Genomic DNA, 908,696 nt, shown 5'->3' with positions numbered 1-908,696 from the left:
CAGTGCGGTGACGATCTGATCATCGCTGAAACCAAGCTCAACGAGTTTCTCCCACGCGGCGAGCTTCTTGTAGTCAATCCAGAAGGCCGTGTCGTAAGGGTCATTGAACTCACTGGCCAAGCTCAACCAGAGAGTTTTCTTAGCTAGGTTCTCCAGCGCCAGGTCACTGCAGGCTCTGATCTTGAACAGTTGACTGGGCGTGCGAAGGTATTTCTCGTTGATGAGCTTCGGGATGTCCATATCACCGATAGTGGCTGACGAAAAATTCTCAATGAAATCTCTTATCCAATCCCTATCCACACGAATTCCTTTGTCTACGTGACTCGCTTGAACCGGAGAAATTACCACATCTGGAGCCACGCTCTCCCTCACTGCTGGCCTCCCTAGCGGCCTGTTCTGCTGTACTGGGTGTCACCCAACCCCCTGGTAGAAACCGAGCTTGGCCATCCGAGCTTGGCCGCGATACCATCAGCTCCTTCCAGCTAAGTGGTTGATACAGACATGCTGAAATTTCTTGAGCAAATCTGGGACTGGGCCTTCCCGGACAAGAGGTCAGAAGCTGAGAAAGAGAAGGAGCGGGAGTTCATCCAGGCTGTCAATCAGCTCAAGACCCTCCGTACCACCCCCGGCGGAGGCATGGCGATCGACCCAGAAGAAATTCGCGATCAGGTACTGCAGAGTCGCGAGTCCTACCGGGATCTCATCTCACCGATGCATCGCAAAAATTTGCCAAATTCCGACGCCCAGACCAGCCAGATCTGACCTGCTTCCCGTAAAGGGTATACGGATAAGACATTGTTTTTTCGTCGGATTTTTCTCTCCCCTCCCCGCTATCACCTTGACCAAACTCCCCCATCGTCTTGATTTCAAGCTACCGAGAGGGAGAGGAACCATCATGCTCAGATCACTGTTATTGAAGGTTGAGGTAGACGTTGGCGTTTCTCATGGGGTTGTCAGTTGCCTTCAGTGGAAGTCACCCAACCTGGCGCCGCTGGAGGTTGCGATCAAGCAGAGCCCTTCGACCCGGAGAGTTTCTCACCATATGATGAATGGTCGTTTATAGATTCACCTGAAGGCTGCTGAATGCCCAGAGCGTGCTCCAGTCATCAACCCTTGAGCTATAGGCCGGTCATAGACCACCTATAGGAAGCGCGTCTGAGCATCTCAGCATCATGGTTTCTGGTCAGGCAACCTGAACGGTTTGTTGATCGCTTCTAGGCCGCGAAGCATTTCTTGGACGAAGTCGACCGACGTCTGCAGCTCATCAATCATTTCTGAGAAAACCGCCTTGAGTTCAGCATGTGCGCCCGAGGCTCGTAGCTCCATGACGAGCTTCATGAGCTCTTGACCTTGTGCCAATGGCATTTGGATGCGGCAGTAGACTGTGTCTTTCTCGTCACGCCCCATAGACCCTCCGCTTTAATTTATTGTTCCAGTGGACGGAATATGCCCAAGGAAATTTGTTCTTTATATAGTACGCGAAGCCTTCCCACGCACCATATAAAGAACATAATTAGCCCCATCGATTAATATTCAATATTTTTACCATGCATCTTACCACCTGCTGCTGACTGGACAAGACGAGCGCCCTGTTATATTTATGCACTTTAAAGTATACGCGCCCATAGCAAAATTCGCGCGATTATGATCGACCATCAATTATCTTCGTCGAGATCCAATGGCCACCTTTCACAAAGCATTTCAGGTTTTCAGCTCCACCGAAAACTCCAACAGCATACGTATGCCTCAAAAGCATCTCGAAACCACGCTCTACATGTACCAGGTACACACGCTAGCTTCCAACCTTGAAAAGTATTCAGCAGACCCTGCCAAGGTATGTGCCCAGTATCCTTGGGCAACACGATTTGCTATGGGTCATCCCCTCGCCCCCTGGCAGCGGCCGGCTGTATGGACGGACGAACAGAAGGTCAAGTTCATCACCTCGATTTGGATGGGGGCAGACCTTGGTTCGTACTTGGTCAATGACTGGTACGAATACGCCGATCAGGCTGGAGCGTTTGCGATCAATAGCGAGGTGCTGCTGGACGGCCAGCAGCGTTTGACAGCCCTGGAGGAATACCTGCTGGGACGATTTGGGGTGCCCGATGCGTCTGGCCAGGTGAGATTCTGGTCTGAGCTAGGCAATGAAGAGCGCCAGCGATTTCTGAACATGCCTTTCGCCCAAGCCCGGGTGAGCTCTAGTGATGAGGTAACCTTGCGTCAGGCGTATGACCTCAGGGCATTCGGAGGTACGCCGCACTCTGAAGATCAGCGGGCCTCTAGCTAGCGCGCCTTGCTTCTTCGTTAGAGTCCAGATCGGAGCGCTTCACGAGGACGCTCCTCTGTAACATAAAAAATGGAATGTAACGGTGCTCCTGTTACATTCCAAAATTTACGTTACAACGCCCTATTTTCGGCACAATCCAGGCTCAGGCACGAGCCATTTACAGGTGCATAGCTCTCTTAGTAAGCCATCGCCGCTAGGTAGCCTACAAGCTGCAAACTCTCCATCAGCTATATAAGTAGGTGCTAGCTGCATCCCGATGATGCTTGGAGAGGTGTCATCCCCCTCTCCCATTCGACGACGAATTTCTCTAGGTCGTCAAGGTATGGGCCCGCTGCTACGCATGTAGAACCTAGACTCGCTTCGGTGAAATGCTCCCGCCACGGCGATGGGATGGTTCGCTCATCTACTATCTTGCGGCATGAGGGGGAGTCGATGTTTTGACGAGCATCAGGAGGTGCTTGCAAGACGGCACCGCACTGCCCAGATCGTGCTCGATTGCCTCCAAATCCTGGAGGACTGCTATCGCTGTGGGATCGCCAGGTGGGGGAGCGGAGAGAGCCCAGAGCAGTCGCCGCAGTTGATGCTCCCCTTCATTTCTATCAGTCATGAGTCATCTCTCCCTGTTGGCGTATTCGTCTCTACGGCTTTTATCGCCTTGGCCGATGCCTGTCCTCCCCGCTTGGTAAGATCGATGCCGATAACCTTTATGTCCTCAGCGCCAGGGTACCTGGATGCAATGCTCAGCCAGTGTTCCTGCAAGGCGTTCACCAAGCCTTCAAATCCTACTCGATCACCGTTCGGTGTCTGCCATTTGGTCTGGTCATTCCGGCTCACAAGCAAAAAGATTCCGCAGCTCGACCGGTCATCGCGCAAGTAATCTCCACACAGCTGATTTTCTAGGCGCTCGAAATGATCCGGCCCGCTCCAATTCTGGGAGAGCTTAAGCTCGACTGGCACCGGCGCATCGAACTGAGTGTTCAGGAATCTGTAGTCTGGGCGCTTATCGTCCGCAAGCTGCTCTTCTTGGCTGACTGCGTAGCGGCCTGCAGCGCGGTCTCTACACCAGTCACCGATGTATTTGCGGACTGAGGTCTCTTGGCTTGAGGGCAGAAGCAGCTCAGCCCAACTTGAATCGCTCTCTTCCAGCAGGTGCTTCAAATCAAGTAAGCGATCGATCGCGAGGTTCCAAAGCTCACGGTGAGTAGATGGAGTGCTTTCCAAGTTGTTATTAAAATCGATGACCTTCTCCGGCTCCCAAGGCGGTGTTTGGCAGCCAGCGGTAGCTTTCTGCTGCGCATAAAAAGCGCTCCATGGTCGGAGGCTCTCTGCAGGATGAGCCTCTGCGATTTCCTGCAGGGCTAGAAATGATGCTTTTCCAGGTGTCTCTCGGATGATGGCGAGAAGGCCGTCACGAGCATGCTGGGCATCATCACGAAGACCAGGTGAATACACTCCTCCGCCTGTACGATCGATGTCGTCTGCGATGCGAACATACGTGTGCATCAGTAGATAAAGCGACTTGGCATGTTCAACAGCTTTATAGTTTTGCCTGCAGCGACTGGCTGTGCGACTGCCTACCAGAGCGATGAGAGAAAGCATCGCGAATTTCGCCTTCGCATCATCAGATTCAAGCGATTCGATACGCGACGCCAAGGCCGGTATAGCAAGAGAGGGCTGGGTACCAATCCACACGGCATACCAGGTAGGTGCGATCTCTTCATTACTTTCTTCCAACGCACGCTTGCTCGCGAGCGAGCCTAGCGCGTCATCATTGATCGACGAGTCGTGAATGACAGTAAGAGCCAGCTGAATAGCTTCTAAATCCTCAACGGGTTGCTTCAGACGGGACAAGAGGGAAGCTGCCAGATCTTCGTACATCCATTCGCCTCCCCAGCGCAGCCTTTGCAGGACTCGATTTCCGCCAGGCTCTGTATGAGGAGTGTCCATCTCGTATCGGACTTCATGGGCGACTATTTCTTGGATCAGCCCAGGATGGATTTTGACGAGCGCGGGAAGCCACTCAGGGAATCCATTCAGCTCAAGCAGTCCATATCGTGCTGCATTTCGAGCATCCTCCACTGACATCTGGGCAAAACATAGAGGCTGCTCTTTGGCCTCAATAGCGAGACCTGAGAGCCCGAAAATCACGTGGTATGGAGTCGAATTGGGAGCCGCGCCTTCTGACGGTAGAACTGGACGATACCCTCGCCAAAAGTCTATTGCGCCGTCACGAAACGCTTGGGCAACCGGCAGGCCAAACTCATCGATGAGGCACGACCAATCGCTGCTCGCCCATTTGTTCGACGAGGATCGCTCGCGCATGAATTCAAGCAGATAAGCTTGGCTTTGAGTCATCAGGCCTGGCTTAGGGTTGTTAATCCGACCTACATCAGCAGCGAGCCCCTCTCGCCAAGAACGGCGACGCTCCGCCTCTTGTGATTTGCGCCGAGCAGATTTCTCTTCCCACTGAGCCTTTTTAATTTCCCACTCCTGGGTATCTTGCTTAGGTGGGTTCAAGAAAGCTTCGAGCTGGCCTCTCAGCTCAGGATGGTGCCCGGTCGATGATTTGAGCTGATCCTCCCACTGGTTAGGCTTGCCATGCTCAGTGAAGATGCTGAACGCCATGCTTAACGCCATCACTCGGTCTTGCTCGTCCGCAAGAATCACGATGTCATTGCAAGCTGCCCCGAAGCTCATTTTGTTGATTGACCAATAGGGGTTGAACCCTAACAATTGCCACACTTGAGTGACGGGTTCGCGATGCACTCGTCCTTTGCGGGCCTCTGCAACGTCATACCAGAACAACTTGTAATCAAGCTCAGGCCACGCCGGGACAGCCTCTCTTAGCATCTCGTCGAGATCTCGATCATCTCGCTCTGCATAGTCACTCCCATGAGCAAGCTTACTCAGAATCGAGAGCGCCGATTTATCCAGCGTGAAGGGGTCACGCGCTTGGAGCAGGCGGAGCACCGCAGCCCCCGCAATCTCGACAAGCCATCGGTTTTGTTCAGAGATAGCGCTGTAGTCTTGCTCTGTGAGCGGAGGCTTGTCCAAGAGTTCACTGAGACCCTGGATGAAAGCGGGAAGGTTCTCAGAACGACACGCATCCAATAACGAGTAAAGCTTCTCCACGAGGGTATCTCTACCGCTAAAGCGTTCTTTGTTTTCAGTTCTCTCGAGCGCATGAAGAAGCCACGGCAGCCACTCGCTGTCGAGTGATAGCCCATCGATCACTTCAGCCAACCACTCACGACTGAGCTTTGCCTCACCAGCTAAAAGCTCGTGACGGACGTCAGCGATATCTTGAGGTGTTCCCAGGTCAATAACCGCTCGCATCGCTGCCAGACGCGTATATTTTTGGTCGGCATGCAGGGCGAAATGTTTGACCTCCGCAAGCGCACCCACCACCTCGCCGTGCCATACCATCCTCAATAGAAACCAAACGATGTCGTCGTTGGAGCGATAAAGCACCAGCAGCTCGATGATGTCATCAGTAAGGTCACTGTGCGCAAACCGCTGTACGGACGAATAGTCTGTTATCGCCCAGCTATGGGCAGGCTGTGCTAACTGCTCACACGTCTTGCGCAGAATATTCTGGCGGGTACTCAGTGGGAGCTGACCAGGATCGCCTCCTTCAAAAAAGACTTCTGGGGCCAATTCTTCAAGCCGCGTGCAGATGCGTCCATCTAAGATTGCCAACCATGGCAACACCGGGCGCATCGAAGGATTGATCACCTGCAATCCATACTGAGTGCGGAAAAACAAGTTCTCAATTTTGACTCTCGAGGCGGCTCCACGGATCAGCTCATGGAGCCACTCTGCGGCTAGGTACTCTCGGACAGTTCGATGGTGGAATCGGACTGTTCCATAAATACCAGGCTCGAAAATGGGTCGGCTCAGCAGAGCGCCCACCTCTGCGTCATCCCAACCTATAAGCACCGAGCGGACAGGAATTCCTTTTTTAATTGCGTCTCCGTCGGGCACACGGATTGCCGCATTCCGACCGAGTGTCGTTGCTGCCGCGAGTAGGCGCACCCCCTCACGTAGCCGCCCTGGTGCAATCGGCCTGAACTCGGCTCGATTCTGATCACGTTCTACAAGCCGGCGATCGATGCTGCTCTTCATCAGCTCTAACCGTGTACCGATGCGATGGTGCTCATGCCAGAAATCGACGAGTTCTAAAAAATCCAGTGGTCTGGTGGTTAGAGACTCCGCTTCACGTCGCTCAACAGCGGTACGGAAGGCTTTGGCATTCTGAACACCGGTAGATTCAAGGAACCTATCAATTTGCTCGCCATGAATGTCATCCAACGTCACAACAAGAAACGATGCATCTGATTGAGGCTTGCTTGCCGTCATGTGGAGTGCACCGTCCACCCCCTCCAGCGATAGCGACGGTGCGTGACGAGCGTTAGCCTCAAACTCAAAAGCCCTTTCGCAAATCTCTAGATCTGTACTCGCACGCCAGGCGTTGGTGCGCCCAGTGATCAGGATGTGTGCCTTCGCTCCGATGCCTCGGGTCAACCGACCAAGCTTACGGATTGCCCTTTCAAACTCCCTTGGATCGCCCAACCGAGCTTCGTCCACTGAGTCCAGCAGCAGCCAACCTTGAGTGTCCGAACTGAGCCATCTCTCAAACTCCTCGAAGGAGCCTTCCTCAAACGCATCCTCCAATTCAGACATGACGTTTTCGACCCGGAGGAAAAAAGCAGTTTTTCCTTCAGTTCGGAGCCGGCGGGTGACATTCCGAATTTCAGCTGTCTTGCCTGATCCGGCTTCCGACAGCAGCACCACTCGTTGATGGCTGAGCAAATCTGGCCAACGTAGCTCTCCACTTCTGCCGTGCCGACCACCCAAATCGGTGTCGTCAGTAATTTCACCATCCATACGGATTTTGGAGAACGTTCGATCAAGATGAATGAAGGCGTCCGACTGCGTGGCCATAGCGCGTCTCAAGCTGGTCTGGTGCAGTCCCGACGTGGTCTGCTGCGGTTACGGCATCCTAGCGCAAATCGGCCTAGACCTCGCCAAACGTCCCCGAGAGAAGAATCGCTAATGTCGTGTTGGAGAGGGGCCACCAAGGGCTTCTAACTGGTAGTCGGTGACCAATTAAAACGCCTGTTCAGCTTCCATACGCAGCCGCTCAACTTCGTCAGCTGGCCTCTCGTCCATTTGGGCTTGGTGATACCTCTTAAGTGCTTCAACCGCTCTCTGATACAGCGGGTTATCCGGGAGCAGAGGTGTCCTTTGTTTGCGATCCATTGCCCTCTCCTTCATGGCAAATCAGCGCTTGCTATAATGATCCCGTTTGGGAACATTAAGCCACTAAAAGGCCGTTAATGTCCCATTTTGGGATCATTACGGCAGGCGCTATCAATGGGATTTTTCCAGTAGACCTGGGCACCTAACAAGCGGAAAATAGGCTAGTTACGGATTTACCGCACGCCCAATCTGGAGCCAGCTCCCACCTATGAATTCGAAGATTCTTCGCCTGCCAGCCAACCATTCCGGACGAGATTTTGTAGTCGGAGACATCCACTTCAAAACGATGGATCTTCATCGTGGCTTGCATGCTTTGGGGTTCGACAAAACAAAGGATCGGGTAATCGCTGTAGGTGATGTGATTGATCGCGGGCCAGGAGTTCTAGATGGCCTCAAGCTGCTGGGCGAGCCCTGGTTTTTCAGCGTACAAGGCAACCATGAGCAAATGCTCATCGCTGCATACCGAGAGAATCCCTCGGTTCGCTATGCGTCTCACGGCGCAGATTGGTGGCTTACGATCGCTGACGAATCAAAAAGCATGATCATCGATAAACTGAGCAGCCTTCCAATCGCGATCGAAATCGAAACAGAGAACGGAATTGTTGGAGTGGTACATGCAGATGTGCCTGCAGGTGTTTCCTGGCCTACCTTCGTTGCCGAACTCGACAACCCCGCTATCGTAGACATGGCTTTGTGGGGGCGAGACCGTATCAAAAAGCACCATCGTGATGGCGTCAGAGACGTATGGAGAGTCTGCACAGGCCATACCTGGGTGCCCCGGCCTGTCCGACTTGGCAACGTGCTTGCCCTTGATATCACAGGTGGCGGCGACGGCTCTCTGGCGATTTACTGCGTTCAAGAGGACATGATCTACATCGACGGTTTGCAAGCATCCCTCGACCAGGCAGAACACCTCACAGAAAAGCTTCAGATGCTTGAAGAGAAGACCCATCAGCTTAAGACGAGCCTCAACGCCAACAAGCTGATCGAGTCGCAAATTCATGCCATCGCCGTGGACGACATCGTGAAACAAGTGACCTCAATGTGGCTTGAACTGCAGGCGGGCATCAATGAGCAGCAGCAGTTGCTAAATGCCCTCCATGGGCTGAGCTTGGTCAGCGGGGAACGACGTGAAGCTAAGGTTGAAGAGCTTTGTAGCAAGCACTCTGGAAGCCAGACAGAAAGCTTGGTTCGCCGGCTCCTTAGATAGAGTGGGATGCATGGAACAGATCATTAGCTTGAGCCAGGCTCGGCGCCGATGGCGCCGTATCGTTCGGCTCGTTGAGGCCGGCAGGACATTCGTGATTACTAGGCACGGGAAGCCAGTCTGCACGATGGGCCAAGTTCCTAAACCAGCGCCTGACTCTATGACCTAAGTAGCAAGCCTCTGTCCACAAATATGGAACCAACACAAACCCCGACGCTCGCGCTCCATGCAGTCAAAATTCCAAAACCGGTCACTTCGAGATTTTTTCAGCGTCAGTGACCTTCGCAGAAATACTTGGCGCAAGTCGCTCAGTCAACCCCGCTAAGAATCCTATGAACAAGAATCCTGCACCACCTTTTTCAGCGAAAGAAAAGACAAGACCTGAGTTTACAGCGAGATAGACGAAGATTGCTGAAAGCATGCCCGCTATCACACGATAGCGGCTTTCAAGCTCATGGATAGTCTTACCTACATGACAATCTAGTTTCTCTCCACCCATGCGCATTATGATCGATAGCAGAGCCCCCATTGCGCCAGCCACTGCAGTAAGAACAAGCTGAAAAGCTAGACTGCCGATCACAGATTTAGTCTGCTCTCTGAAAATCCAAACCAAAATACCCGCAAGCAAGATTACACAAACAGTTTTGCCGGCTTCCTTCAAGTACCACTCTCGGGAAATTTCTTCGCTACGGTTCTTAAGGTAACTCTCGGCACTAGCGAGAATACTTGCAGCCGTCTCAAACTCGTTCTCAAGGGCACAGGCAAGCGCTTCACCAAGCAACCTCTTAAAGTCTAGCGAAAATCTTTCCGGAATATGATTATTTGGCTTGCATTCCAACAGACCTATCTGAGAAAGAATTTTTTGCCGGTTCGCCTGCCCCAGCTGATTGTCTGAGTCATATTCTTTACTTGTCTCCCAATCCAGAGTATTGGTCGAATCAATGTAAACAATATAGCCGACCGTCTCGATAACCAGATACTTTACGTCTTTATCTCCCCACCTATCAGAATTATAGTCAGACACACTTAAGCCCTAACGATAGCAAACGGATAGAATACTCGGCGACGCCCAGCTTCAAGCACAGGCATCTGAGGAGCATTTTTTTCATAAGTGTTATTTTTAGCCCACTCGAAAGCCTGCTCAACCGTCACTAACCCATGAGAGCCAGAGTTAGGCGAGAAATACTCATGGCTTGCTATCAAAGACTGAGTAAACATCCCCCCTCTATTAGTCTCACCCGCCGACTGATCAACGCTGCAGGAGTAAGCAACAATCCTTCCCTCTGGACAATCCATTACGGCCGAATCAAAGGCAGTTCGATAATCAAACTTATCTTCTGCGCTGTAGCTTTCCATTGCAGCCTTCAATACCGCTTTCGAGATCTCCTGCACCGGCACCAAATCCCTGCACACATCAACGACCACGAAATGTCTCTTATTTCGTGGATTAATAAGATCGATTGCCAAGTCTTCTGTTTCGGTTAGACAGATTACGGTACTGCTATCCGTGCCACTGCTGTGGTGTTCCCCATGCCCAGCGCATAGAATGAACACGTAATCCACGTCCTTGGCGGCACGTACATGCTCCATAACAACATGACCAGGTTGATCGATCAGTGTAACAATCTCATTTTCCCTCCATGCCCCGCCAGCATCGGAGCAAAGGAAGTCCTTCATATCTTCCAAGTCATGAAGAACACCTTGAAGAAATTTTGGCACGCTTGGCGCCCCAATTAAAATTGCTTTTCTACTGATCATTCCATGAGCCTTTTAAAAATGCACACTTAATCTAAGAGTCAATGCGGCACGCATTGAGTTCCTGGCTACAAGTCACAGCCTTGGTTGGCAAGCGAGCTGAACCCCTAGACGGCGAAGCTACTAAATCGCCATCATTCTGTCCAGGCCGTTTTGTGACCCACGCCCGATCGGAGTGCTGCTTATGCGTACCTCCGCTGTGGGGTGCACCTCGCGATAGGTATTCTGAGCACAGCCGACCTGTTCGGTAATGCTCATACCATTCCGCCTTACCCCGCATGAGACAAGCCCTGCAGCACTTGTCGCAAGGATTTTTCATCTATGGAAGCGCCTACACCAACGTCATCTCGCACTCATCATATGCAGTTTCGAACCTTCGCTGTTAGAAAGAAGACTGTCCTACGGCTTCGCCCATGCTGAGAAATTCGACATATCAAGTGCGTGGAGCAGCGTCTGAAATCCAATTAATCCCCCCTACCTGCAGTGGTAACACGGAGTTCAAGAAAAAGCATCTAATCTCAAAGACAGCATTTCTTATACTTAGAGCCACTTCCACAAGGGCACGGGTCATTGCGTCCATATTTCTTAGGAACGAGTGCTCGCTCCATGGTTTTCATCGCCGTTCCAAATGAAGATGAAGGCTTCATGTCCTTGGTTAGCTCATCCATCGCACGTGACCGTTCCCATGGAGAATTTAACGTTATGCCAAATTGGATTTCCCCGCTCAGGCCCACCGATACTCCGTACCACTCCGCTGCTCGTTGAGCGTACTTTCGTTTAGAGCAGTGTACCTCTAGGGATCTAGCAGCCTCCTCGCTTGGCCTAGGATTGCAGTGGAAGCAAATCCCTGTTCCTGGCTCAGACATTCCGAGAACGAAGTCATGACGCTTACCATCCGCCTTTGCCATTTCGGTCAAGCCTTCGATGGCTTTATGAACCGTAGTACATGACTCCTCCCCCATTGAAAGCAGAGTGAACCCCAGTTCAAGAATTGCAGGATCGGGCCGGCGCTCGATCTGTTCAATCAGGCGCTCGTAGAACGTCCCTTTCATTTTGGTGAGGATACCTTCAGGCACTCGCTTGCCTGGGAGACCTTCTCGTCGCACAGCCATGGCAGTGTCCAAATCCGCTGCGATCGAGTCCTCCAGCATGACCATGTTGTATTCACCATCAAGCCAGAGGTTGCATCGCAGATGGTAGGCCAGAGCAGTAAGCTCGTGTCCCATCATCAGTTTTTGAGCTGACTCCAGACGCATTCGGACATAGCCAAGAAAACGCAACGGCGTATCCAGCATCTCTGCCAGCACATCCAGCAGAAAGACGTCCATCACAAATGGTGGGCGGACGATCTCATCTTCGGTGTACTTCAGGTACTGGCTAGCTTGGAACGCCAGCGCAGGGTAGTGATCGGAGACGACACAGAACGGGTAGATTTCCTTAATTTGTTTCGGCAGTACGACTGCCTGACCACGATCATCCTCGAGCCTGCATTTGCCAGAATTGATAGCCGCAGCACACTCAGCCCCTTGGTCATAGGCTTTCTGGATAGCAGCAGCGAAATCCGCTTTGATCTGTCCGTCGTTACCTTTGCGGGCTGCTAGGGTTAACTTTTTGGCTTTAGCCTGAACGATGATGATACGGTCACCAAAGATGACCAGCACGTCCGCTTCGGCGACGATCCGCTTACCCTCAATCAAATTGACGTTGGTGTAGACATTGGCTTTTCCAAAGACGGCTGCCAAGCGGCGCTGAGAGAACTGTTCGGTGAAAGCACCTCGATTGTCCGACGCCTGTTGCTTATAATCCTTGTCCTGGTTCATCCAGAAAAATGGCGACTCATAAAGCGCTTCGTAAATCGAATAGTGAGAAAACAGCAAAACTGAGCTACGCCCTGTCGGCAGAAGCGGGGTCGCAGCGACTTGGTTGAAGTCTCCAACCTCCTTGAACTGGCCATTGTCACCACTGAACGTTAGCGCATGGAAAACGGCTTCTACGACAGCCAACGCCTGCCCCGAGCGCTGAGCAATCTCCAGTGCGGTGAACTCGAATAGATCCAGCACTGAGCCTGCCGGCATCTCACCGACCTTAGTGTCGCCGGCTAATCGCGCTCCAGAGGTTGCTCGAGCATCCATCAGCGAACACATTGCACTGGCAACTCGCAGTGCCTGGGCGCTGCTGAAGCCCATGACCCTTTCTAGCCAGTCGTCATCTGGGGCATGCTTCACTGCAAAGAGATCTCGGTACTGAAAGCTGTAAGCTGACTCGGTGCCATAGAAAATCGGTTCCCTCATCATTGCGCCTTGCCAAAAATCGTCCATGGGGGCGCCCTGCTCAGCCTGCGATATCAATTCGCCGACCGCTTGGCCGGTCATAGCTTCGTGAAGCTCGGCTAACAACTCGTCAGTACGCGAAGCGTAGCTCCTGAGAGTGGCCTCATCGATCACAGCTAAATCCAGAGGCTGAAGCATCATCAACCCCATCAACGTGCTTATTTCATTGCGGTTCAGTCTTTTTCGGTCGAATAGGTGCTCTAAGTCAGAAGCCTTGTGTTCACCTTGGAACGATACGAGGTTGTCGCGATAACAGATCCCGGCCATAGCATGAACGTAGCCAGGCTGGGCCGTTAGAACTCTCAGATCTTCAAAAATCTCGGCTTCGCTTCGTTGCATGGACTGCATTCCAGACTCTCCAAGGTATGTGACTCAGTATTCGTGATGAGGGACGCCTCTCCCGTTGGCCAGCTAGACCTAGATGGTTACAGCGCTCCAGGCCCAAACACCTCCAACCGCACTGAAGATCTCAGAAGTCAATCGCCGAGGCCTTTTCCTGGATAAGGTTTTGGTACCAGTCACTTTCGCGACCAGACAATGGTGGTAGGGGCAGTTCTAACCCGCAGCGCTGAACGGTCTTATCCCTTCAGCACCACTACTGTAGCCTTGATGATCAAAAAGCCAATTCGGCGAAGCACTTCCGCAGAGCGATGAGAGTCAACGGACGACTAGCCGACTTAGGCAAATGCGGAGAAGTCATGTGAAATTTGAGCCAGGCTGACGAGAAAAATGAGAATCACATCACAAAAATACAGGCCTGCCCGAGTGCTCGACGTCAGTTAGCCAGCATGGATGGCTCTGGTACACGGGTTTCGTTGTAAGCTCGAAGGCTGCTTGACCTAGTACGATCTCGACATGCTCTGGGGCCTATGACGGAACCGAAAATTCAAAAAGTGCTAATCGATGCCGGAGTGCTTCTCGCCTTCCCGGACATCATCTCGAAGATCCGCACCAAGCAAAATGTGCCGGTGCTATTCGCCGAAGCCATACCGATCCTGATTGATCAGCGTGTCCAGCCCACCGAGCAAGGGCGCAATGCTGACCGCGTACTGCGACAAATCGAAGGCAATCGCGCCGTAGGGAAGAGAGTATTTCCTGACGGCAGCTCAATCTTAGAAGGTGATTTACTCGCCTCCTTCACCTTCGACGGTGCACCTGCGTACATCTTCAAGCGCATGCAGTTTGTGGCTCAGACAGCCCAGGCACGCCTCTTGGAGGTCGCAAGTCAGTACCGCATGACGCTCGTTACCAGTGACGACCAGTTACTGACCCAGGCAAAAGCCAATGGCGTGGCCTGTCACAAGTGGCCACCGCCCACGCAACTCACACCTTTCACCCTTCACCGCAAGCCTACCAGCGCTGTGAATGAGCGACTCCCGTTCCGAGTCCTTCCAGCCGTAGGTGACGTCGTTAGCACTAGCTCTGGAAGATCCCTGCGACTGGTGAGAGAGATCAGTAAGGGGGGTGAAGGTGTCATCTACGAGACCAGTGACCCCTCCTTGGTCTGTAAGGTCTATCACGCCAAAGAGCTGACTACGTTAAGGCGCCAGAAAATCGAGCTGATGGTCACGCGTAAGCTCAACCGTGCCGACATCTGCTGGCCGACAGCGGTGGTGTACAACCAGCACTCTGAGTTTGTCGGCTACGTGATGCCCAGAGCGGAAGGCAAGACGATGTTCTCGGGAATATTCATCAAACCAGCGTTCCTGAAAGGCTTTCCTACTTGGGGGCGCATCGACCTAGTGAACGTGTGCCTGGCGTTCTTGGAGCAGATTCGTTTTCTCCATAGCCTGAATATCCTGGTAGGTGACATCAACGCGAACAACCTGCTGATCACCAAAGACAGCACGAAGCTCTGGATGGTAGACACCGACAGTTTCCAGATCGAAGCCTTCCCATGCCCAGTTGGCACCATTGCGTTCACCGCCCCTGAGATACAGGGCGAAACGTATGGGGATTTTATGCGCACCAAGGAGCATGAGCTGTTCTCCGTGGCGACGATGCTGTTCATGATCTTGTTCCCTGGCAAAACGCCCTACTCCCAGCAGAATGGCGGTACCCAGGCGGAAAACATCAAGGCAAAGAATTTCCCCTATCGAGATCACAGCGACGCAGAAAACCATTCTGGAGAGAATGCTCCGGCGGGCGACTGGCAGACCATTTGGAACCACCTGAAAGCAGATGTTCGAAATGCTTTCCAAAAGACGTTCAGAGAGGGTGAGCGTATTTCTGTAGATCAGTGGATTGTCCTCTTAACAGGTTACCGATCCGCCATTGAGAAAAAAAACTGCGGAAATGAGGTTTTCCCCAGCTCATTCTTCTTCGTCCGAGACCCTATCTCCGTGCCATGCGGACGCTGTAAAACCACGATTACTGCGTCAAAGAAATACGTCGAGAAACAAGCCAAAAAAGGCTTTAAGCCTTGGTGTCAGAGCTGCCACAAGAAACATAAACTCACAACCATGGCTCGCGAAAGCCTTAAAGCTACTCAAGAGGCAGAGCGGAAAAATCAGGGTCGCCCTGCGATCGTACCTAGGCCAGCGCCGTCACCTCGCCCAGCGCAGGCCCAGCCACAAGCAAGGCCACAGCCGGCTGTACAAACCCAACCTCTGCAAAACCGCGCAGCGAGTACAGTCCAATCCCGGCCACAAGCCCAGCAAAGCGCTCATCAGCCGCAACGCCCGCAGGCTACTCCACCCCGCCCCCAGGCGGCTCCTCTTCCACGACATCAGCCGAACACCCGCAAGCAGAAGTCGAAAGTCGCGGCCCTACTCGGCATGCTCCTGCGAGCACTTTTTTCCAAATGACTATCGATAGGAGATCAATGTGAACGACGATTACATCCTCAGCCAAGAAGACCTCGTAGATAACCCGACCGCCCGAGTACCTATTTGCCTAGTGCTTGACGTAAGTGGGTCGATGGCTGGGGAGCCTATCCGGGAGCTGCAGGCAGGGGTAAAGATGTTTTACGACGCCATCCTCGAAGACGAGGTGGCCCAGTATGCAGCTGAGATCTGTATTGTGACCTTCGGCAGCGAAGCCAAGCAGACGGTCGAGTTCATGGCTATCGGACGCCAGGACGTACCAGCTCTGGTTGCTGATGGCACTACCGCGATGGGCCAAGGCGTCAACCTTGCTCTGGATCTGCTCGAAGCAAGGAAAGCGGATTACCAGCGCGCCGGGGTTGATTACTTCCAGCCTTGGATGGTCATCATGACTGACGGCGAACCCACAGACGATATTAGCCTCGCTGGCGATCGCATTCGTGCGTTGTGCCAGAGCAGGAAGCTGAGCGTGTTCCCGATTGCGATCGGTACTGCGGCTAACATGGAAAAGCTGGCAACGCTGTCCCCCGGCCGACCTCCTCTGCGACTGAAAGGCCTCAACTTCAGAGAGTTTTTCCTCTGGTTGAGCCGCAGCGTTTCCAGAGCTTCGCAGTCGACTCCAGGTGAGACAGTGACGCTGGACATTGCCGGCATCGATGCGTGGGGACAGGCGTAAGTCATGTGTGACGCGGATCGCAGCTACACCTATCGGGCATCCTGCGGGCACATCGCTGGCCGGTCGCATTCCAAGACCAATACGCCATGCCAAGACTATGCTGCGACCCGCATCCAAGATGACTTTGCCTGCATCGCTCTAGCCGATGGGGCGGGGTCTAAAAAGCATTCTGCTTACGGAGCTCGTTCCGTCGTCAAAGCGGTTACACGAGCCCTTGCGAAGCGCTTCGATGAGCTGTGGGAAATTTCCGATGTGAGCCCTGCTGAAGTGTCGAGCGAACTGATTGGTTGCTGCCGATCGGCATTGGAGCATCAAGCGCAGAAGCTCGATTGCGAGCTCTCTGAATTGGCCAGCACGTTGATGTTCGTCGCCCACTCCAAAGGGAGATTTCTCGCTGGCCATGTGGGGGATGGCTGCATCATCCACCAACAGGACGATGGCGATGTCGCGGTCATGTCCCACCCCGATAACGGTGAGTATGCCAACACGACATTCTTCATGACCGACTACAAAGTCGAGAACCACTTCAGGCTTTATCGTGGAAGCAGTGGCCAAGGTTCGGGGTTTGTAGTGATGAGTGATGGCACTGCAGAAAGCCTCTACAAGAGAGCCGATAAGTCGCCTGCGGTACCAGCGATCCGCAAGCTTCTCTCCTGGTGCAATACAGCATCCCCAAAGGAGATGCGGGCTGCACTGACAAAAAATCTTGAGAACTCTTTTGCCGTTAAATCTGCTGACGACTGTTCGATCGGTGTCCTCGCTCTAGCATCATCAGGGCTGACCGCAGTAAGAACATAGCAAAGGCGTCTCAATGAAACGTGTCCGTCTCATCCGTCACGGCGAAAGCGCTGCAAATGCGGGCCACGCCACTCAAGATCACGCGAGTATTACCCTCACGTTGAAAGGGGTTGAGCAAGCGCACCAAGTGGCGCGGTCATTTAGCGAAGCGCCCGAGCTGATCATAGCATCACCATTTTCCCGGGCCCAGGCAACCGCAGCGGTTACGGCATCAGCGTTCCCCACCGCCATTGTGGAGACATGGCCGATCCACGAATTTACTTATCTCGAGCCAGCTCGCTGCGTTAACACAACCCTTGCTGATAGACGCTCATGGGTCGACGCCTTCTGGTTGAGATCAGACCCATCCTTTTCTGATGGCGCCGGTGCAGAATCATTCGCTGATTTTTTGGCTCGAGCTCAATCCTTCCTTGACCGTCTCGACGAACATCCGGCTCAACTGATTGCTACCTTATCCCACGGGCAATTTCTGAACGCCGTTGCCTGGCTGCTCGAACGTAGACCGCAGGTGATCGACACCAGAGCGATGAGGGACTGGCGTGACTACGAGATAACTCACCATATTCCGAACGGCTCTGGATATTCCCTCTCCAAGCGACCGGGTGATACAGCTTGGACGCTTGGGCAAAGGACTTGACGGTAGTAGATGAAGAAATCATCTTGGCCGCATTAGATGTCCGCGAAGCGACGACTGAAAAAACTGGGTTAACGAGACGAAGGAATGAGTCTTAAGACATCTTTTGCAAGTGTGCTCAAGGCTGTTCGCCAGAAGCGAAACGTCACTCAAAACGACTTCGCTGACACCGCGAGTCGTACCTACCTATCCAAGCTTGAGCTAGGGAAATCAAGCATTACCCTGGACAAGCTTGAACAGCTCAGCCGACGCCTAGATCTCAATCCGCTGACGATTCTGGCTTTGACGCTGAGTGAAGACTCAGGAGAGCCCGCTCATGCGTTGCTTTTGAGGGTGCAGGCAGAGCTGGCAGCTCTCCAGATCGATGGTATTACGCACGGCATAAACGAGCACACAGCCCAAGCCAAAGAGCTCGGCGTACTTCTTCGACGGAAAAGTCACCGAGCATCCCGGCTTGGTGCTATGCCAAGCCCACTGCAGACGGAAATGTCTTTCGCTGATTGACGTACCCTACTTGGATCGAGCCTTAACGAGCATAGCTTCGAGCTCCGCGATCAGTTGATCGACATCAACCTCTACGAACTCACCTGGGTTAAGCAACTGCTCCACGATCTCTGGGTTATAGCACTCCATGAGTTCGGCATGTCCTGGAAGCCACATTCCTCCAGCGCCAGTGATCACGCCAGTGTGCTGCAAATCTTGCAGAGCCTCATCGATCCGGTCTGCGGCCAGCCACGTCGATCTTTGCTTGAGCGAAACTCTCAGCGCTGCGTCCGATACACCACTCCCAATGAGTTCGATGATCAAACTTCTGATTTCCATAGCGGTGCTCATGGATGCTCAGGCTGCCTCGGTGCCAAGATCGTAACCGACCATGAATAGCGCCATCTCGAGCCGGCGCAGTGCATTTGCACCCTCGCTGTGGAACGGGCTGGTCGCCGCCAAGGGGTGGGCCAAGACCTCACTCAAGACCCAGCTCGCGCGCATGTTCCAAATCGCGTGATGGTGCCCACGTCGCAAGCCTGGGAATTTGAATGCGTCGCCCTTGCTTGGATTTCGACGCTTAGGGGCGGCGGAGTTCTCGCCTTCCTTCGCTGGAGCCCAAGGGAAACGCAGGCCATCAGGTAGAGCAAGAAGACCTTTTTCCTTGCAATAGATGAGTACAAGCATGCCCAGGGCTGCGGCTACGCGGCTGTCGTAGATGATGAAATCCTGACAGATCAGCGAGTACACCTTGGTCATCCCCGCATTAAAGCGGAGATTTTTCTGGAACTGAGGGCTGTCGAGGTCTCCAACTCTCAGCACTTGAGCAACCAGGTCGATCGTCGTGGCCAAGCCTTTCTGATTGTCCTCAAGCCACTGATTGTTGCGAGCCGAGACACCACCCCAGGACATCGTGGCTTTCGCTCCTTGTAGCATCGTGGAATCGCAGGTCGCAGTCAGGAGATCCGTGCTCAAAGCATCCAACGCTTGCTCATTGCTGACAGCGCAGCTTCCGGCGCTGACCTGCAGATGAGGGACACCGGGGTGATGCCATTCGTACTGCTTGTAAGCGTCGTACAGGTCGGTGAACTGCCAATGCTTACCCGTCTTCCGGTTAAGGTACTCATGCGTGAGCGGTTGATTCAAACCGAGGTGCTGAGCAAGCCACTCGATGAAGGCTTTCACTTCAGCACGTTGCTTGTATAGGGGATAGGTGCGACGGGTCACTTTGGCTTTCATTAGCGCTCCAGGAAAGGTTCGTTGCTGGCAAAGCGATACTGCAGGACAATAGGTACACTTTTTGTCCCTGAGTATCGGCTGTGAGCGAAATAAAGCGAAAAGACATGCGGCGCAGAATACTAATGAAGATTTTGCACCGTGCTCGAGCTCCGCTGACTACGGAGGAATTGCATGCCATGCAAACCGAATGGGCTGAGCAGCTCCATCACATCAAAACAACGCGGCGTGATCTTGGAGCCTTGGCCAAAGATCAGCAGGTCGTCGGTGAGAAACCTAAGGGCCAAAAGTCGTTCAAGTGGACGCTGCACAAGAATGTGAGCCTTGATTTGGTACTGTCACCGACCGAGTCGATGACCCTCCTCGCGATGCTGCAGCATTCCGAACGCTTTGGCTTCAAGCTTGTGACCGAGCAATTGGTCAAGCTGCGTGACTATGCTTTGGGCGTGATCACTCGCAACTCAGAACAAGATCTGATAGCGCAAGGGCGTATCACATCCGGCACGCGCTTCATGACCCTCCTCCCTGGCCTCTACGATCCAGCTCATCTGGACACTATCCAGAAGGCACTCCTGAGCGGCGAAAGCCTCAGCATGGTGTACAAGCCTCGCGATGCAGATGAAGCGGAATGCACCTATGTGCTGAAACCACTCGCCCTCTCATTCCAAGACTCGAATATCTACCTCTCCGCTTACGTGGAGTCAGAGGAATGGCCAAGCGGCGAGCCACTTGAGCCAGGAGCTTCTCGGGGCAAATACAGCAGTAACGGCCCTGGAAAGACCTGCGTGTTGATGCTGCACAGAGTGGTCAGTGTTCACACCGTTTTTCTCGTCATTCCGGAACCTGAGAATTACCGCTTCGATTCATTCGCGGTGCAAAAAGACCTGATGACAGTGCACGGCAAGGATGCGATCGATCTCGTGCTGAGGTTGGAGCCTAATCTCCTGAACCGACTCATTGAAAATCGTTTGAGCGAAACCCAGAAGATCGTAGCCACCGAAATGGGTGCCATCTTGAAGTGCTCCATCCAAGACACACAAGGGCTGCGCCTGTTCTTGATGAGTAACGCCGACGAGATCGAAGTTCTGGAGCCTGGATATCTGCGGGAGCACATCTACAAAACGTTGAGAAAGGCCCTGAAGATGTACGGTGAGCTTGCCTAGGTTCAATCTCGGTACCGGGGCAAGTGCAGAGGTCTAAACACCCATGTCGTTTTCCAGCACGAGTATCTGGAGCGGCCGGGGGAGCTCATTGATCGGCAGGCGGTGCATCAATCCATGGCTGAGGTGCTGAGCGTGGAGCGAATAGAGGATGACCTGATGCGGGGTGCCCTGCCTGAAGGGCACATATGCCCCAACCGCTTTTTGTGCATCCCTAACGACATCTAGCACCGCTTGGCCAACCCTAGCGCATTCAAGGTACTCAACTGTTTGCTTGACCGGTGGCGCCGCTTCCTTCCACAGATCGACTACTGCCTCCAGGAGACCATTGCGTCCAAGGTGCTGCAGAGCCATCGTCCAAATCAACGTCTCCAATCCCAAGTCGACTCGGTTCACGATCACAGCACCACACTCATCTAGCCACACCTGTCCTCTATTTTCTCATCCGGGAGCCGACTTCAGAGCCGCATTTCTCGATGCTCGGCTACGAGGGGCGAATTTTACGAATTATTGACTGACCAAGGAGATCAGCGAAGCCGAAACTTCACGCCTTGAGTTTCTTCTCGGCTCATAGGGTCGGGTAGGTGACGAACCTGCTGAGCAGTTCAACTGTTTGATCTGGCGAGGAAATGAAGTCCGCGAGCTCCACATCCCACCATGTCCCTTCCAGCGCCTCAGTGAGCGCCGACCGAGAAAGAGCTTCACCACTTGGGTACTCCGCCTCTCGCCACTCCTCTTGAACATCAGCCTGCGCCCCGCTCTTGAGCCAATAGGCATAGACCCTGACGTTCGGCGTCTTCTCCTCGAGCTTCAGCGGGTCGGGCTGTCCGCTACCTGTACGATTCGGTTTGAGAACCGCAGGCTCGGTATGAAGGTGAAATTCTAAAATAGCAGGCTGCTCACCATCATTCCTGATGTACAGAAATTTGGCATTCATCAACGGTAAATAGTCCCAAGCCCACTTTCGGGATGGTCGAGTACCTGACCGAGAGGGACGCTCAAAATCAATGGGCTCCCAGAGCCAGAATGTGCCACCGAATTTGGCTGCTAGTTCGTCGAATGACGGCAGGATCCTTTTATAAAAGCCCGCGAGCAGTCGGTGCGAGCGCTGCACCTGATTTACGAGCAGACCCACTTCATCACGATTCATTTCCATTTTCTTTCATCCGACTCAAAAGCATGTACTAACGGCATTAAGGATTGCCAATCGATTGTGGGCAATGCGAGTTGAGAGGCGCTCACAGCTCTCCATCCCCCAAGTACATCAAAGGAGGTATCGAGTTGACCTTTCGGTGATAGCAGATCAAGAAGGTCGCGGAATGGTGCACATTCGTTCGTCATACCGAACAGGCCAAAAGCTTCAAGCCAGTCTTGCAGGATCCGTGAATCTCTCTCCTCGGCCCTCGCCAGGATCGGCGCCAGCCCACGCACCACCTCTTGCCATTCTCGACAGACAACCTGTAAGCCTGCATCGATGAACTCCTCTTGAAGAGATGCCGCCCAAGTGCTCGAATGATTCGAGTTTCTACCCAACGCGAGAAGCACCACTGGTCTCGACTCATCCTCCTCAAGCAATAGGGCTTCGACCTCTGCACGCCACTGGCCAAGACGTTGGGCACCTGAGTGTGGTGGCTTTACTTCTACCAGCACACGATGCTCCGAGTAGTCGATGAGCACATCAGGCTCTACAAATCCTTTACGCTTGCCGGCACCCAACTTAGGCCAGAATTCAATCGCCTGGAGCCTGCCAAGAGGCTTGGCAATATCCGCACCGAGCAATAGGCTGAGTACCTCGTCGTGAGCTTGGTCAGATAGATAGGAGAGACGCCCAAACAGCACCCCGGTAAGTAGATCTTCCCGCTTACGAAATAGCTCGCGCCAACCTATTGATCGCCCCTCAATCTCCACGCGACCAGCTTTACCATGCAGGACAGCTGTTAACATCCCTGAAACCTCGATTCTGCTTGCATAGGCCGAATCATTGTCCGCAACCAATCATCTGCCCTGTAGGAGTGATGGTGCAGACGTTGCCTTCACTATCCTCTGTGTGTGAGCCACCGCTATCTGTCCACGACTTGATTGAATAGCTGTTGCCCTCGCTGTCTGTCGATTCGACGACGTGACCGTTGAGGTAAGGGCGGGTTTCCGTGTCTAGGTGATAGGTGTTGCCTTGGGTGTCCCACGAGCGGGCATGCACATCGCCATCAGAGTCGGTATCAACGTCAGAGCACACCATGTACTCCCCTTCGCCATAACATTCGGCGTAAGCGCCTACGGCCCCCAGAGATGCTAAGCAACCAATCAATGCCGCTATGGCTCCTCTCATGACACCCCCGACACTGGTACCGCGAACCGTTGAGGGTCAAGGGCAGTGACAACTGCAAAACCGGAACCTTTCTTGAAGCTCATGTTGTGGACAAAGTTCTTCATCGCATCCGACGGGTCAATCGCCTCGAGGTTAAGGCGCTCAACCGTGGCCCGCGAGAACGCTACGCTGAGGATAGGCTGATCCTCCATATGCCCTGTCGAACTGTTCAGCAGGGTATCCATTGCAGTGACGACAACCAGGTCATCTGGAAGGATGGCCAGTAGTTCCCGGCCTACGCGCAAAGCACAACTGCAGACGTAATCCTGATGAAGCTCATTGAAACGTCCGGCTGGCATCGCCTTGGTCGAGAGCTTGCCACTCTTGAGAAGCGACTTGATTTCCGTGGGAATAACATGCGAACCGTGGATGGCCAGCTTCGCCTCTAAAACCCCACCCTCGTGAACGATCATCTGAATCGATGAGCCCAGGTGGGAAATTTCTTCGAAGGACTCGAAGGCTTCAATAGCATCGAGCTTTGCTTGGCGGTCACCATCGAGAATCCGGAGAGCGATGTCGCGTTCCTCTGCCCAATCGGAATGGGTGGTGCGCCATTCCTCAAACTCCGCCTGAAACACTTTTTCGTCCTCAGCGGCTGCACTGGCAATCTTCGCCAGCAGAACCTCACGCTGCCGTTTTTCCAGTTTGAATAGCCTGGCGAAAAAGTTAGGCCTATAGGTGGCAGAAGCATGCATTGCCGCTTGCTCGAGGGCCCCGCTTTTCAATGGCTGCTTGGGCTCAGGCTTGGAAAATATCTTTTTCCACTTAACCGGCTCGGCGCATTCTTTGTGCATTGAGAGGAGGATGTCGATGTGGTTCTCGTACACCTCAACCTCATAAGCAGCCTGCTCCAGAGCCTCCATTTTGGCGAACTCTTGCTGGCGTCTTTCAAGCTCGCGCTGTCGACGATGAGCGTTGCGCTCAGCTCGTCTGGCCGAAGCCTGCAACGACCGCATTGTCCCTTTCCAACTCATCACGATGCTCCCTACCGTTTGCGTGATGGCACATTAACATAGCGAAAGCATGCGCCTGAAGATCGTGTTGGTCACAAATGATTCTTTGGGCAAGAGCACATTTGTACTCCTTTTGAGTCGTCTTCTGCTCCACCTATGGTTTCATGGATCCGAACCCGAAGCATGATCTGCGCTCGCAGGATATTTGCAGCAAGCGCTGCAGTAGAGCCCCCGGGCACCGAGGCTAAAGTGGTTCCGAAGAAATCCACTTGACTAGACTAGACTGTACAGTCTAATTTTGCCTCTTCACTCAAAGAGGCACCTTTCATGTCCACCCCCACCACCCGAGACGACTTGTTCCGCGACGGCGCGGAGATGTTCGAGAATTCGCTCGGGGTCTCAGCAAGCGACTTCGTTCAAACCATTGATGCAATGGCGCCAGGCTTCGGACGCCTCATCGTGGAAATGGAATTCGGCGATATCTACAACCGACCTGGACTGGATCTGAAGACTCGCGAGCTCGTGATCATCTCTTCCTGTGCCACCTTGGGCCCGGTTGGCTATGGTGCTGTACGCATGCACATTCCTGCAGCCCTGCGTCACGGTGCGACCAGAACCGAGATCGTCGAAGCACTGGTGCAAGTCGCGATGGCTGCGGGTTTGCCAACGGCAATAGGAGCCTTGCAGGCTGCCTCCGAGACGTTTGCAGAGCTGGATGCCAAGCAGGAATCGCTGTGATCGACGAAACACCTGAGACGCCGGCACTTCCGCACGGCGCTGTGACGGTTTTCGCCATTCTCTGTGGCGTAATGGTTGCCAACATTTATCTGAGCCAGCCATTACTTGCCCAGATCGGGCAGTCTCTTGGAGTACCACCCGAGAAAGCTTCGCTGATATCAGTTGCTAGCCAGATCGGTTATGCCTTGGGAATTCTTTTCGTCGTACCGCTGGCTGATAGTGCCAATCCGATCAAGCTCATCCGCTGGCTAATGCTACTTACCATTGCCGGCCTTATCGGTATGACTGCAGCCCCTGGGCTGTCGGTGATGATTGCCGCCAGTGGTTCGATAGCGGTGACCTGCGTAGTTGCGCAAGTGCTTATTCCTTTGGCCACCACCTACGTCGATACAGACAAGCGCGGCCAGGTCGTCAGTAAGCTCACTGGAGGCCTGATACTAGGGATCCTGCTATCCAGAACTCTCTCTGGTATCTCAGCAGAATATCTCGGATCCTGGCGAGCACCTTTTGCAATTGAGGCGGTACTCGTAGCAGGACTGATGCTTATGCTGCCGCGCTTCCTGCCTCATCGAGAAAAGGCCAACAGCATCGGGTATGCAAAACTGCTGCGCTCATTGCCTTCACTGCTGAAATTTCCAGAGCTCAGACTATCCATGACGTTGAGCTTTTGTACCTTCGCCGGGTTCTCGGCGATCTGGGCAACGCTCGCATTCCACCTCGCCTCCCCCACCTTTGCACTGGGCAGTGCAGCCGCAGGGCTATTTGGCCTATGGGGTGCCCCAGGCGCACTACTAGCACCCTACGCAGGGCGACTGGTAGACCGCTGGGGAAGCGCAAAGCTGAACATGCTATCGCTGGCCGCATTGATGGCATCGGTGATCATGTCATTAACAGGAGGGAGCAGCTCACTCATTGCACTGATCATCGCAGTGAATCTCCTGGACTTTGGTCAGCAGACTGGCCAGGTGGCTAACCAAGCGCGAATTTTCGGACTCGAGCCAGGTATTAGAGCTCGCCTGAACACGGTCTACATGAGCGTGACATTCGCGGGAGGTGCGGTCGGTGCGATGGCAGGCGGAAAGCTCTGGTCAATATTGGGCTGGAGCGGTGTTTGCTACTTCGTGTGCCTAGCAGTTCTGCTGGCTATGACCGCTCTACTCATAAGCTCAATTTCAGCCAAAGCACGGGCGGCGTCCACATAGAGGAGCAATAAATATGAGCGATATCACCAACAAAGTAGCGTTAGTCACTGGCGGTTCTCGGGGAATTGGCCGGGAAATCGCCGTGGCCCTCGCCAAGGCCGGCTGTGACATCGCGATCAGCTATGCAAACGCCGAAAGCGATGCTGCAGAGACAGTCCTCGCTGTACAGGAAGCAGGCCGAAATGCTTTAGCTGTTCAAGGTGATTTGACGCAGCCCGGGGAGGCTGAGCGAATTGCGCAGACAGTTGCCGAGCAATTGGGAGAGATCGATATCCTGGTGAACAACGCAGGGATCACCAAAGTCCAGCCTCTTGACGGAATATCCATGGACGACTGGAACCTTGTGCTGCACACGAACCTGACCTCGGCCTTCTCGCTCAGCCAAGCGGTGATCCCGAAGATGCGTGAGAAGCGATGGGGCCGGATCATCATGATGTCCTCAGTCGCAGCGCAGCTGGGTGGCGTCATCGGCCCGCACTACGCAGCGAGCAAAGCAGGCATGATTGGCCTGGCGCATAGCTACGCCCAAATGCTGGCCAAAGAAGGCATCACTGCCAATGCTGTCGCGCCGGCGCTGATCAAGACCGACATGATCAAAGGCAATCCCAACATCAAGCCTGATTTACTGCCAGTAGGCCGCTTTGGGGAGGTTGCAGAGGTGGCCAATGCGGTGGTGCTGTTGGCGCAAAATGGCTACATCACTGGCCAGACGCTAAACGTAAATGGCGGCTGGTACATGAGCTAAATTCCGTCATCTCAAGTGATGCGAAGCGGTCTTGGTCACTTCGCATCTTTTGATTTCTCACCTAAGCCACCTGATAGTGCGTCAGAAAAATCTCAACGGCTTGGTCGACCACTTGATCGATCTTCTCCTGCGGCAAAGCGCTGTTATCCCCCATCACTCTGACCCACAGCACAGTCTCATCGATCATCCCCAAGAATTGCTGAGAAGCTAGATCCGCATCATGGATCTGGAGCTTGCCTCGCCTCCCAAGCTCCGCAATGTAGTCGCGCACGGCACTAACCGCCGGGGTCTTACCAACTTCGAAAAAGCGCTTTGTCAGCTGTGGGAACCGCCGCCCCTCCGCGATCACCAGTCGCAGAAAATCTACGGCAAGTGGCGGCGACCAAAATTGCGCCACACCAAGGCCGATCCGGCGTAAACCCACCTCAGGATCAGATAGCGCGTCCTCATCACTCGCGATGCTCATCACAGGGAAGGCTTGCCACATTCGCTCAGCCACAGCGCCAAAAAGAGACTCCTTGCCATCAGGGAAGCGGTTGTAGAGGGTTTGCCTGGCGACACCTGCAGCCTTCGCGATCACATCCATGCTGACCCCTTCGAATCCATGCTGGATGAACATGAGGCCTGCGGCTGCGAGGATCTTGTCCTGGCGGGAATTCTGATCAGAAGGGGAAAGGATCTCCTCGAAGAGAGATGTCTTAGCAGCGCTCATGGGCAGTCGTGCTCTTGCATAAATACCCCCAAGTTTCCCCTAATTCACCGATTTTGGCCATCTTATTGACACCGGGGATGCGCGAAGGGAAACCCTAGAGCCATAAGCCGTAATCAGGGCAAAGGGAGCCAGGATTGCTTCTACAGCCACAAAAAAACTAGGCCGCAGAAGCGGCCTAGTTTCAATCCCTCCCGACAATCAAAGGAGGTTGTTGTTACGCTGCTCAGAAATGTAGGCGCACGCCCGTACTGTCAACGCCATGATAGTCAATGTTGTCCCTGCACACCCTCCAGTTGGGAAAGGCTTCACATCACGAGTCATAGAACGCAGGCCTACGAATGCAGGCTGGCGGAAGCCGCGCTTGAAAAGCTGAGTGGTCAGCGAGCCGCTGCTGCAAGTAGCAAGCTTGGCCAGCACCTCATCGCTGACTTCAACCTGCTTGCTTGAGACGCTTTCGTGTGCGTCTGAGTAGTTATGGATAACGGACATTGTTATAGCTTCTCCAGGCGGTGTGATCCAAATCAGCGCTCACATCGAAATTCCCAACATATGGAAATCTCGCTCCTCTGACCCCGCTGACAATCACCGACCGCAGACGGTTGATGGCCGAACTGCAAATTATCAAGGCTCGCGGCTATGCAATCGACGACGAAGAAATTCGGATGGGTGTCAGGTGTGTAGCTGCCCCCATCATTGACAAATACGGAACCGTCCGGGGCGCCCTGAGCGTAGCTGGCCCCGCCTATCGCCTGACTCTTGAACGGCTTACCTTGCTCGGCCCAGAGCTAGTCGACGCAGGCAGGAGGGTCGGCGAGCAACTGCGAGTTATTCCCTCGGCACGCTCCGATAATGCGACAACAGTTCTGCCTGGGCCATGGGCATTCCACGGCGCTTTCCCGCGCTGGAGCTCTGAAAGCAACAGACTCTATTGGGCTGACACGCTGGCACCTGCCATACATTTCTGGGATGGAAAGCGCAGCCAACTGTTTGTACGACTTGACCTTCCCATCACAGCAATGGAGCTCCGCAAGGAAGGCCTCTTGGTAGCCCAAGCGGGTGGTTGGTCGCTGTTCGATTGGGATGGTGTTGAGCACCCAATGCAGGACATGCTCGGAAGCCGGTTGCTCGCGCTGGCAACACATCCCTCCGGTACTCTGTGGGCTTGCACAAAATCCTCGGATGGGTGCGTCATAGGCGAGCTGAGCGCAGAAGGGGAATTACGCAATGGCTGGAGCGTCAACGAGCTAATCACGAGCTTCAAGTGGAACGCCGAAGGCACCTCCGTATACGCCATAGCTTCCAGTGTCGGCAACATCCTTCGGATGCAGCTTGGAAGCAGCACGGTAAGGCGTCTCGCATCTCTACCACCTGGGGGCGGAAACTTCAGCGGGCTAGCTTTGGACGCTGAGGGCGGGGTTTGGACAACACAGTACGATGGTTGGAGCCTTGCCCGTTTCGATGCTGACGGCAACCTTGATCGCATGATCGGATTGCCAGTGCCCTCGCCCACCGACTTGTGCTTTGGTGGCGACAACGGCCGTAGCCTCTACATCACCAGCGCTCGCCAGTCATTGAAGCTTGAGGTGCTAGGGAATGCTCCTGACTCGGGATGTCTACTGCGCTTGGACGTGGGTGTTGGCGGCAGCTGAGGGCACGGGCAGGCCTAGTGAAGGTTCGATTTCCTGGGCATATACACTTCCCCGCCAGGATACCCGGCTGGCTTAGACCCCTTGGTGATCTAACCATCTCAGTGGTTCATAATCAGGAAAGATGGATTCTGCTGGCCTGGTCAAGCCGATTACTGCTTACGGACAGCTTACGAAAAATGCACGGAATCTACGAACCTACGCTCAACGGACGAAATCGATGCCTCTCACAGCTGAAGCTCTGTACATCCAACTTGGTCAAATTATCACCGACATGCCAGACCTTAGAAATCATGGCTGGGACACTCCCCAGGGCCAGCAATGGTTGGGGCGCGCCACGGTTTTAGTCGAAGCTGCAGGTGACCTGACGGACGCGCTTAACTTCCGGACGACTGTACAGAATCTTTCCACCAACCCTCTTGTTCCAGGGCATCCCGCCGCAGTTCAACGAATGACCGCCATCCTGTACCAGGCCCTCGCTAGAGCCGAATTACAGGCTCCCGCAGCAGCAAGAAATGGCTTTATCCCCACTGGTGAGCCGTTTACAGCACTGAGCGCGGTCGCCAGGGCATTCGGTGAAGCCAATCAGTCCATCTTCATCATTGACCCCTACGCGGATGCCGGCTTGCTGGACGATTACGTGCTGCAAGCCAGGGAGGGCATCTCCATTCGCGTGCTCGCCGATGCCCAATCAGTGAAGGCCGGCTTGGCCCCAGCAATGCGTCGGTGGAATGCTCAATATGCGGACGCTCGCCCACTAGAGATCCGCCTGGCGCCTCAGCGCTCGCTCCATGACCGCCTCATCATCGTGGATGGTGCTACGGCTTGGAGTATCGGACAGTCTTTCAATGCGCTGGCTACTCGATCCCCAACCGCTCTGGTCAAGATCGACAATGAAACCGCTGGAATGAAGATCGCAGCCTATGATGGGCTGTGGAACGACGCCACCGTGCTTAGCTGAGCACTGCTCTAGGAGGGTTTGTCGGCCACTTAACATCTTGTGTCGAAGTAAACAGAGACGAGCGGTAACACAAGGCAGGGCGATTCCGAGCTAGAACTCAAACGAGGTGGGACGTTCTCAGTCCCACCCCGTTTGTATTGTGTTGCTTATCCTCGATGACGTATCGCCATTTCGATCCGCAACCGAACTGCATGCGCTGGCTTCCGGTGCACACCGGCCTCTTTCGCTACCGCACCGACCAAATCTTCACCTTCGAGCCCTTGCAGTTGCATCTCTTCAACAAGAGCACTGATCTCTTGAATACAGATTTCAGTGAGTGCTCTCACAGAGTCATCGTTTCCTGGCCTGCGGAAAGCCAAGCCCTCTTGCGACTGCATATGTGATGGCCAGTAGTAGACACCGCTTTGTTCTTCCTCATGCGATCGGAATCGCTGCCGAGCGATCTCATCAACGCGCTCTCGAATACGCGATCCTGTTCGCACCCAGCCATGAGCTCGAGCGATACGTCTCGCAACGGCGGTATCTAGGACTGGCCCCTCTTCAGCAACGACATGATCGATCATGCGCTCCAAGGTTGAGGTGTAACCTGGATCGAAGAACTGCTCAGGATCAACCTTCTCTACCGCTTGGCTAGGGTCGGCTTCTCTGTAAAGCAAGTGCTCCACGACCTTTGCGGCTGTGACTACTTCCTCGGCAGAATGAACGACCGCCGCTCTAGCATACTTCAGCTCTGGCAGTGCCTCCTCAGGATCATTGGCCTCCTGAACATCGCTTCCTACAGCGACTACAGTGACCTCATCAACTATGTTGATCACCTCTGCCATAGCAGCATCGACCCTTAACCGCTCAGCCTCTTGTGCCGCATCGATGACTGCTTGCTTGGCTCTGGACTCAGCAAGCAGCTCCGCCAAACGTTGATGCACTTTCTCAGCAGTCCCAATAGCGTCAACCCACCAGTCGGTCGACCAGATCCTGACGATCTCCCATCCAAGTCCTCGCAGTACAAATTCTCGTAGCTTGTCTCGATCTCGCGCGGTAGCACTCCGGTGATAGGTAGCGCCATCACATTCCACTCCTGCCAGGAATCGCCCCGGGGCATCGGGGTGCACGACTCCCAGATCGACCCGGAACGAGGAGACGCCAATCTGGGTATGGATCTGCCAGCCCTTTTTGGCCAGAGCAGCAGCTACAGCTTCTTCGAACGGGCTGTCGAATCCTCCCACGCTGCCGTAATTTGCCTCCGCCAACGCCTGAGGGCCTCGCTCGGCAAACTCGAGGAAATGCTTCAGATCTCGTACACCGACGGCTTGCGTTCGGGCGAGGTCAATGTGTTCCGGCCGCAGGGTCGAGAACAGCACCAGCTCCTGCCGTGCACGTGTGATTGCGACGTTGAGTCGTCGCTCGCCTCCGGGGCGGTTCATCGGGCCGAAGTTCATGGACATCACGCCGGCAGCATCCTTCCCGTAAGTAGTCGAGAAGTAGATGACGTCTCGCTCGTCACCCTGGACGCTCTCCAGATTTTTGACGAACACAGGCTCAAGCTCAGTTTCAGCAAAGTAGGACTCAAGCATCGGATCCTTCCGGCATGCTTCATCCAGCATGTCCATGATGAGTTTCTGCTGCTCACCGTTGAACGTGACGACACCGACGGTACGCCGGCTTTCGCGGAACTCTGGTGACTGAAGGCGAGCAACGAGGTCAGCGACCAGCGCTCTGGCCTCGATCAGGTTTGTACGAGAACCGCCCTTGTCGTACACACCCGCCACAGGACACAGACGTACTGCTTTGTCAGCAGTGAACGGCGATGGGAACGTCACCAGCCTCGAACCGTAGTACCGCTGGTTCGAGAATGCAATCAGGCTCTCATGGCGGCTACGGTAGTGCCAGTTCAGGTTGCGCATCGGCAGGTTAGCGCTGATGCATTCATCCAGAATGCTCTCGAGATCGGCTTCGACATCCTCATCATCAGCCGTCGACTCGGCACGGTCGAAGAACGAGGTCGGCGGAAGCTGTTTAGGATCGCCCACCATCACAACCTGCTTTCCTCGCGCCATCGCACCAATCGCATCCCAGACCGGAATCTGAGAGGCCTCATCGAAGATGACCAGGTCGAACGGAGTCGAAGCCGGCGGCAGGTACTGAGCAATCGAGAGCGGGCTCATCAGCAAGCATGGCGTCAACTTCGTCAGCGCTTCTGGTGCTCGCGTCATCAACTCACGCAATGGAATGTGCTTGGTCTTCTTGCCCATCTCATGGCGCAGCAAGCCCCACTCTGAAGAGCGACTCACGCTGTCCTGACTTGGCAGGTCAGCACACAGGCGCGCACGCAGCCAGTCCTTGGTAAGCTCGGTGAACTTGTCATCCAGTGCGCGGAAATCCCGAATGCGCTGCTCGTGCTCGACGCTGACGAACGTCCGGATCACTTCTTCGTTATCCACGGTGGTATTCAGCCACCAGCGAGCATAATTCACCTCGAAGACACGGCGGACTTTTCCAGAGGTAATCGCTCCGTTCTCCATGGCCTGGATGATCGGAGCGAGGCCAACGGAGAAGGCCTCATCGCGTACCTTTCTCCAGGAACACCAAGCCTTGAGACGCGCCTCAGAAGAAACTACGGTTTCGCAATTCAGTTTGAGGTCACTCAATGACAGCTGAGCTGTTTCATCGATCCCAGTTTCGGTGAAGTGGCCGATCGAAGTCAGGTGCACCGACCGCTCATTAAGCGACTCGAGCTTTTCGCGCAAAGCAACACCTGCCAGGGATATTGCCCCCTCTGGCTCCAACAAGGCGTTGCCATCACCCAAGAGCGCTTGCAGAGGCGCTTTGTAACCAGCGATTTGCTCCGGGTTCAGAGCAAGCTTCGCAATAGCAGTCGCTATCTGTCCTTGGAATGCTACCGCCTGACGAGCTGTCTCCACTTTGGTCTTCAGGTCACTCCAGACAGGCACCAGCTCGCGAAGGTCAGCAAGATCAGACAGATCTCTTTCAACCGCAGTCCGCCGCTTAAGCAGATCAAAGTCACCCTTAAGCAATGTCCCGCATCGACCATCTTCCACTTCAGGATGCTCATCTACCAGACGGCCGCGCTCTTCAATATCCCGTCGCTCGGCCTGGAAACGTAGCGCAGCGTTGAGGATGGAGATGTCGGTACCCTGGCCATTCCAAAGCTGATGAGTGCTCGAGCTGAGATCGGACAACGCGACCAGATCTGCATCAAGGCGAGTCAACGTCCGAAGACGCTGCAACTCTTCCTTCAGCGTGTCTCCCAACTGCCCCTGATCCACCACCTGGAATCCATCATCGATCCACTCCGAGTCAGCGTGTTGGAGTCTGATAGCCTCTTGCAGCTTGATGGCTGTCGAAAGATGCGTGGATTCAGACTTCGAACCTTGCCAAACCGCAACGCATTCGTGCCCCGGCTCCAGCTCATCGATAGCACGGCGTACAGAGCGGATTTCAGACCACGTCGCCAGATCTTTGCCATGATCGGCTTCGCCAGCCGTGGTTTGACTTGGAGCCAACAGAGCCGCAATGCGGCGCTTGCCGAACCAAGACTTTGGCCAGAACGACTCCTCAGCTTCCTTCCACTCTCGTAGCAAGAGATCAATGTCGAGAGATTCAATTGCATCACTGTAGGACACACTTAGATGCTGCTTATGCTCAGCTACCTGGCCCAACAGCGTCAGCGCTTGAGCCAGGACTTCCGTGACGCTCTCCGGCCAAGCTGCACTCAGCTCAGCATACGTGGCACGACGCTGCTGCAGCAGCTCAATGCCCTGCCTAGCATCTGTCACAACTCGCGAAGGCCACAGGGCCGAGAGCTTGCTGGTGAGATCACGGTGCTGCTCAACCCAAGCGCACCCTTCACTCAGCCGCTGTGAAATAGAGCGGGCATCAGGGCGCAACACAAAACGCCAATCATGTCCCGCTGCCGCAGGGAGTGCGAGGGAAAGCACTGACAACCCCTCAAGCGCAGTCGGGGTATGCTCTGTAGCTGGGAGCCCAGACAATTCAACAAAACGATCTGCGGAACGCTGAACATCCAACACAGCAGGCAAGACATCTCGAGCAGCCTGTACAAACTGTTGTTGCCAATGGGGTGACCACTCGGCCTGGCCGACAGCGGACAGCGCATTTCCAACAAGCTGACCATAACCCAGCGCCTGAGCATTAACTTCGAGTCGGTCGCTCAACTCGCGCAGGTCGAGCATGGCCTTCTGGTCATGCGTATCGGGTGAAGGCCAGGCGACAGGTGCGACAGCTTCATCACCACCTGAGGTGACTGTGCCAATCGCATCATAGATGGTGTAACCGTTCCGATGGCGCCGGTGAAGACGCTCAACGTAGACGTTCAAACTGTCGCGCAACGTGGCCAGCCGCTGCGCCTCAACCTCCCATGCTGCGGAGTCCACCTGCCCTTTCGCTTCCCAGGCTGATTGCAGTTGGGCAAGCACATCAGTTTTTCGTGCTTTGCTCGAGTGGAGCTCAAGACAGAACTCACCCAGCCCAATCTCACGCAGACGTCGGTAGACCACGTCCAGCGCAGCAATCTTCTCCGAGACAAACAGCACGCGACGCCCCTGAGCAATCGACTGGGCGATCATGTTAGAGATCGTCTGGCTCTTGCCAGTACCAGGTGGCCCGATGAGCACGAAGTCCTTGCCCTTGGCAGCAGCCATCACTGCCGAAAGCTGGGACGAGTCAGAAGGCAACGGGCAGAAGACATCGGTTGGGCCATAGTCACGATCCAGCGACTCGGCCTCAGGGAATGGAGTATCCGAAACGAACGAATCTCGAGGCGTATCCAGAAGGTGCTGCACCACTGGGCTCTGGCGAAGGTGCTCGGCATTCTCAGCCAGATCCTTCCACATGAGGTATTTGGCAAACGAGAACATCGAAAGCACGACGTCTTCGCTCAGTTCCCAGCCAGGGATGTCCTTAATGGCATGACCGACCTTGTTCCAGATGCCGGCGATGTCGAGGCCATAATCATCTCGCGGCAGTTCATGCTCGAGAGCGCCCAAACCAAGCTCGAAGTCTTGGCGCAGCATTTCAATCAATGTCGGATTGAAGCGTGGTTCATCATCGTGCAGAACCATAGTGAATCCCGAACGAGCGCTTCGACGTTCGAGAGTGACCGGTACCAGCACGAGTGGTGCTTTGTACTTCTGACCGGCCCTGTCCTCTCGTGTCCAGCTCAAGAAACCGATGGCCAGAAACAATGTGTTCGATCCACCTTCCTGCAATGCTGTGCGAGCTCCTCGGTACAGCTCAGTGAGTCGAACATCCATCTCTTTGGAGGTCAGAGCAACGAACACCTCTCTGCGCTTGAGGGCATCCTCTGCATGACGTCGACGGACGTCCTCGCGCTCACGCTGCTCGTACAACGCGCGCTCACGCGGATCAGCGCCATCCATAAGATCAGGCCGAGTAAGCAGCTTCAGCGACTGGCCGCTGGCCAAGATATCTTCAAGTGCACCGGGGTCTGGGGATTCAAGCTTCAGTGCCCGCTTGCCCATTTTGAAGTTGAGCAGGTTGTTACGAAGAGATAAGTCCAGGAGCTTACGCTGCCAACGGCCGAGACGATCAGCAGGGTCGAGTTTCGAGAGGTCTTCGACCACTACATCGAGGATTTCATCAGGGATACCCGCACCGTCCTCAACCAGGAGCACAGGAGCATCATCCGATACGTCCTCAGCAACCCGGGCAATCTGAGCTTCAGCACTCGCAAGCGGCTTAATCCGTTGGAGACGAGCCCGACGAACATCCAGGAGCATCTCAAAGTCGCTATCCGCGTCTTCGGCAATCTGCTTCTCCCCTCTCTCTACAGCGTAAGAGAAGGACGGAACAGGGTTCTGAGTGATGAGCGTGGTTTCGAACAGAACCAGCTCTCGTAGCTTCACCCTCTTGCGCACTGCCGTCACATCATCGACAAGCGCAGTGGTGAACTCCTCTGGCTTCATCCAAAGCCCTGCAAAGGCGTGCCCCCGGGTGAAAACAATCACCGGGTTGAGGCCTATCTGCTCCAGGGCTGCGCAGAACAGCAGAGTGAGATCCATGCAAGTGGCCAACCCCGCATCAGCAATCTGACTGGGACTACGCACCTTCTGCCCGGACTGCTCGAAGCTTGCCGGCGGCAATGCATAGTCGAGTTTCATCCGTGCTACAGCATTCCAAACCGCCGACGCCAACTGCCAGGCGCGCTTGGAACCACCTTCATATCCGTCTAGTGAAGAGGACAGCTCACTAAGGCGAAGCAATTCCGCCGTTTGCTTCAACAAGCGTTCGACTGCTGGGTCGTTCGGCTGAACAAATGCCGCCGTCATATCGGGAATATGCCGCAGACCGCCCCACTGGTTTCGAGGCAATAGATCTACGACTTGCTCATACCGGGCAACCTCTTTCCGACCGCTTTCAGCTTCCTTGTCATCAGCCTCGAGGATGAAGGTGAAGGTCGAGAGCTCAGCCTCAGTCAGGCGACTAAGCAGCGGGCCATCCAACACTAGGTCGAGCCCCGGAATGATCCGGAAGCTGTCTGCCGCAATCTCATCGATCCGCCAAACCTTGGACTTGAACACCTCAGGCTCGGAGGTCAAGGTCAACGTCGCGTTGACGAAACGGTCATCGGTCTCGTTCGAGATCCGGAGCTCCCGAATCACTGGGATGGCGTTCTGGAAGTCCGCAAGGTTCAGCTTAGCCACGAGGGTGGCTAGGATCTTCACTTCTTTTGGCGGGATTTCTTCTTGGGCCGTGAGGGGCTGAACGATGTCGTCCATGCGCAACCTTCCTTGTCGTAGCGCCCAAGGGAGTGCCGGAATTGGCCGGCCAGAGGGCCCCTCTTGAGCTAATGGCCGGATGATAGCGCGTCCTGCATGGGTAGTAATGAACCTTTGGTCGTGGCCGGCCCCAGAATCCTGTTATCGGAATCTCGCCCATCATCTCAGGCGCCCCCAAGCCATGCACAACTGCTTAAGAGGATGCCAACGCAAGAGTTGTCATGAGCAGTTCGCTCCCTGAAGCCAAAATTAGAGGGCAGACAAAGGCCATCATAGCGAGAACGACTGTTCACCCAGGACTTATCACCAAGCAACCAATGCACTCAAATGGAAGGGGCGAACTGTCTTTCGCGAGAGGATACAAATGTTCTCCAGCTGAGAGCGCGACAAAACAAGACGCTTCCGATCGCAGCTAGCTCATCACCTTAGCTAACTGTATTGCGATGCAAAGCGAAGCGCATTATGTTGTGCTCAATCCTAGATGAATGCACCACATTATGTGTTTTCAGCGGTTCTGGGTCAGCTGTTCAGCGATCTCACCTTTGTCCACTTCACGAAGGAAATACCGTCATGACAGACCGACGCCCTATCAACAAGAATGTGAACGTGCCGAAGCCAGGCGGTGGCGAGCAACCCCGCTCACGTAACGATGATGGACAGATCCGGAAGAAGCGCAGCGACGCTGACAAGCCGCGCAACAGCTAGAGCGAGCCCAGGCAGAGGACTAACATGTCCTCTGCCCTCACCTGCGGGTGAGCATCACCAGTGATCGATGACTGGACTCCCAGCATCATTCCGATCCACTCCGTCCAAGGAACCTCTCTCGAGATTAAGTACGGCGCCTGCCTCGTAGGAGGGATGTGGAGCTCAGTGCCTCGAGCTGCTTCATCATCGCGATGTTCATGGCCTGGGCTTTCCTCAGCTCTCGCTGAAATTCCTCTATCAGCGGGGCTAGATGGGCAAGTCCTGCAGTAAAGCCCGCGCTGTAAACCCCACTCGCTCCATTCGCTGCCTTGAGTCTCAGGTTGCGCGCTGCTCCTCCAGAACAGCGTTTCAGCGTTTCTGGATTGACGGTTGGCGTCGTCCAGCCAGCCTCATAGTCAGGTGTCTTTTTCATAACCACCTCGAAGGAATAAGAGCCAAGGCGTATGCCTGGGCATGCCCCCCTCTCGAAGCGTAGCAACCACTGACCTCACCTCCCAGGCTGCTTGTCAGTCCACCTGCGCAATTTCCACTTTGTGAGGATCAAGGAGTGCTACCAATGCAGACACCTTCCCGGCGATGCGCGATGCCCCTTTTGACCACAGGCCTCGGCTTTTGGCAGGACACTCGCCGCGAATGCAGGACGATCATACTGACGTGCTGCCGACCATTATTCGATCGTTCAATGGCTGCGCCTTTACTGGCATGGGATATTCACAAGGCAGGTACCAATAACGGCGTCCTCGGAAGGTGCTTTGTCGTCGACTGCCGATTTAGCTCTATTGTTGAAGCAAGGTTCGCTGAGGTGACCTAGCTTATCTTTCCGTACTACGGAGCATGCACACAGATGGATTTTGGCTTTGTAGATTTAGACATTTTAGTCACACGAATTCGAAACCCCGCTTCAAAGCGTTATTTTCTCGATTCTGTCAAAGCATACAAAGCCGGCGCCCTGCGGGGATCACTCACGTCGCTCTGGGTTGCTTTAGCCTATGATTTGATCGCCAAGTATCGTGAGATCAGTGCTCAAGGGGACGCAGCGGCTACTCTATTCGTCAAGCAATGGGATGCTGCCACTGCTGCGGGCAATATCTCTAAATTACTGACCCTTGAGGCGGATATCCTCGACCACGCGACAGACACCACGCAGGTCATTGATCCTATCGCCAAGCGCCATTTGCAACGCATGCGCGACGATCGACACCTATGCGCACACCCTGCATTCTCAGCTGAAGCTGAGCTTTTCGAACCTTCACCTGAACTGGTGAGGCTTCATCTCGTTAATGTCATTGATTGCGTGCTTTCGCGTGAGCCGCGTCAAGGAAAAGCGATTTATGACATCTTTAGCCTAGACGTACAGTCCACAGGTTTTCCGGCTGCCCCTGACCAGATTTATGAATACGTGGATCAGCGGTATTTGAAGCGCATCAAGACGCCAAATGTGCAAAATTTCGGCACAATCCTGGGAAAATCCTTATTGAAAGGCGTTCCCTCAGAGTGGGAAGCGCACCAGCAAAAAATTGCCCACACCCTGATCGCACTGCGTGATCGGGTTCCTGACGCTTGGCCAGATATCCGTTCCGCAATCCTGAGACTCATTGATAGCGCCGAGCCAGCTTCACGCCCTCGGGCAATTTCGTTGCTTGCGGCGTTCCCAGCATTCTGGTCGCAACTGGAGCCCTCCACTCAAACCGTGCTTGTTGAAACCGCCGCGAATTTTGATCCCGCGAACACGCCTGATTATCGGACACTCGCCGGTGTGTCAGTTCCCGCTTTGCGTCAAGGTCTGCTGAGAGTTATCCAGGACATGAGTGACACTCATCTTGAACAAGCGATTAGTGCCTCCCCGATAACAGAACTGTGGGAGCGGGCTGTCTCGAGCTATAGCGATTCTGGAAGCTTCAGAGGGTCTGAGATCCGTTTCCGCAACTTGCTTGCACCGTTCTCTGGAAGACTCAACCGTTCACAACTAGAGCTTCTTCTAGGTGCGCTCATGGGTAACAGTCAGTGCTGGAATGCTGCCGCGACGGAGGGTCTTCTACTGGGACTGCTTCGAGACGCGGAGCCGCATGACTTGCCAAGTCATCAATCAACTGACGACTTTTTCCAGGAGACAGTTCGCAAGGGAGCCCATACCCAATTTTCGGAGGTATTCAGCTTCTTCAGCGGCCATGGCTGGGTTCGCCCGCAAGCAGAGGTCGATGAAGACCTTGAATAGTCGCTAGGCTCTGTACGAACTCCTGAGAAGCCCAGTCAGTAGCCCTCAAACGCTGAGTTTTTTCAGAGTACGCCATCGACGGAAGTAATTCCGCGATGGCAAAGCATTACGAACTCTAGGATGAGGCCTGGGCTGTGGCCCCGATCTCCATCGAAATCCATGGACAAAGGGCCCCGCCTGAGCGACCGACTGATGTTTGATGGCCCGCGCTGGCTGCTCTGCTCTGGTACTACGTGGCAAGCTCTAGACAAGATTTACCGCATCTCTTTTCGCACAAAACTTAGAGCGTAACAGCGCTCAAATGAAAAGGCCTCCCGAAGGAGGCCTCTGAGGAGCTTATTGACGCCAGGTCTCTACAGCTTCTGCGCCGTGCTCACTCTTCCACGACTTGAGAACGGCGTGGTTACCACCCTTAGTCTGAATGACTTCACCGGTATGTGGATTCTTGTAAGTTTTCACCTCACGCGGCTTACGAGTGTTAGCTGGCTGCGCAGGCACGCCCAGACGGCTATGGGCTTGTGGGTCGAGAATGCTAATGATGTCCCGCAAGCTGTAGCCATACTCAGCGAGGAGTGCGCGTAGCTTGCTTTCAAACGCCATCTCCTCCTTGAGGCCATTGTCTTCTTTCAAGGCCTCCAGCTCGGCGAGCTGAGCTGCGAGCTGCTGTTCCAAGCGACGGTACTCTGCAAGGCGCGACATTGTGTGAATCCTATTGGCTGTAAAATGTCTCTAAGGGTACAGCGATCTCATGGCGTTAATCCAGATAATTACTGGCCTCACATCAGGTCAGAGCTCAACGTAACAGGCTGACTGAGGCTCACGGTGTATCGGCTACGCCACCAGCTCACAACGTCAGAACCGTATTTATGCCTCCACTCCAGCAGCCCCTTTAGAGCTCCTCCCCGGCTAAGAACAATCTCGCCTGTGCAAGGATTGGTATGGACATTTATTGAGACAGGTCTGCCCTTCTTGATTCGAGGATTCGGAGGCTTTGTCACATACATACTCCAGCGGGCGATTGGGTCGAGCAAGCAGATTACGCATTTTAGACTGTATTCATTTCAACACTTTCTGATGATGGGCGACTGGCTCCTTGACCAGCCGGCCATAACACGATGAATAACAAGACTCATAAAAAACTCGTCACCCACTCAAGTTTTTCCAGCAACAACCGTTTTATTCATTAGAACCCTTCTTGACGGATAAAAGCTGTGAACCGACCTATAAATACATTCCTGAAAACAAAATCGCAAAAACTTGATTATGAAATGGCATTCTTCTCGAATCCTGATGTTCCTGAAGAGACCTGCTCCGCTGACTCATACAACTACCTAGTTATGATAGGCGTCGATCCCGCCAATATGATAATGCTCACTGTTGGAGGCATTGATTTCACGTTCACCCCCACCCAGGCCAAGGCTCTTGGCTCAAAATTACTCGAGCTGGCGAGCACCAGTGGTGCAAAGGCACCGACCAGCTAAGACTCTCAAAGCAATATCCCACCTAGCCATGAATGCATTCATGCCATCGTAGAACCGATCATCTATGTAAGCGGAGCGCGCAGGCCCTTGGCCGGAGGCGTGAAGGATGGAAGCCCGCAGGGCCGAGACCCGCCGAGCGGGACTCGGTTTACGACAGCCTGGACGCAAAGCGGCACGCCCAAGCGCACTGGACTTTAGTTGTGAAGCTTACTGAACCGCTCAACCACAACACTCGGGGCGACACTTGGCCAGGCTTCCAAATCCGCCGACTTGCGCCAGAAATCAATAGCACGCCAAAGGAAGTACATTCCAGGAATTGCCCCACCCATCATCGAGTAGCTGTGCAAAACGGGAATAGCTCCCGTCGTAGGGTGTTTTGCGAGCACTGGTAGAAGCGCAAGAAGAAATACTGCTACGTATGCCACGACAAACCAAATAGCTCCATGGAACATCATATACACAGGTGTGGCCAAGCGAAGCTTGGTAAGGCTGCGAATCCGCCCGCCCTCCTCTTTAAACGCATACACAGCCCCGTGATTTTTGAGCTTATTTTTTGACTTCTTGTACACACAATAAAAATCGTAGTGCTTACCAGCTTCAATCTCTTCATAGAGCTGAGTGGGAATGACAGTGTTTGGAACCAGCACACCATCAATTTTCATGATGACCTGGACACTTCCCTCTCGATGCTCAAAAACACGAATATCTTCAAGCTTCCCAGAGACCTTGATGTAATCAGTGGCTGCCACAATACAACTCCTGTCAAAAAATCCAATGCCTAGCGATAGGCAAAGGGAGACCGCAGGCAGCTCTGAATAGAGCTACCTTGTTCAAAAATTAGGATTTACTGGAGCCGGTTCGGGCTTGTGAAAAAGGTTTTAGCCCCGCCCTTCAAAAACTCCCGCAGGCCTGCACGCCCACCATCCTTCCGGAAAGTAGCAATGACGTAACGGGAACGTTGAGTAGTCGCTACCCAGAATCGCCCCTCCTTATGCAACGACTGGATGTCAGAGCTGCGTAGGTAGTGCCCGTCAGCAAATCGCCCATCCGGGCTAGCATTTACATGGCCGAAAACAACACCAACAGCACAAGCAGCAATGATCTGCGCGTTCACTAGGTACGCGGTGACAGGCTCTGCGTACCCTTGGCCTGCGGCGCGCGCAATGCGCAGAAGATCAAAATCCGTGTACCGCCTGCTGTGCAAATCGATGGAGTAGGTATTTGACGCTGCCACGTAAAGCTCCTTGCATGGCTGAACCCAGCCAAAAACTGATCACGAAATGAAATTACACCGGAGCCCGGTACAGCTCTCTCACCTGACGAAGAGAGTCATGATCAAACCCACCCTCATGGGAGTCGTTGTAGATCTGACCACTCTCGACCTCGAGCAGGCATACCGGGCAGTCGTTCCTGTCAAAGCCCATAGACACAGACCTCAGTCGCTCCATACGCCATGTCGCAGAGCCATTCAGCCGCCCAGGCGTCACCACCTGCACGTCCTGGATCTGCAGATCGTCGCCTTGAGCACTGACTAGCTCATGCAGTCGAGGCTCGTCATTCAGCATCTCTTCACTGGAGACAAAGCGACCACCCATCCGCCTTTTCACACTTACGTGATACCAGTGAGTCGACAAGGCCCTAGATACCCCATGCCAGTGAGCCAGGCCCTCTCCAAACATGCCTGGTACGCCCGCCATATCTGTCGCGTTTGTTCTAAACATCAGCCTCAGCCGCGAGCCCTTGCTCGTGTGTGTCAATAAAATGAGAAGATCGTTTTGAGCGAAGCCTTCTGCTCCGCTCCATCTCCAACGAGCACATACACCGTGTTTCGGGTCTCAAAGAAATACCCGTCCACGAGCGCCACACCGATGCTCGAGCGCACCCAATTGCCCGGCTGGAAGCGGCCAGCGCTATCTGCCAGCACATTGTGAGCAAGCAGGAATAAGGGGATGTTTCCGGCCGCTGATACCTTCGCAAGCTCAGCTTCAGTGAGCTTCGCGCGGAACAATGTCCAGTCCCGAACCAGGCAGTACGCCTTGGCCGGGTAGCGGCCAGTGACAAGCTCGATCAGCTGAGCCTCATCCCCGCTTGCGCCCTCCCGCCACTCTGACGGTTCGCTAAAGAGCTCGATGTCAGCGGTGTCCAATTCCTCACCTCGCTGGTGCTACTGCAGAGAAGCCTCGTGGCGTCCGACCACCCCTCTCTCACCTAGACGTGCCATCCAGGGCCATCCACAGGATACGGATAATACAGTGAATTACCGTTTATCCGCAAAGCTCAGCTATGGCTATATCCTGACTTTTGGATGAACTATGCAGCTCAGGATTGCCTTCGCCGGCGTGCTACGCGCTTTTCGCCACGTCAGGGGGGCCCGATACGCCGATCTGTCTGAAGCGACTGACCGCACCAAAATCAGCGCCCTGGAAAACGCCAAGACGAGCATCACCATCGAGCAGCTCGAGCAGATTGCGGAGAGCCTCGGCGTCGACCCGCTCGCCATGCTCGCGATGTCCATTGCCAAAAAACAGAATGAGCCGGCCCTCACGGTCGTAGGGAGAGCGTTAACCCACGTGGCTGCGTTTGAGGCTGAGGGAGGATTGAAGGCGCTGACCGAGCAATTCGACGAGGACGGCAACCTCGTCAAGCGGAAACGCGGCAAGCCGCTCAACGCTGACAACGAAGCTGCAGTCCTCGCCCTCAAGGCCGCCGGCATGAAACAGCAGCAGGTTGCGGATCAGCTTGGCCTGGCGTTGACTAGCGTGCGGGATTATTGGAAGAAATCCTAACGGCCTCTAAGGCCGTAAGGACAGTTGGAGCAGATGCACTTGAGGGAGAAGCCCCGGGCAGTACCACTCCGGGGCGTCATATCCGATTCATAAAACTAGGTAATCGAGGTGAATGAATAGAAACATCCAACCCTAAGAACTGGTTTCTTAGAGTTTAATGACATAGACAAGAGCAGCACCGAAGACGATTGTGAAACACATACCCAGCATCCTGCATGCATCGCTGTTACCTACGATTGTGACATTCAGCTTCCAACCCTTCTTTTCGTCCACCCAGTTGGCCAGTCGAATAGTAGCGCCCGTACCACCGTGAACCAGGAGTAACACGTGATTGAATGCAATGAACATGAGCAGATACACGGGCAGCCAAACCAGTAGCAACTCCCAATATCCAACGTACCCGTATTCGACCACAATGATGAAGCCAATCGCAAAGAATCCCAGCTCGAAAGAAAACTTAACGTACTCGACAATTAGCTTTCGCACCCCTTGCATAAACTTGTTGCCGTCATAAGGATGCAATGCCGTGAAAAAGTAAATCACGATAAGGACAGACGTCATCATAATGGCCATGGCAAGGTTAGGCCATGACGCATTACCCTCTAAAAACTTAGCATCCCACCCTGCGATTCGAAACAGCAGAGCCACCGCAAAAGCTAATAAAAGCGTCTTTACGGGCAAATACCCAAAATTCGTATCACCTTGATGCACATGCGTAGTCATTCACAACTCCCTTTGATAATTCACAAATGATTTTTGATCCGATGAAGGCGCGATGAGATTTCGCCTATCAGCTCAAAATGTTCACCACCGCTCATCTTGTCAAATTTTGACCTGACATCAGTAATACAATCCTCAGTCAGCTGCTTCAGTACAGCTTTATCCCTCAATCGCTCAACACTCTGAACCGAAGCAAAACTCTTATCGAGGCGCCGTTTAGCATTGATAAACGCCTCATCAACTTCTAGAACCACTGCAAGAGAGCCTCTTACCCATAACAAATCTGGGACGTGAGAATTATTACTGAATACCGTTAACTCGGATGGCCTGCGTGGCGAGTACAACTCCCTCGCAACCCAACCCTTCAGATCCGTGGAGCAAGCATGGAAGCCCCCCACATCGACAGTAGGGCTTTTCGTAAACGTGAAGATTGTATTGGCCAGCTTCACCGCATCTTGCACAAAGCTGTCGAGCATGAATACATTGAGACCCAGCGCCCTACTGTGGAACAAAATATCCCCTTCGCGCGCGTCGCGACGCTGTTCGATCATGAGCAAATCATAACCAAGGTTGATCAGCTCAAAAACAAATGCTAAATGATCCGACTCACTCGCAGCTGTTTTAGCCAAGGCTCTCTTTAATCGCTCCAACTTCGCCGAAAGCTTACCTAGATGATTGGTGCCATCTCCATTTTCATCAAATTCCGGGGTGATAATCAGAGCACAGTTATGCAGCGAATTATCAGGAAATACCGCGTTGTACAGTAGCGTAGGATCGCGAAACCTAAAGACCCTCAGCAGGCTCTCTTCTTGCTCATTCAGCAGCTCGATGAAAAGCTTTCGGTGACTGATATACCGATCGAACGTCATCGCAGCGAGCTGGGCCTGAGTAACCTTCTGCATTTCCTTGTTCTGGCGAGCTAGGAACAGGAGGGTTGCGACAGTGGCTAGCGTACTCGTCAGTGTGAAAAAGCCAGCGAGCAAGGCACCAAAGCTCGCCCACGCTGAGTGGTTGCTGGATACGTAGGGAAGCTTTTCGGCGTAGGTAGAAAACAGGGCATACCCCAACACCGCAATGAGTAAGGGCATAGCGATCCATACCCAGCGGTCTATGACCCAGGCAACAACAGACTTCACAGGAAAATCCCTTTCACACCAATGATGATGGCAGTTTAACACTGCAGGGTGAGCGGTAGCCAAGAAGGCAGGTCATCCAGGTGGGGAGTGGGTGGTGGCAGGCCTGATGGTATCGGTGACCATCACACAGTCATCATAAAGCGGGGTTTAGTCCCCTGAAACGCTCGCCTGAGGAGCTATCGGCGCCAGAAAGGAGAAGGGTGTACGTGGCCAAGGTCACGACTCAGAGCCGCGAAGTTCCATCGCCGAGTTTCCATCCGAAACCAAGGCATTGTGACGCAGTTCACATAATGTCATTTTGATTCCTCGCCAAATCTACACAACCAGCAAATTTTATGTCGATAAATCAATACGTTATAGAGCTGTATATAAATACAGCTCGCTAACCAATTGATTCTTATTAAGTTAAATCCGGTAATTCGGCAGTATACATTTCACAGAGCCACTCCTATGCTCACGTCCATACCTTAAAAATGGAGAGCGCTAATGGCTGTCGCAAAAAAAGATCAGGTCTACTGGGCTGAATGCCTTGACCCCAAAAAACCCGTCTGTGGCAACAAATGGAAGAGCCGTGCAGGCTTTGGCACACCTAACTACTGCCCTAAGTGCCGTTCCACCCGAATCGCTGTGCGTCCTCTGTAGGGAAGCATCATGAGCACAAAGTCGAAGGGCGTCTGCCCGTTCTGCGCTGAAATGATCATGCCTCTTGTCATCGAGGAAAACCTGGTTAGACGTGACAGATGCGCCTGCCCGGCATGCAGTGAAGATATCTACGTCTGCCGCAGCCCAGGGTGCAACAACTACGCAAAGGGCGGCGAATACTACGACGATGAGCTCTGTCCGCAGTGCACCGGTAACATTGCTGACATAGGCAAAGCGACGGTTGCAGTGGCTGTCTTTGGTGCCATGGTCGCAAAGGTCATTAAACCCTAGAATGCGTATGAAACCCGAGAAACCCAATCGTCGAGCTTCCAGCGCTGAGATTTTTCCGTCTCATGACACGCGTTAACAACCTCGAGAAAGCTCGCCGCTATGGCCTCCCCAGCCTACTCCATGCAGTGGCGACATCTATTTTGTACAGCACCCTAATTTCTACGCATCAAATTTCCGTCGCAGCATTTCAAGACGGATAAGCTCATCATAAGTTGCAACCATATTCATGACCCCGTGATACCCAGGCTCACTATATTCCAAACTTTCCTCACCAGGCTTAACAATAACGAATACATCCATAGCTTCGCTCTGCATACCATCGATAAATGCTATCAGAAATTTTATGTCTCCGCTAAGCTTGACGATTTCTTCCTTCAACTGCTCCGAATCCCCAGACACCAATAAGCCACCAGAGTCTAGATTTATTATAGTATGTTTTAGCTGAGCAACCTGCCCTTCGAGCCCTGCATTTCGTATCTTCAACGCTTCATAATCAGAAGCGCTAATCGATGTCGGTAGAGCTGCAACCTCCTCCGACTCAATAGTCTTTTCGAGTATTTTTCGATAGTCAGAGTTCCTAAGTAGCGTAACATGACTTACTGGCTTTAAATTACTCTCTCTATTATGCTCCGGCAAGCTAAGATTTCGGCTAAGCTCATACTCTGTAACAATCTTAGCCACACCCCTAGCAAGACTGGTAATGTTCTTATAATTAGCCCTAGATAGCACCTTAAGAGCACTATGAATATGAGCAATACGTGCTGCCTTATGCGAATCCCTGTGTTCCTGAAATGTGTCTTTACGCTGCATAAAATCGAGCCCTATGCGATAGGTCAGTAACCATTACAGCCTCATCAACCGTTGTTGCGGGCGCCCAAGTTATTACTGACATAGCGAGCCCTCGCTACTGAAATATACAGTAGCGGGGCTAGCGTGTTATCAAGTCAGTCCAGCCTTGCGTTCGAAGCCACAGTAATCAGTCTTCAACTGATGCTACACCCAGAGTTGAAGCAATCAAGCGAACAGGCTTAGCTTCCACTGACGGGTTAGCAACAGTATGGCCAATTTTAATCACATCCCGAACATCAAGCACCCCGGCAGTCATCATACTGGAGATTTGAGAGGTTAGTTGGTGGCACGGTTGCCTTGGATCAACGCGGAGAAGCTCATCAAATTTACCCTGCTGCACCAGCATGGCCATCCGCATATAGGCAAATTTCTTGTTCAAGCTCTCACTTGCTGCGTCTGGGAAGTTTTGGACATCAACTAAACGCTTCAGAACGTGCTCAGCCTCCGAAACATTAACCCTCTCAAGGTGCGCAACGACCCCCTCCTTCTCAGGAATAAAATAGCTTTTATATTCGCCACGCTTGGCCATCAGATAGAGCTGCTGCTCAATGGCTTCAAGTGCATACGCCTCTCTGGCATGATGATCATACTCCATATTCAGGTTCTCCATCACCTGAGGGTTCCGCGCAGAAGGCTTCAACGCTCGGTACTCGCGTAATTTCTGCAGGATTTCCTTCATAACTTCTTTAGACTTATCTTTTTCCGCACTGATAGCTGGCAGGTGGTCTACCCCACGGATGGCGTATGGGCAAAGCGCGCACGGCCGACCTGCCCCAAGTTGCTTTACCACTTCTTCAGGACAACGATTATCAAACGGACAGATATGACATAGATTATAGGCTAGCTTGGTGTATCGCCGAGCACGCAAGACCTCTAAGCCGCTCTGTTCTTCCCTGACCCCCGTCAAGCTAATCAGGCCATGCATATCAATAGCCTTCACAGGGTCTTTATGAATGCTTGCTCCCAGCCTTGCATTCAGCCTCAATGCAGCCTCCGCTAGCTCTGGGGCCTCGCCGCCACTCAGCTTGTCCATATTCTTCAGCATATAATCAGCCAGTAGCTTCTGATGATCCGGCATGTTTTCGCCGTCAAACAAGGTGTAGTACCAAACCAGCTCTTCAGTCTGGCCTGTCATGAACTGACCGATCAACGAAGGCGGTAGAAAACGCATAGCTTCGGACACAAACCCAGCCCTCAATCCGTGCGGGGTATGAGGACTGGTGAAGCCATCGGCAGAAAGTGTGCTCAGATAGGCATGATCATAGCCCTTAACCGGCTCACGCTTACCGTCTCCCCCTTTCAGAAACACAATGTCATCACCAGTATCGTCTTGCATGACCTCCCTGATGAAATGTTGGAGCATCAGTAGGTAAACAGGGTAATGCCGATAATTAGCCCACTGGCTATCACCAACTCCAATTTCTCTGAAGAGCGGCTTGAACTGCCCAAATTTTGAGCCCTTGGTGAATCCATACCAAAGATTCTCTTTGTAAGACTCAGAGCTGCAGGAGTCATACCAGGCCCTTTGGCGATCCAAAACATCGATCACATGGCGCGAAACAATCGCCGTCCACTCTCCGTGCGACTTATCCGAGCTAACAAAAAGAGGTGCCAACGGACTTTTCCAATACCTATCCAAGACGCAGTCGTACTTTTCTTTATTAAGCCACATCAGATGTTGTTGGCGCAGCCCTGTTTCACACATTAGAATGGTCAGGCGAACCGAGTTTGGCGAAATGCGTTGAACCACATTACCCATAAGCTCAAAATCTACAACCTTATAAAATCTAGGAAGCACCTCAAACCGATGAATCTTACCCTCATGGTAGAAAATTGGCGTATAGTTAAGCAGTGATTGGTTAACCTCCCCAACCCCCCTCACTTCCTTAGAAAAAAGCCCAGCCCAAGCATGACTGTTAAGCAAATCTGTCAGGCTAGGTTGGCAAAGCTGCCCATTCAAGACCCCACAGTTAATATCTTTTTCATCCTGACCATCATAGTACGGCATATTATTGATATGATCAGTGAGATCTCCAGACTGTAGAGCATACTCAAGAATGTTGCAAAATAAGGCCGAGGGATCGGCCTTTTTTTCGTACCTGATTTTTTCTCAACGGCTGGATAGCAGGCACTTGTAAAATTGCATTTAAATTTATCCGCATCCGGCAGCACAAGCCTGTTGCTTTCGATATATTGGCAGAAATGGTCAATCACCAATACTCGCGCATAATGCGTTTCGTTCACCCAACCGTGCGCCCTAGCATACTCCTCCATGTACCCCAAAAAAGTCCTCGGCGGCACCTTATCAAACCTTATAACACCATCCAAAAAAACCGACTCATGAGTAAAATAAAGGCTGCAGTTAAATTCATTCAGAGTCCTAGGGTAGTTCTCAAGTGATCCATCACGCCGCATATAGAAGCTAGGCAAGTAAGCTGTCAGATAGCTCATGTACAGATTTCGTAAAAACGAATAGTTGCTCGAGCGCTGCAGACGCTTGGACTTCATGAATGAGCCAAACACCTGATCCATATGCATGGCAAAATTTTTCACTTGAGGATGCGATTCCTCAAAGAAAGGCAGTCGGTCATTCGACTCTCCCAAGCTGAAGAGCCCTTTGATGCGGTGCGCGGGGAAATGTGTCTTAAACATGAGTTCGAAATTAAACTCAGTCTCACCATTGGCTAGAGAACGAGCCATTTTGAGCGCCGCCTCATGAGCCTGCTGCGCAGAGCTCTTCATGTGCTTTGTCTTTGTCGCTATTCTACGTCCTTTGTACACCCTTTCAGGCTTGCACTTTCGCTTAACCTCCTGGTACCCGCTAATGATACTCTCTACCATCTTTTTACTAGATGGCCGGGGATGGGTAATGGTCAACAAAAAATCATTTACATAATATCTTCGAAGCGGCAACTTTCCCGAACCATTAGCCCCATCAAAGAGAACCTTACAACCTTCCTCGGTAATGTCATCAACGGTGTAGAAGTCGGTGCTCAGCAAAAGTCTCAACCAAAAGCTTACTCGACTGCTTCCGTCGTTGAACTCATCACGCTTGTAAATACTCTCAATCTCAGAGTCGGGATGCACACCGCGAATGATAGTAAGGCACTCAAGATCGAGATTGCAGCATAGCTCATCGAAAATTTCGACTTGATGGTTAATTGTCTGTATAGATAAGGGAGCAATGAAAACTTTGCGTGCCCAAAGAGTGATAAAAACCATCCGAACGAATTGGGATAGCGTCATATCATAACTCTCCGGCAATCCGTGATATGATCGATCAATATCCCCAATCCGGGTATTTGATCCACGATACGTCGACTCAAGCAAACGCTCAATGTGAGCTAGTTCCCAACCACTAAAGTCAAGGCCATAGCTATTGAAACAATACTCAATTTTTTCTGCCGAACTACCCCTGCCTTTTGAGGCCTTCCGATAAATGTTCCGAACAAAAGATACTGCCTTCTTGAAAGCTGCGATAACTTCGCCTTCGGGCACCAACCAGACTGCCTTATCCTTACTAAGATTGATCATCACTGGGCGCCCCCTTCAAGGTGTTTTTTGATTTGCTCAACCTCACTCTCAAGGTGCTGAAGCTGTACCTTTACAACACTAAAATTTTTAGTCGACATACGAATCATGTTCATGGCAGCAAAAGTCGCCTCAAGCATCCTTGCATCCTTCCGGGCGTAACGCTCTGTGGATTTGATCGACTTGTGGCCCATCAAAAGCTGTACCATTTTTAAGTCAAGCCCAAACCGACTTGGATCCCTCGGATTTGGGCAATGGTTTACCAAGTAGTAAGCATACATATGACGAAGTGAGTGAAACCCGTAGCTAGTACCAGTCAAATTGAATGCTGCTTTATTAAAGCGCTCCCATACCGCCTGGTAGGATGACGGCATTGCTCCGCCGTCGCGCATATTGCGGAACAAAAAAGGGTGGATGACAGGTCTATGCCTCGCCTTTTCCTTTGCAATCTCTTCTTCATGATAAAGGCCAAGATTTGCCCAAAAAATGGATGCAAACGGCTCAATCAGGAAAGTATCCGGTTTGTCTCGCCCTTTGTGCTCAAGCTTGTTCAGCTTTGCCTCAGGGATATACTTCATCAGAATATCTCGCCGAGTGTCGGGATCGACAATGTAAACCCGATTGTTTTGTGGGCTTTCTGGGTTCACCACAATGTCGTCCATGATGATAGTCAGCGCTTCAGAAATTCGACACCCTGCTGCAGCCAGGAAAGACCAAAGCACTTTGTCCCGCAAGCATTCTGCGCTTTCGATCAACTCGACGCATTTATCGATAGGGAACGCCGTCTGGTCACCTCCGAATTCGTCAGTGCGCGCCATCAACTGTGGCTTTGATGTTGCCGCGAGCCTTTGTCTTTTTATCTTTTTAGCACCTCCGGCCAAGCAACCTGCAAACCAGCTGTTCGCCTTAATAGCGGCGCTAATATTTCTAGGCGCATCGGCATACTTTGCTACAGTGAGCGGTACCATAGACAGCGCCACGTCTGAGACATATCCACTTTCCTGCATTTGCAACAAGCCATTTCGCATTGCTTCGCTTGATGCAATGAAATTATTACAGCCGGCCAAATTCACAGCAACAGAAGATCCGCTAAAATTACGCGACCCAAGAACCTTTGCTGCATCTCGCGCAATTACGGAATCGCTATCGACCCCAAATACCAAATAGCTTTCGTAGCTATCCAGAGCCTCATTAAGCAAGAGCGGAGTTAGGCCACCATAATTCAAACCAACCTGATGAATATAATTAAGCTTTTCCGCAACCGCATAACAGTACGCCTTAGCGGTCAACCATTTTTTCGCTTTGGCCAGCTGATACGCCCAGCTATCAAAAAACTCACACAGCATTGAGTCCGGCGAGAGAATCCTAAATGTAGGAATACCATTGCGCACCGTCTCATATAGTTCAACATGCTTCATAAACTGATTAATACCTATGGAGATAATTCGGCACCGTATCGCTCCGAATTTCGGCGCATCCTTCCACAGGAATTTTCACAAATCAACAAGCTGCAATTATTTAATTGCAACTTAGAGTATGCCAAAAGTATATCGTTTTTAATACGCGCTCTTTACCGCTTTTTACTCATGAAAAAGGACTGATACTGTAGGGGTAGGCATTTTCCAGAAACCGCATAAAAACGCTGTCTCCGGGACTCTGAGCAGATTGCCGTGCAGGCAACACCATTCTACACAGCCAAAAATATAATGAGTATTATTAAGATTTAGCGACAGAATGATGGAGATTGCCCGGCTTTTGGGACAACGCCCTCCCCTAGCATCGCTTTCCAATAAAGGAAGCCTGACGCAATTCATTTGATCGGGACTGATGAGTTAGCCACGCCAGCCACCACTACGAGTACCAGTCACGCAGGTAAGGTGGCCTTTGGCGAGGATCAGGCGGCAGGGAGGGCTATAAGGAGAATGCATCGCGAACGCGCACAAGCCTTCCATTAGAACACCGCAGGCCAACTGTCTGAGTGTGCGCGACTTGCAGCGAACTCTGAAAGTGTTGGGCTTCTGCAGGGTTTCGCCGGGGATCTTTCAGCCAAAACTGGATCAACCCTCGGCCTCTCCTCCTAGGAGCGACATTACCCACAGCGAGATAACCTGAAAGCATCCTGCCGACTGCCTCAGGCTGGCGCGATCTCGAGGTTGAGAAGCACTCCTTAACTCCCGCCCCTCCCCACCAAAGCAGTGCATAGAGCCGAATCAAGCTTGCTTTTTTGCCAGGGACGTCGACCAGCTCTGAACGTTTTAGTCACTCAACATAAGCGACCGCTATCTCGCCTCCATGGCACCCGAGAGGTCAAACGAAATACGCAAGATGCAATAGCACGCAACAACGTGCAATTTGATGATTGCGCCTTAAAGAGGAAGGTGATCAGGCACGGATTTGATAGGAAAATTGGCGTTTTTCAAAAGCAAAACGCACAAAAAAAGGGTCTAGACTTTCATCTAAACCCTTGATTTTACTGAATTCGCGGCGGGGAACCAGGGATTCGAACCCTGGAAACGCGATTAACGTTCGCCGGTTTTCAAGACCGGTGCATTCAACCACTCTGCCAATTCCCCGTTTGTTCCGATGACGCGATACAACAAGCTGCAACTGGAAGGAACCTTAGATAAGAACTCTAGGATAGTTGCCCATCGACGGTTTTCAAGACCGTACCATAAGCATCCATTTATCAAGGCGTCAACGCAAAAATCGATTCCAAAACTAACCCGAGGTGGCTCGGCTACAGGCCGCATAGCCCAAGGGTCGTAATTTCAGTTTTGGAACCGATTTTAGAAGCTCTAGGAAACCAGAGGAGATTCAGGCCTTTTTGCCTTCACGCTTTTTTCACGTCAAATCCTGCACAGTAAACGCTCATCCGATCTCCTACGTTCGCCCGCGCTCCCCTGCGGGCTTTTTCTTTTCTGGATAAGACGAAACCGGCTAAGTCCAGTCGCCTTCAGCGCACATCAGCAGCGCTGCATTGGCTTGGCGAACCATTGCAATCCACTCAGTTGAGCTTACCAAGCCGGAATGCTGAAGACGCTGGGCTACTGCTAGGGCTTGATCATATTCTGACTCTCGTAGCACACCCGCACCAAGGTACCTACCCGTCCAGTCAGCAATGACCAGATTTTGCTCTTGCTCTACCACCCCAAAGCCCCCGCGAAGCCTAGCGCTAAATGTCGGCGAGATTACATAATGTCCGCCAAGCAAGAAATTGGGGCTTACTACCACTCATCCGGATCTTCCTGCAAAAAGAAATAATACCAAGGTCTAGTTGTAAGAAATCATTTCAAATACAGAAAAACGACAGAAATCGGAACGATTCGCAGCAATACTGCTTGAGCTGCCTAAAGCCATCGGCAGGCTAAAGCGAGCAGTCCAACCCATCGCTGCGTGTGAATGACCTGCGGGCCATAACAGCCCGATACCCTGTTGAACGGAACGAAGCTCAATGGCGGGAAAGTGGCTGGTGACCCAAGGCGTAAAGCTGATAATCGGTCACCGCTTGGAATGAGGACTCCGCGATAAGCCGTAAGCGCTCGATCTCTTCTACCGAACCTCCAGCGTCCTGAGCGTTATGGTAGGCACGCAAAGACTCAATGGCCTCACGAATAAGGGGCTCACCCGCCTCAATCATTCCTTCGATGGTTCGCTTCACGACATTTCTCCTGCCGAAACGTGCTGATCGCGCTGCGGCGCATCAAGCCCTAAGCCTCTAGCCCTCAAGCGGCATCCACATGACACATCCCCCTGCCGCTTGGGCGATCAACCAGTCATGTTCACGCTTGCCGAAGGGCCTGGGCATACCAATAGACTCTCGATAGGCATACTGATGGGTGACCTTCAGTTCCAACGCAGTAGGTGTTGCCTCTCCCAGCTTACCTTTGCTCAGCCCCTCCAAAGCGCCCGTTAATGCGAGATGTTGTTTAACTCCATCATCACTGTCTTCCAAAATGGATACAGCAATAAACGCAGCATTCGCACAACGATCCACTTTCAGTACCTGCGGCTTTGCACTGTCCATTTCAAAATTCGAACCTTGGGCTACGGCTGACAAACACAGTGCCGCACACATGAACAAACTACGCATCGACGACGTCCTTTCGACCTGAGCAGAGCAAAATACTCACACCTTCATACCCACCTCGAACGGCCGAAGCCTATCCTGGTGGCTTAACCAGGGCATTATAGGATTTCTCACAGGCAAGCCCAGCTATTCTGGCTCGGTCATACGATGCCGCCAGCTCTCCCGCTCGAGCATCAGCCCGTGCGAGCAGGTCGGAGAGCACCATGGCGGCGCGGCGGGCTGCCTCGCTTCGAGCGGCAAAGGCGGGATCCTGGCCGGGGCAACCGACGGCGGCAGCGAGTTTGCCGGCTTCGTCGTGCAGCCGCTGGCCAGCAGCATCAGCCCCAGCAGCAGCGCCTTCAGCGACTCTTCGTTGTTCCTGAGCATGCGCCCTCACCTCCTCTTGCGCTTCGACGCGCTGTTGCTCCTTTGCCCGCTCCCCTCGCTCACCCAGCACCTCAGCTAGGCGGTCGCCACTGTCCCGCTGTGCTGATGCGGTGGCAGCCTGGACGCGCTCCACAGATCGGCCGTGCTGGTAGACGAGCCAGTACGAACCGACCACAGCCAGCAGCGCAATCACGCGCACGCCCCAGATGTTCATGCCAGCGCCCTTCGCAAGCCCTCGGCGAATACCCCCGACGGATACTCGTAGTTCGCGTTCTCGTGCTTGATGATCGCGTGCACCAGGCCGCCCAAAACCTGCTGGTTCTTGATGTCCTTGATCGGATCGCTCGGGGCAAGGCCACAGCGCTGCGCTACGGTGCGGATGTAGGCATCGGTGTCGTTCTCTACCTCCGGTGCCCAGCGTTTGATGATCGCTGCCACAGTGCGCAGGCCGTGCTTGTTGTAGTAGGTCTGCAACAGCTTGCCGAGTGCACGAATGCCATTCTCCGGCGTGTCGAAAATGCAAAATCGGCCACCGGGCTCTTTACCGATCTGGCCTGCCCAGTTGTTGGTGGGGTTGAAATCGATGTTTCCCGGGTTGCGATTGCGCACGCCGCGGGGAAGCAATTGAGTCATGGTTTTCTCCAGGCAAGAAAAAGCCCCGTCAGTACGGGGCTTCATTGGGTTTGTTCAGTGATCCAGGGCGGTGCAACGGGCCGGTGCTCGATCTCGGGGAATTGCGCTGACTGGGGCCAGTCGCGCAAGGACTGCAGGTAAGTCAGCAGCTCGGCGAACCGCTCATCGGATAGCGTGGTGCTGCGCTGCAGATCCTGTTCGTCGCGGTGACGCTCGCGAAGCCAAAGCACAGCAGTCACAGCCGCATCGCGCCAAGCCCGCTCGGCGGCCGCTATCTGCTCCCGAGACAGGGATGGCGGGCTCAAATGTGCTTCAACCTCGGCAGGTTTCATGGGCACCAAGTCCTGCCCAATAAACTCATCTTGGGAGCCGTCCGACTCGAACGCAAAAACCTCATTTGTTTCAGGGTTCCGAAAGTATTTCATTACCGAAGCTCCGACCACGCAGAGATAGTGACGCCCCCCGTGCCGTTAACCGAATAGGTATGGCCTGGTGGGACAATGAAAGCCAGGAAAGGCGGGGTGGCGTAGCCGGCGTTTGTATAGTGCGTCGCCGCAACAACGCCATTCACCACCGCCGTCAACGACGCGCCGGACGCGATACTGCCTGTGACAGTGACCGCGATGGGTCTACCGGTGCTGTTGGTGTAAGTCGTACTGAGCGCTCGCCACGCTTTAACGTCTTGCCAGCTCTGACCCATGCCGAGCGTGAGCAACGCAGTGTTTCGCACTGTTCCATGTACAAATGCCGTCGTCGCGAGCCGTGTCGATTCGTCGCTTCCGGGCGCAGTATCGGCACGGGGCGAGCCGGTAAACACCGGGCTATCAAGCGTAGCCAAGGGCCTGCCTTGCCACTTCAAGACGCCAGTAACATCCATATGCAGCTTGCCGCCGTACTTGCCGGCCCAATGGAACGCTATACCAGGCGCCCATCGCTCGGCAGTCTGGTCTGGAGCCCACTCGCCAACTTGCTGCACTTCTCGAATTTCGAGCGCTGTAGAATCCCAGTTCCCGGTATCACTTGGCGAAGCAAGTCGCGGCCGCTGCTGGCTCACGGCATCGATCGATAACCGTTTTCCCAGCTCTGCAAGCATGCTGGCATTGTCTGCCTTCTTTGCCAGCGCTGAGTCTACTTGCGTCCTGGTATAAGTGTTTTCCCGGTCGGCTTTGTTGTCGGGATTGAAGCTGCTGGAATCCCAGATTCTATTGCCGTTCCAGCTCAGCACTCCGCTGGCGTCCATGGCAAGGGAGCCGGACGCCACCTTGGTCCAGTGGAAGCCAAGCCGTGGCGCGTACTCAAACCCCTTCTGCGCCTGGCCAACCATCTGTGCCTCGCGGATCTCAACCGGCACTGTGGTGTAGTCAGTACCCGGGCTAGGGGCGTAGAAGCGTGGCACCTGGTCGGTTAAGCCCGCGTGCAGGGCATCGGTGATGCCGTAGCCCGCCAGGGTAGTTGGGTTGCTACCGCCAGTGACGCGGCCCAAAGCGTCGACATTGACCTTGCGGTACTCGCCCGGCGCTACGCCGGTTTTTCCGTAGAGCATGCCAAATGTCAGGTCCGTGGCCCCCACGGTGGGGTACATCTGGTTTTTGAATTGCCAGAGGCTGCCGCCGTGGAAATTGCCCGCCTGAACAGCGACGATGAAACCGGGACTGAACTCGGCATTTTCGTTTGCATCCTGAGCACGCACCCATGCGTTCGCAGAAGCGACGTAGATGCCGTTCTGAGCGGCGTTAGCCTGATCCTTTACCAACACCCGCCCACCTGCTGGCAGCGCGATGCCGTCTATGGCCTGCAGGCCAGACAAAGCAATCGGGCCGGTGGTGGCGACCCGCACCGACGGCTTGAGATCGCTCGCGGCAATCCCTTGGATCGCCTGCAGCAGCTGGGCGTTGTTGTCTTCGCTCGGCGTAAGGCCGGCAGCTTTGATCACGTTCAACAGTTCATCGCTGACCGCGTTACCCCAGGCAGCCGGAATCAATGAGCCAGGCTGGCCGGTAGTGGCGTTTTCATCTGCAAACTTGCCGCCGACCAGGCCAACATTGGGAATGCGTTTCGGGTAGTCCATATCGAGTTATCCGTAGGTAATGGTTTCAAGGGTGTGCGCGGGGGCGGCGCGGCTGACCAGGCATTCCAGCGCGCCGTTAGCGGCACCGCCGAAGGTCTGGCCCCAGTGACTGAATCCGAAGCGGCTGCCCTGGGCCAGGCGCGGCCCCGTCTCCAGGGTCCACATGAACTGTGCGGACCAGGTGCCGAAGCGAGCCGAGCCGAAGCGCGACCGGCCGAAGCGCGGCGCCCGGTGCTCGATCACACGGGCATTGCGGTAGCCCAGCGAGAAAGCCAGCTCTACGAAGTAGGCCGGCGTCTGCCCGCCCACCTCCAGCAGCCGGCGGCGCACGGCCAGTTGCCGGTCGGCAAACGCCGGAGAGTCACCCATGCAAGGGTCGGGCAGGTGCATGACCCGCTCCCAGTCGGGAACCAGCTCGCGCACCGTGGCGGGCTCACTCTCGGCCAGCAAATCGGCGGCGCGACGATCCTCGGTGGCCAACTCCTGGGCCGCCGCCTGCAGCACCTGGTCAACGCCTGGGTTGAATTCACGATCCCAGGCTGGCCCCGGCGGCAGCAGCGTGCACAAGTGCGCGTAGTAGTCCTCTACCGTCCTCACGACCACAGCACACCACCATAGGTCAGCAGCTCATTAGCGGCCGCCTGCACGTCGCCGGCGGGACTGATGACCTTGTGATCACGCTCGCCCGTGGCGCCGCTGATAGCCTCGGCAATGTGGGTGGCCAGCAGCGTGGCGCCCAGCTCCGATTCACGGTTGTGCAGGTCCACCAGCGCGGCTTCCACGGCGCGGCGCACCGCGCTGCTGTCGGGGGTGACTGATAGCTGGTACTGCACCGGCTTCTCGGCCGGCGGCAGCACGTACACCTCGGCCGTGACGGGCCGCTCCTGCTCGATGTAGGCGGCCACGGTGGCCAGGGCCTCGGCGTTGGGGATGATGTCGATATCGCCATCGCGCACGAAGAACAGCCCCACCGTGCCCGGCCCCACCCAGCGCCGTACTACCCAGGCCCGGGTCACCCCGGCGACCTCCAGCGCCCAGGTCACGTAATCGCTCTTGCTGCCGCCGTGGGCAATGACGCGGTACGAACGAATCACCCGAGCGCGCAGCGCCTCGATACTCTCCTGCTCGGTACCGCCGGTCAGGCCCGGGGCCGCCACGGTGAACGTGTCATTGACCCCCAGCACCGGCGACACCAGGCGCAGCTGCGTGCCGGCAGGCGTGTTGCCCAGCTCGCCCGGCTCCAAGGCCTCGACCTGGGCGACTCCGTCGGTGCCGGTCAGCTTGACCGAGGCCCGCACCCTGAACATCACCTGGTCATCGCGCTGCAGCAGCGTGCCGGCGTCGAGCAGCGCCGAGGCGGCACCGGTGAAGGTGGCCGCCCCGCTCGCCTTCACGGCCTCCAGGCGCCCCCGCTTAAGCCGCGCCTGGGCCATGCGCAGCAGGGTTTCGTCGTCGGCCGTGTCGGGCAGGATCTGGTCGGCAATGTAGCGCTGATGGCCGTAGCGGCCGGACGACGCCGCGCCGAGCACGCGGGCCAGCACCTCGGCGTCAGAGCGGACCAGGGCGCTACCGCCGGCCAAGTCAGCCTGAGCCCTGGCCACCAGGGCGGGCAGTGTTGGGATTTCAAACGGCATTGATCACCTGCCACAGGTTGTCTAGTTGAACATCGATCACCGGGCCATCGTGCAGGCCGACCCGCACCTGCATGTCGAGGCGGTCGACCTTGCGCGACGCCGTTACCGTAACGGCGCTCACCCGGTCGTCATCCACCGCCCACTGCAACGCCTCGCGGGCGAACGCCTCAGCCGTGCGCACCGTGTCGTCGGTCAGCGTGCGCCGGCGCAGTTGCCACAGGCGGGAGCCGATGCGGTCATTGGCCAGGGTCGGGAACGTATCGCCCCACCAGCCATAACGCTGGTCGTCGTCCAGCAGGTCGCCGGCCTCGGCGCGTCGCCAGGTCAACAGGCTGATCACCACGGCGCGCTGCCAGGCGCGTTCGGACTCGGAGTCGAGCAGCGTCATGCCGTCACCACCGGCTTACCGCTCTGCTGGGTGCCCACTGTCACGCCGGCGTGCAGGTGGTTGACCTGGCTGACGCCGGCGGCGATCTGGTCGCCCTTGGAAACGATCTGGCCCGTGGTGCGGATCACCGGCGTATCGAACTCCACGGCCGTCTCGGCCTTGACCTTGAGCGTCAGCGTCTGGATCTCGATCAAGCGGCCACGCTTGAAGTGCAGGCAGTCGCCCTCGTCGGTGTAAATCGCCACCTCACCGCTCTTGAGCGCCTGCAGGCGAAAGCGCCGGTCGGCGACGCAGACGACCACCCCATGGGAGCGGTCGCCGCCCAGGAACGCCGCCAGCGCCTCGGCGCCGGGCAGCGGGTTGGACGTAAAGCCGTAGGGCTCGAAGTGCTCCATGCCGTCTTTCACTTCGTCGGCGGTCAGGCGCATCTGCAGGCTCTGCAGCTTGCGGCCAGCATCGACCAGGGCGACCACGCCCCGGGCGAGAAAATTTCTCATGGGTTTCATTGGCCAGGCTTCCAGTCGGCGGGGATCAGGTATTCGAAGTTGTCGGCCTTGCCGCCCTTCTTGAGCTTGCGCGACTTGTGCGGGTCTTTCGGCTCGGGGTCGAATCCATCCGGTGGGCCTACCACGATGTTGGCCACGGTGCCGGCGTCATCGAGCACATACTCGATTTCGCTGATGAGCATGTCGCGGTCGATGCCGATCAGCGGGTCGACCACGCGCACAATCATGTTCGGCACCCACAGGGCGCCGGTGGACTGTCGCCAACCCTGGATTTTGTAACGCAGGGTCAGCGCCTTACCCATGCGGCTGCCGCGCTCCCAGTTGGCCCGCGCCTGGGCCAGCTCCGGGGTCATCTGGCCACTTTCGTGAATCAGCAGCACCCGGCGCCGGGTGGCACGCGGATCGGTGACGCCGGCCTTCACTTCGCTGGCCGCCTCGCCGTAGTCAGTGTCGGTGCCCGAGCGCTGGCCGGTGACGCGGTACTCGGAAAACACCCCCGAGAAATCCAGCTCGGCGCTGCCGGTCAGCAGGTTCTGCCCCAGCTCCAGACGGTCGACAGCGCGGCCGGCGCTGCCCGGTTTGATGATCACCACCCGCCCCCGGGCGTCATCGGTCGACAGCAGCCGCGATAGCGTCAGCAGGCGGTCGATGGACTCGAAGGCGGTTTCGCCCGGTTCGATCTGGTGGTCGGCCAGCTTGGTGGTTTCCGCCACTTCGCTCAGCACCCGCACTCCGTAGGGCTCGGCCAGCGCCTGTACGATCTTCTGCACACTCTGCCCGCGCCACTGGCCGGGCTTGCTCACCGCCGAGCAGTCCACCAGGTCGGCAGTCAGCGAGCGGCCGGCGACCGAGCGTTCGACGCTGCGGGCGTCGTAGCTGATCGGCGTACCGAACACCCAGCCGGTCAGCACCAGGTCGGCACCGATCCGCACTTCGCAGCGGTCGCCCTGGCGCACCGGGATTTCCTGCACCTGGCCCGGCCAGCTCCACGTCACACCCAGGCGAAAATCCCGGGCCTGGCGTTCGATGCCGGCGCTGATGCTGACTTTCTTCCAGCCGCGATAATCCAGGCCGTTCACGCTCAGCGTGACAGCATTGTGGTTGTCCATGGGTTCACTCTCGAGCGATGGTTAGCGCGCCTACGGGCAGAAAGCCCGGGTGCTGCACCTTGTTACGCGTAACGATTTCCTCGGCGCGGGTGGCGTCGCCATAGCGCTGATAAGCCAGCACCACCGCCGGCAGGCTTTCCCGCGTGGTGACCTCGGCCAGCCGCACGCCAGCGCGGGCCACTTCGGTCAGGTGCGCACGCACCTGGCTGCGCACCGCCTCCAGTTGCTCGACGTGCTCGACCGGCGACGCCAGGGCGGCCAGCCACAGGGCGTCGCTGATGGCGTTACGTAGCGCGACCACGTCGGCCGTCACCGGCACCTCGGGGCGCTGGATCGGGGCCACCACCTGCTGTTCCAGGGTGGCGAAGCCGGTCAACGGCTCGGGCGCCTGCACCACCGGCATGGCCACCGCCTCGCGCACGGCCAGCACGATCAGCGCATCGCGCACCAGCTCGCGGGCAGCGGTGACCACGGCGGCGGTGTCGGTTCCTCCGGCCGGCGGCAGCGCGTTGGCCAACAGGCGTGCCTGCTCCACCTGGCCGGTGATGGCCCGGCCAGACTCAGCGAAGCTGGCAAACTCCGGCGCCGCGTCGGGCAGCGCCGCGACAGTGCGGGCAAACTCCGGGTCGGCCTCCAGGCTGGCCGAGTCGCTGCCGCTGGACGGCCCCCAGCGATAGCCTGACGACCGTGAACTGCCGCCGACACTGGCGAACTGCCCCCGGATCATTGCCGCGAAGTTGCCCGGGGCGTTAATCAGCATGTCGGCCAGCGCCTCCACCGAACTGACCAGGCCAGTCAGTTGGCGAAGCTCCGAGGCAATGGCCATCTGCACGCCGGCCACACCGTTCTGCAGCGCGACCACCGCCAGGCGCGCCCGGTTGACCACCACCATGGCGGCCTTGTACCGAGCAATCGCCGACTCAAGCAGGCTTTCCGATGAGTCCTCCAGCTGCCGCGCCGTGTTCGGCACACCGGCAGGAAAGCCCTTCTCGCCGTCTTCCACGAACACCAGGTCAAAGCGGACCATGCCGCCCTCGCGGCGCTCATGGCTGACGCTACAGGACGTCGCGGTGGCCGTCAGCCGGCCGTACCAGGGGTGGACCAGCTCGCCCGCCCCGGGCTTGTCCAGGGCGTTGAGCAGGTTGTCACGCTGAAAATAGCAGTCCTCCCCGATCACGAAGCCGGCCAGCTTGATTTCCCGCGTGACGCGGCCCAGGTCTTCCACCAGCGGCTTGTCCCGCTGCGGATACTCATGCGTCTGTGTGCGCCGTCCTGCCGGCATGCTGTCGCTGTCGACGTGGAACGGCACGCCCCGGAATGAGGCCGGGTGCAGCTGATCCCGCCAGGTACTCATGACGCCCTCCCCAAGGATCGGTAGCCCACTTGTGGGCTGACCTGCAGCCCGGGTTGATTGGTATCGGCCTGCTCCACCCGCATGCCGGGCGGCGCGTTGTCGAAGCGCACGACCATTTGCCCCTCCAGCTGGGCTTTGCTGGCCTGGGCCGCCTGCTGCACCAGGGAGCCCCGCGACGCAGCCAGGGCACCCGCTGCAGGTGCTGCCAGGCTGTTCTGCCCAGGCAGGCCCATTTCAGCGCGTTTCAGCGCCTCCCCCGGGGTCAGCCCTTTGGCCAGGCTTTCCTGCGCATGCTCGGCCATCTGCGAAGCCGACAGGGGCATAGCTGCCCATGGCCCCGGCTGGTCCGGCGCGCGCATCAGGCTGGCCGCGCTGGTGGCCTCCGGCATCAACTGCACCGGCTGCGCCATCGGCTTGACCAGTGCACCCGGTACCGGCTCGCCGGCGGCGTTGCGCGCCTTTTGCTGCTCGGCCCAGTCGTTGACCTTGGCCGTCGCCGCGCTGATCACGCCGTCACCGCTCGACTCGCTGTCGAAGCCCAGGAATTTCATCATCGGCTCGATGATGGGTCGCAGCTTGTCCCAGATCCCTTTAAAAAAGCCGGTGATGGGCTCCCAGTGCTTGATGATCAGGCCCAGCGGCGACCAGTCGAACATGGTTTTGAGGAAGTCGAAGAACGGCACCGACAGGGCTTTGACCAGCTCCCACAGCGCGCCAAAGAACGCCGTCAGTGGCTCCCAGTTGGCGACGATCAGACCCAGCGGCGACCAGGCGAAAGTGGTTTTCATCCACTCCCACACGGCCATCGCCGGGGCCTTGATCTTGTCCCACACCGCTTGGAAGTACGGCGCCACGGTCGACCAGTTGGCAATCAGGACGCCGGCAGCGATGGCGATACCACGGACGATCATGCCCACCGGGCTCATGCTCGCGACACCGTTCATCAGGGCCAGCGCCGCCGTGGCCCCGGCCGTGGCCAAGCGCAGCACGGTGAAGCCCACGGCCGCGCCCAGCACGCCCTTGATCAGCCACGGGTGCGCCCCGGCCAAGGTGGCCACGCTGCTGATGATTGGCCCCACGGCCGCCATGAAGTCGTTGAGCGGCGGCAACAGCATGCTGCCGACCGTGATACCCAGGCGGGTCACCCGGTTCTGCAGCAGCTGCATGGCGTTCTGCGTGGTCGCGGCCCGTGCGGCGTACTCGTTGTTCATCGACCCGGCATACTGACTTTCGTCGCCGACCGATTTGAAGTTCCTCTGCAGCGTGCCCAGGCTGGTCAGCAATGGCGCGATAGCCCCTACCGATTCCTTGCCAAACAGGTTGGTCAGTACCGCCGCCTGCTTGCTTTTCTCGACCTTAGCCAGCGTCTCCAGAACGCGGTTAATCGTCCCTTCGCTGTCCGTCTGCATGCCTTTGGCCAGCTCGTTGGCATCCAGGCGCAAGGCCTTGTAAGCCTCTTTCTGCGACTTGGTGGCCGCCGTGCCGGCGGTCAGGGTCAGCATGAAGTTCTTGATGCCCGTGGCGGCCACATCCTGGGCAATGCCCACCCCGGCCAGGGTCGAGCCCATGGCGGCCAACTGCGCCGCGCTGACGCCTGCGACCTCGCCCAAGGGGCCGATGGCGGTCAGGATGTTGGAGATTTGCCCGGTGCTGGCCGCGCCGGTGTTGCCCAGGTAGTTGATCTGGTCGGCCAGCGTGACCACTTCGGTCTGGTTCATCTTGAAGGCCGTGCGCCACTTGGCCATCATCGAGCCCGACTCTTCGGCCGTCTGGTCGAAGGCGACACCCATTTTCACCGCGTCTTCCGCAAAGCGGTTCAGCTCTTCCCGGGCAATGCCGGACTGGCCGCCGGCGGCGACAATCTGCGCGATGCCCTCGGCCGCCATGGGCAGGCGCTCGGACAGGCCCAGCACGTCGTCACTCATCGCCTTGAACTGCGCCGGCGACTCGAAGTTGACCACCTTCTTCACGTCGGCCATGGCGCTTTCAAAGCCCATGGCCGCCTTCACGCCCATGACGAACGGGGCCGCAATCGCCCCGCCCTGCAGGGCCTCGCCGAAGGTGATCCTGCCAAGGCCCGAGCTGTTCAGTTGCTTGCGCAGCACCGCGGCGTTCTTGCGCACCCCGCTCAGCACCGGGGACAGCTTGTCGACGCCGGTGATCAGCGCCTTGAGTTGGAATTTATCCGCCACCGCCTCCCCCATTCAGCGCGTTGATGCGCCACGCGTTTTCCTCACTCTCGAACAGCGTGTCGAGGGTCCAGCCCAGCACCTCGCCCGGAGTGGCTTTCCACCACCAGGCAAGGTCATAGGCCAGCTCGGTCAGGCCGCCGACTGCTTCGAATCTTGGGGCATGAAAAAACCGACGATGATCCAGGCCAGGGTGTTCAGGTCCGACAGCTCCAGCTGGTTGACCGAGCTGGCCGGGATCGCGGCGCACACAGCGATGTACTTCGCCGCCGCTTCAAGGTCGACCACCGGGTAACCGTCGCCGCCGAGGTTGTATGGCAGCACCTTGATTGCCCGGCACTCCTGCACGGTCGGGCGGCGCAGATTCAGTTCCTTGACCTCTTCACCGTGGGCCTGGATCGGGGTTGCGAGTTCGTGGGTTGCGGTAGTCATTACTGCCAGTCTCCTTGGATGCCTTCGAATTTGAGCGAGACCTTGGCGTCATCGCCGGTCACTTTGGACTCATCCACTTGGTACGCGCCGCTCAGCACATACACCGAGCCGTCTGCCAGCTCGGCGGTGATGGTCATGTTGGTCCCGTTGGCCAGCTTGGCCCGGGGGAAGTTGGCGGTTTTCACCGCGTCGACCACCACATAGGGGATCAGGTCTTCTTCCTTGAAATAGCCCCGCGTGATCGTTTCGCGTTTTGTGTCCGACAGCGGGCATTCCACGCCGCCGGTGATGACCAGCTGATCGCCGTCGACCTTCACAAAGCAGGTGCCCGCGACTTTCTGACCCATAAAGGGCACTCCCATAAAAAAGCCCGCACAGGGCGGGCCGGGGTTGAACGATGAGGGTTACGCCGCATCCGGGTACTGCAGGCGGAACTGGTACAGCAGCGCGAACACGCGCAGCTGGTTCACCAGGTCCGGCGGGAACAGCACACTAAGGCGGTTCGGGTTCTTCGGATCGCGCTCGACGATCAGGTACTGATTGAACGCCTCGGCGTTCTCGACAATGCCCTCACGCTCAAGCGCGCCATAGGCCGCGATCAGCTCGCCGCGAATCACCTTCGGCGTGACGATGGCCTGGCCGGGGCCAAAGCGCGTGCCGTCGTTGGCCAGTTTGTGGCGGCCGTACTTGCTGGTGATGATGCTGCGCAGATAGCGGATCACGTAGGCAGACTGGTGCAGCGTCTCGCTGTCCAGGTAGGAATCATCGGGTTGGCCGTAGGCGTTACGCTGGTAGGTCGTAACGGCACGCTCGATGCGGTAACTACCACCGTTGTAGACGGCGGTGGCCACCCCGCTGGTCAGCAGCGACTGCCGCTCAGTCAGGGTGAAACGATCACTGGCCTGCGCCGGGTCGATGCCCGTCAGCGCACCGGTTTGCGTCGGTCGCGCCGGGTCGGCGCTGATGAATACGGCGGTACGTGCCGCCCAGGCCGCCGCCACTTCCCACGCCGGCTGCGGCACGCCGCGCTCAAAGCCATGTACAGAGACGTGCGGGTCGTTGCGCAGGCGCCCAGCGGCGACCAGCTGGCCCAGTGTGCCGCGCTGCGCGCTGTACACATGGCCGTAGAGCTGCTTCGCCCAGGACCAGCGGCCGGCGCTGTCGTCCATGGCGGTTTTCCAGGCCCCCAGCGTGTCGGCATCGGTCCAGGGCTGGGCGATGAACTCGAATTCTTCGTCGCCCAGTGCAGCCAGCGCCGCCGATACAGCCGGGGTGCCGGCGCCGTTGGTCATGGCCGTGGCCACCACCGTCAGGCCGGCCGGCGTGGTTTCGCCATTGGCGCGCCCCAGGCGGTTCAACTGCACTTGGATATCGTTGCCCAGCTCGCCCTTGAACTTGGCCTGCAGGGTGACCACGCCGGCGGCGACCGTGGCCGTCACCGGCAGGTCAATGGCGGCATTGATGGCCGCCGCCAAGCTGGCCGCCACGGCTTCGGCCGAGGCCCCGACCACGGCATCGGCGCGCACGCGCTGGCCAGCCACGTACAGATTGATCAGGCCGGCCGTAGCGACGCTGCCCGTTACGGTAACGGTGGCCGTCGCAGCCGCGCCGGTAGCCACCTTGAGCGGCAAGCACCAGACCTCGCCGGCCACGTCGATGGCTCGCCAGCGCGCATGCATGGCGGCGAGCATCGAGCCGGTGCCGCCAATGTCCTTGGCGTCGCTGGTCTTCGACACCAGCACCAGGCGGCCGATTTCCTCGCTCTCGGCGTCGTCGTTGACCTGGCCGACGATCAGCCGGCGCAGGCTGGAGCCGCCGCTGTTGGCCATGGAGTTGTCGACTTCGGCATAGAACAGCGGCACGCGAATGTCGCTCGGGATGTTGCTGAAACTGACGCTCATCGCGCTTTGCTCCCCCGGGTGGTGGTCTTCTGTTCCAGGGCGTCGCCGTCGATGATACGGCGCTCCCAATAGGCATCACGGGGCACTGCAGCGCCCTCGGCCGGCAGGTATTGGCCCGGCTGACCCGGCAGCGGGCAATCGCGTCCCGGGGCCGGCTTGAGGTGAATGGTGGTCATGGGTTCAAGTCCTCACGGGTAATGAACTCGACCCGCCCGTCTGGCCCGGGGGCGTTGACGTTGGGGTCTTTCAGGGGGTTGAGGAAGTCGAGACGGGTGTCGATGCCTTCCAGGGCCGGCAGGCCGGCCAGCTGCCACTCCTGCCAGGTCTGCGGCTTGCCTTCGCCGGTTTGCTCCCAGCGGCCGAGCTGGAAATCGGCATAGAAGCGATAGCGGTAAACCACCCGCTCGCGATCAATCAGCAGCAGCTGGCCACCGTCGTACAACAGCGGCCCCGACTCGTCGTCCGGTTCGAAGCCCACCAGGGCGCGCCAAAGCTGGGCGCGCAAGTCGTGTAGTGGGTCAGCCACCGATTGCCCGCGTTCGTCGTCGGTCGGCAGCACGACACACACGTCGATGACGTCGCGCACGGCCTGGGTGTAAACGTTCTGCGCTTGCGGCTCGTCGGCCGAGTCACCAACGGCGATCACATAGGCCGCAGGCGGCTGCATCTGGGCGCTGTCGGCGGTCGGGTCCCAATCCAGACCGCCGGCCACGCGCCCTTCGAAGCCAGGCGCATAGGCGCGCAGCTGCTCAATCACAGGCGTGATTTTCATATCAGGTACTCAGTTGAGCAGCGCGGCGGCAAAGGCCTGCTGCAGGATGCGCCGCACCTCATCGCGGCTGTCGGCCAGGGCGTCGGTCATGTAGTTGTCACGGGGCCTGATCCGCCACCCGCCACCCGTCTTGCGTCGAACACCGTAGTGCAGGTAAGCCGGGTAATACTCCCTCATGCTCGCGGTCTTGTTGGGCGCAACCCGCACCAAAAAGCCCGACCTGGACAGCTTGAAGTTGATCGACTCGGTGGTGGCCCCGGTGCGGTTGACGGGGTAGCCCTCCTGGCCACCGCCGAGCGCCAAATTCATCTGCGCTCGGCCGGCGATCAGCTGGCCAACTTTGCGCATGCCGGCGCGGATCTTCCGCTTGTTGAAGGCCTCTTGGTCGAACTGGTCGAAGCCCTCGACATGCAAATAGCCGTCAATCGAAACGGAGTTGGCCACGACCACCTCCCGCCGGCGCATTCACCGCCTGCAGTTCCTCGACTTCGATCACCGACCACACTTGCCGCCCGCGCATCCCGGTAGCCCGCTTGACGCGAAACACCCGGCCACTGGCGACCAGCTCATGCCGCGTGTCCAGGTCACGCACGAACCGGCAATAGATCCGATGCGTGATGGTCGTACCGGTCTGCACCGACCCGGTGTAGGTGGCCGTGCCTAACGGCTCGATCTTGCACCAGCGTTTGGCCACCGGCTCGAAATTTGACTCAAGGCTTGCAGAGCCTTTTGGCGTGTCGTTGCGGATGCGCACCACCGCCCGGGTGCGCAGTTCGCCCGCTTCCGGCTCCCTCACAGCGTGAACCAGCGATAAGGCTGCACCAGGGCGTCATAAGCCAGCGGCATCGCCTTGGTGCCGTTGCTGGTCGACTCGGTGACCGGCTCGCGGTTGCGGTGCCAGTGGGCGACCAACAGCAGCATGGCCAGCGCCACGTCATCCGTTACGGGTAACGCGTTTTCTGGCGCATCGATCGGCAGCAGCCCACGCAGGTAGGCTTCATCGCCGGTCGCGTCTGCCGGCGCGTCGGCCGGCAGCGTGACCCAGTACAACCGCCGGCCGCTGTCCTTCTCGACCTGGCGACGCGCTGCGCGGGCGTAGGCCTGCAGCAGCGTGTCTTCCTCGGTTTCGTCCAGCTCCAGCTTGCAATGGCTCTTGATCTGTTCAAGCGTCAGCATGGACAGCCCTCCCGTTAGGCAGCGGTCTTGCCCACCAGGTGCTTGATGGCGGCCGTGTCCTGCAGCACCAGGCCAAAGCGCACGAACGCCAGGAAGCCGACCTGGCCGTACTCGGCGTAACGCTCCACCAGGCGCTTGAGGGTCAGGCTACGCACCGCGCGCAGCACCAGTTCGTTGAAGTCGCCGGCATACATGAATTTCTTGCCGGCGCCGATATCGGCGATGGCCTGATCGATCACGTACTGATGCTTGAGGATGGTGGCCGGACGGTCGCTGTCGATGCCGGGCAGCCACAGCGGGCGATTGTTGGCGTCCACCATCTCTTCCATCGCCTGCAGCGTCTTGTCGTTGAACGCCAAGCGGAACTTGGCCGCCGCACGATACGCCGGGTCAATGGAGTGAATCAGGTTGTTGACCTCCTGCCAGGTGAACGCGGTGGCCTTGGCGGTCATGGCACCTTGAGGGGTCGAGTATTCCAGGCCCTTCGGCTGCGCCGGCGCATCGGCCGTTTCACCGGCGCCGGTGCCCTGGACGATCAGGCGGTTACGGGTACGCGACACGCGTTTGCCGATGCGGCCGGCCAGGTAGCCTTCCATGTCAATGCCCGAGTCCTGCAGCAGCTGTTCAGAAACGCGGATGATTCGCGAACTGATGGTGTGCGACCCGAGGGTGCCCATGCCGAACTCGACATCCTTTTCGCCGGCGGCCTTGTTCTCGCCGATCAGCTCGCCCTCTTCCTCACCGCCGTTGCTGGTGGCCCAGGCGATGGGCGCACCGTTGTCGGTCTGCAGCAGCTGGCAAACCGAAGCAATACCGCCGTAGGTCACCAGCGATTCGATCACTTTGGCCTGCAGGGTGGTCGGCACGGTGAAACCGCCCGCCTCGTTCGGGTTGGTGCCTTGAGCGCGCATTTCCAGAACCACGGAGCGCTGCTCGGGGGTCAGATACTCCAGGCCACGACGCACCCAGTTATCCCAGGCGCTGCGCTGCTCGGTGTCGGCTTCGTTCTGCGGCGCGTTGTTCGGGCGTTCACGGTCCAGGCCTTCGACAAAGCTTTGATCCTGGGCGCGCAGTTCTTCTTCGCGCTCGATCTTGTCTTTGAGTGCCTTGAGGTCCGCTTTCATGCCTTCCCACTTGCTGCGGACTTCACCGGTCCAGCCGTCGTCCGGGGTGGTTTCGTGCAGCGAGCGCATTTCGGCCGACAGCTTGTTATAGGCTTCTTTCAGTTGTTGCAGGGTCATAGCTCCCCCTTGGGATCACAGTTCGTTGAGGTCAAGCAGGCGCTCGCGGGCCTCGCGCTCGAAATGTGCGCGGGCTTCGTCGCCTTCGGTTTGCGCCTGCTTCCAGGCAGTCAGGGAGCGCTGGGCAGCGCTGGAGTCGGGGTAAGCCGGGAACGCCACCGGCCCTACGTCGCGTAGCTCGGCGATCTTGAAGATGGTGCGGACGATCAGGCCGTCTTTCTCTTCGTGCCAGGTGTCGCCACCCTTGGCCACGCGCATGGCGAAGCTGCTGCCGCTCATGTCGCCACGGCGCAACGGCTCGACCACCAAGTCGCGGATGGTCTGCGTGTTGGGCGTGTCGATTTCGTACGCCAGGCCGCGCTCATCTACGGTCAGGCGCAACGTGCCGCTGGCCGTGCGGCCCAGCAGGTAGGTCGGGTCATGGTTGAACAGCGCCCGGGTGTCCTGGTTCAGCACGTCGTCAAACGCGCCCGGGGCGATGATCTCCACGAAGGTGCCGCCCAGCAGGTCGCTACGCTGGTTGAAGACAGCGGCATAGCCGGCGATCTTCGGCGCGCTGCCCTGCTCATCCGGCTGGACAGCACGAAGCTCGCAATGCTGCGCCTGCAGCATGCGTTGTTCGAATTCACTCATGGGTTATTCCTGCTTCGTTACGGGTAACGGCTTGCCGTCGGCGCCGAGCAACTGCGTGTTGACGTTGAGCAACATCGAGTCGAGGCCTTCCAGCTGGTTGAGGTCTTCCAGCACGCGCACTTCGTTGCGGCTCATCCAGCCGTCTTGAATGGCGATGCGGTAGAACTCGGCGCGCTCTTTCGGGGTACCGCGCAACAGGCCGGCCAGGTTGAACTTGACGTAGTAGCCGGCCATGCGCTCGGCGCGGGTGAAGACCCGGCGGTTTACTTCTTCCTCCCAGTTCTTCACCCACGGCATGACCGTGTGGCGCACGAACTGGATGGCCTGCTCGCTGATGTTCGAGAACGTGGCCTTTTCCAGGTCGTTGATCATGTGCGCCGGCACGTTGAAGATGCTGGCAATCTCGCTGCGGGTCAGCTTGCGAGTCTCGAGAAATTGCGCATCCTCGGGGGCGATGGTCAGCGCCTTGTAATCGAGGTCGGCGGGCAACAGCAGCGTCTTGTTGTCCGAACGTTTGAGCCGTTCCACGGCGGCGCGCCAGACCGTTTTCAGGCGCTCCCAGCTGGTGTTATCCAGCTTCCCGTCCTTGACGGTGACCAGGCCCGTAGGCCGGCCGCCGCCCTCGAAAAACTCCTTGCCGTAGCGCACCGTGGCCATGCCCAGGCCGATGGTGTCGGCGTTCTGCCGGATGGGGCTGATACCCATGCGCCGGTGCGAGCCGATGGCGCGCAGGTGAATCATGTCCTCGGGCGACACCGCCAGCGGCGCGCCGTCTTCGTCCTGGGTCGAATACACCCAGCGATTGCCGTTCTTCACCAGCTCGGTGTGTTGCGGCTCATGCATTTCCAGCGACAGCAGTTCACCGCGGCGACTGCGCACCGTGCGCGTGTAGCCGTTGCCCCAGCCGAGCACATGGGCTTGCTTGGTTTCCCGCCAGCGGTAGGAGGTCTGCCAGGTGTTCGGCTCATCGTGCAGCAGGTAATGGGCCGGGTGGTCGGTGGCCACCTCTATCCGCCCGTTAACCTTGCGCAGCACGCTCAGCGGCAGCTGGGCCATGGAGCTGGACAACACGTAGATGCACGCATACACCGCCGTCAGACGCATGGCCGAAGCCGGGCTGACGCTGATGCCCTGCCCTTCAAACAAGTATTCGGTCAGCTCCTTGCTGTTCATCGGCGTGCTGGGCGCCTCCAGGCTGCTGCGCTGCTCGAACATCGCGCCCAGGATCATCGCCACACCGCCTTGGCGGCGCCGGCCAGCAGCAGGCCACCACCGACCATCAGGGCCACCCCCGCCCCGAACTGGACGTAGAGGCCCGCGACGAACAGGCAAAAGCCTGCCGTCCCGATAGATTCAGGAAGCCATTTCATCGTAGGGGCTCACATAGCTAATAGGTCGTCTTCGGTCAGGCTGGCCAACAGCCCTTCCGGCTCAAATTCGCTGACCATGGCGCGGTTCATCGCCATCAGCGCGGCGACAATGCCGTCGATTTTGCGCATGTCGGTCTTGCCTTCGTCGGCCTTCATCGGCGTGATGCAGCCCTTGAACGGACGCACCACGACGTTGCCGGCCTGCCAGGCCAACACTGGATCGCTGGAGTGGCGCACACGTCCGGACAGCAGCGCCGCTTCCAGCTCGCGCATGGGCAGGTTCATGCTGGCCACGCCGCCGCCCATCTCGACTACCTCGGCGCCGTCCTTCTGCAGCTGGTGGGCCAGCTGGGTGGCGCGCCATTTGTCGTAGGCCACTTCCTGCACGTCGAACATGCCAGCGAATTCGCCCACCATGTCGCGCACTAGGTCGAAGTCCATTTCCTCGCCGTCGCACACCTCCAGCAACCCAGCGTTGGCCCAGGCCTCGTAAGCGGCCTTGTTGGGGCCGCCCCGCTCTATCGCGCCTTCGGGCAAGAACGACTTACAGAAAATGGTCCATCGGTTGACCCACTTGCCGCTGCCCGGGACCAGCTCCACCTTGTCCAGGAACACCAGCGACACCGCACAGATATCCGACTTACTGGCCAGGTCAATCCCGATCCAACAGCGCTGGCCCAGGAACTGGTCCAGGGTCAGCGTGGGGTCGCCGCACGCCTCCCAGTCAGCCATATTCAGCCAGGCTTCTTTGGCGCTGACCCAGATGTTGAGGTGCTTGGTCTTGAACGCGTTTTGCCGTGACGGGTAACGCGTGGCGTCGGCTTGACGTTTCAGCAGGTACTCAGCCCCGACCGAGACGCCGTAGTTGGGGTTAGCCTTGCGCAGGACCGCCGGGTCTTTCCAATCGTCGTCCTCGTCAATCGTGTAGATGATCCCGAACAACTCATCGTTCGGCACCGTCCCTTCCAGCTTGTCGATCACCTGGGCGCGCTGCAGGTAGCACGGCCCGGCGATGTTGTAGCCCGCCGTGGTGATGGCGAACATCATCGGCTGATCACGGGCGCCCATTCCGGTCAGCATGGTTTCGTAGAGCGCGGCCGAGGCGTGTTCGTGGAACTCGTCCACGATGGCGCAGCTCGGCGACTGGCCGTCGCCGGGGTCGCCGATCAGCGGTTCGAACTTGCTTTCGTCACCGATCACCGACAGGTTTTTCGCCGCGACCTGGATGCCGAAGGCCTCGACCAGCTCGGGGGTGCGTCGCACCATCTGCCGCGCCGGCTTGAACACCTCCCAGGCCTGCCGCTCGGTGGTCGCCCCGCAATACACTTCGGCGCCGAATTCGCCATCCATGACCAGCATGTACAGGCCGACGCCGGCGGCCAGCACGCTCTTGCCGTTCTTGCGCGGCACCTCGATGTACACCTCGCGGTACCGCCGGCGACGGGTCTTCTTGTCGACCCAACCGAAGATGCTGCAGAAGATAAACAACTGCCACGGTTCAAGCTTGATCAGTTCACGCAGCGCCGCCCATTTGCCCTTGGCGTGCGGCAGCAGCTGGATGAACACCGCCACCTGCTCGGCCGTATCGCGGTCGAAGGTCCAGCGAAAATTACGCTTCTTCGACTTGGCCAGGTCATCCAGGTGAAGCTGGCAGGCCCGGCGCACGTACTTGCAAGCCGGGATCTTGCCGGCCACCACGTCGCGGGCGTACTTGTTCGCCGCGTTTACGTTCGGGTAGCTGGCCATGTCCTAACTCACTTCGAGGCCCGCCCTCCCTTAAGCACGATGAACGGGTTTTCTGGTTTCTCCGGCCCACCGCTGCCCATCAGGCGCGCACGGCTGGCTGGGTCCAGCCCGAGGGCTGCCCCGAAGCTGGCCACCTGGCGTAGCGCCTCATTGATCACGGTGCAGGCTGGGTTCTTCTTGAGCACGCCTTTGGCGTCCACGACGGTGATGCCCTTGCTGGCCACTTCTTCCTCGGCCAGCCGCCACCGCTCGTAAGCGGCGCAGAAGACCGCCAGGTTGTGGGTATCGGTGCGGGTCATGATCCCGGTCTGAGTCAGCCAGGGTGCAATGGCTCCCCACATTTCAACGGCCCATTCCCCCAACCACTCCGGGGCGTCTGGTGTTTCCGCCAGTGGCGCCGGCGCGGGGCCGTCCTTCTTGAGTTTTCGCTTGCCGGGGTTGCCCTGCAGCAGCTTGAGGGCGGTAGGTTTCGCGGGTCGCCCCATCGTTCAGGCCTCCCGATTTTCTGGAATGCGATTTTTTTTAGTTTCGCGGGTGTGTGAAAAAGGCTGGGCGCTCGGTGGAGCGAGACAAAAGCTGTAGAGATTTTGCCCCGCCCCCTTATTTTGCCGATTTTTGACCACTTTTCGCTAATTTTTCCCGCAGAATCTCACCATCCATTAAGGCAGCCAGATGAATAAGCGGACGCTCTGGCACTCCGTCTGCGGCATGCATGTATGCGTCACTTGCGGCCACTAGCTCATGTAGAACACGCGAAATTAGCTCTGGAATTCCAAGCTTATGAATGTTTTTCCAGCAGAACAGCGCTCGATCCAGGTGCCAGTCACCATGGCGGATCAGCTCGGAACTTCGGCTGCGCTTGATCGCTCTTTCGCGCAATCGCATTGCCTCACGCGCCAGGCGGACTGCCTGACCGCGCCCGCGCCGACTCGGCCGCCGTTTTGAACTTGTGGCAGTTTTCATTGATGGCAAACAGGTTGGATGGGTCATTCGTTCCCCCTTCAAACTTCGGTTTACGGTGATCAACCTCTGTCGCTGGCAGGCGGCGACCATTGCAGTCAGGGCACTGGCACAGATAACGATCACGTTTGAGTACTGCCTTGGCAAGCTTGCGCCACGCCCAGTCATAGCCACGCTGCTCAGCAGTGCCACGGTGCGGGTTATTCCAACCAATCGCGAGCGAGGCATGGGCGCTGCAGTAGCCGTGGCTGTCACTGGTCTTGCCGGGGCACACAGGTACACGACAGGGGCGCTTGGCCTTGGGCGGCATTAGCCCTCCACCTTCTTGCCCATGAAACGGTCGGAGTACTCTCGTAGCTTATCCACCCCCATAAAGCCAACCATGCAACCGGCGAAGACCGAAAGATTTGCAGGTAGGGCGAAGTACTCCAGCACTGGCAGTAGACTCACGGCGATCAAGCCGCAGATCGCGCCTTCCAAAAGGACCTTGCGACCTCGACCACCGCCATAGATCACTCGGAACATGGCCACGGCAGCGGCGATGCCGCCAGTGGAAAGTTGCGGCTGGTGCGCTACCATCCAAGCCAGTGCAGCGGCCCAAAGGCCGGGATCTTTCTCAGGCATATGGGCCATCTCGGTTCCTCCCGTTGCAGGGAGTTAAAATAAAAAAGCCCCGGCAAATGCCAGGGCTCATAGTATCTCTGGTGTGTAAAGCGTTAATTAGCTCTGCGGAGCCACAGCCCTTCCAAGGAAAAATTCAGCCCAGACAAACAGTGCTAGCGCCAAGAAATATAGAACTGCAGGAATGAGTGCCAAAAGCAAGCCATTAAATGCAACAGAAAAGCTTAACAGCCCAGCGATCAGCGAAAGCAGTGCAGATGGAAGCAACAGTAAAAAAGAAATCAATCTAACTGTGACACGATCTCCGAAGAGCGAACGCAAGCCAGCCGAGGCAAAGCAAAAAGCCGCCACAAATATACTAAAATAAAACGCATACATCACAAAATAGTGATAAACGGTTGAGCGCTGATCACCCTCAGGGCTCCCTCCCCCGCTGGCCAACAGCAGCCAGAGTAAAAGGTTCGATACAACCAGTACAGCCAGAGGAGACAGCCGCAGCAAAAACTTATTACTCACATTACACTCCTGTAATGCACCCTAGTTACCCAGGGTGCATCTTTACAAGCTACTTTTTAATCTCGATTGGGTAGGAACCCTTAATCGCGATTGGATATGGTTGAGCCTTGAGGTGCTCTTGAATCTTCGAAAGCACATCAGTAGCACTCTCACCAAACGCACTGCGCCATGAGCCTGGATTCGCATCATAGGTGTCGTGATACGCCCTCGCCTCACCTTGGAAGGTAACGCTACCGTCGGCTGACTTGGTAATTGTACCTTCGATCTTCAAGGTGATGTTACCCAGCCAAAGACCAGTCATCCAAGAGTCATTCGCAGTGTTGTACGGGACCTTGTCGAGAGACACTACAGTGGCCCCTTCAGGGGCGCTACTAATAGCATTTTCCAGCATCGGAATCGAGGTGGAATTGAGTTTAAGACCTAGCGAATTGATGTTTGTGCTAGCCTCACTTCCTTTGCCATACATGAAGTGCCCCAAAGCGGCAACAGGCGTGAGGGAGCCTCCCGAAAACTCAGCAGGTTGAGACGCCTCCGGCGGGGACAGCGGATCCTTAGATCCTACATGCCACAGCGCCTGCGCTGGCGTAGAGCCAGGGTTATGGCACATATAGGTGTCTGCCCACTGCAGACCATAGCAATCCCTGGTGAACGAGGGGTGGATGCCCCCTGGGAATGTGCCGTTTCTCATATTAGCTGCTTGCTCTTTGCAGAGCTTCATTATCATTTCGCGCCACATACCTTGCGCGTAATACCCATGGCGCTGGAGCATCTGATCACGAAGCATCACCCCAGGGTTAGGTGCTGGGAAGGGAAGACCGCCGGAAGAGCTGTAGCCTGGAGCAGTTGCGCCGACATGAATTGGAGGGAGTTCGATAGCCATTTTATGTCCTTTAAGTCGAGTTAAATCCGACCTAGCGGGCCTGGTGTTGCTCATTGGCGATGGCTCGAGACTCACGGTCTTCACATGATCAAACGTTCCGCAGAAGGGAAAAATTAATCGGGAGCTCAATAAGCCCGCCCGTTCGGGCGAGAAAGTGCACGTTAGAATCAAAAGCCCTAAAGGTTGAGGTAGGGCTCTTGCTCGTGCTAGTCAACCGAGGCTATTGCCAAGGCCGCTTGTGTCGCGCTGTTTGCAAGCTGGACACGCTGCTATGAAAACAGAGTTATTCCATATGGACAACTACTTTTTTCATGCAGCGTCTCGAAGCCCATCAAGTACACAGTCAATCCACGCGCCCCCCGCTTTAATCAACTCACGAGCCTTCATTTCGCTGAAACCATAGTGGCGCCCCACCCGTACTGCTGGCCACTTGGCGCCATAGTACAGCCATATCATGTCGCCCATCTGTTGATCACGGCGACACAATCTAGCGACCGCGCCATCTACCACCATGGCTAGTTCATCCAGGATCGCGTAAGACTTTGTAGTTGATGGCATGTGATCGCGCATTAGTGCAAAGGCTGGGGAGGTGTAGCCAGGCAATCCCATGCCATCCATACGCCACCACCCCCACTGCTCAAGCAAATACTCGGTATCCCCCAATGGCCGGTGTAGCGGCTTTCTAGTATTCATCGTTCAATCTCCTGTGTAGTTCGTCCCGCCGGCGCCGAGCCGGTTGCCTTCTTGGTAGCACGCCTCCGGCCCAATGGACCGGTTGCTTTTCAACTGCTCGATTTTCTTCAGCGCCGCTCGCAGATTCATGCCCAGTTGTACCGCCAACTCTTGCAGCGGAAGTGGCTGGTTCAGCCAGCGATCAATCCAACCAGAAGCGTTGCAAGCTTCGCAGTCGAGCTCATAGAAAACTCCTTGCACCACCCCGCGACCTTGGCAAGCGGGGCACTCGGCCAGCTTGATCATGTGTCTTTTCAAGGACGGTCCATGGCTCTTCCTTGTCATTTCGAATCCTCGCTAGTAACAAATTCGGTAAGGTCGCTCGAAGCCGCGCCATTAGCGGGCTGCGCGCCGTTATGAGAAATCTCGGATAAGGCCTCTGTAAGGCCGTGAATGGCGCCGAAGCCAATGCCGTCTAACCAGGCGTGCCACTTCTCCAGGGCTGCCCGGCGCTGCTGCATGGCCTGGGTGTGGATGTAGGTGCTGGCGATCTTGCCCAGCGAGTGATTCAGCAGCATCTCGCCGATGTGGCCGTCGATGCCGAGGTCGGTCCAGGTGCTGCGGGACACCTTGCGCAGATCGTGACTAGTCCAGGCGCCCTGCCCCAACCGGGTGAAGACGGCACTGGCCTGCGTCTCGCTGAGCGGCAGCCCGCGTCGACTCGGGAACAGGTAGGCGCCCTGGTAACCCTGAGCCTGCTGTATCGCCCAGTACCGGGTCAGCAGTGCTTGCAGCTGGGTGGTCAGAGGCAAGCGGTGCTCGGTGCGAGTCTTGGTGTTCGCCGCCGGGATGAACCACTCGGCCGCCGCCAACGAGACATCAGCCCACCGCGCCATGCGGGTCTCGCCAATTCGGGTGCCGTGGGCCAGCATCATCAGGGCCAGCATCGCGTCACTGGGGGTCGCGTCGAAGGCGTGAGCCAGTTGCTGCATCAGTTCGGGCAGTTGCACGTCACGCAGGCGCGCAGCCTTCGGCAAGATCTTGGCCTTGGTGAAGTCGTTGAAGCGCATCCCGGCCATGGGGTTCCCGTCGATCAGTCCCAGCTTCAGGGCCTGGCGGAAGGCGGTCAGCAACAGGGCGAACATCTGCCGCAGGTACGAGAGCGACACATCGGCCTGAGCCGGCCACATCAGTTGCTTGTCGAGAGAGTCGGCACTCACTTCAGCCAGGGCCAGGTCCGCCAGGCGTGGCTTTAGGTGCTGAGCGATGGCAGACCGTGCGCCCGCCTTGCGCTTCGCCGACAACGAGCGATCGCGGGCCATCCGGTCGCCGTACCAGTCCAGCAGTTGGCCCACGGTCCCCATGCCGGACACTACAGGCGCGGTGGCCGGATCTCGCAGCAGGCGCCGACGCAGCGCGGGCAGCTCGGCAATCACCGCTGCAACGCCCAGGTCGGGCCAACGTGCGACCGGCACCCACTTCTTGCCACGCACCAGGTGCCAGGTGCCGCGCTCGCGAGTGATCCAGAACCGCAGGTACAGGCCAGGGTGACGAGGGTCGCGTAGGTCGCGTACGGCCTTGTCGGCAGCCTGCCGGCGAACTTCGGCCTCGCTGAACTTCACTTCCCGGGTCGCACTCATGCGATCAGCACCCCCTCGTTGATCAAAGAGGCCTGGGTACGCATCACTCCCTCGGCGTGGTACTGCCGCGCTGTGTCGCGGTCGACATCGCGGCTACGGCCATCACAGGCGTCATGGCAGGCGCTGCAGGCCCAAGCGCCCTGCAAGTCGTGTGGTTTCATACCGACGCCGCAAGTACCCGCCATGCGGTAATGCGCAAGCACGGTGGTTTCTGGGTTGCCATTGCACACCCCGGGAATGCGCACTTGGCACTCCCGGCCGCGTGCGGCCTTGGTCAGTTTCGATTGCCGCATGGGCTGTCTTCTCCATGAAGGTCGATGACGGTGTAAGCGCTCGGCCACATGAGTTGGCCATGAGCGACAGCCGAAGCTTCGTCGCGATAAAGCGCAATGGGTGGATGCGAGGTACTGGAGAGCCCGAACAGGTCGGAGCGGCAGTACAGCGCGTATCGGTATTCAGTGAGGTCAGGTGCGGGAAGCTCGATCATCGGCCGAGCATCCTGGATCGGATCGCCGCCAGAGCTTCATTTCCAACTTTCGGCGTGCGCTGGCCTGGCACCTCTGCTGGGAGAGCCAGCGGCATTTTCTGCAACGGCTCACCTGCGACCAGGCGCCGAACGGCAATCGTGTAGTTGCGCTCGAACAGCTTGGCACTCACATCGGTAGCCAGCTTGTTCAGGTTCTCGAAACCACTTTCCTTGGCGGCGTGCCAGACCGCGTCGTGGGACCACTTACCCTTCCCTGCCATGGCGGGATGCGCGTTACGGCAAGCCTCGCGGAAGGCAGTAGCCAGCGGGGGAAGGCCCAGCATTTCCGGCGAAGGCTGGCACCACTCGATGAACTTCCCGGGCGCCGGGATGAACTCGCGGCCGGATTGCCGGCAGCGCATCAAACCGAACTGCAGTTGCTCCGGGGTGTTGATGCCAGCCTCGAGAAACGCGGTTAGCCACTGCTGCTTGGCCGCCTTGTATGTCGCCTCATCCGGCCATGCCTGCTTCCAGGCGCTGCAGATCGTGCGCAGATCGCGGAACAGGTCGTTGATCACCCCAGCAGTTTTGCGATTGAGCTCGGCCTTCACGTCGGCAGGCAGCGAGTAATCCGAGGGCACGTATTGGCCAGCCTGGACCTTTGCCCACAAGCCATGAGCCACGGTTGCAACTTGATTCATTGGCCGCCCCCTTCCCCGATCCACGACGTGTCATCGTCATCGAAGCTGGAGCGCTGCGATCCGCCGTTGCGAACAACAGGCGAGCGGGCAGCACGGGCGAGATCGGATTTGACCCAGCTGACCAGAGCGGCCAGCCACTGCTTTTCGGTTTGGGCCACGCCCTTGGCATCGTGGTGGAGCACAAAGCCGGATATGGCAACCGCGTTGAACTGATCCAAGGTCAGACCTGCGCGACGGGCGTAGGCTTTCAGCAATTCCGGATTCGGTTCCCATTCGAGGGACATTGCGAACGGCTCGCGCAGAGAGAGAGTAGATTGGTTCAATGACGGATTGGGTGCAGCTGCTGCACCCCGTTCTGCGTTTTGCTGCACCCCGTTCTGCTGTGAGCTGCACCCCGTGCGGTTTCCTGCACCCCGTTCAGGACGAGGTGCAGCAGATGCACCCCGCTTAATCAACAGGTCGTAAACAACGGGGCGACGGTCGCGACGATCGATATGGGCAGCAGCAATTGCCTGGTTACCCTCAGCGATCCAACCGGCCTGGGCGAGCTCATCTAGCTTTAGCCGTACTGTTCGTTCAGAAAGGCCGGTGTCGTCAGAGAGAGTCCCGGCAGAAGGGAATGCCCCTCTTCCATCGCTGCCTGCGTAATTGGCCAGGCAGAGCAGGACATGGCGGGCTGCAGGATTCTCAAGTGCAGTTTTGGGAATGGCGAGTGCCCAGGTCATAGCTTGTACGCTCACGCTTGCCACCGTTGCGATTGACATGGAGCGACAGGCGCAGCATTGCGCGCAGCATTGGAGAGATGCATAATTGATCCCGATTCAGAAGTTGAGAAAGCCGGGCTGCCACCCGGTTTTTTTATGCCCGCGATTTGGGTGCTGGATGAATTAGCAGGTGTTTTGATCATCTACGGGCGGAAGCCTTGAAACGCGAGAATGTCCTCACGGTGATACAACTGCGTGCCCCTTCCCTGCCTTCAGTGCCCCCTTTGTGATTCGCTCAATCTGGTACTGGCGCAGCTCGGGCACATCCGCCCACTGGCGAACCGCCTCGTAGGTCACGCCCAGCGCCTTTGCGAGCGCTGATATCGACCCAAAATGTTGAATTGCTTGGCTTTTGGTCATAGCGACCTCCTTTGCTCGCCCCGATATTCAAGCATGCTTGCATTTGCAAAACAAGCATGCTTGACAAGCAACCTTGTAGATTGCCCAGATGAAAATCACAGACCGAATCACCAAACTCGTACTGGCTCGCCGCCCTGAATTGGGTGTACGCAATGTCAAGCGGGACATCGCAAATACCTGCGGGATCAGCTATGAGGCTGTTCGTCAGTGGTTTGCGGGCGATACCGAGAACATCAAAAACGAAAATCTTGTGGCCCTCGCTGAGGGCTACGATACGTCCGTGGACTGGCTGCTATCAGGAAAGGACGAACCACCTCGCAAGGCTGAGATAAAGACAGTTGTGGCGAAGGAATACGGACCTGGCAATTCAGCAGCGGATGCCGTGAGGAAGATGCTGGAGAAACATGGGAAAGGATTGAGCACTGAAGCCCGCCAGAGCATTGTCAAAGCTGTTGAACAAGATCCAGACGGAGAAAAAAGCAGTGGGTTTCTCATTGCCACAGCGCAGCCTGCCCACGGTGATATTTCCATCCCTCAGTACGATATCCGAGCGGCCATGGGCCACGGCCAAGTGCCGGCCGAGTACAGCGAAGTCATTCGGAATGTGATCATCCGCGAAGAAGTGCTGCGTGAAAAAGGCGTGACCTACACCTCTGCACAAGCCCTGTCGATGATCACGGGATGGGGACAGAGCATGGAGGGAACCATAAACGATAAAGACCCTGTAATCGTCGACCGCGGCGTCAACGACTATCAGGGGGAAGGGGTATACGTTCTTTCATGGCACGGTGATCTTTTGATCAAGCGACTTCAGCGAAAAGATCAGGATCATGTCTGGTTGATTTCAGATAATAGCAAGTACGAAAAGCAGCCAGCACGAATCGATGATGTAATCATCCATGCAAAAGCACTCCTAGTATGGAATGCAAGAAAAGTTTGAGCCATGACATAAATTATAAATTCTGAAGATTCAACACAACAACACGGAGCACAACATGGAACGGTTGGACAAAGTTGTTTATGCACCCAGTATTCGTTCAGGACAATATGATTTACTGGCAATCTCAGAAATCGAAGATTTCAGACGCCCTCTCTTAACGCCGATCATTTCCGCCAGAGGTGACAACCTCCGAATGATACACAGTTTTGCTGAGCAGTGGACCGGAGATCATTTTTGGATTGATTCGTCAAGATTCTCCCAGGACAGCCAAAGCGAACTACCAATAAAACTCAACGATCCGAGCAACAACTTTCAGTCAAAACTGGATACCTTCCGCCAAATAAAAGCCATAAACGACAAGGTATTGCCGATTGTAGGATTCCGATCAGGCGACCGGCAAAGAAATGTTGTTCAGTTCGCACTAAAGCTCTACTCCGAGTTCTCGATTGTAGGCATCCGGGTTGAGGGAAGCGGAGTGGTGCTCGATAAAAACATATCCACTGCAAGAGCGCTACTCAACGCAATAAGTGACGACGACCTAAAACGCACTGTTCTAATAATTGATGCCTGGAGCATCAATGAAATGCCATCCTTACAAGAAGGTAGCAGCATTCAAAAAATGCTTGCCCTCTTGGATGATTATGAAATTGGCAAAGTGATCACTGTAAGCACCTCATGGCCTGATGACCGTCCCGACCGAGGAACAAGTGCTGTAATCGCCTGTATTGATCCATACTGGCAAGCAATAGTACGTAAGAAACTCCTACAGCAAAACGTTAGCCACATTTATGGAGACTATGCGGCGACTAACCCTACCAAAGACCTTCTAGATGACTACGACCCGACAAAAATGGCACAGCCTATTCCGTTTGCCGGTTATTATAGCGACTGCCAATGGCACCAAGAGAGACGAGGTGCCGGAGGTGAGAACGAAAAGTATCGTGAAATAGCAGAAATATTTAGGTCGTTACCAAACTACCATGGTGACACTTTCTGCTGGGGTACTAAAGCCATTGCCGCCATTGGCAGTGGGAATCGTGTTAAAAGTGGCAACATGGCATTCTGGAACAAAATACGGATCAATCAACATGCCTGCGCTATGCTGGGGGATATTTCAAACGGAATTCTAGATAAGCTAGCAAATCCGCATGACCGGCAATACGATGACCTAGACGATTTAATCTAATCAGCTCTTCTAACCTTAAGACGGGCCAATACATAGTCCCTTAAATCTTCACGCGAAACGGCACGAGAGACCTTTTCCCTGAGATCCGACTTGGTCTCTCGTGACTTGAACTCAACATCATTTATACGACAGAGTTCTTCGAGCTCGTCCCTCCACAACAAACCGCTCAAATCAAAAGAATTGATTCTCTTGTTCGGCATAGCTTGACGAAGGAGTGCCATCCCCCCTAAATCGTCTGCCAAAAGTATTCCTACAGACTTAGGGGTTACTGCAAGTGCCTTCTCCAAATGGCGCCCGTGCGTGCAAAGCCAAATCTCATCGAAAACGTTAAAATAAGCTTCGCACTGCCCTGGCCAGCGCTTCAGATTATCAGCGCCAGACTTAATTTCGAATGCCACCAGACGTCCATTCGCAAGTGCTAAATCTGCTCTAAATGTCAGATCGACGGTACGCCCCTCCTGCCGATTGACAAATCCCAGCTCATCGATTAGCACATCTTGGGTTCCAGCAGATAAATGAGCACCAACCCATTCTCTGAGATTTTCCCGGATGTCTACTGGAGAAAGCATGATATTCCCTTTACGTAATAGAAGCGCCGTGGAGTATAGAAAAACATCGTGACTGTAGCTAGTCGTAGTCTCCCGAACGGTTGCCAGCTTGCAGGCCCAACGGGTCACCAGAATGGCGCGTTTTCTTGGTGGCGAATCAGATCCAACTCCACTTCCCTCTCGATCACCCGATCGTCATCAGTCGGCGTATCCCAATGAAGGATCACCGATCCGTCATCACAGAACGTCATGTCCAGGCCGTCCGTCTCGGCCAGCAGCTCCATGATCGCGTCCCAGTCCTGATCGCAGTCCGTGTCCAACTTGTGAATCAGAACCTTCCTCCCGAACTGGGCAAGTGGTGAATTGATCATCGCTGAAACCCTCAGGCCCAGCCGCTCAAGCCCGGTCAATTCGTTTTTGCGAGCTAGGCATTCCTGCACTGACATCCAAACCTCCAAACACTGTACGCATATACAGTATTAAAAATTAGCACAAGCTTGCTTGCATTAAAGTAGCAAGCATGCTTTTATTTATGCAAGTTCGCTTGCATTTGCGCCGAATAGGTAGGTCCGACTACCACCGCTCTTTACACAATCAGACGTGACCACCTCGACGCACCCAGGCCATCACCTGGGTCGAGACAAGCTAAGTCGTCGGCCAAGCAGCCTCTGGACAGCTGCCGGACCTCAGGCATTGAGGGACGCCAAACCATGTAAGCCACCCAGGAAGAACACCGGGCACGAAATGTGTGACCTGGGCAGGCGGGGATTGCCGCGGCGACGCGCATGGGGAGGAACAGATTTCACTGGCTGGCCCTGGCAGCAGGGCCAGATGGGAGTCAAACGAAGACAGGAAATTCCCTTGACTGCCAGGAACAGACTGGCCCGATCACCTGGTCTTCCCCAGCACCAGGCTGCATCGGAGAGCCCTTCCCGACCCTACATCAACATGTTCAGGGAGACAGGCGGGAACGGCTCTCCAATGCAGCCCACCAAGGACCACTCATGGAAACGATCACCTGCGGCACATGGACAGGCCACCTTGGCAAAGGGCTGGCTCCTCGCGAGCTGGAGGCGCTGCTCGGCGTCGCCCAGGGCATGACCGCCAAACAGATTGCCCAGCAGATGCAGATCACCCCCGGCACGGTCGCCAACCGCATCGAGAACGCGATGTTTAAGCTCGGCGTGGCCCGTCGGGCCGCAGCAGTGGCCGAAGCGATGCGCCGCCAGATCATCAGCCCGTTGTGCATCGCCCTCGCCGGCCTGATCGCTATGCATGCGGTCATCGACGACAGCGACCCACTGCGTCGCGACCGCAGAGCGCCCGAGCGGCGCACTGCCCAGATTCGAATCGTTCGCAAGGCCGAGACCTTCGAGCATCACGCCTGAATCCCAACAGAGGATCATCCTATGCACCACTCCATGCAACAGCGCGTGGACGGCCTAGCCGCCCTGCGTGCACGCTCCCTCATGGCTACCGCCGAGTTCTACGAACTGATTGGTCGCCCTGCCCCGGCGCCCGAACCTCTGTTCCAGGCAGTCGCCAAGGGCAAGGCTTGGCACATCATCGAGATTGCCACCGGCAAGACCAAGAGATTCTGCTTTAGCCACCGTGCGGCCATGCGCTTTATTGAGGCAATGGAAGAAGGCAAGCGAACCAGCATTTCTCGCCCCATAGATTAAGGGAGGTGCCGTATGGCGATGGACCAGGCAGAACGCGACCGACGCCGGCGCGAGAAGGCCGAGCGGCTGCAGGAAGAAGATTTGCGCTTGAAGGTCCGACCAGGGACTAAACAGGTCCTGCTGGAACTAATGGAGTGGGCCGGGATAGAGGAGCAGGGCGAAGCGATGACGCTGATGATTCATCACATCGAAGCGCTCGGGCATCATGCACTGTTCAGGATCGCGCGCCACGAAATAGCAGCCCATCGGAACGTGGCGCGGACTGAGCCGCTGCGGCTGTCAGCCAGGAATCGAACCGGCCATCACCTGCGGGCGATCTGCGGCTGGGCAGACGCCTCGGCCAGCCAGATGATCGAAGCGCTGATCCACGGCATTCACGCCATAGGCAGGCTGCACGCGACGAAGTTTCTCACTCCGCCGCGGCACGAGATCAGCATATCGCCGCGCCTGGCCCTGGCCTTCGAACGGAAGAGCATGCTGATGATTCAGCAAGACCCAGGCGATGAGCTGATCATTCCACAATGATACGGCGCGTATGAGGCGGATAAACAGACATAGTGTCCCTAATGTTGTGGGTTGCAACCACTTCGCCAGCAGGGTTTACCTCATTGAATGTGTATAGGTCGGCATCCTGTCCTTTGCGCTGCTCACGGCTCGATGAGACTTCGACCAAAGTATTTTCCGCAGGAACGCCAAGCACCCTTTTGTACTCTTCAGTCATACCCCCTCCTTGTTCCCGGCCCCATGCCGGTCACCCGTAATACCCCATCCCACCCCAAATTGCCACCATGCCGCCACCAGCACGGAGGGCGGTGCATGCCCAGGAAACACACCATGCAACTCGACATCAACATCGAAGGAATCGTAGCCGACTCGGTTGCCGCCGCACTGAGCCCGGAAAAGCTGCAGCCGATCATCGACAAGAACGTCGAAAGCGCGGTCACGAGCGCGATCAAGGAGCAGTTCAGTTACAACTCGCCGTTCAAGAAGCTGCTGGAAGAGAGCCTGGCGGGTGCCATGCCGACCAAGATTACGGGCCTGGGCCGCTACGGGGACTTGGTGCTCAAGACCGTCTCCGCGATGATCAATGACTACCAGGAACAGGCGCTACGCCAGACCATCACGGAAAAGCTCGCCAAGGTGCTTGAGCCACTGCCAGCTCGCATCAAACTCTCGGAACTGATCGACCAACTGACCAGGGCCTTCGAAGACAGCCACCTTCGTGACAAGCACGGCAGCGAGGCGCCGACTTTCATTGTCGAGAAAGGCACGGGCTACTCGTCCACTTCCGAATACTGGCACCTCTATGCTGATGCCAACGAAGGGGTGGACAAGTATTCCTGCCAGGTGCAGATGGCATTCACCGGTGAAGGTGAATGTTACTCCCTGCGTGTTGGCGAGACCGACATGAAGAAGTCGCTGATTCTTGGCAGCGCCTACGGTGCCGAGGCCCTGGTGCTGAACCTCTACACGGGTGGCACCAAGGTGGAATACGAGCAGGTGTACGTCGGCGACATCCGCTACAGCGAAGAAGCCTACGACTGACCCTACTACGCTGCCAGCAGCGCTTTAGGAGTCTGCCCCTTTTACCTGGCAGACCCCATTGGCTCGGTTCTTACCGGTATACGACACATCTGGCGAGCCGTCCGGGTTGATCGACAGCGAGATGGTCACGTCGCTGCCCTTGGCTTCGAAGTAGTTGTCGTTGAACTTCTTCAGCTTCCCTTCCTTGCCATTGATGTAGATCGGACCGCCCTTGTCGGCATGCACTTCGATGTTTCCTGGGCATGTGGCGTTCACCAGCGGAATACCAGCCTGGGCCGCGCCAGACACCACCAACAATGCCCCCAACACTAATCGCTTCATCTCACACTCCTTGAATGGACTGACAGAACTCGAAGCAATAGCTCAATTCGACGCTGCCCGCCAGCGCCTTCCCCTATTCAACGATGACGGCTGCGTCTGCGGGGAGCGCTGGCGGGCTAGTCTAAACTGGACATGAGAAACCACCACGGAGCCAGCAGATGGACCCGTTAACCTCTGAGCAGTCTAAACCTCGTGAAACTCCTGAAGACGTCGACCATCTCAGGTTTCATCGCGCCCATGAACATATGCACCACCCCTTTGGTAACGATGCATTTGCCCGAAAAGCCGAAGCTTTCGCCCGTTTCTTTGGTACACCATTTTTTCTGGGGTCCCAGTCACTAGTTGTTCTTATTTGGATGGGGATCAGCTTATCGGGGCTGTCAGCGTTCGATCCCTACCCCTTCATTCTATTGAATCTAGCGTTCAGTCTGCAGGCGGCCTACGCGGCACCTCTAATTCTTCTGGCGCAAACTCGCCAGGCCGACCGTGACAAAGCAACTTCCGATGCAGATGCAAGACATCGAGAGGCAATTGCCATGGACAATCAAAGACGGCAGCAGGACGCAGAGCTACACAGCAAGCAGCTTCTGCAGTTGTTGGAGCAAAATACACACCTAACGGAGGTAACAAAGCAGATGAGTGAGCGAATCGAAGTCCTTACTTTACAGATCCACTCACACTTACTTGCTTCATCAGGAAGAACATCCCGAGAATGAGTACATACATACTCTTTTCGCAGCAACCTATCTCTCTTCTATCGCTGGTCCCGTAAGCGGCACACAAGCGGGGAGCGCAGAGCGGCTGTAGTTCGGGCACGAAACACTCCCCAGGCAAGTGCCTGGGTCATCGTCTCTTCAGAGCGAGTATCGTAAACCTCCTCCAGCAATGGTATGCCCTCCGAGGCGTAAACACCGATGAACAGTTGCGTAACGCCCTTGGTGGAGAGCCGGACCTCAACGTCAATGCTTACGCCGTCGGCATAGGCCTCGGCATGACATCGAGAATGTAGCGCTGAGTTTGCCCAGCACCAGTACGTGGGGCCTCGAGCTCTCATTCTGGTTGTCCTTTACTATTGAGAACTTAGTAAGGCACACAAATCATTAGCGCACAGCACCACTGGACGGTTGGCCTGGACCGTTTCGCTATCGACAAACTCGCCTTAGCCTCTATTCACTGCCGCGATATGGCGGCCAAGGAGTCGTCATGCTCGAAAGGACACCGATCAAGACGGAGGTCGAGCTGTGTGCGGCCTTCATCCAGTCGATGAATAAGCAGGCCGATTGGACTTGCTACCCCGAGGCTGCAGGCTTCGACATCCTGGCTGTGCACGCCAGCGGCAGACAGATCGGCATCAGCTGCATCCCAGACAGCCAGCTGCAGGCCGGCAACGAGCGCCAGCTCGCCCCGAACGAACCCGAGGCAGCGGCAAGCTCCGCGTTCTGGAATGATGGATATGAGCTCTAAATTTGCATGGCTAGGAGCAGTCCAGCAGCCCCCTAGAGGTGATGCATCTCATCACCTAGGTCACCGATATTCAGAGGTAACGACTTGGCCAAGCATGGCTTAAGCCTCGCTTTGGTCTTTGTGATCCCCGGATGGCGGAGCACTGCATGCCAGAATCTCAAGCGTGGCCAGCGTCTTCGCATAATCTGCCCAGTCGTCAAACGCCTTCTGCTGGACCAGCAGGGCCTCCCCCCACAGGGGGCCGCCGATCTGGCCGTAAGCGACTTGATTCATGATTGAAGATGTTGCGGTGTCCAGCTGTCGTAGCAGCTGGTACGCACGGTATTTTTGATCTGAATTAGGCATTTTTAGCCCCTAAACGCGTAACGCAAAAAGTGACCACCACATCAAGGTTGAGTGGCACTACGCCATGTTGACAACGAAGCATCGCGCTTTTCTCCCTCCCCCTTCAACAATTCAAGCCTGCCGATATGCGCGGGCATGGAGAGCTATTGCCATGACGAAACACAAGCACACCCCAGGTCCCTGGGAAGCCCTGAACGAGACCGAGGTTTTCACCGGCCTGGGTGCCGACAGCGGCGACGGCGTGAAAGCACTCCCAACTGACGGCTGGATGATCGCCGACTGTGGCGATGCAATGACATTCACCGAGGTTGGGCTTGTTGAGCTCGCCTTGGATGTGCGCAGAGCGAATGCCCGGCTGATCGCCCAGGCACCGAACCTCCTGGCCGACTTGGTTGAGGCGGCCGCCCAGCTGCGCAAGTACGAAACCCTGCACCGCGCCAAGGCCACCACCGACAGCCTGGCCAAGGCCGAGGTAAACGCCGAACTGGCGTCGCGCTTCGAGCAGACCATCGCCCAGGCTACGGCCTGACACAACCTGCCGCCACCGGCGGCGTGGAGACCATCACATGCAAACCGAGATTCTTTCGGACGAAGAGCTAGCCGAGCTGACTGGCTATAAGGCCAGGGGATATCAGCGTCGCTGGCTAGAGGAACGTGGCTGGGTATTCGTTGAAACCCGCAGCGGGCGCCCACTGGTTGGCCGCCATTACGTTCGTATGAAACTGGGCATGAGCCTTGGAGTAATGCCAACGGCGTCACCACCACCTGTAGTCCCTGCGTGGACACCTGATATTTCGAAGGTGAGGTGAAATGCGTCCTAGGAAGACCGAAAACAGGGACTTGCCTCCGGGTGTGTACCGACGAAAGCGGACCAGTAAGAGCAAGAAAAAACCCGACAAGGAATGGATTAGCTACTACTACCGGGACAAGTCGGGCAAAGAGGTAACGCTGGGCACCGACTTGAGCCTTGCCAGACTGAAGTGGGCAGAACTTGAAGCGAAGGAGAAGCCCAAGGACCTGGTCACCATGGGTGCCATCTTCGACCGCTACGAGCGCGACATCATTCCGAAGAAGGCGCCGCGCACACAGAAGGACAACCTGGCCGAGATACGCCAGTTGCGAAACTACTTCGAGAAGGCCCCAATCGACGGCATCACCCCTGCGCATGTGGCGAAGTATCGCGATGCCAGAACCGCCCCAGTCAGGGCGAATCGCGAGATCGCCACCCTATCGCACATCTTCAACATAGCCCGGGAATGGGGGCTCACAACCAACGAGAATCCGTGCCAGGGCGTGCGCAAGAACAAGGAGGTGCCGCGAGACTTCTACGCTAACGATGCGATCTGGAACGCGGTTTACGCGAAAGCGGTGGGCGAACTGAAGGATGCCATGGATTTGGCGTATTTGACGGGCCAGCGTCCGGCGGACGTGCTGGTGATGAGGAGGGACGACATCGAGGACAAAGCCCTCGGCGTAAAGCAGAAGAAGACCCAAAAGAAGCTACGGATCATGCTTGAGGTGGACGGAGTAGAAAGCAGCTTGGGTGCGCTGATAAGAAAGATCCTGGAGCGCAATGCTCCGCATGGCTCGCCATACCTGCTGCTGACTGATAACGGCAAACGTGTCACGGCACCGATGCTTCGCCACCGATGGGACGATGCCCGGGAGGAAGCCGTGAAGGAAGCGGTCGCCGCAGGTGACCCGGTGCTGGCCGGCCGTATCAGCCAATTCCAGTTCCGCGACATTCGCCCGAAAGCAGCCTCGGAAATCACCGACGTTGACCACGCCAGTCTGCTGCTCGGCCATACCAAGGGCGACATCACAGAGCGGGTGTATCGCCGAGTTGGAGCCCTGGCGAAACCCACCAAATAGGGAAAGTTTCGGAAGCGCTTCCACAACAAACCATTCCCAAGGGTGTTCCCATGGGTAGTTTTACTATGCCCCAAAACGCAAAAAGCCCTGAAAAATCAGGGCTTTGAATGTGGCGGAAGCGTAGAGATTCGAACTCTAGGATAGTTGCCCATCGACGGTTTTCAAGACCGTTGCCTTAAACCACTCGGCCACGCTTCCAGCTGTTTTGCGGCGGCAATAATACCTTAATGTAACAAGCTGTCAAACTCTCTGTGTCGCGGCTTGCGACAGCTCTGATATGCTCTGCACCATACGTTCCACTACCGCAGGTCCCGGACCGCGGTCTCACCCCAAAGGAGTGCGCCATGCGCGAACAGGATTACGCCGTCCAACACGGCCAGCAGGTCGAGCAGCAGGAGGTCAGCAAGGTCCTGCGCAACACGTACAGCCTGCTGGCTCTCACCCTCGCCTTCAGCGGCATCATGGCCTTCGTCGCCCAGCAGATGCGTGTCGGCTACCCGAACATCTTCGTGGTGCTGATCGGCTTCTACGGTTTGTTCTTCCTCACCAACAAGCTGCGTGACTCGGCCTGGGGCCTGGTTTCTACCTTCGCCCTCACCGGCTTCATGGGCTTCATCCTCGGCCCGATCCTCAACCGCTACCTGGGCATGGCCGGTGGCGCCGAAGTGGTCAGCTCGGCCTTCGCCATGACCGCCCTGGTGTTCGGCGGCCTGTCGGCCTACGTGCTGATCACCCGCAAGGACATGAGCTTCCTCAGCGGCTTCATCACCGCCGGCTTCTTCGTCCTGCTGGGTGCCGTGGTGGCCAGCTTCTTCTTCCAGATCAGCGGCCTGCAACTGGCGATCAGCGCTGGCTTCGTGCTGTTCTCGTCGGTCTCCATCCTGTTCCAGACCAGCGCCATCATCCATGGCGGCGAGCGCAACTACATCATGGCTACCATCAGCCTGTACGTGTCGATCTACAACCTGTTCGTCAGCCTGCTGCAGCTGTTCGGCATCATGGGCCGCGACGACTGATCGAATCGGTTGCCAGCGCTTCAGGAAAAGCCCGCTTCGGCGGGCTTTTTCATGCCCGTTGAACAGCGCCAGGAACCTCACAAACATTGACTTAAAAGTCAGCTTATTAGCACCTTCCTCCGCGATTGTGCGCCCATCGTGCTTGCCTCTACCGCAATGGCCGTTCTGCCCGTAGAATGCGCTCCTTTTTTCTTCCGGGGCGGCATTTTCCCATGAGTTCACACGAACACGGCCCAGGCGCGGCGGCGCCTGCCAATGAACTGGTCCTTGGCCTCGAGGACAAGCCTCGCCTGCTGATCGGCCTGCTGGCGGCACTGCAGCACTTGCTGGCGATCATCGTGCCGATCGTCACGCCGGGCTTGCTGATCTGCCAGGCGCTGGGCGTGTCGGCGCGTGACACCAACCTGATCGTGTCGATGTCGCTGGTGATCTCGGGCATCGCCACCTTTGTCCAGTGCAAGCGCTTTGGCCCGTTTGGTGCCGGGCTGTTGATTGTGCAGGGCACCAGCTTCAACTTCGTCGGCCCGCTGATCGCCGGCGGCGCGCTGATGGTCAAGCAGGGCACGCCAGTTGAAGGCGTGATGGCGGCGATCTTCGGCGTGGTCATCGCCGGTTCGTTCGTGGAAATGGGCGTGTCGCGCATCCTGCCCTTCGTCAAGCGCCTGATCACCCCGCTGGTGACCGGCATCGTCGTGCTGATGATCGGCCTGACCTTGATCAAGGTCGGCCTGATCAGCATGGGCGGCGGCTTCGGCGCCATGGCCAACGGCACCTTCGCCGATGGCGAGAACCTGCTGCTGTCGGGCGTGGTGCTGGCGATCATCGTCATCCTCAACCGTGTCCCGGTGGTATGGATGCGCAGCTGCGCCATCGTCATCGCCCTGGCTGTGGGCTACGCCCTGGCCGGCTACCTGGGCCGCCTGGACTTCACTGGCATGCATCAGGCCGCGCTGTTCCAGGTGCCGACGCCGTTGCACTTTGGCTTGGGCTTCTCGTGGTCGCTGTTCATCCCGATGCTGGTGATCTACCTGGTCACCTCGCTGGAGGCCATCGGTGACGTGACTGCGACCAGCAAGGTTTCACGCCAGCCGGTCGAAGGCCCGGTGTGGATGCAGCGGATCAAGGGTGGGGTGCTGGTCAACGGCGCCAACTCGCTATTGGCCGGGCTGTTCAACACCTTCCCCAGCTCGATTTTCGCCCAGAACAACGGCGTGATTCAGCTGACCGGCATTGCCAGCCGCCATATCGGTATCTGGATCGCCGCCATGCTGATCCTGCTGGGCCTGTTCCCCAGCGTCGCCGGAGTGATCCAGGCGGTGCCGGAGCCAGTGCTCGGTGGGGCGGCCATGGTGATGTTCGGCGCCGTCGCGGCCTCGGGTATCAATATCCTCGCCAGCACCCGCCTCGACCGCCGCGCCCTGCTGATCATCGCCGTGTCGCTGTCGCTGGGCCTGGGCGTGGCCCAGGTGCCGGAATTCCTCGCGCATATGCCGTCGGCGCTGCGCAACGTGCTGGAGTCGGGGGTTGCCACCGGCGGCATCTGTGCCCTGGTGCTCAACTGGTTTCTGCCGGAAAGCAAAGACCAGGCCTGAGCCCGGCCAGCCAGAGCAGAAGCCCGTGCCCACCCGCACGGGCTTTTTGCTTTATCATGGCCGCATTCATTTGCTCGAGCCTTACATGAAATTCGCCATTGCGGTCTTTTCCCCGGCCCATGCGCCCTCCTCCCGCCGCGCCTTGCGCTTTGCCGAGGCGGTGCTGGCCGGCGGGCATGAAATTGCCCGGCTGTTCTTCTACCAGGACGGGGTGCACAGTGCCTCGGCCAATATCGTCGCGCCCCAGGATGAGCTGGACGTGGCCGCGCAGTGGCGCGCTTTCGTCAGCGATCACCGGCTCGACGCCGTGGTGTGCATTGCCGCCGCCCTGCGCCGGGGTGTGCTCGACGACACCGAGGCCAACCGTTACCAGCGCCCGGCGGTGAACCTGCCGATGCCGTGGGAGCTGTCCGGCCTGGGCCAGCTGCACGAAGCCGCGCAACTGGCCGACCGCCTGGTCTGCTTCGGAGGTGATTGAAATGGCCAAGTCCTTGCTGATCATCAGCCGCCAGGCGCCGTGGAGCGGCCCGTCCGCTCGCGAAGCCCTGGATATCGCCCTGGCCGGTGGCGCCTTCGATTTGCCGCTGGGCATGCTGTTCCTCGATGACGGCGTGTTCCAGCTCGCCGCCGCACAGCAGCCAGACGCCGTGCAACAGAAGAACCTGGCCGCCAACCTCCAGGCCCTGCCGATGTTCGGTGTGGAGGAATTGTTCGCCTGTGGCCACAGCCTCGCCCGCCGAGGGCTGGACAACGACGCCCTGTCACTGCCGGTGGAAGTGCTCGACGACGCTGCTCTGACCGCACTGATTGCCCGTTTCGACCAGGTGGTGACGCTCTGATGACGACCCTGCATGTAATCGCCCATTCGCCTTTCGGGGACGAGCGCCTGGCCAGTTGCCTGCGTCTACTTGGCCCGCAGGACGCGCTGCTGCTGTGCGGTGACGCCATCTATGCGCTCAAGGCCGGCACCGAGCCCTTCGCTGCCCTGCAGGCTGCCAATCTCGGCGAGCGCCTGTTCGCCCTCGCCGAAGACCTGCAGGCCCGCGCCCTCGACAGCCAATTGGCCAAGGCAGTGGACTACCCTGCGTTCGTCGAGCTCACCCTGCACCACGACAAGGTCAACAGCTGGCTATGAGTACCCTGACTGTCGGCGAGCGCAGCATCGCCCTGGACAAGGACGGCTTTCTGGTCGAGCTGCAGGACTGGTCCCGCGAAGTTGCCGAAGCCCTCGCCGCCCGCGAGAGCATCACCCTGAGTGCGGACCACTGGGAAATCCTCGAGCTGCTGCGTCAGTTCTACCAGGAGTACCAGCTGTCGCCGGCCACGCGCCCGCTGATCAAGTACACCGCGCTCAAGCTCGGCGCCGAGAAAGGCAACAGCCCGCACCTCAATCGCCTGTTCAACGGCACCCCCGCCAAACTCGCCGCCAAACTGGCGGGCCTGCCCAAGCCGACCAATTGCATATGACCGAGTCCCTGCTGAACGAAGCACGCCCACTAACCCTGCAAACCCCGGCCGAACACCCTTTCGCCGAGTTCGTGCGCATCCTCGGCAAGGGCAAGCGTGGCGCCCGCGGCCTGACCCGCGAGGAAGCCCGCGCCGCGATGACCCTGCTGCTCGAGGGCAAGGTCGAGGACACCCAGCTGGGCGCCTTCCTGATGCTGCTGCGGCACAAGGAAGAAAGCGCCGAGGAGCTGGCCGGCTTCACCGAGGCCCTGCGCAGCCACCTACATGCCCCCCGCATCGCCGTCGACCTCGACTGGCCCAGCTACGCCGGCAAGAAGCGCCACCTGCCGTGGTACCTGCTGGCGGCCAAGTGCCTGGCGGGCAACGGTGTGCGGATCCTGATGCACGGCGGCGGCGCCCATACGGCGGGCAGGCTTTACACCGAGCAACTGCTCGACCTGCTGGACATCCCACTGTGTCGCAATTGGACGGCCGTGGAGCAAGCCCTGGACAGCCATCGGCTGGCCTTCTTCCCGTTGCAGGACTGGGCGCCACAGCTTCAGCGCATGATCGACCTGCGCAACACCCTGGGCCTGCGCTCGCCCATCCACTCCCTGGCCCGGGTGCTCAACCCTCTCGGCGCCCGCTGCGGCCTGCAGAGCATCTTCCACCCCGGCTACCAGGCGGTGCACCGCGAGGCCAGCCGTTTGCTCGGCGACCACGCCGTGGTGATCAAAGGTGACGGCGGCGAGATCGAGGTCAACCCGGATGTCATCAGCCACCTGTATGGCACTTCGTCCGGCGAGGCCTGGGACGAGGAGTGGCCGGCCCTCAGCCCTCAGCGCCATGTGAAGCCAGCCTGCCTACAGCCCGAGCACTTGCTGGCGGTATGGCGCGGCGAGGCACAGGACAGCTATGGCGAGCTTGCCGTGGTCGCCACCATGGCCCTCGCCCTGCGCGGGCTGGGCCAAGGCCGCGAGCAGGCATTCAAATGCGCTCGCGACTACTGGGCCAATCGTAGAAGCATCGAATAAGGCGATAGATTGGGCGCAGTCTTTGCGCTATTTATTCGAACGCTTTTCACTAGACTGAGCTCCAACGACAAACGACTTTGTTCCGAGGAGCTTTGCAATGGGCCTTTTGATCGATGGCCATTGGCATGACCAGTGGTACCAGACCAACCAGGATGGCGCGTTCAAGCGCGAGAACGCCCAGCGCCGCAATCAACTGCCCGCCGCCGAGGCCGGCCGCTATCATCTGTACGTGTCGCTGGCCTGCCCCTGGGCGCATCGCACCCTGATCTTCCGCGCCATCAAGGGCCTGGAACCACTGATCGACGTCTCCGTGGTCAGCTGGCTGATGGGCGAGCACGGCTGGACCTTCGACCAGCAGCAGGGCTCCAGCGGCGATCATCTGGACGCATTGCAGTACCTGCACCAGCGCTACACCCAGGACGACCCGCACTACACCGGGCGCGTAACCGTGCCGGTGCTGTGGGACAAGCAAGAGAAGCGCATCGTCAACAACGAGTCGGCCGAGATCATTCGCATCTTCAACAGCGCATTCAATGAACTGACCGGCAACACCCTGGACCTGTACCCCGAGCCGCTACGCGCCACCATCGATGCGCTCAACGAGCGTATCTACCCGGCCGTGAACAACGGCGTGTACCGCGCAGGCTTCGCCACCTCGCAGGAAGCTTACGAGGCAGCCTTCGACGATGTCTTCAACGAACTGGACCACCTGGAAGCGCTACTGGGCCGCCAACGTTACTTGGCCGGTGAGTATCTGACCGAAGCCGATGTGCGCTTGTTCACCACCCTGGTGCGTTTCGACGCGGTGTACCACGGGCACTTCAAGTGCAACCTACGCCGCCTGAGCGACTACCCGAACCTGTCCAACTGGCTGCGCGAGCTTTACCAGTGGCCGGGTGTGGCGGGCACGGTGAACATGGAGCATATCCAGAAGCACTATTACATGAGCCACAAGACCATCAACCCGAACGGCATCGTGCCCAAGGGGCCGTTGCAGGATTTCGGCTTGCCGCATGACCGGGAGCGGTTAATGGGCAAAGGGATCTGGAAGGCTTGATAAAGCTGGGGCTGCTTTGCAACGCATCGCCGGCAAGCCGGCTCCCACAGGGGCTTGTATGATCCTATGAGAGCCGGCTTATCGTGGCGATGGGCCGCAAAGCGGCCCCAGTTATTTCAGGCGTCTTGCGAGCCTTCGAACCACGCCAGCTTCTCGCGCAACTGCACCACTTCCCCGACGATCACCAAGGTCGGTGCATGCACTTCGTGGCGTGCCACCAACGCCGGCAGGTCGGCCAGGGTGCCAGTGAACACCCGCTGGTTGCGGGTGGTGCCCTGCTGCACCAACGCAGCCGGCGTACTCGCCGCACGGCCATGGCGGATCAACTCGGCGCAGATGGTCGGCAAGCCGACCAGCCCCATGTAGAACACCAGGGTCTGGGCCGGAGCCACCAGGTCATTCCAGGGCAGGTTGCTGGTGCCATCCTTCAGGTGGCCGGTAACGAAGCGCACCGACTGGGCGTAGTCGCGGTGGGTCAGCGGAATCCCGCCATAGGCCGAACAACCACTGGCTGCCGTGATGCCCGGTACCACCTGGAACGGAATACCTTCGTCGGCCAGCTCTTCGATCTCCTCGCCTCCCCGGCCAAAGATGAACGGATCGCCACCTTTGAGCCGTAGCACGCGCTTGCCCTGGCGAGCCAGGTCGACCAGCAGGCGGTTGATCTTGTCCTGCGGCACGGCATGATCGGCGCGGCGCTTGCCGACATAGATGCGCTCGGCGTCACGCCGGCACATCTCGATGATGGCCGGGGCCACCAGGCGGTCGTACAGCACCACGTCGGCTTGCTGCATCAGCCGCAGGGCGCGGAAGGTCAGCAGGTCCGGATCGCCCGGCCCCGCGCCCACCAGGTACACCTCGCCGCCCTGCTGCACCGGCGCGCCGTCGACCATCGCCTGCAACAGGCGCTCGGCCTCGGCGCCCTGCCCGGCCAGCTGACGCTCGGCGATCGGGCCCTGGAACACGGTTTCCCAGAAGCCGCGACGCTGGTTGACGTCCGGGTACAAGGCCTTGACCCGCTCACGGAAGCGTGCGGCCAGGCCGGCAAGTTCGCCATAGGCGGATGGAATCCAGGCTTCCAGCTTGGCGCGGATCAGCCGCGCCAGCACCGGAGCGTCGCCGCCGCTGGAGACCGCCACCACCAACGGTGAACGGTCGACGATGGCCGGGAAGATCACCGTGCACAGGGCCGGGGCGTCCACCACGTTGACCGGCAGGCTGCGTGCCTGGGCCTCGGCCGAGACCTGGGCGTTGAGCGCCGAGTCGTCGGTCGCCGCGATCACCAGCCGGCAGCCGTCCAGGTCCGAGGCCTGGTAGCCACGCACCAGGACCTCGCCCCCGCCCTCACGGGCCAGCGTGGCGAGCTGACCGTCGACCTCAGGCGCCACCACCCGCAGTGCGGCGCCGGCATCGGCCAGCAGGCGCGCCTTGCGCAAGGCGATCTCGCCGCCGCCGACGACCAGCACACGGCCACCCTGCAGCTTGTGGAACAGCGGCAGGTAGTCCATTCAGCGAATGACCTCGACGCCACCCATGTACGGTTTGAGCACTTCAGGCACGCGGATCGAACCGTCGGCCTGCTGGTAGTTCTCCAGCACGGCGACCAAGGTACGGCCGACAGCCAGGCCCGAACCGTTTAGGGTGTGCACCAGCTCCGGCTTGCCGGTTTCCGGGTTGCGCCAGCGGGCCTGCATGCGGCGCGCCTGGAAGTCGCCGCAGTTGGAGCAGGAGCTGATCTCGCGGTACTTGTCCTGGCTTGGCACCCAGACTTCCAGGTCGTAGGTCTTCACCGCGCCGAAGCCCATGTCGCCGGTGCACAGCGCGAGTACGCGGTACGGCAGTTCTAGCAGCTGGAGCACACGTTCGGCGTTGGCGGTCAGGCCTTCCAGGGCTTCCATGGATTTCGCGGGTTCGACCACCTGGACCATCTCGACCTTGTCGAACTGGTGCTGGCGGATCATGCCGCGGGTATCACGGCCCGAGGCACCGGCCTCGCTGCGGAAGCACGGGGTGTGGGCGACCAGCTTCAGCGGCAGCTGCTTGGCGTCGAGGATTTCACCCGCCACCAGGTTGGTCAGCGACACTTCGGCGGTCGGGATCAGGTAGAAATCGGCCTCGCCTTCGCGGGTGATCTTGAACAGGTCTTCCTCGAACTTCGGCAGCTGGCCGGTGCCCTGAAGGGCCGGGGCCTGCACCAGGTACGGGGTGTAGTGCTCCTCGTAGCCGTGCTCGCCGGTGTGCAGGTTGATCATGAACTGCGCCAGGGCGCGGTGCAGGCGGGCCACCGGGCCACGCAGCACGGCAAAGCGGGCGCCGGACAGCTTGGCCGCGGCCTCGAAGTCCAGGCCACCGCTGACCTCGCCCAGGGCGACGTGGTCCTTGATCTCGAAATCGAAGGCCTTCGGCGTGCCCCAGCGGCGCACTTCGACGTTGTCGTCTTCGCTGGCGCCGACCGGCACGCTGGCGTCGGGCAGGTTGGGGATGGTCAGCAGGATACCGTCCAGTTCCGCCTGGATACCGTCCAGCTCGGTCTTGCCGGCGGCCAGCTCGTTGGCCATGCGCTCGACGTCGGCCATCAGCGGGGCGATGTCCTCACCCTTGGCCTTGGCCTGGCCGATGGACTTGGAGCGGGCGTTACGCTCGGCCTGCAGTTGCTCGGTGCGGGTCTGCACCGCCTTGCGGCGCTCTTCCAGCGATTCGATGCGCGCGACATCCAGGCTGAAGCCACGGGAGGCCAGGCGGTCAGCCACTTCCTGAAGTTGGCCGCGTAACAGTTTGGAATCGAGCATATCGTTCTCTCGTTATAAGTAGGTGTTGGTTCAGAATCGGGTCAGGGACAGGCCGGCCCAGGTCGCGAGCAGGCCGCCCACCACGCTGATAATGGTATAGCCCAAGGCCAGCGGGACCTGCCCGCTTTCCATCAGGCGCACGGTATCGAGCGAGAAGGAGGAAAAAGTGGTCAGGCCGCCGAGAAAGCCGACGATCAGCCCGGCGCGCAGCTCGACCGGCACCAGCGGCTTGTGCAGGAACAGCCCGTACAGCAGGCCGATCAGCAGGCAGCCGACCAGGTTGACCGCCAGCGTACCGGCATAGAAGTGCCGTGGCCAGTGGGCCGCGACCCAGTTGGCGGTGGCGAAGCGCAACAACGTGCCGGCGATGCCGCCGGCGCTGACTGCGGCAATCAGTGCAATCACGGTTTTCTCCGCTGGCGCGGGCTGGCGCGATCGAGTTCGGCCAGGTGCTTGAGCTTCTCGCCGATCTTCAGTTCCAGGCCGCGGGGTACTGGCTGATAGTACTGGCGCGGTTCGAGGTGCTCGGGGAAATAGTCCTCGCCGGCGGCATAGGCGTCCGGCTCGTCGTGGGCATAGCGGTACTCATCGCCATAGCCCAGTTGCTTCATCAGTTTGGTCGGCGCGTTGCGCAGGTGCAGCGGCACTTCCAGCGAGCCGTGCTCGGCCGCCTCGCGCATCGCCGCCTTGAAGCCCATGTACACCGCGTTGCTTTTTGGCGCGCAGGCGATGTAGGTGATGGCCTGGGCCACCGCCAGCTCGCCTTCTGGGCTGCCCAGCCGCTCCTGCACGTCCCAGGCTGCCAGGCACAGGCTCAGGGCGCGGGGGTCGGCGTTGCCGATGTCCTCGCTGGCCATGCGCACCACACGCCGGGCGATGTACAACGGGTCGCAACCACCATCGAGCATACGTGCATACCAGTACAGCGCACCGTCAGGGTTGGAACCACGCACCGACTTATGCAGCGCCGATATCTGGTCATAGAACGCCTCGCCACCCTTGTCGAAGCGGCGGCGGCTGTCACCGAGCAGGCTCTGCAGCAGCTCGACGCCGATCTCGCCGCCATCTTCAGCCAGGTCCGAGGCGTTCTCGAGGAAGTTGAGCATGCGCCGGCCATCGCCGTCGGCGGCGGCCATGAGCATCTTGAAGGCTTCGTCACCCACCCGCAGGTTGCGCTTGCCCAGGCCGCGCTCCTCGCTCAGGGCGCGATCGACCAGTTTGCGCAGCGCGGCCTCGTCCAGGCTCTTGAGTACATAGACCCGCGCCCGCGACAGCAGCGCGTTGTTCAGTTCGAAGGACGGGTTTTCGGTAGTCGCGCCGATGAAGATCAGCGTGCCGTCTTCCACGTAGGGCAGGAAAGCGTCCTGTTGCGACTTGTTGAAACGATGCACTTCATCGACGAACAGGATGGTGCGCCGACCATACTGGCCGGCCTGCTGCTTGGCCACCTCGACGGCTTGGCGGATCTCCTTGACCCCAGCCAGCACCGCCGAGACCGTTTCGAAGTGGGCGTCGCAAAACTGCGCCAGCAGCCGCGCCAGGGTGGTCTTGCCCACCCCGGGCGGGCCCCAGAAGATCATCGAGTGCAGCGCACCCTGCTCCAGCGCCTCGCGCAGCGGCTTGCCGCGCGCCAGCAGGTGCTCCTGGCCGACATACTCGTCCAGGTTCGACGGGCGCAGGCGGGCGGCCAGGGGCTGGGCGACGGGTTCGCTTCGAAACAGGTCCATCACAGGCTCCGCTTACTCCTTGATGACGTCCGCGCCTTTGGGGATGTCGAACTTGAACTTGCTGTCCGGCACCGCCTGGTTGGCCTTGACGCCATTGAACAGGATGTTGGTGCGCTGGCCGACGCTGTCGATCAGCTGCATGTCATTGATCAACCCCCGGCGGAACGACACGCGCAGCGAGTCGAACAGGGTGTCCTTGGTCTTGGGTTTCAAGGTGAAGTCCATGACCTCGCCCTGCTCCTTGGAGGTGATGTCGAAGCTCTGACTGATCTTCGAGACGTCACCGGACAGCAGCAGCGCCGGCGTCTGGTTCAGGCGCACGTCGAGCTTCTTGACGGTGGCCTGCTCCAGGTCCGGGTCCCACAGGGTGACGTTCTTGCCGTCGGACACCACCACTTGCTCCTGGGGCGCGTCGGTATGCCAGTAGAACAGGCCCGGACGCTTGACGGTCATCTTGCCGCTGGTCTCCTGCAGACTGGTGCCACCAGCATCCAGGGTCAACTGGGAGAAATTGGCTTCGATGGTCTGCGACTTCTCCAGCAATTGCGTCAGGCGCTGGACGTCCTGTTCGCCGGCCTGGGCCGACAGGCTGGCCGCGGCCAGGGCAGAAACCAACAGCATGCGAATCGCGCGCATGGAAATCCTCATTGCACAGTGAAGGGGCCGGGCGCCGTCTATGGCGCCCGACAGGTTGTTCATCAATCGCGTGGGCCGCCCGGAGCAATCACTTCCCGCGAGCCGTTGCTGTTCATGGGGGTAACCACACCAGCCATCTCCATCGCCTCGATCATGCGCGCGGCGCGGTTGTAGCCGATCTTGAGCTTGCGCTGCACCGCCGAGATCGATGCCCGGCGGCTTTCCAGCACGAACTGCACCGCTTCGTCGTACAGGGCATCGCTTTCCGAGTCTTCGCCATCGCCGCCACCACCACCGCCGTCGAAGCCGCTACCGGCCTCTTCGACACCATTGAGGATGTCGTCGTTGTAGTCCGGCGCGCCGCGCAGCTTCCAGGCCTCGACCGTGCGGTGCACCTCGTCGTCGGAGACGAAGGCGCCATGCACGCGGATCGGCAGGCTGGTGCCCGGCGGCATGTAGAGCATGTCACCGTGGCCCAGCAGCTGTTCGGCGCCGCCCTGGTCGATGATGGTCCGCGAGTCGATCTTGCTCGACACCTGGAACGCCATGCGCGTGGGGATGTTGGCCTTGATCAGGCCGGTGATCACGTCCACCGATGGGCGCTGGGTGGCGAGGATCAGGTGGATGCCGGCGGCACGGGCCTTTTGGGCGATACGGGCGATCAGCTCTTCGACCTTCTTGCCGACGATCATCATCATGTCGGCGAATTCGTCGACCACCACCACGATGGTCGGCAGGGTCTTCAGCGTCGGCGGCTCGTCGTCCATGCTCTCGCGACGGTACAGCGGGTCATGGATGACTTCGCCGGCTTCCTGGGCGTCCTTGATCTTGCGGTTGAAGCCCGCCAGGTTGCGCACGCCCATGGCCGCCATCAGCTTGTAGCGGCGCTCCATTTCGGCGACGCTCCAGCGCAGGGCGTTGGCGGCATCCTTCATGTCGGTGACTACCGGGCACAACAGGTGCGGGATGCCTTCGTAGATCGACAGTTCGAGCATCTTCGGGTCGATCATGATCAGCCGCGCGTCTTCCGGGCCGGACTTGAACAGGATCGACAGAATCATCGCGTTCACACCCACCGACTTACCGGAGCCGGTGGTACCGGCCACCAGCAGGTGGGGCATCTTGGCCAGGTCGGTGATCACCGGCTTGCCGCCGATGTCATGGCCCAGGGCCAGGGTAACCGGCGACTTGTTCTCGTCGAACTGCGGCGACGACAACACCTCGGAGAAGCGCACCATCTGGCGGTTCTCGTTGGGGATCTCGATGCCCACGGTGGTCTTGCCGGGTATCACCTCGACCACGCGCACGCTGGTCACCGCCAGCGAACGCGCCAGGTCCTTGGCCAGGTTAGCGATGCGGCTGACCTTCACGCCTGCGGCCGGCTGGATTTCGTAACGGGTGATCACCGGCCCCGGGTGGATCGAGTCCACCGCGACTTCCACGCCGAATTCCTTGAGTTTGATCTCCAGCAACTGACCGACACCGGCCAGGGACTCAGGCGAGTACTCGATCTTCTTCTGCTCGGCCGGGTCGAGGATGGAAATGGACGGCAAGGTACCTTCCACCGCGCTGTCGATGAACAGCGGTGCCTGTTTTTCCTTCATGACCCGCTTGCTCGGTTCCGGCGCCTTGTCCGCGGTCGGCGGGATGATCACCGGGGCGGCGGGCTGGGTGCGAGTTACCACGGTTTCGCGCGGCACGACCGATTCGCGGGCCACGGCCACTTCGCGCGGCACCACCGGGCGGGCCGGCGGCTCGTCGCGCGTCATCACAGGCTCGGCGCGCTCGCGCAGCTGCGCCTTGGCCGGCTCGCGCCTGTCGCCTTTGCCGCCCAGGTCAAAGACCGGGTCGTCGACTTCACGCAACTGGGCTTCCAGGCGCTTGCGCTCGTTGCGTGCTTCCCACCAGCGGCTGGCTGCGCCTTGCACCAGTTCGAACAGGTCAAGGGTAATCTTGCCCGTCAGGTCCATCACCTTGAACCAGGACAGGTCGGTGAACACCGTCAGGCCGAACAGGAACAGGGCGATGAACATCAGCGTGCTGCCCTGCACGTTCAACAGGTTGCGCGCCAGATCGCCCAGGCTTTCGCCCAGGGCGCCGCCAGCGGAGAACGGGATGTTCGCCGCTGGATGGAAGTGGATATGCGCCAGCGCCGCGCCCGACAGCACCAGGAACACCAGGCCGATCAGACGCCAGGAGAACAGCCAGCCGCTCCACTGCCAGGGCTGATGGCGCTCGCGGAAGATCTGCCAGGTCTTGATTGCCAGCAGCAGCGGGAAGATGTAGGCGAAGTAGCCGAGCACCATGAACAGGATGTCAGCGAAATAGGCCCCGGCGCGGCCGGCGGCGTTCTGCACCTGCTCGGCGTTGCTGGTGTGGCTGAAGCCCGGGTCGGCGGTGTCGTAGGTGACCAGTGCCATCCACAGGTACAGGCACAGTGCGCCGACGGCAATCAGCGCACCTTCCTTCAGGCGGTAGTGCAGCTGCTGCCGCCACAGGGGCACTGGCAAGGGGGCTGGGGTTGCGGTGGATTTCTTCAAAACGCGTCTATTCCTGCGCGTGCTGCGCGTCCAATAGTGATTGGCCGATCACCGGCCAATGAACCACTACTTTTAACATTACTGCCCACCCGCCGCCATGGCGGCACGCTGTATGGCGCGTGAACGGGGCGACTTTCATATGGATGCAATTTGAGCATGCATTTTCTTTTGTGACAAAGGCTTATGCTGTGTTTTTGCACAGGTGTGACAGCAAATGTGCCAGATGGTGCCGATGGCGGTGTGAATGCGTGAACTATCGGCAGTCGATTTTGCCTGGGCAGCCCCGTCGCTGGGCATGCCCCGGGATGACGGTCGTTGACCTCATCCACTCGCCACGCCATGCTGGGCGCTCTCCCCTCCCCCGCCGCCCAAGAACACCATGCTCACCTGGCTGACCCGCGATTCACTGACCTTCCCGCCTCTTGAAAAGGCCCTGCACGACCCCAACGGCCTGCTTGCCGCCGGCGGCGACCTGACCCCGGATCGTCTGGTCGCAGCCTACCGCCACGGCTGCTTCCCCTGGTACCAGGACGGCCAGCCCATCCTCTGGTGGTCGCCCGACCCGCGCACCGTTCTGCTTCCGGACGAACTGCATGTCTCGCGCTCGCTGGCCAAGCTGATCCGCCAAGGCCGCTACCAGGTGAGCTTCGACAGCGACTTCCCGGCGGTGATTGCCGCCTGCGCCGCGCCCCGGGATTACGCCGATGGCACCTGGATCACCGACACCATGCGCGCCGCCTACTGCGAGCTGCACCGCCGCGGCATCGCCCACTCGGTCGAAGTACGCCGGGAGGGTGAACTGGTCGGCGGACTGTATGGCCTGGCCATGGGCCAGCTGTTCTTCGGCGAATCGATGTTCAGCCGCGCCGACAATGCCTCCAAGGTGGGATTCGTGACACTGGTCGAGCACCTGAAGCAGGCAGGCTTCGTGCTGATCGACTGCCAGATGCCCACCGACCATCTGCACAGCCTGGGTGCCCGCGCCATCAGCCGGGCCAGCTTCGCCGATTACCTGGCGCGCCATCTGGACCAGCCCAGTGCGGCCAGCTGGGTTGCCTAGGCGAGTTCCCGGAGCTGGCTTACACTTAGATACAACGTCTCACCTAAGGGGTTGATCATGACAGAGCTGGCGCGGTTGAAGTTCTATGCCACTCAACCCCACTCCTGCAGCTACCTGCCGGATGAGCAGGCGACCACACTGTTTCTCGACCCCAGCCAACCGATGGATGTGCACGTCTACGCCGACCTGTCGGAAATGGGCTTTCGTCGCAGCGGTGACCACCTCTATCGCCCGCATTGCCAGCAGTGCAACGCCTGCGTGCCGGCGCGCATCCCCGCCGCGCGGTTCATTCCCAACCGCCAGCAGCGACGCATCCTCAAGCGCAACGCCGACTTGACCGTCAGCGCCGCCCGCCCGGCGTACAAGGAAGAGTACTTCGACCTGTACCGGCGCTATATCGAACAGCGTCACGCCGACGGCGACATGTACCCGCCAAGCCGCGACCAGTTCTCCACCTTCCTGGTGCGCGACCTGCCGTTCTGCTGGTTCTACGAGTTCCGCCTGGAAGGCCGACTGCTGGCCGTGGCGGTGTGTGACCTGCTACCCAACGGCCTGTCGGCGGTCTATACCTTCTACGAGCCCGAGGAAGAGCGCCGCAGCCTTGGCCGCTACGCGATCCTCTGGCAGATCACCGAAGCCTTGCGCCAGAACCTCGAGGCCGTTTACCTCGGCTACTGGATCAAGAACTGCAAGAAGATGAACTACAAGACCCAGTACCGCCCCATCGAATTGCTGATCAACCAGCGCTGGGTCACCCTCAACTGAAAGGCATTGGCTTGAAACACAATTTTCGGGCATAATCCACGCCACTTTTTTGCCCGGTGCAGTTGCGCGTCGGGCCATCACTGGATACCGAGGGCTTTACTGCATGTCGAAAGAAGACAGCTTCGAAATGGAAGGCACTGTCGTCGACACCCTGCCCAACACCATGTTCCGCGTGGAGTTGGAAAACGGGCACGTCGTTACCGCGCACATCTCTGGCAAGATGCGCAAGAACTACATCCGTATTCTCACTGGCGACAAGGTCCGCGTCGAACTGACGCCATACGACCTGAGCAAGGGCCGCATCACCTACCGTGCGCGCTAAGCTCAAGCCATGAAAAAGCCCGGCCATTGTGCCGGGCTTTTTTGTGGACGCTGAAAAGCATCGCGGGGCCAGCCCGCTCCCACGCCAGTTTCTGCTGGCGTGGGAGCGGGCTGGCCCCGCGATGGTCGTTACGCAACCTCAGCCGTGGTCTCGTAATCGAACACCAGCTCATCATCGCGCAGGTCGATGTGCACCACACCGCCATGCTCGGCCAGCTCACCGAACAGGATCTCTTCGGCCAACGGCCGCTTGATCTTGTCCTGGATCAGCCGCGCCATTGGCCGCGCACCCATCTGCACGTCGTAGCCCGAGGCCGCCAGCCAGCCGCGCGCGGCGTCGGTGACCTCCAGCAGCACACGCTTGTCTTCCAGCTGCGCCTGCAGTTCGATAAGGAACTTGTCGACGATGCTCTTGATCGTCTCGTGGGACAGGCGGCCGAACTGGATGATGGTGTCCAGGCGGTTGCGGAACTCCGGCGTGAAGCTCTTGCGGATGACCTCCATAGCGTCGGAGGAGTGGTCCTGGTGGGTGAAGCCGATCGAGGCCCGCGCTGCCGTTTCGGCACCGGCGTTGGTGGTCATGATCAGGATCACGTTGCGGAAGTCCGCCTTGCGCCCGTTGTTGTCGGTCAGGGTCCCGTGGTCCATCACCTGCAGCAGCAGGTTGAAGACTTCCGGGTGGGCCTTCTCGATTTCATCGAGCAGCAGCACGCAGTGCGGCTGCTTGGTGATGGCCTCGGTCAGCAGGCCACCCTGGTCGAACCCGACGTAGCCGGGCGGCGCACCGATCAGCCGCGACACGGTGTGACGCTCCATGTACTCGGACATGTCGAAGCGCACCAACTCGACACCCAGGGCCTTGGCCAGCTGGCGAGCCGCCTCGGTCTTGCCCACGCCGGTGGGGCCGGCGAACAGGAACGAGCCCACCGGCTTGTCCGGCGCCTTGAGGCCGGCACGGGACAGCTTGATGGCGGTGGCCAGCGAGTCGATCGCCGCATCCTGGCCGAACACGGTCAGTTTCAGGTCGCGTTCGAGGTTGCGCAGCAGCTCCTTGTCGGAGCTGGTGACGTGCTTCGGCGGAATCCGCGCGATCTTGGCGACGATGTCCTCGACCTGCGGCACGTCGATACGCTTGACGCGGTTGGCTTCCGGCTGCAGGCGCTGGTAGGCGCCGGCTTCGTCGATCACATCGATGGCCTTGTCCGGCATGTGCCGGTCATTGATGTAGCGCGAGGCCAGTTCAGCGGCGGCGCGCAGGGCCTCGTCGCTGTACTCGATGTTGTGGTGGCTTTCGAAGCGGCCTTTCAGGCCACGCAGGATGCCCACGGTGTCTTCCACCGACGGCTCGGTGACATCGACCTTCTGGAAGCGACGCGCCAGGGCACGATCCTTCTCGAAAATGCCGCGGAACTCCTGGAACGTGGTGGAGCCGATGCAACGGATCTCACCGGACGACAGCAACGGCTTGAGCAGGTTGGACGCATCCATCACGCCACCGGAAGCCGCGCCGGCACCGATGATGGTGTGGATCTCGTCGATGAACAGGATCGCCTGCGGCCGCTTGCGCAACTCGCCGAGCAGCGCCTTGAAGCGCTTCTCGAAGTCGCCACGGTACTTGGTGCCGGCCAGCAGCGCGCCGAGGTCCAGCGAATAGACCACGCTCTGGGCCAGCAGGTCGGGTACCTGGCCATCGACGATGCGCTTGGCCAGGCCTTCGGCGATGGCAGTCTTGCCGACACCGGCCTCGCCGACCAGCAGCGGGTTGTTCTTGCGGCGACGGGCAAGGATCTGCGCGACGCGCTCGACCTCCTGCTCACGGCCAACCAGCGGATCGATACGACCGGCACGCGCCAGTTCGTTCAGGTTGCTGGCGTAGGCGTCCAGCGGATTGCTGGAAGAGGAAGCCTCGCCGCCCTCCTCATCCTGCATGTCCTGGTCGCTGTCGGTGTTCGGACCATGGCCCGGCACCTTGCTGATGCCATGGGCGATGTAGTTGACGACGTCGATACGCGCCACGCTCTGCTGCTTGAGCAGGAACACCGCCTGGCTTTCCTGTTCGCTGAAGATCGCCACCAGCACGTTGGCGCCGGTCACTTCGCGCTTGCCGGAGCTCTGCACGTGGAACACGGCACGCTGCAGCACGCGCTGGAAGCCCAGCGTCGGTTGCGTCTCGCGGTCCTCGTCATGCACGGGGATCAGCGGGGTGGTGGAATCGATGAACTCCTGCAGGTCGTGCTTGAGCTTGTCGAGATTGGCGCCACAGGCGCGCAGAACGGTCGCGGCAGCCTCATTGTCAAGGAGTGCCAGCAGCAGGTGTTCGACGGTCATGAACTCATGACGTTTCGAACGGGCCTCCTTGAAGGCCAGATTGAGGGTGACTTCGAGCTCACGGTTTAACATAGCTTCACCTCATACCCAAGTGGTCGGCGATTAACCGTCCTTCTCGATTTCACAGAGTAGCGGATGCTGGCTTTCCCTGGCGTATTGGTTGACCTGCATGGCCTTTGTCTCGGCGATGTCACGGGTAAACAATCCGCACACTGCCCGCCCTTCGGTATGAACGGTCAGCATGATCTTGGTCGCCAGCTCGCGGTTCAGATTGAAGAACGTCTCGAGCACTTCGACGACGAAATCCATTGGCGTGTAGTCATCGTTGAACAAAACCACCTTGTACATCGGTGGCGCCTGCAGGATCGGCTTGGCCTCCTGGACGGCAAGGCCCGCGCCATCGTCCTCATGCCCGTCCTCATGCGACTGCGGGCGATCCTGATTGAATGTTAGTCGAATCTCACTGAGTACATGCATGGAAAGAATTTCATCATGATCGACAGGTTAAGGTTGTGGGTTGACTGCGCAGGCCCCTCCCGGCGCGGGCGCCGGCTGACCTTGACTATCGGCAAAACGGTGTTACAACCAATAAGAACCCACCGTGGTCGATAAAGATCCGCGCAGTCAACCAGATTTTCTCGCAAGGTTCGTATGCGGATGAAGTGGATGATACTCCAGTGATGGAGTCCTTTGCAGAGGGACATAGGGATGGCAAGCGGTAAAGTCAAGTGGTTCAACAATGCCAAGGGCTACGGATTCATCAATGAGGAGGGTAAGAGCGAAGACCTGTTCGCCCATTACTCTGCCATCCAGATGGAAGGCTACAAGACGCTGAAAGCCGGCCAAACCGTGAACTTCGAGATCATCCAGGGCCCCAAAGGGCTGCATGCGATCGACATCAGAAGCGCCACCAGCAACGTCCAGGCCAGCGCCACGAGCCCAAGCAGCACCGTCGAAGCCTGACCTCTGGCCTGTCTGCCGGTAAACGAAAAAACCGGTCGCTCCTTTAATTAAAGAGGCGACCGGTTTTTTTGCCACGCTTACATGTGCTTGATCAACGCCTCGCCAAAGCCCGAGCTGCCGACCAGGGTCGCACCATCCATCAGGCGCTCGAAGTCGTAGGTCACGGTCTTGGCCGCAATGGCGCCATTGGTGCCCTTGATGATCAGGTCCGCCGCCTCGGTCCATCCCATGTGCCGCAGCATCATCTCGGCCGACAGGATCACCGACCCTGGGTTGACCTGATCCTTGCCTGCGTACTTCGGCGCGGTACCGTGAGTGGCCTCGAACATGGCCACGGTGTCCGACAGGTTGGCCCCCGGCGCGATGCCGATACCGCCCACTTCCGCCGCCAGGGCGTCGGACAGGTAGTCACCATTGAGGTTGAGCGTGGCGATCACATCGTACTCGGCCGGGCGCAGCAGGATCTGCTGGAGCATGGCGTCGGCGATGGCATCCTTGACGATCACCTCGCGTCCGGTGCGCGGGTTCTTGAACTTCATCCACGGACCGCCATCGAGCAGTTCGGCGCCGAACTCGTCGCGGGCCACCTCATACCCCCAGTCCTTGAAGGCACCTTCGGTGAACTTCATGATGTTGCCCTTGTGCACCAGGGTCAGCGACTTGCGGTCGTTATCCACGACATATTGCAGGGCCTTGCGCACCAGGCGCTTGGTGCCTTCCTTCGATACCGGCTTGACGCCGATGCCGCAGTCCTGGTCGAAGCGGATCTTGGTGACGCCCATCTCCTCCTTGAGAAACTTGATCACCTTGTTCGCCTCGGGCGAGCCAGCCTTCCACTCGATGCCGGCATAGATGTCCTCGGAGTTCTCGCGGAAGATCACCATGTCGACGTCGCCTGGCTTTTTCACCGGGCTCGGCACGCCCTGGAACCACACCACCGGACGCAGGCACACATACAGGTCGAGTTGCTGGCGCAACGCCACGTTGAGCGAACGGATGCCACCACCGACCGGCGTGGTCAGCGGCCCCTTGATCGACACCACATAGTCTTTCACCGCATCCAGGGTTTCCTGGGGCAGCCAGGTGTCCTGGTCATAGACCTGGGTGGCCTTCTCGCCAGCGTACACCTCCATCCAGGCGATCTTGCGCTTGCCGCCATAGGCCTTCTCCACGGCGGCATCGACCACCTTGATCATCACCGGCGAGACGTCCACGCCGATGCCGTCGCCTTCGATGTAGGGAATGATGGGGTTGTCGGGAACATTGAGCGAATGGTCTGCATTGACGGTGATCTTGGCACCATCGGTCGGAACCTTGATTTTCTGGTATCCCATGCTGCACTACTCCGCTTTTCCTGGGTGATTGGAAATCGTGCGATCCACTGAGCCTAAACCACATCCGCCGACCTGCAAGGGAGGAGCCCGCCAACACCGGCAAACAGCTGGCAAATGCCTGCGGCAACACGCCACATTGCCCCTACGTCTTTGGTCTTATAAATGCGCTGATACCACTTCGCCTTGCTGATTAGCCCAAAGGGTTTGATATACTCCGGCGCGACCATAGGGTCATCGGGGCGAACCCTAGGAAAATGCGGCTCGCCCTTGGTCATGAATGGCCACAAAGCCTGGGTCGTTACCGCGGCCCAGCACTTGACGCTCGACTGATGCATCCACCATCACCGCTCGCAGCCTCTCGACTTTCCGCTCATGGCGTCGCCAGGGCGAAGCGCCTACCCTGCGCACCTCGAGACTCGAGTACGCTCAGCACATAGAGAGTTAACCCGCATGCCCACCCGTTCCAAGATCATCTACACCTTCACCGACGAAGCCCCCGCCCTCGCCACCTACTCGCTGCTGCCGATCGTCGAGGCCTTCACTGCCTCCGCCGACATCGCCGTCGAAACCCGCGACATCTCCCTGGCCGGCCGTATTCTCGCCGCCTTCCCGGAGCAACTGGGCGCCGAGAAGCAGGTAGGCGATCACCTGGCGGAACTGGGCCAGCTGGCCACCACCCCTGAAGCCAACATCATCAAGCTGCCGAACATTTCCGCTTCGGTTCCACAGCTGAAGGCCGCGATCAAGGAGCTGCAAGCCAAGGGCTTCAACATCCCCGACTACGCCGACGAGCCGGCCAGCGCCGAAGAGAAAGAATCGCGCGCCCGCTACGACCGCATCAAGGGCAGCGCCGTGAACCCGGTCCTGCGCGAAGGCAACTCCGACCGCCGCGCGCCGCTGTCGGTCAAGAACTACGCCCGCAAGCACCCACACAAGATGGGCGCCTGGGCCGCCGACTCCAAGTCGCACGTTGCCCACATGACCCAGGGCGACTTCTACGGCAGCGAGAAGGCCGCGCTGATCGAGGCTGACGACAGCCTGCGCATCGAGCTGGTCGGCAAGGACGGCAGCACCACCGTGCTGAAAGAAAAGACCGCCGTCAAAGCCGCCGAAGTGATCGACTGCGCGACCATGAGCCGCAAGGCCCTCAAAGCCTTCATCGCCGAACAGATCGCCGATGCCAAGGCCTCCGGCGTGCTGCTGTCGGTGCACCTGAAAGCCACCATGATGAAGGTTTCCGACCCGATCATGTTCGGCGTGATCGTCGAAGAGTTCTACAACGACGTGCTCGCCAAGCACGCCGCCGCGCTGGCCGAAGTGGGCTTCAACGCCAACAACGGCATCGGCGACCTGTACGCCCGCATCAAGGACCTGCCTGCTGAAAAGCAAGCCGAGATCGAAGCCGATATCCAGGCCCTGTACGCCGTTCGCCCGGCCCTGGCCATGGTCAACTCAGACAAGGGCATCACCAACCTGCACGTACCGAGCGACGTCATCGTCGACGCCTCGATGCCGGCGATGATCCGCGACTCGGGCAAGATGTGGAACACCGCAGGTGAGCTGCAGGACGCCAAGGCCGTGATCCCGGACCGCTGCTACGCCGGCATCTACCAGGCTACCATCGAAGACTGCAAGGCCAACGGCGCCTTCGACCCGACCACCATGGGCAGCGTGCCGAACGTTGGCCTGATGGCGCAGAAAGCCGAAGAGTACGGCTCCCACGACAAGACCTTCCAGATCAAGGCCGACGGCGTCGTGCGCGTAGTCGACGGCAAGGGCAAGGTCGTCCTGGAGCAGAACGTCGAAGCCGGTGACATCTTCCGCATGTGCCAGACCAAGGACGCGCCGATCCAGGACTGGGTCAAGCTGGCCGTCAACCGTGCCCGCCTGAGCAACACCCCGGCGGTGTTCTGGCTGGACCCGGCCCGCGCCCACGACGGCGTGATGATCGAGAAGGTGCAGCAGTACCTGAAGGATCACGACACCGCCGGCCTGGATATCCGCATCCTGGCCCCGGTCGACGCCATCAAGTTCTCCCTGGCCCGCATCCGCGAAGGCAAGGACACCATCTCGGTGACCGGCAACGTGCTGCGCGACTACCTGACCGACCTGTTCCCGATCATGGAGCTGGGCACCAGCGCCAAGATGCTGTCGATCGTGCCACTGATGAACGGCGGTGGCCTGTTCGAGACCGGCGCCGGTGGTTCGGCACCGAAGCACGTACAGCAGCTGGTTGAAGAGAACTTCCTGCGTTGGGACTCGCTGGGTGAATTCCTGGCCCTGGCCGCTTCCCTGGAGCACCTGGGCAACACCTACGACAACCCGCGCGCCAAGGTCCTGGCCAACACCCTGGACCAGGCCACCGGCAAGTTCCTCGACACCAACAAGTCGCCTTCGCGCAAGGTTGGCGGTATCGACAACCGTGGCAGCCACTTCTACCTGACCCTGTACTGGGCAGAAGCACTGGCCGCCCAGTCCGATGACGCCGCCCTGCAGGCGCGCTTCGCCCCGCTGGCCAAGACCCTGAGCGAGAACGAAGCGACCATCGTCGCCGAGCTCAACGCTGTCCAGGGCAAGCCGGCCGACATCGGTGGCTACTACGCCCCGGATGCCGAGCTGACCGCCAAGGTGATGCGCCCAAGCCAGACCCTGAACAGCGCCATTGCCGCACTGTAAGGTTCGCTTGAAGTAACAGCACAAACCCCGGCCACGCACCGGGGTTTGTGCTTTCTGGGACTGGGACTGCTGCGCATCCCCCTGCATGCAAAAGGACAACCCCAATGACCTGGCAACCCCACATCACTGTCGCCACCGTCGTCGAACACGAGGGCAAGTTCCTCTTCGTCGAGGAGTTCAAGGCCGGCCGGCATGTCTTCAACCAGCCCGCCGGCCACCTCGAAGCCAATGAAACCATCACCCAGGCCGCCCTGCGCGAAACCCTCGAGGAAACCGCCTGGGAAGTCGAGCTCACCGGCGTGGTCGGCATCTACCTATATACCGCCCCCAGCAACGGCGTCACCTACCAGCGCATCTGCTTCGCCGCCCGCCCCGTGCGCCACCACCAAGGCCGCGCACTGGACAGCGACATCGTCCGCGCCGCATGGCTGACCCGCGACGAACTGCTGGCCGAGCCGTCGCGCTGGCGCAGCGAGCTGGTGCCGCGCTGCCTCGACGACTACCTCAAAGGCCCGCTGCACAGCCTTGACCTGCTGCGCGACTGACGCCGGTTTGATAGAATCGGCGTTTTTCCCCTCTGATACACATCGGTAGCCATGACCAGCCCAGCACTCAAAGACCCCGCCAAGACCCGCGTCATCGTCGGCATGTCCGGCGGCGTGGACTCTTCCGTCTCCGCCCTTCTGCTCATGGAGCAGGGCTACCAGGTGGAAGGTCTGTTCATGAAGAACTGGGAAGAGGACGACGGCACCGAATACTGCACCGCCCGCGAAGACCTGGCCGACGCCCAGGCCGTGTGCGACCGCATCGGCATCAAGCTGCACACCGCCAACTTCGCCGCCGAATACTGGGACAACGTGTTCGAGCACTTCCTCGAGGAGTACAAGGCCGGCCGCACGCCGAACCCGGATATCCTCTGCAACCGCGAAATCAAGTTCAAGGCCTTCCTCGACTACGCCCTGTCCCTGGGCGCCGACCTGATCGCCACCGGCCACTATGTGCGACGCCGCGACACTGGCGAGCTGACCGAGCTGCTCAAGGGCCTGGACCCGAACAAGGACCAGAGCTACTTCCTGCACGCCGTCGGCGGCAAGGAAATCGCCCGCACCCTGTTCCCGGTAGGCGAACTGGAGAAACCCGAGGTACGCGCCATCGCCGAGAAACACGGCCTGGCCACGGCCAAGAAGAAGGACTCCACCGGTATCTGCTTCATCGGCGAGCGCCGTTTCAGCGACTTCCTCAAGCAGTACCTGCCGGCCCAGCCGGGCGAGATCCAGACCACCGAGGGTGAAGTGATCGGCCAGCACCACGGCCTGATGTACCACACCATCGGCCAGCGCCAGGGCCTGGGCATCGGCGGCCTGAAGGACGCCAGCGACGAGCCGTGGTACGTGCTGGAAAAAGACCTCTCGCGCAATGTGCTGGTGGTCGGCCAGGGCAACGAGCACCCGTGGCTGTTCTCCCGCGCCCTGCTGGCCTCGGAAATTTTCTGGGTAAACCCGATCGACCTGTCCAGCCCGCGCAAGCTCACCGCCAAGGTGCGCTACCGCCAGGGCGACCAGCAGTGCACGCTGGAGCAGACCGCCAGCGGCTACCGCGCAGTGTTCGACGAGCCGCAGCGCGCTGTCACCCCGGGCCAGTCGGTGGTGTTCTATGACGGCGAGGTTTGCCTGGGCGGCGGCGTGATCGAAGTCGCCGAGCCCTGGAGCCCGCGCCCATGAACAACCTCCAGGAGCAACTGATTGCCCTGGGCGGCGTGTTCCAGGCCGCCGTGCTGGTGGACCGTATCGCCCGCACCGGCCAGGCAAGCGAAGCCAATATCGGCTGCATGCTCGGCAGCCTGCTGGTGGTCGACCCCAAGGACACTCTGGAAGTGTTCGGTGGCGACGACATCAACCTGCGCGACGGCTACCGGGCGCTGGTCGGCGCCCTGGAGCGCGATCCCAGCAGCCTGCAACGCGAGCCGCTGCGCTACGCCCTGTCGATGCTGGGCCTTGAGCGCCAGTTGAACAAGCGTGGCGACATGCTCGATACCATCGGCAACCGCCTGCCGCAGATCCAGTCCCAGGCCGAGCATTTCGGCCTGGTTCATGAAAACGTCATCGCCTCCAGCGGCGCCTTGTACCAGGACACCCTGAGCACCCTGCGCCAACGTATCCAGGTGCACGGCGACATGCGCTTCCTACAGCAGGCCAGCAACGCCTCGAAGATCCGCGCCCTGCTGCTGGCCGGCATCCGCGCCGCGCGCCTGTGGCGCCAGCTGGGTGGACATCGCTGGCAGCTGGTGTTCAGCCGGCGCAAGCTGCTCAACGAGCTGTACGGCATGATGCGTACCGCCGATTGAAATGAACCGCGGGAGCGGCGGTGCGCCGCCGCTCCCGCGCCAGCCACCACACGCTTCGAAATGGCCCGACCTTTGGTCAGCCACCCGACCCGGGCGCGTTTTTCATGTATGATATGCGCCCTTCCAAAAGCCTGACTGTCCGAGAACACCCCATGCAGCTCTCCTCGCTCACTGCGGTTTCCCCTGTAGACGGCCGTTATGCCGGCAAAACCCAGGCCCTGCGCCCCATTTTCAGCGAATTCGGCCTGATCCGTTTCCGCGCCCTGGTCGAAGTGCGCTGGCTGCAGCGCCTGGCCGCCCACCCGCAGATCGGCGAAGTGCCGGCGTTCTCCGCCGAAGCCAACGCCGTGCTGGACAGCCTGACCACCGACTTCAAGCTCGAGCACGCCGAACGCGTCAAGGAAATCGAGCGCACCACCAACCACGACGTCAAGGCCATCGAGTACCTGCTCAAGGAGCAGGCCGCGCAGTTGCCTGAGTTGGCCAAGGTCAGCGAGTTCATCCACTTCGCCTGCACCAGCGAGGACATCAACAACCTGTCCCACGCCCTGATGCTGCGCGCCGGCCGTGACGAAGTGCTGCTGCCACTGATGCGTCAGATCGCCGAAGCGATCCGCACCCTGGCCCACACCCACGCTGCCGTGCCGATGCTGTCGCGCACCCATGGCCAGCCGGCCTCGCCGACCACCCTGGGCAAGGAACTGGCCAACGTCGTCTACCGCCTGGAGCGCCAGATCGCGCAAGTGGCCGCCGTGCCGCTGCTGGGCAAGATCAACGGCGCCGTGGGCAACTACAACGCCCACCTGTCGGCCTACTCGCAGATCGACTGGGAAGCCAACGCCCGCGCCTTCATCGAAGACGAGCTGGGCCTGGTGTTCAACCCCTACACCACCCAGATCGAGCCGCACGACTACATTGCCGAGCTGTTCGACGCCATCGCCCGCTTCAACACCATCCTCATCGACTTCGACCGCGACGTCTGGGGCTACATCTCGCTGGGCTACTTCAAGCAGAAGACCGTTGCCGGCGAAATCGGCTCCTCGACCATGCCGCACAAGGTCAACCCGATCGACTTCGAGAACTCCGAAGGCAACCTGGGTATCGCCAATGCGCTGTTCCAGCACCTGGCCAGCAAGCTGCCGATCTCGCGCTGGCAGCGTGACCTGACCGACTCCACCGTGCTGCGCAACCTGGGCGTGGGCTTCGCCCACAGCGTCATCGCCTACGAGGCCAGCCTCAAGGGCATCGGCAAGCTGGAAGTCAACGAAGCCCGTATCGCCGCGGACCTGGACGCCTGCTGGGAAGTCCTGGCCGAGCCGATCCAGACCGTGATGCGCCGCTTCAACATCGAGAACCCCTACGAGAAGCTCAAGGAGCTGACCCGTGGCAAGGGCATCACCCCTGACGCGCTGCTGACCTTCATCGACGGCCTGGACATGCCGGCCGAAGCCAAGGCCGAGCTCAAGCAGCTGACCCCGGCGACCTACATCGGCAACGCGGTGGCCCAGGCCAAACGCATCTAAGCTGACCGTCGCGTGCAACGCCCGGCCTGGCCGGGCGTTTTTATTCCCGTACGAAAATTACGTTTTTTCAATAGGTTGAACATGAATTCTGATACTCCACTGCAACTGTTGGGCGGCCTCACGGCCCGTGAATTCCTGCGCGACTACTGGCAGAAGAAGCCACTGCTGGTACGTCAGGCCTTCCCTGACTTCGTCAGCCCCATCGACGCCGACGAGCTGGCTGGCCTGGCCCTGGAAGAAGAAGTCGAGTCGCGCTTGGTGCTCGAGCACGGCGAGCGCCCGTGGGAGCTGCGCCGCGGCCCGTTCGCCGAGGACGCTTTCAGCGACCTGCCCGAGCGTGACTGGACCCTGTTGGTGCAGGCCGTGGACCAATTCGTGCCGGAAGTGGCCGAGCTGCTGGAAGAGTTCCGCTTCCTGCCGAGCTGGCGCATCGACGACGTGATGATCAGCTACGCCGCGCCCGGCGGTAGCGTCGGCCCGCACTTCGACAACTACGATGTGTTCCTGCTGCAAGGCGACGGCACGCGCAGCTGGAAAGTCGGCCAGATGTGCAACAGCGACAGTGCGCTGATCGACCACGCCGACCTGCGCATCCTCGCTGATTTCGAACAGAGCGACGAGTGGACCCTGGAACCCGGCGACATGCTCTACCTGCCGCCGCGCCTGGCCCACTACGGTGTCGCCGAGAGCGAGTGCCTGACCTACTCGGTCGGTTTCCGCGCCCCGAGCGCCGCCGAAGTGCTGACCCACTTCACCGATTTCCTCGGCCAGTTCCTGCCGGATGAAGAGCGCTACAGCGATGCCGACGCCCAGCCGGTCAGCGACCCGCACCAGATCCAGCACGATGCCCTCGACCGCCTCAAGGCGCTGATCGACAAGCATATGTCCGACAAGGACCTGCTGCTGACCTGGTTCGGCCAGTTCATGACCGAGCCGCGCTACCCTGAGCAGGTGGTGGGCGAAGAGCTCTCCGAACAAGAGCTGCTGGACTACCTCGGCCAAGGCGCCATCCTGATTCGCAACCCAAGCGCACGTTTGGCCTGGTCCGAGTTCGGCGACGACCTGCTGCTGTTCGCCAGCGGTCGCAGCTGCCCGCTGCCAGGCAAACTGCGCGAACTGCTGAAGCTGATCTGCTCCGCCGATGCCCTGCACAGCGAAAACCTTGGGCAGTGGATGGAGGATGAAGACGGCTTGATGCTGGTACAACAGCTGGTCATGCAAGGCAGCCTGGGATTCGCCGATGAATAAGATCAGTGTTCGACTGGCCGACTGGCACAAGGACAATGCCGACATCCACCGCATCCGCAGCGCCGTGTTCGTCGCCGAGCAGCACGTACCGCCGGAACTGGAATTCGACGCAGAAGACCCGACCGCCGTGCACTTCCTGGCCCTGGAGGGCGACTACCCGATCGGTACTGCCCGCCTGCTGCCTGACGGCACCATCGGCCGGGTTTCGGTGCTCAAGGACTGGCGCGGCCTGAACGTGGGCGACGCACTGATGCGCGCGGTGATCATCGAGGCGCAGAACCGCGACCTCAGCCAGCAGATGCTCAGCGCCCAGGTGCACGCAACGCCGTTCTACGAGCGCCTGGGGTTCCGCGTGGTCAGCGAGGAGTTCCTCGAGGCCGGCATCCCGCATGTGGACATGGTTCGGGATTCGCGCGAGATCGCCTGATCACCTTCACGGGCAAACCCGCTTCCACAACGTGGGAGCGGGTCTCGCGCCTGATCAGGCGATCACGATCTGCCCATCCCCAACGCCCTGCCCCGCAATTCCCACCAGCGTCACGCTGTCCCCGCCGAACTTCAGCACCAGGTCATCCCCCACCTGGCTGGCATGGGCACGCCAGTCCGGCGCGGCGGTGCCGCCTCCCACGCCAATGAACACCAGCCGGTCCTGGCCGGTGAAGTCCAGCACCCGGTCCTGGCCGAAATGGCCGCTGAACAGGAAGGTGTCGCGTCCCCCGCCACCTAACAGCACATCGTTGCCCGTGCCACCGACCAGCACGTCATTGCCGGCGCCGCCCTGCAGCCGGTCGTCACCGCCCAGACCGAACAGCCACTGCCCCTGGTTGCCCGCCACCAGCTGGTCGCCTGCCTGAGTGCCGTTGAGCGAAGACGCATAGGGGGTAATCTTGCCGCTCTCGAACAGCCCCTGCGCCGCCACCGCGTGACTGACCTCCTTGCTGAAGATCAGCAGGCTCGACTCCTTGCTCACCAGGTTTTCGACATTGCGCACCAGGCTGATGCCACCCTCGGCGTCGCGCACGTACAGCGTGCCTTCGCCATCCCGGGCGATGCTCAGGTTGGCCAAGGCATCCTGCAGCTTCAGGGTGTCATGGCCGGCGCCACCGTCGATCAGGTTGAAACCGCCGTCATCGCGGAAGGTATCGTTGCCGGCCCGGCCTTCGAGGTAGTCGTTGCCGCGCCCGCCATGGATCAGGTCGTCCTTGTCCGAGCCGATAATGAACGTGCTGCCCTTGTGCGGCTCCGCATTGCGGTTGAGGTCCTCGACCCAGGTCGAGCCACGGGTCACGTCCGACAGGTTGCTGACCAGGATGGTCGAGTCGCGGCTGGTCCACTGATAGAAGGACGAATCCAGCACACGCCCAAGGCCATCGGTGTAGGCCGTCGGCAGGTGCGACAGCCAGGTGGCGATGTTGCCGATGGAGAACGGCAGCAGGTTCCAGGCGTCGGACGCGTAGTGGTCATTGAAGTTGACGATATTGTTGGTGGCCGAGGCCTTGGCGCCGTCGTGCACGCCCAGGGTGCCCCAGGTCGCCGAGGTGCCATCGAGCGCGCGGAACACCGGGTCGTTCTCGTAGCCGATATTGAGCACCTTGTTGGCGTCGGCAGCCTGGGTCGGTGAGGCGAAGGCGACGTAGCGCGCATCCTGGTAGAAGCCGCCCCAGCGCGAACCGCTCAGGTCGGCCAGGCTGTTGACCGCCAGGCCACCAAGGCTGTGGCCGCTGACGGTGATATCCGCGCCGCTCAGGCCGTTGGCCTTGGCAAAGGCCGCGACATCGGCGAGCAGCTGCCCGAATGCGTTACCGGCGTAATCACGGGCATAGCCTGCCGGGCCGATCGCCGCCAGCAGGTCGTTGATGGCGTCACCGATGGTGTCGCCCAGCAGGTTCTCACGCGGACCGCTGGTGCCGCGAAAAGCGATGCCGATGCCGCTGAGCTGGCCGGCGGCATCGTAGCGGCCGAGGATCTCCACCTGCGCCGAGGTGTAGCCCTGCGCTTCGCCGTGGAAGGTGCCGCGGGCGTCGGTCTTGCCCTGGTAGCCCAATTGCGCCGCGCTGATCGGCGACCAGCCGGCGGCCTTCACCTGGGCCAGGGCCCTGGCTTCGGCGTCCGGGTTCCAGGGGATGCCGGGGATCACGCCCTGGCTGTCGGTACCGCCGATCAGTGCCTTGACCAGCGTGGCCGGCAGACCTAGACCGAAGCCGTACTTCTGGTAGCCGGCGCCGAAGCCATCGTCGATGCCATGGTAGGCGTAGGTGGCCAGCGCCATGGCGTCCTTGTAAAGCGCATAAGAGGCAGTGCTGTCGAGCTGTCGGTAATCGAATACGGGCATTGGTTTACATCCCTGTTGTTCTTGTAGGAAGGACACCCCAGCGACATCGTCCGGTGACACGACTGACGGGCGAAAGGCAAAGCTGGCACGCATTTGCCACCTCGTCCAACCCGAAGGGATGACGTCCCTGCCAAAGATGCGGGCAAAAAACCTGTACATGCATACAGATAAAACTTGCCTGCGCGCCCTGGCTTGCGCATCCTAGGGGCCAACTTTCACGATGAAGCGTTTTCGGCCATGCGCCTCTTTCTCTGCGAAAAGCCCTCCCAGGCAAAAGACATCGCCAAGGTCCTCGGTGCCCAGCGCCGCGGCGATGGCTGCTGGCAGGGCACCAATGTCTGCGTGACCTGGTGCATCGGCCACCTGCTGGAGACCGCCCCGCCGGACAGCTACGACGAACGCTACAAACGCTGGACCCTCGAAGACCTGCCGATCATCCCGCAAAAGTGGAAGATGACCGTCAAGCCCAAGACCGCCAGCCAGTACAAGGCGGTCAAGCGCCTGCTGGGCGAAGCCCGAGAACTGGTGATCGCCACCGATGCCGACCGCGAGGGCGAGATGATTGCCCGCGAACTGGTCGAGCACTGCCGCTACCGCGGGCCGATCCAGCGCCTGTGGCTGTCGGCGCTGGACGATGCCTCGATCCGCAAGGCGCTCGGGCGCCTGCTGCCCGGCCAGGAGACCTTCAGCCTCTACCATTCGGCCCTGGGCCGCTCGCGGGCCGACTGGCTGATCGGCATGAACATGAGCCGCCTGTTCACCCTGCTCGGCCGCCAGTCCGGCTACCAGGGCGTACTGCCAGTGGGCCGGGTGCAGACCCCGACACTGCGCCTGGTGGTGGACCGCGACCGCAGCATCGCCGACTTCGTGCCCGTGCCGTTCTGGGCCATCGACGTGCAACTGGAAAACGCGGGCGCCGTGTTCAACGCCCAGTGGCGCGCCCCCGAGGACGCCTGCGACGATCAGGGCCGCTGCCTGAAGCAGGACATGGCGCAACAAGCCGCGGCCGACATGCAGGCCGCGGGTAGCGCCCGGGTGCTGAAGATCGCCACCGAACGGGTGCGCGAGGCCGCGCCGCTGCCCTTCGACCTCGGCACCCTGCAGGAGGTGTGCTCGAAGAAGCTCGGCCTCGGCGCCCAGGAAACCCTGGATATCGCCCAAGCCCTGTACGAGACCCACAAGCTCATCACCTACCCGCGCAGCGACAGCGGTTACCTGCCCCTCAGCCAGCATGGCGAGGCCCCTGCCATCCTCGCCGCCTTGCATCGCGCCGACAGCAGCCTCGCGCCACTGCGGGACTACCTGGACCCACAGCGCCGTTCGCGGGCGTGGAACGACCAGAAGGTCAGCGCCCACCACGGCATCATCCCCACCGCCGCCGCCAGTGACCCGGCGCGCCTGCCACCCAAGTACAAGGCGGTGTATACCCTGATCCGCGCCCGCTACCTGTCGCAGTTCCTGCCCAACCACGAGTACGACCGCACCCAGGCCGAGTTCGATTGTGCCGGCCATGCGCTACGCGCGGTGGGCAAGCAGATTGTTGAGCCCGGCTGGCGCCGTGCGCTGCCCGAGGCATTGACTCCGGCCAAGGGTCGCGAGGCGCCACCGGCCCAGGTGCTGCCGGCGTTGCGCGAAGGCCAGAACTGCACCGTACGGGACCTGCAACTGAAAGACCTGTGGACCCAGCCACCCAAGCCTTTCACCGAAGGCGACCTGATCAAGGCGATGAAAAACGTCGCCAAGCTGGTGGACGACCCCAGGCTCAAGCAGAAGCTCAAGGAAACCACCGGCATCGGCACCGAGGCGACTCGCGCCAGCATCATCCAGGGCTTGCTCGACCGTGGCTACCTGGTCAAGAACGGCAAGGCCCTCGCGGCCACACCCGCCGCCTTCAGCCTGATCGACGCCGTGCCCCGGGCCATCGCCGACCCCGGCACCACGGCGATCTGGGAACAGGCGCTGGACATGGTGCAGAGCGGGGAAATGAGCCTGGAGGAGTTCGTCGCCCGGCAATCGGCGTGGATGGGCAAGCTGGTGCAACGTTGCAGCGGCATGCGCCTGACCATCAGCGGGCCGACGGCGGGCAAGGCTGCGACGCCATGGAAAAAGAAGCGTAAAAGCGCGGCCAAGGGCAAAGCCGCAGCCAGCAAACCCAGGCAGACGCGCCGCAAGGCGGCGACCTAACGCCTCGCGAGGGCATCCCCGACTGGCGCCATGAAAATCCTCTGCTATTTTTTCATGAAAATAATCAGAAAAAATTTCACGAGGCCCCGACATGTTCAAGCAATCCGCCCAGCACGTCGCCAGCTACTACGCCCGCACCTACCCCGCCACTATCCCCTTGCGCCCCACCCTACAGGGCGCCCACGACACCGACGTCCTGATCGTCGGTGCCGGCTTCAGCGGCCTGCATACGGCCTTGCGCCTGGCATTGGCCGGCCAGCGCGTGACCCTGCTGGAAGCCAGCCGGGTGGCCTGGGCCGCCTCGGGCCGCAACGGTGGCCAGGCACTGCTGGGCTGGTCGTGCGACATGCCCCCGTTGGAGCGAGCCCTGGGCCTGGAGCGCAGCCGGCGCCTGTGGGACAGCATGTGCTGGGCCGCCCGCGAGCTGCACGAACTGCCCCAGCGCCATGGCTTCGACGTCGATTATCGCCAGGGAAGCCTGTGGACCGCCGTGTTGCCGCGCCGCGTAAAACTGCTGGAGGAGGCCCGGCGTGAAGCACAGGAGAAGTTCGACTACGACTGCCTGCGCCTGATCGGCCGCGAGGAACTGCCCGAGTGGATCGACAGCCCCCGCTACCAGGCCGCGCTGTACGATCCCAATGGCGCCCACCTCAACCCGCTGAAGCTGGCCCAGGGCCTGGCCGGCGTGATCGAAGCGAACGGCGGGCGGATCTACGAGCAGAGCCAGGTGACCGATTACCAGGAACACGCCGACGGCTTCGCCGCCCGCACCGATCAGGGCGAGGTGCGCAGCCGCGTAATGGTGCTCGCCTGCAACGCCTACATCGACCGCCTCGACCGCGCGCTCTCGCGTCGCCTGCTGCCGGTGGGCTCCTACCAGGTGGCCACGGCGCCGCTGGACGCCGACTTCGCCGCCTCGCTGCTGCCGCGCAACAGCTGCGTGATCGACAACCAGTTCGTCCCCGACTATTTCCGCCTCACCCCCGACCACCGCCTGCTGTTCGGCGGTGGCTGCACGTACCTCGGTGGTATCCCCAAGGACGTCGCCGGCGCCACCCGGCCATACCTGGAGCGGGTGTTCCCACAGTTGCGAGGGGTAGCCATCGAGCATGCCTGGGGCGGCCACATTGATTGCAGCATCCAGCGCACGCCGGATATCGGTCGCCAGGGCCAACGTTACTGGCTGCAGGGTTTTTCCGGCCACGGCGTACTGCCGACCCTGGCTGGTGCACGCGCGGTCAGCGACGCAATCCTCGGTGACGACGAGCTGCTGAAACTGTACCAGGCCATCGACAATGGCCGTTTCCCAGGCGGCGACCTGCTGGCCGCGCCACTGGAAGCGGCTGCGAAGGCCTGGTACAGGATGCGCGATCATGTCTGACGATACCCACGCCCTCGCCCGTCAGGTGCGCGAACTGCGCAAGCACCGCGGCCTGACCCTTGACGAGCTGGCAACTCGGGTCAACCGCTCGCTGGGCTTCCTCTCCCAGGTCGAACGCGGGCTGTCGCGGCCCACGGTGGCTGACCTGACTGCCATCAGCGAAGCGCTGCACGTGCCTACCACCTATTTCTACCAGGCCGTGCCGCCCCGAGAGATCGACTGGGTGACCCGCCCCGACGAGCGGCGCACCCTGTACTACGCCGCCGGGATCACCGACGTGCTGGTCTCGCCGACGCTAAGTGGCCGCTTCGCCATGCTCGAAAGCCACCTGGCGCCCGGCGCCAGCAGTGGCGAGGGGCATCTGGACGACAGCTCGGAACAAGGCGGTTTCGTCCTTGAGGGCGAGCTGACCTTGTGGCTCGAAGGCCAGGACGGCGCCGTCACCCTGATCCCCAACGACAGCTTCCAGCTGCCACCCCACAGCCAGTTCCGCTACGCCAACCTGACCGCCCGAACGACCCGGGTTCTCTGGGTCTTCCGTTGAGAGCATGCCAATGACAAGTACTACAGGCTTCCCCGATCTGCTCAGCGAAGTACGTGCCTTGCGCACCCGACACCCCGACGTGCGCTACGTCGACCTGATCAGCCTGGACATCCCCGGGCATTTCTACGGCAAGCGCTATCCCATCGACATGCTGGAAAAAGTCGCCGCCGGCAGCCCGCTCAAGCTGCCGCAGAACTGCGTCCTGCTCGGCGTGCAGGGCGGGCTGTTCCCGATCGGCGACTACTGCTTCAACGACGGCGACCCGGACGCTCCGCGCCGCCTGGTCCCCGGTACGCTCAAGCCGGTGACCTGGGAGCGAGAGCCGCTGGGGCAGATGCTGATCACCTCGGACGGCACTGCGGCGCCCATCGAGTTCGAACCCCGCGAGGTGCTGGCCCGCGTCCTGCAACGCCTCGAATGCCGCGGCATCCGCCCGGTGGTGGCGTTCGAACTGGAGTTCTACCTGTTCGACCAAGCGTTGAAAGAGGGCTTGCCGCAGTTCCCCCGCGACCCGGTCAGTGGCGATGCCGACGACCAGCCGAACATGCATATCGAGCGCCTGTCGCGCTTTGCCGATGTGCTGCGCGAAATGGTCGAGACTGCCAACATCCAGGGGGTGGACGCCAACGTCATTACCGCCGAACTGGGTCCCGGCCAGTTCGAGATCAACTTCGGCCATTGCGACGATGGCCTGCGCGCCGCCGACTGGGCGGCACTGTTCTGCCGCAGCACCCGGGGCGTGGCGCGCAAGCACGGGCTGCGCGCCTCGTTCATGAGCAAACCCTACCTGCACGCGCCGGGTAGCGGCATGCATGTGCATGTCAGCTTGTACGACCCGGCGGGCAACAACCTGTTGTCCGCCGATAACCAGCGGCCGCTGCGCCACGCCGTGGCCGGTTGCCTGGCGCTGCTGCCGCATTGCATGCCGATTTTCGCCGCCAACCACAATGCGTTTCGCCGCTACGGGGCCATGGTCAACGCCGCCAGCCGTGCCAGCTGGGGCTTCGAGGATCGCGACGCCTGTATCCGCATCCCCGAGTCGGATGCGCGCAACCTGCGGATCGAGCACCGGCTGGCCGGGGCGGATGCCAATCCGTACCTGGTACTGGCGGCGATCCTGTGCGGCATGGAGCACGGGCTGGATGCCGCGCAGGAGCCCATCGCGCCGCTGAACGAGGACCGTGGCAGCGGGATCGATTTTCCCAAGGACATGCTCGGCGCGGTGGCGGCGATGCGTGGGCATCCGGCGGTCAACGAGGGGTTGGGCGCGGAGTTCGTGATGGTCTATTGCGAGAACAAGCGCCAGGACCATCTGGCGTTTTTCCAGGAGGTCAGTGCGCGGGAGTATCGCTGGTTCCTGTAAGCCTCACCGGACTCATCATTGCCAAGCCCCACAGATGGACCGCGATCCCTGTGGGAGCCGGCTTGCCGGCGATGAGGCCAAAACTGGTAACACCGACCACAGGGCATTACCATGCACCACCTCTAGCGCGGCCTTTTGCCGCACCCTCCCGTCCAGCCTGCCCGTGCCCTCATGCCTTTCGAACTCACCGTAGAACCGCTCACGCTGCTGATTCTCGCCCTGGTCGCCTTCGTCGCAGGCTTCATCGATGCCATCGCCGGCGGCGGCGGCCTGCTAACCACCCCGGCGCTGCTCACCGCCGGCATGCCACCGCACCTGGTGCTGGGCACCAACAAGCTCAGCTCGACCTTCGGCGCCGCCACGGCCAGCATCACCTACTACCGGCGCAAGCTGTTCCATCCGGCGCAATGGCGCCTGGCGATTGTCGGCACCCTGGTGGGCGCACTGATCGGTGCGGTTGTGGCTCACTACATGCCGGCCGAGTGGCTGAACAAGATGCTGCCGGTGATCGTGTTCGCTTGTGGCGTCTACCTGCTGTTCGGCGGTACACCGAAGGCGCCGGTGGACGCCGATGCTCCGATCAAAAGGAAGTGGCAGTTTCCGCAGGGCTTCACCCTGGGCTTCTACGACGGCGTTGCCGGGCCGGGTACCGGTGCCTTCTGGACAGTGAGCACGTTGCTGCTCTATCCCATCGACCTGGTTCGAGCCAGTGGCGTGGCGCGCAGCATGAACTTTGTCAGCAACATTGCGGCGCTGACGGTGTTTGTCATTTCCGGGCAGGTGGATTACATCGTTGGGCTGTGCATGGGGGTGTCGGTGATGGTCGGGGCGTTTTTTGGGGCGCGGACGGCGATCAGTGGGGGCAGCAAGTTCATTCGGCCGGTGTTTATTACTGTGGTGCTGGCGTTGACTGTGCGGTTGGCTTGGCAGCATTGGTTTGGGTAGGGATTTGGCTCTGGCTCTGGCTCTGGCTCTGGCTCGATTGTTTTGATTCTGCATACATATTCTTGAAATATGTCGGCATCTAGTCACCTTTTCGCCTTTACGGCGACCTACTTTTGCTCTTGGGCAAAAGTAGGCAAAAACCGCTGGCTCCATTCATACGGCCCCTGCGCTGCGCTCCGGGGTTCCCTCGCTCCGTTCCTGCTCCCGTGGGTACCGCGCTGTACGCCCCATCCTGGGGCGCAGCGCTCGACGGCCATCCATGGCCGTCGCCCCACTACGCAAGAACTCCACTCGGCCTCCTGAAGTCGCAATTGGCGGCGCCTGGACTATTGCGCGCTTAGAAGCAAGAGCAAGAGCAAGAGCAAGAGCAAGAGCAAGAGCAAGAGCAAGAGCAAGAGCAAGAGCAAGAGCAAGAGCAAGAGCAAGAGCAAGAGCAAGAGCAAGAAGTGCGAAGTTAGTTGTTTTAACATTATTTGTGTATTGGCTGTTCCGACCCTTTCTCGGGGCAAGCCCGCTCCTACAGGGTTGTATATAAAGGCGACTATTGCGTGGGAGCGGGCTTGCCCCGCGATGCGATCTAGAGATTAATTAAGTTTAAACTAGCGACAGCTGCGTCAGTGCAGGCGCCGCCCGTAACTTCGCGACTTCAGGAGGCCGAACGCAGGCCTTGCGGAGGGAGGTGACGGGCATGGATGCCCGTCAAGCGCTGGGGCCCAGGATGGGCCCTGCAGCGCGGCCCTCCCGGGAGCAAGGCCGGAGTGAGGGAACCCGAAGCCGACCATGAACCGTACCTAGTAAATTTGCCAGTAGGCTGTTCCCGCAGAATGAGTGAGTCTACTGCTGTTCTTTCAGTGTTCTGGAGGTGGCCATGCGTAGCAGCGAGCAAAAGACCAAGATCGGTGCATGGATGCTGATAGCCGACACCCTGGGCTCGACTGTAGGAGCTCGACATTCCACAACACTCGTTGCCCTTGTCTACATGCCCTTCGGCTTCAGTACCAAGGCCATGCGTGTTCAGATCATGCGGGGTTTCACTGGCCAACACCGCGAGGCAGACACCGGCTATTACCTGTTGGGTAATGGTTACAGGGTCTATGATCCCGTGCTGATGCGGTTTTACTCACCGGACAATCTGACCCCCTTTGCACAAGGGGGAATCAACAGCTACGGCTATTGCGCAGGTGACCCAGTCAACAGCAGTGACCCATCCGGTCATGCCCCTGGCTTGAGGGCATTCTTTGGTATAGAGCCGCAACTCAAGTTGAGTGCCATCAAAGCCACCGACAACGCGCCGGAAACTAGCCAATACGCCGGCTGGCACTTGAATAAGGAGGCGACTGGCTGGGACGCGAAGATGGCAATCAAACTACCGAAGCGCCTGATCGACGCAAAAAACTATCAACGGGAACTTCAGATGTCTCACGTAAACCAGTCAAATATTCCCGGATGGTACGCCAAATACAAACTACGGAAGACCGAAAGAAAAATCAACACGACCAACGAGAGGCTACAACATCTAAAAAATTCTTTACCCGAACAAGCGACTGCGATTTCAAGTATGATTTTTTCAATGTCGACCAGACCACCCACTTATGGACGAGCATTGGAAGATTCGCCCGCCTATGGAGTTGCTGCCCCCGAGGCAAACAATATGCTGCGCTTCCAGAAGCTTATATTAACCGACGCCCCTCCCGCTTACGAGACCAGACGAAGCTCTGTCTAGTGTCCTGTCTCGGAAATAAGCTGTTCTCTTTTGGCGGCGCCTTGGCCGAACACCCAAGCCACTCGCCAAAAGAGAACGTATTTCCGAGGCCGGACACTAGTGCATATCTATTGATATGGGATGCAGACTTTAAACTGATAGATCAAGCCCCGTAGAATGAGCAGCACTCACCTCTGCAGCACAGGCTCAGGCAAGCCCAACCGCCGAGCAACATACAAATCAATCAGATACCGAGCAATCGACCGCCCCGCCGGCAAAGGCGGCAACGCATGCACATCGAACCACCGCGCATCCTCGATCTCATCCACCTGCATGACAATCTCCCCTCCCGCGTACTCGGCATGAAACCCGAGCATCATCGAATGCGGAAACGGCCAGCACTGACTGCCGACGTACTGGATGTTCTTCACCTCGACCGCCACCTCCTCACGCACCTCGCGCACCAGGCAGTCCTCGGCCGACTCCCCCGGCTCGGCGAAGCCCGCCAGGGTACTGTAGACCCCACTGACGAAACGCGGCGAACGGGCCAGCAGCACCTCATCCCCCCGAGTGATCAGCACGATCATGCTCGGTGAAATCCGCGGATAGCTGCGCAGGTCGCACGGCTGGCAATACATCGCCCGCTCCCAGCGGATCTGCGCCATCGGCTGGCCACAGCTGCCGCAAAAACGGTGCTCGCGGGCCCAGGTGCCGATCTGCGCGGCATAACCAAGTACCTTGTACGTATCGAAATCGCCTTCGAACATGAAGCGGCGCAGCCCCTGCCAGCCACACCCCGGCACTTCGCTGGCGCTGCGTAGCTCCAGCAGGAACACCGGCTCGCCGTCCAGATGACCGATGCCATGCTCGCACAACACGTCCAGGTCCTGGCGCTTGAGCCAGTCGCGAGGGAACAACGCGCCGTTGGCATCCATCAGGAACCCGTCCGGGCTGCGGGCGACGGCCAGTCCGCCGGAAATCTGCGGGTCGAGTACTGCGGTTGTCCAGCGTGCTGACATGGTTTCGGGTCCCTAGATGGCGCCCGCCACTGTCAGTCAGTCGGCGAACGTCGGTTGCTGTTTGCTCATGTGGGCGGCCATGGCCACGCGCAGGTCTTCGGACTGCAGCATGGCGGCGTTCCAGGTGGCGATGTACTCCAGGCCATCGTCGATGCGATGGTCGCGCATGTAGCTGATCATCTCCTTGGTGCCGGCCACGGCGATCGGTGATTTTGCGGCGATCTCGCGGGCGATGGCAAAGACCCCGTCGAGCAGCGCCGCCTGGTCATCATAGACGCGGTTGACCAGGCCGATGCGCAACGCTTCCTGGGCGTCGACCATACGGCCGGTGTAGGCCAGCTCACGCATGATGCCGTCACCGATGATCCGCGGCAAACGTTGCAGGGTGCCGACATCGGCGGCCATGCCCATGTCGATCTCCTTGATCGAGAACTGCGCATCACCGGCGCAGTAGCGCATGTCGCAGGCCGAGACCAGGTCGATGGCGCCACCGATGCAGTAGCCCTGGATCGCCGCCAGCACCGGCTTGCGGCAGTTGTCCACGGCGTTGAACGAGCCCTGCAGGCGCAGGATGGTGCGACGCATCATCCGAGCATTGCGGCCGACGTCCTTGCCCAGTTGCTGGGCCAGCCCGGCCAGCATCATCAGGTCGATACCGGAGGAGAAATGCTTGCCGGCGCCGCTGAGTACCACCACCCGCACCGCGTCGGTGTCGTCGATCCACTGGAAGATCTGGACCAGCTCCTCCCAGAAGGCGGCGTTCATCGCGTTGATCTTTTCCGGGCGGTTGATCTGCACGTGGGCGATGTGGTCGGTCAGTTCGACCTTGAACGCGGTGTATTCGGTCACGGACGGCACTCCTGTGGGGAAAGGATTCACAACGGCGGATCTTAGCGCACCCGCAAGGCGGTGCATGTGCCAAAAGCCGGACTGGACAACTTGCACCCTGACGCACGATGCGGCACCGTGCGCCACTGCTGAATCAAAAGGATACAAATTCATGTCCCGTTCCCTGACCGGCGCCCTCGCCCACAGCTTCCTGGGCCAGTCGCCGCGTTGGTACAAGGCCGTCATCTGCCTGTTCCTGCTGCTCAATCCCTTGCTGCTGGCAACTCTCGGTCCGGTGGTCACCGGCTGGGTGCTGGTGATCCAGTTCATCTTCACCTTAGGGATGGCACTCAAATGCTACCCGTTGATGCCCGGTGGCCTGCTGCTGGTCGAGGCGCTGCTGCTGCGCTTGACCACGCCCGAAGCCCTGTACGAGGAGTTGCAGCACAACTTCCCGGTGATCCTGCTGCTGATGTTCATGGTCGCCGGCATCCATTTCATGAAGGAACTGCTGCTGTACCTGTTTTCGCGGATCCTGCTCGGCGTGCGCTCCAAGGCCATGCTGAGCCTGCTGTTCTGCGTGTTGTCGGCGTTCCTCTCGGCGTTCCTCGATGCCCTGACCGTGACCGCGGTGATCATCAGCGCCGCGGTGGGCTTCTATGCCGTCTACCACCGGGTCGCCTCGGGCGCCAATCCTCGGGAGGAATCGGCGCTGGACAGCGACCATCAGGTCGAGCAGTTGCACCGCGAAGACCTCGAGCAGTTCCGCGCCTTCCTGCGCAGCCTGCTGATGCATGGCGCGGTGGGCACGGCGCTGGGTGGCGTGTGCACCTTGGTGGGCGAACCGCAGAACCTGCTGATCGGCCATGAAATGGGCTGGCATTTCGCCGACTTCTTCCTCAAGGTCGCGCCGGTGTCGATGCCGGTGCTGGCGGCGGGCCTGGTGACCTGCGTGCTGCTGGAGAAGCTGCGGCTGTTCGGCTACGGCACGCTGATGCCCGAGCGCGTGCGCCAGGTGCTGGCCAGCTACGCCGCCGAGGACGATGCCGCCCGCACCCAGGCGCAACGGGTGGCGCTGGTGGTCCAGGGCCTGGCCGCGCTGATCCTGATCGTCTGCCTTGGCCTGCACATCGCCGAGGTGGGCCTGATCGGCCTGCTGGTCATCGTGTTGATCACCGCCTTCACCGGCATCACCGACGAGCATCGCCTGGGCCGTGCGTTCCAGGACGCCATGCCGTTCACCTCGCTGCTGGTGGTGTTCTTCGCCGTGGTCGCGGTGATCCACCAGCAGCAACTGTTCAGCCCGCTGATCGCCTGGGTGCTGGCGCTGCCCAGCGAGCAGCAGCCGGGCATGCTGTACCTGGCCAACGGCCTGCTCTCGGCAATCAGCGACAACGTGTTCGTCGCCACCATCTACATCACCGAGGTCAAGCAGGCGTTCGTCAATGGCGCGATGAGCCGCGAGCATTTCGAGACCCTGGCGGTGGCGATCAACACCGGCACCAACCTGCCCAGCGTGGCCACGCCCAATGGCCAGGCGGCGTTCCTGTTCCTGCTGACCTCGGCGATCGCACCGCTGATTCGCCTGTCGTATGGGCGCATGGTGTGGATGGCGCTGCCCTATACCGTGGTCATGGGCGGCCTGGGCTGGTGGGCGGTGACCTACTGGCTGTAATCGGACCATCTATAGGAGCGGCTTTAGCCGCGATCACCCGCAAAGCGGGTGCCAGATACAGCGGTGCCTGCATCGCGGCTGAAGCCGCTCCTACAGATGACCGCGTATCCCGCACCTGCTTTCTCTCCTCCTGTGCCCCCATCCGTCGAACCTGACTATCGTTCAGCACTGCTGTCGATTCTCGCCAACCCCGTTCGACTATCCAGCACACACCCGAGGAGGTTCACCCCATGCGCAAGCTCATCGTCGCCGCCTTCGTCACCCTCGACGGCGTCATGCAGGCCCCTGGCGGGCCGGAAGAAGACACCAGCGGCGGCTTCACCTTTGGTGGCTGGATCCCGCCCCTGGCCGACGAGGCCTTCGGCCAGGCCATGCAGACCTTGTTCAGCCAGCCGTTCGAACTGCTGCTGGGGCGACGCACCTACGATATCTTCGCCGGGTTCTGGCCAAAGGTCGGGCCCGAGGCGCCGGACCGGCCCTTGGCCGACCTGTTCAATGGCGTGGCCAAGCATGTCGCCACGCACCATCCCGAATCCATCGACTGGCAAAACAGTCACCCGTTGGGCGCTGACGTGCCGGGCGCTGTCGGCGCCCTCAAACAAAAGGATGGCCCGACGCTGCTGACCCAAGGCAGCGGCGAGCTGGTACGCCAACTGCTGGCGGCCGGCCTGGTGGATGAGCTGCGGTTGCTGATCCACCCCTTGCTGCTTGGGCGTGGCAAGCGCCTGTTCGGTGACGATGCCCAGGCCGCGGCCTTCACACTGGTGGAGTCGAGCAACACGCCCAAGGGCGTATTGCTGGCCCACTACGCACGCAGCGGCGAGGTGCAAACGGGATCGTTCTGACCCACAGTCAGTCGAGCAGGCAGTTGATGGTGCTGGCGAGGCCTGCGTCCGTTTTCCCCGGCGCCCTTGTTATCATCCAGGCTCAACCGGGAGGGAACCCATGCTCGACATACGCCGCGCCAGCCGTCACGACGCACTGCAAACCTACGCTATTCGCCGCCAGGCAATCTTGTGGCAGTGCACAGAAGCCTACGATGCCGCCCTTGCCCAAGCTTGGGCCGACGTACCGTTCACAGAAGGCTACGCGGCCCTGGTCGCCGAGCATTACCACCTCGTCTGCATCGACGACACGATCGTCGCCACCGGCATGCTCGACCTGCACAGCGGTGAACTGGGTGCCCTGTTCGTGCTGCCGGCATTCATGGGCCGTGGCATCGCCCGGGCGATGGTCGAACACCTCGAAGGCATCGCCAGGGCCGAAGGTCTGGAGGTGGTCAACCTGGACTCGACCCTGAACGCAGCGGCGTTCTATCGCCGCTGCGGCTACACCGGCGATGCGCTGTCGGTCTACCAATCCCCATTCGGCCTCGAACTGTCCTGCATCCCCATGCGCAAGGTGCTGGCCGGGGTATAAGATCAAAGCCCCTGCGCCCCGGAGACTCGCCCCATGCTACCCACCGCCACCTCCCAGCACAGTGCCCGTCGGGTCCGCTTGCAGGCCCTGCGCGGCCGGGTCGGCCTGGGGCTGGTGGCCGGATTGTCGGTGCTGGCCGGCATGACCGACGCCATCGGCCTGCTGGCGTTGGGCGACTTCGTATCATTCATGAGCGGCAACACCACGCGCCTGGCGGTGGCCATCAGCCAGGCGGACCTGGCGCTGATGCTGCGCCTGGCCCTGGCGATCCTCAGTTTCGTGCTGGGCAACACCCTGGGTGTATTGCTGGCCCGCCGCTTGCGCCGCCGCGCCGCGCCCTTGCTGCTGATCACCGCCAGCCTGCTGGCGTTTGCCGCAGCGTGGCCTGCGCCCACCACATTGCCCGCGTTGATCGCGGCCACCCTGGCCATGGGCATGCTCAATGCCGTGGTCGAACAGGTGAACGGCCTGCCGATCGGCCTGACCTACGTCACCGGCGCGCTGTCGCGTTTCGGCCGTGGCCTGGGGCGTTGGTTGCTGGGTGAGCGGCGCCATGGCTGGCGGGTACAGCTGGTGCCCTGGAGCGGCATGCTGCTGGGTGCCGCGCTCGGGGCCTGGCTGCAGCAACGGCTGGGCTTGCAGGCGCTGGCGGCCAGTTGCGCCCTGGCCTGCTTGCTGGCGCTGGTGACGGTGTTCATCCCGCGTGCCTGGCAACTGGGCTACATGCCGCGTTGAGGGCCACGAGCATTCCTTGAACGGCAGGCGCGCAGGCGTCGATAGTCACTATCGAGCACAGCGATTTCCATCGTGCCACTGTGGCCAATAACCTGGGTTCATCGATCCGACAGCCCACGGTATCATCCCGATGAACACCACCGCCCGCCTCCTCCTCGCCACCCTGGCCATCGCCGTGCTGGGCGGTTGCGCCAGCCATCCTGAGCTACGTCCCTACAGCGCCGAGGAAGCCCGTCAGCTGCAACTCGAGGCATTGCAACGCCAGGGTCTGAGCCAGGAAGAGTACGAGCGCCGCAAACTGGCCGTGTTGCGCGCCGATCACCAGCAAGCCGTGACCGACGCCGCCAGGGCCACGACTGCGATCAGCGGTTGACCTCGACCTCTTCCAGGAACGCCAGCAGGTGCTCGTTGAACGACACCGGCGCTTCCTCCATGACGAAGTGCCCGCAACCCGGCAGGATCACCCCGCGCACCGAGTCGGCATGCCCCTGCAGCGTACGCAGCGGCGCATCGCCCGTGGCGTGCTCGGCACCGATCGCCAGTACCGGCATGGGCAGCGGATGCCTGGCCCGCTCGCGGTTCTGCCTGATGGTCTCGGGAATCGCCCGGTAATAGGCGAAGCCCGCCCGCATCCCGCCCGGCGAGGCGTAGGCACGGATATAGACATCCGCCGCCACCGCATGCCGATGGATCGCCCATCGGTCGAACATGAAGTTGAGGTAGCCCTCCTCACGTCCGGCGATCAGGAACTCCGGCAGATCGCGTACCTGGTTGAACAGGAAGTGCCAAAGGAAGATGTTGTCCTGCGGCGCCACGAAGATCGACGGCGCCTCGGCAAGCCCCGGGATCACCGCCTCGGCCACCGTCAGCGAGCGCACCGCCTGTGGCCAATCACTGGCCAGGGCATAGGCCACCCACATCCCCACATCGTGACCGACCAGGTGATAGCGCTCATGCCCCAGCTGGGTCATCGCGGCATGCAGCACAGCGGCGACGTTGCCGGTGTCGTAGCCCTGCTCGGGGCGGTCCGAATCCCCCAGGCCCGGCGGATCGATGGCAATGGCACGGAACCCGCGCGCGGCGAGGATCGGCAGCACATGGCGCCAGGCGTACCAAGTCTGTGGCCAGCCCGGCACCAGTAGCACCGGCTCGCCGGCACCGGCCACGACACAGTGGATGCGCTGTCCCTGCACTTGCACATAGGCATGCTCGAAAGCGTCAGCCAAAGACTCGACGATCAGGCTCATACCCGTGCTCCTGTGTCGATGCCCAGCATGCGCTGGATCTGATGGGCGTCGATCGGTGCGCCGGCGAAATCGTCGAACACCTGGTCCGTGACCCGGATGATATGGCGGTTGATGAACTCGACGCCTTCACGGGCACCGTCCTCCTGATGCTTCAGGCAGCATTCCCACTCCAGGGTTGCCCACCCCGCGAAGTCGTACTGCGCCAGCCGCGAGAAGATGGCCTTGAAGTCCACTTGCCCGTCACCCAGCGATCGGAAGCGCCCGGCACGTTCGGTCCAATCGCTGTAGCCGCCATACACGCCCTGCCGACCGCTCGGGTTGAACTCGGCGTCCTTGACGTGAAACATGCGGATCAGTGGGTGATAGAGGTCCAGATAGGCCAGGTAGTCGAGTTGCTGCAACACGAAATGGCTGGGGTCGAAGAGAATGCGGCAACGCACGTGCTCACCCACCAGGGCATGGAAACGTTCGAAGCTGGTGCCGTCATGCAGGTCCTCGGCCGGGTGGATCTCGAAGCACAGGTTGACGCCCTGTTCGTCACAGCAGTCGAGTATCGGCCGCCAGCGCCGCGCCAGCTCTTCGAAGGCAGCCTCGACCAGGCCCTGGGGACGCTGCGGGAACGGGAACAGGTAGGGCCAGGCCAGCGAGCCGGAAAAGGTCCCCATGTCCTCCAGGCCCAGGTTGCGGCTGGCCCGAGCCGCCAGTGTCATCTGCTCGGTCGCCCAGGCGGTGCGTTCTGCCGGCCGCCCGGCCAGCGCGGCCGGGGCGAAGGCGTCGCACATCGAGTCGTAGGCCGGATGGACCGCGACCAATTGGCCGATCATGTGGGTGGTCAGCTCGCTGACCTGCAAGCCGTGCTCGGCCAGCCGCCCCTTGACCTCATCGCAGTAGCCGGTGCTCTGCGCGGCCAGTTCCAGGTCGAACAACCGGGCGTCCCAGGCCGGGACCTGCAACCCCTTGAAGCCCAACTCTCCCGCCCACTCGGCGATCCTGTCGAGGCTGTCGAACGGTGGCTTGTCGGCGCTGAACTGCGCGAGGTGCAGACTGGGGCCTTTGAGTGTTCGCATGATGTCATCCTATTGTTTGTTGATCGACAAACAATAGGATCGAATGGCGCTGCCCGTCAATCGCAAATTGGCTAGAATGCACGTTTCACGTAATCAGGCAGGCGAGCGATGGCAGGGCGACCTCGGGAATTCGACAAGCAACAGGCGCTGCGCAAGGCGATGCGGCTGTTCTGGGAGCATGGCTACGAGGGCACCTCGATGTCGGCCCTGGTGTCTGCGCTGGGCATCGCCTCCGCGCGCATCTACGCGGCCTTCGGCAGCAAGCAGCAACTGTTCGAGGAAGCCGTGGCCCTGTACGAGTCGACCGAAGGCGGCTTCGCCGACCGCGCCCTGGCCCTGCCGGATATTTACCAGGCCCTGGCACGGATGCTCGAGGACGCCATCAGCACCTACACCCGCGCCAACGAGCCCAGGGGCTGCCTGGTGGTCAGCGCCGCCAGCGGCGTGGCACCGGACAACCTGGCCGTCCAGCAGTGGTTGTCCGGGCACCGCCGGCAGCGTACCGAGTCGATCATCGAGCGCCTGCGCCAAGCCCGTGACCAGGGGCAGTTGCCGGCCGACACGCAGGCCGAGGCCCTCGGCCACTTCTATGCCACCTTCCTCCACGGTATCTCCGTGCAGGCCCGCGACGGCGTGCCCGGAGAGGACCTGCGCAGCGCCAGCCGCCTAGCACTGACGCTGTTGCCGAGCCGGCAACCTTGACCTTATCGCCGCCCCGGCAAAGCTGTTAGCCTTGCCCTGTTCAGGTCACCACGGACAGCCCATGGCCAACCACAAGATCGAGATCCGCCGGCGCAACGTCGAAAAGATCCTGCAAGCCGCCGAGCAGGTGTTCGCCGACAAGGGCTACGCCGCCACCTCCATGGGCGATATCGCCGAACGGGCGCAACTGCCGCGCTCCAACCTGCACTACTACTTCAGCACCAAGGACGACCTGTACCGCGCCGTGTTGCAGGACCTGCTGGACGTCTGGAAACAGGATGCCCTGTGCTTCGAGCACTTCGACGACCCGCGGGTGGTGCTGACCAGCTACATCCGCGCCAAGATGGGCCATTCGCGCTCGCGGCCGCTGGGCTCGAAGATCTGGGCCGAGGAGATCCTCCACGGCGCCCCGCTGCTGGGCCCCAGCCTGGACGAAATCCTGGTGCCGTGGGCGCAGCTCAAGCAGGCGAAGATCCGCAGTTGGGTCGACGACGGGCGCATCCTGCCGGTGGAACCATCGGCGCTGCTGTACATGATCTGGGCGGCGACCCAGCACTACGCCGACTTCGGTTTCCAGGTCACCCTGCTCAATGACGGTGAGCCGCTGTCGGACATGGCGTTCGAGCAAGCGGTGCAGACCGTGACCGGCGTCATCCTGCGCGGCATCGGCCTGGAGCCGTGAGCAGCGCCCTTAGCGCCCCAGGTGCTCGCACAGAAAATCGATGAACACCCGGGCCTTGTGCGGCACATGGCTGCTGTTCGGGTACACCACGCTGATCGGCTGCCTCGGCAGGCTGTAGTCCGGCAATACCCGCCGCAGGGTGCCGTCGGCCAGGTCCTGTTCGACCAGCCAGGCCGGCAGCACCGCTACGCCCAGGGCGGCGCAGGCCATTGCCCGAATGGCGTGGGACGCATTGGACTGGTAGGCCGCCCGGCCGACAACGCTTGCACTCCCCGCCTGCGCGCTGTGCAAGGTCCAGGCGGTCGGGCTCTGCAGGTTGCTGTTGGCAATCCAGGGTGTATCCGCCAGTTCCTCGGGCCGTTCAATGGCATGGCGAGCAAGAAAGGCCGGAGCAGCCACCAGCACAATGTCGTACTCGGCCAGCTGGCGACTGCGCAGGTTCGAGTCCGGCAACGCGCCAAGGCGCACCACCAGGTCGAGCCGCTCGGCAATCAGGTCGTTCAGCGACGAGTCGGTATCGTAGCTGAGCGACAACGCCGGGTAGCGCTCGGCGAACAGCGGGATCAGCGGCAGGATGAAGCGCTCGCCGTACTCCCCGGTGGTGCTGATGCGCAGCTTGCCCGATAGGCCGTTGTGCCGGCGCAGTACATTGGCGAAGGCGCCTTCGACATCGCTGACGATCACCTTGAAATCTTCATAGAAACTTTGGCCGGTTTCGGTTGGGGCGATAGCACGGGTGCTGCGCGCCAGCAGCGTCACCCCCAGGGCCTGCTCCAGCGCCTTGACGTGCTGGCTGGCCATGGCTTTGCTGATGCCGAGAAAGTCCGCCGCCTTGGTGAAAGAGCCGAAATCGACCACCGCCAGAAACGTCTGCACCCGGTTGAGCTGGGTGTGGAGGGCCGTGCGCGGCATTGTTCACTTCCATCAAACAGAGTTTCAAGGGTAGCGACATCGACAGGGCCAGTCCACGACACCTACTCTGCGCGTCGAAAAGGAGTGGCAATGACGTACCGGTATCGCGTGGCAACGATCTTCCTGATGGGGTTCTTCATCGACTGCATCAACCTGTTCATGCCGACCGTGGCGTTGCCACGGATCGCCGCCGAGTTCGCCATTGGCAACGCCAGCAGCGCCTGGGTCGGCAATGCCTACATGCTCGGGCTGACCCTGGCCGTGCCGGTGAGCACCTGGCTGGCCAATCGCTGGGGCGCGCGGCGGCTGTTGAGCACCGCCATGCTGGCGTTCAGCGTGGCGGTGTGGGGCTGCGGCGAGGCGCAGAGCTTTGCCGCGTTGATTGCCTGGCGCCTGGTTCAGGGCATGGCCGGTGGCTTGCTGATCCCCGTCGGGCAGGCGCTGACCTTCGAACGCTTCAAGGGCCCGGAGCGCGCCCGCGTGTCCACTCTGGTGATGGCGGTGGCGCTGCTGGCGCCGGCGCTGTCACCCACCCTTGGCGGGTTGATCGTCGACCATGGCCGCTGGCCGTGGGTCTTCCACAGCAACATTCCGCTGGCCCTGCTGACGGCGGCGCTGGCCTGGGCCTGGCTTGACCAGGCACCGGCTCCGACAGCGCCACGCCCGGACTTCAAGGGATTGCTGCTGGTCAGCGCCGCCCTCGCCTGCCTGCTGCTGGGCCTGTCGCTGTATGGTGCCGGCCATGGCGCCCTACTGGCCATCGCCTGCCTGCTGGCGGGTGTGTCCTGCGCCTTGCTGTACCGCGCCCATTACCAACGCGCTGCGGCAGGCATCGTCGAGCTGAAGCTGCTCGCCAGCCCCCGCCTGCGAGTCTCGATGCAGGTCTACCATGCGATCCCCGGGGTGTTCACCGGGGTCAACCTGTTGAACATCTTCTATCTGCAGGATGTGCTGCAGCTGAGCGCCCAGGCCACCGGCCTGTTCATGCTGCTCTACGCCGCCGGGGCCTTCGCCGCCATGTTGCTGGCCGGCCGCCTGTACAACCGCGTCGGTGCCGCCCGCCTGTTGCTGCTCGGCATGCTCCTGCACAGCCTGGGTATCTGCCTGCTGGTCATGGTCGATACCCCGACGGACAACGCCGTACTGATGGCGGCCTACGGCCTCATGGGCATCGGCGGCGGCATCGGTGCCAATACCGCCCAGACCACCGCGCTGCTCGACTTCAGCGGCGAGCGGATGCAGCAGGCCAGCGTGCTGTGGAACCTCAATCGACAGATGGCCTTCAGCGTCGGCGCCGCCTTGCTGCTGATGATCTTCAACCTGTTGCTGGTGGGCCTGAGCACGCCGGACGCCTATCACCTGACCTTCACTCTGGCCGCGCTGCTCGGGCTGGCGCCACTGATGACACTGCACACACTACCCCCGGAGACCCCTCGCCATGCCTGACCACGCGATTGCCCGCGCCGAGCGCAGCATTCATCACGTTCATGAGCTGATCCACAGCATCTTCACCCGCCCAGCGGCCGAGACCCAGGCAGTGCTCGGCGGACTGATGGCGGTGTTCGCCGATGATTTCAGCATGGTCGGCACGGCGGGCACGGTGGTGACCCGCGCACAGGTGGAGCAACTGTTCAGCCGGGCGGCCGGCGCACGGCCAGGGCTGGAGATCGTCGTCAGCGACGTCCAGGTGGTATGGCAGGCCGGGGTGAACGTAGCAGTGCGCTACAAGGAAACCCATCGGTTGCAGGGTGTGGTGCAGGCACGCTGGTCGCTGGCATTGCTGGAGTGCAGCAACCACGGCGTGGTGTGGCACTGCCTGCACGAGACCGCAATCAGCTAGCGCGGAGCTCGAGCAGGCATCACCGCTGCCGAGGCGTGTTTATCGACCGCCTCCTCAACCCGCCTCACGATAGGGATTGCGCGGATCCTGCGTCCAGTTCATGTACGGCTTGCCGGTGTCCTGCGCCTGCATGTCGATGCAACCTTCCACCGGGCAGGTGATCTGGCACAGGTTGCAACCCACGCACTCGGCCTCGATCACACTGTAGGCGTGGGTGCCGTCGGCCTTCAGGGTGCTGGCGATGGCCTGGTGCGAGGTGTCCTCGCAGGCGATGTGGCAGCGCCCGCAGCCGATGCAGGCGTCCTGGTCGATCTGCGCCACCGACTTGTAGTTGATATCCAGGTACTTCCAGTCAGTGGTATGCCCCACGGCCTGGCCACGAAACGCCTCGAGGCTGCGGTGGCCGTGCTGGTCCATCCAGCGCGCCAGGCCGTCCTGCATGTCTTCGACGATGCGAAAGCCATGCAGCATCGCTGCGGTGCACACCTGCACCGCGCCACTGCCCAGGGCGATGAACTCGGCGGCGTCGCGCCAGGTGCCGATACCGCCAATGCCACAGATCGGCAGGCCACGGGTCTCGGGGTCGCGGGCGATCTCGGCGACCATGTTCAGGGCGATCGGCTTGACCGCCGACCCGCAGTAGCCGCCATGGGTGCTCTGGTCGCCGACGATGGGGTGGGCGACCATGCGGTCCAGGTCGACACTGGTGATCGAGTTGATAGTGTTGATCAGCGACACCGCGTCCGCCCCGCCCCGGTGCGCGGCGCGCGCCGACTGGCGGATGTCGGTGATATTGGGGGTGAGCTTGACGATCACCGGCAGCGTGCAATGGGTTTTGCACCAGCGGGTGACCATTTCCACATACTCGGGCACCTGGCCGACGGCGGCGCCCATGCCGCGCTCGGGCATGCCGTGGGGGCAGCCGAAGTTGAGTTCGATGCCGTCGGCACCGGTGGCTTCCACCAGCGGCAGGATGAACTTCCAGGATTCTTCGAGGCACGGCACCATCAGCGACACGATCAGCGCACGGTCGGGCCAGTCCTTCTTCACCTGGGTGATCTCGCGCAGGTTGATCTCCAGTGAGCGGTCGGTGATCAGCTCGATGTTGTTGATGCCCTGCACCTGGCGGTTGGCGCCGTAATGCGCCGAGTAGCGCGACGACACGTTGACCGCCGCCGGGTCCTCGCCCAGGGTCTTCCACACCACCCCGCCCCAGCCGGCCTCGAAGGCGCGGATTACGTTGTAGGCCTTGTCGGTGGGGGGCGCGGAAGCCAACCAGAATGGATTGGGTGCCTTGATGCCGGCGAATACGATGGACAGGTCGGCCATTTACGCAGCCTCCACGTTGAGCATGAGTTGGGCATGGATGGCTTCGGCGGCCAGCTTGCCATGTTGCACGGCCTGGACGGTGAGGTCCTGGCCCAGCGCGGTACAGTCGCCGCCGGCGTAGATGCCGGGGATGGAGGTACGCATGTGCGCGTCCACCTGTATGCGCTCGCCGTCGCGGGCCAGTTGCGCCGCCAGCGGATCGCCGAGGCTTTGCTCATCGAAGCGCTGGCCGATGGCCTTGAAGATCGCGTCGGCAGCCAGCTCGAAGGTTTCACCGGTATCGCCCAGGCGTCCGTCGATCAATTGCGTGCGCGCGAAGCGCATGCCACGCACGCGCCCGGCATCATCCAGCAGCACGGCATCGGGCCGGGCCCAGGTGTGCAGGCGCACCTGATTGTGCTTGGCAATTTCCTGCTCATGGCCGGTGGCGCCCATGTCGGCTTCGCCGCGGCGGTACACCAGGTTGACGTCGCGGGCGCCCAGCCGGCTCATCTGCACGGCCATGTCGATGGCGGTGTTGCCGGCGCCGAGCACCAGGCAGCGGTCAGCCAACGGCAGCTGGGTGAGGTCGTCAGCCTGGCGCAGCTCACGGATATAGTCGGTGGCGGCAAGCAGGCCCGGCGCGTCTTCGTCCGCCAGGCCCAGCTGGCGCACGGCCCCCAGGCCCAGGCCGAGGAACACCGCGTCGTACTGGCCATGCAGCTCGGCCAACGACAGGTTGCCGCCCAGGCGCTGGCCATGGCGGATCTCGATTCCGCCGATGCCCAGCAGGAATTCCACTTCGCGCTGGGCGTAGTCGTCCACCAGCTTGTAGCGGGCGATGCCGTATTCGTTGAGACCACCGGCCTTCTCCCGCGCCTCGAAGATCACCACGTCGTGGCCGTGCATGGCCAGCCGGTGCGCGCACGACAATCCGGCGGGGCCGGCGCCGACCACGGCGATGCGCTTGCCACTGGCCGGTGAGCGCTGGAACGGATGCTCGGTGAAGTCGGCGTGGTCCAGGGCGTAGCGCTGCAATTGGCCGATCAGTACCGGGGCGCACTCCTGGGCGTTGTTGCGCACGCAGGCTTGCTGGCAAAGGATCTCCGTGGGGCAAACCCGGGCGCAGCTGCCGCCAAGGATGTTGGCCGAGAGAATGCGTTCGGCGGCGCCCTGCAGGTTCTCGTCGCTGATGCGGTGGATGAACGAGGGGATGTCGATCTCGCTGGGGCACGCATTGACGCACGGCGCGTCGTAGCAGTACAGGCAGCGCGCGCTCTCGACAGCGGCCTGCCGGGCGGTGAGCGGGGGCGCGAGGTCGCTGAAGGCCTCGGCCAGCTGGTCGGCGCCGGCGCGGGGGCGCGGCAAGTGGTTCAGGGCATCGATCACGGTTGTAGCCTCTCGCTTTTTTATGGGTTCAGGCGGCGGTCACTCGCCTGTCCGTTCTGGGGGATGGCAGTCAACAGGAGCATGTGTGTTGTTATCAGGGGAGCGCTTTGCGCCCCTATCGCCGGCTTGCCGGCGATAGGGCTGCGCAGCAGCCCCAGCTGCTTCAGCGCTGAACCGGCTTCGGTTTCTGCCGTTCGGCACGCCGTTCCAGCACCTCGTACACCGAGGGATAGGCCGGGCGCTCCACATAACACCCCGCGCCCGGCTCGGCACGCAGGTCGCCATCGGCCCAGAGCACCTTGCCCCGGCTGATGGTGTGGCTGGGGATGCCGCGCACGGTGCGGCCTTCGAAGATGTTGAAATCGACCCGCTGGTGGTGGGTCTGGGCGCTGATGGTACGGGTGCCCTGCGGGTCCCACAGCACCAGGTCGGCATCGGCGCCGACGCGGATCGCGCCTTTGCGCGGGAACAGGTTGAAGATCTTCGCGGTGTTGGTGGAGGTCAGCGCGACGAACTCGTGCATCGACAGGCGCCCGCTGTTCACCCCGGCGTCCCACAGCACCGCCATGCGGTCTTCGATGCCGGCGGTGCCGTTGGGGATCCGGCTGAAGTCGTTGCGGCCCATGGCCTTCTGCTCGGCGCAGAAGCAGCAGTGGTCGGTGGCCGTGGTGTGCAGGTTGCCCGACTGCAGGCCCCCCCATAGCGCCTCCTGGTGCTCGCGCGGGCGGAACGGCGGGCTCATCACGTAGCCGGCGGCGGTGGCCCAGTCCGGATCACGGTAAACGCTGTCGTCGAGCAGCAGATGCCCCGGCAGCACCTCACCGTAAACCGGCTGGCCCTTGGCCCGGGCATAGGTGATCTCGTCCAGCGCCTCGCGGCTGGAGACATGCACCAGATACAGCGGCGTGCCCAGGGTTTCGGCGATGCGGATGGCGCGGCTGGCGGCCTCCCCTTCGACCTGGGATGGACGCGACAGCGGGTGTGCCTCGGGGCCGGTCAGGCCCTGGGCGAGCAACTTTTGCTGCAGGTGATAGACCAGCTCGCCGTTTTCGGCGTGCACCGTGGGTACCGCGCCCAGTTGCAGGCAGCGTTCGAAGCTGGCCACCAGGGTGTCGTCGGCGGCCATGATCGCATTCTTGTAGGCCATGAAGTGCTTGAAGCTGTTCACTCCATGCTGGGCGACCAGTTCACCCATCTCCTCGGCGACCTGCTCGCTCCACCAGGTGATGGCGACGTGGAAGCCATAGTCGCTGGCACTCTTCTGCGCCCAGCCGCGCCAGGTATGGAAAGCCTCGAGCAGCGACTGCTGCGGGTTGGGGATGACGAAGTCGATGATCGAGGTGGTGCCCCCGGCCAGACCCGCGGCAGTGCCGCTGAAGAAGTCCTCGCTGGCCACCGTGCCCATGAACGGCAGCTGCATGTGGGTGTGCGGGTCGATGCCGCCGGGCATCAGGTACTGGCCACTGCCGTCGAGGATCTCACAGTCGGTGGGGGCTTCGAGGTCTTTGCCGATGGCGCGGATCAGGCCATCGGCACACAGGACATCGGCGGGGTAGCTCTCTTCATGGGTAACCACGGTGGCGCCACGGATCAACAGGGACATGCCGTTTTCCTCGCAGGCTGACCGGTCTTCTGGCCGGTTCTTGGAATTGTGTTGGCCGGGCGCTGGAGGTGATTTCATTAATCCTGTCAGGCCTGACAAGAATCGAGGCTAGTATCTGATCGGATATTCATCAAGAAAAAATATATGCAACCATCAAAAACAATAAATAATTGATTTTTAACAATTTATTCGCAAGCTCACCAAAAAGTGACACCCCTTCACCATTTTGACGCACTTGACAGGAAGCCAAATTGGTCAAGATTTTCTACGCAAAATCAGGTGTTTGTTTACTGGCTGGATGGCGCAGGCCGCACTGGTGTTTTTCCAGGTTGCACCCGTTTGAACCACGCGGGTGCTGGACCGGCCAGACAGACGGCATGCCCAGGAGCTCCCGCTTCGCCTGCCGCCTTGATGAATGCCTTTGCAGGTCAGTGAGTTACCTCCGGTCGGCGGCGGCCCGCCGGGAAGGCGCGGGCTTTCCCGGCACGTTTGTTGAAAACGCAGGCCACAACCGCCTGGCCGGGCCGGAGGTGCAGTACTGGTGGTGTGTGTACTCCGGCCATCGCGTCAGCCCGATGAGCGACAACTACAAGAAAAAAGACCTGGAGAACCCCATGCAACAGAGCAGATCGCAAGTGGTCGAGCAGCATGGCCTGTACGAGCTCGACGCCGGCAGCGACGTCCTCGACAGCCCCCGCTACAACCACGACATCGCACCGACCAAGGTGCACCAGCGCACCTGGAACAAGTGGCACATCACTGCGTTATGGGTGGGCATGTCCATCTGCGTGCCTACCTACACCCTTGGCGGCGTGCTCACCGCCTACTTCGGCCTGAGCGTGGGCGAGGCGCTGCTGGCGATCCTGCTGGCCAACCTCATCGTGCTTGTCCCGCTGACCCTCAACGCCTTCCCCGGGACCAAATACGGCATCCCGTTCCCGGTGCTGCTGCGCGCCTCGTTCGGTATCTTCGGCTCCAACGTGCCGTGCCTGATCCGCGCCGTGGTGGCCTGCGGCTGGTTCGGTATCCAGACGATGTTCGGCGGTCTGGCCATCCACCTGTTCCTGGGTTCATTGTTCCCCGAGTGGAAGGCACTGGGTGGATCCGGCGAGGTGATCGGCTTCATGCTGTTCTGGTCGCTGAACCTGTGGGTGGTGCTGCGCGGCGCCGAGTCGATCAAATGGCTGGAGACGCTGTCGGCGCCGTTGCTGGTGGCGGTCGGTGTCGGCCTGTTGTTCTGGGCGCTGCCGTACATGTCGATGAGCGAGTTGCTGGCGCAGCCGCCCAAACGCCCCGAGGGCGCCAGCGTGGTCGGCTACTTCTGCGCCGGGCTCACCGCCATGGTCGGTTTCTGGGCCACGCTGTCGCTGAACATCCCCGATTTCAGCCGTTACGCGAAAAGCCAGAAGGACCAGATTCTCGGGCAGATCTTCGGCCTGCCGCTGACCATGTTCCTGTTCGCTTCGCTGGGCGTGATCATGACCGCTGCCTCCGCCTCGCTGGTGGGCCAGACGGTGTCCGACCCGGTGAGCCTGATCGGCCATATCCAGAGCCCCGGCTGGGTGGCCCTGGCCATGGCGCTGATCATCGTCGCAACGCTGTCGACCAACACCGCGGCCAACATCGTCTCGCCCACCAACGACTTCCAGAACATCGCCCCGCGCCTGATCGGGCGCAGCCGTGCCGTCTGGCTGACCGGCTTCATCGGCCTGGCGCTGATGGGCCACGAGCTGCTCAAGAAGCTCGGCTGGATCGTCTCCGACCTGAGCCTGGAGAGCGTGTACTCCAACTGGCTGCTGGGCTATTCCAGCCTGCTAGGGCCAATCGCCGGGATCATGGTGGTGGACTACTTCCTGGTCCGCCGCCAGCAACTGGACCTCGTCGGACTGTACCGCGACGACGTGTACCCGGCATGGAACTGGGCCGGGTTCATCGCCTTCGGCGTGCCGGTGGCGCTGACTGTGATAGCCATCGGCAACAGCAGTTTCAGCTGGTTCTACGACTACGGCTGGTTCACCGGTTCGCTGCTCGGCGGCGGGCTCTACTACGCCCTCGGCGGCATCGCGGTGCGCGGCCCGGCGCGGCTGGCCAAACCGATGCCCTGATGCGCCGCATCGCGGGGCAAGCCCGCTCCCACGTGATGGTAAAAATAACAGCCTGAGGAGACACCCCATGACCACCCCCGCCAAGGAAATCCTGCAATCCAGCCAACGCCACATCGACAGTAACCGCCTGTGGCAATCGCTGATGGACCTGGCCCGCCTCGGCGCCACGCCAAAGGGCGGCGTATGCCGCCTGGCGCTGACCGATCTCGATCGCCAGGCTCGCGATCTGTTCGTGCAGTGGTGCGAAGCAGCCGGTTGCACGGTGAGCATTGACGCCGTAGGCAACATCTTCGCACGCCGCCCAGGGCGCAACGCCAAGCTGCCACCCGTGATGACCGGCAGCCATATCGACACCCAGCCCACCGGCGGCAAGTTCGATGGCTGCTTCGGCGTGATGGCCGGGCTGGAGGTGATCCGCACCCTCAATGATCTCGGGGTGGAAACCGAAGCGCCGCTGGAGGTGGTGGTGTGGACCAACGAGGAAGGCTCACGCTTCGCCCCGTGCATGATGGGTTCGGGGGTGTTCGCCAACAAGTTCACCCTCGAGCACACCCTGGCCAAGCGCGATGCCCAGGGCGTGAGCGTCGGCGAGGCATTGAACGCCATCGGCTACGCCGGCAGCCGCGCCGTGTCCGGCCACCCGGTCGGCGCCTACTTCGAGGCGCATATCGAGCAGGGCCCGATCCTCGAGGACCAGCACAAGACCATCGGCGTGGTGCTCGGTGCCCTCGGCCAGAAGTGGTTCGACCTGACCCTGCGCGGCGTCGAGGCCCACGCCGGCCCCACCCCGATGCACCTGCGCAAGGACGCCCTGGTCGGTGCCGCCGCCGTGGTCGAGGCGGTCAACCGCACCGCCCTCGCCCACCAGCCACATGCCTGCGGCACCGTCGGTTGCCTGCAGGCCTACCCCGGCTCGCGCAACGTGATCCCCGGCGAAGTGCGCATGACCCTGGACTTCCGTCACCTGGAAGGCCAGCGACTGGAGTCGATGATCGCCGAGGTGCGCCAGGTGATCGAGGCCACCACGGCCAAGCATGGGCTGGAATACGACCTGGTGCCCACCGCCGACTTCCCGGCCTTGTACTTCGACAAAGGCTGCGTCGAGGCGGTACGTGATTCGGCACGCAACCTGGGCCTGGCGCACATGGACATCGTCAGCGGCGCCGGGCACGACGCAATCTTCCTCGCCGAGCTGGGCCCGGCCGGGATGATCTTCGTGCCGTGCGAGGGCGGGATCAGTCACAACGAAATCGAGAACGCCGCCCCCGAGGACCTCGCGGCCGGCTGCGCGGTGCTGCTGCGGGCGATGCTGGCGGCGTCGGAGGCGATTGCCAGCGGGCGGTTGGCGGCGTAGCGATGATCTGCGGGAAACCGCCCAGCCCTTGGGCTGGGCAAGCATCACCTGCGTGGGAGCGGCCGGGCGCCGCTGCCACGCAGCTCCACAACAAGGCCACCACCGACGGCAAATCACACCAACCCCTTCCCGACAGACGGCTTATCGCTATATATTCCGCACCATAACGATAATCCCTCAGGAGCCGTCTTCATGCGTATTCGCTTGCCTTATCTGGCCGCCAGCACCCTCGCCAGCCTGATCTGCCTCAACAGTGCCTGGGCCGATGAAGTCCAGGTCGCTGTCGCGGCCAACTTCACAGCGCCCATCCAGGCCATCGCCAAGGATTTCGAGAAGGACACCGGCCACAAGCTGGTCGCTGCCTACGGCGCCACCGGCCAGTTCTACGCACAGATCAAGAACGGCGCGCCATTCGAAGTGTTCCTCGCCGCCGACGACAGCACTCCGGCCAAGCTGGAACAGGAAAAGGAAATCGTTGCAGGCTCGCGCTTCACCTATGCCATCGGCACCCTGGCGCTGTGGTCGGCCAAGCCAGGCTATGTCGACGCCAAGGGTGATGTGCTGAAGAAGAACGAGTACAAGCACCTGTCCATCGCCAATCCCAAGGCCGCGCCCTATGGCCTGGCCGCCACCCAGGTGCTGGACAAGCTGAAGCTGACCGAAGCCACCAAGGCGAAGATCGTCGAGGGCCAGAACATCACCCAAGCCTTCCAGTTCGTTTCCACCGGCAACGCCGAGCTGGGCTTCGTCGCGCTGTCGCAGATCTACAAGGATGGCAAGGTCAGCGAAGGCTCCGCCTGGATCGTGCCCGCCGAGCTGCATGACCCGATCCGCCAGGATGCGGTGATCCTCAACAAAGGCAAGGACAACCCGGCCGCCAAGGCCCTGGTCGATTACCTCAAGGGCCCGAAAGCCGCCGCGGTGATCAAGTCCTACGGCTATGAGCTCTGATGCCTCTCGACGCCAGTGACCTGGGCGCCATCTGGCTGACCATCAAGCTGGCCAGCCTGACCACCGCCATCCTCCTGGTGCTGGGCACGCCCATCGCCTGGTGGCTGGCGCGCACCCGTTCCTGGCTGCGCGGGCCGATCGGCGCGGTAGTGGCCCTGCCCCTGGTGCTGCCGCCAACGGTAATCGGCTTCTACCTGCTGCTGGCCCTCGGCCCCCATGGCTGGATCGGCCAGGCCATACAGGCTCTGGGCCTGGGCAGCGTGGTGTTCAGCTTCACCGGGCTGGTGATCGGCTCGGTGGTGTACTCGATGCCCTTCGTGGTGCAGCCATTGCAGAACGCCTTCGGCGCTATCGGCCAGCGCCCGCTGGAGGTGGCAGCGACACTGCGCGCCAGCCCCTGGGACACCTTCGTCCACGTGGTGCTGCCCCTGGCTCGCCCCGGTTTCATTACCGCCAGCATCCTCGGCTTCGCCCATACCGTCGGCGAGTTCGGCGTGGTGCTGATGATCGGTGGCAACATTCCCGACAAGACCCGTGTGGTCTCGGTGCAGATCTTCGATCACGTCGAGGCCATGGAATATAGCCAGGCCCACTGGCTGGCCGGGGCCATGCTGGTGTTCTCGTTCCTGGTGCTGCTGATGCTCTATGCCGGCCGCCGTGGCAAGGCAGGCTGGAGCTGAAATGAGCGCATCGATACAGGCGCGCCTGAAACTGGCGCGTGACGATTTCACCCTGGACGTCGACCTTGACCTGCCCGGTCGCGGCATCAGCGCCCTGTTCGGTCACTCTGGCTCAGGCAAGACCTCGTGCCTGCGCTGCCTGGCCGGCCTGGAACGGGCCGCCAGCGCCTACATCGAAATCAATGGCGAGGTGTGGGAAGACAGCGCCCGCGGGCACTTCATCCCCCCGCACCGGCGCCCGGTCGGCTACGTGTTCCAGGAGGCCAGCCTGTTCCCGCACCTGTCGGTGCAAGGCAACCTCGAGTTCGGCTGGCGCCGTATCGCACCGCAGGCCCGCAAGATCAGCCAGGAACAGGCCTGCCAGCTGCTGGGCATCGGCCACCTGCTGGCGCGCAAGCCGGCGACACTGTCCGGCGGCGAGGCACAACGCGTCGGCATCGCCCGAGCCTTGCTCAGCAGCCCGCGACTGTTGCTGATGGACGAGCCACTGGCTGCCCTCGACAGCGCGCGCAAGCGTGAAATCCTCCCGTACCTGGAGCGCCTGCACGACGAGCTGGATATCCCGCTGATCTACGTCAGCCATGCCCAGGACGAAGTGGCGCGCCTGGCCGACCACCTGGTTCTGCTCGAGCAAGGCAAGGCGGTGGCCAGCGGGCCGATCGGCCAGACCCTGGCCCGCCTCGACCTGCCATTGGCCCAGGGCGAGGATGCCGGGGTGGTGCTCGAAGGCGTGGTGGTGGGCCACGACCCGCATTATGAGCTGTTCGACCTGCGCCTGCCCGGCACGGAGGGGCAATTGCTGCGTATCGCCCACCCCGCCTTGCAGGTGGGCAGCAGCCTGCGCCTGAAGGTCCAGGCCCGGGACGTCAGCCTGGCATTGGCCGCCGACGGCGCGTCGAGCATTCTCAACCGCCTGCCGGTGCGGGTCCGCGAATGCCGCCCGGCGGACAACCCGGCCCATGTGCTGGTCAGCCTGGATGCCGCCGGCAGTGCGCTGCTGGCACGCATCACGCGCTATTCGGCGGACCAGCTCGACGTGCGCGCGGGCCAGTTGCTGTGGGCGCAGATCAAGTCGGTGGCACTGTTGGGCTGAGCAATGACGCGGCGGATGCTGTCCATTGCAGCATGAGTGCCCTCGATGGACTGCGCCGATGCCCGACTGCCCGTTGCCTGCTGCCCTGCATTATGTCGATGACAGCCAGCCCGGCCTGACCCGCCGGCGCTGGCGCGACCACTTCCACTATTTCGACGCCGGCAACCAGCGGGTACGCGATAAAGAGACCCTGGCACGCATCGCCGCCCTGGTGATCCCGCCGGCCTACACCGACGTGTGGATCTGCGCCGACCCGCAAGGGCACTTGCAGGCCACCGGGCGCGACGCCCGGGGGCGCAAGCAGTACCGCTACCATACGCAATGGCGCGAGCTGCGCGACCAGCACAAGTACGCACGCATGCTGGCCTTCGCCGAGGTGCTGCCAAAGCTGCGCAAGCAACTGGACACGCACCTGGCCTCCCCCGGGCTGGGCCGGGAGAAGGTCATGGCGCTGGTGATCAGCCTGCTCGACACCACGCTGATCCGCATCGGCAACCGCCAGTACCTGCGCGACAACCGCTCCTACGGGCTGACCACCCTCGACACCCGCCATGTGCAGGTCAAGGGCAGCCGTATCCGCTTCCAGTTCCGCGGCAAACGCGGTGTCGAACACAACGTCACCCTGACCGACCGACGCCTGGCCGGCCTGGTCAAGCGCTGCATGGAACTGCCCGGCCAGGCTTTGTTCCAGTACCTGGACGAACAAGGACAGCGCCATGGCATCGGCTCGACCGAGGTCAACCAGTTCCTCCAGCAGCTGACCGGCGCCGACTTCACCGCCAAGGACTACCGCACCTGGGCCGGCAGCAGCCTGGCACTGAGCCTGCTCAGGCCACAGGCCTGGGAGCCCGACAGCGAGGCGCGCCGGCAGGTCGCCGCCATCGTCCGCCAGGTGGCGACGCGCCTGGGCAACACTCCGGCTGTGTGCCGACGCTGCTACATCCATCCCGCCGTCCTTGAGCACTTCCACCTCGGCCGTCTTTCGGCATTGCCCCGTGTCCGTCCGCGCAAGGGATTGGAAACCGAGGAAGTGGCACTGCTACGTTTCCTGCAGATGCTGGAGCGCCAAGACGATCATTGACGGACACTATTTACTTCATCGAGCAGAGAAATTTCCCATATGGCGCCAAGCACCCTATCCTTGCCACCGAGCACCTTGCCGTGGAGTGGCCTCGCAGCCCTGCCGGCACCTGCAACTAAAGATCGACAACAGAATTTGTCTGTCGGGGAATTACTATCCGCCGAAAGCGTCTTTAATGAGAAGGAAGAGGGACAGGCTCCCACCGCAGAGCACCTGGCTCGGCGGTTTTCTACATCACCAAGGAGAACTACATGCTGATACTCACCCGCAAGGTTGGCGAAAGCATCGTCATCGACGATGACATCAAAGTCACCATTCTGGGCGTCAAGGGGATGCAAGTGAGGATCGGTATCGATGCACCGAAAGATGTTCAGGTGCACCGTGAAGAGATCTACAAGCGGATCCAGGCGGGCAGCCCGGCGCCCGAAAAAAGCAACGACGAGTAACCTGCACGCCAACTGCATCATGCCGCACGGATGCGCCTGATCGATTGCCCGCCCATGCGGGGAGCCTCTCCTGAACCTCAGGTGCCCAGCAATTCGCGCACCGTGGCGATCATCCGGTCCATGTCGAATGGCTTGTCGAACACCGCCGCGAACCTCCCGGGGCAGGCCCGACCCTGGCTGGCCTGGGCGCCGCTCATGAGAATGACCGGCAGGTCCGCCAGTTGCAGCTCTTCACGTATGGCTTGCAGCAGTTCTTCGCCATTGAGCACCGGCATCATGTAGTCGGTGATCACCAGGTCCACGCGCTTTTCCTTCAAAGCCTCCAGGGCCTTGCGCCCGTTGCTCGCCTTTTCAACCAGGTAGCCTTCGTCCTCCAGGGCAAAACCGAGGATATCGGCAATCAGGTACTCGTCGTCGACGATCAGGATGCTGTTCATCCCATCAACGATCTCCAGGCGGTGTCGCCGAGCCACTGAGCACGCCACTGGCACCGTCGAACGCCCGCGCCAGGCTGATGCCATGAGGCCCCAGATTCAGCGCCTGCAAAGCAGGGTCGTGGTCGCTGTCACGCACCTTGATCACCGACAGTGCGCGGTGCAGTTGCGCGTCGAGCTCGGCGAAGCGCATCAGTATCAGGTTGTCGACGATGCTCGACAGGTCGGGGGCCGGCGCGGTGATCTCCGCGCCGAAGATGTCACGCATCTCCCAGGTCAGCAGCACCGTCACGCCACGGGCGCGCAGCTCACCGGTCAGTGCGCGGAAAAAGGCGTTGAGGCGGGCAGGCTCCAGCGCCAGGCGGCCGAAGGCTCCAAGGCTGTCGATTACCACGCGCCTGGCACCAAGCGCCTCGACCTGTGCCAACAGCTGGGCGCCGAGTTGATCCAGCAGGCCTTCGGTGGTCGATTGCCAGCTCAGTTGCACGCTGCCTTCACGCTCGAGTGCCTGCAGGTCGAAGCCCAGCGCGCAGGCCTTCAACCGTAACCGCGCAGGCGTCTCGTAGAAACCGAAATGCAGACCCGGAGCAGCCTGGGTAGAAGCGGCCAGGAACGCGATGCCCAACGCTGTCTTGCCAACGCCCGATGGCCCCATCAGCAGGGTCACCGACGCCTCGGCCAACCCGCCACCGAGCATGCCATCGAGGTCGGCAACACCCGTGGCGACCCGGCTCAGGGTTTGCGCTCCTGCCTGGCTGGGGCGACTGTACAGCGACTCCAGGCGCGGGTAGACCTGCAACCCGGCCTCCGTGATCAGGCATTCGTGGCGCCCGGACAACGCGCCACTGCCACGCGTCTTGCGCAACTGGACATGGCGCACCGCCGTGCTGCCGACCAGGTGTTCGCCGAGCTCGATCACGCCATCAACCATGGTGTGCTCGGGGCTGCCTTCATCCAATCGCGCACTGGTCAGCAGCAGCAGCGTACAGCCGGCGAACGCCGCATGCCCCTGCAGTTCAGAGACGAATTTCTTGGTATCGAGGCTGGTTTCCGCCCTGGAGCGGGCGTTGAGCAGCCCGTCGACGATCAGCAAGGTGGCCTGCTGCCGGGCAATTTCCTGGCGCAACAGCCTGACCACCGCGTCCAGGCCCTCCTGCTCCAGGGTGTCGAATGCGCTGACGAACTGAATGGTGTCGCCCACCAGCGCCGGGTCGAAGAAGCTCAGGGTCGACAGGTACTGGAACAGCCGTTCATGGGACTCGCTGAGCAACGTCGCCACCAGTACCCGACCACCTTCACGCACATGGTTGCACGCCAGCTGGTTGGCCAGGATGGTCTTGCCCGAACCGGGATGCCCTTGAACGATATAGGAGGCGCCAACCACCAACCCCCCTTTGAGCAGCGCATCGAGCCCCGCGATGCCCGTGGCCAGTCGCTTTAGTTGCTCTACCATGGCTGTCTATCCGTCGGTCGAAAGCGAATCGGGGCCCGTCCGGGCTGGTAGGTACAGGCTCATGCAGGTGCCCTCGCCAAGCCGGCTGGACACCTCGATCGCACCATTACTCTGCCGGGCGAAACCATAGGCCTGACTCAGGCCAAGGCCAGTGCCCTTGCCGAAGGCCTTGGTGGTGAAGAACGGCTCGAAGATCCGTGGCAGCACCTGCGGGTCAATGCCCTGGCCGTCATCACGTACATCAAAGCGCACGAAGCGCCCGCACAGCCCATCCACTTCGCCGGACAACTGCACGCATTCGACCACCAGACGGATCTGCCCGGTGGCGACAATGGCGTCGCGGGCATTGAACACCAGGTTCAGCAAGACCATCTGCAACTGCCCGGCGTCCACCTCGATCAGCGGCAAGTCAGGCTGTACCTGGGGTAGCAATTCGATTTCCCGGGGCAATGCGTGTTCCGCCAGCCCGCAAATGATATTGATCGCCTCGGCAGGCACGATGCGCGTGATGCTCAGTTGCCGGTGCCGGGCAAAGCTCAAAAGTTGCTGGGTCAGCTGGGTGCCGCGCTGGCCAGCATCGAGGATATGCTCGAGCAAGCGCCTCACACGTGCCGGATCCTGGCTGCTGCTGGCCAGCCGGGCTGAGCTGAGGATGATGGTCAGCAGGTTGTTGAAGTCATGGGCCAGGCCTCCGGTGAGTTGTCCCAGGGCCTCGAGCTTTTGCGCTTGGAACAATTGCGCACGCATGGCATCGAGCTGCTGGGCCGACTCGCGGCGATCGGTGATGTCGCGGGTGACCTTGGCCAGGCCGATGACCTCGCCTTGCGCGTCGCGAATCACATCCAGCGCGGCGAGCGCCCAGAACTGTGTGCCGTCCTTGCGCACGCGCCAGCCTTCGTCCTGCGCCTTGCCTTCTTCCAGTGCCTGGCGCAGCAAGCGTTGCGGGCGGCCGTCGGCACAATCCTGGGCGTTGAAGAACAGCGAGAAATGCCGGCCGATCACCTCATCGGCAACGTAGCCCTTGATCCGCTGCGCGCCAGCGTTCCAGGACACCACATGGCCGGTTGGGTCGAGCATATAGATGGCGTAGTCCACCACCGCCTGGACCAACTGCTCGTAGCGTGCCTCGGGCATCACCGAATGGGTGGGGCGGTCTGTCGAAACCATGTGAGCTCCACAAGCACCGCGAAAGGACATATTGAGCGTAGTCAAAAGTCCAGCATGCACTGCACCTTATGCGACGATCGTCAGCGCTCGCGCTCCACCACGGTCGGCACCAGCCTGCGCGGCATCGCCACCTTGAGCAGCCATACCCCTACCAGCAGGATCAGCGCTGCGCCTGCGAAGGCGAGCAAGCGCCTGGGCTGCGCAGCCTCCTGGTCGAAGCCGAGCATCAGCAGGTAACCACCCAGGCTGATGAAGCCTGCGTAAAGAAACGCTGCCAGCAGGCAGACCAGAAGGAACAACAGGCGCCAGAACAACTTTGGGCGAACACGCCGCGTTGCGTCCGGGCCAGGGAGAAGCGATGACATGGCGACAGGCCTGGTTGGATCCAATGCGCGACAGTGGCGCAATGGCGGCATCCTGTCAATTGAACTATAGTGCCCGCGCCCCGGATCCCACAGGAACCATCATGACCTCCAACCTTCGCATGCAAGGGCTGCAGGACGACCTGATGCGCAGCGCCAGCGAACTCGATGAACTGAGCCAGGCGCTGGACGGCCATGTCCGTTACCTGCGTCATTCGATTCATCAGGCAGATGCGCACACCATGGGCGGGCACGTCGATGACCTGCGCCATAGCGCCTGCGAGATGCGCGATATCGCGCGTGCTATCGAATCCTGAACATTAGGCTGGTTGACGCTTCTATAACAATGGGTTATAAAGCGCGCCTGATTGTCTGGTCCAGGCTGCCCTGCGGCGCGCCAGCCAATCGTGCGAGTGTGGTGGAATTGGTATACACAGCAGACTTAAAATCTGTCGGCGTGAGCCTTGCGGGTTCGAGTCCCGCCACTCGCACCATCTTCTGTCGATGAAGGCGCCCTTGCGGCGCCTTTTTCGTACCCGCCGGAAATCCGCCGCGCAGCTGCTAGAGTGGAACCTGTCCCTGTTCACTGGAGCGCCGCCATGCGCTATAGCCTGCTCGATGGTCAACGCGACTTCATTCTGCTGCTCGCCCGCATCCTGTTGATGATCCTGTTCGTGCTCTCCGGCTGGAGCAAGCTGACCGGGTTCGAAGGCACGGTCGGCTACATGACCTCCCTGGGCGCCCCCGCCCCGATGCTGGCTGCGGCCATCGCCGTGATCATGGAACTGCTGGTCGGCATCCTGTTGATCCTGGGGTTCTACACCCGCCCCCTGGCCTTGCTGTTCGCCCTGTTTGTGCTGGGTACCGCGCTGATCGGGCATCCGTTCTGGAACATGGTCGAACCCGAGCGCAGCGCCAACATGACCCAGTTCCTGAAGAACCTCAGCATCATTGGCGGCTTGCTGCTGCTGGCCGTCAGCGGTGCCGGGCGGTTCTCCCTCGACCGCCGTTGAGCACCCGCGTCGACATCAGTCGTCGCAGTCGTCGTGCCAGGCCGGGTGGTCCTCTTCGTCATCGAAGTCGTCGAGCGACTCTTCGTCCTCCTCGACTTCGTCAAGGGCCCCGTATGCATCCGCCTCGGGGTCGTAGCCCTCGTGGAATTCAGGGTCGAGCAGATGGTCGTGCTCAGGTTCGTGCAGATCGTCTTCGTCGTGCATCACAGGCTCCGGTAACAACGGCAGGCCTATATAGGCGCATCGACGCACAGGGTCAATCCTCATGGCGCTTAACCCCGACTTAACCGACCAGGCGCACAGTGCAGGCTCTCCCTTCAAAAACGCTCCTTGCCCGCCGCCCTGGCGGGCTTTTTTTGCCTGGACCTCCCTTGCCCGATGAACCGAGCGCCCTTTCAAGGCTCGCATGCGGTGCAGGATCTTTATCATCAAGGAGGTATCCACCATGACCGTGAACATCGACAACCTGATCATCACCACCCCAGTGGCAAAGTCGTCCAGCAACCCAGTGGCGCTGGAACTGACCGGCGCCCAGGCCCTCGCCACCCTGCCCCAGGTTGTCAGCCGCCTGGACGATGGTGCCGTGCGCATGAGCGCCCCAACCCAAGGGGCGGCGAGCAAGAGCACCCACCGCACCCGCTGTGAATGGAAGGAAGCGGTCTACTGGACGCTGGCCAGCGCCGGCCAGCATGTCAATCACCAACGCATGGTGCTGGAGCGGGTCAACTCGGCACAGAAGGTGGTGATCGCGCAGATGCATGTGAAAGATGACGACAGCCCGGTAATCAAGGTGTTCTGGAACAAAGGGAAGGTCACCCTTGGTTTTCGCCAGGACTTCAACCAGGGGATACCGACCAGTAGCACCATCCTGGCCGAGGTGCCGCTGGGCGTGCCTTTCGACATTACCATCGAGGTCACTGCGGCGGGCGCCGCCACGGTGTCGGCCGTTTGCGCCGGCCGCACCGGCAGCAGCGCAATGCTGAACATGACGTCAAGCTGGAATGGCCATACGTTCAACTTCCACGGCGGGGTTTACAACCAGTTGGATTTCAGCTCGACCACCCCGGCCTCGGATGGCTCGACATGCGTGATCAGCCAACTGGAACTCCTGCATGGCTGAGGGGCACGGCTGCATTGAAATCGCCATTTCGGACATCTTTGAGCAAATAGGATGACAGCAATATGGCCAGCATCAGCGCAGCATGTGATCACCTCGCGTCCTACCTTGCGCGAGTAACCGCCTCGCAAGAAAGGATACACAATGCATTACCGCCCCCTACTCATTGCCGCACTCCTCATGCTGACCAGCGGCTGCGCCGCCGGCCTGAACTCCATTCAGCAGGCCGAACTCGACCATTACCGTGCCAACAACCTGGCAGCCGAAGAAAAGAGCCCCACAGCCGCAATGCTATTAGGGCTGTTACCGGGTGGCGGATCGTTCTACGGACGAGCGTATGTTCCTGGTACGGTCAACCTGTTGCTCTGGCCAGTGTCTGTTCTATGGGACCCATTCAGTGGCTACAACGCAGCAGAGTCGATCAATTATCAGGTTACCCGGGCGCACGTCGCACGCCTGAAAAGAAACGAGATGGAGGAACTCGACAGCCAGTTACTGTTGAATGCCATCGACCAAAAGCACTACGCGGTCAAACGCCGCATGGTCAATGAAAAATTCAGTAACGGTTACTGAGCGCCTGCCAGAATGACATTCACGAAATTCTGACATTCTACAAGGCAGACTGGCCTGGCTTCGATACGTTCTGTTCAACCCGCCGATCTGGCGGGTTTTCTTTTTTCTGGGCTTTCCTTCCTGCGCAAGCCTCGGTCGTTGACAACATTTTCACGTCTGCTGTGGCAAGTTGACGACTCATCCGTGAAACACTTGGCCCGCCCTCCCCAGCGGGCCTTTCTTTGCGTGCAGCACAAGCACTCGCACGATCTATGCTTCACCTGCGTACGCAGGAGAGGCTTACGATGTGCGGAAGGCTCAGCCAGTACCGTGGAATCCATGAATTCGTCGAAACGCTCAGCATGCCGGATGCCTGGCGTAACGCCGTGGGCGACCGGGCATTGCTGCGCTACAACGTCGCCCCCGGCACGCCCGTGGCGGTACTGCGCCGGGAGGCTGCCGGCAGCAGGGCCGACCTGGTGAAATGGGGCTGGCGCCCACATTGGGCCACAGACCCTGTCACGCCGATCAATGCCAGGGCCGAGAAGGTCGCCCATGGGCCCTACTTTCGCTCGATCTGGCCCCACCGCGCCGTCGTGCCCGTGGATGGCTGGTTCGAATGGGTCGATGAGGGCGCGACGAAGAAGCAGCCCTATTTCATCCGCCGCCGCGATGGCCACCCTTCCCTCTGCGCAGCCATCGGCGAATTTTACGGCAATGAACGCGACGGCTTCGTCATCATTACTGCCGACGCCCAAGGCGGCATGGTCGACGTCCATGACCGCAGGCCGGTGGTGCTTTCTGCGCAGCTGGCCGTGGCGTGGATGGCGCCCGACCTGCCCAGCTTAGCTGCCGAGCAGATGGCCCTGAGCCAGGGCGAACCGGCCGAGCGCTTCGAGTGGTATCGGGTCAGCATGGCAGTGGGTAATGCACGCAATCAGGGCGCCGAGCTGATCCAGCCGATACCATGAGCGACCTGAACGCCGCGCTGTGGCTCAGGGAGCGAGGTAATCATCCGGTCGCCAGTCAGCGCAGCGTGCAAGATTTCGTAACACTTACCCACCACCCGTTCCATGAAACCGAATGGGATCGATGCTGTCCGATTGCCATCGGTGGCCACAGAGATCACCTCGAGCTGTCATCGGACACCCCGATGGCGCTCGACAACCCCGGCTCACCGGCGCGCGCTCCCCACCTACGAGGATGCCGCCCTTATTTTTTCAAGGCTGAAAGAGCGAACCATGAAACAGAATATTCTCCTCGTCGCCGTCTGTGCCGCCCTGCTCCAGGCCTGCACCCCGGCGTCCACCTCCCATGAAGGATCGCCCTCCATGCCGGCCACCACCGCGCCTGCCGCAGCCCAGCCTGAGCTCTCGGCCTACTACTGGAACCTGGCATCGGCCAGCGATGCAGCCGGCAAGCCCAACGCAGCCCTGGCCACAGGCAGCGAGCGCAAGTTGCGCCTGAATTTCGGTGACCAGCGCCTGAACATCAGCGGTGGCTGCAACAACCAGTTCGGTGGCTACAGCTATCAGGACGGTGTCCTGAAGGTGCAGCCACTGGCGTCGACCATGATGGCGTGCGACAAGCGCCTGATGGACCTGGATGCCGAGATCGGACGCCTGTTGAAAGGTGATCTGCGCGCGGCCTTCAGCGGCGAAACCCACGCACCCGTGCTGCAATTGACCACCCAGGACGGCTCGGTGCTGAAATTCCAGGGCGAAGCCACTCCAGAAACCCGCTACGGCAGCAAGGGTGAGACCAAGTTCCTGGAAGTCGCCGCCAACACAGTCAAGTGCAGCCATCCGCTGATCCCCAACTACCAGTGCCTGCAAGTGCGCGAGCGCCGTTATGACGACGCTGGTCTGCAACTGCCGACCCAGGACAACTGGCACCCGCTGTACCCGTCCATCGAGGGCTACGAGCACCGTGACGGCGTGCGCACCGTGCTGCGCGTGAAGCAATACGAATGGAAGAACCCGCCGGCCGACGCCTCGTCGCAGGTCTATGTGCTGGACCTGGTGGTCGAGCAGGACGCTTCGGGCAAGTAATTGCCAGTCGGCGCAGGCCGCCCTGCAGCGGCCTGCGCCTGGAACCGACGGCGACCGTGAAACAGCTCAGGTAAGCGCCGCGTTGACCTGCGCACTGTCGACGTATTGCTCCATGTTGACGATCTTGCCGTTGTTCAGCCGGTACAGATGGGCAAAGGTAGCAGTCATCGCTTTCCCGGTCTTGCGATAGGTGCCCGAGTAGACGCCAAAGGCGGCAACCCGGTCGTCCTCAGCCACATAGGTATGCACCTTGGCCTGGTAGCCATCCCATTCGGTGGCCAGGCGATGGAACACACCCTCCATGATCGCCTGCGGGCCGACATAGGTACCGGCATAAGGGAAGCCAGCCGCCTCGGTCCAGGTCACGTCCCCAGCCAGCGCCGCCAGCAGATTCCGGCCATTCTGTTCGGCTGAGCCTTCGTACGAGGCTCGGATGATGTCCAGGTTGCTCCTGCTCATGGTTTTACCCCCACGTTCAGCTCGCGAATGAAGACCTGAGGATCTGAAAAGATAGCGCTGGCAGGTAACAACTGCATGGCGTCGTCCGCTTGTTGCAGAACGAATGTCGGCACGCCTTGACCGCCCACGCGACGCAACAAGGCACGCCCCTGCCCCACACGATCATCGTTGGCCTGCAGCAAGGCCGAATCCGGACGCGCCAACCGCTGCGCGGCGGCATCCAGACCCAGGTCCACCAGCACTGCTGTCAACGTCTCCAGTCGAGTCACGTCCAGGCCATCGACATAGCGCGCCGCCTGAATCGCCTTGAGCGCTTCGAACTCGTGCTCTGGCGAAGTCAGGTTCACTGCGCTGAGCGCCAGGGTAGACGGACCACTGTCGAACGCCTGGAGACGGTCGGCGAGTACCTGGTCACGATAGCGTTCACTGAAGACCTGCCCGGTCAGGCGCTCGATACGCTGGTCGTTGCTCCAGGCGTAGGCCGCAAAGTCATCATCCATGGCGCGAGCACCGCTGCCGGAAAACAGCCCCGTCGGTATCAGGCGCAACGCAAGGCCCGTGGTTTGGAGAACGCGGGGCAGCGGTCCACCTGCACCGTAGCACCAGCCACAGAGTGGATCGAAGAGGTAAACCAGGGTCTTGTTCATAGTGAAACGCCTTGAATGGAATGCCTCGAATCTTATAGACCGCGAATTGACATTTAAACGCATACAAAATAAACACTCTGTATGTTATTTGCATACATTAAGGACATATCAATGACCGGCGCTTCCAGCCTGAACAGGCTTGCTTACTTCACCGCGGTGGTCGAAACCGGATCCTTCACCGCTGCTGGCGAGCGCCTCGGCATCACCAAGGCCGTGGTCAGCCAGCAGGTAGCGCGACTGGAAAGCGACTGTCGCACCACACTGCTGGTTCGCAGCACGCGGAAAGTCCGCACCACCGAGGCGGGCCAACAGTTCTATCACCGCTGTGCATTGATCCTCAAAGAGGCCGAAGAGGCTTTCGAGGAATTGTCCGAAGCCGCCAGCGAGCCGACGGGCACCCTACGCCTGACCGCCCCTTTCGATTACGGCATCGGTGTCGTGGTGCCGGCCATCACCGCATTCTCGCAGCGATATCCGCAGTGCAAGGTCGAGGCACACTTCAGCGACCAGACCCTGGATGTGGGCGCCAACGATCTGGACCTTTCCATTCGCGTTGGCTGGATTACCGAGCAACATCTGCAGGCCCGGCGAATCGGCGAGTTTGCGCAAAGGTTGGTGGCCGGCCCTCAGTGGCAAGCTCGAGTGGACAAACTGCAGGCCCCGGCGGATCTGGCCGAGTTGCCGATCGTGGCGAACCTGGCGCTGCGAGAACCGACCCGTTGGCTATTTGCCAAGGGTGCCTCGCAGCGCGAAACAGTGGAGATGAAAGCCAGCCTGTCGCTCAACGCCACCTTGGCAGTGCGCGAAGCCACGCTACTCGGAGCCGGGCTATCGGTCCTTCCGGACTATGTGGCTGAACCTGACCTGCAGGGAGGCCGGCTGATCGAAGTGCTGCCGCAGTGGTCGCTGCCCCGAGGCGAGATCCATGCGGTCTTTCCACCGGCTCGCTTTCGACCGGTCAAGGTGCGGGCGTTTGTCGAGCTTCTGGCAAGCCGCCTGGCTTAATGAGACGGCGCAGACCATCAGATCAGGCGCGCCTGCGCAGCCGCCGACAATGCTACGCTCCTGGGATCACAGCCAACCAAGGGAATGAAGATGAGCTTCGACTGGCATGCTGGACCGATCACCCGCACTACACCGCTGGACAGGCACTACCGGAACACGCAGAAGGTCCGGTGGCTCTTGGTCGGTGAAAACTGTGCGGACTCCGGATCCTTCAAGTGATAGGCGGCAGCCTTACGCGCCCGATCGATATCGCTAGCCCCGCATCCCGCCAGGACGATTCCGGCCAAGGCCCCAGTGCCAAACGCTTCGTGCGCGCCCTCCGTGTTGATGAGGGCAATCTACCGCCAGCGGCAGGAAGCACCATAGCCCCGAAATTGCGGGCCTTCAGCACCAATGGCAAAATAATAGCCAAGCCCGGTCAAGCGCTGGGCTCCACTCACTCGCCATAGCCACAGCACGGAGCACCCGATGGAAGTCTCTAGAACATCACTTCTGATGAAACGCATAGGGGCATATATCATCGATTACGGAGCAATCGTCCTGCTCGGCCTGTGGCTTGCTAATCAAGAGACCCTGTTGTTCGCAGGGTTTGAACTGGTCTTCGTCCACCTATTCCTATACCCCCTGTGCGAGTGGCTTTTCAACGGTAGAACGCCAGGAAAGTACGTTTTTGGACTGACCGTTATCAACGGAGCAGGCGGGCCGCCAACGATTGTTCAAGCTCTGATCCGAGGGTTCACGAGACACATTGAGGTACCTCTGGGGATCATAACGATCTTCATCTACTCGCAATCCGCGAGGTGCCAGCGGGTCGGTGACATGCTGTCGAGAACCTATGTCATACCGACAAAGGACCTAGCTCTGCTCCGCACAGCGATGCAAGCGGCCATTCGCTAAGTCGTGATTAACCCCAAGCCGGGCTAAGCGCCGCTCATTCTTTAACCCACGATTTTTCGCGGGCTCGTCAATCTCAACTCGCAACGACGCGAACAATGCCCTCACTCAAGAAGCATCTGGTCAGCAGCCTTCTGGTCTTATCCGCTGCAGTCGGAGGCGCGCTCCTCGAAGCCTCCACCGACCTTCTCAAGAAGAATTTCGAGCCGGCCCTGATCAGCACCAGGAACACGTTTGAAGACTGGCTCTCACCGCTACCAGCCAAAGCGCTGATAGGCATCAACCTGATGTTCTACATGCCATCTGCATATGGTGATGAGACTCGTGCAGAAGGGTTTTCAGCGACCATCCCAGCCAAGATCTGTCGCCAGGCTGATAGGCACGACATCGTGCGTGTAGGACCACAATCTACCACAGCCAGGCAGCCGCCGATGCAAGCCGGAGTATGCCCAGCAAGTCGTTGGGCTTAACTGGTTCAGTCCGTTTCGGCCCAGACAGCCAACTCATACCCATCAGGATCAGTGAAGTGGAATCGCGTCCCGCCTGGGAACGAAAATACCTCTCGGCTGATTTTCCCTCCCGCAGCCAACACTCTGACCTGGGCGTCGACGAGGTCGTCCGAATACAAGATGACCAGCGGGCCACCGGGCCTGACAGGCTCACCCGTGGTGAAGCCGCCAGCAAGCCGACTGTCGCTGAACTCGGTGTATGTGGGGCCGTAATCGACGAAGGTCCAACCGAACACAGCGCCGTAGAAAGCCTTGCTGCGGCTGATATCGCTGACATTGAACTCGATGTTGTCGATCTGACGATCTGTTCCTCTGCTGCTCATTGGCACCTCCCTGTTGGAAGTCGGAATCTATCACAGCCAGTCATAGGTCCGCCGACAAGCGCCACCCGCCCACGTCCATTTGTTCTACCCTTACCCTCCCCAACCACTCACATGAAGGGTGCGAAGATGCCCGACGATGAGAAGCGGAGATTTGCCGAGGCGCTGGAGCACTGGGCGGAGGCTGTGGATGCGATCCGCGCCAGGGATCGGGCCGAGGCCATTGCCCAGGTCGAAGAGCTACGGAGCATGCGCCTTATGCGGGCTTTCCACACCAGCGCGCTATGGGAGTACTATGCGTGGAAGCGCCGGGGCCTGGGGTGAGCCCAGATGCAAAAAGCCCAGCTCGGGGGCTGGGCTTCTAGGCTCTGTACGAAAAGTCTTGAGACGCAGGTCAGGCAAGGCGAAAACAGCCGAGGAAGCGCAGTGTACTGGAGTACATGAGCATTCCGAGGCTGTTTTCAACGCAGCATGAACAAGTATCAAGGCTCTTCGTACAGAGCCTAGCCAGTAGTGCTCGCCTTGAATCAGTGAGCCTTTAGACTTGGCAATTATTCCAGTGGGCGCTCGTGATGGCTATAGCGCTCGGCGTTGGATGCCCGCGATGGGTCCGGCGGACCTTGTCTCTGCCCGCCTCGAAAGGGCCGGTTTTCGATGTAATCGTCGCGATCCTCTGGGCGGGCCCTCTTGGCATCCTCGTCTCGACCGGCTGGCCAGCTACCATTACCGGCTGACTTGCCACCCTGTCCGTTATCCCTATCTCTGGTCATACGCACCTCTCAATGCTCAGAAGTTTCTGAGCTACATCGAGTGTGCTCCGACAACGACAAGAGAAGTTTTATATCAGACCGATGGTTGCAAGCGAAAACATCAATTACTCACAGCTATCCACCCTGGACGGAAAGCCAGTAACCAATGATGGCGGGGTAGTAGTAGCCTCCAGATTCCAATCAGCCGAGGAGCACGGCAAGCGCATGAGCTGGGGATGCTTTGCAACCGATAGGCCGAAGCCAGAGAGGCTGCCAGAAAGAAGGCTGAACTGGAGAAAAAAACCGACCTGGCCAACCGGATAGCGCACTTCCAGTTCAGGGACATCCGACCGAAGGCGGCGTCGGAAATCGAGGACACCAGTCAAGCCAGCAGGCTGCTTGGCCACTCCAAGGAGGACATCACAAAGCGGGTGTACCGCCGTGTCGGTGAGGTCGTCAGTCCAACCAAGTAGGAGGCTGATGCGGAAACGATGCCTGATTATGCGGAAACGATCTGCTTTTCTCTGCACAAAGAAAAACCCCGCAGACCTAGATCTGCGGGGTTTCGAATGGTGGAGGCCGAGGTCGGAATCGAACCGGCGTAGACGGATTTGCAATCCGGAGCATAACCACTTTGCTACTCGGCCTCAAAGTCGGAGTCAGCTTTCGCTATCCCCTTGAAACCGCCGGGCTTTTTCAAGTCAGCTGCGTTTCGATGGACGCCATTATGTCGGCATTCGATGCACCTTGCAACCCCCTTGAAGAAAAAAATCTTCAAGGGGTTCAAGGTGTTAGCGCAGACGCCCGAGTTTGCTCCACAAGCCTACCAGGGTATTCTCCACCGCCCCACTGGCGGCCATGCCGATGCGCTCCGGCAGGCTCTTGCGCTCGGCGAAACGCAGGTGGAACACGTTGGCCTCGCGGGCGCTGCGGCTCAGGTACTCGTCGCTGGTGCCCAGCTCGTCGACCAGTTGGCGATTGAGCGCAGCGATGCCGAGCCAGACTTCGCCGGTCGCGACTTCATCGATGTGCAACTGCGGGCGGTAGCGGGCAACGAAGTCCTTGAACAGCTGGTGGGTGATGTCCAGGTCTTCCTGGAATTTCTCCCGGCCCTTGTCGGTGTTCTCGCCGAAAACGGTCAGGGTGCGCTTGTACTCGCCGGCGGTGAGCACTTCGAAATCGATATTGTGCTTCTTCAGCAAGCGGTTGACGTTGGGCATTTGCGCCACCACGCCGATCGAGCCCAGCACGGCGAACGGCGCGCTGACGATCTTCTCGCCAATGCACGCCATCATGTAGCCGCCGCTGGCGGCGACCTTGTCGATGCAGATGGTCAGCGGGATGCCGGCCTCGCGGATGCGCGCCAGCTGCGAGGCCGCCAGGCCATAGCTGTGCACCAGGCCACCGCCGCTCTCCAGGCGCAGCACCACCTCGTCACGCGGGGTGGCCAGGGTCAGCAGCGCGGTGATCTCGTTGCGCAGGCTCTCGGTGGCCGAGGCCTTGATGTCGCCGTCGAAATCAAGGACGAACACCCGGCGCTTGTCCTCAGGCTTTTTCTTCTGCTGTTTTTCCGCCTTGGCCTGCTGCTTGCGCACGGCCTTGAGCTGGGCCTTGTCGAGCAGGCCCGACTCCAGGCGCTCGCGCAGTTCCTTGTAGAACTCGTTGAGGCGGGTGACCTGCAGTTGCCCGCCCGGCTTGCGCCGCCCTTTGCCACGCAGGCCGGCGATGGCCGACAGCACCACTAGGATGGCGATCACCAGGGTGGCGGTTTTGGCGAGAAAGCTTGCGTATTCGGCAAGAAACTCCACATTGACTCCTTGATAAACCAGCGCCGCAAGGACGCGAACTGGATGCAAGCATACCGGGGCGCCAGAGCCGCTGCCAGCGGGTGAAAATGCTGGCAACACAGTTCAAACGACCTTTTCAAACGCTTGTATGTTTTTTCGTTGACAGCCCGCCTGGGGCAACCTAACCTCGCAGCAACCTCCAACCGGGCCGGACTTCAACGTGGGCAATCTCTACCTGATCCGACATGGCCAAGCCTCCTTTGGTGCCGCCGACTACGACGTCCTGTCGCCTGTGGGCGAGCGTCAGAGCCAGGCACTGGGTGAACACCTCGCCCAACTGGGCCTGCGCCTGGACCGCTGCGTGGCCGGCACCTTGCGCCGCCAGCAGGACACCGCCCGCCTGGCCCTGGACGCATTGCATGCCCATGGCAACCCGATCCCGGCCATTGAGACCGACCCGGCCTTCAACGAGTTCGACGCCGATGGCGTGATTCGCGCCCTGCTCCCGCGCCTGCTGCCTGAAGAGCCTGAAGCCCTGCATGTACTGCGCAACGGTGCCCAGCACCGCAGCGAGTTCCAGCGTCTGTTCGCCCTGATGGTGCAGCGCTGGCACGACGGCGACCACGACCACGACGATTGCCTGGAAACCTGGCAGTCTTTCAGCGGCCGGGTCGGCGATGGCCTGGGGCGCCTGCTAGACAGCGCTGCCAGCGGAGACAACATTGCCCTGTTCACTTCCGGCGGCACCATTGCCGCCCTGCTCCACCTGGTGAGCGGAATCACGCCGGCTCAGGCATTTACCCTGAACTGGCAGATCATCAACACGTCGCTAAGCCACCTGAAATTCCGGGGCCGCGACGTCACCCTGGCTTCCTTCAACAGCCAAGCCCATGTGCGGCTGTTGCGGTTGCCGGAGCTCGTCACCTACCGATGAGCCCGGTCTGTTGTGTCCTTGCGGACGCGAATATCACTTAACAAGGAATACACCATGAGCGATGTAGCTAAAGCCGTCGAGGCGATGAAGGCAAAATTCAACCCTGCAGCTGCCGCCGGCCTGGACCTGGTGTTCGGCTTCAACATCACCGACGAAGACAAGCACTACGCCCTGCTGGTCAAGGACGGCACCTGCGAGATCCAGGAAGGCGAGAACGCCGACGCCAACTGCACCCTGGTACTGGACAGCGAAACCCTCAAGGGTATCGTCAGCGGTGAGACCGACGGCATGCAGGCCTTCATGAGCGGCAAGCTGCGCGTCGAAGGCGACATGATGCTGTCGATGAAGCTCAGCGAGCTGTTCCCGGCCTGATCGGCGCGGTAGATCGCCAATGAAAAAGACCGAAGCCTGATGCGCTTCGGTTTTTTTTCGCCCGCGCAAAGCCTGCCCATCAGGGCCATTGATCGGCCGGCAACACCCAGGCCAATAAGCGTCTGGCACGCTTGTACCAGCTTCGACAGGAAATTAGATTAGCCAATAGTCCTTGCTATCGATCATAAGGAAATCGCATGACGCTCACCGACCAGTCCACCCAGGTACGCCCCGGCGAAGAACTCGACGCGGCCGTCATCGATCCGTACCTCAAGGGTCATATCGCCGGGCTGCAGGGTAGCCCGACCATCAGCCAGTTTCCGGGGGGCGCCTCGAACCTGACCTACCTGGTGGCCTACCCGGGCAAGGAATTCGTCCTGCGACGCCCGCCATTCGGCCACAAGGCCAAGTCGGCCCACGACATGGGCCGCGAGTTCCGCATCCTCAACCAGCTCAATGCCGGTTTCCCCTATTGCCCCAAGGCCTACGTGCACTGCACCGATGAAGCACTCATCGGCGGCGAGTTCTATGTGATGGAGCGAGTCAACGGCATCATCCTGCGCTCCGACATCCCCGCCGGACTCGACCTGGACGCCGACCGAACCGAGGCGCTGTGCAAAAGCTTCATCGATCGCCTGGTCGAGCTGCACCAGGTGGACTACCAGGCGTGCGGCCTGGCCGACCTGGGCAAACCGGAAGGTTACGTGCAGCGCCAGATCGAAGGCTGGGCCAGCCGCTATGAAAAAGCCCTGACCCCCGACGCACCTCGCTGGGAGCAGGTGATCGCATGGCTGCGCGAGAAGATGCCCGCCGACCACCCGCGCCCGGGCATCGTGCATAACGACTACCGTTTCGACAATGTCATCCTCGACAGCGCCAACCCGATGCGCATCATCGGCGTACTGGACTGGGAAATGGCCACCATCGGCGACCCGCTGATGGACCTGGGCAACAGCCTGGCCTACTGGATCGAGGCCGGCGACCCGGCGCCGGTGCAACTGATGCGCCGCCAACCGAGCAACGCACCGGGGATGCTGACCCGCAAGCAGTTTGTCGACTACTACGCCGAGCGCGCCGGCATTCGCATCGACAATTTCGACTTCTATTACTGCTATGGCCTGTTCCGCCTGGCAGGTATCGTCCAGCAGATCTACTACCGCTTCTTCCACGGCCAGACCCAGGACAAACGCTTCGCCCAGTTCATCCACATGAACAAGCTGCTGGAGCACATGAGCCTGCAACTGATCGGCAAATCCAGCCTGTAACCCGGCATACAACAAGGAATACCCGAATGTCCAAGACCCACCTGTTCGACCTCGACGGCAAGATCGCCTTCGTTTCCGGTGCCAGCCGTGGCATCGGTGAAGCCATTGCCCACCTGCTGGCCCAGCAGGGCGCCCATGTGATCGTCTCCAGCCGCAAACTCGACGGCTGCCAGCAGGTCGCCGAGGCGATCGTCGCCGCCGGCGGCAAGGCCACCGCGGTGGCCTGCCATATCGGCGAGATGGAGCAGATCCAGCAGGTGTTCGCCGGCATCCGCGAGCAGTTCGGGCGCCTCGACATCCTGGTCAATAACGCCGCCACCAACCCGCAGTTCTGCAACGTGCTGGACACTGACCTGGGCGCATTCCAGAAGACCGTCGACGTCAATATCCGCGGTTACTTCTTCATGTCGGTGGAAGCCGGCAAGCTGATGCGCGAGCACGGCGGTGGCAGCATCATCAATGTGGCCTCGATCAACGGAGTTTCACCGGGGCTGTTCCAGGGCATCTATTCGGTGACCAAGGCGGCCGTGATCAACATGACCAAGGTGTTTGCCAAGGAGTGCGCGCAGTTCGGTATCCGCTGCAACGCCCTGCTGCCCGGCCTGACCGACACCAAGTTCGCCTCGGCGCTGGTGAAGAACGACAGCATCCGCAATGCCGCGTTGCAGCAGATCCCGCTCAAGCGCGTGGCCGACCCGAGCGAAATGGCCGGGGCGGTGCTGTACCTGGCCAGCGACGCCTCCAGCTATACCACCGGCACCGCGCTCAATGTGGATGGCGGATTCCTGTCCTGAGTACACAGGTCCCTGGCTGAAATGGCGCGGATTTCGTGGGAGCGGGCTTGACCCGCGATTGCAATCGCGAACCTGTCGCGGGGCAAGCCCGCTCCCACGGCTCGCGTACACGCCAAGCCTTTGACCTACCCTTTGACCGCCTGCAACGTATAGCTCAGCGGCAGCCGCCAGGGTGCCTCGATCAGGCGCCACTCGCCGTCATCGCCCAACGTCATCTGCCCAGGCAACGCCTCCCAGGGGATGCTCTGGTGCTCCTCCAGGGCGGTGATGCGCAGGCCATTGCGCAACAGCGCGGTGATCACCTCGCCGAGGCCATGGTTCCATTCATGGGTTTCGGTCTGCGTCAGGGCCTGCTCGGTATCGACGTAGGTCTGGTCGCTGATCCACACGGTCGGTGCCTCGCACTCGAAGTACGGATACTCCAGCTGCAAACGGTCCTCATGGTCTTCGTTGACCGCCATCAGCATCGGGTGGCCATCGCGCAGGAACAGGCGTCCGCCCGGCTTGAGCAATGCCGCCACCGCCTGCGCCCAGCGCTCGATGCTCGGCAGCCAGCACAACGCACCGATACCGGTGTAGACCAGATCGAAACCAGCGGCCGGCAGTACCTGAGCAGCCTGGTAGACGTCCGCCTCGACATAGGCAATGCCAGCGCCGCAACGTTCGGCCAGGTCACGCGCCTGGGCCAGCGAGGCGGCGGAGAAGTCCAGGCCACAGATATCCGCACCCAGGCGCGCCAGCGACAAGGTGTCCGTACCGATATGGCATTGCAGGTGCACCGTGCGCAGGCCATGGATATCGCCCAGGCGTGGCAGGTCGAAACGCACCACTTCGGACAGGTGGCCGGCTTCGGCGACAAAGCGTTCGACCTCGTAGTCCTTCGAAGCGGCGTGCAGCGGCGCCCGTTCATTCCAACTGGCGCGGTTGAGTTCCAATGATCGGCTCATGCGGTGCATCCCTGTCCTTTATAAGTCAGGCGCCACGTTAACCGGCGCCGCCGGGCGCGGCAACCGAGCTGTCAACCTCAAGTTGACAGCTCAGGTATACTGGCTGCCTCGCCCACGCCCAAGGATCCAGCACCCATGATGGAAAACAGCTTTGCCTTTCGCCTCAAGGAACTGCTCGAACACCACAAGCTGACCCTGCAGGCGGTGGGCACGGCCTTGGGGATCTCGCGCACGGCGGTGCACAAGTGGACCCGCGGCGGCGAGATCGACTACGCCAATCTGCGCAAGCTGGCCGACCTGCTCAAGGTCAACTGGATCTGGCTGCGCTATGGCGAAGAGGCCCTGCACAGCGTGCAGCAGGCCGAGGTGGTCGAGCTGCCGATGACCGACGTGCGTCGTCGCTACACCGCCGAGATAATGGAGAGCGAGACGCGCATGAAGCTGGCCCAGGAAGGTGCGCGCATCGTCACCTGGGAATGGAACCTGGTCACCGACGAAGTGACCTACTCGCCCAACGTCGAGGCGGTATATGGCTGGCCACTACGGCGCAATGAGGACTTCTGGGAGCACATCCATCCCGAGGACGCCAGCCACATGCAGGACATGTATGCCCAGGCCGTGGCTGACGGCACCGGTTGCGAGTGCGACTTTCGCATCACCCGCCCCGACGGCGACCAACGCTGGATCGCCTCGCGCGCCACGGTGCTGAGCGACAGTGCCGGGCGCCCGGTAAAGATGGTCGGCATCAGCATGGACAACACCGAGCGCAAGGTGGCCGAAGAGGAATTGCGCCAGAGCGAGGCGCGCTTTCGCACCATCTTCGAACTGGCCTGGGGCGCGCTGGCCTACATCGACCCGGATGGCAGCTGGCAGCGGGTCAACGGCAGCCTCTGCGAACTGCTGGGTTACCGTGAGGACGAGCTGTACGGCACGACGTTCCAGCAGCTCACCCATCCCGACGATCTGCCGGACAACCTGGCACTGCTGAGGCGCATGCTGGCCGGCGAGATCGAGCGCTACGAAGTGCAGAAGCGTGTGCGCCACAAGGACGGACACTACCTCTGGGTGCGGGCACGCACCTCGCTGGAGCGCCGCGCCGACGGGCAGCCGGAGCATCTGATCAGCGTGTTCGAGGACATCGGCACCGAACGCGAGGCAAGCCCGCGTTCAATCTGATACCTGCCCAGCGTCCAAGCCTGGCAGGTACGGGTGAACGTCAGCGCTGGACGCCGTGCTGGATGACGATCGAGTCGGTGCCCAGCTTGGCCATCACTTCGGCCTTGCGCGCATCGGCCTCGACCTTGGCCGGGAACGGCCCCATCAGCACCACCGGCTTGCCGTCGCGGTATTCGACCCAGGACGGGATGCCCTTTTCGATCAGGCGTGCGGTCATGTCAGTCAGGGCGCCCATGTTCGGCCCCTGGATTACCTCCACGTCCCAGCCTTCCGGTGCCGGCTGGTCGGCCAGCGCCTCGGCGCGGCGCTGCAGGTCGGCGCCACCGCAGACTTCACGGATACGCAGGTTGTTGCCGGTCTCGTCGATGAGGATCTCGTACTGACCGTCGTGCTTGATCGCCACGTAGCTGCGATAAGGCTCGTACTGACCGGCGTCATCCTTGCCGCGCACCTGGCCACAGATGGAACCCTGGGTGTCGAAGCGCACGTTGGCGAACTTGGCCGTCTTGGGGTTGTTCAGGTGTTCGGCCACCTGCTTGTGCACGCCTTCGACCTCGTTGTTACAGCCCGCCAGGGCCAACACCGCCACTACCACCGCCAGTTTGCGCACGCCTGTACCTCCAGATTCGAAGGGGCGGATTCTAGCATGAGCGAACCGCTCGGCCGCAGGGATGAGGCGAAGGTGGAAAGTTGCAGCGTGTGTCAGCGCCCATGGAACGGCGGAAAGCAAAAAGGGCGATCCTTTCGGATCGCCCTCTTCTGATTTGGTAGGCACAATTGGACTCGAACCAACGACCCCCACCATGTCAAGGTGGTGCTCTAACCAACTGAGCTATGTGCCTGTCGTGTGGTGCGCATATTAGTGATCGACTGCGCACCTGTAAAGCGTTTTTTTCAAAAAAATCAAAAACTTTGCGGAATTTATCCGAACCGCCCCAGCGACCTGCGGGTAAGGCTTTCACCGGCCGATCTCGCATGCGGCTCGCCCGCTGGAAGCGACCAAAAGCAAAAAGGGCGATCCTTGCGGATCGCCCTCTTCTGATTTGGTAGGCACAATTGGACTCGAACCAACGACCCCCACCATGTCAAGGTGGTGCTCTAACCAACTGAGCTATGTGCCTGTCGTGTGGGGCGCATTCTACCCGATCCAGATACCCTGTCAACTGTTTTTTTCACGCTAAGCTACTGAATCTTAAACTATTTATAGAAAGGTCGAGCCTCAGGGGGCGTAAAGGATTTTCACCGGACGACTAGCGGGTGTTTATTATTATTGATAGCATCGGTACATTCGTTAAAAATATAAAACACGAGGTCCCTCGAGCATGGCTAACACCCCCTACCCCCAGTCCTACTACGCCGCCTCGGCCAACCCGGTGCCGCCACGTCCGGCGCTGCAGGGTGAGGTGGAAACCGATGTATGCATCATCGGTGCCGGCTACACCGGCCTGTCCAGCGCCCTGTTCCTGCTGGAGAACGGCTTCAAGGTGAGCATCGTCGAGGCCGCCAAGGTCGGTTTCGGCGCGTCGGGCCGCAACGGTGGCCAGATCGTCAACAGCTATAGCCGCGACATCGATGTCATCGAGCGCACCGTCGGCCCCAAGCAGGCGCAACTGCTCGGTCAGATGGCCTTCGAGGGCGGGCGCATCATCCGTGAGCGCGTGGCCAAGTACGACATCCAGTGCGACCTGAAGGACGGCGGCGTGTTCGCCGCGCTGACCAGCAAGCAGATGGGCCACCTGGAATCGCAAAAACGCCTGTGGGAACGCTTCGGCCACAATCAGCTGGAACTGATGGACCAGAAGCGCATCCGCGAAGTGGTGGCCTGCGACAGCTATATAGGCGGCATGCTCGACATGAGCGGCGGCCACATCCACCCGCTGAACCTGGCCCTGGGCGAAGCCGCCGCGGTCGAGTCGCTGGGTGGCATCATCTATGAGCAAACCCCGGCCGTGCGCATCGAGCGTGGCGCCAACCCGGTGGTGCACACCCCGCAGGGCAAGGTGCGCGCCAAATTCATCATCGTCGCTGGCAACGCCTACCTGGGCAACCTGGTACCGGAGCTGGCTGCCAAGTCGATGCCCTGCGGCACACAGGTGATCACCACCGAGCCGCTGGGCGAGGAACTGGCCCGCACCCTGCTGCCGCAGGACTACTGCGTCGAGGACTGCAACTACCTGCTCGATTACTACCGCCTGACCAGCGACAAGCGCCTGATCTTCGGCGGTGGCGTGGTGTACGGTGCCCGTGACCCGGCAAATATCGAGGCGATCATCCGCCCGAAGATGCTCAAGGCCTTCCCGCAGCTCAAGGACGTCAAGATCGACTACGCCTGGACCGGCAACTTCCTGCTGACCCTGTCGCGCCTGCCGCAGGTCGGCCGCATCGGCGACAACATCTACTACTCGCAGGGTTGCTCGGGCCACGGCGTCACCTATACCCACCTGGCCGGCAAGGTCTTGGCCGAGGCCCTGCGCGGCCAGGCCGAGCGCTTCGACGCGTTCGCCGGCCTGCCGCACTACCCGTTCCCGGGTGGCCAGATGCTGCGTGTGCCGTTCAGCGCCATCGGTGCCTGGTACTACAGCCTGCGCGATCGCCTGGGCTTCTGATGTAAAGCCATCGCGGGGCAAGCCCGCTCCCACGAGGCCATCTTGTGGGAGCGGGCTTGCCCCGCGATCATTTCAGCCTCACCGTCCGAGGCTGATGACAGCCTGCTTCGCCGCGATCTCCTGTCCCGAACGGGCCAGTTCATCCGCTGCCTGCAGCCAGCGCTGGCGATCCACCTGGGCCGGCAACTGTCGCGGCGATTGCACCAGCACCGCCCAACGACCCTCCTTGCCCCACGCCGACTCGAAATCGTCGAAAGCCATCAACTGGCGCCGGTGCATGCCCGAGCGCAGCAATACCCGCTGCTTGTAGCGGTCATAGCCGATCAGCACGGCATAACGCGGCTCGCTCCACCACGCCGAACCTTCCTGATAACGCAGCAGCACCGGGTAACCGGCCGCCACCTGGGCGAGCAAGGCATCCAGGTGTTTGTCCAGCGGGTAGACGACCCTGCCGTATTCACGGGCAACCCGAGGAATGCCGCTTTCCAGGGACTCGGAGGCAGCAGGCAGGCCCAACGACTTGTCGAGCAGGCCCGGCGTGATCGGTGCGCTTTGCTGCGACAGCACGGCGGCCAGGGCCATCGCGCCACTGTGGTTGGCGTTGCCGCCGTAGAAGGGAACGCTGCTGATCTCGACCCGCTGCGGCAGGCCCTTGAGCGCGGCCGGTGGCGTGCCGGCGCAGCCGGAGAGGGTCGCCGCCACCAGGCAGGCGGCCAGCAGGCGACGTGGGCCCTGGGCCCGAAACTTGGAGAGCTTTTGCAACGTGGACACTCGCTTGTTCCGCGGCCAGGCAGGCAGCGCCCGGCCAAGAAGCCGATCATAGGACGCCGGCGCCTGCGGGTATAGCCCGATGCGGGCTTGGAACGAAACGGCCCAAGGACTAGACCTTCGGTCAATGGAACGTCACAGCCGACAGGCTAGACTAAAGCAGTGTCTGGATGGCGAGCTTGGCTTGCCAGAGAGAAGGAGGCACGCATGAGCCTGACAATGGCGATTCTAATGCTGGTCGGCATGTGGCTGAGCGTCGCAGCCGCCATGCTCTGGGGCGTACTGCGCATCGTGCGCCGGCATGCACACCCACATCACCTGCCCCCTCAGGCCCTGGTCAAACCACAACCTGTGCGCCGTGCGCGTCGGCATGCCGGGGCCCATTGAGCTGAAGCTTTCCTGAAACGCATCGAGGGGCCAGCCCGCCGCCACAAGCAACATGTCTTGTGGCGGCGGGCTGGCCCCTCGATGGTTCACACCAGGTCAGCCCTCGGCAGCCTCACGCTTCAAGCGCGCCCGGCGGGCCATGATGTTGAGGATCTCGATCGCGGTCGAGAACGCCATGGCAGCGTACACGTAGCCCTTCGGCACATGGGCGCCGAAGCCTTCGGCGATCAGGGTCATGCCGATCATGATCAGGAAGCCCAGGGCCAGCATCACCACGGTCGGGTTGTCGTTGATGAACTTGGCCAGCGGATCAGCGGCCACCAGCATCACGATCACGGCGCTGATCACGGCGATGATCATGATCGGCAGGTGCTCGGTCATGCCCACGGCGGTGATGATGCTGTCGATCGAGAAGACGATGTCCAGCAGCAGGATCTGGAAGATCGCCGCAGTGAAACCGATGGTCACGACGTGGCCGGCCTTGGACTCTTCCTTAGCGCCATGTGGGTCGACACTTTCATGGATCTCCTTGGTCGCCTTCCACAGCAGGAACAGGCCACCGGCAATGAGGATCATGTCCTTCCACGAGAACGTGTGGCCGAACACCTCGACCACCGGCTCGGTCAGCTGGACGATCCAGGCCACGGTGCTGAGCAGCGCCAGGCGCATGACCAGGGCCATGCTGATACCGATGCGCCGCGCCTTGGAACGATAGGCCTCGGGCAGCTTGTTGGTGAGGATGGAGATGAAGATCAGGTTGTCGATGCCCAGCACGACCTCCATGGCCACCAGGGTGGCGAGGGCTACCCAGGCGGTGGGGCTTGCGGCGAGTTCCAGCAAATATTCCATTGGTCAGTCCTGCTCTCAGATGTCCTGGGTGTCTTTCTTGTCGTCTTCGGCCTTGGCTTTCTCGCCATCGCCACCGATGGCGTCGCTCAAGGCCTGCTGGGCGGCGTCATTGGTCTTGTCGATGGCCTGCTTGGCCGTTTCAGCCGCCTGGTCAAGCATCTGCTGGGCGGATTTCTCGGCCTGGTCGCAGCCGGACATGGCAAACAGGGCCAGTGCCAGTACCAGCGGTGTGCCAATGGATTTGAGTTGTAGCATGAGGTCCTCGCTTGTCGAATGCCGGGCGGCGCGTCATGCGCCTGATGGGGTGGCATTCTAGAGGGGCTGAAACATCCGGAAAATTCGTATTTTCAGCGTGTATACTTCGGTTTTTCCGAATCGAGGCAGGCATGCTCAACTATCGCCAGCTCCACTATTTCTGGGCGGTGGCCAAGACCGGCAGTATCGCCCGCGCCAGCGAACAGCTCAACCTGACGCCGCAGACCATCAGTGGCCAGATCAGCCTGTTCGAGCAGACCTGGAATCTGGAGCTGTTCCAGCGCGTCGGGCGCCAGCTGGAACTGACCGAGACCGGGCGCCAGGCCCTGGCCTACGCCGAGCAGATGTTCCAGATCGGCGGCGAGCTGGAGGCCATGCTGCGCGCCGGGCCGCAGGAGCAGATCCTGTTTCGCGTGGGGGTGGCCGATGTAGTGCCCAAGTCCATCGTCTATCGCCTGCTGGCACCTACCATGGAGCTGGAGGAGGTATTGCGCATCAATTGCCGCGAGGACAAGCTCGAGCGCCTGCTCGCGGACCTGGCGATCCAGCGCCTGGACCTGGTGATTTCCGACAGCCCCATGCCCAGCCACCTGGGCATCAAGGGCTACAGCCAGAAGCTCGGTGAGTGCGGCCTGAGCTTTTTTGCCACACAGGCATTGGCCGAGCGCCTTGATCGCCCCTTCCCCGCCTGCCTGGACGACGCGCCGCTGTTGATCCCAGGCCAGGAAACCGTGCTGCGCAGCCGCCTGTTGCGCTGGCTGGCCGAGCAGCAGGTACAGCCGCGGATCGTCGGCGAATTCGACGACAGCGCGCTGATGCAGGCCTTCGGCCAATCAGGCAGCGGCATCTTCGTGGCCCCCAGCGTGATCGCCGAGGAGGTCTGCCGCCAGTACGGCGTGCGCCTGATCGGCCAGACCGAGGCGGTGAACGAGTCGTTCTACGCCATATCGGTGGAGCGCAAGGTCAAGCACCCGGGGATCCTGGCGATCACCGAAGGCGCGCGGCGGGAGTTGTTTCACTGGTAGGCCCGCGCCTACAGGAGCCAGCGCGGTCTGTGGTAAAGTCGCGCGCTTTCACGTAACTGGATTGCGCTGCACATGACCCCCATCCTCCGCCTCATCAACCGCACCGGCCTGGTGACGCAGATCTGCATCGGCCTGGTGGCCGGCATTGCCCTGGCCCTGCTCGCCCCCGCCGTGGCCCGCGAGCTGGGGTTCCTCGGCAAGGTCTTCGTCAGCGCCCTGAAGGCCGTGGCGCCGATCCTGGTGTTCATCCTGGTGATGGCCTCGATCGCCAACCATCGCCATGGCCAGGAAACCCATATCCGCCCGATCCTCTGGCTGTACCTGCTGGGCACCTTCGCCGCCGCCGCAGTGGCCGTGGTGGCCAGCATGCTGTTCCCGTCGAACCTGGTGCTGAGCACCGGAGAGGCCACGCTGAGCGCGCCCGGCGGCATCACCGAGGTGCTGCAGAACCTGTTGCTCAGCGCCGTCGACAACCCGATAAACGCACTGCTCAATGCCAACTTCATCGGCGTGCTGACCTGGGCCATCGGCCTGGGCGTGGCCCTACGCCATGCCGGTGACACCACCCGCACCGTGGTCGAGGACCTGTCCAACGGCGTGACCCTGATCGTGCGCGTGGTGATCCGCTTCGCCCCGCTGGGCATCTTCGGCCTGGTCAGCGCCACCCTGGCGCAGTCGGGGCTGGACGCACTGCTTGGCTACCTGCACCTGCTGGCCGTGCTGATCGGCTGCATGCTGTTCGTGGCGCTGGTGATGAACCCGCTGATCGTATTCTGGAAGATCCGCCGCAACCCCTACCCGCTGACCCTGCTGTGCCTGCGCGAGAGCGGTATTACCGCGTTCTTCACCCGCAGTTCAGCGGCAAACATCCCGGTCAACCTGGCCCTGTCGGAGAAACTCGGCCTGCACGAGGACACCTATTCGGTGTCGATCCCGCTGGGCGCGACCATCAACATGGCCGGTGCGGCAACCACCATCACCGTGCTCACCCTGGCCGCCGTGCACACCCTGGGCATCCCCGTCGACCTGCCGACCGCAGTGCTGCTCAGCGTGGTGGCCGCGGTCTGCGCCTGCGGTGCCTCGGGCGTGGCCGGTGGCTCGCTGCTGCTGATCCCGCTGGCCTGCAGCCTGTTCGGCATCCCCAGCGAGATCGCCATGCAGGTGGTGGCGGTCGGCTTCATCATCGGCGTGCTGCAGGATTCGGCCGAGACCGCGCTGAACTCCTCGACCGACGTGCTGTTCACCGCCGCGGCCTGCCAGGCCATGGAACGGCCCAGCACCTGAAGCCCCAGCCGTGCCAGCTCCCACGCCGGGGAGCTGGCTTGCCCGCGACGCCAGCGGTGATTGCTTAAGCCTGGCGCTTTACCTAGGCTAGTGGCCTTTTCCTCGCAATGAGACAGGGCCATGTCAGAACACGAAACCACCGGCGAAGGCCGTTTCAACAGCATCGAGATTCGCGTGCTCGGCTCACTGATCGAGAAACAGGCCACCAGCCCGGAAACCTACCCCCTGACCCTCAATGCCCTGGTCCTGGCCTGCAACCAGAAGACCAGCCGTGAACCGGTGATGAACCTCTCCCCCGGCCAGGTCGGCCAGGCCCTGCGCGCCCTGGAGAACCAGGAAATGGCCCGTCTGCAGATGGGCAGCCGCGCCGACCGTTGGGAACAGCGGGTGGACAAGGGCCTGGAGCTGGTGCCGGCGCAGCTGGTGTTGATGGGCTTGATGTTCCTGCGTGGCCCACAGACCCTCAGCGAACTGCTGACCCGCAGCAACCGCCTGCATGCATTCGAGGATGTCGATCAGGTCCAGCACCAGCTCGAGCGCCTGGTCTCGCGGGGCCTGGCCTTGCACCTGCCACGCCAGGCCGGCCAGCGCGAAGACCGCTACACCCACGCCCTGGGCGACCCGGCCGAGATCGAGGCGATCCTCGCTGCCCGTCAGCAGGAAGGCGGCACGCGCGCCAGCGCGGCAGACGAGCGCATCGAGGCGCTGGAAGCACGGGTGGCGGCGCTGGAGGCGCGCCTGGCCCAGCTCGAAGGCTGACTCAGGGCTTTTCGGCGTCGGGGAAGTTACGGCAACTCTTGCGTTCGGCCAGCTCCCGCTCACTGGGTCGCTGGTCGACGAATACAGTACGGCCGTCGGCGTAGATTTCCAGGTAGCCCCAGTGCAGGTCCTGCTCGGTCTGCCCGGGCTTGGGCGGGACGAGCCACCAGGGTTCGCGGCTGATCAGGGTCATGGCGGGCTCCAGCGAATGTCTGGGGTAACTATAGACAGGCGTGCCAGGCGAGGATTGTTCCTCCAAGAGCAATTATGAAGTGCCCAGGGTACCGATTCTCCCCGCCAGCCGACCGGACTACTCTCGGTTCTGCAAACCAAGCTCACCGACCTTGAGGATTGACCACGATGTCCCGCCCACCACTGCCCCCGTTCACCCGTGAAACCGCCATCGAGAAAGTCCGCCTTGCCGAAGACGGCTGGAACAGCCGCGACGCCGCCAAGGTGGCCCTGGCCTACACCACCGACACCCATTGGCGCAATCGCGCCGAATTCTGCAGCAGCCGCGAGGAGGCCCAGGCCTTCCTCACCCGCAAGTGGAACCGCGAGCTCGAATACCGCCTGATCAAGGAGCTCTGGGCCTTCACCGACAACCGCATCGCCGTGCGCTACGCCTATGAATACCGCGACGACAGCGGCCAGTGGTACCGCGCCTATGGCAATGAGAACTGGGAATTCGCCGAGGACGGCCTGATGCGCAATCGCCACGCCAGCATCAACGAACAACCCATCAGCGAAGCCGAGCGCAAGTTCCGCTGGCCACTGGGGCGCCGTCCGGACGATCACCCGGGCCTGAGCGACTTCGGCTTCTGAAGACCGACACCGGATCAGCGGGGCCGCTCCACGGCCCCGTTTCAGGTTTGGGAAACGGACTACGTGGAGCGGGAAGCGCTGTGCCAGACGTTGCGGCGAATCCACTTCAGAACAGCCCGATGACGCTGCCGGAGAGGTCTGCCAACGGTACCTCGATTTCCTTGGACAACAGATCCCCCTGCACGCCAGCGCAGCGTGCTGTGTGTCGATGACGGCGAACTGATGACCAAACGGCTGGCGGGCGTGCGTAGGCTGCGTGTTTTTGCGGGCCCCAACGGCTCGGGCAAAAGTACCATCAAGGGCTGACGTTCCATCTCGACCATCATCTGATTGCATCCCGGCAACTGGCCATGCAGGCCATGCAACTGCTCGACAATCGGATCGACTACCGTGCAGTGCCAGTGGACTCTTACTGCGCTCTCCAGGCAGAGCGCGGTGTGGCTGGCGAAAATCAACGGCGGTGTGCAGTTGGAAGACCGCAACGAAGAAATACCCGGCGGGTTCTTCGACGCCTATGTGGAAGAGGTTGGAACCACCTGAGCGCACTCAGGGTCACGGCCTCGCCCAATCAAATGCTCCATTTGTATTGATTGCCAAAGCGAAAGCCACGACATTCAGTCTCGTCTTGGCGATACTACGCAGCCCTCATCCATGAAAAGGACTTCGCTGATGAAGCGACTGGTTGCCCTCACCCTTCTCACTCTGGCCATGGCCGGCTGCGACAAGGCCGAACAGACTGCCGCCGCGTCGGGCCAATGCGCCAAGGACACCGACTGCAAAGGTGAGCGCATCTGTGAAAGCGGCCAATGCGTCAACCCTCAGCCGCAACCGGCACTGCTGACAAAACCAGCTGCGCCGCTGGCGCCGAGCATCACCTATGAGCCGCTGCCGATCAGCGACGAAGGCGCCGGTCCGTTCACCGTCCAGAGCATGGAGCTGGGCACCGCGCTCAACTACCAGTCCCGGGCAGGGGTGATGAACGTCATGGAGTCCATCGTCGCCGACGCCGAAGGCACCGGCTACGTCGCCATCGAGAAGGCCTATGCCTTCGGCCCGAGCCGCTATGTGCTGGTGGTGTCCACGGGGGAAGGCGGCAATGCCTGCCCAGCGTCCACCTATGTCTTCAGCTTCGACACCAGCGGCGAGTACGTGGACGGCAAGACCGAGGTGGACGGTTGTTCGGAAATGGTCGAAAGCATGGCCGAGGGCAACAAGCTGACCATCAAGAAGGACGGCGCCGCGACCGTGGTGTACAACGGCCAGGTGAAGTGATCAAGGGCGGTCAGGTGGCCCGGCTCGCGCCAGCCGCAACGCACTGAAGTCGTTGATGATTCCGGCATGGGCCCGGCAGAACTTTTTCCGTTTTGCCGGTCTATTGGGTGAGTGCGCCACGCAGTTGTCCTGGCAATCGCTGGCCACACGCTCAATTGCCCACAGAGGTTGTCTTCACTGATGAAAATCCCTGCCCCATGCATGCTGCTCGCTGGCCTGTTCGCGCTCGCGGCAGCCGGCTCGGCATCCGCCGCACCGATGAAGACGTCGACACCTCCCGCCCAGGTCCTCGACGCGACGAGCCACCACTCGCCTGCAACCCCCTGGCCAAGCCTGGCAACCGCACCAACGGCACCGCTGCTGGCCCATGACGACCGCTACCGCCACGACGAGCGCTGGCATGATCACCGTGACGACTGGCGCCGGGAGCAGTGGCGCCGCGAACAATGGCGCCGGGAGCAGCACCGCCGGGCAATGGAGCGGCAACGCTACTGGGACCGCCATCATGATCGCGCCCTGCACCATCGCTACGACGACGACCGCCGCTACTATCGCCGTTGAGCAGCAGCCCCGTGTATTCAGCCCCTCGCTAAAGCTCCACTGGGGCTGGAGGCCACCGCGACGCTTCGCTAGAACATCTTGAAAAATCCTGCAGGCCCGACCGGTTGGGTGGCAATCTAGGGCGCGCAGCAAACCCTCTTCAGGATATCAAGGGAGTCATGCACTCATGCCTGCAATGGATCGCATTTTTCATGACCTTCACCAGCAAGAGCTGTTGCTGCTGGCCAATGTGGCGGACGCCGGCGGTGCACGCCTGGTCGGGAGCGTTCGAGTAGCCGCCTTCGATATCCACGGTTTCCTCCACGGCGCCATGCGCAGCCTGATCCAGCGCTTCCTGCAGAGCGGGCAGCTCGAGACCAGCGGGTTGAAGGCCCACAGCAATGCAGAACTCAACGCACTGATGGCACCTCCCCAACGGTAGGGAAAGCCTGTAAATGCTGAAAAGCACCTGACCCTCATGGGTTCGTGTGAGCTGGTCAAGGCCTTGCTCTACGTGGACGGTGGCGGATGTTCTAAACGGAAGAGCAAGCGCTCCACTACCGTGGGCTGATCACCATCGGTCCCCTGGACGAATAGCCGGAATCGCCCTAGCATCGGCGCCCCCACGGCTTCACTCACGGACGATCATGCCCCCCATCGCTCACCTGCTTGCCCTGTTCGCACTGTCCGCCCTGGTCAGCGCCTGCAGTATCAATGGCACCTACATCGACAGCACCCGCCCGGATGCCGCCAAGCTGCGTTACATCTCGGGCAATGGCAACGCCACCCTCGACCTGTTCGATAGCGCGCGCTGTGAAGCCCGAACCACCGGCATGCTCAACAACCTGTTCGTGCCCGACTCGCGTCGGCGGGCCGACATGAGCGTGCCGCCACCGGCAAACAGCAACAGCTACTACGAGATCCGCCTCGAACCCGGCCAGCCGGTACATGTTCGCGCCAACACCCAGGGCGCCACCACGGTCTGCTCGGCCTCGTTCACCCTGACACCGCAGGCAGGCTCCGAATATGAACTGCGCTTCGACCAGTCACCTGGCTACTGCCAGGCGGCACTGGTGCGTCTGCAACGCGTCGAGGGCAAGGACCAGCGCCAGCCCTATCCGATGATCGACACCATCCCAAGCGCCTGCCGGGGTACCTCAGCGTTGTTCCCGAAACAACCCACGCCGCTGCCCGATACCCCCCGGCGCACCGCGTTGATCGATAGCATCATCCACGACAGCGTCACCCCGGAGATGGAGCAACTGACCACGTTGCGCACTGCCGTCGCCATCACTCGTCAAACCTCTCCCGAAGCCCAGGTAGCGGCACGCAAGCGGGAACTGGGCCTCGATCTGCCAGAAGCCTACTGGCAGCAGTACCAGCAGAATCTGCAGAGGCTCGCCGAGGCGCTCGCCAACCTCAAGGCACGTACGCTGGAGCGCTACGACGCCGACAGCCGCGCCTACCTGCGTAGCGTGCGCGACGAGCAGTTGCAGGTCTGGGCCGGTGGCAACAACGAAGCAGGCCTGCGCAGCAAGGCCCAGCGTATGCGCGACATGGCGTACTACTACAACTATGTCCTGCAGGAGACGGTCGCGCAGATCAGCCTCGAACACTTGCGCAGCATGGCTGAACTGGATCAACGCGAAGGGGTTTGCAAGCGCTTCGCCGGATGCTGGAGGCTGTAGGCAGTCACCCGAGCGCAAGTCTGTCCCATGCTAGTGTGGTGTTTCACAAATAACGACCATAACTCGCGGTGCTTTTTGCGCTCATGCGGCGTTGTCGCTCCTCGCCGTAGCTGGGCTACGACTCGTCGCGACGCCTTGCCTGAGCGCAAAAATCACTCGCGAGTTATTGGTCGTATTTGCAAAACACCACACTAGTGATCGCCGCCCCCTTGAACCTCGGCCTCAGCTCCCTGAGGCCAGCCACCAACCCGCCGGCTCCATCAGCCTAGGCGCAGCCCGGCACCTGCCTGCGCAAAGGCCACGCCCTGCGCCCGGTCACTCTCGCCTTGGGGGACAGGGTACGCGCCGCCAGGCTGCACCATGCAGGCTTTGCTTGCTCACAGGTAGTGTGCCCCGCCCCCGACCCTGTGTATGCTGCACGGGCGCGGCAAGCGGCCCACGGCGGCTTGCAGGACATCGCGCGGCCGCCCTGCGTGATCGGACCATGACCGGGCTACCCGTATCGGATACCCCCGCCCTATGCCCGTCGACCTGCAAGCGCTGTACCCCAGGCTGATCCACCTGATGCTGGACACCGTGTTCGTGGTCGACCAAGACGACACCATCGTGTTCGTGAGCGATGCCTGCGAGGCCTTGCTCGGCTACCGCGCCGACGAGCTGACCGGCACCCCGATCACCCGCTACATGCACCCGGACGACCTGGAGGCCACCCGCGCCTCGATCGTGCGGGTGATGAACGGCAACGCCCACTGCGACTTTCGCAACCGCTATGTGCGCAAGGATGGCGAGATCGTGCACATTCTCTGGGCGGCCTCCTGGTCCGACGAAGTCGGCGCGCGGATCGGCGTGGCCCGCAACATCACCGCCCTCACCCAGGCCGAGCAGGAACTGCGCTTCCTGGCCCATCACGATCCGCTGACCAAGCTGACCAACCGCTCGCTGTTCAACGACCGCCTCGCCACGGCCCTGCGCATGGCTCGCCAGCAGCAGCGGCGGCTCGCCTTGCTGTTTCTCGACGTCAATGATTTCAAGGGTATCAACGATGTGCATGGCCATGCTGCTGGCGACCGCGTGCTGTGCACCATCGCCCGCCGGCTGCAGGACAGCGTGCAGGCGGCGGACACCGTGGCGCGGATCGGCGGCGACGAGTTCATCGTGCTGCTGACTGACGTGCCCTCGGAGGATGACGTGTACGAGATGGTCGAGCAGATCGCCAGGGTCATGGAGCAACCGCTCGGCGCCGAATTCGGTGAGGTCAGGATGCCCTCCTGCAGCATTGGCGTGGCCTGCTACCCCAGCGATGGCGAGGATGCCGACACCTTGCTCAGCCATGCCGATGGCCAGATGTACCTCAAGAAACGGCGGCGCGTACGCGTGGGGTGAGCCGACCTCATCGCGGGGCAAGCCCGCTCCCACGCGTTCGGATAATGGTCCGAGCGATTGCTCAGCCTTGCCAGGCGTCCACCACCACCCGCGTGGCTGCCGCGATCGTCTCGCTGTTCCAGGGTGCATCCGCCTTGGCGCCCCGGCTGAACACCACCAGGATCCATGGCGCCCGGCCTTTGGGCCAGATCACCGCGACATCGTTGGCCACGCCATAGTCACCCGACCCGGTCTTGTCGCCCACCACCCAATCCTTCGGCACGCCGGCGCGGATGCGGGCATCGCCCGTGGTGTTGCCCTTGAGCCAGGCCTGCAGCTGTTGTCGCTCGGCAGCGGCCAAGCCGTCGCCCAGCAACAGACGCTGCAGGGTCACACCCATGGCCAGGGGCGTGGTGGTGTCACGCGGATCGCCTGGCAAGGCGGTATTGAGCGTCGGTTCGTTGCGGTCGAGGCGGAACGTCGGGTCACCCAGGCTGCGGGCAAACGCCGTAAGCCCCGGCGGGCCACCGACCAGCTCGAGCAACAGGTTGCCGGCGGTGTTGTCGCTGTACTGCACCGCGGCGGCGCAGAGCCCGGCGACGGTCATGCCGGCGCCCACGTGCTTTTCTGTGACCGGGGAATACACCACCAGCTGTTCGGCGCCGTAGGCGATACGCCGCTCCAGCAAGCCGGGCTCGGCCTGGCTGCGGTGCAGGATGGCGCCGGCGAGGACGGCCTTGAAGGTGCTGCAGAACGCGAAGCGCTCCTCGGCGCGCCAGGCCAGTTGCTGGCCGCTGCCGGTGTCCAGGGCCCACAGGCCGATCGTGCTGCCGGTGGTGGCCTCCAGTTGCTGCAATGCTTTGCGCAGCGGGTCATCCGCCCAGGTTGGCAGGGCCAGCAGGGCCGAGCAGCCGAGCGCGCCCTGGAGCACGCGACGGCGGCTGAGGGTGGGAGTCATGCGGGTATTCCTTACGGCAATGAGCAAAACGCGAAGGCTAGAACGTTTTAGCATGCACGCCAAGCAGAGGATGCGTCCAGGCCTGCCTGCGCGGCGCATAGCACGCGCTTCTCCTGCAACCGCGCCCGGACAATTCTTTTCGCGCCACCGCCCTGGCCACCCTTGCGCTGACCGGCAAAAGGCACGAAAGTAACCGGGTATTCCCGCAAAGAAACGGAGATTCGCCTTGACTACCGATCGCCTGAGCCTGCTCGAGTACGAGAAGCTCAGCATGAAGCCCGCCGCCGCCAAGCAGTTTGGTCTCTCGCTGGAGGAGCTTAAACAGCTGACACTCCTCGACAGCTACGCCTCTCGCGCAGCCCACTACCTCGGCGACATGGCCGAAGCGGAGAACAGCCAGCAACTGGCGGTCGCCAAGGACCAGGGCATCGGCTTCGCCCACGGCCTGCTCACCGCCACGGCAATCGAAGACGCACTGGCGAAAAGACTGATCGAGGTCTTCAATAACGCCAGCGAACGCGCCCACAAGCTGTTGCCTCGGTAATACCTTCAAGAGCCCGGCGCCATGCCGGGCTCTGCCCCTGCCCCGATCCTGTCCTACCAGCTTCTGCGTCTCGCCTGGCACAGCCCAAGGAGTCCACATGCCCCTGGTACGCATCGACATCAAGCGCCACCCCGACCCGACTCACCTGCGCACGCTTGGCCAGATCGTCTACGCCTGCCTGCGGCGCACGATCAATGTCCCCGAGCACGACAACTTCCAGGTCCTGACCGAGCACGACGGTGATCGCCTGGTGTTCGACCCGCAGTACCTGGGCATCCAGCGCTCCGACGGCCAGGTGTTCATCCAGATCACCCTCAGCGAGGGCCGCACCCTGGAGCAGAAGAAGGCGCTGTACCAGGCGATCGCCGAAGGCTTCGAACGCGAGGCCGGGGTCCGCCCGCAGGACGTGTTCATCAACCTGGTCGAAGTGCGCAAGGAGAACTGGTCGTTCGGCAACGGTATCGCCCAGTACGCGCTCTGAGGTAAAAACGACCACCTACCGCAGAGGACCTGCGTCCACCCCGGCATGACACGCACTCATTCAAGGAAGAAAAGAGATTGAAAACAGTTTTCGGCGCACTGTTGTCGGCTTGCCTGACGACGCTTGCCTTTGCCGATGAGAACGCCATCGGCTTCCAATCCTCCACACTGCAGGATTCGCACACTGGCCGCCCACTGCAGATGGTTGTCTGGTACCCGACCGCAGCGACCACCACCGCGCAACTGATCGCCGACAATGCGCTGTTTGCCGGTGTCGCTGCCGTTCCTGACGCACCGCCATCCAGCGGCGAACACCCCTTGGTGGTGCTCTCTCACGGCTATCGGGGCAACTGGAGCAACCAGGCATGGCTCGCCAGTGCCCTGGCCCACGAGGGCTACATCGTCGCCGCCGTCAATCATCCTGGCAGCACGACCCATGACCGCAGCCCAGAAGCTGCTGCACAGTTATGGCAGCGGCCGGTTGACCTGCGCCGCGCCATCGATCGGGTCACGGCTCAACCGAATAAGTTCGGCAGGGTCGCCGCTGGCCGCATTGCCGTGGTGGGCCACTCACTCGGTGGCTGGACCGCCCTGGAAATCGCCGGTGCGCGTTTCGATCCAGATCGCTTTGCCCACGACTGCAACGCCCACCCGCAGCTGTCCAGCTGCTCCGTTTATGACCAGATGAAGCCGGCAGGCACGTCAGACGCGAAGGCCGCGCTCGGCGCCAATCTGCGCGATGAACGCGTCAGCGCTGTGGTGAGCCTGGACCTGGGTCTTTCACGGGGCCTCACCGATGAAAGCCTGGCCGCGTTGCCCGTACCTGCGCTGGTGATCGCCGCCGGCGTCCCCTCGCGGGAACTACCCGCCGAGCTTGAGTCCGCCAACCTGGCCAAACGCCTGCCCGCGGCGTCAAGCCGTTACGTCGAAATCGGCGACGCAAGCCATTTCACCTTCATGGCTGCGTGCAAGCCTGGCGCACAGTCATGGCTCGAAGCAGAAGTGCCCGGCGATGGCATCATTTGCCTGGACGGCGATAACGGCCGCGCCCGCGAGGTGATCCAGCAGCAGGTCACTTCACTGATAACAGCATTTCTCGCCCAGCCAGCCGGCGAAACAACAGGCAGTCTTTGAACGTGCGGTATTGACCGCAAGCTCACGCCCGGTCAATACCGACAACTCACCTCACCGCGCAGGAAGAGCGTCCTGCTTTGGCATTAGAAACCGAGCGAACAATTCCGATTGTGAACGGACATTCAACTTGGCATAGAGGTTACGCCGATGAACCTTGATGGTCTCCACCGAGAGCGCCAGCTTGCCGGCCACTTCCTTGTTGGAATAGCCACTGAGCAACAACCTGAGCACATCGCTTTCGCGCGAGGTGATCTGCGTGGCCAGCTGCGCAACCGTTTCAGGCCATGACAGTGGCTCGGCGAGGTGTTCGTTCGCGTCGACTTCAAAGGCCATGCGCTGGTGCATGAGCGCAGTTACCCAGGGCTTGATGATATCGAGCAGGGTAATTTGCTCCTGGCTGAAACGTACCTTGCTTCCCATGGACATGCACAATGTTCTATCGGGGTCGAGCTGGACATTGTATTGGACTTCATCCGCCGAAATATAATGAGCGAAATACTGCTGATAGTATTCAGTTTCGACGAAGTATTCCGGCGCTATGTCCAGCAGATGAAAGAAGCCACTCTGCGGGTTTTCCCGATTGGCGATATAAAACGGGTCCAGCAGGTAAAGCCCCTTCACATAGCGATGAATGAACGCATCGACCTCCTGCGCATCCGCCACCTCAGGAAGAGCCACCACGTCCACCTGCTGCTGGCTGAAGATCAACACCACCCAGTTGTCGATCTGCACGTACTCATTCAATACCCGCACCAACGAACTCCAGAACGCGGGGCGGTCCAGCTGCATGATCAGCTTGCCGATCGAACGGTGCCACGCCAGGCCATGAAGGTCGAACGGCATTTTCTACCCCTTTTGGGTTAGGAATCAGCAGGTCAGCGCTACGTAATCGGAGGTATTTACTATCCGGGCCTGCCCGGTATAGTCGCTGTCTGGGCCCAGGACGGGCCAGAAGATACATCGTTTCGATAAGGATGTTGCATGAGAACGTCACGTTTGCGAACCCTTTTTGCCGCCTCGCTGCTCGGTGCGGCAATCAGCACCTCGGTGGCCGCGGCCCAGCCCGGCATGCACCTGTACAACTGGTTCGGGCTGCTCGCGCCAGAGACCCCCAAGGCCTTCGAGCAGGCAACCGGCACGCGGATGCGCATGGATGCGTTCGACAGCGCCGACATCATGCAGAGCAAGGTAATGGCCGGGCGCACGGGGTATGACGTGGTCGTGGCCACCTCCAACGTATTGCCCAGCCTGATCCAGGCGGGCGTGCTGCAGCCCTTGGACCGTGAGCAACTGAGCAACCTGGCGCATATCGACCCGGCGCTGCTGGCCCAGGTCGCGGTCAATGACCCTGGCAATCGTTACGCGGTGCCCTACCTGTGGGGCACCACCGGCATCGGCTATGACGTCGACAAAGTCAAAGCGGCATTGGGTGAACAGGCGCCGGTGGACAGCTGGGACCTGATCTTCAAGGAAGAGAACATCAGCAAGCTGCAATCCTGCGGGGTGGCGATGCTGGATTCCCCGAGCGAGATCATCTCGATTGCCTTGCATTACCTGGGGCTGCCCAGCAACAGCAAGAACCCGGACGACTACCAGAAGGCCCAGGCGCTGCTGTTGAAGATACGCCCCTACGTCCTCTACTTCGACTCCTCGCGAATCGACACCGACCTGGCTGACGGTAATATCTGCGCGGTTGTCGGTTGGGCCAATGGCGCCCTTGCGGCACAGGCCCTGAACGAAAAGACCAACACCGGGCGCCGGATTTCCTACAGCCTGCCGCGCGAGGGCGCGCTGGTCTGGTCGGAGAACCTGGTACTGCTCAAAGATGCCCCTCACCCCAAGGAAGGCATGGCGTTCATCAACTACATGCTGCGGCCAGAAGTCATTGCCAAGACCTCGAACCACACGCTGTACCCCAACGCCAACAAAGACGCCACCGCGTTTGTCGAGCAGAAGCTGCGCGACAATCCCTGGATCTACCCGGACGCCACGACGATTTCCACGCTTGTCCCACTCGAACCACTGCCGTTGAAACTGGAGCGGATCCGCACCCGGGTCTGGACCAAAGTGAAGAGCGGCGTGTGATCTGAGGTGATGGGGTGGCTGCTGCCCCATGCCAGCCCTTGATCGTGTCCATTGGCGTGCAGCGCGCTGCGCGCCAATGCCTGTTGCTCAATTGAGTCCGACCTTGAAAAGAGAACAGTGGATGTTCAGCCCAGCCCAACAAACTCGATTCAGTTTGACGATCGACGGTATCGATCACGCTTTCCACGTGCTCGCATTCAATGGGGAGGAAGCGCTCGGCAGGCCGTACTACTTCAATGTGGAGCTTGTCGGCGAGCGGGCTGACATGGATCTCGAGTGCCTTTTCGACCGTGAGGCTTTCCTGTCCTTCGACAACAATGGCAACGGCATCCATGGCCGGGTCTACCACATCGCTCAAAGCGGTAATGCACAGTGCTCGAAGCACTACAGCATGACCCTGGTACCGCACCTCTCCTACTTGCGCCATCGCATCAACCAGAGAATCTATGAACAGTTCTCGGTACCGAATATCGTTGCCTTGATCCTGGAAGAGCACGGAATCGTCGGCGACGCTTATCGGTTTCATCTAGGCTCGACCTACCCCGAGCGCGACTACTGCACCCAGTACCACGAAACGGATTTGCACTTCATTCAGCGCCTGTGCGAGGAAGAAGGCATCCACTTCCATTTCCAGCACAGTGCCCAGGGCCATGTGCTGGTGTTTGGTGATGACCAGGTGGTGTTCCCCAGGCTGGGGCAACCTGCCACCTGCAACCAGGACGGCGACAATCCGCTCGATTTTCGTGGCCTGGCAGATCATCAAGCCGAAGGGCACAGTGACCAGACCCATTTGGCCAGTGGCCATGTACTGGACGTTTGCGGGCATCCGCGCCAGGCGTTGAATGCCCCGTGGCTCCTGACGCGGGTCATTCACCAGGGCAGGCAACCACGGATAGCCAGTGAGCGCGGCGCCACTGACCACGTGGATGACATTGCTCGGGGATACCGCAACCACTTCATGGCTATTCCCTGGGAAGCGCCCTACCGCCTGCCTTTGACTCACCGCAAACCTGAGCTACCCGGCAACCAGACCGCTGTCGTCATCGCGGTGGAAGACGAGATGTCCCAGCGTGACCGGCGCCTGGCAAAGATACAGGTCAAGTTCCCCTGGGACCGCGAAGACAGGTTCGACGACAAGAGCAGCTGCTGGCTGAGCGCGTGCTCCAGTTGGAGCTGCGCGAGCACGCCACCGCACACGGGCATGGAAGTCATGGTCACCTTCGTGGAAAACGACCCCGATCAACCGCTGATCAGCGGTTGCCTGTGTTGCCGCTGACCGCACGCCTGCCCGAGCCAGCGACGATTGGTGTACCGTTGCCGCGCCGAACCGATGTTCAGCCCTTACCCTGATCGATGGAGCACGCTCGATGGCCAACGCGCCGTTCTTTCCCCTGCAGTCCCTGGCGGACGAACTGCTGCCCTGCCTGCCCGGCGCCTGTACCGACGGCTCCCACGACCTCGCCCATGTGCAGCGGGTGTGGAGCAACGTCCGGCGCATCCAGGCCAAGGAAGGTGGCGACCTTGAAGTGCTGCTCGCCGCCACCGTGCTGCACGACTGCGTGGCGGTGGAGAAGAACTCGCCTCTGCGCAGCCAGGCCTCGACGCTCTCGGCCAAGCGGGCCGCCGCGATCCTCACCGACATGGGCTGGCCATCGGCACGCGTCGAACAAGCGGCCCATGCGGTGCAGACCCACAGTTTCTCGGCGGGCATCGCGCCGCTGAGCCTGGAGGCGAAGATCCTCCAGGACAGCGACCGCCTCGATGCCCTCGGCGCGGTGGGCGTCGCCCGTTGTTTCTATGTCGCTGGCCGCATGGGCTCGTCACTGTACGACTTCGAGAATCCCACTGCCGAAGGGCGGGACCACCAGGACAACCGGTACGCCATCGAGCATTTCCACACCAAGCTGCTAAAGCTCGCCTCAGGGTTCCAGACTGTCGAAGGGGCTCGGCTGGCGACGCTCCGGCATGAGCGGCTGGCGTCGTTCCTGGACGATTTCATGGATGAGATCGGCGTGGCCTGAGCTCGTCTCAGGTCGCCGGCACCTGCAACCCGGTCTTCACATTGCTCATCGACACCAGCGTCTTGAAGCGCTTCACATTGTTGCTCTGGAAGAACAGCTCCCGCGTCAACTGGGTGTACTGCGCCATGTCCCGCACCAGCATGATCAGCACGAAGTCGCATGCCCCCGCCACGTAATAGCACTGCTGCACCTGCGGGCAGGCCATGAAGGTGCGCTGCATGGCGTCGAGCAGTACGCGGTCGAAGGGGTCAAGGGTCATGGGAGTGGGTCCTGTCAGGCGTGTGTCAGCGCCACCGACGGCAACAATGGCCGCGCCCTGGCCGCCGCCGCGCAGAGCGTGGGTTGTCGCTGCGTCATCGTCCTGCACGCCCACGTCAGCGTGGAGCGCGATCACGGCAGCAGGCGTGGAATTGAGTATCCCAGGCATGCAAACGTCAGAACCATGAAGGCCGGCAGTCGTCTGGGGTTATCATGCCGACACGCTGAACCCGCCCCAGGACATGGAGTCGCCATGAACATCGAAAAACTGCAGAACCGCCTGGACTTCCTGCGCCAGGCCGAACAACTCAAGAGTGTGCTGCGCAGCGCCCATACCTCCACCGGCCGTGCCGAAAGCACCGCCGAGCACACCTGGCGGCTGTGCCTGATGGCCATCACCTTCGCCGACGAACTGGGCGACCTCGACCTGCTCAAGGTCCTGAAAATGTGCCTGGTCCACGACCTCGGCGAGGCCATCAGTGGCGACGTGCCCGCCGTCAGCAAGCAGGGCTTTCCCGACAAGAGCCAACAGGAACGCGACGACCTGCTGCAACTGATGTCGAGCCTGGATGCGCCCCTGCGCGAGGAGATCATGGGGCTGTGGGAAGACTACGAAGCCGCGACGTCCGCAGAGGCCCAGGCGGTCAAGGCCCTGGACAAGCTGGAGACCCTGCTGCAGCACAACCAGGGCCGCAACCCACCGGGCTTCGACTACGCCTTCAACCTCAACTACGGCAAGCGCTACACCGCCGCCACACCGCTGTTCGAGGCCCTACGCGGCCTGATCGACGCCGACACGCGCAGGCACCTGTACAATGGCATTGCCCTGCGCGACGAACGCCCCGAAGACATCGATGCCATCGGCCAACTGACCGAAGCCGCCTTCGCCAACGCCGAGCACAGCAGCCACACCGAACAGTTCATCGTCACGGCGCTGCGTCGGGCGGGGCAGCTGACGGTTTCGCTGGTGGCCGTGGAGGCCGGCGCTGTCGTCGGCCATGTGGCGATTTCCCCGGTCACCCTGGCGTCGGGCGCCAGCGGCTGGTTCGGCCTCGGGCCGGTTTCGGTGTCGCCTGCACGCCAGGGGCAAGGCATCGGCTCGGCGCTGATCAATGCCGCGCTGGCCCGGTTGCATGGGTTGGCCGGCCAGGGCTGCGTGGTGCTGGGCGACCCGCGCTACTATGCCCGCTTCGGCTTCAAGGCCCAGCCGGGCCTGACCTTGCCGGGCGTGCCTGCCGAGTACTTCCAGGCCCTGGCCTTCACTGGGGACGTACCGCAAGGCGACGTGCAATACCACGCCGCGTTCGAGGCAACCTCCAACGCGTAAAACGCGGTCACTGCAGGCGCGGGGCAAGCCTGCGCCTGCAGGTCACGCATCATCACAGGAATCAACGCCGGCAGATGTGCTCCGCAGCCAGCGACCATCGTCTACCTGAACGTTTTCGACCGCGTCTTTCCTCCGCACCAGGTTTTCCGATGCAAGCACTCCTGCAAGAGATCCTCGACCACGTCCGCCCCCTGCTCGTCCAGGGCCAGGTGGCGCAGTACATTCCCGCCCTCGCCCAGGTCGACCCCAACCAGCTGGGCATCGCCGTGCAGAGCCTGGACGGCCAGTTGCACTGCGCCGGGGATGCGCGCACGCCGTTCTCGATCCAGAGCATCTCCAAGGTGTTCAGCCTGGTGCAAGCGATCAACCACAGCGGCGAAGACATCTGGTCGCGGCTGGGCTACGAGCCTTCGGGGCAGGCGTTCAACTCGCTGGTGCAGCTGGAGGTGGAAAAGGGCCGGCCGCGCAACCCGTTCATCAATGCCGGGGCGCTGGTGATCTGCGACATCAACCAGTCGCGCTATGCCACCCCCACCCTGTCGATGCGCGACTTCGTCCGCCGCCTGGCGGCCAATCCGCGTATCGTCAGCGACACGGTGGTGGCCGAGTCGGAGTACCAGCACCGCGCACGCAATGCGGCCATGGCCTACCTGATGCAGGCCTTCGGCAACTTCCACAATGATGTCGACGCGGTGCTGCGCAGCTACTTCCACCACTGCGCGCTGTCGATGAGCTGCGCCGACGTCGCCCGTGGCTTCGCCTTCCTGGCCAACAGCGGCTACTGCCCGCACAGCGGCGAACAAGTGCTCAGCCCGCGCCAGGCGCAGCAAGTGAATGCGATCATGGCCACCAGCGGGCTGTATGACGAGGCCGGCAATTTCGCCTACCGCGTCGGGCTGCCGGGCAAGAGCGGCGTGGGCGGCGGCATCGTCGCGGTGGTGCCGGGGCGCTACAGCATCTGCGTGTGGTCGCCGGCGCTGAACGCCTCGGGCAACTCGTTGGTGGGGTTGCGGGTTCTGGAGCTGTTGAGCGAACGGATCACCGGGTCGGTGTTTTCGGCGGTCTGAACGTTCGCGGGGCAAGCCCGCGCCTACAGGGATAGCAATCGCCTGTAGGCGCGGGCTTGCCCCGCGATGGGCCGCAGAGCGGCCCCGTCAGCCTTTGTTGGTCAGATCATCAAGCTGCCCCTCGACCGTCACCGGCCCGACCTTCAGCTTGCCGTCATCCAGCGACACGCTGGGCAGGCCGGCTTCAGGCAGCTTGGGCAGGTCGAGGGTGGCCTTGACCTGGTAACCGATTGGTTTCACCTCGGCCCCGACCGTGTTCCCGCCCTGCTCCACGCCCTTGACCTGCAGCCCCAGCTCGCGCTGCGCCGTGATCTGCGACGTTTCCTGGACCCCGGCCTTGCGCAGGAACTCGCCCTGCGCGTTGAACGACGGCGTGTAGCCGAAGGCGGGCTTGGCTTCGCCCTCCTTGGCCTCACCCGGTTTGCCGACAAGGCCGGCGCCCAGGTCAAGACGCACCGAGGTGGTGGTGTCCTGACGCTCCTGGATGCTGAGTCCGCCGTCGAACTTGCCGCCGATGTGCTGGCCTTCGACACGCGCGCCGCTCAGTTGCGCCGCGCCCGTGCTGTTCAACGCCACCGTGTCGGCGGCGATCCGGCTGTTCTGCTGGGTGGTGCCCTGCAGATGGTCCACGTGCACCTTGCCGCCGAGGTCGAAATCATGGGACGCAGTGGCCTGCTTGTCGGCGTCGGCCGGGGTATTGCGGCTCAGGTTGCCGCCGGCCTTCAGCTCGACGCCCCAGTTGTTGCGGCTCTGGGTGGACTGCGCCGACTCCAGCGCCAGGCCACCCTCGCCTGCGCCGACGTTGATGCCCGCAGCAGCGACCTGCGTGCCCTGCAGATGCACCGACTGGCCGGCCAGATCCACATTGGCGCGGCTGTTCAGCTGGCCGCCGCTCAGGGTCTGCGAGCGTTCGTTGGTCTGGCCCACATTGAAGTTGCCGCCCAGCTTGCCGCTCAGGTCGCGGCCCTGCTCGCCGGTGGCTGCCTTGCCGCCGAGGTTGAGACCGCCGCCCAGGTGGCTGCCGCTGACGGTCCGGGTGTCGCTGGCGGCCTGCAGTTCAAGAGCGCCACCGGCCTTGAGTTCGACCGGGCCCGTCGCGTCGATGCGCGTCCCTTGCAAGGTCTGGTCGCCACCGCTGCCCAGCCGCACCGGGCCGCTGCCGCTGATGCTCGCCACCTGGGCCTTGCTGTCGGCACTGTGTTCGCCGGCATGATCGAGTTGCAACCCTGCGCCCAGGTCGACCTTGTCACCCACCGGCAAGGTGCCCACGGTCAGCGAGCCGCTGCCACCGAGGCTGCTGGTGTCGCGACGCTCATGGTTGCTGGCCTGCTCCAGGGCCAGCTTGCCGCCAGTGTTGACGGCCACCGCGCCCTGGCCACCGTCGAGGCGGCTGCCTTCGAAGCGGGCATCGCCGCCGACCTGGATGTTCAGGCCCTGATTGCCACTGAAGGTGCCGACCACGGCAGTGGAACGGTCTTCGGCCAGGCTCTTGCTCCCCCCCGAACCACTGGCGGTCACATTCAGGTCCTCGCCGGTCTTGGTGTAGACCCGGGCGGATACATCGGCATTCACCTGCTGCTCGCTGCGGCTGTGGGTGTTGCTGGCGGCCTCGGCCTGCAACTCGCCGGCCTTGATGTTCAGCGCGCCGCCGTTGGCGTTGTACTGGGTGCCCTGGTCCTTCAGCGCACCAGCCACATCCAGCTGGACGCCCTGGCCGTTGAACTGGCTGACCACCGCGGTGCCGGTCTGCTCGCCCTGCTGCTGGCTGGCATGGCCCACGGCCAGGTCGACGCCCAGGTTCGGCGTGCCGAGCTTGCCCAGGGCATCGCTCAGCGAGGTCTTGCCGGCAAGCACGTCCTTGACATCGCCCAGCGGCAACTTGCCGTCGAGCGCGTCCTTCACCGACACCTTGCCGTCCACCACATCCTTGACCACCCCGGCGATCGGCCGGGCGATGTCCTTGTACTCGACATTGACACCGACATCCGCCGTCCAGTTGCTCTGCTGGTGGCTGCTGCTGGTGGTGTCGCGAGCCGCGCGGTTGTCCACCTGGTTGGCGCTGACGCTCAGGGTGCCGGCGCTGTTGACCTGCGCGCCTTCACTGGCCAGGGTGTCGGCCTTGATGGTCAAGTTGCCGGCGCTGTCGATGCCGGTGGTCTTGGCAGTGCTGCTGTTCGAGGTGTCCTGCTGGGTGCCATGGGCGAAGTCGACCCCGGCGCCGGCACGGTCGAGGCCGGCGGTGAGGTAGACGCCACCCCCGGTGTGGCTGCTGTCGCGGGACTCGCTGCGGCTGTCCTGCTCGGCCAGCAACGACACCTGCTTGCCGGCCAGGGTGGTGTCGCCTGCCGTGGACTTCACCGCTGCGCCCTTGACGGTCAGGTCAGCGCCGGCGGTCAGCTGAACCTCGCTGCCGCTGAGGCTGGAACCCTGCTGGCTGACCTGGCTGCCAGTGGCGCTCTGGCGATCGCTCGCATAGCCGACGCCGGCGCGATACTGCCCCGAGCCCGGCGCGGTCTCCTTGGCCGAGGCCACGAAACCACGGCTGCTGCTGGCGCTGCCGTGCTCACGGGTGTCCTGGGCCGAGGCGACCTTCAGGTCGCCCGCCGCGTCGGCGCTCAACGCGCCGGTAGCCTTGACCGTGGAGCCGACCACCTCGATGCCTTCGGCGCTGTTCAGGCCAACGCTGCCACCGGCCACCAGCTCGCTGCGCACGGCGGTGCTTTCCCGGCTGTTCTGCTTGGCTTCGTTGTGGCTGACGCCGAAGAACTTGCTCTGCTGGTTCTGGCTGTCGCGCTGGTCGGTGCGCGAGGCGTTGCTGATCTGCACCTGCTTGCCGGCGATGCGGATGTCCTGGCCGCTGGTCAGCTGGGCACCTTCGGCCAGCACCGAAGCCTTGGCCCGCAGTTCGATATCGCCGCCCTTGAGCTGGCTGGTGACGCTGCGCTGGGTTTCGCTGCGGTTGTCCCAGTCGGCCTTCCAGAAGCCCTTGGTGTGCTTGCCCTGGTCGCTGTTGACCTGGCGTTCGGTGGCAGCGGTCAGGCGCAGGTCGCCACCGCTGTTCAGGCTCAGTTGACCCGGAGCCTCGATGCTGGCGGCATTGGCGGTGAGATCCTGGCCGGCATTCGCCCGAGCATTACGCTGGGCCACGACCTGCACCCCATGCTCGCGGGTATCGCTGTCGATCTGGGTGCGCTGGTAGGTTTCCCAATCGATGCCCAATGCGCCGCTGCGCCAGTTTTCGCGTTTTTCCTGGAGCTTGCGGCTTTGCACGGTGCTCAGGGTGAGGTTGCGCCCGGCGTCGAGCTTGACGTCGCGCCCGGCCACGTCGGCGGCGGCCAGGGTCAGGTCCTGGGCACCATGCAGTTGCACATCGCCCTGGCTGCTGCGCACGCCCGCACGGGTCGCTTGCAGCGAGTCGGCCACGGCGGCGCCGCTGATGTTCAGGTTACCCGCCGAGTCGATGCGCACGCCGTCGCGGCCTTCGATCTGCCCTGGCCCGACCCGCACCCCGGCACCCTGCGCGGTGCTGACGATATTGATGCGCCCGGCCTGCATCGCGCCGAACAGGCTGGCGTCGATACGCTGCTCGCCGCTGGCCGCGCCGCCGTCGAGCACCTTGACCTGGCCGCTGGCGTAATCCACCTGGTTGCGGCCCACGGTGAGGTTGAGCTGGTCCCGGGCATCCAGGCGGCCCTGGCTGTCGATGCGCGGGGCGATCAGGTTGACCGAACCGCCGTCGTTGCGCAGGCCGGCGCCCTGCACCTGCAACTGGCCGCTGGCGTCCTGGGTGCCCAGGGCCTTGAGCCGGCCCGCTTCCAGCTCGGGGCGGCCCACCACCAGGCTCGCGTTGGGCGCATTGATGAAACTGGCACCATTGACCGAGATGCCGTTGGGGTTGGCCAGCACGTAGTCGGCGGCACGGCCGAAGATTTCCTGGGCGCCATTGATGGCGGAGGCATTGCGGCTGACCACTTCGTTGAGGATCACGCTCGCCGCCTGGCCCTGGAACTGCGGGTTGGCCGCAAGCTCGCCGGCCAGCTGCGAATGCCCGGCCTGCAGGGCGTTGTTCAGTACCAGGCCCTGGCGGTCGACGTTGTAGTCGAGGAACTGGTTATGCGACAGGCCCGCGCCGTTGGGGGCAACGATATTGACGATGGGCACGCCGCCCTGGGTCTGCAGTTGCGCCGTGCCCCCGGGCCCGGGGGCGACCACCACGCCGCCGGCCAGCGCCTGGGGCAGGCTGGTGGCCAGCAGCAGGCTGGCGATCGCCCAGCGCAGCTTGCCTTGCGGGGACAAATTGAAGGTAAAGGGGGTCTTGGGCATAGGTCACTCTCCATGTAGGTACTGCTAAATCGGTGCGCTCAGATCTGCACGGCGGCCCTGAACAGCCAGACTTCAGGCTCGCGCTGGTAACCGCGGGGCGTGTTGAGGCTGCGCTGGTAGTCGAGGTCCAGCTGCAGCGCCTTCCAGCCCAGGTTCACGCCCAGGCTCGCGCCGCTCAGGCGCTGGCTGGCGGCGCCGTGGTCGGCCTTGATCCAGCCGTGGTCCAGGCCCAGCCGTGGGGTGACGCTCAACGGCCCCTGCGCCCGCAACGGCAGGCGGAGGGTGTTGCGCCATACCGCCCCACTGGCCCCGGACAGGCTGCTGATGCGGTAGCCGCGCACGGCCGAATCGTCGGTGCCGAGCAACTGCTCGATGGCCGGCAGCGGGTCGGGGCTGTACTGCAGGTTGAGCTGGCTCTGCCACTGCCAGGCCTGACCCAGCAGCTGGCCATTGCGCCACTGGCTGAGCCCGGCGCGGTACTTGTGGAACTGCGCCCTGGGCAGGTCGGGCACCGGGCGATCGGCGTCATCGTCGGCACCGAACCAATGCAGCCCCTGGGCATAGTTGAGGTCCAGGTTCCACACCGCGTGGTCGAGCCAGAACAGGTTGAGCCCGGCCTCGGCCACGGTCAGCGTCGGGCTCTGCACGTCCAGGCGCACCTTGGCGAACTCGCTGTCGACATCCTTGTGCGCCAGTTGCAGGCTGGCGCTCAGTTGATGGCGCTGGTCGCGCCACAGCACGCGCTCGCCGCGCAGGCTGAGCTGGTCGGTGATGCCGCGGCTATGCAAGGTCAGCGTGCTGAGCTTGACCGGCGAGCGGTACTCGGCATGGCTGGCGAACAGGCTGAAGGTCCAGTAGCCATAGGGGATCGCGTAGTACAGGCTGGCGTTGCGGCTGTAACGGTCGCCCTGGTTGAGGGTATCGCTGGCCGACAGGCTGAGCAGGTCGTTGAGTGCCAGCGGGTTGTCCAGGCCCAGGCTGAGCACGCGACGGTCGCGCCCGGTGCTGGCGCTGCCGAGGTTGTCCAGGCCCAGGCCCACGGCCACCCGTGGCTGGCCGGCGCTGCGCGGACGCAGGATGATCCGCGAGGCGCCCGGCTGGCTGCCGGGGGCGATGTCGGCGGTCAGGTCGACCGAGCGCAGGCGGTTGAGCTGGTCCAGGCCCTGCTCCAGGTCACGCAGGTTCAGCGGCTCGCCGAGCATGCCGGGGAAGGCCCCGGCCAGGGACACCGGCAGGCGCTGGTCGGCCAGTTCGATGGCCTCCAGGTAGCCTTCGTCCACCAGGATGTCCAGCGACTGCCCGGCTGCCGGGGCGCTGCTCAGGTAGGGCCGGCTGGCGATATAGCCCTTTTCCAGGTACAGCGCGGTGATACTCGCCAGCAGCTGGTTGATCTGCCCCACGCCCATGCACGCCGCCACCAGCGGGTCGATGCGCGCATCGAGGGTGGCACGGTCGATCAGGGTGACGCCGCCCACCCGCACCCCGGCCAGCGGCCAGCAATGCGTATCCGGGGCCGCGGCCTGGGGGACCTGCGCGGAAGTATCGGGCCCGGTGAATGCACCGCGCTGCAGTTGACGGCGGCGTTGTTCCAGTTGCAGTTGCTGCAGGTCCTGTTGTTGCTGTTGCTGTTGGCGCAACACTTCCTGGCCAGGCACGAACGTCTCAGCCCGCACGTTGCCCAGGGACAGGCAAGCCAATACGACACACAGCGATACGCGACGGCAATCAATAGCAGACAGGTACGACATACAACACCCATTCGCAGGCAAAGGCACAGCGAGAATCGCAGCACTTGGAACTTCCCGGCACGGTTACCGAGAGTTATCGGCACACGTGCAATAACTTTAGAAAGTTGAGCGTTATTCACTGAAACGCTCACGGAAAAGTTAATGACTGCCAATTACCACCCGAAGCCTGGCATGACCACCTGGTCACCCGACACCCCGTATTGCAGAGGCTAGAGGGACTGACGCGCTAGATTGTCCAACAATCAAACTTGCCGACTGTTTGAGCCAACGGTACTTCTAGACACGAGCGGGAGACACCGGACTTTAGTCGCATGCCGCCTGCGCACAGCAACTTGGAAACACACAAGAGGATTCCACTTCGGTGAAACGCACCGAAACTAAGCCGAATAATTGGCCCGTGCGGCGACGATTCGTGCTGAGCTTTCGACTCTATTGAAGCGACTGCCCTCGAATGCACTTGCAACTCGAGTACGCGTTAGAGGCCTGATGTATGCTCGCGACATCACAGCCCACCGCACTGAAATGCCCCTCGACAAGGACAACAGCATGCCCCGCCTGGACTGGCTTGAACACCACATGGCCCACAGCGATACCCTCGCCCAGTGGCTGCACCAACAGTTCCACTACGAGTACGCGGACGTGCCGATTAGCGACTGGCAACGCGAGTTCGCCGAAGGCCAGCGCAACGGCCAATGGCGATGCCTGGTCGCCCTCGACGGCGACCGCCTGCTGGGCAGCGCCGCCCTGGCCAGCGACGACCTGCCCGGGCGCAGCGACCTTGGTCCGTGGCTGGCCTGCGTGTTCGTCACCCCGCAAGCACGAGGGCAAGGCCTGGCGGAGCAACTGATCGAAGGCATCTGCGACCATGCACGCAGCAGCGGAGTCTCCACGCTCTACCTGCACACCCACGACCAGAGCGCCTACTACGCCAAGCGTGGCTGGGCACCGCTGGAACCCTTCGAGGCCTGGGGGCAGCAGCACTGGCTGATGTCACGCGCCCTCTGATCGCTTGCCTGATGGCCTCTGTAGAAGCGGGCTTGCCTCGCGCCAGGGCCATCCGTGCCGCACACAAATGATCCAGCAGGGAATTATTTAGCGCGCCGTTGTATCTGACCCTAGGTACAAGGCTGGCCAAACCATGGCCATGCCCCCAAGCCTTCAAGGACAACGGCCCATGAAATCACGCAGAAAACCCGTCAAGCCCATCGGCTTGAAGGACATCACCATCGTCGACGACGCCAAGATGCGCAAGGCCATCACCGCCGCCGCCCTGGGCAACGCGATGGAATGGTTCGACTTTGGCGTCTACGGCTTCGTCGCCTATGCCCTGGGCAAGGTGTTCTTCCCCAACGCCAGCCCCGGCGTGCAGATGATCGCGGCGCTGGCCACCTTCTCCGTGCCCTTCCTGATCCGCCCGCTGGGCGGGCTGTTCTTCGGCGCTCTGGGCGACCGCTACGGGCGCCAGAAAGTGCTGGCCGCGACCATCGTGATCATGTCCCTGAGCACCTTCGCCATCGGTCTGATCCCCTCCTACGCCAGCATCGGCATCTGGGCGCCGATCCTGCTGTTGCTGGCGAAGATGGCCCAGGGCTTCTCGGTGGGCGGTGAATACACCGGCGCCTCAATCTTCGTCGCCGAGTACGCCCCGGACCGCAAGCGCGGCTTCCTCGGCAGCTGGCTGGACTTCGGCTCGATCGCCGGCTTTGTCCTCGGCGCCGGCGTGGTGGTGCTGATCTCGACGCTCCTCGGCGAGGAACAGTTCCTCGAATGGGGCTGGCGCCTGCCGTTCTTCCTGGCCCTGCCGCTGGGCCTGATCGGCCTGTACCTGCGTCACGCGCTGGAAGAAACCCCGGCCTTCCAGCAACACGTCGAAAAACTCGAGCAAGGTGACCGCGAAGGCCTGGCCAGCGGCCCGAAAGTGTCGTTCAAGGAGGTGGCGACCCAGCACTGGCGCAGCCTGCTGACCTGCATCGGCGTGGTGATCGCCACCAACGTCACCTACTACATGCTGCTCACCTACATGCCCAGCTACCTCTCGCACAACCTGCACTACAGCGAAGACCACGGCGTGCTGATCATCATCGCGATCATGGTCGGCATGCTGTTCGTGCAGCCGATCATCGGCCTGCTCAGCGACAAGTGGGGGCGCAAGCCGTTCATCATCATCGGCAGCGTCGGCCTGTTCGCCCTGGCGATCCCGGCGTTCATGCTGATCACCAGCGGCAAGCTGGCGGTGATCTTCGCCGGCCTGTTGATCCTCGCCGTGCTGCTGAACTTCTTCATCGGCGTGATGGCCTCGACCCTGCCGGCGATGTTCCCCACGCATATCCGCTACAGCGCCCTGGCCAGCGCCTTCAACATTTCGGTGCTGATCGCCGGCCTGACCCCGACCCTCGCCGCCTGGCTGGTGGAAACCACCGACAACCTGTACATGCCGGCTTATTACCTGATGGTGATCGCCGTGATCGGCCTGCTCACCGGCCTGACCATGAAGGAGACCGCCAACCGTCCGTTGCGCGGCGCCGCCCCGGCGGCCTCGGATATCGACGAAGCCCGCGAACTGCTGCAGGAGCACCACGACAACATCGAACAGAAGATCGAGGACATCGACGCGCAGATCGCCGAGCTGGAGGCCAAGCGCAAGACCCTGGCCCAGCAGCACCCGCGCATCGATTGAGGAGGCTTGCGCATTCCACCGGATTGCTTGCCTGATCCTCTGAACCTGCGGGGTGCATCGATTGCGCAACGGGGCCATGTGCTAGCGTTTCTGGATTGGGGAACAGCGTATTCCCCGCTTCCAGAACCGATGATCAGCAGGTGAGCCCATGGAACTAAGAATCAACCAGCAGACCTACCAGGTCGAGGCTGACGCCGACACGCCCTTGCTCTGGGTGATCCGCGATGACCTGGGCCTGACCGGCACCAAGTACGGTTGCGGCCTGGCCCAATGCGGCGCCTGCTCGGTGCTGGTGGACGGCAATGTGGTGCGCGCCTGCGTCACCCCGGTGGCCGGCGTGGTCGGTCGTGAAGTCACCACCATCGAGGCCATCGAAGCCGACGCCGTGGGCAAGCGCGTGGTCGCCGCCTGGGTCGAGCACCAGGTGGCCCAGTGCGGCTACTGCCAGTCCGGCCAGGTGATGGCGGCCACCGCGCTGCTCAAGCACACCCCCAAACCCAGCACCGAACAGATCGACGCGGCCATGGTCAACCTGTGCCGCTGCGGCACCTACAACGCCATCCATGCCGCCGTGCACGAACTGGCCCAAGGGGAGAACGCCTGATGAACGCGCGTATCGACACCCCTGACGACCTGGCACGGCTGCGCAGCGGCGAAACGGTCAACCTGTCGCGTCGGCGCTTTCTTGCCGGCAGCGCCATCGGTGCCCTGGTGCTGGGCTTCGGCCTGCCGCTGGGCTCGGCGCGAGTGCAGGCCGCCGCCACATCCCCCGAGCGTGGCACCCAGGTGCCGGCCTTCCTGGAAATCCGCGCGGACGGCAGCGTGCACCTGCTCAGCCCGTTCATGGAGGGCGGGCAAGGGGTCAACACGGCCATGGCGCAGATCATCGGCGAGGAACTGGACGCCGACCCAGCCACCTTCGTGGTCGAAAGCGCGCCAGCGGGCGAGGCCTACGTGGTGATGGAGAACGGCCTGCGCATCACCGGCGGCAGCATGTCGGTGCGCATGAGCTACCCGACCATGCGCCGCCTCGGCGCCCTGGCCCGCGCCATGCTGCTGCAGGCCGGCGCCGAGCAGTTGGGCGTGCCAGTTGGTGAATTGAGCACCGAGCCTGGCAAGGTGGTGCACGCGGCCTCGGGCCGTGCGCTGGGCTACGGCGAACTGGCCGCCAAGGCCATGGACCTGCCGGTGCCCGACCCTGCCAGCGTCAAGCTGCGCGACCCCAGCCAGTTCCGCTGGATCGGCAAGCCGGTGCAGCGCCTCGACGCCTACGACAAGTCCACCGGCAAGGCCGTCTACAGCATCGACGTCAAGGTCGACGGCATGCTCCACGCCGCCGTGCAGCATGCCCCGCGCCTGGGCATGACCGTAGACAACCTGCGCAACGAGGAACAGGTCAAGGCGATGAAGGGCGTGCACTCGGTGCATCAACTGCCCGGTGCGGTCGCCGTGGTCGCCGAACGCTGGTGGCACGCCAAGCGCGCGGTGGAAGCGCTGCAGGTGGACTGGAAGGAAGTGGCCGCCGACAGCCAGGTGCGGCCGATGCCTGCCGATTTTTCCAGCGATGGCTGGCGAGAACACCTGGCCGCCCAGACCGGGCCGAGCCGCGACGAGGAAAACCAGGGCGATGTCGCCGGCGCCCTGGCCGGGGCCAAGACCAAGGTCGAGGCCACCTACCACAACCAGTTCCTCAACCACGCGCAGTTGGAGCCGCCCTCCGCCACCGCCCGTTTCAACCCCGACGGCTCGCTGGAAGTGTGGCTGCCCAACCAGGCCCAGGACATGTTCCGCGCCGACATCGCCAAGCGCACCGGCCTGGACCCGGCGCGGATCACCCTGCATTCGCCACTGCTCGGTGGTTTCTTCGGCCGGCACTTCCTGTATGACTCGGCCAACCCCTACCCGCAGGCTATCGCCCTGGCCAAGGCGGTCGGCAGGCCGGTGAAACTGATCTGGAGCCGCGAGGAGGAGTTCCTGCGCGATGCCATGCGCCCCATGGCCGTGGTCAAGTTCCGCGCCGCGCTGGACGAGAAAGGCCTGCCGGTGGCCATCGAGGCGATCAGCGCCACCGAAGGCCCGACCGAGGCCATTGCTGGCAAGCAGGGCGACACGGTCGATCCCACAGCCCTCGAAGGGCTGTCGGGCAAGGCTTACGCCATCGCCAACAAACGCATCGCGCAGATCTATGTCAAAGGCCCGGCCATGCTCGGCTACTGGCGCTCGGTGGGCAATTCGCTGAACGACTTCTTCTACGAGTCGTTCCTCGACGAGCTGGCCGACAAGGGCGGCCACGATCCCTTCGAGCTGCGCCTGCAACTGCTGCGGGACAACCCGCGCCTGACCGCCCTGCTGCAGGCGGTGGGCGAGCTGTCCGGCGGCTGGAAGCGCGGCCCGTTCACCGCCGAGGATGGCAGCAAGCGCGCCCGCGGCGTGGCCATGGCCTCGCCGTTCGGCTCGGAGGCGGCGGTCATCGCCGAAGTGTCGCTGGAGGGTGGCCAGGTCAAGGTGCACGACATCTGGCAGGCCATCGACCCGGGCAGCATCGTCAACCCGGCGATCATCGAGGCCCAGGTCAACGGCGCGGTATCCCTGGGCCTGTCCCAGGTACTGCTGGAAGAATCGGTGTGGCTGAACGGCATGCCACGGGCGCGCAACTACGACCTGTACCCGGTGCTGCCGCCGTCGCGCATGGCCCGGGTGCACGTGCGCATCGTCGAGAGCGGGGCGAAGATGGGCGGCATCGGTGAACCGCCGCTGCCGGCGGTCGCGCCCGCGGTGGCCAACGCCGTGGCGCAGCTTACCGGCCAGCGCGTGCGCAGTATGCCCCTGAGCCGCCATACCTTCAGCTGACACGACAAGGACAGCCCATGAACAACAGCCGATTCGCAAGAACCGCAGGCTGGCTGGCCTTGCCGTGCCTGGTCGCGGCAGGCCTGCTGGCCTGGTACGTCACCCGCGAGCCTGCCTCGCCCTTCAGCGCCTCGGACAGCGCCGACGCAGCCCTGGTCAGCCGCGGCGAATACGTCGCCCGCCTCAGCGACTGCGTGGCCTGCCACAGCGTGCCGGGCAAGGCGCCCTTTGCCGGAGGCCTGGAAATGGCCACGCCGCTGGGGGCCATCCATGCCACCAACATCACCCCGGATCGCGACCACGGCATCGGCGCCTACAGCCTGGCCGACTTCGACCGTGCCGTGCGCCAGGGCGTGGCGGCGGGAGGGCGACGACTGTACCCGGCCATGCCCTACCCGTCCTATGCCAAGCTCAGCGATGACGATGTGCAGGCGCTCTACGCGTTCTTCATGAAGGGCGTGCAACCGGCAGCCGAAGCCAATATACCCAGCAGCATTCCCTGGCCATTGAACCTGCGCTGGCCCATCGCCCTGTGGAACGGCCTCTTCGCACCGACCACCGCCTATGCGCAGAAACCCGACCAGGATCCGCTGTGGAATCGCGGCGCCTACATCGTCCAGGGCCCCGGCCACTGCGGCAGCTGCCATACGCCTCGGGGCCTGGCCTTCAACGAGAAAGCCCTGGACGAAAGCGGCGCGCCGTTCCTCGCCGGGGCCCTGCTCGATGGCTGGTACGCGCCGAGCCTGCGCCAGGACCACAACACCGGGCTCGGGCGCTGGAGCGAAGCCGAGATCGTGCAGTTCCTCAAGACCGGGCGCAATCGCCATGCAGTGGTGTACGGCTCGATGACCGAGGCGTTCAACAACTCCACGCAGTTCATGAGCGACGACGACCTGGGCGCGATCGCCCGCTACCTCAAGGCATTGCCCGGTGACCCTCGGCGTGATGGTGCGCCCTGGCAGTACCAGGCGACGGCCGCCGCGCCTGATGCGCCCGGCGCGCACACCTACGCGACCCGTTGCGCCAGCTGCCATGGCGCGGATGGCAAGGGCCAGGCCGAGTGGATGCCGCCGCTGGCGGGGGCCACCTCGATGCTGGCCGCAGAGAATGCCTCGGCGATCAACATCACCCTCAACGGCTCGCAGCGCATCGTCGCCGCCGGGGTGCCGGACGCCTACCGCATGCCGGCGTTCCGCGAGCAGCTGTCGGACCGGGAGATCGCCGAGGTGCTGAGTTTCGCCCGCAGTGCCTGGGGCAATCAGGGTGGCGCGGTGCAGGCCAAGGCGGTGGGCGAGCTGCGCGGGCATACCGACCCTGCCAGCAGCAGCCCGATCATCCTGCATATGCGCTGATACCGCCATCGCGGGGCAAGCCCGCTCCCACGTGTGAAGCGTGGAGCACAGACAACCGAGGACACCATGGAAAGCATCGACCTGCTGGTCCTGCGCACCACCCACGACTGGCTCCAGGCCGGGCACCGCGTGCTGCTCGCCACTGTCGCCCGCACCTGGGGCTCCTCCCCTCGCCCGGTCGGCTCGATGATGGCGCTGCGCAACGATGGCCGGGTGGTTGGCAGCGTGTCCGGCGGCTGCATCGAAGACGACCTGATTCATCGCTACACCACCGCCTATGGCGGCCCCGGCCTGCCTCAGGGCAGGCCCGAGGTGATTCGCTATGGCGTCAGCGCCGACGAGGCCCACCGCTTCGGCCTGCCCTGTGGCGGCACCCTGGAGCTGATCCTGGAATTCGAACCGGCCGCGTTGCCCCTGCTGCAACTGCTGGAGCACCTCGACCAGGGCCGGCTGATGCGCCGCCGACTGGCCCTGCAAAGCGGCGCGGTGAGCCTGGCAGCCACCGCCACCCCCGAGCAGTTCAGCTTCGACGGCCAGCACATGGTCAACACCCTCGGTCCCGGCTACCGCATGCTGCTGATCGGCGCCGGGGCACTGGCCGAATACCTGGCGACCATGGCCTTGTTCAACGGTTTTCGGGTGGCGGTGTGCGACCCTCGCCCCGAACACATGGCCACCTGGGCGGTGGCCGGCGTCGAGCACCTCAAGGGCATGCCGGACGATGCGGTACGCGCCTTCAACGCAGACCTGCGCACCTGCATCATCGCCGTCAGCCATGACCCCAAGCTCGACGACCTGGCGCTGCTCGAGGCCCTGCACAGCCCGGCGTTCTACATTGGCGCCATCGGCTCGCGGCGCAACAGCCAGCTGCGCCGCGAGCGCTTGATTGAGCATTTCGGCGAGAGCGAGGCCTCGTTGCAACGACTGCATGGCCCCATCGGCATCTACATCGGCAGCAAGACCCCGGCGGAGATCGCGGTGAGCGTGATGGCCGAAGTGCTGGCCGCCAAGAATGCCGTGACACTGCCCGGAGCTGTGAGCGTGTCCGCCGCCAAGGCCCTGGAACAGCCAGCCTTGTGAGCGGGCCACACACCGGCCAACTACTGTCTATGCTTGCTCAACGCGAACCACCCCTCGGTATCGACCACAAGGAAGACAGGCCAATGAAATCGACTCTCGCCCGCGCCATCGCTTTCACCTCGCTCATCGGTGCGGCCAGCCTCGCCGCCCACGCCGCCGAACTGCCCATCGCCAGCGAGGCGCTGGAAAGCCATATCACCACCGAAGTGACCAAGATCGACCTGCCCAACCGCCAGGTCACGGTCAAGGGTCCCCGCGACAAGGACGTGACCTTCCAGCTCACCGAACAGGCCAAGGCCCTGCCCAACCTCAAGGTCGGCGACCAGGTCGACATCAAAGTCACCCGTGCCATCGCCTATGTACTGAACACCAATGTCGGCGGCGCGCCCAAGGCCTCCGAGGAATCGGGCACCATCCGCGCCACCGCGGCCAACCCCAACCCTGGTGGCGAGGCTTTCCGCCAGGTCAAGGTCACCTCGCAGATCAAGAAGATCGACCTGAACACTCATGAAGTCACCCTGCTGCCGCCCGAAGGCAAACTGCAGGTGGTCAAGGTCGAGAATCCCGAACTGCAGGCACGGATGAAAAACCTCAAGGTCGACCAGACCGTCGAAGCCATCTTTACCGAAGTACTGAGCGTGGAAACTTCCCGCCCAGCCCAGTAAAACCTTTGGCCGGCCCGCGCATCGAAAGCCATGTAAGCCTTTCCCCCCTTCAGGAGGTTTCCCATGGCGATGCGCCTGGCCGTGCCGTTTTGCTGCTGCCTTACCCTCGCGCTCACGGGCTGCACCAGCGCCCGCGACGAGCAGCCACCGCCCACCACGCAACAGGTCGAGCTCCAGCGCTACCAGGGCACCTGGTATGAACTGGCGCGCCTGCCGATGTTCTTCCAGCGCAATTGCGTGCAGTCCGAGGCCCGTTATGGCCTGCGCGAGGACGGGCGCATCGACGTCTCCAACCGCTGCCTGGAAAAGGACGGCCAATGGAACCAGGCCAATGGCATCGCCGAGGCGCAGGTGCCCGGCCGCACCGACAAGCTCTGGGTGCGCTTCGACAACTGGTTCAGCCGCCTGGCACCGGACCTGACCAAGGGCGAATACTGGGTGCTGTATCACGACGCGGATTACCGCGTGGCCGTGGTCGGCCACCCGAACCGCGAATACCTGTGGCTGCTGTCGCGCACCCCCACTGTCAGTGACCAGACCCGTGACCAGCTACTGGCGCTGGCGCGCAAGCAGGGTTATCCCACCGAGCAATTGATCTGGCGCCAGGCCAAACTCTAGTGTGGTGTTTCACAAATAACGACCATAACTCGCGGCGCTTTTTGCGCTCATGCGGCGTTGTCGCTCCTCGCCGTAGCTGGGCTACGACTCGTCGCGACGCCTTGCCTGAGCGCAAAAATCGCTCGCGAGTTATTGGTCGTATTTGCAAAACACCACACTAGCTGCCCACGCCCACGCCCTGTAAGGTGAGCCACCCGGCTCACCCAAAGGATTGCGTGCAATGATCACCTGCCACCTCAAGTACATCATCGACCCCTACCAGGTCCCCGCCTTCGAAGCCTACGGCAAGCTGTGGATCGGCCTGGTCAACCGCATGGGCGGCAGCCACCATGGCTACTTCCTGCCCAGCGAAGGCGCCAACAATGTCGCCTATGCCCTGTTCAGCTTCCCCAGCCTGGCGGCCTACGAGCAGTACCGCAAAGCTTCGGAAACCGACCCCGAGTGCATCGCCGCCTTTGCCCTGGCCACCGAGCAGCGTTTCATCCTCAGCTATGAGCGCAGCTTCCTGCGGCCCGTGCTCGACTGAATTTCCCAGGCAAGACCCAGGCTCCTGCAGGCGCCGGTAAAGCCAACGGCAAACGCCACTGAACTATTGCACCTCGATCACGATCCTCACCTAAGCACCCTCGACCCAGGATCGTCGATCGACAAGGAGCCTAGCCAGTGACCACTACCACCCTCCCCCGTTGCACCCCAGGGCCGCTGCACGCGACCCTGCTCGCCGGCAGCGTGCCGCTGTTCCTCGGCGCCCTGCTCAGCGACATTGCCTACTACCAGAGCTACCAGATCCAGTGGAGCAACTTCGCCGCCTGGCTGATCGCCGGGGCCCTGCTATCCAGTGGCCTGGCGCTGCTGTTTGCCCTGGCCAACCTGATCCGGGCGCCACGCAAGGCCGGTCGCCCGCTGCTGTACGTGCTGTTGCTGCTGGTCACCTGGGTACTGGGCCTGGTCAACGCCTTCGAGCACGCCAAGGACGCCTGGGCCGTGATGCCCGCAGGCCTGGTGCTGTCAGTGGTGGTCACGGTGCTGGCCATGATCGCCACCTGGGCCGGCCTGACCCGCCTGCGCACGGAGGGCGAAGCATGAAGCACGCATTGAGCGCCCTGAGCATGGCCCTGCTGCTCAGCGCCTGTGGCGGCGACGGCGAGAAGACCCAGGCCCATGGTCCGGACCCGAAATTGCCAGCCCCCGAACGCGGGCTGCTGCCAAGCATGAAGATCGCCCAGCCGGCCGCCTGGGGTGAGCAAAAACCCCAGGTGCCCCAGGGCTACCGCATCAGCGCCATCGCCACCGACCTGAAGATCCCGCGCCAGACCCTGGTGTTGCCCAATGGCGACATCCTCGTTGCCGAGGGGCGTGGTGGCAACGCCGCCAAGCTCAAGCCCAAGGACGTGATCGCCAGCCAGATCAAGGCCAAGGGCAACACCCAGGTCAAGGGCGGCAACCGCCTTACCCTGCTGCGCGACGCCGACGGCGATGGCCGCTACGAACTGCAGACGGTATTCGCCGAACACCTCAATGCCCCCTATGGCCTGGCCTATGCCAACGGCAAGCTGTACGTGGCCAACCAGGACGCGCTGGTGCGCTTCGATTACCAGGACGGCCAGACACAGGCCGGTGGCCCGCCGACCAAGGTCACCGACCTGCCCGCCGAGATCAACCACCACTGGACAAAGTCACTGGCTATCAGCCCCGACGGCCGCTACCTGTACGTCGGCATCGGTTCCAACAGCAATATCACCGAGCGCGGCATGGAGGCGGAGGTCGACCGCGCCATGGTCTGGCAGGTGGACGCTGCGACCGGTGCCCACCGGCCTTATGCCACCGGCCTGCGCAACCCGACCGCGCTGGCCATCCAACCACGCGACGGCAAACTGTGGGCAGTGGTCAACGAGCGCGACGAACTGGGCCCGGACCTGGTGCCGGACTACCTGACCTCGGTGCAGGAAGGCGCGTTCTATGGCTGGCCATACAGCTACTGGGGCCAGAACGTCGATGACCGCGTGCGGCCGCAGAACCCGGACAAGGTGAAAGCCGCGATCAAGCCCGACTACAGCCTGGGCTCGCATGTGGCGGCGCTGGGCGTGGCCTTCTCCAACCCGGCCATGGGCGACACCTTCGCCGACGGTGTGTTCGTGGGTGAACACGGCAGCTGGAACCGGCCGAACCCGGTGGGCTACAAGGTGATCTTCGTGCCGTTTCGCGACGGCAAGCCGGCCGGCGAGCCGGTGGATTTCGCCACGGGCTTTCTTGGCGGGGACGGCAAGACCCGTGGCCGGCCCGTGGGGGTGACCGTCGACCCGAAGGGGGCGTTGATCATTGCCGACGACCTGGCCAACACCCTGTGGCGGGTGACTCGCGAGCCGTAGGGGCGCCAGGGCTTTTCAGGTGCTCAACACGAGCGTGCAGCGCTCGCGTTGAGCACCTGGCTAGCGCCATGCACATTTTGCAAGGCGCGTTCAGGCCTTGCCTGCAAACGACTCCAAGGCTTTGATGAAATCCTGCAACGGCAGGTGTACGGCCGGCCAGCCTTCGATGTAATAGTGCTCGATCACCACCGTGTCCTCTTCGAACGCAACATGGTAGGCATTGCCACTGTAGGGCTCCACCACTCGGTTGAGGCGCGCGGCAAGGGCCTTTTCCAGCAAATGCTCGCGTGCCACGGCCGTCACCTCATCGTCCAGGAACTGCTGCAGACTGCTGGATGGGATGTTGGACATCAGCAAACTCCTTTGTCGTGCTGACGAAAAGAGCCGGGCATCACGCCCGGCCCTGCAGAGAGTGACGCAGAATCAGTAGTCAGGATAGGCGGTGGTCACCACCGTGCCACTGGCGTTCATATAGCCGACGATGTTGAAGGACGCCGCCGGGTTGCCTGCCTGGCAACTCGCCCCCGACGGCCCGTGGAACTCGCCGTTTACCAGCCCGGTGCGGTTGTTGTACGCGTTCTGGATGGCCGCCACCACGTTGGCTTGTGAGCAAGTGTCAGGAAACATCGTGGAGACGGTCTTGGTGCCGGTCGCGCCATTCTGGGTGATGTTGAAGTTGCGCAGCACGTAGATCCCGGCCGGACCACGCGGGGTATTGGTGGTGGCAGCGGTAAAGGTCACGGTGGCAGGCGACTGGCCGTTCGGCCTGCTGTGGAAGCCCTTGGCCCGGTTGCCGGCAGCCTGCACCTGAACCTCACCACAGAACACATGCTGCTGGTTGACCGCGGGCGCGCCGCCCGAGTTGGGTTGCGGGCATTGCACGGCGGCCTGGGCAGGCGCCATCGGCACCAGGGTGAAGGCCAAGCTGCCGATAATCGCCAGACCAGCCAGCACGGCACGTGCAGGGGTTGCTACGAAAGTCTTTTTCATCTTGAAGCTCCTTTTTGCAGTGACAGGACGTTGTTGTCCTCTGGCTCCGCCGCTGCCGGCGGAAAGCGGGAGTGGGGTCAGCCGAGCAGCAGCCACTTGGCCCGGGCTAGATAAGCGGCACGATCATCGAGGCCGTTGAAGCCGCCGTTGACGCGCCGGGTGACTTCGCGCAGGTCATCCTTGTCGGCCCAGTCGTTGAGCTTGCGGTTGGCCCAGAACCAGCCGGCGACATCCACCGCCAGGGCCGGGTCGCTGCTCACCAGGGCGGGGTCGTCCTTGTTCTCGAAGTCGCGCGTGCAGTACTGGCCGTACTGGCGATAGTTGGCGCGGCCGGTGAGCTGAATCAGGCCACGACCCTTGAAGCGCGGGCCGTCGCCCGGCTGCAGGTTGCCGAGGTCCTTGCGCCCTTCGTAGGCACTGCCGCTGGCCAGCTCTTCGGTGTATCGAAGGCAGCCACTCTCATGGGCGATCTGGGCGAGGAAGTGAGCAATACGCAGTGGCGTATCGATGCGGTAGCGGGTCAGCACCTCCAGCAACGGCTGATGGAACGCCGTGATGCGTGCGCTGCTGGCGTTGATCAGCGCCAACCACAGCTTGGCCACGCCGAGCCCGCCGGGCAGCCCGACCCGCAAGGCGGCCAGGGTCGTGTCGCCCGGCACTACCGGTTTGCCGGCCGGGCTGCCGATGATCTGCTGGAAGCTCTCAAGGGCGCTGCGCGTGCCTGCGCCCCAGAGGCCATCGGTGCCGAGCGCGCAACTGAAGCCGCGTTGCCCGCTGTTGAGGTTGAGCAGCAGTTGCAGGCTGCGCACATCGGCGGGCGCATTGCTACCGCCGGTTCCTACGGTGTTGGTGATGCACATGGTCTGCTCCTTTTTCGGGCAAGCCGCTCCCCGTGGGGCAGCGGGCAGGCCGTGCCTTGGTGTCGAAGCGAGAGGTGTCGTGGGGGTTGGCGCTACTTACCGGATGGCAAGAGCGTCAGGCTGTAAGCCAGCTTGTTGCGTTGGGTAAACAGTTGCACCTGCAAGCCACCGCCACCCTGGCTGCTCTGCAGGTAGCCCTGCGCCAGTTGCCCGCACAGGCCAGCGCCTGCGCCATCCAGGCCATAGCTGTTGACCTGCCCGTTGGCCCCGCTGTACTCCAGGTCGAAGCCGCATTTCCAATTGCCGTTGAAACGCACCTTGCCGGCGCGATCCCCCAACCCGGCGGCGGGTTCAATGTCCAGGACGACGGGGATGTCGCGGCCATCGTCCTTGAAGGTGCCGCGGTACTCGACGGCCCAGGCCGATGCCAGGCTGGTGAGGGCCAACGCCCCCACCAGTGCAGTTGCCAACTGTTTCATGGTGACTCTCCTTGTTGGTTGAATGCAGGGTTCAGAACGCCAGCACCAGCCCCGCCCACTTGGCGATGCTCAGGGCCAGGTCAGGCTGGATCGCGCCCAGAGCCACCAGCGCAGACAGCACCGCAGCGCCGATGGCGCACAGCACGCGCCTGGTGGTGGACATACGCGCCGGTTGCGCGGTTTTTTTCTTCAGGATCGTGCGCATGGTTCGAGTCTCCTGGGTTGACAGCAGCAGCCGCATCGAGCGGTCAGTTCGCCTGGCCATCAGCGGGCCTCCGGTAGTGCCCGAACAGCTCGCCATCGAGGCGCACGACGATCGCCGCATGGGCGTCGCCGGGCACGACAATGCTCAGTTCATGCAAGGTCTGCTTACCGCGTGGCGGGCGGCCGACCCGCAACGCCAGGCAGCCCGAGACATCGCCTGGCTCGACGGTCGCGGCCAGCGACACCTCCATCTGGGCGATGCGGATGCCCGGCCAACGCGCCCCTGTGACCTGCTGGGCGCCGGCCATGGCACCGCCGAGGGCCTGGACGAATTCTTCGAGGTGGTTCATCACGAGGCCTCCTGCTCGTCAGGCAGCCAGAACGGCCGACGGGCGAAGCCCACGTGGTAGATGAGCGACTGCAGCACCACCTGGTGCTCGCCGATGTTGAGCAGGTTGAAGCTCTTCTCGATGCCGACGATGCGCCCCTTCGGCGGCTCGCAGAGACAGCGGTTGAGCAGCGCGGTCTGCGCCTGGATCACATCCTGCGACGTCAGCTTCTCCGGATCGGTGCTGCCGACGACGATGCGTTTCACATATCCCACGTCCGTTAGATCGAACATCACGGAACTCCTTTCCGGAAAAGACTGACGGCCAACCCCCGGTCAAGGCTCAGGCGAACCCAGGGCTGACGCTGGGCCGCTCACCCTTTACTGCTGGGTGATGGCTTTTGGCGCAACCGACTGCGAGATCATGTCCAGCACCCGGGCCAGCCCTTCCGGCATTCCGTCGTCGGCGGCGTGCACCTCGACGTGGTACTTGGCCGACTGGTCGGTGGAACGGGTGTTCTCCTTGTGCGAGGACACCGAGCCTGAGATGTTGACTTTGGCGCTGAACGGCCCCCAGCCCACACTGGCCTCGGCCGACATCGCCGCCTGGGCGTCGGTGGCTTCGCGCGATTGCTCGGAGTTCTTCACCTCCATGTCGAAGGTGATGTCGACCTTGTTGATCGACAGGTTCGGCACCTTGACCACCGCCAGCAGCGGTACCTCCAACTCGACCCGTTCCATGGGGATGGTGCCGTCGTCGGGCTTGCTGGTGGAGGGACGGTCGAAGCGGAAGCTGACCGTACGCACATCACCCACCCGGTTGGGGTCGGTGTTGTTCGGGTCAGGCGCCGGTGGCAGGAAGCCGATCACCTTGATGAAGTCGGCGGTAGCGTTGGCCAGGCGGACCTGGGCGTCGCAGGCGGCGGTCAGCGGACCACCGATCAGGTCGCCCATGGGCAGGCCGCGGAACTGGTCACCCATCGAGAAGTTAGCCATTTCTGTGTCTCCTAGATCAATTTATCGAGGTTTTGCAGCAGCCGAGCCATCCCCTCCGACGGGGGCTGGGTTTCGACTTTGAGGGTGACGCGCGCCAGTGGCCCGCCTTCACCATTGCGGCGAACGCCCAAGTCGACGTTCAGAGCCTTGTGGTTCTCGCTCGGCCAGCCCGAGCCATCGGCGCCGGCATTGGCCGGTCCGACGTTCGCCGCCGAGCCGTCATCGGCGTTCAGCCCTACCTCGAACGAGATTTCCATGTCCTTGACGGCCATCAGCCGTGCCCCCACCAGCGACAGCAGCGGCACACGCACCACGCGCTCCTCGCCTTCGCGCGCTTCGGGCGAATGGGACGGCAGGCGCACATCGATGCTCACCGGTCGGTTGTCTTCGTCGAAGTACTGGCGCACGGTCGATACCTGAAAACGCTGGATCTTGTCCTGCGCCTCTGCGACCGCGCCGGCGATGCTCTGGATGAGGTGGTGGAGGGATTGATTCGCCACGTCCGACGCTCCTTGTCTGTTGCGGTGCCGATGCCGTCCGGGTGGCTTCGCAGTTCGTGCGTTGCAGGTTCAGGCCCTGACGACGGCACCGGATTGAAGGGTGGTTGGGTTACCCGTTGAATCCAGATTACGGTCAGGGCCACGCTCTGTCCGGGGCTGGGCGTCCCAAAAACCTGGTCAGCCGTCCCAGGATGCGGGGGTTACTGGCCAGCCAGTTCATGCAGCCAACGGGCCAGTGAAGGCGGGGCGTGCGCGCCGCTCGCCGCGGCGTAACTGGCACTCAGCTCACCGCGCTGCAGCGCCCTCCGGGCGGCACGGGGCGACAGGCCGAAGGCCTTGCGAAACGCCTTGCTGAAATGCCCTTCGTCGGTGAACCCGTAGACATAAGCCAGGTCGCCGATACGCCGCCCGGCATTGGCGGGCTCGCCCAACGCCAGCAGGCAACGCCGCAGACGCCGTTGCAGCAGATAGCGCGCTACCCCGCCGAACGGTTCGAACGCCCGGTACAACTGGCTGCGCGAGGTACCCAGTGCCTTGGCCACAACGGCCGGGGTAAGGTCGTCACGCTGCAGGTTGCCCTCGATGTAACGACGGGCGCGCCGCCCCAAGGTCTCGGCGTCCGGTACGACAAGCGCAGGGTCGGTCACCGCGCTGGCCAGGCACGCGGCGATCACATGGAGCAAGGGCTCGGTCAGCCGTGTGCAGTCATCCTCGGTCAGGCGCGGTGCGGCCACCGCCAGCGACGCCAGCAGGCGCCCCAGAAGGCCGCCCATCGTGCTTTGCCGGCACAATCGCAGGCCATGGAGTTGCCCCTTGGCATGGGGCACCACTACGCGCGGGATGACCAGGCTCAGCCCCTCGCCTGCGGCCATGCCGAATGCCGCCGGCTGGGCCAGGTCCAGCACCACTACATCCTGCACGCGCACGCGTAGGCCATTGCCGCCGGCCAGCCCACGTTGCAGCGGCAGGTACAACACATAGTGATCCAGGTCACACCAGGCCAGACGCGCTCGATCACGCACATAGCGGGCAGCGTCCAGGCGACCGCTACACAACAGGAACCGCTTGAAATGAAAGACCGCGAGCGAGGCGTCAACCGAGGTCCCGGCTCGGGCCGTGGTGCCGAACAGCACCGAGGGCCAGCCGGGATGATTTTCCTGACCGAGGTGCAGGTGGGGCAGCAGCGTGGCGCGGTCGATTGGCGTTGCGTGAATATCCATGGGATTGGCTCTTCCGTCCGTAGTAGAGCCGGAAAAGTGGTCCACAACTGACCAGTGCGTAGCCAATCGCCATCATCAATGTCAGAGGATGCCTTGCGCTGCCGTAATCACCCATGCGCAGGCTTTCACAAAAGAACAACCACCCGGCCTAAAACCGAGATTTTTTCCGTAACGAAAATGTAATATTCGCTTTCGCATACCTATAACAAGCTGGGAGCTTCACATGTTTGCCTTCTTCCGCCCTGCCGCGCACCAGGCGCCGCTGCCCGACGAGCGTGTCGACAGCACCTATCGCCGCCTGCGCTGGCAAATCTTCGCCGGGATCTTCTTCGGCTATGCCGGCTACTACCTGCTGCGCAAGAACTTCTCCCTGGCCATGCCCTACCTCATCGAGGAAGAGGGCTACACCCGCGGCCAGCTTGGCCTGGCGATCTCCGCCATCGCCATCGCCTACGGTTTGTCCAAGTTCCTCATGGGCCTGGTCTCGGACCGCTCCAACCCACGCTACTTCCTGCCCTTCGGCCTGCTGATCTCGGCCGGGGTGATGTTCATTTTCGGTTTCGCGCATTGGGCCACGTCCAGCGTGACGATCATGTTCGTGCTGCTGTTCATCAACGGCTGGGCCCAGGGCATGGGCTGGCCGCCAAGCGGCCGGACCATGGTGCACTGGTGGTCGCAGAAGGAGCGCGGCAGCGTGGTGTCGGTGTGGAACGTCGCCCATAACGTCGGCGGCGGCCTGATCGGCCCGCTGTTCCTGCTGGGCCTGGCCTGGACCAACGACTGGCATGCGGCTTTCTATGTGCCCGCCACGGTCGCCGTGCTGGTGGCCGTGTTCGCCTTCGCCACCATGCGCGACACCCCGCAATCGGTCGGCCTGCCGCCGGTCGAGCAGTACAAGAACGACTACCCCGAAGGCTACGATGAGAGCCACGAGCAGGAGTTCAGCGCCAAGCAGATCTTCGTCCAGTACGTGCTGTGCAACAAACTGCTGTGGTACATCGCCCTGGCCAACGTGTTCGTCTACCTGCTGCGCTACGGCGTGCTGGACTGGGCGCCGACCTACCTGAAGGAAGCCAAGCACTTCAGCGTCGACACCACCTCGTGGGCCTACTTCTTCTACGAGTGGGCCGGCATCCCCGGCACCCTGCTGTGCGGCTGGATGTCCGACAAGATCTTCCGCGGCAACCGTGGCCTGACCGGCATCGTGTTCATGGCTTTGGTCACCGTGGCCACCCTGGTGTACTGGCTCAACCCGCCGGGCAACCCGACCATCGACATGATCGCTTTGTTCGCCATCGGCTTCCTGATCTACGGTCCGGTGATGCTGATCGGCCTGCAGGCGCTGGAACTGGCGCCGAAGAAAGCCGCCGGTACCGCGGCAGGCTTCACCGGGTTGTTCGGTTACCTGGGCGGCTCGGTCGCGGCCAGCGCGGCGATGGGCTACACCGTCGACCACTTCGGCTGGGACGGTGGCTTCGTGATGCTGGTCAGCGCGTGCGTGCTGGCGATTGCGTTCCTGATTCCGACCTTGCGCCATACCAAGGTGGCCAGTGCCGGTCGTGAGGCAGTGGCCTGACCACAGCGGGACACATCGTTGAAAAAAGCCCGGGCTCATGGCCCGGGCTTTGCGTTTTCAGGTCACTGAATGACAGATAACCATGATTGATCGCGCTACAGGTTCGAGACGGGCAACTTCTCGATCTCATCCAGGCTTGGGTTGCTCCGCTCGATTTCACCGCGCATCTTGTCGAAGGCCGCTTGCGTGACAGGCGGTTGCACTTCGCGCACTTCGACCACGGCACCTACAACTTCGTCTATCGACTCACGTGTGAATAATCCATCCGAGACAGTTCTGGATATCACTCGACCGTCGCTTATCAACTCAGCTTTTTTACCAGGCGGTAACGTCGCTTTGAATTGGGCGAACTCAGTGGCGAAGGTTGCAGTTCGTGTCCTGGGTATCTTGACGAACTCCGGCTCCGCCCAACGCGGCCCGAAGTGATAGACCGCGCCATACATGACCTTGGCTTGAGTCTCCCCGATTCCAGCGGCCCTCATGCCCGTATAAAAAGCTCTATGGGTATCCTGCCAACTCCGTGTTCGCTTCACGCACGCCACATCATGAATGATGGCTGCCTGCCGATACGGACCATCCAACGGTCCCCCAACAACACTCCAGGCGACTCTGGGTATGGATGCGCCATCGGATATCGTGTTCTTGGGCGCCAGCCAGAATACTTTTCCCGGCCGTGGCCCGGTGTAGGTGAAGTCCTGAAGCAAGCGAATATCGCGCTGAGTCGGTAATAGCTCGACATTGAGGGGGCTGGAGAATTTCCCCCAGTCCTGGGCAACAGCGTTCGAGCTCAGCACGAGCATCACAGCGAGTAGTTCCACTCTCATTTTGATACCTCCCTGTTCATGCGGGTTGACAGACCAATCCAAGAATAGAATCAAAAAGCCATCGGTCCATTTCCAGCAGCAGGCATCCCCTGCGCACGCCCAACCGCGTGATGTCCGGCCTCGCCACCTGGCCGCCCTTGAGCAGGACTCTGCATTGCTTGGCCTTCAGGATTGCCTTGCTAACTAACGAGGCACATCGAACTTCGCAGCATCTGGCGCCTGCGCTGGCGCGCAGTACAAGCGCTCGGGCGCTACCCATTTTTCCTGTGCCGGGTCACCCAGGTAATGCGGCGTCAGCCCTTCGGCACCACGCAGGGCCTCGTCGACCACCGTCCGGAGCGCTGCACACGCACTGCCGGAGGTTCGCCAAGCACGCTGGCGTGAAAGGTTAAGATTGCGCGGTTGGCAACCGTCAGCTGCGCTGGGGCAGGTTCTGTGCCGTCGCCGTCATTGGCCATGGTGGCGGGCATCAGCAACAGCAGCGACAACAGGAAGTACAGGCATCTCATCAGTCAGCTCCCTGACCTTGCGTGACCTTTAGCACGCATGCGTTGCTGCTCTTTGCAGGAACTTCAGGCCGCCTGGTGAAGCCGCTTGATCACAGGCTGCTGGCGCTGGCGCGCCTGCCAGATGTCGTAGTCCACCTGGATCGTCAGCCACAGCCGCGCCGTGCTGATGCCGGCCATTTCCAGGCGTACCGCCAGGTCCGGAGAAACCGCCGCTCGGCCATGAAGGACCCGCGACAGCGCCTCACGCGAGAAACCCAGATGCTCGGCGAACGCCTTGACCGTCAGGCCCAAGGTCGGCAGGACATCTTCACGCAGGGTTTCGCCGGGGTGAGGCGGGTTGCGCATAGCTATGATTTTTGCCCCTTGTCAGTGGTAGTCGAGCTAGTCGACCAGTTCGACATCAAAGCCTGTGATACGGAATACCAGGCGCCAATTGCCGGACACGCTTATCGACCAGAAACTGAGCCGCTCTCCTTTGAGCGGGTGCAACTGCCAGCCAGGCACATTCATGTCCTCGGCGACCACGGCACTGTCGAGGAACTGCAACTGTCGCCGCAGTCGCTGGACATGGGCAGCCTGAATGCCGCGGGTATTACCTGTTTCGTGGAAGAGCCGCAGGCCTTTGTGGCGAAAGCTGATGATCATGGGGCACGCATCCGTTCCATGCGACGAAACCGGAGCGTGACCCCATGCGTCACACCCTGCCGATAAAAATGTCGTGCCCTGCCTACGTGCTTGCCCCGTGATAGTGTCGCTGCCGACATTCCCGCAGGCATGGCCGATCCTCGACAGTCGTTCACACATCAAACGTTGCCTGCCCGCTGGATGCGCCACCTCAATGCCGTGTCTGCGGCTCACCTGGTATCTGTACCTGCGCCAACGCCGAGTCCAGCAGTGCGCGTACGGTTTCCATCTCATGCACCGCCGTCAGCGCCAGTGTTGCTCCGAGCGAATGCGGATGCGAGACCAATACCGACTGATGGGCCACGACAAGGGCGCAGCGCACGTATTCCGCCGCCTGAATCAGGGTGTCTTCGAGGTGATGAGGGGAAGGGATTGGATGGGGGTGGATCGGGGACGATCTTCAACATTTCGACTTCTCCTGCAGTTAAAGATAGGTCGCCATCCTTCCTTTGCAGTGGAGGGGTGGCGACTACGTACAGGCTGCAAAAACCGGGGCAGAAGAAGGTAACCCGGCAGGTCTGAAGACCTCCCGTACGCAGCCACCATGAAACAAACCTCACAGTGCGGTGATGCACCTGAAGCCTGGCAACGGCGTCCTTCTTCTTTGGCGCGGGTTTGCAGACCCGGTCGCTGAATTGGCAACGACCAGGGGAGCCTAGGTTGCAAGGAGGACCGTAGCAATGGCTTAAAGATGGCAAAAGAATGATTCGGAAATGGACTACAAGCAATGAGGAAAAGCTGATAGCCCAGTGTCAGAAGTCGCAGGCTCAATCACCGCATTTCGCCCGATCCCGCACCGGACACTGCGCCCGGTGCAGGTTCAACGCGGTATTGATGATGCCGATATGGCTGAACGCCTGCGGAAAATTCCCCAACATTCGTTTGCCCACCGGGTCGTACTGTTCGGCCAGCAATCCCACGTCATTGCACAAGGCCGTGAGCCGCTCATAAAGCCCCTGTGCCTCCTCCTGCCGCCCCAGCAGCACGTAGACATCCGCCAACCAGAACGAACACACCAGGAACGTCCCCTCCCCTGGCGTCAGGCCGTCGCTGCAACTATCGCTGTCATAGCGCAGCAGCAGGCCGTTGCGCAGCAGGCGGGTTTCGATCTGTTCGAGGGTGCGCAGGAAACGTGGATCGTCGGCCGGCAGAAAGCCGGTCAGGGCGATCTGCAGCAGGCTCGCGTCCAGCTCGGTCGAACCGTAGGCCTGGACGAAGTGGCGCCCGTCGGCATCCAGCCCGCGGCGGCAGACCTCGTCACGGATCTGGTCCGCCACCTGGCGGTAATGTCGCCCCCGTTCACGCCCTTCCTCGGTGGTGTCGGCCAGGCTCGCCGAGCGGTCGAAGGCAACCCAGGCCATGACCTTGGAGTGCACGAAGTGCTGGCGACCGCCGCGCACCTCCCACAGCCCCTCGTCGGGCTCGCGCCAGATGCTTTCAAGGTACGGCAGGATCGAGCGGGCGATGGCGGCGCTGCGCGGATGCCGCGGCAGCCCGCCCTTGATGGCCTGGGTCATGGCGTCGGCCAGTTCGCCGTAGATATCCAGCTGCAACTGCTCGGAAGCGGCATTGCCGACCCGCACCGGCTGCGAATGCTCGTAACCGGCCAGCCAGGGCAGGCTGAACTCCGGCAGGTCGCGCTCCCCCGCCAGCCCATACATGATCTGCATCTGCTCGGGGTTGCCCGCCACCGAGCGCAGCAACCACTCGCGCCAGGCCTGGGCTTCGTCGAAGTAGCCGAGGTTCATCAGCGCCAGCAAGGTCATGGTGGCGTCGCGCAGCCAGCAGTAGCGATAGTCCCAGTTGCGCTCGCCGCCGACACGCTCGGGCAGCGAGGTGGTGACGGCGGCGACCATGCCCCCGGTGGGCGCGTAGGTCATGGCCTTGAGGGTCAGCAGCGAACGGCGTACCCGCTCGGTGTACGGGCCAACGTCGGGGCAGCGGGCGGCGAAGGCCTGCCATTGGTTGATGGTCTGCTCGAGGTCGTGGTCGACATCGCAACCGGGCTGCACAGGCAGGTGCGAGGGCTGGTGGCAAAGGCTGAACACCTGGCGCTCACCGGCGCGCACGCGAAACCGGGCGACGCTGTGGTGGTCCCGGCCATGGGTCTCGGTGCTGCTGCGCAGGATCAGGCGATCGGGGCCGGCAACCGCGCTAAGGGTCAGCGGGTCGAGTTTCTCCACCCAGGGCACGCTGCGGCCATAGTCGAAGCGCAGCACCAGGTCCATCTCGAACGCCGTCTCGCCGGCCAGGCCCTCGACAATGCGCAGCACAGCATTGGATTCGCCCAGGGGCATGCAGTCGAGCACACGGGCGCGACCGCTGGCGGTGGTCCAGGTGGTTTCCAGTACCAGGGTGTCGTCAAGGTAGCGGCGGGCGCTGTGTTCGACCGGGTCGCTGGGGGCGATGCGCCAACGGCCGTTTTCCTCGTTGCCCAGCAATGCGGCGAACACCGCGGGAGCGTCGAAGCGTGGCAGGCACAGCCAGTCGAGGGCGCCGTCGCGGTTGATCAGGGCGGCACTGCGACAGTTGCCGATGAGGGCGTAGTCTTCGATCAGGGCGGGCATCTCGGATCCTCAGGCGGTGGGCGTGAGTTTGGATGCCGAAGCGGGATTGCAGGTTCCGTTGAGCTGCACTCTGTGCAGGTTACCGAGGCGTTCGAATCGATGCGCAAGAACATTGATCCACGGCACAGACCCACTGTTGCGCTGTGTTAGAAATACTGGGCCAGTGGTTGCTTTTCAGGATGAATAAGCTTCTACCCCTGCGCAACCAGTGCGCTGAGTCTCTACTTTCAACAAGGACGTTATATGAAGATTGTCGGTTTATCCGGAATACTGCCCTCACGCTGCGTCAGCAACCAGGACGTGATCAACCTGGTGGAAGAACACTCCCGGGACACCTTCCAGGAAGACTTGCCGAAAACACTGAAGACCATCGGCAAGTTGCTGGAAAAAAGCGGCAGCGACACACGCCATTGGCTGGCGGCTGACGAGACGCCGATGCAATTGATGGAGGCGGCGTTCGATGCGGCGCTGGCCCAGGCCAATATCGGCAAGGCCGACCTGGACCTGCTGATCTATCCCAATGTCACCCGTGGCTTCATCGAGCCGGCCAACAGTACCTTCATCGCCAAGGCGCTGGGCCTGAACTGCCGCAACTTCGATGTGGTCGACGCCTGCAACGGCTGGGTGACGGCCATGGACGTCATCAACAGCAAGATGCAAGCGGGTGAAATCCGCTACGCCGCCATCGTCAACATGGAGTTCGGCATGTCGGCGGGCGGGCCGGTGATGCCCAAGAACTTCTCGCTGCAGTCGCCGGCCGAACTGGCCTACAAATTCCCCAGCTTTACCATCGGTGAAGCCGCCGTTGTCACCATCCTCAGTAACGAGGCAGCGGATAACTTCAAGTTCTCGTACATCAACCGACCTGACCTGAGTGACTTGTCGACGATCTCGTTGCCGGACTGGAAACTGTTCTGCAACGAGGAGGATATTGCCAGGATCGAACCTACCGGTGGCCAGTATCAGTTCAACTCCTATGCCGCCGCCCTGCACGAAGATGGTCGCAACGAAGCGATAAAAGTCTTCAACCTGCAGAAGCTCACGGCGGACGACGTGCACAAAGTGTTCATCCATACCGGCTCGCCAAAGATGTGGGAACATATTGGCCAGATGATCGGTGTCGATCACAAGTTGCATCACGTCGGGCACAAGACCGGCAACATCATTACCGCATCGATTCCCTTCGGCATCTTTGATGCGATGAGCCGGGGCGAAGCCGAGCAAGGTCAGTTCTGCATGGGCTGGGCGGGCAGTGGCGGGATGGTGTTCTCGGCCCTGTCGTTCACCTTGTAGTACGCATCTGCGCACCTACCGCCAACGGCGGTAGGTCGCTGCAGGCTCACCCCAGCTTATGCCACTCGCGCTTGTCCCGCGCCAGCAACTCATCACCGGCCTCGGGGCCATCCTCTCCCGCCGCATACTCATGCACCTCGCCCCCCTCGGCCGCCCAGGCATCGAGGAACGGCTGCACGGCACGCCAACCGTTCTCTATATTGTCGGCGCGCTGGAACAGGGTCTGGTCACCGGTAAGGCAGTCGTAGATCAATGTCTCGTAGCCGGTCGCCGGGGTCATCTTGAAGAAGTCCTTGTAGGCGAAACCCAGCTCGACATTCTCCATCACCAGCTCCGGCCCCGGGCGCTTGGCCTGCAGGTCGAACCACATGCCTTCGTTGGGCTGGATCTGGATCTTCAGGTAGTTGGGCTTGGGCCGCTCCAGTTCGCTTTCGCGGAACTGCGCGTAGGGCGCCGGCTTGAAGCAGATGGCGATCTCGGTGTCGCGCACGCTCATGCGCTTGCCGGTACGCAGGTAGAACGGCACCCCCGCCCAGCGCCAGTTATCGATCATCACCTTGAGGGCGACATAGGTCTCGGTCTGGCTGTGCGGGGCGACATTGGCCTCCTCGCGGTAGCCGGGGAGTTTCTTGCGGCCCTGCTTGCCGGCGCCGTACTGGCCACGCACGGAATTGCGCAGGGCCATCTTCTGCGACCAGGGGCGGATGGCGCCGATCACCTTGGCCTTTTCACCGCGCACCGCATCGGCGCCGAAGGCCGCCGGCGGCTCCATGGCGACCATCGCCAGCAGCTGGAACAGGTGGTTGGGCACCATGTCGCGCAGGGCGCCGGTATTGTCGTAGAACGCCCCGCGCGTCTCGACGCCGACGGTTTCGGCGGCGGTGATCTGCACGTGGTCGATGTAATGATTGTTCCAGAACGATTCGAACAGGCCGTTGGAGAAACGGCTGACCAGGATGTTCTGCACGGTTTCCTTGCCCAGGTAATGGTCGATGCGGTAGATCTGCCGCTCGTTCATCACCTTGAGCAGGCAAGCGTTGAGCGCTTCGGCGCTGGCAAGGTCAGTGCCGAAGGGTTTCTCCACCACCACCCGGCGAAAGCCGCCGCCCGACTCGTCGAGCAAGCCGGCGTCGCCCAGGCGCTGGGCCACCTCGGGGAAGAAGCGTGGCGAAGTGGCCAGGTAGAAGATGGCATTGCCATGGCCAGTTTTGGCGATGCGCCGAGCCAGGGCCTGGTAAGTCTCGGGGTCGAGGAAGTCGCCGGTCTGATAGTCCAGGCGCTTGGCCAGGCGCGCCCAGCGCTTTTCGTCCAGGCACTTGGCACTCCCTTCCGCGCCCTTGTCCCGCGCCTGCATGAAAGCATGCAGGCGCGCGGCAAAGTCCTCGGCCGTGGCCGGGTTGTGGTCGACCCCGACGATACGCAGGTTGCGGTCGAGCAGGCCGTCACGGCTGAGGTTGTACAGCGCCGGCATCAGCAGGCGCTTGACCAGGTCGCCGTTGGCGCCGAACAGGAACAAGGTGCATGGCGGCGCCGCGGGGATGGTCGGTTTAGTCATTTAGTCCTTCTTTTTCTCGACGTGGCCGCCGAAGCCCAGGCGCATGGCGGAGAGGATCTTGTCACCGTAGGTGCCCTGCTGCTGGCGCGAGCGGAAGCGGGCGAACAGCGCGCTGGACAGCACCGGCACCGGCACGGCCTGTTCGACCGCGGCATCGATGGTCCAGCGCCCTTCGCCGCTGTCGGAAACCGAGCCGCTGAATTCGGTCAGTTGCGGGTCGGCGACCAGTGCGTCGGCGGTCAGGTCCAGCAGCCAGGAAGTGACCACGCTGCCGCGGCGCCACACTTCGGCGATCTCGGCCACATTGAGGTCAAAGCGCTGCTCTTCCGGCAACTCCGGACCACCCTTGCTGCGCAGCAGGTCGAAACCTTCGGCGTAGGCCTGCATCAGGCCGTACTCGATGCCGTTGTGCACCATCTTCACGTAGTGACCGGCGCCGGGCGGACCAGCGTGGATGTAACCATGCTCGGCGCGCTCGTGCTCACCGCTGCGGCCCTGGGTGCGCGGAATGTCGCCGACGCCCGGGGCGAGGGCCTTGAACAGCGGTTCCAGGCGCTCGAACACCGCCTTCTCGCCGCCGATCATCATGCAGTAGCCACGGTCCAGGCCCCAGACGCCGCCGGAGGTGCCGACGTCGAGGTAGTGCAGGCCACGCTTGCCCAGCTCGGCGGCGCGGCGCACGTCGTCCTTGTAGAAGGTATTGCCACCATCGATGATGGCGTCGCCCGGCTCGAGCAGGTCGGCCAGTTGCGCGATGGTCTGCTCGGTAATTTCGCCGGCGGGCAGCATGACCCACACCGCGCGCGGCGCCTTGAGTTTCTGCACCAGCGCACCGAGGTCGTGGGCGCCGACGGCCCCCTCGCCTTCCAGGGTGGTGATGGCTTCGCGGTTGCGATCGTGGACCACAGTGCTGTGACCTGCGCGCATCAGGCGCCTTGCGATATTGCCGCCCATGCGGCCAAGCCCGATGATTCCCAGTTGCATGTGCCGACGCTCCCGTTGGTTTTGCTTTACAACAATTGAAGATTTCAGATTAGTCCAGCGTTCTGGCGTAGGGTTCACCGACGAACGGGGCGACAACGATAAACAAAAAAGTTCCCAAGGACCTGCAAAGAATTCAGAATGCGCGCCGCGTGAAGCGTCTACGCTTCAAAATGTCACCAGCCATGCGAGGTGTGCCCATGGGAACCCTGATGCCTGCCACTCCCACCCAGACCCTCTATGTCACCGTGCGCCGCGATGAGCTGCGCCAGTTGAAGGATGAGCGCGATCACCTGCGCCAGCAGGTCGCCCAGCTGAACCTGCTGCTCGAGCAGGCCCGTGTGCAAGGCAAGGCCGCCGGCCTCTGATACACCGCCCCTCTGTGTGGGAGCTGCCAGGCTCCCACCTCGCCTCAGCTTCCCTTCCTGATTGCGTTGTGCCGCGTCTGTCGCGAATCCGCTACGCCTACGCTGGCTAGCCTCATATTTTGCAACAACTCGCCAACGTTTGCGCGGGTAAACCGTCGCGACAAAAATGACCAATGGGTCACTTTACTTGCGTTTCGTCTCCTACACTTCAGTTTCGGCCCGCGTTTTGCTCGGAAAAAGTGACGTAAAAAAGTCGAACTTTCCAAAACACGGGCAGGTCAGGACTTAAGTAGGGCCGACGCAAAGGACTGCCTGATGCCAGGCCCGCACACCCCAACCAGTCCATACGTCTTTCGGCGGGAATGCCGAGCGTGCCGTGCCTGCGCGCACGAATCTGGGGCAAGGAACGCACTACGAAGATGCAACAACGATCAGAGAGCAGACCCACGAGCCAACGCCAAGCAAACAGAACAAGGGACGGAGAGAAGTATGATCAGTGCCGCTGTCGAACCTCACGTAGAGTCATTCAACCCGGATAACCGCGAGCCGCTGCCATCGGCACTCGCCCCGACAGTCAAGGCACCCGGCGCGCAGCGCCAGCACAATCCGAACAAGCGCAAGATCCTGTTCGTCACCTCAGAGATCGCCGACCTGGTCAAGACCGGCGGCCTGGGCGACGTGTCCGCCGCCCTGCCTCGTGCCTTGGCGCACCTGCACGATGTGCGCGTGTTGATCCCCGGCTACCGCCAGGTGGTCGAGAGCGACAACCCCATTCACATCGTTGGCGAGCTGGGCGGCCACGCCGCGCTGCCGCCGTGCAAGATCGGCCGCATGGATCTGGCCGACGGCCTGGTGATCTATGTGCTGATCTGCCCCGAGCTGTACCAGCGCGACGGCACGCCCTACGGCGCCAACAACGGTCGCGACTGGCCCGACAATCATATCCGCTTCGCCCGCCTGGGCCTGGCCGCCGCGGAAATCGCCGCCGGCGAAGGCATGGCCCACTGGCGCCCCGACCTGGTGCACGCCCACGACTGGCCGGCCGGGCTGGCCCCGGCCTACATGCACTGGCGCGGCCTGAGCACCCCGACCTTGTTCACCATCCACAACCTGGCCTACCAGGGCGTGTACAGCCGCGGCTGCAGCCCGGAACTGGCGATCCCCGACCACGCCATGCAGCAGGAAGGCATGGAGTTCTACGGCAAGCTTTCGTTCCTCAAGGCCGGGCTTGCGTACGCCAGCCATATCACCACGGTCAGCGCCACCTACGCCCGGGAGATCACCACCCCTGAGTTCGGCTGCGGCCTGGATGGTTTCCTCGCCAGCAAGGCCCAGCAGGGACTGCTCGGCGGTATCCCCAACGGTATCGACGAAAGCTGGGACTCGGCCACCGACCAGCACCTGGACCACAACTTCAGCATCAACGACTGGGAGGGCAAGGCGCGCAATGCCGACCAGGTACGCGCGCTGTTCGGCCTGCAAGCAAGCGAGGGGCCGCTGTTCGCCGTGGTTTCGCGGCTGGTCTACCAGAAAGGCCTGGACCTGACCCTGGGGGTGGCCGACTACATCGTCGAACAAGGCGGCCAGATCGCCATCATCGGCCGTGGCGAACCGGAGGAAGAGCAGGCCATGCGCGAACTGGCCCTGCGTCACCCCGGCCGCATCGGCGTGCGCATCGGTTTCAACGAGACCGACGCCCGGCGCATGTTCGCAGGCAGCGACTTCCTGCTGATGCCGTCGCGCTACGAGCCCTGCGGCCTGAGCCAGATGTACGCCCAACGCTTCGGCTCGCTGCCGGTGGCGCGCAACACCGGCGGGCTGGCCGACACCATCGAGAACGGCGTGACCGGTTTCCTGTTCAACGACTCCACCGAGGACAGCTATCGCGAGGCCCTGGGCCGCGCCTTCTATGTGTACGGCAAGAAGCACCTGCTCAATGCCATGCGCTGCCTGTCGATGACCCAGCCATTCAACTGGTGCCAGGCGGTGGAACCCTATGCGCGCCTGTACGAAGACCTGGTGAAGCAGACGCAGCACGCCCATTACTGAGCGGAGAGCCGACGATGCACAAGCATGGCGCACAGTTGCTGGACGCCACGTCGGCGCGCTTCGCCCTGTGGGCGCCGGATGCGCGCAGCGTGAGCGTGGCGATCGGCCAGCAGCCGCCCGTGGCACTGCTGCCCGACGACGATGGCTGGTACACAGGCGTCGCCCCCTGCCAGGCGGGCGAGCGCTATCAGTTCGTGATCGACGATGAGCTGCGGGTGGCCGACCCGGCCTCGCGCTGCCAGCCCGAGGGCGTGCATGGGCCCAGCGAGCTGGTGGACATCAGCCACTACCCGTGGCGCCACGCGTGGCAAGGCCGTCCGTGGCACGAAGCGGTGATCCAGGAGCTGCACGTGGGCCTGTTTGATGGCTACCACGGCGTGGCCCAGGTGCTGCCACGCCTGGCCGGGCTGGGCATCAGCGCCATCGAGCTGATGCCGCTGGGGCAGTTCCCCGGTGAGCGCAACTGGGGCTATGACGGCGTGCTGCCGTTTGCCCCCCAGCACAGCTATGGCCGCCCCCAGGACCTATGCGCGCTGGTCGACACCGCCCATGGCCAGCAGCTGATGGTGCTGGTGGACGTGGTCTACAACCACTTCGGCCCGGACGGCAACTACCTGCACCGCTACGCCAGCCCGTTCTTCCGTGAAGACCGCCAGACCCCGTGGGGCGCGGCCATCGACTTCCGCCGCGCCGAGGTGCGCGAGTTCTTCATCCAGAACGCCCTGATGTGGCTGTGCGACTACCGCTGCGACGGCCTGCGCCTGGACGCCGTGCACGCCATCGACCAGCCGGACTTTCTCGTCGAACTGGCCCAGCGGGTACGCGCCACGGTCGAGCCCGGGCGGCAGGTCTGGCTGGTGCTGGAGAACGAGCACAATCAGGCCATGCTGCTCGAGCAAGGCTTCGACGCACAATGGAACGACGACGGCCACAACGCCCTGCACGTATTGCTGACCGGCGAAACCGAAGGCTACTACGCCGACTACAAGGACCGGCCGATCGAACAATTAGCGCGCTGCCTGGCCGAGGGTTTCGTGTTCCAGGGCCAGCCCGACCGCCACGGCAGGCCCCGCGGCGAGCCCAGCGGCCATCTGCCGCCCAGCGCCTTCGTGCTGTTCCTGCAAAACCACGACCAGGTCGGCAACCGCGCCCTGGGCGAGCGGCTGTCCCGGCTCTGCCCGCCGCAGGCGCTGAAGGCCGCCACTACCCTGCTGCTGCTGGCACCGATGATCCCGCTGCTGTTCATGGGCGACGACGACGGCAGCCGCAAGCCGTTCCTGTTCTTCACCGACTTCCACGACGCGCTGGCCGACGCCGTGCGCGAAGGTCGCCGGGGTGAGTTCGCTCATTTCGAGGCCTTCGCCGACCCGCAGAAGCGCGAGCAGATACCCGACCCCAATGCCGAGGCCACCTTCGAGACCTCCCGGCCGCGGCAACAGGAGGTGCTGGCCGGCTGGCACGGCCTATACCAGCAACTTCTCGAACTGCGCAGGCGTCACGTCACCCCACATCTGCCCGGCACTCGCGCCGAGGGCTGCGAGGTACTCGGCGCCAAGGCGCTGACCGCCCGCTGGCGCCTGGGCGACGGCCAGCAGTTGCGCATCGACCTGAATCTCGATGCCCAACCCCAGCCGGTCACCTTGCCGGCACTGCCCCGCCGCCTGTTCGACAGCAGCGACAACGCCCACCCCGACTCTAGCCTCGCCGCGCACAGCTGCGTGGTGAGCCTGCTGCCCCCTGACCAGGAGACGCAATGAGCGCAGAGCCCCTTCACCGCCTGGCCGCCCGGGCAGGCCTGGCCCGCGACTGGATAGACGCCAATAACCGCCTGCAGCAGGTCAGCGATGACGTGCTGCGCCAGGTGCTCGCCGGCCTTGGCCACCCGGCCGGCAACGCCGCCGACATCGACGCCAGCCTGCGCGCCGTGGAGCAGGCCGAAGACAGCGAGCACCTGCCACCGCTGCTGACCGTTGACATCGACCAGCCCCTCGACCTGCAGCGTTACTTCAGCGCCGCCAGCCAGGTGCGCTGCAGCCTGGAAGACGGCAGCCAGCGCAACCTCACCCTGGACGCCCAGGCGCGGCTGCCGGCCGGGTTGCCCCTGGGCTACCACCGCCTGGATATCGATGGCCGGACCTGCACCGTGGCCGTGGCACCGGCGCGTTGCCATGCCCTGCAAGACTGCGTGGAGCAACCCCCGCCCCGTTGCTGGGGCCTGGCCGTGCAGCTGTACAGCCTGCGGCGCCCCGGCGATGGCGGCTTTGGCGACTGCCTGGCACTGGAACAACTGGCACGCCACGCCGCCGAGCGCGGCGCCGATGCCCTGGCCATCAGCCCGATCCACACCCTGTCGGCCTTCGACCAACACCACTACAGCCCCTATTCGCCGTCCAGCCGCCTGCTGCTCAATGTGCTCTATGCCAGCCCCGGCGTGGTCTTCGGCGAACGCGAAGTGCGCATGGCCATCGAGGCCTGTGGCCTGGAGGCGACCCTCGAAGCGCTCGAGCAGCATACGCTGGTGGACTGGCCCAGAGCCGCCGATGCCCGTCTGCGTCTGCTCGAAGCGCTCTACCGGCACTTCAGCCAGGGTGAGCACCCCTTGCGCGCGGACTTCGACAGTTTCCGCGCCAGCGCCGGCGAGCAACTGGAACACCACTGCCGCTTCGAAGTACTGCAGGCCGAAGCGGTGAGCAGCGGCCTGGGCGCGGACTGGCGCAACTGGCCCAAGGCCTGGCACAACCCCTACGACCCCGAGGTCGAGGCCTTCGCCAACGCCTACCCGGCCCGGGTCGAGTTCCATGCCTTCTGCCAGTGGCTGGCCGAGCGCAGCCTGCAACGGGCCCAGGACGCGGCGCGCGGCAACGGCATGGCCGTGGGCCTGATCGCCGACCTGGCAGTGGGCGCCGACGGTGCCGGCAGCCAGGCCTGGAGCCGCCAGGACGAACTGCTGGCCGAACTCAACGTCGGCGCCCCGCCCGATATCCTCAACCGCGCCGGGCAAGACTGGGGCATCTGCGCGTTCTCTCCCGAAGGCCTGCGGCGCAACGGCTACCGCGCCTTCATCGAAATGCTGCGGGCCAACCTGGCCCATGCCGGCGGCCTGCGCATCGATCATGTGATGGGCCTGCGCCGCCTGTGGCTGATCCCCCGTGGTGCCCGGCCCAGTGAAGGCGCCTACCTGAATTACCCGCTGGACGACCTGCTGCGCCTGCTGGCGCTGGAGTCAGCGCGACACCAGGCGATCATCCTTGGCGAGGACCTGGGCACCGTGCCCGAGGGCCTGCGCGAGCGCCTGGTCGACAAGGCCGTGCTGGGCATGCGCGTGCTGCCGTTCGAGCAGCAGCCGCCCGGACGCTTCACGCCGATCCTCGACTGGCCGGACAACGCCCTGGCCACCACCGGCACCCATGACCTGGCCCCACTCGCCGGCTGGCTGGCCAGCCGTGACATCGACTGGAGCCATCGCCTGCAACTGATCGACGCCGCCACAGAGCTGCACTGGCGCCATACCCGGGCCCTGGAGCGCGACGGCCTGCGCCGTACCCTGGAGCAGAACTACGGGCCACTGCGCGACGATTCGGCGCTGATCGACGCGGCGATCCGCTACGTCGGCCATACCCGCGCACCGTTGGTGCTGGTGCCGCTGGAGGACCTGCTGGGCAGCGACGAGCAACCCAACCTGCCCGGCACCACCACCGGCCATCCCAACTGGCGCCGCCGCTTCAAGGCGCCGGTACGCGAGCTGCTGGACGACGAGGACGCCGCCCGGCGCCTAGAACTGCTGGCCCAGGCCCGCGAACAAGCCTGGGAGCGTGACCGATGAAACCCTTGACCGCGACCCTGCGCCTGCAACTGCACAGCGACTTCACCCTCGACCACGCGGTACCGCTGGTGCCTTATTTCGCCCGGCTGGGTATCAGCCACCTCTATGCCTCGCCCATCCTCACCGCCCGCGCAGGCTCGCGCCACGGCTATGACGTGGTCGACCCGACCCGGGTCAGTTCCGAACTCGGCGGCGAGGCGGCGCTCGAACGCCTGGTGGCCGCCTTGCGCCAGCATGGCATGGGGCTGATCGTCGACACTGTGTCCAACCACATGGCCGTGGGCGGCGCCGACAACCCCTGGTGGCAGAGCCTGCTGGCCTGGGGCCGGCGCAGCCCCTACGCGGAATTCTTCGATATCCAGTGGCATTCCAGCGACCCGTTGCTGGCCGGCCAGCTGTTGCTGCCGTTCCTCGGTAGCGACTATGGCGCCGCCCTGCACAACGGCGAGATCCCGCTGACCTTCGACGCACAACACGGGCGCTTCGAAGTCGCTCACCATGAGCACCGTTTCCCGATCTGCCCACTGGACTATCCACGCATCCTTGGCCAGGCCAAGGACCCGCGCCTGCAGGCGCTGGCCGCGCATTTCAGCGCCCTCGGCGAGGCGGCCGACCCTCTGGCCGAGGCCCAGCCGCTACACCACGAACTGGTACGCCTGGCCGCCGCCGGCGCGGATCCGCAACCTGCCCTCTCTGCCTTCGACAGCCGCGGCGAAGCAGGCTTCAAGCGCCTGCACCTGCTGCTCGAGCGCCAGACCTACCGCCTGGCCAGCTGGCGCACCGCCGCCGACGACATCAACTGGCGGCGCTTCTTCGACATCAACGAACTCGGCGGCCTGCGCGTGGAGCGTGCCGTGGTGTTCGAGGCCACCCACGCCAAACTGTTCGAGCTGATCCAGCGCGGCCTGGTCGATGGCCTGCGCATCGACCACATCGACGGCCTCGCCGATCCGCGCCGCTACTGCCGCAACCTGCGCCGCCGGGTCGATTCGCTGCTGGCTCGACGCCCCGTCGATGCCGCGCTGGCGCACTTCCCGATCTACGTGGAAAAGATCCTCGGCGCGGGCGAACACCTGCACCGCGACTGGCTCACCGACGGCACCACCGGCTACGAGTTCATGAACCAAGTGTCGCTGCTGCAGCACGACCCTGCGGGCCAGCCCGCCTTGGACGAACTATGGCGCAACACCAGCGAGCGTCCCGAATTCCCCGAGGAGGTGCGCATTGCCCGGCACCTGGTGCTCAACGCCAGCCTGGCCGGCGACTGCGAATCGGTGGCCCAGGCCCTGCTGCAGGTGGCCCGCGACGACCTGATGACCCGCGACCTCACCCTCGGCGCCATTCGCCGGGCGCTGCAGGCGCTGGTCGCGCACTACCCGGTGTACCGCACCTACATCAATGTCTGCGGCCGGCCCGCCGAGGACGAGGCGTTCTTCCAGCAGGCGCTGGCCGGGGCGCGGCAGTCGCTGGGGGAGGCCGACTGGCCACTGCTCGATCAGCTCGAACGCTGGCTCGGTGGCCAATCCTGGCGGCACCTGCCGCCGGGCCGGCCGCGCAAGCACCTGCGCCACGCCTGCGTGCGCTTCCAGCAACTGACCGCTCCCAGCGCCGCCAAGGCCGTGGAGGACACCGCCTTCTATCGATCCGCCCGGCTGCTGTCGCGCAACGACGTGGGCTTCGACGCCGAGCGTTTCGGCGCCGATACGGCCTGGTTCCACAACGAAGCCCAGCGCCGCCTGCGCGACTTCCCCGACAACCTGCTGGCCACCGCCACCCACGACCACAAACGCGGCGAGGACTGCCGCGCGCGGCTGGCCGTGCTCAGCGAACGCGCGCCCTGGCTGGCCAGCCGTGTCGAGCACTGGCGCGAGCTGGCAGCGCCGTTGCGTGAGGAACTGGACGATGGGCAGGCGCCAAGCCCCGGCGACGAGCTGCTGCTGTTGCAGACGCTGCTCGGCAGCTGGCCGCTGGACCTCGACCTACATGACCCGCAAGCCCTGAAACGCTACGCCGAACGCCTTCGCCAATGGCAATGCAAGGCCCTGCGCGAAGCCAAGCTGCGCAGTAGCTGGGCGGCCCCCAACGAACGCTACGAGCGTGCTTGCGCGGCCTACGTCGACGGCCTGCTGCTGGACGAGGAAAACCAGCAGCTGCGCCAGTCCCTGCATGAGACCGCGCAGCGGCTGGCCTGCCCCGGCGCCTTGAACGGCCTGGCGCAGTGCCTGCTGCGCATGACCACCCCCGGCGTGCCGGACCTGTACCAGGGCAACGAGTACTGGGACCTCTCGCTGGTCGACCCGGACAACCGCCGCCCGGTGGACTACCCGGCCAGGCGCGCCAGCCTCGACGACGGCACGCCCCTGGCCGAGCTGCTCGCCCACTGGCGCGATGGCCGCATCAAGCAGGCCCTGGTGGCCCGCGTGCTGGACGCCCGCCAGGCCCATCCCGAGCTGTTCCAGCGCGGCGCCTACCTGCCGCTAAGCGTACAGGGCCGCCACGCCGACCAGGTGCTGGCCTTTGCCCGCCTGGGCCAAGGCGAACGCGCCATCATTGTCGTGCCACGGTTGGCCAGCGCCCTGCTGGGCCCGGCCGCCACCCCGTTGATCCCGGCACAGAACTGGGACGATACCCGGCTTGTACTGCCGTTTGCCTTGTCGCCTGCCAACTGTTCGGGACTTTTCGGCGGCGGTGCTGTCACCCCTTCAAGGGAGCTGATGTTGAGCACCGTGCTGGCCGAGTTTCCGGTCAATGTGTTGATTGATCATGCCTAACTGTATTCAGGAGCGTCGTGATGAGTGTCGATGAAAAGCGTATTCGCGAGTTCGCGTATCAGATCTGGGAGTCGGAGGGTAAGCCTGAGGGGCGCGAGGCGGAACATTGGGACAAGGCGCGCAAGCTGGCCGAGGCCGAAGCGCTGGCCCCCAAGGCGCCACCACGCAAGAAGACAGCGGCCAAGCCCAAGCCACCGGCAGACCCCAAGGTGGCGGCGTTGCCGGGCGTGAAGCCGGCTGCGGCGGCTAAAAAACCGCGAGCGGCGAAGAAACCTGCCGCTGGTTGAGCCTTTTGCAAGCCTGTACCGGCCTCATCGCCGGGCAAGTCGCATCGGCGCACCGCCGCTCCCACGCCTCAGTCACTGAGTGCACGTGCGTGTGAGCGGGCTTGCCCCGCGATGGCCACCTCCCCCCGGACCATGAGGACCGCCATGAGCCCCCGCACCCCGAAGAAAACCCGCTCCGTCGCCCCGTCGCGCATCCGCGAAGGCCTGCCCTTCCCCCTCGGCGCCACCTGGGACGGCCTTGGGGTCAACTTCGCCCTGTTCTCGGCCAACGCCACCAAGGTCGAGCTGTGCCTGTTCGACGCCACGGGCGAAACCGAAATCGAGCGCATCGAGCTGCCCGAGTACACCGACGAGATCTACCACGGCTACCTGCCCGACGCCCACCCGGGCCTGGTCTACGGCTACCGGGTGCACGGCCCCTACGAACCGGAGAACGGCCACCGCTTCAACCCCAACAAGCTGCTGATCGACCCCTATGCCAAGCAATTGGTGGGCACGCTGAAATGGTCCGAGGCGCTGTTCGGCTACACCATCGGCCACCCCGACGGCGACCTGTCGTTCGACGAGCGTGACAGCGCGGCGTTCGTGCCCAAGTGCAAGGTCATCGACCCGGCCTTCACCTGGGGCCGCGACCAGCGCGTGTCGATCCCGTGGGAGCGCACCATCCTCTACGAGGCCCACACCCGCGGCATCAGCATGCGCCACCCGGCGGTGCCCGAGCACCTGCGCGGCACTTTCGCGGGCCTGGCCAACGACGAGCTGCTGGGCCACATCAAGGAGCTGGGCGTGTCGAGCATCGAGTTGCTGCCGATCCACGCCTTCGTCAACGACCAGCACCTGCTGGACAAGGGCCTGAACAACTACTGGGGCTACAACAGCATCGCCTTCTTCGCCCCCCACCCGCGCTACCTGGCCAGCGGCAAGATCGCCGAGTTCAAGGAGATGGTCGCCCACCTGCACGACGCAGGGCTCGAAGTGATCCTCGACGTGGTCTACAACCACACCGCCGAAGGCAACGAACGCGGCCCGACCCTGTCGATGCGCGGCATCGACAATGCCTCGTACTACCGCCTGATGCCCGACGACCGGCGCTTCTACATCAACGATTCCGGCACTGGCAATACCCTCGACATGAGCCATCCACGGGTGCTGCAACTGGTCACCGACTCGCTGCGCTACTGGGCCGGCGAGATGCATGTGGATGGCTTTCGCTTCGACCTGGCGACCATCCTTGGCCGCTATCACGACGGCTACAGCGAGCGCCACGGCTTCCTCGTCGCCTGTCGCCAGGACCCGATGCTCAGCCAGACCAAGCTGATCGCCGAACCCTGGGACTGCGGCCCCGGCGGCTACCAGGTGGGCAACTTCGCCCCGGGCTGGGCGGAGTGGAACGACCGCTTCCGCGACACCGTGCGCAGCTTCTGGAAAGGCGACGAAGGCATGCTCGCCGACTTCGCCGCGCGCATCACCGCCTCGGGCGATCTGTTCAACAACCGCGGCCGGCGCCCCTACGCCTCGGTCAACTTCGTCACCGCCCACGACGGTTTCACGTTGCGCGACCTGGTGTCGTACAACGACAAGCACAACGAGGACAACGACGAGAACAACCAGGACGGCACCGACAACAACCTGTCATGGAACTGCGGCGTCGAAGGCCCCACCGACGATCCGGCGATCAATGCGCTGCGCATGCGCCAGATGCGCAACTTCTTCGCCACCCTGCTGCTGGCCCAGGGCACGCCGATGATCGTCGCCGGCGACGAGTTCAGCCGCACCCAGCACGGCAACAACAACGCCTACTGCCAGGACAGCGAGATCGGCTGGGTGAACTGGGACCTGGACGAGGACGGCCAGGCGCTGATGGCCTTTGTCAAGCGCCTGACCCGGCTGCGCCTGGCCTATCCGATCCTGCGGCGCTCGCGCTTTTTGGTCGGCGACTACAACGAGGCGATCGGGGTCAAGGACGTCACCTGGCTGGCCCCGGACGCCAGCGAGATGACAGTCGAGCAGTGGGAAGATCCGCACGGGCGTTGCCTGGGCATGCTGATGGATGGCCGCGCCCAGGTCAGCGGCATCGCCCGGCCCGGCGCCGAGGCGACCATGCTGCTGATCGTCAACGCCTACCACGACGTGGTGCCGTTCACCCTGCCGGCGGTGCCGGAGGGCGACTACTGGAGCTGCCTGGTCGACACCGACCGGCCCGAGCTGCGCAAGGCGCAGCACCTGGCGTTCGATACGGTGTTCGAGGTCAAGGGGCGGTCGTTGCTGCTGATGGTGTTGCAGCGGGAGGAGGACTGAACCCAGGAGCGGACGTCCGGTCCTAATTTGTACCGTGGGAGCGGGCTTGCCCCGCGATAGGGCCTCTGCCGTCATCGCGGGGCAAGCCCGCTTCCACGACGTCACACGTTGCCCAGAGGAGCACCCGTGAACCTCGAAGCCGGCAGTCCAGGTTTCGCCAGCGTCAGCCAGGCCCCGGCCGTGCACCGGGTCAAGGTGCTGACGGTCAACACCCACAAGGGCTTCACCGCCTTCAACCGACGCTTCATCCTGCCGGAGCTGCGCGAGGCGGTGCGCAGCACCGGGGCCGATGTCGTGTTCCTCCAGGAGGTACTCGGCAGCCACGACCGCCACGCCGCGCGCTACCCCGGCTGGCCCCAGACTTCGCAGTACGAATTTCTCGCCGACAGCATGTGGAGCGACTTCGCCTACGGCCGCAACGCGGTCTACCCCGACGGCCACCACGGCAACGCGCTGCTGTCCAAATACCCGATCATCGAGCACCGCAACCTCGACGTGTCGATCACCGGCCCCGAGCGCCGCGGCCTGTTGCACTGCGTACTGGACGTCCCCGGCCAGCAGCAGGTGCATGCCATCTGCGTGCACCTGTCATTGCTCGAGCGGCACCGGCAGCAGCAGCTGCACCTGCTGCGTCAGTTGCTCGACGCCCTGCCCGCCGACGCCCCGGTGATCATCGCCGGCGACTTCAACGACTGGCGGCTGCGCGGCAACCGCACCCTGCGCCTGCACCGCGACCTGCACGAGGCCTTCGAGCGCCATCATGGCTTGCTCGCCCGCACCTACCCTGCCCGCCTGCCCCTGTTGCGCCTGGACCGCGTGTACCTGCGCAATGCCGACAGCCACGCGCCGAGAATCCTCGGCAACAAACCCTGGACCCACCTGTCCGATCACTTGCCGCTGGCGGTGGAGGTACGCTTGTAGCAACGATTCGGCATAGCGGCGTGGCGGCAAATCACCATTGTCGATATGCGTGAATCAATTTCCAATTTATTCAATAACTTGTGTAGCCAAACAGGCATTTCGCGATCATTTCACGCTTTCTTGACGCAAGCGCCGTCCTCTCCTTAGCTGAACAGTAATCACCAGATGGAAAATCTCGTGCCGGGCCTCTAGCTCGCGCCCTCGTGCGCGTTCCAAGAGGCTGGCGCGCTGGTTTGGGTCGCCCCTGTTCTTGCCGTACAGCTCGTGACATCAGGCCAGGTATCGGGCTGTTCACTTCACACACAACAGGAGATCCGCCATGAAAAGCACCTCGAATCCCTCGCGCTTCGACGCTTTTTTCTGTGCGGTTTCCACGTCGCTGCTCCTGGCAACCCCGGTGGAAACCTTCGCGTTCGAACTGCAGGAGGGCGAGCCCTTCGCCCCCTTCCTGGCGCAACCCGAGGTGCCGCGACTATCGCTCGATCCGGTCAGCGCCAGCGGCCTGAGCCAGGGCATGCTGAACGCCTTTTCCGAACGCATGGGCGAGCGCCACGGCCAACTCGACAACGAACACATCGCCAGCCAGTGGGCGCAGTTCTTCCCCGGCACGCCTCGCCAGGGCGCCCAGCCACCGGCACAGGTGGAGGCACCCAGCCAGCAGATGGTGATCGGCCCGGACCTGTTCGTGCGTGAAACCAACGCGGGCAATGTGCACCGCGCGGGCATCTTCGTCGGCCACAACAACCTGCAGAGCACCTTCAACGGCATGCGCCCGCTGCTTGGCGACAAGCAGCGCAACGCGGTCAATCTCAGCGGCGAAAGCCTCGGCGTGTACTGGAGCATGACCCACGAGCAGGGCTGGCACGTGGACGCCGTGGCCATGGGCACGCGCATCGACGTCAACGGCCGTTCCCAGGCGGGCCAGCGCCTTGACGACAGCGGCCACGCGATGACCTTCTCGGTGGAGGGCGGCTACCCCATCGGCCTGGGCGCCGGCTGGGTGATCGAGCCCCAGGCGCAGTTGATCAACCAGCAGTTCTTCCCCGGCAGCCAGGTGCAGGAAGAGACCCTGCAGGCCTTTGACAGCCAACCCAGCTGGAGCGGCCGGGTCGGCGCCAAGCTGTCGGCGCGCTACGAGGTGCGTGGCATGCCCATCGAACCCTATGTGCGCACCAACGTCTGGTACGACTTCAGCAACGCCGACCCGGTGAAGCTGGACCAGGTGGACAAGATCTCCAGCTCGCGCAGCGCCGCCACGGTGGAACTGGGATTGGGCCTGGTGGCCCGGGTGACGCCGAACGTGGCGCTGTTCGTCAGCGCCGACTACAGCTCCGATGTGGATGACAATGACCTCAATGGGCTGATCGGCAGCCTGGGGGTCAGGATGCGCTGGTAAGCAGGCTCGGCCTTATCGCCGGCAAGCCGGCTCCTACAGGTGCTATCCCTGTGGGAGCCGGCTTGCCGGCGATGAGGCCAGGACAGTCGACACATCAGGCCGGCTTCATCACCAGCACCCCCAGCGGCGGCAGGTTCAGCGCCAGCGACAATGGCTGGCCATGGCTGGCCACCTGATCGGCCACCACCGCCCCGAGATTGCCCACGTTCGACCCGGCATACAGCTCGGCGTCGCTGTTGAGCAGTTCCACCCAGTGCTCGCCGAACGGCACGCCGATGCGGTAGCCCTCCCGCGGCACCGGGGTGAAGTTGGCCACCACCAGCAGCGGCTCGCCCTGGCTGCTCCAGCGCAACCAGGCATACACGCTGTTGTGCGCATCGTCGCCGATCAGCCACTGGAAACCCTGCGGCTGGCAGTCCTGCTCGTGCAGCGCGGGCAGTTCGCGGTACAGGCGGTTGAGGTCGGCGACCAGCTTCTGCACGCCCTGGTGCTCGGAGTACTGCAGCAGGTACCAGTCCAGCTGCTGGTCGTGGTTCCACTCGCGCCACTGGCCGAACTCGCAGCCCATGAACAGCAGCTTCTTGCCCGGATGGGTCCACATGAACGCCAGGTAGGCGCGCAGGTTGGCGAACTTCTGCCAGCGATCGCCGGGCATCTTGTCAATAAGCGAATGCTTGCCGTGCACCACTTCGTCGTGGGAAATGGGCAGGATGAAATGCTCGGAATAGGCGTAGATCAGCCCGAAGCTCATCTCGTTATGGTGATAGGTGCGGTGGATCGGGTCGTTCTGGATGTAGTGCAGGGTGTCGTGCATCCAGCCCATGTTCCACTTGTAGGCAAAGCCCAGGCCGCCCTGCTGTACCGGCTGGCTGACGCCGGGCCAGGCGGTGGACTCCTCGGCGATGATCAGCGCGCCCGGCGCTTCATGTGCGGCGACGTTGTTGAGATGGCGGATGAAGTCGATGGCCTCGAGGTTCTCGCGCCCGCCGTGGCGGTTGGGCACCCATTCACCGGCCTTGCGCGAATAGTCGCGGTAGAGCATCGAGGCCACCGCGTCCACGCGCAGGCCATCGATGTGGAAGTGCTTGAGCCAGTGCAGCGCCGAGGCCAGCATGAATCCGCGCACCTCGTTGCGCCCGAGGTTGTAGATCAGCGTGTTCCAGTCCTGGTGAAAGCCTTCCAGCGGGTTTTCGTATTCGTACAGGGCAGTGCCGTCGAAACGCGCCAGGCCATGCTCGTCGGTGGGGAAGTGCGCCGGCACCCAGTCCAGCAGCACGCCGATGCCGCCCTGGTGGCAGGCATCGACGAAGAAGGCGAAGTCCTCGGCGCTGCCATAGCGTGAGGTCGGCGCGAACAGCGACAGCGGCTGGTAGCCCCACGAGCCGCCGAAGGGGTGCTCCATGATCGGCATCAGCTCGATATGGGTGAAACCCAGCTCCTGCACATATGGCACCAGGCGCTCGGCCAGTTCGCGCCAGTTGTAGTAACGGGCGACTTCGCCGGCATCGTCCAGCTCGCAACGCCAGGAGCCGACGTGCAGCTCGTAGATCGACAGCGGCGCGCTGTAGGCGTGGCGCTGGGCCCTGTGTTCCAGCCACTGGCCATCGCGCCATTCATGGGCCAGGGCGCCGGCCACCTTGGAGGCTGTGCTCGGCGGCAGTTCGGTGGCGCGGGCCAGGGGGTCGGCCTTGAGGGGCAGCACGCCATCATGGCCGAGCACTTCGAACTTGTAGGTCTCGCCCACGCCAAGGCGCGGCACGAACAGCTCCCACACCCCGGCGCCATGGCGCAGGCGCATGGGGTGGCGGCGGCCATCCCAGTTGTTGAATTCGCCCACCACCGACACCCGCCGGGCATTCGGCGCCCATACCGAAAAGCACACGCCGGCGACCCCATCCACCTCGGTCGGCTGGGCGCCGAAACGCCCGGGCAGGTCGCGGTGGTTGCCCTCGGCAAACAGGTACATGTCCATCTCGCCCAACTGCGGGCCGAAGCTGTAGGGGTCCTCGGTGACCTGCTCGCCACCGGCCCAGCCGATCTGCAGCAGGTAGGGGACCGCCTGGTTCAGGTGCGCGGTGTACAGACCGGGCACGCCGCCCTGGCGCATCTCGGCGAGTACCCTGCCGTCGTCGCGGGCCAGCACGCGCACGCTCAGGGCACTGGGCAGGAAGGCCCGGATGAACTGGCCGCCCGCACCATCGGGGTGCGGGCCGAGTACGGCGAACGGGTCGGCGTGCTCGGCGCGGGCCAGGGCATCGAGGTCCCTTTGCCGAAGGCCGCCGTTATCACGCGTGGTTGCATTCATCTCTCTGTCCCTTTCCAAGTGTTCAAGAAATGTTTCACCGCCTCATCGGCTTGTGGCTTGTGGGAGCGGCCTTGCCCCGCGATGGCGGCTATGGCCCTATCGCGGGGCAAGCCCGCTCCCACGAAGCCTGATTTCACGAAGGCCGTTACAACAACCTCGCAAACCTTCAGCCCTCCCCCCAGGTGCTGATCAGCCCATGCAAACCATGCAAAGGCACGGCCAGCCAACTTGGCCGGTTCTCGGCTTCATAGGTAATTTCGTAGGCGGCCTTCTCCAGGCAGAACAGCTCCAGCGCGGCGCGCTCGCCCTCGGCCTGCTGCCAGGCGTGGGGCATGGCGGCGGTGGCCAACCCATAGGCTTCGACGAAGGCATGGCGCGACTGGTGCAGGTACTGCCGGGCGACCCGCTGCCGGGCCTGACGCGCCGCCTCGGACAGGTCTACCGCCGAGGCGCTGCGCAGGATCATCGCAGCAGCATAGTCGAAGGATCGCAGCACGCCGCTGACATCCTTGTACGGGCTGTGCCTGGCCCTGCGTTCATCCAGCGGTCGCGCCGGCTCGCCCTCGAAATCGATCAGGTAGGCGTCGCCCTGCACCACCAGCACCTGGCCCAGGTGCAGGTCGCCGTGGACCCGCATCAGCAGCCCGCCCTGGGCCTGGTGTGCGAGATTGTCGACATGCTGCTGCAGGCCTTCGCGCTGTTGCTGCAGGTCGTCGACCAGGGCCTGGCTGTCGCTGTCCAGGGTGTCACGGTGCTGGGCGAGCAAGTCGAGGGCATGGCTCAGTTCGGCACTGATCTGGCGGCTCCAACGCTCGCTGTCGCGGGCGTCGCTCGGGCGTGAACGGAACGCTTCATCGTCACTCGGCGCGGCCAGCAACAGGTGCATCTCGCCCAGGCGCTGGCCAAGCAAGGCGGCAAAGCCGGTCAGCTCGGCCAGGGCATCGGTGTGCGCCTCCTGCTCGACGCTGGTGGGCTCCATCTGGTCGCGGATCGCCCGCTCCAGGGTGTTCTGCGTCCAGTCCCAGGCATCGCCCTGATTGCTCAGGTAGCCCTGGGCAATCATCAGCAAGTGCGGCTGCTCGCTGTCGTCCACGCGGCTGACCCAGGCCAGCAACGGGGAAATATTGGCAAAGCCGGCGGCGGTCAGGTAGGCGCTCATCTCCAACTCCGGGTGAATGCCCGGATTGACCCGGCGAATCAATTTGAGCACCAGGCTGCCGCCCACCACCACCGAGCTGTTGGACTGCTCGGCGCTCAGGTAGCGCACCTCGCTGTGCTCATCGAGCTGCAACGCAGCCAACTGTTCGGTGCTGTGGAAGCGCAACTCGCCCAGGCCATCGCCACAGGCCAACCGCAGGCCGTCCCGGCAGCCCTGGAGCACGGCGCGAATGAAGGGCTCGAGCACGAAAGCATCGGTGATCAACCCCACCTGACGGCCACGGCGCACCCGCGACAGCGCCAGCTGCTGGGGCAGCGCGGCATTGATCTGCTCCTCCGGCAACAATCCGAAGGGCAGCTGGTAGTGGGTGACCACGCCTTCGCTATGCACCTCCAGCTCGCCAAGCAGCACCGGCAACGCCGGGGTGGCCATGCGCACGCCATAGCGCAGGCGGACCTGGTCGATCGGACCTTCCTTGCCGGCGAACCAGCGGCGCTTGGGCAGGTACTGCGGCAGGATCGCCGCCTGCAACGTCTCGCGGGCCGGTGATTCGAGCAGTTCCTCCATGCGCTTGCGCAACACCAGGGTGGTCAGCTCGGGCAGGCCCTCGCTGGGCTGGATATGCCAGCTGGGCATGCGGTCGTGGCTGGCCAGCAGGAACCAGTAGAAGCCATAGGGCGGCAACGTCAGCAGGAACGGCAACTGGCCGATGGGCGGGAAGGCACTGCCGCCAAGCATCTCCACCGGCACCTTGTCGGCATACTGCGACAGCTCCAGCTCGGCGGCCTGGGCGGCCCGCGAGACGTTGGCCACGCACAGCACGATCTCGACGTTGCCCTCGGCATCGGTGTATTCGCGGATATAGGCCAGCACCCGCCGGTTGCTCGGCGTGAGCATCTTCAGGCTGCCGCGACCGAAGGCCTTCTGCTGCTTGCGCACCGCCAGCAGCCGGCGGTTCCAGTTGAGCAGCGAATGCGGGTCGTGGGCCTGGGCCTCGACGTTGATCGTCTGGTAGCCGTACAGCGGATCCATGATCGGCGGCAGCACCAGACGCTGCGGGTCGGCCCGCGAGAAGCCGCCGTTGCGATCCGGCGACCATTGCATGGGGGTGCGCACGCCATCGCGGTCGCCCAGGTAGATGTTGTCGCCCATGCCCAGTTCGTCACCGTAGTACAGCGTCGGCGTGCCGGGCATCGACAGCAGCAGGCTGGTGAGCAGCTCGATACGCCGCCGGTCGCGCTGCAGCAGCGGCGCCAGGCGCCGGCGAATCCCCAGGTTGATGCGGGCGCGGCGGTCCTCGGCGTAGTAGTTCCACAGATAGTCGCGCTCGCGGTCGGTGACCATCTCCAGGGTCAGCTCATCGTGGTTGCGCAGGAAGATCGCCCACTGGCAGTTGGCCGGGATCTCCGGGGTCTGGCGCAGGATGTCGGTGATCGGGAAGCGGTCCTCCATGGCCAGGGCCATGTACATGCGCGGCATCAGCGGGAAGTGGAAGGCCATGTGGCATTCGTCGCCATCGCCCTCGCCGAAGTACGGGCGGGTGTCCTCGGGCCACTGGTTGGCCTCGGCCAGGAGCATGCGGTCGGGGTAGTTGGCATCGATTTCGGCGCGGATCGCCTTGAGCACCACATGGGTCTCGGGGAGGTTCTCGTTGTTGGTGCCGTCGCGCTCGATCAGGTAGGGGATGGCGTCCAGGCGCAGGCCGTCGACGCCGATGTCGAGCCAGAAGCGCATCACCCCGATGACGGCCTTGAGCACCTGCGGGTTGTCGAAGTTGAGGTCCGGCTGGTGCGAGTAGAAGCGGTGCCAGAAGTACTGGCCGGCCACCGGGTCCCAGGTCCAGTTGGACTTCTCGGTGTCGAGGAAGATGATGCGCGTGCCGTCGTACTTCTGGTCATCGTCCGACCACACGTAGAAGTCCCGGGCCTTGCTGCCGCGCTTGGCATGCCGGGCGCGCTGGAACCAGGGGTGCTGGTCGGAGGTGTGGTTGATGACCAGCTCGGTGATCACCCGCAGGCCGCGCTTGTGCGCCTCGGCGATGAAGCGCCTGGCGTCGGCCATGCTGCCGTAGTCCGGGTGCACGGCCTTGTACTCGGCGATGTCGTAGCCGTCATCGCGCCGTGGCGAGGGGTAGAACGGCAGCAGCCAGAGGGTGTTGACGCCCAGTTCGGCGATGTAGTCGAGCTTGCCGATCAGGCCTGCGAAATCGCCGATGCCGTCGTTGTTCGCGTCGAAGAACGATTTCACGTGCAGTTGGTAGATCACCGCGTCCTTGTACCACAGCGGATCGTCGATGAAGGCTGCCGGGCGGGAACGCTTGGCCATTGGGGACTCCTTTGTGTCCGAGGGTTCAGCTTGAAGCCCATCGCGGGGCTAGCGCGACTTCTCGATGCGCCAGATACCGAACGGCTGGTGCCACGGCTCGATGCGCATCCACTGGGTCTTGCCATGCCAGGTCCAGCGCTGGCCGTTCATCAGGTCCTCGCCTTGCGTATCGGCGCTGTCGTCCAACCCCAGCTCCCACAGTGGCAACTCGAAGCTGGCCTCCTGGGCGTTGTGCGGGTCGAGGCTGATGGCCACGAGGATGAAGTTGTCGCGCTCGGGGGTGCGCTTGGCGAAGTAGAGAATGTTGTCGTTCCAGCAGTTGAGGAACACCACCCCCAGGTGGGTCTGCAGGGCGCGGTTGTGCCGGCGGATGCGGTTGAGCTGGGCGATCTCGGCGACGATGTTGCCAGGCTGGGTGAAGTCCCGGGGGCGGATCTCGTATTTCTCCGAGTCCAGGTACTCCTCCTTGCCCGGCAGCGGCGTGCCCTCGCACAGTTCGAAGCCCGAGTACATGCCCCACAATCCCGAACCCATGGTCGCCAGCGCCGCACGGATCAGAAAGCCCGCCCTTCCGGAGGTCTGCAGGAAGAAGGGGTTGATGTCCGGGGTGTTGACGAAGAAGTTGGGTCGGTAGCACTGACTCCACGGCGGCTGGTTGAGCTCCTCGAAGTAGTCGCGCAGCTCCTGCTTGGTATTGCGCCAGGTGAAGTACGTGTAGCTCTGCGCGTAGCCGACCTTGCCCAGGCGCGCCATCATCGCCGGGCGGGTGAACGCTTCGGCGAGGAAGATCACCTCGGGGTGCTGGCTGCGCACATTGCCGATCAGCCATTGCCAGAACGGCAGCGGCTTGGTGTGCGGGTTATCGACGCGGAAGGTCTTCACCCCCTCCTCGACCCAGCCGACCACCACGTCGCGCAGCGCCAGCCACAGGCTCGGCACCGCCTCGGGGGCGTAGAAGTCGACGTTGACGATGTCCTGGTATTTCTTCGGCGGGTTTTCCGCGTAGCGGATACTGCCGTCGGGGCGCCAGCTGAACCAGCCGGGGTGCTCCTGCAGCCAGGGGTGGTCCTGGGAGCACTGGATGGCGAAGTCCAGGGCGATCTCCAGGCCCTGCTCGGCGGCGGCGGCGACCAGTCGGCGGAAGTCCTCGCGGCTGCCCAGCTGCGGGTGGATGGCGTCGTGCCCGCCTTCGGGGCTACCGATGGCATAAGGGCTGCCGGGGTCGCCGGGCTCGGCCTGCAAGGCGTTGTTGCGGCCTTTGCGGTGCTTCATGCCGATGGGGTGGATCGGCGGGAAGTACAGCACGTCGAAGCCCATGTCGCGGATCATCGGCAGGCGCTGGTGCACGTCATCGAAGGTGCCGTGGCGTTCGGGGTCGTCGGTGACCGAGCGCGGGAACAGCTCATACCAGCTGGCAAACTGGGCCGCCTCGCGGTCCACGTCCAGCGGGAATTCGCGGCTGCGGGTGAGATAGCTGCGGTGCTCGGCCTCCCCCATCAAACGGGCGGCCTCAGGGTGCAGCAACGTCTTCACCTGTTCTTCCACCGGCAATCCCGGCAAGCGCTGCTGCAGCTGCGCCAGTTGCTCGCGCAGCAGTCCGTCGCTGCGTTCGATGCCCTTGCCCAGCAGCAAGCGGCCCTCCTCCAGCTCCAGCTTCACCTCCACGCCGGCGGCGTACTTCTTCTCCAGGTCGTGGCAATAGGTGGCCCAGGGGTCGATCCAGGCCTCGATGCTGAACAGATGGAGGCCCAGCTCGGCAGGTGTGAAATCGGCCAGCCATAGGTCGTTGCCCGGCGAATGCATGGCCACGCAGTGCCAGCGCCGGCTGTGGGCCTGACGCCAGTTGAGCATCACGGCCAGGCGGTCGTGGCCGTCGCTGTACACCTTGGTGCTGACCGCCACAGGCTGGCCGCTGATGGCCTTGGCGGCAAAGGTGCCGGCGTCGAGCACCGGTTGGGTGTCTTCGATCACGACACGCGGCGCCAACAGCGCCTGGGACAGGCTGATGGCCTGTTCGGGGTGATCGTTCGCCATGGGCACGCTTTCAAAGGGCTCGTTACGTGACATCGACCTTGCTCCCTCAGGCTGGTGGCGGTAAGGGTTCAGAGCCGGGCACAGGCGCGGGGTTCAAAAAAATTGAGCGAACGGCAGCGGCCAGCGGTCAGAGCCTGCAGCACCTCTTCATTCCACCCACGCGAGGTCAGTCCATGAACATTCCCATTCCACCGGAAACCCCCGATCCCAACATCGACGCCCCCAGCTTGCCACCGCCCGTGCCGGAAGAAGAGCCGGACGAGCTGCCGATCAAGCCTACCATGCCGCCGACGGTGGGTGACCCGCCGAGCCAGGAGCCACCGGTGAAGGCTTAAGGGTAGACCACAGACCTGATATTTTTGCCAGTAGCGCTGACGACGGGTTGCGGTGAAGATTCGAGGCTCCTGATGGCAACCTAGGAGCATCCTTCATCGTGGCATTCGCAACCTGCCGACAGCGCGAGGCGTATGAGCGACAAGTGGTCTACATGCTTCAGGATGCAGGGGTGGTCGATGCAGGGCCAGGTACCTTGCTGGCACACCTGGACAGCGACCAATGCGAAGTTGCGTTGAGCGCGTTACAGCGTTCGTTTGCGGCGTGATTAGCGTCGCCGAGGTTGCTGGCGAACTCTACAAGGCGCTGAATGAGCGTTGACCATTCCGGCCCTTTCGCGGGCTTGCCCGCTGCCACAAGTACCCCACTCAGCTGACGTAGTGCAGTACCTATGCGAGCGGGCAAGCCCTGCGTGCATATCAACCCGCAGTTATAGCCGAGATCTCCGCAACCCTGATCTCCCGCATCCGGAACTTCTGCACCTTTCCTGTCAGCGTCATCGGATATTCGTCAACACCGACCTGCGGACTGTCTCAGTAGCCGCGCATCGCCTCGACAACCTGGCTCCCACGCCACCGTGATATAGCCGACCTGATATTTTTGCCAGGTGCGCCCATGCCCCCCCAGGCATACCGTGAGCATGTCTCCCATGGTTCCGTCACGACTTGCCCACCTAAGGCCACACTCTCGCAAGGACAACGCGATGAACGACATCTTTTCTCCGACTGCCAGCAACGTTACCGTCGCCCGCAAGGACGCAGCCTCCTACATGAGCCTGTTCCCGGATGCCAGCACCCGCTGCGCACCCGGCGCGCCACAGGCCAACACCAGCCACATGGGGTATCTGGTCTACCTCAAGGAGCTGATCGAGGCGCTGGAAACACGTGCCGATGTATCGGCCCCAGCCACCCTGCAGCAAAGGCGCCCCGACCTGCTGCAGCTCAAGCTCGACGAGAAGAGCGCGAAAAAGACACTGCCCGCCTTGCGCCTGGTGCTGGGCCTGCTGGAAAGCCACGCCTGCGAATCGCTGGCAGCCGAGCAGACGCTGCAACAAGCCGTGGCCAGTTTGGTACACCAGGGCAGCGTACCGTTCCACCATGCCTGGGAGTCGATCAAAGCCACCCTGGCGATCAAGCAACTACCGCTCTGGGATGCGCTACGCAGCAGCGACATCGACCACCCCTCATTCATCTTCGACAACCTCAGCCGACCCTCGCAGCGTGCAGCCACCACCTTGAGCAGCGGCTTCTCCCCCGAGCTGCAGGCACTGCTGCTTGACGCCAACGCCGCCCACTCCCCGTTGAAAGGCCTCGCCACCACACAAGAAGTAAGCAAAGCCCTGGGGCTGACGCGCAAGGCGCTGCGTCAACTACTGGCGGTGAGCGCCATCGGCAACGGCCGCAGCTCGGTAACCCTGAGCCAGCATATCTCGGAGGCGGACTATTATGCAGGCTCGAGCGAGCATTACGGCGCTGCGTATATCAACAACGGCAATGCGCCCCTTTACCTCACTCAGCCGGACCTGGCAGACAGCACTGTAGAGATCACCGGCGTCACCGATGATCACCTCGTTCGCCTTCAGCATATCGTGCACATACAGCGAGCACTGGGACTCAAGCCCGCCGAGGCCGACTCAGTGGTCATGGCTGCGATCTGGGCCGAGGACCTGGGCGAAGGCCATACCATCACCGCCCACACCTTGCGCGCACTCGGCCTGTTCCGTCATTTGCAACAGAAATACGCTGTGAGCGCCCATCAGTACGCAGCGTTCATCTGTGAGATCCGGCCCTACGGCGCCAACGGCGACAAACCCTTCTACGACCAGCTGTTCGCCCCTGAAAACACCGACGAGGATGCTCCGGCGGCGGCTGTTCTCAAGCTCGACAGCAGTGAGTTCGACCCTAAGGCCACCGGTGGTGCCGACGCGCTCACCGTCAAGCAGCTGTGCCTGGCCCTCAAGGTGGACGAAACGGTGCTGCGCGCGGTACTGGAGTGGGTGGTCGAAGCGCAGGGCCTGACGCTACCCACGCGTACCATCGAAGTGGTGTCGGCCTGCTACCGCTTGACTGCCCTTCCCCGCTTGTTCGGCATGAGCCCCAACGCCGGGATGGACGCCCTTAGGCTACTCGCGCAGGAAGACTCGGCCTACAAAAACCAGTTGGCCGGTACGCCCTGCCTTGGCACCGACACGACAGAGGCGGATATCGTCGATGTGATCATCGGCATGATGGGCGCCATGCAATGGCTGCAGCAGCAAACTTGGGGCGTCGGCGAACTCCTTCTGACGCTGCAGGCCAAGGACACCAAAGTCAAGCCAGGTTGGCACAGCATCTGCCAGGCTTCCCGCCTGGACCCGGCAGGCGACGAAAGCTCGCTGCATAGGGCGCTGAACCAGGCACTGCATCTCGAAGACGTGGCGCTGGTGCAGCCACTGTTGTGCTGGGCAGGCCTCGACACAAAGGCGTTTCGCGACAACGTATGCGCCATCCAGCGCAAGCACGCTGAGGGACAGCTGCCCCCAGACAGGTGTTTCACTGAAACAGATATTGAAGATTGGTCCCTGCTTGAACAATACAGCACGTTCGTGAAACTGCTCGAGCTCAGCGCCGGGACGCTGAAACAGCTGCTCGAAAAACCCGAGTGGTTCGACCTGCTTGATGAAACCGGTACGGTGCTGCGCCACCTTGACATCGCGACTGCCTATCTACTCACCCGCTACACGGCGCTGCTTAGCAGGCTGCCGAAAGACACCGGCGAACGCGATGTGACCCACTACCTGGCCGAGGTGGATATCCACGTGCACGGCTCAATGACCGGAAGCCGGATTGCCACTGCCTGGGCCGCACTGGAAAGCGTACTCGGTGAACCGCAAGGCAGCCTGGCACGCCTGACCTCGCTGACGCCTCCCACCACGCTGGGGGAAATCGACCGGTTACTGCGGCTGCTGGACCTGTCGCAGCAACAGCGGCTGTCGGTAGATGCCTTGGTCGAGCTTGGCGCACTGCCCTCTGCCAGCACCTACACGCCGTTCCAGCAAGCCGCCACGGCGTTGCGGCAAAGTTGCACCGCCAAGCAGCGCAAGCTATTGGACGAGCACCTGAGCGTGGCCTGGCGTGACGCGCTGGTGAACTGGGTGCTCGCCAGCTGGGTACCGACAGCCAGCCAGCGCAGCTGGATCAACACGCCACAAGCGCTGGCGGACTATTTGCTGATCGACCTGCAAGTCTCCCATGAGCCACGCACCACCCGGGTCGCCTCGGCCATCGCCAGCCTGCAGCGTTACCTGCACCAGGTGCATTCGCGCCAGGAGATGGGCTACCGCAGCACCCTGTTCACCGAAGCCGAACGTGACGAATGGGAAAACTATGCCAGCAGTTACGAGCATTGGAAACTGCGTCAGCAGGTGCGCAACGAGCCGCAGAATTTTATCGACCCGACCCGCCGTGCACGCAAGACCACGGCATTCAAAGAGCTGGAAAACCTGCTCGCACAAGGCAAGTGCCAGCCGCAGGACATCCAGACGGCCATGGTGGGTTACCTGAGCACGTTCGAGAAACTCAGCAATATCCAGCCGATTTCGGCCTATGCCGATGGCACCTCACCGCTGGAGGATACCTATCACTTCATCGGCAAGACCAACGTAGAACCCGTCGAGTACTACTGGCGCACCCTGGACTTGCACCAGCGTGACCAGCTCGGCGCGCCAAGCATGTTGGCGTGGGGGGAGTGGGAGAAAATTGCGCTGCCGATCAGTGGCACCTTGGCGACGACCCCCTTGGCAAAGACATCGCCATTGCAGTATGAGGAGAGGACAGGGGGATCCGCCGCCGAACAGGCAGCCGAGGCGCAGAAAAAGTCCGCTGCCGAAACGGCGAAACAAGCGGAAGACTCACTGCTTGAGCAAGACGTGCGTACGCATATCGAGTTGGTCCGCCCTGTCATCATCGCCGGCCGTCGCTATGTCGTCTGGGTGGAGTGGGAAACCACGTCGATTGCCATGGGGTCGGACAACAAACCCAGCCAGTATTACCCGTTGCGGGTGTGCTTCACCTTTCAGCAAACCGATGGGGCCTGGAGCCCGCCGAATGAGTTGCTGCGCCTGGACGGCCGTGATGCCAACGGGCAATTCGACCCTACCGCAGTGCCGGGGGATATCAAACAGGGTACTGCGAAAAACAATTCTTCGCTCAAGACCAAGGCCTTTCAGCCCGGGCTGATGGTGATGGTGAACCAAACCGGCGACCGCCAGAGTGACCCTTGGTTGACGGTATTACTGTTCGACGCGCATGCAGATAACTTCCCCCAAGGCAAGGCCAAGTTGGAATGGCGACCAGGGCCCGATTACTCAATCGTCATGCGAGACCTGTTGTTGATCGAAGCCAAAGAACTGGATGTCATAGACAAAGTGGCAAGACCTTTGGAACAGAAACTGATAAAGAACTGGCTTAAATTTTTTAGCGACCCACGTGTCGTTCAGCATCCTTACATAGGTGCTGTGATCGCATTGCAGAATGACGACAACAAGACTTCGCCATTCTCGTGGAGCGCAGCGGCGAGCGACACGACATTAGGCAAATTCTATGAGCTGTCCCCCAAAGGGCTTCCTAGACTATCGCCCTCCCTGTCGGGCGACCAAGAACACTTAAACTTAAGGGTTGATTTTGATGGCGTTTGGGCAACCCAAAGCGCTGACTGGAATATTGAACCATTCGAGATTACACACGCCTACTTCCCGCGGCCTTTACGGGTAACGATTACAGCAAGTGCGGTTTCTGAAGAAGACGCCAAAGAGTTCGCAGACAATGAGCTAGCCAACCACTTCGGTGTTACTTCTAAGGAACGCCTCAAAGAAGTAGAATCTCACTTCCTAGAAAATTATCTGACAGTAGAGATGACGCTAGACAACCCTAGCGGCAAACTAACTAAAGTGTTTATGATAAACGCTGCAATCGGCGACTCTAGCGTTATCGGGCATTTCTCAAACCTCACCGGCAAAAAACTCACGAGCAAAGAACCAGTTCCAAAACAAGCTGCACCATCAAATATAACGTTCTCACTAACAGGAAGCGTGGACCATGGCTTACCTGATGTGGACTTAATCGTAAGTCTCAACACCCACACTCACCAGCATGCCCTGCTAAAGTCAAAGGTGACCATTACCCTCCCACCCTCGGATAATTCAACCTGGACCTTACCTGTCGCCGACCAGACGCTGCTCAATGAATTAAGACTGGGTGGATTGAAAAGCTACGCAAGCAACAACCCTACGCAATTCAGCCGCTTCAAGCAGTCGTTATTGAAAGTACGCTACCTCTCAAGACAGGTCTATTGCCAGACAGTCGGCTTACCTGAGGACACCAAGCCGGGGGGCCGAATTGCAATCAGCGAAGCTGTAGCTCAGGCTATCAACCTCAACCGGGCAGAAATAATTAGCGATTTTATAAGTGAAGAAGTTACCGAATTAAACAAGGAAAACTTTTCCTTACCCACCGATGTCTCCCTGGAAACAGCGGTACGCTTACGTCATCTTCACCCTGCCGCCTGCCGTAGAATCTTGCTCTACCTTGACCCTAATCACGAGATGGTTTTCGAAGACACCCTGGTCGCCGATGGCAAGGGCCACAGTGAAGTGCTGTGCCCTTTCAACAGGGATGTCACTCACTACAGCGTCAGCTTGACGTTGGCCGATGAAAAAGCGCCCACTGAAGCGCTGGGCTCTGCGACTGAGGTCTTTGACTTGGAAGACAGGGCAGACGACGCGGTACCGAGCGTGCAAATCCGGCGTAATGGTGAGCAGGCCCTGTACATGGACTTTGCCGAAGCCAACCAGAAAGCCCCCTCTGCGCAACAACTCCCCGTCCAGAGCGTGCGCCTCAATACCCTGTTTGGCAAACAACTGGTGGCATTGGCAACCCAGTCGGTTGAACGCGCGCTTTCCTGGGAGGCTCAGTGCTTGCCCGAGCCCGCAATCACCTCAGCGGATGATCGCAGTACCGTCGACTTCAGCAGCGCCAATGGCCTGTATTTCTGGGAGCTGTTCTTCCACGTGCCGTTCCTGGTGGCCTGGCAATTACGCCAGAACCGCGAGTACCGCGAGGCCTGGCGCTGGTGCACCCGGCACTTGTTCGACCCCTATCGCACCTGGGCACCGACTGGCGATCATGCCCCGCCCTACTGGCTGAGCCAACCGATCAGCGGCCTGGCGGCCTTCGCTGCCGGTCAGGCGGAGAACGACCCCGACCTGCTGGCCTACGCCGCCCCCGAGCGCTATCGCAAGGCTTTGCACTTGTTCGTGGCCGACAGCTGGCAACGCCAGGGTGACGACCTGTACCGCCAACTGACCCGCGACACGTTGGTCGAAGCCGCCATTTGCTATGACAAGGCGCTGCGCCTGATCGGCGTGCTGCCCGAGCAGTTCTCCAACGCGCCCAGCCACGCACGGGCACTGGCCGCAGCCCGCTCGGCCGACTTCGTGCCACCGCTCAACAACAAGCTGATCGAATTGCGCGACCTGCTGCGCAACCGGCTGTTCAACCTTCGCCACGGCCTGACCCTGGATGGCAAGCCTGCGACGCTGCTGCTTGAGCCAGGTGCCTACAACCAGTTGGCCCTGGGCTATGGTGGCCCGGCTATGGAGGTGGGTGGCCGCATCAAGGTTGCCCGCCCGGTACCTCCGTGCCGGTACGATGAAGTGCGCAAAAGCGCCGATGCGGCGGTGCTGCAATTGATCGAGTTGGGGCAGACCCAGCTGCGCTTCTATGAAAGCGAAGGCGCGCAGAAACTGGCATTGCTGAGCAAAACCAACGTCATCAACCTGCTCGAATTCCCCCGCCGCCTGCAGGAGCAGGCCCTGGAGTCGGCAAAGCGGGGGCGCGATACCTTGCTGGCCAGCAAACGCATGGTGGAGCAACGCCTGGGCTACTACCAAGGCCTCGTGGACGTCGGTATCACCCCTTTGGAGGAAGCCGCTATCGGTATGGGCTATTGGGCACAGTCACAGTATGCGATGTCCATACCCTTCCAGGCCGCCGCCGGGTTCATCGATGCAGTTCCCACCATCTTCGGTCTGGCGTTCGGTGGTGCCAAGCCTGCCACTTCCATGAAATGCATGGCATTTGGGACTGAAACGTTAGGCAAGATATTTGAGACCACCAGTAACGAATTGCACCGACAAGCAGGCTATCAACTGCGCGGCCAGGAGTGGCAATTCGAGGCCGATCAAGCCCGGCTGGAACTACGGGTCATCGACCAGCAGTTGCTTGAACAGGACATTCACATTCGTGCCGCGCACATTGCCGTTGAAGAGGCCCGCGCGCAGATCGCGGCGCACCGTGAAGAGTTCCAGGTAATGACCACAGTTTTCGCCAGCCACCCGACCTACCTGTGGCTGATCGGGCGCCTGACGGACATCTATAGCACCGCCTACGACGCCACCCTGTCGCTGTGCCTGATGGCCCAAGCCTGCCTGCAATACGAGCTGGGCGATTTCCGCAACACCTGGATCCGCACCGACGGCTGGCTCGACAACTGGCGTGGCATGCTCGCCGGGGAGTCACTGGAGCGCGACCTGATACAAATGGATGTCGCGGCAATCACCAACAACGAACGCCCGCTGGATATCCGCCTGAACCTGTCGCTGTGCACGTGCATGGGCTGGACCGCCGAACAGTTGCAAGGGCACGTGAAGAACGGCGAAGTGCTCTTCGACCTGAAGGCCCGGCACTTCGACGCGCAGTATCCAGGCCACTATCTGAGGAGGATCGAGCGAATAGTGCTGACTTTCAAGGAGAAGGATAAAACGTTGTCCGGGCCTGTCGCTGCCCTGTTGACCCAGACAAAGAACATTGTCCTGCTCAGCAATGACAACGCAGGCGCCCAGCGCCTCTATTCGGCCAGTGAAGGCAACGAGGACAACCTGTTGCGCGACCTGCGACCGAACCAGCAAGCGGCTATCTGGTCGGCCAAGGAGGTCACCCGCAACTTCGACCTGCAACCATCACCCAAGGACGAAACCCGCTATCAACCCTTCGAGGGCACGGGCGCGATCTCGAGTTGGGTGCTGTCGTTCCCGAATGAAGACTTGGCCCACTCGGTGTTGTACAAGGATGGAAAGTGCGTGGTAACAGACATTGAGATCCAGATCAGCTACAGCGCGGTAGATGGCGGTCCGGCGTTCACCAGTCAGGTCAAGACGTTGCTGGCATCAGTCAAAGCGAGCGAAGCTACAGCAGCCGAAGAGGCCGAGGCGACCAGAGTGGCAGAGGCAAAACGCAAAGCCGATCTGGCCGCCGCCGCCGAGAAAAAGCGTAACGACGAGCTGGCCGCCGCCGCCGAGAAAAAGCGTAAAGACGATCTAGCCGCCGCCGCCGAGAAAAAGCGCAAAGACGATCTGGCCGCCGCCGCCGAGCGCAAGCGTAAAGCCGATGCAGAAAAAAAAGCTGCCGAGAAAAAGCGTAAAGACGAAGAAGATAAGGCGGCTGCCGAGAAAAAGCGTAAAGCCGAAAAAGACAGAAAAGCTGCCGAGGCCAAGCGCATAACCTCCGCAACCGCCGCCGTCACTGCAGCCAGGCAAGCCGAGCTGGATGCAAAAAAATCACTGAAAGCTGCGCAGGACGACGCCAAGGTGTCTGCTCTTTCGGCCCCCGAAGCTGCCGATGAAACCCAAAAGGTCAACAACGCAGTCGACCAGGCGCGTAGCGCTGTCAACCAAGCAACAACGGCCTTGAAAGCTGCCGAAACTGCATTGGAGGCCAAAAAATATGCGGATGCTGTTACCCAGGGCGGAAAGGCGAAGAAGGCCGCCGAACAGGCAGCTGAAGCTGCAACGAACGCTGCCTCAGCACGCAAGGCTGCCGAGGCCATACAACAGCGCGCGAAGATGCTGAAAGACGCCAAAGCATGGGTTGGCGAAGTGGTCACGTTGCAGTCGGGGAGCCTCAGCGGACGGGTCAAGTTGAACAGCATAGATAAAGATCATATCAGTGTAACTACGCGAACGAAGCCATATTCAACCTACAAGATAAACGTCGCAGACATAAAGGATATTGCCAAAGGATAGCCCTGGCGCTTCACCCAAACCCACCCTGCAGGGTCGAGACGCACTTGGCCCTGCAATTTACACCCTTAGTCCTTCGACAGTACTGGATCTGTATCACATCCGGTCCGAGCCTGACTCACCAGCTGAGGTGCTTCAACTATTGCAGTTATGCGACCCCCCTAACCAAACCTCGGAGTCAATCATGGTTATATCAGATGAACTCAAAGCGCTACTCGCTGACAAGTACGACCAGAAAGTCGAGGACCTCACCGACACCACACCCCTTAACGAGGTCGTCAATAACAACAAGCTGGCAGGATATTTGAAAGAAAAATTTAACATTGAGTTGTCCGCTGATGAGTTGGAAGATGTCGACACTATCGCTTCCTTGGCGGACTTGTTGAGGAAAGCCTGATCCATGCGCCTTCTCCTGTAAAGATGCTTTTGGGGAAGGCGCCCGATTATCATTGCCCCTCAATCTGCGCCACACTGATTTCCCGCAGCCTGAACTTCTGCACCTTGCCCGTCACCGTCATCGGGTATTCGTCAACAAAGCGGATATGCCGCGGCACTTTGAAATGTGCGATCCGTCCCTTGCACCAACCCTGTAGTTCCTCGACCGTGGTGTGGTGCCCGGGATGCAGCTTGATCCAGGCCACAATCTCCTCGCCATAGCGGCTGCACGGAATGCCGATCACCTGCGCATCAGCCACTGCCGGGTGGGTGTAGAAGAACTCCTCCAGCTCACGCGGGTAAATGTTCTCGCCGCCGCGAATGATCATGTCCTTGTTGCGCCCGACGATGCGCACGTAACCGGCTTCGTCCATCACCGCCAGGTCGCCGCTGTGCATCCAGCCGGCCGGGTCGATGGCGTCATGGGTGGCCTGCAGGTTGTCCCAATAACCAAGCATCACGCTGTAGCCGCGAGTGCACAGCTCGCCGATCTCACCCTGTGCGACGATGCGCCCGTCGGCGTCCACCAGCTTGGTCTCCAGGTGCGGCTGGGTACGGCCCACGGTGGTCACGCGCAGCTCCAGGCCATCGTCGGGACCGGTCTGCAGCGACACCGGGCTGGTCTCGGTCATGCCGTAGGCGATCTGCACCTCGGCCATGTGCAACTGGTCGATCACCTTGCGCATCACCTCGATCGGGCAGGTGGCACCGGCCATGATGCCGCTGCGCAGGCTGGAAAGGTCCATGGCCTGGCGTGACGGATGGTCGAGCATGGCGATGAACATGGTCGGCACGCCATACAGGATGCTGGCGCGCTCCTCGGCCACGGCGCGCAGGGTGAGCTCGGCGTCGAAGGCATCGTTGGGGTAGACCATGGTGCTGCCGTGGGTGATGCAGCCGAGGTTGGCCATGACCATGCCGAAGCAGTGGTACAGCGGCACCGGGATCACCATGCGGTCGCGCTCGCTCAGGCCCAGGCTCTGGCCGACCATGTAGCCGTTGTTGAGGATGTTGTAGTGGCTCAGGGTCGCGCCCTTGGGCGCGCCGGTGGTGCCGGAGGTGTACTGGATGTTCACCGGCTGGTCGAACTGCAGGCCCTGTTGCCGCGCCTGGTAGGACTCAACCTCGACCGCCCCTGCCCGCCCGGCCAGCGCGGCCCAGGGCAGGAAACCCGAGGGCGGCTCGGCGGCCAGGCTGATCACGCCACGCAGGTCGGGCAGGCGTTCGCTGGCCAGTTCGCCCAATGCGTGGGTCGCCAGCTCCGGCACCAGTTCCTGCACCATCGCGTGGTAGTCGGAAGTCTTGAAGGCATCGGCGCACACCAGCCAGCGGCAGCCGGACTGGCGCAGCACGTACTCCAGCTCGCCCACCCGGTAGGCCGGGTTGATGTTGACCAGGATCGCGCCGACCTTGGCCGTGGCCAGTTGCAGGATGCACCACTGGGCGCAGTTGGGCGCCCAGATGCCAACCCGCTCGCCCACCTCCACCCCCAGCGCCATCAAGGCCTGGGCCTGCACATCGACCTCGGCGGCGAGCGCGCGCCAGCTGTAGCGCAGCCCCTGGTGGCGCACCACCAGCGCCTCGCGCTCGCCGTGGCGGGCGACGGTGGCATCGAAGGCCTGGCCGATGGTCAGGGTCAGCAAGGGGTGGTCTTGACGGCCGCGGGTATAGCTTGGTTGAGGCATGGTGATCCCTTCTTGTGGTTGTTCTGGGCATGACTGAAGCAGGCGGCGAATACTCTGGCGCAGATTTACGTTTACGTAAAGGTGATGATCCGATTGACAGCCCCGGAAGGCAGGTTTACGTTAACGTCAACCACGCATCACGACGACCGGACGGGAGCGCGGTTGTGGGAGCGGGCTTGCCCCGCGATGAGGCCGGACCAGGCAACACAGCTGGCCGTTCTGACGGGCATCGCGGGGCAAGCCCGCTCCCACAACCCCGTTTCCGCAAGGTCGCCGTGGTACCCAAATTTCAAGAACAAGAAGGTGCCCACATGCATTACCCCAGCCTGAACTTCGCCCTGGGCGAGACCATCGACATGCTCCGCGACCAGGTGCGCACCTTCGTCGCCGCCGAGCTGGCGCCGCGCGCCGCGCAGATCGACCACGACAACCTGTTCCCCGCCGACATGTGGCGCAAGTTCGGCGACATGGGCCTGCTGGGCATCACCGTGCCCGAAGAATACGGCGGCGCCGGCCTGGGCTACCTGGCCCACGTGGTGTCGATGGAAGAGATCAGCCGGGGCTCGGCGTCAGTGGCCCTGTCCTACGGCGCCCACTCCAACCTGTGCGTCAACCAGATCAACCGCAACGGCAGCCACGAGCAGAAGCTCAAGTACCTGCCCAAGCTGATCAGCGGCGAGCACATCGGCGCCCTGGCCATGAGCGAGCCCAACGCCGGCTCCGACGTGGTGTCGATGAAACTGCGCGCCGAAAAACGCGGCGACCGCTACGTGCTCAACGGCAGCAAGACCTGGATCACCAACGGCCCCGACGCCAACACCTACGTGATCTACGCCAAGACCGACCTGGACAAGGGCCCCCACGGCATCACCGCGTTCATCGTCGAGCGCGACTGGAAAGGCTTCAGCCGCAGCAACAAGTTCGACAAGCTCGGCATGCGCGGCTCCAACACCTGCGAGCTGTTCTTCGACGGCGTCGAAGTGCCGGAAGAAAACATCCTCGGCCAGCTCAACGGCGGCGTGCGCGTGCTGATGAGCGGCCTGGACTACGAGCGCGTGGTGCTGTCCGGCGGCCCGACCGGCATCATGCAGAGCTGCATGGACCTGGTGGTGCCGTACATCCACGACCGCAAGCAGTTCGGCCAGAGCATCGGCGAGTTCCAGCTGATCCAGGGCAAGATCGCCGACATGTACACCCAGCTCAACGCCAGCCGCGCCTACCTGTACGCCGTGGCCCAGGCCTGCGACCGCGCCGAGACCACCCGCAAGGACGCCGCCGGGGTCATCCTCTACACCGCCGAACGCGCCACGCAGATGGCCCTGGAAGCGATCCAGATCCTCGGCGGCAACGGCTACATCAATGAATTCCCGGCTGGCCGCCTGTTGCGCGACGCCAAGCTGTACGAGATTGGCGCCGGCACCAGCGAAATCCGCCGGATGCTGATCGGCCGCGAACTGTTCAACGAAACCCGCTGAGCACAAGGAACGGGCGCACATGGCTACCCTGCATACCCAGATCAACCCGCGCTCGGCGGAGTTCGCCGCCAACAGCGCGGCCATGCTCGAACAGGTCCAGGCCCTGCGCGGCCTGCTCGCCCAGGTCAGTCAGGGCGGCGGGCCGAAGGCCCAGGAGCGGCATACCTCGCGGGGCAAGCTGCTGCCTCGCGAGCGCATCGACCGCCTGCTCGACCCAGGCTCGGCGTTCCTCGAGATCGGCCAGCTGGCCGCCCATGAGGTGTACGGCGAAGACGTGCCGGCTGCGGGCGTGATCGCCGGCATCGGCCGCGTCGAAGGCGTGGAGTGCATGATCGTGGCCAACGACGCCACGGTCAAAGGCGGCTCCTACTACCCGCTGACGGTGAAGAAGCACCTGCGCGCCCAGACCATCGCCCTGCAGAACCGCCTGCCATGCATCTACCTGGTGGACTCCGGCGGCGCCAACCTGCCACGCCAGGACGAGGTGTTCCCCGACCGCGAGCACTTCGGGCGGATCTTCTTCAACCAGGCCAACATGAGCGCCCTGGGGATACCGCAGATCGCCGTGGTGATGGGCTCGTGCACCGCCGGTGGCGCCTACGTGCCAGCCATGGCCGACGAAGCGATCATGGTGCGCCAGCAGGCGACCATCTTCCTCGCCGGCCCCCCTTTGGTAAAAGCCGCGACCGGCGAGGTAGTCAGTGCCGAGGACCTCGGCGGCGCCGACGTGCACTGCCGCACCAGCGGCGTGGCCGACCACTATGCCGACAACGACGAGCACGCCCTGGCCATCGCCCGGCGCAGCGTCGCCAACCTCAACTGGCACAAGCAGGGCAAGCTGCAATGCCAGGCGCCGATTGCACCGTTGTATGGCGCAGAAGAGCTATACGGCGTGGTTCCGGCCGACGCCAAGCAGCCGTTCGATGTGCGCGAGGTGATTGCGCGGCTGGTCGATGGTTCGGTGTTCGATGAATTCAAGGCGCTGTTCGGCACCACCCTGGTGTGCGGCTTCGCCCACCTGCACGGCTACCCGGTGGCGATCCTGGCCAACAACGGCATCCTCTTCGCCGAGGCCGCGCAAAAAGGCGCGCACTTCATCGAACTGGCCTGCCAGCGCGGCATCCCGCTGCTGTTCCTGCAGAACATCACCGGTTTCATGGTCGGGAAAAAATACGAGGAAGGCGGCATCGCCAAGCACGGCGCCAAGCTGGTGACGGCAGTGGCCTGCGCCCAGGTACCGAAGTTCACGGTGATCATCGGCGGCAGCTTCGGCGCCGGCAACTACGGCATGTGCGGCCGCGCCTACGACCCGCGCTTCCTGTGGATGTGGCCCAACGCACGCATCGGCGTGATGGGCGCCGAACAGGCGGCCGGCGTGCTGGCCCAGGTCAAGCGCGAGCAGAGCGAGCGCAGCGGCGAGGTGTTCAGCGCCGATGACGAGAAGAAGCTCAAGCAGCCGATCCTCGACCAGTATGAGCGCCAGGGCCACCCCTACTACTCAAGCGCCCGACTGTGGGACGACGGTGTCATCGACCCGGCGCAGACCCGCGACGTGCTCGGCCTGGCGCTGTCCGCCGCGCTGAACGCCCCGATCGAACAGAGCCGCTTCGGCATATTCCGGATGTGACCCATGAGCGAATTCGCCACCCTTGAACTGGTCAAGGACCCTCGCGGTTTCGCCACCCTGTGGCTGAGCCGGGAAGACAAGAACAACGCCTTCAACGCGCAGATGATCCGCGAACTGATCGTCGCCCTCGACCAGCTGGGCGAGGATAGCGGCCTGCGCTTCGTGGTGCTGCGCGGCCGTGGCCGGCACTTCAGCGCCGGCGCCGACCTGGCATGGATGCAGCAGTCGGCGCAACTAGACTTCAACACCAACCTGGACGACGCCCATGAGCTGGGCGAGCTGATGTACGCCCTGCACCGGCTCAAGGCGCCGACCCTGGCCGTGGTACAAGGCGCGGCCTTCGGCGGCGCGCTGGGGCTGATCAGTTGCTGCGACATAGCCATCGGCGCCGAGGACGCCCAACTGTGCCTGTCGGAGGTGCGCATCGGCCTGGCTCCGGCGGTGATCAGCCCGTTCGTGGTCAAGGCCATCGGCGAGCGCGCCGCCCGCCGCTACGCCCTCACCGCCGAGCGCTTCAGCGGCGTGCGCGCCCGCGACCTGGGCCTGCTGGCCGAGGTGTACCCGGCCGCCGAACTGGACGCCCAGGTCGAGGCCTGGGTCGACAACCTGCTGCAGAACAGCCCGCAGGCGCTGCGCGCCACCAAGGACCTGCTGCGCGAAGTGGATGACGGTGAGCTGAGCCCGGCCCTGCGCCGCTACTGCGAGAACACCATCGCCCGCATCCGCGTCAGCGCCGAAGGCCAGGAGGGCCTGCGCGCCTTCCTGGAAAAACGCCGCCCTGCCTGGCAAGACAACAAGGAACCGCGCCCATGAGCCGACCCACGCTGACCACCCTGCTGGTCGCCAACCGCGGCGAAATCGCCTGCCGGGTGATGCGCACCGCCAAGGCCATGGGCCTGACCACCGTGGCCGTGCACAGCGCCACCGACCGCGACGCGCGGCACAGCCGCGAGGCCGACATCCGTGTCGACCTCGGTGGCAGCAAGGCCGCCGACAGCTACCTGGTGATCGACAAGCTGCTCGCCGCCGCCAAGGCCAGCGGCGCCCAAGCCATCCACCCAGGCTATGGCTTCCTCTCGGAGAACGCCGGTTTTGCCCGCGCCATCGAACAGGCCGGGCTGATCTTCCTTGGCCCACCGGCCAGCGCCATCGATGCGATGGGCAGCAAGTCGGCGGCCAAGGCGCTGATGGAGGCCGCCGGCGTGCCGCTGGTGCCGGGCTACCACGGCCAGGCCCAAGACCTGGAGACCTTCCGCGCCGCCGCCGAGCGCATCGGCTACCCGGTGCTGCTCAAGGCCAGCGCCGGGGGCGGCGGCAAGGGCATGAAGGTGGTCGAGGAGGAAAGCCAGCTGGCCGACGCCCTGGCCTCGGCGCAACGTGAAGCGCAGTCTTCGTTCGGCGATGCGCGCATGTTGGTCGAGAAGTACGTGCTCAAGCCGCGCCACGTGGAGATCCAGGTGTTCGCCGACCAGCACGGCCACTGCCTGTACCTCAACGAGCGCGACTGCTCGATCCAGCGTCGCCACCAGAAGGTGGTCGAGGAAGCCCCGGCACCGGGCCTCTCCCCCGAGCTGCGCAAGGCCATGGGCGAGGCCGCGGTGCGCGCTGCCCAGGCCATCGGCTACGTGGGGGCCGGCACTGTCGAGTTCCTGCTCGATGCCCGTGGCGAGTTCTTCTTCATGGAAATGAACACCCGCCTGCAGGTGGAGCATCCGGTCACAGAGGCCATCACCGGGCTCGACCTGGTGGCCTGGCAGATCCGCGTGGCCTGCGGCGAGCCGCTGCCTTTGACTCAAGAGCAGGTGCCGCTGATCGGCCACGCCATCGAGGTACGGCTATACGCAGAGGATCCGGCCAACGAATTCCTCCCGGCCACCGGCACCCTGGCGCTGTACCGCGAGTCGGCGCCGGGCGAAGGCCGCCGGGTGGACAGCGGCGTCAGCGAGGGCGATGTGGTATCGCCGTTCTACGACCCGATGTTGGGCAAGCTGATCGCCTGGGGCCAGGACCGCGAACAGGCGCGCCTGCGACTGCTGGCGATGCTCGATGAGTTCGCCATTGGCGGGCTGAAAACCAACATTGCCTTCCTGCGCCGCATCCTGGCGCACCCAGCGTTTGCCGAGGCGGAGCTGGACACCGGGTTCATCCCGCGCCATCAGGATGTGCTGCTGCCTGCGCCTCAGACTTTGCCGGCCCATTTCTGGGAAGCTGCCGCCGAGGCGTGGCTGCAAAGCGAGCCTGCACTAAAGCGCCAGGACGACCGCGCTTCACCGTGGGCGGCCCGCGATGGCCTGCGCCTGGGATTGCCGGCGCGCAGCAGCCTGCATTTGCAGTGTGAAGGGCATGAACAGGCGGTGGCACTGGAGCGCAGCGCGCCTTCGACTTATCGCCTGGAGGGGGAGCAGCTGTGTCATGACCAGGATGGTCTGCGCCATCGCCACCTGGCGGTGCGCCGGGGTGGCACGCTGTACCTGCAGTGGCAGGGCGAGTTGCATGCCGTCAGTGCCCATGATCCGATCGCTGCGGCCGAGGCCAGCCACAGCCACCAGGGCGGGCTGGGGGCGCCGATGAACGGCAGTATCGTGCGGGTGCTGGTGGAGCCGGGGCAGGTGGTAGAGGCCGGTACTGCGCTGGTGGTGCTTGAGGCGATGAAGATGGAGCACAGCATCCGGGCGCCCCATGATGGGACGGTGAAGGCGCTGTTCTGTCAGGAGGGGGATATGGTCAGCGAGGGGACAGTGTTGGTCGAGCTGGAGGAGGCGTAACGGCGGCAATGTGTTCGTCGAAAGGGTTGTTTCGCCTCTGAGATCGAGCGCCGCGCGGGCGGCGCTCGATCTAGAGAGCGCTGCAAGACCCCCGCCTGGCACCTCGCAGCCCCAACACGGTCTGTGCGCGAACCTAGAGCACCCCGTGCATCCGCACCACAACACCAAGGAACTCGCACCCCTCCTCGCACAGCACCGTCGGATACAAGGTATTGAGCGGCCTGAGCATCCGCTGCCCGCCCTCCTCGATCAACTCACGCAGCACTGCCGGCTTACCGGGCTGCCGAGCCACAACCAGCCTGCCCGGCGTCACCTCGATCCCTGCATCCACCAGCACCCGCATGCCCATCGGCACGCTCCTGCCGCTGGCAGCATTCATCGAATCATTCTCGACCGGCAACCAGAACGCATTGCCCGCAGGCATGTAGTCGGTCAACTCGTGGATTTCACAGGATTGCGGCAAAGGCCCGTCCAGGTCGGACCAGCTCAGCACTGGAAAGCGGAAACTGGCATGGCGCAAGGCATTGACCGAAAGCGGTCGTTCCACGGCATAGACACCCCTGGTCTCGCGGACCGTGGCGTCACGCTCGACCACCATCACCCGCGCTTCGAGATACACCAGCCCGAGCTTCTCCAGCTTCTCGTTGACTGTCACCAGGGTGGGCCTGCGCGTGCCACGCAGCCAATGGCCGACACCGCCTTGGGTCATGCCCAGGCGTTCGGCCAATTGGTGCTGCTTGAGGTTGTGCTCGCGCTGGTAGCGCGACAGAAATTCGATCCAGTTTTCCATGGCTGTGAACGATACGGACTGGATGAACGGCATCAATACACATTCTGAATTATCTCAGAACTCAAAAATAATACAATTTGACCTAACATCAGTGCTCATTGTCCTCGAAGGGATTTCACAGGAGCAGTCATGAGTAATTCGACAAAAGAAGAAACAGATCTCGACGAAGAAGCAGCCCGCCGCGCCCTCGATTTCTACCTCAACCCCACCCCCACGCCCCGCGACCTGGAGCGTTCGCTGTGGACCCTGCGCGAAGGCGTCAGCGACGCCCAGGCCAGCGAGCACGCCATGGCCCTGCTGCGCTGCGCCTCGGCCACGGCACAGGAAACCGGCAACCATCTGCAGGGCACGACACGGGAAGTGGTGTTTGCGCTGATGCACATGATCAACATGGCCCGCGCTCTGCTTGAGCAGTGCCACGCCACGGAAAAGGCATCGATCTGAAGGGAGAACGTGATAGCCGACGAACGGCAAAAGCCCCGATTGCCGGGGACGAGGAGTGCGTCAGGAATATTTTTTTAGCCGATCGCTGAAAAATCATTTGACTGGCAAATGATAACGATTATTATTGCACTCAGCAGGTCGCGAGACCCGCTGGATAACCTGCAACGTCCTCAGGTCGGACGCTCAGATTATCTCCTCATCAGGCTAATCACGGTTTTTGACCCGGCTTTTTGCCGGGTCATTTTTTTTGGCTCTTCAGGCTAATGAAGATCGTTTAATGGCCGCGATGATAGCAAAAGTGTGTCAGCACGTGAATGCTCATTACAAATCTTTGCGGAATCAGCACTTGAGAATCAATCTCGTTTAACCTAAGCTGGCTCCGCATCAAGGAAGATGCCCCCACCCCTTTCCTTATGAGCAAGGAGCTGTCCATGACCCGCCTGCTGCTGCCTCTCGAGCACGACCCGCGCCCTGCCGAACTGCACGCTGAAGACGCGCTGCTGCATGCACTCAAGCGCCTGCCGCGCCGGGTCCAGCAAGTCTTCCTGCTCAACCGCCTCGACCAGCAGGGCTTCGCCGCCATCGCCGAGCGCCTGGACCTGCCACTGATCAGCATCGAGCGCCACATGAACCAGGCCCTGCAGACCGCCCGCGCCCCCGGCGACGCGCTGGCCAGCATCGCCGGCCAATGGTACGTGCGCCTGCAAAGCCCGCAGGTGACCGCCAGCGAACGCATCGACTTCCGCCGCTGGCTGGATGCCGACCCCGACCACCTGCGCGCCTTCCACGAAACCGAACTGCGCTGGCGCAGCTTGCTCGCCCCGGCACGGCAATTGGGCCATGACGGCTGGTACCGGCAAGGGCGCGCGGCGCTGTCGCTGGGCGGCTGTTCGATTGCCGTCGGGCTTGGTGTTGCTGCGCTTGTGGCGCTGGGGCTGCTGACCTGATTCGCAGGGGCGGACTCATCCACGACTGCGTCAATTAACCTGCGCACCCGCACCACCAGGCGGTGTAGAGTACGGTCACAACAACGCCAACAGGAGGCTGGCAATGACCGTGACGCTCTCCCCGCTGCACATCGACTGCGATTTCGACTCCGGCAACATCCTGGTCCTGGACGCCAGCAACCCTGCGCACGTCCACCTGAACATCCGCAAGGACAGCCACAGCGACCACTTCCAGTGGTTCCATTTCAAGGCTAGCGGCCTGACTCCGGGCCAGGTCCATCGCTTCAGCCTGGACAACGCCCACCAGTCCTCCTACAAGAACGCCTGGACCGGCTACCACGCCGTGGCCTCCTACGACCAGCAGACCTGGTTCCGCGTGCCCAGCCAGTTCGACGGCAAGGCCCTGAGCTTCGACTTCAAGGCCGAACAGCCACAAGCCTGGTTCGCCTACTTCGAGCCCTACCCCCGCGTCCGCCACAACCAGCTGATCGAGCGCGCCAAGCAGATCCCCGGCGTCGAGCTGCTGGCCAGCGGGCGCAGCGTGCAAGGTCGGGATATCCCGCTGCTGCGCGCAGGCAACGGCGCGGCCGGCAAGCGCAAGCTGTGGCTCATCGCCCAGCAGCACCCGGGCGAGCACATGGCCGAGTGGTTCATGGAAGGTGTGATCGACGCCCTCGAAGCCAACGCCCCGGTCATCCAGCAACTGCTGGCCGAGGCCGACCTGTACCTGATCCCCAACATGAACCCGGATGGCGCCTTCCTCGGCCACCTGCGCACCAACTTCAAGGGCAAGGACCTCAACCGCGCCTGGCAGGACGCCAGCGTCGAGTTGAGCCCCGAGGTGTTCTTCGCCCAGAGCCAGATGAAGCTGCATGGCGTGGACGCGTTCATCGATGCCCATGGCGACGAGGAGATCCCCCATGTGTTCACCGCGGCCTGCGAGGGCAACCCCGGCTATACGCCACGCATCGCCAAGCTGGAAGAGCAGTTCCGCAGTACCCTGTGCAGCCTGACCCCGGACTTCCAGACGAAGTACGGCTATACCCGCGACGAGCCGGGCCAAGCCAACATGACCCTGGCCTGCAATGCCGTGGGCCAGGCTCACGACTGCCTGTCACTGACCCTGGAGATGCCGTTCAAGGACCACGACGATGCGCCGAACCCGCGCACCGGCTGGTCGGGTGAGCGCTCCAAGGCGCTGGCCGGAGCGGTGCTTGAGACGTTGCTGAAGATGGTTGGCGATCTGCGCTGAGCAACGCCAGCACTCAAAACTGCACATCCAGAATCACGCTGTCGGTATAGGTCGCCGCCGGCGGCGTGGCCTGGTCGGTGTACACCTTGGCGTTGTAGTTGAACACCTGGCTGCCCGTGCCGGTCCCCGCCCCGGGGTTCACCTCGGCATCGCTGCTCGAACGCCGCGCCGCGCCCACCGAGCCCCAGCGCACCACGCCTGCGCTCTTGAAGATGTCGTAGGCCAGGTAGTTGTTGGCACTGGATTTCATCCGCCGCCGTCCGCCCGAGACGTTCTGCCCGTCGTCCAACCCGACCGTGTAGTTGCTGCCCTTGGTGCACGACACGCTCAGGCTCTGGTTCACCGTGCCGAACCCGGCCACCACCGGTGCGCTGGCGAAGCTGATGTTGGGCGTGGTGATCTGGCAGTCGTTGCTTACCGTCAGGCTGACGTTCAGGGTCTTGCTGCCACTGCCGATATCGCGCCCCAGGCAGATATTGCCGATGCCAATGCCCGAGCAGTAGTTCCAGCTCCAGGCAACGGTCAGCGTCTCCTGGTACAGGCCCGCGGCGACATTGCTGCCGATCTGTGTACGCAGATAAATCGGTACCGCCTTGGGCGTCGGACCATTGAGCAGGCCCAGCAAGTCGATGATGCCATTGCGGGCAAAGTCGAAGGCAACGCCCCGGGTGATCGGGTAGTTGACACTGTTGTCGGCATACAGGGTGTAGTTGATGACATCGCCGGTCGGGCCCACCAGGCCACCGGAGGCGGGCGTGATGGTTGCGTAGAAGTGGTCATTGCTGGACAGCAGGCTGAGCAGCGAGCCGGTGCACTGCAAGCCGGAATTGGTGGTCGAGGCAGTCTGCACGGTGGTACGTACCAGCGTCGAGTTGACGGTGCCGAACGCCGCTGGCGTGGTGGCCACCGACGAACACAGTGCCCAGGCCGGGCATGGCGCCAGCAACAGGCCAAACAGCAGGCCGTGTCGTCGAACATTCACTGGCACACCAGCGGACCAATCAACGGGATCGGCCCCTCCCCTTCAGGCAGGTCGAACGCCACCTGGCACTGCCCGCCATCGGCCTTGTCCACCTGCAGGCGGTTGTGCGGCGCCAGGTTCTCCAGGTAGACCAGCCCATCCCAGCCCACCACCGCCTCGCCGCCGCTTTCCCGGTGGCGTACCCGGCTGCCCAGCTTGAGCTCCCGCTGATTGCCGTCGACCAGCACCAGGCTTGCCGCCAGGACACGCTTGAGCGGGAACTCCAACAGGTAGCCGCTGCCACGGCGCACGGCCACGCGCTGCTCCACCTGCGGCGCCAGCACATCGGCGGGCAGGTCCATGGGGTCGATCTCGTATTTGCCGCGGTAATAGCCGCTGCTGTAGGGCACCAACAAATGGCCGTTGCGATCGGTGCGGCCGATCTGCTGGTTCTCGTAGCGCACCGGCACGTCGGCGTAGCCGCTGGTACTGACCACCACAAAGGCGTCGTCGATGCGGTTGGCGGCGAACAGCCCCGCATCCATCAGCACCAGCGAACCGCTGGCGTCGGCCCAGCGGGTCATCTCGCCGCTACTGCCGTAGGCGCCCACCTGCAACTGCACCGATTGCAGGCGCCAGGTCAGGTCGGCCTGGCGGTAGTCGTCACGATTACCGCCGGTGGCGTAGCCCAGGTTGTAGCCCACCCCGCCGCCCACCGGCACCGCCTGGCTGTAGTTGACCCGCTGCAGGTCCTGGCCGTCCTTGCTGCGCTCGGCGCTGAAGGCCAGGGTGCCGCGCAGGTCGAAGGGGATCACCAGTTGCGCCTGCACCGCCCACTGGCTGTCACCAACCTCGCGGTTGGCAGACAGGTACAGGCTGCTGTTGCGCCACAGCGGCTTGCTCCAGCTAAGGTTGATCAGCCGCGTGCGCGTGCCGTCACCGGCGCGCACATCGAAGTAACCGGCACCGAGGCTGCCGTAGCTGTCCAGGTTGAGGCTCAGGGTCGCCTGCTCACTGCGCTGGCTCAGACGCGTGTAGGGGCTGTCGACCCGCGACAGGTCGGCGTAGTCGCCATGACGCTGCACACGCTGGTAGTTGAAGCCGATCCGCCGGCTGTTGTACTGGTAGCCCAGCGCCAGCTGCTGGCCTGTATCGCCTTCAAAGCGGCTCTGGGTCACTGCCGCATTGAGCACGCCGAAGGTGCCCAGGCGCAGGTTGCCGCCCAGGCCGCCGAGCATCAGCGACTCGGCGCTCTCGGCATGGGTTTCCACGGTGAAGTAGTCGGATACACCGTGGCGCAGGGTCGCCGAGGCCACACCCGGACCATAGGCGAAATCGCGCACGGCGTAGTCGCGGCGCAGGCTGCCGGCGGCCACCGAGAAGTCCGACAGGCCCTTGGCCAGCAGGCTGCTGGTGACATAGAACGGCAAGGTGGTCGACACCTGCCGGCCCAGGGCATCGGTGGTGACCACCACTGCTTCGCCGGCGCCGTTGATGAACGGCACGTTGGTCAGGGTATAGGGGCCAGGCTGCAACTCGGTACTGCTGCTCTTGTAGCCGTTGATGAACAGGTCCAGCGAGGTCGGCACAGCGGCTTCGCCGGCAAAGGCCGGCAGCGGATAGGTGACCAGGTCGGGACGGGCGCCGAAGTCGCGGGACAGTTGCAGGCCGCCCACGCGCACCGAGGTGGTCCACGGCAGCGCGCCGGTCACCAGGTCGCCTGCCTCATAGGTGAGCAGGCGCTGCTCGTCGGTGTAGCGGAAGGTGGTGTCGTAGCGCAGGAAGCCCTGGCGGCCCTGGGCCAGGGCGCCATTGAACGACTGACGCCATTGCCCGGTGGTGGAAAAGGTGCCCCAGTCGTCGAACAGGCGCAGCTCGTTCCAGGCGGCCAGGTAGCTGCCGCCCTCATCGGTGTCGTTGAGGTAGGCGTCGTAGTTGAGCAAGGCGCCGAAGCTGCTGCGCGCGTCGCTGGCCGGGTACAGGTTGCGCTCACCGACCTGCTGGTCGGGTAGCCAGGCCGGCGGCACCTGCAGCAGCAGGCGCTGGTTCTGGCTGTCGTAGTCGCTGTGCAGGCCGGAGATGTCGTCCAGGGCCACCTCGCCTTGAGGCTCGCCCGGCAGCCTGACGCCCGCCTCGCGCAGCACCTCGCTGGCCAGGTACAGGCGCCCGGCGCGCTGCTGCACCGGCACCAGCTCAGCCTTGGCCACCTGGTTCACCAGCAGGTCGAGGTACAGCGTGGCGTCGGCGATGGCGGCATGCTCCGAGGGCGGCGGCGGCAGCTCGTCGGCCACGCCCAGGCCGGGCCCCAGCACCGCCAGGCCCAGCCACAACCGGTGCGTTGTCACCCGCACCCAGCTCACACACGATTTCCAACCATTGCCGGGTCCTCCCTGGCCCCTGTGATCCGTTCAAGCGCGGCTCATTGCCCCTGTTTGATGGCCTGTGCCACCTCCTGGCCGTTGACTCGCCCTTTCAGCACGCTGGCGGCGCCCGGCGTGGCCGGTGCCGGCCAGCGCATGCTGGCGCCGGGCAACACATAACCGAGCAGCCCTTCGACCAATGGCCTGTCCTGACCGGCTTGCTGCAGCACCACGTCGGTCAGCCGCGCATGCACAGGCCCCGTGTTGCGCAGCTCGACATAGGGTTTGCCCTGCACTGTCACCGCGCGCCAGCTCAACTGCGGCTTGCCCACGCCTTCGGCGCTGCGCTTGCCCGCTGGGTCGGGTTTGCCCCACAGCCCCTCGCCGTAGACGAACAGCGGCACCGAGTAGCGCATCTGCAAACGGATCGCTGCCTTCGGCCCTTCACTGGCGGCATCGGTCGGCAGCGGCGACGGGATCTCATCGATGATGATGCGGTACGCCTGTTCCTGACCTGCGGGCGAACCGCCGGTGCGGGTCAGGCGGATCAGTTGTTTCTGCCCCGGCGCAATGTTGGCCACCGGCGGGCTGCCGATGATCTCGCGCTGGGCCTGGAACTGCTCCTGGTACTCGCCCTGGCGCCAGGCGAACACCCGCACCTGCAGGCTGGTCGGCGCCGAGCCACGGTTTTCCAGCCACAGCGCGCCGGCCTTCTGGTCGGCCTCCAGCACTGGGTCGATCGGCCAGATCAGCACCGAGGTGGCCGCGAAGGCCGGTGCGCTGGCCAACAGCAGCACCCCGATGATTCCTCGCGCCCATTTCGCGCCTGCCCCCATGCCCCTCTCCTTTTCTGTTATCCGCGGTGGCCTTTCACCAGGTCACCGTCACTTGCACGACATCGGTGTAGGTCCCCGCCGGCAAGGTGCCGGTCAGGGTGGTACGGCCATAGACCGGCAGCTTGATCGCGGTCGGGTCGCTGTAGCTCACCGCCACGCTGCTGCCGATGCCCAGGCTCTGGCTGAAACCGGCGTCGCGGTAAAGCTGGTAGGCCAGCAATTGCGTACCGCCCGAACGCTTGAGGTTGCGCGTGCCGCTGGCGCTGTTCTGGCCACCGTCCAGGCTCATGCTCAGGGCCACGCCGGGGGTGCACTGGAACGTCACCGTGCTGCCGCCGAGCGAGGTGCTCAGGGTGGCCGTGGACAGTGCCGAGCTGGTGCCGTAGTCGAGCACGCCATAGGCGGTCACGCCGCCCACAACCAGGCAGCCCGCGACGATCTGCGCCGTCACCTGGAAGGTGCTGGTGGTGACCGCGTGGGCGCCCGGGGTCAACGTCAGGCACACGCCGACCGCCAGCAGCCGCGCAGTGCCTGGCATGGCTCAGAAACTCAGCTCGACCGCCACCGTGTCGGTGTACACCCCGGCCGGCAGGCCGGCTTTACCCCGGGCCTGGCCATACAGGTTGACGGTCTGCGCCACGCCGGTACTGGTCGGCAGGGTAATGGTGCCGTCGATCGCCAGCAGCTGGGTGTGCCCGGCGTCGGTGTAGAAGTCGTAGGGCACGAAATTGCCCGCGCCATCGGCCAAGGCCCGGGTCCCGCCGGCGGACTGCGAGTCATGGGCGCCGGCACGGACCTTGATCGTCGGCACCGTGCCTGCCGAGCAGAGAATACTCATGGCCCCGCCTCCGCCGCCGAGCACCTGGCCATTGGCGGTGGTGAACAGTGAATCCTGGGTACCAAAGTTGAGGCTGCCGAAATTCAGCCCGGAGGTGCCGCCGCTGCCGTTGACCTGACAGGCGGCGGTCAGGGTCAGGGTCGAGCTGATGGTGCCGGTCACGGTGGCGGCCTGGGCCTGGGCCGCCAGGGCGAGGCCAAGGCCGGCGAGCATGCAGCGGGTGAGGTGCTTGGGCATCGGAATCTCCTTGCGTGTTACCAGTCCAGGGTCACCCTGAGGGTGTCGCGATACAGCCCGGCGGGCAGCGCGCGCGGTTGCGCGACCACTACGCCGTAGATGGGCACGGGCACTTGCTGGGTACTGCTGATAGTGAAGGTACGGGCCTGGCCGATGCCGTAGCGGCTGTTGCCGCCCGGGTCGATGGCCAGTTGGTAGGGAATGAGCTCGCGGCCATTGCTCAGGCGGCGCACGCCGTCGCTGCCGTTCTGGCCACCGTTGATGCGCACGCTGAAAGCGCGCACCTGGGGCGAACAGCTGATCTGCAGGCTACCCTCGCCGCCGGCCTCGTCGACCCGGCTGGTCAAAGGCTGGTCCCAGGTCGGCCCCCGCGCACCGAAGTCCATCAACCCCGGGTTGCCCAGGGTGGCCGGTTGCGGGTCGCTGCTGATCTGGCAGGCGGCGCTGATCACCAGGCGCGCCTGGATGAAGCCGGTGGTGGTGCCGTTGGCCGCGCCAGTGGGCAACAGCAGCGGGCCGAGGGTCAGCAGCAGGATCGATCCACGGTGCAACACTTCCATGAGCATGAAGCCTCCCTACCAGGTGACCGTGACTTTGAGCAGGTCGGTATACAGGCCGGCGCGGGGTACCCAGGCCAGCTTGTCGATCCGTGCGTAGAGGGGAAGCTGCGCCGAACCGCTGTCCGGCACCCGCGCCGATTGCGCAGCGTCCACCGCCAACGGCTGGCGCCAGGCGGCGTCGCGGTAGAGACGATAGGGAATCGGCCGGGCCTGGACATCGCGGCTCGCCAGGTAGCGCAGTTCGCCGATGCCGCCGTGCTGGCCGCCATCGACACGTACCTGGTACGGGGTATCGGGGTTGCACTCCAACCGCGGCGGGCGCTGGGCCAGCAGAGCGCCACTCAACGGCGCACCAGGGCCATCCAAGCGCGCCGCGCTGCCCAAGTCGATGCGCCCCAGCGCCTGCGGGCCGGCATCGCGCTGCTGGTTGACCAGCATGCACCCGCGCTGTACGCGCACCTGCACTTCAACGAGAAAATCCGCTGCCATGGCGTTGCCACTCAACCACAGGCCCAACAGCATGGCCACAAAGCGCTCCGTCACCTGACAATCCTTCCTGTATAGGTTGAACTTGAGCGTAGCAGCGCGATTGGATCCGGGCCGGGCAAGCCCTACCCCTCTTTGGCATTAATGAAAATGGCGGGGCTGGGGCTGTGCAGTCCATTGCGGACCTGACAAACGTGACACGATTGAATTTTCTCGCCTGGTAACGAAACCCCAGCGCCTGGCGCCTTTCAAAACAACCAGATCCCGGCAAAGCGGCCGGCATTCTGATACCGTTCACCAACAACATCCTGTGCAATACGCATGCGCCATGCGTGGACGGACCCTACAGGAGAGTCCCGTGACGACCGAACCGACCTCGCTCGAGCAGGCCATCGAGCGCTGTGCCCAGGAACCGATCCAGGTTCCGGGCAGTATTCAGCCACAGGGTTTCCTGTTGGTGCTGGACGAGACCGACCTGCGTATTCTCCAGGCCAGCGAGAATACCGAGCGTTGGCTGGGCGTACCTGCCCGCGCGCTGGCGGGCCAAGCCTTCGCCGAGCTGGTCAGCACCAGCTTCGACCTGCGCACCCGCCTGGCCAACCTGCCCGACGACGAAATCTTCCCGTTTCACATCGGCGATACACACCTGCACCATGGTGCGCCCTGGCAAGCGCCGCTGCGGGTGCTGGCACACCGTCACGACCAGGTGCTGATCCTCGAACTGGAACCCCGCCGCAGTGCTGCGCAGGGTGGCGAAAAGGACAACTACTACCCGCTGGTCCGCGCCTTCGTCAGCACCCTGCACCAGGTCAGCAGCATCGACGAGTTGCTGCTGCAATCAGTACGCCAGATCAAACGCATCACCGGCTTCGGCCGGGTCAAGGCCTACCGCTTCGACAGCGAGGGCACCGGCACGGTCCTGGCCGAGGATGCCGACCCCGGCTACCCGAGCTACCTGGGGCTGTGCTTCCCGGCTGCGGACATCCCGCGCCAGGCCCGCGAGCTGTACCGGATCAACCGCATCCGGGTGATCGAGGACGCCAACTACCAACCCTCGCCCCTGGTGCCGGCCAGCAATCCGCGTACCGGCAAGGCCCTGGACATGAGCTTCGCCTCGCTGCGCAGTGTGTCGCCGGTGCACCTGCAGTACATGCGCAACATGGGCACACTGGCGTCGATGTCGTTGTCCATCGTGGTCGATGACCAGCTATGGGGCCTGGTGTCCTGCCACCATGACCAGCCAAGGCCGGTGGATTTCCAGACCCGCACCGCCTGCGAACTGCTGGCCAATGTGCTGTCGTTGCAGATCGAGGCCATCGAGTCCCACGACAGCACACGCCAGCTGCTCGACTTGCGCCAGCGCATCGTGCGCATGCTCGGCTCGATGGCCGACCATGACAGTGTCAGCGATGGCCTGCTCGCCCAACCCGAGGTGATGCTGCAGTTCGCCGGAGCCTCGGGGGCGGCGATCATCAGCGCCGAGCGCTGCGACCTGATCGGCGCCACCCCGCCAGCGTCGCTGGTCAATGCCCTGGCGCACTGGCTGGCGCGGCGTGACGGCCAGGCGGTGTTCCACACCGACAACGTACAGCGTGACATCGATGAACTGCCTGAATTGGCCCGACATGCCGCCGGGGTGCTGGCAGTCGCGATCTCGCAGATTCATTCGCACTATCTTGTATGGTTCCGGCCCGAGCAGGCCCATACGGTGAACTGGGCGGGCCGACCGGAGAAGTCTGTCGGTCCGCAGGGCAATCTCAACCCACGGCACAGCTTCGAGCGTTGGCAACAGGAAATACGCGGCTTCAGCGCGCCTTGGCACCCGCTGATCATCGAAGGCGTGATGGAGTTGCGCGGCGCGGTGCTCGGCATCGTCTTGCGCAAGGCCGAGGAACTGGCACAGCTGGCCGGCGAACTGAAGCGCTCGAACAAGGAACTTGAAGCGTTTTCCTACAGCGTGTCCCACGACCTGCGTGCTCCGCTGCGACACATCGCCGGCTACAGTGAGCTGCTCGGCGAAATAGAGGGAGAGCAGCTCTCCGAACGCGGCAAGCGCTTCCTCAGCCATATCGAGGATGCCGCGCAATTCGCCGGTACCCTGGTGGACAACCTGCTCAACTTCTCGCAGATGGGCCGTTCGGCGCTGCGCCTGTCCGACGTCGACCTCAATACCCTGGCCGACACCATCCGCTCGGAGCTGGCGCCGGACTACGCGGGGCGTGACATCGTCTGGGAAATCGCCGACCTGCCCAAGGTGATCGCCGACCCGGCCTTCATCAACATGGTCCTGCACAACCTGATCGCCAATGCCATCAAGTACACCCGCGGCCGCGCCCCCGCGCGCATCGAGATCGGCTCGGTGCGTCACCGGCACGAACTCGAGTTCTATGTGCGCGACAATGGCGTGGGCTTCGACATGGCCTATGTCGACAAGCTGTTCGGCGTGTTCCAGCGCCTGCACCGTATGGAAGAGTTCGAAGGCACCGGGATCGGCCTGGCCAGCGTGCGCCGCATCATCGAGCGCCACGATGGCCGGGTGTGGGCCGAGGGCCGAGTCAACCAGGGCGCCAGCTTCCACTTCACCCTGCCACTAAACCCAAAGTCTGCCTGAGGCCGGACATCATGCTCAAACCTATCCTGCTGGTCGAAGACAACCCCAGAGACCTCGAACTGACCCTGCTCGCCCTTGAGCGCAGCCAGCTGGCCAACGAGGTGGTCGTCGTGCGCGACGGCGCCGATGCGCTGGACTACCTGCTGCGGCGCAACGCCTTTGCCGGACGCGACGGCGGCAATCCGGCGGTGATGCTGCTGGACCTGAAGCTGCCCAAGGTCGATGGCCTGGAAGTCCTCAAGGTGGTGCGCGAAACCGCCGAGTTGCGCAGCATCCCCATCGTCATGCTGACGTCCTCGCGCGAGGGGCCGGACCTGAGCCGGGCCTATGAGCTCGGGGTCAATGCCTATGTGGTCAAGCCTGTGGAGTTCAAGGAGTTCGTCACCGCCATCTCCGACCTGGGCATGTTCTGGGCGGTGCTCAACGAACCACCACCCGGTTCGCTGCGCCTGAACCGTCGCGGCAGCAACTGAGGCGGACACGATGCAGCTTACTCCACTGAAACTGCTGATGGTCGAAGACAGCGCCATGGATGCCGAGCTGATCCTGATGCGCCTTGAACGCAGCGGGTTTCAGGTGCAATCACGGCTGGTATTCGACCATGTCGGTGCCGAGCATGCCCTGGGCGAGTCTTCCTACGACCTGATCCTGTGCGATTGCGTGCTGCCGAGCTCCTCCGGCGCCGACGTGCTGGCCATCGCCCAACGCCTGGCGCCTCAGATACCGTTCATCTTCCTCTCCGGCATCTACGGCGAAGAACACGCGGTGGAGATGATCCGCCTCGGCGCCACCGACTACGTCCTGAAGAAGAACCTGCCGCTGCTGCCCAAGGCCGTGCGCCGGGCGCTGACCGAAGTGCAGGAACGCCAACGCCGACGCCGCGCTGAAGAGGCCCTGGCCGAGGCGGAGGCGCGCGCCCGCATCGCCATCGATGCCGCCGGCATGGGCACTTGGGACTACCGCCCGCAGGACGGACAGCTGGTCTGGGACGACCGCTGCAAGATGCTGTTCGGCCTGCCCAGCGACACTCGAATGACGATCGAGGTCTTCTACGCTGGCATCCACCCCGACGACCAATCCCGTGTGCGCAACGCCGTCGAGCAGGCCATGCGCCCTGACAGCGATGGCCATTACCGGGCCGAGTTCCGTATCGCTCAACCCGGCGCACTGGAGCCGCGCTGGCTGCTCTCCACCGGCCAGACCCAACTCATCGACGGCCTGTGCGTGCGCTTTTCCGGGGTGCTGCAGGACATCCACCAGCAGCGCCAGGCCACCCGGGCGCTGGAGCAGCTCAACGAGATGCTCGGCGAGCGGGTCGAGCGCCGCACCCGCGAGCGCGACCGTGCCTGGGAACTGTCCCAGGACCTGCTGGCGGTACTCAACAAGGACCTGACCCCGGTAGCCCTCAACCCGGCCTGGGAAGCCGCGCTGGGCTTTCCCCGTGAGCGGTTGGCGCAGATTTCGCTGCTGCAGCTGCTACCGGAAGCCGACCAGGAAACCTTCCTCACCGAGCTGGCCGCGCTCTCTCAGGGACGCACCAGCGCCCGCTTCGTCGGCCGCATCCGGCATGCCGAAGGCCAGCAGCGCTGGCTGTCGTGGGTGGTGGTGCCGGACGACAACCTGCTGCATGTGGTCGCCCGCGACATCTCCAGCGAACGCGAAGCGGTGCTGGACCTGGCCGAGGCCAACGAGCGCCTGCGCGAACAGATCGCCGAGCGCGAACGCATCGAGGCCGCGCTGCAGCAGATGCAGCGCCTGGAAGCGGTCGGCCAGCTCACGGCCGGCGTGGCGCACGATTTCAACAACCTGCTGACGGTGATCCTCACCGGTGCCAGCTTCCTGCAGAACGACTTGGACAAAGGCCTGCTGGACAAGGCACACAAGCGCCTGCAGCACATTCGTGAGGCGGGCGAGCGCGGGGCCAAGCTGACCTCCCAGTTGCTGGCGTTTTCGCGCAAGCAACGGTTGGAGCCGGTGCCGCTGAACCTCAACCGCACATTGGCAGGGCTGGAAGAACTGCTGCGCCGCACCCTGGGTGGCAGCGTCGCAGTGCGCCTGGAGCTCGATGCTGGGCTATGGCAAGCCCTGACCGACCCGACCCAGACCGAAATGATCATCCTCAACCTGGCGATCAACGCCCGCGACGCCATGCCCGAGGGCGGCCAACTCACCCTGGCCACGCGCAACACCCGGGTCAATACCCGTCCACAACGCCCGGAGGACCCGGAACCCGGTGAGTACGTGGTGCTGAGTATCCGCGACAGCGGCTGCGGCATGAGCGAGGAAGTACTGGCCAAAGCCTTCGAACCGTTCTTCACCACCAAGGATATCGGCAAGGGCTCGGGCCTGGGGCTGGCGCAGGTGTTCGGCTTCGCCAAACAGATCGGCGGTGGCGTGCGCATCGATACAACGCCAGGCCGCGGCACCCTGGTCAGTGTCTACCTGCCAGCGGTAAAGGCCCGTGCCGATTCACTCACTACAGGCGAGGACGATGTGCGCCCGCATTTCGCCCAAGGGGCCGAGCGTCACATCTTGCTGGTGGACGACGACCATCTGGTGCGCGAAATGATTGGCGACCTGCTGCAGCGCCAGGGCTACGAGGTACACCAGGCACACAATGGTACCCAGGCCATGGCCCTGCTCGATGAACGCATAGACCTGCTGCTTACCGACTTCGCCATGCCAGAGTTCAATGGTGCCCAACTGGCCCTGGCGGCCCGCGAGCGCTTTCCGCGCCTGCCCGTGGTGTTCCTCACCGGCTATGCCCAGCTGCAAGGGCTGGAGCTACAGGGGTGCCAGGTGGTGCAGAAACCGGTGCACGAACACATCCTCGCCCAGGTGCTGGCCGAGTCGCTGGAAAACAGGTAGGCAGAAACGAAAAAATCGCCAAAAGGCGATTGGGAAGAGGATACAACTTTAAAATGGCAGGGGCGGCTGGATTCGAACCAACGCATGGCAGGATCAAAACCTGCTGCCTTACCGCTTGGCGACGCCCCTGTATCGGATCTGCGAATGACTGATCACCGCCTCACTGACAACCCCCTGACAGCTCCGTGTGTTGCTGCTCGGGAATGGCCGGCACTTTAACAACCTTTTTTCGAAGTGGGAAGCTTTTTTTTGAAAAAAACGCACGAAAACAGCAAGTTAGTTGTATCAGCTACCTTTCGAGAGGGTTCTCGCGCCGCCTACGACAACCGCTCGTCGCAATTCCACCGGCTCGCCTCAACACAATCGCATTCCTCCATTCCAATCAGATAGAGCCCATCGGCGCATCACAAGGAGGACGCCATGCCCGTTTCCCATGACCTCTACCAGGACCTGCACTACCCACGCGAAATCGTCCAGCAGCGCCGTCAGCAGGACCCGCAGCTCGACCGCCTGCTGGACGAGTACTTGGACATCGACAACCAGGTGCTGGCCGCAGAGTCGATCTCGGCAGGCAACTTTGTGGACGAAGACCTGCGCCATCTCAAGGAGCGCCGTCTGGCGGTCAAGTACATGATCGAGCGCCGACTCGAGCGCAGGACCTGACCTATCGCTTTTCGCGATCATTGCCCGGCACATTCTCGATTGGTCAAAATGCCCGGCTTCGCGCAAGCTGCGCCCTGCCCCAGACTCGGCCCGAGGAGCCTGCCACTTGTCCACCTGGATTCCCCCGTCCTTGCGCCAGATTGGCCAGCGCCTGCGCAGTGCCCCGGACAAGGTTCCCACCTTGTTGGACCACTTCCAGAAAATGGCAACCGAGCGTGGCTATGCCCTGAGCGATGGGCAGCTTCAGGTGATAGAGGCGATGGCCATGCTGTTGGGCAGCTTCGACGCGGGTCCGACGCGCAGCCTGTACCTGCACGGCGCGGTCGGACGCGGCAAGAGCTGGCTGCTCGATGGCTTCTTCCAGGCCGTGCCGACGGCGGCCAAGCGCCGCCTGCATTTTCACGATTTCTTCGCCCGCCTGCACCAAGGCATGCATCACAACCGGGCGCAGGACGATGCCCTGGGGGCGACCCTCGACGCGCTGCTTGGCCACTGCCAAGTGCTGTGCTTCGACGAGTTCCACGTCCATGACATCGGCGACGCCATGCTGCTCACCCGGCTGTTCGATGCCCTGTTTGCACGAGGCGTTTTCCTGCTGGTCACGTCCAACTACGCGCCTGAGGGGCTGCTGCCCAACCCGCTGTACCACGCGCGCTTCCTGCCGGTGATCCGCCTGATCAACAGCCGCATGCAAGTGCTTGAGGTAGGGGGAGAGACCGACTTTCGCAGCCTGCCAGCCAATCGCCAACACCAGCGCTTCACCCGGGGTTGCTACGTCTGGCCAGGAGATGCAGGGCAACGCCGAGCTCTGCAGGTGCCCGCGCCGCAGCCGGTAGGGCTGGAGGTCAACAAACGTTCCCTGAGGGCCCTGGCCAGCGAGGGGCGCCAGGTAATGTTCAGCTTCGACGATCTGTGCGAACAACCGACAGCAGTGATCGATTACCTGGCCCTGGCCGAGCGCTATGATCGCTGGATCATAGACGGCCTGGACGATCTGGCCGAGTGCTCGCTGGCGGCGCAGCAGCGCTTCGTCAACCTGATGGATGTGCTGTACGACCAGGACCGGGAGGTGCTGGTGATCGGCAAGCAGGCCCTGGAAAAAAGCCTGGGCGGCGCCATCGCCGATCTGATGCGTACACGCAGCCGCCTGGGGCAGCTGCATCAGCAGGGGCCAGCCTGAGCGCCTCTGCTAGTGTGGTGTTTCACAAATAACGACCATAACTCGCGGCGCTTTTTGCGCTCATGCGGCGTTGAGGCCGCTATTGTCTAGAGTGAAATCGGAGCAACGCCGAGATCACCCATGAACAGTGTTCCGCACTCGCGCCGTCGCCACAGCCTCGCGCTGATCCCCCGCAGCGTCTGGGCCCTGGGTTTTGTCTCGCTACTGATGGATGTCTCTTCGGAGATGATCCACGCCCTCCTCCCGCTGTACATGGTCAGCGTGCTCGGCACCTCAGTGCTGGCCGTCGGCCTGATCAAGCCGATTGCGCAAGACCGAGGTGCCGGCATAGCAATAAGCATCCTGCCCTACCCCGTACTTATCCAACGTCAACGCTGCTTGCGGTATTTATGCAGCAGTTCCTCCCGGGTCGGGAGTTCACGCTCGGCCGCGTCCCGAGACACGCTGAACCCCTCTAGCCTCAGGCTGGCCAGGTAGTTGGAACGACGCGTCTTGGCGCAATAAGCCTTCTTGGTTTCCAGGCTGATCCCTTTCACCTTTACACACCTTGCGGGGTGAACACACCGCGATTATAGCGGATCGCAAGCAATGCCGTGCGATGTTCCCCTACGCCCTATGCTGGCACGGCCGGCTGTTGCTCCAGGAGCGACCAGCCCCCCTGCCCGTCCACCTCCAGGCGATGGGAATGGAACGCCGCCAGGGTGCTGCGGTGCCCGACGCTGACCAGCAGCGTCGCCGGCAACTGCTCACGCAGCAGCGAATACAACGCATGCTCCAGCCCTTCGTCCATCGCCGAAGTCGACTCGTCGAGGAACACCACCTGCGGCCGATTGAACAGCACCCGGGAAAACGCCAGGCGCTGCTGTTCGCCCAGCGACAGGATGCGCGACCAGTCACGCGGCTCGTCCAGTCGCTCGGCCAAGTGGGCAAGATTGACCTGGCGCAGGGCCTGTTGCATGCGCACATCGTCCCCAGGCTCGCCCTGCGCCGGATAGGCGATGGCAGTACGCAGGTCACCCAACGGCAGGTACGGACGTTGCGAGAGGAACAGCGCCTGCGTCCCCGACGGCCGCCTGACCTCACCGTCGGCATGCGGCCACAGGCCCGCCAGGGCGCGCAGCAAGGTGGTCTTGCCGCTGCCCGATGGTCCCTTGATCAGCAGCGCCTGGCCGCTGTGCAGGTTCAGGTCGAGATCGGTGATCAGCGCGTAGCCGTCGGGCCGACGCACCTGCAAGCCATGGATGCCCAGCGCATGCGCCTGGTCCACAGTGGTCACCCGTGGCAACTCACTGGCCTGCAGATTGGCATCGAGAAACCCGGTCAGACGGTCGAGGGTGGCACGATACTGGGCGAAGGTGTCGTAGGACTCACGGAAGAACGACAGTGAATCCTGCACCTGGCCGAAGGCCTGGGCGGTCTGCATCACGTCGCCGAGCTTGATCGCACCACTGAAAAAGCGCGGCGCCTGGAGGATGAACGGGAACACCACCGCCACTTGGCTGACGCCCAGGTTGAACCCGCTGAACTTGAGGTTCCGGAATACCAGGGCCCAGGCGTTGCCGATCAAGGCGAAGAAACGCCCAAGCAAGGTGCCGCGCTCCACCTGCGCGCCCTGGTAGAAGGCGATGTTCTCGGCGTTCTCGCGCAAGCGCATGAGCGCGTAGCGGAAGTTGGCGGTAAGTTTTTCGTTGAGGAAATTCAGGCGGATCAGCGGCTGGCCGAGGCGAAAGGCGATCCAGGTGGCGATCAGCACATAGATGTAGACAGCAAACACCATCGCCCGGGGGATTTCGACGCCGGCCACGGCCAGTGGCGCCGACAGGCCCCAGAGAATGCCGGTGAACGCCACCAACGACACCACCGCGCCAACCGCCCCCAACGCCAGGGAAACGGAACCTGTGACAAAGTTGTTCACGTCCAGCTCGATACGCTGGTCGGGGTTATCCACGGGCTCTGCGAGAAACTGCCCACGGTAGTAGGCATCGCCGTGCATCCAGTCGGCGGTCAGGCGCTCGGTGAGCCACACCCGCCAGCGGATGTTAAACGCCTGGGTCACATAGAAGGTGAACAGCGAACGCAGTACATGGATGGTCGCCAGCACCGCGAACACCCCGAGCATGTACCAGAACGCCGTCTGGTCCAGGGCCTGCAAGGCACTGTAGAAACCGTTGTACCAGAACGAGAACAGCACGTTCAGGCGCACCGCGAACAACGTCAGCACCAGCAGCAGGGCGAAGGCCAGCAGCGGGCGCCAGCTGCGGCGCCAACTGAAATAAGGTCCGGCCAGGTGCCAGAACTGAGCACCCCAGCGGGTGCAGCGCACCGCCAGGAAGGCGGCGACGATGAAGCAGCCAAAGGTGACCAACGAGGCGATCGCCAGCCAGCTCAGGCTCGCTTGCAGGGCCTGGTGCCAGTTCATGTCCATGGTGGGCTTCCGTCAGGGTGTTTTTGCGAGCGTAGCACCGGCTATTCGTTAACCCTGCGAACATGACGGACATTTCATCCAAGCCATGCGCTGCGCCAACATTCTAATGCTGGCGATTGGATCAGGGCGGGAGCGCGCCGGCGGTCACAGGGCACCGCTGACGCGGCGCATCGCCGGCAAGCCGGCTCCCACAACGACCGCATCAGCCTCAAGCCATGCGCCATCCTGCGGGAGCAGGCGTGCTACGCCAGTGCCTCCCGTACCTTGGGGTCGAGCCCCTCCCCCGCGTGGGCCTCGTTCCACTCCAGTAACTGCCGGCGCATGGCCGGCGTCCAGAAGCTCTGCAGATGCTGCCTCACCCCCTGCACCGCCTTGGCATGATCCGGCTCACTGTCGAAGTAATGAGCGATCTGGTTGGCCATCTTGACCAGGTTGTCGCTGCTCATGGGCGCACCTTCGCCTTTTCCGACTGACGCCGCTCCTTGAGCAAGCGCCGCTGCTCGTCACTGAAACTCTGATAACGCTTCTGCCATTCCGACGGCTGGAACACCTTCACCACCTCCACTGCGGTGACCTTGTATTCCGGGCAGTTGGTGGCCCAGTCGGAGTTGTCGGTGGTGATCACGTTGGCCCCGGACTCGGGGAAGTGGAACGTTGTGTACACCACCCCCGGCGCCACCCGGCTGCTGACCCTGGCGCGCAGCACGCTCTGCCCGGAGCGGCTGCCCACGCCCACCCAATCGCCGTCGGCGATGCCGCGGCTCTCGGCGTCGCTGGGGTGGATCTCCAGGCGGTCCTCGTTGTGCCAGGCGACGTTGCCGGTGCGCCGGGTCTGCGCGCCGACGTTGTACTGGCTGAGGATGCGCCCGGTGGTCAGCAGCAGCGGGTAGCGGCTGTTGACCTTCTCGTCGGTGGGCACATAACCGGTGAGCATGAAGCGCCCCCTGCCGCGCACGAACTGCTCGATGTGCATGGTCGGCGTGCCGTCGGGAGCGGCGTCGTTACATGGCCACTGCAGGCTGCCGTGGCGGTCGAGTTCGGCATAGCTGACCCGGCGGAACGTCGGGGTCAGGCGGGCGATCTCGTCCATGATCTGCGATGGATGCTGGTAGTCCATGTGATAGCCCAGGGCATCGGCCAAGGCCAGGGTCGCCTCCCAGTCGGCCTTGCCGGCCAGCGGTTCCATGACCTTGCGCACCCGCGAGATACGCCGCTCGGCATTGGTGAAGGTGCCGTCCTTCTCGAGGAACGAGCTGCCGGGCAGGAACACATGGGCGAACTTGGCCGTCTCGTTGAGGAAAATGTCCTGTACCACCACGCACTCCATCGCCAACAGCGCGGCGGTGACGTGCTGGGTATTGGGGTCGCTCTGGGCGATATCCTCGCCCTGGCAGTACAGCGCCTTGAAGCTGCCATCCAGCGCAGCCTCGAACATGTTGGGTATGCGCAGGCCCGGGTCGGGCTGCAGGGTCACGCCCCAGGCCTGCTCGAACTCGGCGCGCACGCTTTCGTTGGAGATGTGCCGGTAGCCGGGCAACTCGTGGGGGAACGAACCCATGTCGCACGAGCCCTGCACGTTGTTCTGCCCGCGCAGTGGGTTCACCCCCACCCCTTCGCGGCCGATGTTGCCGGTGGCCATGGCCAGGTTGGCGATGCCCATCACCGCAGTGCTGCCCTGGCTGTGCTCGGTCACGCCCAGGCCATAGTAGATCGCAGCATTGCCGCCGGTGGCGTACAGCCGGGCGGCGGCGCGGATCTGCTCGGCGGGCACGCCGCACACCGGGCCGAGCACTTCAGGGGCATTGTCGGGCTGGGCGACAAAATCGCGCCAGCGCGCAAAATCCTCGGTTTCGCAGCGGGCATCGATGAAGCGCTGGTCGAGCAGGCCCTCGCTGACGATCACATGAGCCAGGGCGTTGAGCATGGCCACGTTGGTACCCGGACGCAGTTGCAGGTGCAGTTCGGCGCGGGCATGGGGTGAATCGACCAGATCGATGCGCCGTGGGTCGATGACGATCAGCCGCGCGCCCTGGCGCAGGCGGCGCTTGAGCTGCGAGCCGAACACCGGGTGGGCGTCGGTGGGGTTGGCGCCGATCACCAGCACCACGTCGGCCTGCATCACCGAGTCGAAGCTCTGGGTACCGGCGGACTCGCCCAGGGTCTGCTTGAGGCCATAGCCGGTAGGTGAATGGCAAACCCGCGCGCAGGTGTCGACGTTATTGTTGCCGAAGGCCGTGCGCACCATTTTCTGCACCAGGTACGCCTCTTCGTTGGTGCAGCGGCTGGAGGTGATCCCACCGATGGAATCACGCCCGTACTTGAGCTGGATGCGTCGCAACTCGCTGGCGGCATAAGTGACTGCCTCATCCCAGCTGACCTCTTGCCACGGATCCTCCAGGCGTTTGCGGATCATCGGCCTGGTGATGCGGTCCGGGTGCGTGGCATAGCCCCAGGCGAAGCGTCCCTTGACACAGGCATGGCCGTGGTTGGCGCCGCCGTTCTTGTCCGGGACCATGCGCACCAGCTGGTCGCCCTTCATCTCGGCGCGGAACGAGCAGCCCACGCCGCAATAGGCACAGGTGGTGATCACCGCGCGCTCGGGCTGGCCGAGCTGGATGAGGCTTTTCTCGCTCAGGGTCGCCGTCGGGCAGGCCTGCACGCAGGCGCCGCAGGACACGCATTCGGAGCTGAGGAAATCGTCACCGCCGGCCGCCGCCACCCGCGACTTGAAACCACGCCCGGTGATGGTCAGGGCGAAGGTGCCCTGGATGTCTTCGCAGGCACGCACGCAGCGACTGCAGACAATGCACTTGCTCGGCTCGTAGTCGAAGTACGGGTTGGACACATCCTTGTGTTCGTCCAGGTGATTGGCGCCGTCGTAGCCATAACGCACCTCGCGCAGCCCGACCTGGCCGGCGACGGTCTGTAGCTCGCAGTTGCCGTTGGCCGAACAGGTCAGGCAGTCCAGCGGATGGTCGGAGATATACAGTTCCATCACGTTGCGGCGCAGGTCGGCCAGGCGTGGCGTCTGCGTGCGCACCACCATGCCCTCTCCTACCGGGGTGGTGCAGGAGGCCGGGTAGCCGCGCATGCCATCGATCTCGACCATGCACATGCGGCACGAGCCGAAGGCCTCGAGGCTGTCGGTGGCGCACAGTTTGGGGATGCTGGTGCCGAGCATGGCCGCGGCGCGCATCACCGAGGTGCCGGCGGGCACGCTGATCGAACGGCCGTCGATGACCAGGCTGACCTGCACCTCGCTGAGGCGTTGCGGGGTACCCAGGTCGAGGTCGCTGCTGGGGTCGAAGTAATTGATCATTGCGCGGCCTCCAGGCCGAAATCGGCGGGGAAGTGCTTGAGGGCGCTGGCCACCGGGTACGGGGTCATCCCACCCATGGCGCACAGCGAGCCGTATTGCATCGTGTCGCACAGGTCGCGCAGCAACCCCGCCTGGCTTTCGCGGTAGGCCGGGTCGGTGCTGGCGATCAGCCGGTCGACCACTTCCACGCCGCGGGTCGAACCGATCCGGCACGGCGTGCACTTGCCGCAGGATTCTTCGGCGCAGAACTGCAGGGCGAAGCGCGCCATGCCGGCCATGTTCAGGGTGTCGTCGGCCAGTACCACGCCGCCATGGCCGAGCATCGCGCCAATGGCAGCGAAGGCCTCGTAGTCCAGCGGCGTGTCGAACTGTTCGGGCGGCACCCAGGCACCCAGCGGGCCGCCGACCTGCGCTGCCTTGATCGGCCGGCCACTGGCGGTGCCGCCACCGTAGCCATCCACCAGCTCGCGCAGGGTCAGGCCGAAAGCGCGCTCCACCAGCCCGCCATGGCGGATATTGCCGGCCAGCTGGAACGGCAGGGTGCCGAGCGAGCGGCCCATGCCGAAATCGCGGTAATAGGCCGCGCCCTTGGCCAGGATGATCGGTACCGAGGCCAGGGTGAGCACGTTGTGCACCAGCGTCGGTTGACCGAACAGGCCCTCCAGCGCCGGCAACGGGGGTTTTGCGCGGACGATGCCGCGCTTGCCCTCCAGGGATTCGAGCAGCGCGGTTTCCTCGCCACAGATATAGGCTCCCGCGCCGACCCGCACCTCCAGGTCGAAGGCCACGCCGCTGCCGGCGACATCCAGGTAACCGGCCTCGCGGGCCAGCAGGATCGCCTCGTTGAGCGCGCGCACGGCATCGGGGTACTCCGAGCGCACATAGATGTAGCCCTTGCTCGCCCCCACGGCGAGGCCGGCGATGATCATGCCCTCGATCAGCAGGAACGGGTCGCCCTCCATCAGCATGCGGTCGGCGAAGGTACCGGAGTCACCCTCGTCGGCGTTGCACACCACGTACTTCTGCCCGGCCGGCGCCTGGCGCACGGTGCGCCACTTGATGCCCGCCGGGAAGGCCGCGCCACCTCGGCCACGCAGGCCCGAATCGAGCACTGCCGCGACCACTTCGTCGCCGTCCAGCAGGGTGGCCTGGCGCAGCCCCTCGAAGCCACCGTTGGTGTGATAGTCATCCAGCGACAGCGGCCGGGTGATGCCGGCGCGAGCGAACAACAGGCGCTGCTGGGTTTTCAGGTAGGGAATGTCCTCGACCGGCCCCAGCGCCAGCGCATGGCCGGCGTGGTCGCCCGCCAGGGCATCGAGCAAACCGGGGACATCCTCGGGCGCTACCGGCCCGAAGCCCAGCCGGCCTTGCGCGGTGTCCAGTTCCACCAGCGGCTCCAGCCAATACAGGCCACGGGAGCTGGTGCGCTTGATGCGTATCGGCAGGTTGCGCTGCCCCGCCTCGCGGACCACCGCATCGGCCACTTGGTCGGCACCGACTGCACGGGCCAGCGAATCACAGGAGATGCACAGGTTCAACATGCCTTCACCTCCTCTCGGCAGCTCGCCACCAGCGCCCGCAGGCGCTCCGGGGTAACGCGGGCGTGGAGCTGGCCATCGAGCTCCAACGCCGGCGAGCAGGCACAGGCACCCAGGCAGTACACCGGGCGCAGGTCGAGCGCACCGTCTTCGCTGCGGCCGTGATCATCCAGCCCGAGCTGCTCGCGCAATTGCGCGGCCAGCGCCTCCGCACCACGGCTCTGGCAGGACTCGGCGCGGCACAGGCGCAGGGTATGGCGGGCCGGCGGCGTGGTACGGAAATCGTGGTAGAAGCTGAGCACCCCGCGCACCTCGGCCTGGCTGAGGTTGAGGGCATGGGCGATCTCGGCGACGGCGATGTCAGGGATGTAGCCGGCGCCGGTCTGGATGGCGTGGAGAATCGGCAACAAGGCGCCGGGGGTGTCCTTTTCACGGGCCAGGACACGCTGGATCAACGGCAAGTGGTTCAACTCATCAGGCATACAGCAGACCTCGGCAACCCGGCCCGACCCTGATCGCGGGCCAGTGTCCGGCGGTGTTCAGCTGCGGTGCGCCTGCCGTGTCACGGTGGCGGCAAGCCAGGCACCCTCCTTGCCTGTGGCCATGCGTCTTGCTGCGCGCGGTCCACGGGCATCCTCAGAGCATGGCAGCTATTGCGCGAAGAGGTTGTGCGCGGGCGACCCGGCGCGTCCTGAAACCGACCAGTGGGAGATGCCATCATCGGTGGAGCGATCGTAACGTTGTGATCAGCCCGCTGCCACGCTGACGACGCTTGCTACGTCGCTGTCGCGACAGCGCAGCCGGTCAGTCCACGACCACATGCGGCAGGAACCGCGAGCTGTCCTTGGTAATCAAGGTGTCGTCTTCACGAATGCCGATCCCCGAGGCCAGATCACCGACCACCCACGAGCCGATCAAGGTGTAGCTGTCACCGAACTTCGGCAAAGGCGCGAAACCTTGCAGGATATACGGCGCATCGTCGTAGGGTCCGTCCTCGAACACCCGCTGGTCATCGGTGGTGCGGATATCCACGTTGGCCCCCTCGCGGGAGAAGTACGGCTTGCGCACCCAGCCCTTGGGCACCGGCCGCCGGGGGTCTTCGTCGAGGAAGGCCGGCAACAGGTTCGGGTGGCCCTCATGCCATTCCCACAACAACGGCAAGATGCCCTTGTTGGAGATCAGCGATTTCCACGCTGGCTCGACGAACTGGGTATCGCAACCGGCGATGGCCTGGCCGAAGTCCTCGTGGAAGATATGCTCCCAGGCGTGCAGCTTGAACAGGCGCGGGATCGGTCGGCCCTCGAGGTCGACGAAACGCCCCTCGTCGTTCAGACCGATATCCTCCAGGTCGATATGCCGGGTACTGATACCCACGTGCCCAGCCATCTTGCGCAGGAAATCAGTGGTGCCGCGGTCCTCGATCGAACCGCCGATGGCCGAGAAGTAGAACGGGCTTTCACGTTCGAAGGCGGCAAAAGCCCGCACCAGGTCTTCAGCCAGGGTGTTGAACTGGCTGGCATGGGCCGGCAGCACGCCGCGCTCGATCTGCTGCTCAAGCCAGATCAGCTGGAACGCCGCGGCTTCGTACAGCGAGGTCGGCGTGTCGTAGTTGGCCTCGATCAGCTTGGCTGGGCCCGTGCCCTCGTAACTGAAGTCGAAACGCCCGTAGAGGTGTGGATGCCCCTCCTTCCATGAACGACGCACCAGGTCGAAGAACGCCGGCGGAATCGCCAGGCGGGTCATCAGCGCTTCGCTGTCGACGATGCGCGCCACCGCGTCCAGGCACATCGCGTGCAGCTCCTGGGTGGGCGCCTCCAGGTCACGGCTGACCTGGGCCTCACTGAACTGGTAGTAACCGCGCTCATCCCAGTAGCGCTCACCGTCGATGGTGTGGAAGGCGAAGCCCTCACGCTCGGCGGTGGCGCACCAGTCCGGGCGTTCGTCGCAGTGGACCTTGCGCATGTTCAACCGCCGAAGCTGAAGCCGCCGCTGCTCTTGCCGCCCCAGCCGCTGCGCGCAGTGGCCTGGCTGCCGAAGCCGCCACGGGAGATCGACGAGGACACGCTGGAGCGGGTCGAGGTGCTGGACTTGTAGCTGCGGCCGCTGGAACTGCCGGAGTAGTAGCTGGAGTAGCTGCCACCGCTCTGCTGGGCCTGGTCTGAGCGCTCGAAGCGCTTGCCCTGGTCGATCTGCTGGCCGAGTGTGGTGCTGCGGTAGCCACCGCTGCTGTCACGATACTGGTAGACCGGCTGCGAGTAGTACTGGCGATTGCCGCCGCTGAGTACCTGGCCAAGCAGCAGGCCGGTAAGCAGGCCGTTGAAATTGCTGCCGCCGCTGCTGGCCTGGCCGCTGTTCTCGACCTGGGCGCGGGCCGCATCGACCTGGGACTGGCTGACCTCGCCCGACACCGCCAGCTCGAAACCACCGAGGCGCGGCATGTAGCGGTTATCGCTGGTGACCTGGCAGTAGTCCGGCACGAAGTCAGCCTCGCAGGCAGCCTTGTCACCATAGGTCGGGGCGATGCGGCGGTGGTCGGCCAACGCCTGCATGTAGGCGTCGGAACACACGTCCACCGGCATCTTGTCATCGACACAGGCCTGGACGGTGGTGTAGTTGCTGCGCTTGCTGACCGTGTAGGTCTCCTCGGGCGCGCTGCACGCGGTGAGCGCCAGCGGCAGGGAACTGGCCAGCACCAGCTTGACGGAACTGCGTCTCATGTATGGCTCCTTGCGCGCAAACGGCTCAGACCGACGGGGTCATGCAGGCCGAATTGAGGAAGCCCACGCTGATCGCCACGGCGGCGGCGTAGATCGCGGCGGCCATCTCGCCCTTGGCGATGCGGCTTGCCAAGCCCTTGAGCACCAGGCTTGTGATCCCGAAGGCGAGCAGTTGCACCACGGCGGCGATCACCACCCAGACCACGAAGTCGAGCAGGCTGACGCTGTAGGCGATGATGTTGCTGGCCGGCAGCGAGAAACCGATCAGCGCACCGCCCAGCGCGATGGCCGCAGCGCTGTTGTTGTCGCGGATCAGGGCGAATTCGCGGTGCGGGGTAAGGTGCGTATAGATGAACTGGAACAGCCAGAACAGCACCAGCGCCACGCTGATGTAGAGAATGAAGCCGATCACTGCCTGGGCGTTGAGCGACATGCGAAGTGCGTCGAGCATGGTGAATCCTTGTCAGATGACGTTGAAGTCCGTTGATTGCAGGGTGACACCCACCGAAGTGGTCAGGCTGACATTGCCGTCCTCGTCTTCCTCCACCGACAGCAGGAGGAATTCGCGGCGGTCGGTCAGGCCGGTTTCGCGGGCATACAGCATCGACAGGTGCTGGATGCGGTAGCTGGTCTCGGGGCTGGTGACCCACTCGCTGATCGGCGTGAGCTCGGTCTGTCCCTCTTCGCTGCCCCACTGGCGAACGAACTCGTAGCCTTCGTGCTCGTAGTACGGCAGGCCGATGTTCGACTCGGGGCCGACCAGGCGCTTGAGTTCGGCGTCGCTGGTGACCGGCACCACGCTGTAATAACCGAACAGGATGATGTCACGGACATCGTCAGCGGACGCGCCGTTCATCACCACCTGCAGCCAGTAGTCCTCGTCTTCCATATAGAAGCGCGCCAGGCGCACCGACTGGCCTAGGTCGACTTCACCGACCGCCCAGACCACTTCCTGCTCGGGGACCTCCAGCTCGGAATGCCCGTCGAGCAGCAGTTTGAGCGAGCGATCGAGCTTGAGCATGCGCCCGCTACCCAGGCCAAATGGCTGGTTGCCTTGGGCCTGGCTACCGGCGGCAGGTTTGGGGGCTTCGAAGCCCATGAAGCGTTTCAACCAACCCACGGGGCATCTCCTGGGTGAAAGGGGGACGGAACAGGAGCCAATCGCGGAGCTGTAGCGAACAGGCTGGGCCTGTCGGGAGAAGGCGACATTGAAAATCCCTTGGGTCGCGGCAGTCCTTTGGCGGGGGCGACACGATACTGCTTTTCGTGCGCCCCGCCAACGGGTCTGGCGCGGGTTTCACGCCAGTGGACCAAGCCCGGTCAACGAATCACTCCGCCGGCTTGGCCGCCTTGGCCTTCAAGCGTGCCAGCACATCGTCGGCACCACTGTTACTGGCGCCGATCCCGGCCGACTTCAGGCGTGCTTCCAGATCGCTGCCGTCAGCCTTGCCTGCCAGTTCCGCCGCCGCTTCCAGCTCGGCGGCACGCTCCGTCTGACGCTTCTTGATGCGGTCCAGCGAGCCGACCGCCGTTTCCAGGCTGCCATTGGCACCACCGGTGGCCGAGGCCGCACTGACCTGGGCACGCTGCACGCTCTCGCGGGCCTTGACCAGGTCCACCTGCTGCTTGAGGCCCTTGATCTGCGCCTCGGTCTTGCTCACGGTTGCGGTCAGGGTCGTCACCGACGCACCGAACTGGTCGGCCAGCGCCTGCTCGCTGTCACGCTGGTTGGTCAGGTCGGCGATGCGCGCCGCGCACTCGTGGGCCAGGCCCTCCTCGCCCTTGTCCAGCGCGGCAATGGCCTTCTGCTCCCAGTCGCCGATGGTCTTGTCGAACTCGGTGATGCGCTGCTGCGCGGTCTTGTGCTTGGCCATGATCTTGACCAGCTGGTTGCGCGCATCGATCAGGCTGTTGTCCGCGTCGCGGATCTCCTGGTCGAGGATGCGCAGGGCCTGGGAGTCGACGATCGCCTCACCGACTTCCGAAGCGCCGCCACGCAGGGCGGTGACGATCTTTCTCAACAAACTCATGGTGCAATCTCCGGAATCAGTGGGTGAAGTAGTCTTCAAAATCTTCGGCGGCGGTGATGACGTTGTCGGCCAGGGTGTGGATCTCCTGGACGATATTGTCCAGCGACGAGGCCGCGCTCAGGGCGCCGAACATGGTGTACACCGACTCGCCCGAAGGCAGTGTGTGCAGGCCGATCGACGACAGCGGGAACACGTCGCGGGTGCGCAGCACCGCATCGTTGAATGCAGCGCGGTCTTTCACTTGGCTGGCTTCCACCAGCAGCGTATCGACCAGGATCTGCTCACCGGCCACGGCGATGTACAGCGGCAGGCCGTCCAGTTCGTTCATCACCAGCTTGAGGCTGGGCTCGGCGCCCTGTTGCAGGGACAGGCCGATCGACTCGTCACGCACCTCGTCCAGGCCTTGCAGGGCGCCGTGCAGCGTTTCGATCGTCCAGTGGGTGTGCTCGGTCATGAAATCCTCCGTTCTGACCTGTTTGCCCGCGTGGGGCTGACGTAAAGCCTTCTCGATGCCGCGCAGGGCGGCGGCGTGCTCGGGCAGGATCCACAGCTCACGCTTGACCAGGCCCGCGGCCTTGAGCCGGGCGCGCATGTCACGCATGTAGTCGGTGGAGCTTTTCTTGCCTGCCATCGAAGGGGTGTCCTTGTCTCACATGTGATGCACGTTACGCCTGGATCACGAGCTGCGCAAGCATCACATGTGAGGAGCGATGCCGGCGCGGTGCGCTCGCCCCAACTTATCCCGCCACTCGCGTCAGCCGCTGCAGCGCCTCGATCACCTGCGGATCCCGCGTCTCGAGCACATCCATCTGGATCCTTGCGATCACCGCCTTGAGTAGCTCGGTTTGGCTCATCCGGGTTTGCCCCAGCAGCGTCAGGAAATCCTCGGCCATGTGCGCGTTGACCTTCATCGACAGCCGCCGCGTGGCTCCAGACGCCGGCAGCCCCCTCTGACGCCGCTGCGCGTCGAGTGCCTGGACGAAGGCCTCGTGGCCGGGTTGCAGACCCGCCCCCTGGCGGGCCTGCACCAGCCAATGGAAATAATGGGCGAGGAACAGCTTGCGCAAGTGTGCCCCCGCCTCGCTGCTGACCGCTTGCATCGCCGCGTCGAGCACATCGAGATACACCGCCGGCAGCCGCGCCTCGATGGACTTGAGCTGCTGCTTGCGCGCCTCGCGGATAGCCGGGGTGGACTGCGGCGGGATGGCCACCACCGTATCGCAGCCGTCGCACACGCCCACCAGGATGTCCCGTGCCACGCCCAGGCCATCACTGAAAGGCACGTCGCGCCGGGTGTAATGCATGGCGACCAATGCCTGGCAACGCTCGCACAGGGCCTGGCCGGTGTCGCCCTCGAACAGGATATTCATGCTTGGGTTACTCATTGGTGAACACTGATGAACCACGTCTGCGGCTCGATGAAATAGAACTTGATGTACCAGCCGGAGCGCCTGAGCACATGGACTTCGATGGCTGGCACGGCATGGTGTGGGCTGCAGCTGTAGTGAGTGCCATTGCAAGCACGGATGACCTCGATGATATCGCCCGCACTGACCGCGCCAAGGGCCAACAGGTTCTTTACCTCGATATCGCCCCGCGCTGCATGCAGGTACCTCCCCGATTCGAGCGCGGCAATCACCGCGCTCCTGGCTGCCTTGAAGCCTTTTGGCATGACCCCTCCCTGGCATTACGAAAATCATCGTACATTATTCCAGCCAAATCCAGCTTGCGCTTCGACTCAGCCGACCAACGGCGCTGTCACACACCGATGAAACCTGGGCAATGAACTACGGCCGCGGGCGCGAAAGTGTGTGGCCTGGATATGTAACCGGCGCTTTCGGGGAAATACAGCGTGTTTCGCACGATCCTTGCCGACTCGATGATGGCCCGCTGATCCGTGCGCCTCGATTGCCAGTTAATGCGCTGCGATAGCTGGGGCTGGCTGTCAAACGGCGATCCCGGAAACAGCATTGACGCCTTCCAGCGTCGCGAAGGACATATCCTTTGCCGTGAGCAGGAAGTCGCTGACATAAGGCACTTCGAGCATGTCGCTGCGGACCGCCGCATACAGTTTTGCCTGCAGCCCCTTCTCTCCCAGGCGCTTGGTGGTCACGTATCCACGCGAGCTGTATTCATGCACGGCCCAGTTTGGCAGGCAGCACACACCGCGGCCGCTGGCCACCAGTTGCATCATCATGATCGTCAGCTCCGAGGTGCGTACTTGCGCCGGCTCGACGTCGGCCGGGTCAAGGAAGCGGGTGAAGATGTCCAGCCTGTTGCGCTCGATCGGGTAGGTGATCAGCGTCTGGCTACCAATATCGGCGGGCTCGAGGTACGGCTTTGCACACAAGGCGTGATGATTATCGATGGCCAGCAGTGCCTCATAGCCGAACAGTGGCACGTAGGTGATCCCCGGCAACTTTACCGGGTCGGACGTCACCACCAGGTCCAGATCGCCCCGCTCCAACGCCGGCAGTGGCGCGAATGAAAACCCCGACGCCAGGTCCAGCTCGACCTCCGGCCAGGCACCGCGAAATTCGTCCACCGACGGCATCAGCCATTGATAGCAACTGTGGCACTCGATCGCGATGTGTAGCCGCCCGGCCGTACCGCCCGCCAGCTTGCCCAGGTCCCGCTCGGTGGCGCGGATCTGCGGCAGCACCTGCTCGGCCAGTTCCAGCAGCTTGAGACCGGCGCTGGTAAAGCGCACCGGCTTGGACTTGCGCACGAACAGCGGCATGCCAATCCGGTCTTCCAGCTCACGGAACTGGTGCGACAGCGCCGACTGGGTCAGGTGCAGCCGCTCGGCGGCTTCGTACAGGCTGTCGGTTTCGCGCAAGGCATGGATGGTGCGCAGGTGCCTCAGATCGATCATGAGAAAAACTACACTTGTATGCAAAAAAAATGAGTTTGTCTCATGACACCTTGATCTTTGACAATCCCCCCATCGATTTTGCGTAAGCGAGAAAGACAGCCTGGCATGGCGCGTGCGTCTTGGCGGCAGCCATGCATCTCAACCCTGGCCTTTCTTGCCTCGCTTCAGACATCAGGGCACACGACCACCATGAATAACGAAATTGCATTCACCCTCAAGCGTATTTGTTTCGATGAGCACTACCAGCCTTCGGACAAGACCCGCACCACCACCAACTTTGCCAACCTGGCCAGGGGCAAGAGCCGCCAGGAGAATCTGCGCAATACCTTGAGGATGATCGACAACCGCTTCAATGCCTTGGCGCACTGGGATAACCCCAAAGGCGACCGCTACACGGTCGAGCTCGACATCATTTCAGTGGAAATGGATATCGGCCTCTCGGGCACTGCCCCTGCCCTGCCCTTGATTGAAATATTGAAAACGACGGTGGTCGATCGACAAACCAACGAGCGTATCGACGGCATGGTCGGCAATAATTTTTCCTCGTACGTGCGCGATTACGATTTCAGCGTGCTGTTGCAGGGGCATAACAAGGACCGGCAAACCTTCAGCACACCCGAAGATTTCGGAGACCTGCACGGAAAACTGTTCAAGTGCTTCGTGAGTTCGAGCGCCTACAAGGAGCATTTCAGCAAGCCCCCCGTCATCTGCCTGAGCGTCTCGAGCAGCAAGGTTTATCACCGCACGGAAAACCAGCACCCGGTCCTGGGCGTGGAATACCTGCAGGCTGAATACTCGCTGACCGATGAGTACTTCAAGAAGATGGGTTTGAAGGTGCGCTACTTCATGCCGCCCAACAGTGCCGCGCCGCTGGCGTTCTATTTTGCCGGCGATTTGCTGGGCGACTACACCAACCTGGAACTGATCAGCACCATCAGCACGATGGACACCTTCCAGAAAATCTACCGGCCTGAAATCTACAACGCGAACTCCGCCGCCGGCAAAACCTACCAGCCCAGCTTGCACCACCAGGACTACTCGCTGACGCGCATCGTTTACGACCGCGAAGAGCGCAGCCGGCTGGCTGTCGAACAGGGGAAGTTTGCGCAAGAGCATTTCATCAAGCCCTACCAGGCGATCCTCGAGCAGTGGTCCGCCCGTTGCGCGCTTTGACTCAACAAGACACAAGGTTTTCCAGTATGAAAAAGCTGTTACCCACCTCCACTGCCGGCAGCCTGCCCAAACCCGCCTGGCTCGCTGAACCTGAGAAGCTCTGGTCGCCCTGGAAGCTGGAGGGTGATGAACTGGTCGAGGGCAAGCAAGACGCGCTGCGCTTGTCCTTGCAAGAGCAACAGCACGCCGGTATCGATATCGTCAGCGATGGCGAACAGACACGTCAGCATTTCGTCACGACCTTCATCGAACACCTCGACGGTGTCGATTTCGAGAAGCGCGAGACGGTCAGAATCCGCGATCGCTACGATGCGAGCGTGCCGACGGTCGTAGGCGCTGTTGCGCGCCGCAAGCCTGTCTTCGTCGATGACGCCAGGTTCTTGCGTCAACACACCTCGCAACCCATCAAGTGGGCGCTGCCAGGCCCCATGACGATGATCGACACACTGTATGACGCCCACTACAAAAGCCGCGAAAAACTGGCCTGGGAATTCGCCAAGATCCTCAACCAGGAAGCCCGCGAACTCGAAGCGGCGGGTGTCGACATCATCCAGTTCGACGAACCCGCCTTCAACGTGTTCTTCGATGAGGTCAATGACTGGGGCGTGGCCACCCTGGAGCGCGCCATCGAAGGGCTCAAGTGCGAAACCGCCGTGCACATTTGCTACGGCTACGGCATCAAGGCCAACACCGACTGGAAAAAGACCCTGGGCTCGGAATGGCGGCAATACGAAGAAGCCTTCCCCAAGCTGCAGAAGTCCAGCATCGACATCGTCTCGCTGGAGTGCCACAACTCCCACGTGCCGATGGACCTGATCGAGCTTATCCGTGGCAAGAAAGTGATGGTTGGCGCCATCGATGTCGCCAACCACGCCATTGAAACCCCAGAGGAAGTTGCCAATACCCTGCGCAAGGCCCTGCAGTTCGTCGACGCCAACAAGCTCTACCCTTGCACCAACTGCGGGATGGCGCCCCTGCCGCGCCAGGTGGCAAGAGGCAAGCTCAATGCGTTGAGTGCGGGCGCGGAGATTGTTCGCAGAGAACTGGCAAACCAGCGCTGAGCCCAGGTCGGAGGTAACAGGCGAAGGCCCGGACAGATGCGGGCCTTCCCACACCCTCTAGCGGCACCCACACCCAGGATCTACTATGTCACTCCCTATCGAGCCATCGAGCTTTCGCGAAGCGCTCGGGCACTACGCCTCCGGTATCACGGTCATTACGTCGCACACCGATGACGAGCCGATCGGCTTCACTTGCCAGTCGTTCTACAGCGTGTCGATGAACCCGCCACTGGTGTCATTCAGCGTGATGGCCAGTTCGGCCAGCTACCCCAGGATTCGCCAGGCCGGCCGCTTCGCGGTCAACATCCTGGCGGGTGAGCAGGTCGAGATTTCCAACCAGTTCGCGCGGCGCGGCACGGACAAGTGGCACCAAGTGCAATGGCAACCGTCACCGCTGGGCAATCCGATCATTACCGGTAGCCTGCACTGGATCGATTGCGAGATTCACGCTGAACACGCCGCGGGCGATCACCTGATCGTCATCGGTGAAGTGAAGGCGTTGAACCTGCAGCAAACCACGTCCTCGCAGCCTTTGCTGTATTTCAAGGGGCAGTATTGCAACCTCGCGGCGCAGGGTGCGACGAGCGCCTGACGCTATCGCAGGCCATCAGAACAGCCCGCCCATGGTCAACGCCAGGCCGCCGCCCGCCTGCACGCCGATGTTGAACCCGGCGGAGAAGATCACGCCCTTGGCCGAGCGCAGCAGGCGCGGCAAGGTTTCCTGCGGCAGAAACGCGCCACCCGCCCCTATCGCAGCGGTACCCAGGGCCAACAGCTTGGGATCCAGGCCGAACAGCACGCCCGAGCCGCTGCCACCACCAACCAGGCCCAGCCCGCCTTCGAGGAACACGCACCCGCCCTTGAAGTCGTCGCGCACCAGGCCCCGGGCCGCGACCGATTCGGCCACCAGCACCGTGCCGATTGCCGGGAGGTCTGCGCTGGTGCCAACCGCGCCGACGCTTTTGCCGCGCACCAGCAGGTTGATCTTGCCTACCCGCGGCAAACGCGCGCCTGCGCCAACGCCGACCCCGAGCGAACCATAGCGAAACTGCTGCTCGGCCTTGTTCGGATCGGTCAGGGTCAGCAAGCCTCCGCTGGCCGCGGCAAACATCACCGTCAACCCACCCCCGCTGGCGCTCTTGTACTCCCAGTCGCTGACACTCAGCGGCAATGTGATCTGCATGTGCACCTCCGTGTAGTGGCAGCGCCATTCGACGCCGGCCAATCCCTGTGTCCAGATCGACAGCAGCATAGCAACCCGCGCCTTGCCAGCCCCATAGCCCCAATGAGCTATTGCCAAACCGCCACAAGGCGCCAGCCCATACGGATGACGAGCCCTGGCCTTGCTGATTGCGCATGAAAATTCCGAACTTGTTTTCACCGCCGCATGACCGTCGTGCAGGCACTTTCGTACAAAGACCTCGCCTGGCCTTCGGATATCCTTTCCATACCTTGGACACGGCTGGCCTCATGCCTGCTAGCGGTCCGACCAGGCCAAAATGTCAAGGGCAATGTGCTAGGATCGGAAAATATAGAGAATATCGTTGTGACGAACAGATCTGAAGCCGGGCTTGCCCGTCGTGCCGCTACCAGAAAAAAATACCTCCTGCTGAAAGGCGGGAGACTGGAAGCGTTGCGCATTACTGCTGACGATCTCGTTGAAGATCTCGCAACGAAAATCCTATCTGGCGGTACCTGGGTTAACGTCAAGATTCACGGCAGGAATCGCCCCGCAAGAGCGCCGCACCTCTCCGAGGTTGAACGAGATCTGTCAGAACTGAAAAAGCTTGTCGCTGCCCTGGCTGTCCGTTCCGTTGCGCATGCGGAAGTCACTAGTGTTGATCGCTCAGGCATGACGGTTCTCGACGCTGAGGCAGCCGAGCAGCTGCTCGATATTCCCCCTGAGCCCACCGAAACGCTTCGTAACTTGCTCGCACTGCGCTGAGGGGCATCAATGGACTTCATTACTGTCGACTTCGACAAGTCGATTGATCGCTCTGCGTTCAATTGTAAGATCCATCCCGCTCTCAACGCCTATATCACTCAACAAGCCGGTCAAGACCAGAAGCGCAATGTGTCACGCACATTCATGTACGTTGAGAAAAGCACTTTGCTGGGTTTTTACACGCTAGCTAATGCGTCAGTGGCGCTCGACTCGCTTAGTGAGGATCAGCAGAAAAAGATGCCTCGGTATCCGATCCCGGCGATTCTCTTGAGTCGTCTTGCAGTCGACCGAACCGCACAAAAACAGGGCGTTGGCAAACGCCTGATGGCAGACTTCTTTCGGCGAGTGTGCGTGGTTGCCCGACATTCGGGAGTTGCGTTCATTGTCGTCGATGCAAAGGACATGGACGCTGCCAGCTACTACCACAGCAAGCTTGGTTTCGTACCATCCAGCAATAATCCTTTACGCCTCGTATTACCCACCGCCACTCTTTTAAAAACGGTTTAGACCGATCTGCCCAACGGAGGGCAATACACTGGGTGCCCGTGCGGGGCCAGTATGCGTGTAGCCAACGCCTAGGGGTTGGAAGGTTTCGTGTGCGAGCTGCACATCAGCGCAATCCCGGCGTCACCCTTGATCGCCGCCTTACATACAATGCCTCAGTCAGAACCCCGAGCGCTGCCATCGAGCGCCGAAGCCGCCAGCCTCGCCAACGCCAACCTGCCCCCCGGCTCAGCGCCGTCCTCGATCATCCAGGTTGCCGACAACCCTGCCCACGCCAGCACCCACTGCAACAACCTGTGACGCTCAATACCGGCTACCTGCGAAATGATCGCTATACGCCGTGGGAAGCGCCCCGGTGCCTGCGCGCTGGCGTCGTCCGGGTTGCAGAGGATATTGGCAAAATCGAAGCCCCGCTCGCCGTACAACCCCTTGGGGTCGATGGCGAGCCAACCGGCCGGCCCAAAATCCAGCACATTGCCGTGATGGATGTCGCCATGCAGCACCGCAGCGTCCTGGGGAGCTGCGAAAAGCGCCCTCGCCGCCTTTGCGCTGCGCTCCAGCACCCCACCGTACGTCGCCGCCGCGCTCCACAATGTGTCGAACCATTGCTCCAGCGGCACCAGCGCAGGCCTCGGCGTCGACCGTGGCGCATGCAGGCGGGCTGCCACGGCACAGAGAATGCGCGTGGCCTCGTCATCCCTGCCATCTGCGACCATCTGCGCAAGCGACGCCGAACCTAGCGCCCGCTTCATCAGCAATGCCTCGCCCGCGTGGGCCAGCACAGGGGCTGCACCGTCGCCTGCCCACCAGGCCATCAGTTGGCTGCCGGCCTGCTCCTCCGGCGCCTGCGAGATTTTCAGCATCGCCGGTGTATCGCCTTGGCGAACGGGCAATAGATTGCCATTGAGTGAAACGAAAGCCTCCCCATCGATGGTCAGCCCCCACTGCTTCAGGTATTGATCAAACATAGGCTCGCTGGTACTCACGCTTTCCATTTAATATGCCGTTTGCCCCTGTGGACCTAGGGTCTGTACGAAATGTGTCTGCGCGAAGGCCAGACAAGGCGAAACGGGGGGAGGAAACGGAGTGTACTGGAGTACATGAGCATTCCGAGCCCCGTTTCAACGCAGTATGGGCGAGTGCAGATACATTTCGTACAGAGCCTAGGGTTGCCAGGTACGGCCAGTGAAACATAGTCCCGAGTCGGTGACGGAGCACGATGAAAAATATCCCGGGACTGAATGTGGTTGTGGTGGGGGCAGGTATCGTGGGGGCCTCCGTTGCCTACCACCTTTGCTGCCAAGGCGCGCAGGTGACCATAGTGGAGGCTGGCCATGTAGCATCTGGCGTGACCTCCACTTCCTTTGCATGGATCAATACCGCCTACAGTGACACAGATCCTGCCGCCGCACTGCGGGCCGCAGCCGTATCGGACTATCGTCGCCTCGAAGCGCAACTGCCAAGCCTACTCATACAATGGACCGGTTCGCTGACCTATGGCCTCCCGGAAGTAGCGGCCGCCCCTGCGACGGATACAGGGATATCAACTGTATCCCGCGCTCAGATCCTCACCCTGGAACCTAATCTGAAACACCCTCCTGCCCAGGCCAACCATGCTCCAGAGGAAGGCGCGCTGAACGCAGTAGCGGCCACCCGGGCCTTGATCAAAGGCGCTCAAGCCCGAGGCGCGAGGTTGCTGGAGCAGACACAGGTGGAAGGGTTCACGGGTAGCGCAGAGAACGTCTCAGGCGTGAAAACCACCCAAGGGGTAATCGATGCGGATCTGGTGGTGATTGCGGCGGGAACGGGTACCACGCTATTGACGGACTTGTTGGGCTACCCACTTGCGCTCGAAGCCTCTCCTGCCATCTATATCCGCTACCATTCGCCGCCCCACCTTGTCCGAGGGATCATTTCCAACGCAGCCATGGAGGTGCGGCATGCTGATGACGGCAGCCTGTTGGCGGCAGAGGATTATCTGGACGATGCCGCAGATAACCAACCAGGCGCGATTGCGCTGAGAACCGCCGAGGCCATTGGAGCAGAGTTGCATGGCGCCGTTTCACTCGACGTGGAAAAGGCGTGCGTGGGTTTCAGGCCAATACCCAGCGATGGTGCACCGCTGGTTGGTTATCTGCCGGGTATCAACGGCGTTTACGTTTGCGTCATGCATCCTGGTGTCACGCTGGCCGCTACCGTAGGCCGCCTCGTGAGCATGGAAATCACCAGTGGCACGCCATCGCCCGATTTGGCGCCGTGCAGGCTTGGTCGATTCAGCCGGTGAAGTGGGGCCTATTGCAACTTGATACCTAGGCTCACTAATGCGGCCAACTCCAGTGGGTTAAACTGGTTGAGGTTGGTGCTACGATCCGTGATGCTAAGATCACCCGTAACTTTGAACTGCATATTAATATCGGGCATATCAAGTTTCGCGCGAAGTAAACTGATCAGCTTGTCAGCCACGACCTCAGCGCGGACCAGACGGCACAGTAGCTCATTGTCATCATCGGCCTCTCCCACTAGCATGATAGCCGCCCCCACAACCTCATGTGCCCGCTGACCGAAATGACCTTCTAGTTGCTCAAGAATCTTGTGTGCCTCGTCAGCACCCAATTTATTTATATGCTCCTGAAACCCTTCGATAATGAAGCAACTCTGCGCTTCAGCATCCATCACCACCTTGGAATTACTGGCTTTTTCGAACCAACGGCTTTCCTGTTCGTGTATGAATGCCAATAGTCCACCTAGAAATATGCTTGTATTTGGACGCTGGCTGGCCAAGTTCGCTAGTGCTGCCTTGATTGAGGGCTGATGGGAGTCAGCAACATGAGTCAAGCTCAATGCGAGGGTTCGCACACATTGCAAGTCCCCGCGGGTTTCCACCATCATCTCAATTTCTTTGAAATTTGCACGCCCCTCGACAATGGCACCTTGCAAGCTATTAATCTGCTCGGCTTTCAGCGTTACATCGAAGCGTTTGTGATCAACTTTGGAGGCAGTAGCGAGCAGGCTTACTGCATCGAGCGCGGTCTTGAAGCCATTGCCGAAACTGCGGCGAAAAGGCGCTGCGGTGCCGGTCGGTTCGGCGTGTTGCGGGTGTAGATCCTCCGCCGCGCCCGGGGCCGCTGCGCTTCGGCCGAGAAAACTGGCCAACCATTGGAGCAAGTCCTTCAGCGGCTGGGTCGTGGATATATTCAGGTAGTGGAGCAAACTCTTACCTGCACTATATTCAATTCGCTTGGCCAACCGATTGGCCTCTGGCGAGGTAGTGACCACGCTCACCTGCGCCTCACCAACGGTACCTGAATAAGTCTGCTCGCTGATTTGGCTGGGCAGGTACTGGAAGCTCTGATAACCATTGGTCAGCATAGGTAACTCCTTGGTTTAACCTAGCCATCAATGTATGACCCTGGGCAATGCACCGGCTATCAATGCTGATCGGTTTGTTTTAGGTGGCGCTTTTCAAATGAGGACGGGCTGCCACCGCACAGAGGATGCGAGCTGCATCGTCGCCACCCGACCATGCCATGCGCTGGCTGCCGGCCTGTTCCTTCGCTGATTGCATTCACTCATGGGCAGGGTCTTCACGCTTGAGCGGAACAATACCGCTCAGAAATGATTATCCTGGCGCGACTATTACCTGAGTACCAATAGATGCTATCCGCACACCAAGCCAGCGCCATAGTCCTCGACCATCTTGCAGACGTCATCAGGATGGACGGTCGCCCGGAACGATTCGTCGTCCAATCCTGCGAGCGCTCAGCGAAGGGTGACTACTGGGTAGTCCGCTGCAACAGCGAGGACTGTGTAGTACATGGCAAGACCGAGTATTGCTATGTCGGTGTCAACGCCTATCTGGTCAATGCCATCAGCGGTGCGTTCGAAACGGTCGCCAACTGCTTCACTATCGAGGAGTACCTGCACGACAAGGACGACCTCGAGGCCGCAGCGGGCAAAACCTATGTGCTGGCACCTTCGTTCTCTGGTGACAGTAAAACGGCGGTGATCAAGCTGCGCCAGAAGCTCGCCTACTCCTATCCCCACACCCTGTTCCTGCTGGCAGGGGCAGGCAGGCTGTGGCTCAAGGGTATCCGCCGGCAACTTGAACATGCCCAGCAAATACTCGCCATCGAAGGCATTGCGACACAGATCGAGCTACATGCCGATCCACTGGACGCCGTCCTGATCGGGCCGGAAACCTGGTATATCGACGCGGTATTCAATGCGCTCCGCAGAAAGCCACTTCACCCTGGCGAGCCTGCTGAATAAGCAAGGGGCTCGCTTTGCTCGGCTTGGCCTGCCCTCCCTATACCTCAGCGGGACAGGTCCGCCAGTAACGTTTTCACCGCCCCAGGCCCTATGGCACTCAAAACCTGGTTAGCAGCCTCGCGCATCGGCTGCCAATGGCCACGCTGGAAGATCGACCGATCATGACAAGGCAGGTCAATATCCCCCATCGACGCATAGAGCGCCCATACGCGGTTCAACGGCGTCGCGATCGAATCCGGCAAGGCATGGCCAACGACCTGAAGCGCGTCCTGTAAATGACGCATTCGGGAGTTCCACACCTCGCAGGCTAGGCAATCCGGCAGCGCTTGCTCCTGTTGTGCTGCTGCCATGGCAACAAACTCCAGGGCCGGAATCAAACGCGCTATCGCATCGACAGACTCATGCTCATCCGCGCCATACCACTGGCAAATCAGGGCGACAAAGTCAGGCATCTCTCTGGCCTTTCAGGTTGAGGTGCATCAGCAGGAAAGCTGGTCTGAAAAGAGTCGATGAAGACCATCAACAATCAGATTTTACCCCTTCCTTGTAGTCCATTTTCCAAACATACTGCTGCCGCCTTTTTTCCGTTGCGGCTGCTCTGTGGGCGCTCTAGTCTGGGCCTGTCGTTGCACATCAACGACACAGCTTTGACAGGCTGTGACGGTAGAATCACGCAGGCAGTCCCAGTTAATGGTGGCTGTACGTGTGGGCACGCTTGCGTGCGCCGGAACTTTTTGCGTGATTTTCCGCCGGTCTGTCAACCCACGTACAGCTGCCACCTTTCCGTTTGACAGCAGGCTGGTGGTGGCACCGTCAACGGTAAATCACGATGCTAAAGATCGTCCTCGATCCACCCCACAACCACCACTCTCTCGAAGACACCCTTATCCAAGCCACCGAGTACGCCCTGTGCGCGCAAAACGTGGCGCATCAGGCTGTTCTGCTGCTGCCCAAGTGACCCGCCTCGATTCTGATGCTGGCCTCCATGCATGAGATGGAGGCACTGCGCGTGCTGCTTGAGTCGGCATTGATCCAGGTGCAGATGCCGAACGCACAGTCGCGTCCGTTGCACTAGACCACAAGGGCATGTGGCGCCTGAGATGACGTCATCGCGGGGCAAGCCCGCTCCCACGTCATTGCGTCCCGACGTGGCAGAGGGCTTGTCCCGCGATAGCGCCAGACCAGGCAGCAGAACACTTCAGGGAGATTCAACGATGACCACAGATACCACCCCGCCCCACACCACCGTGGGCAAGACCAAGTGCTACCAGGGCGAAGGCCAGACCGACCCACTGTTCTGCATCGAACCCGGCATCCCTTGCCAGCATGCGCGGGACCAGGCTTCGGAATTGATGGGCTGCGTACGCGACCTGACCATTACCGGAATCATGGAGGAAAAGCCCCAGTTGCTCTGGGCGTCGTATTACCTGAGCGCGCTGGCCAAGGCATTGATGGACGATGCGGAGTTGGGGATGAGTCGCTAGGAAAAACGACCATCCGGTCGGTGCCATAAGCCAGGATGTGGGGCACCACCAAGGATCGTTCGGCAAACCGGCTCCCACCCAACCGCGCCGACCTCAAGTCGGCGCCATCGCTGGCAGGCAAGCCCGGTGCGACGCACTGGGATAACTCTTGGACTACACTGCACCCGCGCTCAGCGACGTACAGCGCAAAACGCGTTAGTTCATGAACCCGCCTCCAGCGCCCTGCTTGAGGCAAGGTTATCTACCGCCTCAGGTCTGGCTGGAGCGGCAGCCAAAAGGAATTGGAAAATGCTCAAAGCACTCTCGATCACCGGGCTTACGCTCTCGCTTGCTGGCTGCATGCTCCCCGAGCCGCCAGCGCCCCCAACCCCTCCCACCGTCGAACATGCCGCCGCAAGCAAAGCTGAAATGGCCGATGCCAAACAGAAGCTGCTCAAGCATATTGCCGACCCGGATTCGGCGAAGTTCGAAACGCTGTACAAATTCAAGGCAGCCTACGCCAGCGGTAAAAAGTACGAAGGCGTTTGTGGCTATGTGAACTTCCGCGGGGCGGAAGGCGGCTACGAGGGCTTTACACCGTTCATGGTTATTGGTGATGTGGTCTCCTATTACGGTGACCACTTGTCCCACAATCAAAACTTCCTCAGACAATTCTGCACGCGCCCACGCCTGGGCTGAAAGGCAGCAGATCTGCCTGCCCATACCCCGATGCAAACAGCATCGGGACGATGCGTCAGAGTTTCAGGATTGTGAACGTACGAAACGAAGGCGAGCCGCTGATTCACGGAGCGGAGCCGAAAACGCAGTAAGTGAGCCGTCTAAATACCAAAAGCCCAGCACGAAGCTGGGCTTGGCTCAACAATCCCGCTCACTCAGGCGCGCGCGCCGGGTCGTCTGGATTGCGCTGCTGCCCCATGCCCTCGCCATCCTCTTCCTCATCCATGAGCGGATCGTCTTCCACTGGGTCAGGCGTCGTGGGATCGTCTGGGTTGGTGCCGCCCTGCTCTCTCGGATCGGTGCTCATCGCTGCATACCTCGGAAGGAATTGCTGGATACCACACCTGATTTGAGAAAGAGGCTCACGGGCTCGTTCGATTTTCCGTCGCGCCGCCGGTCGCCTTGGCGTCAGACCCTGGCGCCGCATAGGACGCCCCCATGTCGCGTGCCAGCGCGACGCCCCAGAGCATCGCGGTAGTCATGGATTGACCGGGCCTCGCCTTGTGCGCTTCCTCATGGAGGCATGCGCCGTCCGGCCCATAAATACCGATGAACATTTGAGTGGCCCCCACACGGGAAAGTCGGACCTGAACGTCAATGGTCAACCCGGACTCGAGCACTTCGGTATGTGAACGACTGTGCAGCTGAGCGTCCGCCCAATCCCAGTAGGTCTGTCCTCTCGATCTCATCGCGTCCTCCGTCAGCATGAGATCTAAGTAAGGCACAGATAGCGAAGCGGCTCTATGCCGGCTATCCAGTTGTTTGGAAAACCTGACACATTCGACGAGTTCAGTCCGGAAAAACCCGCATGGCCTGCTGGAGCTCATTGATCGTGGCGCCAACGTGCGCTTCATTGATCCACTTCCATCTAGCACCGGTAAGCAGACCTCCGATGGCATGAAGACGCAGATCATTGGGAGGGATGCCCCGGACAGCGCCAGCAGCTAGCAACGCGAATAAAGCCTGTTCAAGCGCGATTATTCGTTGCGCCTCGTCAGTCATGATGCAATCCTTTTTTTGCTTGGCCCTACCCATTGGTCATCATCGACAAGAGGAAGAGCTGCCCATACGACCGGTGGCGCGAAATACCGGTGTGCGGGTTCAGCGTAAGTCTCCGGCCAGCAACTGATCGCTGATCAAACCGGACGAATCCCGCCACGCTTGGTAAACTGGCAACCATTCATTCTTCACATTGCCTGCCAGCGCCTCCGCCGCCTGGCTTGGCTGAGTTCGCGCCCCACACTTATGCATTCTCAAGCCGCTACCCCCACTGCCCCACGCCCAGAGCCCTCCCGCCGCTTCTCCGTGGCGCCGATGATGGATTGGACTGATAGACACTGTCGCTTCTTCCTGCGCCTGCTCTCCCAGCACGCCCTGCTCTACACCGAAATGGTCACCACCGGCGCCCTGCTGCACAACGACGCCCAGCGTTTCCTGCGCCATGACGACTCCGAGCACCCGCTGGCCTTGCAACTGGGCGGCAGCGTGCCGGCGGACCTGGCCGCCTGCGCGCGCCTGGCCGAGGACGCCGGCTACGACGAGGTCAACCTCAACGTCGGCTGCCCCAGCGACCGGGTGCAGAACAACATGATCGGCGCCTGCCTGATGGGCCACCCGGCGCTGGTGGCCGATTGCGTCAAGGCCATGCAGGACGCGGTCAGCATTCCGGTCACGGTCAAGCACCGCATCGGCATCAACGGCCGCGACAGCTACGCCGAGCTGTGCGACTTCATCGGCCAGGTGCGCGACGCCGGGTGCCGCAGCTTCACCGTGCATGCGCGCATCGCCATCCTCGAAGGGCTGTCGCCCAAGGAAAACCGCGAGATCCCACCGCTGCGCTACGACGTGGCGGCGCAGTTGAAGGCCGACTTCGCGGACCTGGAAATGGTGCTCAATGGCGGCATCAAGACCCTCGACGAATGCCGCACCCACCTGCAGACCTTCGACGGCGTGATGCTGGGGCGCGAGGCGTACCACAACCCGTACCTGCTGGCCGAGGTCGACCAGCAGTTGTTCGGCAGCACGGCGCCGGTGGTCAGCCGGGCCGAGGCTATTGAAAAGCTGCGCCCGTACATCGTCGCGCATATGCAAGGCGGCGGCGCGATGCACCACATCACCCGGCATATCCTCGGGCTGGGCCAGGGCTTCCCGGGGGCGCGGCGCTTCCGCCAGTTGCTGTCGGCGGACATTCACAAGGCCAGCGAGCCGCTGAAGGTGCTGGACCAGGCCGCCGAGCTGTTGCAGGGGCGCTGAGGGAACCTGCGGCGGGGTTGGCACTCGAAGGCAATGCCTTTTGCTGCAGGCCCGGCGTGAGCCGGGGCTGCTTTGCAGCCTAATGCGGGCAAGCACGCGCCGACTGAAGGATCGCGTTGCCTGCGAAGGCTTTCCCGATATGCCTGCGACGGGCCTTGAGTGGCTGTCGGGGCTCGGGTAATGTCGAGTCATTGCACAGGACAGAGCACGCCCATGACCTCCAAGCTGGAACAACTCAAGCAGTTCACCACCGTGGTCGCCGATACCGGCGACCTGGACGCCATCACCCGCCTCAAGCCGGTCGACGCCACCACCAACCCGTCGCTGCTGCTCAAGGCGGCGGCCATCCCGGGCTACGCCGACCTGCTCAAGCAGGTCAAGGCCGACGCCAAGGGCAATGTCGACTTGGCCTGCGACAAGTTCGCGGTTTCGGTGGGCTCGGGTATTCTCAAGGTCATTCCGGGGCGGATCTCCACCGAGGTGGACGCGCGGCTGTCGTTCGACGAGCCGGCGCTGCTGAAAAAAGCCCGTCAGCTGATCGAGCTGTATGAAGCAGCCGGTGTGCCGAAAGACCGCGTGCTGATCAAGCTGGCCTCCACCTGGGAAGGCATCCGCGCCGCCGAGAAGCTGGAGAAGGAAGGCATCCAGACCAACCTGACCCTGCTGTTCTCCTTCGCCCAGGCCCAGGCCTGCGCCGACGCCGGGGTGTTCCTGATCTCGCCGTTCGTGGGGCGCATCTACGACTGGTACAAGAAGAGCACCGGCAAGGAATACGTCGGCGCCGAGGACCCGGGCGTGGTATCGGTCACGCGCATCTACGACTACTACAAGACCAACGGCTACAACACCGTGGTCATGGGCGCGAGCTTCCGCAATATCGGCCAGATCGAGCAACTGGCCGGCTGCGATCGCCTGACCATCAGCCCCGAGCTGCTGCAGCAGCTGTCGGACGACCAAGGCGATCTGCCGCGTATCCTCAAGCCGGGCAATGCCGGCGAGGCCAAGCAGCAGTTGAACGAGAGCCAGTTCCGCTGGGCAATGAACGAGGACGCCATGGCCACCGAGAAGCTGGCCGAAGGCATCCGCCAGTTCGCCCGCGACCAGGAGAAGCTGGAAGCGCTGATGGCTGGCTGACAAAGCCTGATACATCTTCGGCTTGATCGACGGGCGGTTAATGCAGAGCATTTCCCGCCCGTTTTTCGTTGGGGTGGCCGATGACGCCATCGCGGGGCAAGCCCGCTCCCCCGATGAAAATAACGCATTCCCTGTGGGAGCGGGCTTACCCCGCGATAGGGCCATCAGCATCACACGAACCTGAGCCATCCATGCCCGCCACCGCTTCACTCCCTCTTGTCCTCGCCGGCCCCATCCTCCGTCGCCTGGAACCCCAACGCCTGGCCATCTGGCTGGTCGGCTCGCAACCGCTGCAAGCCGAATTTCTCCTGGATCAGGCCGGCATCGGCGCCACTGTGCACTGCGAGATGATCCCGGTCGGTACCCACGCCTTCATACACCTGCTGGACATCCACTTCGATCAGCCGCTCCCCAGCGACGTGGCCCTCGAATACGACCTGCGCCTGGCCAACGGCCAAAGCATCGCCGACTGGGCACCACACCTGCTCTACCCCGGCGCCAGCCGCCCTAGCTTCGTGCTACGCCAGCGCCTCGACCAAGTGCTCCACGGCTCCTGCCGCAAGCCTCATCACCCGGCCGCCGACGGCCTGCTGTGCGCCGACCGCCTGCTGGCCACCGGCCCGCGCCCCGAGGAGCGCCCCGCCGTACTGTTGATGAGCGGCGACCAGGTCTATGCCGACGATGTCGCCGGCCCCATGCTGCGTGCCATCCACGGGTTGATCAAGCGCCTGGGGCTGTTCGACGAGGCACTGGATGGCGCCCTGGTCGACAGCGGCGCCGCGCTCTACCGGCACCCGGCCTGCTATTACCACCGCGCCGATCTGCTGCCGGCCCAGGAAGGCAACGAGACCCTGCGTGAACGCTTCTTCGGCGGCAAGCGCAAGCCGATCTTCTCCTCCAGCAACGCCGACAACCACCTGGTGACCTTCGCCGAAGTCATGGCCATGTACCTGCTGGTCTGGTCGCCGCTGCCCTGGTCGCTGGTGGGCATGCAGATGCCACCCGGCCTCACCGACAAGCGCCAGGCCCGCTACCGCCGCGAGCTGCCGCTGATCGAGGCCTTTCGCGACGGCCTAGGCCAGGTGGCGCGGGTCATGGCCCACCTGCCCTGCCTGATGATCTTCGACGACCACGACATCACCGATGACTGGAACCTGTCGGCGCAGTGGGAACAGACCGCCTACGGCCATCCGTTTTCGCGGCGGATCATCGGCAACGCCCTGCTCGGCTACCTGCTGTGCCAGGGCTGGGGCAACGACCCGGACGGCTGCGCGGCGCTGGTCCGGCAATGCTGCCAGATGCACGAGGCGCGGGATGAACTGATCGGCGAACTGCTGCGTTTCCAGGACTGGCAATACGCGCTGCCGAGCAACCCGCCGCTGCTGGTGCTGGACACCCGCACCCGGCGCTGGCGCAGCGAGCGCAACCTGGCCAAGCCTTCGGGCCTACTCGACTGGGAGGCGCTGAGTGAGCTGCAGCAGGCGCTGCTCGATCACCCCTCGGCGATCATCGTGTCGCCAGCACCGATCTTCGGGGTCAAGCTGATCGAGACTGTGCAACGGGTGTTCAGCGCCCTGGGCTACCCATTGCTGGTCGATGCCGAGAACTGGATGGCGCACCGCGGCGCGGCGCAGGTGGTACTCAATATCTTCCGCCACTCGCGCACGCCGGGGCATTACGTGGTGCTGTCGGGCGATGTGCACTACTCATTCGTCTACGAAGTGCTGATCCGCCATCGCCAGGGCAGCCCGCACTTGTGGCAGGTGACCAGCAGCGGGATCAAGAACGAGTTCCCCCGTCGCCTGCTGGATGTGCTCGACCGGCTCAACCGCTGGCTGTATTCGCCGCGCTCGCCACTCAACTGGTTTACCAAGCGTCGGCAGATGGAAGTGGTGCCGCGTACGCCCAGCCGCAGCAAGGCCGGGGAACGGCTGTGGAACAGCGCGGGGCTGGGGCAGGTATTCTTCGATGACCAGGGGCGGCCGGCGCGGGTGTATCAGTTGAATGCCGACGGTTCGCCGGCTACGGCGTTCATCAAGGACTGAAGCCATCGTGGGGCAAGCCCGCGATGGGATCAGGATCTTTCCAGCGCGCTCACCAGGTCATGGAACGCCTCGCGGTTGGAGTCGTTCAAGCCCATGAGAATCTTGTGCGCCTCCAGCACCTTGGAGCGCACCACGCTCTCGTCCTGGTCCTGGGACGGCAGGTCGGTCAGGCACTCCGGGCACGGCACCGGGCGGTCGACGATGTTGAACACCTGGTCGAAACCCATGGACTGCAGCAGCCGGGAGATGTCCGGGTTGGTGGTAACCACGGTCGGCAACAGGCCGACCTTTTGCCGGGACAGGATCGACAGCTTGGCCAGCAGCCCAAGGGTGGTGCTGTCGATGCTTTCGGTTTCGGTCAGGTCGATGACGATGGCCGAGAAGTTCAGCGCGGTGAAGATCTTCTCGATCGTCGCATCCAGTGCCGAACACAGGGTCAGGCGCACTTCACCGACAAATTTCAGAACGAAGGTCCCGCTTTGCTCGGCGAACTGGATTCTACCAGTACTCATTCAAGGTTCCTGCTCAACACCAATAGGGCGATATCATCCGGCATCTCCCCAAGCGTAGCCAATTCGAATCGTTGGCGCAGCCCCTCCAGGCTGCCCCCCGCCGCCTTGACGATTTCCGGCAAGGCAGCTTCCTTATCTTTGAGTGTGTCCCCGGGCAAAAGGTCCAGAATGCCATCGGACATCAGGGTGAGGCTGAACTGCGCTGGCAGTTCCAGCACCAGGTCCTGGTAGCTGGCCTCGTCGAACAACCCCACCGGCAGGCCACGGCCTTCAAGGTAGCGGGCCTGGCCCGGGGTATACAGCACCGGCAGCGGCAAGTGGCCGCCGACGCTGTAGGTGAGCAGGCCGGTGTCCTCGTCGATGACCCCACCGACCATGGTCACATGTTTGCCCAGCTTGCAGTTGATCAGGCCGCGGTTGATGTGGCTGAGCACCTGCGAAGGCTTGAACTCACGCATCTTGCCGCCACGCTTGAATTCGAACAGCAAGCGCGTGGTCATGAACTTGAGCAGCACCGTGACGAACGCCGACGAGGCACCATGGCCGGACACGTCCGCCAGGTAGAAGGCAATGCGCCGGTCGTCCACGCGGAAGTAGTCGGCGAAATCCCCCGACAGGTACAGCGACGGGATGATCTGGTGCTCGAAAGCGAAATCGCCGGCCACCCAGGGGTTTTCCGGCAGCATGTTCATCTGCACCTGGCGCCCGGCGGTCTGGTCCTCCTGCAGCAGGTGCAGGCTGGCCTCCAGTTCGCGGTTGGCGGCTTCGAGCTTCTCGCGGTAGCGCTGGTTCTCCAGCACCAGGCGCGATCGGTCGAGCGCGCGGCGCACCGAGTGCTCGAGCACGGCCAAGTCTTCCAGGGGCTTGATCAGGTAGTCCGCCGCGCCCAGGCGCAAGGCTTCGACCGCGTCGCTCATCACGCCGGCACCGGACACCACGATCACCGGTAACTGCGGCGCGAGCTCGCTGATCCGGCGGATCAGTTCAAGGCCACCCATCTGCGGCATGCGCAGATCGCAGATCACGAGGTCGGGCTGGTGTGCTTCGAAGACCTGGAGGCCCTGCTGGCCGTTGCCGGCCTGGAGGACGCTGAAGCCGCTGTCTTCCAGATAGGCGGCGAGGCTGGCACGGACCACCTCGTCGTCATCGATGATCAGCAGCGTTGCACTGGGTTTCTGCATGTGGGCGAACGGCGCCAGATTTGGGTTGGCGTAGCGGCTGTGGAGAACCGACAGACGGCTACTGGAATGCTCTCTAGCCACTCTCTACTTGAGTTGTAGGACAAGAAGACTGGTCCGGCAAATAGCGAGGTGCCCTGTAAGGCGCTGACGGTACTCCCATCCGCCTGGCGTTTCAAGCATGGGCAGGTAGACTTCCCTGCACTTTACAGGGCAAATCACCCGGCGTTATAAGAATGTGGAACAGCGCAACCTGACGAAAGGATGCAAGCATGTCCCAGCACCCCGTGGATTACAGCGAAAAACGTGATTTCATTCGCATGCGTATTGATGCCGAGGTCCAGCTGCTGCAGGCCGACCAGGTGATCAGCGCTGTGTGCATCGACCTCTCCAGCACCGGCATGCAGGTGCAGGCGCCGCAGCGCTTCCAGGTGGGTGACCGCCTCGAGGTGCGCATCGACTCCGATCACACGGCTCTGGCGGGGCTGCATGCCAGCACCGAAGTGGTGTGGATCGCCGACCAGCCAGGCGGTGCGCAGCGCTTCGGCTTGCGCATCCTGGCCATGCATTGAACTGTTACGAAAAAGGCGACCCGAGGGTCGCCTTTTGCGTAAGCAGTGTCAGAAGTCGTCTTCGACCTCGCCGTCCTTGACCTTGAACTCGCGGTTCTGCAGGTAGGCGTTGCGCAGGAAGATGTACTTGTCGCCCTGCATCAGCTTCTCCGCCGACAACAGGCTGGCGCGGGTATCGATCACATCCAGGGCGAGGATCGAATTGCGCGTCGGCACATGGTCGATGTAGCGGTAGGGTTCGGTGTAGGTGTCCGGGTACTTGGCCAGGCCGTCACGCACGGTGCTTGGGCCAAGGAACGGGATGACCACGTACGGCCCGCTGGGCACGCCCCAGTAGCCGAGGGTCTGGCCGAAGTCTTCGTCGTTGCGCTGCAGGCCCATCTTGGTGCCGACGTCGAAGAAGCCGCCCAGGCCGAAGGTGGTGTTGACGATCAGCCGCGCCGTGTCGACGCCCGCCGCACGGGGCTTGAGCTGCAACACGTTGTTGGCCAGGTTGGTGACGTCGCCGAGGTTGCGGAAGACGTTGTGGATGCCATCTTCGAGGAACTGCGGGGTGACGAACTGATAACCCTGGGCCAACGGCTTGAGGGCATAGGTGTCGAGGACATCGTTGAACCGGAAGATCGGCCGGTTCACCGCCTCCCAGGGATCCTCCTCGGTGGCCGCCTGGGTGGCCGCCACGGGCGCCAGCAGCAAGCTGGCGCAGACACAGGCCTGGGTGACTCGCTCGATCACTCCGGCACCGATCCTACGCATAGATGTTTCTCCATCGGATTTCACGGCGGCAACGGCCTTTGGCACGCTGCTCGATAGGGCGCAAGTATACTGGCTTGCTGGCCGAACGATAGTTTTACATATCAGCGTCAAGAATTTGTGAACAACTGTAGGCTCTGTACGACATGTATCTGCACTCGCCCATACTGCGTTGAAACGGGGCTCGGAATGCTCATGTACTCCAGTACACTCCGTTTCCTCCCCCCGTTTCGCCTTGTCTGGCCTTCGCGCAGACACATTTCGTACAGACCCTGGCCGTCATCCGTCGGTAACAATCGCTGGATAGCCTGCGGGTTATTTAGGGACGTTGCCATGCAAGACGCACCCGCCTTCACCGCTGTGCTGTTCGGCCTGCGCGGCTGCCTGGTACAGGCGACCGACGGCGGCCCCCTGCCCGCCCCCGGCGCTCTGGATTCCCTGCTTCGCCTGCGCTCGCAGCAGGTGCCGTGCATCTGGCTTGACGAACTCAGCGCCACCCTGGGCAAACGCCTGAGCAGCGTGCTGCCCGATTGGCTGCCGGGCCACTGCGCCAATGGCAGCAAATGGCCGACCCCCAACGCCTGCTGGCAGGCGCTGATGAACCTGCGAAGCCAGCGCCTGGACGGCTGCGTACTGGTCAGTGGCGAGCCACTGCTGTTGCAATCGGGGCTCAACGCCGGCCTGTGGACGGTGGGGCTGGCGGCCTGCGATCAAGGCTCGGCGCAATGGCAGGCACTGACCCGGCAGGAACAGGAGCTGGCCCGCGGCAAAGCCACCCTGGCGCTGTTCGGCCTGGGTGTGCACTCGGTGATCGACCACCTCGAATCCCTTGATGCCTGCCTCGCGGATATCGCCCAGCGCCGGCAAAAAGGCGAGAAACCCTGATACATCCCCGTTGATACGGGTCATGCAAAGCGCCGGCAGGTGGATTACGCTAGAAGTCAGGCCCGAACCTTTGCCGCTTCGCTGAGGTCCATGCCTTGCCAAGTCATTGATGGAGTAAGAACAATGCCTGCCCGCGAACTGCAAGAGCGCCTGAATAGCCTGCGCGAGCAACTGGATCGCAATGTGCCGCTTTCGGAAGAGGAGCTGGCCAGCCTGCATGAAGAAGCCAGGCAGATCGAGGCCCAGCTGAAGCTTGAGGAAGCCACCCCGGACAACAACCTCGTCGACGGCGTGAACCTCGCCATCGAACGCTTCGAGGCCGAACACCCCGACCTAACCGCCACCCTGCGCAGCATTGCCAACTCGCTGCACAGCATGGGGATCTGAACCCAACGGGGCTGCGTTGCAGCCCATCGCCGGCAAGCCGGCTCCCACAGGGATTGCGCCAATCTGCTCTCTGTGGGAGCCGGCTTGCCGGCGATGGGCCGCTTCGCGGCCCGGTTACATTACTGCCGCACCAACCGCAGGTTCTGTGGGTTGATCGCCCCGGTGCTGCGGTACGGGTTGATATCCAGCCCACCCCGGCGCACATACCGTGCATACACCGTCAGGCGCTCAGGCTTGAGCAGGTTCTTCAGGTCCAGGTAGATCCGCTCCACGCACTGCTCGTGGAAATCGGCATGCTGGCGGAAGCTGATCAGGTAGGTCAGCAGGCTGGCATGGTCCAGCGCCCGCCCCTTGTATTCCACCACCACGCTGCCCCAGTCCGGCTGGCCGGTAACCGGGCAGTTGGATTTGAGCAGGTGGCTGTGCACGGTCTCTTCCACCACGCGATCCGCCGCGCAGCGCAGCAATTCAGGCTGCGGCTGCTCGTAATTGCTGATGCTCACATCCAGCGCATCGATGCACTGGCCAGGCAGGGCAGTCACGCCTTGGCCTTCGACCTCGGCCAGGGTGCTGACCTTGACCGCGACCGGCTTGCCCGCAGCGGCGGACAGGTCTTTTACCAGGCACGCCTGCAACTCGGCCACCGAGGCAAACACGGTCTGGTTCAGCGAGTTGAGGTACAGCTTGAAGGACTTAGACTCGATGATGTTCGGCGAGTCGCAGGGGATGGCGAACTCGCCGATGGCCACCACCGGCTTGCCCGAAGGCAGCAGCCAGGACAGCTCGAAGCAGTTCCAGAAATCCACACCCTGCCACGGCAGCGCGTCGCCACTGACACCCAACTCGGCCCACTTGGCCAGGCGCGGGATGGGGAACAGCAGCGAGGGGGTGTAGGTGGCGACGTATTCGCTGGACTTGCCCAGCGGGGAGTGTTCGGCGGCGGGATGCATGGAAACTGACCTGAAGGTTCGAAATTGCCCCTAGTCTACCGGTTTTGCCTCCCGCCTTGGAGCCGTTGTCACTCGATGGTCAGCGGCCCGACCATGCCCGCCTGGTAATGGCCCGGTACGTTGCAGGCGAACTCGATGGGCGCCGATTTGCGGAAGGTCCAGGTCAGCTCCGCGCGCTGGCCAGGCTGCACCAGCACGGTGTTGCCGGTGTCGTGGCCATGGCCGCCGCCCATCATCTGGCTGTGATCCATCTGGCCATGATCCATGCCTTCGTGATTCATGCCGGCGGTAAAGATCTTGCCTTGCATGGCGACCATTTCCTTTTGATGCTCGGCGTGCATGGCCTTGTCGCCCAGGTTGAACTCGTGGGGCAGCTTACCTTCATTGACCAGCACGAAACGTACGGTTTCGCCGGCCTTGACCTTGATGCTCTTGGGTTCGAAGGCGATGTCCTTGAGCACCACCTCGACAGTGCGGGTGGCCTTGGCTGCCGGCGCCGGCTCGCCGAAAGCGAAGGGTTTGGCTTCGCCAGCGAAGGTGGGCAGGCTGGTCAGGGCAAGCGCGGCGGTGAGCAACAGGTGTTTCATGGATGACTCCAGATCAATGCAGCGAAGATGGCACCATTGTCGAAAAGGCTGGCTGGCAGCTGGCTGACGGGAAGATTACAACTTTGTCAGCTTGGGCAGACCGCCAGATCGTCACGTATCATTTCGGCATCACGTTGGCCCGAACCGTTGGTAAACACATGAAACTGCTGATCGTCGAAGACCAGGCCAAGACCGGCCAGTACCTGAGCCAGGGCCTGAGCGAGGCCGGCTTCGCCACCGAACTGGCCAGCGACGGCGACACCGGCCAGCACCTGGCCCTGAGCGGCGACCACGACCTGCTGATCCTCGACGTGATGCTGCCGGGGCGCAACGGCTGGCAGATCCTCCAGGCGGTGCGCCAGGCCGGGCTGGACACCCCGGTGCTGTTCCTCACCGCCCGCGATGCCGTCGAGGACCGCGTGCACGGCCTGGAGCTGGGCGCCGACGACTACCTGGTCAAACCCTTCGCCTTCTCCGAACTGCTGGCCCGTGTACGCAGCCTGCTGCGCCGTGGCGCCAGTGCCAGCCAGGATACCTGCCTGGCCCTGGCCGACCTGCGCCTGGACCTGATTCGCCGCCGCGCCGAGCGCGACGGCCAGCGCATCGACCTGACCGCCAAGGAGTTCGCCCTGCTCGAACTGCTGCTGCGCCGCCAGGGCGAGGTGCTGCCCAAGTCGCTGATCGCCTCGCAGGTGTGGGACATGAATTTCGACAGCGACACCAACGTCATCGAGGTGGCCATCCGCCGCTTGCGCCTGAAGATCGACGACAGCCATGCCACCAAGCTGATCCACACTGTGCGCGGCATGGGCTACGTGCTCGAAGAGCGCCACGACTGATGCGCCGCCTGTCCCTGGGCAGCCGCCTGGCGCTGCTGTTCGCCGCCTGCACCGCCGCCGTGTCGCTGGGCGCCGGCCTGCTGTTCAACCGCGCCAGCGAGCAGCATTTCGTCGAACTCGACCAGCAACTGCTCAGTGGCCGGCTTTCGCTGATGAGCAGCCTGCTTGCCGGTGTCGCCACCCAGGAGCAACTGGCCACGCGTCTGCCGGCGCTGCTCAACGAGCTGAGTCACCAGTCCGACCTGGCCTTGCGTGTGCGCGGCGCCGACGGCGAGCCGTGGTTCGCCAGCCGGGGCGAGCTGCCGCAGGCCCCCACCCCTACCGGCCTGGCCACGCTGCACAGCCACGGGGTCGATTACCGCAGCCTCAGCGCGCCACTGATCGACGGCCAGCCTGCTTCGCCACAACTGACCCTGTTCCTCGACATCACCCACCACCAGCACTTCCTACAAGGCATGCAGCGGTTGATCTGGCTCACCGTCGGCCTGTCGGCGCTGGCCACCGCGCTGCTCGGCGCCTGGGCCGTACGCCGCGGCCTGAAACCGCTGCGGCAGATGGGCAAGGTGGCCGCCAGCGTCACCGCCGGCTCGCTGACCACGCGCTTGCCGGCCGCCGAGATGCCCGAGGAACTGGCCGAGCTGGCCGGCACGGTCAACGCCATGCTGCAGCGCCTGGACGACGCGTTTCAGCGCCTGTCGGCGTTCTCCGCCGACATCGCCCACGAGCTGCGTACGCCGCTGTCCAACCTGCTGACCCACACCCAGGTCACCCTCACCCGCCCGCGCAGCCTGGAGGAGTATCGCGAGGCCCTGCACGGCAACCTCGAGGAGCTGCAATGGATGGCCCAGCTGGTCAACGACATGCTCTACCTGGCCAAGGCCGACCACGGCCTGCTGATGCCCAGCCGCCAGGCGCTGGACCTGGCAACGGAGGCCGATGCGTTGCTGGAGTACTACGCGCCGCTGGCCGAGGACGCCGAGGTGCATTTGTTGCGTGAGGGCCAGGCCCATGCCAAGGGCGACCGGCACATGCTGCGCCGGGCGCTATCGAACTTGCTGGACAACGCCCTGCGCTTCACCCCCGCCGGTGGGGAGATCCGGGTAAGCCTGCAGCCTGGGCTGCGCATCGTGGTGGCCAACACCGGGCCGGCGATTGCGCCGCAACTGCTTGAGCGATTGTTCGACCGCTTCTACCGGGCGGATCCGGCGCGCCAGGAAGGCAGCAGCGAGCATGCGGGGTTGGGGCTGGCGATCACCCGTTCGATCGTGCAGGCACATGGGGGACGCATCAGGGCAGAGTGCGCGGATGGCTGGACGCGGTTTGTGATCGAGTTGTCCGAATAGGGGCTGCTACACAGCCCATCGCTGGCAAGCCAGCTCCCACAGGGCTCTTGCAAGCCTGTACTTTGTGGGAGCCGGCTTGCCGGCGAAAGGGGCGCCATGCCTTACTCGTAACGCAACGCCATGGCCGGCTCGATCTGCGAGGCGCGGTAGGCCGGGTAGATCGTCGCCAGGAAGCTCATCACCAACCCCGCCACGCAGATGATCGCCACATCGCCCCATTGCAACTCCGACGGCAGGCTGCTGATGAAATAGATGTCGGAGGTGAAGATATGCTGGCCGCTGACTCGCTCGAGCCAACCGACCACCGCGCTGACGTTCAGCGCCAGGATCACTCCCAGCACCCCGCCAAGCAAGGTGCCGACGATGCCGATCAAGCTGCCCTGGACCATGAAGGTGCCCATGATCTGCGCCGGCGTGGCGCCGATGGTACGCAGGATGGCGATGTCCGCGCCCTTGTCGTTCACCACCATCACCAGGGTGGCGATGATGTTGAACGCGGCCACGGCGATGATCATCATCAGCAGCAGGCCGATCATGGTCTTTTCCATCTTCATCGCGCTGAACAGGCTGCCCTGGGTGTGCGACCAGTCATCGGCGCGGTAGCCTTCGCCCAGGCCCGCAGCGATGGCCTTGGACACTTGTGGCGCGGCATACAGGTCATGCAGCTTCAGGCGCACGCCCTGCACCTGGCCCGGTGCCCAGCGCTGCATTTCGCCGGCATCGGCGACGTGAATGTAGGCCTGCGAGCCATCCAGTTCGGCCCCCACCTTGAAGATGCCGACCACGGTCAGGCGCTGCATGCGCGGAGTGATGCCGCCCGGTTCCTTGCTGATCTCCGGGACGATAAGGGTCAGCTTGTCACCGGTGTTCAGGCGAAAACGCCGCGCCGTCAATTCACCGATGACCACGCCATACTCGCCCGGCACCAATGCCTGCAAGCTGCCCTGGACGATGTGCTGGGTGACGATGGAGACTTTGCCTTCCTCGGTCGGATCGATGCCGGCGACCTGGATCGGCTGCATCGCCCCCTTGTACGAGAGCATGCCTTCCATCTCGGTGATCGGCGCGGCAGCCATCACCGCCGGATTGCCTTCGGCGGCGGCGGCGACCGTGCGCCAGTCGTCCAACGGCTGCGCGCCGAGGATCGCAGCGTGTGGCACCAGGCCAAGCACCCGCGAACTCATCTCGCGCTGGAAGCCGTTCATCACCGACAACACCGTGATCATGGCCAGCACGCCGAGCGACAGGCCGATCATCGAGGTCATGGAGATGAACGAGATGAAGTGGTTGCGGCGCTTGGCACGGGTGTAACGGGCACCGATGAACAAGGACAAGGGTCTGAACATGAACGGGAACACCCAAGTAGAAAAAGAACCGGGGCCGCCTCACGGGGCCCCGCGCAAGCGACTCAGATCGCCACCAGGTGCCCGTCTTCCAGGCTCAGCACACGGTCCATCTGGCGCGCCAGGTTGAGGTCGTGGGTCACTACCAGGAAGGCGGTCTGCGAGTGGGTCGACAACTCGCGCATCAGCTCCTGGATGCCCTGGGCAGTGTGGTGGTCGAGGTTGCCGGTGGGCTCGTCGAGCATCACCAGGCCGGGGCGGTTGACCAGGGCGCGGGCAATCGCCACGCGCTGGCGCTCACCACCGGACAGCTCGGCCGGCTTGTGATTGAGGCGGTGGCCCAGGCCGACGCGCTTGAGCAGCGCCTCGGCGCGCTCGCGGGCCTCGCTGATCGGGGTCTTGCCGATCAGCAGCGGCATGCAGGCGTTCTCCAGGGCGGTGAACTCTGCCAGCAGGTGGTGGAACTGGTAGACGAAGCCCAGCGCGCGATTGCGCAGCAGGCCGCGGGCCCGCTCGCCCAGTGCCGACAGCTCTTCGCCGGCCAGCCAGACACTGCCCTGCGTCGGCGTGTCGAGACCGCCCAGCAGGTTGAGCAGGGTACTCTTGCCCGAACCCGAGCTGCCGACGATGGCCACCCGCTCGCCCGGGTGCAGTTCGAGGTTCAACCCTGACAACACCTGCACCGACTCCGGGCCTTCCTCGTAGCTCTTGCCCAGGTTGCGGCAGCTCAACACGGCTTTATCACTCATGCGCGACTCACTCATAACGTAGCGCCTCTGCAGGCTGGGTGCGCGAGGCGCGCCAGGCCGGGTACAGGGTGGCGAAGAAACTCAGCACCAGCGCCGCACCGCAGACCATGTACACGTCCTGGGCCTGGATCTGCGACGGCAGGTAATCGATGAAGTACACGTCGGCATTGAGGAACTTGTGCCCGATCAGGGCTTCGATGCCGGCGATGGCCGCGCTCACGTTGAGCGCGCCGAGGATGCCCAGCACCGCGCCGATCAGCGTGCCGACCACGCCGATCACCGTGCCCTGGACCATGAAGATGGCCATGATCTGCCCGGGCGTGGCACCCAGGGTGCGCAGGATGGCGATGTCGCCGCGCTTGTCGTTGACCACCATCACCAGGGTGGAAATGATGTTGAACGCCGCCACCGCGACGATCAGCAGCAGCAGCAGGCCGATCATGGATTTCTCCATGCGGATTGCCTGGTACAGGTTGCCATGGGTGCGGGTCCAGTCCCGCGGGTAGTACTCCTGCTCGCCCAACTGCTGGGCGATTGCCCAGGTGGCGCGAGGGGCCTGGAACAGGTCGTCGAACTTCAGGCGCACGCCCTGGACCTGGTCGGCCTTCCAGCGATGCAGGCGCGACAGGTCGGCAATGTTGGTCAGGCCCAGGTAGCCGTCGATCTCGCCGGCACCGACATGGAAGGTGCCGACCACGGTGAAGCGCTTCATGCGCGGGAACATGCCCGCCGGAGTCACGCTCACCTCGGGGGCGACAAAGGTCAGCTTGTCGCCGATGGCCACGCCCAGCTTCTGCGCCGCCTTGTCGCCGATCATGATGCCCCACTCGCCCGGCGCCAGCTTGTCGAGGCTGCCGTCGAGGACGAACTTGTCGATGATCGACACCTCGCGCTCGCGGGCCGGGTCGATGCCGTTGAGCAGCACCTTCTGCACCTTGCCCTCATGGGTCAGCAGGCCCTGCATCTGGGTGAAGGGCGCGACCGCCAGCACCTGCGGATTCTGCTTTACTTTAGAGGCGAGGGCCTGCCAGTCGTCGATCGGCTGACCGGTCTCCAACGTGGCGTGGGGGATCATACCCAGCACGCGGGTACGCATCTCGTGGTCGAACCCGTTCATCACCGACAGCACCACGATCATCACCACCACGCCCAGGGCGAGGCCGATCATCGAGGTGAGCGAAATGAACGAGACGAAGTGATTGCGGCGCTTGGCACGGGTGTAGCGCGTACCAATGAATACGAATAGAGGTCTGAACATGTCGGGGCTTGTTCGGATGAAAGGGAACGTCCTTGTGGCGAGGCGCCTACGGCGGCTTTACACTCGGACCACCGCCGTAACCTTGGGTTCGCCATGACGACATTAGACGAAGAAGATCGCCGCGAATACTACCGCATCGAAGATCGGATCGCACTTCAAATCAGCCCCCTCAGCGCGGCCGAAGCCCTTGAGACAGAACTGTTGCAGGATGATTCGGAGCTGTTCAACCTGCTCAGCGAACTGCACCTGTCGGACTTCGAGTCGCAACACCTGCTGCGCCAGTTGAGCGAGAAGGACCGCACCCTGGCCGCGTTCCTGCGCGCCCAGAACAAACGCCTCGACCTGCTGAGCGCCGTGGTCGCGCAAACCTTGATCGGCGAAATCGGCCAGCCGATGCCGGTGATCATCTCCGAAGGCGGCATCGAGTTCGCCCAGGCGCAGAAGATCGCGCCCGGCACCCGGGTCAAGGTGAAGATGGTGCTGATGCCCCGTGCCCATGGCCTGTTGCTGCGCGGGCGGGTCACCCATTGCGACCCGCGCCCGGACGGCGACTTCGAGGTTGGCACCGAATTCATCGACATGACCGACGCCCAGCGCCAGCTCCTGGCCCGCTACATCCTGCAGCGCCAGCAACAGCAACGGCGCCAGGCGCTGGAGCAGAACGAGCCGGACGCATAAGCCCTTTTTCCCTGATTTGAAGGAACGAACGTGACCCTGATCTATGGCCACCGCGGCGCCAAGGGCGAAGCACCCGAGAACACCCTGCAGAGTTTCCGCCAGTGCCTGTCCCATGGCGTGGACCGCTGCGAACTCGACCTGCACCTGTCGGCCGACAACGAGCTGATGGTGATCCACGACCCGAGCCTCAAGCGCACCACCGGCCGGCGCGGCAAGGTGGTCGAGCACACCGCCGCCGAGCTGGTGACCTACGACGCCCGCAAGGGAGGCCCGGGCCATGTACAGCCCTGCCACATCCCACGGCTCGAGGAACTGTTCGCGAAGTGCCCGTTCGAGCATTGGCAACTGGAGGTCAAGAGCGCCTCGCGCACCCGCGCCGCCAGCACGGTGCTGGCGATCCGCGAACTGGCCCTGCAGCACGGCCTGCTGGACAAGGTGACCATCACCTCGAGCTCACGGGAAGTGCTCGGCGCCGCCCAGGAACTGGTGCCGGATGTGAAGCGCGGGCTGGTCGCCGAGTATGCCTGGCTCGACCCGTTGAAGGTCGCGCAGAACTACGGCTGCGAGATGCTGGCGTTGAACTGGACGCTGTGCACCCCCGAGCGCCTGATCAAGGCGCAGCGCCAGGGTTTGCACGTGTCGGTGTGGACGGTCAACGAACCGGCACTGATGCGCCGGCTCGCTGACTTTGGCGTGGACAGCCTGATTACAGACTTTCCCGGTTTGGCCAGGACCACCCTCGGGTAGGGCTGAAATCGGTCTCCCCGACCGGCTCAGGCCACCGGTCGGAGCCGCTCAAAAAAGCCGGTTCAGACCATCATAGGCGGCTACCCGATAGGCCTCGGCCATGGTCGGGTAGTTGAAGGTGGTGTTGACGAAGTATTTCAGGTTGTTCTGCTCGCCCGGCTGGTTCATCACCGCCTGGCCGATGTGGACGATCTCCGAGGCCTGGTAGCCGAAGCAGTGCACGCCGAGGACTTCCAGGGTCTCGCGGTGGAACAGGATCTTCAGCATGCCTTGCGGCTCGCCGGCGATCTGTGCGCGAGCCATGCTCTTGAAGAAGGCCTTGCCCACTTCGTAGGGCACCTTGGCCTGGGTCAGTTCCTGCTCGTTCTTGCCGATCGAGCTGATCTCCGGAATGGTGTAGATGCCGGTCGGCACGTCGTTGACGAAGCGCCAGCTGCCGTTGTCGACGATGCTGCCGGCCGCCGAACGGCCCTGGTCATGGGCGGCGCTGGCCAGGCTTGGCCAACCGATCACGTCACCGGCACCGTAGATGTTCGGCACGCTGGTGCGGTAGGTCTCGTCGACCTCGATCTGGCCACGGCTGTTGACCTTGATACCGATGTTCTCCAGGCCCAGCTTGTCGGTGTTGCCGGTACGGCCATTGCACCACAGCAAGGCGTCGGCCTTGATCTTCTTGCCCGACTTCAGGTGCAGGATCACCCCGTTGTCCAGGCCCTCGACACGGTCATACTCCTCGTTGTGGCGCACGGTGATGTTGTTGTTGCTGAAGTGGTAGCTCAGCGCCTGGGAAATCTCCGAATCCAGGAAGCTCAGCAGCTGGCCGCGGTTGTCGACCAGTTCCACCAGCACACCCAGGCCGCTGAAGATCGAGGCGTATTCGCAACCGATCACCCCGGCGCCGTAGACGATCAGCTTACGTGGGGTATGACTGAGGCTGAGGATGGTGTCGCTGTCATAGACGCGCGGGTGGTGGAAGTCGATGTCGGCCGGGCGGTATGGGCGCGAGCCGGTGGCGATGATGATGTGCTTGGCGTTGAGCTTCTCGACCACGCCGTTGGGGCAGACCACTTCGACGGTCTGCTCATCGGCGAAGCTGCCGGTGCCGACGAACACATCGACGCGGTTGCGCGCGTAGTAGCCGGTGCGCGAGGCGACCTGCTTGCTGATAACCTTCTCGGCGCTCTTGAGCACATCGGGGAAGGAGAACCAGCGAGGTTCGCCGATGGCGCGGAACATCGGGTTGGTGTTGAACTGCATGATCTGCCGCACGGAGTGACGCAGCGCCTTGGACGGGATGGTGCCCAGGTGGGTGCAGTTGCCACCGACCTGGCGACGGCTGTCGACCATGGCCACCTTGCGCCCTGCTTTGGCGGCGTTCATTGCCGCGCCCTCTCCGGCCGGGCCGGAACCCAGCACCACTACGTCGTAGTTGTAGACAGCCATGCGTACTCCTTCAGAACTGGCCCGCCGGCCGGATGGCCGCGGGGCGCGATCATGTCGCCGGGGCGCCATGAGAAAATTCGGGTGCAGTCTAATCAAGCGTGAACGCCGCGCACATTAACCCTTGGTCGCGTCGTAGGCCATTATTGCCTGCACTACATGTCGTTTCACCGTTTCCCTGGCTTCGATCATCCGTGGCTTGCCTTTCACTTGCCTTTCACCCGCTGCTCGAAGGCCGGCGTGGAACGAGAGACGAAACCACCCTCGACCCGGGTCACCAGCACTGCGGCGATACCGTGGGCGATGGCGAAATCCCAGCCCTGCTGCGGCCCGAGGATCAACAACAGGGTCGAGTAGCCGTCGGCCAGCAGCGCCGAAGCGTCGAGCACCGTCACCGCCGCCAGGTCGTGGGCGACCGGGCGCCCGAGGCGGGCGTCGAAGGTGTGTGAATAGCGCCGGCCATTGTCCTCGAAATAATGCCGGTAGTCACCCGAGGTCGACACGGCCAGGTCCTGCACGTCGATGACCTGGCGGGCGATCTGGCGATCCTCGCGCGGCAGTTCCAGGGCCACCCGCCAGGCGCTGCCATCGGGCTTGCGGCCCACGGCCTTCAACTCACCGGTGGCCTCGGCAAGAAAGTTGTCGATGCCCATGGCGCGCAGGCGCTGGGCGATCAGGTCGACGGCGTGGCCGGCGGCGATGCTGTTGAAATCCAGCTCGACGGCGGCGTCCTTGCACAGGGCCTCGCCCTCAAGGCGCAAGTGGCGGTAACCCACGCGCAGGCGCGCCCTGGCCAGCGCCTGCGGCTCCGGCACCTGCATTTCGCGGGCCTGCGGGCCGAAGCCCCAGAGGTCGAGTAGCGGTTCGACGGAAAGATCAAAGGCACCCTGGCTCTGTTCGGCCAGGTGCTGGCCGAAAGTAACCAGTTCCAGCATGTCGGCATCGATGGGCAGGCACTGGTTGGCCGGCAACTGGTTGAAACGGCTGACGATGGAGTCGCCGCGGTAGGTGGAGTAATGCGCGTCGATCGCCTGCAGGATGCTTTCGACCGCCGCCTGCACCTGCTCCGGTGCCGGGCCGCCTGGCTGGCGCACGTACTGGATGCTGTAGCTGCTGCCCATAGTCGGGCCGCCGAAGCGCTCGAGGGTCGGGGTTGGCTTGCAGGCGGACATCAGGATGAGGATGCAGATTAAAAGCGCACGCAATCTTTAGATCTCAAGTGTCAGGACTGCCCCGCGCTGAGGCCAGGCGAAAAAAAACGGGAACCCGAAGGTTCCCGTTTTCTCAACGCATTACAAGCGGATCAGCGTGGAAACGCTGGCGGGTTCACACCGGCCATGTCTTCCATCACGCGCACCACCTGGCAGCTGTAACCGAATTCGTTGTCGTACCAGACGTACAGGACAACACGGTTGTCATTGCAGATGGTCGCCTCGGCGTCGACCACACCGGCGTGGCGCGAACCGACGAAGTCGGTCGATACCACTTCCTGGGAGCTGACGTAGTCGATCTGCTTGTGCAGCTCGGAGTGCATGGCGGTCTGGCGCAGGTACTCGTTCAGCTCCTCGCGGCTGGTGGCCTTCTCGAGGTTCAGGTTGAGAATGGCCATCGACACGTTCGGCGTCGGCACACGGATCGCGTTGCCGGTCAGCTTGCCCTTGAGCACTGGCAGGGCCTTGGCGGCGGCGGTCGCGGCACCGGTCTCGGTGATGACCATGTTCAGCGGCGCGGCGCGACCACGGCGGCTGCCCTTGTGGAAGTTGTCGATCAGGTTCTGGTCGTTGGTGAACGAGTGAACGGTTTCGACGTGGCCGTTGACGATGCCGTACTGGTCGTTGATGGCCTTGAGCACCGGCACGATGGCGTTGGTGGTGCAGGACGCCGCCGAGATGATCTTGTCGTCGGCGCTGATGTCGCCGTGGTTGATGCCGTGCACGATGTTCTTCAGCGCGCCCTTGCCAGGCGCGGTGAGGATCACGCGGGCGGCGCCCGGGCAGGCCAGGTGCTGGCCGAGGCCGTCGGCGTCACGCCAGACACCGGTGTTGTCGACGATCAGCGCATCGTTGATGCCGTACTGGGTGTAGTCGACTTCGCTCGGGCTCTTGGCGTAGATCACCTGGATCAGGTTGCCGTTGGCAGTGATGGTGTTGTTGGCTTCATCGATGACGATGGTGCCGTCGAACGGACCGTGCACCGAGTCGCGGCGCAGCAGGCTGGCGCGCTTGACCAGGTCGTTCTCGGCGCCCTTGCGCACAACGATGGCGCGCAGGCGCAGGCCGTCGCCGCCACCGGTCTTCTCGATCAGGATACGCGCCAGCAGGCGGCCGATGCGGCCGAAGCCGTACAGCACGACGTCGGTGCCCTTGCGTGCGGAAGCGTTCTGCTGACCCACGACGTCGGCCAGTTCGTCACGGACGAACTGCTCGGCGCTGCGGCCATTGCCTTCGACCTTGAACTTGTTGGCCAGCTTGCCCAGGTCCACCGAGGCGGCGCCCAGCTTCAGCTCGCTCATGGCCTTGAGCAGTGGGAATGTCTCGTGGACGGACAGCTCGGTCTCGTCGGTCTGACGGTGACGGGCAAAGCGGTGTGCTTTGAGGATCGAGATAACCGAACGGTTGATCAGGCTGCGGCCATAGATCGAGCTCACCACGTTGTTGTTGCGGTAGAGCTGACCGATAAGCGGGATCATCGCTTCAGCCAGGGCTTCACGATCGATCCACTCACCAAGACACTGGTCGGGCTTCTGAGTCACGGTAACCTTCCACATGTAGGGGAACAAAAAAGGGGCTACATTATGACGCCCCGCGGCGTATCGGGCAATGAGCGCCTGTCGCCGGCGCCAGCCCCCGTCGCCAAGCCCTTTCGAACCTGACAGCGCGCCTCGTCACCGGTACAATCGACCTCTTTGCCGCAACGCTTGGAGTCCGATCTCCCGTGTCAGTTCTGCGCCTACCGCAAATGTCGGCCACGGCCGGCAAACAAACCTGGGGCAACCTGCCCGGCGCGGCCTTGAGCCTGGCCGTCGCCGAGGCTGCCAGTACCGCCGGTCGCTTCACCTTGCTGCTGACCGCCGACAGCCAGGCGGCCGACCGCCTGGAGCAGGAGCTGCGCTTCTTCGCGCCGGATCTGCCGGTACTGCCTTTCCCCGACTGGGAAACCCTGCCCTACGACCTGTTCTCGCCGCACCAGGACATCATCTCCCAGCGTATCGCCAGCCTCTACCGGCTGCCGGAGCTGGACCACGGCATCCTCGTCGTGCCGATCACCACCGCCCTGCACCGCCTGGCCCCCACGCGCTTCCTGCTGGGCAGCAGCCTGGTGCTGGACGTGGGCCAGAAGATCGACGTCGAGCAGATGCGCGCGCGCCTGGAAGCCAGCGGCTACCGCTGCGTCGACACGGTCTACGAGCACGGCGAGTTCGCCGTGCGCGGCGCGCTGATCGACCTGTTCCCCATGGGCAGCAAGCAGCCGTACCGCATCGACCTGTTCGACGACGAGATCGAGACCCTGCGCACCTTCGACCCGGAGAGCCAGCGCTCGATCGACAAGGTCGACTCGATCCGCCTGCTGCCGGCGCGCGAGTTCCCCATGCAGAAGGACGAGGTGACGCGCTTCAAGGCGCGTTTCCGCGAACGCTTCGACGTCGACTTCCGCCGCAGCGCGATCTTCCAGGACCTCACCAGCGGCATCATCCCCGCTGGCATCGAGTACTACCTGCCGCTGTTCTTCGAAGAAACCGCCACCCTGTTCGACTACCTGCCGGCCGACACCCAGGTGTTCTCGCTACCGGGCGTGGAACAGGCCGCCGAACACTTCTGGAACGATGTGCGCGGGCGCTATGAAGAGCGCCGCGGCGACATGACCCGGCCACTGCTGCCGCCGGCGGAACTGTTCCTGCCGGTGGAGGATTGCTTCGCCCGCCTCAAGCAATGGCCACGGGTGGTGGTCAGCGCCGAGGACATCGACGCCGGCGCGGGGCGCGAGCGCTTCCCCGCCCGCGCCCTGCCCAACCTGGCCATCGAGGCCAAGGCCCACCAGCCGCTGGCGGAGCTGGCCAACTTCCTCGACCAGTTCGGCGGCCGCGTGCTGTTCACCGCCGAGTCCGCGGGCCGGCGCGAAGTGCTGCTGGAGCTGCTCGAGCGCCTCAAGCTGCGCCCGCAGACCGTCGACGGCTGGACCGACTTCATCACCGGCGGCGAGCGCCTGGCGATCACCATCGCCCCCCTGGACGACGGCCTGCTGCTGGACGACCCGGCCATTGCCCTGGTAGCGGAAAGCCCGCTGTTCGGCCAGCGCGTGATGCAGCGCAGGCGCCGCGAGAAACGGGGCGAGGCGGCCAACGACGCGGTGATCAAGAACCTCACCGAGCTGCGCGAAGGCGCGCCGGTGGTGCACATCGACCATGGCGTGGGCCGCTACCTGGGCCTGGCCACCCTGGAAATCGACGGCCAGGCCGCCGAGTTCCTCACCCTCGAATACGCCGAGGGCGCCAAGCTCTACGTGCCGGTGGCCAACCTGCACCTGATCGCCCGCTACACCGGCAGCGACGACGCCCTGGCCCCACTGCACCGGCTGGGTTCAGAAGCCTGGCAGAAAGCCAAGCGCAAGGCCGCCGAGCAGGTGCGCGACGTCGCCGCCGAGCTGCTCGACATCTACGCCCGCCGCGCCGCGCGCAAAGGCTACGCCTTCGCCGACCCGGCCGCCGACTACGCCACCTTCAGCGCCGGCTTCCCGTTCGAGGAAACCCCCGACCAGCAGACCGCCATCGAGGCGGTGCGTGCCGACATGCTCGCCGGCCAGCCCATGGACCGCCTGGTGTGCGGCGACGTCGGCTTCGGCAAGACCGAGGTGGCCATGCGCGCCGCCTTCATCGCCGTGCACAGCGGTCGCCAGGTGGCGGTGCTGGTGCCCACCACCCTGCTCGCCCAGCAGCACTACAACAGTTTCCGCGACCGCTTCGCCGACTGGCCGGTGAAGGTCGAGGTGATGAGCCGCTTCAAGTCGGCCAAGGAAGTCGCCAGCGCCGCGGCGGAACTGGCCGAAGGCAAGATCGACATCCTCATCGGCACCCACAAGCTGCTGCAGGACGATGTGCGCTTCAAGGACCTGGGCCTGGCCATCATCGACGAGGAACACCGCTTCGGCGTGCGCCAGAAGGAACAGCTCAAGGCGCTGCGCAGCGAGGTGGACATCCTCACCCTGACCGCAACGCCGATCCCGCGCACGCTGAACATGGCGGTGTCGGGCATGCGCGACCTGTCGATCATCGCCACGCCCCCGGCGCGACGCCTGTCGGTGCGCACCTTCGTCATGGAGCAGAACAAGAGCACGGTGAAGGAAGCGCTGCTGCGCGAACTGCTGCGCGGCGGGCAGGTGTACTACCTGCACAACGATGTGAAGAGCATCGAGAAGTGCGCCGCCGAGCTGGCCGAACTGGTGCCCGAGGCACGTATCGGCATCGGCCACGGGCAGATGCGCGAACGCGAGCTCGAGCAGGTGATGAGCGACTTCTACCACAAGCGCTTCAACGTGCTGATCGCCTCGACCATCATCGAGACCGGTATCGACGTGCCGAGCGCCAACACCATCGTCATCGAGCGCGCCGACAAGTTCGGCCTGGCGCAATTGCACCAGCTGCGTGGCCGGGTCGGGCGCAGCCACCACCAGGCCTATGCCTACCTGCTGACGCCACCGCGCCAGCAGATCAGCGCCGACGCCGAGAAACGCCTGGAGGCTATCGCCAACACCCAGGACCTGGGCGCGGGCTTCGTCCTGGCCACCAACGACCTGGAGATCCGCGGCGCCGGCGAACTGCTCGGCGAAGGCCAGAGCGGGCAGATCCAGGCGGTCGGCTTCACCCTGTACATGGAGATGCTCGAACGCGCGGTCAAGGCCATCCGCAAGGGCACCCAACCTAACCTCGAACAGCCGCTGGGCGGCGGCCCGGAGATCAACCTGCGCCTGCCGGCGCTGATCCCCGAGGACTACCTGCCCGACGTGCATGCGCGCCTGATCCTCTACAAGCGCATCGCCTCGGCGGCCGACGAAGAGGGCCTCAAGGACCTGCAGGTGGAGATGATCGACCGCTTCGGCCTACTGCCGGAGCCGACCAAGAACCTGATGCGCCTGACCCTGCTCAAGCTGCAGGCGGAAAAGCTCGGCATCAAGAAAGTCGATGCCGGCCCCAACGGCGGCAAGCTCGAGTTCGAGGCCGAAACCCCGGTCGACCCGCTGACCCTGATCAAGCTGATCCAGGGCCAGCCCAAGCGCTACAAGTTCGAAGGCGCGACCCAGTTCCGCTTCCTGGTGCCGATGGAACGCCCCGAAGAACGTTTCAACACTCTGGAAGCGCTGTTCGAGCGCCTCACCCCACAAAATCCATAAGGAAGCTTCATGCGTGCCATCCGTTGCCTGACCCTGCTGCTGGCCCTGCTCGCGCCAGCTGCCTTCGCCGCGGGCCCCTACCAGGTGGAAATGGTCCTGGTGCGGCAGAACGCCGTGCCGGCGATCACCAGCCCGTTCGCCCCGGAAGACTGGAGCGCCGGCGCGCCGCGCCTGGAAAAAGGCGCCGAACGCCCGACCGGCCTGGGTGACGAAGTCACCCGCCTGCAGGCCACCGCCGACTACACCGTGCTGCTGCACAAGGCCTGGCAGCAGGATGGCGAAACCGTTGCCCTGAGTGCCGGTGACGAACAGTTCGGCCACTTCCCGATCGAGGGCAACCTGAGCATCCAGGAAAGCCGCTTCATCGCCGTGGACGCCAACCTCTGGGTCAACCAGCTCGACAGCAATGGCAGCGTGCTGCGCAGCGAGCAGTTCAAGCAGAGCAACAGCAACATGAAGGCCGGCCAGCTGACCTTCCTCGATGGCGGGCACCTGGCCATGCTGCTCAAGGTCTCACCGGCCGGCATGCGCAAGATGCCGCTGCCCGACCCGGAAATGATGGAGCAGTGAAACCGTGAACGCCGATGTGCAGAAGCTGGCAGCCGAGAATCCGAGCTGGAAGCGCGACTTTTCCGCGGCCACCCTGCAACGTGGCGAGCGCTACGCCGAACAGGGCCTGGTGCAGATCCAGTCCCACGGCGATTCACGCATCGAGTCCACCTGCCGCGGCAGCGGCGGCAATGTCTACCGCCAGCGGATCATCATCACCGCGGGGCCATCCGGGCAATGCCATGTGCGCGGCAACTGCTCCTGCCCGGTCGGCGAGAACTGCAAGCACTGCGCCGCCGCGCTCTACACCCTGGCCAGCAGCTACGGGCGCGGTGCGGCCAGCGGCGAGCAACTGCCCCATCACCTGCAGCATTGGTTGCAAGGCCTGGAGCAGCCCACCCCCAGGCAAGACGGCGCTGAAGACCGGCGCGGGCGCATGGTCTGCTACCAACTCATGCTCAAGGACGACAAGAGCTGCGCCTTGCGCGTGCGCAAAGGCACCCGCGAAGAGCATGGCATTCGCTACAGCCGCATCCATTCGCTGTACGAACTGCTCTACGAGCCGCCAAAATACGTCAAGGAAGAAGACCTGCGCATCCTGCGTCAGCTGTCGGCGCAGAACGCGCCCTTCGGCCAGGAACGCGGTTTCGCGCTCAAGGGGCACGAAGGCGGCGAACTGCTGCAGCGGGCACTGGACACCGGGCGCCTGATGTTCATCGAAGACTTTCCCTTGATGGTTCAGGGCGCCCCGCGCCAGGCGCAATTCCGCTGGGTACGCCTGAACAGTGGCGACTATCGGGGCATGTGGTACAACGGCGAGGAACCGCTCAATTGCGTGCTGCCGCTGGTGCCGCTGTTCTACTTCGATGTCGACAGCCAAGAAGTCGGCACCGTCACCCACACCCTCGACCCGCACACCGCCCTGCAGCTGTCCCTTGCCCCCGATGTACCGGAACACCTTATCGTGCCCCTCAGCCACAAGCTCAACGCGCTCAACCATCACCTGCCGACCCCCACCGCCGTGCAGGAGGAACAGCTCGACGGCATCGAGCCGACCCCACACTTGACCCTCGGCAGTCTCGAATTCAGCGCCTACACGCCCAAGACCGGGCGCATGCAACGCCAGATGCAGCACCGCGCCGCGCTGGCGTTCGACTACGACGGCCTGCGTGCCAGCGGCAGCGACGACAAGTCACTCAGCCGCCTGGTGGGCACCACCAGCCAGCGCATCCAGCGCCAGCCACAGGCCGAGCAGGCCCTGCGCATGGCCCTGCGCGACCACGGCTTCAAGGTGGCGACCCGCCAGAGCAAGGCCCTCCCCGACAGTGCCGGCGAAATGTACCAGTTGCCCGACGACGAAGCCTGGCTGCGCTTCGCCCGCGAGGGCCTGCCGCGCCTGCGCGAAGCGGGCTGGGCGATCGACGTGCACCGCGACTTCGCGTTCAACCTGCACGAGGTCGACGACTGGTATGCCACCATCGAGGAAGCGCCAGGCCACGAATGGTTCGACCTCGAGCTGGGTATCGTGGTCGACGGCCAGCGCCACAGCCTGCTGCCCATTGTCCTGCAACTGCTGCGCACCAGCCCGGAACTGCTGCGGCCCAGTGAACTGGCGCGGCGCAATGACGACGAGCACCTGCTGATTGACCTCAACCGCGCCCGCCATGACGGCCCGGCGCTGCGGGTCGCCCTGCCCTACGGGCGCATCAAGGCGGTGATGGGCACCCTGGGCGAACTGTACCTGCACGAGGACGCCGTGGGCCCGAGCCTGCGCCTGGACCGCACCGATGCCGCACGCCTCAACGAAATCGACCACCTGCCGCTGCAATGGGAAGGCGGCAGCCATGTGCGCGACCTGGGCCGACGCCTGCGTGACGCTCGCGACCTGCAGGTGATGCCGCCCAAAGGCCTGAACGCCACATTGCGCCCCTACCAGCAGCAAGGCCTGAACTGGCTGCAGGCCCTGCGCGAGATGGGCACCGGTGGCATCCTCGGCGACGACATGGGCTTGGGCAAGACCCTGCAGACCCTGGCCCACCTGCTGCTGGATAAAGAAAGCGGGCGCCTGGCACATCCGGCGCTGGCGGTGATGCCCACCAGCCTGGTGCCCAACTGGCTCGACGAAGCCCGGCGCTTCGCCCCCGACCTGCGCGTGCTGGCCTTGCACGGCCCAGGCCGCAACAAGCACTTCGCCAATCTGGCCGACTATGACCTGGTGCTGACCACCTACGCCCTCGCCCCCCGCGACCTCGAACCACTCAAGGCCCAGCCCTGGCACCTGCTGGTGCTGGACGAGGCGCAGAACATCAAGAGCAGCACCAGCAAGGCCGCCCAGGCCGTTCGCGAGCTGCAGGCCAGCCAGCGCCTGTGCCTGACCGGCACGCCGATGGAGAACAACCTCGGCGAGCTGTGGTCGATCTTCCACTTCCTGATGCCTGGCTGGCTGGGCGACAGCAAGCGCTTCACCCAAGACTACCGCACCCCGATCGAGCGGCACGGCGACGCTGAGCGCATGGCCCATCTGGCCAGCCGCATCCGCCCGTTCCTGCTGCGCCGTACCAAGGAACAGGTGGCCACCGAACTGCCGGCCAAGACCGAAATGATCCACTGGGTCGAGCTCAGCGACGCCCAACGCGATACCTACGAGGCGCTGCGGGTGGCAATGGACAAGAAAGTCCGCGACGAGATCGCCCGCAACGGCGCCGCGCGCAGCCAGATCGTCATCCTCGACGCGCTGCTCAAGCTGCGCCAGGTGTGTTGCGACCTGCGCCTGGTCAAGGGTACCGAGGCCAAGGGCACATTCGCCGACAAGGGCAAGCTGGGCAGCCTGCTGGAGATGCTCGAGGAGCTGCTCAGCGAGGGGCGCAAGGTGCTGCTGTTCTCGCAGTTCACCTCGATGCTGGCGCTGATCGAGTTCGAGTTGGAGAAGCGCGGCATCCGCTACAGCCTGCTGACCGGCGACACCCGCGACCGCCGCGCTCCCGTGCAGCAGTTCCAGAATGGCGACAGCGAGGTATTCCTGATCAGCCTCAAGGCCGGCGGCACCGGGTTGAACCTGACCGCCGCCGACACTGTGATCCACTACGACCCGTGGTGGAACCCGGCCAGCGAGAACCAGGCCACCGACCGCGCCTACCGCATCGGCCAGGACAAGCCGGTGTTCGTGTTCAAGCTGATCACCCGTGGAACGGTGGAAGAGAAGATCCAGCAATTGCAGCAAGAGAAGGCGGCACTGGCAGCCGGGCTGCTCGATGGCGGGCAGGCCGGGCAATGGCGGTTGGGGGATGAAGAGATCGAGGCGCTGTTCGCGCCGCTGCCGGGCAAACGAAGTAAGTAAAAGCCCGCTCCCACGAACCCTCAGGGGGGCGTGGCAGCGGGCTTGCCCGGGACGAGGCCAGCGAGGTCAATCGACCAGCTGAGCTTCCTTCAGCGCCCCCAGCGCCTCCAGCCAACGCGGCTGCTGGCGGTAATCGGTACGCGCAAAGCCCTGCCCGCGCATCCGTGCAATCCGCGGCGACGGCTTGACCTTCATGCGCTGCGCCGCGCTCAGCGCCAGCTCGGCCGAAGCCCGGTCATTGCACACCAGGCCCATGTCGCAGCCCGCGCTCAATGCAGCCTCGATGCGGCTGGCGGCATCGCCCACCACGTGGGCGCCGGCCATGGACAGGTCATCGCTGAAGATCACCCCGTCAAAGCCCAGCTCGCCGCGCAGGATGTCCTGCAGCCAGCGCCGGGAGAAGCCGGCCGGCTGGTTGTCGACCTGCGGGTAGATCACGTGGGCCGGCATCACCGCCGCCAACTGGCCGCTCAAGCGGGTGAACGGTACCAGGTCGGCCGCGCGCAGTTGTTCCAGGCTACGGTCATCGACCGGGATCGCCACATGGGAATCGGCCTCGGCCCAACCATGGCCGGGGAAATGCTTGCCACAGGCCGCCATGCCCGCGGCATTCATGCCGCGGATGAACGCGCCAGCCAGTTCGGTGGCCCGCTGCGGATTGCCTTCGAAGGCGCGGCTGCCGACCACCGCGCTACGCTGGTGATCGAGGTCCAGCACCGGGGCGAAGCTCAGGTCCAGGCCTACCGCCAGCACCTCGGTCGCCATTAACCAGCCGCACTGCTCGGCCAGGTATTCGGCATTGGCGTTGTCGGCGATGGCGCGCATGGCCGGCAGGCGCACAAAGCCCTGGCGCAGGCGCTGGACCCGCCCGCCTTCCTGGTCCACGGCGAGGATCAGCTCGGGACGGATGGCGCGGATCGAGGCGCACAGCTCGCGCACCTGGCGTGGGCTGTCGATGTTGCGGGCAAAGATGATCAGGCCGGCCACTTCGGGCTGGCGCAGCAGATGGCGGTCTTCGGCGGTCAGCCATTTACCGGCGATATCCACCATCAGGGAGCCTTGCAGGCTGGCAGTCATTGGGAATCCTTCATTGGAGATCCGGAGGTCGCGCGCGCGCACGCAAACATCGGACAACGCGGTGTCCGATCGTTCAGTGGCGAAGCTGCCGTGTTGACAGGGATTGCGGCGGGGGCGAGTGCTGGCATGGGCGCTAGCTTAGCGCAAGCGCCCTGCCCCGCCCAGTGCTCAGGCCTTGGCGGGCGCGCCGGACTTGCTGCGTGGGCGCAACTGCGCCGCGGCCATGGCTTGGTCGGTGACACCGCTGTCGGCACGCATGCCGGCGGCCAGGAACGGCACCATCAGGCGCATCACCTGCTCGATCGAGGTGTTGATGCCGAAGTCGGTTTCGGCGATGGCGCGCAGGGCCTTGATACCGGACATGCTGAACGCCGCGGCGCCGAGCATGAAGTGCACGCGCCAGAACAACTCCAGTGGCGGAATGCGCGGCGCGGCCTCGTTGACCAGCAGCATGTAGCGGCGGAATACCTTGCCGTACATGTCTTCCAGGTAACGGCGCAGGTGCCCCTGGCTCTGGCTGAAGGCCAGGCCCAGCAGGCGCATGAAGATCGACAGGTCGTTGTTGCTGCGCGGTTGCACGACCAGGGCCTGCTCCACCAGCATTTCCAGCAGCTCCTCAAGCGAGGCCTTCTGCTCGGGACGCGCCTGGTGGCGGTCGAGCTCACGCTCCAGGCTGGCGCAGAACGGGCCCAGGAAGCGGGAAAAGACCGCCTGGATCAGGGCTTTCTTCGAACCGAAATGGTAGTTCACCGCCGCCAGGTTGACCCCGGCCTTGCTGGTGATCAGCCGCAATGAGGTTTCCGCGAACCCGCGCTCCGCGAACAGCTGCTCCGCCGCATCGAGGATGCGCTCAACGGTTTCCGATTGGGCCATGACTACTCCGCCTGACAAACAGTTGTTTGAAACATACGTTTCAGTGCTGCACATGTCAAGGCTAGGTGACTGGCCGGTCGCCATTTAAAAGCGCCAAGCCACAAGCTGCAAGCGACAAGATGCACCCGACGCGCTCTATTTCTTGCAGCGAGTAGCTTGCAGCCGTCTCATCACTGTATATAATCCCAGTCACTGTATATAAAGACAGAGCCCTCGCCCATGCTGAAACTGACGCCACGCCAAGCCGAGATTCTGGCTTTCATCAAACGCTGCCTCGAAGACAACGGCTTCCCGCCGACCCGTGCCGAGATCGCCCAGGAGTTGGGCTTCAAGTCGCCCAACGCCGCCGAGGAGCACCTGAAAGCCCTGGCCCGCAAGGGCGCCATCGAGATGACCCCTGGCGCTTCCCGCGGTATCCGCATCCCCGGCCTCGAGCCCAAGCAAGAGGACAGCGGCCTGCCCATCATCGGTCGCGTCGCTGCCGGTGCACCGATCCTCGCCGAGCAGCACATCGAGGATTCCTGCAGCATCAACCCGGCCTTCTTCCATCCGCGCGCCGATTACCTGCTGCGGGTACACGGCATGAGCATGAAGGACATCGGTATTTTCGACGGCGACCTGCTCGCCGTGCACACCACCCGCGAAGCCCGCAACGGCCAGGTGGTGGTAGCCCGCATTGGCGACGAAGTGACCGTCAAGCGCTTCAAGCGCGAAGGCAGCAAGGTCTGGCTGATCGCCGAGAACCCCGAATTCGCCCCCATCGAAGTCGACCTGAAAGACCAGGAACTGGTGATCGAGGGCTTGAGCGTCGGCGTCCTGCGCCGCTGAACCAGGAGGCGTCATGCAGCCGTTCACCCATGTACCCCAGCAAGCCCAGCTGCCGCTGTTCGAGGCCTTCCTTGCCCAGCCGGTGCTACCAGGCCTCAAGCCCAGCGCGCCATCGCGCAAGAGCAGCCAGCCAGAGCTGTTCAGCGAGCTGGCCCTGCGCGGCGCGCCAGGGCACTGCCAGAGCCTGCTGGCGCCGATCCTGCGCGAACTCAGCGAAGAAGACGACAGCCGCTGGCTGACGCTCATCGCCCCACCCGGCAGCCTCACCCAGGCCTGGTTGCGTGATGCCGGCCTGAACCGCGAACGCATCCTGCTGCTGCAACCCGGCGGCAGGCAGACGGCCCTGCAACTGGCCTGCGAGGCACTGCGCCTCGGGCACAGCCATACCGTGGTCAGCTGGCTGGGCACCATCAACAGCAACGCCCGCCAACAGCTGCAGCGCGCAGCGGCCAGCGGAAACGCACAAAGCCTGAACATCCGCCTCGGCTGATGTTCAGGCTTTGCCTGTCAATCGCTTGAAACCCTGGGCCGCTACCTTGGCTCAGTGAAGGATGCGCGGCCCCTCTTCACGCTCGAAGTCGCCTTCAACCAGGCGGCCGGCCATTTGCACGCCAACGCTGAGCATGGCCTTGGCCACTTCCACATGCTGTCCTTGCAGGAATGCCTTGGCATCCTCGGAAAAATCCAGGGTTACCAGGGAGCCTTCATCTTCGGCGCGACGCAGCTCGATCCGGCCATCAGGCAACTCGACAATTTCTAGAAAGGACGTTGACATAAAGGGCCTGCTTTTCACGAAAGGCCATTAGTGTACCAGCCATGGAAGCGCTCAGCACTCACTCAGCGCATCGCGGAATCGTCTCACCAGGCTTTTCAGGTTCTGCCGCCAGGCCTCCAACTCCTCCCGGGAAAGCTCAGCCGGCTCAGGCTCGTCCAGATTGACGGCCTGGATCAGCGGCTGGGTAACGTCACCCTTGACGGTTTTCTTGGCGACCGGTGGTCGGAACAAATCGGCATAAGCCGCCAGCAGACGCGCCAGCCAGGTTTCCGGCTGGCGGGCCAACTCCAACAGCTCGGCCATTTCCGGTATCGCCACGCTCTGCAGCACCTCGTCGCTGAACAGCAATTCCGCCCGTGCCGCCGAGGCCTGGGGCAGGCGGTAGAAGCCGGCGATCTCATGGCACAGCCCAAGCAGCGCGCCATACAGGTGGAACAGCGCCGACTCGCGCTCGGCCTGGAGCAGCCCCTGGGCATTCAGCGCCTGACTGTCCGCGGCCTTGGCCATGGACTCCAACGCGAGGCCGGCGAAGAACAGTTTCTGGTTGGTACGGGTGTAGAGTTCCTGGGCCATTTCGACTGACTCCTGAAGGCTGCAAGGCGATACCGCAGTTTCCGGGATTCGCCGACTTTACCGCAAGCACAAACGATCGCGGGGCAAGTCCGCCCCCACAGATATCAAAAGGTACCTGTGAGAGCGGGCCTGCCCCGCGATAAGCCAGAAGCTCGGATCAGCGCTTGTCTTCGACCTTCCACGCCTTGCCGTCGTAGAACGCCTTCCAGCCGGTAGGCTTGCCGTCAACCTCGGACTGCACGTACTGCTCCTTGGTCTTGCGGCTGTAGCGGATCACCGTTGGGCGCCCTTCCGGGTCCTTCTGTGGCGCTTCGCAGAGGAAGTGATACTTCGGATCGATCTCGTGCTTGTGCGGGACGATCTCCAGCACCAGCGGCGCACGGGTTTCGCGGTTTTTCGGGAACTGGCTGGCGGCCAGGAACAGACCTGAGGCACCGTCACGCAGTACGTAGGTGTCGTCGACCTTCTCGCACTTGAGCTCCGGCATGTCCACCTTGTCCATTTTCGGTGGCGCCGCCTCGCCGCTCTTGAGCAGCTTGCGGGTGTTCTTGCAGGTTGGGTTGGTGCAGCCGAAGAACTTGCCGAAACGGCCAGTCTTGAGCTGCATCTCGCTGCCGCACTTGTCGCATTCCAGGCTCGGGCCTTCGTAGCCCTTGATGCGGTAGTTGCCTTCTTCGATCTCGTAGCCGACGCAGTCCGGGTTGTTACCGCAGATGTGCAGCTTGCGCTTCTCGTCGAGCAGGTAGGCATCCATCGCCGTCGCGCAGATCGGGCAGCGATGCTTGCCGCGCAGCACCAGGGACTCGGACTCGCCCTCGTCGTCGGCGGCGATTTCGTCGCCCGGCACCAGGTTGACCGTTGCCTTGCAACGCTCCTTTGGCGGCAGGCTATAGCCCGAGCAGCCGAGGAACACGCCGGTGGACGCGGTACGGATCATCATCGGCCGGCCACATTCCTTGCACGGAATGTTGGTCAGGGTCGGCTGGTTGGCGCGCATGCCGTGCTCGCTGGACTCGGCGGTCTGCAACTTCTTGCTGAAGTCGCCATAGAACTCGTCGAGGACGTTCTTCCAGTCACGCTCGCCCTGGGCCACATCGTCGAGGTTCTCTTCCATGCCGGCGGTAAAGCCGTAGTCCATCAGGTTGGAGAAGCTCTCCGACAAGCGCTCGGTGACGATGTCGCCCATCTTCTCGGAGTAGAAGCGACGGTTGTGCAGCGTCACATAACCGCGGTCCTGGATGGTGGAGATGATCGCCGCGTAGGTCGACGGCCGGCCGATGCCACGCTTCTCCATTTCCTTGACCAGACTGGCTTCGGTGAAGCGCGCCGGCGGCTTGGTGAAGTGCTGGCTGGGATCGAGCTGGATCAGCTTGAGCGCTTCACCCTGGGCCATTTCCGGCAGCACGTCGTCTTCGCCCGGTTTGCTCTGCTGCGGCAGGACACGGGTGTAACCATCGAACTTGAGGATACGGCCCTTGGCGCGCAGCTCGAACTCGCCCGCCACCACGGTGACACTGGTGGACAGGTACTGCGCCGGCGGCATCTGGCAAGCCAGGAACTGGCGCCAGATCAGCTCGTACAGGCGCTCGGCGTCACGCTCCATGCCACTGAGCTTGGTCGGGTGGGTACTGACGTCGGACGGACGGATCGCTTCGTGCGCCTCCTGGGCCCCTTCCTTGCTGCCATAGACGATGGGCGCGGCAGGCAGGTACTGCTTGCCGAACTCCTTCTCGATGTAGCTGCGGGCCATCTCGACAGCGTCGGTCGACAGGTTGGTCGAGTCGGTACGCATGTAGGTGATGTAGCCGGCTTCGTACAGACGCTGGGCCATCATCATGGTCTTCTTCACCCCGAAGCCCAGGCGATTGCTTGCGGCCTGCTGCAGGGTGGAGGTAATGAACGGTGCCGAAGGCTTGCTGCTGGTCGGCCGGTCCTCGCGCTTGCTCACGCTGTAGCTGGAGGCCTTGAGCTTCTCCAGCGCGGCCATGGCCTGGGCTTCGTTGAGCGGCTTGAAGGCCTCGCCCTTCTCACGGGCCACCTCGAAACGCACCTTGGCGTTCTTGGCAGTACCCAGGTCGGCGTGGACTTCCCAGTACTCTTCGGGGTTGAACGCCCGGATCTCGCGCTCGCGCTCGACCACCAGCTTCACCGCCACCGACTGTACGCGGCCGGCGGAAAGGCCACGGGCGATTTTCGCCCACAGCAGCGGCGAGACCATGTAGCCAACCACGCGATCAAGGAAACGCCGCGCCTGCTGGGCGTTGACCCGGTCAATATCGAGCTCGCCCGGCTGGGAGAAGGCTTCCTGGATGGCTTTCTTGGTGATCTCGTTGAACACCACGCGCTTGTAACGACTGTCGTCTCCGCCGATGGCCTCGCGCAGGTGCCAGGCGATGGCTTCCCCCTCGCGATCCAAGTCGGTTGCGAGATAGATGGTGTCGGCATCCTTGGCCAGGCGGCGCAGCTCCTCGATGACCTTCTCCTTGCCGGGAAGGATCTCGTACTTGGCCTTCCAGCCCGCCTCGGGGTCGACCCCCATACGTGCGACCAGAGTACGGCGCGCCTTCTCCTTCGGCGACAAGGCAGGAGCCTCGGCCGCGGTCTTGCCGCGCTTGGCCGCCGGTTCCTTGCTCGCACTGGCGGAACCGCTGGTGGGAAGGTCACGGATGTGGCCGATACTCGACTTCACCACGTACTGGCTGCCCAGGTACTTGTTGATGGTCTTGGCCTTGGCCGGGGATTCCACAATGACCAGCGATTTGCCCATGGATCGGAGTATTCCTGAATCTGAAGATGAAAAACGCGTCAGGTGCCGGACGCGGCACCGCTATATATAGTGGCAAAAGAGTGAGGTCAAGCGCGGTCTATCACTCGTGCGCCTTGCCCAGCCGCTCGCCAAGGCCCTCTTCGACCTTGACCAAAGCAAAGCGTGGCACCTGCTCGCCGTCAACCTCGACGGACTCCTGGAACATCGAAAGTGGCCTGACCCAGAAGCTGTAGTCACCATACAGACACTGGTAGAACACCATCCACTCCTCGCTCTCGGAGTGTCGCGCAGCGCTGAAAACACGGTACTCAGGGCCTTTGTAATGCCGGTACACACCAGGTTGTATCTGCATGTCGCTCGCCCTCTTGAACAAATCCTGTAAAAAACAAAAGCCGGGGCACATGGCCCCGGCTGCTGTCCTGCGACGCGATCAGACGCGTTCGAAGACAGTGGTGATGCCTTGGCCCAGGCCGACACACATGGTGGCGACGCCCAGGGTACCGCCATTTTGCTTCATGACGTTGAGCAGGGTGCCGGAAATCCGCGCCCCCGAACAACCGAACGGGTGGCCCAGGGCGATAGCGCCGCCGTGCAGGTTAACCTTCTCATTCATCTTGTCGAGCACTTTCAGATCTTTCAGCACCGGCAGGGCCTGTGCGGCGAAAGCTTCGTTGAGCTCGAAGAAGTCGATGTCGGCGATGGTCAGACCAGCGCGCTTGAGGGCTTTCTGCGTCGACGGAACCGGGCCGTAGCCCATGATCGCCGGATCCACGCCGGCGACCGCCATCGAACGGATGACCGCCAGTGGCTGGATCCCCAGGTCCATGGCGCGCTGGCCGGACATGACGATCATGCACGAGGCGCCGTCGGTGATCTGCGACGAGGTGCCCGCGGTGACGGTGCCGCCTTTCGGGTTGAACGCCGGCTTCAGCGACGCCAGGCCTTCGAGGGTGGTTTCCGGGCGAATGGTCTCGTCGTAGTCGAAGACCTTCAGGAAGCCGTTCTCGTCGTAACCCTGCATCGGGATGATCTCGTCCTTGAACTTGCCTTCGACCGTCGCCTTGTGGGCGAGCTGGTGCGAACGCACACCGAACAGATCCTGTTGCTCACGGGTGATGCCGTGCATCTTGCCCAGCATCTCGGCGGTCAGGCCCATCATCCCGGAAGCCTTGGCAGCGTGCAAGGACAGGTGCGGGTTGGGGTCGACGCCATGCATCATGCTGACGTGGCCCATGTGCTCGACACCACCGATGACGAACACGTCGCCGTTGCCGGTCATGATCGCCTGGGCGGCGGTGTGCAGCGCGCTCATCGACGAGCCGCACAGGCGGCTGACGGTTTGCGCGGCGGAGGTGTGCGGGATCTGGGTCATCAGCGACGCCATGCGGGCGATGTTCCAGCCCTGCTCCAGGGTCTGGTTGACGCAGCCCCAGATCACGTCCTCGACTTCCTTCGGGTCGACCTTGTCGTTGCGCTCCAGCAGCTTGCTGATCAGGTGCGCGGACATGTCTTCGGCACGGGTGTTGCGGTGCATGCCACCCTTGGAGCGGCCCATCGGCGTGCGACCGAAGTCGACAATCACCACGTCTCTTGGATTCAGGCTCATATCAATATTCTCGCTCTAGCTCGTGGGCGCTCAGTTGAAGAAGCGCTGGCCGTTCTTGGCCATTTCGCGCAGCTTCGCAGTGGGGTGGTACAGCGGCCCCAGGTCGGCGTACTTGTCGGCCAGTGCGACGAACTCGGCGACCCCGATCGAATCGATGTAGCGCAGCGCGCCACCGCGGAAGGGAGGGAAACCGATGCCGTAGACCAGGCCCATGTCGGCTTCGGCGGCGGTGGCGACGATGCCGTCTTCCAGGCAGCGCACGGTTTCCAGGCACAGCGGCACCATCATCCAGTTGATGATGTCTTCGTCGGTGACTTCACGCTGCTCGAAGATGACCGGCTTGAGCACGTCGAGCACGCTGGCGTCGGCGACTTTCTTCGGCTTGCCGCGCTTGTCGGTCTCGTAGGCGTAGAAGCCCTTGCCGTTCTTCTGGCCCAGGCGGTTGGCTTCGTACAGGGCGTCGACGGCGGAGCGACGATCGTCCTTCATGCGGTCCGGGAAGCCTTCGGCCATCACGTCGCGGCCGTGGTGGCCGGTGTCAATGCCGACCACGTCCATCAGGTAGGCCGGGCCCATCGGCCAGCCGAACTTCTCCATCACCTTGTCGATGCGCACGAAGTCGACGCCAGCGCTGACCAGCTTGGCGAAGCCGCCGAAGTACGGGAACAGCACGCGGTTGACCAGGAAGCCCGGGCAGTCGTTGACCACGATCGGGTTCTTGCCCATCTTCTTGGCGTAGGCCACGGTGGTGGCCACGGCCACGTCGCTGGACTTCTCGCCACGGATGACTTCCACCAGCGGCATCATGTGCACCGGGTTGAAGAAGTGCATGCCGACGAAGTTTTCCGGACGCTTGAGCGCCTTGGCCAGCAGGTTGATGGAGATGGTCGAGGTGTTGGAGGCGAGGATCGCATCCTCTTTCACCTGGCCTTCCACTTCAGCCAGCACGGCCTGCTTGACCTTCGGGTTCTCGACCACGGCCTCGACGATGATGTCGACGTTGCCGAAGTCACCGTAGGACAGGGTCGGACGAATGGCGTTGAGGGCCTCGGCCATCTTGGCCGGGGTCAGGCGACCCTTCTCGACGCGCTTGCCGAGCAGCTTGGAGGCCTCGTTCAGGCCGAGCTGGATGGCTTCCTCGCGAATATCCTTCATCAGGATCGGGGTGCCCTTGACCGCCGACTGGTAAGCGATGCCGCCACCCATGATACCGGCGCCGAGCACGGCGGCCTGTTTCACGTCGTGAGCGATCTCGTCGTGGGCCTTGGCCTTGCGCTTGAGCTCCTGGTCGTTCAGGAACAGGCCGATCAGGCTCTCGGCGACCGAGGTCTTGGCCAGCTTGGCGAAGCCTGCGGCCTCGACCTCGAGGGCCTTGTCACGGCCGAAGTTGGCGGCCTTCTGGATGGTCTTGATGGCCTCGACTGGCGCCGGGTAGTTCGGGCCGGCCTGGCCGGCAACGAAGCCCTTGGCGGTCTCGAAGGCCATCATCTGCTCGATGGCGTTGAGCTTGAGCTTTTCCAGCTTGGGCTGGCGCTTGGCCTTGTAGTCCAGCTCACCGCTGATGGCGCGCTTGACCAGGTCCAGGGCACCGGCCTGCAGCAGCTCAGGGGCGACCACGGCATCGACGGCGCCGACTTTCAGGGCGTCCTCGGCGCGGTTTTCCTTGCCGGAGGCGATCCACTCGATGGCGTTGTCCGAGCCGATCAGGCGCGGCAGGCGCACGGTGCCGCCAAAGCCTGGGTAGATGCCCAGCTTGACTTCCGGCAGGCCGATCTTGGCGCTGCTGGCCATGACCCGGTAGTCGGCGGCCAGGCACATCTCCAGGCCGCCACCCAGGGCGATGCCGTTGATGGCGACCACGGTCGGCACCTGCAGATCTTCGAAGTCACTGAAAATGCGATTGGCTTCCAGGTTGCCGGCGACCAGTTCGGCCTCGGGCAGCTTGAAGTTGTCGACGAACTCGGTGATGTCGGCGCCGACGATGAACACGTCCTTGCCACTGCTGACGATCACGCCCTTGACCGAGGCATCGGCCTTGATCACGTCCACGGCCTGACGCAGCTCGTTCAGAGTGAGACGGTTGAACTTGTTGACGGACTCACCCTTGAGGTCGAACTTCAGTTCGACGATGCCGCTTTCAAGAGCCTTAACCGTGATGGCTTTACCTTCGTAAATCATCAACTGATCTCCACGATATGGAAGCTGAACAGTACACGTCGATCGCTGGCAGCAAGAGCCGGTCTACCGGTCCCTCGCCCCAGGCACACCCGTCGACGCGCTAATCGGGATTCTGTAAGAGCCGTCTGACATACAAACGCTCAATTCATACGCCCGTTTGACTTGGGTGTGCACACATTCCCCGAAAAGAACCGCGTTGTCAAATACTCGCGAAGGCCGTGAAAACGCGACTTTCCAGTCATCTTCTACCCTCCGGGTACGAAACATGATGACAGTGATCGCCCTCCATTCATGTCAGCGATAGGCCACCCCCGACGGCACACGTGCTTTTTTCTAAACGCATCCGGCCAGGATGGCTACACTGCGACTGATTGAAAGTATTTCCGGCCTGCCTGGCCCTGTGCTTGCACGCACAAACGCAAAACGGCGCACAGGAGCATGTTTGCTCCTGTGCGCCGTTTTGCGTCATACGGGCTCAGGCGAGGGTTTCGAGGGTCTGGGCAATATCCTGCAAAACAGATTTGTCGCCTCGCTCGCTCCAGTACAGCGCAATCATGCGACTGTCGGCCTCGACCTTGTAGACCGTTGCCGGCAGGCGGGCGAAGGCCTCGGCCAGGCGTTGATCCTCGCAAGGCTCGCGCCACTGGTTCCACCACACGCCGGGGGTGATCTGCCAGTAGCACCAGTTGTCAGCGCGCCCCTTACGTCGCGCCCGGTGGTACTGCGGGCAAGGGCTGGGCGGCTCGTTTACCAGCCAGTGCGGCCACTGTTGCGACGCCAGTTGCATGGCCAGCCCCATGCGCCGCCCCTCCAGGCGCAGGCTCATCTGCTCGCTCTGTTTGCGCGAGGGGCGCAACCAGGCCAACGGGCTGAGAATCAGCGCAAGGATTGACACCACCAGCCATACCGTCATATCTGTAGACCTTATAAAGCGTTGCAAATGAGCGGGTTAGTCAGGTTTCACGGAAGATCCGCGCGAAAGCGACCATACTTCTACTATCGCGATTGTCAGGAGTACTGCACATGTCCTATGAACATCTTCTGGTCGCTGTCGACCTGACCGAAGAATGCGACCCGGTGATCAAGCGGGCCAAGGCCATCGCCCTGGCCAGCGGCGCCAAGGTCTCCCTGGTGCATATCGTCGAGCCGATGGCCATGGCCTTCGGCGGCGACGTGCCGATGGACCTGTCGCAGTTGCAGCAGCAACAGTTCGACCAGGCCAAGGAACGCATGGAGCGCCTGTACAACAAGTACCCGGATATCAATCGCGGCGACTCGCACCTGGTCTACGGCCAGCCGCGCCAGGAAATCCACCAGCTGGCGAAGGATCAGAAGTGCGACCTGATCGTGGTCGGCAGCCATGGCCGCCACGGCCTGGCCCTGCTGCTCGGCTCCACCGCCAACGACGTGCTGCACGGCGCGCCGTGCGATGTATTGGCGGTGCGGTTGCAGAAGAAGGCCGAGTAATACTTTCATCGCGGGGCAAGCCCGCTCCCACAAAGCCCGTCAAACAGGGCTGCGTGGGAGCGGGCTTGCCCCGCGATGGCTTCAGCCTTCCAGCTCGGCCCAGCGCTCCACCAGCACGTCCAGCTCGCCCTGCAGCTTCTCGATCTTGGCCAGCACCGCCGCAGTCTCGGCAATCGGCCGCTGATAGAAGCCCGCCGCACTCACTTCTTCCTGTGCCTCGGCCATCCGCTGCTCAAGCGCATCGATCTGCCCCGGCAGCATCTCCAGCTCACGCTGCAGCTTGTAGCTGAGCTTCTTCTTGCTGGCATCGGCTGCAGGCGCAGCGGCAGCAACAGGAGCCACCTCCTCCACCGGCGCCTGCACCACGGCGCTGTTGAGCTCGGACTTGCCACCCTTGCTCTCGGTCACGCCCAGCAGCTTCGGCGAACCACCCTGACGGATCCAGTCCTCGTAGCCGCCGACGTACTCGCGCACGCGCCCTTCACCTTCGAACACCAGGGTGCTGGTCACCACGTTGTCGAGGAAGGCCCGGTCGTGGCTGACCATCAGCACCGTACCTTTGTAGTTCGACAGCACCTCTTCGAGCAGCTCGAGGGTCTCGACGTCGAGGTCGTTGGTCGGTTCGTCCAGCACCAGCAGGTTGGCCGGCTTGCTGAACAGCTTGGCCAGCAGCAGGCGCGCACGCTCGCCCCCGGACAGCGCCTTGACCGGCGTGCGCGCACGTTGCGGGCTGAACAGGAAGTCGCCGAGGTAGCTGAGCACATGGCGGTTCTGGCCATCGATCTCGATGAAATCGCGGCCTTCGGCCAGGTTGTCGATGACGGTCTTTTCCAGGTCCAACTGATGGCGCATCTGGTCGAAATAGGCCACCTCCAGCTTGGTGCCACGCTCGACCTTGCCACTGGTGGGCTCCAGGTCGCCCAGCATCAGCTTGAGCAGGGTCGTCTTACCGGTGCCGTTGGCACCCAGCAGGCCAATACGGTCCTGGCGCTGCAGCACCATGGAGAAGTCCTTGACCAGCTTCGGTCCATTCTGGTGGGCGAAGCTTACGTTCTCCAGCACCATCACCTGCTTGCCGGACTTGTCGGCCACTTCGATCTGGATATTGGCCTTGCCCTGGCGTTCGCGGCGCTCGCCGCGCTCCACGCGCAGCGCCTTGAGTGCGCGCACGCGGCCTTCGTTGCGGGTACGTCGGGCCTTGATGCCCTGGCGGATCCACACTTCCTCCTGGGCCAGGCGCTTGTCGAACAGCGCGTTGGCAGTGGCCTCGGCGGCCAGCTCGGCCTCCTTGTGCACCAGGAAGCTGGCGTAGTCGCCGTTCCAGTCGATCAGCCCGCCACGATCCAGCTCGAGGATGCGCGTGGCCAGGTTCTGCAGGAAGGAACGGTCGTGGGTGATGAACAGCACCGCGCCGCCGAAGCCTTTGAGCGCCTCTTCAAGCCAGGCGATGGCGCCGATGTCCAGGTGGTTGGTCGGCTCGTCGAGCAGCAGCAGGTCAGGCTCGGACACCAGCGCCTGGGCCAGCAGCACGCGTCGGCGCCAGCCGCCGGAAAGCTCGGCCAGGGTCTTGTCGGCCGGCAACTGCAGGCGGCTCAGGGTGCTTTCGACCACCTGCTGCAAGCGCCAGCCGTCACGGGCCTCGAGCTCGTGCTGGACGTGCATGAGCTTTTCCAGATCCTCGTCGCCGTGGATGTTCTGGCTCAGGTGATGGAACTGCGCCAGCAGCTCGCCGACGCCGTCAAGGCCGGCGGCCACCACGTCGAATACGCTACGCTCGTCGGCCACCGGCAGCTCCTGCGGCAGCTCGCCAATCTTCAGGCCTGGGGCGCGCCAGATATCGCCGTCATCGCCCTTCTGCTCGCCCTTCACCAGGCGTAGCATGCTCGACTTGCCCGTGCCGTTGCGGCCGATGATGCACACCCGCTCGCCACGGGCGATCTGCCAGGACACTTTGTCCAACAGCGGCATGGCGCCGAACGCGAGGGACACATCGCTGAATTTGAGCAGGGTCATGATCATCTCCAAAAACCGGGCGCGCATTCTACCTGACTTACCCCTTCAGGGCATCAAAAGCCCGTTGTCGCGACAGGGCGTCGGATAACAACTCGATACAAGCACAGTGCTTTCGCCGGCCACCGGCAAACGGCTAAGCTAAGCAGTAATACCCAACAGTGCTGGCTCCGCCGTCACTTTCCATGGTTCCACTGCCCGGACGTATCATGCGCAGCCGCCTGTTACAAATTGCTTCCTGCCTGTTGCTGACCACCCTCGCCGCGAGCGTCGCACAGGCCGCCGACCTCACCCAGCAACGTCAATACTACGACGAGGCCAAGCGCGCCCTGGCCAAGGGCGACAAGGGCCCCTACCTGCGCTACGCGCAGGCGCTGCGCGATTACCCGCTCACGCCCTACCTCACCTACGACGAGCTGACCGCCCGCCTCAAGAGCGCCAGCAACGAGGAGATCGAGGGTTTCCTCAAGGCCCATGGCGACCTGCCCCAGGCCAACTGGATGAAACTGCGCTGGTTGCGCTGGCTGGCCGAACGCGGTGAATGGAATACCTTCACCCGCTATTACGACCCCAAGCTGAACTTCACCGAACTGGATTGCCTCAACGGCCAGTACCAGCTCTCCCACGGCCAGCGCGCCGAAGGCTTCGCCAGCGCCGAGAAGCTGTGGAACGTCGGCAAGTCCCAGCCCACGGCCTGCGACACCCTGTTCGCCATGTGGGCCGCCGAAGGCCAGCTGACCGAGGCCAAGCGCTGGCAGCGCGCCAAACTGGCGGCACAGGCGCGCAACTATGGGCTTGCGAACAATCTGGTGAAAACCCTCACCACCCTCGCCCCCCAGGGCAAGCTGCTGATCGACGTGGCGCAGAAGCCCGAGCTGCTCAACCAGCCTTCGCGCTTCACACCGGTCAACGAGGCCATGTCCGACGTGGTCAGCCTGGGTCTTCGCCGCCTGGCCCGGCAAAATCCGGAACAGGCCATGGCGCTGCTCGACGACTATGCCCAGCGCATGCACTTCTCCCGTGACGAGAAGGTCGCCATCGCCCGCGAGATCGGCCTGACACTGGCCCGCCGCTACGACCCGCGCGCCCTCGACCTGATGACCCGCTACGACCCGGAGCTGCGCGACAACACTGTCAGCGAATGGCGCCTGCGCCTGCTGCTGCGCCTGGCCCGCTGGGAAGAAGCCTACGAACTGACCAAGCGCCTGCCCCAGGACCTGGCCAGCAGCAACCGCTGGAAGTACTGGCAGGCACGCAGCCTGGAGCTGGCCCAGCCGAACAACCCGCAGGTCCCGCTGCTGTACAAGACCGTCGCCCGCGAACGCGACTTCTATGGCTTCCTCGCCGCCGACCGGGCGCAGACGCCCTATCAGCTGAACAACAAGCCGCTGGCGCTGAGCCAGGCGGTGACCAACAAGGTCCGCAACACCCCCGGCATCCGTCGCGCACTGGAGTTCCACGCCCGTGGCCAGATCGTCGAGGGGCGCCGCGAGTGGTACCACGTCAGCCGCCACTTCAACCGTGACGAAATGGTTGCCCAGGCCCGCCTGGCCTACGACATGCGCTGGTACTTCCCGGCCATCCGCACCATCAGCCAGGCCCAGTACTGGGACGACCTGGACATCCGCTTCCCGATGGCACACCGCGACACCCTGGTGCGCGAAGCCAAGGTTCGCGGCCTGCATTCGAGCTGGGTATTCGCCATCACCCGCCAGGAAAGCGCCTTCATGGAAGACGCCCGCTCCAGCGTCGGCGCCAGCGGCTTGATGCAGCTGATGCCGGGCACCGCCAAGGAAACCGCGCGCAAGTTCAGCATCCCGCTGGCTTCGCCGGCCCAGGTCTTCAACCCGGACAAGAACATCCAGCTCGGCGCTGCCTACCTGAGCCAGGTGCACAGTCAGTTCAACGGCAACCGCGTACTGGCCTCGGCCGCTTACAACGCCGGCCCCGGGCGTGTACGCCAGTGGCTCAAGGGCGCCAAGCACCTGAGTTTCGATGTGTGGGTCGAATCGATTCCGTTCGACGAGACGCGCCAGTACGTGCAGAACGTGCTGTCGTATTCGGTCATCTACGGGCAGAAGCTCAATTCACCGCAGCCGCTGGTGGATTGGCATGAGCGGTATTTCGACGATATGTGATCGGAATGCCATAAGCCCGCGCCCACGCTAACGTGGGAGCGGCGGTGCGCCGATGCGACTTGCCCCGCGATGGCGCTATTCGAGGACCTCAACGGCCATCCCCACCTTAAGCTCTCCCTCGCCATCCACCGCCAGGTTCTGGCCAAACAGCACATCGCCTTCCTTCTCGCGGAAGGTCTTGAGCGTGGTCAAGGGCTCACGGTCCGGGCTGCGTTCGCCCGTGACGGGATCGAGGGTGGTGAGGATGCAGCGCACGCTGGGCTTGAGCACGCGGTAGGTCATGTCGCCAATACGGATGCGCTTCCAGCGGTCCTCGGCAAAGGCCTCGGCCCCCTCGACCACCAGGTTCGGGCGAAACCGCAGCATCTCCATGGGGCGCCCCACCCGACGGCTCAACTCATCCAGCGAGGCCTGGCCGATCAACAGCAGGGGGAAACCATCGGGAAAGGCCGCCCGGTCACTGTTGAGGCCGTAGCCGCTGGGCAGGTAGCGGGCCCGCTGCTCGGGGCAGTACACCAGCCTTACCGCCTTGCCCAGCAGCTCGCTGAGCCAGGTCGCGGCGGCATCGCCGGCATCGGGCACGCGCAAGGTGTCGCGCCAGATGGTGATACCGCGCAAGGCCTCGTCGGCAGGCGGTACCGGCACCTCCAAGGGTGCCTGCCCCGGCGTCTGGAGCAGCAGTTGGCCCTGCTCGCCGTAACTGGCGCCAACCTGCCCCAGCAGGGGCCAGGCGCGCTGGGTCAGGAAGCGGCCGTTCTCCTGCTCCACCACCAGCCAGCGCCGGTCCCCGTCCAGGCCCAGATGGCCGACAACCGACGCCTGCAGGCGCTGGGCCTGCGCCGATTTCACCGGGTACCTATACAACGCACTGAGAAACATCCCTGCCACCTTGCGCCAGTCGAAAGGCCAAGCTTATACCGGATCGGTACAGCCGTTACACCGCGGCGTCGTCCAGGCTCAGGCGTTGACGCACCACATCCACCAGGCGATCGGGCTGGAACTTGGACAGGAAGTTGTCGCAACCGACCTTCTTGACCATGGATTCGTTGAAGCTGCCAGACAGCGAGGTATGCAGTACCACGTACAGGCCACGCAAGCGCGGGTCGTTGCGAATTTCGGTGGTCAGCCGGTAACCATCCATCTCGGGCATCTCGGCATCGGTGAAGACCATCAGCAACTTCTCGCAGACATTCTCCCCTGCGTCCGCCCAACCCTTGAGCAGGCGCAGGGCCTTGAGGCCGTCGCTGGCCACGTGCAGTTTAACCCCCAGTTGCGAGAGGGTATCGCGCAGTTGCGCCAAGGCCACGGTGGAGTCGTCCACCAGCAGCACCTCGCGGCCACGGGCGCGGGCCAGCACCGGGTCTTCGAGCTTGTCGCGGGAGACCTTGGCGTTGTAGGGCACGATCTCGGCCAGCACCTTCTCCACGTCAATGACCTCCACCAGTTGCTCGTCGACCTTGGTGATCGCCGTGAGGTAGTGTTGGCGGCCAGCGCTGGCCGGCGGCGGCATGATGGCTTCCCAGTTCATGTTGACGATACGATCCACGCCCCCCACCAGGAACGCCTGCACCGAACGGTTGTACTCGGTGACGATGATGGTGCTGTTTGGCCCCGGCTGCAGCGGACGCATGCCGATTGCCTGGGACAGGTCGATGACCGGCAGTGTCTGGCCGCGCAGGTTGACCACGCCACAGACAAACGAATGGCGCTGCGGCATCAGGGTCAGCTTGGGCAACTGCAGCACCTCTTGGACCTTGAACACGTTGATCGCGAACAACTGCCGGCCGGCCAGCCGGAACATGAGGATTTCCAGGCGGTTCTCACCCACCAGTTGCGTGCGTTGGTCTACCGTGTCGAGAATGCCAGCCATTGGAAGCCCCCAGGCGTGAGTCGGGAAAAAGTGAATGCATCCCCCTGTATCGGCGGACACGGTCACAGCTTGACCCCTGATGGAAAAAGCCATGCGGGGTGATTGATATCACTTTACCATCATGCTTTACTGCTGCCACATCCCGCCACGTCCGTCGCTCGCAACGAACGACCCTGCCTGAAACCGCATCAGGGAAACCCCTAGTAGCAATCGGGTGCAACCTGATGTTCGCAATATCCATTAGCCATTAATGTGACGCCATTCTCACTGCATGAACGGAGTCAGGCTTTTGCGAGCGATCATCTTGGTACGGCCAATCCCTGAAGACGGGGCGCCATGATGGATAGCACTTCACTGCACAACGCCGCCGTGGCGGCCTTTTTGCAGGATGCGCAGGTCCTGTTGGCCAGGTCCCAGGAATGCCTGCAGCACCTGGAGCTGATCACCAACGATCCGGATGCCTGCCACAGCCTCAATGCCGCACTCGACACTCTCGCCCGGCGGGCAGTCGCGCTCGACCTGCTCGAAGTGGCCCACCATGCCCTGGCCCTGCAACGACTGCTCGCGCCCGCGTGCGCCCAGCAACACCTGCACGGTACCAGCCTGCCCGCGCTTGGGGCCTGCCTGACCCTGCTGGACTGGCAACTGGAGCTGCTCGACCCGCAGACCGGCCGCCTGGACATGGACACCGAGGAGCAACGACGCCTGCTGGCCGAGCTCGCCACCACCCTGGGCCAACCGACAGCGCAACTGTGCGCCGATTGCCAGGAAGCCGGCACGTTCTGCGACCACCCCCACGCCCAGGATGCACTTGCGGAGCAAAGCCTCAGTGCAGCCGACCGCCAACATTAACCCGACTAAATGCGTGGCAACTAAACTCACTCAGGGTTTAACTTGAAAAGTTTGGCAAGTTTTTCCAAATGTTTTTGCCCGCTGGTTTTTTAGTTGATCGAGGCGCACTGGAAACATCTTTTAATAATGGCACTGTGCTAGCCAGCGCCTTGCCCGCCAGACCCGCCACAGCCCGGAAAATCCGAGGTTTCAAGCAGTTATCCCCCCGCGACCAAATTCAATCAAAGTGATAACATGCGCACGTTCGAACATGCGCACCCAGACTATCGGGTGATTGGATACGTGGCCGGTGCTTGATTGAATGCACGGCACCAGCACCCCTGGCCAGGCATGTGCAATGCCCTCAACTGCAATAACTCAGTGGCTTCCCTATCTATGCTCCCACGCTTGAAGTTCCTCCAGCGTTGCCGCTCCAGAGTTGCCCTGCTCCGCTGGACGACCACGCTGCTGTGCATTGCATCGCTGGCGGCAAACCTGGTGGTGTACCTGCGCACCCTGCCATTGTCGGCCAGCCTGCTGTTGCTCCAGTTGCTGGCGATGATCGGCGTCGGCTGGCACCTGCGCCATTGGGCGCGCTCGATCAACCTGCGCCCGGCGGAACTGGCCACGCGCATGCTCAAGGTGCAAGAGAGCGAGCGTCAGCGCCTGAGCCGTGAACTGCATGACGATATCGGCCAACTGCTGACCGCCGCCAAGCTGCAGGTCGACTGGCTGCAACGCCGAGTGCCGGCGGACCTGCAGGAGCACTGCGCCACCTTGCGCAGCACCCTGGACCATACGCTGAGCAACGTGCGCGACGTTTCCACCATTCTCAATCCTCGACAACTGGCCAGCCTGGGCCTGGAGGCGAGCCTGCGCGCGCATTTGCTGCGCACCCTGGAAAACACCGAGGTGCACTGGAGTCTTGAATGCAACCAACGCCTGGGCGGCATCAGCGAGGAGGTGACCATGGCGGCCTTTCGCATCACCCAGGAGGCGGTCACCAACATGCTCCGCCACGCGCACGCACGCAACCTGGTGGTCCGCCTGCAGCGCACCTCGGCCGGCCTGGCGCTGTCGATCCAGGATGACGGCGGCGGCTTCGTGCCGGCGCAGGCACCAGCAGAAAGCGGCCTGCGCGGCATGGCTGGCATGCAGGAACGTGTGACAGCGCTGCAGGGCAGCCTGAGCATCACCAGCCAGCCCGGCCAGGGCACCCGGATCGACGCCCTCTTCCCATGGCCACCCCGCAACCAAGAACGTGCCAGGACTCCCGCTCCCGATGACCTGTAGATTATTGCTGGTGGACGACCACTCCCTGATTCGTGCTGGCGTCAGGGCACTGGTGACGGATATTCCCGGCTATACCGTGATTGGCGAAGCCGACGATGGCAGCCAACTGCTGGAGCAGGTCCGGCGCCTCGCGCCGGACATCGTCCTGCTGGATATTTCCATGCGCTCGACCAGCGGCCTGGACGCCCTCACGCAACTGCGCGCAAGCGGCTGCTCCTGCAAGGTGCTGATCCTGTCGATGCACACCGACCCGGAGCTGATCATGCGCGCCCTGGAGAGCGGCGCCCATGGCTACCTGCTCAAGGACACCACGGCCACCGAACTGGAGCAGGCACTGACCGCCCTGCGCAACGACGAACGCTACCTCAGCCCGGCCATCGCCCACACCGTGATCAACCAGGCGCTGTTGCGCGCCCAGAGCGGCCGTCAATCGAATAACGAAGGCCACCACAACCTGACCGCCCGCCAGTTGGAGATCCTGCGCCTGATCGTGCGTGGCAAATCCACCCGGGAGATCGCCGGCGGCCTGGGCCTGTCGATCAAGACCGTGGAAACCCACCGCTCGCAGATCATGAAGCGCCTGCAGATCTACGATGTGGCGGGCCTGGTGCTGTTCGCCGTGCGCGAGAGGATCATCAGCCTGGACGACTGAGCAACGGCGAATCCGCCGGCAGGTGCACGCGCAGCGCCTTGGGCACGGCCTCGAACCGCAGGCTGGCCGCCTGGAGGGGCTCGCCGTCGAGATTCATGTCCAGCCCCTGGGCGCTCTTGATCTCCACCCACGGCAAGCGGGCGCGCACGAACAGCCCCTCACCGGCCAACAGATCGCGCAAGGCCCCGGCCATCTCCTGGGGCGCCGGCAGGATGCCGACGTCCAGCAGGCCATCGTCCACGCTCGCCTCAGGGCATAGCACGTGCCCGCCGCCGGCCTGACGACCATTGCCGATGCCCAGCGCCAGCAACTCGCCCTGCCACTGGAACCCCGGACCCTGCAGCTCGACCGAGGCCGCCTGCAGCTCACTGAAGCGCGACAGCCCGGTGAACAGGTAGGCTGCGCCGCCCAGCACTTTCTTCAGGTCTTCAGAGGTATTGGCGGTGACCTGGGTGCCGAATCCGCCGGTAGCCATGTTCAGGAACAGCTGGTCACCCACCCGGCCCAGATCGATCGGCCGTGCCGGTACCTCCAGCAGGTCGAGGGCCGCTTGCGGCTCAAGCGGCACACCGGCCGCCTTGGCAAAGTCGTTGGCCGTACCCAGCGGCAGCAGCGCCAGGCTGGCCTGGGTAGCCGCCAGGCCCATGGCCTCGGCCACGTCGCGCAACGTGCCATCACCGCCGCCGGCCACCACGTGAGCATAGCCCGCCGCCAGTGCCTCCTCGACCAGGCGCTGGGCATCACCGCCCTCCCAGGTCAGGCGCACGTCCAACTCCCAACCACGCTCACGCAACTGGCCCACCGCGGCCCGCACGTCTTCGTTGGTGGCCTGCTTGCCATGCAGGATCAGCAATGCCTTGCGCTCGCTCATGTCGCCCTCCCGGAAAAGTGCACAGAAATGCCCTACTGCAATCTCGACCATGAACGCGCACGGATTGCTGCATGCCTCGCCCAAAAACCGCCGTTTCATGCAATTGCCATTGAAAGCCGCTCGTGACAGGCGCATCATTCGACAAATATTTGGCCTTCATGGAAGATGCCGCTCACAAAAGTCATTTTATTGACTTTGCGCCGCCAGACGCCTGACAGGTCTTGATTCCCTTGCATTGCGCTGCCCACAGCGCACCGATTCGAGGTTGTGACTATGAGCGTTCTGATCCCCTGCATCATCGCTGGCGGCGCCGGCACCCGATTGTGGCCGGTCTCGCGTGAAGCGATGCCCAAGCCCTTCATGCGCCTGCCCGACGGCATGAGCCTGCTGCAGAAGACCTTCAGCCGCGCCAGCAGCCTGCCTGGGGTCGAGCGGGTGCTCACGGTGACCAACCGCGAAGTGGTGTTCCGCACCCAAGACGAATATCGCCAGGTCGGTGCAGCACGCGTGGCCCTCGATTTCATTCTCGAACCCCTGGGTCGCAACACCGCCCCTGCCATTACCGCCGCTGCACTACACTGCGCCCGCCTGCACGGCGAAGACAGCCTGCTGCTGGTGCTGCCCGCCGACCATTTGATTCAAGACCAGGGCGCTTTCGAGGCGGCCGTCGGGCAGGCCCTGGCACTGGCCGGACAAGGTTGGCTGACCACCTTCGGCCTGCAACCGACCCGTGCCGAAACGGGTTTCGGCTATATCGAGCAGGGCCAGCCGATCACTGACGGCGGCTACCAGGTCGCCCGCTTCGTCGAAAAGCCCGACGCCGACACCGCCCAGGGCTACCTCGACGGTGGTCGGCACCTATGGAACGCCGGCATGTTCTGCCTGCGCGTCGGCACGGTGCTACAGGAGCTGCAGGCCCATGCCCCTGAGGTCCTGCGCAGCGTGGCCGACTGCCTGGAACAGAGCCAGGTCAAGGAAGGCACGGGTGGCCTGCAGGTGGAGCTCGACCCTGAACGCTTCGCCCTGGTGCCGGATATCTCCATCGACTATGCCCTCATGGAACCGTCCGCCCAGGTGGCCGTGGTGCCGTGCGACATCGGCTGGAGCGACATCGGCTGCTGGGAAGCGGTGCGCGAGCTGCGCCCGGCCGACGGCCAGGGCAACCACTGCAACGGCGAAACCGTGCTGCATGACGTGAGCAACTGCTACATCGACTCGCCACGGCGCCTGGTCGGCGCGGTCGGCCTGGACAACCTGATCGTCATCGACACCCCCGACGCCCTGCTGATCGCCGATGCCGCGCGCAGCCAGGAAGTCAAGGTGATCGCCCAGCAGCTCAAGCGCCAGGGCCATGACGCCTACCGCCTGCACCGCACCGTGACCCGCCCCTGGGGCCTGTACACGGTGCTCGAGGAAGGACCGCGGTTCAAGATCAAGCGCATCATGGTCCGCCCCGGCGAATCACTGTCGCTGCAGATGCACCATCATCGCAGCGAGCACTGGATCGTGGTCAGCGGCATGGCCTGCGTGACCAATGGCCAGGAGGAGTTCCTGCTCGACACCAACGAGTCCACCTTCATCAAGCCCGGGCGCAGCCACCGCCTGACCAACCCCGGGGTCATCGACCTGGTGATGATCGAGGTGCAGAGCGGCGAATACCTGGGCGAAGACGACATCGTACGCTTTACTGATATCTATGGACGCGCCCCGGCGGCAGCAGCACCTGCCTGACTGCCAGAGGGCGCGTTTTGTCATCCAGGGCCGATACCCGGCCAACCGCGAGGATTCGGGCTCATGCGCATACTCTGGACCCTGCCCTACCTGCCCTGGCCCACCACCAGCGGCTGCAAGACCCGGCAATACCACCTGCTGCGCGCCCTGGCGCAGCATGGCCACCGGATTACCTTGCTGGTGCAGTCGAAAGTCCCCTTGAGCGACACCACGCGCGAAGCCCTGGAGCCCCTGGTGGAGCGCCTGATCGTACTGCCCAGGCGAGCACTGAACAGCCCGCTCAACCTGCTCGCCTCACCCATCATCGACTATCCCATGCGGGCCATCATCAATGGCCTGGCGCCTTGCCTGCGGCACCGCTTCGAGCAATTGCTGGACGAACCTTGGGATGTGATCCAGATCGAGCACAGCTACAGCTTCCAGCCATTCGAGAGGGCCCTGCAGGCCCGGGGCTTGCCCTACATGCTCAGCGAGCATTACCTGGAGTCGGTAATGGGCGCCGCCTGCCATGACCGCCTGCCCTTGTGGTTGCGCCCGCTGAACGCCTTCGACCGCTGGCGCTATCGGCGCTGGGAACAACGGGTGCTGTGCCAGCCCACCGAGGTGGTGGCGGTCAGCGCCCAGGATGCCGAACTGATCGGCCAGATCAGCGGCCGCCCGGTGAATGTGGTGGTCAATGGCGTGGACTGCGACCACTACCAGGACGTGCGCCCTACCCCACATAGCCAACGCCTGCTTTTTGTCGGCAACTTCGAGTACGGCGCCAACCTGGAGGCCATCGAATGGGCGCTGGAGGAGATCCTGCCGCAGGTATGGATGAGCAATCCGGCGGTGCGCCTGGCCATTGCCGGGCACGCGTTGCCGGCCAGCTGGAAGCTGCATTGGAACGACCCACGCATCGAGTGGGTAGGTTATCGCCCCGACCTGCGCGAGCTACAGCGCCGCTCGGCGCTGTTCTTTGCGCCACTGCGCCATGCCGGTGGCTCCAAGGTGAAGATCCTCGAGGCCATGGCCGCCGGGCTACCGGTCATCACCACCAGCAAGGGCGCCTCGGGCCTGGCCATGAACAACGGCGAACACTACCTGGGCAGCGACGACAGCGGCCAGCTGGCGCTGTTGGTTACGCAACTGCTCAACCAGCCGTGGCGCATGTGCCAGCTCAGCGAGGCCGGGCGCCAATTCGCCCGCCAGCGCCATGACTGGAGCGTTGCCGCCCAGCAACTGGAGAACGTGCACATGCGCCTGACCCAGCTGGCACCGGCAGGCGCAGGCGCCCCCGGCGGCGTGCTAGCCAAGTAGCTCGCTGAACGGGATGAATGCCACGGGGTCGCCCTGCCGTGGCGTGCTGCCTTCAAGCACCTCCACCACCCCATCGGCCCAGGCAGCGCTGCGCAGCACACCGGAGCTCTGGTTCTTGTAGATGCGCACCCGGCCATCCTCGATGCGCGCGCGCAGGAATTCGCGCCGCGTCCCGGCCTTGGGCCAATCGAAACCCGCCGGCACGCTGAAACGCAGCGGTGCGACACTGTGTACACCCAACCGGCGCAGCAGGTAGGGCCGCGCCAGCAGGCCAAAAGTGACCAATGTCGAGGCCGGGTTGCCCGGCAGGCCGATCACCGGCACACCTTGGTAATGGCCGAAGGTCAGCGGCTTGCCCGGCTTGATCGCCAGCTTCCACAGCGCCAGCTCCCCCGCTTCGCGCAGGGCCAAGCCAAGAAAATCGGCCTCGCCCACCGAAACACCACCGGTGGACAGGATCAGGTCGACATCGCCCAGCCCGGCCAGGCACTGGCGGGTGCGTTCGAGGTCGTCGGGTAGGATCCCGGCGTCCACCACCTCGCAGCCCAGGCGTTGCAGCCAACTGACCAGCAGGCGCCGGTTGCTGTTGTAGATCTGCCCGGGCCCCAGCGGCAGGCCCGGCTCGACCAGCTCGTCACCAGTCGACAGCACCGCCACCCGTGGCCGGCGCCGCACTTGCAGGGTGCCGAAACCCAGGGTCGCGGCCAGCCCGAGCTGGATCGGCCCCAGCCGCGTGCCGGCGCTCATCACCTGTTCGCCGACACGGGTTTCCTGGCCTTTGGGGCGAACGTTCTGTGACAGTGCCAGGGGTTCGAGGAACCGTACCCGGCCATCCACGAGCACTTCGGTGTTTTCCTGCATCTCGACGCAATCGGCGCCTTCGGGCAGCGGCGCGCCGGTGAAGATCCGTGCGCAGGTGCCAGGCTCCAGGGGCTGTGGCGCATGGCCGGCGAAAATGCGCTGGGTCACCCGTAGCGGCTCGCCCTGCCAGTCGGCCAGGCACAGTGCATAGCCGTCCATGGCGCTGTTGGGCCACGGCGGCAGGTCGAGCCCGGCCACCAGTTCATGGGCCAGGACGCGCCCTTCGGCTTCGGCCAGCGCGACGTGTTCGGTCTCGGCGATGGGCGACTTCTCGGCCAGCGCCAGCAGGCGCTCCAAGGCCTCTTCCACCGGCATCAACGGCCGGGCCACCTCAACCACGACTGTCACAGGCCGTTGCCTGCTTCAGGTGCGGCACGAAGTTGCACGGCCGGTGACGGGCATCCAGCTGCTCGGCGAGGATGCCGTCCCAACCAGTACGCACGGCATTGGTCGACCCCGGCAGGCAGCAGACCAGAGTGCCGTTGGCAAGGCCTGCCAGGGCGCGGGACTGCACGGTGGAGGTGCCGATGTCGGCCACCGAGATCTGCCGGAACAGCTCGCCAAAGCCCTCGACCTGCTTGTCCAGCAGGCACGCCACGGCCTCCGGGGTGCTGTCGCGCCCGGTAAAGCCGGTGCCACCGGTGATCAGCACTACCTGCACCTGGTCATCGGCGATCCAGGTCGCGACCTGGGCGCGGATCTTGTACAGGTCATCCTTGAGCAGCACGCGCTCGGCCAGGCGGTGGCCAGCGGCGCCGAGGCGATCGACGAACAGCTGGCCGGAGGTATCGGTGTCGAAGGTACGGGTATCGCTGACCGTCAGCACGGCGATGTTCAGCGCTACAAAAGGGGTATCTGCCTTGGCTTTCATGGGAGTCCGTCGCAGGGGAACAGGGAATGTGCGCTGTTATATCACAGGCCACGGCGCCCAGACCGCGACGTTGTTCTTGGTCAATGCCAGCACGATGGCGCTATGCTGCACTGTGCAAGGAACTTGCGTGGACGCCCTGCGTCTTAATGACATCTAGCACCATCGCACTGGAGAAACACGATGATCCAACGGACCCTTCCCGCCTTCCTGCTTGCCCTGGGCCTGGGCGCCCTCGCCGGCTGCGCCTCGCCAACCGTCATCACCCTGAACGACGGCCGCGAGATCCAGGCGGTGGACACCCCTTCGTATGACGACGACTCCGGCTTCTACGAATTCGAACAGCTCGACGGCAAGCGCACGCGCATCAACAAAGACCAGATCCGTACCGTCAAGGAGCTGTGATCCAGCCCTGCGTTTTTGGCGCAACTCCTTTTTGCAACAAGGGGTTGCGTTGAAAAAATCGATGCAGTAGCATTTCGGACATCGGAGTGTAGCGCAGCCAGGTAGCGCGTCTCGTTCGGGACGAGAAGGCCGCAGGTTCGAATCCTGTCTCTCCGACCAAATCCTGCAAAAAACCCGCCTTGCGCGGGTTTTTTGTTGCCCGCGAAAAAGCCAGTCACTGGTGGGAGCAGGCCAGCCCGCCCCCACGCTTGTGCGATTACTCCGGCAACACGGGCACATGCAGCAGCTGCAAACGCGCACTGCTCCATTCGCGGGTCTTGTTGGTCAACTCAAGATCATTGTTCAGCTTCTGGCCGTAGGTCGGCACGATTTCCTTGAGCTTGGCCTGCCACTCGGCGCTCTTGATCCGATCCTTGAAGGTCTTCTCCAGCACGCTCAGCATGATCGGCGCGGCAGTCGAGGCACCGGGCGAGGCACCCAGCAGCGCGGCGATGCTGCCATCCTCGGCGGCCACCACTTCGGTGCCGAACTGCAACACGCCACCGTGCACGGGGTCCTTCTTGATCACCTGCACGCGCTGACCGGCCTGGAGCAGCTGCCAGTCTTCGTTCTTGGCGTTGGGGAAGTACTCGCGCAGGGCCGCCATGCGGTCGTCGAAGCTGAGCATCAACTGGCCCATCAGGTAGGTGCTCAGGTCGATGTTGTCGATGCCGGCCTGCATCATCGGGCGGATATTGTGGGTGGTCAGCGAACTGAACATGTCCAGCAACGAGCCGTGCTTGAGGTACTTGGTGGAGAAGGTCGCGAACGGACCGAACAGCAGCACCTCCTTGCCATCGATCACCCGAGTGTCCAGGTGCGGCACCGACATCGGCGGCGCGCCGACCGAGGCCTTGCCGTACAGCTTGGCCTTGTGGCGAGCGACCAGGTCGGCGTTGTCGGTCATCAGGAACTGGCCACCGACCGGGAAGCCGGCATAGCCCTCGGCTTCCGGGATGCCGGACTTCTGCAGCAACTTTAGCGCGCCGCCACCGGCGCCGATGAAGACGAACTTGGCCTTGACCGCAGACTCCTTGCCACCTTTGGCCAGGTCGGCCACCACCACATTCCAGCTGCCGTCGTCGTTGCGCACGATGTCGCGCACTTCATGGCCCAGGTGCAGTTGCACGTTCGGGTTGCGGGTCATGGCAGCAAACAGCTGGCGGGTGATCTCGCCGAAGTTCACGTCGGTACCGATGGCCATGCGGGTCGCGGCCACCTTCTGCCCGGGGTCGCGCCCCTCCATCACCAGCGGCACCCACTGGCGAATCTGCTCGTGATCCTCAGTGATCTCCATGCCGCGGAACAGCGAACTGTGCTGCAAAGCCTCGACGCGCTTGTGCAGGAAGGCGACGTTCTCGTCACCCCAGACAAAGCTCATGTGCGCCACGTTGTTGATGAACGATCGCGGGTTACTCAGTACGCCCTGCTCGACCTGGTAGGCCCAGAACTGCTTGGACACCTCGAACTGTTCGTTGACGCTGACCGCCTTGCTGATGTCAATGCTGCCGTCCTTGCCAACACTGGTGTAGTTCAGCTCGCAGAACGCCGAGTGGCCGGTGCCGGCGTTGTTCCAGGCGTTGGAACTCTCTTCGGCGACCTGGTCCATGCGCTCGTAGACGTCGACTTTCCAGTTCGGTTCCAGTTCGGTGAGGTAGGTCCCGAGGCTTGCGCTCATGATGCCGCCGCCGATCAGCAGCACATCGACGGACTTTTGTGGCTCCGCGGGCTTGGAGCAGCCGATGACACTCAGGCACAGGAGCGTCAGCAGGATTTTTTTCATTAGCTCAATCCAATTGAAGTGAAGGATTGGCAGTCGTTGCCCCCGGTGTGCACGCCCGGTTGTTGTTGTGGTTGGCAGGAGTTTCGCGAAATCGGGGCACGATCGCCTCGGGCCTTGGCCCGGGGCGCCGTGAAGCAGGGAGTGTGCCAGCCTGGGCGGGGCCACGGCTGATGCCGCCCACAGCGCCCTCGGCCATCCAATGGATGGCGACAATCCGCCACAGGTAACTGATGCGACATGCGAGAATGGCGGATTTCCCCACCCTCAAAAGCATCGCGGTGCACGTCGCATCGGCGCACCGTGATGGCGATTCAAGCGGTCAATCGGGAAGTCACTTCGCCCAACTGACCCGACAGTCCGTGCAGGCGCTGTCCGGCCTGCTCGGTGTGCTGCACCGCCTGCTGGTTGGCGGTGGCGATGCGGGTGATCTCGACCAGGTTGCGCGAGATGTCCTCGGCGACACTGGTCTGCTCCTCGGCAGCAGTGGCGATCTGGCGGTTCATGTCGCGGATCGCCTCCACCGCCGTGGTGATGCGCTGCAGCATCTGCCCGGCCTGCTGCACCTGTTCGGCGCCCTCCTCGCTGCGCTGCTGGCCACTCTCGATGGCCTTGACCGCCTCCACCGCGCCCGACTGCACCGCCTCGATGATCTGGTGGATCTCGGCGATCGATGCCGCGGTGCGCTGGGCCAGGCTGCGCACTTCGTCGGCCACCACCGCGAAACCGCGCCCCGCCTCGCCGGCACGGGCGGCTTCGATGGCGGCGTTGAGCGCCAGCAGGTTGGTCTGCTCGGCGATGCCGCGAATCACTTCAAGTACCTTGCCGATGCGCGTGCTGTCGTTTTCCAGGTGGCGAATCACCGCTGCGGTGCCGGCGATCTCGCGGTTGACCACGGCAATAGTGTCGATGGTGCGCTGCATGACCTGCTCGCCCGCCTGGGCGCTGTGGTCGGCCTCGTCCGCCGCGCGGGCGGCATCGGCGGCATGGCGGGCCACTTCCTGGGCGGTGGCGGACATCTCGTGCATGGCCGTCGCGACCTGGTCGGTACGCAGGAATTGATCATGGGTGCCGTGGGCCATGTCGCCGGCGATACGGCTGAGCTGGCCGCTGGCGCTCTCCAGCTCTTCGGCGTTGTCCTTGAGCCGGCCGACGGTGTCGGCAAGAAAATCACGCAGGGTGTTGGCGGCCAGCGCCAGGCGCCCGAGTTCATCCTCGCGACGGCTGTCGACCCGGGTGGCGAAACGTCCCTGGCTGAGCTGGGCGACGTAGTCGATCAACTGGCGGATCGGCTCGACCAGGCTGCGGTTGACCAACCACAGGCTGAACAGCCCGACCAGCACGGCCGAGCCCAGCATCACCAGCACGCCCAACCACACCGTGCGCTCGGCGCTGGCGCTGATGGCGTCGGCACGCCCGTGGGCATCGAGGCGCAGTTGCTCCACCAGTGCACTCATCTGGTCGCTGGTGGCGCGGTCCACGCCCTTGACCGCCAGGTCGCCGGCCACCGGGTCGCCACTGGCAGCCAGGAATGCCTGGCGCCCTTGCTCGTAGGCCGCCCCCAGCTGTCGGTGGCTGGCCTTGAGCTGCTCCAGGCGCGCCTTGAGCGCCGGGTCGCTGCTGTCGATCAATTGCCCCAGCAATTGCTGCACCTGCTGCTCGCGGGCCTGGAACTGCTGCCAGTACTTATCCAGCTCCGCCGGCTGGCGACCACGCAGCAGCACGTTCTTCCACTCCTGCACCTGGATCTTGAACTGCAGGTTGGCTTCGTCGATCAGTTGCGAGGCACGCAACGGTCCGTCCACCAGCTCGGCGTAGCCGCGCACACTGGAGGACAGGAACTGGAAACACACCAGGGCGATCAACAGGATCGCCACCAGGCTGCCACCGAGCAGGGAGAGAATTTGCACTCTGAGGGATTTACGCAAGATTGCGGATCTCGGAACAAGGAAGAGGGAAACGGCGCACGCCGGCACCGCCGACAGAGGCGTCCTTGTCCTCGTTCACTGCCCCATCAACGCTGCCATCGGGCGATGGCAGCCAGGGCAAGCACCTGCGCAACAGCCGAGGCAGATAGTCTCAGGCAATTGCTACAGAATTGTTACAAAACAGCGACAACAAAGACGCTCAGGCCGAGTTGAATTGCAGCGCTGCCAAGCGTGCGTAGAGTGGGCTTTGCTCGATCAATTGTCGATGGGGCCCGACTGCCGCCAGTCGGCCTTTGTCGATCACCGCGATACGGTCGGCATGCTGCACCGTCGCCAGGCGGTGGGCGATGACCAGCGTGGTGCGCCCGGCCATCAGTTCTGGCAATGCCTGCTGGATCAGATACTCGCTTTGCGCGTCCAACGCGCTGGTGGCTTCGTCCAGCAGCAGGATCGGCGCATCCACCAACAGCGCCCGGGCAATCGCCAGGCGCTGACGCTGGCCACCGGACAAGCCCAAGCCCCCTTCGCCCAAGGGTGTCTGGTAGCCCTGAGGCAGCTGGATGATGAACTCATGGGCATGGGCACCGCGCGCCGCCGCCTCGACCTCGGCCAGGCTGGCCTCGGGCCGGCCATAACGGATGTTGGCCTCGACCGTGCCGCGAAACAGCGCCGGTTGCTGGGCCACAAGGGCAAACTGGCGGCGCAGGTCGGCAGGCGCCAGACCGGTTATCGGCTGGCCATCGAGTAGAATCGCGCCACCTTGCGGATCGTAGAACCGCAGCAGCAGGTCGAACAAGGTCGATTTGCCGGCCCCCGACGGCCCGACCAGCGCCACGGTCTCGCCGGGACGGATATGCAGGCTCAGGCCGTCGACGGCCGCCACCGCGGGCCGTGACGGGTAGGCGAAGCGCACCTCGCGCAGTTCGATGTCGCCACTGGCGCGCCCGTGCGCCAATCCCGCCGGCTGTGACGGCGCCAGGATCGCCGTCTGCGCCGCCAGCAGCTCGGCGATACGCTCGGCGGCACCGGCGGCCCGTTGCAATTCGCCAATCACCTCGCTCAGGGTGCCAAAGGCGCTGCCGACGATCAGGCTGTAGAACACGAACGCGGCGAGCTCGCCGCCGGAGATACGTCCGGCGATCACATCCATGCCGCCGACCCAGAGCATCACCCCCACTGCGCCAAGCACCAGCACGATCACCAGGGTGATCAGCCAGGCGCGCTGGGCGATGCGACGGCGCGCCACATCGAACGCCGCCTCCACGGTGTCGCCGAACAGTGCCTGGTCACGCGCCTGGTGGTTGTAGGCCTGCACCGTCTTGATCTGGCCAAGGGTCTCGGCGACATAGCTGCCCACATCGGCCACCCGGTCCTGGCTCTGCCGCGACAGGCTGCGCACGCGCCGGCCAAACAGCAGGATCGGCGCCAGCACCAGGGGCAGGGCCAGCACCACGATGCTGGTCAGCTTGGGGTTGGTGACGAACAGCAGGATCACCCCGCCGACCACCATCAGCGCATTGCGCAGGAACATCGACAGCGACGAGCCGATCACCGACTGCAGCAAGGTGGTGTCGGCGGTCAGCCGCGACTGGATCTCCGAACTGCGGTTGTCCTCGAAAAAACCCGGGTGCAGGCCGACCAGGTGGTCGAACACCGCCCGGCGGATATCGGCCACGCAGCGCTCGCCGATCCACGACACCAGGTAGAAGCGGGCGAACGTCCCCACCGCCAGGGCCAGCACCAGCAACAGGAACAGGCCAATGGTCTGGTTGAGCTGGTGCGCCGAGCCGGTCATGAAGCCCTGATCGACCAGCAGGCGGATCCCCTGCCCCATGGACAGGGTGATGGCGGCAGTGACCACCAGCGCCAGCAAGGCCAGCAACGCCTGGCGCCGATAGGGTCGCACGAACTGCCAGCCCAGGTGCAGGGCACGGCGTTGGCGGGGAGAGATCGGATCGGGCATGGCAAAGGTCGTTCCACAGGGGATTGATAGCAGACTACCACTCGTCAGCGCTGTGCAACGCTCGGGAATGCGAGGCCGTCCCATGCTCGGACGGAGCGACAGTGGCTATGCCCATTCGTTCTAACGCGTGACTGGAGCTTTGTCGCGCATTCTGGTGGACTGATCCAGCATGAAGCCGAAAGCTGTCACAGACCAGTCACGGCAAAGCGATACCTTGCGCTTGAACCTGAAAGAGGAGACAGGACATGAGCTTGCAGCACACCGATACGCCCAAGAACCAGAACCGTCCGCAACCTCAGGTCTGCGGCTCGATCATCGATGCCCAGGGCCGCGAGGTGCCCATCACCGAGCAGATGATCCAGAAGGCCTGCAAGGACCTGGAAGAGAGCCGGGTCAAGAAGATCGGCAAGGCCTGATCCCCGAATTGCGTGCAACCCGGCGCTCGCGCCGGGTTTTTATTGTCCTGCCTTTGCGCACCCTCAGGCCAGCACCGCCCCCAATGCACTGACCACCTGCGCCAACTGGGGCATTTCCCCACGGACGCGCACCGGCAATCCCTCGATCTCACGCCGTACCGGGTAGTGCTTGCGCAGCAGATCAAATGCCGCACGCTGTTCGGCCGGATCTTCGCTCAGGCTGCGACGGAAATCGGCATCGTCACGACGCGGGTCGTAGACCGCCCGGCACAGGGTGGCCAATGCCCACGCCGGATCCGCGCTCGCGTCAAACTCGATCTGCGCAAGGCCTGGTGCCGGCAGCAGGTCGGCCAGGTGAATCTGCTCGGGCACTGCGCGCCAGCGGCAGAACGCCTGGTAGATCTGCGCCGTGCCACGCTGCTTGCCATCCAGGCTGTAGCCGGCGATATGCGGCGTGGCCAGGGTGCACAGGTCGGCCAGTTGCAGGTCCACCTGCGGCTCTCCCTCCCACACATCAAGCACCGCGTGCAGATCCTCGCGATCCAGCAGCAGTTCACGCAGGGCAGCGTTGTCCACCACAGGCCCACGGCTGGCGTTGATCAGCCAGGCACCTGCGCGCAAGCGGGCCAGGCGCGGCTGATCGAGCAGGTGCCAGGTCGGGTGCTCGCCGCCACGCTGCAGCGGCGTGTGCAGGCTGATCACATCACATTGCTCAAGGACGCTGTCGAGATCGACAAAATCGCCGGCCTCGCTGGCCTGGCGCACCGGGTCGCACACCAGCACCTTCCAACCGAGGCCGCGCAGCACACGCACCAGCCGCCCGCCAACCTCACCCGCGCCGACCACGCCATAGACGCGCTTGCCCAGGTCGGCACCCTCGAGTTCGGCCAGGGTCAGCAGGCTGCCCAGCACGTAGTCCACCACGCCACGGGCATTGCAGCCCGGCGCGCTGCTCCAGTGGATACCGGCTTGGGCGAAGTGTTCGAGGTCGAGGTGATCGGTGCCGATGGTGCAGGTGCCAACAAAGCGTACCCGACTGCCCTCGAGCAGTTGCCGATCGACGCGAGTCACCGAGCGTACCAGCAGTACGTCGGCGTCCTTGACGCAGGCGGCGTCGATGGCCCGGCCGGGATAACGGCGGATTTCACCGAAACCGGCAAAGAAGGCATCGAGCAGCGGGATATTCTCGTCGGCAACTATCAGCATGGCGCTCTCCTGTCAGGGGAGCGCAGTGTAGCGCGATCGCGGCGGGTTCAGTCGGCCTTCTTGCGGATCCAGTACAGGTAGGTTCCGGCGTCTTCTTCCTGGCCGAGCAGCTCGTGGCCGAGGAAGATGCAGAACTTGGGGATGTCGCGCCGGGTCGACGGGTCGGTGGCGATGACCTTGAGCACACCGCCGGATACCAGCTCGCGCACATGCTTGTGCAGCATCATCACCGGCTCCGGGCAGTTCAGGCCGGTGGCATCGAGGATCGCGTCGTGGGTGAAATCGGTCATGAAAGGCTCCGCAAAATGCTCGTCATTGTGGCGTATCGGCCGAGGGGCGCCAAGCCCACTCCCACAAGGGCCGGGTACCATGGGAACGGGCTCGCCCCGCGATGGCCTCAGCGCGGCTTCAGGTCCAGCCGGCGCAGATGACAGGTGACTTCCTCACGGTCGTGATACAGCTGCTTGCAGGCGATCGACACCTTCACCTTGCGTGCCTTGAACCCAGCCTCAATGCGGTCCAGCAGCTTGCGAACCTCGGCATGGCGTTGCTTCATCGGCAGCTTCAGGTTGACCACCGCCTCGCGGCACAAGCCCTCGCCCAGCCAAGTCTCGATCAGCGAAGCGGTACGCGCCGGCTTCTCGACGATATCGCAGACCATCCAGTCCACCGTCTGCTTCGGCTGCCAGGTGAAACCGTCGGCCATCAGATGGGTGACCAGGCCGGTATCCATAAGGCTTTCGGCCATCGGCCCGTTGTCGATGGCGGTCACCAGCATGCCACGCTTGACCAGCTGGTAGGTCCAGCCTCCGGGCGAGGCGCCCAGGTCGACACCCGTCATGTCATCGTTCAGGCGCGCGTCCCATTGCTCGCGCGGGATGAACTGGTGCCAGGCTTCCTCCAGCTTGAGGGTCGATCGGCTCGGGGCCTCGCGGGGGAACTTCAGGCGTGGGATGCCCATCGGCCACAGCGCCGAGTTGTCGGCCTCGGCCAGGCCGAGGAACACCCGGCGGCCGCTGATGAAGGTCAGCAGCAGGCGCGGACAGCGGGCGTCATCGACCAGGCGGCCGGCCTTCTCCAGGGCCTTGCGCAGCGGCACTTCGAACTTGCGGCAGAAGGTCGACAGCTCCTTGCCCTCGTTGCTGTCGAGCACCTCCAGCCACAGGCTGCCGAACACTGGCAGCCCGGCCAGGTGCTCGAGCAGCACGCTGATACGGTCGGTCTCTGGCAACTCGACGTACATACCGCGGGCCCACTGGCGCGGGAAGATCAGCTGCGAGAAGCGCAGCGCCTGCATCATGCGTTCGATGCCACCGGGCTCGGTGCAGACGAACTCGGCGCAGGCACTCTGCGGCTTGCCCTTGGCATAGCCGGGCACGCCCAGATGGGTGGCGTGTTCGCTGATTTCGGCGCAGACCTCGCCCTCGAAGCCGGGCCGGCAATGCATGAACAGGGTATTCATTTCTCACTCCACATCACTGGCGCAGACGGCGCCAGGGCGGCGAATGATAAAGGAAGTCGGGAACCAGCGACACGCCCCATCGGTCCAGAAAAGGGTCGGGGCCGGCAAACCGGTCTAACCTGACTGTTCAGCCAGGTCCGTGCCGTGCGGACCGGTCCAGAGCGGTGATACCGGCGAGCGACCCGCAGTCGCCGGGCACCGGAGCACAAGGAGTTGTAAATGCCCTCGCTCGATAGCCTGAAAACCCTCAAGACCCTCCAGGTGGCCAACCGCGCCTACCACTATTTCAGCCTGCCCGACGCCGCCCACCAGCTCGGCGACCTGCAGCGCCTGCCCATGTCGCTCAAGGTGCTGCTGGAGAACCTGCTGCGCTGGGAAGACGGCAAGACCGTTACCGGTGACGACCTGCGCGCCCTCGCCGCCTGGCTGCAGGAGCGTCGCTCCGACCGCGAGATCCAGTACCGCCCCGCGCGGGTGCTGATGCAGGACTTCACCGGCGTGCCGGCGGTGGTCGACCTGGCCGCCATGCGCGCGGCCATGGCCAAGGCCGGCGGCGACCCGCAGCGGATCAACCCATTGTCGCCGGTGGACCTGGTGATCGACCACTCGGTGATGGTCGACCGTTATGCCACCCCGGCCGCGTTCGCCCAGAACGTCGACATCGAGATGCAGCGCAACGGCGAACGCTACGCCTTCCTGCGCTGGGGCCAGAGCGCCTTCGACAACTTCCGCGTGGTGCCGCCGGGCACCGGCATCTGCCACCAGGTCAACCTCGAGTATCTGGGCCGCACGGTATGGACCCGCGAAGAGGACGGCCGCACCTATGCCTTCCCCGACACCCTGGTCGGCACCGACTCGCACACCACCATGATCAACGGCCTGGGCGTGCTCGGCTGGGGCGTGGGCGGCATCGAGGCCGAAGCTGCCATGCTCGGCCAGCCGGTATCGATGCTGATCCCCGAGGTGATCGGCTTCAAGCTCACCGGCAAGCTGCGCGAGGGCATCACCGCTACCGACCTGGTCCTGACAGTCACGCAGATGCTGCGCAAGAAGGGCGTGGTGGGCAAGTTCGTCGAATTCTATGGCGACGGCCTGGCCGACCTGCCGCTGGCCGATCGCGCCACCATCGCCAACATGGCCCCCGAGTATGGCGCCACCTGTGGCTTCTTCCCGGTCGACCAGGTGACCCTCGACTACCTGCGCCTGTCCGGCCGCCCCGAGGAGACCGTGCAACTGGTCGAGGCCTACTGCAAGGCCCAGGGCCTGTGGCGCCTGCCCGGCCAAGAGCCGTTGTTCAGCGACACCCTGGCGTTGGACATGAACGATGTGGAAGCCAGCCTGGCCGGGCCCAAGCGCCCGCAGGACCGCGTCGCCCTGGGCCAGGTGCGCCAGGCCTTCGACCACTTCATCGAGTTGCAGCCCAAACCCCTGGCCAAGGAAGTCGGCCGCCTGGAAAGCGAAGGCGGCGGTGGCGTGGCGGTGGGCAATGCCGACCAGGCTGGCGAGATCGACTACACCCACGAAAACCAGACCCACACCCTGCGCGACGGCGCGGTGGTGATCGCCGCCATCACCTCCTGCACCAACACCTCCAACCCCAGCGTGATGATGGCCGCCGGGCTGGTGGCGAAGAAAGCCGTGGAGAAAGGCCTGCAACGCAAGCCCTGGGTGAAGAGTTCGCTCGCCCCCGGCTCCAAGGTGGTCACCGACTACTACAAGGCCGCGGGCCTGACACAATACCTCGACCAGCTCGGTTTCGACCTGGTCGGTTATGGCTGCACCACCTGCATCGGCAACTCGGGCCCCCTGGACGAGGCCATCGAGCAAGCCATCGGCAGCGCCGACCTCACCGTCGCCTCGGTGCTATCGGGCAACCGCAACTTCGAAGGCCGGGTACACCCGCTGGTCAAGACCAACTGGCTGGCTTCGCCGCCGCTCGTGGTGGCCTATGCTCTGGCCGGAAGCGTGCGCATCGACCTCAGCCAGGAGCCGCTCGGCACCGGCAAGGACGGCAAGCCTGTCTACCTGCGCGACATCTGGCCAAGCCAGCAGGAGATCGCCGAGGCGGTCAGCAATGTCGACACCCGCATGTTCCACAAGGAATACGCCGAGGTGTTCGCCGGCGATGCCCAGTGGCAGGCGATCGAAGTGCCACAGGCCGCGACCTATGTCTGGCAGGCCGATTCCACCTATATCCAGCACCCGCCCTTCTTCGATGACATCGGCGGCCCACTGCCGGAGATCGGTGATGTGCGCAACGCACGCATCCTCGCCCTGCTCGGCGACTCGGTGACCACTGACCACATTTCCCCGGCTGGCAACATCAAGGCCGACAGCCCGGCCGGCCGCTACCTGCGCGGCAAGGGCGTGGAACCGCGCGACTTCAACTCCTACGGTTCGCGTCGCGGCAACCATGAAGTGATGATGCGCGGCACCTTCGCCAACATCCGCATCCGCAACGAGATGCTTGGCGGCGAGGAAGGCGGCAACACCCTGTACGTGCCCAGCGGTGAAAAGCTGTCGATCTACGATGCCGCCATGCGTTACCAGCAGGATGGCACGCCGCTGGTGGTGATCGCCGGGCAGGAATACGGCACCGGCTCCAGCCGCGACTGGGCGGCCAAGGGCACCAACCTGCTGGGGGTCAAGGCGGTGCTGGCGGAGAGTTTCGAACGTATCCACCGCTCCAACCTGGTGGGCATGGGCGTGCTGCCGCTGCAGTTCAAGGCAGGGGACGACCGCAAGCGCCTGGGGCTGACCGGTAGCGAGCGCATCGATGTGCTGGGGCTGACTGATGCGCAGATCAGCCCGGGCATGAGCCTGCCGCTGCGCATCACTCGCGAAGACGGGCGCCAGGAGCAGATCGAGGTGCTGTGTCGGATCGACACCCTCAATGAGGTGGAGTACTTCAAGTCGGGGGGGATCCTGCATTATGTGCTGCGGCAATTGATCGCAGGATAAGGCCCCTTCGCGGGGCAAGCCCGCTCCCACGCAATGTGGGGGCTTGCCCCGCGCGGGTGGTTTCAGGTGTCCTGAAGGCCAGACGAGGAGTCCTACCCTCCTCTGATTCACCGGCACTAAGGAAACACCATGCCTCTTCTCCACTGGATCGCCCTGCTCCTGCTTGCCCTTGGCTATGCGATCGCCCTGACCTACGGCAGCCTCGGCCTCGCCGCCCTGCCCGCCTTGCTCGCGCTGTTGTGCAGTGCCCTGCTCGTCCGCCGTCCGGTGCGCTGGCAACAAAGCCTCGGTCACCTGCTGTTCATCCTCCTGGGCATAGCCCTGGCGCTGCACTGGCTGCCCGGTTTCCATGGCGCTCGCGTCATCGACAAGGCCGTCCTCAGCGAAGGCGCGGTGCCCTTCTCCATGTACCTGAACCTGGACAAGCCGCTGATCGGCCTGTGGCTGCTGCTGGCCTGCCCTTGGCTGGTGATGCTGCGCGGTCGCGGCCTGGCCATGAGCCTGGCGCTGATCCTTCCCCTTACCCTGCTCGCCTGCCTGGGTGGCGCCTGGGCCCTGGGCCTGGTGGCCTGGGCACCGAAATGGCCGGACCAGGCCTGGCTGTGGCTGGCCAACAACCTGCTGCTGGTGAGCCTGACCGAGGAACTGCTGTTCCGTGGCTACATCCAGGGCGGCCTGCAACGCCTGTTCAAACATGAGGGGCTGGCGCTGCTGGTGGCCGCGCTGTTGTTCGGCCTCGCGCACCTGGCCGGCGGCTGGCAATGGTTCTACCTGGCCACCCTGGCCGGGGTGGGGTATGGTCTGGCCTATCGCCATGGCGGGCTGGCGGCGGCGGTGCTGTGCCACACCTGCGTCAACCTGGCGCACTTCGCCCTGTTCAGCTACCCGATGCTGGCCCCGAGCTGAACAATCGGTCATGATCAGACCTACACGTCATAATTTATAAAGAAAACTGCAATATTGAAGGCAATGGCTGCGATCAGGTCGGCTGAGATAGCTCAACCACACTGATGGCACATTGCCCCAGATCAAGGCAGTCAAATATTCATTCAATAAAACCAGAGGCTTGCCGATACCCGTCGAAAGCCTTGCGGATTGAACAGCCAATGCGTAACAACCAGCCGATTACCCAGAGAGAACGGACTTTCCCTGCCCAGCAGCGGTTGATCTCCACCACCAACGCCAAAGGCGTGATCACTTACTGCAACGATGCCTTCATCGAGATCAGCGGATTTTCCCGCGAAGACCTGATGGGCGCACCGCACAACCTGGTGCGTCACCCCGACGTCCCGTCAGCCGTATTCGCTCATATGTGGCAGACCCTCAAGCAGGGCCTGCCGTGGATGGGTATCGTCAAGAACCGCTGCAAGTCGGGCGACCACTACTGGGTCAATGCCTACGTCACACCGATCTTCGACAACAACCAGGTGGTCGGCTACGAGTCGGTGCGGGTCAAGCCCACCGCCGAGCAGATCCGCCGCGCCGAGGCGCTGTACCAGCGCATCAACCAGGGCAAGTCGGCCATCCCGAAACGTGACAAGTGGCTGCCGGTGCTGCAGGACTGGTTGCCGTTCATCCTGATCAGCCAGGTCGGTTTCCTGATCGGCAACTGGCTGGGCCACTCCTGGGGCTTCGCCTTGGCCGCCGGCCTGTCGGTGCCGCTGGGCCTGCTCGGCCTGAGCTGGCAGCAACGCGGCCTCAAGCGCCTGCTGCGCCTGGCAGAACAGACCACCTCCGACCCGCTGATCGCGCAGATGTACACCGACAGCCGCGGCGTTCAGGCACGCCTGGAAATGGCCATGCTCAGCCAGGACGCACGGATGAAGACCTGCCTGACCCGCCTGCAGGACAGCGCTGAGCAGCTCAGCGACCAGGCCCGCCAGTCCGACACCCTCGCCCACCAGAGTTCCTCGGGCCTGGAGCGCCAGCGCGTGGAGACCGAGCAGGTGGCCGCCGCCGTCAACCAGATGGCCGCCACTACCCAGGAAGTGGCCAACCATGTCCAGCGCACCGCAGACGCGACGCAGGAGGCCAATCGCCTGACCAGCCAGGGCCGCAATATTGCCGGCGAAACCCGTGACGCCATCGAACGTCTGTCGGCTGCCGTGGGCGAAACCGGGCTGACCGTCACCCAGCTGGCCAAGGACAGCGACGAGATTGGCGGCGTGGTAGATGTGATCAAGGGCATCGCCGACCAGACCAACCTGCTGGCGCTCAACGCTGCCATCGAAGCGGCGCGTGCCGGTGAAATGGGCCGCGGCTTCGCCGTGGTGGCCGATGAGGTCCGCCAGCTGGCCCAGCGAACCGCTGAGTCCACCGGGCAGATCCACACCCTGATCGCCAAGCTGCAACAGACCGCCAACAACGCGGTGCAGACCATGGAAAACGGCCATCGCCAGGCCCAGGAAGGTGTCGAGCGGGTCATGCAGGCCGACCAGGCATTGGTGGGTATCAGCGAGGCCGTGGCCAACATCACCGACATGGCGACCCAGATCGCCGCGGCCACCGAAGAGCAGAGCGCGGTGGCCGAGGAGATCAGCCGCAACATCAGCACCATCGCCGACCTCGCCGACCAGACCGCCGGCCAGGCCCAGCGCTCGGCGCTGCTCAGCGAAGAGCTGACCAGCACGGCGGGGACCCAGTACTCGCTGGTGGAGCGTTTCAACCGCTGATGACAAAAGGCGCCGCTTAAGCGGCGCATCGCCGGCAAGCCGGCTCCCACACCGACCGCGCCGCCCTCAGGCCAAGCGCCATCTCTGTGGTAGCCGACTTGCCGGCGATGTTTTTACCAGTCGAGCGCCAGCCGGCTCTCGAAGTAACGAACCTCACCCGTCAACGGATCCTCGAAACGCAGGCTATGGGCCAGCAGCTTGAGTGGCCGTGCGTAATCATCCTGCTCGTTGACCAACTGCGGATAGAACGGATCGTTGCAGATCCCCGCGCCCAGCGCCGCCATATGCACGCGTAACTGGTGGGTCTTGCCGGTGACCGGTGACAGGCCATAGCGCCACAGATCGCCATTTTTCTCCAGCACGCAGGCGTGGGTTTCACTGTTATCGACCCCTTCCACCTCATGCATGCGGAAGAACGGCTCGCCGTGCACCAGACGGCTGCGGTGCACCAGCGGGTAATCATGCTGCGGCATGGCCGCGGCGATGGCTTGGTAATGCTTGTCGATACGCCGCTCGGGGAACAGGCGCTGATAGGCGCCACGGCTCTGCGGGTTGGCAGAGAACAGCACCAGCCCGGCCGTGTGTCGGTCGATGCGATGCAGCGGCACCAGATGCGGGTTGTCCAGGCGTCGGATCAGCCGACGCAGCAGCGTCTGCTCGACATACTCGCCGGTGGGCGTCACAGGCAGGAAATGCGGCTTGTCCGCTACCACGAGGTGCTCATCCACATGCAGGATTTCTTCCTGCACCGGGATCACCTTTTCATTGGGTACTTCACGAAAATAGTGCAGGCGCATGCCCCGACGATAGCGGGTGTCCGCTGCAATGGGCTGGCCCTCGGCATTCAATACCCGCCCTCGGGCGAAGCGGTCCAGCCATTGTTCGCGGCTGATGCCCTTGAAATGCTCGCACAAGCAGTCGAGCACGTTTGCCCAGGGCCCCGGAGGCAGGCATACGGTACTGGCTTGCTGGCGGGCGGGGTCGAAAGGCGTGGTCATCATCGGGCTCGGTTCTGCGTGGGCGGACATTATCTCCTACCCCCCGCCCCTCAACCAGCCTCGCAGGCCGGCTCGCAGCGCGCCTTCAGCCAGCGCAGCACCTGCACCGCGTCCCAGCGGCCCGGATCGTAGAGGGCATAGCTCAGCCCCTGGTAGCCCACGACATCCAGCGGACGGTGGAAGCCGGCACGCTGGAACAGCGCCTCGATCTCGGCGAAGCAGGTATTGAAATGGACCTTGCCGAACGGCGTGCGCTCGTCGGTGACGATGCCATCGAGGCGCAGTTCCAGCACCGCCTCGCACACACGCTCGGGCGCCATGTGATTGATGCTGTACTTGAGTTGCTCGACATTGAGCATGACTTACCTCGGGATACTGTATTTATATACAGCATACGAAGCGAAGCGGGTGCCGTCAATGCGCGGCTCGGCCGAGGAAGGCCACTACTTGCTCGGCGTCGAACGGCCAACCCAGCTCGGCACCGGTATCGCAACGGCGCAATACCGGAATGATCAGCCCGTAACGTTCGAACAGCGCCTCACTGTCGGCGATATCGACCAGTTCGACCAGCAAGCCGTGCTCGACGAATGGCATCAGCACGGCTTCGGCCACTTCGCACAGATGGCACCCGAGGGTGCCGAACAATTGGGTTTCAGGCAGCATGCGTCTATCCGCAAAATCGCAGGAAGGGATGCTCATTCTAGGTCCGCCTGCGCCTGCGTGCACCTGACTTGCCTCAATCCTGGCTGGTGGCGCCGATGCGATGCACCGCCAGGTCCGCGCCCTGGAACTCCTGTTCATGGTTCAAGCGCAAACCATGCAGCGCCTTGAGCAGACCATACACGGCAAAGCCGCCGACCAGTGCCACCAGCACACCCGCCAGGCTGCCCAGCAGTTGGCTGACCAGGCTGACACCGCCCAGCCCTCCCAGGGCCACCTGCCCGAACACGCCGCAGGCGATGCCGCCCCACACGCCGCACAGGCCATGCAGCGGCCATACCCCCAGCACGTCGTCGATCTTCCAGCGGTTCTGCGCGGCAGTGAAGCACCAGACGAACAGCCCGCCTGCCACCAGGCCGGTGGCCAGCGCCCCCACCGGGTGCATCAGGTCGGAACCTGCGCACACCGCCACCAGGCCGGCCAGCGGGCCGTTGTGCAGGAAGCCGGGGTCGTTGCGCCCGGCCAGCAATGCCGCCAGGGTGCCCCCGACCATGGCCATCAGCGAATTGATCGCCACCAGCCCGCTCACCCCTTGCAGGGTCTGCGCGCTCATGACATTGAAGCCGAACCAGCCGATGATCAGGATCCACGACCCCAGCGCCAGGAACGGAATGCTCGAGGGGGCGAACGCCACCAGCCGGCCATCGCGATAACGGCCGCGGCGCGCGCCCAGCAGCAACACCGCCGCCAGCGCCAGCCAGCCCCCCATGGCGTGCACCACCACGGAGCCGGCGAAGTCGTGGAACGGCGCACCGAAGCGCGCTTGCAACCAGGCCTGCAAGCCGAAGTTGCCGTTCCACACGATGCCTTCGAAAAACGGGTAGATGAACGCCACGATCAACGCCGTTGCGCACAGTTGCGGCGCAAAGCGCGCGCGTTCGGCGATGCCGCCGGAAATGATTGCCGGAATCGCCGCGGCGAAGGTCAGCAGGAAGAAGCATTTGACCAGCGCGTAGCCATGGTCGCTGGCCAGCGCCGCCGCCGGCTGCAGGAAGCTCACGCCATAGGCGATCCAGTAACCGACGAAGAAGTACACCAGCGCCGAGATCGCGAAGTCGCTGAGGATCTTCGACAAAGCGTTGACCTGATTCTTGTACCGCACTGTGCCGACTTCGAGAAAGGCGAACCCCGCATGCATGGCAAGGACCAGTATCGCGCCCATGAGGATGAACAAAGTGTTGGAGCCGTGGACCAGGGAGTCCATCGCGCTGTGCGTGTTTTCCATGTAATGGCAGACCTGCAAAAAGGCACCAGGACAGTTCAAGAACCGGCATCCATGCACCGCATCGGTGCCAGGCCGCTGCCCAATTTCGGTGAGCCGGGCGGGGCCTGCGTGGTTTTTTCTTGGGTTTGTCGTGGATTGGGTTAAGGTTTAGCGGTATCTGCAGCAAGGGCGCCTGATGTCGGCGCACGCCTCGGCGGACACGCACCGTTTTTAGCAAGCGCTGTACCAACACATCCCGCTGAACCTTCCGTGCCACCGATCACTCGAAATAGCCACACACATCCACAGGGAGAGGCCCACTCATGGCCAGCAAATCGGCAAAGACTGCACAAGACATACTGATGGCTGACTTCCAGGCCCTGGTCCGCGACACCGAAAAACTGCTGGCCGACACGGCCAACCTGGCCGGCGACCAGGCCGATGAACTGCGCGAGCAGATCCACGATCGCCTGGTCCAGGCTCGTGAAACCCTGCAACTGACCCAGGACTCGGTGCGCGCCCGTGGCCAGGCCGCCCTGGGCAGCGCCGAGCAATACGTGCAGGAGAACCCGTGGCAGGCGATCGGCATCGCCGCCGGCGTCGGCCTGCTGATCGGCCTGCTGGCCAAGCGCTGAGGAACCTTCATGGACAACGAAGCCATCGGCACGGGCGCCTCCGGCAGGCGCCTGGGCGCGGCCGTGCTGGGCTTGCTGCATAGCCATATCGAGCTGTTCGGTATCGAGTTGCAGGAGCAGAAGGCCCGTACCTTGAGCCTGCTGTTGTTCGCCGGCCTGGCGCTGGTGTTCGCCCTGCTGCTGCTGACCGCCTTGTCGGGCCTGGTGCTGGTGCTGCTGTGGGACAGCTACCGCCTGGCCGGGATCATCGGCCTGTGCGTGTTCTACGGGGTCGCCGCGCTGTACTGCGGCCTGCGCCTGAAGGCCGCGGTGTTCGACGAGTCCTCGCCGTTCAATGCCACCCTCGAGGAGTTGGCCAAGGATCGGGAGCGCCTGCTGCCATGAGCCTGCCAGAACTACCCAACACCCGTAACCCACGGGAGCTGCGCAAGGCGCTGCTGCGCCTGCGCATGGAAATGCACCGCCAGGAAATTCGCCACGAATCAGGGCAGTTGCTCGAACCGGTCCGCCGCCTGCGCGGCATGGGTGGCTCGTTCGGCGAAAGCCTGGGGGTCAAGCACGGCTCGCTGTGGGGCATTGGCGCCGTGGTCGCCCTGGGCTTTCTCACCGGCAAGGGCGTGCGCAGCGGCAACCTGACGCGCCTGGTACGCCTGGGCGCCAGCCTGGCCCCGTTGATTCGCCTGTTCCTCGGCAGCCGCCGCCGCTGAAGCCCGAGCGCGCCCGGCCCTTGCGCGGGCGCGCCGGACACAGGAAGCTATCCCGACTCTACGATGGGAGAAAACGCCTTGGACTGGCAAACCCTGCTGACCCGCGAACGACTGGGCAAGGCCCTCTACAGCCCCGAAGAGCTCGGGCGCAGCCCTTTCCACAAGGACCACGACCGCATCATCTTCTCCGGCGCCTTCCGCCGCCTGGGGCGCAAGACCCAGGTGCATCCGGTGTCCAGCAACGACCACATCCACACCCGCCTCACCCACTCTCTGGAAGTCAGCTGCGTCGGTCGCTCGCTGGGCATGCGTGTCGGCGAGACCCTGCGCGGCCAACTGCCGGACTGGTGCGAACCCAGCGACCTGGGAATGATCGTGCAGTCGGCCTGCCTGGCCCACGACATCGGCAACCCGCCGTTCGGCCACTCGGGCGAGGACGCCATTCGCCACTGGTTCCAACAGGCTGCCGGGCGTGGCTGGCTGGACGACATGAGCGACGAGCAGCGCGGCGACTTCCTCAATTTCGAAGGCAACGCCCAAGGGTTTCGTGTTCTCACGCAGCTCGAATACCACCAGTTCGATGGCGGCATGCGCCTGACCTACGCAACCCTCGGCGCCTACCTCAAGTACCCCTGGGCCGCGCGCCACGCCGATGCCCTGGGCTACAAGAAGCACAAGTTCGGCTGCTACCAGAGCGAACTGGGGCTGCTCGAGCAGATCGCCGGCAAGCTCGGCCTGCCCCAGCTCGAGCACCAGCGCTGGGCGCGCCATCCCCTTGTGTACCTGATGGAGGCTGCGGACGACATCTGCTATGCCTTGATCGACCTCGAGGACGGCCTGGAGATGGACCTGCTGCAGTACGCCGAAGTCGAGGCGCTGCTGCTGGACCTGGTGGGTGACGACCTGCCGGAAACCTACCGCCTCCTGGGCCCGGGCGAGTCACGCCGGCGCAAGCTGGCGATCCTGCGCGGCAAGGCCATCGAGCACCTGACCAATGCCGCCGCCCAGGCCTTCGTCGAACAACAGCAGGCTCTGCTTGCCGGCCGCCTGGCCGGTGACCTGGTGGAGCACATGCACGGCCCGGCGCAACGCTGCGTGCTCCAGGCCAAGGACATGGCGCGCAAGAAGATCTTCCAGGACAAGCGCAAGACCCTGCACGAGATCGGCGCCTACACGACCCTGGAGATCCTGCTCAACACCTTCTGTGGCGCGGCCCTGGAGCAGCACGGTGGGCGCACGCCATCGTTCAAGAGCCGGCGTGTGCTGGACCTGATCGGCAACAACGCCCCCGACCCGCATGGTTCGCTGCATGGCGCATTCCTGCGCATGATCGACTTCATCGCTGGCATGACCGACAGCTACGCCAGTGAAATGGCCCAGGAAATGACCGGGCGCTCCAGCCCGAAGTAGAAAAAACGGGGTGGCAGACGAATGTTTGCCATCCATGTTTAATTTGTATGAAATTTCCTATGATATTTTTTTACAAATAAACTTGCCAGCCTCACACCCCCGCAAAAGTTATCAACTCCTGATAAAAACCCGCCAACATCCACATCTCACGTAGCAAAGTTTCGCGAGCGCTGTAAGTTAATTCCTATATCCCGCATTTGGCACCTACTTCCCTGCCCGCCGCCATGCATCTGAGCTAATGTGCCGGCTGCTTTCACCTGCAGCTTGGAATGTTGAATATGCACTCAGTCTTTATTGTTGATGACCATCCCGTTATACGCTTGGCGATACGGATGTTGCTGGAGAACCAGGGATATCGGGTGGTCGGTGAATCGGACAATGGCGTTGACGCCATGCAGCTTATCCGCGAAACCCCGCCGGACCTGGTCATACTGGACATCAGCATCCCCAAGCTCGATGGCCTGGAAATGCTCTCACGCCTGCAGGCCATGGCCATCCCGCTGAAAGTCCTGGTGCTGACCGCGCAATCGCCGGCACTGTTCGCCGTGCGCTGCATGCACTCCGGCGCGGCCGGGTATGTATGCAAGCAGGAAGACCTCAGTGAGCTGCTCAGCGCCATCAAGGCCGTGCTGTCCGGCTACAACTACTTTCCCAGCCAGGCACTCAATCCACCGCCAACAGGCAGCAACCAAGAGCTGGAACTGTTCCGCCAGGTCAACGACCGGGAATTGATGGTCCTGCAACTTTTCGCCCAGGGCCGCAGCAACAAGGAAATTGCCAAGGGCATGTTCCTCAGCAACAAGACCGTCAGCACCTACAAGAAGCGCCTCATGCACAAATTGCGCGCCAGCACATTGGTAGAGTTGATCGACGTCGCCAAGCGCAACGCACTGGTCTGAAATGATGACGTGGAGGTACATCGCTTTATTGCTGCTCTGCCTGGGCACGCCGCTGCAAGGTGGCAGCGTGACCGTCGACCTGGGGCGCACCTACACCTTGCTCAGCCGCTCGGCACCGACGTCGGTCCGGCCGCCCCTGACAGCGGCCCAGCGCGACTGGCTCGCAGAGCGCAAGGAGCTGGTGCTGGGTACCTCGGCGCCCGACTATCCCCCCTTCGATATCGCCACGGGTGGGCGCGAATACCAAGGGTTGACCGCCGACTACGCCGGTTTGATCGGCAGCGCCCTGGGCCTGCCTGTCCGTGTGCAGCGCTTTCCCAGCCGCCCGGCGGCGGTCGCGGCGCTCAAGAGCGGTCATATCGACCTGCTGGGCAGCGCCAACGGCTATGAAGCCGTCACCCAGGGCCTGGCGCTTTCGCGCCCCTATGCCATTGACCAACCCGTGCTGGTGACCCGCGAGGACGAAAGCCGCGCACTGGACACCGGCCTGGCGGGCATGCGCCTGAGCATGCTGTATCACTACCTGCCGCCCGGGGAAATCCACGCCAACTACCCCAAGGCCGAACTGCTGACCTTCGAGTCATCCACCCAGGCCCTGAATGCGGTAGCCTTCGAACAGGCCGACGTGTTCATTGGCGACACCATCTCCACTCACTACCTGATCAGCCAGGGTCACTTGCCGCATGTGCGCATGGCCAACTTCGGCAAGCACGAGGCCGTGGGCTTCAGCTTTGCCATGCGTGAGGGCGAGCCTATCCTCCAGTCCCTGGTTGATGCCGCGCTTGACGCGCAGTCCAGCGCCACCCGCAACGATATCTTCAAACGCTGGAGCGCAAGCAGCGGCAGCCTGCTGACCGATCGCAAGCTGCAGTTGTCGACACGCGAGGAGCAGTGGCTGAGCCAACACCCGATCATGCGCGTGGTGGTCAACGACACGGCGGCGCCACTGACGTTCTTCGACAGCAATGATCGCCTGCGGGGGATAGTCGCCGACCTGCTTGAGCTCATTCGCCTGCGCACCGGCCTGCGCTTCGAGATCCGCCGCGCCAGTGGCGACGGCGACATGATCGATCAGCTCGAGTCCGATCGTGCCGATATCATCGCCAGCCTGTCCACCGAGGCACGCCAGGGCAACCCGCTGCAGGTCAGCCGCCCCTATCTGGAGAGCGCCTATGTGCTGGTTACCCATACCGGCACCGACCAACCCAACAGCCTCAAGCAACTCAAGGGCAAGCGGGTCGCCGTTCCCCGCGACAGCACCGTGGCCGCCCTGCTTGCAGCGCGCCACCCGCGGATCCATCAGGTTGCCACCGAAAGCACCTATTACTCCATGGTGCTGCTCGGCAGCGGCGCGGTGGATGCGGCGATCGCCACCCTGATCGACGCCAACCACATGCTCGCCACCAGCAACGACCTGGTCATCCGCAGCACGGTCGGCACGGAACCCGCGGCCTTTTCCATGGCCACCGCCCCCGAGGCCAGTGAGCTGGGTTCGATCCTCGACAAGGCGTTGCTGAGCATCTCGCCAGAAGAACTGGGGGTGATCAACAGCCGCTGGCGCGACCATGGGCTGCGTGACGACGCCTACTGGCGCAGCTACCGCCGGGTGATCCTGCAGGTGGTCGGGGTGATCGCGATCCTGCTGGTGCTCGCATTGGTATGGAATGCCCGGCTGCGCCGTCAGATCAAACAACGTCAGCGGGCCGAACGGGCGCTGAACGACCAGCTGGAATTCATGGGTGCCCTGCTCAACGGCACGCCCCACCCCATGTATGTGCGCGATCGCGAGGGACGCCTGCAAAGCTGCAACGACAGCTATCTGCAAGCCGTCGGTGCCAGCCGCGAACAGGTGCTGGGCAAACGCCTGGAAGACGCCCCCTACAGCGACTGTGACTATACCCAACAGGTGCAGGACGACTACCAGCGGGTGATGGCGCAGGGAACACCCTTGATTCTTGATCGCCCCTTGCGCCTGAAAGACCGCGACATGACGATCTATCACTGGATCCTGCCCTACCGCGATTCGGTAGGCGAAATGCAAGGAATCATCGGCGGCTGGATCGACATCAGCGAACGCCGCAACCTGGTGCAGGACCTGCGCCTGGCCAAGCAGCAGGCCGATGACGCCAACCGGGCCAAGAGCACGTTCCTGGCCACCATCAGCCATGAGATCCGTACGCCGATGAACGCCCTCATCGGCATGCTGGAGCTGGCCTTGAAGCGCGCCGAGCAGGGCAAACTGGACCGCCCCGCGCTGGAAGTCGCCCACCATTCGGCCAACGATCTGCTGGGCTTGATCGGCGACATCCTGGATATCGCCCGGATCGAATCCGGGCAAATGTCGCTGGCTCCCGAACCCGTCGACCTCGCGGCGCTGGTCGAGTCGGTCGGGCGGATTTTCGACGGCCTCGCCCGCCACAAGGGTTTGGTACTGGATGTGGTGATTGCCCGCGAGGCCCGCTGCCATGCGCTGCTCGACCCGTTGCGCTTCAAGCAGGTCCTGTCGAACCTGGTCAGCAATGCGATCAAGTTCACCGAACAAGGGCAGGTGCGCATCACCGTCAAGCTGCGCAACGACGGCGAACCGGCGTTGCCGGCGCTTGACCTGGAGGTTCGCGACAGCGGTATCGGAATTCACGAGCACGACCTGCAGCGCCTGTTCTCCCCCTTCGTACAGGCCAACCCCTACAGCGACGGCGCACGGGCCGGCACCGGCCTTGGGCTGGTGATCAGCCGCGACCTGTGCGCGATGATGGGCGGCGAACTGACCCTGCAGAGCCTGCAAGGTGTCGGCACCCGCGTGCGCCTGGTGATGCCGCTACAGTGCGTCGAGCCGGTCGCGGCCCCGCCGCGGCCAATGGCGCAATTCCTGCCGCCGAACAAGCAACTGCGCATTCTGGTGATCGACGACCACCCGGCCAATCTGCTGTTGATGGCCCAACAGCTGAACTACCTGGGGTTGAACCAGCAAAGCGCCGAGGAGGGCGGCGAAGGACTGCGTAAATGGCGTGAGGGCTGTTTCGATGTACTGATCGTCGACTGCAACATGCCACAGATGAATGGCTACGAACTGGCTCGGACCGTGCGCACGGAGGAGCGCCTGCACGGCCGACCGCGCTGCACCATTCTCGGCTATACCGCCAACGCCCAGCCCGAGGTTCGCCAGCAGTGCCTGGACGCCGGCATGGATGACTGCCTGCTCAAACCCATCGGCTTGCAGGTGCTGGGGCAACGCCTGAGCGCCATCACACCCATTGCCCGGCGCTGTCACGGCCACCCTGGTTTGGCACCACGCTTCGATCTCAAAGGCCTGTCCACGATCGTTGGCGACAACCTCGCCGACCGCAACCGCATCCTCGAAACGCTGCTCCTGAGCCTGCGCCAGGACCTGAAGATTCTGATGGCCATTGATCCGCGGCACGAAGGTGACGAGCTGGCGCTGCAGGCACACAAGATCCTCAGCGCGGGACGGATGCTGAATGCGCGGGCGTTGATCGAGGCTTGCCAGGCACTGGAGGGAACGGACGTACCCCACGCCGAACTGCTAAGGCGGCGTCAGGCGTTGGCACGGCATATGCGCCGCGTGGAGAAAGCCCTGGCCAGGCAGCTGGAGCACCTGGCCGAGGCGGGATGAGGGCAGTACAGGACGTACCGCCGACATCAATCAGGAAGCCGGGTTGATCGGCTTTTCCGGGTACCAGGCATCCAGCAGCGGGCTGACTTCAATGCTGGTCAGTTCGCTACGGCCCTTGAGCCAGGCTTCCACAGCGGTGCGCTGCTCTTCGCTGACCGAGCCACGCTTGACGGAGCAGACCAGACCGAAGTCATCGCCGCCGACATAGTCCAGGCCGTTGGCATCCATGGCATCAGCCAGGAAAGCATCGAGGAAGGCATCGATGGCTTCATCGGACAGGTCTTCCTTGAAGCCCAGGTTCAGTTCGAAACCCAGCTCCTGGAATTCATCCACGCACAGTTTCTTGCGCAGGCGACGGGAACGGTTGGTAGCCATGAAACAATCCTCTCAATTAATTACGCGCGGCACTTTACCAGTTTCCGGCACACAACGGCGCTTTTCCGTCGAACGAGGCCCATGCAGAGCACGCTTGGGGCATAATGCGCACTATATTCGTCTTGGGGCCATCATTTCATACAGCCCCAGTGTCTTTTCCCCTCGCCCGCAGGGTTTGTCCATTTATGATCAAGACGCTCCGCCCACTGCTGTTCGCCGGCCTGTTCCTGCCCTTGTCGCTGTCCGTCCAGGCCGCCACCGTCAACACCAATCTGCCACCGAAAGTGCAACAGGCGCTCAAGACCAACAAGCTGCAGGACTCGGCCCTGTCGCTGGTCATGCTGCCGCTGGACGGACCGGGCGCGGCGACCGTGTTCAACGCCGACGTGTCGGTCAATCCGGCCTCGACCATGAAGCTGATCACCACCTATGCCGCGCTTGAGCTGCTGGGCCCCACCTTCCAGTGGAAAACCGAGTTCTACACCGACGGCACCCTGAGCAACGGCGTGCTCAATGGCAACCTGTACCTCAAGGGCGGTGGCGACCCCAAGCTGAACATGGAAAAACTGTGGTTGCTGATGCGCGACCTGCGCGCCAACGGTGTGCGTACCGTGACCGGCGACCTGATCCTGGATCGCAGCCACTTCGTGCAACCCAACCTGCCCCAGTTCAACGACGACGGCGGTGACGACAACAAGCCGTTCCTGGTCAAGCCGGACTCGCTACTGGTCAACCTCAAGGCCTTGCGCTTCGTCGCCCGTAACGACGGTGGCAAGGTCAACGTGTCTGTCGAACCACCGATCGCCAGCATCCGCATCGACAACCAGGTCAAGGCCGTGGCGGGCAAGCAGTGCACTGGCGAAGTGCGCTACAACCCGGTAGTGCAGCCTGATGGTGTCAGCGTCACGGTCAGTGGCCAGCTCGCCGATGGCTGCAACTCGCAGACCTACCTGGCGCTGCTGGATCATCCGACCTATGCCGCCGGTGCCGTACGGGCCATCTGGAACGAGCTGGGCGGCAGCATCCAGGGCCGCGACCGCATCGAGAACGTGCCCAAGAGCGCACGCCTGCTGGCACGGGCCTTCTCGCCAGACCTGGTGGAAGTGATCCGCGACATCAACAAGTACAGCAACAACACCATGGCTCAGCAGCTGTTCCTCAGCCTTGGCGCGCAGTTCCGTACCGACGCCGACGGCGACGATGCCCGTGCCGCCCAACGGGTGGTCCGCCAGTGGATGGCCAAGAAAGGCATCACCGCACCACACCTGGTAATGGAGAACGGCTCGGGCCTGTCCCGTGCCGAGCGGGTCAGCACCCGCGAGATGGCCGCGCTGCTGCAGGCGGCCTGGAAGAGCCCGTATGCGGCCGAGTTCATCAGTTCGATGCCGCTGGTGGGCATGGACGGCACCATGCGCAAGCGGCTCAAGCGCACCGCCATGACAGGCGAAGGGCACATCAAGACCGGGACCCTGAATACCGTGCGGGCGATTGCCGGGTTCAGCCGGGACAGCAATGGGCACACCTGGGCGGTGGCGGCCATTCTCAATGATCCCAAGCCTTGGGGGGCTTCGCAGGTGCTGGATCAGGTGTTGCTGGATCTTTATCGGCAGCCGAAGGTGGGGAATGGGACTGTTGGGGTGATGCCTTGATTGCGCTTGGGTCCTCTAAGTGTGGGTTTTGATTGATGTAAGCACATTCATTGACGCGGGCGACGCATAGTCACCTTTTCGCCTTTACGGCGACCTTCTTTTGCGCGGGTGCAAAGAAGGCAAAAACCGCTGGCTCCATTCATCCGGCCCCTACGCTTCGCTTCGGGGTCCCCTCACTCCGGGCTCGCTCCGGGAGGACGCGCCGACGGGCCATCCATGGCCTGATCGGCGCTTGCGGGCATCCATGCCCGTCACCTCCCTGCGCAAACCCTGTGTTCGGCCTCCTGAAGTCGCAATTGGCGGCGCCTGGACTATTGCGCGCTTAGAAGCAGAGCAAGAGCAAGACGAAAAAGCACAAATGCTTGTTTGGCAGCTGATCATTGATTGGCTGTCGCATCGGTGCGCCGATGCGACGTGCTCATGATCAAAAAGGCGAGCTCAGCGTGCGGGGGCGAGCTTGCCCTTGTCGTCGGAGAAGACGATCTCCACCCGACGATTCTGCGCCCTGCCCCGCTCCGAGGCATTGGCCTCCACCGGGTACTGGTCACCATAGCCCTCGACCTGGATGCGCTTTTCATCCACGCCCAGGTCAACCAGCATGTCGGCCACCGATTGGGCACGATCACGGGACAGTTTAAGGTTCTCTTCCGCCGCGCCGGTGCTGTCGGTATAACCCTCGATCCGCACCACTCGACGCGGATTGAGCTGGAGGAACTGCACCAGCTTGAGCACGGTGCGGCTGGCCGAGTTCTTGAGGTCGGCCTGGCCGGTATCGAACAGCACATCACCCAGGGTCATCACCAGGCCACGGTCGGCCTGCTCCGACGCCAGCGCTACAATTTGCGCCTCGACGAACTTGCCCTGCTGCTGCACGCTGGCCAGCTTTGCCTCGCGCAACGCCAGTTGCAGACGCTGGCGCTCCAGGTCGAGCTTGGCCATGCGTTCCTGGTTCAATGCCAGCTTGGCATGCTCGCTGGCGATCTCGCTGTAGCGTTGGCTGAGATAGGCGTAATGGCGGACATCGCTGCCGGTGCCGACATAACCGGCCAGGCGCTCCGCGCGCCCCAACGATTCGCCGGCACGGATCACGTCACGGGGCGCGCTGCGCAGCACGTCGGAATTGTCCTTGACCTTCTGGAACGCGGCGCTGGCGTCGTCCAGCGCCGACTCGCTGCGCTGGCTGGCGCAGCCCTGCAACCCCACCAGGGCCAACAGGGCCAACGCGGCCACGGGCGTGAAGCGGCTCATGGCTGCACCTCCAGCTGTTTGCGCAGACGCTTGATACGCGATTGCAACACCTGCAACTGCTCCTCGCTCTTCTGGTTCAGCACCCGCGCCTCGGCCAGGCGGGCATCGAGTTCGGCCTGCTCGGCGCGCATGCGTGCATCGCGATAGCTTTCACCGAGCATGTTGCTCTTGGCGCGGGCCAGTTTGTCTTCGGCCAACTTGAACTCCGGCACCTGCTCGGTGGCACCGACCGCCTTGGCCTGCTCGAGCGCCTGCTCAGACAAGCGCAGCTGTTCATTGGGTGCCGGGTCATTGGCACAGCCGGCCAGGCCAAGCACGGCCAGGGCGAGCATCAAGGGTTGGATTCTCACACACGCTTCCTACTGTTTGGGGGCACCCTGCGACGCCTGCATCTGCGCCTTCCAACGCTCGACATTGCGCTGCAGCACAGCCTCGCTCGCCCCGGAGATCGGCAATTCTGTCAGCTTTTTCGCCAGTTGTCCGCGCAACCAGCTGTCGTTGCAGGCCGAGTTGTGCGACACCGCCAGATACAACCCCGGCCGGTCCACCGGCAAGCCGCGGGCGATGAGGTCGTTAGCCACCCCAAGGCTCTGGGCCATGGCCATGCCCGAGTAGCGCCCGGCCAGCACATAGTCGACCTGGCCAAGCACCAGCTTCTGGAAGGCCTGCGTCAGATTCTGCGCCGGTTCCAGCTTGAGCTGGGCCTTGGCGAACGCCTCGAAGGCCGGTGTCAGACGGGCCTTCTCCGACAAGGCGCCCTGGTAGCGGGCAAGGTCGGCCGGGCCGTCGAACGCCAGGGCGGCGTCATGACGGGTCCAGACCAGGTATTCATTGAGCTGCAAGGGCGGGTGGATGTAGTCCAGGCTGGTCAGTTGGGTTACCTGCATCGGCGTGTCGAGCAACAGGTCCATGCGCCCGCTGCGCACTTCCTCCAGCGCTTGTTCGCGCTTGCCGGCGTGCAGCACCTCGACCTTAACCCCCAGCTCGGCGGCGACTTGGCGAAGCAGGTCGACATTGGCGCCAATCAGGTGCTTGGGGTCTTGCGGATCCTGCCAGGAATACGGTGGCGCATCCGGGCTGCCGGTGGCTACCAGACGCTCGCACTTCCCCACCGCCAAGGCCTGAGTCGACAGCAGCGCCAGCACGCAGGCCAGCACCCCCTTGCTCCAGCGAAACGCCATGCACCCTCTCCCGCCCCTGAAAAAAATCATGAAAAAACCCGGACCGCCAAGGGCGGCCCGGGTTCTTTATAAGTGAAGCAGTCGGATCAGACCAGCTTTTCCAGCTCTGGAACCGCTTCGAACAGGTCGGCGACCAGGCCGTAGTCGGCCACCTGGAAGATCGGCGCCTCTTCGTCCTTGTTGATCGCGACGATCACCTTGGAGTCCTTCATGCCGGCCAGGTGCTGGATCGCGCCGGAGATGCCGACGGCGATGTACAGCTGTGGCGCGACGATCTTGCCGGTCTGGCCGACCTGCATGTCGTTCGGCACGAAGCCGGCGTCGACGGCGGCGCGCGAGGCACCCACGGCAGCACCGAGCTTGTCGGCCAGGGCGTACAGGTGCTTGAAGTTGTCACCGTTGCCCATGCCACGGCCGCCGGAGACGACGATCTTGGCGGCGGTCAGCTCTGGACGGTCGGACTTGGCCAGCTCTTCGCCGACGAAGGCCGACTTGCCAGCGTCGTGGGCCGCGGCCACGGTTTCGACGGCAGCCGAGCCACCTTCGGCGGCCACGGCGTCGAAGCCGGTGGTGCGCACGGTGATGACCTTCACGGCAGCGCTCGATTGCACGGTGGCAATGGCGTTACCGGCGTAGATAGGGCGCTTGAAGGTGTCGGCCGATTCGACCGCGATGATCTCGGAGATCTGGTCGACGTCCAGCAGCGCGGCAACGCGCGGCAGGATGTTCTTGCCGTTGGTGGTGGCCGGGGCCAGCACGTGGCTGTAACCCTTGGCCAGTTCGACCAGCAGCGGCGCGACGTTTTCCGGCAGGGCGTGGGCGTAGGCAGCGTTATCGGCAACCAGCACCTTGGCTACGCCGGCGATCTTGGCGGCGGACTCGGCGACGCCACCGACGTTCTGGCCTGCGACCAGCACGTGGATATCACCACCGATCTTGGCGGCAGCGGCGACAGTGTTCAGGGTGGCCGGGGCTACGGCACCGTTCTCGTGTTCAGCGACAACCAGGATAGTCATTTAGATTACCTTCGCTTCGTTCTTCAGCTTCTCGACCAGTTCGGCCACCGACTTGACCTTGATACCAGCGCTGCGGGCAGCAGGCGCTTCGACCTTGAGGGTCTTGTTGGTGGAGGCGATGGACACGCCCAGCGCGTCTGGAGTGATGGTCTCCAGCGGCTTCTTCTTGGCCTTCATGATGTTCGGCAGCGACGCGTAGCGCGGCTCGTTCAGGCGCAGGTCGGTGGTGACGATGGCTGGCAGGCTCAGCGCGACGGTCTGCAGGCCGCCATCGATTTCACGGGTGACGTTGACCTTGTCGCCAGCGACTTCAACCTTGGAGGCGAAGGTGCCCTGGGCAAAGCCGGTCAGCGCGGCGAGCATCTGGCCGGTCTGGTTGTTGTCGCTGTCGATGGCCTGCTTGCCGAGGATCACCAGCTGCGGCTGCTCCTTGTCGACAACGGCTTTCAGCGCCTTGGCCACGGCCAGGGAGTTCAGTTCGTCAGCGGCCTCGACCAGGATGGCGCGGTCGGCACCCAGGGCCAGGGCGGTACGCAGTTGCTCCTGGGCGGCGGTCGGGCCGATGGAGACGACGACGATTTCGCTCGCCACGCCCTTCTCTTTCAGGCGCACGGCTTCTTCCACGGCGATTTCGCAGAAGGGGTTCATGGACATCTTGACGTTTGCAAGGTCGACGCCGGAGTTGTCCGCCTTGACGCGAACCTTGACGTTGTAGTCGACCACTCGTTTGACAGCTACAAGAACCTTCATGGATTCCTCGTTACTCTCCGGTGAAAAGAATGTCGCCTGGGGGCTGCCCGGCGAATGCGCGTGGGTACAAGGGCACCTCTAAAAACGTGTCGACAGCAGTAAAGTTCAGTTGACCGATCAGTCCTGTTACGACCCTGAGGGTCCAAAACCCGCGGGTCATTTCCTGTGGTGCCGTGTAGACTCCACTACAACACCTGATTCGGCCCGCAAACCCTGCTCTACGCCCGGTCTTTAGGGGTGCACCTGCGCCCGACGGTCAGCCTACGGCGAACGCGAAAGCGCTCGTATCTTGACCGTAACACCCAATCCGGTCAATACGGCAAATTGGCCAGCCCTCAGCCGCCTACCTGTGATTTTACGGGCCTCCGGCAAATTCAAACAAACGTTTGTATTGGACCCGCCAAGTGGTGTAGATATAATGCGCGGCCAAGACAAAACGGTGTAGTCCATCACCTGCGAAGCTACAGCACCTGAACGCCGCACGTGACCGTGAACACCCATAAAAGACAAGCAACGCGATGAGCCTTGAGTAGGAGAGAACCTGTGGAACGCGAATACATGGAATTCGACGTGGTCATCGTCGGCGCAGGCCCGGCGGGCCTGTCCGCCGCCTGCCGCCTGAAGCAGAAGGCCGCCGAAGCCGGTAGCGAGATCAGCGTCTGCGTGGTCGAGAAAGGCTCCGAAGTCGGTGCCCACATCCTCTCCGGCGCCGTATTCGAGCCGCGCGCACTGAACGAACTGTTCCCCGACTGGAAAGAACTGGGCGCACCGCTGAACACCGAAGTGAAGCGCGACGACATCTATGTGCTCAAGGATGCCGGAAGCTCGACAAAAGTGCCTGACCTGTTCGTGCCCAAGACCATGCACAACCAGGGCAACTACATCATTTCGCTGGGCAACCTGTGCCGCTGGCTGGCCCAGCAGGCGGAAAACCTTGGCGTGGAGATCTACCCAGGCTTCGCCGCCCAGGAAGCGCTGTTCGACGAAAACGGCGTGGTGCGCGGCATCGTTACCGGCGACCTGGGCGTGGACCGCGAAGGCAACCCGAAAGACGGCCTGTACACCCCCGGCATGGAACTGCGTGCCAAGTACACGCTGTTCGCCGAAGGCTGCCGTGGCCATATCGGCAAGCAGTTGATCAAGCGCTTCGACCTGGACAACGAGTCCGACGTCCAGCACTACGGCATTGGCCTGAAAGAGATCTGGGAAATCGACCCGGCCAAGCACGAGCAGGGCCTGGTGGTGCACACCGCCGGCTGGCCGCTGGACGTGATGGCCAAGGACAACACCGGCGGCTCGTTCCTCTACCACCTGGAAAACAACCAGGTGGTCGTCGGCCTGATTGTCGACCTCTCCTACGCCAACCCTTACCTCTCGCCGTTCGACGAGTTCCAGCGCCTGAAGCACCATCCGGTGATCAGCCAGTACCTCGAAGGCGGCAAGCGCATCAGCTACGGCGCTCGCGCCCTGGCCAAGGGCGGCATCAACTCGCTGCCCAAGATGGTCTTCAACGGCGGCGCGCTGATCGGTTGCGACCTGGGCACCATGAACGTGGCAAAGATCAAGGGCAGCCACACCGCGATGAAGTCCGGCATGCTCGCCGCCGAAGCGGTGGCCGACGCACTGATCGCCGGCAGTGAAGGCGGTGACCAGCTCAACAGCTACGTCAGCGCCTTCAAGGCCAGCTGGCTGCATGAAGAGCTGTTCGCCAGCCGCAACTTCGGCCCGGCCATGCACAAGTTCGGGCCACTGCTGGGCGCAGCGTTCAACTATGTCGACCAGAACTGGTTCGGCGGCAAGCTGCCCTTCACCCTGCACGACACCAAGCCGGACTATGCCTGCCTCAAGCTCGCGGCCGACTCGAAAAAAATCGACTATCCCAAGCCGGACGGCAAGCTCAGCTTCGACAAGCTCAGCTCGGTGTTTCTCTCCAGCACCAACCACGAAGAGGAACAACCCTGCCACCTGAGGCTGACCGATCCAAACATCCCGATCGCCAGCAACCTGCCACTGTACGACGAGCCGGCACAGCGCTACTGCCCGGCCGGCGTGTACGAAGTGGTCACCCAGGAAGACGGCAACAAGCGCTTCCAGATCAACGCGCAGAACTGCGTGCACTGCAAGACCTGCGACATCAAGGATCCGGCCCAGAACATCACCTGGGTCACCCCTGAAGGCGCCGGTGGGCCGAACTACCCCAACATGTAAGCCCTGCCCTGGCGGCAAGCAAAAGCCCCCTGGCCGAGAGGCCCGGGGGCTTTTTCCATGGTCCCTATCCCTTGTACGAAACCACGGTGTGCGTGGTGTCCAACCCCAGTTGTTCGAGCCGCTCCAGGACATGCCCCAGGCACTGTCCACCATCGGGTTTGTAGTGTCCGGAGGCATCGTTGACCAGACCAAGAATGTCGCTCACCGCATTGCTGGTGGTCTTGCGGTCGATGCGCATTTCTCCGGCGCACACCACCGGCTGGCCACCGCCAAGCTGGCTGTGCCGGGTATAGCGCGTACGGTCCAGGGACTGGTCCCAGAGTTTGACCAGAATGCTTTTTTGCGGGGTGTAGACCCAGGTGTAGGCATCCTGGGCAGTATTGGGGCGCAGATAGGTCAATCTGCCGCTCTTCAGCTCATAGGCCAGTATCTGACCCCGGTCCTCGCCAATTAGCTGACAGACGCCATCAAGGGTTTCAGGCTGATAGCTGCGCCATTTCAGCACGTCGATCAGCCATTGCTGCAATTGCACCGGGTAGGTGTAACCGGCAAAGTCCAGTGGCGCAGAGATATCAGCCTTGCGCCAGTCCAGCCAGTTCACCCGGCCTTGCCATGCCACGCCGCCCCTGGCCTCGATCCAGCGGTTGTCGCTCCCTACCACGCGGTTGTTCAGCTGGTCATTGACCTTCAGGTCCAGCGACTGCATCTTCCAGGCCGGACCGTACCCCCCGGCACTGGCCTGGTAGATCTCGACCGAATGCAACTCATCGGCATAGATCACGCTGCGCTGGAACATCTTGGACAGGTCGACCTCGACCTGGAAGTGCGCGCCCCGCTCGAAGTTGCCGGCCAACGGCTGTCGGTGCTCGCTGCCATTGATCGAGAACGAAAGGGTATCGCCGGTTCCGGCACTGTAGTCGCCAGAGACCGCGAGACACACGCTCAGCTTGTCGATGACCATACTCGGTACCTGACCCCGCCTCGGACGCTGAGGCAAGTGCACCCGCCAGGTTTCGGAAGGCAGCGCCTCGCTTCGTCGCTGCAGCCAGACCTCACCCGAAATCGGAGCACTGCACAAGCTACGGGTGCCGTCGCCATAGAGAAGCTCGCCCTGGGAAGACAGCCGCCAGCGATCTCCCGAGGCTGCGCTCGCCTTGCCGCAGATCCCGAGCCCCAAGGTCTGCCCGGTGGTGACATTGACCAGTTGCCCGTCCTTGTAGAGCCATTGCATGGCCTTGGGATCTGGATTCACGGCGAGGCACACGCCCTCCTCGTCCGCCATCAGATAATCGTGACCATTGGAGAGCATGAACGGGATACCGGTGGGTAGGCCGTTCAAGGGGTCCCCGGCACCACCACTGCCATCCAGTGCCTTCAGCTGGGTGAATTCGACGGTTTGCTGACGCTGCGCACTGTCGGTCAACAGCACGGCATGGCTGTTGACGGCCAACTCGATACGGCTGATGTGGCGAAAGTCATGCAGCGGATGCACGCCGGTCAGTTGCTTGCCGTCACCGTAGACCACCACCCACGCCTGATCGTGAAGGTGCCGGGACTCCAGGACACAGGCAAGGCTACGGCCCCAGTGAATAACGGGGGTTCTGGCTTGATCATCCGGTTTCGTGCTGGCGGGATTCGCAGCCGAAAAGCTCATTTGTGGCGGAAACGCTGGCAGTTGGGCCCGCGTCATCCAGGTAATGCTGAAACTGGACATGTACATTTTCTCCTGACTGTATGAACGGAAGGGTCCGTCAACGATCAGTCGAAACTACGTGCACAACCTCGAAGGCGCTGTAGGGGAGCAGAGTTGCGGACATTCAAAAACCCGCCCCTGCCTGTAGGACCTGTTGACTGCCAGGCCGTATCAGTCAGTCCTGACTTCCTCGAACAATTCCGGATGACAGTCAAGGCGCTTGAAACAACTTGATCAGCGCGACCGATGGTTGAGCCTTGCCGTTCTCGTAGCGGGAAAAGGCATTGCCACCTCATTTGTCACCGCACATGAGCGGCATCGACTCGGCAACAAACCCCAACGGCTCACGACGCCCGAAATAGAGCGCCGTCAGCAACCCGACCATGCCCATGACCAGACAAAAGCCGACACACACCCACGGACTCCAGGGCATCAGGGCGATCAGCGCCAGCGGCGTGGTACTGGCCCACAGGGCGTAGGCGACGTTGTAGGTGAAGGAGATGCCCGACACGCGGATATCCGCCGGGAACAGCCCGACCATCACCGATGGCACTACCCCCACCACGCCACAGCACAATCCGGCCAGGGCATAGGCCAGCCAAGTCATGCCCCACTGCCCCACCAGACTGGCGTACAGCGCGCCGATACCCAGCGGCAGCAACAGGCTGTAGATCATCAATGCCCGCCACGCACCCATACGGTCGACCAACAGCCCGGCCAGCACACACCCGATATTGAGGAAGACGATGCCCACACTGCTCAGAGCAAAGGTATGCCCGGCGGTCATGGCGAAGCGCTGCTGCATCACGGTCGGGGTGATCACCACCAGCACCACCACCGCCGAGGTCAGCACGCACGTAAGCAGCGCCGCCGGAATCAACGCCCGACGGTGTCGGCTCAGCACTCTACGCAACGGGAATGCTACAGGTTGCTCCCGCTGCTCGCGCAACGCCAGGAATACCGGCGTTTCACTCAACCAGCGGCGCAACCAGACACCGATCACGCCGAACACTCCGCCCAGCAGGAAGGGATAGCGCCAGGCGTAGTCGAGAATTTCCTGGGGCGTGAACAGCTGCGCCAGCAAGGTCGCGGTCAGCGCCCCGAGCAGATAACCAAAGGTCAACCCAGCCTGCAGGAAGCCCAGCGCATACCCGCGTCGCCCGGGTGGCGCGTGCTCGGCAACGAACGTCCAGGCACTGGGCACCTCGCCGCCCACCGCCGCCCCTTGCAGGATGCGCAGCGCCAGCAGGATCAGCGGCGCGGCGTAGCCGATGTCAGCGTAGGTCGGCATCACCCCAATCAACAGGCACGGCAGCGCCATCATCAGGATGCTCAGGCTGAACACCCGCTTGCGGCCCAAGTGATCGGCGAAATGGGCCATCAGGATGCCGCCCAGCGGCCTGGCCAAGTAACCGGTGACGAAGATCCCGAAGCTCTGCAGCAGGCGCAACCACTCCGGCATCTCGGGCGGAAAGAACAGCTGGCTGAGCGTCAGGGCAAAGAACACGAAGATGATGAAATCGTAGATTTCCAGGGCACCACCCAGCGCGGCCAGACCCAGGGTCCGGTGGTCGCCACGGCTGAACCGTGGCGGGCGGGTGATATCGAGCGCAGTCATGGCAGCTTCCGCAACGTGGCAAAAGGCCAAGAGAATAGCAAAAGCCTTGAGCCTGTGACCGTCCGTGCTTCAGGAGTTGCGGCAGAATACCGTCTGCGCGAGGTTGGTGCGCCGCCGGGAATAGTTCGAGGCCCCGGCCAGCCCTGGTGGCAGGGGCAACTGCCCGACCAGCACCGGCAGGTCGATGATCGCCATGAACGACTCCAGCGCCTCGCTGTCGGGTGCATGGGGCAGGCTGATGCTGACAGCATGCCGGTCACTCGGCGGCACCGCCGGCACCTTCAGGTGCGGCGAGTGGTACAGCAGCGCGTGCTGGATCTGCGAACTGACCCGGCAGAAGCGCGCCAGGTCGACCCCCGCATGGCTGGCCAGCTCAATGTTGCCCACCAGCAGGTTGAACGGTTGCAAGGCACTGTGCACCAGACGCTGCAGGTCGTCGAAACTCTCCACCGGAGCGATCCGGTAATAACCCAGGCCATTGAGCATCCTCTCCAGTTGCAGGCGCTGGGCGGGATGCTCGTCGGCGATGAGGATGCGCATGGATTTGTTAGGCATCGTCCGGACCTGGGCAGTTAGGTGATGACAGTGGCTCCGTGACCATACTGCGCCGGGAACGGCAACGTCAGGCAGCGCGCCTGGACGGGGGGTCTTTATTGATAGTTGTCGTGAACCCGGGAGAAATCAAGTGACCGGCTCACGGAATTTTCACATCCGCCGGCATCCCGCTCAGGACTCCCACTGGCGCATGCGCATGCGGCAGTGCTTCATGGCATTGACGATGTGCTTTTCCACCACGCTGCGGGAAATATCCAGGCGCTCGGCGATCTGCTGGTGTGACAAGCCCTCGAGCTTGCGCAGCAGGAAACTGTCACGGCAAGGCGCGCTCAACTCGCCCAAGGCCTGCTGCATCAGCGCCAGACGCTGGTCGAGCTGCATGCTGTGCATCGGGGCGGGGCTGTGCCAGCGTTCGTCGCTGTCGAGCACCTCGAGCGGCTCGGCCTGACGCACCTGGTGGCGCCGATGATGATCGACCACCAGGTTCATCGCCGTGCGATAAAGAAACGCGCGCGGGTGTTCGATCCGCTCGCCTTCCGTGCGCTCCAGCACGCGGATGTAGGCATCATGGGCGACGTCTTCGGCCGTCTGGCGATTACCAAGCCGGGCGGACAGGAAGCTCACCAACTCGCGATAATAATGTTCCACGACGGCACCTGTCGTCTCCCTGCTCGAGCGCTGGTAGGCAGGCGCTGCGGGTCTGGATAATATCAGTGTGCGATCTTACAAATTATAATTATTCGCAGCAACACGCAGGCCACCCCTGGCCGCCGTTAAATCGTCATCAGCTATATTCGTTTAACTGGGACCCCCGAGCGCGTGCAGCGTCGCAGCACTCGGTCACTACCCTCGGCTGGAAGCCCGCATGACACGCACATCCAACACCCGCCGCCGAGTGCTGTTCGGCGCCCTGGGCCTGGCCGGCCTCGGCAGCCTGGTAGCCTGGCAGGTCCTGCCGCTCGGTGGCGCACCGGTCAGCACCGTACCGGTACTGCGCGCCGATATCGAAAGCAGCGTCACCGCGCTGGGCACCCTGCAACCGCGCCGTTACGTCGACGTCGGCGCCCAGGCCTCGGGGCAGATTCGCAAGTTGCATGTGGAGGCCGGTGACGAAGTGCGCCAGGGCCAGTTACTGGTGGAGATCGACCCGTCCACGCAACAGGCCAAGCTTGATGCCGGACGTTACTCGATCGAGAACCTCAAGGCCCAGCTGGCCGAACAGCGTGCGCAATATCAGCTTGCCCAGCAGCAGTACCAGCGTCAGCAGGGCCTGGCCGCCGCCGGCGCCACCCGCCAGGAAGACCTGCAGACGGCGCAGGCGCAACTGAAAGTGACCCAGGCCCGCATCGACATGTACCTGGCGCAGATCCGCCAGGCCCAGGCCAGCCTGCGCAGCGACGAGGCAGAACTGGGCTACACGCGCATCTACGCGCCCATGAGCGGCACCGTGGTGGCGGTGGATGCCCGCGAAGGCCAGACCCTCAATGCCCAGCAGCAGACCCCGCTGATCCTGCGGATCGCCAAGCTCTCGCCGATGACCGTCTGGGCCCAGGTGTCCGAAGCCGACATCGGCAAGGTCAAGCCGGGCATGACCGCCTACTTCAACACCCTGGCCGGCGGCAAGCGCCGCTGGACCAGCACCGTGCGCCAGATCCTGCCGGTACCGCCCAAGCCGCTGGACCAGACCAGCCAGGGCGGTGGCAGCCCGGCCAGCGCGACTGCCGGCACCACCGGCAGCAAGGTGGTGCAGTACACCGTGCTGCTGGACGTGGACAACCCCGACGGCGCCCTGATGGCAGAGATGACCACCCAGGTGTTCTTCGTCGCCGGACAAGCCAGCCAGGTGCTCAGCGTGCCCCTGGCCGCGCTGGACGACACCCCCGTTGACGGCCTGCGCCAGGCCCAGGTGCTGAACAGCAAGGGCCAGATCGAGGCCCGCCAGGTGCGCACCGGCTTGAGCGACCGCCTGCGGGTGCAGATTCTCGAAGGCCTGAACGAAGGCGAGCGCCTGGTCATCGGCCTGCCTGCCGCCAGTGGGGGTTGAGATGGCCACGCCCCTGATCGAGCTGTGCGACATCCGCAAGGTCTACGGCGGTGTCGATTCGCCCAGGGTCGAGGTGTTGCGCGGCATCAGCCTGAGCATCCACCCCGGCGAGTTCGTCGCCATCGTCGGCGCCTCGGGCTCCGGTAAATCGACCTTGATGAACATCCTCGGCTGCCTCGACCGTCCCACCTCGGGCAGCTACCGCTTCGCAGGCCGGGACGTGGCCGAACTGGACAGCGACGAGCTGGCCTGGCTGCGTCGCGAAGCCTTCGGCTTTGTGTTCCAGGGCTATCACCTGATCCCTTCGGGCTCGGCCCAGGAGAACGTCGAAATGCCGGCCATCTACGCCGGCACCCCGCCCGCCGAGCGCCATGCCCGCGCCCACGCCCTGCTCGAGCGCCTGGGCCTGGCCAGCCGTACCGGCAACCGCCCGCACCAGTTGTCCGGCGGCCAGCAACAACGGGTATCGATCGCCCGCGCGCTGATGAATGGCGGGCACATCATCCTCGCCGACGAGCCCACCGGCGCCCTCGACAGCCACAGCGGCGCCGAGGTGATGGCCCTGCTCGACGAACTGGCCAGCCAGGGCCATGTGATCATCCTCATCACCCACGACCGCGAAGTCGCGGCCCGCGCCCAGCGGATCATCGAAGTGCGCGACGGCGAAGTGGTCAGCGACTCGCCCAGCCAGCCGTCGGCCGACATCCCCCGGCAGTTGCAGGCCGACGACCTGCGCCAGCGCCTGGACCGCGGCGCCACCCAGCGCGGCGCCTGGAAAGGCGAGCTGGTCGAGTCCCTGCAGGCTGCCTGGCGGGTGATGTGGATCAATCGCTTCCGTACCGCGCTGACCCTGCTCGGCATCATCATCGGGGTCGCCTCGGTGGTGGTCATGCTCGCGGTCGGCGAAGGCAGCAAGCGCCAGGTCATGGCACAGATGGCGGCATTCGGCTCGAACATCCTCTACCTTAACGGCAAGCACTCTTCCGAGGAACTGATGGGCATCGTCACCCTCGACGATGTCAACGCTGTCGGCGAACTGCCCCAGGTCAAACGGGTCATGCCGGTGATCGGCGACAAGCTCATGGTGCGCCACGGCAACAAGGGCGAGCAGTTCTACGTTGGCGGCAACAACACCTGGTTCCCCGAGATCTTCAACTGGCCCGTGGTCGAGGGCAGCTTCTACAGCGAGGCCGACGAAGCCAACGGCGCCGCCGTGGCGGTGATCGGGCAGAAGGTGCGTGACAAGATGTTCGGCCCGGGCAGCAATCCGCTCGGGCAGTACCTGCTGATCGGCAACGTGCCGTTCCAGGTGATCGGTGTGCTCCAGGGCAAAGGCGCCAGCTCTGGCAGCGAGGACAGCGACGAGCGCGTGGTGGTGCCCTACTCCGCCGCCTCCATCCGCCTGTTCGGCAGCCGCGACCCGGAATACGTCACCATCGCCGCCCTGGACTCCAGCCGGGTGAAGGAGACCGAGCAGGCGATCGAGCGCCTGATGCTGCAGCGTCACCAGGGCAAGCATGACTTCGTCCTGACCAACGACGCCGCATTGATCCAGGCCGAGGCCCGCACGCAGAACAGCCTGTCGCTGATGCTCGGTGCGATTGCCGCGATCTCCCTGCTGGTCGGCGGCATCGGCGTGATGAACATCATGCTCATGACCGTGCGCGAACGCACCCGCGAGATCGGCATCCGCATGGCCACCGGCGCGCGCCAGCGCGACATCCTGCGCCAGTTCCTCACCGAGGCGGTGATGCTGTCGATGGTCGGCGGCGTGACCGGCATCGCCCTGGCCCTGGCCATCGGCGGCAGCCTGTTGCTGGCCGACATCGCCGTGGCCTTCGCCCTGCCCGCCATCCTCGGCGCCTTTGCCTGCGCCGTGATCACCGGCGTGGTGTTCGGTTTCATGCCGGCCCGCAAGGCCGCCCGCCTCGACCCGGTCAAGGCCCTTACCAGCGAATAACCCATGACGATCCCCTGCCGTATCAGCTTGCTGGCCCTGAGCCTTGGCCTGGCCGCCTGCAGCACCCCACCGCCGCCTGCGGCGAACATCGACGCCCCGCCGGCCTGGCAAGGGCCGACCAGCGCCAAGCAGGCCCTGCCGGACAACCAGTGGTGGCGCGCCTTTGCCAGCCTGGAACTGGACCAGTTGATCGAGCGCGCGCGCTCGAACAGCCACGACCTGGCGGCAGCCGCGGCGCGGGTGCGCAAGGCCCAGGCCATCGCAGTGATCGCCGGGGCGCCATTACTCCCAGAAGTACAGCTCGGCCTGGATGGCAGCCGGCAGCGCCTGTTGCGCGGTGAAGGCAACAGCCAGCTCGACGCCAGCAGCAGCGAGCGCACCAGCACCTCATTCGGCACCCGCCTGAGCGCCAGCTACGAGATCGATTTCTGGGGCGGCCTGCGCGCCACCCGCGACAGCGCGCTGCGCAGCCTGGATGCCAGCCGTTTCGATCGCCAGACAGTCGAGCTGACCCTGGTCAGCGCCGTGGCCGACAGCTACCTGCAAGGCCTGGCACTCGACGAGCAACTGCGCATCGCCCGGCTCAACCTGGACAATGCCCGCGACGTGCTGGGCCTGGTCGAAGCCCGCGAACGTTCAGGCTCGGCCACCCGCCTGGAACTGGCCCAGCAGCGCAGCCTGGTCGCTGCCCAGGAACGCCAGCTACCGTTGCTCGAACAGCGTCGCCAGGACAACCGCATCGTCCTCGCCACCCTGCTGGGCGACCCGGTGCAGGCCCTGCCCGACAATCGCGAAATGATCAGCAACGTACAGTGGCCCAGCATCGGCAGCGGCGTGCCCAGCGAACTGCTCGGCCGGCGGCCGGACATCGCCGCCGCCGAGGCGCGCCTGGCGGCGGCCAGCGCCAACATCCAGGTGGCCCGGGCGGCCATGCTGCCTCGCCTGATACTCGGCGCGAACCTGGGCAGCGGTGCGCGCACCCTGCCCAATGTCTTCGACAGCCCCTACTACACCCTGACTGCCGGCCTCGCCGCGCCGATCTTCAACAACGGCCGACTCAGCGCCGCACGGGACCAGGCCAGCGCCGAACAGGAGGAATTGCTGGAGCTGTACCGCGGCAGCATCCTGGCGGGCTTCGCGGACGTGGAGAAAGCCTTGAACGCCATCGCCGGTGTTGAACGCCAGCGCCGCTGGCAGGACCAGGAGGTGGAGCAGGCGCGCATCGCCTTCGACTTGGCCCAGCAACGTTACGCCGCTGGCGCCGAAACCCTGCTGACGGTGCTCGAGACCCAGCGCACGCTGTATCTGGCCCAGGACCAGCAGGCGCAGCTGCGCCTGGAGCAGTTGCAAGGCAGCGTGGCGCTGTACAAGGCATTGGGTGGGGGCTGGCAGACGCCGGTCAAGCTGTAGGGCACGCGACAAGTCCCTGCAGGCGCGGATTTGCCCGCGCCTGCAGGGGCATGGGGTGTATCAGGGCACGATGTTCTTCAGTGACAGGTGGCGGGCGTACCAGGGGCGTTGAGGTACCTTGCGCAGCAGGCTATCCAGCTTTTCTTCGTCACCGAAAGTGATACGCAGGGCCAGCTTCATGGTCTCCACGTCCATCTCCACCGACTTGCCCAGGCGCATGCCTGGCTGCGTGCTGCAGCCATGGGTGTCCGGACCCAGCCACGGGTCGCCGGCTTCGACCCACCGGCCTGGGGCGAACCAGGGCACGCCATTGACCTCCAGGCGCCGTACCTGGCCGGGGTGATAGCGTTCATGGGCACGGAACCAGTCATCGATACGGTCATCGATCCAGCCATGGAACCCCCAGAACACCGGGTGCACATGGGATGAGAACGGATCACCGAGGAAGTCGTTCTCGGGCTCGAACCAGCGCGCGGCGAAATCCGCCTGGTCACGGGCGAACGGCACCGGCGCGCCATTGTTCGGATCACGCGGCACCGACGCCCAGCACATGTGCAGCCAGTCGTGCAGGTTCATCTCCAGTTCCGAACCGAAGGCCCCAAGGGTCAGTTTCGACAGGTACAACGGGTCCTGGTACTGCGACTCCCACACCTGGAAGTTGCTGCAATAGGTTTCGCCGGCCTTGATCGCCCCGACCCACTGGCCATAGGCCTCGTCGCCCGGCGCCTGCCAGGTCGGCGGTACGCAGTAGCCATCGTGGTTGTCGAAATAGCGGGCAAAGCCTACGCGGTCGAACTCGACGCTCGGCTGTGGCAGCGGGAAGCGCTGCCAGGAAGGCAGGTCCTGCAGGGTGCGCGCATACATCAGCATGTGCCGGTGCATGAACAGGAAATCGATACCCGAGCCATTGCGGTGCTTGCGCGGGCCACGGGCATCACGCTCGCGGCCCCTAGGCCCCGGCTGCCAGCCAAGGCCACGCAGGGCGTCCTGCTTTTTCTCCGGCAGCTTGTGCCACTTGTCGCGGGTGGCGTGCCAGAGCTGGTGGAACAGACGATGCTCAGCGCCGACCACCCATGCCAGCATCTCGGGGGTGTAAGGCAGGCGCTCACGGGCCTCGGGGAACAACCGCTTGACTGCGACGAAGCGGCTGTCGGGCACCGGCAGGGTCAGCGGCCGGTCCAGACGCTGCACACGGCCGGTCAGCGTACCGCTGCCGGCATTGGCGAACTCGGCCCAGACTTCGTCCAGACTGGCCACGCACTCATAGCCCGGCCCGCCATGCTGGTTGACCAGGCGCCAGCGCACCTGCGCGCTGCTGGCGCCGACCAGGTCGCCCAGCACCCGGTAGGCCGGCTCGCCAGCTCCACGCAAGCGCTCGCCGATATCGACAAAACCGCGCAGGCCGCGCCCCTTGGTGGCGACATCGAGGAACATCTCGACACCTTGCTGGGGCAGCCCATCCAGGCCGCGTTCGGCACCCTCGAAGCGGATTTCCCAGACGCCGCGCAGTTGGTCCGCGAGCATCTGGCCTGCGTAGTCGGCCAGCTCGACGCTGGCTTCCCCAGGCGTGACGATGTCGTCCTCGGGGTCATGGGTCAGTTGCTTGTGCGCGTAATAGGCCGCCGTGCCTGTGGCGCCCGCCACAGCCAGGCCGGCGATGAATCCTCGTCGGGAAATTGTCATTGCGCCTCAATCCGTCTTCGCGTGCCGCGACTGCTATCCAAGCTAGAACGTAGGCGGGCCAGGGAAATTTAGGCACGGCACACCCCGGCTAATTAACCGCGCAGTGCGCTCGTCTGATGGGTATCTCCCGCTGACAGAGGCATGCCCATGACCTCCCCGCTTGCCCGCCTGGCACCTGCTGCCCAGGCCACGCCCTACCGGCTCTTCGACCTCGACCTCAAGACCATCGAAACCCTGAGCCCCTCACTGACGCGCTTCGTCTTCACCGGCGAGGACGTCGCGCAGATGACCACCCTGGCCCCCGACCAGCGTGTGAAGTTGCTGTTTCCGACGCCAGCCGGCGCGCCACCCAACCTGCCCAAGCACGCGCAATGGCAGCAGGCGCGGCGCGAACTGCCGGCGCAAGACATGCCGCCCATGCGCACCTACACCATCCGCGCCCTGCGCCGCGAGGCGCTGGAGGTGGATGTGGACTTTGTCCTGCACGGCGTCAATGGCCCCGCCTCGGCCTGGGCCACCCATGCCCGCATCGGCGACCGCCTGCAGATGGTCGCCCCCAACCTGGCATATGCCGACGACCCCGGCGGCTATGAATGGAAACCGCCACGCAGCGCCCGGCGCATTCTGCTGGTCGGCGACGAAACCGCCCTGCCGGCGATTGCCGGCATCCTCGAACAGCTGGCCGCGACCGCGCCGGAGCTGCCAGTCGAAGCGTTCATCGAAGTGCCGTTGGAAGCCGACTGTCTCGACCTGCGCCAGAGCCCGGCCACCCGCCTGCACTGGCTGCCACGCGATCTGCTGCGCAGTGAGCACGGCCAAGGCATGCAGCACGCCGTGCGCGAGCTGGCCAGCCTGCCGGCGCCGCGTGGCGCTTCGACGGTCGAGCTGGAAGACGTGGATATCGACGAAAGCATCCTGTGGGAACAGGCCTGCGGCGAACACGGCGACTTCCATGCCTGGATCGCCGGGGAATCGGGGACTGTCATGGATATCCGCCGCTACCTGATCAAGGAGCGCGGACTGCCGCGAGAAAGCCTGACCCTGATGGGCTACTGGCGCGCCGGGCGCGTGTTCGACTGAGGCACAGGCAGGGGCGCCTTGCGCCCCATCGCCGGCAATGGACGAAGGGGCTGAACGCAGCCCCGGAACATCAACCGGCCTTGACCGCCGCCGCGACGGCTTCGGCAAATCTTGCCGCCACTTCATCGATCTGCTCGGCACTGATGATCAACGGCGGCAGGAAGCGCACCACAGCACCATGGCGGCCGCCCAGCTCGAGGATCAGGCCGCGGCGCAGGCACTCGCGCTGCACCCTCGGCGCCAGGCTGCGGCATGCTGGCGGATGCCCCTGCGCGTCGCGCTTGCCTGCCGGGTCCACCAGCTCCACGCCCAGCATCAGGCCACGGCCACGAATGTCGCCGAGCTGCGGATAGTCCTGCTGCAACCGGTGCAGGTGCCCGCGCAGGCGCTGGCCCATGGCCTCGGCGTGCTCGCACAGGCGGTGCTCGACCAGGTACTTCATCACCGCAGAGCCCGCCGCCATCGCCATCTGATTGCCACGGAAGGTGCCGGCATGGGCGCCCGGCGACCATTGGTCGAGCCAGTCGCGGTAGACCATCACCGCCAGCGGCAGGCTGCCGCCAATGGCCTTGGACAGGGTGACCACGTCAGGCACGATGCCGGCGTGCTCGAAGGCGAACATCTTGCCGGTGCGGGCGAAGCCGCTCTGGATCTCGTCGACGATCAGCGCCACCCCGGCCTGCTCGGTGATTCGGCGCAGCCCGCGCAACCACTCGATATCGGCAGGAATCACACCGCCCTCGCCCTGCACCACCTCGACGATCACCGCCGCCGGCAGCGCCACCCCGGCTTCGGGGTCGTTCAGCAGGTTTTCCAGGTAGTGCAGGTTGGCGCGCACGCCCGCCTCGCCACCCAGGCCGAACGGGCAGCGGTAGTCATAGGGGTAAGGCAGGAACTGCACGCCATTGTTCAGCAGCGCGCCAAGTGGCTTTTTCGGCCCCAGGCTGCCCATCAGGCTCAGGGCGCCCTGGGTCATGCCATGGTAGGCGCCCTGGAACGCCAGCACGGTGCTGCGCCCGGTCACGGTACGCACCAGCTTGAGCGCGGCCTCCACCGCATCGGTGCCGGTCGGGCCGCAGAACTGGATCTTGGCTTCGCCGCGCAGGCCCTCGGGCAACAGACCGAACAAGTCCTGGACGAACTGGTCCTTGACCGGCGTGGTCAGGTCCAGGGTATGCAGTGGCAGCTCGTCAGCCAGCACGCGCTGGATGGCGTCGATCACCACCGGATGGTTGTGACCCAGGGCCAGCGTGCCGGCACCGGCCAGGCAGTCGATGAACTGGCGGCCCTCGACGTCCTCGACGTACAGGCCACGGGCGCGCTTGAGCGCCAGCGGGATGCGCCGCGGGTAGCTGCGGGCGTTGGACTCCTGCTGTTGCTGGCGCAGCAGCAGGGGTGAGTCCTCGAATTCGTACAGCGGGCGCGGCGCGGTGGCCGGCAGCACCTGGGCAAGGCTGGAAGCGGTCGACATCGGAAAATCCCTCGCAAGCAAGCGAATGTGCCCGCCACGCGCCCTGTAACCGGATGTGTGTCGGGTTCTTATCGCTTGAAAAACGCTTCAGCGAGGTGCGGATTTAGCGGTTGCCGTCGGATTTGTTGAGGATCTGGGGCCTCTGTCGCGGGGCAAGCCCGCTCCCACGCCATATTGCGTGAGAGCGGGCTTGCCCCGCGATAGGTATGAACTCAACTCCCCGAGCGTGCCGGCACCTGCAGGCGCACCCGCAAGCCATCGGCCTGGCTGTCGAAACGCAGGCTGCCGGCACAGCGCTGGACGATGGCCTGGACGATCGCCAGCCCCAGGCCGCAACCGCCGCTCTGGCCGTTGCGCCAGAAGCGCTCGGTCAGGTGTTCGAGATCGCCCTGCGCGATGCCTGGCCCATGGTCGCGGACGAGGAAATCCACCTGGCCGTCCTGCGCCTGCACATCCAGCTCCACGGCGGCATCGCCGCCATGGCGCAGGGCGTTATCCAGCAGGTTGCGCAGCGCCGCCACCGCCAGCGGTGCCGGCATGCTCAGGTAGACCTTGGCCGCCTCCTCGGGCAGATGCAGGTGAATGCGCCGGTTATCGCCACCGCCGGCATCCTCGATGGCCTGCCGGGCAACCTGGGCGGCACTGCACTGCACACCGTCATCGAACGACAGGCTACCCTCGACCCGCGCCAGCATCAGCAACTGCTCCAGCGTGCGGTGCATGCGGTCGGTACCCTGCTCGGCGTGCTCCAGGGCCTGTTCGCGCACCGCGCCGTCAGTCATGCGCGCCACCTGCAGGTGGGTCTTGATCGCGGTCAACGGGCTGCGCAGTTCGTGGGCGGCGTCGTCGGTCAGGCGGCGTTCACGCTCGAGGGTCTGGGCGATGCGCAGGAACAGCTGGTTCTGGGTATCGAGCAACGGTTGCAGCTCGCTGGGCAAACCGGCCACCTGCAAGGGTTCGACGCTGTCGGCGCGGCGCCTGCGCAAGGCATCGCGCATCCGATTGAGCGGTTCCAGGCCTTTGCCCAGGCCGATCCACAACAACCCCAGGCTGCCCAGCAGGGCCATCAGCACCGGTGCCGAGGCCGCCAGCAGGATTGACTGGTTCAGCGCCTCGCGCTCCTGGTGACGGTCGGCGGTGGTGATACGCACGTCGCCATGGTTGTAGGTGAAGGTACGCCATGAGGCGCCATCGATGGTCTGGTCACGGAACCCGCTGCGCTCGTCGTCCATGGCGCCATCGTGCTTGTGGTTGCTGGCGAGGATCTCGCCGCGCAACGAGCTGACCTGGCAAGCCATGCCATCCGGCACGCTGAACTGGTCGGCGGAAAAATGCGCGTCCTGGCCCTTGACGGTCAACGGCTGCGGCAACTGGTCGATCAGCCCCGCGACCATGCGTGCCGAGGCCACCAGCCGCTGGTCGAGGGAGAACATCATCTGCTGGCGCAGGTCACGCAGCATCCACGCTGCCGCCAGCACCCAGATGACGATGAACACGCTGCCGAGGATCAGCGACAGCCGTACCCGCAGGCTCATGATGCGGCCGCCTCCGGCGCCTGGGCCGGGCCCAGGCGGTAACCCAGGCCGCGCACGGTCTCGACGATGCTGTTGCCCAGCTTACGCCGCAGGTGGTGGATATGCACGTTCAGCGCATTGCTCTCGACTTCGTCGCCAAAGCCATAGACGCAGTCCTTGAGCTGCTCGCTGGAGAGCACGCGCCCCGGGTTCTGCAGCAACGCCTGGAGCAGCGCCTGCTCGCGCCGCGACAGGTCCAGTGGCCGGCCAGCCAGGGTCGCCTCGCAACTGCTGGGGTCGTAGCGCAGCGGACCATGCTCGATCACGTTCACCGCCCGCCCGGCCACCCGGCGCAGCAGGGTATGCAAGCGGGCGGCCAGTTCGCGCAAGTCGAAGGGTTTGAGCAGGTAGTCGTCGGCGCCGGCCTGCAGGCCATCGACCCGGTCGGTGACCGCGTCACGGGCGGTGAGCACCAGGACCGGCAGGATCTCGCCCTGCTGGCGCAGACGGCGCAGCAGTTTCAGGCCGTCTTCGTCGGGCAGGCCCAGGTCAAGGATCATCACGTCGAACTTGGCGGTCTGCAGCATCTGCCGTGCCTGCGAGGCGCTGGCCACCCGGTCCACGGTCAGGCCTTGGGCCGAGAGGCCGGCGCAGATGCCGCTGGCGATCAAGTCGTCGTCCTCGCAGAGCAGAACGTGCATGGGGGAGCTCCAGGGTAGGGAAGATGACATTGCACAGGTTCATCATTAAGAGGGGATTATGAACCGATTTGGCGACGTTCGTCGGGCTGATAGCATCGGGCTCTGCAACGCTAGCTGCCAGTCCTAGGACCAGCTTAACCTTCAGTTAATAACCCAAGGCCAGCATGGCCTCCTTCAAAGTTCTGCCAAGGCGTCGACATGCGTGTTCTCCTGCTTTTCCTGACATTCCTGCTCGCCGGCCCCCTACAGGCCAACCCGTTCGCGGTCAAACCGGACTTCCTGCCGGTGAACGAAGCCTTCGTGCTGACTCACGACCGCCTGGAAAACGGCCAGACGCGCCTGCATTTCCAAATCAAGGACGGCTACTACCTTTACCAGAAACGCCTGAAGTTCGACGGCCTGCCATCCGAGCAGCACCCGCCCCTGCCCCAGGCCGAAAACCACCACGACGAGTTCTTCGGTGACAGCGCGGTCTACCGCACCGAACTCGAGCTGCTGCTGCCGGCCAACGCCAGCGGTGAACTGCGCCTGGGCTGGCAAGGCTGCGCGGACGCAGGGCTATGCTATCCGCCGCAGACCACGCCGATCGCCCTTGGCGGGGCGGCTGCGGCAACACCGGCTGCCGACCAGGCCAGCGACCAGGCCCTTGCCGGCACCTTGCAGCAAGACAGCCTGGCCTGGAGCCTGCTGGCCTTCTTCGGCCTGGGCCTGCTACTGGCCTTCACCCCCTGCTCGCTGCCGATGCTGCCGATCCTCGCCGGGCTGGTCCTGGGCAATGGTGCCAGCGCCCGGCGCGGCTGGTGGCTGGCCGGCGTCTATGTGCTGAGCATGGCCCTGGTGTACGCCGCACTCGGCGTGATCGCCGCGCTGCTGGGCGCCAGCCTGCAGGCCTGGCTGCAACAACCCTGGCTGCTGGGCAGCCTGGCGGGCCTGTTCGTACTACTCGCCCTGCCCATGTTCGGCGCTTTCGAACTGCAACTGCCCGCCGCCCTGCGCGACCGCCTGGATCGCGCCGGGCAAGGCACCCGTGGCGGCAACCTGTATGGCGCGGCGCTGCTGGGCGCCCTGTCGGGCTTGCTGCTGGGCCCCTGCATGACCGCGCCACTGGCCGGCGCGCTGCTGTTCATCGCCCAGAGCGGCGACGTGCTGCAAGGGGCGCTGGTATTGTTTGCCCTCGGCCTGGGCATGGGCGTCCCGCTGTTGCTGCTGGTCACCCTGGGCAATCGCTACCTGCCACGCCCGGGCGCCTGGATGAACCTGGTCAAGGGCCTGTTCGGCTTCGTGTTCCTGGCCATGGCCCTGTACACCGTGCGCGGCCTGCTGGCGGAAGCGCTGGTACTGGCCCTGGCCGGCGCCTGGTTGATCGCCCTGGGCTGGGCCGCCTGGCCTGCCTTGCAGCGCCTGCCCGCCTTGCGTGCAATCCCCCTCTTGGGGGCGCTGTGGGGTGGCCTGTTGCTGGTGGGCGCCGCAGCCGGTGGCAATGATGTGTGGCAGCCTTTGCAGCCTTTTATCGGCAAGAGCACGGCCACGGCCCCCGCCAGCGGCCACGACGCCTTTGTCACCGTCAGCGCACCGGCCGAGCTGCAACGTGAACTCGATGCCGCCAAGGCACGTGGACAGTGGGTACTGGTGGACTACTACGCCGACTGGTGCGTGTCGTGCAAAGTCATGGAGAAACAGGTGTTCGCCCGTGCCGATGTCCAGACCAGTCTTGACGGCGTACACCTGCTGCGCCTGGATGTGACCGCCGACTCCCCGGCCAGCCGCGAGTTGCTGCAACGCTACCAGGTGCCGGGCCCGCCCAGCCTGATCTGGGTCGGCCCGGAGGGCGACGAGCGCCGCGCCCGCCGTATCACCGGTGAAATCGACGCCGCCGGATTACTCCAGCACTGGGCCCAGACCAGGAGCCAAGGCTGATGCTCACCATCACCCTCGGGCCGCTGACCATGGCCCTCAACCACCTGCTGCTGCTTGCCGCGCTGGGCATCGCCAGCCTGGTCGGCTGGCGGGTCGCCAGGCGCGGAGGCGAAAACCCGGAGTCGGCGCTGTTCAACCTGTTCCTGCTGGGCTTGCTGTTCGCCCGCCTGGGTTTCGTCCTCGCCTACTGGCCGATGTACCGTGACGACCTGCTGCAAATGATCGATATCCGCGACGGCGGCTTCCTGCTCTGGGGTGGGCTGCTGGGCATCGTGCTCGGCACCCTGTGGCAAGGCTGGCGCCGCCCGGGCCTGCGCCGCCCGCTGGGCTGGGCGCTGTTCAGCGGCGCCCTGTTCTGGGGGCTGGCCAGCCTGGCCAGCCATCTCTACAGCAAGGGCACCGAACTGCCCGACATGAGCCTGCGCGACAGCCGCGGCCAGGCGGTGGCCCTGCACGACTACCGCGGCCGCCCACTGGTCATCAACATCTGGGCTACCTGGTGCCCGCCCTGCCGCCGCGAGATGCCGGTGCTGCAACAGGCCGAGGACGACTACCCCCACGTGACCTTCCTGTTCGTCAACCAGGGGGAAACCCCCGAGAACGTCAGCACCTTCATGGCCACCACCGGCCTGACCCTCTCCAACGTGCTGTTCGACGGCACCGGCGAGCTGGCCCGCAAGGTCGGCTCCATGGCCCTGCCCACCACCCTGTTCTACAACGCCGAAGGGCGGCTGGTCGGCAGCCACCTGGGCGAACTGTCGCGCGCCAGCCTGCGCCACGCCCTGGAACCCTTCGAACGCGCCGATGCGCCCGCCCCACAAGGAAACTGACATGCGATTGAATGCGCTGCTGCCCCTGACCCTCGCCCTGCTCGCCACACCCACGCTGCAAGCCGAGGAACTGCCCAAGGCGATCCAGCAACTGCAGGCCAAGGGCGCCGTGATCAAGGGTAGTTTCGATGCCCCCGACGGCATGCGCGGCTATGCCGCCGAGTACCACAACAACGGTATTGCCCTGTACCTCACCCCCGACGGCAAGCACGTCTTGGTGGGCAGCCTGTTCGACGAGCAAGGCAAGGACCTCAGCGCCGAGCCGCTGGAAAAACTGGTGTACGCACCGATGAGCAAGGCCGTGTGGGCGAAGATGGAAAAGACCGCCTGGATCCAGGACGGCAAGGTCGACGCGCCGCGTACCGTCTACCTGTTCAGCGACCCCAACTGCCCCTACTGCAACATGTTCTGGCAACAGGCCCGGCCTTGGGTCGAATCGGGCAAGGTGCAGCTGCGCCACATCATGGTCGGCATCATCCGCGAGGACAGCCCGGGCAAGTCCGCTGCGCTGCTCGCGGCCAAGGACCCGGCCAAGACCTTGCACGAACACGAGAAGGCCGGCAAGGCCAGCACGCTCAAGGCGTTGGACAAGGTGCCGGAGGCGATACAGAAGAAGCTCGAGGCGAACCTGGCGTTGATGGAGGAACTGGGCCTGGCGGCAACCCCGGCGATCTTCTATCAGGACGAGCAGGGGCAATTGCAGAGCCAGCAAGGCGCGCCACGGCCGGAGATGCTCGGGAAGATCCTCGGCAAACGCTGAAAACCATCGCGGGGCAAGGCGCACCGCTGCTCCCATGTGGGAGCGGCGGTGCGCCGATACGACTGGCCCCGCGACGACCTTTACAACGCCTCCAGCTCCGCCATCAGGTCGCTCAACCGATCGACCTTGGCGTCATCCAGCGCGCTGTGCTGCAGCCCGCGCACATAGTCCGCCAGCTCTTCCACCGTGCTGCACTCGAACATCGCCCGCAACGGCACGTTCAACTGCAGGGCCTTCTGCACCCGCGAGGCGATCTGCGTTGCCAGCAGCGAATGCCCGCCCAGCTCGAAGAAGTTGTCGCGCACACCCACCCGCTCGGCCTTGAGCACATCGGCCCAGATCCCGGCGAGCGTCTCTTCAAGCTCGTTGCGCGGTGCCAGGTAGGCCTGGCTGTGCTGGCCACCGATATCGATGACCGGCAGCGCCTTGCGGTCAAGCTTGCCGTTGGCGTTGTGCGGCAGGCTGTCGAACCAGCCCCAGTGCAGCGGCACCATGTACTCCGGCAACTCGCCGCGCAGGCGCTGCTTGAGCTGGTCGAGCAGCGCGGCGTCGGCACTGACGCCCTGGTGCGCCACCAGGTAGCCGACCAGGTGCTTGCCGTTGACGCCCTCCTGCACGCCCACCGCGGCATCGCGCAGCTCCGGCTGTTCGTGCAGGCGCGCTTCGATCTCGCCCAGCTCGATGCGGTAGCCACGGATCTTCACCTGATGGTCGATGCGCCCGACGTACTCCAGCACGCCATCCGGACGGCGCCGGGCCAGGTCGCCGGTGCGGTACAGGCGCTCACCAGGCGCACCGTACGGATGCGGTATGAAGGCCTGGGCGGTGCGCAGCGGATCGCCGACATAGCCACGGCCCACACCAGTACCGGCGACGCACAGCTCACCCACCGCGCCCAGCGGCACCAGGGTCTGGTCTTCGCCGAGCAGGTACAGGCGGTTGTTGTCGGTCGGTGTGCCGATCGGCAGGTAGCTACCCTGGGTCGAGGCGGCATCGACGCGGAAGAACGCCACGTCGTCCGAGCACTCCGCCGGGCCGTAGGCGTTGACCAGGCCGATGGCCGGGTAGCGCTGCAACCACTGGGCCGCGAGCTCGGGCGGCATGGCCTCGCCGGTCGGCAGCATCCAGCGCAGCCCATCGAGCGCCTGGCGATCGTTGGCCAGCATGCCCTGGATCAACGACGGCACACTCTCCAGCACGGTGATGCCGGTGGCCTGCACATGGCTCAGCAGGCCTTGCGGATCATGGGCGATGGCGTTCGGCACGATCTCCACGCGGGCCCCGAACAGCGGTGCGGCGAGGAACTGCCAGACCGAGATGTCGAAGCTCTGCGAGGCGGTCTGGGCAATCACGTCCTGCTCGTCCAGGGCCAGGTACGGCACCTTGCTCAGCTGGTTGTTGAGCATGCCGCGCTGCTCGACCATCACGCCCTTGGGCAGGCCGGTGGAGCCGGAGGTGTAGATCACGTAGGCAAGGTTGTCCGGCGCGCTGTGGATGCCAAGGTTGTAGCTGGCCACGTTGCTTGCCTGCACGTCTTCCCAGACCAGCAGCTTTGGCCGCGCCGCGCCCGCCACTTCATCGAGCAGCTGGCGCGCCTGCTCGGCGCAGGCCGCGCTGCACACCAGCACCGGCGTGCGGCTGAGCTCGACGATGCGTTGCAGGCGCGCCGCCGGCAGGCCCGGGTCCAGCGGCAGGTAGCCGGCGCCGGCCTTGAAGCTGCCGACGATCATGCCCAGCAGCGCCAGGCCGCGCTCGGCCAGCAGCGCCACCGGTTGGTCGATGGCCACGCCGGCCGCGACCAGAGCATGACCCAGCCGGTTGGCCGCCACGTTCAGGCCCGCATAGTCGTAAGCGGCCGCCTCGCAGCGGGCGACGGTGCGCTGCGGATGCGCGGCCACCCGCGCCTCGAACAGCTCGACGTAGCTCTGCTCCAGCGCATAGGCATGCTCGGTGCGGTTGCAGTCCTCGAGCAGGAAACGTTGTTCATCGGCCCCCAGCAGCGGCAGCTCGCCGACCTCGCCGTCGAAGCCCTCGACCAGCGCCAGCAGCAGTCGCTTGAATTCGGCGAGCAGGCGCTCGACGGTCGGGTAGTCGAAGTAGCGCTGGTCGAACGACAGGTGCAGCCCCAGGTCATCGCCCGGGTAGCACACCGCGGTCAGCGGGAAGTTGGTGTGGGTCCGGCCCGAGTCGGAGCTGGCGTCCAGGTGCTGGGCGTGGTCGAGCACCGCCGTTTCCACCGGGGCGTTCTCGAACACGAACAGGCTGTCGAACAGCGGCTGGCCCTTGGGCAGTTCGCTGCATTCCTGGATTGCCACCAGCGGCAGGTACTCGTATTCACGCAACTGCATGTTGCGATCGAGCAAGCCTTGCAGCCACTGGCGCACGCTGCTGCGCTCGCCCGGCTGCGGCAACTGCACGCGCAGGGCGATGCTGTTGATGAACAGGCCGACCGTGCGCTGCATCTGCGGCAGGCTCACCGGGCGCCCGGCCACGGTGACGCCGAACACCACGTCGCGCTCGCCGCTGTAACGGGCCAGGGTCAACGCCCAGGCCGCCTGGGCGAAGGTGTTGACCGTCAGTTGGTGGGCCTGGGCCAGTTCACGCAGGCGCGCGCCCTCGCTCACTTGCAGGCGGGTGTAGCAGTCGCCCACGACCATGCCGTCTCCGGCATGGTCATGGCGCAGCGGACGGTCGCTGGGGATCGCCGTGGCGCGCTCGAAGCCGGCCAGGTTGGCCTGCCACCACTGGCGCGCCTCGTCGAGGTCCTGGCGCTGCAGCCAGCCGATGTAGTCGCGGTAGCGCGGCGGCACCGGCAACTGGGCCTGGCGCCCTTCGCCCAGGGCCTGGTAGATCTCGAAGAAGTCGTTCATCAGCAGCGAGCGGCACCAGGCATCGATGAGGATGTGGTGGTTGCTCATCATGAACCAGTAACGCGCATCGTCCACACGTACCAGGCGCAAGTGGAACGGTGCTTCGCGCAGCAGCTCGAAGCCGGCCTCGCGCTCCTCCTTGTGCAGCGTTTGCAGGCGCGCTTCCTGGGCATGCTCGTCAAGGCCGCGCCAGTCCTGGTAGTCCACCGCGGTCTTACCGGGTTTGTGGATGATCTGCAGCATCGCTTCGCCGGCGTTCCAGCTGAACGAGGCGCGCAACGCCTCATGCCGCGCCACCACCGCCTGCCAGGCCTGGGCGAAGCGCTCGGGGTCGAGGGCGCTGTTGATGCGGTAGCGGTCCTGCATGTAGTAGATGCCGGTGCCCGGCTCGAGCAGGGTATGCAGCAGCAGGCCTTCCTGCATCGGCGTCAGCGGGTAGACGTCCTCGATCTCGGCGGCCGGGATCGGCAGCGCGTCGATCTGCTCCTGAGTCAGTTGCGCCAGCGGGAAGTCCGAGGGGGTGAAGCTGCCATTGCCGTCCGCCAGGCAGTGGGCGACCAGGGCCAGCAGCTCCTGGCGATAGGCCTCGCCCAAGCGGGCGATGGTCGCCTCGTCATAGCGCTCGGCACTGAAGCTCCAGCGCAGTTGCAGCGCGCCGCCGTAGACCTGGCCATCGACGCTCAGCCAGTTCGGCAGCGGCGCATCCAGGTCATGGGCCAGGCCCGCCGGGACGTCCAGCGGCTGGAACAGGGCCGCCTGGTCGAACTGCTGGTCGAACTGGCCGAGGTAGTTGAAGGTGATCCGGGCCTGGGGCAAGGCGGCCATGCGCTCACGCCCGGCCTCGTCGGCCAGGTAGCGCAGCACACCGTAGCCCTGGCCTTTGTGCGGTACCTGGCGCAGTTGTTCCTTGATGCGCTTGATCGACGCGGCGCGACCAACTTCGCCCTCAACCATTACGGGGCTCAGGCTCAGTGGGTAGGCGTTGGTGAACCAGCCGACGCTGCGGGTCAGGTCCATGTCCTCGAACAGACCATCGCGGCCATGGCCTTCCAGCTGCACCAGCACCTGCTCGTCGCCGCTCCAGTGGCACAGCGTGCGCGCCAGGGCGGTCAACAGCAAGTCGTTGACCTGGGTGTGGTAGGCCGCCGGCGCCTGTTGCAACAGTTGCCGGGTCTGTTCCACGTTCAGGTCGATGGCAAGGCTGCGGGCATGGCGGTGCAGGTTGCCGCCCTGGGGATGATCGCAGGGCAGTTCGCGACGGGCGTTGCCCAGTTGCGCTTCCCACCAGCCCAGCTCGTCGCGCAGCGAATCGCTGCCGGCATAGCTGGCCAGGCGCGCCGCCCAGTCGCCCATGGCATGGGTCTTGGCGGCCAGGGTTTCACCGCGGTACAGCGCCTGCAGGTCTTCCAGCAGGACGCGCCAGGACACGCCATCGACCACCAGGTGGTGGATCGCCAGCAGCAGGCGCTGGGCGCCCTGGTCATCGCTGACCAGCAAGGCGCGCAGCAGCGGCCCCTCGGCAAGGTCGAGGCTGCGCTGCACATCGGTATACAGCGCCTGGCAGTCCTCGAAGTCGGTCACGGTCGCGGTCCACAGCAACGGCTGGGCACACGACTGGGCATACTCGCCCTGCCAGCGGCCATTGGCATGGCCGAAGCGCAGCCGCAGGCTGTCGTGGTGCTCGACCAGCGCGGCCAGGGCATGCTCCAGTGCCTCGGCCTGCAGCGGCTGACGCGCCTGCAGCAGCACCGCCTGGTTCCAGTGCTGCGGTTGCGGCACTTCGCTGTCGAAGAACCAGTGCTGGATCGGCGTCAGGCCGGTGCGTCCCTGACGTGCGCCCTGCTCGATCGCGCTCGGCGCCTCGCTGCGGGTCACCACGGCCGCCAGGGTCTGGATAGTCTGGTGCTGGAACAGGTCACGCGGGGTGAACAGCAGCCCCAGCTGGCGGGCACGGCTGACCACCTGAATCGACAGGATCGAGTCGCCGCCCAGTTCGAAGAAGTTGTCTTGCACACCGATGCGCGGCAGGTTGAGCACTTCGCGCCAGATCTGCGCGAGTTGGCCTTCCAGCTCATTGGCCGGCGCCTGGTAATGCTGGCGCGCCTGCTCCAGATCCGGGGCCGGCAACGCGCGGCGGTCGAGCTTGCCGTTGCCCATCAGCGGCAGGCTGTCGAGCAGCACCAGGTGCGCCGGCACCATGTAGTCGGGCAGGTGCTGGCGGGCGTCCGCCTTGACCGCCTCGCGCAACAGGGCCTGGGCCTCGCCGTCGGCGCTGGCCTGCGGGCACACCAGGTAACCCACCAGCTGCTTGCCACCCGGCAGGTCGAGGGCCAGGACTACCGCTTCCTCGACGTCGGCGTGCTCCTGCAGGCGGCTCTCGATCTCGCCCAGCTCGATACGGAAGCCACGGATCTTCACCTGCTGGTCGGCACGGCCGACATACTCCACCAGGCCATCGGCGCGCAGGCGTACCAGGTCGCCGGTACGGTACAGGCGACCTCCGGCGTGGCTGAACGGGTCGGCGACGAAACGCTCGGCGCTCAGGCCCGGACGGTCGTGGTAACCCTGGGCCAGGCCCGCGCCACCCACGTACAGCTCACCGATACCGCCCTGTGGCAAAAGGGCCAGATCGTCGTCGAGGATGTAGGCGGTGCGGGCACCGATGACCCGGCCGATCGGCACGCTGCCGGCGTCGACGGGTATCTGCTCCGGCGCCAGACAGGCCAGTGGCATCACCACGGTTTCGGTCGGACCGTAGGCATTGAAGAACTGCCGCGGCGCAAAAGCCTGGCGGATGCGTTGCAGGTGCTCGCCGGTCAAGGCCTCGCCACCAGTGATCACCAGGCGCACCGGCAATTGCTCGCCCTGCCCGGCCAGGTACTGGGCCAACTGGCTGCCGTAGCTCGGGGTGAAACCGAGCACGCTGACCTGCTGTTCACGCACCAGTTGGCAGATCTCCTCGGCGCCCCACTGGCCCTGGGCACGCAACACCACGCGGGCACCGCACAGCAGCGGCACCAGCAGGCGCTCGCTGGCGGCGTCGAAGTTGATCGAATAGAAGTGCAGCTCGCAGTCGTCGCTGCGCATGCCGAACTCGGCGATCACCGCCTTGCAGTGCATGGCGATTTCACCGTGGCTGACCACCACGCCCTTGGGCTTGCCGGTGGAACCGGAGGTGTAGATCAGGTAGGCCTGGTGCTGCGGCAGGTTGAGGTTGTCCAGGGCGGCGTCGCTGTAGGCGGACAGGCTCGCGGCATCGTCCTCCAGGCTCCAGCGGGCGACGCCCGGCGGCAGTTCGCCCAGGGTGTCGAGCAACGCCCGCTGGCCGATCAGCAGGCCGAGGCGGCTGTCCTCGATCATGTAGCGCAGGCGGTCGAGCGGGTATTCCGGGTCCAGCGGCACGTAGGCGCCACCGGCCTTGAGGATGGCCAGCAGGCCGACCACCATCTCCAGCGATCGCTCCAGCGCCAGGCCTACTCGTACCTGCGGGCCGACGCCGCGCTCGCGCAGGGCGCGGGCCAGGCGATTGGCCTGCTGGTCGAGCTCTGCGTAGCTCAGGTGCTGGCCGGCAAAAGTCAGGGCCAGGGCCTGCGGGGTACGCTCAGCCTGGGCGGCGAACAGGCCGTGCAGCGTCTGGTCCAGCGCGAAGTCCTGCTCGCCCTGCAACTGGCCGATCAGTACCTGCTGTTCGGCCTCGGCGAGCATCGGCAGTTCGCACAGGCGCTGTTGCGGGTCTTCGATCAACGCCACCAGCAGCTGCTGCCAGTGCTCGGCCATGCGGGCGATGCGCGGTTCGTCGAACAGGTCGCGGCTGTAGGTGAAGCAGCAGCCCAGGCGGCCGTCGAGGTCGGTGACCTCCAGGTACAGGTCGAACTTGGTGGCGCTGGCGTCGTTGACCAGGTAATCCACCTGCATGCCCACCAGCTCACGGCTCTGCTGGAAGGCCCAGCGCTGCACGTTGCACATCACCTGGAACAACGGGTTGTAGGCGCTCGAACGCGGCGGCTGCAAGGCCTCGACCAGTTGCTCGAACGGCAGGTCCTGGTGCGACTGGCCATCGATGATGGTCTGGCGCACCTGGTCGAGCAGCGCGCCGGCGCTCATCTGCCCGTCCAGCTCGCAGCGCAGCACCTGGGTGTTGAGGAAGGCGCCGATCAGCCCTTCGCTTTCCGGGCGGATGCGGTTGGCCACCGGCGCGCCGATGCGCAGGTCGCGCTGGCCGCTGTAGCGGTGCAGCAACGCGGCCAGGGTGGCGGTCATGGTCATGAACAGGGTCAGGCCGCGCTGGCTGTTGAAGGCATGCACGCGCTTGACCAGCGCCGGATCCAGGTCGAAGCGGTACAGCTCGCCGCGGTGGCTCTGCACCGCCGGGCGTGGGCGGTCGGCGGGCAATGCCAGCACCGGGTGCTCGTCGCCCAGGCGGTCCTTCCAGTAAGCCAGCTGGCGATCGCCCTCGCCGCTTTCCAGCCATTGGCGCTGCCACACGCTGTAGTCGAGGTATTGCACAGGCAGCGGCGCCAGCGGCGACTCGCGCTCGTCGACGAAGGCCTCGTACAGCTCGCCCAGTTCGCGGGCGAAGATGTCCATGGCCCAGCCTTCGGTGACGATATGGTGCAGGGTCAGGACGAAGTAGTGCTCACGCTCGCCAGCCTTGACCAGGCAGGCGCGCAGCAGCGGACCGCGCTCCAGGTCGAACGGCTGGTGCGCCTGATCATCGGCCAGTTGTTGCAGGCGTTGCTGGCGGGCCTCGTCGGCCAGGGTGCTGAAGTCATGCCAGTGCAGTTGCACGTGGCTGTCATCGGCCACGCACTGGTAAGGCTTGCCGTCGATGCTGGGGAAGGTGGTGCGCAGGGTTTCGTGACGCACGATCAACGCCTGCAAGGCGCGCTCGAAGGCGTCCACATGCAGCGCGCCCTGGAAGCGGGCCATGCCGCCGACGTTGTAGGCGGGGCTGTGCGGATCCATCTGCCAGAGGAACCACATGCGCTGCTGCGAGTACGACAGCGGCACCGCCTGACGGCGGTCGACACGGGCGATGGCGCCTTGCAGGTTGCGTGCGCCGCAGCCCCGCAGACGGGCAATCTCGGCGCAGAACGCGCCTAGCTCGCTGGCCTCGAACAAGGCCTTGAGCGGCAACTCGACATCCAGCGCCTGGCGGGTGCGCGAGACGATCTGGGTGGCCAGCAGCGAGTGGCCGCCGAGGGCGAAGAAGTCGTCCTGCAAGCCGACCTGCGGCCGGCCCAGCACTTCGCGCCAGATCGCCGCGACCTGTTGTTGCAACGCGCTTTGCGGCTCGACATGTTCACGTTGCTGCCAGACCGGGGCCGGCAGCGCCTTGCGATCGACCTTGCCGCTCGGCCCCAGGGGCATCTGCGCAAGATGGATGAGTTGTGCCGGCACCATGTAGGCCGGCAGGCGCTCGGCCAATGCGGCCAGCAGCGCCTCGGTCTGCTCGACACCACTGTAGTAGCCCACCAGCTGGGCACCGACGGCATCCTTGTGGATCAGCACCAGTGCCTGGGCGACACCCGGCTCGGCCAGCAGCACCGCCTGCACCTCCTCCGGCTCGACGCGGAAGCCGCGCACCTTGACCTGCTGGTCGAGGCGCCCCAGGTACTCCAGGGCTTGGCTCGGCACATGCCAGCGGGCGCGGTCGCCGCTGCGGTACAGCCGTGCGCCGTCGCCATCGGGCTGCGGCACGAAGCGCTCGGCGGTCAGCCCCGGGCGGCCGAGGTAGCCGCGGGCCAGGCCCGCGCCCCCCAGGCACAGCTCGCCGGGCACGCCCGGCGCGGTCAACTCGAACTCATCGTCCAGCACCCGGCACAGCACGTTGCCCAGCGGGCGACCAATGGGCGAGCGCTCGCCGTCATTCGCCTGGCAGCGCCAGTGGGTGACGTTGATCGCGGTTTCGGTCGGGCCGTAGCGGTTGTGCAGTTGCGCCTGTGGCAGCAGTTGCAGCACGCGGTCACGCAAGGCCGCGGACAGCGCCTCGCCACCGGAGAACAACCGGCGCAGGCTGGTGCAGCCGGCGGCCAACGGCTCCTGGACGAACACCTGCAGCAACGGCGGCACGAAGTGCAGCGTGGTCACCGCGTGTTGCTGGATCAGCTGGGCGATGCGCTGCGGATCACGATGTTCGCCGGGGCCGGCCAGGACCAGCTTGCAACCGGTGAGCAGCGGCCAGAAGCACTCCCACACCGACACGTCGAAGCTGATCGGCGCCTTCTGCATCAGCACGTCGCTGCCATCCAGCGCATAGCTGGCCTGCATCCACTGCAGGCGCTCGGCCAGCGCGGCATGGGTATTGCCTACGCCCTTGGGCTGGCCGGTGGAACCGGAGGTGTAGATCACATAGGCCAAGTTGTCGCCGTGCAGGTGCAGGCCGGGGGCCTGGCTTGGCCAACTGTCCAGGTGCAGCTGGTCGAGGGCGATGGCGCTCACGCCTTCGACCTGCGGCAGTTTGTCGAGCAGGCTGCTGTGGCTGAGCAGCAGGCCGGCCTGGCAATCACCGAGCATGTAGGCCAGGCGCTCGGCCGGGTAGTCGGTATCCAGAGGCACGTAGGCGCCACCGGCCTTGAGAATGGCCAGCAGGCCGACCAGCAGCTGTGGCGAACGCTCCAGGGCAATCGCCACGCAAGTGTCCGGACCGACGCCCTTGTCACGCAGGTAGTGCGCCAGGCGGTTGGCCTGCTGGTGCAGTTCGGCATAGCTCAGCTGACCGCCCTCCCACACCAGCGCGGTGCGCTCGGGGCTCAGGCGCGCCTGTTCGTTGAGTTGCTCGACCAGCAGGCGCGGCGCGCTCGCCATGGGCGCCTGGCCCCACTCGAGCAGTTGCGTCTGGCTGTGCTCGTCGAGCAGGCGCACCTCGCCGAGGGGCAACTGCGGCTCGGCGCAGACCTGCTCGAGCAAGGCCAGCAGATGGCTGGCCAGGCGTTTGACGGTGGCCGCCTCGAACAATCCGGCGGCGTAGTCGAAGGCCAGCGTCAGGCGGCCCTGGTGGTCTTCCTCGCTGTGCAACTGCAGGTCGAACTTGGCTTCGCGGCTGTGCCAGGGCAGCTCTTCGGCCAGCACGCCGGGCAGGCGGCGCAACGCCGACAGGTCGCGTTGCTGGTGATTGAACATGACCTGGAACAGACCCTGTTCACGGGCCTGCGGCAGCGCCTCGAGCAGTTGCTCGAAGGGCAGGTCCTGATGGGCCTGGGCCTCGAGTGTGACCTGGCGTGCCTGGGCCAGCAGCCCGGCGAACGGCAGACGGCCGTCGAGCTCGGCGCGCAGCACCTGGGTGTTGATGAAAAAACCGACCATGCCCTGGGTTTCCAGGCGCGGACGGTTGGCATTGGGCACGCCGATACGGATATCGCCTTGGCCGCTGTAGCGGTGCAGCAGGGCCTGCCAGCCGGCCAGCAGGACCATGAACAGGCTGGCCTGCTGGTCGCGGGCCAGATCCTTGAGGGCGCTGGTCAGCGCCGCAGGCACCTTGAGCGTGTGGCGCGCGGCAAGGCTGTGCTGCCGGCTGGCGCGGGGCTGGTCGGTACACAGGTCGAGCACCGGCAGTTCATCACCCAGCTTGTTCTTCCAGTAGTCGAGCTGGCGGGCGCTTTCGCCATCGGCCAGCCACTGGCGCTGCCACTGGCCGTAGTCGGCGTAGCCCAGCGTCAGTTCGGGCAGTTGCACAGCCTGGCCCTGGGCCGCGTACAGACGCGCGAACTCATCCAGCAGGATGTTCAGCGACCAGCCGTCGGCGACGATGTGGTGCAGGGTCACCCACAGCTGGTGCTCTTCGTCGTCCAGGCGGGCCAGGGTCACCCGCAGGAGCGGACCCTGGCGCAGATCGAACGGCTGCTGCGCCTCATCCTCGCGGCGCGCGGCCACCTCGGCGGGAGACTGCCCTTCGAGCTCCAGATGACGCAGGGTGAACGCCTGGCTCGGGAGGATGCGTTGCACGGCCTGGCCGTCGACTTCGTCAAACAGCGTGCGCAAGGATTCATGGCGTGCCACCAGAGCCTGGAAGCTGGCCTGCAGCGCCGCGACATCCAGCTCGCCGCGCAGGTGCAGGCCAGCGGGGATGTTGTAGGCGGCGGACTCCGGCTCCAGTTGCCACAACAGCCACAGGCGGTTCTGTGCCAGCGATTGCGGCAGGGCCTGGTCGCGAGCCTGGGTTTCGATGGTGCCGGCGGCGCTGCCACCTTCGGCGAGGACGGCCGCCACGGCGGCGCTGTACTCGGCCAGGGTCGGTGCCTCGAACAGGGTACGCAGGCTGAGCTGGATGCCCAGTTCGTCACCCAGGCGCGCGGTTACCTGGGTGGCCGCGATGGAGTTACCACCCAGCAGCAGGAAGTGGTCGTCCGCCGCCACCGCCTCGACCTTGAGCAGTTCACGCCAGATACCCGCGATCCGTGCCTGCAGGTCGTCACCGGCCACGCCATTGCCCTGCTCCGTTTGCGCCGTCGGGAACCGCGCATAGATATCCAGGCTGCCGTCGTTCATACGCAGGCGGCAGGCCGAGCGCTGCAGCTTGCCGCTGGAGGTCTTGGGCAAGGCGCCCGGGTTGAGCAGCAACACCACGGCCGGCGCCTGGCGGCAGGCATCGGCAATGACCCGGCGCAGGGTATTGATCAGCGCCTCGGGCGTGTGCGCCTTCTGCACATTGCGGCTGATCTCCACCGCCACGCCGATGCCCTCCTCGCCCTGGTCGTCGACGGCGAACACCGCCACCCGGCCCTTGCGCAGCACCTCGACCTCACGCTCCAGGGTCTTTTCCAAGTCTTGTGGGTAGAGGTTCTGGCCACGGACGATGAGCATGTCCTTCAGGCGCCCGGTGACAAACACTTCGCCGTCGCGCATGAAGCCCAGGTCGCCGGTGCGCAGCCAGGTCTGGCCTTCCATCTCGACGAAGGTGCGGGCGCTGGCCTCGGGGTTGCGCCAGTACCCCAGGGCGATGCTCGGGCCGCCGGCCCAGATCTCGCCCACCTGATTGTCAGCCAGCACCTGCAGTTGCTGCGGCTCGACGATACGTACCGCATGGCCCGACTGCGGATAGCCGCAGCTCATCAGCACGCTGCCCCGGCCCGGTTCGGCACGGTTGGCGGCGAAGGCCCCGGCATCCAGTTCCAGCGCGCCGATACCCTGGCCACGGCGGCTGCCGCTGACGAACAGGGTGGCCTCGGCCAGGCCATAGCTGGCGAAGAAGCTGCTGGCGGTGAAGCCGCAGGTGGCAAACTTTTCAGCGAAGGTATCGAGACTGTCCTGGCGGATCGGCTCGGACCCCGAATAGGCCACGCGCCAGCGGCTCAGGTCCAGGCCGGCGAGCGCGGCCTCGCTGACCCGCTCGCTGCACAGTCGGTAGGCGAAGTCCGGGCCGCCACTGATGGTGCCGCCGTACTCGCTGATCGCCTGCAGCCAGCGCAATGGCCGGGCGAGGAAATAGCCCGGCGACATCAGCACGCAAGGCACGCCACTGAAGATCGGCTGCAGCAGACCACCGATCAGGCCCATGTCGTGGTACAGCGGCAGCCAACTGACGATCACGTCGTCCGGGTTCAGGTCGATGCCGAAACCGTGGCGGATCAGCTGTTCGTTGGCCACCAGGTTACCGTGGCTGACCTGCACGCCCTTGGGCAACGCGGTGGAGCCGGAGGTGTATTGCAGGAAGGCGATGTCGCTGCCTTCCAGCACCGGCTCGCGCCACTGTGCGGCCAGTTGCGGATCCAGACGGTCCACGGCCAGCAGGCTCGGGGCGTTGGCGCCGGCCAGGGCTTCGAGGCCCTGCAAACTGCCACACAGCGCCTCTACCGTCAGCAGCAGGCGCGGCTCGGCGTCGTCGATGATCGACAGCAGGCGTTCCTGATGGTGCTGGCGCGAAGACTCCGGCGGGTAGGCCGGCACGGCGATCACCCCGGCGTACAGGCAACCGAAGAAAGCCGCGACATAGTCCGGCCCACTGGGAAACAACAGGATGGCACGCTCGCCAAACCCGGCCCTGGCCTGCAACGCCGCGGCAATGATCCGGGCGCGCTGGTCGAGGTCTCGGTAACTGAGCACCGCCTGCTCGCCGGGCGCATCAGCGAGGAAGCGCAAGGCGATGCGCTCCGGGGTCTGGGCAGCGCGTTGCGCCAGGGCCTGGACCAGCGAGTGCGGGAGTTCGAAGGCGTCCGTCATGGAATGTTCCTGCCAGTGTCTGGGTGAGTCGCGCCTGACTGACCCGCGCACGACAGGCGGGCAGTGTTCGGCAGCCGAGATGTACACAGGGGAACGGATGGGCGGGGGAAGAAATTAGGGCCGTCGGGAAGGCCGCAAAGGCCTGACGCAGAGGCAAATGTTGAAGCGTTTCACAGGCTGAAGCTTAGAACCAGAATGGATAGAAACTCATTAACTTTCGTATTTGACAATCATTATCATTACGAATAGCTTGTCGCACGTCGTAGGAAGCCTCCTCAAGAGGTGCGCTCCCTCTCCTCTCTGAGACAAGGTGATTTCCATGGCGGAACAACTATCCACAAGTAAGTGCGATTCACCATTACTCCAGGCATTCGTCGACAACCGCAGCATCCTGGTCAAGATCGCAGCCCGCATCACCGGCTGCCGCTCGCGCGCCGAGGATGTGGTGCAGGATGCCTTCTTCAGGCTCAGCGCCGCCCCGCAGATCACCTCATCGTTCAAGGCCCAGCTCAGCTACCTGTTCCAGATCGTGCGCAACCTGGCCATCGATCACTACCGCAAGCAGGCCATGGAACTCAGGTACTCCGGCAGCGAGGAGGAAGGGATGAACGTGGTCATCCAGAACGCCTCGCCCGAGGCCACCCATATCAACCTCGCTACCTTGGAACACATCGCCGACGCCCTCGACGAACTGCCCAAACGCACCCGCTACGCCTTCGAGATGTACCGCCTGCATGGCGTGCCGCAGAAGGATATCGCCAAGGAGCTGGGAGTCTCGCCGACGCTGGTCAACTTCATGATCCGCGATGCGCTGATCCATTGCCGCAAGAGCAGCCGCCTGGGCTGAGACCGTCATCGCGGGGCAAGCCCGCTCCAACAGGGGCGTGTTTGCAAAACACCACACTAGTCGTGCGGCGCTTCGACGGTGATCTGGTAAGGCTGGAAGATCCGCAGCAGCTCGCCGTTTTCCCGCAGCTGGCGCAACAGGCTGGCGAACGCCTCGGGGCTGATGGACGCCCCTGGGCGCAGCAGCGCGTAGTGATGGTAGACCTGGTCGACCCGTTGCGAGGCCAGCAACTGGCCGGCACTGTCCGGGTTGCGCCTGAGAAAATCGCTGAGGTACGAACGGGTGACCAGGGCGATGTCCGCGCGCCCACGCTCGACCATGTTCAGGTTGCTGTCGTGGGAATAGGTCAGGGTCGCCCTGTAGCGTTTCTTCAACCAGGCCGGGTCCGGGTTGAAATCGGCGAAAGCGTAGTGGTAGCCATTGAACAGCGCCAGGCGCTTGCCTTCGAGATCGTCGAAGTAGTGCTGGTCACGCCCGGCCTGCTGACGGCTGACGAACACCTCGGCATCTTCCAGCCCCATGTCCACGGTCTTGTGGGCAATCTCCTGCCAGCCCCACTGCGGGTTCTCGAAAATCGCCATGTCGGTGCGGCCTTGCTGGAAGTCGCCAAAGCGTCGGGGAATCGAGGTGGGCACCAGGACGAAACGGTGCCGGGACTGCAAACGGTTCAACGCCTCCACCAATTGCGGCAGCAAACCGGTATCGGCGCCCTGCTCGGGGCGCACAGTATACGGAGGAAAGTGCGCCGCCCCGATCTTCACTTCCAGCACCTCGTCGGCCCGCGCCGCACCACCCAGCGCTACCGCGACGAACAACAGCAGGGAAGAGCAAACCTTGGCGCTGGGCAGTGGGATCAAGTCGAGACACTCATCACGGGTAGGGGCCTGAATGCGCCTAAACTAGGCGTTTTCCCACATGGGCACAACCGCCGAATATGCCAAAGTGCCAGGGGATGCCGTGGCTCTCGACTTTGGCTACGCTCTACCGGCCGGCCCGCTCAGATCAGCGCGCCGGCCTTTGTGCATTGAAGGGGAGCCTGGCATGGGCCACTGGTTGGTGATCGACCTGGAAGCCACCACCGACAACGGCGGCTGGCCGGTCACGGAGATGGAAATCATTGAAATCGGCGCAAGCCTGGTCACCCGCGAAGGGCGCGAGGTCGATCACTTCCAGCGTTTCGTGCGCCCCAGGCGCCGGCCGCAATTGACGCCATTCTGCTGCGAACTGACCCACATCACCCAGGCCGACGTCGATGGCGCGGAGAAATTCGACCGGGTCTGGCACCAGTTCGAGCAGTGGCTGCAGCCGCACCAGGCGCAGTTGCAGGCCTGGATAAGCTGGGGCGACTACGACCGCAAGCAACTGCTGCAGGAATGGCAACTGCACCATGTGCGCAGCCTGCTGGAACAACTGCCGCACATCAACCTCAAGCAACGCTTCGCCAAGGCCCGCCACCTGCAGCGCCCGGCGGGCCTGAACAGCGCCTTGCAACTGGCCGGCCTGCAGTTTTCCGGGCAGCAGCACCGAGCCCTGGAAGACGCCCGCAACACCGCCCGCCTGCTGCCCTTGAGCCTGCCGCCGGGCACGGCCTGAAACAGATGACGCTGGGGCGGGCCTTGGGCATACTGGCCAGCCTTTTTTCATTGCTTTTTCAGGAGTCGCCCGATGTTCAAGGTCAATGAGTACTTCGATGGCACCGTCAAGTCGATCGCCTTCGAAGGCAAGGAAGGTCCAGCCACCGTGGGCGTGATGGCCCCGGGCGAGTACGAGTTCGGCACCGCCAAGCGCGAAATCATGCACGTGGTCTCCGGCGCCCTGAGCGTGAAGCTTCCAGGTAGCGACAACTGGGAAACCTTCAATGCTGGCGACAAGTTCAACGTGGCCGCCGACAGCAAGTTTCAGCTGAAGGTGGCCGTGGACACTGCCTACCTGTGCGAGTACCGCGACTAAGCAAGCCGGCCCCTACGCCATTTCCGGGTAGGAGCGGCTTTAGCCGCGATGCAGGCAACGCGATGCCTGGCACCCGCTTCGCGGGTGATCGCGGCTAAAAGCCGCTCCTACAGGGGTTTCTCTTTATGAGAGAAACCTAGCCACCCGCTCCGCCGCCGCCTGCATATGCTGCTCATGGCTGAACCCCGACGCCTTCAGCGGCTTCAGATCATGGTCCGCCGCCGCCAGCCAGCTCACCTCGATCGCCGGCGATAGCGCATACCCCTCGACCGCCTCGCGATTGCCCAGGGCATCCCGCTCGCCCTGCACGATCAGCGTGCGTGTGCGCAGGCCTGCAAGATGCTCCACGCGAGGTTTCTCCGGCTTGCCAACGGCATAGAACGGATACCCCAGGCACACCAGCGCATCGGCGCCCAGTTCATCAGCCAACAGGCTGGCCATGCGCCCTCCCATGGACTTGCCACCTATGGCCAACGGACCTGCGGCTAAACGCCGCACCTGTTCGTATACAGTCCGCCAGGACTCCAGCAATACCTTCTGCGGATTGGGCGGCCGCTTGCCGCCGTTCAACCGTCGTTCGGCCATGTAGGGAAACTCGAAGCGCACCACCCCTACCCCTTGCCCCGCCAGCCTTTGCGCCATGTCCTCCATGAACCCGCTGTCCATCGGCGCACCGGCGCCGTGGGCCAGGATCAGGCAGCCGCAAACGCCGCGATCCGTCGGAATTTGCGGAGGATCGCAGCGCAAGCCTGGGACATTTCCGATCTTCGCCCATTGATCCCCGTCAATACCGGCACTTTGCCCATTAATCATGCTTGCCTCGCTGTCTAGCCTGCCTATAACCGTGGATGGGAACCCATACATGAACACAACCAGCAGTACCGCCTACAACTATCAGGTGGTCCGCCAATTCGCCATCATGACGGTGGTGTGGGGCATCGTCGGGATGGGGCTCGGCGTCTTCATTGCCGCCCAGCTCGCCTGGCCCGCCTTCAACCTTGACCTGCCGTGGACCAGCTTCGGCCGCCTGCGACCCTTGCATACCAACGCGGTGATCTTCGCCTTCGGTGGCTGTGCCCTGTTCGCCACCTCGTATTATTCGGTGCAACGCACCTGCCAGACCACCCTGTTCGCACCGCGCTTGGCCGCGTTCACCTTCTGGGGCTGGCAACTGGTGATCCTGCTGGCGGCCATCAGCCTGCCGCTGGGCTACACCAGCACCAAGGAGTACGCCGAACTGGAGTGGCCGATCGACATCCTGATCACCATCGTCTGGGTCGCCTATGCCGTGGTGTTCTTCGGTACGCTGATGAAGCGCAACACCAAGCATATCTATGTCGGCAACTGGTTCTTCGGCGCCTTCATCCTGACCGTGGCGATCCTGCATATCGTCAACAACCTGGAAGTACCGGTCAGCCTGACCAAGTCCTACTCGCTGTACGCTGGCGCCACCGATGCCATGGTGCAGTGGTGGTACGGCCATAACGCCGTGGGCTTCTTCCTCACCGCCGGCTTCCTGGGGATGATGTACTACTACGTGCCCAAGCAGGCCGAACGTCCGGTGTATTCGTATCGCCTGTCGATCGTGCACTTCTGGGCGCTGATCACCCTGTACATCTGGGCAGGCCCGCACCACCTGCACTACACCGCGCTGCCGGACTGGGCGCAGTCGCTGGGCATGATCATGTCGCTGATCCTCCTGGCACCGAGCTGGGGCGGCATGATCAACGGCATGATGACCCTCTCGGGCGCCTGGCATAAGCTGCGCAGCGACCCGATCCTGCGCTTCCTGGTCGTCTCGCTGGCGTTCTACGGCATGTCCACCTTCGAAGGCCCGATGATGGCCATCAAGACGGTCAACGCCCTGTCCCACTACACCGACTGGACCATCGGCCACGTCCACGCCGGCGCGCTCGGCTGGGTGGCGATGATCTCCATCGGCGCGCTGTACCACACCATCCCGAAAGTGTTCGGCAAGGAGCGCATGTACAGCCTCGGGCTGATCAACGCGCACTTCTGGCTGGCCACTATCGGCACCGTGCTCTACATCGCCTCGATGTGGGTCAACGGTATCGCCCAGGGCCTGATGTGGCGCGCGGTCAACAGCGACGGCACGCTGACCTACTCGTTCGTCGAAACCCTGGTGGCCAGCCACCCAGGCTTCGTCGTGCGCTTCGTCGGCGGCGTGATCTTCCTCAGCGGCATGTTCCTGATGGCCTGGAACACCTGGCGCACCGTGCGTGCCCCGGCTGCCGAGCAAGCCACCGCCAATGCCCAGCTGGCTTGAGGAGTAGAGCCTGATGAAACACGAAGTCGTTGAGAAAAACATAGGCCTGATGGCCCTGCTGATGGTGTTCGCCGTCAGCATCGGCGGCCTGACCCAGATCGTCCCGCTGTTCTTCCAGGACGTGACCAACAAGCCGGTCGAAGGCATGAAGCCCTACACCGCCCTGCAGCTCGAAGGCCGCGACATCTACATCCGCGAAGGCTGCGTCGGCTGCCACTCGCAGATGGTGCGGCCGTTCCGCGCCGAAACCGAGCGCTACGGTCACTACTCGGTGGCCGGCGAAAGCGTCTGGGACCACCCGTTCCTGTGGGGTTCCAAGCGCACCGGCCCGGACCTGGCCCGGGTCGGCGGGCGCTACTCGGACGACTGGCACCGTGCGCACCTGTACAACCCACGCAACGTGGTGCCTGAGTCGAAGATGCCGTCCTACCCGTGGCTGGTGTCCTCGCAGGTCGACAACAGCCACACCGACGTCAAGATGCGCGTCCTGCGCAACCTGGGCGTGCCGTACACCGACGATGACATCGCCGGGGCCAAGGACGCCGTCAAGGGCAAGACCGAGATGGACGCGCTGGTCGCCTACCTGCAGGTGCTCGGCACCGCGATCAAGAACAAGAGGTGAGCGCGATGGAAATGGACATCGGCATGATCCGCGGCTTGGGCACTTTGGTGGTGATGATCGCCTTCATCGGCTTGTCGCTCTGGGTGTTCAACCGCCGCCGCGACCGTGATTTCGCCGAAGCGCGCCTGCTGCCCTTCGTCGACGACCGCCTGCCCCCCGCCGGGCAGGAACCTGCTGCAATGAGGAGTACCCGGCAATGACCACCTTCTGGAGTACGTACATCAGCGTACTGACCATCGGCAGCCTGATCGGCCTGACCTGGCTGCTGCTCGGCACCCGCAAGGGCCAGAGCAGCGACACCACCGACCAGACCATGGGCCACAGCTTCGATGGCATCGAGGAGTACGACAACCCGCTGCCGAAATGGTGGTTCTGGCTGTTCGTCGGCACCCTGGTGTTCTCGGTCGGTTACCTGATCCTCTACCCAGGCCTGGGCAATTGGAAAGGCATCCTGCCCGGCTACGAGAACGGCTGGACCCAGGTGGACGAGTGGCAGAAAGAGATGGACAAGGCTGACGCCAAGTTCGGCCCGATCTTCGCCAAGTATGCCGCCATGCCGGTGGAGGAAGTGGCCAAGGACCCGCAGGCGCTGAAGATGGGCAGCCGGCTGTTCGCCTCCAACTGCTCGGTGTGCCACGGCTCCGACGCCAAGGGCTCCTACGGCTTCCCCAACCTGACCGACAAGGACTGGCGCTGGGGCGGCGAGCCGGAGACCATCAAGGCCTCGATCATGAACGGCCGCCACGGCGTGATGCCGGGCTGGGCCACGGTGATCGGCGAGCAGGGCGTGGCAGATGTCGCCGCGTTCGTGCTGACCAACCTCGATGGCCGCAGCCTGCCGGAAGGCGTCAAGGCCGACCCGGCCAAGGGCCAGGAGATCTTCGCCAGCAATTGCGTGGCCTGCCACGGCCCCGCAGGCAAGGGCACCCCCGCCATGGGCGCACCCGACCTGACCCACCCGCAGGCGTTCATCTACGGCTCGAGCTTCGCCCAGCTGCAGCAGACCATCCGCTACGGCCGCCAGGGCCAGATGCCGGCGCAGCAGGATATCCAGGGCAATGACAAGGTCCACCTGCTGGCGGCCTATGTCTACAGCCTGTCGCAGGATGAAGTGCCGGAAACCGTAACCGCCAAGTAAGCAAGCGCAACACCCCTGTGGGAGCAAGACCGCTCCCACAGGCCCGCTCTACCCTCCCCGCCTTGCACCCCCTCCGAACACAACTAAGCTTGTTGCCACAGTGGCTCCGCTCGCAGCGACCGGAACAGACGTGGTGCACAGCCTGACATCACGCATCCAACCTGGACGCTCGAGCCTGCGGCTTTGGGATGTGCCTTGCGTGCCCGTCCCAAGAACAAAAGCTTGACCGAACGATCAGAAAAACATGGAAAACGGTACACATTACAAATATTTATTTGTGTACAATCGTTCAGCCCCCAACGCCACGGGACGGTGGCGAAAAGGGCCTGGACACGGGTCGGCGTACACAACTTGCGTTGCCATAACCCTGGTGGTTATCAATACTGGCGCCGATTTACCAACCAACAAGAACACCCAAACCGTGGAACCTTAGAATGAGCACTGCAATCAGTCCGACTGCTTATAACTATAAGGTCGTCCGCCAGTTCGCCATCATGACGGTGGTCTGGGGGATCCTTGGCATGGGGCTCGGCGTCTTCATCGCCTCGCAACTGGTATGGCCCCAGCTCAACCTGGACCTGCCATGGACGAGCTTCGGCCGCCTGCGCCCGCTGCACACCAACCTGGTGATCTTCGCCTTCGGTGGCTGTGCCCTGTTCGGCACCAGCTACTACGTGGTGCAGCGCACCTGCCAGACCCGCCTGATCTCCGACAGCATGGCCGCCTTCACCTTCTGGGGTTGGCAGGCGGTGATCGTCGGCGCGCTGATCACCCTGCCGATGGGCTTCACCACCACCAAGGAATACGCCGAGCTCGAGTGGCCGCTGGCGATCCTGCTGGCCATCGTCTGGGTCACCTACGCCCTGGTGTTCTTCGGCACCATCGTCAAGCGCAAGACCAAGCACATCTATGTCGGCAACTGGTTCTACGGCGCCTTCATCGTGGTCACCGCGATGCTGCACATCGTCAACCACATCTCGCTGCCGGTGAGCCTGTTCAAGTCCTACTCGGCCTACGCCGGGGCCACCGACGCGATGATCCAGTGGTGGTACGGCCACAACGCCGTGGGCTTCTTCCTCACCACCGGTTTCCTGGGGATGATGTACTACTTCGTGCCCAAGCAGGCCGAACGGCCGATCTACTCCTATCGCCTGTCGATCGTGCACTTCTGGGCGCTGATCACCCTGTACATCTGGGCCGGCCCCCACCACCTGCACTACACCGCGCTGCCGGACTGGGCGCAGTCGCTGGGCATGGTGATGTCGATCATCCTCCTGGCGCCGAGCTGGGGCGGCATGATCAACGGCATGATGACCCTGTCGGGCGCCTGGCATAAGCTGCGTACCGACCCGATCCTGCGCTTCCTCGTGGTGTCGCTGGCGTTCTACGGCATGTCCACCTTCGAAGGCCCGATGATGGCCATCAAGACGGTCAACTCGCTGTCGCACTACACCGACTGGACCATCGGCCACGTCCACGCCGGCGCCCTCGGCTGGGTGGCGATGATCTCGATCGGCGCGGTCTACCACATGATCCCGAAACTCTACGGCCGCCAGCAGATGCACAGTGTCGGGCTGATCAACGCGCACTTCTGGCTGGCGACCATCGGCACCGTGCTGTACATCGCCTCGATGTGGGTCAACGGCATCACCCAGGGCCTGATGTGGCGCGCCATCAACGACGACGGCACCCTCACCTACTCCTTCGTCGAAGCCCTGCAGGCCAGCCACCCGGGCTTCATCGTTCGCGCCCTGGGCGGGGCGTTCTTCGCCTCCGGCATGCTGCTGATGGCCTACAACGTGTACCGCACCGTGCGCGCCGCCAACCCGGTGGAGGCTGAGGAAGCCACCAAGATCGTCGTCGTGGGAGCCCACTGATGAAGCATGAAGCAGTCGAGAAGAACATTGGCCTGATGGCCTTCTTCATGGTCATCGCCGTCAGCGTCGGCGGCCTGACCCAGATCGTCCCGCTGTTCTTCCAGGACGTCACCAACAAGCCGGTCGAGGGCATGAAGCCACGCACCGCGCTGGAGCTCGAAGGCCGCGACATCTACATCCGCGAAGGCTGCGTCGGTTGCCACTCGCAGATGATCCGCCCGTTCCGCGCCGAAACCGAGCGCTACGGCCACTACTCGGTAGCCGGCGAAAGCGTCTGGGACCACCCGTTCCTGTGGGGCTCCAAGCGCACCGGCCCGGACCTGGCCCGGGTCGGCGGGCGCTACTCGGACGACTGGCACCGTGCGCACCTGTACAACCCGCGCAACGTGGTGCCGGAGTCGAAGATGCCGTCGTACCCGTGGCTGGTCGAGCACAAGCTCGACGGCAAGGACACCGCCAAGAAGATGGAAGTGCTGCGCACCCTGGGCACCCCCTACACCGATGAAGACATCGCCGGCGCCGCCGACGCGGTCAAGGGCAAGACCGAGATGGACGCCCTGGTCGCGTACCTGCAAGGCCTTGGCACCCTCATCAAGAGCAAACGGTGACCGTGATGGATATCGGGATGATTCGCGGCCTGGGTACCGTCGTGGTGCTGGTGGCCTTCGTGGGCCTTGCGCTGTGGGTGTTCAGCCCACGGCGCAAGCGGGAATTCGACGAGGCAACGCAATTGCCGTTCGCGGACGACCCCGAGGCCACCCGTCACGTCGAGCAAGCACAAGCTTCTAGGAGCAAAAAACAATGACAACCTTCTGGAGTCTGTACGTCACCGTCCTGACCCTGGGCACCATCTTCGCCTTGACCTGGCTGCTGCTGTCGACCCGCCGGGGCCAGCGCGAGGAGATCACCGACGAAGTCGTCGGCCACGCCTTCGACGGCATCGAGGAGTACGACAACCCCCTGCCGAAATGGTGGTTCTGGCTGTTCGTCGGCACCGTCGTCTTCGCCCTCGGCTACCTGGTGCTCTACCCGGGCCTGGGCAACTGGAAAGGCATCCTGCCGGGCTACGCCTACGTCGACAACGAAAAGAAGACCGAGTTTTCCAACGGCCAGGCCGGTTGGACCGGCGTGCACGAATGGGAAAAGGAAATGGCCAAGGCCGACGCCCGCTTCGGGCCGATCTTCGCCAGGTTCGCCGCCATGCCGGTGGAGGAAGTGGCCAAGGACCCGCAGGCACTGAAGATGGGCGCGCGCCTGTTCGCCTCCAACTGCTCGGTGTGCCACGGCTCCGATGCCCGCGGCGCCTACGGTTTCCCCAACCTGACCGACAACGACTGGCGCTGGGGCGGTGAGCCGGAGACCATCAAGACCACCATCATGAACGGTCGCCATGGCGTGATGCCAGGCTGGGCCACGGTCATCGGCGAACAGGGCGTGGCGGATGTGGCGGCCTTCGTGCTGACCAACCTCGACGGTCGCAAGCTGCCCGAGGACGCCAAGGCCGACCCGGCCAAGGGCAAGGAAATCTTCGCCACCAACTGCGTGGCCTGCCACGGCCCCGAAGGCAAGGGCACCCCGGCGATGGGCGCGCCCAACCTGACCCACCCGCAAGCGTTCATCTACGGTTCGAGCTTCGCCCAGTTGCAACAGACCATCCGCTATGGTCGCCAGGGCCAGATGCCGGCCCAGGCGCAGATGCAGGGCAACGACAAGGTGCATCTGCTGGCGGCGTACGTGTATAGCCTGTCACACCAGGAACAGCAGCAGGCCCCACAAGCCGAGTGATGTCGAACCATGGGAGCGGCGGCACGCCGCTCCCATGGCTGTTTCAGCACATGCAAAAACAGCCGCGACTGACATGGATCAATTGACACCCGCCATAACACGATTCACACCACGAACCCAACGCGACTAAGTGTCGCAGTGCGCCCCGCATGCGCCATCACAGGCGTATCATGGGCCGCAGAGCGCTAGCAGAACGCGCGAGACTGCGGCCGGCACGCACTGGCCGCGGCATTTCTCCACTGCCGTGGGACTTGATGATGAGCAAGCAAATTCCGGTACATGACGTCACCCCGCCTGCCAGCAAAGGGAAGGATTCCGTCGACCTCTACGCCTCGCGCGAAAAAATCTATACCCGCGCCTTCACCGGCATTTTCCGCAGGCTGCGGATGGTTGGTGGCGCGGTATTGTTCCTGCTGTATTTCGGCACCGTCTGGTTGAACTGGGGCGGCCACCAGGCCGTGTGGTGGAACCTGCCCGAGCGCAAGTTCTACATCTTCGGCGCCACCATCTGGCCCCAGGACTTCATCCTGCTCTCGGGCATCCTCATCGTCGCCGCCTTCGGCCTGTTCTTCATCACCGTGTACGCCGGCCGGGTCTGGTGCGGCTACACCTGCCCGCAAAGCGTGTGGACCTGGGTGTTCATGTGGTGCGAGAAAGTCACCGAAGGTGACCGCAACCAGCGCATGAAGCTGGACAAGGCGCCCATGAGCGCCAACAAGCTCCTGCGCAAGCTGGCCAAGCACAGCCTGTGGCTGTTGATCGGCTTCGTCACCGGCATGACCTTCGTCGGCTACTTCGCGCCGATCCGCGAACTGGCGATCGAGTTCTTTACCGGCCAGGCCGATGGCTGGGCCTACTTCTGGGTCGGCTTCTTCACCCTGGCCACCTACGGCAACGCCGGCTGGCTGCGCGAGCAGGTGTGCATCTACATGTGCCCCTACGCGCGCTTCCAGAGCGTGATGTTCGACAAGGACACCCTGATCGTTTCCTACGACCCGCGCCGCGGCGAAACCCGCGGCCCGCGCAAGAAGGACATCGACTACAAGGCCAAGGGTTTGGGCGACTGCATCGACTGCACCATGTGCGTGCAGGTCTGCCCCACCGGCATCGACATTCGTGACGGCCTGCAGATCGAGTGCATCGGCTGCGCCGCCTGCATCGACGCCTGCGACAGCATCATGGACAAGATGAACTACCCCAAGGGGCTGATCAGCTACACCACCGAGCACAACCTGTCCGGGCAGAAGACCCACATGCTGCGCCCGCGCCTGATCGGCTATGCCCTGGTGCTGCTGGTGATGATCGGCGCCCTGGTCACCGCCTTCGCCACCCGTTCGCTGGTGGGCTTCGACGTGGCCAAGGACCGCGTGCTGTACCGCGAGAACGCACAAGGGCGGATCGAGAACGTCTATAGCCTCAAGGTGATGAACAAGGACCAGCGCGACCACGTCTACGTGCTCGACGCCGCCGGCCTGCCCGACCTCAAGCTCGAAGGCCAGCGCGAGATCCGCGTGGCCGCCGGCGATATCGTCAACCTGCCGGTGCAGTTGTCGGTCGCACCGGAGCAGCTGCCCTCGACCACCAACGAAATCACCTTCATCCTCAAGGACGCTGACGACAGCGCCAGCCAGGTTGAAGCCAAGAGCCGCTTCATCGGCCCACAGATCCGCTGAAAGAGAACCTAGACAATGCCTGCCGCCACCGCCGCCAGCCCCTGGTACAAGCACCTCTGGCCCTGGATCATCATCGGTATCCTGGCCACCTCGGTGTGCCTGAGCCTGACCATGGTCAGCATCGCCGTGCGCAACCCGGACAACCTGGTCAACGACAACTACTACGAGGCCGGCAAGGGCATCAACCGCTCACTGGACCGCGAGCTGCTGGCCCAAACCCTCAACCTCAAGGCCAGCGTGCACCTGGACGAGCTGACCGGCGAAGTCGAAGTGCGCCTGACCGGCAATAGTGCCCCGCAGACGCTGGAGTTGAACCTGATCTCGCCGACCCAGCCGGCCAAGGACCGCAAGGTGCAGCTGGCACGCACCGAGCCAGGCCGCTATGTCGGCCAGCTGGACGACAAGGTCGACGGCCGGCGCTTCGTCGAGCTGCTCGGCAGCCAGGACGACCATGTGTGGCGGTTGTTCGAGGAGGAGAAGGTCGAGCATGGGGTGACCTTGCAACTGGGCGATGAAGCCATTCAAGGGGCCGAGCACCAGTAACAGCGACACACCACACCTCGTGGGGGCGGGCCTGAAAACCAGCATTCCAGGCCCATCGCGGGGCAAGCCCGCTGCCACGAACCCGCTGCAGCAAGAAGAGATGTCGATGAGCCAACCCCCCCCCTGCTACCACTGCGCCCTGCCCGTCCCCGCCGGCAGCCGCTTCACCGCCGTGGTGCTTGGCGAGCCCCGGGCATTCTGCTGCCCCGGCTGCCAGGCGGTGGCCGAGTCCATCGTCGCCGGGGGCCTGGAGCACTACTACCAGCACCGCAGCGACACCAGCGCCAACCCCGAGGCCCTGCCCCGTCAACTCCAGGACGAGCTGGCCCTGTACGACCGCAGCGACGTGCAGCAGACCTTCGTGCGCCACACAGGCGAACTGGCCGAGGCCACCTTGCTGGTCGAGGGCATCAGCTGCGCCGCCTGTGGTTGGCTGATCGAGAAGCACCTGCGCAACCTGCCCGGCGTCGTCGACGCCCGCCTGAACCTGTCCAACCATCGCCTGCTGGTCAACTGGGACGACCAGCAACTGCCACTGTCGCAGCTGCTGGCCGGGCTACGCCACATCGGCTACGCCGCCCATCCCTACCAGCCCGACCAGGCCGCCGAACAGCTGGCCCGGGAGAACCGCAGCGCCCTGCGCCGCCTGGGCGTGGCCGGGCTGCTGTGGTTCCAGGCGATGATGGCGACCATGGCCACCTGGCCGGAATTCAACATCGACCTGTCGCCCGAGCTGCACACCATCCTGCGCTGGGTCGCGCTGTTCCTCACCACGCCCATCGTGTTCTACAGCTGCGCACCGTTCTTCAAGGGTGCGGCCCGCGACCTGCGTACCCGCCACCTGACCATGGACCTGTCGGTGTCGCTGGCCATTGCCCTGGCCTACTGCGCCGGGATCTGGACCGCGATTACCGGCCACGGCGAACTGTATTTCGACACCGTGGGCATGTTCGCCCTGTTCCTGCTCACCGGCCGCTACCTGGAGCGCCGCGCCCGCGAACGTACCGCGGCGGCCACCGCGCAGCTGGTCAACCTGCTGCCGGCCTCGTGCCTGCGACTGGACGCCAACGGCCAGGCCGAGCGCATCCTGCTCGGCGAACTGCAGTGCGGCGACCACGTGCAGGTATTGCCCGGCGCGGTGATCCCGGCCGACGGGCTGATCGTCGACGGCCGCTCCAGCGTCGACGAATCGCTGCTGACCGGCGAATACCTGCCTCTGTCGCGCCACGTCGGCGACCGGGTGACCGGCGGTACCCTCAACGTCGAAAGCACGCTCACGGTCGAGGTCCGGGCCCTGGGCCAGGACTCGCGCCTGTCGGCCATCGTCCGCCTGCTGGAGCGCGCCCAGTCGGAAAAACCGCGCCTGGCGGAAATCGCCGACCGCGCCTCACAATGGTTCCTGCTTTTCACGTTGGTTGCCGCCGCCGTGATCGGTGTCCTCTGGTGGCAGCTCGATGCGCCCCGGGCGTTCTGGATCGTCCTGGCCATGTTGGTCGCCACCTGCCCTTGTGCCCTGTCGCTGGCCACCCCCACCGCCCTCACCGCCGCCACCGGCAGCCTGCACAAGCTCGGCCTGCTGGTGACCCGCGGGCATGTGCTCGAGGGCCTCAACCAGATCGACACGGTGATCTTCGACAAGACCGGCACCCTCACCGAAGGCCGCCTGGCCCTGCGCAGCATCCGCCCGCTGGGCCAACTGGACGCTGACCAGTGCCTGGCGCTGGCGGCGGCGCTGGAAAATCGCTCCGAACACCCCATCGCCCGCGCCTTCGGTCGCGCCGCGCAGGCGGCCGAAACCGTCACCGCCGTGCCGGGGCTGGGCCTGGAGGGCATGCTGGCAAGCCAGCGCCTGCGCATCGGCCAGGCCACCTTCGTCTGCGCACTCAGTGGCGCCGAGGTACCCAACGTACCGGAACCACAGGGGCAATGGCTGCTGCTCGGGGACCAGCAAGGGCCACTGGCCTGGTTCGGCCTGGATGACCGCCTGCGCGACGACGCCCAGGACCTGGTGACGGCCTGCAAGGCACGCGGCTGGAACACGCTGCTGCTGTCCGGCGACAGTTCGCCGATGGTTGCGCAGGTGGCCGCGCAACTGGGCATCGACCAGGCCGTCGGCGGCCTGCGTCCGGACGACAAGCTCGCCCGCCTGAAAACGCTGCAAGGTGAAGGGCGCAAGGTGCTGATGCTCGGCGACGGCGTCAACGATGTGCCGGTACTGGCCGCCGCCGACATCAGCATCGCCATGGGCAGCGCCACGGACCTGGCCAAGACCTGCGCCGACGCGGTGCTGCTGTCCAACCGCCTGCAGGCGCTGGTGCAGGCCTTCGAACTGGCCCGCCGGACCCGCCGCAACATTATCGAGAACCTGCTTTGGGCGACGCTGTACAATGGCCTCATGCTGCCGTTCGCCGCGCTCGGCTGGATCACCCCGGTGTGGGCGGCGATCGGCATGTCGGTCAGCTCGCTGATCGTGGTGCTCAACGCCCTGCGCCTGACCCGGCTGCCCAGCGGCGTGACACCGCCCGGGCGCGAGCCCGCGTCGCTCGAAAGGAAACCGCTATGCCCGCCCTCTACGTGATGATCCCCGCCGCCCTGCTGCTGGTCGGTGTCGCCGTGTACATCTTCTTCTGGGCGGTGGACAGCGGCCAGTACGACGACCTGGAAGGCCCGGCCCACAGCATCCTGTTCGATGACCAGGACCCTTGCCATCAGGCGGCCGTGAAGCCTGAGGGCGAAAAGCCCAAAGACCAGGACACGACCCCGCGTGCCTGAACTGATCCCCCTGCTGGGCTCGGCGCTGGTCCTGGGCCTGCTCGGTGGCGGCCATTGCCTGGGTATGTGCGGCGGCCTGATGGGCGCGCTGACCCTGGCCATCCCTCCCGAGCAGCGCAGCCGGCGCCTGCGCCTGCTGCTGGCCTACAACCTCGGGCGCATCCTCAGCTATGCCGCCGCCGGCTTGCTGCTCGGCCTGGCTGGCGTGGCCCTGGCCAGCAGCCCGCTGGCGACCGGTTTGCGAGTCGCGGCCGCGTTGCTGCTGATCGCCATGGGCCTGTACCTGGCCGGCTGGTGGAGCGGCCTGACCCGTATCGAGGCACTCGGGCGCGGACTTTGGCGCCATGTGCAGCCGCTGGCCACGCGCCTGCTGCCGGTATCCAGCCTGCCCCGGGCCTTGCTGCTGGGCGCCTTGTGGGGCTGGTTGCCGTGTGGCCTGGTGTACAGCACCCTGCTGTGGGCGGCGAGCCAGGGCGATGCACTGCACAGCGCGGCGCTGATGCTGGCGTTCGGCCTGGGCACCTGGCCGGTGCTGCTGGCCACGGGGCTGGCGGCCGAGCGGATGGGTAGCCTGCTGCGCCGTCGCGGAGTGCGCATGGCCGGCGGCGTGCTGGTGATTCTCTTTGGCCTGTGGACCCTGCCCGGTCCTCACCAGCACTGGCTCATGGGGCATTGAGGGGCTGCTGCGACCGCCAGATCTCCTGATACAAATCAACACGACTTCTTACAAGCGCCCCTAGACTCCGGACACTGCAGCTTTATCCGGGGACTACCCACATGCTCGACGACCTACGCTGGGACGCCGACCTGATTCGTCGCTACGATCTGGCCGGGCCACGCTACACCTCCTATCCGACCGCTGTGCAGCTGCATGGCGAAGTGGGCTCGTTCGACCTGCTCCACGCCCTGCGCGAGAGCCGCCGCGCCACCCGCCCGCTGTCGCTGTACGTACATGTGCCGTTCTGCGCCAACATCTGCTACTACTGCGCCTGCAACAAGGTCATCACCAAGGACCGCGGCCGCGCCGCGCCCTACCTGCAACGCCTGGAGCAGGAAATCCAGCTGATCGCCTGCCACCTCGACCCCAAGCAAGTCGTCGAGCAGCTGCATTTCGGTGGCGGCACGCCGACCTTCCTCAGCCATGTGGAACTGCGCCAGCTGATGGCCACCCTGCGCCAGCATTTCCACCTGCTGGACGACGACTCCGGCGACTACGGCATCGAGATCGACCCGCGCGAAGCCGACTGGTCGACCATGGGCCTGTTGCGCGAGCTGGGCTTCAACCGTGTCAGCCTCGGCGTGCAGGATCTGGACCCGGCCGTGCAGCGCGCGGTCAACCGCCTGCAGAGCCTGGAGCAGACCCGCACGCTGATCGAAGCAGCGCGCACCCTGCAATTCCGTTCGATCAACCTGGACCTGATCTACGGCCTGCCCAAGCAGACACCAGAAGGTTTCGCCCGCACCGTCGAGGAAGTGATCCGCCTACAGCCCGACCGTCTGTCGGTATTCAACTACGCGCACCTGCCCGAACGCTTCATGCCCCAGCGGCGCATCGACAGCAGCGACCTGCCGGCCCCAGCGGCGAAGCTGGAGATGCTGCACGCCACCATCGACCAACTGACCGCCGCCGGCTACCGCTACATCGGCATGGACCACTTCGCCCTGCCCGACGACGAGCTGGCCATCGCCCAGGAAGAAGGCACCCTGCAACGCAACTTCCAGGGCTACACCACCCACGGCCACTGCGACCTGATCGGCCTTGGCGTGTCGGCGATCAGTCAGATCGGCGACCTCTACTGCCAGAACAGCAGCGACCTCAACACCTACCAGGACTCCCTCTCCACCGCCCAGCTGGCGACCCAGCGCGGCCTGATGTGCAACCAGGACGATCGCTTGCGCCGCGCAGTGATCCAGCAACTGATCTGCCACTTCGAACTGGATTTCGAAGCGATCGAACACGCCTTCACCATCGATTTTCGCGGCTACTTCAAGGAGCAGTGGCCACAACTGCAAGCCATGCAACGCGACGGCCTGCTCAGCCTGGACGCCAAGGGCATCCGCATCCTGCCGGCCGGCCGCCTGCTGGCGCGCTCGGTGTGCATGGTGTTCGACGCCTACCTCGCGCAGCAGAACCGCCAGCGTTTCTCGCGGGTGATCTGAGGCGCTTGAGGCGTTTCACCGCATGGACAGCCCGCCTTTCGAGGCACACTATGGACAGTTGAACGGTGACGGGACACACCTTCCGCACCGCTGCTAGCGTGCACCAAAAATGCGCACACTGGCCTACAGCCCATGCCGCAGGTTATCCTTACGGCTTATGTGTGCTTTCCCACAAGGATCGAAAGAAATGTCCGAGCCAGTAAAACTGCGCCCACACAACCAGGCCCACTGCAAGGATTGCAGCCTGGCCCCCCTGTGCCTGCCCCTGTCCCTGAACCTGGAAGACATGGACGCACTGGATGAAATCGTCAAACGCGGCCGCCCACTGAAGAAAGGCGAGTTCCTGTTCCGCCAGGGTGACAATTTCGGCTCGGTCTACGCGGTACGTTCCGGTGCCCTCAAGACGTTCAGCCTCAGCGACAGCGGTGAAGAGCAGATCACCGGCTTCCACCTGCCCAGCGAGTTGGTCGGCCTGTCCGGCATGGACACCGAGGCCTACCCGGTGTCGGCCCAGGCCCAGGAAACCACCTCGGTGTGCGAGATCCCCTTCGAGCGCCTCGACGAACTCTCGGTACAGCTGCCACAGCTGCGCCGTCAGCTGATGCGGGTGATGAGCCGCGAGATCCGTGACGACCAGCAGATGATGCTGCTGCTGTCGAAAAAGACCGCCGACGAGCGCATCGCCACCTTCCTGGTCAACCTGTCGGCGCGCTTCCGCGCCCGTGGTTACTCGGCCAACCAGTTCCGCCTGAGCATGTCGCGCAACGAGATCGGCAACTACCTGGGCCTGGCGGTGGAAACCGTGTCGCGCGTGTTCACCCGCTTCCAGCAGAACGGCCTGCTCAAGGCCGAGGGCAAGGAAGTGCACATTCTCGACCCGATCCAGTTGTGCGCGCTGGCCGGTGGTGCACTCGAGGTCTGATCGCCGCGCTAAAAGGGTATACTGACGCCGAGTTTTTCCAGGATACCCGCCCCATGCACAGCGACACCTTCGACCTCAAAGCCTTGATCCGCCCGGTAATGGACTTCCCCAAGCCGGGCGTGATCTTCCGCGACATCACCCCGCTGTTCCAGTCGCCGCGCGGGCTGCGCTATGTCGCCGACCAGTTCATCGAGCGCTATGTCGAGGCCGAGTTCAGCCATATAGGCGCCATGGACGCGCGAGGCTTCCTGATTGGCTCGATCATTGCTCACCAGCTGAACAAGCCGCTGATCCTGTTCCGCAAGCAGGGCAAGCTGCCGGCTGACGTGCTGTCCGAGGGCTATCAGACCGAATACGGCGAGGCCTTCCTGGAAGTGCATGCCGACAGTCTCTGCGATGGGGATTCGGTCTTGATCTTCGATGACCTGATTGCCACCGGCGGCACCCTGCTGGCGGCCGCCAACCTGGTGCGCCGCACCGGTGCGCAAGTGTTCGAGGCGGCGGCGATCATCGACCTGCCGGAGCTGGAAGGCTCGCGTCGCCTGCAGGCGGCCGGGGTGCCGACCTTCTGCCTGACCGAGTTTTCCCTGAGCGAATACTGAGTTCGCCTTCAAAACGATCGCGGGGCCAGTCGCATCGGCGCACCGCCGCTCCCACGCAGATCAACATGCGTGGGAGCGGCGGTGCGCCGATGCGACTGGCCCCGCGATGCGTTTACGGGTTTACAACGTGATCGGCCTGCGCCCGGCAAATGCATGGGCCAGCGTCCCGCCATCCACCAATTCCAGCTCGCCCCCCAACGGCACGCCATGGGCGATGCGCGTGGCAGTCAGGCCCTTCTCGGCCAGCAGCTGGGCGATGTAGTGCGCCGTCGCCTCCCCTTCCACCGTGGGGTTGGTGGCCAGGATCACCTCACTGAAGGTGCCCTGCTCCTCGATCCGCGCCATCAACTGCGGAATGCCGATGGCATCCGGCCCCAGCCCGTCCAGCGGCGAGAGGTGCCCCTTGAGCACGAAGTAGCGACCGCGATAGCCGGTCTGCTCCACTGCGTACACATCCACCGGCCCCTCGACCACGCACAGTTGCGTGTCGTCACGGCGTGGGTCGGCGCACTGCGGACATAGTTCCTGCTCGGTCAAGGTCCGGCACTGACGGCAATGACCGACGCCTTCCATGGCCTGGCTCAGGGCCTGGGCCAGGCGCGTACCGCCACTGCGGTCGCGTTCGAGCAGCTGCAGGGCCATGCGTTGGGCGGTTTTCTGACCGACGCCGGGCAGGATGCGCAGGGCGTCGATCAGTTGGCGGATCAGGGGGCTGAAGCTCATGTGTGCAGGCCTGCCAATTCAGGAAACAGAATGAACAAGGGAGCAACGACCGTCGGGCCGTTGCTCCCCATTTGAAGCCAGAAGCCGATCAGAACGGCATTTTGAAACCAGGCGGCAGCTGCATCCCCGCGGTCATGCCGCCCATCTTTTCCTGGCTGCTCTGCTCGATCTTGCGCACGGCGTCGTTCAGCGCGGCGGCAATCAGGTCCTCGAGCACTTCCTTGTCGTCAGCGTCGGTCGACATCAGGCTCTGGTCGATGCTGACACGCTTGACGTCGTGGCGACCGGTCATCACCACACTGACCAGGCCGCCACCGGACTGGCCGGTGACTTCCGCATTGGCCAGCTCTTCCTGCATCTTCTGCATTTTTTCCTGCATCTGCTGGGCCTGCTTCATCAGGCCGGCCATGCCACCTTTCATCATGGGGGTATACCTCGATTGGGTCATGTGATGCGGCCCGGCACAGGGCCGGCCGCATGGTTATCCGTTCATTGGCCCTGGCTGGCCAGGGCGTCTACAGGCTCAATAGTATCCTGCCTGACCGTCGCGCCGAACTGCCGGATCATCTGCTGGATGAGCGGATCCTGTTCGATCGACACCACGGCGTCATGCTGGCGCTCGGCGCGCTTGCGCGAGGCGGCCTGGGCCGGGGTTTCCTGCTCGGGGCGGATCAGCTCGATCTTCAGGCGGATCTCGCGGCCCAGTTGCTGGTTCAGTGCGTCGTTCAGCCTGCGCTGCTGCGTCGAGTTGAACAGCGCGCCCTGCCCCGGGTCCAGGTGCAACAGCCAGTCATCACCCTCGGCGGCGATCAGCGTACAGTTTGCGGCGATGTTGCCTGTCATACCGGAGACAGGCAACTGTGGGAATAATTCCAGCCATTGCAGGGCCAAGCCGGTCGCGGGCATGGCCGCCGGCAGTGGCTCCGGCGCCCGGGCAGGCGCCTCCTCCTGCACGTGCTCGGCCAGCTCGTCCAGGTAGCTGAAGCCAACCGGGTCGCTGTCGGGCGCGTAGTAGTCCTCGTCCGCCGGCGGCTCGTCGTCGCGCTCCATGCCCGCCGGGCTGCAGGCCGACGGATCGAACGGTGGCTCGTCATCGTCCGGCTGCTGGCTGGCGGCCTCGACCGCGAGTGCCGGCTCGGGCAACTGCTCGGGCGCAACCGGCGCCGGAGTGGCGATTGGCTCCTCCCACGGCAGGTCGATGACCTCCTCGGCGGGCTGCGGCTCGGGCTCGGGCCCGGACTCTGGCTCCGCTGGCGCTTGCGGCGCCTCGACAACCTCGGCTACGGCCGGCACCTCGACGACTGGCCGCTCGGCCTGTATGGATGGCTCAGCCACGGGCAGCGGCGCGGCCACTTCAGCGACAGGGCTGGCGGCAACGGACGGCGCCACGGCCACAGCCGCTGCCGCCACCGGTTGGGTCGGATCAGCTGTGGCCTGGCTGATCCCCGTCGGCTTTAGTACCGGCCTCGGTGCGTCGTCGGTATCGGCCGGGCGGAACGCCAGCATGCGCAGCAGAACCATCTCGAAACCGCCGCGTGGGTCCGGCGCCAATGGCAGGTCACGGCGGCCGATCAACCCCATCTGGTAGTAGAACTGCACGTCTTCGGCCGGCAGGGCCTGGGCCAACGCCAGCACGCGGTCACGGTCGCCCTGGCCGTTGTCCACCGCTTCCGGCAGGGCCTGGGCGATGGCCACGCGGTGCAGCACATTGAGCATTTCCGACAACACGCCGTTCCAGTCCGGGCCTTGCTCGGCCAGGTCACGCACCGCGGCCAGCAGCGCCCGGGCATCGCCTTCGAGCAGGGCCTGGAGCACGCCATACACCTGGCCGTGGTCGAGCGTGCCGAGCATCGCCCGCACGTCGGCGGCCAGCACCCGGCCCTCGCCAAAGGCGATGGCCTGGTCGGTCAGGCTCATGGCATCGCGCATGGAGCCGTCGGCGGCGCGGCCGAGCAACCACAGGGCATCCTCCTCGAACGGCACGTTCTCGGCGCCCAGCACGTGGGTCAGGTGCTCGACCACGCGCTCCGGGCTCATGTTCTTCAGCGAGAACTGCAGGCAGCGCGACAGGATGGTCGCCGGCAGTTTCTGCGGGTCGGTGGTGGCGAGGATGAACTTGACGTAGGGCGGCGGCTCTTCCAGCGTCTTCAACAGGGCGTTGAACGAGTGGGTGGAGAGCATGTGCACTTCGTCGATCAGGTAGACCTTGAAGCGCCCGCGGCTCGGCGCGTACTGCACGTTGTCGAGCAGCTCGCGGGTGTCCTCGACCTTGGTGCGGCTGGCGGCGTCGATCTCGATCAGGTCGACGAAACGGCCCTCGTCGATCTCCCGGCATACCGAGCAGTTACCGCACGGCGTCGAGGTGATGCCGGTCTCGCAGTTCAGGCACTTGGCGATGATCCGCGCAATGGTGGTCTTGCCCACGCCCCGGGTCCCGGTGAACAGGTAGGCATGGTGCAGGCGCTGGTTGTCCAGGGCGTTGATCAAAGCCTTGAGCACATGGGTCTGGCCGACCATTTCGCGGAACGAGCGCGGACGCCATTTACGTGCAAGAACCTGATAACTCATCAAAAAACCATCGTGACCGGAGCGGGCGGAAAGAGCGCTAATGCTAGCGGAGCGGGGCCGAAATTGCACCCTGCCGATCTCGTCTAAGCTCAGTGACGGGCACACGGACGACGGATCAGGGAGGATGAGGCGTGCGGCGAGTCCTGGCCATCCTGTTGCTGTGGGTATTGTTGTGGGCCACCCACGGCCTGGCGCAACCGCCGGTGTTGCGCTTCTCCATCGCCGAAAGCTGGAGCATGCCGCTGATGCGCATCGAGGACCAGCAGCCGGCGGAAGGCATCCTCCTGGAACTGATGCAGGCCATCGCCCGGGAGGCCGATGCCCGCCCCCAGTACCATGTGCTGGCGCGCCTGCGCCTGCAGGAGGCGATGCAGGCCGGCGAAATCGACGTACGCTGCTACGTTTCCACGCAATGGCTGACCGATCGGCCCGGCGACTATCTCTGGAGCATCCCGCTCATCGAGCAGCGCGACCTGCTGGTCGGCCGCCCCGGCGACAGCGGCCCCGTCAGCCCGGACGCACTGCCACCCCAGGCCATCGGCACCGTACTCGGCTACACCTACCCCACGCTCGAACCGCTGTTCAACCAGGCCCGCCTGCAGCGCGAAGATAGCCGCAATCAGTTGCTGGTCCTGCAAAAACTCCAGGTCGGGCGCTTGCGCCATGCCGTGAGCAACCAGCTGTCGCTGCAGTGGTACAACCGCTCCCTGCCCCTTGCTCAACGCCTGCAGCCCCTGGCCGTGCTTGAAGAACAGGCGCTGGGCTGCATGGTGCGCAACGACCCCGCACTGCCGACCCAGGCGGTGCTCAGGGCGCTGGTGCGGATCAAGCAGTCCGGGGAGATGCAGCGGATCATCGAGCGTTATAGCGAGCCCCATCCGTTCGCAGGTGACGACAGCCCTCAAGTACCCGCAGCCGCGACACCCAGTGCCGCCAGGTAGAGGCCCAAACCGAACACGCAGTGCGTCGCCAGGCTGCGCAGGCAGCTCTTCAAGGGCGCGGGTGTGTTCGTCGCGAAATACCCTGCCCCCAATGCAGGCTGCACCACGCACAATGGCACGAGCACCGAGACCACCCCGAACAGCAAGGCTGGCCACAGTGTCGGCCCCCGCAACCAGCCCTCCCCTGCAATAGCCGCCAGCAGCGCCGCGAATACCAACCCTGTGGCGTAGTGGAGCAGCCAGCCCCACGCCAGCTCCCCCCTGACCGGCGCAGCCTTGCCGATCGCCGCATGCCGCCAGCGCCCTTCGAGCAGGTGCCCCGCCCAGCGCCCGACCATGGCGTAGTTCAGGGTGGTGACGCCCAGATGCCTGAGCAACAGGGTCCACAGATCCATGACCAGGGTGGCGCCGATGCCGATGAACAGGATGGAAAGCACAAGCGAGGAGATGGTCATGACGTGAGCCCTTGGCAGATTGACGGAAAGGTCGATGCCAAGCAGCATGCAAGTTGAAGTCAACTTCAAGTCAAGAGGGGTTGCAATGGACATTGCCGATGTCGCCAGGCGCACCGGAGTGCCGGCGTCGACATTGCGTTACTACGCGAACAAGGGGTTGCTCAGATCACTGGCCAGCCATGGGCAGCGCCGCCAGTTCCCGCCAGATACCCCCGAGCGCCTGGCGCTGATAGCGCTGGGACAGGCGGCTGGCTTTTCGCTGGACGAAGTAGCCGCCATGCTTGACGAGCAACGGGTCGACCGCGAGTTGCTGCAGGCCAAGGCCGACGAGATCGACCGCCGGATCAAACGGCTGCAGGCGATGAGCAAGGGGTTGCGGCATGCGGCGCAGTGCCCCGAGGAGAACCATCTGCAATGCCCGACCTTCCAGCGGCTAATGCAGGTATCGGCCAGCCAGGGCAGGCGTGGAGGCCTCAGTAGCCGTGCAACTCGCGGAACGGCTGGCCCTTGTGGTAGTTGATCCACTCCTCCACGTCATACGGCAGGTACAGCTGCCGACGCGCCCGCGACAGGGCGATATACACGGCGCAGATCCGCGCATCGAAGGCGTAGGCGTCCTTGAAGCGGTCGGTGGTCATCAGTTCCGGTGTCAGCAGCACCTGATCGAACTCCAGGCCACCGGCCTCCTCGGCCATCAACAGCGTCAGGCTGTCGGGCCGTGCAGCGATGCGTGCGTCCAGCAGCGTCAAGTCTGCAAGCTTGAAACCCGCCTCAAGGCGCGCCTCGACCCAGAGGAACGCGGCATCGAAACGCTCGGACTCACGCACCTGCTGCCAGTCGAGCAGGTGCGCGAAGTACGGATGCGGCCCTTCGGCATCCTGCCCCGGCGCATAGAACGCGGCCCTGAACAGGCCGATCGCCGTGGCCATGAAGCGGCGCATCTGCGGCCAATCGGGGAAATTCAACAAGCAGTTGGACTCGGCCAACTCCATGGCCCAGCGCATCGTGTCCCAGCGCGAGGCGGTCAGCACCACGCAGCCCTCGGGCGGGACGAACCCTTCGGGGAAGTGCTCGATGCCGACATCGACATGGCGCGCAGCCTCGAAGGCAACCTTGGACTTCTTCGAATGCACGCCGATCAACGGGTTGATCAGGCGCTCCACCTTGGGCCCGCTACGCACGGCAAAGGCCATGTCCTTCTGGCGCACCTGACGCTCGCGCCTGACCACCTCGCCGGAGGCCTTCTGATATTCATCGCCCAGGGTGATCAGCACCTGGCGGCCTCGCTCGATGACTTGCAGCAGTGAGGCCGGCACGTCCTGGCTCTCGTCGATGATCACGTGGCTGAAGCGCCCTGGCACGCTGCAGCCAGTCAGGCTCGCTCGCTTGAGCAGCAGCAACGCCTCGAACCCGGTCTGCGCGCCCCAGGCCGGTTGCGCCTCCAGGTAGCGCCATAGCCGGCTGGCGTACTCGAGCAGGACCTGGGTATCGACGCCGGAGAGTGCTTGGCGAAAATACGGCAGATGACGATTCGACAGGCTGTAATCCCGAGAATCGCAGTAGTTGCGCAGCACTTCCAGGCAGATATCCAGGGCATGCTCGGCGTCGTACTGGCGCAAGCCGACGATCCCCAGTTCCTCGGCCAGCCTGCGCTTGCCGGGACCGCGCTGCGCCGTCCGGGCGGAAACTGACCGGGTATCCTTGAGCAGGGCCCGGGCGAACTGGCCGAAGGTCATGCCGACCTTGGCCTGCTCATCCAGCCCCATGCGTCGACGCAAGGTGCCGAGCTTGGCCGGCGTGCGCGCCAGGGCCAGCACCCGGCCACGGGGCAGGCAATCCATCAGCGCGCCAAGCAGGTAGCTCTTGCCGATCCCGGCATAGCCCTGCACGTGGATGTCTTCGTCGAGGTTGGCCTGGATAACCTTGAGCAGCTTGTCCTGCTCGACGGTCAGCCAGCGCTCGCTGTCGAAGCCAGTGGTCACCCGCTGGCTGAACGGGTTGTCACTGTGATGCAGGCGAATGCGGTAGTCGAAATCCCACTTGCCATCGGCCAGCAGGTATTCCCGCGCCTGGACCTGCTCCGCGTCGAGCAGGCGCAGCTTCGAAGCCTTGATTACCTCAAGGCCGAAATAGAGCTTGCGCGCATCGAACAGCCTACGGGCCTCGGACAACAACCCCACGCCAGGCGAGTGCGCGCCATCGACCGCCCACGCCAACAGCTTACCCAGCACCTTTTCCGCCGCCCGCGCATCGACCTGACCCTGTGCCTGCGCCAGGTTCTGGATCACCAGCACTGCCGCCAACTCCGGCTCGCCCAGGGTGTCGAGCGCCAGCGCGCCGTCAGCCAGCAAGGCCTGGCACACCTCTGCGGTGACCGGCAGGTACACCGGATGGGAAAAGTCGAAGTGCTCGGGCTGCATGTCGGTACGGGTCCGGGGATCACTCAAGGTTTGTCGGAGTCAGCGGCCTGCCCCACCACCAGGTCGAAGCGGTAGGCACCCAACGACCCGGCCATGTCGCCGGGATGGCTGACACCCGCCTGCGGTGCGTCGAGCACGCCATCGAGCTCATGCAGGGCCAGCTCCAGCAGCTTGCGCAAGTCACGCACCGAGCGCGCCGACACCTGCAGCTCCAAGGCCACCGCGTCGGCCTTCACCGCCACTGGCGCAGCCGCTTCCTCGAGGATGCGCTCATGCTCTTCTTCCATCTGGTCGAGCACCTGGGACAACTCCAGCACGCGCTCGGGACTGGCGGCCATCTGGTCCTTTATTTCCAGGCGGCGCAGCTGCCACTCGCGAATCTTCTGGCGGGTGAGGTCGTCGACATGTTCCACGGTCGCTATCTCCTGGCCGAATGGGCCAACACGATGGGATGCATGATAAGGCGCTGCGCGGGATCGTGCAGGCGGAAAACAGTGCGAGGGTGTAAAGAAACGCGTCTGATGTGCGACGCCTGACAGGTACGCCGGAAAAACCCTGCGCCCAAAATGGAGGCGGCCCCACCAGCCACACCCCGGCACTCGATGTTCCCGCTATGGCTGCTCCCTTCCGGGCCTGACCAGGTTAACGGGTAATCAATGCGGGGGGACCGATGGGGCCACCACGACGGCTCGCCAGCTGACGAGCCGCGCCATTGTACAACGCCAGGGCGAAGTTACAACCTTTGATCGTGAAAAAACCATCATTTCTCAAGGACTTGTGGCAAATCTATCGCGAGGCGAACCCGCTCCCACGTGCGATCACCCGTGGGAGCGGGCTTGCCCCGCGACAAGGCCACCGGCCTCAGACGTCGATTCCGCGCTCCGCAAGGAAGCCCACGAACGCCTCCTCGTCCATCACCGACACGCCCAGCTCGCTGGCCTTGGCCAGCTTGGAACCCGCGCCGGGCCCGGCCACCACGCAATGGGTCTTGCCGGACACGGAGCCCGCCACCTTGGCCCCCAGGCTTTCCAGCTTCTCCTTGGCGATATCGCGGCTCATGCGCTCCAGGGTACCGGTCAGCACCCAGGTCTGGCCGGCCAGCGGCAAACCCTCGGCGGATTTCTTCTCGCACGACCAGTGCATGCCGAACTCCAGCAACTGGGCTTCGATGGCGCGGGCCAACTGCTGGTTGGCCTCGACCTTGAAGAACTCGCGCACCCCGTCGGCGGCCTTGGTATTCAGGGCCTGGCGCAAGTCGATGCCATCGGCGGCGATGATCTTGTCCAGGGTGCCCAGCTTGTCTACCAGCTTCTCGGCGCCGGTCGGGCCGACCGACGGGATATCGAGCTTGGCGAGCATCCCGGCGAGAGTGGTGCTGGCGGCGAACTCGGCGCCCAGTTCACCTTCATCCTGCAGTTGCATACCGCTGTCCAGCAACTGCTTGATCACCGCACGGTTGTGTTCGTCCTCGAAGAAATTATGGATTTCGTAGGCGACTTCCAGGCCGATGTCCGGCAGGTAGGTCAGCACCTGCGGCAGCGCCACCTGCACCCGCGCCAGGCTGCCCAGGGAGCGGGCCAGGACCTTGGCGGTCTCCTCGCCGACATCGGGGATGCCCAGGGCGTAGATGAAACGCGCCAGGCTCGGGCGCTTGCTGGCCTCGATGGCTTCGAGCAGCTTGCGGCTGGAGACCTCGGCAAAGCCTTCAAGGGCTACCACTTGTTCGAATTCCAGCTTGTAGAGGTCGGCCGGCGAGCGGATCAGGTTTTCATCGACCAGTTGCTCGACGCTCTTTTCGCCCAGGCCATCGATGTCCATGGCCCGGCGCGACACATAATGGATGATCGCCTGCTTGAGCTGGGCGGCGCAGCTCAGGCGCCCCACACAGCGGTACACCGCGCCTTCGCTGGTGGTTTCCTTGCCCTTGCTGCGCTTGACCAGCTGAGTGCGCTCGACCTGCGAGCCGCACACCGGGCATTGGCTCGGCACCTGCACCGCACGCGCGCCTTCGGGGCGACGCTCGAGCACCACCTGCATGACCTGCGGGATCACGTCGCCGGCACGGCGGATGATCACCGTGTCGCCGATACGCAGGCCCAACCGGGCGATCTCGTCCATGTTGTGCAGGGTGGCGTTGGACACCGTCACGCCGGCCACCTTCACCGGCTTGAGGCGGGCGACCGGAGTCACCGCGCCGGTACGCCCGACCTGGAACTCGACATCGAGCACCTCGGTGAGCTCTTCCATGGCCGGGAACTTGTGGGCGATCGCCCAGCGCGGCTCACGGGCACGGAAACCCAGCTCACGCTGGGAGGCCAGGGCATTGACCTTGAACACCACCCCATCGATCTCGTAGGGCAGGCTGTTGCGGCGCGCACCGATGTCCCGGTAATAGGCCAGGCACTCGTCGATACCGGCGGCGTGCCTGAGCTCGCGGCTGATCGGCAGCCCCCAGGTCTTGAGTTTCTCCAGGATACCGATATGGCTGTCGCCAAACGGCTCGGACACCTGGCCGACGCCATAGCAGCAGAACTCCAGCGGGCGGCTGGCGGTGATCTTCGAGTCCAGCTGGCGCAGGCTGCCGGCGGCGGCGTTGCGCGGGTTGGCGAAGGTCTTGCCGCCGGCCTCGGCCTGGGCCGCATTGAGCCGGTCGAATCCGGCCTTGCTCATGTACACCTCGCCGCGCACCTCCAGCACCGCCGGCCAGCCCTCGCCCTGCAGCTTGAGCGGGATGTTGCGCACGGTACGCACGTTGGCGCTGATGTCCTCACCGGTAGTGCCGTCGCCGCGGGTGGCGCCCTGCACCAGCTGGCCGTCGCGGTACAGCAGGCTCACCGCCAGGCCGTCGAGCTTGGGCTCGCAGCTGTAGTCCACGGCCGCCTGATCGCCGCCCGGCAAATCCAGGCCTTCGACCACGCGGCGGCCGAAGTCGCGCAGGTCGTCTTCCTCGAAGGCGTTGCCCAGGCTGAGCATCGGTATCTCGTGACGTACCTGGCTGAAGGCCGCCAGTGCCGCACCACCGACGCGCTGGGTCGGCGAATCCGGCGTCACCAGGTGCGGGTGCTCGGCCTCCAGCGCCTTCAGCTCATTGAACAGGCGGTCGTATTCGGCATCGGGCACGCTGGGTTCGTCGAGCACGTAGTAGCGGTAGTTGTGCTGGTCGAGTTCGGCGCGCAGTTCGTGGATTCGGGATTCGGCGTTCATTTCTGGTCTTCTCTTGCAAAGCAAAAGAGCAGCCCCTGGCTGCTCTTTCGTTTCAATCATCGCGGCGCGGACCGAGGCAAGGTCCGCCCGCTCGGGTGTATCAGCGTTTCTGCGTCAGGGCGCGGCGCTCGAACTCGACGATGCGCTGGCGGTAGTGCTCGATGGTCTGGGCGGTCAGCACGCTGCGCTGGTCATCCTTGAGCTCGCCATTGAGCTCGTGGGCCAACTTGCGGGCGGCGGCGACCATCACGTCGAAGGCCTGCTTGGGGTGACGCGGGCCTGGCAGGCCGAGGAAGAAGCTCACCGCACGGGTGCTGAAATGGTCGATGTCGTCCAGATCGAACACGCCGGGCTTGACCGCATTGGCCATGGAGAACAGCACTTCGCCGTGGCCGGCCATGCTCTCGTGGCGATGGAAGATGTCCATCTCGCCGAAGCGCAGGCCGCTTTCCAGGATGTTCTGCAACAGCGCCGGGCCCTTGAAACCGCCTTCGTCGCGGGAGATGACGCTGATCACCAGCACTTCTTCGGCCGGCGGCAGCTCTTTGGCCGGCGTGGACGCGGCAGTAAAACCGCTGTTGCGGGTGTTGTCGGCGGCGAAGTCGTCGTCGCCAGTATCGAACAGGTCCGGTTCACGCGGCTCGGCGGCCAGCTTCAGGTCGCCCTGTTGCTGCTCGCTGTTGTTGCGCTTGCCGCGCTTGGCCTTGGCCGGTTTGGCTTCACGCTCGCGTTCGCGCTCCCGCACCGGGGCGCTGACCGATGGCAGGTCGCTCTCATCCAGCTCGGGCTCTTTATGGGTTTCCAGCACACGCGAAGGGCCGAGCACCTCGGCGCCGCCGCTGTCGTCGTCCGGGGCGTTGGCGTAGCTACGGTCCAGACGGAACTTCAACTTGCCCTTGCCGCCGCGCATGCGGCGCCAGCCGTCGAAAAGAATACCGGCGATGACAATGATGCCGATGACGATCAGCCACTCGCGCAGACCGATTTCCATGTAATCCCGTGCCTCTATAAAAAATATGCTTGAAAACAAAGGCTTCAAAGGCCTTTAACACGTGGCGCCAACTCTATGTTCTGACAGGCGTTTTACCCACGCAAAAAACAAGTGACATTAAGCTAGCACGACCAAAGGCAACTTTACACCGTCTGTCGCGTCTGCTGAGGCTTTTGCCTACATGTTCACACCCTTTCTTTACCCCTTATGCGTCAACCATGGCCATCGCTTCTTCCACATCAACTGCAACAAGACGTGAACAACCCGGCTCGTGCATGGTCACCCCCATCAGCTGGTCGGCCATTTCCATGGCGATCTTGTTGTGGGTGATGTAGATGAACTGCACGGTTTCGCTCATTTCCTTGACCAGGCGCGCATAGCGCCCGACGTTGGCATCGTCCAAAGGCGCGTCGACCTCGTCGAGCATGCAGAACGGCGCCGGGTTCAGCTTGAAGATGGCGAACACCAGGGCCAGGGCCGTCAGTGCCTTCTCGCCACCGGACAGCAGATGGATGGTGCTGTTCTTCTTGCCCGGCGGGCGCGCCATGATCGTCACCCCTGTATCGAGTAGATCTTCGCCCGTCAGTTCCAGATAAGCGCTGCCGCCACCGAAAACTTTTGGGAAAAGTGCCTGTAATCCGGCATTTATCTGATCAAAGGTATCCTTGAAGCGGTTGCGGGTTTCCTTGTCGATCTTGCGGATGACGTTTTCCAGGGTCTCCAGTGCTTCGACCAGGTCGGCGTCCTGGGCATCCAGGTAGCGCTTGCGCTCGGACTGCTGCTCGTACTCCTCGATGGCCGCCAGGTTGATCGCGCCCAAGCGCTGGATACGCGCCTCGACCTGCTCCAGCGCCTGCTCGGTGCCCTGCTCGCTGGCCTCGGCCTCGAGCGTGGCGAGCACGCCCTGAAGATCGTAGCCGTCGGCGAGCAGTTGTTCCTGCAAGGTCTTGCGCCGCACATCCAGCCCCTGGGACTCCAGGCGCTGCTGCTCCAGCTGGCCGCGCAGCAGTTGCGACTGCTGCTCGGCCTGGGTACGGCGCCGCTCGGCATCGCGCAGCTCGCGATCGGCCTCATCCATGTGCAGGCGCGCCTGACGCATTTCCTCGTCGACGCTCATGCGGCGCTCGAGCAGCTCCTCAAGCTTCAGGCGCAGTTCTTCCAGCGGCGCCTCGCCCTCCTCGAGATTCAGGTTCAGTTGCTCCTGACGCTCGTTCAGGCGCGCGGCCTGCTGCTCCAGGCGCTCGAGCGCCTGGCGGGTGGAATCGTGCTGGGCGCGCAACGAGCCCAGGCGCACGGCCAGTTGATGGGCATGGTCCTTGTGCTGGCGGGCCTCCTGGCGGACCCGGTCGAGACCTTCGCGCAGGGTGTCGCGGCGCGCCATCAGTTGCTCGCGCTGTTCGGTGTCCGCGGCCATCAGGTCGAGGGACTCCTGCAACAGCAGGCGCGCCTCGCCCAACTGCTCATGCTCCAGGGCACGCTGCTCCTGGAGCTCGGCCAACTCTTCGTGCAAGCGTCGGCGGCGCAGTTCAAGCTGTTCGGCCCGGGCCCGGCCAGCAGACAGGCGCGCCTTGAGCTCACCGTGCTGGCGGCTCTCGTCCTGGCTGCGACGGCGCAATTGCTCGCGCTGCTCCTCCAGGTCGAGCTGTTGTTCACGCAGACGCTGCAGTTGCTCGTCGAGCTGTTCGAGCGACGCTTCCTGCTCCAGTTGTTCCTGGGCCAGGCGTTCGATTTCCTGGCCCCTGGCCAGCACGCCGCCCTGGGCTTCACCACCGCGGCTGACCCGCAGGAAATGCCGCCCCACCCAGTATCCGTCGCGGCTGACCAGGCTTTGGCCAGCGACCAGTGACGCCCGCTGCGCCAACGCCTGCTCCAGCGTTTCAACCGGCCTCACCTGCCCCAGCCAGGCCGACAGGTCGGCCCGCCCCTCGACCTTGTCGAGCAGGCTGCCGGCAACGCGCGAGCCCTCTCCCCCGGCCAGCAGCAGGCGCAAATCGCCCTGTTCCAGCGCGGCGAAGTCCAGGCCGGCGAAGTCATCCAGCAACACTGCCTGCAGGTCGGCGCCAAGCACCGTTTCCACCGCCAGCTCCCAGCCGGGCTCAACCCGCAGCCCCTCGGCCAGGCGCGGGCGCTGCTCCAGGCCCTGGGCGCGCAGCCAGTCGGCGGCCCCCACACCGGGCTCCAGCGCCGCCTGCTGCAAAGCCTCCAGCGAGGCCAGACGCCCGCCCAGGCGCTGCAGATCACCTTGCTGTTGCTGTTGTGCCTGGCTGGTCTGCTGCAGGTGATCGCGCAACCCTTCCAGGCGCTCGACCACCTGCTGCTCTTGCAGGTGCAGCTCTTCGAGCAGCAACTCGCTGCTGGCCACTTGCTCGCCTAGATCGGACGTCTCGGTGTCCTGGGTATCACCACCGAGCTGCTCACCCTCCTCGCCCAGCTTGCGCTGGCGCTCGGCCAGGCGCTCCAGGCTGGATTCGAGCTGCGCCAGGCGTGCCTGCTGCACCTCGGCCTGACGGCGCGGCTCGGCGGAGCGGGTGTTGAAGCCGTCCCACTGCTCCTGCCAGCCGTGCATGCCGAGCTCAGCTTCCTCCAGGGTCGCGGCGGCTTCCTCGGCCGCGGCCAAGGTCAGCTCCTGCTCCGGTTCGAGCATCGCCAATTCTTCGCCGAGGGTCGCCAGCAAGGTGCGGTCATGCCCCAGGTGCGATTCGGTTTCCAGGCGGCTGCGCTCGGCCTCCTTCAGGTCGTCCTGCAACTGGCGCAGACGCTGCTGGCCGTGCTGGATGCTCTGTTCGACGCGGGCGATATCGCCAGCCACCGAATAGAAGCGGCCCTGCACCTGGTTGAAGCGTTCGGACAACTCATGGTGACCGTCGCGCAGTCGCTCGATGCTGGCGTCGGCGTTGCGCTGTTCGGCCACCAGTGCCTCGAAGGCGACCTCCTGGTCGCCGATCACCGTCTCGCGCTGGCGCACCCGCTCATCCAGGTCGCGCCAGCGCAGAGCCGACAGGCGTGCCTTGAGCTGACGTTCCTCGGCCTTGTACTCACGGTATTTCTCGGCAGCCTGGGCCTGGCGGTGCAGGCGCTCGATCTGGCGTTCCAGCTCTTCGCGCAGGTCGGTCAGGCGCGCGAGGTTTTCCTGGGTACGGCGGATGCGGCTCTCGGTCTCGCGGCGACGCTCCTTGTACTTGGAGATGCCCGCCGCTTCCTCGATGAAGTTGCGCAACTCCTCGGGCTTGGCCTCGATCAGCTTGCTGATCATGCCCTGCTCGATGATCGAATAGCTGCGCGGCCCCAGACCGGTGCCGAGGAAGATATCGGTGATGTCACGACGCCGGCACTTGGTGCCGTTCAGGTAATAGGTGTTCTGCCCGTCGCGGGTGACCTTGCGGCGGATCGAGATCTCGGCGTAGGCGGCGTACTCGCCCACCAGGCTGTTGTCGCTGTTGTCGAACACGAGCTCGATGCTGGCCTGGCTGACCGGCTTGCGGCTGGTGGAGCCGTTGAAGATGACATCGGTCATCGACTCGCCACGCAGGTTCTTCGCCGAACTCTCGCCCATCACCCAGCGCACCGCGTCGATGATGTTGGATTTACCGCAGCCGTTGGGGCCGACCACGGCAGCCATGTTGCTGGGGAAGTTGACCGTGGTCGGGTCGACGAACGACTTGAACCCGGCCAGGCGGATGCACTTCAGGCGCACCGGTCAGACCCGCGCCAGCGCCGCCAGCACCAGTTCGCAACTGCGCTGGCAATAGGCGGTGAGCACCTCGCGGATGCGCGGCAGGTCGCGGGCGACCACAGCTTCGAGCAGGCAGGCAAACAGCTCCAGGTAATCGGCCATGTTGGCCTGGCGCTGGTCCAGGGCCAGGTAGTAGGCGCGGCTCATGGCCGGCTGCAGGTTCTCGACGGTTTCCTGCAGGTACGGGTTGTTGGCGAACGGATACGCGGCGCGCATCACCGCGAAGCTGTCGCCGACGAAGGCCTTGATATCCTTGCCGGCATGGGCCTGCTTGAGGCGCTGCTGGATGTCCAGGAACGGGCGCAGGTCGCCCTCGGTGCGCCAATGCTGGGCAACGGCATTGCCCAGCAGGATGTAGAACTCGCCCATCAGGGCGCACAGGCTGCGCACGCTGTTCTCGTCGAGTTCGGTCACATGCGCGCCACGGCGCGGCAGGATGGCCACCAGGTGCCGGCGCTCGAGGATGAGCAGCGCCTCGCGTACCGAACCGCGGCTGACGTTAAGGGCCTGGGTGACCTTCTGCTCCTGGATGCGCTCGCCGGGTGCGAGTTCGCCGCGGATGATCCGCTCGGCCAGGTAGTGGGCAATTTGCTCGGAGAGGCTGTCCGGCGCCTTGAACGTCATGGTTTTCCTTCGCAATCTGGGTAGCTGTGCACAAGGGCGCGATTGTAGCGCACTTGCCAGGCGCTCGCGCAGCGGGACGACGCGCTTTCTGCGACTGATGGGTCAACTTTCCTACACGGCGCGAACTATGCTTTGGAAAAGGCTCGAAGAGGCGGTCCGGTAAGACTCCGCGCAAATTCTTGACCTTTGAGTCAGAAAATTATTGACCCGAAGGTCAGCCGTTGCTTAGAGTCCGCCGGAACAACAATAAAACCATTGCGAGGCCCTCCCCCGTGATCCAGTTTCTCGTCAACCAGGAGCTGCGCAGCGAGCATGCCCTGGACCCGAACATGACGGTGCTGCAGTACCTGCGCGAGCACCTGGGCAAACCCGGCACCAAGGAAGGCTGCGCCAGCGGCGACTGCGGCGCCTGCACCGTGGTCGTCGGCGAACTTGTCGAAAACGCCCAGGGTGGCGACGATATCCGCTATCGCAGCCTCAACTCGTGCCTGACGTTCGTCTCCGCCCTGCACGGCAAGCAACTGATCAGCGTCGAGGGTCTCAAGCACCTGGGCGAACTGCACAGCGTGCAAAAGGCCATGGCCGACTGCCATGGCTCGCAGTGCGGCTTCTGCACCCCTGGTTTCGTCATGTCGCTGTTCGCCCTGCAGAAGAACAGCCAAGGCCACGACCTGCACCAGGCCCAGGAGGCCCTGGCCGGCAACCTGTGCCGCTGCACCGGCTACCGGCCGATCCTCGAGGCTGCCGAGCAGAGCTGCGCACGCCCCTGCCGCGACCAGTTCGACGCTCAGCAGGCGCAGACCATCGCTCGCCTCAAGGCCATCGCCCCGCAACAGACCGGCGAGCTTAATAGCGGCGACAAGCGCTGCCTGGTGCCGCTGACCGTGGCCGACCTGGCCGACCTGTACAGCTCGCACCCCGAGGCGCGCCTGCTGGCCGGGGGTACCGACCTGGCGCTGGAAGTCACCCAGTTCCACCGCACCCTGCCGGTGATGATCTATGTCGGCCACGTCGCCGAACTCAAGCGCATCGACAAGACCGCCAGCCATCTGGAGATCGGCGCCGCCACGCCGCTGACTGACTGCTACACCGCGCTCAACGAGGAATACCCCGACTTCGGCGACCTGCTGCACCGCTTCGCCTCGCTGCAGATCCGCAACCAGGGCACTCTCGGCGGCAATATCGGCAACGCCTCGCCAATTGGTGATTCGCCACCTCTGTTGATCGCCCTCGACGCGCAGATCGTCCTGCGCCAAGGCGAGCGCCAGCGCACCCTGGCCCTGGAAGACTACTTCATCGACTACCGCATCACTGCACGCCAGGACAGCGAGTTCATCGAGAAGATCATCGTGCCGCGCGCCAGCAACGACTGGGCCTTCCGCGCCTACAAGGTGTCCAAGCGCCTGGACGACGATATTTCCGCGGTGTGCGCGGCGTTCAACCTGAGCATCGAGAACGGTGTGGTCAGCGGCGTGCGCATCGCCTTTGGCGGCATGGCGGCAATCCCGAAACGCGCCCGCGCCTGCGAAGCCGCGCTGCGCGGCAAGCCGTGGACCCAGGCCAGCGTCGAACGCGCCTGCCAGGCCCTGGCCGAGGACTTCACCCCGCTCAGCGACTTCCGCGCCAGCCGCGAGTACCGCCTGCTGACCGCGCAGAACCTGCTGCGCAAGTACTTCATCGAACTGCAAACGCCGCACATCGAAACCCGGGTGACCGCCTATGTCTAACCATCACGCCGTCAAGAGCCAGGCCGAGATGGCCGCACTGTTCAGCCAGGACCTGACCACCGGGGTCGGCCGCAGCCTCAAGCACGACAGCGCCGACAAGCATGTGGCCGGCGAAGCCGTGTACATCGACGACCGCCTGGAATTCCCCAACCAGCTGCACGTCTATGCGCGCACCGCCGACCGTGCTCATGCGCGCATCCTGCGCATCGACACCACACCCTGCTATCAGTTCGAAGGGGTGCGCATCGCCATCACCCATGAGGACATCCCGGGGCTCAAGGATATCGGCCCAGTGGTAGCTGGCGACCCTTTGCTGGCCATCGACAAGGTCGAGTTCTTCGGCCAGCCGGTGCTCGCCGTGGCCGCCTGCGATCTGGAGACTGCAAGACGCGCCGCCATGGCGGCAATCGTCGAGTACGAAGACCTGGAGCCGGTGCTCGATGTGGTCGAGGCCCTGCGCAAGAAGCACTTCGTGCTCGACAGCCACACCCACCAGCGCGGCGACTCTGCCGCCGCACTGGCCAGTGCCCCGCACCGTATCCAGGGCACCCTGCACATCGGCGGCCAGGAGCACTTCTACCTGGAGACCCAGATCAGCTCGGTGATGCCCGGCGAAGATGGCGGCATGATCGTCTACTGCTCGACGCAGAACCCCACCGAGGTGCAGAAGCTGGTGGCCGAGGTGCTCGACGTGCCGATGCACAAGATCGTCGTCGACATGCGCCGCATGGGTGGCGGTTTCGGCGGCAAGGAAACCCAGGCCGCCAGCCCCGCGTGCCTGTGCGCGGTGATCGCGCGCCTGACCGGCCAGCCGACCAAGATGCGCCTGCCCCGCGTCGAAGACATGATGATGACCGGCAAGCGCCACCCGTTCTACGTCGAGTACGACGTCGGCTTCGACGACACGGGCCGCCTGCATGGGATCAACTTCGACCTGGCCGGCAACTGCGGCTACTCGCCCGACCTGTCCGGTTCGATCGTCGACCGCGCCATGTTCCACTCCGACAACGCCTACTACCTGGGCGATGCCACGGTGCACGGCCACCGCTGCAAGACCAACACGGCCTCCAACACTGCCTACCGCGGCTTCGGCGGCCCGCAGGGGATGGTCGCCATCGAACAGGTGATGGACCATATCGCCCGTCACCTGGCCCTCGACCCGCTGGCGGTGCGCAAGGCCAACTACTACGGCAAGACCGAGCGCAACGTCACCCACTACTACCAGACCGTCGAGCACAACATGCTCGAGGAGATGACCGCCGAGCTCGAAGCCAGCAGCGACTACCATGAGCGCCGCGAATCGATCCGCCGCTTCAACGCCAACAGCCCGGTGCTGAAAAAAGGCCTGGCGCTGACCCCGGTGAAGTTCGGCATCTCGTTCACCGCCACCTTCCTCAACCAGGCAGGTGCCTTGATCCACATCTACACCGACGGCAGCATCCACCTCAACCACGGCGGCACCGAGATGGGCCAGGGCCTGAACACCAAGGTCGCGCAGGTGGTGGCGCAGGTGTTCCAGGTCGATTTCAACCGTATCCAGATCACCGCCACCAATACCGACAAGGTGCCCAACACCTCGCCCACCGCCGCCTCCAGCGGCGCCGACCTGAACGGCAAGGCCGCGCAGAACGCCGCCGAGATCCTCAAGAAGCGCCTGACCGAGTTCGCGGCCCGGCACTACAACGTCACCGAGGAAGACGTCGAGTTCCGTAACGGCCATGTGCGCGTGCGCGAGCAGATCGTCAGTTTCGAGCAATTGGTCCAGCAGGCCTATTTCGCCCAGGTGTCGCTGTCGACCACCGGTTTCTACCGCACGCCGAAGATTTTCTACGACCGCAACCAGGCCCGTGGCCGCCCGTTCTACTACTTCGCGTTCGGCGCCGCGTGCGTGGAGGTGATCGTCGACACCCTGACCGGCGAGTACAAGATGCTGCGCGCCGACATCCTGCACGACGTCGGTGACTCGCTGAACCCGGCCATCGATATCGGCCAGGTCGAAGGCGGCTTCGTCCAGGGCATGGGCTGGCTGACCACCGAGGAGCTGGTGTGGAATGCCAAGGGCAAGCTGATGACCAACGGCCCGGCCAGCTACAAGATCCCGGCTGTGGCCGACATGCCGATCGATATGCGCGTCAAGCTGGTGGAGAACCGCAAGAACCCCGAGGACACCGTGTTCCACTCCAAGGCCGTGGGCGAGCCGCCGTTCATGCTCGGCATTGCCGCCTGGTGCGCGATCAAGGACGCGGTGGCGAGCATCGCCGACTACCGCGTGCAGCCAAACATCGACGCGCCGTCGACGCCGGAGCGGGTGTTGTGGGGTTGCGAGCAGATGCGCAAGGCGGTGGCTGCGGCGCAGCCTGCCGAACAGCAACTGGAGCCCGTGACGCACTGACGCCACGCTCCCTGTAGGCGCGACCTTAGGTTGCGCCTACAGGGGACCGAGGAGGACTGAAGACATGCACCAATGGATCAACGCCCTCGCCGAGCACCAAGCCCGTGGCGAGCCCTGCGTGCTGGTAACCATCATCGAGGAGCGCGGCTCCACCCCGCGCAACGCCGGCTCGAAAATGGTGGTCAGCGCCAGCGCGCTGTACGACACCATCGGCGGCGGCCACCTGGAGTTCAAGGCCCTGCACATCGCCCGGCAGATGCTCGCGGAACACCGCAGTACCCCGCACCTGGAGCGCTTCAGCCTCGGCGCCAGCCTCGGCCAGTGCTGCGGCGGCGCCACCGTGCTGCTGTTCGAGCCGATGAGTGGCGTACAGGCCGAGATCGCCGTGTTCGGCGCGGGCCATGTCGGCCGCGCTCTGGTACCCTTGCTCGCCGCGCTGCCCTGCCGGGTGCGCTGGATCGATTCGCGCGAGCAGGAGTTCCCCGCGCTCATCCCCACCGGGGTGAGCAAGATCGTCAGCGAAGAGCCGGTCGACGAAGTTGCCGACCTGCCCGCCGGCAGCTACTGCATCGTCATGACCCATAACCACCAGCTGGACCTGGAGCTGACCGCCGCGATCCTCAAGCGCAACGACTTCACCTGGTTCGGCCTGATCGGTTCGAAGACCAAGCGCGTCAAGTTCGAGCACCGCCTGCGCGAGCGCGGCTTCGACGACGCCCTGATGGCGCGCATGCGCTGCCCGATGGGCCTGGCCGAGGTCAAGGGCAAGCTGCCGATCGAGATCGCCGTGTCCATCGCCGCCGAAATCATTGCCACCTACAACGCCTGCTTCGGCCAGCACGACGCTGCCGCCAACTCAGGCCCCATCGCCCAGTTGCTGCCGTCCTCGCGACGCAGCCAGACCCTTTGACGAGAGCCCCATGAGCGCAACCCGCAAAGCCTACCGAGCCGCCATCCTGCACAGCATCGCCGACCCCGCCGAGGTCGGCCTGGAGGCGTCCTGCGAATACTATGAAGACGGCCTGCTGGTAGTCGATAACGGCCGCATCAGCGCCCTGGGCCATGCCAGCGAGCTGCTGCCGACCCTCGACGCCGACATCCCGGTGCAGCACTACCAGGACGCCCTGATCACCCCGGGCTTCATCGACACCCATATCCACTTCCCGCAGACCGGCATGATCGGCTCCTACGGCGAGCAGCTGCTGGACTGGCTGAACACCTACACCTTCCCCTGCGAAAAGCAGTTCGCCGACAAGGCCCACGCCGACCAGGTGGCGAAGATCTTCCTCGCCGAACTGCTGCGCAACGGCACCACCACCGCGCTGGTGTTCGGCAGCGTGCACCCCGAGTCGGCCAACGCCCTGTTCGAGGAGGCCGAGCGCCTGGACCTGCGCATGATCGCCGGCAAGGTGATGATGGACCGCAACGCCCCCGACTACCTGACCGATACCGCCGAGTCCAGCTACCGCGACAGCAAGATGCTGATCGAGCGCTGGCACGGCAAGGGCCGCCTGCACTACGCGGTCACCCCGCGCTTCGCGCCGACCAGCACGCCGGAACAGTTGAGCGTGGCCGGCCAGTTGCTCAAGGAGCACCCGGGCGTGTACATGCACACCCACCTGTCGGAGAACCTCAAGGAAATCGACTGGGTCAAGGAACTGTTCCCCGAGCAGAAAGGCTACCTGGACGTCTACGACCACTTCGAGCTGCTCGGCGAGCGCTCGGTGTTCGCCCACGGCGTGCACCTGTGCGACGACGAGTGCCAGCGCCTGGCCGAAACCGGTTCGGCCATCGCCTTCTGCCCGACCTCCAACCTGTTCCTCGGCAGCGGCCTGTTCAACCTGCCCCAGGCCGAACGCTTCAAGGTCAACGTCGGCCTGGGCACCGATGTCGGCGCCGGCACCAGCTTCTCGCTGCTCAACACCCTGAACGAGGCATACAAGGTGATGCAGTTGCAAGGCGCGCGCTTGCACCCGTACAAGTCGCTGTACCTGGCCACCCTCGGCGGCGCCCGCGCCCTGCGCCTGGAGGACCGCATCGGCAGCCTGCGCCCGGGCAATGACGCCGACTTCGTGGTGCTCGACTACAAGGCCACCCCGCTGCTGGACTACCGCCTGCAGCAGTCGAAAAGCATCGAGGAGACCTTGTTCGTGCTCACCACCCTGGGCGACGACCGCACCGTGCGCGAGACCTACGCCGCCGGGCGTTGCGTGCACCAGCGCTAGGGTTGCTTGGCTAGGCCTCGATACAGCGCACCGCCGATCGCCGCGCCGATCAGCGGTGCCAGCCAGAACAGCCAAAGTTGCTGCAAGGCCCAGCCACCGACGAACAGCGCAGGCCCGGTGCTACGCGCTGGGTTCACCGAGGTATTGGTGACCGGGATCGAGATCAGGTGGATCAAGGTCAGCGCCAGGCCAATGGCGATCGGCGCAAACCCGGCCGGTGCCCGGGCGTCCGTGGCGCCCATGATGATCACCAGGAACATCGCGGTCATCACCACTTCGCTGACAAAACCTGCGGCCAGGGTGTAGCCACCGGGCGAGTGTTCGCCATAGCCATTCGAGGCCATGCCGTTACCCACCTCGAAACCGGCCTTGCCGGTGGCGATGAAGTAGATCACCGCCGCGGCGAGGATCGCGCCGATCACCTGGGCAATCACGTAGGGCAGCAACTCTTTTGCCGGGAATCGTCCCCCCACCACCAGCCCGAACGACACGGCGGGGTTGAGGTGGCAGCCGGAGATATGGCCGATGGCGAATGCCATGGTCAGGACGGTAAGGCCAAAAGCGAAGGCGACACCCAGGACCCCGATGCCGACAGGCGAGCTTGCGGCCAGCACCGCGCTGCCACAACCACCCAGGACCAACCAGAAGGTGCCGACCAGCTCGGCACCTATGCGCACACCCAGGGATGAACTCATGGACCATTCCTCAAGTAATTGGACGCAACGACTGCGCAAGCCCAACTGCTCGATGAAGGTTTGCTGAGGAAAATCTAGCAGAGCCTTGGCCAAGGGCCAGTAACGCCAGGGGCTGCATCGCAGCCCCGCTCAGGCAGGCAAACGATCAACCCTTGGCAGTGGCCTTGGGCTTTTTCAGCAGGTGGGAGAACACCGCGTGCAGATCGTCCGAGGCGCTCTCCTCGTCGAGGTTGAGCTTGCTGTCGATATGGTCCATGTGATGCATCATCAGGCTTACCGCCTGCTCGGCATCACGGGCCTCGATCGCATCGATCAGCTGCATGTGCTCATCGTACGAGCAGTGCGAGCGGTTACCGCTTTCGTACTGGGCGATGATCAGCGAAGTCTGCGACACCAGGCTGCGCTGGAAGCTCACCAGTGGCGCATTGCCCGCGGCCTCGGCCAGCTTGAGGTGGAACTCGCCGGACAGGCGGATACCGGCGCCACGGTCACCACGGGAGAAGCTGTCACGCTCCTCGCGGACCATCTGGCGCAGTTCGTTGAGCTGTTCGAGGGTGGCGTGCTGCACGGCCAGCTCGGTGATCGCGCGCTCGACCATGCGCCGCGAGAAGAACACCTGCCGCGCCTCCTCGACCGTGGGGCTGGCCACCACCGCACCACGGTTGGGCCGCAACAGCACCACGCTTTCATGGGCCAGGCGCGACAGGGCGCGGCGGATGATGGTGCGGCTGACGCCGAAGATCTCGCCCAGTGCTTCCTCGCTCAACTTGGTGCCCGGTGCCAGACGCTGCTCGAGGATCGCCTCGAAGATATGCGCGTAGACGATGTCGTCCTGGGTACCGCTGCGGCCGGCCTTGCCAGTGCGCACAGGTTTTTTCAGAGGTTGCAGCTGTTCGTTCATGGGCTCTCGAGCACAAAGGATCTGCCAGTCGGACCGTGACTGTAATACCGGTCAGCGGGGGGATGGCAAGTCCTGGAAGAAGAAAAGGGGCCAAGGTATGGCGCCATTGTACACAGGCTGACCCGTTTCTGCAGGTGGCCTTTTACCTATATAGCCGTTGTACGACCGTTTGTACGCACAAAAGATAAAACATTATTTGCATTCTTTGTACACAAAAGCATAATCCTGCGAGCAACTTCCTGACCCAAAAGTCAACAAACAGGTCGGACGTCTGCCACACCCCCTCGCGAAGCCCCCCAGTGCATGGCTCAGGACCAGGCTTCGAACAACAAGAAAGACTTGAGGAGTACTCGCTGTGGAAAGCCGCAAATCCGAAGCACCTACGCTGGATCTCGCCCCACCGCTCGAAACGGGCTGGCTGGAGCGGATTTTCAAACTCAAGCAGCATGGCAGCACCGTCCGCACCGAGCTGATCGCCGGGGTGACCACCTTCATCACCATGGCCTACATCATCTTCGTCAACCCCAACATCATGGCCGACGCCGGCATCGACCACGGCGCGGCGTTCGTCGCCACCTGCATCGCCGCTGCCCTCGGCTGCCTGCTGATGGGCCTGTACGCCAACTGGCCGGTCGGCCTGGCGCCGGGCATGGGGCTCAATGCCTTCTTTACCTACACCGTGGTCGGCACCATGGGCTACAACTGGGAAACGGCGCTGGGGGCGGTGTTCGTCTCGGGTGTGCTGTTCATGTTCCTGACCGTTTCGCGCGTGCGTGAGTGGCTGCTCAACAGCATCCCGGTGAGCCTGCGCCATGCCATGGGGGCCGGCGTCGGCTTGTTCCTCGGGCTGATCGGCCTGAAAACCGCCGGCATCATCGTCGACAGCCCGGCAACCCTGGTCAAGCTGGGCTCGCTGCATGAGCCCGGCCCGCTGCTGGCGGCCGTGTGCTTCCTGCTGATCGCGATCCTCAGCTACAAGCGGGTGTTCGGCGCGATCCTGATCAGCATCATCGGCGTCACTTTGGCCGGCTGGGGCCTGGGCCTGGTCAAGTTCGGCGGGGTGGTGTCGATGCCGCCGAGCCTGGCACCGACCTGGATGGCCATGGACGTGGTCGGCGTGTTCAACGTCAGCATGATCAGCGTGGTGCTGGCGTTCCTGTTCGTGCACATGTTCGACACCGCTGGCACGCTGATGGGCGTGGCCCAGCGGGCCAACCTGGTGGCACCGGACGGGCGTATCGAGAACCTGTCGCGGGCGCTGAAGGCCGACAGCACCTCCAGCGTGTTCGGCGCGGTGGTCGGCGTGCCGCCGGTGACCAGCTACGTGGAAAGTGCTGCGGGCGTGGCGGCAGGCGGGCGCACCGGCTTGACCGCCGTAGTGGTTGGGATCCTGTTCATCGCGGCGATGTTCTTCGCCCCATTGGCGGGGATGATCCCGGCCTATGCCACCGCTGGCGCGCTGATCTACGTGGCGATGCTGATGATGGGCAGCATGGCGCATATCGAGTGGGATGAAGCCACCGACAGCATTCCGGCGATCGTCACCGTGATCATGATGCCGCTGACCTTCTCGGTGGCAGACGGCATTGCCCTGGGCTTCATCAGCTATGTGGCGCTGAAGGCCGGTACCGGTAAATTCAAGGAGATCTCGGCCAGCCTATGGGTGCTGTGCGCGATCTTCATTGCCAAGTTTGTGTTCCTCTGATCAGCGGGACTCATTCCACTACCTCGGGCAGGGGCAGCGGCCCGAGGTACCAAGTTTACCTGCGCACCCTTCTGATATTTCTGATAGGTGTAAATCCAGTGCGCGCACGCTATTACTAGCGCAGAAAAAACTCGCCATGAGCGGCCATTGCGATCCGACAAACAGAGTATCAACGCCATGCTTACTTATGTTTTGTCAGTAGACAGAGCCAGTTCGGTCATACATGCCCAGTCCATCACAAACGCGTATACCCCATACGGAAGCAAGGCATGCAGAGGGGGACCAAGGACTGGCTTCAACGGACAAATCCCAGAGCCCCTCACCGGCCATTATTATCTGGGCAACGGCCATCGCTTGTTCAACACCCAACTTATGCGTTTCAGTAGCCCAGATTCGCTAAGCCCTTTCGATGAAGGTGGCAGTAATAGTTATACCTATTGCGCTGGCGACCCCATCAACAGGCATGATCCCACTGGCGGCATCATTGCTTTCATCAAAGAGATGCATCAACAGTTCACGACTTCGTTTTTACGCAATACCGTGCCCGATGCCATACCGGGACGCGTCTTGGCCACGCCGGAAGCCCAGCAGATCGTCAATGCCCCAAACAAATCGTTTTTTGGAGAGCGCGTCGCTGGCGCCTACATTGCAAAAGACAGTAATGGGGCTCCGCCCCTGCCCCAGTATCTCCAGACTCGTTACGCAGAAACCGTGCAACGGGCGAATAGGGGTGAAACGCCCTCTGTCGTCGCCCATCTCGAGATGGCATCCACCTGGCTGGAATTCAACGGTGCTCCCGAAGCGGTTGCAGCAAAAATCACACCCGGAACCATAGCAACCGCTGTAGTCGGCCACCTGCTCGGCGCAGCGACGGCTGGAGGCGCGGACATAGCTGCATTGAAAACCGGAAGAGCATTGAATCTCTACAGCACCGCAGAGAGAGTCAGGGAGTAGGACTACGAACGAAAAAAAGCCCGCCAGTGTGAGAGCGGGCCAAGGACCTACGAAGATTCTTCTAGCGACCAACTAGCTTCCACGATAGGTCGAATAGCTGTACGGCGAGATCAGCAGCGGCACGTGGTAGTGCTCCTGCTGCTCGTCGATGCCGAAGCGCAGCACGACCACGTCGAGGAACGCGGTGTCCGGCAGCTTCACACCCTTGGCGCGGTAGTAGTCACCGGCGCTGAACTGCAATTGATAGACGCCGGTGCGGTAGTCGTCACCCTGCAGCAGCGGCGCGTCAACGCGGCCATCGCTGTTGGTCAGGGCGGTGTTCACCAGTTCCAGTTGCTGGCCTTCAACGCGGTACAGCTCGACCTTGATCGAGCTGCCCGGGCAGCCATGCGCGGCGTCCAGTACGTGTGTGGTCAAACGTCCCATTTGCTTGTCGCCTCTTGTCGTCTACGTGGGCAAAAAATACACGGCAACAGGCTCGCACCGTGCGGGAATGCAGCCATTAAGACAGTTTAGCGATAGATTGTACACAATTTTTTCTGCATCCCAGGTCAAGACTCCTCGAACACTCCATCAGTCGCAAAGACACGCCCGATGCCGACCCTCACGGCATTAGCTGACCAATCAGGCAGGTTTCTTGCAAGCCATTCTCAGGCGACAAATGGGAAGAAATGCGGAAAAACAGGCTTACAAAGTATTTAAGAAGTTGTATACAATCAGCCCATCCGGTGGTGCGACATCCCGACGCGGCCCGCCCACCACTCGCACATACGTACAAGAAGGAAGACTGCAGTGAGCGCTGACTACCCTCGCGACCTGATCGGTTACGGCAACAACCCACCTCATCCGCAATGGCCGGGCAATGCCCGCATTGCACTGTCCTTCGTGCTCAACTACGAAGAAGGTGGCGAGCGCAACATCCTGCATGGCGACAAAGAGTCCGAAGCGTTCCTCTCCGAAATGGTCGCCGCCCAGCCGCTGCAAGGCGCGCGCAACATGAGCATGGAGTCGCTCTACGAATACGGCAGCCGCGCGGGCGTATGGCGCCTGCTCAAGCTGTTCAAGGACAGCGGCGTGCCGCTGACCATCTTCGCCGTGGCCATGGCCGCCCAGCGCCACCCCGACGTGATCCGCGCCATGGTCGAGGCCGGCCACGAGATCTGCAGCCACGGCTACCGCTGGATCGACTACCAGTACATGGATGAAGCGCAAGAGCGCGAGCACATGCTCGAAGCCATCCGCATCCTCACCGAGCTTACCGGCGAACGCCCGCAAGGCTGGTACACCGGCCGCACCGGTCCGAACACCCGGCGCCTGGTGATGGAGGAAGGCGGCTTCCTCTACGACAGCGACACCTACGACGACGACCTGCCCTACTGGGAGCCGAACAATCCGACCGGCAAGCCGCACCTGGTGATCCCCTACACCCTCGACACCAACGACATGCGCTTCACCCAGGTACAGGGCTTCAACTGCGGCGAGCAGTTCTTCCAGTACCTCAAGGACGCTTTCGACGTGCTCTACGAGGAAGGCGCCGAGGCGCCGAAGATGCTCTCCATCGGCCTGCACTGCCGCCTGGTCGGCCGCCCGGCGCGCCTGGCCGCGCTCAAGCGCTTCGTCGACTACGCCAAGAGCCACGAGCAGGTCTGGTTCGCCCGTCGCGTGGACATCGCCCGCCACTGGCACGCCACCCACCCGTACAAGAAAGAGAACGCCTGATGACCGCCTTCAAGACCCTCAAGCCCTCCACCCTGGACCGCGCCGCCTTCGTCGCGGCCTTCGCCGACATCTACGAGCACTCGCCGTGGGTCGCCGAAAAAGCCTACGACCTGGGGCAACTGGCCGAGCTGGACGAGATCGAGGCGCTGCATCAGCGCATGAGCGACATCCTGCTCAGCGCCAACCACGCCGACCAGCTGGCACTGATCAACGCTCACCCGGACCTGGCCGGCAAGGCCGCCATCCAGGGCGAGCTGACCGAATCGAGCACCAACGAGCAGGCCGGCGCCGGTATTCACCAGTGCACCGCTGAAGAGTTCGCCCGCTTCACCGAACTCAACGACGCCTACAAGGCCAAGTTCCAGTTCCCGTTCATCATGGCGGTCAAGGGCAGCAACCGGCACCAGATCCTCGCCTCCTTCGAAAAACGCATCCACAACGACACCGATGCCGAGTTCAAGGAAGCTTTGGCGCAGATCAACCTGATCGCCCTGTTCCGCCTGCTGCAGCTGTAAGGCACTGGCAGCGCCCTGGCCCGAGTGCGTGACGCGTCCGCACCCAGGGCCCCGGCCCGCCAGGCCACCAAAATCCAGAACAACGAATAGAAGAGATAACCGCATGCGCACCCTGATGATCGAGCCCCTGACCAAAGAAGCCTTCGCCCCCTTCGGTGACGTGATCGAAACCGACGGCAGCGACCACTTCATGATCAACAACGGCTCGACCATGCGCTTCCACAAGCTCGCCACGGTCGAGACCGCCGAGCCGGAAGACAAGGCGATCATCAGCATCTTCCGCGCCGACGCGCTGGAGATGCCGCTGACCGTGCGCATGCTGGAACGCCATCCGCTGGGCAGCCAGGCTTTCATCCCGCTGCTCGGCAACCCCTTTCTGATCGTGGTCGCGCCACTTGGCGATGCACCTGTATCAGGCTTGGTCCGCGCCTTCCGCAGTAATGGCAGGCAGGGCATCAATTACCATCGCGGCGTCTGGCACCACCCGGTGCTGACGATCGAAAAGCGGGATGACTTCCTGGTGGTTGATCGCAGTGGTTCCGGCAACAACTGCGATGAGCATTACTTCCCCGAGGAACAGATGTTGATCCTCAATCCCCACCAATAAGAAAAGGTCGGTCACCCAGGTCCGCCTGAACCGTGACCGGCGAGAGGTACATACTGTGGAAGCACACCTTCACGAATGGCTGAACCTGAGCATTCGCTGGGTTCACATGATCACCGGCGTGGCCTGGATCGGTGCATCGTTCTACTTTGTCTGGCTGGAGAACCACCTGAACCGAAGCAACCCGCGCGATGGGTTGTCGGGTGACCTCTGGGCCATCCACGGTGGTGGTATCTACCACCTGGAAAAATACAAGCTGGCCCCGCCGAAGATGCCCGAGAACCTGCACTGGTTCAAATGGGAAGCCTACTTCACCTGGATGTCCGGGATCGCCCTGCTGTGCGTGGTGTTCTACTGGAACCCGACCCTGTACCTGCTGGCACCCGGCAGCACCCTCAGCGGTGCCGAAGGCGTGGCCATCGGTATCGGCTCGCTGATCGCCGGCTGGTTCATCTACGATTTCCTCTGCGACTCGCCCCTGGGCAAGAAGCCGGCCCTGCTCGGCGCCGTGCTGTTCGTGCTGATCATCGCCGCCTGCTGGGGCTTCAGCCTGGTGTTCAGCGGCCGCGGCGCGTACCTGCACACCGGTGCGATCATCGGCACCATCATGGTCGGTAACGTGTTCCGCATCATCATGCCGGCGCAGCGCCAGCTGGTGGCGGCCATCGAGAACAACCAGACCCCCGACCCGGTGCTGCCGGCCAAGGGCCTGCTGCGCTCGCGCCACAACAACTACTTCACCCTGCCGGTGCTGTTCATCATGATCAGCAACCACTTCCCGAGCACCTACGGCAGCCAGTACAACTGGCTGATCCTGGCCGGGATCGCGGTGGCCGCGGTATTGATCCGTCACTATTTCAACACCCGCCACGACAGCAACAAGTACGCCTGGACCCTGCCAGTCGGTGCCCTGGCGATGATCTGCCTGGCCTACGTGACCGGCCCCAAACCACTGCCGACCGCCCCTGAGCAAGCCGCTGCCAAGGTCGAGTACCAGCCGCTGCCGGCCACTGCCGTAGGTGGCAAGACCGCCGCCGAGCTGCGCGCCGAGGAAGCCGCCAAACCTGCGGCACCCGCCGAGGCTCCGGCCCAAGCCACAGCCCAGGCTGGCGGTGAAACCTTCGACAAGATCCACACCGTCATCCAGGAACGCTGCACCGTGTGCCACTCGGCCAAGCCGACCAGCCCGCTGTTCAGCGCAGCCCCAGCCGGCGTGATGTTCGACACCCCGCAGCAGATCCAGGCCCAGGCCGCGCGCATCCAGGCGCAGGCCGTCGCCAGCCAGATCATGCCGCTGGGCAACATCACCCAGATGACTGTCGAGGAACGCAAGCTGGTCGGCGACTGGATCGCCAAAGGCGCGCAGGTCAACTGAGACAACCCACGACTGCGTGGGAGCGGGCTTGCCCCGCGATGAGGCCGGTACTCCCGGCCTCGCTACAAGCTCTACGTAACAAGCAAGCATCGAGCGTTCGGCTTCACGCGGGAACCCCGGCCTCCTTTACCGGAGCCTGCCACGTGAAGCCGCCCGCTTGGATCCGAGAATAAAAACAAAACTCGAGGTGCTGCATGTCCGAGTCACCCAAGGCGTACATCCCTGTTGCGCCGCCACGACAGCCCCTGCCTTTGTTCCAGCTGATCCTGGTGGGTCTGCAACACGTTCTGCTGATGTACGGCGGCGCCATCGCGGTGCCGCTGATCATTGGCCAGGCGGCGGGCCTGTCCCGCGAAGAAGTCGCCTTCCTGATCAACGCCGACCTGCTGGTCGCCGGCGTTGCCACCATCATCCAATCCTTCGGTATCGGTCCGGTCGGCATTCGCATGCCGGTCATGATGGGCGCCAGCTTCGCCGCCGTCGGCAGCATGGTGGCCATGGCCGGCATGCCGGGCGTCGGCCTGCAGGGGATCTTCGGCGCGACCATCGCCGCCGGGTTCTTCGGCATGCTGATCGCGCCGTTCATGTCCAAGGTCGTGCGCTTCTTCCCGCCGCTGGTGACCGGCACGGTCATCACCTCCATCGGCTTGTCGCTGTTCCCGGTAGCGGTCAACTGGGCCGGTGGCGGCCATGACGCCGAAGCCTTCGGCGCGCCGATCTACCTGATGGTCGCCGGCCTGGTGCTGGCGGTGATCCTGCTGATCAACCGCTTCATGCGCGGCTTCTGGGTCAACGTGTCGGTACTGGTGGGCATGGGCCTGGGTTACGTGCTCGCCGGTTCCATCGGCATGGTCGACCTGTCGGGCCTGAGCGAGGCACCGTGGCTGCAGGTGGTGACGCCGCTGCACTTCGGCATGCCGACCTTCAGCCTGGCGCCGATCCTGTCGATGTGCCTGGTGGTGGTGATCATCTTCGTCGAGTCGACAGGCATGTTCCTTGCCCTGGGCAAGGTGACCGACCGTGAAGTAACGCCAGGCATGCTACGGCGCGGCCTGCTGTGCGATGCCGGCGCGTCGTTCATCGCCGGCTTCTTCAACACCTTCACCCACTCCTCGTTCGCCCAGAACATCGGCCTGGTGCAGATGACCGGGGTGCGCTGCCGCTACGTCACGGTGATGGCCGGCGCGCTGCTGATCCTGCTCAGCCTGCTGCCCAAGGCGGCCTTCCTGATCGCCTCGATCCCGCCCGCGGTACTGGGCGGCGCGTCCATCGCCATGTTCGGCATGGTCACCGCCACCGGGATCAAGATCCTCCAGGAAGCGGACATCTCCGACCGACGCAACCAGCTGCTGGTCGCCGTCAGCGTCGGCTTTGGCCTGATCCCGGTGGTGCGCCCGGAGTTCTTCGCGCAGATGCCGCAGTGGATGGAACCGATCACCCACAGTGGCATCGCCATGGCCACCCTCAGCGCCCTGGTGCTGAACCTGCTGTTCAACATCCTCGGCGGCGCCGACCGCGCCGCGCACAACGATGCCTGTCACCAGCATTGAGTGACCAGGGGCGGCGCCGTCCTGGCCGCCCCGCTTCAACCCTGTGGTAACGCAGTACCGTCGGCCCGCCGGAATGGGCCGTCCGGGGCGCCTGCGCGCCGAAAAAGCCCTTACAAAAACAATAAGTCCGGGAATCACAACATGAAGCGCATCACCACCTCCGTCCTGCTGGGCAGCAGCCTGCTGGCCACCCTCCCCGTCCATGCCGGCGAATGGCTGCAGTGGCACGGCGAAAGCCTGTCCTACCTCTACGGCAAGGACTTCAAGGTCAACCCCGACATCCAGCAGACCATCACCTTCGAACACGCCAACAAGTGGAAGTACGGCGACACCTTCCTGTTCGTCGACAAGATCTTCTACAACGGCAAGGCCGACCCCGGCAAAGGCGTGACCACCTACTACGGTGAGTTCAGCCCGCGCCTGTCGTTCGGCAAGATCTTCGAGCGCAACCTGGCCTTCGGCCCGGTCAAGGACGTGCTGCTGGCCATGACCTACGAGCGTGGCGAGGGCGACAACGAGGCCTACCTGATCGGCCCCGGCTTCGACCTGAACGTGCCCGGCTTCAACTATTTCACCCTGAACTTCTACCTGCGCAACACCGAAGGCAGCCGCCCCGGTGACAACGTCTGGCAGATCACCCCGGCCTGGTCCTACACCATCCCGGTGGGCAAGTCCGACATCCTGATCGACGGCTACATCGACTGGGTGGTCGACAACGACCAGACCCGCCGTGGCACCTACCACGCCAACCTGCAGTTCAACCCACAGGTCAAATACGACCTGGGCAAGGCCCTTAACCTAGGCGCCAAGCAGCTCTACGTCGGCTTCGAATACAGCTACTGGAAGGACAAGTACGGCATTGACAGCCGCGGCAACGTGGACAGCAACCAGAGCGTCGCCAGCGCCCTGGTGAAGGTGCATTTCTGACCGAACGGGCGCATGCCCGATGATGTGACACCGTGCTCCAGGACGGAGCACTTGAGGCCCGGCGCGCAAGTGAGTAATCTGCGCGCCCCCTCGATCGGGGCGGGAAGGATCCCGCCCGCGTTTGCTGACCGCCCAGTCAATGTTTCCGGGCGGTTTGCCAACGTGTTGCCAGCGTGAAATACCTATTTCATCCGTTCAGAAAGACGTCGAGCAGGATGGTTGTGCCCAACGTGGAAAAGTTGGCGCAGCTCTTGCCAAACAGCTGTGGCCAATTGAAAAAAGCTGACCCAAAAGACAAGAACAGCGCCCGAGCGCTGACAACAGATCCAACTCAAGGGAGCGACACACGCAATGCGTACCATCAATAGCCTGATCCTCGCCGGCGGCCTGCTGGCCTGCGGCGCCAGCCAAGCCGGTGACCTGCTGCAATGGCAGAACAACAGCCTGACCTACCTGTGGGGCAAGAACTTCAAGGTCAACCCCGAGACCCAGCAGACGGTCACCTTCGAGCACGCCGATGCGTGGAAGTACGGCGACAACTTCTTCTTCTTCGACAAGATCTTCTACCAGGGCAAGAAGGACGCCAGTAACGGCCCGAACACCTACTACGGCGAATTCAGCCCACGCCTGTCGTTCGGCAAGATCTTCGACCAGAAGCTCGAGTTCGGCCCGGTCAAGGACGTGCTGCTGGCCATGACCTACGAGTTCGGCGAGGGTGACACCGAGTCCTACCTGATCGGCCCCGGCTTCGACCTGGCGATCCCAGGCTTCGACTACTTCCAGCTGAACTTCTACCAGCGCACCACCGACGGCAGCCGTCCGGGCGACAACGTCTGGCAGATCACCCCGGTGTGGTCCTACACCATCCCTGTGGGTTCGTCCGACATTCTCATCGACGGCTTCATGGACTGGGTGGTGGACAACGACGAGAACCGTCGCGGCACCTACCAGGCGAACCTGCACTTCAACCCGCAGGTCAAGTACGACCTGGGCAAAGCGCTGCACCTGGGCGAGAAGCAGCTGTACGTGGGTATCGAGTACGACTACTGGAAGAACAAGTACGGCATCAAGGACAGCGATGCCTTCACTACCGATCAGAACACCATGAGTTTCCTGGTGAAAGTGCACTTCTGATCACACAGCGCTCAGGCTCTGTCTGACGTGGGAGCGGGCTTGCCCCGCCCCCACGTCCCTGCGCTACTCAGTGAGCAGGGCGCAGCGCCTGCCACAGCTTGCCGACGACGCTCACCACCGCCAGCACCACAGCCCCCGCAATCACCCCCGCCACACCATTGAGCAGTGCCCCGGTCAACGCCCCGCCCCGTCCTTCGCTGAACGCCTCGATAGCGTGATGCAGCGGCGCGATGCCATGTACCAGGATCCCGCCACCGACCAGGAACATCGCCGCGGTGCCGATCACCGACAGGCTTTTCATCATGTACGGCGCTGCGCGCAGGATACCGTTGCCCACCGCCTGGCTCAGCGCCGAGGCTTTCTTGGTCATCCACAGCCCCAGGTCATCGAGTTTGACGATGCCTGCCACCAGGCCATACACCCCCAGGGTCATGACGATGGCGATCCCCGACAGCACGATGATCTGCTGGCTCAGCGGCGCATCGGCCACGGTGCCCAGGGTGATGGCGATGATCTCGGCGGAAAGGATGAAATCGGTGCGCACCGCGCCCTTGATCTTGCTCTTCTCAAAAGCCACCAGGTCAACCTGCTCATCCGCCACGGCCGCCTTGCGTGCCTCGTGCTGCGCGTCGTCCTCGGCCTTGCTGTGCAGGAACTTGTGCGCCAGCTTCTCGAAGCCCTCGAAGCACAGGTAGGCGCCACCAACCATCAGCAACGGAATCACCGCCCAGGGAATGAACGCGCTGATCAGCAACGCTGCCGGCACCAGGATCGCCTTGTTCACCAGCGAGCCCTTGGCCACCGCCCACACCACCGGGATCTCGCGTTCGGCGCGCACGCCGGTGACCTGCTGGGCGTTGAGCGCCAGGTCGTCGCCCAGTACCCCGGCGGTCTTCTTCGCCGCGACCTTGGTCATCAACGAGACGTCGTCGAGGACCGTGGCGATATCGTCGATCAATACCAGTAAGCTGCTTCCTGCCATGTCAAAATGTTTCCAGTAGGTTCGAATGGCCGGGATTCTAGCCCAAAGACGCTGCCTTGAGCGCCCGTCCGAGCGGGTGCTACCATGCCGGACCCCTCTTGGAGGGGCCAGACCCGAGGAAGATTCCCGACAATGAGCACCATTCGCGAGCGCAACAAGGAACTGATCCTGCGCGCAGCCAGTGAAGAATTCGCCGACAAGGGCTTCGCCGCCACCAAGACCAGCGATATCGCGGCCAAGGCCGGGCTGCCCAAGCCGAACGTGTACTACTACTTCAAGTCGAAGGAAAACCTCTACCGCGAGGTGCTCGAGAGCATCATCGCGCCGATCATGCAGGCCTCGACGCCGTTCAACGCCGACGGTGATCCGAAAGAGGTGCTCAGTTCGTACATCCGCTCGAAGATCCGCATCTCCCGCGACCTGCCCCACGCCTCCAAGGTGTTCGCCAGCGAGATCATGCATGGCGCGCCGCACCTGTCGCCGCGCCAGGTGGAGCAGCTCAACGAGCAGGCCCGGCACAACATCGAGTGCATCCAGCGCTGGATCGAGCGCGGCCAGATCGCCCACGTCGATCCGCACCACCTGATGTTCAGTATCTGGGCGGCGACGCAGACCTACGCGGATTTCGACTGGCAGATCGCCGTGGTGACCGGCAAGGCCAAACTGGCCGACAGCGACTATGACGCGGCGGCCGAGACCATCATCCGCCTGGTACTGAAGGGCTGCGAGCCCGAGGCGGCCTGAGCCAACGCAATCGCGGGGCAAGCCCGCTCCCACGCCCTGAACCGCCCTAAGCAGTAGGGAAAAGTCCAGATGACCGTGGGAGCGGGCTTGCCCCGCGATAGTTCTAAACCCTGATCAGGCAGCAACCCCCGCATCCGCCGTCAGCCCCACCTCTTCGATCGCACTGATCGCGCACTGCTCGTCGATATCCGACGTATCCCCGCTGATCCCTACAGCCCCCAGCACCTTGCCGTCCCGATCACGGATCAGCACCCCGCCCGGCACCGGCACCACCGGCCGCTCGCCCAGCCCGTTCAGCGCGGCATAGAACGCCGGCCGCTGCTGCGAATCCAGCGCCAGCAGGCGCGAGCCCTTGCCCAGGGCCACCGCGCCCCAAGCCTTGCCGATGGCCACCTGCGGACGCAGCAGGGTGGCGCCATCCTCGCGCTGCAGCGCCAGCAAGTGCCCGCCGGCATCCAGCACCGCCACGGTCAGCGGCGCGGCGTTGATCTTGCGGCCCGCGGCCAGCGCGGCGTTCACCACGCCGACAGCGTCTTTGAGGGTCAATGCGTTCATGAAAAGGTCCTCTTCTTGTTGTGAGAAGCCCTGAGGGCAGTTGAAAACCAATAGACACGATAGAACACAACAAAGACACTGTTTGTATACAATTTTCTGATCCAATGTGTCTCGCTGCGACGAAATGCCGCCCTTTTTCGCCATGACCAGCAAGTCAAACCCGCCGACGAAAATGGATTGACCTTTTGCGCCGACCATGAATACACTCTGCCGCAACGCAAGTTGTATACAATTACAAAATCGATGAGGCACAAACCATGAGCAAAATGAGAGCAATCGATGCAGCCGTTCTGGTCATGCGCCGTGAAGGTGTAGATACCGCGTTCGGCATTCCCGGCGCCGCGATCAACCCGCTGTACTCGGCCCTGAAGAAAGTCGGTGGCATCGATCACGTCCTCGCTCGCCACGTCGAAGGCGCCTCGCACATGGCCGAGGGCTACACCCGCGCCAACCCGGGCAACATCGGCGTGTGCATCGGCACCTCCGGCCCCGCCGGCACCGACATGGTCACCGGCCTGTACAGCGCCTCGGCCGACTCCATCCCGATCCTCTGCATCACCGGCCAAGCCCCGCGTGCCCGCCTGCACAAGGAAGACTTCCAGGCCGTCGACATCACCAGCATCGTCAAGCCGGTGACCAAGTGGGCGACCACCGTGCTGGAGCCGGGCCAGGTGCCCTACGCGTTCCAGAAGGCCTTCTACGAAATGCGCACCGGCCGCCCAGGCCCCGTGTTGATCGACCTGCCGTTCGACGTGCAGATGGCCGAGATCGAGTTCGACATCGACGCCTACGAGCCACTGGCGATCAGCAAGCCAGCCGCCACCCGCGTCCAGGCCGAAAAAGCCCTGGCCCTGCTCAATGACGCCGAGCGCCCGCTGCTGGTAGCCGGCGGCGGCATCATCAACGCCGACGCCAGCGACAAGCTGGTCGAGTTCGCCGAACTGACCGGCGTCCCGGTAGTGCCAACCCTGATGGGCTGGGGCACCATCCCGGACGATCACGAATTGATGGTCGGCATGGTCGGCCTGCAGACCTCGCACCGCTACGGCAACGCGACCATGCTCAAGTCCGACCTGGTGTTCGGCATCGGCAACCGTTGGGCCAACCGCCATACCGGCTCCGTCGACGTCTACACCGAAGGCCGCAAGTTCGTGCACGTGGACATCGAACCGACCCAGATCGGCCGAGTGTTCACTCCAGATTTGGGTATCGTCTCGGACGCCGGCAAGGCCCTGGACGTGTTCCTCGAAGTGGCCCGCGAATGGAAAGCCGCAGGCCTGCTCAAGTGCCGCAAGGCCTGGCTGGAAGACTGCCAGGAACGCAAGGCTACCCTGCAGCGCAAGACCAACTTCGACAACGTCCCGGTCAAGCCGCAGCGCGTGTACCAGGAAATGAACGAAGTGTTCGGCAAGGACACCACCTACGTCAGCACCATCGGCCTGTCGCAGATCGCCGGCGCGCAGTTCCTGCACGTGTACAAGCCACGCCACTGGATCAACTGCGGCCAGGCCGGCCCGCTGGGCTGGACCATCCCTGCCGCGCTGGGTGTCGTCAAGGCCGACCCGAAACGCAAGGTGGTCGCGCTGTCCGGTGACTACGACTTCCAGTTCATGATCGAAGAGCTGGCGGTGGGCGCGCAGTTCAACCTGCCGTACGTCCACGTGCTGGTGAACAACGCCTACCTCGGCCTGATCCGCCAGGCGCAGCGTGGTTTCGACATGGATTACTGTGTACAACTGGCGTTCGAGAACATCAATTCCACCGACGCCGCCACCTACGGTGTCGACCACGTCGCCGTGGTCGAGGGCCTGGGCTGCAAGGCCATCCGCGTGTTCCAACCGGCCGAGATCGCCCCTGCCCTGCTCAAGGCGCAGAAGATGGCCGAAGAGTTCCGCGTGCCGGTGGTGGTCGAAGTGATTCTCGAGCGTGTGACCAACATTTCCATGGGCACCGAGATCAACGCGGTCAACGAGTTCGAAGACCTCGCCCTGGTCGGCAACGACGCGCCGACCGCCATCTCGCTGCTGGACTGATCGCCTGACGCCCCCGCGCCGCGCGCGGGGGCAATCACCGCAAGGAGACGACTTATGCCTCGCTTCGCCGCCAACCTGTCCATGCTGTTCACCGAACAGGACTTCCTGGCTCGCTTCAAGGCCGCCGCCGACGCTGGTTTCAGCGGCGTCGAATACCTCTTCCCGTACGATTTCAGCGCCGCCGAGATCAAGCAGCAGCTCGACGCCCATGGCCTGACCCAGGTGCTGTTCAACCTGCCCGCGGGCGACTGGTCGAAAGGTGAGCGTGGCATCACCTGCCACCCCGACCGCGTCGAAGAGTTCCGCGCCGGTGTCGACAAGGCCATCGAGTACGCCAAGGTGCTGGGCAACACCCAGGTCAACGCCCTGGCCGGCATCCGCCCGCAAGGCCCGGACTGCGCCACCGTGCGCAAGACCTTCGTGGAAAACCTGCGCTACGCTGCCGACAAGCTCAAGGCCGCCGGCATCCGCCTGGTCATGGAAATGATCAACACCCGCGACATCCCGGGCTTCTACCTGAATACCACGAAACAGGCCCTGGAAATCCAGGCCGAGGTGGGCAGCGACAACCTGTTCCTGCAGTACGACATCTACCACATGCAGATCATGGAAGGTGACCTGGCGCGCACCCTGGAAACCAACCTCAAGCTGATCAACCACGTGCAGTTGGCCGACAACCCGGGCCGCCACGAGCCGGGCACCGGCGAGATCAACTACCGCTTCCTGTTCGAGCACCTGGACCGCATCGGCTACCAGGGCTGGGTGGGCGCGGAGTACAAGCCCAAGACCACCACCGAAGCCGGCCTGGGCTGGCTGAAGACCCACAACGTTATCTGATGAGGCAACCGTGGGAGCGGGCTTGACCCGCGATGACGATGGCAACCTTGGCACCGCCATCGCGGGTCAAGACCGCCCCCACGGAGCCACGAACAAATACAAAAGAGGCAGATTCTCATGGCTAAAATCGGTTTCATCGGCACCGGCATCATGGGCAACCCCATGGCCCAGAACCTGCAAAAAGCAGGTCACAGCATCTTCGTTTCGACCCACCACGACGCAGCTCCGGCCAACCTGATCGCCGCTGGCGGCGTGGCCCTGGCCAACCCGAAGGAAGTGGCCCAGGAAGCTGAATTCATCATCGTCATGGTGCCCGACACCCCACAGGTCGAAAGCGTGCTGTTCGGTGAAAACGGCGTCGCCGAAGGCGTGGGCCCGAACAAGGTGGTGATCGACATGAGCTCGATCTCGCCTACCGCCACCAAAGCCTTCGCCGAGAAGATCAAGGCCACCGGCGCCGCCTACCTGGACGCCCCGGTGTCCGGCGGCGAAGTCGGCGCCAAGGCCGCGACCCTGAGCATCATGGTCGGCGGCTGCCCGAAAGCCTTCGAGCGCGCCCTGCCGCTGTTCGAAGCCATGGGCAAGAACATCACCCGCGTCGGCGGCAACGGCGATGGCCAGACCGCCAAGGTGGCCAACCAGATCATCGTCGCCCTGAACATCCAGGCCGTTGCCGAAGCCCTGCTGTTCGCCGCCAAGAACGGCGCCGACCCGGCCAAGGTGCGCGAGGCGCTGATGGGCGGCTTCGCATCGTCGAAGATCCTCGAAGTGCACGCCGAGCGCATGATCAAAGGCACCTTCGACCCAGGCTTCCGCATCAACCTGCACCAGAAGGACCTCAACCTGGCCCTGCAAGGCGCCAAGGAGCTGGGCATCAACCTGCCCAACACCTCCAATGCCCAGCAAGTGTTCAACACCTGCCAGGCCCTGGGCGGCGGCAACTGGGACCACTCGGCGCTGATCAAGGGCCTGGAGCACATGGCCAACTTCTCGATCCGCGACGACAAGTAAACCTGTACCTGCCCTTCGCGGATAAATCCGCTCCTTGTAGGAGCGGATTTATCCGCGATGCGGCCAACACCAATGAACCTGTAACCACAGGTCCATGAGGTGACCCCGAGCAACACCCGCCCCTGGTTCGGCCTGCACGGAGGCAGTTCCAGGGGCGTTTTCGATTTTGCAGAACAACAAGAATCTGGGAGCCTGCCATGTCGGTCGATCCACAAAAATTCCTGCGCGAGCTGTTCGACACAGCCATCGCCGCCGCCCACCCCCGTCAGGTCCTCGAACCCCACCTGCCCGCCGACCGTAGCGGCCGGGTCATCGTCATCGGCGCCGGCAAGGCCGCTGCCGCCATGGCCGAAGTGGTCGAGAAGAGCTGGCAGGGCGAAGTCTCTGGCCTGGTGGTCACCCGCTACGGCCATGGCGCCAGCTGCCAGAAGATCGAGGTGGTCGAAGCCGCCCACCCGGTCCCCGACGCTGCCGGCCTGGCCGTGGCCAAGCGCGTGCTCGCGCTGGTCAGCAACCTGAGCGAAGACGACCGCGTCATCTTCCTGCTCTCCGGCGGTGGCTCGGCCCTGCTGGCCCTACCCGCCGAAGGCCTGACCCTGGCCGACAAGCAGCAGATCAACAAGGCCCTGCTGAAATCCGGCGCCACCATCGGCGAGATGAACTGCGTGCGCAAGCACCTCTCGGCGATCAAGGGCGGGCGCCTGGCCAAGGCCTGCTGGCCGGCCACCGTCTACACCTACGCGATTTCCGATGTACCGGGCGACCTGGCCACGGTCATCGCCTCCGGCCCCACCGTGGCCGACCCCAGCACCTCGGCAGATGCCCTGGCGATCCTCAAGCGCTACAACATCGAAGCGCCCAAGGCCGTCATCGACTGGCTCAACAACCCGGCGTCGGAAACCGTCAAGGCCGACGACCCGGCTCTTTCGCGCAGCCACTTCCAACTGATCGCCAGGCCCCAGCAGTCGCTCGAGGCCGCCGCGGTGAAAGCCCGCCAGGCCGGCTTCAGCCCGCTGATCCTCGGTGACCTGGAAGGCGAGTCGCGCGAGGTGGCCAAGGTGCATGCCGGCATCGCCCGCCAGGTCGTCCTGCACGGCCAGCCGCTGAAGGCACCCTGCGTGATCCTCTCCGGCGGCGAGACCACCGTCACCGTGCGCGGCAATGGCCGTGGCGGGCGCAACGCCGAGTTCCTGCTCAGCCTTACCGAAAGCCTCAAGGGCCTGCCGGGGGTGTACGCATTGGCCGGTGATACCGACGGCATCGACGGCTCCGAGGACAACGCCGGCGCCTTCATGACCCCGGACAGCCACGCCCGCGCCGAGGCCCTGGGCCTGTCGGCAAGCGATGAGCTGGACAACAACAACGGCTACGGCTACTTCGCCGCGCTCGACACGCTGATCGTCACCGAGCCGACCCGCACCAACGTCAATGACTTCCGCGCCATCCTGATCCTCGAGACCGACCCCTCATGACGCCTGATAAAAAAGTAAAAATCCTCGCCACCCTCGGGCCTGCGATCAAGGGCATCGACGACATCCGCCAGCTGGTCGAGGCCGGGGTGAACATCTTCCGCCTCAACTTCAGCCACGGCGAACACGCCGACCACGCCCTGCGCTACCAGTGGATCCGCGAAGTCGAGCAGCAGCTCAACTACCCGCTGGGCATCCTCATGGACCTGCAGGGGCCGAAGCTGCGCGTCGGCCGTTTTGCCGACGGCAAGGTGCAACTGCAACGCGGCCAGGCCCTGCGCCTGGACCTGGACAAGACCCCGGGCGACAGCCGCCGGGTGAACCTGCCGCACCCGGAGATCATCGCCGCGCTGGAGCCCGGCATGGACCTGCTGCTCGATGACGGCAAGCTGCGCCTGCGCGTAACCGCCAAGCACAGCGACGCCATCGACACCGAAGTGCTAGCCGGCGGCGAGCTGTCCGACCGCAAGGGCGTCAACGTACCGCAAGCCGTGCTCGAGCTCTCCCCGCTCACCGAAAAGGACCGCCGCGACCTCACCTTCGGCCTCGAGCTGGGCGTGGACTGGGTGGCCCTGTCGTTCGTGCAGCGCCCGCAGGACATCCTCGAAGCACGCGAGCTGATCGGCGACCGTGCCTACCTGATGGCCAAGATCGAGAAGCCCTCGGCGGTCGAGCAGCTGCAGGCCATCGCCGAGCTGTCCGACGCGATCATGGTCGCCCGTGGCGACCTGGGCGTGGAAGTGCCGGCCGAGAGCGTGCCGCAGATCCAGAAGGGCATCATCAATACCTGCCGCCAGCTGGGCAAGCCAGTGGTGGTGGCCACGCAGATGCTCGAATCCATGCGCTTCTCCCCGGCCCCGACCCGCGCCGAGGTCACCGATGTGGCCAACGCCGTGGCCGAAGGCGCCGATGCGGTGATGCTGTCGGCCGAGACCGCCTCGGGCGACTACCCGCTGGAAGCCGTGCAGATGATGAGCAAGATCATCCGCCAGGTGGAGAACGGCCCGGACTACCAGGCCCAGCTCGACGTTGGCCGGCCCAAGGCCGAAGCCACGGTGTCGGACGCCATCAGCTGCGCGATCCGCCGCATCAGCGGCATCCTCCCGGTGGCGGTGCTGGTTAACTACAGCGAATCGGGGAACTCCACCCTGCGCGCCGCCCGCGAGCGGCCACGGGCGCCGATCCTCAACCTGACGCCGAACCTGAACACCGCCCGCCGCCTGAGCGTGGCCTGGGGCGTGCACTCGGTGGTCAACGACCGCCTGCGCCAGGTCGACGAGGTGGTCTCCACGGCGCTGGAAATCGCCCAGGCCCAAGGCATGGCCAGCCGTGGCGACACGCTGCTGATCACCGCCGGTGTGCCCTTCGGCAAGCCGGGTTCGACTAATACGCTGCGGATCGAGACGCTGGTGTAACAACCTGCACGACTCCTGTGGGAGCGGCGGTGCGCCGCTCCCACGAGACGTGCTAGCAACCCATGACATCGCGGAAAACCGAGGCCCGAAGAGGCCCACCGCTGACCACTCACCTCACTGACTGCCCATGTACACCAAAAATTTCGTCAACCCGTGCCCCGACTGGGCCACGGCCCTGCTCAACGGTTTCAGCCAGGTGCTGCTGCTGCGCAATCCCCTGTGCGGCCTGTGCTGCCTGCTGGCCATCCTGCTGACCGCGCCGAACCTGGTCGGCGGCGCCCTGCTCGGCGCCCTGGCCGGCCTGCTTACCGCCCAACGCCGCGGCTACGACCGCACCGACCGCCAGGCCGGGCTGTACTGCTACAACGGCGTGCTGATCGGCATCCTGATCAGCGCCGTACTGCCCTGGTCGGCGATCCTGCCACCGCTGATCATCGCCGCCGGCGGCCTGTCGAGCATGCTCACCCACCAATGGCGCAAGCGCGGAGGCAAGCTGCTGATTGCCTACACCGCGCCATTCGTGCTGCTGGGCTGGGCCGCGTTGCTGCTGACCGAGCCGTCGGCCAACGGCTATGTCGAAGCCGATCCTGTGTATGCCCTGCTGCGCGGCGTGGGGCAGATCTTTTTGCTCGACAAGCCCATGGCCGGCCTGCTGATCGTCATCGGCATGTACTTCGCCAACCCCTATGCCGCCACCTGGGCGCTGATCGGCTCGGCCATCGGCGGTGGTGTCGCGCTGCTGGCTGGAGAAACGCAGGCCGCGTGGCTGGGGCTGTATGGCTTCAACGCCGCCCTGGCGGCCCTGGCCTTCAGTCGCCAGGGCGAGAAACCCTGGGTGACCTTGCTCGCTATCGCCTGCGCCCTGCTGCTGCAGCCACTGTTCAACCTGCTGCCAATCGCCGGGCTGACCGCGCCGTTCGTGACCGCGTGCTGGCTGATGCACCTGGGCAACCACCTGATGCAGCTCAACCAGCGCCGCAACGCGCCTCGCTTGCACAGCTGATACCCAGCCCCTAGGCTCTGCCCATCCACACAATGGAACGAGCCCATGGACAACCCTGCGAGCCTGCGCGAGCGGCTCTACGTCATCGTCTTCCAGACCGACACCACGGCTGGCAGACGCTTCGACAAGATTCTCCTGTTGATCATCCTGGCCAGCCTGGTGACGGTGATCCTCGACAGCATCGACGACGTTCACCAGAACTACGCCGGCCTGCTGGCCGGGATCGAGTGGGGCTTCACCGCGATCTTCCTCGCCGAATACATCACCCGCCTGTACTGCTCGCCCAAGCCACTGCGCTATGCCTTCAGCTTCTACGGGCTGGTCGACCTGCTGGCGATCGTGCCGGGGATCATCGCCCTGTACTACAGCGACGCCCAGTACCTGCTGATCATCCGCGTGGTGCGCATGCTGCGGATCTTCCGTGTGCTCAAGCTCAGCCCCTACCTCAAGCAGGCCCACTACCTGCTGGCGGCGCTGCAGGGCAGCAAGCAGAAGATCATCGTGTTCCTGGTCAGCGTGTCGACCCTGGTGACCGTGTTCGGCACGTTGATGTACGTGATCGAAGGGCCGGAGCATGGCTTCACCAGCATCCCCAAGGGCATCTACTGGGCCATCGTCACCCTCACCACCGTGGGCTTCGGCGATATCGTGCCGACCACGCCGCTGGGGCAGGTGCTGTCGTCGCTGGTGATGATCACCGGTTACTCGATCATCGCCGTGCCCACCGGGATCTTCACCGCCGAACTGGCCAATGCCATGCGCGGCGAACAGTTGCAGCATGACTGCCCGACCTGCGCCAAGCACCACCACGAGCATGGCGCGGCGTTCTGTTCGCGCTGTGGCAATGCGTTGTTTCCCAAGCAATAGGCAGCGTCCCCAATGCAGGGCAAGCATAAGCAAAGAGCCATTTGGTCTTTAGCCACCCTAGCGCCAAACGCTATAGTCGCTGGCATATCGCCAACCCTTTGAATCAGAACAAGGAATGCCCCCAGTGAAAAAACTCTTCAGCGCCTCGCTGCTCGCCGCGTGCCTGGCCCTGGGCAACCTCGCCCAGGCCGCCCCTACCCTGCTCAACGTGTCGTACGATGTGATGCGCGACTTCTACAAGGACTACAACCCGGCGTTCCAGAAGCACTGGGAGAAGGAGCACAACGAGAAGGTCAACCTGCAGATGTCCTTCGGCGGCTCGAGCAAGCAGGCGCGCGCGGTGATCGATGGCCTGCCGGCCGACGTGATCACCATGAACATGGCCACCGACATCAATGCCCTGGCCGACAACGGCAAGCTGGTGCCGGACAACTGGGTAACGCGCCTGCCGAACAACAGCGCGCCGTTCACCTCGGCCACCGTGTTCATCGTGCGCAAGGGCAACCCCAAGGCGCTGAAGGACTGGCCGGACCTGCTCAAGGACGGCGTGCAGGTAATCGTGCCCAACCCGAAAACCTCGGGTAACGGCCGCTACACCTACCTCTCGGCCTGGGGCTACGTGCTCAAGCAGGGCGGTGACGAAAGCAAGGCCCGCGATTTCGTCGGCAAGCTGTTCAAGCAGGCGCCGGTGCTGGATACCGGTGGCCGCGCCGCCACCACCACTTTCATGACCAACCAGATCGGCGATGTGCTGGTGACCTTCGAGAACGAGGCCGAGATGATCGCCCGCGAGTTCGGCCGCGACCAGTTCGAAGTGGTCTACCCGAGCGTGTCGGCCGAAGCCGAGCCGCCGGTGAGCGTGGTCGACAAGGTGGTGGCCAAGAAAGGTACCCAGGCCGTGGCCGAGGAATACCTGAAGTACCTGTGGTCGCCGGAGGCCCAGGAGATCGCCGCGAACAACTACCTGCGTCCGCGTGACGCCACTGTGCTGGCCAAGTACACCGACCGTTTCCCGAAAGTCGACTTCCTGTCGGTGGAGAAGACCTTCGGCGACTGGCGCACCGTGCAGAAGACCCACTTCAATGACGGTGGCGTGTTCGACCAGATCTATACCAACAAGTAACCACCGTTCTCAGGGTCAGATCTGAGGGAGCGGCTCGTGGGAGCGGGCTTGCCCCACGATAGAGCCAGCCCAGGCAACACTGTCGTTGCCTCTGTCGCCATCGCGGGGCAAGCCCGCTCCCACGCACCTTCCAGTATCAATAAGGGTCAAGCCTGCTGGCGAAACACCAGCGCCTTCAGGCCACCCTCCGGATCGGCATCCGGAAACTCCGGCGGATTCTCCAGCCGCTCGACGAACGCCAGCCCCGGCGCCTGCTCGGCCATCCCCTCGATGAGAAACTGCGGCCCGATCCCCGGATCGTTGACGCAGGCCAATACCGTGCCGCCTTCAGTCAACAACTCCGGCAAACGCCGAAGGATCTTGGCGTAGTCCTGGGTCAGCACGAAGCTGCCGCGCTGGAAGGTCGGCGGATCGATGATGATCAGGTCGTACGGCCCGTACTTGCGCACCTTGCCCCACGACTTGAACAGCTCATGCCCCAGGTACGCGACCCGCGAGGCGTCATGGCCATTGAGCCGGTGATTGTCGCGGCCCCGGGACAGCGCCGACTTGGCCATGTCCAGGTTGACCACCTGCTCGGCGCCGCCGGCAATCGCCGCCACCGAGAAACCACAGGTATAGGCGAACAGGTTGAGCACGCGCTTGCCGCCCGCCTGCTCGCGCACCCAGCGCCGGCCGTAGCGCATGTCGAGGAACAGGCCGTTGTTCTGTCGCACGCCCAGGTCGAGCAGGTACTTCAGGCCATCCTCGACCACCTCGCGCTGCTGGCACGGCGCGCCCCACAGCCACTGCCCAGGGCTGTCGGGCAGGTAGCGGTGCTGCAGCAGGATGGCCTGGCCGCTCCACCGCGGGCGCTCGGCCAACGCCATCAGCATCGCTTCAAGCTCGGCCAGCTGGCCCTCGGGCGGCTCGCGGAACAGCGCCACCAGCAACACGCCGTCGAGCCAGTCGATGGTGATCTGTTCAAGCCCCGGCCAGCAGCGGCCACGGCCATGGAACAGGCGGCGAGTCTCCTGGGGGGCAGGGTCGAGGGCGGCGAGCAGGTGCTGCTCGAGGGTGGCAATGGCTGGGCTCATGTCGGCTACGGTCAGGCAAAAGCGCCATTCTACCCGCTCGCGACCGGGCCGGGCGGCCATCGATGAAGGGGATGAGAGGGTTTGCGGCACTTTTGTCGCTTTTTTCTTGCCGGGGCGCTGTGGATAGTGCGGCCATCCCTCCCTGAAACCGGATCACTGCCATGTCACCCCTGAAAGTCGAATTCTTCCACGATGTCGTCTGCGGCTGGTGCTTCGTCCTCGCCCCGCGCCTCAAGCAGCTGCAGGACGAACTGAACCTGGACGTGCAGCACCGCAGCTTCATCCTGCAGACCAGCCGCGAGGCAATGGTCGAGCGCTTCGGCTCGATGCCCAAGGCCAAGGAGACCATCCTCAGCCACTGGCTGTCGTGCTCGCGCGCCGAGGACGTCAAGCGCATCAACATCGAAGCCATGCGCCAGCAGGACTTCGAGTACCCAACCGGCCTGCTCGCGGGCCTGGCCTGCCAGACCGCCAAGGCCCTGGGCGGCAACGAAGGCCACGAGCGCCTGTTCGACCGCCTGCAGGAAGCCCACCTGGTGCAGGCCCGCAACATCGGCGACCGCGCCACCGTGCTGGCGGTGGCCGCCGAAGCCGGTTTCGACCCGCAGGCCTTCGCCACGGCATTCGACCAGCAGGCCCCGCAGATGCTCGAGGAAGAACTGGCCCAGGGCCGGCGCCTGGGCATCAGCTCGGTGCCCAGCCTGGTGATCGACGGCCGCTACCTGGTCCCCGGCGCGCTGAGCCTCGAGCAACTGCGCCAGACCTTCATCCAGGTCCGTGCCAACCAGAACCAGGCACAAGGAGCCGCCCAATGAAAAACCGTTACTGGATCGCCGCCGGCACCTCTCTGTCGCTGCTGGCCATGGCCCTGCTGCCCGCCCCGGCGGTAGTGGCCAACGACGCCCCCGCCGCCCAGGCCAACGCCACCCCGGTGGCAATCGCCCGCGTGCAGTCGGGCCCGATGCCGCAGGTGCTCAGCGCCGTCGGCACCCTGGAGGCGGTACACCAGGTCAATGTCTCGCCCGAGGTCGGCGGGCGCATCACCGCGTTGGAGTTCACCGCCGGCAAGGCCGTGGCCGCAGGCCAGGTGCTGGTCAAGCTCAACGACGCGCCCGAGCGCGGCGAGCTGGCCAAGCTGCAGGCCCAGGCCAAGAACGCCAAGCTGGCCCTGGAGCGCACGCGCAAGGTGCTGCCGCTGGCCTCCACCCAGGCCCAGCTGGATCAGGCCCAGGCCAACTACGACCAGCTGCTCGGCGAGATCGCCCAGGTCCAGGCGCAGATCGCGCAGAAGACCATCCGCGCTCCGTTCGCCGGCGTGCTGGGTATCCGCAAGGTCAACCTCGGCCAGTACGTCAGCCCCGGCGACAGCCTGGTGACCCTCACCGAGCTGTCGCGCCTGCACGTCAACTTCCCGCTGCCCGAGCAGTCCGCCGCCGCCCTGCAGGCAGGCCAGGCCATCACCCTCAAGGTCGACGCCTGGCCGCAGCAGCGCTTTGTCGCCGCAGTGACCACCCTGGAGCCGCAGATCGACCCGGGCGCCCGCTCCATGCTGGTGCAGGCAACCCTGGACAACCCCGGCCAGCAACTCAAGCCGGGCATGTTCGCCAACGTCAGCATCGAGCTGCCGAGCCACGCCGATGTGCTGAGCGTGCCGGAGACGGCGATCAGCTACAGCGCCTACGGCAACTCGCTGTACGTGCTGCGCGAGAAGGACGGCGCCCTGCGCGTGGAGCAGGTGTTCGTCAAGCTCGGCGCGCGCCGCGACGACCGCGTGGTGGTGCTCGACGCGCTGACCCCGGGCGACCGCGTGGTGGTCTCGGGGCAGATCCGCCTGAGCAACGGCATGCCGGTGCGGGTCACCGACGACACCCTGGCCGCCAGCACCACGCGCAAGCCGGACCTGGCCCAGCAGTAATGGGTTTGCGTGCCACTGAAAAGGACCTGTAGCACCATGAAATTCACCGACCTGTTCATCCGCCGCCCGGTACTGACCCTGGTGGTCTGCGCGATGATCGTCATGCTTGGCCTGTTGGCGCTGCTGAACCTGCCGATCCGCCAGTACCCGCAGCTGGAAAGCGCGACCATCACCATCACCACCGAATACCCCGGCGCCCGCTCGCAGCTGATGCAGGGCTTCGTCACCCAGCCCATCTCGCAGGCCGTGGCCTCGGTCGACGGCGTCGACTACCTGAGCTCGACCTCGACCCAGGGCAAGAGCGTCATCAGCGTGCGCCTGAAGCTCAACGCCGACTCCAACAAGGCCCTCACCGAGATCATGGCCGCCGTCAACCAGGTCAAGTACCGCCTGCCCGAAGGCGCCTACGACTCGGTGGTGGCCAAGTCTTCCGGCGAAGGCACGGCGGTGATCTACGTCGGCTTCTCGAGCAAGGACATCGGCCTGCCGGCGATCACCGACTACATCTCCCGCGTGGTGCAGCCGCGCCTGGCGGCCATCGATGGCGTGGCCGAGGCGCAGATCCTCGGCGGCCAGAAACTGGCCATGCGCCTGTGGCTGGACCCGGCGCGCATGGCCGCGCGCAACCTGTCGGCCAGCGACGTGGCCGAGGCCATCCGCCAGAACAACTTCCAGGCCGCCCCCGGGCAGACCAAGGGCCAGTACGTCTCGGCCAACATCAACATCAACACCGACCTGACCAGCGTCGACCAGTTCCGCCAGATGGTGGTGCGCCGCGACGGCGACACGCTGATCCGCCTGAGCGACATCGGCACCGCCGAGCTCGGCGCCACCTCCTACGACACCAGCGGCATCATGGACGGCGAGCCTGCGGTGTTCATCGGCCTGCACGCCACCCCCGCCGGCAACCCGCTGACCATCGTCGGCTCAGTGCAGGAAATGATGCCGCAGATCCGCGAGACCATGCCGCCGGGCATGACCGCCAACATCGTGTTCGAGGTGGCGCGTTTCATCCAGGCGTCCATCGACGAGGTGGTCAAGACCCTGGTCGAGGCCGTGGTGATCGTCGCCGTGGTGATCTTCCTGTTCCTCGGCTCGCTGCGCAGCGTGCTGATCCCGCTGGTGACCATCCCACTGTCGCTGATCGGCGCGGCGGCGATCATGAGCCTCTTTGGGTTCAGCATCAACCTGCTGACCCTGCTGTCGATGGTCCTGGCCATCGGCCTGGTGGTGGACGACGCCATCGTCGTGGTGGAGAACGTGCACCGGCATATCGAGGAAGGCAAGACGCCGTTGCATGCGGCTTTGGTCGGCGCCCGCGAGATCGCCGGCCCGGTGATCGCCATGACCCTGACCCTGGCCGCGGTGTACGCCCCGATCGGCCTGATGGGCGGGCTGACCGGCGCGCTGTTCAAGGAGTTCGCCTTCACCCTCGCCGGCGCCGTGGTGGTGTCCGGCGTGGTGGCGCTGACCCTGTCGCCGGTGATGAGCGCCTTCCTGCTCAACCGCCAGGCCAGCGAAGGGCCGATGGCCCGTGGCGCCGAGCGTTTCTTCCACTGGCTGGGCAACGGCTATGGCCGTTTGCTTGACGTGTCCCTGCACCACCGCTGGGTCACCCTGGCCATCGCCGTGGCGGTGTTCGTCAGCCTGCCGATCCTCTACCTCGGCGCCCAGCGCGAACTGGCGCCGGTCGAGGACCAGGCCCAGGTGCTGGCGGTGGCCAAGGCCCCGCAGTACGCCAACATCGATTACACCCAGATGTACGCGCACCGCATGGACCGCCTGTTCGCCACCTTCCCGGAAACCGACATCACCTGGGTGGTCAACGGCAACGACGGCCCGCGCACCGCGTTCGGCGGCGCCAACCTGAGCACCTGGGAAAAGCGCCAGCGCAGCGCCGACCAGCTGCAGGCCGAGATCCAGAAAGCCGTGGGCGAAATCGAGGGCGTGGCCATCTTCGCCTTCCAACTGCCGCCGCTACCCGGCTCCACCGGCGGCCTGCCGGTGCAGATGGTGATCCAGAGCTCCCAAGACCACCGCGTGGTGTTCGACGCCATGGACAAGATCAAGCAGGCGGCCATGGCCAGCGGCCTGTTCGCCGTGGTCGACAGCGACCTGGACTTCAACAGCCCGCTGGTCAACATCAACATCGACCGCAGCAAGGCCAACGACCTGGGCATCAGCATGCAGGCCATCGGCGACGCCCTGGCGGTACTGGTGGGCGAGAACTACGTCAACCGCTTTGCCCTCGACGGCCGTTCCTACGACGTGATCCCACAGGTGGCACGGGCCCAGCGCCTGTCGGCAGAGATGCTGGTCGGCCAGTACGTCAAGGCCGCCAACGGCGCCCAGGTGCCGCTGTCGACCCTGGTCAGCTTCGACATGTCGATCGAACCCAACAAGCTGACCCAGTTCAACCAGCTCAACTCGGCCACCTTGCAGGCGGTGCCGGCGCCGGGCGTGAGCATCGGCGACGCGGTGCAGTTCCTCGCCACCCAGGCCAATGCCCTGCCCACCGGCTTCAGCCATGACTGGCTGTCGGATGCCCGCCAGTTCGTCCAGGAAGGCAGCGCCCTGGTGGTGACGTTCATCTTCGCCATCCTGGTCATCTACCTGGTGCTGGCGGCGCAGTTCGAAAGCCTGCGCGACCCGTTGGTGATCCTGGTCAGCGTGCCGATGTCGGTGTGCGGCGCGCTGATCCCGCTGTACCTGGGCTATGCCACGGTGAACATCTACACGCAAATCGGCCTGGTGACCCTGGTCGGCCTGATCAGCAAGCACGGCATCCTCATGGTCGAGTTCGCCAACGAGCTGCAGCAGGCCGACCAGCTCGACCGCCGCACGGCCATCGAACGCGCCGCGCAGATCCGTCTGCGGCCGATCCTGATGACCACCGCGGCCATGGTCGTGGGCCTGGTGCCATTGCTGCTGGCCAGCGGTGCCGGCGCCCACAGCCGCTTCAGCCTGGGCCTGGTGATCGTCATCGGCATGCTGGTCGGTACGCTGTTCACCCTGTTCATCCTGCCCACCGTGTACTCGCTGCTGGCCAAGGACCACCGTGCCAGCGAAGACCCACGCCTGCAGGAACTGGCCGCCTACACCCAGCCGGCCTGACCCCTTAGCCCGCCCTCCCCTGTGGCAGCCATGACCGGCTGCCCCTGGGAGCGGCCGGCCCGAATAAAGAGAAACGACATGCTACGTAAGACCCTTCTGCCCCTGCTGCTGCTGGCGCCCCTGGCCCAGGCCGTTGCCGCCGACCGTGCGACGCTGATGTCGGTGTACGCCCAGGTGGTCGAGCACAACAGCGACATGGCCGCCGCCCGCGAGAACTACCTGGCCCGCCGCGAGGCCGTGCCCCTGGCCCGCGCCCGCCTGCTGCCGCAGGTGGCCCTGGATGCCGAGGCCGGCGACGTGCGCAGCGACCGCCGCCAGGTCGAGCAACGCAGCGGCAGCCTGTACCGCCTGAGCCTCGACCAACCGCTGTTCGACCTCAGCCGCTGGTTCGACTACAAGGCCGCGCAGTCCGAGAACGAACAGGCCGAACTGGACTTCTCGGCATTCCAGCAGCAGCTGATCCTCGACACCGCCAGCAGCTACTTCGACACCCTGCTGGCCGAGGACAACCTGGCCACCGCCAAGGCCGAGCTGCGCGCCTTCGACCGCCAGCTGCAACAGACCCGGCTGAGCTACGACGCCGGCCTGTCCGACCAGAACGACATGCTCTCGGCCCAGGCCAGCTTCGACCGCGCCAGCGCCAACCTGATCGACAGCCAGCGCCGCAGCGAGGACGCCTACCAGGCACTGATGCGCCTGACCGGCCAGGCCCAGCCGGCATTGGCCGGGATCCGTCACAGCCTGCCGGTGCAGGCGCCGGTGCCCGAGCGCGCCGAGGCCTGGGTCGAACAGGCCATGGCGCAGAACCTGCGCCTGCGCGCCAGCCAGGCCGCCGTCAGCCAGGCCGGCCAGACCCTGCGCAGCAGCAAGGCCGATCACCTGCCGACCTTCAACCTGGCCATGGGCTACGCCGAGGGCGACAGCGACCTGATGGACTCCAGCGCGCACTTCGGCCAGCGCCCCGGCAACCAGCGCGACAGCTCGGTGATGGTGCAGATGAAGCTGCCGCTGTTCAGCGGCGGCGGCACCAGCGCGCGGGTGCGCCAGGCCACCCATGAGCTGGCACGCACCGAGTACGGCCGCACCAGCCTCGAACGCGAGGTGCTGGAAGGGTCGCGCAACGCCTTCCGCGCGGTGGTCAGCGATGTCGAGCAGGTGCGCGCGCGGCGCCAGAGCATCATCTCCAGCCAGGGCTCGTTGCGGGCCACCGAGGCGGGGTATGAGGTGGGCAGCCGCAACATCGTCGATATCCTCGATGCCCAGCGCGACCTGTACAACGCGGTGCGTGACTACAACGTCTCGCGCTATGCGTACATCGTCGACAGCCTGCGGCTCAAGCAGCAGGCCGGCAGCCTGAGCCCGGAAGACCTGCGCGAATTGGCGGGGTACCTGAAGCTGGATTACGAGCCGGAGCGGGATTTCCTGCCGAGTGATCTGCGCGGGTAAGGTATTGGCAACACCGGCCCTATCGCGGGGCAAGCCCGCTCCCACGCCTGAATGCGTTGTTTGCAAGGGCGTGGGAGCGGGCTTGCCCCGCGATAGGGCCATCGGATCAACAGCGGCGGTTCATACCAAGCTCCATGTCATCGATCAACGCCTTGGCCATGGCGCTCAACATGCGCGCTGCGCTGCCCGCCATCAGGTCGCCTTCCATCTCGGCCTCGCAGGTGAGGTGGCGAATGCAGCCAAGCAGCACCGACAACTCGCTGAAGGCATCCGCGAAGGGAATGCCCGGCTCGACCTTGAACAGGTCCATGCAGCGGGTCCGGCCTGCGGTACGTGCGTTGGTCATGGCTGCACCTCTGGCTTGTGTTCGAGCAAGGCACAGGCCAGCTGGCCGAGGTAGTCGCTGGCGGCGAACAGACGGTCCTGGGCTTCGCCAGGGTCGGTCTTGAAGTAGATATCGAGGACATCGGAAATAGCCGTGGCCACTTCGACGGCGGCGGTCATGGCTTCTTCGCGGGTGAGGGTCGGGCGGATTGCGATGAAGGGGGCTAGACGCGGTGGGTCTGGGACGATCTTTTTCATAGTCAACACTCCTGCGCGGTTCAAGAATGCTGCCCTCCGGCGCCTTTCTCACGGGACAAAGGGTGGCAGCCGTGCACGGGGTGAGAAACCGAGGCGCAAGAGAAACTCGGCCAGACCGAAGTCTGCCCGGGCACGGCTGCCATAACTGGATTGCCGATAATTTACGCCTCGGGTTCTCACGCCCGGTCACCTGGTGTGGCGACCCCGTGAAGTTATCCGTGGAGTATTTCCCCGACAACGCAGCAGCTTCCGGCAAGCGCGTAGGATAGTTCCCAAGCTTTGCTGGCTGAAGCATTTGGTTTCAGGTTCGGAAAGATCCGACAGTCTTCGAAATGGCTGGGGGCTATTGCGCAGGGAGCAAAGTTCCAGCGTGGGAGCGGGCTTGTGCCGCGAAAGGGCTGCGCGGCAGCCCCAGCTACCGCCCCGAAAATCACCCCGGCCGATACTCCCGGCACCGCTCCCGCAGTATCTGCGCCAGCAAGCGCACCTCGGGACTGTGCCGGTACTCCTCGGGGTACCCCATGTACATCGGCACCTCCCGCTCCCGCTGATGCTGCAGGTTGACCCGCACCAACCGCCCTTGCGCCAACCCCTGCTGCACCCGGTGCTCCGGCAGCCAGGCAAAGCCCATCCCCCGCTCGACGAAGCTCTCGGCCGCCGCCAGGCTGCTCACCGTCCAGCGCTGCGAGGTCCCCAGCCAGCCGCTGTTCTGCGAATTGCGCGTGCCGGAATCGCGGATCACCACCTGCCGGTGGTTCTTCATGTCGTCCAGGCTCAACTCGCCCTGCGCCTCGCTGAGCGGGTGGCTGGCCCCCACCACGCAGATCAACGAGACATTCAGCAAGAACTCCTGCAGATACCCCGAGGGCAGGCTGCTGGCGATGCCCAGCTCGACCTTGCCGTCCTCCAGCAACTCGCGAGCCCCGGACAACGCCGTCTCGTACAGGCGGATACGGTGATCCTTGTACTCCAGGGCGAACTCCTGCAATGCCTGTTGCAGCAATTCGATGGGGAACAGCACATCCACCGCCAGCGCCTGCTCGGTGAACAACCCGGGCTGGTACTGGTTGGCCAGGTGCTCGAGCTTCTGCGCCGCGCCCAGCAGGTGCTTGGCCTGGGGCAATAGCGCCTTGCCCAGCGAGGTGAGCACGGCCTTGCGCCCTTCGATGATGAACAGCTCCTGGCCCAGGAGCATTTCCATGCGGTTGACCGAATGGCTGATCGCCGACTGCGACTTGTACATGTGCTCGCCGGCCTGCTGGAAACCGCCGCACTCGACCGTGCAGACGAACGCGCGCCACTGATCGAGACTGATCTTGGAAAACACCACTACCTCCTTGTGTGCCCGGAAACCGGGCGACGAATCCTTTGTCCTGCGGCGTTGTACCACAGCTGCCGCCAACACATGAAGACCGTGCCGCGATGCGCGCACTTTTTGTCACTATTCGCCCAGGCACGCTTCGTGCGACAACAACGTCCCGCACAGTGCCCGGCACTAATGGATGAATAATGGACAAGGAAGTCCCGACCATGCAGATATGCACAAGCGATACGGCATAAATATATAGCCGAAACAACAGGTCAATCAGGCGACAACACCGCCATAAAATTTTCATATTAAAACAATTGAAAATTTTAATTGCCCTATTGTTCGACAATCTGTTCATTACCCCTTTGCATAAGCCGCGTGTAATCACGGGGCGCACGCCTGCGCGCGATAAATAAAATGCAAACTTTCCGCACCCGGAAAACCATGAGCAGGCGTCATCAATCCCATCTGAATTATTCGCTTTTTTTGGCAAAAGCTTCAGCCGCAATAATTAAATGGCCAGCAGGGACTGGCACCGGAACAACAAGATCGGTTGTGTATTTTGGGATTTTTTCAACAGTGAAAAATAATTGGGCATACACATGAAAATCGGCATTGATGATATTGGGCTGTCTGTACCGCAACACTTTTTCGCACTGGAAGAACTTGCCGAACGGCACGGTATCGACCCGCAGAAGTACCTGGTCGGCATCGGCCAGGAGTTCATGGCCGTGCCGGCCCCGGACGAAGACATCGTGACCCTGGCGGCCAACGCCGCCCTGCCGCTGCTCGATGACGCCACCCGCGCCTCGATCGCCACGGTGATCCTCGCCACCGAGAGCGGCATCGACCAGTCCAAGGCCGCCGGCCTGTTCGTCCACAGCCTGCTCGGCCTGCGCGCCGACTGCCGCGTGGTGGAGTTCAAGCAGGCCTGCTACGGCGCCACCGCCGGCTTGCAGATGGCCCGTGCGCTGGTCGCCCAGCGCCCCCACGAGAAGGTGCTGGTAATCGCCACCGACATCGCCCGCTACGAGCAGAACTCCGAGGGCGAATGCACCCAGGGCGCCGGCGCCGTGGCCATGATCGTGGCCGAGAACCCGCGCCTGCTGGAGCTGCACCCGCACCAGGGCCGCTACAGCCTGGACGTCTCGGACTTCTGGCGGCCGAACCTGCGCAGCACCGCGCTGGTCGATGGCAAGCTGTCGATCGAGGTCTACCTGGAGTCGCTGCGCAACGCCTGGCAGAGCTACCGCGCCGACGGCGGCCTGGGCCTGGAAGACATGAGCTTCCTGTGCTTCCACCAGCCGTTCACCAAGATGGCGAAGAAGGCCTTCTCGGTGTTCGAGGCGATCGAACCCGAAGCAGCCAAGGCCCTGGGCGAGCAGGCCTACGCCACCAGCCAGCTGTACGGCAAGGCCATCGGCAACTGCTACACCGCCTCGCTGTACATCGCCCTGCTGTCGCTGCTGGACAACAGCGACGAGGACCTGACCGGGCGCAACATCGGCCTGTTCAGCTACGGTTCGGGCAGCGTCGGAGAATTCTTCAGCGCCACCGTGGTGCCGGGCTACCAGGCCCATTCGCGGCGCAAGGCGCATGCGCGCATGCTGGCCAGCCGCACCCGCCTGGGCCATGAGCAGTACAGCGCCTGGTTCTACGGCGACAACCACCCGGCCGTGGCCGACTACAGCACGCCGTACGTCACCGGCGGCGCGTTCCGCTACGGCGGTTGCGAGGGTTATCGCCGTCAGTACGAGAGCACCGCCCTGTCCCTGAAGATGGCGAGCTGACGACCATGAGCGACGTGCTGCTGAGCTGGCCGCAACCTGCGGTCGCCTGCCTGACCCTGAACCGTCCGCATGCCGGCAACGCCCTCGACGAGGCCCTGCTCGGGGCCTTGCACGAGCAGCTGCAGGCCCTCGCCGAGCACCCGGGGCTGCGCGCCCTGGTGCTCGACGGCGCCGGCGAGCACCTGTGCACCGGGGCGGACCTGGAGTGGATGCGCCGCAGCCGCGAGTTCGACCATGCGCGCAACCTGGAGGACGCCAGCCTGCTGGCCAACGTCCTGCAGCGCCTGGACGACTTCCCGGTGCCGGTGCTGATGCTGGCCCGCGGCGCGGTGTTCGGCGGGGCCTTGGGCCTCTTGTGCTGCGCCGACCATGTGCTGGCCGCCGAGGATGCGCGTTTCTGCTTCAGCGAGGCGCGCCTGGGCCTGGCCCCGGCCTTGATCAGCCCCTACGTGGTGCGCGCCATGGGCGTGCGCCAGGCACGGCGCTACATGCTCTCGGCCGAGGTGTTCGGCACCGAGGACGCGCTGCGCCTGCAGCTGGTCCACCGCCTGGTGCCCGCCGCCGAGCTGGAGCAGGCCCGCGACCGCTGGCTGGCCACCCTGCTGCAGACCGGCCCCCAGGCCAGTCGCGAGATCAAGCAGATGCTGGCGCGCCTGGCAGGCCGCGACCACCTGCTCGACGAGCAGGGGTGCAACCTGCAGCTGATCGCCCGCCTGCGCACCTCCAGCGAGGGCCAGCACGGTCTTGCCGCCTTCTTCGAACGCAGCCGCCCCGACTGGGCGCAATGAACCCTGGGTGCGCGGACCACGAAGCCCGCGCCGTTCCGGCGTCGCCGACGACGCCCGACCTATGAGAAAAGGATTTTGCCATGTGTGGTTTCATCGGTGTCTACCAGTCCAAACGCAACAGCATCAGCGACCAGTCGATCCTCGACGCCCTGGCCGCCATCAACCACCGCGGCCCGGACGAGCACAGCCTGTGGCGTGACCCGGGCGAGCGCGCCGTGCTTGGCCATACCCGCCTGAGCATCATCGGCCTGGACAACGGCATGCAGCCGATCGTCGCCGACGAAGGCGACCTGGCGGTGATCGTCAACGGCGAGTTCTACGACCACGAGCGCATCCGCGCCGAGCTGCAGGCCGAAGGCGCGATCTTCAAGACCGCCTCGGACAGCGAGATCGCCCTGCACCTGTACCGCCGCTCCGGCATGGCCGGGCTCAAGGAGCTGCGCGGCGAGTTCGCCATGGTCCTGTTCGACCGCCGTCGCCGCCTGATGCTGGCGGTGCGCGACCGCCTGGGCATCAAGCCGCTGTTCTACACCCAGCATGAAGGCAACTGGTACTTCGCCTCCGAGATCAAGGCCCTGCTGGCCGCCGGCGTCAACCCGACCTGGGACGAGAACGCCTACGCCAGCCGCGCCTTCTACCTGCGCGACCACACCCTGTTCGAAGGCGTGCGCAGCGTGCAGCCGGGCTGCTGGGTGATGGTCGACCACGGCGGCCTGCACAGCGGCCGTTACTGGGACATGGAATTCGCCCGCCGCGACACCCCGGCACCGAGCGACGAGGCCGGCATGATCGAGGCCGTGCGCGCCTCCATCGAAGAAGCCGTGCGCCTGCGCCTGCGCGCCGACGTGCCGATGGGCGTGTACCTGAGCGGCGGCATCGACTCCTCGGCGATGCTGGGCATGGCCACCGCCCTCAAGGGCGAGCCGCTGGATGCCTTCAACCTGTCGTTCACCGACATGGACGACTACGACGAGAACCGTTTCGCGCGCATGGCCGCCGAGCACAATGGCGCGCGCTTCCACACCATCGAGATCACCCAGGACGACCTGGCGGATAACTTCGAGCAGGCGGTATGGCACAACGAGACGCCGTTCTTCAACGCCCACGGCGTGGCCAAGTACATCCTCAGCAAGGAAGTGCGCAAGGCCGGCCTGAAGGTGGTGCTGACCGGCGAAGGCGCCGACGAAGTGTTCGCCGGCTACCCGCACTTCCGCCGCGACATGTTGCTGTACAACAACGAACAACAAGACCCGAAAGTCATCGACCTGCTGCGCCAGCGCATCCAGGCCAACGAACAGGGCTACACCAACGCGCACATGCCCCACGACATCCACTGGATGGTCGACCAGCTCAAGCACGGCGTGTCGTGGCTGGACAACCAGGCCGGCTGGTTCAAGGCCCTGGAGAGCCTGTACCGCGGTGACTTCCGCGACCACTTCACCGGTGTCGACCCGTATCGCCAGTTCTTCGACCGCCTCGACCACGGCAAGCTCGCCGACCGCGATCCGGTGCACAACTCCATGTACCTGTGGGCCAAGTCGTACCTGCCGAACTTCGTCCTCACCACCCTGGGCGACCGCATGGAGATGGCCAACAGCATCGAAGGCCGCGTGCCGCTGCTCGACCACCACGTGGTCGAACTGGCCTGCCAACTGCCGGTGTGGATGAAGGTGCGCGGCGCCACCGAGAAGTACGTGTTCCGCGAAGCCATGCGCCCTTACCTGCCCAAGGCCCTGTACGAGCGCAAGAAGCACTACTTCCGCGCGCCGCCGGCCACCCTGCAGCAGCAAGGCCGCCTGTGGCAACTGGTGCAGGACACCCTGCACAGCCGTGACCTGGACGCGCTGCCGTTCTTCGACGCGGCCAAGGTGCGCAGCCTGCTCAAGCAACTGCCGACCCTCAGCGCCCAGGAACAAGGCCTGCTCGACCCGATGCTGATGGAGCTGACCAGCCTGTGCCTGCTGCAGCGCCGCTACCGCATGAGCGGCCAGAGCTGGAACACCTTGAGCGAGGTGGCCGCATGAAGATCGCGATCATCGGCGCCGGCCTCAATGGCTTGGCCTGCGCCCTGATTCTCAAGCGCTTCGGCCTCGAGGCCACGGTGTACGAGCGGGCCCATGGCCCGCGCGACTCGGGCACCGGCATCTACGTCTGGCCCCAGGGCGTGCAGGTGCTGCGCTTCCTGTTCAACGACACCAGCTTCATCGGCCGCGGCAAGGCCATCGAGTTCCTCGACACCCATGGCCGCGACGGTCGCCTGATCCACAGCCAGCCGGTACGCCCGGACGGCCTGGGGATCCCGGCGCCGGCGGTGATGTTCCCACGCCCCGAGCTGTTCGGCCTGCTGCGCGAACGCCTGGCGCCGGGGCAGATCCGCTACCAGATGGGTTGCGAGAAGGTGGAGAAGGTCGGCGAACAGGCGCGGGTTACCTTCAGCAACGGCGAGCAGGAAGACTTCGACCTGGTGATCGGCAGCGATGGCGTCGGTTCCACCGTGCGCCAGTGCCTGGAGCCGGGCCTGACGCCCTATGACACGGGCCTGGTGGCCAGCCGCGGCATGGTCGAGTTCGACTCGCCGCTGCTGCTGCCCGACCGTTGCCAGATCTTCGCCTCGGAGTTCTCGCGGGTGGTCACCTACCCGCTGGCGGCCGACCGCCCGTACCGCTACTGGTTCGCCGCCTACCAGCACCGCAACCAGCCGCTGCTCGACCGCGACGGCCTGGTAAAGCTGTTTGCCGACCTGCCGCCGGATGTGGTGCGGATGATGCAAGCCACCGAGCACGAGCAGATCCTCACCCACAAGATGATGGCGCTGACCGGCGCCGGCTGCTGGCAGAACGGCCGCGTGGTGATGCTCGGCGACAGCATCCACGCCATGCTGCCGACCCTCGGCTACGGCCTGACCCTGGGCCTGGAGAACGCCTTCATGCTCGCCCAGGCCCTGGTCGGCTGCTGCGACGAGCGCCTCGACAGTGCCCTGCAGCGCTACGAGATCCGCGCCGCCGAGCGTTCGCGGGTGATGCTGGAAGTGATGCGCGACATGACCGACCTGTACTACTTCGAGGAAGACAGCGCCATGACCTCGTCGCGGATCCGGCCGATCGTCGAGCGCTTCCACGACCTGGCCCTGACCACGGTGTTCTGAGGAGGCCGCCATGACTGACGCATACCGCCAGCGCCTGCAAGCCTTTGTCCAGGCGCAGATCACGCCGAACATCGATGCCTGGGAACAGCTCGGCGCCTACCCCGCCGCGCTCAACCGCGAGGCCGGCGCCGCCGGCCTGCTGGGCCTGGGCCACGACCATCGGCAGCTGCCCGACGACCCACGGGCGGTGGCCGTGCTCATCGAGGAACTGACCCGCAGCGGCGCCCAGGGCATCACCATGGGCCTGGGCTCGCACTTCGTCAGCCTCAAGGCAGTGCAGGCCACCGGCCACCCGATCGTCCACGACCTGGTGCCGACGGTGCTCGACGGCCGCCAGAGCATCGCCCTGGCGATCACCGAGCGCCAGGCCGGCTCCGACCTGCGTGCCCTGGAGTGCCGCGCCACTCGCCAGGCCGACGGCTACCGGTTGAACGGGCACAAGGCGTTCATCTGCAACGCCACCCGTGCCGACTGGCTGCTGATGGTCGGTCACTGCGAGGACGGCCTGGCGCTGTTCCTGGTGGAGGGTTCGGCCGCCGGTATCCGCCATACGCCGCGCCGCGCCCTGGGCTGGCGCTGCCTGCCGCTGGCCGACCTGGAGCTGGAGAACGTGCCGGCCATCCGCCTGACCGAGAAAGGTGGCGTGGGCCGCCTGCTGCAGGCCAGCCTGCAGCAGGAGCGGCTGAACCTGGCGGTGATGGCCATCACCAGTGCCGACATGGCCCTGCAGGCCGCCATCGACTGGTGCAAGAGCCGCCAGGTCGGCGGCAAGCCACTGTTCGACAAGTCGGTGATCCGCCAGCGCCTGGCCGAGCACTACGCGCAGCTGACGGTCAGCCGCCAGTTCGTCGACACCTGCGTGGCCCGCCAGGCCGAAGGCACCCTGGACGCGCACCAGGTCGCCATCGCCAAGAACAGCGCCGTGCAGACTTTGGAAACCCTGGCCCGCGACGCCGTGCAACTGCATGGCGCCCACGGCTGCGTCGAGCCCTCGCTGGTCGAACGCATCCACCGCGACGCCCGCCTGCTGGCCATCGGCGGCGGCACCCACGAAATCATGCTGGAAATCATTGCCCGGCACCTGTGAAGGATCACACCATGAGCACCATCAGCGACCACGCCGCCGCGCACTCGCGCGCGCTGCTCGAACACGCCTACCAGCGCTACTGCGGGCTGGAAATGCTGGAACAGTCCCCCGGCCAGTGCACCTGCCGGCTGACCGTTACCGATGCCATCGACAACCTGAGCCAGACCCTGCACGGCGGGGTGATCTACTCGATGATCGACGTCACCAGCATGCTCGCCACCCTGCCCCTGCTGGGGCCTGACGAGTACGCCCTGACCAACAGCTTCAACACCCTGCTGCTGTCGGCCACGCCGCGCGACACAGAGGTGTTGTTCCACGCCAAGGTGATCCGCGACGGTCGCAACCTGATGTTCACCCAGGCCGAGGCCTGGCGGGTCAATGCCGACGGCAGCCAGACCCGTATCGCCAGCGCGCAGTTGAGCAAGTTCAGGCTCAAGCGCGAGTGGTAAGGGCGTAATCACCCATCACGTTCATCGCGGGGCAAGCCCGCTCCCACGCGATTTGTGGGAGCAGGCTTGCCCCGCGCTCGTTCCAGCCCAGAGCCCCTGGCGATACATGACAACCTTAAGGGTAATACCCTGATTATCTGCGCTTTTCACTCCCGCCCGATTGCTCAAGACTGGCTATCACACACATCACAGAAAGGATTCGCGCAATGAATCACAAGGTCCTGGTCATCCGCTCCTCGATCAAGTCCGACGGCGGCTTCTCCGGCCAACTGGTGGACAACTTCCTCAAGCAGCTCAAAGAGGTCAACCCCGAAGCTTCGGTGGCGGTGCGCGACCTGCACGCCCAGCCCATCCCGCACCTCAATGCGGTGACCATGGACGCCCTGTTCGGCGGTGACGCCAGCAGCATCGAGGCGGCCGCGGCGCTGAAGCTGTCCAACGAACTGATCGAAGAGATCCAGGAAGCCGACCGCGTGGTGATCGGCCTGCCGCGCTACAACTTCGGCGCACCATCGATCCTGCACACCTGGGTCGACTACATCGTGCGTGGCGGCGTCACCTTCACCTATGTCGACGGCGCCCCGGTCGGGCTGCTCGACGACAAGCCGGTGCACGTGCTCAACGCCAGCGGCGGCGTCTACAGCCAGGGCACCGACACCCTGGCCGGCTGGCTGTCGCAGACCCTGGGCTTCGTCGGCCTGAACAGCGTCGAGTTCATCTACGCCGAAGGCCTTGGTATGGGCGAAGAGAGCCTGGCCGCGGGCCTGGCCGCCGCCAACCTGAAGATCCAGCACAGCATCGCCGCCCTCGGCGAGCGCCCATGCCCAAGCCTGGCCACCGCAGTAGGGAGGTAAGATGACCCGCAGCCAAGACAACCCGTCGGTCCAGGAGCTGTTCCTCAGCGAACTGGTGGCCGAGCCCAACCGCTACCACCTGTACATCTCCCACGCCTGCCCGTTCTCGCACCGGGTGCACCTGGTGCAGAGCCTGCTGGGCCTGGAAGACGCGCTGGACGTGACCTCCGTGGCGGCGCGCCGCCACGACCAGGGCTGGGAGTTCGACGAGCACGACCAGGACCCGCTGCACAAGGACGTCACCCTGCTGTCGAGCCTGTACGAGCGTTCGCGCCCGGGCTTCACCGGCAACCAGTCGGTGCCGGTGCTGTGGGACCGCCAGCAGAACCGCATCGTGCACAACGATTCGGCCGAGCTGGCGCTGCAGATGGCCACCCGCCTGCTGCCCCTGGCCAAGACCCCGATCGACCTGGTGCCCGACCGCTCCAGCTGTGACATCGTCGAGCTCAACCAGTGGCTGCACACCAACATCAACCGCATGGTCTACCACATGGGCTTCGCCCCGGACCAGGCGAGCTACGACGAGGCCTACAAGCAGTTCTTCGCGGCCATGGACACCCTCGAGCACCGGCTGCGCAAGCAGCCGTACCTGGTGGGCGGCAAGCTGAGCCTGTCGGACCTGTTCCTGCTGCCCACGCTGATCCGCTATGAGGCGGTGTACTACGTGCACTTCAAGGCCAACCACAAGACCCTGGCCGAGTACCCGGCGCTGTACCAGTACCTGGTGCGCCTGACGCAGATCCCGGCGATCTACCGCACCATCGACATGGCGCATATCAAGCTGCATTACTACTACTCGCACAACCACATCAACCCGACGCGGATCGTGCCGCAGGGGCCGGCGTTGAGCTGGTTGAACTGAGCAGTTGGCGTTTGCGGAGCAGGACCGCTTTGCGGTCCTTTCGCGGCAAAAGGCCGCTCCTACAGGAGGCCGCATCCCCCTGTACGAGCGGCCTTTTGCCGCGAAAGGGCTGCAAGGCAGTCCCGGCGGCTTAAGTCGAGAGCAAACTCCAAGCATCTTGAACGCATAGCTTACAGATGAGTGCGATTAAGCATTGTACGAAAAGTAGTATGGTGTTTCAGGCCACTTCAAGATCCACCAATCCTCCAGTAGACTGCGCACTTTGGCCGGATTAACCCGCCACGCCATGAGATCTGGAAATTATGGAAAAAAGTGCACCTCAGGTAAGAAACGCTCCACGTCCGATGCTAGTCACGTATGCGGCAATCTACTGCCTGCTCATCACCTGCAAAATTGTCTATTGGTTAGTCAGCGAAGGATGGGAAATGGCAAGGGTGGGTGATTTCGCAATGATTATGCTGGTGCCTCCAGCACTGTCATGCATTCTACTCGTCACAAGCAGCGTGTTGTTGTACAGGCGCAGCGCGAAGTCCGTATGGTGCCTGCTTGGGGCACTGCTCTTTGGCCTGACGCTGATCCCGCTCATGTTCCCAGAAATTTCTCGCCTTCCGGCGAGCTTTTACCCGCAGGCTTTTTGGTACGTACTCCCGGGCACCCTACAAGCAATGCTGCTGGTTGCTGTCTGGATCTACAGCTTGCGGATGCGCCAGAACGGTTACCTCAAATAAAAATTGCCGCGTTCAAAGCCCTGCCTCGTGCAGGGCTTTATCCATTTGGAGCTGCAGGTTTCAATCCAGTCCACGCTAGACTCTAGTGATACAGAGCATAAAACCAGAACACGACTATACGATAATTAAAATAGCCATACCGGAATGGCAGCTGCTAACACTTGATCATCTAAACTCCACATGTTCTGAAATCCCTCAGCAAAAAAAGGGCATCTTTTTGAGCACGACACCGAACCCTCTTGAGACTTGAATAGTAGTACGCCATTAAGCTCACCGCATCCGGATATCTATATTTCGCAGCCATCAACTCCTTTATAACCACAGCCGTCTTCATTCGATGTACGAACAGCCGCACCACGAACTGCTTGATTGTATTACTTCCACCATCTGCAAGCAGGTTTCTAATCAACTGCACTTGATAATAAACTGGCAAGTGGACTCGAGCTGCAACATCTGCACCCAAACGAACATTAAAATTGGCCAGTACCTGTACAACCTCCATTCTTTCACTACCTGACAACGGTCGTATTTCTTTGCAGAGGGCGTTCTCAGAACGACTATTCCTATTGACAGCAAGATCAGAAACCAGGTTTTCAATTCTATCGACCAATGGTTGCTCTCTCAGCTTTTGATCACTCATTTTTAAACACCCTACAGAAGCTTAGCCACTGGCGAAGAAAAAAGAGACAGGTTGGCCTGCCGCTTCTTCTCCTTTTACATCAGACATTCTGCGTGAAGATTTCTATAAAACTTTCAAAAGCCTGACGTACAGAGCTTTGCTCTTCTGGCGAAAACAAAAAATTCATAACTTGCTCTTCAAGGACACAGTCATATATATCAACCCCAACCCAACCCTTGGACCAAAATTCTACAGTTCCAAGCTTACCAAAGCCTTCCAACTCTATCCGTTCAAGATCACCAAAATCCCCGCCAGAGCATGACGAGTACTCCAGAGAGCACCCCTCTAAAAATGGACTTATACATTCATTGAACCATGAAGCAGTCATTAGATCTCTCGAAAAAGGGGACAGATTTATTTTCCCCACTCTAATCTCGGCCTACCTACATGACAGCTAGATCCCTTCGCTGCCAGGAGCTGGAATTAGAGTAGGAAAAATAAATCTGTCCCCTTTTCGTTTCTTTTCCGTTTTGCTCTCCCCTTTTTGCTCATTTTACTCTAATCTCGCCCTACCCACATGATGTCTAGATCCATTCGCCGCCAGAAAACGAAACTAGAGTAACGAGAATAAATCCGTCCCCTTTTCCTAGCCTTCTTTTTCTTTCCTTAACGACTTAAATCCCTAAACGGATCAAACAAAACACTTTCCCCAAGCACCCTCGCTTCTAAAGCAAGATCGCCCAAAGAACAATAAAATCCATCCATTCCATTCGTTGCTCTTGACATATTTTTCAACTCAAGCCGCAACCGATCCAACTGTTCCCCAGAGTACAACCCATAATCATCAAGACACAGCTCCGAGAGCAATGGATAATTTTTAGAATCCGCATTTATGAGCATTGAAATGGCATCTTTAGGAATTTCAATTACCTTCAGCACTCCATCCAACCCCGCAGCGGCCCTTTCCTTACTCCACAACATGGCACAGTACATTTAGAATGTTTTCCCTGGAAAAGCGCTCACAAGATTACCTTTATGACCAGTAATCACTGTCATAGTACTCGCTGGAAGAAAAGGGGACGGATTTATTTTCTCTAAGAGCAGTAAAAATATATCTACCCCGTTCCCCGTCCTTTTCCCGCCCGTCCCTTTTTCTTTGCCCCCTTTCCCTGTTTTAGTCGACAGAAAATGATGAGAAATAAAATGAAAATAACTCACCCTCAAGATCGCTAAACTTATAGCGCATCCTATCAAGACCAGAGTCCAATTTTTCTACATTCATATGCATAAGCTGAGTCAACCCTCCACCAAAATCGCGAATCGCAAACTGACTGACATCGAAGAACCTCACACGAACAGCAGCACCCCATACATCTTCAGATTCCGAAATTGATAGAGACAGATCATAGGCCACCCCCTCATCATTCAACTGAACATTAATAGAGTGCAAGCAATTATTAGCAATCAGGACCGAAAAAGGGGACAGATTTATTTTCCCCACTCTAATCTCGGCCTACCTACATGACAGCTAGATCCCTTCGCTGCCAGGAGCTGGAATTAGAGTAGGAAAAATAAATCTGTCCCCTTTTCGTTTCTTTTCCGTTTTGCTCTCCCCTTTTTGCTCATTTTACTCTAATCTCGCCCTACCCACATGATGTCTAGATCCATTCGCCGCCAGAAAACAAAACTAGAGCAAAAAAGGGGACAGATTTATTTTCCCTGCTCTAATCTCGCCCTACCTACATGAAGGCTAGGTCCGTTCGCCGCCAGGAACCGAAATTAGAGTAGTAAAAATAAATCTGCCCCTTTTTCACTCCTTTCCCCCTAATTATTTATACGCCCTAGGAACTCAATCATTGCTAATGGATCACGCTCCACTAATTCATCGATCAAGTCTACCGCTGCCCAGTGCGGAATCATATCCCCCCCATCACCATCCTTACAGAGAACCAACTCACCTGACAAAGCTGGATCGACAACATCTATTTCTCTATCGCTCAATGCCATCAAACCACCGTAACCTTCGTAAGGGATGACCCAATAAAAACGCTCCTTTCCAACCCAGTAAACCCCAAACACTTGAACAGAATCTTTTCGCCCAACTTCACGAATAATCATACCCATATCACTCAATAAAAAAAGGGACAGATTTATTTTCCCTGCTCTAATCTCGCCCTACCTACATGAAGGCTAGATCCGTTCGCCGCCAGGAATCGAAATTAGAGTAGGAAAAATAAATCTGTCCCCTTTTTCTGCTTTTCCGTTTATGCCTGCATTCTCATCACCCCACTTAACCTTACTTGAAGCAAGATCATCAACCGCCCCGCCAGCTGCTTTTGCACCCTTAGCTTATAAAGCCAGAGGACCTACAAAAATCTAAATTTCCAATAATCTTTAAACTCCAAAACCCAGTACTTCTCTCTGTCCGGAATCAAGTATCCGAAATCAGCACACTTAGCAAACCAGCCAGGATAGGCCGAATCTTCATGAGCCCTTCCATTGTCCATATGCAGGTATATCTCTCTATCAAAATTCACATAAAACATCGGGAGCCTAGATGCAACAGCATTAGCAGCCTTGAAATAATTAACATTCAGCTCCGCCCCAGAAAGATAGTACTGCTCAATTTTTTCATACAAATCCCCCTCCAGATCAAGCCCCATCATAAGGATACTCTTAAGATTCTCCTGTGAAAGAATCTCCCTCCCATCGCCGCCAATGTATTGCAGGAAGTTATCTGATGTAAGTTTAAGAAGACCACCCCTGAACTCATTGCAAGCCAAAAAATATTGCTCCTTTGTTATATACCCCTTATCAAGATAGGCCCGATAATCCTTCTCCGCATCCAGACAGAAATTATACTTATAATCCACAACCCAAAAGCATCGCCCCAAATGAACAAAAATACAGATGCTTTTTTCACCATCCCACAGCTCGCCAAATAGTGCCTGACTTAGTTTCATCGTCCAAACTCCTTCAGAAATTCGCTTTGTGAGTAGACCCGCGCGTTGCTTGAGTGTTTTTCAAGCAGCGACTCCCATACCTTGGGTAGTTCCAGCGCAGTACCTGGCTCGGAAAAAGGGGACAGATTTATTTTCCCTGCTCTAATCTCGCCCTACCTACATGAAGGCCAGATCCGTTAGCCGCCAGGAATCGAAATTAGAGTAGGGAAAATAGATCTGCCCCCTTTTTCACAGTCCCCTTTTTCACAAATTGGACAATTGATCTTTCACCCATTGCTCATGCTCATCTACAACGTACTTATAATTCGATGACGAATGGTACGCATTCTCCGGTAAAGCTTCCACACCTGAAGCCATGGACAATGGTGCGTCAGCAGGCCATTCCCAACACGACCAAAATTCAGACAATTTTATCAACCCATATACTGGATCAGAGTCTATATTTAACAATAACTCCTCCAACGCAACCGCTCGCCAAACCTTCCTGGATCGGAGCATATCCGACTTTCGGAGCATACAGATTTTTTCTAATTGCGCACACAGTTCAGATTCCGGCAGTTCACTATCACAAGCCAAACTGACAATTAAATCATATGCCGGACTGTCTTCAGCAATACTTTCAAGTTCTTTATTTGCAAAATTATCCACATATAATCCCGGCAAACTCCCTACAAGACCAGGAACACCGGAGACGCCCTGAAGCATCACACCCCAGTCAGTCAATTCATATTTGGAGATTCGTTCATATACCACTTCAATCATGGCTTCACCGGTATACCATTAAAGGGGACAGATTTATTTTCGCTACTCTAATTTTGGCCTGCCCTGCTTCCTTCGCTCAATACGTTTTCCAGTGATCTGCGCGATCTCGTCCACGAACCGGCTACTACCCGTCAATTGTCCTCGCTGAATAGCGTCTCGAATCAGGCTAAGCTCTCCGTCCGATATCGCCTGCCTCACAAACTCGGCGTAGCGCTTGCGCCGGAGCTCTTCAGTTTCCCCCAATGCTTCAAACAAGGGATTATCATCAAGCCAATTCTGCCGTTTCGCAGCCCCCATCCTGATCGAATAACTCGACCAAGGATAATCACCAGCCTCAACTGTCATCCGCGCCCGGACTGGATTCAATTCGATGTAGCGGCAACAAGCCAACAGGTAGGTGTCAGACTGCACAATGCTGGACTTAAAACGACTTTCCCACAATGTACCGGAACGACCCTCTAGTCGATTACGATAGCGCGTCGCTCGCGCCGCCAGCGTCTTCATCAGCTGGCTAAGGCCTGCGCAAGCGTCATCAGGAACCAACAATAGATGCACATGGTTGGTCATCAAGCAGTACGCATAGACTTTCACTCCAAAGGCATCCTTCAACTCTCGGAGATCGGCTAAGTAGCGTTGAAAGTCCGTGTCTTGCGCAAACACAACCTGTCGATTGTGACCCCGATGGACAATATGATGCGGGCAGTGTGGTAGCAGTACTCGTCCACCTCTAGGCATGACGGCATCCTCCTTGGATCACCTTGACGACTGATGAATCAGGAGAATGACATGACTGCTCGATTCCTTCGACCCCACAAGGGCCGAAATTAGAGTAGGAAAAATAGATCTGCCCCCTTTTCCCCTGTTTTCCCCTTTTCCCTGCCGTCTCTTTTCCGTCCACTTGTCCACTTCTCGATGACAAAGTCACGATATCAATACTTATCTGGGAGTGCTACGATAGAGCCCCATTAACGCCAACTCAGAATCCCAATGAAAGCCATATATTTCACGATAACGATCTTGCTAACTATTTGCGGCTGCCAGAGTCAAAATTCAAACCACTTTGAGACACCTGAAAAATCAAACAAAGATCTCAAGGCGTTCGACAGTGAGTACCAGAATCGCCTGAACCTAAAAAGGGGACAGATTTATTTTCCCTACTCTAATCTCGCCCTACCTACATGAAGGCTAGGTCCGTTCGCCGCCAGGAACCGAAATTAGAGTAGGAAAAATAAATCTGTCCCCTTTTCCTGCTTTTCCTGGAAAGCAATCCACGTTCGGGAATCACTTCGGCATTTACTTCCCACCACCCCATTTGAAATATGAAGCAAGGCATACCCCAAACCAGACAGGGACCGCATAGGCTAAAAATCCAGGAAACACGCCGGAAATATCAGCCCAGCCAAAATGCCACGTGTCATATTTAAAATACAGGGCTATAGCCCCTAAAAAATTTGATAAGACCCCGCCAAAGAAAAACAAAACAATCAAATAGACTAAAAATAGTACATAAGCTTGAAACCTCGACTTGGGCTTCATTACTTGCTATCTCCTATTGATCCTATTTTGCCACCTGTAGCTTCGGAAATCTGAGAACCCAAAGAGGCACCTACAACTTCAGAATTACTTCCGAGATAGGGCTTCAATTTACCAGTTACGACTTGTCCAGTTTTCAAGCCCACAGCACCACCAATGGCCGCACCTAAAACTGGATACATTGAACTATCACCTTTAATCAAGCCCCCTAAGAATGCCCCTGCCGTGCCTGCACCAATAGTAAATGCGACCCCACGACCTTGAGTTGCACCACCCACAGTGGTAGCAATGGCGGCGTCCACATAACTAAACGGTTTATCCGTGGTCAATTGATAGCTGATGTTAGCACCACCGCCAATGGCACCGCCCATCGCTGCGCCAGCAAGTCCTGCCGGGGGCGATATAGTCGCGCCCAACACAGCTGGAGTATACACCCAACCAGCTACATAATCATGACCTGGGCCTTTGTACCCATCGCTTCTAGCCAAGGACTGGAGCGCATCAGAAATCTGGTCGGGTGTCTTGCCTTGCTCAGCCATATATGTTCCTAAGCTAGCAGCTTCTGCCCCCCAATTTCCCCTTGGATGTAAAAAGTCATTATAGCGCTGAGCGTTTCCAGCCACCCAACTGGCGGTTTCAGGGTTTCCATTACCCAAGGCTCCTGCCAAAACCCCAATAATCTGGGCGGTCGCCACCTTGAACTGGTCGTCCGTAGCAAACCGTGAATCGAGATACTTGCCTAGACCTGCACTTGTAGCCGCCGTGAGACCCTGCGCTGCAGCACCTGCCAGTGCCCCTGTTTTGAAGTCTCCTCCCTTGGCGGACGACAGCGCTCCACCCAAGACTGCGTGCATTAGGATTTTTTGTGCAGAGCCAGGACTGACGTTGAGATAATCAGCTAAATCGCCGACCTGTTTATTACCGAAGGCCGCCGCCAAATCCAATCCTTCAGACACAGCAGCAGCTCCAAGATTATCTTTGAAGCTGCCTCCATTTATCGCTGTGTTCACACTGCCAGCGACAAAAGCATGTGTGCTGCTACGAAGGATGTTCTGGCTGACCGAATTCCAATCCAACATACCAGAGCTATACCCTGGATTATTAATGCCATTGGCACTCAGAACCAACGGGCCATCAGGATTCCACCCCGCAACTGCTGTGTCTATTCCACTCAAGATTCCGCTTGTCACCATCTGCGTAGCGTATCCCTTTATAGCCTTGCTGCTGGTTGCCGCTTTTAGGCCAGCACCGATGTCTCCACCACCGTTTATGGACCCAAAAGGGGACAGATTTATTTCCCCTACTCTAATCTCGACCCACCTACATGACAGCTAGCTCCCTTCGCTGCCAGGAGCCGGAATTAGAGCAGGGAAAATAAATCTGTCCCTTTTCCTCACTTTCCTAAATGTCGCTTTTGCACCAACTAATCAGCGTCCAACTTCACCAACAAGCTCGCGACTTCAGATCTAAGCATTTCACCGTCAAATTCATACTCCTCCCTTGACTCGTCTGGCTCATACATATCTGCGGCACAAAAAATACTGGACAAACACTCGTTCAACGAAGGTTCATCGAGCTGAAGGATATTTCTATCTCGCTCAATTTTCCAAAGCTCGATATATGCCTCCGAAAAAACTTCAGCTGCCAGCCTTCCCGCCACGAACGATCTTGCAAACTCCAAGATAGTGTAACTCATCGCAGCACTCCGTTTTTAATAAAATTATCAAATTGCTGAGTTCCAGGCGACAACTTAAATCCCGTCACGAAATTCCCTGCTGCATCAAGCACAACAGCGTTGTTGGTGGTCGAATTAAAATACACTTTTGAGTCTTTTACAAAGCCGTATGTACCTTGCTGGGTCGTAGAAGTCGATGCCATGTGAGTTTTTATTGCTGACTCATACTGAGCAAGTGTTTCAGGGTTTTTCTTTGTAGTCACCACGCCAAAATCAGAGGCATGTTTGAATTTTTTATCGAGCTGCTTCTGGGTAACCCCGGTTAAGGCCTCAGCAACACTGTTACCTTTTGCACCACCATTCAGCAAACCCGGTCCGAACTTCGCCTCGAGCGCGGCCAGCGCTTCCTTAGCGAAAAAGGGGACAGATTTATTTTCCCTGCTCTAATCTCGCCCTACCTACATGAAGGCTAGGTCCGTTCGCCGCCAGGAACCGAAATTAGAGTAGGAAAAATAAATCTGTCCCCTTTTCCTATTTAGTTTCATACGCGGAAATAAAACTTCGAGCCGACTTACTACCAGCCGATTTTCCGGCCGCAATCAAAGCCATCTCTGATTGCGAAATAAAATTCTCTCTCAGAAAATTGACAAAGCAGCCTTTAACATCCGAACCTCTCAAACCAATAACACCGTATTCTTCATATGCACTTTCAACAGCTATCCAATCGAATTTCGAATTAAAAAAATAGATCGGATAACCTAAGCTATTCTGTAAAATATCCTCAGACTGGCGGCTCGACGACAGCGCAGCACCACAGGCATCTTGACAAATTAAATAGCATGACCCCTCAACAACCTCCACCCCTGAAAACTTGATAAACACATCAGAGGAAAAGCTATAAACGCTATTTTTTACAACACCTGAGAACAGATCAACAAAACTGAGCAAAGGCCGTTCAAAAAACCAAAACCCCCAGTCTTCACCTAAAAAAACATTAGACGGAAGATCAAGTTCAAAATTCAAATAATCTGCTACGTTATTAATCATATTTTTTAATTTGTCCGACGCCACAGCCGAAACATTCATCATCACTCTCCACTAAACCGTATTTTTAGTGATCAGCTTCTTCCCACCCTCAACCGTCAAGGAAGCCGAAGATTGACCGGTAGAAGTCGCAGATGGGTAAAAACGATACGTCTTACTACCATTTGTCAACACCGTAACCGTACCATCCTTAGAAATAATCTTTTTATACCCACTCCAAAAAGGGGACAGGTTTATTTTCCCTGCTCTAATCTCGCCCTATCTACATGAAGGCTAGGTCCGTTCGCCGCCAGGAACCGAAATTAGAGTAGTAAAAATAAATCTGTCCCCTTTTCCGCTCACAGCAGGCAAACTAGATCTGTCCATTTTTCAGTCCCTTTCATGCTTTCCATGCCCCAGATCGATAGTAAAATCAGCTAGTCATTTGGCTCTTAAATGGCATAATCTGACGGTTCGTTGACAACAATCTCACCAGCTTGATTTAGCGAGAACAGTCCACATGCAGCCAGTCATACAACACCCTTGGGATATAACCCCAAGCGAAGCCATAGATCTACAGATACGACTATCTAAACTAGTGGTCAAGCAAGATCATCTTGGGTCGATCTCTAGTATCGCAGGCATTGATGTCGCCTACCACAAAGAGAACGATACACTGATCGCCTCCATTGTTGTGGTTGACGCAGAAAGCCTGGAAATCATCGAAGAGCATGCATGGTCGGGTACGACTTCGTTTCCCTATATTCCTGGTCTTTTTTCGTTTAGAGAGCTGCCTTCAATCGTGAAGCTCTTATCAACTATAACCCACCGACCTGACCTGATCATCTGCGACGGGCAAGGTATAGCTCACCCTCGTCGGTTTGGCTTGGCATCGCACTTGGGGGTACTTTATGACATACCCACTATTGGATGCGGCAAAAGTCGCTTCATCGGTGAATACGCACCTCCCCTTGATGAAAGGGGATGCCAATCAGGCCTGTTCGACGGCGACGAACTAATCGGAGCCGCGCTCAGGACTCAAAAACATGTAAAACCTGTGTTCGTTTCAATCGGCCACCGAATCTCCCTTGAAACTGCCTGTCACTGGGTATTGAATGCAACACGCCACTATCGTCTACCAGAAACGACTCGACTTGCAGATCGATATGGAAGGCAGTTTTACGAACAGAACAAACCGCCCATCAAACTCCCAAGCCAACCAACCGATTATTAAAGTACACATCACATGCCGTGTGAAGCGCCTTGAACTCCGCACACCACTTGCGCCAAAAATCACGCTTCCCCTCATCGTCGGCGACTTTCAACTCTTTCAGTTTATCTAGGATTCTCAAGCAGCCCAAAGTCTCAGGTGAATCGGAGATACGATCCACACACAACTCCTTTACATAGCTTAAATTTTCACCACTTAACAAATACTTAATAGCTGATTCATCAACACCATCCCCACTTAACGATAACCGCGAACCGCATATAAGCTCCAAGAGCTCCTTCTTCTCTCTCAACACAGGGAATCTTATGGAGTTACTAACCGTCGACACCCTCCCGAAATAATCCCCCATTAACGTTAAACGCTGCAATCTACCCATTGAAAAACCCAAAGACATCATGAAGGCATCACGCTTATACAGCATTACATTTATTAAATCGCCGTTCTCATACCACTCATATTGTTGTATGACATCCTCACCTACCTCAAGGGAACGAAGCTGCCCCCCTGAATAATACGTAACTTCCGCAATAACCCAGCCATACTCAAACAGCTGTTCACTGACACAAACCTCACCGGCAAACTCATAAGCAAATCCATTATAGACTTCACCACCCAGAAAAAACTGCTCACCTGTGTAATCACGTTCAGATTCAATTCCGACGCACTCTCCCTCCAAAATAAATTCGCTGCGATAATCACCTATGTAGCAGCCATTGTCGTACAAGCCACCCCACATGAGATCTCCACCCATAAACTCCAATGCCGCCCCAGAGTATGGAGCACCTCGAAAAACCCATGTACCAGCCTCTTCTGTCAGCGCCGATTTTTTTATAATCATCAGTATTCCCTCCCAGTGATTAGATCCACATCCTTAAGTACACCACTGCAAAAATGGGATATGCAAAAAGGAGACAGATTTATTTCCCCTACTCTAATCTCGGCCCACCTACATGACAGCTAGCCCCCTTCGCTGCCAGGAGCCGGAATTAGAGTAGGAAAAATAAATTTGTCCCCTTTTCCGCTCTTTTCCGCTTTTTTCCCTTTTCCGCTTCCTCACGCTCAGGCTTCCTAGCCCTCAAGGTGGTTAGAACAAATTCGACAAACTCGTCGAACCGTTCCTCCTCATTTGGCCAGTTGATTACAACTACAGCTGCCAGAATGTCAGGCAAACCCCATACTCATCGAGAAGATCATCAGCGATCTCAAACTGGAAAACCTTCTCTGGAAAGCAGTCTGACAACGCGCGCTTCCAATACCTAGCGATCTGCTCGGCAAATAAATGACAAAGACGATAATCCTCCTCCGACAGCCCAACCTTAAATACGGGTCGATTCGGCGAATCCTCCCACTTTGAAAAGAACTGATTTATTGAGAAAATGTTTCTGTACCGCTCAACATCTTTACGCGATGTGCTTTGCTCCAACGCACCAGCTTCAGTCTCGACCAGCCCCTTCAAACATTTTTTTTGCGAATCGTATTGCTGTGCATTAGGCAGCCAAAAAACATGACCATCAACCTCAACAAAATCGGGAGAAAGCAAACCCAGAACAGAAATCGCCTGTTCCAATGAAACCAAGTTCCCTACATATGAAAAAAACTCTCCAACGCCAATATCTGAAGCAAATAGATTCAACGAATCTTTAGAAATACAACCTTGATAAGCTTTCATCAATTCAACCCTAAATGTTCAAGAACCGACTGAGGAACATTTCCCTCAAAGGCTTTTGTGTCGTTCCCCTTCTTGGGGAAATATGATCCATTCGGTGCCTGATTCCATTCGACGACCTTAATCCGAGAGCTAGACACATCATACAGTGCCCGTCCCTCAGGGCCATAGACAACAGCATGCCCATTTCCAAGATTGGCGTAAGAATTGGGTGTTTGTCCTTGCAGCGGATACTGAACACCACCACGCGTTCCTGCGACTGTCACATTCGTTTTCGTTAGCCCCTTGGTAAATTCTAAATCAATAATGTTACCGGCAGAGTCCGCAATGAACCGGGGTGTATTAGAAGCGTTCGCTTTCGACGACCCCGACTTAGGCTCCAAGCCCAACACACCCGAGGAGGGGCCTGAACCCGACCGATCTGGACCACTACCCTTGCTACCCCGTCCGGCCAACCCCGTAGCAATCCCTGCCGCACCGGATTCCGCCATGAACGTCTGGTACCAGAAATACTGTGCCTGGCGTTCCTCATCATAGTGGCGATCCTGGATGATGCGCACCATCGCCCGTTCATCGTTTGTCAGCGTCGACAGTTCAGCCAGTGCATCCAGTGCACTCGAGCCCGCCTTGACATCCGTGTATTGATTGCTGCAGTCGCCCTCCCCCTTTGCCTTGCAGCCTTCGAACCATGCGCCGGTCTTGCTTACCCTTATCCCTTCGTACTTATCCAGTACACCGCCGCGGCAGCCCGCAGGGTTCTCGGCGCCCCGGCACCCCACCAACTCTTGCGCGAACTTGTCCACCTCTTCGTGCTTGAGGTAGTTGTTCACCGTCGCTTGTTGGGCGACCCAACCGGCAACCTGCTGGTCCTTGTCGCTTCCTCCGGCTACCGCCGCAACGCTCATCCCCAGTAACTGAGACGTCATGGCCAACAGCTGGTCATGCGCCGCACCGGGGAAAATCTGCTCCCCGTACATCTGGATCAACGCCTTGTTGGCCCCCGCCGCCAACGCCGAGGTCGCGAAGTCCCCGCCGGCCATCTCGCCGATCAAGCCGCCGACAATGGCATGGACAGCGACCCGCGTAGGCAAGCCGGAGCCGACGAGGCTGCTGCCGACCTGGTTGTAGACAGCACCTGTCAACGCATCCGCAGCCAGGCCCAGCGCCGCTTCTCCGACGTTGTCGATGAATTTGCCGCCACTGGCGACCGTCTTGAGCGCCGAACTGACCGCCAGGCGCGTGCCCATCTGGGTGATGAACGACGAATCGGCGACGTAACCACCCACCCCGGCGCTGACACCTGCAATGACATAGTTCTTGAGGCTTTCGCTGGAGGTGACGTCCTTGAATACCGCTCCCAGGTCACCGCGGTTGTTGATGGTGCTGATCGTTGCGCCGCTGGCGGCGGAGGTGGCCACCGCGGTCAGCGCCATGTTCGCCCAGCCCGCCGAGGTTGCCGCAGTTGTCGCGGTCGCCGCCGTGCCAGCCGCCATCGCCGAGCCAGAGCCTGCGGTGGCCCCCGCCGCAGTACCAATCGCGCCGCTGGCCGCGCCGGCAGTCAACACGGTGACGATGATGATGATGGCCAGCATGGCCCCCTGCCCGAGGCCGGAATGGCTGTACTTGAACGACTCATGCAGCTCTTTGACCTGACGCCAGTCCACATCGCCACGCCGTTCGGCGTCCTTCAGCCATGCCAGTTGCGGGTCGGCCGCAACCATCGAGTCGATGGCCTGGCTTACGGTTTTCTGGTCGATCTGGCGGATATCGATCTTCAGGCCATCCACGGCCTTGATCAGCACCTCGCCCTGGGCCACCAGTTGGCTCTGGCGCAGGGTCTCGTCGGTGCTGCCCTTGCCCTTCATGCTGTTCCAGGCAAGGTCACCCTTGGACTTCTCGTGACTCTCCTGATGCATGTCCTTGACCGCTTCGAAGGTCACCGAGCCGCCGCTGTCGATGGTCAGGTCCGCACCGGAGGCGAGTTTCGCGCCCTGGTACAGCTGGTCACCGCCGCTCTCGAGGGTCAGGTCGCCACCACTGGTGATCTCACTGCCCACCGCCTTCACGTCGGTCACTTCATCACGCTGGGTCTTCTTGCTCCCCCAGCCTCCCTTCTTGTTCATGTCATACAGCGAGTACTGGCTGTCGTTGGCAGCCAGCAGCTCGAGCTTGTCGCCGGCCACCAGGTAGGCTTCGTCGCCGGCGCTGGCCTTGCTCGCCACCATGCGCAGGTCGCGCCCGGCGTCGATGGTCAGGTCGCCGCCGGCCTTCACTTCGGCCGACTGCTGCTCGACGTCGTCCTCCTGGCGCTCGTACTTGGTCTTGCCTTTCTTGCCCTTGGCGTAGCTGTGCTCCTCGTTCGCCGCGGCGGCCAGGGTCACGTCGCGCCCGGCCTGCAGGGCCAGGTCGCGGCGGGCCTCGATTTCGCTGGCGACGATGCTCAGGTCCTGGCCGGCCGTGGCGGTGAGGTTGCCGCCGGCCTTCACCTCGCTGCCGTACTGGGTGATGCTGGTGTCGTGGCCGCTGACGCGACGGCGCTGGTACTCGTGGCTGTCGACACCTTCCTGGCTGGCGATGATCAGGTCACGGCCGGCATCCATGTCGATGTTGCCACCGGCCTGCACGGCGCCGCCGACAATGCCGATGTCCTGCCCCGCCGTGATGGTCAGGTTGTTCGCCGCCTCGATGCGCGCGGCGGTGTCGACCAGGTCCTTGGTCACGTGCTCACCGCCCGCGCGGCCTTCCAGGCGGGTGACGCTGCGCTCGTTGATCACGTCGCCGGTCAACGCGGTGAGGCTCACTTGGGACAAACCAAGGACGGCGTTGCCCCAATCATGGGGCAACGCATAGCTGGTCACTGCAAGAACATATCAATGTCATCCAGAGCATCCTCAACCTGCCCTGAGATCGCATGGTCATCTAGATGGCCATGAAGAGCATTGAGCACCTTCTCTTTCTCAAGCTGGCGATGAATTCTTGCTATATGCCCAAGGCAAGTTGCCGCAAGCCCTCTAATTTCGGGGTTTTCGTTGTTGAGAAACTCTAAGCATTTGCTCTGCACCCACTTCCAATCTGACTCATAAAAGGCAATGGACACCAATGCCTCGCAAATACACTTAACCTCAGTCGAGGCAAAGGCTTCCTCAGCAGCTTGCTTACTCATGCGCTGGGAGTCCTGATAGCTCATCATTGCTTTTCTCCAACAAGAATGTTGACTTTGCGATCGGCCATGCCAGCCTGTTGCAAGGCCTTTTGCATATCTGGATGCATGCGAAAAAAGGGGACAGATTTATTTCCCCCACCCTAATCTCGGCCTACCTACATGACAGCTAGATCCCTTCGCTGCCAGGAGCTGGAATTAGAGTAGGAAAAATAAATCTGTCCCCTTTTCCGGTGGGTCTATCTGCTGGCACACAACCTGATCCGAATGCTCATGTCACAATCGGCGTTAATGGCCGACTGCTTGCCACGCGAACTGAGTTTCAAGCACAGCCTCCAGCTATGGCTGGCGCTACGACAGCGCAGCTACGGCGAGGGGGAGGATCGGTTGGCAGATTTGCTGATGCTGATTGCTCAAAGGCGTGTAGGCAACCGGCCTGGTCGTGTCGAGCCTCGGGCGATAAAGCGAAGGCCCCAGGCCTACCCCTTGCTGACCAAACCACGTCGATCAGCAAGGGCAGATATCAGGAAACATGGGCATCCGAAGCATGTTAAGTAAGTGCCATTCAAATCTGCCCCCTTTTTTTCGTCCCCTTTTTTCCCTTTTAGAACAGGGAGCTTAACTATCTCTTTTGCACCAACAGAAACTCAAAAATTAAGTATTACCTACATAAACTGCCCCGCCCGACAACTCCATAACCCAAGGTTCGGTTGATGACGAACAAAACACATTCAACACACGACCGTCAGATAATTTAAAGCATGGATCAATTGGCTGATCATCAATTAGCCAACTCACCTCAAGAACGGATAAATTCAACAATCCAGAAACAAGATCGCTAGCGTCATTATCCCAACAAGCAAACAGCAAATCCCCATCCTTTGACACACGCCATGCACTCTCAGTCTGAAAGCTCCAACCCAACGAGAAAAGCATAAGCTTATCGCCATCCCATAATACTCTTTCAATCTTTATTGGCAACAAAATAGCCACAGCCTGCAAAAATTTATTCATTGCTTATTCCACTTGCTCAATATGCGTACGTTCTCTTATCCATTGCTTTCGCTCCGCCTTTGATAAACCCTGCGGGGGGTGCGGCGGCTTTCCTGTAGTAGGGTCCACAGGTCCACCATTGGAGTTCTCAAATGATGCGCGCCGGGGACTTCGGCCATCTGCCTGCATCACCCGAACTCGCGAACCATCAGGCAAGATGTACTGAGTTCCAACCACATTTCCGCTGGTTGGAGAAACCACTGGTTTTGTTGGATACCCTGCCGCTTCAAAGTCAGCAATCATCTTAGACTGACTTTTAGAAAGATTCACTCCAGAGACATGACTTACTGATCCCTCATTTGCTTTTGCACCAACAGGAATATCACATGGCCCACCAGTATTGTGTACCCATGTCCTAAGATCCCCCACATAGAACGTATGCCCCATATCCACCGTCAGGTTAAACGTCTTCCCAACCGGCTTGTACAACCGCGCCGAGACCACCCGAGTCGACGTCCCTTCACCCTCTCCATCTGCCAGCGACTGCAACAGATCCCCCTGCTGTAGCTCGCCCATCTGCACAAAATCACGCTTGGCAGGTACATAGAACGGGTGGCTCGGTGTCACCAACAATGTTTCCGATCTTACCGCGCCATCGGTACGGGTGCTCTCCAGGGCCAGGCGATAAATCGGCTGGTCATCCCGCTCATGGGTCGCGGTGATCGCCGCGGCAAACGGCTTGCCGCCGTGCTCTGGCTTGGTCCAAACCAAATCGCCGACCTTGAGCGTTTCAATCGCCCGGTCGCCATCCGGCGTTGCCACCAGGGTGCCGGCTGCGAAACAACGCGGGCATGGCGGGACCTTCGCGCCCTCGCCCGGGCTGACCTTACCCTCTCCAGCTTTACCTTTGCCGCCCCCCGTCGCAGCGACTACGCCTCGGCCACCGGCCATGATGGCCAGCGCCCCGGTCGTACCCAGTTCGGTGATCAGCGTAGCCTTTTCTTTGATCGTCAACTTACGACCAGCGGCATTGTCCAGCCATGATGTTTCCGTATCCCATCGCTGAAGCCCGGCTTGCTCCGCAGGCGTCAACCAGCCTTCCTTGATGAGTTTCGCGGTGAACAGGTCCTTATCGGGCACAAACAAGCCGCCGGTACCGGCAGGGTTCATCGACGGCATCAGGTGTTGCCCTGGGCTGCCATTGAGCAGACCGACGGTGTCGTATCCCTGGCTCTTAAAGAACGCAATCAGTTCCTTGGCAACTGGGCTGTCGATGACAACCGCGCTGTCGACCAGCCCCTGCGCGCATGCGCGCGTCTTGCAATCGTCCATCGCCTTCGAGCGGGCGATGGAGATGCTTTCGTATCGATCGAGGATGTCCTGGATCCTGCCCGCCGTGCACTGCTTGGTTGCCCGACATGCCTTCAACTCACCGAGCATGCGCTCCGCAGTCGGGTGATCGAGGTTGTTATATTGGGTTGCGTTCTGCGCCACCCAGCCTGCCACCTGCTGCCCTTTCTCATCGGCCCCCAAACCTGCGGCCACGGTCAGCCCCAGCAACTGCGAGGTCATGGTCAGCAGTTGCTCATGCGACTCCCCGGGGAAAATGTGCTCACCAACGGTGGCGACAAAGGCTTCGTTCGCACCTGCCGCAATCGCCCCCGTGCGGAAATCACCACCCGCGGCCTCGGCGATCAGACCACCGACCAAGGCGTGCGCCACTGTCTTGGTCGGCAGCCCTTCGAAGTACAGCTTGTCACCCAGTCGCTTGTAGATGGCCGCCGACAACGCATTGCCCACGAAGGTCTTGCCTGCATCGGTCAGGTTGCTACCCAGGCTGCTCCCTTCCAGCGCGGATTTGGCCACAGCGCCGATTGCTGCCTGCGAGCCGGTGTAACCGGCAAACTTGCCGAAGCCCGACAGCTTGCTCAGATCGAAGCCAAAGGTAGGCTTGTTCAGGTCATCGGCGGAAATGCCAAACGCATCATTGAGATAGGCAGCGGTAACCCCGGCAGTAATTGCGCCTGTGGCATACCCCTTAAGGCTGCTCGATGAGGTCACATCCTTGAATACCGCCCCAAGGTTGCCCCGGTTGTTGATACCGCTCACAACGGCGTTGTTGGTGGCCGCTGTGGCAATGCTGCTCAACGCGACGTTTGCCCAACCGGCTGAAACTGTCGAACCGACCACCGCGCCATTGGCCACGGCAGTGGCGGTCGCGGTTCCGCTTGCAGCCAAAGCCGAGCCGGAACCTGCCACGGCACCTGTGGCATTGCCAATCATTGTGCCGGCCGCCCCGGCCGTCAGGTAGGTGACGATGATGGCAATAACGATCTGCGCCCCAGCCCCAAGCCCGGAATGGCTGTACTTGAAGGAATCATGCACTTCCTTCACCTGCCGCCAGTCCACATCCCCGCGCTTCTCGACTTCCTTCAGCCAAGCCAGCTGTGGATCGGCCGCGACCATGGCGTCGATGCTCTGGCTGATGGTCGCCTGGTCGACATGTTTCACATCGACCTTCAAGCCATCCACCGCCTTGATCACCAGGTCGCCCTTGGCCGTCAATTGGCTCTGGCGCAAGGTCTCGTCGGTGCTGCCCTTGCCCTTCATGCTGTTCCAGGCAAGGTCACCCTTGCTCTTCTCGTGACTCTCCTGATGCATGTCCTTGACCGCTTCGAAGGTCACCGAACCGCCGCTGTCGATGGTCAGGTCCGCACCGGAGGCGAGTTTCGCGCCCTGGTACAGCTGGTCACCGCCGCTCTCGAGGGTCAGGTTGCCACCACTGGTGATCTCGCTCCCCACCGCCTTGACGTCGGTCACTTCATCACGCTGGGTCTTCTTGCTCCCCCAAGCACCCTTCTTGTTCATGTCATACAGCGAGTACTGGCTGTCGTTGGCGGCCAGCAGCTCGAGCTTGTCGCCGGCCACCAGGTAGGCTTCGTCGCCGGCGCTGGCCTTGCTCGCCACCATGCGCAGGTCGCGCCCGGCGTCGATGGTCAGGTCGCCGCCGGCCTTCACTTCGGCCGACTGCTGCTCGACGTCGTCTTCCTGGCGCTCGTACTTGGTCTTGCCTTTCTTGCCCTTGGCGTAGCTGTGCTCCTCGTTCGCCGCGGCGGCCAGGGTCACGTCGCGCCCGGCCTGCAGGGCCAGGTCGCGGCGGGCCTCGATTTCGCTGGCGACGATGCTCAGGTCCTGGCCGGCCGTGGCGGTGAGGTTGCCGCCGGCCTTCACCTCGCTGCCGTACTGGGTGATGCTGGTGTCGTGGCCACTGACGCGGCGGCGCTGGTACTCGTGGCTGTCGACACCTTCCTGGCTGGCGATGATCAGGTCACGGCCGGCATCCATGTCGATGTTGCCACCGGCCTGCACGGCGCCGCCGACAATGCCGATGTCCTGCCCCGCCGTGATCGTCAGGTTGTTCGCCGCCTCGATGCGCGCGGCGGTGTCAACCAGGTCCTTGGTCACGTGCTCACCGCCCGCGCGGCCTTCCAGGCGGGTGACGCTGCGTTCGTTGATCACGTCGCCGGTCAACGCGGTGAGGCTGACTTCACGCCCGGCGATGATCCCGCCCTGGGCGTTGCGGATCGACTCGGTGGCCAGCATGTCCAGGCGCCCGCCCGCTTCCATCAACCCGGCGTTGCCGATGTTGGTGGCGCTGACGGCGAGGTTGTTGGTGGCGCGCAAGGTGCCGACGTTGACCAGCTCGCCGCCGCTGATCAAGTTGACGTCGCGGCCCTGGATCAACGCGCCGTTGGGGGCCACGCGGCCGTTGGCGTGGGCCAGGTACAGCACCGGGGCCAGCACCGTCTCGCCGTTGACCTCGATGTTTTCCATCCACACGATGTCGTGGGTCAGCGCCGCCACCTGCTCGGCGCTGAGCGACACGCCCACGCTCAGCGACAGCTTGTCCTTGCTGGCGATGGCGTTGTCCATCAGGTAGCGGAACAGCGTCTCGTCGCTGGTCATGCCGTCGATGTAGCGCTGGCCGGTACGGGCCACCACCGCCTCGCGGATCAGGCGCTGCTCGTAGAGGCCGTCGCCCAGGCGCTTGATGGCCTGGTCGGGCTTGATATTGAGCTGGCCAAGCATGTAGTCGGAGCTGAGGAACTGCTTGAGGTCGGTCAGGACCGGGTTGGTCTCTACCAGGTACTTGTGCGAGACGCTCGGCACGCTGCGCTCAGGTACGCCCTGGACCAGCTTGACGCCAGCGGCCAAACCGCCCAGCGCCACGCCGGAGCCGGCCACGGCGCCTTGGGCAGACGCCGCGCTGTCGGCACCGAGCGCCGACGCCGCGCGGCTGTCGGCGCTGGCCGCAGTGGCCAGCGGTGCGATGAAGGTGCCGCTGCCGGCCTGGGTGCGGTCAGCGGTTGCGCCCAGGGCGTCACCGCTGACCGCGGCCTGGCCGGCCTGGCTGCTGATGCGGAATAGACCGTTGTTGCCCTGGGGCAGGCTGAAGCTGGGCAGGGTCACCGGGTTGACCTGGCGCTGGGCCAGGTCCGGCGGCAACTGCGGGTTGAGCGCGCGCACCTGGGTCTGCGCCTGGCGCGCATCGGCCGTGGCATCGCCACGGGCGTTGATGGTGCCGGCACCGGCCTGGTTGACGCGCACCACGCTGTTGTCGATGCGCTGGGTGGCGTTGATGGTCACCGCGCCGGCCGACTGCACCACCGCCGGGGCGACCACGGCGCCGGCAATCGGCGTCTTGTTGTCGATGACGTCATAGATGCTGGCATACGGATAGCCAGACGCGGCCATCACCTGGTCCAGGGTCAGCGAACCCGGGTTCTGGTTGAACTGGTTCTTGGCGTTGATGAACGCGTTGTACTGGCCGCGATCACGGGTGTACATGCTGGCGGTGAGGTTGCGCTGCTCGCCGCCACCGGCGCCCTTGTTCTCGAACACGGCCGTATTGATGGCGATATCGCCGCCCGCGGAGACACTGCTGTAGTGGTTGCGGAACGCGTCACCGGCAAAGGTCAGCTTGCCGCCGCTGGTGATGAAGGCCGTGGGGCTGTCCTGGTCGATGACATCCTGCCAGCTCTCGGTGGCCGAGAAGTACAGCTCGCAGCCCTTGCCCTTGCAGCGGTCATCGGAATACACGTTGACGTAGCCGGCGACCAGCTTCTGCTTCGAAGTCAGGTGTTCCTTGCGGTTGAGCAAGGTGTCCACCGCCAGGGTCATGCTGCCGGCGCTTTCCATGCTGGCGGAGATATTGTCCAGCAACGCGGCGCGGGCGCTGCCGTTGCCGGCCAGGTCCAGGCCGCCGAGGCTGTAGATGTCGCCGTAGTAGTTGCTCAGGCTGCCCACGCGCAGGGTCATGTCGTTGCCGCTGAACACCAGGCCGCGCTGGTTGCTCAGGGTATTGGCGGCAAGTGTCACTGCCGCGGCGCCGCCGAGGGTGCCGCGGTTTTCCAGGCTGGCGGCGTTGACCGTAAGGCCACCGAGGGCGGTCAGGCGACCGTCGTTGCTCAGCAGGTTGCGGGCGGTCACCACGCTGCCCGCGCCGCCGGCCAGACTGGCGGCACTGGACAGGCGGATATCGGTGGCGCTCAGCCCCAGGCTGCCGAGGCTGCTCAGGCGGCCGTTGCCGTCGTAGTTGCCGGTGAGGTCGAGTTGCAGGCTGCCATCGCTGGCCAGCAGGCCATGGTTGGTCCAGTCGCCACCGCGGCCCTTGAAGCTCTCGACCGCCAGCAGCTTGCCGCTGGCCGTCTGCACGAAGCGGCCGATGTCCAGCTCCAGGCGCCGGGCCTGCAGCACGCTGTCGTTGGTCCAGCTGGCGGCGCCGATGCTCAGCAGGCCATCGGTATGCAGCACGCCGCCGGCCTGGGTGACTTTGTCCGAGGCCAGGCCGAAGGTGCCAAGGCCGGTGTGCAGCAGTTGCCCGCCGCTGTTGCTCAGGCCGCCGATCTGCAGGTCGAGGTCGTGGTTGGCGGTGGCCAGCACGCCGTTGTCGTTGAGCAGGTTGCCCGTGACGATGAAGCGGCTGGTGCCGGTCTTGCCGAGGGCGCGCAGGTTGCCCGTGCGGTTGTCGAGCTCGCTGGCGCGCAGCTGCAGGTCGCTCTCGCTTTCCAGCTGGCCGAGGCCGTTGTACAACGCACCGCTCAAGCCGAAGTCGATGCGTCCGGCGCCGATCTTGCCGCCCTGGTTGAGCAGTTGCTGGCCCTGCAGGTGCAGCAGCCCGGCGGCGTACAGGCCGCCGCCCTGGTTGTCGAACTCGGCGGTGACGAGCTGATTGTCGCCACCCAGGGCCGAGAGGTAGCCGCCCTGGTTGTTCACCCGGGTGTCGGCCTGGATGTCCACCGACTGCGCCTGGGTGGTGCCGCCGCCGTTGTCGAACAGGCCGCTGAAGACGCCCTTGAACAAGCCTTTGGCCGCGCTGAGCATGCCGCTGCCGCTGTTGTCGAGGCTCGCGGCGTGCAGCTCGAGGCCGCCGGCCTGGCTCTCCAGGCGCCCGCCGTGGTTGTTCAGGGCCTTGTCCAGGCGCACTTCGATGGCGCCCTGGCTCTTCAGCGTACCGGCCTGGTTGTCCAGGGCATTGGCGTGGATGTCGAGCTTGCCGTGTTCGCTGAACAGCAGGCCATCCTGGCCGTTGAGCAGGTCACCGTCCAGGCGCAGTACCAGGTTCTGCTGGCTGGCCAGGTTGCCGCCGCGGCTGTTGTCCAGCGTCGTCGCGTCGACGCGCAACAGGCCGTGGCTGATCAGCTTGCCGCCGTTGTTGGCGACACTGCCGGTCTTGAGCAACAGGTCGGCGCCACTGACCAGGCGCGCGCCGTCGCTGTTGAGCAGCGCCTCGGCCAAGGTCAGGTCAAGCAGCGCGCGGCTGGTCAGCTGGCCCTTGGCGTTTTCCAGGCGCTTGCCAGTGACGGTGATCACCTGGCCGTTGATCTGTCCGCCCTGGTTGTCGATGACGGTGTCGTCCTGGTCGAACGCCAGGTCGCCGGTGGCGGAAACGAGGCCGCCGCCGCTGTTGTCGAGCCGCTCAGCGACACTGAGGGTGATGGCCTGTTCGGAAGAAATGATGCCCTTGCGGTTGTGCAAGTTGGCTGCGGTGATCTGCTGGCTACCCTTGCTGACCAGGGCGCCCAGTTCGCGGTTGTCGAGGGTACCGTCCAGGGTCACGGTGAGGTCGCCGTCCTTGCTGGACAGGGTGCCTTCGCCGCTGTTGTTCAGGTCGGTCCCCTTGGCCAGCAGGCCCTGCGCGCCGGAAATCAGGCCCTTGCCGCTGTTGTCCAGCAGTGGCGCCTCCACGGTCAGCCGGCCATCGCTGAGGATACGGCCCTGCTGGTTGTCGATGCGCTGGGCGAGCAGGCTGTAGGATTGCTGGCTGGTGACTTCGCCGGCGCTGTTGTCGAGCTTGCCCAGGTGCTGGATGTTCAGTGGGCCGTTGGCGCTGATCAGGCCGCCCTGGTTCAGCAGGTCGCCGCCGTTCAGGTCAAGGTCGAGCTTCTGTTCGCCGATCAGCCGCCCCTGGCGCTGGATCAGCTCGCTGACCCGCAGCAGCAGGTCGCCCTTGGCGGAAATTTCACCGCCCTGGCTGGAATCGACCTGCCCCGCCACCAGCGTCAACGCGCCATCGCTGTGGATCCGGCCGCCGCGCAGCAAGGCATCGGCGCCGTTGCGCAGCTCGCCGGTGGTCAACTTCATGGCCTGCTTGCTGCTCAAGGCACCGCCACGGTTGTCGAGCGCGGCGCTGTCGACGGTCATCGCCGCCTGGCTGATGAGCTGGCCGCCCTGGTGGTTGTCCAGCTGGCCGGTGGTGACGGTCACGCCGGTGTTGCCCGACAGCAGGCCGCGCTCGCTGTTGAGCAAGCCGGCGCTGGTCACGGTCAACGCACCGACGGCGGACAGGATGCCCTGGTCGTGGTTGTCGAGCTGCTCGTCGATTGTTGCCTTGAGGGCCTGGCCGCTGGCCAGGCTGCCGCCGCTGAAGTTGTCTAGGCTGACGGCCGCGACCTCGAGGTCGTGGCTGGCCGACAACACCCCCTTCAGGCTGTTGTCGAGGACGCCGGCGATGCGCAGGGTCAGGTCCTGGCTGCTGACCACTCGCCCACCCCGGTTGTCGAGGCGGCTGGCGACCAGGCTGAAACCACGGCTGCTGGAAATCTCCCCGGCATCGCGGTTATCGACCACGCCGATCTGGCGCAACAACAGGCTGCCCGGCGAGCGCAGCAGGCCGTGATCACGGTTCACCAACTGGCCGTGCTGCAGGTCGAGGTCGATGCCGGTCTCGCTGACCAGTTGCCCGTGGTCATGCTGGTCGAGGCCGGTCAGCGTGGCGTCGATCTGGCCGGCGGCGCTGATGCGGCCATAGCCGTAGTTGTCGAGCTGGGTACCGACCAGCAGCAGGCTGCCGGCACCGATGTTGCCCTTGGCGCTGTTGTCGATGGCGCCGCTGCGCAGCTCGGCGTGCTCCTGGGCGCTGATGATGCCGAGGTGGCTGTTGTCCAGGCGACCGGCCTTGAGCAGCAGCCCGGTATTGGTCACCAGGGTGCCGCCCTGGTTGTCCAGCAGCCCTTGGCTGGTCAGGTCCAGGGCCGCGATGGCCGAGACCTTGCCGCCCTGGCGGTTGAGCAGCGTGCCGGCATTCAGGGTGACGCTGGCGTCACTGACGATCAGGCCCGCGTCGCTGTTGTCCAGCTTGCCGTCCAGGGTCACGTCGATGTGCTGGTGGCTGCTCAGCTTGCCGCCGTTGTTGAGCAGCTCGGTGCCTTGTAGGCTCAGGCGGTCATGGCCACTGAGCAGGCCCTTGTTCTGGTTGAGCAGGCGCTGCACGGTGAGGGTCAGGCCACGGTCGCCGATGACCTTGCCACCCTGGTTGTCCAGCAATTCGCTGGCATTGAGGATGACCTTGCCGGCGCTGGAAATCTCACCCTGCTGGTTGAGGATGCGCGCCGCGCTGATGTCGGCCACGCTGGTCGCGCCAATCTTGCCGCCCTGCTGGTTGTCGATCATGTCGGCGGTGAGCAGCAGGCTGCCCAGGCTGGTCAACCTGCCGCCTTGATGGTTCAAGGTGCCCAGGTGGGCCTCGAGGTCGCCCTTGGCGGTGATGTTGCCCAGGCGCTCGTTGTCGACCTTGCCGGCGATCAGGTCGAGGCGACCATCGCTCTGCAGGTGGCCGGCATCGCTGTTGGCCAGGCTCTCGACGTCGATAAGGGCCTTGCCCTTGGTAGTCGCCGCGCCCTTGTCACGGTTGTCGAAATGCCCGCCGGTGACGGTCAGCGAGCGGTCGGCGAGGACCAGGCCGCCGCGGTTGTCGAGGCGCTTTCCATCCAAGGTCAGGTCGCCGAGGCTCGACAGCAGGCCGTTGTCACGGTTGTCCAGGGTCGCCACCTTGACGCCCAGTGTGCCGTCGCTGCGCAGGTTGCCCTTGCCGCTGTTGTCCAGGCCCACGGCCTTGAGGTCGAGCAGGCGCTTGGCCGAAACCACGCCGAGACGGTTGTCGATGTCGGCGCTGGCGTTTATCAGCACATCGCCGCCGAGCAACTGGCCGCCACCGTTGAGCAGGCCGGCGGTGGTGATGTCCAGGCGGTCGGCACTGAGCTTGCCGCCGCCCTGGTTGTCCAGCAGCACGTGGGTGGTCAGCTTGGCCTGCCGGTCGCTGCCGACCAGGCCTTGGTCACGGTTGTCCAACCGGGTGGCGGTGACCTGCAGGCCGCCCTGGCCCACCAGGCGGCCGCCACGGTTGTCGAGGGTGGTGCCGACGTCCACCACGGCCTTGCCCTTGCCTTGCAGCAGGCCCTGGTCACGGTTGTCGATCGCGTTGGCATTGACCGTCAGGATGTCGTCGGCCAGTGCCTGGCCTTTGCGGTTGTCCAGCTGGCCAGCCGTCAGGGTGGTGACTTGGCCCTTGAAGGTGCCGCCCTGGTTGTCGAGGGTGGTACTGCCGGTGGCATTCAGGGTGCGATTGGCCACCACGCTGCCACGGTTGCGCAGGGTCTGGCCCGTGAGGGTCACGTCGCCGTGGGCATTGCGGGCGTTGTCGGGTTCCACGCCGGCTTCGATGATGCCCTGGTTGTCGATCCGCGCGCCGGTCACGGTGATGCTGTCCTTGGCGGCGAGGCTTTGGCCGACCGTTACCTCGTCACGCACGCGCAGGGTGGCACTGCCGGCGGCATAGGTCTTGCCGGTCAGCTCGGCGCTCTGCGCGGCGACCGTCAGGTTGCCGGCACTGGACGTCTGCGCCAGGGTCACCTTGCCGTTGGCGTCCACCTGGATGTCGCCGGTGGTGGCGGCCATGTTGCCGGCCAGCTTGACGCCCACGCCCTGCTCGGTGCCGACCAGGCGAATGGTGTTTGCATACATGCCACCCAGCGCCGAGCTGTCGATGGCCAGCAGCGGCTTGTCGCCGCCCTCGTCGGCACGCGGCGTGGCCTGCAGGGTGTCAGCCTTGACGTCGTTGCGCCCGGTGACGATGTTCAGCTGCTTGGCGTGCAGTTCGGTGTTGAGCTTGGCGCTGCGGGTGATCAGGTCGAACTGGTCGAGGTTGGTGGCATTGAGCGCATCGCCTTCGATGGCGATGTCGCCGCCGTCGACCTGGAAGCGGTCGAGGCGCTCGCCGTCCATGATCGGCTTGCCGGTGGTGAGGGTCGCCCGCGGCGTGTTGATGAAGCCGCAGCCCTTGCAGGTGATGCCATGGGGGTTGGCGACGATGACCCGGGCCGCCTGCCCCGCCACCTCGGTGTAGCCCTGCAGGGTACTGCGGTTGCCGCCGGTGACCTGGTTGAGAATCACCTGGGCCGCCTGGCCCCTGAGGTTGGGGTTGCCGACAATGATGCCACCCAGCTGGGTCGACTGGGTCTTGCTGGTGGCGTTGTTGAGGATCAGCCCGTTGCTGCCGACGTTGTAGTCGCGGAAGGTGTTGGTCGACAGGCCGCTGCCATTGGGCGTGGCGATATTGACGATCGGCACGCCGTTGCCGGCCTGCTTGAGGCTGGTATTGGCGTTGGCCGCCGCATCGACGGTCAACTGCGCGGCCGTGGCGACGATGGGGTTGAGGAACAGCACCCCCGCGACGATCAGGGCGATGCATTGGTTCAGTGGGGTGCGGATATCCATGTCGAACGAGCTCCAGGCGGGGGCGGCGGTGTCACGGGCAAAGGGTGGGTCGGGGCTCAGAAGAACGCGTCGACACGGAAATAGATCGGGTGTTCGCGGCGGGTGATGACGTCGGGGCGCTCCAGCGAGCGGGCGAAGGTCGCGCTGGCGGCGAAGTACTGGCCGCGCACGTTGAACTCCAGGGCATTGCCGCTCAGACGGCCATGGTCCTGGCCGTTACCGTGCTGGCCCTTGATCACCCCCGCGTCGTAGGCGAACGCCATGCCGTATTCGCGTAGCCAGGGCTGCAGCGGCGCCCAGGTGACCGGCCGGCGCCAGCGCAACTGGTTGCGCCAGTAGCCGCCGCTGTCGCCGGTGAGGGTCTGCTCCTTGAAACCGCGCACCGAGGTCAGCCCGCCGACGCTGATGCGCTGGCCGCTGTAGAGGGCATCCTCGCTGCGCTGGCCGGTGGCCAGGCTGTCGAAGCTGAACTGCTCGCCCCACAGCTGGAACGGCTGCAGGTAGCTCAGGGTGAGGGTGTACTTGTTGTAGCGCGCCACCGGTTCGTTGCCGCGCGGATCGCCCGCGCCCTGGGCGTCGAGCGCGCCGATACCCTGTTGCCAGCCGGCATCGAGGTTGACGAAGGCATTGCCGATGCGACGACCGTGGTTGACGCCCAGCTGGCGCTCGGTGATACGGGTGCTGGAAACGTCGATCAGGGTGTCGTCCAGGTAGTTGCGCGCCCGCAGGTGGCTGACGCCGATATTGACCGCGGTCTTGCTCAGGCTGTCGCGGTGGATCACCCGTTCGGCCTGGAACTGGTGCACGCTGTTGTCGCCGTCGAGCTTGAAGGGGAAACCGCTGGAGGTGTCGCGGGTGCGGTAGTAGTTGTGGTTGTAGCTGTAGTTGAAGGTCCACCAGCCCCACGGCAGGCTGTAGTTCAGGCCATGGCTGTCGGAATGGCGCCAGTGGTCGCTGACCACATCGCGCCCGCCACGCAGGCTCAACTGATCGGCCAGGCCCAGCGGGCTGTCCCACTCCAGGCCAAGGTTCATCTGCTGCTCGCCGCTGCTGGCGTCGCCGTTGTTGTGACGGCTGGCCGAGACCCGCCAGGGTTTGTCACGCTGACCCTTGAGCTGCACGCGACTGCCGCCGACCTCCTGGCCGGGCACCAGCTCCACCTCGACCTGGCGCGAGGGCAAACGGCCAAGCTGGTCGACCATCTGTTCCATGTCGCGCAGGTTGAGCACCTCGCCAGTCTTGCCGGGGAAGGCCATGGCCATTTCCCGGGGGCTGGCCAAGGCGGAGCTGTCCAGCCCTTCCAGGCGGCCTTCGACGATGATGATCTGCAGCACGCCGGAGCCCAGATCCTGCTGGGGCAGGTAGGCGCGAGTGGTCAGGTAGCCACGGTTCAGGTAATGGTCGGTGATGCGCTTGAGCAGGTCGTTGAGCTGGCCGACCTGCAGGCACTTGCCTTCATAGCCTTCGAGCAGCGCCTTGCGCTGTGGCTCGTCGAGCAGGCTGGCGCCTTGCAGGTCGATGCGCTGGATCTGGAAGCAGCGCCCCTGCTCGGTGGGCTGGGCAGGCGCCTGCGGTGCCTGCCTTCCCGGCAGTTGCTGGAGCTCCTCAAGGCGCTTGCGCTGCTCCTGCAGCAGGTTCTCCTGGCGGTCGCGGATCAGGTCACGATCGCCGGGTGTCTGGAACGGTGCGGCACCGGCGATTAACGGCAGCAGCGCCAGACTGACAGCCAGGGCGCGAAGAACGAGGGGCATACGAGGTGGTCCATCACTGGAAATCTGATCGCATCACTGCGAAGTGGCTGCGAAGGGTACAAGACCAGCCGCACGCCATCAATACGACATCACCCCGAATCCCTGCAGGCTGATTCGTTTCCGTTTACAGGACCTCCTAGCCCAATCATTCAGCGCTGCTGCGCAGGCTTGGCGACAGCACGAAACCACCACCCCTGCTGCATGCCGGCCGCCGCCAGCAGAATCAGCCCCACCCCCAGCCACTGCAACGGCGCCAGGCGATGGTCGAAGGCCACCCAGTCGACCAGGATCGCGGCGATCGGGTAGATGAATGACAACGCACCGGTCAACGCCGTAGGCAGGCGCTGGATAGCGCTGTACAGCAACACATACATCAACCCCGTGTGCACGATGCCCAGCGTGACCAGGCTGCCGAGCGCCGGCAGTTCACCCGGCAGTCCGCCCAGCTTCACCCAGGGCGCCAGCAGCAAGACGCCGGTACTCACCTGGATCAAGGCGATCAGGTGCGGCGGCGTGCCGGTCAGGCGCTTGATGATCAGCGCCGCCACGGCATACAGGAAGGCCGCGCCCAGCGCCAGGGCGATGCCCTGCAGGTACTCGCCACCACTGGCCTGCCCCGCGCCATGAGCGCTGACGATGGCCAGCATGCCGAGAAACGCCACGCTCAGCCAGGTCAGCTTGGCCAAGGTGATCTTCTCGCCCAGGAACAGTGCCGCCAGCCCCACCAGCATGAACGGCTGGACGTTGTACACCGCGGTGCCGATGGCGATCGATGCCCGCGAATAAGAGGCGAACAGCAGTACCCAGTTACCGACGATCGCCACCCCGCTGACCACCGCCAGCAGGAAAGTGGCACGGGTCAGCACGCCTGGTTTGAGGAAGCCCATGGCCGCGCAGATCAGCAGCAAGGTGCCGGCACCGAACACGCAACGCCAGAACACCACCTCCAGCACCGGCTGCCCGGACACCAGCACGAACCAGCCGATGGTCCCGGAGATCAGCATGGCGGCGATCATTTCCAGCGAACCACGGCGCAACGAATTGTCCATCTCACACCTCCTGTCGACGATGGGCACAGTATGCGGAGGGTTGAGGCTGACCTTCCAGCGGATAACCAAGGCAGATCGACTCATACACCTTTACTATCAAGGCAGATTTGGAAAATCACCTAACGAGGTAGCCATGACCGATGACATCGACCAGTTACTGATAAACGCCCTGATGGAGGACTCGCGCCGCTCGCTCAAAGCCCTGGCGCAGATCAGCGGCCTGTCGGCGCCCAGCGTCAGCGAGCGCCTGCGCCGTCTGGAGGAGCGCGGCGTGCTGCGCGGCTACACAGTAGAGGTGGACCCGCGCTGTTTCGGCTACCAGTTGCAGGCCATCGTGCGCATTCGCCCGCTGCCGGGGCAACTGCAGGAGGTGGAACGGCAGATCGTCGCCATCCCCGAGTTCACCGAGTGCGACAAGGTGACCGGCGAGGACTGCTTCATCGCCCGCCTGCATGTGCGCTCGATGGAGCAGTTGGACACGCTGCTCGACCGACTGAATGTGCTGGCCGAGACCAATACCGCGATCATCAAGAAGACGCCGGTGAAGCGGCGGTTGCCGCCGATGGACTGAGAAGGTCCGGCAGTGCAGACGTCAGCCGACGCATGCTTCAGCCGGAACACGCACCGAACGTGTCCAGAAGTTGATCGATAGCGACGTACTCAACGAAGTGACTTGATGAAACCAGCCTTCAGGCAAGAACAGCAGGTCGCCAGGCCTCAGTCGAACGGGCAGGAATTCCACATTCCGGGCTGTCGGGAAATCCTCCCAGTTCGGCTTGTCCGGATTGAAATCACATCCTTCCAGGCCGCCATCCGGTGAAGTCGCCCAACTGCCCAAGGCCTCGCGATGATGCGGTGCGGCCAGCAGCATCGATTTCTCACCCCACACCTGGGCAAACAGATTGTCGCTGTCATCTCGGTGAAGTGGCGTCAGCGTGCCCTTCGGGCCCAGCCAGAACCTTGGCGCTATATACTGTGCCCGCTCGAACAACTCGGGAAACCGGATCAGTTGAAGCCATTGCTGCGGTACCTGATTGTTTCCCATGTACACAGCCGGTTCGTCGCCGGTCGGCTTACTCGCCTGTTCCATCCCGGCGACAAAATCCACCACCCTTGTGGCCTTGAACTCACGCCCGGAAGAGAACGCATGGTCGGCGTAGTGCCCGTGCCGACTGATGCCCTGTACGTCGGCAAAATGCTCCAGGGCTTGCCCCATCGACATCTTCGCCAATGGCCAATCGTCGAGTGCCGAGCTGAGCACCAAGGGTTTGCCGGCTGCCCGGTAACGGGTTGTGAACTCGTGTACCGAAAGCTGTCGCGCGGTACGCCGCTCGATCCCGCCACGCATGTCCAGACGAGCCGATAATTGCTCGCTGAAGCGAGGGCGAGCCGGGTAGCGGCGGTCCATTTCCACCCGTTCCCCATCGCCGCCATGCAATGCTCGACTGACCAGGCGCGGAAGCAATGTCGCCAGCCCGAGGCGGCCGTCGATTTTCAGCTGCCCTTGGGCAAAGAGCGCTTCGATATCGGACTGCCCCTGCATGATTGCGAGAAACACTGACGTGTCCATGGCGATGGTCACATCTGCCTGTGGATGCATGCCCGCATGAACCTGGGTGCAAGCCGGCGCACACACCCAGAAGTGTTGCTGCCCGGAAAACACGAACTGGAAGGTACCGGCAACCCCCACTTCATTGGCTCGTGCAAACAATGACGACAGCGCGGATTGCACTAACATGTCGGACTCCGATCAAGTCGCTTCAGGCTACTTTGCGAAGACAGTTCCGTGCCCACGCGTCACACCCTCCATTTCGGAGCGTTCGGCCAATGCGCCATCGAACGAGATCAACCTGTCCGTCGTGGCTTTCCAGTCGGCCAGACGGTGATAGGCATTGATGAACCAGCTGAGATTCTCGCAAAGGTTGCCGAACGCCGAGTTGATCTGCATGACGTCACCAAACTGGATGGCACCGGAAAAGAAGCGCGGAACCGCCAGCAGACTACTGAACACCAGCGAGAGCTGGCTGTAACTCTCGGTGAACAACGAAAGACGCATCTTCACGCGGATAGTGCGGCGCATATTGGCCAGGCTGACATCGAGCTTTTCACTGATGCGGTCTTTTTCGCCATTGCGGCCTGACTGATCCCCCTGCTCGCAGGAGTGGTCCCGGAAACGGATGAGGAAATATCGCAGATCCGCCTCGGAACGCTGTTGATTGTTGCTCAAGGAGACCAGTTTGAAGCCGATTTTCTGGCTGATGAAGGTGCCCAGCAGCGCATAGAAAATGGCAGCCCAGAACATGTAGGCGGGGATATTCAAGCCCCACAGTTGCGCACTGCCTGAAATACTGATCAACACCACGCTGAACGAGACCACGCTGGCCAGGGTGTAGAACAGGCCGCAGGCCAGATCGATGGTCTCAAACGTGAATTTGTTGATGTCCTCGGCGATGCGCTGATCGGGGTTGTCGACCTGCTGCTCGATCTGCTCGGGGCGATTCGACTCGACCACCCATGCCGACAGATAGTGATTGGTCAACCAGCGCCGCCATCTTAATGCGAAAACATCGACCCAATAGGTGATCAAGACAGAGCGCAATACCGACAGCAGCACGATGGCAACGAATACCAGCACCAGACGATAGAAGGAAAAGGCATCGAGTGCTTGGATGGCATTGTAGAAGTGCTTGTACCATTCGTTGATAGCCAGCGCGGTAGCTACGGCCAGCAGCGACAATACCGCCAAGGCCACCAGTGAGCACCAGGCAAATAGCTTCTCTTCACTCTTCCAGTACAACGACACCAAACAAAAGGTCTTACGCAGAAATGACGCATTTTCAGGGACGCTATCATTCCCGCTAGCGATTTTATATTTCATTGACATCACGGAGTAAAAATTCATTATTAGCGGAGCGCGCATCACTTTTTATATACACTCTGCACGCACAACCTGAGCCTTGCGTACAGGGCCGCGAACCGGCCACAGAAAGCCAACAATAACTGCCTTAAATCTTACTTCTACGCAACAACCGTAGCGACAACGTTATCACCACTGCCATCAATGCGTATTTAACAAATTTATCAAGCATCCAATAATCAGCAGCCGTACCCACGACTATTCCGATCGAGATGGTTACGACCATCGAGACTAACGCGTTCATTAGTTCTACTCCAGATCTATCATCTAACAGCTTTTGTCGGCAGAAGGCCTAGTGCCACTAATCGCATTCAGTGTATCGTCACCTAACCACGCCCGACACCCTACAGGTGTAGGGAGGGCGTTCATTGACTCGCCCAGTCGAAAAGAGGCTAAAACACCCAACATTTCTGGTCTGCTTCAGCCTCTCCCGACCTTGAAAAGCGGTCAAGCGATAAAAATTGACCGAATTGCCTACCCTGGCAAAGGGCCATCGAAAGCACTTTGCAGGCGCTCTATTATCTCTCGTCCGGGATCTACTTTAGCTCTATATTCGAACACCAACATCGTCTAGAAATACTTGGACAACGAGGGATGAACAACAAAATAAATCAATAGATAAATCACCGGAACTGAAACTAAAAACAGCAAATGATCAGTATTCCACCCATATCTCACCTTCAGGTAGCCTGCCATTTTTTTGAACAGCACCGCCAACAGCAATACGACAAGCAAATCTATTAAATATATCACCTTCCCCTCCACACCCTAGATACCGAGCAAACTATTCTCATGAAGAAAAAGAGTCCTCACCTTTAAAGTTACCCATATCATGACTAACTCTTAAGCGCCGGTGGAAGCACTGCCCCAAAGTCTGGATCCATTACCTGCAATCACTCCCCCCCCAAAACCTGCTGTTGTTCCCGCAGCAATGCTTCCGATGCCTACAGGTCCAGTGATAGCACCAATTAGCGCGCCAGACGCTGCTGCTAACGCCAAGTCAGCTGCATTGACACTCCCACCACCGGTTTGAGTGCCCAGATAGGTAGCAACTGTCACTATCGCGCCCCCCACTGCTCCAATAGGACCAAAGGCGCCTGCCACCATCTCAAGCTCGTCTTCCGTGATATCTCGCATTATTAAAATTCCCTATGATTTTATGGAAACACGTTTGTCTTCAGCTAGGCGCACGCGACTCACCTTATCTAACAGCAGCGATCAAAGCGCCCAGAACCCCAGGCGCCCCAAGCTCGCCGCCAGACGCAATCGCGCACGGTGCCAACCATTCAATGCAGCAATATGCTCCTGCTCCGCCATTGCATAGGCGGAAGAAGCATTGAGCAGCTCGATCATGCTGCCCACTCCAGAGCGATAACGGCCCTGGACCACGTTCAGGGCGAGCATTGCCTGCTCGACCCACTCGGCGGTTCTGTCCAGCGCCTGGGTCTCGATACCCAGCGCCTGGTAACTGGCCCACAACTCCAACGCCACACGTTGTCGAACATCGGCCAGTTCTGCTTCCTGGGCCTGCACCCTGGCCCGGGCACCCCGAACCTGATAGGTGCGCCCGAACCCTTCGAACAACGGGATGCTGACCTGAAGACCAACGCTGTTGTCACGGATATGACTATCGCCGTTGTAAGCCATGGCCTGATGGGTCTTCACATCCGACAGCGAGGCAATCAACGACAGCGATGGGCGGCCGGCAGCCTCGCGCTCGGCGACGGCTGCCTTGGCCGCCTCCAGTTTCGCCTTGGCGGCGATCAACGCAGGGTGGTCGTTGCCCGCCTGCTCGAGCAGTGCATCCAGGCCTTTGACGAAGGCGGTGTCCGGCCGTCGTGTCAGCGTTTGCGCCAGCATCAACCGCGTCTGCGGCGCCAGCCCCATGCGCAAGGCGATCTGGCCTTTGGCATCACGCACCGCCCCCTGGCCGCGGACCAGGTTCAGGCTGGCCTGCGAGTAGGCAGTCTGCGCCTGGAGGCGGTCGCTCAGCGCGGCGGCGCCCGCGTCGAACTTGGCGCTGGCATCCTTGAGGTTTTCCGCGGCCAGCGCGGCAACCTGCTCGGCGGCCCGTTGCCTGTCCTGGGCGGCCAGGGTGTCGTAGTACAGGCTGGCTGCCTGCACAAAGGCCTCCTGCAGGCGCTCATCCTGATTGGCATTGGCCGCCACCAGCAACTGCCGCGCATTGCGCAGGTCGGCTTCACGCCGGCCGGAATCGAACAGCACCCAGCTCAGGCTCAGACGATGGTCCAGCTGACGTTGACGCCCCTGGGCCGAGGTGTCGGCCTGTTCGTAACGGGTGTCGTTGCGCCCGCGGCTGTAGGTGGCCGTGGCATCGAGCCTGGGCAGGTACGCCGAGCGCGCTACCCCGACCTGCGCCGCCTGGGCCTTGGCCTGCGCCCAGGCGTGCCGGGCCTGGGGGTCGTGGCACAACACCCGCTCGACCATGACCTCCAGGCTGAGCACCTCCGGTAGCGCCCCATCCACGCAGGCCGCACCCAGGCCTGAGCCTTGGAGCACGGCCGCAGGCGCCACGGCGTCGGCGGTCGAGAACACGTCCAGTGCAGCAGCACAGGGCGCCCATGCGCACACAAGCACCAGCAGGCAACGATTGAAGACACCTGCACTCATGGCGTGACAGCTTCGCCCAGGTCCGACGACACGCACGCCACCCGCTGATCAAGTACCACCCGCCCCGCCTCGAGACGCACTACCCGATCTGCGGAGGCGATCGTCTCGGCACGGTGGGCAACGATGATTCGCGTCACATCGAGTGCACGTACCGCCGCGTTGACACACTGCTCGCTGGCCACATCGAGATGACTGGTGGCCTCGTCGAGGATGAGAATATCCGGCCGCCGGTACAGTGCCCTGGCCAGCAGCACGCGCTGTTTCTGCCCGCCCGACAGTACGGTGCCCATGTCGCCCACCAGCGTGTTGTAGCCCATCGGCATGGCTGCGATGTCGGCATCGATGGCGGCCATGCGCGCGCATTCCATGGCCCATTCCAGATCGGGGCTCGTTTCGAAGAAGGTGATGTTGTCCGCGAGCGAGCCGGCGAACAGACAGTCGTCCTGCATCACCGTGCCGATCCGCCCGCGCCAGGATTCCAGGTCCAGCTGGCGCAGTTCATGCCCCGCCATGCGGATCTGTCCGCTGGTGGGCGGCAATACCCCCAACAGCACATTCACCAGGGTGCTCTTGCCACATCCCGAGGCCCCGGTGATGGCCACGGACTCTCCGGGAGCAATGCGCAGGTCGATGCCATCGAGCACCAGCGGCTCATGCTCGGAGTAGCGGTAGCTGAGGTTCTGGATGTCGATGCTCATCCGCCCGGCTGGCCAGTTCACCGATTGGCACGCATCGCGCTGCTCCTCGGGCGGCTGCAGGACGATGTCAGCCAGACGCTCGCCCTGCAAACGCAGCATATGCAGGTCGAACAGGTGGTCTACCAGGCTCGCCACACGGCTGACGAACTGGCTCTTGTACGCCACGAACGCCATCAGCACGCCAACGGTGAAGTGGTTGTCCATCACCAGCGCAGCGCCAAAGCCAATGGTGCAGAGGTTTTCCAGGCCGAAGATCAACGCATTGAGCTGGGTATAGAGCAACTGCAGTTTCTGCGTGCGCAACCCCGCGTTGATCTGCGCGACCAGCAGCCCCAGCCAGGTGGAACGCCTTTCGCTTTGCCGCTGGAACAGCTTGAGCGTGCGTATGCCACGCAGGGTTTCCAGAAAGTGGCTCTGCTGGCGGGCCGCATGCACGATCTGCTCCTCGCTGGCACGGCGCAGCGGGCCATACCACGCCCAGCGCACGCCGATGTAGGCCACCATGGCCAGTACCGCGATCATCGCCAGCAGGGGGCTGTAGAGGAACATCAGGGCCAGGGTCGCGACGGTCATCAGGCCATCGAGAATCGCCGAGAAGAATGCGGCGGTCAGCGTATGCTGGATTTGATCGACAGCCCCGAAGCGAGACACCACATCACCCAGGTGGCGTTTCTCGAAGTACTGGATCGGCAGGCGCAACAGGTGGCTGAAGACGTTCGCCCGCCATTGCACGCTCAGCAAGGTGCTCATGTGCATCATCACCCAGGCCCGCGTGGCGCTGACCAATTGCTGCATCAGCAGCAACAGGCCGAAGCCGATCATCAGCGTGCTCAGCAAGTCGCGGTCCTGAGTGACCAGCACATTGTCGAGGGTCCATTGCAACAGGAACGGGCTGACCAGCGAGAACACTTCCAGCGCCAGCGCCAGCAGCAACACCTGGACCAGGCCGCGGTACAGCCCGCTGACGCGGCCGAGCATTCTCGTCAAGCCGAGTCGGGGCTTGGCAGCCTGCGGTTCGAAGCCCGGCTCGGGCCAGACCTCCAACGCAACGCCGGTGAAACATTCGCTGGCCTGGGCCAGGCTCAGTTGCCGTACCCCCTGCGCGGGATCATGCAGGGTCAGGCGCTGCCCGTTGACCGCCTTGAGCACCACGAAATGGTTGAAGTTCCAGTGCAGCACACAGGGCAGCTTGAGCTTGTCCAGGTCGCTCAGCTCCAGCCTTACCGCCCGAGTGCCAAGATCGAGGCGCTGCGCAGTCTGCATCAGTTGCCTGAGGGTGATGCCCTTGAGCGAGACGCTGAACTGCCGGCGCAGCTCCATCAGGGTCGTATGGTGGCCGTGCAGGCCAGCGATCATGGCCAGGCATGCGAGCCCGCACTCGGTGGCCTCGGTCTGCAGGATCAGCGGCAGACGGCGCCCCAGTGTCGGGGTAATGGCATCGATGTAGTTCATGCATGCATTCCTAGAGCTTGCCGGTCAGGCTGTAGAGCGGTTCGAGCACCCACTCGTACAGATGCCGGGTTTCCTGCAGGACATCCGCCTCGAGCAGCATGCCCGCCTGCAAGGGCCGGGACTCACCGTAAGCCAGCACCGCCTGTTTCTGTATCTCCACGCGGATGCGATAGATCTGTTCGCCGTCGCCTCCCAGGCCCGGCACGGTCCCCACCACATTGGCAAGCTCGGCGGCCGAAAGCGTCGTTCTGGACACTGAAATCACCTGGCCATGGTGCTGGCCGAACTTTTGGTAGGGATAGGCCTGGTAACGCAGCAACACGGCATCGCCCGCCCGGATGAAGCCTATGGCCTTGCTGGGGGCATACAACTCGGCTTGCAGGTTGGCATCCGCCGGCACCAGGCTCATCAATGATCGCGAACTGTCCACGACCTGCCCCGGCTCGGCCAGAATGGAAGTGGCCACGCCTTGCTGCGGCGCCGTGATGACCAGTGAGCGCTTGGCTTCGCTCTCGATCAGCGCCTGCTGCACCGACGACAGGGAGCGGCCGATACTGGCCAGCTGATTGCCGTGTAACGCGGCCAGCCCGGCCCGTTCGTGCTGGCGCTCGACCAACTGCTGCTTGAGCACCGTGGACTCGCGCACCAACCCCTGCAGGCTCCGGCGCTGGCCAAGAAGCTCGGCCTGCCGCTGCTGCAATTGGTCCATGGAGATGTAGCCCTTGTCCATGAGGCCCTGGTAACGCTCCGCCGCATTGCTGGCCAGTTGCACAAGCCGCTGCTGGCTGGCGATTTGCTGGGCCAGCGTGTCCAGCTCCTGAGTCAGGCTTTGCAATTTGCTGTCCAGGCTCAGCCGCGCTTCGACTTGCAGTTGCTGCTGCTTGCGCAACTCTTCCTCCAAGGAATGACGCTGGCGCTGGAGCTGATCGCTGACCTCTGCCTGGACAGGCCCCGAGTCGACCGAGCGCTCACTGGAAATCAGCAACAACCGAGCCCCTTGCTCTACCAGCTGACCCTCTTCGACGAAACGCTCCAGCACGACACCGTACTGCGGTGCGTGTATTTTCAACTGCCCGGATGACGGCACCAGTTGACCCGGGACTGTGCTGCGCCGGGTATAGCTGCCGTAGAAGAAAAAACTCACGACCATCGCCGCGAGCAACAACGCCACGAGTGTCATCACCGTGAACGAAACGGGCCGGACCAGCACGATGTCACCCAGCCAGTTGGTCTGTCGCGCGGCCAGCGCTTCGTGTCGAAACAAGGGGGCCTTACCTGTCACGCAGTCATCCTTTTTTTGGCCGGGCGTCATGCTCCCGGCTCAACCCCACAGGGCCAATCGCGTCAAGAGGTCGCCCTCGGTGGCCGATAAAAAATGGGCCTGCGCACTAAATTTTTGACCTGACCGTTCGTCCCACCCCACCATGAGCAGGACAGCACATACAGCCACTCGATTTTTACCATCCGCCGCCTGACAGTCGGCAACTGCAACACTAAGGGAACATGCGTTGAACATCACGGAACGAGAACATGACGTCATTCACTGTTTATCAAAAGGATTGACCAACAAGGAAATCGGGCAACAATTGGGTATCAGCCAGCACACCGTCAGAGACCATTTGTCTTCGGTATTCAAGAAATTGAATATCAGCAGCCGTATTGAACTGGCGATTCTTATCAATGCGTCTAAAGTTCCTGCGCACAATGCTTGATTATCCACACTCTTGAAGTTCAGGCCATCCTACACCTGTAGGGTGGCACTTTGGCATGACCGTGAGGTATAAACAGTCACTGCCCCGCCAGTTCGATACGCTGACTGGCCACTTCGGCACCCACCTGTCCACCACTGTCGAAACTACGCTTTCCCGATGAACGCCCCAGACAATAAAGCGGCTCAACTCAATGAGCTGCACGAAGTATTCGTCCCTTTCGACGCCGTACTTATCGAAGGCTGTGAAGTTGTTTATCTCAACGAGTCGCTGTGCCAACAACAGACTTCGGATGACGTACTCGCTTCTTACAGTTACTTGATCAAGCCCGAGGCCGTGCCGCGGTGCGACAGCGCACCGCGCAAGACTTTCATGGCTGAACGCTATGGCGGCGACGGTATTCTAAGCAACGGCGGTGGCGCGCGCTGCGGGTTCGATGGCACCTGGCAACTCAAGGGGCTGGGGGCCAATGCCCTGGTCGGTCATGATGTCGACGCGGGCCATGGGGATGGCAACCTGTCGCTGACCACCGCGCTCTATGAATCGATCTGGGCAGAGATCATCGAGTCGGTGCTGCCTTTCGGGGCGACGCGCACCGTGGCCATCCTCGACACCGGTCTGACCTATGACACGTGGAAAGGGGCGTTGAAACGCGGCCTTCTCGTGCGTCAGCCGGTTGTGCGCCCCGCGCATTTCATCAGGTCCGTTTACTTCAGACAGAAGCGCCTGGATGGTTTGGGCGAGGATGCGCTGCGGGTAAAACAGGCCATTCAGCGACTTGTCGAATTCCTCCCCGCGGCACCAGGCTCGACCGCCCAGATGCCCGCACTCGAACAACGCCTGCAAAGTGGCCTTGTTGAACTGGCCGACCGCTACGCCGAGCAATTCGCTGCTGCGCGAGCAAAGCACATCATCCATTTCAATGTCAGCGCATCCAATGTTTCACTTACAGGCGGCTGGCTGGACCTCAGCGGTATTTGCCTTTTCACTGACGACGCTATACACGACCGCTCCAGCATCGACCGTTTCAATACCGAATACCTGCCCGCCGTGCAAAGCCTGCAGAGCCTGTGTTACTACCTGGGCAAATATGCGGTCGTGACAGGCGACGTTTCGCTACGCCTTTGGCAAACGACTGCGGAGCACTTTACCCAACGCTACAACCACTACCTGCACCTGTATCAGATCGCTCAGGCCGGGTTCCCGCTCTGGTTGTTGCGCGCGGTGGAAAATGCCCCGGAGTTCACCGCCTTTGCCACGGCACTGCACCGTGCTCTGGAACTTGACCCGTTCACGGTCACCTCCATAGCCGACGCAGTAGGTTGGGACGGATATGAACGCTGGAGTGGAGCGCTCTTTCACGCCCTGCTGGCCAGCCTGGACCAGGACACTGCAGCAGCCGGCCCAGCCTGGCTGGCGAGCAATCCCACGCTGGACGCTCAACTGCGCTCAAGTTACGGTCAGCTGTTTGACAGGGTTGCTCAGGTGGCTGGCGATCACGGCATCGACCGCCGGCACTTGCACCTCGCCCTGCTGATCAATGCCACGCGGCTGAACCGCAGCCACCGCGTGCTGCATGAGCTGCAAAGCCAGATCGATGCCCTCGACGAGAAACCGGACGGTGACCGAAGAGCGGCCCTGCATGCCTTGCAAGACCACGCGCTGCTGGCGGCTCGCTTCAACCTCGGCCATGAACAGCCGGACGCCCTGCCGTTCTGGTCAACTGCCACGCTGGCCATCAGCTTCAACCCTGAAACCGGCTGCTTCACCTTACCAGGGCGTGCTGCACAAGCGCTGACCCTGGAGGCGCTACTGGCCGAGGCCGATGGCGATGAAGAAATCAGACAAGCATTGAACTTCTACCCTGGCCTCGCGAGGTGAAAAGATGACCAGACATTACAACCTGCAGACCAACTGCCGGGATACCAAGCTCAATGACAAGGCGGCGATGTTGGGCCATGCGGCCATGGTCATGGCCTGCTGCCGACGCTCTTCAAGCTTCCAGATACGCACGTTGTACTACTGGCTCGCACCCGCTATCGAGCACGCACAGATCATCATGCTCTTCGACTCGTCATCTACCCCCCGAGGTTTTCTCATCTGGGCGCACCTGGCGCCCGATACCGAACAACGCTTTGTGCAGGACCCGAATTTCCTGTTGCACCCCAGCGAGTGGAATGAGGGGGGACGGGCCTGGGTGATCGATTTCTGCTTCCCTGGCGGCGCTGTCAAGGAAGCGCTTGCCATGTTCCGGAAGCATTTGCGCGAAGCCGGCGTCAGCCAGATTTCCTGGGCACGCAGACGCGCTGACTATTCGATCCGGCGCGTTGGAAGCTGCAGGACATGAATGTCCTGGCCGGAAAAAGGATCCACTCGCATAAATAGTTGTACACACAAACGTCACCATTGGTGCCATTTTTGTGTGCACTTTCACAAGGTAACGCCCCAATAAGTTACACATCAATCGCTATAAAATTTGACCAAATGATCAACTAATTCAACATCATAAATTTTAAACCTGTTCATTCGGTCAGTTTATAATCGACTACTTTCATTAACTTACCTACCAATTAGATCGATTCGAAATAAAAGCTACACCGCACTCCGATTCCGTCTGGCATGGAACTGGCTTTTGTGTGTTCGTGTTTTGTATACAAATTCAACAAAACATAAATACACAAGAACTCGCAGCGCCGCCCCATCGGCGGCCGTTGCGCCCAGAACCCAGTGATGCCAACGCCTGCACCGACGAGATGGCGAGCCCGTGCGCCAGCGCCCGCTCATCGCAGTCACGCGCATCAGGAGCCGCCGGAATGAGTAGCAGCCTCCCCCTTGCCCCTGAACTTTCCGTTGCCAGCACCCATCCCTCGACCACCAGCCTCGAAGGCCACCCGGCCGACCTCGAACTAAGCCCACGCCTGCACAACCGCGACCTCGCCCCGACCAAACTTGCGGGCCGCCGTTGGGGCGGCTACAGCATCTTCGCGCTTTGGACCAACGATGTGCACAACATCGCCAACTACTCGTTCGCCATGGGGCTGTTCGCCCTCGGCCTGGGCGGCTGGCAGATCCTGCTGTCGCTGGCGATCGGCGCGGCGCTGGTGTACTTCTTCATGAACCTGTCCGGCTACATGGGGCAGAAGACCGGCGTGCCGTTCCCGGTGATCAGCCGTATCGCCTTTGGTATCCACGGCGCGCAGATCCCGGCGCTGATCCGCGCGGTGATCGCCATCGCCTGGTTCGGCATCCAGACCTACCTGGCCTCGGTGGTGCTGCGTGTGCTGCTGACCGCGGTGTGGCCGCAGGTGGCGGCCTTCGATCACGACAGCATCCTCGGCCTGTCGAGCCTGGGCTGGGTGTGCTTCGTGGCGATCTGGCTGGTGCAGCTGGTGATCCTCGCCTACGGCATGGAAATGGTGCGCCGCTACGAGGCGTTCGCCGGACCGGTGATCCTGCTCACCGTGGCCAGCCTCGCCGTGTTCATGTACTTCAAGGCCGATGCGCGCATCGCCTGGTCGGTGGCCGAGCCGCTGAGCGGCTACGAGATGTGGCGCAACATCTTCGCCGGCGGCGCGTTGTGGCTGGCGATCTACGGCACCCTGGTGCTCAACTTCTGCGACTTCGCCCGCAGCTCGCCATGCCGCAAGACCATCCGCGTCGGCAACTTCTGGGGCCTGCCGGTGAACATCCTGGTGTTCGCGGCGATCACGGTGGTGCTGTGCGGCGCGCAGTTCCAGATCAACGGCCAGATCATCGACAGCCCGACGCAGATCGTCGCCAGCATCCCCAACACCGCGTTCCTGGTGCTCGGTTGCCTGGCCTTCCTGATCGTCACCGTGGCGGTGAACATCATGGCCAACTTCGTCGCCCCGGCCTTCGTGCTCAGCAACCTGGCGCCGCGGCATCTGAACTTCCGCCGCGCCGGGCTGATCAGCGCCACCCTGGCGGTGCTGATCCTGCCGTGGAACCTGTACAACAGCCCGCTGGTGATCGTGTACTTCCTCTCCGGCCTCGGCGCCCTGCTCGGCCCGCTGTACGGAGTGATCATGGCCGACTACTGGCTGCTGCGCAGGGGCCGCATCAATGTGCCCGAGCTGTACAGCGAGAACCCCGCCGGCGCCTATCACTACACCAAGGGCATCAACCTGCGCGCCGTGGCGGCATTCATCCCCGCCGCGCTGCTGGCCATCGTCCTGGCCCTGGTGCCCAACTTCCAAAGCGTCGCGCCGTTCTCGTGGCTGATCGGTGCCGGTATCGCCGCCGCCGTGTACCTGCTGATCGCGCCGCGCCATGTCCAGTACCACGACGTCAGCGGTGAATGCATCGCCGTCGACCACAGCAGCCACTGAATTCAGGGAGATCCGTCATGCGTATTCTGATCGCCAACGTCAACACCACCGCCGCCATCACCGAAGCAATTGCCGAACAGGCGCGCAGCGTGGCCGCGCCCGGCACCGAGATCGTCGGCCTGACCCCGTGGTTCGGCGCCGAGTCGGTGGAGGGCAATTTCGAAAGCTACCTGGCCGCCATCGCGGTGATGGACCGGGTGCTGGCCTACGACCAGCCGTTTGACGCCGTGATCCAGGCCGGCTACGGCGAGCATGGCCGCGAAGGCCTGCAGGAACTGCTGGAGGTGCCGGTGGTGGACATCACCGATGCCGCCGCCAGCACTGCCATGTACCTGGGCCACGCCTACTCGGTGGTGACCACCCTGGACCGCACCGTGCCGTTGATCGAGGACCGCCTGAAACTGTCCGGGCTATACGAGCGCTGCGCCTCGGTGCGCGCCAGCGGCCTGGCGGTGCTGGAGCTGGAAGCCGATCCACGGCGTGCGGTGGAAGCCATCGTCGAGCAGGCCGAGCGCGCCGTGCGCGAGGACAAGGCCGAAGTGATCTGCCTGGGTTGCGGCGGCATGGCTGGGCTCGACGAGCAGATTCGCCAGCGCACCGGGGTGCCGGTGGTGGACGGCGTGAGCGCGGCGGTGACCATCGCTGAATCGCTGGTGCGGATGGGGCTGAGCACCTCCAAGGTGCGTACCTATGCCACGCCGAGGGCGAAGAAGGTGGTGGGCTGGCCGATGCGCTTCGGGCGCTGAGAGACTCGGCGCCTGCTTAGGCCCTATCGCCGGCAAGCCGGCTCCCACAGGACACTGCAGCCCTTGTGGGAGCCGGCTTGCCGGCGATAGGGTCAGTTTCGTCAGCGCAACAGCCGTGCCAGTCGCTCGCCACTGCCACACGCCAAGGTGAACCCCAGCGCGCCATGCCCCAGGTTCAGCCACAGGTTGCGATACCGCGTGGCCTCGATGATCGGCACCCCGGTCGGCGTCGCCGGCCGCATCCCAGCCCACTCCACCGCCTGTCCGTAATCAGCGGCCTGCGGCAGGGTCTCGCGGGCCAACCGGCGCATGCTCGCGAGCCTGCCGGCATCCACCGCCTCGTCATAACCGACGATGTCCACCATCGCCGCCACCCGCAGTTGATCCTCCAACCGGGCATAGACAATCTTGCGTTCGTAGTCGGTGATGCTCACCTCGGGCGCCCGGTGCGTGGCAACGACCGGCGCGGTCAGGCTGTAGCCCTTCAATGGGTAGACCGGCAGGTGCAAGCCTGGCAAGGCCAGGCCGACGCTACGGTGCCCGGCGCTGAGCACCAGGCGCTGCACCTCCAGCCTTTCACCGCCCAGCTCCAGCGCGACCACACGCTCGTCGCGCGCTATCAGCCGGGTCACCGGCCGCCCCAGCAGCAACCGGCATTGCCCTGACGCCTGCAGCCGTTCGGCCAGGCGCAGGCAGAAGCGGTGGCAGTCGGCGACCTCCTCGTGCGCAGTGAACACGCCGCCCACGAAAGGAGCTTCGGCAAGCGCCGGGTCGAGCCCGCGTAGCTCGGCGGCATTCAGGACCCGTTGCGTGTCGGGATCCAGCAAGTGTTGGCGGCCGTGCTCGAATGCACGCTGTGTTCGAAACGCGACCAGCTTGCCATTGCGTCGCCAGGCGAAGCCATCGAGGCCGTTCTCTTCACGCCAGCGGGCGAGTACGGCCTGGCTTTGCAAGGCCAGATCCAGCAACTGGGCGGCATTGCGCCGATTGACCCGGGTACGGCAGGCCATGACGAAGGCCGCCAGCCAGCGCCACTGCGCGGTGTCCAAACGTAGCCGCAGACGTAGCGGCGAATCGCCGCGCAACAGCCAGCCCAGCGCTTGCCATGGCACCCCGGCATCGGCCAGCGGCGCCACGTAGCGATATGACAACTGCCCACCATTGGCGAAGCTGGTCGCGCTGGCCAAGCTATCGCGAGCTTCGACCAGGTCGACCTGCCAGCCTTCGCGCACCAGTGCATAGGCCGTGGCCAGCCCGACCACGCCGCCACCGATCACCGTTACCCGCTCCATCGGCACATCCCTGCCCGGCCCAGAAAGCCAGACAGTAACAGCAGCTCAGGTCGGGCAGCCAGCCTCGCCGTTATCCAGGCCCTGGCGCACGCTACGGCTGAGCAGGGTCGCCTTGCCATCGCGCCAGGTCAGCGTGAGCACGTACAGGGAGTCAAAATCGTCGCGGTGCCAGTCCTCGGTGAGCACCCGGTCTTCACCCAGGGCCTTGCCGGCCACGGTGTTGATCAGCTCCGGCAGATACCCCCGTGACCAGGCCGTGTAGACCGTCGCATTGCGGTACTTGTCACTGAGCAGTTCATCGGCCAGCGCGGCTGTGTCGTTGGCGCCGTAGTCGATATTGACCGGCAAACCGAGGCGGATGGCGGCGGGGCTGATGGTCATCAGCGGGCGGATATAACTGTAGCGCTCATCCTGGCTGCCCTCCTCGACACCTCGTGAAGGGTTGGCGGCGAAGACGTAGTCGGCATCACCGAAACGCTCGGGCAACAGGGTCGCCAGGTCCAGGGCCCGGTTCAAGCCCTGGCAGTTCAACTGCCCGAGACCCTCGCCGGGTTTCTCGGCGTGACGCAGGAACACCAGGGTCTGGGTCCCGTCGACCGGTTGCGCCCGGCTTTCGACCACATCCAGGGCCAGCGGCACGGCGGCGGCGACGAGCGTCAGGCTCAACAGCAAGTGGCGGCGACGGCGAAGGAAGGCTGGCAGCTTCATACAGGGCGGGCTCTATGTGGCACTGGATATCGGGTTGCCCCGCCACATGTCCCTGTCGTGATTGCCATCCTTGGCAGCGAGTGAGGCTCAGAGTGCCTGCGGCCCGTTTGGTTCCTCCATGACTGCACATACCTTCCTTGGACAATCAGCACCTTAGCGCATCGGTGTTGCTGAAGTATTACAGGCGGTTCAATCGTCGCGGGTCAGCACTTCCAGCAATTCGATCTCGAACGTAAGGTCCGAATTCGGCGGAATCGCACCGACCGAGCGTTCGCCATAACCCAGGTGCGCCGGTACCTGCAGCTTGCGCTTGCCACCCACGCGCATGCCCATCAGGCCCTGGTCCCAGCCCTTGATCACCCGGCCGGTACCGATGACGCACTGAAACGGTTTGCCGCGTGCCCAGGAAGAATCGAATTCACGGCCGTCAGCCAGGGTGCCACGGTACTGGGTGGTGATCAGCGCACCCTTGACCACGGCCTTGCCGTCGCCTTCCTGTAGATCGATTACGTGCAGCTCACTGCTCATGGCAGGTTCCTCGAAGCGGTTTTTCGTGGCGCCGTTTTCTCAGGAATGCGCAGGTTTGGCAAGGCGGGCGGTGTCAGGTGGGGGCGAACTGGTCAAAGACCTGTTGACCGGTGAGGTGCCGGGTCTCGTTCTTGAAGCAATACCAGGCGGGCTGTTCGTCGACGAATATCTGCTCGGTGAAGCTCCAGTCTTGCTCGCCATCCAGCAGGCCGACCGGTACGACGTACAGGTCGCTCTCTTTCAGGCGGTAGAACAGGTGCGTGCCGCACTGGCCGCAGAAGCCGCGCTGGGCCCAGGGAGAGGAGTCATAGGCGATGGGGGCCGGGCCTTCGATGGTCGGGGGCTTGGCGCATTGCACTGCCAGCAGCGGGCCGCCGGTCCATTTGCGGCACATGCTGCAATGGCAAGCGCTGACATGGTTATTCTCGAGCGTGACACTCAGTCGGGTTTTGCCGCACAGGCAACTGCCTTGCTTTTCCAGTGACATAGCCCGGGCTCCTTGCTGTTGTTCTTGGGGACTTGGAGTATAGGGTCCGGCCGGTCAAGAGCAAGAACGCGTGTCGATGGGGCTGGGCGGCCCCGACAAGCCATCGTCAGGCAGCACGCCCAATCGGATAGAACGTGCCCCGGCTCCAAACCCCAAGCCATTCCTCCCCGTCGATCTCGCGCGGCACCGCCAGTTCCACCAGCTGGTAGAACACGTTGCGATGGACCAGCGCCTCGAGATTGCCGCGCATCAGTACATAGGGCGAAGGCTCTTGGGTGACCGGATCGAGCTCGACCCGCAGCGGATGGTCCGGCCCGGCCTCGACCTGGTCCTCGACGTTGCTGGTGAAGCGCAATACCTGCTGCTCGCCACTGCCCTGCACGTCGAGCAGCACAGCCACGAACGGCGCGTCATCCACCGTGATACCGACCTTCTCCACCGGCGTGACCAGGAAGTAGTCGTCGCCATCGCGGCGAATGATGGTGGAGAACAGCCGCACCATGGGCTTGCGGCCAATCGGCGTGCCCAGGTAGTACCAGGTGCCGTCACGCGCGATGCGCATGTCGATGTCGCCGCAGAAATCCGGGTTCCACAGGTGCACCGGGGGCAGCCCTTTGTGCGCGGGGATCTGCGCCAGCAGATCGCTGGCCTTGCCGGAATCGCTCATGACTCGCTCGCTCAGTTGCTCATGCCCAGGAGGCTACGAGCGTACTCGCGCATTGGCGCGGCAAGCAAATCCTGTGGCGTGTTGTCGTGGAACGTCAACAAACCGCCGCGGCTCTTGATCCGCGCCGTATCGATCAGATAACGGGTGCTGGTCTCGATCAACATCATCTGTACCACGCCACGGTCCCAGCCCAGGCGGTCGACGGCCTGCTCGTCATACCATTCGTTACCGTTGCCTATACGGTCGTCGGTGCGGGCGAAACGGGTGTACAGCACGTAATCGGCGCCGACCGAACGGGCCTCGGCGATTGCGTCCTCCAGCCCCAGCGGGCCTTGGGCACGGCGCACCAGCGGGAAGTATTCGACGAAACTCTTGAAGGCCTCCTCGGCCACTGCGTTCTGCCGTGGCACCGGCCCCTTGCCCGGTGGCACGAAGGCGCCCTGGCCGATGAAGATGAACGAGTCCGGCTGCAGGCGGATCGACAGGGTACGGGTGGTGTCGCTGTGATCCAGCAGGCCCGCATCACTCATGTGGTAACGGACGCCCTCGCCCATATCGCTGACATTCATGCAGCCGCCCAACGCCATCAGCGCCAGCAGCAAGACCAGGCTACGCATCTTTCCTCCAGAAACCGGTGACGAAAAACCGGCGAATAGCCGCAGGATGCAGCTTTTGCGCCAGAGTCAGCCGCCGATCACCTTCATCACCATCACATCGCCGGAAAATGCCACATCCTGCTTGTCCGCCAGGGCCTTTACCAATAACCGCTGCAATGCCGGAAGCGCTTGATGACGGGGCTTGTCGAGCAGGTCCCCGACAAAATGACGGTTACTCGACGACAGGCAACCATGCAGCCAACCGGTGGACGACAGGCGCAGGCGCGAACAACTGCGGCAGAATGGCACGCTCTCGTTGGCGATCACCCCGAAATGACCTTTGCCGGGAATGCGATAGCGCAAGGCCGTGGCATCCAACGGGCGTGGCGCCTGTTCATAGGCATGGGACTGCCCGATCAGCGCCAACAGTTGCTCCAGGCCTACGAACTGCTGCAGGAAGGCGTTGCCATCACGCGCCAGGTGGCCCATGCGCATCAGCTCGATGAAACGCAGCTCGTAGCCGCGCTCAAGGCAATAGTCGAGCAGCGGCAGCACCTGGTCGAGGTTCTGCCCGCGTATGGGCACCATGTTGACCTTGATCGCCATCCCCGCGTCACTGGCCTGGGCCATGCCCGTCAGCACGCTGGCCAGGTCGCCGCCGCGGGCGATACGGCGAAAGGCCGTGGCATCGAGGGTGTCGAGCGAGACGTTGAGCCGGCGGATACCTGCGTCGCGCAGCAGCGGGAGCTTGCGGGCGAGCAACTGGCCGTTGGTGGTCAGGCTGATGTCCTCGAGGCCCAGCCCGGCCACCGCGCCGAGGAAGGCCTCAAGTCGTGGGCTCACCAGCGGCTCGCCACCGGTGATGCGCAGCCGCTCCACCCCGGCCGCCTCGACCAGGTACGCCACGCCGCGGGCCAGGGCATCCGCCGTGAGCTCGTCCTGCGCTGCCACCAGGCGCTTGCCGTCAGGCACGCAGTAGGTGCAGGCATAGTTGCAGGCAGCAGTCAGGCTGACGCGCAGGTTGCGAAAGCGCCTGCCTTGACGATCGACGATCATGGATGACTCCGGCATGGATGAATCGGGCCGGCAAAACCTGACTCAAAAATCAGGTTTTTGCAAGCCTTCCTGTCGAAGCCTTGAAGCGAGGATGCCTGGCGAAGGTCGACAGGCATCTTGCGAGGGCTTTAGTTCGCGCCTTCCGGATCGCGCTTGCGCTTGTTGCCCATGCGCACGCCGATGTCCATGAGGAACTGGAAGAAGCCTTCCTGATCCTCGAGCACATTGCTCCAGAACGGCGAGTGATACAGCGCCACGGCGCCATGGACCAAGGCCCAGGCTGCGCAATAATGGAAGTAAGGCGGTACGTCCTCGAGCTTGCCCTCGCTGATGCGCCCCTTGATCAATTGCGTGAGGCGGTCGAAGTTGGAAGCACGGATGCTGTGCAACTGCTCGACCATTTCCGGCACCTGGTTGCCCTTGACCACCTTTTCTTCCAGGCGGTCGAACAGCCGGTAACGCTGCGGGTCACGCATGCGGAACTCGAAGTAGGCGCGCGACAGGGCTTCCTTGTCGCGGTCGACGTCAGCCGAGTGCAGCAGCGCGTTCAGGTCGCGCTCGTAGTCGAGCATCAGGCGCAGGTAGATCTCCGCCTTGGACTTGAAGTGCTTGTAGATCGTGCCTTTGCCGATACCCACGGCGTCGGCGATCATCTCGACGGTGACGCTGTCTTCACCTTGTTCGAGAAACAGCTTGAGCGCCGTGTCGAGGATCTCTTGTTCGCGACGGCGAAACTCACGGACCTTGCGAGGTTCTTTCTGCATAAGAAGGACTGGGATGACAATCGAAGCGGATTATTATGCCTAACTGGCGGCAAAATGCACGGATCTTCCAACCATGTCTGTGTTTCTTGATGAGTTCGAGCAGGCCCCGGGCCTGTGTTACCTGAACCACGCGGCAATAGGCCCCTGGCCACGCCGGGCCGCCGAGGCCGTGGCAAGCTTCGCCCGTGACAATGTACGCCTGGGTGCCAGCGCTTATCCGGCCTGGCTGGCCACTGAGCGACGCCTGCGCGAACGCCTGGCACGCCTGCTCAATGCCCCCACCAGCGGTGATATCGCCCTGGTGGGCAATACCTCGCAGGCGCTGTCGCTGGTGGCCTTTGGCCTGGACTGGCAGCCCGGCGACCAGGTCGTCATCAGCGACGAGGAGTTCCCCTCCAACCGCGTGGTCTGGCAAGCGCTGGCCAACCATGGCGTCGAGGTGGTCGAGGCGAACCTGGCCGGCGCCGATCCGGAAGCGGCGTTGCTCGCCGCCTGCGGTCCACGGGCTCGGCTGCTCTCGGTCAGCGCCGTGCAGTTCGCCAGCGGCTTGCGCCTGGACCTGGCGCGCCTCGGCGTCGCCTGCCGTCAGCGCGGCGTGCTGTTGTGCATCGACGCGATCCAGCAGGTGGGCGCCCTGCCCTTCGATGTACAGCGTTATCAGTGCGACTTCGCCATGGCCGACGGCCACAAGTGGATGCTCGGCCCAGAGGGGCTGGGCGTGTTCTATTGCCGTAGCGAACTGCGCAGGCAGTTGAAACTGCACGCCTACGGCTGGCACATGCTGGAACACCTCGGCGACTTCGAGCGCCGCGAGTGGCAACCGGCACGCAGCGCGCGGCGCTTCGAATGCGGCAGCCCGAACATGCTCGGCGCCTGCGCGCTGGAAGCGAGCCTGTCACTGCTGGAAGACGTGGGCATGGCGCTGGTCGCCGAACAGTTGGAGCTGCGGGTCGAGCAACTGCATCAAGGTTTACTGGCGATCCCCGGCGTGCAGGTGCACAGCCCTGCTGACCCTTCACGCCGGGCAGGGATAGTCAACTTCAGCATTGACGGCCAGGCCAACGTCGACATTTATCGAGCCCTGAGCAATAACGGGGTAATTTGCGCCTTGCGAGGCCCTGGCGTGCGATTTTCCCCACATTTCTACACTGACCAGCGCCTGATCGACGAAGTACTGCGCCAGATCCGCCAATTGGCAATGCATTGATCGCGCAAGGCGCTGCCTACGTATTCCAAATCTGTTTAAAAAACGATCAGCAGCCGCTGGCAGCACGCCAATCCTGGCCAATACTTGAAGTGTTGGCGCGGCACATCCCCCCCAAGTGGCGCGCCGATAAAGGTGCCCAGGGACCGTGTACCTTTGTTTTACTCCTAATGGTCTTAACCCGGATTCCCCCCCCAGAACCCGGGTTTTTTTTGTCCGGGCCTCAAGCTTGGGGGGCTGCGCAGAGGCCTCAGGCCACCCGCGCCAGCGGGAACAAGCGCTTGAAATTCCCCGTGGTCTGCGCGGCCAATTGCTCGTAGCTCACACCGCGCAACGACGCCACGTACTCGGCCACTTCCCGCACATACTGCGGCAGGTTCGGTTTGCCGCGGTGCGGGATGGGCGCCAGGTACGGCGAGTCGGTTTCCACCAGCAGGCGGTCCACCGGCACCTGCCGGGCCACCTCGCGCAGGGCATCGGCATTGCGGAAGGTGACGATGCCGGACAACGAGATGTAGTAGCCCAGGTCCAGCGCGGCCTTGGCCATCGGCCAGTCCTCGGTGAAGCAGTGCAGCACGCCGGCCTGGGGCAGGCTGGCCTCGCGCAGCAGCGCCAGGGTGTCCTCACGCGCCGCACGGGTGTGCACGATGACCGGCTTGCCAGTCTGCCGGGAGGCTTCCAGGTGCAGGCGGAACGAAGCCTGCTGCAACTCGGCGGCTTCCGGCTCGTAGTGGTAGTCCAGGCCCGTTTCGCCAATGGCCACCACGTGCGGGTGGGCCAGTTCACGCAACAGCCACTCCAGGGCCGGCGTCTCACCGGGCGCCAGGTCGAGCGGATGCACGCCCACCGAGCAGTCGACATCGGCGTAACGCTCGCTCAACGCCTTGACCGCACCAGCATTCTCGGCACTGACGCCAATGCACAGGAAATGCCCCACCCCACGCGCGCGGGCCGCCTGCAGGGCGGTGTCGAGGGAACCCTGGTGGGCACTGAGATCGAGACGGTCGAGGTGGCAATGGGAATCTACGAGCATAGGAACACGACACACATTAGGGGAGCGGTGGAAATCAACGCATGCCCGGCAGCTGCACCCAGTGGGCGAGCAACGCTTCGAGCAGCAGTACACGATTGAGGTTGGCCTTGCCCAGCACCTTCTGGCGCTGCTCGAGAATCCACGCCTGGACCTCCAGCACCTTGGCCTGGCGGCTCTTCTGCGCCAGGTACTGCAACACCTTGCGCATGTCGGGCAAGCCTAAACCCTCTTCGTCCTGGGTCAGCTGATAACGCAGGATCAGGTGCGACCAGTCGCAGAACCAGTCGAACAGCAGCAACAGGGGCACCGTGTTCCAGGCTTCGGCCAGTTGGGTAGGCGACTGCTGCTGCTTGAGCAGCTTCTTCACCCCTTCGGTAACCAGCGCCCGCTGCTCACGCACGCCCTGGGCCTGCAGGCTGACCGCCATCAGCGGCGAACCCGCGGCCAAGGTCAGCAGCTCTTCGCGCTCCTGTTCGTCGCTGCCTTCGAGCGCGCCGGCCAGCCAGGCACGGCTCTGTTCCAGGCTTGGCTGCGGGCAGGCGACCTGCTGGCAGCGACTCTTGATGGTTGGCAGCAGGCGGCTGGGCTGATGGCTGACCAGCAACAGCACGGTGTCGCCGGAGGGCTCCTCCAGGCTTTTGAGCAAGGCGTTGGAGGCATTGATGTTCATTGCCTCCACCGGCTCGATCAGCACCACCTTGCGCCCGCCCTGCTGGGCAGTCTGCACCACGAACGACACCAGTTCACGCACCTGGTCGATCTTGATCGGCTTGTCGGCCTCCTCCGGCTCCAGCACGAAGTTGTCCGGGTGGCTGCCGGCCTTGAGCAACAGGCACGACTTGCACTGGCCGCAGGCATCCAGACCCTGTGGCTGCTGGCACAACAGCCGCGCCATCAGGCGTTCGGCCAGGGCCCGCTTGCCGATGCCCTGGGGGCCGTGCAGCAGGTAGGCGTGGGCGTGTTGGGCACGCCCGGCCAGTTGCTGCCAGAGCGCCTGCTGCCAGGGGTAGGCCTCAGCCACGGCAACGCTCCAGGATGCCCGGCACCAGGGCGTCGATGGCCTGCTGCACCGCGCTCAAGGGCTGCGCGGCGTCCAGCAGGCGATAGCGCTGTGGCTGCTGGCCTGCGCGCTGCAGGTAGGCCTGGCGCACCGCCTCGAAGAAGGCCTGGCCCTCCTGCTCGAAGCGATCCAGCCGGCCACGGGCCGCAGCGCGGGCCAGGCCGACCTCCACAGGCAGGTCGAAGACCAGGGTGAGGTCCGGGCGCAGCTCGCCCTGTACAAAGCTCTCCAGGATGGCGATACGCTCTACCGAAAGACCGCGGCCGCCGCCCTGGTAGGCGTAGGTGGCGTCGGTGAACCGATCGCACAGCACCACGGCACCACGGGCCAGCGCCGGGCAGATCACTTCGGCCAGGTGCTGGGCGCGAGCGGCGAACATCAGCAGCAGCTCGGTGTCGACCGCCATGCGCTCCTCGCTCGGCGCCAGCAGCAGTTCACGGATGCGCTCGGCCAGCGGTGTACCACCGGGCTCGCGGGTCATGACCACATCGACGCCCTGCTCGCGCAGGCGCGCCGCCAGATACTCACGATTGGTGCTCTTGCCCGCGCCTTCGGGGCCTTCCAGGGTGATAAACAAGCCGCTCACGAGCGTTCCTTAGGGTCTACTGGCACCGACGTATCAGCCGGCGCGGATTCATCAGTGGGGGCCGGCGCGTCGCTTTCAGGTGCGGGCGCAGGGGCGGCGTCAGGCGTCGTCTGCGGTTCGGGCGTCGTCGGTTCTGCCTGCGGCGCAGGGCTCGAACGGTAATCCGCCCGCCGCTTGATCTGGAACTCGCGCACCGCGCTGTTGTGATCGTCCAGGTCATCGGAGAACACATGGCTGCCGTCGCCACGGGCGACGAAGTACAAGCTCGAGCCATCGCTTGGGTTCAGCGCGGCATGGATTGCCTCGCGCCCGACCATGGCGATCGGCGTCGGCGGCAGGCCGGTCATGGTGTAGGTGTTGTAGGGCGTCGGCTCACGCAGGTCGGCGCGGGTGATCTTGCCGTTGTAGCGCTCGCCCATGCCGTAGATCACGGTGGGGTCGGTCTGCAGCATCATGCCCAGGCGCATGCGCCGCACGAACACCCCGGCGATCTGCCCGCGCTCCTGGGGAATGCCGGTTTCCTTCTCCACCAGCGAGGCCATGATCAGCGCCTGGTACGGGTCGCGATACGGCAGGTCGGTGCTACGCTCGGCCCATTCCTTGGCCAGCACTTCGTCCAGGCGCATGTAGGCCTGCTGCAACAACTCGACATCGCTCATGCCGCGCACGAAGCGATAGGTGTCAGGGAAGAAACGGCCCTCGGGGAACACGCCGGTATGACCAAGCTTGTCCATCACCTCGGTATCGGACAGGCCTTCGAGGGTGTGCTTGAGCTTTTCATGCTTCGCCACCGCGGCGCGCACCTGGCGGAAGGTCCAGCCCTCGACGAGGGTGAGGTTGTACTGCACCACATCGCCACGCTTCCAGGCATCGAACAACTGCCCCACGGTCATGCCCGGGGTCAGGCGGTATTCACCGGTGTGCAGCGCCGTGCCGGCCATGTTGAAGCGCCAGTACAGACGCAGCCACAGCGGGTCATCAAGCAGGCCTTCGCCTTGCATCCGGTAGAACATACGGTTTGGCGTCGTGCCATTGGGCACGTCGAGCATGCGCTCCTGTGCCACTTGCAGCGGCTGCTCCAGGACCGAGTTGACCTTCCAGGCGGCCCAGCCCAATGCCAGGCCGGCGAGGATCAAGCTCATTTCCAGCAGCAGCAGGAATTTGCGTCTCACGAATCAGGTATCCAGTAACGTACGGGCAACGGCCTGCAGTTTACGGGTGAGCGGCCCTGCCGGCCAGTTCAGCGCGGCGAATTCACGCACGGGCCAGATGCCGTAGACACTGTTGCAGACGAATACCTCGTCGGCCTGCTTCAGCGCCTCCATCGGCAAGTCCCGCACCTGCGTGGGGATACCCAGCAGCGCAGCCTGTTCCAGCAATGCCGCGCGCATCACCCCGGCCACGCCGCAACGGCTCAGGTCGGCGGTGAACAGTACGCCATCACGCACCAGGAACAGGTTGCTGTACACCCCTTCGATCACCCTTCCTTGGGCGTCACGCATCAAGCCTTCGGCAAACGCGCTGTCCTGCCATTCGGCACGGGCCAGCACCTGCTCGAGGCGGTTGAGGTGTTTGAGCCCGGCCAGCAGCGGTTGTTCCGCAAGGCGCGTCTCACAGGGGAACAGCCGCACGCCGAACTCGGCATGCTGCGTCGGATAGGCCGGCAAGGGGCCGCCTTGCAGGATACGCCGCGCCTGCGCACCAGCCAGCGGGGCATAGCCGCGCTGGCTGTCGCCGCGGGTCAGGATCAGCTTGGCAACGCCTTCGCCCAGTTGCCGGGCGAATTGCAACAGTTCATTGCGAACCAGCGTCAGGTCGACTTCGATCGCCAGGCGCTGGCACCCCAGCGCCAGGCGGTCGAGATGCTGCGCGAGCAGGCTGGGCCTGCCGCCGCGCACGGCGATGGTCTCGAACAGGCCATCGCCGTAGGCCAGGCCACGGTTCTGCAGATTGACCGCAGCCGCGTCCTGGCCATCGATCCAGCTGAGCATCAGCCGGCGAACCGGCGGAACACCAGCGAACCGTTGGTACCACCAAAGCCGAAGGAGTTGGACAGCACCACGTCGATCGGCATGCTACGCGCCTGGTGCGGCACGAAGTCCAGGTCGCAGCCTTCGTCCGGCTCATCCAGGTTGATGGTCGGCGGCGCCATCTGGCTGTTGATCGCCAGGACGCTGAAGATCGCCTCCACCGCACCGGCAGCGCCGAGCAGGTGGCCAGTCATCGACTTGGTCGAACTCACTGCCAGCTTGTAGGCATGCTCGCCGAACACCCGCTTGATCGCAGCCACTTCAGCCACGTCGCCAGCCGGCGTCGAGGTGCCGTGGGCGTTGATATAGCTGACCTCTTGCGGCTGGATACCGGCATCGCGCAGGGCGTTGGCCATGCAACGGGCAGCGCCTTCGCCGGAATCGGGTGGCGAAGTCATGTGGTAGGCGTCACCGCTCATGCCGAAACCAACCAGCTCGGCGTAGATGGTCGCGCCGCGGGCCTTGGCGTGCTCCAGCTCTTCGAGCACCAGGGCGCCGGCGCCATCGGACAGCACGAAGCCGTCACGGCCCTTGTCCCACGGACGGCTGGCACGGGTCGGCTCGTCGTTGCGGGTCGACAGCGCGCGGGACGCGCCAAAGCCGCCCATGCCCAGGCCGCAAGCGGCCATCTCGGCGCCACCGGCAATCATCACGTCGGCTTCGCCGTAGGCAATGTTGCGCGCGGCCATGCCGATGCAGTGGGTGCCCGTGGTGCAGGCAGTGGCGATTGCATAGTTCGGACCCTGCAGACCCAGGTGGATCGACAGGAAGCCGGAGATCATGTTGATGATCGAGCCCGGCACGAAGAACGGCGAAATCCGCCGCGGCCCCTGCTCATGCAGGGTACGGCTGGTTTCCTCGATGTTGGTCAGGCCGCCGATCCCCGAACCCATGGCCACGCCGATGCGCTCACGGTTGGCATCGGTGACTTCCAGCCCGGCATTGCGCACCGCCTGGAAACCGGCCGCCAGGCCGTACTGAATGAACAGGTCGAGCTTGCGGGCCTCCTTGGCCGACAGGTACTGCTCGACTTCGAAGCCCTTCACCGAGCCGCCAAAACGGGTGGAGTAGGCAGACAGATCCGTATGCTCGATCGGACCAATGCCACTGCGGCCAGCCAGAATGCCCTGCCAGGTGCTCGGTACATCGGTACCCAGTGGCGACAGCATACCCATACCAGTGACCACGACGCGTCTACGCGACACAGTACTCTCCTCATTTCCAAATAACAGAGTCTCTTGCCAGTGCACTTGCCATGGCGAATGGAATGGCAGCAAACCCCGGCTCTCGCAAAGAAAAAACCGCACGCCGGCAAAGGCAGTGCGGTTTTTCCCGACAAGAAGCGTCGACTACAGCGTCTTAGGCCTGGTGGGCGTTGACGTAGTCGATAGCAGCTTGAACGGTAGTGATCTTCTCGGCTTCTTCGTCAGGGATTTCGGTCTCGAATTCCTCTTCCAGAGCCATCACCAGCTCAACAGTGTCAAGCGAATCGGCACCCAGGTCCTCAACGAAGGAAGATTCGTTCTTGACTTCCTCAGCCTTGACGCCCAGTTGCTCGGCGACGATTTTCTTGACGCGTTCTTCGATGGTGCTCATACCTAGTTTTCACTCCTAATGGACATATGTCAGGCAGCTGGCCGGTGACCAAGTTTATAGGAAGACGCCTGCTTTTCAAGCGTAACGCGCCTTCCACCAAGTCACCGGGCCCTCTGCCCGGAATCTGGTTGCAGCTTTATAACGGATTTTAGGCTCGGAGTATGACTCTTTTTTGAAGCAATCCGTCACATTGAGTTGCGGTTTTACATGTACATCCCGCCGTTCACCGGCACGGTGGCGCCGGTGACATAGGCTGCGCCGTCGGAAGCCAGGAAGGAAACCACTTTCGCGATTTCCTCGGCCTGGCCCAGGCGGCCCAGCGGAATTTCCTTCTGCAGGGCCTCGCGCTGCGCTTCTGGCAGCTCACGGGTCATGTCGGTGTCGATGAAGCCCGGGGTCACCGAGTTGACGGTGATGCCACGCGAGCCCACTTCACGAGCCAGGGCCCGGCTGAAGCCTTCCAGGCCGGCCTTGGCGGCGGCGTAGTTGGCCTGGCCGGCGTTGCCCATGGCACCCACCACCGAACCGATGCTGATGATACGACCCCAACGCGCCTTGGTCATGCCGCGCAGCACGCCCTTGGACAGACGGTAGAGGCTGTTGAGGTTGGTGTCGATCACATCGAACCACTCATCATCCTTCATGCGCAGCATCAGGTTATCGCGGGTGATACCGGCGTTGTTGACCAGGATGGCCGGCGCGCCGAACTGCTCGCCGATGGCGCCCAGCACTGCGCCCACGGACTCGGCGCTGGTGACGTTCAGCTCAAGGCCGGTGCCGTTGATGCCGTGCTCCTTCAGGGTGGCGGCGATACGCTCGGCACCCGAAGCGGTGGTGGCGGTACCGATCACGGTTGCGCCCTGGCGGCCCAGTTCGAGGGCGATGGCCTGGCCGATACCACGGCTGGCGCCGGTGACCAGTGCAACTTTACCTTGCAGGCTCATGCAAGCTTCTCCGAATTCAGGCCAGCGCCGCACGGGTGGCGGCGACAGCGTCTGGGGTGTTGAGGTTGTAGGTGGTCACGCCGTCGGCGCAACGCTTGTTCAGGCCAGCCAGGACCTTGCCCGGGCCGCATTCGACCAGGTTGACCGCACCGCGCTCGGCCAGGGCCTGCACGCACTCGACCCAGCGTACCGGCTGATACAGCTGCGCCAGCAGGTCTTGCTTGAGGGCATCAAGGTCGGCGGCGATGGCCGCGGTGACGTTCTGCACCACCGGGATCTGCGGCGCTTTCCATTCGATGGCGTTGACGGCCTCGGCGAAGCGCTCGGCGGCCGGCTTCATCAGGGCGCAGTGCGATGGCACGCTGACCGCCAATGGCAGGGCACGCTTGGCGCCCTTGGCCTTGCACAGCTCGATGGCACGATCGACCGCAGCCTTGTTGCCGGCGATGACGACCTGGCCCGGCGAGTTGAAGTTCACCGCGCTGACCACTTCGTCTTCGGCGGCTTCGGCGCAAATCTCGACCACCACGGCGTCGTCCAGGCCAAGGATGGCGGCCATGGCACCATGGCCGGCGGGTACGGCTTCCTGCATGAGCTGGCCGCGGCGCTCGACCAGGCGTACGGCATCTTTCAGCGACAGGCTGCCGGCAGCGACCAGGGCGCTGTATTCACCCAGGCTGTGCCCGGCGACGAAAGCCGGCTGCGCGCCACCCTCCTCCAGCCACAGGCGCCACAAGGCGATGGAGGCGGTCAGGATGGCCGGCTGGGTCTTGTCGGTCTGGTTGAGTTGTTCTTCCGGGCCTTCCTGGACCAGTTTCCACAGGTCGTAGCCCAGGGCCTCGGACGCTTCCTTGAAGGTCTCGACGATTACCGGTTTTTCGGCGCCCAGCTCTTTGAGCATGCCCAGCGACTGGGAACCTTGACCAGGAAAGACGAATGCGAGGGATGCAGACATTGAACAAGCCCTTATGATCTTGTCGTCGGATAGGGTGCGCCAGGCCGCGGGCCAGACGCGCAATCTGAAAGCTTGGATGGAGCGGCGGACCAAGCGGTCACATTTAAGCACTTCATGGGCGGTATGCCCAAAAGCTTTGCATTTCCAGTAATGACCTCATCGCGCAGCTCAGGGCAACAAGTCTTCGAGACGCCCGTGCAGGCGCTGCGGCAGGTTTTCCTGGATCTCGATCAGCGCTCGCTGGATCGCGCTCTGCAAACCCTGCACGCCCGCCGAGCCATGGCTCTTGATGACGATGCCCTGCAACCCCAGGAAACTCGCGCCATTGTGCCGCGCAGGCGCAAGGTCGGCCTGCAGGCGCTTGAGCAGCGGCATGGCCAGGGCACCTGCGGCTCGCGCCAACACCCCGCCACGGAACAGCGCCTCGATGCGCGCACCGATCATGGTCGCCAGACCCTCGCTGGACTTGAGCAGGATATTGCCGACGAAACCATCGCACACCACCACGTCCGCCTCGCCCCGGTACAACCCGTCACCCTCGACGAAGCCGATGTAGTTCAGCCCCCGGGCGTTCTGCAACAGGCTGGCGGCCAGCTTGACCTGCTGGTTGCCCTTGATGTCCTCGGTACCGATATTGAGCAGCGCCACCCGCGGCCGATGCACGCCCAGAGCCTGGGCGGCCACCGAGCCCATCACGGCGAACTGGTAGAGGTTTTCCGCGCTGCAATCGACGTTGGCGCCGAGATCAAGCAACTGGCAGTAGCCGGCCTGGGTCGGGATCGCCGCCACCATCGCCGGACGATCGATACCGGGCAAGGTCTTGAGCACAAAGCGCGACAAGGCCATGAGCGCGCCGGTATTGCCGGCACTTACGCAGGCCTGGGCCTTGCCATCACGCACCAGTTCGAGGGCGATGCGCATCGACGAGTCCGGCTTGCCCCGCAACGCCTGCGATGGCCGCTCGTCCATGCCGATCACTTCGCTGGCCGCGACAATCTGCAGGCGTGCGCGATCCGCAGCCGCGAGGCCGCCGACAAGATCTTCAAGGAGGGAGGGTTGACCGACGAGGGTCAGGTGCAGCGAGGGGGTAGCCGATAGGCAGGCAATGCTAGCCTGGACAATGCTGCGGGGACCGAAGTCCCCGCCCATTGCGTCGATCGCGATGATCTGAGCGGACAAGGATTACTCGTCAGCGCCCTTGTCGATCACTTTGCGACCACGGTATACGCCTTCTGGCGAAACGTGGTGACGCAGGTGTACTTCACCGGTGCTCTTCTCTACCGACAGAGCTTCTGCCGACAGGGCGTCGTGCGAACGGCGCATGTCACGGGCAGAGCGGGATTTTTTGTTCTGCTGAACAGCCATAATTGATTAACTCCTAAACGTTTGGGTCACGCTTTAACTGCGCCAATACACTGAACGGGTTGGACCGCGATACCTCGTCCTTGCTCGGCTCGGGCTCATCGAGTCCCGCCGGCTGCTGGCATTCTTCCGGATGATGAGCAGGCACGATTGGCAGGGCAAGCAAAAGCTCTTCCTCGACCAGTGCCTGCAGATCCAATGGATCTTCGCCCAGTTCCAGCACGTCATAGCCTTTCGGCAACGACTGGGTGTTCGCACCCTCCTTCACCACAGCGTACGTACATTCGCTATGGATCGGCAGGGTGACCAGCTCAAGACAACGCTGGCAAACCATCTTGACTTCGACATCCAGCGCGCTGTGGATAACCACCACGTGCTGTTCATCTCGTTCAAAATCGAACTTCGCCTGCACCGTACCGACATTGTCGGAAAGCGGGTCGCAGAGTCTTTCCAAATCAGCGAGTTGCAGCGAACCTTCGAGGGTTACGCCACGATCAGCCAATTTGCGCGGGTCAACGTGAGGTGGAATCGGGTCATTCAACATAGGCGCAGCATTCTAGGGATGCACCCCCTCCCTGTCAAAGGAAATTAGGTGCCATCTCGCATGTTAGAATTCGGGGCAATTGCCCAGGAGTCTACCATGCTTCCCTTGTTACTGGCTTCCAGCTCGCCCTACCGCCGCGAACTGCTCACCCGCCTGCGCCTGCCCTTCACCTGGGCGAGCCCCGACCTTGACGAACGGCGCCTCGATGGCGAGCCCGCCGTCGAGCTGGTGCGCCGCCTGGCCCGGCAAAAAGCCGAGGCCCTGGCCGCCAGCCACCCCCGCCACCTGATCATCGGCTCCGACCAGGTGGCGGTGCTGGGCGAACAGATACTCGGCAAGCCTCACACCTTCGAGCGCGCCTGCGAGCAACTGCTGGAGGCCAGCGGGCAGCAGGTCACCTTCCTCACCGGGCTGGCACTGCTGAACAGCGCCACCGGCCAGTGCCAGGTCGATTGCGTGCCGTTTACCGTGACGATGCGCGAGCTGGACCGGGAGCGCGTGGAGCGCTACGTGACGGCCGAGCAGCCACTGGACTGCGCTGGCAGCTTCAAGGCGGAGGGCTTGGGGGTCAGCCTGTTCCAGAGCACCCACGGCTGCGACGCCACGAGCCTGATCGGGCTGCCGCTGATTGGGCTGGTGGACATGCTGCACAAGGAAGGCGTGCAGGTGCCTTGAAAATGCAATCGCGGGGCAAGCCCGCTCCCACCAGGTCAATGAGCGACCCGTGGGAGCGGGCTTGCCCCGCGATGCCACGCCGACTTCAGATCAACGCAGCGAAGGCCCCTGGAAGCCCATGTACAGCGCCATGCGCTCCGCCACACTGGCACCGATGCGCTTGGAGAAACGATCGAACGGCGACTCCTGCACGGTGAAGTCCACCAGTTCCTTCTCGCCGACGATTTCGCGGGCGACATAGCTGGCACTGCCCAGCCCGTCCACCAGGCCCAGCGCCTTGGCCTGCTCGCCCGACCAGATCAGACCGCTGAACAGCTCAGGGTGATCCTTGTCCTTCAGGCGCTCGCCACGCCCCTGCTTGACCATGGCGATGAACTGGCGGTGCGTGGTATCCAGCACACCCTGCCAGAACGCGGTTTCTTCCGGCTTCTGTGGCGAGAACGGATCAAGGAAGGCCTTGTGTTCGCCCGCCGTGTAGGTGCGCCGCTCCACGCCCAGCTTGTCCATGGTGCCGACAAAGCCGTAGCCCGCCGCAGTGACGCCGATGGAGCCGACCAGGCTGGCCTTGTCGGCATAGATCTCGTCGGCCGCGCTGGCAATGTAGTAGGCGCCGGAGGCCCCCAGGTCGGCGATCACCGCGTACAGCTTGATGGCCGGATATTCGGCACGAAGGCGGCGGATCTCGTCGTACACATAGCCCGCCTGCACCGGGCTGCCGCCCGGGCTGTTGACGCGCATGACCACAGCTTTGGTCTTCGGATCCTTGAACGCCTCGCGCAGGCTCTTGACGATATTGTCGGCGCTGGCAGGCTCCTGATCGGCGATCACCCCGCGCACCTCGACCAGCGCGGTATGGCTGCCGCTGCGCGAGGCAGTCTTGTCCACATCCATCAATGGCGTGAACAGGAACAGGATGCCGAACAGATAAACGAAGGTCAGCAGCTTGAAGAAGATCCCCCAGCGCCGCGCCCGACGCTGCTCCTGGACACCCGCCAGCAAGGTCTTCTCCAGCAACTTCCAACTCTTGCGCTCCTCGCCAGCCTCATCGGCCTCGGGCGCCTTCCACTCGTCAGTCATGCTCACCTACCTTGGAAATTGATCTGCGCAGGCTCAGCCAGCCATTCGCGCAACTGGGAAAAATGCTCGATGCACACTTGCGGGCCAAATTCGGCCAGAGCCTGCAGCGACATGGCGCCATAGCCCACGGCGACCGAATGCATGCCGGCATTGCTGGCCATCTGCAGGTCGAACGCCGAATCTCCGACCATCAGCGCCCGCCCGGGTTCGACCTGGCAGTGGGCGAGAATCTCCTCGAGCATCAGCGGATGCGGTTTGCCGCGGGTTTCGTCGGCCGCCCGGGTAATGTCGAAGTAGCTTTCCCAGCCATTGGCCTTGAGCACCCGATCCAGACCGCGTCGCGCCTTGCCGGTGGCCACCGCCAGACGATACCCCTCGGCACGGAACGCTTCCAGCGACTCGACCACACCGTCGAACAGTGGCGACGGCTGTTGATCCAGCGCCATGTAGACATCGGCATAATGCTGGCGGAATGTTTCCACCTGCGGCAGCTCAAGATGTGGATACAGGGTGGCGATCGCCTCCCCCAGCGCCAGGCCAATGATGCCCTTGATCGCCTCGTCGCTGCTGGCGGCCTCCCCGGCACGCCCGGCGGCCACGTTCATGGCCTCGACAATGCGCCCGATGGAATCGGCCAGCGTGCCATCCCAGTCGAAGACCAGCAGGTCATAACTTTTATTCATGGCTCAGGACGCCAACCGCTCGATAGTCTTGGCCCACATCTCGTCCACCGGCGCCTCGAGCTTGAGCTCGCCGCCGTCGGGCAGCGGCACGGTCAACTGGTAGGCATGCAGGAACAGGCGCTTGCCACCCAGGTCGCGAATCTCGCGGCTGAAGTCTTCATCGCCGTACTTGCTGTCGCCGGCGATCGTGTGCCCGGCATGCAAGGTGTGCACGCGAATCTGGTGGGTACGGCCGGTGATCGGCCGCGCCTCGACAATCGTGGCGAATTCGCCGAAGCGGCGCAGCACGCGGAACAGCGTCAGCGCCTCCTTGCCCTCGTCATTGACCTCGACCATGCGTTCGCCGGAGCGCAGGTTGCTCTTCTGCAGCGGCGCATTGACCTGTTTCTTCGAGGTCGGCCAATGGCCGCGCACCAGCGCCATGTAGCGCTTGTCCACGCCATCGCCGCGCAGCGCGGCATGCAGGTGGCGCAGCATGCTGCGCTTCTTGGCGATCATCAACAGGCCGGAGGTGTCGCGGTCCAGGCGATGCACCAGCTCCAGCTCCTTGGCGTCGGGGCGCAACTGGCGCAGTGCCTCGATCACCCCGAAGCTCAGGCCGCTGCCGCCATGCACTGCAATGCCCGCCGGCTTGTTCATCACGATCAGCGCCTTGTCTTCATAGACGATGGCGGCTTCCAGGCGCTGCAACAGCCCCTGGGCCACGGGCGCAGGTTCGTCACGCTCTGGCAGGCGCACCGGCGGCACCCGCACGATATCGCCGGCCTGCAGCTTGTACTCAGGCTTGATCCGGCCCTTGTTGACCCGCACCTCGCCCTTGCGCAGGATGCGGTAGACCAGCGTCTTGGGCACGCCCTTGAGCGCGGTGATGAGGAAATTGTCGATGCGTTGGCCGGCAAGCTCCGGCGCGACTTCGATCAGCTGAACGCCGGAAGTCGGAGGGGTATTGGTCGTCATGGCGGGATCATAACAATTTTTTATGGAATTGAAGCACTTAATCATAACTGCTATAGTCGCGAACGCCGCCAAAAGCGGCAGGCCAGCGGCATCAGGCTCTACGCCGGCCCTGACCATCGCAATTCCGAGGACGCGAGGCCGTCCTACGGAGCGTTCGCCAGTTTAACTAAATGCCTGGAATCGCCACCAGCGCTGTGTAGAGAAGACCGGAAAAAAACGACAAGTGCGGTGTTTCACCTGCTTACCCGCTTCTTTTCGCCGTACCTCTGCCCGCCACCGTCGTTTCCGCGCATTCGGGCGAATGCTTCGGAAATACCTGCCTTGGATATGTCATGGCGCCAGCCCGGTACCGGGCTGGCGAAAAATGCAACCCGTTGCGGATTCAGCGCGCGGCAGCACCGAATTTTCAGGGATACGTGCAGGGTGGAGATGCACAGCCTTCGGACCGTGTGGCACCGAACCCGACCCACCGCCCCACTCAACGGGCGATGAGCGGGCAAGGTCCTGAACAGACGCCCTCGTGGCATCCACGGACGACCGGTTGATTCCTCCTCCTGACTGAGTGCACCAGGCCCGCTCGATTGATTCGGATAACCTTCGAAAAGCTCGACAGGCCTTTTGGCACCGCAAAACAGGACGCGTCGTCGCGACAACGGCAGGCTGGGCAACCGGCTGGTGCCGAACGTCGTCAGACACGGGGGTGGTTCGCCACCCTTTGCGCACCTTGGCACCGATCATGAAAAGTCGTGTGTGCCGAACGCCGTTTCCGGCAGCCCGGAAACCGACGGTACAACATGAAAAGAATGCTGATTAACGCAACTCAACCCGAAGAGTTGCGTGTAGCCCTGGTGGACGGCCAACGCCTCTACGACCTGGACATCGAGTCCGGTGCCCGTGAGCAGAAAAAGGCCAACATCTACAAAGGCAAGATCACCCGGATCGAGCCCAGCCTTGAAGCCGCCTTCGTCGACTTCGGCTCCGAACGTCACGGCTTCCTGCCGCTGAAGGAAATCTCCCGCGAATACTTCAAGAAAGCCCCTGAAGGCCGGGTCAACATCAAGGAAGTCCTGAGCGAAGGCCAGGAAGTCATCGTCCAGGTCGAGAAGGAAGAGCGCGGCAACAAAGGCGCCGCCCTGACTACCTTCATCAGCCTGGCCGGCCGCTACCTGGTGCTGATGCCCAACAACCCGCGCGCCGGCGGCATCTCCCGCCGCATCGAAGGCGAAGAGCGCAACGAGCTGCGTGAAGCGCTGAACGGCCTGACCGTTCCGGGCGACATGGGCCTGATCGTGCGCACCGCGGGCCTGGGCCGCAGCAGCGAAGAAATGCAGTGGGACCTCGACTACCTGCTGCAGCTGTGGACCGCCATCAAGGAAGCCTCGCTGGACCGTACCGCGCCGTTCCTGATCTACCAGGAAAGCAACGTCATCATCCGCGCCATCCGCGACTACCTGCGCCAGGACATCGGCGAAGTACTGATCGACAGCATCGACGCCCAGGAAGAAGCCCTGACCTTCATCCGCCAGGTGATGCCGCAGTACGCCAGCAAGGTCAAGCTGTACGAAGACAGCGTGCCGCTGTTCAACCGCTTCCAGATCGAAAGCCAGATCGAGACCGCCTTCCAGCGCGTGGTCGACCTGCCGTCCGGTGGCTCGATCGTGATCGACCCGACCGAAGCCCTGGTGTCCATCGACATCAACTCGGCGCGCGCCACCAAAGGCAGCGACATCGAGGAAACCGCCCTGCAGACCAACCTGGAAGCGGCCGAGGAAATCGCCCGCCAGCTGCGTCTGCGTGACATCGGCGGCCTGATCGTCATCGACTTCATCGACATGACCCCGGCGAAGAACCAGCGCGCCGTCGAAGAGCGCGTGCGCGAATGCCTCGAGGCCGACCGCGCCCGTGTGCAGGTCGGCCGCATCTCGCGCTTCGGCCTGCTGGAAATGTCCCGCCAGCGCCTGCGCCCGTCGCTGGGCGAGAGCAGCGGCATCGTCTGCCCGCGCTGCTCGGGCACCGGCATCATCCGTGACGTCGAGTCGCTGTCGCTGGCGATCCTGCGCCTGATCGAGGAAGAAGCCCTGAAGGACCGCACCGCCGAGGTGCGCGCCCAGGTGCCGATCCCGGTGGCCGCCTTCCTCCTCAACGAGAAACGCAACTCGATCACCAAGATCGAACTGCGCACTCGCGCGCGCATCATCATCCTGCCGAACGACCACCTGGAAACCCCGCACTTCGAAGTCCAGCGCCTGCGCGACGACAACCCGGACGTGCTGAACAACCAGTCCAGCTACGAAATCGCCTCGGCCGAGACTGAAGAAGCGCCGCTGCCGACCGCCACCCGCACCCTGGTACGCCAGGAAGCCGCGGTGAAGACCGCGCCGGCCCGCGCCAACGCACCGGTACCAACCGCCGTCGAAGAACAGCCAGCCGCACCCGCGGCGCCTGCGCCGAGCGTACCGGAGCCAAGCCTGTTCAAGGGCCTGGTCAAGTCGCTGGTCAGCCTGTTCGCCGGCAAGGAAGAGCCTGCCGCCGCACCGGCCGTCACCACCGAAAAACCGGCCACCGAGCGTTCGCCACGCAACGAAGAGCGCCGCAACGGGCGCCAGCAGAGCCGCAACCGCAATGGCCGCCGCGAGGAAGACCGCAAGCCGCGTGAAGAACGCAGCGAGCGCGCCCCGCGTGAAGAGCGTCAGCCACGCGAAGAACGTGCACCGCGTGAAGAACGCGCCCCACGCGAAGAGCGTCAGCGCCAGCCGCGCGAAGACCGCCGTGGCAACCGCGAAGAGCGCGTGCGCGAATTGCGCGAGCCGCTGGACGCCGCACCGGCCCCGGCCGCCCGCGAAGAACGCGCCCCACGTGAAGAGCGTGCGCCACGTGAGGAACGTGTAGCCCGTGAAGAGCGTGCACCACGTGAAGAACGTGCCCCTCGCGAAGAGCGCGCGCCGCGTGAAGAACGTGCACCACGTGAAGAGCGTGCGCCACGTGAAGAACGCGCCCCACGCGAAGAGCGTGCACCGCGTGAAGAACGCGCCCCTCGTGAAGAGCGTGCGCCACGTGACGAACGCGCTCCGCGTGAAGAGCGCCAGCTGCGCCCTGAGGCGCAGGCCGTCGAACAGGCCGCCGAGCTCGCCGAAGAGCAACTGCCGAACGACGAACTGCTGCAGGACGAACAGGAAGGCACCGATGGCGAGCGTCCGCGCCGCCGCTCCCGTGGCCAGCGTCGTCGCAGCAACCGTCGTGAGCGCCAGCGCAACGCCAATGGCGAGTTGATCGAAGGCGACGAAGACGCCGGCGAAGAGCAGCAGCCACAACAGCACCAGGCCACCGAGCTGGGCGCTGAACTGGCCGCCGGCACTGCCGTCATCGCCGCCGTTGCCACCAGCAACATCAGCGCCGATGCCGAAGCCCAAGCCAACCAGCAGGCCGAGCGCGCCAGCGCCGCTGTCGCCGAAACCCAGGTGGAAATCACCGAGGTCGTGGCCGAGCAGGTCGCCATCGCCCCGGTGGTCGAGCAACCGGTCAGCGAGCCAGTGGTCGCCGTCGAGCCGAGCATCGAACCGGTGGTCGAAGTAGCGCCGCAGCCAGTGGTTGAAGAAGCCCCTGCCGAGCAGCCTGCCGTCGTCGCCGAGGCGCTGGAAGCCCCTGCCGTGGAAGCCGGTGAAATCGAGCAGCCGCAGGCAGTCGAAGCCACCGTGGTCGAAGCCCCGGTAGCCGAGCAGCCTGTAGCGGTCGTCGAGCCAGTGGTCGAGGCCCAGCCGGAAGTGGCTGAAGCACCTGCCGCCGAGCCTGCGCCAATCGTTGCCGAGCAGGCGCCCGAGGAAGCACCGGCCCCGGTCGAAGCGCCTTCGGCGATGCTGGCCAACGGCCGCGCCCCGAACGACCCACGTGAAGTGCGTCGCCGCAAGCGCGAAGCCGAAGCTGCAGCCGCCGCTGCCGCCCAGGCCGCTGCCGAAGCCGCCCCTGCGCAAGCGCTGGAAACCGCCGATGAGCACAAGCCTCATCACGGTTGATAGCCTCGGCTGAATGAAAAAGCCCCGCCAGTGCGAACTGGCGGGGCTTTTTCTTTGCCGGGATGGTAACGGCTCTACTGGTGATCCGGGCTTGCCCCGCGATAGAGTCAGTACAGGTTCGGCTCCATCTCCAGCTCGACCCCAAAGCGCTCAAGGATATCCGCCTGGATCCGCTGCGCCAGCCCATGCAACTGCGCCCCGCTCGCCTGGCCGTAGTTGACCAGCACCAGCGACTGCAAACGGTGCACACCGGCATCGCCATCGCGATACCCCTTCCACCCCGCCTGCTCGATCAACCAGCCGGCCGCCAGCTTCACCTGGCCGTCGGCCTGCGGATACGCCACCACGCCAGGATGCTCGGCACGAATGCGCTCGGCCAACGCAGCAGGCACCACAGGATTCTTGAAGAAGCTCCCGGCGTTACCCAGCTCAGCCGGATCCGGCAGCTTTTCCCGACGAATACTGCAGATCGCATCGCTGATCGCCTGCGCGGTCGGCTGCTCGATACCCTGCTCCGCCAGGCGCTGACGCACCGGACCGTAGTCCAGGTGCGCCTGCAACGACCGGCTCAGCGCAAAGCGCACGCGCAGGATCAGCCAGCGGCCCGGATTGCGCTTGAACAGGCTGTCGCGATACCCGAAACCGCACGCCTCCAGCGAGAAGTCACGCAGCTCGCCGGTCTCGCGGTCCAGCGCGGTCAAGCCGGCGAACACGTCCTTGATCTCCACGCCATAGGCGCCGACGTTCTGCATCGGAGCAGCGCCGACGGTGCCGGGGATCAGGCTGAGGTTCTCCAGCCCGCACAGACCCTGGTCGAGGCTCCACTGCACGAACGGATGCCAGGGCTCGCCGGCCTCGGCCTCGACCACCACACGCTCGCCGTCGTCGCTGAGCAGGCGCCGCCCACGGCTGGCCATATGCAGCACCAGGGCGTCGACATCGCGGGACAGCAGCAGGTTGCTGCCACCGCCAATGACCAGCACCGGCACCTGCCGCGCAGCGGCCTGGGCCAGTGCCTGGCGGGCCTCGTCGTCGTCATGGGCCTGGGTGAAAAAACGGGCACTGACGTCGATGCCGAAAGTGTTGTAGGGCTTGAGCGATACCCGCTCCTGCCAGTTCGCCGTCATAACCGCCCCTTGATTTCCACGACCAGCTCACGGCACGCCGCCTCGATCAGGTCCAGGACCTGCTCGAAACCTTCGGCACCGCCGTAGTAAGGGTCCGGCACTTCGTCCAGGGCCGCGCCATAGCGGCGCAGGAACAGGTCGAGCTCGCCCTTGGCGTTGTGTGGGCGCAACGCCTGCAAATTGCCCAGGTTGCTCTTGTCCATGGCCAGAACCAGGTCGTACTCGGCGAAATGCGCCGCCTTGACCTGCTGGGCGCGCTGACGCGACAGGTCGTAGCCACGGGCCAGCGCGGCCTTGCAGGTACGGCTGTCGGGGGCCTTGCCCACATGCCAGTCGCCGGTACCGGCGGAGGCGACGTGCACCACATCACCCAACCCTGCGGCCTCGAGCTGATGGCGCAGCACGCCTTCGGCAGTCGGCGAGCGGCAGATATTGCCGAGGCAGACGAACAGAACGCGCATCAGGCCTCCAGCAAGCGCCGTACGCGCTCCAGGTCTTCAGGGGTGTCCACGCCCACGGCCGGGGCCTCGATGGCATCGGCAACATGGATGCGCACGCCATGCCACAGGGCACGCAGCTGCTCCAGCGACTCGGTCTGCTCCAGCCAGCACGGGCCCCAGGCGACGAAGTCCTGAAGGAATCCCACGCGGTAGGCGTACATGCCGATATGGCGGCGGTACGGCACGCCTTCGGGCAAGCGCTCACGGTCCTTGGCAAACGCGTCGCGGGCCCATGGCAATGGGGCGCGGCTGAAGGTCAGGGCCAGGCCGTTCTTGTCGCTGACCACTTTCACCGCGTTAGGGTTGAAGATGGTTTCCGGCGCATGGATCGGCTCGGCCAAGGTGGCGATGCCGGCCTCGGGGTGCGCGGCGAGGTTGGCCGCCACCTGATCGATGATCACCGGCGGAATCAGCGGCTCGTCACCTTGCACATTGACCACGATGGCATCGGCGGCCAGGCCCAGCTGGGCAGCCACTTCGGCCAAGCGGTCGGTGCCCGACTCGTGGTCGGCGCGGGTCAGCAGCACTTCGGCGCTGAACGCCTGGCAGGCCTCGACGATGCTGGCATCGTCGGTGGCGATGACCACGCGGCTGGCGCCGCTCTTGCGCGCCTGCTCCCACACATGCTGGACCATCGGCTTGCCGGCAATCGCCAGCAGCGGCTTGCCCGGCAGGCGCGTGGAGCGCAGCCGGGCGGGGATCACCACGGTGAAGTCCAGGCTCATTTGTCCAGGCGCTCGTCGTCGGTCAGGGTGCGCGCTTCGCTTTCCAGCATCACCGGGATGCCATCGCGAATCGGATAGGCCAGGCCCGCGCCCTTGCTGATCAGCTCGGTCTTGTCGGCGCTGAGCTTGAGCGGGCCCTTGGTGATCGGGCAGGCCAGGATATCGAGCAGTTTGGTGTCCATGGGAGCTTCCTTGAAACGGAAATTGAAAAAGGCTCAGGGCCGGGGACGGCCAGGCAGCAGGCGATCGAGCTCGGCGTCGAACCAGGCAACGAACGCCTGCGATGGAACGGCGTCGACCGCCAGGTACCACCAGTCGTCAGCAGCGAACGGCCGGCATTTCACCGCATCCTTCTCGGTCATCACCAACGGCAGCGGCGGGCTGAACGACAGCACTTCGCGGCTGTACGGCGCATGGTCGGCAAAGGGGTGCGGCACCGGCTGCCAGTGTAGCCCCAGCAGGGTGTTGAAGAAACGTTGCGGATTACCGATGCCGGCCACGGCGTGCAGCGCCTGGCCAGCGGGAAACAGGTCGAGCTCGCGGCGCTCGCCGCTGCGCAGGTTGATCAGCGCCGACGGCTGCAGGCGGAAGGCAAAGCCACCGTCACGGTCGGCCTCGGCGCCGTTGAACAGCACCGCGTCGGCCTCGGCCAGGCGCTCGGCGGGCTCGCGCAACGGGCCGGCCGGCAGGCAGCGACGGTTGCCCAGGCCACGGGCGGCGTCGATCAGTACCAGCTCCAGGTCGCGGGCCAGGCGGTAGTGCTGCATGCCGTCGTCGCACAGGATCAGGTCCGGCGCGTCGCTGGCCAGCAGCGCCTGCACGGCGCGGGAGCGGTCGGGGTCGATCACCAGCGGCACGCCGGTGCGCTGGACGATCAGCAAAGGCTCGTCACCGGCCTGCTCGGCGAGCTGGTCGGCGGCGACACGCCAGGGATACTGCGGCGGCTTGGCGCCGTAGCCACGGCTGACCACACCGACCTTCAGCCCCTGCCGGCGGCAGTGCTCGATCAGCCAGAGGATCATCGGTGTCTTGCCGGTACCGCCCACGGTGATATTGCCCACCACGATCACGGGCACCGGGGCGCGGTAGCTGGGGCTGGTGCCGCTGAGGAAGCGCGCTCGTTTGCGCGTCACCACGCGGCGGTACAGCGCCTCCAGCGGGCGCAGCAGGGCCAGCGCCGGGTGCCCGGCATACCAGGCAGCGAGCAGACGGTCGGCGAAGGCCATCAGGGATTGCCCTGCGCGGCCTCGACGGTGGTCATGCGCAACTTGCTGAAGCCGAGCTTGCCGGCCGCGTCCATTGCGGTGATCACAGCCTGGTGCGGGGTCTTGCCGTCGGCGCTGATCGCCAGCGGCAGGGTGATGTCACCGCCGGACTCCTTCTCGATGGCTTCGGTCAGGGTGGCCAGGTCGCTCTTGGGCAGCAGGTGGTTGTTCACCGAGTACACGCCGTCGGCACTGATGGTGACTTCGATCAGCTTGCCATCATCGGGCTGCGCGGGCGCGGCACTGCTTGCTTCAGGCAACTCGACACGCAGCTGGGTCTCGCGGGTGAAAGTGGTGGTGACCACGAAGAACAGCAGCAGCACGAACACCACGTCGATCAACGACGCCAGGTTGATGTCGACGTTCTCGCGCTGGCGATTGCGCCGGAACTTCACGCCTTGCCTCCGGCCACTTCCACTTCGCGGTCGCCCTGCAACACCTCGACCAGCTTGATCGCCTCCTGCTCCATGCCCACCACCAGCTCATCGATGCGGCGTAGCAGGAAGCGGTGGAAGAACACCGCCGGAATGCCGACCATCAGGCCGGCCGCGGTAGTGACCAGGGCCTTGGAAATACCACCAGCCAGCACGGCGGCATTGGCGGTCATCTGCGAGCCCATGAAGGCGCTGAAGATGTCGATCATGCCCAGCACGGTGCCCAGCAGGCCCAGCAGCGGGGCCATGGCGGCGATGGTGCCGAGGGTGCTGATGTAGCGCTCCAGCTCGTGGATGACCCGCGAGGCGGCCTCTTCGATGCACTCTTTCATGATCTCGCGGCCATGGCGCGAGTTGGCCAGGCCCGCGGCGAGGATCTCGCCCAGCGGCGAATCGGCGCGCAGCGCCTTGAGCTTGTCACTGGTGAGTTGCTTGTCCTTGATCCACATCCATACCTGGCCCAGCAGGTGCGGCGGGGTGACACGGCTGGCGCGCAAGGTCCACAGGCGCTCGCCGACGATTGCCATGGCAGCGATGGAGCTCAGGATGATCGGCAGCATCATCCAGCCACCGGACTTGACCAATTCCCACACAGTAAGCATCCCCTCGGAAAAAGGCCGCCACTCTACCATAGGACCGCCTGGGGCTCATCTGCCGGAGGTCAGGGAATCAACCGTCGCATGGCAGCCGTGGGAGCGGGCTTGCCCCGCGATGGCGTCATTCGCGCTCCCGCCAGAACCTGCGCTCTGCGCGCACCGCTACCACTGCACCCTGACTCCCCAGGCGCAAACTCAGCGCCCCCGCCAGCGCCGTGTCATGCACCTGCACCCCATGCCGCCGATAGCGCTCGACCACCTGCGCATGCGGATGCCCGAAGCCGTTGCTGCGTCCCCGCGAAATCATCACCCCGCGTGGCGCCAGCGCCTTGATGAACGGTTCGGTGGACGACGTGCGGCTGCCGTGGTGCGGCGCCTGCAGCCAGTCGACACGCGGATCCTCGCTGGCCGCCAGCCAAGCCCGCTCCGCCGCGGCCTCCATGTCGCCGGCCAGCAACAGGCGCTCGCCTTTGGCCACCACCCGCAGCACACAGGAACGGTCGTTGCTGGACGTGCCTTGCGGCCAATGCCACAGCTCGAAATCGACCCCATCCCAGCGCCAGCGCTCACCACTTTCGCACAGCGCGACAGGCGCAAGCCCGGCAGCCTCCCCGGCCAGCACCCGCGTTACCGGCAGCCCCCGGCGCACCGCCGCCGCCCCGCCGGCATGATCGGCGTGACCGTGGCTGACCAGCATCAGATCCAGGCGCTTTACCCCCAACCTGCGCAAGGTCGGCAGCACCACGCTCTCGCCCAGGTCGCTGTCCCCGTGGGCAGGCCCGGCGTCGTACAACAGCGCGTGATGACGGGTACGCAGCAGCACCGCCAGGCCCTGGCCGACATCCAGCTGCCACACCTGCACCTGCCCAAGGGGCACCTGCTCGCGCGGCGCCCACAAGGCCACCAGCATCACCGCGCCCGGCAAGCGCAACGGCACGCCCCGAGGCAGCAACACCAACAGCGCGCCCAACGCGACCAACAGCCAGGCCGACAGCGGCAACGGCTCGGGCAGCCATGCAGGCAACTGCCCCGCAAGCTGCGCCAGCAGGCGAAACAGCCCATCCAGCGAAAGGCCCGCCAGCCACAGCAGCCCCTCCCCCACCCCAGGCACCGGCAACGTCGCCGTGCCAAGCAAGGCCAGCGGCAACACCGCGAAACTGATCCAGGGCACCGCCAGCAGGTTGGCCAGCGGCGCCGTCAGGCTGACCGGCAGCCCCAGCGCCAGCAGCACCGGCAACAGACCCACGGCAATTACCCACTGGGCACGGCTCCAGGCCTGCCAGGGCCGCCAGGCGCCGAGCCGGGCTGAGAAGCACAGTATCAGCACGCCAACCGCGGCAAATGACAGCCAGAAACCCGGCAGCAGGCTGGCCAACGGATTGATCAGCAACACCCCCGACAACGCCAACAGCAGCGGCAAGGCTGCCCCCAGGTGCCTGAAGCGCAGGCGCCAGAGCAACACCACCGCCAGCATCAGGCAGGCCCGTTGCACCGGTACGCCGAAGCCGGCCAGCCAGCCGTAGCCCAATGCCGCGGCCATGGCCAGGCCACAAGCCCAGGGCAGCCATGGCCAGCGCGATGGCCAGGCACCCAGCCGCGCCAGGCCCGCGACCAGGCCGTACACCAGCCCGGCCAACAGCCCGATATGCTGGCCGGAGATCACCAGCAGGTGCACCGTGCCGGTGGCCTGCAGGGTCTGCCAGTCCTCGCGGGCCAGCCCGGCGCCATCGCCCAGCACCAAGGCCGCCAGCGCCGCCTCGCGGCCGTGGGCATCCACGTTCATCAACCGCTGACGCACGGCATCGCGCCAATCCACCGCAGCCTGCCCGACCTGCTCGCCGGCCTTGACCGAGCCGGTGGCGCCGATACCCCGGGCCAACAACAATGCTTCGCGGTCCGGGCCATGGGGGTTGAGCAGCCCGTGGGGCTGGCGCAAATTTACCGCCAGGCGCAAGCGCTCACCGGCGCGCAATTCAGGCCCGGCAAACCAGCTCAGTTGCAGGCGCCTGGGCAATTGCGCCCGACGCGACTCAGGATGCTCCAGCTCGAAACGCACGCCACGCTCCGTGCGGGTCGGCAGCCCCACCACCCGCCCCTCCAACCACAGCGTGCGGCCATCCAGCGCCGGGGCCAGGCGATCATCCAGCGCCTGCTGCGCTGACCAGCAGGCCCAGCAGCCACCCAGCACAAACCAGCCCAGCGGCCAGGCCCGCGTGCGCAGGCAGGCCAGGGCCAGCAACAGCAACGGAATCAGCCACCCGACCGGCGGCAAAACGGGCAAAAAACGCAGGCTCAACAGCCCGAGCACCAGCGCCAGCATCCCTGTGCGCATGAGATAGAGCTCCAGAAGCGATCACGACCCCTGAGGCTTAGCCGATTGGCGGGGAAACCCTGCTAATCAATTGTCACAAACTCTGAACGAGGCTGCGTTTCAATCAGGGCATACTGACGCCCTTCAACCCTGCCGGGAGCCCACATGCCGCGCCGTCTGTTCAAACGCTACATGCCGGACCCGACCAGCATCCGCGAACATAAATCCTTACGCTTCTTCGGCAAGCTGCTGCACGACCCCAACCTCTGGCACCTGAATCGCCATTCGGTGGCACGGGCCATGGGCGTCGGCCTGTTCGCCGCGCTCATTCCCATCCCCATGCAGATGCTGCTGGCCGCCGCGCTGGCCATTCCCGTGCGTGGCAACCTGCCGATCGCGGTGAGCCTGGTGTGGCTGACCAACCCGCTGACCATGCCGCCGGTGTTCTTCGTCACCTACATGACCGGTGCCTGGCTGCTGCAGGTGCCGCCACGCACGCTGCCCGAGTCGATCACCGTCGACTGGGTCACCGAGCAGCTGGCGACGATCTGGCAACCGTTCCTGCTCGGCTCGGTGGTGTGCGGGGTGGTGTTGGGCGTGCTCGCCTACTTCACCACCATGGGCTACTGGCGCTGGTGGGTGGGCCGGCAGTGGCGCCGGCGCCAGTGTCGCTGCGCCGCCACCCCCACCCAGGGTTCAGGGGGCTCAGGCGCGCATGCCGCGGCCGCTGACCAGCAGACGCACGCACAGCAGGTAGAGCACCGCAGTGGCCACCAGCATGAAGCTGATCGCCGTGCCAATACTGATATCCGACACCCCTAGGATGCCGTAGCGGAACGAGTTGACCATGTGCAGTACCGGGTTTGCCAGCGACACGGTCTGCCAGAACGGCGGCAGCAGGTTGATCGAGTAGAACACCCCGCCCAGGTAGGTCAGCGGTGTCAGCACGAAGGTCGGGATGATCGAGATATCGTCGAAGTTGCGGGCGAACACCGCGTTGACGAAGCCCAGCAGCGAGAAGATGGTCGCGGTCAGCAGCACCACGATGACCGTCACCCCAAGGTGGTGCACCTGCAGATGGGTGAAGAACAGCGACAGGAAGGTCACGATCACCCCCACCGCCAAGCCGCGCAACACGCCACCCAGCACATAGCCGACCAGGATGGTGTGCGGCGACACCGGCGACACCATCAGCTCCTCGATGGAGCGCTGGAACTTGCTGCCGAAGAAGCTCGATACCACGTTGCCATAGGAGTTGGTGATCACCGACATCATGATCAGCCCCGGCACGATGTACTCCATGTAGGTGAAGCCACCCATGTCGCCGATCTGCCGGCCGATCAGGTTACCGAAGATCACGAAGTACAGGACCATGGTGATCGCCGGCGGCAGCAGGGTCTGCGGCCAGATGCGCAGGAAGCGCCGCACTTCGCGGTAGACGATGGTGTTCAGGGCGACCCAGTTGGTGCGCAGTTCCACACTCATACGGCCACCTTCGACAGGTTCTTTTCCACCAGGGACACGAACAGCTCCTCGAGTCGGTTGGTCTTGTTGCGCAGGCTCTGCACCTCGATGTTCTTCAGCGCCAACTGGCCGAACAGCGCGGTGATGCCGATGTCCTTGTCCACCTGCACCTCCAGCGTGTGCGGGGTGATCAGCCGGCACGGGTAGCCCTGCAGCTCGGGCGCGACGGGCAGGTCGTGGCGCAGGTCAAGGACGAAGGTCTCGACATGCAGCTTGCCCAGCAGCTGGCGCATGCTGGTGTTCTCGACGATGGTGCCGTGGTCGATGATGCCGATGTTGCGGCACAGCTGCTCGGCCTCTTCGAGGTAGTGGGTGGTGAGGATGATGGTGATGCCTTTCTGGTTGAGCTCGGTGAGGAAGCTCCACATCGAACGGCGCAGTTCGATATCCACCCCCGCAGTCGGCTCGTCGAGGATCAGCAGGCGCGGCTCGTGGATCAGCGCCCGGGCGATCATCAGCCGGCGCTTCATGCCGCCGGACAGCGAGCGCGAAGGCACGTCGCGCTTGTCCCACAAGCCCAGCTGCGTGAGGTACTGCTCGGCGCGCTCCTTGGCCACCTTGGGCGGGATACCGTAGTAGCCGGCCTGGGTGACGACGATGTCGAAGGTCTTCTCGAACTGGTTGAAGTTGAACTCCTGGGGCACCACGCCCAGGCAGCGCTTGAGCGCCGCGGGCGAGCGGTCCAGGTCGTTGCCGAACACGTTGACCGTGCCGCTGGTCTTGTTCACCAGGGTCGAGAGAATGCCGATGGTGGTGGACTTGCCGGCGCCGTTGGGGCCGAGCAAGGCGAAGAAGTCGCCTTCGGCAACGTCCAGGTCGATGCCCTTGAGGGCCTGGAAGCCGTTGCCGTAGGTCTTGGTCAGCTGTCGAATGGACAGGGCGGAACTCATGGCGGGTCAGGTACCGATGAAAAAGGTTCGGGACACGCCAGGTAAAGACACTGGCGCAGTGAGTGCGGCCATGGTGCAAGGCCCGGCCGCACAAGTACAGTCACATGTATCGATAGTGACTATCGAAGTGGCGTCACGTCAGGGCGGTCATCACCGCCGCCTGGTAGGCCGGGCGTTGCTTGAGGCGCGCGTACCAGGCTTCGAGGTGATACATGGCCGGGCGTTCAATCGGCATTTCGAACCAGGCGTAGATGAAGCTGCCCAATGGGATGTCGCCCATGCCGATCTGCTCGCCGGAGAGGTACGGCTGCTGGGCCAGGGTCTGGTCGGCGATGGCCAGCAACTGGGCGCATTGCTTGTGCGCGGCGTTGATCGCCACCCAGTCGCGCTGGTCCTCGGGGGTACGCAGCAGGCCCCAGAACAGCGGGCGGAAGGGGCCGGCGAAGGACGAGGTGGTCCAGTCCATCCACTTGTCCGCCAGGGCGCGCTGGCGCGGGTCGTCCAGGTACCAGCCCTGCTCTGCACCGTATTCGGCGCACAGGTAGCGCACGATGGTGTTGGACTCCCACAGCACCAGGTCGCCGTCTTCGAGCATGGGCACCAGGCCGTTGGGGTTCAGGGCCCGGTAGTGCGGTTCGTTGACCACGCCGAAGGCGCCGCCGGCATCGATGGACTCGAAGTCCAGGCCCAGCTCGTGGGCGATCCACAACGCCTTGCGCACATTGCTCGAATTCTTGCGGCCCCAGATCTTCAGCATGGCAACGTCCTTATGAATGCGGGAGGTGGGACAGTCTACTCCAAGCGTTGGGCGGTGCCAGCGGCCCCCGCGATCTGTCAGATATTTCCGAACCTGAAACCAAATTCTTCAGCCAGCAAAGCTTGGGAACTATCCTACGCGCTTGCCGGAAGCCGCCGCGTTGTCGGGGAAATACCCCAGGGATAACTTCACCGGGTCGCCACATTGTGGTGACCGGGTGTGAGAAACCCGATTCCCACAACGGTAACGCGCCTCCGTCATGGTGGCCGTGTACGGGCAGACCTCGGTCTGGCCGGGTTTACCTTGTGGCCCGGATTTCTCACCCCGTACATGGCTGCCACCTTAATCTCGTGAGAAAGGATGCGGATGGTGGTGTACTCGTAACCACAAGGAAGCTCTACCATGAAAAAAATCGTCCCAGACCCACCCCGCCTAGCCCCCTTCATCAGCGTCCGCCCCACCCTCACCCGCGAAGAAGCCATGTCCGCCGCCGTCGAAGTGGCCACCGCCATGTCCGACGTCCTCGACATCTACTTCAAGACCGAGCCCGGCGAAACCCAGGACCGCCTGTTCACCGCCAGCGACTACCTCGGCCAGCTCGCCTGCGCCCTGCTCGAGCACAAGCCACAGGTGCAGCCATGAGCCGTGGCCATACCGCAGGCCGCACCACCTGCCTGGACCTGTTCAAGGTCGAGCCGGGCGTGACCTTCGAGGATGCCTTCAGCGAGTTGTCGGTGCTGCTCGGTTGCATTCGCCACCTGACCTGCGAGGCGGAAATGGAGGGCGACCTGCTGGCCGGCAGCTCCGCGCGCATCCTCAGCGCCATGGCCAAGGCGCTGATCGATGACATGGAGCTGGGGTTGAATAGAAGCAAATGATCCCCGGGGCTGCTTTGCGGCCCCGGGATCCATCAACACCACCGAACTCCCGCTACAGAACCCGGTCAGTCTTCTAAGCAGGCCATCCGCCCCAGCGCGTCTAAGCTCTGTGGGTCGGCCTAACGCCCGCTTCCAAGGAGGAAGAATCATGTTGCTGTTGTGGTTGCTGGTCCTGGTGCTTGGCGCCGCGTATCTCCTGCACCGGCGCCTGGCGCCCCTGCAGATCCTCGTGGCCATCGCCGCCTATACCCTGCTGATGGGCATCTTCAGCACCGCGCCAGGCTGGCTGCTGGCGCTGATCTGGGTAGTGATCGCCGCCAAGGCGGCCTTCTTCGCCCTGCCGGAGCTGCGCCGTAAACTGTTTACCACGCCGATGTTCAGCTGGTTCCAGCGCACCCTGCCGCCGATGTCGCCCACCGAGCGCGAAGCCATCGATGCCGGCACCGTGTGGTGGGACGGCCACCTGTTCAGCGGCCGCCCCGACTGGGACACCCTGCTTGACTACCCCGCGCCCAAGCTCAGCGAGGAAGAACAGGCCTTCATCGACGGCCCCACCGAGCAACTGTGCGCCATGGTCAGCGACTGGCAAATCGGCCAGGACCTCGACCTGCCGCCGCAAGCCTGGGACTTCATCAAGCAGCACGGCTTCTTCGCCCTGATCATCCCCAAGGAATACGGTGGCAAGGGCTTCTCGGCCTACGCCCACTCGCAGGTGGCGATGAAGCTGGCCACCCGCAGCGGCGACCTGGCCTCCACGGTGATGGTGCCCAACTCCCTGGGCCCGGCCGAGCTGCTGCTGCACTACGGCACCGAGGCGCAACGCAACCACTACCTGCCGCGCCTGGCCCGCGGCGACGATATCCCCTGCTTCGCCCTCACAGGCCCCCTGGCCGGCTCCGACGCCGGCGCCATGCCCGATACCGGCGTCATCTGCAAAGGCCAGTGGCAAGGCGAGGAAGTCATCGGCCTGCGCCTGAACTGGGAGAAGCGCTACATCACCCTCGGCCCGGTGGCCACCCTGCTGGGCCTGGCTTTCAAGGCCTACGACCCCGAGCACCTGCTGGGTGAGCAGGCCGAGCTGGGCATCAGCCTGGCGTTGATCCCCACCGACCTGCCGGGCGTGGAGATCGGCCAACGCCACCTGCCCCTGGGCGCGGCGTTCATGAACGGGCCCAACAGCGGCAAGGATGTGTTCGTGCCGCTGGACTGCCTGATCGGCGGCCAGGAAATGCTCGGCAAGGGCTGGATGATGCTGATGAACTGCCTGTCGGTGGGCCGCTCCATCTCCCTGCCCGCGGTCGGCACCGGCGCGGCCAAGTACACCAGCCTGGTCACCGGCCAGTACGCCCGCGTGCGCGAACAGTTCAACGTGCCACTGGCCGCCTTCGAGGGCATCCAGGAGTCGCTGGCGCGCATCGGCGGCAACGCCTGGCTGATGGACAGCGCCCGCCTGCTCACCGCCCAGGCCGTGGACCTGGGCGAAAAGCCCTCGGTGTTGTCGGCGATCCTCAAGTACCACCTCACCGAGCGCGGCCGCGAATGCATCCAGCACGCCATGGACGTGCACGGCGGCAAGGGCATCATCATGGGCCCGAACAACTACCTGGGCCGCAGCTGGCAAGGCGCGCCGATCTTCATCACCGTCGAGGGCGCCAACATTCTCTCGCGCAACCTGATGATCTTTGGCCAGGGCGCCATCCGCTGCCACCCGTTCGTGCTCAGGGAAATGGCCCTGGCCGGGCGCGAGGACCATGACCAGGCGCTCAAAGAGTTCGACGACCTGCTGATGCAGCACATCCTGTTCGCCGCCGGCAACGCCGCCAGCACCTTGGTGCTGGGTCTGGGCCTCGGGCATTTCGAGAAGGTCCCGGGCGACGCCCTGAGCCAGGGCTATTTCCGCGCCCTCAACCGCCAGGCGGCAGCCTTCGCTTTGCTGGCCGACCTGTCGATGATGCTGCTGGGTGGTGCGCTCAAGCGCCGCGAGCGTCTGAGCGCGCGGCTGGGCGATGTGCTCAGCTACCTGTACCTGTCCAGCGCCGCGCTCAAGCGCTACCACGACCTGGGCTCGCCCGAGCACCTGCGCCCGTTGTTGCGCTGGGCAATGGAGGAAAACCTGGGCCAGGCGGAAATGGCGCTCGACGCGCTGCTCGACAACTTCCCCAACCGCTTCATCGGCTGCGCCCTGCGCGTGCTGGTATTCCCATTTGGCCGCAGGCATACCGGGCCGAGCGATGAGCTGGATGCCGAGGTGGCCGCGTTGATCGGCCGGCGCAAAGGCGACCCGGCGCTGGAAGCCGTGCTGGAGGGCTGCTTCAGGCCTCAGGCCGAGGGCGACCCGGTGGCCGCGCTACAGACGGCCTGTGACCTGCTGGACGATGCCGCCCCCTTGTACAAGGCGCTGCACCAGGCGGTCAAGGAAGGCAAGGTGCAGGCAGCAGCCGGGCAATCGGTGATCGACGCCGCCATCGAAGCGGGTGTGCTGCAGGCGGAGGAAGGCCAGCGCCTGCATCAAGCCGAGCAGGCACGTCGGGTGGTGATCGATGTGGATGCGTTCGACAAGGAAGTGCTGCTGCCCGAGGCAGGCAAAGTGCGCTGAGCATTCGCCGACCGCATCGCGAAGTAAGCCCGCCCCCCCCAATGCGTGGGAGCGAGCTTGCCCCGCGATTGCGTCAGCACAGGCAGCTGCGCTGCCAGCCCGGGCAAAACCGGCGTATACTCCGCCCCCCGTTTCAACCACCGAGGAGCGCCGCCATGGCCAACCCCCACCTGGAATACCACCTGCAACTGCTCCACCACCTGCGCACCATCCTGGCCGCGCTGGGTGAAGCCGAACAGGTCCCGGAGGAAAGCCACGCCCTGTTCCTCGAGCGCTTCGACGAGCTGCTCACCCTGCTGCCGCAGGACCCGCTGCAAAGCCAGTACCTGGGCCAGGACCTGATCTGCCAGGTGATCCAGCGCTATCCGCAGATCGCCCACCTGGTGCCGCGTGATCTGCTGTGGTTCTTTGCTGGCGACTGCCTGCATTTCATGCCGGATGAAGAGCTGGAGCTTTACCAGACACTAGAAGAGCGCCGGTACGAAGCAGAGCAGAACGGCGAAGCGTTTGATTGGCATCAAGAAAAGCAACTGCTAGCCAAGCCTGCTCAGAGTGATATTCACTGATCTGGTATAGATGCATCCCGGCCTCATCTGGGCCGGGAACCCAAATCGCCAGAGCGGGGCAAGTGAACTCACTCTGACAAATCACGATCTAGCAAGTCAGGGGGAATACCAGCCTTGCCCCTAAAAAAATGATGCGCCGAAGAAAATAAGAACTCGGCTTCCAGTCGAAGTCGCTCTACCTGCGAAGGGGGGTGCTGCCCTTTACTTTCTTCATAACGCCTCCAAGCATCGACCGCCCGTTTACATATCTCCAGCTGGACTTCCAAATCCGTCTTTTCGATCGTCACGGTCATTGCTCCTTCCTTGTTCAAGACAGAATGGAGTGAAATCAGGTGCGCCCAACATTCTCTCCCGACAGAGTAATAACTGATGGAACGAGTACGAACATCGGGCTCGTAACGAGTAGCGCCATGCCGTTGTACCCCCCCAGACGACATTAGCCAACTAGTAAAACTGATAGGTGTGCCGAGCCAGCTCGCCCCAAGAACCAATCATTCGAGCAAAAAAAAACGCCACTTCAAACGAAGTGGCGTTTTCAATTTGGAGCGGGAAACGAGACTCGAACTCGCGACCCCGACCTTGGCAAGGTCGTGCTCTACCAACTGAGCTATTCCCGCAGGGTGAAGCTTTACCGCAAGTGGCGTGAAGCGCCTTGAAGACCTTCACCACCGGCACCGCCGAAACGATGCATTGAAACTGGAGCGGGAAACGAGACTCGAACTCGCGACCCCGACCTTGGCAAGGTCGTGCTCTACCAACTGAGCTATTCCCGCAATATGGCGTCCCCTAGGGGACTCGAACCCCTGTTACCGCCGTGAAAGGGCGGTGTCCTAGGCCACTAGACGAAGGGGACTAAGCCGACGCTTTTCAGCGCACCAGAACATGAACCTCACGATTCAGCCTGGATTTTCTTTTCCTGCCCTGCCGAAGCAGTGCCGGAGAAACTGGAGCGGGAAACGAGACTCGAACTCGCGACCCCGACCTTGGCAAGGTCGTGCTCTACCAACTGAGCTATTCCCGCAATGTGGCGTCCCCTAGGGGACTCGAACCCCTGTTACCGCCGTGAAAGGGCGGTGTCCTAGGCCACTAGACGAAGGGGACACGCTGCTCGCACTACCTATTAAAGTACTGCTTGCTTTCACTCCCTGCCGCGTTTCGCTGCGTGCTTTACGCTGCAAGTGGCGCGCATTCTATGGATGCCTCGCAGGGTCGTCAACCCCTTTGTAGAAATTTATTTAAATCAATGACTTCCCGTCATCATGGGCAGTGATGCAGGATGCGTCCGGGGATTGGCGTTGCTTTTCTGACGCCGGCTCGGCAAGCTCGTAGCGATGTGCCAGCATCTGTAGGTTTTGGATTACGGGCCGATACATATAGACAAGGCTTGAGGGCCTGATCGCGGGCAAGTCGCATCGGCGCACCGCCGCTCCCACGAATCCGCCACAGATTCAATGGAGCGCAGGCTGTTCCGCCGGGCTGCACTGTTCGCTTTCGGGCGGACTCACTACACTCTCGATAGATGCAAAACTTCTTCATGAGGCGTTAACGGTGACACCACTTCTGATCACCCTGCTTATCGTTGCAGGTATCGCGCTGCTGATCGTGATCGGCTACCTGAACAATGTGGTTGAAAACGGCAAGCTCGAGCGTGCACGGCTCAAGGTCGAACTGGCCGACCGCCTGCGCCGCTGCGGCGAGATCACCGAGACCTTCCCTGGGCAGTTCATGACGCCTGCGCTGAAGCTGCTGCTGACCCGCCTCGAACTGAACCTCAACCAGCGCCAGCTGGCCCTGGACAAGCACAGCGGCGACCTCAAGGCCCGTATCGCCGAGCTGGAGGGGTTGATTGGCCTGGGCGAGCGCATCCCGGTGAGCAACCCACCCGCGCCGATCCACACCGAGGTCAAGGCCAAGGACGTGCGCTTTTTGCTCGAGCTGCTGCACAACCAGATCGTGCGTGCCACCCAGGAAGGTTTCCTGGCGACCAACGAAGGCAAGTACTGGGTCAAGGAGATCCGCCATATCCTGGTGCTGCTGCATATCGAGTTCTTCAACAACCTTGGCCAACAGGCCCTGCAGCAGAACCAGCCGGGCCAGGCGCGCCTGGCCTTCGAGCGTGGCGTGCAGTACCTGCGCAAGCAGCCGGAGCCCAAGCAGTACGAAGAGCAGCTGACTTATATGGAGAAACTGCTGAACCGGGCCAACGCCCAGGTGCTGGACCAGATGGAGCCGGCGGAGAACGACCAGAATGCGCTGACCCAGGGGCTCAAGACCGATGAGGACGAGACCTGGAAGAAGAAGGTGATCTACGACTGACAGTGCCGGCCCTGTCGCGGGGCAAGCCCGCTTCCACGCCGTAACATCCAAGAACAAGGGGCCTTCGCAGGCCCCTTGTTCATTTCAGCAGTCGGTCAACTCGAGGAACACCTCGACCAGGCGCTCCAGCCCTGCCTGGTCGGCCGCGCTGAAGCGCGCCAGCTTCGGGCTGTCCAGGTCGAGCACGCCGATCAGCCTGCCGGCCTTGACCAGCGGAATCACCAGCTCGCTGTTCGACGCACTGTCACAGGCGATATGCCCGGGGAAGGCATGGACGTCCTCCACTCGCTGGGTGCTGCGGGTGGCCGCCGCGGCGCCGCACACACCACGGCTGAATGGAATGCGCACGCAGGCTACCTGGCCCTGGAACGGGCCGAGCACCAGCTCTTCGTTGCGGTTGATATAGAAGCCCGCCCAGTTCAGGTCCTCCACCTGGTTGTAGAGAAACGCCGAGAACTGCGCGGCATTGGCGATGAAGTCATGCTCGTCGGCGAACAGCGCCTGCACTTGCGCGGCCAGCAGGTCGTAGCCATCGAGGCCTTGGCCACTGGCGTTGAGGTCGATCATTTATTTCTGCTCCAGCAATTGCAGCCCGACCCAGTAGCGGGCGAACTGATAGGCACAACGGCCATTACGGTTGCCGCGGCCGGTGGCCCAGCGCACGGCGAGGATGTCCAGGGCTTCGTCACGCTGCCAGCGCAGCCCGGCCGGGCGCGCCAGCTGGCCGATCCAGTGCTCGACCACGTTGAGGAAATGCTCCTGGCTGAACGGGTAGAACGACAGCCACAGGCCGAAGCGGTCGGACAGGGCGATCTTGTCCTCCACCGCTTCGTTGGGGTGCAGCTCGCCGTCGACCATCTTCCAGTTTTCGTTGTCGCTCTGCTTCTCCGGCACCAGGTGGCGGCGGTTGGAGGTGGCATACAGCAGCACGTTGTCCGGGGCCTGCTCCAGCGAGCCGTCGAGCACACTCTTGAGCACCCGGTAGTCGCCCTCCCCGGCCTCGAACGAGAGGTCGTCGCAGAACAGGATGAAGCGCTGCTCGAGCTTGTGCAGCTGCTCGACCACCCGCGGCAGGTCGGCCAGGTGGTCGCGCTCGATCTCGATCAGACGCAGGCCCTGGCCTGCGTGCTCGGCCAACAGCGCGCGTACCAGCGACGACTTGCCGGTGCCGCGCGAGCCCCACAGCAGGGCGTGGTTGGCTGGCAGGCCGTTGATGAACTGGTGGGTGTTGCGGCCCAGCTGCTCGCGCTGCTGGTCGACGCCGATCAGGTCGGACAGGCGGATATCGAGGCTGACCTCCAGCGGCATCAGGTAGCCGCTGCGGCCATCGCGCTGCCAGCGGGCGGCGAGGGTGTGGGTCCAGTCGATGTCCGGGCGCGGGGCCGGCAGCAGGGGTTCGAGGCGGGCGAGGACCGATTCGGCGCGGTCGAGAAAAGCGGTAAGGCGAGCGTCCATGGCGACTCCTATTGATTTCAGTTTTTTGGGGCGCGCAGCGGCCCTTAATCGACGATCAACTGAAATGAACAGACAGACCCGCCAGCAGCCAGGGCTGATCGGCTATGCTTGCGCAGCGCACGGAGCAAGTAACCGGCTTGGGACCCATGGATATCAAGTTCACCAATCGCCTGTCATACAAGCAAGCCCGGTTGACAGTCCTGGTCGGCTTCATCCTGGGAACATTGCTCAGTCTCATCCAGATCGGCATCGATTATGCCAGCGAAGACGCGTCCATCAACCGTGAAATTCAGGCGCTGCTGAAGATCAGCCACGACACGGCCTCGCGCATCGCCTACAACATCGATACCGAGCTGGCCCAGGAGCTGACCGGCGGGCTGCTGAAATCACCGGCGCTGATCCGTGCGCGGCTGATCGACAACAACGACACGGTGCTGGCCGACGTGCAGCGGCCGCGCATGGAAAGCCGCTATCGGCCATTGTCCGACTTCCTGTTCGGCGAGCAGCGCCTGTTCCAGGACCGGCTGTTCCTCGCCCACATGCCCGAGGAATACCTCGGCACCCTGTATCTGGACGTCGACACCTATGCCTTCGGCGGGCGCTTTCTCGACCGTGCCGGGGTCACCCTGGTCAACGGCTTCGCCCGCAGCCTGGTGCTGACCGGCATTCTCCTGGCGCTGTTCTACCTGATGCTGACCAAGCCGCTGGTGACGGTGATCGGCGCGCTCAGCGGCAATGATGCGCGCACGCCCCGGCAGAACCGCGTGGACTGCCCCAAGGGGCACGAGAACGACGAGATCGGCGTGCTGGTGCGGGTCGCCAACCAGCAGTTCGTCAGCATGGCCACCGAGATCCAGCAGCGGCGCACCGCCGAGAACCGCCTGACCCAGTACCTCAACGAGCTGGAAGATATCGTCTCGGCCCGTACCAACGAGCTCAAGGCCAGCAACAGCCGCCTCAGCCAGTCCAACCAGGAACTGGACGAAGCGCGCCAGCGCGCCCTGGACATGGCCCAGGCCCGCGCCGCCTTCCTGGCCAACATGAGCCACGAGATCCGCACGCCACTCAACGGCATGCTCGGTATGATCGCCCTGGCGCTGGACAGCGGCCTGGCCGCCGAGCAGCGCCAGCAGCTGTCGATCGCCCACGACTCGGGCAAGGTGCTGGTGGAGCTGCTCAACGATATCCTCGACCTGTCGAAGTTCGACGCCGGCCAGCTGGAACTCGAACGCATCCCGTTCGACCTCGGCGCGATGGTCGAGGACACCGCCAACCTGCTATCGCAGAATGCCGCGCCCAGTGTCGAGCTGACCTGCCTGATCGCCCCGGACTTTCCCAGCACGGTGCTGGGCGACCCGACGCGGGTACGGCAAATTGTCAGCAACCTGCTGTCCAACGCACTCAAGTTCACCCGCTTCGGGCGTGTTGATGTACGCCTGAGCAGCATCGTCGGCGGCGTGCGCCTGGAGGTCAGCGACACCGGCATCGGCATCCCCGAGGAGGCCCAGGCGCGGATTTTCCAGCCGTTCACCCAGGCCGGCGCCGGTATCACCCGCCAGTACGGCGGCACCGGCCTGGGCCTGGCCCTGACCCGCAACCTGTGCAAGGCCATGCAGGGGCACCTGCACATCCATTCCGAGACCGGTTTCGGCAGCCGCTTCAGCGCCGACCTGCCGCTACCGGCGCATACCGAGGCAATCCCGCCGGCGGCAATAAGTGGACACGTGGTGGCCCTGGGCAACCCCGGCAGCGGCCTGGCCGAGCTGCTGCAAGGGCTGCTGCCGCGCTGGGGGCTGGATTACGTGCGCCATGCAGATGCCGGCGCACTGGCCGGCCTGCCGGTCGACCTGCTGATCACCGACGACCTGGACCACGTGCTCGACCTGCGCCCGGCCATCGCGGCGCCGATCCTGCTGGTGACCGCCTACGGCAACTTCCTACCTGCCGAACAGGCCGAGCAACTGCAACCCTTGCAGCAGTTGGCCCGCCCCCTGGCACGCAATGCCCTGTACCAGACGCTGCGCCGCATCCTGCAAGGGGAACCCAACACGCCGCTGCCCCACGAGGTGCCGGCCTCGCGCGAGTTGCGGGCGCGCATCTTGCTGGTGGAGGACAACCCGGTGAACCAGTTGGTGGCCAAGGGCATGCTGGGCAAGCTCGGCTGCCAGGTGCAGGTGGCCGCCCACGGCCAGGAGGCCCTGGACTACCTGGAACGGGACAGCTTCGACCTGGTGCTGATGGACTGCAACATGCCGGTGATGGACGGCTACGAGGCCAGCCGGCGCATCCGCCAGAGCAGCCGCTGGCCGGAGCTGCCGATCGTCGCGCTGACCGCCAACGCCATGCCCGAGGAGCGCGAACGCTGCCGCGCCGCGGGCATGAACGACTACCTGGCCAAGCCGTTCCGGCGCGAGGAACTGCTGGCGCTGATCGAGCACTGGGTGCCGGTCAGCGGTTGAGCAGCGGCTCTATCGCCGCTTTCAGCGCCTCGGGCTTGGTGGTCGGGGCAAAGCGGGTGACCTTGCCGCTGCGCGGGTCGACCAGGAACTTGGTGAAGTTCCACTTGATCTTCTGCGTACCCAGCAGGCCCGGTGCGCGGCGCTTGAGCTCGGCGAACAGCGGGTGGGCGCCGGGGCCGTTGACATCGATCTTGCGAAACAGCGGGAAGCTCACGCCGAAGTTGAGCTCGCAGAACTGCGCGATCTCCCGGGCGTCGCCCGGCTCTTGCTTGCCGAACTGATTGCAGGGGAAGCCCAACACCACCAGGCCCTGGCGCTGGTAGTCCTGCCACAGGCGCTCGAGCCCTTTGTACTGCGGGGTGAAACCGCACTGGCTGGCGGTGTTGACCACCAGCAGCGCCTTGCCGGCGAAGTCGCCCAGCACTTTCTGCTCACCGCCAAGGGTGACGCAGGGGATGTCCAGCAGCGCATCGGCCATGTTCGCTCTCCGTCAATTGCGTGGCTTGAAGTCCAGGCACACCGAGTTGATGCAGTAGCGTAGCCCGGTCGGCGGCGGGCCGTCGGGAAATACATGGCCCAGGTGGGCGTCGCACTGGGCGCAGGTGACTTCGGTGCGGATCATGCCGTGGGAAGTGTCGCGGATCTCGATCATCGCGGCCTCTTCGATCGGCTCGTAGAAGCTCGGCCAGCCGCATCCGGAGTCGAACTTGGCCTTGGCGTCGAACAACTGCAGGTCGCAACAGATGCAGTGGTAGACGCCGTCGCGGCGCTCGCTGTTGTACTTGCCGCTGAACGGCCGCTCGGTGCCCTTCAGGCGGCACACCTGGTATTGGGCCGGATCGAGCATGGCACGCCATTCGTCCAGGGTTTTGTCGATCTTTTGCATGGTGAGACCTCGGCAGGCTGAATTTCACCTCGCACCGGCTTTTCCCTGGCGCGGGTGGCACGTATATTAGTTGGCTTCGTGTGCAAGGCAGCCAGTCTGGCACCCGGTTCCCGCCCTTTCAAACCTTTCGAAAGACGGCGGCGCGTATTCTCACTCGGGATCTCATCATGCAGTTCAGCAAATCGAACAAGCTCGCCAATGTCTGCTACGACATTCGCGGCCCAGTGCTCAAGCACGCCAAACGCCTGGAAGAGGAAGGCCATCGCATCCTCAAGCTGAACATCGGCAACCCGGCGCCGTTTGGTTTCGAGGCGCCGGACGAGATCCTCCAGGACGTCATCCGCAACCTGCCCACCGCCCAGGGCTACAGCGACTCCAAGGGCCTGTTCAGCGCGCGCAAGGCGGTGATGCAGTACTGCCAGCAGAAGGCAATCGAAGGCGTCACCATCGAGGACATCTACCTCGGCAACGGCGTGTCCGAGCTGATCGTCATGTCCATGCAGGCGCTGCTCAACAACGGCGACGAAGTGCTGATCCCGGCGCCCGACTACCCGCTGTGGACCGCCGCGGTGAGCCTGGCCGGCGGCAAGCCGGTGCACTACCTGTGCGACGAGCAGGCCGACTGGTTCCCGGACCTTGACGACATCAAGGCCAAGATCACCCCGAACACCAAGGCCCTGGTGATCATCAACCCGAACAACCCGACCGGCGCGGTGTACTCCAAAGAGCTGCTGCTGGGCATGCTGGAGCTGGCGCGCCAGCACAACCTGGTGGTGTTCTCCGACGAGATCTACGACAAGATTCTTTACGACGAGGCCGTGCACATCAGCACCGCGTCGCTGGCCCCGGACCTGCTGTGCCTGACCTTCAACGGCCTGTCCAAGTCGTACCGGGTGGCGGGCTTCCGCTCCGGCTGGCTGATCATCTCCGGGCCCAAGCACCATGCCGTGAGCTACATCGAAGGCATCGACATGCTGGCCAACATGCGCCTGTGCGCCAACGTGCCGGCCCAACACGCCATCCAGACCGCCCTGGGCGGCTACCAGAGCATCAACGACCTGGTGCTGCCGCCGGGCCGCCTGCTGGAGCAACGCAACCGCACCTACGAGCTGCTCAACGACATCCCCGGGGTCAGTTGCGTCAAGCCGATGGGCGCGCTGTACGCCTTCCCACGCATCGATCCGAAGGTCTGCCCGATCCTCAACGACGAGAAATTCGCCCTCGACCTGCTGCTGTCGGAGAAGCTGCTGATCGTCCAGGGCACGGCGTTCAACTGGCCGTGGCCGGACCACTTCCGCGTGGTGACCTTGCCGCGGGTGGATGACCTGGAACAGGCGATCGGGCGTATCGGCAACTTCCTGCGCACCTATTCGCAGTAAGCGATATCGCCATTGCGGAGCCAGTCGCATCGGTACGCCGATGCGATTTGCCTCGCGATGCTTTTGCCTTACATCCTGCAACGCTCTACCCCACAGCCCTTACGGCATCCTCTGCCATACTCCTCGCGTACACAGTTTGAAATAGTCGCCCGGTTGAATAGCCGCGCCCTCCCCCTTATATACCCCGCAGTACGCAACAAACTCATCCGTCAGGAGAACGTAACAACCATGATGCGCATTCTGTTGTTTGTAGCCACCAACCTCGCGGTGGTGCTGGTTGCAAGCATTACCCTGAGCCTGTTCGGCTTCAACGGGTTCATGGCCGCCAACGGGGTTGACCTCAACCTCGGCCAGCTGCTGGTCTTCTGCGCCGTGTTCGGTTTCGCTGGCTCGCTCGTTTCGCTGTTCATCTCCAAGTGGATGGCGAAGATGAGCACCGGCACCCAGATCATCACCCAGCCCCGCACCCGTCACGAGCAGTGGCTGCTGCAGACCGTCGAGGAGCTGTCCCGCGAGGCCGGCATCAAGATGCCCGAGGTGGGCATCTTCCCAGCCTACGAGGCCAACGCCTTCGCCACCGGCTGGAACCGCAACGACGCGCTGGTGGCAGTGTCCCAGGGCTTGCTGGAGCGCTTCTCGCCCGATGAGGTGCGCGCGGTGCTGGCCCACGAGATCGGCCACGTGGCCAACGGCGACATGGTCACCATGGCGTTGGTGCAGGGCGTGGTGAACACCTTCGTGATGTTCTTCGCCCGCATCATCGGCAACTTCGTCGACCGGGTGATCTTCAAGAACGAAGAAGGCCACGGCATCGCCTACTTCATCGCGACCATCGTCGCCGAGCTGGTACTGGGCATCCTCGCCAGCATCATCGTCATGTGGTACTCGCGCCGCCGCGAGTTCCGCGCCGACGAGGCCGGCGCCCACCTGGCCGGCACCGGCGCAATGATCGGCGCGCTGCAGCGCCTGCGCTCCGAGCAGGGCCTGCCGGTGCACATGCCCGACACGATGAAGGCCTTCGGCATCAACGGCGGCCTCAAGCATGGCCTGGCCGGCCTGCTGATGAGCCACCCGCCGCTGGAAGACCGCATCGACGCGCTGCGCCGCCGCGGCTGATCCAGGGAAGTGTTGGAAAGGGCGACTTCGGTCGCCCTTTTTCATGGGCCTGCCCCGCGTTGGCTTTAACGCCGAACGCTGTACACTCGCTCAACCAAACTTTCGACACCAGCTTTGAGAAACTTCGGACTCTCGTCGAGAATCTCCCGCGCCTCGACCTCATCGACCCGCCACCCGGCAAAACCTGTCCGCACTTCGGCGTCCGGCACCGAGAACGGTGGCCCATCGATCAAGGCCTGATCGTAGTCGAGGGTCACCAGCAGCCCACGGCAGGCCGCTGGCAACAGCTTGCCCAACAACGCCATGTAGCGCTCACGCATCGGCCCCGGCAAGGCAATCAACGCCGCTCGGTCGTACACCCCCGCGCAACTAGCCAGATCCTCGGCACGCAGGGCGAACACATCGCCGCACCACAACTCCACCTCGTCGCTGCGCCACACCTCGAAGGCGCCATGCCGGGCAACCTGCGCCACCAAGCCATGTTCGGTAAAGAAGTCCGCCACCGCCCTGCGCGACAGCTCCACACCCAGCACCCGATACCCTTGCGCGGCCAGCCAGAGCATGTCCAGGCTCTTGCCACACAGCGCCACCAGCACCCGCGCGCCCGGGGCCAGCCCCAACGTCGGCCAGTGCGTCTGCAGGTACGGATTCACCTGGGCCTGGTGAAAGCCTATCTGGTTGTCCGCCCACCGCTTGTGCCAGAACGCTGGCTCCATGATCCCTCCCGGTTTTTCGATAAAAGACTGTGAAAACTTATATTGGATCTCGATCGAAGGCTGATCGAAGATGGCAGCATCTTACCTGCCAGGACACCACCATGCTGCCCAGCCTGTTCATTTCCCACGGTTCGCCCATGCTCGCCCTGCAACCTGGCGCCAGCGGCCCTGCCCTGGCCGAACTGGCCCGCGCACTGCCCCGCCCGAAAGCGATCGTGGTGGTGTCGGCGCACTGGGAGAGCCGCGAACTGCTGGTGATGAGCAACCCACATCCGCAGACCTGGCATGACTTCCATGGCTTTCCACCGGCCCTGTACGCGGTGCACTACCCGGCCCCCGGCGAACCGGCACTGGCGCAGCGGCTGGCCGGCTTGCTCGGCGCCCGCCTGGATGAACAACGGCCTTTCGACCATGGTGCCTGGGTGCCGCTGTCGCTGATGTATCCGCAAGCGGAGATTCCGCTAGTCCAGGTGTCGCTGCCCAGCCAGGCCGGCCCCGCCCTGCAACTGAAGGTCGGGCAGGCGCTGGCGCAGCTGCGCGAGGAAGGCATCCTGCTGATCGGCTCGGGCAGCATCACCCATAACCTGGGCGAGCTTGACTGGCATGCGGGGCCGGATGCGGTCGAGCCCTGGGCGCTGGCGTTTCGCGACTGGGTGGTGGAGCGGCTGAAGGCGGGAGACGAGGCGGCGCTTGTGGACTATCGGCGCCAGGCGCCGTTTGCAGTGCGCAATCATCCCAGTGACGAGCACCTGCTGCCGCTGTTCTTCGCCATGGGCGCTGGCGAGCGGTTTGGCATCGTTCACCAGGGATTCACGCTGGGGGCGCTGGGGATGGATATCTATCGGTTCGACTGACGCTCTCACGCACAGAGTTACAGTGCTCGACACAGGCAAAAAAAATCCCCGACCTAGGCCGGGGATTTTTCATTGCAGCGCCAGGATCAGTCCTCGCGGTAGCGGCGCAGCTTCAGCTGCTTGCCGGCCACGCGGGTGTCCTTGAGCTTGGTCAGCAGACGCTCGAGGCCGTCTTCGGGCAGCTCGATCAGGCTGAAGCTGTCACGTACCTGGATGCGGCCGATGGCGTCACGTGCCAGGCCACCCTCATTGAGGATAGCGCCCAGCAGGTTCTTGGCGGCGATGCCGTCACGGGCACCCAGGGCGGTACGGCAACGCACGCGGCCTTCAGCCAGCGGCATCGGCGCGCGACGCTCGCGGTCACCACGGTCGCTGCGCTCACCACGCTCGGTACGCTCGCCAGTGCTGCGCTCACGCGGAGTGTGGGTCGGCACCAACGGCTGCTCGCGCTCGACCGAAGCCAGGTCCAGCGCCTGGCCATTGGTGGCCTTGCGCAGCAGGGCCGAAGCCAGGGCACGGGCACTGCAACCCAGATCGGCGGTCAGGCGGTCGAACAGCTCGCCATGGCTGGCCTCGGACTCGGCCACCAGTGGCGCCAGGCTCTTGGTCAGCTTCTTGATGCGTGCGTCCAGCACGGCCTGCGGGTTAGGCAGGCGGGCTTCGGCAACCTTCTGCCCGGTGACACGCTCGATCACCTGCAGCATGCGGCGCTCACGCGGGGTGACCAGCAGCAGCGCACGGCCATCGCGACCGGCACGGCCGGTACGGCCGATACGGTGCACGTAGGACTCCGGATCGTACGGCATGTCGACGTTGAACACGTGGGTGATACGCGGTACGTCCAGACCACGGGCAGCGACGTCGGTGGCGACGACGATGTCCAGGCGGCCATCCTTGAGCGAGTCGATCACGCGCTCACGCTGGTTCTGGGCGATGTCGCCGTTCAGCGCGGCAGCCTTGTAGCCTTTGGCTTCCAGGGCGGCGGCCAGGTCCAGGGTGGCTTGCTTGGTACGCACGAAGGCGATCAGCGCGTCGAACTCTTCCACTTCCAGCAGGCGCAGCACGGCCGGGATCTTCTGGTCGGCGTGGACCATCAGGTGGGCCTGCTCGATCGCGGTCACGGTCTGGGTCTTGCTCTGGATCTTGACGTGCTTCGGCTCGCGCAGGTGGCGCTCGGCGATGGCACGGATCGAGGCCGGCAGGGTGGCGGAGAACAGCACGGTCTGGCGGGTTGCAGGGATGGCGTCGAAGATCACTTCGAGGTCGTCCATGAAGCCCAGCTTGAGCATTTCGTCCGCTTCGTCGAGTACCAGATACTGAACGGTGGACAGGACTTTCTCGTCGCGGCGCAGGTGGTCGCACAGGCGGCCAGGGGTGGCCACGACGATTTGCGCGCCGTTACGAATGGCACGCAGTTGTGGGCCCATCGGGGCACCACCGTAGACAGCCACCACGTTAACGCCCGGCATCTGCTTGGCGTAGGTTTCGAAAGCGGTGGCTACTTGCAGCGCCAACTCACGGGTTGGCGCCAGGATCAGGGCTTGCGGTTCGCGCTTGCTCACGTCGATCTTGTTGAGGATCGGCAGGGCGAAGGCAGCGGTCTTGCCGGTGCCAGTCTGCGCCTGGCCGATCATGTCGTGACCGGCGAGGATGATCGGGATCGACTGATGCTGAATAGCCGAAGGCTCTTCGTAGCCGGTGGCCAGAACAGCAGCAACGATATTCGGATTGAGATCGAGAGCGGCGAATCCGCCGGTTTCCTGGGTCATGGGTCTGCCTCTAGGTGCATCCGCAAAGACCCATGCTCCAAAACTGCACATGCCTTGAAAGACCAAGCGGTCACCCAGGCAGTTTTGGCGGCGGGGATTTGCGAAAACGATTGAAAAAGGAACGTCTTGGGAAGGTCCGACTAGCGGACGCGCAGCCGAAGCTGGGTTCGGAGGATTTGCACCACCTGATTCGAGGTCCGCTAAAAGACCGGCGCGTACTATACCCGAAATTGCCATGAGCTGTGAGAAATATTTCAATCCTGATGTCCGCCACGCGGGCAGCATTGGATCCAGGCTGAATCGTTTCCTCCAAAGGCTTGCGCCGCCTCCGCAGAACTCATGTCGCCGGGCGGATTGCCTTGATCAGGTAATCCAGTGAATAACCCAGGCGTGGCGCCAAGGATTCGGCACGGGCACGCAGCGCTTGCAGGTCCAAAACCTGCTCCAGGTCCGCCGGCACCAGCAGGATCACGTTACCCTCCTTGACCGGCAGCTCCCAGTAATGGCGATGGTACAGCCCGCGCAACAAGGCCGCGCCCAGTGGCTTGCCATCGTCCCCGGCCCACTGGTTGATCACCAGCCAGCCATCGGGGTTGAGCTGCTTCTGGCAGTTTTCCAGGAACCCCCAGGCCAGATGCCCGACGCCGGGGCCATAGTCGGTATACAGGTCGACGAACAGCAGGTCGGCCTTTTCGGCGCTGGGCAGCAGCTCAAGGGCGTCGCCCACCCGCACGTACAGCCGCGGATCGTCGTCCAGGCCCATGAACTCCATGGCCAGGCGCGGCACGTCCGGGCGCAGTTCGATGGCCTCGACATCCTCCAGCGGCAGGAACTTCAGGCAGGCCTGGGTCAGGGTGCCGGCGCCAAGGCCGAGGAACAACGCGCTTTCCGGCTGCCCGTGGCACAGCGCGCCGACCAGCATGGCGCGGGTGTAGTCGTACTCCAGCCAGCTGGGGTCGGCGGTGAAGGTGCAGCTCTGCTCGATGGCGTCGCCGAACTCGAGGAAGCGATAGTCATCCACCTCGTACACGCTGATAACGCCAAAGGCGTCCTCGACCCGTGCCAGCAGCCGCTCTTCCCGCTCCGTCGCCATCCCTACCACCTGCCCGCGCAAAACCGCCATTGTCCGCCAATGCCGGTGGTGCAACAAGCACGCGCGGGCGTACCATGGCTGGCAGGCCTTAACGACACTTATGGATAGAGCTTGCAATGACCCGACAATGGACCCCCGACAGCTGGCGCACCCTGCCGATCCAGCAGCAACCGATCTACCCCGACGCCGCGCACCTGCTGAAGGTCGAGCAGACCCTGGCCAGCTATCCGCCGCTGGTGTTCGCCGGCGAAGCCCGCGAGCTGCGCCGGCAGTTCGCCGAGGTGACCCAGGGCCGGGCGTTCCTGCTGCAGGGTGGCGACTGCGCCGAGAGCTTCGCCGAGTTCTCCGCGGCGAAGATCCGCGACACCTTCAAGGTGCTGCTGCAGATGGCCATTGTCATGACCTTCGCCGCCGGCTGCCCGGTGGTCAAGGTCGGGCGCATGGCCGGGCAGTTCGCCAAGCCACGCTCGGCCAACGACGAAACCCTCGGTGACATCACCCTGCCGGCGTACCGTGGCGACATCGTCAACGGCATCGGCTTCGACGCGAAAAGCCGCATTCCCGACCCCGAGCGCCTGTTGCAGGCCTACCACCAGGCCACCGCCAGCCTCAACCTGCTGCGCGCCTTCGCCCAGGGTGGCTTCGCCGACCTGCACCAGGTGCACAAGTGGAACCTCGATTTCATCGCCAACTCGGCGCTGGCCGACAAGTACCACCAGTTGGCCAACCGCATCGATGAAACCCTGGCCTTCATGCGCGCCTGCGGCCTGGACACGGCGCCGCAACTGCGCGAAACCAGCTTCTTCACCGCCCACGAAGCGCTGCTGCTCAACTATGAAGAAGCCTTCGTGCGCAGCGACAGCCTGACCGGCGACTACTACGACTGCTCGGCGCACATGCTGTGGATCGGCGACCGCACCCGCCAGCTCGACGGCGCCCACGTCGAGTTCTTGCGCGGCGTGCACAACCCGATCGGGGTCAAGGTCGGCCCGAGCATGAACCCCGAAGAGCTGATCCGCCTGATCGACGTGCTCAACCCGGACAACGACCCTGGCCGCCTGAACCTGATCGTGCGCATGGGCGCCGGCAAGGTCGGCGACCATCTGCCGGGGCTGATCCGCACCGTGCAACGCGAGGGCCGCCAGGTGCTGTGGAGCTCGGACCCGATGCATGGCAACACCATCAAGGCCAGCAGCGGCTACAAGACCCGCGACTTTGCGCAGATCCTCGATGAGGTCAAGCAGTTCTTCCAGGTGCACCAAGCCGAGGGCAGCCACGCCGGCGGCATCCATATCGAAATGACCGGGCAGAACGTCACCGAGTGCATCGGCGGCGCCCGGCCGATCACCGAAGACGCCCTCTCCGACCGCTACCACACCCACTGCGACCCGCGCATGAACGCCGACCAGTCGCTGGAACTGGCCTTCCTGATCGCCGAAACCCTCAAGCAGGTACGCCGCTGAGCAACGCCTGACGCAGCCGGCTGCCCTCGGCGCGGGGGCAGTTGAGCTGCACCTGCGCCAGGCCCAGCCAGTTGGCCAGCCTCTGCAGGCTGAGCGCCAACGCCTGGTAGCCCGCCTCGTCCAGCCCCATCGCCTCTTCGTGCACCGCATGCACCGCCAGACGTCCGTGGGCGCGTTCGGCACGCAGGTCCAGGCGCGCGGCAATGCGCCCGTCGTGCAGGAACGGCAGCACGTAGTAGCCGTACACCCGCTTGTGCGCGGGGGTGTAGATCTCCAGGCGATAGCGGAAATCGAACAGGCGCTCGGTGCGATCCCGCGCCCAGACCAACGAATCGAACGGCGAAAGCAAGGCGCTGGCTTCGATGCGTCGGGGAATCCGTGGCACGCCCGCGACATAGGCTGGCTGTTTCCAGCCCTGCACGGCGCAGGCCTGCAGGCGCCCGCCCTCGACCAAAACGGCCAGGGCGGCCTTGCTCTGCTGCGGCGAGAGGCGAAAGTAATCACGCAGGTCCTGTTCGGTGGCCACGCCCAAGGCGCCGGCGGCGTGCAGCAGCAAGCCCTGGTGCGCTTCAGCCTCGCTGGGCTGGGCTTGATCGAGGATGGCCGCCGGCAGCACCCGCTCGGGCAGGTCGTACAGGCGCTCGAAACCACGACGCCCGGCCACCGTGACCTCCCCAGCGGCGAACAGCCATTCCAGCGCGTGCTTTTCTTCGCTCCAGTCCCACCAGGGGCCGGCGCGTTCCTCGCGGGTCGACAGGCTGCCGGCACCCAGCGCGCCGCGCTCGCGTACGGCCGCCAGTACCCGGTCGATCACCTCGCGTCGCTCACGGCCAAAGGTCGCCAGTTGCCGGTAGATGCCCTTGCCGTCGGCGGCGTGGGCCATGCGCCAGCGCATCAGCGGGTAGAGCTCCAGCGGCAGCAACGACGCCTCATGCCCCCAGTATTCGAATAGCCGCCGCTGACGGCGCTTGCCCCAGGCGAGCTGGTCCAGCAGGTCGGCTGGATAGTCGCCAAGGCGCGAGAACAACGGCAGGTAATGGGAGCGCACCAGCGCGTTGACCGAGTCGATCTGCACCACGCCCAGGCGCTGGAGCATGCGCTTGAGAGTGGCGAGGGTCGGCGGGTGCGCGGGCGACTTGCCAAAGCCCTGGGCGGACAAGGCCAGGCGGCGGGCCTGGGCGAGGGACAGGCTGAAGGACATGAGGTGGCTCCGTCTGGTGTCCAGACAGTAAAGACGCAATCGCGGGGCAAGCCCGCGATTGTCGCCACCTTCATTTACGCAACGGGTCCTCCCAGAAATGCCGGTCGGCTTCCTGCTGGATGTCCGCCCGCGACAACCCAAGATCGTGCAGCGTGGCATCGCTCAGGCGCGCCAGCTCGTCGCGCTGGCGGTGCAGTTCGAACCAGCGCAGCACCAGCCCGCTGGCGTCGTGCCACAGATGGCCCAGGGATGCGGCCGGTTGGTGAGCTACGTTGAAATGACCTTTCATCATGACGCCCTCCTTGTGGATGGCTCCAGTCTCGTCCCAGGCCTAAGATCAATCCAACGAATGTTTCTGATGCCATGCATCTCGGAGATTGATGCCATGTCCCAGTATCAGAGTCTCGACGCCGAGGTGCTGCGCACCTTCGTCGCCATTGCCGAGCAAGGTGGTTTCACCCGCGCCGGCGAAGTGGTCAACCGCACCCAGTCGGCGGTGAGCATGCAGATGAAGCGCCTGGAGGAGGACATCCTGCAGCGCCAGCTGTTCGAGCGCGACGGCCGCCAGGTGCGCCTGACCGCCGAGGGCCAGGTGCTTCTGGGCTATGCGCGGCGCATCCTCAAGCTGCATGGCGAGGTATTCAACACACTGCGCATGCCGCACATGGTCGGGGTGGTGCGCATCGGCACGCCGGACGACTACGCCATGCGCTACCTGCCGGGCATTCTCACCCGCTTTGCCCAGGCCTACCCGCTGATCCATGTCGAGGTGCATTGCGATTCGTCCAAGCAGTTGATGCTGCGCCAGGACCTGGACCTGACCATCGTGACCCGCGAGCCGGGCAACGAGGTCGGCCAGTTGCTGCGCCAGGAGCGCCTGGTGTGGGCCGCGGCCAAGGGCTTCTGCCCGCAAGAGCAACGGCCCATGCCGCTGGCGCTGTTCAACACCGACTGCTTTTGCCGCGCCTGGACCTGCAATGCCCTGGAGCGCCACGGCATCGAGTACCGTATTGCCTACACCAGCCCGAGCCTGGCGGCGATCTTCGCCATCGTGCAGGCGGGGCTGGCGGTGACCGCGCAGCTGCACAGTCTGGTTGGCGGCGAACTGCGCATCCTCGGCGAGGACGACGGCCTGCCGCAGCTGCACATGGCCAATGTGATGCTACTGCGCAACGACCAGCAGCATTCACCGATTACCGACTGCATGGCCGAGTACATCGTCGAAGGGTTCAAGTAAGCCGAGGACGCTTCGCGCCCTTTTCGCCAGCAAGCCGGCTCCCACAGATGGCAATGGGCTCTGCAGCCCCTTGCGCTCAGAGCTCGAACCCGAGCATCACCGCGCACACCACCAGAAACACACAGAACATCGAGCGCAATGCCTTTTCCGGCAACGCATGGGCCAGCTTCACCCCCCAGCTGATGCTCAGCAACCCACCTACCGCCAACGGCCCCCCGATGCTCCAGTCCACGCTCTGGTGCAGGCCGTAGGTCAGCAGGGTCACCGCGGTGCTCGGCGCCGCCAATGCCAGCGACAACCCCTGGGCCACCACCTGGGTGGTGCCGAACACGGAGGTCAATATCGGCGTGGCCACCACCGCGCCACCCACGCCGAACAGCCCGCCCATGGTCCCGGCAAAGCTGCCCAGCACGCCCAGCCATGGCCAGGGGTAGCGCAGCTGGTTGCTCGGCGGCTTCACCGGCAGGCACATGCGCGCCACGTTCCACAACGCCAGGGCCACCAGGAAACCGACGAAGTACAGGCGCATCGACTGGGCATCGATGCCCACTGCCCAGATCGACCCCAGCCAGGCGAACAAAAAGCTGCACAACGACAGCGGCACGGCATGGCGCAACTCGATGCGGTTGCGCTGGTGATAGCGCCACAACGCCAGCAGCACGTTGGGCACCACCATCACCAGAGCGGTGCCCTGGGCCAGTTGCTGGTCGAGGCCGAACAGCACCCCCAGTGCAGGGATCGCGATCAGCCCGCCACCAATCCCGAACAAGCCACCCAAGGTGCCCAGGGCTGCGCCCAAAACGATGTACATCAACCACTCGATCATTCGCGCCTCATCCGCCTGCTCTCAGAGAATGCCGGCATGCTACCCAGTCACGGCTGGCGGGGAAACGCACAGCAGCGCACAATGGCTTTGCGTAATCCGCAAAAGCAGAATCATCATGAGCCCCGATATCCTCACCGAACAACTGAGCCTGTTCCTCGATGTGCTGGAGACCGGCAGCTTCTCCGCCGCCGCCCGTCGCCATCCGCTCACGCCTTCGGCCGTGGCCAGGCGCATCGACAGCCTGGAAAACGCGGTGGGCAGCCGGCTGTTCTCGCGCAGCACCCATGCGGTGCGCGCCACGCCGGCCGGCAATGCGTTCGCCGAACGGGCCCGGCGCATCATCGAGGAACTGCGCCTGGCTCGCGCCGAGGCGGTATCCCTGAGCAATGCCCCAGAAGGGCTGATCCGCATCGACGCCCCGGCCGCCTTCGGCCGTCGCCACCTCGCTCCGGCCATCGCCGACTTCCTGGTGGCCTACCCCGGTCTCGACGTGCAACTGCGCCTGATCGACAGTTTCGTCGACCTGCACGGCAGCCATCTGGGCGAAGTCGACCTGGTGCTGCGCGCGGGGCCCCTGGCCGACACGCGCCTGGTGGCCACGCCACTGGCCTATATGGTGCGGATCGCCTGCGCCAGCCCGGCGTACCTGGCCAATCGCGGCGTTCCGGCCTGCCCCAGCGAGCTGCCTGGGCATGACGGCCTCGACTGGGACGGCCTGGCACCGCCGTTCGCCTGGCGCTTCGAGGTCGGTGGCCAGACCCGCCTGTACCGCCCGACGCGCATGCGCATGGCCGCCAACAATGCCGAGACGCTGCTGTTCGGTGCCTTGGCCGGGCTGGGCATCGCCCACCTGCCGACCTGGCTGGTCAGCGACTACCTGCTGCGCGGCGAACTGCTCCCCCTGTTCTGCGACAACGGCCTGCCGGCCCCCGAAACCAGCGGGATTTATGCACTGCGCCTTGAACATGAAACGAACTCTCGCAGCCGCTTGCTGCTCGAATTCCTCAAGAGCCGTTTCAGCCCGGTGCCGCCCTGGGACCTGGCGCTGAGAAGCGAGCTGCGCTGGCAATGAGCGCACCAAGCTTTGGCGTGCTAGATTTTATTACTCACCGATTCCAAGGACCTGCATGAACGCCGACACCCAAGCCCCCTGCGACGCGCTGCTGCTGGACAACCAGGTCTGCTTCGCCCTGCACTCGACCTCGTTGCTGATGACCAAGGTCTACAAGCCTTTGCTGCAGGCCCTGGGCCTGACCTACCCGCAGTACCTGGCCATGCTCGTGCTGTGGGAGCAGGACGGCCTGACCGTGGGTGAGATCAGCCAGCGCCTGCTCACCGACCCCGGCTCCCTGACCCCGCTGCTCAAGCGCCTGGAAAGCGAAGGCCTGCTCAAGCGCAGCCGCAGCCGCGAGGACGAACGGGTGGTACTGGTGCAGCTGACCGACAAGGGCCGCGCCCTGCAGGCCGAAGCCCAACGCGTGCCGCAATGCATCCTGCAGGCCAGCGGGCACAGCGCCGAGCAACTGCGCAAACTGCAGGCCGACCTGCTCGCCCTGCGCGCGCAGCTGCAAGAAAACCTCTGACGTCTAAGCTGTGAGGTGGCTGTTCGGATGAATGGTCGAACATTTAACTTGCGCACTAAATAATTGCGCGCTAAGTTAATCCCATACCCACTCAGCGCCGACGGCGCACAACACCCAAGCGAGGCTCAAGATGCAAAAGGTCACTCCGCTGTACATCGCAGAAGCCACTTCCACCGGTGGTCGTGATGGCAAATCCCGCTCCAGCGACGGCAAGCTGGAAGTCAAGCTGAGCACCCCGAAAGAGCTGGGCGGCGCCGGGGGTGAAGGCACCAACCCCGAGCAGATGTTCGCCGCCGGGTACTCGGCCTGCTTCATCGGCGCGCTGAAGTTCGTCGCCAGCCAGGAGAAAAAAGCCCTGCCGGCGGACGCCTCGATCACCGCCAAGGTCGGCATCGGCCAGATCCCCGGCGGTTTCGGCCTGGACATCGACCTGCACATCAACCTGCCTGGCCTGGCCCAGGCCGACGCCGAAGGGCTGGTGGAGAAGGCGCACAAGGTCTGCCCGTACTCCAACGCCACCCGCGGCAATGTGGATGTGCGCCTGCATGTGACGGTGTGAATGCCATCGCGGGGCGAGCCGACTTGCCCCGCGATGAAGGCGACACGGTTTCACGAGCACAAAAAAACCCGGCCAAGGCCGGGTTTTTCGTGCTCATCGCAAGAAGGATTACTTCTTGGAACGGCCCTTGAAGCTGTTGTCGCGAGTGTCGATGTCGATCCACTCGTCGATCTGGATGAAGTCGGCAACCTGGATCTCGGTACCGTTCTTCAGCTTGGCAGGCTTCATGACCTTGCCCGAGGTGTCGCCACGTGCGGCGTTCTCGGTGTAGACAACCTGGCGGCTGATGGTGGTCGGCAGTTCTACCGATACCAGGCGGCCTTCGAAGAAGACGGCTTCGCAGATGTCTTCCATGCCTTCTTCGATGTACGGCAGAACGGCGTCGATGTCTTCGGCGTTCAGCTCGTACATGGTGTAGTCGGTGGTGTCCATGAAGGTGTACGAGTCACCGCTGATGAACGACAGGGTCGCTTCTTTGCGATCCAGGATCACGTCGTCCAGCTTGTCGTCCGCACCGTATACGGTTTCGGTCTTGTAGCCGGTCAGCAGGTTCTTCAGCTTGGTCTTCATGATCGCGCTGTTACGGCCCGACTTGGTGAACTCAGCTTTCTGAACCAGCCACGGGTCGTTGTCGATCCGCAGTACGGTACCGGGTTTCAGTTCTTTACCAGTTTTCATTACGAAGTATCCGAATCTGGATGGATTTATAAAAATCGAGGCCGCGTATCATAGCGAATTTCGGTAAAACTGTACCAGCCTCGTGGCAAGGTCCGGCCGAGCGGCCTGCGTGGCCTGCCACTGGCGGGCATGTTCGCGCACTTCCTCCCAGTGTGGCTGCAGCGCCTGCCAGGCCTGCCCCATCGGGCGGTCCATGTTCCAGGCCCGCCACAGCTCGCTAAGCGCCTGCCCGGCGGCGGCCGACAACCCATGGCAATAAAGGGCGAGGAATGCTTCGAGCTTTTCCCAGTGGGCGTTCTCTTCCTGGATGTAGATGTGCCACAGCATCGGCACCCCAGCCCATTGCGCCCGCACGAACGAGTCCTCGCCGCGCACGGCGTTGAAATCGCAGCTCCACAGCAACCGATCGTAGTCGTCCTGGCTGACAAAAGGCAGCACCTGGACCGTCAAGGCGCCGCGCCGATGCAGCGCCCCCACGGCCAAGCCCGCCTCGCCCAGCCAGTGGCCGAGGTCGCCCAGGATGCGCCCTTGCGGTACCAGCAGGTGGCTGGGGTGCGCGCCTTCGGCCAATACGTCGAGCCAGTTGCCCAACTGTGGATTCTCGTAGGCGAACAGCGAGATCAGCCACGCCCCGGCCTCGGGGTGGACGCCCAGCCTTGCCAGGAACCCCGCCCGCTCATCCGGCGCCTGGCGAAACGCCTGGCAACGGGGCAGCAAGGCTGCTTCGCGCAGCAGGCCACCGGTCTTCTCGGTGAAACCCGGGAAGAAAAAGAACTTGCGCAACCCATTGGCCTGGGGCGACGGCAAGCCATGGCAGCCATCCACCCAGTCTTCGGCACTGAGGTAGTCCAGGTTCAGCCACAAGGGCGGCGTGGCCTGCTCGCCCATGGCCTCGACATAAGCCTGCGGTAGCTGGCAGGCGAAGGCGCCCACCACCACCTGCGCCGGCTCCGCACCTTGCCACGTGGCCGGCCAGTGGCGCACCTCGACCCCTTGCCGCCACTGCTGCTCGGCTTGGCTGTCGGCCTCTGGGCACAGGCGCACGAAGGCTTGCAGGTCATCCACCCACAGGCGCACGGCCAGGTCATGCTCGCTCGCCAGCTGGCGCGCCAGGCGCCAGGTGACGCCGATATCGCCATAGTTGTCGACGACCGTGCAGAAGATGTCCCAGGTGGTTTTCATCGCCACGTTCCGTTACCTGCGGAAAAAAGACCGCGGATTTTGCTGAAAAATGCCGGCCAACAAAAGCGCGGCGCTGAAAATACCTGCCGCGGCATGCGAGAATGGCGCCCTCGCCCCGCCTGCCAGGAGGCCATCATGCCCCGCCCCCGCGAATTGAAGATCACCCTGAAACCGGTGCAACTGGTGCTGTGCGTCGCCCTCGGCCTGTGGCTCGGCGCATTGGCGATCGCCGTGAGCCTGTGGCTGGCCCTGCACCTGTGGCCACAGCAGGTGCAACCGCTGGTCGAGGCCACCGCCCCCGCGCAGGTCCAGCCTGCGCCAACCACTCCTCCAGCGCCACCGGTCGATGCCCAGGCGCAGATGTTCGAACATTACAAAGACATCCTGCACAAGCAGGAATTGCAGCAGGCCGCCGAGGCCGCCCAGGGCAACCCGCGCAACCTGAACAGCCCCAAGTGCCAGTTCTGGCTGCAGCAGAACCGCACCGCGCCGACCGACAAGAGCCAGGCCAACGTGCTGGAGTTCTGCTACTGACCATGGACAAGGCCACCCTGCTGCAGCGCATCGTCACCACCCTCGAGCACGACATGGAGGTGCTGCGCCGCGCCGCCCAGACCGCCTACGAGGCCGCCACCGCCGAAGAGAACATCGCCGAGAACAAGTACGACACCCTGGGGCTCGAGGCTTCGTACCTGGCCACCGGGCAGGCCCGACGCACCGCCGAGATCCGCCAGGCGCTGCAGACCTATCAGCAACTGGTGCCACGCGACTATGACCCGGCGCGGGGGATCCAGGTCGGCTGCCTGGTGACCCTGGAGGACGAACAGGGGCAGCGTCGCAGGCTGTTCCTCGGACCCGAAGGCGCCGGCTTGAAGATTGGTGAGGGAGAGGCGCTGGTGACGGTGATCACACCTCGCGCACCGCTAGGCCAGCAGCTGGTCGGCAAGCGCGTGGATGACGAAGTACGCCTGGGGCTGGCTGGGGTGGCCCAGGTGCAGTTCATCATTGATATCGCCTGACCGGGCGTTATCGCTGCAAGGCATCGAAGCGCTGTGCCAGCCCCTGCTCGGCAAACTGCTCCACCACGAAATCGATGAAGGCGCGGGTCTTGCCCGGCAACAGTTTGCGCTCGGCGTAGTACAAGCTGATGTGCCCATCGTCGACGTACCAGTCCGGCAGCACCCGGCACAGCCGGCCTGAGGCCAGGTAAGGCAAGGCGAACGGCAGGCTGACCAGGGCGATGCCCAGGCCCTGCTCGGCCACCGCGCAGGCAGCGTCCGAATCGCTCATGGTCAGGCGCTGGGGCAGCTGCAGCGGCTGTTGCTCCTGCCAGCGACTGGTCAGCGGCCAGCTGCGCACCCTGCCGGTCTGCGGCGAGCGGATGAGGATGCCGGCGCAAGCCTGCAACTGCTCCGGCCGGTCGATCGGCCCGTGCTGACGCACATAGCCCGGCGAGGCCACCAGCACCCGGTGCGCAGGCGTCAGCTTGCGTGCCACCACCCCAGGCGGCAGCTCGAAACCACCGCCGAGGGCGGCGTCGAAACCCTGGCCGATCAGGTCGACCTGGCGGTTGTCGAAATGCCAGTCCGCCGTCACCGCCGGATAGCGGGCCAGGAACTCGCCCAGCAACGGCAACACGTACAGGCGCCCGAACACCGTACCCATGCTGACCCGCAGCACGCCCGAGGGGTGGCCTTCGCAGTTGGCCAGATTGGCCACGGCATACTGGATGGTGCGAAAACTCTCGCTCACCTCGGCCAGAAAACGCTGCCCGGCCTCGGTCAGGGTCAGTTTGCGCGTGCTGCGCAGGAACAGGCGCACACCAAGCCGCGCCTCCAGCTGGGCGACGTTCTTGCCGACCGCCGCGGGGGTGAGCGAAAGGCGCCTGGCCGCTTCGGCAAAGCTGCCGACTTCGGCGCTGCGGATGAAGCATTCCAGGCTGCTGAAGGATTCCATCGCGGCCATTGCCAACTCCTGGTTTATTCTGACTGGCGTGATTGCCATCTTATCAATAGGTAATCGAGCGTCGATACTGTGTCCATCCAAGGCATCCGGCCTTGCTTGAACGCAGGAGATCAGCATGTCCCAAGCACTTCCTCTCACCGGCAAGGTGGCCCTGGTCCAGGGCGGTTCCCGTGGTATCGGCGCGGCCATCGTCCGCCGTCTGGCCCGCGACGGCGCCAAGGTCGCCTTCACCTATGTCAGCTCGAGCGCCAGCGCCGAGGCCTTGGCAGGTGAGATCAACAGCGGCGGCGGCCAAGCCCTGGCCCTGCGCGCCGACAGCGCCGACACCCAGGCCGTGCAGCAGGCCGTGGCCGACACCGCGAAGGCCTTCGGCGGCCTGGATATCCTGGTCAACAACGCCGGTGTGCTGGCGGTGGCGCCGGTCGCCGAGTTCGACCTGGCCGACTTCGACCGGCTGCTGGCGGTCAATGTGCGCAGCGTGTTCGTGGCCACCCAGGCGGCGGTGAAGCACATGGGCCAGGGTGGACGGGTCATCAACATCGGCAGCACCAACGCCGAGCGCATGCCGTTCGCCGGTGGCGCGCCCTATGCCATGAGCAAGTCAGCGCTGGTCGGCCTGACCAAGGGCCTGGCGCGGGACCTGGGGCCGCAGGGGATCACCGTCAACAATGTGCAGCCTGGGCCGGTGGACACCGACATGAACCCGGCCAGTGGCGAGTTCGCCGAGAGCCTGATCCCACTGATGGCCATCGGGCGCTATGGCCAGGCGGACGAGATCGCCAGCTTCGTGGCCTACCTGGCGGGGCCTGAGGCCGGCTACATCACAGGGGCGAGCTTGCTGGCCGATGGTGGGTTTGCGGCCTGAACAAACACCCTATCGCGGGGCAAGCCCGCTCCAACGCGCAGTCACGCGTGGGAGCGGGCTTGCCCCGTGCTGCTGTCAACACGGTTAAGTTGAAAACCATAAATTGGCATCATGCCGGGCACTTCCTGATACTTGTCGCTATTCAACCTTGCCTGCACCGAGACTGCCCATGAATTCCCCGACTCTGAGTCGCGCCCTGATCCTGCTGATGGCCACCGCCACCGGCCTGGCCGTGGCCAGCAACTACTACGCCCAGCCCCTCCTGCACAGCATCGCCGAGCAGTTCGGCCTGAGTACCGCCAGCGCCGGCACCATCGTCATCGCCGCCCAGCTCAGCTACGGCGCCGGGCTGCTGCTGCTCGCGCCACTGGGCGATCTGTTCGAGCAGCGACGGCTGATCGTCACCATGGTGCTGATCGCCACCGCCGGGCTGGTGATCAGCGCCTGCGCGCCAAGCCTGCCGTGGCTGTTGTTCGGCACGGCGCTGACCGGGCTGTTCTCGGTGGTGGCCCAGGTGCTGGTACCCATGGCCGCCGCGCTCAGTGCGCCGGATCAACGCGGCCGCGCCGTGGGCACGCTGATGAGCGGCCTGCTGCTGGGCATCCTGCTGGCGCGCACCGCCGCCGGCTTCATGGCCGAGCTGGGCGGCTGGCGCAGCATCTACGTGCTGGCCGCGGTGTTGATGGCCATCAGTGCCCTCGCGCTGTACCGCAGCCTGCCGCAACACCACAGCCACGCCGGCTTGAAATACCCGGCGCTGATCGGCTCGGTGTTCCGCCTGTTCGTAGAAGAACCGGTGCTGCGCCTGCGCTCGCTGCTGGGCTTGCTGGCGTTCAGCCTGTTCGCGCTGTTCTGGACACCGCTGGCATTCCTGTTGAGCGAGGCGCCCTACCATTACTCCGACGCGGTGATCGGCCTGTTCGGCCTGGCCGGGGCGATCGGCGCACTGGCGGCGAACTGGGCCGGGCGCCTGGCCGACCGCGGCAAAGGTTCACTGGGCACCACCGTGGGGCTGTTGGCGTTGTTGCTGTCGTGGGTGCCGTTGGGGTTTGCGCAGAACTCGCTGGTGGCATTGCTGGTTGGGGTGCTGCTGCTCGACCTGGCGGTGCAACTGGTGCACGTGAGCAACCAGAACGCGGTGATCGTACTGCGCCCCGAGGCGCGCACGCGGCTCAATGCCGGTTATATCACCTGCTACTTCATCGGCGGCGCGCTGGGGTCGCTGCTGGGAACGCAGCTGTTCGAGGTGCATGGCTGGGATGGGATCGTGGTGGCTGGCCTGGTGATCGGTGCGCTGGCGCTGCTGGTGTGGGGGCTGGCTGAGCGCAAGCGGGGAAAGGCAGCGGTGACAGCCTGAATGCTTTTCAGTGACTCGCCTACTAGCGTGGGAGCGGCGGTTCGCCGCTGCGACTTGCCCCGCGATGCGATATATGGCACCGGCTTCGCCGGTGATCGCGGGGCAAGCCCGCTCCCACGCTGGTAGGCGATCAGAGCATCAACCGGATTTGCCCTCAATAAACGCTTCGTCCACCCGCGCCAGTTGCGTCTCGCTCAACACCCCCGCCTGGTAATGCAGCTTGATCCACGCCAGCAGGTAGTCGTAGCGCGCCTGTGCCAGGTCGCGGCGGGTGGTGGCCAGTTGCTGTTCGGCGTTGAGCACATCCAGGTTCACCCGTTCGCCACCTTGCACGCTCTTGCGTGTGGACACCACCAGCGCCTCGGCCGCCACCAGCGCCCGTTCGTAGGCACGCAACTGGCTGGCGCCGGACTGGCAGGCGTTGTACTGCTTGCGCAGCTCGATCAAGGCGCTGCGGGTGTTGCCGTCGAGCTCGTACTCGGCCTGCTCCAGATGCCGACTGGCCTGGCGGGTCGAAGCCAGCACCCCGCCCCCGGCGAAGATCGGCACGCTGACTTCGATACCCACGGTGTTGGTGTCGTAGCGCTGGTTGTAGGTGTTGCCGCTGTCCGACTCCTGGCGCCGCGAGGTGGCGAACGCGGTGACCTTGGGCAGGTGCCCGGCACGATTGCGCTCGACCTCGTAGCGCGCCACTTCCAGGGCCTGGCGCGAGGACGCCAGTTGCGGGTTGTTGGCCAGGGCCCGCTCCTGCCAGGCCTCGTAGCCGCTGGGGTCGACCACTGGCAGGGCGAAGCCCAGGCGCAGCGGCGCCAGGTCCTCGACCCGCACCGCCGGCTCGCCAATCAGCGCGCCCAGTTCGCGCAGCGCGGCATCCTGTTCGTTACGCGCCTTGATCTCCTCGGCATCGGCCAACTCGTAGCGGGCCTGGGCTTCGAGAATATCGGTGCGCGTGCCTTCGCCTGCGTCGAACAGCCGCTGGTTCTGCTGGAACTGCTGGCGGTAGGCCTGCTTGCTGGCGACGCTGATGGCGATCTGGTCCTGGGCGAACAGCGCCTGGGTGTAGCTGGTCATCACCCGCACCAGCAGTTGCTGGCTCTGGTCGCGGAAGCTCTCGTCGGCGAACAGCGCCTGGGCCACGCCCTTGCGATAGCTCGAATAGGCTTCATAGTCGAACAGCGGCTGCTGGAGGATGAAGGTCGAGCCCATGCTGTTGTAGGTGCGGTCTTCCTTTTGCCGGCGTGAATCGCCGAGGTAGCGCACCTCGGAATCGTTGCGGCCCTTGTTGTAGCTGTACGACAGGCTGGGCAGCAGGCCGGCGCGGCCGATGGCGCGGTATTCCTGGCCGGCCTCGCGGGCCTTGAACGCCGCGAGGTAGGTCGGGTCGCGGCGCAGGGCCTGCTCGTATACCTGGAACGGCCCCATGGCGGCCTGGGCGGCGGTCGGCAGCCAGGCGCAGGCCAGCAGCAACCCGATCAGTGGGAACTTCTTCACTGGCGGTCCTTATTGTTCGGTCAAGGCGGTGCCTGCACGGTCGAGCAGGGGTTTGAACAGGTAGTTGAGCAGCGAGCGCTCGCCGGTACGCACGAACAGCTCGGCGGGCATGCCCGGGCGGATCGCCAGCCCCTCGAGACGCGCCAGCGCTTCTTCGCTGACCGTGCTGCGCAGCACGTAGTACGGCTGGCCGCTGCGCTCGTCGATCAGCTGGTCGGCCGACACCAGCGCCACCTCCCCGGTCACCCGCGGCGTACGGTTCTGGTTGAAGGCGGTGAACAGGATGTCCACCGGCAACTGCGGTGCCACCTTGTCCACCAGGTTCACCGGCAGGCGCCCTTCCACTTCCAGCGCGGTGCCCTGGGGCACGATTTCCAGCAGGGTATCGCCGGCCCGCACCACGGCGCCTTCGGTGTGCACGCCAAGGTTTACCGCGATGCCGTCGGCCGGCGCGATGATCTCGCTGTGCTGCAGTTCAAAGTGCGCGGAGTTGAGCTGCTGCTCCAGGGTCGCGGCCTTGACCTGGGCTTCGGCCAGCTGACTGCGCACCTCTTTCTGGTACTCCTCGCGGCGCTGCTGCAAGTTGAGCCGGGCTTCGACGATCACCTGCTCCAGGCGCGCGCTTTCGCCGGCGTTCTGCGCCAGGTCGCGCTGCACCTGCGACAGCTGGCGCTGGTATTCCAACACGCGGTTGCGCGGGATATAGCCCTCGCCGGCCAACGGGCGCAGGCTGTCGAGCTGCTCGCGCAACGAGTCGGCCTGGGCCTGCAGGTCGCCGCGCGCCCGGCGCATGCCGGTCAGCTGGGCCTGGGAGCCGTCGATGCTGGCGGCCAGGGCGCCCTGCTCGCGGGCCTGGGCCTGACGGCGGCTGTCGAACAGCTGGCGCTGGCCTTCGAGGATCAGCGCCAGGCGGGCGTCGGCGTCTTCGAGCAACTCCGTGGGAAACTGCACCTGGCCGAGGTTGTCGCGCTCACTCTGCCAGCGTGCCAGGGCGGCGCGGGTCATGCGGTACTGGGCCTGCAGCGCATCGACGTCGGCCTGCACCTGGGTGCGGTCGAGGCGGAACAGCGGCTCGCCCTGGCGCACCAGCTGGCCTTCGCTGACCAGGATGCGGCTGACCACGCCCGCGCCCATGGACTGCACCGCCTTGCGCTTGCCCGACACCACCACGGTACCTTGCACCGGCACGCCCTGATCGAGCGGGGCGAGGCTGGCCCAGGCCATGAAACCGCCGAAACCGACCAGGGTCAGCCACCACCCCAGGCGGACATGGAAACGGGCATCACGGGTGTGCTGGCTCATGCGCCACCTCCGGCTTGCAGGGGTCGTTGCGCCGGGGCCTGGCCCATGGCGTGGAGGATATCGCGAGCCGGGCCGAAGCCCTGCATGCGCCCTTCGTTCATCACCAGCAGCTTGTCGGCCTGGGCCAACGCCGCGCTGCGGTGGGTCACCAACACCACGGTGCGGCCCTGGGCCTTGAGCTGGACGATGGCGTTGGCCAGGGCGGCTTCGCCGTGGCTGTCGAGGTTGGAATTGGGTTCGTCGAGCACGATCAGCCGGGCATCGCCGTACAGGGCGCGGGCCAGGGCAATGCGCTGCTTCTGGCCGCCGGACAGGTCCACGCCCTCCTCGCCCAGCCGCGTGTCGTAGCCCTGGGGCAGGCGCAGGATCAGGTCATGTACGCCCGCCAGGCGAGCCGCCTCGACCACCTTGACGCCGTCCAGCTCGCCAAAGCGGGCGATGTTCTCGGCGATGCTGCCGCGCAGCAACTCGATGTTCTGCGGCAGATAGCCGATGTGCGGGCCCAACGCGTCGCGGTCCCATTGGCTGAGCTCGGCGCCATCGAGGCGGACATGGCCGCCGAGGGTCGGCCAGACGCCGACCAGCACCTTGGCCAGGGTCGACTTGCCCGACCCCGAAGCCCCCAGCACGCCGAGCAGTTCACCCGGCGCCAGGGCGAAGTTCACCTGTTGCAGGGTGGCCAGGTTACGCCCGGGCGGGCCAGCGCTGACCTGCTCCACCGCCAGTTGCCCGGTGGGCACCGGCAAGGGCATCGGCGTCGGCGGCTCGGGGTGTTCGCGCAGCAGGCCGTCCAGGCGTTGGTAGGCCAGCTGCGCACCGCTCCATTGCTTCCACACCGCGATCAACTGGTCGATCGGCGCCAGCACCCGGCCCATGAGGATGGAGCCGGCGATCATCATGCCCGGGGTCATCTGCCCCTCGATCACCAGCAGCGCGCCCAGCCCCAGCACCAGCGATTGCAGGCACAGGCGCAGGCCCTTGCTGGTGGCGGTGATCACCGCCGAGGTATCGCTGGCCTTGTTCTGCAGGTCGAGAAAACGCCCGTGCAAGCCGTACCAACGCTGGCGCAGGGCACCGAGCATGCCCATGGCCTGTATGCTTTCGGCGCTTTGCAGCTGGCTGCCAGCCAGCAGTGTCGATTGCTGCTGGATGCCACTGGCCTCGGCCAGGGTGGCGTGGGTGAGGCGCTCGTTGAGGATGGCCAGGGCGATCAACAGCAGCGCGCCGACCGTCGCCATCACGCCCAGCCAGACGTTGAAGGCGAAGATCACCGCCAGGTAGATGGGGAACCAGGGCGCATCGAAGAAGGCAAACAGCGCGGGGCCGGTGATGAACTGACGCAGCTGGGTCAGGTCACCCAGTGCCTGGCCGGCGGCACCGTCACGCTGGCGCAGATTGCGTTCGAAGGCGGCGCGATAGACCTTCATATTGAACGTCTTTTCCAACTGGTTGCCGACCCGAATGACAATGAAACTGCGTACGGCTTCAAGCCCGCCGATATAAACGAAGAAGCCGACCACCATCAGCGTCAGCACCCACAAAGTTGTCGTGCTCTGCGAACTCAGTACACGGTCGTACACTTGAAGCATATATATCGACGGCACCAGCATGAGCAAGTTGATCAATGCCGTGAAACAGCCGACGCTGATCAAGGTCGACTTATGTTCGCCGAGTGCCGCCCACAAAGGCGCCCCGGGCTTTTTGCTCGGTAGTTTCATGTTTCGCCCTTGCTTGCCTGAAACTTTGAAGTTTCAGGCCGGGGTTATTTGTCCAGGCGCTTGAGCACCAGTTGCGTACCGTCCGGCCGGGTCCAGGCGTAACGCCTGGCACCCTCGCGACTGAAGTGCACCACGCTGCTGCCGTCGCCGCCCACCAGGGCCAGGGTGTCGGGGGTTACCAGCCAGCTACCGGGGCGCAGGCCCAGCAGGTCCCTGGCGCAATCCAGGTCGCCTTCGATTTCGCCTTCGTTGGCGCCCAGGTGCAGGTTGCAGGTTTGCGCCTGCGGCTGTTCGGAGTAAAGCGTCCAATCACCGGCCATTTGCGCGGCGCTGGGGAGTAACAGGCTGCTCGCCATACCTACCTCGGTCATCGACATCAGGGCAATCGCGGCCAGCGCGATCGTTCGCAAGGTTGCTTTCATTCGTCTGCCTCGCCGACAAAAGGGCGACGCGCGAACGCCGCCCCCCTGGTACATCAGACCACGATGTCGGTGACAGCGGCCTGGCCAACGGTGGTCACCAGGAAATCAGCCGAGGCGTTTCCGGTGAAGTCGATGGACAGGCTGCCCAGGTTGGTGGCCTGGTCGTAGGTCAGCAGCGCCTCGCCGGCATGGCCGCTGAAGGCATTGACGAACTGCAGCGGCAGCTTGTTCACGGCGAACGCGGAGATGGCCGACAGGTCGATCTTGTCCACGCCCGAGGTGAAGTCCATGATGCGGTCCGGCGCCGCCTTGGTGGAGTCGCTGACGGCGGCGAACACGAAGGTGTCCGCGCCACTGCCGCCCCACAGCTGGTCGGCACCGCCGCCGCCGTAGATGATGTCGTTGCCGGCACCACCCTTGAGCACGTTGGCCAGCGCATTGCCGATCAGCAGGTCGTTGCCCGAGCCGCCGAAGGCGTTTTCGATGGTCACGCCCTTGGCGATGGATACGTTGCCGACCATGCCGCCGACATCAGAGAACGACGCTTCGTTGAGGTTGATCTTCTGGTTCTGGGTGAAGCCAGAGAAGTCGAAGGTGTCGTTGCCGCCACCGTCCCACACCGAGAACACCAGCTTCGACGAGGCCGAGGTGGCCGAGTAGAAGTCGCGATCAGCGGTGGAGTTGAAGCCGTAGGTGGTGTCGCTGGCGCGGGTGGCATAGTTGGCGCCGTAGAGCTTCTGGATCGCCAGGATGTCATCCATCAACGGAGCCGAGGCGTAGTACTGCCCGCCGCCCTTGATGAAGTTCTGCCCGTTGTTGCTTTCGCTCCAGTAGCTCATGACGCTGTAGCCACGGGTGTCCTGGGCGTAGTCGGCGTCACGGTAGGTCGGGTTGCCCTCGCCGGCGTTGTAGTCGCCAGGGTGGGACAGGCCGAGCACGTGGCCGATCTCGTGGGTCAGGGTCTGGCGCCCGTAGTTGCCGGTGCCCGGGGTGATGTTGACCTGGTAGCCGCTGTTGATCAGGTACCAGGACTCGCCCTTGTGCGAACCCGGGCCGTCGAACGGCAGGTAGGCAAATGCCGCGCCGCCGTTGCTGGCGCTGAAGTTACCGAAGGTCATGTGACCGTCGCCGCCCGATCCTGCCTCGGTGAAGGTGACCTTGGCCACGTCCGACCAGGACTGCATGGAGAGCTTGGCCTGTTGTTTCTGCAGGTCGCTGAACTGGCTGAACGAGCCCAGTCCGCGGCTGTAGAAGTCAGACGGTGCCTTGGTCAGGAAGGTGTAGGTGAGGCTGATCGTGCCGTCCTTGTTCAGGTCCTTCCAGGCTGCGCCATCACGCAGGAGGTGGTCGGCGGCCTGGTCGACCGTGAAGGACTTCTTGCCATTGATGTTCGCGCCGCCGCGATCGTACTGGTGGGCAAAGCTATCGATCAGGCCGAAGGACGAACTTGGTCCCTTCGGCTGCAGTGCGGAAACGGCCGAAACAATAGCGCTTTCTTTGACTTTCGACATGCAGGTTACTTCCTTGTTTACAAAAAAGCAGTTGATGTCAGACAGGATTTCCCACCTGGCGAGAACTTCCTGTCACTCGCCTTTATGAGGCGCAAAAAAACTGACACACATTGAAACTTAATGTCCAGCGTTTTTTGGCGCCATTTTTTCGTTTTCGAAAACTCAACTGCATCGCACTTATTTGCGCAAACTGCGATGGATCAATGGCGGCAGCTGCAAGCATTAGTTCCAATCATGCCCCCAGGGCTTTATAGACGACGATTCGAAGTTTACTTTCGAAAATGCGACTTGTGCCTGTGATTTGCCATCAACGCTTCGTTTAGGCGCTTTACTACGCGACGACCTGCCGCACGACCCTCCGTCGCCTCGGCGTTGACTTGCCAGCGTGCGGAGCGCTCAGTAGGCGTTGGTCAAAGCCCCTTCCTGACAGGACGACACAATGACAAGACTCACGGTGCAATCCGGCGATTTCTTGCAAGGTGAAGGCGAGTATCGCAATGGAGCGCTCACACTCAAGACCCCGCGCAGCCCTTCGCCCGGCGAGCGCATTTCACTGGCGCGGATCAAGGATCTGAAACTGGCCAACCTCGAGTCGACCCGCAGCCTGGGCACCGCCCTGGGCTGGGGGGTGGCCGGCGCCCTGGTGGCCGGCCCGGTCGGCCTGCTCGCCGGCCTGTTGCTGGGCGGCAAGGAGGAAGAAGTCACCTTCCTCGCCACCTTCAAGGATGGCCGCAAGCTGCTGGCCATCACCGACGGCAAGACCTGGTCGAAGATCGACGACAGCTGGCGCCGGCACCAGCGCCCGGCGGCGGCCTGAATCACACCCCGCTTCGTTCGTATTGACTGTACTGGCGTCATCGCCGGCAAGCCGGCTCCCACAGGAAACGCGCATGCCTCTGCATTGCGCGGTATCGGTGGGAGCGGCGGTGCGCCAATCCCATGTCTGCACCCTGCATCCCTGAAAGGCTCGGCAGCCTGCTACCATGGCGCCCTTTTGCCTGCCCGACAGCTGCCGAGCGATAACGGCGCGTCCGCTTTTCAAGGAGCCTTGCATGACCCCGCTTCGCCCCCGCCTACCCTTGGGCCTGCTCGGCCTGGGCCTTGCCCTGCACAGTGGCCATGGCCTTGCCGACGACAGTGTGGCCCTGGCCCCCGTGCGCATCTCGGATGTTCAGGACAGCGGCTACCAGGCACGCGAAGCCCAGGTCGGCGGCCTGCACAGCACACCGCTGCTCGACACCCCGGCAGCGGTCAGCGTGTTCAGCCGCCAGCTGCTGGACGACCGCCAGGTGCGCAAGCTGAGCGAGGTGCTGCAGAGCGATGCCTCGGTGGGCGAAAGCTATGCGCCGATCGGCTACTACGAAAACTTCAACGTGCGCGGCTTCGAGCTCAACGCTGCCAGCAGCTACCGGGTCAACGGCCAGACCATCGCCGGCGAGCAGAACGTGGCGCTGGAGAACAAGCAGCAGGTGGAGCTGCTCAAGGGGCTGTCCGGGTTGCAGAGCGGCGTGTCGGAGCCCGGCGGATTGGTCAACTATGTGACCAAGCGCCCGGAGGATGTACGCAGCCTCAGCGTGTCGAGCAACGAACAGGGCGAACGCTACCTGGCCACCGACCTGGGCGGCTGGTTCGGCGCCGAGCGCCAGCTGGGCCTGCGGGTGAACCTTGCTCACGAGGATATCCGCTCGTATGTCGATCATGCCGACGGCAAGCGCGATTTCGCCTCCCTGGCCCTCGACTGGCAGCTCAACCCGAATGCCGTGCTGGAGCTGGATGCCGAATACCAGCACCGCGAGCAGTATTCGGTGCCGGGGTATCAACTGCTCGGCGGCACCCAACTGCCCCATGGCGTCGACCCCAAGGATCACTTGGCCTGGCAGTCGTGGGCCAAACCCGTGCAGAACGACTCGCTCAACCTGGGCGGGCGCTTCAAGTACCAGTTCAACGACAACTGGAACGGTACCTTGAGCGCCTCGCGCAGCAAGGTGGTAATCGATGACTACAGCGCATTCGCCTGGGGTTCGAGCGAAGGGTCCTACTTCGGCAGCAATGGCGACTACGACATCTACGATTTCCGCAGCCCTGACGATACCCGTCGCATCGACGAAGCCCAGGCCACGCTCGACGGGCGCTTCGATGCCTTGGGCGTGAGCCATGAGCTGACCGTCGGCACCAGCGCCCAACGCCGCACGCTCGATCAGCGACCGGGCTACAACGAGTGGCGAGGTACGGGCAACATCCATACCGGTGCGCCAGCCGTGGAGCCATCGGACAAGCCCATTGGCAGCAGTGAGCGTCGCCTGGACAGCCGCCAGTACGGCCTGTTCTTCAGCGACCGCATCACCTTCAACGACAATTGGCAGACCGTGATCGGCGCACGGGAAGTGCGCCTGGACGAAAAGACCTGGGACCAGAATGGCGTTGCCGGGCGCCACACCCGACAGTACCAACTGCTGCCTAACGCAGCTTTGATCTACAAGCCGCAGCCGGACACCACCTTGTACGCCAGCTATGCGAAAGGCTTGTCCTCAGGTGGCACCGCCCCCTGGTATGCCAGCAACGCGTTCGAAATCCTCGCCCCCACCCTGTCGCGCCAGCTCGAAGTCGGCATCAAGCGTGACTGGCAGGGCATGAGTTTCAGCGCGGCCCTGTTCCAGATCCGCCAGGCCTACCAGTACGCCCGCCCCGATGAAAACCCGGCGCCGACCTACGTGCAGTCGGGCCAGCAGAAAAACACCGGCCTCGAACTCGGCGCCAGCGGCTGGGTCACCTCCAACCTGCAGATCCAGGCCAGCGCCGCGGCGATCCGCGCCCGGGTGCAGAACAGCGACACCGTCGCCTACGAAGGCCACCAGGCGATCAACGTGCCGCGCCTGCGCGCCGCGCTGCAGGCCGACTACGCCCTCCCCGTCCCCGGCCTGGCCCTGCTCGGCGGCGCCCGCTACAGCGCCAGCAAGTACGCAAGCTCTGCAGGCAATGTCGAAGTCGGCGGCTACACCGTGTTCGACATCGGCAGCCGCTACCGCACGAACATCGGCGGCTACGACACCGTGCTGCGCCTGACCGTGGACAACGTCTTCGACAAGCGCTACTGGCGCGACGTGGGCGACTACCTGGGCGACAACTACCTGTTCCAGGGCGCGCCGCGCACGGCACGGCTGTCGGCCTCAGTAAGTTTCTAAAGGGGCTGCTTCGCAGCCCATCGCCGGCAAGCCGGCTCCCACAGGAGATCGCATTACCTTGTGGGAGCCGGCTTGCCGGCGATGCGATCGCACAGGTAAAAACAAAGCGACAAACAAAAAGCCCCCGAACCTTTCGATTCGGGGGCTTCTCGTAGAATGTGGCGGTGAAGAAGGGATTTGAACCCTTGATACGATTTCTCGTATACACACTTTCCAGGCGTGCTCCTTCGACCACTCGGACACTTCACCGTTTTCTCTTCAAGCTATTCAGCCTGTCGAGGCGCGCTAATTTAGTAGAAGAGCTTTTACTTGGCAAGCATTTTTTTCAGAATTTTCATGCGCTTAAGGCAATCGGCCGAAAACTCTGGCCAATCAGGGCAATGCTGCCATTGTACCCAGCGCTTTTCCCCACCCGCTCAGCGCTGCCCAGATGGCGCAAGGCACGGCGGCGCGGCGCTGACCGACCAGTCAGCCTTGGTGCTTTACCTGGCCGGCGCCGCTGGGTAACGTCGTCGCCACGCCATCCAAAGGACTCTGCCATGAGCGAGCTGATTACCTACCACGCCGAAGACGGCATCGCCACCCTGACCCTGAACAACGGCAAGGTCAATGCCATCTCCCCGGATGTGATCAAAGCCTTCAACGCCGCGCTCGATCGCGCCGTCGAGGAACGCGCGGTGGTGATCATCACCGGCCAGCCGGGCATTCTCTCCGGCGGCTACGACCTCAAGGTGATGACCGCCGGCCCCAAGGAGGCCGTGGGCCTGGTCACCGCCGGCTCCACCCTGGCCCGGCGCCTGCTGTCGCACCCTTTCCCGGTGATCGTCGCCTGCCCCGGCAATGCCGTGGCCAAGGGCGCCTTCCTGCTGCTGTCGGGCGACTACCGCATCGGTGTCGAAGGCCCCTACAAGATCTGCCTGAACGAAGTGCAGATCGGCATGACCATGCACCACGCCGGTATCGAGCTTGCCCGTGACCGCCTCGGCCGTGCGGCATTCCAGCGCTCGGTGAACAATGCCGAAGTGTTCGACCCGCAGGGTGCCCGGGAAGCCGGCTTCCTCGACAAGGTGGTGCCAGCTGAAAAGCTGCACGAAACCGCCCTGGCCGCCGCCCGCGAAATGAAGAAGCTGAACATGCTGGCGCACAAGAACACCAAGCTGAAGGTGCGCAAGGGCCTGCTGGAGGCGCTGGACGAGGCGATCCTGGCGGACCAGAACCACCTGGGCTGAGTCCATCCAGGGATTTTCCTCACAGGACTTTGCGGGAGCGGGCTTGCCCGGCGATGCGATCACCCAAGGTGACGCCATCGCGGGGCAAGCCCGCTCCCACTTGACCTCCCACGCTACAGCAACGTTTGCCCCCACCAGTGCACACCCGTACACTGCGCCGCGACTGTCCGGTGTGAGTCGTACCATGCTTTATATGCTCCGCATGCTCCTGTTGGCGCTGCACTTTCTGCTCGTGGGTGTCGTCGGCCTGGTGATTGGCCTGCTGCGCCCGTTCAATCCCGACAACAGCCGCCTGTTCGCCCGCCTGTACAGCGTACCGACCGCCTGGTTGCTGCGCATCAAGGTCAAGGCCGAGGTCGGCCCGCTGTGGGACCAGCCCCCCGGCTGCGTGATCATCGCCAACCACCAGTCCAACTATGACCTGTTCATCCTCGGCCAAGTCGTGCCGCGCCGCACCGTGGCCATCGGCAAGAAGAGCCTGGGCTGGATCCCGCTATTCGGCCAGCTGTTCTGGCTGGGCGGCAATGTGCTGATCGACCGCAAGAACGCCTATCAGGCACGCAAGGCCATGCAGACCACCACCCGGACCCTGCGCGACGATACTTCGATCTGGATCTTCCCCGAGGGCACGCGCAACCCCGGCGAACAGTTGCTGGCGTTCAAGAAAGGCGCTTTCCACATGGCGATCGAGGCCGGCGTGCCGATCGTGCCGGTATGCGTCAGCCGCTACACCAGGCGCCTGAGCCTGAACAGCTGGCGCCAGCGCACGGTGGTCATCCGCTCGCTGGCCCCCATCGCCACCGCGGGCCTGACCCAACAGGACCTGCCCGCGCTGATAGAGCAATGCCGCAGCCAGATGCAGCATTGCATCGACCATATGGAAAGCGAGCTCACCGCGCCCTGATCGGCGTGCGGACTTGCCCCGTGCCGCTACACAGCCCAAGCTGTGTAGCGTGTTCAATCGGATAAGCGGACAACCATGGGTCGAGTCGTCGCATCGGCGGTGTACAGCGCCGGCAGGAAGGTCACCAACATCAGCCTCGACGAGGGTGCGCAATGGGCGCGCAAGCCCGGGCACTTCGTCTGGATCGGCCTGGAAGAGCCCAACGCCGAGGAACTGGCCAATCTGCAGCGCCAGTTCGGCCTGCACGAGCTGGCCATCGAGGACGCCCTGGAGAAACACAGCCGGCCAAAGCTGGAGACCTTCGGCGATGCCCTGTTCATCGTCACCTACTCGCCGGTGCGCCACGAGGGAAAGCTCGAGTTTATCGAGACGCATATTTTCGCCGGCAACGGCTACATCATCACCTGCCGCAACGGCCACTCGAAGTCCTACGCCCTGGTGCGCCAGCGCTGCGAGGCGCGCCCCTTGCTGCTTGAGCACGGCGAGGACTTCGTGCTCTACGCCCTGCTGGATTTCGTCACCGAAAACTACCAGCCGGTGAGCGAGGCCATCCACGGCGAGATCGAGGAGCTGGAGCAGAGCGTGCTCAGCAACTCGCTCAAGGAAGAAGACATCCAGCGCCTGCACAGCCTGCGCCGCGACATCCTGCGCCTGCGCCGCTACGTGGCGCCGATGGTGGAGGTCAGCGAAGAGCTGCAGCGCCTGAGCTTCCCGTTCATCGACAAGAACATGCGCCCCTATTTTCGCGACGTGCAGATCCATGTCACGCGGCAGATGGAAGACCTGGCCGGGATCCGCGACATTGCCAGCCAGACCATCGAGATCGGCATGCTGCTGGAGTCCTCACGCCAGAGCATCACTCAGCGCAAGTTCGCCGCCTGGGCGGCGATCCTGGCGTTTCCCACAGCGGTCGCCGGGATCTACGGGATGAACTTCGAGAACATGCCGGAGCTGGCATGGCGCTACGGCTACTTCGGCGTGCTGGGGGTGATCGCCCTGGGCTGTTCGGGGCTGTATTACAGCTTCAAGCGTTCGGGCTGGTTGTAACGCCAATCAGCGTGGGAGCGGCGGTTCGCCGCTGCGACTTGTCCCGCGATCACCGGCGAAGCCGGTGCCATACATCGCATCGCGGGGCAAGCCCGCTCCCACGCGACCTCAGTCAACGAGGATCTCAGATCGCGCGACTACCGGGCTGCTGGACGAAGCGCAGCATCCACTCGCCCACCAGATCCCCCTGGTGCTCGGTGGCAAGGCTGGCCACCGCCTTGGCATAGACTTCGTCGCCCAGCGAGGCCTGACGTGCGTCGAGCAAGGCTCGGGAATAGTCGTGGACGAACTCCGGGTGGCCCTGGAAGCACAACACCTGGTCACGGATATGGTAGGCGGCGTTGGGGCAGAAATCGCTCGAGGCGATCACCGTGGCCCCTTCGGGCAGCTCGGTGACCTGGTCCTGGTGGCTGATCAGCAGGGTCAGCTCGGACACCTGCGGGTCCATCCACGGCGCATGGGCCGCCAGGCTGTAGCGGTGGATGCCCACGCCCCAGCCCTTGTCGGCGCGCTCGGCCTTGCCGCCGAGGGTCAACGCCAACAATTGGTGACCGAAACACACCCCCAGCAACTTCTCGCCCCGCTCATACAGCTTGAGCAGGTAGGCCTTGAGCGTCTGGATCCACGGATCATCGCCGAACGAGTCGGCCTTGCTGCCGGTCACCAGGTAGGCATCGAAAGTCCGCTCAGCCGGCGGATAGTCGCCGTTCATCACGTTGTACACATCAAACTCGGCGGCGATCGGCTGGCGTGAAAACAGCTGCTCGAACATCCTTCCGTAGCCCTGGTACTGCGCGATCAACTCCGGCCGCAGGACATCGGTTTCAAGGATGCAGATGCGTAACGACATAGCGGTAGTCCTGAACGACATGTGGGTGGGATTTGCTGTAGAGACTGACGCGAAAGGGCTACACAAGCAAGTAGGATGTCCAGACGAACGGTAGGCCCTGTAACCCTTGGTAACCCTTGCCGCGCACTCGTCTAGCGTCAGCGTGTCAGCGGGGTGGCCAGTGGCCTTAAAGCCATGAGGAATCGACATGATATTTTTTAGAGCGAAGGGTTCTGAAACAGGGATGACGCGGGCCCTAGTGTTGGTTGTATATCCACAAACACGCGGCAAGCAGTGAAGGCGTTCGATCACGCCACTGCGATCGACCCGAAGCCAGACAAGGAAGCCAAGGGTTATTCAGGAATAACAACAAGAAGGCGGTCCGCCATGTTCAGACAATCCAAAGTACGCCAAGCCGGGCTCATACTCTTCGCCACGACCCTGCTGCTGATCCTGCCCAACCTCACCCGGTTGTTCGGTTGATCGCGGCAGTGGCCTTTTCCGACCGTGCATGGGTAACCTGCCGACCTTGATGGTTGGAGATAACCCATGCGCCTGTGCCTTACCCTGCTCTGCTTGCTGATTCCGCTGCCAGCGGCGGCCGCGCAACTGACCCTCGAACTGGGTAACGGCAGCCGGCACTGGCAGAGCGAGCAACTGCTCACCCATCCCCAGGCGCGGGACGTCACTATTGAACAGGACGTTGCCTACAAGCGCACCATGCATTACCGCGCCGTACCGCTGGCAGCATTGCTCGAGGGCGTGAAACCGAGTGACCACTTGCAGGCGGTGGCCCTCGACGGCTTCGCTGCAGAAATGCCCGCCGGCCCGCTGTTGCAGCCAGGCCCGGCACAAGCCTGGCTGGCCATCGAGGACAACGCCCAGCCTTGGCCGCCACTGGGCCAGGGCAAGCCGGGAGCCGGGCCGTTCTATCTGGTGTGGACCCAACCCGAGCAGAGCGGCATCCGCCCGGAGCAATGGCCGTTTCAGATCGCCAGCATTCGCAGCCTGGCACCGGTCGAGGCGCGCTTCCCCGCCCTGTTGCCCGCCCCAGCGCTACCCGATGCGGATCCGGTGCGCCAGGGTTTTGCCCTGTTCCAGCAGAATTGCCTGGCCTGCCACCGCCTCAATGGCGCTGGCGATGCGCACCTGGGCCCTGACCTGAACCTGCCGCACAACCCTACCGAATACTTTCAGCCGGCATTCCTGCGCCAATATCTTCGTGATCCGCAGAGCCTGCGGCACTGGCCGCAGGCCAAGATGCCCGGATTCTCCACCCAGGTGCTGAGCGATCAGGAACTCGATGCATTGCTGGCATACCTGAAACATATGGCCGGGCGCAAACAACGGTAGGGCGCGCGGGGCCGCATTGCCTAGGCAATCGGCCGTTCCTGCTTGACGCCCCACCCCTCGACCTCGCCGCCATGGGGTGACACGAGCCGTTCGAAGGCCTGCTCGAAAGCGCCGATGCCGCCATGGGTGGCGTACATCACCTTGCTCAGCTCAAGGTGCCAGGCACCATCATCGCGCTCGCTCACCTGGGCGCTGAGCGACTCGCCACGGAACTGCACCGCCGCCCGGCGCGCGGCGGCCTCGTCGGGAAACACGGCATAGAACTCGATGGGATGGATGCGGGTGAAATCGAAACCGCCAGCTTTCATCTGGCGCAGGACATTGCTGCTGACGTCGTCGTATTGGCTGCTCATGAAACGTCCTCCTGCAAAGCAATGGATAGACTTTCAGTGCACAAGGCACCTGCCTGGCAAGCGTGCCATGCCTGGCAATTCGAGCTGATGCAAGACGCGAGTGGAATCGACGCGGACCCGCAGATTTGGCCGGCGCCTGTCTCCAGCGTAGTGCCTGTGCAGGCACTGCGCCAGAGCGAGGCGGCTCAGGGTAGCTGGCGAATGGTGGTGATGGTCACGCCGCTCTGCTCCTTGAGCCAGCGTGCCGTGGGGGAAAAGCTGCGGTCCTGGAAGTCATTGAGGTCAAGCTCATCCATGAGCGGGAACAAACTCGAACGGATGGCGCGTGCGGCGTCTTCCTCGCTGGGGCATTGCTCGGCGTTGAGCAGCAGCGTCTTAAGCTCGCCCTTCTGGTCGGCAAAGCTGACTTCCCATGCTTTCATCGATCAGCCCTCGCTGGCACAACGGTGGATTGAACTGCGTACTAGCTTGACCATGGCACAGCGGCAAATGTTCAGCCGCATGCATGAAACCGCATGAAAAAAGCCCGCCGGTCAACGGCGGGCTTCCTGAGACCACTGGGCGCTGCTACTTCGGCGTGCCGTGGACGACACCGGCGGTATTGTCCAGCAGGCTCTTGGTTGCCGTCTGGATGTAGGCCTCGAGTTTCTTGAGCATTTCCGGCTGGTCGGGGCTGTCGATCAGCTCGGCCTTGAACTCGCGGCCCAGCTGGTAGCGGTACATCCGCGGGGTCATGTCCTTGGACTCGATGAGAATGCGGTCGCCCTGCACCAGGCCGACGATCTGCTCGCTGCCCGACGGCTTGATCATGCCCACGCCCTGGTCGCCCTCAGGCAGGTTGAGCAGGTCGCGCCCCCAGCACTGATGGCGGGCCTGGCCACCGAGACGGCCCATGATGGTCGGCACGATGTCGACCTGGGTGCCCACGGTATGGTTGACCGCGCCGAACTTCTCCTGGATGCCTGGGGCGATCAGCAGCAGCGGCACGTTGAAGCGGCCCAGGTCCAGCTCGGTGACCTGCTGGTGGTTGCCGAAGCCGTGGTCGCCGACGATGACGAACAGGGTGTCCTTGAAGTACGGCTCCTTGCGCGCCTTCTCGAAGAACTGGCCCAGCGCCCAGTCGGAGTAGCGCATGGCGGTCAGGTGCTCGTCCAGGCGGCCCTGCCCGGTGACCTTCTCCACCGGCAGGTCCTTGGGCAAGGCGTACGGGGTGTGGTTGGAGAGGGTCTGCAGCAGCGCGTAGATCGGCTTCTTGCCGTCATGCTTGGCCAGCTCTTCGTTGCCGCGGTCGAACATGTCCTGGTCGGACACACCCCAGGTCGGGTCGGAGAACACCGGGTCGACGAAGTCGTTGCGGCCGATGAAGGTGGTCATGCCCTGGTTGCCGAAGAATCCGGACTGGTTGTCCCAGGCGAAGTCGCCGTTGTAGACGTAGACGTCGTCATAGTCGCGGGCACTGAGCAGCGCCGGCAGGCCGGACAGCTTGTGGCCGCCTTCCGGGGTCTGCATCAGGTATTCGAAGCCCGGCAGGTTGGGGAAGCAGGCCATGGTGGCGAACATGCCCTGGTGGGTATGGGTGCCGTTGGAGAAGAAGCGGTCGAACAGCAGGCCCTCCTTGGCCAGCTTGTCGAAGTACGGGGTGATGTTGTTCGGGCTGCCCAGGGCACCGACCGAGTGGCCGGCGAAGCTTTCCATGAGGATCACCACGACGTTCTTGACCCCCAGCGTGTTCGCCGCGGGCGGCACGAAGTCACGGCGGATCGCGGCCTCGTCGGCATCGACCAGGGTGTCGTTGGCGGTCAGCAGCTGCTCGCGCACGGTCTGGGTGGCCAGCGGTTGGTCAAGTACGGGCTTCCAGATATTGGAGCGGTCCTCGCCAAAGCGGCTCTTTGCGGCATCGATCAGGGTCAGGGTGCCGTTCAGGCCCAGTTGGTTGACGAAGTTGGAGTCGGTGGTGAAGGCATCACCCCAGCGCATCGGCGGCCCCTGGCGCAGGGTACCGCGGGCGGCGACCACGGCCACCAGCAGGACCACCATGAACACCGCCAGGCGACCGTACCAGGGCGCCAGCTTGCGGCTGCCCGGCAGCTGGGCGCTGCTGTTGCCGCGGGTCAACCGGTCGATGCCCTTGAACAGCAGGCTCAGCAGCCAGGTGCCGACCAGCCAGGCCAGCAGGTAGCGGACCACCGGGAAACCGTACCAGAGCATGCTCATGACGGTCTTGGGGTCTTCCTTGATGTACTGGAACACCAGGCCGTTCAGGCGCTGGTGGAACTCGCGGTAGAAGTCCATCTCCATCAGGCCGAGGAACATCACCACGCTCGAGGCGATGGTCAGCCAGAAGCGGAACAGGCCACGCCGGGCCATCAGCCAGGGGCTGAGCAGCGCCAGCAGCAACGGAATGCTGATGTACACCACCACGCGCAGGTCGAAGCGCAAGCCGTTGAAGAAGCCTTCGGCGACGGTGGAGTACGGCGTGTCGCCGATCATGTCGCTGTTGTAGGCCAACAGCGCCAGGCGCACCAGGCTGAGCATCAGCATGATCACCAGGCCACTGAGCAACGTGTAGGCCAGGTGGGATTTCAGGGTCGGCGAGAACGAGCCTCGCACGCCCTGTTGCTTCAAGGCGTCCGTGTTAGCCATGAATGGAGAGGTCCTAGGATTGCGGTTTGCGGGAAGGCGAAAGCGCCAATAGCCTGGTGGTCTGGACCTCGTGGGCAAGGTGAGACCAAGGCCGCATTGTGCGGCGCGGATTTTCAGAAATCGAGTGTGAAAATTTTGTCGAGAGTAGCCTGCCCTTACAAAGTTACACAGTTGGGACGTGAGGTTTCAGATCCGCACATTGCCCCGCGGCCCGGCGATCGCCCAGATGATCAGCCCCAGCACTGGCAATAGCAGGATCAGCAGGATCCAGAGCACCTTGATCCCTACCTCGGCGCCGCTCTTGAGCACATTGAGAATGGCCCAGATGTCCAGGGCCAGGATGATCAGGCCGACCAGGCTGTTGAAGGTAGACCCCATGGTGCCGCTCCTGCACGGTGTGTGTGCTGCAGAGCATAGCTGGCTATGGCCCCTATAGAAGGGAATCCTTGGTCGGGAATGCCGGTCAGTGGATAGACTGCTGTTATCCACTGCCCTCGAGGTTCGCATGCCCCCCGCCCACACTCAAAGCGCCGCCCCTGACTCCCTGCTCAGCGCCTGGCGGCAACAGGCCCTGCAGACACCCTGGCTCAGCGCCGGCCTGGTGCTGAGCCTGCTGGCCATCAGCGCATTGCTGCTGGCCAGCATCTGGAACGCGGTCAACGGCGACCATGCCGACCACCTGCACCTGGCAGTGCTCGGCGGCCTGTCCGGTTTCGGCGCCACCGCCCTGGGCGCGGTGCTGGCGGTGATCCTGCGTGACGTCAGCGCGCGCACCCAGGACGTAATGCTCGGCTTCGCCGCCGGCATGATGCTCGCCGCCAGTTCGTTTTCGCTGATCCTCCCCGGCCTGGACGCCGCCCGCGAGATCACCGGTAACGGCCCCGCGGCGGCCTTCACCGTGGTGCTGGGCATGGGCCTTGGGGTGCTGCTGATGCTGGGCCTGGACCGGTTCACTCCGCACGAGCATGAAAGCACCGGCCCCTGTGGCCCGCAGGCCGAGCGGGTGAGCCGGGTGTGGCTGTTCGTGCTGGCGATCACCCTGCACAACCTGCCCGAGGGCATGGCCATCGGCGTGAGTTTCGCCAATGGCGACATGGCCATCGGCCTGCCGCTGACCAGCGCCATCGCCATCCAGGATATCCCCGAAGGCCTGGCCGTGGCCCTGGCCCTGCGCGCCACGGGGCTGTCGAACTTCAAGGCGATGATGGTGGCGATCGGCTCGGGATTGATGGAGCCGCTGGGCGCGGTGATCGGCCTGGGCATTTCCACCGGCTTCGCCCTGGCCTACCCGATCAGCATGGGCCTGGCGGCGGGGGCGATGATCTTCGTGGTGTCCCACGAGGTGATCCCGGAAACCCACCGCAACGGGCATCAGACCGCAGCAACGCTGGGACTGATGGGCGGCTTCGCGGTGATGATGTTCCTCGATACCGCGCTGGGTTGACGGGCCGGTCGCGGAGCCCTTTCCTACGGGCTCCGCGACGGCAGCGGCTCAGATGTGCACTGCCACCTTCAGCGCTTCCAGCGCCGGCTCCACCTTGATACCAACGGCCTCGCCCAGCTCCAGCACACGGGCCAGGTCGTGCTGCCCGACCATGATCATCTGCAGCTCATCGTCGAGCAATTGGCTGAAGTTCAGCAGCACGTAGCCACCGGCTTCCTTGTTCAGCGCGCCCATCTGCACCTGGATGCGGTTGAGCGCAGTCAGCGCCTCGGTGCGCGCCAGCTGCTTCGGTTTGAGGGTGAACGGCACGCTCTTGTCGAACGAGTCGCTGATCTGCTGGAACAGGTCCTGGTAGCTGTCGGCCTGGAACAGCACGGTATCGGGCAGACTGCCGACCACCACCCATTCACCCAGCGGGAACGGGAAGCTGTCGTCGTAGTTGATGTCCGGATTGGCGGCGAGGAAGGCGGCGGGGTCGGCGTAGGCCTCGGCGGCCTCGGCGGCGATGCGCTCGATGTCCTCATCGCGCATGCAACCGGCGCCGATGAGGCTGATGAATTCGAGCAACTGGTCTTTCATGGGGGGGCCTGCGGGTTGGCGTGAAAAGCGCCAAGGATAGCCGCAAAAGCCCCCGGGCAGTTAGCCGGCCAATGCTTCGAGACGTGCCGCGCTATCCACCGCACCCATGGTGCGGGCTGCCATCAGCGCAGTGGCACCGGCGGCATCGCGGTGCGCGGGGTCGGCACCCTGGGCCAATAGATAGTCGATGATCTCCAGGCGGTTGAACATCGCCGCCAGCATCAATGCGCTACGGCCGTCCGCGGCAGCGGCATCCACCGGTACGCCGTGTTCCAGCAACAGGCGGATCATCGCCAGGTCGCCCTTGAAGGCGGCGCCGGCGATGGGCAACTGGCCGTTGTCATTGGCGATCAGCGGGTCGGCACCATGGGCCAGCAGCACCTGCACGGCGTCATGGTGACCGTGGTAGCTGGCCAGCATCAGCAAGGTGTCGCCCTTGTGGTTGCGCAGGTTGGCGGGCAGGCCGTTATCGAGCAGGCGGCCGAGCATTGTCGCGTCGCCGCGGCGGGCGCGCTCGAAGACCTCTTCGGCGAAGGCCGCGGTTTCTTCAGTGGTCATGGTGGCGGGCTGGTGATCGGACATCGGGAACCTCCTGGCATCTGGCAATGGGCCAAGTTTCCATCAGGCAGCAGCGACAGGTCCAAGGTTCAGATTCTATCGGCGGCAGAGAGCCAGGCTATGACCGTGCAAAATGCACTGTGCAAAATGCACGGGCGTGCAGAATGCAATACAGGTACCTGCAAAAACAAATATAACTTATTGATTTATAGGGATTTTATTTTAATCCCAGGCTGGCACGGTCACTGCAACCATCAACTCAAGTCTGCCAGTACAACAGTCAGGAGTTGATATGGACCTCATCCAGCAAAAATTCGCCTCGCTCTTCGCCGCCTACCAGGTTGCCACCCAGCCGCGCCCCGACGGCGGTGTGCTGCTCACCCTGCGCGCCAGCGACGGCGTGGTGACCCGCCGGGTGCTGTCCTATGCGCAACTGCACAGTGCCGAACAGCTGTCGTGGGCCATCAGCGCCATCCGCCGCGACCTTGCCGAACAAGCCAGCGAGCTGCCGGTGATTTCCATGCTGCAGAGCCAGCAACGCTTCGCCCTGCCGACCTACCGCTAAGCGCGTAACCTGTTCGCGGGGCAGCTTCTGCTCACCCTTGGAGGGTGTGAGCAGAAGCTGCCCCGCGAGTTCATTCAGAGTTCATCGAAACCAGCAAATTGCCGCGCCATGGCATCCCCGGTGAAGCGTGGCTGCACACCCTGCTCACTGCCGAACAGACGCAGGGCCAGGCAGAATGGGCTAGGCCCCAGGTCCAGCCAGCGGCGTGTGCCGGCCGGCACCAGCAGCACATCGTCCTTCTCGCACAGCACGGCATACACCGCGCCGCCCAGACGCAGGCTGACCTGTGCACGCCCGCTGATCATCGCGAACACTTCATCGCTGTCATGCACATGTTCATCACGCAGGTCGGCCTGGCTCAGGTCGGCGCCATCGCGGCTGAGCACGCCAAATACCACGCTGCCATGCGTGGTCATCAGTTGATCGAGCGGCCCACGGCACGCCGCGACCACTTCATCCTGGCTGATACCCGGGCGCAGGCGCGCGCGGGACTGCCAGCGGCCGAAGCGCACGCCCTGCTCGGCCAGGGTCGCGGCGATGTCGTCGTGGTGGGTCAGCACCTTGTGCGGCAGGTCCGGACTGGACAGGTCGAATACGCTGAGGATGCTCATCAGGGGTGGTTCCTGCTTTCTTTGAGTCGGAAGGCAATGATAACGGCTGCCGCGAGCGCCGCGACGCTGGCCATACCAAAGGTGAAGTGTGGGCCCAGCAGTTTCCAGCTGTAGCCCGAGTACAGGGCACCCAAGGCACCGCCGGTACCTGACAGCGCCGCATACAATGCCTGGCCCTGACCCTGCTGGCGAGCGCCGAAGCTGGCCTGAACAAAAGCGATGGCCGCTGCATGGAAACAGCCGAAGGTGGCCGCATGCAATACCTGGGCGAACACCAGAACCGCCGGGATTTCGGCCAGGTTGCCCAGCAACAGCCAGCGCAGCGCGGCCAGCAGGAAGCTGGCCAGTAGTACCTTGCGCACCGAACAGCGGGCAAAGATCCGACTCATGACCAAGAACACCAACACTTCAGCCACCACGCCAAGCGCCCACAACAAGCCGATGGCGCCGCGGCTGTAGCCCAGGTGCTCCAGGTGCAGGGTAAGGAAGGTGTAGTACGGGCCGTGGCTGAGCTGCATGAGGGCCACGCACACATAGAAGGCCAGGACCCCAGGCGCCCGCACTTGCCTGAGAAAGCCCCCTGCCCCGCGCTGCTCGGCCTGCTCGACGGGTTGCGCATTGGGCACCCAGAGGCTGGCAACGACGATACCGGCCATGATCGCCACCAGCGCCAGCGGGTAGATGTCCAGGCTCAGCCATTCGAACAGGCGCCCAAGCCCCACCACGGCGAGGATGAAGCCGATCGAGCCCCATAGCCGTACCTGGCTGTAACGTGCAGTCTGGCCGTGCAGGTGGGCCAGGGTGATCACTTCGAACTGGGGCAGTACCGCGTGCCAGAAGAAGGCGTGCAACGCCATGACCAGCGCCAGCCAGGCGTAGCTCTTGCCGAAGAAGATCAGCGAGAAGGTCGCCAGGGTCGACAGCGCGCCCAGGCGCACGATCAGCAGGCGCTGGCCGCTGTGGTCACCGAGCCAGCCCCACAGGTTGGGGGCCACGCAGCGCATGAGCATGGGGATGGCCACCAGTTCGCCGATGCGCGCCGGGGAGAAGCCCAGGTGGTCGAAGTACAGGGCCAGGAACGGCGCGGTGGAGCCGAGCAGGGCGAAGTAGAAGAGGTAGAAGCTGGAGAGGCGCCAGTAGGGGATCGGAGGCATTGGGAAGTCCGTTCAGAGGCTTCCGGCCCTATCGCGGGGCAAGCCCGCTCCCACGCTGGAATTCGTGGGAGCGGGCTTGCCCCGCGATAGGGCCGGGACTGTCAGAGCTGGCCCAGCACCGGGGTGTTGACCCTTACCTCGGCATTCTGCGCCCGGTGGCGCAGCAGGTGATCCATCAAGGCGATGGCCATCATCGCCTCGGCGATCGGCGTGGCGCGGATGCCGACGCAAGGATCGTGACGGCCCTTGGTGATCACCTCCACTGGGTTGCCATCGACGTCGATGGAACGGCCCGGGGTGGTGATGCTCGAGGTCGGCTTGAGCGCCAGGTGGGCGACGATCGGCTGGCCCGAGGAAATGCCGCCGAGGATGCCGCCGGCGTTGTTGCTGAGGAAGCCCTCGGGCGTCATCTCGTCACGGTGTTCGGTGCCGCGCTGGGCGACACTGGCGAAACCGGCGCCGATCTCCACACCCTTGACCGCGTTGATGCTCATCAAGGCATGGGCCAGCTCGGCATCGAGGCGGTCGAAGATCGGCTCGCCCAGGCCCGGCATCACGCCTTCGGCGACCACGGTGATCTTCGCCCCCACCGAATCCTGGTCGCGGCGCAGCTGGTCCATGTAGGCCTCAAGCTCCGGCACCTTGTCCGGATCGGGGCTGAAGAAGGCGTTCTGCTCCACCGAGTCCCAGGTCTTGAACGGGATCTCGATCGGCCCGAGCTGGCTCATGTAGCCGCGCACGCGGATGCCCTGGGTGGCCAGGTACTTCTTGGCGATGGCGCCGGCCGCCACGCGCATGGCGGTTTCGCGCGCCGAGCTGCGGCCACCGCCACGGTAGTCGCGGATGCCGTACTTGTGGTGGTAGGTGTAGTCGGCGTGGGCCGGGCGGAACAGGTCCTTGATCGACGAGTAGTCCTTGGACTTCTGGTCGGTGTTGCGAATCAGCAGGCCGATCGAGCAGCCGGTGGTACGGCCTTCGAACACGCCGGAGAGGATCTCCACTTCGTCCGGCTCCTGGCGCTGGGTGGTGTGCCGGCTGGTGCCGGGCTTGCGCCGGTCGAGGTCGTGCTGCAGGTCCGCAAGGGAGATTTCCAGGCCTGGCGGGCAGCCGTCGACAATGGCGACCAACGCCGGGCCATGGCTTTCGCCTGCGGTGGTGACAGTGAACAGCTTGCCGTAGGTATTGCCGGACATGGACGCTCCGCGAATCAGCCTGAAGTGAACGAAAGCGGCAGTATACGGAAAACCGCGTGAGTGTGGCTCGCGAACCTTCAGGATCAGCCAAGGTCGAATGATCACCTTCCCACCTAGTACCCCGCCCATGAAGTCGCGCCTCGCCGCCCTGCTCCTGCTGCTTTGTACCAGCCTCGCCCAGGCCGCCCCCACCGTGCTGCAACGCCCCATCGACCTGGACACCGGCCAGGGCGTGCTGCACGGCAGCCTGCTGCTGCCCCAGCAGGCCACGCCACCCCCGGTGGTGCTGATCATCGCCGGCTCCGGCCCTACCGACCGCGATGGCAACAACCCAGCCTCAGGACGCCTCGACAACCTCAAGCGCCTGGCCTTGCTGCTGGCCGGCGAACACATTGCCAGCGTGCGCTTCGACAAGCGCGGCGTGGCCGCCAGCCAGCCGGCCACCCCCGATGAACGTGACCTCAGCGTCGAGCGCTATGTCGCCGACGTGGTGGCCTGGGGCCGCGCACTCAAACAGGACCCACGCTTCGGCCCGCTGATCCTGGTCGGCCACAGCGAAGGCGCACTGATCGCCAGCCTCGCCGCGGAGCAGGCCGGCGCCAGCGCGGTGATCACCCTGGCCGGCAGCGGTAGGCCGGTGGCCGACGTGCTGCGCGAGCAGCTGGCCCAGCGCCTGCCGCCGGCGCAATTGCCCGCTGGCGTGGCGCTGATCGACCGGTTGCAGGCCGGACAGACCAGCCCCGACGTTCCCGCGCCGCTGCGCCAGGTGTTCCGCCCCAGCGTGCAGCCGTACCTGATCACCTTGCTGCATCAGGACCCGGCGGCGGCCTTCGCCCGGCTCAAGGTGCCGGCGCTGATCGTCCAGGGGCGCAACGACATCCAGGTAGAGGTGGCCGATGCCGAGCGCCTCAAGGCAGCCAAACCCGACGCGCAACTGGCGTTGATCGACGGCATGAACCACGTGCTGCGCATCAGCCCCCGGGACATGAGCCAGCAGCGTGACAGCTACCGCAACCCCGAGCTGCCGCTGGCGCGTGAGCTGGGCGAGCGCATCGTCCTGTTCATCCAAGGGTTGCCGCAGGCCTGAGACCTGCCCTCAGGTATTGCCCAGGCCTGCCGATAACGCGGCTGAGAAGGCAGTGATCCGCGGCCCACGCGCCCGGCCGCCGTGCACCTGAGGAAAACCCCTGATGACCGATGCCCCCGCCGCCGAGGCGACCGAAGAACAAGCGCCGGAAAGCGCCCCGCAGCCCTGGGCGGACCTTGCCGCCGAGCACTTCCAGCTGCTGCGCCTGGCGCCGATGCCGACCGACCGCAACAGCGGCGCCCGCCCGCTGCGCTTCGTCCAGTTCGGCTACGCCGAGCGCCACGACAAGGCCCACAGCCTGCTGCGCATGGAAATCCGTCTGCCTGGGCAGAAGGTGCGCAAAGAACAGAACCAGCTGGACATCCGTGTCGACCACGAAACGCGCACGGTGCGCATCGGCGACCCGGCCGGCCTGCAGCTCGAGCCCCTCAACCGTGGTGTTGGCCGCTACCTGCTGGCGCAGGCGGTGCAATGGCTGCAGCACCGCTGCTCGCACTACCAGATCGAAGGCATGAGCCTGCCGAACAAGGACGCCCTGAACGAAGACACCCGTCTGCGCCGCGACCATGTGCTGCGCAGCGTCGGCCTGGAGGTGGAATACACCGATGGGCAGTTGCTCAAGGGGCGCCTGGTGGAAACGCCGGTGGGCCAGCTCAAGGGCGGCTGGAACACCGAGAAGGTGCAGCGCGTGGACAACCTCGAGGCGGCCGGCATGCTGCAACAGGCCGAGCAGAACCTGATGGAGAAGGAAGCGCAACTGCGCGAGCGTGACGAACGCGTGGCCAAGTACCGCCGCGAAGACAGCGGGCTGCGCTTTACCATCACCTGCCTGGTGGCGTTCGCTGTGTTCCAGGCCGGTTTGCTGATCTGGATCGCCACCCGCTGATAAGGCCATCGCGGGGCAAGTCCGCTCCCACAGAGATTGCATTCATCCTGTGGGAACGGGCGCGCAGTCAGACCCGCGCCTTGAACAGCTCCTGATGCTGCCGGCACTGCTCGGCCGTCAGCATGAACACCCCGTGCCCACCGCGCTCGAACTCCAGCCAGGCGAAGTCCACCTCGGGATAGAGCGACTCGACGTGCACCTGGCTGTTGCCCACCTCGACAATCATCAGGCCCTTGTCGGTCAGGTGGTCGGCAGCCTCGGCCAGCATCCGCCGCACCAGGTCCAGGCCATCGTTGCCGCAGGCCAGGCCCAGTTCGGGCTCGTGGTGATACTCGGCCGGCATGTCGCCGAAGTCCTCGGCATCGACATACGGCGGGTTGGACAGGATCAGGTCGAAGCGCTGCCCCGGCAGCCCGGCGAAGCCATCGCCCTGCACGGTGTACACACGCTCCTCCAGGCCATGGCGCTCGATGTTCTGGTTGGCCACCGCCAGCGCGTCGAACGACAGGTCGGCCAGTACCACCTCGGCGCCCTGGAACACATCGGCGGCCACGATGCCGATGCAGCCGGAGCCGGTGCACAGGTCGAGGATGCGCGCAGGCTCGGCGGCCAGCCAAGGCTCGAAGCGCTTCTCGACCAGCTCGCCGATGGGCGAGCGCGGTACCAGCACGCGTTCGTCGACGATGAACGACATGCCGCAGAACCAAGCCTCACCCAGCAGGTAGGCGGTCGGCACGCGTTCTTCGATGCGACGCTTGAGCAAGTGCTGCAGGCGTACCCGCTCATCATCCTCGAGCGCGCAGTCCAGATAGCTGTCGGCCACCTCCCAGGGCAGGTGCACCGCGCCGAGCACCAGCAGGCGGGCCTCGTCCCAGGCATTGTCGGCGCCGTGGCCAAAGAACAGTTCATGCTCATGGAAGCGGCTGACCGCCCAGCGGATATGGTCGCGCAGGGTGCGCAGGCGGGATGTGATCACGGGGTACTCCTTTTCAGACAGGACAAAAGTCTAACAGCCCACACCGCACAAATGTTCCCTCCGATGGCCGAATGGATAGCCACAAGCCAGTAACCATGCCGCCTGCACTGTCAACCATTCACATTGGCGCCAAGGCAAGGGAGAATAGGTACACAAAAGCCCTACCCAAGGAGCCCTTGATGTCCGTTCCAACCACGATGTTCCGCCTCACTGGCCGCGACTACCCGCCGGCCAAGCTGAGCCAAGCCAGCCTGATCGTCATCGATGCGCAGAAGGAGTACCTGAGCGGTCCGCTGGCGCTGTCGGGCATGGACGAGGCCGTGGCGAACATTGCCAGGTTGCTCGACGCCGCCCGCAAGGCTGGCCGCCCGATCATCCATGTCCGCCACCTCGGCACCGTTGGCGGTCGCTTCGACCCGCAGGGCCCGGCCGGCGAGTTCATTCCCGGGCTGGAGCCGCGCGAAGGCGAGGTGGTGATCGAGAAGCGCATGCCCAACGCCTTCAAGAACACCAAGCTGCACGAGACCCTGCAGGCCTTCGGCCCGCTGGACCTGATCGTCTGCGGTTTCATGAGCCATTCCAGCGTCAGCACCACCGTGCGCCGTGCCAAGGACTATGGTTATCGCTGCACCCTGGTCGAAGATGCGTCGGCGACCCGTGACCTGGCCCTGAAGGACACCGTGATCCCCGCCGCGCAGATCCACCAGTGCGAGATGGCCGTGATGGCCGACAACTTCGCCTGTGTCGCCCCCACCACCAGCCTGGTCTGAACCACGACCGCCCGGCGGACGGGCGGAACCCCAAGGTGACCCGCAGGTCGAAATCCGGATCAGCACCACCCGATCCTGAGGAATTCGAATGAAGCTCAAAGGCAGTTTCGATGCCAAGCGCCTGCGCCAGCGCGAGCCGAGCAACTGGGGCGCGCGTATCGCCGCGGCACTCTCGGTGCTGCTGGCCACCCTGGGCATCCTGCTGGCCATGGCCGGCTTCGCCGGCTTGCTGGGCAACTACGCCGCCCTGGCCGAACTCAATGCCAACCGGCCATTGTCGGCGGTCCTGACCATTGTCGGCCTGACCCTGCTGTACTTCGGCGTGCGCTTGTGGCGGCGCAGCCGTATCCGCCTGCGCCGCGGGCGCGAACTGAACCTGTCGCCGCACCTGATGAAGAAGCACGACTGACGCGCCAAGCGCGGGGCCAGGCTTGCCCCGCGATGACAGTCGCGTAAACTACGCCGCCCACGTGGAGGCACCATGCAAGACGACGACTTTTCCCTCTTCCGCAGCCAAGTGCAGGGCGTCAAGCCAATCAAGCACGATCGCGCCGAAGTCGGCAAACCCAAGGCCGACCGCAAGCAGCTGGCAGGCCTGCGCCAGGCGGCGACCATCCGCAGCGACCAGACGCTGGTGATCGACGGCCTGTCCGACCAGTTCGTCATCGATGTCGGCGCCGAGGATGAGCTGATGTGGCGGCGTGACGGCGTGCAGGAAACCCAGCTGCGCAAGCTCAAGCTCGGCCAGATCGCCTTCGAGGGCAGCCTTGACCTGCACGGCATGAGCGTCGAGAAGGCCCGCGAGACGCTGTGGGCCTTCATCGCCGAAGCGACCAAGCTGGAAGTGCGCTGCGTGCGGGTCACCCACGGCAAGGCCGCGCGCCTGGACGGCAAGCGCCCGATGATCAAGAGCCACGTCAACACCTGGCTGCGCCAGCACCCGCAGGTGCTCGGTTTCACCTCGTGCCAGGCCCGCCACGGCGGCACCGGCGCGGTCTACGTGATGCTCAAGCGAACCATGCTCGAAGGGCGCGACGAGTGACATCGCGCTTGCAGCGCCGCCGCCGCCGCCGTACCCTTCGCCTTTGCGAAATTTTCCACAGGTAGATCCATGTCCCTGGAACAGAACTACACCGCGATCCTCAGCCAGATCGGCGAGGACGTCTCCCGCGAAGGCCTGCTCGACACGCCCAAGCGGGCAGCGAAGGCCATGAAGTACCTTTGCCGCGGTTATGAGCAAACCCTGGAAGAAGTGACCAACGGCGCGTTGTTCACCTCCGACAACAGCGAAATGGTGCTGGTCCGGGATATCGAGCTGTATTCGATGTGCGAACACCACATGCTGCCGTTCATCGGCAAGGCCCACGTGGCCTACCTGCCCAAGGGCAAGGTGCTGGGCCTGTCGAAGGTGGCGCGGATCGTCGACATGTACGCCCGCCGCCTGCAGATCCAGGAAAACCTCAGCCGCCAGATCGCCGAGGCCGTGCAGCAGGTGACCGGCGCCGCAGGCGTGGCGGTGGTGATCGAGGCCAAGCACATGTGCATGATGATGCGCGGTGTCGAAAAGCAGAACTCGACCATGCTCACCTCGGTGATGCTCGGCGAGTTCCGCGAGAACGCCGCCACACGCAGCGAGTTCCTCAGCCTGATCAAGTGATCGGCCTGTGTTCCGAGCCGACCCTCTGGGGTCGGCTTTTTCATTTCAGGAGTTGCCCATGATCGTCAAAGCCCTGCGGGTCGGCCTCGGCCAGCTTATCGTGTTCGGCGACTGGATCAGCCGTCCGGCGAAAAAGAAGCGCGATGCCGCGGCCCAGGCCCAGGTCGAACAGCAGGCCAAGGGCCTTGCGCTGTACCAGTTCCATGCCTGCCCCTTCTGCGTGAAGACCCGCCGCGCCCTGCACCGCCTCAATGTGCCGGTGGCGCTGCGCGATGCGAAGAACGATACGCAGCACCGCCAGGCGCTGCTTGAAGGCGGTGGCCGGGTGAAAGTGCCGTGCCTGCGGATCGAGGAACAAGGCGAGGTGACCTGGATGTACGAGTCCAAGGACATCATTGCCTACCTGGACAAGCGTTTCGCGGCGGTCTGACAGATCGCCATCGCGGGGCAAGCCCGCTCCCACGCAAGCCAGAACCCATGGGGCGGGTCTGCGTGGGAGCGGGCTTGCCCCGCGATAAGGCCGGTCAATCCACCATCGGCACATGCCGAGGATGACTGGCCACCCGCGCCAACCAGGCCTGCACCGCCGGATAAGCCGCTAGGTCGAAGCCGCCCTGGTGCGCCACATGGGTATAGGCGTACAACGCCACGTCGGCGATCGAGTACTGCTCCCCGACCAGGTAAGGCGTCATTTCCAGCTGCTTGTTCATCACCTTGAGCGCCTTGTAGCCGCCCTTGTGCAGCCCCCTGTACTCCTCCAGTCGCTCTTGCGGCAGCCCCAGGTAGAACTGGATGAACCGCGCCACGGCAATGTACGGCTCATGGCTGTACTGTTCGAAGAACTGCCATTGCAGCACCTGGGTGCGCAACCGTGGCTCGCTGGGCAGGAACTCGCTGCCATCGGCCAGGTAGTTGAGAATCGCGTTGGACTCCCACAGGCAGGTGCCGTCCTCGAGCTTGAGCACCGGCACCTTGCCGTTGGGGTTCATGGCCAGGAACTCGGGGGTTTGCGTCTCACCCTTGAGAATGTCCACCGGGTGCCACTCATACGGGCGGTCGAGCAGGCTCAGCATCAGCTTGACCTTGTAGCAGTTGCCCGACTGGTAATCCCCATACACCTTGTACATCGCCCCTCCCCTCTCACGCAGTTGCGTAGTAATGCCTCATAGTTGGCGACTGTACGGCTAAATGCAATGCCTGCTGTATGGCAAGGATCACGCCATGGCACGGTAGCCTGAAAAAACTGCTTACACCTGCACAAGGAATTCCCTATGACCGATGCCACCTCAGCGCGCCTGCGGCCGCTGGCGGACAGCTCGCCGTCGGCGATCGTCGCCGGCTTTATCGCCATGCTCACCGGCTACACCAGCTCGCTGGTGCTGATGTTCCAGGCCGGCCAGGCGGCCGGTCTCACCAGCGCACAGATTTCCTCATGGATCTGGGCCCTGTCGATCGGCATGGCAGTGTGCAGCATCGGCCTGTCGCTGCGCTACCGCACGCCGATCACCGTGGCCTGGTCGACGCCCGGCGCGGCGCTGCTGATCACCAGCCTCGGCGGGGTGAGCTACGGCGAAGCGATCGGCGCCTACATCACCTGCGCCGTGCTGGTGCTGATCTGCGGCCTGACCGGCAGCTTCGAACGCCTGGTACGGCGCATTCCCGCCTCCCTGGCATCGGCCCTGCTGGCCGGTATCCTGTTCAAGATCGGCAGCGAGATCTTCGTTGCCGCCCAGCACCGCACGGTGCTGGTGCTGGGCATGTTCTTCAGCTACCTGCTGGTCAAGCGCCTGTCGCCGCGTTATTGCGTGCTGGCCGCGCTGCTGATCGGCACCGCGCTGTCCGGCGCCCTGGGGCTGCTGGACTTCAGCGGCTTCCAGCTGGAAGTCGCAACCCCGGTGTGGACCACGCCGAGCTTCTCGCTGGCGGCGACCATCAGCATCGGCATCCCGCTGTTCGTGGTGGCCATGACCTCGCAGAACATGCCAGGCGTCGCTGTGCTGCGCGCCGACGGTTACCCGGTGCCGGCTTCGCCGCTGATCTCGGCCACCGGCTTCGCTTCGCTGCTGCTGGCGCCGTTCGGCTCCCACGGGATCAACCTGGCGGCGATCAGCGCGGCGATCTGCACCGGGCCACATGCCCATGAAGACCCGGCCAAGCGCTACACGGCGGCGGTCTGGTGCGGGATCTTCTACGGTATCGCCGGCACCTTCGGCGCCACACTGGCGGCGCTGTTCGGCGCCCTGCCCAAGGAGCTGGTGCTGTCGATCGCGGCGTTGGCGCTGTTCGGTTCGATCATGAACGGCTTGAGCGTGGCCATGGGCGAGGTGCGCGAGCGCGAAGCGGCCCTGATCACCTTCATGGTCACAGCCTCGGGCTTCACCCTGTTCTCGATCGGCTCGGCGTTCTGGGGGATCGTGGCGGGGGTGCTGACCTTGCTCATACTCAGCCCGCGCAAAGACTGAGACAAGCACAGGCATTCACAAGCGGAAATGCCCCACCATTCCCTTCAGGTCATTGCCCAGTTGCGCCAGCTCTACGCTTGAACGGGCATTGTCCTCCATCGCCAGTGCCGCCTGGTCGGCGCTGCCGCGAATCTGCGTGACGCTGCGGCTGATCTCCTCGGCCACCGAGCTCTGCTGCTCGGCCGCCGCGGCGATCTGCTGGTTCATCTGCTGGATCAGCGACACCGCCGCCGCGATGCTGCCCAGGGCGCTCTCGGTCTGCAGCGTGTCGGCCACCGCCAGGCGCACCAGCTCGGTGCTGCCGCGGATCTGCATCACCGACTGCTGGGCATTGCCGCGCAAGCTGGCAACGAGGCGCTCGATCTCCTCGGTGGATTGCCGGGTACGCCGGGCCAGGGCACGTACCTCGTCAGCCACCACCGCGAACCCGCGCCCCTGCTCCCCGGCACGCGCCGCCTCGATCGCGGCATTGAGCGCCAGCAGATTGGTCTGCTCGGCCACGCTCTTGATCACCTCAAGCACGTCACCGATGGTATGGATCTCGGCGCTGAGGCTGTCGATGCCACTGCTGGCGGTTTCAGCGGCCAGCGCCAGTTGCTCGATGCGCTGCATGCTCTGACGCACCACCTGCTGCCCTGACCCGACCTTGTCGTCGGCAGCCTGGGCCGCCTGGGCTGCCTGCTCGGCGTTGCGCGCCACATCGTGCACGGTCGCGGTCATCTGCTGCATGGCGGTGGCCACCTGCTCGGTCTCGTCCTTCTGGCTACCGACTTCGCGGTTGGTCTGCTCGGTAACCGCCGACAAGGCCTGGGCGCTACCGGCCAACTGGTCGATACCCTGCTGCAAGCCACTGACGATGCCGGACAAGCCTTCGGCCATCTGCTGCATGGCCTGCAACAGCTGGCCGACCTCGTCGGCACGCGGCGGCTCGGCCTCGATGCCCAGTTCGCCTGCGGCAATGCGCCGGGCCCGGCTGATCACCCGCTTGAGCGGCGCGACCACGGCGCGGGTGATCAGCCAGGCCGCCAGCACGCCTACCAGCAGTGCCAGCGCCGTGGCCGCAGTAATGGCGACGGCGTTGCGTGCCAGTTCGGCCTGCATGGCCTGCTCCTGATCGGCATACACCTGGTCGACGCGCGCGGTGACCTGCTCGGCACGCGCCTGCAACTGATCCTTGATACCCCGCTCCTGGCCCAGCAGGTCGGTGTACTCGTTGAGCTTTTCGGAGAAACTGCCGATATGCCCGGCCACTTCGCCCAGCACGCTCTGGTAGCCAGCGTCGGCGACCGAAACCTTGAGCTGGTCGACCAGGGTCGCCGCTTCGACGGTCTGGGCGATGCGGCCCTCGGCGCTGGCTTCACCGCCCTTGCGGCTCTGGTCCAGGCGCACCCGGGCCTCGTCCATGGCCTGCAGCATCAGCCGCGACACCTGCGCCACCTGCCCGGCCTGTTCCAGGAACTCACCACCCTGCTGCCCCTGGGACTGCTTGAGGGTATAGGTGCCATCATCGGCCAGGCCGGCCTGCAGCACATCGAGGTTGTTGGCCACACTCGATACCGACCAGCTGGCCATGTCCAGGGCCAGCTCCTTGGCCTGCACCGCCTGGACGAACTGGTCGAAAGCTTGTCCATAGGCATTCAGATCGGCCTCGGTCGAGGCCAGTGCTGGCACGGCCCGGGCCCGCTCCACCAGCCCCTGCAGCCCCGTGCGCAGGGCATCGGCCTCCTTGATGTCCGAGCGCAGGGCGAAGGCCTGTTCGTGCTGGCGCAGCTTCAACAGGTCGGTATTGAACTGAGCCATCTGCCGCAGCCCATCGAAGCGCTGGCCGACATTGGCCAGGGCGTACACACCGATGGCAGCCACCACCAGAGTGAGCAGCAACACCAGGGCGAAGCCCAGGCCGAGCTTGCGTGCCATGCCCAGATTGGCCAGTACACCGTGCTTGGTCGCAGCCATCACCAATCCCCTCGCCTTGTCGGACTTTACCGACAGCAAGAGTGACAATGGCGCCGACTCCGTCACAAGAGCCAGACGCGCCAACGGTGTCATTTAGCTATGAGCCTGTCGCTTTCAGACCGCCGGAGGTCGCCCCGCATGCCGAAAGAACGCCTCGGCCCGAGAATCCTGCCCATAGGCGACATTGATGCGCAGCCAGTCACTGGCCCGGCCGTGCGGATCGAAGGCGCTGCCCGGGGTGAGCAACACGGCATGCTCCAGCGCCCGCCGCTCGAGCTCGGCAAAGTCGCGCCCGGGCACCCGGGCCCAGACGAACATGCCGCCGACCGGCTCGCAGAACACCTCCCAGCCGCAGGCCTCCAGCTGCCGCAACGTCCTGGCCCGGTGCTGGCCCAGGCGCAACCGCAGACGCTGCACGCTCTTGCGATAGCCGCCATTGGCGAGCATCTGCCCGACCACCTGCTCGGCGAAGCGCGAGGTGCCGATGCCCGCGACCATCTTCAGCTCGGCCAGACGCGCCACCAAGGGCGGATCGGCCACCACATAGCCGACCCGCAGCGAACTGCTGAGGGTCTTGGAGAAGCTGCCCAGGTAGATCACCCGTTGCTCACTGTCGAGGGTAGCCAGCCGCGTCGCCGGTCCGTCCTGGAAGTCGGCATAGAGATCATCCTCGACAATCCGCAAGTCATGCCCACGGGCCAGCTCCAGCAGGCGATAGGCGACCTTGGGCGTCAGGCTGGTGCCAGTCGGGTTCTGGTACAGGCTGTTGATGAACAGACAGCGCGGTCGGTGTTCGGCGAGCAACTGCTCGAGCACGGCCAGGTCTGGACCACTGGCAGTGCGCGGCACCTCGAGCATGCGCACGCCGTGCAGGCGCAGCAGGTTGTAAAGGTTGTAGTAACCGGGCCGTTCCACCAGCACCGTGTCGCCCGGCGCCAGCAAGGTCCGCACCAGCAGGTCGAGGGCATGGCTGGCACCCTGGGTGGTGACGATCCGCTCAGGTTCCGCGGCGATATCCAGCCTCGCCAGCCCTTTGTGCAGTTGCAAGCGCAGGCTCGCCAGCCCCTGGGGTGGGCAGTAGTCAAACAGCGCCTCGGGCGCGCCACGGCTGACCTGGCGGATGGCCTGGGCCAGTTCAGCCTCGGCTCGCCAGGCCACAGGCAGCCAGCCGCAGCCGAGCTTGAGCAGTTGCTCATGCCCTTCGCGGAACTGCCGCCAACTGCCGTCGATCGCCTCGCCCCACGGCTCGCCGGGGTCGGGGCGCAGGCCTGGCTTGCGCTCGGCGACGAAAAAGCCTGCGCCATGCCGCGCCTCCAGCCAGCCATTTGCCGCCAGGCGGTCGTAGGCCTCGATCACGCACGACGCGCTGACCGCCTGGGCCTTGGCCAGCGCGCGGATCGACGGCAGGCGAGCTCCGGGACGCAGGCGCTGCTGTTCGATCCAGGCCTGCAGGTGGTCGGTCAGTTGCTGGACCAACGGGGTGGGGAGTTTGCGGTCAAGATTGAAGTGCATGGCAAGTGTTCGGAGATTTCAGACAAACAGTTAAGCACAAAAAGCGGCAGAGTGTGCCTTGGCGAACAGCCGCCCTAGATTGGATGCTGGGCGCTATCAATCTTGCGGATATCCCCATGCCCACTCGCCACGCCCCGGCCCTGCTGGCCTTCGCCCTGTGCCTGATCACCCTTGCCGTCAATCTCCAGGCCCCGCTGTACATCACCTACGCCGATCTCTCCGGGCAAGGCGCCGCAGCGACCGCCGTGGCTTTCTCCGGGTACGTGCTCGGCGTATTGCCAGTGCTGCTGGCCCTCGGCGGCCTGGCCGATCGGGTCGGGCGACGCCCGTTGATCCTGGTCGCACTCGCCCTGTCGATGATCGCCACCTTGATCATGCTGCTGTCCCCCAGACTGGCCTCCCTGGGCGTGGCGCGCTTGTTCCTGGGCCTGGGCACCGGCTTGGCGTCGGCCACGGCCACCGCGTACATGAGCGAGCTGATGCGGCCCGGCGAAAGTGACCGCGCCGCGACCTGGGTTACCGCCAGCAGCTCCCTGGGCTTTGGCCTTGGCGCGGCGCTGACCAGCCTGTTTTTGCTGCGCGGGCCGACACTCACCCCTGGCAGCTTCCATCTGCAACTGGCGCTCGCCACCTTTGCCCTCGCGCTGGTCTGGCGCCTGCCAGACCCACGCCCGACGCAACGCAGCGCCATGCTGCGCCTGCCGTACTATCCCAGCGGCAGCCTGGCCTATGGCCTGGCGATCCTGCTGGCCTGGGCCTGTGTCGGGCTGGTCATCGCCCTGCTGCCGGGGATCCTGCGCCAGCACGGCCTGAGCGCCTGGTCGGGGTTCTCGACCTTCTGCGTGATCAGTTGCGGCCTGCTGTTCCAGCCGCTGGCCCGGCGCATGGCCAGTGCCCAGGCGACCTTGCTCGGACTGCTGATCCTGCCGTGCAGCTACGCGCTGCTGGCCTGGGGCGCTGACAGTGGCAACCTGCCGGGCGTTTTGATGGGCGCCGTGGCCGCCAGCAGCGCCTGCTATGGCTTTATCTACCTGGGCGGGTTGGCGGCGGTGAACCAGTTGGCCGGCCAGGAAAAAACCCGGGCCAGTGCCGGGTTCTTCCTGCTGGCCTACCTGGGGTTCAGCCTGCCGGTGATCTTCACCGGGCTGCTCAGTGACCGGCTGGGGTCGCAGCTGGCCTTGATCGTGTTTGGTGGTGTGTTGCTGCTGGGCTGCGCGGCGGTGGCACTGGCCCTGTGGCTGGCCTCGGTCAGATCGCCAGCGCGCCACCGTCGACCGTCAGGCTGTGCCCCGTCGTGAACGCCGCGCCATCGCTGCACAGGTACAGTACCGCGCTGGCGATCTCCTCCACCTTGCCGATGCGCCCGACCGGGTGCATCGCCGCGGCGAACTCGGCCTTGCGCGGGTCGGCCTCGTAGGCGCGACGGAACATGTCGGTATCGATCACCGCCGGGCACACCGCATTTACCCTGATACCTTTCTTCGCGTACTCGATGGCCGCCGACTTGGTCAAGCCGATCACCGCATGCTTGGACGCCGCATAGATGCTCATCTTCGGCGCCGCCGACAGGCCGGCCACCGAGGCAGTGTTGACGATGGCGCCGCCGCCCTGTGCCAGCAGCAGGGGCAGCTGGTACTTCATGCACAGCCAGACGCCCTTGACGTTGACGCCCATGATCGCGTCGAACTCCGCCTCGCTGCCCTCTGCCAATCGCCCCTTCTCGATTTCGATGCCGGCATTGTTGAATGCGTAGTCCAGACGCCCGTATGCCTTGACCACCCGCTCGTGCAACTGCCGCACATCTTCGTCACGGGTAACGTCGCAGGCAACGAACAACGCTTCGCCACCACTCTGGCGAATCAGCGCCACGGTGCCTTCGCCTCCGTTCGCATCACGGTCGGCCACCACCACCTTGAGCCCCTCGCCGGCGAATGCCTGGGCCGTAGCCCGGCCGATGCCCGCCGCGCCACCGGTGACCAGGGCAACCTGGCCGGAGAAAGTCATGCTCATCACTGGCTCCTGCAAAAGGATGGGAAGTCGTGGCTGAGTCTAGCCAGGGCACCGCTGGGCTGGGCAGCATCATCAAGGGTACGGTTGGACTACTATCGTTCGCAGTGATCTTGCGTGACGCGGCCCATTCAACCCGCCGATCATCCCCCCTCACACTCGTTCAGGAGAACTCGCCATGCCCCACACCAACCGCCGTTTCCTGCTGACCAAGCGCCCGGTCGGCGCCGTGCGCCGTGACGACTTCACCTATGAGCAGGCCCCTGCCGCCGAGCCGGGCGAAGGCCAGGTGCTGGTGAAGAACCTTTACCTGTCCCTGGACCCTGCCATGCGCGGCTGGATGAACGAAGGCAAGTCGTACATCCCCCCGGTGGGCCTTGGCCAGGTGATGCGCGCACTCGGCGTGGGCGAAGTGGTCAGTTCCAAGCACCCGGACTACAAGCCCGGCGACCATGTCAGCGGCGCCCTGGGCGTGCAGGACTACTTCACCGGTGAACCTCAGGGCCTGCACAAGATCGACCCGCGCCTGGCACCCCTGCCGCGCTACCTGTCCGCCCTGGGCATGACCGGCATGACCGCCTACTTCGCCCTGCTCGATGTCGGCCAGCCCAAGGCCGGCGACACCGTGGTGATTTCCGGCGCCGCCGGCGCGGTCGGCAGCATTGCCGGGCAGATCGCCAAGCTCAAGGGTTGCCGCGTGGTCGGCATCGCCGGCGGCGCACAGAAATGCCAGTACCTGCTGGATGAACTGGGCTTCGATGGGGTCATCGACTACAAGGCCGAAGACGTGCTCGCCGGGCTCAAGCGCGAATGCCCCAATGGCGTGGATGTGTACTTCGACAACGTCGGCGGCGATATCCTCGATGCCGTGCTGTCGCGCCTGAACTTCAAGGCCCGGGTGGTGATCTGCGGCGCCATCAGCCAGTACAACAACAAGGAAGCGGTCAAGGGCCCGGCCAATTACCTGGCGCTACTGGTCAACCGCGCGCGCATGGAAGGCTTCGTGGTGATGGACTACGTCAAGGAGTACGGCAAGGCCGCGCAGGAGATAGCCGGCTGGCTGGCCAGCGGCAAGGTGAAGAGCAAGGAGGATGTGGTGGAGGGGCTGGAAACCTTCCCCGAGACGCTGCTCAAGCTGTTCAGCGGGGAGAACTTCGGCAAGCTGGTGTTGAAGGTCTGATCATTGCGGGCTGCGCTCAGGCGCAGCCCACACCGCAGCCTCTCGAATCAACCGCGAATCTCAGCCACCACAGCAGCCAACGCCTGGGCCGGATCCGCCGCCTGGCTGATCGGGCGCCCGATCACCAGGTAATCGGAACCGGCGTCCAGTGCCTGGCGCGGGGTCAGGATCCGGCGCTGGTCATCCTGGGCGCTGCCCGCCGGGCGAATACCCGGGGTCACCAATTGCAACGATGGGTGCGCAGCCTTCAGTGCCGGCGCCTCCAGCGCCGAACACACCAGGCCATCCATGCCGGCCTTCTGCGCCAACGCCGCCAGGCGCAGCACCTGCTCCTGCGGGTCGACATCCAGGCCGATACCAGCCAAGTCCTCGCGCTCCATGCTGGTCAGCACGGTCACGCCGATCAGCAGGGGCTGCGGGCCGCTGCGCTTGGCCAGCTCTTCACGGCAAGCCGACATCATGCGCAGGCCGCCAGAGCAGTGCACGTTGACCATCCACACGCCCATCTCGGCCGCAGCCTTGACCGCCATCGCAGTGGTGTTGGGGATATCGTGGAACTTGAGGTCGAGGAACACTTCGAAGCCCTTGCTGCAAAGGGTCTCGACGATACCCGCAGCGCTGCTGGTGAACAGTTCCTTGCCCACCTTGACCCGGCACAGGGCGGGGTCGAGCTGGTCGGCCAGCTTCAGGGCGGCGTCACGGGTGGGGAAATCCAGGGCGACGATCAGGGGCGTCTGGCAGGCGGACATGGGCAGGGTCTCTTGGCAAGTCGTAAACGGCGCGCATTGTAAACGAAGTGAGGTGGGGTTTGGGGGCCGTGGGTCATGAGAATTGGCCTGGGCGGGGGTGGCTCCTATAATGGAACCAACGGCTGCGGCAATGGCTCGAATGCCATGTAAGCGGTGCCCTATACGCTTTCAGGAGAATCTCGATGCCTTGGTATGCCTGGTTGATACTGCTTGTTGCGCTTGGGTCGATTGTCGGCGGGTTGATGCTACTGCGCGATACGGCGAAGAAGTTGCCGTTGACCGAGGAGCAGTTGAAGAAGGTGCGTGAGCGAAACGCCGAAGCGGACGCCAAGGATGCACAGGATCGCTAAATGCGGCCTTGACCATCGAACCGGTCGGCGCAATGCCGACCGGCGCAGCAACTGACTACTCCACGACCAGCCTGTCTCTGTTGCGCTCCAGTAGCGCATTGCCGATGCCTTTGATTTCCAGCAGTTCATCTACCGACTGGAAAGGCCCATGAGCCTCGCGGTAGGCGACGATGGCTTCAGCCTTGGCCTTGCCGATGCCGTTGAGATTCTGCTGCAGCGTGAGGGCGTCCGCGCTGTTGAGATCAGTCTTGACCTGCGACTCAGCAACACCTTCGACCTGGCGAGTGGCGCTGAGCACCGCTGACGCGGCCTGGTTGGCTGGCGCGGCATTGAGCGTGAGCGGCAGGACTGCGAACAACGGCAGCAACAGCCAGGACATAACGATATTAGGCATTTTCAACACTCCTTGAAGTTCCGAATCAAATGCAGCTTTCCTCTAGCCGCAGGTCAACCCTAGTCGCTGATCACGCTCTGAAGAAGATATGCGCATCGGAAAAACGTTACCGAATTGAACAGCGCCAAAAGCTTATCCAGACAGGCGCAGTATTCGGACGCGCTGCACCGAACATCCCTACCAGGCCCGCGCCAACCATCCCCTGGTCCCATGTGCAGTGGCAGCTCTATCAACTACCGGCAACGCCGAAGCCCAAGGGATTGGTCCTTCACGCGGGGCCAGGTTGCGGCTCCACCGTGTGACACAGGATAATGCGCGCGCGGATTTTCCATCGAAATGAGTTGGAGCTCATATGTTCACCCCCGTCATTCTGGCTGGTGGCAGCGGCACCCGGTTATGGCCGCTGTCCCGCCAAAATTACCCCAAACAGTTTCTCGCCCTGGATGGCGAGGGCCTGGGCACGATGTTCCAGCGCACACTTGCACGCCTTGATGGCCTGGAACATTCACCTGCCCTGGTGGTGAGCAACGAGGAGTATCGCTTCGTCGTCGCCGAGCAACTGCGCCAGGCACGGCGCGATAGCCGCAGGATCATTCTCGAGCCAATGGCGCGCAATACCGCGCCAGCTATTGCGCTCGCCGCGCTGCAGGCGCGGCGCGATGCGGAGGATCCCATACTTCTGGTGCTGGCGGCAGACCACTTCATCGAGGATCACGCCGCCTTTCAGCGCGCCATCGAAGTCGCCCTGCCGCACGCCAGCCTGGGGCGACTGGTGACATTCGGCATCAAGCCGGTGCGCGCGGAAACGGGTTTCGGCTATATCCAGTACGGCGAGACCTGCATCGAAGGCGGCTACCCACTGCTGGCCTTTCGCGAGAAGCCTTCGCAAGACGTGGCCGAGGCCTATGTCGCCAGCGGTCGCCACCTGTGGAACAGCGGCATGTTCATGTTCCGCGCCTCGCGCCTGCTCGACGAACTGCAACGCCTGCGGCCCGACATTCTCGATTGCTGCCGCAACGCCTTGCTCCACGCTCAGGAGGACAACTACTTCCTGCATGTGCAGGCCGAACAGTTCGCCTGCTGCCCGGCGCAGTCGATCGACCACGCAGTGATGGAACATGTCGACAATGCGCTGGTTGTCCCGCTGGATGCAGGCTGGAGCGACCTGGGTAGCTGGGCGTCGATCTGGGAAGCCAGACCACGCGACACCGCCGACAACGCCATCGAAGGCGACGTGCTGGCGTTCGCCACCCGCAACAGCCTGATCCAGTCGCACCATCGCCTGGTGACGACGGTCGGCGTCGAGGATCTGGTCGTCATCGAAACCAAGGATGCCGTGCTGGTGGCGCGTAAAGAGGAAAGCCAACAGGTCGGCGAGGTCGTCAGGCAGTTGCAGGCGAACCAGCGCAACGAGTATGCCAGCCACTCACTGGTCAACCGCCCCTGGGGCTACTACGACACCATCGATTGCGGCGAGCGATATCAGGTCAAACGCATTACCGTCGAGCCCGGCGAAAGCCTTTCCCTGCAACTGCACTATCACCGCGCCGAGCATTGGGTGGTCGTCAGCGGCACAGCCAGGGTCGTCTGCAATGACGTCGAGATGATCCTCACCGAGAACCAGTCGACCTACATTCCGCTGGGGGCCAGGCATTCCCTCTCCAACCCGGGCAAAGTACCGCTCGAACTGATCGAAGTGCAGTCCGGAGCGTACCTTGGCGAGGACGATATTGTGCGTTTCGAGGATAAATACCAACGAATTTTCAGAAATTTCTCACAACAAACCACTCGTCGATCTGATTGAACTAATAAGTCATATTGTTGTAGCAATCGCTGGACGAAATGCCATCATTCGAATAGGATTCGCGCTTTAAAATTCAGCGGGGCAGGGTCGTGAGCTGGTCGCAAGGACGCAGAAATATCTGGCCGATCGTGCAGGTATCGTTAGAACGCGCCCGCCTCGGGCTCAAGTCAGAGTCCACCAGAACCCGCCTGGGCTTTGCCTGGTGGATACTTGAACCCCTTCTCCTGCTCAGCATCTACTACGTCGTGTTCGGCCACCTGCTGCAGATTAGGGTGGAGAACTTCGCCGTCTTCCTGATCATCGGCGTCACGTTCTGGACCTGGTTCAACAAGAGCGTGATGAACTGCGTCGACTCCATTTACGAGAAAAAGCACATTCTCGAACACTGTCGAATCGACCCTCTGATCTTTCCGTTGACATCGATATTCAAGGATCTGGTCAAAGAAGCGCTGGTCGTAGCCTTGCTCCTGCTGCTCCTGTGTCTGATCGGTGTCACGCCGAGCTGGTTCTGGCTCTACGTACCACTGATTGCCATGGTGCAACTGGTGCTCACGGCAGCAGTGGGCGTCTTTGTCGCCGGGCTCATTCCATTCATGCCCGACCTGCGCATCATCATCGCCACCAGCCTGCAGTTCCTCATGTTCGCCTCCGGCGTGTTCTACGACAAAGCCAACATTCCGGCGGAGTTTGGCTGGCTGCTCGACTTCAACCCGCTCGCCGCCCTGATTTCCATGTATCGCGACGCCTTGATGCATGGCCGCGCACCGCTGCCAGGCGACCTGCTGGCACTGCTGGGCGGTGCTGTGCTGCTGTTCGCGCTCGCAACGCTATTCCTGTCACGAAACAAGAACGCCTACGCCATGGCACTGAGCAAATGAGCACCCTCGCCGCCCTGACGGCTGAATCCGTATCGCTGACGTTCCGCAATGGCCTGCGCCTGCTGTCGCGCAGCTCGACCACCGTGCTTCATGACCTGTCCTTCGCCATCGCCAAGGGCGAGACGTTTGGCGTGGTCGGCAGCAACGGAGCCGGCAAGAGCACGCTGCTCAAGGTCCTCGCTGGCATCTACCAGCCGACGCGCGGACGCCTGGTGCAGTCGGTCCCCAACGTATCGCTGCTGAATCTGCAGTTGGGCTTCGACGAGAACCTCGATGCCCGGGACAACATCGTCCTCAGTGGCATGTTGATGGGCATGAGCCGCAAGCGCATGCATGAGTTGAGTGACGCGATCCTCGACTACGCCGAACTGCATGCCAGCGCGCAGGTACCGGTGCGCAGCTACTCCACCGGCATGAAGGCGCGCCTGGGCTTCGCCATCTCCATGCACTCGCGCCCGGACGTGATCCTGCTGGACGAGGTGCTCAGTGTCGGCGACGGCCATTTCCGCGACAAGGCCGAGGCCACCATGCGAGACATGATGACGGGCAACCAGACGGTCGTGTTCGTTTCGCACGATTCGCCACGTATCAGGGAGCTGTGCACTCGAGTGTGCTGGCTCAAGGACGGACGGGTGCAGATGATCGGCCCGGCCAGTGACGTCGTAGACGCGTACGACGAGTACCTCGTACGCCAGTGAAGGAGTAGCAGATGCTTAATATTGTCGTTCCCATGGCCGGCGCTGGAAGCCGTTTCGCCAAAGCAGGCTACGCCGACCCGAAACCGCTGATCCCAGTGCATTCGGTGCCGATGATCAAGGTGGTCATCGACAACCTGACACCTGCCTGCGAACACCGTTTCATCTTTATCTGCCAGGCTGCCCATGTACAAGCCTACGGCCTGAAGGAGAAGCTCGACAGCTGGGCGCCGGGCTGCGCCATCGTCGAGCTGGACGGCCTCACCGAAGGCGCCGCCTGCACCGTCTATGCGGCCAAGGAACTGATCGACAGCAACGATCCGGTGATGATCGCCAACAGCGACCAGTACGTCGATGTCGACATCAATGACTACCTGCACGCCATGCAGGCGCAGGACGCCGACGGCCTGATCATGACCATGAAGGCCGACGACCCCAAGTGGTCCTTCGTCGGCTTTGCCGAAAATGGTCTCATCAACCGTGTGGTCGAGAAGGAAGTGATTTCCGACGAAGCCACTGTCGGCATCTACAACTTCCGCAGCGGTCGCCAGCTGATCGCAGCCATCGAATCGATGTTCGAGAAAGAGCTGCGCGTCAATGGCGAGTTCTACGTCGCGCCCGCCTACAACGAAATGATCGAGGACCAGGCCCGGGTCATTCACTACAACATCGGCTCCGAGGCCGCAGGCATGTACGGCCTGGGCATCCCGGCGGACCTGAACCTGTTCCTCGAGCTGCCGCTCAGCCAAAAAGCCTGCGCAGGACGCTGAGCCATCATGCAGATCATCAGTCACCGCGGCTACTGGCTGGAAAAGCCCGAGCGCAACCTGAAGGTGGCCTTCCAGCGCTCGTTCGACCTGGGGTTCGGCACCGAAACCGACGTACGTGACGTGGCTGGGCGCCTGGTCATTTCGCACGACATGCCCGATGGCAGTGAAATGTCCCTGGACGAGCTGCTGACCATCATGGCCGGGCGCAACCTGCCACTGGCCATGAACATCAAGGCCGACGGTCTGTGCGCCCCGCTCAAGGCCACCTTCGAAGCCCACGGTCACAGCAACTGGTTCGTCTTCGACATGGCCGTGCCGGACATGCGCGCCTACCTGGCCAGCGGTGTGCGCACCTACACCCGTCAGAGCGACGTCGAACCCGTGCCGGCCTGGCTGGACGAGGCCGACGGCGTCTGGCTCGACAGTTTCGCCGCCGAGTGGTACTCGCCGGCTCAGCTCGCCGACCTGCTGGGCCTGGGCAAACAGGTCTGCGTCGTGTCCTCGGAGCTGCATGGCCGCGATCACCTGCCGCTGTGGCGACTGCTCGAAGCCTTCCAGGGCTCAGCCAATCTCACGCTGTGCACCGACCTTCCTGAAACCGCTCATTCTTACTTCAAGGGACTGACATCATGATCAAAGCCGTTATCTTCGACATGGACGGTGTGCTGATCGAGGCGAAGGACTGGCACTACGAAGCGCTGAACAAGGCACTGAACCTGTTCGGCCATACCATCAGCCGCCACGAGCACCTGACCACCTACGACGGCCTACCGACCTCGCGCAAGCTGGATATGCTCAGCGTCGAACGCGATCTGCCAGTCGAACTGCATGCCTTCATCAACGAGATGAAGCAGATGTACACGATGGAAATCGTCTACGCGCAGTGCAAGCCGACGTTCGTCCACCAGCGCGCCCTGTCGTCGCTCAAAAGCCAGGGCTACAAGCTGGCGGTAGCCTCCAACTCGATTCGCAACACGGTCGAGGTGATGATGGAGAAATCTCGCCTGGATCAGTATCTGGACCTGAAGCTGTCCAACGAAGACGTGGTCAACGCCAAGCCGGCGCCGGATATCTACACCAAGGCCATCGAGTCGTTCGGACTGCTGCCTGAAGAGTGCCTGATCGTGGAAGACAACGAGAACGGCATTCGCGCCGCCCGTGCTTCCGGTGCCCACGTCCTGGTGGTGCAGGATGTCGAGGATGTGAACCTGGACAACATCACCGCCCGCATCCAGGAAATCAATGCCCAAGCCACTCAGCAGGAGAGCCTACTGTGCGCAAGCTGAACATCATCCTGCTCGCCGCCCGTGAAACCAACTCCGTGGCAGTGGAAAGCAGCTACCCGGCCTACCTGGCCGAACGCGACGGCCTGCCGCTGATCGAGCACCTGGTCGAGAGCTGCCTGAAGCTGGATCCTGCCAGCATCACCTGCATGCTGCCCAAGGCGGACGTTTCCAAGTTCCACCTGCGCAACATGCTGCACCAGATGAGCCCGATCGCCTCGGTGCTGCCGGTGCACGCACTGACCATGGGCGCGGCTTGCACGGCACTGCTGGCGGCGGAAAATATCGACAACGACGACGAGCTGCTGATCCTCAGCTGCAACGAACTGCTCGATGCCTCGCTCGAGGACATCGTCGCCCGTTTCCGCGGCGAACAATGCGACGCCGGCGTGGTGGTTTTCAAATCCCTGCACCCGCGTTACTCGTTCGTGCGCAAGAACAGCGATGGCTGCGTGGTCGAGGCCGCCGAGAAAAACCCGATCAGCAACCACGCCGTCGCCGGCCTGTACTGGTTCGCCAAGGGCAGCGTGTTCGTCGAGGCGGTGAAAGAGATGATCCGCAAGGACGCCAAGGTCAACGATGCCTACTACATCGCGCCTTCGCTCAACGAACTGGTGCTGCTGCACAAGAAGATCGGCACCTTCCGTGTGGACCCTAGCCAGTACCACCCGCTCAAGAACTCTCACCAGCTCCATGCGTTCGAGAATGTAGGTCCACGATGAATTCCGCGAATCTGAAAGACATGGTCAAGGGCTGGTTCGTCGGTGGTTTCACCCCCACCGCCTACAGCACCCAGGCCTGTGAGGTCGCCGTCAAGCCCTATGTCGCGGGCGATGCCGAAGCCGCCCACTACCACAAGATCGCCACCGAAGTGACACTGATCCTGTCCGGTGAAGTCGAGATGTGCGGCAAGACCTGGGGCGCCGGTGAGATCGTGGTGCTCGAGCCTGGCGACATCACCGCCTTCAAAGCCCTGAGCGACGCCGTGACCGTCGTGGTCAAGGTGCCAGGCGCCCTGAATGACAAGTACGTCGTAGAAGAATGAAGACGATTCAGTTCCAGCATGACCCGAAACTGGGCTACCTGCCGGCGAAGAACCTGCGCCCGATTCCGGCGGACCTGAGCCTGCCTGAAGGTTGCCAGACCCTGTTCTCCTTCCGCCGCTTCAAGCAGGCCGAGCCGGATGTCACCCTCAAGGGCATGCATGCGGCCAAGCGACCGCTGGATATCTACGGCGCCGGCTCGTACTGCTTCTACGGCGTACAGAGCGATTCTCAGCTGAGCCCGCTGCTGCTGTGGGATGCCGCGCACTTTCTCGAAGTAGGCCAGAGCCTGACGCTGATCGAGGACGCACCCTTCAACAGCTACCTGGACCGCGACTACTTCAGCGCCGCGCTGACCTGCGTGGAGCGCGGCGCCAACCGCGTGACCTACCGCAAGACCGGATTGCTGCCGGCCCAAGGCGATGACGACCTGGACAGCTGGACCTTCGGCATCCCGGTCGGCCCCGAGGACGCCACGGTGCTCAATGCCGTGGTCGAGCGCATTCTCGAGCTGGACATACCGCACAAGGAGATTCTGCTCTGCGGCACGCCCGGCAAGAACTTCCGCTACTTCGAGCAAGTGCGCATCGTCGGCGAGGACATCACCGCGCCGCCTGTGCAGATCTGCAAGAAGAAGAACCGCCTTGCCGACGAAGCACGCTACAACAACCTGGTCATTCTCCATGACCGGGTGTTCCTGCCCGCGCACTTCGGTGAAATGGTTCGCCGCTTCGGGCCGCGCTATCCGCTGATGACGCTGCAGAGCATGTTCTTCGACAACGTGCGAAATTTCGGGCCGCGCCGCTATTCAGACTACGCCATGGCCATGGGCTCTATCGCCGAAGGCATGAAAGGCTTGCACCGCCGCGAAGATGCGGTGGTCAGCATCGCCTCGGCATTGTTCGCCGAAGTCGAGCGTACCGGTTTCTGCTTTGCAAGCCCCATGCGCTATACCAAGGACGCCAGCTACCCGACCGGCAGCCTGTATGTATGCCGCAAGGAGGTATGGCAAGCCTTCCCGCTGGACGAATCGCTGCTGTGGGCCGAGTTCGAGGATATCGAGCACGGCATTCGCGCCTCCAAGGGCGGTGTGCCAACCCGGATCAACCCCCACGGCATCACCCAGTCGATCACGTCCCGAGCGCTGCTCGGCACCGAGGCGCCGGTCGAGTCGCTCAACGGTCGCTACAAGAGCATCGGCCCGACGCAGTTCTCACCACTGCACAAGAAACCGCTGATTCGCATGTCAGCGGACGATGCGCTGATCCGCCTGCAGCGATTCGCCGACAAGTACGTGATGTCCGACCTGGCACCGCACATCCCGACTGGTCTCAAGAGCATCAGCTCGCGCGCCTGGCTGAAACTGGTCAACAGCGTCGTGCAAAGCAGCAGCTTCGGCAACGATCTGGAGTCGGTCACGACCTTCATCCACGACTTTGAGAAATGGGTATTGCTGGATCAACTGCCCAATACCGTGGTCGAGTCGATCGCGCTGCAGTTCCTGGCCGATCCGGTCGCGGCGAAGCGCAACCTGGTCTATGGCAGCACCGAGTTCCGTAACATGGTGCGCCAACGTCCGATCCAGAGCTGGTTCTACAAGGATCTGGACGATTACTTCCATCCCCGGGCACTGGCGTTACCAGGCATCGTGCTGTCCGCCGTCAAGCTGTACCGCAACAATGGCGGCATTTTCTACTTCACCAGCTTCCGAGAATGCGTGCGGGCGATCTACAACTCCACCCCTTTCCATCGCTATGTGGCGCGCCAAAAATGAATATTTTCCTGATTTCCCAGGAGGCGGTTCGTGGCCAGCAAACGCAAGTGGCCGCTTACCTGTCGCAAGTGCGCCTGCAACCTTCGCTGCTGACCTCGGTGATCGTGATCGACGAGCGCACGTGGACCACGCCCGAGGCTAGCGCCGCGCCGGCGCTGCGCCAGTTCATGCTGGACGACTTCCTGCATGAGAAGGGCAGCGTCAACAACGGCGCCTTCGTCGCCGACGCCAACGTGATCGGGGAAAAGCTGAGCGCGGCCTCCGAGTCGTGGCTGATCGTCGACTTCGGTCTGCACGACTATCAAATCGCCATGGACTTCATCCGCAAGATGGCAACCTTCACGTTCCTGTTCAAGGACTTGCGCGAGAAGAACATCATCCTGCTGATGCCGCGTCCCTACCTGGGCTTCATGGGGCGTCACGTCAATGGTGCGTTCAACAGCACATCGACTGGCTCCGACACGGCCTCCGACGCCGATCGCTACCAGATGTTCCTGCTCTCCACGCTGATGGAGAAGCTGTACCTCAGTGGCCCGATCATCGCCTGGCCGGTGTCCAAGGTACGGCAGCTGACGCGCTTCTTCTACGAGCGGATCGTCCGCGTGAGAGCTTGATAGGATGAAGCGCAGAACGTTCGTTGCCGGGCTGTGCGTGCTCACCAGCGGCGTGCTGGGCTACAGACTCGGCCAAAGTTCGCGGGAAGATCCACTCGATTTCCAGGCGTTGCTGCAAGGCAATCCGGATGTGAAGTTCCATCACATGCCGCCCGAGCTGCTGATCAAGCTGTATTCGCGCAATCTCGCGGAGCAGGACCGCCAGGCGATCCTGCAGCACCTGATCCATCACAACCGCTCCTTGTTCGTGGCCGAGCCCTACGCCCGTAGCCTCGGCACACCCGGCTTCTACAGAGTCATAGGCTGATGTTTGTTGAAACACTGATTATCGGCAATGGCTTTGCCGGACGCTCGGTCGCCCACGGCCTGAAGGGGCCTTGCCTGATCGTCGAGCGCGGCGAGAAGTTCAATATCTTCGAGCGTCGCGCACGCTTCAACGCCATGGAAAAGGCGGATCGACACGATGCGTTGATTCGCCGCTCCTATGAGTCGAAACACGCGTTCAACGTGCCCGAGGAGCTGCCGCCCGACTGCGCTTCGGACTATATCCTGGTCGATGGCGGCTGCTCCAATCACTGGGGCGGCCTCAGCTTCCGCCTGTCCCAGGCAATGTTCGAGCAGAAGGTCGAAGCCTTCCGCTGGCCGTTCGACTTCCAGACGATACAGCCCTACTACCGTGAAGCCGAGCAGCTGCTGCGCATCAGCGCCGATCCGCGCGACCCGGACGAGCGTAATCCGCTCACCGAGATCAAGGGCACCGAGCGCTGGCACGAAGCGCTCTCGCCCTTCTTCCCGCAAGCCTACATCGGCGCGCAGGCACACAACCTGTCCATGGAGCAGGTCGAAGGGCAAGGGCTGTGCATGGGCGCAGGTGACTGCGAGCTGTGTCCGATGGACGCCAAGACCCGATCGCTGCATATCCGTGCCCAGGCCCGTGTGCTCAACGAGGTCCTGGTCGAACGCCTGCGCTTCGAGGGCGGCAAGGCCGTCGAAGCAATCTGCCATACCCCGCGGGGGCCACTGAGCATCCGCTTCGATCGCGTGATCATCGCCGCGCACGGTGTCGAGTCGCTGAAACTGCTGTGGAAAAGCGACCTGCCGGCCGAAGTGCCACAGGCGTTCATGGGCCGCTACTGCCAGGACCATGCCGTCGCCGAGCTGGCGTGCCGCCTGCCACAGGCGAAGATTCCGTTCTTCCAGGTCAATACCGCCGCGCAAGTGGTGATCCCGGAGCTCAGTGGCGAGCTCGACGGCATCGAATACACCACCCTGGGCCTGATGACCCCGGGCAACGACGCCGCCCTGGCCGGTTCGCTGGATCTGGACAAGCTCAACGACTGGGCCATTCGCGAATCGCTGGAGGACCTGGCCGGCACCCTGAGCCTGTACATCCTTCTAGAAATCCCGCCACAGTGGGATGTCTCGCTGTTCTACGAAGGCGGCGGCGTGCGCATGGATAGCGATGGATATCACGGCAACAAGCACCGCTACGACGCCGTTATCGAAGCGATCTACACGAAGATGGAAACCCTCGGTGCAATTCCTGTGCGCGCCGCGGAGCAGTTGCATTATCGCGACGCATTCGGCACCCACCACCTGGTTGGCATGCTGAACATGAGCGCCGGCGACAATGCCGTGGTCGGCGCGGACTTCCGCCTCAAAGGCAGCGACAACGTCTACATCGCAGGCTCCTCGCTGTTCCCGCGCTGCGGCTCGCGCAACCCGACAGTCACCGTGGTCGCCCTGGCCCGGATGCTGGCAGACCAGCTGAACGACCACGCATGAGCATCGCTTGCAGCAGGCTTTCGGTGGTCATCCAGGGCCCCCTGACAGAGGGCGGCCAGGCGATCGCCGAACGTGCCGTTCAAAGTGTGCGCCAATACCTGCCAGGTGCGCAGATCATCCTGTCGACCACCGACGATTGCGCCCAATTGACACTGGAAGGCGTGCAGTGCGTGACCGAGCGCGCAGCCAGGCACTTCGACGATGCCAACGGCAACACCAACAACGTCAACAAGCTCGTGGCCACCGTGAACAATGGCCTGACCCTGGCCGAGCGCGAGTACACCCTGAAGTTGCGCACCGATCACGTGCTGTGCAGCGACGCCGTGCTGGCCTTGATGGGCAACGAGCAGCCCGCACAATTGCTTGAAGCCAAGCTGGGTGTGTCGAACCTGTTCCTGCGCAATCCAGCACGGCTGTGCTACCTGTTCCACCTGAGCGACACCGTGCAGTTCGGCCGCACCGAAGATCTGCGCAAGCTCTGGAACATCGGCCCGCTGACGGCCGACTTCCTGTATTTGGCAAATGGGCCGAGAATCAATCCGCTAGGCACATTCCAGGGCTACACCGCGTTTCGCCTGCTGCCCGAACAGGCCATCTTCTTGCGCTTCGTCCAGGCATGCGGCCTGAAGCTGGATCTTGAGCACATCTCGCACACCCGCTTCGACCTGTTCTGCGCCTGGGAAGACCTGCTGCTGGACAACTTCGACGTTCACGACTGGCAGCGCCTCGGCATCGTCCCGCCCGCCCGTTTCCTCAGCGCCCCTTATGCGCCTGGGTCAATCATGACCACCGATGAGCTGCGCGTGATGCGCGCACGACGTGGCAAGGCGCACAGGGTGCGGCGCTACCTGCACGTGCTGCTCAACAAATACGCGTTTTGCTGGTTGCGCCGTCGCTGGCTGGTCTCGGTGGCGTCGCTGCTGCTGTTCTCGTTCTCACCGAACCTCGCCCTTGCGGCACGCGACGCCTACCGTCGCCTGACGGGCGCGCAACGCTCCTGAACCCAGGCGTGCCCAGACTTCCCCACCACCACCCGGAGTATCGTTTCATGAAAAAGATGTTCTTCGTTGGCGCCGCCCTGCTGGCCCTTGCCGGCTGTGACAAGCCAGCAGCACCAGCGGCCCAGGCCACCGCCCAGGTAGCCAACGTACCGCAGGAAGATGGCCAGTACCTGCGCTTCATCCAGTTGCCCGACGGTGAGACCCGCCTCGAAGCACATCGGGTCATCGGCAAGGTCTACAAAACCATCAGCGGCTACCCTGGCTTTGCCGTCAAGGCCGGCACCTTTGCCGACGTCAATCCACTGGTGGTGCGCATCAAGGATTGCGGCGTGATCAGCTTCAGCAACGTCGAAGGCAACGCCAAGGTCATGAAGGCCGAACGTACCGAGACCACGGACTTCAACGCCCAGTGCCCGATCCAGAAGGTCGATGGCCTGTGGACCAAGCTGGCAGTCGACGCCTGATGGTCGCGGGGAAGCATTTGCCGTGAAAGTACTGCACTTCTACAAGACCTTCGGGCCGGAGCAATTCGGGGGGGTGGAGATGTTCATCCGCCACCTGACCCATGCCACATCGGACCTGGGCTGCGAGAACACGGTGCTCTCCCTGGCCGATGAGCCCCTGCCGCCCCAGCAGACACCCAGCGTGCGGATGTTCCAGGCCAGGCAGAACTTCAATGTCGCCTCGACGGGGTTCTCCTGGTCGGTGTTCGCGGATTTCGCGCGCCTCGCACAAGAGGCCGACGTGATCCACTATCACTTCCCGTGGCCATTCATGGACCTGGTCCATCTGGCCAAGGGCCTGAACAAGCCCAGCGTGGTCACCTACCACTCCGACATCGTGCGCCAGAAAGTGCTGCTGCAGGTCTACCGACCCTTGATGCACGCCTTCCTCGGGCGCGTGGATGCCATCGCCGCGACCAGTCCGAACTATCTGCAGAGCTCCAGCGTACTGCGCCGCTATCGGCACAAGGCCCAGTCGATTCCCATCGGCCTGGATCAGTCCCTGTACCCGGTCGCGGACGCCGAGCAAGTGGAGCAGCTGCGCGACCGATACGGCGGACGGTTCTTCCTCTTCGTTGGCGTGCAACGTTACTACAAGGGCCTGCACTTCCTGCTCAAGGCCATGCAGTCGGCTCCCTGGCCACTGCTGATCGTTGGTGTCGGCCCCATGGAGCAGGAGCTGATGCGCATGGCCGAGCGTCTTCAGCTGTCCAACGTGCACTTTCTCGGTCGGGTCGATGAGCAGGAGAAGATCAATCTGATGCAGGCCTGTTACTCAGTGGTTTTCCCATCGCACCTGCGCTCGGAAGCCTTCGGCATCGGCCTGCTCGAAGGGGCGATGCTCGGCAAGCCGCTGATCTGCTGCGAGATCGGCACAGGCACCAGCTTCATCAATCAGCACGCATCCACAGGTATCGTGGTTCCGCCAATGGATGCCGATGCCTTGCACCGGGCGATGAAGACGCTCTGGGATGATCCCGCGTTGGCGCAGCGTTATGGCGAAGCCGCGCGCGCGCGTTATCTGGATGTGTTCACTGCCCAGGGCCTGGGGCAGGCGTATTCGGCGCTGTACCGTGAGGTGGTCTCACGGCCAAGCGCGTGAACGGGGGGGAGGGCTGCGCCCTCCCCCCTTCTCGGCCTAGCAGCTGGAAACGTTGTATCCGGTCTTCTCGACCAGCAGTCCAACCAAGCGCTCGATCGCATGTGGCAACGTGCCGTCGGACAAGCCCCGCTCGATGTCGAAGTACGCCGGCAGAATCGCCTCGAGCCCCTCAAGCGCCTCAGGGCGCAGCCAGAACATGGAACCGGCAGGGAATCTGCCTCGGACGAACTCGAGCCCCAGCAAACGACTCGCATGGGCGATATCGTCGTGGTTGTACTTCATGTTCCAATCGGTGTGTTCTATCAGATACTTACTCGGTGCGAGCAGGCCCAACGCAGGGTCCGTCTTGAAGCGCCCCACGGCCTCGAGCACCTTGTCAGTGCTGCCAGCCAGCGCGGAAACGAGTTCGTTGCGAATCTCGTTGCCATCGGATCGGTAGGAGCTTTTCTTACCGTGCAGTTTACAGATCGCCTCGTACCCCAGGCTGCGGATGCTCGATAGCACCTTGATGAACGGAAGCACATCCCGCCCCCGGTTCTCCACCAGCAAAACAGCGGCATCAGGGTAACTCTCACGCACGCGCAAGGCCGCTTCCCGGCTGGTCACGGTGAAGTAGAAATCGCAGCCCACGCGCTGCAGGTTCTGCAGGTAGGGCTCAAGCTCGTCGAACACATCCACATAATGCACGTGGATGATCGCGGCGATGGCATTCTTCTTCCCAGTCTCCGGCGCGACAACAATGGTCGAGGCCTGATCATAGTCAGACAACACATCGTAGGTCGCCTGCAGGTAGCCATAGCCATACTTGCGGTCGGGTTCCAGGTGAGTGCCCTCGGCCCACTCGTTCCAGGCATTGACGAACACCAGCTTCTCATCCGACGCGTACTTCGGATTGCTGTGAGCGTTATTGCAGATAAACGACAACCATTGTTTGTAGCGCAGCAGGCTGAAACCATGGAAAGTATGGCTGTTGTTCTGTTTCCTCGCCGTGTTGTCCCAGGACAGCATCGCCGTCCTGAACAGCTTGTAATCCGGCTCCGCCGCCCTGACTACGTTGCCGACTACCTGTTCGTAACTGAAAATGTTGCCTGCGTAGTTGGCATTGGTCACCTGCAATTGCTCGTTGATGAGGTGACTCAGCGTGGTATGAGGCGGGAACTCGAGCGCGGCGTCGAAGCCAAACTCCTCCGGATCCTTGATGCCAAAGGTCTGCGCGCAAATCAAATACAGGCCAGGGAAGCCGTGCTTGACCACTTCCTCGCGCCACAGCACTGCGGTTTCAGCCATCTCCGGAATGATGCTGGCTCGGTAGATGATAAGCACCGGCTTGCCATCGATCTTGATGTAGCGACTGTCATTGAAGTACTTGATCAGATGCTGGATGAAAGCAAGCGAGTCTTCGGCACTGTGATCCTGAGCAATCAGTACATCGTGCTCCTGCCCGTCCCAGCGTCGCGTCCAGTTCTCGTTCGCCCATGTCAGGCAGAATGGCATGTCGACATTGGGGTTGTTGAGCATCATCTCCAATGGCGTATCCATGAGGATCTTGCCGGCGAACCAGTAGAAGTAGTAGTTGAAGCCGTGGATGCCATACTCTTTCGCGAGCCTGGCTTGCTCTTCCATAACCTTCGGCACACGCAGGTCGTAGTACCCCGAGTGGATCGGCAGGTGAGGCTGGTAATGCCCCACGTAGTTTGGCGTGGCCTTGGTGACGTTGGACCACTCGGTGAATCCTTTGCCCCACCACTGATCATTCTCGGCAAACGGATGGAACTGCGGCAGATAGAACGCAATGAGTTTGACGTCAGGGTGGATAGAAGGATTTTGCTTGTACTCGACAAACCCTTCACTGATCGTTTCGAACTGAATAACCGGAATATTCGAACGATCGATGGTCGAATCCTTGCCTCGACCGCTTAACGTCCTGGCGATCCCCATTACTCGGCGGGCAACGCCGCTGATCCCCTCGCGGCGATAAAGACCGATGCCATTGCTCAACGTGCCACGAATCCCGCCACGAGCCCGTAGGGCATTTCTCACGCGCGCCAGCAGATGCCTCGCTCGTACGACGTTCTTTCTTACGGGTGCCACATATTTCCCAGCCCAGCGAAGCGGCTTGGTAACACGCCAGCTGGTGGACTGGCGCATCTCTGCCAGAACCTGGTTTTCCCGAAGCAGACTTTCTTCTCGTTCATCGAGCGAGCGGATCAGATCAGCGATTTCACCATCGCTTTTTACGACATCGCTCTTGATCCGCGCAAGTTCACTTTCAAGATCGAGAATGACTTCACGGGTACGTTCCAGTTCGACCTCGTACTTGGCGGCAGCCGCTTGGTACTCGACGGCTGCGGCCTCATGCTCGGCGACGCAGGCGCCCAGCTCCTTGATGAGCGTGAAGTCCTCGGTGAAACCTCGGGATTTGAGGTCCAGCAGAGGATTGTCACAGGTGGCATTGGAATAGTTGGAATAACCGTAAAGGATTCGCTGTTTGTAGGAGGAGCTGTGCGAGGCATCCTTGACAAACACGGCAACGAAATCGTTCCAGGCGCTGGCTGGGTCGCTGTCGATAGTCCCTTCCGCTTTTCCAGCGACAAAGGACTCGAGCAGCGCTGGCTGGTAACCATTTTTCTCTGCCCAGGCTACCAGGGCTGCCCCTGCATCGGGGTAGAAGCGCCAGCAGTCTACGGGATAGCGGTGAATGTAGCCGTTGCTCGGTGCGTTGAGGTACAGCACGCCGTCCGGCTTCAGGATCCGCATGAGCTCCAGGTAGAGCAACCAGAAAAACTGCGAATGCTCAAATACCGAACTGCAGACGATCACATCGACCGAAGTGTCTTCGAACGGCAGCTTGTACGGGTCGTCGAGGATCACATCGACACCGTCGCCCGCTACAAAATCGACACCAATGTACTCTACCCCCTCAGGGCAGACATCCCGAAGCGAGCCGTTGACATTCTGCGCACCGATATCAACAACCTTCTTGCCATGCACGTTGGAAAGATAACTTTTAAAAAAAAGAGAGCCAAGTTTTTTAGCGGATGGATGCATATTCTACCTTTATTCAGGCCACACTAAGGCTTATATTTGTCAGAGGTATTCCGATAATACCTGTGGAAACCGGATCATGGTGAGAGCGTATCACCAGCCCTTCGTGAAACCAATGCAGCTGCCTATGCTCATGCTGGGTACCGTTGGCAACCGCTACTTGTATGATGTAATCGCCCTTGGCCAACCAAGGCATGAAAAACTCGAACTGGGCAGTCAGCCGGGCTCCAGCACGAGCAGCACAGGGCCTGTTCTGGTAGCTGAAGAATGTATTGTCACCGAACAACGTTTGCCCGAGACGGTCCTTGACAAAGAAACCCACGATGGGTCGGTCAAGATCGACAGCGGTATCCACCTCGATCTTCAGGGCAACTTTCTCGCCCCCGACAAGCCAGCTCAAACTGCCCCCCTGCGAGTCTGTCAGGCTAACATCGACAATTCTCGCATCGCTGCCGCCAAACGCGCCCTCTTCATTGGGTTCGAACCTGAATACTTCGATGTCATTCCTGAGATTGCTGGCATTCACGAACGCAGCGCGCTGGTCTACCCAGTTCAACTCCGGCTCGCCTACTCGCGCGATTTTCTCGACCCGCGGGCCTGGAGCATCATCGCTGCTCGACACCTGATCGGACAGGTTGCTGAAAAGGTCGTTGAGGTAGTACTCACACACGGTCTTGGAGTCGCCCGTGCGGCGCTGCACGCCCCGATCGAGCCACACCACCCGATCACAAAGGTTGATGATCGACGCGGTATCATGGCTCACAAAGATCAATGACTTCTCTTCACGAAACTTCCGAATGAATCGCATGCACTTTTGAGTGAAGAATGCATCGCCGACAGAAAGAGCCTCGTCAATTACCAGGATGTCCGCATCTACGTGGGCGACCACTGCGAAAGCGAGGCGAACGTACATACCGCTCGAGTAAGTCTTGACTGGCTGCTCGAGAAAACTGCCGATGTCCGCAAACGCCGCGATATCCTCGAAGCGCGAATCGATCTGCTCTTTCGACAGTCCGTACAGAGAAGCCGCCATATAGACGTTTTCGCGCCCAGTGAACTCCGGATTGAAACCAGCGCCCAGCTCCAGCAGCGCGGCAACCCGACCATTGACCTCGAGTTCGCCACGAGTCGGATTCAAAGTGCCGCAGATCATCTGCAACAAGGTGGATTTGCCGGACCCATTGCGCCCGATGATCCCTATCGTTTCACCCTTTTTGAGCGTGAACTCGACATCCTTGAGAGCCCAGAACTCCTGAAAGAAACTTCGGCGGCCACGGCACATCATCTGCAGCAAACGTTGATGAGGTTTTTCGTAGATGTGGTAGCACTTGCTCAGGCCACTTACCCTGATCGCAATATCAGACGACATCGGCGAACCCCTTTCTAGTTTTCTGGAACCAGGCAAAGCCCAACCAGGCGAATGCAAGGCTTGCCAGAAGAGAGACAAGCCAGTACCCGACTTCCGGCACCGTTCCCCAGACGAGCACGTCGCGGGTCTGTTCGATGAAGTGTGTCAACGGGTTCAGGTTGATCAAGTAACGATAGCGCTCGGGTATCGCGGCAATCGGGTAGAAGATCGGTGACAGGAACATGAGGGCGGTGATCAGGATACCCACAATCTGCCCCACATCACGAAGAAACACGCCAAGCGAAGCGAGGAACCAGGCCAGACCAAGCACGAAGAAAATCAAAGGTAGCAGCACAAGTGGGAAGAGCAGGCTGGTGGCATGAGGCAGGCCGAACGAGACGATGTAGAAAACGAGCCAGACGACCAGACTGATCACCAGATGAAAGAAGGCCCCTGCCAGCGTGACGACAGGAAGCACTTCCAATGGGAAAACGACCTTCTTCACATAGTTGGCATTGCTCACAACCAGGGAGGGAGCCCGGCTGATGCATTCCGAGAAAAAGCCGAAAACGATCATCCCGGTGAACAGAATCAAGGCAAACTCCGTCTGCGACCCGCTTCCGCTGGTTCCCCAGCGCGCCTTGAACACGATACTGAAAACGAATGTATAAACAGCCAGCATGAAAATCGGGTTGAACAGCGACCAGAGCATGCCCAGATAAGACCCTCTGTATCTCCCGATGACTTCGCGCTTGGCCAGTGCGTAGACAAGGCCCTTGTTACGCCAGATATCGCCAAGCATTGCCATTGGCGACGCAGAGAATCGTTGCATCAGTCATCCACCTTCGCAGCACCCGCCGCCCTGTCATTTTCATTCGCTAAGCCGAGTGTGAACGTTCGAGCAGCTTTGCAATCGCAGCAGACCTTCATAGAGCAAACCACACCCTTGATTCCTCAGTCGGAAGTAGAGATGGCTGAGCGCGCCTCCCCGAACCAGGCGTCTTCAGACGACCTACGTCGCGCATGGTACGTGGGAGGAGCACACAACCTTGACGCACAGAGAGATGCACGATCACTCGAACAAATCGGCTTTCGCCAACGTCAAGCCGCGGACGTCCTTTTCAGAAAGGATGGGTTCACCCTGCAACGGCCAGTCGATGGCAACCTGCGTTTCACTCCAGAGCAGGCAGCGTTCATGCTCCGGTGAATAGTAATCGGTAGTCTTGTACAAAAACTCCGCACTCTGCGAAAGGACATAGAAACCGTGAGCGAAGCCCTCTGGCACCCACAGTTGTCGTTTGTTCTCGGAGGACAGTATGGCTCCGACCCACTGACCAAACGTGGGCGATGAACGCCTCAGATCGACAGCGACGTCGAACACCTCGCCCTGCACGACGCGCACCAGCTTCCCCTGAGCATGCTCGATCTGATAATGCAAGCCGCGCAACACGCCTTTGGCAGAGCGGGAATGGTTATCCTGGACGAACTGTACCTTCCGACCTATCTGCTCTTCAAACGCTCGGTGATTGAAACTCTCGAAGAAGAAACCTCGTTGATCACCGAACACCTTCGGTTCGAAGAGCACGACATCGGGTATCGCTAAGCGTGTTCCATTCATCAATAAATCTTCTCTAGTAGAATTCGCTGAAGGTACTGACCATAGCCAACTTTTGCCAAAGGCGCGGCCAACCGCTCAAGCTGCTCAGCCGTGATCCAGCCCTGGCGATAGGCAATCTCCTCAGGGCACGCAACCTTCAAGCCCTGGCGATGCTCGATGGTCGCGATGAACTGACTGGCCTCCAGCAACGAATCATGGGTTCCTGTATCGAGCCAGGCATAGCCCCGCCCCATGATCTCTACGGAAAGAGCGCCTCTGTTCAGGTAGGCGCGATTCAAATCGGTGATTTCCAGTTCGCCTCGCGGGGACGGCCGAATGCTTTTGGCAACGGCGACGGCGTCTTGATCGTAGAAATACAATCCAGTCACCGCATAATTGGACTTGGGCTGCTCAGGCTTTTCCTCAAGGCTTTCTGCCTTGCCGTCCTTACTGAAACTGACAACCCCATATCGCTCTGGATCATTGACATGGTAAGCAAACACCGAGGCCCCGGCTTCACGACTGGCAGCATTGCGCAGCAGGTCCTGGAAGTGGTGCCCATAAAAGATGTTGTCACCCAGAACCAGCGCGGACAAATCGTTGCCAATAAACGACTCACCAATCAGAAAGGCCTGGGCTAGGCCATCCGGCGAGGCCTGAACCGCATACGAGATGTTCAGCCCCCACTGCTCGCCAGTACCCAGCAGTTGCTCGAAGCGCGGTGTGTCCTGGGGCGTCGAGATGATAAGGATGTCACGGATATCCGCCAGCATCAGAGTGCTCAGCGGATAGAAAATCATCGGCTTATCGTAGACCGGCAGCAACTGCTTGGAGATCGCAAGCGTCGCAGGATGCAGACGCGTGCCCGAACCGCCCGCGAGAATGATTCCTTTACGTTTTTTCATCATTTTTTCTCAATGATTTCCGTGAGCATCCGAGCCACCCCGACTTGCCATTCCGGCATTTTCAGCGCAAAAGCCTTTTGCAGTTTTTCTATACTCAGGCGCGAGTTGCCAGGCCGTTGTGCCGCGGTCGGATACTCATCCGTCCCCACCGCCTTGATGGCGGCGGCAGTCGCCTTGAGAGGGACGCCGGCAGCCACCGCCTGGTCAAGCACGTAGCGCGCATAGCGACACCAGGTCGTCTCACCTGCAGCGGCCACGTGGTAAAGGCCGCTCAACTCCGGTTGCCGGTGCACGGCGACAATAGCCAGCGCTGCGACATCAGCCAGCAGTTCGGCACTGGTAGGCGCACCGAACTGGTCATCGATCACGCTGAGCGCCTCACGCTCCTGGGCCAGGCGCAGCATCGTCTTGGCGAAGTTGTTACCGCGTGCGGCATAGACCCAACTGGTTCGCAGGATAAGGTGCATGCAACCGGATTCGCGAATCGCCTCTTCGCCCGCGAGCTTGGTCTTGCCATAGACGTTCAACGGGTCAACGGCATCGGTCTCGCGCCACGGAGTGGCTCCATGCCCTGGATAGACATAATCGGTGGAGTAATGAACCAGAAGCTTGTCGGCCCCGGCCGCCCATCTGGCCATCACCGCCACCGCTTCGGCATTGACGCGCAAGGCTTTGTCCGCCTCCGACTCTGCCTTGTCCACCGCCGTATAGGCGGCGGCATTGACGATGACATCGGGGGCATAGCGCTGCAATGTTTCGGCAAGCCCCTCGAGATCGCTCAGGTCACCACAGTAATCGGTGCTGCGGGAGTCCAATGCGAGCAGTTCGCCCAATGGTGCCAGACTGCGCTGCAACTCCCAGCCCACCTGACCATTCTTGCCCAGCAGAAGAATCTTCATGCCTCGCGCTCGCCATAGTTCTGCTGCACCCAGTCACGGTAGCTGCCGGACTGCACATTGCTAACCCACTGCTGATTGCTCAGATACCACTCAACCGTCTTGCGAATACCGGTTTCGAAGGTTTCGGCAGGCTTCCAGCCAAGCTCTCTCTCGAGCTTGCGCGCATCAATGGCATAACGACGATCATGTCCCGGACGGTCCGTGACATAGGTAATCTGATCTTTGTACGGCTTGCCGTCCGCACGGGGGCTCAGCTCATCAAGCAACTCACAAACGCGATGCACGATGTCCAGGTTGGTCTTTTCGTTCCAGCCACCGACATTGTAGACCTCACCCACCTGACCGGCCTCCAGCACACGGCGAATAGCGCTGCAGTGATCTTTCACGTACAGCCAATCACGCACCTGCAAGCCGTCACCATAGACCGGCAAGTTCTTGCCGGCCAGGGCGTTGACAATCATCAGCGGGATGAGTTTTTCCGGGAAGTGATAAGGCCCGTAATTGTTCGAGCAATTGGTCGTCAATACCGGCAGGCCGTAGGTATGATGGTAGGCACGCACAAGATGATCACTGGCAGCCTTGCTCGCTGAGTAAGGGCTGTTTGGCTGATATTGATGAGTTTCACTGAAGGCGGATTCATCCTTGCTCAGAGAACCATAGACCTCATCGGTGGAAACATGCAGGAAACGAAACGCTTGCTGTTCATCCGCTTCAAGCGATCGCCAGTACGCGCGAACGGCCTCGAGCAGTCGAAACGTGCCGACAATATTGGTCTGAATAAATTCTTCAGGCCCGTGAATCGAACGATCAACGTGCGACTCGGCAGCGAAGTTGAGGATCGCCCGCGGACGGTGCTTCTGCAATAACGCAGCGATGGTCTCTGTATCCGCGATGTCTACATTGGCAAACACATGCTGCGCGCTGCCATTCAGACTTGAAAGATTCTCCAAGTTACCGGCATAAGTCAACTTGTCAACATTGACCACCAACTCACTCGACGCAACAACCCAGTCAAGCACAAAGTTAGAACCAATAAAACCGGCACCGCCAGTCACCAGAATAGTCATAGTGTCAGATCTTTTTCAGTATAGTGGCAAACAGCAATCCGAGATTGCCGAGAACGGTTTGTCGATATAGACCGGCCCTGAACATACTCAGAACCCGGCGCGGCAGGCTTTCCAGGCGCGCGGCCTTGAACAGCAGCAACGTTTTCTGGTGCTCGTTATTCAAACGATGCTTCATGCCCTCCAGAGCAACAATATTCAGAGTGTTCCACTCGTGGAAGCGTCCGTGCAACAACATTACCAGACGCCGCAAGCGGGCACGCCAATCGACGTTGCTGCCGATGACATTGTCGCCATGCTGCCGATAAAGCACCCTTGGCTCCGGATCATAGCGAATGACGCCTCCGACACCGGAAACAAGTTGATAGCACCACCAATCGTGCGCTGGAACAGCCAGACCCGCGCCAGCTTCAACTATCAAGGCGCGCGCCGCCTGGTTGAATACCATGGTATTGCCGCCTGCAATACTCTGCACCAGTGCATTCCGGAAATGAGGTGGGTGGGGAAACATCGGGGACAACCCCCGCCCCTGGCCATCCTGATCAATGAGCTGAGTGCGGCCACAGTACAGTGCAGGTATATCGGAGGGGATACTGCTCAGCCATTCAACTGAAACAGCCAACTTATCGTCATTCCACACATCATCCTGATCAGACCAAGCAAAAAAATCAGCTTGAATATCCGACCGACATGTCAATGAAAGAAAGTTTTGAACAAAGCCAATGCCAGGCCCTGCCATCAGTTTGACCCTACTGCGCCCCCATAGGTCGGCAAAACGCTCGAGTAACGCGTGAGTCTGATCGGTAGAACCATCATCAGACACATGTAACGACCAATTTCCATGACGCTGCCGCGCGATGGAATCAAGCTGCTGAGAGAGGAAAGCTGCACCATTGTAAGTACACATGAGGATAGCAACGTGCGCGACTCCAGGGACGCTTTGCTGTTGCGAAGGCGCTCCGAAATCCGACCTTTCAACATCATGAGGCTGGGAATGCACGGTTACGGACCCTCGTCATCAGATTGACTCTCCACATCCGCGTTTATGTTCTTGGGCGGATTCAAAAAAACCAGGCACATCAGAGGCTAGCACACCCTGCCGCAAATCAGAAGGCTTTGCCCTGGCGGCTACAGCTGCGACTTTTCTGCAATACGAAATGGCGCTGCGGGGGCAAATGGCATAGAAGAACATTTGATGAGTATCAAACGATTGGCAATAAAAAACTACGCCCTCAGACAACCAGAGAGCAGCACAGATATATCAAAGTTACGCCCCGAAAGAACCCTGAGGCTTCGGCAACCACCGACGTGAAACCAAACTATCACAGGACGGGCGCTACGCCATACCATAGCATCGCGCCACTAGCGGCTGACCGCTACGAGACAGTTAAGTTCAAAAATTATCAAGCTTCGACAGAAAAACTCGAAAAATATCGGCCCGGCCCACGCCGCCAGGCCGAGCACACCAGCATCAGGGCTCCTGCCGGCGCTGCTGATGAATCCAGTCAACGATTTCACCATCAGGCGCATACCCACTGACCATTTCCCGGAGCAATTGCCGTACCTGCTTGTAGTCATCCGCGGAAATGGCTTTAAGGAGACTGGCCAGACGCTCCTTGAGCCTATCCCATGCCAGGTAATCCTCCTGCGCGCTCATGATCATCGGATGCCGGGTCGATTCCACATTGTCACCGATCAGCAGCTCTTCGTAGAGCTTTTCCCCCGGACGCAGCCCACTGAACTCAATGGCGATGTCGCCATGCGGGTTATGATCCGAACGCATGCTCAGTCCTGAAAGATGAATCATCTTCTCCGCCAGCTCGACAATCCGCACAGGCTCGCCCATGTCGAGCACGAACACGTCGCCACCCTGCCCCATGGAGCCGGCCTGGATCACCAACTGCGCCGCCTCGGGAATGGTCATGAAATAACGGGTGATCTTCGGATGAGTCACCGTCAATGGCCCGCCCGCCTTGATCTGCTGATGGAACCGCGGAATCACCGACCCGGAGGAACCCAGCACGTTGCCGAAGCGCACCATGGTGAAGCGAGTCTTGTTCACCCGGGAGACATTGGCCACATCGTTGAACAGCACCGGCGCCTGCTCACGGCTCAGCGCCTGCAACACCATTTCTGCCAGGCGCTTGGTGCTGCCCATGACATTGGTCGGGCGCACGGCCTTGTCCGTGGAAATCAGCACGAAGTTGGACACACCCGCCTGCAACGCAGCTTGGGCCGAATTCAGGGTGCCCATCACATTGTTCAGCACACCTTCGGCGATGTTGTGCTCGACCAGCGGCACATGCTTGTAAGCTGCCGCGTGGTAGACCGTATCCACGCGCCAGGTGGACATGACATCCAACAACTGTGCGGGATTACGCACGGAGCCAAGGATCGGCAGGATACGGGTTGGCGACGATGAGCGCTGAGCACAAGCCTCCAGCTCGCAGAGGATGCTGTACAGGTTGAATTCACCGTGGTCGAGCAGCAGCAAGGTGCTGGGCTTGAGCGCGAGGATCTGCCGGCACAACTCCGAGCCAATCGAGCCGCCTGCACCGGTCACCAGTACCGTCTTGCCCTTCACGCAATGCTCGAGAAGATCAGCCTGGGCTGGCACGGCATCGCGCCCCAGCAGGTCGGAAATATCCACTTCCTGCAGGTCATCGACCTTGACCCGACCGCTGGCCAGGTCCATGAAGCCCGGCACGCTGCGCACATGCAGTGGGTAGCCTTCGAGCAGCCCGAGGATCTCCCGGCGACGGGTGCGGCTGATCGAGGGCACGGCCAGCAGCAACTCCTGGGCACCTGTTTCTTCGATCATGCGCTGGATCTGTCGGGCTTTGTAGACATGAAGACCGGCGATCACCCGCCCGGCGATGCTGCCGTCGTCGTCTATGAAGGCGACCGGACGCATCACCTTGCCCATCCGCAGAGCCGCCACCAACTGGTTACCCGCCGCACCCGCTCCGTAGATTGCGACCTTGAGCAGACCATCGTCACGATTGCTGAACGGTATATGCTGCGCCGCGGCAAACCAGTCGCCGAGGAAATACTGACGCATGGCCAGTCGCAGCCCGCCGATCAACACCAGGCTCAACCACCAATAGTTGAAAATGACCGAGCGCGGCACGAGGTACTGATGATTGGCGGACCAATAAACGATTAGACCAAGGATCAACGCCGACAAGGTCACCGCCTTGGCGATAACCACAAGCGCATCATTGCCGAAGTAACGCATTACCGCCCGGTACATGCCGAAGCGGATGAACAATGGAATCGAGACCAGTGGTGCGCAGGCGAATAGCCAAAGATGATCCTGGGCTAGCTCAAGGGACTCTTCAAAGCCCAGACGCACCACAAAGGCCAGCCACATGGCCATCCATACCAGCACCACATCGGCCAGTACCTGGATCATTCGCTTCTTGGCCCGCGGCAGCCCTAGCAGAAATGCCCGCATTCTTTCCCAACCCCTTTCGTACACCGTTACTGTCCCTATCTGAGCAGATCTTTCTTGATGGTGAAGGCACACACCTGCGTGCCAACCGCCGACGTTACTCGACACCGCCCGCGTTGTAGGCCACCGCCAGCGCTACCAGCGGTACATAGGCGATGAGCAACCCGACGAAACCATCGATGCCAAACAGCATGACGCAGCCCGCCACCGGCAACAACCAGCACAGCGTGAGCACTGCCACCGCCAGGGTCACCGGGAAATGGCCCCCGACACGCCGCGAAGCGAACTGATAGGCGTGGCTGCGGTGTGCTTCGTAAACCTTGTCGCCGCGAAGCAACCGACGAATCAGCGTGAATGTGGCATCGACCACGAACACACCGAGCAGAATCAACCAGCACCAGAACAGCTGTGACGATGCCCAGGCTGCCTGCAAGGACAGCAGGCCCAGGGCGATGCCGAGGAATCCACTGCCGGCATCACCCATGAAAATCTTGGCGGGCGGGAAATTCCAATATAGAAAGCCGCCCACCGCCATGATCAGAATCACGGGCAGGGCCATCAGTTGCTCGAAGCCGCTCATCCAGTACAAGACACAAGCGCCCAGGCAGACGCAGATGGCCTCGACGCTTGCGATGCCATCGATCCCATCCATGAAATTGTAGAGATTGAGCAGCCAGACCAGATAAACCGCAGCAAGCACCGCGCCCACCCAGCCGAGATCGATCTCGACACCGAACACCGTCAGCGGCGGCAAACCACCAAGCCAGAACAGCCCCCATGCCGCAGCGATGAAGTGCCCTAACAGTCGCCAACGGGCGGCGATATGCCCGTGATCATCCATGAAGCCGATGATAGCGATCAAACCTCCCGCACCCGCGATAGCAAACACCGTATGTGAGTCCAGCAATCCCGCGCCACCGAGCGCCACCAGTGCCAACAGGAAAGACAACACAATGGCCACGCCTCCACCACGAGGCGTTGGCACCACATGAGAGCTGCGGGCATTAGGGATGTCGATGATGCTTCTGGCCAGCGCATAGCGGCGCAAACCAGCGGTCATGAGCAGGGAGATCAGCAGCACCAGCGGTGCCAGCCACCATTGAGTCATTTGTTCATTTGTTCCTGGTAATGGCGGGCGGCTTTCGCCAACGCCCGGTCCACGCTCAGCGGCGGCGTCCAGCCAAGCAGTGAGCGCGTTTTTTCGATATCGACCTGCAGCGACCCGCACAAACGCTGCGAGAGCGCACGCCGGCCTAGCAAGGTAGCGCCCAATGCCAGCAGCGCGGCCGGCACTGGCAGCAATCTTGCCGGTTTGCCAAGGGCCTTTGCCATGCGTCGCATCAGGCTTGTGGTGGACAGGTCTTCGCCATCGCTTACCAGAAAGGTCTGATTGGCGGCGGCAGGATGAGTCGTGCAGATACGCACCAGGTCGACGAGGTTATCCAGAGCGACCAGGCTGCGGCGGTTGTGTACCGCACCGAATGGCAGGGGCACACCTTTGCCCAGCCAACGCATCATCGCCAGGAAGTTGGCCTTTACCCCCGGCCCGTAGACCAGCACAGGGCGGATGATCACCACCTCCAGGCCTGTGTCCCGAGCCAGCGCGCGCAGCCCCTGTTCAGCCTCCATCTTCGAAACGCCATATGGATCGGCCGGCGCAGGCTCATCATCAGCACGATACGGCCGTCCCGGCACGGTCCCTTCGCCATTGACCTTGATCGAGCTGATGAAAACGAAACGCCTTGCCCCCGCCGCTGCTGCTTGCCGGGCAAGATTTAGCGTGCCCTCGACATTGACCTTGCGGAACGCGGCCAAAGGATCGACTTCGGTGTCGTTCATCACATGCACGCGGGCGGCAGAATGGATGACAACCTCGACACCTTCCAGGACAGCCTGCCAGTCGGTCTCGCCATCGATCGCCTCGATCGTGAACGCGGCAGCCCCGAAGTCGGCAGGGATAGCGCCACGGATCGCAGCACGCACCGCATGCCCTCGCATGGCGAGATCCGCCAGAACCGCCTTGCCGACAAAACCGGTTGCCCCGGTCAACAGCACTGTTGAATTCATCAGCAATTTGTCCTTCGCAGCGAAGCGCCCCGCAACAGGGCCTCCAGACGCGACATCAGTTTTTCCTTGGCATAGCGCTGCTCGTAGTACGTCCGCCCTGCCCGCCCCATCGTCGCACGCTCTGTTTCGCTGGTCTCGGCCAGCGAACGAGTGATGGCAGCCAGGCCGTCAGCATCGCCGGAGTTGCAGGCAAAACCTGCGCCCGACTCTTCGATCACCCGTGCGGCCTCGCCATTGATCATGCCAAGCAGCGGTCGCCCAGAAGCCAGGTAGGCCTGAACCTTGCCCGGAATGGTCTTTTCGAACACGTCGTTGGTCTTGAGCGACACCAGCAGTGCATCTGCCTGGGCGAACAAACCTGGCATCGCCTCGAGTGGGTGGCGTCCGAGCAGATGCACATTGTCGAGCTTGCGCAAGGCGACCTGGGTGGTTAACCACTTGCTCATGCGGCCGTCCCCAACTATGACCCAACGTACCGCCACCTTTCCACGAAGGGCTTCGGCTGCATCGAGCACGGCTGGAAAGTCCTGGGCCTCGCCCAGGTTGCCGGCGAACACTACGGTAAACAGACCGGGCTCACGCTGGATCAGCGCTGGCTCCGAGAGCGACGCCTGTGAAAAGTCGTCCTCCGCCCAGCTCGGAAAATAGACCAGGCGCTCTTCGGCAATCGGGCGGCTGCAATATCGACGTACGTTGTCGAAGAAACCATGGGACTGCAGTAACAGGTAGTCCGTACGATTGTAGATCCACGAGACCATCCTGCCGACCAATCCCAACAGACGCGGGTGTTTGACCACGCCGACCGCGCGCAGGGTCTCTGGCCACAGATCAAGCACCCAGACGAACACCGGCGCCCGCTTCAGGCGGCCAATCACCAGCGCTGGGATCGCGGCCAGGATGGGAGAGACTGCATACACGAACACCGCATCGAAACGCTTTCCGCGTAGTTTGAACGCCCCCAGTGTGGAAGCGTTGAGCAGGAACGACAGGTAGTTCAACACCAGAGTGAAACTACGCTTGCCGCGCGCAACCAACGGCACACGAATCACTTCGGCACCCTCATAGCGAGCGAACGCCTCCGGATTTCGCCGGAAACGTTCGAATACCTCGCCTTCCGGGTAGTTTGGCAGCCCGGTCAGCACGGTGACCTCGTGTCCCTTGGCCGTCAAGTCGCGAACCAGGTCATTGATCCGCATGTTCTCGGGCCAGAAGTACTGGGACACGACCAGTACCTTGAGTGATGTTTCAGCCATGGTTGCTCAATCGTATTCAGTAGCGCTTCCAGACGACGCGGTTCACGTAGTCGGTGTAACTATGGAGGATCCGCACGACCTTGTCGGAGACGTTCGGCATGCTGTAGTCCTCGACCAGGCGCAAGCTGCGGGCTTCGCCGCGGGCCTGGCTTGCGAGGATACTCAATCCCTGCAGCACGCGCTCGGTTTCCAGCCCGACCATCATGGCGGCCGCCTCTTCCATCCCCTCTGGGCGCTCATGCGCTTCACGGATGTTCAGCGCAGGGAAGTTGAGGATCGAAGCCTCTTCGCTGATGGTCCCGCTGTCGGACAAGACAGCCTTGGCTTCGAGCTGCAGCTTGTTGTAGTCCTTGAAGCCCAACGGTTTGAGCAGGCGCACATTGGCATGGAAGGTGACTCCCATGGCGGTCACGCGCTTTTGGGTACGCGGGTGAGTGGAAACGATCACCGGCAGGTCGAACTGCTCGGCCACGGTGTTGAGCACGTCCACCAACTTAAGGAAGTTGGTATCCGAATCGACGTTTTCCTCGCGATGGGCGCTGACCACGAAGAACTTGCCAGGCTCCAGCCCGAGACGCCCGAGCACATCCGACTTGTCGATACCGTCGCGATAGTGATTGAGCACTTCGAACATCGGGCTGCCGGTCTTGATCACACGGTCGGCGGGCAGCCCTTCGCGCAGCAGATAGTCGCGCGCAATGGTGCTGTAGGTGAGGTTGATATCGGCAGTGTGGTCGACGATGCGGCGGTTGATCTCTTCCGGCACGCGCATGTCGAAACAGCGGTTGCCGGCCTCCATGTGGAAGGTCGGGATCTTGCGGCGCTTGGCTGGCAGCACGGCCATGCAGCTGTTGGTGTCACCCAGCACCAGCAGTGCCTCGGGGGCGATCTCGGCAAGTACGCGATCGACCGCAATAATGACGTTGCCGATGGTTTCAGCGCCGGTAGCCCCTGCCGCATTGAGGAAATGGTCAGGCTTGCGAATGCCGAGGTCGGTGAAGAAGATCTCGTTCAATTCATAGTCATAATTCTGGCCGGTGTGAACCAGCACATGGTCGCAGTGCTGGTCGAGCGCGGCCATGACCCGCGAAAGACGGATAATTTCTGGGCGCGTGCCCACGACGGTAACAACTTTGAGTTTCTTCATTTTTGACTTCTACCTTGAAACGCCGACTCAGGCATGGGTACCCACAGGCCGGGCATAAGTATCCGGGTGTTCACGATCGAAAATTTCATTGGCCCAGAGCATCACAACCATCTCATCATCTCCGACGTTGGTGATGTCATGGGTCCAGCCCGGAACCGTTTCGACCACTTGCGGCTGGTCGCCGTTGGTAAACAGCTCGTAGAACTCGCCCGAAACAACATGCCTGAAACGGAAGCACGCCGAGCCCTTGATCACCAGAAACTTCTCGGTCTTGCTGTGGTGATAGTGCCCGCCGCGAGTGATGCCAGGATGCGCCGTGAAGTACGAGAACTGACCGGAGTCGCGCGTCTTCAACATTTCGACGAAGACCCCGCGCGGGTCGCCGTACTTGGGCACTTCATAGCTGAATTTTTCCGGTGGTACATAACTCAGGTAGGTCGAATACAGCGCTCGGACCAGACCCGTGCCGACCGGCTCGGTGATCATCGTCTGACGACTGTCGCGAAAAGCCTGCAGCTGCTCGGCCAACTGGCCGACTTTCACCGGGTACTGTGGCTGCACCTCGACGAAAGGTCCTCCATCGACCTGGCCATCCATCAACTCGATGAATTTTCTGACGACGTCGTCGACATACACGAGGGTGATCGACGCATCCGGATCGTTGATGGTGATGGCCAGGTCACGCACGATATTGTGGCAGAAGGTCGCGACCGCCGAGTTGTAGTTCGGCTTGGCCCATTTACCGAACACATTGGGCAGGCGGAAGATCCATACCGGCACCGCAAGTTGGTCGCGCAATGCCAGCAGCTCGTCCTCGGCGTCACGTTTGCTCTTACCGTAGGGGTTATCAAAAGCGGCCTGCGTTGAAGAGGTATAAATGATCGGCACTGCCCGGCCGGTCGCCCGTACAGCTGCGCACAGCGCACGGGTCAGGTCGGTGTTGCCGACGTGGAACTCTTTCGGATCCTGCGGCCTGTTCACGCCAGCCAGATGGAAGATGAAGTCGGCCTGCGCGACCATCTCGGGCAACGCATCCAGTGCATGATCACGAGTGAACCCTATGACTTCGACATCACTGCGCTCTGCGAGGTGCACCAACAGGTTCTTACCAACAAAACCATTGCTTCCGGTGATCAGGACACGCATCGCTTACTCCTCGGGCGCAGCGTTTTCGCCACGCTGGATGGCACGCATGAAGTCGAGCTTGAGCAGCAGTTGCTGCATACCCTCCACGTCCAGGCGCTCGGTGTTGTGCGAGTTGTAGTCTTCCGTGCGAGAGATCTTGGTTTCCCCCTCCTCCACGAACTTGGCGTAGTTCAGGTCGCGCAAGTCTGGCGGAACTCGGAAGTAGTTACCCATGTCCTCGGCACAGGCCATCTCTTCGCGACTAAGCAGCGCCTCGAACAGTTTTTCACCATGACGGGTGCCGATTACCTGAATCGGGTGATCTGGCTGCCCGACCATGGCAGTCAGTGCCTGGGCCAGCGTCTCAACGGTCGCAGCCGGCGCTTTTTGTACGAACAGGTCGCCATTGTTGCCGTGTTCGAACGCATACAGGACGAGATCCACGGCATCGGCCAGGGTCATCATGAAGCGTGTCATGCTGGGATCGGTAAGGGTCAGCGGTTTGCCGGCACGGATCTGGTCAATGAACAAAGGGATGACCGAGCCACGAGAAGCCATCACGTTTCCGTAGCGCGTGCCACAGATGACCGTTTTCTTCTCATCCACATTACGGGATTTGGCGACCATGACCTTTTCCATCATGGCCTTGGAGATCCCCATGGCATTGATCGGATAGACGGCCTTGTCGGTACTCAGGCAAACCACGCGCTTCACTTCGTTCTGGATTGCCGCTTCCAACACGTTTTCGGTGCCCAGCACGTTGGTCTTCACCGCCTCAAGCGGGTGAAACTCACAGGAAGGGACTTGCTTGAGCGCCGCAGCATGGAAGATGTAGTCAACACCACGGCTGGCAGCCAGGATACTTTGATAGTCACGCACGTCGCCGATATAAAACTTCAGCTTGTCGCTGGTGTAGCGCTTGCGCATGTCATCCTGTTTTTTCTCATCACGACTGAAAATACGGATCTCACCAATATCCGTATCGAGGAAGCCCTTGAGCACGGCATTGCCAAACGACCCGGTACCACCTGTGATCAGGAGGGTTTTACCTTTGAAATTCATACTTTCTCACATGCTGATAAAATGTTGCTGGTAGCAGATTCGACTTTCATTTCCTGCTCGTAATAATGCCGGCCGTTTGACGCGCAGCGCGCCAAAAATACGCTATCTTGGCGCATTTTTTCAAGTGCCTGGCCCAGACTCGCCGGATCGCCTGCCTCTACCCACAAACCTGCCTTCATGTCATCAACCAGAATGCTGCCGAACTCGGTGTACCTGTCGATAGACGCAAGAATCGGTAACCCGACTTTCAGATAGTCAATGGATTTCGAAGGAAAACTCGGCACTGCGTGCTGACCCGACAAGGAGACAATGCCCACATCACATACAGCCACTACTTTTTCATACTCATCGCGCGGCACATAATCGACAAACAATACATTGTGCAATTGCTCGTCCTGCGCACGCGCCTTGAGCCGGGGCAGCTCGCTGCCTCGCCCGATAAAGACGAACTGATGATCCTCGCGCCCTTTCAGACTCGCGGCCAAATTCAGAATATTGTCCAACCCCTGGACCACAGACATGGCACCACCATAAACGGACACGAAGGCATGCTCTGCAATGCCGTACTGCTCCCGAATGGCTTTGCGCTGCGCAGCGGATATTTCCACTTTGGGCAACTGCTTGGTCCACAGCGGCAGCTGGCTGACCCGCCCGGCATCAACTTCATAGTTCGCCTGTAAAAATTCGGCACTGCCCTTGGTCATGCAACCGATCGCATCGAATTTTTTATACAGGCGATTCTCCCAACGCACGAAGAAGCTGAAGAGCTTGCTGCGCCCACCCGACCACAGATCACGCATATAATAAGGAAAAAAATCCCACAAAATCAGATATTTTTTAGCCTTTGGTTTAGTCCAGAAGAAATCCAGCAAACCCCAAATTACAATACAGGGTGTTGTTGCGACAATCAGGTCTGCCTCAATGATTTTCCGCTTGTAGCGCAACCTGACCAGCAGGGAAAACATAAAGATCTTCAACATTGCACAAATGAAGTTCTTTTTATAAAAAAAGCGCCAAAGCCGCTGGCGATAGACCTTCACCCCATTCAGATCGATAACCGCGTTACCACCATCGGCATACTCCCAGCTCAGCGCCAGCACAGAAACTCGCTTGCCCTCACGCGAAAAGCATTCAGCCAGCTCATTGGTCAGCCAGCCCTCACCCGCCCCACACGGGTACTTGGTCGTCAACAGCAACACCTTACTCATCCGCGCCTCGCCATAACCTTTGTAACTCCTTGTGCAACTCATCAACCCTTTCAGAACCGGTGCTACGCAACTCTATATTCCTCTGAAACAGGCTCTGATAAGGGAAGTAGACCATTGAAATATGAGTCAATACAAATTTCGCATAGAGCGCAGTGCATACGCCAAAGATGACACAACATAGCAACCCCCTATTCAAGCTTTTGGAAAAGTCGAACACTGGCCACGTGTAACCCAGCAAGAAAAATATAAAAAAAGCCTGGAATCTCGACAAAAATGTTGGATAGGCCCAGAACACTAGACTGATCGAGACTGCGGCGCAGGCCAGAGCAAAATTGAACGCTCGCGCTTGCGTGTACTCGCCTTCACGCAACTGCATACGCCTGCGGTAGCACGCCAGGTAGAACAGCGTGAGAAAAAGCGTCACGAACAGTAATTTGTAAAGAATGCTCGCGCTTGGCGTGTCAAGCCCTTGATAGATCGCATACTTCTGCAATGGCGGCCAGGTTGCCGCCAGTTGGATCAGGCCACCGAGGATGTTGATATTGGCCAAGTAGCTAGCCGCCAGAGCCCCCACCACCGGCACCGCCACCATCGGGCTCACACCGATACAGCGAATGACCAGAAACACCCCGATAGCGAAAGCGCTGGAGATATGGAACAGCATCGCCGATGCGAAAAACAGGCAGGTGAGCCACGGCTTGCGCTCGAAGAAATAGACCACCCCACAGAGGAAGAGAGACAGGGCAAGCCCTTGGCGCATCAGTGAAAATGCATTGATCAGGTACAAATCGGGCACTGTGTAATACACCGCTAACGCGAGCAGTGCCAAACCTTGAAAGAACTTTCGAATGAACAGCGCAGTAAACAATACCTGGGCGGCGCTCAAGACAAACTGGAAGGTCGTAAAATCCAGGCGCCAGTATCGAAACAGCTCCACCAACCACCTGAAACCGGGCTCGAACTCATACTTGCCGCTCAGGTTGTCACCCTGTACATAGAACTCTTCATAGGCCGGCCAATCGTAACCCGTTTGATAACGCGTGGCCGAAAAGACCATGAGCAACAGCGCAAGCCCTATGAAAAGCAACTGTTCGGCACCAGGCGCCGCCCTTCTCAACACCCACGCCCAAACCGCCGCGGCCCAGACGGCGACGAGCATCAGGGTATAGATGTCCAGAAAGCGGCTTGCCAATTCCATCAGGCTTCAGTCTTGGGCTTCAACTTGATGGACCTTGTCATCATCAGGACCAGGGCCACAGCCGATAAGACTCCGACAAAGCCAATCACCAACAGCCGCTCAGCAATCCCCCAGTCCTTCACTACGCTGTACACGCCCAGAAGGACAATGACCCCGGCAAACACCATCGTTAGACGCCCCATGAATGGCGCGTCCAACTTGGTGCAGGCAAGGTACATCATGAAAGCTGTGTCGAATACAGCTCTGACCACCCAGGCGTAAGCGGCGCCAAGCACACCAAAGTTAAGAGTAAGGCCCCACAGCACTCCGAGGAAGATCGGTATCTCGATCACCTGCAGCAGGGCAACCGCCCTGGCACTGCCCGTACCTTGCAACAACGTGAGCGGAACGTGAGCCATGCAATTTACAAGAATTGCAAAAGCGAAGATCACGAGCAACATCTGGCCCTCGCGGGCAAATTCTGCACCAACCCACAGCGCCAACAGATCGTAGGAAAGCACTGCCAAGGCCAAAGACAGGGGCGCGATGATACCAAAGATGGCCGCACTCGATAAATCAAACAGATGGCGAGTTGCCTTGCGGTCCGAACTGGAGAATCCGCCGGAAAACAATGGGAACAGAACAGCCGTCAGCGCTCCGGGAAGGATCCACAGTTTGGTGACCAGTTCATTAGGTGTGACATAAAAGGCCACTGCATTGGCTGACACCAAGCCACCAAGCACGAAGCGATCCGCATAGGTCATGATCGGCCCCACCACGCTGGCAACCGACAGCCATCCACCACTGGCACAAAGTGATTTTACGTGACGGCGATCCCACGCAAGCTGCCCATGCTCGATCGGCGCCACATGCCGACGCGCAGAATGCCAGTAGACTGCGCAGGCCAGGACCCGACCAAGCACAAGAACAACGGCAATCAAGTCCAGACGCGCTCCGAAAATCATACCCACCAGGACTGGCCCAACGAAGGTATAGACGCCCAGCGGCAATCGCACCGCATTCACTCTGCCGAACGCCTGGCGCGCTTCAAGTACCCCACGAAAACCCGACGCAAGGATGATGAACGGTATGGAGACGGACATCACTTGAAAAGCAGTAACGGTTTCCTGTGGGTCGGTCACCCCCTTCACCAAACTGACTATTTCGCCACTGATCAGGAAAATCAAAACACCCAGCACGATACTGACCGCGGCCATTAGCACATAAGCTGTGCCGATGATCGCGCCAAGTGTCGACAAACAAGCCTGGCGATCGAACATGGCAATCTGCATGGTCAGCGCGCGCCCCAAGCCCAGATCGAAGATTCCGGCATAGCTGACCACAGCCCACATCAACGCAAGCAGGCCGAACTTCTCGGCACCGAGCAAATGGATAAGGTAGGGAATGGTGAAAACCGCAACGATCATGGGCAGACCCAACCCACCAAGGTTAAGGATCGCGCCTTTAACAACTTTCGACATCGAGCTCATAAGGGTCTATCAATTGTTCATTCATTTCTGCCAATGCCCGCACAGCCCCGGCGCTGCTCTGACGAATGATCTGCAGCACAGCCACCCGATCTAGCCCAACCAGCCATGATACCGTAACAACACCCACCCGGGCGGGTTAAAGATCGGATCGAAAGACACAAAGCTACCGGACCTGGCTACGTCGCGCACGAAAGCCTGGGCAAAGAGTGGTGGAATCCGGCCACTTTGCTCAGGACCGCCTAGGCTCTGTACGAAAAGCCTTGATACTTGTTCATGCTGCGTTGAAAACAGCCTCGGAATGCTCATGTACTCCAGTACACTCCGCTTCCTCGGCTGTTTTCGCCTTGCCTGACCTGCGTCTCAAGACTTTTCGTACAGAGCCTAAGGAACTAACCAGAAGCTGAAAGCAACGCGCATCAAAACCAAGACCACCCCGCTTCTTGCCTGGTCAAGCATCCCACTCCCGCCCCAGACCACAGCCTGGTCAGCAGACTCGCGCATTTCTTGCTTGAGGGCGGCGACAAGAACCGATGATTTCGCATATTCCACTGCGGCAGGGAATTGCAGGCAAATGCATTACGCCACTCTTTGATGAACGGAAGAGGAATAGCGCCATTAACGCACCACCCCTGAGACCAACAAAGGAAAAAAATCTTGAGCCAGCGTAAGACTTTTCTCTAATTCCCCGACAGCGCTGCCTGACGAGCAGAGACACGAATTTTGCGCTTGCCACGCATCAAGGCGTATGCCCCCAACAGAGGACCAATAGCCAGACCGAGCACCAGCGCAAGCAACATCAGCACCGCTACAGGCATGGCCGGCGCCGACCAACCGAACAGCACCAGGGAAACGCCCTGCTGGTTCTCCAGCACAAAGAACAGCACCACGGCCGCCAGCAGCAGTACGAACAACGCCGCCAAAGCGCGCTTGAGATTACGCATCAGATTACTCCTTCACTCAAGTGTGCTCGTGCTCTTCTTCATTGACCCGATCACGCAGCTCCTTGCCAGGCTTGAAATGCGGCACGTACTTGCCGTCCAAGCTGACCGACTGACCGGTCTTGGGGTTGCGGCCTACACGGGGCGCGCGGTAGTGCAGGGAAAAGCTGCCGAAGCCACGGATCTCGATACGATCCCCGGTCGCCAAGCACTGCGACATCTGCTCAAGCATGGTCTTGATGGCCAACTCGACGTCCTTGGACGAGAGTAGCCCCTGATGGGTGACAATACGTTCGATCAGCTCCGACTTCGTCATATTTTTCCCTTCGTTATCAAGCAGCTAGATCATTGCTTAATCAGTTTGTAGCACGCTCCGAGCGATTTGAACAGGCCGGTTCTTGACTAAACAAAAAAATTCAAGGTAAGGATTTGTTCACAGTCGTGACAAGCCGCCAGGAATCGGGCCAAGGTACGGAGGCTCCACACCTGCAGAGAAATCACAGGCACAAAAAAGGGCGACCCGAGGGTCGCCCTTTTTACCGATCAAACAGAACTCAGCTCTGCTTGGCCATAGCTTCGCGCAGCAGCGCGGCCATGGTGGTGTCGGCAGCCGCTTCCGGAGCGTTTTTCAGGCTCTGGATGGCTTCGCGCTCTTCAGCATCGTCCTTCGACTTGATGGACAGGCTGATGACGCGGGACTTGCGGTCGACGCTGATGATCTTGGCTTCGATCTCTTCGCCTTCCTTCAGCACGTTACGAGCGTCTTCAACGCGGTCACGGCTGATTTCGGAAGCTTTCAGAGTAGCTTCGATGTCGTCGGCCAGGGTCACGATAGCGCCCTTGGCGTCAACTTCCTTGACGATACCCTTGACGATAGCGCCCTTGTCGTTGACAGCAACGAAGTTGGAGAACGGATCGTCTTCCAGCTGCTTGATGCCCAGGGAGATGCGCTCGCGCTCTGGGTCAACCGACAGGATGACGGTTTCCAGCTCGTCGCCCTTCTTGAAGCGACGCACGGCTTCTTCGCCAGCTTCGTTCCAGGAGATGTCGGACAGGTGAACCAGACCGTCGATGCCGCCGTCCAGGCCGATGAAGATACCGAAGTCGGTGATCGACTTGATGGTACCGGTGATCTTGTCACCCTTGTTGAACTGGCCGGAGAAGTCTTCCCATGGGTTGGACTTGCACTGCTTGATGCCCAGGGAGATACGACGACGCTCTTCGTCGATGTCCAGAACCATGACTTCCACTTCGTCGCCAACCTGAACGACTTTCGACGGGTGGATGTTCTTGTTGGTCCAGTCCATTTCGGAAACGTGTACCAGGCCTTCAACGCCTTCTTCCAGCTCAGCGAAGCAGCCGTAGTCGGTCAGGTTGGTAACGCGAGCAGTCACGCGGGTGCTCTCTGGGTAACGGGCTTTGATAGCAACCCATGGGTCTTCGCCCAGTTGCTTCAGGCCCAGCGAAACGCGGTTGCGCTCACGATCGTACTTCAGGACCTTGACGTCGATCTCGTCACCAACGTTGACGATCTCGGACGGGTGCTTGATACGCTTCCAGGCCATGTCGGTGATGTGCAGCAGACCATCGACGCCGCCCAGGTCAACAAACGCACCGTAGTCGGTGAGGTTCTTGACGATACCTTTGACCTGCTGGCCTTCCTGCAGCGATTCCAGCAGAGCTTCGCGCTCGGCGCTGTTTTCGGCTTCCAGGACGCTGCGACGGGAAACGACAACGTTGTTGCGCTTCTGGTCCAGCTTGATGACCTTGAATTCCAGCTCTTTGCCTTCGAGGTGGGTGGTGTCGCGCACTGGGCGGACATCAACCAGGGAGCCCGGCAGGAACGCACGGATGCCGTTAACGTCGACAGTGAAGCCGCCTTTAACCTTACCGTTGATAACGCCCTTGACCACTTCTTCAGCAGCGAAAGCAGCTTCCAGAACAATCCAGCACTCGGCGCGCTTGGCTTTTTCACGGGACAGCTTGGTTTCGCCGAAGCCGTCTTCGACCGCGTCCAGCGCAACGTGAACTTCGTCACCGACCTTGATGGTCAGTTCGCCAGTTTCGTTGTAGAACTGCTCGAGCGGGATGACACCCTCGGACTTCAGGCCAGCGTGTACGGTAACCCAGTCGCCGTCGATGTCGACAACGATACCGGTGATGATTGCGCCCGGCTGAAGATTGAGGGTTTTCAGGCTTTCTTCAAAGAGTTCTGCAAAGCTTTCGCTCATTTTAATTCCTGTAGATTCGGGCGAAAAAGACGCCCATAGCCACATTCCAGACAATGTGGGTTTCGTTAAGTTAAGAAGTGCTGGCAGGACGTTGACTGGTGCCCCTGCCGGCCCTCCTCTCCATCAGGCCAGGTCGCGCAGGGCGAGCTCGCTTCTGATGCGTTGCAGCACCTGCTCGATGGACAGCTCCGTGGAATCCAGCTGAATTGCATCGGCCGCCGGCTTGAGCGGGGCCACTGCGCGCTGGGTGTCGCGCTCATCGCGCGCACGGATCTCATCTAGCAGACTCGACAGACTAACATCTTCACCCTTGCCCTTCAACTGCAGGTAACGGCGACGGGCACGCTCCTCGGCACTGGCGGTAAGGAACACCTTCAACGGCGCGTCCGGGAATACCACGGTGCCCATGTCGCGACCGTCGGCGATCAGCCCAGGGGCTTCACGGAACGCACGCTGGCGCTGCAACAGCGCCTCGCGCACCGCGGGCAGCGAGGCAACCATCGAGGCCCCGGCACCGACTGTCTCGGTGCGGATGGCATTGCTGACATCCTCACCTTCTAGAATGATCTGCTGCAGCTTGCCCGGCTCCGCCGCGACGAACTGTACGTCCAGATGCGCGGCCAGCGCCTTGAGCAGCTCTTCGTTGGTCAGGTCGACTCCGTGATTGCTGGCATTGAATGCCAACAAGCGGTAGAGGGCGCCAGAGTCGAGCAGGCGCCAGCCCAGCTCACGAGCCAGCAGCCCTGCGACCGTGCCCTTGCCCGAGCCGCTAGGCCCGTCGATGGTGATGACCGGTGCTTGCGAATTCACGACTTGCCCTCTTCGGCGACGCGGATGCCGACTTCCTTGCACAGCGCCAGGAAGTTGGGGAACGACGTGGCGACGTTGGCGCAGTCATGAATGACGATCGGGGCACTGGCGCGCAGCGAAGCGATGCTGAACGCCATGGCGATGCGGTGGTCGCCATGACCGTGCACTTCGCCGCCGCCGATCTGGCCGCCGTCGATGATGATGCCGTCCGGGGTCGGCTCGCACTTCACGCCCAGGGCGATCAGGCCGTCGGCCATCACCTGGATGCGGTCCGATTCCTTGACCCGCAGTTCTTCGGCGCCACGCAGCACGGTACGCCCTTCGGCGCAGGCGGCGGCGACGAACAGCACCGGGAACTCGTCGATGGCCAGCGGCACCAGCTCTTCCGGGATGTCGATACCCTTGAGCTTGGCGCCACGCACGCGCAGGTCAGCCACCGGCTCGCCGCCGACTTCACGCTGGTTTTCCAGGGTGATGTCGCCGCCCATCAGGCGCAGGATGTCGATCACGCCGGTGCGGGTCGGGTTGATGCCGACGTGCTCCAGGACCAGTTCGGAACCCTCGGCGATGGACGCCGCCACCAGGAAGAACGCCGAGGAAGAAATATCCGCCGGCACTTCGATACGGGTGGCGGTGAGCTTGCCACCGGACTGCAGGGAAGCTACCGGACCGTTCGACTCGACCGCGTAGCCGAAGCCGCGCAGCATGCGCTCGGTGTGGTCACGGGTGGGCGCAGGCTCGGTGACGGTGGTGGTGCCTTCGGCGTACAGGCCAGCCAGCAGCAGGCAGGACTTGACCTGGGCACTGGCCATCGGCAGCGTGTAGTTCAGCGCCTTGAGCTTGTGGCCACCACGGATGGTCAGCGGCGGTCGACCTTCAGGGCCGGTCTCGACCACGGCACCCATTTCACGCAGCGGGTTGGCCACGCGGTTCATCGGACGCTTGGACAGCGAGGCGTCGCCGGTCATGGTGGTGTCGAACGACTGCGCTGCCAGCAGGCCGGACAGCAGGCGCATCGAGGTGCCGGAGTTGCCCACATACAGCGGGCCGGGCGGCGGCTTCAAGCCATGCAGGCCAACACCGTGAATAGTCACGCGACCATGGTGCGGCCCTTCGATGACCACACCCATGTCGCGGAAGGCCTGCAAGGTCGCCAGGGCGTCTTCACCCTCGAGGAAACCTTCGACTTCCGTCGTGCCCTCGGCCAGCGAGCCGAGCATGATCGAGCGATGGGAAATCGATTTGTCGCCAGGTACGCGGATCCGTCCGGACACGCGGCCACCCGGTTGGGCCAGGAAAATCAGATCGTTGGCGTTCATAGCGTCCACATAGGCCCGACGGGCAAGGATTTTACTGAAATGCTCGCGGGCAACCCGGGCGCGGGTGAACACGCCCAGCAGTTGGTGCCCGTCCCCAGCATCGACCGCGTCGCGCAAGGCGTCGAGGTCGCTGCGAAATGTATCGAGAGTGCGCAGGACCGCCTCGCGGTTGGCGAGGAAGATGTCGTGCCACATGATCGGGTCGCTGCCGGCGATTCTCGTGAAATCGCGGAAGCCTCCCGCAGCGTACCGGAAGATCTCCAGGTTTTCATTGCGCTTGGCCAGCGAGTCGACCAGGCCGAAGGCCAGCAGGTGTGGCAGGTGGCTGGTGGCGGCCAGCACTTCGTCATGGCGCTCCACCGACATGTGCTCGACGTCGGCATCCAGCGCCCGCCAGAGGCGATCGACCAGCGCGAGCGCGCCCGGTTCGGTTTCCGCCAGCGGAGTGAGGATCACCTTGTGCCGGCGGAACAGCGCCGCATTGGAGGCCTCCACCCCACTCTGCTCCGACCCGGCGATCGGGTGCCCCGGCACGAAACGCGACAGGCGCTCGGCGAACGCCTCGCGCGCGGCACGCACCACATTGCCCTTGGCACTGCCCACGTCGGTGATCACCGCATTACCCAGGTCGAGCTGGGCCAGGCGAGCCAGGACTTTCTCCATGGCCAGGATCGGCACAGCCAACTGGATGACGTCGGCGCCGACACAAGCGGCCGCAAGGTCTGCCTCGCAGCGATCGACCACGCCCAGCGCCACGGCTTGCTTGCGCGACTCGGCGTCGAGGTCGACGCCGACCACTTCGCGGCACAGGCCGCTTTCGCGCAGGCCCTTGGCGAAGGAGCCGCCGATCAGGCCGAGACCTACGACCACCAGACGGTCGATGAGCGGAGCGGGATTGTTTGTTACAGCATTAACCACGAGTGCGAACCCTGTTCAAAAACATGCCAGTCGTTGAGACCGCAGGGGGCTGCTGCGCAGCCCATCGCTGGCAAGCCAGCTCCCACATAGGCCAGCGATACACCGCTCCCTGTGGGAGCCGGCTTGCCGGCGATGGGCCGCAAAGCGGCCCCAACAAAATCGATCAAAGCACCGCTTTCGGATAAGAGCCCAACACCTTCAGCGCCACAGCCTCCTGGCTGATCTGCTCGAGTACCGCCTTGATCAGCGGATCACGGTGATGGCCGACAAAGTCGATGAAGAACACGTAGGTCCACTTGCCGCTGCGCGACGGACGGGTCTCGATGCGCGTGAGGTCGATGCCGTTCTCGTGGAACGGTACCAGCAGCTCGTGCAGAGCACCCGGCTTGTTGCTCATGGAGACGATGATCGAAGTCTTGTCGTCGCCGGTCGGCGGCACTTCCTGGTTACCGATCATCAGGAAGCGCGTGGAGTTGTCCGGGCGGTCCTCGATCTTTTCGGCCAGGCGGGTCAGACCATACAAGTTGGCCGCCATGTCGCCAGCGATCGCCGCCGAATTCCACTCGCCCTTGACCCGCTTGGCCGCCTCGGCGTTGCTCGACACAGCCACGCGCTCGACGTTCGGGTAATGGGCGTCCAGCCACTTGCGGCACTGGGCCAGCGACTGGGCATGGGAGTAGATGCGGGTGATGCTGTCGGTCTTGGTGTTCTCACCCACCAGCAGGTGATGGTGGATACGCAGCTCGACCTCGCCGCAGATCACCATGTCATGCTCGAGGAAGCTGTCCAGCGTGTGGCTGACGGCGCCCTCGGTGGAGTTCTCCACCGGCACCACGCCGAAATTGACCGCACCCGCCGCCACCTCGCGGAACACCTCGTCGATGGCCGCCATCGGGCGGCTGACCACGGCATGACCGAAGTGCTTCATGGCTGCGGCCTGGGTGAAGGTACCTTCAGGGCCGAGGTAGGCCACCTTCAGCGGCTCTTCGAGCGCCAGGCAGGAGGACATGATCTCGCGGAACAACCGCGCCATCTCTTCGTTGTCCAGCGGCCCCTGGTTACGCTGCATGACGCGCTTGAGCACCGCGGCCTCGCGCTCGGGACGGTAGAACACCGGCGCCTCGCCTTCAGGCAACGATGCGGTCTTGACCTTGGCAACTTCCTGGGCGCAACGGGCGCGCTCGCTGATCAGCTCGAGGATCTTCTCATCGAGGCTGTCGATGCGCACGCGCAGGGCCTTGAGCTCCTGATCGGACATCAGCCGTGCTCCTTCTCGAATTCACCCATGTACTGCACCAGCGCCTCGACAGCCTCCAGGCCCAGGGCGTTGTAGATCGAGGCACGCATGCCACCGACCGAACGATGGCCCTTGAGGTTGAGCAAGCCACGGGCATCGGCGCCGGTCAGGAAGGCCTTGTCCAGACGTTCGTCGGCCAGGCGGAACGGCACGTTCATCCACGAGCGGGCGTTGACGCTGATCGGGTTGGTGTAGAACTCGCTGCCGTCGATGAAGCCGTACAGGCGCTCTTTCTTGGCGCGGTTGCGCTGCTCCATCGCCTCGACGCCACCCTGCTCCTTGAGCCACTCGAACACCAGGCCCGAGAGGTACCAGGAATAGGTGGCCGGGGTGTTGTACATCGAGCCGTTGTCGGCCGACACCTTGTAGTCGAGCATCGTCGGGCAGCTGCTGCGGGCACGGCCCAGCAGGTCTTCGCGCACGATCACCACCACCAGGCCGCTCGGGCCGATGTTCTTCTGCGCACCGGCGTAGATCAGGCCGTACTGCGATACGTCGATCGGGCGCGACAGGATGTCCGAGGACATGTCGACCACCAGCGGGACGTCACCGGTTTCGGGCACCCAGTCGAACTGCAGGCCACCAATGGTCTCGTTGGACGCATAGTGCACGTAGGCGGCGTTGCGGGTCAGCTGCCACTCGTTCTGGCCCGGGATAGCCAGGTAGTCGTAGGGCTTGGCGCTGGCAGCAACGTTGACAGTGCCGAAGCGGCGCGCTTCCTCGATGGCCTTCTTCGACCAGATACCGGTCTCGACGTAGTCGGCGGTGCCGTTTTCCGGCAGCAGGTTCAGCGGAATCTCGGCGAACTGCTGGCTGGCACCGCCCTGCAGGAACAGCACCTTGTAGTTGGAGGGGACGGACAGCAGGTCGCGCAGGTCCTGCTCGGCCTTTTCGGCGATGGCCACATAGTCGTCACTGCGATGGCTCATCTCCATCACCGACAGACCCTTGCCGCGCCAGTCCAGCATCTCGGCCTGGGCGCGCTGCAGCACGGCATCAGGAAGCGCGGCAGGGCCTGCGCAGAAGTTAAAGGCTCGTTTGCTCACATCCACTCTCGCTCTGCCAAATAGAACAAAATCGTAATTCGCTGCGGACCAGTCAAGACTGTATCGCCAGCACCGGGGCTGCCTCGCAGCGCCAATGCCCCACCTTCATCAGTCAAACGGGGCGACCTTGGTCGCCCCGCTCGGGTTGTTGCATCGATTATTCCTGAGGCGCCTCTTCGGTGCCGGCATCGTCGTCGCCCACCGCATCGAGCGGGGCGCCCTCCTCGTCCGTCTCGATCAGTTCATCGAGCTCTTCTTCGGAGGGTTCCTGGACGCGCTCAAGCCCCACCAGCGTCTCGTCGGTGGCCAGCTTGATCAGCGTGACACCCTGGGTGTTACGGCCCAGGCTGGACACCTCGCCGACCCGGGTACGCACCAGCGTGCCCTGGTCGGAGATCAGCATGATTTCCTCGCCTTCCTGCACCTGGATAGCGCCGATCAGCAGACCGTTGCGCCCCTTGGTGCCCATGGCGATCACGCCCTGACCGCCACGGCCGCGACGCGGGAACTTGGACAGCGGGGTACGCTTGCCGAAACCACGCTCGGAAGCGGTGAGGATCTGCGCGCCAGACTCCGGAATCAGCATGGAAATGATCTGCTGACCCTTGCCCAGCTTCATGCCGCGCACGCCACGGGCGGTACGGCCCATCTCGCGCACCACGCTCTCGGCGAAGCGGATCACCTTGCCGGCGTCGGAGAACATCATGACTTCCTTGGCGCCATCGGTGATGGCGGCGGCGATCAGGGTGTCACCTTCCTTGAGCTTCAGGGCAATCAGGCCGTTGGAACGCGGACGGGCGAACTGCACCAGCGGAGTCTTCTTGACGGTACCGGAAGCAGTGGCCATGAAGATGTAGGCGCCGGTCGCTTCAGCGACCCACTCAGGGGTGTCGCCGTCTTCCTCGTCGATCTCCTCGGCTTCCACCAGCTCGCCTTCGATCACGCTGTCATCGCTGTCTTCCAGTTCTTCCTCTGGGTCTGCGTGCTGCTGCAGCGCCTCCAGGTCGATCTGCAGCATGGCGGTGATGCGCTCACCTTCTTCCAGCGGCAGCAGGTTGACCAGCGGGCGGCCGCGGGCGGCGCGGGAGGCCTCGGGAATCTCGTAGGTCTTCTTCCAGTACACCTTGCCCTTGCTGGAGAACAGCAGCAGGGTGGCGTGGCTGTTGGCAACCAGCAGGTGCTCGATGTAGTCCTCGTCCTTGACGCCTGTGGCCGACTTGCCCTTGCCACCACGGCGCTGGGCCTGGTACGCGGACAGTGGCTGTGTCTTGGCGTAGCCACCGTGGGAGATCGTCACCACACGCTCTTCTTCGGGGATCATGTCGCCGTAGTTGAGGTCGTGGCTGGCATTGAGGATTTCGGTGCGGCGGGCATCGCCGTACTCGGCGCGGATCGCTTCAAGCTCTTCGCGGATCACTTCCATCAAGCGCTCGGCGCTGCTGAGGATGCGAATCAGCTCGCCGATCTGCTCGAGGATCTCCTGGTACTCGGCCAGCAGCTTCTCGTGCTCCAGGCCGGTCAGGCGGTGCAGGCGCAGCTCCAGGATCGCCTGGGCCTGTTCCGGCGACAGGTAGTACTTGCCTTCGCGCAGGCCGTACTGCTCCGGCAGGTCTTCCGGACGGCACGACTCGGCACCGGCGCGCTCGACCATGACTTGCACCGCGCTGGACTCCCAGGCCGTGCTGATCAGCGCCTCCTTGGCTTCGGACGGCGTCGGCGAGGCCTTGATCAGGGCGATGACCGGGTCGATGTTGGACAGCGCGACCGCCTGACCTTCAAGGATGTGACCACGCTCGCGGGCCTTGCGCAGCTCGAACACGGTGCGGCGAGTGACCACCTCGCGGCGGTGACGGACGAACGCTTCGAGCAGGTCTTTCAAGTTAAGCAGGCGCGGACGACCGTCGATCAGGGCGACGATGTTGATGCCGAACACGCTCTGCAGCTGGGTCTGCTGGTAGAGGTTGTTGAGCACCACCTCCGGCACCTCGCCGCGACGCAGCTCGATGACGATGCGCATGCCGTCCTTGTCGGACTCGTCGCGCAGCTCGGTGATGCCTTCGATCTTCTTCTCTTTGACCAGCTCGGCGATCTTCTCGATCAGGCGCGCCTTGTTCAGCTGGTACGGCAGCTCGGTGACCACGATCTGCTGGCGGCCGCCGACCTTGTCGATATCCTCGATCTCGGAGCGGGCACGCATATAGATGCGGCCACGGCCGGTGCGATAGGCCTCGATGATGCCCTGGCGGCCATTGATCAGGCCCGCTGTCGGGAAGTCCGGCCCCGGGATGAACTGCATCAGCTCATCGACCGTGATGTCGGAGTTGTCGATCAGCGCCAGGCAGCCGTCGATCACTTCGCCGAGGTTGTGCGGCGGAATGTTCGTCGCCATGCCCACGGCAATACCGCTGGAGCCGTTGACCAGCAGGTTGGGGATCTTGGTCGGCATGACCGCCGGGATCTGCTCGGTACCGTCATAGTTCGGTACCCAGTCGACGGTCTCTTTGTGCAGGTCGGCCAACAGCTCATGGGCCAGCTTGGACATGCGCACTTCGGTGTATCGCATGGCCGCGGCGTTGTCGCCGTCCACCGAACCGAAGTTGCCCTGGCCATCGACCAGCAGGTAGCGCAGCGAGAATGGCTGGGCCATGCGCACGATGGTGTCGTACACGGCGGTGTCGCCGTGCGGGTGGTACTTACCGATCACGTCACCGACCACACGGGCGGATTTCTTGTACGGCTTGTTCCAGTCGTTGCCCAGTTCGCTCATCGCATACAGAACGCGACGATGCACGGGCTTCAAGCCGTCACGCGCATCGGGCAGCGCTCGCCCGACAATAACGCTCATCGCGTAGTCGAGGTAAGACTGTCTCAGTTCGTCTTCGATATTGACCGGGAGGATTTCTTTGGCCAGTTCGCCCATGAGAAGCCTGATTCCTTTTTCTGGTGAAACTTCGCCTGATCCCTCGAAGGACGAACGAAGCTCGCCGCCGCAGCGCAATTGGGGTGCGACGACTTACGACAAATCAATGAGTTGTGCCATGGATCTGCGCAATGAAGGCCGCGGTAAAGAGCGGCCTTGGAAACTGCCGGATGGTATCACAAACGCTGCGCGCATGGGAGATATGGCAGGTTGCCGTACAGCACCATCCGCACGGATGGAAAAACGCCTCAGTGGAGGCGTTTGCGGCACATCAACTGGGCGATTTTTGCGGTATCCGGGCGCTCGACCACGCCCTTTTCGGTGACGATCACGTCGATCAGGTCGGCCGGCGTGACATCGACCACCGGGTTGTAGGCCTCGACATCAGCGGTTACCTGAATCCCGGACACCTCCAGCAGCTCTTCCTCGCCGCGGGTTTCCAGCGGGATATCCTCACCGGTGGGCAGGTTCAGATCGATGCTGGTGCTTGGCGCCACCACCATGAAACGCAGCCCGTGGTGCATGGCCGCCACCGCCATCTGGTAGGTGCCGATCTTCGCCGCCACATCGCCATTGGCGGCAATGCAGTCGGCACCGACCACCACCCAGGTGATGCCCTTGGTCTTCATCAGGTGCCCGGCCGCCGCGTCGGCGACCACGGTCACCGGCACACCGTCGGCGGCCAGCTCCCAGGCGGTCAGGCGCGAACCCTGCAGCCACGGCCGCGACTCGCAGGCATAGACCTGCTCGACCATGCCCTCCAGCGTGGCAGCGCGAATCACCCCCAGGGCGGTACCGAAGCCGCCGGTGGCCAGGGCCCCGGCGTTGCCGTGGGTGAGCAGGGCCTGCTCGCTACCCTGGTGCCTGCGGATCTGCTCGACACCGAACTGGGCCATGGTCAGGTTGGCCTCGCGATCGCTTTGATGAATCGCCACTGCCTCGACCTCCATCACCTTCAGCACGTCTTCATCCGGGCGCAGGCGCTGCAGGCGCTCACGCATGCGGTTGAGCGCCCAGAACAGGTTGGCCGGGGTAGGCCGCGCCTCGCCCAACATCATGAAGTCTTCTTCAAGGCTCTCTTCCCAACTCTCGCCTTCGGCCAGGCGACGGCGCAGCGCCAGCACCAGGCCGTAGGCGGCGCAGATGCCGATCGCCGGAGCGCCACGCACGGCCATGTCGCTGATCGCCTCAGCCACCTCGGCCGCCTCGGTGCAGGCCAGCCAGCACTGCTCAAGCGGCAGCAGGCGCTGGTCGAGCAGGTGCAGCACGCCATCGCGCCACTCGATGCCCGTCACCGTCTCCGCCGCCATCAGTTGCTCGCGCATCGCCTCTCCCCGTCGCCCTGGCATCAAAAGCCGGCGATTATAGCGAGCCTGCGTCGCGGACGCTCGGGTATACTGCGCGTTTAGCCGAACCGATCCAGGTAAATGTCGCGCATGCCCACTGCCACTCCGCTCCTCGACCTGCTGCTTGTGCCGGACTGGCTGGTCCCCGTCGAGCCGGCCGGTGTCGTGCTGGAGGGCCATGCGCTGGGCATCCGCGACGGCCAGATCGCCTGGCTCGGCCCACGCGAGCGGGCACCCCAGGCCCGGGACGTGCGAACGCTGCCCGACTGCCTGTTGACGCCCGGGCTGGTCAACGCCCACGGCCACGCCGCCATGACCCTGTTCCGCGGTTTGGCCGACGACCTGCCGCTGATGACCTGGCTGCAGGAGCATATCTGGCCCGCCGAGGGTCGCTGGGTGAACGAGGCCTTCGTGGCCGCCGGCACCGACCTGGCCATCGCCGAACAGCTCAAGGGCGGCATCACCTGCTTCGCCGACATGTATTTCTATCCCCGCGAGGCCTGCGACCGCGTGCACCGCAGCGGCATCCGCGCGCAGATCGCCGTGCCGCTGCTGGATTTCCCCATCCCCGGCGCACGCACCCCGGACGAGGCCCTGCACCTGGCCATCGAGCTATTCGGCGAGCTGCGCCACCACCCGCGCATCACCATCGCCCTGGGCCCGCACGCCCCCTACACGGTGAGCGACGAGAACCTGGAGAAGATCCGGGTGATCGCCGACCAGCTGGACGCACCGCTGCACATGCACATCCACGAGACCGCCAGCGAAGTCGAGCAGGCACTCAAGGACAACGGCGAGCGGCCAATGGCGCGCCTCGCGCGCCTGGGCCTGCTGGGCCCGAACCTGCAAGCGGTGCACATGACCCAGATCAGCGACGAAGACCTGGCGCTGCTGGTAGAAAGCAACACCAGCGTGGTCCACTGCCCCGAATCCAACCTCAAGCTGGCCAGCGGTTTCTGCCCGGTGGAGCGCTTGTGGCAGGCCGGGGTGAACGTGGCCGTCGGCACCGATGGCGCCGCCAGCAACAATGACCTCGACCTGCTCGGTGAAACCCGCACCGCCGCGCTGCTGGCCAAGGCCGTCGCCGGCTCGGCCACCGCCCTGGACGCCCACCGGGCACTGCGCATGGCCACGCTCAATGGCGCCCGGGCGCTCGGGCTGGAGGCGATCACCGGCTCGCTCGAAGTGGGCAAGGCCGCCGACCTGGCTGTCTTCGACCTGTCGGGGCTGGCGCAGCAACCGGTGCACGACCCGGTCTCACAACTGATCTACGCCACAGGTCGCGATTGCGTGAAGGATGTCTGGGTAGCCGGGCAGCAACTGGTCGAGGACCGCCGCCTGAGCCAAATGGACGAAGCCGCGCTGGCCGCCAACGCCCGCGCCTGGGGAGCCCGCATCGGCGGGCGCAACGAATGAACGGCCGGCAGCTGCGGCTGCCGGCCCGCGACACTATTTATCGAAGATTCAGAGGACTGTTCCCATGAGCAACGTCGACCACGCCGAAATCGCCAAGTTCGAAGCCCTGGCCCACCGCTGGTGGGACCGCGAAAGCGAGTTCAAGCCGCTGCACGACATCAACCCGCTGCGGGTCAACTGGATCGACGAACGCGTCGGCCTGGCCGGCAAGAAGGTGCTGGACGTCGGCTGCGGCGGCGGCATCCTCAGCGAGGCGATGGCCCAGCGCGGTGCCACCGTGACCGGCATCGACATGGGCGAGGCACCGCTGGCGGTGGCCCAGTTGCACCAGCTGGAGTCGGGCGTTGCGGTGGAGTACCGGCAGATCACCGCCGAAGCCCTGGCCGAAGAGATGCCCGGCCAGTTCGACGTGGTCACCTGCCTGGAGATGCTCGAGCACGTCCCCGACCCTTCGTCGGTGATCCGCGCCTGCTATCGCATGGTCAAGCCGGGCGGCCAGGTGTTCTTCTCGACCATCAACCGCAACCCCAAGGCCTACCTGCTGGCGATCATCGGTGCCGAATACGTGCTGAAGATGCTGCCGCGCGGCACCCACGACTTCAAGAAGTTCATCCGCCCCTCAGAGCTGGGCGCCTGGAGCCGTGCCGCAGGCCTGGAGGTCAAGGACATCATCGGCCTGACCTACAACCCGCTGACCAAGCACTACAAGCTGTGCAACGACGTCGACGTCAACTACATGATCCAGACCCTGCGCGAGGAATGAGCATGCGCCTGCGAGCAGTACTCTTCGACATGGACGGCACCCTGCTGGACACGGCGCCGGACTTCATCGCAATCTGCCAGGCGATGCTCGCCGACCGCGGCCTGCCGGCCATCGACGACGCGCGCATCCGCGAGGTGATTTCCGGCGGCGCCCGCGCCATGGTCGCCGCGACCTTCGCCATGGACCCCGAGGCCGACGGCTTCGAAGCCCTGCGCCTGGAGTTCCTCGAGCGCTACCAGCGCGATTGCGCGGTGCACAGCAAGCTGTTCGACGGCATGCCGGAGCTGCTGGCCGACATCGAGAAAGGCAATCTGCTGTGGGGCGTGGTCACCAACAAGCCGGTGCGCTTCGCCGAGCCGATCATGCAACGCCTGGGCCTGGCCGAGCGCTCGGCGCTGCTGATCTGCCCGGATCATGTGAAAAACAGCAAGCCCGACCCCGAGCCACTGATCCTGGCTTGCAAGACGCTTGACCTGGACCCGGCCAGCGTTCTGTTCGTCGGCGACGACCTGCGCGACATCGAGTCCGGCCGCGACGCCGGCACCCGCACCGCAGCGGTGCGCTATGGCTATATTCATCCAGAGGACAACCCCAACAACTGGGGCGCCGACGTGGTGGTGGACCACCCGCTGGAACTGCGCAAGGTGATCGACAGCGCGCTGTGCGGCTGCTGATGGACCAATAGTAATCGGGCACCGTGGGAGCGGCGGTGCGCCGCTCCCACGAGCATATCGCCCACAACTACAGGGAACTGGAAATGTTCGACTACACCGCCCGCCCCGACCTGCTCAAGGGCCGGATCATCCTGGTCACCGGTGCCGGTCGCGGTATCGGCGCCGCCGCCGCCAAGGCCTATGCCGCTCTGGGCGCCACCGTGCTGCTGCTGGGCAAGACCGAAGCCAACCTGAACGAGGTCTACGACCAGATCGAAGCCGCGGGCCACCCGCAGCCGGTGGTGATCCCGTTCAACCTGGAAACCGCCCTGCCCCACCAGTACGACGAACTGGCGGTGATGATCGAGGACCAGTTCGGCCGCCTCGATGGCCTGCTCAACAACGCCTCGATCATTGGTCCGCGCACGCCCCTGGAGCAGCTGTCGGGCGACAACTTCATGCGCGTGATGCACATCAACGTCAATGCCACCTTCATGCTGACCAGCACCTTGCTGCCGCTGCTGAAGCTGTCGGAGGACGCCTCGGTGGTGTTCACCTCCAGCAGTGTTGGACGCAAGGGCCGCGCTTACTGGGGCGCCTACGGGGTGTCGAAATTCGCCACCGAGGGCCTGATGCAGACCCTGGCGGATGAACTGGAAGGCGTAGCGCCAGTGCGCTCCAACAGCATCAACCCGGGCGCCACGCGCACGGCGATGCGCGCCCAGGCTTACCCAAGCGAAAACCCACAGAACAACCCGCTGCCCGAGGAGATCATGCCGGTGTACCTGTACCTGATGGGACCGGACAGCAAGGATGTGAACGGGCAGGCGCTGAACGCACAGTAAAACCGATAAGACTGATCGCGGGGCAAGCCCGCCCCACGCCTTGCTGCGTGGGGCGGCGGTGCGCCGATGCGACTTGCCCCGCGATGCTTTCAGCCCGCCGCCAAGGCCGGGCGCAGGCGCCCCTGCTGACGCCCTTCGAGCTGCATGCAACGCTCCAGGAACAGGAACATGCAGTCGTAGCTCTTGCAGATCGCCCGACGCAACTCGGTGCGCAGTCCCAAGGTCGGGCTCTCGCCGGCCAGGGTGCAGATGATTTCCAGCGCTTCCCACGGGTGCGCGTCATCATACTGCGCATGCATCTTCAGCCATTTCATGGCGCGCTTGCGGGTGTCTTCGGGGAAGCCCTGGGCGTAGGTATCCTCGGCGCAGACCACCGCCGACCATTCGCCGGTGGCACCTTCGATGGCGTAGTTGGTGGCCGCCATGGCGATGGCCAGCGACTCGGTGGCGCATACTCGCCAACACCAGTCGTTCAAGCCATTGAGCTCGGGCGGCACTTCCTGGGACTGCAGCTCATGCAGGTGGATGCCATGGGCCTGGCACCAGTGCACCCAGTAGTCGGCATGATTGAGCTCGACGCGGATGTTGCGCATCAGCCAGCGGCGCGCCATGTCCTCGCCGGGATGCCGGGCGTAACGGGTCTTGGTGAGGTTGTGGGCCATGTAGAGGGAGAACTGCTCGACCACCGGCCAGCCACCGATCAGGTACTGGCGGATGGTCGACTGCTTGAGCTGGCCATCGCGCAGGCGTTGGTAGAACTCATGCTCCACCACTCGGCGCTTGCTTTCGCGGCAATCCTCTATCAGTTGTTGGGCCCACTGCGGATAACTGGCCGGATCCATCAATGGTCCGATCCTTACGAACGCGTCGATCACTGTCAGCTCCTTGATTCCCTGTGATTTCCGGGCGTTGTTCAGCGAAAGGTCCCCGGCGCCCGGTGCAGAAGGGGCCTCGCGGCAATCCGTTGGCGCTGCAGGCTGTCGCAGGTGAACACCTGCGGGCGTTCGATGAGATATCCCTGGGCGTAATCCACGCCGATCTCCTGCAAAGCCTGCTCGATCAGTGGCGTCTCGACGAACTCGGCGATGGTCCGTTTACCCATGACGTGGCCGATGTGATTGATCACTTCAACCATCGCCCGGTTGATCGGGTCATCGAGCATGTCCTTGACGAAACTTCCGTCGATCTTCAGGAAGTCTACAGGCAAATGCTTCAAATAGGCGAATGACGACATTCCGGCGCAGAAGTCGTCCAGCGAGAATTTGCAGCCCAATCCTTTCAATTCATTGATGAAGCGGATTGCGCTGCCCAGGTTGGCGATGGCGCTGGTTTCGGTAATTTCAAAACAGATCAGCCGGGGCGGAATGTCGAACTCGCCAAACAGGCGCTGCAGGTACTCGAGGAACTTGTCGTCGCCGATGCTCGAACCCGACAGGTTGATGGCGCACATGGCCAACGGCCCCTCCCGCCCCTCGCCCAGGCACTGGCGAATCACCTGGAACACACTGCGCACCACCCAGCGATCGAGCGCGGTCATCAGGCCGTAGCGCTCGGCTGCGGGAATGAAGCTGTCGGGCAAAATGGTACGTCCACTTTCATCGTGCAGGCGCAGGAGGATTTCGATATGCCCCGGTCCTTCATGGGGATGCAGCGGGGCGATTTCCTGGGCGTAGAGGCAGAAGCGATTCTCCTCCAGCGCCACGTGCAGGCGCTGGATCCAGGCCATTTCACCGAAACGCATGGACAGCTCGCTGTCGTCGGCGTGATAGACCTGGACGCGGTTGCGTCCTTTCTCCTTGGCCATGTAGCAGGCCATGTCCGCCGCGCGCAACGACGCCTCCAGGGTGCTGGGCACCTGGGCGATATGCACCAGGCCGATGCTGACCGTGGTGACGAAGGGCCTGCCCTTCCATACAAAGTGCAGGCTCTGCACGGCCTGGCGCAATTGCTCGGCAATGCGCTCGCCCTGTTCAGGGGGGCAGTTCTCGAGCAGCACGCCGAACTCGTCACCACCCAGGCGCGCCAGGGTGTCGCCCTCGCGCAGGCCCGACTGCAGCACCGCGCAGATATGCCGCAACAGCTCGTCGCCAGCGGCATGGCCACAGGTGTCGTTGACCAGCTTGAACTGGTCCAGGTCGAGGAACATCAGCGAATGCCGCCCGGCCTGGCGCGCCAGGCCATTGAGCGCTTGCTCCAGGCGGTACTCGAACTCGCGGCGGTTGGCCAGCCCGGTCAGCGCGTCATGGGTGGCCTGCCACGACAGGTTGGCGATGTACTGGCGCTCCTGGGTCATGTCGTGCAGTACCACCACGATGCCACTGACCTGCCCTTCGGTGAGAATGGGCGAGCCCACCAGGTTGACCGACACCGTGCTGCCATCCAGGCGCTGGATCAACCGGGCGTGCTCGGCGCCGCCCTTGAGGCTGCCGCTGAGCACCTGCTCGACCAGCGTCATGCTATCGCCTTCGGCATTCTCGTCGAGCAGGCTGAACAGCGCCGCCAGCGGCAGGCCTTGGGCCTGCACCGCCTGCCAGTGAGTCAGTTGCTCGGCGGCCGGGTTCATGTAGCTGATGCAACCGTCGACATCGGCGGTAATCACCGCGTCGCCGATCGACTCCAGGGTGATCTGCGCCCGCTCCTTTTCCTCTTGCAACGCACTGGCGAACGCCTGGCGCTGGGCCAGCAGCTTGCTCGAGCGCCGCCAGGCCATGGCGATGAGGAACAGCGCAGTGGCCAGGTTGGTGAGCATCAGCACCTTGAGCAGCATCCGCGAGCCTTCGCCCAAGGCATCGCTGAACGCCTTGGCGGCGGGCGTCACGCCATCATTGATGGCAACGATGCGCGCCTTCCAGTTGGCTACCTGGTGGGCGTCGACCTTGTCGCCGGCAAACCCTTCGCGCATCTGCTGGGCCAGTACGTCGAGCTGGCGCAGGTAGTCGTCACCGATGTCCCAGTAATCGATGGCGGTTTCCATGTAGCTGATATGGCGAAAGTTGCGGTAGAACCAGATGATCCGGGCAACGTCTTCGGGATGGTTGCCGCCCTGCAGCACGCCTTGGCGCGCCGCCTCCAGGTCTGGCTCGGGCCGATCCAGGGCCAGGCGCAGGTTGTGATCCCCCTGGGGCACCAGGATGGCCCGACGATAGCGGGCATAGGTCAGCGGATCACGATCATCGGCATAGAGGTTGAGGTAGTAGATAGCGTCCTTCTGCGCCTTGGACCACAGGCTCTCGCCCGCCACATAGGCACGCACGGCGGACAACGCATAAAGACTCAGACTGCCCAGCAGTACCTGGAAAACCACAACGGCGACGAAGGGCCAGATGATACCCAGCAGCCTTGGCGCTTCGAGAGTCCGATTTCCCTTCATGTAATCCCTGTCATGACGGCAGATAAGGCACGAATCGACCTAGACAAGCACAGCGTAGGCCATTTGCCATGAAGGAGCGACACGCTGCAAGCCCCAAGCGGCAAGAAAAAGTGCGCTGACTTCAACTTGCCGCTTGCAGCTCGAAGCTTGACGCGGTTTTCAGGTTTGCTGCAGGTGGCCGTAGAGCTTGGCGTACAGGCCGCCTTCGGCGATCAGTTGCTGGTGGTCGCCATCTTCGGCGACATGGCCGCCATCGAACACCAGCACCCGGTCCGCCTGCTTCACCGCCGACAGGCGGTGGGCGATGATCAGCGTGGTGCGCCCGCTGAGGAAGCGCGCCAAGGCCAGGTGCAGGTTGTACTCGGTAGCCGCGTCCAACGCAGAGGTGGCCTCATCGAGGATGACCACCTTGGGTTCGGCCAGCACCATGCGGGCGATCGCCAGGCGCTGGCGCTGGCCACCAGACAGGCGCACGCCGGAACGCCCGACGATGCTGTCCAGGCCCTGGGGCAGCGCGGCGATGGTGGCGTCCAGCTGGGCGATGCGCAGCGCCTGCCAGCAGTCCTCGTCACTGCAGTCACGACCCATGGCCAGGTTGGCACGCACGCTGTCGTTGAACAGCGAGGGGTGCTGGAGCACCACCGCGACATTTTCGCGCAGGGTCTCCAGGCCGATCTCCTGCAGGCTGGCGCCCCCGAAGCGGATGGTCCCGGCCTGGGCGCTGTACAGCCCAAGCAGCAACTGCACCAAGGTACTCTTGCCACCGCCGCTGGCACCGACGATGGCGACCTTCTCGCCCGGGGCGATGGTCAGGTTGAGCTGGTCGAGCACCGGCTCGTCGGCATAGGCGAAGCGCAGGTCGCGCACCTCGATACCAACCGTCTCGCGCCCGGCGAACGGGTCGCCGGCCGCCGGGTACTGCGGCTCGTCGGCCCGCGCCAGCAGCTCGTTCAAGCGACTCAGCGCACCGCCGGCGGCGTAGTAGGCATATTGCAGGTTCAGCAACTGCTCCACCGGCCCGATCATGAACCACAGGTAGCTGAACACCGCCAGCATCTGGCCGATCGACAGGTCGGAGAACAGCACCGTGAGCATGGCAGCGGCACGGAAGATGTCGATGCCGAACTGGAACAACAGACCACTGGCGCGACCGCTGGCGTCGCTCTTCCACTGCGAGGCAACCGCGTAGTCGCGCACCTCGCGGGCGCGCAGCCCCAGGCGGCCGAGGAAGTAGCCCTGGCGGTTGCTGGCGCGGATTTCCTGGATCGCGTCGAGGGTCTCGGTCAATGCCTGGGTGAAACGTGCGGTGCTGTCGTTCTCGAGCTTCTTCAGGTGCTTGACGCGCTTGCCCAACTGCACGGTGAAATAGATCACCAGCGGGTTGAACAGCAGGATCAGCAGCGCCAGCTGCCAGTGCATCCAGATCAGGATGGCCGCGGTGCCGGTCAGCGTGAGCACGGCCACCAGGAAGCGGCTCAGGGTTTCGCCGACGAACTTGTCGAGGGTGTCCAGGTCGGTGACCAGGTGGGTGGTCACCGTGCCGCTGCCCAGGCTTTCGTACTCCTTGAGCGAAATGCGCTTGAGCCGCTCGATCAGGCGGATGCGCAGGCGGTAGACGATATCCTTGGCCAGGCCGGCGAACAGCTTGGCCTGGACCACGTTGAACACCAGCGCCGCCAGGCGCAGGCCGAGGGTGGCACACAGCATCAGCCCGATGTAACCGGCGGCCACCTGCCAGCCCGCGGGCAGGAAATTGTTCATCCACTTCAGCGCCGCATCGCCATGCCCCAGCAGCACTTCGTCCACCAGCAAAGGCAGCAGCAAGGGAATCGGCACGCTGCACAGGGCGGCAAGCACGGCCACCAGGTTGGCAGTCCACAGGGCTTGCTTGTGGTGCAGGGCCAGACGGCGGATTTCCGCCCAGCTCAGGCGATCGGGCACAGCGGGGGACTTCCCTGGCACAGGGTCTGGCGACCCTGGCAGGTCAAGCACAGGCGGCCTGCTGCAGCCAGCGGCCGAGCAAGGGTTGCAGGCTTTCCAGCGGCTGGTAGCCATTGGTCAGCAGGGCCAGTTGGCCATTGCGCTCGGCCAGCAGCGTGGGGAAGCCAGCGATGCCCAGGTCCTGCACCCAGGCGAAATCGGCACTGGTGGCGACTCGGGTGTCAGGGAGGGTGAAGCGCTGGGAGAACTGTTCGCGGTCGAAGCCGGCCTGCTCGGCCAGCTCCACCAGTTGCGGGGCGCGGGTGACATCCACGCCCTGTTGGTAGAACGATGCCTGGATCAGTTGCAGCAGGCGCCAGGCCCGCTTGTCGTCCAGCTCGCGTGCCGTCACCAGGGCGCGGCACGCCGGCTCCGTGTCGTAGACGAAACCGTCGGGCATCGCGTCGTCGAAACGGAACGGCTGCCCGGTGGCGTCATGCACCGCCTGCCAATGCTCGAGGATGTACTTGCGGGTCGAGGCGTCCAGGGCGCTACCGCCGGTGCGCAGGCCGCCCGGCACCAGGCGGGTCTCGACACCCGCCTCAAGGGCCTGGGCGATCAGCGCCTCGGCCACCGGGGCAAAGCCCCAGCACCAGGAGCACATCGGGTCCATCACATAGAGCAGGCGTGCGGACATGCATCAGGCCTCGGCTTTGTAGTTGAAACCGATCGGGTGCGGCTGGTTGCGCGCCTTGGCCAGCTCGATCTGCTTTTGGCGGTCGATGGCGCTGCGCCGGGTCTTCTCGCTCAGGCTGTCCCAGCAGTGCGGGCAGCTCACGCCTGGCGAATAGTGCTCCGACTCCCGGTCCTTCACGTCAATCGGGTGGCGGCAGGCATGGCACTGGTCGTACTCGCCCTCGGTCAGGTCGTGACGCACCGTGACCCGATTGTCGAAGACGAAGCAGTCGCCGTCCCAGAGGCTTTCTTCCTGGGGTACTTCCTCGAAGTATTTCAGGATGCCGCCCTTAAGATGATAGACCGCTTCGTAGCCCTCACCGAGCATGTAGCTGGAGGCCTTCTCGCAGCGGATGCCGCCGGTGCAGAACATGGCGACCTTCTTGTGCTTGCTCGGGTCGAAGTGGGCCTTGATGTAGTCGGGGAACTCGCGGAAGGTCTCGGTCTTCGGGTCGATGGCACCCTTGAAGGTGCCGATGGCCACTTCATAATCATTGCGGGTGTCGATCAGCAGCACTTCCGGGTCGCTGATCAGGGCGTTCCAGTCTTTCGGATCGACGTAGGTGCCGACCGCCTTGTTCGGGTCCACGCCCGGCACGCCGAGGGTGACGATCTCTTTCTTGAGCTTGACCTTGGTGCGATAGAACGGCTGCTCGTCGCAGTACGACTCTTTATGGTCGACGTCCACCAGGCGTGGGTCGTTGCGCAGCCAGGCCAGCAGCGCGTCGATGCCTTCGCGGGTGGCCGAGACAGTGCCGTTGATACCTTCGTTGGCCAGCAGCAGGGTGCCTTTTACGCCGTTGTCGAGCATGGCCTTGAGCAGCGGTTCGCGCAGTTCGACGTAGTCTTCCAGGGTGACGAACTTGTACAGCGCCGCCACGACGATCGGTTGGGTCATTGCGTTGAATCTCCAGGTGGTTGCCCTCGTAAGGGGCGGACCGGAATGACAAATGCAATCATGGCGACGCCATCGCGGGGCAAGCCCGCTCCCACGCAGCGTTCAGTGGCTGGCGTGTGAGCGGGCTTGCCCCGCGATGGCGTCGACAGGATGTCTGTGAGGCGTGCAGTCTACCAGAATCCCGGAAAGGATTCAGTGCTTGCCGCCGCCGGCACACACCGGCGAGGCCGGTGCCACACCGACCGCCGCCCATTCCTCGGGCGTGTAGGTGTGAATCGCCAGGGCGTGGATCTGGCCCATCAGATCACCCATGGTGGCGTAGACCTTCTGGTGGCGCTTGACGCTGTTCAGCCCGGCGAACTGCTCGCTGACCATCACTGCCTTGTAGTGCGTTTCCTGGCCACGGCTGTGCATGTGGCTTTCGTTGTGCACTTCGAGGTGTTGCGTGCCCAGCGGCGCCAGTTGCTGTTCGATGCGTTGCTGCATGCTCATCGCGTCACGCTCACTTCTTCGCCGGGGCCTTGCCGGCGCTTGGGTCGAGTTCCTTGGTCATGTCTTCGAGCAGCTTGTTGACCACTGGCACGGCCGGTTCCAGGCTCTGCTGGGTCAGCTGGGCGGACTGCTGGGTGACCTTGGGCATTTCCCGCAGGACCTTCTTGCCCAGCGGCGATTGGTAGAACTTGACCAGATCGTTCAGCTCGGCCTCGGTGAAGGTCGCGGTGTACAGGTCGACCATCTTCGGCTTGAGTTTTTTCCAGCCGATGGCGTTGTCCAGGGCGGCGTTGGCCTTGGCCTGGTAGCTGTCGAGCACGGTTTTCTTGGAGGCCGGCGCCTTGGTCTGCTCGAAGCGCTGGGCGAACATCTGCTGGACCTGCATGTACACCGGGGTGCCCAGCTTGTCGGCATTGGCCAGGGTCAGGAATTTCTCGGCGGCAGCGTTGTGGGCTGGAGTGGCGGCGAGTACCTGGCCGCTGGCGCAAACCAGGGCAACGGCGGCACAGAGGACACGGAGACGGGTCATTGCATTTCCTTCAAGAAAGGGAGGCGAGTACCTCAGAGTAGAGCATTCTGCGCTGTGATGGCGAAGTGCTCAAGTGGCACGACGAGCGATGGAACCGCTCTGTCGAATCAGGGCCTAAACTGCGATTTCGAACCACAAAGGAGTGAGCGCAGCATGAGCCGTATCGAGACAGACAGCCTGGGCCCGGTCGAAGTTCCAGAGGGCGCCTACTGGGGTGCGCAAACCCAGCGTTCGCTGATCAACTTCGCCATTGGCAAGGAGCGCATGCCGCTCGCGGTGCTGCACGCCCTGGCGCTGGTCAAGAAAGCCGCTGCCCGGGTCAACGACCGCAACGGCGACCTGCCCGCCGACATCGCCCGCCTGATCGAACAGGCCGCCGACGAAGTGCTCGACGGCGAGCACGACGACCAGTTTCCGCTGGTGGTGTGGCAGACCGGCAGCGGCACCCAGAGCAACATGAACGTCAACGAGGTGATCGCTGGCCGCGCCAACGAGCTGGCCGGCAAGGGGCGCGGCGGCAAGGTGCCGGTGCACCCCAACGATCACGTCAACCGCTCGCAGAGCTCCAATGACTGCTTCCCCACCGCCATGCACATCGCCGCGGCCCAGGCGGTGCATGAGAAACTGCTGCCGGCGATCGCCGAACTGTCGGCCGGCCTGGCCGAGCTGTCGGCGCGCCACTCGCACCTGGTGAAAACCGGGCGCACGCACATGATGGACGCCACGCCGATCACCTTCGGCCAGGAAGTCTCGGCCTTCGTCGCCCAGCTCGACTACGCCCAGCGCGCCATCCGCGCGACCTTGCCGGCGGTTTGCGAGTTGGCCCAGGGCGGTACCGCCGTGGGCACCGGGCTCAATGCCCCGCACGGTTTCGCCGAAGCCATCGCCGCGGAGCTGGCCGCTTTGTCCGGCCTGCCGTTCGTCACCGCGCCGAACAAGTTCGCCGCCCTTGCCGGCCACGAGCCGCTGACCAGCCTGGCCGGCGCGCTGAAGACCCTGGCCGTGGCCCTGATGAAGATCGCCAACGACCTGCGGCTGCTGGGTTCCGGCCCGCGCGCGGGGATTGCCGAGGTACGCCTGCCAGCCAACGAGCCAGGGAGTTCGATCATGCCCGGCAAGGTCAACCCGACGCAGTGCGAGGCCTTGTCGATGCTGGCCTGCCAGGTGCTGGGCAACGATACGGCGATCGGCTTTGCCGCAAGCCAGGGCCACCTGCAACTGAACGTGTTCAAACCAGTAATCATCCACAACCTGCTGCAGTCGATCGAACTGCTGGCCGATGGTTGCAGCAACTTCCAGCAGCACTGCGTGGCCGGCATCGAGCCGGATGCCGAGCAGATGGCGGCGCACCTGGAGCGTGGATTGATGCTGGTGACAGCGCTGAACCCGCACATTGGCTACGACAAGGCGGCGGAAATCGCCAAGAAAGCCTATGCCGAGGGCAAGACCCTGCGCGAGGCGGCGCTGGAGCTCAAGTACCTGACCAACGAGCAGTTCGACCAGTGGGTGCGACCAGAGAACATGCTGGCGCCCGGCGGCAAGGGTTGATCCAGCGGCCTCATTGCGGTGCGCCGTGATGAGGCCGTCAATCAACCAGCGCGCGACGCGCTTTCCAGCCAGCCACCAGCGATGGCCCCAGCGCCACCAACGCCGAACCCAGTACAACGGTCACCGCCCCGACATACCCCAGGCCATTGATCTGCTCGGCATGCACGTAGTCCGGCCATAGCCAGGCCGCCAGGGCCACCGCAACGAACGTCACCAACGGCGTCAGCGCCAGCGTCGCGCTCACCCGCGAGGCCTCCCAATGCGCCAGTGCCTCGGCGAACGCGCCATAGGCCACCAGCGTGTTCAGGCAGCAGGCCAGCAACAACCAGCCCTGCAACGGGCTGAGCTGCAACGCCTCCAGAGGATGCACCCAAGGCGTCAGCAGCAGCGCGCAGCAGATGTAGATCACCATCATCACCTGCTGCGAGCTCCACACCGTCAACAGTTGCTTCTGGCTCAGGGCATAGAACACCCAGATGCTGGTGGCCAGGATGATGGTGAGTACACCGGTGGTGTAGGTGCCGAGTGACGTGAGCAGTTCTTCCAGGCGCTGGTTGAAGAACAACGCGAAGCCCAACAGCAGCACCAACAGCCCCAGGCCTTGCCCCACGCTGAAACGCTCTTTGAAGACGAAGACGCTGGCCACCAGCAACAGCACCGGCCCCAGTTGCACCACCAGTTGCGCGGTACCGGGACTGAGCAGGTTGAGCCCGACCAGGTACAACACGTAGTTGCCGACCAGACCCGCCACCGCGACGGCCACCAGCCCCTTGCCCTTGACGCCGAGTCGGCTGAACGACGGCAGTCGCCGATTGGCCGCCAGCCACGCGAACAGCAGGCCCCCGGATACGCTCAGGCGATACCAGGTGACGGTCACCGGGTCCATCACCTGCAGCACCTGCTTGAGCTTGATCGGCAGAATGCCCCAGAGAAACGCGGTCAGCAGCGCCAGCAGCAGGCCCTGGACCCAGCGTCCGGAAGATATGTGCATGGTGTCCTCGAATCAGGCTTTGGCGGGGGAAGCTGCAGTCTAAAGGCTTGCCGGGAAGGATGTGGTGGGAAAAGATTTCATCAGGTCATTCCCAGGATGCATGCTCAATGCGTGGGCGGACTTTCGTGGGAGCGGCGGTGCGCCGATGCGACTTGCCCCGCGATAGGGCCAAGCCAACCCCCATACACGATCCGCCTACTTCTTGTCCTTGGCAAACGCTGCCTCCAGCGCCTGGTTGATCGTGCGCAGCACCTTTACCCGCGCCCAGCGCTTGTCGTTGGCCTCCACCAGGGTCCACGGCGCGATCTCGGTGCTGGTGCGGTCGACCATGTCGCCCACCGCTTCGGAATAGACATCCCACTTGTCGCGGTTGCGCCAGTCTTCCTCGGTGATCTTGTAGCGCTTGAACGGGATCTGCTCGCGCTCCTCGAACCGCTCCAGCTGGGTCTGCTGGTCGATGGCCAGCCAGAACTTGACCACCACCACGCCAGCATTGCTCAGTTGCTCCTCGAAATCGTTGATCTCGCCGTAGGCGCGCATCCAGTCCGCCGGGCTGCAGAAGCCCTCGACCCGCTCCACCAGCACCCGGCCATACCAGGAGCGGTCGAAGACGGTGAATTTGCCACGCGCCGGAATGTGCCGCCAGAACCGCCAGAGGTACGGCTGGGCACGCTCTTCCTCGGTGGGCGCGGCAATCGGTACGATGCGGTACTGGCGCGGGTCCAGCGCCGCCGCCACGCGGCGAATGGCCCCGCCCTTGCCGGCAGCGTCGTTACCTTCGAAAACCGCCACCAGCGCATGCCGGCGCATGTGCTTGTTACGCAAAAGCCCCGCCAGGCGTGCCTGCTCGGTGACCAGCTGCTCTTCGTAATCGCGTTTGTCCAGGCGCTTGCTCAGGTCAAGCGCGCCCAGCAGGCTCTTCTGGTCAATGCTGCGCCCCAGCGGTGTCACATTGCCCTGGTGCCTGAGTGGCTTGTTGTCCAGCGCCGCCTGCAGGCTCTCCAACAGAATGCGCCCCACCGCGAGGCTGCGGTAATACGGATCGACGCCCTCGATCACGTGCCAAGGCGCGTAGTCGCGACTGGTACGACGCAGCACCCGCTCGCCGAAGCGCACGAAGCGGTCGTAGGTTTGCGACTGCTGCCAGTCCAGCGGGCTGATGCGCCAGTTGTGCAGCGGGTCTTCCTTGAGCGCCTTGAGCCGCGCCTTCATCTGCTTCTTGGACAGGTGGAACCAGAACTTGATGATCAGCGCGCCCTCGTCGCACAGCATCTGCTCCAGGCGCTCGGCGCCGGCGATGGCCTGGTCGAGCACCGCGTCCTTGAACTGGCCGTGCACCCGCCCTTCGAGCATCTGGCTGTACCAGTTGCCGAAGAACACGCCCATCCGCCCTTTCGGTGGCAGCGCCCGCCAGTAGCGCCAGGCCGGCGGGCGGGCCAGCTCTTCGTCGGTCTGCTGGTCGAAGGTGCGAACCTCGATCAGCCGCGGGTCCATCCACTCGTTGAGCAACTTGACCGTCTCGCCCTTGCCGGCGCCCTCGATGCCGTTGATCAGCACGATCACCGGAAAGCGTGCCTGCTGCTTGAGTTCGTACTGGGCTTCGAGCAGGGCCTCGCGCAGGGCGGGCACTTCGGCTTCGTAGGTGTCCTTGTCGATGCTGTGACCGATTTCGGCGGATTCGAACATGGAGGGCTCCTTCAATGGATAAGCAAGATTAGCGGATCGAGGAGGATTTTTGCGCCCTCTGCGCTCACCATCGCGACACCAGGCCGCTGCCACGAACGACGCAAGCGTCTGCAGATCGCTTAAGATCCCCCTTTGTTGCAACCGAGCCGACCATGTCCGACACCCTCCCCCCCACACAGGCCCAGATCGACTGGGATGACCAGGGCCGTCCCCACTCCCGGCAATACGATGATGTCTACTTCGCCATCAACGAAGGCATCGACGAGACCCTGCATGTGTTCATCGAGCAGAACCACCTGCGCCAGCGCTTCGCCGAGCTGCAGCCGCATGCATGCCTGGTGATCGGTGAAACGGGTTTTGGCACCGGCATGAACTTCTTCTGTGCCTGGCAACTGTTCGCGGAGCTTGCGCCCGCCGAGGCGCGACTGCATTTCGTCAGCGTCGAGAAGTACCCGCTGGCCCGCGACGACCTGGCCCGCGCCATGCAACTGTGGCCGGAGCTGGCCGCCTTCACCCAGCCGTTGCTGGAACAGTACGTGGCGATCCACCCAGGCTTCCAGCAATTCAGCCTCGCCGGTGGCCGCGTCACCCTGACCCTGATGATCGGCGACGCGCTGGAACAGTTGCCTCAGCTCGATGCCCGCATCGACGCCTGGTTCCTCGATGGCTTCGCCCCGGCAAAGAACCCCGACATGTGGACGCCGGAACTGTTCGCCCAGCTGGCGCGGCTGTCGCACCCCGGCACTACCCTGGGTACCTTCACCACCACCGGCTGGGTGCGTCGCTCGCTGATCGAGGCCGGCTTTACCATGAAGAAAGTGCCGGGCATCGGCAAGAAGTGGGAAGTGATGCACGGGGTCTACAGCGGTGCGCCGGCCACTGGCGCACCACCCTGGTACGCACACCCGACACCCGCATCGGGGCCACGCGAAGCGCTGGTGATCGGCGCCGGCCTGGCCGGCAGCGCCACCGCCCAGAGCCTGGCAGCACGGGGCTGGCAGGTCTGCGTGCTGGAGCGCCACGACGGCCCGGCCCGGGAGGCCTCGGGCAATCCACAAGGTGTGCTGTACCTGAAGCTTTCCGCCCACGGCACCGCCCTTTCGCAGATGATCCTCGCCGGCTTCGGCTACACCCGCCGCTGGCTCGAGCACCTGCAGCATGGCCAGGACTGGGAGGCCTGCGGCGTATTACAACTGGCTTTCGATGACCAGGAGAACGCGCGCCAGGCCAAGCTGGCCGCGGCCTTTGACAACAGCCTGCTACAGCGCCTGGAGCGCGCCCAGGCCGAAGCCATCGCCGGGGTCGCGTTGCCCAGCGGCGGCCTGTACTACCCCGAAGGTGGCTGGGTGCACCCGCCTGCGCTGTGCCAGGCCCAGCTGGACCACCCGCGCATCCGCCTGCTTACCCACGCCGATGTGCTCGAGCTGCGCCGTACCGATGGCCTGTGGCAGGCCTGGGAGGGTGAACGCCTGTTGGCCAGCGCACCGCTGGTAGTGCTGGCTGGCGCCGCCGATATCCGCCGTTTCCCGGCGTGCGCCGGGCTGCCGCTCAAGCGCATTCGTGGGCAGATCACCCGCCTGCCCGTGACCGAAGGCAGCCGTGCGCTGCGCACCGTGGTCTGTGCCGACGGCTACGTGGCACCCCCGCGCGGGGACGAGCACACCCTTGGCGCCAGCTTCGACTTCAACAGCGAAGACCTGGCACCGACTGTGGCCGAGCATCAAGGTAACCTGGCACTGCTCGATGATATCTCGCCAGACCTCGCCACCCGCCTGTGCACCGCCGAGCTGGACCCGGCGCAGTTGCAGGGCCGGGCGGCGTTTCGCTGCACCAGCCCGGATTACCTGCCCATCGTCGGGCCGATGGCCGATGTCGAGGCGTTCAACGAGGCTTACGCCATGCTGGGCAAGGATGCGCGGCAGGTACCGGACGTGGCCTGCCCGTGGCTGGAGGGGTTGTACGTGAACAGTGGGCACGGCTCGCGCGGCCTGATCACAGCGCCGTTGTCTGGTGAGTTGATTGCGGCGTGGGTCACTGGTGAGCCGCTGCCGGTGCCCAGGGCGGTGGCCGAGGCGTGCCATCCCAACCGCTTCGCGCTGCGTCGGCTCATCCGCGGCAAGTAGCGCGCCCATTGAACGCAAAAGGCCGCCGCATCGATCGGATGCGGCGGCCTTTTGCCGGGTGCTCAGCGCCGACGCGGCTGGCGCTTGCGCTGTTCTTCGTCGGTCGGGATCGGCACCGGCTGCAACGGTGGCGGGAGCAGGCCCAGGGCGACAGCGAGGTCATGGAGCCAGTTGTACATGCGTTCGTTCATATTGCCCCCTTGACGGGTCAGCCTCTCGGTCAATCAATCTTGCGATGCGTCATACAGATCATAGTCCGATGTCTTGTATTGCGCATGCCTCTGCTTTTACAGATATGGGCGATTCTGACCCGGATCAAGCGCAGATGGCAGCTTCCGACGGTCGGTCAATCGTTTCGCTTTGTTGCAAATCAATCCAGGCCTGCAGATTGGCCCCGCGTTTGCCCTGGCGCCACATCAACCAGGTCATCGCGTGATCGAACGGTGCCTGCAATCGGTGGGCACGCACCTGGTCGCGCCCTGGCAGGCTGTCGAGCATCGACTGCGCCATCAAAGCCACCCCGGCCCCGGCGATCACGCAAGCCAGCATGCTCTGGTAGGACTCGATCTCCATCACCCGGCCCATGGGCGTGTGGGCATGGGCATACCAGGCTTCCAGACGCATGCGGTAGGAGCAGCCCTGGCGGAAGGTGAACACCGCCTTGCCGGCGACATCCCTGGCGCTGTGCACCACCGGGTGCTCGGGGCTGGTGATCAGTACCAGCGTTTCCTCGCACAGTGGCACGCCATCCAGCCCGGCCAGGTTGAGCGGGCCGTCGACCAACGCCGCGTCCAGCCGATGGCTGAGCACGCCTTCGAGCAGTTCGGCACTAGGCGCCGCCTGGACCTGCAGGTTCACTGCTGGATAGGCCTGGTGATAACGCGCCAGCAGCGCCGGCAAGTGGATTGCCGCCGTGCTGTACATGGTGCCCAGCACGAAATCTCCCGCTGGCTGGCCACCCTGCACCGCCGCGAGCGCCTCGTCACGCAGGTTGGACAGGCGTTGAGCATAATCCAGCAGTACCTTGCCAGCCGGCGATAACTGCAAACGCTGGCGCTCGCGCAGGAACAGTTCCACCCCCAGTTGCTCCTCGAGCTGACGCAGACGTGTCGACAGGTTCGAGGGCACCCGGTGCAAGCGTTCGGCGGCGCGGGTCAATGACCCCTCCTCGGCCACGGCCTGGAAGATGCGCAGTTGGCTGAACTCCATGAGATTCTCCAAAACAGAACAACTTCATCATCATTATTCAATTTTATTGAAAGTCAATGCACCCTACCCTGCCATCCATCGCATCCCCTTCGTGCAGGAGATTTTCCATGTCGCCCTTCGTGCAACTGCTGGCCAGTGCCGTGGCCCTGATGATGGCCATGGGTATCGGCCGCTTCGCCCTGACCCCGCAACTGCCCCGGCTGATCGCCGAGGGCCAGTTCGACCTGACCGCTGGCGGCCTGGTCGCCGCCGCCAACTACCTGGGCTACTTCCTCGGCGCGGTGGACGCCATGTTCGCCCGCCAGCCACGCCAGGTCCGCCTGCGCCTGCATGGCGGGCTGTGGCTGTGCGTATTGCTGACCCTGGCGTCGTGGGCGGCCGACGGGTTCTGGAGCCATTTGCTGCTGCGCTTTGGCACCGGCGTGGCCAGCGCCTGGGTGCTGGTGATGATCGCCAGCCTCAGCCAGCAACTGGCCAGTGCCCATGGCCGTCAGCGCCTCGGCGCACTGGTGTTCGCCGGACCCGGTGTCGGGATTGCGGTGACAGGCTTGCTGGCCTTGGCTGCGCACCTGCTGGAGCTGGATTCGGCGGCCCTGTGGCTGATTTATGGGGTCGCCGCTCTGGTCATGCTGCTCGCGGTGCTGCCGTGGCTGCCGCGAGCGCTCGAACCCGTCACCTTGCCCCTTGGCAGCGACCGCGGCCCCAACAATGGCATCGGCCGGCTGGGCCTGGTCTACGCGCTATACGGGATCGGCTACATCCTGCCGGCCACCTTCCTGTCGCAGATGGCCAGCCAGCAGTTCCATGGGCAATGGCTGGCCGACCTGTTCTGGCCGGCGTTCGGCCTGGCCTCGGCGCTGGGTGTGATGATCGTCAGCCTGCGCCGCCCGGGGCGCACCTCGACCTGGCTGAGCATCACCCTGTGGCTGCAAGGGCTGGGGGTACTGGCCTGCCTGCTGGGGGGCGGCGTAGGCCTGGCATTGGGCGTGCTCCTGTGCGGCGGGCCGTTCCTGGCCTGCATGCAACTGGTGATGCAGCGCTCGCGGGAGCTGGCGCCCCATGCCACGCAGCGCAATGCCGGGATGTTGACCGCTTGTTTCGCCCTTGGGCAATTGAGTGGGCCGCTGCTGGCGGCGTTGAGCAACCACTACAGTGCCAGCCTGCAGCCTGCCTTGGTGCTGGCAGCGACAGGGCTGGCCATGGCTGGCGTGCTGGTCATCACGGGAAACCGCAGTTTGCAGGGCTGCCCATCAAGAACCCGAATGGCCTGACAGGGCTGCAAAAGGTCGAAACCATTTGCAGCCTTTGCCATTGTATTTTATAAACTACATTCACTCGATGAAAACCATCGAATCCAGCAGTTTCAGGCATTGGCTGATCGGGCTTCGGGATGCCACGGCAAGGGCCAGAATCGTCGCTCGTGTCAACCGACTCAAGGAAGGGCTAGCGGGTGACGTTTCACCGGTCGGCCATGGCATGAGTGAGCTGAGAGTCCATTACGGCCCAGGCTATCGGGTGTATTTTCACCAATACGGCGATACCTTGATCATCCTGCTTTGCGGCGGCGACAAAAGCAGCCAGCAACGGGACATCAAGGCAGCCCGGCAGATCCTGCAGTCGTGGAGGATGCAAAATGACTGAAACGTTCCATGAGTTCGACGCCGCCGCCTATCTGACTTCCCCGGAAACCATCGCGCAGTTCATGACCGATGCATTGGAGACAGGGGATGCAGCCTACGTAGCAAAAGCCGTGGGCGTGGTGGCTCGCGCCAGGGGCATGAGTGAACTGGCAAAGGAAACAGGCCTGTCTCGCGAGCAGCTTTACCGCTCGTTCAGTGAACACGGCAACCCAACGCTCAAATCGTTCCTGACTGTAATGAAAGCGTTGGGAATAGACATGGCTGCCAGACCCCACTTATCCCAGCAAGGTGTAGGCTAGGCGAAATGCCTTGCCGGTCCTGTGGCATCTAATACCTCAAGGACCGGCACTTGCTTGCGCCCTGTCATCCCACCAGTTTTCGCAACTGCTGCCGCACCCACGCCTCGGCGCTGACCATGATCACCCCGAGCAGCACCATCACCGCGCCGATCACGAAGTTCAGGCTCAGCGGCTCGTCCAGCAGCAGCACACCAAAGGTCACCCCGAACAGCGGCGTGATGAAGGAAAACACCGCCAGGTTCGAGGCCAGGTACTTGCGCAGCAACCAGAACCAGGTCAGGTAACTCACGAACGACACCACGATCCCTTGGAACAGCACACTGCCCACCGCCAGCGGGGTCAGCGAGAAGTCAGCGATCTGTCCACTCACCAAGGCGATCAGCACCAGCCCGACAAACCCCACGGCCAGCTGGTAGAACAGGGTCAGGGTCGCTGGCGCCTCGGACAACCGCGAGCCGCGCACCACCACCGTGGTCGCGCCCCACGCCAGGCCCGCGAGGATCGCCAGCGCGTCACCAAGCAGCATGCGCCCATCGAGGTGCTCCAGGGAAACACTACCCGCGAAGGCCAGGGCAATCCCTGCAAACGCCAGCAGAATGCCCAGCCACTGCAACAGCCGCAGCCGCTCGCTGGGCATCATGAAATGCAGCCCCAGGGCGGTGAAGATCGGCGCGGTGTAGAGGAACACCGACATATGCGCCGCCGAAGTCAGTTTCAGCCCCTCGGCGATGAACAGGAACTCCAGGCCGAACAGCGCGCCGGCCAGCAGCCCGGCACGCCAGGTGCTGCCGACCTGGTTCCAACCACCCCGGAAGCACACCAGCAAGCCGACCAGTACCGCCGCGATGCCATTACGAAACGCCGCCTGCATGACCGGTGCGATATCCACCGCGGCGGATTTGATCAGCACCTGCTGGCAGCCCCAGATCAGGCACAGCCCCAGCATGACCTGGAAAGCAAAAGCGTCGGGGTTCTTGCGGACCGCGGTCATGGGCGGCCCCTCTGCGGGTTGAACAACATGGCAAGGCTCGGCGGTGAGAATGGATCCCGATTATCGGGGGACCGGCCTTGCCGATGCCAGTCTAAATTGACCCGCCGGCTATCTGCGCCTTGGCCGAGACACGCTCGAAGGTGGCTTCGTCCAGGGCATCGGCCTGTTCATCGAGCACCTGGCGCGGATGTTCGAAGCCCGGAATGCTGCTGTCGATCAGGCTGAGCAGGCGCGAGCCGCGCGGGCTGAGGACGAAATTCTCGCCATTGCCGCCTTCCGCTTCAGGCCGGCTCTCGATAAAACCGCGTTCGAAGAGGATCTTTTCGTACTTGCAGGCCTGGGCCTTGAGCTGGTTCAGATCACCCGGCGCCTCGCCATCGGCGGCCAGCGCGGCGGCATGCTGCTCGGCATAGGGGCGCGGTGTAAAACTGTGACCGGCGCCGTTCTGCACTTCGTGCAGCAAGCGTTCGATCAGGTCCCAGTCGTATGTGCTCATGGGGTAAGCCTCCTGCTGTGGACAAGTAGGTACACAGCGTGGGACTGACAGAGGTTGCCAGGTGTTCCATCAAAACCACGAACCCGCTCATTGCTCTGCGCAGCGCGCCCTGCAGGTTACAAGTCGTTCAGCATTTCACGGATGTATTCGGAAAAACTGTCCGCAACCTGATGAGCCTCACGGCTCACCGGGTCGATATCGACGACCACCCAACCGTTGTTCGTGTCAAACCCTGAACAGTATCCCTGCAGGTCATCCCCGAACAGCAGTATGCCTTCCAGGGCGTTCTCCCCATCCTCATCGTAGACCTGGTCAGGCGTAAGCAGGCCTTCGTACAACATATAGGCCGCCTCACCCACTTCCCCCCATCCAAGCTCCCTGATGAATGCCAGGTAATCAGCCGGCACCTGCGAATGGGCGCCAGCCAGCGCCGAGAGCACCTGCGCTTCGGCGGTCGCCAGTTTGGAAAGGGGGCCGGACACCTTGTCCGGCTGTAGATCGTCATACATTCCCATTCACCCTACCCTCTTATCGTGATGTGAAGATTTCCCTGCCCACACTGTCTTTCCCATGGATGCCACCTTGATGCTGGTCGGGGAAGCGTGCCGGGTGCATGTTCCACCATTCGTTAGGTCCGCCGAACCCACTTTCGATGATGTGGTGCGCATCGTAGGGCTGTCCGGCCTTGCGCACCACCTTTGTCCCATCCTTGCTCATCACATTTTCGGTGTAGCGGGGCCACGTCTGGCCTGTCTTGGTTTCCCACTGGCCGATCAGCTCGTCCTTGATCTTGTTGAACTCGCGTCGGTGTTTCTGGGTTTCCTTGGGCGTGAGCTTGGTGTAGTTCTTTTCCCGCAAGGCATTTGCCAGGTTGTCGCGTTGCTCGGCGGTGACTTTCAGGCCCGTGTGCGCCTCCAGCTCATTGAGATAACGCCGTGCCTGGCTGGAAAGCTGGGTGAACGCCGATGCCGGCCCCTTGGGCGGCCCCTCGCCGGCAGGAGGCTCGTGCGGCTTGCGGGTGTCCGGCACATCCAGGTGAGAGCCCGGCCCATTGCTTCCTTCATGGTGGGTGCCGCCCTTGCGTCCTGGTATGGCGCCCATGATCACGCTGGTGATCAACTTGCCACCGCCAATCAGGAAGTCGCCGCCTTCCTTCTTGTCGAGGTCGCCCTCTCCCTCCATGCGCTCGGCAATGTACTTGCCAACCTTCGCCACGGCCTCCTCGACCTTAGCATTGAAGTCCTTGCCCAGCTCCGTCTGGTCGATCACCTGGCTGACAGCCATCTGAATGACAGCCTTGGGGCCTTGCAGCATGGCAATTGCCACGGTGACCGCCTCGGCCGCATCCGGATGCGCACCCAGGTACTCGTTGATGGTAGAGACGTAGGTCAGTGTCCATTGGACGCTGTCGCGCTCCGCCGTGACATGCGTTGTATCAAGCTCAAGAGCCCCCAGTTTTCGCTCGAGCTCCCGGGTGAAATCCTGCGACTGCTCGAACACATGCTCAAGATTGTTGAGCTGCTGCAATACCTGGGTCTGGAAGTCTTCATTGCCCATCAAGACCATGGCATCGCGTGGCGACATCCCTGCCAGGATCAACGACTCGAGGGTGTTTTCCGCCAGCGCCCGGCCCGCGACCGCGACAGCGCCGCTGTCCATTGGCCGCCCGGTCATCCGCTGGTAACGATTGACCAGAGCGTTGAGGGCATTGCCGGCCTGTTCGAAGTTCTTCAGCGCCGTCTTGTCGTAGTCGAGCAGCCCATCGCTCCACTTCTGTAGCGTCTCCTTGGGATTGAGCACATCGTTCAGCGAGCTGTCGGTCACATAGAGATCGGTGCGCGACTCCTTGTCCCGCGTGATTTCGTAGGCTTTGTCGAGGTCACGGTTCAGCCCGACGGTGGAGTCCTGGCCGCTCTCGGCGTCCTTGCGCACAGTGATATCACCTGCACCCACGGTGGCACGGACGGTCTGCTCACGGTCCTTTTCATACTCCCAGCCGCTGACGCTCCAGCTGGTCTGGTTCTTCGGACCCTTCTCGTCGTTACCTGCGTCTGCGGTGACCTTGCCGTTGGAAGGATCCTGCTCGGCACTGGCCGAACCCTTCTTCCAGCTGCCACCCACATTCAGGTAGTAACCGTGCTCCTTGTCCTTGCCGGCAATGTCGCTGAAGCCCAGGGTGCCGGTGTCGAGTTTGAGATTGCCGTTGTCGGCGGCGATCAGCGCACCGTCGAGCTGGGTGTGGTTCTCGGTGCGGATATCGATCTTGTCACGCCCGGTGATGCGAGTCTGGTCCTCGACCCACTCGGTCTTGCCGGTGGTCTTGCCATAGCCGACCGACCCACTGACACCGGCGCCCGGGCCCACGGTGACAGTGGCATTGATGTCGAACTCCTTGCCCTTGACCTTGCCAGTGTCGATGGCCGAGGCCACGTTGAGGTCGCCACCGACACGGCCAATCACTTCGTCGCCGCGTACCTGGGCGCCCTTGATGTTGGTGTCCTTGCCGCTGGTGAACTTCAGCTGGTCACCGGCATACACATAGGCTTGCTGATGACGCTGGGTTTCACGCTCCAGGTCGCCCTTGCCCATGTTGACGCTGGCGTAAACGCCCACACCTTCCGAGCCGAAGGTCAGGCCGACCTCGCCACCGCCGCTATGACGGTTCTGCTCCTGCTGGCTGTCGTTCTTGGCAGCCACGATGTTCAGCTCATTCCCCGCGTTCAACTCCACATCGCGACCGGCCTTGACCTGACTGCCCACGATGTTCAGGTCATTGCTGGCATCGAGCTTGATGTTGCCCCCGGCCTCCAGCTGCGCAGGCGTGGAGGTACCCTGCTGGCTATCGGCACTGGCAGTGCCATGGCTGCCGCCGATGCCGACTTTGAAGCCACCGCTGGTGCCACCATGCACGCCGCCCCAGCTCTGCGACTGGTTGTTTTCCTGGCTGCTGCTGCCCTTGGCGACATCTATGTTGATATCCCGGCCTTTGATGTCGATGTCACGCCCGGCCTGGACCTTGCTGCCCTTGATATTGACGTCGTTGCCAGCCTGCATCTTCACATCGTTGCCGGCGTCCAGCGTCGAAGGCCGATTGCTCTGCTCCACGCTTTGCTGGCTGCTGGTCTGCTTGCTGTTGCCGATCTTGCCGTCACCGGTGGGGCCGGTGAAGAACTGGCCGATGGCATCCACGGTCTGCAAGGTGCTGGAACCCTTGCTGACACCATCCTCGCCCTTGCCGGTATTGCTTATCGCATCCTTGGTACTGCCGGCGTTATGTTTGATCGAGCCGCTGACCCCCTGGCTCTCATACTCGCGCTCCTGCTCCTGAATACGCGTGTCACGGCCGGCATCGATGTTGATGTCTCGTCCGGCGCCAAGGCTGATATCGTGCCCCGCCAGCAAGTCCGAACCGGTCTGGTTGATATCACGTCCAGCATTGATATCCAGGTCCTTGCCAGCCTGGATGCGACTGCCGGCAGCCAACTGCTCGCGCAGGCGGTCCTTGGCTTTCTCTTTTTCAACGCCCGCGAAGAAATTGGTACCGTTATCGTCGGTGTCCGAATGCAGCCCGACGCTGCTCGACTTGGACCACTGTGTATCGTCACGTTGGTTCTGCGCCGCAGTGATGTTCACGTCACGCCCGGCATTCAGGCTGACATTGCGTCCGGCATTGATGCCGCTACCGAGCACGTTGATATCGCGTTCCGCCTCCAGAGTGGCGTCGCGTACGGCGACCACTTGGCTGCCGACACTGGTGCTGCTGCGCGCTTCATGCCCGGAGGTCTTTGCCGACGCAATCGAGACCGAGGGGATCGAGACGTTTTGCACGCCCGGCAGCATCAGCGCTGTCGGCGACAGCATGTCCTTGACCGAAAGCGAGAGCTTGAGCTTCTGCTTGTACTCCTCGCTGCGGCTATAGGCGGTGTCGTTGGCCGACACCAGGTTGACATCGCCCTCGTCGTCCACCAACCCGGCGCGTAGCTCCACATCGTTGCCGGCATTGGCCTTGCTCGCGCGCAAGCGCACATCGCTGCCAGCCGCCAGGACAATGTCGTTGCCGGCATCGAGCTCGCTGCCCACCTGCGTGGCGCGGGTCTGCAGCTGGCTCTTGCCGCTCTTCGACAGGCCCAGGAAGCCGGACTTGGTCTTCTTGCTGAACTCGCCGTGTTCCTCGACGCCGGACAACACCGCCACATCGCGCGTCGCGCCAATCATGAGGTCGCCGCCGGCCTTGAGCTGGCTGCCGATCACCGTGACGTCGCGGCCGCCGTCCAGGGAGATGCCGCCATAGTCCTGCTTGCTGACGTTGACGGTGAGATCGCCACCCGCCTCGATCACCGAGGCGACGTTGGTGCTGTGGTAGCTCTCCTTCTGGTTCGAACTCTTGCGACCGAACGACCCCTTGCTCTTCTTGAGGTAATAGGACGCGCTTTCGTTCTGGTCGGAAGCGATGGTCAGGTCGCGCTCGACGTCGATGTCGACATCGCCCTTGCCCTTGACCTGGCTGGCGACGATGGCCATGTCCTGGCCGGCAGACAGCGACACGTCACCCCCGGCCTTGACCGTGGTCGAGACCTGGGTGACCTGGTCCTTGGACTGGGTGACCTTCTTGCTGCGGCTGAAGCTATGGGCTTCGTTGGCAGCGGAGGTCAGGTTCAGGTCCTCGCCTGCGGCCAGGGAGAGGTTGCGGCCCGCGTCGATCTGGCTGGCCACGGCGGTGAGGTCGCGGCCGGCGCCGATGCTCAGGTCGCGACCGGCGGTGACCGTGGCGCCGTGCTGCTGCACCGTGTTGTTGCGCTGCCGGTCGCTGTAGAAGCCTTCGCGCTCCTCGACCGACAGCATGCTGACATCGCGCCCGGCATTGAGGGACAGGTCGCCGCCGCTCTGGATCACGCTGGCGACGTTCTGGATGTCCTGGCCCGCCTTGAGGCTGAGGCTGTTCCCGGCTTCGATACGGGCGGCGTTATCCAGGTAGTCCTTGTGCTGGCTGGTGCCGCCGAAATGGGTGATGGCGCGCACCTGGTCACGCTGGTTGAGGATATCGCCATTGACCGCAGTCAGGCTCACGTCGCGCCCGGTGATGATGCCGCCGGCGCTGTTGCTCAGGTTGTTGCCGGCCAGCAGTTCCAGACGCTCTCCGGCCTGGATCAGGCCAGTGTTGACCAGGTTGTTGCCCGCGGTGGCGGACAGGTTGCGGCTGGCCTGCAAGGTCCCGACGTTGGTCAGGTTCTCGCCGGCGATCAGTTGTACGTCCTGGCCGGCGATCAACGCACCGTTGGGGGCCAGGCGGTTGTTGGCCTGGGCCAGGTAAAGCACCGGGACCAGGACCTCTTCGCCGTTGACCTGGTGTTTTTCCATCCACACGATGTCATGGGTCAGCGCCGCCACCTGGGAGGCCGTCAGGCCCACACCCAGGCTCAGCTGGAGCTGGTCCTTGCTGCGGATGGCGTTGTCCATCAGGTACTTGAACAGCTGATCGCCAGAGGTCTGGCCATCGATGAACTGCTGGCCGGTACGGGCCACCACCGCCTGCTGGATCAGGCGTTGCTCGTAGAGTCCATCACCCAGGCGCTTCCAGCTCTGGTCCGGGTCGTAGCCGAGGTTGCCGAGCAGATAGTCCGAGCTCATGAACTGCTTGAGGTCGGTGAGGACCGGGTTGGTCTCGATCAGGTACTTGTGTGGCTTGCTGGTGTACTGGCTGTCCGGCATACGGGTCACACCCGCAATGTCGGGACGCGCGCTGATCCCCAGGTTGCCGTTGACCGAAGGTTCCCGGGCATCGGCACCGGGATGTCGCGTCGCGCGGTTGACGTCGACCGGCGCGCCATTCGGTGCGTAGACACCGATGGCACTTGCGTTGCCGCCCACGGTACCGCCCTGATGGGCGATGCGGTCGATCTGCTGATGGCTCTGGTTCCCCGCACTGGCATCCACAGCCTGCAGCGCGCCGGGCTGGGCGCCTGGGGTCGACACCTGGCGGCCTTGGGTCAAGACTTCAGCACTGCCAAGCGTCCAGCTCGGGGCTGTACCACCTGCGCCACTGCCGCCCTGACCACTCAGGCGGAACAGTCCATTCTGCCCGGTGGGCAAGGTGAACCCACCCAAGGCGAGGGGGTTGACCTGTTGTTGTGCCAGGTCAGGGGGAAGCTGGGCATGAATATTGATGACCGTGCTGCCGGCAGCGCTCGGCAACTTGGGGTCGAACGCCTTGGCTGCCGGGCCACCGACCGTCAGCCCTTCCTGGATGACGCTGTTGATCACGTCCCTGGTGGCATTGATGCTTACCCGGCCACCCGCCTGTACAACGGCATTCGCCGCACCGACCTGGGTGTCATGCACGATGGTACGAGGGTCGAAGAACGTGACGCCTTGAATCTGCGCGGGCAGCGGCGCTCTCACATCAGGGTTGTATGCCGGCGCGATGTTCAGCGAGCCGATCGAGAATCCGTCAAACCAGCTCTTCCAGCCGATGACCGCGATGGTGTTGTAGTTTGCGGTACCGCCAAGCCGGGTATAGGGCGTGATGCGTGATTCGTTCCAGTTGGCATCCCACATTCGCATCGTGCCTACGACGTTCCTGCCGCCGTTACTGGTGTCCCTTTTATATTCCGGGTCATTGGCAGCGTTGTAACGCATCACTGCGGCAAAGTACGGCATGGCGTATTTGACCTTGTCAACGCCTGTCAGGTAGAACGACTTCAGCTCCGAATAGGTGCCCAGTGCCTCGCCCTTGTTGAGGAAGTTCTGCACATTGACCGTGATATCACGCTGGGCGGTGATCACCGAAGCCGAGTTCTCCAGCCGCCCCCCGAGCACAAACAGGTCGCGGCCAGCACGGATTGCCCCGGCAGGCGAGTCGATCTCGACCTTTCTCTCGTAGTACTCTTCGAGCACCATATGACCGGCGCCCGGCCCAGTCTGACGCATACCGATCGAGCTCCACTTCGGTGTGCCCGTGGTCTTGAAAACCTCCTTCCTGTTCTCGATGGCCTGCGCATTCAGGCGCATGTCCCCGGCACTCTCGAGGCTGCCGGAAATGTTCTCCACCTTGTTCGCCAGCCCGCCCGCGGCATTGCCGGCCACCGTCAAGCCACCCAGGCTGTAGACGTCGCCATAGAAGTTGGTCAAGGCGCCGGTATACAGCTGCATGTCCCCGCCGCTGAACAACAGGCTGTGATCGTTGCGCAGGCTGCCGGTGGTCACCCGCACCAACTGGTTGCCACCCAAAGTCCCCAGGTTGTTCACGCTACCGGCGTTGACCAGCAGATCGCCCGCCGAACTCAGCCGCCCCTGGTTGGTCAGCAGGCCCGCCACATTGATCGTGGTGTTGCCTACGCCCGTGATGCTGGCGTTGCTGCCCAGGTTCATCTGCGCTGCGCTCACCCCCAGGGTACCCAGGCTGTTCACCCGCCCATTGGCGCTGCTGTAGGTACCCCCCAGGTTGAGGCTGAGCGCGCCGTCACTGGCGATCAGGCCTTCGTTGCTCCAGTTGCCGCCGTTGCCCACCAGGCTGTCGAATGCCAGCAACTGGCCGCCAGCGGTCTGGGTGAGGTTGTTGACATTGACCGTCAGGCGCCCGGCCTGGATGGCGCTGCCGTTGGTCCAGCTGTCGGCGGTCAGGGTCAGGCCGCCGCGGGTGCTGAGGCTGCCGCCGGCACGGGTAAGGTTGGCGGTGTCGATGTCGAACACGCCCTTGCCGACGTGCAGCACCTTGCCACCGACGTTCTGCAGCAGGCCGGCGCCGAGGGTCAGGTCACTGTTGCCGATCTCCACCTGGCCATTGCGGTTGTCGAACAACCCGCCAATGGCGAACTGGCTCTTGCCGCTGGTGCCCAGTGCACGCAGTTGCCCCGCCTGGTTGTCCAGAGTGGCAGCCGTGATGGCGAGGGTACTGGCGCTTTCGATGATGCCGCCGCGGTTGTCCAGCGCGCCGCTCAGCCCGATATCGATACGCTGGCCGACCATCTCGCCGCGCGCGTCGCCACCGTTGAGCAGGCTGGCGCCGGTGACCTTGAGCAGGCCACTGGCGGAGATGCCGCCATCGCGGTTGTCCAGTTGCCCGGTGCGGATCACGGTATCACCGCCGAGCGCGGCGATGCGCCCGCCGTGGTTGTCGAGGCTGGCGCTCTGCACATCCAGGCTCAGCGCCTGGAGGATGCCGCGCTGGCCAGTGGCGTCGCTGCCGTTGCGCAGCACGCCGGTGGTGCGCACGCCCAGCGCCTGCTTGAGGCTGGCGAGGATGCCACCGCGGTTGTCAAGGGTGTCGGCGGTCACGGTCAACGCGCCGTCCTGGGCGATCAGCTTGCCGCCCTGGTTGTCGAGCAGGCCGCTGGCCTGCGCGGTGATTGCGCCCTTGGCCTGCACGGTGCCCTTGGCGTTGTTCAGGCTGGCCGCCTGCAGGCCTACGTCGCCCTGCTGGCTGTAGATCAGGCCATCGCCCGAGTTGTTGAGCACCCCGCGGCTGTCGAGCGTGAGCGGGCCATTGGCGGCCAGGGTGCCGCGCTGGCTGTTGTCGACGCTGGCGGCCAGCACCTTCAGCAGGCCCTGGCTGGCGATCTGGCCAGCCTGGTTGTCGACCAGGCCGGCGCGCTGGATCAGCAGGTCCTTGCCGGCGAACAGCTTGCCCTGGCGGTTGAGCAGCTCGCCGAGCAGGTCGAGGGTCAGCGCCCCTTGGGCGGCGAGGCTGCCGTCGGTGTTGTTCAGGCTCGCGGCGGTCAGGCCCAGGTCCTGGCGGGTGGCCACGCGGCCGCCGTGGTTGTCGAGAGCACCGGCGCTGATGACCAGTTTTTCCCCGGCATCGATCAGGCCGCCGTCATGGTTGTCCAGTGCCGCCGTGATGGTCAGCTGCTGGCCGCTGCCGCTGGAGAGGATGCCCTTGGCGCTGTTGTCCAGGCTGGCGGCCTTGACGTCCAGGCGTTGCTGGGCGACCAGCGCGCCGCCGTCGCTGTTGCGCAGCGCGCCGGTCACGGTCGCCTGCACGGCGCCGGAGCGGCTCGACAGGGTGCCCTGTTGGCGGTTGTCCAGGCTTTGGCCGGTCACGCTCAGGCCCTGCCAGCCCGAGACCAGGCCGTTGCGGTTGTCGATGGCGCCGCTGGTCATGGCCAGCGTCTGTTCGCTGATCAGCTTGCCGTCACGGTTGTCCAGCTCGCTGACGTCCAGCTGCAGGGCCTGGGCGGTGGAAATCTCGCCGCCCTGGTTGTCCAGTTTGGCCAGGTTGACCAGGGTCAGCGGCCCGGCGGTGGTGATCAGGCCCGCGCCGTTGTCCAGGTCGGCGCCGCCCAGGTCCAGCGCGAGGCTGCTGCCGAGCAGCTTGCCGGCGTGGTTGTCCAGGCCCTTGCTGGTGAGGGCGAGCGCGTCCTTGGCTTCGATGCGGCCGCCGTCGCGGTTGCTCAGCGCGCCGGCATGAATCTCCAGCGACTGGGCGCCGATCAGACCCTTGAGGTTGTCCAGGCGCTGGCTGACCCGCAGCAGCAGGCGCTGGTCGCTGAGCAGGCGGCCGTTGCCGTTGTCCAGTTGCTCGGCAGCGACGGTGAAGGCCTGGGCGCTGGACATCTCGCCGCCCTGGTTGGCCACGGTCTTGAGCTTGTCCAGCTGCAGTGACGGGGCATTGATCAGGCCGCCACGGTTGTCCAGGTGGCCATGGCCCAGGTCGAGTTTTACCGAGGTGTCGCTGAACAGCTTGCCGCCCTGCTGGTCGAGGCCGGTGACCGTGGCGGTGAGTGCTTCGCGGCTGCCCACGCGGCCGCCGTCGCGGTTGTCCAGCTGGCCGGCGTGCACGTCGAGGGTGCGGTTGCTGCTGATGCTGCCCTGGCGGCTGTTGTCCAGGTGGCCGGTGCTGAGGGTCAGCTGGCCCTTGCTGGCCAGCGCGCCCTTGTCGGTGTTGTCCAGGCTGGCGCTGGCCAGGGTGATGTCGCTGTCGCTGAGCAGCTCGCCGCCCTGGTTGAGCAGCGCGCCGCCCGTGGTCAGTTTCAGGCGGCCGGCGCTGTCCAGTTTGCCGGTGCTGTTGTCCAGGCTGTGCGCGGCCAGCACCAGCTGTCCCTCGGCGCTGAGCAGGCCGAGGCGGTTGAGGGCCGCGCCGGTCAAGGTCAGGGTCATGTCCCGCTGGCTGGTCAGGCGGCCACCGTCGTTGTCCAGGGTCAGACCGGTCAGGGTCAGGCCGGTCTGGGCCTCGAGGCGCGCCTTGTTGCGGTTGAGCAGTGCCTGTAACGCCAGGGTCATGCCGGTGCCGGCCACCAGCAGGCCGCCGTCACTGTTGTCCAGCGAGGTGCCAGTGACCGCGACAGCGGCCTTGCCGGTGATCTCGCCACCACGGTTGTCGATGCGGTCGACCTCCAGGGTCAGCGCGCCATTGCTGCCGAGCAGGCCTGCCTCGCGGTTGTCCAGCTCACCGCCCTTGATCCGCAGTTGCTCGAGGCTGATCAGCGAACCGGCGTTGTTGAGCAGGGTGTCGGCCTGGACCTCGCCCTGGCCTTTGCCGGAGACCTTGCCCTTGCTGTTGTCCAGCGTCCCGGCCACAAGGTTGAGGGCGGTGTCGCCCACCAGGGTGCCCTGGCGGTTGTCCAGGCGACCGTCGACGGTCAGCACCAGGCCGGCGCGGCTGCTGACGGTGCCCTCGCGGTTGTCGAGGCTGGCGGCATGCAGGTCCAGGCCCTTGGCCGAGACCAGGCCCTTGGTGTTGTCCAGCGCCTGGGCAATGCGCACCGTCAAGGCCTGGTCGCTGAGCAACTTGCCCTGGCGGTTGTCCAGGGAATCGGCCACCAAGGTGAAGCCTTGCGGGCTGGTGATTTCGCCGTTCTGGTTGTCGACGCTGCCGAGGTTTTTCAGCACCAGCACCGGGGCCTTGATCAGGCCATGATTGACCAGCGCGCCCTGGCCCAGGTCGAGCGTGATCGAGGCCTTGCTCAGCATCCGGCCGGCCTGTTGGTCGAAACCGCTGGCGGTCAGGTGCATGGCGCCATCGCTGTCGATGCGGCTGTCGCTGCCTGCGTTGTTGACCTGGCCGGCCTTGAGGGTCAGGCGGTCATTGCCGACCACATGGCCGCTGTCGCGGTTGTCGAGGGTGCCGGTGGCGATGTCCATGGCCCCCTGGGCGCCGACCTCGCCGGCGCGGTTGTCGAGGCTGGCGCTGCGCAGGTCGAGGGCGCCGTCGGCGGTGATCGAGCCACGCTGGTTGTCGACCTTGCCGGTGGTGGCCAGGGTCAGCTTGCCGGCGCTGCTCAGCTCGGCGTCGCTGTTGTCCAGGCTGGCGGCGCCGATGTCGAGGTCACCCTCGCTGGTCAGCAGGCCCTTGCCGTTGTCCAGCGCCTGACTCAGGCGCAGGCGTGCGCCCTGCTCGGCGGAAACACGCCCGTCGCGGTTGTCCAGGGTCTGGCCGTCGAGGGTCAGTTGGCCCTTGCCGCGCAGCAGGCCTTGGGCCTGGTTGATGACCTCGGCCACCGTCAGCGCCAGGTCGGTGTCGGCCAGGACCTGGCCGCCGGTGTTGTCCAGACGCTGCCCGGTGAGGCTGAGCGCCTTGGCCGCAGACAGCTCGCCGCCGCGGTTGTCGACGCTATCCACGGTCAAGTGCATGCCCTGCCCGGCGCCGACCACGGCGCCCTGGCGGTTGACCAGTGTGCTGCCCTTGAGGGTCAGCGTGCCGTCGGCGGACAGCTTGCCGCCCAGCTGCTCCAGGCGCGTGACCTGGCCATCGAGATCGCCGCCGCTGGTCAGGCTGCCGCCACTGTTGTCCAGGTGCGCGGCGACCAGGTCGAGGTTGCCCTTGGCGCCAAAGATGCCGAGCTGGTTGAGCAATTCACTGCCGCTGTAGCGGGCCCCGGCCTGGCCGCTGACCAGGCCCTGGTCGCGGTTGTCGAGGTGGTCGATGGTCAGTGTCAGTGCGCCGTCGGCCTCGATCTTGCCGCCGCGGTTGTCCCAGCGCTGGCCTTGCAAGGTCAGCAGGTCCTTGCCCACCAGGCGGCCACCGCGGTTGTCCAGTTGCCCCGCGTCGATATGGGTGGCGCCCACGCCGTTCACCAGGCCCTTGGCCTGGTTGTCCAGCAGCCCGCTGACCTTGGCGGTGAGCGTGCCGTCGCTGAGCAGCTTGCCTTGCTCGCGGTTGTCGAGGCTGGCGGCGCTCACCTTCAACGCCTTGTCGGCAGCCAGCACCCCTTGGCGATTGTCCACCGCCTGGGCGATGGCCAACTCCAGCGCCCCGCCAGTGACCGTACCCTCACGGTTGTCGAAGCTGCCTGCCGTTACCTGGCCGAGGTCAGCGCTGGAAATCTCGCCGTGGCGGTTGTCGATGGCTGCGCCCGTAACCACTGCCAGGCCCGACTTGCTGGTGACCACGCCGCCCTGGTTGTTCAGGGTCAGGGCGCGGATATCCAGGCCGTCGGCCGACACCAGGCCATCGAGGTTGTCGAGCAACTGGTCGAGGCGCACGGTCAGGGCCTGTTCGCTGTAGAACTTGCCGCCCGTGTTGTCGAGGCTGCGGCCTGCCAGGGTGAAGGCGCCCTTGCCGAAGATCTCGCCACGCTGGTTGTCGATATCGGCAATCTGGCGCAGGTGCAGCTGGTTGGCGGCGATCTTGCCGTCGCGGTTGTCCAGCCGGCCATGGTTCAGGTCCAGGGTCAGCGCGGTGACGCTGCTCAGGTGGCCGCCTTGCTGGTCGAGCCGGCCGACATTGACGCCGACTGCCTGGTTGCCGCTGATATGGCCGCCCTGGCCGTTGTTCAGGGCCTGGGCGGTCAGGTCGAGGGTGGCCTGGCTGGCGATCCGGCCGGAGCGGTTGTCGACCAGCCCCTGGCTGGTGACGGTGATGCCGTGGTTGGCCAGGACCTTGCCAGTGCGGTTGTCCAGGCTGCCGAGGTTCAGGGCCAGGGCATCGAGGCTGGACAGTTCGCCGGCCTGGTTGTCCAGATGGGCCCAGGTGGCGTTCAGCGCGCCCTGGCTGGTGATCTGGCCACGGTCGCCGTTGAGCAACTGGCCACCGGTGAGGGTCATGCGCCCGTCGGCGAGGACCTTGCCCTGCTGGCGGTTGTCCAGAGTCGCGGCGTTAACGCTGAGGTCGCGCCCGGCACTGAGGCTGCCGCCCTGGTTGTCCAGGCGGCTGCCAGTGGAGACGGTCAGGTCGCCGCTGGCAATCAGGCGCTGGTTGCGGTTATCCACGGCACCGGCGCTGATCTTCAGGTCGGCGTCGGCCACGCGCTCGCCATCGGCGTTGATACCCGCCTGGATACCGCCGAGGTTGCTCAGTTGACCAGCCGCGTCTAGTTGTACCGAACCTGCAGCGGTCAGCCCCTGACGGTTGACCAGCTCGCCGCGGCTGTCCAGCTGCAGTTGCTGTCCGGCATGCACCGGGCCCTGCGCATCGATAGCCGCCGCCTGTAGGCGTACATCGCCGGTGGCGCTGGCCTGGGCCATACGCAACTGGCCATTGGCCTCGAGCTGGATATCGCCGCCACTGGCGATCATCCGCCCGTCCAGGCGCACGCCGACCCCGGCCTCGGTGCCCACCAGCCTGACCGCGCCGGCATACATGCCGCCCAAGGCGCTGGAGTCGATGGCCAGGCTCGGCTTGGCACTGCCGTCGTCCTGGCGCGCCGTGGCCGCCAGGGTCCGCGCATCGACATCGTTGCGCCCGGCGACGATGGCCAGGTTGCGTGCCTGGATCTCGGCGTTGATTTTCGTGCTGCGGGCAATCAGCTCGAAGCTGTCGACGTTGCTGGCGTTGAGCCCCGCGCCTTCGATGGCGATATGGCCCTGGTCGACCTGGTAACGGCTCAGCTGGCCGTTCTCGAGCACCGGCTTGCCGGTGCTGAGCGTGGCCTGTGGCGTGTTGATGAAGCCGCAGCCATCGCAGGTGATGCCGTGGGGGTTGGCGACGATGACATGTGCCCCGCGCCCGGCCACTTCGGTGTAGCCGCGCAGCTGGCTGGCGTTGGCGCCGTTGACCTCGTTGAGGATGACGTTGGCCGCCGTGCCCTGCAGGTTGGGGTTGCCGAGGATGATGCCACCCAGCTGGGTGGCCTGGGTGCGGTCGATGGCGTTGTTGAGGATCAGCCCCTGCTGGCCGACGTTGTAGTCACTGAACTGGTTGTGCGACAGGCCGCTGCCGTTGGGCGCGGCGATATTGACGATGGGCACGCCGTTGCCCGCCTGCCCCAGGCTGGTGCCCGGGCCGCTGACCACCACGCCTTCGGCGGCCTGTGCCCACAGCGGTTGCCAGAACATGGCGTTGGCCAGCAGCAGCGCCAGGCCGCGCTTGGGCAACCCGCAGAACTGCTCGCGCGGCTGAATTTTGGCCGAGCGTTGGCGGGCCAGGAAGGCAAACAGGCGGACGTCCATGTCAGGTCTCGCAAATCAGGCGGTCAGGTGCTCATGCTTGCCAGCACACCGGTAAGCATTAGCGAAAAAGAGCGCGAGATACTATTTCGCCACCATGGAAGCGTCAAATTAATATCGTCAAAAAATAGTAGCCGTATGACGGCACCTGTTCCGCCAGTCGCTCGCGCTGAACTTCCGGCCAGCCAGCGACCTCCACCGCACGAATCGACTGACAAGGGAACCGAAGGATGAAACCGCTACCCTGCATCCTCTGCGCGACAGCCCTGTTCTGCGCGCAGCCCATCTTGGCCTGCACACCGGAAGAGGCCACGCAGAAAAGAGAGCAACTGGCAGGCCTGGTGAGCCAGCTGACCGAGCAGAACGCTCAAAAGGCCAAGGAAATCAATGAAGAGCTTCAGCACATGGACCTCGGCACCGCCAGCAAGGACCTGCCGGACAAGTGCCAGTTGATCGACAAGCGCATCCAGGAACTTAAAGAAGCGGAAAGGAAAACCTGACGGCGCCTGGATCAGCGCCGCTGCTGGGCCTGCATGTACTGACGAAGCAACTGGTTGATGCGGGTCTGGTAGCCGGCGCCCTGTTCCTTGAACCAGGCCAGTACGTCGGCATCCAGGCGGATGGTGACCGTTTGCTTGGCGGGCACCCGCAATTCGGCACGGCAGAAGAAGTCATCGTCGAGTTCGGGGATGTCCGAGGTATCGACCGGGGCTTGGCCTTGCTCACAGCTTATGGACGGTTTCGACATAGCGCGTTACCTCAAGTCGTGTGGCTCTTCTGGCGCAAATGATGCGGATCACATCACCCTGCCGTTCGGTGTAGGCGACCACGCTGACCCAGGCATTGATCCAGCCCATGCCGATCCAGCGTGCCTCCGGGTACTCGAATCGCTCATCGCGCAGCGCCAGCATCGGCTGGCGGAACATCTCGGGCACATCGTTGAAGTCGATCCCGTGCTTGCGGATGTTGAGCTGGTTCTTTTCCTCGTCCCATTCAAATCGCACTGGACAATCGTATTTACAGCTGTACATACGCTACTCCTCCTTGGCTGCACATGCCAGAGGAGTGTGGCGGTCGGGCGACAAAATGCCCGGGCTGGAACAGGGTTTGGGAAATGGGCTACGCGCCCTGGGGAAAGAGGTGAAGCAACCCGCCACCGTTGCAGTGGCGGGCTCATTGCCGGAGGGGCTTACTCAGCCGCCGGCTTGCGCTTTTTCAGCGGCGCCAGGCCATCGGCGCTGGCCAGTGGCGCGTTGGCCTTCGGCTTGGCGGACGGCTTGCGCTTGGCGGCGCCCTTCTTGTCGGCGCCCGCCTTCTTCTCGGTCTTTTTCTTCTTGGTGCCGGCAGCCTTGCCCGACGCCTTGACCTTCTTCGGACCGTTATAGGTACCCTTGACCTCCTTGATGACGCGGCGCTCGAACTGCTGCTTGAGGTAGCGTTCGATGCTCGACATCAGGTTCCAGTCGTTGTGCGTGATCAGCGAGATCGCCAGGCCTTCGCCACCGGCACGGCCGGTGCGGCCAATACGGTGCACGTACTCGTCACCGCTGCGTGGCATGTCGAAGTTGATCACCAGGTCCAGGCCGTCGATGTCCAGGCCGCGGGCCGCGACGTCAGTGGCCACCAGCACCTTGGAGCCGCCGTCCTTGAAGCGGTCGATGGCCAACTTGCGGTCCTTCTGGTCCTTCTCGCCATGCAGGACGAACGCCTTGACCTCCTTGGCCACCAGGTGGCCGTAGATACGGTCGGCCAGGGAGCGGGTGTTGGTGAAGATGATTGCCTTCTTGTAGGTCTCGTTGGCCAGCAGCCACTGCACGATCTGCTCTTTATGCTGGTCGTGGTCGGCGGTGATGATCTGCTGGCGCGTGCCTTCGGCGAGCTGCGAGACGCTGTTGAGCATCAGGTGCTCAGGGTCTTTGAGCACCTTGCCGATGATGTCGCGCAATGCCGCGCCACCGGTGGTGGCCGAGAACAGCAGGGTCTGCTTGCGGTTCTCGCACTCTTTGCACAGGCGCTCCATGTCTTCGGCGAAGCCCATGTCGAGCATGCGGTCGGCTTCGTCGAGGATCAGTACGTCAACGTGGGACAGGTCGAGGTTGCCAGCATTGAGCTGCTCGAGCAGGCGACCCGGGGTACCGATCAGCACGTCCGGCACCTTGCGCAGCATCGCCGCCTGTTCCTTGAAGTCTTCACCGCCGGTGACCAGGCCGGACTTGATGTAGGTGAACTGCGAGAACAGCTGCACCTGCTTGATGGTCTGCTGGGCCAGCTCACGCGTCGGCAGCAGGATCAGCGCACGGATTTCCACGCTCGGCCCGCTGCGGTCGACCAGGCGGTTGAGCAGTGGCAGCACGAAGGCGGCGGTCTTGCCGCTGCCGGTCTGCGCCGTCACCCGCAGGTCACGCCCTTGCAGGGCCAGGGGAATGGCCGCCGCCTGCACCGGGGTCGGCTCGACAAATTTCAGCTCGGCCACGGCTTTGAGCAGGCGTTCGTGCAGGGCGAATTGGGAAAACACGGGGTAACCTCGGGCAAGTGCGAAAAATTCAGTTGCATAGGGTAACGTTTTCCGTGGCCAGAACCGAATTTCTTTTGGCAACTTTGCGCCGATCCACGCTCTAATAACGCTTCGTACCGCAACACAGACCGTTTCCAAGCCCATGGACATCCAACGCTTCTGGCGTGACGCCCTCGACCTCTGGGGCACGCTCGACCAACACCCCCTGCTGCACGCCGCCCTCGGCCTGGCCGTACTGCTGCTCGTCTCGCTGCTGATCGGCCGTCTGGCGCGCTTCCTGATCCTGCACTCCACCCGCCTGCTCGGCCGCCAACAGGCACTCAGGTGGCTCGACGATCTGCGCCACAACAAGGTGTTCCATCGTCTGGCCCAGACCACCCCATCGCTGGTGGTGCAGTTCGGCCTGAAGCTGGTGCCGGAGCTGTCGGCCGCCGCCCAGCATTTTCTCGGCAATGTCGCGCTGGCCGTGACGCTGCTGTTCATGACCCGCGCCCTGTCCTGCCTGCTCGACGCGCTGCTGGACATCTACGCCCGCACCGAACATGCCCGCACCCGCTCGATCAAGGGCTACATGCAGCTGGCCAAGATGATGCTGTGGATCTTTGCCGCCATCGTTATCGTCGCCACCCTGATCGACCGCTCGCCACTGTTGCTGCTGTCCGGTCTGGGCGCCATGTCGGCGGTGCTGCTGTTGGTGTACAAGGACACCCTGCTGTCGTTCGTCGCCAGCGTGCAGCTGACCAGCAACGACATGCTGCATGTCGGCGACTGGATCGAAATGCCCCAGGCCGGCGCCGACGGCGACGTGGTCGACATCACCCTGCACACGGTCAAGGTGCAGAACTTCGACAAGACCATCGTCTCGATCCCCACGTGGCGCCTGATGAGCGAGTCGTTCCGCAATTACCGCGGCATGCAGCAATCCGGTGGGCGGCGGATCAAACGCAGCTTGTTCATCGATGCCGCAGGCGTGCGTTTCCTGACCCAGGAAGAAGAACAGCGCCTGGGCCAGGTGCGTCTGCTCGGCGACTACCTGGCCGGCAAGCGCCAGGAGCTGCGCGAATGGAACGAAGCCCAGGGCCACAACGCCGGGCTGTCGGCCAACCGCCGACAGTTGACCAATATCGGTACCTTCCGCGCCTTCGCCCTGGCGTACCTGAAGAGCCACCCCAACGTGCACCCGAACATGACCTGCATGGTCCGCCAGATGCAGACCACCGCTGAAGGCGTGCCGCTGGAGATCTACTGCTTCACCACCACCACTGTGTGGGCCGAGTATGAGCGCATCCAGGGCGATATCTTCGACTACCTGTTGGCGGTGCTGCCGGAGTTCGGGCTGAGCCTGTATCAGCAGCCCAGTGGTAATGACATGCGTGCGGGGCTGGCGGCCAGGCCGCAGGCGCAACCCCAGCCGCGCGGCCTGGACGTATTGAGCGAGGCTTGACCGTCCAATCGGGGCGCCCGACCGGGCGCCCTTTGCATTGCGCCCCCAAGGCGCACTACCCTGGAGCCATCCATGACGACGTCATCACGGAAGATCGACGGCCCAATCGCCACGCCCATCCCTGACGCTCGACAGACGCCTGCCACAACCTTCGTGAGCGAGCCATGCCTCAGGACATTTCCAGCACTTCACTGCACGACACCCCGCCATCGTCTCGGCGCAAGACCCTCGCCGCCGCCAGCCTCGCCCATGGCGTGCATGACGGCCTGACCGATGTCATCTACGTGTTGCTGCCCCTCTGGCAGGTCGCCTTCGGCCTCAGCTACGCCCAGGTCGGGCTGCTGCGCGGCGCCTACGCCGGCATGATGGCGGGTTTTCAGTTGTTGGCCAGCAAAGGTGCCCGGCGCTGGGGCCGCGAGGCCCTGTTGATCCGGGGCACGACGCTGGCCGGGCTGGCCTACCTGATGGCCGCCCAGGCGAGCGACCTGAACCTTCTGCTGATCGCCCTGATGCTCGCCGGCCTCGGCGCCAGCACCCAGCACCCGCTGGCCAGCGCGCTGGTCGCTGATGCCTACGAAGGCAGCGGCAAGGTGAAGCAGGCCCTGGCCCAGTACAATTTCGCCGGAGATATCGGCAAGGCGCTGATCCCTGGCCTGGTCGGCCTGGTGCTGGTGTATGTGTCATGGCAGACCAACGCCACCGCGCTTGGACTGCTAGGCCTGGGGGCGGCAGCGGCGCTGTGGTGGCTATTGCGTCAGGCGCCACTCGCAGGGCGATCAACGCGCAAGGCCATAGCCCAAGACCGGGTTGGCTCAAGGTCGGGGCTGGCGGCGCTGATCGCCACCGGCACCCTCGACAGTGGCGTGCGCATGGGTTTTCTGACCTTCCTGCCGTTCCTGCTGCAGAGCAAGGGCGCGACGACCGCGCAAATAGGCCTGGCCCTGACATTGCTGTTCATTGGCGGCGCCTTCGGCAAGCTGTTCTGCGGCTACCTGGGCGCCCGGCTGGGGCCGGTGCGCACCGTGATCTGTACCGAGCTGCTGACCGCCGGGCTGATCCTGGTGGCACTGCTGTTGCCCTACCTGCCGTTGATGCTGGTGATGCCTCTGATCGGCGTGGCACTCAACGGCACCTCGTCGGTGCTGACCGGGCTGGTGCCGGACTTCGCCGGCAGCGAGCAGCGCGAGCGGGTGTTCGCCTGCTTCTATACCGGCACGGTCGGCGGCGGCGCGCTGGCGCCGGTGCTGATCGGCGCGATATCCGACCACACTGGGGTGGAACACGGATTGATGGCGCTGGCAGGCATGCTGCTGCTGACCCTACCGTTATGCCTGGTCGTGCACACTGGCCTGCCGCACCGGCAATGATCCTCAGGCCGCTCCCGGCAGCCTCGCGCGCTGGCCGCCCAAGCGGCTCAACCAGACCGACGCCAGGATCACCGTACCGCCAATGGCCAGGCGCCCGAGCGGTTCATCCTGGTTCCAGATCAGCAGGTTGAGCAGCAAGCCCACCGGCACATGCAGGTTGTTCATCACCGCCAGGGTGGCGCCGGAGACCAGGCAGGCGCCCTTGTTCCACCAGTACAACCCCAGCGCCGTCGGGCACAGGCCGAGGAACAACAGCACCAGCCACTGGGTGTCGGTGCTCGGCAGGTGCTGGGTATTGCCGAACAGCAGGAAGGCCGGCAACACCACCAGCAACGCGCCCAGGTAGAAATAGCCGAACCGGCGGTAGTGCGGCAGGTCACTGGGGTGGCGGGCGACGAGGTGGCGGTACAGCACCTGGCCGGCGGCGTAGGTGAAGTTGGCCAGTTGCAGCAGCAGGAAGCCGATGAAGAACTCGCCGGTGACCGTGTCGAAGCGGATCACCGCCGCGCCGGCCACCGCCACCAGGGCGGCGAGCAGCGCCCAGGGGTTGAAGCGCCGGTTCAGGGCATCCTCGATCAAGGTCACATGCAGCGGGGTGAGAATGGTGAACAGCAGTACCTCCGGCACCGTCAGCACGCGGAAGCTGAGGTACAGGCAGACATAGGTGATACCGTACTGCAGCGCACCGATCAGCAGCATCGAGCGCATGAAGCGTGGTTCGACCTGGCGCCAGCGGGTCAATGGCAGGAACACCAGGCCGGCCAGGACAACGCGGGCCAGCACGGCGAAATAGCTGTCGACATGGCCGGCCAGGTATTCGCCGATCAGGTTGAAGGAGTACGCCTGGATCAGCGCGACGATTATCAGGTAGCCCATGGTTGGCCCTCGTGGATCAAGGCGGGGACCTTAGCGGGTTGGGCCTGGGCAGTTCAACCATGGGGATTGTGGGGCTGCTGCGCAGCCCATCGCCGGCAAGCCGGCTCCCACACCGACCGCACAATTCTCAAGGACTGCGCTGTATCCATGAGCTGGCTTGTCGGCGATCAGGCCGGCACAGGATGCGCACTGTCTGCGAGCAAAAAAAGCCCGGCCATCTCTATGGCCGGGCAGGCACACCCAAAGGAGCAACAAGGTGTCAGGGTTGGGAATTCGTCGCGGCTCAGGCCACCGCGGCCAGTCTGGCCTTGGCCTGGTTCAGGCCCCTCTCGTGGAACTCGCCGCTCATGTTCAGGCCTTCGGCATGGATGAAGTCCACATCATGGATACCGATGAAGGCCATCACCTGGCGCAAGTAAGGTTCCTGGTGATCGCTGCTGGCACCGGCATGGATACCGCCGCGGGCGGTCAGCACGATGGCGCGCTTGCCGTTGAGCAGTCCCTGGGGGCCGGTCGGGGTGTACTTGAAGGTGATGCCGGCGCGCAGCACGTGGTCAAGCCAGGCTTTCAGGGTGCTGGGGATGGTGAAGTTGTACATCGGCGCAGCCATCACCAGTACGTCGGCGGCCAGCAATTCGTCGGTCAGCGCGTTGGAGCGCTCAAGTGCCTCACGCTCGGTGGTGCTGCGCTGTTCCTCGGGCTTCATCCAGCCGCCGAGCAAGTTGGCGTCCAGGTGCGGCACGGGGTTCACGGCCAGGTCGCGCACCTTGATCTCGTCGGCCGGATGCGCTGCTTGCCATTGCTGGATGAAGTCCTGGGTCAGTTGACGAGAAACGGAATCCTGCTGGCGGGCGCTGCTTTCGATGATCAGTACGCGGGACATGGGTGCCTCCATCGGCGGTAAGGGGTGGCGATTCGATGGAGGTGAGATTAGAGGTTGACCTATCGATAAAAAAGCGTAAAAAGTGGGATCAACCTATCGATTAATCTGTTTATTGCGCTTTGCAGTCAAGCACGATGCGCAGCCTGATGATCTGCCGGTTGAACTTGGCGGTGACATCCACGCTCCTGCCGGCGGGCACGTTGACCCGGCGCACCCGTGGCGCCTCGGGGCCGTTGCGGAAAATGACCTTGCACGCCGCCGGCACCTGCCCATAGTTGTTGAGGCTGATCGAGCCGATGTCGTAGGCCGTGTCGTAGGCGGTGTAGTCGACCTTGACCCCGGTCAGGTCCTTCTCCACGTCGATCGGGTAAGCCATGGCCCCGAGGGGCAGGCACAACAGCAAAGCCGCACAACATTTCTTCATACGGGCGCTCTCCTTGGGAAGAGCGCAGCTTAGGACAACAGGAGCCCTGGATGAAAGCACCGCGCGTTACCCTGGATCAGTGGCGGACCCTGCAGGCGGTGGTCGACCACGGCGGGTTCGCTCAGGCCGCCGAGGCCCTGCACCGCTCGCAATCGTCGGTGAGCTACACCGTGGCGCGCATGCAGGAACAACTGGGCGTTCCGTTGCTGCGTATCGATGGGCGCAAGGCGGTGCTGACCGAGGCCGGCAGCGTGCTGCTGCGCCGTTCGCGGCAACTGGTCAAGCAGGCCAGCCAGTTGGAAGACCTGGCCCATCACATGGAGCAGGGTTGGGAAGCCGAGGTGCGCCTGGTGGTCGACGCCGCCTACCCCAGCGCCCGCCTGGTGCGCGCCCTGGCAGCGTTCATGCCGCAGAGCCGCGGCTGCCGGGTGCGCCTGCGCGAAGAGGTGCTGTCCGGGGTCGAGGAAGTGCTGCACGAAGGCATCGCCGATCTTGCCATCAGCAGCTTCAACATCGGCGGTTACCTGGGCACCGAACTGAGTCCGGTGGAGTTCATCGCCGTCGCCCATCCCGAGCATGCCCTGCACCGCATGGGCCGCGAAATCACCTTCCAGGACCTGGAAAGCCAGCTGCAGGTGGTGATCCGCGACTCCGGTCGGGCCCAGCCGCGTGATGTCGGCTGGCTCGGCGCCGAGCAGCGCTGGACGGTGGGCAGCCTGGGTACCGCAGCCACCTTCGTCGGCAGCGGCCTGGGCTTTGCCTGGCTGCCCCGGCACATGATCGAGCGCGAGCTGCGCGAAGGCGTGCTCAAGCCCCTGCCGCTGGATCAGGGTGGCAGCCGCCATCCACTGTTCTACCTTTACTCCAGCAAGGAAAAGACCTTGGGCCCGGCCACGCAGATTCTCATCGAATTGCTGCGCAACTTCGACACCGCGCCGCTGGACGTGCCCTTCGCAGCCCCCCCGCAAGCCTGAGAGGACCGCGCCCATGGCCGTTTTCGAACAGCAAGGATGCCAGTTGCATTACGAGGAACACGGTCAGGGCGAGCCCCTGGTGCTGCTGCACGGGCTGGGTTCGAGCAGCCAGGACTGGGAACTGCAGGTGCCCGAGCTCGCCCGCCAGTACCGGGTGATCCTCATGGACATCCGTGGCCACGGGCAATCGTCCAAGCCTCGCTCGGGCTACCAGATAAAGACTTTCAGCGAGGATCTGCTGGCCTTGCTCCGTCACCTGGACACCGGCCCGGTGCACTTCGTCGGCCTGTCCATGGGCGGCATGGTCGGCTTCCAGTTCGCCGTCGACCACCCCGAGTGGCTGCGCAGCCTGTGCATCGTCAACAGCGCCCCGGAGGTCAAGCGCCGCACCCGCAGCGACTGGATCTGGTGGCTCAAGCGCTGGGGCCTGGCGCGCCTGCTCAGCGTCGAGACCGTCGGCAAGGGTCTGGCCGCACGGCTGTTTCCCAAGCCGGAGCAGGCCGAACTGCGGCGCAAGATGGCCGAGCGCTGGGCGCGCAACGACAAGCGTGCGTATCTGAAAAGCTTCGACGCCATCGTCGACTGGGGCGTACAGGAACGCATCGGCCAGATCCGCTGTCCCACCCTGGTGATCGCCGCCGACAACGATTACACACCGATACAACTGAAAGAACGTTACGTCGCCCTGATGCCCAACGCCAGACTGGCGGTCATCGACGATTCGCGGCACGCTACGCCCCTGGACCAACCTGAGGTCTTCAACCAGACCCTGCTGCAGTTCCTCGCAGCCGCTTCCACCTCTCAAGGATCATTGAGCCCATGCTGAAAAAACTTCTGCTCACCGCCTGCTCGGTCGCCTTCGCCACCAGCGTCATGGCCTCCGACAAGACCCCGCACGTGCTGCTGGACACCAGCTTCGGCCAGGTCGAAATCGAGCTGAACGCAGAAAAAGCGCCGATCAGTACCAAGAACTTCCTCCAGTACGTGGACAGCGGCTTCTACAACAACACCATCTTCCACCGTGTGATCCCTGGCTTCATGGTCCAGGGCGGTGGCTTCACCGAGCAGATGGTACAGAAGAGCACCCAGGACCCGATCCGCAACGAGGCGAGCAACGGCCTGCAGAACACCCGTGGCACCCTGTCCATGGCGCGTACCTCCGACCCGAACTCGGCCACCAGCCAGTTCTTCATCAACGTCGCCGACAACGACTTCCTCAACCCGGGCCGCGACCGTGGCTACGCCGTGTTCGGCAAGGTCACCAAGGGCATGGAGGTGGTCGACCAGATCGTCAACTCGCCTACCACCGTCAAGAAAGGCATGCGTGATGTGCCGGCCGACCCGGTGTACATCAAGTCGGCCAAACGCATCGACTGATCCCGCACCACACAGGGACGTGAGTCGGGTCGAACAGGAGTGTCGTCACCCATGCTGTACCGTCGTTTCGAGCAGTTGATCGACATCTTCCGCGAGGCGCCGAGCGAGGCGCCTCCCGGCAAGGTCTGGCCCTTCTATCTCTATTACCTGCGCCAGGTCTGGCCGAGCTTCCTCGCCCTGCTGATCGTCGGGCTGATCGCCTCATTGATCGAGGTGGCGCTGTTCAGCTACCTGAGCCGGATCATCGACCTGGCCCAAGGCACACCCAACGCCAACTTCTTCAGCGAGCACAGTGGCGAGCTGATCTGGATGCTGGTGGTGGTGCTGGTGCTGCGGCCGGTGTTCTTTGGCCTGCACGACCTGCTGGTGCACCAGACCATCAGCCCGGGCATGACCAGCCTGATCCGCTGGCAAAACCACACCTACGTGCTCAAGCAGAGCCTGAACTTCTTCCAGAGCGACTTCGCCGGGCGCATCGCCCAACGCATCATGCAGACCGGCAACTCCCTGCGTGATTCGGCGGTGCAGGCGGTGGACGCGCTGTGGCACGTGCTGATCTACGCCATCAGCGCACTGGTGCTGTTCGCCGAGGCCGACTGGCGGCTGATGCTGCCGTTGCTGGTGTGGATCGCCTGCTATATCGGCGCGCTGTACTACTTCGTGCCAAGGGTCAAGGAACGCTCGGTGATCTCCTCCGACGCACGCTCCAAACTGATGGGGCGCATCGTCGACGGCTACACCAACATCGCCACCCTCAAGCTGTTCGCCCACACCGACTACGAGCAGCAGTACGCCCGCGAGGCGATCAGCGAGCAGACCGAGAAGACCCAGCTGGCCTCGCGGGTGATCACCAGCATGGACGTGGTCATCACCTCGCTGAACGGCCTGCTGGTGGTCGCAACCACGGGCCTTGCCCTGTGGCTGTGGAGCCAGTCGCTGATCAGCGTCGGCGCCATCGCCCTGGCCACCGGCCTGGTGATCCGCATCGTCAACATGTCCGGCTGGATCATGTGGGTGGTCAACGGCATCTTCGAGAACATCGGCATGGTCCAGGACGGCCTGCAGACCATCGCCCAGCCGGTCACCGTCAGCGACAGGCCCCACGCGCCGACACTCAAGGTCAGCCGCGGCGCGGTGCGCTTCGACCATGTCGACTTCCACTACGGCAAGGGCGGCAAGGTGATCGATGCCTTGAACCTGGATATCCGCCCCGGCGAGAAGATCGGCCTGATCGGCCCGTCCGGCGCCGGCAAGTCGACCCTGGTCAACCTGCTGCTGCGCCTGTACGACATCGACAGCGGGCGCATCCTCATCGATGGCCAGGATATCGCCGAGGTCAACCAGGCCAGCCTGCGCGCGCAGATCGGCATGATCACCCAGGACACCTCGCTGCTGCACCGCTCGATCCGCGACAACCTGCTGTACGGCCGGCCGGATGCCAGTGACGAGGAAGTCTGGGAGGCTGTCCGCCGGGCACGGGCCGACGAGTTCATCCCGCAGTTGTCCGATGCCCAGGGCCGTACAGGCTTCGACGCCCATGTCGGCGAGCGCGGCGTGAAGCTCTCCGGCGGCCAGCGCCAGCGCATCGCCATCGCCCGGGTGCTGCTGAAGAACGCGCCGATCCTGATCATGGACGAGGCCACCTCAGCGCTGGACTCGGAGGTCGAAGCGGCGATCCAGGAGAGCCTGGAGACGCTGATGCAGGGCAAGACGGTGATCGCCATCGCCCACCGCCTGTCGACCATCGCCCGCATGGACCGGCTGATCGTGCTGGACAAGGGGCATATCGTCGAGAGTGGCAGCCACACCGAGCTATTGGCGCAGCGTGGACTGTATGCGCGATTGTGGCATCACCAGACAGGTGGGTTCGTCGGGGTGGACTGATACAGAAAACGGCATGGGAAAATCGGCGTGCGGGCTTGCCCCGCGATGGCGTCAGATCAGGCGACACGACAGCTTGATCTGACGCCATCGCGGGGCAAGCCCGCTCCCACGTGCCCCTTGATCTTCATGCCTGGCGATACGGCAGCATCCCGCGCGCCTCTTCGGCATACGCCCTCACCCCCGCCCGCTCCTGCAGCAGAAAATCCTCTACCGCCCGGCGCAATCCCGGATGCAGCAGGTAATGCCACGACCGCGTGATCACCGGCTCGAAGCCGCGAATCAACTTGTGCTCACCCTGGGCCCCGGCATCGAAACGCTGCAGCCCTTCGCCAATGGCGAAATCCATGCCCTGGTAGAAACAGGTCTCGAAATGCAGCCGGTCGAATTCATCCAGGCACCCCCAATACCGTCCATACAGGCTGTCACCCCCGATCAGGCTGAGCGCCATGGCCACCTCGCGCCCCTGCTGGCGGGCAATGACCACCCGGATGGCCTCGGGCATGCGCTCGGCGATCAGGCTGAAGAATTCACGGGTAAGGTAGGGCGCGCGCCGGCGCACGGCGTAGGTGTTGGCGTAACACAGGTAGACAAAATCCCACTGCGCCTCGCTCAGCTCGTCGCCCCGGTACCAGGCGAAGTCGATCCCCTGCCCCGCCACCTGTTCACGCTCCTTGCGCATCTGCTTGCGCTTGCGTGAGCTGAGGGTGTCGAGAAAGTCCTGGAAGTCCCGATAACCCCGATTGCGCCAATGGAACTGGCAACCCAGGCGTTCCATCCAGCCTGGCAGACCGGTGAGCGCCTCATCCAACGCAGTATCGGTGAAGTTGATATGCGCGCCCGACAGCCCGCCCTTGCCCAGGTACTCGGGGATGGCCTGCAACAGCAAAAGGCCATCACTCGGGTCGGCGGCCAAAAGGCGTGGGCCGCTTACCGGACTGAACGGCACTGCACCCAGCAGCTTGGGGTAGTAGGCGATACCTGCGCGCTCGCAGGCATCGGCCCAGCCATGGTCGAACACGTACTCGCCGAACGAATGCCACTTGCGGTACGCCGGCAGCAGCGCCCGGACCTCACCGTCGCGCTCCAGCACCAGGTGTTCGGCGGCCCAGCCAGTGTCAGGCACCACGCTGCCACTGTCCTCCATGGCCGTGAGGAAGGCATGGCGCAGGAACGGCTGGCCGTCGGGCGCCAGCGCGTCCCAGGTGGTCGCCGGCAGGTCGCGCAGGTGGGCAAGGCTGTGGAGGCTGATCACGTTTCCGACTCGCTGAAAAGAGAGTGCCAGTATTGCCAAGTCGACCGTGACACTCAAATGACGGCCGCTTTACTTAACAACAGTGCCACTGTTTAGACATTATTCTGTCATTCGCCCCCGCAATACTTGCGCCTGTTTTCCGGAACCCCAGAACCTGTCTAGTCAGGCCCTTTCCGAAGACATGCCAACTTGGGGGCGGGCGCTTGAGCCTCCCCACTTTTTCCAACAGGGAGAACCTTATGCGTCTTGTTTCTACACTTACCGGAGTGAGCCTCACCGGCATGATGCTGGCTCTGAGTACTCCGGCCAGTGCTGCTGTCGACGCCAAGCTGCTCGAAATGCTCCGCGCCAATGGCTCGATCAACCAGGCGCAGTACAACGAACTGCAGGGCGACCTGGCAAAGGAAACCAAGGAAAAGGCCGACCAGAAAGCCCAGTCCGAACGCATGAGCTCGTTCGAACAGAAAGTGGCGTGGGCCGCCAAGACCCAGATCAAGGGTGATGTGCGCCTGCGTTACGAAGACGTCAACGTCGACAACCCGATCTCGCGCAGTGGCAACCAGGACCGTGAGCGCGTCCGCGCCCGTGTCGGCTTCTACAGCGAGATCAACCCGCAAGTGGACGCCGGCGTGCGCGTGGCCACCGGCAGCAGCGCCGATGCCCGCTCGACCAACCAAAGCCTGGACAACTACTTCGAGAAGAAATCGCTGTGGGTCGACCTGGCCTACCTCGACTGGCACCCGACCGCCATCCCCAACCTGCACCTGATCGGCGGCAAGATGGCTCAGCCATGGGTGAGCATGGGCGACATCATCTGGGACAGCGACATCAACCCCGAAGGCGTGGCGGTCACTTACAAGACCAACCTGGGCGCCACCGAACTGTTCGGCAGTGCCGGCCACTACACCCTCAAGGACAACGTCGACGGCGACGGCGTGCAGTTCAAGCACGACGCACAGCTGTACCACGGCCAGCTGGGTGCCAAGTTCAACGCGGCCGACACCCTCAAGTTCACCGTGGGCGGCAGCATCTACGGCTACGACAACGACAAGGAGTCGACCGTCCTGCGTGCCCTGGGTAACACCACCAACGAGTTCAACCTGGTGGAAGGCTTCGGCCAGGTGGACTTCACCGGCTTTGCCATCCCGCTCTCGGCCTATGGCCAGTTCGTCAAGAACACCGAAAGTACCGACGGCAAGGACAAGGCCTGGCTGGCCGGCCTGAAAACCAAGGTCGGCGCCTGGAGCCTGGACTACAACTACCGCGACGTGCAGCGTAACGCGGTGGTCAGCGCCTTCACCGACTCCGACTTCGGCAACGGCTTCACCGGGTCGCGTGGCCACAAGTTCAAGGTCGGCTACGAGATCGACAAGAACTTCTCCCTGGGCGCGGCCTACCTGATGGCCAAGACCGACTACTCCAACCTGCCGAACAGCGATGCTGACGTAGATACGCTGCAGGTGGATCTGGAAGCGAAGTTCTAAGCAACAGGCTCCTTTACTCCACCCTGAAGCGGGAAATGCTGACCCCATCCAGCATTTCCCGCTTTTTTTGCCTGCGAAGAACGTGGGAGCGGGGCAGGCATCAATGCTTGCGCAGGATCACGCTGCCAATCGAATAACCAGCGCCGAACGAGCTCAGCACCCCCAGCGACCCCTTGGCCAGGTCATCCTGGTAGAGGTGGAAGGCGATCACCGACCCTGCCGAGCTGGTGTTGGCATAACGGTCGAGAATCACCGGTGCCTCTTGCTCGTCCACTTCGCGGCCCAACAGCTTCTTGACGATCAGGTGGTTCATGCTCAGGTTGGCCTGGTGCAGCCAGAAACGCTGGACATCGCTCGGCTGCTGGCCGTTTTCATCCAGGTGCTGGCCGATCAGTTCGGCGACCTTCGGGCAGACTTCCTTGAATACCTTGCGGCCTTCCTGCACGAACAGCTTGTCCCGCGAGCCGATACCCTCTTCCGCGGCGCGGTTGAGGAAGCCGAAGTTGTTGCGGATGTTGTTGGAAAACGCGGTCCACAGCTTGGTGCTGACAATATCGAACTGGTGCGCGGAGGTGGCCAGGTCGGCACGCTCGATCAGTACCGCGGTGGCGGCGTCACCGAAAATGAAGTGGCTGTCGCGGTCACGGAAGTTCAAGTGACCGGTGCAGATTTCCGGGCTGACCACCAGCACCGCGCGGGCCTGGCCCAACTGCACGCTGTTGGCTGCCGTCTGGATACCGAAGGTGGCCGACGAGCAGGCGACGTTCATGTCGAAGGCGAAGCCCTCGATACCGAGCGCCTGCTGCACTTCGATGGCGATGGCCGGGTACGGGCGCTGCAGGTTGGAGCAGGCGACAATCACCCCGTCGACATCGGCGGCTGTGCGCCCGGCGCGTTCCAGCGCCTGACGCGCAGCGGCAACGCCCATTTCGCAGAGAATCGACTGTTCGTCGTTGGAACGCTCAGGCAGGCGCGGTTTCATGCGCTGCGGGTCGAGGATGCCGGCCTTGTCCATGACGAAGCGGCTCTTGATGCCCGAGGCCTTTTCGATGAAGGCGGCATCGGACAGCGGCGCCGCCTCGACTTCGCCACGTTCGATGGCGGCGGCATTGTCGCGGTTGAAGCGCTGTGCCCAGGTGTTGAAGGACTCCACCAGTTCTTCGTTGGAAATGCTCTGGGCCGGGGTATACAGGCCGGTGCCGCTGATGACGACGTTGTGCACGGTCGTTCCTCTGGTCAAAGGCCATCGCCATGCGGCGCAGGCCGGGAAAAGGGCAACATAATGGCACCTTGGTACCAATTCACAGACGAGGGCTTGGCCCTCGATCACTGGCAAGCCAGCTCCCTCAGTTCAATGCGTACCCTGTGGGAGCTGGCTTGCCAGCGATGGGCCGCAAAGCGGCCCCAAATTCCGCCAAGTTTGCCACAAGTTGCAACGGTTAGGCTTCCACCTGACTCCACTGCTTGCTCAGTCGCTTGTCGGAAACCGGCACCTTGGTACCCAATTGCTGGGCAAACAACGACACCCGGTACTCCTCCAGCAGCCAGCGGTACAAGGTCAGTTGCTCATCGCGCTTGCCTTCCTGGGCATGCTTGTCGGCACGGGCCTGGTATTGCGCCCAGCAATTGGCCAGCTCGCCACTCCACACCCGGTCCTTCTGTACCTGCGACCCCAGCTTCTCCAGGCGCAGTTCCACGGCCTTGAGATACCGCGGCAATTCCTTGAACCAGGCCCCCGGCGTCTCGCGCACGAAGCCCGGATACACCAGGTTGGCCAGTTGCTGCTTGATATCGTTGAGCGCCACCGCCTGGCTCAGGTCGATCTTGCCCTTGAAGCGCTTCTGCAAGCCATGCCACAGCTTGAGCACCTCCAAGGTCAGGCGCGCCAGGCGCTCGGCATGCTCGCTCCAATTGCCACGCTTACGTTCGGCCAGCGAGGCCAGGGCCGCGCCATCACGGGGCAGCGGGTCTTCACCTTCGAGCACGCAACTGTCGAGACTGGCCAACAGGATATCCTCCACCAGTGCCTCGACCCGGCCCAATTCGCGATATAGCAGGCCCAATTCGGTCAGCCCTGGCAGCTTGCCGCGCAGGAACTTGGCCGGCTCGGCCAGCTGTTGCAGCAACAGGCGCTGCAGGGCACGTCGGTGCTGGAACTCGGCCTCGGCCTGGGTCGAGAACCGCCCCTCGCGTACCGTGCCGTTGTCTTCCACCAGTGCCGGGTACACGGTCATCGACAGCCCGGCGATCTTCTGCTGGGCGGTCTGCGCCACTTGCTCGAATACCTTGGCCTGTACCGGCTGTTCGGCTTTGTCGTTGCGCGGCAAGGCCAGGGCGGCCTGGCTGGCGGCGGCAAAACGGGCAGTCAGTTCGGCCAGGTCGCGGCCCTCGCCGAGGAACTTGCCCTGGGCATCGACCACTTCGATGTTCATGCGCAGATGGCCTTCGACCAGCCCGGTCGCTTCCGCCCAGGCCTCGTCAGACACCCGCGCCCCGGTCATGCGCAGCAGCTCATGGCCCAGTGCCTGGGGCAACGCGCCCTCGCCGAAGACCATGCGCGACAGTGCGGCCTTGACGAAGTCCGGCACCGGCACGAAGTTCTTGCGCAGGGCCTTGGGCAGGTTGCGCACCAGGGCGATGCACTTGGCCTCGAGCAGGCCCGGCACCAGCCATTCCAGGCGCTCGCCCGGCAGGTTGGGCAGCAACGGCGCCGGCACCCGCACGGTCACGCCGTCACGTGGATGGTTCGGTTCGAAGTGGTAGCTCAGCGACAGGCGCAGTTCGCCCACCTGCAAGTGATCCGGGTACTGCGCTGCGGTGACCTCGCTGGCCTCGCGGGCCAGTACGTCCTCCTCGCGCATGATCAGCAGGTTGGCGTCCTTCTGGCTGGTCATCCGGTACCAGGCATCGAAGGTCGCGGTCTGGTGGATCTCTGCGGGCAGGCGCGCTTCGTAGAAGGCGTACAGCGTTTCTTCGTCAGCGAGAATGTCGCGCCGGCGGGCCTTGGCCTCCAGCTCGTCGAGCTGCTCCAGCAGGCGCTTGTTGGCCGCCAGGCACTTGGCCCGGGACTGGATCTCACCGCCGACCAGGCCATCACGGATGAACAGCTCGCGGGAAGTGACGGGGTCGATCGGACCGAAATGCACCGGGCGGCGTCCGACCAGGATCAACCCGTACAAGGTGATCTGCTCGTAGGCCACCACCTGGCCGCGCTTCTTCTCCCAGTGCGGTTCGAAGTGGTTTTTCTTGATCAGGTGGGTGGCCAGCGGCTCGATCCAGTCGGGTTCGATCTTGGCCACCATGCGCGCATACAGCTTGGTGGTTTCCACCAGTTCGGCGGCCATCACCCATTGCGGCCGCTTGCGGCCAATGCCCGACGACGGGTGAATCCAGAACCGCCGCTGGCGTGCGCCCTGGTAGTCGCCCTCCTCGGTCTTCTGGCCGATCTGGCTGAGCAGGCCGCTGAGAATCGCCTTGTGCATGCGCTGGTAGTCGCAGGCGTCCTTGTTCATCGTCAGTTGCAGGTCGCGACAGATCAGCGCCAGCTGGCGGTGGGCATCGCGCCACTCGCGCAGGCGCAAGTAGTTGAGGAAGTTCTTGCGGCACCAGTTGCGCAGCGGGTTGGCGGTCAGCGCCTGGCGCTGTTCCTCGAAGCCGCGCCACAGGTTGACCAGCGCGGCGAAGTCGGAATCGACATCCTTCCACTGGGCGTGGGCCTGGTCGGCGGCCTGCTGACGCTCCGGTGGGCGTTCGCGAGGGTCCTGCACCGACAATGCGCTGGCGACGATCAGCACTTCCTGCAGGCTGCCCTGGCGGGCGCCTTCGAGCAGCATGCGGCCCAACCGTGGATCGATCGGCAGACGCGCCAGCTGGCGGCCCAGCGGCGTCAGCTGGTTCTCGCGATTGACCGCCGACAGCTCCTGCAACAGGTTGAAGCCGTCACTGATGGCCTTGCCATCCGGCGGCTCGATGAACGGGAAGGCATCGATGGCGCCGAGGCGCAGGTGCAGCATCTGCAGGATCACCGCCGCCAGGTTGGTGCGCAGGATCTCCGGATCGGTGAACGCCGGCCGGCCGTTGAAGTCGTCCTCGCTGTACAAGCGGATGCAGATGCCCGGCTCGACCCGGCCGCAACGGCCTTTACGCTGGTTGGCGCTGGCCTGGGACACTGCCTCAATGGGCAGGCGCTGGACCTTTGCGCGGTAGCTGTAGCGGCTGATGCGCGCGGTGCCGCTGTCTATCACGTAGCGGATGCCCGGCACGGTCAGCGAGGTTTCGGCGACGTTGGTCGCCAGCACCACGCGCCGGCCGCTGTGGGACTGGAAGATACGCTGCTGCTCGGCCGGCGACAGCCGCGCATACAGCGGCAAAATCTCGGTGTGGCGCAACTGCGCCTTGCGCAGGATCTCGGCGGCGTCGCGAATCTCACGCTCGCCGGGCAGGAACACCAGTACATCGCCCGGGCCCTTGCCCTGGCTGCGCTCGTACTGGGCGATCTCGTCGAGGCTGGCAAGGATCGCCTGGTCGACCGACAGGTCTTCCTCGACCTGGTTGCCCTCCTCATCCTGTTCGCTGGTCAGCGGGCGGTACCAGGTTTCTACAGGGTAGGTACGGCCGGACACCTCGATGATCGGCGCGCCGTCGAAGTGCTTGGAGAAGCGCTCCAGGTCGATAGTCGCCGAGGTGATGATCAGCTTCAGGTCAGGGCGGCGGTGCAGCAAGGTCTTGAGGTAGCCGAGCAGGAAATCGATGTTCAGGCTGCGCTCGTGAGCCTCGTCGACGATGATCGTGTCGTAGCGTTCGAGGAAGCGGTCGTGCTGGGTCTCCGCCAGCAGGATACCGTCGGTCATCAGCTTGACCAGGGTGTTCGAATCGCTCTGGTCCTCGAAGCGCACCTGGTAGCCCACCAGCGCCCCCAACGGCGTGCCCAGCTCCTCGGCGACCCGCGCCGCGACGCTGCGCGCGGCGATTCGCCGAGGCTGGGTGTGGGCGATCAGGCCGTGGCTGCCACGGCCCAACTCCAGGCAGATCTTCGGCAACTGGGTGGTCTTGCCCGAACCTGTCTCGCCGGCGATGACCAACACCTGGTGCTCGGCCAGGGCCTTCTTGATCTCGTCGCGCTTGGCGGCGATGGGCAGGTTGTCGTCGTAGCGAATGCTCGGCACGCTCTGCTGGCGCGCGGTGACCTGGGCGCAGGAGGCCTGGACCTTTTCCACCCACTGCGCGAGCTTGCCCTCGTCGGGGCGCTTGCGCAGCTCGTGCAATTGCCGGCGCAACCGATGGCGGTCGGCGATCATGGCGTGGTCGAGGTTCTTCAGCAGTTGGTCGATGGCGTGGTCTGTCATGGGGCTTTTTAATGATGCAGGCGAGTGCTGCTTTTTCATGATCGGCAGGCGTAAGAGGCGCGATTGTCGCAGATTTGCGAAATCGATGCTGCCTGTGCCCGCCGTTCAGTCGCGATCACGCTCGAAATAGCGGGAGCGCTTGAACAACAACGGGGTAGCAATTGCCACGAAAAAAGCTGACCAGCCAATACCATCAAGTTGCAGGAACTGTTCTTCACCCAGTTGAGTACAGGCGGTGATCCCGGTGACGTTGAACACGATGTAAAGAAAAAACCTGATGCACCTTGACCGGCATGCCCAGTCGACCAACGTGCCGACCACGAGGGCATAGCAAATACCATAAAGCACCCACATATCCGCCCCCTTCAGATAATCAACATCAGGCTGCTGGATTGGGGACCAATACCGCCTTTCACGGTTGCTGATAGCGATGCCAGTACATCCCCAGCATGAAAAGTAGGAATCTTATTCTGAATCAACCACGCCACAGCTCCGGTGACGGCGATCCCTGCGACCGCCGCCGCAGGCCCACCTGCCATTGCTAGCGCGACATCCGCCGTCGCTTTACCCGCTGCGGTACTGAAAATGCCCGAAACCCTGTACCTCTGCTGATTGAGGCTGTCCCCCTGCTGGCGAGTTAACGGCCGCGATACCGCAACCGTCATATGGCAAGGCCGTTCCCCCGCCAGCATGCGGTCATAAAGCTCCACCATCTTTTCAACGACCTTATAGTGCCCGGCATGCACGAATGGCAGCCCCGTCTGCCGGATCTGGCAACACTCCCCTGGCTGGATGATGAACTCGCTGACATCGAAGACGATCGCGTGATGTGCAACTACCTGATAAGTCCTTTGTGCTTGCATGGCTGTCCCTGTCGCTTGCCTACCCGGCAGAACTTAGCGACTTTCACCTCTGGCCCTGGCCCTGCAAATTAGCCTGGGTCCGACAAAGCTGTGGGAAGCTTCCTAAGCTCCTGCGAAGCGGTGGGCAAACCTTGCCAATGTTTAGCCCCCACCGGAATGAACGTCGCCATTCACTGCTTTAATCAACCTTAAAGGCCATGTGAGTATCCAGGGATGCTTTCCGACCCGATGATCGCCCGCCCGCTGCCCCATCCTTCGTTGCCGAAGGCCCGGGCCCGTGCCGGTGAAAATCCGTTGGTCCATATCATCCTGGCGTTCTGGGCGCTGTGGCATTGCCGCCACGCGCGCCCACCGGACACTTCGCTTACGCACCCCTGACCCGACCCGGCCACCCTTGGCCGATTGACTCAGCCTGACCGCTCGCCTGCGCGGCGGTCCCGTGTGCCCCAGAGCGAATCCACCATGCACTTTGCCCCCGCAGAGCAAGCCAGGCGTTTCCTGGCCGACAACCCCGATATCGACCTGATCGAACTGTTCATCCTCGACGCCAACGGCGTACCCCGCGGCAAGCTGCTGCACCGCGAGGAACTGCTGGCCGTGTTCGACAGCGGCCGCCCGCTGCCCAGCACCATCCTCGGCCTGACCCTCAACGGCGATGATGTGGAAGACTCCGGTCTGGTCTGGGACGTCGGCGACATCGACTGCCGCGCCTACCCGCTAGATGGCAGCCTGGTGCGCCTGCCCTGGCGCCGGGTGCCGACCGCCGCCGTGCAGGTCAGCATGCACCCCAGCGAAGGCCTGCCGGCCAGCGTGGCGGATCCGCGTCATGTGCTGCTGCGGGTGATCGATGCCCTCAAGGCCGATGGCTTCCACCCGGTGATGGCTTGCGAGCTGGAGTTCTACCTGCTCGACCAGCAGCGCGACGCCCAAGGCCGGCCGCAGCCGGCGCTGGACAGCGACGGCGGCCGCCCGCGCGGTACCCAGGTCTATGGCTTGCGCGAGCTGGAGCAGATCGAACCGTTCCTTGCCGATCTGTATGCTGCTTGCAAGGCCCAGGACATCCCTGTGCGCACGGCGATCTCCGAGTACGCCCCGGGGCAGGTGGAAATTACCCTGGAGCACGGCGATGCGCTCCAGGCCATGGACCAGGCCGTGCGCTACAAGCGTCTGGTCAAGGGCATTGCCAATGCCCATGGCATGCAGGCCTGCTTCATGGCCAAGCCGTTCGCGCAACTGGCCGGCACCGGCATGCACATGCACCTGAGCCTGGCGGACGCCGCTGGCAACAACCTGTTCGCCAGCGAAGACAAGGCCGGCACCCCACTGTTGCGCCAGGCGGTGGCCGGCATGCTGCGCCACCTGCGTGAGTCGCTGCTGTTGTTCTGCCCCAACGCCAACTCGTTCCGCCGCTTCCAGGCCAACAGCTATGCCCCGCTGGCGCCGACCTGGGGCGTGGACAACCGCACCGTCAGCCTGCGCGTGCCCGGCGGCCCGGCCAACAGCCGGCATGTGGAGCACCGCATCTGCGGCGCCGACGCCAACCCCTACCTGGCCGCCGCCGCGATACTTGCTGCCGCACACCAGGGCATCCGCGAACAGCTCGATCCCGGCGCGCCAGTCGAAGGCAACGGCTATGCCCAGGCCAGCGAGTACCTGCCCACCGACTGGCTGACTGCCCTGGAAGCCCTGGAGCAGTCGGCCTGGGCACGGGAGGCGCTGGACGAGGCCTTCCTCGGCGTGTACCTGAAGGTCAAGCGCGCCGAGTACCGCCAGTTCATGGCCGAAGTCGGCGAACAGGACTGGCGCTGGTACCTGCATCAGGCCTGACAGACGAACTACAACAAGGAACACCCATGAACGCAGCAGTCAATAACGGGCCGGCCCAGCGCGCGCCGTCCTACTACAGCGCCACCCTCAATGACGCGACCGAATACCCCACGCTCAGGGGCACGGTGCAGGTGGACGTGGCGATCATCGGCGGCGGCTTCACCGGCGTGGCCACTGCGGTGGAGCTGGCCGAACGTGGCCTGAAGGTAGCCATCGTCGAGACCAACCGCATCGGCTGGGGCGCCAGCGGGCGCAACGGTGGCCAGGTCACCGGCAGCCTGTCGGGCGACGAGGCCATGCGCACGCAGATGCGCGACCGTCTGGGCGTCGAGGTGGACGACTTCATCTGGCACCTGCGCTGGCGCGGCCACCAGATCATCGAACAGCGCGTCGAACGCTACGGCATCCAGTGCGACCTCAAGCACGGTCACCTGCACGCGGCGATGAAACCGTCGCACATGACCGAACTGCGCGCCTTCGAGGCCGAAGCCCAGCGCCGTGGCATGGGCGACCTGGTGCAACTGCTCGATCGCGACGCCATGCAACAGCACCTGCAGAGCCCGCTGTACCTTGGCGCCTTGAAGAACCGCCGCAACCTGCACCTGCATCCGCTCAACCTGTGCCTGGGCGAGGCCCGCGCCGCCCATGGCCTCGGCGCGCTGGTATTCGAGAATTCCGAAGTGCTGGAGATCATCCACGGCCCTCGTCCGGCCGTGGTCACGGCCCAGGGACGGATCGAGGCACGCCAGGTGATGCTGGCCGGCGACGTCTACCACAAGCTGGAAAAGCGCCAGCTCAAGGGCAAGATCTTCCCGGCCATGGGCGGCATCGTCACCACCACGCCACTGGGCGACCTGGCCAACCAGATCAACCCGCAGGACCTGGCGGTGTACGACTGCCGCTTCGTTCTCGACTACTACCGCCTGACCGCCGACAAACGCCTGCTGTTCGGCGGCGGCGCCAACTACTCCGGGCGCGACTCACGAGATATCGAAGGCGAACTGCGTCCGTGCATCGAGCGTACCTTCCCGGCGCTCAAGGGCGTGCCGATCGAATTCCAATGGAGCTGCGCGATGGGCATCGTGGTCAACCGCATCCCGCAGCTGGGCAAGCTGTCGGACAACGTCTGGTACTGCCAGGGGTACTCCGGGCACGGCATCGCTACCAGCCACATCATGGGCGAGATCATGGCCGAGGCACTGACGGGGACGCTGGGGAAATTCGATACCTTTGCGGCGTGCAAGCACATCAAGGTGCCGATGGGAGACTTGCTGGGGAATCCGCTGCTGGCGGCGGGGATGTGGTACTACCAGATGCTAGAAAAGTTGCGCTGAATTTCATATCGCCAACGTGGGAGCGGGCTTGCCCCGCTCCCACGCTTCAATCCCAGAGCAGACTGCGGATCAGGCGATCTTCTTCAGGCCCTGCTTTTTCAGCTCTTCGTCACGCAGCTCGCGGCGCAGGATCTTGCCAACGTTGGTAGTCGGCAGTGCATCGCGGAACTCGATGGCCTTGGGCACCTTGTAGCCGGTGACGTTGGCACGCATGTGCTCCATGACCTGTTCCTTGGTCAGTGTCATGCCAGGCTTGACCACGATGAACACCTTGATCACCTCGCCAGACTTCTCGTCCGGGACACCGATGGCCGCGCACTGCAACACACCTGGCAGCGTGGCAAGCACATCTTCGAGCTCGTTGGGGTACACGTTGAAGCCGGACACCAGGATCATGTCCTTCTTGCGATCGACGATGCGCATGTAGCCATCAGGCTGGATCAAGGCAATGTCACCGGTTTTCAACCAGCCATTGCTGTCGATGATCTCGGCGGTGGCATCGTCCCGCTGCCAGTAGCCCTTCATCACCTGCGGCCCCTTGATACACAGCTCGCCCACCTCGCCCAGGGGTAGTTCCTGGCCGTTGTCGTCAATGATCTTGCACAGGGTGGACGGCACCGGGATACCGATGGTGCCCACCTGGTTGGCCGAGGTCGGGTTGACTGCCGCCACCGGGCTGGTCTCGGTCATGCCGTAACCTTCGCAGATGGCACAACCAGTCACCGCCTTCCAGCGCTCGGCCACGCTCATCTGCAGCGCCATGCCACCGGACAGGGTGATCTTCAGCGCCGAGAAATCGAGGTTGCGGAAAGTCTCGTTGTTGCACAGGGCGACAAACAGCGTGTTGAGGCCGATGAAGCCGCTGAACTTCCACTTGCCCAGTTCCTTGACCATCGCCGGCAGGTCACGCGGGTTGCTGATCAGCACGTTGTGGTTGCCGATCAGCATCATGGCCATGCAATGGAAGGTAAAGGCGTAGATGTGGTACAGCGGCAGCGGAGTGATGAGGATCTCGCAACCTTCGTGCAGGTTCGAGCCCATCAGCGCACGGCACTGCAGCATGTTGGCCACCAGGTTGCGATGGGTGAGCATCGCGCCCTTGGCCACGCCGGTGGTACCGCCGGTGTACTGCAGCACGGCGACGTCGCCGGGCTGCGGGTTGGCCTCGGTGACCGCGCCGCCCTTGCCCAGCGCCAGCGCGTCATTGAAGCGCACCGCGCCCGGCAGGTGGTAGGCCGGCACCATTTTCTTCACGTACTTGATGACGCTGTTGATCAGCAGGCGCTTGAGTGGTGGCAACAGGTCGGCCACTTCGGTGACAATGACGTGCTTGACCTGGGTCTTGGGCACCACCTTTTCCGCCAGGTGCGCCATGTTGGCCAGGCACACCAACGCCTTGGCGCCGGAGTCGTTGAACTGGTGCTCCAGCTCCCGCGCAGTGTACAGCGGGTTGGTGTTGACCACGATCAGCCCGGCACGCATGGCGCCGAAGACGGCGACAGGGTACTGCAGGACATTGGGCAACTGGACCGCGATGCGATCACCCGGCTTCAGGTCGGTATGCTGCTGCAGCCAGGCGGCGAAGGCTCCGGACAACGTGTACAGCTCGCCGTAGGTGATGGTCTTGCCCAGGTTGCTAAAGGCAGGTTTGTCGGCAAAGCGTTGGCAGGATTGCTTGAGTACCGCCTGGATATTGGGGAATTCGTCAGGATTGATGTCCGCCGTGACCCCGGCTGGGTACTTATCCTTCCAAAAATGTTCGATCATGGAAGCCCGCTCCTTCAGCAACAGCGAATTCGGTACGCGTCGATGCGCTTATTATTGATATGAGAGGACGGCTCATTGCAAACCGGATCCTCTGAAAGCGCGCCGAGAGTAACAGCTTTGCAAGGGGTCGCCTAGAGGCCGGAATGGGCCGACAGGTCACAAAAATGACTCAATGAACAATACAGGTCATTTTTAGAGTAATTATACAAAATGTCGCGAAAGCGCCTGAAAATCTCGATCTAGATAGGTTTTACAGGCGCTGGCTTGCCCCTTGATGGCATCTTGTCTGGCAATGGCCTTCACCCAGGCTCACGCGATCATGGGACAAACCCGCTCCTGCTATCAGGCAATATCACGCAGTTCCCGACGCAGGATCTTGCCCACCGGGGTCATCGGCAGCGAATCGCGCAGCACGATGTGCTTGGGCACCTTGTAACCGGTGAAATTGCTCTTGCAGAACGCCTTGAGCTCATCGACGCTCACCCCGCCCGCACGCGGCACCACGAACAGCTTCACCGCTTCGCCGGTGCGCTCGTCCGGCACGCCGATCACCGCGCAGCTGGCCACCTGCGGATGGCCCATCACCACGTCCTCGATCTCGTTGGGATACACGTTGAAGCCCGAGACGATGATCATGTCTTTCTTGCGGTCGACGATCCGCGTGTAGCCGTCCGGGTCGATGATCGCGATGTCGCCGGTCTTCAGCCAGCCTTCGCTGTCCAGCACCTGGGCGGTAGCCTCCGGCTGCTGCCAATAGCCCTTCATCACCTGCGGCCCCTTGATGCACAACTCGCCACGCTCGCCCAGCGGCTGTTCGTGGCCGTCATCGTCGATCACCTTGAACCCCGTGCCAGGCACCGGGATCCCCACCGTTCCCAGGCGCGCCAGCTGGCCATAGGGGTTGGTGCTGGCCGCTGGCGAGGTCTCGGTCAGGCCGTAGCCTTCGACGATGCGGCAACCCGTGAGCGCCTCCCAGCGCTCGGCGGTGGCCTTGACCAGCGCGGTGCCGCCGGAATTGGTGATCTTCAGCGCGGAGAAATCCAGCGACTTGAACCCCGGGTTGTCCATCAGCGCGACGAACAGGGTATTCAGGCCTACCAGCGCCGAGAACCGCCACTTGCCCAGTTCCTTGATGAACCCCGGAATGTCGCGGGGGTTGGTGATCAGCACGTTGTGATTGCCGGTTACCATCATGCACATGCAGTTCGCGGTAAAGGCATAGATGTGGTACAGCGGCAGCGGCGCGATCATCACCTCCTGCCCTTGCTTGATCAGCGGCTGGCCATCGGGCCCGTGCTGGCCGAAACAGGCCAGGACCTGAAGCATGTTGGCCACCAGGTTGCCATGGGTGAGCATGGCCCCCTTGGCCAGGCCCGTGGTCCCGCCGGTGTATTGCAGCACCGCGACATCGTCGAGCGTCTGCGCCACTGGTTGGTGGTTGAGCCGTTGCCCCTGGCGCAGGACGTGCTTGAACGAGACCGCCTGGGGCAGCCGATAGGCGGGGACCATCTTCTTCAGCTTGTCGACCACGGTGTTGATCAGCCAACCCTTGGCCGCCGGCAGCAAGTCGCCCATCTTCGCTTCGATCAGGTACTCGATGCCGGTGTCGGGCAGCACCTCCTGCACACGCTTGCCGAACATGTTCAGGTACACCAGCGCGCGGGCGCCGGAATCCTTGAACTGATGGCGCATCTCGCGCTCGGTGTACAACGGGTTGGTGTTGACCACCACCAGCCCGGCGCGCAAGGCGCCGAACACGGCGATCGGGTATTGCAGGACGTTGGGCATCTGCACCGCGATGCGGTCGCCCGGCGCCAGGTCGGTGTGCTGCTGCAACCAGGCGGCGAAAGCCGCCGAGTAGCGTTCGAGGTCCGCGTAGCTCAGGGTGACGCCAAGGTTGCTGTATGCCGGCCGGTCGGCGAAGCGCTTGCAGGAGCGTTCGAAAACGTCGACGACTGACGTATAGGCATTCATGTCAATGGTGGAAGGCACGCCCGCCGGGCGCTTGTCGTTCCAGAAATCGGCTTGCATTTATTGTTGTTCCTCTACCGGGACGTCCCTGACCTGATCGCCTGATGGCAAAAAGGTGTTCAGCCGACGTTAGCAGCTCTGTCGAGGGTGGCAAATACGCCAAGTGCCGCCATTAACATTGTGAATCTCTTTTCTGCCCTTCCTGCAATCGAGCGCTTTGCGCATACACTGTTGGCGAACCTTTGCGCGCAAGGACCCGCCATGCCCCATGACGCCTTCTGGCTCCCCGCCAGCGAGCATTGCAGTCTTTATGTTCATCAATGGCTGCCCGCCACGCCGGTCAAGGCCGTGGTGTTGCTGGCCCACGGCATGGCCGAGCATGCCGGGCGCTACCAGCGCCTGGGGCATGCCCTCAACGCTGCCGGCTACGGGCTGCTCGCCCCCGACCTGCGCGGGCATGGCCGTACCGCCGAGCTGGGCAGCCTGGGCCTGTTCGCCCGCCATAATGGCTGGAATGCCGTGGTCAACGACCTGGGCCTGTTGGCCCAGCACGTCGGCCAGCAGTTCCCGGGCACCCCGCTGTTCCTGTTCGGCCACAGCATGGGCAGCTACATCGCCCAGGCCTACCTGCTGCACCACAGCGCCAGCCTGCAAGGTGCGATCCTCAGCGGTTCGAACTTCCAGCCGGTGGCCCTGTACCGGGCCGCGCGCCTGATCGCCCGGTTCGAAGCCTGGCGCCAAGGCCCCCTGGGCAAGAGCGCGCTGATCGACTGGCTGTCGTTCGGCTCGTTCAACAAGGCCTTCAAACCCAACCGCACGGCGTTCGACTGGCTCAGCCGCGACGCAGGGGAAGTGGACAAGTACATCGCCGACCCGTTGTGCGGCTTCCGTTGCAGCAATCAGCTGTGGCTCGACCTGCTGCAGGGGCTGGCGCAGATCAGCCAACCCAGGCATCTCGGGCAGATCGACCCGAACCTGCCCATCCTGGTGATCGGCGGCGAATGTGATCCGGTGAGTGCCGGCAAGCGTCTCACCCATCTGGCCGACGCCCTGCGCGCGACCGGCAACCGTCATGTACAGTTGCGCATCTACCCCGGCGCACGCCACGAAGTGCTCAACGAAACCCATCGCGACGAGGTCACCGCCGAGATCATCGGCTGGCTGGACCAGGCGCTGGCCCTTGGCCGCCCTGCCCGCAGTGAATGATCGGCCACCTCGCCCGCACCAGAAGGAAGCCTCGATGACCCAGGTCACCAACACCCCTTACGAAGCCCTCGAAGTCGGCCAGAAAGCTGAGTACAAGAAGTCTGTCGAAGAGCGCGACATCCAGCTGTTCGCCGCCATGTCCGGCGACCACAACCCGGTGCACCTGGACGCCGAGTTCGCCGCCAAGAGCATGTTCCGCGAGCGCATCGCCCATGGCATGTTCAGTGGCGCGCTGATCAGCGCCGCGGTGGCCTGCACCTTGCCTGGCCCGGGCACCATCTACCTGGGCCAGCAGATGAGCTTCCAGAAGCCGGTGAAGATCGGGGACGAATTGACCGTGCGCCTGGAAATTCTCGAGAAGCTGCCCAAGTTCAAGGTGCGCATCGCCACCAATGTGTACAACCAGAACGATGAGCTGGTCGTCAGTGGCGAGGCCGAGATCCTCGCGCCGCGCAAGCAGCAGACGGTCGAGCTGGTCAGCCCGCCGAACTTTGTCGCCAGCTGATTCACCACACCGGCCATCGCGGGCACGCTGGCGATAGCTCAGCCCAGTTCGCGTAAGCGCCGTTCTATATGCCGCCGTTCCGGCCCCTGGCGGGTAAGCGTCAGCGCTTGCCGCCAGGCATCCCGGGCCTGATCGAGGTTGCCCAGCTGCCGGTGCAGTTCGGCGCGCGCGGCATGGGCCAGGTGATAATCACCCAGCTCGCCCCGCTGCAGGATTGCCTCCACCGCCTGCAACCCCACCTGGGCGCCGTCCCGCCTGGCCAGCGCCGCTGCCCGGTTCAGCTCCACCACCGCTGATGGCCAGTGACGCTGCAGCACATCGTACAGGCCGATGATCTCGTCCCAATCCGTGGCCTCGGCGCTGGGCGCTTCGGCATGCACCGCGGCTATGGCCGCCTGCACGGTATACGGCCCGAAGTCGCGACTGCGCAGTGCCTGCTGGACCAGTTGGCTGCCCTCGTCGATCTGCCCGCGATCCCACAGGCTGCGATCCTGCTCATCCAGCAGCACCAGCTCACCATGGGCATCGCTGCGAGCCCGCTGCCGCGATGCCTGCAGCAGCATCAACGCCAAGAGCCCATGCACTTCGGCATCGGGCAGCAACTGGGCCACCAGGCGCCCCAGGCGGATCGCCTCATCGGTCAGCTCGCGAGTAGTGACATCTTCGCCCGCCGAGGCCGAGTAGCCTTCGTTGAATACCAGGTAGATGACCCGCAGCACGCTTTCCAGGCGCTCGGGCAGCTCGCTCAGCTCCGGCACCTGATAGGGAATCTTCGCATCACGGATCTTGGCCTTGGCACGCACGATGCGTTGGGCGATGGTGGCCGGGCTTTGCAGGAAGGCACGGGCGATCTGCTCGGTGGTCAGGTCACACACCTCGCGCAGGGTCAACGGCACCTGGGCGTCGGAAGCCAGCGCCGGGTGACAGCAGGTGAAGATCAGCCGCAGTCGGTCATCGGCCAGCAACGTCTGCTCGCCCGGATCGTCCGCTTCGCGTTCGAGCAACATGATCAGGTCGGCCTGGGAGCGGTCGAAGCGGGCACGCCGGCGCAGGGCATCGATGGCCTTGAAGCGGCCGACAGACACCAGCCAAGCCCGCGGGTTGTCCGGGATACCATCACGCTGCCAGCGCTGCACGGCAATGAAGAAGGCATCGTGCATGGCCTCCTCGGCCAGGTCGAAGTCCCCCAGCAGGCGGATGAGGGTCGCCAGGATCCGCCGCGAATCGCGGCGGTAGACAGCCTCCACCTCCTGGCGGACTTGCGCTTCCCCCACCATCAATTGGGCTTTCCCTGCTGACTCATGCGGCTTTTCTCCCGTTGCGTCAGGGTTGCAGTTCACGCACCGGCCGAACCTCGACGCTGCCCACCCGGGCTGCCGGGATGCCCTTGGCGATGTTCAGCGCCTCGTTGAGGTCACGGGCGTCGACCAGGTAGAAACCGGCCAGTTGCTCCTTGGTTTCGGCGAACGGGCCATCGGTCAGGCTCATCCGCCCGGCGCGTACACGTACCGTGGTGGCCGTCTGCACAGGCTTGAGCGCCTCGGCGGCGAGCATGCGCCCGCTGCCCTGGATGGATTCGGCGTAGGCCATGCATTCGGCGTCTTCGGGGCTGTCGGGCAGGCTGTGCAACAGCGCTTCATCACAATAGACCAGGCACAGGTATTTCATGATCGTCTCCAGCAGGTCGGCTCGGTGCGGTGGGCGATGAGCGGTATCAGGGCTTGAGGTCGAACAAGGCTTTTTGCGTTTCCATGTCGAACGGCGCCGACCAATGCTCGTGGATCACTTGCCATTGGCCGCCGCTGCGCCGATAGCCGACCGTGGCGCGCATGAAGCCGCACTGGCTTTCGTCGTCGCCCGGGCCACAGCGGTTGAGCCAATGAGCCAGGGCCAGGTCGCCGTCGGCGTATACCTTCAGCTCCGCCAGTTCGAAGACCATCGGCCCCGTGCACATGCCCATGCACATTTCCCAGTGTGCGCGGTAGGCGGCCTTGCCCTTGAACTGCAAGGCCTGGATGGCATCGAAGGCGAGAATGTCGTCGGCATAGGGTGCCACGATACGGTCCACATCGCGCTCGCGCACGGCCTGCATCCACTGCTCGATCAGTTGACGAAGTTCAGTCTCGGCTGCGCTGTTCATCGGTGCTTCCTCCCAGCGTTCAACAATGATTGGCGCCGGTGCATTCCGGCGCCTTCACCCATGGTCGAACGGGAAAATGGAGAATCGACAACCCGATGAGAAAAAACAGTCAGCGGCACAGAACAGCCCGAATGATCAGGCCGGTAGTGCCAGGATGAATTCGCGGTAACCGGAGAGCACCACGTAACCTGCGAAATAGCAGAAGATCGCCGCCGACAACAGGTACGACCAGGTCAGCAGGCGATCACCAAGCAGCCGCCCGCCATGACTGGCGATACCGCACAACGAGACACACCAGAGTAGCCCTGCGGCAAAGAAGCCACCGAGGAACAGGCCCGCATCCAGCGCGCTGCCGGCGCCGGAGCGGGAGATCAGCACGCCGCCGACTGCGGCGAACCAGAGAATCGCGCTGGGCGATGACATGGCCAGGAAGATACCGCGCAGGAATTCGCGCCAGCCCGATTCGATCACTACCTGGCCACGCGACTCCAGGTGCCCGCCGCGCCACGCCGCCAGCAGCATCTTCACCGCGAACCATGCCAATAACGCGGAGCCCCCCAGCCACAACGTCCAGCGCACGCTTTCGAACTGCAGCAAAACGGTCATGCCGGCCAGGGCCGCAATGGCGTAGATGAGATCGCCGACGCAGGTCCCCAGCCCAAGCCAGAAGCCCTGAAGAAACCCCCGCTGCATGGCCAGGGTAATCATGGCGATGTTGGCCACGCCGATGTCCAGGCACAGGGACAGGCTGAGGAGGAAACCATTGGAAAAGGGCATGGCAGGCTCGACTGCGGATGAAAGTCAGCGATTGAACCTGAATGCCCCCTGGCGGTACAGGAGGAATTTGCAGGTCAGGCCATCGCTGCCTGCTCGAAGACCTCGTCGGCCCATTGGTTCAGGCTCTTGCCGGCAACCCTGGCGGCAAGGCTGGCAGCAGCGTGCACTTCTGGGCGGATGCGCAACATGACCTTGCCCGAGGCCGGTTTTTCGGGGGTGACGCCCTGTTCGGCGCAATCGGCCAGGTAGTCGTCGAGTGCCTCACGGAACGCCTCGTGCAACGCAGGCACGGCGCTGGCGTGGAAGCTGATGATGTCCCGCAGGCCGAGCACGCGGCCGACGAAAATATCGTCACGCGCGTCGTACTCGATGCGGGCGGCATACCCTTTGTATCGCATGCAGCTCATGGTCGGACTCCCGCCCGCAGCAGGAACTCGCGGGCCTCTTCTATCTGATATCGCCTGGCTTCCTTGCCAGGATGGGGGCGATGGCAGCGCCAACACGGCTCGCCCAACAGCATCTTGACCCTGGAACCCTGCCGCTCCAGCACCTGGCCGCCAAGATGCAGCACCAGAGCCTCGATTTCGGCGAACGGCAATGTGGGTGTGGTCGGAGCTCTGAAGATGCTGTCCAGAATCTTGCGATATCGAGTGTTCATCGGAAAATGCTATCAAATAAAGATAGCATCTCCTTTCAACACTTTCATACAGGATCTTGCGTACCCATCAACACCTGCGCATAGCGCCCGCGATCCACGTTCGCGCCACTGAGCACCACCGCCACCCGCTTGCCGGCCTGACGCCCACGCTCCTGCATCAGTGCAGCCAGGGCGGCGGCACCGGCACCTTCGGCGGTGTTGTGGGTGGTTTCGTGGTAGAGGCGCATGGCTTTGGCGATCTCCTCGTCGCTCACCCGCACGATGCGCGCGGCATTCTCGCGTACCATCGCAAAAGCGTCGGGATGTGGCACGCGGCAGGCCATGCCGTCGGCGAAGGTATCGGCGCTGGCGGTGGTGACGATGCGGCCCTGCTCGAAGCTCTGGGCATAAGCGTCTGCCGCAGTGGATACCACGCCGATGATCTCGGTGGACAGGCCCAGCAGGTTGCGCGCCTGAATCAACCCACAGATGCCCGACCCCATGCCGATCGGCACGTACACGCAATCCAGGTCGGCCACCGCCTCGAACAGCTCCAGAGCATAGGTGGCCACGCCACGCACCAGCTCCGGATCGAACGAGGGAACCATGGCAAAGCCCCGCGCATCGGCCAGGCGCGCCGCCTCTTCCCGGGCCACGTCGAAGTCCACGCCATGCTCCACCAGCTCCGCACCCAAGGCGCGCATGGCGGCATTCTTCTCCCGCGAATTGCCTTCCGGCACCACGATCACCAGCGGCAAACCGGCCTGGCGCGCCGCCAGGGCCATGCTCTGGCCGTGATTGCCGCGGGTGGCGGTAACCAGGCCACGGGGGACTGCGCCACTGGCCAACAGCGAGCGGACATAGACCAGCCCGCCGCGCACCTTGAAGGCCCCCGTGGGCGCATGGTTCTCGTGCTTGACCCACAGCTGGCAACCCAGCCGCTCGGCCAGCAGCGGCCAGGCGTGCTGCGGGGTCGGCGGCACGTGCTGGTGAACGAAAGCGGCAGCTTCGCGCAGGGCGGGCAAGTCGAACATGGCGAACGTCCTTCATCGGTATGGGCTTGAACCGATCCTAAGCGCCGGGCATTGTATGGGTCCAAATAAATATTGCATGGGTAGCAATTTCGTGTGGATTCCGAACCTCCCGGCCAACGACCAGCCGCGCTACCAGGCACTGGTCGAGGCCATCGCCAACGCCATCGAACAGGGTGAACTGAAGGTCGGTGAACGCCTGCCCCCGCAACGCCGCCTCGCCTGGGCGCTGGGCCTGAACCCGAGCACCACGCAGCAGGCCTACCGAGAAGCAGCGGCGCGGCACCTGGTGTCCGGGGAGGTGGGACGCGGCACCTATGTGCTGGCCAGCAGCAAGGAAGCGACGCTGTTTCGCCTCAAGCAACCCAGCCGCCAGCACCCAGTGATCGACCTGTCGACCAATGTGCCGGTGGCCGATCTCTGCAATCTCGACCTTGAGCACAGCCTGCGCAGATTGCTAGAACAGGGCGATACCACCCTGCTCGACCATTACCTGGGGCCCGAGCAGTTACTGCTGGGGCGGATCGAGGGCGCGCGTTGGCTGAGCAACCGCGGCCTGGACCTCACGCCGGAAGACGTGCTGCTTTGCGGGGGCGCCCAGCAGGCGCTGATCCTCGTGCTGCAGTCGTTGTGCCAGGCGGGCGAGCCGGTGATAGTCGAGGCGTTGACCGCCCCAGGCATCAAGGCGGCCTGTCGCCAGTTGCGCCTGCCTGTGCACGGCGTGGCCCTGGACGAGCAAGGCCTGCTCCCGGACGAACTGGACCGAGTGGTCCGCGCGAGCGGCGCGCGGGTATTGGTCACCACGCCTACCCTGCACAACCCGACCGGAGCGTGCATGGGCGAGGCCCGGCGCCTGGCGCTGGCACAAGTCGCCAGGCGCCACGAACTGCTGGTCATCGAGGATGACGTGTATGGCGCCTTGACCGACCGGCCACCACTCTACACCTTGCTCGAGGGCCGTGGCGTGCTGATCAGCAGCTTGTCCAAGACCGTGGCCGCCGGCTTGCGCCTGGGCTGGATCGTGGCCCGGCCAGCGTTGCTGGAGCAGATCGATCCCTATGCCCAGGCCACCCACTGGTCGGTGTCACCGCTGAACCTGCGCATCGCCTGCCAATGGATCGCGGATGGCACTGCCGCCCGGCGGCTGGCCTGGCAACGGGAGGAACTGGGCGAACGTTGGCGGCTGGCGCGGACGGTGCTGGGCGAGGCGCTGCCCGCCGAGGGCGTGCCGTCGCCGCACATCTGGCTGGCCACGCCTGGAGACGCCCAGGCGCTGGTCGCGCGGTGTCGGGAACACGGTGTCGAGATCGTGCCGGCCAGCGTATTCGCGGTGGGCACCGACAGCGTAAGGGCCGTGCGAATCAGCCTGTCGGCGGCCCACAGCCGGGCGCAATTGAAGCAAGGACTGGAACTGGTGGGAGCGGGCCTGACCCGCGATTGCACTTGATACTCGGCTGAACGCCATCGCAGGGCAAGCCCGCTCCCACGAGCGTTGTCTCGGCCACGCGGCTCAATTCAGCCGGCAACCCTCACCCAATGCACGGTACTGGAGGGTGTGGACCTGCCCTTGATGATCCTCGTAGGTCATGGTGGCGGGCACCACTTCACAGACGTTGGGGATCGTCGACAGGCTGATCACGCGCTTGATGTCGAGGTTGGTGGAATAGTCGTACTGCTCGACCACGGGCTGGGTGTCTGCGGTCTTGGCCTGGTCCGCGAAGGCGAACGGGGACATACCGACCAATGCAAGAATCAGTAAGGCTTTCATGGGTGTCGACCTTGATGGCTATCAAGCTGATCGCGTGACTTCTGACGCCGTCAATGGCCCGGAGAAGTTGTCATCGACTGCGAAGATGACACGAAGTACCGATCCCGCTTTATCGTACTGCCGGGGGGATTAATGAAAGTCTACTCCGCGCCTGAAATAGTTGAACCCCGGAGTCGGACATTCACCCTTGCCGCATTTGCAACAATCTGCGACAAAGCACCGATGAATTCCTGCCTGAGATAGCCACACTGCGTGAACCAAGCATGCTCCCCCTGACCTGCACTCGCCTTCCCCCAACCCAGCGCCGCCTGCTGGACCATTTCTACCGCCGGCATGGCTCGCGCATGCGCGCCGCCGGTGAAGGCGAGCAATGGGTGGCGCGTACCGCAGAAATAATCGGTGGGATGAACCTGACGTCCATCGGTGGCGATCACTGGCTGACCGGCCTGTTCGTCGCCCCACAGTGGCGCGGCCAGCAGATTGCATCCCGACTGATCGACGCGGCGCTGGCCGAAAGCAGCACTGCGACCTGGCTGTTCTGCCACCCGGATTTGGCGCCTTTCTACCAGCGCCTGGCCTTCACACCCACAACCACCCTGCCCGAGGCCCTGGCCTCACGCCTGGCCCGCTACCAACGCAACAAGGCCCTGATAGCGATGGTTCGGGGTCAGTCGTCGGCCACGTCGAGCCCGGGGAACAGCACATCGGTATAGCCGAACTTGCTGAAGTCCTGGATGCGCGAAGGATACAAACGGCCGATCAGGTGGTCGCACTCATGCTGCACCACCCGGGCGTGGAAGCCATCGGCAAAGCGGTTGATCGGGTTGCCCTGCGGATCGACGCCCGAATAACTGATGTGCTTGTAGCGCGGCACCACGCCACGCAGGCCGGGCACCGACAGGCAACCCTCCCAGCCGTCCTCGACCTCCGTGGCCAGCGGCGTGATCACCGGGTTGAGCAGGATGGTGCGTGGCACCGGCTCGGCGTCCGGGTAACGCTCGCTGCGCTCGAAGCCGAAGATCACCAGTTGCAGGTCGATGCCGATCTGCGGCGCGGCCAGGCCGACACCGCCGACATGAGCCATGGTCTCGAACATGTCGTCGATCAGTTGCGCAAGCTCCGGGCTGCCGATCATGTGCTCGGGAACCGGCGGGGCGATGCGCAGCAGGCGTTCATCGCCCATCTTGAGAATGTCGCGGATCATCAGGTATTCGGCTCGCGGGTCTGGGGTTCGGGTGTCACCGGGTGCTCATGGCCGAGCACGGTGATGGTCTGTTGCGGGTTGTCCTGCTCGAATTCCTTTTCGCCTGGGTTCTTGCCCTCGGCCGACATGTGCTCGATCACCGCGTTCATCTCGGCGCCGAGCAGCAGCACCGCGGCAGAGATGTAGAAGTACAGCAACAGCACGATGATCGCCCCGATACTGCCATACATGGCGTTGTAGTCGGCAAAGGTCTTCACGTAGTAGGCAAAGCCCAGCGAGGCGACGATCCACACCACCACCGCCAGCACCGAACCTGGGGTGATGAAACGGAATTTCTGCTTCACATCGGGCATCACGTAGTAGATCAGCGCCACCGCCACCATCATCAGAATGATGATCGCCGGCCAGCGCAGGATGGTCCAGACGATGACGACCGCCTCCTCCAACCCAACCTGCGAAGCGATCCACTCCATGACCTGCGGCCCCAGGACCATCAGGGCCGCCGCTGCCAGGAGCATGCCGGCGATGCCGACGGTATAGATGACCGACAGCGGAATGCGTTTCCACACCGGCCGCCCCTCCGGCACGTCGTAGGCCGCGTTCATCGCGCTCATCATCAGGCGCACGCCCGCCGAGGCAGTCCACAAGGCAATCACGATACCCACCGACAGCAGTCCGCCCTTGGACTGCTGCAACTGGTCGATTACCGGGTTGACTTGCTCCAGGGCCTGGGGCGGTAGCACCAGCTCCGACTGCAGGCGCAGCCAGGAAAAAAAGTCCGGCAAATGCAAAAAACCGATCAGTGCGATGAGGAACAGCAAGAAGGGAAACAGCGAGAACAGCATCTGGTAGGCCAGCGCGGAGGCATAGGTGGACATCTCGTCATCGAGGAACTCCTTGACGGTGCGCACCAACACGCGGTGCAGGGGCAGGCCGCGCAGGTCGGGGAAAATCATAGCGTCTCCTTTCGCCGCTTGATCGGAATGGCAATGCTGCAAGTCTAATAGACCAGGGGGCGGGCGTGCTGTTCGCTTGTACCTTGCGCACAGTCCAAAGCAAGCGCGGGGCAAGCCCGCCCCCATGTTGCGGGAGCGGGCTTGCCCCGCGGCCAGGCTGCGGCGATCAAGGTTTCTTCACGGTATCCTTGACCTTGCCCACGGCCTGTTGCGCCTCGCCTTTCAGTTCCTGGGCCTTGCCCTCGGCGCGCAGCTTGTCATTGTCGGTCACCTTGCCGACGCCCTGCTTGATATTGCCCACGGCCTCGTTGGCCAGGCCCTTCGCTTTGTCCTTGGTGCCACTCATGGGATGTCTCCTCGGGGGAAAGACACGGGAAATCGTGTCGACATCTGATCGACCCAAGGCCATTGGCCAGAGTTTCAATTCATTTGCACCCGGTCAGCCAAACGGCAATTGGCTGGCTCGATACGCTTGCACGGTTCGGGTTCGGTGATTTCGGGGAAGCGGGCTTGCCCCGCGATAAGCCCCACCCCACAATGGCAGGCCTTACTCGCGTCAACCCGCAGGAACCTGCATGAAACTCGACAAACCCACCGCCATCGCTCGCCGTAACGAGGCGCTGGCCAAGCCGGTACTCACCAGTGCCAACACCCTGTTCGCCATTCTCGACACCAAGCGCAACCTGTGGTGGTTCGAAGTGCCGGTCGCACTGCTGCGCAAGGGCCAGCCCGACTGGGTCAACCTGCTGCTGCACACCCCCGAGAACGACGGGCTGCAGCATCTGAAGGTGCCCACCAACTTCCTCAAGGCTCATCAGGAACAGATGGAAGTACGCAACCCCGGCAAGCGCCGTTCGACCATCAGCCTGGCCCTGAGCGCCGACCGCGACTCACTGCTGCGCGACACCCGCCCAGGTGGCGAGCAGCTGGACTTCAGCACCTTCGTGCAGGCCTGATCAGGCCCGCTCGATCCGATCGTCATGGATGACGATGCGGCCCTGCTTGAACAACGCGCCGATGGCTTTCTTGAAGTTGCCCTTGCTCACGTTGAACATCTGGCTAATCACCGCCGGGTCGCTCTTGTCACACACCGGCAGCACACCGCCATTGGCCTCAAGGCGCTGCATGATCTGCTCGTGCAGGCTGTCGGCCAAGGCCTGGCCCACCGGCTGCAGGCTCAGGGCGATCTTGCCATCACCCCGTACGTCCTTGATGAAGCCCTTCTCGTGCATCCCCGAACGCAGGAACTTGAATACCTCGTTCTTGTGGATCAGGCCCCAGTGGCGGTTGTTGATGATCGCCTTGAAGCCCATCGGCGTCTCGCCGGCCACCAGCAGTTCGACCGGCTGGCCGACGCTGTAGTCCACCGGGGTGCGGTCCAGGTAACGGTCCAGCTTGGCAGTGGCGGTAATACGCCGGGTGCGCTTGTCCAGGTAGGCATGGACCACGCAGTAATCGCCGATCTTCAGTTGCCGCGACTCTTCCGAGTAGGGCATCAACAGGTCCTTGGACAGGCCCCAGTCAAGGAAGATGCCCGCGCCGTTGATGTCCTTGACCTTGAGGCTGGCGAATTCGCCCACCTGCATTTTCGGCTTTTCGGTGGTGGCGATCAGCTGGTCTTCGCTGTCCAGGTAGATGAACACGTTGAGCCAATCGTCCAGCTCCAGCTCGGCATCCTTGGGGAAGTAGCGCCGCGGCAGGAGGATTTCGCCATCGGCGCCGCCGTCCAGGTACAGGCCGAACTCCACGTGTTTCACGATTTGCAAACTGTTGTAACGCCCAAGCAGAGCCATTTCCGAAGATCCTCAAGACAAGGCGGCTATTCTAACACCTGACCCGCCCGGCCGCCCGAGCGCACATTCGCCGGAACCGTCGGGCCCACCGTGCGTCTACCGCCTGGCCAGCCCAGCAAGGATTCGCTCATGCCCCTTCGCCTGCCCAAAGCCCTGCTCATGCTCATCGGCTTCGCCCTGGCACTGACGGCCTGCAGCCGCATCGACCTGGCCTACCGCAACCTCGATCGCCTGGTGCCGTGGTCGCTGGGCGACTACCTGGACATGAACCGCGAGCAGAAGCAGTTGCTCGACGAACGGCTCAAAACGCACCTGGCCTGGCACTGCAAGACCCAACTGCCCGGCTACCTCGACTGGCTCGACCGGGTGCAACTGATGGTCGCCAACGACGCGGTCACCGATGAAAACCTGCGCCAACGCACGCTCGAGGCGCGCCAGGCCATTGGCCGGGTCACCGAAGCGATAACCCCCTCTGCCGCAGAGCTGCTCAAGGGCATGAATGACAACCAGGTAGCGGAAATGCGCGAGGCTTTTCGCAAGGACATCGACAAACGCCAGAAGGAGTACGTCGACACACCATTGGCCAAGCAGGTCGAGAACCGTGCCGCACGCATGCGCAAGCGCCTCGAGCCCTGGTTGGGCGAGCTCGATGCCGAGCAACGGCTGCGGGTGATGAGCTGGTCGCAGGCCTTGGGTGACCAGAACCGGCAGTGGATCGCCAACCGCGCCCACTGGCAGCAGCAACTGGTGCTGGCGATGGACCAGCGCGCCAGCCCAAGCTTCGAGCCCAGGTTGGCGCAGTTGCTGCAGCGCAAGGAAAGCCTGTGGACACCGGAGTACCGCCAGGCATTCCAGAACACCGAGCGCCAGGCACGCAGCCTGCTGGTGGATCTGCTGAAACAGAGCAGCCCTGCCCAGCGGCAATTCCTGCAGCAGCGGCTGAGCAAGGTGCGCGCGGACTTCAGCGAGCTCAAGTGCCTCAAAGGGTAAAAAGCTAGGCTCTGTACGAAAAGTCTTGAGACGCAGGTCAGGCGAGGCTGTTTTCAACGCAGCATGAACAAGTATCAAGGCTTTTCGTACAGAGCCTAAGGCCTAACGCGCCTTGCGCCGATAAGGGAACACATCGATCACCTTCCCCGCCCGGATCGCCTCCTGCAGACCTTTCCAGTAATCGGCGTCGTACAGTTCGCCATGCAAGCGGCTGAACAAGCGGCGCTGGCCGATATCGGCGAACAGGAATGGCGGAAACTCCTCGGGGAACACGTCGTGCGGCCCGATCGAGTACCACGGCTCGCCGGACATCTCGTCCTCCGGATAGCGCGGCGGCGGGATGTGACGGAAGTTGACCTCGGTGAGGTAGCTGATCTCGTCGTAGTCGTAGAACACCACCCGGCCATGACGGGTGACGCCGAAGTTCTTCAGCAGCATGTCGCCGGGGAAGATGTTCGCCGCCGCCAATTGCTTGATCGCCAGCCCATAGTCTTCCAGCGCCTCCAGCACCTGGGCTTCGCTGGCCTGCTCGAGGTACAGGTTGAGCGGGGTCATGCGCCGTTCGGTCCAGCAGTGGCGGATCAGCACTGTGTCGCCCTCAAGCGCCACGGTGGAGGGGGCCACCTCTAGCAGTTCCGCCAGGCAGTCGGGATCGAACTTGCCCTGGGGAAAGCGAAAATCGGCGAACTCCTGGGTATCGGCCATGCGCCCGACGCGGTCGACGCTTTTCACCAGGCGGTATTTCTCGATCACCGTGGCCCGGTCGACAGTCTTGGACGGCGAGAAGCGGTCCTTGATGATCTTGAACACGGTGTTGAAGCCCGGCAGGGTGAACACGCTCATGACCATACCGCGCACGCCCGGAGCCATGACAAAGCGGTCGTCGCTGTTGGCCAGGTGGTTGATCAGCGCCCGGTAGAACTCCGACTTGCCATGTTTGTAGAACCCGATCGAGGTGTACAGCTCGGCGATGTGCTTGCCCGGCAGGATGCGCTTGAGAAAGTTGACGAACTCCGCCGGCACCGGCACATCGACCATGAAGTACGAACGGGTGAAGGAGAAGATGATCGACACCTCCGCCTCGTCGGTAATCAACGCGTCGGCCTCGATGCCATGCCCCTCGCGGTGCAGCAGCGGGATCACCAGTGGCCACTGCTCGTCGGGGGTGTACAAGCGACCGACCAGGTAGGCGCCCTTGTTGCGGTAGAGCACCGGGGTGAACAGCTCCACGGTCAGGGCCGGATCCTTGCACACCCAGTCGGGGAGGCATTCGCGCAATTGATCCTCCAGACGCGCGATATCGCCTTCCCGGTCGCCATACGGCACTTCGAACGCATAGTCGGCGAAGATCGCTCGCAGCAAGCCTTTGAGACCGTCCTGCAGCGTATAGGTGCGCGTCTGCGCTGCCCGCTCATGGCCGCGCATCGACGGCCGGGTAGTGTGGATGAACATGCAGCCGTCGCTGATCAGGTCATGGCTGAACAGGCTGCAGAACAACGAGTTGTACCAAGTCTCGGACAGCTCGTCGTCCAGCCGGGGGTCGATCAGGCGGATGTAGGCGTTCTTGACCAGCGGCCACTGCTCGACGTCCAGCAACACCGCAGTGTCGAAGCGCTGGCGCAGCCAACCGTTGACCTCGGCGACCTTCTCTTCATACAGATTGATGCGCGCCGCCGCGGCGTGCTGGATATCCTGCCAGCGCGCCTGTTCGAAGCGCTCGCGGGCGCCGAGGGTGATACGGCGAAAGTGCTCGCGGTAGTCGTCGAAGCCATCGAGGATCATCCGGGCGATGTCGACGGCGGGCCAGGCTGGGGTCATGCGCGTGCCTCTATGCAATGGTCACCGAGAGAGCTTAGTCGGATACGAGCCCTGTGGGAGCCGGCTTGCCGGCGATGAAGCCCGTGAGGCGGCCCCGGATTCACACAGCAAGAAAGCACAAGAATCCCTCGCTCGCCCTGACGTACACTCGCGCCCTGCCCTACCGCCGGAGACCACCGTGAGCCCCATCGCCCTCGCCCGCCTGCTGACCCTTGCCGCTGTCTGGGGCGCCAGCTTCCTGTTCATGCGCATCATTGCCCCCGAGCTGGGCACGGTGCCGACCGCCTTCTTCCGCGTGTCGATCGCCTGCCTGGGACTGATCGCCATCCTCGCCGCCGCCCGCGTGCGCTGGGACTTCGAGGGCAAGCTGGGCGCCTGCCTGGTGCTGGGCATGATCAACTCCGGCATTCCGGCCACGTTCTATTCCGTGGCGGCGCAGGTGCTGCCGGCCGGCTATTCGGCGATCTTCAACGCCACCACGCCGCTGATGGGCGTGCTGATCGGCGCCTTGTTCTTCCGCGAAGCCATGACCCTGCCCAAGCTCTGCGGGATCTTCCTCGGGCTGTTCGGTGTCGGTATCCTCAGCGGTGCCGGCCCGGTGGCGCTGGACATGGCCCTGGTGCAAGGCGCACTGGCCTGCCTGGCCGCCACCACCTGCTACGGCTTCGCAGGCTTCCTGGCAAGGCGCTGGGTCGGCACGCTGGACAGCCGTCTGTCGGCGCTGGGCAGCATGCTCGGCGCCACCTTGCTGCTCAGCCCGCTGTTCGTCTGGAGCGCGCTGACCCAGCCGCCGGCCAGCTGGGGCGGCTGGCAGGTATGGCTGTCGCTCCTGGGCCTGGGGCTGCTGTGCACGGCGTTCGCCTACATCCTGTACTTCCGCCTGCTGAACGAAATCGGGCCGGTCAAGGCCAGTACCGTGACCTTCCTGATCCCGGTGTTCGGCGTGCTGTGGGGGGCGTGGCTGCTGGATGAGCCGCTGTCGATGGCGCACCTGTATGGCGGTCTGCTGATTGGTGCGGCGCTGTGGTTGGTGCTGCGCCCGGCACGGCACTGAAAAAAGGGAGCGGGCTTGCCCCGCTCCCACCGCTCGTTGACTCAGGCCTCGGCTGTGCGCAACGCAGGTTTACGGAACACGAACAGCAAGCCGATCACGATCAGTCCCATCCCCAGCAGGCTGAGGGGCGCCAGGCGGTTGCCGAAGATGATGAAATCCATCACCGCCGTGACCGCCGGCACCAGGTAGAACAGGCTGGTGACATTGACCAGGTTGCCCCTTGCGATCAGCCGGTACAGCAGCAGCGTGGCCAGCAACGAGACCACCAGCCCCATCCACAGCAGCGCGCCGAGGAAACTGGCATTCCACTGGACATGCAGCGGCTGGAACGGCGCGAACACCGCGCACATTGCAAAGCCCGCCATGTATTGCAGGGGCAAGGTGCCCATGGGATTGTCGGTAATGCGTTTCTGCAGGATCGAGCCCAAGGTCATGCTGGCCAGCGCCAGCAGAGCGAACAGCATCCCGGCGAGGGACACCCCACCCAGGTTAATACCCTGGTAGACCACCATCACCAGGCCGCCCAGGCCAAGCCCCAGGCCGAACAATCGGCTCCAGGACCGCTGACGCTCCATCAGCACCACGGTCAGGATCGGTTGCACGCCCATGACCGTGGCCATGATGCCGGGAGTAACGTGGGTGTTCAGCGCCAGCAGGTAGAAGATCTGGTAGGCACCGAGCAATACGCAGCCGGTCCCCAGGGCGCGAACAATGCCGCCCCGGGTACGTGGCCAACGTAATCCGAGCAACGGACCGATCAACAGCAGACCGAACAGCGCCAGGGCCGAACGCAGCAGCAGGAAGGCGAAGGGGCTGGCCTGGGCCAGGCCAAGCTTGGAGACGATCGCCCCGCTGCTCCACAGCAGGACGAACAGGCTGGTCGTGGCCGCCGAGGCCACGGATGCTTTGTTGAGGACAGACATGTATTGCCACCTGTATACGGGCAAATGAGCCGTACGGAGGGCCTATCGCGACTTGCGGGGATAGCCGACCGTGTTCAGTAGGTTGCGAGTGCGGTGGGGAGCGGCCAGCGGCCGATCAGCCCAGCACCACGACTGCGCAAGGAGGCGGAGCTACGCCGCCTACCACGCCACTGACAGGTGGTGGATAGTGACTGATCATGGCCGGCTGCTGGCTGCCACGCACAACCACGCCCGCGACAGGCGCGAGAACGTAAGCGGTGGTGGAAGGGATGGCTGGCATGAACAGGTCTTCGGGGAAGAGAGTGTTTCGGAATATAGCGGGGGAATCATCGCGGGGCAAGCCTGCTTGCACAAGGTGCGAAAGCAGGCCTGCTCAACCGGATCAGAACAACCAGTGGTACAGGGCGTAGGCGACGACAACCGCCAGCACCGGACGCAGCACGCGGTAGGCCTTGGGGTTGGCACGCTTGAACTGCTTGACCCGGGTGCTGATGACATTGCTGAAGCGCTTGCTCCAGGCATAGGCCTGGTTGATCCCGCCGACACGCTCGTCATCGGTGTTCTGCGGCGCGGTGGCGCGGCCGAGGAAGGCACTGACCTTGCGGTTGATGCGGGTCATCAGCGGGCTGTTGAGCGGGCGCTCGACGTCGCAGAACAGGATCACGCGGGTGACCTCGGTCTCGTTCTTGACCCAGTGCACGAAGGTCTCGTCGAACATCACGTCCTCGCCGTCGCGCCAGGCGTAGGGCTGGCCATCAACGTAGATGCGGCAGTTGTCGGAGTTCGGCGTGGACAGCCCGAGGTGATAGCGCAGGGAGCCGGCAAACGGGTCGCGGTGCGGGTTCAGGTGGCTGCCGCCGGGCAACAGGGCGAACATCGCGCCCTTGACGTTGGGGATGCTGCTGACTAGCTCTACGGTCTTCGGGCACAGTGCTTCGGCCGAAGGCAGCGGTTTGTCGTACCACTTCAGGTAGAAGCGCTTCCAGCCCTTCTTGAAGAACGAACCGAAGCCGGCGTCGTTGTCTTTTTCCGCCGCGCGGATGTAACCCTCGTCGAACAGGCGCATGGCCTCTTCGCGGATCACCTCCCAGTTGTCCTTGAGCACATCCAGCTCGGGGAAGCGCTGGCGGTCCAGGTACGGCTTGGAGGGTACGCCGGAAAACAGGTACATCAGGCTGTTGTAAGGGGCGAACAGCGCCGAATGGTTGACGAACTGGCGCAGCACCGGCAGGCGTGCCTTGCCGCGCAGGTGCACGAACAGCACACTGCCGAAGAACACCAGCAGGACACCGGCCTTGGCGACGAAGGAAAAGGTCATGCAACACTCCTTGGAGGGGAAATCAGGCCATCCCCAGATAGCCGGACATGATAAACCCCTCAGGGGCAGCTGCAAGCTACAAGCTGCAAGCGGCAAGCTGATCTGCGTCAATGTGCGCAGGCTTTGCTTGCCGCTGGACGCTTGCCGCCTGTCGCTCTACTGCTGGTTTTCCTGCTCGGTGAACAGGTCGCTGAACAGCATGCTCGACAGGTAGCGCTCGCCCGAGTCCGGCAAGATCACCACGATGGTCTTGCCCTGCATCTCCGGCTTCTCGGCCAGGCGCACCGCCGCCGCCATGGCCGCGCCGCAAGAGATGCCGCAGAGGATGCCCTCCTCCTGCATCAGGCGGATGGCCATGGCCTTGGACTCGTCCTCGGTCACCGTCTCGACCTGGTCGACGATCGACAGGTCAAGGTTCTTCGGCACGAAGCCGGCACCGATGCCCTGGATCTTGTGCGGGGTGGGCTTGAGCTCCTCGCCGGCCAGGGTCTGGCTGATCAGCGGCGAGTTCACCGGCTCCACCGCCACCGACAGGATCGGCTTGCCCTGGGTGTGCTTGATGTAGCGCGACACCCCGGTGATGGTGCCACCGGTGCCGACCCCGGCCACCAGCACGTCGACCGCGCCATCGGTGTCGTTCCAGATTTCCGGGCCGGTGGTCTTCTCGTGAATGGCCGGGTTGGCCGGGTTGTCGAACTGGCCCGGCAGGAAGTGCTGCGCCGGGTCGGAAGCGACGATTTCGTTGGCCTTCTCGATGGCGCCCTTCATGCCCTTGGCCTTGTCCGTCAGCACCAGCTCGGCGCCCAGCGCCTTCAACACCTTGCGCCGCTCCAGGCTCATCGAGTCGGGCATGGTCAGCACCAGGCGGTAGCCACGGGCGGCGGCGACGAAGGCCAGGCCGATGCCGGTGTTACCCGAGGTGGGTTCGACGATGGTCATGCCTGGCTTGAGCTTGCCGCTGTCCTCGGCGTCCCAGATCATGCTCGCGCCGATCCGGCACTTCACCGAGTAGCCCGGGTTGCGTCCTTCGATCTTGGCCAGGATGGTCACCCCGCGCGGGGCGATGCGGTTGATCTGCACCAGCGGCGTGTTGCCGATGGAATGGGCGTTGTCGGCGTAGATACGGCTCATGGCGGCGGTCCTTGAACAGGAAAAAAGTGCAGGGAAAACCCTGAGGGTAAGCCTGCAATCGGTGAGCGTAAAGCCCGTTCGAACTCGACGAAACGACCTGCGGTCAACCGCACATGCTCCCGTGGAGAAACCCGATGAAAGCGCGCTACCGCTGGCCACTGCTCGGCTTCGCCAGCCTGGTCGCACTGCTGGTGGCCCTGCACCTGGCCTTGCCTTACCTGGTGCGTGACTACCTCAACGACAAGCTGGCAGACATGGGCGACTACCGCGGCCAGGTCCGTGACGTCGACCTGGCATGGTGGCGTGGCGCCTACCAGATCAACGGCCTGAAGATCGTCAAGGTCAGCGGCAAGGTGCCGGTGCCGCTGCTCGAAGCGCCGCTGATCGACCTGTCGGTGAGCTGGCACTCGCTTTGGTACGACCGCGCCGTGGTCGCCGAGGTGGCCTTCGTACGCCCCGAACTCAATTTCGTCGACGGCGGCAACAAACAGAACTCTCAGACCGGCCAAGGCACCGACTGGCGCCAGCAACTGGAAAAGCTGCTGCCGATCACCCTGAACGACGTGCGCATCGAACAAGGCACCCTCACCTTCCGCAACTTCAATTCCAGACCGCCGGTGGACCTCAAGGCCACCCGGCTGGATGCAAGCATCCGCAACCTGACCAACGTGCGCGACGAAAAGGGCCGGCGCGATGCCCGCTTCGACGGGACGGCGCTGCTGCTGGGCGATGCCAAGGTGGAAAGCCGCGCCACCTTCGACCCCTTCAGCGACTTCGACGACTTCCAGTTCCGCCTGCGCGCCACCGGCATCGAACTGCGCCGGCTGAACGACTTCGCCAGTGCCTACGGCAAGTTCGACTTCAATGCCGGGCATGGCGATGTGGTGATCGAGGCCGAGGCCGAGAACGGCCGGCTCAAGGGCTACATCAAGCCGCTGTTGCGCGATGTCGATGTGTTCAATTGGCAGCAGGACGTGGAAGACAAGGACAAGGGCTTCCTGCGCTCGGTGTGGGAGGCACTGGTGGGGGCTACCGAGACCGTGCTCAAGAACCAGCCGAAGAACCAGTTCGCCACTCGCGTGGAACTCAGCGGCAGCGTGCACCAGCAGGACATCAGCGCCTTCGAGGCATTTCTGCAGATCCTGCGCAACGGCTTCATCCAGGCGTTCAACGCACGCTACGAGCAGCCCGCGCCCGAATCCGACTGATCCCTGGGTGACGGACCATTCAGGGACTGAATACCCGGTCTGCGTTTTCACGCGTCGGGCGTGGCGTTATAGTCGCTGACACATCAATAAACATGCGTGACCTCATTGCCGGGTAAGCCCGCTTGCACAACAGTCCGTGGGAGCGGGCTTGCCCCGCGATGAGGCCCTCCCAGAGGATCGGTTCATGAAGTTCGAAGGCACCCGCGACTACGTCGCCACAGATGACCTCAAGCTGGCGGTCAACGCGGCCATCACCCTGGAGCGCCCGTTGCTGGTCAAGGGCGAGCCGGGTACCGGCAAGACCATGCTCGCCGAGCAACTGGCCGCCTCCTTCGGCGCCCGCCTGATCACCTGGCACATCAAGTCGACTACCAAGGCCCACCAGGGCCTCTACGAGTACGACGCCGTCAGCCGCCTGCGCGATTCGCAGCTGGGCGTGGACAAGGTCCACGATGTGCGCAACTACCTGAAAAAAGGCAAGCTGTGGGAGGCCTTCGAGGCCGACGAGCGGGTAATCCTGCTGATCGACGAAATCGACAAGGCCGACATCGAGTTCCCCAACGACCTGTTGCAGGAACTCGACAAGATGGAGTTCTACGTCTACGAAATCGACGAGACCATCAAGGCCAAGCAGCGCCCGATCATCATCATCACCTCCAACAATGAAAAGGAGCTGCCTGACGCCTTCCTGCGCCGCTGCTTCTTCCATTACATCGCCTTCCCCGACCGCGCCACCCTGCAGCAGATCGTCGATGTGCACTACCCCAACATCAGCCAGTCGCTGGTCAGCGAGGCACTGGACGTGTTCTTCGACGTGCGCAAGGTGCCGGGCCTGAAGAAAAAGCCCTCCACCTCCGAGCTGGTCGACTGGCTCAAGCTGCTGATGGCCGACAACATCGGCGAGGCGGTACTGCGCGAACGCGACCCGACCAAGGCCATCCCGCCGCTGGCCGGTGCCCTGGTGAAGAACGAACAGGACGTGACGCTGCTCGAGCGCCTGGCCTTCATGAGCCGGCGCGGCAACCGCTGACGGGAGCCGGGCCATGTTGCTCAACCTGTTCAATGAAATGCGCGCGGCCAAGGTACCCGTATCGGTACGCGAACTGCTCGACCTGCACCATGCCCTGCAGAAGGGCGTGGTGTTCGCCGACATGGACGCCTTCTACTACCTGGCCCGCGCCATCCTGGTGAAGGACGAGCGGCACTTCGACAAGTTCGACCGCGCCTTTGCCGCCTACTTCAAGGGCCTGGAAAACCTCGACCGGCATATCGAGGCGTTGATCCCCGACGAGTGGCTGCGCAAGGAGTTCGAACGCTCGCTCACCGACGAAGAGCGCGCGCAGATCCAGTCCCTGGGCGGGCTGGACAAGCTGATCGAGGAATTCAAGAAGCGCCTCGAGGAGCAAAAGGAACGCCACGCCGGCGGCAACAAGTGGATCGGCACGGGCGGTACCAGCCCGTTCGGTTCCGGCGGTTTCAACCCCGAGGGCATCCGCGTCGGCGAGGCCGGCAAGCGCCAGGGCAAGGCGGTGAAGGTCTGGGACCAGCGCGAGTACAAGAACCTTGACGACCAGGTCGAGCTGGGCACTCGCAACATCAAGCTGGCCCTGCGCCGGCTGCGCAAGTTCGCCCGCGAAGGCGCCGCCGAGGAGCTGGACATCGACGGCACCATCGATCACACCGCCCGTGACGCCGGCCTGCTGAACATCCAGATGCGCCCCGAACGGCGCAACACGGTGAAGCTGCTGTTGCTGTTCGACATCGGCGGCTCGATGGATGCTCACGTCAAGGTCTGCGAGGAACTGTTCTCGGCCTGCAAGACCGAGTTCAAGCACCTGGAGTACTACTACTTCCACAACTTCGTCTACGAGTCGGTGTGGAAGAACAACCTGCGCCGCACCTCGGAGCGCTTCTCCACCTTCGACCTGCTGCACAAGTACGGCGACGACTACAAAGTGATCTTCGTCGGCGACGCGGCCATGGCACCCTACGAGATCACCCAGCCCGGCGGCAGCGTCGAGCACTGGAACGAAGAGGCCGGGTACGTGTGGATGCAGCGCTTCATGGAGAAATTCAGGAAGATTATCTGGATCAACCCGTATCCGAAGCAGGCCTGGGACTACACCGCCTCGACCCATCTGGTGCGGGACCTGATCGAGGACAAGATGTACCCGCTGACGCTGCAGGGGTTGGAAGACGGGATGCGTTACCTGTCCAAGTAATCTATTGACCGAACTTGCCCCGCGATGGTGCCGGCAGACTCAACCCCAGCAGCGCAAGCATGCCTGCTGCTCGCGCCACGCCTCGTCCTGCACCACCGCCCTGAACCGTATCGTCGCGCCCGGCATGCACTGCGCCAATTGCGCCAGCGCCAGCGGTGTCAGCGCCCCCAGCCGTGGATACCCACCAATGGTCTGCCGGTCGTTGAGCAGGACGATCGGCTGCCCGTCCGGCGGCACCTGCACGGCGCCGAGCGGGATTCCCTCGGAGATCATCGGCGCGCCCTGGTAGACCAGTTGCGGCCCGAGCAGGCGAATGCCCATGCGGTCGGCACGGTTGTCCAGCGTCCAGTCACGGTTGAACGCCTCGAACAGGCTGGTACCGCCGAAGTCACCGATCTGCGCGCCCATCACCAGATCCAATACCGGCTTCTCGGCATACGCCGGCCGCAGCGCTTCGGGCACGTGGGAGCGGCGGTTCGGTGCCCCGACTTGCCCCGCGATGGCTTCAGCCGCATGCAGTACCTCCCCTTTCAGCAGCGCCCGGCCCTGGCCGTCTACTCCACCCAGTTCTTCCCGTACTACGGTGGAACAACTCCCCAGCACCGACTCGCCCACGAACCCGCCCGGCACCGCCAGGTAAGCACGTACCCCCTGGCGAGGCTGGCGCAGCGTCAGGCGCTGGCCCTTGCCCAGGTTGAAACTGGTCCAGGGCGCCACGGCCTGTCCGTCGACCTGCGCGTCCAGGTCGGCCCCGGCCAGCGCCAGCACGCAGTCCTGCTCGGCAACCACACTGAAGCCGCCAAGCGCAATCTCCACCACGGCGCTGTCCAGGGCATTGCCCAGCAGCCAGTTGGCCCAGCGCATTGCCACCCAGTCCAGCGCGCCGCCCTGGGTCACGCCCAGGTGCCGCACACCGAAACGCCCGGCATCCTGCAACAGGCACAGCGCGGTGCTGGCCTCAACTTTCAACTGGCTCATGCCTGGGCCTCCAGCGGGCTATCGTCACCGCCCAGGTTGATGAATTCGGCCCGTTCGACGGCCACGAAACGCACCCGATCGCCAGGCTGCAGCAGGCTGTAGCCCTCGCGCTCGCGGTCGAACAGGCGCACCGGCGTGCGACCGATCAGGTTCCAGCCGCCCGGCGACACCGCCGGATACGCGGCGGTCTGGCGTTCGGCGATACCGACACTGCCCGCCGCCACGCGCTTGCGCGGGGTGCTCAGGCGCGGCGTGGCCAGGCGCTCGTCGACCAGCCCCATGAAGCCGAAACCCGGAGCGAACCCCAGCGCGAACACCGGGTAATCACGGCCACAGTGCACCTCGATCACTTCGGCTTCGCTCAGTCCACTGCGCGCAGCCAGCACCGGCAACTCGGGACCGACGCTGGCGTGGTACCACACCGGGATCTCATGCCGCCGCCCGCTATTGCCGGCATCGGGCCGCAGGCCCTCCAGTGCGTGCAGGATGCGCTGGCGCCCTTCGCCCGGCGCCAGGTCGAACTGCACCATCAGCGTGGTGTAGGACGGTACCAGGTCGATCAACTGTTGGCCGAAAGCGTCCCGCAAGCTCTGGCTGGCGGCAAGGATCCACGGCATGTTGCCTTCATCGATGGCATCGAACAGCCGCACCATCAGGCTGTCGACGGCCACCACTTCGATACGTGGGGTCATGCCTGCTCCAGCGCGTCGAGAGCCTGGCGGATCTGGCGTACCGCGGCCACGGAGCCATCGTTGTCGCCATGCACGCAAAGGGTGCTGGCGTTCAACCGCACTTCGCTGCCGTCGTCGGCCACCAGGGCCTCGCCTTTGGCGAGGCGCAGCGCCTGCTCGACCACCAGCGCCGGGTCATGGTGCACCGCGTCCGGCAGGCGCCGCGACATCAGGTGCCCGCTGGCGGTGTAGCCACGGTCGGCAAAGGCTTCGAACCACAATGGCACGCCGATCTCGTCGCCCAGGGCCTGGGCGGCACTGTCGTCGGCGGTGGCCATGAGCATCAGCGGCAGGCCGCTGTCGAACGCCGCCACGGCCTCGAGCACCGTACGCAGGATGGCCGGGTTGGCCATCATGTCGTTGTACAGCGCGCCATGGGGCTTGACGTAGGCCACCCGCGCGCCGAGTACCTTGCAGATGCCGTCCAGGGCACCGATCTGGTAGTGCAGCAGGTCGCGGATCTCATCGCTGCTGCAGGCCATGGAGCGGCGGCCGAAGCCTGCCAGGTCCGGGTAGGCCGGGTGCGCGCCGATGGCCACCCGGTGCTCCAGCGCCAGGGCCACGGTGCGGCGCATGGTGCCGGGGTCGCCGGCGTGATAGCCGCAGGCGATGTTGGCGCAGTCGATGAACGGCATGACCTTGGCATCCTGACCCATGCGCCAGTTGCCGAAGCTCTCGCCCATGTCGCAATTGAGTAGCAGGCGTTTCACTTGGCGGACCTCCGTATCAATGTTCATGATGCCTACCTTAGCGTGCCTGGAGCGCTTTGCCGCGGGTTTCCGGCAGGCTCAGCGCGGCCACGATCACCACACCGTAGGACACCGCGGCGAAGGCACCAATCCCCAGGCCCAACGGTACTTTCTCGCCAAGCAGGCCGATCAGCAAAGGGAACATGGCCGCGATAACCTTGCCGATGTTGTAGCAGAAGCCTTGCCCCGATCCACGGATACGGGTGGGGAACAACTCGGTGAGGAACGAACCCATGCCGCTGAAGATGCCCGAGGCGAAAAAGCCCAGCGGGAAGCCCAGCCACAGCATCACGTTGTCGCTGACCGGTAGCTGCGTGTAGAGCAGGACGATGACGAACGAGCCCACGGCGAACAGGATGAAGTTCTTCCGGCGCCCCAGCAGGTCGCAGAGGTAGGCGCTGACCACATAGCCGATGTAGGAGCCGACGATGACCATCGCCAGGTAGCCGCCGGTACCCAGCACGCTCAGGCCGCGCTCGTTCTTGAGGAAGGTCGGCAGCCACGAGGTGATGGCGTAGTAGCCGCCCAGGGCACCAGTAGTCAGCAGCGAAGCGCGGATCGTGGTCCACAGCATGCCGGGTGCGAAGATCTCGTAGAAGTGTGAGGGCGCCGCGACCGTCTCGGCGGCCTTGGCCTCGCGGTAGACCTCCGGATCCTTGACCAGGCGCCGCACGAAGATCACGAAGATCGCCGGCAGCAACCCGAGCAGGAACAGCGCGCGCCAGGCCTGTTCGGCCGGCAGCCAGGAGAACAGCAGCGCGTAGAGGATGGCGGTCAGGCCCCAGCCGATGGCCCAGCCCGACTGCACCATGCCCACCGCCTTGCCGCGGTCCTGGGCACGGATCACCTCGCCGATCAGCACCGCGCCGGCGGTCCATTCGCCACCGAAACCGAAGCCCATCAGGGTACGGGCGATCAACAGCTGCTCATAGCTCTGGGCGAAACCGCAGAGGAAGGTAAAAAATGCGAACCACAGCACCGTCAGTTGCAGGGTGCGCACACGGCCGATGCGATCGGAGAGGATACCGGCGATCCAGCCGCCCAGGGCCGAGGCGATCAGCGTGCTGGTATGGATCAGCCCGGCCTCGGCGGTGCTGATGCCCCACAGCATGATCAGCGTGGGGATGACGAAGCTCAGCATCTGGGTGTCCATGCCGTCCAGGCCGTAGCCGATCTTGCAGCTCCAGAAGGTGCGTCGTTGCTGGGAATCGATGTCGCGGTACCAGGCGAAAGGGCCGCTCGAGGTTCGGGCGGGGGCCTGCTGCTGCACGCCGGTCGGGTTCATGGTTGCCTCGGCTTGTTGGTATTGTTCTATGGGCGACGTCGGGCGTCGCGGCCTGGGCACCATGTTCAGAGGCCGCGCCCGGCACGTCCAACGAGAAAATCCGCCGGTCTGGAACAAGAAAAACTGATCATGAACCTTCGTTTCCTCGAAACCTTCGTCTGGGTCGCCCGGCTCAAGAGCTTCCGCCTTACCGCCGAGAAGCTGTTCACCACCCAGGCCTCGGTGTCCAGCCGCATCGCCGCGCTGGAGGCCGACCTGGGCGTGAAACTGCTGCTGCGCGATTCGCGCGGGGTCAGCCTGACCCCCGAGGGCGCCAAGGTGCTGGAATATGCCGAACGCATGCTCGACACCGCCAAGGCCATGAAGCAGTCGCTGGACAGCGACCGGGCCAAGACAGGGCGCATTCGCCTGGGGGTCATGGACACCGTCATCCACACTTGGATGAGCGCGCTGGTGGCAGAGCTGGGCGAGCGCTACCCGCAGGTGGAGATCGAGCTGGTGGCCGATACCGCGCTGAACCTGCGCGAACAGCTGCAAAAAGGCTTTCTCGACGTGATCCTGCAGACCGACCTGCTGCGCGAGCAGTCGATCCGCAGCCAGGACCTGGCGCGCTACCCGATGGGCTGGATCGTCGCCGCAGGCTCCCCGCACCACCGCACCTACGCCTCGCTGGCGGAGCTGGCCCGCGAACGCATCGTCACCTTCTCGAAAAATTCACGACCGCACCAGGAAGTGCTCAGCCTGTTGCAGTCAGCCGGGGCCGAGGCGCCACGCCTGAACTGCGTGAACTCGGTGGCGGCGATCACCCGCCTGCTGCGCGACGGTTTCGGCATCGGCGCGCTGCCACCGGCACTGGTCGATGGCGAACTGAGCCGGGGCGAGCTGGTGTTGCTGGACGGCTTGCAGCCACCGCCGAGCCTGGAGCTGGTGGTAGCCTGGCAGACCGGCGTGGCGTTGGTGGACGAGATCGTCGACGTGTGCCGGCAAGTGCTGGAGCGCTATGCGCGGGATGTGGGCGGGCAACGGATCGTGCTGGTCTGAACGGTCGCCTTTGCCAACGATCAGGGCAGCAACAGCATCACCGCCAGCTTTCCTTCACCACTTTGCGCCGCCCACCGAGGATCACCCAGCCAATCACCAGCAACAGGCTCTCGACCACGAACGCCAGCACGAACCCGCTGCCGATCCCCCAACCGATCGCCTCGGGCACCAGCAGGATCTGGTAGCTGTAGCCCTTGAGCGTCTCCTCGCGCAATGTCGGCTCCGGCTGCACCAGCACATGCCAGGTGCGGCTCACCCACGAGCCCTGCAGGGCCTGCCATTCATGCTCCAGCGCCTGGTTGCGGATCAGCAGGCTTTCGATGCTGTTGGCATCGCTGTTGAACACCGGATCGTCGCTGCCGCGGTAATGCCGCACCAGCGCCTGCAGGTCGCCGTTGAAGAAGCGCTGCGCGGTCTGGCGGAAGCCGTCCAGGGCCTGGCGCGATTCGAGCAGGTGCGCCTCGACACGCTGGCTGTAGTCCTTGACCAGCCCGGGCACCTGGAGACCGGCCAGCAGGCCGAAGGTGAACAACAGCAAACGCAGGTAACTTCTGAACATGGAGCGTCCTTAGCTCTGGCCGTGGGCGACGCACTCGCCGTGGCGCCACAACCCCCATTGACCCGGCTCGTAGCGGTTCCAGGTCTCGTTCTCGGTCAAGGCCTCGGTGGCGATCACCGTGACCACGTCGTTGGGGGTGGTTTGCGTGTGGAAGTCGACGATCAGGTCGACATCCTTCAGCCGCGCCGCGCCGAACGGTGCGCGGCGGGTGATGTGCACCAGTTTGGTCGAGCAGAAGCAGAACAGCCAGTCGCCGTCGCTGAGCAGGCAGTTGAACACGCCCTTGCCGCGGTACTCGGCGCAGGCTTCGACCAGCACCGGCAGCAACTGCTCGGCTTCCACCGGCTCGGGGAAGGCCTCGCGGATACGATTGAGCAGATCGCAGAAGGCGGCCTCGCTGTCGGTATCGCCGATCGGTCGGTAGAACGTGCGCTGGCCGGCGAAGTCAACCAGCTGGCCGTTGTGCGCGAAGCACCAGTTGCGGCCCCACAGCTCGCGCACGAACGGGTGGGTGTTGGACAGGCAGACCTTGCCGACATTGGCCTGGCGGATATGGCCGATGACCACTTCGCTCTTGATCGGGTAGCGCTGCACCAGGTTGGCCACTTCCGACTCGCTGCTCGCCGCTGGGTCCTGGAACAGGCGCAGGCCGCGCCCCTCGTAGAAACCGATGCCCCAGCCATCGCGGTGCGGGCCGGTGCGCCCGCCGCGCTGCATCAGGCCGGTGAAGCTGAAGACGATATCGGTGGGGACGTTGGCGCTCATGCCCAGCAGTTCGCACATGTTCGCGGCTCCTGGCTTACAGACGGGGTTCGACGCGGCCCTGCCCGGGGCCGGAGCGGCGCACGGGGGCCGGTGGCGGATCGTCGCGGTAGCGGTCGTGACGATTGGCGGCCAGGGAAGCGTCAGCCACGACCTCTTCCTCTTCCTCTTCCTTGGCCTGGCGCTGGGCGCGGCGCTCGCGGGCACGCTTTTCCAGCGGCCAGCGGATCAGCACGAAGACAAAGTACAGGGCAAAGGCGATCATCCCGTACATGGCAAGGTCGGAGGCGGCGCGCCAGGCGTTGTTGCCGACCTTGAAGGCGAGGTCCAGCGCGGTGATGGCGATGGCCGGGGCGAAGCTTTCCTTGACCGGGTCGACGATGGTCGGGGCGAACAGCAGCACGGCGATGATCACCCGCAGCGGCTCGCGCAGCCAGCGCCACATCCAGCCGGTCAGCTTGAAACCCACCAGCAGGCAGCCCAGGGCGGCAACGGCGTACAGGCCCCAGGCCAGCGTATAGTCGTGTTCGGTCATGGTGTTGGTGCAAGCCAGGCAAAGAGACGCCTATGATAAACACTTTTACCGGCGCAGGCTGCCCCCGCACCGTAAGGGACCTGCAGCGGCCCATCGCGGGGCAAGCCCGCTCCCACGTCCAGACCTCGATCAGGCGTGGGAGCGGGCTTGCCCCGCGATGGGGTCCACAATCGATGAGATCACCCATGCCCCTGACCCTTCCCGCCCCTATCGCCCGTCAAGCCGACGGCAACGACCCCTACGCCTGGCTGCAGGACCGCGACACGCCCGAGGTGCTGGCCTACCTGGCCGAGGAAAACGCCTACCAGGAAGCCTGCCTGGCCGGCCAGGCGCCGCTGCGCGAGCAACTGTTCGAAGAGATCAAGAGCCGCATCCTCGAGACCGACCTGTCGCTGCCCTCGCCCTGGGGCCCGTACCTCTACTACACCCGCACCACCGCCGGCGACGAGTACCCGCGCCACTACCGCTGCCCGCGCCCGGCTGACGACAGCAATACGGTGGATGAAAGCCGCGAGGAACTGCTGCTCGACCCCAATGCGCTGGCGAACGGCGGTTTCCTCTCCCTCGGCGCCTTCAGCATCAGCCCCGACCACCGGCTGCTGGCCTACAGCCTGGATACCAGCGGCGACGAGGTCTACACCCTGTACGTCAAGGACCTGGCCAGCGGCGCGCTGAGCGCCCTGCCCTTCGACGACTGCGACGGCAGCATGACCTGGGCCAACGACAGCCAGACGCTGTTCTTCGCCGAGCTGGACGACACCCACCGCCCCTGGCGCCTGCGTCGCCACACCCTGGGCGAGGTCGCGGCCACCACCGTATTCGAAGAGCCCGACGGACGTTTCTTCCTGCACTGCTACCGCGCCAGCTCCGAACGCCAACTGGTGCTGCTGCTCAACAGCAAGACCACCAGCGAAGCCTGGGTGCTCGATGCGGCCACGCCGCATGCCGACTTCACCTGCCTGGCGCCACGGGTCGAAGGCCATGAATACTTCCCCGACCATGGCCAGCTCGACGGTCAATGGCGCTGGTTCATCCGCAGCAACCAGGACGGTATCAACTTCGCCCTGTTCCATGCGCCGGCAGACAGCGTGCCGGCCCGTGCGCAATGGCAGGTGCTGGTGCCACACCGCGACGACATCATGCTCGAAGGCGTCAGCCTCAATGCCTCGGCGCTGTCCCTGAGCCTGCGCGAAGGCGGCCTGCCGATCATCGAAGTGCGCCCGCAAGGCCTGCCGGCCTACCGCGTCGAACTGCCGGATGCCGCCTACAGCCTCTACGTGCAGGACAGCCTGGAATTCGCCAGCTCGCGCATCCGCCTGCGCTACGAAGCCCTCAACCGTCCGGCCCAGGTGCGTCAGCTGGAGCTGGCCACAGGCGCCCAGCAGGTGCTCAAGCAGACCCCGGTGCTCGGCGCGTTCGACGCCGACGACTACGTCAGCCAGCGCCTGTGGGCGGTAGCCAAGGATGGCACGCAGGTACCGATCAGCCTGGTGCGTCGCCGCGCCGACGAAGGCAAGACAGTGCCCCTCTATCTTTACGGCTATGGTGCCTACGGCGAGAGCCTCGACCCGTGGTTCTCCCATGCCCGCCTGAGCCTGCTGGAGCGTGGCGTGGCCTTCGCCATCGCCCATGTGCGCGGTGGCGGCGAGCTGGGTGAAGCCTGGTACCGGGCCGGCAAGCAGGAACACAAGCACAACAGCTTCGACGATTTCATCGCCTGCGCCGAACACCTGATCGCTGAAGGCGTGACCCGCCGTGAATGCCTGGCCATCAGTGGCGGCAGTGCCGGCGGCCTGCTCATGGGCGCGGTGCTCAACCTGCGCCCCGAACTGTTCCGCTGCGCCATCGCCGAAGTGCCGTTCGTCGATGTGCTCAACACCATGCTCGACCCCGAGCTGCCGCTGACCGTTACCGAGTACGACGAATGGGGCAACCCCGAGGAGCCGGAGGTATATGCGCGGATCAAGGCCTACGCGCCGTACGAGAACGTCAAGGCCCAGGCGTACCCGGCCATGCTGGTGATCGCCGGCTACAACGACAACCGTGTGCAGTACTGGGAGGCGGCCAAGTGGGTGGCGCGCCTGCGCACGCGCAAGACCGACGCCAACCTGCTGCTGCTCAAGACCGAGATGGGCGCCGGCCACGGCGGCATGAGCGGCCGCTACCAGGGGCTGCGCGACGTGGCATTGGAGTATGCGTTCGTCTTCAATGAGCTGGGCGTGGCGTAAACCGCGATTTTCGTTGTCTCACAAGCGCCACGGCCACTGATTGTGCGACCGCGGCGCTTTCCAGACATTCGAAGAAGAACAACACATGCCCGACACCCAGCACCTGAACGCCGAAATCCGCGACATGCTCATGGACTGCGGCCTGTTCGACACCCTGCAGCCCAGCGATTTCGTCACCGCCGCCGGCTATTTCAGCCTCACCGCCGTCAGCGAAGGCCAGACCCTGTTCAGCGAAGGCGACGCCGGCTCCTTCATGTGCATCCTCCACCGTGGCGTGGTCTCGGTGCGCAAGACCGACGGCAACGGGGCCGAGGTGGAAATCGCCACCCTGCGCAAGGGCCGTGCCTTCGGCGAGATGGCCGTGCTCGACGGCGAGCGCCGCTCGGCCACCTGCGTGGCCGCCAGCGACTGCCAGTTGCTGACCCTGGGCAAGGACTCGCTGGAGAAGATGCTCGCCGACGCGCCGCGCATTGCCGCCCGGATCATTCGCGCCCTGGCCGTGGCGCTTTCACGGCGCTTGCGGATGCAGGATGGCCAGCGCCTGGCACAGCAGGTCTAGGCTCTGTACGAAAAGTCTTGAGACGCAGGTCAGGCAAGGCGAAAACAGCCGAGGAAGCGCAGTGTACTGGAGTACATGAGCATTCCGAGGCTGTTTTCAACGCAGCATGAACAAGTATCAAGGCTTTTCGTACAGAGCCTAATCGCGCTTGGGCGGCGGTTTTGGCGAATCCTGGTTCAACCCCGGCAACGGTTGGTCCTTCGGCGGCCCCGGCACCGGCATGGGCGGCAGCAGCGGCGCGCCGGGCCGGTTGGCGCCGGCCTTGGGCGGCGTGCTCGGGGTGATCTGCGGGTAGGGTGTCGGCGTCGGCGTCCCCGGTGCCCCCGGGGCGGTCGTGAGCGGCCGCTGCTGACCTGCAGCGTCGGCCAACGGCACTGCGCCAAGCAACAATGCGGCGAGGATCGCATGCAACATCTGCAGCCTCCTGTCAGGAACCTTCCTACAGGCTATGCCCAACGGCGCATTTTTGCCTGTCCGCCCGCCCGACTGGCGCGCTAGACTCAAGAACATAACCGTCATTGCCCTGATTAGAAGAAAGGTAACACCATGAGTTCCACCTCCGCCGCCACCGCCCGCCTCGACCGTATCCTCGCCGACGCCAAGCGCGACAAGGAAATGGGCTATCGCGACAAGGCACTGAAGATGTACCCCCACGTCTGTGGTCGCTGCACCCGCGAGTTCTCCGGCAAACGCCTGTCGGAACTGACCGTGCATCACCGCGACCATAACCACGACAACAACCCCCAGGACGGCTCCAACTGGGAGCTGCTGTGCCTGTACTGCCACGACAACGAGCACGCCCGCTACACCGATCAGCAGTACTTCAGCGAAGGTTCGCTGAGCACGCCGAAAGTCGCCGTGGCCACTCACAACCCGTTTGCCGGCCTGGCCGCGCTGATGAAGAAGGACTGACCGTCGATTCCCGCCCCGCTGTGTCGGCGAGCCCGTATAATCGCGTTCTTTTTTTGCGAAGGGCCCCGACACGTGGCGAACAAACGGTACAGCTGCATCGGCCTGTTCAACCCCAAATCCGCCGAAAACGTCGGTTCGGTCATGCGCGCGGCCGGCTGCTATGGGGTCAATTCGGTGTTCTACACCGGCAAGCGCTATGAGCGCGCCCGGGATTTCGTCACCGATACCAAGCGCGTGCACTACGACATCCCGCTGATCGGCATCGACGACCTGCAGCGCATCATCCCCCTGGGCTGTACGCCGGTGGCGGTGGAACTGGTGGACGGTGCGCGTCCCCTGCCCGAATACACCCACCCGGACCGGGCGATCTACATCTTCGGACCAGAGGATGGCTCGCTGAGCGAAGACGTGCGCGGTTGGTGCGAAGAGACCATCTACATTCCGACCCAGGGCTGCATGAACCTGGCGGCGACGGTGAATGTGGTGCTGTATGACCGCATGGCCAAGGGGTTGAATACGCGGTCGGGGCCCAAGTTCAAATAAGTCGCTGCGGATTTGTAGCAAACGCCTGGGTAATTTCACTGAACGCAGCCATTGCACATGGAGTCTGCTGGTTATCAACGACCAGAGGAGACTGCCCGATGCTCGATATCCATTCGCCCCACCACGAACACAACGTCCATGGCCTGGAGCGCGCCAGCTCCCTGGCTGGGGGCGCGTTGATGATCAGCAAGGGGCTGCGCCACGGTGGCCTGCTGGGGATGTTGCAGGTTGCCGTCGGCGGCGTGGCGCTGGCACGTGGCGTGAGCGGCCATTGTTCGACCAAGGCGTGGTGGCTGCGGCATCGCGCCGAGTACCTGCGCCTGCATCGCGATATAGAACGAGGAGCTGCCGAGCTCAAGGCGCTGAAGGCCAGCGCCGAGGCGGCAACCCGCACCGCGACGGTGACCGGCGGTTGAAAGCATCGCGGGGCAAGCCCGCTCCCACGAGCCGGCGTTCAAAATGATGTCCGGGATCGTGGGAACGGGCTTGCCCCGCGATAAATCCTGCACCTAGCGCAGTACCTTGCTTTGCAATACTTCAGACTGCCGCCCCAGGACGTTCTCGCTGATCTGCACGAACTCCTCGGTGCTGACGCTCGACAGGCGCATCAGCGCCCGGGCGACATCGTCCAGCGAACGCTTGTCATGGTTGTGCAGGCGAATCTCGCGGTCCAGCGCCTGCAACAGCAACACGCCACGGGCCACCTGGGCCGGGCTGGCCTGGGCACCCTTGAGGTGATTCACTTTGTCGCCTAGCTTGTGCAAGCGCGCCTGCAACGCCTCGTAACGGTCGTCGCTCATGCCACCAGCACGCCGCAGCAGCTCGCTGGCGTAATAGTCGGCCAGGCTCTCGCCGAGCCAGTCGCTGCCATCGCGGTCGTTGATCTGGGCGAACAATTGCACCAGTTCGCGCAACAGCGGGCTGTTGCCGTTCTCGCTGATCAGCGGCCGGCCACTGTGCAAGTACAAGGAATTGTTGGCTGGCAGCACGCCACGCCACATCTCGTCGCGGGCACCGACCAGCAGCAACTTGGGCGGGTTGCGTGGAAACACCGCCTGCAACTGGGGCCAGACGAAGGTCAGCAGGGTCAAGGTGTCCATGCGGCGCATGCCCTGCCCTTGCGGCGCGGCGACGGTCACCTCGGTATCACCCAGGCGCGCACGGCGGCTGCCCAGGCTGCCGGCGAGCACCCAACCGGTGGGGCGGTCGAACAGGCGCGACACGTCATCGATACGGAATTTCTGCCGACCGATGCGCGGCCAGGCGGTCTCGACACTCTTCCAGCCGGCCGGCAGGTCGAAGGTCAGACGCGACACCAGCTCGGTGCCGTCCTGCTGGTCGAGGCGCGCCGGCGGCACCAGCTGATCGCCACGGAACAGCGCCCAGTGCGCGGTCATGCGGGTTTCATGCACACCCCCCTTCGGTTGCTGGTCGAGCAGCACGCGGTAACTGAGGCTGGTCTTGCCTGACGCCGGGTGCCAGACACCGCGCCCGTTCTGCAGCTGCCACTGGCCATCAGCGAGGAAGTCGCTGTAGACACCGGCCTTGCCCATGTCGAAGTCCAGGCTGCGCACCACGCTGCCGTCCGCAAGGGTCAGGCGCACCTCGGCCTGGCCGCTCTGTGGCAACAGGCGGACCTGATAATCCAGATCGACTTTCCTGGCCAGCGCCTGAGTGCTGAGCAGCAGGCCAAGCGCCATCAACAGCGGGCGACGCATAACGAAACTCCTTGTAGCCGCGCGGCTCAACCCGCGCGAAAAATCAGGTGGTCTTCCCAGTCGTCTTCATCCACATCGTTCTCGCTGAGCATCCGCCCAGACCGGGAAATGCGTTGCTCATGCACTTGCCCGCGATCACCGCAGACCAGGTGGTGCCACGACGGCAAGTCCTGGCCTTCGCTGACCAGGCGATAACCACAGGTAGGCGGCAGCCACTTGAACTGGTCGGCCTTGCCCGGAGTCAGCTGGATGCAATCGGGCACGTAGCGGAAGCGATTGGGGTAGTCGCTGCACTGGCAGGTCTGCAGGTCGAGCAGCTTGCAGGCGATGCTCGTGTAGTAGACGCTGTTGTCCTCTTCGTCCTCGAGTTTCTGCAGGCAGCACAGGCCGCAGCCGTCGCACAGCGACTCCCACTCTTGCGCATCGAGCTGGTCGAGGGTCTTGCGCCGCCAGAAGGGCGCGGTATCGGCGATCATCACACGTGTTCCTGCAGTCAACGTCAATCCGCGGCGCGCGGCGGCGCCAGTCTAGAGGCAGTCCGGCGGCAACGCCAGACCGCTTGTCAGTGCTCACCGGACGCAGTAGCGTGCGGTCTTTGTCCCAGCCCTTGCAGGAGCAGCCATGAGCGCCACCCCACGTATCGCCGACTACGCCATCAACGAGCAGTTCATCAATCGCTGGTCGCCGCGCGCCTTCACCAACGAGCCGATCAGTCAGGAAACCCTGCTGAGCTTCCTGGAAGCCGCGCGCTGGGCGCCGTCGGCCTACAATTCGCAGCCATGGCGTTTCCTCTATGCCCGCCGCGACACGCCGAGCTGGTCGCGCTACCTGGACATCCTCAACGAGTTCAACCGCAGCTGGGCGCAGCATGCCTCGGCGCTGGTGCTGATCATCTCCAAGACCACCTTCGCCGCCCCCGGCTCCGATGAAGAGAAGCCGGCCCTATGGCACACCTTCGACACCGGCTCGGCCTGGGGCCATCTGGCGTTGCAGGCCAGCATCAGCGGCTGGCACACCCACGGCATGGCCGGCTTCGACCAGGACCTGGCCCGGCGCGAGCTGAAGATCCCCGAGGGCTACGCACTGCACGCCATGGTGGCGATCGGCAAGCTAGGCGACAAGGCGACCCTGGCCGAAGGCCTGCAGGCCCGTGAAGTGCCGAGCCCGCGCCGGCCGTTGAGCGAGCTGGCGGCCGAAGGCGACTTCAGCTTGTAAGGTTGCGTCAGATTCATCGCGGGACAAGCCCGCTCCCACAGGTGACGGTACAACCTGTGAGAGCGGGCCAGACAGCAAACGTCTGTCAGTAGCCCCGCGCGAAGTCCACCTCGCCCCGCAACCCCTGCCCCGCCGCATACGCCTGCGCATTCCCGACGAACAACCGCACCATCGCCGCCGGCGAGGTCGGCGCCGAGCTGTGCCCGGTCAGCAGCAGCCCCCAGGCAGTCCAGAACGGGTGGCGCTGGGGCAACGGCTCCTGGCGGCAGACATCGATCACCGCGCCGGCCAGGTGCCCTTGCTTGAGCGCCTCGACCAGGTCGGCATCGACTACCGCCACGCCGCGCCCGGCATTGATGAACAAGGCACTGGAGCGGAAGCACTTGAACAGTGCCGCATCGTACAGGTCATGGGTGGCCGGTGTGTCGGGCAACAGGTTGAGCACGTAATCGGCCTCGCCGACCAGGCGAGGCAACTGGTCGAGCCGCGCCACCTCGACGAATGGCGCCTGCTCACGGGCACTGCTTGCCACTCCGTACAAGGTGACACCAAACGGCACGAGGAACTCGGCGACTTGCTGGCCGATATCTCCGGTGCCGACGATCAGCACCCGACGCCCTTCCAGGGTCCGCCCTGGCCGCTCGTCCCAGCGTCGCTCGACCTGGCTGACCAGGCGCGACAGCACATCACGCTCATGGCCAAGCATGTAGGTGAGCATGTACTCGGCCATCACCTGGCCAAAGATCCCCACCGCCCGGGTCAGGCGGTAGTCGCGCGGCAGGCCATCGGCCAGCAACGGCGTGATGCCGGCCCAGGTCGATTGCATCCACTGGGGTTTGTGACCCTGGCGCAACAGGCTGGCCAGCAGGTCGGGCTGGCCCAGCCATACCGGGCACTCGGGCGCCAGGCGGGCCAGTTCGGCGGAATCGCCACTGGTCAGGACCTCCAGGTCCGGCGCCGCCTCACCCAGAAGACGGGCATAGTTGGCATGATCCTGTTCAGCGATCAGAACGCGCATGTGACACACAACCTTGGCAAACAACGGAAGCGGCCCGCCAGGCGGGCCGCAGACAGAGAGGAGGCCGCGCCCGGATCAGGCCGGGTCGTTGCGGCGCAGCAGTTCTTCGGGCAGGTGCTCGATGTAGTCGTCGTCCGGCGGCGGCATCTGCAGGTGGTAGCCCTGGCTGTCGAGGTTCTCCAGTACCTTGGCGATGTCCTCGCGGGCCAGCTTGCGCTCGGGGCTGAGCACCAGGTCGAAGGCGTGCACGGGCGTGCCGAAGAAAGGCAGCAGCCCCTCGGGCACACGCTCCAGGCCATCGGCCTTGAGCACATACAGGTACATTTCGTTCTTGCGGGGGCTCTTGTAGATCGAGCAGATACGTTTCATCGTGAATCTCCGGCACCGGCCAGATCGTCCAGCAGGGCCTGGCCCATGCGCTCGCGACGCCAGCCGCGCAGTGCATCGGGCAGTTGATAGGGACCGTCGGGGTAGCCGCTCTTGAGCAGCGCTTCGAGGGCTTTCTTGCGCAGCATCAGCTCCGGGGCGATGCCCAGGCGCTCACCTTCGGCCTGGCCGATGGCGCGCAGGCGCTTGAGAATGCCGGCGGCTTCGATCGGCAGCGGCTCGGGCAGCGGCGCGGGCCATTGCTCCTGCGGCAGGCTGGCGGCGCGCTTGATCAGCTGGATCAGCGCCTCGCCGTCCTGGCGGATGGTACGCGGGTGCATTTCGTCGATTTTCGCCAGTGCCGACGGGCTGTCTGGCTGGCTCTTGGCCATGGGCCACAACGAATGTTCCTTGAGGATGCGATTGCGCGGCACATCGCGGCTGCGGGCCTCACGCTCGCGCCAGGCGCACAGCTCGCGCAGCACGGCCAATTGCTGGCGGCCCAGTTTCCAGGCCAGCTTGACATCGCGGTAGAGGGTCTCGGGCTCGACTTCACGGCGCAGCGCGGCGACCAGCTCGGCACCGTCCTCGAGCACCCAGGCGTACTTGTCGTCCGACAGCCGCGGGCGCAGGGCGCTGAACAGCTCGGCCAGATGCACGGCGTCTTCGGCGGCGTAGCTGACCTGGGTCTCCGAGAGCGGGCGCTGCAGCCAGTCGGAGCGGGTCTCGCCCTTGGGCAGCTCGAGCCCCAGCACGTCCTGAACCAACCGCGAGTAGCCCATCGAGAAGCCGATGTTCAGGTAGCCGGCGGCGAGCTGGGTGTCGAACAGTGGCTGCGGCAGCTTGCCGGTCAGGCGCAGCAGGACCTCCAGGTCTTCGCTGCAGGCGTGCAGCACCTTGACCACGCCATTGTCTTCGAGCAACTCGGCCAGCGGCTGCCAGTCGCGAATCAGCAAAGGGTCGATGAGGAAGGCACGCTTGCCGTCACCGATCTGGATCAACCCGGCTTTCGGGTAGAAGGTGTCGACCCGCATGAATTCGGTGTCGAGGGCCACAAACGGCAGCTCACGCCAGCTTCGGCAGTGCTGGGCCAGGGTCTGGTCGTCACGGATCCAGTGAATTTCGATGGCCACGAGGCTCTCCCACTAACATTGGCGCGCAGTATATACGGCGCGGGCGCAATGGGTGAAACCTCGCAAGCCACGCCATCCTTGGTGCTGATCGTCGGTACGCTCAGCGATCGGCCGCCAGCCAGGGCCGGCAGCCGGCAAACAGGTCCAGCGAGCGCTGGTAGACCTCGGTGCGCACCTGCAACAGGCCGAGCATCGAGTGGAACAGGTTGTCCTGCGACAACGGCGCATCGCGCAGCTTGCCCAGGCATTCGGTGTCCACGCCGAAGTCCTCGCGGTAGCTGTCGGAGAACCAGGCCAGCAGCGGCACGTGCTTCTGCTGCTCCGGCGCGATCATGTAGGGCGTGCCATGCAGGAACAGGTTGTACTCGCCCAGCGACTCGCCATGGTCTGAAAGATAGATCATCGCGGTATCGACCGTGTCCTGCTTGCTGCGCAAGGTATCGATCAAGGTCGCCAGCACCTTGTCGGTGTAGGCCAGGGTGTTGTCGTAGCCGTTGACGATCTCCTGCTGGCTGCACTGGTTCAGGGCGTTGCTGCGGCACACCGGGGTGAAGGGTTCGCTGCCGGCCGGGTAGCGCTTGAAGTATTCCGGGCCATGGCTGCCCATCTGGTGCAGCACCAGCACGGTGTCCTGGTCGAGGTTGTCGAGCAACTCGGCCAGGCCCTGCAGCAGGATCTCGTCATGGCACTCGCCACTGGCGCACAGGCTCGGGTCCTGCAGGTTGCTCACGTCGATGAACTGCACCCGGTCACAGGTGCCCTTGCAGCCGGACTGGTTGTCGCGCCACTGCACTGCCAACCCCGCGCGCTGGAGGATGTCGAGCAGCCCTTCGCGGTTCTTCGCCACGCGGGCGTCGTAGTCCTTGCGCGGCATTCCGGAAAACATGCAGGGCACCGACACGGCGGTCTCGGTGCCGCAGGAGTGGACGTCGGTAAAGCTCAGCAGGCCCTGCTCCTTGCTCAATTGCGGGGTGGTGTCGCGGGCATAGCCAAGCAGGCCGAAGTTTTCCGCCCGGGCACTCTCGCCGACCACCAGCACGGTCAGCGACTTGCGCTGGTGCTGCTGCCAGGCCGCATCGCGACGGGCATCCTCGCCATAGCGCTGGAAGGGCTGGGTGGCCGTGCCCACCTGCTCGCTGACATAGCCGATGGAGGCCCCCACGACATTGCTCGGCGTAAGCATCAGGCGCAGTTCATGGTGGTTGCGAAACAACGACGCCAAGCCCTGGTAGTTGACCAGCGCCACCGAGCCCAGGGCCGCGACGCAGGCCCCGCTGACCACCAGCTTGCCCAGCAGTTCGCGGTGCCAGGGGCGATAGGCGATCCTGGCCTTCCACACCAGCAGCGAGGGCAGCACACCCAACAGCAGGATATATACGGCGAACTTCAGCGAAAGCAGGTCGCGCACTTCCGCAACATTGGTTTCAGCCACATTGCGAAACATGCCGGCGTCAATAAGTACGCCATATTGATTCATGAAGTAAGCGACACTTGCACCGCTGATGAACAATACAATCAATACTGGTTTCAATACATAACGAAACGCCAGCAAGGTGAGGATGAGATTGAAGGCGAACAGCATCAGCACGGCGAATGCCAGGCTCAACCACAGCCCCACCATGCCCGGCGGCACGATGGACTCCAGGTGTTCCCAAAGCAAGGTGTTGAAGCCGATCAACAGGTACAGGCTGGCCAGCAACGTGACCCATTCGGTGCGCAGGGATTTGAGTTTCAGCATGGCGTTCGCAACAAGAGTTCATCAGCGGCCAACACGCCCGGACGGGCAGGTTGGAAAGTTGGCCGAACTCTAGAAAGCCTAGCATCAATTTTTTGTGAAAAAGACGCCAACAATTGGTGGGCCGGCGTCTTTCATGAATTAAACAACTTTCATTCAGCTGCCATTCAGCCAGGCAGGCGAAGTTTGGCGTACGGCTCCCGGTCGATATCCAGGACTTCCACGCACAGCTGAATGTCCAGCCCAGGCTGGGCCGGAATCGCCTCGCGCAACACCTCGAGCAGGCTGTTCGACAATTGCTGTTTCACCTGCTGTGTGCGCCCGCTGAGAATCGCCAGACGCACATGGGCGAAGGCCCGCTCGCCAGGGGCGGTGCCCACCCGGTACTGGGCAAAGGCCTGTGCGCGGCTCTTGATGTCCAGCTCTTCGGCAAACTGGCCACTACCGACCAGGGCGTGGTTCAGGCGCAGCAGCAGCACATCGACATTGAGATCGCGCAGGTTGTCGCTGTATTCCAGGTTCAGGTGAGGCATGGCGCAGGTTCCGTTCACGCAGGGGGATGCGACAGCCTAACCCAGTCCCGCAATACGGCAAAGGCGACTATCCTCTTGGTTCAGGCTCGTTTACCAACCCTGAGAGAGGTGAAGAAATGCCAGTTCCGCATGATTTGCTCGCAGACCTGCACGTGACCGCCGAACAGTTCCAGGCCCTGATCGACAAGGATCACGACCTGCACAAGCTGCACAAGGAATACAACGCCAAGGACAAGGAAGTGCTCGCCGCCGAAGGCAATGCTACCGGCGACGACACCGTAAATCGCCTGCGCAAAGAGCGGGTGCTGATCAAGGACAAGATCGAACGCATCGTCCACCCACCCAAATCCTGATTCCCCCAACCGACGCTGTCGCGGGGCAAGCCCGCTCCCAGGTACCGCGCAAACGCCACGGCATGCGCGGCCATCGTGGGAGCGGGCTTGCCCCGCGATGACGTCGGCAGCCCTTATGCAGAAGCCTTCAGCGCCCCCTCCAGATCCTCGATCAGATCGCGGTAATCCTCAATCCCGATCGACAGCCGCAGCAGGTTCTCACTGATCCCCATCACGCCCTTCTGCTCCGGGCTCAAGGAATTGTGCGACATGCTCCAGGAGTGGTTGATCATGCTCTCCACACCGCCCAGCGAGTCGGCCAGGACGAAGATCGACAGCGCCTCGACCAGGCGGTTGACCGCGGCCCGGTCGCCCTTGATGCGCAACGCCACCACCGCGCCGCCCGTGCGCATCTGGCGTTTGCACAGGTCATGCTGCGGGTGGCTTTCCAGGCCCGGGTAGTAGACCTGCTCGACCTGCGGATGCTGTTCGAGGAACTGCGCCACACGCAGGGCGTTGGCGCTCTGGCGTTCCATGCGCACATCGAGGGTCTTGAGCCCGCGCAATGCCAGGTAGCAGTCGAACGGCCCCTGGATCGCGCCGACCGCCATGCTGATCTTGCGCAAGCGCCCCAGCAACTCGTGGTTGGCCGCCACCACCACACCGCCGGTCAGGTCGGAATGGCCGCCGATGTACTTGCTCGCCGAGTGCATCACCAGGTCCACGCCCAGGGTGATCGGCTGCTGGTTCCACGGCGAGCAGAAGGTGTTGTCGATGCAGGTCATCACCCCACGCTCACGGGCCAGCTCGCAGACCGCCTTGATGTCCACCAGGTGCAGCAGCGGGTTGGTCGGCGACTCGATCCAGATCAGTTGGGTCTCGGGGCGGATCGCCGCGGCCACCGCCTCGACGTCGTTGAGGTCGACGTAGGTGGTGGTCAGGCCCGAGGTGCGCCCACGGTAGTCTTCCAGCAGGCGGAAGGTGCCGCCGTAGACACCGTTCATCACCACCACATGGGCATCCTTGGAGAGCAGCTCGAGCACCGTGGCGGTGGCGCTGACGCCCGAGGCGCAGGCGACCGCGCCGACGCCCTCCTCCAGTGCGGCCACGCAGGTCTCGTAGGCGTGCCGGGTCGGGTTGCTGACACGGCTGTAGGCGTATTCGGGGTTGTCGTCCAGGCCGCGCTTGATGAACGAACTGGAAGTGACGATTGCCGGGAAGATGGCATTGTCGGCGACGCTGGATTGCTCACCGGCGTGGATGGTGCGGGTGGCGAAATTGCGCGGTTTGTCGGACATGGTCGGGTCCATTGCCTGAGGGTGGAAAACCGCCACTATCTCATATCCAGCACCCCCAGGCGCCAGCAGAACATTTCTGTCGACGCAGCGGCCGAAACAGTTCCAACGTTCCCTGCGAGCGGCTACTCTCGAAAAACTTTTCCCGCAATCGGCGACACGACGTCATGGACAGTTTCGACCAGCACATCCTCACCCTGCTCCAGCGCGACGCCTCGCTGTCCCTCAAGGACCTGGCCGAAGCGGTCAACCTCTCCACCACGCCGTGCTGGAAACGGGTCAAGCGCCTGGAAGAGGAAGGCTACATCCGCGGCCGCGTCGCCCTGCTCGACCCCGAGCGCCTGGGCCTGGGCCTGACGGTGTTCGTCCAGCTCAAGACCCAGCGCCACGACAGCGCCTGGCTGGCGCAGTTCGCCGCCACGGTGACGGCGTTCGAGGAGGTGATGGAGGTGTATCGCATGTCCGGCGACTGGGACTACATGCTGCGGGTGGTGGTAGGCGACATCGCCGCCTACGACCGCTTCTACAAGAAGCTGATCACCAGCACCGACGGGTTGTCGAACATCACCTCGAGTTTTGCCATGGAGCAGATGAAGTACACCACGGCGTATCCGGTGGGACGCTAAAATGATCTCTGGCAGGACCGGCCTCATCGCCGGCAAGCCGGCTCCCCCCCGACGGCGTCGACCTCAAGCCAAACGACATCCCTGTGGGAGCTGGCTTGCCAGCGATGAGGCCGGCCCTGTCAGTCAGCCAGGGTAGCCTCGATCCGATTCCCCGCCCTCGCCTTCTCCAACTTGATCGCCACGAACTTCGAGGTTGGTGTGTAGGTCCCCTCGCCGTAGCTTTCCAGCGGCACCAACGGATTGGTCTCCGGGTAATACGCCGCCGCCTGCCCTTCAGGCACGTCATAGGACACCAGGCGGAAGCCCGACACTCGCCGCTCGAGGCCATCCTCCCACAACGACACGATATCCACGTGCTCGCCCGGCTCGAAGCCCAGGCGGCGGATATCGGCCTCGTTGACGAACACCACTTCGCGCAGCCCGAACACGCCACGGTAACGGTCATCGAGCCCATACAGCGTAGTGTTGTACTGGTCGTGGGAGCGCAAGGTCTGCAGGATCAGGTCCGGCTTGTCACCGCGGGCCAGCACAGCCGCGTTGACCAGTTGCTCCGGCAACTGGCTCGGGGTGAAGCGCGCCTTGCCGGTGGCCGTGCGGAAGTTGCGGTCCGCAGCGTGGTTGCCAAGGTGGAAGCCGCCCGGATGCTGCAGGCGTGCATTGAAGTCGGCGAAGCCGGGAATCACGTCGGCGATCATGCCGCGGATGCGGCCATAGTCGGCAATCGCATAGTCCCAGTCGATGGGCCGATTGCCCAGGGTAGCCTTGGCCATGCCGGCGACGATGGCCGGCTCCGAACGCAGCAGGACTGAACGCGGCTTCAGCTGGCCGTGGGAGATATGCACCATGCTGAAGGTGTCCTCCACGGTGACGCCCTGCGGCCCTTCGGCCTGGATGTCGATCTCGGTGCGGCCCAGGCACGGCAGGATCAGCGCATCACGCCCGGTGACCAGGTGCGAGCGGTTGAGCTTGGTGGAGATCTGCACGGTCAGCGCGCAGTTGCGCAGCGCCGCGTGGGTACGCGGGGTGTCCGGAGTCGCCTGGGCGAAGTTGCCGCCCAGGGCGACGAACACCTTGGCCCGCCCTTCTTCCATTGCCTGGATCGCCAGCACGGCGTTATGGCCGTGCTCGCGTGGCACCTTGAACTGGAAGCGTTTCTCGATGGCGTCGAGCAGCGCCGCCTTGGGCTTCTCGTCGATGCCCATGGTGCGGTCGCCCTGCACGTTGCTGTGGCCACGCACCGGCGACAGGCCGGCGCCGGGTTTGCCGACGTTGCCGCGCAGCAGCTGCAGGTTGACGATTTCCTGCACGGTGGGCACCGAATGGCGGTGCTGGGTGATGCCCATGGCCCAGCACATGATCACCCGCTCGGCCTTGCGGTACATGCGCGCGGCCAGCTCGATCTCGGCCTTGTTCAGGCCCGACTGCTCGACGATATGTTCCCAGGGTGTGGCGTCCACTACGGCCAGGTAGGCCTCGACGCCACTGGTGTGCTCGGCGATGAACGCGTGGTCGAACACAGGTGGCTCGTCGTTCAGTTGCGCCTCGCGCTCCCACTGCAGAAGGAACTTGGCGATGCCGCGCATGGCCGCCATGTCGCCACCCAGCGCCGGGCGGAAGTATGCGGTGTTGGTCGGCTCGGAGCCGTTGCTGAGCATCTCGAACGGGTGCTGCGGGTGCTGGAAGCGCTCGAGCCCGCGTTCCTTGAGCGGGTTGAAACAGACCACCTGGGCACCACGCTTGACCGCCTCGCGCAGCGGTTCGAGCATGCGTGGGTGGTTGGTGCCGGGGTTCTGGCCAATGACGAAGATCGCATCGGCCAGCTCCAGGTCATGAAACACCACGGTGCCCTTGCCCACACCGAGGGTCTCGGCCATGCCCACGCCGCTGGCCTCGTGGCACATGTTCGAGCAGTCGGGGAAATTGTTGGTGCCGTAGGCGCGCACGAACAACTGGTAGAGGAACGCCGCCTCGTTGCTGGCCCGGCCCGAGGTATAGAACTCGGCCTCATCCGGCGACGCGAGGCCGTTCAGGTGCCGGGCGACCAGGGCGAACGCTTCGTCCCAGCTGATCTCGACGTAATGATCGGTGGCCGCGTCGTAGCGCATAGGGTGGGTGATGCGGCCCTGGTACTCAAGCCAGTAGTCGGTCTGCTCGAGCAGCGCACTGACGCTGTAGCGGGCGAAGAACGCCGGATCCACCGAGCGGCCGGTGGCCTCCCAGTTGACCGCCTTGGCGCCGTTCTCGCAGAACTTGACCATGTCGCTTTCCGGCGATTCGCCCCAGGCGCAACCCGGGCAGTCGAAGCCACCGTTCTGGTTGGTCTTGAGCATGGCCCGCAGGTTCTTGAAGGCGTTCTCGCTGCCCAGCCAGCTCTTGGTCACGCTCTTGAGCGCGCCCCAGCCGGCGGCCGGCCCCTTGTAGTCCCTGATGTGTTCGTCCTGGCTCATGCTGCGCTTCTCCGCACGGTGTTTTTTCCAGCCTAAGAAGCGCCCCCTACTGCGTCCAATCGAAATAAATGACGGCGTGATAAACCGTTTCGATCACCGACCACAGCCCTTGGCCGGCACGGCCTTCAGCCGTGATAGAGGAGACTGATCGAATGGTCGGGGAAAGCAATTTGACGCCAATGGGCGCAGGTTATAGCTTGGACCTTATCCGCGGCCTTTCGCCGCCCCCTGCCACTTCAATGTCGAGCGCGAACGTGGAAAAGAACCCCCAGGCCCTGATCGACGGTTTCAACCGCAAAGTCGATTACCTGCGGATGTCGGTCACCGACCGCTGCGACTTTCGCTGCGTCTATTGCATGGCCGAAGACATGCAGTTCCTGCCGCGCCAGCAGATTCTCAGCCTCGAAGAGCTGTACCAGGTCGCCGAGCGCTTCGTCGCCCTGGGCACCCGCAAGATCCGCCTGACCGGCGGCGAGCCGCTGGTACGCCAGGGCATCGTCGAGCTCTGCGGACGCATCGCCGCCCTGCCCGGCCTGCGCGAACTGTGCCTGACCAGCAATGGCTCGCAGCTCGGCCGCCTGGCCCAGCCGCTGTTCGACGCCGGCGTGTCGCGCCTGAACATCAGCCTCGACAGCCTCGACCCCGAGCGCTTCCGCGCCCTCACCCGCACCGGCGACCTCCAGCAGGTAATCGCCGGCATCGACGCCGCGCGCGCCGCGGGCTTTCGCCGCACCAAGCTCAACGCGGTGGTGCTCAAGGGCCGCAACGACCACGAGATCGTCGACCTGGTACGTTTCGCCATCGACCGTGAACTGGATATCTCGTTCATCGAAGAGATGCCCCTGGGCGTGATCAGCGAGCACGAGCGCGGCGAGTCATTCTGTTCCAGCGACGACGTGCGCTCGCGCCTGGCCGAACATTTCACCCTGGTCGAGTCGGCCGAGTCGTCCCAGGGGCCGGCGCGCTACTGGCGCCTGGCCGAGGCGCCCAACACCCGGGTCGGCTTCATCTCGCCCCACAGCCACAACTTCTGCGCCACTTGCAACCGCGTGCGCCTGACCGTCGAAGGCCGCCTGTTGCTGTGCCTGGGCAACGAACATTCGGTGGACCTCAAGCAGGTCATGCGCCAGCACCCCGGCGACACTGCACGCCTGGAAAAAGCCATCCGCGACGCCATGCAGCTCAAGCCCTACCGTCACCACTTCGAAGTGGGCGGCGAGGTGCAGATCCTGCGCTTCATGAACATGACCGGCGGCTGATCGGCCGCCTCTGGAACCGCCTTGATCGTCCACTCACGCCCCGACATGCTGCGCGTGCTGTTCACCCTCAAAGGCTCGATCGTCCAGCGCATCGCCCTGCGCTGCCTGGCGGTGACCTTGCTCGCGGCGCTGATCGTGCTGGTCGAGCGACACTACCCGGCGCTGTTCTACCCGGTCAGCGCCACGCCCTTCACCCTGTTGGGGCTGTCGCTGTCGATCTTCATGAGCTTTCGCAACAACGCCTGCTACGACCGCTGGTGGGAAGGCCGCAAGGCCTGGGGGCGGATGATTATCGAGGTACGTTCATTCGTGCGCGAAAGTGTGCTGATCAAGGACGCGGCGCTGCGCGAGGAACTGCTGCGCAGCCTCTGTGCTTTCGCCCATGCCCTCAATGCCCGGCTGCGCAACGAGGACGAGCTGGGCGCCGCCCGACCCTGGCTGGGCGAGCAGGCGCAGATCGTGCCGCACAATGTCTGCGACGGCATCCTGCGCGAGGTGGGCGGACACTGTTCGCGGCTGGCGGAGCACGGGGAGATCAGCGAGTTTCGCTACACCCTCCTGGCGCAGCGCCTGGCCGGCCTGTCGGACGTGCAGGCCACCTGCGAACGGATCAAGGGCACGCCACTGCCGTTCCCGTACACCCTGCTGCTGCACCGCACCATCTACATCTTCTGCCTGCTGCTGCCGTTCGCCCTGGCCGAACCGCTGGGCTGGCTGGCGCCGCTGTTCACCACCATCGTCAGCTACACCTTCTTCGGGCTGGATGCGATCGGCAACGAACTGGAAGACCCGTTCGGGCGCGACGAGAACGACCTGCCGACCGATGCCCTGGTGCGCACCCTGGAGCGCGATGTGCTGTCGGCGCTGGGGCATGAGCCACTGCCACCGACGTTGGTGCCGGTGGATCATGTGTTGAGTTGAAGTCTCATCGCGGGGCAAGCCCGCTCCCACGCCAGCCTGTGTGTGCTGATATGAGATCGGCGTGGGAGCGGGCTTGCCCCGCGATGGAGCCCTGAGGTCAACCGCGGCTTTCGCAGGCCCCGATCGGCTTCAGGTGCGCGACGAAATTGCACGGCCGGTGCCGCGCATCCAGCTGCTCGGCCAGGATCCCCTCCCATGCCGTGCGGCAGGCGCCGGTCGAGCCCGGCAGGCAGCACACCAGGGTGCCGTTGGCCATGCCGGCCAAGGCCCGGCTCTGTACAGTCGAGGTACCGATATCGAGGATCGACAATGCGCGGAACAGCTCGCCGAACCCGTCGATGCGCTTGTCCAGCAGGCAGTCCACCGCCTCCGGCGTGCTGTCACGGCCAGTGAAACCGGTGCCGCCGGTGATCAGCACCACCTGCACCTGTTCATCGGCGATCCAGGTGGCGACCTGGGCGCGGATCTTGTACAGGTCGTCCTTGAGCAGCTCGCGCGCCACCAGGCGGTGGCCCACGCCGACGGCACGGCTGGCCAGCAGCTCGCCAGACGTGTCGGTCTCGAAGGTACGGGTGTCGCTGACGGTTAGCACCGCGATGTTCAGCGGTACGAACACCGCGTCCGGTTTCACGCTCATGGCCTTTGCTCCAGGATTGGCTTGGCGGCCACGTTAGAGAGAAGCCCTGGCAGCGTCCAATCGATAGCGCGTACCGGGTGATCGACGGTTTCTATCGTGGCGTCGGTGAATTTGTCAGCAATGATTAGCCAGGTGCTTCACTCTTGGTTAAGGTCTACCCACCCCGCAACCCAGGCCGCACCATGGACATCAAACAGCTCAAGTTCCTCATCGCCCTCGACCAGACCCGCCACTTCGGCCAGGCCGCGGCGCTGTGCCATATCACTCAGCCGACCCTGTCCATGCGCCTGCGCAACCTCGAAGACGAACTCGACCTGGTGCTGGTCAAGCGCGGCCAGCGTTTCGAAGGCTTCACCGAAGCCGGTGAACGCATCCTGGCCTGGGCCCGTACCCTGCTCGCCGCCCATGATGGCTTGCAGGCCGAGGCCGCCAGTTGCCGGGGCCAGGTGGTCGGCAGCCTGCGCCTGGGTACCGTGCCGCTGGCCAGCTTCAACCCCATGCAACTGCTGATGCCGCTGCGCGCGAAGTACCCCGAGCTGCACTTCCAGCTGTCGTCGCTGAGCTCCGAGCAGGTGATCGACGGCCTGAGCCGCAACCAGCTCGACCTGGGCATCTGCTACCTCGACCAGGTCAACACCAGCTTCTTCGAAGTGATCGAACTGAGCATCACCACCATGGGCCTGCTGCACGACACCCGGCACTTCCAGTTCGAGGCCGACAGCCTGCACTGGGAAGACCTGGGCGACCTGCCGTTGGGACTGCTGAGCAAAGGCATGCACTACCGCCAGTCCCTCGACCTGAGCTTCCGCAGCCGCGGTCTCACGCCCAATGCCGTGCTCGAGAGCGACTCGACCTTCCAGCTGATCCAGGCGATCAACACCGGCGTGTGCTGCGCGATCATGCCGCTGGACTGCGGCCTGGAAGACCTCAGCCAGCACATGCGCATCATCCCCGTGCAGGAGGCCAGCATCCACAGCCCGGTCGGGCTATTGCTGCGCCGTAGCGAGCCACGCTCGGCCATCGCCGAGCAGTGCTTCGACGAGGCCCGCGCTCTGTTCAGCAGCGAGTGATCAGCACTTGATCAATGCGAGCATGGCCATGTTGCGTGGGCGGGTGATCCCGGAGTAACCACGGTCACCGAACAGACCTGGCAATGCATAGTTGACCTTCGCATCGACCCCACCCAGCGAAATGGTCGAATACTCGGCGGTGGAGTAGGCATCCACGCCCATCGCGACTTGCGAAGCCGGACCGTCGTTCTGTGTGGTAGATGCACTCCAGACACCGTTGGCATTGTTCTGGGTGGTGTCGTAGGGGTAGAGGCTGCCCTTCTGCCAGGAACCGAATGCCCGGCCTTGGTCTACCCCACGGCCGTCATCGAAGCCACGGATGAACTCACCGCGTAGGTCAGGCAGGCCGAAGGTCGTGGCACCATCGCCAGCGCCATAGGTGATGCCGATTGCCGCGAACAGAGCACCATACTCGGCGCGAGACACCAATGCTCCATCGGCCTTCAGCCAGCCCACCGGAACCTCGTTGGCTGCGGAGAACTTGATGTCACCAGGTGCAGCTCCAGAGAAACCGATGATCTGGCCAAGCGTCACGGCATGCTGGCTATGCGTGGCATTGGCCACCTGCTGGGCACCACCCTCGCAGCTCAGCAGGATCCAGCAAAGAGCCCCCTGATTGAGCAGTGGACCAAGGTAGGAAACCAGCGTCACGTTGCCGCCAGCGACAATCTCGTTACCTTGCAACAGCTGGCCACCGAGGCCGTAGATCGGCGCAGCTGCCAGACCATCGGGAGCATAGGACGCATCCGCTACGTTGGTGCTGGCCGCACGAAAATATTGAATGACACCATCGGTAGTGGGTAGCGCCGCAAAAGGCAGGGAATTCTTGGCGGTATAAGCGGTTGTCATCGTGAACATCCTGTATCGATTGAGTTTATGCACGCTACTGAGCGCGGAAACCCACTATATGCATAAAGGCATAGAAAATCAATGCATTAATGCATTTACCCTTCAATTCGTTGCCATCCGATACTGGCGCGGGGTAAACCCGGTCAGTTGCCTGAACTGCCGGCTGAACGCGCTGTGGTCGGTGTAGCCACAGCGCAGCGCCACCTCGATGATCGGCAGGTCGCTGTGCAGCAATTGGTGCGCATGTTCCAGGCGGGCCTTGTGGATCATCTGCCTCGGGGTGAGGTGGAACACCCGCTTGCAGTAGCGCTCCAACTGCGCCACCGATATGCCGGCGATGCGCGTCAGCTCGCCCATGCTGATCGGCTGGTGGAAATGCGCGCGGATATGCGCATCCACCGCCGCCAGGCGCTGGTAGGCCGGGTGGGTGTCGGCGGCTGACTGCAGGTCGACCGAAATGCCCACCAGGCCGATGATCGCCCCCGTCGCATCGTACAGCGGGCGCTTGTGGGTCAGGCACCAGCCCGGTTCGCGGCTGCCGTACAGGTGCAGCTCCAGCTGGTCCTCCAGCACCTGGCCCTGCTCCAGCACCCGGCGATCCTGCTCGGTGTAGCCGGGGCCCAGGCGCGCCGGGAACACCTCGGCGCTGGTCTTGCCCAGCAGCGGTTGCAGGTGCTTCAAACCGCAGCGCTGGACCAGCGTGCGGTTGGCCAGCACATAGCGGGCCTGGTCGTCCTTGATGAAGATCGCCGCATTGGCGATGACATCGAGCATCGGCAGCAGCCAGACCACACCGGTGAGCAAGGCTTCGAGGGATTCGGGGCGGTGCTGGTCGAGGTGCTGGTACAGCGCAGTCAACGGTTGCTCGGGCATGCGGTTATCTCTAGTGATTCTCGCGGCCCTGCAAGCCTAGTCAGCAGCCCCCACCGGGCGCCAGCACTTGCTCTCGACTATGCCGATTTCGTCACTCACCTTGCAGAAAACCATCAAGAACCGAGCCCCCGATCGGTCCACTCTATGCCCCACGCAAGCCGCCCCATGACCTACAAGAACGCGGCGCATGCCGCCGCATCGTGACATCAGACCTGCCTATCCAAAACCTACAAGAAGGCGCACCCATGTCAGGCAAATTCAAGAAACAGCTGTCACTGCTGGACCTCACCTTCATCGGCCTCGGTGCCATCTTCGGCTCGGGCTGGCTGTTCGCCGCCAGCCACGTCTCGGCCATCGCCGGGCCGGCCGGCATCCTCTCCTGGTTCCTCGGCGGTTTCGCCGTGCTGCTGCTGGGCATCGTCTACTGCGAGCTCGGCGCCGCCCTGCCACGGGCCGGCGGCGTGGTGCGCTACCCGGTGTACTCCCACGGCCCGCTGCTCGGCTACCTGATGGGTTTCATCACCCTGATCGCCTTCTCCAGCCTGATCGCCATCGAGGTGGTCGCCTCGCGCCAGTACGCCGCGGCCTGGTTCCCGGCGCTGACCAAGAGCGGCTCCAGCGACCCGACGGTGCTCGGCTGGCTGGTGCAGTTCGCCCTGCTGGGGCTGTTCTTCGTGCTCAACTACCGCAGCGTGAAGACCTTCGCCAAGGCCAACAACCTGGTCAGCGTGTTCAAGTTCATCGTGCCGCTGCTGGTGATCGGCGTGCTGTTCACCTTCTTCAAGCCGGAGAACTTCGAGGTCCAAGGCTTCGCCCCGTTCGGCCTGTCCGGGGTGGAGATGGCGGTGTCGGCCGGTGGCATCATCTTCGCCTACCTGGGCCTGACCCCGATCATCTCGGTGGCCAGCGAGGTGAAGAACCCGCAGCGCACCATCCCTATCGCGCTGATTCTCTCGGTGCTGCTGTCCACCGCGATCTATGCCCTGCTGCAACTGGCGTTCCTCGGCAGCGTGCCGACCGAGATGATTGCCAACGGCTGGGCCGGGGTGACCAAGGAACTGGCCCTGCCCTACCGTGACATCGCCCTGGCCCTGGGCGTCGGCTGGCTGGCCTACCTGGTGGTGGCCGACGCGGTGATCTCGCCCAGCGGCTGCGGCAACATCTACATGAACGCCACCCCGCGAGTGATCTACGGCTGGGCCCAGACCGGCACCTTCTTCAAGTACTTCACCCGCATCGACGAGCAGTCCGGCATCCCGCGCCCGGCGCTGTGGCTGACCTTCGCCCTGGCAGTGTTCTGGACCCTGCCATTCCCGTCGTGGGAAGCGCTGATCAACGTGGTCTCCGCCGCGCTGGTGCTGAGCTATGCCGTAGCCCCGGTATCCGTGGCCGCCCTGCGCCGCAGCGCCCCGGACATGGCCCGGCCGTTCCGGGTCAAGGGCATGGGCGTGCTCGGCCCGCTGTCGTTCATCATCGCCGCGCTGATCGTCTACTGGTCGGGGTGGAACACCGTGTCCTGGCTGCTGGCGCTGCAGATCGTGATGTTCGTGCTGTACCTGCTGTGCCGCCGCTTCGTGCCTACCGAACACCTGTCGCTGGGCCAGCAGGTGCGCTCGTCGGCCTGGCTGATCGGCTTCTACGCCGTGACCATTTTCCTCTCCTGGCTGGGCAGCTTCGGTGGCCTGGGCGTGATCGGCCACCCGCTGGATACCGTGGCCGTGGCTGCCAGTGCCCTGGGCATCTACTACTGGGGCGCCGCCACCGGCGTGCCGGCGCGGCTGGTGCGCCTCGATGGCGACGACGAAAGCGAAGCCAGCAGCGAACCCCATGCCGGCCAGCAGCCCGCCGCTGTCGCCTCCTGACCCACTACAGATTGGACACGCTGATGAAACAGGTTCATGTCATCGACTCCCATACCGGCGGCGAACCGACCCGCCTGGTGATGAAGGGCTTCCCTCCATTGCACGGCCATAGCATGGCCGAGCAGCGCGACGAGCTGCGCGAGCTGCACGACCACTGGCGCCGCGCCTGCCTGCTGGAGCCGCGCGGCAACGATGTACTGGTGGGCGCGCTCCATTGCCCGCCGGTCTCGGCCGACGCGACCTGCGGGGTGATCTTCTTCAACAACGCCGGCTACCTGAACATGTGCGGCCACGGCACCATCGGCCTGGTGGCTTCGCTGCACCACCTCGGCCTGATCGAACCTGGCATGCATAAGATCGACACACCGGTCGGCCAAGTCAGTGCCACTTTGCATGACGACGGTTCCGTCACCGTCGGCAACGTGCCGTCCTACCGCTATCGCCGTCAGGTGGCGGTGCAAGTGCCAGGGCATGGCCAGGTGTGCGGCGACATCGCCTGGGGCGGCAACTGGTTCTTCCTGGTCTGCGACCACGGCCAGCATATCGAGCTGGACAACCGCGAAGCCCTCACCGACTACACCTGGGCCCTGCTCAAGGCACTCGAAGCCCAAGGCATCACCGGCGAGGACGGCGCCCCGATCGACCATGTCGAGCTGTTCGCCGACGACACCAACGCCGACAGCCGCAACTTCGTCATGTGCCCCGGCAAGGCCTACGACCGCTCGCCCTGCGGCACCGGCACCAGCGCCAAGCTGGCGTGCCTGGCCGCTGACGGCAAGCTCGCCGAAGGCCAGACCTGGGTCCAGGCCAGCATCACCGGCAGCCAGTTCCAGGGCCGCTACGAACGCGACGGCGAACGCATTCGCCCGTTCATCACCGGCCGCGCCCACATGACCGCCGACAGCACCCTGCTGATCGACGAACAGGATCCCTTCGCCTGGGGCATCTGACCCCGTTCATTTCCCACTGAATACCGCCAGGAGTGACAACAATGACCGACAACATCTTCACCGGCACCATGCCCGCCCTGATGACCCCTTGCACCGCCGAGCGCAAGCCGGACTTCGACGCCCTGGTGCGCAAGGGCCGCGAACTGATCGACGCCGGCATGAGCGCGGTGGTGTACTGCGGTTCGATGGGCGACTGGCCGCTGCTGACCGAGGCCGAGCGCCAGGAAGGCGTGGCGCGCCTGGTAGCCGCCGGCATCCCGACCATCGTCGGCACCGGCGCGGTGAACACCCGCGAAGCCGTATCCCATGCCGCCCACGCCGCCAAGGTCGGCGCCGCCGGCCTGATGGTCATCCCCCGCGTGCTGTCCCGCGGCGCCTCGCTGATCGCCCAGAAGCACCACTTCTCGGCAATCCTCGCCGCCGCGCCGAAGCTGCCGGCGGTGATATACAACAGCCCCTACTACGGCTTCGCCACCCGCGCCGACCTGTTCTTCGAGCTGCGCCGCGAGTACCCGAACCTGATCGGCTTCAAGGAGTTCGGCGGTGGCGCCGACCTGCGCTACGCCGCCGAGCACATCACCTCCCAGGACGACGCTGTGACGCTGATGGTCGGCGTCGACACGCAAGTGGTGCATGGCTTCGTCAACTGCAACGCCACCGGCGCCATCACCGGCATCGGCAACGCGCTGCCCCGTGAAGTGCTGCAACTGGTCAGTCTGAGCAAACGCGCCGCCAAGGGCGATGCCAAGGCCCGACGCCAGGCCCGGGAGCTGGAGTCGGCGCTGGCAGTGCTGTCATCGTTCGATGAAGGCTGCGACCTGGTGCTGTACTACAAGCACCTGATGGTGCTCAACGGTGACAGCGAGTACCGCCTGCACTTCAACGAAACCGATGCCCTCAGCGACGCCCAGCGCAACTATGCCGAGCAGCAGTACGCGCTGTTCCGCAGCTGGTACGCCAACTGGTCGGCCGAGCAGAACCAGGCCTGATTCCAGGAGCCGCCTCGCACCCCATCGCCAGCAAACCAGCGCCCACAAGCTTCAAGCCTTGTGCAGTACCTGTGGGAGCCGGCTTGCCGGCGATGGGCCGCACAGCGGCCCGCTTTCTCCCAAACTCAATCCCAAAGGACGCCCCATGACCCTGACAGGCAACCTGCTGATCGGCCAGCGTGCCGTGCCCGGCAACCGCGAAGCAATCCGCGCCATCGACCCGAGCAGCGACCAGGCCCTGGAACCCGCTTATGCCGGCGCCAGCGGCGAACAGGTGGCTCAGGCCTGCGCCCTGGCCTGGGCGGCATTCGATACCTACCGCGAAACGCCCCTCGAACAACGCGCCCGTTTTCTCGAAATCATCGCCGAACAGATCGAAGCACTGGGCGATGCGCTGATCGACCGCGCCCACGCCGAGACCGGCCTGCCCAAGGCCCGCCTGCTGGGTGAGCGCGGCCGCACCTGCGCCCAGCTGCGCACCTTCGCCCGGGTGGTACGCGCCGGTGAGTGGCTGGATGTGCGCGTGGACAATGCCCTGCCCGAGCGCCAGCCGCTGCCCCGTCCGGACCTGCGCCAACGCCAGGTGGCCCTGGGCCCGGTGGCGGTGTTTGGCGCCAGCAACTTCCCGCTGGCGTTCTCGGTGGCTGGCGGCGACACCACCTCGGCACTGGCCGCGGGCTGCCCGGTGGTGGTCAAGGCCCACGGCGCCCACCCCGGCACCAGCGAACTGGTCGGCCAGGCCGTGGCCCGGGCGGTCGCACAGTGCGAATTGCCCGAAGGCGTGTTTTCCCTGTTATACGGCGTGGGCCGTGAAGTAGGCATCGGCCTGGTCACTGATCCACGCATCAAGGCGGTCGGTTTCACCGGTTCACGCAGCGGAGGCCTCGCCCTTTGCCAGGCGGCCCAGGCGCGCCCGGAGCCGATCCCGGTCTATGCCGAAATGAGCGCTATCAACCCGGTGTTCCTGTTCGATGGCGCCTTGCGCTCGCGCAGCGAAGCCCTGGCGCAAGGCTTTGTCACTTCGCTGACCCAAGGCGCCGGCCAGTTCTGCACCAATCCCGGGCTGGTGGTCGCCCGACAGGGGCCGGCCCTCGAACACTTCCTGGTTGCCGCCAGCGCCCTTGTTGGCCAAGCGGCGGCGCAGACCATGCTTACTCCGGGTATCGCCAATGCCTATGCTGGCGGCGTGGCAGCGCTGAGCGAAAACCAAAACGCCCGGTGCGCGGCGAGCGGTCTGCTAGCGCAGGGACCGAACCAGTGCCAGGCTCAGTTGTTCGTCACCACCGCGCTGGCGTTTCTTGCCGACCCTACGCTGCAAGCCGAAGTGTTCGGCGCTACCTCACTGGTGGTGGCATGCGACAACGATGAGCAAATCCGCCAGGTGGCCGAGCATCTGGAAGGCCAACTGACCGCCACCCTGCACCTGGACGAGGCCGATCTGCACAGCGCCCGCCGCCTGCTGCCAACCCTCGAACGCAAGGCCGGGCGGATCCTGGTCAATGGCTGGCCGACCGGGGTCGAGGTCAGCGATGCCATGGTCCATGGCGGCCCGTTCCCGGCCACCTCGGACGCCCGCAGTACCTCGGTGGGCACTGCGGCGATCCTGCGCTTCCTGCGCCCGGTGTGCTACCAGGACTTCCCCGACGCCCTGCTGCCCGGTGCATTGCAGCAGGCCAATCCGCTGCACCTGCGGCGGCTGCTCGATGGCCAGCGGGAAGTCTGAACGATGACCGCCTCTGACACGGACATCGCCGTGGTCGGCGCCGGCATCGTCGGCGTCGCCTGCGCCCTGCGGCTGGCACGCCAGGGCCGCCGGGTGCTGCTGATCGATCGCCAGGCACCAGGCCACGGCGCTTCGTATGGCAACGCCGGGCACCTGGCCACCGAGCAGGTGTTTCCCATCGCCGACCTGTCGATTCTCAAGCGCCTGCCAGCCATGCTGCTGGACCCCATGGGCCCGCTGCGCCTGGACTGGAAGTACCTGCCCCGCGCCCTGCCCTGGTTCACCCGGCTGCTGCTGAACCTGCGCCCGGCGCCGTTCCAGCGCAGCGTGGCGGGCATTCGGGCGTTGAATGAAAACAGCCTTGGCGCCTGGCAACGGCTGCTCGCCTCCATCGACTGCAGCCCCTTGCTCAAGGAAGACGGGTCGCTGCTGGTGTTCGAACGCCATGAATCGCGCCAGGCCCTCGCGGCGTTGCGCGCCCGCATGCAGGCACAGGGCGTACCCGTGGACCTGTGGTCGGCACAGGCGGTGAGCGAGGCGGCGCCGCAGTTGAGCCCGTCGATCCTGGGTGGCCTGTTCTTCCCGCGTACCGGTCACTTCCTCGACCCCTATCAAGTGGTCTGCGAACTATTCAGCGCCGCCAGGGCCAGTGGCGTACGCTTTCTGCGCGCTGAGGTCAGTGGCGGCCGGGTGCATGGCCAGGGCGTCAGCCTTGCCAGCGACCAGGGCCCCCTCGAGGCCAGCCAGGTGTTGATCAGCGCCGGCGCCCACTCGGCCAAGCTCACCGCCACCCTGACCGGTCGGCGGGTGCCCCTGGATACCGAGCGCGGCTACCACCTGATGCTGCCGGCGGAGCACCAGCGCCTGCCGTTTGCCGTCACCTCGCTGGAGCGCAAGTTCATCATGACGCCCATGGCCGACGGCCTGCGCCTGGCCGGCACGGTGGAGTTCGCCGGGCTCGAGGCGCCGCCGAGCATGCAGCGGGCGTGGCAACTGCACAGGTTGAGCAAGGGTTTGTTTCGGCGTGAGCTGGATGCCGAGGGGGCGACGCCGTGGATGGGGTTCCGGCCTTCGTTGCCGGATTCGCTGCCGGTGATCGACCGGGTGGCCGATGGCAAGGTGTTGCTGGCGTTCGGGCATCAGCATTTGGGCTTGACCCAGGCGGCGGTGACGGCGGAATGGATGGGGCGGTTGGTAAATGGCGAAGACTGCCCGCAAATCAGCGCCTACCGATTGAGCCGCTTTTGAAAAGGGGGGCCGCGTCGCGGCCCCAGCCTCACTCAGCGATAACGCTCGAGCCAGTGCGCATAAGGTGCTGGCAAGGTCCACGATGCCTTGTCCACGCCCAGGGCCTTGGCAGCGGCATATGGCCAGTGCGGGTCAGCCAGGTGCGCACGCCCCACCGACACCAGGTCCAACTGGTTGGCCTGCAACGCGCCTTCGGCCAGCTCCGGGGTGCCGAAGCCCCAGGCCGAGGTCACCGGCAGCTTGGCCTCGCGACGCACACGTTCGGCGATCGGGCCCATGAACGCCGGCCCCCATGGGATGTTGGTCTCAGGAATGGTGAAGCCAACGCTGACGCTCAGCAGGTCCAGGCCACCGGCCTTGAACCGGCGCGCCAGTTCGATGGATTCCTGCAGGGTCTGCTCGTCACGGCCGTCATACTCCAGCACGCCAAAGCGGGCGGTCAGCGGCAGGTTCTCCGGCCACACCTCACGCACGGCGGCCAGGGTTTCCAAAAGGAAGCGCGTGCGGTTGTCGAAGCTGCCGCCGTAGGCATCGGTGCGCTGGTTGGAATGCTCGGAGAAGAAGCTCTGGCCCAGATAGCCGTGGGCAAAGTGCAGTTCGATCCATTCGAAGCCGGCATCGCGGGCGCGGCGTGCGGCATCGACGAAGTCCTGCTTGACCCGGGCGATATCGTCCAGGGTCATGGCCTTCGGCACTTTCGGCAGGTGGGCGCCGAAGGCGATGGCGGATGGGGCGATGGTGTCCCAGCCACGGGCATCGTCGGCGGCGATGTGGTCGTCACCTTCCCAGGGGCGGTTGGCGCTGGCCTTGCGCCCGGCGTGGGCGATCTGGATGCCCGGCACGGAACCGGCGGCCTTGATCGCCTTGACCACCGGCACGAACGCCTGGGCCTGGACGTCGTTCCAGATCCCGGCGCAGCCGGGGGTGATGCGCCCTTCCGGGGACACCGCGGTGGCCTCGACCACCACCAGGCCGGCGCCACCACGGGCCAGGCCCGCGTAATGCACCTGGTGCCAGTCATTGATCAGGCCATCCTCGGCCATGTACTGGCACATCGGCGGAATGGCGATGCGGTTGCGCAGGGTGACGTCTTTGAGGGTGTAGGGTTCGAACAAGGCGGCCATGAGGTAACTCCAGGACGGGGTTGGATACGATTGTTCGATCATATTCGAACTATGGCAATTTGTGAAACCCCCGTTATCATGTCGACCATGCGAGCCTATACCCACCCCAATCCCGAAGACCTGACGCTGGAGCGCCTGCTCTACGCGCTGAGCGACCCTGTGCGCATGGATATCGTGCGCCGCCTGGCGGGTGTCGCCGAAGCCAGCTGCGGCGAGCTGGACGGCGGCCGGCCCAAGTCGAGCATGTCCCATCACTTCCGTGTACTGCGTGACTCGGGGCTGGTGTACACCCGCAATGTCGGTACCACGCACATGAACTCGTTGCGCAGCGATGAGCTCGAAAGCCGTTTTCCAGGGTTGCTGGGCAGCATTCTCGAGCAGCGTTGAACCCCAGCCTGCCACCGACGGGAGCCGTTTCCATCGATAGTCCAGGCACAAAAAAACCACGAGGCCGCCAGGGGCGATCCTCGTGGTTGGTGTTGCCGGGCAAGCCCGGCAAGCATGGGCCTTACAGCGCCATGTCGTTCGCAGGCTTGCTCTCGACCGGTGCGCCTGGGGCGGCAGTGGTCTTGACGCTCTGATCGAGCACCGGCGGCTTCTCCAGCTGCAGCACTTCGGCGGTGTAGTCCCACTCTTTCTGGGTGGCAGCGGCCGAGTCGTTCAGCTTGGTACCGTAGCTCGGCACGATTTCCTTGATCTTGGCCTGCCACTCAGGGGTGGCGACCTTCTCCTTGAACACGGTTTCGAGCACGTTGAGCATGATCGGCGCGGCGGTCGAGGCACCTGGCGAGGCGCCCAGCAGGCCGGCGATGGTGCGGTCCTGGGAAGCCACGACCTCGGTGCCCAGCTTCAGCACGCCGCCCTTCTCTTCGTCACGCTTGATGATCTGCACGCGCTGACCGGCCTGCCACAGCTTCCAGTCTTCCTTCTTGGCGTTCGGGAAGTAGGTCTGCAGGGCAGCGAAACGGTCGTCGTCCGACTGCATCAGCTGGCCGGCGAGGTATTCCACCAACGGGTACTGGTCGATACCCACGCGAGCCATCGGCCAGACGTTGTGGGTGGTGGCGCTGCTCAGCAGGTCCAGGTACGAGCCGTTCTTCAGGAACTTGGTCGAGAAGGTGGCGAATGGCCCGAACAGGATCACGCGCTTGCCGTCCAGCACGCGGGTGTCCAGGTGCGGTACCGACATGGGTGGCGCGCCGGTCGAGGCGATGCCGTAGGCCTTGGCCATGTGCTGCATGGCAACGGTCGGGTTCTCGGTCACCAGGAACGAGCCACCTACCGGGAAGCCTGCGTATTCCTTGGCTTCCGGGATGCCCGACTTCTGCAGCAGCTTCAGCGCGCCGCCGCCGGCACCGATGAACAGGAACTTGGCGTCGGTGGCCGATTCGGTACCGTCCTTCAGGTTCTTGTACTCGACGTGCCAGGAGCCGTCTTCGTTGCGGGTGATGTCCTGCACTTCGGTGGACAGCTTGAGATCGAAGTTCTCTTTGGTCTGCAGGCTGCCAACGAACTGGCGGGTGATCTCGCCGAAGTTGACGTCGGTGCCGATCGGGGTCCAGGTGACCGCCAGCTTCTGGTTCGGGTCACGGCCTTCCATCATCAGCGGGACCCACTTGGCGATCTGCGCGTGGTCCTCGGAGTACTGCATCGGGCGGAACAGCGGGCTGGCCTGCAGGGCGTCGTAGCGCTTCTTCAGGAACTTGATGTTGTCATCGCCCCAGACGAAGCTCATGTGCGGGGTGGTGTTGATGAACGAGTGCGGGTTCTTCAGCACGCCCTGGCGTACCTGCCAGGCCCAGAACTGGCGGGAGATCTGGAACGACTCGTTGATCTCGATGGCCTTGGTGATGTTGACGTTGCCGTCTTTGTCTTCCGGGGTGTAGTTCAGCTCGGCCAGCGCGGAGTGGCCGGTACCGGCGTTGTTCCAGCCGTTGGAGCTTTCTTCGGCGACGCCGTCCAGGCGCTCGACCATCTCCATCGACCAGCTTGGCTCCAACTCGTTGAGCCAGACAGCCAGGGTGGAGCTCATGATGCCGCCGCCAACCAGCAGCACGTCGACTTTCTTGGTGTCGGCAGCGTGCGCTTGCATGAAGCTCGCCGCGACAGCCAGACCCAGCAAGGTCTTGCCAGCTTTCTTGAACATTGATCGATTCCAGTCAGTAGAACGGAGGGTGGGCCTGTGGCTGGCCCAGGTATTCCATGTTCTTCAGCGCAGGCTTGTTGTGATCATTGTTCAGCAGCCAGAGAGACATTGGACGCGCCAGCCTTTGGTCGGATTGACCGACAAGGCTGAAACGATTGACGGATTGTAACCGAATTGCCAGCACAAACAAACGCGGCCCACCCTGTCAATGCGGCACTTCGCATCAGGGTGGGCCGCGCTTCCCGGAGCTACCTCAGACTTCCGGGAACACACCGTCCTCGAACGGTTCCTCGGTGCCGCCCTCGGTTTCCTCGGCGGTATCGTTGACCTCCTCCGACAGCTCGGTCGCTTCCGCCTGTACCTCCACAGCCTCCTTGACCTGCTCCGCGAGTTCTTCATTCACCGCGTTGCCCATATCCTCGACGATCTGCGGCAACTGCTCGTTGACCGTGGTGACGTTGGTGTTGGCCCCCGAGATATCGCCGGCCTCGAGCTGCCCCTTGGCCTCGAGCAGATTGTCGTTAGCCTCTTCCAGCTGATCAGTCACCTCGATCTGGGCCAGGTCGCTCACCTGTTCGGCGGCACTGTCGATCGCCCCGCCAGTATTGTCGCTGGCCACCGACTTGTACGCCGAACTGCCGCTGGCGCGCACCTCGGACACCGAGGAGGAGAAATCCGCCTCGCTCGGTACCTCGGCCTGCACGTCGCCCGAGGCATTGTCGAGCTGCGCCTGGTTGTCGGCACGGGCCTGGTCGCCGACCTGCTGCCCGTCGTTCTGCGCGTCCTGTACCTGCTCGGAGGTGGGGTCCTTGCCGTCGTTCTCGTTGGCCTTGTCCTCGGCCAGCTTGTCGTTCTTGGCGGTCAGTTTCTGCTTGAGGAAGTCCAGGGCCATCCACAGCCCCATGGCCTCCATGAAGTATTTGAACACGGTGCCGAAGGTCAGGCTCGACCAGAACTTGTCCCAGCCCGACTCCGGCGCCAGCGGGATGGCGATCACCGACTTGCCCAGCATGGTGCCGGCCAGCAGGGTCAGGGCCGTGGTGTCCGAATCCTTGCCGGTGAAAGTGCCCTTGTAGCCGAAGGTGCAGTTCAGGGTGATGGCGCCACCGCTGCTGTCGATCAGCTGGCCATTGGAGAACTGCAGCGTCTTGCTGCTGCCCTGGGACGTGAGGGTGATGGTATAGGCGCTCTGGCGGTCGCTGGGGTCGGCCGGCGACGGCGCGTTGGCCTTGCGGGTGAAGGTGATGGTGCCCTCGGAAGTCGCGCCCTTGGCATTCTGCCCGGTGGCCGCCGAGTACACGTAGAAGGTCGCGCCCGGCTTGCCCTGGTCGTTCATTCCCCACAGATAGGCGAAGCCGCGCATCCAGGTGCTGACCGCGACATAGCTGGGGAAGTCCAGGCCAGCGAACGTCGGGTACTGGTTGAAGAACGCCGCCATCTTGGCATTGCCATCGGCAACCGAACCGCTGCTGAAGGCATCCTTCATGGCCGACTGGAAGTTGGCCGACATCTGCGACGAAGGCGAGGTCATGATGTTCTGGCAGAACGTCAGGGCGGTCTGCATGTTCTTCGCCGCCGCTGCGGTGATATTGATGTCGGGGTAGGTCTCGGTATTGAAGTCGAGCTGCTCGCCCACGGTCATCACCGGAAACAGCGAGTCGGTCCTGGACACCAGCAGGTTGTAGAGATGCGATACGGCGGTCTGGTGCTGGCTGTTGACATAGGTGTCATGCAGCGTGGCCGTGGTGCTGGCACCGTTTTTCAGCACGTTGCCGCTGGCCATCGACAGGAACTTGAGGTCCTGCAGGTAGCCCTGTTCGCTGGTGCCGCTGGCGGCATGGGCGTCGAGCACCACGACATCGACACCGGACTGGTTGCTCAGCTTGACGGTCTCGTTGATTTGCGTGGCGGTGCTCAGTTTGGCGGTATTGGCAGTGTTCACGTTGCTCTCCTTGCTGGTTGCGGTGAATGACACATCAATACGCAATGCAAGCCGTGGTGCTGCGCACCCCGGCCTGGTAATGGGTGGACAGGATGCTGCCGCCGACCGGCAGGCCACGGCTGTCGAACTGCGCCCCGGCATAGTCCACGTCGGTCACACGGATCACCCGCTGGCCGTCGCGGGCATACAGGGTCACCAGCGTCCGGCGAGGCGTTCCGCTGCTGCCCGGCTGGGTGAACCAGTCTTCGCGCCGCTGCAACAGGCTGCCGTCCTGGCGCCGTTGCACAATGCTGCGATCGGCGGCGCGGTTGGGCGCCCAGGGGGCGAAGGAGCAGAGCAACGGCGCAGGCCCGACCACCTTCATGACGCCTTCCAGGTCCAGCCGCTGCCGGCCCACCAGTTGCCCCTGGCGATAGCGCAGGGCCGTGGCGCTACGGGGTTTGCCGCAGGCGGCAAAGGTGCGTACCACCAGTTCGCCGCCATGGACCTGGCGGCGGGCGTCGAACAGCACGCCGCCGTAGTCGGAGTTGATGTGCTCCAGCACGGCATTGCCGCCTTCTATATAGCGCGTACCGATCACCTGGTAAGGCACGCCGGTGGCCCCCAGGTAGGACCTGGCGCTGTAGGTCCGCGTGCCGCGGCCATCGGTATGGTTTACCGCGAGCATGCCTCCTGTCAGCCGGGTTCCGGCCATCTGCGCCTGCCCATAGGACACGCAGGTGCGCCCCAGCAGACGGCCATCGGCATCGAACTGGCGGGTGCTGTAGCTGGCATAGCACTCCTCGTCGTAGGCCATCTGCGCCTGATGGACGAGATGCCCCTGGGCATCGTTCGCCGACAGCGTGGCCAGGCCGTGGGACGGCGTGCCGGCGGCAGTGAGGTGCAAGGCGTCGTACTGGCCGAACACCGAGCGCCGCACCTGGCCCTGGTCATCGAGCAGGCGAGTGATCGAGGAGCGCGCCCGCCCCTGGGCATCGATCAGCAGGTGGCTGTCGGCATGCGGCGCGCCCCCGGCGTCCACCGAGCGGTAGCGCACCTCCAGGCCACCATCGGTCTGGGCGTGGTACTCGGCCCTCCCCCGGGTGGCGACGTTCACCCCGTCCGGGCCGTAGTGCACCAGCGACACCGCCCTGGGCGGCCGGATGGCGTAGCCGGGGTCGACCAGGCCATCGAGCAGGCTCTGCAAGGCTTGATTGTTCATGTCGGTACTCCTTCACTGACACTGTCAGGCGCGAGGATCCCGGCCAGGTGGTCGAGCAAGGCGACCCCTTCGGCACGGGTGGTGGCTTTCTTGTAGGAGAAGCGCATGTCCAGGCTGACCCGGGTACGCTCGCTGTCGTTGCGCATCGAGCCATGCCCCAGGTAGCCGCCATCGAAGATCAACACCTGGCCGTAGCGCAGGCTGACCGGGCTGTAGTCGGCACTGCCATAGTCGCTTTCCAGCCACAGGGCGGCGCCAGCCTCGACATCGGTGAACGGCATCCAGAAGTTGACCTGGTCGATGCGCTCGGTAACGCAGATATCGTGGTGGAACGAACTCACGCTGGGCGTGCCGGCCAGGTGCACGCGCAGCTTCGGGTGGCTGGTATAGGAAATGCCACGCCCCACCAACGGCGCCAGCACCTGGAGCATGAAGGCGTGGTAGAGGGTCCAGAAATCGGCCGTGGCAGGCTGACGCTCCATCATGTCGCTGAGCAGCAGGTTGTCCCTTGGGCGCAGCCGCGCAGGGCGGCCACGTTCGAGGTAGTGCTGGCGCAGATACAGGTGCAGCCGGTCCAGGCGCTGCACCTTGTACACGTCCCGCGTCAGTGCCGCGGCGAAGGGAAAGCGCCGGGTGTCGTATTCGAGAACCAGACGGTTGCGCCGGGGCCGGGCACCGGCCTCGGCCATCAGCCAGGCACGATCCACCCCGGCCAGCAACGGCTGCACGCGCATGTTCATCCGGCATCCTCCGTTTCATCCTGGCGCAACCGCGCCAGCGCCTCGCGCAACAGGCGCAGGTTGCCGCGCGCACGGTCATAGCCATGCCAGAGGAAGATCCCGCCCTTGTCGCTGGCCGCCACCATCACCGCCACCAGGTGCTGCCAGGCCCACTCGGGCAAGCCCAACCGTGGCCGCTCGAGCAGTTGGCCTATCCACAGCGGCTCGATCAGGGCCATGCCGCGCAGTTGCACCTTGCTGCCCGCGGCGCTGCGGCCCTGGCCATGCAACAGCGGCTTGAGCGTGATCGGATCGAGGGTCACGTCCAACTGGCCGGACTCCACGGCCGGCGGGCCACCCTGCCACTGGATGCGTCCCTCGCGAAATTCGGCGGTTACCGGCTTGCCAGCGATCTCCAGCCCGTAGGGCCCCAGGCGCAACGCCAGCAACTCGGCCAGGCGACCATGCACCAGGCGCAGGCGGTAAGCCCCCTGGGCCCACTGCGCCAGGTCCTCGAAACGACGTGTCGACAGTGCCAGGCGTCGCTCACCGATGCGTGTGTCACGTCCGTTGAACAGTACTTCGCCGGGCAACGCCAGGCCCTCGCGCAACACATCAACCCCTTGGCTCGCCGAGGCCGAGGGCACGATGCGCAGCGCCTCCCCTGCGACCCGATAATCCCCTACCGCCAGGCATGCCGGACGCGCCAGCGATTGCCCGCGCAAAGCCACCTTGTAGCCGCTCCCGGCCTGTTCCCCAGCGGGCCACACCAGCCCGATCCAGCTGCGCCCGCCCTGCACCGAGAGATCGGATTGCAGATAACCGGAACTGCCATTGCCGGCCTCGGCGCTCCAAGTCAGCACGCCCGACTGATAGCGCACGCCCACCAGCGGTTGGCCATCGAGGTCGACACGCAGGCCGGCGTTCTTCATGCGGCTGAACAACGAGAGGCTCATGCGTCGACTGCTGTCGAGGTAGAAGCCGCTCCAGGGCGCCAGGCTCGACTGCAGCAGCGCATTGAGCTCGGCATTCATGCCCGGCCAGTCGATGCTCAGTCCAGCCTTGCGCGACCAAGCCGCGGCTACAGCACGCAGTTCGCCCGGCGCGGCGGCGCTGAGCGCCCGGTGCAAGGCGCTGCTGGCCGAGGTATAGGTCAGCAGGTGCTCGACCCCCTCACGATTGCCGGGATGACGCTGGGCATCGGCACCCTTGGCTGCCAGTTGCACCGCGCCCGGGTCGCGTTGCCCCAGCAGATGCCGTTCGCGGGCATCCAGCCCGCCCCAGGCCTGCACCGCGGCCTGGGGGTCGTCGCGGTACTGCCGGCGCAACTCGGCATCGTCGGACAAGGCAAGAATGAAACGTCCGGCACCGGTGTCGGCCTGCCACTGGTAACTGGCCGGCACATCGAAGCGGGCGAAATCGCTGAAGGCACGACGTTCACGCTTGTCGTAGCGGTCGATCACCCGCAATGGATCACTGGCGGCGCGCACCGGTTGGCCGGGGCGGATCAGCCCCAGCCGCTCGAGCATCTGCGGATCCGACTGCCCTGCGGTGCGCGGCGGCAGGTAGAAGGTGGAGATCCCGGTCACCCACGATTGCGCCAGCGGATCGCGCAGGCTGGCCAGGGTTTGCCGGTCGATCAGCGGATCGATCCCCGGGTAGCGCGAACCGACATAGTTGATCACCGGGTGCTCCGGGCCGTAGAGCGCCTCCAGGTAGTCGAGCAGCACGGCGAAGTTGCTGTTCAGGTACCCCTGGCGTCGGTAGCCCAGCTCGCCGATCAGGCCGACCTGCCAGAGCACCAGGTGCAGCCCCGGGTCCGGCTGGCGGCGACGGATCAGCATGTCGGTGGCTTCGTACATCTGCATGCCGGGTTGGCTGGGGTCCACGCCCAGGTCGGCACACAGGGTGTCGAGGGCGCTGACTGCCGCACGCATGCTGGCGTGGTGCCCTTCACGGCGGGCGATGGTCACGGCGCGATGGGTCGACAGCACGAATACGCCGGGGTGGCCATAGAAGATCGCCACCACATGCTCGCCGTTGCGCACGTGATGCAGCATGGCCTCGGTCATCTGCATGTAGGTCAGGTAACGCGGTTTGCTGTCGTCGTAGAGCACGTACAGGTCAAAAGCGTCCGGACGCTGCGAGAGGATCCAGATCTTGGTGGCCGGGTCGGCAACGCAATAGAACACATGGTCGGCGGCGAGGATCCGCGCCTCGTCGCTGCGGCTGAAGTCCGAGGCCTCGATGCCCGAGCCGAGGATCTCAAGGGTGCCGGGGCGCTGCGGCGCGACCAGCAGGGCCGGATCGTCGCTGATGTCCGCGGCCCTGGCCGCGATGGCTTGGGCCAGCCGCCGCCAGCGGCGGCGGTGGTCCTCGGCGCTCGGGTAAAGGGTGGCTTGCACCTGTTCGTGGTTGTTGCGGGTCGTCATGCTCATGCGGTTCGCTCCTCAGGCGCCTTGCGCGGCCAGGTACTTCATCGCAACACTCGCCCCCACCTTCACCGGCAGCGGCTTGCCCTGGTAGGTGGCGTTGCCGAGTATCACGAAGGCCTTGTAGGCTTGATCGCCGGTGTAGGGCGCCATGCTGGCCACCACCTGGTTCTCGTCGTCACTGGACCAGCGCCAGTTGGCCGCGTCGTTGTCGGCCTTGGTGTTGCCCGTCTGCAGCAACGTGGAAATCGTCACCCCGACGGTCTTCGGATCGCCCTGCACTTCGGCCACATACTGGCTGAAGGTCTGCCAGCGAGCCGCCACTGGCTTGTCGTCCTGCAGCATGTAGTTGACCAGCACGCCCACCCCGGTGCTCTGACGCGGTTGCAGGTTCTCGATGTCCTTCTCGTCCTGGTTCTTCCAGGCCTGGAAGATCGCGCCCACGCTCTGGAAGGCGACGTAGATCACCGCCCCTTCGATCAAGGTCGGCAAGGCCTTGGTCATGATCCAGTTGCCGACGCCATTGACCACCTTCATCAGTGCGCCGGGCTCGACGTTCACATCGGTGTCGATATCCACGTCGACATCGATGTCGATGTCCGTCTCGGTGTCGGTCACCACATCGATGTCCACGTCGATGTCCACATCTACATCGACATCCACCACCGCGATGAAATCGACGTCGATATCGATGTCGATATCCACGTCGACGTCCACATCGATGTCGATGTCGATATCCACGTCCACATCGACGTCTATATCCACGTCGATGTCCACGTCGACGTTGACCGGATCGGCTGCGTCGCCCACGCCACTCCCGGCGCCGGCGGTGTCACCGGTGCTGTTGAGGCTGTCCTGGATGCGGCTGATCAGCTTGCCGGTATTCTGCGCCAGCCACTGCATGCCGTTGGCCACGGTGCCCAGCAGGTTGATCGCGGCGTCGAGGGTCATCGCCAGCTGCACGGTGAACAACGCGCCATAGGCCATGTCGTAGGCGACTGCGTACCAGGGCAACTGCGGGTTTTGATAGGACTGGGCGATGAACTGCTGGCCGTCACAGGTACCGACAAAGGCCCAGGTAATCACATCGGGCTTGCCTTCCCAGGTCAGGTCGCGGATGAACCCGGTGGTGTTGAAGCCGTGCTTGTCGTCGGCACCCGGGCTTGTCAGTTGGCCGTACTGGAACTGCAGCGCACTGCCGCCGCCCGTGCTGGGGCTGTAGTTGGCCTTGCCGTCGGCGATGGTCAACGTGCCCACCTGGGTGGTGGGCAGGATGAAGCCCATGGAGTTGCCGCTGGGGGGCTCGTAGCAGTAGTAGGTGCCCGGATAGGCGTACAGCTGGTTGTTGGCCCAGTAACCCAGGGCCGAGAACAGCGCGAAACTCACCCCAGGGTAGCCATTGGCGGCGAAGAAAGAGGCGGCCTTGTCGTTGAGGGCGTTGGCCGGGGTATCGCTGACCAGTTCGCAGAATTCCAGGGCGGTGGGAGTGAAGGGCTGGCTGATGAACGACTGGTAGAACGCCCAACCGGAGTTGGCCGTGGTCACATCCTGGTTGGCGACCCGCACCTGTTCCGAGTCCGGCAACAGGGCGTTGGCCACCTGCACCAGCAAGGGAAACTGGTCGCTCTGGCGCACGATCACCAGCCGCGCCAGGCTCTCTGTGAGGGGCAAGGTGGTGCTCTGGTTGGCGCCCAGCGAGCCTTGCAGGGTGTACACGGCGGTATAGTCCGCCGGATTGGTGGAAGGCGGATCGGTCGCGGGGTTCTTGTTGAGGGTGGTGTAGATGTCCAGCGCCAGGTTGGTGTTGTTGGTGATCTGGACGGGGTAGGTGGCCATCTCGATGCATCTCCCTTGCCTTCGAACAGCGCCAGGGCGCCGGGTTGAGACTCGACGGGCCAAGGAAGAAGAAAGGAGCGCGAGCGCGCAGGCGTGCAGACGGCACACGCAGTGAAATGCGGGCCGTATGCCGTCCATGGTCGGGGATCCAGACTCGTCCTGAGGCTGTCAGTCAGGGTGTCATGCACTATAGCGAGCGACCGGGAATGGCAATGGAACAGTTGGCGATATGCCAGCAGCGTTCAATTGCCAATGCGTGCCCAGGGTGGAACTGCCAGAAAAGGCGGCCCCGAGAAATAAAAACCCCCGGCCACATCCATGGTCGGGGGTCTTGGATCAGGCTGTGAACAACCCGATCAGGGTATTTCCAGGATTACTGCTGCTGAGGCAGTTTATCGATCGGGCCGCAGCCGCCGATGATCTTGGAGATGGAAACCGATGGGTGGAACAGGTAGTCGTACGAGCAGTTCTTAGGCTGGTTGTAGACCTGGCCGGTGCAGCCGGACAGCAGGGCAACGCCCGAAACGACAGCAACAGCGACAGTAGCTTTGATCAGCTTTTTCATAAAAATCCTTTAGTCCATGATCCACCATCAAACGGATGGCGCGCGGATCATACGGGAAATGCCGGTGAGAATGAAAGGCATTAGTACAGGTGCACTCGTTGACGGGGGTCAACTAACAAGTTGTTGGCACGGTAACTAAGCGTGTTGAACTACTTGCTAAAACGTTACAGGCGGGTAATTCCTTTCAGCTTCCTACAGGTTTTCATCAGACTTTCCTGATTCCCTGTAGTCCATTTCCCAAGCACACTTTTTCCCCATTCAGACCATTGCAGCTGCTCGATCTGCGACCTAGTCTCGACCCGTCGTTGCCAACTCAACGACCGGCTTTGACAGGCCGTAGCTCAGAACGCAATGGCTGCTTCATGGCAGTTGTGCGTGGGGCACATTCGTGTGCGCCGGGAACCTGAGCCTCGGTCTGTCAACCTACGTACAGCTGCCTCCATTGGTTTGACAGCTTGTGGTGGACGCCCCAAATAGCTCAGGTTACTACCATGATAAAAATTGTCCCCGACCCTCCGCTACAAGCATCCGACTCCCCTCATACCCTCGAGGATCTGCTCGTCCAGATCGCCGAGTATCTCGTCTGCGCCTTCACCGCCGCCCAGCACGCCGCCATGATCCACACCAAGCCGCCGGGCCAGGTCATGGCCCTGACCGCCGTGCACGAAATCGACAGCGCACGCAGCTTGGTAGAAATGGCCCTGAGCCGCGTACAGGCAAGGCATTGATCGCGCCCTGAGAAAGGAGAACCGGCATGACTCAAGACAAACGCATCACCACCATCGGCATCGGCAGCTTTGGCGAAAGCGGTGAAATCGATAACGAAACTCCACTGTTCCAGGTCGTTGCAGGCCACCCAATGGACTATGCCCTGGAACAATCCACGCACTTGATAACCTGCGCCTACACCCTGAGTGATATCGCGCTGACTCAGGATCTGAAGAACGCACCTACTTTGTTAGCCGCCGCCCACTATCTCACCGGCATGGCCAAAGCACTGTCGCAAGATGTATCCCACGCAGTAACCAACAGCCCCGCTGTTTGATGCAAAAAGCCCCGTAGCGCGAACTACGGGGCTTTCAGCAAAGAAATCGATACAGACCTTTATCGCATCAACCGACCCGCTCGAATCGCCGTCGCCTCACGAACAGGCCTACGCCCAACCCCGTGGCAAGGACCGACAGCAATCCCAGATCCAACCCGTACAAACGGGCTTGGCTAACAATGATGCAACCGGCGACACCAACCACCACCAGCGCCACCCCCAGCCACTTGCGCAGCGGGTAGGGCCTGAGGAACCGATCCAGCAGGCCATAAAGCACCAGGGCGACCACCGCATAGGTAATTTCGGACACAGGCGCCTCCCTCAGGTCTTGATGATCAGGGTCGAAGTGGAGTGCTGCGGACCGATGCCGCCATTGACCTGCGCCTCGATGCTGACCAGCACATCGCCCGCATGGTAGGTGGGCAGGACGTCATTGGCATAGGCACGCACCCCAGCGCCCACCGGCACGCCAACATAAGGCGATGCTACAGAACTGGCGGCCGCAGCAAACGCCGAGGCGGCAAGGTTGGCGACCTTGGTGCGCTGGGCATTGAGGGTATCGCCCTGTTGCCGGGTCAGCGGCTTGGAGATGCCGATCTTCATCACGCACGGCAGCCCTTTGGCCAGCATCCTGTCGTACGTCTCGACGACCTTGCTGTTGACCTCGTAGTGGGCGCTTTTCGCTTCGCCGAAATGCAGCTCGCGCAAACGCCCGCGCTCGCTGTCGGTCAGGGTGATCTGCGAGACGTTGAAGACGATCCCGTGATTGCCCATGTATTGGAAAGTCCCTTCGAACTTCATTGCACGCATCCTTTCGAGGCAAAGGGTGCGATTCTCTACAAGGTTCGGCAGGTACGCAAACGGTGGCATTTAGCTATGCCAGCCCATCGCCCTGCCGCGAGTAGTCCATTTCCGAATCGGGCATCCAGACCAGCCTAAGCATTGCCGTTGACCAAGTACCGCTCTAGGCTCTACTGATCGCTGCCTTATCGACAGCACTATCAAAACATTGCAGATGCCCCGCAAGCCGTATGGGCGATGCCAAAAGCATCGAAGACCATAGACGAGTAGAGCGTGGTGTTTCACGTGCCATTCGAAAGCGGAGGGCGTGGATGTCTCAAAACGATATGCCAGACAGTCGGCTGCAGGAGCCCTGGGCCAACTGTTTTCATCGACTTTATGCAGTAGGCATGAGCCTGGGTAGACATGACCCGCCATCAGAGAAGATTGGTACCGTAACCATGAATGACGTGCCCCGTGACGAACTCAACGCCAAGCTCGAGACTATCGAGATCAAGATGGACGCTCGGGTAGAAGCCATTGCGTCGAAAATCGACGGTTTTCTCGTTGCCCCGAGCGAGCGCGACAAGCGATTGGACGAATCGATCGCGGGTGTCCGGCGCGACATCGATCGATTGGGCAGCCTGAAGCTGAACATCTGGGGCGCCATGCTTACCGCTGTTGCGCTGGGTGTAACGGTGGCGGCACTGAGTGTGACGGTCTATCAGACAGGTAAAGGCGACATCGCCATCCTGCCCCAGCCGTCACCTGCGATACAGACACCCGCCTTGGAGCACGCTGCGCCCGACGCATAAAAACACGCCGCTTACTGGCCCCATATCAGAACGCCTTGATTATTTCCGTTGCCAACCATGCAGCCTCTTTGTCCATGGAAATAAAGCAGCCTTCGAATGAACCGCTTGTCAAAACCAGCCTCTGCCCCTTGTACTCCGTGATGACCAGCGTTGAATATGGCCCTTCCTCACGCTCAGGCTTCCTAGCCCCCAAGGTGGTTAGAACAAATTCGACAAACTCGTCGAACCGTTCCTCCTTATATCCATTGAAAAAAATAAAATGGCTGTCTTCGGACGTAGATTCAGAAAAGCCATTCATGCTTCGTATACCTAGACTTTATAGATCTGGACGCTTGTGATTCCTCTATGGTATTGAGCCACAAAGCCCGCCACACGTTCACGAGCCAAACACTATCGGGCAACATGCGCCTAGAATGGGTTTCCCTTAAACTCGGCCATATGTCCAGGGTGCAGGCGTAAACCGCGAGTCGCTCAATAAAACGCTCAAGGAAGGAGGCATAGCGCGCTTCGCTACTGCCAACCATTATTCCCAAACGTAACCGCTGCGACTGTAAAGAGTATCTGTCAACCGTTTCATGTAACGTGTAAAGCAATCAATCACCTCAGCCAGTGTCACGGCGGGCCCTGGCGCTTCCACCCAACATGACTCCAACAGGAAGTTCGATTTCTCGCTGCAGTAACGCAACGCGAGAATCGGCTCTTCCTCTTCATCCATCGACGCATAGTAAAAATCATGTTCAGCGCCGTTCTTCACAGATGCCAGCCATTGCTTCATCACCACCGCCAACTCCAGTAACAAGCAATTTTCCACCTGCAGGAAAAGTTCTCCTTGCACCTCGATGTTAAGCCCTCCTTCAACGAAGGCCGCTGCATTGTAGCCAGACATGTCATCCGGCAATGTCACCCAATCAAAGTCGATTACAAACATACTCATTTCTCATGTACGGGAAACGCGTTCATTACTTTGCCATCCGCACCGACGATGACCCTTACCATCGTTTGGCCCTTTACACCCACTGGGCGACCCGCATCAATGACCACCCTGAATGTACCCGGGTGAGCCGGGTTATCATAAAACGCTGCCGAGTTCGAACGTAAGCCGTTGCTGATCATGTCCCTGATCTCCTGCACATCGCTGGTATTGAAGCGCGCCTTCGACTGTGACCCACCACCAAGGACATGCTTGTCTTTCGGAGTGAACAGATCGATATTGTCAGCCGCCGCGTACGCTGCCCCTGAAGCGCGTTTCAAGTCTACATTGGAATTTGGCTTGATCGGGTGCTCATAGGGCATTCCCGCCTCGGCATCCGCCTTGGCCCCTATCGAAGCCGGCTTTTCCGACTTGCCGCCGATGCCATGCCCCAGTGAAACACTGGACTTGGAGCCACCTCTTCCCAAGAGCGCTTGCGTGATCATTACCAGGAGCGGTGAATCCTTGCCGAGACTCGAAGCGATTGTCTGCATCGCTTCGGTGTTGCTCTCAATAACTCGTCCAATAAATGCGGAAACGCCAGCATCCCCCTGGTGCCGATAGGTCTGCAGTATCCTTTCCATCTCTGGCACATCGTCCAGCAAGGTTTTGACTACACGGCTACAAGCCGCGCTGTCGAGCTTGCACAGTTGTGTCAGACCTTCATTTCGCTTGACATCGAGATCGTTGTACCGCTTGGCGATGTCCCTTTCGCACTCAATAGAGGTACAGGCAGCCTTTTCAGCCGCCATTCGTCCAGCGCACCACTGCCGGCGATCAAGCCACCTTGGCCATTGAGCAGGGTCTGGCTGTTGACACCAAGGTTCCCTGCGGACAGGACACGCCCCCGATTCTGGTTGTCCAACTGCTGCGCGTCGATCCGGGCACTGCGCCCGGCACTCAGGGTGCCGTCCTGGTTCGCCAGATCATTGGTGTTGATAGCGAGGTCGCGGCTGGCAGCCAGGGTGTGCCCGTTGTTGTCGACGGCTTGCGCGGTCACCTGCAGATCGCCCTGTCGATTGCGACTGCCGTCGGCGCTGACCCCGACCTCGACGATGCCCTGATTGAGCACCCGACCGGCGCTGTCCAGGCGCAGGCTATCGCCGGCGGCCAGACTCCGCTGGTTGCGCAGATCACCCTGGCTGGTGATCGCCAGGTCCTTGGCGGCATGGACCGGCCCCTGCACATCGATACCCTGCGCCTTGGCGACCAGCGTGCCGCCCGCGGAGGCCTGTCCCAGGTCCAGCTTACCGTTGGCATCAATGTGGATATCGCCACCAGCGACCATGTCGCCCGCCAGCCGAACCCCGACGCCCGCCTCGGTACCTACCAGGCGAATGGTGTTGGCGTACATGCCCCCCAACGCCGATGAGTCGATCGCCAGCTCCTGCTTCGGGCTACCGTCGCCTCCGCGGGCGGTAGCGGTCAAGGTGCGTGCATCGACATCGTTGCGGCCTGCGACGATGTCCAGCTTGTTCGCCTGGATCCGCGCATTGATCTTCGTGGCACGGGTAATGATTTCGAATTGGTCGACATTGCTCGCATTGAGCCCCGCGCCCTGGATGGACACCGTGCCCTGATCGACCTGGTAGCGGCTCAACTGGCCGTTTTCGATCACCGGCTTGCCCGTGCTGAGCGTGACGTTGGGCGTGTTGATGAAACCACAACCGTCGCAGCTGATCCCGTGGGGGTTGGCGACGATGACATGCGCGGACTTGCCCGCTACTTCGGTGTAACCACGCAACTGGCTGGGGTTTGCGCCATTGACTTCGTTGAGGATGATGTCGGCGGCCCGGCCATTGAGGTTCGGGTTACCGACAATGATCCCGCCCAGTTGGGTGGCCTGCGTGCGCTCGATGGCGTTGTTGAGGATCAGCCCCTGGGCATCGACGTTGTAGTCCTTGAACTGGTTGTGCGACAGGCCATTGGCATTCGGCGTGGCAATGTTAACGATCGGCACGCCATTGCCCGCTTGGGCCAGCCCCGTGCCCGGCGCGCTGACCGCGATGCCTTCGGCCTGGGCCCACAGCGGCTGCCAAAACATGACGTTCGCCAGCAGGAACGCCAGCGCGCGCTTGGAAATACCGCAAAAAGATCCGCGCGATTGCACAGTCGCCGAAGGCAGTCGGGTCAGGAAAACGAATTGACGGGCATCCATGTCGTAGTCTCGCGTCAGCAGTGGCAGTGCTTGCTACAACAGCTCCAGCCGTAACAGGTGGGCGATCAGCGCTCGGCTCACGCCCGGGCGCTCCAGGGAACAGGCAAAAGTGGCGCTGGCGGCCAGGCACAGACGATCCCCCGGGGACTGGCTGTCGGCGACCTTGATTCGAGGGTGTCGAGGGGAAAAGCGCAACCTCATCGCGAGGTAGTGAAACGACATGGCCCATCAGACATCATTACGCCATCATGGCGCAGAGATACTAGTTGAGCAAAAAATCTGACGTCAAGAAAATTGCGTGACCGCGTGCTGCCAGAGAATGGCAAAAATCCTCAGCATAAACGACAAAGCCCCCGAAAACTCAACGTTTTCGGGGGCTTCGGCTACTTCGCGTATGGCGGAGAGATAGGGATTTGAACCCTAGGTACTGTTGCCAGTACAACGGATTTCGAATCCGTCCCGTTCGACCACTCCGGCATCTCTCCAATGGCGCGCATCATACCAGCGATTTCGTTTCTGGCAAACCTTTTTTGAAAAAAATTCGCGTGGTATCAGGCGCTTGCGTTAACGCGCCGCTTACAGCGGCACGCCCAGGCGCTTGGCAACTTCTTCGTAGGCTTCGATCACGTCGCCCAGGCCCTGGCGGAAGCGGTCCTTGTCCATCTTCTTGCGGGTCTCTTTGTCCCACAGGCGGCAGCCGTCCGGGCTGAATTCGTCGCCCAGGACGATCTGGCCGTGGAACACGCCGAACTCCAGCTTGAAGTCGACCAGCAGCAGGCCTGCGTCGTCGAACAGCTTGCTCAGCACTTCGTTGACCTTCAACGACAGCTTCTTCATCTCCACCAGCTGCTCGGCGGTGCCCCAGCCGAAGGCGACAACGTGGGATTCGTTGATGAAGGGGTCGCCCTTCTCGTCGTTCTTCAGGAACAGCTCGAAGGTGGACGGCTCCAGCTTGATGCCCTCCTCCACGCCCAGGCGCTTGACCAGGCTACCGGCGGCGTAGTTGCGCACCACACATTCGACCGGGATCATGTCGAGCTTCTTCACCAGGCACTCGTTGTCGCCCAGCAGCTTGTCGAACTGCGTCGGCACGCCGGCTTCTTCGAGTTTCTGCATGATGAAGGCGTTGAACTTGTTGTTCACCATGCCCTTGCGGTCGAGTTGTTCGATGCGCTTGCCGTCGAACGCCGAGGTGTCGTTACGGAACAGCAGGATCAAGCGGTCGGCGTCGTCGGTCTGGTAAACCGATTTGGCCTTGCCGCGGTAGAGTTCGTCGCGTTTTTCCATGATGGGCTCCGCTTGCTTGAGTAGGTGGGCTAGGCGATTTGGCGCCAGTCGAGCCCTTGATCCTGATTCGCCACCTGGAGCCAGTCCGGGTCGCACCCGAGGGCGTCGACGAAGCACTGGCGGGCCAGATGTGGCAGGTTGTTCTTGCTGCTGAGGTGGGCCAGCACCAGGTGCTGCAGGTTTTGCCAGCCCAACTCGGCCACCAGGCTCGCGGCCTGGTGGTTGTTCAAATGTCCCTGGCTGCCGCCGACCCGCAGCTTGAGAAAGCGCGGGTAATGCCCACGAGCCAGCAGGTCGCGGCAATGGTTGGCTTCGATCAGCAGGGCATCGAGCCCCTGATAGCGTTCCAACAACTGCGCGTCGTAGCTGCCCAGGTCGGTGAGCATGCCGAAGCGGCGGCGACCGTCGCTGATCACGTACTGCAACGGCTCGTAGGCATCATGCTCGACCCGTGCCGCGCTGACCTGCAGATCGCCGATCTGCACGACATCGCCGCAACCGAGAAAACCGGCCACCTCCACCGGCTTGCGCATGCCGCGCAAGGTGCCCTGGCTGAGGTAGACCGGTACATTGTAGCGCCGTGACAGCAACCCCACGCCATGCACGTGGTCGGCATGTTCATGGGTCACCAGCACCGCGCTCAACTGCGTGGCCGACACCCCGAGCAGCGCCAGGCGCCGCTCGGTCTCGCGCAGGGAAAAGCCGCAATCGACCAGGATGACCGTGTCACCACTGGCGATGAGCGTGCCGTTTCCCTGGCTGCCGCTTCCAAGAACCGCGAAGCGCACTTAGCCCAGGTGGTCCTGGATGGCGCTCAGCACGCGGCGGGCCACATCGGCCGGGGCCACGGTGTTGATGTTCTTCTCGACGGTCACCTGGACGTTTTCACCCACCTTGCTCAGGCGTACCTGATAGCGCTCGGCGCGGGCTTCACGCTCTTCCTTGCTCGGCTCGCTGCCGAACAGGCGGCTGAAGAAGCCGGGCTCCTTCTGCTTGTCATCGGGCTTCTCGGACAGGTTGATGTAGTACAGGCCCAGGCTGCGGTTGATGTCCTCGACGCGCCACTCGCCCTGCTCCAGGGCGCGGCCGACGCCGGACCAGGCGCGGTCCAGGTCCGAACCCAGGAACAGCACCGGGTTGCCGCTGCCGTCCTCGCTCAGGCTGACCTGGCTCGGGGCATCGAAGTCGCGCGCGGCCAGCAGCGAGACCGACCCGCCCTTCTCGGCGCTGCGGTTCATGCTGGCGAGCATTTCGTCGACCAGCAGGGCGTCGGTGCCGGTGTTGCTGGAGGCGGACGGGAAGTCAGGCTCGGCGCTGCTGCCGGCCGGGCGCTCGACGCTGACCACATACACCTCGGAGGTGTTGCGCTGCACGCCGGGCTCCATGCGCACCCGCACGCGGACTTCGCTGTCCGGGCTGCTGGAAGTGCTGGCCAGGCGCTGGCCGAGGGAGGCCGACAGCTCGTCGAAGCGCTGCCAGGTGGTGTTGAATTCACCGGTCTGCGGGCGCTCTTCAGCGATGCGGAAACCGTTGTCCTCGAAGAACTGGCGGGTCACCGGCCAGACTTCGGCGGGCGAGCGCTGGGCCAGCACCCAACGGCTGTTGCCGCTGCGCTGCAGGCTGAAATCGCTGATGTCGGCGGTGGCCGACAGCGGCTGTGGACGGGGTACCTCGAACTCGCCAGTGGCACGATCGTCGGCCACGTTGCGCGGGATCGGCAGCAGCGGATCCAGGCGCTTGACGTTGCTGGCGTCCGGCGGCAGCTGCATCGGCGCGGTAGGCTGCGCCTGCAGGTAGTCGCTGCCACGGTCGCGGAAATAGCCATCCTCGCCCCACAGCCAACCGCACCCACTGGTGCTGGAAATGATCAGGGCGAGAGCGGAAAGACCAGCCAGTCGCTTCATGCGGTGTACTTCCTCGATTAAACCAGTACGCCGGACTGGCGCAAGGCAGTACGGACTTTTTCGTGACAGCCTTCGCTCAGCCAGGTCAGCGGCAGGCGGATACCTTGTTGCATCAGGCCCATTTCAACCAGCGCCCATTTCACCGGGATCGGGTTGGCTTCGCAGAACAGGTCTTTGTGCAGCGGCATGAGTTTTTCGTTGATTGCGCGGGCCTTCTCGGCATTGCCCTCAAGGGCGGCCTCGCACAGGTCGGCCATTTCGCGCGGAGCGACGTTGGCGGTGACGGAGATGTTGCCCTTGCCGCCCATCAGGATCAGTTCGACGGCGGTCGGATCGTCGCCGGACAGGACGATGAAGTCCTTGTCGACGCCGTCCAGGATCTGCTTGGCACGGGCCAGGTCGCCGGTGGCTTCCTTGATGCCGATGATGTTCTTGACCTTCGACAGGCGGATCACGGTCTCGGCCTGCATGTCGCAGGAGGTGCGGCCGGGTACGTTGTACAGGATCTGCGGGATGTCGACGGCTTCGGCGATGTGCTTGAAGTGCTGGTACAGGCCTTCCTGGGTCGGCTTGTTGTAGTAAGGCACGACGAGCAGGCAGGCATCGGCGCCGGCATTCTTGGCGTTCTGGGTCAGGTGCACGGCTTCGGCAGTGGAGTTGGCACCGGTACCGGCAATTACCGGGATCCGCTTCTTGCTGTGCTTGACGCGCTCGACCACGTGCTTGATGACCAGGATGTGCTCTTCGACGTCCAGGGTGGCGGACTCGCCGGTGGTGCCGACAGCTACGATCGCGTGGGTGCCGTTTTCCAGGTGGAAGTCTACAAGTTTGTCGAGGCTGTCCCAGTCCAGACGCCCTTGTGCATCCATGGGTGTGACCAACGCCACCATACTGCCCGCAATCATGTAATTGCTCCTGCCGGAAAAAGAGAGCGGTAATGGTACTGGCGCCATCGGCCTTGCACAAGCGAAGCAGGCGGGCGGAGCATTCCCCTTCGCGCCGCTTTTCGCTACCCTTGATCCTTTGATCGATACAGCGCGGCCCGTCGGGCCGTCGACAGTGCTCCTCGCCTGCGTCCACAGCCGCCCAAACCGGCCGGGGCCCTGCGGGAAAAGGAGGCTTGCCCCCGTCCTGTACCGACCGCTCATCGCTTTAGGAATGCTGCATGTCCACCCCCACCGTTCGCGAACAATTCCTCGTCATCAGCGCCCTGGGCCCCAACCCCATGGAGCTGGCCAACGTCCTCAGCCGCGCGGCCTTCGACAATCGCTGCGCGGTGGTCACCTCGCGCCTGTCGCGCCACGGCGAAACCAGCGCCCTGGTGCTGCAGGTCGGCGGCAGCTGGGATGCCCTGGCCCGCCTCGAGGCCACCCTGCCGGGCCTGGGCAAGAAGCACGGCCTGACGCTGGACGTGGTCCGCAGCGCCGACCAGGAGGTGCGCCCGCAGGCCCTGCCTTACGTGGCCTACGTCAGCGCCGCCTATCGCCCGGACATCATCAACGAGCTGTGCCAGTTCTTCCTCGACCACCGCGTCGAGCTCGAAGCGATGACCTGCGACACCTACCTCGCCCCGCAGACCGGCAGCAGCATGCTCAACGCCCAGTTCACCGTGATCCTGCCGGCCGGCACCCAGATCAGCTGGCTGCGCGACCAGTTCCTCGACTTCGCCGACGCCCTGAACCTGGACGCGCTGATCGAACCGTGGCGCCCACAGAACCCTGTCTAAGGAAGCTCCCATGGCCGTAGCAATCGACCAACCCGTCGCCGATTTCCAGGTCCAGGCCACCAGCGGCCAGAGCGTCAGCCTGGCTGAACTGAAAGGCCAGCAAGTGGTGCTGTACTTCTACCCCAAGGACAGCACTCCGGGCTGCACCACCGAAGGCCAGGGTTTCCGCGACCAACACGCGGCGTTCCAGGCCGCCAACACCGTGGTGTTCGGCGTATCGCGCGACGGCATCAAGTCGCATGAGAACTTCAAGGCCAAGCAGGCCTTTCCCTTCGAGCTGATCAGCGACAAGGACGAGGCCCTGTGCCAGCTGTTCGACGTGATCAAGCTGAAGAAGCTGTATGGCAAGGAATACCTGGGCGTGGACCGCAGCACCTTCCTGATCGACAAGGACGGTGTGCTGCGCCAGGAATGGCGTGGGGTGAAGGTGCCCGGGCATGTGGATGCGGTACTGGCTGCGGCCGAGGCATTGAACAAGGCCTGATACCGGATACCGTGGGAGCGGGCGAGCCTGCCCCCACGAGTAGCCCTAAAGCATCGGCGCCACAGACGTTTCCTGCCTCGGCCAGGCATCCAACACCGCCTTGAACAGCGTCGCCAGCGGGATCGCGAAGAAGATCCCCCAGAACCCCCACAGCCCGCCGAACAGCAGCACCGCGCAGATGATCGCCACCGGGTGCAGGCTCACCGCCTCGGAGAACAGCAACGGCACTAGCACGTTGCCATCGAGCGCCTGGATGATCGCGTACACCGCCATCAGGTAGATGAACTGGTCGCCCCAGCCCCACTGGAACAGCGCGATCAGGGTCACCGGCACCGTCACCACCACCGCGCCGACATACGGCACCACCACCGACAACCCCACCAGCAGCGCCAGCAAGGCGGCGTAGTTGAGGCCCAGGCTGATGAAGGCGATATAGGTGGCAATCCCGCAGATCAGGATCTCGATGCCCTTGCCGCGGATATAGTTGGCGATCTGCCGGTTCATCTCGTCCCCCACCCGGTTGAGCAACGTGCGCTCACGCGGCAGGTAGCCACTGACCCAGCGCCCGATCAGCTCGCGATCCTTGAGGAAGAAGAACACCAGGATCGGCACCAGCACCAGGTAGATCATGGCATTGACCAGCAGCGGCAGGCTCGACAAGGAGAAGGTCAATGCCCATTGGCCGAACTTGCCGATTTCACCGCGCACCGACTCGATGGCGCGCAGCACCTGCTCGTCCGACACCAGGTGCGGGTAGCGTTCGGGCAACAGCAGCAACAGCGACTGCCACTTGCCGAGCATGCCGGGCAGCTCGTTGAACAAGGTGATCAGCTGGTGCCAGAGCAGCGGCACCAGCACCAGCATGAACACCGCCAGCGCGCCCATGAACAGCGCGAACACCAGCCAGACGGCCAGCCGTGTGGGTACCCTCAGGCGCTCCAGGGCATTGACCAGCCCCTGCATGAGAAACGCCAGGACCATGCCCGCCAGCACCGGCGCGAGCATGCCGCCCAGGGTCAGCACCACGGTGAAGGCCAGGAACAGCAGGACCGCCAGCACCACTGCCTCCTCGTCGGAGAAGTAGCGCTGCATCCAGTCGCGAAGCACTTTGAACATTGACGATCCTAGGTTCTGTACGAAAAGCCTTGAGACGCAGGTCAGGCAAGGCGAAAACAGCCGAGGAAGCGGAGTGTACTAGAGTACATGAGCATTCCGAGGCTGTTTTCAACGCAGCATGAACAAGTCTCAAGGCTTTTCGTATAGAGCCTAATGAAGGGAATCAGGCCTTGCGCAGCCAGTAGGTGTAGACCCCGGCCTCGGCCGTTTCATGCAGCAGCGTATGACCGGCCAGTTGAGCAAACGTGCGGAAGTCGCGTTGCGAGCCGGCATCGGTGGCGAGCACCTTGAGCACCGCGCCGCTGGCCAGGCGATTGAGCTCCATCTTCGCCTTGAGCAGCGGCAATGGACAGTTGAGACCGCTGGCATCGAGCTCGGCGTCACAAGTCGGGGTGTCACTCATCGGGCAGCGCTCCAGGACCGCATGGGGAAGGCCGCTAGGATACCGCCACTGGTCGGCATCGCGCGACCCGGCTACAGTAAGGCTTTTGACCGACGCGAGCTTCTGCATGAATCTACTGCGCCCCACCCTGTTGACGCTGGCCTGCCTGCTGGCCCTGCCCGGCCACGCCGACGACCTGCCGTCACTGGGCGACGCCAGCTCCGCGATCGTCTCACCACAACAGGAACACCAGCTCGGCCGCGCCTGGCTGAGCCTGTTGCGCGGCCAGGTGAACCAGCTCAACGACCCGCAGCTCAAGGACTTCGTCGAGACCAGCGTGTACAAGCTGGCCGAGACCAGCCAACTGCAGGACCGGCGCCTGGAGTTCATCCTTATCGACAGCAAGGAACTCAACGCCTTTGCCGCACCCGGTGGCATCGTCGGGGTCAACGGCGGCCTGTTCCTCAATGCCCAGACCGAAGGCGAGTACGCCTCGGTGCTGGCCCACGAACTGGCGCACTTGTCGCAACGCCACTTCGCCCGCGGCGTCGAGGCCCAGCAACGCATGCAACTGCCGATGATGGCGGCCTTGCTGGCCGGTATCGTGCTGGCGGCGGGCGGCGGCGGCGATGCCGGCATTGGCGTGATCGCCGGTACACAGGCCGCGGCAATCCAGGAGCAGCGGCGCTTTTCCCGGCAGAACGAACAGGAAGCCGACCGTTTCGGCATCCTCAACCTGGAAAAGGCCGGCTACGATCCGCGCAACATGCCCAGCATGTTCGAGCGCCTGGCCCGCCAGTACCGCTACGATGCCAAGCCGCCGGAATTCCTGCTGACCCACCCGGTTACCGAATCGCGTATCGCCGACACCCGCAACCGCGCCGAACAGGCGCCCAAGGGCGGCGTGGAAGACAGCCTGCGCTACCAGTTGATCCGCGCCCGCGTGCAGCTCACCTACGAAGGCACGCCGGGCATGGCCGCCAAGCGTTTCCGCGCCCAGCTCGACGAAACCCCGAACATGGATGCCGCCCGCTACGGCCTGGCCCTGGCGCAGATCAAGGGCGGCCAGCTCAACGAGGCGCGGGAGAACCTCAAGCCACTGCTGGCCAAGGCGCCCAACGACATCACCTACAACCTGGCGCAGATCGACTTGGACATCACCAACAACCGCCTGGCCGACGCCCAGCAGCGCGCCCAGCGCATGCAGGCGCTGTACCCGGGCAACTACCCGTTGAAACAGGTGCGCGCCGACCTGCTGGTCAAGCAGAACAAGCCGGCCGAAGCGGAAAAGGTGCTGGATGACCTGATCAAGAACCGCCCGGACGATCCGGACGTGTGGTACGACGTGGCCGAAGTGCGCGGGCTGTCGGGCAACACTATCGGCCTGCACCGCGCGCGCGCCGAATACTTCACCCTGGTCGGCGACTTCGACCAGGCGATCCAGCAGCTCGACTACGCCAAGCGCCGCTCGGGCAGCAACTTCCCGCTGGCTTCGCAGATCGACCAGCGCCAGCGCGAGATCATGGAGCAGCAGCGCATGGTCAAGGAGATGATGGGGCGCTGATACACAGCCAGAAACCATCGCGACCCGACTTGCCCCGCGATGGTTTGTGCAACCGGTCAGGCGTTCCCGGACAACTTCAACCGCGCCGCCTGGGTGAAGTCGAGCATGCGGTTCAACGGCTTGATCGCCTTGGGGATCAGCGCCGGCTCGACGAAGATCTCGTTGCTGCCATTGCGCAGGCAGTCCAGCACCCGCTCCAGGGTGTTCATGGCCATCCACGGGCAGTGCGCGCAGCTGCGGCAGGCCGCGCCGTTGCCAGCGGTCGGCGCCTCGACGAATTCCTTGTCCGGGCACAGCTGCTGCATCTTGTAGAAGATGCCGCGGTCGGTGGCGACGATGAAGGTCTTGTTCGGCAAGGTCTGCGCCGCTTTGATCAGCTGGCTGGTGGAGCCTACCGCGTCGGCCAGCTCGATCACCGCTTCCGGCGACTCGGGGTGCACCAGGATCGCGGCGTCCGGGTACAGCGCCTTCATGTCGGCCAACTGGCGCGACTTGAACTCTTCATGAACGATGCAGGCGCCATCCCACAGCAGCATGTCGGCACCGGTCTGCTTCTGGATGTAACGACCCAGATGCTGGTCCGGGCCCCAGATGATGGTCTCGCCGTTGTCCATCAGGCTTTCGACGATTTCCAGCGCGCAGCTGGAGGTCACCACCCAGTCGGCCCGGGCTTTAACTGCCGCGGAGGTGTTGGCGTAGACCACCACGGTGCGCTCGGGATGCTGGTCGCAGAAGTCCGAGAACTCCTTGACCGGGCACCCCAGGTCGAGGGAACAGGTCGCTTCCAGGGTCGGCATCAGCACGCGTTTTTCCGGGGTGAGGATCTTCGCCGTCTCGCCCATGAAGCGCACCCCTGCCACCACCACGGTCTCGGCGGGGTGATTCTTGCCGAAGCGCGCCATCTCCAGCGAGTCGGACACGCAGCCGCCGGTTTCCTCGGCCAGGGCCTGGATCACCGGATCGCAATAGTAGTGGGCCACCAGCACGGCGTTCTGCTTCTTCAGCTCGGCAGCGATGGCCGCACGGTATTCGGCCTCCTGCGCGGGCGTCAGCGGGTTGGGCTGCTTGGCATCGAGGTGCGCCTGGACCAACAGGCGTTCGGAAATCTGGGTCATGATCGCTGGACCTGCAGGGCGCTTGAGCGCGTCAGTCGAGTGTATCACCCGGCCCTGGCAGATCGGCTAGCGGTGCCGGACGGCCAGCGTCTCGGCTCCTCTGCGGGCGCGGATTATTATCGGACGCGAAGGCTACAGGCAATCGGAAGGATGCAAAAGGGGTTTTTGCAGCCCTCCGTCGCAGGGCAAGTCGGGTCGCCGCATCGCCGCTCCCACGATGATGAGAGCGGGCATGCCCGAGGGCTCAGCTCTGCGGCTGCAGCGCCGCCAGGTGGCCGCTGATCAGCATGGCGAACTCCTCGACGGTCATCTTCTTGCCGTTGAAGTCGACCATGCCATCGGCGTACTGCAGGCTCGATACCACATCGGTGCCCTCTACCGTGGCCATGCCGCTCTGCAGCGCCATCATGCCGAGCATCTCGCCAGCCTGGCTGGACTGCTGGGCAATGGCCTGGGCGTCGGTCTCGCCGTCGAGCAGCGCCTGCAACGTGGCCAGGTCACCGACCATCGGCTTGGAGACACTGAGCTTGGCCTTCAGCTGGGTCAGCAGCTGCTTGCCCAACTGGTCAGGCGGCAGGTCGAACGAGCTGGGGCTGGCGAAGTCCATCGCCAGGTTGAAGTGGCTCTCGCCATTGGCGGTCTTGAACGCCAGCTTCTCCACCGCCACCTGCGGCTTGGCTACCAGCAGCTTGTGCAGGTCGCCCTGGACCTTGGCCTGTTCCTCGGGGGTCATTTCCAGCGACGGGGCCTCGCCCTCGGCCGCCGCCTGCTGCATCTGCGGCAGCTGGGTCTGGTACCACTCCATCAACGCCTGCATGGCCGCGATGTCGATGGACTTCATGGTCAGGACCATTTCCGCGCTGCCGACCTTGCGCCCGCCGTAGCTGATGTCGGCGACCTTGTATTCCAGGCGCCCGGCCAGCTTGTCCTTGGCCTCGCCCTCGGCGTTGTACAGGTTGTTCTGCTGCAGGCCCTTGAGCACCAGCACTTCCTGCTTCGGCCCGAAGGTCACCTGGGTGTCGGCCAGGGCTAGGTCGAAGTTGCCGACATAGACCATGTCGTGAGCGGTTTCGTGGAGCTTGCCGCCGGCCTTGAAGCCGTTGAGCAGGATCTTCACCGGCGCCTGTTGCTCATCGACGAAGTTCAACTCCAGGTGCTCGGCATTGCCGTGGATCTCCACCGCCTTGCCGTCGCGGTCACCGCGCAGTTGCAGCTGCAGGCCGGAGAAGTCCAGGACGTTGCCGCCGTCTTCCTTGAGCGTCACCGGCGCCAGGCGGATATCGCTGTCGACGCTGCCGTTGTAGCCGAGGCTGACCTGGGCGGTGACCGGTGCCTTGTCGCCGGCGGCGGTGAACCAGCCTGCGGTGAAGTCATCCTTGTCCAAAGCACTGTTGCTGGTGGCCATGACCGGCATCAGCTTGAACGCCTTGACCCGCGACCAGGGGAACGGGCCGTGCTCGATCTGGTCAGTCACGCCGACCTGGAAGTTCAGCGCCTCGGCCTCGCCGAGCTGCACATTCTCGGCCTTCAGGCGGTAGTGCGCGGTGCTGGTGAAGAAGTGCTGGTCCAAAGAGACCAGCTCGATGGTCATGCTGCCGCCGTTGCCGACCAGGGCTTTCTTCAGCTCTTCGTTGCCGCGGGCAACGGAGCGTTCCAGCTCCGCGGGCAGTTGCTTGCCGGTGTACCAGGCGCCAGCGGTGGTTGCGACGGCGATGGCGACCGCCAGGCCGGAAAGGATGCCTACTGATTTCTTCATGAATAGAACCGATTGCTGTCCATAGGGAGGGCGATTGGGCGGACCACGGAAACGAGGGCACGCGGGGTGGCAAGAATACCATCGGCGCCCGGTCGGCGCGGTGATGCTTGATGTATTTCGTGCATCGGCGCCCCACCGACCGCACGCTTTTGCCAAAATCAATGTCAATTTTTACGAACATCAAAATCGACTTACGATCCGCTCAATCGGCCAATAACAGTGCATAACGGCCAAAAAAACCGATTCATCTTCCATCCAACTGACTACCTGTCATGTTTAACTTGACACTCAAACGACCATCGTTGTTTATTTCGCGCACCCTGCAGCTCCAACATAAAAGGTGAACAACATGGAGCCCATCCGCTCGACCTTGTCGTGCCCGTCACTCGCCGTGCCCGTTGTTTCGACACAGGAGCAGCGCCCGCATGCAGCCTGACCACAGCGCTTCCGGCGATGCCCAGTTCCGCAAGTCCCTGCGCCTCTGGCACGTGGTGATCATCGGCCTGGCCTACCTCACCCCGATGACCGTGTTCGATACCTTCGGCATCGTCTCCGGCATCACTGCAGGGCATGTGCCCAGCGCCTACATCCTGGCCCTGCTCGGCATCCTGTTCACTGCCGTGAGCTACGGCACGCTGGTGCGGCGCTTCCCGCAGTCGGGCTCGGCGTACACCTACACCCAGCGCGCCATCAACCCGCACGTGGGTTTCCTGGTCGGCTGGTCGTCGCTGCTGGACTACTTGCTGCTGCCCATGGTCAACGCGCTGCTGGCCAAGCTCTACCTGTCGGCAATGTTCCCCGAAGTGCCGGCCTGGGTATGGGTGGCCAGCTTCGTCACCCTGATCAGCCTGATCAACATGCGCAGCATCAACCTGGTGGCGCACTTCAACCTGCTGTTCGTCGCCGTGCAGGTGGCGATCATCTCGGTGTTCATCTACCTGTGCTGGCGCGGCCTGGGCCACGGCGAGGGATTGGGCACCGCCTGGAGCCTGCTGCCGTTCGCCGATGACCAGACCCAGTTCGCCGCGCTGGCCGCGGGCGCGACCATCCTGTGCTTCTCGTTCCTGGGCTTCGATGCAGTGACCTGCCTGTCGGAGGAAACCCGCGACCCGGGCAAGACCATCCCCCGGGCGATCTTCCTGACCGCCCTGATCGGCGGCGTGGTGTTCATCGGGGTGTCGTACTTTATCCAGGCCTACTTCCCGACCATGCAGCGCTTCCACGACCAGGAAGCAGCCCTGCCGGAAATCGCCCTGTACGTCGGCGGCAAGCTGTTCCAGTCGGTGTTCATCGCCTGCACGGTGATCAACACCATCGCCTCGGGCCTGGCCTCGCAGACCAGCGTGTCGCGCCTGCTGTACGTGATGGGCCGCGACAACGTGATCCCGGCCGGGGTGTTCGCCCGCCTGCACCCGCGCTACAAGACCCCGGTGCTGAACATCGCCGTGGTCGGCCTGATTTCGCTGTCGGCGATCTTCTTCGACCTGGTCACCGCCACCTCGGTGATCAACTTCGGCGCGCTGGTGGCGTTCAGTTTCGTCAACCTCTCGGTGATCAACCACTGCTATATCCGTGAGAGACAGAACAAGGGACTGACGAACAACCTCAAGTATCTGGTGGCGCCGACGATAGGCTTCTGCATCATCGTCTCGCTGTGGCTGGACCTGAACGAACACTCCTTGCTGTTCGGCGGAGTCTGGGCCCTGCTTGGCATGCTCTACCTGGCCTGGCTGACCAAAGCCTTCAGAGTTGCGCCACCGAACTGCATCGCCGAATGACCCCACCGACGCCCGCCTGACCGCGGGCGTTGTGTTTGCCCGAGAAGGAAAAGCCCATGTCGCAGCGCCGTCTCTCCATCCAGTGGAAGATCACCCTGCTCGCCGGCCTGTGCCTGCTGGCCATCGTCGCCCTGCTGGTGGCCACCTCGCTCACCCAGGCGCGGCGCAGTGCCGAGCAGGTATTCCAGGCCAACACCGAACTGCTCGACCACAGTGCCCGCCTGCGCCTGCAGGCCCACGGCGAAACCCAGGCCTTGCGCATCCAGCGCTACTTCATGGACGCCTACCAGTACGGCAACGGTTTCGCCCGCCTGGTGCAGGCGCTCAAGGCCCGTGGCGGCGCCGACCTGCGCGGTGAGCTGAGCCGAGAAGCCCGCGCCGCACTGGCCGGCAATACCGACCTGATCGGCCTGTACCTGGTGTTCCAACCCAACGCCCTGGACCAGCAGGACGCGCGCTTCGTCGGCCAGGCTGACAACGGCAGCAACGACAGCGGGCGTTTTTCGCTGTACTGGTCGCAGCCCGGCACTGGCACCCTCGAAGCGGAGGCCATGCCCGAATCGATGCTCGCCGATACCAGCATCGGCGCCAACGGTTCGCCCTACAACCACTGGCTGACCTGCCCGCTGGAAACCGCCAAGGCGTGCGTGCTAGACCCGTACTTCGACGAGGTCAACGGCCACCAGGTACTGATGACCAGCATCGCCCTGCCGCTACTGGAAAACGGCAAGGTGGTGGGCGTGGTCGGCCTGGACATCGGCCTGGACAACCTGCAGCAACTGAGCCTGGCCGGCCGCCAGGAACTGTTCGACGGCCAGGGCCAGGTCAGCATCGTCAGCCCTGCGGGCCTGCTCGCCGGCCACAGCCAGGATGCCGGCCAGTTGAGCAAGACCGTGCAACAAGCCTTCGGCGCCAGCGCGGCGGCCCTGGCCGCGCCTCTGCGTGCCGGCCAGGCCGTCGAGCGCCTGGACCAAGGCACCATGCGTATTTCCCGCCCCTTTGCGCCAATTCCCGGCGCGGCACCGTGGCAGGTGCTGCTCGAACTGCCCGAACAGGTACTGCAAGCGCCCGCCGTCACCCTCAACCAACGCCTGGACAGCCAGAACCAGCAGGCCAACCTCGTCAGCCTGCTGATCGGCCTGGGCGCCGCCGTGCTGGGGCTGCTGCTGGTGTGGCTGACCGCCCGCGGCGTGACCCGGCCAATCCTGGCCGTGGCCGCCCGCCTGGAGGACATCGCCAGCGGTGAAGGCGACCTGACCCGGCGCCTGGACTACGCCCGCGACGACGAACTGGGCCAGCTCACCGGTTGGTTCAACCGCTTCCTCGACAAGCTGCAACCGGTGATCGCCCAGCTCAAGGGTTCGCTGCAGGAAGCCCGCGGCACTGCCGACCAGTCGGCGCTGATCGCCCGCCAGACCAGCGACGGCATGCAGCAACAGCACCGCGAAATCGAACAGGTGGCCACGGCGGCAAACGAAATGAGCGCCACCGCCCATGACGTTGCCCACAACGCCGCACAGGCCGCCCAGGCCGCACGCGGTGCCGACCAGGCAACCCGCGATGGCTTGGCGCGGGTGGGCGCCACCCGCGAAGCGATCGCCCAGCTTGCCGGCGGCATGGATGCGGCCATGGATGAAGCCCGCGCCCTGGAAAGCCGTGGCGAACAGATCGGCTCGGTGCTTGAAGTGATCCGCGCCATCGCCGAGCAGACCAACCTGCTGGCCCTCAACGCCGCCATCGAAGCGGCTCGCGCCGGCGAAGCCGGGCGGGGCTTTGCGGTGGTCGCCGACGAAGTACGCAACCTGGCACAGCGCACCCAGGTGTCGGTCGAGGAGATCCGCCAGGTAATCGAAGGTTTGCAGCAAGGCACCCAGGACGTGGTCGAGGCAATGCAGGCCGGCCAGCGCCAGGCCCAGGACAGTGCCGCGCAGATGGAACAGACCTTGCCAGCGCTGCAGCGTATCGGCGAGGCGGTGACGGTGATCACCGACATGAATCTGCAGATCGCCTCGGCCGCCGAGGAACAGAGCGCAGTGGCCGAAGAGGTGAACCGCAACGTGGCGGGCATCCGCGACGTGACCGAATCGCTGTCGGGCCAGGCCGACGAGTCGGCGCACATCAGCCTGGCGTTGAACCGGCTGGCCAACCAGCAGCAGGCACTGATGGCGCAGTTCCGGGTTTGAATCCGCCCCCCCCCCGGATGAAACAGCAACAGCGGACTGCCAGCAGCCGCACGGTCCGCCGTGACAATGACTGACAGCTCACGACAAGGCTGCCCCTCCATCAATCCCTCCGCTTGAAGGGATATGACCCTCCGAAACCGATATCTGGCCACGCCAGGTATCGGTTTTTTGTTGCATCAATGATGAATAAATTTCCGCCATATTGTTTCGTACATTTCATGACAGTTACAAAACGACCATTTCACACTTCACAATGACGTTGGCGCATATCAGTAAATATGGGTAATCCAGATGAATGCGCGCAAATTTCAACTTTGCCACACGATCAAAACGACGAAATCAAGCATTCCGAAATGGAATGATATGGCAACTAATTGTCGTTTGTTGCGAACACCTTTCAACGCCAATACTGATTTCAATCAATGCAATCGCCACCGCCGCAGCACTGGAGAAGCTGCTGGCCGACCGGCGCCCCATCCGCGCCCGTCACCTGCAACAGGAAGTGGTCAGTTCACAACAAAAACAACAACTCACCCGAATGCAGATCCAATAGGTTGCCCATGACCCATTCGAACAACAACGGAAGTTTGACTGCCGCAGCCCCACCTTCCGGACACCTCAAGCGCACCCTCACCAGCCGCCACCTGAACATGATCGCCATCGGCGGCTCCATCGGCACCGGCCTGTTCGTCTCCTCCGGCGCCACCATCGCCCAGTCCGGCCCCGGCGGCGCACTACTGGCCTTCGCGGTGATCGGCCTGATGGTCTACTTCCTGATGACCAGCCTCGGCGAAATGGCTGCATGCATGCCGGTCAGCGGCTCGTTCTCCACCTATGCCTCGCGCTACGTCGAAGAAAGCTTCGGCTTCGCCCTGGGCTGGAACTACTGGTACTCCTGGGCCGTGACCATCGCCGTGGACCTGGTGGCCGTACAGATCATCATGCTCTACTGGTTCCCGGACACCCCCGGGGTGATTTGGAGCGCGGCCTTCCTGGCGCTGCTGTTCGCCCTCAATGTCGCCTCGGTGCGCTTCTTCGGCGAGGCAGAGTTCTGGTTCGCCCTGATCAAGGTCATCACCATCATCATTTTCATCGCCGTGGGTGTGCTGATGCTGCTGGGCATCCTCGAAGGCGGCCAGGACGGTGGCGCCCACCTCTGGCAGATCGGCGACGCGCCCATTGCCGGCGGCCTGCCGGCGCTGATCGGCGTGGCGATGATCGTCGGTTTCTCGTTCCAGGGCACCGAGTTCGTGGGCATCGCCGCTGGCGAAACGGCAAACCCGGGACGCAACATTCCCAAGGCCGTGCGCCAGATCTTCTGGCGCATCCTGCTGTTCTACGTACTCACCATTGTCGTGATCGGCCTGCTGATCCCCTACACCGACCCGCGCCTGCTCAAGGACGGCCTGTCGGACGTCACCATCAGCCCGTTCACCCTGATCTTTACCAAGGCTGACATGCTCGCCGCCGCCGCCGTGATGAACGCGGTGATCCTGACCTCGGTGCTGTCCGCCGGCAACTCGGGCATGTATGCCTCGTCGCGCATGCTCTACAGCCTGGCGCTGGAGCGCAAGGCGCCGGCCATCTTCGCCCGGGTGACCCGCAGTGGCACGCCGGTCTGGGCGCTGCTGGCCACCGCCGCGGTCGCGGGTCTGTGCCTGCTGAGCTTCCTGTTCAGCCCCGGCAAGCTCTACCTGTGGCTGCTGAACACCTCCGGCATGCTCGGTTTCATCGCCTGGCTGGGCATCGCCATCAGCCATTACCGCTTCCGCCGCGGCTACCTGCTCAATGGCAATGACCTGGCGAAACTGCCGTATGTGTCGAAATACTTCCCGTTCGGCCCGCTGTTCGCCTTCGGCCTGTGCATGGTGGTCATGCTCGGGCAGAACTACCAGGCGTTCATCGGCGGGCAGGTCGACTGGGTCGGTGCCTTCGCCACCTACGTCGGCCTGGTGCTGTTCGTGGTGGTCTGGTTCGGCCACAAGCTGGTCACAGGCTCCAAGGTGGTGCGCTACAGGGAAATGGACTTTTCCAGTATCGAGATTCGCAAAGCCGAACGCAGCAAGGCAGAGCCCACAGGCGATGCGCTCGCGGCCAGCCAGCAACCCGCCTGAACTCTCCATTGGCGGACCCGCCCCGGTCCGCCCACCACTGCTCCGGGCCCCTGATGAACAGCACCTTCGACTCCTACTACGAAGCCACCGCCAGCAGAACCTTCCACCCTGCCCAGAGTGGGCGCACCGATACCCGCGTCTGCATCCTCGGTGGTGGTCTGGCCGGCCTGTCGACTGCGATAGGGCTTGCCGAGCGCGGGGTGAGCGATGTGACTCTCCTCGAGTCGCAACGCGTCGGCCATGGCGCCTCGGGACGCAACGGCGGCTTCGTCTTCGGCGGTTACAGCCTCGGCAACGCCGAACTGTTGGCGACCCTGGGCGCCAACGAGGCACGCAAGCTGTATCGATTGACACTCGACGCCGTCGAGCTGATCCGCGAACGCGCCCGCCGCTACGCCATCGATTGCGACCTGGTCGACCAGGGTGTGATCCTCGCCAACTGGTTCAACGACCCGTCGCGCCTGGAAAAACCGCGCCAGCTGATGAAGCAGGCCTATGGCGTCGACTGGGAATACATCGCCCCCGGCGAACTGAAGGAACAGCTCAGGACCGAGCGCTACTACGGCGGGTTGCTGGAACGCAACGCATTCCACTTCCACCCGCTCAAGTACGTCTGCGGTATCGCCCAGGCAGCCGCACAGGCCGGGGTGACGATCTACGAACAATCGCCGGTGACCAGTATCGAGAAGAAGGCTGGCGGCTACATCGTGCGCACCGGCCAGGGCGAAGTCCATGCCGAGCAGGTGGTGTTCAGCGCAGGGGGCTATGCCCGCGGCGTCTACGCCCCGATCGAACGCGCCGTGCTGCCGATCGCCACCTACGTGGTGACCACTGCGCCACTGGGCGCACGCCTGCAGGACGCCATCGACTGCCAGTCGGCCATCTACGATACACGCTTCGCCTTCGATTATTACCGCCCGCTGAAAGACAGCCGGATCCTCTGGGGCGGACGCATCTCCATTCTCGACCGCGGGCCACAGGCCATCGCCAGGCTGCTCAAGGCCGACCTGGCGAGCGTCTATCCGCAACTCGAGGACGTGGAACTGGAGTACTCCTGGGGCGGCCTGATGAGCTACGGACGCCACCAGATGGCGCAGATCGGCCAGGACCACAACGGCATCTGGCACGCGGTCGGTTTCGGCGGCCATGGCATGGCCCCGACCACGGTCGCCGGCGAAGTCCTGGCGGATGCCATCGCCCATCGCCTGCCGATCCCGAGCGGTTTCAGTCGGTTCGGCCTCGACCGCACCTTCGGCCTGGCCGGCCTGGTGGCCGCGCAGGCCACCTACACCGCCTACCAGGCACGTGATGCGTTCGATGCACGGCGCCTGAACCGTTGACAGTGGGTCAGGCCACTTTCTCGACAGGCATGAAAAAGCCCGCCATGAAGGCGGGCTCTTTCGTACTGCATATGGTGGGTCGTGTAGGATTCGAACCTACGACCAATTGGTTAAAAGCCAACTGCTCTACCAACTGAGCTAACGACCCGTTGGATGGCGCGTATATTACTGATTTCTCAGAGGAAATCAACACTCCATCGCAAATTTTTTCAAAAATACCGGGTGGGATCCTCTACGCCGGCCGCCTTGAAGCCGTCGGCGCGCAAGCGGCAGCTGTCGCACTTGCCGCAGGCACGTCCGTCGTCGTCGGCCTGGTAGCAAGAAACGGTCAGGCTATAGTCCACGCCACGGGCGATGCCCGCCTGGACAATCTGCGCCTTGCTCAGGTTCTGCAGCGGCGCCTGGATGCGGAAGCCCTGCCCTTCCACGCCGGCCTTGGTAGCCAGGTTGGCCATACGCTCGAAGGCCTCGACGAATTCCGGGCGGCAGTCCGGGTAGCCGGAGTAATCCACGGCGTTGACACCAATGAAGATGTCACGGGCTTCGAGCACCTCCGCCCAGCCCAGGGCCAGGGACAGGAACACGGTGTTGCGAGCCGGCACGTAGGTGACCGGAATCCCCTCGCTTGGCGCCTCGGGTACATCGATGCGGCTGTCGGTCAGCGCCGAGCCACCGATGCCATCAAGGTTCAGGCCGATCACCTTGTGCTCGACCACGCCCAGGTCACGAGCCACCCGTGCCGCGGCGTTAAGCTCGGCGCGATGGCGCTGGCCGTAGTCAAAGCTCATGGTGTAGCACTGGTAGCCGTCGGCCTTGGCCATGGCTACCACGGTGGCCGAATCCAGGCCACCGGACAGCAGGATTACCGCGCGTTTGTCAGTCATGTCTTTCTCCTCAACGTCCGGGTTCGTCGTTCCACAGCAGCTTGTGCAGCTGCAGCTGGAAGCGTACGGGCAGGTTGTCGGCGACGATCCAGTCAGCCAGGTCGGTGGCGCTCACCTGATGGTGACTGGGCGAAAACAGCACTTCACCGGCGCGCTCGGCCAGGTTGTACTGGATCAGCTTGGAAACCGCCCAATCGTAGTCCTCGCGGGAACAGATGACGAACTTGACCTGGTCGTTGCCGGTCAGCAGCTCGATGTTCTCGTAGCGGTTGCGGTGAGACTCCTCGGAGCCTGGGGTCTTGAGATCGACCACGCGGCTGACCCGGGTATCGACGCCACTGATGTCGAGAGCGCCACTGGTTTCCAGCGACACGTCGTAACCGGCGTCGCACAGGCGTTGCAACAAAGGCAGCGCGTTGGGCTGGGCCAGAGGCTCGCCACCGGTCACGCAGACGTAGCGCGGCTTGAAGCCGGCCACCTGCTCAACAATGGAGTCAAGGGTGCGGACAGTGCCGCCACTGAAGGCATAGGCACTGTCGCAGTACTGGCAGCGCAGGGGGCAACCGGTCAGGCGCACGAAAACCGTGGGCAGCCCGGCCGTTCGCGTTTCACCCTGCAACGAGTAAAACACTTCGGTGATGCGTAATGTGTCTTGCATGATCGCCACGGGCGTGACAGCTAAACAGGCTGTCCGCCTCCGTCAGGCACTGTCGCGGACTCGACAAAGCGTTATCCGCGGCAGCGTGTTTACGAAAAAAGGGCTGTGATTCTAACGAAAAAACCCGCGACAAGCGCGGGTTTCTTCTTCAACGGGTCGTTCAGAGCTTTTGCAGGTCGCGTTGCGCCAGTTGCGCGGCGGAAGTGCCGGGGTACTGGGTGATGACCTGCTGCAGGATGCCCTTGACCTTGTCGGTGTGGCCCATGCGGCGCTCGACATCGGCCAGCTTGTACAGCGAATCCGGCACCTTGCTGTGTTTCGGGTACTTCTGACCGACCTCGGCGAACGCCTGGCTGGCACCTTGCAGGTCGCCCTTGGCCAGGTTGACCTCACCGAGCCAGTACTGGGCATTGCCGGCGTACTGGCTGTTGGGGTACTTACGCAGGAAGGCGTTGAAGGCCTGGCTGGCCTTGTCGAAGTCCTTCTGCTTGATCAGGTCGAAAGCGGCGTCGTAATACAGCTTCTCTTTCGCCGGATCGCCCGGCTCGCTGCTCGCGGCCGGTGGCTGCGCGGCATTGGTGCCGGCGGCCGCACCCGTGGCTGCGCTGTTCGCGCCACCGGTGGAAGAATTGTCTGGAGTCGCGGCAGGCGCGGCACCGCTGCTGATGCGGCGGTCGAGATCCTGGTAGCGCTCGAGGTTTTCCTGCTTCATGCGCGACACATCGTTCTGCAGCTCTTCGATGATGCCTTGCTGGCGGGAAATCTGGTCCTGCATCTGCTGCAGCTGCATGAACAGCTGGCCATTTGCAGAAGCAGGGGCCGAAGCCCCTGCTCCGGCATAGGCGCCGCTCGTGCCATAACCCGCAGGTGGATAGCCACCCGCGTTGTCATCTACTACGGGAACCGCAGCCCACGCCGAAAGGGGCAGGCTGAGTGCGAGGACGGTTACAGCACGACGGCACATACGCATAGGAACTTACTTACGCAGTTCTACGCGACGGTTCTGGGCCCAGGACTGCTCGTCGTTGCCAGTGGCAACTGGACGCTCTTCGCCGTAGGAAACCAGTTCCAGCTGAGCAGGGGAAACGCCCTGCAGAACCAGGTAGCGCTGAACGGCCTTGGCACGACGCTCACCCAGAGCCATGTTGTACTCGCGGGTGCCGCGCTCGTCGGTGTTGCCTTCCAGGACAACGCGGTTGCCGTTGGACTTCAGGTCCTTGGCGTGAACGTCCAGAGCGCGCATGGCTTCTGGCTTCAGGTCCGAGCTGTCGTATTCGAAGTAGAAGGTGGTGATTGCGCGCAGGGCGGCTTCTTCGCTCAGGGAACCGTCAACAGCGCCAGTGTTGGCACCGTAGCCAGCGTTCGGATCAACAGCGCCTTCACCAGCGTTGTCGCCGCCTTTCGAGGAGCAACCTACAGCTACAGCCATGGCCAGAGCCAGCGCAGCGAATTTACCAAACTTCAGCATTTCCATCGTGAAACTCCTAATGAAACCCCAGTGTGTTAAGCAAAACGTGTTACGCCGCAATCAGTTCAGGTAAGGGGACCAGGACGGTTCTCTGACTTCGCCTTGAGCGGTAGGAAGCGGGAGCCTCACGCGGCCGTTAAGCGACACGAGCATCAAGACTCCCCGGCCCTGCTGGCGGGTGGCGTAGATTAGCATGGTGCCGTTTGGCGCAACAGTGGGAGACTCATCAAGACTGGTCTCGGAGAGAATCTTTACACTTCCACGTTGCAGGTCCTGCGCGGCCACCTTGAAGTTGGTGAAACCCTGCTGGCGATGGATCATCACCAGGGTCTTTTCGTCCGCCGACAATTTCGGGTTGGCGTTGTAGTTACCCACGAACGTCACGCGCTCGGCACCACCGCCACCAACCGACTGCTTGTAGATCTGCGGCTTGCCGCCACGGTCGGAGGTGAAGTACAGGGTGTTGCCATCCTTGCCCCAGAACGGCTCGGTATTGATGCCTGGGCCTGCGGTGACACGGGTGATCTGGCGCGAAGCCACGTTCATCACATAGATGTCCGGGTTGCCGTCCTTCGACAGCACGAATGCCAGGCGCGAGCCGTCAGGCGACCAGGCAGGCGCGCCGTTCAGGCCTTCGAAGTTGGTGATCTGCTCGCGGCGACCGGTGTCGATGTGCTGGATGAAGATGCGCGGGCGCTTCTGCTCGAACGAGACATAGGCGATACGCTTGCCATCGGGTGCGAAGCGCGGCGACAGGATCGGCTCACGCGACTGCAGCAGAGTTACTGCGCGGGCACCGTCGTAGTCCGAACGCTGCAGGGTGTAACGGGTGTTGTTGGTGGAGAAACGCTCGGCGGTCACGTACAGCATGCGCGTGGAAAACGCACCCTTGATGCCGGTGAGCTTCTCGAACGACTGGTCGGCGATGTAGTGCGACATGTCGCGCAGCTGGTCGACGCCGCCGGCCACGCTACCGGTCAGCACCTGCTGCTCGGTGGCGACGTTGAACAGGGCGTACTGCACCTGCAGGCGACCACCGGCCGGCACGATGCTGCCGACCATGACGTACTGGGCGCCCAGCGCTTTCCAGTCGCGGAAGATCACTTCGCTGGCCTGGCTTGGCTGGCTGATCATGTTCTGCCGCGGGATCGGCGCGTAGTAGCCGGAGTTGCGCAGGTCGTTGCCGATGATATCGGCCATGTCTTCCGGCAGCACGCTGCCGCCCTGGACACCGAACGGCACTACCGCAATGGGAGTTGCCCGGTCGCTACCGCTGGTGACCAGGATGTTCTTTTCCTCTGCCATCGCCATGCCTGCCACGCAGCAGAGCAAGACCAGGAGTCCTCTCAGACGTTTAATCACAACGCTAGATCCTCAGGTGTAAATGTCATCTTGAATGAACGATACGGATTGAACTCGTTCGGCTTCAAGCCCTGCATTTCGGTCAACCGACCAATGTTCTTCACCGCGGCCACGGCCGAGCTGTCGAACGGACCGTCGCCACTGGACTTGGCCACACTCACGTTGGTGAGGGTGCCGTCCGGCAGCATGTTGATCTGCAGAACTACCGTCATGCCCTTGCGCGCGGATGGCGGACGCGCCCAACCTTCGGCCGCGCGCATGCGGATCAGGTCGTCGAAGTCGCCGGCCACCTGGTCACCCTGCTCGTCGGCCAGCGCCTGCTGCCGTTCGGTGGTGTCGGACAACAGCTCGGCGAGTGCCTGGGCCTTCTTGTCTTCCGCCGCCTTGCGGGCCGCTTCCTGTGCCTTTTTCTTCTGGGCGTCTGCCGCAGCCTTTTTCTTGGCCTCTTCAGCTGCCTTCTTCTTCGCGTCCTCGGCCGCCGCTTTCTTCTTGGCGTCCTCGGCTGCTTTTTTCTTCGCGTCTTCGGCGGCTTTCTTCTTCGCCTCTTCCGCGGCCTGTTTCTTGGCTTCTTCCTCGGCCTTCTTCTTCGCTTCTTCCTCAGCCTTCTTCTTGGCGATGTCGGCCTGCTGCTTCTCGGCAGCCTTCTTCGCTTCCTCGGCTTTCTTGGCCTCGGCGGCTTTCTTCTGCTCGGCGGCCTTGGCGGCGTCTTCGGCTTTCTTCGCCTCGGCGGCTTCGCGAGCCTCCTCGGCCTTTTGAGCGGCGTCGGCTTTCTTTTGTTCCGCGGCCTTCACGGCCTCCTGCTCGACCTTCTTCTGCTCCAGCTGTTCGACCTCGGTCTGGCGCGAAGCGGTCTTCTTGGCCTCCCCGGCAATCTTCTGATTGGTCTGGGTGGTCGCCTGGCTCTTGGACTTGAGCTGGTACAGCGTGGCCTGGACGATAGGCTTGGAGGGCGGCAGCTCGGGCGTCATGGCGAAGCTGACGAACAGCATGCCGAACACCAGCACGTGCAGCGCAATGGCCCAGACACTGGGCCAGAAGTAGCTTTCCGAGGCGGATGGCTCTCGCTGTTGCATCAGGGCGCCTCGGTAATCAGGCCAACGTTACCGACACCGGCCTTCTGCAACCCGCCCATGGCGCCCATCACCGCACCGTAGTCGACAGCCTTGTCGCCACGGATGAAGACCTGGGTCTGCTTGCCCTGGTCACGGCCGGCGGCGATGATCTTGGTCACCGCGCTGGTCATTTCCGGCAAGGTCATGGCCTTGTCCATCTGCTTGTCGGTGTCGACTTCGCTGCCGAGGTTCCAGTAGTAGGTCTTGTCGGCCTTGATCGAGATGGTCAGGACCTGGACGTTGTTGTCCTGCGGCAGGGCTTCGCTGGAAACCTTGGGCAGGTCCACCTTCACGCCCTGGTTGAGCATCGGGGCGGTCACCATGAAGATAACCAGTAGCACCAGCATCACGTCGATGTAGGGCACCACGTTCATCTCGGCGACCGGCTTGCGTTTGTGGCGAACTCGGGCCATGGGTTTCTACCTGATCACTCTTCGCTGGTGTGTACTTTGCGGTGCAGGATCGCCTGGAACTCGTCGGCGAACGTGTAGTAGCGCCCGATCAGCACTTCACTGCGCGCGGCAAAACGGTTGTAGGCGATAACAGCCGGGATCGCGGCGAACAGGCCGATCGCAGTGGCGATCAGGGCTTCGGCAATGCCCGGGGCCACGGTGGCCAGGGTGGCTTGCTGGGCGCTGGCCAGGCCACGGAAGGAGTTCATGATGCCCCACACGGTACCGAACAGACCGATGTACGGGCTGGTGGAACCGACGGTGGCCAGGAACGGCAGGCTCTGCTCGAGCTTTTCTTCCTCGCGGGAGATGGCCACGCGCATGGCACGCCCTACCCCTTCCATGACCGCGTCCGGGTCGACACCTGGTTGCTGGCGCAGGCGCGAGAATTCCTTGAAGCCGGCACGGAAGACCTGCTCGACACCCGAGTCCGGGTCAGGGTTGCTGCCCGCCTGGCGGTACAACTTGGACAGGTCGATGCCCGACCAGAAGCGCTCTTCGAAAGCGTCCAGTGCACGACGACCGGCGCGCAGCATGGTGCTGCGCTGGAAGATCATGATCCAAGAGGTCACCGAGGCTGCCACGAGGGTCAGCATTACCAACTGAACCACGACACTGGCATTGGCGACCAGGCTCCACATGGAGGTATGGTCGACGACGTTTGCTTCCACGCTTATTCTCCTGCGTTCGATTGAGTACCCGTGCCGTCCGCCAGGAAGGCGTCGCGCAGTTCTGGGGGAATGGCCCGGGGTTTGAAAGTGTCGGCGCGCACGGCGGCCACCAGGAACTGCCCCTCGCAGAGCAGCACTTCATCCTTTGCTCGCCACACCTGCTGCACGAAGCGCAGGCTGGCACGATTCAATTCAAGTACTTGCGCGGTTACCCGCAGCTCGTCGTCCAGGCGGGCCGGCGCGTGATAGCGCGCCTCGCTGGAATGGACCACGAACAACAAATTGTCCTGCGCGAGCTGGGCCTGGGAGAACCCCAGGTGACGCAGCCGCTCGGTGCGCGCGCGCTCCATGAATTTGAGGTAGTTGACGTAATACACCACGCCACCGGCGTCGGTATCCTCGTAATAGACGCGACAGCGGTGTGCGAACGGTTCCAGCCCATTTTGCGCGCGCATACTCTAGTGCTTACTCCTGTGCTTGCCAATCCGCTGCGGCAACTGTTTTTGCATCGATAATGTCGTATTGCCAGCGAGCCCAGGGCATGCCAGCGGTAGGACCACGAAAATGCCGATTCGATCTGTCATTCGTCGTCTTGCGCTGCATATTCCCCACCCTCGCAGAAACGCCCGGGAATGTTCAGGCCGAAATGCAGGTAGGCGTGCCGGGTGACCACACGGCCCCGCGGGGTACGCATGATATAGCCCTGCTGGATGAGATAGGGCTCGAGCACGTCCTCGATGGTGTGGCGCTCCTCGCCGATCGCCGCGGCAATATTGTCGAGCCCCACCGGACCACCGTCGAACTTCTCGATCATGGTCAGCAGCAAACGCCGGTCGGAGTGATCGAAGCCACGCTCGTCGACATCCAGCAGGTTCAGCGCCATGTCCGCGACCGCCTTGGTGATCTCGCCCTTGCCGCGCACTTCGGCAAAGTCGCGCACCCGCCGCAGCAGGCGATTGGCGATCCGCGGCGTGCCGCGGGCCCGGCGAGCGATCTCGAACGCGCCCTTGTCGTCCATGGGCAAGCCGAGGATGCCGGCCGAACGGCTGACAATGGTCGCCAGGTCCCTGTCGCTGTAGAACTCCAGGCGCTGGACGATACCGAAGCGATCACGCAGCGGGTTGGTCAGCATGCCGGCGCGCGTGGTGGCGCCGACCAGGGTGAACGGCGGCAGGTCGAGCTTGATCGAGCGCGCGGCCGGGCCCTCGCCGATCATGATGTCCAGCTGGAAATCTTCCATCGCCGGATAGAGCACTTCCTCGACCACCGGCGACAAGCGGTGGATCTCGTCGATGAACAGCACGTCGTGCGGCTCGAGATTGGTCAGCATCGCCGCCAGGTCGCCAGGGCGCTCGAGAATCGGGCCAGAGGTGCTCTTCACCGACACACCCATCTCGTGGGCGATGATGTTGGCCAACGTGGTCTTGCCCAGGCCCGGCGGACCGAAGATCAGGGTGTGATCAAGCGACTCACTGCGCCCACGCGCGGCCTGGATGAACAGCGACATCTGCTCGCGCACCACCGGCTGGCCGATGTATTCGTCCAGGCTCAGCGGGCGGATCGCACGGTCCTGGACCTCTTCGCGGTCGCGTCCGGAGGCGGCGATCAGGCGGTCGGTCTCGATCACTTGGTAATCATCCCTTTGAGGCTGCGACGGATCAGCTCCTCACTGCTGAGGTTGGCCTTGCCCTCGATGGCGGCAATCGCCTTGCTGGCCTCCTGCGGCTTGTAGCCCAGCGACACCAGGGCGCTGACCGCGTCGACCTCGGCATTGGAGGCACTGGCCACCGGCATCGGGCCGTCGGACACCAGGGTGAACATGGCCGGCGAGGTTTCCCAGGCCTTGAAGCGATCCTTGAGCTCGACCAGCAGGCGCTCGGCGGTCTTCTTGCCAACACCGGGCACGCGCACCAACGCCGAGGCATCCTGGGCCTGGACGCAGCGCACCAGTTCATCGGCCTCGAGCCCCGACATCAGCGCAAGCGCCAGTTTCGGGCCAACGCCGTTGAGGCGGATCAGCTCGCGGAACAGCTCGCGTTCGCGCTTTTCGAAGAAGCCGTACAGCAGATGGGCGTCTTCACGCACCACCAGATGGGTGTGCAGGGTGACGGTCTCGCCCAGCTTGGGCAGACGGTACAGCGTGGTCATCGGCACTTCGAGCTCGTAGCCCAGGCCGTTGATGTCGACAATCAGGTGCGGCGGCTGTTTTTCCGCCAGGGTGCCACGCAAACGTCCAATCACGTTCCGATCCTTCCTCTGGGGTGCCGGTCGAAAACCGGTCCACCCTATCAGCAAATGCGCCGGGAAAGTGCTTCACCCGGACAAAATGTGTATCACCGCATGAAGCGGTTACAGACGCAAGCGTCCGCCACGACGCCGAGCCGTCGCCAACCCGTGGGGGATGAGGCTGGAGCGGGTATGGGCATGGCACAGGGCGATGGCCAGGGCGTCGGAGGCATCGATCTGCGGTTTCTGGGTCAGCTTGAGCAAGTGCATGACCATCATCATCACCTGCTCCTTGTTGGCGCCGCCGGTGCCGGCCACGGCCTGCTTGACCTGGCTGGCGGTGTATTCGGCGATCTCCAGGCCGGCCTCGGCGGCGGCGACGATGGCTGCCCCCCGGGCCTGGCCAAGCTTGAGCGCCGAATCGGCGTTGCGCGCCATGAACACCCGCTCGATGCCCATGGTCACCGGCTCATGTTGGCGGATGATTTCGCTGACACCGCGAAAGACGATCTGCAGACGCTCGTGCAGCTCACCGCCGCCAGTGCGTATACAGCCCGACGCCACATACTCGCAGCCACGGGCAGTCTGGCGGACCACGCCAAAACCGGTGATGCGCGAGCCGGGGTCGATACCAAGAATGAGAGTCATAGCGCCTACAAAGGTGTGCGAATTTGCCGGCCTTATCGCGGGACAAGCCCGCTCCCACAAAGGCTACGCCGCAATCTGGCGCAGGCCTTGTGGAAGCGGGCTTGCCCCGCGCTACAGCCGATAGCCGAAACGATCAGCCCAGCGTTTCCATGATCTCATCGGAGATCTGTGCGTTGGAGTAGACGTTCTGCACGTCATCCAGGTCCTCAAGCATGTCGATCAGCTTGAGCACCTTCTCCGCACCGTCCTGGTCCAGCTCGGCGCTGGTGGTCGGCTGCATCACGATCTCGGCGTCCGACGCCTTGAAACCGGCCTCTTCCAGGGCGTTGCGCACAGCATAGAAGCTGTTGAACGAGGTGAACACGTCAAAGGAGCCGTCGTCGTTGACCACCACGTCGTCGGCATCGGCCTCCATCGCGGCTTCCATCAGTGCATCCTCGTCCACATTCAGCTCAGCGGCGAAGCTGATCTGCCCCTTGCGCTCGAACAGATAGGCCACCGAACCGTCGGTACCGAGGTTGCCGCCGCACTTGGTGAAGGCATGCCGCACGGCCGCAGCGGTACGGTTACGGTTGTCGGTCATGGCTTCGACCATGATCGCCACGCCGCCCGGGCCGTAACCCTCGTAGCTGAGCTCTTCGACGTTGTCGCTTTCGTTGGTGCCGGCACCACGGGCCACGGCGCGGTCGATGATGTCGCGGCTCATGTTGGCACCCAGGGCCTTGTCCAGCGCCAGGCGCAGACGCGGGTTGGACGCCGGATCACCACCACCTTGCTTGGCAGCGACGGTCAGTTCGCGAATCCACTTGGTGAAGATCTTGCCTCTCTTGGCATCCTGGCGTTCTTTGCGGTGCTTGATGTTCGCCCACTTGGAATGACCGGCCATAACGACTCCAAATCCTTGAAACAGAAACAGGTTCCGCCCCGAAGGGCGGAACGCATGAATACGTGGGCGCAACACGTGCGCCCGTAGTCGAGGTTACTCGACCTTGGTCTGCTCGCGCAGACGGATGTGCAGCTCGCGCAGGGCCTTGGCGTCGACCATGCCCGGGGCCTGGGTCATGACGCACGCGGCGCTCTGGGTTTTCGGGAAGGCGATCACTTCACGGATCGACTGCGCGCCGGTCATCAGCATGACCAGGCGGTCCAGGCCGAAGGCCAGGCCACCGTGAGGCGGTGCGCCGAACTTCAGGGCGTCGAGCAGGAAGCCGAACTTCTCTTCCTGCTCCGCCGCCTCGATACCCAGCAGGCGGAATACCGCCTGTTGCATTTCCTTGCGGTGGATACGGATCGAACCGCCACCCAGCTCGGTACCGTTGAGCACCATGTCGTAGGCACGCGACAGCGCGGTGGCCGGATTGGCCTCCAGCTCCTCGGGGGTGCACTTCGGCGCGGTGAACGGGTGGTGCAGAGCGGTGAAGCTGCCGTCTTCGTTCTCTTCGAACATCGGGAAGTCGACGACCCACATCGGTGCCCACTGGCAGGTCAGCAGCTCGAAGTCATGACCCAGGCGGATACGCAGCGCGCCCAGGGCTTCGCTGACGATCTTGGCCTTGTCGGCGCCGAAGAACACGATGTCGCCATCGACCGCGCCAACGCGGTCGAGGATGGTGTTGAGGTTGGCCTCGGGGATGTTCTTGACGATCGGCGACTGCAGACCCTCGACACCCTTGGCGCGCTCGTTGACCTTGATGTAGGCCAGGCCCTTGGCACCGTAGATGCCGACGAACTTGGTGTACTCGTCGATCTTACTGCGCGGCATGCTGGCGCCGCCCGGCAGGCGCAGCGCGGTGACGCGGCACTTCGGATCGTTGGCGGGGCCGGCGAAGACCTTGAAGTCGACATCCTTGAGCTGGTCGGCAACGTCGATCAGCTCCAGCGGGATACGCAGGTCCGGCTTGTCGGAGCCATAGCGGCGCATGGCCTCTTCGTAGGTCATGTGCGGGAAGTCACCGAACTCCAGGTCCAGGACTTCCTTGAACAGCTTGCGGATCATGCTCTCGGTGAGGCCCATGATCTCGGACTCGTCGAGGAAGCTGGTCTCGATGTCGATCTGGGTGAATTCCGGCTGGCGGTCGGCACGCAGGTCTTCGTCGCGGAAGCACTTGGCGATCTGGTAGTAGCGGTCGAAGCCAGCGACCATCAGCAACTGCTTGAACAGCTGTGGCGACTGCGGCAAGGCAAAGAAGCTGCCAGCGTGGGTACGGCTCGGTACCAGGTAGTCACGGGCGCCTTCCGGCGTGGCACGGGTGAGAATCGGCGTCTCGACGTCGAGGAAACCGTTCTCGTCGAGGAAGCGACGGATGCTGCTGGTGATGCGCGAACGCAGGCGCAGCTTGTCGGCCATCTCCGGGCGACGCAGGTCGATGAAGCGGTAGCGCAGGCGAGTTTCTTCGCCCACGTCGGAGTATTCGTTCAGCGGGAACGGCGGCGTTTCGGCCTCGTTGAGCACGGTCAGCTGGTAACCGAGGATCTCGATGGCGCCGGAGGCCATGTTGGCGTTCACTGCGCCATCCGGGCGCTTGCGTACCTTGCCGGTGATCTGCACGACGTATTCGCTGCGCACACGGTCGGCGGCGGCGAAGGTTTCGGCGCGATCAGGATCGAACACCACCTGGGCCATGCCTTCGCGGTCACGGATGTCGAGGAAAATCACCCCGCCGTGGTCGCGGCGACGATGGACCCAGCCGCAAAGGGTGACTTCCTGGCCGTCCAGGGACTCGTTCAGTTGGCCGCAATAATGGCTGCGCATCATGGTCGTGGTTTCGCTTCTCGTGATTCGTATGTTCGGTGGAGGTCTTGGCCGCCCAAGGGGCTAATACTGCAAGACCTGGTCGGTGCAATTCAACTCAGTCGGCCTTGTCGCCGCCTGCCAGATTCTTTTTCGCCCCGGTCTTGAAGTCGGTCTCGTACCAGCCGTTGCCGCTCAGGCGGAAGCCGGGGACCGACAGCTGCTTCTTCAATGCCGGCGCCTGGCATGCCGGGCAATCGGTCAGCGGCGCGGCACTGATCTTCTGCAACACCTCCATGCGGTGTTCGCAGGATGCACATTGATAGTCGTAAAGGGGCATGGCGTCTCTCGTCAACCACATCGCACGCTGCCCAAGGCAGCAAAAAGCGGGATTATATATGGTTAAGGAGTGCTGTGCAGCCCGGCGATCAGTGTACGTCCCGCGCTTCCTGCAACCAGGTGACGCAGATCACCCGGACCAGCCCGCTGAAATTCCTCACCCCGCCATGGCGCAGGTGCACCTCGCGGTCCACATAGGACAGCACCGCGCTCACCGAGCAGCGGTTGGCCTGGGCGATACGCTCCAGGATGCGCCAATAGACTACCTCCAGACGCAGGCAGGTGGCGAAACCGTTGAGCCGTACCGAGCGTGATACAGGCCCCGCCTGCGCCATGTCGAAGTCCCGCCTGAACGGATCGATCCGCGGGCTGCCCGCGCCCTGCCTGTGCCTCGTATTGCCGTCGATACCCCGCATCAGACTGTCCACCGCACCGCTCCATCATCTCGAAACCACACCCCGCCCGCCCTGCGAACGGATCCATGTGTTTCATGAAGCGCCACCCGGTCATGCCGATAGCAGCGGCAAAGCCTTCCCCGCAAACGTGCAGGCCCGACACCGGGGAAGGCATCGGGCCTGGCTTGGCTGGATCAAACGACGGTCAAGCGGCAATCAGTTCCCGTCGAGCAAGACGCGCAGCATCCATGCTGTTTTTTCGTGCACCTGCATGCGTTGGGTCAGCAAGTCGGCAGTCGGCTCGTCGCTGACCTTGTCCACCACCGGGAAGATGCTGCGAGCGGTGCGCACAACGGCTTCCTGCCCCTGAACCAGCTGGCGAATCATCTCTTCGGCAGGCGGCACGCCCTCCTCTTCCTTGATCGAAGAGTGGCGGGCATAAAAGGCATAGGAACCCGGCGCCGGGAAGCCCAGGGCACGGATGCGCTCGGCAATCGAGTCGACCGCCAGGGCCAGTTCGTTGTATTGCTCCTCGAACATCAGGTGCAGGGTGCGGAACGACGGACCGGTGACGTTCCAATGGAAGTTATGGGTTTTCAGATACAGCACATAGGTATCCGACAACAGGCGGGACAACCCATCGACGATGGACTTGCGATCTTCTTCACTGATACCGATATCGATTGCCATGAAGCTCCCCTTTCCATAAGGCTTGATCATCAAGCGGGCAGCAACCACTCTAACAAGAGTTGCCCGCCGGCGCATGCGGCACAAGGCTGCATGGACAGCCGTCGGCGCCAATCGGTTTGAGAAGCCCCCGTCTTTGCTGTTAAATAGGCAGTGTGCCACCCGTGCGGATTGTCAGTGCCGGGTGCATAGGCTGGCCCGTCACGTTTTCGCGCCTACAGTTCACGCGCACCGTGCGACCAGCTCATCCTGTGATCGGCCTTATCAACGTGAGCCAAACCCAATGTTCAAGATCGTCCATCTGGTGACGGGCGTGGCGGCTTTGCTGCTATCGCTCATACCCACCTTGAAAACTGACGCAACACCCTTCCTGCAGCAACCCGAGGCTGTCTACCTGGCGCTGCTCGGCCTGCTCAACCTGGTGATTGCCCCCGTACTGCCGCAGTACTACAAAGGCATGCGCCAACAGCTGCAACACGCCACCAGCATCCTGCTGGTCGTGGCCGTGGTCCTGCAGACTCTCACCCTGCTGGCCCGCCCGGAGCTTGGCAACCTGCCAGCACTGGCCTGCGCCTTCCTCGCCAGCGTGCTGCACCTGGTGGCCGGTTTCGTTCGCGGCACGCGAAAGGCCCGCACCAGCCAGGGCAATCCCACGGAGGCCGGCCAGCGCGATACCGGTACCGTGAAGTGGTTCAACACCTCCAAGGGCTTCGGATTCATCTCCCGCGACTCCGGTGACGATATCTTCGTGCACTTTCGCGCCATCCGCGGCGAAGGCCACCGGGTGCTGGTCGAAGGCCAGCGCGTGGAGTTCTCGGTGATGCACCGCGACAAAGGCCTGCAGGCCGAAGACGTGGTCGCCGTCGCGCGCCGCTGAACCTGTACCGCCGCCGTGCTCAATAGTGAGGCGGCGGCGCTTCCTCTTCCCCGCCGCCCTGCTGGCCGGCCACCTCTTCGTAGCGTTTGATCAGCTCCGCCATCTGCAATTGCAGGCGTTCGATCACTCGACTCTGCTCGACAATCACATCATTTAGCGCTTGCAAGCTGTCATCCTGAAACGCCTGGCGGGTCTCCAGCTCGATCATGCGCATTTCCAGTTCCTGCGACATCCTCAAGCCTCCTTGAAGCTCTCACCCAGCAGCGCACGTACTTGCTGGCGAATACCGTCGAGCTGCTCCTGGGTGTAGCCGATGGCCGCCACCTTGCCCCAGACCGGGGCGGGCCAGGCGGCATCACCACGGTGGCGCACGATCACATGCATGTGCAGCTGGCTGACCACATTGCCCAAGGCCGCGACGTTCATCTTGTCGGCGGCAAAGGCATCCTTCAACGCCTCGGCCAGGGCGCTCGTCTCGACCCACAACTGCTGCTGGTCCGCTTCCTCGAGCTCGAACACTTCAGTGATATCGGCGCGGCGCGGCACCAGGATGAACCACGGGTAGTTGGCATCCTTGCTCAGCAGCAGGCGGCACAGCGGCAGGTCGCCCAATACCAGGGAATCCTCCTGCAGACGCGAATCGAGGGTGAACACGGCAAACCTCCTTACTAGCGATACAGCCCTTCCAACCGGCCGGGCACAGGGGCGCAAGGATACTCTTCTTCGGCATTCGCCACACCCGCCGACGTCGATTCGAGCCATTTGTAGCACGCGAATGACAACATCGGCGCCCCGCTTCGGTAACACAGCGCTACTTTTCGCACCAAAATGATGCCGCTCGTCAGACCTCCACCACACATCCGTCACATAAAACAGCCAGGATAAACAATCGCCGGTAACACCTTGACTTGGAAGGCAGCTTCACGCGCATACGCCAGAGATCACCGTGAACAGCCGCCAAGCCGGTCGCACCCCGTGTTTTCGGAGGTTTTCCGGCTACAGGCAGGGCTTTTGTGAAAATTTCATCAAAGGTTCGTGATTTTGAGCATGCTTGTTGCATTCGTTACTCGCCAAGTCGGCACGCTCCCTGCACTGCAGGGTGAATGCGACAAATAACAACAGCGGCATCGGATAACCAGGGAGTTTCACAAGCCGTACTTTGTATTTATACAAAAATGACGGTTTCGAGACAGCGCTGGCGTTGTACGCCTTTATATGACAGGCGTGATTTGCGACATGGAGACAACTGACAGCGACATGGCCATAAAGTTACCGAAAGGTTGTTTCTGCCCATATCGCCAAGAATAGTCCGCGTGATATACATTTTCGCCGACATAACAAGAAAGAGCCGGCCCTATAACTAAAACACTTGGGTGCGGCGGTACTCTTCCTAAAAACCAAAGGAGCAAATCACGATGCGCGTGATGAAGTGGAGCATGATCGCCCTGGCCGTAGCGGCAGGGACTTCGCAGATGGCTGTCGCCTCTTCGCAGGATGAGTCGAAAGGTTTCGTCGAAGACAGCAAGCTGAACGTCAAGATGCGTAACCTGTACTTCAGCCGTGACTATCGCAACACCGAGTCGGCCGGCAACAAACTCGCCGGCCTGCGCCACGACCAGCGCGAATGGGGTCAAGGCTTCATCGGCACCTTCGAGTCGGGCTTCACCCAAGGCACCGTGGGTGTAGGCGTCGACGCCATCGGCCTGCTGGGCATCAAGCTTGACAGTGGCCGCGGCTACTCGGGCACCGGCCTGTTCCCTACCGGGTCCGACCAGCGCTCCCAGGATGACTATTCCAAGGGTGGCGCCGCCGTTAAATTCCGTATTTCCGACACCGTCCTGAAGGTCGGCGACCAATTTACCGCCCTGCCAGTGTTCGCCACCGATGACAGCCGCCTGCTGCCCGAAACCGCGCAAGGCGCATTGCTCACCAGCAATGAAATCAAAGGCCTGACCCTGCATGCCGGCCGTTTCAAGAGCATGAGAGCCCAAGCGGAAACCGACCGCGACAGTATCAGTGACGGTCTGGGTCGCCGCGGCTTGAAGGAAGCAGACGTCTTCGGTGGCTCCTACTCCTTTACCGACAGCCTGTCGACCAGCCTCTATTACTCCAAGGTCGAAGACTACTGGCGCAAGTACTACGCCAATGTCAACTGGGCCTTGCCGATCTCGGACAAGCAAGGCCTGGTGTTCGACTTCAACATCTATGACACCAAAGGCGAAGGCGACAACCTGTACCGCGCCACCGCCGACGGCGACAAACTCGACAACCGCGCCTACAGCTTCTCCGGTGCGTACAATATCGGCGCCCACACCTTTACCCTGGCTTACCAGAAAGTCACCGGTGATGGCGAATATGCCTATGGCATCGACGGTGGCGGCAGTATCTTCCTGGCCAACTCGGTAGCCCGTTCGGACTTCAACGCCGAAGGCGAAAAATCCTGGCAGGTTCGCTACGACCTGAACTTCGCAGAATTCGGCGTACCAGGCCTGACCTTCATGACCCGCTACGTCCGCGGCACCGGCGCCCACACTGCCGACACCAACGACGGCAAGGAATGGGAACGCGACGTGGACATCAAGTACGTCCTGCAGGAAGGCCCGGCCAAGGATCTGAGCTTCCGTGTCCGCCAGGCCACCTATCGTTCCTCCGACGCGGTCTACTCCAACTCGCTGGACGAACTGCGCCTGATCGTCGAGTACCCGCTGAGCATCCTGTAAACCCAGGTTTGCGATGCCCAAAGATGAAGAAGCCCGGCGATCGCCGGGCTTTTTCTTGGCTGACAGAACCGCGCCAGTGCTGCATTCTGTACGCTTTCGTTTCGCCCCCGTACAATGCGGGGTCATTTCACATTCAGGCAATCGACACGGCTCACCATGCGCACCAGTCAATATTTGCTCGCCACCCAGAAAGAAACCCCGGCCGATGCAGTGGTCATCAGCCACCAGCTCATGCTGCGCGCCGGCATGATCCGCAAGCTGGCCTCCGGCCTGTACACCTGGCTGCCGATGGGCCTGCGGGTAATGCGCAAGGTCGAAGCCGTGGTACGCGAGGAAATGACCGCCGCCGGCGCCCTCGAGGTGCTGATGCCGAGCATCCAGCCGGCTGAATTGTGGCAGGAATCCGGCCGCTGGGAGCAGTACGGCCCCGAGCTGCTGCGCCTGAAAGACCGCCACCAGCGCGAATTCTGCGTCGGCCCGACCCACGAAGAGGTCATCACCGACCTGGCGCGCAACGAGCTGTCCAGCTACAAGCAGCTGCCGCTGAACATGTTCCAGATCCAGACCAAGTTCCGCGACGAGATCCGTCCGCGCTTCGGCCTGATGCGCGGCCGCGAGTTCATCATGAAGGACGCCTACTCCTTCCATGCCGACCAGGCTTCCCTGCAGGAAACCTACGACCGCATGCACCTGGCGTACTCCAACATCTTCACCCGCCTGGGCCTGGACTTCCGTCCAGTGCAGGCCGACACCGGCTCGATCGGTGGCAGCTACTCCCACGAATTCCACGTGCTCGCCTCCTCCGGCGAAGACGACGTGATCTTCAGCGACAGCTCCGATTACGCCGCCAACATCGAGAAGGCCGAAGCCATTCCGCGCGAAACCGTGCGTCCGGCGCCGACAGAAGAGCTGCGCCTGGTCGATACCCCGGACGCCAAGACCATCGCGCAACTGGTGGAAAACTTCGGCCTGGCGATCGAGAAGACCGTCAAGACCCTGATCGTGCATGGTGCCGAGGAAGGCAAGCTGGTCGCGCTGATCGTGCGCGGCGACCACGAGCTCAACGAAATCAAGGCCACCAAGCTGGAGCAAGTCGCCGACCCGCTGGTGATGGCCACCGACGCCGAACTGCGTGCCGCCATCGGTGCCGGCGCAGGTTCCCTCGGCCCGCTGAACCTGCCGCTGGAGTGCATCATCGACCGCTCGGTCGCCCTGATGAGCGACTTCGGCATCGGTGCCAACATCGACGACAAGCACTACTTCGGCGTGAACTGGGAACGCGACCTGCCGGTTCCACAGGTCGCCGACCTGCGCAACGTGGTCGAGGGCGACCCGAGCCCGGACGGCCAGGGTACCCTGGTCATCAAGCGCGGCATCGAAGTCGGCCACATCTTCCAGCTCGGCACCAAGTACAGCGAAGCGCTCAAGTGCCAGGTGCTGGGTGAGAACGGCAAGCCTGTAGTCCTGTCGATGGGCTGCTACGGTATCGGCGTGTCCCGCGTGGTCGCCGCCGCCATCGAGCAGAACCACGACGACAAGGGCATCATCTGGAACGACGCCCTGGCCCCGTTCCAGATCGCCCTGGTGCCGCTGCGCTACGAAACCGATGTGGTCCGTGAAGCCACCGACAAGCTGTACGCCGAACTGACCGCCGCCGGTTTCGAAGTCCTGCTGGACGACCGCGACAAGAAGACCAGCCCCGGCATCAAGTTCGCCGACATGGAACTGATCGGCATCCCCCACCGCATCGTCGTCAGCGACCGCGGCCTGGCCGATGGCAACCTGGAATACAAGCACCGCACCGAGTCGGAGGCCCAGGCACTGCCGCTCAATGAAGTGCTGACCTTCCTGCAGGCCCGCATCCGCCGCTGATAACCCGTTACGCGAGTGATCATGTCCAAGCGAAGTACCTACACCCTGGGGGGCGCCGCACTGTGCGGCGCCCTGTTCCTCGGCGGCTGCGCCAACCAGATGTCCCAGCGCAGCGACCATGAGGAGCGCGTCGAGCGCAAACTGCTCGAGCACAGTCTGCAGATCGATGTCGGCGAGCCGAAGGTGATGGAGCTTCCGCAGCGACGCGTGCGCATTCATGAGCTCAAGCGTTTCGAGGTCACCGAGTTCGAAGTGACCCGCCGCTACGACCGCTACACCCCCTACCAACCCTGGCGGGAGGTCTACGAGATCCCGCTGGGCGCGGTGGCCGTGGTGGCAGGCATCGGCGCCAATGTGGCCAATGTGTTCGCCTTGGGCAACCTGCCGGACAGCATCACCCACGACTGGCTGAGCTATGGCGTGGCGGGCGTCAACCCGTTCATGAACGTACCGTCCAACGGCCGTGCCCAGCAGAACCTGGCGGGCATCGACGAGGTCGAGAAGGGCAAGCGCGAAGAGTCCATCAGCCTGCCGTGGAACGAGCGTCTGGTCGAGGTCAAGGCTGGCAAGATGACCCACGAGCTGACCACCGACAAGCATGGCGTACTGCGCCTGAACCTGCTCGACAGCCCGTTCTCCGAGCAGAACCTCAACCATATCGGCACCCTGCACCTGCAGGTGGTGGATGAGGAAAACCAGGTACGAGGCGATGCCAGCCTGCTGGTCAGCGGCAATTTGCGCGGCAAGTTGCTCGAGGCCCACGAGCTGATTTTCGATGACCTCGAGGACGACGATGTCGGCCAGTGGGTACACCGGGTCAAGCGCCTGTCGGAACTGGGCCTGGAAGAAGAAGCCAGCGAACTGGAACAGAGCCTGATCGAACTCACGCGCAACGATCCGGAGCTGCAGCAGGAATTTCTGCAGGCACTGACCAAGGCCACCGGGCGACTAGTTGCCGATCCGGGCGAGCAGTAAAACCAAAAGGAGGGGCCATCTGTGGCCCCTTCTTCTTTATATGTCCCGAAACAACTCCAACTGCTCATGCGCCCCGCGCAGATCCCGCAACCTCACCCCCACCCCCAGCAACCGCACCGGCTTGCCACCCCGGGCAAACGCCTGGCTGAGCAACTGCCGGTAACTCTCCAGGTCTCGCCCCGCCCCCGCCTGCTCCAGCGTGGTCTGGCTGAAGTCATGGAACTTGACCTTGACGAAAGGCTTGTCGGGCCGATAGCTGCTATCCATGCGCGCAATCCGCTCATTCAGACTGGCGAGCAGGTTAGGCAGCTTCTCCAGGCAACTGCTCAGGTCGGGCAAATCATGATCGTAGGTGTTCTCGACGCTGACCGACTGCCGCCGACTGTCGTTATGCACCGCACGCTCGTCGATCCCCCGCGCCAGCCCCCACAAGCGCTCGCCGAAGCTGCCGAACTCGCGCACCAATGCCAACCGCGGCCAATCACGCAGCGACAGGCATGTGTCGATTCCCAACCGCGAGAGCTTATCCGCAGTCACCTTGCCAACCCCATGCAAGCGCGCCACCGGTAGCTGCGCAACGAATTCCTCCACCTGATCCGGGGTAATGACAAACAAACCATTGGGCTTGCGCCAATCGCTGGCGATCTTGGCCAGGAACTTGTTCGGCGCCACACCTGCGGACACCGTGATATGCAGTTGCTGGGCGACCCGTCGGCGAATGTCCTCGGCAATCCGCGTGGCGCTGCCGGCAAACCATTGGCTGTCACTGACATCCAGGTAAGCCTCGTCCAGCGACAGCGGTTCGATCAGCTCGGTGTAGTCGCGAAAGATCGCGTGAATCTCCCGGGACGCCTCACGGTAAGCCTCGAAACGCGGCTTGACGATTTCCAGGTCGGGGCACAGCTTCATCGCATGCCCCGATGCCATAGCCGACCGCACGCCGTAGGCACGCGCCTCGTAGTTACAGGTAGCGATCACGCCACGCTGACCTGGCTGCCCACCCACGGCCATGGGGCGACCGACCAGGCGTGGGTCATCGCGCATCTCGATGGCGGCGTAGAAGCAGTCACAATCAATGTGGATGATCTTGCGCAAGGACATGGATGACAGCCACTACTGTAAATTCATACAGATATTACCGTATGGCCAACGGACGAGACAGCCTGGACCGGACAATCGGCCTGCAAGCCCCGTCGCCACTGAGCTGCGGCGCGATCTGGCACGCTAAGGGTTTGAACGAAAAAGGATTTTCTTGAGGAAATGCTTGACAGCCAAAGGAAAATCCGTAGAATTCGATCTCACAGGCGCGGGATGGAGCAGCCTGGTAGCTCGTCGGGCTCATAACCCGAAGGTCGTCGGTTCAAATCCGGCTCCCGCAACCAGATTCAAGAAAAGGCCACTGTTTACGCAGTGGCCTTTTTTATTGCCTCTATATTTCCAACTAAAGAAAAACCTACGAAAAATCAAGCAGTAACGCTTGACAGCGGTTGGGAAATCCGTAGAATTCGATTCCACAGGCGCGGGATGGAGCAGCCTGGTAGCTCGTCGGGCTCATAACCCGAAGGTCGTCGGTTCAAATCCGGCTCCCGCAACCAGATTCAAGAAAAGGCCACTGTTCACGCAGTGGCCTTTTTTATTGGCCGCTGTTTTTCCAATCGCAACCAATGTCATATCAAGCCTTGACAAGCCATGGCAAATGCGTAGAATGCGCCCCTCTGACGCGGGATGGAGCAGCCTGGTAGCTCGTCGGGCTCATAACCCGAAGGTCGTCGGTTCAAATCCGGCTCCCGCAACCATATTCGTCAGAACAAACCCCGCCTGTCGCAAGACAGTGCGGGGTTTGTTGCATTCAGCCCCTACCCTTTCGACTCCTCCTCGCCAAGCCCTGGTTCCAGCCCTTGCAGACGGCTGAATGAACTATCTTTAACTATCCTGAAACAGATTAAGCCGCCGGCGCGGAGTAATATTCGGATACGTTTTTCCAAAGGGACTTTCACTTGGCCGCACCTTGCCTTTACCTCGCGCGCTGCGCACGAGGCACTCCATGACCGCCCCCACTCCCGAGCCCCAGGCACCGTTGACCACGGCCTTGCCGGCGGCGGCGCAGCGCCTGCCCTGGCTGGAACGCCTGAGCAAGTACCGTCAGCCGCTGGGATTGGCGTTGACATTGCTGCTGTTCGCCATGGGCCTGATTGCCTGCCGCCATCTGTTGAGCGAACTGGATATCTACGCCCTGCATGATGCGATGCTCAGCGTGCCGACCCAGTCGCTGCTCGGCGCGCTGCTGGCCACGTTGGCCGGCTTCGTGATCCTGCTGGGTTACGAATGGTCGGCCAGCCGCTACGCCGCCGTGCAACTGCCACCCCGCACCCTGGTGCTCGGGGGCTTCAGTGCCTTCGCCATTGGCAATGCAATAGGCCTGTCGATGCTGTCGGGCGGCTCGGTGCGTTATCGCCTCTATGCCCGCCAAGGCCTGGGCGCCGCGGAAGTCGCGCGCATGACAGTGTTCGCCAGCCTCTCGCTGGGCTGCGCGCTGCCGCCGTTGGCCGCACTGGCCACCCTGAGCGACCTGCCGGCAGCGGCAACGGCGCTGCGTTTGCCTGCACCGCTGCTGGGCGGCATCGCCGTCGCCGTGCTGGGCGCGGCGGTAGCCCTGGTCGTGGGCCTGTACCGCCGTCGCCTGCCTGATCAGCCGTTGGCCGACAACCTGCTGGTGCAGTTCGGGCGCCGCACCCTGCGCCTGCCAGGCGCACGCCTGACTGCGTTGCAACTGCTGATCACCGCCCTGGATGTCGCCGCTGCGGCCACCGTGCTTTATTTGCTGCTGCCCGAAGCCCCGCCCTTTGGCGCGTTCGTGCTGGTCTACCTGCTCGCCCTCGCCGCCGGGGTGCTCAGCCATGTGCCGGGTGGCGTCGGGGTATTCGAGGCGATCCTGCTGGCCGCGTTCGCCAACCAGCTGGGCGCGGCACCACTGGCGGCCGCCCTGCTGCTGTACCGGCTGATCTACGTGGTGCTGCCGTTGCTGGTGGCCTGCGTACTGCTGCTGGCCAACGAAGCCCGCCGGCTGATGGTCACCCAGCAGGCGATCCGCGCAGCCTCGGGCCTGGCCGCGCCGGTGCTGGCGATCCTGGTGTTCCTTTCCGGCGTGGTGCTGCTGTTCTCCGGCGCCACCCCGGAGATCGACAGCCGCCTGGAACACATGGGCTTCCTGATCCCACACCGCCTGATCGATGCCTCGCACTTCGGCGCCAGCCTGATCGGCGTGCTCTGCCTGCTGCTCGCCCAGGGCCTGCGCCGGCGCCTGTCGGCCGCCTGGCTGCTGACCACCGTGCTGCTGCTGGTGGGCGCGGTACTGTCGTTGCTCAAGGGCTTCGACTGGGAAGAAGCCAGCCTGATGTGCTTTACCGCTGCCCTGCTCGCCCTGTTCCGCCGCTCGTTCTACCGCCCCAGCCGCCTGCTGGAGCTGCCGTTCTCGCCGGTGTACCTGGTGGCCAGCGCCTGCGTGGTCGGCGCCTCGGTATGGCTGCTGCTGTTCGCCTACCAGGACGTGCCTTACACCCATAAGTTGTGGTGGCAGTTCACCCTTGATGCCGATGCGCCTCGGGGCTTGCGCGCCGCGCTGGGCAGCGCCGTGCTGCTGGTGATCGTCGCCCTGACCTGGCTTCTGCGCACCGCCCGGCCAGTGATCCATCTGCCCAGCGAAGACGAACTGCAGCGCGCCAACCGCATCCTGCTCGCCTCCGACCAGCCCGATGGCGGCCTGGCCCTGACCGGTGACAAGGCGCTGCTGTTCCACCCCAACGACAACGCCTTCCTGATGTATGCCCGTCGCGGCCGCAGCCTGGTAGCCCTGTACGACCCGATTGGCCCGGCGCAGGAACGCGCCGAAATGATCTGGCAGTTCCGCGACCTGTGCGACTTGCACCATGCGCGCCCAGTGTTCTACCAGGTGCGGGCGGAGAACCTGCCGTTCTACATGGACATCGGCCTGACCGCGATCAAGCTCGGCGAGGAAGCGCGGGTCGACCTGCGCCGCTTCGATATCGACGCCAAGGGCAAGGAGATGAAGGACCTGCGCTACACCTGGAACCGCGGCGGCCGCGACGGCCTGGCCCTGGAAATCCATGAGCCTGGCCACGCCCCGCTGGAGGCACTCAAGGAGATCTCCGACGCCTGGCTCAGCGGCAAGAACGTGCGCGAAAAAGGCTTCTCCCTCGGCCGCTTCAGCCCCGAGTACCTGCAGCATTTCCGCATCGCGCTGATCCGCTTCCAGGGCCGCCCGGTGGCCTTCGCCAACCTGCTGGAGACCCACAGCAACGAGCTGGCCAGCCTTGACCTGATGCGCGCGCATCCAGAAGCACCGAAGCTGACCATGGAGTTCATGATGGTCGGTCTGATCCTGCACTACAAAAGCCACGACTACGGCCGCTTCAGCCTGGGCATGGTCCCCCTTTCCGGCTTGCAGCCGCGGCGTGGCGCCCCCTTGACCCAGCGCCTGGGCTCGATGGTGTTCCAGCGCGGTGAACAGCTCTACAACTTCCAGGGCCTGCGGCGCTTCAAGGACAAGTTCCAGCCGGACTGGGAACCCCGCTACATGGCCGTGCCGGCCGGGCTCGACCCGCTGGTTGCACTGGCTGACACCGCCGCCCTGATCGCTGGCGGCCTGACTGGATTGGTGAAACGTTGATGATCCGACGCTATTGGCTGTACGTACTGATTCCCCTGTTGCTCGCCGTGCTGGCCGGCGGTGCGGCCTTCTGGCTGTGGACCCGCCCGGCCCCCGAGGCACGCCTGGAGCACCTCACGCTGGACGACGGCAGCGCCCTGACCCGCGCCACGCCCGGCGTGCATGCCAAGGCCCGAGTGGCCATCGGCGTGCCACAGGACCAAGCCCTGACCGACAAGCAACTGCTCGACCTGAGCCAGGCCGGCGAGGCGCAACTGGTGCAGGTGATCCTGCCACCGGCTGACTGCGCCAAGCAGCAGGTCGTGATGGACCAAGCCCTGACTCGACTGGCCGACAAACCGACCCTGGTTGCCGGTATCGGCCCGGGCGCTGCCCAGGCCTGGCGCTGGCTGGCCGCACAAAGCGACGACAAGGCGCGAGCCATCTCGGTGGATTTCACCGTCGAGCAGCCCGGCTGCCAGGCCGCCCTGCCCAAGTCCGCCGCCCACGGTCACTGGAACGTGGCCTGGAACGACAACCCGGATGACGCCAGTGCCGCCTTCGTGCGCGACCAGGCCAACGCCGAAACCAGCATCGCCGACTACGACATTCACCTGCCCCAGGTACTCAAGGCGCAATTGACCCAGGCCCTGGTCGGACACGATGGCAACGCCCTGGCCATCCCGGTGGTGGAAGTCCCGGCCGGGCAGACCACCGACACCGTCACCCTGTTCCTTTCCGGCGACGGCGGCTGGCGCGACCTGGACCGCGATGTGGCCGGCGAGATGGCCAAGCTTGGCTACCCGGTGGTCGGCATCGACACCCTGCGCTACTACTGGCAGCACAAGACCCCGGAGCAGAGCGCCGCCGACCTCTCCGAGCTGATGCAGCACTACCGCCAGAAATGGGGCACCAAGCGCTTCGTGCTGACCGGTTACTCGTTCGGCGCCGACGTGCTGCCGGCTATCTATAACCGCCTGTCGCCAGACGACCAGAAGCGCATCGATGCGGTGATCCTGCTGGCGTTCGCCCGCAGCGGCAGTTTCGAGATCGAGGTGGAGGGCTGGCTCGGCAAGGAAGGCCAGGAAGCCCCGACCGGGCCGGAGATGGCCAGGTTGCCGGCGGCGAAGGTGGTGTGCATCTATGGCGTGGAAGAGACCGATGAAAGCGGCTGCACCGACAAGACCGCCGTGGGTGAGCGCATGAAGCTGCCCGGCGGCCACCACTTCGACGAAAACTACCCGGCGCTGGCCAAGCGCCTGATCGGTGAGATCGAGACCCGCCAGGGAAAGGCCAACGTCGCTGAGAAATGATAGGGAAAGGGGCCGCTTTGCGGTCCATCGCGGGGCAAGCCCGCTCCCACAAGGATCACACAGGCCTTGTGGGAGCGGGCTTGCCCCGCGATGTTTGTGCCCTCAGATCTCGACCTGCGTCCCCAACTCGATTACCCGATTGAGCGGCAGGTTGAAGAACCGCAGGTTGCCGTTGGCATTCTTCAGCAGGAACGCGAACAGGTTCCCGCGCCAGCGCGACATCCCCTCCAGGCGGGAGGCGATCACCGTCTCCCGACTCAGGAAGTAGGTGGTGCGCATCGGGCTGAAGTCCAGTTCGTCCAAGTGGCACAATTTCAGGGCCGCCGGTACGTCCGGCTCGTCCATGAAGCCGAAGTGCAGCAGCACCCGGAAGAACCCGTCACCATAGGCTTCCACCTCGAAACGCTCATGCTCCGGCACCCGCGGCCGGTCCTCGCTGACCACCGTCAGCAACACCACCTGGCTGTGCAGCACCTGGTTATGCAGCATGTTGTGCAGCAGCGCGTGCGGTACGGCATCGGAGCGCGCGGTCAGGAACACCGCGGTGCCCTCGACCCGATGCGGCGGCTGCACGCGGATGCTGCTGATGAACAGCGGCAGCGGCAACGCGCCTTCATCGATGCGATCGACCAGGATCTGCTTGCCACGCTTCCAGGTACTCATCAACACGAACAGCACGATACCCGCCAGCACCGGGAAAGCACCGCCCTGCACGATCTTCGGCACGTTGGCGGCGAAGAACAGCCCGTCTACGAACAGGAAGCCCAGCAGCAGCGGTACAGCCAATACCGGCGGCCACTTCCACAACAGCAGCATGACCGCCGAGACCAGGATGGTGGTCATCAGCATGGTGCCGGTCACTGCCACGCCGTAGGCCGCCGCCAGGGCGCCGGAGGATTCGAAGCCGATCACCAGCAGCACCACGCCGACCATCAACGCCCAGTTCACCGCGCCGATATAGATCTGCCCCTGCTCGTCGCTGGAGGTGTGCTGGATCTGCATGCGCGGCACATAGCCCAGCTGGATGGCCTGGCGAGTCAGCGAGAAGGCCCCCGAGATCACCGCCTGGGAGGCGATCACCGTGGCCATCGTGGCCAGCCCCACCAGCGGTAGCAAAGCCCAGGACGGCGCCAAGAGGTAGAACGGGTTGCGCGCCGCCTCGGGATTCTGCAGCAGCATGGCGCCCTGGCCGAAGTAGTTGAGCACAAGCGCCGGCAGCACCAGGGCGAACCAGGCACGGGCAATGGGTTTGCGGCCGAAATGGCCCATATCGGCGTACAGGGCCTCGGCACCGGTCAGCGCCAGCACCACGGCACCAAGAATGGCCACGCCCATGCCGGGGTGGACGATGAAGAAGTTCAAGGCCCAGCCCGGGTTGAACGCCTTCAGCACCTCTGGGCTCTGCAAGATGCCATGGACACCGAGCGCCGCCAGCGCAAGGAACCAGGCAACCATGATCGGGCCAAACGCCTTGCCGATCTTCTCGGTGCCATGCTTCTGCACCAGGAACAGCGCCACCAGCACCACCAGTGCAATCGGCACCACCCAGTGGTCGATACCCTCGAACGCCAGGCCCATGCCCTCCACCGCCGACAGCACCGACACCGCTGGGGTGATCATGCTGTCGCCGTAGAACAGCGAGGCGCCAATCAGGCCGCAACCGACCATCAGCATGCGCAACCGCGGATACTGCGCCGTGGCGCGCCGCGCCAGCGCGGTCAGGGCCATGGTGCCGCCCTCGCCCTGGTTGTCGGCGCGCAGGATAAACATCACGTACTTGAACGAAACCACCCACAGCAGCGACCAGAGGATCAACGACAGGATGCCCAGCACTCCATCATGGTTGACCTGTACGCCATAACCACCGGTAAAGACCTCTTTGAGGGTATACAGCGGGCTGGTGCCAATATCGCCATAGACCACCCCAACGGCCGCCACGAGCAGGCCCAGCGGCCGTGCTGCCCCCTGCTTCCCCGCGTGCCCGCCTTCGGCATGACTGCTTGCCTGAACCATCGACCACTCCCGCAGACGGCCTATTAGACCGGTTGAATGCCTACCCGCGCCGGGCCCTCCCGGATACCCCGGCGCAACGGCGCGAAGCATAGCGCAGCGTTCGTCGTATTTCTGCTGGTAAAGCGACCTTGTGCTCGCTAGAATTGCGCACTTTTTGATCAGAGGCGCCGAAAGCGCCCGCCAGGATCGCCCCCGTTACCGGCCGGGCGACCTGTATTCAATACCGAGGTTAGCCATGTCCACCACTCCCGCCACCCCAAAGGTCGGCTTCGTCTCCCTGGGTTGCCCCAAGGCCCTGGTCGATTCCGAGCGCATCCTGACCCAGCTGCGCATGGAAGGCTATGAAGTCGTGCCTACCTACGAGGATGCCGACGTGGTGGTGGTCAACACCTGCGGCTTCATCGACAGCGCCAAGGCCGAGTCGCTGGAAGTGATCGGCGAAGCCATCAAGGAGAACGGCAAGGTCATCGTCACCGGCTGCATGGGTGTCGAAGAAGGCAGCATCCGTGACGTGCACCCGAGCGTGTTGTCGGTCACCGGCCCGCAGCAGTACGAGCAGGTGGTCAATGCCGTGCACGAAGTGGTGCCACCGCGCCAGGACCACAACCCGCTGATCGACCTGGTGCCGCCCCAGGGCGTCAAGCTGACCCCGCGCCACTACGCCTACCTGAAGATTTCCGAAGGCTGCAACCACAGCTGCAGCTTCTGCATCATCCCGTCGATGCGCGGCAAGCTGGTCAGCCGCCCGGTCGGCGAAGTCCTGAGCGAGGCCGAGCGCCTGGTCAAGGCCGGCGTCAAGGAGATCCTGGTGATCTCCCAGGACACCAGCGCCTACGGCGTGGACGTCAAGTACAAGACCGATTTCTGGAACGGCCGCCCGGTCAAGACCCGCATGCTCGAGCTGTGCGAGGCGCTGAGCAGCCTGGGCGCCTGGGTGCGTCTGCACTATGTCTACCCGTACCCGAACGTCGACGACGTGATTCCGCTGATGGCCGCCGGCAAGATCCTGCCGTACCTGGACATCCCGTTCCAGCACGCCAGCCCCAAGGTGCTCAAGTCGATGAAGCGCCCGGCCTTCGAAGACCGCACCCTGGCGCGCATCAAGAACTGGCGCGAACAGTGCCCGGAACTGGTGATCCGCTCGACTTTCATCGTCGGCTTCCCCGGCGAAAGCGAAGAAGACTTCCAGTACCTGCTCGACTGGCTGACCGAAGCCCAGCTCGACCGCGTCGGCTGCTTCCAGTACTCGCCGGTCGAAGGCGCCCCGGCCAACGACCTGGGCCTGGATGAGGTGCCGGACGACGTCAAGCAGGACCGCTGGGACCGCTTCATGGCCCACCAGCAGGCGATCAGCGCCGCGCGCCTGCAACAGCGCATCGGCAAGGAAATCGAGGTATTGATCGACGAAGTCGAGGAACAGGGCTCGGTGGGCCGCAGCTTCTTCGACGCGCCGGAGATCGACGGCAGCGTGTTCATCGACGGCGACCACGGCTTCAAGCCGGGCGACAAGGTCCGCTGCCGCATCGTCGACGCCGACGAGTACGACATGTGGGCCGAG

General features: G+C 63.1%; 833 protein-coding genes, 19 tRNA genes, 1 other RNA gene and 16 pseudogenes (2 of these 869 cut by a window edge). 388 read left to right on the top strand and 481 right to left on the bottom strand.

All coding sequences use genetic code 11. From position 1 onward, the window contains the following. Window positions 1–300, bottom strand: the start of a protein-coding gene (locus tag KHO27_RS06640; RefSeq protein ID WP_214501451.1) for a DUF2971 domain-containing protein. The gene continues 684 nt to the left of window position 1, outside the view; 300 of the gene's 984 nt are visible here — the first part of the coding sequence; its start codon is at window positions 298–300; its stop codon lies beyond the left edge, outside the window. A gap of 201 nt (window positions 301–501) precedes the next feature. On the opposite strand from KHO27_RS06640, the gene KHO27_RS06635 reads away from it, so the two are divergent. Further along, window positions 502–762, top strand: coding sequence for a hypothetical protein (locus KHO27_RS06635; protein WP_250888421.1), 261 nt, complete (start codon window positions 502–504; stop codon window positions 760–762). Window positions 763–1,170: 408 nt separating this feature from the next. On the opposite strand, the gene KHO27_RS06630 is transcribed toward KHO27_RS06635, so the two are convergent. Beyond that, window positions 1,171–1,407, bottom strand: a complete 237-nt coding sequence (locus tag KHO27_RS06630; protein WP_214501450.1) for a hypothetical protein — start codon at window positions 1,405–1,407, stop codon at window positions 1,171–1,173. A 271-nt stretch (window positions 1,408–1,678) separates the two neighbouring features. Here KHO27_RS06630 and KHO27_RS06625 point away from each other — a divergent pair, with 271 nt between their 5' ends. Next, window positions 1,679–2,287 (top strand): DUF262 domain-containing protein, encoded by a 609-nt coding sequence (locus tag KHO27_RS06625; protein ID WP_214501449.1) that lies wholly within the window; start codon window positions 1,679–1,681, stop codon window positions 2,285–2,287. 603 nt (window positions 2,288–2,890) lie between these two features. On the opposite strand, the gene hyoA is transcribed toward KHO27_RS06625, so the two are convergent. Further along, the gene (hyoA, locus tag KHO27_RS06620; protein ID WP_214501448.1) at window positions 2,891–7,231 is read right to left on the bottom strand and encodes an NACHT domain-containing antiphage protein HyoA; all 4,341 of its coding nucleotides are present in this window, start codon (window positions 7,229–7,231) and stop codon (window positions 2,891–2,893) included. Window positions 7,232–7,757: 526 nt separating this feature from the next. Here hyoA and KHO27_RS06615 point away from each other — a divergent pair. Continuing rightward, the gene (locus tag KHO27_RS06615; protein ID WP_214501447.1) at window positions 7,758–8,759 is read left to right on the top strand and encodes a metallophosphoesterase; all 1,002 of its coding nucleotides are present in this window, start codon (window positions 7,758–7,760) and stop codon (window positions 8,757–8,759) included. Window positions 8,760–8,769: 10 nt separating this feature from the next. Next, complete coding sequence (locus tag KHO27_RS06610) at window positions 8,770–8,925, top strand: type II toxin-antitoxin system Phd/YefM family antitoxin (RefSeq protein ID WP_214501446.1); 156 nt, start codon at window positions 8,770–8,772, stop codon at window positions 8,923–8,925. Window positions 8,926–9,006: 81 nt separating this feature from the next. Here KHO27_RS06610 and KHO27_RS06605 read toward each other — a convergent pair whose 3' ends face one another. The 3 genes from KHO27_RS06605 to KHO27_RS06595 all read right to left on the bottom strand — a co-directional run bounded on the left by KHO27_RS06605 (window position 9,007) and on the right by KHO27_RS06595 (window position 13,180). Continuing rightward, the gene (locus tag KHO27_RS06605; protein ID WP_214501445.1) at window positions 9,007–9,780 is read right to left on the bottom strand and encodes a hypothetical protein; all 774 of its coding nucleotides are present in this window, start codon (window positions 9,778–9,780) and stop codon (window positions 9,007–9,009) included. 2 nt (window positions 9,781–9,782) lie between these two features. Continuing rightward, window positions 9,783–10,514: a caspase family protein gene (locus KHO27_RS06600; protein WP_214501444.1), complete on the bottom strand. Its 732-nt coding sequence runs from the start codon at window positions 10,512–10,514 to the stop codon at window positions 9,783–9,785. Window positions 10,515–11,029: 515 nt separating this feature from the next. Beyond that, window positions 11,030–13,180: an SEC-C metal-binding domain-containing protein gene (locus KHO27_RS06595; protein WP_250888420.1), complete on the bottom strand. Its 2,151-nt coding sequence runs from the start codon at window positions 13,178–13,180 to the stop codon at window positions 11,030–11,032. A 530-nt stretch (window positions 13,181–13,710) separates the two neighbouring features. Here KHO27_RS06595 and KHO27_RS06590 point away from each other — a divergent pair. The 5 genes from KHO27_RS06590 (at window position 13,711) to KHO27_RS06570 (ending at window position 18,278) form a co-directional block, all read left to right on the top strand. Further along, a complete protein-coding gene (locus KHO27_RS06590; RefSeq protein ID WP_214501442.1) occupies window positions 13,711–15,648 on the top strand; it encodes a hypothetical protein in 1,938 nt (645 codons plus the stop codon). 19 nt (window positions 15,649–15,667) lie between these two features. Next, window positions 15,668–16,342, top strand: coding sequence for a VWA domain-containing protein (locus tag KHO27_RS06585; RefSeq protein ID WP_214501441.1), 675 nt, complete (start codon window positions 15,668–15,670; stop codon window positions 16,340–16,342). Window positions 16,343–16,345: 3 nt separating this feature from the next. Continuing rightward, window positions 16,346–17,140: a PP2C family serine/threonine-protein phosphatase gene (locus KHO27_RS06580; RefSeq protein ID WP_214501440.1), complete on the top strand. Its 795-nt coding sequence runs from the start codon at window positions 16,346–16,348 to the stop codon at window positions 17,138–17,140. 13 nt (window positions 17,141–17,153) lie between these two features. Then, window positions 17,154–17,777, top strand: a complete 624-nt coding sequence (locus KHO27_RS06575; RefSeq protein ID WP_214501439.1) for a histidine phosphatase family protein — start codon at window positions 17,154–17,156, stop codon at window positions 17,775–17,777. Between the two features lie 84 nt (window positions 17,778–17,861). Continuing rightward, window positions 17,862–18,278: a helix-turn-helix domain-containing protein gene (locus KHO27_RS06570; RefSeq protein WP_214501438.1), complete on the top strand. Its 417-nt coding sequence runs from the start codon at window positions 17,862–17,864 to the stop codon at window positions 18,276–18,278. A gap of 6 nt (window positions 18,279–18,284) precedes the next feature. Here the strand turns inward: KHO27_RS06570 and KHO27_RS06565 are convergent, their stop codons facing one another. Both KHO27_RS06565 and KHO27_RS06560 read right to left on the bottom strand, forming a co-directional pair. Continuing rightward, window positions 18,285–18,608 carry a hypothetical protein gene (locus KHO27_RS06565; protein WP_214501437.1) on the bottom strand — a complete coding sequence of 108 codons (324 nt, stop codon included), beginning with the start codon at window positions 18,606–18,608 and terminating at the stop codon, window positions 18,285–18,287. A gap of 6 nt (window positions 18,609–18,614) precedes the next feature. Continuing rightward, window positions 18,615–19,496, bottom strand: a complete 882-nt coding sequence (locus KHO27_RS06560) for a hypothetical protein (protein WP_214501436.1) — start codon at window positions 19,494–19,496, stop codon at window positions 18,615–18,617. Between the two features lie 176 nt (window positions 19,497–19,672). On the opposite strand from KHO27_RS06560, the gene KHO27_RS06555 reads away from it, so the two are divergent. Then, window positions 19,673–20,656 (top strand): helix-turn-helix transcriptional regulator, encoded by a 984-nt coding sequence (locus KHO27_RS06555; protein WP_214501435.1) that lies wholly within the window; start codon window positions 19,673–19,675, stop codon window positions 20,654–20,656. 33 nt (window positions 20,657–20,689) lie between these two features. Here the strand turns inward: KHO27_RS06555 and KHO27_RS06550 are convergent, their stop codons facing one another. The 4 genes from KHO27_RS06550 to KHO27_RS06535 all read right to left on the bottom strand — a co-directional run bounded on the left by KHO27_RS06550 (window position 20,690) and on the right by KHO27_RS06535 (window position 23,992). Then, on the bottom strand, window positions 20,690–21,049 hold the full coding sequence (locus KHO27_RS06550) for a hypothetical protein (RefSeq protein ID WP_214501434.1): 360 nt from the start codon (window positions 21,047–21,049) through the stop codon (window positions 20,690–20,692). A 172-nt stretch (window positions 21,050–21,221) separates the two neighbouring features. Then, entirely contained in the window at window positions 21,222–21,803 is a 582-nt protein-coding gene (locus KHO27_RS06545; RefSeq protein ID WP_214501433.1) for a PM0109 family protein, read from the bottom strand. Then, entirely contained in the window at window positions 21,800–22,597 is a 798-nt protein-coding gene (locus tag KHO27_RS06540; protein WP_214501432.1) for a hypothetical protein, read from the bottom strand. Before KHO27_RS06540 ends, KHO27_RS06545 begins: the two co-directional genes overlap by 4 nt. Before the next feature lie 378 nt (window positions 22,598–22,975). Continuing rightward, on the bottom strand, window positions 22,976–23,992 hold the full coding sequence (locus KHO27_RS06535; protein WP_214501431.1) for a hypothetical protein: 1,017 nt from the start codon (window positions 23,990–23,992) through the stop codon (window positions 22,976–22,978). Between the two features lie 306 nt (window positions 23,993–24,298). Here KHO27_RS06535 and KHO27_RS06530 point away from each other — a divergent pair, with 306 nt between their 5' ends. From KHO27_RS06530 to KHO27_RS06520, 3 genes are read left to right on the top strand one after another with little or no spacing between them, the layout of a single operon-like run. Continuing rightward, window positions 24,299–24,709 (top strand): carboxymuconolactone decarboxylase family protein, encoded by a 411-nt coding sequence (locus KHO27_RS06530; RefSeq protein ID WP_214501430.1) that lies wholly within the window; start codon window positions 24,299–24,301, stop codon window positions 24,707–24,709. Further along, on the top strand, window positions 24,706–25,911 hold the full coding sequence (locus KHO27_RS06525; RefSeq protein ID WP_214501429.1) for an MFS transporter: 1,206 nt from the start codon (window positions 24,706–24,708) through the stop codon (window positions 25,909–25,911). The genes KHO27_RS06530 and KHO27_RS06525 overlap by 4 nt, the downstream gene beginning before the upstream one ends. A 13-nt stretch (window positions 25,912–25,924) precedes the next feature. Continuing rightward, complete coding sequence (locus tag KHO27_RS06520; RefSeq protein WP_214501428.1) at window positions 25,925–26,656, top strand: 3-oxoacyl-ACP reductase family protein; 732 nt, start codon at window positions 25,925–25,927, stop codon at window positions 26,654–26,656. 61 nt (window positions 26,657–26,717) lie between these two features. Here the strand turns inward: KHO27_RS06520 and KHO27_RS06515 are convergent, their stop codons facing one another. Together KHO27_RS06515 and KHO27_RS06510 are read right to left on the bottom strand one after the other, a co-directional pair. Then, window positions 26,718–27,368, bottom strand: a complete 651-nt coding sequence (locus tag KHO27_RS06515; RefSeq protein WP_214501427.1) for a TetR/AcrR family transcriptional regulator — start codon at window positions 27,366–27,368, stop codon at window positions 26,718–26,720. Window positions 27,369–27,566: 198 nt separating this feature from the next. Beyond that, window positions 27,567–27,857, bottom strand: a complete 291-nt coding sequence (locus KHO27_RS06510) for an RraA family protein (protein ID WP_250888419.1) — start codon at window positions 27,855–27,857, stop codon at window positions 27,567–27,569. Between the two features lie 77 nt (window positions 27,858–27,934). On the opposite strand from KHO27_RS06510, the gene KHO27_RS06505 reads away from it, so the two are divergent. Together KHO27_RS06505 and KHO27_RS06500 are read left to right on the top strand one after the other, a co-directional pair. Further along, complete coding sequence (locus tag KHO27_RS06505) at window positions 27,935–29,017, top strand: SMP-30/gluconolactonase/LRE family protein (protein WP_284731307.1); 1,083 nt, start codon at window positions 27,935–27,937, stop codon at window positions 29,015–29,017. Between the two features lie 217 nt (window positions 29,018–29,234). Further along, complete coding sequence (locus KHO27_RS06500; RefSeq protein WP_214501426.1) at window positions 29,235–29,975, top strand: phospholipase D-like domain-containing protein; 741 nt, start codon at window positions 29,235–29,237, stop codon at window positions 29,973–29,975. A 146-nt stretch (window positions 29,976–30,121) separates the two neighbouring features. Here KHO27_RS06500 and proA read toward each other — a convergent pair whose 3' ends face one another. Continuing rightward, the gene (gene proA / locus KHO27_RS06495; protein WP_214501425.1) at window positions 30,122–36,751 is read right to left on the bottom strand and encodes an anti-phage protein ProA; all 6,630 of its coding nucleotides are present in this window, start codon (window positions 36,749–36,751) and stop codon (window positions 30,122–30,124) included. A gap of 1,549 nt (window positions 36,752–38,300) precedes the next feature. Between proA and KHO27_RS06490 the strand changes: the two genes are divergently transcribed. Continuing rightward, window positions 38,301–39,671 carry a hypothetical protein gene (locus tag KHO27_RS06490; protein WP_214501424.1) on the top strand — a complete coding sequence of 457 codons (1,371 nt, stop codon included), beginning with the start codon at window positions 38,301–38,303 and terminating at the stop codon, window positions 39,669–39,671. Window positions 39,672–40,007: 336 nt separating this feature from the next. Here KHO27_RS06490 and KHO27_RS06485 read toward each other — a convergent pair whose 3' ends face one another. Next, window positions 40,008–40,370, bottom strand: a complete 363-nt coding sequence (locus tag KHO27_RS06485) for a histone-like nucleoid-structuring protein, MvaT/MvaU family (protein WP_214501423.1) — start codon at window positions 40,368–40,370, stop codon at window positions 40,008–40,010. Window positions 40,371–40,447: 77 nt separating this feature from the next. Then, entirely contained in the window at window positions 40,448–40,675 is a 228-nt protein-coding gene (locus KHO27_RS26520) for a hypothetical protein (protein WP_502937648.1), read from the bottom strand. 207 nt (window positions 40,676–40,882) lie between these two features. Here KHO27_RS26520 and KHO27_RS06480 point away from each other — a divergent pair, with 207 nt between their 5' ends. After that, a complete protein-coding gene (locus KHO27_RS06480) occupies window positions 40,883–41,152 on the top strand; it encodes a hypothetical protein (RefSeq protein ID WP_214501422.1) in 270 nt (89 codons plus the stop codon). 194 nt (window positions 41,153–41,346) lie between these two features. Here KHO27_RS06480 and KHO27_RS06475 read toward each other — a convergent pair whose 3' ends face one another. Continuing rightward, on the bottom strand, window positions 41,347–41,901 hold the full coding sequence (locus KHO27_RS06475) for a hypothetical protein (protein ID WP_214501421.1): 555 nt from the start codon (window positions 41,899–41,901) through the stop codon (window positions 41,347–41,349). 1,004 nt (window positions 41,902–42,905) lie between these two features. After that, the gene (locus KHO27_RS06470) at window positions 42,906–43,298 is read right to left on the bottom strand and encodes a DUF6957 family protein (RefSeq protein WP_214501420.1); all 393 of its coding nucleotides are present in this window, start codon (window positions 43,296–43,298) and stop codon (window positions 42,906–42,908) included. Between the two features lie 166 nt (window positions 43,299–43,464). Here KHO27_RS06470 and KHO27_RS06465 point away from each other — a divergent pair, with 166 nt between their 5' ends. Further along, on the top strand, window positions 43,465–43,938 hold the full coding sequence (locus KHO27_RS06465) for a helix-turn-helix domain-containing protein (protein WP_214501419.1): 474 nt from the start codon (window positions 43,465–43,467) through the stop codon (window positions 43,936–43,938). Between the two features lie 147 nt (window positions 43,939–44,085). Here the strand turns inward: KHO27_RS06465 and KHO27_RS06460 are convergent, their stop codons facing one another. Together KHO27_RS06460 and KHO27_RS06455 are read right to left on the bottom strand one after the other, a co-directional pair. Continuing rightward, window positions 44,086–44,661: a hypothetical protein gene (locus KHO27_RS06460; protein WP_214501418.1), complete on the bottom strand. Its 576-nt coding sequence runs from the start codon at window positions 44,659–44,661 to the stop codon at window positions 44,086–44,088. A 20-nt stretch (window positions 44,662–44,681) separates the two neighbouring features. After that, window positions 44,682–45,794, bottom strand: a complete 1,113-nt coding sequence (locus KHO27_RS06455) for a hypothetical protein (RefSeq protein WP_214501417.1) — start codon at window positions 45,792–45,794, stop codon at window positions 44,682–44,684. 651 nt (window positions 45,795–46,445) lie between these two features. Between KHO27_RS06455 and KHO27_RS06450 the strand changes: the two genes are divergently transcribed. Further along, on the top strand, window positions 46,446–46,727 hold the full coding sequence (locus KHO27_RS06450) for a hypothetical protein (RefSeq protein ID WP_214501416.1): 282 nt from the start codon (window positions 46,446–46,448) through the stop codon (window positions 46,725–46,727). Between the two features lie 159 nt (window positions 46,728–46,886). Here KHO27_RS06450 and KHO27_RS06445 read toward each other — a convergent pair whose 3' ends face one another. From KHO27_RS06445 to KHO27_RS06225, 45 genes are all read right to left on the bottom strand, one after another. Then, window positions 46,887–47,537: a hypothetical protein gene (locus KHO27_RS06445; protein WP_214501415.1), complete on the bottom strand. Its 651-nt coding sequence runs from the start codon at window positions 47,535–47,537 to the stop codon at window positions 46,887–46,889. Between the two features lie 166 nt (window positions 47,538–47,703). Continuing rightward, the gene (locus KHO27_RS06440; RefSeq protein ID WP_214501414.1) at window positions 47,704–49,584 is read right to left on the bottom strand and encodes a hypothetical protein; all 1,881 of its coding nucleotides are present in this window, start codon (window positions 49,582–49,584) and stop codon (window positions 47,704–47,706) included. Further along, complete coding sequence (locus KHO27_RS06435) at window positions 49,533–51,113, bottom strand: hypothetical protein (protein WP_214501413.1); 1,581 nt, start codon at window positions 51,111–51,113, stop codon at window positions 49,533–49,535. Before KHO27_RS06435 ends, KHO27_RS06440 begins: the two co-directional genes overlap by 52 nt. Beyond that, the gene (locus KHO27_RS06430) at window positions 51,110–52,525 is read right to left on the bottom strand and encodes a tyrosine-type recombinase/integrase (protein ID WP_214501412.1); all 1,416 of its coding nucleotides are present in this window, start codon (window positions 52,523–52,525) and stop codon (window positions 51,110–51,112) included. Before KHO27_RS06430 ends, KHO27_RS06435 begins: the two co-directional genes overlap by 4 nt. Before the next feature lie 1,067 nt (window positions 52,526–53,592). Then, a tRNA-Ser gene (locus KHO27_RS06425) sits at window positions 53,593–53,680 on the bottom strand. A gap of 875 nt (window positions 53,681–54,555) precedes the next feature. Next, the gene (locus KHO27_RS06420; protein ID WP_111533091.1) at window positions 54,556–54,744 is read right to left on the bottom strand and encodes a hypothetical protein; all 189 of its coding nucleotides are present in this window, start codon (window positions 54,742–54,744) and stop codon (window positions 54,556–54,558) included. 78 nt (window positions 54,745–54,822) lie between these two features. Beyond that, window positions 54,823–55,197, bottom strand: a complete 375-nt coding sequence (locus tag KHO27_RS06415; RefSeq protein ID WP_225933369.1) for a hypothetical protein — start codon at window positions 55,195–55,197, stop codon at window positions 54,823–54,825. Window positions 55,198–55,320: 123 nt separating this feature from the next. Next, window positions 55,321–55,560 (bottom strand): hypothetical protein, encoded by a 240-nt coding sequence (locus tag KHO27_RS26515; RefSeq protein WP_502937600.1) that lies wholly within the window; start codon window positions 55,558–55,560, stop codon window positions 55,321–55,323. 210 nt (window positions 55,561–55,770) lie between these two features. Beyond that, on the bottom strand, window positions 55,771–56,193 hold the full coding sequence (locus tag KHO27_RS06405; protein WP_214501971.1) for a structural protein: 423 nt from the start codon (window positions 56,191–56,193) through the stop codon (window positions 55,771–55,773). A gap of 41 nt (window positions 56,194–56,234) precedes the next feature. Next, window positions 56,235–56,618, bottom strand: coding sequence for a tail fiber assembly protein (locus KHO27_RS06400; protein WP_214501410.1), 384 nt, complete (start codon window positions 56,616–56,618; stop codon window positions 56,235–56,237). Then, complete coding sequence (locus KHO27_RS06395) at window positions 56,618–58,261, bottom strand: hypothetical protein (protein ID WP_214501409.1); 1,644 nt, start codon at window positions 58,259–58,261, stop codon at window positions 56,618–56,620. The genes KHO27_RS06400 and KHO27_RS06395 overlap by 1 nt, the downstream gene beginning before the upstream one ends. A 6-nt stretch (window positions 58,262–58,267) precedes the next feature. Then, a complete protein-coding gene (locus KHO27_RS06390) occupies window positions 58,268–58,864 on the bottom strand; it encodes a YmfQ family protein (RefSeq protein ID WP_250888416.1) in 597 nt (198 codons plus the stop codon). After that, window positions 58,855–59,895 (bottom strand): baseplate J/gp47 family protein, encoded by a 1,041-nt coding sequence (locus tag KHO27_RS06385; RefSeq protein WP_214501408.1) that lies wholly within the window; start codon window positions 59,893–59,895, stop codon window positions 58,855–58,857. Before KHO27_RS06385 ends, KHO27_RS06390 begins: the two co-directional genes overlap by 10 nt. Continuing rightward, window positions 59,885–60,283, bottom strand: coding sequence for a phage GP46 family protein (locus tag KHO27_RS06380; RefSeq protein WP_214501407.1), 399 nt, complete (start codon window positions 60,281–60,283; stop codon window positions 59,885–59,887). The genes KHO27_RS06385 and KHO27_RS06380 overlap by 11 nt, the downstream gene beginning before the upstream one ends. Further along, window positions 60,280–60,789, bottom strand: coding sequence for a phage baseplate assembly protein V (locus tag KHO27_RS06375; protein WP_214501406.1), 510 nt, complete (start codon window positions 60,787–60,789; stop codon window positions 60,280–60,282). Before KHO27_RS06375 ends, KHO27_RS06380 begins: the two co-directional genes overlap by 4 nt. Next, window positions 60,786–61,898: a phage baseplate assembly protein gene (locus tag KHO27_RS06370; protein WP_214501405.1), complete on the bottom strand. Its 1,113-nt coding sequence runs from the start codon at window positions 61,896–61,898 to the stop codon at window positions 60,786–60,788. Before KHO27_RS06370 ends, KHO27_RS06375 begins: the two co-directional genes overlap by 4 nt. A 4-nt stretch (window positions 61,899–61,902) precedes the next feature. Then, window positions 61,903–63,252 (bottom strand): DNA circularization protein, encoded by a 1,350-nt coding sequence (locus KHO27_RS06365; RefSeq protein ID WP_214501404.1) that lies wholly within the window; start codon window positions 63,250–63,252, stop codon window positions 61,903–61,905. Further along, window positions 63,249–65,444 carry a phage tail tape measure protein gene (locus tag KHO27_RS06360; protein WP_214501403.1) on the bottom strand — a complete coding sequence of 732 codons (2,196 nt, stop codon included), beginning with the start codon at window positions 65,442–65,444 and terminating at the stop codon, window positions 63,249–63,251. Before KHO27_RS06360 ends, KHO27_RS06365 begins: the two co-directional genes overlap by 4 nt. A gap of 129 nt (window positions 65,445–65,573) precedes the next feature. Further along, window positions 65,574–65,873, bottom strand: a complete 300-nt coding sequence (locus tag KHO27_RS06355) for a phage tail assembly protein (RefSeq protein WP_104444375.1) — start codon at window positions 65,871–65,873, stop codon at window positions 65,574–65,576. Next, the gene (locus KHO27_RS06350) at window positions 65,873–66,220 is read right to left on the bottom strand and encodes a phage tail tube protein (RefSeq protein ID WP_186733650.1); all 348 of its coding nucleotides are present in this window, start codon (window positions 66,218–66,220) and stop codon (window positions 65,873–65,875) included. Before KHO27_RS06350 ends, KHO27_RS06355 begins: the two co-directional genes overlap by 1 nt. Before the next feature lie 57 nt (window positions 66,221–66,277). Further along, window positions 66,278–67,774 (bottom strand): phage tail sheath subtilisin-like domain-containing protein, encoded by a 1,497-nt coding sequence (locus KHO27_RS06345; protein ID WP_214501402.1) that lies wholly within the window; start codon window positions 67,772–67,774, stop codon window positions 66,278–66,280. Continuing rightward, entirely contained in the window at window positions 67,771–67,950 is a 180-nt protein-coding gene (locus KHO27_RS06340) for a DUF2635 domain-containing protein (protein ID WP_214501401.1), read from the bottom strand. The genes KHO27_RS06345 and KHO27_RS06340 overlap by 4 nt, the downstream gene beginning before the upstream one ends. After that, complete coding sequence (locus tag KHO27_RS06335) at window positions 67,947–68,546, bottom strand: phage tail terminator protein (protein WP_250888414.1); 600 nt, start codon at window positions 68,544–68,546, stop codon at window positions 67,947–67,949. The genes KHO27_RS06340 and KHO27_RS06335 overlap by 4 nt, the downstream gene beginning before the upstream one ends. A 9-nt stretch (window positions 68,547–68,555) precedes the next feature. Further along, window positions 68,556–68,990 (bottom strand): hypothetical protein, encoded by a 435-nt coding sequence (locus tag KHO27_RS06330; protein ID WP_214501400.1) that lies wholly within the window; start codon window positions 68,988–68,990, stop codon window positions 68,556–68,558. Next, entirely contained in the window at window positions 68,968–69,342 is a 375-nt protein-coding gene (locus tag KHO27_RS06325) for a head-tail adaptor protein (protein ID WP_214501399.1), read from the bottom strand. Before KHO27_RS06325 ends, KHO27_RS06330 begins: the two co-directional genes overlap by 23 nt. Next, complete coding sequence (locus tag KHO27_RS06320; protein ID WP_214501398.1) at window positions 69,339–69,722, bottom strand: head-tail connector protein; 384 nt, start codon at window positions 69,720–69,722, stop codon at window positions 69,339–69,341. Before KHO27_RS06320 ends, KHO27_RS06325 begins: the two co-directional genes overlap by 4 nt. Window positions 69,723–69,736: 14 nt before the next feature. Next, a complete protein-coding gene (locus KHO27_RS06315; protein ID WP_214501397.1) occupies window positions 69,737–70,963 on the bottom strand; it encodes a phage major capsid protein in 1,227 nt (408 codons plus the stop codon). 15 nt (window positions 70,964–70,978) lie between these two features. Next, window positions 70,979–71,596: an HK97 family phage prohead protease gene (locus KHO27_RS06310; RefSeq protein WP_214501396.1), complete on the bottom strand. Its 618-nt coding sequence runs from the start codon at window positions 71,594–71,596 to the stop codon at window positions 70,979–70,981. A gap of 3 nt (window positions 71,597–71,599) precedes the next feature. Beyond that, the gene (locus tag KHO27_RS06305) at window positions 71,600–72,826 is read right to left on the bottom strand and encodes a phage portal protein (RefSeq protein ID WP_214501395.1); all 1,227 of its coding nucleotides are present in this window, start codon (window positions 72,824–72,826) and stop codon (window positions 71,600–71,602) included. After that, window positions 72,823–72,966, bottom strand: a complete 144-nt coding sequence (locus tag KHO27_RS06300; protein WP_214501394.1) for a hypothetical protein — start codon at window positions 72,964–72,966, stop codon at window positions 72,823–72,825. Before KHO27_RS06300 ends, KHO27_RS06305 begins: the two co-directional genes overlap by 4 nt. 9 nt (window positions 72,967–72,975) lie before the next feature. After that, window positions 72,976–74,712: a terminase large subunit gene (locus KHO27_RS06295; RefSeq protein WP_214501393.1), complete on the bottom strand. Its 1,737-nt coding sequence runs from the start codon at window positions 74,710–74,712 to the stop codon at window positions 72,976–72,978. Window positions 74,713–74,720: 8 nt separating this feature from the next. After that, window positions 74,721–75,197, bottom strand: a complete 477-nt coding sequence (locus tag KHO27_RS06290) for a phage terminase small subunit P27 family (protein WP_214501392.1) — start codon at window positions 75,195–75,197, stop codon at window positions 74,721–74,723. 115 nt (window positions 75,198–75,312) lie between these two features. Beyond that, the gene (locus KHO27_RS06285) at window positions 75,313–75,597 is read right to left on the bottom strand and encodes a hypothetical protein (RefSeq protein ID WP_214501391.1); all 285 of its coding nucleotides are present in this window, start codon (window positions 75,595–75,597) and stop codon (window positions 75,313–75,315) included. A 4-nt stretch (window positions 75,598–75,601) separates the two neighbouring features. Beyond that, a complete protein-coding gene (locus tag KHO27_RS06280) occupies window positions 75,602–75,982 on the bottom strand; it encodes an HNH endonuclease (RefSeq protein WP_214501390.1) in 381 nt (126 codons plus the stop codon). Then, complete coding sequence (locus KHO27_RS06275; protein ID WP_214501389.1) at window positions 75,982–76,305, bottom strand: phage holin, lambda family; 324 nt, start codon at window positions 76,303–76,305, stop codon at window positions 75,982–75,984. The genes KHO27_RS06280 and KHO27_RS06275 overlap by 1 nt, the downstream gene beginning before the upstream one ends. An 87-nt stretch (window positions 76,306–76,392) precedes the next feature. Then, complete coding sequence (locus KHO27_RS06270; protein ID WP_214501388.1) at window positions 76,393–76,809, bottom strand: hypothetical protein; 417 nt, start codon at window positions 76,807–76,809, stop codon at window positions 76,393–76,395. Between the two features lie 49 nt (window positions 76,810–76,858). After that, window positions 76,859–77,689, bottom strand: coding sequence for a lipid II-degrading bacteriocin (locus KHO27_RS06265; protein ID WP_214501387.1), 831 nt, complete (start codon window positions 77,687–77,689; stop codon window positions 76,859–76,861). 309 nt (window positions 77,690–77,998) lie between these two features. Further along, window positions 77,999–78,382: an antiterminator Q family protein gene (locus KHO27_RS06260; protein WP_214501386.1), complete on the bottom strand. Its 384-nt coding sequence runs from the start codon at window positions 78,380–78,382 to the stop codon at window positions 77,999–78,001. Between the two features lie 3 nt (window positions 78,383–78,385). Beyond that, window positions 78,386–78,667 (bottom strand): hypothetical protein, encoded by a 282-nt coding sequence (locus KHO27_RS06255; RefSeq protein ID WP_250888413.1) that lies wholly within the window; start codon window positions 78,665–78,667, stop codon window positions 78,386–78,388. A 35-nt stretch (window positions 78,668–78,702) separates the two neighbouring features. Beyond that, entirely contained in the window at window positions 78,703–80,001 is a 1,299-nt protein-coding gene (locus KHO27_RS06250; protein ID WP_214501384.1) for a tyrosine-type recombinase/integrase, read from the bottom strand. After that, entirely contained in the window at window positions 79,998–80,294 is a 297-nt protein-coding gene (locus KHO27_RS06245) for a DUF1364 domain-containing protein (protein WP_214501383.1), read from the bottom strand. The genes KHO27_RS06250 and KHO27_RS06245 overlap by 4 nt, the downstream gene beginning before the upstream one ends. Continuing rightward, window positions 80,276–80,488, bottom strand: a complete 213-nt coding sequence (locus KHO27_RS06240; protein ID WP_214501382.1) for a hypothetical protein — start codon at window positions 80,486–80,488, stop codon at window positions 80,276–80,278. The genes KHO27_RS06245 and KHO27_RS06240 overlap by 19 nt, the downstream gene beginning before the upstream one ends. Continuing rightward, window positions 80,485–81,168, bottom strand: coding sequence for a replication protein P (locus tag KHO27_RS06235; RefSeq protein ID WP_214501381.1), 684 nt, complete (start codon window positions 81,166–81,168; stop codon window positions 80,485–80,487). Before KHO27_RS06235 ends, KHO27_RS06240 begins: the two co-directional genes overlap by 4 nt. Further along, window positions 81,165–81,893, bottom strand: coding sequence for a DnaT-like ssDNA-binding domain-containing protein (locus tag KHO27_RS06230; RefSeq protein ID WP_214501968.1), 729 nt, complete (start codon window positions 81,891–81,893; stop codon window positions 81,165–81,167). The genes KHO27_RS06235 and KHO27_RS06230 overlap by 4 nt, the downstream gene beginning before the upstream one ends. 216 nt (window positions 81,894–82,109) lie before the next feature. Continuing rightward, window positions 82,110–82,292: a Cro/CI family transcriptional regulator gene (locus tag KHO27_RS06225; protein ID WP_214501380.1), complete on the bottom strand. Its 183-nt coding sequence runs from the start codon at window positions 82,290–82,292 to the stop codon at window positions 82,110–82,112. Window positions 82,293–82,380: 88 nt separating this feature from the next. On the opposite strand from KHO27_RS06225, the gene KHO27_RS06220 reads away from it, so the two are divergent. Both KHO27_RS06220 and KHO27_RS06215 read left to right on the top strand, forming a co-directional pair. Next, window positions 82,381–83,232: an XRE family transcriptional regulator gene (locus KHO27_RS06220; protein ID WP_214501379.1), complete on the top strand. Its 852-nt coding sequence runs from the start codon at window positions 82,381–82,383 to the stop codon at window positions 83,230–83,232. A gap of 55 nt (window positions 83,233–83,287) precedes the next feature. After that, complete coding sequence (locus KHO27_RS06215) at window positions 83,288–84,418, top strand: beta family protein (RefSeq protein WP_214501378.1); 1,131 nt, start codon at window positions 83,288–83,290, stop codon at window positions 84,416–84,418. On the opposite strand, the gene KHO27_RS06210 is transcribed toward KHO27_RS06215, so the two are convergent. Together KHO27_RS06210 and KHO27_RS06205 are read right to left on the bottom strand one after the other, a co-directional pair. Next, window positions 84,415–84,987, bottom strand: coding sequence for a sce7726 family protein (locus tag KHO27_RS06210; RefSeq protein ID WP_214501377.1), 573 nt, complete (start codon window positions 84,985–84,987; stop codon window positions 84,415–84,417). The two genes, KHO27_RS06215 and KHO27_RS06210, sit on opposite strands and share 4 nt — an antisense overlap. A 104-nt stretch (window positions 84,988–85,091) precedes the next feature. Next, complete coding sequence (locus KHO27_RS06205) at window positions 85,092–85,412, bottom strand: DUF1654 domain-containing protein (protein WP_214501376.1); 321 nt, start codon at window positions 85,410–85,412, stop codon at window positions 85,092–85,094. 558 nt (window positions 85,413–85,970) lie between these two features. Here KHO27_RS06205 and KHO27_RS06200 point away from each other — a divergent pair. The 3 genes from KHO27_RS06200 to KHO27_RS06190 are packed head-to-tail and all read left to right on the top strand — an operon-like array spanning window position 85,971 to window position 87,173. Continuing rightward, entirely contained in the window at window positions 85,971–86,354 is a 384-nt protein-coding gene (locus KHO27_RS06200) for a helix-turn-helix domain-containing protein (protein ID WP_214501375.1), read from the top strand. A 21-nt stretch (window positions 86,355–86,375) separates the two neighbouring features. Continuing rightward, complete coding sequence (locus KHO27_RS06195) at window positions 86,376–86,648, top strand: hypothetical protein (RefSeq protein WP_214501374.1); 273 nt, start codon at window positions 86,376–86,378, stop codon at window positions 86,646–86,648. Between the two features lie 12 nt (window positions 86,649–86,660). Next, window positions 86,661–87,173 carry a hypothetical protein gene (locus KHO27_RS06190; RefSeq protein WP_214501373.1) on the top strand — a complete coding sequence of 171 codons (513 nt, stop codon included), beginning with the start codon at window positions 86,661–86,663 and terminating at the stop codon, window positions 87,171–87,173. Here KHO27_RS06190 and KHO27_RS06185 read toward each other — a convergent pair. Further along, window positions 87,160–87,369 carry a hypothetical protein gene (locus tag KHO27_RS06185; RefSeq protein ID WP_214501372.1) on the bottom strand — a complete coding sequence of 70 codons (210 nt, stop codon included), beginning with the start codon at window positions 87,367–87,369 and terminating at the stop codon, window positions 87,160–87,162. The two genes, KHO27_RS06190 and KHO27_RS06185, sit on opposite strands and share 14 nt — an antisense overlap. A 113-nt stretch (window positions 87,370–87,482) precedes the next feature. Here KHO27_RS06185 and KHO27_RS06180 point away from each other — a divergent pair, with 113 nt between their 5' ends. Continuing rightward, a complete protein-coding gene (locus tag KHO27_RS06180; RefSeq protein WP_214501371.1) occupies window positions 87,483–88,193 on the top strand; it encodes a hypothetical protein in 711 nt (236 codons plus the stop codon). A gap of 24 nt (window positions 88,194–88,217) precedes the next feature. Here the strand turns inward: KHO27_RS06180 and KHO27_RS06175 are convergent, their stop codons facing one another. Then, window positions 88,218–88,514, bottom strand: a complete 297-nt coding sequence (locus tag KHO27_RS06175; protein WP_139671836.1) for a hypothetical protein — start codon at window positions 88,512–88,514, stop codon at window positions 88,218–88,220. Window positions 88,515–88,672: 158 nt separating this feature from the next. Here KHO27_RS06175 and KHO27_RS06170 point away from each other — a divergent pair, with 158 nt between their 5' ends. Beyond that, entirely contained in the window at window positions 88,673–89,230 is a 558-nt protein-coding gene (locus KHO27_RS06170; RefSeq protein WP_214501370.1) for a DUF1003 domain-containing protein, read from the top strand. 487 nt (window positions 89,231–89,717) lie between these two features. Beyond that, a complete protein-coding gene (locus tag KHO27_RS06165) occupies window positions 89,718–89,978 on the top strand; it encodes a hypothetical protein (RefSeq protein ID WP_139671844.1) in 261 nt (86 codons plus the stop codon). A 99-nt stretch (window positions 89,979–90,077) separates the two neighbouring features. Here KHO27_RS06165 and KHO27_RS06160 read toward each other — a convergent pair whose 3' ends face one another. Continuing rightward, window positions 90,078–90,323 (bottom strand): hypothetical protein, encoded by a 246-nt coding sequence (locus tag KHO27_RS06160; RefSeq protein ID WP_214501369.1) that lies wholly within the window; start codon window positions 90,321–90,323, stop codon window positions 90,078–90,080. A 151-nt stretch (window positions 90,324–90,474) separates the two neighbouring features. Here KHO27_RS06160 and KHO27_RS06155 point away from each other — a divergent pair, with 151 nt between their 5' ends. The 3 genes from KHO27_RS06155 to KHO27_RS06145 are packed head-to-tail and all read left to right on the top strand — an operon-like array spanning window position 90,475 to window position 92,195. After that, entirely contained in the window at window positions 90,475–90,852 is a 378-nt protein-coding gene (locus tag KHO27_RS06155) for an XkdD/Y8K6 family phage-associated protein (protein WP_088852955.1), read from the top strand. A 37-nt stretch (window positions 90,853–90,889) separates the two neighbouring features. Then, a complete protein-coding gene (locus KHO27_RS06150) occupies window positions 90,890–91,132 on the top strand; it encodes a DUF4224 domain-containing protein (protein WP_088852954.1) in 243 nt (80 codons plus the stop codon). A gap of 1 nt (window position 91,133) precedes the next feature. Next, a complete protein-coding gene (locus KHO27_RS06145; RefSeq protein ID WP_139671847.1) occupies window positions 91,134–92,195 on the top strand; it encodes a tyrosine-type recombinase/integrase in 1,062 nt (353 codons plus the stop codon). A gap of 110 nt (window positions 92,196–92,305) precedes the next feature. On the opposite strand, the gene KHO27_RS06140 is transcribed toward KHO27_RS06145, so the two are convergent. Beyond that, window positions 92,306–92,393: transfer RNA gene (locus KHO27_RS06140), tRNA-Ser, on the bottom strand. Window positions 92,394–92,539: 146 nt separating this feature from the next. On the opposite strand from KHO27_RS06140, the gene KHO27_RS06135 reads away from it, so the two are divergent. The 8 genes from KHO27_RS06135 to KHO27_RS06100 all read left to right on the top strand — a co-directional run bounded on the left by KHO27_RS06135 (window position 92,540) and on the right by KHO27_RS06100 (window position 98,340). Next, window positions 92,540–93,211: a Bax inhibitor-1/YccA family protein gene (locus tag KHO27_RS06135; RefSeq protein ID WP_214501368.1), complete on the top strand. Its 672-nt coding sequence runs from the start codon at window positions 92,540–92,542 to the stop codon at window positions 93,209–93,211. A gap of 212 nt (window positions 93,212–93,423) precedes the next feature. Beyond that, entirely contained in the window at window positions 93,424–94,803 is a 1,380-nt protein-coding gene (locus tag KHO27_RS06130; RefSeq protein ID WP_046856163.1) for a nucleobase:cation symporter-2 family protein, read from the top strand. Window positions 94,804–94,888: 85 nt separating this feature from the next. Beyond that, window positions 94,889–95,281, top strand: a complete 393-nt coding sequence (gene tusD / locus KHO27_RS06125; protein ID WP_023632843.1) for a sulfurtransferase complex subunit TusD — start codon at window positions 94,889–94,891, stop codon at window positions 95,279–95,281. Between the two features lies 1 nt (window position 95,282). Continuing rightward, window positions 95,283–95,642 carry a sulfurtransferase complex subunit TusC gene (gene tusC, locus KHO27_RS06120; RefSeq protein ID WP_046856164.1) on the top strand — a complete coding sequence of 120 codons (360 nt, stop codon included), beginning with the start codon at window positions 95,283–95,285 and terminating at the stop codon, window positions 95,640–95,642. Next, a complete protein-coding gene (gene tusB / locus KHO27_RS06115) occupies window positions 95,642–95,938 on the top strand; it encodes a sulfurtransferase complex subunit TusB (RefSeq protein WP_110698405.1) in 297 nt (98 codons plus the stop codon). The genes tusC and tusB overlap by 1 nt, the downstream gene beginning before the upstream one ends. Next, on the top strand, window positions 95,935–96,270 hold the full coding sequence (locus KHO27_RS06110; protein ID WP_110698407.1) for a TusE/DsrC/DsvC family sulfur relay protein: 336 nt from the start codon (window positions 95,935–95,937) through the stop codon (window positions 96,268–96,270). Before tusB ends, KHO27_RS06110 begins: the two co-directional genes overlap by 4 nt. Further along, the gene (locus KHO27_RS06105) at window positions 96,267–97,283 is read left to right on the top strand and encodes a glycosyl transferase family protein (protein WP_214501367.1); all 1,017 of its coding nucleotides are present in this window, start codon (window positions 96,267–96,269) and stop codon (window positions 97,281–97,283) included. Before KHO27_RS06110 ends, KHO27_RS06105 begins: the two co-directional genes overlap by 4 nt. Before the next feature lie 97 nt (window positions 97,284–97,380). Continuing rightward, entirely contained in the window at window positions 97,381–98,340 is a 960-nt protein-coding gene (locus KHO27_RS06100; RefSeq protein WP_214501366.1) for a glutathione S-transferase family protein, read from the top strand. Window positions 98,341–98,456: 116 nt separating this feature from the next. Here KHO27_RS06100 and cysG read toward each other — a convergent pair whose 3' ends face one another. From cysG to KHO27_RS06070, 6 genes are all read right to left on the bottom strand, one after another. Beyond that, window positions 98,457–99,848 (bottom strand): siroheme synthase CysG, encoded by a 1,392-nt coding sequence (cysG, locus tag KHO27_RS06095; RefSeq protein ID WP_214501365.1) that lies wholly within the window; start codon window positions 99,846–99,848, stop codon window positions 98,457–98,459. Then, window positions 99,849–101,129 (bottom strand): serine--tRNA ligase, encoded by a 1,281-nt coding sequence (serS, locus tag KHO27_RS06090; protein WP_102682641.1) that lies wholly within the window; start codon window positions 101,127–101,129, stop codon window positions 99,849–99,851. It lies immediately after the preceding gene. Window positions 101,130–101,159: 30 nt separating this feature from the next. Further along, complete coding sequence (gene crcB / locus KHO27_RS06085; RefSeq protein ID WP_102682642.1) at window positions 101,160–101,534, bottom strand: fluoride efflux transporter CrcB; 375 nt, start codon at window positions 101,532–101,534, stop codon at window positions 101,160–101,162. Next, window positions 101,531–102,856 (bottom strand): replication-associated recombination protein A, encoded by a 1,326-nt coding sequence (locus tag KHO27_RS06080; protein ID WP_214501364.1) that lies wholly within the window; start codon window positions 102,854–102,856, stop codon window positions 101,531–101,533. Before KHO27_RS06080 ends, crcB begins: the two co-directional genes overlap by 4 nt. Window positions 102,857–102,868: 12 nt before the next feature. Next, complete coding sequence (gene lolA / locus KHO27_RS06075; protein ID WP_214501363.1) at window positions 102,869–103,492, bottom strand: outer membrane lipoprotein periplasmic chaperone LolA; 624 nt, start codon at window positions 103,490–103,492, stop codon at window positions 102,869–102,871. A gap of 62 nt (window positions 103,493–103,554) precedes the next feature. Beyond that, entirely contained in the window at window positions 103,555–106,032 is a 2,478-nt protein-coding gene (locus KHO27_RS06070; RefSeq protein WP_214501362.1) for a DNA translocase FtsK, read from the bottom strand. 379 nt (window positions 106,033–106,411) lie between these two features. On the opposite strand from KHO27_RS06070, the gene aat reads away from it, so the two are divergent. The 3 genes from aat (at window position 106,412) to infA (ending at window position 108,179) form a co-directional block, all read left to right on the top strand. Beyond that, window positions 106,412–107,092 carry a leucyl/phenylalanyl-tRNA--protein transferase gene (aat, locus tag KHO27_RS06065; RefSeq protein ID WP_110698418.1) on the top strand — a complete coding sequence of 227 codons (681 nt, stop codon included), beginning with the start codon at window positions 106,412–106,414 and terminating at the stop codon, window positions 107,090–107,092. 57 nt (window positions 107,093–107,149) lie between these two features. Further along, the gene (locus KHO27_RS06060) at window positions 107,150–107,857 is read left to right on the top strand and encodes an arginyltransferase (RefSeq protein ID WP_102682647.1); all 708 of its coding nucleotides are present in this window, start codon (window positions 107,150–107,152) and stop codon (window positions 107,855–107,857) included. Between the two features lie 103 nt (window positions 107,858–107,960). Beyond that, window positions 107,961–108,179: a translation initiation factor IF-1 gene (gene infA, locus KHO27_RS06055; protein WP_002553999.1), complete on the top strand. Its 219-nt coding sequence runs from the start codon at window positions 107,961–107,963 to the stop codon at window positions 108,177–108,179. A gap of 128 nt (window positions 108,180–108,307) precedes the next feature. Here infA and clpA read toward each other — a convergent pair whose 3' ends face one another. Both clpA and clpS read right to left on the bottom strand, forming a co-directional pair. Continuing rightward, window positions 108,308–110,578 (bottom strand): ATP-dependent Clp protease ATP-binding subunit ClpA, encoded by a 2,271-nt coding sequence (gene clpA, locus KHO27_RS06050; RefSeq protein ID WP_038705843.1) that lies wholly within the window; start codon window positions 110,576–110,578, stop codon window positions 108,308–108,310. A gap of 30 nt (window positions 110,579–110,608) precedes the next feature. Then, window positions 110,609–110,983 carry an ATP-dependent Clp protease adapter ClpS gene (gene clpS, locus KHO27_RS06045; RefSeq protein ID WP_023630410.1) on the bottom strand — a complete coding sequence of 125 codons (375 nt, stop codon included), beginning with the start codon at window positions 110,981–110,983 and terminating at the stop codon, window positions 110,609–110,611. A 231-nt stretch (window positions 110,984–111,214) separates the two neighbouring features. Between clpS and cspD the strand changes: the two genes are divergently transcribed. Continuing rightward, a complete protein-coding gene (gene cspD, locus KHO27_RS06040; RefSeq protein ID WP_214501361.1) occupies window positions 111,215–111,469 on the top strand; it encodes a cold shock domain-containing protein CspD in 255 nt (84 codons plus the stop codon). Window positions 111,470–111,546: 77 nt separating this feature from the next. On the opposite strand, the gene icd is transcribed toward cspD, so the two are convergent. Next, window positions 111,547–112,803, bottom strand: a complete 1,257-nt coding sequence (gene icd / locus KHO27_RS06035; RefSeq protein ID WP_102682649.1) for an NADP-dependent isocitrate dehydrogenase — start codon at window positions 112,801–112,803, stop codon at window positions 111,547–111,549. 450 nt (window positions 112,804–113,253) lie between these two features. On the opposite strand from icd, the gene KHO27_RS06030 reads away from it, so the two are divergent. From KHO27_RS06030 to KHO27_RS06000, 7 genes are all read left to right on the top strand, one after another. Further along, the gene (locus KHO27_RS06030; protein WP_046856175.1) at window positions 113,254–115,479 is read left to right on the top strand and encodes an NADP-dependent isocitrate dehydrogenase; all 2,226 of its coding nucleotides are present in this window, start codon (window positions 113,254–113,256) and stop codon (window positions 115,477–115,479) included. 104 nt (window positions 115,480–115,583) lie between these two features. Then, window positions 115,584–116,024: an NUDIX hydrolase gene (locus KHO27_RS06025; protein WP_111533455.1), complete on the top strand. Its 441-nt coding sequence runs from the start codon at window positions 115,584–115,586 to the stop codon at window positions 116,022–116,024. A 51-nt stretch (window positions 116,025–116,075) separates the two neighbouring features. Next, a complete protein-coding gene (gene mnmA / locus KHO27_RS06020; RefSeq protein ID WP_046856177.1) occupies window positions 116,076–117,200 on the top strand; it encodes a tRNA 2-thiouridine(34) synthase MnmA in 1,125 nt (374 codons plus the stop codon). Then, the gene (hflD, locus tag KHO27_RS06015) at window positions 117,197–117,823 is read left to right on the top strand and encodes a high frequency lysogenization protein HflD (protein WP_038705842.1); all 627 of its coding nucleotides are present in this window, start codon (window positions 117,197–117,199) and stop codon (window positions 117,821–117,823) included. Before mnmA ends, hflD begins: the two co-directional genes overlap by 4 nt. A 152-nt stretch (window positions 117,824–117,975) precedes the next feature. Next, on the top strand, window positions 117,976–119,346 hold the full coding sequence (gene purB, locus KHO27_RS06010) for an adenylosuccinate lyase (protein WP_214501360.1): 1,371 nt from the start codon (window positions 117,976–117,978) through the stop codon (window positions 119,344–119,346). An 81-nt stretch (window positions 119,347–119,427) separates the two neighbouring features. Next, a complete protein-coding gene (locus KHO27_RS06005; protein WP_214501359.1) occupies window positions 119,428–120,594 on the top strand; it encodes a ribosomal protein uL16 3-hydroxylase in 1,167 nt (388 codons plus the stop codon). Continuing rightward, a complete protein-coding gene (locus KHO27_RS06000) occupies window positions 120,587–121,021 on the top strand; it encodes a GNAT family N-acetyltransferase (protein ID WP_046856180.1) in 435 nt (144 codons plus the stop codon). The genes KHO27_RS06005 and KHO27_RS06000 overlap by 8 nt, the downstream gene beginning before the upstream one ends. Before the next feature lie 54 nt (window positions 121,022–121,075). Here the strand turns inward: KHO27_RS06000 and KHO27_RS05995 are convergent, their stop codons facing one another. Further along, window positions 121,076–122,926 carry a polyurethane esterase gene (locus tag KHO27_RS05995; protein ID WP_214501358.1) on the bottom strand — a complete coding sequence of 617 codons (1,851 nt, stop codon included), beginning with the start codon at window positions 122,924–122,926 and terminating at the stop codon, window positions 121,076–121,078. A 237-nt stretch (window positions 122,927–123,163) separates the two neighbouring features. Between KHO27_RS05995 and KHO27_RS05990 the strand changes: the two genes are divergently transcribed. The 6 genes from KHO27_RS05990 to KHO27_RS05965 all read left to right on the top strand — a co-directional run bounded on the left by KHO27_RS05990 (window position 123,164) and on the right by KHO27_RS05965 (window position 131,066). Further along, the gene (locus KHO27_RS05990) at window positions 123,164–125,110 is read left to right on the top strand and encodes a DNA topoisomerase III (RefSeq protein ID WP_214501357.1); all 1,947 of its coding nucleotides are present in this window, start codon (window positions 123,164–123,166) and stop codon (window positions 125,108–125,110) included. A 91-nt stretch (window positions 125,111–125,201) separates the two neighbouring features. Continuing rightward, window positions 125,202–126,491, top strand: a complete 1,290-nt coding sequence (locus KHO27_RS05985; RefSeq protein ID WP_111533452.1) for an NAD(P)/FAD-dependent oxidoreductase — start codon at window positions 125,202–125,204, stop codon at window positions 126,489–126,491. Beyond that, window positions 126,484–127,035, top strand: coding sequence for a helix-turn-helix domain-containing protein (locus KHO27_RS05980; RefSeq protein ID WP_110698434.1), 552 nt, complete (start codon window positions 126,484–126,486; stop codon window positions 127,033–127,035). The genes KHO27_RS05985 and KHO27_RS05980 overlap by 8 nt, the downstream gene beginning before the upstream one ends. 10 nt (window positions 127,036–127,045) lie before the next feature. Continuing rightward, on the top strand, window positions 127,046–128,398 hold the full coding sequence (locus KHO27_RS05975) for a glutamine synthetase family protein (RefSeq protein ID WP_110698436.1): 1,353 nt from the start codon (window positions 127,046–127,048) through the stop codon (window positions 128,396–128,398). Between the two features lie 171 nt (window positions 128,399–128,569). Next, entirely contained in the window at window positions 128,570–129,343 is a 774-nt protein-coding gene (locus KHO27_RS05970; RefSeq protein ID WP_046856185.1) for a TSUP family transporter, read from the top strand. Window positions 129,344–130,211: 868 nt separating this feature from the next. Then, window positions 130,212–131,066, top strand: coding sequence for an RHS repeat-associated core domain-containing protein (locus KHO27_RS05965; protein WP_214501356.1), 855 nt, complete (start codon window positions 130,212–130,214; stop codon window positions 131,064–131,066). A gap of 167 nt (window positions 131,067–131,233) precedes the next feature. Here KHO27_RS05965 and nudC read toward each other — a convergent pair whose 3' ends face one another. Together nudC and KHO27_RS05955 are read right to left on the bottom strand one after the other, a co-directional pair. Beyond that, complete coding sequence (gene nudC, locus KHO27_RS05960) at window positions 131,234–132,064, bottom strand: NAD(+) diphosphatase (RefSeq protein WP_214501355.1); 831 nt, start codon at window positions 132,062–132,064, stop codon at window positions 131,234–131,236. 36 nt (window positions 132,065–132,100) lie between these two features. Beyond that, window positions 132,101–132,913 carry a crotonase/enoyl-CoA hydratase family protein gene (locus KHO27_RS05955; RefSeq protein ID WP_214501354.1) on the bottom strand — a complete coding sequence of 271 codons (813 nt, stop codon included), beginning with the start codon at window positions 132,911–132,913 and terminating at the stop codon, window positions 132,101–132,103. Between the two features lie 151 nt (window positions 132,914–133,064). Here KHO27_RS05955 and nhaB point away from each other — a divergent pair, with 151 nt between their 5' ends. The 5 genes from nhaB to KHO27_RS05930 all read left to right on the top strand — a co-directional run bounded on the left by nhaB (window position 133,065) and on the right by KHO27_RS05930 (window position 137,094). Beyond that, a complete protein-coding gene (nhaB, locus tag KHO27_RS05950; protein ID WP_110698442.1) occupies window positions 133,065–134,567 on the top strand; it encodes a sodium/proton antiporter NhaB in 1,503 nt (500 codons plus the stop codon). A gap of 230 nt (window positions 134,568–134,797) precedes the next feature. Further along, window positions 134,798–135,412 carry a dihydrofolate reductase family protein gene (locus KHO27_RS05945; protein WP_214501353.1) on the top strand — a complete coding sequence of 205 codons (615 nt, stop codon included), beginning with the start codon at window positions 134,798–134,800 and terminating at the stop codon, window positions 135,410–135,412. A 100-nt stretch (window positions 135,413–135,512) separates the two neighbouring features. Beyond that, window positions 135,513–135,986, top strand: a complete 474-nt coding sequence (locus KHO27_RS05940; protein WP_214501352.1) for a GNAT family N-acetyltransferase — start codon at window positions 135,513–135,515, stop codon at window positions 135,984–135,986. 33 nt (window positions 135,987–136,019) lie between these two features. Then, the gene (locus tag KHO27_RS05935; RefSeq protein WP_139671914.1) at window positions 136,020–136,721 is read left to right on the top strand and encodes a YoaK family protein; all 702 of its coding nucleotides are present in this window, start codon (window positions 136,020–136,022) and stop codon (window positions 136,719–136,721) included. 130 nt (window positions 136,722–136,851) lie between these two features. Continuing rightward, a complete protein-coding gene (locus KHO27_RS05930; RefSeq protein WP_102683296.1) occupies window positions 136,852–137,094 on the top strand; it encodes a hypothetical protein in 243 nt (80 codons plus the stop codon). On the opposite strand, the gene KHO27_RS05925 is transcribed toward KHO27_RS05930, so the two are convergent. Together KHO27_RS05925 and KHO27_RS05920 are read right to left on the bottom strand one after the other, a co-directional pair. Then, window positions 137,084–137,968, bottom strand: coding sequence for an alpha/beta fold hydrolase (locus KHO27_RS05925; protein WP_214501351.1), 885 nt, complete (start codon window positions 137,966–137,968; stop codon window positions 137,084–137,086). The genes KHO27_RS05930 and KHO27_RS05925 overlap by 11 nt on opposite strands. Further along, a complete protein-coding gene (locus tag KHO27_RS05920) occupies window positions 137,965–139,035 on the bottom strand; it encodes a sugar phosphate isomerase/epimerase family protein (RefSeq protein WP_110698452.1) in 1,071 nt (356 codons plus the stop codon). The genes KHO27_RS05925 and KHO27_RS05920 overlap by 4 nt, the downstream gene beginning before the upstream one ends. A 108-nt stretch (window positions 139,036–139,143) precedes the next feature. Between KHO27_RS05920 and KHO27_RS05915 the strand changes: the two genes are divergently transcribed. Together KHO27_RS05915 and KHO27_RS05910 are read left to right on the top strand one after the other, a co-directional pair. Then, window positions 139,144–139,737, top strand: a complete 594-nt coding sequence (locus KHO27_RS05915) for a TetR/AcrR family transcriptional regulator (protein WP_214501350.1) — start codon at window positions 139,144–139,146, stop codon at window positions 139,735–139,737. A 61-nt stretch (window positions 139,738–139,798) separates the two neighbouring features. Beyond that, window positions 139,799–140,419 carry a TetR/AcrR family transcriptional regulator gene (locus KHO27_RS05910; protein WP_110698456.1) on the top strand — a complete coding sequence of 207 codons (621 nt, stop codon included), beginning with the start codon at window positions 139,799–139,801 and terminating at the stop codon, window positions 140,417–140,419. A 9-nt stretch (window positions 140,420–140,428) separates the two neighbouring features. On the opposite strand, the gene KHO27_RS05905 is transcribed toward KHO27_RS05910, so the two are convergent. Continuing rightward, window positions 140,429–141,331 (bottom strand): LysR family transcriptional regulator, encoded by a 903-nt coding sequence (locus tag KHO27_RS05905; RefSeq protein ID WP_110698458.1) that lies wholly within the window; start codon window positions 141,329–141,331, stop codon window positions 140,429–140,431. Between the two features lie 90 nt (window positions 141,332–141,421). Here KHO27_RS05905 and KHO27_RS05900 point away from each other — a divergent pair, with 90 nt between their 5' ends. Together KHO27_RS05900 and KHO27_RS05895 are read left to right on the top strand one after the other, a co-directional pair. Then, window positions 141,422–142,777 carry an MFS transporter gene (locus KHO27_RS05900; RefSeq protein ID WP_214501349.1) on the top strand — a complete coding sequence of 452 codons (1,356 nt, stop codon included), beginning with the start codon at window positions 141,422–141,424 and terminating at the stop codon, window positions 142,775–142,777. Then, on the top strand, window positions 142,770–143,171 hold the full coding sequence (locus tag KHO27_RS05895; protein ID WP_111532897.1) for a DUF4440 domain-containing protein: 402 nt from the start codon (window positions 142,770–142,772) through the stop codon (window positions 143,169–143,171). Before KHO27_RS05900 ends, KHO27_RS05895 begins: the two co-directional genes overlap by 8 nt. Window positions 143,172–143,225: 54 nt before the next feature. Here KHO27_RS05895 and preA read toward each other — a convergent pair whose 3' ends face one another. The 3 genes from preA to hydA all read right to left on the bottom strand — a co-directional run bounded on the left by preA (window position 143,226) and on the right by hydA (window position 147,471). Next, window positions 143,226–144,500, bottom strand: coding sequence for an NAD-dependent dihydropyrimidine dehydrogenase subunit PreA (gene preA, locus KHO27_RS05890; RefSeq protein WP_110698464.1), 1,275 nt, complete (start codon window positions 144,498–144,500; stop codon window positions 143,226–143,228). Further along, a complete protein-coding gene (locus KHO27_RS05885) occupies window positions 144,501–145,868 on the bottom strand; it encodes an NAD(P)-dependent oxidoreductase (RefSeq protein WP_111532898.1) in 1,368 nt (455 codons plus the stop codon). A gap of 163 nt (window positions 145,869–146,031) precedes the next feature. After that, window positions 146,032–147,471 carry a dihydropyrimidinase gene (hydA, locus tag KHO27_RS05880; RefSeq protein WP_110698468.1) on the bottom strand — a complete coding sequence of 480 codons (1,440 nt, stop codon included), beginning with the start codon at window positions 147,469–147,471 and terminating at the stop codon, window positions 146,032–146,034. Between the two features lie 614 nt (window positions 147,472–148,085). On the opposite strand from hydA, the gene KHO27_RS05875 reads away from it, so the two are divergent. The 7 genes from KHO27_RS05875 (at window position 148,086) to csrA (ending at window position 155,181) form a co-directional block, all read left to right on the top strand. Continuing rightward, window positions 148,086–149,576, top strand: coding sequence for an NCS1 family nucleobase:cation symporter-1 (locus KHO27_RS05875; protein WP_110699135.1), 1,491 nt, complete (start codon window positions 148,086–148,088; stop codon window positions 149,574–149,576). Window positions 149,577–149,643: 67 nt separating this feature from the next. After that, on the top strand, window positions 149,644–150,930 hold the full coding sequence (locus KHO27_RS05870; RefSeq protein ID WP_110698470.1) for a Zn-dependent hydrolase: 1,287 nt from the start codon (window positions 149,644–149,646) through the stop codon (window positions 150,928–150,930). A 192-nt stretch (window positions 150,931–151,122) separates the two neighbouring features. After that, on the top strand, window positions 151,123–151,881 hold the full coding sequence (modA, locus tag KHO27_RS05865) for a molybdate ABC transporter substrate-binding protein (RefSeq protein WP_110698472.1): 759 nt from the start codon (window positions 151,123–151,125) through the stop codon (window positions 151,879–151,881). Beyond that, the gene (gene modB, locus KHO27_RS05860; RefSeq protein ID WP_214501348.1) at window positions 151,881–152,561 is read left to right on the top strand and encodes a molybdate ABC transporter permease subunit; all 681 of its coding nucleotides are present in this window, start codon (window positions 151,881–151,883) and stop codon (window positions 152,559–152,561) included. The genes modA and modB overlap by 1 nt, the downstream gene beginning before the upstream one ends. 1 nt (window position 152,562) lies before the next feature. Beyond that, window positions 152,563–153,654 carry a molybdenum ABC transporter ATP-binding protein gene (gene modC, locus KHO27_RS05855; RefSeq protein WP_110698474.1) on the top strand — a complete coding sequence of 364 codons (1,092 nt, stop codon included), beginning with the start codon at window positions 152,563–152,565 and terminating at the stop codon, window positions 153,652–153,654. A gap of 58 nt (window positions 153,655–153,712) precedes the next feature. Next, on the top strand, window positions 153,713–154,735 hold the full coding sequence (locus tag KHO27_RS05850; protein WP_214501347.1) for a DNA topoisomerase IB: 1,023 nt from the start codon (window positions 153,713–153,715) through the stop codon (window positions 154,733–154,735). Window positions 154,736–154,986: 251 nt separating this feature from the next. Then, the gene (gene csrA / locus KHO27_RS05845) at window positions 154,987–155,181 is read left to right on the top strand and encodes a carbon storage regulator CsrA (protein ID WP_023628788.1); all 195 of its coding nucleotides are present in this window, start codon (window positions 154,987–154,989) and stop codon (window positions 155,179–155,181) included. Between the two features lie 77 nt (window positions 155,182–155,258). Here csrA and KHO27_RS05840 read toward each other — a convergent pair whose 3' ends face one another. The 4 genes from KHO27_RS05840 to KHO27_RS05825 form a co-directional block, all read right to left on the bottom strand. Next, entirely contained in the window at window positions 155,259–155,618 is a 360-nt protein-coding gene (locus tag KHO27_RS05840) for a response regulator (RefSeq protein ID WP_102683311.1), read from the bottom strand. Window positions 155,619–155,622: 4 nt separating this feature from the next. Beyond that, on the bottom strand, window positions 155,623–157,068 hold the full coding sequence (locus KHO27_RS05835; protein ID WP_214501346.1) for an ATPase domain-containing protein: 1,446 nt from the start codon (window positions 157,066–157,068) through the stop codon (window positions 155,623–155,625). Between the two features lie 6 nt (window positions 157,069–157,074). Continuing rightward, window positions 157,075–158,235 carry a two-component system sensor histidine kinase NtrB gene (locus tag KHO27_RS05830; protein ID WP_110698481.1) on the bottom strand — a complete coding sequence of 387 codons (1,161 nt, stop codon included), beginning with the start codon at window positions 158,233–158,235 and terminating at the stop codon, window positions 157,075–157,077. A gap of 80 nt (window positions 158,236–158,315) precedes the next feature. Further along, window positions 158,316–158,600 carry a hypothetical protein gene (locus KHO27_RS05825; protein WP_181427687.1) on the bottom strand — a complete coding sequence of 95 codons (285 nt, stop codon included), beginning with the start codon at window positions 158,598–158,600 and terminating at the stop codon, window positions 158,316–158,318. 101 nt (window positions 158,601–158,701) lie between these two features. Here KHO27_RS05825 and KHO27_RS05820 point away from each other — a divergent pair, with 101 nt between their 5' ends. From KHO27_RS05820 to KHO27_RS05810, 3 genes are all read left to right on the top strand, one after another. Beyond that, entirely contained in the window at window positions 158,702–158,914 is a 213-nt protein-coding gene (locus KHO27_RS05820; protein ID WP_110698483.1) for a hypothetical protein, read from the top strand. Window positions 158,915–159,006: 92 nt separating this feature from the next. After that, window positions 159,007–159,091, top strand: a tRNA-Leu gene (locus KHO27_RS05815). 105 nt (window positions 159,092–159,196) lie between these two features. Continuing rightward, window positions 159,197–159,610: a DoxX family protein gene (locus KHO27_RS05810; RefSeq protein ID WP_102683315.1), complete on the top strand. Its 414-nt coding sequence runs from the start codon at window positions 159,197–159,199 to the stop codon at window positions 159,608–159,610. Between the two features lie 15 nt (window positions 159,611–159,625). On the opposite strand, the gene KHO27_RS05805 is transcribed toward KHO27_RS05810, so the two are convergent. After that, on the bottom strand, window positions 159,626–159,814 hold the full coding sequence (locus KHO27_RS05805; RefSeq protein ID WP_046857840.1) for a hypothetical protein: 189 nt from the start codon (window positions 159,812–159,814) through the stop codon (window positions 159,626–159,628). A gap of 241 nt (window positions 159,815–160,055) precedes the next feature. Between KHO27_RS05805 and KHO27_RS05800 the strand changes: the two genes are divergently transcribed. The 4 genes from KHO27_RS05800 (at window position 160,056) to KHO27_RS05785 (ending at window position 163,330) form a co-directional block, all read left to right on the top strand. Further along, the gene (locus tag KHO27_RS05800; RefSeq protein ID WP_110698486.1) at window positions 160,056–160,730 is read left to right on the top strand and encodes a polysaccharide lyase family 7 protein; all 675 of its coding nucleotides are present in this window, start codon (window positions 160,056–160,058) and stop codon (window positions 160,728–160,730) included. A 141-nt stretch (window positions 160,731–160,871) separates the two neighbouring features. Beyond that, the gene (locus KHO27_RS05795) at window positions 160,872–161,300 is read left to right on the top strand and encodes a hypothetical protein (protein ID WP_111532904.1); all 429 of its coding nucleotides are present in this window, start codon (window positions 160,872–160,874) and stop codon (window positions 161,298–161,300) included. A 284-nt stretch (window positions 161,301–161,584) separates the two neighbouring features. Then, on the top strand, window positions 161,585–162,250 hold the full coding sequence (locus KHO27_RS05790; RefSeq protein ID WP_214501345.1) for an SOS response-associated peptidase: 666 nt from the start codon (window positions 161,585–161,587) through the stop codon (window positions 162,248–162,250). A 270-nt stretch (window positions 162,251–162,520) separates the two neighbouring features. Further along, the gene (locus tag KHO27_RS05785; protein ID WP_214501344.1) at window positions 162,521–163,330 is read left to right on the top strand and encodes an META and DUF4377 domain-containing protein; all 810 of its coding nucleotides are present in this window, start codon (window positions 162,521–162,523) and stop codon (window positions 163,328–163,330) included. Window positions 163,331–163,396: 66 nt separating this feature from the next. Here KHO27_RS05785 and KHO27_RS05780 read toward each other — a convergent pair whose 3' ends face one another. Both KHO27_RS05780 and KHO27_RS05775 read right to left on the bottom strand, forming a co-directional pair. Further along, window positions 163,397–163,789 carry a nuclear transport factor 2 family protein gene (locus tag KHO27_RS05780; protein WP_110698495.1) on the bottom strand — a complete coding sequence of 131 codons (393 nt, stop codon included), beginning with the start codon at window positions 163,787–163,789 and terminating at the stop codon, window positions 163,397–163,399. Next, window positions 163,786–164,436, bottom strand: coding sequence for a DsbA family protein (locus KHO27_RS05775; RefSeq protein ID WP_214501343.1), 651 nt, complete (start codon window positions 164,434–164,436; stop codon window positions 163,786–163,788). The genes KHO27_RS05780 and KHO27_RS05775 overlap by 4 nt, the downstream gene beginning before the upstream one ends. Window positions 164,437–164,547: 111 nt before the next feature. Between KHO27_RS05775 and KHO27_RS05770 the strand changes: the two genes are divergently transcribed. From KHO27_RS05770 to KHO27_RS05760, 4 genes and pseudogenes are all read left to right on the top strand, one after another. Next, entirely contained in the window at window positions 164,548–165,441 is an 894-nt protein-coding gene (locus KHO27_RS05770; RefSeq protein ID WP_214501342.1) for a LysR family transcriptional regulator, read from the top strand. A 90-nt stretch (window positions 165,442–165,531) separates the two neighbouring features. Then, window positions 165,532–165,630: pseudogene (locus tag KHO27_RS26170) on the top strand (DUF6434 domain-containing protein); the annotation flags it as partial. A gap of 279 nt (window positions 165,631–165,909) precedes the next feature. Beyond that, entirely contained in the window at window positions 165,910–166,338 is a 429-nt protein-coding gene (locus KHO27_RS26365; protein WP_110698500.1) for an RDD family protein, read from the top strand. 95 nt (window positions 166,339–166,433) lie between these two features. Then, window positions 166,434–166,805 carry a hypothetical protein gene (locus KHO27_RS05760; protein ID WP_214501341.1) on the top strand — a complete coding sequence of 124 codons (372 nt, stop codon included), beginning with the start codon at window positions 166,434–166,436 and terminating at the stop codon, window positions 166,803–166,805. A 5-nt stretch (window positions 166,806–166,810) separates the two neighbouring features. Here the strand turns inward: KHO27_RS05760 and KHO27_RS05755 are convergent, their stop codons facing one another. Continuing rightward, entirely contained in the window at window positions 166,811–167,167 is a 357-nt protein-coding gene (locus KHO27_RS05755; protein WP_214501340.1) for a VOC family protein, read from the bottom strand. Window positions 167,168–167,293: 126 nt separating this feature from the next. Here KHO27_RS05755 and KHO27_RS05750 point away from each other — a divergent pair, with 126 nt between their 5' ends. Both KHO27_RS05750 and KHO27_RS26165 read left to right on the top strand, forming a co-directional pair. After that, the gene (locus KHO27_RS05750) at window positions 167,294–167,488 is read left to right on the top strand and encodes a hypothetical protein (protein WP_214501339.1); all 195 of its coding nucleotides are present in this window, start codon (window positions 167,294–167,296) and stop codon (window positions 167,486–167,488) included. Window positions 167,489–168,123: 635 nt separating this feature from the next. Beyond that, window positions 168,124–168,386 (top strand): annotated as a pseudogene (locus KHO27_RS26165) (integrase); the annotation flags it as partial. Window positions 168,387–168,486: 100 nt separating this feature from the next. Here KHO27_RS26165 and KHO27_RS05745 read toward each other — a convergent pair. Further along, a tRNA-Cys gene (locus tag KHO27_RS05745) sits at window positions 168,487–168,560 on the bottom strand. A 144-nt stretch (window positions 168,561–168,704) separates the two neighbouring features. Continuing rightward, a complete protein-coding gene (sohB, locus tag KHO27_RS05740; protein WP_110698510.1) occupies window positions 168,705–169,721 on the bottom strand; it encodes a protease SohB in 1,017 nt (338 codons plus the stop codon). Window positions 169,722–169,920: 199 nt separating this feature from the next. Between sohB and KHO27_RS05735 the strand changes: the two genes are divergently transcribed. The 4 genes from KHO27_RS05735 (at window position 169,921) to KHO27_RS05720 (ending at window position 173,065) form a co-directional block, all read left to right on the top strand. After that, window positions 169,921–170,634, top strand: a complete 714-nt coding sequence (locus KHO27_RS05735) for a histidine phosphatase family protein (protein WP_214501338.1) — start codon at window positions 169,921–169,923, stop codon at window positions 170,632–170,634. Between the two features lie 54 nt (window positions 170,635–170,688). Beyond that, window positions 170,689–171,006: an SCP2 sterol-binding domain-containing protein gene (locus KHO27_RS05730; protein ID WP_110698514.1), complete on the top strand. Its 318-nt coding sequence runs from the start codon at window positions 170,689–170,691 to the stop codon at window positions 171,004–171,006. A gap of 197 nt (window positions 171,007–171,203) precedes the next feature. Next, complete coding sequence (locus KHO27_RS05725; RefSeq protein WP_111532972.1) at window positions 171,204–172,271, top strand: phosphotransferase family protein; 1,068 nt, start codon at window positions 171,204–171,206, stop codon at window positions 172,269–172,271. 26 nt (window positions 172,272–172,297) lie between these two features. After that, complete coding sequence (locus tag KHO27_RS05720) at window positions 172,298–173,065, top strand: SDR family oxidoreductase (RefSeq protein ID WP_046856224.1); 768 nt, start codon at window positions 172,298–172,300, stop codon at window positions 173,063–173,065. 125 nt (window positions 173,066–173,190) lie between these two features. On the opposite strand, the gene KHO27_RS05715 is transcribed toward KHO27_RS05720, so the two are convergent. Then, window positions 173,191–174,012, bottom strand: a complete 822-nt coding sequence (locus KHO27_RS05715) for a class I SAM-dependent methyltransferase (RefSeq protein WP_110699137.1) — start codon at window positions 174,010–174,012, stop codon at window positions 173,191–173,193. 135 nt (window positions 174,013–174,147) lie between these two features. Between KHO27_RS05715 and KHO27_RS05710 the strand changes: the two genes are divergently transcribed. Further along, a complete protein-coding gene (locus tag KHO27_RS05710; RefSeq protein WP_102683327.1) occupies window positions 174,148–175,188 on the top strand; it encodes a helix-turn-helix domain-containing protein in 1,041 nt (346 codons plus the stop codon). Window positions 175,189–175,228: 40 nt separating this feature from the next. On the opposite strand, the gene KHO27_RS05705 is transcribed toward KHO27_RS05710, so the two are convergent. The 3 genes from KHO27_RS05705 to KHO27_RS05695 all read right to left on the bottom strand — a co-directional run bounded on the left by KHO27_RS05705 (window position 175,229) and on the right by KHO27_RS05695 (window position 176,309). Next, window positions 175,229–175,798 (bottom strand): SPOR domain-containing protein, encoded by a 570-nt coding sequence (locus tag KHO27_RS05705; protein WP_110698518.1) that lies wholly within the window; start codon window positions 175,796–175,798, stop codon window positions 175,229–175,231. Window positions 175,799–175,953: 155 nt separating this feature from the next. Further along, a tRNA-Val gene (locus tag KHO27_RS05700) sits at window positions 175,954–176,030 on the bottom strand. A 202-nt stretch (window positions 176,031–176,232) separates the two neighbouring features. Further along, window positions 176,233–176,309, bottom strand: a tRNA-Val gene (locus KHO27_RS05695). A 201-nt stretch (window positions 176,310–176,510) separates the two neighbouring features. On the opposite strand from KHO27_RS05695, the gene KHO27_RS05690 reads away from it, so the two are divergent. Then, window positions 176,511–177,794 carry an NAD(P)/FAD-dependent oxidoreductase gene (locus KHO27_RS05690; protein WP_046856227.1) on the top strand — a complete coding sequence of 428 codons (1,284 nt, stop codon included), beginning with the start codon at window positions 176,511–176,513 and terminating at the stop codon, window positions 177,792–177,794. A 78-nt stretch (window positions 177,795–177,872) separates the two neighbouring features. Here the strand turns inward: KHO27_RS05690 and KHO27_RS05685 are convergent, their stop codons facing one another. Continuing rightward, window positions 177,873–178,565: a peptidase C39 family protein gene (locus tag KHO27_RS05685; RefSeq protein ID WP_178082043.1), complete on the bottom strand. Its 693-nt coding sequence runs from the start codon at window positions 178,563–178,565 to the stop codon at window positions 177,873–177,875. Between the two features lie 204 nt (window positions 178,566–178,769). Here KHO27_RS05685 and KHO27_RS05680 point away from each other — a divergent pair, with 204 nt between their 5' ends. Continuing rightward, complete coding sequence (locus KHO27_RS05680) at window positions 178,770–178,949, top strand: hypothetical protein (RefSeq protein WP_081941225.1); 180 nt, start codon at window positions 178,770–178,772, stop codon at window positions 178,947–178,949. Window positions 178,950–179,045: 96 nt separating this feature from the next. Here KHO27_RS05680 and KHO27_RS05675 read toward each other — a convergent pair whose 3' ends face one another. Both KHO27_RS05675 and KHO27_RS05670 read right to left on the bottom strand, forming a co-directional pair. Continuing rightward, window positions 179,046–179,798, bottom strand: a complete 753-nt coding sequence (locus tag KHO27_RS05675; protein WP_102683332.1) for a TerC family protein — start codon at window positions 179,796–179,798, stop codon at window positions 179,046–179,048. 15 nt (window positions 179,799–179,813) lie between these two features. Next, complete coding sequence (locus KHO27_RS05670) at window positions 179,814–180,053, bottom strand: hypothetical protein (protein WP_102683333.1); 240 nt, start codon at window positions 180,051–180,053, stop codon at window positions 179,814–179,816. Between the two features lie 131 nt (window positions 180,054–180,184). Between KHO27_RS05670 and nhaR the strand changes: the two genes are divergently transcribed. The 3 genes from nhaR (at window position 180,185) to KHO27_RS05655 (ending at window position 183,121) form a co-directional block, all read left to right on the top strand. Further along, the gene (gene nhaR / locus KHO27_RS05665) at window positions 180,185–181,078 is read left to right on the top strand and encodes a transcriptional activator NhaR (RefSeq protein ID WP_110698522.1); all 894 of its coding nucleotides are present in this window, start codon (window positions 180,185–180,187) and stop codon (window positions 181,076–181,078) included. A 72-nt stretch (window positions 181,079–181,150) separates the two neighbouring features. Beyond that, entirely contained in the window at window positions 181,151–182,362 is a 1,212-nt protein-coding gene (gene sstT / locus KHO27_RS05660; RefSeq protein WP_110698525.1) for a serine/threonine transporter SstT, read from the top strand. A gap of 120 nt (window positions 182,363–182,482) precedes the next feature. Continuing rightward, window positions 182,483–183,121, top strand: a complete 639-nt coding sequence (locus KHO27_RS05655; protein WP_214501337.1) for a YceH family protein — start codon at window positions 182,483–182,485, stop codon at window positions 183,119–183,121. Between the two features lies 1 nt (window position 183,122). On the opposite strand, the gene KHO27_RS05650 is transcribed toward KHO27_RS05655, so the two are convergent. Beyond that, window positions 183,123–183,314, bottom strand: a complete 192-nt coding sequence (locus KHO27_RS05650; RefSeq protein ID WP_023631521.1) for a hypothetical protein — start codon at window positions 183,312–183,314, stop codon at window positions 183,123–183,125. 167 nt (window positions 183,315–183,481) lie between these two features. Here KHO27_RS05650 and KHO27_RS05645 point away from each other — a divergent pair, with 167 nt between their 5' ends. The 6 genes and pseudogenes from KHO27_RS05645 to KHO27_RS05620 all read left to right on the top strand — a co-directional run bounded on the left by KHO27_RS05645 (window position 183,482) and on the right by KHO27_RS05620 (window position 188,829). Next, complete coding sequence (locus tag KHO27_RS05645; RefSeq protein ID WP_046856235.1) at window positions 183,482–183,946, top strand: nuclear transport factor 2 family protein; 465 nt, start codon at window positions 183,482–183,484, stop codon at window positions 183,944–183,946. Window positions 183,947–184,615: 669 nt separating this feature from the next. After that, on the top strand, window positions 184,616–185,218 hold the full coding sequence (locus KHO27_RS05640) for a hypothetical protein (RefSeq protein WP_214501336.1): 603 nt from the start codon (window positions 184,616–184,618) through the stop codon (window positions 185,216–185,218). 180 nt (window positions 185,219–185,398) lie between these two features. Then, window positions 185,399–185,779, top strand: coding sequence for a hypothetical protein (locus KHO27_RS05635; protein ID WP_110698531.1), 381 nt, complete (start codon window positions 185,399–185,401; stop codon window positions 185,777–185,779). A gap of 166 nt (window positions 185,780–185,945) precedes the next feature. Beyond that, window positions 185,946–186,038, top strand: a pseudogene (locus KHO27_RS26510) (isocitrate lyase/PEP mutase family protein); the annotation flags it as partial. Window positions 186,039–186,405: 367 nt separating this feature from the next. Then, complete coding sequence (locus tag KHO27_RS05625) at window positions 186,406–187,446, top strand: hypothetical protein (protein WP_214501335.1); 1,041 nt, start codon at window positions 186,406–186,408, stop codon at window positions 187,444–187,446. Between the two features lie 519 nt (window positions 187,447–187,965). Continuing rightward, window positions 187,966–188,829: a sensor domain-containing diguanylate cyclase gene (locus tag KHO27_RS05620; protein WP_110698535.1), complete on the top strand. Its 864-nt coding sequence runs from the start codon at window positions 187,966–187,968 to the stop codon at window positions 188,827–188,829. Window positions 188,830–188,890: 61 nt separating this feature from the next. Here the strand turns inward: KHO27_RS05620 and bla are convergent, their stop codons facing one another. After that, window positions 188,891–189,766: a class A beta-lactamase gene (gene bla / locus KHO27_RS05615; RefSeq protein WP_110698537.1), complete on the bottom strand. Its 876-nt coding sequence runs from the start codon at window positions 189,764–189,766 to the stop codon at window positions 188,891–188,893. 226 nt (window positions 189,767–189,992) lie between these two features. On the opposite strand from bla, the gene KHO27_RS05610 reads away from it, so the two are divergent. The 3 genes from KHO27_RS05610 to KHO27_RS05600 all read left to right on the top strand — a co-directional run bounded on the left by KHO27_RS05610 (window position 189,993) and on the right by KHO27_RS05600 (window position 191,924). Beyond that, window positions 189,993–190,310 (top strand): hypothetical protein, encoded by a 318-nt coding sequence (locus KHO27_RS05610; protein WP_110698539.1) that lies wholly within the window; start codon window positions 189,993–189,995, stop codon window positions 190,308–190,310. 97 nt (window positions 190,311–190,407) lie between these two features. Continuing rightward, window positions 190,408–190,791, top strand: coding sequence for a tautomerase family protein (locus tag KHO27_RS05605; RefSeq protein WP_023632461.1), 384 nt, complete (start codon window positions 190,408–190,410; stop codon window positions 190,789–190,791). Window positions 190,792–190,868: 77 nt separating this feature from the next. Continuing rightward, window positions 190,869–191,924 (top strand): alpha/beta hydrolase family protein, encoded by a 1,056-nt coding sequence (locus tag KHO27_RS05600; protein ID WP_214501334.1) that lies wholly within the window; start codon window positions 190,869–190,871, stop codon window positions 191,922–191,924. 51 nt (window positions 191,925–191,975) lie between these two features. Here the strand turns inward: KHO27_RS05600 and KHO27_RS05595 are convergent, their stop codons facing one another. Next, window positions 191,976–192,767 carry a response regulator transcription factor gene (locus KHO27_RS05595; RefSeq protein ID WP_214501333.1) on the bottom strand — a complete coding sequence of 264 codons (792 nt, stop codon included), beginning with the start codon at window positions 192,765–192,767 and terminating at the stop codon, window positions 191,976–191,978. A gap of 138 nt (window positions 192,768–192,905) precedes the next feature. Between KHO27_RS05595 and KHO27_RS05590 the strand changes: the two genes are divergently transcribed. The 3 genes from KHO27_RS05590 to KHO27_RS05580 all read left to right on the top strand — a co-directional run bounded on the left by KHO27_RS05590 (window position 192,906) and on the right by KHO27_RS05580 (window position 196,030). Continuing rightward, window positions 192,906–194,009 (top strand): polyamine ABC transporter substrate-binding protein, encoded by a 1,104-nt coding sequence (locus KHO27_RS05590; protein ID WP_102683357.1) that lies wholly within the window; start codon window positions 192,906–192,908, stop codon window positions 194,007–194,009. A 121-nt stretch (window positions 194,010–194,130) separates the two neighbouring features. Next, on the top strand, window positions 194,131–195,285 hold the full coding sequence (gene tssI / locus KHO27_RS05585) for a type VI secretion system tip protein TssI/VgrG (RefSeq protein WP_214501332.1): 1,155 nt from the start codon (window positions 194,131–194,133) through the stop codon (window positions 195,283–195,285). Between the two features lie 91 nt (window positions 195,286–195,376). Next, the gene (locus KHO27_RS05580) at window positions 195,377–196,030 is read left to right on the top strand and encodes an HD domain-containing protein (protein WP_214501331.1); all 654 of its coding nucleotides are present in this window, start codon (window positions 195,377–195,379) and stop codon (window positions 196,028–196,030) included. Between the two features lie 7 nt (window positions 196,031–196,037). On the opposite strand, the pseudogene KHO27_RS05575 reads toward KHO27_RS05580, so the two are convergent. After that, window positions 196,038–196,310 (bottom strand): annotated as a pseudogene (locus KHO27_RS05575) (Lrp/AsnC ligand binding domain-containing protein); the annotation flags it as partial. Between the two features lie 231 nt (window positions 196,311–196,541). On the opposite strand from KHO27_RS05575, the pseudogene KHO27_RS26155 reads away from it, so the two are divergent. From KHO27_RS26155 to glsB, 3 genes and pseudogenes are all read left to right on the top strand, one after another. Continuing rightward, window positions 196,542–197,099, top strand: a pseudogene (locus KHO27_RS26155) (HD domain-containing protein); the annotation flags it as partial. 9 nt (window positions 197,100–197,108) lie between these two features. After that, window positions 197,109–197,615 (top strand): GNAT family N-acetyltransferase, encoded by a 507-nt coding sequence (locus KHO27_RS26150; protein WP_352165419.1) that lies wholly within the window; start codon window positions 197,109–197,111, stop codon window positions 197,613–197,615. 149 nt (window positions 197,616–197,764) lie between these two features. Next, window positions 197,765–198,682, top strand: coding sequence for a glutaminase B (glsB, locus tag KHO27_RS05565; RefSeq protein ID WP_102683362.1), 918 nt, complete (start codon window positions 197,765–197,767; stop codon window positions 198,680–198,682). A gap of 87 nt (window positions 198,683–198,769) precedes the next feature. Here the strand turns inward: glsB and KHO27_RS05560 are convergent, their stop codons facing one another. Next, a complete protein-coding gene (locus KHO27_RS05560; protein ID WP_214501329.1) occupies window positions 198,770–203,005 on the bottom strand; it encodes a hemagglutinin repeat-containing protein in 4,236 nt (1,411 codons plus the stop codon). Window positions 203,006–203,043: 38 nt separating this feature from the next. After that, window positions 203,044–204,753, bottom strand: a complete 1,710-nt coding sequence (locus KHO27_RS05555) for a ShlB/FhaC/HecB family hemolysin secretion/activation protein (RefSeq protein WP_214501328.1) — start codon at window positions 204,751–204,753, stop codon at window positions 203,044–203,046. Between the two features lie 546 nt (window positions 204,754–205,299). Between KHO27_RS05555 and KHO27_RS05550 the strand changes: the two genes are divergently transcribed. The 11 genes from KHO27_RS05550 (at window position 205,300) to KHO27_RS05500 (ending at window position 216,364) form a co-directional block, all read left to right on the top strand. Next, on the top strand, window positions 205,300–205,758 hold the full coding sequence (locus KHO27_RS05550; protein WP_214501327.1) for a GNAT family N-acetyltransferase: 459 nt from the start codon (window positions 205,300–205,302) through the stop codon (window positions 205,756–205,758). A gap of 169 nt (window positions 205,759–205,927) precedes the next feature. Continuing rightward, window positions 205,928–207,430 (top strand): glycine betaine/L-proline transporter ProP, encoded by a 1,503-nt coding sequence (gene proP / locus KHO27_RS05545; protein ID WP_023631310.1) that lies wholly within the window; start codon window positions 205,928–205,930, stop codon window positions 207,428–207,430. Window positions 207,431–207,578: 148 nt separating this feature from the next. Then, complete coding sequence (locus KHO27_RS05540; RefSeq protein ID WP_023631311.1) at window positions 207,579–208,034, top strand: (2Fe-2S)-binding protein; 456 nt, start codon at window positions 207,579–207,581, stop codon at window positions 208,032–208,034. Then, the gene (locus KHO27_RS05535) at window positions 208,034–210,280 is read left to right on the top strand and encodes a xanthine dehydrogenase family protein molybdopterin-binding subunit (RefSeq protein WP_214501326.1); all 2,247 of its coding nucleotides are present in this window, start codon (window positions 208,034–208,036) and stop codon (window positions 210,278–210,280) included. Before KHO27_RS05540 ends, KHO27_RS05535 begins: the two co-directional genes overlap by 1 nt. Before the next feature lie 17 nt (window positions 210,281–210,297). Beyond that, entirely contained in the window at window positions 210,298–211,632 is a 1,335-nt protein-coding gene (locus KHO27_RS05530; protein ID WP_214501325.1) for a c-type cytochrome, read from the top strand. Window positions 211,633–211,698: 66 nt separating this feature from the next. Next, window positions 211,699–212,712: an XdhC family protein gene (locus KHO27_RS05525; RefSeq protein WP_214501324.1), complete on the top strand. Its 1,014-nt coding sequence runs from the start codon at window positions 211,699–211,701 to the stop codon at window positions 212,710–212,712. A gap of 83 nt (window positions 212,713–212,795) precedes the next feature. Beyond that, the gene (locus KHO27_RS05520) at window positions 212,796–213,377 is read left to right on the top strand and encodes a hypothetical protein (protein ID WP_214501323.1); all 582 of its coding nucleotides are present in this window, start codon (window positions 212,796–212,798) and stop codon (window positions 213,375–213,377) included. A gap of 63 nt (window positions 213,378–213,440) precedes the next feature. Continuing rightward, complete coding sequence (locus tag KHO27_RS05515) at window positions 213,441–213,995, top strand: lipocalin family protein (RefSeq protein WP_110698569.1); 555 nt, start codon at window positions 213,441–213,443, stop codon at window positions 213,993–213,995. Window positions 213,996–214,215: 220 nt separating this feature from the next. After that, window positions 214,216–214,521 carry an NIPSNAP family protein gene (locus KHO27_RS05510; RefSeq protein ID WP_110698570.1) on the top strand — a complete coding sequence of 102 codons (306 nt, stop codon included), beginning with the start codon at window positions 214,216–214,218 and terminating at the stop codon, window positions 214,519–214,521. 137 nt (window positions 214,522–214,658) lie between these two features. Further along, window positions 214,659–215,081 (top strand): DUF2231 domain-containing protein, encoded by a 423-nt coding sequence (locus tag KHO27_RS05505; protein ID WP_102684433.1) that lies wholly within the window; start codon window positions 214,659–214,661, stop codon window positions 215,079–215,081. Continuing rightward, window positions 215,078–216,364 (top strand): PQQ-dependent sugar dehydrogenase, encoded by a 1,287-nt coding sequence (locus KHO27_RS05500; protein ID WP_110698572.1) that lies wholly within the window; start codon window positions 215,078–215,080, stop codon window positions 216,362–216,364. Before KHO27_RS05505 ends, KHO27_RS05500 begins: the two co-directional genes overlap by 4 nt. 90 nt (window positions 216,365–216,454) lie before the next feature. Here KHO27_RS05500 and KHO27_RS05495 read toward each other — a convergent pair whose 3' ends face one another. The 10 genes from KHO27_RS05495 to KHO27_RS05450 form a co-directional block, all read right to left on the bottom strand. Continuing rightward, window positions 216,455–216,715 (bottom strand): hypothetical protein, encoded by a 261-nt coding sequence (locus KHO27_RS05495; RefSeq protein ID WP_110698574.1) that lies wholly within the window; start codon window positions 216,713–216,715, stop codon window positions 216,455–216,457. Window positions 216,716–216,787: 72 nt separating this feature from the next. After that, window positions 216,788–217,354 carry an EndoU domain-containing protein gene (locus KHO27_RS05490; protein ID WP_110698576.1) on the bottom strand — a complete coding sequence of 189 codons (567 nt, stop codon included), beginning with the start codon at window positions 217,352–217,354 and terminating at the stop codon, window positions 216,788–216,790. A gap of 77 nt (window positions 217,355–217,431) precedes the next feature. Then, complete coding sequence (locus KHO27_RS05485) at window positions 217,432–218,214, bottom strand: glycoside hydrolase family 19 protein (protein ID WP_110698578.1); 783 nt, start codon at window positions 218,212–218,214, stop codon at window positions 217,432–217,434. Between the two features lie 92 nt (window positions 218,215–218,306). Further along, window positions 218,307–218,693 carry a hypothetical protein gene (locus KHO27_RS05480; protein ID WP_110698580.1) on the bottom strand — a complete coding sequence of 129 codons (387 nt, stop codon included), beginning with the start codon at window positions 218,691–218,693 and terminating at the stop codon, window positions 218,307–218,309. A gap of 31 nt (window positions 218,694–218,724) precedes the next feature. Continuing rightward, on the bottom strand, window positions 218,725–218,898 hold the full coding sequence (locus KHO27_RS05475) for a hypothetical protein (protein ID WP_250888410.1): 174 nt from the start codon (window positions 218,896–218,898) through the stop codon (window positions 218,725–218,727). A 43-nt stretch (window positions 218,899–218,941) separates the two neighbouring features. After that, window positions 218,942–219,247, bottom strand: a complete 306-nt coding sequence (locus KHO27_RS05470) for a hypothetical protein (RefSeq protein WP_110698584.1) — start codon at window positions 219,245–219,247, stop codon at window positions 218,942–218,944. Continuing rightward, window positions 219,247–219,519 carry a hypothetical protein gene (locus KHO27_RS05465; protein ID WP_110698586.1) on the bottom strand — a complete coding sequence of 91 codons (273 nt, stop codon included), beginning with the start codon at window positions 219,517–219,519 and terminating at the stop codon, window positions 219,247–219,249. The genes KHO27_RS05470 and KHO27_RS05465 overlap by 1 nt, the downstream gene beginning before the upstream one ends. Before the next feature lie 87 nt (window positions 219,520–219,606). Then, window positions 219,607–220,221 carry a DUF2589 domain-containing protein gene (locus tag KHO27_RS05460; protein WP_110698588.1) on the bottom strand — a complete coding sequence of 205 codons (615 nt, stop codon included), beginning with the start codon at window positions 220,219–220,221 and terminating at the stop codon, window positions 219,607–219,609. A gap of 11 nt (window positions 220,222–220,232) precedes the next feature. Then, complete coding sequence (locus KHO27_RS05455; protein WP_110698590.1) at window positions 220,233–220,721, bottom strand: DUF2589 domain-containing protein; 489 nt, start codon at window positions 220,719–220,721, stop codon at window positions 220,233–220,235. A gap of 200 nt (window positions 220,722–220,921) precedes the next feature. Beyond that, on the bottom strand, window positions 220,922–221,941 hold the full coding sequence (locus KHO27_RS05450) for a helix-turn-helix domain-containing protein (protein ID WP_110698592.1): 1,020 nt from the start codon (window positions 221,939–221,941) through the stop codon (window positions 220,922–220,924). A 223-nt stretch (window positions 221,942–222,164) separates the two neighbouring features. Between KHO27_RS05450 and glpT the strand changes: the two genes are divergently transcribed. Further along, window positions 222,165–223,517, top strand: a complete 1,353-nt coding sequence (gene glpT, locus KHO27_RS05445) for a glycerol-3-phosphate transporter (RefSeq protein ID WP_046856272.1) — start codon at window positions 222,165–222,167, stop codon at window positions 223,515–223,517. Window positions 223,518–223,612: 95 nt separating this feature from the next. Here the strand turns inward: glpT and KHO27_RS05440 are convergent, their stop codons facing one another. From KHO27_RS05440 to KHO27_RS05420, 6 genes and pseudogenes are all read right to left on the bottom strand, one after another. Further along, window positions 223,613–224,341 (bottom strand): DUF1353 domain-containing protein, encoded by a 729-nt coding sequence (locus KHO27_RS05440; protein ID WP_110698594.1) that lies wholly within the window; start codon window positions 224,339–224,341, stop codon window positions 223,613–223,615. Window positions 224,342–224,634: 293 nt separating this feature from the next. After that, entirely contained in the window at window positions 224,635–224,850 is a 216-nt protein-coding gene (locus tag KHO27_RS05435) for a hypothetical protein (RefSeq protein WP_214501322.1), read from the bottom strand. A gap of 63 nt (window positions 224,851–224,913) precedes the next feature. After that, entirely contained in the window at window positions 224,914–225,201 is a 288-nt protein-coding gene (locus tag KHO27_RS05430; RefSeq protein ID WP_214501967.1) for a HigA family addiction module antitoxin, read from the bottom strand. 30 nt (window positions 225,202–225,231) lie between these two features. Then, window positions 225,232–225,495: a type II toxin-antitoxin system RelE/ParE family toxin gene (locus KHO27_RS05425; protein WP_110698600.1), complete on the bottom strand. Its 264-nt coding sequence runs from the start codon at window positions 225,493–225,495 to the stop codon at window positions 225,232–225,234. A gap of 190 nt (window positions 225,496–225,685) precedes the next feature. Continuing rightward, a pseudogene (locus tag KHO27_RS26145) lies at window positions 225,686–225,941 on the bottom strand (hypothetical protein). Window positions 225,942–226,301: 360 nt separating this feature from the next. Beyond that, window positions 226,302–228,101 (bottom strand): glycoside hydrolase family 15 protein, encoded by a 1,800-nt coding sequence (locus KHO27_RS05420; RefSeq protein ID WP_110698604.1) that lies wholly within the window; start codon window positions 228,099–228,101, stop codon window positions 226,302–226,304. Between the two features lie 243 nt (window positions 228,102–228,344). Between KHO27_RS05420 and KHO27_RS05415 the strand changes: the two genes are divergently transcribed. Continuing rightward, window positions 228,345–229,394 carry a 3-oxoacyl-[acyl-carrier-protein] synthase III C-terminal domain-containing protein gene (locus KHO27_RS05415; protein WP_102684440.1) on the top strand — a complete coding sequence of 350 codons (1,050 nt, stop codon included), beginning with the start codon at window positions 228,345–228,347 and terminating at the stop codon, window positions 229,392–229,394. 46 nt (window positions 229,395–229,440) lie between these two features. Here the strand turns inward: KHO27_RS05415 and zwf are convergent, their stop codons facing one another. Both zwf and gnd read right to left on the bottom strand, forming a co-directional pair. Continuing rightward, window positions 229,441–230,949 carry a glucose-6-phosphate dehydrogenase gene (gene zwf, locus KHO27_RS05410; protein ID WP_214501321.1) on the bottom strand — a complete coding sequence of 503 codons (1,509 nt, stop codon included), beginning with the start codon at window positions 230,947–230,949 and terminating at the stop codon, window positions 229,441–229,443. After that, window positions 230,950–231,969 carry a phosphogluconate dehydrogenase (NAD(+)-dependent, decarboxylating) gene (gnd, locus tag KHO27_RS05405; RefSeq protein WP_256591471.1) on the bottom strand — a complete coding sequence of 340 codons (1,020 nt, stop codon included), beginning with the start codon at window positions 231,967–231,969 and terminating at the stop codon, window positions 230,950–230,952. Window positions 231,970–232,130: 161 nt separating this feature from the next. Here gnd and KHO27_RS05400 point away from each other — a divergent pair, with 161 nt between their 5' ends. The 9 genes from KHO27_RS05400 (at window position 232,131) to KHO27_RS05360 (ending at window position 245,843) form a co-directional block, all read left to right on the top strand. After that, window positions 232,131–232,298, top strand: a complete 168-nt coding sequence (locus tag KHO27_RS05400; RefSeq protein WP_220036851.1) for a DUF6026 family protein — start codon at window positions 232,131–232,133, stop codon at window positions 232,296–232,298. Between the two features lie 489 nt (window positions 232,299–232,787). Continuing rightward, a complete protein-coding gene (gene glgA, locus KHO27_RS05395) occupies window positions 232,788–234,347 on the top strand; it encodes a glycogen synthase GlgA (protein WP_102684443.1) in 1,560 nt (519 codons plus the stop codon). A gap of 14 nt (window positions 234,348–234,361) precedes the next feature. Further along, window positions 234,362–236,104, top strand: coding sequence for a malto-oligosyltrehalose trehalohydrolase (gene treZ / locus KHO27_RS05390; RefSeq protein WP_110698611.1), 1,743 nt, complete (start codon window positions 234,362–234,364; stop codon window positions 236,102–236,104). Beyond that, entirely contained in the window at window positions 236,101–238,170 is a 2,070-nt protein-coding gene (gene malQ, locus KHO27_RS05385; protein WP_214501320.1) for a 4-alpha-glucanotransferase, read from the top strand. Before treZ ends, malQ begins: the two co-directional genes overlap by 4 nt. Continuing rightward, window positions 238,167–240,941, top strand: coding sequence for a malto-oligosyltrehalose synthase (locus tag KHO27_RS05380; RefSeq protein WP_214501319.1), 2,775 nt, complete (start codon window positions 238,167–238,169; stop codon window positions 240,939–240,941). Before malQ ends, KHO27_RS05380 begins: the two co-directional genes overlap by 4 nt. 17 nt (window positions 240,942–240,958) lie before the next feature. Continuing rightward, entirely contained in the window at window positions 240,959–241,228 is a 270-nt protein-coding gene (locus KHO27_RS05375) for a DUF2934 domain-containing protein (protein ID WP_110698616.1), read from the top strand. Window positions 241,229–241,372: 144 nt separating this feature from the next. Next, window positions 241,373–243,526: a glycogen debranching protein GlgX gene (gene glgX / locus KHO27_RS05370; RefSeq protein ID WP_214501318.1), complete on the top strand. Its 2,154-nt coding sequence runs from the start codon at window positions 241,373–241,375 to the stop codon at window positions 243,524–243,526. Between the two features lie 126 nt (window positions 243,527–243,652). Continuing rightward, on the top strand, window positions 243,653–244,447 hold the full coding sequence (locus KHO27_RS05365; RefSeq protein WP_110698620.1) for an endonuclease/exonuclease/phosphatase family protein: 795 nt from the start codon (window positions 243,653–243,655) through the stop codon (window positions 244,445–244,447). A gap of 319 nt (window positions 244,448–244,766) precedes the next feature. Then, a complete protein-coding gene (locus KHO27_RS05360; RefSeq protein WP_110698622.1) occupies window positions 244,767–245,843 on the top strand; it encodes an autotransporter domain-containing protein in 1,077 nt (358 codons plus the stop codon). Window positions 245,844–245,937: 94 nt separating this feature from the next. Here the strand turns inward: KHO27_RS05360 and glgB are convergent, their stop codons facing one another. The 3 genes from glgB to KHO27_RS05345 all read right to left on the bottom strand — a co-directional run bounded on the left by glgB (window position 245,938) and on the right by KHO27_RS05345 (window position 253,699). After that, window positions 245,938–248,148 carry a 1,4-alpha-glucan branching protein GlgB gene (gene glgB / locus KHO27_RS05355; protein WP_111532988.1) on the bottom strand — a complete coding sequence of 737 codons (2,211 nt, stop codon included), beginning with the start codon at window positions 248,146–248,148 and terminating at the stop codon, window positions 245,938–245,940. A 166-nt stretch (window positions 248,149–248,314) separates the two neighbouring features. After that, the gene (gene treS / locus KHO27_RS05350) at window positions 248,315–251,632 is read right to left on the bottom strand and encodes a maltose alpha-D-glucosyltransferase (RefSeq protein WP_214501317.1); all 3,318 of its coding nucleotides are present in this window, start codon (window positions 251,630–251,632) and stop codon (window positions 248,315–248,317) included. A 48-nt stretch (window positions 251,633–251,680) separates the two neighbouring features. Next, a complete protein-coding gene (locus tag KHO27_RS05345; RefSeq protein WP_214501316.1) occupies window positions 251,681–253,699 on the bottom strand; it encodes an alpha-1,4-glucan--maltose-1-phosphate maltosyltransferase in 2,019 nt (672 codons plus the stop codon). A 140-nt stretch (window positions 253,700–253,839) separates the two neighbouring features. On the opposite strand from KHO27_RS05345, the gene KHO27_RS05340 reads away from it, so the two are divergent. From KHO27_RS05340 to KHO27_RS05330, 3 genes are all read left to right on the top strand, one after another. Next, the gene (locus tag KHO27_RS05340; protein WP_214501315.1) at window positions 253,840–254,001 is read left to right on the top strand and encodes a hypothetical protein; all 162 of its coding nucleotides are present in this window, start codon (window positions 253,840–253,842) and stop codon (window positions 253,999–254,001) included. A 701-nt stretch (window positions 254,002–254,702) separates the two neighbouring features. After that, window positions 254,703–263,057: a Tc toxin subunit A-related protein gene (locus KHO27_RS05335; RefSeq protein WP_214501314.1), complete on the top strand. Its 8,355-nt coding sequence runs from the start codon at window positions 254,703–254,705 to the stop codon at window positions 263,055–263,057. A 181-nt stretch (window positions 263,058–263,238) separates the two neighbouring features. After that, entirely contained in the window at window positions 263,239–263,451 is a 213-nt protein-coding gene (locus tag KHO27_RS05330) for an acyl carrier protein (RefSeq protein WP_214501313.1), read from the top strand. A gap of 49 nt (window positions 263,452–263,500) precedes the next feature. On the opposite strand, the gene KHO27_RS05325 is transcribed toward KHO27_RS05330, so the two are convergent. Further along, complete coding sequence (locus tag KHO27_RS05325; RefSeq protein WP_214501312.1) at window positions 263,501–265,174, bottom strand: AMP-binding protein; 1,674 nt, start codon at window positions 265,172–265,174, stop codon at window positions 263,501–263,503. 311 nt (window positions 265,175–265,485) lie between these two features. On the opposite strand from KHO27_RS05325, the gene KHO27_RS05320 reads away from it, so the two are divergent. The 4 genes from KHO27_RS05320 to KHO27_RS05305 are packed head-to-tail and all read left to right on the top strand — an operon-like array spanning window position 265,486 to window position 271,041. Next, on the top strand, window positions 265,486–266,649 hold the full coding sequence (locus KHO27_RS05320; RefSeq protein WP_102684456.1) for an isovaleryl-CoA dehydrogenase: 1,164 nt from the start codon (window positions 265,486–265,488) through the stop codon (window positions 266,647–266,649). 19 nt (window positions 266,650–266,668) lie between these two features. Continuing rightward, window positions 266,669–268,276, top strand: a complete 1,608-nt coding sequence (locus KHO27_RS05315; protein ID WP_110698639.1) for a carboxyl transferase domain-containing protein — start codon at window positions 266,669–266,671, stop codon at window positions 268,274–268,276. A 3-nt stretch (window positions 268,277–268,279) separates the two neighbouring features. Further along, entirely contained in the window at window positions 268,280–269,089 is an 810-nt protein-coding gene (locus KHO27_RS05310; protein ID WP_214501311.1) for a gamma-carboxygeranoyl-CoA hydratase, read from the top strand. Continuing rightward, complete coding sequence (locus tag KHO27_RS05305) at window positions 269,086–271,041, top strand: acetyl/propionyl/methylcrotonyl-CoA carboxylase subunit alpha (RefSeq protein WP_214501310.1); 1,956 nt, start codon at window positions 269,086–269,088, stop codon at window positions 271,039–271,041. Before KHO27_RS05310 ends, KHO27_RS05305 begins: the two co-directional genes overlap by 4 nt. A gap of 133 nt (window positions 271,042–271,174) precedes the next feature. Here the strand turns inward: KHO27_RS05305 and KHO27_RS05300 are convergent, their stop codons facing one another. Next, window positions 271,175–271,831 carry a LexA family protein gene (locus tag KHO27_RS05300; protein ID WP_110699141.1) on the bottom strand — a complete coding sequence of 219 codons (657 nt, stop codon included), beginning with the start codon at window positions 271,829–271,831 and terminating at the stop codon, window positions 271,175–271,177. Between the two features lie 129 nt (window positions 271,832–271,960). Here KHO27_RS05300 and KHO27_RS05295 point away from each other — a divergent pair, with 129 nt between their 5' ends. From KHO27_RS05295 to KHO27_RS05285, 3 genes are all read left to right on the top strand, one after another. After that, window positions 271,961–272,275: a DUF6124 family protein gene (locus KHO27_RS05295; protein ID WP_110698643.1), complete on the top strand. Its 315-nt coding sequence runs from the start codon at window positions 271,961–271,963 to the stop codon at window positions 272,273–272,275. A 431-nt stretch (window positions 272,276–272,706) separates the two neighbouring features. Next, window positions 272,707–273,222, top strand: coding sequence for a DUF4880 domain-containing protein (locus KHO27_RS05290; protein WP_094010749.1), 516 nt, complete (start codon window positions 272,707–272,709; stop codon window positions 273,220–273,222). A gap of 103 nt (window positions 273,223–273,325) precedes the next feature. Then, window positions 273,326–274,474, top strand: coding sequence for a M14 family metallopeptidase (locus KHO27_RS05285; protein WP_111532994.1), 1,149 nt, complete (start codon window positions 273,326–273,328; stop codon window positions 274,472–274,474). 13 nt (window positions 274,475–274,487) lie between these two features. Here KHO27_RS05285 and KHO27_RS05280 read toward each other — a convergent pair whose 3' ends face one another. The 7 genes from KHO27_RS05280 to KHO27_RS05250 all read right to left on the bottom strand — a co-directional run bounded on the left by KHO27_RS05280 (window position 274,488) and on the right by KHO27_RS05250 (window position 280,809). Then, window positions 274,488–275,456, bottom strand: a complete 969-nt coding sequence (locus KHO27_RS05280; protein WP_046856300.1) for a Csu type fimbrial protein — start codon at window positions 275,454–275,456, stop codon at window positions 274,488–274,490. Further along, the gene (locus KHO27_RS05275; RefSeq protein ID WP_181427695.1) at window positions 275,453–277,786 is read right to left on the bottom strand and encodes a fimbria/pilus outer membrane usher protein; all 2,334 of its coding nucleotides are present in this window, start codon (window positions 277,784–277,786) and stop codon (window positions 275,453–275,455) included. The genes KHO27_RS05280 and KHO27_RS05275 overlap by 4 nt, the downstream gene beginning before the upstream one ends. Before the next feature lie 68 nt (window positions 277,787–277,854). Beyond that, the gene (locus KHO27_RS05270; protein WP_110698651.1) at window positions 277,855–278,631 is read right to left on the bottom strand and encodes a fimbrial biogenesis chaperone; all 777 of its coding nucleotides are present in this window, start codon (window positions 278,629–278,631) and stop codon (window positions 277,855–277,857) included. Between the two features lie 34 nt (window positions 278,632–278,665). After that, window positions 278,666–279,169 (bottom strand): Csu type fimbrial protein, encoded by a 504-nt coding sequence (locus tag KHO27_RS05265; protein WP_111532995.1) that lies wholly within the window; start codon window positions 279,167–279,169, stop codon window positions 278,666–278,668. A gap of 3 nt (window positions 279,170–279,172) precedes the next feature. Next, on the bottom strand, window positions 279,173–279,706 hold the full coding sequence (locus KHO27_RS05260) for a Csu type fimbrial protein (RefSeq protein ID WP_111532996.1): 534 nt from the start codon (window positions 279,704–279,706) through the stop codon (window positions 279,173–279,175). 17 nt (window positions 279,707–279,723) lie between these two features. Then, window positions 279,724–280,257 carry a Csu type fimbrial protein gene (locus tag KHO27_RS05255; RefSeq protein ID WP_110699145.1) on the bottom strand — a complete coding sequence of 178 codons (534 nt, stop codon included), beginning with the start codon at window positions 280,255–280,257 and terminating at the stop codon, window positions 279,724–279,726. Window positions 280,258–280,281: 24 nt separating this feature from the next. Continuing rightward, the gene (locus KHO27_RS05250) at window positions 280,282–280,809 is read right to left on the bottom strand and encodes a Csu type fimbrial protein (protein ID WP_139672163.1); all 528 of its coding nucleotides are present in this window, start codon (window positions 280,807–280,809) and stop codon (window positions 280,282–280,284) included. Between the two features lie 301 nt (window positions 280,810–281,110). Here KHO27_RS05250 and KHO27_RS05245 point away from each other — a divergent pair, with 301 nt between their 5' ends. Genes KHO27_RS05245 through KHO27_RS05235 form a run of 3 tightly spaced genes read left to right on the top strand, consistent with a single transcriptional unit; the run spans window position 281,111 to window position 286,231 of the window. After that, window positions 281,111–283,363: an ATP-binding protein gene (locus tag KHO27_RS05245; protein ID WP_502937591.1), complete on the top strand. Its 2,253-nt coding sequence runs from the start codon at window positions 281,111–281,113 to the stop codon at window positions 283,361–283,363. 11 nt (window positions 283,364–283,374) lie between these two features. After that, entirely contained in the window at window positions 283,375–283,836 is a 462-nt protein-coding gene (locus tag KHO27_RS05240) for a response regulator (RefSeq protein ID WP_102684529.1), read from the top strand. A gap of 10 nt (window positions 283,837–283,846) precedes the next feature. Next, the gene (locus KHO27_RS05235; RefSeq protein ID WP_110698662.1) at window positions 283,847–286,231 is read left to right on the top strand and encodes a hybrid sensor histidine kinase/response regulator; all 2,385 of its coding nucleotides are present in this window, start codon (window positions 283,847–283,849) and stop codon (window positions 286,229–286,231) included. A 54-nt stretch (window positions 286,232–286,285) separates the two neighbouring features. On the opposite strand, the gene KHO27_RS05230 is transcribed toward KHO27_RS05235, so the two are convergent. Continuing rightward, window positions 286,286–286,360: transfer RNA gene (locus KHO27_RS05230), tRNA-Gln, on the bottom strand. A 291-nt stretch (window positions 286,361–286,651) separates the two neighbouring features. Here KHO27_RS05230 and KHO27_RS05225 point away from each other — a divergent pair. The 3 genes and pseudogenes from KHO27_RS05225 to KHO27_RS26140 all read left to right on the top strand — a co-directional run. Then, entirely contained in the window at window positions 286,652–286,894 is a 243-nt protein-coding gene (locus tag KHO27_RS05225; RefSeq protein ID WP_110698664.1) for a hypothetical protein, read from the top strand. Window positions 286,895–287,000: 106 nt separating this feature from the next. Then, the gene (gene zapE, locus KHO27_RS05220) at window positions 287,001–288,074 is read left to right on the top strand and encodes a cell division protein ZapE (RefSeq protein WP_110698665.1); all 1,074 of its coding nucleotides are present in this window, start codon (window positions 287,001–287,003) and stop codon (window positions 288,072–288,074) included. A 120-nt stretch (window positions 288,075–288,194) separates the two neighbouring features. Continuing rightward, a pseudogene (locus KHO27_RS26140) lies at window positions 288,195–288,386 on the top strand (MFS transporter); the annotation flags it as partial. Here KHO27_RS26140 and KHO27_RS26135 read toward each other — a convergent pair. From KHO27_RS26135 to KHO27_RS05145, 16 genes and pseudogenes are all read right to left on the bottom strand, one after another. After that, a pseudogene (locus tag KHO27_RS26135) lies at window positions 288,360–288,440 on the bottom strand (cell filamentation protein Fic); the annotation flags it as partial. The pseudogenes KHO27_RS26140 and KHO27_RS26135 overlap by 27 nt on opposite strands. Before the next feature lie 2 nt (window positions 288,441–288,442). Beyond that, window positions 288,443–288,610 carry a YhfG family protein gene (locus tag KHO27_RS05215; RefSeq protein WP_102684523.1) on the bottom strand — a complete coding sequence of 56 codons (168 nt, stop codon included), beginning with the start codon at window positions 288,608–288,610 and terminating at the stop codon, window positions 288,443–288,445. Between the two features lie 77 nt (window positions 288,611–288,687). After that, a complete protein-coding gene (locus tag KHO27_RS05210; RefSeq protein ID WP_110698667.1) occupies window positions 288,688–290,499 on the bottom strand; it encodes an ABC transporter ATP-binding protein/permease in 1,812 nt (603 codons plus the stop codon). Between the two features lie 242 nt (window positions 290,500–290,741). Beyond that, on the bottom strand, window positions 290,742–290,945 hold the full coding sequence (locus tag KHO27_RS05205; protein ID WP_110698669.1) for a formate dehydrogenase subunit delta: 204 nt from the start codon (window positions 290,943–290,945) through the stop codon (window positions 290,742–290,744). After that, window positions 290,942–293,818: a formate dehydrogenase subunit alpha gene (gene fdhF, locus KHO27_RS05200; protein ID WP_214501308.1), complete on the bottom strand. Its 2,877-nt coding sequence runs from the start codon at window positions 293,816–293,818 to the stop codon at window positions 290,942–290,944. Before fdhF ends, KHO27_RS05205 begins: the two co-directional genes overlap by 4 nt. Continuing rightward, window positions 293,815–295,359: a formate dehydrogenase beta subunit gene (locus KHO27_RS05195; RefSeq protein ID WP_214501307.1), complete on the bottom strand. Its 1,545-nt coding sequence runs from the start codon at window positions 295,357–295,359 to the stop codon at window positions 293,815–293,817. Before KHO27_RS05195 ends, fdhF begins: the two co-directional genes overlap by 4 nt. Continuing rightward, window positions 295,353–295,838, bottom strand: coding sequence for a formate dehydrogenase subunit gamma (locus KHO27_RS05190; RefSeq protein ID WP_214501306.1), 486 nt, complete (start codon window positions 295,836–295,838; stop codon window positions 295,353–295,355). The genes KHO27_RS05195 and KHO27_RS05190 overlap by 7 nt, the downstream gene beginning before the upstream one ends. Before the next feature lie 322 nt (window positions 295,839–296,160). After that, the gene (locus tag KHO27_RS05185) at window positions 296,161–297,318 is read right to left on the bottom strand and encodes a glutathionylspermidine synthase family protein (protein WP_214501305.1); all 1,158 of its coding nucleotides are present in this window, start codon (window positions 297,316–297,318) and stop codon (window positions 296,161–296,163) included. A 2-nt stretch (window positions 297,319–297,320) separates the two neighbouring features. Beyond that, window positions 297,321–298,073 carry a DUF1190 domain-containing protein gene (locus KHO27_RS05180; RefSeq protein ID WP_062359546.1) on the bottom strand — a complete coding sequence of 251 codons (753 nt, stop codon included), beginning with the start codon at window positions 298,071–298,073 and terminating at the stop codon, window positions 297,321–297,323. A gap of 25 nt (window positions 298,074–298,098) precedes the next feature. Beyond that, a complete protein-coding gene (locus KHO27_RS05175) occupies window positions 298,099–298,524 on the bottom strand; it encodes a DUF350 domain-containing protein (RefSeq protein ID WP_023631082.1) in 426 nt (141 codons plus the stop codon). Between the two features lie 12 nt (window positions 298,525–298,536). After that, window positions 298,537–299,193, bottom strand: a complete 657-nt coding sequence (locus KHO27_RS05170; RefSeq protein WP_178082045.1) for a DUF2491 family protein — start codon at window positions 299,191–299,193, stop codon at window positions 298,537–298,539. A 208-nt stretch (window positions 299,194–299,401) separates the two neighbouring features. Continuing rightward, complete coding sequence (locus KHO27_RS05165) at window positions 299,402–300,103, bottom strand: PspA/IM30 family protein (RefSeq protein ID WP_214501304.1); 702 nt, start codon at window positions 300,101–300,103, stop codon at window positions 299,402–299,404. 16 nt (window positions 300,104–300,119) lie between these two features. Continuing rightward, complete coding sequence (locus tag KHO27_RS05160) at window positions 300,120–300,734, bottom strand: YjfI family protein (RefSeq protein ID WP_110698679.1); 615 nt, start codon at window positions 300,732–300,734, stop codon at window positions 300,120–300,122. A 106-nt stretch (window positions 300,735–300,840) separates the two neighbouring features. Next, entirely contained in the window at window positions 300,841–301,473 is a 633-nt protein-coding gene (locus KHO27_RS05155; RefSeq protein ID WP_110698681.1) for a hypothetical protein, read from the bottom strand. An 11-nt stretch (window positions 301,474–301,484) separates the two neighbouring features. Beyond that, window positions 301,485–301,775 (bottom strand): hypothetical protein, encoded by a 291-nt coding sequence (locus KHO27_RS05150; RefSeq protein WP_214501303.1) that lies wholly within the window; start codon window positions 301,773–301,775, stop codon window positions 301,485–301,487. Window positions 301,776–302,048: 273 nt separating this feature from the next. After that, complete coding sequence (locus KHO27_RS05145) at window positions 302,049–302,978, bottom strand: LysR family transcriptional regulator (RefSeq protein ID WP_110698685.1); 930 nt, start codon at window positions 302,976–302,978, stop codon at window positions 302,049–302,051. A 189-nt stretch (window positions 302,979–303,167) separates the two neighbouring features. On the opposite strand from KHO27_RS05145, the gene KHO27_RS05140 reads away from it, so the two are divergent. From KHO27_RS05140 to KHO27_RS05130, 3 genes are all read left to right on the top strand, one after another. Next, window positions 303,168–304,151, top strand: a complete 984-nt coding sequence (locus KHO27_RS05140; RefSeq protein ID WP_110698687.1) for a DUF1852 domain-containing protein — start codon at window positions 303,168–303,170, stop codon at window positions 304,149–304,151. A gap of 26 nt (window positions 304,152–304,177) precedes the next feature. Beyond that, a complete protein-coding gene (locus KHO27_RS05135; RefSeq protein ID WP_214501302.1) occupies window positions 304,178–305,212 on the top strand; it encodes a methionine synthase in 1,035 nt (344 codons plus the stop codon). 85 nt (window positions 305,213–305,297) lie between these two features. Beyond that, the gene (locus tag KHO27_RS05130) at window positions 305,298–305,804 is read left to right on the top strand and encodes a flavin reductase family protein (protein ID WP_110698691.1); all 507 of its coding nucleotides are present in this window, start codon (window positions 305,298–305,300) and stop codon (window positions 305,802–305,804) included. 15 nt (window positions 305,805–305,819) lie between these two features. On the opposite strand, the gene KHO27_RS05125 is transcribed toward KHO27_RS05130, so the two are convergent. Further along, window positions 305,820–306,395, bottom strand: coding sequence for a hypothetical protein (locus KHO27_RS05125; protein WP_110699149.1), 576 nt, complete (start codon window positions 306,393–306,395; stop codon window positions 305,820–305,822). A 204-nt stretch (window positions 306,396–306,599) separates the two neighbouring features. Between KHO27_RS05125 and KHO27_RS05120 the strand changes: the two genes are divergently transcribed. Together KHO27_RS05120 and KHO27_RS05115 are read left to right on the top strand one after the other, a co-directional pair. Beyond that, window positions 306,600–307,157 (top strand): hypothetical protein, encoded by a 558-nt coding sequence (locus KHO27_RS05120; protein WP_214501301.1) that lies wholly within the window; start codon window positions 306,600–306,602, stop codon window positions 307,155–307,157. A 9-nt stretch (window positions 307,158–307,166) separates the two neighbouring features. Continuing rightward, window positions 307,167–307,664 carry a GNAT family N-acetyltransferase gene (locus KHO27_RS05115; RefSeq protein WP_110698693.1) on the top strand — a complete coding sequence of 166 codons (498 nt, stop codon included), beginning with the start codon at window positions 307,167–307,169 and terminating at the stop codon, window positions 307,662–307,664. Between the two features lie 152 nt (window positions 307,665–307,816). Here KHO27_RS05115 and KHO27_RS05110 read toward each other — a convergent pair whose 3' ends face one another. Beyond that, window positions 307,817–308,629, bottom strand: coding sequence for an aminoglycoside phosphotransferase family protein (locus KHO27_RS05110; protein WP_214501966.1), 813 nt, complete (start codon window positions 308,627–308,629; stop codon window positions 307,817–307,819). A 251-nt stretch (window positions 308,630–308,880) separates the two neighbouring features. On the opposite strand from KHO27_RS05110, the gene KHO27_RS05105 reads away from it, so the two are divergent. Beyond that, window positions 308,881–309,945 carry an NAD(P)/FAD-dependent oxidoreductase gene (locus KHO27_RS05105; RefSeq protein WP_214501300.1) on the top strand — a complete coding sequence of 355 codons (1,065 nt, stop codon included), beginning with the start codon at window positions 308,881–308,883 and terminating at the stop codon, window positions 309,943–309,945. A gap of 8 nt (window positions 309,946–309,953) precedes the next feature. Here KHO27_RS05105 and KHO27_RS05100 read toward each other — a convergent pair whose 3' ends face one another. Then, entirely contained in the window at window positions 309,954–311,030 is a 1,077-nt protein-coding gene (locus KHO27_RS05100; protein WP_214501299.1) for a hypothetical protein, read from the bottom strand. Window positions 311,031–311,315: 285 nt separating this feature from the next. Between KHO27_RS05100 and KHO27_RS05095 the strand changes: the two genes are divergently transcribed. Further along, a complete protein-coding gene (locus KHO27_RS05095; RefSeq protein WP_110698699.1) occupies window positions 311,316–311,930 on the top strand; it encodes a hypothetical protein in 615 nt (204 codons plus the stop codon). A gap of 44 nt (window positions 311,931–311,974) precedes the next feature. On the opposite strand, the gene KHO27_RS05090 is transcribed toward KHO27_RS05095, so the two are convergent. Then, complete coding sequence (locus KHO27_RS05090; protein ID WP_110698701.1) at window positions 311,975–312,382, bottom strand: hypothetical protein; 408 nt, start codon at window positions 312,380–312,382, stop codon at window positions 311,975–311,977. A 377-nt stretch (window positions 312,383–312,759) separates the two neighbouring features. Between KHO27_RS05090 and KHO27_RS05085 the strand changes: the two are divergent. The 3 genes and pseudogenes from KHO27_RS05085 to KHO27_RS05075 all read left to right on the top strand — a co-directional run bounded on the left by KHO27_RS05085 (window position 312,760) and on the right by KHO27_RS05075 (window position 314,092). Next, window positions 312,760–313,005, top strand: a pseudogene (locus tag KHO27_RS05085) (hypothetical protein). Between the two features lie 139 nt (window positions 313,006–313,144). Next, a complete protein-coding gene (locus KHO27_RS05080; protein WP_214501298.1) occupies window positions 313,145–313,414 on the top strand; it encodes a DUF3077 domain-containing protein in 270 nt (89 codons plus the stop codon). Window positions 313,415–313,702: 288 nt separating this feature from the next. Continuing rightward, a complete protein-coding gene (locus KHO27_RS05075) occupies window positions 313,703–314,092 on the top strand; it encodes a hypothetical protein (protein WP_146230412.1) in 390 nt (129 codons plus the stop codon). A 190-nt stretch (window positions 314,093–314,282) separates the two neighbouring features. Here KHO27_RS05075 and KHO27_RS05070 read toward each other — a convergent pair whose 3' ends face one another. From KHO27_RS05070 to KHO27_RS05065, 3 genes are all read right to left on the bottom strand, one after another. Then, complete coding sequence (locus KHO27_RS05070) at window positions 314,283–314,438, bottom strand: hypothetical protein (protein ID WP_181427691.1); 156 nt, start codon at window positions 314,436–314,438, stop codon at window positions 314,283–314,285. A 55-nt stretch (window positions 314,439–314,493) separates the two neighbouring features. After that, window positions 314,494–314,820 carry a hypothetical protein gene (locus tag KHO27_RS26130; protein ID WP_110699153.1) on the bottom strand — a complete coding sequence of 109 codons (327 nt, stop codon included), beginning with the start codon at window positions 314,818–314,820 and terminating at the stop codon, window positions 314,494–314,496. Between the two features lie 100 nt (window positions 314,821–314,920). After that, window positions 314,921–315,133 (bottom strand): hypothetical protein, encoded by a 213-nt coding sequence (locus KHO27_RS05065; RefSeq protein WP_110698709.1) that lies wholly within the window; start codon window positions 315,131–315,133, stop codon window positions 314,921–314,923. Between the two features lie 243 nt (window positions 315,134–315,376). Here KHO27_RS05065 and dusA point away from each other — a divergent pair, with 243 nt between their 5' ends. The 3 genes from dusA (at window position 315,377) to KHO27_RS05050 (ending at window position 319,563) form a co-directional block, all read left to right on the top strand. After that, the gene (gene dusA, locus KHO27_RS05060) at window positions 315,377–316,384 is read left to right on the top strand and encodes a tRNA dihydrouridine(20/20a) synthase DusA (RefSeq protein WP_111533007.1); all 1,008 of its coding nucleotides are present in this window, start codon (window positions 315,377–315,379) and stop codon (window positions 316,382–316,384) included. A gap of 213 nt (window positions 316,385–316,597) precedes the next feature. Next, window positions 316,598–317,518, top strand: coding sequence for a transaldolase (tal, locus tag KHO27_RS05055; RefSeq protein WP_110698713.1), 921 nt, complete (start codon window positions 316,598–316,600; stop codon window positions 317,516–317,518). Between the two features lie 191 nt (window positions 317,519–317,709). Then, entirely contained in the window at window positions 317,710–319,563 is a 1,854-nt protein-coding gene (locus tag KHO27_RS05050) for an alkaline phosphatase D family protein (protein ID WP_214501297.1), read from the top strand. 29 nt (window positions 319,564–319,592) lie between these two features. Here KHO27_RS05050 and rssC read toward each other — a convergent pair whose 3' ends face one another. After that, window positions 319,593–320,075 carry an anti-sigma factor antagonist RssC gene (gene rssC, locus KHO27_RS05045; protein WP_023631332.1) on the bottom strand — a complete coding sequence of 161 codons (483 nt, stop codon included), beginning with the start codon at window positions 320,073–320,075 and terminating at the stop codon, window positions 319,593–319,595. Beyond that, on the bottom strand, window positions 320,072–321,256 hold the full coding sequence (gene rssB / locus KHO27_RS05040; RefSeq protein WP_102684499.1) for a two-component system response regulator RssB: 1,185 nt from the start codon (window positions 321,254–321,256) through the stop codon (window positions 320,072–320,074). The genes rssC and rssB overlap by 4 nt, the downstream gene beginning before the upstream one ends. 269 nt (window positions 321,257–321,525) lie before the next feature. On the opposite strand from rssB, the gene KHO27_RS05035 reads away from it, so the two are divergent. Further along, the gene (locus KHO27_RS05035) at window positions 321,526–321,825 is read left to right on the top strand and encodes a PilZ domain-containing protein (RefSeq protein ID WP_102684498.1); all 300 of its coding nucleotides are present in this window, start codon (window positions 321,526–321,528) and stop codon (window positions 321,823–321,825) included. A gap of 48 nt (window positions 321,826–321,873) precedes the next feature. Here the strand turns inward: KHO27_RS05035 and KHO27_RS05030 are convergent, their stop codons facing one another. After that, window positions 321,874–322,581, bottom strand: a complete 708-nt coding sequence (locus KHO27_RS05030) for an MlaA family lipoprotein (protein WP_214501296.1) — start codon at window positions 322,579–322,581, stop codon at window positions 321,874–321,876. Between the two features lie 330 nt (window positions 322,582–322,911). Here KHO27_RS05030 and pcrP point away from each other — a divergent pair, with 330 nt between their 5' ends. Both pcrP and KHO27_RS05020 read left to right on the top strand, forming a co-directional pair. Further along, entirely contained in the window at window positions 322,912–323,463 is a 552-nt protein-coding gene (gene pcrP, locus KHO27_RS05025) for an HAD superfamily inactivated hydrolase PcrP (protein WP_110698720.1), read from the top strand. Window positions 323,464–323,586: 123 nt separating this feature from the next. Further along, window positions 323,587–323,850: a DUF4404 family protein gene (locus KHO27_RS05020; protein WP_031315272.1), complete on the top strand. Its 264-nt coding sequence runs from the start codon at window positions 323,587–323,589 to the stop codon at window positions 323,848–323,850. 119 nt (window positions 323,851–323,969) lie between these two features. On the opposite strand, the gene queF is transcribed toward KHO27_RS05020, so the two are convergent. Both queF and KHO27_RS05010 read right to left on the bottom strand, forming a co-directional pair. Further along, on the bottom strand, window positions 323,970–324,800 hold the full coding sequence (gene queF / locus KHO27_RS05015) for an NADPH-dependent 7-cyano-7-deazaguanine reductase QueF (RefSeq protein ID WP_214501295.1): 831 nt from the start codon (window positions 324,798–324,800) through the stop codon (window positions 323,970–323,972). 68 nt (window positions 324,801–324,868) lie between these two features. Then, window positions 324,869–325,387 (bottom strand): cupredoxin domain-containing protein, encoded by a 519-nt coding sequence (locus tag KHO27_RS05010; protein WP_111532759.1) that lies wholly within the window; start codon window positions 325,385–325,387, stop codon window positions 324,869–324,871. Between the two features lie 158 nt (window positions 325,388–325,545). Here KHO27_RS05010 and KHO27_RS05005 point away from each other — a divergent pair, with 158 nt between their 5' ends. Continuing rightward, window positions 325,546–326,226 (top strand): heavy metal response regulator transcription factor, encoded by a 681-nt coding sequence (locus KHO27_RS05005; RefSeq protein ID WP_214501294.1) that lies wholly within the window; start codon window positions 325,546–325,548, stop codon window positions 326,224–326,226. Further along, on the top strand, window positions 326,223–327,569 hold the full coding sequence (locus KHO27_RS05000) for a heavy metal sensor histidine kinase (protein WP_214501965.1): 1,347 nt from the start codon (window positions 326,223–326,225) through the stop codon (window positions 327,567–327,569). Before KHO27_RS05005 ends, KHO27_RS05000 begins: the two co-directional genes overlap by 4 nt. A gap of 101 nt (window positions 327,570–327,670) precedes the next feature. Here KHO27_RS05000 and KHO27_RS04995 read toward each other — a convergent pair whose 3' ends face one another. From KHO27_RS04995 to KHO27_RS04985, 3 genes are all read right to left on the bottom strand, one after another. Beyond that, window positions 327,671–328,915, bottom strand: coding sequence for a lipoprotein-releasing ABC transporter permease subunit (locus KHO27_RS04995; protein WP_102683170.1), 1,245 nt, complete (start codon window positions 328,913–328,915; stop codon window positions 327,671–327,673). A 62-nt stretch (window positions 328,916–328,977) separates the two neighbouring features. Beyond that, window positions 328,978–329,661, bottom strand: a complete 684-nt coding sequence (gene lolD / locus KHO27_RS04990; RefSeq protein ID WP_172670900.1) for a lipoprotein-releasing ABC transporter ATP-binding protein LolD — start codon at window positions 329,659–329,661, stop codon at window positions 328,978–328,980. 7 nt (window positions 329,662–329,668) lie between these two features. Beyond that, window positions 329,669–330,919 carry a lipoprotein-releasing ABC transporter permease subunit gene (locus tag KHO27_RS04985; protein ID WP_046856390.1) on the bottom strand — a complete coding sequence of 417 codons (1,251 nt, stop codon included), beginning with the start codon at window positions 330,917–330,919 and terminating at the stop codon, window positions 329,669–329,671. 93 nt (window positions 330,920–331,012) lie between these two features. On the opposite strand from KHO27_RS04985, the gene KHO27_RS04980 reads away from it, so the two are divergent. Both KHO27_RS04980 and KHO27_RS04975 read left to right on the top strand, forming a co-directional pair. Beyond that, a complete protein-coding gene (locus KHO27_RS04980) occupies window positions 331,013–331,597 on the top strand; it encodes a PilZ domain-containing protein (RefSeq protein ID WP_102683159.1) in 585 nt (194 codons plus the stop codon). A 30-nt stretch (window positions 331,598–331,627) separates the two neighbouring features. Next, complete coding sequence (locus KHO27_RS04975; protein WP_214501293.1) at window positions 331,628–332,344, top strand: glycerophosphodiester phosphodiesterase; 717 nt, start codon at window positions 331,628–331,630, stop codon at window positions 332,342–332,344. A gap of 48 nt (window positions 332,345–332,392) precedes the next feature. Here the strand turns inward: KHO27_RS04975 and sthA are convergent, their stop codons facing one another. From sthA to KHO27_RS04960, 3 genes are all read right to left on the bottom strand, one after another. Further along, window positions 332,393–333,787 carry a Si-specific NAD(P)(+) transhydrogenase gene (sthA, locus tag KHO27_RS04970; RefSeq protein WP_023631920.1) on the bottom strand — a complete coding sequence of 465 codons (1,395 nt, stop codon included), beginning with the start codon at window positions 333,785–333,787 and terminating at the stop codon, window positions 332,393–332,395. 203 nt (window positions 333,788–333,990) lie between these two features. Continuing rightward, window positions 333,991–334,956: an FAD:protein FMN transferase gene (locus KHO27_RS04965; protein ID WP_371926872.1), complete on the bottom strand. Its 966-nt coding sequence runs from the start codon at window positions 334,954–334,956 to the stop codon at window positions 333,991–333,993. Between the two features lie 131 nt (window positions 334,957–335,087). Next, the gene (locus KHO27_RS04960) at window positions 335,088–336,551 is read right to left on the bottom strand and encodes a glyceraldehyde-3-phosphate dehydrogenase (RefSeq protein ID WP_110698730.1); all 1,464 of its coding nucleotides are present in this window, start codon (window positions 336,549–336,551) and stop codon (window positions 335,088–335,090) included. Between the two features lie 167 nt (window positions 336,552–336,718). Between KHO27_RS04960 and mfd the strand changes: the two genes are divergently transcribed. The 3 genes from mfd to KHO27_RS04945 are packed head-to-tail and all read left to right on the top strand — an operon-like array spanning window position 336,719 to window position 344,054. Next, a complete protein-coding gene (gene mfd / locus KHO27_RS04955; protein ID WP_110698732.1) occupies window positions 336,719–340,168 on the top strand; it encodes a transcription-repair coupling factor in 3,450 nt (1,149 codons plus the stop codon). Between the two features lie 9 nt (window positions 340,169–340,177). Then, window positions 340,178–340,738, top strand: coding sequence for a CsiV family protein (locus KHO27_RS04950; protein WP_214501292.1), 561 nt, complete (start codon window positions 340,178–340,180; stop codon window positions 340,736–340,738). A gap of 4 nt (window positions 340,739–340,742) precedes the next feature. Continuing rightward, window positions 340,743–344,054, top strand: coding sequence for a DEAD/DEAH box helicase (locus KHO27_RS04945; protein ID WP_111532757.1), 3,312 nt, complete (start codon window positions 340,743–340,745; stop codon window positions 344,052–344,054). A 66-nt stretch (window positions 344,055–344,120) separates the two neighbouring features. Here KHO27_RS04945 and nagZ read toward each other — a convergent pair whose 3' ends face one another. Next, window positions 344,121–345,119 carry a beta-N-acetylhexosaminidase gene (nagZ, locus tag KHO27_RS04940; RefSeq protein WP_178082039.1) on the bottom strand — a complete coding sequence of 333 codons (999 nt, stop codon included), beginning with the start codon at window positions 345,117–345,119 and terminating at the stop codon, window positions 344,121–344,123. 180 nt (window positions 345,120–345,299) lie between these two features. Continuing rightward, on the bottom strand, window positions 345,300–346,004 hold the full coding sequence (locus KHO27_RS04935; RefSeq protein ID WP_046856397.1) for a TetR/AcrR family transcriptional regulator: 705 nt from the start codon (window positions 346,002–346,004) through the stop codon (window positions 345,300–345,302). A gap of 219 nt (window positions 346,005–346,223) precedes the next feature. Between KHO27_RS04935 and lexA the strand changes: the two genes are divergently transcribed. Further along, the gene (lexA, locus tag KHO27_RS04930; RefSeq protein WP_110698740.1) at window positions 346,224–346,832 is read left to right on the top strand and encodes a transcriptional repressor LexA; all 609 of its coding nucleotides are present in this window, start codon (window positions 346,224–346,226) and stop codon (window positions 346,830–346,832) included. Window positions 346,833–346,845: 13 nt separating this feature from the next. Continuing rightward, window positions 346,846–347,322, top strand: a complete 477-nt coding sequence (gene sulA / locus KHO27_RS04925) for an SOS-induced cell division inhibitor SulA (protein WP_110698742.1) — start codon at window positions 346,846–346,848, stop codon at window positions 347,320–347,322. Window positions 347,323–347,373: 51 nt separating this feature from the next. Here the strand turns inward: sulA and KHO27_RS04920 are convergent, their stop codons facing one another. From KHO27_RS04920 to KHO27_RS04890, 7 genes are all read right to left on the bottom strand, one after another. Continuing rightward, window positions 347,374–347,607, bottom strand: a complete 234-nt coding sequence (locus KHO27_RS04920; RefSeq protein ID WP_214501291.1) for a hypothetical protein — start codon at window positions 347,605–347,607, stop codon at window positions 347,374–347,376. Between the two features lie 51 nt (window positions 347,608–347,658). Beyond that, window positions 347,659–348,180 (bottom strand): DUF6586 family protein, encoded by a 522-nt coding sequence (locus tag KHO27_RS04915; protein WP_023630869.1) that lies wholly within the window; start codon window positions 348,178–348,180, stop codon window positions 347,659–347,661. A gap of 157 nt (window positions 348,181–348,337) precedes the next feature. Next, on the bottom strand, window positions 348,338–350,947 hold the full coding sequence (gene topA / locus KHO27_RS04910) for a type I DNA topoisomerase (protein ID WP_214501290.1): 2,610 nt from the start codon (window positions 350,945–350,947) through the stop codon (window positions 348,338–348,340). Window positions 350,948–351,047: 100 nt separating this feature from the next. Further along, on the bottom strand, window positions 351,048–351,299 hold the full coding sequence (locus KHO27_RS04905) for a DUF1653 domain-containing protein (RefSeq protein ID WP_031314692.1): 252 nt from the start codon (window positions 351,297–351,299) through the stop codon (window positions 351,048–351,050). A 78-nt stretch (window positions 351,300–351,377) separates the two neighbouring features. Beyond that, complete coding sequence (gene fadA / locus KHO27_RS04900) at window positions 351,378–352,553, bottom strand: acetyl-CoA C-acyltransferase FadA (RefSeq protein WP_023629457.1); 1,176 nt, start codon at window positions 352,551–352,553, stop codon at window positions 351,378–351,380. A 30-nt stretch (window positions 352,554–352,583) separates the two neighbouring features. Beyond that, window positions 352,584–354,731, bottom strand: coding sequence for a fatty acid oxidation complex subunit alpha FadB (fadB, locus tag KHO27_RS04895; RefSeq protein ID WP_046856399.1), 2,148 nt, complete (start codon window positions 354,729–354,731; stop codon window positions 352,584–352,586). A gap of 475 nt (window positions 354,732–355,206) precedes the next feature. After that, a complete protein-coding gene (locus tag KHO27_RS04890) occupies window positions 355,207–355,644 on the bottom strand; it encodes a hypothetical protein (protein WP_214501289.1) in 438 nt (145 codons plus the stop codon). Window positions 355,645–355,754: 110 nt separating this feature from the next. On the opposite strand from KHO27_RS04890, the gene KHO27_RS04885 reads away from it, so the two are divergent. Beyond that, a complete protein-coding gene (locus tag KHO27_RS04885) occupies window positions 355,755–356,198 on the top strand; it encodes a universal stress protein (RefSeq protein ID WP_046856401.1) in 444 nt (147 codons plus the stop codon). Window positions 356,199–356,279: 81 nt separating this feature from the next. On the opposite strand, the gene KHO27_RS04880 is transcribed toward KHO27_RS04885, so the two are convergent. After that, entirely contained in the window at window positions 356,280–358,211 is a 1,932-nt protein-coding gene (locus KHO27_RS04880; protein WP_110698747.1) for an ATP-binding cassette domain-containing protein, read from the bottom strand. A 206-nt stretch (window positions 358,212–358,417) separates the two neighbouring features. Between KHO27_RS04880 and KHO27_RS04875 the strand changes: the two genes are divergently transcribed. After that, window positions 358,418–360,346, top strand: coding sequence for a transglycosylase SLT domain-containing protein (locus KHO27_RS04875; RefSeq protein ID WP_110698749.1), 1,929 nt, complete (start codon window positions 358,418–358,420; stop codon window positions 360,344–360,346). Between the two features lie 75 nt (window positions 360,347–360,421). Here the strand turns inward: KHO27_RS04875 and KHO27_RS04870 are convergent, their stop codons facing one another. Beyond that, window positions 360,422–361,225: an MOSC domain-containing protein gene (locus tag KHO27_RS04870; RefSeq protein WP_110698751.1), complete on the bottom strand. Its 804-nt coding sequence runs from the start codon at window positions 361,223–361,225 to the stop codon at window positions 360,422–360,424. A gap of 55 nt (window positions 361,226–361,280) precedes the next feature. Then, entirely contained in the window at window positions 361,281–362,216 is a 936-nt protein-coding gene (locus KHO27_RS04865; protein ID WP_110698753.1) for a chemotaxis protein CheV, read from the bottom strand. 339 nt (window positions 362,217–362,555) lie between these two features. Here KHO27_RS04865 and KHO27_RS04860 point away from each other — a divergent pair, with 339 nt between their 5' ends. The 3 genes from KHO27_RS04860 (at window position 362,556) to KHO27_RS04850 (ending at window position 364,992) form a co-directional block, all read left to right on the top strand. Next, window positions 362,556–363,068 carry a histidine kinase gene (locus KHO27_RS04860; RefSeq protein ID WP_110699157.1) on the top strand — a complete coding sequence of 171 codons (513 nt, stop codon included), beginning with the start codon at window positions 362,556–362,558 and terminating at the stop codon, window positions 363,066–363,068. 375 nt (window positions 363,069–363,443) lie between these two features. Beyond that, window positions 363,444–364,340, top strand: a complete 897-nt coding sequence (locus KHO27_RS04855) for a sensor histidine kinase (RefSeq protein ID WP_110698755.1) — start codon at window positions 363,444–363,446, stop codon at window positions 364,338–364,340. Further along, window positions 364,330–364,992, top strand: coding sequence for a response regulator (locus tag KHO27_RS04850; RefSeq protein WP_110698757.1), 663 nt, complete (start codon window positions 364,330–364,332; stop codon window positions 364,990–364,992). The genes KHO27_RS04855 and KHO27_RS04850 overlap by 11 nt, the downstream gene beginning before the upstream one ends. Here the strand turns inward: KHO27_RS04850 and yegS are convergent. After that, entirely contained in the window at window positions 364,976–365,863 is an 888-nt protein-coding gene (gene yegS / locus KHO27_RS04845) for a lipid kinase YegS (protein WP_110698759.1), read from the bottom strand. The two genes, KHO27_RS04850 and yegS, sit on opposite strands and share 17 nt — an antisense overlap. 273 nt (window positions 365,864–366,136) lie before the next feature. On the opposite strand from yegS, the gene KHO27_RS04840 reads away from it, so the two are divergent. Both KHO27_RS04840 and KHO27_RS04835 read left to right on the top strand, forming a co-directional pair. Then, window positions 366,137–367,594, top strand: coding sequence for a mannose-1-phosphate guanylyltransferase/mannose-6-phosphate isomerase (locus KHO27_RS04840; RefSeq protein ID WP_111532753.1), 1,458 nt, complete (start codon window positions 366,137–366,139; stop codon window positions 367,592–367,594). A 63-nt stretch (window positions 367,595–367,657) separates the two neighbouring features. Further along, window positions 367,658–368,893 carry a glycosyltransferase family 4 protein gene (locus KHO27_RS04835; RefSeq protein WP_214501288.1) on the top strand — a complete coding sequence of 412 codons (1,236 nt, stop codon included), beginning with the start codon at window positions 367,658–367,660 and terminating at the stop codon, window positions 368,891–368,893. On the opposite strand, the gene KHO27_RS04830 is transcribed toward KHO27_RS04835, so the two are convergent. Together KHO27_RS04830 and moaB (KHO27_RS04825) are read right to left on the bottom strand one after the other, a co-directional pair. Continuing rightward, on the bottom strand, window positions 368,882–370,102 hold the full coding sequence (locus tag KHO27_RS04830) for a molybdopterin molybdotransferase MoeA (RefSeq protein ID WP_110698765.1): 1,221 nt from the start codon (window positions 370,100–370,102) through the stop codon (window positions 368,882–368,884). The genes KHO27_RS04835 and KHO27_RS04830 overlap by 12 nt on opposite strands. Next, window positions 370,086–370,625: a molybdenum cofactor biosynthesis protein B gene (moaB, locus tag KHO27_RS04825; protein ID WP_110698767.1), complete on the bottom strand. Its 540-nt coding sequence runs from the start codon at window positions 370,623–370,625 to the stop codon at window positions 370,086–370,088. The genes KHO27_RS04830 and moaB (KHO27_RS04825) overlap by 17 nt, the downstream gene beginning before the upstream one ends. 180 nt (window positions 370,626–370,805) lie before the next feature. Here moaB (KHO27_RS04825) and KHO27_RS04820 point away from each other — a divergent pair, with 180 nt between their 5' ends. Continuing rightward, window positions 370,806–371,027 carry a YgdI/YgdR family lipoprotein gene (locus tag KHO27_RS04820; RefSeq protein ID WP_023632528.1) on the top strand — a complete coding sequence of 74 codons (222 nt, stop codon included), beginning with the start codon at window positions 370,806–370,808 and terminating at the stop codon, window positions 371,025–371,027. 82 nt (window positions 371,028–371,109) lie between these two features. After that, a tRNA-Pro gene (locus tag KHO27_RS04815) sits at window positions 371,110–371,186 on the top strand. A gap of 97 nt (window positions 371,187–371,283) precedes the next feature. Here the strand turns inward: KHO27_RS04815 and mqo (KHO27_RS04810) are convergent. The 4 genes and pseudogenes from mqo (KHO27_RS04810) to KHO27_RS04800 all read right to left on the bottom strand — a co-directional run bounded on the left by mqo (KHO27_RS04810) (window position 371,284) and on the right by KHO27_RS04800 (window position 376,737). Further along, window positions 371,284–372,849 (bottom strand): malate dehydrogenase (quinone), encoded by a 1,566-nt coding sequence (gene mqo / locus KHO27_RS04810; RefSeq protein WP_110698769.1) that lies wholly within the window; start codon window positions 372,847–372,849, stop codon window positions 371,284–371,286. A gap of 311 nt (window positions 372,850–373,160) precedes the next feature. Beyond that, window positions 373,161–373,865: a methyl-accepting chemotaxis protein gene (locus tag KHO27_RS26505; RefSeq protein ID WP_371918082.1), complete on the bottom strand. Its 705-nt coding sequence runs from the start codon at window positions 373,863–373,865 to the stop codon at window positions 373,161–373,163. A gap of 228 nt (window positions 373,866–374,093) precedes the next feature. Then, window positions 374,094–374,204 (bottom strand): annotated as a pseudogene (locus KHO27_RS26500) (hypothetical protein); the annotation flags it as partial. Window positions 374,205–374,973: 769 nt separating this feature from the next. Further along, window positions 374,974–376,737 carry an ABC transporter transmembrane domain-containing protein gene (locus tag KHO27_RS04800; protein ID WP_214501287.1) on the bottom strand — a complete coding sequence of 588 codons (1,764 nt, stop codon included), beginning with the start codon at window positions 376,735–376,737 and terminating at the stop codon, window positions 374,974–374,976. Window positions 376,738–376,982: 245 nt separating this feature from the next. On the opposite strand from KHO27_RS04800, the gene KHO27_RS04795 reads away from it, so the two are divergent. Next, window positions 376,983–377,153, top strand: coding sequence for a PA1571 family protein (locus KHO27_RS04795; protein ID WP_178082036.1), 171 nt, complete (start codon window positions 376,983–376,985; stop codon window positions 377,151–377,153). Between the two features lie 63 nt (window positions 377,154–377,216). Here KHO27_RS04795 and pdxB read toward each other — a convergent pair whose 3' ends face one another. From pdxB to rlmM, 3 genes are all read right to left on the bottom strand, one after another. Further along, window positions 377,217–378,359 carry a 4-phosphoerythronate dehydrogenase PdxB gene (gene pdxB, locus KHO27_RS04790; RefSeq protein ID WP_110698773.1) on the bottom strand — a complete coding sequence of 381 codons (1,143 nt, stop codon included), beginning with the start codon at window positions 378,357–378,359 and terminating at the stop codon, window positions 377,217–377,219. Window positions 378,360–378,406: 47 nt separating this feature from the next. Then, window positions 378,407–378,649, bottom strand: a complete 243-nt coding sequence (gene tusA / locus KHO27_RS04785) for a sulfurtransferase TusA (protein WP_023632607.1) — start codon at window positions 378,647–378,649, stop codon at window positions 378,407–378,409. A gap of 107 nt (window positions 378,650–378,756) precedes the next feature. Then, a complete protein-coding gene (gene rlmM, locus KHO27_RS04780) occupies window positions 378,757–379,821 on the bottom strand; it encodes a 23S rRNA (cytidine(2498)-2'-O)-methyltransferase RlmM (protein ID WP_110698775.1) in 1,065 nt (354 codons plus the stop codon). 219 nt (window positions 379,822–380,040) lie between these two features. On the opposite strand from rlmM, the gene acnA reads away from it, so the two are divergent. The 3 genes from acnA to KHO27_RS04765 all read left to right on the top strand — a co-directional run bounded on the left by acnA (window position 380,041) and on the right by KHO27_RS04765 (window position 385,454). After that, a complete protein-coding gene (gene acnA / locus KHO27_RS04775; RefSeq protein WP_214501286.1) occupies window positions 380,041–382,782 on the top strand; it encodes an aconitate hydratase AcnA in 2,742 nt (913 codons plus the stop codon). A gap of 129 nt (window positions 382,783–382,911) precedes the next feature. After that, window positions 382,912–383,688 (top strand): CPBP family intramembrane glutamic endopeptidase, encoded by a 777-nt coding sequence (locus KHO27_RS04770; RefSeq protein ID WP_110698779.1) that lies wholly within the window; start codon window positions 382,912–382,914, stop codon window positions 383,686–383,688. A 200-nt stretch (window positions 383,689–383,888) separates the two neighbouring features. Continuing rightward, window positions 383,889–385,454, top strand: a complete 1,566-nt coding sequence (locus KHO27_RS04765) for a methyl-accepting chemotaxis protein (RefSeq protein WP_214501285.1) — start codon at window positions 383,889–383,891, stop codon at window positions 385,452–385,454. A 113-nt stretch (window positions 385,455–385,567) separates the two neighbouring features. Here the strand turns inward: KHO27_RS04765 and KHO27_RS04760 are convergent, their stop codons facing one another. The 4 genes from KHO27_RS04760 to KHO27_RS04745 all read right to left on the bottom strand — a co-directional run bounded on the left by KHO27_RS04760 (window position 385,568) and on the right by KHO27_RS04745 (window position 388,397). Next, window positions 385,568–386,452, bottom strand: coding sequence for a pseudouridine synthase (locus KHO27_RS04760; RefSeq protein WP_110699161.1), 885 nt, complete (start codon window positions 386,450–386,452; stop codon window positions 385,568–385,570). Between the two features lie 50 nt (window positions 386,453–386,502). Continuing rightward, a complete protein-coding gene (locus tag KHO27_RS04755) occupies window positions 386,503–386,811 on the bottom strand; it encodes a hypothetical protein (protein ID WP_046856421.1) in 309 nt (102 codons plus the stop codon). 55 nt (window positions 386,812–386,866) lie between these two features. After that, window positions 386,867–387,115 (bottom strand): glutaredoxin family protein, encoded by a 249-nt coding sequence (locus tag KHO27_RS04750; protein ID WP_110698783.1) that lies wholly within the window; start codon window positions 387,113–387,115, stop codon window positions 386,867–386,869. Between the two features lie 73 nt (window positions 387,116–387,188). Then, entirely contained in the window at window positions 387,189–388,397 is a 1,209-nt protein-coding gene (locus KHO27_RS04745; protein ID WP_111532750.1) for an ammonium transporter, read from the bottom strand. Between the two features lie 302 nt (window positions 388,398–388,699). On the opposite strand from KHO27_RS04745, the gene KHO27_RS04740 reads away from it, so the two are divergent. The 6 genes from KHO27_RS04740 to KHO27_RS04715 all read left to right on the top strand — a co-directional run bounded on the left by KHO27_RS04740 (window position 388,700) and on the right by KHO27_RS04715 (window position 395,661). Further along, window positions 388,700–389,011 (top strand): ElaB/YgaM/YqjD family protein, encoded by a 312-nt coding sequence (locus KHO27_RS04740; RefSeq protein ID WP_023631678.1) that lies wholly within the window; start codon window positions 388,700–388,702, stop codon window positions 389,009–389,011. A 9-nt stretch (window positions 389,012–389,020) separates the two neighbouring features. After that, complete coding sequence (locus KHO27_RS04735; protein ID WP_102683128.1) at window positions 389,021–389,395, top strand: phage holin family protein; 375 nt, start codon at window positions 389,021–389,023, stop codon at window positions 389,393–389,395. Further along, a complete protein-coding gene (locus KHO27_RS04730) occupies window positions 389,392–389,718 on the top strand; it encodes a hypothetical protein (RefSeq protein WP_110698787.1) in 327 nt (108 codons plus the stop codon). Before KHO27_RS04735 ends, KHO27_RS04730 begins: the two co-directional genes overlap by 4 nt. A 78-nt stretch (window positions 389,719–389,796) precedes the next feature. Continuing rightward, entirely contained in the window at window positions 389,797–391,128 is a 1,332-nt protein-coding gene (locus tag KHO27_RS04725) for a deoxyguanosinetriphosphate triphosphohydrolase (RefSeq protein WP_046857859.1), read from the top strand. A 278-nt stretch (window positions 391,129–391,406) separates the two neighbouring features. Continuing rightward, window positions 391,407–392,027 (top strand): response regulator transcription factor, encoded by a 621-nt coding sequence (locus KHO27_RS04720; protein WP_031315749.1) that lies wholly within the window; start codon window positions 391,407–391,409, stop codon window positions 392,025–392,027. Between the two features lies 1 nt (window position 392,028). Beyond that, window positions 392,029–395,661 (top strand): ATP-binding protein, encoded by a 3,633-nt coding sequence (locus KHO27_RS04715; protein WP_214501284.1) that lies wholly within the window; start codon window positions 392,029–392,031, stop codon window positions 395,659–395,661. A 30-nt stretch (window positions 395,662–395,691) separates the two neighbouring features. Here the strand turns inward: KHO27_RS04715 and KHO27_RS04710 are convergent, their stop codons facing one another. Then, window positions 395,692–396,036: a YggL family protein gene (locus KHO27_RS04710; RefSeq protein WP_110698792.1), complete on the bottom strand. Its 345-nt coding sequence runs from the start codon at window positions 396,034–396,036 to the stop codon at window positions 395,692–395,694. A gap of 185 nt (window positions 396,037–396,221) precedes the next feature. Here KHO27_RS04710 and dacB point away from each other — a divergent pair, with 185 nt between their 5' ends. Then, complete coding sequence (dacB, locus tag KHO27_RS04705) at window positions 396,222–397,685, top strand: D-alanyl-D-alanine carboxypeptidase/D-alanyl-D-alanine endopeptidase (protein WP_110698794.1); 1,464 nt, start codon at window positions 396,222–396,224, stop codon at window positions 397,683–397,685. A 438-nt stretch (window positions 397,686–398,123) separates the two neighbouring features. Here the strand turns inward: dacB and KHO27_RS04700 are convergent, their stop codons facing one another. From KHO27_RS04700 to KHO27_RS04680, 5 genes are all read right to left on the bottom strand, one after another. Continuing rightward, window positions 398,124–398,933: an OmpA family protein gene (locus KHO27_RS04700; RefSeq protein ID WP_214501283.1), complete on the bottom strand. Its 810-nt coding sequence runs from the start codon at window positions 398,931–398,933 to the stop codon at window positions 398,124–398,126. After that, window positions 398,930–399,283 (bottom strand): DUF4398 domain-containing protein, encoded by a 354-nt coding sequence (locus tag KHO27_RS04695; protein WP_102683122.1) that lies wholly within the window; start codon window positions 399,281–399,283, stop codon window positions 398,930–398,932. The genes KHO27_RS04700 and KHO27_RS04695 overlap by 4 nt, the downstream gene beginning before the upstream one ends. Window positions 399,284–399,292: 9 nt before the next feature. Then, entirely contained in the window at window positions 399,293–400,114 is an 822-nt protein-coding gene (locus KHO27_RS04690; RefSeq protein ID WP_110698798.1) for a substrate-binding periplasmic protein, read from the bottom strand. Between the two features lie 86 nt (window positions 400,115–400,200). Next, window positions 400,201–401,130, bottom strand: coding sequence for an electron transfer flavoprotein subunit alpha/FixB family protein (locus KHO27_RS04685; RefSeq protein WP_110739408.1), 930 nt, complete (start codon window positions 401,128–401,130; stop codon window positions 400,201–400,203). Further along, a complete protein-coding gene (locus KHO27_RS04680) occupies window positions 401,131–401,880 on the bottom strand; it encodes an electron transfer flavoprotein subunit beta/FixA family protein (RefSeq protein WP_110698802.1) in 750 nt (249 codons plus the stop codon). A gap of 543 nt (window positions 401,881–402,423) precedes the next feature. On the opposite strand from KHO27_RS04680, the gene KHO27_RS04675 reads away from it, so the two are divergent. Further along, the gene (locus tag KHO27_RS04675) at window positions 402,424–404,088 is read left to right on the top strand and encodes an electron transfer flavoprotein-ubiquinone oxidoreductase (protein ID WP_111532746.1); all 1,665 of its coding nucleotides are present in this window, start codon (window positions 402,424–402,426) and stop codon (window positions 404,086–404,088) included. A 64-nt stretch (window positions 404,089–404,152) separates the two neighbouring features. On the opposite strand, the gene KHO27_RS04670 is transcribed toward KHO27_RS04675, so the two are convergent. The 5 genes and pseudogenes from KHO27_RS04670 to KHO27_RS04655 form a co-directional block, all read right to left on the bottom strand. Beyond that, the gene (locus tag KHO27_RS04670; protein ID WP_146230413.1) at window positions 404,153–405,802 is read right to left on the bottom strand and encodes a hypothetical protein; all 1,650 of its coding nucleotides are present in this window, start codon (window positions 405,800–405,802) and stop codon (window positions 404,153–404,155) included. Between the two features lie 150 nt (window positions 405,803–405,952). Next, window positions 405,953–406,073 (bottom strand): annotated as a pseudogene (locus tag KHO27_RS26495) (type II toxin-antitoxin system MqsA family antitoxin); the annotation flags it as partial. Further along, window positions 406,074–407,399 (bottom strand): MFS transporter, encoded by a 1,326-nt coding sequence (locus KHO27_RS04665; protein WP_110699053.1) that lies wholly within the window; start codon window positions 407,397–407,399, stop codon window positions 406,074–406,076. Window positions 407,400–407,468: 69 nt separating this feature from the next. Next, on the bottom strand, window positions 407,469–407,954 hold the full coding sequence (locus KHO27_RS04660) for a response regulator (RefSeq protein WP_046856445.1): 486 nt from the start codon (window positions 407,952–407,954) through the stop codon (window positions 407,469–407,471). A gap of 171 nt (window positions 407,955–408,125) precedes the next feature. Beyond that, entirely contained in the window at window positions 408,126–408,665 is a 540-nt protein-coding gene (locus tag KHO27_RS04655) for a sigma-70 family RNA polymerase sigma factor (RefSeq protein ID WP_110699055.1), read from the bottom strand. A gap of 154 nt (window positions 408,666–408,819) precedes the next feature. Between KHO27_RS04655 and KHO27_RS04650 the strand changes: the two genes are divergently transcribed. From KHO27_RS04650 to KHO27_RS04640, 3 genes are read left to right on the top strand one after another with little or no spacing between them, the layout of a single operon-like run. After that, complete coding sequence (locus KHO27_RS04650; RefSeq protein WP_110699056.1) at window positions 408,820–409,998, top strand: efflux RND transporter periplasmic adaptor subunit; 1,179 nt, start codon at window positions 408,820–408,822, stop codon at window positions 409,996–409,998. A gap of 1 nt (window position 409,999) precedes the next feature. Beyond that, entirely contained in the window at window positions 410,000–411,958 is a 1,959-nt protein-coding gene (locus KHO27_RS04645) for a MacB family efflux pump subunit (protein WP_111532742.1), read from the top strand. Between the two features lie 3 nt (window positions 411,959–411,961). After that, on the top strand, window positions 411,962–413,368 hold the full coding sequence (locus KHO27_RS04640; RefSeq protein ID WP_111532741.1) for an efflux transporter outer membrane subunit: 1,407 nt from the start codon (window positions 411,962–411,964) through the stop codon (window positions 413,366–413,368). Between the two features lie 60 nt (window positions 413,369–413,428). Here KHO27_RS04640 and pvdP read toward each other — a convergent pair whose 3' ends face one another. Continuing rightward, window positions 413,429–415,051, bottom strand: coding sequence for a pyoverdine maturation tyrosinase PvdP (gene pvdP, locus KHO27_RS04635; protein WP_110699062.1), 1,623 nt, complete (start codon window positions 415,049–415,051; stop codon window positions 413,429–413,431). Between the two features lie 147 nt (window positions 415,052–415,198). On the opposite strand from pvdP, the gene KHO27_RS04630 reads away from it, so the two are divergent. Then, window positions 415,199–416,131: a siderophore-interacting protein gene (locus KHO27_RS04630; RefSeq protein ID WP_110699064.1), complete on the top strand. Its 933-nt coding sequence runs from the start codon at window positions 415,199–415,201 to the stop codon at window positions 416,129–416,131. Window positions 416,132–416,201: 70 nt separating this feature from the next. Here the strand turns inward: KHO27_RS04630 and KHO27_RS04625 are convergent, their stop codons facing one another. The 3 genes from KHO27_RS04625 to KHO27_RS04615 form a co-directional block, all read right to left on the bottom strand. Next, on the bottom strand, window positions 416,202–417,602 hold the full coding sequence (locus KHO27_RS04625) for an aspartate aminotransferase family protein (RefSeq protein WP_110699066.1): 1,401 nt from the start codon (window positions 417,600–417,602) through the stop codon (window positions 416,202–416,204). A gap of 212 nt (window positions 417,603–417,814) precedes the next feature. Next, on the bottom strand, window positions 417,815–419,137 hold the full coding sequence (locus tag KHO27_RS04620; protein ID WP_110699068.1) for an ATP-binding protein: 1,323 nt from the start codon (window positions 419,135–419,137) through the stop codon (window positions 417,815–417,817). Next, window positions 419,134–419,817, bottom strand: coding sequence for a response regulator (locus KHO27_RS04615; RefSeq protein ID WP_214501282.1), 684 nt, complete (start codon window positions 419,815–419,817; stop codon window positions 419,134–419,136). The genes KHO27_RS04620 and KHO27_RS04615 overlap by 4 nt, the downstream gene beginning before the upstream one ends. Before the next feature lie 198 nt (window positions 419,818–420,015). On the opposite strand from KHO27_RS04615, the gene dsbD reads away from it, so the two are divergent. Genes dsbD through dsbG form a run of 3 tightly spaced genes read left to right on the top strand, consistent with a single transcriptional unit; the run spans window position 420,016 to window position 423,324 of the window. Further along, window positions 420,016–421,734, top strand: coding sequence for a protein-disulfide reductase DsbD (gene dsbD / locus KHO27_RS04610; protein ID WP_214501281.1), 1,719 nt, complete (start codon window positions 420,016–420,018; stop codon window positions 421,732–421,734). Then, the gene (locus tag KHO27_RS04605; RefSeq protein WP_214501280.1) at window positions 421,734–422,564 is read left to right on the top strand and encodes a TlpA family protein disulfide reductase; all 831 of its coding nucleotides are present in this window, start codon (window positions 421,734–421,736) and stop codon (window positions 422,562–422,564) included. Before dsbD ends, KHO27_RS04605 begins: the two co-directional genes overlap by 1 nt. A gap of 1 nt (window position 422,565) precedes the next feature. Next, complete coding sequence (gene dsbG, locus KHO27_RS04600) at window positions 422,566–423,324, top strand: thiol:disulfide interchange protein DsbG (RefSeq protein WP_110699076.1); 759 nt, start codon at window positions 422,566–422,568, stop codon at window positions 423,322–423,324. Between the two features lie 80 nt (window positions 423,325–423,404). Here dsbG and KHO27_RS04595 read toward each other — a convergent pair whose 3' ends face one another. Beyond that, window positions 423,405–436,352, bottom strand: a complete 12,948-nt coding sequence (locus tag KHO27_RS04595; RefSeq protein WP_214501279.1) for a non-ribosomal peptide synthetase — start codon at window positions 436,350–436,352, stop codon at window positions 423,405–423,407. A 319-nt stretch (window positions 436,353–436,671) separates the two neighbouring features. On the opposite strand from KHO27_RS04595, the gene KHO27_RS04590 reads away from it, so the two are divergent. Continuing rightward, the gene (locus tag KHO27_RS04590; RefSeq protein WP_046856458.1) at window positions 436,672–437,199 is read left to right on the top strand and encodes an RNA polymerase factor sigma-70; all 528 of its coding nucleotides are present in this window, start codon (window positions 436,672–436,674) and stop codon (window positions 437,197–437,199) included. 56 nt (window positions 437,200–437,255) lie between these two features. On the opposite strand, the gene KHO27_RS04585 is transcribed toward KHO27_RS04590, so the two are convergent. Then, window positions 437,256–438,056, bottom strand: coding sequence for a substrate-binding periplasmic protein (locus KHO27_RS04585; RefSeq protein WP_110699081.1), 801 nt, complete (start codon window positions 438,054–438,056; stop codon window positions 437,256–437,258). Between the two features lie 184 nt (window positions 438,057–438,240). On the opposite strand from KHO27_RS04585, the gene KHO27_RS04580 reads away from it, so the two are divergent. Further along, the gene (locus KHO27_RS04580) at window positions 438,241–438,792 is read left to right on the top strand and encodes a 3'-5' exonuclease (protein WP_214501278.1); all 552 of its coding nucleotides are present in this window, start codon (window positions 438,241–438,243) and stop codon (window positions 438,790–438,792) included. Window positions 438,793–438,864: 72 nt separating this feature from the next. Next, on the top strand, window positions 438,865–439,149 hold the full coding sequence (gene ppnP / locus KHO27_RS04575) for a pyrimidine/purine nucleoside phosphorylase (protein ID WP_038705716.1): 285 nt from the start codon (window positions 438,865–438,867) through the stop codon (window positions 439,147–439,149). 123 nt (window positions 439,150–439,272) lie between these two features. On the opposite strand, the gene KHO27_RS04570 is transcribed toward ppnP, so the two are convergent. Beyond that, on the bottom strand, window positions 439,273–439,962 hold the full coding sequence (locus tag KHO27_RS04570) for an alpha/beta family hydrolase (RefSeq protein ID WP_250888408.1): 690 nt from the start codon (window positions 439,960–439,962) through the stop codon (window positions 439,273–439,275). Window positions 439,963–440,011: 49 nt separating this feature from the next. On the opposite strand from KHO27_RS04570, the gene ccoN (KHO27_RS04565) reads away from it, so the two are divergent. The 16 genes from ccoN (KHO27_RS04565) to KHO27_RS04490 all read left to right on the top strand — a co-directional run bounded on the left by ccoN (KHO27_RS04565) (window position 440,012) and on the right by KHO27_RS04490 (window position 455,530). Beyond that, a complete protein-coding gene (ccoN, locus tag KHO27_RS04565; RefSeq protein ID WP_050706570.1) occupies window positions 440,012–441,436 on the top strand; it encodes a cytochrome-c oxidase, cbb3-type subunit I in 1,425 nt (474 codons plus the stop codon). Between the two features lie 13 nt (window positions 441,437–441,449). After that, on the top strand, window positions 441,450–442,058 hold the full coding sequence (gene ccoO, locus KHO27_RS04560; protein ID WP_046856462.1) for a cytochrome-c oxidase, cbb3-type subunit II: 609 nt from the start codon (window positions 441,450–441,452) through the stop codon (window positions 442,056–442,058). A gap of 5 nt (window positions 442,059–442,063) precedes the next feature. Beyond that, a complete protein-coding gene (locus tag KHO27_RS04555; RefSeq protein WP_023632287.1) occupies window positions 442,064–442,258 on the top strand; it encodes a cbb3-type cytochrome oxidase subunit 3 in 195 nt (64 codons plus the stop codon). Then, a complete protein-coding gene (gene ccoP, locus KHO27_RS04550; protein ID WP_102684963.1) occupies window positions 442,255–443,196 on the top strand; it encodes a cytochrome-c oxidase, cbb3-type subunit III in 942 nt (313 codons plus the stop codon). Before KHO27_RS04555 ends, ccoP (KHO27_RS04550) begins: the two co-directional genes overlap by 4 nt. A 434-nt stretch (window positions 443,197–443,630) precedes the next feature. Continuing rightward, window positions 443,631–445,073, top strand: a complete 1,443-nt coding sequence (gene ccoN / locus KHO27_RS04545; protein WP_046856465.1) for a cytochrome-c oxidase, cbb3-type subunit I — start codon at window positions 443,631–443,633, stop codon at window positions 445,071–445,073. Next, the gene (gene ccoO / locus KHO27_RS04540) at window positions 445,073–445,681 is read left to right on the top strand and encodes a cytochrome-c oxidase, cbb3-type subunit II (RefSeq protein WP_023631369.1); all 609 of its coding nucleotides are present in this window, start codon (window positions 445,073–445,075) and stop codon (window positions 445,679–445,681) included. The genes ccoN (KHO27_RS04545) and ccoO (KHO27_RS04540) overlap by 1 nt, the downstream gene beginning before the upstream one ends. Before the next feature lie 5 nt (window positions 445,682–445,686). Next, window positions 445,687–445,878, top strand: coding sequence for a CcoQ/FixQ family Cbb3-type cytochrome c oxidase assembly chaperone (locus KHO27_RS04535; RefSeq protein ID WP_031315534.1), 192 nt, complete (start codon window positions 445,687–445,689; stop codon window positions 445,876–445,878). Then, window positions 445,875–446,858: a cytochrome-c oxidase, cbb3-type subunit III gene (gene ccoP / locus KHO27_RS04530; protein WP_110699087.1), complete on the top strand. Its 984-nt coding sequence runs from the start codon at window positions 445,875–445,877 to the stop codon at window positions 446,856–446,858. The genes KHO27_RS04535 and ccoP (KHO27_RS04530) overlap by 4 nt, the downstream gene beginning before the upstream one ends. A 257-nt stretch (window positions 446,859–447,115) precedes the next feature. Continuing rightward, window positions 447,116–448,531 (top strand): cytochrome c oxidase accessory protein CcoG, encoded by a 1,416-nt coding sequence (gene ccoG, locus KHO27_RS04525; protein ID WP_102684960.1) that lies wholly within the window; start codon window positions 447,116–447,118, stop codon window positions 448,529–448,531. Between the two features lie 15 nt (window positions 448,532–448,546). Continuing rightward, window positions 448,547–449,074, top strand: a complete 528-nt coding sequence (locus KHO27_RS04520) for a FixH family protein (protein WP_110699089.1) — start codon at window positions 448,547–448,549, stop codon at window positions 449,072–449,074. A 106-nt stretch (window positions 449,075–449,180) separates the two neighbouring features. Continuing rightward, the gene (locus tag KHO27_RS04515; protein WP_250888407.1) at window positions 449,181–451,652 is read left to right on the top strand and encodes a heavy metal translocating P-type ATPase; all 2,472 of its coding nucleotides are present in this window, start codon (window positions 449,181–449,183) and stop codon (window positions 451,650–451,652) included. Continuing rightward, window positions 451,634–451,846: a cbb3-type cytochrome oxidase assembly protein CcoS gene (gene ccoS, locus KHO27_RS04510; RefSeq protein ID WP_046856470.1), complete on the top strand. Its 213-nt coding sequence runs from the start codon at window positions 451,634–451,636 to the stop codon at window positions 451,844–451,846. Before KHO27_RS04515 ends, ccoS begins: the two co-directional genes overlap by 19 nt. Next, window positions 451,839–452,522 carry a sulfite exporter TauE/SafE family protein gene (locus KHO27_RS04505; protein WP_110699091.1) on the top strand — a complete coding sequence of 228 codons (684 nt, stop codon included), beginning with the start codon at window positions 451,839–451,841 and terminating at the stop codon, window positions 452,520–452,522. Before ccoS ends, KHO27_RS04505 begins: the two co-directional genes overlap by 8 nt. A 101-nt stretch (window positions 452,523–452,623) precedes the next feature. Further along, window positions 452,624–454,006, top strand: a complete 1,383-nt coding sequence (hemN, locus tag KHO27_RS04500; protein ID WP_110699092.1) for an oxygen-independent coproporphyrinogen III oxidase — start codon at window positions 452,624–452,626, stop codon at window positions 454,004–454,006. 187 nt (window positions 454,007–454,193) lie between these two features. After that, the gene (gene fnrA / locus KHO27_RS04495) at window positions 454,194–454,928 is read left to right on the top strand and encodes a Crp/Fnr family transcriptional regulator FnrA (RefSeq protein ID WP_023630845.1); all 735 of its coding nucleotides are present in this window, start codon (window positions 454,194–454,196) and stop codon (window positions 454,926–454,928) included. Window positions 454,929–454,981: 53 nt separating this feature from the next. After that, window positions 454,982–455,530: an adenine phosphoribosyltransferase gene (locus KHO27_RS04490; RefSeq protein WP_102684668.1), complete on the top strand. Its 549-nt coding sequence runs from the start codon at window positions 454,982–454,984 to the stop codon at window positions 455,528–455,530. Window positions 455,531–455,650: 120 nt separating this feature from the next. Here KHO27_RS04490 and recR read toward each other — a convergent pair whose 3' ends face one another. From recR to dnaX, 3 genes are all read right to left on the bottom strand, one after another. Then, complete coding sequence (gene recR, locus KHO27_RS04485) at window positions 455,651–456,253, bottom strand: recombination mediator RecR (RefSeq protein ID WP_023632784.1); 603 nt, start codon at window positions 456,251–456,253, stop codon at window positions 455,651–455,653. A gap of 88 nt (window positions 456,254–456,341) precedes the next feature. After that, the gene (locus tag KHO27_RS04480; RefSeq protein WP_023632783.1) at window positions 456,342–456,677 is read right to left on the bottom strand and encodes a YbaB/EbfC family nucleoid-associated protein; all 336 of its coding nucleotides are present in this window, start codon (window positions 456,675–456,677) and stop codon (window positions 456,342–456,344) included. 65 nt (window positions 456,678–456,742) lie between these two features. Further along, a complete protein-coding gene (dnaX, locus tag KHO27_RS04475) occupies window positions 456,743–458,821 on the bottom strand; it encodes a DNA polymerase III subunit gamma/tau (protein ID WP_214501277.1) in 2,079 nt (692 codons plus the stop codon). Between the two features lie 131 nt (window positions 458,822–458,952). Here dnaX and KHO27_RS04470 point away from each other — a divergent pair, with 131 nt between their 5' ends. Then, entirely contained in the window at window positions 458,953–459,762 is an 810-nt protein-coding gene (locus tag KHO27_RS04470) for a substrate-binding periplasmic protein (protein ID WP_214501276.1), read from the top strand. On the opposite strand, the gene KHO27_RS04465 is transcribed toward KHO27_RS04470, so the two are convergent. Further along, window positions 459,723–460,217 carry a DUF2938 domain-containing protein gene (locus tag KHO27_RS04465; RefSeq protein ID WP_102684674.1) on the bottom strand — a complete coding sequence of 165 codons (495 nt, stop codon included), beginning with the start codon at window positions 460,215–460,217 and terminating at the stop codon, window positions 459,723–459,725. The genes KHO27_RS04470 and KHO27_RS04465 overlap by 40 nt on opposite strands. 85 nt (window positions 460,218–460,302) lie before the next feature. Here KHO27_RS04465 and KHO27_RS04460 point away from each other — a divergent pair, with 85 nt between their 5' ends. Next, window positions 460,303–460,737, top strand: coding sequence for a helix-turn-helix domain-containing protein (locus KHO27_RS04460; RefSeq protein WP_110699098.1), 435 nt, complete (start codon window positions 460,303–460,305; stop codon window positions 460,735–460,737). Here the strand turns inward: KHO27_RS04460 and KHO27_RS04455 are convergent. The 7 genes from KHO27_RS04455 to KHO27_RS04425 form a co-directional block, all read right to left on the bottom strand. Next, window positions 460,691–462,637 (bottom strand): hypothetical protein, encoded by a 1,947-nt coding sequence (locus KHO27_RS04455; RefSeq protein WP_214501963.1) that lies wholly within the window; start codon window positions 462,635–462,637, stop codon window positions 460,691–460,693. The two genes, KHO27_RS04460 and KHO27_RS04455, sit on opposite strands and share 47 nt — an antisense overlap. Before the next feature lie 23 nt (window positions 462,638–462,660). After that, the gene (locus KHO27_RS04450; protein ID WP_110699102.1) at window positions 462,661–463,050 is read right to left on the bottom strand and encodes a hypothetical protein; all 390 of its coding nucleotides are present in this window, start codon (window positions 463,048–463,050) and stop codon (window positions 462,661–462,663) included. Between the two features lie 163 nt (window positions 463,051–463,213). Further along, window positions 463,214–463,310, bottom strand: an RNA gene (ffs, locus tag KHO27_RS04445) — signal recognition particle sRNA small type. 188 nt (window positions 463,311–463,498) lie between these two features. Further along, complete coding sequence (gene ligA / locus KHO27_RS04440; RefSeq protein ID WP_214501275.1) at window positions 463,499–465,841, bottom strand: NAD-dependent DNA ligase LigA; 2,343 nt, start codon at window positions 465,839–465,841, stop codon at window positions 463,499–463,501. A 100-nt stretch (window positions 465,842–465,941) separates the two neighbouring features. Continuing rightward, window positions 465,942–466,832, bottom strand: a complete 891-nt coding sequence (zipA, locus tag KHO27_RS04435; protein WP_046856479.1) for a cell division protein ZipA — start codon at window positions 466,830–466,832, stop codon at window positions 465,942–465,944. Window positions 466,833–467,037: 205 nt separating this feature from the next. Beyond that, window positions 467,038–470,526: a chromosome segregation protein SMC gene (smc, locus tag KHO27_RS04430; RefSeq protein ID WP_214501274.1), complete on the bottom strand. Its 3,489-nt coding sequence runs from the start codon at window positions 470,524–470,526 to the stop codon at window positions 467,038–467,040. Between the two features lie 3 nt (window positions 470,527–470,529). Then, a complete protein-coding gene (locus KHO27_RS04425; RefSeq protein WP_110699108.1) occupies window positions 470,530–471,189 on the bottom strand; it encodes a GntR family transcriptional regulator in 660 nt (219 codons plus the stop codon). A 272-nt stretch (window positions 471,190–471,461) separates the two neighbouring features. Here KHO27_RS04425 and xdhA point away from each other — a divergent pair, with 272 nt between their 5' ends. The 4 genes from xdhA (at window position 471,462) to guaD (ending at window position 477,533) form a co-directional block, all read left to right on the top strand. Next, window positions 471,462–472,916, top strand: a complete 1,455-nt coding sequence (xdhA, locus tag KHO27_RS04420) for a xanthine dehydrogenase small subunit (protein WP_110699110.1) — start codon at window positions 471,462–471,464, stop codon at window positions 472,914–472,916. Next, window positions 472,909–475,308, top strand: a complete 2,400-nt coding sequence (xdhB, locus tag KHO27_RS04415) for a xanthine dehydrogenase molybdopterin binding subunit (RefSeq protein WP_214501273.1) — start codon at window positions 472,909–472,911, stop codon at window positions 475,306–475,308. Before xdhA ends, xdhB begins: the two co-directional genes overlap by 8 nt. A gap of 64 nt (window positions 475,309–475,372) precedes the next feature. After that, complete coding sequence (gene xdhC, locus KHO27_RS04410) at window positions 475,373–476,218, top strand: xanthine dehydrogenase accessory protein XdhC (protein ID WP_214501272.1); 846 nt, start codon at window positions 475,373–475,375, stop codon at window positions 476,216–476,218. A 10-nt stretch (window positions 476,219–476,228) separates the two neighbouring features. After that, window positions 476,229–477,533 (top strand): guanine deaminase, encoded by a 1,305-nt coding sequence (gene guaD, locus KHO27_RS04405; protein ID WP_214501271.1) that lies wholly within the window; start codon window positions 476,229–476,231, stop codon window positions 477,531–477,533. On the opposite strand, the gene aqpZ is transcribed toward guaD, so the two are convergent. Both aqpZ and KHO27_RS04395 read right to left on the bottom strand, forming a co-directional pair. Continuing rightward, window positions 477,530–478,228, bottom strand: a complete 699-nt coding sequence (aqpZ, locus tag KHO27_RS04400) for an aquaporin Z (RefSeq protein ID WP_110699117.1) — start codon at window positions 478,226–478,228, stop codon at window positions 477,530–477,532. The genes guaD and aqpZ overlap by 4 nt on opposite strands. A gap of 145 nt (window positions 478,229–478,373) precedes the next feature. Beyond that, a complete protein-coding gene (locus tag KHO27_RS04395; protein ID WP_038705701.1) occupies window positions 478,374–479,129 on the bottom strand; it encodes a GntR family transcriptional regulator in 756 nt (251 codons plus the stop codon). A gap of 355 nt (window positions 479,130–479,484) precedes the next feature. Between KHO27_RS04395 and KHO27_RS04390 the strand changes: the two genes are divergently transcribed. Then, window positions 479,485–480,834: an NCS2 family permease gene (locus KHO27_RS04390; RefSeq protein WP_110699119.1), complete on the top strand. Its 1,350-nt coding sequence runs from the start codon at window positions 479,485–479,487 to the stop codon at window positions 480,832–480,834. A gap of 177 nt (window positions 480,835–481,011) precedes the next feature. Continuing rightward, entirely contained in the window at window positions 481,012–481,788 is a 777-nt protein-coding gene (locus KHO27_RS04385; protein WP_214501270.1) for an RHS repeat-associated core domain-containing protein, read from the top strand. Window positions 481,789–481,860: 72 nt separating this feature from the next. Here KHO27_RS04385 and uraH read toward each other — a convergent pair whose 3' ends face one another. Beyond that, complete coding sequence (uraH, locus tag KHO27_RS04380) at window positions 481,861–482,214, bottom strand: hydroxyisourate hydrolase (RefSeq protein WP_028692847.1); 354 nt, start codon at window positions 482,212–482,214, stop codon at window positions 481,861–481,863. A gap of 366 nt (window positions 482,215–482,580) precedes the next feature. On the opposite strand from uraH, the gene puuE reads away from it, so the two are divergent. From puuE to KHO27_RS04345, 7 genes are all read left to right on the top strand, one after another. Beyond that, a complete protein-coding gene (gene puuE, locus KHO27_RS04375) occupies window positions 482,581–483,507 on the top strand; it encodes an allantoinase PuuE (RefSeq protein WP_046856486.1) in 927 nt (308 codons plus the stop codon). Next, window positions 483,507–484,022 (top strand): 2-oxo-4-hydroxy-4-carboxy-5-ureidoimidazoline decarboxylase, encoded by a 516-nt coding sequence (gene uraD, locus KHO27_RS04370; protein ID WP_102684652.1) that lies wholly within the window; start codon window positions 483,507–483,509, stop codon window positions 484,020–484,022. Before puuE ends, uraD begins: the two co-directional genes overlap by 1 nt. A gap of 103 nt (window positions 484,023–484,125) precedes the next feature. Then, a complete protein-coding gene (locus KHO27_RS04365) occupies window positions 484,126–484,629 on the top strand; it encodes an ureidoglycolate lyase (protein WP_023631381.1) in 504 nt (167 codons plus the stop codon). A 55-nt stretch (window positions 484,630–484,684) separates the two neighbouring features. Next, window positions 484,685–486,001, top strand: coding sequence for a urate hydroxylase PuuD (locus tag KHO27_RS04360; RefSeq protein WP_102684673.1), 1,317 nt, complete (start codon window positions 484,685–484,687; stop codon window positions 485,999–486,001). Between the two features lie 194 nt (window positions 486,002–486,195). Beyond that, on the top strand, window positions 486,196–487,551 hold the full coding sequence (locus tag KHO27_RS04355) for a nucleobase:cation symporter-2 family protein (RefSeq protein WP_046856489.1): 1,356 nt from the start codon (window positions 486,196–486,198) through the stop codon (window positions 487,549–487,551). 141 nt (window positions 487,552–487,692) lie between these two features. Beyond that, the gene (locus KHO27_RS04350) at window positions 487,693–488,478 is read left to right on the top strand and encodes an outer membrane protein OmpK (protein WP_110699125.1); all 786 of its coding nucleotides are present in this window, start codon (window positions 487,693–487,695) and stop codon (window positions 488,476–488,478) included. Between the two features lie 351 nt (window positions 488,479–488,829). Further along, window positions 488,830–489,612, top strand: coding sequence for an outer membrane protein OmpK (locus tag KHO27_RS04345; protein ID WP_102684649.1), 783 nt, complete (start codon window positions 488,830–488,832; stop codon window positions 489,610–489,612). Between the two features lie 67 nt (window positions 489,613–489,679). Here KHO27_RS04345 and KHO27_RS04340 read toward each other — a convergent pair whose 3' ends face one another. Further along, a complete protein-coding gene (locus KHO27_RS04340) occupies window positions 489,680–490,594 on the bottom strand; it encodes a DUF808 domain-containing protein (protein WP_046856492.1) in 915 nt (304 codons plus the stop codon). A 132-nt stretch (window positions 490,595–490,726) separates the two neighbouring features. Here KHO27_RS04340 and KHO27_RS04335 point away from each other — a divergent pair, with 132 nt between their 5' ends. After that, on the top strand, window positions 490,727–491,338 hold the full coding sequence (locus tag KHO27_RS04335) for a TetR/AcrR family transcriptional regulator (protein WP_102684647.1): 612 nt from the start codon (window positions 490,727–490,729) through the stop codon (window positions 491,336–491,338). Window positions 491,339–491,452: 114 nt separating this feature from the next. Here KHO27_RS04335 and KHO27_RS04330 read toward each other — a convergent pair whose 3' ends face one another. Next, window positions 491,453–491,893 carry a GlcG/HbpS family heme-binding protein gene (locus KHO27_RS04330; RefSeq protein ID WP_028692837.1) on the bottom strand — a complete coding sequence of 147 codons (441 nt, stop codon included), beginning with the start codon at window positions 491,891–491,893 and terminating at the stop codon, window positions 491,453–491,455. Window positions 491,894–492,150: 257 nt separating this feature from the next. Between KHO27_RS04330 and gcl the strand changes: the two genes are divergently transcribed. The 8 genes from gcl to KHO27_RS04290 all read left to right on the top strand — a co-directional run bounded on the left by gcl (window position 492,151) and on the right by KHO27_RS04290 (window position 501,651). After that, on the top strand, window positions 492,151–493,926 hold the full coding sequence (gene gcl, locus KHO27_RS04325; RefSeq protein WP_102684645.1) for a glyoxylate carboligase: 1,776 nt from the start codon (window positions 492,151–492,153) through the stop codon (window positions 493,924–493,926). A gap of 54 nt (window positions 493,927–493,980) precedes the next feature. Beyond that, on the top strand, window positions 493,981–494,763 hold the full coding sequence (hyi, locus tag KHO27_RS04320) for a hydroxypyruvate isomerase (RefSeq protein ID WP_110704621.1): 783 nt from the start codon (window positions 493,981–493,983) through the stop codon (window positions 494,761–494,763). Window positions 494,764–494,859: 96 nt separating this feature from the next. Next, window positions 494,860–495,774: a 2-hydroxy-3-oxopropionate reductase gene (locus KHO27_RS04315; protein WP_352165414.1), complete on the top strand. Its 915-nt coding sequence runs from the start codon at window positions 494,860–494,862 to the stop codon at window positions 495,772–495,774. Between the two features lie 197 nt (window positions 495,775–495,971). After that, entirely contained in the window at window positions 495,972–497,246 is a 1,275-nt protein-coding gene (locus KHO27_RS04310; protein ID WP_214501269.1) for a glycerate kinase type-2 family protein, read from the top strand. Then, window positions 497,243–498,658 carry a pyruvate kinase gene (pyk, locus tag KHO27_RS04305; RefSeq protein WP_046856497.1) on the top strand — a complete coding sequence of 472 codons (1,416 nt, stop codon included), beginning with the start codon at window positions 497,243–497,245 and terminating at the stop codon, window positions 498,656–498,658. Before KHO27_RS04310 ends, pyk begins: the two co-directional genes overlap by 4 nt. A gap of 127 nt (window positions 498,659–498,785) precedes the next feature. Then, window positions 498,786–499,661 carry an urea transporter gene (locus KHO27_RS04300; RefSeq protein ID WP_214501268.1) on the top strand — a complete coding sequence of 292 codons (876 nt, stop codon included), beginning with the start codon at window positions 498,786–498,788 and terminating at the stop codon, window positions 499,659–499,661. A 45-nt stretch (window positions 499,662–499,706) separates the two neighbouring features. Then, complete coding sequence (locus KHO27_RS04295; protein ID WP_102683547.1) at window positions 499,707–500,528, top strand: ion transporter; 822 nt, start codon at window positions 499,707–499,709, stop codon at window positions 500,526–500,528. Window positions 500,529–500,652: 124 nt separating this feature from the next. Beyond that, window positions 500,653–501,651 (top strand): sulfate ABC transporter substrate-binding protein, encoded by a 999-nt coding sequence (locus tag KHO27_RS04290; RefSeq protein WP_214501267.1) that lies wholly within the window; start codon window positions 500,653–500,655, stop codon window positions 501,649–501,651. A gap of 146 nt (window positions 501,652–501,797) precedes the next feature. On the opposite strand, the gene KHO27_RS04285 is transcribed toward KHO27_RS04290, so the two are convergent. Then, the gene (locus KHO27_RS04285) at window positions 501,798–502,727 is read right to left on the bottom strand and encodes a class I SAM-dependent methyltransferase (protein WP_214501266.1); all 930 of its coding nucleotides are present in this window, start codon (window positions 502,725–502,727) and stop codon (window positions 501,798–501,800) included. 161 nt (window positions 502,728–502,888) lie between these two features. On the opposite strand from KHO27_RS04285, the gene KHO27_RS04280 reads away from it, so the two are divergent. From KHO27_RS04280 to KHO27_RS04265, 4 genes are all read left to right on the top strand, one after another. Beyond that, a complete protein-coding gene (locus tag KHO27_RS04280) occupies window positions 502,889–503,542 on the top strand; it encodes a DsbA family oxidoreductase (protein ID WP_102683549.1) in 654 nt (217 codons plus the stop codon). Next, window positions 503,539–504,642 carry an efflux RND transporter periplasmic adaptor subunit gene (locus KHO27_RS04275; protein WP_052752633.1) on the top strand — a complete coding sequence of 368 codons (1,104 nt, stop codon included), beginning with the start codon at window positions 503,539–503,541 and terminating at the stop codon, window positions 504,640–504,642. The genes KHO27_RS04280 and KHO27_RS04275 overlap by 4 nt, the downstream gene beginning before the upstream one ends. 36 nt (window positions 504,643–504,678) lie before the next feature. After that, on the top strand, window positions 504,679–507,756 hold the full coding sequence (locus KHO27_RS04270; protein ID WP_214501265.1) for a MexW/MexI family multidrug efflux RND transporter permease subunit: 3,078 nt from the start codon (window positions 504,679–504,681) through the stop codon (window positions 507,754–507,756). Between the two features lie 78 nt (window positions 507,757–507,834). Beyond that, a complete protein-coding gene (locus tag KHO27_RS04265) occupies window positions 507,835–509,202 on the top strand; it encodes a TolC family outer membrane protein (RefSeq protein ID WP_198754911.1) in 1,368 nt (455 codons plus the stop codon). A 106-nt stretch (window positions 509,203–509,308) separates the two neighbouring features. Here the strand turns inward: KHO27_RS04265 and KHO27_RS04260 are convergent, their stop codons facing one another. From KHO27_RS04260 to KHO27_RS04250, 3 genes are all read right to left on the bottom strand, one after another. Next, entirely contained in the window at window positions 509,309–509,548 is a 240-nt protein-coding gene (locus tag KHO27_RS04260; protein WP_028692826.1) for a DUF3077 domain-containing protein, read from the bottom strand. Next, window positions 509,545–509,784: a hypothetical protein gene (locus tag KHO27_RS04255; RefSeq protein WP_110704541.1), complete on the bottom strand. Its 240-nt coding sequence runs from the start codon at window positions 509,782–509,784 to the stop codon at window positions 509,545–509,547. The genes KHO27_RS04260 and KHO27_RS04255 overlap by 4 nt, the downstream gene beginning before the upstream one ends. 430 nt (window positions 509,785–510,214) lie before the next feature. Continuing rightward, window positions 510,215–511,111 carry a LysR family transcriptional regulator gene (locus tag KHO27_RS04250; RefSeq protein WP_046856506.1) on the bottom strand — a complete coding sequence of 299 codons (897 nt, stop codon included), beginning with the start codon at window positions 511,109–511,111 and terminating at the stop codon, window positions 510,215–510,217. Window positions 511,112–511,695: 584 nt separating this feature from the next. Between KHO27_RS04250 and KHO27_RS04245 the strand changes: the two genes are divergently transcribed. The 9 genes from KHO27_RS04245 (at window position 511,696) to KHO27_RS04205 (ending at window position 520,796) form a co-directional block, all read left to right on the top strand. After that, window positions 511,696–512,883, top strand: coding sequence for a hydroxymethylglutaryl-CoA synthase (locus KHO27_RS04245; RefSeq protein ID WP_110704543.1), 1,188 nt, complete (start codon window positions 511,696–511,698; stop codon window positions 512,881–512,883). Window positions 512,884–512,888: 5 nt separating this feature from the next. After that, on the top strand, window positions 512,889–513,671 hold the full coding sequence (locus KHO27_RS04240; protein ID WP_046856508.1) for an enoyl-CoA hydratase-related protein: 783 nt from the start codon (window positions 512,889–512,891) through the stop codon (window positions 513,669–513,671). Between the two features lie 80 nt (window positions 513,672–513,751). Beyond that, window positions 513,752–515,695, top strand: coding sequence for an asparagine synthase (glutamine-hydrolyzing) (gene asnB / locus KHO27_RS04235; protein WP_102683557.1), 1,944 nt, complete (start codon window positions 513,752–513,754; stop codon window positions 515,693–515,695). Beyond that, complete coding sequence (locus tag KHO27_RS04230; RefSeq protein WP_214501264.1) at window positions 515,692–516,816, top strand: FAD-dependent oxidoreductase; 1,125 nt, start codon at window positions 515,692–515,694, stop codon at window positions 516,814–516,816. Before asnB ends, KHO27_RS04230 begins: the two co-directional genes overlap by 4 nt. A 10-nt stretch (window positions 516,817–516,826) precedes the next feature. Continuing rightward, complete coding sequence (locus KHO27_RS04225) at window positions 516,827–517,903, top strand: acyl-CoA dehydrogenase family protein (protein WP_214501263.1); 1,077 nt, start codon at window positions 516,827–516,829, stop codon at window positions 517,901–517,903. A gap of 11 nt (window positions 517,904–517,914) precedes the next feature. Further along, window positions 517,915–518,352, top strand: coding sequence for a PaaI family thioesterase (locus KHO27_RS04220; protein WP_214501262.1), 438 nt, complete (start codon window positions 517,915–517,917; stop codon window positions 518,350–518,352). 206 nt (window positions 518,353–518,558) lie between these two features. Continuing rightward, window positions 518,559–519,206: an FMN-dependent NADH-azoreductase gene (locus KHO27_RS04215; protein WP_023629104.1), complete on the top strand. Its 648-nt coding sequence runs from the start codon at window positions 518,559–518,561 to the stop codon at window positions 519,204–519,206. Window position 519,207: 1 nt separating this feature from the next. Next, entirely contained in the window at window positions 519,208–520,068 is an 861-nt protein-coding gene (locus KHO27_RS04210) for a glutathione S-transferase C-terminal domain-containing protein (protein WP_023629105.1), read from the top strand. A gap of 302 nt (window positions 520,069–520,370) precedes the next feature. Continuing rightward, a complete protein-coding gene (locus KHO27_RS04205) occupies window positions 520,371–520,796 on the top strand; it encodes a hypothetical protein (protein ID WP_146230451.1) in 426 nt (141 codons plus the stop codon). Window positions 520,797–520,965: 169 nt separating this feature from the next. On the opposite strand, the gene KHO27_RS04200 is transcribed toward KHO27_RS04205, so the two are convergent. From KHO27_RS04200 to KHO27_RS04140, 13 genes are all read right to left on the bottom strand, one after another. Further along, window positions 520,966–521,436, bottom strand: a complete 471-nt coding sequence (locus tag KHO27_RS04200; protein ID WP_146230452.1) for a hypothetical protein — start codon at window positions 521,434–521,436, stop codon at window positions 520,966–520,968. A 79-nt stretch (window positions 521,437–521,515) separates the two neighbouring features. Continuing rightward, window positions 521,516–521,803: a hypothetical protein gene (locus tag KHO27_RS04195; RefSeq protein WP_214501261.1), complete on the bottom strand. Its 288-nt coding sequence runs from the start codon at window positions 521,801–521,803 to the stop codon at window positions 521,516–521,518. 278 nt (window positions 521,804–522,081) lie between these two features. After that, window positions 522,082–522,396: a hypothetical protein gene (locus KHO27_RS04190; protein WP_214501260.1), complete on the bottom strand. Its 315-nt coding sequence runs from the start codon at window positions 522,394–522,396 to the stop codon at window positions 522,082–522,084. Between the two features lie 193 nt (window positions 522,397–522,589). After that, window positions 522,590–522,829, bottom strand: a complete 240-nt coding sequence (locus tag KHO27_RS04185) for a hypothetical protein (RefSeq protein ID WP_250888406.1) — start codon at window positions 522,827–522,829, stop codon at window positions 522,590–522,592. A 410-nt stretch (window positions 522,830–523,239) separates the two neighbouring features. Then, window positions 523,240–523,533: a hypothetical protein gene (locus KHO27_RS04180; RefSeq protein ID WP_214501259.1), complete on the bottom strand. Its 294-nt coding sequence runs from the start codon at window positions 523,531–523,533 to the stop codon at window positions 523,240–523,242. A gap of 248 nt (window positions 523,534–523,781) precedes the next feature. Then, complete coding sequence (locus KHO27_RS04175; RefSeq protein ID WP_214501258.1) at window positions 523,782–524,378, bottom strand: hypothetical protein; 597 nt, start codon at window positions 524,376–524,378, stop codon at window positions 523,782–523,784. A 243-nt stretch (window positions 524,379–524,621) separates the two neighbouring features. Continuing rightward, on the bottom strand, window positions 524,622–525,140 hold the full coding sequence (locus tag KHO27_RS04170; protein WP_214501257.1) for a DUF2247 family protein: 519 nt from the start codon (window positions 525,138–525,140) through the stop codon (window positions 524,622–524,624). A gap of 42 nt (window positions 525,141–525,182) precedes the next feature. Further along, the gene (locus KHO27_RS04165) at window positions 525,183–525,875 is read right to left on the bottom strand and encodes a transposase (protein WP_139674983.1); all 693 of its coding nucleotides are present in this window, start codon (window positions 525,873–525,875) and stop codon (window positions 525,183–525,185) included. A 558-nt stretch (window positions 525,876–526,433) separates the two neighbouring features. After that, window positions 526,434–526,676 (bottom strand): hypothetical protein, encoded by a 243-nt coding sequence (locus tag KHO27_RS04160; RefSeq protein WP_139674997.1) that lies wholly within the window; start codon window positions 526,674–526,676, stop codon window positions 526,434–526,436. Next, window positions 526,676–527,944 carry a DUF637 domain-containing protein gene (locus KHO27_RS04155; protein WP_284731306.1) on the bottom strand — a complete coding sequence of 423 codons (1,269 nt, stop codon included), beginning with the start codon at window positions 527,942–527,944 and terminating at the stop codon, window positions 526,676–526,678. Before KHO27_RS04155 ends, KHO27_RS04160 begins: the two co-directional genes overlap by 1 nt. Before the next feature lie 152 nt (window positions 527,945–528,096). After that, window positions 528,097–528,369 (bottom strand): colicin immunity domain-containing protein, encoded by a 273-nt coding sequence (locus KHO27_RS04150; protein ID WP_139675003.1) that lies wholly within the window; start codon window positions 528,367–528,369, stop codon window positions 528,097–528,099. Next, window positions 528,366–528,716, bottom strand: a complete 351-nt coding sequence (locus KHO27_RS04145) for a colicin D domain-containing protein (RefSeq protein WP_250888405.1) — start codon at window positions 528,714–528,716, stop codon at window positions 528,366–528,368. The genes KHO27_RS04150 and KHO27_RS04145 overlap by 4 nt, the downstream gene beginning before the upstream one ends. 163 nt (window positions 528,717–528,879) lie before the next feature. After that, a complete protein-coding gene (locus tag KHO27_RS04140) occupies window positions 528,880–529,437 on the bottom strand; it encodes a hypothetical protein (protein ID WP_139672589.1) in 558 nt (185 codons plus the stop codon). Between the two features lie 454 nt (window positions 529,438–529,891). Between KHO27_RS04140 and nfi the strand changes: the two genes are divergently transcribed. After that, window positions 529,892–530,605 (top strand): deoxyribonuclease V, encoded by a 714-nt coding sequence (gene nfi, locus KHO27_RS04135; RefSeq protein ID WP_214501256.1) that lies wholly within the window; start codon window positions 529,892–529,894, stop codon window positions 530,603–530,605. On the opposite strand, the gene KHO27_RS04130 is transcribed toward nfi, so the two are convergent. The 4 genes and pseudogenes from KHO27_RS04130 to KHO27_RS04115 all read right to left on the bottom strand — a co-directional run bounded on the left by KHO27_RS04130 (window position 530,574) and on the right by KHO27_RS04115 (window position 535,431). Further along, on the bottom strand, window positions 530,574–531,440 hold the full coding sequence (locus tag KHO27_RS04130) for a hypothetical protein (protein ID WP_214501255.1): 867 nt from the start codon (window positions 531,438–531,440) through the stop codon (window positions 530,574–530,576). The two genes, nfi and KHO27_RS04130, sit on opposite strands and share 32 nt — an antisense overlap. A gap of 306 nt (window positions 531,441–531,746) precedes the next feature. Next, the gene (locus tag KHO27_RS04125) at window positions 531,747–532,271 is read right to left on the bottom strand and encodes a hypothetical protein (protein ID WP_069017272.1); all 525 of its coding nucleotides are present in this window, start codon (window positions 532,269–532,271) and stop codon (window positions 531,747–531,749) included. Continuing rightward, a pseudogene (locus KHO27_RS04120) lies at window positions 532,271–535,072 on the bottom strand (hemagglutinin repeat-containing protein); the annotation flags it as partial. The gene KHO27_RS04125 and the pseudogene KHO27_RS04120, both read right to left, overlap by 1 nt. 50 nt (window positions 535,073–535,122) lie before the next feature. Next, a complete protein-coding gene (locus tag KHO27_RS04115; protein ID WP_063630093.1) occupies window positions 535,123–535,431 on the bottom strand; it encodes a hypothetical protein in 309 nt (102 codons plus the stop codon). A 231-nt stretch (window positions 535,432–535,662) separates the two neighbouring features. Between KHO27_RS04115 and KHO27_RS04110 the strand changes: the two are divergent. Beyond that, window positions 535,663–535,986: pseudogene (locus KHO27_RS04110) on the top strand (IS4 family transposase); the annotation flags it as partial. Between the two features lie 96 nt (window positions 535,987–536,082). On the opposite strand, the gene KHO27_RS04105 reads toward KHO27_RS04110, so the two are convergent. From KHO27_RS04105 to KHO27_RS04090, 4 genes are all read right to left on the bottom strand, one after another. Next, entirely contained in the window at window positions 536,083–536,442 is a 360-nt protein-coding gene (locus tag KHO27_RS04105; RefSeq protein ID WP_214501253.1) for a hypothetical protein, read from the bottom strand. Window positions 536,443–536,445: 3 nt separating this feature from the next. Then, complete coding sequence (locus KHO27_RS04100; RefSeq protein WP_214501252.1) at window positions 536,446–547,476, bottom strand: two-partner secretion domain-containing protein; 11,031 nt, start codon at window positions 547,474–547,476, stop codon at window positions 536,446–536,448. Window positions 547,477–547,532: 56 nt separating this feature from the next. Beyond that, a complete protein-coding gene (locus KHO27_RS04095) occupies window positions 547,533–549,227 on the bottom strand; it encodes a ShlB/FhaC/HecB family hemolysin secretion/activation protein (RefSeq protein WP_214501251.1) in 1,695 nt (564 codons plus the stop codon). A 149-nt stretch (window positions 549,228–549,376) separates the two neighbouring features. Then, a complete protein-coding gene (locus KHO27_RS04090) occupies window positions 549,377–550,276 on the bottom strand; it encodes a DMT family transporter (protein ID WP_214501250.1) in 900 nt (299 codons plus the stop codon). 133 nt (window positions 550,277–550,409) lie between these two features. Between KHO27_RS04090 and KHO27_RS04085 the strand changes: the two genes are divergently transcribed. After that, a complete protein-coding gene (locus KHO27_RS04085; protein WP_094010627.1) occupies window positions 550,410–550,847 on the top strand; it encodes an Lrp/AsnC family transcriptional regulator in 438 nt (145 codons plus the stop codon). 21 nt (window positions 550,848–550,868) lie between these two features. Here the strand turns inward: KHO27_RS04085 and KHO27_RS04080 are convergent, their stop codons facing one another. The 5 genes from KHO27_RS04080 to KHO27_RS04060 all read right to left on the bottom strand — a co-directional run bounded on the left by KHO27_RS04080 (window position 550,869) and on the right by KHO27_RS04060 (window position 559,238). Beyond that, window positions 550,869–552,014, bottom strand: a complete 1,146-nt coding sequence (locus tag KHO27_RS04080) for a cupin-like domain-containing protein (protein ID WP_214501249.1) — start codon at window positions 552,012–552,014, stop codon at window positions 550,869–550,871. A gap of 27 nt (window positions 552,015–552,041) precedes the next feature. Continuing rightward, complete coding sequence (locus KHO27_RS04075; RefSeq protein ID WP_214501248.1) at window positions 552,042–553,154, bottom strand: SbmA/BacA-like family transporter; 1,113 nt, start codon at window positions 553,152–553,154, stop codon at window positions 552,042–552,044. A gap of 1,257 nt (window positions 553,155–554,411) precedes the next feature. Further along, window positions 554,412–555,824 carry a TolC family protein gene (locus KHO27_RS04070; RefSeq protein WP_214501247.1) on the bottom strand — a complete coding sequence of 471 codons (1,413 nt, stop codon included), beginning with the start codon at window positions 555,822–555,824 and terminating at the stop codon, window positions 554,412–554,414. Further along, entirely contained in the window at window positions 555,821–557,974 is a 2,154-nt protein-coding gene (locus tag KHO27_RS04065; protein WP_214501246.1) for a peptidase domain-containing ABC transporter, read from the bottom strand. Before KHO27_RS04065 ends, KHO27_RS04070 begins: the two co-directional genes overlap by 4 nt. Before the next feature lie 10 nt (window positions 557,975–557,984). Next, window positions 557,985–559,238: an HlyD family secretion protein gene (locus KHO27_RS04060; RefSeq protein WP_250888403.1), complete on the bottom strand. Its 1,254-nt coding sequence runs from the start codon at window positions 559,236–559,238 to the stop codon at window positions 557,985–557,987. Window positions 559,239–559,482: 244 nt separating this feature from the next. Here KHO27_RS04060 and KHO27_RS04055 point away from each other — a divergent pair, with 244 nt between their 5' ends. The 5 genes from KHO27_RS04055 to KHO27_RS04035 all read left to right on the top strand — a co-directional run bounded on the left by KHO27_RS04055 (window position 559,483) and on the right by KHO27_RS04035 (window position 564,778). Next, complete coding sequence (locus tag KHO27_RS04055) at window positions 559,483–559,686, top strand: response regulator transcription factor (protein WP_094010633.1); 204 nt, start codon at window positions 559,483–559,485, stop codon at window positions 559,684–559,686. Window positions 559,687–559,842: 156 nt separating this feature from the next. After that, the gene (locus KHO27_RS04050; RefSeq protein WP_214501244.1) at window positions 559,843–561,564 is read left to right on the top strand and encodes a hypothetical protein; all 1,722 of its coding nucleotides are present in this window, start codon (window positions 559,843–559,845) and stop codon (window positions 561,562–561,564) included. A gap of 4 nt (window positions 561,565–561,568) precedes the next feature. Continuing rightward, window positions 561,569–562,030, top strand: coding sequence for a toxin-activating lysine-acyltransferase (locus KHO27_RS04045; RefSeq protein WP_094010635.1), 462 nt, complete (start codon window positions 561,569–561,571; stop codon window positions 562,028–562,030). Window positions 562,031–562,496: 466 nt separating this feature from the next. Continuing rightward, on the top strand, window positions 562,497–564,032 hold the full coding sequence (locus tag KHO27_RS04040; protein ID WP_102683572.1) for an NCS1 family nucleobase:cation symporter-1: 1,536 nt from the start codon (window positions 562,497–562,499) through the stop codon (window positions 564,030–564,032). Window positions 564,033–564,049: 17 nt separating this feature from the next. Beyond that, window positions 564,050–564,778 carry an aspartate/glutamate racemase family protein gene (locus KHO27_RS04035; protein WP_110703939.1) on the top strand — a complete coding sequence of 243 codons (729 nt, stop codon included), beginning with the start codon at window positions 564,050–564,052 and terminating at the stop codon, window positions 564,776–564,778. Window positions 564,779–564,879: 101 nt separating this feature from the next. On the opposite strand, the gene KHO27_RS04030 is transcribed toward KHO27_RS04035, so the two are convergent. The 8 genes from KHO27_RS04030 to KHO27_RS03995 all read right to left on the bottom strand — a co-directional run bounded on the left by KHO27_RS04030 (window position 564,880) and on the right by KHO27_RS03995 (window position 570,876). Continuing rightward, window positions 564,880–566,070 (bottom strand): D-amino acid dehydrogenase, encoded by a 1,191-nt coding sequence (locus KHO27_RS04030; RefSeq protein ID WP_214501243.1) that lies wholly within the window; start codon window positions 566,068–566,070, stop codon window positions 564,880–564,882. A 45-nt stretch (window positions 566,071–566,115) separates the two neighbouring features. After that, window positions 566,116–566,778 (bottom strand): histidine phosphatase family protein, encoded by a 663-nt coding sequence (locus KHO27_RS04025; protein WP_214501242.1) that lies wholly within the window; start codon window positions 566,776–566,778, stop codon window positions 566,116–566,118. A 189-nt stretch (window positions 566,779–566,967) separates the two neighbouring features. Further along, window positions 566,968–567,306, bottom strand: coding sequence for an FKBP-type peptidyl-prolyl cis-trans isomerase (locus KHO27_RS04020; protein ID WP_102683576.1), 339 nt, complete (start codon window positions 567,304–567,306; stop codon window positions 566,968–566,970). 73 nt (window positions 567,307–567,379) lie between these two features. After that, window positions 567,380–567,793, bottom strand: coding sequence for a GFA family protein (locus KHO27_RS04015; RefSeq protein ID WP_110703930.1), 414 nt, complete (start codon window positions 567,791–567,793; stop codon window positions 567,380–567,382). A 106-nt stretch (window positions 567,794–567,899) separates the two neighbouring features. After that, the gene (locus tag KHO27_RS04010) at window positions 567,900–568,460 is read right to left on the bottom strand and encodes a DUF1285 domain-containing protein (protein WP_111532699.1); all 561 of its coding nucleotides are present in this window, start codon (window positions 568,458–568,460) and stop codon (window positions 567,900–567,902) included. Window positions 568,461–568,471: 11 nt separating this feature from the next. Continuing rightward, window positions 568,472–569,077, bottom strand: a complete 606-nt coding sequence (locus tag KHO27_RS04005; protein WP_214501241.1) for a DUF4823 domain-containing protein — start codon at window positions 569,075–569,077, stop codon at window positions 568,472–568,474. 66 nt (window positions 569,078–569,143) lie between these two features. Further along, a complete protein-coding gene (locus KHO27_RS04000) occupies window positions 569,144–570,112 on the bottom strand; it encodes a GTP 3',8-cyclase MoaA (protein WP_214501240.1) in 969 nt (322 codons plus the stop codon). A 128-nt stretch (window positions 570,113–570,240) separates the two neighbouring features. Then, entirely contained in the window at window positions 570,241–570,876 is a 636-nt protein-coding gene (locus KHO27_RS03995; protein ID WP_023630645.1) for a TetR/AcrR family transcriptional regulator, read from the bottom strand. A 73-nt stretch (window positions 570,877–570,949) separates the two neighbouring features. Here KHO27_RS03995 and KHO27_RS03990 point away from each other — a divergent pair, with 73 nt between their 5' ends. Then, entirely contained in the window at window positions 570,950–572,083 is a 1,134-nt protein-coding gene (locus KHO27_RS03990; protein WP_110703924.1) for an aminotransferase class V-fold PLP-dependent enzyme, read from the top strand. 247 nt (window positions 572,084–572,330) lie between these two features. On the opposite strand, the gene KHO27_RS03985 is transcribed toward KHO27_RS03990, so the two are convergent. The 12 genes from KHO27_RS03985 to KHO27_RS03930 all read right to left on the bottom strand — a co-directional run bounded on the left by KHO27_RS03985 (window position 572,331) and on the right by KHO27_RS03930 (window position 582,190). Next, the gene (locus tag KHO27_RS03985; protein ID WP_214501239.1) at window positions 572,331–573,113 is read right to left on the bottom strand and encodes a TatD family hydrolase; all 783 of its coding nucleotides are present in this window, start codon (window positions 573,111–573,113) and stop codon (window positions 572,331–572,333) included. A gap of 34 nt (window positions 573,114–573,147) precedes the next feature. Further along, window positions 573,148–574,134, bottom strand: coding sequence for a DNA polymerase III subunit delta' (locus KHO27_RS03980; RefSeq protein ID WP_046856528.1), 987 nt, complete (start codon window positions 574,132–574,134; stop codon window positions 573,148–573,150). Further along, window positions 574,127–574,759 (bottom strand): dTMP kinase, encoded by a 633-nt coding sequence (tmk, locus tag KHO27_RS03975; protein WP_110703920.1) that lies wholly within the window; start codon window positions 574,757–574,759, stop codon window positions 574,127–574,129. Before tmk ends, KHO27_RS03980 begins: the two co-directional genes overlap by 8 nt. Continuing rightward, a complete protein-coding gene (gene mltG, locus KHO27_RS03970; protein WP_110703918.1) occupies window positions 574,756–575,931 on the bottom strand; it encodes an endolytic transglycosylase MltG in 1,176 nt (391 codons plus the stop codon). Before mltG ends, tmk begins: the two co-directional genes overlap by 4 nt. 3 nt (window positions 575,932–575,934) lie before the next feature. Beyond that, window positions 575,935–576,750 (bottom strand): aminodeoxychorismate lyase, encoded by an 816-nt coding sequence (gene pabC, locus KHO27_RS03965; RefSeq protein ID WP_214501238.1) that lies wholly within the window; start codon window positions 576,748–576,750, stop codon window positions 575,935–575,937. After that, window positions 576,750–577,994, bottom strand: a complete 1,245-nt coding sequence (fabF, locus tag KHO27_RS03960) for a beta-ketoacyl-ACP synthase II (RefSeq protein ID WP_046856532.1) — start codon at window positions 577,992–577,994, stop codon at window positions 576,750–576,752. Before fabF ends, pabC begins: the two co-directional genes overlap by 1 nt. 154 nt (window positions 577,995–578,148) lie before the next feature. Further along, window positions 578,149–578,385 (bottom strand): acyl carrier protein, encoded by a 237-nt coding sequence (acpP, locus tag KHO27_RS03955; RefSeq protein WP_046856533.1) that lies wholly within the window; start codon window positions 578,383–578,385, stop codon window positions 578,149–578,151. Between the two features lie 203 nt (window positions 578,386–578,588). Further along, window positions 578,589–579,329: a 3-oxoacyl-ACP reductase FabG gene (gene fabG / locus KHO27_RS03950; protein ID WP_214501237.1), complete on the bottom strand. Its 741-nt coding sequence runs from the start codon at window positions 579,327–579,329 to the stop codon at window positions 578,589–578,591. 16 nt (window positions 579,330–579,345) lie between these two features. After that, window positions 579,346–580,284: an ACP S-malonyltransferase gene (gene fabD, locus KHO27_RS03945; RefSeq protein ID WP_139672631.1), complete on the bottom strand. Its 939-nt coding sequence runs from the start codon at window positions 580,282–580,284 to the stop codon at window positions 579,346–579,348. A gap of 168 nt (window positions 580,285–580,452) precedes the next feature. After that, window positions 580,453–581,463: a phosphate acyltransferase PlsX gene (gene plsX / locus KHO27_RS03940; RefSeq protein WP_102683589.1), complete on the bottom strand. Its 1,011-nt coding sequence runs from the start codon at window positions 581,461–581,463 to the stop codon at window positions 580,453–580,455. A 3-nt stretch (window positions 581,464–581,466) separates the two neighbouring features. Beyond that, window positions 581,467–581,649 (bottom strand): 50S ribosomal protein L32, encoded by a 183-nt coding sequence (rpmF, locus tag KHO27_RS03935; RefSeq protein WP_028690987.1) that lies wholly within the window; start codon window positions 581,647–581,649, stop codon window positions 581,467–581,469. 13 nt (window positions 581,650–581,662) lie between these two features. Beyond that, window positions 581,663–582,190, bottom strand: a complete 528-nt coding sequence (locus KHO27_RS03930) for a YceD family protein (protein WP_023630499.1) — start codon at window positions 582,188–582,190, stop codon at window positions 581,663–581,665. A gap of 96 nt (window positions 582,191–582,286) precedes the next feature. Between KHO27_RS03930 and KHO27_RS03925 the strand changes: the two genes are divergently transcribed. Next, window positions 582,287–582,865 (top strand): Maf family protein, encoded by a 579-nt coding sequence (locus tag KHO27_RS03925; protein WP_214501236.1) that lies wholly within the window; start codon window positions 582,287–582,289, stop codon window positions 582,863–582,865. A gap of 90 nt (window positions 582,866–582,955) precedes the next feature. On the opposite strand, the gene KHO27_RS03920 is transcribed toward KHO27_RS03925, so the two are convergent. From KHO27_RS03920 to rluC, 3 genes are read right to left on the bottom strand one after another with little or no spacing between them, the layout of a single operon-like run. Next, window positions 582,956–583,942: a S49 family peptidase gene (locus KHO27_RS03920; protein ID WP_214501235.1), complete on the bottom strand. Its 987-nt coding sequence runs from the start codon at window positions 583,940–583,942 to the stop codon at window positions 582,956–582,958. 2 nt (window positions 583,943–583,944) lie between these two features. Beyond that, window positions 583,945–584,625: an HAD family hydrolase gene (locus KHO27_RS03915; protein ID WP_110703908.1), complete on the bottom strand. Its 681-nt coding sequence runs from the start codon at window positions 584,623–584,625 to the stop codon at window positions 583,945–583,947. 3 nt (window positions 584,626–584,628) lie between these two features. Further along, window positions 584,629–585,582, bottom strand: a complete 954-nt coding sequence (rluC, locus tag KHO27_RS03910; RefSeq protein WP_214501234.1) for a 23S rRNA pseudouridine(955/2504/2580) synthase RluC — start codon at window positions 585,580–585,582, stop codon at window positions 584,629–584,631. A 794-nt stretch (window positions 585,583–586,376) separates the two neighbouring features. On the opposite strand from rluC, the gene rne reads away from it, so the two are divergent. Further along, entirely contained in the window at window positions 586,377–589,592 is a 3,216-nt protein-coding gene (gene rne, locus KHO27_RS03905) for a ribonuclease E (RefSeq protein ID WP_214501233.1), read from the top strand. Between the two features lie 107 nt (window positions 589,593–589,699). Here the strand turns inward: rne and murB are convergent, their stop codons facing one another. From murB to KHO27_RS03865, 8 genes are all read right to left on the bottom strand, one after another. Then, window positions 589,700–590,719: a UDP-N-acetylmuramate dehydrogenase gene (gene murB, locus KHO27_RS03900; RefSeq protein WP_214501232.1), complete on the bottom strand. Its 1,020-nt coding sequence runs from the start codon at window positions 590,717–590,719 to the stop codon at window positions 589,700–589,702. Next, window positions 590,716–591,180 carry a low molecular weight protein-tyrosine-phosphatase gene (locus KHO27_RS03895; protein ID WP_111532688.1) on the bottom strand — a complete coding sequence of 155 codons (465 nt, stop codon included), beginning with the start codon at window positions 591,178–591,180 and terminating at the stop codon, window positions 590,716–590,718. Before KHO27_RS03895 ends, murB begins: the two co-directional genes overlap by 4 nt. Continuing rightward, complete coding sequence (kdsB, locus tag KHO27_RS03890; RefSeq protein WP_214501231.1) at window positions 591,180–591,944, bottom strand: 3-deoxy-manno-octulosonate cytidylyltransferase; 765 nt, start codon at window positions 591,942–591,944, stop codon at window positions 591,180–591,182. The genes KHO27_RS03895 and kdsB overlap by 1 nt, the downstream gene beginning before the upstream one ends. Next, on the bottom strand, window positions 591,941–592,126 hold the full coding sequence (locus KHO27_RS03885) for a Trm112 family protein (protein WP_003247142.1): 186 nt from the start codon (window positions 592,124–592,126) through the stop codon (window positions 591,941–591,943). Before KHO27_RS03885 ends, kdsB begins: the two co-directional genes overlap by 4 nt. A 33-nt stretch (window positions 592,127–592,159) precedes the next feature. Continuing rightward, entirely contained in the window at window positions 592,160–593,170 is a 1,011-nt protein-coding gene (gene lpxK, locus KHO27_RS03880; RefSeq protein ID WP_110703899.1) for a tetraacyldisaccharide 4'-kinase, read from the bottom strand. Further along, window positions 593,170–593,604, bottom strand: a complete 435-nt coding sequence (gene pocB / locus KHO27_RS03875; RefSeq protein ID WP_023632003.1) for a flagellar polar localization protein PocB — start codon at window positions 593,602–593,604, stop codon at window positions 593,170–593,172. Before pocB ends, lpxK begins: the two co-directional genes overlap by 1 nt. Next, window positions 593,601–594,236 carry a flagellar polar localization protein PocA gene (pocA, locus tag KHO27_RS03870; protein WP_110703965.1) on the bottom strand — a complete coding sequence of 212 codons (636 nt, stop codon included), beginning with the start codon at window positions 594,234–594,236 and terminating at the stop codon, window positions 593,601–593,603. The genes pocB and pocA overlap by 4 nt, the downstream gene beginning before the upstream one ends. Before the next feature lie 124 nt (window positions 594,237–594,360). Continuing rightward, on the bottom strand, window positions 594,361–596,571 hold the full coding sequence (locus tag KHO27_RS03865; protein WP_214501230.1) for a DNA internalization-related competence protein ComEC/Rec2: 2,211 nt from the start codon (window positions 596,569–596,571) through the stop codon (window positions 594,361–594,363). 144 nt (window positions 596,572–596,715) lie between these two features. On the opposite strand from KHO27_RS03865, the gene KHO27_RS03860 reads away from it, so the two are divergent. Beyond that, window positions 596,716–597,372: a DUF2062 domain-containing protein gene (locus KHO27_RS03860; protein ID WP_214501229.1), complete on the top strand. Its 657-nt coding sequence runs from the start codon at window positions 596,716–596,718 to the stop codon at window positions 597,370–597,372. On the opposite strand, the gene KHO27_RS03855 is transcribed toward KHO27_RS03860, so the two are convergent. The 3 genes from KHO27_RS03855 to KHO27_RS03845 form a co-directional block, all read right to left on the bottom strand. After that, window positions 597,256–598,035, bottom strand: a complete 780-nt coding sequence (locus tag KHO27_RS03855) for an ABC transporter permease (RefSeq protein ID WP_046856545.1) — start codon at window positions 598,033–598,035, stop codon at window positions 597,256–597,258. The two genes, KHO27_RS03860 and KHO27_RS03855, sit on opposite strands and share 117 nt — an antisense overlap. Next, window positions 598,032–598,964 carry an ABC transporter ATP-binding protein gene (locus tag KHO27_RS03850; RefSeq protein WP_214501228.1) on the bottom strand — a complete coding sequence of 311 codons (933 nt, stop codon included), beginning with the start codon at window positions 598,962–598,964 and terminating at the stop codon, window positions 598,032–598,034. The genes KHO27_RS03855 and KHO27_RS03850 overlap by 4 nt, the downstream gene beginning before the upstream one ends. A gap of 133 nt (window positions 598,965–599,097) precedes the next feature. Then, the gene (locus KHO27_RS03845) at window positions 599,098–599,721 is read right to left on the bottom strand and encodes a glutathione S-transferase (RefSeq protein ID WP_214501227.1); all 624 of its coding nucleotides are present in this window, start codon (window positions 599,719–599,721) and stop codon (window positions 599,098–599,100) included. 402 nt (window positions 599,722–600,123) lie between these two features. On the opposite strand from KHO27_RS03845, the gene KHO27_RS03840 reads away from it, so the two are divergent. The 4 genes from KHO27_RS03840 (at window position 600,124) to KHO27_RS03825 (ending at window position 603,761) form a co-directional block, all read left to right on the top strand. Beyond that, a complete protein-coding gene (locus KHO27_RS03840) occupies window positions 600,124–600,363 on the top strand; it encodes a hypothetical protein (RefSeq protein ID WP_214501226.1) in 240 nt (79 codons plus the stop codon). Then, window positions 600,360–600,599 (top strand): DUF3077 domain-containing protein, encoded by a 240-nt coding sequence (locus tag KHO27_RS03835; protein ID WP_110698189.1) that lies wholly within the window; start codon window positions 600,360–600,362, stop codon window positions 600,597–600,599. Before KHO27_RS03840 ends, KHO27_RS03835 begins: the two co-directional genes overlap by 4 nt. A gap of 148 nt (window positions 600,600–600,747) precedes the next feature. Further along, window positions 600,748–603,195 carry an acyl-CoA dehydrogenase gene (locus KHO27_RS03830; protein ID WP_214501225.1) on the top strand — a complete coding sequence of 816 codons (2,448 nt, stop codon included), beginning with the start codon at window positions 600,748–600,750 and terminating at the stop codon, window positions 603,193–603,195. 155 nt (window positions 603,196–603,350) lie between these two features. After that, complete coding sequence (locus KHO27_RS03825; protein WP_110698185.1) at window positions 603,351–603,761, top strand: PA2817 family protein; 411 nt, start codon at window positions 603,351–603,353, stop codon at window positions 603,759–603,761. Window positions 603,762–603,829: 68 nt separating this feature from the next. Here the strand turns inward: KHO27_RS03825 and KHO27_RS03820 are convergent, their stop codons facing one another. The 6 genes from KHO27_RS03820 to KHO27_RS03795 all read right to left on the bottom strand — a co-directional run bounded on the left by KHO27_RS03820 (window position 603,830) and on the right by KHO27_RS03795 (window position 604,862). Continuing rightward, window positions 603,830–604,054 (bottom strand): hypothetical protein, encoded by a 225-nt coding sequence (locus tag KHO27_RS03820; protein ID WP_110698183.1) that lies wholly within the window; start codon window positions 604,052–604,054, stop codon window positions 603,830–603,832. 248 nt (window positions 604,055–604,302) lie between these two features. Next, window positions 604,303–604,378, bottom strand: a tRNA-Gly gene (locus KHO27_RS03815). An 80-nt stretch (window positions 604,379–604,458) separates the two neighbouring features. After that, window positions 604,459–604,534, bottom strand: a tRNA-Gly gene (locus KHO27_RS03810). A 4-nt stretch (window positions 604,535–604,538) separates the two neighbouring features. Next, window positions 604,539–604,614: transfer RNA gene (locus KHO27_RS03805), tRNA-Glu, on the bottom strand. A gap of 92 nt (window positions 604,615–604,706) precedes the next feature. Beyond that, a tRNA-Gly gene (locus KHO27_RS03800) sits at window positions 604,707–604,782 on the bottom strand. A gap of 4 nt (window positions 604,783–604,786) precedes the next feature. Then, window positions 604,787–604,862: transfer RNA gene (locus tag KHO27_RS03795), tRNA-Glu, on the bottom strand. Window positions 604,863–605,309: 447 nt separating this feature from the next. On the opposite strand from KHO27_RS03795, the gene KHO27_RS03790 reads away from it, so the two are divergent. Then, window positions 605,310–606,077: a hypothetical protein gene (locus KHO27_RS03790; protein ID WP_046856553.1), complete on the top strand. Its 768-nt coding sequence runs from the start codon at window positions 605,310–605,312 to the stop codon at window positions 606,075–606,077. Window positions 606,078–606,161: 84 nt separating this feature from the next. On the opposite strand, the gene msrC is transcribed toward KHO27_RS03790, so the two are convergent. Together msrC and KHO27_RS03780 are read right to left on the bottom strand one after the other, a co-directional pair. Beyond that, entirely contained in the window at window positions 606,162–606,644 is a 483-nt protein-coding gene (gene msrC / locus KHO27_RS03785) for a free L-methionine (R)-S-oxide reductase MsrC (RefSeq protein ID WP_110698181.1), read from the bottom strand. Next, window positions 606,645–607,532 (bottom strand): ATP-binding protein, encoded by an 888-nt coding sequence (locus KHO27_RS03780; protein WP_110698179.1) that lies wholly within the window; start codon window positions 607,530–607,532, stop codon window positions 606,645–606,647. Between the two features lie 104 nt (window positions 607,533–607,636). Here KHO27_RS03780 and KHO27_RS03775 point away from each other — a divergent pair, with 104 nt between their 5' ends. Further along, window positions 607,637–609,991, top strand: a complete 2,355-nt coding sequence (locus KHO27_RS03775; protein ID WP_110698177.1) for a hybrid sensor histidine kinase/response regulator — start codon at window positions 607,637–607,639, stop codon at window positions 609,989–609,991. On the opposite strand, the gene KHO27_RS03770 is transcribed toward KHO27_RS03775, so the two are convergent. After that, window positions 609,981–610,469: a glutathione peroxidase gene (locus KHO27_RS03770; RefSeq protein WP_110698175.1), complete on the bottom strand. Its 489-nt coding sequence runs from the start codon at window positions 610,467–610,469 to the stop codon at window positions 609,981–609,983. The two genes, KHO27_RS03775 and KHO27_RS03770, sit on opposite strands and share 11 nt — an antisense overlap. Before the next feature lie 12 nt (window positions 610,470–610,481). Continuing rightward, window positions 610,482–610,877, bottom strand: coding sequence for a peptide-methionine (R)-S-oxide reductase MsrB (gene msrB / locus KHO27_RS03765; protein ID WP_110698173.1), 396 nt, complete (start codon window positions 610,875–610,877; stop codon window positions 610,482–610,484). A 167-nt stretch (window positions 610,878–611,044) separates the two neighbouring features. Here msrB and KHO27_RS03760 point away from each other — a divergent pair, with 167 nt between their 5' ends. Both KHO27_RS03760 and htpX read left to right on the top strand, forming a co-directional pair. Continuing rightward, on the top strand, window positions 611,045–612,256 hold the full coding sequence (locus KHO27_RS03760; RefSeq protein ID WP_110698171.1) for a pyridoxal phosphate-dependent aminotransferase: 1,212 nt from the start codon (window positions 611,045–611,047) through the stop codon (window positions 612,254–612,256). 228 nt (window positions 612,257–612,484) lie between these two features. Further along, window positions 612,485–613,372, top strand: a complete 888-nt coding sequence (gene htpX, locus KHO27_RS03755; protein WP_111532681.1) for a protease HtpX — start codon at window positions 612,485–612,487, stop codon at window positions 613,370–613,372. A gap of 65 nt (window positions 613,373–613,437) precedes the next feature. Here htpX and KHO27_RS03750 read toward each other — a convergent pair whose 3' ends face one another. Further along, window positions 613,438–614,088: a thiopurine S-methyltransferase gene (locus tag KHO27_RS03750; RefSeq protein ID WP_214501224.1), complete on the bottom strand. Its 651-nt coding sequence runs from the start codon at window positions 614,086–614,088 to the stop codon at window positions 613,438–613,440. Window positions 614,089–614,189: 101 nt separating this feature from the next. Between KHO27_RS03750 and KHO27_RS03745 the strand changes: the two genes are divergently transcribed. Then, a complete protein-coding gene (locus KHO27_RS03745; RefSeq protein WP_111532680.1) occupies window positions 614,190–614,942 on the top strand; it encodes a DODA-type extradiol aromatic ring-opening family dioxygenase in 753 nt (250 codons plus the stop codon). Window positions 614,943–615,028: 86 nt separating this feature from the next. Here the strand turns inward: KHO27_RS03745 and KHO27_RS03740 are convergent, their stop codons facing one another. After that, window positions 615,029–616,711, bottom strand: coding sequence for a DEAD/DEAH box helicase (locus KHO27_RS03740; protein WP_038705663.1), 1,683 nt, complete (start codon window positions 616,709–616,711; stop codon window positions 615,029–615,031). 337 nt (window positions 616,712–617,048) lie between these two features. Next, window positions 617,049–617,804, bottom strand: a complete 756-nt coding sequence (locus tag KHO27_RS03735) for a spermidine synthase (RefSeq protein WP_110698165.1) — start codon at window positions 617,802–617,804, stop codon at window positions 617,049–617,051. A 116-nt stretch (window positions 617,805–617,920) separates the two neighbouring features. Here KHO27_RS03735 and KHO27_RS03730 point away from each other — a divergent pair, with 116 nt between their 5' ends. Beyond that, window positions 617,921–619,267, top strand: coding sequence for a class II 3-deoxy-7-phosphoheptulonate synthase (locus KHO27_RS03730; protein ID WP_110698163.1), 1,347 nt, complete (start codon window positions 617,921–617,923; stop codon window positions 619,265–619,267). Here KHO27_RS03730 and KHO27_RS03725 read toward each other — a convergent pair. Both KHO27_RS03725 and KHO27_RS03720 read right to left on the bottom strand, forming a co-directional pair. After that, window positions 619,248–620,468 (bottom strand): winged helix-turn-helix domain-containing protein, encoded by a 1,221-nt coding sequence (locus tag KHO27_RS03725; RefSeq protein WP_214501223.1) that lies wholly within the window; start codon window positions 620,466–620,468, stop codon window positions 619,248–619,250. The genes KHO27_RS03730 and KHO27_RS03725 overlap by 20 nt on opposite strands. A gap of 70 nt (window positions 620,469–620,538) precedes the next feature. Beyond that, complete coding sequence (locus KHO27_RS03720; RefSeq protein WP_031316004.1) at window positions 620,539–620,757, bottom strand: DUF1127 domain-containing protein; 219 nt, start codon at window positions 620,755–620,757, stop codon at window positions 620,539–620,541. A 96-nt stretch (window positions 620,758–620,853) separates the two neighbouring features. On the opposite strand from KHO27_RS03720, the gene KHO27_RS03715 reads away from it, so the two are divergent. Continuing rightward, on the top strand, window positions 620,854–621,705 hold the full coding sequence (locus KHO27_RS03715) for a LysR substrate-binding domain-containing protein (RefSeq protein ID WP_031316005.1): 852 nt from the start codon (window positions 620,854–620,856) through the stop codon (window positions 621,703–621,705). A 76-nt stretch (window positions 621,706–621,781) separates the two neighbouring features. Here KHO27_RS03715 and KHO27_RS03710 read toward each other — a convergent pair whose 3' ends face one another. Continuing rightward, window positions 621,782–622,531, bottom strand: a complete 750-nt coding sequence (locus KHO27_RS03710; RefSeq protein WP_214501222.1) for a sulfite exporter TauE/SafE family protein — start codon at window positions 622,529–622,531, stop codon at window positions 621,782–621,784. A gap of 115 nt (window positions 622,532–622,646) precedes the next feature. On the opposite strand from KHO27_RS03710, the gene KHO27_RS03705 reads away from it, so the two are divergent. From KHO27_RS03705 to KHO27_RS03695, 3 genes are all read left to right on the top strand, one after another. Then, window positions 622,647–623,603 carry a LysR family transcriptional regulator gene (locus tag KHO27_RS03705; RefSeq protein ID WP_046856564.1) on the top strand — a complete coding sequence of 319 codons (957 nt, stop codon included), beginning with the start codon at window positions 622,647–622,649 and terminating at the stop codon, window positions 623,601–623,603. A 55-nt stretch (window positions 623,604–623,658) separates the two neighbouring features. After that, window positions 623,659–624,114: a MarR family winged helix-turn-helix transcriptional regulator gene (locus tag KHO27_RS03700; RefSeq protein ID WP_110698155.1), complete on the top strand. Its 456-nt coding sequence runs from the start codon at window positions 623,659–623,661 to the stop codon at window positions 624,112–624,114. A 130-nt stretch (window positions 624,115–624,244) separates the two neighbouring features. Continuing rightward, on the top strand, window positions 624,245–624,673 hold the full coding sequence (locus tag KHO27_RS03695) for an organic hydroperoxide resistance protein (RefSeq protein WP_214501221.1): 429 nt from the start codon (window positions 624,245–624,247) through the stop codon (window positions 624,671–624,673). Window positions 624,674–624,781: 108 nt separating this feature from the next. On the opposite strand, the gene efp is transcribed toward KHO27_RS03695, so the two are convergent. Together efp and earP are read right to left on the bottom strand one after the other, a co-directional pair. Continuing rightward, complete coding sequence (gene efp / locus KHO27_RS03690; protein WP_012271109.1) at window positions 624,782–625,351, bottom strand: elongation factor P; 570 nt, start codon at window positions 625,349–625,351, stop codon at window positions 624,782–624,784. A gap of 48 nt (window positions 625,352–625,399) precedes the next feature. Then, window positions 625,400–626,533, bottom strand: a complete 1,134-nt coding sequence (gene earP, locus KHO27_RS03685) for an elongation factor P maturation arginine rhamnosyltransferase EarP (RefSeq protein ID WP_214501220.1) — start codon at window positions 626,531–626,533, stop codon at window positions 625,400–625,402. Window positions 626,534–626,668: 135 nt separating this feature from the next. On the opposite strand from earP, the gene KHO27_RS03680 reads away from it, so the two are divergent. Further along, window positions 626,669–627,067 carry a hypothetical protein gene (locus KHO27_RS03680; RefSeq protein ID WP_110698151.1) on the top strand — a complete coding sequence of 133 codons (399 nt, stop codon included), beginning with the start codon at window positions 626,669–626,671 and terminating at the stop codon, window positions 627,065–627,067. A 2-nt stretch (window positions 627,068–627,069) separates the two neighbouring features. Then, window positions 627,070–627,552 (top strand): GreA/GreB family elongation factor, encoded by a 483-nt coding sequence (locus KHO27_RS03675; protein ID WP_110698149.1) that lies wholly within the window; start codon window positions 627,070–627,072, stop codon window positions 627,550–627,552. 7 nt (window positions 627,553–627,559) lie between these two features. Here the strand turns inward: KHO27_RS03675 and KHO27_RS03670 are convergent, their stop codons facing one another. Next, window positions 627,560–628,489 carry a LysR family transcriptional regulator gene (locus tag KHO27_RS03670; protein WP_110698223.1) on the bottom strand — a complete coding sequence of 310 codons (930 nt, stop codon included), beginning with the start codon at window positions 628,487–628,489 and terminating at the stop codon, window positions 627,560–627,562. 124 nt (window positions 628,490–628,613) lie between these two features. On the opposite strand from KHO27_RS03670, the gene KHO27_RS03665 reads away from it, so the two are divergent. Continuing rightward, window positions 628,614–629,363 (top strand): 3-oxoacyl-ACP reductase family protein, encoded by a 750-nt coding sequence (locus KHO27_RS03665; RefSeq protein WP_102684214.1) that lies wholly within the window; start codon window positions 628,614–628,616, stop codon window positions 629,361–629,363. Window positions 629,364–629,532: 169 nt separating this feature from the next. Beyond that, on the top strand, window positions 629,533–630,720 hold the full coding sequence (locus KHO27_RS03660; RefSeq protein WP_110698147.1) for an MFS transporter: 1,188 nt from the start codon (window positions 629,533–629,535) through the stop codon (window positions 630,718–630,720). A 138-nt stretch (window positions 630,721–630,858) separates the two neighbouring features. Here the strand turns inward: KHO27_RS03660 and KHO27_RS03655 are convergent, their stop codons facing one another. The 5 genes from KHO27_RS03655 to KHO27_RS03635 are packed head-to-tail and all read right to left on the bottom strand — an operon-like array spanning window position 630,859 to window position 637,164. After that, window positions 630,859–632,211 (bottom strand): TolC family outer membrane protein, encoded by a 1,353-nt coding sequence (locus KHO27_RS03655; protein ID WP_110698144.1) that lies wholly within the window; start codon window positions 632,209–632,211, stop codon window positions 630,859–630,861. Between the two features lie 9 nt (window positions 632,212–632,220). Beyond that, complete coding sequence (locus KHO27_RS03650; RefSeq protein WP_102684211.1) at window positions 632,221–633,513, bottom strand: HlyD family type I secretion periplasmic adaptor subunit; 1,293 nt, start codon at window positions 633,511–633,513, stop codon at window positions 632,221–632,223. Next, on the bottom strand, window positions 633,510–635,231 hold the full coding sequence (locus KHO27_RS03645; RefSeq protein ID WP_214501219.1) for a type I secretion system permease/ATPase: 1,722 nt from the start codon (window positions 635,229–635,231) through the stop codon (window positions 633,510–633,512). The genes KHO27_RS03650 and KHO27_RS03645 overlap by 4 nt, the downstream gene beginning before the upstream one ends. Before the next feature lie 44 nt (window positions 635,232–635,275). After that, window positions 635,276–635,653, bottom strand: coding sequence for an AprI/Inh family metalloprotease inhibitor (locus KHO27_RS03640; RefSeq protein WP_110698138.1), 378 nt, complete (start codon window positions 635,651–635,653; stop codon window positions 635,276–635,278). Between the two features lie 53 nt (window positions 635,654–635,706). Further along, window positions 635,707–637,164, bottom strand: coding sequence for a serralysin family metalloprotease (locus KHO27_RS03635; protein WP_110698136.1), 1,458 nt, complete (start codon window positions 637,162–637,164; stop codon window positions 635,707–635,709). A 439-nt stretch (window positions 637,165–637,603) separates the two neighbouring features. On the opposite strand from KHO27_RS03635, the gene KHO27_RS03630 reads away from it, so the two are divergent. Together KHO27_RS03630 and KHO27_RS03625 are read left to right on the top strand one after the other, a co-directional pair. Continuing rightward, entirely contained in the window at window positions 637,604–637,981 is a 378-nt protein-coding gene (locus KHO27_RS03630) for a hypothetical protein (protein ID WP_046856576.1), read from the top strand. A gap of 235 nt (window positions 637,982–638,216) precedes the next feature. Beyond that, window positions 638,217–640,346 (top strand): TonB-dependent siderophore receptor, encoded by a 2,130-nt coding sequence (locus KHO27_RS03625; RefSeq protein ID WP_111532678.1) that lies wholly within the window; start codon window positions 638,217–638,219, stop codon window positions 640,344–640,346. A 159-nt stretch (window positions 640,347–640,505) separates the two neighbouring features. Here KHO27_RS03625 and KHO27_RS03620 read toward each other — a convergent pair. Then, window positions 640,506–640,595: transfer RNA gene (locus KHO27_RS03620), tRNA-Ser, on the bottom strand. Window positions 640,596–640,885: 290 nt separating this feature from the next. Here KHO27_RS03620 and KHO27_RS03615 point away from each other — a divergent pair. The 3 genes from KHO27_RS03615 (at window position 640,886) to KHO27_RS03605 (ending at window position 643,526) form a co-directional block, all read left to right on the top strand. Continuing rightward, window positions 640,886–641,575, top strand: coding sequence for a crotonase/enoyl-CoA hydratase family protein (locus KHO27_RS03615; RefSeq protein ID WP_110698132.1), 690 nt, complete (start codon window positions 640,886–640,888; stop codon window positions 641,573–641,575). Between the two features lie 184 nt (window positions 641,576–641,759). After that, a complete protein-coding gene (locus KHO27_RS03610) occupies window positions 641,760–642,479 on the top strand; it encodes a lysophospholipid acyltransferase family protein (protein WP_214501218.1) in 720 nt (239 codons plus the stop codon). A 75-nt stretch (window positions 642,480–642,554) separates the two neighbouring features. Beyond that, window positions 642,555–643,526 (top strand): magnesium and cobalt transport protein CorA, encoded by a 972-nt coding sequence (locus tag KHO27_RS03605; protein ID WP_110698128.1) that lies wholly within the window; start codon window positions 642,555–642,557, stop codon window positions 643,524–643,526. Between the two features lie 124 nt (window positions 643,527–643,650). Here KHO27_RS03605 and KHO27_RS03600 read toward each other — a convergent pair whose 3' ends face one another. After that, complete coding sequence (locus KHO27_RS03600) at window positions 643,651–644,376, bottom strand: amidotransferase (RefSeq protein ID WP_110698126.1); 726 nt, start codon at window positions 644,374–644,376, stop codon at window positions 643,651–643,653. Between the two features lie 528 nt (window positions 644,377–644,904). Here KHO27_RS03600 and KHO27_RS03595 point away from each other — a divergent pair. Then, entirely contained in the window at window positions 644,905–645,708 is an 804-nt protein-coding gene (locus KHO27_RS03595; protein ID WP_110698124.1) for a cytochrome c, read from the top strand. A 20-nt stretch (window positions 645,709–645,728) separates the two neighbouring features. Here the strand turns inward: KHO27_RS03595 and KHO27_RS03590 are convergent, their stop codons facing one another. The 4 genes from KHO27_RS03590 to KHO27_RS03575 form a co-directional block, all read right to left on the bottom strand. After that, window positions 645,729–646,061, bottom strand: a complete 333-nt coding sequence (locus KHO27_RS03590) for a ribonuclease E inhibitor RraB (RefSeq protein ID WP_102684201.1) — start codon at window positions 646,059–646,061, stop codon at window positions 645,729–645,731. Window positions 646,062–646,246: 185 nt separating this feature from the next. Beyond that, window positions 646,247–646,483 (bottom strand): hypothetical protein, encoded by a 237-nt coding sequence (locus KHO27_RS03585; protein WP_102684200.1) that lies wholly within the window; start codon window positions 646,481–646,483, stop codon window positions 646,247–646,249. Between the two features lie 145 nt (window positions 646,484–646,628). After that, on the bottom strand, window positions 646,629–648,704 hold the full coding sequence (locus KHO27_RS03580; protein WP_214501217.1) for an LTA synthase family protein: 2,076 nt from the start codon (window positions 648,702–648,704) through the stop codon (window positions 646,629–646,631). A gap of 186 nt (window positions 648,705–648,890) precedes the next feature. Then, window positions 648,891–649,082: a PLDc N-terminal domain-containing protein gene (locus KHO27_RS03575; RefSeq protein ID WP_023629733.1), complete on the bottom strand. Its 192-nt coding sequence runs from the start codon at window positions 649,080–649,082 to the stop codon at window positions 648,891–648,893. A gap of 127 nt (window positions 649,083–649,209) precedes the next feature. Here KHO27_RS03575 and KHO27_RS03570 point away from each other — a divergent pair, with 127 nt between their 5' ends. Beyond that, entirely contained in the window at window positions 649,210–650,148 is a 939-nt protein-coding gene (locus KHO27_RS03570; protein WP_178081993.1) for a ZIP family metal transporter, read from the top strand. 48 nt (window positions 650,149–650,196) lie between these two features. Here the strand turns inward: KHO27_RS03570 and KHO27_RS03565 are convergent, their stop codons facing one another. After that, window positions 650,197–650,727, bottom strand: coding sequence for a hypothetical protein (locus KHO27_RS03565; RefSeq protein ID WP_102684198.1), 531 nt, complete (start codon window positions 650,725–650,727; stop codon window positions 650,197–650,199). A 60-nt stretch (window positions 650,728–650,787) separates the two neighbouring features. After that, on the bottom strand, window positions 650,788–651,309 hold the full coding sequence (locus tag KHO27_RS03560) for an ankyrin repeat domain-containing protein (RefSeq protein WP_110698120.1): 522 nt from the start codon (window positions 651,307–651,309) through the stop codon (window positions 650,788–650,790). 268 nt (window positions 651,310–651,577) lie between these two features. Between KHO27_RS03560 and KHO27_RS03555 the strand changes: the two genes are divergently transcribed. Beyond that, complete coding sequence (locus KHO27_RS03555; RefSeq protein WP_046856587.1) at window positions 651,578–651,850, top strand: DUF3509 domain-containing protein; 273 nt, start codon at window positions 651,578–651,580, stop codon at window positions 651,848–651,850. Between the two features lie 74 nt (window positions 651,851–651,924). Here KHO27_RS03555 and KHO27_RS03550 read toward each other — a convergent pair whose 3' ends face one another. From KHO27_RS03550 to aroC, 3 genes are all read right to left on the bottom strand, one after another. Continuing rightward, entirely contained in the window at window positions 651,925–652,461 is a 537-nt protein-coding gene (locus tag KHO27_RS03550) for an oxidase (RefSeq protein ID WP_214501216.1), read from the bottom strand. Then, window positions 652,461–653,615, bottom strand: coding sequence for an MFS transporter (locus tag KHO27_RS03545; RefSeq protein ID WP_214501215.1), 1,155 nt, complete (start codon window positions 653,613–653,615; stop codon window positions 652,461–652,463). Before KHO27_RS03545 ends, KHO27_RS03550 begins: the two co-directional genes overlap by 1 nt. Before the next feature lie 101 nt (window positions 653,616–653,716). Continuing rightward, window positions 653,717–654,808 (bottom strand): chorismate synthase, encoded by a 1,092-nt coding sequence (gene aroC / locus KHO27_RS03540; protein ID WP_110698114.1) that lies wholly within the window; start codon window positions 654,806–654,808, stop codon window positions 653,717–653,719. A 127-nt stretch (window positions 654,809–654,935) separates the two neighbouring features. Here aroC and KHO27_RS03535 point away from each other — a divergent pair, with 127 nt between their 5' ends. Together KHO27_RS03535 and KHO27_RS03530 are read left to right on the top strand one after the other, a co-directional pair. Continuing rightward, window positions 654,936–655,895 (top strand): alpha/beta hydrolase, encoded by a 960-nt coding sequence (locus KHO27_RS03535; protein ID WP_214501214.1) that lies wholly within the window; start codon window positions 654,936–654,938, stop codon window positions 655,893–655,895. A 103-nt stretch (window positions 655,896–655,998) separates the two neighbouring features. Beyond that, window positions 655,999–656,781 (top strand): hypothetical protein, encoded by a 783-nt coding sequence (locus tag KHO27_RS03530; RefSeq protein ID WP_110698109.1) that lies wholly within the window; start codon window positions 655,999–656,001, stop codon window positions 656,779–656,781. Window positions 656,782–656,848: 67 nt separating this feature from the next. Here KHO27_RS03530 and prmB read toward each other — a convergent pair whose 3' ends face one another. Further along, on the bottom strand, window positions 656,849–657,757 hold the full coding sequence (prmB, locus tag KHO27_RS03525) for a 50S ribosomal protein L3 N(5)-glutamine methyltransferase (RefSeq protein WP_214501213.1): 909 nt from the start codon (window positions 657,755–657,757) through the stop codon (window positions 656,849–656,851). 179 nt (window positions 657,758–657,936) lie between these two features. Here prmB and KHO27_RS03520 point away from each other — a divergent pair, with 179 nt between their 5' ends. From KHO27_RS03520 to KHO27_RS03500, 5 genes are all read left to right on the top strand, one after another. Then, window positions 657,937–658,527 carry a cysteine hydrolase family protein gene (locus KHO27_RS03520; RefSeq protein ID WP_031315653.1) on the top strand — a complete coding sequence of 197 codons (591 nt, stop codon included), beginning with the start codon at window positions 657,937–657,939 and terminating at the stop codon, window positions 658,525–658,527. A gap of 88 nt (window positions 658,528–658,615) precedes the next feature. Next, entirely contained in the window at window positions 658,616–658,936 is a 321-nt protein-coding gene (locus KHO27_RS03515) for a hypothetical protein (protein WP_110698106.1), read from the top strand. 72 nt (window positions 658,937–659,008) lie between these two features. Further along, a complete protein-coding gene (locus KHO27_RS03510) occupies window positions 659,009–659,569 on the top strand; it encodes a Smr/MutS family protein (protein ID WP_023631547.1) in 561 nt (186 codons plus the stop codon). Between the two features lie 69 nt (window positions 659,570–659,638). Next, window positions 659,639–660,184: a GTP cyclohydrolase I FolE gene (gene folE / locus KHO27_RS03505; protein WP_023631546.1), complete on the top strand. Its 546-nt coding sequence runs from the start codon at window positions 659,639–659,641 to the stop codon at window positions 660,182–660,184. A 58-nt stretch (window positions 660,185–660,242) separates the two neighbouring features. After that, a complete protein-coding gene (locus KHO27_RS03500) occupies window positions 660,243–660,614 on the top strand; it encodes a glutathione S-transferase N-terminal domain-containing protein (protein WP_110698103.1) in 372 nt (123 codons plus the stop codon). A 94-nt stretch (window positions 660,615–660,708) separates the two neighbouring features. Here KHO27_RS03500 and KHO27_RS03495 read toward each other — a convergent pair whose 3' ends face one another. Continuing rightward, window positions 660,709–661,311: a glutathione S-transferase family protein gene (locus KHO27_RS03495; protein WP_111531874.1), complete on the bottom strand. Its 603-nt coding sequence runs from the start codon at window positions 661,309–661,311 to the stop codon at window positions 660,709–660,711. 144 nt (window positions 661,312–661,455) lie between these two features. On the opposite strand from KHO27_RS03495, the gene KHO27_RS03490 reads away from it, so the two are divergent. Continuing rightward, window positions 661,456–662,646, top strand: a complete 1,191-nt coding sequence (locus KHO27_RS03490) for a benzoate/H(+) symporter BenE family transporter (RefSeq protein WP_111531873.1) — start codon at window positions 661,456–661,458, stop codon at window positions 662,644–662,646. 15 nt (window positions 662,647–662,661) lie between these two features. On the opposite strand, the gene KHO27_RS26490 is transcribed toward KHO27_RS03490, so the two are convergent. The 3 genes and pseudogenes from KHO27_RS26490 to KHO27_RS03480 form a co-directional block, all read right to left on the bottom strand. Then, a complete protein-coding gene (locus tag KHO27_RS26490; protein WP_371926762.1) occupies window positions 662,662–663,525 on the bottom strand; it encodes a methyl-accepting chemotaxis protein in 864 nt (287 codons plus the stop codon). Then, window positions 663,520–663,747 (bottom strand): annotated as a pseudogene (locus KHO27_RS26485) (HAMP domain-containing protein); the annotation flags it as partial. The gene KHO27_RS26490 and the pseudogene KHO27_RS26485, both read right to left, overlap by 6 nt. Before the next feature lie 969 nt (window positions 663,748–664,716). Further along, the gene (locus tag KHO27_RS03480; protein WP_111531872.1) at window positions 664,717–666,114 is read right to left on the bottom strand and encodes an aminotransferase-like domain-containing protein; all 1,398 of its coding nucleotides are present in this window, start codon (window positions 666,112–666,114) and stop codon (window positions 664,717–664,719) included. A gap of 116 nt (window positions 666,115–666,230) precedes the next feature. Here KHO27_RS03480 and KHO27_RS03475 point away from each other — a divergent pair, with 116 nt between their 5' ends. Then, complete coding sequence (locus KHO27_RS03475; RefSeq protein WP_214501212.1) at window positions 666,231–667,412, top strand: MFS transporter; 1,182 nt, start codon at window positions 666,231–666,233, stop codon at window positions 667,410–667,412. Here KHO27_RS03475 and KHO27_RS03470 read toward each other — a convergent pair. Continuing rightward, window positions 667,363–668,124, bottom strand: a complete 762-nt coding sequence (locus KHO27_RS03470; protein WP_214501211.1) for an SDR family oxidoreductase — start codon at window positions 668,122–668,124, stop codon at window positions 667,363–667,365. The two genes, KHO27_RS03475 and KHO27_RS03470, sit on opposite strands and share 50 nt — an antisense overlap. A 175-nt stretch (window positions 668,125–668,299) precedes the next feature. Between KHO27_RS03470 and KHO27_RS03465 the strand changes: the two genes are divergently transcribed. Beyond that, entirely contained in the window at window positions 668,300–669,301 is a 1,002-nt protein-coding gene (locus KHO27_RS03465) for an NADP-dependent oxidoreductase (protein WP_110698091.1), read from the top strand. 47 nt (window positions 669,302–669,348) lie between these two features. Here the strand turns inward: KHO27_RS03465 and pyrF are convergent, their stop codons facing one another. Continuing rightward, entirely contained in the window at window positions 669,349–670,050 is a 702-nt protein-coding gene (pyrF, locus tag KHO27_RS03460; RefSeq protein WP_094010694.1) for an orotidine-5'-phosphate decarboxylase, read from the bottom strand. A gap of 182 nt (window positions 670,051–670,232) precedes the next feature. Here pyrF and KHO27_RS03455 point away from each other — a divergent pair, with 182 nt between their 5' ends. Then, on the top strand, window positions 670,233–670,400 hold the full coding sequence (locus tag KHO27_RS03455; protein ID WP_214501210.1) for a DUF2897 family protein: 168 nt from the start codon (window positions 670,233–670,235) through the stop codon (window positions 670,398–670,400). A 55-nt stretch (window positions 670,401–670,455) separates the two neighbouring features. Here KHO27_RS03455 and KHO27_RS03450 read toward each other — a convergent pair whose 3' ends face one another. After that, entirely contained in the window at window positions 670,456–670,794 is a 339-nt protein-coding gene (locus KHO27_RS03450; RefSeq protein ID WP_214501209.1) for a ComEA family DNA-binding protein, read from the bottom strand. A 352-nt stretch (window positions 670,795–671,146) separates the two neighbouring features. Between KHO27_RS03450 and KHO27_RS03445 the strand changes: the two genes are divergently transcribed. From KHO27_RS03445 to KHO27_RS03375, 15 genes are all read left to right on the top strand, one after another. Further along, window positions 671,147–672,598: a mannose-1-phosphate guanylyltransferase/mannose-6-phosphate isomerase gene (locus tag KHO27_RS03445; protein WP_214501208.1), complete on the top strand. Its 1,452-nt coding sequence runs from the start codon at window positions 671,147–671,149 to the stop codon at window positions 672,596–672,598. A gap of 89 nt (window positions 672,599–672,687) precedes the next feature. Beyond that, entirely contained in the window at window positions 672,688–673,476 is a 789-nt protein-coding gene (locus KHO27_RS03440) for an ABC transporter permease (RefSeq protein WP_214501207.1), read from the top strand. Then, window positions 673,473–674,174: an ABC transporter ATP-binding protein gene (locus KHO27_RS03435; RefSeq protein WP_214501206.1), complete on the top strand. Its 702-nt coding sequence runs from the start codon at window positions 673,473–673,475 to the stop codon at window positions 674,172–674,174. The genes KHO27_RS03440 and KHO27_RS03435 overlap by 4 nt, the downstream gene beginning before the upstream one ends. Before the next feature lie 11 nt (window positions 674,175–674,185). Then, window positions 674,186–674,941 carry a glycosyltransferase family 2 protein gene (locus KHO27_RS03430; RefSeq protein WP_214501205.1) on the top strand — a complete coding sequence of 252 codons (756 nt, stop codon included), beginning with the start codon at window positions 674,186–674,188 and terminating at the stop codon, window positions 674,939–674,941. 6 nt (window positions 674,942–674,947) lie between these two features. Continuing rightward, a complete protein-coding gene (locus tag KHO27_RS03425; RefSeq protein WP_214501204.1) occupies window positions 674,948–675,574 on the top strand; it encodes a PI-PLC domain-containing protein in 627 nt (208 codons plus the stop codon). Beyond that, complete coding sequence (locus tag KHO27_RS03420; RefSeq protein ID WP_214501203.1) at window positions 675,571–676,227, top strand: HAD family hydrolase; 657 nt, start codon at window positions 675,571–675,573, stop codon at window positions 676,225–676,227. Before KHO27_RS03425 ends, KHO27_RS03420 begins: the two co-directional genes overlap by 4 nt. After that, window positions 676,215–676,946: a glycosyltransferase family 2 protein gene (locus KHO27_RS03415; protein WP_214501202.1), complete on the top strand. Its 732-nt coding sequence runs from the start codon at window positions 676,215–676,217 to the stop codon at window positions 676,944–676,946. The genes KHO27_RS03420 and KHO27_RS03415 overlap by 13 nt, the downstream gene beginning before the upstream one ends. Next, on the top strand, window positions 676,943–677,269 hold the full coding sequence (locus tag KHO27_RS03410) for a cupin domain-containing protein (protein WP_214501201.1): 327 nt from the start codon (window positions 676,943–676,945) through the stop codon (window positions 677,267–677,269). Before KHO27_RS03415 ends, KHO27_RS03410 begins: the two co-directional genes overlap by 4 nt. Then, window positions 677,266–679,041 carry a hypothetical protein gene (locus tag KHO27_RS03405; RefSeq protein ID WP_214501200.1) on the top strand — a complete coding sequence of 592 codons (1,776 nt, stop codon included), beginning with the start codon at window positions 677,266–677,268 and terminating at the stop codon, window positions 679,039–679,041. Before KHO27_RS03410 ends, KHO27_RS03405 begins: the two co-directional genes overlap by 4 nt. After that, window positions 679,038–679,655: a hypothetical protein gene (locus KHO27_RS03400; protein WP_214501199.1), complete on the top strand. Its 618-nt coding sequence runs from the start codon at window positions 679,038–679,040 to the stop codon at window positions 679,653–679,655. Before KHO27_RS03405 ends, KHO27_RS03400 begins: the two co-directional genes overlap by 4 nt. Before the next feature lie 4 nt (window positions 679,656–679,659). Further along, the gene (locus KHO27_RS03395; RefSeq protein WP_214501198.1) at window positions 679,660–679,962 is read left to right on the top strand and encodes a hypothetical protein; all 303 of its coding nucleotides are present in this window, start codon (window positions 679,660–679,662) and stop codon (window positions 679,960–679,962) included. Beyond that, window positions 679,962–681,440 (top strand): GMC oxidoreductase, encoded by a 1,479-nt coding sequence (locus KHO27_RS03390; protein WP_214501197.1) that lies wholly within the window; start codon window positions 679,962–679,964, stop codon window positions 681,438–681,440. The genes KHO27_RS03395 and KHO27_RS03390 overlap by 1 nt, the downstream gene beginning before the upstream one ends. Continuing rightward, window positions 681,437–682,441 (top strand): WavE lipopolysaccharide synthesis family protein, encoded by a 1,005-nt coding sequence (locus tag KHO27_RS03385; RefSeq protein ID WP_214501196.1) that lies wholly within the window; start codon window positions 681,437–681,439, stop codon window positions 682,439–682,441. The genes KHO27_RS03390 and KHO27_RS03385 overlap by 4 nt, the downstream gene beginning before the upstream one ends. Window positions 682,442–682,488: 47 nt before the next feature. Continuing rightward, window positions 682,489–682,905, top strand: a complete 417-nt coding sequence (locus KHO27_RS03380) for a hypothetical protein (protein ID WP_214501195.1) — start codon at window positions 682,489–682,491, stop codon at window positions 682,903–682,905. 22 nt (window positions 682,906–682,927) lie between these two features. Then, on the top strand, window positions 682,928–684,046 hold the full coding sequence (locus tag KHO27_RS03375) for a glycosyltransferase family 4 protein (RefSeq protein WP_214501194.1): 1,119 nt from the start codon (window positions 682,928–682,930) through the stop codon (window positions 684,044–684,046). 36 nt (window positions 684,047–684,082) lie between these two features. Here the strand turns inward: KHO27_RS03375 and KHO27_RS03370 are convergent, their stop codons facing one another. The 27 genes from KHO27_RS03370 to mtnA form a co-directional block, all read right to left on the bottom strand. Continuing rightward, window positions 684,083–687,094, bottom strand: a complete 3,012-nt coding sequence (locus tag KHO27_RS03370) for a glycoside hydrolase family 99-like domain-containing protein (protein WP_214501193.1) — start codon at window positions 687,092–687,094, stop codon at window positions 684,083–684,085. A 13-nt stretch (window positions 687,095–687,107) separates the two neighbouring features. Beyond that, window positions 687,108–688,460 carry an ABC transporter ATP-binding protein gene (locus KHO27_RS03365; RefSeq protein ID WP_214501192.1) on the bottom strand — a complete coding sequence of 451 codons (1,353 nt, stop codon included), beginning with the start codon at window positions 688,458–688,460 and terminating at the stop codon, window positions 687,108–687,110. Then, complete coding sequence (locus KHO27_RS03360; protein WP_214501191.1) at window positions 688,450–689,271, bottom strand: ABC transporter permease; 822 nt, start codon at window positions 689,269–689,271, stop codon at window positions 688,450–688,452. Before KHO27_RS03360 ends, KHO27_RS03365 begins: the two co-directional genes overlap by 11 nt. A 240-nt stretch (window positions 689,272–689,511) precedes the next feature. Beyond that, a complete protein-coding gene (gene rfbC, locus KHO27_RS03355; protein ID WP_214501190.1) occupies window positions 689,512–690,057 on the bottom strand; it encodes a dTDP-4-dehydrorhamnose 3,5-epimerase in 546 nt (181 codons plus the stop codon). Next, window positions 690,057–690,941 carry a glucose-1-phosphate thymidylyltransferase RfbA gene (gene rfbA, locus KHO27_RS03350; protein ID WP_214501959.1) on the bottom strand — a complete coding sequence of 295 codons (885 nt, stop codon included), beginning with the start codon at window positions 690,939–690,941 and terminating at the stop codon, window positions 690,057–690,059. Before rfbA ends, rfbC begins: the two co-directional genes overlap by 1 nt. Next, window positions 690,941–691,840 (bottom strand): dTDP-4-dehydrorhamnose reductase, encoded by a 900-nt coding sequence (gene rfbD, locus KHO27_RS03345; protein ID WP_214501189.1) that lies wholly within the window; start codon window positions 691,838–691,840, stop codon window positions 690,941–690,943. The genes rfbA and rfbD overlap by 1 nt, the downstream gene beginning before the upstream one ends. Beyond that, entirely contained in the window at window positions 691,837–692,907 is a 1,071-nt protein-coding gene (gene rfbB, locus KHO27_RS03340; RefSeq protein ID WP_214501188.1) for a dTDP-glucose 4,6-dehydratase, read from the bottom strand. Before rfbB ends, rfbD begins: the two co-directional genes overlap by 4 nt. A gap of 4 nt (window positions 692,908–692,911) precedes the next feature. Continuing rightward, window positions 692,912–693,811 (bottom strand): glycosyltransferase family 2 protein, encoded by a 900-nt coding sequence (locus KHO27_RS03335; protein ID WP_214501187.1) that lies wholly within the window; start codon window positions 693,809–693,811, stop codon window positions 692,912–692,914. Window positions 693,812–694,375: 564 nt separating this feature from the next. Continuing rightward, on the bottom strand, window positions 694,376–696,361 hold the full coding sequence (locus tag KHO27_RS03330; RefSeq protein WP_214501186.1) for a polysaccharide biosynthesis protein: 1,986 nt from the start codon (window positions 696,359–696,361) through the stop codon (window positions 694,376–694,378). Window positions 696,362–696,455: 94 nt separating this feature from the next. Beyond that, a complete protein-coding gene (locus KHO27_RS03325; protein ID WP_214501185.1) occupies window positions 696,456–697,466 on the bottom strand; it encodes an MraY family glycosyltransferase in 1,011 nt (336 codons plus the stop codon). Further along, on the bottom strand, window positions 697,463–698,425 hold the full coding sequence (locus tag KHO27_RS03320) for a UDP-glucose 4-epimerase family protein (RefSeq protein WP_214501184.1): 963 nt from the start codon (window positions 698,423–698,425) through the stop codon (window positions 697,463–697,465). The genes KHO27_RS03325 and KHO27_RS03320 overlap by 4 nt, the downstream gene beginning before the upstream one ends. Next, on the bottom strand, window positions 698,425–699,678 hold the full coding sequence (locus tag KHO27_RS03315; RefSeq protein ID WP_214501183.1) for a glycosyltransferase family 4 protein: 1,254 nt from the start codon (window positions 699,676–699,678) through the stop codon (window positions 698,425–698,427). Before KHO27_RS03315 ends, KHO27_RS03320 begins: the two co-directional genes overlap by 1 nt. 16 nt (window positions 699,679–699,694) lie before the next feature. After that, window positions 699,695–700,825 carry a non-hydrolyzing UDP-N-acetylglucosamine 2-epimerase gene (gene wecB / locus KHO27_RS03310; RefSeq protein WP_214501182.1) on the bottom strand — a complete coding sequence of 377 codons (1,131 nt, stop codon included), beginning with the start codon at window positions 700,823–700,825 and terminating at the stop codon, window positions 699,695–699,697. A gap of 27 nt (window positions 700,826–700,852) precedes the next feature. Then, entirely contained in the window at window positions 700,853–701,971 is a 1,119-nt protein-coding gene (gene wbjC, locus KHO27_RS03305; RefSeq protein ID WP_214501181.1) for a UDP-2-acetamido-2,6-beta-L-arabino-hexul-4-ose reductase, read from the bottom strand. A gap of 3 nt (window positions 701,972–701,974) precedes the next feature. Then, on the bottom strand, window positions 701,975–703,012 hold the full coding sequence (locus KHO27_RS03300) for a polysaccharide biosynthesis protein (protein WP_046856614.1): 1,038 nt from the start codon (window positions 703,010–703,012) through the stop codon (window positions 701,975–701,977). Continuing rightward, complete coding sequence (locus KHO27_RS03295; RefSeq protein WP_214501180.1) at window positions 703,009–704,220, bottom strand: glycosyltransferase family 4 protein; 1,212 nt, start codon at window positions 704,218–704,220, stop codon at window positions 703,009–703,011. Before KHO27_RS03295 ends, KHO27_RS03300 begins: the two co-directional genes overlap by 4 nt. Beyond that, the gene (locus KHO27_RS03290; protein WP_214501179.1) at window positions 704,213–705,418 is read right to left on the bottom strand and encodes an EpsG family protein; all 1,206 of its coding nucleotides are present in this window, start codon (window positions 705,416–705,418) and stop codon (window positions 704,213–704,215) included. Before KHO27_RS03290 ends, KHO27_RS03295 begins: the two co-directional genes overlap by 8 nt. Further along, window positions 705,418–706,878, bottom strand: coding sequence for a flippase (locus KHO27_RS03285; RefSeq protein WP_214501178.1), 1,461 nt, complete (start codon window positions 706,876–706,878; stop codon window positions 705,418–705,420). The genes KHO27_RS03290 and KHO27_RS03285 overlap by 1 nt, the downstream gene beginning before the upstream one ends. Before the next feature lie 686 nt (window positions 706,879–707,564). Beyond that, window positions 707,565–707,828: a lipopolysaccharide assembly protein LapA domain-containing protein gene (locus KHO27_RS03280; protein ID WP_046856618.1), complete on the bottom strand. Its 264-nt coding sequence runs from the start codon at window positions 707,826–707,828 to the stop codon at window positions 707,565–707,567. A 16-nt stretch (window positions 707,829–707,844) separates the two neighbouring features. After that, complete coding sequence (gene ihfB, locus KHO27_RS03275; protein ID WP_214501177.1) at window positions 707,845–708,141, bottom strand: integration host factor subunit beta; 297 nt, start codon at window positions 708,139–708,141, stop codon at window positions 707,845–707,847. A 238-nt stretch (window positions 708,142–708,379) separates the two neighbouring features. Further along, window positions 708,380–710,056: a 30S ribosomal protein S1 gene (rpsA, locus tag KHO27_RS03270; protein ID WP_214501176.1), complete on the bottom strand. Its 1,677-nt coding sequence runs from the start codon at window positions 710,054–710,056 to the stop codon at window positions 708,380–708,382. A gap of 123 nt (window positions 710,057–710,179) precedes the next feature. Then, entirely contained in the window at window positions 710,180–710,866 is a 687-nt protein-coding gene (gene cmk, locus KHO27_RS03265; protein WP_102684336.1) for a (d)CMP kinase, read from the bottom strand. Then, the gene (locus KHO27_RS03260) at window positions 710,863–713,103 is read right to left on the bottom strand and encodes a bifunctional prephenate dehydrogenase/3-phosphoshikimate 1-carboxyvinyltransferase (RefSeq protein ID WP_214501175.1); all 2,241 of its coding nucleotides are present in this window, start codon (window positions 713,101–713,103) and stop codon (window positions 710,863–710,865) included. The genes cmk and KHO27_RS03260 overlap by 4 nt, the downstream gene beginning before the upstream one ends. Window positions 713,104–713,266: 163 nt before the next feature. Further along, window positions 713,267–714,361: a prephenate dehydratase gene (gene pheA, locus KHO27_RS03255; protein ID WP_094010729.1), complete on the bottom strand. Its 1,095-nt coding sequence runs from the start codon at window positions 714,359–714,361 to the stop codon at window positions 713,267–713,269. Beyond that, window positions 714,361–715,446, bottom strand: a complete 1,086-nt coding sequence (gene serC / locus KHO27_RS03250; protein WP_214501174.1) for a 3-phosphoserine/phosphohydroxythreonine transaminase — start codon at window positions 715,444–715,446, stop codon at window positions 714,361–714,363. The genes pheA and serC overlap by 1 nt, the downstream gene beginning before the upstream one ends. A 157-nt stretch (window positions 715,447–715,603) precedes the next feature. Next, entirely contained in the window at window positions 715,604–718,366 is a 2,763-nt protein-coding gene (gene gyrA, locus KHO27_RS03245; RefSeq protein ID WP_214501173.1) for a DNA gyrase subunit A, read from the bottom strand. Window positions 718,367–718,614: 248 nt separating this feature from the next. Continuing rightward, on the bottom strand, window positions 718,615–719,691 hold the full coding sequence (mtnA, locus tag KHO27_RS03240) for an S-methyl-5-thioribose-1-phosphate isomerase (RefSeq protein WP_214501172.1): 1,077 nt from the start codon (window positions 719,689–719,691) through the stop codon (window positions 718,615–718,617). Window positions 719,692–719,802: 111 nt separating this feature from the next. Between mtnA and KHO27_RS03235 the strand changes: the two genes are divergently transcribed. The 4 genes from KHO27_RS03235 (at window position 719,803) to KHO27_RS03220 (ending at window position 723,389) form a co-directional block, all read left to right on the top strand. After that, on the top strand, window positions 719,803–721,128 hold the full coding sequence (locus tag KHO27_RS03235; RefSeq protein WP_214501171.1) for a TRZ/ATZ family hydrolase: 1,326 nt from the start codon (window positions 719,803–719,805) through the stop codon (window positions 721,126–721,128). Window positions 721,129–721,192: 64 nt separating this feature from the next. Next, a complete protein-coding gene (gene ubiG / locus KHO27_RS03230; protein WP_023630595.1) occupies window positions 721,193–721,891 on the top strand; it encodes a bifunctional 2-polyprenyl-6-hydroxyphenol methylase/3-demethylubiquinol 3-O-methyltransferase UbiG in 699 nt (232 codons plus the stop codon). Between the two features lie 2 nt (window positions 721,892–721,893). Further along, window positions 721,894–722,565, top strand: a complete 672-nt coding sequence (gene mupP / locus KHO27_RS03225) for an N-acetylmuramic acid 6-phosphate phosphatase MupP (protein WP_102684341.1) — start codon at window positions 721,894–721,896, stop codon at window positions 722,563–722,565. A gap of 83 nt (window positions 722,566–722,648) precedes the next feature. Continuing rightward, on the top strand, window positions 722,649–723,389 hold the full coding sequence (locus KHO27_RS03220; protein ID WP_110698212.1) for a YciK family oxidoreductase: 741 nt from the start codon (window positions 722,649–722,651) through the stop codon (window positions 723,387–723,389). 89 nt (window positions 723,390–723,478) lie between these two features. Here the strand turns inward: KHO27_RS03220 and KHO27_RS03215 are convergent, their stop codons facing one another. The 7 genes from KHO27_RS03215 to KHO27_RS03185 all read right to left on the bottom strand — a co-directional run bounded on the left by KHO27_RS03215 (window position 723,479) and on the right by KHO27_RS03185 (window position 731,333). Beyond that, window positions 723,479–724,264, bottom strand: a complete 786-nt coding sequence (locus KHO27_RS03215) for an iron-containing redox enzyme family protein (RefSeq protein WP_046856627.1) — start codon at window positions 724,262–724,264, stop codon at window positions 723,479–723,481. A gap of 38 nt (window positions 724,265–724,302) precedes the next feature. Then, a complete protein-coding gene (locus KHO27_RS03210; protein ID WP_214501170.1) occupies window positions 724,303–726,759 on the bottom strand; it encodes an EAL domain-containing protein in 2,457 nt (818 codons plus the stop codon). Between the two features lie 159 nt (window positions 726,760–726,918). After that, on the bottom strand, window positions 726,919–728,751 hold the full coding sequence (locus KHO27_RS03205) for an ABC transporter ATP-binding protein (RefSeq protein WP_102684344.1): 1,833 nt from the start codon (window positions 728,749–728,751) through the stop codon (window positions 726,919–726,921). Then, window positions 728,744–729,376 (bottom strand): DsbA family protein, encoded by a 633-nt coding sequence (locus tag KHO27_RS03200; protein ID WP_110698033.1) that lies wholly within the window; start codon window positions 729,374–729,376, stop codon window positions 728,744–728,746. The genes KHO27_RS03205 and KHO27_RS03200 overlap by 8 nt, the downstream gene beginning before the upstream one ends. Before the next feature lie 3 nt (window positions 729,377–729,379). Then, complete coding sequence (trhO, locus tag KHO27_RS03195; RefSeq protein WP_023631440.1) at window positions 729,380–730,312, bottom strand: oxygen-dependent tRNA uridine(34) hydroxylase TrhO; 933 nt, start codon at window positions 730,310–730,312, stop codon at window positions 729,380–729,382. A gap of 192 nt (window positions 730,313–730,504) precedes the next feature. After that, entirely contained in the window at window positions 730,505–730,804 is a 300-nt protein-coding gene (locus tag KHO27_RS03190) for a BolA family protein (RefSeq protein WP_110698031.1), read from the bottom strand. A gap of 10 nt (window positions 730,805–730,814) precedes the next feature. Beyond that, the gene (locus tag KHO27_RS03185) at window positions 730,815–731,333 is read right to left on the bottom strand and encodes a DUF2059 domain-containing protein (RefSeq protein WP_110698029.1); all 519 of its coding nucleotides are present in this window, start codon (window positions 731,331–731,333) and stop codon (window positions 730,815–730,817) included. Between the two features lie 153 nt (window positions 731,334–731,486). On the opposite strand from KHO27_RS03185, the gene KHO27_RS03180 reads away from it, so the two are divergent. After that, a complete protein-coding gene (locus KHO27_RS03180; RefSeq protein ID WP_102684348.1) occupies window positions 731,487–732,881 on the top strand; it encodes a class II fumarate hydratase in 1,395 nt (464 codons plus the stop codon). 37 nt (window positions 732,882–732,918) lie between these two features. Here KHO27_RS03180 and KHO27_RS03175 read toward each other — a convergent pair whose 3' ends face one another. Beyond that, entirely contained in the window at window positions 732,919–733,872 is a 954-nt protein-coding gene (locus KHO27_RS03175; RefSeq protein ID WP_102684349.1) for a DMT family transporter, read from the bottom strand. Between the two features lie 195 nt (window positions 733,873–734,067). Next, window positions 734,068–735,558, bottom strand: a complete 1,491-nt coding sequence (pap, locus tag KHO27_RS03170) for a polyphosphate:AMP phosphotransferase (protein WP_214501169.1) — start codon at window positions 735,556–735,558, stop codon at window positions 734,068–734,070. 152 nt (window positions 735,559–735,710) lie between these two features. Here pap and mnmC point away from each other — a divergent pair, with 152 nt between their 5' ends. Beyond that, window positions 735,711–737,681 (top strand): bifunctional tRNA (5-methylaminomethyl-2-thiouridine)(34)-methyltransferase MnmC2/FAD-dependent 5-carboxymethylaminomethyl-2-thiouridine(34) oxidoreductase MnmC1, encoded by a 1,971-nt coding sequence (gene mnmC, locus KHO27_RS03165; protein ID WP_214501168.1) that lies wholly within the window; start codon window positions 735,711–735,713, stop codon window positions 737,679–737,681. Window positions 737,682–737,743: 62 nt separating this feature from the next. On the opposite strand, the gene KHO27_RS26305 is transcribed toward mnmC, so the two are convergent. Further along, a complete protein-coding gene (locus KHO27_RS26305; RefSeq protein WP_256206021.1) occupies window positions 737,744–737,872 on the bottom strand; it encodes a PA1414 family protein in 129 nt (42 codons plus the stop codon). Between the two features lie 124 nt (window positions 737,873–737,996). Continuing rightward, complete coding sequence (ptrR, locus tag KHO27_RS03160) at window positions 737,997–738,890, bottom strand: putrescine utilization regulator PtrR (protein ID WP_110698023.1); 894 nt, start codon at window positions 738,888–738,890, stop codon at window positions 737,997–737,999. A 107-nt stretch (window positions 738,891–738,997) separates the two neighbouring features. Here ptrR and KHO27_RS03155 point away from each other — a divergent pair, with 107 nt between their 5' ends. The 3 genes from KHO27_RS03155 (at window position 738,998) to KHO27_RS03145 (ending at window position 740,829) form a co-directional block, all read left to right on the top strand. After that, window positions 738,998–740,161 carry an MFS transporter gene (locus KHO27_RS03155; protein ID WP_214501167.1) on the top strand — a complete coding sequence of 388 codons (1,164 nt, stop codon included), beginning with the start codon at window positions 738,998–739,000 and terminating at the stop codon, window positions 740,159–740,161. A 67-nt stretch (window positions 740,162–740,228) separates the two neighbouring features. Continuing rightward, entirely contained in the window at window positions 740,229–740,531 is a 303-nt protein-coding gene (locus KHO27_RS03150) for a type II toxin-antitoxin system RelE/ParE family toxin (RefSeq protein WP_214501166.1), read from the top strand. Beyond that, window positions 740,524–740,829 carry an addiction module antidote protein gene (locus KHO27_RS03145; RefSeq protein ID WP_110698019.1) on the top strand — a complete coding sequence of 102 codons (306 nt, stop codon included), beginning with the start codon at window positions 740,524–740,526 and terminating at the stop codon, window positions 740,827–740,829. The genes KHO27_RS03150 and KHO27_RS03145 overlap by 8 nt, the downstream gene beginning before the upstream one ends. A gap of 64 nt (window positions 740,830–740,893) precedes the next feature. On the opposite strand, the gene KHO27_RS03140 is transcribed toward KHO27_RS03145, so the two are convergent. The 4 genes from KHO27_RS03140 to KHO27_RS03125 all read right to left on the bottom strand — a co-directional run bounded on the left by KHO27_RS03140 (window position 740,894) and on the right by KHO27_RS03125 (window position 756,641). Next, entirely contained in the window at window positions 740,894–741,820 is a 927-nt protein-coding gene (locus tag KHO27_RS03140; protein WP_110698017.1) for a DMT family transporter, read from the bottom strand. Window positions 741,821–741,911: 91 nt separating this feature from the next. Next, a complete protein-coding gene (locus KHO27_RS03135) occupies window positions 741,912–742,316 on the bottom strand; it encodes a transcriptional regulator (protein ID WP_110698015.1) in 405 nt (134 codons plus the stop codon). Window positions 742,317–742,432: 116 nt separating this feature from the next. Further along, entirely contained in the window at window positions 742,433–742,825 is a 393-nt protein-coding gene (locus tag KHO27_RS03130) for an SMI1/KNR4 family protein (RefSeq protein ID WP_139672906.1), read from the bottom strand. 19 nt (window positions 742,826–742,844) lie between these two features. Next, window positions 742,845–756,641, bottom strand: coding sequence for a hemagglutinin repeat-containing protein (locus KHO27_RS03125; RefSeq protein ID WP_214501165.1), 13,797 nt, complete (start codon window positions 756,639–756,641; stop codon window positions 742,845–742,847). A 227-nt stretch (window positions 756,642–756,868) separates the two neighbouring features. On the opposite strand from KHO27_RS03125, the gene KHO27_RS03120 reads away from it, so the two are divergent. Next, on the top strand, window positions 756,869–757,138 hold the full coding sequence (locus KHO27_RS03120; RefSeq protein WP_102684420.1) for a hypothetical protein: 270 nt from the start codon (window positions 756,869–756,871) through the stop codon (window positions 757,136–757,138). An 11-nt stretch (window positions 757,139–757,149) separates the two neighbouring features. Here the strand turns inward: KHO27_RS03120 and KHO27_RS03115 are convergent, their stop codons facing one another. The 3 genes from KHO27_RS03115 to KHO27_RS03105 all read right to left on the bottom strand — a co-directional run bounded on the left by KHO27_RS03115 (window position 757,150) and on the right by KHO27_RS03105 (window position 759,153). Beyond that, window positions 757,150–757,386 carry a BrnA antitoxin family protein gene (locus tag KHO27_RS03115; protein WP_110698011.1) on the bottom strand — a complete coding sequence of 79 codons (237 nt, stop codon included), beginning with the start codon at window positions 757,384–757,386 and terminating at the stop codon, window positions 757,150–757,152. Then, entirely contained in the window at window positions 757,361–757,642 is a 282-nt protein-coding gene (locus KHO27_RS03110; protein ID WP_214501164.1) for a BrnT family toxin, read from the bottom strand. The genes KHO27_RS03115 and KHO27_RS03110 overlap by 26 nt, the downstream gene beginning before the upstream one ends. 185 nt (window positions 757,643–757,827) lie before the next feature. Beyond that, window positions 757,828–759,153, bottom strand: coding sequence for a DEAD/DEAH box helicase (locus KHO27_RS03105; protein ID WP_214501163.1), 1,326 nt, complete (start codon window positions 759,151–759,153; stop codon window positions 757,828–757,830). 142 nt (window positions 759,154–759,295) lie between these two features. On the opposite strand from KHO27_RS03105, the gene KHO27_RS03100 reads away from it, so the two are divergent. Together KHO27_RS03100 and KHO27_RS03095 are read left to right on the top strand one after the other, a co-directional pair. Next, window positions 759,296–760,597: a mechanosensitive ion channel family protein gene (locus KHO27_RS03100; protein WP_111531810.1), complete on the top strand. Its 1,302-nt coding sequence runs from the start codon at window positions 759,296–759,298 to the stop codon at window positions 760,595–760,597. A 164-nt stretch (window positions 760,598–760,761) separates the two neighbouring features. Beyond that, on the top strand, window positions 760,762–761,964 hold the full coding sequence (locus tag KHO27_RS03095) for an MFS transporter (protein ID WP_214501162.1): 1,203 nt from the start codon (window positions 760,762–760,764) through the stop codon (window positions 761,962–761,964). Window positions 761,965–761,967: 3 nt separating this feature from the next. Here the strand turns inward: KHO27_RS03095 and KHO27_RS03090 are convergent, their stop codons facing one another. The 3 genes from KHO27_RS03090 to KHO27_RS03080 all read right to left on the bottom strand — a co-directional run bounded on the left by KHO27_RS03090 (window position 761,968) and on the right by KHO27_RS03080 (window position 764,147). Further along, complete coding sequence (locus KHO27_RS03090) at window positions 761,968–762,840, bottom strand: carboxylate/amino acid/amine transporter (RefSeq protein ID WP_102684417.1); 873 nt, start codon at window positions 762,838–762,840, stop codon at window positions 761,968–761,970. 283 nt (window positions 762,841–763,123) lie between these two features. Continuing rightward, window positions 763,124–763,723 (bottom strand): FMN-dependent NADH-azoreductase, encoded by a 600-nt coding sequence (locus KHO27_RS03085; RefSeq protein WP_110698005.1) that lies wholly within the window; start codon window positions 763,721–763,723, stop codon window positions 763,124–763,126. 109 nt (window positions 763,724–763,832) lie between these two features. Then, entirely contained in the window at window positions 763,833–764,147 is a 315-nt protein-coding gene (locus KHO27_RS03080; RefSeq protein ID WP_110698003.1) for a 3-phosphoglycerate kinase, read from the bottom strand. Between the two features lie 50 nt (window positions 764,148–764,197). On the opposite strand from KHO27_RS03080, the gene KHO27_RS03075 reads away from it, so the two are divergent. Genes KHO27_RS03075 through KHO27_RS03060 form a run of 4 tightly spaced genes read left to right on the top strand, consistent with a single transcriptional unit; the run spans window position 764,198 to window position 768,382 of the window. Then, window positions 764,198–765,121, top strand: a complete 924-nt coding sequence (locus KHO27_RS03075; RefSeq protein ID WP_028693074.1) for a LysR family transcriptional regulator — start codon at window positions 764,198–764,200, stop codon at window positions 765,119–765,121. A 13-nt stretch (window positions 765,122–765,134) separates the two neighbouring features. Next, complete coding sequence (locus tag KHO27_RS03070; protein ID WP_110698001.1) at window positions 765,135–765,947, top strand: alpha/beta fold hydrolase; 813 nt, start codon at window positions 765,135–765,137, stop codon at window positions 765,945–765,947. Further along, window positions 765,941–766,498 (top strand): peptidylprolyl isomerase, encoded by a 558-nt coding sequence (locus KHO27_RS03065; RefSeq protein ID WP_214501161.1) that lies wholly within the window; start codon window positions 765,941–765,943, stop codon window positions 766,496–766,498. Before KHO27_RS03070 ends, KHO27_RS03065 begins: the two co-directional genes overlap by 7 nt. A gap of 51 nt (window positions 766,499–766,549) precedes the next feature. Continuing rightward, window positions 766,550–768,382 carry an ABC transporter ATP-binding protein gene (locus KHO27_RS03060; RefSeq protein WP_110697997.1) on the top strand — a complete coding sequence of 611 codons (1,833 nt, stop codon included), beginning with the start codon at window positions 766,550–766,552 and terminating at the stop codon, window positions 768,380–768,382. Window positions 768,383–768,506: 124 nt separating this feature from the next. On the opposite strand, the gene KHO27_RS03055 is transcribed toward KHO27_RS03060, so the two are convergent. Next, window positions 768,507–769,634 carry a GNAT family N-acetyltransferase gene (locus KHO27_RS03055; RefSeq protein WP_214501160.1) on the bottom strand — a complete coding sequence of 376 codons (1,128 nt, stop codon included), beginning with the start codon at window positions 769,632–769,634 and terminating at the stop codon, window positions 768,507–768,509. 239 nt (window positions 769,635–769,873) lie between these two features. Here KHO27_RS03055 and KHO27_RS03050 point away from each other — a divergent pair, with 239 nt between their 5' ends. Continuing rightward, window positions 769,874–771,118, top strand: a complete 1,245-nt coding sequence (locus KHO27_RS03050; protein ID WP_110697993.1) for a putative porin — start codon at window positions 769,874–769,876, stop codon at window positions 771,116–771,118. A 100-nt stretch (window positions 771,119–771,218) separates the two neighbouring features. On the opposite strand, the gene KHO27_RS03045 is transcribed toward KHO27_RS03050, so the two are convergent. From KHO27_RS03045 to KHO27_RS03030, 4 genes are all read right to left on the bottom strand, one after another. Continuing rightward, complete coding sequence (locus KHO27_RS03045) at window positions 771,219–772,340, bottom strand: beta-ketoacyl-ACP synthase III (RefSeq protein ID WP_046856652.1); 1,122 nt, start codon at window positions 772,338–772,340, stop codon at window positions 771,219–771,221. A 217-nt stretch (window positions 772,341–772,557) separates the two neighbouring features. Beyond that, the gene (gene hrpA / locus KHO27_RS03040) at window positions 772,558–776,463 is read right to left on the bottom strand and encodes an ATP-dependent RNA helicase HrpA (RefSeq protein WP_214501159.1); all 3,906 of its coding nucleotides are present in this window, start codon (window positions 776,461–776,463) and stop codon (window positions 772,558–772,560) included. 105 nt (window positions 776,464–776,568) lie between these two features. Next, window positions 776,569–776,817, bottom strand: a complete 249-nt coding sequence (locus KHO27_RS03035; protein WP_102684407.1) for a hypothetical protein — start codon at window positions 776,815–776,817, stop codon at window positions 776,569–776,571. 11 nt (window positions 776,818–776,828) lie between these two features. Further along, on the bottom strand, window positions 776,829–777,326 hold the full coding sequence (locus KHO27_RS03030; protein WP_102684406.1) for a hypothetical protein: 498 nt from the start codon (window positions 777,324–777,326) through the stop codon (window positions 776,829–776,831). 462 nt (window positions 777,327–777,788) lie between these two features. Between KHO27_RS03030 and KHO27_RS03025 the strand changes: the two genes are divergently transcribed. Both KHO27_RS03025 and KHO27_RS03020 read left to right on the top strand, forming a co-directional pair. Then, complete coding sequence (locus KHO27_RS03025) at window positions 777,789–779,153, top strand: glutamine synthetase family protein (protein ID WP_214501158.1); 1,365 nt, start codon at window positions 777,789–777,791, stop codon at window positions 779,151–779,153. A 26-nt stretch (window positions 779,154–779,179) separates the two neighbouring features. Then, window positions 779,180–780,487: an NAD(P)/FAD-dependent oxidoreductase gene (locus KHO27_RS03020; protein WP_214501157.1), complete on the top strand. Its 1,308-nt coding sequence runs from the start codon at window positions 779,180–779,182 to the stop codon at window positions 780,485–780,487. A 69-nt stretch (window positions 780,488–780,556) separates the two neighbouring features. Here KHO27_RS03020 and fadD1 read toward each other — a convergent pair whose 3' ends face one another. Together fadD1 and fadD2 are read right to left on the bottom strand one after the other, a co-directional pair. Next, the gene (gene fadD1 / locus KHO27_RS03015; RefSeq protein WP_102684403.1) at window positions 780,557–782,254 is read right to left on the bottom strand and encodes a long-chain-fatty-acid--CoA ligase FadD1; all 1,698 of its coding nucleotides are present in this window, start codon (window positions 782,252–782,254) and stop codon (window positions 780,557–780,559) included. Window positions 782,255–782,596: 342 nt separating this feature from the next. Then, on the bottom strand, window positions 782,597–784,285 hold the full coding sequence (gene fadD2, locus KHO27_RS03010; RefSeq protein WP_102684402.1) for a long-chain-fatty-acid--CoA ligase FadD2: 1,689 nt from the start codon (window positions 784,283–784,285) through the stop codon (window positions 782,597–782,599). A 201-nt stretch (window positions 784,286–784,486) separates the two neighbouring features. Between fadD2 and KHO27_RS03005 the strand changes: the two genes are divergently transcribed. Further along, window positions 784,487–785,431 carry an alpha/beta hydrolase gene (locus KHO27_RS03005; protein ID WP_214501156.1) on the top strand — a complete coding sequence of 315 codons (945 nt, stop codon included), beginning with the start codon at window positions 784,487–784,489 and terminating at the stop codon, window positions 785,429–785,431. A 34-nt stretch (window positions 785,432–785,465) separates the two neighbouring features. Continuing rightward, window positions 785,466–785,936 (top strand): MaoC family dehydratase, encoded by a 471-nt coding sequence (locus KHO27_RS03000; RefSeq protein WP_023631542.1) that lies wholly within the window; start codon window positions 785,466–785,468, stop codon window positions 785,934–785,936. Window positions 785,937–785,974: 38 nt separating this feature from the next. Here KHO27_RS03000 and KHO27_RS02995 read toward each other — a convergent pair whose 3' ends face one another. From KHO27_RS02995 to KHO27_RS02970, 6 genes are all read right to left on the bottom strand, one after another. Further along, window positions 785,975–787,213 (bottom strand): RNA polymerase sigma factor, encoded by a 1,239-nt coding sequence (locus KHO27_RS02995; RefSeq protein WP_214501155.1) that lies wholly within the window; start codon window positions 787,211–787,213, stop codon window positions 785,975–785,977. Between the two features lie 46 nt (window positions 787,214–787,259). Then, window positions 787,260–787,604: a YciI family protein gene (locus tag KHO27_RS02990; protein WP_023631072.1), complete on the bottom strand. Its 345-nt coding sequence runs from the start codon at window positions 787,602–787,604 to the stop codon at window positions 787,260–787,262. Between the two features lie 46 nt (window positions 787,605–787,650). Beyond that, the gene (locus tag KHO27_RS02985) at window positions 787,651–788,076 is read right to left on the bottom strand and encodes a YybH family protein (protein ID WP_023631071.1); all 426 of its coding nucleotides are present in this window, start codon (window positions 788,074–788,076) and stop codon (window positions 787,651–787,653) included. A 135-nt stretch (window positions 788,077–788,211) separates the two neighbouring features. Beyond that, window positions 788,212–788,853 (bottom strand): LysE family translocator, encoded by a 642-nt coding sequence (locus KHO27_RS02980; protein WP_111531799.1) that lies wholly within the window; start codon window positions 788,851–788,853, stop codon window positions 788,212–788,214. 74 nt (window positions 788,854–788,927) lie between these two features. Next, window positions 788,928–789,260 carry a type II toxin-antitoxin system HicB family antitoxin gene (locus tag KHO27_RS02975; protein ID WP_023631069.1) on the bottom strand — a complete coding sequence of 111 codons (333 nt, stop codon included), beginning with the start codon at window positions 789,258–789,260 and terminating at the stop codon, window positions 788,928–788,930. 295 nt (window positions 789,261–789,555) lie between these two features. Beyond that, the gene (locus tag KHO27_RS02970; RefSeq protein WP_214501154.1) at window positions 789,556–790,524 is read right to left on the bottom strand and encodes a threonine dehydratase; all 969 of its coding nucleotides are present in this window, start codon (window positions 790,522–790,524) and stop codon (window positions 789,556–789,558) included. A 76-nt stretch (window positions 790,525–790,600) separates the two neighbouring features. Here KHO27_RS02970 and KHO27_RS02965 point away from each other — a divergent pair, with 76 nt between their 5' ends. Then, window positions 790,601–791,968: an aminotransferase-like domain-containing protein gene (locus KHO27_RS02965; RefSeq protein ID WP_250888402.1), complete on the top strand. Its 1,368-nt coding sequence runs from the start codon at window positions 790,601–790,603 to the stop codon at window positions 791,966–791,968. A 63-nt stretch (window positions 791,969–792,031) separates the two neighbouring features. Here the strand turns inward: KHO27_RS02965 and KHO27_RS02960 are convergent, their stop codons facing one another. Next, entirely contained in the window at window positions 792,032–792,289 is a 258-nt protein-coding gene (locus KHO27_RS02960; RefSeq protein ID WP_023629531.1) for a DUF2790 domain-containing protein, read from the bottom strand. Window positions 792,290–792,552: 263 nt separating this feature from the next. Here KHO27_RS02960 and KHO27_RS02955 point away from each other — a divergent pair, with 263 nt between their 5' ends. Beyond that, window positions 792,553–793,002 (top strand): GNAT family N-acetyltransferase, encoded by a 450-nt coding sequence (locus KHO27_RS02955; protein WP_250888401.1) that lies wholly within the window; start codon window positions 792,553–792,555, stop codon window positions 793,000–793,002. On the opposite strand, the gene def is transcribed toward KHO27_RS02955, so the two are convergent. The 3 genes from def to KHO27_RS02940 form a co-directional block, all read right to left on the bottom strand. Next, window positions 792,957–793,493, bottom strand: coding sequence for a peptide deformylase (gene def, locus KHO27_RS02950; RefSeq protein WP_110697971.1), 537 nt, complete (start codon window positions 793,491–793,493; stop codon window positions 792,957–792,959). The genes KHO27_RS02955 and def overlap by 46 nt on opposite strands. Continuing rightward, on the bottom strand, window positions 793,493–794,449 hold the full coding sequence (locus tag KHO27_RS02945; protein ID WP_102684395.1) for a YihY/virulence factor BrkB family protein: 957 nt from the start codon (window positions 794,447–794,449) through the stop codon (window positions 793,493–793,495). The genes def and KHO27_RS02945 overlap by 1 nt, the downstream gene beginning before the upstream one ends. 166 nt (window positions 794,450–794,615) lie before the next feature. Then, window positions 794,616–794,795, bottom strand: a complete 180-nt coding sequence (locus KHO27_RS02940; RefSeq protein ID WP_111531798.1) for a CsbD family protein — start codon at window positions 794,793–794,795, stop codon at window positions 794,616–794,618. Window positions 794,796–795,024: 229 nt separating this feature from the next. Here KHO27_RS02940 and KHO27_RS02935 point away from each other — a divergent pair, with 229 nt between their 5' ends. Continuing rightward, window positions 795,025–795,405, top strand: a complete 381-nt coding sequence (locus KHO27_RS02935; protein ID WP_111531797.1) for a hypothetical protein — start codon at window positions 795,025–795,027, stop codon at window positions 795,403–795,405. On the opposite strand, the gene KHO27_RS02930 is transcribed toward KHO27_RS02935, so the two are convergent. Next, window positions 795,406–796,242 carry a CvfB family protein gene (locus KHO27_RS02930; protein WP_214501153.1) on the bottom strand — a complete coding sequence of 279 codons (837 nt, stop codon included), beginning with the start codon at window positions 796,240–796,242 and terminating at the stop codon, window positions 795,406–795,408. Window positions 796,243–796,371: 129 nt separating this feature from the next. Between KHO27_RS02930 and KHO27_RS02925 the strand changes: the two genes are divergently transcribed. Further along, window positions 796,372–797,232, top strand: coding sequence for a DUF6279 family lipoprotein (locus KHO27_RS02925; RefSeq protein ID WP_214501152.1), 861 nt, complete (start codon window positions 796,372–796,374; stop codon window positions 797,230–797,232). A 102-nt stretch (window positions 797,233–797,334) separates the two neighbouring features. On the opposite strand, the gene aceK is transcribed toward KHO27_RS02925, so the two are convergent. Then, window positions 797,335–799,050 (bottom strand): bifunctional isocitrate dehydrogenase kinase/phosphatase, encoded by a 1,716-nt coding sequence (aceK, locus tag KHO27_RS02920; protein WP_110697965.1) that lies wholly within the window; start codon window positions 799,048–799,050, stop codon window positions 797,335–797,337. A gap of 178 nt (window positions 799,051–799,228) precedes the next feature. Between aceK and KHO27_RS02915 the strand changes: the two genes are divergently transcribed. Continuing rightward, window positions 799,229–800,104: a DMT family transporter gene (locus KHO27_RS02915; protein WP_214501151.1), complete on the top strand. Its 876-nt coding sequence runs from the start codon at window positions 799,229–799,231 to the stop codon at window positions 800,102–800,104. 41 nt (window positions 800,105–800,145) lie between these two features. On the opposite strand, the gene KHO27_RS02910 is transcribed toward KHO27_RS02915, so the two are convergent. The 3 genes from KHO27_RS02910 to cysK form a co-directional block, all read right to left on the bottom strand. After that, complete coding sequence (locus tag KHO27_RS02910) at window positions 800,146–801,027, bottom strand: DMT family transporter (protein WP_110697961.1); 882 nt, start codon at window positions 801,025–801,027, stop codon at window positions 800,146–800,148. A 382-nt stretch (window positions 801,028–801,409) separates the two neighbouring features. Beyond that, window positions 801,410–802,345 carry an aspartyl/asparaginyl beta-hydroxylase domain-containing protein gene (locus tag KHO27_RS02905; RefSeq protein ID WP_046856670.1) on the bottom strand — a complete coding sequence of 312 codons (936 nt, stop codon included), beginning with the start codon at window positions 802,343–802,345 and terminating at the stop codon, window positions 801,410–801,412. 156 nt (window positions 802,346–802,501) lie between these two features. Beyond that, window positions 802,502–803,476 carry a cysteine synthase A gene (cysK, locus tag KHO27_RS02900; RefSeq protein WP_102684388.1) on the bottom strand — a complete coding sequence of 325 codons (975 nt, stop codon included), beginning with the start codon at window positions 803,474–803,476 and terminating at the stop codon, window positions 802,502–802,504. 134 nt (window positions 803,477–803,610) lie between these two features. Between cysK and KHO27_RS02895 the strand changes: the two genes are divergently transcribed. From KHO27_RS02895 to KHO27_RS02885, 3 genes are all read left to right on the top strand, one after another. Further along, window positions 803,611–804,684, top strand: coding sequence for an AsmA family protein (locus KHO27_RS02895; RefSeq protein ID WP_214501150.1), 1,074 nt, complete (start codon window positions 803,611–803,613; stop codon window positions 804,682–804,684). Window positions 804,685–804,868: 184 nt separating this feature from the next. Next, the gene (locus tag KHO27_RS02890; protein WP_023629931.1) at window positions 804,869–805,714 is read left to right on the top strand and encodes an AAA family ATPase; all 846 of its coding nucleotides are present in this window, start codon (window positions 804,869–804,871) and stop codon (window positions 805,712–805,714) included. Between the two features lie 13 nt (window positions 805,715–805,727). Next, the gene (locus KHO27_RS02885; RefSeq protein WP_110697957.1) at window positions 805,728–806,906 is read left to right on the top strand and encodes a vWA domain-containing protein; all 1,179 of its coding nucleotides are present in this window, start codon (window positions 805,728–805,730) and stop codon (window positions 806,904–806,906) included. Window positions 806,907–806,945: 39 nt separating this feature from the next. Here the strand turns inward: KHO27_RS02885 and KHO27_RS02880 are convergent, their stop codons facing one another. Genes KHO27_RS02880 through KHO27_RS02865 form a run of 4 tightly spaced genes read right to left on the bottom strand, consistent with a single transcriptional unit; the run spans window position 806,946 to window position 810,649 of the window. Beyond that, a complete protein-coding gene (locus KHO27_RS02880; RefSeq protein WP_110697955.1) occupies window positions 806,946–807,884 on the bottom strand; it encodes a 5-oxoprolinase subunit C family protein in 939 nt (312 codons plus the stop codon). Then, window positions 807,881–808,576, bottom strand: coding sequence for a 5-oxoprolinase subunit PxpB (gene pxpB / locus KHO27_RS02875; RefSeq protein ID WP_214501149.1), 696 nt, complete (start codon window positions 808,574–808,576; stop codon window positions 807,881–807,883). Before pxpB ends, KHO27_RS02880 begins: the two co-directional genes overlap by 4 nt. After that, window positions 808,573–809,352, bottom strand: a complete 780-nt coding sequence (locus tag KHO27_RS02870; protein ID WP_110697951.1) for a 5-oxoprolinase subunit PxpA — start codon at window positions 809,350–809,352, stop codon at window positions 808,573–808,575. The genes pxpB and KHO27_RS02870 overlap by 4 nt, the downstream gene beginning before the upstream one ends. A gap of 10 nt (window positions 809,353–809,362) precedes the next feature. Then, the gene (locus KHO27_RS02865) at window positions 809,363–810,649 is read right to left on the bottom strand and encodes an MFS transporter (protein ID WP_102684381.1); all 1,287 of its coding nucleotides are present in this window, start codon (window positions 810,647–810,649) and stop codon (window positions 809,363–809,365) included. 129 nt (window positions 810,650–810,778) lie between these two features. Between KHO27_RS02865 and KHO27_RS02860 the strand changes: the two genes are divergently transcribed. Next, window positions 810,779–811,690: a LysR family transcriptional regulator gene (locus KHO27_RS02860; protein WP_102684380.1), complete on the top strand. Its 912-nt coding sequence runs from the start codon at window positions 810,779–810,781 to the stop codon at window positions 811,688–811,690. 37 nt (window positions 811,691–811,727) lie between these two features. Here KHO27_RS02860 and KHO27_RS02855 read toward each other — a convergent pair whose 3' ends face one another. The 3 genes from KHO27_RS02855 to KHO27_RS02845 are packed head-to-tail and all read right to left on the bottom strand — an operon-like array spanning window position 811,728 to window position 813,546. Continuing rightward, window positions 811,728–812,249 (bottom strand): DUF2937 family protein, encoded by a 522-nt coding sequence (locus tag KHO27_RS02855; RefSeq protein WP_102684379.1) that lies wholly within the window; start codon window positions 812,247–812,249, stop codon window positions 811,728–811,730. A 9-nt stretch (window positions 812,250–812,258) separates the two neighbouring features. Beyond that, the gene (locus tag KHO27_RS02850) at window positions 812,259–813,032 is read right to left on the bottom strand and encodes a class II glutamine amidotransferase (RefSeq protein WP_214501148.1); all 774 of its coding nucleotides are present in this window, start codon (window positions 813,030–813,032) and stop codon (window positions 812,259–812,261) included. A gap of 16 nt (window positions 813,033–813,048) precedes the next feature. Next, window positions 813,049–813,546 carry an MFS transporter gene (locus KHO27_RS02845; RefSeq protein WP_214501147.1) on the bottom strand — a complete coding sequence of 166 codons (498 nt, stop codon included), beginning with the start codon at window positions 813,544–813,546 and terminating at the stop codon, window positions 813,049–813,051. A gap of 185 nt (window positions 813,547–813,731) precedes the next feature. On the opposite strand from KHO27_RS02845, the gene KHO27_RS02840 reads away from it, so the two are divergent. Together KHO27_RS02840 and KHO27_RS02835 are read left to right on the top strand one after the other, a co-directional pair. Continuing rightward, complete coding sequence (locus KHO27_RS02840) at window positions 813,732–815,774, top strand: S9 family peptidase (RefSeq protein ID WP_214501146.1); 2,043 nt, start codon at window positions 813,732–813,734, stop codon at window positions 815,772–815,774. An 85-nt stretch (window positions 815,775–815,859) separates the two neighbouring features. Then, the gene (locus tag KHO27_RS02835) at window positions 815,860–816,333 is read left to right on the top strand and encodes a cyclic nucleotide-binding domain-containing protein (RefSeq protein WP_214501145.1); all 474 of its coding nucleotides are present in this window, start codon (window positions 815,860–815,862) and stop codon (window positions 816,331–816,333) included. A 138-nt stretch (window positions 816,334–816,471) separates the two neighbouring features. Here KHO27_RS02835 and KHO27_RS02830 read toward each other — a convergent pair whose 3' ends face one another. Continuing rightward, a complete protein-coding gene (locus KHO27_RS02830) occupies window positions 816,472–816,747 on the bottom strand; it encodes a hypothetical protein (protein WP_110697943.1) in 276 nt (91 codons plus the stop codon). A gap of 132 nt (window positions 816,748–816,879) precedes the next feature. On the opposite strand from KHO27_RS02830, the gene KHO27_RS02825 reads away from it, so the two are divergent. The 3 genes from KHO27_RS02825 (at window position 816,880) to KHO27_RS02815 (ending at window position 818,204) form a co-directional block, all read left to right on the top strand. Further along, complete coding sequence (locus KHO27_RS02825; protein ID WP_111531790.1) at window positions 816,880–817,245, top strand: YajD family HNH nuclease; 366 nt, start codon at window positions 816,880–816,882, stop codon at window positions 817,243–817,245. 72 nt (window positions 817,246–817,317) lie between these two features. Beyond that, window positions 817,318–817,788, top strand: a complete 471-nt coding sequence (locus KHO27_RS02820) for an RNA methyltransferase (RefSeq protein ID WP_046856681.1) — start codon at window positions 817,318–817,320, stop codon at window positions 817,786–817,788. Window positions 817,789–817,886: 98 nt separating this feature from the next. After that, on the top strand, window positions 817,887–818,204 hold the full coding sequence (locus KHO27_RS02815) for a YgaP-like transmembrane domain (protein WP_214501144.1): 318 nt from the start codon (window positions 817,887–817,889) through the stop codon (window positions 818,202–818,204). 93 nt (window positions 818,205–818,297) lie between these two features. Here the strand turns inward: KHO27_RS02815 and KHO27_RS02810 are convergent, their stop codons facing one another. Together KHO27_RS02810 and KHO27_RS02805 are read right to left on the bottom strand one after the other, a co-directional pair. Next, window positions 818,298–819,506 carry a hypothetical protein gene (locus KHO27_RS02810; protein ID WP_214501143.1) on the bottom strand — a complete coding sequence of 403 codons (1,209 nt, stop codon included), beginning with the start codon at window positions 819,504–819,506 and terminating at the stop codon, window positions 818,298–818,300. Window positions 819,507–819,532: 26 nt separating this feature from the next. Continuing rightward, entirely contained in the window at window positions 819,533–819,982 is a 450-nt protein-coding gene (locus KHO27_RS02805; RefSeq protein ID WP_110697939.1) for a YcgN family cysteine cluster protein, read from the bottom strand. A 145-nt stretch (window positions 819,983–820,127) separates the two neighbouring features. Here KHO27_RS02805 and KHO27_RS02800 point away from each other — a divergent pair, with 145 nt between their 5' ends. Next, complete coding sequence (locus KHO27_RS02800; RefSeq protein WP_111531788.1) at window positions 820,128–820,721, top strand: nitroreductase family protein; 594 nt, start codon at window positions 820,128–820,130, stop codon at window positions 820,719–820,721. An 85-nt stretch (window positions 820,722–820,806) separates the two neighbouring features. Here the strand turns inward: KHO27_RS02800 and KHO27_RS02795 are convergent, their stop codons facing one another. The 5 genes from KHO27_RS02795 to KHO27_RS02775 form a co-directional block, all read right to left on the bottom strand. After that, window positions 820,807–821,739 (bottom strand): D-2-hydroxyacid dehydrogenase, encoded by a 933-nt coding sequence (locus tag KHO27_RS02795; RefSeq protein WP_111531787.1) that lies wholly within the window; start codon window positions 821,737–821,739, stop codon window positions 820,807–820,809. 75 nt (window positions 821,740–821,814) lie between these two features. Next, on the bottom strand, window positions 821,815–822,108 hold the full coding sequence (locus tag KHO27_RS02790) for a YcgL domain-containing protein (protein WP_011535104.1): 294 nt from the start codon (window positions 822,106–822,108) through the stop codon (window positions 821,815–821,817). Next, window positions 822,105–823,238 (bottom strand): ribonuclease D, encoded by a 1,134-nt coding sequence (rnd, locus tag KHO27_RS02785; protein WP_110697933.1) that lies wholly within the window; start codon window positions 823,236–823,238, stop codon window positions 822,105–822,107. Before rnd ends, KHO27_RS02790 begins: the two co-directional genes overlap by 4 nt. A gap of 100 nt (window positions 823,239–823,338) precedes the next feature. Next, the gene (locus tag KHO27_RS02780; protein ID WP_214501142.1) at window positions 823,339–824,976 is read right to left on the bottom strand and encodes a phosphoethanolamine transferase; all 1,638 of its coding nucleotides are present in this window, start codon (window positions 824,974–824,976) and stop codon (window positions 823,339–823,341) included. Between the two features lie 164 nt (window positions 824,977–825,140). Then, window positions 825,141–825,506 (bottom strand): 5-carboxymethyl-2-hydroxymuconate Delta-isomerase, encoded by a 366-nt coding sequence (locus tag KHO27_RS02775; RefSeq protein WP_102681713.1) that lies wholly within the window; start codon window positions 825,504–825,506, stop codon window positions 825,141–825,143. 116 nt (window positions 825,507–825,622) lie between these two features. Between KHO27_RS02775 and KHO27_RS02770 the strand changes: the two genes are divergently transcribed. Then, window positions 825,623–825,859, top strand: a complete 237-nt coding sequence (locus tag KHO27_RS02770; RefSeq protein ID WP_046856695.1) for an HP1242/YdcH family protein — start codon at window positions 825,623–825,625, stop codon at window positions 825,857–825,859. A gap of 113 nt (window positions 825,860–825,972) precedes the next feature. Here the strand turns inward: KHO27_RS02770 and KHO27_RS02765 are convergent, their stop codons facing one another. Beyond that, window positions 825,973–827,148, bottom strand: coding sequence for a trans-sulfuration enzyme family protein (locus KHO27_RS02765; RefSeq protein ID WP_046856696.1), 1,176 nt, complete (start codon window positions 827,146–827,148; stop codon window positions 825,973–825,975). A gap of 152 nt (window positions 827,149–827,300) precedes the next feature. Here KHO27_RS02765 and KHO27_RS02760 point away from each other — a divergent pair, with 152 nt between their 5' ends. Continuing rightward, window positions 827,301–827,759 carry an Lrp/AsnC family transcriptional regulator gene (locus tag KHO27_RS02760; RefSeq protein WP_046856697.1) on the top strand — a complete coding sequence of 153 codons (459 nt, stop codon included), beginning with the start codon at window positions 827,301–827,303 and terminating at the stop codon, window positions 827,757–827,759. 119 nt (window positions 827,760–827,878) lie between these two features. Here the strand turns inward: KHO27_RS02760 and KHO27_RS02755 are convergent, their stop codons facing one another. Then, entirely contained in the window at window positions 827,879–830,206 is a 2,328-nt protein-coding gene (locus tag KHO27_RS02755; protein WP_110697927.1) for an FdhF/YdeP family oxidoreductase, read from the bottom strand. A 254-nt stretch (window positions 830,207–830,460) separates the two neighbouring features. Here KHO27_RS02755 and moaA point away from each other — a divergent pair, with 254 nt between their 5' ends. Together moaA and KHO27_RS02745 are read left to right on the top strand one after the other, a co-directional pair. Beyond that, a complete protein-coding gene (moaA, locus tag KHO27_RS02750; RefSeq protein ID WP_214501141.1) occupies window positions 830,461–831,465 on the top strand; it encodes a GTP 3',8-cyclase MoaA in 1,005 nt (334 codons plus the stop codon). 21 nt (window positions 831,466–831,486) lie between these two features. Beyond that, on the top strand, window positions 831,487–832,386 hold the full coding sequence (locus KHO27_RS02745) for a bestrophin family protein (RefSeq protein ID WP_250888400.1): 900 nt from the start codon (window positions 831,487–831,489) through the stop codon (window positions 832,384–832,386). 97 nt (window positions 832,387–832,483) lie between these two features. On the opposite strand, the gene moaB (KHO27_RS02740) is transcribed toward KHO27_RS02745, so the two are convergent. Then, entirely contained in the window at window positions 832,484–833,023 is a 540-nt protein-coding gene (moaB, locus tag KHO27_RS02740) for a molybdenum cofactor biosynthesis protein B (RefSeq protein WP_110697923.1), read from the bottom strand. 182 nt (window positions 833,024–833,205) lie between these two features. Between moaB (KHO27_RS02740) and KHO27_RS02735 the strand changes: the two genes are divergently transcribed. Then, on the top strand, window positions 833,206–834,093 hold the full coding sequence (locus KHO27_RS02735) for a LysR family transcriptional regulator (protein ID WP_110697921.1): 888 nt from the start codon (window positions 833,206–833,208) through the stop codon (window positions 834,091–834,093). Here KHO27_RS02735 and KHO27_RS26480 read toward each other — a convergent pair whose 3' ends face one another. Next, window positions 834,094–834,942, bottom strand: coding sequence for a tail fiber protein (locus KHO27_RS26480; RefSeq protein WP_371926748.1), 849 nt, complete (start codon window positions 834,940–834,942; stop codon window positions 834,094–834,096). A 102-nt stretch (window positions 834,943–835,044) separates the two neighbouring features. Then, on the bottom strand, window positions 835,045–835,815 hold the full coding sequence (locus tag KHO27_RS02725) for an AraC family transcriptional regulator (RefSeq protein ID WP_110697919.1): 771 nt from the start codon (window positions 835,813–835,815) through the stop codon (window positions 835,045–835,047). Between the two features lie 245 nt (window positions 835,816–836,060). On the opposite strand from KHO27_RS02725, the gene KHO27_RS02720 reads away from it, so the two are divergent. From KHO27_RS02720 to KHO27_RS02700, 5 genes are all read left to right on the top strand, one after another. Then, a complete protein-coding gene (locus KHO27_RS02720) occupies window positions 836,061–837,677 on the top strand; it encodes an APC family permease (RefSeq protein WP_214501140.1) in 1,617 nt (538 codons plus the stop codon). Window positions 837,678–837,700: 23 nt separating this feature from the next. Continuing rightward, complete coding sequence (locus KHO27_RS02715) at window positions 837,701–838,627, top strand: 4-hydroxyproline epimerase (protein ID WP_214501139.1); 927 nt, start codon at window positions 837,701–837,703, stop codon at window positions 838,625–838,627. A 41-nt stretch (window positions 838,628–838,668) separates the two neighbouring features. Continuing rightward, a complete protein-coding gene (locus KHO27_RS02710; protein ID WP_110697915.1) occupies window positions 838,669–839,616 on the top strand; it encodes a dihydrodipicolinate synthase family protein in 948 nt (315 codons plus the stop codon). A gap of 145 nt (window positions 839,617–839,761) precedes the next feature. Further along, window positions 839,762–841,339 (top strand): aldehyde dehydrogenase (NADP(+)), encoded by a 1,578-nt coding sequence (locus tag KHO27_RS02705; protein WP_214501138.1) that lies wholly within the window; start codon window positions 839,762–839,764, stop codon window positions 841,337–841,339. A gap of 3 nt (window positions 841,340–841,342) precedes the next feature. Then, window positions 841,343–842,587 (top strand): NAD(P)/FAD-dependent oxidoreductase, encoded by a 1,245-nt coding sequence (locus KHO27_RS02700; protein WP_214501137.1) that lies wholly within the window; start codon window positions 841,343–841,345, stop codon window positions 842,585–842,587. 32 nt (window positions 842,588–842,619) lie between these two features. Here KHO27_RS02700 and KHO27_RS02695 read toward each other — a convergent pair whose 3' ends face one another. Continuing rightward, on the bottom strand, window positions 842,620–843,711 hold the full coding sequence (locus tag KHO27_RS02695; protein WP_110697909.1) for an NADH:flavin oxidoreductase/NADH oxidase: 1,092 nt from the start codon (window positions 843,709–843,711) through the stop codon (window positions 842,620–842,622). A gap of 51 nt (window positions 843,712–843,762) precedes the next feature. Here KHO27_RS02695 and KHO27_RS02690 point away from each other — a divergent pair, with 51 nt between their 5' ends. Continuing rightward, window positions 843,763–844,098, top strand: a complete 336-nt coding sequence (locus tag KHO27_RS02690) for an ArsR/SmtB family transcription factor (protein WP_046856709.1) — start codon at window positions 843,763–843,765, stop codon at window positions 844,096–844,098. Window positions 844,099–844,219: 121 nt separating this feature from the next. Here the strand turns inward: KHO27_RS02690 and mqo (KHO27_RS02685) are convergent, their stop codons facing one another. The 7 genes from mqo (KHO27_RS02685) to KHO27_RS02655 form a co-directional block, all read right to left on the bottom strand. After that, window positions 844,220–845,857 (bottom strand): malate dehydrogenase (quinone), encoded by a 1,638-nt coding sequence (mqo, locus tag KHO27_RS02685; RefSeq protein WP_102681699.1) that lies wholly within the window; start codon window positions 845,855–845,857, stop codon window positions 844,220–844,222. A 253-nt stretch (window positions 845,858–846,110) separates the two neighbouring features. Continuing rightward, complete coding sequence (locus tag KHO27_RS02680) at window positions 846,111–847,799, bottom strand: hypothetical protein (protein WP_102681698.1); 1,689 nt, start codon at window positions 847,797–847,799, stop codon at window positions 846,111–846,113. A 34-nt stretch (window positions 847,800–847,833) separates the two neighbouring features. Further along, window positions 847,834–849,000: a hypothetical protein gene (locus KHO27_RS02675; RefSeq protein ID WP_214501136.1), complete on the bottom strand. Its 1,167-nt coding sequence runs from the start codon at window positions 848,998–849,000 to the stop codon at window positions 847,834–847,836. After that, a complete protein-coding gene (locus KHO27_RS02670) occupies window positions 848,997–849,740 on the bottom strand; it encodes a phytanoyl-CoA dioxygenase family protein (RefSeq protein WP_102681696.1) in 744 nt (247 codons plus the stop codon). Before KHO27_RS02670 ends, KHO27_RS02675 begins: the two co-directional genes overlap by 4 nt. Beyond that, window positions 849,737–852,157 carry an SAM-dependent methyltransferase gene (locus KHO27_RS02665; RefSeq protein WP_214501135.1) on the bottom strand — a complete coding sequence of 807 codons (2,421 nt, stop codon included), beginning with the start codon at window positions 852,155–852,157 and terminating at the stop codon, window positions 849,737–849,739. The genes KHO27_RS02670 and KHO27_RS02665 overlap by 4 nt, the downstream gene beginning before the upstream one ends. Window positions 852,158–852,169: 12 nt before the next feature. Continuing rightward, window positions 852,170–853,987 (bottom strand): hypothetical protein, encoded by a 1,818-nt coding sequence (locus tag KHO27_RS02660; RefSeq protein WP_214501134.1) that lies wholly within the window; start codon window positions 853,985–853,987, stop codon window positions 852,170–852,172. A gap of 373 nt (window positions 853,988–854,360) precedes the next feature. After that, on the bottom strand, window positions 854,361–854,552 hold the full coding sequence (locus tag KHO27_RS02655) for a DUF4223 family protein (RefSeq protein WP_023630554.1): 192 nt from the start codon (window positions 854,550–854,552) through the stop codon (window positions 854,361–854,363). A gap of 491 nt (window positions 854,553–855,043) precedes the next feature. On the opposite strand from KHO27_RS02655, the gene KHO27_RS02650 reads away from it, so the two are divergent. Beyond that, a complete protein-coding gene (locus tag KHO27_RS02650; protein WP_102681693.1) occupies window positions 855,044–855,280 on the top strand; it encodes a hypothetical protein in 237 nt (78 codons plus the stop codon). A gap of 26 nt (window positions 855,281–855,306) precedes the next feature. Next, complete coding sequence (locus KHO27_RS02645; RefSeq protein ID WP_214501133.1) at window positions 855,307–855,597, top strand: DUF3077 domain-containing protein; 291 nt, start codon at window positions 855,307–855,309, stop codon at window positions 855,595–855,597. Between the two features lie 67 nt (window positions 855,598–855,664). Here KHO27_RS02645 and KHO27_RS02640 read toward each other — a convergent pair whose 3' ends face one another. Continuing rightward, window positions 855,665–855,907, bottom strand: coding sequence for a hypothetical protein (locus KHO27_RS02640; protein WP_214501132.1), 243 nt, complete (start codon window positions 855,905–855,907; stop codon window positions 855,665–855,667). Between the two features lie 11 nt (window positions 855,908–855,918). Beyond that, on the bottom strand, window positions 855,919–856,398 hold the full coding sequence (locus KHO27_RS02635; protein ID WP_028692998.1) for a hypothetical protein: 480 nt from the start codon (window positions 856,396–856,398) through the stop codon (window positions 855,919–855,921). 440 nt (window positions 856,399–856,838) lie between these two features. On the opposite strand from KHO27_RS02635, the gene KHO27_RS02630 reads away from it, so the two are divergent. Then, entirely contained in the window at window positions 856,839–857,192 is a 354-nt protein-coding gene (locus KHO27_RS02630) for a hypothetical protein (protein ID WP_250888399.1), read from the top strand. A 25-nt stretch (window positions 857,193–857,217) separates the two neighbouring features. On the opposite strand, the gene KHO27_RS02625 is transcribed toward KHO27_RS02630, so the two are convergent. From KHO27_RS02625 to dapA, 10 genes and pseudogenes are all read right to left on the bottom strand, one after another. Beyond that, complete coding sequence (locus tag KHO27_RS02625) at window positions 857,218–857,490, bottom strand: hypothetical protein (protein ID WP_110697892.1); 273 nt, start codon at window positions 857,488–857,490, stop codon at window positions 857,218–857,220. A gap of 225 nt (window positions 857,491–857,715) precedes the next feature. Then, entirely contained in the window at window positions 857,716–858,120 is a 405-nt protein-coding gene (locus KHO27_RS02620) for a DUF7878 domain-containing protein (protein ID WP_110697890.1), read from the bottom strand. A 2-nt stretch (window positions 858,121–858,122) separates the two neighbouring features. Continuing rightward, window positions 858,123–858,767 carry a hypothetical protein gene (locus tag KHO27_RS02615; RefSeq protein ID WP_214501130.1) on the bottom strand — a complete coding sequence of 215 codons (645 nt, stop codon included), beginning with the start codon at window positions 858,765–858,767 and terminating at the stop codon, window positions 858,123–858,125. A gap of 152 nt (window positions 858,768–858,919) precedes the next feature. Continuing rightward, window positions 858,920–860,320: pseudogene (locus KHO27_RS02610) on the bottom strand (filamentous hemagglutinin N-terminal domain-containing protein); the annotation flags it as partial. Window positions 860,321–860,353: 33 nt separating this feature from the next. Then, window positions 860,354–860,542, bottom strand: coding sequence for a hypothetical protein (locus KHO27_RS02605; protein ID WP_110697886.1), 189 nt, complete (start codon window positions 860,540–860,542; stop codon window positions 860,354–860,356). A 173-nt stretch (window positions 860,543–860,715) separates the two neighbouring features. Further along, window positions 860,716–860,805 (bottom strand) — tRNA-Ser (locus KHO27_RS02600). A 91-nt stretch (window positions 860,806–860,896) separates the two neighbouring features. Then, a complete protein-coding gene (gene purC, locus KHO27_RS02595) occupies window positions 860,897–861,607 on the bottom strand; it encodes a phosphoribosylaminoimidazolesuccinocarboxamide synthase (protein ID WP_016392503.1) in 711 nt (236 codons plus the stop codon). Window positions 861,608–861,636: 29 nt separating this feature from the next. Beyond that, window positions 861,637–862,395: an MBL fold metallo-hydrolase gene (locus KHO27_RS02590; RefSeq protein WP_046856745.1), complete on the bottom strand. Its 759-nt coding sequence runs from the start codon at window positions 862,393–862,395 to the stop codon at window positions 861,637–861,639. Then, entirely contained in the window at window positions 862,396–863,511 is a 1,116-nt protein-coding gene (gene bamC / locus KHO27_RS02585; RefSeq protein WP_214501128.1) for an NlpB/DapX family lipoprotein, read from the bottom strand. It lies immediately after the preceding gene. 17 nt (window positions 863,512–863,528) lie between these two features. After that, window positions 863,529–864,416 (bottom strand): 4-hydroxy-tetrahydrodipicolinate synthase, encoded by an 888-nt coding sequence (dapA, locus tag KHO27_RS02580; RefSeq protein ID WP_214501127.1) that lies wholly within the window; start codon window positions 864,414–864,416, stop codon window positions 863,529–863,531. A gap of 260 nt (window positions 864,417–864,676) precedes the next feature. Here dapA and KHO27_RS02575 point away from each other — a divergent pair, with 260 nt between their 5' ends. Together KHO27_RS02575 and KHO27_RS02570 are read left to right on the top strand one after the other, a co-directional pair. Further along, window positions 864,677–865,237: a glycine cleavage system transcriptional repressor gene (locus tag KHO27_RS02575; protein ID WP_038705592.1), complete on the top strand. Its 561-nt coding sequence runs from the start codon at window positions 864,677–864,679 to the stop codon at window positions 865,235–865,237. 10 nt (window positions 865,238–865,247) lie between these two features. Continuing rightward, entirely contained in the window at window positions 865,248–865,721 is a 474-nt protein-coding gene (locus KHO27_RS02570) for a peroxiredoxin (protein ID WP_102681687.1), read from the top strand. 45 nt (window positions 865,722–865,766) lie between these two features. Here the strand turns inward: KHO27_RS02570 and KHO27_RS02565 are convergent, their stop codons facing one another. Together KHO27_RS02565 and KHO27_RS02560 are read right to left on the bottom strand one after the other, a co-directional pair. Continuing rightward, window positions 865,767–866,837: an AI-2E family transporter gene (locus KHO27_RS02565; RefSeq protein ID WP_102681686.1), complete on the bottom strand. Its 1,071-nt coding sequence runs from the start codon at window positions 866,835–866,837 to the stop codon at window positions 865,767–865,769. A 163-nt stretch (window positions 866,838–867,000) separates the two neighbouring features. Further along, window positions 867,001–867,240 (bottom strand): sulfurtransferase TusA family protein, encoded by a 240-nt coding sequence (locus KHO27_RS02560; RefSeq protein WP_023630920.1) that lies wholly within the window; start codon window positions 867,238–867,240, stop codon window positions 867,001–867,003. Between the two features lie 106 nt (window positions 867,241–867,346). Between KHO27_RS02560 and KHO27_RS02555 the strand changes: the two genes are divergently transcribed. Beyond that, on the top strand, window positions 867,347–868,783 hold the full coding sequence (locus KHO27_RS02555) for a M48 family metalloprotease (protein ID WP_110697880.1): 1,437 nt from the start codon (window positions 867,347–867,349) through the stop codon (window positions 868,781–868,783). Between the two features lie 56 nt (window positions 868,784–868,839). Here KHO27_RS02555 and nadA read toward each other — a convergent pair whose 3' ends face one another. Then, complete coding sequence (gene nadA / locus KHO27_RS02550; protein WP_102681685.1) at window positions 868,840–869,898, bottom strand: quinolinate synthase NadA; 1,059 nt, start codon at window positions 869,896–869,898, stop codon at window positions 868,840–868,842. Window positions 869,899–870,142: 244 nt separating this feature from the next. Further along, window positions 870,143–871,654 (bottom strand): YdgA family protein, encoded by a 1,512-nt coding sequence (locus KHO27_RS02545; protein WP_214501126.1) that lies wholly within the window; start codon window positions 871,652–871,654, stop codon window positions 870,143–870,145. A gap of 425 nt (window positions 871,655–872,079) precedes the next feature. Here KHO27_RS02545 and KHO27_RS02540 point away from each other — a divergent pair, with 425 nt between their 5' ends. The 5 genes and pseudogenes from KHO27_RS02540 (at window position 872,080) to KHO27_RS02525 (ending at window position 879,069) form a co-directional block, all read left to right on the top strand. After that, entirely contained in the window at window positions 872,080–873,432 is a 1,353-nt protein-coding gene (locus KHO27_RS02540) for an APC family permease (RefSeq protein ID WP_214501125.1), read from the top strand. A gap of 56 nt (window positions 873,433–873,488) precedes the next feature. Next, window positions 873,489–874,757 (top strand): annotated as a pseudogene (locus KHO27_RS26475) (methyl-accepting chemotaxis protein); the annotation flags it as partial. A 102-nt stretch (window positions 874,758–874,859) separates the two neighbouring features. Next, entirely contained in the window at window positions 874,860–875,615 is a 756-nt protein-coding gene (locus KHO27_RS26470; protein ID WP_502937647.1) for a methyl-accepting chemotaxis protein, read from the top strand. Window positions 875,616–876,175: 560 nt separating this feature from the next. Next, a complete protein-coding gene (locus tag KHO27_RS02530) occupies window positions 876,176–877,729 on the top strand; it encodes an amino acid permease (RefSeq protein WP_214501123.1) in 1,554 nt (517 codons plus the stop codon). A gap of 53 nt (window positions 877,730–877,782) precedes the next feature. Continuing rightward, window positions 877,783–879,069, top strand: coding sequence for an NAD(P)/FAD-dependent oxidoreductase (locus KHO27_RS02525; protein ID WP_214501122.1), 1,287 nt, complete (start codon window positions 877,783–877,785; stop codon window positions 879,067–879,069). A 72-nt stretch (window positions 879,070–879,141) separates the two neighbouring features. Here KHO27_RS02525 and KHO27_RS02520 read toward each other — a convergent pair. The 18 genes from KHO27_RS02520 to KHO27_RS02435 all read right to left on the bottom strand — a co-directional run bounded on the left by KHO27_RS02520 (window position 879,142) and on the right by KHO27_RS02435 (window position 892,705). Then, window positions 879,142–879,217, bottom strand: a tRNA-Lys gene (locus KHO27_RS02520). A gap of 61 nt (window positions 879,218–879,278) precedes the next feature. Further along, window positions 879,279–879,953 carry a 7-cyano-7-deazaguanine synthase QueC gene (queC, locus tag KHO27_RS02515; RefSeq protein ID WP_214501121.1) on the bottom strand — a complete coding sequence of 225 codons (675 nt, stop codon included), beginning with the start codon at window positions 879,951–879,953 and terminating at the stop codon, window positions 879,279–879,281. Window positions 879,954–879,963: 10 nt separating this feature from the next. Further along, window positions 879,964–880,611, bottom strand: a complete 648-nt coding sequence (gene queE, locus KHO27_RS02510; RefSeq protein WP_110698202.1) for a 7-carboxy-7-deazaguanine synthase QueE — start codon at window positions 880,609–880,611, stop codon at window positions 879,964–879,966. Between the two features lie 160 nt (window positions 880,612–880,771). Next, entirely contained in the window at window positions 880,772–881,581 is an 810-nt protein-coding gene (gene ybgF, locus KHO27_RS02505; protein ID WP_110697868.1) for a tol-pal system protein YbgF, read from the bottom strand. 6 nt (window positions 881,582–881,587) lie between these two features. Then, window positions 881,588–882,085: a peptidoglycan-associated lipoprotein Pal gene (pal, locus tag KHO27_RS02500; RefSeq protein ID WP_008090230.1), complete on the bottom strand. Its 498-nt coding sequence runs from the start codon at window positions 882,083–882,085 to the stop codon at window positions 881,588–881,590. A 54-nt stretch (window positions 882,086–882,139) separates the two neighbouring features. Next, the gene (gene tolB / locus KHO27_RS02495) at window positions 882,140–883,390 is read right to left on the bottom strand and encodes a Tol-Pal system beta propeller repeat protein TolB (protein ID WP_046856761.1); all 1,251 of its coding nucleotides are present in this window, start codon (window positions 883,388–883,390) and stop codon (window positions 882,140–882,142) included. A gap of 47 nt (window positions 883,391–883,437) precedes the next feature. Continuing rightward, the gene (gene tolA / locus KHO27_RS02490; RefSeq protein ID WP_110697866.1) at window positions 883,438–884,514 is read right to left on the bottom strand and encodes a cell envelope integrity protein TolA; all 1,077 of its coding nucleotides are present in this window, start codon (window positions 884,512–884,514) and stop codon (window positions 883,438–883,440) included. Then, window positions 884,514–884,966 carry a protein TolR gene (gene tolR / locus KHO27_RS02485; RefSeq protein WP_023628694.1) on the bottom strand — a complete coding sequence of 151 codons (453 nt, stop codon included), beginning with the start codon at window positions 884,964–884,966 and terminating at the stop codon, window positions 884,514–884,516. The genes tolA and tolR overlap by 1 nt, the downstream gene beginning before the upstream one ends. A gap of 14 nt (window positions 884,967–884,980) precedes the next feature. Further along, window positions 884,981–885,676 carry a protein TolQ gene (tolQ, locus tag KHO27_RS02480; RefSeq protein ID WP_023628695.1) on the bottom strand — a complete coding sequence of 232 codons (696 nt, stop codon included), beginning with the start codon at window positions 885,674–885,676 and terminating at the stop codon, window positions 884,981–884,983. 2 nt (window positions 885,677–885,678) lie between these two features. Next, window positions 885,679–886,131 carry a tol-pal system-associated acyl-CoA thioesterase gene (ybgC, locus tag KHO27_RS02475; protein WP_023628696.1) on the bottom strand — a complete coding sequence of 151 codons (453 nt, stop codon included), beginning with the start codon at window positions 886,129–886,131 and terminating at the stop codon, window positions 885,679–885,681. A 125-nt stretch (window positions 886,132–886,256) separates the two neighbouring features. Next, window positions 886,257–887,303: a Holliday junction branch migration DNA helicase RuvB gene (gene ruvB, locus KHO27_RS02470; protein ID WP_023628697.1), complete on the bottom strand. Its 1,047-nt coding sequence runs from the start codon at window positions 887,301–887,303 to the stop codon at window positions 886,257–886,259. Further along, a complete protein-coding gene (gene ruvA / locus KHO27_RS02465) occupies window positions 887,300–887,917 on the bottom strand; it encodes a Holliday junction branch migration protein RuvA (RefSeq protein WP_111531771.1) in 618 nt (205 codons plus the stop codon). The genes ruvB and ruvA overlap by 4 nt, the downstream gene beginning before the upstream one ends. Window positions 887,918–888,025: 108 nt before the next feature. After that, window positions 888,026–888,550 (bottom strand): crossover junction endodeoxyribonuclease RuvC, encoded by a 525-nt coding sequence (ruvC, locus tag KHO27_RS02460; RefSeq protein ID WP_023628699.1) that lies wholly within the window; start codon window positions 888,548–888,550, stop codon window positions 888,026–888,028. A gap of 133 nt (window positions 888,551–888,683) precedes the next feature. Next, window positions 888,684–889,436, bottom strand: a complete 753-nt coding sequence (locus KHO27_RS02455) for a YebC/PmpR family DNA-binding transcriptional regulator (RefSeq protein ID WP_023628700.1) — start codon at window positions 889,434–889,436, stop codon at window positions 888,684–888,686. Between the two features lie 93 nt (window positions 889,437–889,529). Further along, window positions 889,530–891,305, bottom strand: a complete 1,776-nt coding sequence (gene aspS, locus KHO27_RS02450; RefSeq protein ID WP_046856765.1) for an aspartate--tRNA ligase — start codon at window positions 891,303–891,305, stop codon at window positions 889,530–889,532. Between the two features lie 94 nt (window positions 891,306–891,399). Next, window positions 891,400–891,621: an FmdB family zinc ribbon protein gene (locus tag KHO27_RS02445; protein WP_046856766.1), complete on the bottom strand. Its 222-nt coding sequence runs from the start codon at window positions 891,619–891,621 to the stop codon at window positions 891,400–891,402. 88 nt (window positions 891,622–891,709) lie between these two features. Further along, a complete protein-coding gene (locus tag KHO27_RS02440; protein WP_110698200.1) occupies window positions 891,710–892,036 on the bottom strand; it encodes a ribbon-helix-helix domain-containing protein in 327 nt (108 codons plus the stop codon). Between the two features lie 195 nt (window positions 892,037–892,231). After that, the gene (locus KHO27_RS02435; RefSeq protein ID WP_028690591.1) at window positions 892,232–892,705 is read right to left on the bottom strand and encodes a Dps family protein; all 474 of its coding nucleotides are present in this window, start codon (window positions 892,703–892,705) and stop codon (window positions 892,232–892,234) included. A 280-nt stretch (window positions 892,706–892,985) separates the two neighbouring features. Between KHO27_RS02435 and KHO27_RS26300 the strand changes: the two genes are divergently transcribed. Beyond that, window positions 892,986–893,579, top strand: coding sequence for a cold-shock protein (locus KHO27_RS26300; protein WP_110697856.1), 594 nt, complete (start codon window positions 892,986–892,988; stop codon window positions 893,577–893,579). 19 nt (window positions 893,580–893,598) lie between these two features. On the opposite strand, the gene KHO27_RS02425 is transcribed toward KHO27_RS26300, so the two are convergent. Then, window positions 893,599–893,811, bottom strand: a complete 213-nt coding sequence (locus KHO27_RS02425) for a SlyX family protein (protein WP_250888398.1) — start codon at window positions 893,809–893,811, stop codon at window positions 893,599–893,601. A gap of 2 nt (window positions 893,812–893,813) precedes the next feature. Then, window positions 893,814–894,233, bottom strand: a complete 420-nt coding sequence (locus KHO27_RS02420; RefSeq protein WP_110697854.1) for an HIT family protein — start codon at window positions 894,231–894,233, stop codon at window positions 893,814–893,816. A 761-nt stretch (window positions 894,234–894,994) separates the two neighbouring features. Between KHO27_RS02420 and KHO27_RS02415 the strand changes: the two genes are divergently transcribed. From KHO27_RS02415 to KHO27_RS02405, 3 genes are all read left to right on the top strand, one after another. Beyond that, complete coding sequence (locus KHO27_RS02415) at window positions 894,995–896,299, top strand: OprD family porin (protein ID WP_110697852.1); 1,305 nt, start codon at window positions 894,995–894,997, stop codon at window positions 896,297–896,299. A 156-nt stretch (window positions 896,300–896,455) separates the two neighbouring features. Next, complete coding sequence (locus KHO27_RS02410) at window positions 896,456–898,171, top strand: proline--tRNA ligase (RefSeq protein WP_046856771.1); 1,716 nt, start codon at window positions 896,456–896,458, stop codon at window positions 898,169–898,171. A gap of 21 nt (window positions 898,172–898,192) precedes the next feature. Continuing rightward, the gene (locus tag KHO27_RS02405) at window positions 898,193–899,146 is read left to right on the top strand and encodes a hypothetical protein (RefSeq protein WP_214501120.1); all 954 of its coding nucleotides are present in this window, start codon (window positions 898,193–898,195) and stop codon (window positions 899,144–899,146) included. A 36-nt stretch (window positions 899,147–899,182) separates the two neighbouring features. On the opposite strand, the gene dinB is transcribed toward KHO27_RS02405, so the two are convergent. Then, window positions 899,183–900,241: a DNA polymerase IV gene (gene dinB / locus KHO27_RS02400; protein WP_181427684.1), complete on the bottom strand. Its 1,059-nt coding sequence runs from the start codon at window positions 900,239–900,241 to the stop codon at window positions 899,183–899,185. A 210-nt stretch (window positions 900,242–900,451) separates the two neighbouring features. Between dinB and KHO27_RS02395 the strand changes: the two genes are divergently transcribed. The 5 genes from KHO27_RS02395 to KHO27_RS02375 all read left to right on the top strand — a co-directional run bounded on the left by KHO27_RS02395 (window position 900,452) and on the right by KHO27_RS02375 (window position 905,125). After that, window positions 900,452–900,528 (top strand) — tRNA-Met (locus KHO27_RS02395). A gap of 136 nt (window positions 900,529–900,664) precedes the next feature. After that, window positions 900,665–900,741, top strand: a tRNA-Met gene (locus tag KHO27_RS02390). 124 nt (window positions 900,742–900,865) lie between these two features. Beyond that, window positions 900,866–900,942: transfer RNA gene (locus KHO27_RS02385), tRNA-Met, on the top strand. 248 nt (window positions 900,943–901,190) lie between these two features. Continuing rightward, window positions 901,191–903,833 carry a bifunctional lysylphosphatidylglycerol flippase/synthetase MprF gene (gene mprF / locus KHO27_RS02380; protein ID WP_110697844.1) on the top strand — a complete coding sequence of 881 codons (2,643 nt, stop codon included), beginning with the start codon at window positions 901,191–901,193 and terminating at the stop codon, window positions 903,831–903,833. Beyond that, entirely contained in the window at window positions 903,833–905,125 is a 1,293-nt protein-coding gene (locus tag KHO27_RS02375; RefSeq protein WP_214501119.1) for a virulence factor family protein, read from the top strand. The genes mprF and KHO27_RS02375 overlap by 1 nt, the downstream gene beginning before the upstream one ends. 102 nt (window positions 905,126–905,227) lie before the next feature. Here KHO27_RS02375 and KHO27_RS02370 read toward each other — a convergent pair whose 3' ends face one another. Beyond that, window positions 905,228–907,138 carry a potassium transporter Kup gene (locus KHO27_RS02370; RefSeq protein ID WP_102681669.1) on the bottom strand — a complete coding sequence of 637 codons (1,911 nt, stop codon included), beginning with the start codon at window positions 907,136–907,138 and terminating at the stop codon, window positions 905,228–905,230. Window positions 907,139–907,373: 235 nt separating this feature from the next. On the opposite strand from KHO27_RS02370, the gene rimO reads away from it, so the two are divergent. Continuing rightward, a protein-coding gene (gene rimO, locus KHO27_RS02365; RefSeq protein WP_110697840.1) for a 30S ribosomal protein S12 methylthiotransferase RimO crosses the window boundary here: on the top strand, window positions 907,374–908,696 show its 5' portion. The gene runs 9 nt beyond the window's last position; 1,323 of the gene's 1,332 nt are visible here — the first part of the coding sequence; the start codon lies at window positions 907,374–907,376; the stop codon falls past the right edge of the window.

Source organism: Pseudomonas sp. RC3H12, from assembly GCF_018596375.1.
Taxonomy (GTDB): domain Bacteria; phylum Pseudomonadota; class Gammaproteobacteria; order Pseudomonadales; family Pseudomonadaceae; genus Aquipseudomonas.
The sequence above is the reverse complement of the archived record's forward strand: the minus strand, read 5'-3'. Positions and strand labels throughout refer to the sequence as shown.

What these genes read in the sequence shown, in the direction of transcription:
- KHO27_RS06000 (WP_046856180.1), top strand. Translation starts at nt 120,587, where the DNA reads ATGAATAAGATCAGTGTTCGACTGGCCGACTGGCACAAGGACAATGCC.
- ccoG (WP_102684960.1), top strand. Translation starts at nt 447,116, where the DNA reads ATGAGCAAGCAAATTCCGGTACATGACGTCACCCCGCCTGCCAGCAAA.
- KHO27_RS05490 (WP_110698576.1), bottom strand. Translation starts at nt 217,354, where the DNA reads ATGAAAAAGACTTTCGTAGCAACCCCTGCACGTGCCGTGCTGGCTGGT.
- KHO27_RS03180 (WP_102684348.1), top strand. Translation starts at nt 731,487, where the DNA reads ATGAGCCGTATCGAGACAGACAGCCTGGGCCCGGTCGAAGTTCCAGAG.
- KHO27_RS03830 (WP_214501225.1), top strand. Translation starts at nt 600,748, where the DNA reads ATGTTGCTGTTGTGGTTGCTGGTCCTGGTGCTTGGCGCCGCGTATCTC.
- KHO27_RS05100 (WP_214501299.1), bottom strand. Translation starts at nt 311,030, where the DNA reads ATGCTGACCAATGGTTATCAGAGCTTCCAGTACCTGCCCAGCCAAATC.
- rluC (WP_214501234.1), bottom strand. Translation starts at nt 585,582, where the DNA reads ATGACGACCAATACCCCTCCGACTTCCGGCGTTCAGCTGATCGAAGTC.
- KHO27_RS03210 (WP_214501170.1), bottom strand. Translation starts at nt 726,759, where the DNA reads ATGAAGGGAAATCGGACTCTCGAAGCGCCAAGGCTGCTGGGTATCATC.
- KHO27_RS26470 (WP_502937647.1), top strand. Translation starts at nt 874,860, where the DNA reads ATGCAGCAACAGCACCGCGAAATCGAACAGGTGGCCACGGCGGCAAAC.
- KHO27_RS03850 (WP_214501228.1), bottom strand. Translation starts at nt 598,964, where the DNA reads ATGAGTTCCGCCCTGTCCATTCGACAGCTGACCAAGACCTACGGCAAC.
- KHO27_RS05655 (WP_214501337.1), top strand. Translation starts at nt 182,483, where the DNA reads ATGTCAGAACACGAAACCACCGGCGAAGGCCGTTTCAACAGCATCGAG.
- KHO27_RS02935 (WP_111531797.1), top strand. Translation starts at nt 795,025, where the DNA reads ATGAAACTCGACAAACCCACCGCCATCGCTCGCCGTAACGAGGCGCTG.
- pabC (WP_214501238.1), bottom strand. Translation starts at nt 576,750, where the DNA reads ATGCTCAGCTGGATCGATGGCCAGGACGCGGCTGCGGTCAATCTGCAG.
- msrB (WP_110698173.1), bottom strand. Translation starts at nt 610,877, where the DNA reads ATGCAAAAGATCGACAAAACCCTGGACGAATGGCGTGCCATGCTCGAT.
- KHO27_RS02725 (WP_110697919.1), bottom strand. Translation starts at nt 835,815, where the DNA reads ATGCCCGAGCAACCGTTGACTGCGCTGTACCAGCACCTCGACCAGCAC.
- KHO27_RS05415 (WP_102684440.1), top strand. Translation starts at nt 228,345, where the DNA reads ATGAAGATTGTCGGTTTATCCGGAATACTGCCCTCACGCTGCGTCAGC.
- KHO27_RS03135 (WP_110698015.1), bottom strand. Translation starts at nt 742,316, where the DNA reads ATGAGCACATACGACTGGGACCTGATCGAACGCTTGCTGCACGAAGTG.
- KHO27_RS03760 (WP_110698171.1), top strand. Translation starts at nt 611,045, where the DNA reads ATGCAGTTCAGCAAATCGAACAAGCTCGCCAATGTCTGCTACGACATT.
- KHO27_RS06170 (WP_214501370.1), top strand. Translation starts at nt 88,673, where the DNA reads ATGGACCCGTTAACCTCTGAGCAGTCTAAACCTCGTGAAACTCCTGAA.
- KHO27_RS04650 (WP_110699056.1), top strand. Translation starts at nt 408,820, where the DNA reads ATGACACGCACATCCAACACCCGCCGCCGAGTGCTGTTCGGCGCCCTG.
- KHO27_RS02905 (WP_046856670.1), bottom strand. Translation starts at nt 802,345, where the DNA reads ATGACCTTTTCCTTCGTCGCCAAGGCCGGTGTCCTGCTGGTGTTCTTC.
- KHO27_RS03750 (WP_214501224.1), bottom strand. Translation starts at nt 614,088, where the DNA reads ATGGAGCCAGCGTTCTGGCACAAGCGGTGGGCGGACAACCAGATAGGC.
- modA (WP_110698472.1), top strand. Translation starts at nt 151,123, where the DNA reads ATGCGTATTCGCTTGCCTTATCTGGCCGCCAGCACCCTCGCCAGCCTG.
- KHO27_RS04755 (WP_046856421.1), bottom strand. Translation starts at nt 386,811, where the DNA reads ATGCTCAATGTCGAGCAACTCAAGTACAGCATCAATCACATGGCGCCC.
- KHO27_RS03140 (WP_110698017.1), bottom strand. Translation starts at nt 741,820, where the DNA reads ATGACCGCGGTCCGCAAGAACCCCGACGCTTTTGCTTTCCAGGTCATG.
- tal (WP_110698713.1), top strand. Translation starts at nt 316,598, where the DNA reads ATGACCTCCAAGCTGGAACAACTCAAGCAGTTCACCACCGTGGTCGCC.
- KHO27_RS04040 (WP_102683572.1), top strand. Translation starts at nt 562,497, where the DNA reads ATGAGTAGCAGCCTCCCCCTTGCCCCTGAACTTTCCGTTGCCAGCACC.
- KHO27_RS02665 (WP_214501135.1), bottom strand. Translation starts at nt 852,157, where the DNA reads ATGAGCATGACGACCCGCAACAACCACGAACAGGTGCAAGCCACCCTT.
- dsbG (WP_110699076.1), top strand. Translation starts at nt 422,566, where the DNA reads ATGCGATTGAATGCGCTGCTGCCCCTGACCCTCGCCCTGCTCGCCACA.
- aroC (WP_110698114.1), bottom strand. Translation starts at nt 654,808, where the DNA reads ATGTCCGGCAATACCTACGGCAAGCTGTTCACTGTCACCACCGCAGGC.
- KHO27_RS05360 (WP_110698622.1), top strand. Translation starts at nt 244,767, where the DNA reads ATGAAAAGCACCTCGAATCCCTCGCGCTTCGACGCTTTTTTCTGTGCG.
- KHO27_RS02975 (WP_023631069.1), bottom strand. Translation starts at nt 789,260, where the DNA reads ATGAGCTGCATGCGATACAAAGGGTATGCCGCCCGCATCGAGTACGAC.
- lexA (WP_110698740.1), top strand. Translation starts at nt 346,224, where the DNA reads ATGCTGAAACTGACGCCACGCCAAGCCGAGATTCTGGCTTTCATCAAA.
- KHO27_RS02555 (WP_110697880.1), top strand. Translation starts at nt 867,347, where the DNA reads ATGAATCTACTGCGCCCCACCCTGTTGACGCTGGCCTGCCTGCTGGCC.
- KHO27_RS04215 (WP_023629104.1), top strand. Translation starts at nt 518,559, where the DNA reads ATGAATCACAAGGTCCTGGTCATCCGCTCCTCGATCAAGTCCGACGGC.
- KHO27_RS06155 (WP_088852955.1), top strand. Translation starts at nt 90,475, where the DNA reads ATGACGAAACACAAGCACACCCCAGGTCCCTGGGAAGCCCTGAACGAG.
- KHO27_RS05450 (WP_110698592.1), bottom strand. Translation starts at nt 221,941, where the DNA reads ATGGATATTCACGCAACGCCAATCGACCGCGCCACGCTGCTGCCCCAC.
- KHO27_RS05380 (WP_214501319.1), top strand. Translation starts at nt 238,167, where the DNA reads ATGAAACCCTTGACCGCGACCCTGCGCCTGCAACTGCACAGCGACTTC.
- KHO27_RS05225 (WP_110698664.1), top strand. Translation starts at nt 286,652, where the DNA reads ATGCCCGTTTCCCATGACCTCTACCAGGACCTGCACTACCCACGCGAA.
- uraD (WP_102684652.1), top strand. Translation starts at nt 483,507, where the DNA reads ATGACCGCCTTCAAGACCCTCAAGCCCTCCACCCTGGACCGCGCCGCC.
- KHO27_RS02645 (WP_214501133.1), top strand. Translation starts at nt 855,307, where the DNA reads ATGACTCAAGACAAACGCATCACCACCATCGGCATCGGCAGCTTTGGC.
- KHO27_RS03115 (WP_110698011.1), bottom strand. Translation starts at nt 757,386, where the DNA reads ATGTCGAAACCGTCCATAAGCTGTGAGCAAGGCCAAGCCCCGGTCGAT.
- treS (WP_214501317.1), bottom strand. Translation starts at nt 251,632, where the DNA reads ATGGCCAAGCGTTCCCGCCCGGCAGCCTTCATCGACGATCCGCTGTGG.
- KHO27_RS06100 (WP_214501366.1), top strand. Translation starts at nt 97,381, where the DNA reads ATGGGCCTTTTGATCGATGGCCATTGGCATGACCAGTGGTACCAGACC.
- KHO27_RS05010 (WP_111532759.1), bottom strand. Translation starts at nt 325,387, where the DNA reads ATGAAACACCTGTTGCTCACCGCCGCGCTTGCCCTGACCAGCCTGCCC.
- KHO27_RS05530 (WP_214501325.1), top strand. Translation starts at nt 210,298, where the DNA reads ATGAACAACAGCCGATTCGCAAGAACCGCAGGCTGGCTGGCCTTGCCG.
- KHO27_RS03695 (WP_214501221.1), top strand. Translation starts at nt 624,245, where the DNA reads ATGCAAAAGGTCACTCCGCTGTACATCGCAGAAGCCACTTCCACCGGT.
- KHO27_RS03865 (WP_214501230.1), bottom strand. Translation starts at nt 596,571, where the DNA reads ATGCGCACAGGGATGCTGGCGCTGGTGCTCGGGCTGTTGAGCCTGCGT.
- KHO27_RS03640 (WP_110698138.1), bottom strand. Translation starts at nt 635,653, where the DNA reads ATGAAAGCAACCTTGCGAACGATCGCGCTGGCCGCGATTGCCCTGATG.
- KHO27_RS04270 (WP_214501265.1), top strand. Translation starts at nt 504,679, where the DNA reads ATGAAATTCACCGACCTGTTCATCCGCCGCCCGGTACTGACCCTGGTG.
- KHO27_RS05135 (WP_214501302.1), top strand. Translation starts at nt 304,178, where the DNA reads ATGAAAAAGCTGTTACCCACCTCCACTGCCGGCAGCCTGCCCAAACCC.
- KHO27_RS02435 (WP_028690591.1), bottom strand. Translation starts at nt 892,705, where the DNA reads ATGGCAATCGATATCGGTATCAGTGAAGAAGATCGCAAGTCCATCGTC.
- KHO27_RS04165 (WP_139674983.1), bottom strand. Translation starts at nt 525,875, where the DNA reads ATGCCTAGAGGTGGACGAGTACTGCTACCACACTGCCCGCATCATATT.
- KHO27_RS05320 (WP_102684456.1), top strand. Translation starts at nt 265,486, where the DNA reads ATGCATTACCCCAGCCTGAACTTCGCCCTGGGCGAGACCATCGACATG.
- tusD (WP_023632843.1), top strand. Translation starts at nt 94,889, where the DNA reads ATGAAATTCGCCATTGCGGTCTTTTCCCCGGCCCATGCGCCCTCCTCC.
- dsbD (WP_214501281.1), top strand. Translation starts at nt 420,016, where the DNA reads ATGCGTGTTCTCCTGCTTTTCCTGACATTCCTGCTCGCCGGCCCCCTA.
- KHO27_RS05400 (WP_220036851.1), top strand. Translation starts at nt 232,131, where the DNA reads ATGGGAACCCTGATGCCTGCCACTCCCACCCAGACCCTCTATGTCACC.
- KHO27_RS04870 (WP_110698751.1), bottom strand. Translation starts at nt 361,225, where the DNA reads ATGTTTCTCAGTGCGTTGTATAGGTACCCGGTGAAATCGGCGCAGGCC.
- KHO27_RS03100 (WP_111531810.1), top strand. Translation starts at nt 759,296, where the DNA reads ATGGACATCCAACGCTTCTGGCGTGACGCCCTCGACCTCTGGGGCACG.
- KHO27_RS02830 (WP_110697943.1), bottom strand. Translation starts at nt 816,747, where the DNA reads ATGTTGCATGCGATCCTCGCCGCATTGTTGCTTGGCGCAGTGCCGTTG.
- KHO27_RS03125 (WP_214501165.1), bottom strand. Translation starts at nt 756,641, where the DNA reads ATGGACGTCCGCCTGTTTGCCTTCCTGGCCCGCCAACGCTCGGCCAAA.
- KHO27_RS03465 (WP_110698091.1), top strand. Translation starts at nt 668,300, where the DNA reads ATGCCCCACACCAACCGCCGTTTCCTGCTGACCAAGCGCCCGGTCGGC.
- KHO27_RS03995 (WP_023630645.1), bottom strand. Translation starts at nt 570,876, where the DNA reads ATGCAGAAAGAACCTCGCAAGGTCCGTGAGTTTCGCCGTCGCGAACAA.
- KHO27_RS04555 (WP_023632287.1), top strand. Translation starts at nt 442,064, where the DNA reads ATGGAAATGGACATCGGCATGATCCGCGGCTTGGGCACTTTGGTGGTG.
- KHO27_RS02715 (WP_214501139.1), top strand. Translation starts at nt 837,701, where the DNA reads ATGAAACAGGTTCATGTCATCGACTCCCATACCGGCGGCGAACCGACC.
- KHO27_RS03155 (WP_214501167.1), top strand. Translation starts at nt 738,998, where the DNA reads ATGTCGCCCTTCGTGCAACTGCTGGCCAGTGCCGTGGCCCTGATGATG.
- KHO27_RS04710 (WP_110698792.1), bottom strand. Translation starts at nt 396,036, where the DNA reads ATGGCTACCAACCGTTCCCGTCGCCTGCGCAAGAAACTGTGCGTGGAT.
- KHO27_RS04130 (WP_214501255.1), bottom strand. Translation starts at nt 531,440, where the DNA reads ATGATTATAAAAAAATCGGCGCTGACAGAAGAGGCTGGTACATGGGTT.
- KHO27_RS02410 (WP_046856771.1), top strand. Translation starts at nt 896,456, where the DNA reads ATGCGCACCAGTCAATATTTGCTCGCCACCCAGAAAGAAACCCCGGCC.
- KHO27_RS04205 (WP_146230451.1), top strand. Translation starts at nt 520,371, where the DNA reads ATGGAAAAAAGTGCACCTCAGGTAAGAAACGCTCCACGTCCGATGCTA.
- KHO27_RS04670 (WP_146230413.1), bottom strand. Translation starts at nt 405,802, where the DNA reads ATGTCCAGTTTCAGCATTACCTGGATGACGCGGGCCCAACTGCCAGCG.
- KHO27_RS03545 (WP_214501215.1), bottom strand. Translation starts at nt 653,615, where the DNA reads ATGCCTCCGATCCCCTACTGGCGCCTCTCCAGCTTCTACCTCTTCTAC.
- KHO27_RS05205 (WP_110698669.1), bottom strand. Translation starts at nt 290,945, where the DNA reads ATGAGCAGCGACAACCTGGTCAAGATGGCCAACCAGATCGCTCATTAC.
- cysK (WP_102684388.1), bottom strand. Translation starts at nt 803,476, where the DNA reads ATGAGCCGTATCTACGCCGACAACGCCCATTCCATCGGCAACACGCCG.
- KHO27_RS05935 (WP_139671914.1), top strand. Translation starts at nt 136,020, where the DNA reads ATGCTACCCACCGCCACCTCCCAGCACAGTGCCCGTCGGGTCCGCTTG.
- KHO27_RS04730 (WP_110698787.1), top strand. Translation starts at nt 389,392, where the DNA reads ATGAGCCTGCCAGAACTACCCAACACCCGTAACCCACGGGAGCTGCGC.
- KHO27_RS05075 (WP_146230412.1), top strand. Translation starts at nt 313,703, where the DNA reads ATGCTCAAAGCACTCTCGATCACCGGGCTTACGCTCTCGCTTGCTGGC.
- KHO27_RS05905 (WP_110698458.1), bottom strand. Translation starts at nt 141,331, where the DNA reads ATGCCGCGCACGGCCCTCCACACCCAGCTCAACCGGGTGCAGACGTTT.
- KHO27_RS04570 (WP_250888408.1), bottom strand. Translation starts at nt 439,962, where the DNA reads ATGATTAATGGGCAAAGTGCCGGTATTGACGGGGATCAATGGGCGAAG.
- KHO27_RS05780 (WP_110698495.1), bottom strand. Translation starts at nt 163,789, where the DNA reads ATGAGCAGGAGCAACCTGGACATCATCCGAGCCTCGTACGAAGGCTCA.
- KHO27_RS02630 (WP_250888399.1), top strand. Translation starts at nt 856,839, where the DNA reads ATGAATGACGTGCCCCGTGACGAACTCAACGCCAAGCTCGAGACTATC.
- cspD (WP_214501361.1), top strand. Translation starts at nt 111,215, where the DNA reads ATGGCAAGCGGTAAAGTCAAGTGGTTCAACAATGCCAAGGGCTACGGA.
- KHO27_RS26490 (WP_371926762.1), bottom strand. Translation starts at nt 663,525, where the DNA reads ATGGCCGAAGGCTTGTCCGGCATCGTCAGTGGCTTGCAGCAGGGTATC.
- KHO27_RS05300 (WP_110699141.1), bottom strand. Translation starts at nt 271,831, where the DNA reads ATGGAAAACTGGATCGAATTTCTGTCGCGCTACCAGCGCGAGCACAAC.
- dusA (WP_111533007.1), top strand. Translation starts at nt 315,377, where the DNA reads ATGCATTCTCAAGCCGCTACCCCCACTGCCCCACGCCCAGAGCCCTCC.
- KHO27_RS04000 (WP_214501240.1), bottom strand. Translation starts at nt 570,112, where the DNA reads ATGATCGTCGATCGTCAAGGCAGGCGCTTTCGCAACCTGCGCGTCAGC.
- KHO27_RS05035 (WP_102684498.1), top strand. Translation starts at nt 321,526, where the DNA reads ATGTCCCAGCACCCCGTGGATTACAGCGAAAAACGTGATTTCATTCGC.
- KHO27_RS02760 (WP_046856697.1), top strand. Translation starts at nt 827,301, where the DNA reads ATGGACAGTTTCGACCAGCACATCCTCACCCTGCTCCAGCGCGACGCC.
- KHO27_RS05065 (WP_110698709.1), bottom strand. Translation starts at nt 315,133, where the DNA reads ATGACTGACGAGGCGCAACGAATAATCGCGCTTGAACAGGCTTTATTC.
- KHO27_RS05145 (WP_110698685.1), bottom strand. Translation starts at nt 302,978, where the DNA reads ATGATCGATCTGAGGCACCTGCGCACCATCCATGCCTTGCGCGAAACC.
- KHO27_RS04175 (WP_214501258.1), bottom strand. Translation starts at nt 524,378, where the DNA reads ATGAAACTAAGTCAGGCACTATTTGGCGAGCTGTGGGATGGTGAAAAA.
- KHO27_RS03025 (WP_214501158.1), top strand. Translation starts at nt 777,789, where the DNA reads ATGCACTTTGCCCCCGCAGAGCAAGCCAGGCGTTTCCTGGCCGACAAC.
- KHO27_RS02625 (WP_110697892.1), bottom strand. Translation starts at nt 857,490, where the DNA reads ATGAATGGCTTTTCTGAATCTACGTCCGAAGACAGCCATTTTATTTTT.
- KHO27_RS03735 (WP_110698165.1), bottom strand. Translation starts at nt 617,804, where the DNA reads ATGGCGACGGAGCGGGAAGAGCGGCTGCTGGCACGGGTCGAGGACGCC.
- KHO27_RS03550 (WP_214501216.1), bottom strand. Translation starts at nt 652,461, where the DNA reads ATGAGCATCCTCAGCGTATTCGACCTGTCCAGTCCGGACCTGCCGCAC.
- xdhB (WP_214501273.1), top strand. Translation starts at nt 472,909, where the DNA reads ATGTCTAACCATCACGCCGTCAAGAGCCAGGCCGAGATGGCCGCACTG.
- KHO27_RS06340 (WP_214501401.1), bottom strand. Translation starts at nt 67,950, where the DNA reads ATGACCACCATTCACCTCAAGCCGGCCCCGGGACGCGATTGCCCGCTG.
- KHO27_RS05720 (WP_046856224.1), top strand. Translation starts at nt 172,298, where the DNA reads ATGTCCAAGACCCACCTGTTCGACCTCGACGGCAAGATCGCCTTCGTT.
- wecB (WP_214501182.1), bottom strand. Translation starts at nt 700,825, where the DNA reads ATGAAGAAACTCAAAGTTGTTACCGTCGTGGGCACGCGCCCAGAAATT.
- KHO27_RS04240 (WP_046856508.1), top strand. Translation starts at nt 512,889, where the DNA reads ATGAGCGACGTGCTGCTGAGCTGGCCGCAACCTGCGGTCGCCTGCCTG.
- lpxK (WP_110703899.1), bottom strand. Translation starts at nt 593,170, where the DNA reads ATGGCCTTCGCCGACCGTCTGCTCGCTGCCTGGTATGCCGGGCACCCG.
- KHO27_RS05345 (WP_214501316.1), bottom strand. Translation starts at nt 253,699, where the DNA reads ATGTCACGTAACGAGCCCTTTGAAAGCGTGCCCATGGCGAACGATCAC.
- KHO27_RS03075 (WP_028693074.1), top strand. Translation starts at nt 764,198, where the DNA reads ATGAAAGCACCGCGCGTTACCCTGGATCAGTGGCGGACCCTGCAGGCG.
- fabG (WP_214501237.1), bottom strand. Translation starts at nt 579,329, where the DNA reads ATGAGCCTGCAAGGTAAAGTTGCACTGGTCACCGGCGCCAGCCGTGGT.
- KHO27_RS03930 (WP_023630499.1), bottom strand. Translation starts at nt 582,190, where the DNA reads ATGTTGAATGACCCGATTCCACCTCACGTTGACCCGCGCAAATTGGCT.
- pcrP (WP_110698720.1), top strand. Translation starts at nt 322,912, where the DNA reads ATGCAAGACGCACCCGCCTTCACCGCTGTGCTGTTCGGCCTGCGCGGC.
- KHO27_RS03985 (WP_214501239.1), bottom strand. Translation starts at nt 573,113, where the DNA reads ATGCTCGTAGATTCCCATTGCCACCTCGACCGTCTCGATCTCAGTGCC.
- KHO27_RS04890 (WP_214501289.1), bottom strand. Translation starts at nt 355,644, where the DNA reads ATGACGGTATGGCTGGTGGTGTCAATCCTTGCGCTGATTCTCAGCCCG.
- mtnA (WP_214501172.1), bottom strand. Translation starts at nt 719,691, where the DNA reads ATGCGCGAGCAACTGATGGCGGCGGAGACGGTGACGGGCATCGAGTGG.
- malQ (WP_214501320.1), top strand. Translation starts at nt 236,101, where the DNA reads ATGAGCGCAGAGCCCCTTCACCGCCTGGCCGCCCGGGCAGGCCTGGCC.
- KHO27_RS06305 (WP_214501395.1), bottom strand. Translation starts at nt 72,826, where the DNA reads ATGATCCTGGGCGCGATGTTCGAGCAGCGCAGCAGCCTGGAGGCGCCC.
- pheA (WP_094010729.1), bottom strand. Translation starts at nt 714,361, where the DNA reads ATGTCCGATCAGGAGCTCAAGGCCCTGCGCGTGCGCATCGACAGCCTC.
- KHO27_RS06625 (WP_214501449.1), top strand. Translation starts at nt 1,679, where the DNA reads ATGGCCACCTTTCACAAAGCATTTCAGGTTTTCAGCTCCACCGAAAAC.
- KHO27_RS03445 (WP_214501208.1), top strand. Translation starts at nt 671,147, where the DNA reads ATGTTCACCCCCGTCATTCTGGCTGGTGGCAGCGGCACCCGGTTATGG.
- KHO27_RS05285 (WP_111532994.1), top strand. Translation starts at nt 273,326, where the DNA reads ATGACCGTGACGCTCTCCCCGCTGCACATCGACTGCGATTTCGACTCC.
- KHO27_RS26305 (WP_256206021.1), bottom strand. Translation starts at nt 737,872, where the DNA reads ATGAACGAACGCATGTACAACTGGCTCCATGACCTCGCTGTCGCCCTG.
- KHO27_RS06405 (WP_214501971.1), bottom strand. Translation starts at nt 56,193, where the DNA reads ATGACTCAATTGCTTCCCCGCGGCGTGCGCAATCGCAACCCGGGAAAC.
- KHO27_RS03490 (WP_111531873.1), top strand. Translation starts at nt 661,456, where the DNA reads ATGACCGATGCCACCTCAGCGCGCCTGCGGCCGCTGGCGGACAGCTCG.
- glpT (WP_046856272.1), top strand. Translation starts at nt 222,165, where the DNA reads ATGTTTGCCTTCTTCCGCCCTGCCGCGCACCAGGCGCCGCTGCCCGAC.
- KHO27_RS04070 (WP_214501247.1), bottom strand. Translation starts at nt 555,824, where the DNA reads ATGAGTGCAGGTGTCTTCAATCGTTGCCTGCTGGTGCTTGTGTGCGCA.
- KHO27_RS03680 (WP_110698151.1), top strand. Translation starts at nt 626,669, where the DNA reads ATGCCCCGCCCCCGCGAATTGAAGATCACCCTGAAACCGGTGCAACTG.
- KHO27_RS05155 (WP_110698681.1), bottom strand. Translation starts at nt 301,473, where the DNA reads ATGAATATCCTGTTCGAGGGCGACACCGGCCAGGCCCTGTGCGAGCGT.
- KHO27_RS03845 (WP_214501227.1), bottom strand. Translation starts at nt 599,721, where the DNA reads ATGCTGAAGATCTGGGGCCGCAAGAATTCGAGCAATGTGCGCAAGGCG.
- KHO27_RS05965 (WP_214501356.1), top strand. Translation starts at nt 130,212, where the DNA reads ATGCGTAGCAGCGAGCAAAAGACCAAGATCGGTGCATGGATGCTGATA.
- KHO27_RS05940 (WP_214501352.1), top strand. Translation starts at nt 135,513, where the DNA reads ATGCTCGACATACGCCGCGCCAGCCGTCACGACGCACTGCAAACCTAC.
- fabD (WP_139672631.1), bottom strand. Translation starts at nt 580,284, where the DNA reads ATGTCTGCATCCCTCGCATTCGTCTTTCCTGGTCAAGGTTCCCAGTCG.
- KHO27_RS04630 (WP_110699064.1), top strand. Translation starts at nt 415,199, where the DNA reads ATGACCTCCCCGCTTGCCCGCCTGGCACCTGCTGCCCAGGCCACGCCC.
- KHO27_RS04715 (WP_214501284.1), top strand. Translation starts at nt 392,029, where the DNA reads ATGATGACGTGGAGGTACATCGCTTTATTGCTGCTCTGCCTGGGCACG.
- KHO27_RS03235 (WP_214501171.1), top strand. Translation starts at nt 719,803, where the DNA reads ATGCCCACTGCCACTCCGCTCCTCGACCTGCTGCTTGTGCCGGACTGG.
- KHO27_RS05995 (WP_214501358.1), bottom strand. Translation starts at nt 122,926, where the DNA reads ATGCCCGTATTCGATTACCGACAGCTCGACAGCACTGCCTCTTATGCG.
- KHO27_RS05550 (WP_214501327.1), top strand. Translation starts at nt 205,300, where the DNA reads ATGCCCCGCCTGGACTGGCTTGAACACCACATGGCCCACAGCGATACC.
- KHO27_RS02710 (WP_110697915.1), top strand. Translation starts at nt 838,669, where the DNA reads ATGACCGACAACATCTTCACCGGCACCATGCCCGCCCTGATGACCCCT.
- KHO27_RS04480 (WP_023632783.1), bottom strand. Translation starts at nt 456,677, where the DNA reads ATGATGAAAGGTGGCATGGCCGGCCTGATGAAGCAGGCCCAGCAGATG.
- KHO27_RS04770 (WP_110698779.1), top strand. Translation starts at nt 382,912, where the DNA reads ATGCCTCTTCTCCACTGGATCGCCCTGCTCCTGCTTGCCCTTGGCTAT.
- KHO27_RS04860 (WP_110699157.1), top strand. Translation starts at nt 362,556, where the DNA reads ATGGATAGCACTTCACTGCACAACGCCGCCGTGGCGGCCTTTTTGCAG.
- KHO27_RS04085 (WP_094010627.1), top strand. Translation starts at nt 550,410, where the DNA reads ATGACCGATGACATCGACCAGTTACTGATAAACGCCCTGATGGAGGAC.
- KHO27_RS03630 (WP_046856576.1), top strand. Translation starts at nt 637,604, where the DNA reads ATGACAAGACTCACGGTGCAATCCGGCGATTTCTTGCAAGGTGAAGGC.
- KHO27_RS06130 (WP_046856163.1), top strand. Translation starts at nt 93,424, where the DNA reads ATGAGTTCACACGAACACGGCCCAGGCGCGGCGGCGCCTGCCAATGAA.
- KHO27_RS02635 (WP_028692998.1), bottom strand. Translation starts at nt 856,398, where the DNA reads ATGAAGTTCGAAGGGACTTTCCAATACATGGGCAATCACGGGATCGTC.
- KHO27_RS04030 (WP_214501243.1), bottom strand. Translation starts at nt 566,070, where the DNA reads ATGGAGCGGGTAACGGTGATCGGTGGCGGCGTGGTCGGGCTGGCCACG.
- KHO27_RS02675 (WP_214501136.1), bottom strand. Translation starts at nt 849,000, where the DNA reads ATGAACAATCAAGCCTTGCAGAGCCTGCTCGATGGCCTGGTCGACCCC.
- KHO27_RS05730 (WP_110698514.1), top strand. Translation starts at nt 170,689, where the DNA reads ATGAGCGATGTAGCTAAAGCCGTCGAGGCGATGAAGGCAAAATTCAAC.
- KHO27_RS05475 (WP_250888410.1), bottom strand. Translation starts at nt 218,898, where the DNA reads ATGCGCACGATCCTGAAGAAAAAAACCGCGCAACCGGCGCGTATGTCC.
- KHO27_RS05670 (WP_102683333.1), bottom strand. Translation starts at nt 180,053, where the DNA reads ATGCTACAACTCAAATCCATTGGCACACCGCTGGTACTGGCACTGGCC.
- KHO27_RS06080 (WP_214501364.1), bottom strand. Translation starts at nt 102,856, where the DNA reads ATGGACCTGTTTCGAAGCGAACCCGTCGCCCAGCCCCTGGCCGCCCGC.
- KHO27_RS05420 (WP_110698604.1), bottom strand. Translation starts at nt 228,101, where the DNA reads ATGCCCGCCCTGATCGAAGACTACGCCCTCATCGGCAACTGTCGCAGT.
- KHO27_RS02965 (WP_250888402.1), top strand. Translation starts at nt 790,601, where the DNA reads ATGGGTAGCAATTTCGTGTGGATTCCGAACCTCCCGGCCAACGACCAG.
- KHO27_RS05295 (WP_110698643.1), top strand. Translation starts at nt 271,961, where the DNA reads ATGAGTAATTCGACAAAAGAAGAAACAGATCTCGACGAAGAAGCAGCC.
- KHO27_RS04520 (WP_110699089.1), top strand. Translation starts at nt 448,547, where the DNA reads ATGCCTGCCGCCACCGCCGCCAGCCCCTGGTACAAGCACCTCTGGCCC.
- KHO27_RS06485 (WP_214501423.1), bottom strand. Translation starts at nt 40,370, where the DNA reads ATGTCGCGCCTTGCAGAGTACCGTCGCTTGGAACAGCAGCTCGCAGCT.
- KHO27_RS04795 (WP_178082036.1), top strand. Translation starts at nt 376,983, where the DNA reads ATGAGCTTGCAGCACACCGATACGCCCAAGAACCAGAACCGTCCGCAA.
- KHO27_RS06135 (WP_214501368.1), top strand. Translation starts at nt 92,540, where the DNA reads ATGCGCGAACAGGATTACGCCGTCCAACACGGCCAGCAGGTCGAGCAG.
- KHO27_RS03425 (WP_214501204.1), top strand. Translation starts at nt 674,948, where the DNA reads ATGCAGATCATCAGTCACCGCGGCTACTGGCTGGAAAAGCCCGAGCGC.
- KHO27_RS05580 (WP_214501331.1), top strand. Translation starts at nt 195,377, where the DNA reads ATGGCCAACGCGCCGTTCTTTCCCCTGCAGTCCCTGGCGGACGAACTG.
- KHO27_RS02860 (WP_102684380.1), top strand. Translation starts at nt 810,779, where the DNA reads ATGAACCTTCGTTTCCTCGAAACCTTCGTCTGGGTCGCCCGGCTCAAG.
- KHO27_RS05330 (WP_214501313.1), top strand. Translation starts at nt 263,239, where the DNA reads ATGGTTATATCAGATGAACTCAAAGCGCTACTCGCTGACAAGTACGAC.
- KHO27_RS06300 (WP_214501394.1), bottom strand. Translation starts at nt 72,966, where the DNA reads ATGAAATGGCTTCCTGAATCTATCGGGACGGCAGGCTTTTGCCTGTTC.
- pdxB (WP_110698773.1), bottom strand. Translation starts at nt 378,359, where the DNA reads ATGCTGATAGTTGCCGACGAGAATATCCCGCTGCTCGATGCCTTCTTT.
- KHO27_RS06530 (WP_214501430.1), top strand. Translation starts at nt 24,299, where the DNA reads ATGTCCACCCCCACCACCCGAGACGACTTGTTCCGCGACGGCGCGGAG.
- KHO27_RS06345 (WP_214501402.1), bottom strand. Translation starts at nt 67,774, where the DNA reads ATGAGCGTCAGTTTCAGCAACATCCCGAGCGACATTCGCGTGCCGCTG.
- KHO27_RS04075 (WP_214501248.1), bottom strand. Translation starts at nt 553,154, where the DNA reads ATGAAATATAAAATCGCTAGCGGGAATGATAGCGTCCCTGAAAATGCG.
- KHO27_RS03625 (WP_111532678.1), top strand. Translation starts at nt 638,217, where the DNA reads ATGACCCCGCTTCGCCCCCGCCTACCCTTGGGCCTGCTCGGCCTGGGC.
- KHO27_RS03300 (WP_046856614.1), bottom strand. Translation starts at nt 703,012, where the DNA reads ATGAATTTCAAAGGTAAAACCCTCCTGATCACAGGTGGTACCGGGTCG.
- rpmF (WP_028690987.1), bottom strand. Translation starts at nt 581,649, where the DNA reads ATGGCTGTTCAGCAGAACAAAAAATCCCGCTCTGCCCGTGACATGCGC.
- KHO27_RS05560 (WP_214501329.1), bottom strand. Translation starts at nt 203,005, where the DNA reads ATGCCCAAGACCCCCTTTACCTTCAATTTGTCCCCGCAAGGCAAGCTG.
- KHO27_RS04220 (WP_214501262.1), top strand. Translation starts at nt 517,915, where the DNA reads ATGAGCACCATCAGCGACCACGCCGCCGCGCACTCGCGCGCGCTGCTC.
- trhO (WP_023631440.1), bottom strand. Translation starts at nt 730,312, where the DNA reads ATGACCCAACCGATCGTCGTGGCGGCGCTGTACAAGTTCGTCACCCTG.
- KHO27_RS04995 (WP_102683170.1), bottom strand. Translation starts at nt 328,915, where the DNA reads ATGTTCAGACCCTTGTCCTTGTTCATCGGTGCCCGTTACACCCGTGCC.
- KHO27_RS06430 (WP_214501412.1), bottom strand. Translation starts at nt 52,525, where the DNA reads ATGAAGCATGTTGAACTATATGAGACGGTGCGCAATGGTATTCCTACA.
- KHO27_RS04225 (WP_214501263.1), top strand. Translation starts at nt 516,827, where the DNA reads ATGACTGACGCATACCGCCAGCGCCTGCAAGCCTTTGTCCAGGCGCAG.
- KHO27_RS02545 (WP_214501126.1), bottom strand. Translation starts at nt 871,654, where the DNA reads ATGAAGAAATCAGTAGGCATCCTTTCCGGCCTGGCGGTCGCCATCGCC.
- KHO27_RS06265 (WP_214501387.1), bottom strand. Translation starts at nt 77,689, where the DNA reads ATGGCTATCGAACTCCCTCCAATTCATGTCGGCGCAACTGCTCCAGGC.
- KHO27_RS06315 (WP_214501397.1), bottom strand. Translation starts at nt 70,963, where the DNA reads ATGACCCTGCAACAACTGAAAGAAGCCTATAACAAGCTGTCGGCCGAA.
- KHO27_RS02720 (WP_214501140.1), top strand. Translation starts at nt 836,061, where the DNA reads ATGTCAGGCAAATTCAAGAAACAGCTGTCACTGCTGGACCTCACCTTC.
- tusC (WP_046856164.1), top strand. Translation starts at nt 95,283, where the DNA reads ATGGCCAAGTCCTTGCTGATCATCAGCCGCCAGGCGCCGTGGAGCGGC.
- KHO27_RS05315 (WP_110698639.1), top strand. Translation starts at nt 266,669, where the DNA reads ATGGCTACCCTGCATACCCAGATCAACCCGCGCTCGGCGGAGTTCGCC.
- KHO27_RS02815 (WP_214501144.1), top strand. Translation starts at nt 817,887, where the DNA reads ATGCTCGATATCCATTCGCCCCACCACGAACACAACGTCCATGGCCTG.
- KHO27_RS04615 (WP_214501282.1), bottom strand. Translation starts at nt 419,817, where the DNA reads ATGCACGTTCTGCTCTGCGAGGACGACGACTTGATCGCCAGCGGCATC.
- KHO27_RS05030 (WP_214501296.1), bottom strand. Translation starts at nt 322,581, where the DNA reads ATGCGTAGGATCGGTGCCGGAGTGATCGAGCGAGTCACCCAGGCCTGT.
- mqo (WP_110698769.1), bottom strand. Translation starts at nt 372,849, where the DNA reads ATGAAAAAAATCCTGCTGACGCTCCTGTGCCTGAGTGTCATCGGCTGC.
- ligA (WP_214501275.1), bottom strand. Translation starts at nt 465,841, where the DNA reads ATGAACGCCGAATCCCGAATCCACGAACTGCGCGCCGAACTCGACCAG.
- efp (WP_012271109.1), bottom strand. Translation starts at nt 625,351, where the DNA reads ATGAAAACTGGTAAAGAACTGAAACCCGGTACCGTACTGCGGATCGAC.
- KHO27_RS05005 (WP_214501294.1), top strand. Translation starts at nt 325,546, where the DNA reads ATGAAACTGCTGATCGTCGAAGACCAGGCCAAGACCGGCCAGTACCTG.
- KHO27_RS05750 (WP_214501339.1), top strand. Translation starts at nt 167,294, where the DNA reads ATGCCCGACGATGAGAAGCGGAGATTTGCCGAGGCGCTGGAGCACTGG.
- KHO27_RS04245 (WP_110704543.1), top strand. Translation starts at nt 511,696, where the DNA reads ATGAAAATCGGCATTGATGATATTGGGCTGTCTGTACCGCAACACTTT.
- KHO27_RS06395 (WP_214501409.1), bottom strand. Translation starts at nt 58,261, where the DNA reads ATGGACTACCCGAAACGCATTCCCAATGTTGGCCTGGTCGGCGGCAAG.
- proP (WP_023631310.1), top strand. Translation starts at nt 205,928, where the DNA reads ATGAAATCACGCAGAAAACCCGTCAAGCCCATCGGCTTGAAGGACATC.
- pal (WP_008090230.1), bottom strand. Translation starts at nt 882,085, where the DNA reads ATGGAAATGCTGAAGTTTGGTAAATTCGCTGCGCTGGCTCTGGCCATG.
- KHO27_RS05790 (WP_214501345.1), top strand. Translation starts at nt 161,585, where the DNA reads ATGTGCGGAAGGCTCAGCCAGTACCGTGGAATCCATGAATTCGTCGAA.
- KHO27_RS06250 (WP_214501384.1), bottom strand. Translation starts at nt 80,001, where the DNA reads ATGAGTGCGACCCGGGAAGTGAAGTTCAGCGAGGCCGAAGTTCGCCGG.
- KHO27_RS06225 (WP_214501380.1), bottom strand. Translation starts at nt 82,292, where the DNA reads ATGACCAAAAGCCAAGCAATTCAACATTTTGGGTCGATATCAGCGCTC.
- KHO27_RS04050 (WP_214501244.1), top strand. Translation starts at nt 559,843, where the DNA reads ATGAACGCCCCAGACAATAAAGCGGCTCAACTCAATGAGCTGCACGAA.
- KHO27_RS04750 (WP_110698783.1), bottom strand. Translation starts at nt 387,115, where the DNA reads ATGCTGCCTGAAACCCAATTGTTCGGCACCCTCGGGTGCCATCTGTGC.
- KHO27_RS02445 (WP_046856766.1), bottom strand. Translation starts at nt 891,621, where the DNA reads ATGCCCCTTTACGACTATCAATGTGCATCCTGCGAACACCGCATGGAG.
- KHO27_RS06545 (WP_214501433.1), bottom strand. Translation starts at nt 21,803, where the DNA reads ATGAATCGTGATGAAGTGGGTCTGCTCGTAAATCAGGTGCAGCGCTCG.
- KHO27_RS02780 (WP_214501142.1), bottom strand. Translation starts at nt 824,976, where the DNA reads ATGCTGAAACTCAAATCCCTGCGCACCGAATGGGTCACGTTGCTGGCC.
- KHO27_RS05540 (WP_023631311.1), top strand. Translation starts at nt 207,579, where the DNA reads ATGGAACTAAGAATCAACCAGCAGACCTACCAGGTCGAGGCTGACGCC.
- KHO27_RS05920 (WP_110698452.1), bottom strand. Translation starts at nt 139,035, where the DNA reads ATGCGAACACTCAAAGGCCCCAGTCTGCACCTCGCGCAGTTCAGCGCC.
- ccoP (WP_102684963.1), top strand. Translation starts at nt 442,255, where the DNA reads ATGACCACCTTCTGGAGTACGTACATCAGCGTACTGACCATCGGCAGC.
- tolR (WP_023628694.1), bottom strand. Translation starts at nt 884,966, where the DNA reads ATGGCCCGAGTTCGCCACAAACGCAAGCCGGTCGCCGAGATGAACGTG.
- KHO27_RS04100 (WP_214501252.1), bottom strand. Translation starts at nt 547,476, where the DNA reads ATGGATATCCGCACCCCACTGAACCAATGCATCGCCCTGATCGTCGCG.
- KHO27_RS05240 (WP_102684529.1), top strand. Translation starts at nt 283,375, where the DNA reads ATGCTCAAACCTATCCTGCTGGTCGAAGACAACCCCAGAGACCTCGAA.
- nhaR (WP_110698522.1), top strand. Translation starts at nt 180,185, where the DNA reads ATGCTCAACTATCGCCAGCTCCACTATTTCTGGGCGGTGGCCAAGACC.
- KHO27_RS06415 (WP_225933369.1), bottom strand. Translation starts at nt 55,197, where the DNA reads ATGCGTAGTTTGTTCATGTGTGCGGCACTGTGTTTGTCAGCCGTAGCC.
- rssB (WP_102684499.1), bottom strand. Translation starts at nt 321,256, where the DNA reads ATGCAGAAACCCAGTGCAACGCTGCTGATCATCGATGACGACGAGGTG.
- nudC (WP_214501355.1), bottom strand. Translation starts at nt 132,064, where the DNA reads ATGTCAGCACGCTGGACAACCGCAGTACTCGACCCGCAGATTTCCGGC.
- KHO27_RS05870 (WP_110698470.1), top strand. Translation starts at nt 149,644, where the DNA reads ATGACCACCCCCGCCAAGGAAATCCTGCAATCCAGCCAACGCCACATC.
- preA (WP_110698464.1), bottom strand. Translation starts at nt 144,500, where the DNA reads ATGGCCGACCTGTCCATCGTATTCGCCGGCATCAAGGCACCCAATCCA.
- KHO27_RS02670 (WP_102681696.1), bottom strand. Translation starts at nt 849,740, where the DNA reads ATGAACATGCGCGTGCAGCCGTTGCTGGCCGGGGTGGATCGTGCCTGG.
- glsB (WP_102683362.1), top strand. Translation starts at nt 197,765, where the DNA reads ATGCAAGCACTCCTGCAAGAGATCCTCGACCACGTCCGCCCCCTGCTC.
- KHO27_RS05605 (WP_023632461.1), top strand. Translation starts at nt 190,408, where the DNA reads ATGCCCCTGGTACGCATCGACATCAAGCGCCACCCCGACCCGACTCAC.
- bamC (WP_214501128.1), bottom strand. Translation starts at nt 863,511, where the DNA reads ATGAAGCGACTGGCTGGTCTTTCCGCTCTCGCCCTGATCATTTCCAGC.
- KHO27_RS02810 (WP_214501143.1), bottom strand. Translation starts at nt 819,506, where the DNA reads ATGCGTCGCCCGCTGTTGATGGCGCTTGGCCTGCTGCTCAGCACTCAG.
- KHO27_RS02525 (WP_214501122.1), top strand. Translation starts at nt 877,783, where the DNA reads ATGAACAGCACCTTCGACTCCTACTACGAAGCCACCGCCAGCAGAACC.
- KHO27_RS05080 (WP_214501298.1), top strand. Translation starts at nt 313,145, where the DNA reads ATGACCACAGATACCACCCCGCCCCACACCACCGTGGGCAAGACCAAG.
- KHO27_RS26365 (WP_110698500.1), top strand. Translation starts at nt 165,910, where the DNA reads ATGGAAGTCTCTAGAACATCACTTCTGATGAAACGCATAGGGGCATAT.
- KHO27_RS05535 (WP_214501326.1), top strand. Translation starts at nt 208,034, where the DNA reads ATGAACGCGCGTATCGACACCCCTGACGACCTGGCACGGCTGCGCAGC.
- KHO27_RS02530 (WP_214501123.1), top strand. Translation starts at nt 876,176, where the DNA reads ATGACCCATTCGAACAACAACGGAAGTTTGACTGCCGCAGCCCCACCT.
- treZ (WP_110698611.1), top strand. Translation starts at nt 234,362, where the DNA reads ATGCACAAGCATGGCGCACAGTTGCTGGACGCCACGTCGGCGCGCTTC.
- ccoN (WP_050706570.1), top strand. Translation starts at nt 440,012, where the DNA reads ATGAACACAACCAGCAGTACCGCCTACAACTATCAGGTGGTCCGCCAA.
- KHO27_RS05640 (WP_214501336.1), top strand. Translation starts at nt 184,616, where the DNA reads ATGAAGCGACTGGTTGCCCTCACCCTTCTCACTCTGGCCATGGCCGGC.
- KHO27_RS04935 (WP_046856397.1), bottom strand. Translation starts at nt 346,004, where the DNA reads ATGGCCCAATCGGAAACCGTTGAGCGCATCCTCGATGCGGCGGAGCAG.
- KHO27_RS05975 (WP_110698436.1), top strand. Translation starts at nt 127,046, where the DNA reads ATGACAAGTACTACAGGCTTCCCCGATCTGCTCAGCGAAGTACGTGCC.
- KHO27_RS05980 (WP_110698434.1), top strand. Translation starts at nt 126,484, where the DNA reads ATGTCTGACGATACCCACGCCCTCGCCCGTCAGGTGCGCGAACTGCGC.
- KHO27_RS04015 (WP_110703930.1), bottom strand. Translation starts at nt 567,793, where the DNA reads ATGTCACTGGAAAAGCAAGGCAGTTGCCTGTGCGGCAAAACCCGACTG.
- KHO27_RS05925 (WP_214501351.1), bottom strand. Translation starts at nt 137,968, where the DNA reads ATGAGCCTGATCGTCGAGTCTTTGGCTGACGCTTTCGAGCATGCCTAT.
- tusB (WP_110698405.1), top strand. Translation starts at nt 95,642, where the DNA reads ATGACGACCCTGCATGTAATCGCCCATTCGCCTTTCGGGGACGAGCGC.
- KHO27_RS05105 (WP_214501300.1), top strand. Translation starts at nt 308,881, where the DNA reads ATGAAAAATATCCCGGGACTGAATGTGGTTGTGGTGGGGGCAGGTATC.
- KHO27_RS05150 (WP_214501303.1), bottom strand. Translation starts at nt 301,775, where the DNA reads ATGCCAAAAGGCTTCAAGGCAGCCAGGAGCGCGGTGATTGCCGCGCTC.
- KHO27_RS05910 (WP_110698456.1), top strand. Translation starts at nt 139,799, where the DNA reads ATGGCCAACCACAAGATCGAGATCCGCCGGCGCAACGTCGAAAAGATC.
- KHO27_RS04160 (WP_139674997.1), bottom strand. Translation starts at nt 526,676, where the DNA reads ATGAAGCCCAAGTCGAGGTTTCAAGCTTATGTACTATTTTTAGTCTAT.
- KHO27_RS03775 (WP_110698177.1), top strand. Translation starts at nt 607,637, where the DNA reads ATGCTTGCGCAGCGCACGGAGCAAGTAACCGGCTTGGGACCCATGGAT.
- KHO27_RS04460 (WP_110699098.1), top strand. Translation starts at nt 460,303, where the DNA reads ATGGACATTGCCGATGTCGCCAGGCGCACCGGAGTGCCGGCGTCGACA.
- KHO27_RS05820 (WP_110698483.1), top strand. Translation starts at nt 158,702, where the DNA reads ATGACCTCCAACCTTCGCATGCAAGGGCTGCAGGACGACCTGATGCGC.
- KHO27_RS03070 (WP_110698001.1), top strand. Translation starts at nt 765,135, where the DNA reads ATGGCCGTTTTCGAACAGCAAGGATGCCAGTTGCATTACGAGGAACAC.
- KHO27_RS06105 (WP_214501367.1), top strand. Translation starts at nt 96,267, where the DNA reads ATGACCGAGTCCCTGCTGAACGAAGCACGCCCACTAACCCTGCAAACC.
- KHO27_RS03470 (WP_214501211.1), bottom strand. Translation starts at nt 668,124, where the DNA reads ATGAGCATGACTTTCTCCGGCCAGGTTGCCCTGGTCACCGGTGGCGCG.
- KHO27_RS05555 (WP_214501328.1), bottom strand. Translation starts at nt 204,753, where the DNA reads ATGTCGTACCTGTCTGCTATTGATTGCCGTCGCGTATCGCTGTGTGTC.
- nfi (WP_214501256.1), top strand. Translation starts at nt 529,892, where the DNA reads ATGCAGCCAGTCATACAACACCCTTGGGATATAACCCCAAGCGAAGCC.
- guaD (WP_214501271.1), top strand. Translation starts at nt 476,229, where the DNA reads ATGAGCGCAACCCGCAAAGCCTACCGAGCCGCCATCCTGCACAGCATC.
- KHO27_RS04765 (WP_214501285.1), top strand. Translation starts at nt 383,889, where the DNA reads ATGCGTAACAACCAGCCGATTACCCAGAGAGAACGGACTTTCCCTGCC.
- KHO27_RS04620 (WP_110699068.1), bottom strand. Translation starts at nt 419,137, where the DNA reads ATGAGCCTGCGGGTACGGCTGTCGCTGATCCTCGGCAGCGTGTTCATC.
- KHO27_RS04310 (WP_214501269.1), top strand. Translation starts at nt 495,972, where the DNA reads ATGTCGGTCGATCCACAAAAATTCCTGCGCGAGCTGTTCGACACAGCC.
- KHO27_RS02440 (WP_110698200.1), bottom strand. Translation starts at nt 892,036, where the DNA reads ATGCGGGGTATCGACGGCAATACGAGGCACAGGCAGGGCGCGGGCAGC.
- KHO27_RS03615 (WP_110698132.1), top strand. Translation starts at nt 640,886, where the DNA reads ATGAGCGAGCTGATTACCTACCACGCCGAAGACGGCATCGCCACCCTG.
- KHO27_RS04150 (WP_139675003.1), bottom strand. Translation starts at nt 528,369, where the DNA reads ATGAGTTACACTATCTTGGAGTTTGCAAGATCGTTCGTGGCGGGAAGG.
- KHO27_RS05235 (WP_110698662.1), top strand. Translation starts at nt 283,847, where the DNA reads ATGCAGCTTACTCCACTGAAACTGCTGATGGTCGAAGACAGCGCCATG.
- KHO27_RS02735 (WP_110697921.1), top strand. Translation starts at nt 833,206, where the DNA reads ATGGACATCAAACAGCTCAAGTTCCTCATCGCCCTCGACCAGACCCGC.
- KHO27_RS04105 (WP_214501253.1), bottom strand. Translation starts at nt 536,442, where the DNA reads ATGAATAAATTTTTGCAGGCTGTGGCTATTTTGTTGCCAATAAAGATT.
- KHO27_RS05460 (WP_110698588.1), bottom strand. Translation starts at nt 220,221, where the DNA reads ATGGCTAACTTCTCGATGGGTGACCAGTTCCGCGGCCTGCCCATGGGC.
- KHO27_RS05945 (WP_214501353.1), top strand. Translation starts at nt 134,798, where the DNA reads ATGCGCAAGCTCATCGTCGCCGCCTTCGTCACCCTCGACGGCGTCATG.
- murB (WP_214501232.1), bottom strand. Translation starts at nt 590,719, where the DNA reads ATGACGGCGAACTGGCAGGAGCGGGTATCGCTCAAGCCCTACAACACT.
- KHO27_RS04265 (WP_198754911.1), top strand. Translation starts at nt 507,835, where the DNA reads ATGCTACGTAAGACCCTTCTGCCCCTGCTGCTGCTGGCGCCCCTGGCC.
- KHO27_RS04950 (WP_214501292.1), top strand. Translation starts at nt 340,178, where the DNA reads ATGCGTGCCATCCGTTGCCTGACCCTGCTGCTGGCCCTGCTCGCGCCA.
- KHO27_RS04170 (WP_214501257.1), bottom strand. Translation starts at nt 525,140, where the DNA reads ATGATTGAAGTGGTATATGAACGAATCTCCAAATATGAATTGACTGAC.
- kdsB (WP_214501231.1), bottom strand. Translation starts at nt 591,944, where the DNA reads ATGAGCCTGGACTTCACCGTGGTGATCCCCGCCCGGCTGCGCTCCACG.
- msrC (WP_110698181.1), bottom strand. Translation starts at nt 606,644, where the DNA reads ATGATCGACCTCAACGCCAGTGGCCAAGGCCTCGATGGCTACGACCTG.
- KHO27_RS06385 (WP_214501408.1), bottom strand. Translation starts at nt 59,895, where the DNA reads ATGCCGTTTGAAATCCCAACACTGCCCGCCCTGGTGGCCAGGGCTCAG.
- KHO27_RS04590 (WP_046856458.1), top strand. Translation starts at nt 436,672, where the DNA reads ATGGCGGAACAACTATCCACAAGTAAGTGCGATTCACCATTACTCCAG.
- htpX (WP_111532681.1), top strand. Translation starts at nt 612,485, where the DNA reads ATGATGCGCATTCTGTTGTTTGTAGCCACCAACCTCGCGGTGGTGCTG.
- zwf (WP_214501321.1), bottom strand. Translation starts at nt 230,949, where the DNA reads ATGACTAAACCGACCATCCCCGCGGCGCCGCCATGCACCTTGTTCCTG.
- KHO27_RS02700 (WP_214501137.1), top strand. Translation starts at nt 841,343, where the DNA reads ATGACCGCCTCTGACACGGACATCGCCGTGGTCGGCGCCGGCATCGTC.
- KHO27_RS05675 (WP_102683332.1), bottom strand. Translation starts at nt 179,798, where the DNA reads ATGGAATATTTGCTGGAACTCGCCGCAAGCCCCACCGCCTGGGTAGCC.
- KHO27_RS02375 (WP_214501119.1), top strand. Translation starts at nt 903,833, where the DNA reads ATGATCCGACGCTATTGGCTGTACGTACTGATTCCCCTGTTGCTCGCC.
- KHO27_RS02995 (WP_214501155.1), bottom strand. Translation starts at nt 787,213, where the DNA reads ATGGTGGGGGAAGCGCAAGTCCGCCAGGAGGTGGAGGCTGTCTACCGC.
- KHO27_RS06285 (WP_214501391.1), bottom strand. Translation starts at nt 75,597, where the DNA reads ATGCGATTGCGCGAAAGAGCGATCAAGCGCAGCCGAAGTTCCGAGCTG.
- KHO27_RS05835 (WP_214501346.1), bottom strand. Translation starts at nt 157,068, where the DNA reads ATGGTAGAGCAACTAAAGCGACTGGCCACGGGCATCGCGGGGCTCGAT.
- KHO27_RS05425 (WP_110698600.1), bottom strand. Translation starts at nt 225,495, where the DNA reads ATGATCATCAGCTTTCGCCACAAAGGCCTGCGGCTCTTCCACGAAACA.
- KHO27_RS04190 (WP_214501260.1), bottom strand. Translation starts at nt 522,396, where the DNA reads ATGTTGTGGAGTAAGGAAAGGGCCGCTGCGGGGTTGGATGGAGTGCTG.
- mnmA (WP_046856177.1), top strand. Translation starts at nt 116,076, where the DNA reads ATGACCAGCCCAGCACTCAAAGACCCCGCCAAGACCCGCGTCATCGTC.
- KHO27_RS05435 (WP_214501322.1), bottom strand. Translation starts at nt 224,850, where the DNA reads ATGAGATGCCTGTACTTCCTGTTGTCGCTGCTGTTGCTGATGCCCGCC.
- glgX (WP_214501318.1), top strand. Translation starts at nt 241,373, where the DNA reads ATGAGCCCCCGCACCCCGAAGAAAACCCGCTCCGTCGCCCCGTCGCGC.
- KHO27_RS06295 (WP_214501393.1), bottom strand. Translation starts at nt 74,712, where the DNA reads ATGGCCAGCTACCCGAACGTAAACGCGGCGAACAAGTACGCCCGCGAC.
- KHO27_RS05770 (WP_214501342.1), top strand. Translation starts at nt 164,548, where the DNA reads ATGACCGGCGCTTCCAGCCTGAACAGGCTTGCTTACTTCACCGCGGTG.
- KHO27_RS04255 (WP_110704541.1), bottom strand. Translation starts at nt 509,784, where the DNA reads ATGAAAAAGATCGTCCCAGACCCACCGCGTCTAGCCCCCTTCATCGCA.
- KHO27_RS04720 (WP_031315749.1), top strand. Translation starts at nt 391,407, where the DNA reads ATGCACTCAGTCTTTATTGTTGATGACCATCCCGTTATACGCTTGGCG.
- KHO27_RS05510 (WP_110698570.1), top strand. Translation starts at nt 214,216, where the DNA reads ATGATCACCTGCCACCTCAAGTACATCATCGACCCCTACCAGGTCCCC.
- pap (WP_214501169.1), bottom strand. Translation starts at nt 735,558, where the DNA reads ATGTTCGAATCCGCCGAAATCGGTCACAGCATCGACAAGGACACCTAC.
- KHO27_RS02910 (WP_110697961.1), bottom strand. Translation starts at nt 801,027, where the DNA reads ATGTCTGTCCTCAACAAAGCATCCGTGGCCTCGGCGGCCACGACCAGC.
- dapA (WP_214501127.1), bottom strand. Translation starts at nt 864,416, where the DNA reads ATGATTGCGGGCAGTATGGTGGCGTTGGTCACACCCATGGATGCACAA.
- rne (WP_214501233.1), top strand. Translation starts at nt 586,377, where the DNA reads ATGAAAAGAATGCTGATTAACGCAACTCAACCCGAAGAGTTGCGTGTA.
- KHO27_RS02885 (WP_110697957.1), top strand. Translation starts at nt 805,728, where the DNA reads ATGTTGCTCAACCTGTTCAATGAAATGCGCGCGGCCAAGGTACCCGTA.
- KHO27_RS03580 (WP_214501217.1), bottom strand. Translation starts at nt 648,704, where the DNA reads ATGGCTAACACGGACGCCTTGAAGCAACAGGGCGTGCGAGGCTCGTTC.
- KHO27_RS05755 (WP_214501340.1), bottom strand. Translation starts at nt 167,167, where the DNA reads ATGAGCAGCAGAGGAACAGATCGTCAGATCGACAACATCGAGTTCAAT.
- ccoP (WP_110699087.1), top strand. Translation starts at nt 445,875, where the DNA reads ATGACAACCTTCTGGAGTCTGTACGTCACCGTCCTGACCCTGGGCACC.
- KHO27_RS03520 (WP_031315653.1), top strand. Translation starts at nt 657,937, where the DNA reads ATGTCCGTTCCAACCACGATGTTCCGCCTCACTGGCCGCGACTACCCG.
- KHO27_RS03030 (WP_102684406.1), bottom strand. Translation starts at nt 777,326, where the DNA reads ATGCAAGCACAAAGGACTTATCAGGTAGTTGCACATCACGCGATCGTC.
- KHO27_RS06510 (WP_250888419.1), bottom strand. Translation starts at nt 27,857, where the DNA reads ATGTCCGTTATCCATAACTACTCAGACGCACACGAAAGCGTCTCAAGC.
- KHO27_RS03515 (WP_110698106.1), top strand. Translation starts at nt 658,616, where the DNA reads ATGAAGCTCAAAGGCAGTTTCGATGCCAAGCGCCTGCGCCAGCGCGAG.
- KHO27_RS03710 (WP_214501222.1), bottom strand. Translation starts at nt 622,531, where the DNA reads ATGATCGAGTGGTTGATGTACATCGTTTTGGGCGCAGCCCTGGGCACC.
- KHO27_RS02795 (WP_111531787.1), bottom strand. Translation starts at nt 821,739, where the DNA reads ATGCGCGTTCTGATCGCTGAACAGGATCATGCCAACTATGCCCGTCTT.
- KHO27_RS02560 (WP_023630920.1), bottom strand. Translation starts at nt 867,240, where the DNA reads ATGAGTGACACCCCGACTTGTGACGCCGAGCTCGATGCCAGCGGTCTC.
- recR (WP_023632784.1), bottom strand. Translation starts at nt 456,253, where the DNA reads ATGAGCTTCAGCCCCCTGATCCGCCAACTGATCGACGCCCTGCGCATC.
- KHO27_RS03435 (WP_214501206.1), top strand. Translation starts at nt 673,473, where the DNA reads ATGAGCACCCTCGCCGCCCTGACGGCTGAATCCGTATCGCTGACGTTC.
- KHO27_RS05110 (WP_214501966.1), bottom strand. Translation starts at nt 308,629, where the DNA reads ATGTTTGATCAATACCTGAAGCAGTGGGGGCTGACCATCGATGGGGAG.
- KHO27_RS02955 (WP_250888401.1), top strand. Translation starts at nt 792,553, where the DNA reads ATGCTCCCCCTGACCTGCACTCGCCTTCCCCCAACCCAGCGCCGCCTG.
- KHO27_RS05970 (WP_046856185.1), top strand. Translation starts at nt 128,570, where the DNA reads ATGCCTTTCGAACTCACCGTAGAACCGCTCACGCTGCTGATTCTCGCC.
- KHO27_RS06290 (WP_214501392.1), bottom strand. Translation starts at nt 75,197, where the DNA reads ATGGGGCGACCCGCGAAACCTACCGCCCTCAAGCTGCTGCAGGGCAAC.
- KHO27_RS04395 (WP_038705701.1), bottom strand. Translation starts at nt 479,129, where the DNA reads ATGAACGAACAGCTGCAACCTCTGAAAAAACCTGTGCGCACTGGCAAG.
- fadD1 (WP_102684403.1), bottom strand. Translation starts at nt 782,254, where the DNA reads ATGATCGAACATTTTTGGAAGGATAAGTACCCAGCCGGGGTCACGGCG.
- KHO27_RS06230 (WP_214501968.1), bottom strand. Translation starts at nt 81,893, where the DNA reads ATGACCTGGGCACTCGCCATTCCCAAAACTGCACTTGAGAATCCTGCA.
- ubiG (WP_023630595.1), top strand. Translation starts at nt 721,193, where the DNA reads ATGAGCAACGTCGACCACGCCGAAATCGCCAAGTTCGAAGCCCTGGCC.
- KHO27_RS03480 (WP_111531872.1), bottom strand. Translation starts at nt 666,114, where the DNA reads ATGCACTTCAATCTTGACCGCAAACTCCCCACCCCGTTGGTCCAGCAA.
- KHO27_RS06500 (WP_214501426.1), top strand. Translation starts at nt 29,235, where the DNA reads ATGCCTCTCACAGCTGAAGCTCTGTACATCCAACTTGGTCAAATTATC.
- gcl (WP_102684645.1), top strand. Translation starts at nt 492,151, where the DNA reads ATGAGCAAAATGAGAGCAATCGATGCAGCCGTTCTGGTCATGCGCCGT.
- KHO27_RS05515 (WP_110698569.1), top strand. Translation starts at nt 213,441, where the DNA reads ATGGCGATGCGCCTGGCCGTGCCGTTTTGCTGCTGCCTTACCCTCGCG.
- KHO27_RS02605 (WP_110697886.1), bottom strand. Translation starts at nt 860,542, where the DNA reads ATGTCGTTTCACTACCTCGCGATGAGGTTGCGCTTTTCCCCTCGACAC.
- mprF (WP_110697844.1), top strand. Translation starts at nt 901,191, where the DNA reads ATGACCGCCCCCACTCCCGAGCCCCAGGCACCGTTGACCACGGCCTTG.
- KHO27_RS26130 (WP_110699153.1), bottom strand. Translation starts at nt 314,820, where the DNA reads ATGAGATCGAGAGGACAGACCTACTGGGATTGGGCGGACGCTCAGCTG.
- tusA (WP_023632607.1), bottom strand. Translation starts at nt 378,649, where the DNA reads ATGACCGATTTCACCCACGACGCGATCCTCGATGCCACCGGCCTGAAC.
- KHO27_RS05090 (WP_110698701.1), bottom strand. Translation starts at nt 312,382, where the DNA reads ATGCCTGACTTTGTCGCCCTGATTTGCCAGTGGTATGGCGCGGATGAG.
- glgA (WP_102684443.1), top strand. Translation starts at nt 232,788, where the DNA reads ATGATCAGTGCCGCTGTCGAACCTCACGTAGAGTCATTCAACCCGGAT.
- KHO27_RS05305 (WP_214501310.1), top strand. Translation starts at nt 269,086, where the DNA reads ATGAGCCGACCCACGCTGACCACCCTGCTGGTCGCCAACCGCGGCGAA.
- KHO27_RS04645 (WP_111532742.1), top strand. Translation starts at nt 410,000, where the DNA reads ATGGCCACGCCCCTGATCGAGCTGTGCGACATCCGCAAGGTCTACGGC.
- KHO27_RS03390 (WP_214501197.1), top strand. Translation starts at nt 679,962, where the DNA reads ATGTTTGTTGAAACACTGATTATCGGCAATGGCTTTGCCGGACGCTCG.
- KHO27_RS04920 (WP_214501291.1), bottom strand. Translation starts at nt 347,607, where the DNA reads ATGTCAACGTCCTTTCTAGAAATTGTCGAGTTGCCTGATGGCCGGATC.
- KHO27_RS03410 (WP_214501201.1), top strand. Translation starts at nt 676,943, where the DNA reads ATGAATTCCGCGAATCTGAAAGACATGGTCAAGGGCTGGTTCGTCGGT.
- rssC (WP_023631332.1), bottom strand. Translation starts at nt 320,075, where the DNA reads ATGAGTACTGGTAGAATCCAGTTCGCCGAGCAAAGCGGGACCTTCGTT.
- KHO27_RS04640 (WP_111532741.1), top strand. Translation starts at nt 411,962, where the DNA reads ATGACGATCCCCTGCCGTATCAGCTTGCTGGCCCTGAGCCTTGGCCTG.
- KHO27_RS04580 (WP_214501278.1), top strand. Translation starts at nt 438,241, where the DNA reads ATGGGCCACTGGTTGGTGATCGACCTGGAAGCCACCACCGACAACGGC.
- KHO27_RS04800 (WP_214501287.1), bottom strand. Translation starts at nt 376,737, where the DNA reads ATGCCCGATCCGATCTCTCCCCGCCAACGCCGTGCCCTGCACCTGGGC.
- mnmC (WP_214501168.1), top strand. Translation starts at nt 735,711, where the DNA reads ATGTCCGACACCCTCCCCCCCACACAGGCCCAGATCGACTGGGATGAC.
- KHO27_RS05325 (WP_214501312.1), bottom strand. Translation starts at nt 265,174, where the DNA reads ATGCCTCAACCAAGCTATACCCGCGGCCGTCAAGACCACCCCTTGCTG.
- KHO27_RS05690 (WP_046856227.1), top strand. Translation starts at nt 176,511, where the DNA reads ATGGCTAACACCCCCTACCCCCAGTCCTACTACGCCGCCTCGGCCAAC.
- KHO27_RS05805 (WP_046857840.1), bottom strand. Translation starts at nt 159,814, where the DNA reads ATGCACGACGAAGACGATCTGCACGAACCTGAGCACGACCATCTGCTC.
- KHO27_RS06590 (WP_214501442.1), top strand. Translation starts at nt 13,711, where the DNA reads ATGACGGAACCGAAAATTCAAAAAGTGCTAATCGATGCCGGAGTGCTT.
- KHO27_RS02895 (WP_214501150.1), top strand. Translation starts at nt 803,611, where the DNA reads ATGAAAGCGCGCTACCGCTGGCCACTGCTCGGCTTCGCCAGCCTGGTC.
- KHO27_RS06255 (WP_250888413.1), bottom strand. Translation starts at nt 78,667, where the DNA reads ATGATCAAGCTGGCCGAGTGCCCCGCTTGCCAAGGTCGCGGGGTGGTG.
- fadB (WP_046856399.1), bottom strand. Translation starts at nt 354,731, where the DNA reads ATGATTTACGAAGGTAAAGCCATCACGGTTAAGGCTCTTGAAAGCGGC.
- hrpA (WP_214501159.1), bottom strand. Translation starts at nt 776,463, where the DNA reads ATGACAGACCACGCCATCGACCAACTGCTGAAGAACCTCGACCACGCC.
- KHO27_RS02405 (WP_214501120.1), top strand. Translation starts at nt 898,193, where the DNA reads ATGTCCAAGCGAAGTACCTACACCCTGGGGGGCGCCGCACTGTGCGGC.
- KHO27_RS02865 (WP_102684381.1), bottom strand. Translation starts at nt 810,649, where the DNA reads ATGAACCCGACCGGCGTGCAGCAGCAGGCCCCCGCCCGAACCTCGAGC.
- KHO27_RS06310 (WP_214501396.1), bottom strand. Translation starts at nt 71,596, where the DNA reads ATGAGTGAATTCGAACAACGCATGCTGCAGGCGCAGCATTGCGAGCTT.
- KHO27_RS02705 (WP_214501138.1), top strand. Translation starts at nt 839,762, where the DNA reads ATGACCCTGACAGGCAACCTGCTGATCGGCCAGCGTGCCGTGCCCGGC.
- KHO27_RS02960 (WP_023629531.1), bottom strand. Translation starts at nt 792,289, where the DNA reads ATGAAAGCCTTACTGATTCTTGCATTGGTCGGTATGTCCCCGTTCGCC.
- KHO27_RS02575 (WP_038705592.1), top strand. Translation starts at nt 864,677, where the DNA reads ATGTCCACCCCCACCGTTCGCGAACAATTCCTCGTCATCAGCGCCCTG.
- KHO27_RS03650 (WP_102684211.1), bottom strand. Translation starts at nt 633,513, where the DNA reads ATGAGCCAGCACACCCGTGATGCCCGTTTCCATGTCCGCCTGGGGTGG.
- KHO27_RS04690 (WP_110698798.1), bottom strand. Translation starts at nt 400,114, where the DNA reads ATGGCGTTTCGCTGGAGCAAGGGGGTGCTGGCCTGCGTGCTGGCGCTG.
- nadA (WP_102681685.1), bottom strand. Translation starts at nt 869,898, where the DNA reads ATGACCCAGATTTCCGAACGCCTGTTGGTCCAGGCGCACCTCGATGCC.
- KHO27_RS04455 (WP_214501963.1), bottom strand. Translation starts at nt 462,637, where the DNA reads ATGCAGCCCGAGCACTTCGACTTTTCCCATCCGGTGTACCTGCCGGTC.
- KHO27_RS04915 (WP_023630869.1), bottom strand. Translation starts at nt 348,180, where the DNA reads ATGGCCCAGGAACTCTACACCCGTACCAACCAGAAACTGTTCTTCGCC.
- KHO27_RS06535 (WP_214501431.1), bottom strand. Translation starts at nt 23,992, where the DNA reads ATGAGTTGGAAAGGGACAATGCGGTCGTTGCAGGCTTCGGCCAGACGA.
- KHO27_RS04835 (WP_214501288.1), top strand. Translation starts at nt 367,658, where the DNA reads ATGCGCATACTCTGGACCCTGCCCTACCTGCCCTGGCCCACCACCAGC.
- KHO27_RS05795 (WP_111532904.1), top strand. Translation starts at nt 160,872, where the DNA reads ATGCATTACCGCCCCCTACTCATTGCCGCACTCCTCATGCTGACCAGC.
- hyi (WP_110704621.1), top strand. Translation starts at nt 493,981, where the DNA reads ATGCCTCGCTTCGCCGCCAACCTGTCCATGCTGTTCACCGAACAGGAC.
- KHO27_RS04625 (WP_110699066.1), bottom strand. Translation starts at nt 417,602, where the DNA reads ATGTCGACCGCTTCCAGCCTTGCCCAGGTGCTGCCGGCCACCGCGCCG.
- KHO27_RS03600 (WP_110698126.1), bottom strand. Translation starts at nt 644,376, where the DNA reads ATGTCGTTACGCATCTGCATCCTTGAAACCGATGTCCTGCGGCCGGAG.
- KHO27_RS06275 (WP_214501389.1), bottom strand. Translation starts at nt 76,305, where the DNA reads ATGGCCCATATGCCTGAGAAAGATCCCGGCCTTTGGGCCGCTGCACTG.
- ccoO (WP_023631369.1), top strand. Translation starts at nt 445,073, where the DNA reads ATGAAGCATGAAGCAGTCGAGAAGAACATTGGCCTGATGGCCTTCTTC.
- KHO27_RS03080 (WP_110698003.1), bottom strand. Translation starts at nt 764,147, where the DNA reads ATGAAGAAATGTTGTGCGGCTTTGCTGTTGTGCCTGCCCCTCGGGGCC.
- KHO27_RS04195 (WP_214501261.1), bottom strand. Translation starts at nt 521,803, where the DNA reads ATGACTGCTTCATGGTTCAATGAATGTATAAGTCCATTTTTAGAGGGG.
- KHO27_RS04465 (WP_102684674.1), bottom strand. Translation starts at nt 460,217, where the DNA reads ATGACCATCTCCTCGCTTGTGCTTTCCATCCTGTTCATCGGCATCGGC.
- KHO27_RS02660 (WP_214501134.1), bottom strand. Translation starts at nt 853,987, where the DNA reads ATGGCCACCTACCCCGTCCAGATCACCAACAACACCAACCTGGCGCTG.
- KHO27_RS03840 (WP_214501226.1), top strand. Translation starts at nt 600,124, where the DNA reads ATGAAAAAAATCGTCCCAGACCCACCCCGCCTAGCCCCCTTCATCAGC.
- KHO27_RS03500 (WP_110698103.1), top strand. Translation starts at nt 660,243, where the DNA reads ATGATCGTCAAAGCCCTGCGGGTCGGCCTCGGCCAGCTTATCGTGTTC.
- KHO27_RS03090 (WP_102684417.1), bottom strand. Translation starts at nt 762,840, where the DNA reads ATGGGCTACCTGATAATCGTCGCGCTGATCCAGGCGTACTCCTTCAAC.
- KHO27_RS03725 (WP_214501223.1), bottom strand. Translation starts at nt 620,468, where the DNA reads ATGTCCTTCAGCCTGTCCCTCGCCCAGGCCCGCCGCCTGGCCTTGTCC.
- KHO27_RS02980 (WP_111531799.1), bottom strand. Translation starts at nt 788,853, where the DNA reads ATGCCCTTTTCCAATGGTTTCCTCCTCAGCCTGTCCCTGTGCCTGGAC.
- KHO27_RS06365 (WP_214501404.1), bottom strand. Translation starts at nt 63,252, where the DNA reads ATGAGTACCTGGCGGGATCAGCTGCACCCGGCCTCATTCCGGGGCGTG.
- KHO27_RS06400 (WP_214501410.1), bottom strand. Translation starts at nt 56,618, where the DNA reads ATGAAATACTTTCGGAACCCTGAAACAAATGAGGTTTTTGCGTTCGAG.
- KHO27_RS05165 (WP_214501304.1), bottom strand. Translation starts at nt 300,103, where the DNA reads ATGAGTTTGTTGAGAAAGATCGTCACCGCCCTGCGTGGCGGCGCTTCG.
- KHO27_RS04340 (WP_046856492.1), bottom strand. Translation starts at nt 490,594, where the DNA reads ATGGCAGGAAGCAGCTTACTGGTATTGATCGACGATATCGCCACGGTC.
- KHO27_RS02415 (WP_110697852.1), top strand. Translation starts at nt 894,995, where the DNA reads ATGCGCGTGATGAAGTGGAGCATGATCGCCCTGGCCGTAGCGGCAGGG.
- KHO27_RS05140 (WP_110698687.1), top strand. Translation starts at nt 303,168, where the DNA reads ATGAATAACGAAATTGCATTCACCCTCAAGCGTATTTGTTTCGATGAG.
- KHO27_RS03220 (WP_110698212.1), top strand. Translation starts at nt 722,649, where the DNA reads ATGTTCGACTACACCGCCCGCCCCGACCTGCTCAAGGGCCGGATCATC.
- KHO27_RS05680 (WP_081941225.1), top strand. Translation starts at nt 178,770, where the DNA reads ATGAGCCTGACAATGGCGATTCTAATGCTGGTCGGCATGTGGCTGAGC.
- KHO27_RS02930 (WP_214501153.1), bottom strand. Translation starts at nt 796,242, where the DNA reads ATGGCTCTGCTTGGGCGTTACAACAGTTTGCAAATCGTGAAACACGTG.
- KHO27_RS05785 (WP_214501344.1), top strand. Translation starts at nt 162,521, where the DNA reads ATGAAACAGAATATTCTCCTCGTCGCCGTCTGTGCCGCCCTGCTCCAG.
- KHO27_RS03330 (WP_214501186.1), bottom strand. Translation starts at nt 696,361, where the DNA reads ATGCGGGCATTTCTGCTAGGGCTGCCGCGGGCCAAGAAGCGAATGATC.
- KHO27_RS05915 (WP_214501350.1), top strand. Translation starts at nt 139,144, where the DNA reads ATGGCAGGGCGACCTCGGGAATTCGACAAGCAACAGGCGCTGCGCAAG.
- KHO27_RS05775 (WP_214501343.1), bottom strand. Translation starts at nt 164,436, where the DNA reads ATGAACAAGACCCTGGTTTACCTCTTCGATCCACTCTGTGGCTGGTGC.
- clpS (WP_023630410.1), bottom strand. Translation starts at nt 110,983, where the DNA reads ATGCATGTACTCAGTGAGATTCGACTAACATTCAATCAGGATCGCCCG.
- KHO27_RS04855 (WP_110698755.1), top strand. Translation starts at nt 363,444, where the DNA reads ATGCTCCCACGCTTGAAGTTCCTCCAGCGTTGCCGCTCCAGAGTTGCC.
- KHO27_RS03455 (WP_214501210.1), top strand. Translation starts at nt 670,233, where the DNA reads ATGCCTTGGTATGCCTGGTTGATACTGCTTGTTGCGCTTGGGTCGATT.
- KHO27_RS06520 (WP_214501428.1), top strand. Translation starts at nt 25,925, where the DNA reads ATGAGCGATATCACCAACAAAGTAGCGTTAGTCACTGGCGGTTCTCGG.
- KHO27_RS05310 (WP_214501311.1), top strand. Translation starts at nt 268,280, where the DNA reads ATGAGCGAATTCGCCACCCTTGAACTGGTCAAGGACCCTCGCGGTTTC.
- KHO27_RS04285 (WP_214501266.1), bottom strand. Translation starts at nt 502,727, where the DNA reads ATGAGCCCAGCCATTGCCACCCTCGAGCAGCACCTGCTCGCCGCCCTC.
- KHO27_RS02940 (WP_111531798.1), bottom strand. Translation starts at nt 794,795, where the DNA reads ATGAGTGGCACCAAGGACAAAGCGAAGGGCCTGGCCAACGAGGCCGTG.
- KHO27_RS05095 (WP_110698699.1), top strand. Translation starts at nt 311,316, where the DNA reads ATGCTATCCGCACACCAAGCCAGCGCCATAGTCCTCGACCATCTTGCA.
- KHO27_RS03835 (WP_110698189.1), top strand. Translation starts at nt 600,360, where the DNA reads ATGAGCCGTGGCCATACCGCAGGCCGCACCACCTGCCTGGACCTGTTC.
- KHO27_RS06555 (WP_214501435.1), top strand. Translation starts at nt 19,673, where the DNA reads ATGCAAACCGAATGGGCTGAGCAGCTCCATCACATCAAAACAACGCGG.
- xdhC (WP_214501272.1), top strand. Translation starts at nt 475,373, where the DNA reads ATGCACCAATGGATCAACGCCCTCGCCGAGCACCAAGCCCGTGGCGAG.
- KHO27_RS05650 (WP_023631521.1), bottom strand. Translation starts at nt 183,314, where the DNA reads ATGACCCTGATCAGCCGCGAACCCTGGTGGCTCGTCCCGCCCAAGCCC.
- KHO27_RS03530 (WP_110698109.1), top strand. Translation starts at nt 655,999, where the DNA reads ATGACCGATGCCCCCGCCGCCGAGGCGACCGAAGAACAAGCGCCGGAA.
- KHO27_RS04820 (WP_023632528.1), top strand. Translation starts at nt 370,806, where the DNA reads ATGATCCAACGGACCCTTCCCGCCTTCCTGCTTGCCCTGGGCCTGGGC.
- KHO27_RS03565 (WP_102684198.1), bottom strand. Translation starts at nt 650,727, where the DNA reads ATGAAAGACCAGTTGCTCGAATTCATCAGCCTCATCGGCGCCGGTTGC.
- ccoN (WP_046856465.1), top strand. Translation starts at nt 443,631, where the DNA reads ATGAGCACTGCAATCAGTCCGACTGCTTATAACTATAAGGTCGTCCGC.
- tolB (WP_046856761.1), bottom strand. Translation starts at nt 883,390, where the DNA reads ATGGCGATGGCAGAGGAAAAGAACATCCTGGTCACCAGCGGTAGCGAC.
- KHO27_RS06240 (WP_214501382.1), bottom strand. Translation starts at nt 80,488, where the DNA reads ATGATCGAGCTTCCCGCACCTGACCTCACTGAATACCGATACGCGCTG.
- KHO27_RS26515 (WP_502937600.1), bottom strand. Translation starts at nt 55,560, where the DNA reads ATGCTCAGGAACAACGAAGAGTCGCTGAAGGCGCTGCTGCTGGGGCTG.
- KHO27_RS02570 (WP_102681687.1), top strand. Translation starts at nt 865,248, where the DNA reads ATGGCCGTAGCAATCGACCAACCCGTCGCCGATTTCCAGGTCCAGGCC.
- KHO27_RS04140 (WP_139672589.1), bottom strand. Translation starts at nt 529,437, where the DNA reads ATGATGAATGTTTCGGCTGTGGCGTCGGACAAATTAAAAAATATGATT.
- KHO27_RS06145 (WP_139671847.1), top strand. Translation starts at nt 91,134, where the DNA reads ATGCGTCCTAGGAAGACCGAAAACAGGGACTTGCCTCCGGGTGTGTAC.
- KHO27_RS05125 (WP_110699149.1), bottom strand. Translation starts at nt 306,395, where the DNA reads ATGCAGATCACATTGCCGCTGAGTGTCAGCGACTGGGAGTACAAGAGC.
- KHO27_RS06005 (WP_214501359.1), top strand. Translation starts at nt 119,428, where the DNA reads ATGAATTCTGATACTCCACTGCAACTGTTGGGCGGCCTCACGGCCCGT.
- KHO27_RS03405 (WP_214501200.1), top strand. Translation starts at nt 677,266, where the DNA reads ATGAAGACGATTCAGTTCCAGCATGACCCGAAACTGGGCTACCTGCCG.
- KHO27_RS03085 (WP_110698005.1), bottom strand. Translation starts at nt 763,723, where the DNA reads ATGTCCCGCGTACTGATCATCGAAAGCAGCGCCCGCCAGCAGGATTCC.
- KHO27_RS06450 (WP_214501416.1), top strand. Translation starts at nt 46,446, where the DNA reads ATGAGCACAAAGTCGAAGGGCGTCTGCCCGTTCTGCGCTGAAATGATC.
- ptrR (WP_110698023.1), bottom strand. Translation starts at nt 738,890, where the DNA reads ATGGAGTTCAGCCAACTGCGCATCTTCCAGGCCGTGGCCGAGGAGGGG.
- KHO27_RS03635 (WP_110698136.1), bottom strand. Translation starts at nt 637,164, where the DNA reads ATGTCGAAAGTCAAAGAAAGCGCTATTGTTTCGGCCGTTTCCGCACTG.
- KHO27_RS06350 (WP_186733650.1), bottom strand. Translation starts at nt 66,220, where the DNA reads ATGGGTCAGAAAGTCGCGGGCACCTGCTTTGTGAAGGTCGACGGCGAT.
- KHO27_RS03665 (WP_102684214.1), top strand. Translation starts at nt 628,614, where the DNA reads ATGTCCCAAGCACTTCCTCTCACCGGCAAGGTGGCCCTGGTCCAGGGC.
- KHO27_RS03005 (WP_214501156.1), top strand. Translation starts at nt 784,487, where the DNA reads ATGCCCCATGACGCCTTCTGGCTCCCCGCCAGCGAGCATTGCAGTCTT.
- dnaX (WP_214501277.1), bottom strand. Translation starts at nt 458,821, where the DNA reads ATGAGTTATCAGGTTCTTGCACGTAAATGGCGTCCGCGCTCGTTCCGC.
- KHO27_RS03295 (WP_214501180.1), bottom strand. Translation starts at nt 704,220, where the DNA reads ATGAGTAAGGTGTTGCTGTTGACGACCAAGTACCCGTGTGGGGCGGGT.
- KHO27_RS05620 (WP_110698535.1), top strand. Translation starts at nt 187,966, where the DNA reads ATGCCCGTCGACCTGCAAGCGCTGTACCCCAGGCTGATCCACCTGATG.
- KHO27_RS03745 (WP_111532680.1), top strand. Translation starts at nt 614,190, where the DNA reads ATGCTGCCCAGCCTGTTCATTTCCCACGGTTCGCCCATGCTCGCCCTG.
- KHO27_RS03780 (WP_110698179.1), bottom strand. Translation starts at nt 607,532, where the DNA reads ATGGACGCTCGCCTTACCGCTTTTCTCGACCGCGCCGAATCGGTCCTC.
- KHO27_RS03915 (WP_110703908.1), bottom strand. Translation starts at nt 584,625, where the DNA reads ATGAATAAAAGTTATGACCTGCTGGTCTTCGACTGGGATGGCACGCTG.
- KHO27_RS06420 (WP_111533091.1), bottom strand. Translation starts at nt 54,744, where the DNA reads ATGATTGAGGCGGGTGAGCCCCTTATTCGTGAGGCCATTGAGTCTTTG.
- aspS (WP_046856765.1), bottom strand. Translation starts at nt 891,305, where the DNA reads ATGATGCGCAGCCATTATTGCGGCCAACTGAACGAGTCCCTGGACGGC.
- tolA (WP_110697866.1), bottom strand. Translation starts at nt 884,514, where the DNA reads ATGCAACAGCGAGAGCCATCCGCCTCGGAAAGCTACTTCTGGCCCAGT.
- KHO27_RS06595 (WP_250888420.1), bottom strand. Translation starts at nt 13,180, where the DNA reads ATGCAACGAAGCGAAGCCGAGATTTTTGAAGATCTGAGAGTTCTAACG.
- KHO27_RS02655 (WP_023630554.1), bottom strand. Translation starts at nt 854,552, where the DNA reads ATGAAAAAGCTGATCAAAGCTACTGTCGCTGTTGCTGTCGTTTCGGGC.
- KHO27_RS06110 (WP_110698407.1), top strand. Translation starts at nt 95,935, where the DNA reads ATGAGTACCCTGACTGTCGGCGAGCGCAGCATCGCCCTGGACAAGGAC.
- KHO27_RS06215 (WP_214501378.1), top strand. Translation starts at nt 83,288, where the DNA reads ATGGAACGGTTGGACAAAGTTGTTTATGCACCCAGTATTCGTTCAGGA.
- asnB (WP_102683557.1), top strand. Translation starts at nt 513,752, where the DNA reads ATGTGTGGTTTCATCGGTGTCTACCAGTCCAAACGCAACAGCATCAGC.
- KHO27_RS04065 (WP_214501246.1), bottom strand. Translation starts at nt 557,974, where the DNA reads ATGAACTACATCGATGCCATTACCCCGACACTGGGGCGCCGTCTGCCG.
- KHO27_RS06180 (WP_214501371.1), top strand. Translation starts at nt 87,483, where the DNA reads ATGCAACTCGACATCAACATCGAAGGAATCGTAGCCGACTCGGTTGCC.
- moaB (WP_110697923.1), bottom strand. Translation starts at nt 833,023, where the DNA reads ATGAGCGTGAAACCGGACGCGGTGTTCGTACCGCTGAACATCGCGGTG.
- KHO27_RS02540 (WP_214501125.1), top strand. Translation starts at nt 872,080, where the DNA reads ATGCAGCCTGACCACAGCGCTTCCGGCGATGCCCAGTTCCGCAAGTCC.
- KHO27_RS03990 (WP_110703924.1), top strand. Translation starts at nt 570,950, where the DNA reads ATGTCTGTGTTTCTTGATGAGTTCGAGCAGGCCCCGGGCCTGTGTTAC.
- KHO27_RS05020 (WP_031315272.1), top strand. Translation starts at nt 323,587, where the DNA reads ATGCCTGCCCGCGAACTGCAAGAGCGCCTGAATAGCCTGCGCGAGCAA.
- KHO27_RS06175 (WP_139671836.1), bottom strand. Translation starts at nt 88,514, where the DNA reads ATGAAGCGATTAGTGTTGGGGGCATTGTTGGTGGTGTCTGGCGCGGCC.
- lolA (WP_214501363.1), bottom strand. Translation starts at nt 103,492, where the DNA reads ATGCGCGCGATTCGCATGCTGTTGGTTTCTGCCCTGGCCGCGGCCAGC.
- KHO27_RS05645 (WP_046856235.1), top strand. Translation starts at nt 183,482, where the DNA reads ATGTCCCGCCCACCACTGCCCCCGTTCACCCGTGAAACCGCCATCGAG.
- KHO27_RS03190 (WP_110698031.1), bottom strand. Translation starts at nt 730,804, where the DNA reads ATGAGCATGCAGCAACGCATCGAACAGCAACTGGCGCCGCTGGGCACG.
- KHO27_RS03065 (WP_214501161.1), top strand. Translation starts at nt 765,941, where the DNA reads ATGCTGAAAAAACTTCTGCTCACCGCCTGCTCGGTCGCCTTCGCCACC.
- KHO27_RS05520 (WP_214501323.1), top strand. Translation starts at nt 212,796, where the DNA reads ATGAAATCGACTCTCGCCCGCGCCATCGCTTTCACCTCGCTCATCGGT.
- sthA (WP_023631920.1), bottom strand. Translation starts at nt 333,787, where the DNA reads ATGGCTGTCTACAACTACGACGTAGTGGTGCTGGGTTCCGGCCCGGCC.
- aceK (WP_110697965.1), bottom strand. Translation starts at nt 799,050, where the DNA reads ATGACCCCAGCCTGGCCCGCCGTCGACATCGCCCGGATGATCCTCGAT.
- KHO27_RS03895 (WP_111532688.1), bottom strand. Translation starts at nt 591,180, where the DNA reads ATGCGCGTTCTGTTCGTCTGCCTCGGCAATATCTGCCGCTCGCCGACT.
- KHO27_RS04095 (WP_214501251.1), bottom strand. Translation starts at nt 549,227, where the DNA reads ATGCCCCTCGTTCTTCGCGCCCTGGCTGTCAGTCTGGCGCTGCTGCCG.
- KHO27_RS05130 (WP_110698691.1), top strand. Translation starts at nt 305,298, where the DNA reads ATGTCACTCCCTATCGAGCCATCGAGCTTTCGCGAAGCGCTCGGGCAC.
- KHO27_RS05180 (WP_062359546.1), bottom strand. Translation starts at nt 298,073, where the DNA reads ATGAGACGCAGTTCCGTCAAGCTGGTGCTGGCCAGTTCCCTGCCGCTG.
- KHO27_RS03450 (WP_214501209.1), bottom strand. Translation starts at nt 670,794, where the DNA reads ATGCCTAATATCGTTATGTCCTGGCTGTTGCTGCCGTTGTTCGCAGTC.
- KHO27_RS03320 (WP_214501184.1), bottom strand. Translation starts at nt 698,425, where the DNA reads ATGAATTCAACAGTGCTGTTGACCGGGGCAACCGGTTTTGTCGGCAAG.
- KHO27_RS04200 (WP_146230452.1), bottom strand. Translation starts at nt 521,436, where the DNA reads ATGAGTGATCAAAAGCTGAGAGAGCAACCATTGGTCGATAGAATTGAA.
- KHO27_RS06185 (WP_214501372.1), bottom strand. Translation starts at nt 87,369, where the DNA reads ATGACTGAAGAGTACAAAAGGGTGCTTGGCGTTCCTGCGGAAAATACT.
- KHO27_RS06490 (WP_214501424.1), top strand. Translation starts at nt 38,301, where the DNA reads ATGGATTTTGGCTTTGTAGATTTAGACATTTTAGTCACACGAATTCGA.
- KHO27_RS04980 (WP_102683159.1), top strand. Translation starts at nt 331,013, where the DNA reads ATGACGACATTAGACGAAGAAGATCGCCGCGAATACTACCGCATCGAA.
- KHO27_RS03200 (WP_110698033.1), bottom strand. Translation starts at nt 729,376, where the DNA reads ATGTCCGCACGCCTGCTCTATGTGATGGACCCGATGTGCTCCTGGTGC.
- KHO27_RS06280 (WP_214501390.1), bottom strand. Translation starts at nt 75,982, where the DNA reads ATGCCGCCCAAGGCCAAGCGCCCCTGTCGTGTACCTGTGTGCCCCGGC.
- wbjC (WP_214501181.1), bottom strand. Translation starts at nt 701,971, where the DNA reads ATGCGTGTCCTGATCACCGGAAGCAATGGTTTTGTTGGTAAGAACCTG.
- KHO27_RS04275 (WP_052752633.1), top strand. Translation starts at nt 503,539, where the DNA reads ATGAAAAACCGTTACTGGATCGCCGCCGGCACCTCTCTGTCGCTGCTG.
- KHO27_RS04335 (WP_102684647.1), top strand. Translation starts at nt 490,727, where the DNA reads ATGAGCACCATTCGCGAGCGCAACAAGGAACTGATCCTGCGCGCAGCC.
- KHO27_RS06200 (WP_214501375.1), top strand. Translation starts at nt 85,971, where the DNA reads ATGGAAACGATCACCTGCGGCACATGGACAGGCCACCTTGGCAAAGGG.
- KHO27_RS04760 (WP_110699161.1), bottom strand. Translation starts at nt 386,452, where the DNA reads ATGACCACGCCTTTCGACCCCGCCCGCCAGCAAGCCAGTACCGTATGC.
- KHO27_RS04865 (WP_110698753.1), bottom strand. Translation starts at nt 362,216, where the DNA reads ATGGCTGGCATTCTCGACACGGTAGACCAACGCACGCAACTGGTGGGT.
- KHO27_RS05195 (WP_214501307.1), bottom strand. Translation starts at nt 295,359, where the DNA reads ATGTTGAACCTGTGCATCTCCTGTGATTCGCTGGCCCGTGCAGTCGGT.
- KHO27_RS04515 (WP_250888407.1), top strand. Translation starts at nt 449,181, where the DNA reads ATGAGCCAACCCCCCCCCTGCTACCACTGCGCCCTGCCCGTCCCCGCC.
- KHO27_RS04180 (WP_214501259.1), bottom strand. Translation starts at nt 523,533, where the DNA reads ATGATTATTCGTGAAGTTGGGCGAAAAGATTCTGTTCAAGTGTTTGGG.
- KHO27_RS05210 (WP_110698667.1), bottom strand. Translation starts at nt 290,499, where the DNA reads ATGGACATGAACTGGCACCAGGCCCTGCAAGCGAGCCTGAGCTGGCTG.
- KHO27_RS03925 (WP_214501236.1), top strand. Translation starts at nt 582,287, where the DNA reads ATGCTTCCCTTGTTACTGGCTTCCAGCTCGCCCTACCGCCGCGAACTG.
- KHO27_RS04840 (WP_111532753.1), top strand. Translation starts at nt 366,137, where the DNA reads ATGAGCGTTCTGATCCCCTGCATCATCGCTGGCGGCGCCGGCACCCGA.
- KHO27_RS04230 (WP_214501264.1), top strand. Translation starts at nt 515,692, where the DNA reads ATGAAGATCGCGATCATCGGCGCCGGCCTCAATGGCTTGGCCTGCGCC.
- KHO27_RS05335 (WP_214501314.1), top strand. Translation starts at nt 254,703, where the DNA reads ATGAACGACATCTTTTCTCCGACTGCCAGCAACGTTACCGTCGCCCGC.
- KHO27_RS03395 (WP_214501198.1), top strand. Translation starts at nt 679,660, where the DNA reads ATGAAGCGCAGAACGTTCGTTGCCGGGCTGTGCGTGCTCACCAGCGGC.
- KHO27_RS26480 (WP_371926748.1), bottom strand. Translation starts at nt 834,942, where the DNA reads ATGACAACCGCTTATACCGCCAAGAATTCCCTGCCTTTTGCGGCGCTA.
- KHO27_RS02755 (WP_110697927.1), bottom strand. Translation starts at nt 830,206, where the DNA reads ATGAGCCAGGACGAACACATCAGGGACTACAAGGGGCCGGCCGCCGGC.
- KHO27_RS06190 (WP_214501373.1), top strand. Translation starts at nt 86,661, where the DNA reads ATGGCGATGGACCAGGCAGAACGCGACCGACGCCGGCGCGAGAAGGCC.
- KHO27_RS04125 (WP_069017272.1), bottom strand. Translation starts at nt 532,271, where the DNA reads ATGAAAGCTTATCAAGGTTGTATTTCTAAAGATTCGTTGAATCTATTT.
- KHO27_RS06320 (WP_214501398.1), bottom strand. Translation starts at nt 69,722, where the DNA reads ATGCTGACGCTTGAACAGATCAAGAGCCATTGCAAGCTGGAGCTGGAC.
- purC (WP_016392503.1), bottom strand. Translation starts at nt 861,607, where the DNA reads ATGGAAAAACGCGACGAACTCTACCGCGGCAAGGCCAAATCGGTTTAC.
- KHO27_RS05465 (WP_110698586.1), bottom strand. Translation starts at nt 219,519, where the DNA reads ATGTTCGATCTAACGGACGTGGGATATGTGAAACGCATCGTCGTCGGC.
- KHO27_RS03120 (WP_102684420.1), top strand. Translation starts at nt 756,869, where the DNA reads ATGAAACCGCTACCCTGCATCCTCTGCGCGACAGCCCTGTTCTGCGCG.
- KHO27_RS05800 (WP_110698486.1), top strand. Translation starts at nt 160,056, where the DNA reads ATGACCGTGAACATCGACAACCTGATCATCACCACCCCAGTGGCAAAG.
- KHO27_RS05710 (WP_102683327.1), top strand. Translation starts at nt 174,148, where the DNA reads ATGATGGAAAACAGCTTTGCCTTTCGCCTCAAGGAACTGCTCGAACAC.
- KHO27_RS05160 (WP_110698679.1), bottom strand. Translation starts at nt 300,734, where the DNA reads ATGGCAGGCAAGAAAAGCTCCACCGACTACATGCGTGACATGCGCGCC.
- KHO27_RS06355 (WP_104444375.1), bottom strand. Translation starts at nt 65,873, where the DNA reads ATGACTACCGCAACCCACGAACTCGCAACCCCGATCCAGGCCCACGGT.
- KHO27_RS03595 (WP_110698124.1), top strand. Translation starts at nt 644,905, where the DNA reads ATGCGCCTGTGCCTTACCCTGCTCTGCTTGCTGATTCCGCTGCCAGCG.
- KHO27_RS03035 (WP_102684407.1), bottom strand. Translation starts at nt 776,817, where the DNA reads ATGTGGGTGCTTTATGGTATTTGCTATGCCCTCGTGGTCGGCACGTTG.
- KHO27_RS02790 (WP_011535104.1), bottom strand. Translation starts at nt 822,108, where the DNA reads ATGAAACGTATCTGCTCGATCTACAAGAGCCCCCGCAAGAACGAAATG.
- KHO27_RS05725 (WP_111532972.1), top strand. Translation starts at nt 171,204, where the DNA reads ATGACGCTCACCGACCAGTCCACCCAGGTACGCCCCGGCGAAGAACTC.
- KHO27_RS03740 (WP_038705663.1), bottom strand. Translation starts at nt 616,711, where the DNA reads ATGACCCAGGAAACCGGCGGATTCGCCGCTCTCGATCTCAATCCGAAT.
- csrA (WP_023628788.1), top strand. Translation starts at nt 154,987, where the DNA reads ATGCTGATACTCACCCGCAAGGTTGGCGAAAGCATCGTCATCGACGAT.
- KHO27_RS26520 (WP_502937648.1), bottom strand. Translation starts at nt 40,675, where the DNA reads ATGTATGTGACAAAGCCTCCGAATCCTCGAATCAAGAAGGGCAGACCT.
- KHO27_RS04115 (WP_063630093.1), bottom strand. Translation starts at nt 535,431, where the DNA reads ATGAGTAAGCAAGCTGCTGAGGAAGCCTTTGCCTCGACTGAGGTTAAG.
- KHO27_RS06235 (WP_214501381.1), bottom strand. Translation starts at nt 81,168, where the DNA reads ATGAATCAAGTTGCAACCGTGGCTCATGGCTTGTGGGCAAAGGTCCAG.
- KHO27_RS05830 (WP_110698481.1), bottom strand. Translation starts at nt 158,235, where the DNA reads ATGGTTTCGACAGACCGCCCCACCCATTCGGTGATGCCCGAGGCACGC.
- KHO27_RS02805 (WP_110697939.1), bottom strand. Translation starts at nt 819,982, where the DNA reads ATGATCGCCGATACCGCGCCCTTCTGGCGGCGCAAGACCCTCGACCAG.
- KHO27_RS05290 (WP_094010749.1), top strand. Translation starts at nt 272,707, where the DNA reads ATGACCCGCCTGCTGCTGCCTCTCGAGCACGACCCGCGCCCTGCCGAA.
- uraH (WP_028692847.1), bottom strand. Translation starts at nt 482,214, where the DNA reads ATGGGACGTTTGACCACACACGTACTGGACGCCGCGCATGGCTGCCCG.
- KHO27_RS06205 (WP_214501376.1), bottom strand. Translation starts at nt 85,412, where the DNA reads ATGTCAGTGCAGGAATGCCTAGCTCGCAAAAACGAATTGACCGGGCTT.
- KHO27_RS02765 (WP_046856696.1), bottom strand. Translation starts at nt 827,148, where the DNA reads ATGGACCCGACCATGTCCGACAAACCGCGCAATTTCGCCACCCGCACC.
- fdhF (WP_214501308.1), bottom strand. Translation starts at nt 293,818, where the DNA reads ATGATCAATTACTTCGACCCCAGCAGCGACCTCGACCTGGGTACCCCG.
- KHO27_RS02775 (WP_102681713.1), bottom strand. Translation starts at nt 825,506, where the DNA reads ATGCCTCACCTGAACCTGGAATACAGCGACAACCTGCGCGATCTCAAT.
- KHO27_RS05985 (WP_111533452.1), top strand. Translation starts at nt 125,202, where the DNA reads ATGTTCAAGCAATCCGCCCAGCACGTCGCCAGCTACTACGCCCGCACC.
- hflD (WP_038705842.1), top strand. Translation starts at nt 117,197, where the DNA reads ATGAACAACCTCCAGGAGCAACTGATTGCCCTGGGCGGCGTGTTCCAG.
- KHO27_RS04300 (WP_214501268.1), top strand. Translation starts at nt 498,786, where the DNA reads ATGTACACCAAAAATTTCGTCAACCCGTGCCCCGACTGGGCCACGGCC.
- KHO27_RS06025 (WP_111533455.1), top strand. Translation starts at nt 115,584, where the DNA reads ATGACCTGGCAACCCCACATCACTGTCGCCACCGTCGTCGAACACGAG.
- KHO27_RS05470 (WP_110698584.1), bottom strand. Translation starts at nt 219,247, where the DNA reads ATGAACCACCTCGAAGAATTCGTCCAGGCCCTCGGCGGTGCCATGGCC.
- KHO27_RS05120 (WP_214501301.1), top strand. Translation starts at nt 306,600, where the DNA reads ATGACCGTCGTGCAGGCACTTTCGTACAAAGACCTCGCCTGGCCTTCG.
- KHO27_RS02990 (WP_023631072.1), bottom strand. Translation starts at nt 787,604, where the DNA reads ATGAAATACCTGTGCCTGGTCTATTGTGATGAAGCGCTGTTGCACAGC.
- KHO27_RS06465 (WP_214501419.1), top strand. Translation starts at nt 43,465, where the DNA reads ATGCAGCTCAGGATTGCCTTCGCCGGCGTGCTACGCGCTTTTCGCCAC.
- rlmM (WP_110698775.1), bottom strand. Translation starts at nt 379,821, where the DNA reads ATGAATACCCTGTTCATGCATTGCCGGCCCGGCTTCGAGGGCGAGGTC.
- KHO27_RS04080 (WP_214501249.1), bottom strand. Translation starts at nt 552,014, where the DNA reads ATGTTAGTGCAATCCGCGCTGTCGTCATTGTTTGCACGAGCCAATGAA.
- KHO27_RS02825 (WP_111531790.1), top strand. Translation starts at nt 816,880, where the DNA reads ATGAGTTCCACCTCCGCCGCCACCGCCCGCCTCGACCGTATCCTCGCC.
- KHO27_RS05440 (WP_110698594.1), bottom strand. Translation starts at nt 224,341, where the DNA reads ATGAGAGTGGAACTACTCGCTGTGATGCTCGTGCTGAGCTCGAACGCT.
- cysG (WP_214501365.1), bottom strand. Translation starts at nt 99,848, where the DNA reads ATGGACTACCTGCCGCTGTTCCACAAGCTGCAGGGTGGCCGTGTGCTG.
- KHO27_RS05070 (WP_181427691.1), bottom strand. Translation starts at nt 314,438, where the DNA reads ATGAGCACCGATCCGAGAGAGCAGGGCGGCACCAACCCAGACGATCCC.
- KHO27_RS03380 (WP_214501195.1), top strand. Translation starts at nt 682,489, where the DNA reads ATGAAAAAGATGTTCTTCGTTGGCGCCGCCCTGCTGGCCCTTGCCGGC.
- KHO27_RS05810 (WP_102683315.1), top strand. Translation starts at nt 159,197, where the DNA reads ATGCGCTATAGCCTGCTCGATGGTCAACGCGACTTCATTCTGCTGCTC.
- KHO27_RS02925 (WP_214501152.1), top strand. Translation starts at nt 796,372, where the DNA reads ATGCCCCTTCGCCTGCCCAAAGCCCTGCTCATGCTCATCGGCTTCGCC.
- KHO27_RS03150 (WP_214501166.1), top strand. Translation starts at nt 740,229, where the DNA reads ATGAAAACCATCGAATCCAGCAGTTTCAGGCATTGGCTGATCGGGCTT.
- sstT (WP_110698525.1), top strand. Translation starts at nt 181,151, where the DNA reads ATGACCCCCATCCTCCGCCTCATCAACCGCACCGGCCTGGTGACGCAG.
- hydA (WP_110698468.1), bottom strand. Translation starts at nt 147,471, where the DNA reads ATGTCCCTGTTGATCCGTGGCGCCACCGTGGTTACCCATGAAGAGAGC.
- icd (WP_102682649.1), bottom strand. Translation starts at nt 112,803, where the DNA reads ATGGGATACCAGAAAATCAAGGTTCCGACCGATGGTGCCAAGATCACC.
- KHO27_RS03370 (WP_214501193.1), bottom strand. Translation starts at nt 687,094, where the DNA reads ATGCATCCATCCGCTAAAAAACTTGGCTCTCTTTTTTTTAAAAGTTAT.
- KHO27_RS04365 (WP_023631381.1), top strand. Translation starts at nt 484,126, where the DNA reads ATGCGCACCCTGATGATCGAGCCCCTGACCAAAGAAGCCTTCGCCCCC.
- KHO27_RS02835 (WP_214501145.1), top strand. Translation starts at nt 815,860, where the DNA reads ATGCCCGACACCCAGCACCTGAACGCCGAAATCCGCGACATGCTCATG.
- KHO27_RS06570 (WP_214501438.1), top strand. Translation starts at nt 17,862, where the DNA reads ATGAGTCTTAAGACATCTTTTGCAAGTGTGCTCAAGGCTGTTCGCCAG.
- KHO27_RS03660 (WP_110698147.1), top strand. Translation starts at nt 629,533, where the DNA reads ATGAATTCCCCGACTCTGAGTCGCGCCCTGATCCTGCTGATGGCCACC.
- KHO27_RS04965 (WP_371926872.1), bottom strand. Translation starts at nt 334,956, where the DNA reads ATGTCCGCCTGCAAGCCAACCCCGACCCTCGAGCGCTTCGGCGGCCCG.
- KHO27_RS05840 (WP_102683311.1), bottom strand. Translation starts at nt 155,618, where the DNA reads ATGAACAGCATCCTGATCGTCGACGACGAGTACCTGATTGCCGATATC.
- KHO27_RS06610 (WP_214501446.1), top strand. Translation starts at nt 8,770, where the DNA reads ATGGAACAGATCATTAGCTTGAGCCAGGCTCGGCGCCGATGGCGCCGT.
- modB (WP_214501348.1), top strand. Translation starts at nt 151,881, where the DNA reads ATGCCTCTCGACGCCAGTGACCTGGGCGCCATCTGGCTGACCATCAAG.
- KHO27_RS04005 (WP_214501241.1), bottom strand. Translation starts at nt 569,077, where the DNA reads ATGCGTAGCCTGGTCTTGCTGCTGGCGCTGATGGCGTTGGGCGGCTGC.
- KHO27_RS05715 (WP_110699137.1), bottom strand. Translation starts at nt 174,012, where the DNA reads ATGAGCCGATCATTGGAACTCAACCGCGCCAGTTGGAATGAACGGGCG.
- fnrA (WP_023630845.1), top strand. Translation starts at nt 454,194, where the DNA reads ATGTCCGAGCCAGTAAAACTGCGCCCACACAACCAGGCCCACTGCAAG.
- KHO27_RS04745 (WP_111532750.1), bottom strand. Translation starts at nt 388,397, where the DNA reads ATGGAAAACACGCACAGCGCGATGGACTCCCTGGTCCACGGCTCCAAC.
- KHO27_RS04045 (WP_094010635.1), top strand. Translation starts at nt 561,569, where the DNA reads ATGACCAGACATTACAACCTGCAGACCAACTGCCGGGATACCAAGCTC.
- ccoS (WP_046856470.1), top strand. Translation starts at nt 451,634, where the DNA reads ATGCCCGCCCTCTACGTGATGATCCCCGCCGCCCTGCTGCTGGTCGGT.
- KHO27_RS05260 (WP_111532996.1), bottom strand. Translation starts at nt 279,706, where the DNA reads ATGCCCAAGCACCTCACCCGCTGCATGCTCGCCGGCCTTGGCCTCGCC.
- KHO27_RS02850 (WP_214501148.1), bottom strand. Translation starts at nt 813,032, where the DNA reads ATGTGCGAACTGCTGGGCATGAGCGCCAACGTCCCCACCGATATCGTC.
- KHO27_RS04210 (WP_023629105.1), top strand. Translation starts at nt 519,208, where the DNA reads ATGACCCGCAGCCAAGACAACCCGTCGGTCCAGGAGCTGTTCCTCAGC.
- KHO27_RS03175 (WP_102684349.1), bottom strand. Translation starts at nt 733,872, where the DNA reads ATGCACATATCTTCCGGACGCTGGGTCCAGGGCCTGCTGCTGGCGCTG.
- KHO27_RS05480 (WP_110698580.1), bottom strand. Translation starts at nt 218,693, where the DNA reads ATGAAACAGTTGGCAACTGCACTGGTGGGGGCGTTGGCCCTCACCAGC.
- rfbC (WP_214501190.1), bottom strand. Translation starts at nt 690,057, where the DNA reads ATGAATGGAACACGCTTAGCGATACCCGATGTCGTGCTCTTCGAACCG.
- KHO27_RS06540 (WP_214501432.1), bottom strand. Translation starts at nt 22,597, where the DNA reads ATGTTAACAGCTGTCCTGCATGGTAAAGCTGGTCGCGTGGAGATTGAG.
- ihfB (WP_214501177.1), bottom strand. Translation starts at nt 708,141, where the DNA reads ATGACGAAGTCGGAGCTGATCGAACGTATTGTCACCCATCAGGGGCTA.
- KHO27_RS05635 (WP_110698531.1), top strand. Translation starts at nt 185,399, where the DNA reads ATGAAAATCCCTGCCCCATGCATGCTGCTCGCTGGCCTGTTCGCGCTC.
- KHO27_RS03475 (WP_214501212.1), top strand. Translation starts at nt 666,231, where the DNA reads ATGCCCACTCGCCACGCCCCGGCCCTGCTGGCCTTCGCCCTGTGCCTG.
- dacB (WP_110698794.1), top strand. Translation starts at nt 396,222, where the DNA reads ATGATCAAGACGCTCCGCCCACTGCTGTTCGCCGGCCTGTTCCTGCCC.
- KHO27_RS05500 (WP_110698572.1), top strand. Translation starts at nt 215,078, where the DNA reads ATGAAGCACGCATTGAGCGCCCTGAGCATGGCCCTGCTGCTCAGCGCC.
- KHO27_RS03675 (WP_110698149.1), top strand. Translation starts at nt 627,070, where the DNA reads ATGGACAAGGCCACCCTGCTGCAGCGCATCGTCACCACCCTCGAGCAC.
- KHO27_RS03360 (WP_214501191.1), bottom strand. Translation starts at nt 689,271, where the DNA reads ATGCAACGATTCTCTGCGTCGCCAATGGCAATGCTTGGCGATATCTGG.
- KHO27_RS03825 (WP_110698185.1), top strand. Translation starts at nt 603,351, where the DNA reads ATGGCCAACCCCCACCTGGAATACCACCTGCAACTGCTCCACCACCTG.
- KHO27_RS05115 (WP_110698693.1), top strand. Translation starts at nt 307,167, where the DNA reads ATGGACTTCATTACTGTCGACTTCGACAAGTCGATTGATCGCTCTGCG.
- KHO27_RS02370 (WP_102681669.1), bottom strand. Translation starts at nt 907,138, where the DNA reads ATGGTTCAGGCAAGCAGTCATGCCGAAGGCGGGCACGCGGGGAAGCAG.
- KHO27_RS02870 (WP_110697951.1), bottom strand. Translation starts at nt 809,352, where the DNA reads ATGAACATTGATACGGAGGTCCGCCAAGTGAAACGCCTGCTACTCAAT.
- KHO27_RS04010 (WP_111532699.1), bottom strand. Translation starts at nt 568,460, where the DNA reads ATGAGCGATTCCGGCAAGGCCAGCGATCTGCTGGCGCAGATCCCCGCG.
- modC (WP_110698474.1), top strand. Translation starts at nt 152,563, where the DNA reads ATGAGCGCATCGATACAGGCGCGCCTGAAACTGGCGCGTGACGATTTC.
- KHO27_RS03720 (WP_031316004.1), bottom strand. Translation starts at nt 620,757, where the DNA reads ATGAAAGGTCATTTCAACGTAGCTCACCAACCGGCCGCATCCCTGGGC.
- KHO27_RS26505 (WP_371918082.1), bottom strand. Translation starts at nt 373,865, where the DNA reads ATGTCCGCCACCGCCCAGGAAGTGGCCCGCCATGCCGCCGATGCCGCC.
- KHO27_RS06565 (WP_214501437.1), bottom strand. Translation starts at nt 18,608, where the DNA reads ATGAGCACCGCTATGGAAATCAGAAGTTTGATCATCGAACTCATTGGG.
- ybgC (WP_023628696.1), bottom strand. Translation starts at nt 886,131, where the DNA reads ATGCGCGCGCAAAATGGGCTGGAACCGTTCGCACACCGCTGTCGCGTC.
- KHO27_RS03420 (WP_214501203.1), top strand. Translation starts at nt 675,571, where the DNA reads ATGATCAAAGCCGTTATCTTCGACATGGACGGTGTGCTGATCGAGGCG.
- aat (WP_110698418.1), top strand. Translation starts at nt 106,412, where the DNA reads ATGCTCACCTGGCTGACCCGCGATTCACTGACCTTCCCGCCTCTTGAA.
- KHO27_RS03430 (WP_214501205.1), top strand. Translation starts at nt 674,186, where the DNA reads ATGCTTAATATTGTCGTTCCCATGGCCGGCGCTGGAAGCCGTTTCGCC.
- KHO27_RS03510 (WP_023631547.1), top strand. Translation starts at nt 659,009, where the DNA reads ATGCAAGACGACGACTTTTCCCTCTTCCGCAGCCAAGTGCAGGGCGTC.
- KHO27_RS26300 (WP_110697856.1), top strand. Translation starts at nt 892,986, where the DNA reads ATGTTCAAGATCGTCCATCTGGTGACGGGCGTGGCGGCTTTGCTGCTA.
- hemN (WP_110699092.1), top strand. Translation starts at nt 452,624, where the DNA reads ATGCTCGACGACCTACGCTGGGACGCCGACCTGATTCGTCGCTACGAT.
- KHO27_RS06615 (WP_214501447.1), top strand. Translation starts at nt 7,758, where the DNA reads ATGAATTCGAAGATTCTTCGCCTGCCAGCCAACCATTCCGGACGAGAT.
- ppnP (WP_038705716.1), top strand. Translation starts at nt 438,865, where the DNA reads ATGTTCAAGGTCAATGAGTACTTCGATGGCACCGTCAAGTCGATCGCC.
- hyoA (WP_214501448.1), bottom strand. Translation starts at nt 7,231, where the DNA reads ATGGCCACGCAGTCGGACGCCTTCATTCATCTTGATCGAACGTTCTCC.
- KHO27_RS03385 (WP_214501196.1), top strand. Translation starts at nt 681,437, where the DNA reads ATGAGCATCGCTTGCAGCAGGCTTTCGGTGGTCATCCAGGGCCCCCTG.
- KHO27_RS05485 (WP_110698578.1), bottom strand. Translation starts at nt 218,214, where the DNA reads ATGTGCATCACCAACACCGTAGGAACCGGCGGTAGCAATGCGCCCGCC.
- yegS (WP_110698759.1), bottom strand. Translation starts at nt 365,863, where the DNA reads ATGAGCGAGCGCAAGGCATTGCTGATCCTGCATGGCAAGCAGGCCACC.
- KHO27_RS05340 (WP_214501315.1), top strand. Translation starts at nt 253,840, where the DNA reads ATGAACATTCCCATTCCACCGGAAACCCCCGATCCCAACATCGACGCC.
- KHO27_RS02890 (WP_023629931.1), top strand. Translation starts at nt 804,869, where the DNA reads ATGAAGTTCGAAGGCACCCGCGACTACGTCGCCACAGATGACCTCAAG.
- proA (WP_214501425.1), bottom strand. Translation starts at nt 36,751, where the DNA reads ATGGACGACATCGTTCAGCCCCTCACGGCCCAAGAAGAAATCCCGCCA.
- KHO27_RS04025 (WP_214501242.1), bottom strand. Translation starts at nt 566,778, where the DNA reads ATGAAGCTGCCAGCCTTCCTTCGCCGTCGCCGCCACTTGCTGTTGAGC.
- pxpB (WP_214501149.1), bottom strand. Translation starts at nt 808,576, where the DNA reads ATGACCCCACGTATCGAAGTGGTGGCCGTCGACAGCCTGATGGTGCGG.
- KHO27_RS03400 (WP_214501199.1), top strand. Translation starts at nt 679,038, where the DNA reads ATGAATATTTTCCTGATTTCCCAGGAGGCGGTTCGTGGCCAGCAAACG.
- ruvC (WP_023628699.1), bottom strand. Translation starts at nt 888,550, where the DNA reads ATGACTCTCATTCTTGGTATCGACCCCGGCTCGCGCATCACCGGTTTT.
- KHO27_RS03560 (WP_110698120.1), bottom strand. Translation starts at nt 651,309, where the DNA reads ATGTCCGATCACCAGCCCGCCACCATGACCACTGAAGAAACCGCGGCC.
- KHO27_RS04850 (WP_110698757.1), top strand. Translation starts at nt 364,330, where the DNA reads ATGACCTGTAGATTATTGCTGGTGGACGACCACTCCCTGATTCGTGCT.
- KHO27_RS06630 (WP_214501450.1), bottom strand. Translation starts at nt 1,407, where the DNA reads ATGGGGCGTGACGAGAAAGACACAGTCTACTGCCGCATCCAAATGCCA.
- rfbB (WP_214501188.1), bottom strand. Translation starts at nt 692,907, where the DNA reads ATGACTATTCTGGTGACTGGCGGTGCCGGTTTTATTGGTTCTAACTTT.
- KHO27_RS04680 (WP_110698802.1), bottom strand. Translation starts at nt 401,880, where the DNA reads ATGAAGGTTCTTGTAGCTGTCAAACGAGTGGTCGACTACAACGTCAAG.
- nhaB (WP_110698442.1), top strand. Translation starts at nt 133,065, where the DNA reads ATGTCCCGTTCCCTGACCGGCGCCCTCGCCCACAGCTTCCTGGGCCAG.
- KHO27_RS03705 (WP_046856564.1), top strand. Translation starts at nt 622,647, where the DNA reads ATGAGCCCCGATATCCTCACCGAACAACTGAGCCTGTTCCTCGATGTG.
- KHO27_RS06560 (WP_214501436.1), bottom strand. Translation starts at nt 19,496, where the DNA reads ATGAAAGCCAAAGTGACCCGTCGCACCTATCCCCTATACAAGCAACGT.
- bla (WP_110698537.1), bottom strand. Translation starts at nt 189,766, where the DNA reads ATGACTCCCACCCTCAGCCGCCGTCGCGTGCTCCAGGGCGCGCTCGGC.
- KHO27_RS05760 (WP_214501341.1), top strand. Translation starts at nt 166,434, where the DNA reads ATGCCCTCACTCAAGAAGCATCTGGTCAGCAGCCTTCTGGTCTTATCC.
- KHO27_RS04260 (WP_028692826.1), bottom strand. Translation starts at nt 509,548, where the DNA reads ATGACCAACGCACGTACCGCAGGCCGGACCCGCTGCATGGACCTGTTC.
- KHO27_RS06245 (WP_214501383.1), bottom strand. Translation starts at nt 80,294, where the DNA reads ATGCGGCAATCGAAACTGACCAAGGCCGCACGCGGCCGGGAGTGCCAA.
- KHO27_RS02845 (WP_214501147.1), bottom strand. Translation starts at nt 813,546, where the DNA reads ATGACCGAACACGACTATACGCTGGCCTGGGGCCTGTACGCCGTTGCC.
- def (WP_110697971.1), bottom strand. Translation starts at nt 793,493, where the DNA reads ATGATCCGCGACATTCTCAAGATGGGCGATGAACGCCTGCTGCGCATC.
- KHO27_RS02970 (WP_214501154.1), bottom strand. Translation starts at nt 790,524, where the DNA reads ATGTTCGACTTGCCCGCCCTGCGCGAAGCTGCCGCTTTCGTTCACCAG.
- KHO27_RS05265 (WP_111532995.1), bottom strand. Translation starts at nt 279,169, where the DNA reads ATGCCAGGCACTGCGCGGCTGCTGGCGGTCGGCGTGTGCCTGACGTTG.
- KHO27_RS05850 (WP_214501347.1), top strand. Translation starts at nt 153,713, where the DNA reads ATGCCCGACTGCCCGTTGCCTGCTGCCCTGCATTATGTCGATGACAGC.
- KHO27_RS06030 (WP_046856175.1), top strand. Translation starts at nt 113,254, where the DNA reads ATGCCCACCCGTTCCAAGATCATCTACACCTTCACCGACGAAGCCCCC.
- KHO27_RS03570 (WP_178081993.1), top strand. Translation starts at nt 649,210, where the DNA reads ATGCCCCCCGCCCACACTCAAAGCGCCGCCCCTGACTCCCTGCTCAGC.
- KHO27_RS04280 (WP_102683549.1), top strand. Translation starts at nt 502,889, where the DNA reads ATGTCACCCCTGAAAGTCGAATTCTTCCACGATGTCGTCTGCGGCTGG.
- KHO27_RS04490 (WP_102684668.1), top strand. Translation starts at nt 454,982, where the DNA reads ATGCACAGCGACACCTTCGACCTCAAAGCCTTGATCCGCCCGGTAATG.
- KHO27_RS03920 (WP_214501235.1), bottom strand. Translation starts at nt 583,942, where the DNA reads ATGACTGACGAGTGGAAGGCGCCCGAGGCCGATGAGGCTGGCGAGGAG.
- KHO27_RS03130 (WP_139672906.1), bottom strand. Translation starts at nt 742,825, where the DNA reads ATGTATGACGATCTACAGCCGGACAAGGTGTCCGGCCCCCTTTCCAAA.
- KHO27_RS06165 (WP_139671844.1), top strand. Translation starts at nt 89,718, where the DNA reads ATGCTCGAAAGGACACCGATCAAGACGGAGGTCGAGCTGTGTGCGGCC.
- KHO27_RS05625 (WP_214501335.1), top strand. Translation starts at nt 186,406, where the DNA reads ATGCCCCCCATCGCTCACCTGCTTGCCCTGTTCGCACTGTCCGCCCTG.
- KHO27_RS06375 (WP_214501406.1), bottom strand. Translation starts at nt 60,789, where the DNA reads ATGAAACCCATGAGAAATTTTCTCGCCCGGGGCGTGGTCGCCCTGGTC.
- KHO27_RS04665 (WP_110699053.1), bottom strand. Translation starts at nt 407,399, where the DNA reads ATGACTGCGCTCGATATCACCCGCCCGCCACGGTTCAGCCGTGGCGAC.
- KHO27_RS06635 (WP_250888421.1), top strand. Translation starts at nt 502, where the DNA reads ATGCTGAAATTTCTTGAGCAAATCTGGGACTGGGCCTTCCCGGACAAG.
- KHO27_RS05185 (WP_214501305.1), bottom strand. Translation starts at nt 297,318, where the DNA reads ATGCGCAAGGTCCACTGCGACGAACGCCCGGACTGGTGCGCCACCGCC.
- KHO27_RS04295 (WP_102683547.1), top strand. Translation starts at nt 499,707, where the DNA reads ATGGACAACCCTGCGAGCCTGCGCGAGCGGCTCTACGTCATCGTCTTC.
- queF (WP_214501295.1), bottom strand. Translation starts at nt 324,800, where the DNA reads ATGCATCCCGCCGCCGAACACTCCCCGCTGGGCAAGTCCAGCGAATAC.
- KHO27_RS06515 (WP_214501427.1), bottom strand. Translation starts at nt 27,368, where the DNA reads ATGAGCGCTGCTAAGACATCTCTCTTCGAGGAGATCCTTTCCCCTTCT.
- acpP (WP_046856533.1), bottom strand. Translation starts at nt 578,385, where the DNA reads ATGAGCACCATCGAAGAACGCGTCAAGAAAATCGTCGCCGAGCAACTG.
- KHO27_RS06445 (WP_214501415.1), bottom strand. Translation starts at nt 47,537, where the DNA reads ATGCAGCGTAAAGACACATTTCAGGAACACAGGGATTCGCATAAGGCA.
- KHO27_RS04355 (WP_046856489.1), top strand. Translation starts at nt 486,196, where the DNA reads ATGTCCGAGTCACCCAAGGCGTACATCCCTGTTGCGCCGCCACGACAG.
- KHO27_RS04880 (WP_110698747.1), bottom strand. Translation starts at nt 358,211, where the DNA reads ATGACCCTGCTCAAATTCAGCGATGTGTCCCTCGCGTTCGGCGCCATG.
- KHO27_RS03495 (WP_111531874.1), bottom strand. Translation starts at nt 661,311, where the DNA reads ATGTACAAGGTGTATGGGGATTACCAGTCGGGCAACTGCTACAAGGTC.
- KHO27_RS05930 (WP_102683296.1), top strand. Translation starts at nt 136,852, where the DNA reads ATGAACACCACCGCCCGCCTCCTCCTCGCCACCCTGGCCATCGCCGTG.
- KHO27_RS06060 (WP_102682647.1), top strand. Translation starts at nt 107,150, where the DNA reads ATGACAGAGCTGGCGCGGTTGAAGTTCTATGCCACTCAACCCCACTCC.
- KHO27_RS06370 (WP_214501405.1), bottom strand. Translation starts at nt 61,898, where the DNA reads ATGGACAACCACAATGCTGTCACGCTGAGCGTGAACGGCCTGGATTAT.
- infA (WP_002553999.1), top strand. Translation starts at nt 107,961, where the DNA reads ATGTCGAAAGAAGACAGCTTCGAAATGGAAGGCACTGTCGTCGACACC.
- KHO27_RS05875 (WP_110699135.1), top strand. Translation starts at nt 148,086, where the DNA reads ATGCAACAGAGCAGATCGCAAGTGGTCGAGCAGCATGGCCTGTACGAG.
- KHO27_RS03555 (WP_046856587.1), top strand. Translation starts at nt 651,578, where the DNA reads ATGGACCTCATCCAGCAAAAATTCGCCTCGCTCTTCGCCGCCTACCAG.
- KHO27_RS02455 (WP_023628700.1), bottom strand. Translation starts at nt 889,436, where the DNA reads ATGGCCGGTCATTCCAAGTGGGCGAACATCAAGCACCGCAAAGAACGC.
- KHO27_RS03095 (WP_214501162.1), top strand. Translation starts at nt 760,762, where the DNA reads ATGCCTCAGGACATTTCCAGCACTTCACTGCACGACACCCCGCCATCG.
- rfbA (WP_214501959.1), bottom strand. Translation starts at nt 690,941, where the DNA reads ATGAAAAAACGTAAAGGAATCATTCTCGCGGGCGGTTCGGGCACGCGT.
- KHO27_RS03645 (WP_214501219.1), bottom strand. Translation starts at nt 635,231, where the DNA reads ATGAAACTACCGAGCAAAAAGCCCGGGGCGCCTTTGTGGGCGGCACTC.
- KHO27_RS04330 (WP_028692837.1), bottom strand. Translation starts at nt 491,893, where the DNA reads ATGAACGCATTGACCCTCAAAGACGCTGTCGGCGTGGTGAACGCCGCG.
- KHO27_RS03605 (WP_110698128.1), top strand. Translation starts at nt 642,555, where the DNA reads ATGGGTCGAGTCGTCGCATCGGCGGTGTACAGCGCCGGCAGGAAGGTC.
- KHO27_RS03855 (WP_046856545.1), bottom strand. Translation starts at nt 598,035, where the DNA reads ATGAGTGTGGAACTGCGCACCAACTGGGTCGCCCTGAACACCATCGTC.
- rfbD (WP_214501189.1), bottom strand. Translation starts at nt 691,840, where the DNA reads ATGAAGATTCTTCTGCTGGGCAAGAATGGTCAGGTGGGCTGGGAGTTG.
- KHO27_RS06150 (WP_088852954.1), top strand. Translation starts at nt 90,890, where the DNA reads ATGCAAACCGAGATTCTTTCGGACGAAGAGCTAGCCGAGCTGACTGGC.
- KHO27_RS04090 (WP_214501250.1), bottom strand. Translation starts at nt 550,276, where the DNA reads ATGGACAATTCGTTGCGCCGTGGTTCGCTGGAAATGATCGCCGCCATG.
- KHO27_RS03535 (WP_214501214.1), top strand. Translation starts at nt 654,936, where the DNA reads ATGAAGTCGCGCCTCGCCGCCCTGCTCCTGCTGCTTTGTACCAGCCTC.
- KHO27_RS03700 (WP_110698155.1), top strand. Translation starts at nt 623,659, where the DNA reads ATGAACGCCGACACCCAAGCCCCCTGCGACGCGCTGCTGCTGGACAAC.
- KHO27_RS02985 (WP_023631071.1), bottom strand. Translation starts at nt 788,076, where the DNA reads ATGAACAGCGCAGCCGAGACTGAACTTCGTCAACTGATCGAGCAGTGG.
- KHO27_RS04385 (WP_214501270.1), top strand. Translation starts at nt 481,012, where the DNA reads ATGCTTACTTATGTTTTGTCAGTAGACAGAGCCAGTTCGGTCATACAT.
- KHO27_RS06195 (WP_214501374.1), top strand. Translation starts at nt 86,376, where the DNA reads ATGCACCACTCCATGCAACAGCGCGTGGACGGCCTAGCCGCCCTGCGT.
- KHO27_RS02425 (WP_250888398.1), bottom strand. Translation starts at nt 893,811, where the DNA reads ATGTCGCAGGAACTGGAAATGCGCATGATCGAGCTGGAGACCCGCCAG.
- KHO27_RS02855 (WP_102684379.1), bottom strand. Translation starts at nt 812,249, where the DNA reads ATGTTCAGAAGTTACCTGCGTTTGCTGTTGTTCACCTTCGGCCTGCTG.
- KHO27_RS06460 (WP_214501418.1), bottom strand. Translation starts at nt 44,661, where the DNA reads ATGACTACGCATGTGCATCAAGGTGATACGAATTTTGGGTATTTGCCC.
- KHO27_RS03185 (WP_110698029.1), bottom strand. Translation starts at nt 731,333, where the DNA reads ATGACCCGTCTCCGTGTCCTCTGTGCCGCCGTTGCCCTGGTTTGCGCC.
- KHO27_RS03885 (WP_003247142.1), bottom strand. Translation starts at nt 592,126, where the DNA reads ATGGACACCAAACTGCTCGATATCCTGGCCTGCCCGATCACCAAGGGC.
- KHO27_RS06260 (WP_214501386.1), bottom strand. Translation starts at nt 78,382, where the DNA reads ATGAATACTAGAAAGCCGCTACACCGGCCATTGGGGGATACCGAGTAT.
- KHO27_RS03285 (WP_214501178.1), bottom strand. Translation starts at nt 706,878, where the DNA reads ATGTCGAAAGTTGTTAAAGGCGCGATCCTTAACCTTGGTGGGTTGGGT.
- sulA (WP_110698742.1), top strand. Translation starts at nt 346,846, where the DNA reads ATGCAGCCGTTCACCCATGTACCCCAGCAAGCCCAGCTGCCGCTGTTC.
- glgB (WP_111532988.1), bottom strand. Translation starts at nt 248,148, where the DNA reads ATGAATGCAACCACGCGTGATAACGGCGGCCTTCGGCAAAGGGACCTC.
- KHO27_RS06380 (WP_214501407.1), bottom strand. Translation starts at nt 60,283, where the DNA reads ATGACGCTGCTCGACTCCGAGTCCGAACGCGCCTGGCAGCGCGCCGTG.
- pyk (WP_046856497.1), top strand. Translation starts at nt 497,243, where the DNA reads ATGACGCCTGATAAAAAAGTAAAAATCCTCGCCACCCTCGGGCCTGCG.
- KHO27_RS06210 (WP_214501377.1), bottom strand. Translation starts at nt 84,987, where the DNA reads ATGCTTTCTCCAGTAGACATCCGGGAAAATCTCAGAGAATGGGTTGGT.
- KHO27_RS04035 (WP_110703939.1), top strand. Translation starts at nt 564,050, where the DNA reads ATGCGTATTCTGATCGCCAACGTCAACACCACCGCCGCCATCACCGAA.
- KHO27_RS05825 (WP_181427687.1), bottom strand. Translation starts at nt 158,600, where the DNA reads ATGTCATCGCTTCTCCCTGGCCCGGACGCAACGCGGCGTGTTCGCCCA.
- tssI (WP_214501332.1), top strand. Translation starts at nt 194,131, where the DNA reads ATGTTCAGCCCAGCCCAACAAACTCGATTCAGTTTGACGATCGACGGT.
- KHO27_RS02840 (WP_214501146.1), top strand. Translation starts at nt 813,732, where the DNA reads ATGCCCCTGACCCTTCCCGCCCCTATCGCCCGTCAAGCCGACGGCAAC.
- KHO27_RS06575 (WP_214501439.1), top strand. Translation starts at nt 17,154, where the DNA reads ATGAAACGTGTCCGTCTCATCCGTCACGGCGAAAGCGCTGCAAATGCG.
- KHO27_RS03575 (WP_023629733.1), bottom strand. Translation starts at nt 649,082, where the DNA reads ATGGGGTCTACCTTCAACAGCCTGGTCGGCCTGATCATCCTGGCCCTG.
- KHO27_RS02620 (WP_110697890.1), bottom strand. Translation starts at nt 858,120, where the DNA reads ATGTTTGTAATCGACTTTGATTGGGTGACATTGCCGGATGACATGTCT.
- KHO27_RS03715 (WP_031316005.1), top strand. Translation starts at nt 620,854, where the DNA reads ATGTCCCAGTATCAGAGTCTCGACGCCGAGGTGCTGCGCACCTTCGTC.
- KHO27_RS04960 (WP_110698730.1), bottom strand. Translation starts at nt 336,551, where the DNA reads ATGTGGAAGGTTACCGTGACTCAGAAGCCCGACCAGTGTCTTGGTGAG.
- mupP (WP_102684341.1), top strand. Translation starts at nt 721,894, where the DNA reads ATGCGCCTGCGAGCAGTACTCTTCGACATGGACGGCACCCTGCTGGAC.
- queC (WP_214501121.1), bottom strand. Translation starts at nt 879,953, where the DNA reads ATGACTGACAAACGCGCGGTAATCCTGCTGTCCGGTGGCCTGGATTCG.
- clpA (WP_038705843.1), bottom strand. Translation starts at nt 110,578, where the DNA reads ATGTTAAACCGTGAGCTCGAAGTCACCCTCAATCTGGCCTTCAAGGAG.
- ybgF (WP_110697868.1), bottom strand. Translation starts at nt 881,581, where the DNA reads ATGCGTATGTGCCGTCGTGCTGTAACCGTCCTCGCACTCAGCCTGCCC.
- KHO27_RS02945 (WP_102684395.1), bottom strand. Translation starts at nt 794,449, where the DNA reads ATGATTTTCCCCGACCTGCGCGGCCTGCCCCTGCACCGCGTGTTGGTG.
- KHO27_RS05900 (WP_214501349.1), top strand. Translation starts at nt 141,422, where the DNA reads ATGACGTACCGGTATCGCGTGGCAACGATCTTCCTGATGGGGTTCTTC.
- KHO27_RS05190 (WP_214501306.1), bottom strand. Translation starts at nt 295,838, where the DNA reads ATGCCTGATGAGTTGAACCACTTGCCGTTGATCCAGCGTGTCCTGGCC.
- KHO27_RS06440 (WP_214501414.1), bottom strand. Translation starts at nt 49,584, where the DNA reads ATGCCGTACTATGATGGTCAGGATGAAAAAGATATTAACTGTGGGGTC.
- KHO27_RS04535 (WP_031315534.1), top strand. Translation starts at nt 445,687, where the DNA reads ATGGATATCGGGATGATTCGCGGCCTGGGTACCGTCGTGGTGCTGGTG.
- KHO27_RS02650 (WP_102681693.1), top strand. Translation starts at nt 855,044, where the DNA reads ATGATAAAAATTGTCCCCGACCCTCCGCTACAAGCATCCGACTCCCCT.
- KHO27_RS03290 (WP_214501179.1), bottom strand. Translation starts at nt 705,418, where the DNA reads ATGGAATTGGCAAGCCGCTTTCTGGACATCTATACCCTGATGCTCGTC.
- KHO27_RS04885 (WP_046856401.1), top strand. Translation starts at nt 355,755, where the DNA reads ATGTCCTATGAACATCTTCTGGTCGCTGTCGACCTGACCGAAGAATGC.
- KHO27_RS04905 (WP_031314692.1), bottom strand. Translation starts at nt 351,299, where the DNA reads ATGCAGATACAACCTGGTGTGTACCGGCATTACAAAGGCCCTGAGTAC.
- KHO27_RS04685 (WP_110739408.1), bottom strand. Translation starts at nt 401,130, where the DNA reads ATGACTATCCTGGTTGTCGCTGAACACGAGAACGGTGCCGTAGCCCCG.
- ccoO (WP_046856462.1), top strand. Translation starts at nt 441,450, where the DNA reads ATGAAACACGAAGTCGTTGAGAAAAACATAGGCCTGATGGCCCTGCTG.
- KHO27_RS05590 (WP_102683357.1), top strand. Translation starts at nt 192,906, where the DNA reads ATGAGAACGTCACGTTTGCGAACCCTTTTTGCCGCCTCGCTGCTCGGT.
- KHO27_RS02690 (WP_046856709.1), top strand. Translation starts at nt 843,763, where the DNA reads ATGGCAATTTGTGAAACCCCCGTTATCATGTCGACCATGCGAGCCTAT.
- KHO27_RS04700 (WP_214501283.1), bottom strand. Translation starts at nt 398,933, where the DNA reads ATGAGCCGCTTCACGCCCGTGGCCGCGTTGGCCCTGTTGGCCCTGGTG.
- serS (WP_102682641.1), bottom strand. Translation starts at nt 101,129, where the DNA reads ATGCTCGATTCCAAACTGTTACGCGGCCAACTTCAGGAAGTGGCTGAC.
- KHO27_RS05990 (WP_214501357.1), top strand. Translation starts at nt 123,164, where the DNA reads ATGCGCCTCTTTCTCTGCGAAAAGCCCTCCCAGGCAAAAGACATCGCC.
- KHO27_RS03670 (WP_110698223.1), bottom strand. Translation starts at nt 628,489, where the DNA reads ATGGAATCCTTCAGCAGCCTGGAATGCTTCATCCGCAGCGCCGAAGTC.
- mqo (WP_102681699.1), bottom strand. Translation starts at nt 845,857, where the DNA reads ATGTTCAAGAAAGCTGGCAAGACCTTGCTGGGTCTGGCTGTCGCGGCG.
- KHO27_RS04660 (WP_046856445.1), bottom strand. Translation starts at nt 407,954, where the DNA reads ATGCCTAACAAATCCATGCGCATCCTCATCGCCGACGAGCATCCCGCC.
- KHO27_RS03860 (WP_214501229.1), top strand. Translation starts at nt 596,716, where the DNA reads ATGCCGCGCCGTCTGTTCAAACGCTACATGCCGGACCCGACCAGCATC.
- KHO27_RS03770 (WP_110698175.1), bottom strand. Translation starts at nt 610,469, where the DNA reads ATGGCCGATGCGCTGCTGGACATCCCCTGCGTCACCCTTGGCGGTGAG.
- KHO27_RS04985 (WP_046856390.1), bottom strand. Translation starts at nt 330,919, where the DNA reads ATGTTCAGACCTCTATTCGTATTCATTGGTACGCGCTACACCCGTGCC.
- KHO27_RS03585 (WP_102684200.1), bottom strand. Translation starts at nt 646,483, where the DNA reads ATGAAAGCATGGGAAGTCAGCTTTGCCGACCAGAAGGGCGAGCTTAAG.
- pvdP (WP_110699062.1), bottom strand. Translation starts at nt 415,051, where the DNA reads ATGACAATTTCCCGACGAGGATTCATCGCCGGCCTGGCTGTGGCGGGC.
- KHO27_RS03365 (WP_214501192.1), bottom strand. Translation starts at nt 688,460, where the DNA reads ATGTCGTCTGATATTGCGATCAGGGTAAGTGGCCTGAGCAAGTGCTAC.
- KHO27_RS06600 (WP_214501444.1), bottom strand. Translation starts at nt 10,514, where the DNA reads ATGATCAGTAGAAAAGCAATTTTAATTGGGGCGCCAAGCGTGCCAAAA.
- KHO27_RS05525 (WP_214501324.1), top strand. Translation starts at nt 211,699, where the DNA reads ATGGAAAGCATCGACCTGCTGGTCCTGCGCACCACCCACGACTGGCTC.
- KHO27_RS05175 (WP_023631082.1), bottom strand. Translation starts at nt 298,524, where the DNA reads ATGCTCGACGCACTTCGCATGTCGCTCAACGCCCAGGCAGTGATCGGC.
- acnA (WP_214501286.1), top strand. Translation starts at nt 380,041, where the DNA reads ATGCCCTCGCTCGATAGCCTGAAAACCCTCAAGACCCTCCAGGTGGCC.
- KHO27_RS03820 (WP_110698183.1), bottom strand. Translation starts at nt 604,054, where the DNA reads ATGACCGTGACGATCGAAAAGACGGATTTGGAAGTCCAGCTGGAGATA.
- pyrF (WP_094010694.1), bottom strand. Translation starts at nt 670,050, where the DNA reads ATGTCCGCCTGCCAGACGCCCCTGATCGTCGCCCTGGATTTCCCCACC.
- KHO27_RS05050 (WP_214501297.1), top strand. Translation starts at nt 317,710, where the DNA reads ATGCCCGCCACCGCTTCACTCCCTCTTGTCCTCGCCGGCCCCATCCTC.
- KHO27_RS03590 (WP_102684201.1), bottom strand. Translation starts at nt 646,061, where the DNA reads ATGAGCAGCCAATACGACGACGTCAGCAGCAATGTCCTGCGCCAGATG.
- fadA (WP_023629457.1), bottom strand. Translation starts at nt 352,553, where the DNA reads ATGAGCCTGAATCCAAGAGACGTGGTGATTGTCGACTTCGGTCGCACG.
- KHO27_RS06160 (WP_214501369.1), bottom strand. Translation starts at nt 90,323, where the DNA reads ATGCCTAATTCAGATCAAAAATACCGTGCGTACCAGCTGCTACGACAG.
- KHO27_RS04350 (WP_110699125.1), top strand. Translation starts at nt 487,693, where the DNA reads ATGAAGCGCATCACCACCTCCGTCCTGCTGGGCAGCAGCCTGCTGGCC.
- KHO27_RS05895 (WP_111532897.1), top strand. Translation starts at nt 142,770, where the DNA reads ATGCCTGACCACGCGATTGCCCGCGCCGAGCGCAGCATTCATCACGTT.
- fadD2 (WP_102684402.1), bottom strand. Translation starts at nt 784,285, where the DNA reads ATGCAAGCCGATTTCTGGAACGACAAGCGCCCGGCGGGCGTGCCTTCC.
- zipA (WP_046856479.1), bottom strand. Translation starts at nt 466,832, where the DNA reads ATGGAAATCGGTCTGCGCGAGTGGCTGATCGTCATCGGCATCATTGTC.
- topA (WP_214501290.1), bottom strand. Translation starts at nt 350,947, where the DNA reads ATGGGCAAATCGCTGGTCATTGTGGAATCCCCGGCCAAGGCCAAGACC.
- moaB (WP_110698767.1), bottom strand. Translation starts at nt 370,625, where the DNA reads ATGAAAGCCAAGGCAGATACCCCTTTTGTAGCGCTGAACATCGCCGTG.
- KHO27_RS06335 (WP_250888414.1), bottom strand. Translation starts at nt 68,546, where the DNA reads ATGAAAATCACGCCTGTGATTGAGCAGCTGCGCGCCTATGCGCCTGGC.
- KHO27_RS04425 (WP_110699108.1), bottom strand. Translation starts at nt 471,189, where the DNA reads ATGACGTTCAAGGCGCCGGACAGCCTCTCCGAGCAAATTGCCCACTAC.
- lolD (WP_172670900.1), bottom strand. Translation starts at nt 329,661, where the DNA reads ATGAGTGATAAAGCCGTGTTGAGCTGCCGCAACCTGGGCAAGAGCTAC.
- purB (WP_214501360.1), top strand. Translation starts at nt 117,976, where the DNA reads ATGCAGCTCTCCTCGCTCACTGCGGTTTCCCCTGTAGACGGCCGTTAT.
- KHO27_RS03280 (WP_046856618.1), bottom strand. Translation starts at nt 707,828, where the DNA reads ATGCGTAATCTCAAGCGCGCTTTGGCGGCGTTGTTCGTACTGCTGCTG.
- KHO27_RS03610 (WP_214501218.1), top strand. Translation starts at nt 641,760, where the DNA reads ATGCTTTATATGCTCCGCATGCTCCTGTTGGCGCTGCACTTTCTGCTC.
- KHO27_RS02770 (WP_046856695.1), top strand. Translation starts at nt 825,623, where the DNA reads ATGCCAGTTCCGCATGATTTGCTCGCAGACCTGCACGTGACCGCCGAA.
- KHO27_RS04605 (WP_214501280.1), top strand. Translation starts at nt 421,734, where the DNA reads ATGCTCACCATCACCCTCGGGCCGCTGACCATGGCCCTCAACCACCTG.
- KHO27_RS04875 (WP_110698749.1), top strand. Translation starts at nt 358,418, where the DNA reads ATGCGCAGCCGCCTGTTACAAATTGCTTCCTGCCTGTTGCTGACCACC.
- KHO27_RS05270 (WP_110698651.1), bottom strand. Translation starts at nt 278,631, where the DNA reads ATGGGGGCAGGCGCGAAATGGGCGCGAGGAATCATCGGGGTGCTGCTG.
- KHO27_RS03060 (WP_110697997.1), top strand. Translation starts at nt 766,550, where the DNA reads ATGCTGTACCGTCGTTTCGAGCAGTTGATCGACATCTTCCGCGAGGCG.
- KHO27_RS03020 (WP_214501157.1), top strand. Translation starts at nt 779,180, where the DNA reads ATGAACGCAGCAGTCAATAACGGGCCGGCCCAGCGCGCGCCGTCCTAC.
- KHO27_RS04345 (WP_102684649.1), top strand. Translation starts at nt 488,830, where the DNA reads ATGCGTACCATCAATAGCCTGATCCTCGCCGGCGGCCTGCTGGCCTGC.
- KHO27_RS03335 (WP_214501187.1), bottom strand. Translation starts at nt 693,811, where the DNA reads ATGTGTACTTACAATGGTGCAGCTTTCCTCTCTCAGCAGCTTGATTCC.
- rpsA (WP_214501176.1), bottom strand. Translation starts at nt 710,056, where the DNA reads ATGAGCGAAAGCTTTGCAGAACTCTTTGAAGAAAGCCTGAAAACCCTC.
- KHO27_RS02695 (WP_110697909.1), bottom strand. Translation starts at nt 843,711, where the DNA reads ATGGCCGCCTTGTTCGAACCCTACACCCTCAAAGACGTCACCCTGCGC.
- aqpZ (WP_110699117.1), bottom strand. Translation starts at nt 478,228, where the DNA reads ATGAGTTCATCCCTGGGTGTGCGCATAGGTGCCGAGCTGGTCGGCACC.
- KHO27_RS03325 (WP_214501185.1), bottom strand. Translation starts at nt 697,466, where the DNA reads ATGACTCAATGGTGGCTGGCACCGCTGGTGCTGCTGATCTCCCTGCTC.
- earP (WP_214501220.1), bottom strand. Translation starts at nt 626,533, where the DNA reads ATGAAAACCACCTGGGACATCTTCTGCACGGTCGTCGACAACTATGGC.
- KHO27_RS03730 (WP_110698163.1), top strand. Translation starts at nt 617,921, where the DNA reads ATGACCCGACAATGGACCCCCGACAGCTGGCGCACCCTGCCGATCCAG.
- KHO27_RS03000 (WP_023631542.1), top strand. Translation starts at nt 785,466, where the DNA reads ATGACCCAGGTCACCAACACCCCTTACGAAGCCCTCGAAGTCGGCCAG.
- queE (WP_110698202.1), bottom strand. Translation starts at nt 880,611, where the DNA reads ATGCAAGACACATTACGCATCACCGAAGTGTTTTACTCGTTGCAGGGT.
- folE (WP_023631546.1), top strand. Translation starts at nt 659,639, where the DNA reads ATGTCCCTGGAACAGAACTACACCGCGATCCTCAGCCAGATCGGCGAG.
- KHO27_RS03145 (WP_110698019.1), top strand. Translation starts at nt 740,524, where the DNA reads ATGACTGAAACGTTCCATGAGTTCGACGCCGCCGCCTATCTGACTTCC.
- KHO27_RS02880 (WP_110697955.1), bottom strand. Translation starts at nt 807,884, where the DNA reads ATGAGCCAGTTGAAAGTTGAGGCCAGCACCGCGCTGTGCCTGTTGCAG.
- gyrA (WP_214501173.1), bottom strand. Translation starts at nt 718,366, where the DNA reads ATGGGCGAACTGGCCAAAGAAATCCTCCCGGTCAATATCGAAGACGAA.
- KHO27_RS03050 (WP_110697993.1), top strand. Translation starts at nt 769,874, where the DNA reads ATGCGTCTTGTTTCTACACTTACCGGAGTGAGCCTCACCGGCATGATG.
- KHO27_RS02565 (WP_102681686.1), bottom strand. Translation starts at nt 866,837, where the DNA reads ATGTTCAAAGTGCTTCGCGACTGGATGCAGCGCTACTTCTCCGACGAG.
- KHO27_RS06220 (WP_214501379.1), top strand. Translation starts at nt 82,381, where the DNA reads ATGAAAATCACAGACCGAATCACCAAACTCGTACTGGCTCGCCGCCCT.
- KHO27_RS06580 (WP_214501440.1), top strand. Translation starts at nt 16,346, where the DNA reads ATGTGTGACGCGGATCGCAGCTACACCTATCGGGCATCCTGCGGGCAC.
- KHO27_RS03315 (WP_214501183.1), bottom strand. Translation starts at nt 699,678, where the DNA reads ATGGCTGAAACATCACTCAAGGTACTGGTCGTGTCCCAGTACTTCTGG.
- KHO27_RS04735 (WP_102683128.1), top strand. Translation starts at nt 389,021, where the DNA reads ATGGACAACGAAGCCATCGGCACGGGCGCCTCCGGCAGGCGCCTGGGC.
- KHO27_RS04595 (WP_214501279.1), bottom strand. Translation starts at nt 436,352, where the DNA reads ATGACGGACGCCTTCGAACTCCCGCACTCGCTGGTCCAGGCCCTGGCG.
- KHO27_RS05495 (WP_110698574.1), bottom strand. Translation starts at nt 216,715, where the DNA reads ATGTCCAACATCCCATCCAGCAGTCTGCAGCAGTTCCTGGACGATGAG.
- KHO27_RS04020 (WP_102683576.1), bottom strand. Translation starts at nt 567,306, where the DNA reads ATGAGCAGTGAGCTGCACGTAATCGATCTACAGGAAGGCGACGGCAAG.
- KHO27_RS04740 (WP_023631678.1), top strand. Translation starts at nt 388,700, where the DNA reads ATGGCCAGCAAATCGGCAAAGACTGCACAAGACATACTGATGGCTGAC.
- KHO27_RS02800 (WP_111531788.1), top strand. Translation starts at nt 820,128, where the DNA reads ATGAGCGCCACCCCACGTATCGCCGACTACGCCATCAACGAGCAGTTC.
- KHO27_RS05595 (WP_214501333.1), bottom strand. Translation starts at nt 192,767, where the DNA reads ATGCCGTTCGACCTTCATGGCCTGGCGTGGCACCGTTCGATCGGCAAG.